Source organism: Achromobacter pestifer, from assembly GCF_013267355.1.
GTDB lineage: Bacteria > Pseudomonadota > Gammaproteobacteria > Burkholderiales > Burkholderiaceae_B > Achromobacter > Achromobacter pestifer_A.
Genome location: NZ_CP053985.1, coordinates 4562741 through 5460311, shown reverse-complemented (window position 1 = coordinate 5460311; position 897571 = coordinate 4562741). Strand labels below are relative to the sequence as shown.

The window sequence follows — 897571 nt, the reverse complement described above, 5'->3', positions numbered from 1 at the left end:
CCGAGTTGGTGCGGGTTTCGCGTGAATTCTGGCGCTTGCCGTCGATCAGGATCAGCGTGTACTTGGGGCCCATGCCGCGCAGGCTGATGTCCTGGCGGTCGCCGCCGCCGGTGACGATCACGCCCGGCACATCCACCAGTGCGTCGTTGATGTCGCGGTAGAACTTCTTGTCCAGGTCCTCGCGGGTGATCACGCTGATCGACGCCGGCGCATCCTGGATCTGCTGCTCATAGCCCGAGGCCGTCACCACCACGGTGTCCAGCGTCTTGGCGCTGTCCGCGCTTTGCGCCCAGGCGGGCTGCGCCACGCCAAAACCCGCGGCGCACAGGGCCGCCGCCAACTGCGTGCGCGAACCCGGACCGCGCCGGCCGGCGACCAATTCTTTGCTGCTCATGATTCCAGTTTCTCCCGTCCCAGGCCCGCCCCGCACCCTGCGTGCGGCGTCCGTCCTGCCCCGTATTTATTAATGAAAACCATTCTCATATTAGAATTGGACCTGCCGGGAGCCAGCAACACGCTTTCCGCAACTTTTATCTTCTTTGAACTTCTTGACACTCCGGCCCGCGGCCATAAGCCAAACTGCCGGATGCAGAACCGACGACACGCATGCCTTTTTCCCACGCCCCGGTGACTCGCCGCATCCTGCTGATCGACGACGATGTCGAGCTCGCGCAGATGCTGCGCGAATACCTGGAACCCGGTCACTGCCAGCTCGCCCTGGCGCATAGCGGCGCGCAGGGCCTCGCCCTGCTGGCGCAAGACGACTACGACCTGGTGCTGCTGGACCTGATGCTGCCCGACGGCAACGGGCTGGACCTGCTGAAGCAGTACCGCCAGCGCTCGCGCCGGCCCGTCATCATGTTCACCGCCCACGGCAGCGAGACGGACCGTGTGCTGGGCCTGGAGTTCGGCGCCGACGACTACCTCGCCAAACCCTTCAGTCCGCGCGAGCTCAAGGCCCGCATCACCGCGGTGCTGCGCCGCTTCGAAGAAGTGCCCGACACCGCCCGCCCCGCCCTGGCGCTGGGCGCGGTGTCGCTGGATCCCGCCACCGGCCTGCTGCGGGTGGGCGACAGCGAAATCGCGCTGACCGGCGCCGAACAGCGCATCCTGGAAATCCTCATGCGCACGCCCGGCCAGGTGGTCGCGCGCGACCAGATCGGCCTGTACGCGCTGGGCCGCAAGCCCGACCGTTACGACCGCAGCATCGATACCCACATCAGCTCGCTGCGCAAGAAGCTGCGCGGCGACAGCGGCCTCGAGACGCTGGCGATCCGCAACCTGCGCGGCCTGGGCTACGTGCTGGCGGGCGCGGACTGATGGCCTGGCTGCCCGCCCGCTCCCTGTTCTGGCGCGCTTTCCTGACCTTCTGGGGCGCGATGGCCGTCATCCTGGTCTGCGGCATGGTGCTGACGGCCGCGGTCGCCTGGTACCGCTTCAACTCGCTGGACGGCCTGAATCCCGGCAACCTCACGCGCGACGCCGCGCAAATCGCCCGCAGCGAGGGCGCGGACGGCCTCAAGCGCTGGGTCGAGGCCATGGACCAGCGCTACTCGGCCCTGAAGATCTACGTCATGGACACCCAGGACAAGGACATCCTGGGCCGGCGGCTGCCCGCCCGCATGGAAGACTGGCTGAGCGACTTCCGCGCCGGGCCGGACCGCTCGCCGAAAGCCGACTACCTGCCTGCCGACCCCACCGGCGAGCGCGTTTCCTGGTGGGAGCCGCAAAAGCTGGTTCTGCCCGATGGCTCGGTGCTGCTCTTGCTGTTCCTGCCGTTCGACTCTTCGCATTGGGAAGTGCTGGCCCTGTCGCCCGTCGCGCTGGCGCTGGTACTGTTCGCGCTGGCCGTGACCGCGCCGTTCTGCTGGGCCTTGAGCCGCCACGTGACCGCCCCCTTGGCGCAGTTGCGCCAGACCACGCATGCCTTGTCCGCCGGGCGCCTGGATGCGCACACGCCCGCCAAGCTGGCCCGCCGCAAGGATGAATTGGGCCTCTTGGCGCGAGACTTCGACGCCATGGCCGACCGCCTGAAGGCGCTGGTCGACACACGCGAGCAGCTGCTGCGCAACATTGCGCACGAGCTGCGCTCGCCGCTCGCGCGGCTGCGGCTGGCAGCCGAACTGGCGCGGCGCAAGGACGAGCGCCAGGACCTGCAGCTGGACCGTATCGAACTCGAGTGCGAACGCCTGGACGCGCTGGTGGGCAACACCTTGCGGCTGGCGCGCCTGGGCGCCCTGCCGGTGCCTACCGACAGCCTGGATCTGGCCGAAATCGTGTCCGATGTGGTCGAGGACGCGCGCTACGAAGCCGGCGGCCGGCGGATCCGCATAGAGTGGGACCAGCACGCTCCCGTGCCCCTGGTCGGCGACCGCTGCAGCCTGGCCAGCGCGATCGAAAACGTGTTGCGCAACGCCTTGCGTTTCGCCCCCGCGCACAGCGCGATCCGCGTGCGCCTGCTGTCGAACGCGCAGGAAGCCTGCCTGGAGATCGAAGACCGCGGGCCGGGCGTGGCCGCCGAAGAGCTGGAATCGCTGTTCGAACCTTTCTATCGCACCGCCTCGGGCGCGCGCAAGCCGGGCAGCGGCGCCGGCCTGGGCCTGTCCATTGCCCAGGCCGCCGTGGCCGCGCACAAGGGTAGGATGTCGGCCCGCAACATGTCGCCGCAAGGGCTGAGCGTGCGGCTGGAACTGCCGCGCCTGAGCGGCTGAGGCCCCGCCCGATCAGTCGGCGTCGGCCAGGATCGCGGCCGGCAGCCGCGGCAATACCCGCAAGGCGTTGGCCGTGGTGGCATGTGCCACCCGCGCCGGCGTGATGCCGCGCAGCTGCGCCAGCGTGGCGGCGATGCGGACCAGTTCAGCGGGCGCATTGCGCCGCTGCGGCGGATGCAGCCAGGCCGGAGGGATGTCCGGCGCATCGGTTTCCAGCACCAGATGCGCCAGATCCACGTCCACCGCATGGCGGCGGATCTGCAAGGCGCGTTCATAGGTCATGGCGCCGCCCAGGCCCAGCGCGAAACCCTGATCGATGAAGGCCTGCGCCTGCTGCGCGCTGCCGTTGAAGGCATGCGCAATGCCGCCGATGCGCGGATGGCGGCGCAGGTGTTTCAAGAGGATGTCCTGCGATTTGCGCACGTGCAGCAGCACCGGCAAGCCGAACTCGGCGGCCAGCGCCAGTTGCGCGGCATAGAAGCGCTCCTGGCGCTCGCGCGGTTCGCCGGAGGCAATTTCAGGAACGAAGAAATCCAGGCCGATCTCGCCGATGGCGACGAAGCGGGGGTCGCCCAGCGATTCCTTGACGGCGGCGCGTAGCGCCTCCAGGTCGCCGTCGCCGGCGCGCTGCACGTACAGCGGGTGTATGCCCAGCGCGTACGCGCCGCCGGCCGTCTTGCCGGCAAGTTCGCGCACCACGGAAAAATTGGCGCGCTCGACGGCCGGGATCACGATGGATTGGACGCCCGCCTCACAGGCTGCGTCGGCGACTTGCTCGCGGTCGGCGTCGAACTCGGCGGCATCCAGGTGGCAATGGGTATCGATCAGCATGGGCGCGACCTCCTTGCCCGGATTATCCCCCGGCGCGCCCTAACCCGAAACCAGGCGGCCGTTTTCCATGAGCAACTGGCGGTCGGCGCGGGCAGCCAATTCCGGGTCATGGGTGACGATGGCGAACGCCGTGCCGGACTCCTGGTTCACCCGCGTCAGCAGTTCAAACATGATGTGCGCGGTGTGGCGGTCCAGGTTGCCGGTGGGCTCGTCGGCCAGCACGCAGACAGGCCGCGTGACCAGCGCGCGCGCCAGCGCCACGCGCTGCCGCTCGCCGCCGGACAGCTGGCCCGGGAAATGTCCCTCGCGGGCGGACAGGCCCACCATGGCCAGAACCTCGTGCGCGGCTGCGCGCGCCTTGTCGCGGTTCTCGCGGCGCACGATCAGCGGCATCGCCACGTTGTCCAGCGCGGAGAACTCCGGCAGCAGGTGGTGGAACTGGTAGACGAAGCCCAGGCTGCGGTTGCGCACGGCGCTCTTGCGGCCCTCGGACAGTCCGATACCAAGTTGGCCGTCCACTGAAACCGAGCCGCTGGTAGGCACGTCCAGCAGGCCCAGGATGTGCAGCAGCGTGCTCTTGCCGGAACCGGAGGCGCCGACGATGGCGACCATTTCGCCGCGCGCCACGGACAGGCTGACGTTGCTCAGCACTTCGATGCGCGCGGGGCCTTCGTCATAGACCTTGACGATGTTGTCGGCCTGCAGCGCGGGAGTCAGCATGTCAGTCATGGCGCAGCACCTGTGCGGGTTGCAGGCGCGAGGCGCGCCAGCTGGGATACAGGGTCGCCAGCAGCGACAGCACCAGGGAGGTCACGCCGATGGTGACGATGTCGCCCATCTGCGGATCCGACGGCAAGGCGCTGATGAAATAGATTTCGCGCGGCAGGAAATGCACGCCCAGCAGGCCTTCGATGAACGGCACGATCACGTCCACGTTGTAGGCGATGAGGATGCCGCCCGCCACGCCCAGCAGCGTGCCGATCACGCCGATCAGCGCCCCCTGCACCAGGAAGATACGAGCGATCTCGCGCGGTCCCGCGCCCAGCGTGCGCAGGATGGCGATGTCGGACTGCTTGTCCTTCACGGCCATGACCAGGGACGACAGCAGGTTGAACGCGGCCACGGCCACGATCAGCGCCAGGATCAGGAACATCATGCGCTTTTCGGTCTTCACGGCCGCGAACCAGGTGCGGTTGTTGCGCGACCAGTCGCTTGCCATCATGTAGGGCGGCAGCACCTTCTGCAATTCGGCCGCCACTTCCGGCGCGCGCTGCATGTCGGCGATGCGCAGGCGCACGCCGGCGGTGCCGCTGTCGCGGAACACGCGGGCGGCGTCCTCGTCGTCGACGAAGGCCAGCGAGGAATCGTATTCGTAGTGGCCGGACGAGAACACGCCCACCACGGTGAACTGGCGCATGCGCGGCGTGAAGCCCGCCGGGCTGATCGAACCTTGCGGCGCCATCATCAACAGCGTGTCGCCGAGCTTGACGCCCATGCCGTCGGCCAGTTCATTGCCCAGCACCACGCCGAAGCTGCCGGGCTTCAGGTCGGTGAGCTTGCCCGACACCATCTGGCGCGGCAGGTCCGACACATTGCCTTCGGTCTGCGGGTCGATGCCGCGCACCTGCACGCCGCGCAAGGCCTGCCCGCGCACCAGCATGCCCTGCGCCGCCACGAACGGAGCACCGGCCTTGACGGCAGGATTCTTCTCGGCGGCGGAAGCGAACTCCTGCCATTTTTCCAGCACCCGCTCCGGCGCCGCGCCGGGGATGTAGAGTTCAATGTGCGGCAGCACCGACAGCATGCGGTCGCGCACTTCCTTCTGGAAGCCGTTCATCACGGACAGCACCACGATCAGGGCGGCGACGCCCAGCGCGATGCCCGCCATGGAACTGGCGGCGATGAAGGAGATGAAGCGATCGCGGCGGCCGCGTCGCTGGCGGATTCTGGCCAACCCGGCATAGCGGGCGCCTATCCATAGTTCGTAGGGTATTTTCAGCACGAGCGCATTATGGCATTAACCGCCTGGATTCCGCCCCGCGGATGTGCGGTTCCGAGACCAGGCGTTTCAAGCTATGGCAGTGGCGGACGCCGCTTAGTTCCCGCAGCCCGCGCGGACTACAATCGCGCCCATGCTGATCGTCATTCCGGGCGCCCTGCCCGCCCTTCCCGTCGCCGCCGAACTGGCCAAGCTCTTGCCCGAACGCGCGCCCACGCTGCACGGCTGGCTGCAGGCCGGCGCCGCCCGGCCCCAGGCCCACGACCTGCGCGCCCAGGGCTGCACGCCCTACGAATCCTGGCGGCTGGACCGGGCGGGCTACGTCCCCGAGCCCGGCCTGCCGCCCGGCGCAGGACTGGGTCCGCTGCTGGCCGGCGCGCAAGCCGAAGGCCCTGAACCCGTCTGGCTGGCCGAACTGGTCCATCTGGCGCTGGGCACGGACCAGGCGACCTTGCTGGACCCTGGCCTGATGGAGCTGCGCGCCGAGGAAACGGCTGCGCTGCTGGATACGGCCCGCCCCCTGTTCGAGGACACGGGCTTCGCGGTCGAGCCGCTCTCGCCAGAACGCTGGCGCCTGCGCTTGCCGGACGGCCTGCGTCCGCAGACCGCCAGCCCGTTGGCGGTGGCCGGACAGCGCCTGAACGACTGGTGGCGCCAGGACGCGGAAGCGCGGCCGTGGCGCCGGCTGCTCAATGAAATACAGATGGCCTGGCACGAACACCCGGTCAACGACGCCCGCGCGGCGCGGGGCTTGCCGCCGGTCAACGCGCTGTGGCTGTATGGCGGCGGCACGCCCTGGACGCAGACCCAGCCGGCCGCGGCGCAGGTCTACGACAACCTGGACGCCCCACAGCGAGCCGGCGACTGGGCTGCCTGGCTGGATGCCCTGGCTGCGCTGGACGCGCAGCATCTGCGGCCGCTGGCCGGCAAGAACGGCCTACCGGCCGCGCCCGCCGAACTGCTGCTGCTGGGCGACGACCGCAAGGTCGCCCTTACCCTGAAACCGCGCGGGGGCCTGCTAGGCTTGCTGCCCGCGCCCAAGAAAAACTGGAGCGCCTGGTGGTCTCACCCCGCTTAACCGTCCGTACGCCTGACCTGCAAGCCTGCCATATCCTGGAAGCCTCGGGTATCCATCCCCTGCTGGCCCGCTTGTGGGCCGCCCGCGGCGTCACCCATCCCGACCAGACCCGGCTCGCCTGGCCGTCCCTGCTGCCGCCCGCCGGCCTGACGCATTCGGCCCATGCCGCGGGCGTGCTGGCCGACGCCATCCAGGCGGGCAAGAAGCTGCTGATCGTGGCCGACTACGACTGCGACGGCGCCACCGCCTGCGCGGTCGGGCTGCGCGCCCTGTCCGCCATGGGCGCCGACGTGGACTTCCTGGTGCCCAATCGATTCGAAACCGGTTACGGCCTGTCGCCGGCCGTGGTCGACCTGGCGGTCCGGCACCGCGCGGGCAAGCCCGACATCATCATCACCGTGGACAACGGCATCGCCAGCGTGGACGGCGTGGACGCGGCCAATGACGCCGGCATCGGCGTGGTCATCACCGACCACCACCTGCCGGGCGACACGCTGCCGGCGGCCCTGTCCATCGTCAACCCCAACCAGCCGGGCTGTGGCTTTCCGTCCAAGAACCTGGCCGGCGTGGGCGTCATTTTCTACATGATGCTGGCGCTGCGCGCAGAACTGCGCCGCCGCGGCGTCTACGCGGCCGATGGCGGCCCGCGCCTGGACGCGCTGTCCGACCTGGTGGCCCTGGGCACCGTGGCCGACGTGGTCAAGCTGGACGCGAACAACCGCCTGCTGGTCACCCAAGGGCTGCAACGCATGCGCGCAGGCCGCCTGCAACCCGGGCTGCGCGCGCTGTTCGCCGTGGCCGGGCGCGAGCCGCGCGCGGCCAACGGCTTCGACCTGGGCTTTGCGCTCGGCCCGCGCATCAATGCCGCCGGCCGTCTGGCCGACATGAGCCTGGGCATCGCCTGCCTGACCACCGACGACGAGGCGCAAGCGCTGGAAATGGCGCGCGAGCTCGACAACATCAACCGCGAACGCCGCACCATCGAAGCCGAAATGCGCGAACAGGCGCTGGCCGCCATGGAAGAGCCGAACGCGGCCGCGGGCGCCACGGTCTGCGTGTTCGACCCGGGCTGGCACCAGGGCGTGGTGGGCCTGGTGGCCTCGCGCCTTAAGGAAAAGTTCTGGCGTCCCACGCTGGCCTTCGCGCCCGCCGGCGACGACGAAATCCGCGGCTCCGGCCGCTCGATCCCCGACGTGCATCTGCGCGATGCGCTGGACCTGGTGTCCAAGCGCCATCCCAACTTGATCCGCAAGTTCGGCGGCCACGCCATGGCGGCCGGCCTGACCCTGGGCCGCAACGACTTCGCCGCCTTCGCCCCGGCCTTCGACGCGGCGGTGCGCGAGCTGACGGGCCGCGACACCTTCGAACCGGTGATCGAGACCGACGGCTCGCTGGAAACCGGCTACGCCAACGCCGACGTGGCTGGCATGCTGCAACAGCAGGTGTGGGGCGCCGGCTTCGCCGCGCCGCTGTTCCTCGACGAGTTCGTGGTGCGCAACCAGCGCCTGGTCGGGGAAAAGCACCTCAAGCTGTCACTCGAACGCGGCCACCAGCGCTTTGACGCCATCTGGTTCGGCCACGACCAGTCGCTGCCCGAGCACATCCAGGCCGCTTACCGCCTGGAGCAGAACGTATGGAACGGAATGGTGTCGGTGCAACTGGTGATCGAACACGCGGGGTGAAAAACCCCTGATGGTTCAGCGCGGCGCGGACCTGGGATCGTGTCCAGGCCCGCCCGCGCTGCCTCCGCTCTACTTGTTCACCAACTTCGCTGGCTGCGCCAGCGCCACCAGCGCCCCCACTACCAGGCAGCCCGACAGCATGTAGAGGCCAGTGTTGGTGGTGCCGGTCATGTCCTTCAACCAGCCGACCAGATACGGGCTGACGAAGCCCGCCAGGTTGCCCACCGAATTGATGAGCGCGATGCCGGCCGCGGCCGCCGTGCCACCGAGCAAGGCGGTGGGCAGGCTCCAGAACAGCGGCAGCACCGTGCAGATGCCGATGTTCGCCACCGTCAGCGCCAGAATCGCCAGCACCGTGTTGCCGCTCCAGATCGCCGAGAACAGCAGGCCCACGGCGCCGAACAGCGCGGGCAGCGCCACGTGCCAGCGGCGCTCGCGATGGCGGTCCGAGTTGCGCGAGATCAGGATCATGCCGATCACGGCGAACAGGTTCGGAATCGCCGTCAGCAGGCCGATGGCCAGCGGGCTCTGCACGCCCGTGCTCTTGATCAGGGTCGGCATCCAGAAGCCCACGCCGTACAGCCCCATCACGAACGAAAAGTAGATCAACGCCATCGCCCACACGCGCGGCTTGGTCAGCGCGGCGCGGATCGGCGGGTCTTCCTTCTGCTGCTCCTCGGCCGCGATGTTGCGGATCAGCACCGCCTTTTCATTGGCGGTCAGCCATTTGGCCTTGTTGATGCGGTCGTCCAGATAGATCAGCACCAGCACGCCGATCAGCACCGATGGAATGCCTTCCAGCAGGAACAGCCACTGCCAGCCCGACAGCCCATGGTCGCCATGGAAGGTGCTCATGATCCAGCCAGAGATCGGGCCGCCGATCAGCCCGGACATGGGCACCGCGGTCATGAAGAAAGTCGTGATGCGGCCGCGCCGGGCCGCCGGATACCAATAGGTCAGGTACAGGATGATGCCCGGAAAGAATCCAGCCTCGGCCGCCCCCAGCAAGAAGCGCAAGGCGTAGAACATGTGCACGCTGGTCACGAACATCATGCAGGCGGAGATGATCCCCCAGGTGATCATGATGCGCGCGATCCAGACCCGCGCCCCCACCTTGTGCAGGATGATGTTGCTGGGAATCTCGAAAATAAAGTAACCGATGAAGAAAATACCCGCGCCCAGCCCGTAGACCGTTTCGCTGAACTGCAGCTCCTGCAACATCTGCAGCTTGGCGAAACCCACGTTCACGCGGTCCAGGTAGGCCACGACGTAACACACCACCAATAGCGGCACCAGCCGCCAGCCTACCTTGCGGTAGATCCGGTCTTCCTCGGTCGCCGGGATCGCCGGCGACACTCCGGGGGCCATCGCGTTTTCCATCTATGTCTCCATTCCTCTGTCGGGATAGGCCGGCTGCTCGCCGGCGCCGTTGCGGCCCGCCTCGTTCCGATCAGGAACGGCCAGACCGTCACCCCGCAGCCTAAAACCCAGCAGTTGACAAAAAACTGAACAACTTGGGTTTGGCAGCAACATCCGCCGCGATACGATCCGTCCCCCTTCGGACCAGGCACGGCCGCGCACTTGCTCCAAGCACGGTAAAATGTTTGGTTTCGCACAAAAGTCATCAGGACAGGATCATCATGGAAGCCGAACGTCAGAACCAGCTCGCAGCCCGCCTCGCCGATTACGCGGAGCGCGAACAGGCTCTACGGAGGTATCTTTGACTACGATGCCAAAGCTGAACGCCTGCAAGTCGTAAACGCCGAACTCGAAGATCCGGCGGTCTGGAACGATCCCAAGCACGCCCAGGACCTGGGCCGTGAAAAGAAAGCCCTCGAAGACGTGGTGGAAACGCTCACCGCCCTGGGCTCGGGCTTGGCCGACTCGAACGAATTGTTCGAACTGGCCGCTTCCGACGACGACGACGCCACCCTCGAATCCATCGAGCAGGACGCCGACGCCTTCCAGGAAAAACTGGAAGCGCTGGAATTCCGCCGCATGTTCTCCAATCCGGCCGATCCGCTGAACTGCTTCCTGGACATCCAGGCCGGCGCCGGCGGCACGGAAGCGCAGGACTGGGCCTCCATGCTGCTGCGCCAGTACCTGAAGTACGCCGAGCGCAAGGGCTTCAAGGCCGAAGTGCTGGAAGAATCCGACGGCGACGTCGCGGGCCTGAAGTCCGCCACCATCAAGATCGAGGGCGAATACGCGTTCGGCTACCTGCGCACCGAAACCGGCGTGCACCGCCTGGTGCGCAAGAGCCCGTTCGATTCCTCGGGCGGGCGCCACACCTCGTTCGCCAGCGTCTTCGTCTACCCCGAAGTCGACGAATCCTTCGAAGTCGAAGTGAACCCCGCCGACCTGCGCGTGGACACCTACCGCGCCTCCGGCGCGGGCGGCCAGCACATCAACAAGACCGACTCGGCCGTGCGCCTGACCCACATGCCCACCGGCATCGTGGTGCAGTGCCAGAACGACCGTTCGCAGCACCGCAACCGCGCCGAAGCCATGCAGATGCTGAAGTCCAAGCTCTACGAACTCGAAATGCGCAACCGCATGGCCGAGCAGCAGAAGCTGGAAGACTCCAAGACCGACGTGGGCTGGGGCCACCAGATCCGCTCCTACGTGCTGGACCAGAGCCGCATCAAGGATCTGCGCACCAACGTCGAAATTTCCAACACCCAGAAGGTGCTGGACGGCGACCTGGACCCCTTCATCCAGGCCAGCCTGAAGCAAGGCATCTGAGTTTCGCGATAGTCCCCTCAACGCATCCAGAGGTTCACGAATGTCCGACACCATTGCAATTCTCACCGGCGCTTCGCGCGGCATCGGCGCCGCCATGGCGCGCGGCCTGGCCAAACCGGGCACCCGCCTGATCACCCTGGCGCGCCGCGAAGACCCCGAGCTGGCCGCTTACGCGCGCTCGCAGGACGCGCAGCTGGAACAGCTGTCCGTGGACCTCTCGGACCTGAACGCCGTTGAGACGGTGGCGCAGCGCATCTGCGCATCGCTGCCGCGCGACGCCAGCCGCTATCTGCTGATCAACAACGCCGGCACGGTGCATCCCATCGCGGCCACCGACGCGCTGGCCGACGGCGCGGCCATCGCCGCCGCCTTCAACCTGAACGTCAGCGCCGTCATGCTGCTCACGGCGCGCTTCCTGGCCGCCGTCGAAGACCTCAAGGCCGACCGCCGCGTGCTCAACATCTCCTCCGGCGCGGGCCGCAACCCGAACGCCGGCTGGGGCGTCTACTGCGCCACCAAGGCCGCGCTCGACATGTATTCGCGCGTGGTCAAGGCCGAGCAAGGCGCCGACGGCGCGCGCATCGTCGCGCTGGCCCCCGGCATCGTCGACACCGACATGCAGGTCGCCATCCGTTCCAGCGATCCGGAAAGCTTCCCGGCGCTGGCCAAGTTCCAGGAGTTCCACGCGACCGGCAAGCTGTCCTCGCCCGCCAACGTGGCCTCCCGCATCCTCGCCTACCTGGATCGCGAAGATTTCGGCACGACCGAAATCGACGACATCCGCAATTACGACTGATCCCCCGACCATGACCGACCACACGACCGCTCCGGCTCCCGCCCAGGATGAAAACCGCTTGATCGCCGAACGGCGCGCCAAGCTGGCCAAACTGCGCGAAACCGGGGTCGCGTACCCCAACGACTTCGTTCCCGACGCCCGCGCCGCCGCCCTGCATGACAAGTACGACGGCCAGGAGCAGGAAGCCCTGGCCGCCAATCCGGTCACCGTCAAGGTCGCCGGCCGCATGATGCTCAAGCGCGTCATGGGCAAGGCCAGCTTCGCCACGCTGCAGGACAGCACCGGCCGCATCCAGATCTACCTGGACCGCGGCACGCTGGGCGAAGACAACTACGCCGCGTTCAAGCAATGGGACATCGGCGACATCATCGCCATCGAAGGGTCGGTCTTCAAGACCAACAAGGGCGAGCTGTCGGTGCACGCCGCCAGCGCGCGCCTGCTGTCCAAGTCGCTGCGCCCGCTGCCCGACAAGTTCCACGGCGTGGCCGACCAAGAACTGCGCTACCGCCAGCGCTACGTCGACCTCATCATGACGGACGCCACGCGCCGCACCTTCGAGGCGCGCAGCAAGGCCGTGGGCAGCATCCGCCAGTTCATGCTGAACGCGGGCTTTCTTGAAGTGGAAACCCCCATGCTGCACCCGATCCCGGGCGGCGCGGCGGCCAAGCCCTTCGTCACGCACCACAATGCGCTGGACATGGAAATGTACCTGCGCATCGCGCCCGAGCTCTACCTCAAGCGCCTGATCGTCGGCGGCTTCGAACGCGTTTTCGAAGTCAACCGCAACTTCCGCAACGAGGGCGTGAGCCCGCGCCACAATCCTGAATTCACCATGATGGAGTTCTATGCGGCCTTTGCGGAATACCGCTGGCTCATGGACTTCACGGAAGAATTGATCCGCCAGGCCGCCATCTCGGCCACCGGCAGCGCGGTGCTGACCTACGGCGAACGCGAACTGGACCTGTCCAAGCCGTTCGACCGCCTGACCATCTGCGAAGCCATCCTCAAGTACGCCGACGGCTACACCCAGGCGCAGCTGGACGACGCGGCCTTCGTGCGCGCGGAACTCAAGAAGCTGGGCGCCGACGCCGACGGCCCGGTGCTGTCGCGCGCCGGCCTGGGCGCGCTGCAATTGGCGCTGTTCGAAGAAACCGCCGAAGCCAAGCTCTGGAACCCCACCTACATCATCGACTACCCGGTGGAAGTCTCCCCGCTGGCGCGCGCCTCCGATACCCGCGAGGGCATCACCGAGCGCTTCGAGCTCTTCATGACCGGCCGCGAGATCGCCAACGGCTTCTCGGAACTGAACGATCCCGAAGACCAGGCCGAGCGCTTCCGCTCGCAGGTCGAGGCCAAGGACGCGGGCGACGAGGAAGCCATGTTCTACGACGCGGACTACATCCGCGCCCTGGAATACGGCATGCCTCCGACGGGCGGCTGCGGCATCGGCATCGACCGCCTGGTCATGCTGCTGACCGACAGCCCCAGCATCCGCGACGTCATCCTCTTCCCGCACCTGCGCCGTGAAGACTAAACGGCGGCTGGCATCATGATCTTCAAGATCCTGATGCTGCTGCTGGTCGTGGCGGGGCTGATCTACTGGATCAAACAGCCCCGCAGCGTCCAGCCCTCCTCCCCCTACCCGGCGGCGCGGCCGCGCCGGCCGGTGTTCATCGCCTTGTGCATCGCTGCGGCGATCTCGGTGGCCGCCTCGCTGATGACTTTCCTGCTGTGGGCGGGTGGTGTCGCGGGCGGCGTCACCGGCGGCGGCTATCACGGCCAGGTGGATTTCCTGCTGCCCGTGGCGGGCACGCTGCTGGCGCTGGCCGTCGCCTGCGCCGTAGGCGCGTTCCTCAAGCGCCGGGGCTGAGCGCCCGGCCTTGCGGCCTGCCTATTCGGGCCACTTGCCGGCCCCCGCCGGCAGCGACGGCAGCGAAGCCTGCAGCATCGCATCGATGAACTCGGCGGGCTGCAAGCGGCCGTCCGGCTTGTACCACTGCACCGTCAGGTTCATGGCGCCCAGCACGCAGCGCTTGATGACGCGCGCGTCGCCTTGCAACAGCCCCGCCGCCATGGCGGCCGCCACCGCGTCCTGCCACATTTCCTCGTAACGGTCGCTCAGCGATTTCACGGCCGCCCGGCTGGGCAAGGACAGGCTGCGCCATTCATACACCAGCGCATTCATGGCGTCTCCGCCTGCCCCATGCAGCATGCTCCACATATGCACGCGGAACAGCGCGGCCAGCCGGTCCGCCGGCGCCTGGTAGCGCGCCAGCGCCCGTTCGCCATGGTCTATCACTTCCTGGATGCCGTTATTCATCACCGCCACCAGGATCTCCTCCTTGCTGCGGAAATGATGGAACAAGCTGCCGGACTGCAAGCCCACCGCCCGCGCCAGCTCGCGCACGGTGGTGCGTTCATAGCCGTGCTTGCAGAACAGCTGCCCGGCCGTCAGGATCACCTCGCGCCGGCGCTCGGATTCCGATCCTTCGTCCCGGCCTTCCGTGGCCTCCCGCAGCTTCTCCATGTCCGGTCACAGCCTCTGGATGATGGTCGCCGTGGCCATGCCATGACCGATGCACATCAGCTGCATGCCCAGCTCGCCTTCGGTGGCTTCCAGGCCCGTCAGCATCTTGGCCATCAGGCCGGCTCCCGTCGCCCCCAAGGGATGCCCGTGCGCAATCGCGCCGCCCCAGGGATTGATGCGGGACAGGTTCGCACCCAGTTCGCGCTGCCAGGCCAGCACCACGCTGGCGAAGGCCTCGTTGATCTCGATCCAGTCGATGTCCTCCAGGCTCAGGCCGGCGCGCGCCAGCGCCTGCCGCGCGGCAGGGATCACTCCGGTCAATTGCAGCACCGGGTCCGATCCCACCGCCACCCGCGCCAGAAAGCGTGCACGCGGCCGCAGGCCGTCGGCCAGCGCCGCGTCACGGTCCGCCAGCAGCACCGCGGAAGCGCCATCCGCCAGCTGACTGGCGTTGGCGGCGGTGACACCTCCCTGGCCCGGCGGCCGCAAGGCGGGCGCCATGGCCGCCATCCGGGCAGCATCGGTCTGCTCGCGGATGCCTTCGTCGCGTTCGGCGCCTGCCCGCGGTCCCGGCAGCAGCTCGGCGTGGCGGCCGGCCTGCGCCGCGCTCCAGGCGCGCGCATGGCTTTCCCTGGCCCATTCGTCCATATCCGCCTGCGACAGTTGCCAACGCTCCGCAATCCGCTCCGCGCTCTCAATCTGGTGAATCAGCGGATAGCGCGCCAGCAGAGCGGGGTTCAGCGTCTCGAAACCGCGAAACTCGCCCTGCCCCAGCGTCACGTCCAGGAACATCGGCACCCGGCTCATGCTTTCGACACCGCCCGCCACCACGTAGCGCATGTCGCCCGCGGCGATGGCCTGCGCGCCGAAGTGCACCGCCTGCTGGCTGGATCCGCACATGCGGTTCAGGGCCACGCCTGGCACGCTCTCGGGCAGGTCCGCCAACATGGCGGCCAGCCTGCCGATGTTGGCGCCCTGCTCGCCCGCCTGGCTGACGCAGCCTGCGATCAGGTCCTCGACCTGGGCGCCTGGCAACCCGGCCCGCGCCAACAGGCCACGCACCGTCTCAGCCAACAGCGTGTCCGGCCGCGTGTCCGCCCACCATCCGCCGCGCCGCCCGAAAGGGGTGCGCACGGCCTCCACGATCACGGCTTCGTTCATGCCGTCGTCTCCTCAACGTAGAGCGCCTCGATCTCGTCCGCGTAGCTGCGGTAGATGCTGGCGCGCCTGACTTTCATGGTGGCGGTCACTTCGCCATCGTCGTGGTCCAGCTCCTTGGTCAGCAGATGGAAGCGTTTGATCTGCGCCACCGGCGCAAGGCCAGCATTGGCGCGCGCGACTTCCTGCTGCACCAGTTCGCGCACCTGCGCGCATTCGGCCAGCGACCGGAAATGCGTGAAGGCGATGCGACGCGATTCGGCCCACTTGCCCACCGTGTCGAATTCCAGCTGGATCAGCGCCGACACGTACTTCCTGCCGTCCGCGATCACGATGCATTCCTTCACGTAGGGACTGCCCTTTACCGCATTCTCGATCTCGGAAGGCGTCAGGTTCTTGCCGCCCGCCGTGATCATAATGTCCTTGAGCCGGTCCACGATGCGCACTCGCCCCGCCTCTTCCGCCACCACGTCGCCCGTGTACAACCAGCCGTCGCGCACGGTGCTGGCGGTGGCTTCCGGATTCTTGTAATAGCCCTGGAACACCATGTCGCCGCGCACCAGCAGCTCGCCGGCGTCACCCATGCGCCATTCCACGCCCAGGATGGGTTCGCCCACGGTGCCCACCTTCACGCGGTCCGGATGCTGGCCGAAGATCATGCCCGCGGACTCCGTCAGCCCGTAGACCTCGATCAGCGGCACGCCCAGCGTGCGGAAGTAGCGCACCACGTCCGGCGAGATCGGCGCCGCGCCCGTCATCGCCACGCGCACCCGCCGCAGGCCGATGAAGTTCTGCAAGGCGCGCAGCACCAGCCAGTACCACAGCCAACGCGTCCAGCGCTCGCGCAAGCTGTACTGGGCGGGCGACTTCTCCAGGAACGGCGTGCAGGCCGCCACGGCGCGCCCGTACAGCCATTGCTGCAGGCGCCCGGCCTCCTGCATCTTGATCGAAATCGCGGCGTGCAGTTTTTCCCAGATGCGCGGCACGCCCAGGAAGATCGTTGGCGCAACTTCGCGCAGGTCTTCCTGCACCGTGCGTATCGATTCGCCGAAATTCACCTGCGCGCCCAGGTAGATGGGCACGAAGGTGGACAGCATCTGTTCGGCCACGTGGCACAGCGGCAGGTAGGACAGGTGCACGCTATTGCCATCCATCGCCAGCCGCTCGGCGATGCCCGGCGCCACGCCGCGCATGTTGCCGTAGCTCAGCATCGCGCCCTTGGGCTTGCCAGTGGAGCCGGAGGTATAGATCATGAGGCCGGTGTCATCCAGCCGCTGGCCGTCCAGCGCCGTGTTCAACGCGGCGAGCTCGGCCGCCTCGCGCCGCGCACCCTCGGCCTCGATCTCGGCGTAGGTCACGATGCGCTCACGCTCGGCGGGCGCATAGGAACGCAGGCCCTTGGTCTCCATCATGACGATGCGGCGCAGAAGCGGCAGCCGGTCCGCCACCTGCAGCACCTTGTCGGTCTGTTCCTGGTCCTCGCACACTACCAGTTCCACGTCCGCGTGCTCCAGCACGTAGCCCATTTCCTCGGCCGGGCTGGTGGAATACACGCCCACCGCGACCGCGCCGACCGCGCCCGCCCCCATCTGGGTCAACAGCCATTCCACGCGGTTCTCGGAGACGATGGCGACCCGGCCGCCCACGCTCAGGCCCAGGGCGCGCAGACCCAGCCCCACGCGGCAGGCGCGGCTCCAGTACTCCGCCCAGGCCATGGGCTTCCAGATGCCGAAGTCCTTCTGCCGGATGGCGATGGCCGCGGGCTGGCGTCGCGCCTGCTCGCGCAGCATCTGCGGCAGCGTCAGGGCCGGCCATGCCTGCGCGGATGCGCCGGAGATATCCATGTGCTTGTCCGTCATGACAGCCAGCGCTTGCGGCGCTTGTAGTGCTTGATGTCGCGAAAGCCGCGGGCCTCGCCCGTGCCGCCCACGCCCAGGTAGAACTCGCGCACGTCGGGATCCGCCGCCAGTTTTTCGGCGCTGCCGTCGATCACCACCTTGCCGGTTTCCATGATGTAGCCGTAATGCGCCACCGCCAGCGCCACCGACGCGTTCTGCTCCACCAGCAGCATCGATACCCCCTGTTCGTGGTTAATGCGAGCGATGATGGAGAAGATGTTCTCCACCAGCATCGGCGACAGACCCAGCGAAGGCTCGTCCAGCAGCATCAGCCTGGGCTGCGCGATCAGCGCGCGGCCGATGGCCAGCATCTGCTGTTCGCCGCCCGACAGATAGCCCGCCAGGCCGCGACGGCGCTCGAACAGGCGCGGAAAATAGCCATAGACCAGATCGAAGTCGACCTTCGCCCCCGGCCTGCCCGTCAGGGCGTAGGTGGCGGCCACCAGGTTTTCCTCGACCGTCAGGTCCTCGAACACCCGGCGCCCCTCCATCACGTGCGCCAAGCCCGCGCGCACCAGGTTCTGAGGCCTGGCGCCCGCGGTGTCGCCGCCGTTGAAGACGATCTGTCCGCGCACCAGCGCGCCGTCCTCCAGGTCCAGCAGGCCGGACACGGCCTTCAAGGTGGTGGACTTGCCGGCGCCGTTGCTGCCCAAGAGCGCCACGATGCTGCCGGCCGGCACTGACAGGGACAAGCCGCGCAGCACCTGCACCGCCTTGTTGTAGACGACTTCGATATTGTTGATATCGAGCACCGCCGCTGCGGGCGGCGCGGCATGCGCGTCATGTCCGGAATTCACGGCCGCCTCACTTCAGCACGATCCAGTCGGATGCCGGCACCATCTGCTTCTGCTTCACGTCGGCGCGGTAGATCCGGCCCACCGGGATCGAATTGCCCTTGATGGAAATCGGCACGCCGATCAGGCCACCCGTGTCGAAATCCTTGATGCCGTCCAGCGCCGCCTTCATATTGGCGCTGGTCAGCTCCTTGCCGGCGTCCAGCGTGCGCTTGGCGACCTCGGTGAACAGCATGGCGGCCAGGAAGCCCTGCATGTAGCCCGTGCTCTGGTACTGCGGACGCATCTCGCGGATCTTCTTCAGCATCGGCGCATCGGCCGCCGTGTCGTAGTAGTAGCGGTACGGCATCACGCCCATGAAGCCTTCGGCGTCCTCGCCCATCTGCATCACGGTGGAGTTGTCCATGGTCCAGAACGTGCCCATGTAGCGCGTCTTCAGGCCCATGCGCTTGCCCTGCCCCACGAACTCGGGAATCGGCGCCAGCACGTAACCGTGGAAGATGGTGTAGTCCGGATCGGCGCGGCGCAGCTTGATCACTTCGGTCGACACGTCCACGCTGCCGGGCGGTGTCATGATCTCGGTCGCGACCTTCAGGCCCAGTTTTTCCGCCACCGCGCGCGAGCTGGCGATGGGATCGCGGCCGAACTCCGTGTCCGAATACACAAAAGCCACCTTGGCGCCGGGCTGTTCCTTGGCGATGTAGCGCAGCAGGATGCCGAACATTTCCGTGTAGTCGGGGCCCAGCATGAACTGGGCGGGATACTTGGCGGGATCGTTCAGCTCCGTGGCGAAGGACGCGCCGGTCATCAGGATGTCGCCCGTGCGATTCAGTTCGGCGTTGATGGTCTTGGAGAAGCCGGTGGAATCGCCGTAGTAGAAATTCACCTTGTTCTGGCTGGTGATCTTCTTGAAGGCCGCCACCGACGCGTCCACCTTGTAAGCGGTGTCTTCCGGCACGTAGCGCAGCTTGCGCCCCTTCACGCCGCCCTGGTCGTTGACGATTTTCACGTAGTCGGTGATCCCGGCATGGATGCCCTGCCCGGCAAAGGCGAACACCCCGCTCAGCGGGATGGAGCCGCCCAGCACCAGGTCCTCGGCCGCCTGCGCGGCGGGCGCCGCCGACAGGGCCGCCGCCAGGCCCAGGGGGGCCAACAACCTCGATAAACCGCTGCCGATCCGGATGCGCTTCATGGTTAGTCTCCTGAGGGTCTTATGGGTGGCCACCGCCGCCATGGCTAGGTGCGGAAAGGCCAGAGGTGGAAGTAGCGGCGCACGCGCCGCCAGATTTCCGCGAGCCCGTGCGGCTCGAAGATCAGAAAGCCCACGATCAGTAGGCCGAAAACAATGGTGCGCACCGGCGAAATCAGGCGCAGCGCGTCGCCGCCCACCGGCAGCCAGCCCACGATCAGCTTGAGCAGTTCCGGCACCATGGTCATGAAAATGGCGCCCAGGATGGAGCCCAGGATCGTGCCCATGCCGCCCACGATGATGGCGGCCAGGAAGAAGATCGACATGATCAAGGGAAAGCTCTCGGGCGTGACGACCCGGAAGAAGTAAGCCCACATGCCGCCCGCCACGCCGGCGTAGAACGAGGACAGGCCGAACGACAGCAGCTTGTAGCGCAGCAGGCGTATGCCCAGCACCTCGGCAGAAATGTCGCGGTCGCGTATGGCGATGAAGGCGCGCCCGATGCGCGTGCGGAACAGGTTGGCCGCGCCCAGCACCATCAGCGCCGTCACCGGCACGATCAGCCAGTAGATCTTGAACGAGGTGTCCAGGTCCACGCCCAGCACCCGCGCCGGCGGCACCTGCAAGCCCGTCGTGCCGCCGGTGAACTGCCAGTTGGCGAAGATGAAATGCGCGATGAACGACGCGGCAATGGTGGCGATGGCCAGGTACAGCCCCTTTACCCGCAAGGATGGAATGCCGACCAGCAGGCCGCCCAGCATCGCCACCAACCCGCCGGCCACCAGATTAAGCAGCACCGGCGTACCCAGCCGCTGCTCCAGCACCGCCACTGTGTACGCGCCCAATCCCATGAAGGCCGCCTGCCCCAGGCTCACCAGGCCGGTATAGCCCGTGAGGATGTTCAGCCCCGTGGCGCTGGCGACATTGATGGCCACCAGGCAGGCCAGGTAGAGCCAATAGGCGTCGGCCACGAAGGGAAACATGATCAGCGATGCGGCGAGCAAGGCCAGCCACGCCTTCTGCGTGCGGGTGTCGAACAGCGCTTCGTCCGCAAGATAAGTCTGCTTGGCAGTCGCGATGCGCATTGGTCAGAGCCTCTCGATTTCACGGGTGCCGAACAGGCCGTAGGGCCTGACCATCAACACCACCACCAGCACGATGAAGGTAGCCAGCAATTTGTATTCGCCACCCATGTAGGCGCCGGCCCAGGCCTCCAGCAGGCCGATGAATACGCCGCCCGCCAGGGCGCCGGCCACGCTGTCCAGGCCGCCCACGATGACCACCACCAGCACCGACAGGCCGAACACGCCCATCGACGAGGAAATACCGCCGATCGCGCCCACGATCACGCCCGACACCGCGGCCAGCGCGCCCGCCGCCACCCAGGCCAGCGAGAACACGCGCGGCACGTTGATGCCCATGGCGTACGCCGCGCCCTGATCCGAAGCCGTGGCGCGCAGCGCCACCCCGCCGCGCCAGTAGCGGAACACCACCAGCACCAGCAACGCCAGCACCACCGCCACCCAGAAGCCGTAGAACACCTTGGGCGCGACGAAGGCCTCGCCTATCATCACCGGCGAACGCGGCATGAACTCCGGCAGGCGGCGCTGGTCGGCCGTCCAGATCAGCTCCACCGCGCCGACCAGGATCGACGCCAGGCCCACGGTGATCATGAACACCGAGATCGGCGCCTCGCCCAGCATGGGGCGGATGGTCAGCCGCTCGACCACCGCGCCCAACGCGCCCGACACCACCACCGCGCCCACGATGGCCAGCCAGATCGGCCATTCCATGCCCGTGGCGAAGGCGTAGAACACGTAGGCGCCCAGCATCAGGAATTCGCCGATGGCGATGTTCACCACCCGGGTCGCCTTGTAGACGATGACGAAGGCCAGCGCCGCCAGCGCGTAGAGCCCGCCGCTGCCCAGTCCGGCCAGCGTGACTTCCAGGAAGAACAGCATGTCCATCAGGCCGCCTCCCGCAGGCGGCGGCGCAGGTCGCCGACGTCGCCCGCGCCCAGGTAGGCCTGGATGACCTGCGGATCCGCCTGCACCTGCGCCGGCGTGCCGTCGGCGATCACCTGGCCGAAATTCAGCACCACCACATGGTCCGACAGGTCCATGACCATGCCCATGTCGTGCTCCACCATCAGCACCGTCACGCCCCACTCGGAACGCGCATCCAGGATGAAGCGCGCCATGTCGTCGGTCTCTTCGCGGTTCATGCCCGCCACCGGCTCGTCCAGCATCAGCACCTTGGGGTTCATGGCCAGCGCCCGCGCCAGCTCCACGCGCTTCTGCAGGCCATAGGACAGCGCGGCCACCGGCGCGTGGCGGATGTGGTCGATTTCCAGGAAGTCGATGATGCGTTCTTCGATGTCGGCGCGCAGCGCCATTTCTTCGCGGCGCGCGCGCCCCAGATAGAACAAGGCGTCCAGCACATTGGTGCGCAGGTGCGCATGGCGGCCCAGCTTGATGTTGTCCAGCACGGTCATGCCGCGGAACAGCGCGATGTTCTGGAAGCTGCGCGCCAGGCCCATGCGGGCCCGCTCGGGCGCCGCCACGCGCGTGATGTCGCACCCCTGGAAGCGGATCTGCCCGGATGCCGGACGGTAGAAGCCGGAAATGGTGTTGAACAGCGAGGTCTTGCCCGCGCCGTTGGGGCCGATGACCGTGGTGATGGACCCGGGCGCCACGCGAAAGCCCACGCCCGTAAGCGCCTTGACCCCGCCGAACGCCAGCGTGACCCCATCCACCTCCAGCAAGGGAGTGCTGTCGGACTGATCCACCATTTGTCTCCTCGCCTTTATATGTGCGAAGTTTTTATCGACGTCGGTCTGGCGAACCCGCGAGGCAGGAGATGCAACGAACCTGTCTTTACCTACGCCAGTACAGCGCCGGAAAATCGTTCTATGCGTTACGCTAAGCGTGCTTAAAAGAAAACCAAGCAAGCGCTCGGTTCAGACCATAGCATCGCGGTTTTTGGATCGACAGCTGGTACTTACCCGATAACGGAGACTCGCCATGACCCAAGCACATCCCGCCTTCCACACGCTGTTTTTGGAAACCGACGGCGCGATCGCGACCGTGACGCTGAACCGCCCCGACGCCCTCAACGCCATCGACGTGGCGATGGCGCAAGACCTGCAACGGGCCGCGCAATGGCTGGAAACTCGCGACGAAATCCGCGCCGTGCTGCTGCGCGCCACGGGCAAGACCTTCTGCGCCGGCGGCGACATCAGTATGTTCACGGGCGAACCCGCCCAGGTACGCGCCACGCTGCTGGGGCTGTTCACGCCGCTGAACGACTTCATTGCGCGCATCGCCCGCATGGAAAAGATCTGGATTGCCCAAATCCACGGCATCGCCGCGGGCGCGGGCCTGTCGCTGGCGCTGGCCTGCGACCTGGCCATCGCCGACGCCGACGCGCGCTTCATGACGGCCTATCTCAAGCTTGGGGCGACTCCCGACGCCGGCATGACCCACGGCCTCACACGGGTGCTGGGCGCCCGCCGCGCGCTGGACCTGCTATTGCGGCACGACGCGTTCTCCGCCAGCGACGCGCTGGCCTGGGGCATCGTCACGCGCACCGCGGCGGCGGGAGAACTCGCGCAAGCCGCGCAAGCCTATGCCCAAGAGATTGCCCGCCACGCGCCGCACGGCATCGCGGGCGCCAAGGATCTGCTGCGTTCGGCCGAACATGCCACGCTGGAAACCCAACTGGCCGAGGAGACCGCGCGCTTTCTGGACAGCGCCTCACGCGCAGACTTCGCGGAAGGCGTGCGGGCGTTCCGCGAGAAGCGGACGCCGCAGTTCAAGGGCGAATAAGACCCGGAGATACTTCTGGCGGCGGCTCCAGCCGCCTCACCGCAGCCCGCTCCAGTCGGGCGCGCGCTTTTGCACGAAGGCGCTCAGGCCCTCGCGCGCCTCGGGCGTGGCGGCTGCGTTGCAAAACACCTCGACCGCCGTGGCTACCCTGCGCCGGTACTCGTTGTCATTGCTGTAGACGAAGGCGCGCCGCCCCATGGCCAGGACTTGCGGCGGCTTGCCCGCCAACGAGCGCGCCAACAGGCGGGCCTGCTCCAGCAATTCCGCCGCGGGCGCGACGCGCGCAACCAGCCCCAGTCCGTGCGCCTCTTGCGCATCGAAGATGCGCCCGGTGAACAGCAGGTCGAACGCCCGGTGCTTGCCCACGATGCCCGGCAGATGCACGTAGTGGATCGCCGGCAAGACGCCGACATCGATTTCCGGATAGCCGAAAGTGGCGGTGTCCGCGGCCACCACCAAGTCGCTGGAAATGGCCACCGTCATGCCACCGCCGCGCACCGCGCCCGACACCACCGATATCGAAGGCTTGGTCATGTTGAACTGCGTGTCGTAGAGCTTGATGTACAGCTTGGACAACAGCGCATGAATCCGCGCCGGCGTGCTTTCCAGCAGCTTTTTCATGTCCAGCCCGGCGCAGAAGCGCCCAGGCAAATCGCTGGCCAGCAGCACGGCACGCACGGCGGAGTCGGCATTGGCCCGTTCCAGCGCGGCGATCAGCGCGTCCAGCATGTCTTCGTCCAGCGCATTGACGGGCGCATGGCACATATGGATTTCCGCAATCTGATCGCGGACTTCGTAGCGCAGGAATGTCATCGGTATTCTCGCATTCAGGATTGGGCCTGCGCGCTGCCCGACGCCAGCAACGCTTCGATTTCGGCTTGCGCGTAACCCAGCTCTGCCAGGATCTCGCGAGTGTGCTCACCCAGAACGGGTGCGGGCAGCGCGGCCTGGCGAGGCTGGCGACCGAACCGTATCGGCAGGCCGACGTTGCGGACCTCGCCCAGCACCTTGTGCTGGCTCTTGACGATCAGTTCGCGCGCAGCGACCTGCGGATGCGCCAGCGCCTCGTCCAGCGTGTGGATGGCGGAACAAGCGATGCCCGCGGGCTTGAGCAGGTCCAGCCATTGCGCCACGCTGCGCGTCTCCATGCGCGCCTGGACCAGCGCGACCGTCTCGGCAAAATGGCGGACCCGGTCGGCGTTGGTTGCGAACTGGGGCGCATCGACATGGTCCTGCAGTCCCGCGACTGCGCAGAAGCGCTGCCATTGCGCATCGTTGCCCACGCCCAGCATGATGTCTCCATCGGCCGCGCGAAATGCCTGATATGGGCACATGGCCGGATGGCCCGTGCCCATGCGGCGCGGAATCTGGCCGGTGCGCCAGTAGTTCTGCGCCATGTACGACATCAGGCCGAGCGAGGTGTCCAACAGGGAAACGTCCAGATACTGCCCCTTGCCGGTCTGGCTGCGCTCCAGCAGCGCGGCCAGGATCCCGCTCAACGCGAACGATCCCGTGCCCAGGTCCACAGGCGAAAAACTGGCGCGCGCGAAGTTTCCATCAGGCTCGCCCATGGTGCTGATCATGCCGCTGAAAGCCTGCAGCATGACGTCATAGCCCGGTTCCTCGCCCATCGGGCCCTCGCGGCCATAGCCCGAGATTTCGCAGTACACCAACCGCGGATTGAGGCCGCTAAGCGTCTCGTAATCCACGCCCAGGCGCGCGGCGGTCTTGCCGCCGAAGCCTTGCAGCACCACATCCGACTGTTCCGCGAGACGGTGCACCACGGCGCGCCCTGCCGGCGTCTTGAGATCCACGGCCAGACTACGCTTGTTGTGGTTCACCGCCAGGAAGGTTGCGGATTGGCCGGCATCCTGCGGCAGCCAGGCGCGCGTGTCGTCACCCTTGTCCACGGGTTCGACCTTGATCACCTGGGCGCCAAGCTCGCCCAGATACTGGCCGCATAGCGGCCCGGCCAGTACCTTGCTCAGGTCCAGGACGGTGATGTTCTTCAACGGCGTCATGCGTGCTTCAGTCAACATGATTACTGCTCGCCCTTCAGGCCGATGGATTGCGCAGCTTGCGTCCATTGCGCGGTTTCACGCTTGAAGAACGCGTCCAGTTCGGCGGGAGCGACCTGGAAAGCCTCCGCGCCACGCTCCTGCATCCCCTTGCGGTAGGCATCGCTTGCGACCACGCGGGCCACGGCCTCACGCAGCTTCTGCACCACGTCCGGCGGGGTGCCCGCGGGAGCCTGCAGGGAGAACCAGAATTTGAGATCCAGGCTGGGATAGCCCGCTTCCTTCAGCGTGGGAACGTCCGGCAGCAAGGACGAGCGCTCGGCGGCGGTAATCGCCAGGGCCCTCAGCCTGCCTCCTTGCACCTGGCCCAGGCTGGTCGACATGCTGTCGAAGAGGAAATCGACCTGTCCGCCGATGACGTCGGTCACGGCATTCGCGCTGCCCTTGTAGGCCACGCCCACGGCCTGAAAGCCCGCAAGCTTCTGCAACGATGCGCCATAGACGTGTGGCGAACTGCCGGGGCCGAAGGTCGCGTAGCTGAGCCCGTTCTTCATTTCGCGGCCGCGCTGGACCAGCTCGGCCAACGTTTTGACCGGCGTGCGCTCGGGATTGACCATCAGCAGATTGGGCATGGCGCCCGTCGTGCCGACCGGCACATAGTCCTGTAGCGGAGACATCTTCGCGCTCGGGTACATCAGCGGATTGATGGCCTGCATGGCCACCGTGTTGTGCATCAGCGTGTAGCCATCGGCCGGGCCGTTCAGCACGCTCTGGTAGCCGACATTGCCGCTGGCGCCCGGCTTGTTCTGCACGATAACCTGCTGCCCCAGCTCGCGCGCCAGAGGCTCGGCCACCAGACGGGCGATGAAATCAGTCGGGCCGCCGGCCGAAAAAGGCACGACCAGCGTAATGGGTTTGGCAGGCCAGGTATCGGCCAACGCCGGGCCGGACAGCGCCGCCGCAGCCGCGCAAGCGGCAAGAATTCTTTGGAACGCCATGATGTCTCCGTTGTGTTCTTAGAGGGATGGCGTCCATTATGCGAAGCGTCTTGATATATTAGAAATACCGTTTAAATATGCAGGCCATAATAAATTTGTGATGACCTGCCGGCACGAGGTTTACGCATGTCGATGTCCATCCGCGCAATGCAGTGCTTTGTCGCCGTGGTTTCCACCGGATCGATCAGCCGCGCCGCCGCCGCGCTCCACGTCGCGCAACCCGCGTTAAGCCTGCTGATACGCAATCTGGAAGAGGATCTGGGCGTGGTGCTGTTGCATCGCAGCGCCCGCGGCGTCACGCCGACAGCCGCGGGAGCGCGCATGCTGGCGCACGCGCGCGAGATTCTCGGCCGCATCGACGCAGCGCGCGCCGACGTGCGCGAAGACCTCAGCGCACCGCGCGGAACCGTGTCGCTGGCCATGTCCATGTCCATGGCCAAGCTGCTCACCGTGCCGCTCCTGCGCTTTTCGTTGAAGCACTGGCCCGGCGTCTATCTGAAGATCATCGAATCCAGTACCGGATACATTCCGGGTTTCGTCAGTTCCGGACATGCCGACCTGGGACTGACTTTCAGCGACGACGCCTCGGTCGACCTGCGGTTCCAGCACCTGATAGACGAAGAACTGGTCGTGGTTTCGCCGCCATCGGCCAAGCCGCGAAAAAAGCCGGCCCTAGCCGCACTGCATGCGCTGCCGGTCATGGATCTGCACGCTCTCGCCGAATTGCCGCTTGTACTGCCCGGCAGCCAACACAGCCTGCGCCGCCTGCTGGACCAGTATCAGCAACAGGAGCGCGCCGAATTCCGCGTCATTGCCGAGGCCAACGCCATTCCGCAACTGATCGAACTGGCGCAGGCTGGCATCGCGCACACCATCCTGTCTTACGCGGCGGTGCACCAGGAAGCCGCGCGCGGCGACGTCATCCTGCACCGCATCGTCAAGCCGCGCCTGACGCGGCCGGTGTTCCTGTGCCGGTCCGATGTCCTGCCATTGTCCATGGCCGCGTCCGCCGTGGCCGACCGGGTCGGTCGCATCATCACGGACTCCCGCCCTGGCGACGCACCCACCCCGGCCAAAGTCAGATGACGCGCTTTTCCACCGCCTGCGCCCAGCGCCGCGCCACCACCGGCGAGGTGGCGCAGGTCGCGGACTCGGTCACCACGCGCACCGCGCGTTCCAGCAGCTGGATATCGGCCTCGTGCTGGCGGGCCACATGCGGATCTTCGAAGAAGATCACGCGCTGGCATTGGTGTTCCAGCACCAGCTCCGCGATCTGCGCGTCGCCGCCCAGCGGCCCGCTCAGGTAACGGTGCACCCAGGGCGTGTCCTTGGGCCAGCCGCGCGACCAGGCCAGGTCGTTCAGGCGGCCGCCGGTGGTGCCGGTAGCCACGCGCCGCGCGAACTTCGACAACACATCGAAGTGCTCGCTGGCGAACGCCACCATATCGTCCTTGAGCGCATCGTGGGCAATCAGCGCCACGGTCTGGCCGGTAAAGTTGAAATGGCGCGAAGCCGAGACATCCGGCGGCAGGCCGGCATGGACGCGCTCGACTTCCATCCATTCGATGGCGCCCGCGAGCGTCGAAATGAACGGACGGCCGTGCGTGATGCACTGGCGCTTGAGGGCCAACGCCTCCGGAAAGATCGACGATGGGTCGACGGGATCGATCAGGTAGATCGCGCCGTCGAACGGCGCCTGCCCGTCGCGCCCTTCCGTCACCCGGGCCACCAACTTCATCAAGCCGCCCTCGCGGCCGTAGGGATAGCGGATCAGCCCGCCGTAGCCCTGCAGCATGCCCTCGCGCACGATCGCGTCGTGGGTGCGGCCGACGGTGTGCAATTGCACGCCCAGCTCGCGTATCGTGCCCGAACACGCGCGCAACCAGGTAAACAGCGCGGCATCGGGAGTTTCGTGGTGCAGCCGGTTGGCGGCCAGGCCAAAGCGCAATTGGGCAGCGGGCATCGGTAGACTCAGGGAAATGGGAACGACAAGAAGATCCTTGATGATACCGTGGAGGCCATGGCGCGGCGCTAAAAAGAAAACGCTCCCCGCAGGGAGCGCTTTCGACTCAGCGATCAGTCCGCTTCATCGATCCAGGCCATCTGTATGGCCTCCAGGATCTTCTCGCCGCAATGCGCGGGGTCGTCGTTGAAGCCGGGCAAGGCCAGGACCCACTCGCGCAGCTGCACGAACCGCAGCGTCTTGGGATCCTCGTCAGGGTGCGCGTCGAGCAGCGCTTCGGCGATCTGGTAGGTGTCGGTCCACTTCATCAATGGCCCTCTTTGGCGTGGTTGATGGTGTACTTGGGAATCTCGACCGTCAGGTCGGCGTCCGTCACCAGCGCCTGGCAGGACAGGCGCGAGGTCGGGGTCAGGCCCCAAGCCTTGTCCAGCAGATCCTCCTCGTCGTCGGTGGCGTCTTCCAGCGAAGAATAGCCCTGCTTGACCACCACGTGACAGGTCGTGCACGCACACGACAGCTCGCAGGCGTGTTCGATATCGATGTGGTTGTCCAGCAGCACGCGGCAGATCGACACGCCCTTGGGCGCGTCTTCGATCACGGCGCCTTCCGGGCAGTAGTCGGGATGAGGCAATACAGTCAGTTTCGGCATAGCGTGTTATCAGGCAATCTCATCAAGTTTGCGGCCCGCCAGCGCAGCACGGATGCTGCGGTCCATCCGGCGCGCAGCGAAGTCATCGGTGGCGGCCGACAGGGCCTGGACCGCGTCCTTCACCGTGTCCACATCCTGGGCGTCCTGGGCAGCGATGGCGGCCTGCAGGCATTCGTCCACGCGCTTGCGTTCCTCGGCGTCCAGCAGGTCGCCGTCGACGGCCAGCGCGGCCTGCACCGACTCGACCAGTTGGCGTGCGTCCACCTGTTGCTCGCGCAGCATGCGGGCGCGGGCATCGGTGTCGGCTTGCGCCACGCTGTCGGCCAGCATCTGCGCGATCTCGTCGTCCGTCAGGCCATAGGACGGCTTGACGGACACCATGGCCTCGACGCCCTTGCTCTGTTCACGCGCGGTCACGCTCAACAGGCCATCGGCGTCCACCTGGAAGGTCACGCGGATGCGCGCGGCGCCCGCCACCATGGGCGGAATGCCACGCAGCTCGAAGCGGGCCAGCGAGCGCGAATCCGCGACCAAGTCGCGTTCACCCTGCACCACGTGGATGCTCATGGCCGTCTGGCCATCCTTGAAGGTCGTGAATTCCTGCGCGCGCGCCACGGGGATGGTGCTGTTGCGCGGGATGATGCGCTCCACCAGGCCGCCCATGGTTTCCAGGCCCAGCGACAACGGGATCACGTCCAGCAGCAGCCAGTCCTCGCCGGGAGCGCGGTTGCCCGCCAGCAGATTGGCCTGCAAGGCGGCGCCCAGCGCGACCACCTGGTCAGGGTCCAGGTCCGTCAGCGGTTGCGTGCCGAACAGCTTGCCCACGGCCGCGCGCACGACCGGCATGCGCGTGGCGCCGCCGACCATCACCACGCCGCGCACGTCGGCCGGCGCCAGCGAGGCGTCGCGCAAGGCGCGGCGCGCGCAGTCCAGCGTGCGGACGATCAGGGGCTGGGCCAGTTCTTCGAATGCCGCCCGCGTCAGGCTCGTGTCCACGGTCCTGCCGTCGGACAATGCCAGCTTCAGGCTGGCGGCATCCGCGTCCGACAAGGCTTCGCGCGCGGCGCGCGCCGCCATCAGCAGGCGGCGGCGATCCGCCGGCGCAAACTCGCCGGGGGCTAGCCCGGCCACCACATGATCGACGATCAAGGCATCGAAGTCGTCGCCGCCCAGAGCGGTATCGCCGCCCGTGGCAATGACTTCGAACACGCCCTGCGTCAGGCGCAGGATGGAAATATCGAACGTGCCGCCGCCCAGGTCGTACACGGCGTACACGCCTTCGGCGGCATTATCCAGGCCGTAGGCAATGGCCGCTGCCGTGGGTTCATTCAGCAGGCGCAGCACGTTCAGGCCAGCCAGACGGGCGGCGTCGCGCGTCGCCTGGCGCTGGGCGTCATCGAAATAAGCGGGCACCGTGATGACAGCGCCGACCAGGTCGTCGCCCAGCACGTCTTCGGCACGCTGGCGCAGGACCGCAAGGATCTGCGCCGACACCTCGACCGGGCTCAGGTCTCCCTGGACGGTGCGGATGCGCACCATGCCGGGCGCGTCCACGAATTCGTACGGTGCACGGCTGGCGCGCGCCTCTTCCAGCGAACGCCCCATGAAGCGCTTGACCGAAACGACGGTATTCAGCGGATCCTCGGCCTGCTGCGCGAGAGGCTCGCGGCCCGTGGTGACTTTGCCGCCGGGGAAATAGCGCACCGCTGAGGGCAACAAGGCATGGCCCTGCGCGTCAGGCAGCACTTCGGCGACGCTGCTGCGCACGGCCGCGACCAGCGAATTGGTGGTGCCCAGGTCGATCCCGACCGCCAGCTTGCGCTGGTGTGGCGCGGGCGATTCGCCAGGCTCTGATATCTGCAATAAGGCCATGATTCTGCTTTTATGGTCAGTAGGCGGCGCTGTGCCGGCGCCCGTCTGGCGGACGCCCCAGCGCGGCCTGGGCTATGCGGCGGGCTGGGCGTGCGCCAGTTCTTCCGCCAGCTTCTCCACGAACATCCATTCCCGCACCTTCAGCCCGGCCGCCGCGTAATCGCGGTCCTGGTCCAGCAAGCGGGTCAACGTGGCGCGCATGGTCGCGCGCGCCTGCTGCAATTCCGCTTGCAAGGCCGCCAGGGCGTCGGGGTCGTCGCGCGCATCGTCCAGCATCTCGCGCCAGGTCATCTGCTGCATCAGGAACTCGGGGTCCATGGCCGTATTGCTCTCGGTCTGCAGGTCCACGCCCGCCTGCTCGCACAGGTAACGCGCCCGCAGCATCGGATCCCGCAACAGGCGGTAGGCCTCGTTGGCGCGAGCCGCCCACTGCATGGCCACGCGGCGTTCCGCGGGACTGGCAGTAGCGTAGCGGTCGGGATGAACCTGCGCGGCGACGGCGCGCCACGCGGATTCAAGCGCCTGGGCGTCCAGATCGAAGCGCGCCGGCAAGCCAAACAGGCTGAAGTGATCGTCTCCAGCCAAGACTTACACCGTGAACGACTCGCCGCAGCCGCAGGTCGCCTTTTCGTTGGGGTTGCGGAACTTGAAGCCTTCGTTCAGGCCTTCGCGGGCGTAATCGAGTTCGGTGCCGTCCAGATAGGACAGGCTCTTGGGGTCGATGAAGACCTTCACGCCGAAGCTTTCGAACACCACGTCTTCTGGCGCCACGTCGTCCACGTACTCGAGCTTGTAGGCCATGCCGGAGCAGCCCGTCGTCCTAACGCCGAGCCGCAAGCCGATACCCTTTCCGCGCTTCTGCAAGTAGCGGCCGATATGGGTGGCAGCCTGTTGGGTCAGGGTAACGGACATGTTCAGCCCGCCACAGCAGCTTCAGCCGGGGCCGAGTGCTTTTCTTTGTAGTTCTGCACCGCGGCCTTGATAGCGTCTTCGGCCAGGATGGAACAGTGAACCTTCACGGGCGGCAGGGCCAGTTCTTCGGCGATCTGCGTGTTGCGGATGTTCATCGCTTCGTCCAGCGTCTTGCCCTTGACCCATTCGGTCACGAGCGAGCTGGAAGCGATGGCCGAACCGCAGCCGTAGGTCTTGAAGCGCGCGTCTTCGATCACGCCGGCTTCGTTCACCTTGATCTGCAGCTTCATCACGTCGCCACAGGCGGGCGCGCCGACCATGCCGGTACCCACCGATTCGTCCGACTTGTCGAACGAACCGACGTTGCGCGGGTTTTCGTAGTGATCCAGAACTTTAGTGCTGTAAGACATGTTAATTCTCCACGAATTTCTAGGCGCGGGCGCTTAGTGCGCAGCCCACTGCACGGTGTTCAAGTCGACGCCTTCCTTGGCCATTTCCCACAGCGGCGACATATCGCGCAGCTTGCCGACGCGGCTCTTGAGCAACTCGATGGCGTAGTCCACTTCCTTTTCGGTCGTGAAACGGCCCAGCGTGAAGCGGATCGAGCTGTGCGCCAGTTCGTCGTTGCGGCCCAGGGCGCGCAACACGTAGGACGGTTCCAGGCTGGCCGAGGTGCAGGCCGAGCCGCTGGAGACGGCAAGCTCCTTGATCGCCATGATCAGGGACTCGCCTTCGACATAGTTGAAGCTGACATTCAGGTTGTGCGGGACGCGCTGGTCCATGTCGCCGTTGAGGTAGACCTCTTCGATCTGCGACAGGCCAGCCCAAAGGCGGTCGCGCAACATGCGGATGCGCTCGTTCTCGGTGCCCATTTCTTCGCGGGCCAGGCGGAAAGCTTCGCCCATGCCGACGATCTGGTGCGTGGCCAGCGTGCCCGAGCGGAAACCGCGCTCATGGCCGCCGCCGTGCATCTGTGCTTCGATGCGGATGCGCGGCTTGCGACGCACGTACAGCGCGCCGATGCCCTTGGGGCCGTAGGTCTTGTGGGCAGAGAACGACATCAGGTCGACCTTGAGCTTTTGCAGGTCGATTTCCACCTTGCCGGTCGCCTGGGCGGCGTCCACGTGGAAGATGATGCCCTTCTCGCGGCAGATCTCGCCCAGCGTTGCGACGTCCTGGATCACGCCGATTTCGTTGTTCACCATCATCACCGATGCCAGCACGGTATCGGGGCGCAGCGCGGCCTTGAAGGTGTCCAGGTCGATCAGGCCGTTGTCCTTGACGTCCAGGTAGGTCACTTCGAAGCCCTGGCGCTCGAGTTCGCGACAGGTGTCCAGCACGGCCTTGTGCTCGGTCTTGACGGTGACGATGTGCTTGCCGCGTTCCGAGTAGAAGTTGGCGGCGCCCTTGATCGCCAGGTTGTTGGATTCGGTGGCGCCGGAGGTCCAGACGATTTCGCGGGGATCGGCGTTCACCAGCTTGGCAACTTCCTCGCGGGCGCGCTCGACGGCTTCTTCGGACTCCCAGCCAAACGCGTGGCTGCGGGAAGCCGGGTTGCCGAAGTTTTCATACAGCCAGGGCACCATCTTGTCCACGACGCGGGGGTCGACGGGCGTCGTGGCGGAATAATCCAGATAGATCGGACGGGTGGTCATTTCTACAACTCCTGATACTGCTTATACGGTGGCGTTGGCAGCGACGGTCGCGGCCGGGGCGTTGGCGGCGTTCGCAGTGCCCCCCACCCTGTCCACGCGTACCGCGCAAGCCTGCGCTTGATTGTTGGCTTCCTGCAATTGGCGCACGCGCTGCTGATCGACCAGATCTTGCAGGGACACCGAATCCAGGTAATCCACCATCTTGCGATTCAACGTAGCCCAGAGTTCGTGCGTCATGCACTTGCCCGGCTTGCCGTCGTTGCCGCTCGTACAGTCCCGCTTGCCGCCGCAGCTGGTGGCGTCCAGGGGTTCGTCGACGGCGAAGATGATATCGGCAACGGTAACGTTACGTGCCAGACGCGCGAGCGAATAGCCGCCGCCGGGACCGCGCACACTGTCCACGAGTTCGTGGCGACGCAATTTCCCGAACAGCTGTTCCAGGTAGGACAGCGAGATATTCTGACGCTGGCTGATGGCCGCAAGAGTGACCGGACCGCTATGCTGCCGCATAGCCAGATCGATCATGGCAGTCACGGCGAAACGCCCCTTGGTAGTTAGCCGCATGGTAGGTTCCCTGTGATTCGGCAATGGCCGCAGGCGAATCCAGCGGCCAATACCCGAGTAATTGGCTCAAGTATAGCCTATTCCCGACTAATTTGGTATGGCTCCCGGCTAGAAAAAACCGCGCATACGCGCGGTCTTTCACTGCCAGATACCTCCGAGAACCGCCCGGCGGGCAGCCCTGCGGAAAAAGCGGATCACGCCGCCTGGTACTGGGTCGCGCGCTTGCGCACCAGTTCAAGCACACCCTGACAGGCGTCTTCCAGGTAGTCCAGAACCTTGCCGAAACCGTCGGCGCCGCCATAGTACGGATCGGGCACGGTGGCCTCTTCGAACTCGTTGGCAAAGCGCATCAGCAGCATCAGCTTGTGCTGGTAGGCCTTGGGGCACTGCTGCTGCATGGCAGACAGATTGTCCCAGTCCATGGCGAGGATCAGGTCGAAATCGCGGAAATCTTCCGCGGTAACCTGACGCGCTTCGCAGTGCGTGATCTCGTAGCCGCGCTTGCGCGCTGCGGCCTGCGCCCGGGCATCAGGCGCCTCGCCGATGTGAAACGCGTGCGTGCCCGCGGAGTCGATGCGAACCACATCGCCCAAACCCGCGTCGTTCACCAAATGGCGAAACACGCCCTCTGCGCTCGGCGAGCGACAGATATTGCCCATGCAAACGAAAAGTACCTTGGTCATCATGGAAGTAAGTGTGCGGGAAAACCCGAGATAAGGCAAGCTTTTTTTGCGTCTGCGCGATTCAGACCCAGCGAATGAAATCCCATTATTTATTCATTTAAATCAATGAATTAGATAACTATCAAGACCTAACGCTTGAACACTTAATCCGGATATTCCGACGAATTGTGGAGACTTGATTGCAACGCAACAGATTTCCGATCAATTCAGCAAAATGTCAGCAAAAAGAAACGTTTAGATACACCGATGCGCGCTACACGGCCCCGTCCAGCAGCACCCGCTGCTTCAGCGCCGTCAAGGCGTCGCGGGCCGCGGCCGCCTGCTCGAACTCCAGGTTCCGGGCGTGGTCCATCATCAGTTTCTCCAGGCGCTTGATTTCGCGGGCCAAGGCCTTTTCGTCCTTCAGGAACTCGGCCGGAACCGCGGCCTCGAGCGCATCGTGCTGCGTGGGCGCAACGACGCCGTCGATCAGTTCGCGCACGGCCTTCTGCACGCCCCTGGCGGTGATGCCGTGGTCGGCGTTGAATTGCTGCTGCTTGGCGCGCCGGCGGCTGGTTTCTTCCATGGCGCGCTGCATCGAATCGGTGATGCGGTCCGCGTAAAGGATGGCGTGGCCGTTCAGGTTGCGCGCCGCGCGGCCGATGGTCTGGATCAGGCTGCGCTCCGAGCGCAGGAAGCCTTCCTTGTCGGCGTCCAGGATCGCGACCAGCGAGACTTCGGGAATATCCAGACCCTCGCGCAGCAGGTTGATCCCCACCAGCACATCGAACGTCCCCAGGCGCAGGTCGCGGATGATTTCCACGCGTTCCACGGTATCGATGTCGGAATGCAGGTAGCGCACGCGCACGCCGTGCTCGGCGAGGAAGTCCGTCAGGTCCTCTGCCATGCGCTTGGTCAGGGTGGTGACCAACACGCGCTCCGCTAGCGCCACGCGCGCCTTGATCTGCCCGAGCAGATCATCGACCTGGGTGCGGGCAGGCAGGACCTCGACCAGCGGATCCACCAGCCCGGTAGGCCGGACCACCTGCTCCACGACGTTGTCGGTGTGCTCTTTCTCGTAGGCGGCCGGTGTGGCGGACACGAACACGCACTGGCGCATCCGGGCCTCGAATTCCTCAAGCTTCAGCGGCCGGTTGTCGAGCGCCGACGGCAGGCGGAAGCCATATTGCACCAGCGTTTCCTTGCGCGCGCGGTCCCCGCGGTACATGCCGCCCAACTGACCGATGGTGACGTGGCTTTCGTCGATGAACATGAGTGCATCGGACGGCAGGTAATCGATAAGGGTGGGCGGCGGCTCGCCCGCCGCCGCGCCCGACAGGTGGCGGGAGTAGTTTTCAATGCCCTTGCAGAAGCCCAGCTCCTGCAGCATTTCCAGGTCGAAGCGGGTGCGCTGCTCCAGCCGCTGGGCTTCCACCAGATGGCCGTCGTCGACGAAGCGCTTGACGCGCTCGCGCAGCTCTTCCTTGATGGTCTCGATGGCGCGCAGCACGGTATCGCGCGGCGTCACGTAGTGGGAGCCGGGATAGACCGTGAAGCGTGGCAGCTTCTGACGGATGCGACCGGTCAGGGGATCGAACAGTTCCAGGCTCTCGATTTCATCATCGAACAGCGCCAGGCGCAGCGCCAGCTCCGGGCTTTCCGCCGGGAAGATGTCGATGGTCTCGCCGCGCACGCGGAACGTGCCGCGGGTGAACTCGGCATCGTTGCGGGTGTATTGCATGGCGACCAGGCGCGCCAGGATCTCGCGGCGCGAGATCTGGTCGCCGCTGCGCAGGATCAGCACCATCGCATGGTAGTCGCCCGGGTTGCCGATACCGTAGATGCACGACACCGTGCCCACGATGATGGTATCGCGACGCTCCAACAGGCTCTTGGTCGCCGACAGCCGCATCTGCTCGATGTGTTCATTGATGGACGAATCCTTCTCGATGAACAGGTCGCGCGTCGGCACGTAGGCCTCCGGCTGGTAGTAGTCGTAGTACGAAACGAAGTACTCGACGGCGTTCTTCGGGAAGAACTCCCGCATCTCGGCGTACAGCTGAGCGGCCAGCGTCTTGTTGGGGGCCAGCACCAGCGCCGGCCGCCCCATGCGGGCGATCACGTTGGCCATGGTGTAGGTCTTGCCGGAGCCCGTCACGCCCAGCAGCGTCTGGAACATCAGGCCGTCCTCGACGCCCTGCGTCAGCCCCTCGATGGCGGTGGGCTGATCGCCGGCCGGCGGATAGGGCTGGTACAGGTGAAACGGGCTGCCCGGGAAATCGATGAATCCAGGGCCTGGCGCGGACGGATCCGCCACGGCCGATGCAGCCGCGGGATCGGCCGCCGGGTTCGCTGCGGCCGCCGCCGTAATCGGGTCTATTGCGCTCTTAGGCATGCTAGACTCTTCCAGGGTAAACCCCCCATTATCCACAGCAGCCCGTACTGCGTCCACCCACCTCATCAGACTCCCATGAGCACCCTTTTCGATTCCGTCGAACTCGCCCCGCGCGACCCTATTCTTGGCCTGAACGAACAATACAACGCTGATACGCGTCCCGGTAAGGTGAATCTGGGCGTGGGCGTGTACTACGACGATCAGGGTCGCATTCCCCTGCTGGGCGCGGTTCGCAAGGCTGAAGCCGCCCGCATCGAGGCCGCCGCCGCCCGCGGCTACCTGCCGATCGAAGGCATCGCCGGTTACAACTCCGGCGCGCAAGCCCTGCTGCTGGGCAAGGATTCCGCGTTGGCCGCCGCCGGCCGCGTGCTGACCACCCAGGCCCTGGGCGGCACCGGCGCGCTGAAGATCGGCGCCGATTTCCTGCGCCAGCTGCTGCCGGCCTCCAAGATCCTGATCAGCGATCCCAGCTGGGAAAACCACCGCGCCCTATTCGAGCGCGCCGGTTTCGAAGTCGGCACCTATTCGTACTACGACGCCGCCACCCGCGGCCTGAACTTCGACGCCATGCTGGCCGACCTGAAGGCCGCGCCGGCCAAGACCGTCGTCGTGCTGCATGCCTGCTGCCACAACCCGACCGGCGTGGACCCCACCGTCGACCAGTGGAAGCAGATCGCCGCCGTCGTCAAGGAAAACAATCTGGTTCCGTTCCTGGACATCGCCTACCAGGGCTTCGGCGACGGCCTGACCGAAGACGCGTCGGTCGTGCGCATGTTCGCCGACCTGGACCTGACCATGTTCATCAGCTCCTCGTTCTCGAAGTCGTTCTCGCTGTACGGCGAACGCGTCGGCGCGCTGACGGTCGTGGCCGGCAGCAAGGACGAAGCCACCCGCGTGCTGAGCCAGCTCAAGCGCGTGATCCGCACCAACTACTCCAACCCGCCCACCCACGGCGGCACGGTGGTGTCGACGGTCCTGAACACGCCCGAACTCTTCGCCATGTGGGAAGAAGAACTGGCCGGCATGCGCGACCGCATCCGCCAGATGCGCAAGCAACTGGTCGACAAGATCAAGGAACACGGCGGCAAGCAGGACTTCAGCTTCGTGCTGCAGCAGCGCGGCATGTTCTCGTACTCGGGCCTGACCGCCGCGCAAGTGGATCGCCTGCGCGAAGAACATGGCGTCTACGCCGTGTCCAGCGGCCGCATCTGCGTCGCCGCACTGAACAGCGGCAACATCGACAAGGTCGCCAAGGGCATCGCGGCAGTGCTGTAAAACCACTTGCCGCGCACAGGCCCATCCGGGCCTGCCGCCAGCAACGGGACCTTCGGGTCCCGTTTTCTTTGGCGCTGCCCGCTGCGCGCGGCAACTTTACTTGTCCAGGAACCGGTTCATCTCTTCGCGGATCACCTGGGCAACCGCTTCCTGGCGCTTTTGCGTCATGCGATTGTCCAGCGCCGCGACACTGATGCCGCCCAGCACATCGCCTTCCTTATTCATCAGCGTGACGCCCACGCCGGTAACCTTGCTGACCGCGTGGCTACCTATCACGGCATAGCCGCGCTTACGTGCGCGGGCAATGCGCACGCGCAGTTGCTCGAGCGTGAGCGACTTGTACTTGAGAAAGCGAGCCCTGTTGACGTTGAGGTAATGCTCCGTGAGGTCTTCGTCGAAGCTCGCCAGCATGGCCAGCCCGCCCGCGCCCACACCGATGGGCTGACGGTTGCCGACCGGGATGGCCAAGGCCTGAATGGGATAGGTACCCACTTCCCGGCCGATGCACAGGGTATCCAGGTCTTGCAGGATCACCAGGAAGCTGGCGTCTTCGGTGCGGTCGGAGATACGCCGCAGCAAAGGTCCATAGCGCACGGACAGCGACGATTGCGTAGCCAGTGATTCCCCGAGTTTCCGGCAGTAGTCGCCAAGGTAGTACTTCTTGCTGCGCGCGTTGCGCGCCACCAGCCCTTGCGCCAGCAGTTCGCGCAACAGGCGCAGCGCCGTCGGTTTTTCCAACCCCTGCTCTCGACACACGTCCGTGAGCCGCAGACCTTCTTCGTGATGGCGCTGCACGGTTTTCAGCACTCGCAGCGCCTTCTGGATGCTGGAGGATTGCGTCATGTCATCCGGGTCCACATCAGGCAGAAAAGTTTCATATGCCGGAACTTTATCCTGTTTTCAACGGGTAAGCAGGGGTTAATACGGAACGGCCGGCCACGCAGAATAGAGCCACTCATCGACTAGCTGCCTACACCCATCATGAACGTCTACATCACCGGCATCGCCCATACTCCGCTTGGCCGCCACCCGGATCTCTCGGTCAAGCAATTGACCGAACAAGCCGTCAACAATGCCCTGACCGACAGCGGCCACGCCCTGGAAGACATGCAGGCGGCATGGTTCTCCAACGTGCGCCAGGGCCAAATGGAAAAGCAGAATTCGATCCGCGGCCAATGCGCGCTGAACGCGATGGGGGTGAGCGGCATCCCCGTCTTCAATATCGAAAATGCCTGCGCCAGCAGCAGTTCCGGCTTGTTCAACGCCTGCATGGCGATCGAATCGGGCATGTTCGACACGGTCTTGGTGGTCGGCGCGGAAAAGATGTTCTATCCGGACAAGAAGACCGAGATGATGAACGCGTTCTTCGGCGGCACCGACATACATCTGTTGCGCCAGACATGGGATTTCTTCTGCCAGCAGGAGACCGACCCTGACATCCGACAGCGGCTGAACTCTCCCGGCGCCTGGAATACGCAGAGCTTTTTCATGGACATCTATGCGGCCATGGCGCGCCAGCATATGCGCACGTATGGAACCACGCAGCGGCAGATCGCCAGCGCGGCCGCCAAGAACCACTCGCACTCGACCATGAACCCGCTGGCCCAGTACCAGAACGCTATGTCGCTCGACGAGGTGCTTGCGACCCCTGAGATCGCCTGGCCTCTGACGCGCGCCATGTGCGCACCCATTTCTGACGGCGCCGCGGCCATCGTGCTGTCCAGCAGCCGCACCCTGTCCGACGCGCGCAGGCAACGGGCCGTCAGGGTCGCAGGCATCGGCGCGGCCAGCACGGTGATCCGCGACATCACCGATATGGACAGGCACTGCGTGCACTTGGCTGCCAAGCGCGCGTATGCCATGGCCGGGATCACTCCGCAGGACATCGACCTGGCTGAAGTGCATGACGCATCCAGCTTCGCGGAACTGCTGCAGATCGAAAATCTGGGCCTTTGCGCCCGCGGCCAAGGCGGGCCATACACCGAAAGCGGAGCAACCAGCCTGGGCGGAACCACACCCGTCAACGTATCGGGCGGCCTGGTGTCCAAGGGACACCCGATCGCCGCGACGGGACTGGTGCAAATCCATGAGCTCGTTACGCAACTGCGCCATGAGGCTGGAGCGCGCCAGGTACAGGGCGCCCGTACCGCAGTGGCCGAAAACGGCGGCGGCTTCTTGCATTACGAAGATGCCGCGGCCGTGGTCACGGTGCTCAGCAACAGGCTCTAGCATGCAGCCTATCGATTTTTTCCTGCATGCGGCCATGCGGTACCCAGATCGCATCGCGGCGATCGATGCGGCTAGCGGCCGCGCCCACACCTACGAAGCGCTGCGCGGCCAGACGCTAGCGCTGGCCGCGGCGCTGCAACGCCTGTCGGGCAAACCGCGTCCGGTGATCGCGACGCTGGCTGGCAATTCGCACGCGATGCTGCTGGGCATATTGGCCACCTACGCCTGCGCCGGCGTGCTGGTGCCGCTGACGCCGACCGTAGTCGAACAGGACATCGCCCGCCAGTTGGCGACGGCCACACCCGACATCGTGTTGCACGACGCGGCATACGAGGCGCTGCTGGCTTCCTACCATGGCCTGCGCATCTGCAACGACGCGGGCCGTGAGCTCCATATCGACGCGCTGGTGCATGAACACGCAGGCCAGTCACCATTGCGCTTCAACCCGGATCTGGGCGATAGGGCCGCCATCAAGTTCACCGGCGGATCGTCGGGCGCGCCCAAAGCCGTATTGCAGTCGCTGCGCTGCATCAACACCATGGTGGCGTCGCTGGCCATGGCGTATGGCTTCGACAGCGAGGAACGCTTTCTGCTGGCTCCGCCGATGACGCATGGCGCAGGCACTTTCGTGCTGCCGGTACTGCATGCCGGTGGCTGCCTGGTGATCGCCAGCAAGGCCACGGCCGAGCAACTGCACGCCTTGATGGACACCCATGGGGTGACGTCCACCTGGCTGCCTCCCACGCTGCTCCAGCGGTTGGTGCAGGCACAGCGTGACGCTGCGCGCCATCTGCCAGCGCTGCGCAACCTGCTGTATGGCGGTGCGCCATGCCCTGCCCCGCTGCAGTCGCAGGCGATTGCGGCGTTTGGCCCCGTACTGGGCGTTACCTACGGCCTGACAGAAGCGCCAGTCATCATCGCAGGCATGGACGGCGCTACAGGCTCCCTAGCGGAAAACCGAGGCAGCGCAGGCCGCATCGGCCCCCTGACGCGCGTGGCAGTCGTCGGCGCCGATGGCCGCCCAAGCGCCAACCCAAACACATTGGGCGAAATTATCGCCAGCGGCGACTTGCTGATGTCGGGCTACCTGAACATGCCCGAACAGACCGCGGCCGTCCTGAAAGACGGCTGGTTCCACACTGGAGACATCGGCGTCATCGATGAGCGCGGGTTCCTGTTCATCAAGGGCCGCTCCAAGGACGTCATCATCAGCGGCGGCTTCAATGTGTATCCCTCCGACGTCGAGAACGCCTATGCGCAACACCCAGACATCGCCGAATGCGTGGTGTTCGGCAGCGCCGACGACGAATGGGGCGAACGCGTCGAAATGGCGGTCGTGCCGGTTCGGCCGGAAGCGATCAGCGCGCAGGCGCTGATCGACTACGGCAAGCAGCAATTGGGGTCCGTGCGGACACCCAAAATCATCCACATCGTGCAGTCTTTTCCCAAAAACACGCTGGGCAAGATCGACAAGCGGCGAATTATCGACGACTTGCGCGACGCGACCCGGCAGGAGGAACATCGATCATGACTTTCAAGACCTGGATTGCCGCCACAAGCTGCGTGTTGGCCGTCACGCTGGGCGGCTCCGCCGCCGCAGCCTTTCCGGACCAGCCTATCCGCTTCGTGGTCGGGTTTCCGCCGGGAGGCTCGACGGATATCGTCGCGCGGGTATTGGCCGAGGGCCTATCGCGCGAACTGGGACAGGCCGTGGTCGTCGAAAACAAGGCGGGCGCTGGCGGCACTATCGGCGCCTCGTCGGTCGCACACGCCAAGCCCGACGGCTACACCATCTTCCTGGGTACCGTAGCCACCAACGTGATCAACCCGCTGTTGCGCAAGGAGCTGAATTTCGACCCCATCAAGGATTTCACCATGATCGGCGAGGTTGGCTTCTACACCAATCTGGTGCTGGTCAATGCCGATTCGAAGTATCAGGACCTGCGCACCCTGGTCGCCGATGCAACGCTGCGGCAACTGTCCTACTCCAGCCCCGGGACCGGCACATCGCCGCACATGACCGGCGAATACTTCAAGATCCTGACGGACGCAAAAATGCAGCACATTCCCTTCTCAGGCAGCGGGCCGGCGTTGACCGCCCTGATGGGCGGTCACGTCGACCTCGGGTTCGACAATCTGCCCGCGGCCCTGAGCCTGGTGCAGTCGGGCAAAGTGCGGGCGCTGGCCATCACCAGCACCACGCGCATCAAGGAACTGCCCGACGTGCCCACCGCCGAGGAACTGGGCGTGAAGAACATGAGCGTAGACGCCTGGGTCAGCGTCATGGGCCCAGCCGGCATTCCGGCCGACCGACTGTCGGTGCTGAGTTCCGCCTTGCTGAAAGCGCTGGCCAAACCCGACATCATCCGCAAGCTCGAAGACAAAGCCATCACGATCAAAGCCACCCGTCCGGAGGAATTGCAGGGTTATATCGAATCCGAGACCCAAAAGTGGCGCGGCGTCATCGACGCGGCCGGAATCAAGCCGGAGTAGCAGACGCGGCATCGTCCAGGCCCGGCCGTGCCATGGAGCCGTAAGCACATGGCTTTCCAACGGCCGGCCGCGGCCGATTTCGCCGGGTGCGTCCGATCCGGGACATCCTGACCGGCCTGCCGTCACCTTGGCTTTGGCGCGGCGGCGGCCCCATAGCTTGCTTTTTTGCGCTGCGTCCCCCAGAATGGCGCTGTATATATGTACAGTCCGCTAGCACCGGATCATCGCCATGGCCAGCAAACTCACTGATCGCCAACAACAAATCCTGGACCTCATCAGGCAGACCGTCGCGCGCACCGGCTTTCCGCCAACCCGCGCCGAGATTGCCCTGGCCCTGGGTTTCCGTTCCCCCAATGCGGCGGAAGATCACCTCAAGGCGCTGGCGCGCAAGGGCGCCATCGAACTGACGGCCGGAGCCTCCCGTGGCATCCGCCTGAAGGACAACTCCCCTGCCCCCACGCAAAGCTCGCTGCCCATGCCGGGCCTGGCGCAATTGTTGCTGCCGCTGGTTGGCCGCGTGGCCGCTGGCAGCCCCATCCTGGCCGCCGAGCATGTCGAACGCGAGGTCGGCGTCGACCCCAATCTATTCGCGCAAACGCCCGACTACCTGCTCAAGGTGCGCGGCATGAGCATGCGCGACGCCGGCATCCTGGAAGGCGACCTGCTCGCCGTCAAGAAAGCCTCGGAAGCCCGCAACGGCCAGATCGTGGTGGCCCGTCTGGGCGACGATGTCACGGTCAAGCGCTTGCAGCGCCAGAACGGCCACATCGAACTCCTGCCCGAAAACCCCGACTTTGAACCCATCGTGGTCGAAGCAGGCCAGGATTTCGCGTTGGAAGGCATCGCGGTCGGCCTGATCCGCACGCACGCGTTGCACTAAAGGCCTGCGGCGCCGGCCCGCTGCCCGCAGCATAAAAAAACCCCGCCAATTTTCCTGGCGGGGTTTTTTGTTGGAAGCCCCATCCTGGAAAAACGCCCCGTACTGGCGGCGTCCTCCGGGCGTGCATCAGTGCTTGAGCACCGGATCGGTCGAACCGGGTTCGGTAGGCTTGGCCACCAGGGGCTCCTTGACCGCCTCTTCCTCGGCCAAGGGCTCCGGCAGACGCTCCAACGCCAGTTCCAGGACCTTGTCGATCCAGCGCACCGGCACGATCTCAAGATGGTTCTTGACGTTGTCCGGGATCTCCGCCAAATCCTTGACGTTTTCTTCCGGGATCAAGACCGTCTTGATGCCGCCACGGTGAGCCGCGAGCAGCTTTTCCTTCAGGCCGCCGATGGGCAGGACTTCGCCGCGCAGCGTGATCTCGCCGGTCATGGCGACATCGGCACGCACCGGGATGCGCGACAAGGCCGACACCATGGCCGTGGTGATCGCGATACCCGCGGACGGACCGTCCTTGGGCGTCGCGCCTTCCGGCACGTGCACGTGCATGTCGTGCTTCTCGAAGACGCTGTCGGCAAAGCCCAGGCGGCGGGCGCGGGAACGCACCACCGTGCGGGCCGCCTCGACCGATTCCTTCATCACGTCGCCCAGCGAACCCGTGCGTTGAATGACGCCCTTGCCAGGCATGTCCGCGACTTCGATCGTCAGCAGATCGCCGCCGACTTCCGTCCAGGCCAGACCCGTGACCTGACCGATCTGGTTTTCCTTTTCGGCCATGCCGAAGGTGTAGCGGCGCACGCCCAGGAAATCGCTCAGGTTGTCGCCCGTGACGTTCACCGGCTTGACCTCGGCAGCCTTGCCTTCGGCCTTGGCGCGGTCGCTCTGGGTCAGCAACTGCTTGATGACCTTGCGGCAGATCTTGCCCACTTCGCGTTCAAGCGCACGCACACCGGCTTCGCGGGTGTAGTAGCGCACGATGTCGCGCAGCGCGCTGTCGTCGACCGAGAGTTCACTATCCTTCACGCCGTTGTTCTTCAGCAGCTTGGGCAGCAGATGGTCGCGGGCGATGTGGATCTTCTCTTCCTCGGTGTAACCGGAAAGACGGATGACTTCCATGCGGTCCAGCAGGGCCGGCGGAATGTTCAGCGTGTTGCTGGTGGCCACGAACATGACGTCGGACAGGTCGAAGTCGACTTCGATGTAGTGGTCCTGGAACGTGTGGTTCTGTTCCGGATCCAGTACTTCCAGCAACGCCGACGAGGGATCGCCGCGGAAATCCATGCCCAGCTTGTCGATTTCATCGAGCAGGAACAAGGGATTGCGCACGCCGACCTTCGACATGTTCTGGACGATCTTGCCGGGCATGGAGCCGATGTAGGTGCGGCGATGGCCGCGGATCTCGGCTTCGTCGCGCACGCCGCCCAGCGCCATGCGGACGAACTTGCGGTTCGTCGCCTTGGCGATGGATTGGCCGAGCGAGGTCTTGCCCACGCCAGGAGGGCCGACCAGGCACAGGATGGGCGCCTTCACCTTGTCCACGCGCTGTTGCACGGCAAGATATTCCAGGATCCGTTCCTTGACCTTCTCCAGACCGTAGTGGTCGTTGTCCAGCACCGTTTCCGCGTTGCTGATGGAATTGTTGATCTTGCTCTTCTTCCTCCAGGGGAGGTTGATGAGCGTATCGATGTAGTTGCGCACCACGGTGGCTTCGGCCGACATGGGCGACATGAGCTTGAGCTTCTTGAGCTCGCCATCGGCCTTCTTGCGCGCCTCTTTGGGCATGTGGGCAGCGATGATCTTCTTTTCAAGCTCTTCGATGTCCGCGCCTTCCTCGCCCTCGCCCAACTCCTTCTGAATGGCCTTGACCTGCTCATTCAGGTAGTAGTCGCGCTGGCTCTTTTCCATCTGCTTCTTCACGCGGCCGCGAATCCGCTTCTCGACCTGGAGGATGTCGATTTCGGTTTCGAGTTGCGTGAGCAGGCCTTCGAGGCGCTCGGAGGTGCCGACGATCTCGAGCATCTTCTGCTTCTGCTCGAGCTTGAGGGGAAGATGCGCGGCGATCGTGTCGGCCAGGCGTCCGGCATCATCGATGCCAGCCAGCGAGGTCAGGATCTCCGGGGGGATCTTCTTGTTCAGTTTTACGTATTGCTCGAACTGCGCGACGATGGCGCGGCGCAGGGCTTCGGTCTCGGAGCCTTGCATGGCATCCGGTTCGATCGGCGTCACCTGGCAGGTGAAATGCGAATCGGCGTCCTCGATGCTGTTGATACGGGCGCGCTGGGTGCCTTCGACCAGCACCTTGACGGTGCCGTCGGGCAGCTTGAGCATCTGCAGGATGCCGGCCACGCAGCCGATCTCGTAGACGTCTTCAGGGGTGGGATCATCCTTGCCGGCGGATTTCTGGGCCACAAGCATGATGCTCTTGCCCGCTTCCATCGCAACCTCGAGCGCGCGGATAGAGCGCGGACGGCCGACGAACAGCGGGATGACCATGTGCGGAAACACCACGACGTCGCGCAGTGGGAGCAGGGGCAGGTCGATCGGGTCGGAAGGCAGGGTCTGGCTGGCAGACATAGGAGGTTCCTCGGTATGACTCGGCGTATCGGGGACGGGAGATCCGGGTATACCCGGGCGATCCACGTCGGTTACGTCTGTTATGGGAACAATAGCCGAAAATTCAAGATCTCGGCGCCTGGATCCCCCATAGGCTGAAAAAAACCGCGGGCGGCACCCTCAGTATGCAAGCGTCGCGCCTGCAGGAAAAGCGTGTTTGCACCCGGGAATCCGCCTTAGGCAAAAAAACCCGTTACAGGAACGGGCTCTTTTGAAATATCAGGCTGCGGCGTCGCGGACTTCCCCGCGCTCTGGCTTATCTGAAGCCGCGTCTTCGTCGGCGTAGATGAGCAATGGCTTGCCCTCGCCTTCGATCGCGCCCTCGTCCAGCACCACGCGCTTGACGTTGCCCTGGGAAGGCAGGTCATACATGGTGTCGAGCAGGGCCTGCTCGATGATGGAACGCAGACCGCGCGCGCCCGTCTTGCGGCGCAGCGCCTTGCGGGCGATGGCCTTCAGGGCGGCGGGACGCACGTCGAGCTCGGCGCCTTCCATGGCGAACAGCTTCTGGAACTGCTTGAGCAAGGCGTTCTTGGGCTCGGTGAGGATCTGCACCAGGGCCGCTTCGTCCAGCTCGTCCAGGGTGGCGACCACCGGCAAGCGGCCGACCAGTTCGGGAATAAGGCCGAACTTGATCAGGTCTTCGGGCTCGACCTCGGAGAACAGCTCGCCCACGCCGCGTTCCGATTTGGCGCGCACCGAGGCCGAAAAGCCGATGCCCGATTTCTCGGTACGGTCGCGGATGACCTTTTCCAGCCCATCGAAGGCGCCGCCCACGATGAACAGGATGTTGGTCGTGTCGACCTGGACGAAGTCCTGGTTCGGGTGCTTGCGGCCGCCCTGCGGGGGCACCGAAGCGACCGTGCCTTCGATCAGTTTCAGCAAGGCCTGCTGCACGCCCTCGCCCGACACGTCGCGGGTGATGGACGGGTTGTCGGACTTGCGGGAAATCTTGTCGATTTCATCGATGTAGATGATGGCGCGCTGCGCCTTTTCCACTTCGTAGTTGCAGTTCTGCAGCAACTTCTGAATGATGTTCTCGACGTCTTCGCCCACGTAACCGGCTTCGGTCAGCGTGGTGGCGTCGGCCATGACGAAGGGCACGTTCAGCATGCGCGCCAGGGTCTGGGCCAGGAGCGTCTTGCCCGACCCGGTGGGGCCGATCAGCATGATGTTGCTCTTGGAGAGCTCGACTTCGTCGCCCTTGATCTCGCCGTGGCGGATGCGCTTGTAATGGTTGTAGACGGCCACGGCCAGCATGCGCTTGGGCGAGTTCTGCCCAATGACGTACTGGTCGAGGAAAGTCTTGATTTCAGCCGGAGTGGGCAGTTCGGAACGAATCGCCGCGCGCGCGGTGGCTTGCGCCTCCTCGCGGATGATGTCGTTGCACAGATCTATGCATTCATCGCAGATGAATACCGACGGACCCGCGATCAGCTTGCGGACTTCATGCTGGCTTTTATTGCAAAACGAGCAATGCAGCACTTTTGCGTCTGCCGATCCCTTTTTTTCAGGCATATTTCTTTCGTATCTCAGGTAAAGATGCGCCAGGCTGGAACAAAGCCTAGCGCATGCGCTTACTCAAACATGATGGCAGCGGGTTCAGATCAACCTGGAAGTCAGCCTTCCGAGCGGGAGCTCATCACCTTGTCCACCAGTCCATACGATACCGCATCTTCGGCGGACATGAAGTTGTCACGTTCCGTGTCCAGTTCGATGCGTTCCATGGTCTGGCCGGTGTTGGCGGCCAGGATGCGGTTCAGGCGTTCACGCAGGTCCAGGATCTCGCGAGCCTGGATCTGGATGTCCGAGGCCTGCCCTTGGGCGCCGCCCGAGGGCTGGTGGATCATGATGCGCGAGTTGGGCAGCGTGAAGCGCTTGCCCTTCTTGCCTGCCGCCAGCAGGAACGCGCCCATGCTGGCCGCCAGGCCGGTGCACAGGGTGGACACGTCCGGCTTGACGAATTGCATGGTGTCAAAAATGGCCATTCCCGCATACACCGACCCGCCAGGCGAGTTGATGTACAGGGAAATGTCCTTGTCAGGATTCTCCGATTCCAGGAACAGCAACTGCGCCACGACCAGGTTGGCCGTTGCGTCATTGACTGGGCCCACCAGGAAAATGAGCCGCTCGCGGAGCAGACGCGAATAGATGTCGTAGGCGCGTTCGCCGCGCCCCGACTGCTCGATCACCATGGGAATGTAGCCCAGGCCGGTGGGGGTCACCGAGGACCCGCCATTCATTGCCGCATAGAAATCGGTGAATCTCTGCATAGTGTTACGCCATCCCCATCAACTGATCGAAAGCCACCTTTTCTTCGGTGACCTTGGCTTTTTCCAGCACGTGCGCGACGACGTTGTCTTCCAGCACGATAGCCTCGATTTCAGCACGACGCTGGCGGTCAGCCAGGTAATAGCTGACAACCTGTGCGGGTTGTTCGTAGTTCTCGGCGAACTCTTCGATACGCGCACGGACTTGCTCGGGCTTGGCTTGCAGCTGGGCTTGCTTGACCAGTTCCGACACCAGCAGGCCCAGGCGCACGCGGCGCTCGGACTCGGTGGCGAAGGCTTCGGCCGGGATCGGCACGGATTCAGCGTTGGGGATGCCGCGCTGCTTGAGCTCTTCGCGGGCAGCGGCGACACGGCCTTGCACGTCGTTGTCGACCAGGGCCTTCGGCACGTCGAACTTGCCGGCTTCGACCAGGGCGTCCATGACGCTGGACTTGGTGCGGCCAGCCGAGCGGACCTTGACTTCGCGCTCGATGTTGCTGCGGATGTCGGCCTTCAGCTTTTCGATGTCGCCTTCGGCCTGGCCGAGGGACTTGGCGAATTCGCCGTTCAGCTCGGGCAGCACGCCTTCAGCCACTTCCTTGACGGTGATGGTGAATTCGGCGGTCTTGCCGGCGACTTCCTTGCCTTGGTAGTCATCGGGGAACTTGAGCGGGAAGACCTTGCTTTCGCCAGCCTTCAGGCCGCGGGCGGCTTCTTCGAATTCCGGCAGCATGCGGCCTTGGCCGAGCACGAACGGGAAGTCTTCGGCCTTGCCGCCTTCGAACGGCACGCCGTCGATGGTGCCGGCGAAGTCCAGCGTGACGCGGTCGCCGTCTTGCGAGGCGCGGCCTTCACGGGCTTCGAACGTGGCGCGCTGCTTGCGCAGGACGTCCAGGGTTTGCTGCACTTCGGCGTCGGTGACGGCCGTGTCGTAGCGGGTAACCGCCAGGGCCGACAGGTCCGGCACGGCAACTTCGGGATAGACCTCGAACGTGGCGGTGAACGCCAGCGTGTCGTCGGCAACGCCGTCGGTCTTGGGCTCGAGGTTCGGGGCGCCGGCGACGCGCAGCTTGGCGCCGTCGACAGCTTGTTCGAAGGCACGGCCAACTTGGCTATTGATCACGTCGTAGCGGATGCTGGGACCATGGCTGCGCTCGAGCATGGCGAGCGGCGCCTTGCCCGGACGGAAGCCGGGGACCTTGGCGGTCCGGGCCACGCGCTTCAATTGCGCCTGGACTTCCTTTTCGACGTCGGCCACCGAGACGGCCAGATCAACACGGCGCTCCAGGCCGGAGAGGGTTTCAACCACAGGCTGCATTAAATGACCTATTTTCCGAGAGATAAAGAGATGACGGGCGGATAAACGGGGGATTTTACCGGAAACTTCCGGTCCCCTGACGCAAAGGGGCGCGAGCACCCGGATAAGCCCGGATACTCGCGCCCCGTTTTCCACCCGGAACGGGGGAATTTACGCCTGTATGGACGCCTTACTTGGCCTTGGCGATGCGCTCTTCGATGTGCTGCGCGCGCTTGGCCGAGGACGGATGCGAGCTCATCATATCGCTCTTGCCGCCGTCCAGTTCAGCCAGCTTCTGGAACGCGGTCACCAGGCCGCGGGTGTTCAGGCCCTTGGCCTGCAGTTGGTCGAACGAATAATCGTCGGCGGCGCTTTCCTGCGACTGCGAGAACTGCGCGTTGATGAACTTCTCGGTCAAGTCGCCCAATTGCGACGAGCTCAGCGCGGCCACGGTGGCGCCGCCTGCGGCATTGGCGGCATCGCGCGCGGCCGAAACCGTGTAGGCGGTCTGCATCGTCTTCTTGCTGTGGCCCAGCGCAACGTGGCCGATTTCGTGGCCCACCACGCCCAGCACTTCATCGTCGGTCATCATGTCCATCAGGCCGCTGTAGACGCGGATGCAGCCGTTGGCCATGGCCCAGGCGTTGACGTCCTTGGTGACATAGACCTTGTAGCTGGCCTTCTGGCCGTTGACCGTGCCGCCCAGCTGCTTGGCGATTTTCTGCAGGCGGACATCGTACTTGCTGCCGGGAGCGGCGATCTTTTCCTGCGAGTCGCTCTGCGCGCAAGCCTTGTCCGACAGTGTCTTGATTTCGGCGTCGCTCAACGTGGCAGCCTGAACCACCTTGCTGCCGGCGCCGACCAGGCCGCCGATATCCAAAGCCTGGGAGGCGGAAAAAGGGGCGAGCGCAACGCCCAGGGCAGCGACGGTGTAGCGGATCTTCATGGGAACAAACTCCTCTTTACTGGCTCTATGCGAACGAGGCCGCAATTCTATATACGACCAATGCCCACCAAGCGTTTCGCCACACAGTTTCGCAAATGCCAGTTTTCCTTACATAAAACCTCAACAAGACCCGCGCAATCATGCTACGGGCAGCCCCGCGGACGGGACTCTTCATAAAAACTGATACCTGCGGCAACGCGGCATTGATAGAATTGCGCCCGCCATTTTTCGCACACTCCACTCGGCTCGCACCCAAAAAATATGATCTCCACCCCCCCTCCCCGCCTGGGCCTGCTGCCCAGCCTGATCTTCAGCTCGCGCTGGCTGCAACTGCCCTTGTACCTGGGCCTGATCGTCGCGCAAGGCGTCTACGTCATGCTGTTCCTGAAGGAGCTATGGCATCTGCTGACGCACGCCAACAGCTTCGGCGAAATGGAGATCATGCTGCTGGTGCTGGGCTTGATCGACGTGGTCATGATCTCGAACCTGCTGTTGATGGTGATCGTGGGCGGCTACGAAACCTTCGTGTCTCGCCTGCGCCTGCACAATCACCCGGACCAGCCCGAATGGCTCAGCCACGTGAATGCCAGCGTGCTCAAGGTCAAGCTGGCGATGGCCATCATCGGCATCTCGTCGATCCACCTGCTGCGCACCTTCATTGAAGCCGGCACGCTGGGCACGCCCAACGCGCGCTTCTCCGAGGCGGGCGTGATGTGGCAGACCATCATCCACGCCCTGTTCATCCTGTCGGCGCTAGGGATCGCGCTGGTGGACAAGCTGGCCACGCCGCCGGCCAACCACGCGAAGCACTGACGCCTGGAAGCCTACCCAGGGCAGGCCCCCATACGGGCCGGCCGGCGCCGCGGCGAGAATAAAAAAAGCCCCCGCACATTGCGTGCGGGGGCTTTTTTTTCTGGGCGGAGCGCCGGGCCGGCCCGGGGCGCTGCCCTGCGAAGGTCAGGCCGCTACCTTGATGTTCTTTGCGCTGGGACCCTTGGGGCCGGTACCGACCTCGAAGGTGACGCGCTGGTTCTCCTGCAGCGACTTATAGCCTTCGCTGCGGATCTCCGAGTAGTGAGCGAAAAGATCCTTGCTGCCATCATCGGGCATGATGAAACCATAACCCTTTTCGGCGTTGAACCACTTAACGATGCCGGTTGCCATGGAATGTCCTTGAACCTAGAAAAAGCGATTGCTCGCGGGGCGCCAGATCATCAAGGATGGGAGAGGAAGCAACCGCAGCACCACTGACGGCGACAAGTGAAACGCAGACCGCGTCGCTTGAAAATCTCGCTAAACCCAGTGTATTGGCGAACCCCGAAAAACGTCAAACATCCGCAAATCCAACAGCATCCGGAAACCGCCGGAAAGCCAGGCCAGACAAGGCTTGAGGCCGTGCAAGGGGTCCAATATTTTCAACTTGGCACGCGTGGACACATGCGGATACGTGCAGCCGCGGCACCCCTGAACAGCGTGCCGCGCGAGCTCTATCCGGCGAAGCCGCCGGAATCGAGAAACGCCTGCTCGGCCTGCGTCGTCTGCCGGCCCAACGCGGCGTTGCGATGGGGAAAGCGCCCAAAGCGCTTGATGATGTCGCGATGCAGAACCGCCCAGCGCAGCGAATCGGCGTCCAGCGGCTCCATCAGGGCAACGGCGCGGTTCTGGGCCGCGAGGTTCTCCGCGTGTTCGAAAGGCAGGTAGAAGAACTGGCGCAGTTGCGGATCCACCGCCAGATCGTGGCCGGCCGCGATGGCGCGGTCGGCGAAGTACTGGGCCAGGGGGTCGGAGGCAAACATGTGCGCGGTGCCCCGATAGGCATTGCGCGGGAACTGGTCCAGCAGGACCATCAGCGCCAAGGCGCCCTTGGCGTCGTCCAGCCACGCATCCAGCTGGCGGGCCGCGGCGGCCATGTGGGCCGCCTCAAAACGGGCGCGGAAGGCCGCATCGAATTCGGCGCTCTTGCTGAACCATTGCTGGGGGCCGGCATCGAGCCAGAACGCGACCACCTCCTGGGGCTGCGGAACAATCTGCGTGGAGGAAGCAGTAGTCATGAGAGCGCGTATCCGGAAGTCTGGGGCAAGGCCGACAATAACAGAGACGCGCGTCTGGATCAGGGTCATACACCAGATGAATGAATCGGATGTGATTCCCGTACCAGGATTTATGTATTCTAGGGATTACCCTGACATTACTGGTGCAGCGATACTTTCCATGTTTAGGAATGGCCGCCGCAGAAAACAAAAAAGCCCCACGAGGGGGCTTCTATCGAAAACTCAGACCCTTACAGGACCTGGATCTTCGTGGCTTGCGGGCCCTTGGGGCCATTGGCCGTCACAAAGCTGACGCGCTGGTTCTCTTCCAGAGACTTGAAGCCCGAGCCCTGGATTTCGGAGAAGTGAGCGAACAGATCCTTACCACCCGCTTCCGGGGTGATGAAGCCATAGCCCTTTTCCGAGTTGAACCACTTAACGACGCCGGTTTCCATACTGTATTTCCTAGAGATAATGGGCAAATGCCCGGAGGTCACGAATCAATCAAGGAGGGGACAGTAGAACAATAACGCTGAGCCGGAAAAGGCACGGCACTGAACGAAAATCGCAACGCTTGTGATCGTGTGCCGACACTATCGTTAGGTTCCCCTCACAAGTCAACATAATCCTAAAAAATGCGTGCCAATAATGCAACAAAGAGAAACTGCAAGCGGATTCCACACATTTTCATAGGCAATAAGAAGTCCTGCATAGGTGTTTACACCCACGCATCATAAAAAAACAATCTAGGCTTATATAAATGCCGCCTGCCCGCGTACGAGAATTTCTTCATACGCCGTTCGGGCTAGCACTTTGGTTTGCCGCCAGGCTTACTCGTCGATAGGTAAACCCAGCAGATCGAGCGCCGCGCCGAAAGCATCGGGGCCCGAGCAAAGGAAAACCGCCACGTCACCGGGATTCATATTTTCCAGGACTTGGTCGATCTGTTCTTGCGCATTATCAACATTGTCGACACTAGAGGCGTGTATGTCAGCCCCTGCTTCGACTTTTTCACGCGGCACGATGTCTGCGATCGCATCGAGATCCGTCACGCCCTCCAGGACGTAGACGCTGATGCTCTCGCCATCCAGCGTGGTGTGCAGCTCGACGCCGCCCGCTACGTCGGCAATCTGCCGACTTACTATTTCCATGATCACTCTTCCTTGATTCGCGGGCTCTGCCCGCCTGGGCACGCACCTTGCAGGTGCACTCTCACGCCCAGGCGCGACTATAACAGCCTTCGGCTAATGCTTCTTGACTGTAGGACCAAGTGACCGGCGCGCGGCGCCGGAAGTGGCCGCGACGGAGCGGCTGCGCACCCCGGCATCGGCCAGCACGCGGGCCAGCGGCTTCTGGGCCGCCAGGAAGACGCCCTTCTCGTCGCCGGCGAGCTTGCAGAGGAACATCTGCGCCAGCAGCTGCGTGCGGCGGGCCTTGCGGTTGTCGGACTCCTGGGCAAGCCATTCGCCGACCCACGTCGCCGCTGCGTCGGCATCGCCCTGCAGCTTGATGTGGCCGAGCAGGTCGAACACGGTCACGCCTTCGATGCGGCCGTCTTCGCCGCGCGTGAGAAAGAGCTTGGCGGCCTGGCCGGTGTAGCCGGGGATCAGCGCGAGGCAATCGCGCTCTGCGGGTTTCTTCATGGGATATGCACGTATCGGTTGTCGAGAACCCTGGACTGTAACCCGGCTGTGGCGCCTGTCGCGTCGCCGCCATGGATCTCTGCTATTGTCGGCCTGTCTTTTACCCCCAATGAATGGTGGACATCATGCAACGCGATTTCGATCTGGTCGTCACTATCCTGGGCGCCCTGCGCGACGCGCCGGGCCCCAACCTGAGCACGCACGACATCAAGAACGTGGCCCTGGCGCCGCATCCCGAAGAGCAAGGCCTGCAGCTGATTGCGCATCACCTGGACCTGCTGGAAGACGCGGGCCTGGTCAAGCAGATCAGCGAAACCGCGGCGACCGCGGGCGCGACGCGCTGGCGCATCACCTGGAAGGGCTATGACGCCCTGGAACAGGATGAAGACGACGAAGACGACGAGGATTTCGACGCGGAAGAGTAAGGCGCAAGGCGCCTTGCGTTCAGCGGCGCAGCAGGATGCGCCGCGTCAGCAGCGATGCGGCGGCGCCGATCACCAGGCTGAACATAAAGGCGGCGATCGACAGCATCGCAGACAGCTCGCTGAAGCCGCCGTGGCGGGACAGCAGGAACACCGCCACGCCCACCGCCGCGGCCAGCGCGGCAACCCCCAGCAGCACATGCTTGATAGAGCCCAGGCGGCCGCATAGCGAGCCGCCAACCAGCGCCGCCGCCACCATTGCGGCCATGGACCAGAACAGGTATTCGTACTGCATGCGGACGGTCTCCCCCGTAGGTATTGAGGCGCACGCATTATAGGCGTCCGCCTGGATGCGTCCGCTCTCACGCACCGCCGCGCTAAGCAGCGGCAACCACGCTGATCTCGACCAGGGCTCCGTAGTGCAGCTCGCGGGTGGGCACGATGGCCCGCGCCGGCCGATGATCACCGAAGCACTGCTCGTAGACCTGGTTGACCTCGTCCCAGAGCGCCACGTCCGGGATGTACACCGTCACGCTGGCGACCGCGGCCAGCGAGGCGCCGGCCGCTTCGAGGATGGCGCGGACGCTGCGCAGCGCCTCCCGGGCCTGGGCCGCGGCGCCATCGGCCAGCGCCGGCCGCTGCCCCGGCGCCGCGGGCGGCAGGAACCCCAGCTGCCCAGAGACGAATATGAAACCGTTGGCGCGCACCGCCTGCGAATAGTGGCCGGCGGGCGGCGTGGCTTGATGCGTATGGATGAATTCCATGCATGCCTCCTTGTAGACGGCGGTTACCAGCCGCGAAAGCGTTCCCAATGCGCCAGCACTTCGGACGAGTCCGGACGCACGACCTCATAGGCATCGTGCTGGGCGCAAGTGGCGCAGGCGTGATTGGGCACGATGCGCAGCTTCGCGCCCAGGGGCAGCTCGGGCAGGGCCGCGCCGCTGCCGGGGCGCACCTTGATGATGCCCTGCTCCTGATTGGTCTCGGCCAGCAGCAGGTCGGGATAGACCGTGCCGCGGGCGTCGCACACCAGGCCATACAACTGGTCCACCCGCTGTTTGGCGGTACCCCGATCACGCGACATGGCCATCCATCCGGCGTCGACCAGGATCCAGCCCTTGTCGGGTTGATGGCCTATCACGGTCGTCAACACCGAGGCGGCGATATCGTCCACCGAGCACACGCCCAGCCCGGCCATCACCAGATCGAAGAATACGTACACCCCGGCGCGAACTTCGGTCACGCCGTCGAGCTTGCGGGCGAAATGCGCGGTGGGCGTGGAGCCCACGCTGACCACCGGACATGGCAGGCCTGCCTGGCGGATCGCCTCGGCGCAGGTGACGGCCGCCAGGCGCTCCTGCTCGGCCATGTCGGCAATGGCGTCGACGCTATCACAGCCGTAGGACTCGCCGGCATGCGTCATGACGCCGCGCAGGCACGCGCCGTCCTCGTGCAGGACCCGCGCGATCGCCAGCAGTTGCGCCGTGTTGCCCGGCTGCACCCCGGCGCGATGGCCGTCGCAGTCGATCTCGATCAGCGCCGGGATGGCGTCGCCCGCCTCCCTGGCCCGTTGGGCGACGGCGCGCGCCGCCTCCAGGCTGTCCACCACCACGGTGAGATCCACGCCGCGCTGGCGCAGCGCCAGCACGCGGTCCAGCTTTGCCGGCGACACGCCCACGGCATAAAGCAGGTCGGTGACGCCGGCGGCCGCGAACTGCTCGGCCTCCTGCAGCGTGGACACGGCGGCCGGCCCCTGCGGCGAGGACATGAGCCGGCGCGCGACGTCGATGGATTTGGGCGTCTTCAGATGCGGACGCAGCTGCACCCCATGCCCGGCCATCAGCGCGTTCAGGCGCCCGATGTTGCGCATCATGCGCGTCTCGTCCAGCAGCAGGCATGGCGTATCGAGGGTATCGAGAGAGGAAGGCGTGGCGTTCTGGTTCATGGCGTTCTCGGCATGGCGTATCGGAATGGCTGAAGTATGGCGCGGCGGCGGTTCCGCGTGTTTAATCTGGACTTAATCGTCCATTAATCCATACCTGCATGATTACGACCGAAGACCTGCGTTTTTTCCTTAGCCTGGCAGCCACCCGCTCATTGGCCGAAGCGGCGCGCGCGCTGGACGTGACCCCGCCGGCCGTCACCCAGAGGCTGAACACGCTGGAAAAGCGGTTGGGGGTCAGGCTGGTCAACCGTTCGGGGCGCGGCACCGCGCTGACCGACGAAGGCAGGCTGCTGGCGTTGCGCGCGGAACAGATCTGCGGCGAACTGGGCGAGCTGGCCGACGAACTGGCGGGACGCCGGGGCGTGGTGGCAGGCCATCTGCGCGTGGTCGCCCCGCTGGGATTCGGGCAGCGCTACATCGCGGGCCTGGTCGCGGAATTCCGCCGCCAGAGCGCGGACGTCACCGCCAGCCTGACGCTGTCCGACGGGCCGCCGCGGCTGGCGTCCGACGACTGGGATGTGATGGTGCATATCGGCGAGCTGCGCGATTCGACGCTGGTCGCCTACCCGCTGGCGCCGAACCGGCGGATCCTGTGCGCATCGCCCGCCTACCTGGCGCGCCGCGGCGCCCCCGCCAAGCCCGAGGACCTGCGGGCGCACGACTGCATCGCACTGCGCGAGAACGATGAAGACGTGACCTTATGGCGCTTCAAGCATGGGCGCGGCCCGGCCGTGGGGGTGCGCGTGGCGCCGCTGCTGTCAAGCAATGCGGGGGAAACCGCCGTGGAATGGGCGCTGGCCGGACACGGCATCATGGTGCGCTCGGAGTGGGACGTGGCCGCGCATCTGCAGGCGCGCGCGCTGGTGCCGCTGCTGCCCGGCTGGAGCCTGCCGTCGGCCGACGTGGTGGCCCTGGTCAAATCGCGCCAGGAACTGCCCGCGCGCACGGCGGGCTTCCTGGCCCATCTGCGCGCCGCCTTTGCCGCGACGCCCTGGCGCGGCTAGGTCCTGTTCACGCTAAATGGCGCCTTGCACAGGCCCTAGTCCAGCATGGCCTCCGCCTCGATCTCGATCAGCCATTCCGGCAGCGACAGGCCGCTGACGATGATCCAGGATGAGGGCGGAGGATCCTTCTTGAAACGGTCGCGCAGCGCCTGCGCGATCACTTCCTGGTCTTCCCTGGCCGTCTCGCAGATGTAGATGCGCAGCATGATGACCTGCGCCAAGGTGGCGCCGGCCGCGGCGAGCACGCGCTCGATATTGTCCAGCGTGGCCTCGGTCTGCTCCTGCAGGCCCGGCCCCACCGTGCGCTCGTTGGCGTCGACCCCGACCTGGCCTGACAGCAGCATGCGGCGCTGCCCGGTGACGATGACGGCCTGGCTGAATCCGTATTGCACGGTGTTGGGCACGCTATCGGGATTGACGACGGTTCTGGACATGCGCTTCTCCTGGCGGCGCGCCTGGGCGGGCGCCGAAGCCGCCATTCTATAGACCTGCCGCGTCAGGCCCCGGCTTGCCTGGCCGCGGGACTGCGTCCCACCGGCATGGCGGCCAGCAACACGATCGCGCCCGCGCCTACCGCCGTCCAGAATCCCGCGCCCACGCCGTAGTGGTCGACGACCCAGCCTGCCAGCGCCGCGCCCGCCGCCACGCCCGCGCCCAGGCCGGTCACCAGCCAGGTCAGGCCTTCCGTCAGGCGATGGCCAGGCACGCTGCTTTCCACCAGCGCCATCGCGATGATCATGGTCGGGGCGAACGACAGGCCGGCCAGCAGCACGCCCAGCGCCAGGGTGAGCAGATCGTTCACCAGCAGCAGCGGAACCGTCGTGAACGCCGTGACCGCCGCCGCAACCACCAGGAGGCGAGCCAACGGCATCTGGAACTTGAGCACGCCGAACACCAGGCCGGCCACGCAGGACCCCAGGGCATAGGCGGACAGCACCAGGCTGGCTCCGGCCGGCATGCCCTGCTGCCGGGCGAAGGCGACGCTCAGGACGTCGATGGTGCCGACGATGAGGCCCATGGCAGCCATCACCGCCAGCAGGGCGCGCATCGGCGGCATGCGCAGCACCGATGCCTGGCGCCCTTCCTGCTTGAACCGCACCGCGGGCGCCGTGGCCCGCTGCAGCACGAAGGCCGTCACGCCCGCCGCGAGCAGCAGCGCCGCGAACAAGGGGCCGGCCTGCGGAAAGAACAGCACGCTCAGCCCGACGGCCAGCGGGGGCCCGACAATGAAACTCAGCTCGTCGGCCACGGACTCCAGCGCGTAGGCGGTGCGCAACTGCGGCTGGTCCCTGAAGATCTCGGTCCAGCGCGCGCGTATCATCGCCGGCATGCTGGGCAAGGCCCCTGCCAGCGCTGCGAAGAGGAACAGAGTCCAATCGGGCGCGTTCCATTGCACGCACGCCGCCAGGCCGACCAGTCCCGCGACGCACAGGCCCGCGGCCACGGGCAGCACCCTGCCCTGGCCATGGCGGTCCACCAGGCGGGAAATCCGCGGCGCCAGCAAGGCCGTGGCCAGGGCGAAAGCGGCGGCGACGGCACCCGCCAGCGCATATGAGCCGCGCACCTCGGACAACATGGTGATGATGCCGATGCCGATCATGGGCAGAGGCAGGCGCGCGACGGCGCCGGCCAGGACAAAACCCAGGGCGCCGGGCGCCTGGAACAACTCGCGATACGGATTCGACACCGGAAGCCTTTGATTGCCATGGACAGCGGCATCGTATTCACATACGATGCGTATGTCAATTTACATACGTACCGTATGTCTTTGGAGAGGAGCATGACGCGTTCCCGCGCCGAGATGATAGAAGCCACCCGCGCGAAACTGCTGGCCACGGCCCGCCTGGCCTTCCGCGAGGCCGGCTACGCCGCCACGTCCATGGACGATTTCACGGCGGCGGCGGGGCTGACGCGCGGCGCCTTGTATCACCACTTCGGCGACAAGAAGGGCTTGCTCGCGGCGGTGGTCGAACAGATCGACGGCGAAATGGACCAGCGCCTGGCCGCCATCGCCGCGCAGGCGCCCGATGCCTGGGCCGCCTTGCGCGGGCGCTGCCGCGCCTATCTGGAGATGGCGGCCGAACCCGAGATCCGGCGCATCGTGCTGCAGGACGCGCCGGCCGTGCTCGGCGCGGCGGCGGACGGCTCGCAGCAACACTGCATTGCGTCGCTCGCGGCGCTGCTGCAGACGATGATGGAACAGAAGGTCATCGAACCTGCCGCGCCGCAGGCCTTGGCGCGGCTGATCAACGGCAGCCTGGTCGAAAGCGCCTTCTGGATCGCGCAGGATCCCGAGAGCGGACCGCGTCTGGCACAGGCATTGCAGGCGCTGGATCTGCTGCTGCGCGGATTGCGCAGGCGCTGACCACCCTACGGCGCGCGCACACTGCGTTTGCGGTTGCGCGGCGGCATGCGTATTATCCAATATAAATCTTGTTTAAATAATTTCTCTCAAAAGGCGGAAGACCGCGTGAGCACCGGCACCACCCATGTATCAAGCGCGTCCTGGGCAGATCTGCTGCACGGAACCAATGCCCTGCGCTCCATCGCGCTGGCGGGCGGGGTGGCGTTGCACGCCATCAACGTCTACATCGTCACCACCATCCTGCCCAGCGTCATCAAGGACATCGGCGGGCTGGAGTACTACGCCTGGAACACCACGCTGTTCGTTGTCACTTCCATCGTCGGGTCGGCGCTGTCCGCCAGGCTGATCGAAACGCTGGGGCCGCGCGCGGCCTACCTGCTTGCGGTCGCGGTGTTCACCGCGGGATCGGTGGTTTGCGCGCTGGCGCCGAGCATGCCGGCGCTGCTGACCGGACGCAGCATCCAGGGCCTGGGCGGCGGCATCCTGTTTGCGCTCAGCTATGCCCTGATCCGCCTGGTGTTCGAGGCGCCCCTCTGGTCGCGCGCGATGGCCCTGGTGTCGGGCATGTGGGGCGTCGCCACCCTGTGCGGCCCGGCCATCGGCGGCGTCTTCGCCCAGACCGGGCATTGGCGGCTGGCGTTCTGGGCCTTGCTGCCCGTGGCGGCCGGGCTGGCGGCGATCGTGGCTCTCAAGGTCGGCGGCAAGGAATCGGTCCCGCCCTCGCGGCCGAGCCCGCTGCCCGTGATCACGCTGGGCCTGCTGGTGGCCAGCGTGCTCGCCATCACGCTGGCCAGTCTGTCGACGGACCTGCGCTGGAATCTGGCGGGCATTGCCGCCGGGCTGGCCATCGCCGCGCTGATCGCGGCGGTGGACCAGCGCGCCGCGAAGCGGCTGCTGCCTACCGGCGCCTATTCGATCGCCAAGCCGCTGGGCGCGCTGTACGCGGTGATGTGCCTGGTGGTGGCCGCCATCACCACCGAAATCTTCGTGCCGTACTTCCTGCAAGTCATCCATGGCATGACGCCCTTGGCGGCCGGCTACATGACCGCCGCCATGGCGGCAGGCTGGACCCTGGCGGCCATGCCCAGCGCCACCCGCAGCGGCCTGGCCGCCAATGTCCTGGTGCGCCTGAGCCCCGTGGTGATCCTGGCCTCGCTGGCCGCCCTGGCCTATATGACGCCGCGCGCCACGCAGTTGCAGTCCTACCCCGGCCTGGCGGTTTATGTGCTGGCGCTGGCCGGCGTGGGCTTCGGCATCGGCCTGAGCTGGCCGCACCTGTTGACGCGCATCTTCACCGCGGCGCCTGCCGGCGAGGAAACCTTGACCTCCTCGTCCATCACCACCGTGCAACTGTACGCGACGGCGTTGACGGCGGCGCTGGCCGGCGTCATCACCAACAGCGCGGGCCTGGCGGATCCGGGCGGCGTCGCGGGCGCGCAGCATGCCGCGCAATGGTTGTTCGCGGCGTTCGCGCTGGCGCCAGCCGGCGCCCTGCTGTTGCTTGGCCGGATCACCCGCGGCCAGGCGCCGGGCGCCATCCAGAAATAGCACCCGGCCGGGCCCGCCAATTTCCGCCAAAGGCGGTATGGAAGGCCTGAACCGCTTTTGCTACGCTGGGATCTATCTGCAAGGGGTCCTGGCCATGATCAACAGAATCCGCGTGCTGACCGTCCAGCCTTCGTCGCTTTCGGCGCGGTTTGCGTTCCTGGGTATCGCCCTGCGCTGGACACTGGGGGCGACGCCCCGCCCCATCCGGCTCCTGATCGGACCGCACGACCTCGAACCCGTGGGCTCCGAGGCCGCCTTCTGGCAATTCGCCTTGCGCCACGCCGTCACCGGCCGTTCCTTCCTGGTGACGCGCGGCGACCGCTGGGACCTGGCGGCGTCCGTGGACGGCGATGAAGTCCGCGCTTTCGGCCGCAAGTTCGCTTTGCGACAATGCCTGTTCTGATTCGGCCGGCGCGGACGCCTGCGCGCCCGCCCGCACCGAAAGGAACAGCCATCTCAACGCCTGACACCACCGTCATCCATCTCAACGGCCCGATCAACAGCGGCAAGTCCACGGTCGGAGCCGCCTTGGCCGCCCTGCTGCCCGCTGCGCGCTTCATCGACGGCGATGACCACGACGCTCCCAGCCATCTGCCGCACACCGAGCAATGGGCGCTGGCGCTGGCGCGCCTCGCCAGGCTGATCGCCGAGGCGCAGGACCTCCATCTGGTCATCGCCTACCCCTTGGAGCAGGACAGCTACGGGCAGATCCTGGCTGCGTGTGAGCGGCGCGGCGCCCGCTTGCGCGTGGTGACCCTGGCTCCCACGCTCGCGGCCGCCCAATCGGACCGGGGCGGACGCGTCCTGACCGAATGGGAACGGCAGCGCATCGCGCAGATGTACCTCGAAGGCTATGCCGCGCGTCCGTTCAGCGACCTGGTGCTGGACACCTCGAGCACGGACGCGCAAACCAGCGCCCGCCAGATCGCGCAGTGGCTCGCATCCTAGCCTAGCGCGCCGGCTGGCGCTGGTACTGGGCATCCGGCGCGCGGCCCCGCAGCAGCGACTCCGGATGCGCCTGCAGATAGTCCGACAGCTCCCGCAGCGACCGGGCCGCCCGCGACAGTTCCTGCAAGACCGCATTGGCATTGACCGGCAGGCCAGCGTCGGGACTCAGCACCCCGCCCACGGCGGCCAGGGACTTGCTGGCCTGGCGCAGCATGGCTTGCGCCTCGGGCGCCAGGCGGGTATCCAGCCGCTTCATCAGGCTGGAGGTGGCGCGCAGCAACTGCCCCAGATCGGCGCCCAGCCCTTCGAACGGCACCCGATCCAGCTTGGTGAGGATGCTGTTGATCTGCTGCTGCAACTGATCCAGGTTGTTCGGCACGGTGGGAATGAACGGATCCTCTTCCATCTTGAACGTCACCGGCTTGGCGTCCGGGAACACCGCCATGGCGACGTACAACTGGCCGGTCAGCAAGTTGCCGATGCGCAACTGCGCGCGCAGGCCCTGCTGGATCAGGGCGGCCAGCAGCTTGCCATTGGGATGCTCCAGCGTCGAGCCCGAGTATTCCTTGATTTCCTCGACCGTCTGCGCGCCCAGGCGCTCGGGGTAGACGGTGGCTCCGACCAGCGCGTAGAACTGCTTGATCGCCGGATCGAATTCCAGGCGGATGGAGTCCACCTGGCCGATGGCCGCGCCATAGGCGTCGATGGGCGCGCCGACCACCAGCCCCCGGACCGACTGGTCAAAGCGCATGCGGATGTGCAGCGGCATGCCATCAGGTTGGGCGCGGGCGGCGCCTTCCGACGGGAAGATGGTGAACTCGGCATCGGCCTTGGCCGCCACGTGCGCGTGCTGCTCGATGGTGTCGAACGCGACGCCCCCCACGATCACGGACAGCAGGGACTGCGAGCGCACTTGCAGGCCGCGCGCATCGACGCTGAAATCCACGCCGCTGGCATTCCAGAAGCGCGTGGCGCTGTTGACGAAATCGTCATTGGGCGCATCGATGAATACCTGCACGTTGACGCCTTCGCCGCTGCTGTCCAGGTGGTAGGCCACCACCTCGCCCACCGCGATGCGTCGGAAGTAGACGGGTGAACCTATGTCCAGCGAGCCCAGGTCGTGGGCCTTGAGCGTGTAGCGTTTGCCGGCGCGGTCCTGCGCCACCTCTGGCGGGGTCTCCAGGCCGACGAAGCTGTGCTTGGAGGCGCGGCTCTCGCCTTCCTGGCGGAACCGGTCGGACGGGTCCACGCCGATATAGGCCCCGGAGAACAAGGTGCTCAGTCCCGACACGCCGCTGAGTGTCAGCCTGGGCCGGACCACCCAGAACACGGTCTCTTCCTGCAACAGGCTGGCGGCGTCCTTGTTGATGCGCACGGTCGCGACGATGCCCGAACGATCTGAATTCAAGGCCACGCGTTCGACCACGCCGACCACGACTTCCTTGTAGCGGACCTGGGTCTTGCCGGCCTCCAGCCCTTCGGCGGTTTGGAAGCTGATGGTAGCGGTGGGGCCCGCTTCCATCCAGACACGCACCACCAAAATCAGCCCGCCCAAGGCTGCAATGATGGGCACCAGCCAGATCCAGGACAGGCGACGCCTTTTACGGCTTGCGGCAGGCGTGCTGGCGGCGGAGCCAGGTTCAGGCATGGGAGATGTCCCCTGTTGTACGCATTGGACTCGAGGGCAGAACGCTTTCAAGAATCGCCCCCGGGCGCTCCGTGCGCAAGTAAGGGTATTCCCGAAATGGACTCGCCGGACGAAAATGCGCTCTGCCCGATTCGCGGGTAGGATAAGGCCCCCCAAAAGCAGTAGTAGGAAGTACCCGTGACTATCGAAATTCGTCCGGCCGTCGCTACGGATGCGGCCCAGATCCATGCGTTCATCACCGAGCTGGCCGTGTACGAGCGCGCCGCCCATGAAGTGATCGCCAGCCCCGAGGATGTCGAACGCACCCTGTTCGCCGAAAACGCGCCGGCCAAGGCCCTGATGTGCCTGCTGGACGGCAAGCCCATCGGCTACGCCGTCTACTTCTACAGCTATTCGACCTGGCTGGGCAAGAACGGCATCTACCTGGAAGACCTGTACATCACGCCGGAGCAACGCGGCATCGGCGCGGGCCGCGACCTGTTGCGCCACCTGGCGCAAGAAGCAGTGGCCAATGGCTGCGGCCGGCTGGAATGGAGCGTGCTGGACTGGAACACGCCCGCCATCGATTTCTACAAGTCGATCGGCGCGCTGCCGCAGGATGAATGGGTGCGCTACCGAATGGCCGGAGACGCCCTGCTCAATTTCGCGCAGGGCCGCCGCTAGGCGCCAGCCGGCCTGTCCGGATCAGAATTCGGGCAGGTCGAAGAGCGTGTGCAAGGTGGAGCTGGGAACGGGCGCGGAAGCGAGATGTTCGCGTCCGTCGTCATCGACCAGCACGCGCACCGGCCGCAGCGCCACGCTCATGCCGTCCTGGCTGATGGCGGTTTCCACTTCCGCTCCGTCCTTGATCGCTTCGATGACTTCGGATGCCGCCGCCGTCACCGGCTCGGTGACCCAGCCGGGGACGCCGCGTTCGGCCTGGCCCCAGCGCACATAGGCCACATGCCCGCTGACGGGCTCTTTTCGAACGGCGACGATCACATACAAAGACATCCAGGCCTCCCCAATGTTTGGCCCGGATCGTATAACAACTTTGCGCAGCCAATATGACCGCGGGATTCAGGGTTCGATGTCGATAGGGGCAAAGGACTTCACCAGGTCGTCCAGCATCTTCAGTTGGGTCAGGAAGGGCTCCAGCTTGTCCAGCGGCAAGGCGCTGGGGCCGTCGCACTTCGCGTTCTTGGGATCGGGGTGGGCTTCCAGGAACAGCCCGGCCAGTCCCACCGCCATGCCTGCGCGCGCCAGTTCGGCCACCTGCTCGCGGCGGCCGCCCGATGCGGCATCCAGCGCCGAGCGCTGCTGCAAGGCATGCGTGACGTCGAATATGAGCGGCCGGTTGCCGGACACTTTCTTCATCACGCCAAACCCTAGCATGTCTACAACCAGATTGTCATAGCCGAAGCTGGTGCCGCGGTCGCACAGGATGAGCTTTTCGTTGCCGGCCTCGGTGAACTTCTCGACGATGTTCAGCATCTGGGCCGGGCTGAGAAACTGCGGCTTCTTGATGTTGATGATGCGCTGAGTCTTGGCCAGCGCCACCACCAGGTCCGTCTGCCGGGCCAGGAAGGCCGGCAGCTGCAGGATGTCCACAACCTCGGCCGCGGTGGCGGCCTGCCACGGCTCGTGCACGTCGGTGATGACGGGCACGCCGAATTCCTTCTTGACCGCCTCGAAGATCTTCATGCCCTCTTCCAACCCCGGACCGCGATAGGAATGGATGGACGAACGGTTGGCCTTGTCGAAGGAGGCCTTGAATACGTACGGGATGCCCAGCTTGCGCGTGACGCGCTGGTACTCCTCGCAGGCGCGCAGCGCCAGTTCCTTGGATTCCAGCACGTTGATGCCGCCGAACAGCACGAAGGGGCGATCGTTCGCGCAGCTGATCGAGGAGGAGATAGACACTTCAAGGGCGGTCATGATGGGTACATCCTGTGGAAGTAAGGCAGTGATAGTGCGTAATGTACAACCTGCCCGGCCCGCCTTTCACCCCCCCTCTCGCCGCGCGCTCCTCAGCGGCTGGACAGCATGCGGCGCAGCACCCCGTCGCGCAGGACGTAGTGGTGGAAGAGCCCGGCCAGCGCATGCAGCAGCGCCAGGACGATGATGCACCACGCAACGGTGTCGTGCAGTCCGCCGATGAAGCGGCGCTGCTCGTGATCGATGGCGATCAGCGTGGGCACGTCGAACAGGCCGAAGAACGCGAACGGCTCGCCCTGCGCCCAGCGGAACAGGAAGCCCAGCACGATCTGCGCCGCCATCAGCAGGTACAGCAATCCATGTACGCCTGTACTAGCTGCGCGCAGCCAGCCCGCGGAGGCCGGCGGCAGACGACGGCCCGCGCTCAGGCGCCAGACGGCGCGCAGCACGAACACGGCGGCAAACAGCAGTCCGAACGAAATGTGCAGGTGCTGCAGCAAACGCCGCGTGGGCGTGCCGCGCGGCAGGAAGCTCCAGATTTCGGCCAGCGCGAACAAGCCCACCACCAGCGCCGCCGTCAGCCAATGAAAGGCGATGGTGGCCCGGTCATAGTGCGCAAGACCGACAGGCGCGGCGGGAGAAATCGGTGTCGTCACGGAATACGCTCGTCATCTGGAAGAAGGTGCGCAAGCGTATTGAAATCGGACTTACGGTGTCCTGATTCCGGCGCGCATCATGCATTGCCGGTGTCGGAAGTCCATCTGGCCGAGTAGGTCTGCGGCAGCAGGCTGAGGCTGCCCACCAGCTGTTCGACCCGCTCGTCCTCCTGGCGCATGGAATAGACCACCGCGGTCACCTCGGAACGGCCGCCGTCGCGCTGCTGGCTTTCCACGCCGCGCAGGCGCAGGCTGTGCTTGCCCAGGGCGTTCAGCAGTTCGGCCCGCACCAGGGCTTCGTCCGTGGACGCGCAGGTCAAGGCGATGTTGTAGTAACGCTCTTCGGTTTCCGCCTCGGGCACGTAGCGGTCCACCAGCCTGGCGCCGCGCCGCAACAGCACGTTGGTCACCAGGATCAGCGCCGTCACCGCGCTGGCTTCGGCAAGAAAGCCATAGCCCGCCAGCACGCCCACCGCACCGGTGGCCCAGATGGTGGCGGCCGCGCTCAGGCCGCGTATGGTCAGGCCGTCCCGCATGATCAGGCCCGCGCCCAGAAAGCCGATGCCCGTCACCACCTGGCTGCCCAGGCGCATGTCGTTGCCGGCATCCAGCAACGCGGGCAAGGCGGTATAGGCGGCCGCGCCCAGCGAGACCAGCGCATGCGTGACCACGCCCGCGTAGTTCTGCCGCCACTGCCGCTCGACGCCGACGGCGGCGCCCAGCAGCATGGCCAATACAAGGTTGATGACAATCGTAAATTCGTTCATGGGACCGGGATCAGAGACTCGGCCCCATTATCGCCCGGTGGAGCACCTGGCTTAGCTACGCTCCTGCGCGGGATCGCTGACCAGGCGGTAGGCGATGGCGCCGACGATCGCGCCGACGATGGGCGCGACCCAGAACAGCCACAACTGCTCCAGCGCCCAGCCGCCCACAAACAGCGCGGGGCCGGTGGAACGGGCGGGATTGACCGAGGTGTTCGTCACCGGAATGCTGATCAGGTGGATGAGCGTCAGCGCCAGTCCGATCGGGATCGCCGCGAAGCCGGCCGGCGCGCGCTTGCTGGTCGCCCCAAGGATCACGAAGATGAAGCCCGCGGTCAGCACGACTTCCGTCACCAGGGCGGACACCATCGAGTACTTGCCCGGCGAATAGGCGCCGTAGCCGTTCGCCGCGAAATGGCTGCCCTTCAGATCGAAACCCAGCTTGCCGCTCGCGATGCAGGCCAGTACCGCCGCCGCCACGATCGCGCCGAGGACCTGGGCAATGACGTAGGGCAGGATTTCCTTGGCGGGAAAACGGCCGCCCGCCACCAGGCCCACCGTGACGGCCGGGTTGAAATGCCCGCCGGAAATGTGGCCCACCGCGAACGCCATCGTCAGCACGGTCAGGCCGAAGGCCAGCGCCACGCCGGCGAAACCGATACCCAGTTCCGGGAAACCGGCGGCCAGCACCGCTGCGCCGCAGCCTCCCAATACCAGCCAGAACGTACCAAAGAACTCCGCGCCGCAACGCTTAGAAAGCGAATACATATCGACTCCCCGAAAAACGAAAATGCCACGGTATCGCGGGGCGGCAACGACGACTTCAAAGCAATGTAAATCTTGACAATTCTTGAGCGCAGCCGGACGCGGGCACCCCTGCCGCAACCACGGTAACGTCGCAGGACGGGCGCGGGGATCGTGCGGACTGGCTAGACGGAAAGGCGCAGGCGGCAAAAGCGCGGACGATGCCCGCACGAACCGGGCCGGAATGCTGTTTGTTTATCCAGAACGCCGTAATGCACCGGCCAGCGGCCGGTCCCCTAGGCCGCCACTTCCTGCAGGCCGCCGCTGGACCACCGATCCACGTCGCGGATCAAGTACAGCAGGAACTTGGTGTACGCCACGTCCAGCGCCCGCACCCAGGCGGAGTTGTCCTGGCGGGCGCAGGACGCACGGATGGCGCAATCCAGCGTCTCGGCCAGGTGGCTGACCGTGGCGCCCGACATCCGGAAGCAGATCGGCGCCTGGCAGGAATGCCGGTGGGCATGGCGCAGCGCGTTGTCGCGCGCCTGCGCCGTGGCGTGGGCCTTGGCCACGTCCCGCAGCAAGCGGTTAAGGATTTCGCACCAGTCGGCCAACAGCTCATGCACGGCTCACCTCTCAGGGAACACGTCTGCGTCAGAAAAATGGGGACTACGCGGGGGCGTGCAGCACTGTCACCAGCACGGTCGCATCGCTCACGGCCTGCAAGGCGTGCGGCTCATGCGCGGCTAGCGCGACGAGCTGGTTTTCGCGCAGCTGGCGCACGCCGTCGCGCAATGCCACGCTGACCTCGCCGGCCACGCAATGGATAGTGATTTCGCCCGCCACCGCGTGTTGCGGCAGGCCGTGGCCGGCGGGCAGCGCCAATTGCAGCAATTGCATGTGCGCCGTCTTCATCAAACTGACGCTGACGGCCTCCCCCTGTTCGCGATGCGGGGTGCGTATATCGATGACATCCATAAATGCAGCGTGCTTGAGCGCCATGAAAGGCCCTCCCCGAACTGTCGTGTACCGGCAAACTTCCACCGAAGAACGATACGCATATCAAAACCGCACATTCGCGCGGGGAAAAAACCGGGCGGAGGGCTAGCCGCTCGATAGCCGCCAGCGTCCGATGAGTCGCCACGAAACGAGTCCGTCATCAGACAGGCTACACTCGTCCCGCCCTAAAAATAACGAAACAAATATTACAAAATGAATCATGCCATGGCTTCGTCGCATCACGGCCGGCTGGAGTTCGCGAACACGCTTCGAGGCCTGGCCGCGCTCATCGTGCTATTCGGCCATTACGTCCTGGTTTTTCACAATATAAAGGGGAGCAGCACACCCTGGTTCGTTCCCAGGGAGGAACCGCTCTATTTCAACGCCTACGCGCCGTGGGCGATTGAAACAATGAGATATCTGAATCCGGGGCCTTTTGCTGTATCCCTGTTTTTTCTGATCAGCGGCCTCGTCATCCCGCAGTCGGTCGCAGCACTGGCCAGCAAGAGTAATGGCCGCACCGCTTTTGCCGTGGGCCGCTTGTTCCGCATCTGGCCTACCTACTGCATCTGTCTGACGGTTAGCCTCGTCGTCTTGTCGGTGATGCCCCACCTGAACGACTATCGCCTTCCGTTCACCCGATCAGATGTAGTCGCCAACATGTCCCTTTTTCGCGGATTGATCGGCGGTCCCCAATTTGACGGAATCGTTTGGACCCTCGAAATTGAAGTGTTGTTCTATTTGTACATCTTGCTTGTCTGGCGTTGGGTCGCCGCAGGGAGGCTGACTCCGCTTGCCTTGATCGCCATTGTTACGGTCGCGGCATCCAGCCATGGTGCAAATATTGAGATGTCGCTGGCCTGGAACGGCGCCGCGAACCTGCTGTACCCGCTGCCATACCTCACATTCATGAGTATTGGCATCGCGTTCAACTACCATGGCCGCGAAATGCTCAAATCGCGCTCATTGCTTGCAACCGCAGCGGCCATGTTCGCGGTTTTCGGTTGGGTGGCAATAGTGCATCAATGGGATAGTTCGACCGTGTGGTCCTATGGAATCGCGCTGCTGGTATTTACCCTGTTCTACTTTTTTGCCCGTGGATGGTCCGGTGGCCCCATCCTGGATTTTTTCGCGAAGATCAGTTTCCCCTTGTACGCCGTGCATCCGGTTCTTGGATATACAGGCATGGCTTTCCTGCTGTCGATCGGATTCTCGGATTGGAATGCCTTGTTCATCATGACGACGATCGCGATATTGGCCGCCTGGCTGATACACGTCGCAGTGGAAGCCCCCTCTCACAGGCTTGGAAGGAGCCTGGGCGTGAAGATCACTGCCGGACCGCCATTGATGCCATCGGTAGGTGACTTGGGCAACTACCCGAGCCCCCGAACCTCGTCATAGCCCGCAGGCAGGCCCCGCGATAGGATCCACCAATTTCGCAGGCCGTTCCCAGGCCTCCCCTGCCCCCAAGGCGTCAATCCTGGCGTGGATGGCGCAACGAGCGCGATTCAATGAAGGGCGTCAAAGCCGTAGATAAAAGAAAAGCCCCCCGGCACGGATGCCGGGGGGCTTGCAGGACATTGTTGGCATCAAGCCAAATCAGTGCCCAAATAGGGTTGGTGCGAAGGAGGGGACTCGAACCCCTACACCTGTTACGGCGTCAGGACCTAAACCTGGTGCGTCTACCAATTTCGCCACCTTCGCTTTAAGCCAAGCCCGCTATTGTAGCTTGCTTGTTAAAATCTTGCGTCATGAATCCGCGCCTCGATGCCCTACACCCCTATCCGTTCGAAAAACTGCGCGCTTTGCTGGCTTCGGCCAGCCAGCAGCCGGACGGTCTGACGCCCATCAATCTGTCGATCGGCGAGCCCAAACACGCCGCGCCCGAGCGCGTCGCACAGGCCATCCGCGACAGTCTTGCCGGCCTGTCCGTGTACCCGTCCACCAAGGGCGATCCTGCCCTGCGCCGGGCGATCTCGGAGTGGCTAGCGCGGCGCTACAGCATCCCGGCCCCCGACCCGGAAACGCAGGTGCTGCCGGCGCTGGGCTCGCGCGAAGCGCTGTTCGCGTTCACGCAGACCGTCATCGACCCGTCCGCCGGTTCGGTGGTGATCTGCCCCAACCCGTTCTACCAGATCTACGAAGGCGCGGCCCTGCTGGCCGGCGCCACGCCCTACTTCGTCAACGCCGACCCGGTGCGCAATTTCGCCAGCGACTGGAACCAGGTGCCGGACGACGTCTGGAAGAAGACGCGCATGGTGTTCGTCTGCTCGCCGGGCAACCCGGCCGGCAACGTCATGTCGCTGGACGAATGGAAAACGCTGTTCGAACTGTCCGACCGCCATGGCTTCGTGATCGTCTCGGACGAGTGCTATTCGGAAATCTACCTGGACGAAGGCAACCCGCCGCTGGGCGGCCTGCAGGCCGCGCGCCGCCTGGGCCGCGATACCTACCGCAACCTGGTGGCGTTCTCCAGCCTGTCCAAGCGTTCCAACGTGCCCGGCCTGCGTTCGGGCTTCGTGGCGGGCGACGCCGCGCTGATCGGCCGCTTTCTGCTGTATCGCACGTATCATGGCAGTGCCATGAGCCCCATCGTGTCCGCCGCCAGCATTGCGGCCTGGACGGACGAGGCGCACGTGAAGGACAACCGGCGCCTGTACCGCGAGAAATTCGACGCCGTCGTGCCTATCCTGCAGAAGGTGCTCGACGTGTCCCGTCCGCAAGCCTCCTTCTATCTGTGGGCGGCCACGCCCGGCTCGGATACGGCCTTCGTGCGCGACCTTTTTGGCCGTACTGGTGTTACCGTGCTGCCGGGCAGTTTCCTGGCGCGCGAGGCGCACGGCGTGAATCCCGGCCAGGGCCGCATCCGCATTGCTTTGGTGGCGCCTTTGGCTGACTGCGTGCAGGCAGCCGAGCGCATCGCCCATTTTGTGCATACTTCCGTTTGATCAACCTTTTAAAAGCTGAGCCGCTATGACTCTCGACCTGCAGACCACCATCGAACAAGCCTGGGACAACCGGGCCAGCCTGTCGCCCACCGACGCCAGCGCCGAAGTGCGCGAAGCGGTCGAACGCACCATCGACGGCCTGGATCTGGGCCGCTTGCGCGTGGCCGAGAAAATCAACGACGACTGGGTCGTGCACCAGTGGATCAAGAAGGCCGTGCTGCTGTCGTTCCGCCTGAACGACAACGCCATCATGGGCCAGGCTCCGCTGCAGTTCTACGATAAGGTGCCGCTCAAGTTCTCGGAGTACGGCGACAACGCCTTCAAGCAAGGCGGCTACCGCGTGGTGCCGCCGGCCGTGGCCCGCCGCGGCGCCTATCTGGCCCGCAACGTGGTGCTGATGCCCTCCTACGTGAACATCGGCGCCTACGTCGACGAAGGCACCATGGTCGACACCTGGGCCACCGTCGGCTCCTGCGCCCAGATCGGCAAGAACGTGCACCTGTCGGGCGGCGTGGGCATCGGCGGCGTGCTGGAACCGCTGCAAGCCAACCCGACCATCATCGAAGACAACTGCTTCATCGGCGCCCGCTCGGAAGTCGTGGAAGGCGTGATCGTCGAAGAAAACTCGGTGCTGGCCATGGGCGTGTTCCTGTCGCAAAGCACCAAGATCTATGACCGCGCCACCGGCAAGATCACCTATGGCCGCGTGCCTTCGGGTTCGGTCGTGGTCCCGGGCTCGCTGCCGTCGGCCGACGGTTCGCACAGCCTGGCTTGCGCGGTCATCGTCAAGCGCGTCGACGCGCAGACCCGCGCCAAGACCAGCATCAATGATCTGCTGAGGGCGTAATGAGCAGCACGTCCGCACGGCCGCCCGAAGGGCGTGCACCCTCCCTTGGGGAGGCAGCCGCGCAGCGGCAGGTGGGTCCATCGTCGGTCGTACTGGATCTGGTCAAGGACCTGATTGCCCGCCCGTCCGTCACGCCGGCCGATGAAGACTGCCAGGCGACGCTGGTCGCGCGCCTGGAACGCATCGGCTTCACCTGCGAGACCATCGCCCAGGGCGGTGTCACCAATCTGTGGGCGCGCCGCGGCAGCGCGGCGCCGCTGGCCGTGTTTGCCGGTCACACGGACGTGGTGCCTCCGGGTCCGCGCGAAAAGTGGGACAGCGATCCGTTCGTGCCCACCGAGCGCGATGGCTACCTGTACGGCCGCGGGGCGGCCGACATGAAGAGCTCGATCGCCGCCTTCGTGGTGGCGGCCGAGGAATTCGTGGCGGCCCACCCGCAGCATGGCGGCTCGATCGCCTTGCTGATCACCTCCGACGAGGAAGGTCCGTCCATCGACGGCACCGCCATCGTCTGCGACGCGCTGAAGGCGCGTGGCGAACAGATGGACTATTGCATCGTCGGCGAGCCCACCTCGGGCGACGTGCTGGGCGACACCTGCAAGAACGGCCGCCGCGGTTCGCTGTCGGGCAAGCTCACGGTCAAGGGCATCCAAGGCCACGTGGCCTACCCGCACCTGGCGCGCAACCCCGTGCACCAGTTGGCGCCGGCACTGGCCGACATCGTCAACATCGAATGGGACCAGGGCAACGAGTACTTCCCGCCCACCACGTTCCAGGTGTCCAACCTGAACTCGGGCACCGGCGCCACCAATGTGGTGCCGGGCGAAGCGGTGGCGCTGTTCAACTTCCGTTTCTCGACCGCCAGCACGCCGGAAAGCCTGCAGGCGCGGGTGCATGAAGTGCTGGACCGCCATGGCCTGGAGTACGCGCTGGACTGGGATCTGGGTGGCGAGCCCTTCCTGACGCCGCGCGGTTCGCTGACGGATGCGCTGGTCTCGGCCATCCGCGACGAAACCGGCGTGACGGCCGAGCTGTCCACCACGGGCGGCACGTCCGACGGCCGCTTCATTGCCAAGATCTGCCCTCAGGTCATCGAATTCGGTCCCTGCAACGCCACGATCCACAAGGTCAACGAACGCGTCGAAGTGGCCTCGCTGGATCCGTTGAAGAACATTTATCGGCGCACGCTGGAAAACCTCCTGCTCGTTTAATGAAATGCCCCCACGCTTCGCCCGCCATGCGGGCTCTCGGCCCCCCGAGGGGGCGCTTTTCCCCTTGGGGCGGCCCGGCGGGGAATACAAAGGTCTGACATGTACCAATCCGCCCGCCAAGAACTGCTGACCCTGCGCGACCTGATCCGCTACGGCGTATCACGCCTGAACGGCGCCCAGGTGGCGCTGGGGCACGGCAGCGACAACGCCTGGGACGAGGCGGTCTACCTGACGCTGCACGCCTTGCACCTGCCGCTGGACACGCTGGAGCCCTTTCTGGACGCCCGCGTGCTCAGCGAAGAGCGCAACCGCGTACTCGAACTGATAGACCGCCGCGTGACCGAACGCCTGCCCGCCGCCTACCTCACCAACGAGGCCTGGCTGCGCGGCCACCGCTTCTACGTGGACCAGCGCGTCATCGTGCCGCGCTCGCCCATCGCGGAATTGCTGGATTCGGGTCTTTCGCCCTGGGTGCAGGACGCGTTGGCCGTTGAGAACGTGCTGGACATGTGCACGGGTTCCGGCTGCCTGGCCATCCTGTCCGCGCTGGCCTTCCCCTACGCCCACGTGGACGCGGTCGACGTGTCGCCGGACGCGCTGGAAGTGGCGCGCCGCAACGTCGACGACTACGGCCTCGCGGACCGCCTGGACCTGCACGCCAGCAATCTGTTCGACAGCCTGCCGCCGCGCCTGTACGACGTGATCATCTGCAATCCGCCGTACGTGAACAGCGGCTCCATGGACGCCCTGCCCCAGGAATACCGCCACGAACCGCAGCTGGCCCTGGCCGGCGGCGACGACGGCATGGACCTGGTGCGCCGCATCCTGGAAGCGGCGCCGCGCTTTCTCACGCCGGAAGGCGTGCTGGTGCTGGAGATCGGCCACGAACGCGATTTCTTCGAAGCCGCGTTCCCGCAGCTGTCGCCCGTGTGGCTGGACACCGAAGAAGCCTCCGACCAGCTTCTGCTGCTTACCCGCGAGCAACTCAGCCTGTGATACGCGCTACTGGATTGACCCTGCGCCGCGGCACCAAGGTGCTGCTGGACGGCGCCGAATTCGTCGCGCATCCGGGCGAGCGCGTCGGCATCGTGGGCAAGAACGGCGCGGGCAAGTCCTCGCTGTTCGCGCTCTTGACCGGCACGCTGGACCTGGACGCGGGCAACCTGGCCATGCCCGCCGGCTGGCGCATCGCCAGCGTCAAGCAGGAACTCGAGGCGGACGAACGCCCCGCGCGCGAATTCGTCATCGACGGCGACACCCATCTGCGCGAATTGCAGGCGCGCCGTGCCGAACTGACGGACGAGCAAGGCACGCAGATCGCCGAAGTGGAAGCGGCGCTGGTGGAAGCCGGCGCCTGGAGCGCGGCCTCGCGCGCCGAGCAGCTGCTGGCCGGCCTGGGCTTCAAGCCCGCCGAATGGATGCAGCCGGTAGAGAGTTTTTCCGGCGGCTGGCGCATGCGCCTGGCCTTGGCCCGCGCGCTGATGGCGCCGTCCGAATTGCTGCTGCTGGACGAACCCACCAACCACCTGGATCTGGACGCCATGCTGTGGCTGGAGAAGTGGCTGGCTGCCTATCCCGGCACCGTCATGCTGATCTCCCACGATACCGAGTTCCTGGATGCGGTCGCCAAGTCCATCCTGCATTTCGACCACGCCAAGCTGGTGCGCTACCGCGGCGGCTATGGCGACTTCCTGACGCAACGCGCCGAGCGCCTGCGTCAGACCAATATCGCCTACGAACGCCAGACCCGCGAAACGGCCCGGCTGCAAGGCTTCATCGACCGCTTCAAGGCCAAGGCGTCCAAGGCCAAGCAAGCGCAAAGCCGCGTCAAGGCGCTGGCGCGCATGCAGGTGCTGGCGCCCTTGCATGCCGAAGCGGGCATCGACATCCGCATCCCCTCGCCTGACCAGGTGCCGGATCCGCTCCTGACCCTGGAGCACCTGTCGGCCGGCTACACGGATGCCGACGGCAACGCCGTGCCCATCCTGCGCGACGTGACGCTGATGGTGCGCGCCGGCAGCCGCGTCGGCGTGCTGGGCGCCAACGGCGCCGGAAAGAGCACGCTGATCAAGACCCTGGCCGAAGAGCTGCCGGTGCAGGCCGGCGAACGCCGCGCCTCGCGCGGGCTGGCCATCGGCTATTTCCACCAGCACCAGCTGGACATGCTGGACGTGGACAGCACGCCCATCGCCCATCTGGCGCGCCTGGCTCCCGAGACCCGCGAACAGGAGCTGCGCAACTACCTGGGCGGCTTCGGGTTTTCGGGCGACACGGTGACCAGCAAGGTCGGCCCCATGTCCGGCGGCGAAAAGGCGCGTTTGGCGCTGTCCCTGATCGTCTGGCAAAAGCCCAACCTGCTGCTGCTGGACGAACCCAGCAACCACCTGGACGTGGAAACGCGCGAGGCTCTGGCCGCCGCGCTGGCGGACTTCGGCGGCAGCATGCTGCTGGTGTCGCACGACCGCCATCTGCTGCGCACCACGGTGGACAGCTTCTGGATCGTGGCCGACGGCGCGGTACAGGAGTTCGATGGCGACCTGGAAGACTACCGGGACTGGCTTGCCACCCGCAACGCCGGCGAACGCGCCGAAGCGGCGCGCGAGAACGCCGAAGGCGGCGAACCGGTGGTGGACCGCAAGGCCCAGCGCCGCGCCGAAGCCGAACAGCGCCAACGCCTATCGGCCCTGCGCAAGCCGCTGGAATCCAGGCTTGCCAAGATCGAGGCCGAGATGGAGAAGCTGCGCGCCAAGCTGCATACGCTGGACGCCGTCATCGCCGACCCGGACCTGTACTCCGACGCGCGCCGCGCCGAACGCCAGAAGGTCATGGCCGAGCACGGCGAACACGGCAAGCGCATGGACGAGCTGGAAGAGCAATGGCTGGAAATCCAGGGTTCGCTGGAAGAGATCGAGCAATCCGAAGCTTGAAATCGGACGGCGGGCGCCCTGCCCGCCGTCACTTCCATCCGCCCCCGCCCATCTGGCAATAGAAATAGTTATCATTTATACTCTGCCGCGAATTTGACTCTATCTGGCGCCCGGCGCCGGCGACATGTCTACGCTCACGGATGTATTTCTCCGCCATTACCGAGAGGTGCTGGGTTTCCTCTCTTTGCGCACCGGCTCGCGCGACGTCGCGCAGGACTGCGCCCAGGACACCTGGATCAAGCTGGCGGAGTTCAAGGACAGGACGCGTCCCGACAACGACCGCGCCTACGTCTTTCGCGTGGCCGCCAATATCGCGACCGACTGGCACCGGCGGCGCAGCCGCGAACTGACGGCCACTGCCGACTACGCGGCCTCGCACCCTTCCCTGTATGAACCCGACACCCTGGATGTCGCCGCCGCGCGCCAGATGCTGTGCAGGCTGGAAACCGCCCTGCTGGCCCAGCCGCGCCGCAGCCTGGACGTGTTCGTCCTGCATCGGCACGAAGGCCTGAGCTACCGCGCCATCGCCGAACGTTTCGCGATTTCGATCAGCGCCGTGGAAAAGCACATGATGCGCATCCTGCTGGCCTGCGATCAGGCGCTGGCGTCCTGACCATGGCTGCTCCTGAATCCCACAGCACCCAGGAAGCAGCATCGCAATGGGTCGTGCGCCACAGCGGCCAGGGCATGGATGCACAGGCCCAGGCCGAATTCGAAGCCTGGTACCGGGCCGACGCCAGCCACGCCGCCGCGTACGAGCGGCTGGCGCGCCTGTGGCGGCGGATGGGCGAGATCGAGCAAGGCAAGCTGCTGGCGCCACGGCGCGCGCGCAAGCGCGGCGCGGCGGCTGCGCTGGCATTGCTGGCGGCCTGGCCGGCCTGGCTGCTGCTGCGGACGGTGCATCCCGGCGCCGACTATACGACCGGCGCCGAAGTGCGCCGCGTGGCCCTGCCCGACGGCTCCAGCGCCACGCTGGACGCGGACTCGGCCATCGCCATCGACTTCGCGCCGGGCAAGCGCGAAGTACGGCTGCTGGCTGGACGGGCGCTGTTCACGGCCGCGCCGCGCGCCCCCGGCGGTCCGGATTTCACGGTGATGACGCCTGACGCGTCCGCCGCGGCGCTTGGCACCCGGTATGTCGTGGCGCGCGAGGCCGACGGCACGCGCGTGACGGTGTATGAACATCGCGTCGCTGTCCATTGCCTGAGCTGCCAGGACGACGCGGCCTTGGTACTGGACGCGGGCCAGGGAGCTGCCGTGTCGGCAACGGGCATCGCCCGCCTCGCCCCCGCACAGGAACCGGCGCCGGACTGGAGCCAGGGCCTGCTGGCTTTCAACGATGTCGCCTTGCCCGAGGCCGCGGCGCGGCTCTCCCGCTACGGCGGCAAGCACATCCTGGTGCTGGGCGAAACCGCAAGACGTTTGCGCGTCTCGGGCACCGCCAGCATCGGCGACCCCAAGCGTGCGCTGGAATTGCTGCTGGCGCAGGCCAAGGTCGGCATTACCGAACTGCCAGGCCTGCTGATCTTGCGTTGAAGTCGATTGCTAATCGGTAAATGAGAATCGATATAAATTATTCATCGACAATCCGATGAGGTAAGCCCTGCTTGGACACGTCCTACGGCTGACATCAACACCCGCTTGGACGCATTCATGCTGTTTTCTCTCATCAACCGGCGCGCCCGCCGGTCTGGCGCTTCGGCGGCGCTCGTCATCGCCGCGTTGATCACGGCGGCTCCGGCCGCCGCCCAACCCGCCGCGCGCGCCACCTACGACCTGCCGGCGCAGCCCCTGGGCGAGGCCCTGCTCGCGCTGGGTCGGCAAGCCGGCCTGGAGATCTCGTTTCCGCCGGCGGCCGTGGCGGGCAAGACCTCGCCGCCGCTGCAAGGCGAGTACTCACCGTTGCTCGCGCTGAACCACCTGCTGGCGGGGTCCGGACTGGCGCTGCGCGCGGAGGGACCTGGCCGCTACATCGTCTACGTCGACAAGACCAACCAGTTTTCCGCCTTGCGCCTGGACGCCGTGCGGGTCTACGGCGAACAGGTGGGCGAGCGCATCTATACCCGCGAGGACATCGCCGAAACGCCCAGCTCCAACCGCGACCTCAGCACGCTGGTGGCGACGCATCCGGCGGTACGCACCAACCCGGGCGCCGCCGGCTCGCAGAACCGCGGCTCGCTCAATGTGGAGGACATTTCCTTCCACGGCTCCAGCCCCTACCAGAACCTGTTCCAGCTCGACGGCATGGACGCGACCAACCGCGTGGACCCGGCCAGCAAGAACCTGAACCTGCAGGTCGGCAACGTGCCCAGCAATCCGCAGTCGTACTTCGTCGACACGAGCTTGCTGGAGGAAGTGCGCGTGCACGACAGCTTCGTGCCGGTGGAGTACGGCCGATTCACGGGCGGCGTCGTCGACGCCAGGCTGCGCCGCTTTTCGGGCGAAAACCGCTTGAATCTGGACTACCGCTGGAACACTTCCAAAATGACGCGGCAGGAGGTGGCCGAGGGCGAACAAAACAGTTGGGCGCAGGGCAAGCCAGGCTATTCGCCGGAATGGAAAAAGCGCTTCTACTCCGCCGTGGGCGACCTCGCCTTCAATGAAAAATCGGGCGCCGTGCTGGCCATGTCGCGCCGCGAATCGGACATCACGCGCTGGAACATGGGCGTGGATGACAAGGGGCAGCCGGCCCCGGGCCAGGCTGCCTACAACGACCGCATCGACAACTTCCTGGGCAAGTTCAGCGTGCGCGCCAGCGCCGATACCACGGCCGACCTGACGCTGAAGTACAGCGACCGCAGCGAGACCCTGGCCAGCGACCTGTTCCGGCACACGCGCTGGGACAACAATCATGAGGCGCGCGGCATCGGCGCCAACCTGGACCACTACTTCCAGGGCGGCCGGCTTGCGCTGCAGGCGGGCTGGGACCGATCGCTGAGCAACCGCGAATCCGTCGGCGACGAGCTGGTGACATTCCGCCCCTACCGGCTGCCGCTGTACACGGCGGGCGGCTTCGGCAAGGAGCAGACGCGGCAGGACACCTGGACGCTGAAGGGCAGGATCGACCTGGATCCGGTGCGCACGGGCGTGTTCACGCACATCCCCTATGCGGGCGTGGAACTGAACCAGGTGCAGGCGAACTTCGAGCGTTTCCAGGAAAGCCACTCCTACCAGCGCGCCTACAACCGCGACGGCAGCTACCGGGACTACAGCAAGGTCCGCTACCTGCCCGGGACCGTGGACGTGAACTACAACATGGCCAGCCTGTACCTGTCGGACCGCATCGAATGGCAACGGCTGGCCCTGGACGCGGGCTTGCGCTACGACCGCGAGACCTTCCTCGGCAACAACAACGTGTCGCCGCGCACGCGGCTGGACTGGGACATGTTCGGTTCGGGCGATACCCTGCTCAGCGCCGGCTGGTCGCGCTACTACGGGGCCGGCGTGCTGGAGACGGCGCTCAAGGAAGAACGTAGCCGCCTGCGGCGCCAAGTGCTGGACAAGGACGGCCTCCCCGTGGCGGACGGCAGCAAGGAGTACTACGTCCAGTACAAGGGCCTGCGCATGCCCTATGACGACGAATGGGCGGTCTCGCTGCGCCAGCGCATGGCGGGCCTGGAAGGCGTGCTGAGTTATGTGCGCCGCAACGGCCGCGACCAGTGGACCACGACCGGCAACGACAAGGACGGCTACCGCTACACCAACGACGGCTTGTCCACCACCGACGGCGTCAACCTTTCCGTGCGCACGCTGGAGCCCTGGCGCCTGGGCGAAACGCGCTGGAACATGCAGGCTAGCTGGAGCTGGCAAAAGCGCAAGACCAATGCGGACCTGGTCGAAGGCTACAACGGCGACGCGCGCGACCCCGACGAATACGTGATCTACAACGGCTCGCGCCTGCGCGCCATCGATCTGCCTCCAAGCTCCTTCTACCAGCCGCAGATCGCCACGCTCAGCCTGACCGGCGCGTGGCCGCGCACGGGGCTGACCTGGAGCAACATGGTGAACTGGCGCAGCAAGCGCGACGCCACCGTCTACGTCGGGCTCGGTCCGCGGCCCGACTACCTGGATCGATTCGAATCCGGCGAAATCCCTTCCTACTGGACCTGGGACACGAAGCTCGCCTGGAACCCCACGTTCGCGCGCAGCCTGGAATTCACGGTCGAAGTCCTGAACGTGCTGGACCGCAGGCCCGCCGTGACGGCCAGCAATCCGAACCTCAAGACCAACCGCAGTACCTATCAGACGGGACGGGAGCTATGGCTGCAAGTCGGTTACCGCTTCTGATCCTGGGCGCCGTGCTGGCACTGGCGGCGCCCGCGTCCCGCGCGGATGCAGACGCCCAGGCCGATCAGGCCGGCTGCCGCACGCCCACGGGCTGGAACGCCGCTTGCCTGCGGCCACACTACGCTGGGCCACCGTCGACCTGGCCTGCGCCCACGATCGATCCTGGCGTGGCCTGGCGCGAATGGGGCCCGGTGCCGCCCGCTTCCAGTCCGCCCCTCGCCTGGACCGCCGCCAATGCCGGCCAAAAGGAACTGGCCGCGGACGTCGCGCGCCCCGCGGCCGTGACGCTGGGGCAGACGCTGTTCTTCGATACCCGGCTGTCGCGCAAGGGGCAGGTCTCCTGCGCCTCCTGTCATCTGCCGCAGCGCGCCTTCACCGACGGCCTCGCGCTGGCCGTGGGCGAGGACAAGCTGATGGGCAGGCGGCGCTCCACGCCGCTGTATGCGGCGCCGTTCGCGCCCCGGCTGTTCTGGGACGGACGCGCCGCCAGCCTCAAGGAGCAGGTGCTGGGGCCGATCCACGATCCCCGCGAAATGAACCATGACGCCGACGGCGCCGCGGCGCGCCTGCTGGCGGCCGATCCCTACCCTGCACAGTTCCTGTTGGCATTCGGCGCGGCCCCGGCAGCGCAGCCGCCGGTGGACGCCGACCGCCTGGCGCGCGCGCTGGCCGCCTATGTCGCCACGCTGCGGCCCGAGCCCACGCGCTTCGACAAATTCCTGGATGGACAGTCGGATGCGCTGGACGACAGCGAGCTGATCGGCATGCATCTGTTCCGCACCCAGGCGCGCTGCATGAACTGCCACAGCGGCGCGCTGCTGACGGACCACCAGTTCCACAACATCGGCCTGTCCTTCTATGGCCGCCGCAACCAGGACCTGGGCCGCTACGAAGCGACCCGCGAACTCGCCGACCTGGGCAAGTTCCGCACGCCCAGCCTGCGCAATGTGGCGCGGGCCGGCCCGTGGATGCACAACGGGCTGTTCGCGGACCTGAAGGGTTTGCTGCGGATGTACAACGCCGGCATGGGCCGCGACCCGGCGCCCGGCGATCCGCCCGACCCATACGCACCGCGCAAGTCCGAGCACATCCGGCCGCTGGAACTGGACGCGGATGAAATCGACGCCTTGCTGGCGTTCATGCGGGTGTTGTAGAGGAAGGGAATGGCGTCGCCCAGGTGCCTGCAGACGCAGGCACCTGGGCGACGCCGGCCTGCCATTACGAGTACGGACGCTCGCGCAGGCGGGTGTGGTGGTCGACCACGGTGTCGATCACTTCGCGCAGGATGGTTTCGGCAAGAGCGGGCGGCACGCCCGCCTCTTGCGCCAGGCGGCGGATGCGCTCGACCTGCTGTTCTTCGCGCCGGGGATCCACCAGGTCCATGCCCAGCTCGCGCTTGAGCTCGCCGATCATGTCGGTGCAACGGAAGCGCACGCCCAGCAACAGCATGATCTGCTGGTCGATTTCATCGACCTCGGCGCGCAGCGACGCCAACTCGGCTTTGGGAGAATCGTTGTCGGCCATGTGTGTCAACCCTGAACAATGTCGAGTTTGGCGATGCCCAGCGCCAAGGTCTTGGCGCCCACGTCGCGGAACTGGATTTCAGCCTGGGCGTCCTGTCCTGCTCCGCTCAGGCTTACGATCGTGCCATCGCCGAACCGCGCGTGATGCACGCCCTGACCCACACGATACTGCTTGTCGCCCACCGTGACACCGGTGGCGACGCCGCGCGGTTGACGCGGCGCAATGGTATTGGTTGCCTTGCGTCCGAAAGCGTCGCCGCGGTTGCCGCCGCCCCAACCCGCCCCGGTGCTGCCGACCGGCGCCAGGCCGGCCTTGGGCGACAGCCACTTCAGATGCTGCTCGGGGATCTCGTCCAGGAAGCGCGAACGCATCGCGTAGCGCGTCTGGCCATGCAGCATCCGGCTTTGCGCCAGGCTGATGTACAGGCGCTGCCGCGCGCGCGTGATGGCCACGTACATGAGGCGGCGTTCTTCTTCCAGCCCGGACGCTTCCAGGACGCTGTTCTCGTGCGGGAACAGCCCCTCTTCCAGGCCGGTGATGAACACGGCGTCGAACTCCAGGCCCTTGGCCGCATGCACGGTCATGAGCTGGACGGCGTCCTGGCCCTGCTGGGCCTGGTTGTCGCCGGCTTCCAGCGCCGCATGCGACAGGAACGCGGCCACCGGAGTCAGGCCGTCGGACGCCACCACGGGTGCGTCCACCACGCCCGCGTTGAGCGTGGAGGCCGTGTCCTGTTCGGGCACCACGCCGGCGGGCATGCCGTCGTAGTTTTCCTCGGACGCGAACACGGCCGCGGCCGTAACCAGTTCGCTCAAGTTTTCCAGGCGTTCCGCGCCCTCGCGTTCGGCCTTGTAGTGCGCGTTCAGGCCACTGGCCTCGAGCATGTGCTCGACCATTTCCGGCAGCGGCAGGTCGCGGGTCTCTTCGATCAGGCGATGAATCAACTGGGCGAACTGCGCCAGGTTGGAACCGCCCTTGCCGGGCACCAGCGCCACGGCCGCATACAGGCTGGTGTCGTGCGCGCGCGCGGCGTCGCCCAATTGCTCCAGCGTGCGTGCACCGATACCGCGCGTGGGGAAGTTGACCACCCGCATCCACGAGGTGTCGTCGTGCGGGTTGGCCATCAGGCGCAGGTAGGCCAGCGCATGCTTGATTTCCTGGCGCTCGAAAAAGCGCAGGCCGCCGTACACCTTGTAGGGAATGCCGGCGGAAAAGATGGCGTGTTCCAGCACGCGCGACTGCGCGTTGCTGCGGTAGAGCACGGCGATCTCGCGGCGCAGGCTGCCTTCGCGGATCAGGGAACGGATCTCGTCCACGATCCACTGCGCTTCCATGCCGTCGGACGGCTGCTCGATGACGCGCACCGGTTCGCCGTCGCCCTGCTCGGTCCAGAGGTTCTTGCCCAGGCGGCCCGTGTTGTGGCCGATCAGCGCGTTGGCCGAATCCAGGATGTGGCCAAAGGAACGGTAGTTCTGCTCCAGGCGGATCACCGTGCCGCGCGCGTAGTCGCGTTCGAAGTCGGCCATGTTGCCGACATTGGCGCCGCGGAACGCATAGATGGACTGGTCGTCGTCGCCCACCGCGAAGATGGCGGCGCCGCCGCCGGCCAAAAGGCGCAGCCACTTGTACTGCAGCGTGTTGGTGTCCTGGAACTCGTCGACCAGGATGTGGCGGAAACGGCGCTGATAGTGCTCGCGCACGGGCGCATTGCGCGACAGCAGTTCGTAGGCGCGCAGCAGCAGCTCGGCGAAGTCCACCACGCCCTCGCGCAGGCACTGGGCCTCGTAGAGCTGGTAGATCTCGATCAGGCGGCGGCGATGGGCGTCGTAGGCTTCCACGTCGGCAGGACGCAGGCCCTCTTCCTTGGCGCCGTTGATGAAGCGCTGCACATCGCGCGGCGGAAACTTTTCGTCGTCGACGCCATTGGCCTTCATCAGGCGCTTGATCGCCGCAAGCTGATCGGTGACGTCCAGGATCTGGAAGCTTTGCGGCAGGCCGGCATCGCGGTGATGCGCGCGCAGCATGCGGTTGCACAGGCCGTGGAAGGTGCCGATCCACAGGCCGCGCGTGTCGATCGGCAGGATGGCCGACATGCGCGCAAGCATTTCGCGCGCCGCCTTGTTGGTGAACGTGACCGCCAGCAGCCCAAAAGGCGAAGCCTGGCCGGTTTGAATCAGCCAGGCCATGCGGGTGGTGAGCACCCGGGTCTTGCCGCTGCCCGCCCCGGCCAGGACCAGGGCGTGCTGCGGTTCTAACGTTACTGCGGCGCGTTGTTCAGGATTGAGCTTCTCTAGCATCATGCCGCGTAGCGGCGCAGACGTCGAGCGAATTGCTCGAGCCCGGCGATGCCGCTTTGCTGGGCGCGCTGGCACCAGGCCTGCAGGTCATGAAGAAGCTGTTCGCTGCTGGCGCTGGAGCTTTCCCAGATGCGGCCGAGTTCGCGGCGCATCTGCACCAGCGTGGCCAGCGACTTGTTCTGGGCGATGGCCTGATCCACGGCGGCGAGCTGTTCCGGCTGGAGGATGTCCTCGTTGCGGTGGATCGCGCGGCGCACGCTGTGCAGCTTGGTCCAGTCGCATTCGGCGCTGCCCTTGTTGCGCGACTCCTTCAGCTTGGCCATTTCTTCGCGGGCAGCGCTCTTGATCACGTCCGCATAGCGGGCCATGACTTCGTAGCGGTGCGTGATCACGCCTTGCAGCGTGCGCAGGTCGATGCCGGTCTTGGAGTCGTCGAGCTTGAGCTTGGGCGCAACCTTCTTGATCTTGGCCAGGCCGAAGAACTTCAGGATGTTGATGTAGCACCAGCCGATGTCGAATTCGTACCACTTGGCCGAGAACTTGGCCGACGTGCCATGGGCGTGGTGGTTGTTGTGCAGCTCTTCGCCGCCAATCACGATGCCCCAGGGGAACACGTTGGTGCTGGTGTCCGGGCTGTTGTAGTTGCGATAGCCCCAGTAGTGGCCGATGCCGTTGACGACGCCGGCGGCCCAGAAGGGAATCCAGGCCATCTGCACCGCCCACACCGTGACGCCCATGGCGCCGAACAGGGCAACGTCGATGGCCAGCATGGTCAGCACGCCCCACAGGCTGTGCTTGCTGTAGACGTTGCGCTCGAGCCAGTCGTCAGGCGTGCCGTGGCCGAACTTGGCCATGGTTTCCTTGTTGTTCGATTCTTCGCGGTACAGTTCCGCGCCGCGGAACAGCACCTTCCAGATGCCGAACAGGATGGGCGAATGGGGATCGCCTTCCTTTTCGCACTTGGCGTGGTGCTTGCGGTGGATGGCCACCCATTCCTTGGTGACCATGCCGGTCGTCATCCAGAGCCAGAAACGGAAGAAGTGCATGACGGCCGGATGCAGATCCAGACCACGGTGCGCTTGGCTGCGATGGAGGAAGACCGTGACCGCCACAATCGTGATGTGCGTCACAACCAGGGTGAACACGACGACCTGCCACCAAGTGGCTTGGGTCAGACCGCCGGCAATGAAGGAAAGGATGTAATCCATAAAGCTGTTAGGAGCCTCGCTAGAGAAGTGCCTGGAGTTTAGCTTACCTTGGCTGACTTATGACAAGGTAGTTTCAAAATAGTTTTTGAGCGAAATCAAGGACTAAGCCCCGGTTTTTCAGGACAAAAACCCACTCTCGCCACCGAAAACGAAGGTTGCGAGGCCGAGCCTTGCGGCACGCGGCGCTAGGGCCGTCCTCCCCAGGGAAGGTGGGGGGCATACGCGAAGGCGCAAGGTTTGGGCCGGATTTCGCCGTTAAAGTTCCTGTCAGCTTGGCGTCCGGTCTTGAAGCGGACTTGCGGCTGGCGCACACTGCGGGTGCTTTACCGACCAAACTGTCTCTTTTGCCCCACTGATGTTGCTGAAAAAAATCCGTCCCCATTTATTTTACGCCCTGGCCGCGCTGGGAAGCGCCCTGCCCGCCGCCGTTTCCGCGCAGACGCTGAAATCGGGCGATGTCGCCGTGCTGGCCTCGTACTACGAGATCCGCGGAGCGGACTGCCTGGCGCTGCGCGCACCAAGGGTCTCGCTCACCCTGACGCCGCGCCTGGGCAAGGCCAACATCATGCAAACGCGGGGCCAATCCAGCGATTCCGGACGCTGCGCCTACCAGGCCGTGCCGGTGTCCCAGGTGGTCTACCAAGCCGACCAGCCAGGCAATGACAGCCTGGCCTGGGAAGTGAAATACCAGAACAAGACCCTGGGCACGCGGCGCTACAGCGCCACGGTGGTCGTGACGCCGGGTCCCTGACCCGGCGCCCACGTTCAGTCCGGCTGGTCCTGCGGGCCGGCCGCGGCGTCCTCGGCCGGCGCTTCGGCCGGCATTTCAGCCTCAGCCTCGCCAGCGTCCGCAGCCTCACCGGCCCCGGCTGCCGCGCCCTTCTTTTTGCGCTCGAACACCGCGGCAAAGAAGCCGTCGGTGCCGTGCACGTCGGGACGCAGCTGCACGTAAGGTCCGTCCAGCTTCAGGTTTTCGAGGCGCGCCGCCAGGATTTCAGCGGCGTCGAGGCGCTCGAAATCAGGATGGCTGGCCAGGAAGCGTTCGGCCTGCACCTCGTTTTCCTCGGCCAGCAGGCTGCACGTGGCGTAGACCAGGCGTCCGCCCGGGGCCACGCAGCGCGCCGCGCTGTTCAGGATGCGTTCCTGCAACTGGCCCAATTCGGCCAGCGCCTCGGGGTGCTGGCGCCATTTCAGGTCCGGATTGCGGCGCAGGGTGCCGATGCCGCTGCAAGGGGCGTCGACCAGCACGCGCTGGGCCTTGCCGGCCAGGCGCTTCACGCGGGCGTCGTTTTCGCTGTCGATGACCACGGGCACCACGTTGGACAGGCCGCTGCGCGCAAAGCGCGGCTTGGCGCGCGCCAGGCGGGCGGCGGACACGTCGAACGCGTACAGGCGGCCAGTGGAGCGCATCAGCGCGCCCAGCAGCAGCGTCTTGCCGCCGGCGCCAGCGCAGAAGTCGATGATCATTTCGCCGCGACGCGGCGCCACCAGCAGGGCCAGCAGCTGGCTGCCCTCGTCCTGCACTTCGATGCTGCCGTTCTCGAACTGCGGCCAGCGATTGATGGCCGGGCGGCCTTGCATGCGGATGCCCCAGGGCGAATACGGCATGGCGACGGGTTCATAGCGGCCGGCGCCCTGCTGCAACTCGGTCAGCATGGCGTCGCGCTCGACCTTGAGCGGGTTGACGCGCAGGTCCAGGCTGGCCTGGCGGTTCAGCGCCTCGATCAGGGTTTCGGGGCTGTCCATGGCGCCCAGGCGCTCGTCCAGCCAGTCCGGAATGCTGCCACGCACCGCGCGCGGCAAGGTCGCCAGGTCGATCTGCGACACGCGCTGCAGCCATTCGGCTTCGGCGGCGTCCATGCCATCGGTCAGCGCCTCGGCGCCCAGCGTCGCGGCCAGGCCCAGGATGGCCAGGCGGCGCGAGGCCGGGCCGACGCCGCTTTCGCCGAACTGGCGATAGCGACGCAGATGGCGCAGCACGTCGTAGACGGCTTCAGCGACTTCGGAACGGTCGCGCGCGCCTAGATTGGGGTGGTGGCGCAGCCAGTGCGACAGGGCCGCGTCGGCCGGATACGTCCACTGCAGGATTTCACCCAGGACGCGCTGCACCTGGTCGATGCGGATGGCTGCATGCGACTGACGCGGGCGGTTGAACTGGGGCTTCTGCGCCGCGCGGTCCTGGCTGCCGTGGCCATGGCCGCTGTCGCCGCCGCGCGGGCCTGCGTATTGGCCGCGCTCGCTGCCGCGATCCTCGCCTCGCGGGGAGCCGTAGGACGGCCGCGAGTCCGGACGGCCTTCACGGCGCTCCGAACCGTAGGAGGCGCGTTCGCCGCCGCGGCTTTCGCCGCGCGGGGCGTCATAGGACGGACGCGGGCCCGGACGGCCTTCGCCGCGCGGGGCATCGTAGGACGGGCGCGGGCCCGGACGGCCTTCGCGGCGTTCCGAACCGTAGGAGGCGCGTTCGCCGCCACGGCCTTCGCCGCGCGGGGCGTCGTAGGACGGACGCGGGCCAGGACGGCCTTCACGGCGTTCCGAACCGTAGGAGGCACGCTCGCCGCCACGGCCTTCGCCGCGCGGGGCGTCGTAGGACGGACGCGGGCCAGGACGGCCTTCACGGCGTTCCGAACCGTAGGAGGCGCGTTCGCCGCCACGGCCTTCGCCACGCGGGGCGTCGTAGGACGGACGCGGGCCAGGACGGCCTTCACGGCGTTCCGAACCGTAGGAGGCGCGCTCGCCGCCACGGCCTTCGCCGCGCGGGGCGTCGTAGGACGGACGCGGGCCAGGACGGCCTTCGCGGCGTTCCGAACCGTAGGAGGCGCGCTCGCCGCCACGACCTTCGCCGCGCGGGGCGTCATAGGACGGGCGCGGGCCAGGACGGCCTTCGCGGCGTTCTGAGCCCTGGGAGGCGCGTTCGGCTCCGCGGCCTTCGCCGCGCGAGGGGTCGAACGACGGCCGCGGGCTCGGGCGGCCTTCGCGGCGCTCCGAACCATGGGAGCCGCGTTCGCCGCCGCGGCCTTCGCCGCGCGGGGCATCATAGGACGGGCGCGGCGCCGGACGACCGCCGCCAGAGCGCTCGTCGCGGCTGCCGCCGGAACGGTCTTCACGGCCGCTGTCGCGCGCGGTCGGCGCGCGTGCGTCGCCCTTGGGGCGCGAGAAAAAAGACCGACCGTCGCGGCCGTCGGAAGCGGCCCTGGCAGCGCCGGCCGGGCGGGAACGCGGAGATTGGGGTTTAGTCATGGTGTGTTCCAGTGGGGCGGAGGGCTTCCGCCCGAAAAATTCGATTCGGGGCCGCTCAGGCGGCCGGCGACCAGGCGAAAAGGCGATCGGGATTGCCTTGCACGTTCACCCTGAGGTCGCTGGTCAGGGTAACTCGGCCTTCGGCGAGCCAACGCACCGCGGCCGGAAAAGCCTGATGCTCCACCGCCAGCACGCGTTCGGCCAGCGCTTCGGGCGTATCTTCCGCCAGAACCGGCACGCAGCCCTGGGCGATGATGGGACCGTGATCCAGCACCGGCGTGACGAAATGCACGGTGCAGCCGTGCACCCGCACTCCCGTGGCCAACGCCTGGGCATGCGTGTGCAGCCCCGGAAACGCCGGCAGCAGCGAGGGATGAATGTTGACCAGCCGGCCGGCATAGTGATTGACGAAGCCCGGCGTCAGCACGCGCATGAAACCCGCCAGGATGACGTAATCGGGTTCGTAGCGGTCGATTTCGGCGGCCAGCGCGGCATCGAAGGCTTCGCGGCTGGCGTAGTCCTTGTGATACAGCGCGCCAGTGGGGATGCCCTGCTGGGCCGCCCACTCCAGGCCCGCGGCGTCGGGCTTGCTGGCGATGACGGCGGCGACTTCGGCCGGCCAGCCCTCATTGCGGCAGGCCTCGGCCAATGCCTGCATATTGCTGCCGCGTCCCGAGATCAGGATGACGATGCGGCGCTTGGTGGTAGATATTTCCGGCAAGATAAGGAATTCCAAGGGAAATCGGGCCCATCCGTCCTCCGAAATCCTGCGCGCGGCGACAGCCTGGACGCACGGCAGGAAAGGACAGGAACAAACCCGGAATCCAAAATTGTAAACTCTCGCTCGTGAAACCATCGCTGCGCATCTATCGATCCCTGCCCCCGCCCGACCGGCGCGCCCCTTGCGCGCTGACGATCGGCAATTTCGACGGCGTCCACCGCGGACACCAGGCCATGCTGGCGCGCGTCTGCCAAGTCGCGCGCGACCGCAACCTGACGCCCGCCGTGATGACCTTCGAGCCGCATCCGCGGGAGTATTTCGCCACCCTCAACCAACGCCCGGAATTGGCGCCCACCCGCATTTCGGGGTTGCGCGACAAGCTGGCGGCGCTGGCTCGCTACGGCATCACCCAGGTCGTGGTGGAGCGCTTCAACGCCCGCCTGGCCGAAATGTCGGCCAACGCCTTCATCGAACAACTGCTGGTCCAGGGTCTGCACGCCAAATGGCTGCTGGTGGGCGAGGATTTCCGCTTCGGCCACAAGCGCAGCGGCGACATCGACCTGCTGCGCGAGGCCGGCCTGCGCCATGGCTTCGAGGTGCAGACGCTGGCTGACGTGACGGACCAGCAAGGCCACCGGATATCCAGTTCCGAGGTGCGCACCGCGCTGGCGGTGGGCGACCTGGAACGCGCCCGCCACCTGCTGGGCCACCCGTACCACATCAGCGGCCACGTGATCCACGGCCAGAAGCTGGGCCGCACGCTGGGCTTTCCCACCATGAACCTGCGGGTGGCGGAGCGCTGCGCCGCGCGCTCGGGCATTTACGTGGTGCAGGTCTACGGCCTGGCCGACCGGCCGCTGCCGGCGGTCGCCAGCCTGGGCGTGCGCCCCACCGTCGAAGACCGCGGCCGCGTGCTGTTGGAGTCGCACCTGCTCGACGAGACCGTCGACGCTTACGGTAAACTCGTACGCGTCGAATTCCTGCAAAAGCTGCGGGACGAAGAAAAATTTCCTGACCTCCCTTCCCTGACTGCCGCCATCGCCGAAGACGCGCGAAACGCGCGCGCCTATTTTGCCGTTCATGGACTATAAAAAGACCCTCAACCTGCCCGATACCTCCTTCCCCATGCGGGGCGACCTTGCCAAGCGCGAGCCCGCCTGGATTTCGCAGTGGGAGGAAAACCACGTCTACCAGGCGATCCGCGCCGCCAGCCGCGGCCGGCCGCGCTTCGTGCTGCACGACGGCCCGCCCTACGCCAACGGCGACATCCACATCGGCCACGCGGTCAACAAGATCCTGAAGGACATCATCGTCAAGAGCCGCAACATGGCCGGCTATGACGCGCATTACGTGCCGGGCTGGGACTGTCACGGCATGCCGATCGAAATCCAGATCGAAAAGAAATACGGCAAGCACCTGCCCGTGGCCGAAGTGCAGTCCAAGGCCCGCGCCTACGCGCTCGAGCAGATCGACCGCCAGCGCAAGGACTTCAAGCGCCTGGGCGTGCTGGGCGAGTGGGATCGTCCCTACATGACGATGAACTTCAGCAATGAAGCCGACGAAATCCGCGCGCTGGGCCGCATCCTGGACAAGGGCTACGTGTTCCGCGGCCTGAAGCCCGTGAACTGGTGTTTCGACTGCGGCTCGGCCCTGGCCGAAGCCGAGGTCGAGTACGCCGACCGCGTCGACCCGGCGGTGGACGTGGCCTTCCCGTTCGCCGAACACGCCAAGCTGGCCAGCGCCTTCGGCCTGGAATCGGTGGACGATGGCGCCATCGTCATCTGGACCACCACGCCCTGGACCATTCCGTCCAACCAGGCGCTGAACCTGCATCCCGAAATCGAATACGCGCTGGTGCGCGTGTCCCCGGTCCCCAAGTTCGGCCCCCTGCTGCTGATCGCCAAGGAGCGCGTCGAAGCCTGCCTGAAGGCCTGGAACCTGGAAGGCGAAATCATCGCCACCGCCCCGGGCGCGGCGCTGTCGGGCATCGAATTCCGCCATCCGCTGGCGCAGTTCAACGCCGCCTACGACCGCAAGTCGCCCGCCTACCTGGGCGACTACGTGACGGCCGATTCCGGCACCGGCGTGGTGCACTCGGCGCCGGCCTACGGCATCGAGGACTTCGTGTCGTGCAAGGAGCACGGCATGAAGGACACCGACTTCATCAGCCCGGTCATGGGCGACGGCAAGTACGCGGACAGCCTGGCGCTGTTCGGCGGCCTGTCCATCTGGGACGCCAACCCCAAGATCGTCGAGGCGCTGACCGAAGCCGGCGCCCTGATGCACGTGGAAAAGCACAAGCACAGCTACATGCACTGCTGGCGCCACAAGACCCCCATCATCTACCGCGCCACCAGCCAGTGGTTCGCCGGCATGGACGTGGCGCCCAAGGACGGCAGCCCGACCCTGCGCGAATCGGCGCTGGCCGGCATCGACGCCACGGCCTTCTACCCGGCCTGGGGCCGCGCCCGCCTGCATTCCATGATTGCCAACCGTCCGGACTGGACCCTGTCGCGCCAGCGCCAGTGGGGCACGCCGATGGCCTTCTTCGTGCACAAGGAAACCGGCGAGCTGCATCCGCGCACTTCCGAACTGCTGGAACAGGTGGCGCAGCGCGTCGAGCAAGGCGGCATCGAAGCCTGGCAGACGCTGGATCCGCGCGAGCTGCTGGGCGACGAAGCCGACCAGTACGAAAAGAACCGCGACACGCTGGACGTGTGGTTCGACTCGGGCAGCACCCATGCCACGGTGCTAGGCGGCAAGGACGGCGACTTCGCCGGCTCGCATGGCGCTGAACTCGCCTGGCCCGCCGATCTGTACCTGGAAGGCTCGGACCAGCACCGCGGCTGGTTCCATTCGTCGCTCCTGACCGGCTGCATGCTTTACGGCCAACCGCCCTACAAGGCCCTGCTCACGCACGGCTTCGTGGTGGACGGCCAGGGCCGCAAGATGAGCAAGTCGGTGGGCAACGTGATCGCCCCGCAAAAGGTGTCCGACTCCCTGGGCGCGGAAATCCTGCGCCTGTGGGTGGCCTCCACCGACTACTCGGGCGAACTGTCCATCTCGGACGAGATCTTGAAGCGCGTGGTCGAAGGCTACCGCCGCATCCGCAACACGCTGCGCTTCCTGCTGGCCAACCTGGCCGACTTCGACGCCGTGACGCAAGCCGTGCCCTACGGCGAACTCTTCGAGATCGACCGCTACGCGCTGGCCATGACGGCGCAGATGCAGGCGGAAGTCCAGGCCAATTACGAACGCTACGACTTCCACCCGGCCGTTTCGCGCCTGCAGAACTTCTGCTCGGAAGACCTGGGCGCGTTCTACCTGGACATCCTGAAGGACCGCCTGTACACCTCGGCCGTGGACAGCCGCGCGCGCCGCTCGGCCCAGACGGCCCTGCTGGACATCACGCAGACGCTGCTCAAGCTAATGGCGCCGATCCTGTCCTTCACGGCAGAGGAAGCCTGGAAGGAACTGGTCAACTCGGCCCTGAAGAACCAGGCCGACGCCGCCCGCACCACGATCTTCACCGAGGTCTACCACGCCCTGCCGCCGTTCGCGGACGCAGACGCCCTGTCGGCCAAGTGGGCCCGCCTGCGCGCCATCCGCGCCGAAGTCCAGCGCAAGCTGGAAGAAGTGCGCACGGCCGGCGACATCGGTTCCTCGCTGCAAGCCGAAGTGGACCTGTACGCCAATGGCGCCGACCAGGAACTCCTGGCCAGCCTGGGCGACGACCTGCGCTTCGTGCTGATCGTCTCGCGCGCCACCGTGCATGCCAGCGAAGGCGAGACCCGCATCGAGGTCACGCCGTCCACGCACAAGAAGTGCGAGCGCTGCTGGCACTGGCGCCTGGATGTGGGCCAGGACGCGGATCACCCCGAGATCTGCGGCCGCTGCGTGTCCAACCTGTTCGGCTCGGGCGAAGCCCGCGACAAGGCTTGAGCATGGCTCGCGCCTCCGAACCGGGAGCGACGGGCGCCACCGCCCCCGCCCGCGCCGCCCCGGCGCGCGTGGGCGGCTGGCTGGCCCTGGCCTTGCTCATCATCGTGCTGGACCAGCTGACCAAGATCTACTTCAACACCTCGTTCCAGTACGGCGAGCGTGTCAACGTGCTGCCGGTCTTCGACTTCACGCTGATGTACAACCGCGGCGCCGCGTTCAGCTTCCTGGCGTCCGAGGAAGGCTGGCAGCGCTGGCTGTTCACCGGCCTGGGCTGCGTGGCGGCGGTGGTCATCACCATCATCCTGCGCCGCACCCATGGCCAGCCGCGTTTCAGCCTGGCGCTGACCCTGATCCTGGGCGGCGCCATCGGCAACGTCATCGACCGCGTGGTCTATGGCCACGTGGTGGACTTCCTGCTGTTCTACTGGAATGACTCCTACTTTCCCGCCTTCAACCTGGCGGACGTGGGCATCAGCTGCGGCGCCGTGCTGCTGGTGCTGGACGAACTCCTGCGCGGCCGCAAGGCCAAGACCCAGGCCTGAAAACGGCCCGGCCGGGGCGCGATGCCCCGGTCTGCTCCCGCATTTCCCCCGGTTTTTGTCCTGCTTGATGCCCCCTGAACGCATCGCGAACGGCGCAATGCCGCAATGCAGAATAAAATCACTGTCCGTTCCTCGTTTACACGGCGCTGAACCCGCCGCCTCCCTCATGCTCGACCTCGCCCGCAAACGCATCGTCCTCGGCCTGACCGGCGGCATCGCCTGCTACAAAATCGCCGAACTGGTGCGGCGCATGACCGAACAAGGCGCCACCGTCGACGTGGTGATGACCGAGGCGGCCACGCACTTCATCACACCGGTCACCATGCAGGCCCTGTCGGGCCGGCCGGTGTTCGTGGATGCCTGGGATGCCCGCGTGCCCAACAACATGGCGCACATCGACCTGACGCGCGGCGCGGACGCGGTGCTGATCGCGCCCGCCAGCGCCGACTTCATGGCCAAGCTGGCGCACGGCATGGCCGACGACCTGCTGTCCACGCTGTGCCTGGCGCGTGCCTGTCCCCTGCTGGTCGCTCCCGCCATGAACCGCGAGATGTGGGCCAACCCGGCCACCCAACGCAACGTCGAACAGCTGCGCGCCGACGGCATCAGCGTGCTGGGCCCCGCCGCCGGCGAACAGGCCTGCGGCGAAACCGGCGACGGCCGCATGCTGGAAGCGCATGAACTGCTGACCGACCTGATCGCCTTCTTCCAGCCCAAGCTGCTGGCCGGCCGCCACGTGCTGCTGACCGCCGGCCCCACCTCGGAACCCGTGGATCCGGTGCGCGTGCTGAGCAACCGCTCATCGGGCAAGACGGGCTACGCGCTGGCGCGCGCCGCGCGCGAGGCCGGCGCCCGCGTCACGCTGATCACCGGCGCCACCTTCCTGCAGGTGCCCCGCGGCGTCACCGCGCTGTCGGTCACCACCGCGCGCCAGATGCACGACGCGGTCATGGCCAGCGCGGCCGATGCCGACATCTTCATCGCCGTGGCCGCGGTGGCGGACTGGCGCGTGAAGAACGTCAGCAACCAGAAGCTGAAGAAAACCAGCGAAGGCGGCGGCGCGCCCGTGATGGAATTCGAACCCAATCCGGACATCCTGGCCGAAGTGGCCAAGCTGCCCAATGGCCCCTGGTGCGTGGGCTTCGCCGCCGAAACCGAAAAGCTGGCCGAACATGCCGAGGCCAAGCGCACGCGCAAGGGCATTCCGCTGCTGGTCGGCAACCTGGCGCACAAGGTCATGGACGCGGACACCACCGAACTGGTGCTGTTTGACGAGCAAGGCACGCATCCCCTGCCCGCCGCCGACAAGCTGGACGCGGCGCGCCGACTGATCGCCGAAATCGCAGCCCGGCTACCCGAATAAAAAACCAGGCCCAAGGGCCTGGCCTGGCTGCGGACGAACCCCTGTTTCCGGACAGGGGTTTTTCTTTGCTGGTGAACTTGCCGCGCCCCCCCCGCTCAGTGGATGTGCTCCACCGCCGAGCGATCCTCGCGCTCCATCTGCAGCGTCGTATGGTGCAGGTCGAAATCCTCCTGCAAGCGGGCTTCGATGGCGCAGCGCACCTGTTCGCCGTCGGCCCCGGCCGCCAGCACCACGTGGCCCGTCAGCATCGGATTGCTCTGCGTCACCGCCCACAGATGGATGTCGTGGATGGAGGCTACCCCTGCCGTGCCGGCGATGGCGGCGCGCACCGCCTGCAGGCTCATGCCCGGCGGGACGCCTTCGAGCAGGATGTTCACGCATTCGCGCAGCAGCACCCACGTGCGCGGGAACACCATGAAGCCTATGCCCACCGCCAGCGCGGAATCCACCCAGCGCCAGCCCGTGAACCAGATGAGCGCGGCGCCGACGATCACGCCGATCGAGCCCAGCATGTCGGCCCATACTTCCAGATAAGCGCCCTTCACGTTCAGGCTTTCGTCCTTGGCGCCTGCCAAGAGACGCATGGAGATCAGGTTGACGACCAGCCCAACCACGGCGACCGCCAGCATCCCCAGCGACTGTATCTCCTGCGGCGCCGACAAGCGCTGGTAGGCCTCGTACAGGATGTAGAACGCGACGCCCAGCAGCACCAGCGCATTGACCGCCGCCGCCAGGATCTCGAAGCGGGCGTAGCCGTAGGTACGCATCAGGTCCGCCGCCTTGCGGCCGGCGCGTATCGCCACCAGCGCCAGCAGCAGGGCCATGGCGTCGGTCAGCATGTGCATGGCATCGGAGATCAACGCCAGGCTGCCTGTGATCATCCCGCCGGCCACCTCCACCAGCATGAACGTGCCGGTCAAGGCAAAGGCGATCCAGAGGCGGGATTCGGGCAAGGCGCGCACGTCGCCGTGCTGATGGCTATCGCTCATGGCTGTCCTGGTCGTGGAAGGGAATTAGGGCTGAACCGTGCGCGCGACTGCGGTGCCGCACTGTCCGCAGAAGCTCGCTCCTGGAGCAAGAGCGGTACGACACTGGGGACATGCGGCCGCCGCAAGCGAGGCACCGCATTGCGAACAATACCGGCTGCCCGCGGGCTGCGCCGCGCCGCAATTATTGCAGGCCACGCCCGCGGCATGCGAGGGAGCGCTTTGCGGCGGATTGCCGTGGGAGCCACCCCGATGGCCATCATAGCCATGACGGCCGCCGTAGCCATGGCGGCTGCCCTGTCCGCCCAACAGATGCTTCAGTATGCCCATTTCAGACTCCGAATCGCCGTTCCGGCGTATTGCCAGGCCTCATGAAAAAGCCTGAAGTAACTTCAGAGTCAAGCTCGGCAGCCTGGACCATAAAAAAAACCCTCCGTGTTACCGGAGGGTCTTTGGGGCAACCTGGCTTACTGCTCCAGGCTGATGTTGGCCGCCTTGACGATGTCGGCCCATTGCTGGCGGTCCTTCTCCAGGAACTGGCTGAACTGCTCAGGCGTCATGCCGGTGACCGGCTCGGAACCCAGGCCGGCCATTTTCTCGACCAGCGCCGGCTGCTTCAGCACGTCCTGCATGGCCGCGTAGTAGGCGGCCAGCACGTCGGCGGGCAGGCCGGCGGGTGCGAACACGCCTTGCCAGGTCGGCATGTCGAAACCCTTCAGGCCCTGCTCGTCCAGCGTCGGCACGTTGGGCAGCTGCGGCGAACGCTTGATCGAGGCCACGGCGATGGCCTTGACCTTGCCTTGCGAGGCCAGCGGCGCGGCGGTGGAGATGTTGTCCATCGTCATGGCGATGTGGCCGCCCAGCAGGTCGGTGATGACGGGCGCGGCGCCGCGGTAGGCGGCGTGCGGCACCTTCACGCCCAGCTTGTACAGCATGGTTTCGGCGATCAGGTGGTTGGAAATGCCCACGCCGGCGGTGCCGTAGGTGGCGGTCGGCGTCTTCTGGAAGTATTCCTTGAGTTCGGCCAGGTTGTTGGCCGGCACGTCCTTGTTGACGATGACCACGTTGGGCTGCACCGCGGCCAGCGTGATGGGCGTGAAATCCGCCGGCTTGTAGTTGGTGCCCTTGGGGTTCAGGACATGCGTGATGGCCATGGAACCGGCGGCGGCGATGCCGATGGTGTAGCCGTCGGCCGGCGACTGGGCCAGGCGGTAGGCCATGATGTTGCCGCCCGCGCCGGCCAGGTTTTCGACCACGACGGGTTGGCCCAGGCGCTGCGACAGCGGCTCGGCCAAGAGACGCGCCAGGGTGTCGGCGGAACCGCCGGGCGCGAAGCCCACCAGCAGGCGCACCGGCTTGGCGGGTTTCCAGGCGTCGGCGGCGAAGGCCGGCGCGGCCGTCAGGGTGGTGACGGCGAACAGTGCGCCAGCGGCGCGATGCAGATTACGGCTGAACATGAAAAACACTCCCAACGATTGATTGACGAAGCCCGCTTCGTCTCCTCTCGCCGCTCGCCTGTCCCCGCCGCGCCGCGCATCGGTGTGCGCGGCAAGGTTGCGGGACGGGTTCGGCGGCGTTATTCCAATACTTGCGCCAGCGTCTGCGCCACCATGCGGTTGGACAGCAGCACCGGCCGGCCCGAGGCCTGCGCCACTGCCTGGCGCATGCGCTCGGCGTAGCCCATGCAATGCATGACGATCAGGTCGCAGGACGCGAGTTCGCGGCCCGCCCGCTCGAAGTTGAGCGCGGCCTGCGCCGCGTCGGCTTCGTAGGGCGAGGCATGCACGACCACGGTCTCGCAGGACAGCGGCACGACCATGTGGAAGGCGTCGACCTGCGCTTCCAGCGGCACCACCAGCCCCACCTTGCGGCAATGCTCGGCCAGGCCGGCGACCAGGTGGTCCACCACCTGCTGCGGCTCCACCACCAGCGTGCGCATCGGCGCGATCGCGGTGCCGGTGCACAGCGGCACCAGCACGTCGTAGCCGGCGGCGTCGGCCTGGCGCATGACCTCGGCCAAGCGGGCCTCGGCGGCGGCCGCGTCCAGTTCGATCTGCGAGCCGTCGCGCATGCGCGTGGCAAAGCGGTATTCGCCCGGCTTGGGCGCCAGCGCGGCCAGGCCGGCGGCATCCAGGCCGTCGAGCGCGCCGAACTCGTCGATGCGCACCTGCGCGCCCAGCAGCGACGCCATCTCGGGCACCACGTCGCTGCGCGGCGACTGTCCGATGGTGAAGAACGCCACGCGGCGCGGCGGCGCGCTCATGCCGCGCTCCCGTCTTCGCGGCCCACGGTCTGCAGATGCGCCATCGAACCGTAGCGGCTTTGCAGGGCGGCCCATTCGGCATCGTCCACGAAGCGCATCGCGCCTTGCCCATAGAGCTTGGCGATCTCGATGCAGAAGCGCATGGCGACGTCGGCGTCCACGGCATTGGTCACGCCCGTGGCGCAGCCCGGCACGGTGGTCTGCGCGGTCAGCGCCACGCCCACCACCGGCGCGCCGGTGACGATCGTGGGCTGCATCAGCGAATTCACGTGCCACAGGCCGTTTTCATAGGGCGTGATGTCCTGCGTGGTCAGCGGCAGCGTCAACGGCAATTCGCCGCTGACCCAGCCCATGACGTCCAGCATGATTTCGGGGATGCGCAGCAGATAGCCCTGGCGTGCGACCGGCGTCAGCGCCACGCCGCGCTGGTTGACCAGGCGGTTGCCGCGCGTGGTGTCGACGGACAGGATCGCGTCCATGCGCGGGTCGACTTCATGCGACATCATCTCGCGCATGGGGAATGGCGAACGCATCATCGGCACCGGATGGTGCGGCCGCGTGCCGGCGCGCGGGCAGATGTGGGTGCGGATGCGCACCGTGCCCGGCATGACGTCGCCCTGGCGGGCCATGGCCATCAGCTTGAATGCCGCGGCGATGGCGACCACCGCGCCGTCGCTGTCGGACACCAGGCCAGTGACCGCGGGGCGCGCGCCGATGCCGCCCAGGCGGCCGACGATGCCGAGTTGCGGCGCGGTTTCATCAAGCCCGGGAATCACGATGGAGAGGAATTCGGTGGCGGCGCCGTCGCGTTCCAACCGGGTCACTTCGACTTCGCAGTTGCCGGCCGCGCGCAACTGCTCGGCCACGGCCTCGCCCGTGATGTGGGCGGAGGACAGCAGTTCGATGGTATCGATGACGTGCTTCATGCCGGGATCTCCACGGGGCCCGGACGGAACACGCGCGGCTCCTCGCTGCCGCGGAACAGCGGCGCGTCGTGCGCGCCGACCAGGTCGATCCGGTTGCCGCGCACGCGCAGCGCGGAGCCTTCCGGCAGGCCCAGCACGGGCATCCGCGGATTCAGCGTGCAGAATTCGGCCAGGCGCTGGGCGCGCGTTTCGCCGCGGTGTCCGGGCGGATGGGCGTTGGTGTAGTGCGGGTTGATCTGGAACGACAGCAGGCCCAGCGCGTCGAAGCCTTGCGGGTCGGTGATGGGCATGTCGTTGGTGGTGCAGATGCTGGGGCAGCTCAGGTTGGAGCCGGCGCTCCAGCCCAGGTAGGCCGCGCCCTCGCGCACGCGGCGCGCCACGACCTCGAGCAGGCCCAGGCGGCGCAGCTGGCCCAGCAGGTTGAACGTATTGCCGCCGCCCACGATGATGATGGCGGCGCCTTCCAGCGCGGCCGCGGGATCCTCGGCGCGGTGCAATCCCTGGATGTCCAGGCCGGTATCGGCCAGCGCCGACGCCACCAGCGCGGTGTAGTCGTCCCAATCGCGCGTGACGCCTGCGTAGGGCACGAAGACGGCCGGCGCGCCTTGCGGCAGCGACGCGATCAGTTCGCGGATGTCGGGCAGCGCGTGGACCAGATAGCCGGCGTCGCTGCTGGAGTTGCTGAGTAGCAGTAGGTTCATGGAGAGGATTTCCGTAAGGGGATTTTCTGGATGTCCGGTGACGCGGACGCATCTGTGGGCCTGAAAGCGTTCAGGCCAGCCAATAGGGATCGTTCAGTTCGCGGCCCAGCGCGCCGACCTGCTGCAACACCGACTCGCGCAAGCGCGCGACGCGGTCGGCATCGGCCTGGAAGGCAACGAAGGACAGGCACAGGCCGCGCAGTTCGCCAGTGGCGGGATCGCGCACGGCGGCGGCCACCGCGCCTATGCCTGGCATGGCCTGGTCGATGGCCACGCCGCAATGGTCGGCGCGGGTCTGCGCCACCAGGCGGGCCAGTTCGCCGACCGTGGCGGGACAGTCCCGGCCTTCGCGGGGCAGCGGCTGATCGGGGTCGGCGCCGTAGAGCGCCTGGAATTCGGCTTCGCCCAGGCGCGACAGCAGCGCCCGGCCCATGGCCGTGCCCGAGGCGGCGCGGCGCGAGCCGGGCGGCGACAGCACCTGCACCGGGTGCGAGCCGTTCAGGCGTTGCAGCACCACGGTTTCGCGCTGGTTAAGGGTGGAGAGATAGGCGGTCAGGCCGCTGTCGTCGGACAGCCGGGCCAGCACGGCGCGGCAGGCGTCGTCCAGCGGCGTGGCCGCCGTGCCAGCGCGCACCGCCTGGGCCAGCATGGTCCCAGCGCGATAGCGCCGCGTCACGATGTCCTGGTCGAGCAAGCCGTAGTGCTGCATCTGGTTGAGCAGGCGCGACGCGCTGCTCTTGGGCATGGACAGGCGCGCCGCCACTTCCGTGAAGCTCAGATCCGACGCGCCTTCCGCATATAGCCCCAGCACACGCTGGACACCATCGAGAATACTCATGCTTGTTCCATAAAACGGAACTCATGTTCCTATAAGTTGAACAAGAATAATGCAGAGGTTCAACGGCGGTCAATATGGAAACCCCATGAAAAAGCCCCCGGGAGCGCCGGGGGCCAGAGTCACGGGCTGGGCGCCCCTGCACCGCGCGGCGGCGTCCTCAGCCTGGCGGCGCTTCGCAGAACTGCAGGAATTGACGCAGCGGCGGCTGCCGTTCGGCGGCGCGCTGCCACGCGACGATGGTGGGCGGATTGTGTTGGTGCAGTTCGACCGGCAGGATGACCGCCTCGGCCGCGACGGTCAGCCGTTGCGCCGCCGCCAGCGGCAGCATGACCAGGTAATCCGTGGTGCGGACGAATTCATCGGTCAGCAGCAGATCGCTGACCTGGATGCCGCGCGGCGGCAGGCCCAGATCGCAACCCAGGAACAGCGCGGTCAGCTTGTCATGCATCATCGTGCCCGGGCGCGGTTTGCACCAGGGCTGCCCGTGCAACTCCTGCAGCGTGAGGCGGCGACGGGCCGCCAGCGGCGACAGCCGGGCGTTGGCGACGACCACCAGCGGCTGCGGTGGCGCCAGCCGCAAGCGCCCCAGGCCGGGCGCAATCAGCCCGGGCGCGTCATAGCACACCAGCGCATCCAGTCTGTCGTCCAGCAGTTGGTCCGCCATGGCGCGGTATCCGCCGGCCTGCACGTCGAGTGCGACCCCCGGCTGCGCCTGGTTGAAGGCATGGATCAGGGGCGCAAGCGTCAGCTTGCCCATGTCGGTCGCCACGCCGATACGCAGTTCGCCCAGGCGGCCGCTGCGCACATCCGTGACGGCCTGGGCCAGTCCGCGTGACTGCGCCACCACGGCTTCCATCATGGGCAGGATCTGGCGGCCCATCTCCGTCGGACGCTTGGCATTGCCGATGCGCTCGAACAGCTTGAAACCCAGCTGCGCTTCCAGCTCGGCCAAGGTCTTGGAGACCGCGGACTCGCTCACGTTCGCGGCGGCGGCCACCTCCTTGGCCGAAGGCGCGTCGCGCAGCGCGAGCGCAATCTGCATATGCCGCAGCTTCAGGCGCGAAGCCAGCGATTCGATGGGCTGCGACTTAACCATTTTCTCAACCCCATAGGCGAATAATTCACTATACGGTAAACCCAAGCGGAACGATGATACCGGCATAACGCGTGGCCATGAGCCGATCCGCGGACGTCAAGCCCGCAGGAGCCTATACAGCGCACACAGGAGACCGCCTTGCCAAACCGCAGCCGACTTATCGCCTTCATCCTTGCCGCCGCGACCGCGGCGTGCCTGCCACCCAGCACAATGGCCCAGGAAGCGGGCGGCGGCGACAAGCTCGTGCGCCTGGTGGTCGGCTACGCGGCGGGCGGGGCCGCCGACGCCGTGGCCCGCGCCTATGCCGAACAGCTGCAGGCAGCGGGCTACGCCAATGTCATCGTCGAAAACCGCCCCGGCGCGTCGGGCCGCCTGGGATTCGACGCGGTCAAACGCGCCAAGCCGGACGGGCTCACGTTGTACCTGGGCTCGTCGCCGATGTTCGTGATCTTTCCGCTGACCTACAAAAAGCTGGGATACGACCCGGACCATGACTTGCGCCCGGTCGCCCTGGTGGCGGACGTGCCCACCGGCGCCGTCACGGGCGCCGCCCAGCCCTACGGCAACATGGCCGAATACGTGCAATGGGCCAAACAGGCGCGCGCCAAGGCGACCCTGGGCCTGGCGACGCAAGGCAGCCCCGGCCAACTGGGCACGATAGAAATGGGCGGCCAGAACGGCCTGGAGGTCGTGCCCGTGCTCTACCGCGGCGCGGCGCCGATGCTGGTGGACGTGGCGGGCGGCGAGGTGTCGATGGGCTGGGACGCCGTCGCCAGCATGCTGCCCCTGTACAACGCCGGCAAGGTGAAATTCCTGGGCGTGGCCGGCAGCCGCCGCCTGCCCACCCTGCCCGATGTGCCGACGCTGCTGGAACAGGGCTATCCGCAGTACCAGCATGCCGCCAGCTGGTACGGCGTGTACGCGCCCGCGGCCACGCCGGACGCCACCGTCGCCCAGCTGGAACGGGCTTTCGTCGCGGCCGGCAAGCGGCCGGCGCTGGTGGAAAAACTGCAAACCGCGGGCTTCCTGGTCGAACCCCAGGACGCGCAGGCCGCCAAGCGCCGCATCGGCGTGGAGCGCGCGCACTGGGCCCCCATCGTCAAGGCCGCCGGCATTTCCTTCGACGAATAGGCGGAACGTACACGCGATGCGCGATTCCCTATGTGAGTTGAGCGCGGTCGAGGCCGCGCGCCTGGTCCGAACCAAGGCGGTGTCCCCGGTCGAACTGGTGCGCGCCTCGCTGGACCGGGCCGAGCGGCTGCAGCCCGTCCTGAACTGTTTCATCACGCTGTGCGCGGACGAGGCCATGACCGAGGCCCGGCTCGCCGAGGCCGCGCTGATGCGCGGCGATGCGCCGGGCCTCTTGCACGGCCTGCCCTACACAGTGAAGGACCTGGTCAATACCGCCGGCGTGCGGACCACCTTCGGCGCCGTGCCGTTCAGCGCGAACGTACCAACCGAAGACGCCGTGGCCGTGGCGCGGCTGCGCCAGCAAGGCGCCATCCTGATCGGCAAGACCACCACACCGGAGTTCGGCTCCAAGTCCATGACCGATTCCCCGCTGTTCGGCCACACCCGCAACGCCTGGAACCTGGACCGCACCTGCGGCGGTTCGAGCGGCGGCGCCGCGGCGGCAACGGCCGCCGGCATCACGGCGCTGGCGGTGGCCACCGATGGCGGCGGCTCCACCCGCATTCCCGCGGCGTGCAACGGCGTGGTGGGATTCAAGCAAAGCCTGGGCGCGATACCGCACAGCCAGGCGCAGGACGCCATCGGCAACCAGACCTATGTCACGCCGACCACGCGCACCGTGGCCGATACCCGCTTGATGATGGCGGCCATGGCCGGCCCGCATGACTGCGATCCGTGGTCCCTGGGCGTGCCCAGGGCCGACTACGCCGGCGCGGCCGCCGCCCCCGAGACGCTGCGCGGCAAACGCATACGCTATTGCGCCGCCCCGCCCGGCCGCCCCGTGGCTGCCGACGTGCGCCGCGCCTTCGAGGCGGCGCTGGCGCGCCTGGCCGATTTGGGTGCGGAAGTCGAACCCTTCGACGGCGCGGGCTTCGATGTCGAGCCGATCTGGCGCGTCATCAACCACACGGTCTGGCGCACCCGCTTCCTGCCCCTGATCGAGCGCGAACCCGACGCCTACAGCCCCACCTTCCGGCGGCAGATCGCCACGGCCGCGGCGTTCAGCGCCCAGCAATACCAGGAAGCCATGTTTGCCCGCACCGCCCTCTACCGCAAGGTGCAGGCGCTGTTCGGCCAGGCCGACCTGCTGGCCATGCCGACCATGTCGCGCACCGCCTTGCCGCTGGGTACGGACATATTCGACACCATGGACATCGACGGCCGCTCGTACGGCGACATCCGCGCCCATTGGTATCCATGGACCATGCTGTTCAACCTGACCGGCCACCCGGCCGTCAGCCTGCCTTGCGGCCTGGGCCAGGATGGCCTGCCGGTGGGTTTGCAGCTGGTTGCCCCTTGCCACGCCGACCTGCAGCTGCTGCAGGCGGCCGAAGCCTACGAGCAGGCCTGCTCGCCGCTGCCGCGGCCGCCGGCCGTGACGTAAATCACGTCCCTACCTGGTCGACAGCTCCGACCACTGCGCCAGCGGCAGGGGCGGCTGCGCATGCAGGATGCGGGCCAGCACCAGCTTCAGCTCAGCCCACCCGCCGCGCTCGGTGGGCCAGCTGGAGGGCGTCACCGCCTGCCAGCTGCCGTCCGCCGCGCGTTCGGCCATCTTGAAGCGGAAGGTGTAATGCCCCGCCATGCCCATGCGCAGGTCCGTGACCACCAGGGCGTTGCCGATGACGTCGTAGCGCAGCCAATCGTCCGTGAACCAGCGCAGGCGCTGATGCAGCGGCACATCCGCCAACGTTTGCGCCACGTCCAGGTTGAGCGGCTGGCGCAGCCATTCCGGCGGCTCCCGGTCGAACAGGCTGCTGACCGACTCGTAATAGTGGCCGTCGGGCGTCTTGGCGATGACGCGCCACACCAGCGTATTGAAAGGCATGGGCACGGCGCGCAGTTCGCTGAGCGCGATGCCCTGCGCCTGCATCGCCTCGCGCACGCGGTCCTCGGCGACAATGCGCGCGGCCAGCCCGAATCCCAGGTAGGCGGTGCTGAACACCAGCGCCGCGGCCAGCAGCCGGCGCGCCGTCAGCGTCATGCCGAAGCCGATGGCGAACAGCACCGCCAGCAGCAAAGGCACGGTATAGACCGGATCGATGATGAACACGGCGGCCCAGCTTTCGGGTATGCGCGCCAGCGGCCAGAACAGCTGCGTGCCGTAGACCGTGAAGGCGTCCAGCACCGGATGGGTCACCAGCACCAGCCATAAGGTCAGGAACAGCCGGCGCCCGCTGTATGGCGCCTGCGGCCAGTACTTGCGGATCAGCCAGGCCAGGAAAACCGCCAGGCCGGTCAGCACGAAGACCGAGTGCGAGAAGCCGCGGTGGTAGGTCATGAGCGACACCGGGTCCGGATAGCGCATCAGGACGTCCAGATCCGGCACCGTGGCCAGCGCCGCGCCGTAGATCAACGCCCGGCGCCCCTGCACCCGCCCCAGCAGGGCGCCCTGTATGCCCGCGCCCAGCACCGCCTGCGTAACCGAATCCATAACTCTCCAACAATTAGCTTCATCCAGACGGACTATACGGCGCACGGCCGTTTCCGCAGGCGTTAACATACCTGATTGCGTTCAGCTAATTTTCAACTTCATATATATGGACCAATACATCGACCAGATCGGGTTGTTCATCGAGGCCAACCAGGCTTGGGCGGGGCCGATCACTTTCCTGCTCACCCTGGGCGAATCGATGGTGTTGCTGGGCCTGTTCATCCCGGCCACGGCCCTGATGCTGCTGACCGGCGGCCTGATCGGCGCGGGCACCCTGAACCCCTGGGGCATCATCGCCTGGGGCATTGCCGGCGCCATCGTGGGCGATGCCCTGTCCTACTGGCTGGGCCGCTGGGCCGGCCCCGGCATCCTGCGCCGCTGGCCGCTGAAGCAACAGCGCAGCGGCGTGGCGCGCGCCCGCCTGTTCTTCTACCGCTACGGCTTCGCCTCGGTGCTGATCGGCCGCTTCCTGGGACCCATCCGCTCCACCATCCCCACCGTCGCCGGGGTGATGGGCATGGGGCACAGCCGCTTCCAGGTGGCCAACGTCGCCTCCGCCATTCTGTGGATGCCGCTGATGCTGGCGCCGGGCTACATCACGGCGCGCAGCCTGGGCACGGCCGACAATGCCCAACAGATTGCCATGATGGTCGGCGCGGGACTCTCGGTGCTGCTAGGATGCGGGCTGTTGATAGCCATGCTGCGCAAGCGCCGGGTCCCGGCGCGCCAACGCCGCGGCAACTGAACCGGAGAGAGGGGCAATGGCCATAGACGGGGAACCCAGGAATGGCGATTTCGCGCGCTACATCGAGAATCTGACGCGCGCAGGCGGCACGACGCCCGGCCAGGTTCCGAACAAGCGCGCCGGATCCCGGCAGTCGGCCACCCCCGTTCCTCCGCCGCCGCCCGCGCCTGCCCCCCGATCCGATACGCTATCCAGCGCTCCTTGGGGCAATCCTGCCCCGCCTCCGCTGCAATCCCGGCAGGCCCCCACGGCTCCTGGCCAGGAGGACGCCGCCACGGTATCCATGGCCCGCCACGCCACCCAGCGCAAGATCGGCGTCATCCTGACCGTGGGCGGCGTCCTGGCGGGCTGGGCCGCGGCGCGCATCATCTTCGAAGCCCTGCGCGGCCCCGGCTTCGACCTGGACGAGGCCATGCCGGCCGTCTTCCTGGCCTTCTTCGCCATCATGCTGTTCAAGGCGGCCCGCAACGCGCGCAACCCGCGCAACAAGACGCCGCTGCCTCCGCTCAAGCGCTCCTCGTACCGCAAGGATGGCGAGGCCTGATTGCGGCAACGGGCGGCGCGGCGCCCACGGGCAATGGTGCTAACATTTCCGCCGCTGTCGAAAGACCCATGAACCCCGGAGTGAAAGTGAATAACGTAGTCGGATTGAACCAGGCCCAGGCGGCCACGATGCTGAAGCTGCAGGGCCACTTGAACAGCATGATCAATCCGGATTGGGTCAACGGCGGAGCCCGCTTCCTGCGCGCCGCCTTCGTCGAATCCGCCGAAGCGCTGGAACACTACGGCTGGAAGTGGTGGAAGAAGCAGACCATCGACCTGCCGCAAGTGCAGATGGAGCTGGTGGACATCCTGCACTTCTATCTGTCGCACACCATCGTCCAGTCCCGCGGCGACATCGGCGCCGCGGCCGGCGCGCTGGTCGCCGACCTGTCCGGCCCGGCCTCGGTCGCGCTGGACGGCAAGACCCATGCGCTGGATCAGTTGAACGTGCCCGAGCTGCTGGAACTGATCGGCGGCCTGGCCGTGTGCGGACGCGCCAGCTTCAAGGTGCTGGAACAGACCATGACGTCCTGCGAGATGAGCTGGAACGACGCCTACACCCAATACGTGTCCAAGAACGTGCTGAACATCTTCCGCCAGCAGCATGGCTACAAGGAAGGCACCTACATCAAGATCTGGAACGGCGAGGAAGACAATGTCGTGTTGGCCCGCCTGCTGTCGCAGCTGGATCCCGCGCGCGAGGATTTCGCCGACCAGCTGCATCGCGAGCTGGAGCAGGCCTATTCGCGCCTCTGAGCCGCGACGGTTCCTGCCCGCCTGAAAACGCCGCTTCCGCGGCGTTTTTTGTTTTGGGGAATGCAAGCGCAACAAACGGAGTTTCAAAAAGGCGGTGGATTTCTACACTGGCCACGCCTGTAATCACAGGGAGGGCCGGGTATGCGCGCCGCGGCAAGCGGGGGACTAGGACATGAAGGAAGCTGCCGACTATGACTGGGAAAACGTGGAGCATGCGCTCGATGCCCGCGGCAACGCCGTTTTGCCCGGCATGTTGACGCCCGCGCAATGCCGCGCGCTCGCCGCCTTGTACCCGGATGACGCGCGCTTTCGCTCGCGCATCGTCATGGCGCGCCATGGCTTTGGACGCGGCGAGTACAAGTACTTCGCCTACCCCTTGCCGCCGCTGCTCGATCAGCTGCGCCACGCGCTCTATGCGCGGCTGGCGCCGATCGCCAACCGCTGGAACCAGCGGCTGCGCACGGCCGCGCATTACCCGGCCGGGCTGGACGACTACCTGCAACGCTGCCACCAGGCGGGCCAGACCCGCCCCACGCCGCTGATGCTGCAGTACGGCGAGGACGATTACAACTGCCTGCACCAGGATCTCTATGGCGAGCTTGTGTTTCCGCTGCAGGTCGCCATTCTGCTGTCCGAGCCGGCCAAGGATTTCACCGGCGGCGAGTTCGTCATGACCGAGCTTGCAGCCAGAAGCCAGCGCGCCGAGGTCGTGGCCCTGGGCCAGGGCGACGCGCTGGTGTTCACCGTCAATCAACGGCCCGCGGCGGGCGCGCGCGGGCCGCGCAAGGTCGCCATGCGGCACGGCGTGAGCCGCGTGCGCAGCGGGCGGCGCCACACCGTGGGCCTCATTTTCCATGACGCGGCATGATGCCGCGCCCGCATCCGAACATCGATGAGGACCCCATGCATGACAGCGGCATGACCGCCCTCGAAACCAGCCTGGACCGCCTGGACTGGACGGACATCGGATCGCAGCTCGATGCCGAAGGCTACGCCGTGCTGCCCGGACTGCTGGACGCGGAGCTGGCGCGCAGTCTGGCGCGGCAGGCCGACGCGCCGCATGCCCGGCGGGTGAGCCTGGCATCCGGCGGCCTGGGACGCGGCGACCTGTATTACTTCGACGCCGGATTGCCCCCGCTGCTGGAGCAATGGCGCACGGCGCTGTACCGTCGACTGGCCGTCCACGCCAATCGCTGGAACGAGCGTCTGGACGTTCGCGCGCGCTATCCCGACGAGCTGGAAGATTTTCTTCAGCGCAACCGCGACGCCGGCCAGACCCGGGCGCAATCGCACCTGAGCCGGCTCGGCGTCGAAGACTACATGGCGCTGCACCAGCGCAATGAAGGCTTGCTGGTCTTCCCCATGCAGGTGGTCGCGCTCCTGTCCGAACCGGGAGACGGCTTCCAAGGCGGCGAGTTCGTGATGACGGAGCAGCGCCCGCGCATGCAGTCGCGTCCGCTGGTGGCGCCGCTCGGTTTCGGCGACGTCGCCATCATCGCCACGGCCGAACGCCCCTTCCACGGTTCCAAGGGCTATTACCGCGTCAACCTCAAGCATGCCGTCAGCCGGGTGCGCAACGGTGTACGCGTCGGCCTGGAACTGTTCTTTTACAATGCCCCGTAATGCCAACCGCCGCCATGCCTACATCGACCATGCTGCACGGCCTGCCTGAAACCCGGATCGCGGCGGCGGACTGGCAGGCCGTCGAAGACGGTCTCGGCCGCGACGGCCATGCCGTGCTGCCTGCCCTGCTGACACAGGCCCAGTGCGAGGAACTTGCGGGCGGCTATGGCGACGAGGCGCGCTTTCGCAGCCGCATCGTGATGGAGCGCTACGCGTTCGGCCGGGGCGAGTACAAGTACTTCAGCTATCCGCTGCCCGGCATCGTCGAAGGCTTGCGGCAATCGCTCTACCCGCGCCTGGCGCCCATCGCCAACCGCTGGCATGCCGCCATGCGCATCGAAGCGCGCTTTCCCGCAACGCATGACGAATTCCAGGAGATCTGCCACGCCGCCGGACAGCGCCGGCCCACGCCGCTGCTGCTGCGCTACCAAGCCGACGACTATTGCTGCCTGCACCAGGACCTGTACGGCGACCATGTCTTTCCGTTCCAGGCCATCGTCCTGCTCAATCAGCCAGGACGCGATTTCGAGGGCGGCGAGCTGCTGCTGGCCGAGAGCAATCCCAGACAGCCCGGGCGGGCCGACGTGGTGCCCTTGCGGCAAGGCGATGCCGTGGTGCTTGCCGTCAACCACAGGCCAGTGCGGTCGGCGCGCGGCTACTACCGCGCCAATCTGCGGCACGGCGTCAGCCGGCTGCGCAAGGGAGAGCGGCACACGCTGGGCATCATCTTCCACGACGCCAGGTGAGATGCCCTCGGGACCGGACCGCGGCCACGCGGCCCGGCGGCCGGCAGCGTCAGGCCGCGCGCGCAGCCTCGATGGCCGCGTCCCACACGGAAGGCGAGCCGATCTGCCGCCGCAGTTGCTCGGTGAAGGCGCGGATGCGCGCGTTGGCGCGCGGCATGGCGCGCAGCAGGTAGATGCCGCTTTCCGGCGGCGGGCTGGCGTCCTGCAAGGTCAGCTGTACCAACCGGCCTGCGCCCAGGTCCGCGCCCGCGGACCAGTTGGGCATGAGCGCGATGCCCAACCCTTCCAGCGCCGCGAACCGCCGCGCGTCGCAGTCGTCGCATTCCAGAACGAATCGGGCGTCCTGCGCCCACTGGCCATCGCCCAGCTCGCGCCAGCCACGCACGCTGGTGCTGTGGCGCCGGTCGATGAGGCGATGGCGCGACAGGTCCGCCAGCGTGCGCGGCACGCCGTGGCGCTCCAGGTATGAGGGCGCGGCGCAGATCAGGTAGCGGTGGCTGCCGATGCGCTGCCCGATCAGGCTGCTGTCGGGCTGCTGCCCCACCCGCACCACCACGTCCATGCGTTCAACCACCGGATCCACCACGCGCTCGGTCAGTTCCAGCTCCACCTGCAATTGCGGATGGCGTTCGCCCAGCTGGTGCAGCATGGGCACCACGTAGCGCCGCGCGAACGCGGGCAGGCAGCTGACCCGCAGCAAGCCTTGCACGGTCTGCTCCAGCGAAATGACTTCGGAACGCGCCTCGGTCATGTCGTGCAGGATCTTGACGGCGCGCTCGTAGAGCACCTCGCCGGCCTCGGTGGGCATCAGGGCGCGGGTGGAACGCACGAACAGCGGCACCTTGAGCTCGGACTCCAGCGCGCCGATCTGCCGCGCCACGGACGACGCCACCATGCCGCGGCGGCGGGCTACTTCGGAAAAGCTCTGCGCGCGGGCGACGTCCACGAAGATCGACAGGCTCTCGGCGAATTTGACGGTTTTCATTTGTGCGTATGGCGCAAAAGGCTTTGGCGCGCGGCGCCTGCTTTCCTGGGAGGTTTGGCATTTACGATACCGTGTATGGCCGCATTTTGGCAATTTCGACAAAGATCGACGGCCAACTACAACGATTACAAGCCCAGGAGACCCGCATGCCCCCGATCACCGCATTCCGCCGTTCGCCCCGCGCCCTGCTGGCCAGTGCCGTCTTGGCCGCCAGCGCCTGGGCCACCGCCCTGCCCGCCGCAGCCGAGTCCTACCCCAGCAAGCCGGTGACGGTAGTGGTGCCCTTTGCCGCGGGCGGCACCGTGGACCGGGTCGCGCGCCAGGTGCAACAGGCGTTGCAGGACAAGCTGGGCCAGACCGTGGTCATCGACAACCGCGGCGGCGCCGGCGGCACCATAGGCACCGCGCTGGTGGCCAAGTCAGCCCCCGACGGCTACACCGTGGCAATGGTGTTCGATTCGTACGCCACCGAACAACACATCTACCCCAAGCTGCCCTATGACTCGACCCGCGACCTGACCGGCGTGTCGTACATGGTGCGTTCGCCCATGGTGCTGGCGGTCACGGCCAGCGGCCCCTACCAGACACTGGCGGACTACATCGCGGCCGGCAAGAAGGGCGGCGTGTCCTACGCCTCGGTCGGCGCGGGCAGCTCCAACCATCTGGCAGCCGAAATGTTCCACCAGGCCGCGGGCACCAGCGGCATCCATACACCCTACCGCGGCGGCGGCCCGGCCGTGTCGGACCTGATGGGCGGACACGTCGAATCCATCATCGCCAGCCTGCCGCTGGTGCTGCCCCACATCCAGAGCGGCAAACTGCGCGCGCTGGCGGTGACCGCGCCCAAGCGCGTCGCCGCCCTGCCGGACGTGCCCGCCATCGCCGAGAGCTATCCGGGCTTCGAGATCTATTCCTGGGTGGGCATGGTGGCGCCGGCGCAAACGCCGGCGGCAACGCTGGACAAGCTGGCCGAGGCCACCATCGCGGCGCTGCGCGATCCGGCCGTGGCCGGACGCATCACCGAATCCGGCTTCGAAGTGGTGGCCGGCGGCCGCGACGACATGAACCGGCTGGTGCAGGCCGAATCCCAGCGCTGGGGCCAGCTCATCAAGAGCCGCGGAATCGTTGCACAATGACCGACATGCAGACGGCGAACGCCATGCACTCCTTCATCTATGCCAGCCGCGCCCAACGCGTGGTCTTCGGGCCGGGCAGCCTGGGCGGCCTGGCGGCCGAACTCGATGCGCTGGGGCTGCGGCGCGCGCTGGTGCTCTGCACGCCGCCGCAGCGCGCGCAGGCCGAGCGGGTAGCGGCCCTGCTGGGCGCGCCGCGGGTGGCCGGAATCTTCGATCAGGCCGTGATGCACGTGCCCATCGAAATCGCGCGCCAGGCGCGCGAGGCGGCGCGCGAGCTGGGCGCCGATTGCGCGGTAGCCGTGGGCGGCGGCTCCACCATCGGCCTGGGCAAGGCGATCGCCCTGGACTCCGGGCTGCCGGTCATCGCCGTGCCCACCACGTATGCGGGCTCGGAGATGACGCCGATCTACGGTCTCACCGAGGCCGGCGTGAAAAAGACCGGCAAGGACGACCGGGTGCTGCCGCGCAGCGTGGTGTACGACCCCGAGCTCAGCCTGTCGCTGCCGGTATCGATGAGCGTGACCAGCGGCATCAACGCCATTGCCCATGCGGCCGAAGGCCTCTATTCGCCGGACGGCAATCCGATCATGGACCTGATGGCGCAGGAAGGCATACGCGCGCTGGCGCAGGCGCTGCCCGCCATCCACGCCGGCGCCAACGGCGCGGACCTGCTGCAGGCGCGCGGCGACGCGCTCTACGGCGCCTGGCTGTGCGGCACGGTGCTGGGCAGCGTGGGCATGGCGCTGCATCACAAGCTCTGCCATACGCTGGGCGGCAGCTTCAACCTGCCGCACGCCGAAGTCCACACCGTGGTGCTGCCGCAAGCCCTGGCCTACAACGCCGCGGCCGCGCCGCAGGCCATGGCGCGCATCGCGGCGGCGCTGGGCGCGCCGGCTGCCGCGACGGGCGTGTTCGACCTGGCCAGTTCGCTGGGCGCGCCCACCGCCTTGCGCGACATCGGCATGCGGCAGGAAGACCTGGACCGCGCCTGCGACATCGCCTTGCAGACGCCCTACCCCAATCCTCGCCCGCTGGAACGCGAGGCCTTGCGGGCGCTGCTGCAGAACGCCTACGACGGCAGGCGGCCGCAATAAACGGGGTCCGGCAGGCCGCCGGCCTGCCGGTTGCGCCTAGCGCTGGCCGAAGCGCGTCTCGCCAAACAACGCCTTCTGGTCCCGCGGCTGCGAGCGCCAGTACTGGCGCGGCGCGCTGACCTGGCCGCCCAGTTGCGCCGCGGCGTGCCACGGCCAGCGCGGGTCGTACAGCATGCCGCGCGCCAGCGCGACCATGTCGGCCTGGCCGTTCTGGAGGATGTCTTCCGCCTGCTGCGCCTCGGTGATCAGGCCCACCGTGATGGTGGGCATGCCCACCTTGCGCTTGATCTCCTCGGCGAACGGCACCTGGTAGTTCGGGCCCACGGGAATCTTCTGCTGGGACGAGACGCCGCCGCTGGAGACGTCGATGAATTCACAGCCCCGTTCCTTCAAGGCTTGCGCCAGGACCAGCGTCTGTTGCAGATCCCAGCCGCCTTCGACCCAGTCGGTGGCCGACACGCGCACACCCAGCGTCACCGACGGCGGAACAGCCTCGCGCAGCGCCTGGAAGACTTCGAGCGGAAAGCGCATGCGGTTCTCGAGCGAACCGCCGTAGGCATCGTCGCGCCGGTTGGACAGCGGCGACAGGAACTGATGCAGCAGATAGCCGTGCGCGGCGTGCAGCTCGATCGCGTCGAAGCCCAGCCGCAGGGCGCGCTTGGCGCTGGCCACGAAGGCGTCGCGCACACGCGCCAGGCCCACCGCGTCCAGCGCGTGGGGCGGCGGTTCGGACGCGTTGTGCGGCACGGCCGAAGGCGCCCAGCCTTGCCAGCCGCCGGCCTCGGACGGCACCAGCTGGCCGCCGTTCCAGGGCGCTTCGCTGGAAGCCTTGCGGCCCGCATGGCCTAGCTGTATGCCCAGCTTGATGGGCGCATAGCGGCGGATGGCGGCCACGACGCGGCCGATGGCCGCCTCGGTTTCGTCGGACCACAGGCCCAGGTCTCCCGGGGTGATGCGGCCGTCGGGCTCCACGGCGGTGGCTTCCACGAACAGCAGCGCGGCGCCGGATAAGGCCAGGTGCCCCAGATGGATCATGTGCCAGTCGGTCGCCAGGCCATTTTCAGCCGAATACTCGCACATGGGCGCGATGACGATGCGGTTGGCCAGCTCCAGCTGGCCAATGGACGTGGGACTGAAAAGCAGCGACATGCGGTAGCCTCCGGGGCGTTGGATGCGACAGCATAGCGCCCCGCCCCGGCTGGCGGCCTGAATACCGCAGCCCCGGGCGGGGTCAAACCGCGTCCGCAGGCGATGCGCTACTGCCCTTCGATCACCGAGTCCAGGAACTGGCGCGTACGCGCCTCTTTCGGCTGGCTGAACAGCACCGACGATTCGGCGTCCTCGACGATATTGCCTTCGTCGAAGAACAGGGTCCGGTCCGAGCTGCGTTCAGCGAACTTCATCTGGTGGGTCACGATGATCATCGTCATGCTGCGCCGGGCCGACAGGTCGCGCAGGATCTGCAGGATGCCTCCGACCAGCTCCGGATCCAGCGCCGAAGTCACCTCGTCGAACAACATGATGTGGGGGCACATGGCCAGCGCCCGCGCGATGCCCACGCGCTGCTTCTGTCCGCCCGACAACTGCGCCGGATAGACATCCAGCTTGTCGCCCAGGCCGACCATTTCCAGGTACTCCACGGCGTGTTCGCGGGCCTGGGCGCGGGGCATGCCCCGCACATGCAGCGGCGCCTCCATGGCGTTGCCCAGCGCGGTCATGTGCGGGAACAGGTTGAAGTGCTGGAACACCATGCCGATCTTGCCGCGGACCTTGCGCAGGTGCTCGGAGTTGGGGCCGGCCGGCCGGCCCTGCGCATCGGCCCACATGGGCACGCCGTCGATTTCGATGTCGCCGCTGGTGGGCGGGTCCAGCGTCATCAGCACGCGCAGCAGGGTCGACTTGCCTGAACCCGAGGGGCCGATCACGGCCACGGTCTGGCCCGACGGTATCTCCAGGTTGATGCCGCGCAGCACCTCCAGTTCGCCGTACTGCTTGCGCAGGTTCTTGATGCTCACGCTGGCGCTCATCGCTTTCCTCCATATCGTTGCAGGCGGGCCTCCAGCCCGCGCACGCCCCAGGCCGCCACCAGGCTCAGCGCCAGGAACAGCAGGCCCACCAGGGTCAGGGGCTCGGTGTAGCGGAACGTCGCCGAGCCGATGATCTTGCTCTGCTGCAGCAGTTCCACCACGGTGATCGCCGACAGGAGCGGGGTGTCCTTGAACATGGCCACCAGGTAATTGCCCAGCGCCGGCACCACCGGCGGGATCGCCTGCGGCAGCACCACGCCCACCGCCGTGCGCCAGCGCGACATGTTCAGCGCGGTGGCGGCCTCCCATTGGCCGCGCGGCACCGCTTCGATGCCGGCGCGGTAGACCTCGGCGCAATAGGTCGCGTAATGCAGGCCCAGCGCGGTAATGCCGGTGGCCAGCGGCGACAGGCGCACGCCCGTCAGCGGCAGCACATAGAACAGGAAGTACATCTGCACCAGCAAGGGCGTGCTGCGCACGAACTCGATCACGCAGGCCGTGGGCAGCGACACGATGCGCAAGCGCGAACGCCGCAGCAAGGCCAGCGCCAGGCCCAGCGTGACGGCCACCAGCATGCCCAGCACCGTGGCCTGGATCGTGATGATCAGCGCGGAACCCAGGGTGGGCAGGATCTCCAGGGCGAAGGACCAGTCGAACACCGGCTTCATCGCAGGCGCACCTTGCGTTCCAACAGGCGCACGCCGGCCGTGATCAGCAGGGCCGCGGCGAAGTACATCAGCAGCATCAGGGTGAAGATCTCGGTGGTGCGCAGGGTCTCGCTGCGCAGCAGCTGGCCGCGGAAGGTCAGGTCGGTGATGGTGACGAGGGACACCAGCGCGGTGTTCTTCAACAGCTCGATCAGCAGGTTGCCGGCCGGCGGCAGCATGGCCGGCACGGCTTGCGGCACCACGATGCGGCGCATGATCTGGCCGCGCGTCAGGTTCAGCGCGATGCCGGCTTCGCGCTGGCCCGGCGGCACCGCGCGGATCGCGCCGCGCACCACTTCCGCGCCGTAGGCCCCGGCATTCAGCGCCAGCACCACGATGCCCACCAGCATGGCCGGCAGTTGCACGCCGAACAGCGGCAGCACGAAGTAGAACCAGAAGAGCTGCACCAGGGCCGAGGTGCCGCGGAATACTTCGACGTAGACCGCCGAGATCCAGCGCAGCGGGCGCAAAGACGACAGGCGCCCGATGCCCGCGGCCAGCGCCAGCGGAACGGCCAGCACCACCGCGCCGGCCATGATCTCCAGGGTCACCGCCAACCCCTGCAAGAGCGGCGGCGCCAGTTCGGCGAAATGCTCGGATATCAACCGCATGCGCGCCCCCTTACTGGCCGGCGCACAGCTTGGCGGCCGTGACCCCCTTGGGCAGTTCCTGCGCGGTGAAGCCGAAAGGCGCCACGAGTTTCTGGTGCTCTTCCGTGCCGATGAACTTGGCCAGTTCGGCGTTGAAGGCATCGGCAAAGGCCTTGTCGTCGCTGCGGAAGGCGTAGGCGCCGTAGCCGCGCACGTCCTTGCCGTCGATGACGGGGTCCTTGAACGGATCGGCTTTCTCCAGGCCGCTGGCGGCGCTGGTCTTGCCCATCAGGTCGTTGACCGTGAGCGCCGTGGCGGCGTAGGCGTCGGCGCGCCCTGCCTGCACGCCGGACAGCGCGCTGACCGCGTCCGGGAACACCACCACCTGGGCGGGCGGCACCTTGATCTTGGAGGCGTATTCCGCTTCGATCGCGCCCACCACCACGCCCAGTTTGGCGTCGGGATTCTTCACCACGTCTTCGTAGCTGTGCAGGTTCTTGGGATTGCCCTGCCTGACCAGGAAGGACTGGCCCACGCCATAAGTGGGGTCCGAGAACGCCACCTGCTGGCAGCGTTCGGGCGTGACGTACATGCCCGCCGCGATGATGTCGAAACGCTTGGCCTGCAGGCCCGGAATGAGGGAGCCGAACTCGGTCAGGACGCCCTCCACGTCGTTGATGCCCATGCGCTTGAGCACCACCCGGGCGATCTCCACGGATTCGCCCGTGACCTTGGACTCCTTGCTGTCCATGTAGGCGAACGGCGCTTCGTTGGCGTAGCCGATGCGTATCTTGCCGGCGGCCTTGGCGGCTTCCAGGGTGGACGCCGCGGCGGGCGCGCTCGCGGCCGGCGCAGCCTGGTCCGATCCCGAGTCGGAACACGCCGCCAGCACCCCCAGGCTCAAGGCGGCCAGCAAACGTCTGGATCGGATCAGGCTCATGCAGTTTCTCCTGTATTTATTTCGAGGTATATGGATTCACTAAAAATGATACGCTATTAAATGATTTCTACACGAATGATATGCTCAAAAAAAAGCAGGCCGCAGCCTGCTTTTTGCTCCCTCGCCCTACGCGGCGTCAGGACAAGTTACGAATGGCAGAGATATATGTCCCCACTTATTCCGCATAGGAAAAACGGCCGTTCCTGACGATGCCCATGACGCGCGCGCGCTCGTCGAACCCCTGGTGGTTGTCCTTGGTGATGTTCAGCACGCCATTGGGCACGACCAGGTCGCGCGTGTTTTCCAGCGCGTCGCGCAGGGCCGCGCGGAATTCCGGGGTACCGGGTTTGGCACCGGTTTTCAGCGCCCGCGCCACCGCCGAGTCCAGCAGCATCCAGGCGCCATAGGCGTCGCCCGCGAACTGGGTCAGCGTGTTGGCGCCGTAGCGCGCTTCGTACTTGTCGGCGAAGGCCACCGCCACCTTCTTGACCGGGTTGTCGTCGGGCAGCTCGCGCGCCACCACGCCGGGGCCGGTGGGGAACAAGGTGCCTTCCACGTCCGCGCCGCCGACCTGCAGGAATTCCAGCGTGCCGATGCCGTGCGTCTGGTAGATGGCGCCGGTGTAACCGCGTTCCAGCAGCGTCTTCTGCGGCAGGGCGGAAGGCGTCCCAGCGCCGGCGATGAGCACGGCGTCCGGCTTGGCGGCGATGACCTTCAGCACCTGCCCGACCACCGAGGCGTCGGTGCGCTGGAAGCGTTCCTGCGCCACGATCTTCAGATCGGTCCCGGCAGCCGCCGTGAACTCCTTCCACCAGCTGTCGCCGTAGGAATCCGCGAAGCCGATGAAGGCCACGTTCTTCAGGCCCTTCTTCTTCATGTCCGCCACCAGGGCGGTGGCCATGAGTGAATCGTTCTGCGGCATCTTGAAGGCCCAGGCGCGCTTCGGATCCGACAGCGGCTCGACGATGACGCTGGAGGCGGCCAGCGCGATCATGGGCGTGCCGGTTTCGGCCAACACGTCCAGGCCGGCCAGCGCGGCGGCCGTGGTGTTGGGGCCGACGATGGCGTCGACCTTGTCTTCCGAGGTCAGCTTGCGCATATTCTTCACCGCGCGGCTGACGTCGGTGCCGTCGTCCAGCACCACGTAGCGCGCCGGCTCGCCGCCCAGCGTGGCCGGCCACAGGCGGATCGCGTTATTGGTCTGGATGCCGATGGCGGCGGCCGGACCGGTGGTGGACACATCCACGCCGATGACGATTTCAGCCTGGACGGACCAAGCGGGGACGGCCAGCGCGACGGCGCAGGCGTAGCGGACGAGTTTGAAAGACATGACAGCGGTTCTCGGCGAGATTTGAGCAGATACCGTATTTTGCCTGATGGGCGAGCGCGGCCTTACGACGCGCGTCAAGACAGCGGGCCTGCGGTTACATCGGCTTGCCGTTGCGCGCAGACGCTTTCCGCGCCTGGCGCATGCGCCGGCCGTATCATCGTCCATGCCATCTCAGGCAAAGCGCCCCGCCCCAGCCGGCGGCCCGCGCCCTCCCACACCGGCCGCGCGCGCGACGGGCGCGGCCCTTTTACAGGAGTCACGCATGAAGAAAACCGCAAGCGCCCACTGGTCGGGCGATCTGAAGACCGGCAAGGGCACGATCTCCACGCAGAGCGGCGCGCTCAAGGAACAGGCCTACGGCTTTAACACCCGTTTCGGCGATACCCCCGGCACCAATCCCGAGGAATTGCTGGGCGCGGCGCACGCCGGCTGCTTCACCATGGCCCTGTCCAACATCCTGGCCGAAGCGGGCATGGTCGCGCAAAGCCTGAACACCAAGGCCGAGGTCACGCTGGACAAGGTGGATGACGGCTTTTCCATCACCGCCGTCCACCTGACCGTGGAAGCCGTCATCCCCGGCGCCAGCGCCCAGGCCTTCGAAGATGCCGCCCGCAAGGCGGAAAAGGGATGCCCGGTGTCCAAGGTGCTGAACGCCAAGATCTCCATGGACGCCAAGCTCAAGTCCTGATCCTCCCACGGCCCATGGCCCGTCCGCCCCGGGGCGGCGCCATTGGGCTTCATTGGGCGGCCCTATCCCCCGCTTGCCCAAAATCAATTTGACGATCCGGCCCCCCAAGAGGATGATGAGAATCATTCTCAGGAGCGAGCATGGGCCAATTCATCTACGCGATATCCGGCGGCAGGACGGCGCTGGCGCAGGACGTCCAGGTATCGGCCGGCCTGCGCCGCATCGCCGGTCCCGGCATCCTGGTGGCCGTGGGCTACATCGATCCGGGCAACTGGGCCACCGACATCGCCGGCGGCAGCGGCTTCGGCTATGGGCTGCTGCTGGTCGTCTTCAGCTCGGCCCTGCTGGCGTTGGGCTTTCAGATCCTGGTGTCGCGCCTGGCGCTGGCCACCGGCCAGGACCTGGCCACGCTGACGGCCCGCCACCTGTCACCGCGCCTGGCCAAGACGGCCTGGCTGGCCGGCGAGGCGGCGATCCTGGCCACCGCCCTGGCCGAACTCATCGGCGGCGCAATCGCGCTGCGCCTGCTCTTCGGGCTGCCGCTGATCGCGGGCGTCGCGGTGACCGGCGTCGGCACCTTCGCCGTGCTGGCGCTCACGCGCGGCAACGCCGACAAGCACGAGCGCTTCATCGCCCTGCTGCTGTCGGTGGTCGCCATGTCCTTCGTGTTCCTGCTGTTCAAGTCCAATCCGGCGTGGACGGAAGTGGCGCACGGCGTCACCCAGACCGGGCGCGCGTTGCGCGACCCGCAGGGTTTCCTGATCGCGCTGGGAATACTCGGCGCCACCCTGATGCCGCACAACCTGTACCTGCATTCCGGCTCGCTGGCGCAGCGCGCGCAGCAATTGCCGCCGGCCGCCCGCGACCTGGCCATGCGCGTGGCGCGCAACGACACCATCGTGTCGCTGGGCCTGGCCATGCTGATCAACGCCGCCATCATGATCGTCGCCGCCGCTTCGCTGTCGGGCTCGGGCATCATCGTTTCCAGCCTGGACGACGCGCATGCCGTGATCGGCCAGACCCTGGGCGTCGGCGCGGCCATCGTGTTCGCGGTGGCGCTGTATGCCGCGGGGCAAAGCTCCACCATCACTGGCGTGCTGGCCGGACGCATCCTGTCCCATGGATTCCAGGTCGGCAGCGGCTGGTCCGACCGCCGCCGCGCGCTGGCGACGCGGCTGGTGGCGGGCGCGGCGGCCGCCGGCCTGCTGGCCTACACCGGCGGCCAGGATCCGGACGGACTGCTGGTGCTGAGCCAGGTCATCCTGAGCCTGGCCCTGCCCTTCGCGCTGGGACCGCTGGTGCTGCTGGCCTGCCGCAAGAGCTTGATGGGCAAGTACGTCCTGCGCGGCGCCTGGGCCTGGGCCGCGGTTGCGGCCACGGTCGGCATCCTGCTGCTGGACGGCTATCTGGTGGCGGACATGCTGGTCTGAGCCCGCGGCCGCGGCGCGGCGATCGGCAGGCATGAAAAAACGCCAGCGATGCTGGCGTTTTTCTCGTACCCGCTGTCGGGCTCAGTGGTAGGCGGAGACCACGGGGTGCTGGCGGCGGCCGGCGTCCATGTCGTGCAATACCTCGCCCACGGCGCCGCCGAAGGCGGCCAGGCGCACTTTCAGGCGCAGCCAGCGCGTGCCGGAAGTATGGCCGGACAGGCTTTCCGCGATGATCGCGTCATGAATCAGGGTACGTTCCAGCTCATCCGACATGCGGGCATTCTTCAGCGCGGTATCGCTCATGGTTCTCTCCTTGAGAAAGCGATGTGGAACAACACGAGTCCATCTTAGACCTGTGCTTGCTGCGTCGCAATAAATTTCTCAAGCATTTTTTTGTGCGTTGCGCAATGAGTACAAACACCAAAAATGGTGCACATGTGCACTGCTATCTGCACCTATCTTGTGCCGCCCGCTCCCCAGACCTGATGCAACGCGTCGTAGGGCGCCATGTCAGGACTGCGCGAGATGCGCCTGGATCAGCTTGTCGGCCATCTGCGCGACCCGGCCGGCGGGGCCGCCTGCGCCGAAAAGCTGGCTGGAGACGAAGGCGCCTTCGAACAGCAGCAACAGCCCGTCGCCCAGCGCCTCGGGGTCGGCCGCCCCCATTTCCGCGGCCATGGCGGCAAGACGCCGGCGCAGCTCCGCCTTGTGTTCCACCGCCACGGCGCGGGCGGGATGCCCGGCTTCGGGATACTCCACCGCCGCATTGGTCAGGCCGCAGCCCCGGTATCCGTTTTGCACCGCGCGTGCGCCCAGGCCGGACAGGTAGTCGAGGACTTGGGCGCGAGGGTCGCCGGGATGCGCCGCGCACGCGGCATCGAAACGCGCCCAGAATTCGGCGTCGTAGTCGCGCAGATAGGCCGCCGCCAGTTCGTCCTTGGACGAAAAGCTGCGGTACAGGCTGGGTTTGGTCACCCCCGCCCCGCTGACGATGGCGTCCACGCCCACCGCCCGGATGCCGTCCCGGTAGAACATTTCCCGCGCGGTCTTGCGGATGCGCTCGGCCGCCAGCGGCGGCTTGGATGCGGGCCGGTCGGCGCTAGAGGTCTTGCTGGCCATGGAGGGCTCCTTTCCGGATGACGGATCCGACTAAAAATCGCTTGACGATGTTACTGACCGGTACGTACTATTCGCAAACCTCAATACGTACCGGTCAGTAACATGAGTATAGCCCACCCTCCCGTCCCTTTCCGGCGCGCCGGCCAAAAGTACGCATTCGTCGTCGTCGCGGTGATTTTCCTGTCCCTGCTGGTATCCGCCGGCCTGCGCTCCTCGCCCAGCGTGCTGCTGGTGCCCCTGGAAGAAGCCTTTGGCTGGAGCCGCAGCACCATCTCGATGGCCGCGGCGGTCGGCATTTTCCTGTATGGCATGGTCGGACCATTCGCCGCCGCCGCGATGGAGCGCTTCGGCTTACGGCGGGTGCTGATCGGGGCGCTGATCCTGATGGCGGCGTCCAGCGCGGCCAGCGCCTTCATGACCCAGTCCTGGCACCTGCTGCTGACCTGGGGGGTGTTCTCGGGCCTGGGATCCGGCGCGGTCGCCGTGGTGCTGGGCGCCACCGTCGTCAACCGCTGGTTCACCCAGCACCGCGGCGTGATGATGGGCCTGTTGACCGCCAGTTCCGCCACCGGCACGCTGGTGTTCCTGCCGGTGCTGGCGGCGCTGGCCTCGTCGGGCGACTGGACCCGGGTGGTCTGGACTGTGGCGGCCGCGGCGGCGGCGCTGGTGCCGCTGGCCTGGTGGCTGGTGCCGGACCGCCCATCGAGCGTGGGCCTGGTTCCTTTCGGCAGCGATCCGCATGCGCCGCCCGCGCCCGCCGCGCCGCGCACCGGCATGCTGGCGGCCACCTTCGGCGCGCTGGCGCGGGCCTCGCGCACCCGCACCTTCTGGTTCCTGTTCGCCACCTTCTTCGTGTGCGGCTTCACCACCAACGGCCTGGTCGGCACGCACCTGATCGCGCTTTGCGGCGACCATGGCATGCCCGAGGTGCAGGCCGCGGGCCTCCTGGCGCTGATGGGCATCTTCGACCTGATCGGCACCACGGCGTCCGGCTGGCTCACCGACCGCTACGATCCCCGCAAGCTGCTGTTCGTCTACTACGGCCTGCGCGGGCTGTCGCTGATCTACCTGCCCTATTCCGACTTCTCGTTCTACAGCCTGTCGATCTTCGCCATCTTCTTCGGCCTGGACTGGATCGCCACGGTGCCGCCCACGCTGCGCCTGACGACCGAAGCCTTCGGCGAGCGCGACGCTCCCATCGTGTTCGGCTGGATCGTCGCCGGCCACCAGCTGGGCGCGGCCAGCGCCGCCTGGATGGCGGGCGCCGTGCGCGAAGCGCAGGGCAGCTACCTGATGGCTTTCGTTATCTCCGGCATGACGGGCCTCATCGCCGCCGTCATCGCGCTGATGATAGGCAGGAAGCGCGTGGTGGCGCAGCCGGCCTGAGCGCGCTTGCGCCGCGGACAGCCGAGGCCTGGCCCCGCGCTGTCCGCGCAAATCACCGGCCTGGTCAGGCCTTGGCCGCGCCGCCCGCGCGGCCGCGCAGGTTGTAGGTCTTCTTGCTGCCCACATGCTTGCGGATCAGCGACTCCGCAAGCTCGCCGTCGCGCCGCATCAGCGCCTGCACGAAGGCCTCGTGGTCGGCCACCGCCGCCGTCCATTCGTCGATATCGAAGTTCGACTTGTAGCGCAGCGCCTGCACCTGCAGGTTCAAGCGGTCATAGGAATGCGTCAGCGCCGGGTTGTGGGCCGCCCGGTTGATGGCGATATGCGTGCCCATGCTGGCCGCGAAATACGCGCGGATGTCGCGCTGCTCATACCCTTGCCGCATCTGCGCATGCAGTTGCGCGATCTGCGCCAGTTCCGCGTCCGTCGCGCGCTCGGCGGCGCTGCGCACCGCCAACCCCTCCAGCACCGACAGCAGGTCGAAGATGTTCTCGACGTCGTCGGCCGACAGCTCGATCACCATCGCGCCGCGCTTGGGCTGCAGGGTCACCAGGCCGTCGGAAGCCAGCATGCGGTAGGCCTCGCGCAACGGCGTGCGCGAAATCTTGAGCTGGTCGCACAGGTCCCGCTCGTTCAGCCAGGTGCCCGGCTTGAAGGTGCCGTCGATGATGAGCTGCCGCAGCTTTTCCGCCACCACGGCCGGCAGCGTCGGGTGATGGATGGCCAAATCGGGGACGGACGGGTCCATAACTTCAGGGTTAGCCATGAGTTGTTGCCACTCGCTAATTCGACTATTTTTGTATCTGGTATACCAAACACCAGCGGCATACCAACCTGACCCCATCATAGATCAAGCAACACGCGGGCAGGCTTACATCCACCAAGGAGACCCACATGCACAAGCACGCTCGCGCCTGGGCCGGCGCCCTGGCGTTGACCGCCGGCCTGGCCGCCGCCAGCCCCGCCCTGGCGCAAGACGCATCCAAATGGCCGGAACGGCCGGTACGCCTGATCGTCGGTTTCGTGCCCGGCGGCGGCACCGACGTGTCCGCCCGCATCCTGTCCGCGCGCCTGTCGGCGCTGCTGGGCCAGCAGGTCGTGGTCGAGAACAAGCCCGGCGCTTCCGGCCTGATCGCGGCCGACTTCGTGGCCAAGGCCGATGCGGACGGCTACACCCTCTTGCTCGCCAACATGCAGTCCACCGTCGCCGCGCCCTACGTGGTGCAGTCCAGCGTCGACCCGATCAAGGACTTCACGCCGGTGCGCTACATCGGCTCGGTGCCCAACGTGCTGGTGGTCAATCCAGCCAAGCACAGCTACGCCAGCGTGCAGAACCTGGTGGACGACGCCCGCGCCAAGCCCAAGCAGCTGACCTATGCGTCTTCCGGCATGGGCAGCCCGCAGCACCTGAGCGCCGCGCGCTTCTCGCAGATCGCGGGCGTCAGCATGGAACACGTGCCCTACAAGGGCAGCGGCCAGGCCATGACCGATCTGCTGGGCGGCAGCGTGGACATGAACTTCGATACCTTGCCCGGCGCCATCAACCAGATCCAGGCCGGCAAGCTGCGCCCGCTGGCAGTGACCAGCGCGGAACGCAGCAAACGCCTGCCCGACGTGCCCACCCTGGCCGAGTCCGGCATCAAGGGCGTGGACATCGTGCAGTGGTACGCGGTGCTGGCCCCGGCCAAGCTGCCCAAGCCGGTGCTGGACAAGCTCGACCAGGCCCTGAGCCAGACGCTGGCCGATCCCGAGATCAAGGCCAAGCTGGCCGACCAGGGCATGGAACTGGGTGGCGGCCCGGCCAACCCCGCGGCCTTCGCCCGCTACGTCCAGGACGAATGGAGCAAGTACGGCAAGCTCACCGCCAGCCTGGGCCTGACCAAGCAGTAAGCCCGCAGCAACCCGGCGGGGGTGCGCCCCCGCCCACGCAAAGGAACACCATGAGCGCTACCCCCACTTCCGACTCCTCCCCCATCCTGTGCCAGCGCGACGGCGACATCGTGACCGTGGTGCTGAACCGCCCGGAAAAGCTCAACGCCTTCACCATAGACAGCTGGCGGCTGCTGGGCGACACCTTCCTGGAGCTGGACGCCGACGACAGCGTGCGCTGCGTGCTGCTGCGCGGCGCGGGCGAGAAAGCCTTCTCGCCGGGCAACGACATCAGCGAATTCGAGACCGCCCGCAGCAACAAGCGTCAGGCCATCGAATACGGCGCCGTGATGCGCCGGACCATCGAGGCCATCGGCAATTGCCGCCATCCGGTGGTGGCGCAGATACACGGCATCTGCGTGGGCGGCGGGCTGGAGATCGCCAGCCTGGCCGACATCCGCATCTGCGGCGAGAGTTCGCGCTTCGGCGTGCCCATCAAGAACCTCGGGCTGGTGATGTCGTATTCGGAACTGGCGCCGCTGGTGCGCCTGGTCGGCCCGTCCACTGCCCTGCAGGTGCTGCTGGAAGGCACCATCTTCGATGCGCAGGAAGCGCTGCGCCTGGGCGTGGTCACGCGCGTCACGCCCGACGGCCAGGTCGCCTCCGAAGCCCAGGCCACCGCCCGCCGCATCGCCGACGGCGCGCCGCTGGTGGCGCGCTGGCACAAGAAGTTCATCCGCAACCTGGTGCATGGCAAGCCCCTGACCGATGCCGACCGCGACGAAGCCTTCGACTGCTTCGACAGCGAGGATTTCCGCACGGGCTACCAGGCCTTCCTAGCCAAGGCCAAACCGCAATTCAACGCCCGCTGAACCCCATGCAAGGAGGACTCATGCATAACGATACCCAGGGCGACACCCAGCGCCCCGCCGGCGCGCTTGCCGGCATGCGCGTGATCGAGCTGTCGCAGATCATGGCCGGCCCGACCTGCGGCATGATGCTGGCCGACATGGGCGCCGACGTCATCAAGGTCGAGAAGATCGACGGCGGCGACGACTCGCGCCAGTACCGCGACCCGCAGATCAACGGCATCTCGGCGCCCTACCTCATGCTCAACCGCAACAAGCGCGCCATCGCGCTGGACCTCAAGCACCCCGAGGGCAAGAAGGTCCTGCTGCGCATGATCCGCGACGCCGACGTGGTGACCGAGAACTTCCGCAAGGGCACGATGGAAAAGCTGGGCCTGGGCTACGAACGGCTGCGCCAGGAGAACCCGGGCCTGATCTATTGCGCGGTGTCGGGCTACGGCACCACCGGCCCCTATGCCGACAAGGGCGGCTTTGACCTGGTGGCGCAGGGCTTCTCCGGCCTGATGGCGATCACCGGCGAACCAGGCGGGCCACCGCTGCGCACCGGCAACTCGGTCGCGGACATCAACGCCGGCCTGCTGGCGGCCTTCGGCGTGCTGGCGGCCTACCAGCACAAGCAGCGCACCGGCGAAGGCCAGATCGTCGAAACGTCGTTGCTGGAAGCCAGCCTGCAGCAGTTGTACTGGCATGCCGCCATCTATTTCGGCAGTGGCGTGTCGCCCGGCCCCACCGGATCGGCGCACGTGCTCAGCGCGCCCTACCAGGCCTTCCCCACGGCCACCGACTGGATCATCATCGGCGGCGCCAACGAGAAGAACTGGCAACGCATCGCGCAGGCGCTGGAAAAGCCGGAGTGGGCGGAAGACCCGCGCTACGCCCGCAACCGCGACCGCATGAATAACCGCGAAGCACTGGTGGCGGAGATGTCGGCCATCCTGGAGACGCGCAGCGCGCAGGAATGGCTGGACGTTTTCGACGAGGCCGGCGTGCCCGCCGGCCCAGTGCATTCGATCGCGCAGGCGCTGTCGCATCCGCAGACGCTGGCGCGCGGCATGGTGGTGGAACAGGATCATCCGGTGGCCGGCAAGGTGCGCACCGTAGGGATGCCCGTGAAGTTGTCGGCCACGCCCGCGCAATACCACCGCGCGGCGCCCAGGCTGGGCGAAGACACCATCGCGATCCTGGGAGAGTTCGGCTATGGCCAGCGGGAAATCGACGCATTGATCGAGGCCGGCGTGGTCACGGCCGTGGACCGTGAACGCGCACCGGCTTAGAACATTTTTGGGTGAATTGCTGACGTTCGGTTTTGTGAGGCAGCGTTCTTGAGCCGCCGGCGTCCGGACTGCGGGATTCCGATGCTCGCCCCAATGGGGCTGCGCTTCGGATCCCTCCGTCCGGCCACCGGCTCACGGCATCTGCCCATGGACGGGGTCCAAAACCAACGCATTAGGCGACTGCCAGCCGAGGCGGCCCGGAGCCATCCGAAGCGCAGCCCCATTGGGGCGAGCATCGGAATGGCGCAGGGCAGCCTCGGCGGCTAAAGAACCCTGACATCCGCAAGCTCGAAGCCCTACCGCCCCGCACTTCGGTTTTGTGAGGCAGCGTTCTTGAGCCGCCGGCGTCCGGACTGCGAGATTCCGATGCTCGCCCCGGTGGGGCTGCGCTTCGGATCCCTCCGTCCGGCCACCGGCTCACGGCATCTGCCCATGAACGGCGTCCGAAACCACCCGCATTAGGCGACTGCCAGCCGAGGACCCCGGAGCCATCCGAAGCGCAGCCCCACCGGGGCGAGCATCGGAATGGCGCAGGGCAGCCTCGGCGGCTAAAGAACCCTGACATCCGCAAGCTCGACGCCCTGCCGCCCCGCCCCCAAGATCCTGCCCTACTCGGATTCACCCAGATAGGCCGCACGCACCTTGGGGTCGTGCAGCATGTCGCCGGCCGGACCGGACAGGATGATCTCGCCGGATTCCATCACGTAGCCGCGATGGCTGTTTTCCAGCGCCAGGCGCGCGTTCTGCTCGATCAGCAGAATGGTGACGCCTTCGCGGGCGATGGTGCGCACCACCTCGAAGACCTTCTCCACCATCAGCGGCGCCAGGCCCATCGAGGGCTCGTCCAGCAGCAGCAGCCTGGGGCGCGCGATCATCGCGCGGCCCATCGCCACCATCTGCTGCTCGCCGCCCGACAAGGTGCCGGCCGCCTGCTTGCGGCGCTCGGCCAGGCGCGGGAACAGCGTAAAGACGCGGTCGGTGTCCTGGCGGATCTGGGCCGCGTCGCGGCGGATGTAGGCCCCCATCGCCAGGTTTTCCTCGATGGTGAGCTGGCCGAAGATGCCCCGGCCTTCCGGCACCATGACCAGGCCGCGGCGCACCAGCTCATGCGATTTCTGGCCGCCGACGGACTGCCCGCCGTAAACCACTTCGCCGCCCGCCAGCGGCACCAGTCCGCAGATGGCGCGCAGCGTGGTGCTCTTGCCGGCGCCGTTGGCGCCGATCAGGCAGACCAGTTCGCCTTCGTCCACGCGCAGGTCGATGCCGCGCACGGCACGGATGCCGCCATAGGAGACCTGCAGGCCCCGCAATTCCAATAGGGGTTGGGATGCTGCCGTCATGCCGGGCGCTCCTGATGAATCTGCGGATCCTGCGCGGCGCCTGCGCCCAGATACGCTTCAATGACCTTGGGATCGCGCTGCACCTGGGCGGGTTTGCCCATGGCCAGCACCTTGCCGTATTCAAGCACCAGCACGCGGTCGCACAGGCCCATGACCAGCTTCATGTCGTGCTCGATCAGCAGCACGGTGACGCCATCGGCGCGGATCTTCTCGACCAGCTTGCGCAGCACCACCGTTTCCGACGCGTTCATGCCAGCCGCCGGCTCGTCCAGCGCCAGCAGCTTGGGATCGGTGGCCAGGGCGCGCGCGATCTCCAGGCGCCGCTGGTCGCCGTAGGGCAAGGAACGCGCGACGTCGTTGGCGCGGTGGCCGATGCCCACGTAGTCCAGCAACTCCTGCGCCCGCGCTTCGGTGGCGGCCTCTTCGGCCCGCGTGCCGCGCGTGCGCAGCACGGCGCCGAACACGCCCGACTTGGTGCGCATGTGGCGGCCGATCATCACGTTCTCGATCGCGCTCAGGTTGGCGAACAGCCGGATGTTCTGGAAGGTGCGCGCCAGGCCCGCGTAGGCAACTTCATGCGGCTTCTTGCCGGACATGGACTGACCATTGAAGGTGCAGCTGCCCTCTTCCGGGATGTACAGGCCGGTCAGCACGTTGAACAGCGTGGTCTTGCCCGCGCCGTTCGGGCCGATCAGGCCGTAGATCTCGCCTTGCTCGATGTCGAAGCTGACGTCCGACAAGGCCTGCAGGCCGCCGAAGCGCTTGCCCAGTCCCTGGGCTTGCAGCAGTTTGCTCATGCCGCGCCTCCCTGGGTCTTGGTCGCCAGTTCGCGCTTGCGCACCGCCGACGGCCACAGGCCGGCCGGACGGAACAGCATCACGCAGACCATGGCCAGGCCGAACAGCAACATGCGTATGCCTTCAGGATCAAGCACCACGGCGCCGAACAGCATGTGCTGCACGGGTTCCACCACCGCGCGCAGGAACTCGGGCAGCGCGGCCAGGATCAATGCGCCCAGGATCACGCCCGGGATGTGGCCCATGCCGCCCAGCACCACCATGCACAGGATGGAGATGGATTCCATCAGCGAAAAGCTCTCGGGGCTGACGAAGCCCTGCATCGAGGCGAACAAGGCGCCCGCCACGCCGCCGAAGGACGCGCCCATCGCGAACGCCAGCAGCTTGATGTTGCGGGTGTTGATGCCCATGGCCTTGGCGGCGATCTCGTCTTCGCGGATCGCTTCCCAGGCCCGACCGATGCGCGAATTCTGCAGGCGCACGCAGACCACCACGATGATCAGCGTCACCGCCAGCAGCAGGTAGTAGTACTTTTCGGGCCCCGTCACGCGGATGCCCAGCAGGCTTTCCGTGCGGCCGAAGGCAAACTCGCCGACCTTGAAGGTGTCGATGCGGTTGATGCCCTGCGGTCCGTTGGTGATGTTGATCGGCGCGTTCAGGTTGTTCAGGAAGATGCGGATGATCTCGCCGAAGCCCAGCGTCACGATGGCCAGATAGTCGCCTCGAAGCTTGAGCGTGGGCGCGCCCAGCAGCACGCCGAACAGGCAGGCCACCGCCAGCGCGATCGGCAGGATCGCCCAGAACGGCAGGTGCAGGCCGAAATGCGGCGACGCCAGCAGCGCCCAGGTGTAGGCGCCCACCGCGTAGAACGCGATGTAGCCCAGGTCCAGCAGACCGGCGAAGCCCACCACGATGTTCAGGCCCAGCGACAGCATCACGTACAGCAAGGCGAAGTTCAGGATGCGCACCCAGCTCTGGCCGGCCATGCCGATCACGAAGGGCAGCACCGCCAGCACCACGCCGATCAGCGCAATGCCGATCAGGTTGCGGGTCGAAAACCCGCTGTTTTTCAGGGTTGTGCTCATGCCCGGTCTCCCACGCGCTCGCCCAGCAAGCCGGACGGACGGAAGATCAGCACCAGCACCAGCACGAAGAACGCGAACACGTCCTGGTAATGGCTGCCGAGAAAGCCGCCGGTCAGGTCGCCGATGTAGCCGGCGCCCAGGGATTCGATGATGCCCAGCAACAGGCCGCCCGCCATGGCGCCGACCAGGTTGCCGATGCCGCCCAGCACCGCGGCCGTGAAGGCCTTCAGGCCCAGCATGAAGCCCATGGTGTATTGCGACACGCCGTAGTAGGTGGCGACCATCATGCCGGCCACGGCGGCCAGCGCCGAACCGATCAAGAACGCCGCGGAAATCACGGTGTTGATGTTCACGCCCATCAGCCCGGCCACTTCGCGGTTCTGCGCGGTGGCGCGCATCGCCGTGCCCAGGCGGGTCTTGTGCACCACGGCCAGCAGCCCGCCCATGATCAGCGCGGCGATCACCACGATGGCGATCTGCAGCGAACTGATGCGCGCGCCAGCGATCTCGAACACCTGCGGCGGCAGCACCTGCGGGAAGTTCAGATAGTTGCGGCCCCAGCTCATCATCGCCACGTTCTGCAGGATGATGGATACGCCGATGGCGGTGATCAGGGCGGCCAGGCGCGGCGCACGGCGCAGCGGCCGGTAGGCCACGCGCTCGGCGGTCCAGCCCACGGCCATGCACAGCGGCACGGACACCAGCAGGCCGACGCCCAGCACCACGAAGGCGGATGTGGAAGGATCGCCGCCCACCAGCGAAATGGCGATGGTAGTCGCCGCCATCGCACCTATCATGACGACGTCGCCATGGGCGAAGTTGATCAGCCCGATGATGCCGTACACCATGGTGTAGCCCAGGGCGACCAGGGCGTACACGCTGCCTAGCGTGACGCCGTTAATCAGTTGTTGAATGAAGATATCCATAGGGGCCGCTGAATAAGCCTGGAAAAATCGCGCGGTGGCGGCCCTCGGGCCTGCCACGGCGCCGCGCGTGGCGCGCGCCGGACGGCGCGCACGCTGCAATACGGACGGGACGCGGCTCGCAGCCGCCTTCCCGCCCCGGTCTAGCGGCCTTAGTTGGCCTGGCTGACCATCGTTTCAACCATCTCCCACTTGCCGTTCTTGACTTCGTAGATGGTGACCGAGATTTCCTTCAGGTCGCCCTTGGCGTCGTAGGAAATGTGCTCGCTGGTGGCGCCCTTGCGGTTCAGCTTGGCCAGCGCCGGCAGGTACTTCTCGGGCTTGGCCGAGCCGGCCTGCTCGATGGCGGCAATCATGTTCCACGCGCCGTCATAGGCGTAGGGCGCATACACGCCGGGGGCCTTCTTGAAGCGAGCCTGATAGCGCTGCTCGAAGTCCTTGCCCGCGGCCATCTTGTCCAGCGGCACGCCGGCCAGCGAGGCGTAGGTGCCGTCGGCGGCGTCGCCAGCCAGCTTGATGAAGGTGTCGCTGCGGGTCATTTCGCCCGAAACCAGCGGCGCCTTCAGGCCCAGGGTGGCCAATTGGCGCTTCATGGGACCGGATTGCGCGTCCAGGCCGCCGTAGAAGATGGCGTCGGGCGCGGCGCCCTTGATGTTGGTCAGGATGGCGGTGAAGTCGTTGGCCTTGTCGGTGGTGTACTCGCGGCGCACGACCTGGCCGCCGGCGGCCTTGACCGCCTTCTCGACCTCGTCGGCCAGGCCCTGGCCGTAGGCGGTGCGGTCATCGATGATCGCGACCTTCTTGGCCTTCAGGCTTTCCACCATGAACTTGCCGACCGCGGCGCCCTGCTGGGTGTCGCTGGTCATCATGCGGAAGGTGGTTTCGTAGCCCTGCTTGGTGTATTCGGGCGAGGTCGCCATGGCGATCTGGGGCAGACCGGCTTCATGGTAGACGCGCGAGGCGGGGATGGTCGTGCCCGAGTTGAAGTGGCCCAGGATGCCGACCACGTTCTGGTCGACCAGTTGCTGGGCGACCTGCACGCCGACGCGCGGATCGGCCTGGTCGTCGCGCGACACCAGCACGAACTTGGCGGTTTCGCCGTCGACCTTGATGCCCTTCTTGTTGGCTTCTTCCAGGGCCAGGTTCAGGCCGTTCTGCATGTCCTCGCCATAGTGCGATTGCGGACCGGTGAGCGGTGCGGCAAAACCGAACTTGACGTCGGCTGCCTGCGCGGAGGCGGCCATGCCGGCGGCGGCGATGCTGGCGGCGAGAAGCTTCAAAGTGGTGCGGAACTTCATGGGTATCCTCCGAATGTCGGACTTAAGACCTTGTTATACCTGAGCTTTTAACCAGGTTTTTGGTTTTTCACTACTAGCAAGTCCGATGTAGCGGGAGCTTGCGCATGCATGTTCTGCAAAATCCGGAAGCCGGGTTGCGACTTCCGAATTCGAGGTGCGACCGGATTTTGCTTCCAGTGCAACCTCGGCCGATATTGGAGATAACCCTTGGATGCCCAAGGGTTGCCCTACATCTGGCTCAACCTATGGTCATGAGGCTGGCGTTGCCGCCCGCCGCCGCTGTATTGACGCTGACGGAACGCTCCGCCAGCAGGCGCTCCGGCACGTAGCCGGCGCCCGCCGCAATCGCGTCGGGCGTCAGGCCATGGACCGACAGGATGGCGCCCGGACGCTGCGCGATGCGCTGGTTCAGCGCCTGCAGCGCGTCGCCATCGCCCTCGAACAGCACGGCCTGGTAATCCGCCTGGTCGACCTCGTCGTCGGCCAGGATGCCCGCCTGCTCCTGCTGGCCGGCGTCCAGCGAGGCCAGCAGCGCCTGCGCCGCCGGCGTGTCCGCGAACCAGGCATGGTTGCCCGTCAGCCTGGCGACCGACCACTGCGCCCGCGCGCCGGCCTCGGTGGCGGCCACGCAATACACCGCGCCGCGCGGCTCGACCACATAGGTGTTGGTCTCGCCGGTCGGCCCTGGCAGCGCAATGCGCTGCGGCAGCGCCGCCGCGGCGTCCAGCGCCGGCGGCAGGCCCGCCGGACGCGTGCCCAGCAGGCGGTACATATAGAGCGGACCGCCGGCCTTGGGACCGGTGCCGGACAAGCCTTCGCCGCCGAAGGGCTGCACGCCCACCACCGCGCCCACGATGTTGCGGTTGACGTAGACGTTGCCCGCATGGACCTGGCCGGTCACGTGCGCGATGGTTTCGTCGATGCGGGTGTGCACGCCGAAGGTCAGGCCGTAGCCGGTGCCGTTGATGGCGTCCAGCAAGGCGTCGAGCTCGTCGCGCTTGTAGCGCACCACGTGCAGCACGGGCCCGAACACTTCGCGCGTCAATTCGTTGACGCTGTCGATCTCGATGATGGTCGGCGGCACGAAGGTGCCATGGCGGCATTCGCCATTGAGTTCGACCTGGTCCACGCGATGGCCCGCGGTGCGCATCGTTTCAATGTGCCGCTGGATGCCATTGCGCGCTTCCGTGTCGATCACGGGACCCACGTCCACCGCCAGGCGGTCGGGGTTGCCCACGCTCAGTTCGCGCATGGCGCCGCGCAGCATCGTCAGCACGTGGTCGGCATTGTCTTCCTGCACGCACAGCACGCGCAGCGCCGAACAACGCTGGCCCGCCGAGTCGAAGGCGGAGGTCAGCACGTCGAACACGACCTGCTCGGACAGGGCCGAGGAATCCACCACCATGGCGTTCTGGCCGCCCGTCTCGGCGATCAGCGGAATGGTGTGGCCGGCGTCGTCCAGGCGGTCCGCCAGGGTGCGCGCGATGATGCGCGCCACGTCGGTGGAGCCGGTGAACATCACGCCGCGCACGCTGGGGCTTGCGACCAGCTGCGCGCCCACGGTTTCACCGCGGCCCGGCAGCAGTTGCACGGCACCGGCGGGCACGCCCGCGGCACGCAGGATGGCCACGGCTTGCGCGGCGATCAGCGGGGTCTGTTCGGCGGGCTTGGCCACCACCGTGTTGCCGGCGGCCAGTGCGGCCGCGACCTGGCCGGTGAAGATGGCCAGCGGAAAGTTCCAAGGGCTGATGCACAGCACGGTGCCCAGCGGGCGGTGCGTGTCGTTGCTGAATTCGGTTTCGGCCTGGTCCGCGTAGTAACGCAGGAAGTCCACGGCCTCGCGCACCTCGGCGATGGCGTTGGGCAGCGATTTGCCGGCTTCGCGCACGATCAGGCCCAGCAAGGTCTGCATCTGCTCTTCCAGCAACTGCGCGGCGCGGCGCAAGCACTGGGCGCGCTCCGCCACCGGCGTGGATTGCCAGATCGGAGCGGCATTGGCGGCGGCGCGCAGCGCGGCCTCGACCTCGTCCGTCTGCGCCTCGACGACGTGACCCACCACATCGCGCAGGTTGGCCGGATTACGGACTTCCATGGCCCGGGCGGCATCCCAGCCTTCGATGCCTTCGCCCAACATGGGCCCGGCGCGCCACGGCATGCCGGCGCTGGCCAGCAGGGCCGCGGACAGCGAACCCAGGCGATGCTCGTTGCTCAGGTCCAGGCCGGCCGAGTTGGCGCGGGCGCCCTCCTGCGGATCGCCATAGAGTTCGCGCGGCAGCGGGATCTTCTCGTGCGGCGCGCCCAGCGGGACGATGCGAGCGGCGGCTTCGACAGGGTCAGCCACCAGCTGTTCGACGGGAATGGTCTCATCGCCGATCAGGTTCACGAACGAGGTATTGGCGCCGTTTTCCAACAAGCGGCGCACCAGGTAGGCCAGCAGCGTTTCATGCGTGCCGACCGGCGCGTAGATGCGGCACGGACGGTTGAGCTTGCCCTGGGACAACGCGCCCACGACCTCGTCGTACAACGGTTCGCCCATGCCGTGCAGGCACTGGAATTCGTACTGGCCCGGGTAATAGTTCTGGCCCGCCAACTGGTAGATCGCGGACACGGTGTAGGCATTGTGCGTGGCGAACTGCGGGAACACCGCTTCCGGCGCGCCCAGCAGCTTGCGGGCGCAGGCCAGGTAGGCCACGTCCGTGTAGACCTTGCGGGTATAGACTGGATAGCCTTCCAGGCCGTCGACCTGGGCGCGCTTGATCTCACTGTCCCAGTACGCGCCCTTGACCAGGCGCACCATCACGCGATGCCGGCTGCGGCGGGCCAGGTCGATCACGTAATCGATCACGAAGGGAGCCCGCTTCTGGTAGGCCTGGATGACGAAACCGATGCCGTTCCAGCCGTCCAGCTCGGGCTCGAAACAGAGCGCCTCCAGCAGGTCCAGCGAGATTTCCAGGCGGTCGGCTTCCTCGGCGTCGATGTTCAGGCCAATGTCGTAGCTGCGCGCCAGCACCGTCAGTGCCTTCACGCGCGGCAGCAGTTCGGCCATGACGCGTTCGCGCTGGCCGCGCGAATAACGCGGATGCAACGCCGACAGCTTGATCGAGATGCCCGGACCTTCGTAGATGCCGCGGCCGGCCGCGGCCTTGCCGATGGCGTGGATGGCCTGCTCGTACGAGGCGTAATAACGGTCGGCGTCCTCGGCCGTGGTCGCGGCCTCGCCCAACATGTCGTACGAGTAGCGAAAGCCCCGGGCTTCCATCTTGCGGTTGTTGGCCAGGGCTTCGGAAATGGTCTGGCCCGACACGAACTGTTCGCCCATCATGCGCATGGCCATGTTCACGCCCTTGCGCACCAGCGGTTCGCCACCCTTGCCGATCAGGCGGGTCAGCGCCTTGGACAGCGACTGCTCGCTGCTCACGGCCACCAGCTTGCCCGTGATCATCAGCCCCCAGGTGGCGGCGTTGACGAACAGGGACTGCGAGCCGCCCATGTGCGACTTCCAGTCGCCGCGGGCGACCTTGTCGCGGATCAGCGCGTCGCGCGTGGCGCGGTCGGGGATACGCAGCAGCGCTTCGGCCAGGCACATCAGCGCCACGCCTTCCTGGCTGGACAGCGAAAACTCCTGGATCAGCCCTTCGACCCCGCCGCCGCTGCGCTTGCCGCGCAGCTTCCTGACCAGGTCGGCGGCCATGGCGTGGATCTTTTCCAGATTGGGCATGCGGGCCTGGCCCAGCAGCAGCGGCACGCACTCGGGCTCGGGACGGCGGTAGGCGGCGGTGATGGCCGCGCGCAGCACCGACTGCGGCTGCACGTCCTGGCCGAACTCGTAGAACGGCGGCGTGGGCGCCGAATGGCCCTCGCCCGCCTCGTCCTCGCCGCTCGCATCCATGCCCAGGTGGGACATCTCGGCGGGCAGGTGGCCGCGCTCGATCTTGTCCAGGTAGGAAAGGATCGCCTGCTTGTGCAGCCAGTGCGGCGTGCAGTTGAGCTTTTGCGCGGCGGCCTTCAGCCGGTCGCGGAGCGCGTCGTCGACTTTAACGCCTAGGGTCGTGCTGGCCATAAGAGATTGCTTCCTGTCGCATGGCAAAGGTAGTACCGGGTCCGGACGGGACCCAGCATCGGTAGGACCGTATGCTAGACAGGTTGCAACTTTGTTTGCACTATGGTTAACCCTAGGTTAACCATTTGAGATCAAGCGGATTTTCCACCGCGCATCCAGGGCCAGTGCCAGCCCCCCCCCTTCGCATGGACAGCCCTTAGTCCTTGAGCGCCGCGCAGCCCAGCATCTGGACCGAGGCCGATCCGGCCGGGGATTGCCCACGGATGGCCGAGGCCATGGCGCCGGCCAGGCTGACCACGGCGCGCTGCTGCGCGGCGATCATGGCAGGCACGCCCTCTTCCGTCACCGATTCCGTCACCACGCTGCGGCACAGCAGGCCGGAACCCTTCATGTTGACCGGCCGCACGCGCCAGGTCGCATCCAGTTGGGCCATGCGGCCCGGCTCCAGCTCAAACCGCTGCACATCGGTCTGCACGCGCCAGACCGCGGCGCCGGGACCCGGCTTGACCAGTTGCACGTCCAGCGCGCCCAGTTCGCGCTTCAGCGCATCCGACAGCGCGCCGCGCAGTTCGTCGCCTAGCGGCGAGCTCCAGCGCTCGGAATACAGCGCGGACAAGCTGCCCTCGCCGGTGCGCACCATCAGCTGGGGCTGATCCGCCTGCGTCGAAATATTGACCGGCTGCACCTCGATCAGGAAGCTGGCCGGCGCCACGGCGCCGCCCGGAGCCTGGACCGCCGGCGCCTGCAAGGTGTGATAGTGCACCGGCGAGGACGCTCCGCAGCCGGCCAGCGCGGCCGACAATGCCAGCAAGGACAGGACCGGGCGCAAGCGCGGCGTCAGCCGGCCCGTGGATCGCGACTGCTCGGAACTCGGGTTCGCCAGGCGGGCGCGGGGGGATGGGCGTCTATTCATGGGGTTCAGTTCCTGACAGGACCGGCGCCGGGGATCGGGTCTGGGCCGCGGCCGCGCAGCAAGGCCTCGGGATTGGCTTGCAGGAAGTCGGCCAGGGCGCGCAGCGACCGAGCCGCGCGGCCCAGTTCCTGCATCGCCTTCTCCGTATTCACCGGCAAGGAAGCATCGGATGCCAGCAGCGCGTTGACCTGCGCCATGGATTCCTTGGCCTGCTTGAGCATGTTCTGCGCTTCAGGCGCGACCTGCTTGTCCAGCCGGTTCATCAGCTTGGAGGTGCTGGCCAGCGTGGTGCGCAGGTCCTCGCCGATCTTGTCGAACGGAATCTTTTCGATCTTGGCGACGATGTTGCTGATCTGCTGCTGCAGCTGATCCAGGTTGCCCGGCACCGTCGGGATCATGGCGGGATCCGACATCTTGAAGTCGACCGGCTTGGCGTTGGGGAAGTCGTCCAACGCCACGTACAGCTGGCCGGTCAGCAGGTTGGCGGTGCGCAACTGCGCGCGCAGGCCGTGCTTGATCATCCCGCCCAGCAAGCGGTTGCCCGCAACATCGCCGTCCTTGGCGGCGCGATCGCGCACTTCGTCGAACACGCGGCCCAGGCGCTCCGGATACAGGGTGGCATCCACCAGCGAGTAGAAGCGCTTGGCGACCGGATCGAAGTCCATGTTGATCTGCGTGACGTTGCCCAGCGTGATGCCGCTGAAGTCGATCGGCGCGCCCACCGTCAGGCCGCGGATGGACTGGTCAAAGCGCATGCGGATCGGGAAGGCCTCGCCGTCCGGATTGGCCTTGGCGGCCGACTCGGTCGCGTACAGGTCGAACTGGGCGTCGGCTTGCGCCGGCTTGCCGGCGTCGCGCGCGCTGATGACCGGTTCGAAGGCGACTCCGCCCACCGCCATCGACACCAGCGACTGCGTGCGCACCTTGAGGCCGTCCGCATTGACGCTGAAGTCGACCCCGCTGGCGTTCCAGAAGCGCGTGCCCTGAGTCACGAACTTGTCGTTGGGCGCATCCACAAACACCTCGACATTGACGGCCTTGCCGGTTTCGTCGAGCGCGTAGCCAATCACGCGGCCCACGTTGATGCGCCGGAAATACACGGGCGAACCGATATCCAGGGAACCCAGGTCGGACGCCTTAAGCTTGAAGCGCTTGCCGGCGCGGTCATGCGTGACCGCGGGCGGCACTTCCATCCCTTCGAAATGCAGTTTGGTGGCTTTCTTGGAATTGTCCTTGCCTTCGGCCGCGTCCACGCCGATATAGGCGCCGGACAATAGCGTGCCCAGGCCGGATACGCCGCTCACGTCCAAACGCGGGCGCACCACCCAGAAGTTGGTGCCTTCGCGCGCCAGGTCGGAAACGTCCTTGGACAGCTCCGCCTGCACCACCACCTTGGTACGGTCTTCGTTGAAGCCGATGGACCTCACGGTGCCGATATTGACGTCCTTGTAGCGCAGCTGGGTCTTGCCGACTTCCAGGCCTTCGGCGGTGTTGAATGAAATGGAGATGTCGGGACCGGCCTGCATCCAGGTCCGCACGACCAGCGACAGGCCCATCAGGGCCGCCACGATGGGCACCAGCCAGATCCATGAAATCCGGCTCTTCTTCTTGCGCGAGATCGCGGGTGAGGCGAACTTCTCTTCACCGGATCCGGGTGCTTGCTCGGACATCTACTCTTCCTTGTTCGTGGACGGAAACCGCGACGCTTCCTAGCCCATTTCCTTGCCGGCAACAGGCGCCGGCTGGCGCCCGCCCGCCACCGGTGGCGATTCTATTTCACTTTGGCCTTCAAGGTCCCAACTGCGGCGCAGGTCGAAACTCATGGCGGACAGCATGGTCAGGATCACGGTCACCCCGAAGGCCGCCGCGCCCGCGCCGGCGCTGATCTCCATCAAGCCCTGGAAGTCCGCCAGCGCCGCCAGCAATATAACGACAAAAACGTCCAGCATCGACCATTGGCCGATGAACTCAACCATTTGATACAAGCGCGTGCGCGGGCGCAGGTTGGTGGTGCTGCGCCATTGCTCCGTCAAGAGCAGCAGGATGAGCGCCAACAGCTTGGTCAGCGGCACCGCCACGCTGGCGATGAAGACGATCAGGGCGATATCCCAGGAGCCCATTTCCCAAAGCTCGACCACGCCGCCCAGAATGGTATGGGCGCTGTCGCCCAACACGGAACGGACCTGCATCACCGGCAGCACGTTGGCGGGTATGTAGAACACCACGGCCGCCAGCAGCAGCGCCCAGGTGCGCGCCAGATGGTCGGGCTTGCGGTGGTGCACCACGGCCTCGCAACGCACACAGTGGTGCTCTTCTTCCGGGTCGGCGGCGTGCGGCACGGCCTGCACCTGGCCGCAAACATGGCATCCGGTCAGGACGCTGTCCGGCCCGGCTTGCGGCACATGCACCGGCACCACGCCCACCGTCTCGGCATAACGCCACAGCACGTGGGGCGACAGGCGCCCCAGCATGGTCAGCAGTATGGTGAGCAGGCCGAACGCGCCCAGCCCGATGCCGGGCGCCACCGCCGCCATGCCGGCCAGCTTCACCACCGCCACCAGCACGCCCAAGAGGAACACCGGAATCATGCACCAGGGCCGCAACACGCCCAACAGGCGCATCGCGGTACGAAAGCCCACGGGCTCGCGGCCGCGCGACAGCGGTCCCAGCACCCACAGCAGCACGGTGAGCTGCAGCATCGGCAGCGCGAAACCGGCCATGCCCGTCATGATGGCGACGACCCAGTGGTCCTGGCGCCAGGTGATGGCAATGGCGTCCAGCAGGGATGCCTGCTGCGTCATGCCCTGCACGGCCATGGAGGCCACGGGATAGGCGTTGGCCACCCCGAACACGATGAGGGCGGAAATGGCGAGCGCCAGCCAATTGGACAAAGTAAGCCCGCTGTAGCGCCACAAGGTGGCACCGCAGCGGGCGCAATTGGCGGTCTCTCCAGGTTCAAGCTGATGCCGGCGATAGATGCTCGCGCAGTGTTCGCACTCGATCAGCGGCTGGCGGTCCGCAGTCATTGAGAGCCTTAATCGACCAGTTCGACTTCCTGTTTGTCAGGCGCATCCGACGAGGGCGGCTTGCCGTTCTCGTCGAAGTCCAGTTTGACCTTGCCCTCCTCGTCCAGATCCACGGTCACCGTGCCGCCGTCGACCAGCTTGCCGAACAGCAGCTCGTCAGCCAGCGCGCGGCGGATGGTGTCCTGGATGAGGCGCTGCATGGGGCGCGCGCCCATGAGCGGATCGAACCCTTCCTTGGCGAGATGCTCCCGCAGACCCGTGGTGAAGATGGCTTCCACGCGACGCTCGTGCAGTTGGTCTTCCAGTTGCATGAGGAACTTGTCCACCACGCGCAGGATGATTTCGCGGTCCAGCGGCGCGAACGGGATGATCGCGTCCAGGCGGTTGCGGAACTCGGGCGTGAACATGCGGCGGATTTCCGCCATTTCGTCGCCCACCACGCGCGAATTCGCAAAGCCGATGGACGGACGGTTCAAGGTTTCGGCGCCCGCGTTGGTCGTCATGATGACGATGACATTGCGGAAGTCCGCCTTGCGGCCGTTGTTGTCGGTCAGCGTGCCGTGGTCCATGACCTGCAGCAGGATGTTGAACACATCCGGGTGCGCCTTTTCGATTTCATCGAGCAGCAGCACGCAGTGCGGCTGCTTGGTGATGGCCTCGGTCAGCAGGCCGCCCTGGTCGAAACCGACGTAGCCCGGAGGCGCGCCGATCAGGCGCGACACCGCGTGCCGCTCCATGTATTCCGACATGTCAAAGCGCAGCAGCTCCACGCCCAGCGTGAAAGCCAGCTGGCGGGCGACCTCGGTCTTGCCCACGCCGGTGGGTCCGGAGAACAGGAAGGCGCCTATCGGCTTTTCCGGCTTGCCCAGGCCCGAGCGCGCCATCTTGATGGCGGCGGACAGCGCTTCGATGGCGTTGTCCTGACCGAAGACCACGGTCTTCAGGTCGCGGTCCAGCGTCGCGAGCTTGCTGCGGTCGTCGTTGGAGACGGACTGCGGCGGGATGCGCGCGATCTTGGACACGATGTTTTCGATGTCCACCTTGCCGATTACCTTCTTCTGGCGCGAACGCGGCAACAGGCGCTGCGCGGCGCCAGCCTCGTCGATCACGTCGATGGCCTTGTCCGGCAGATGGCGGTCATTGATGAAGCGCGCCGACAGCTCGGCCGCGGCCGACAAGGCGGCGGCCGAGTAGCGCACGCTGTGGTGCTCTTCGAAGCGGCTCTTCAGGCCGCGCAGGATCTGCACGGTCTGTTCGACGCTGGGTTCGGGCACGTCGATCTTCTGGAAGCGGCGCGACAGCGCGTGGTCTTTTTCAAAGACGCCGCGGTATTCGTTGTAGGTGGTCGCGCCGATGCACTTGAGTTGCCCGGACGACAAGGCCGGCTTCAAGAGATTGGACGCGTCCAGCGTGCCGCCCGAGGCCGAACCGGCGCCGATCAGGGTATGGATTTCGTCGATGAACAGGATCGCGTCGGGGTTGCCGCGGATCTGCTTGAGCACGCCCTTCAGGCGCTGTTCAAAATCGCCACGGTACTTGGTGCCCGCCAGCAAGGCGCCCATGTCCAGCGAAAAGACCTGGGCGGCCTGCAGGATTTCAGGCACTTCGCCGCGCGTGATGCGCCAGGCCAGGCCTTCGGCGATGGCGGTCTTGCCCACGCCGGCCTCGCCGACCAGCAGCGGGTTGTTCTTGCGGCGGCGGCACAGCACCTGGATCACGCGTTCGACTTCGTGTTCGCGCCCGATGAGGGGATCGATACGGCCCGCCAGCGCGGCGGCGTTCAGGTCGGTGGCGTACTGGTCCAGCGGCGACTGACGCGATTCGCCCTGTTCTTCACCATTGGTCTGCTGCTCTTTCTGCACGGCGGCGGACTCCACCTGGGGCTGTTTGGTAATGCCATGCGACAGAAAATTGACGACGTCCAGCCGCGTCACGCCCTGCTGTTGCAGGTAGTACACAGCGTGCGAATCCTTTTCGCCGAAAATGGCCACGAGCACGTTGGCGCCGGTGACCGGTTTCTTGCCGGTGCCGCCCGCCGAGACATGCATGATGGCGCGCTGGATCACGCGCTGGAAACCCAGCGTGGGCTGCGTGTCGACCTCGGCGCCGCTCGGGATCACCGGGGTGTTCTCCGAAACGAACTGGCGCAGATTGCGGCGCAGGTCGTCCAGGTTCGCGGCGCAGGCGCGCAGCACTTCAACGGCCGAAGCGTTGTCGAGCAACGCCAGCAGCAGATGCTCGACGGTAATAAATTCATGCCGGGCCGAACGGGCCTCGACGAAAGCCATATGCAGGCTGACTTCAAGCTCTTGAGAAATCACGCTTCCTCCGTAACGCATCGAAGCGGGCAAATACACGATTCATATTCTATGCCGATCATGGCGTAACGCCAGAGATTTCAAAAACCACTCTGTCGTGGCGGCCTTGCGCATCCATGACGGTAAGCGTATATCGGCCGTCCATGGCCAGCACTAATTTAAACGGATGACCCGACGCGCCATGGCCAACCACGCGCCCGTCCAGCATCCACCATACTTCGCCTTCTGTTCCCTGCACATCCACATCCAGCGCCACTTCACGCCCACCCGGCACGGGCCGCAGCACCGAGCCGCTGGCCACGCCGCCCAGACGCAACGGTCCAAGCGAGGCGTCGGCGTAGCCGGCAAAAGACGGCGGCGCCGTTTCATTCAACACCCAGGCCGCGCGCTGCTCCGGACATTCGCCGGACGGCACGCTGCCGAGCTTGTAACCCAGTGGCCAGCATGTCACCGCGGCCTGCACCGTTTCGGGCCTGACGCGGACCTGCTGGGCGCCTTCGGGCAAAGCCGCCACGATATCCTGCAGCAGCGGCGCCGCCACGTTGGCGCCGAAAAATCCAGGGTTGGGCGTACCGTCCGGACGGCCGACCCAGACGCCCATCGTCCACCTGTCGGTCACTCCGACAGCCCAGGCATCCCGGAATCCGAAACTTGTCCCGGTTTTCCAGGCCAGTTGCCGCGCCGGACTGCCTGACTGATAGAACGGCCGGTCAGGATGGCCGCCGCTCTCCAGGATGTCACGGACGATCCAGGCCGCCCCAGGGCTCATCATACGGGACTCGACCCGCGCCTGCTCCGGCCGCAAACGGGGCCGCCCGGAGACGCCACCACGGGCCAAGGCCCGGTAAGCGCCCACCAGTTCTTCCAATGTGGTGCCGCCCCCGCCCAAAATCAAGCTCAAATTCGGTTCCGCGCCCGCGGGCAATCGTAACCGCACCCCGCCGGCCAGCATGACCGAGGCGAAACTGCTGGGCCCGACGCGGTCCAACAGGTCCACGGCCGGCACGTTGAGCGAGCGCTGCAAGGCCTGCGCCACGCTGATCGGGCCGGCGAATGCGGCCTGGAAATTGCCCGGCGCGTAGCCGCCGAACGACATCGGCGCGTCGATCAGCAGGCTTTCGGAGTGGATCAGGCCCTCGTCGAGCGCCTGCGCATACAGGAACGGCTTGAGCGTGGAGCCCGGCGAACGCACGCCACGCACCATGTCCACGTGAGCGGCCCGGCTTTCGTCGGAGAAATCGGCGGAGCCGGCGTAGGCCTTGACCTCCAGCGTATCGTTGTCCATTACCAACACGGCCATCGACACCTTGGGCGGCAGGCCGTCCACCCGGTCCTGCAACATGCGCTCCACCGCCGCCTGCATGTCCGCGTCCAGGGTGGACGTGACCACGGCGGGCCGCTCGCCAGGGCGCCGGCCCGCCGTGCGCTGGCTGCCCGCTTCCTGCAGCAGCCGCTGCGCGGCCAGGGGCGCCAGCCAGCGCGCCCGCAGCGGCGGCGCGACCACGTTCTCGATCTTGGCGTCGGCCACTTCGGCCGGGGTCCAGCGGCCCAGTTCGACCATGCGGTCCAGCACCTTGTCGCGGGCGGCCTGCGCGGCCCCGGGATGGCGGTCCGGACGCAGGCGCGACGGCGCTTGCGGCAAGGCCGTCAGCATCGCCGCTTCGGCCGGGCTCAGGTCGCGCGCCGGCTTGCCCAGCCACAGGCGCGAGCCCATTTCCACGCCTTCCACGATGCCGCCCATGGGCGCGTGGGTCAGGTACAGCGACAGGATCTCGTCCTTGCTGTAGTGCATTTCCAGCTGGATGGCGCGCCAGGCCTGCCGCAGCTTCGCCGACATCGAGCGTGAAGGCTTGCCGGCCAGATCCGGATCGATCAGCCGCGCGACCTGCATGGTCAGGGTGGAGCCGCCCGACACGATGCGGCGGTTGGTGGCCCACTGCCAGCCGGCGCGCGCCATCGCCACCGGATTGACGCCCGGATGCCAGTAAAACCAGCGGTCCTCGTAGGTCAGCAGCGTTTCCAGATAGCGCTCGGACACCTGGCCGGGCTTGACCGGATAGCGCCAGATGCCGTCGCGGCTGGGATAGTTGCGCAGCGGCGTGCCGTCGGCGGCCACGACGACGGCGGCGCCGCCCGAATCCACGGGCGGCAAGGGATAGAGGCGGTCCAGCGTGAATAACAACGCGGCCAGCGCAAACAAGGCGCTGGCCGCGAAGATTCCTCGCCGCCGCCAGCGGCGGGCGCGCGAGGCGCCCGCCACGGGGGTGGCGGCGGGGTTCAAGGACGCTTGGCGCCGCGGTCGCGGATCTCTACCGTGCTCCATTGCTCGCCTACGCCCCGGATTTCAGGCCGGTACATGTCTTCGGCCACCGTCGACGGCACCGCGTAGCGGCCCGGCGTCACGACGCGCACCAGATAGAACACGTCCACCTTGCCGCGTCCCAGCGACACCGCGGCCACATAGCGGTCGTCGCGGAACTCGCGGTGCTTGATGTTGGGATCGGACATGGCTTCGGCCACGCGGCGTCCGCCGATCGTCCATTCCTGCATCTCGGGGCTTTGCGACAGGTTCAGGTTTTCGACTTCAAAACCCGCCGGCACGCGGTCCACCAGCAAACCATCCGGAATGTTCTGGTTGGCGCTGGCCTGCACCCACACCACCAGCATGTCGCCGGTCTGCAGGCTGCCGCCATCCCACGGACGGCCGTCAGGACGGTACCAGCCGCGCTTGAGCTGGATGACGTCGCTGCGCGGCGCGGGCACGGTGGTCGGGCTGCCCTGGATGTCGTATTCGACGAACAGGGACTGGTTGCCGCTATTCAGCAGCTGCGCGCCGGCCAGATCGGCCGCCGACAACGACACGGTCTGGTCGCTGGTGCCGCCGGCGAGCGGCTTGCTGACGCCGTTGACGGTCAGCGTGGCGGACCAGGGCGTGGCCTTGTCGCCGCCCAGGGCGCGGGCGGCCAGCAACAGCGACATCTGCTCCTGCGTCGACAGGTACGAGCGGTTGCCCAGGCGGCCGGCCAACTGCGTCAGCAGGTTGTCCAGGCGCTCGTGGCGCAGCTCGTACTTGTCGGCGATCGCGAAGGCCAGCGCGTAGTCACGCACGCCGCTGCCGTAGTCGCCCAGCCATTCGTCGTAGTAGCTGGAATTGCGGCGGGTGTTGATGCCGTACTCGCGCACCACGGCCTGCTCGAGCGCGCTCTTCATGCGCCCTTCGTCGCCCATGAGCTTGAACGCGGCCGCCAGCTGGATCAGCGGCAGCGGCGAGCGGGCACGCTCCTGGTAGTTGTCGTACAGCTGGCGCACCGTGGACAGCGGCGCCTTCTTGTCGCGCGCCAGCGCCAACGCGGCAGTGGCCAGGCCGGCGAAGCGGCGATGGTCTTCGCGCAGGATGCTGAGGTCGCCGGAATCGTAGCGTCCGGATTCGACGCTGCGCTTCAGGTTGGGCGACCAGATGCCGAACGCGCCGGAACTCTGCTGCACCTGCTCCAGCAGCCACTGGCGCGAACGGTCCAGCGATGCCTCGGGCACTTCGAAACCATTGTCGCGGGCGTCCTGCATGAAGCCGACGGCATAGGCCGTCAGCCATACGTCGCGCGAGGACGAGCTGCTCCACAGGTTGTACGAACCGACGGCGTTGCGCATGCCCGCCAGGCGGCCGATCGCGCCGGCCACCTTGGCGTCGCGCTCCGCCTTGGTGCGCGGCTTGAGGCCGAACTGCTTGGCCGCGGCCTCATCCAGCATGACCCACGGCAGCGTCGCGCTGATGGTCTGCTCGGTGCAGCCGTAGGGGTAGTTGAGCAGCCCTTCGACCAGGCGGTTGACGTTGATCGGCGGACGGTTCGAGACCGTCATGCTGACCGTGGTCGAGTCCGGGTAATAGGAAGCCACCCACGACGCCTGCGGGGAATTGGATTCGCCCGGGTTCAGGCGCAGGCGGCGCACCTGGCGCTCGGCCGCGTAGGCCGGTTGCACCTGCAGCACGGATTCGCGCACGATGTGCACGGGCTTGCCGCCGCCCTGCCCGTCGACGGTCAGGCGCATCAGGCCCAGGCCGTAGGAACCGGTGGTGGTGGCGGTGAAGCGCAACGTGGTGCGCTGCTTGTCCTTCAAGGTCACGGTCTTGACGCCGTCGACGATGGCCAGCGGGTCCAGCGCTTCCAGCTTGACCGTCACCTTCTGCTCGGCGCCGCTCAGGTTGGTCACGTCCAGCGCAATCGCGGCCTGGTCGCCCGGGGTGATGAAGCGCGGCGTATTCAGCTCGGCGACGATGGGCGCGGCCACCACCATTTCGGTGTCGGTGCTGCCGTAGTTGTCGGGCGTGAAGGCCACGGCCATCAGGCGCAGCGTGCCGTTGAAATCGGGCAGGTCCAGCGGGATGTCCGCCTCGCCCTGCTCGTTCAGCGTCACCGCGCCGGAGAACAGGTCCACCAGCTTGACCTTCTTGGGCAGGCTCTTGCTGTCGCCGCGCATGGCGGCGTCGCCGCCCCACTTCAGCTTGCCCTTGGTGCCGTCCATCTTCTCGATCAGCTTGCCGTACATGTCCAGCAATTCGGGCGCGTAGCGGTGCTTGCCGAAGAAGTAGTCCAGCGGATCGGGGGTCTTGTACTGGTTGATGTTCAAGATGCCCACGTCCACCGCCGACAGGGTCACGGTGGCCTGCTTGCCCTGGGCGCCGTCGACCTTGACGCGCACGGTCGCCTTGGTCTCGGGCACCGCCTTGGGCGGCGCCGTCAGCGTCACGTCCAGCTTGCGGTCGGCGCTGGCGATCGGCAGGAAGGTCAGGCCCAGCGCGCGCGCCGGCGTCACGCGGTCGCCCTCGCTGCCGGGACGGAACACGGCGGCGGCGATGTACAGGTCGTGGCGCTTCCAGCTCTTGTCGACCGGAATCTCGACCTGCGTGCCGGTCGCTTTCACGGCCACCCAGGTGGACCACAGCATGCGATCGCCTTCCACGGTGATCAGCGCCTGGCCGTCATGCGGCGGCGTCAGGGTCAGCTTGACGGTGTCGCCGGGCTTGGCCGGCACGCCTTCGAGCTTCATCTGCACGCGGTCGGGACGATTGCCCATGGAATCGGCGTCCTGCGCGTTCCAGCCCGCATAGAAGCGGTAGCGCAGGGTCTGGCCCGTCTCAGGGTCGGCGATTTCGAGGCGGTAGCGGCCCCACTTCACGGGCACGGTCAGCTGGGCGCGGTCGTTCAGCGCGATCTCGCGCGAATCCAGCAATTCCTCGGTTTCGGTGTAGCCGCTGTTCCAGCCGCGCTGGTCGTCGAAACGCCAGTAGTACTGGCGATCTTCGCGGTACAGGCGCATCTGCGCCTGCGCCAGCGGCGCGATCTTGCCCTGCGCGTCCACGCGCAGCACTTCAAAGCCGGCGGGCGCGCCTTCGCGAGCCACGTCGCCGTCGAACTGCGGACGCACGGCGATCAGGCGGTCGGCGGGCCAGACGCTGCGCTCGATCGAGCGCACCACCGGGCGGCCGCCGGATTCCAGCAGGCTGGCCGACACCCGCACCTTCATCGGCGAACGCGTGCCGCCGGTGCGCGGATCGACCTCGAGCTGGCCGTGGCCCTTGTCGTCCAGGGCCGTTTCGGGCAATTCCTCGAAATGGCGGCGGGCGTCGTCGGCCACGTCGCCGAAGATGAAGCCGGGCCATTGCTGCGGTAGCGCAAAACGGTCGCGCTTGACCTGGAAGCTGGACAGCAGACGGTTGCCGGCCGCGGGCGCGCCGTAAAGATAGTCGCCCTGCACGTCCACGGTCAGCGTTTCCTCCGGCGACAGCACTTCTTGGTCGGAGGTCAGCGCCATCTTCATGCGTTCGGGCAGGAATTCCTCGACCTGGAACTTCCAGGACGCGTCCGGCGCACGCGATGCCGGGTCCACGCGCAATTCCAGCAGCCAGGTGCCGGTCTGCGCGTCCAGCGGCAGATCGATGCTGCGCTCGATGTAGCCAGGCAGATCCTTCTTGGGCTGCCACAGGGTGCTCAGCACCGTGCGGCCGTCGGGGCGCTTGATGGTGGCGGTCAGGGGCGACGGCGCCAGCATGCGGCCGTCCAGATCGCGCGGCAGGACCGACACGTTGAAGGTTTCGCCGGGGCGGTACAGATTGCGGCCGGCATAGACGAACAGGTTGTTGGGGCGCGAAACGTGGCCGCCGATGTCGAATTCGGACAGGTCCAGGGCGGGTTCGCCCAGGGCCAGCACCGTCATTTCCTTGTCGCGCGAGGCGCGGATGACGCGCGCATTGGCGAAGCTGCCGTCAAAGCGGACATGCCCCTGGCCATCGGCCGCGGCCTTGGCCAGCGACTTGCCGGCGCCGTCCACCAGTTCGAACACGGCGCCCGAGATGGCGGTGCCGCTCTTGAGGGACACGGAATAGGCCTCGATGCGGTCGCTGTAGCGGCGCGCGTGCAGGCCGATGTCGCTGACGTAGAAATACGTCACCTGGTACTCGTAGCGGAAACGGCCGGGCTGGCTCATCACCGCGATGTAGATGCCGGGCTCCTGCAATTCCTTGACGCCTTCGACCGGCAGGAACGTGACATGGCGGCGGTTGGGCTTGTCGTCGGTGACGAAGCGGCCTTGATAGACGCTGGTCGTCAGCGAATTCAGGCGGTCCAGGTCCCAATTGCTGACCGAGCCCTTCAAGCTGCGATTGTCGGAATAGCGCCAGTTGTCTTCTTCGTCGCCGCTGCTGTCTTCCTCTTCGCCCGAGCCCGTGCTGCGGCCGATGCCCAGCACGGTGTCGAACAGTTCGGGCACGCGCTCCGGCGATACGCGCAGGAACTGCACGTCCACTTCGGACACGTTCACCGTGGCCACGGGCAGGCCGCCATTCTGGCCGGCCGGCAGCACCACGCCGCGGCTGGCGAAATAGAACGATGGCGGCATGGCCTGCGTGTTCACCTCGCAATTCGACGCTTCCGCCAGCTTGACGCCGGCGCCCGCGCCAGGCAGCCCGGCGCGCACCGAGATCGCGTAGGAACGCTGCGGCTGCACGTAGGGGAAATAGACCATGCGGGGGTTGTCGCCCACCACCCAGTTGCCCTTGAGGATCTTGCCCTTGGGCGCCGAGTCGCCCGGCCGTACCGAGGCGGGCTGGTCACCGTTGGTGGCGGCCGATTCGCTGTCCTTGTCGGAAGCCGAGCCCGTGTCCGTCACCTGCAGATAACTGTCCAGATCGGCCTTGGCGTCCACCGGTTGCGTGAAAGTCACAGCCAGGGCCAGCGTGTCGTTGTATTGGCGCGGTTGGCAGGAAAGCGCGGCAAACGGATCGGCCGCGCCGACCACCGCGCTGGCGGGCAACGCCGGTTTGGCATCGCCGCCTCCCGCAGTCGCGGGCTGCGACACGACGGCTGGCGCCGGAGTGGCGGACTGGCGCTCCTTGCCCATCCACCAGCCCACGCCAATGGCGCCGGCCAATACCACGACCCCGGCTGTCGCCAGCCAGGCCTTGCTGATCTTTCCACTCACGGCAAATCTCCCGCTCACTCAAATTCAGACGTACTGCTCCTTTGCGGCGGAGCTGCCGACCTGATCATTCCGCGCGCTTCTCGGGTACGCGGATACTGCTTGTCAAAATAACCGGACAACACAACGCCGCCATGACAGGCGGCGCATTGATTCTGGGGTTCAGACGGGTTCCATCACGCATTGCAGGGGGTGCTGGCGCGCCCGCGCGTATTGGGCCACTTGCGCAATACGCGTGGCGGCGAGGTCCCGGGGATAAACCCCGCATACACCACGCCCTTCGTGATGCACCTGCAACATGATCCGCGTGGCCTCTTCGTGATTCTTATTGAAGAACTTCTGCAGCACTTTCACGACGAACTCCATTGGCGTGTAGTCGTCATTCAGCAGCAGGACCTGGTACATCGGAGGCGGCGCGGCGCGCGCCGGAGCCTTCTCGACGGCCAAATCATGCTGGGTATCCAAGGTAGAACTCATAGGGCCGCTATTCTATTTAAACGGGGGACGGCTAGCGTGTAACTTACGGAAAATTACACGTAGAAATGCGTAGTTTCCATACTTGACGCCGCAAAGAAAAGCGGCGCATTATCCACGCATTCTGGGGTTTTCAACGCACCGAAAATCTGCCAGGAAGCCGGAGGGGGGACAGGGGTCTAGGCCGCGATGCCCTTCGTCAACATACGATTCAATGAGGCAGTCCGCATGTCTGATACGACCGCAACCGCCGTCCAAGGGGACAATCCCAAATCGACGGGCACCGTCAAATGGTTCAACGATGCAAAGAGGTTCGGCTTCATTACGCCCGACGACGGCGGTGAAGATCTGTTCGCCCATTTTTCGTCCATCCAGATGAATGGTTTTAAAACCCTGAAAGAAGGCCAGAAAGTGGCCTTCGAGATTATTCAGGGGCCCAAAGGCAAACAGGCGCTTAATATCACGGCTGCCTGAGTTACCCTTTAAAGCGCAACGGTAAGGTTGCGCCATTATTCAGGCGGGGCTTTCGAGCCCCGCCTTGTTATTTTTCATTCATTACGCCAGGCCATGCTCAAGAACGCCGTTTTAATTCCTGTCAGCCTCACGTTGTTCAAGACAGCGTTCTTCAGAAACCTCCTGCCGAAAACCCTGGCCGCCATCGCGATGGTACTGCCCGCGGCGGCCGGCGCGCAGCTGACCGGCCCGCAAGCCCCCTTGCCCACCACCCAGCTCTCGGCCGGCATCCATATTATCCGCGCAGAAGTCGCGAACACGGAAGCGACCCGCCGCGACGGCCTGATGTTCCGCAAGGAGCTGCCCGGCAACGACGGCATGCTGTTCGTCTTCGAACAACCCGACGTGCAGTGCTTCTGGATGCGCAACACCCTGCTGCCGCTCTCGATTGCCTTTATCGCCGACGATGGCACGATCGTCAACATCGAGGACATGGCGCCACAGACCGAAGACCCGCACTGCGCCAAGAAGCCGGTGCGCTACGCGCTGGAAATGGCCCAAGGCTGGTTCGAGCAGCACGGCATCAAGGCTGGCAAGAAGCTGGACGGCCTGCCCTGAGGCAAGTCCGCCCGCAGACATGAAAAGGGAGCCCTTCAGGCTCCCTTTTCGTTCCTGCGCGCAGCCAGCCGTTGCGCGCCAGGCGATTACACGCGTTCGATGATCAGCGCGATGCCCTGGCCCACGCCGATGCACATGGTGCACAGCGCATAGCGGCCGCCGGTGCGGTGCAGTTGGTTGATCGCGGTGGTGGCCAGGCGCGCGCCGCTGGCGCCCAGCGGGTGGCCCAGGGCGATCGCGCCGCCGTTGGGGTTCACGCGCGGGTCGTTGTCGGCGATGCCCAGCTGGCGCATCACGGCCAAGCCCTGGGCGGCAAACGCCTCGTTCAGTTCGATGACGTCCATCTGCTCCAGCTTCAGGCCGGTCTGGGCCAGCACCTTCAGCGTGGCGGGCGCCGGGCCGATGCCCATGATGCGCGGCGCGACGCCGGCCGTGGCCATGCCGACCACGCGGGCGCGCGGGGTCAGGCCATGGCGGGCGGCGGCCTTTTCGTCGGCCAGCAGCAGCGCGGCGGCGCCGTCGTTGACGCCCGAGGCGTTGCCGGCGGTGACGGTGCCGCCTTCGCGGACCACGCCCTTCAGCTTGGCCAGCGACTCCAGCGTGGTTTCACGCGGGTGCTCGTCCTTGCCGACGACGATGGGATCGCCCTTCTTCTGGGCGATCGACACCGGCACGATCTCGGCGTCGAAGAAGCCTTCCTTCTGCGCGCGCGCGGTCTTCTGCTGGCTGGCCAGCGCAAACAGGTCCTGGTCTTCGCGGCTGATCTTGAAATCGTCGGCGACGTTTTCGGCCGTTTCGGGCATCGAGTCCACGCCGTACTGCGCCTTCATCAGCTTGTTGATGAAGCGCCAGCCGATGGTGGTGTCGTAAATCGCGGCGCTGCGCGAAAACGCGCTGTCGGCCTTGCCCATGACAAAAGGCGCGCGGCTCATGCTTTCCACGCCGCCGGCCAGCATCAGGCCGGCTTCGCCGGCGCGGATGGCGCGGGCAGCGCCGCCGATGGCGTCCAGGCCCGAACCGCACAGGCGGTTGACGGTGGCGCCGGGCACTTCGATCGGCAGGCCGGCCAGCAGCGTGGCCATGCGGGCCACGTTGCGGTTGTCTTCACCCGCCTGGTTGGCGCAGCCCATGATGGCGTCGTCCAGCTCTTCCCAGCGCACGCCGGGATTGCGCGCCACCAGCGCCTTGATGGCTACGGCAGCGAGATCGTCGGGGCGCACGGAAGCCAGCGCGCCGCCGTAGCGGCCGAAGGGGGTGCGGATCGCATCACAAATAAAAGCATGCACGGTCATGGGAAGCTCGAAGTAAGTGAGAAAAAATCCGGATCGGGAGATCTTAACGCAGGGCTTTAGCGCCAAGTTGGTGCGTCCGCAGGATGTCCGCTGTACGGACGGTGTCCAATGGATGTTCACCCTGTCGGTGCGCGCCGCGCGCACCATGGCAAGGCGCGGACCGAGGCTGCGGACTCAGGCCGCGGGCGGCTTGGCGGCGCGCCCCGCGTCGACGATGGCCTGCCTGCGGAAACGCCCCGCGGCCATGTGATAGAAGGGTTGCGGGCAGAACTGGCGCGACACGCCCGAGGCCAGCAGGGATCCGACCAACAGCCAGAACAGCATGGGCTGGCTGCCCGTCATTTCCATCACCACCACGCTGGCGGTCAGGGGCGCCTGGGTCGCGGCGGCCAGGAAAGCGGCCATCGAAATCAGCACCAGCACGCGGTGATCCACGCCCTCTCCCGCCAGTTGCCAGATGTGATGGCCGATGCCCGCTCCCGTGGTCAGGGCAGGCGTGAAGATGCCGCCCGGTATGCCCGCCCAATAGGAGGCAACGGTCGCGGCCAGCTTGGCCAGGCCGAAGCTGGCGGGCGCCGTGTCCTTGCCCGACAGCAGGTCGGCGGCCACGCCATAGCCCGTGCCATACACGCTGCCGGCCGTGGCCAGCCCGATCAGCGCCAGGATCAGGCCCATGATGAAGGCCGTCCAGATCGGATGCGCGCGGATCCAGGCGCGCCAGGACTGGGGCGCGCTGCCAGCCGCCCCCTTGCCGAGCAGCCGGGCGAATATGCCACCCAGCGCGCCATTGAGCGCCGCGCAGATAGCCACCCACATCACCATGCCATGCGTCAGCGGCGCACCGCCGAACACGCCGAAATAGGGGTTGTTGCCGACCACGGCCACGACCAGGAAGCCCGAGGCCAGCACGCCGATCAGCACCAGCCGCTGCCAGCGCAGCACGGTGCCGCGTCCGAGTTCCTCGATGGCGAAGATGACGCCGGCCAAGGGCGCGTTGAAGGCGGCAGCCAGGCCGCCCGCTGCCCCGGCGGCAATCAGTTCATTGGCATGGAAGCCGCGCAGCTGCACGCCGCGCCGCTTCCAGAAGTCGCCCCAGGCCAGCATCAGGGCGGCGCCCACCTGGACCGACGGCCCTTCGCGGCCGATCGAAGCGCCGGCCAGCATGCCGAAGAACGCGAGAGGAATCTTCCAGAGGGTCTGCCCCAGCGCCACCAGGCTGTTCTGGCTGGCGCCGGGCGGCAGCGACAAGGCGCCGATGACCTGGGGAATGCCGCTGCCGGACGCGTTGGGCGCGAAACGCAGGGTCAGCCAGCGCAAGGCCGCCAGGCTCAGCGGCAGGACCAGCAGCGCCAGCCAGCCGTTGTAGGCCACCCACTCGCGGTTCCATTCCAGCGCCTTGTCAGCCAGATACGCAAAGCCCAACGACATCAGCGCCACCAGGCCGGCGCCCCCCAGCAGCAGCCCCATCTGCACGCTCTTGCGCGACAGGCGGTTGACCTGGCGCACCTTGCGATGCGCCCACCGGCGCGGGCCGGCCAGCAGCCGGCGTAGGGGGTCGGGCAGGTTCATGGGCGAAAGCCGGCGCGGTTGAAAGTGGCTAACCTTACCACTCCCACCTGACCGGCAGCCCACAGCGCAGGATCAGAACGTCGACCAGTCGTCGTCCGAAGCCTGCGCCAGCGCGGGACGCGCCACGGCCGGCTTGCGCGGCGCCACGGGCACGGCCTGCACCAGACGGACCTGGGCTTCGCGGGCCGATCCGCCGCCCGCTTCCACCTTGAAGCGGCGCACTTCCTGGGCCAGGCGGGTGGCCTGTTCCTGCATGCTGCCGGCGGCGGCGGCCGCCTCCTCCACCAATGCCGCGTTCTGCTGGGTCACGGAGTCCATCTGCGCCACGGCCTGGTTGACCTGGCCGATGCCGGCGGACTGCTCTTCCGACGCGCTGGCGATTTCGCGCACCAGGGTGGCGACCTGGCGCACGCTGTCCACCACTTCGCGCATGGTGCGGCCGGCCTCGTCGACCTGGCGCGTGCCGCCCTCGACGCGCGTGACCGACTCGTCGATCAAGGCCTTGATCTCCTTCGCGGCCACCGCCGAGCGCTGCGCCAGCGTGCGCACCTCGCCCGCCACCACGGCGAAACCGCGGCCCTGCTCGCCCGCCCGCGCCGCTTCCACGGCGGCGTTCAGCGCCAGGATGTTGGTCTGGAAGGCGATGCCGTCGATCACGCCCGTGATGTCGGCGATGCGGCGCGAGCTGTCGGAAATCGCGCTCATGGTCTGGACCACGCCCTCCACCACTTCGCCGCCGCGCACGGCCACGCTGGAGGCCTGGTTGACCAGACGGTCCGCTTCGCTGGCGTTGTTGGCGTTCTGCTGCACGGTGCTGGTCAACTGCTCCATCGAGGCCGCGGTTTCCTCCAGCGAGGAGGCCTGTTCCTCGGTGCGCTGCGACAGATCGGCGTTGCCCTGGGCAATCTGCGAGGACGCCGAGGCGATGCTTTCGCAACCGTCGCGCACGTCCTTGACGATGCGCGCCAGGCTTTCGTTCATAGTCTTGAGCGCACCCATCAGGTCGCCGGTTTCGTCACGCGTGGTGACCTGGATATCGGTCGTGAGGTCGCCGGCCGCCACCTGGCGCGCGGCCGTCACCGCCTGTTCCAGCGGACGCACAATGCCGCGCGTCACCAGCCACCCCAGCAGCATGCCGATCGCCACGCCGATCACGGCGAGGATGATCATGACGGCACGCAGCGTTTCGTACAGCTCCGTACCCGCCTGCACGCTTTGGGCCGCGACGTTCTCCTTGGCCTTCGCCAAGGTCGTCATCAGATCATCCAGCTTCTGCGATGAGGCGATCACGCGCGCCTCGATCTCGGCCACTTGCGGATCGGCCTGGGTCAGCGGCCTGGCCTGGGCGGCGGCGAAGAAGGCGGCGGATTCGCGCTTCCAGACCTGCTCGGTCTCGGTGAACTGCGCCAGCAGGCGCTTGCCCTCTTCCGAATAGAAATTGGCGGCGGCCTTTTCGCGCAAGCCGTCCATGGTTGCAACGGCATCGTCGAACTGCTTGCGCAACGCCTGGCGGTCCTTGTCGGTGGACGCGGCCAGGTAGCCGCTGCGGGCACGGCCCGCGTAGATCAGATTGATATTGGCTTCCTTGATGTCCGAGATGCCGCGCAGCTCGGTGTCGTAAAGCCGGTCGTTCATTTCATTGATGCGCGCCAGGCCCCAAACCCCGAAGCCCCCGATCGCACCGCCTATTACCGCCACCAGCAAAAATGCGCCCGACAGGCGCGCGCCGATGCGCAAACCCGAAAATAACCGCAACATGCTTCCCTTCCCTGTAGTTACCACGGTTTATGGCGGGCATGCCGCGGCCGTGGACCCCGTGGTTCAGTCGTCGACCGGGGCCAACGATAGTGGCTCGCAAACCTAGGGATAACCCGGAAGAAAAGCCGGTTTCTTCTTCATTTCCCCGCAATGGAATCGACAATCGACAGGGATTTCACAAACTGAATTTTTGCTGAACAAAAAAGAAAACCCCAGGCTTGCGCGAGGGGTTTGTCAGCAGGAACCGCGGCGCGGACGCCGCGGCGAGCCTGGCTTTGCCTATCAGGCGAAGTTCTTGGCCGCGAATTCCCAGTTCACCAGCGCCCAGAAGTTTTCCAGGTACTTGGGACGGGCGTTGCGGTAGTCGATGTAATAGGCGTGTTCCCAGACATCACAGGTGAGCAGCGGCTTGTCGGCCGTGGTCAGCGGGGTAGCAGCGTTGCTGGTGTTGACGATGTCGACCGAGCCGTCGGCCTTCTTGACCAGCCAGGTCCAGCCCGAACCGAAGTTGCCGGCGGCCGACTTGTTGAAGGCTTCCTTGAAGGCGTCGAAGCTGCCCCACTTGGCGTTGATGGCGTCAGCCAGCTTGCCGGTCGGAGCGCCGCCGGCCTTGGGAGCCAGGCTGTTCCAGTAGAAAGTGTGGTTCCAGATCTGGGCGGCGTTGTTGAAAATGCCACCCGAGGACTTCTTCACGATGTCTTCCAGCGACAGCGTTTCGAATTCCGTGCCCGGGATCAGGTTGTTCAGGTTCGTGACGTAAGTCTGGTGATGCTTGCCGTAGTGGAACTCCAGCGTTTCCTTGGAGATGTGCGGAGCCAGCGCGTCCAGTTCGTAAGGCAGGGGGGGAAGAGTGTGTGCCATGTGAGGTTCCTTCTGTTGAGTGCACGATCAAGCCGGTCAATTGTATCGGCAACTACTGAGGATACCGCGTTAACCCCCCGCCCGCGCGGGGTTAAGGGACACATGTGCCTATGACGGAAAACTCGTGCCCATGCGACCGGGCGCATGGGCTCATGACCACCGCGCAAGCGCGGCGGCCGGCGCTCAGGACGCGTCGCGCGTGTCGCGGCTGCGCGTGACCGCGACTTCGGCGCCGCCTTGCGCGAAACTCAGGCCCAGCGTTTGTCCGGCCGTCAGCGCGGCCCCGTCCCGCACGATGCGGCCCTGATCGTCGCGCGCGATGGCGTAGCCGCGAGCCAGCGTGTTGCCCGGGTCCAGCGCGCGCAATTGCGCCGTGGCGGACGCCAGCCGGTTGCGCCGCTGCACCAGCAGCCGCGCATGCGCCTGGCCCAGTTGACGCGCCGCGCCCGCGAGGCGGTCGGCGGCGCGGCCGGTATCGGGCACGCGATGCGCCAGGCGCTGCGTCAGCAGATTGACGCGTGCGGCGCGGCGCTCCTGGGGGCCGGACCAGGCGGTCGCCAGACGGAAGCGCAGGCTGTTCAGGCGCTCGCGCTGATGCTCCAGGCGCTGGGCCGGGGACACCAATTGCGCGGCGGCGCGGTCCAGCCGCTGGGCAGCGCGCTCCAGCCGGCGCTGCTGTCCCCGCGTCATGGCCTCTGCCGCCTGCATGACCCGGCCGAGCAATTCGGAACGCGGCACGCAGGCCAGTTCGGCGGCCGCGGTCGGCGTCGGCGCGCGCACGTCGGCCACGAAATCGACGATGGTGAAATCCGTCTCGTGCCCCACCCCGCTGATGACGGGAATTGCGCTGCCCGCGACCTCGCGGGCCAGCGCCTCGTCGTTGAAGCTCCAGAGATCCTCGATACTGCCGCCGCCGCGCACCAGCAGCAGCGTGTCGACTTCGGCGCGCTGGTTGGCCATGCGCACCTGGGCCGCCAGCCGCCCGGCGGCATCCGCCCCCTGGACTGGCGCCGGATAGATGATCACGGGCACCTGGGGCGCGCGGCGCGCCAGCGCCGACAGCACGTCGCGCAGCGCCGCGGCGTGCAAGGACGTGATCACGCCGATGGCCCGCGGCAGGCCCACGGGTTCGCGCTTGACGGCCGGATCGAACAGGCCTTCGGCAGCCAGTTGCTCCTTCAGGCGCAGGAACGCCTCGTACAGATTGCCTAGTCCGGCCCGCCGCATGGCGTCAACCTGCAGCTGATAGTCGCCGCGCGGCTCGTACAGGGACACGCGGGCCCGGATTTCGACCTGATCGCCGGCGCGCGGCGTGAAACCCACCGCGCTGGCGCGGCTTCTGAACATGACGGCGCGCACGGAGGCCCGGCTGTCCTTGAGCGTGAAGTACCAATGCCCGGAAGCCGCCGCCGTGAAGTTGGAAATCTCTCCGCGCACCCACAGCGCCGGGATGCTGCGCTCCAACAACTGCCCCACGGCTTGATTCAGCTGGGCAACCGTCAGGATATCCCGCGCAAATACGTTGTTTGTGACTGTAGATTCAATTGTCATGGGGCTTTCCGATGCGTACCTGTCCACAGGAGCCGCGTAGCGGGCCGCAATCATACCGCGTCCCAGCAAATTTCCCCCAACCGCCCCGAAAGCCAGCAAATTCGAATTAACTTATTGATTTTTATATGATTTTAAGAAAAACGAAGCTGCTCTCAATTGAAGCAAACAAGTGCAAGCCCTGTGCCCACAAGCATTCCCGGGAAGTTTTGCACAGAATTATCCACAAGATCTGTGGATAGATTGGGGGTCGTACCGACTTGCCACACCCCTGCCGCACCGTTACAGTTTCGGCTTGATCAGATACCGGCTCGCGCCGCCTTGCGCGCCGGTCCCCCCAGGAGTTGAACGCTTTGCTTTCCATACTGCGCGAGGCCGGCTGGCCGATCTGGCCCCTGCTGGCGACATCCGTCCTGGGCTTGGCGCTGATCTTCGAGCGCTTCCTCTCCCTGCGCCGCGGGCTGGTCATGCCGCGCGGCCTGAGCGACCAAGTGGCTGAAATGCTGCGCAACCGCCAGGACACGCCCGAATCCATCAACCGCCTCGAGCGCAATTCGCCGCTGGGCCGGATCCTGGCCGAAGTGATGCGTCACCGCCATCTGCCGCGCGAGGAACTGCGCAACGTGGTCGAGGACGCCGGCCGCGCCGTGGCCCACGACCTCAGCCGCTACATTCCCGCCATCGGCACCATCGCCGTGGTCGCGCCCCTGATGGGCCTGTTCGGCACCGTGATCGGCATGATCGAGATCTTCGGCTCCTACACCCCGGGCGGCGGCGATCCCGCGCAACTGGCGCGCGGCATCTCGATGGCGCTGTACAACACCGGCTTCGGCATCCTCATCGCGATTCCCGCCATGATCGCGCACCGTTATCTGCGCGGCCGCGTGGACGGCTACCTCAGCGCCATGGAACAGACCGCGGCGCGCCTGGTCCGCGCCGTCTCCCCTGGCTCTGCCATGCGCGAGGGCCGTTCATGAATTTCCGCGGCCCCCGCGGCGACCGCGATGAGCTGGATATCAACCTGATTCCGCTCATCGACGTGCTGCTGGTCATCCTGATCTTCCTGGCGGCGACCACCTCCTTCGCGCGCTTCACCCAGCTGAAGGTGACGCTGCCCCAGGCCTCGATGGAACAGGACACGCCTCCGGCGCTGGAAGTCGCCGTCAGCCAGGATGGGCGCTATGCGCTCAACGGCACGCTCATCGACGTCTCCACGCCGCCGGAAATCGCCGATGCCCTGCGCCAGGCCGCGGCCGGCAAGACCGAGCCGCTGGTCGTCATCAACGCCGACGCCCAGGCCACCCACCAGTCCGTGATCAACGTCATGGAAGCCGCCCGCCTGGCTGGCATCGGCCGCGTCAACTTCGCCGCGCAGACCACCCGGTGACCGCCAAGCGTGCCTCGACGCTGCTGGCGCGCCAATGGCAGCACGGCGGCTGGCTCTCCGATCTGCTGCTGCCGCTGTCCCGGCTGACCGCCTGGGAAGTGGCGCGCAAGCGCCAGCGCTACCTGGACGGCGTCCGCCGCGCCTACCGCGCTCCCGTTCCCGTCGTGGTGATCGGCAATGTCTATGTCGGCGGCACGGGCAAGACCCCCATGGTCATCGCGACCGTTGAAGCGTTGCGGTCCCGCGGCTATACCCCGGGCGTCGTCAGCCGCGGCTATGGCGTCAAGGTCGGCCCGCACGCCCGCGTCGGGCTGGGCCAACTCGAAGCCGACCGTTTCGGCGACGAACCCGCCCTGATCGCCCGCGCCACGGGCGTCCCGGTCGCCGTCCACCCGAAGCGCGCCCTGGCCGCCCAGGCCCTGCTGCAGGCCCACCCCAAGGTGGATGTGATCATCTCGGACGATGGCTTGCAGCACCTGGCGCTCGCCCGGGACATCGAAATCGTGGTGCAGGACGAACGCGGCGTGGGCAATGGCCGCCTGCTGCCCGCCGGCCCCTTGCGCGAACCGGCCGAACGGCTGCGGGAGGTCGACGTGGTGGTGACGAACATCGGCACGCCCGACGGCCAGCCGCCAGCCGCCAGCACCGGCAACCGGCCGCGCCAGGTCCGCATGTGGCTGGAACCGGGCGACGCGCGCCAGGTTTCGGGCCGCGGCACGCGCCCCCTGGCGGCCTTCGCCGGCCAGCCGCGGATCGCGGCGGCCGCCGGCATCGGCAATCCGGAACGCTTCTTCACCACCCTGCGCGGCGCCGGCATCCGGCTGGAAACCGCGCTCGCCTTGCCCGATCATCACGGCTACGCCGAGTCGCCCTTCCAAACGCTCACGGCCGAGGCCATCCTGGTTACGTCCAAAGACGCCATCAAGTGCGCCGCCCTGGACGATGCGCGCCTCTGGGAAGTGCCGGTGCGCGCGGGCTTTTCCGACCCGCAACTGTTCGACTGGCTGGCACAGGCGCTGCGCCAGCCGGCGCGGGCCTAGCCAAGCCCGCGCCTGGCGGCGCCCGCGGCCCGGCCCCGGGCAAACTGCTTTAGAATTCCGGTCATGGAATCCCGCCTACTCGACATCCTCGTCTGCCCGCTGTGCAAGGGCCGCCTCGAACACGACCGGCAGCAAGCCGAACTGGTCTGCCGCGCCGACCGCCTGGCCTTCCCCGTGCGCGACGGCATCCCCGTCATGCTGGAATCGGAAGCCCGCGCGCTGGACGACGCCCCCGCCACGCACTGAAAGCGCCGCGCATGAGCTTCATCGCCCTGATCCCGGCGCGCACCGCCTCGACCCGGTTGCCCGACAAGCCGCTTGCCGACATCGCCGGCAAGCCCATGGTCGTGCGTACCGCCGAGCGCGCGGCGCTGTCCGGCGCTTCCCGCGTCTATGTGGCCACCGACGATGTCCGCGTCCAGCAGGCGGCGCAGGCGCACGGGCTGCAGGCGCTGATGACTCGCGCCGACCACCCGACCGGCACCGACCGCCTGGCCGAGGCCGTGGAACAGCTGGGCCTGCCTGACGACGCCATCGTGGTCAACGTGCAGGGCGACGAGCCGCTGATCGAACCCGAACTCATCGACGCGGTCGCGGCCAAGCTGCAGGCCAGCCCCGAGGCCGACATCGCCACCTGCGCCTGCCCCCTGGCCAACGCCGAAGCGCTGTTCAACCCCAACGTGGTGAAGCTGGTCTGCGCCGCGAACGATCGCGCCCTGTATTTCTCGCGCGCCCCGATCCCCTGGGCGCGCGACGCGCTGGCCTCGGGCGAGCGCGTGCTGGCCAAGGGACTGCCCGCCTGGCACCACATCGGCCTGTATGCGTACCGGGTGTCGTTCCTGCGCCGCTATCCGGACCTGCCGCAAGGCGCGCTGGAGCGTTTCGAATCACTGGAACAACTGCGGGCCATGGAACACGGCCACGTCATCGTCGTCCATCGGGCGTCCCACCCTCCTGCCGCGGGCGTAGATACCCCGGCGGATCTGGAGCGCGTCCGACAGGTCTACAGCAGGCAGATATAAGGGTTATTTCCTATGGCGCGGCTCCGCATCGGCTGCTGCATTGCGGCATAATTCCCCGGATCACAAAAAATACACCCCTTCAGGAGCACTCATGCGTCTCATCTTGCTCGGACCTCCCGGCGCCGGCAAAGGCACCCAGGCCGCGTTTCTCACCCAACACTTCGGCATTCCCCAGATCTCCACCGGCGACATGCTGCGCGCCGCGGTCAAAGCGGGCACGCCGTTGGGCATTGAAGCCAAGAAGGTCATGGATGCCGGCGGCCTGGTTTCCGACGAGATCATCATCGGCCTGGTGCAGGACCGTCTGAAGCAGTCCGACTGCGCCAACGGCTACCTGTTCGACGGCTTCCCCCGCACCATCCCGCAGGCCGACGCGCTCAAGAGCGCCGGCGTCAAGCTGGACTACGTGGTGGAAATCGAAGTCCCCGAAGAAGACATCATCGAACGCATGAGCGGCCGCCGCGTGCACCTGCCCAGCGGCCGCAGCTACCATGTGCGCTTCAACCCGCCCAAGGTCGAAGGCCGCGACGACGTCACCGGCGAAGAACTGACCCAGCGCGACGACGACCGCGAGGACACCGTGCGCAACCGCCTGTCCGTGTACCGCGAGCAGACCCGCCCCCTGGTGGACTACTACTCGTCGTGGGCACAACAGAATCCCGCCGACGCGCCGAAGTACCGCAAGATCTCCGGCGTCGGCGCGGTCGAAGAAATCAAGGCGCGCCTGTTCGAAGCCGTCCAAGGCTGACCGGCGCCTCAATGGTTCACAGGCCTTCGGCGCCGGCTGGACGCGATGCGTTCCGGTTCCGGCCCGAGGGCCTAGTCATATCCGGCGCCTGCCGCGCCGCTTTCATCCCTAGAACTCACCTGGTGGTAGAAACATGGAAATCGCGAACAAGGTATTCATCGTCACGGGCGGCGCGTCCGGACTGGGCGCCGGCACGGTGCGCATGCTGGTCGAAAACGGCGCCAAGGTCGTCATCGCCGACGTGCAGGACGAGCCGGGCTCGGCCCTGGCCAAGGAACTGGGCCAGCGCTACGTCCACTGCGACGTGACCCAGGAAGCCGATGGCAAGAACGCCGTGGCCGCCGCGCTCGAGCTGGGCTCGCTCTTTGGCCTGGTGAACTGCGCCGGCGTCGCGCCCGCCGCCAAGATCGTGGGCAAGAACGGCGCGCATCCGCTGGAACTGTTCCAGAAGGTCGTGTCGATCAACCTGATTGGCAGCTTCAACATGATGCGCCTGGCCGCCGAGGCCATGAGCGCCAACGCGCCCGAGCCCACCGGCGAACGCGGCGTGATGATCAACACCGCCTCCGTCGCCGCCTTCGACGGCCAGATCGGCCAGGCCGCCTACGCCGCCTCCAAGGCGGGCGTGGCCGGCATGACCCTGCCCATCGCGCGCGACCTGTCCAAGACCGGCATCCGCTGCATGACCATCGCTCCGGGCATCTTCGGCACGCCCATGATCTTCGGCATGCCACAGGAAGTGCAGGACTCGCTGGCCGCCAGCATTCCCTTCCCCGCCCGCCTGGGCCGCCCGGAAGACTACGCCAAGCTGGTCCACAGCATCGTCACGAACGATATGCTGAATGGCGAAACCATCCGCCTCGACGGCGCCATCCGCATGCCGCCGAAGTGATGTAGTACAAAGACAGGCCCACCTGGTGGGCCTGTTTTCATTGGGCGTCTCGCGCTTGCGCGCAGCCGCGCCGGGCCGGACCGGCCCGTTTTTTTTTCAGTAGTCCTATCCATGAGCCTGTTTCGTTCGGCGGCCACGGTCAGCAGCTTCACCCTGCTGTCCCGCATTTCCGGCCTGATCCGCGACATCCTGGTGGCCCGCGCTTTCGGCGCCGGCCCCATCACCGACGCCTTCTGGGTCGCCTTCCGCATTCCCAACCTGCTGCGCCGCCTGTTCGCCGAAGGGGCTTTCGCCCAGGCCTTCGTGCCCATCCTGGGGTCGGCGCGCAACAACCGTTCGGAAGAAGAAGTCCGCACCCTGCTGGACCGCGTGGCCCTGCTGCTGACGGCCGCGCTGATGCTGATCACGCTGATCGGTATCGTCGCCGCGCCCTGGGTGGTATCCGCCATGGCCAGCGGCCTGCGGGGCGCCGCGCGCGACACCGAATTCGGCGCGGCGGTCTGGATGACGCGGATGATGTTCCCCTACATCTTCTGCATGTCGCTGATCGCCTTCGCCTCGGGCGTGCTCAATACCTGGCGCCGCTTCGCCGTGCCGGCCTTCACGCCGGTCCTGCTCAACCTGGCCATGATCGGCGCCTGCATCTGGCTCGCGCCGCGCATGGACGTGCCGGTCTACGCGCTGGCCATCGGCGTCATGATCGGCGGCGTGGCGCAGCTTGCGGTGCAATGGATTGCCCTGGCGCGGCTCGGCCTGACGCCGCGCTTTTCGCTGCGGTTCCGCCAGGCCTGGGCCGACCCCACGGTGCAGCGCATCCTCAAGCAGATGGCCCCCGCCACTCTGGGCGTCTCGGTCGCGCAGATCTCGCTGTTGATCAACACCAACATCGCCACCTGGCTGACGCCGGGCAGCGTGACCTGGCTATCCTTCGCCGACCGCCTGATGGAATTTCCCACGGCGCTGCTGGGCGTGGCACTGGGCACGGTGCTGCTGCCCAGCCTGTCCGCGGCCCATGCCCGCGACGACCACGGCGGTTACAGCGGGCTGCTGGACTGGGGCCTGCGCCTGGTGCTGCTGCTGGGCCTGCCGGCGGCCGTGGGCATGGCGCTGCTGTCCGATGGACTGGTCGCCACGTTGTTCCACTACGGCGCCTTCGCTGCCCAGGATGTAAGCCAGACCCGCCTGGCCGTCATTTCCTATTCCGCCGGGCTGATCGGCCTCTTGGCGGTGAAGATCCTGGCGCCCGGCTTCTACGCCAAGCAGGACATCCGCACGCCGGTGAAGATCGCCATCGGTGTGCTGATCATGACGCAGCTGATGAACCTGGTGCTGGTGCCCGTGATGGCGCATGCCGGGCTGGCCCTGGCCATCGGCCTGGGCGCCTGCCTGAACGCCTTGGCGCTGCTGATCGGACTGCGCCGCCGCGGCGTCTACCAGCCCGGCCCCGGCTGGACCGCGTTCGCGCTGCGCCTCTTGCCCGCCCTGGCGGCGCTGGCGGCCCTGCTCTGGTATGCGGACGGGCGCATCGACTGGATCGCCCTGCAGGCCCATTCCGGACAAAGGGTGGCCTGGCTGGCCGGCGTGCTGGCAGCCAGTGGCGCGGTGTACTTCGGAATGTTGTTACTGTTTGGCTTCCGTCCTAGGGACTTCGGCCGACGCCCGGCGCGTTAAGTTCGGACAATCTGCCTATATACGCCCCCAAAGCCGGTCTAGTACCGGCTTTTTTGCATTAGATTCGTCAAGAATTGACAATCGGCCGGTAATCTTTGGTAAAAAACCTTTATTATTTACAAATTGCCATCGAAAGGATCCCCCTTGAAGCACTGCGGGGACATGAAGTGAAGTACGCCCAAGGACAACCCATGGCGGACCAGGTAATCAATTGGCTGCTGTTATTGCGTTCCGGCAAGGCGACCGCACGGGACTACAACAATTTCCTGGCGTGGCGCGCTGCCGACCCGGCCCATGAAAACGCCTGGCAGCAGCTGACCGGATCGCTGGAAGGATCGACGTTCGGCCGGCTTGGCGACGCCTACCCTGTTGGCTACGCCACGGCCAGCCAGCCTGCCCCGCCCCTCGCAGCCCCTCCCGGGCCCGCCATCGCGCCCCCGCGCCGCCGGTTTCTGACCGGCGCGCTGGCGCTCGCCGGTACCGGCGCCTGCGCGGCTTACGTGGGCAATGCCTTCTATCCCCTGGGCAACGTCGCGGCCGATGCCGCCACGGCCACAGGCGAACGCCGCCGCTACGTGCTGTCCGACGGCAGCCAACTGCTGCTGGACGCCCGTAGCCGCGTCAACCTGGATTTCACCCCCGCCTACCGCCAGGTCCGCCTGCTGGATGGCGCCGTGACGGTGTCGGTGGCCCCCGACGCGCGCCGCCCCTTCCTGGTCCAGACGGCCGAAGGCACGGTCCGCGCCCTGGGCACCCGCTACATGGTGCGCCAGCAGGCCCAGCGCACGCTGGTGGTGGTGCATGAACACGAGGTCGAGGTCGAGACCATGTCCGGCGCCCACGGCACCGTCCGCGCCGGCACCGGCGCCCGGTTCGACGCCGCCCGCATGGACACCCCGCGCGCCGAGCTCATGGCCGAGGCCGCCTGGGAAGCCGGCTGGGTCGAAGCCCGCGGCCGCCCGCTAGCCGAAGTGATCGCCGCCCTGCGCCCCTACCGCAGCGGCACGCTGCGCGTGTCCATGGCCGCCGGCGGCCTGCCGGTATCCGGCCATTTCCCGCTGGACGACACCGACGCCGCGCTCGATACGCTGCGCGACATGATGCCCATCCACGTCCGCCGCTTCACGCCCTGGTTTGTCTCCATCAACGTAGCCGCCTGACAACGCCGGTGTGCGCGCCGTGCCGCCAGAGGGGCTTCTCGTTGTATACTAAGCACGGTGTTTTTATCCAGTAGGCGCCACGGGTCTTCCTCAAGACTGTGCATGAGGACCATCCGCAAGGGCTCCCCAGCCCAGGGAATTCTTCCCGCAGCGCCCCCCGCCCGGTTGACGGGCGCTCCATCGGTTGATCAGACATTAAAAGCTTGCATTCCCGTAGGGACTTGCTACAATGTTCGACTTTGCCGAATTCAACTTATATAGCAACATGGCCAATACCGCCCAAGCCCGCAAGCGCGCTCGCCAATCCGTTGAGCGCAACAAGCACAATTCCAGCCTGCGCTCGATGCTGCGCACCGCCATCAAGCGCGTTCGCCAATCCATCGCCGCTGGCGACAAGGCTGCGGCTGGCGACGTGTTCCAGAAGGCCTCCAGCGTGATCGATCGCGTGGCTGACAAGAACATCATCCACAAGAACAAGGCCGCTCGCCACAAGAGCCGCCTGGCTGCCGCCATCAAGGCGCTGGCCTAAGCCATTCTGCCGCCCTGTTTTCGGGGCGTCACGAATACGGCAAATGAAAAAGGATGCCCCTGGGCATCCTTTTTTGCGTTCCTGGTCGCCCCGACGGGGCGACATCAGGCACGCCTACAACTGCGCCGCGATCCGCTCGGCAAAGAAATCGATGAATACGCGCACCCGCGCGACCTCCGCCGACCTGGGCGGCCATAGCAGCGACACGCTGCCGCGATTTTCCGTGTAGTCCTCCAGCACAGGCTGCAAACGCCCTGCCGCAATATCTTCCTTGACCAGGTAACTCGGCACCTGGACGATCCCCAGTCCGCCGATCGCAGCGGACGCCAGCGCTTCACCATCATTCAAGATGCCGGAAGGCTTGAGCGGCTTGTCTGCTTGCTCGCCCTTGAAAGCCCAGATCTCCGGCCGTCCCGTGGTCGGAAAGCGGTAGTGGATGCAGCGATGCTCGCTGAGGTCCGCGGGGGTCCGGGGCATGCCATGCTGCGCCAGGTAGGCGGGCGACGCACAGGTCGTGAACGCATGCAGTCCGATACTGCGGGCCTGCAGCCCTGAATCCTCCAGTTCGCCCAGCCGCAGCACTAGGTCGTATCCGTCCTCGATTACGTCGACGATCAGATCGTCGAGATTGATATCAACCAAGATCTCCGGGTAGCGCGCGTGGAAATCGTTGAGCGCCGGCACCACGACCCTGCGTCCCATCACGGTGGGAACGCTGATCTTGAGCCGGCCGCGGGGCGCGTTCTGAAGCAGGTGCAGTTCCCGCTCCGCATCCTGAAGATCCTTCAGGATTCTGGCGACGTATCGGTACAGGACCTCGCCTTCTCCAGTCGGGCCCAAGGAGCGGGTCGTGCGATGCAGCAGTCGCACGCCCAATCTGATTTCCAGCCTTTCGACCGCCTTGCCCGCCGCGGAAGCGGACAGCCCCAGCTTGCGCCCGGCTGCGGCAAAACTGCCGGACTCCACCGTGGCCGCGAAGGCCACCAGGCCGCTGAAAGATTCGATCGAAAAGATTCCAGACATATTTTCGCGATTCATGTGACCGGCAGGCACCTTCCGCCTGCGCCGGTACAAATTGATGATGGAGCCAATTGCACGCGACCGACCGCTCTGATTGGCTTGCACCAGACCGGAGTTGATTGCGTGTCCAGCATAAACAATGACACGAGAAATCTCCTTATGGTGAATACGACTATGCAAATAGGACTCCGCACCCCTGCGGGCGCCTTCGACGTCATCGTGGTCGGTGGCGGTTCGGCCGGAGCCGTGCTGGCCAGCCGCCTCAGCGAGGATGCATCCCGCCGCGTGCTGCTGATCGAGGCCGGCCGGGCCTATCCGCCCCATGCCTACCCGGACGCCGTGCGCGCCCAAAGCATCATCGGCGGCGATGCCGAGCATGACTGGGGCTACGCGTCCTTGCCCGGCTGGGGCGGAAAATCGTTTCCAGTCCCGCGGGGCAAGGTGCTGGGCGGCTCCTCCGCCGTGAATGCCGGCGTCTGGATGCGCGCGCCCGCCGCCGATTTCGAGCGCTGGACCGCGGCCGGACTTCCGCATTGGTCCGTCACCGACGTGCTGCCGTTCTTCCGGGGCAGCGAATGGACCGCCTCGGGCGCGGAACAATGCCACGGCCGTTCCGGCCCCGAGCCCGTGCACCAGCTGCAAGACGACGAAATCTCCGACATGCAGCGCGCATTCCTGGCTTCAGCCCAGATGGCGGGCCACCCCAGGGTCCAGGACTTCAACAGCGATGCGCCGTTCGGCGTCGGCCCCTACCCCATGAACAACCGCATGGGACAGCGGCTGAACACGGGCATGACCTATCTCTCGGACGCCGTAAGGGCGCGCCCCAACCTGACGATACGCAGCGAAACGCTGGCGGACCGCGTCGAGGTCGAGAACGGCCGGGCGCAAGCCGTGATCCTGGCCAACGGCGAACGGATCGCCGCAGGCGAGATCGTCCTGTCGGCCGGCGCATATGGATCCGCTGCCATGCTGCTACGCTCGGGCATCGGTCCCGCGGCCGACCTCCAGGCGCTGGATATTCCGGTCGCGGCCGATCTGCCGGTCGGCCAACGCCTGCAGGAACATCCCTTCTTCTTCACCGTCTGGGCCGCGCATCCCGAACGCCTGGGGCTGCCCATTCCGCCGGTCGGCGCCATTCTGTGGACACGGTCGTCGAAGGCAGGCCCCGGCGACGGCGACCTGCACGTCAGCGCCGTGCATTACGGCGATCCCGCCGACTCGCCCACCGGCGCCATCTTCATGCTGGCCCTGGCGCTGACCCGACCAAGATCCACCGGCACACTCAAGCTGCAGGATCGCGATCCCCATGCCGCGCCGCTCATCGACCTCAACATCCTCGGGGTGGCGGAGGACCGGGAACGGATGGTCGAGGGCATCCAGCTGATCCGCCGGATCGCAAGCCAGGGGCCGCTGTCCGAGATCATCGCGCGGGAACTCGTCCCCGGCCCGGCCGCGGCCGACCCCGCAGCGCTGGAAGCGACCCTGCCCTCGGCGCTGGACATCTATCATCACCCCACCTCGACCGCCCCCATGGGCGGCGATGGCGATCCCCACGCGGTGACGGACTATCAGGGGCGCGTGCGCGGCATCGCCAACTTGCGGGTGGCGGACGCGTCCAGCTTCCCGGACGTTCCGTCGGTCGCCACCAACCCCACGGTGGTCATGCTGGCGGAACGCGTCAGCCACTGGATCAGGAACACGGAGGCCAGATCATGAGCCAGGTCGCCAACACCGCCAGGATCCGCAAGGCATACAACTGGATCGATGGCACCCAACGCGCCGAGGGCGCCTTGAAAGAGTCGATCGACCCCGCCACCTACAACATCATCGGCCACTATCCCGACAATGGCCTGGTGGCCGCGAGATCGGCCGTCGCCGCAGCCGCGCAAGCCTTCCGCGCAACCCCCTGGGCGCACGACCACGAGCTGCGCGCCCGCGTGCTGGAACAACTGGCGCGCGCCTTCGAACGCAACCGCGACCGGCTGCTTGAGATCCTCTCGCTCGAGAACGGCAAGACCAAGGGCGAAGCCGCATTCGAACTCGACATGATTCCCAGCAAGCTGCGCTACGCGGCCGCCACAGCCTTGCTCGAAAGCGGCCGCGCGCTCACGCCCAAGCCCGGCAGCATCTCCATCGTCCTGCGCCAGCCCATGGGCGTGGCGGCCGTGATCGCGCCCTGGAATTCGCCGGCAGTGCTGACGATACGGTCCCTTGCGCCGGCGCTCGCGGCGGGGTGCACCGCGGTGATCAAGCTGCCCGGCCAGGTGGCGCAGACCGCCAGCATCATGGCCGAAATCATGGCCGAAGCCGAGGATCTCCCGGACGGCGTGATCAATCTGTTCTTCGAAAGCGGACCCGAGGGTTCCGCCTACCTCGTGGACGCGCCTGACGTTCCCGTCGTCAGCTTCACTGGCTCGACCCGGACGGGGCGCGCCATCAGCAGCGCCGGCGCCAAACACTTGAAGCGCTTCGGCATGGAGCTCGGCGGCAAGACACCGATGGTGCTCTTCGATGACGCGGACGTGGATGCCGCCTTGCCGGTGCTGGAAAAGGCGTTGACCGTCTTCAGCGGCCAGTTCTGCATGACGGGTTCCCGGTTACTGGTGCAGGATGGCATCTACGCAGCGGTCCGCGACGGGCTGGCCGGCCGGCTGCGCGAGGTCAAGGTCGGCCCCGCGGCCGATCCGGCCAGCGACATGGGGCCGCTGATCGACCGCGCCAACGTCGAACGCGTCGACCAGGCCGTCAAAGCAGCGATCGCCGCCGGCGCCAGCGTCGTCGAGCGCGGCGGCCCCGTGAACGCCGGGCCCTTGGCCAGCGGCGCCTTCTATCGCCCCACGCTGCTGGAGGTGTCCGACAACAGTCTGGCCATCATCCAGCAAGAGACCTTCGGCCCGGTCCTGACGATCCAGCGCTTTGCCGATGAAGCCGACGCGGTCCACCTGGCCAACGACAGCGAATATGGCCTGGCCGCCAGCGTCTGGACTCGCGACGTGGACCGGGCGCTGCGCGTCGCCCAAGCCATCGACGCCGGTTCCGTGTGGATCAACGACTGGGCCAAGGTCTACGACAACACCGAGGAAGGCGGCTTCAAGCAGTCCGGCCTCGGACGCCTGAACGGCATGGCGGCGCTGGAAGACTTCATCGAGTACAAGCACATCGCGCTCAAACCCGGCATCGGACAACGCTGATGGATGTGAATACTCACCGAAAAACAGGAGCCCCCCCATGCCGCAGCCAATAGCCGCGGGACTGATCGACGCGCTCCATGCGGGTGCCAACGTCCCGCCGGGCTGTCGCGTCAATCATGCGCGCGGCCTGCTTGTGGAAGGCAGGTTCCTCGGCGTGCCCCGGGCAGCGCAAATCTGCGCCGCGCCCTTGTTCGACGGCGCGGACCAGCCGCTCATCGTCCGCTTCTCGGACTCTGGCCCCGACCCGCGGATCGCCCAGGACAGTCCGGCAGCCGAACCGCGCGGCTTGGCGCTGCGGATCGGACAGGATTCCCAGTTGGTGCTCGTCGGCCACTCGCTCGAAGGTTTTCCCGCGCGCGACCCGGAGACCTTTCTCGCCTTCATACAGGCATTGAACGCGCAGCAGGCAGCCCCCGAGTCGCTGCAAGCCCACCTGGCGGCCAACCCGGAGGCCCAACGCTTCGGCCAACTGCGGCAAGACACCCAGCCCGCGGGCTACGCCTCCCGCACCTACCACATGCTCCATCCCTACCGCCTGGCCGCTGCGGACGGCCGGACGCGAACCGGAAGGCTGACGATCACGGGCAAGCACGCGGACGGCGCAGGCAAGGCCCTGGCCGGTCCGGACTGTATGGACGAGGCCTTGCGCCACGTAATCGCGGCGGGTCCGGTGGCGCTGGAACTGGCATTCACGCCGGCGCCGGAGCAAGGCGCGGCGGATGATCTGTCCACCGCCTGGCCCGGCCACGCCGGCTCGATGCTCCTGGGATACCTGATCCTGGAGCGCATCGCGCCAGATCAGGACGCGCAGCGCGCCCTGGTGTTCGACCCGTCCATCCTGCCGGCCGGCATCGAGTTCGCAGGCGACCCGCTGCTGACGGTGCGTTTGCAGGCCTATCGGCTGGCGGCGGAGCGGCGGCTGCGCGGCGTGCCTTGATCCAGGCTTGAGGCCAGGCGGCTCTCGGCCGCCCCCGCCGCCTCGCGCAGCGACGCCATCAGCCCGCCGACCAGGGGATTGCCGGGACGATGCTCTGGCAACACCACGCTGACCCGAAACGGAAACGAGCGCGCCAAGGGACGGATATGCAGGCCCCGGCCCACGAAATCCAGCGCGGTCAGCGGGTTCACGATGGCCAGGCCCAATCCTTGGCGCACGAACGTGCACACGGAAACGGCAGTCGGAGTTTCGACGATGGATCGCCGCAACACGCCGGCTTCGGCAAACGCTTCGTCGATCTGGATCCGGTAGGGGTCGCTGGAGGACAGGCTGACGAACGCCTGCCCTTCGAAATCCGGCAGTTCGATGCGCGACTTGGCCAGCAGCGCATGGCCGTCGGGCAGCACGCAAACCTCATCCACCTGCAGCAACGGCTCCACGCGCGTGCCGGCCGGCGCGGCGTCGTGCTCGGTCAGGCCCAGGTCGTAGCGCTGCGCGCTGAGCCACTCTTCCAGGAATGGCGATTCCTGCGTCTCGACGGCCAGGCTCACCCCGGGATGGCGGTCATGGAAGCGCCGGAACGCGTCCGGCAAGATCGAATGGGAAAAGGCCGGCAAGGCGATCACCGCCAACTGCCCGCCCTTGTAGGCCCGTAGGCGCGCAGCGGCCGAGGCGACCCGCTCCAGGCCGGCGTAGGACTGGCGGACCTCGTCGAACAGCGCCAGGCCCGGCATAGTGGGGCGCAGCCGCCCCGCCACCCGGTCGAACAGCGCAAAACCGACGCCCTGCTCCATGCGCGCCAGCTCGCGGCTCACGGTCGGCTGGGACGAGCCCAGCAGCTCGGCGGCCTTGGTCACGCTGCCGGCGATCATCACCGCGCGGAAGACTTCGATATGCCGATGCGTCAGCATCGCCTGCTCCATATCAAGAATGAATCGATGAGGGAACTTTAAGCATTTTACTGGATGACGGAAGCCGGGCATCATGCCGCCTTGTTTTCCATTCCCTAAGGTTTCGCCCGCCATGGCCTTCGATCCGCGCCAACTCACCCAACTCGCCGCCGAACACGGCACGCCGCTGTGGGTATACGACGCCGCCGTCATCCGCGAACGCATCGCGCAACTGCGCCGCTTCGACACCATCCGCTACGCGCAGAAGGCCTGCTCCAACCTGCACATCCTGCGCCTGATGCGCGCCGAGGGCGCCGTGGTGGACGCCGTCTCGCTGGGCGAGATCGAGCGCAGCCTGGCCGCCGGCTTCCAGCCCCAGGGCGAGCCGGAAGGCATCGTCTTCACCGCGGACCTGATCGACCACGCCACGCTGGCCACCGTGCTCAAGCACGGCATCACGGTGAACGCCGGCTCGCTGGACATGCTGGCCCGCGTCGGCCAGGCCTCGCCCGGCCATCGCGTCTGGCTGCGCATCAATCCGGGCTTCGGCCATGGCCATAGCAACAAGACCAATACCGGCGGCCCGCAAAGCAAGCACGGCATCTGGATCGGCGACGTGGCGCAAGCCATGGCCATCGTGCGCCGCCACGGCCTGAAGCTGGTCGGCATCCACATGCATATCGGCTCGGGCGTGGACTACGCCCACCTGTCCAGCGTGTGCGACGCCATGGTCGACGTGGTGGCCTCGCTGGACCACGACATCGAAGCCATTTCCGCCGGCGGCGGCCTGTCCATCCCCTACCGCGAAGGCGACGCCCGCATCGATTGCGACCACTACTTCGAACAATGGGACGCGGCGCGCAAGCGCATCGCCGAACGTTTGGGCCACGAGATCCGCCTGGAGATCGAGCCGGGCCGCTTCCTGGTCGCCGAAGCCGGCGCGCTGGTGTCGGAAGTGCATGCCATCAACCGCCGCCCGGAGCGCGACTTCGCGCTGGTCGACGCGGGCTTCAACGACCTGATGCGTCCGGCCATGTACGGCAGCTACCACCAGATCTCGGTGCACGCGCCCGACGGCAGCCGGCCGCAGGGCGTGGCCGAAACCCGCATCGCCGTGGCCGGCCCGCTATGCGAATCGGGCGACGTGTTCACCCAGGACGCCGGCGGCGTCGTGTCGGACCAGCTGTTGCCGCAGCCGCGCATCGGCGATTTCCTGGTGTTCCACGACGCGGGCGCCTATGGCTCGTCGATGTCCTCGAACTACAACAGCCGCCCGCTGGCGCCGGAAGTGCTGTTGGACAACGGTACGGCCCGCCTGATCCGCCGCCGCCAGACGGTCAGCGAACTGCTGGCGCTGGAAGACGCCTGAGCATCATCAGGTCGGAAAGGCCTCGCGCAAGGCAAACGTCGCCTGCTTGAACACGCCCAGATCGGTGCCCACCGCCACGAAGTGCATGCCCATGTCCAGGTAGCGCCGCGCATCCGCATGCACCGGCGCCAGGATGCCCACCGCCTTGCCCTGGGCCGACACCCGCTGGTACAGGTGGCGGATGGCCTCCTGGACTTCGGGATGGCCCGGGTTGCCGATATGGCCCAGCGCCGCTGCCAGATCGGACGGCCCGATGAACACGCCGTCCACGCCTTCCACGGAGGCGATCTCGTCCACCGCGTCTATGCCCGGACGGCTTTCTATCTGCAGCAGCACGCAGATGTTGTCGTTGATGGTGTGCAGATAATCCGGCACCGTGCCGTAGCGGTTGCTGCGCTGCGCGCCCGCCACGCCGCGCATGCCCTGCGGCGGATAGCGCGTGGCGGCCACGGCGCGGCGCGCGTCCTCTTCGGATTCGATGAACGGAATCAGCAGGTTGTAGAAGCCGATGTCCAACAGCCGCTTGATCTCCACCGGATCATTCCACGACGGCCGCCCCACGGCGGCGCTGGCGCTGCCCTGCAGGGCCTGCAGCTGCTGCAGGAACATCGGCACCTCGTTGGGCGAGTGCTCGCCGTCCAGCAGCAGCCAGTCAAAATTGGCCAGTCCCACGAGCTCGGCCGTGATGTGGCTGGACATGCACATCCAGAATCCGATGAGCCGTTCGCGCGCCAGGATGCGTTGCCGGAAACGGTTGGGTAAGGGTGAGTTCATTGCCGTCTTCACTTCATCAAGAAAAATAGGTCAGGCCGGGCCTGCAAGCCCGGCCGCGCATTCAGTCCATTTTTGCGCCCGAGGCCTTGGCCGCCTTGCCCCACTTCGCGATCTCGTTATCCACGAACGCCGAGAACGACTTCGGGTCGTCCGCCACCACCACGAAACCGACGCTCTCCAGCTTCTGCCGGATGTCGGGCGAGGACAGGGCCTTCACCGTCGCCTGGTTCAGCCGCTGGATCACGGCGGGCGGCGTCTTCGCCGGCGCCGACAAGCCGAACCAGGACTCGGCGGAAAAACCCGGGTAGCCCGATTCCGCCACCGTGGGCGTGTCGGGATACGCCGGGTTGCGCTTGGCGCTGGCCACGGCCAATGCACGCAGCTTGCCCGAGCTGACTTGCGGCAGCAGCGTGTCCTGGTTCAGGAACATCACCTGCACGCGCCCCCCGATCATGTCGGTGATGGCGGCCGCGCCGCCCTTGTAGGGCACGTGCACCAGGTCGATCTTGGCATCCTGCTCCAGCATTTCCATGGCCAAGTGGCCGGAGGAACCGCTACCCGAACTCGCGTGCGTGTACTTGCCCGGATTTTCGCGCACCAGCTTGATGAAGTCCGCGAAGGTCTTGCCCGGAAAATCGTTGTTGGCCACCAGCACATTGGGGCCGGTGGCTAGCAACGAGACATGCGCGAAGTCGCTATTGCGGTACGGCATGTTCTGGTAGACCGCATAGCTGATGGCGTTGGAGCCCACGCCCGACAGCAGCAGCGTGTAGCCGTCAGGCTCGGCCTTGGCCACCATGTCCGAGCCGATGTTGCCGTTGGCCCCGCCCTTGTTCTCGACCACCACGGTCTGGCCCAGTTCCTTGGACAGCTCGGCCGCCAACAAGCGGCCCACCGAGTCGGTGCTGCCGCCTGCCGGAAACGGCACCACCAGCTTGAGTTGCTTGGTGGGCCAGGCCGCGCCCTGCGCCATCAGCACGCCTGGCAGCATGGCCATCGCCCCCGCAGCCGCCAGGACGGCCAGGCGTACGCGCGCCGCCGGTTTTTTCTGTTGCATGGTTGTCTCCTCCGTGGATTTTTTAGTATGTGCGCCCGGTGTCCGGGTCAGTGGATTTCAGGCTCGCCCGCGGCCGGAGCGCGCGTTTCGGTCTGAAGAAAATCGAAATCGCAGCCCGTATCGGCCTGCCCGATGTGCTTGAGGTACAGCACGCCGTAGCCGCGCTCGAAACGCGGCGGCGGCGCCTGCCAGGCGGCGCGGCGCGCCGCCAGTTCCTCGTCGGACACCAGCAGTTCCAGGCGCCGCGCCGGCACATCCAGCGTGATGCGGTCGCCGTCCCGCACCAGCGCCAGCGGGCCGCCCACATAGGCCTCGGGCGCCACGTGCAGCACACAGGCGCCATAGCTGGTACCGCTCATGCGCGCGTCGGAGATGCGCACCATGTCGCGCACGCCCTGCTTCAAGAGCTTCTGCGGAATCGGCAGCTGGCCCCATTCGGGCATGCCGGGCGCACCCTGCGGCCCGGCGTTCTGCAGCACGATGACGCTGTCGGCATCCACGTCCAGGTCCGGATCGTCGATGCGCGCCGCCATGTCGTTGTAGTCCTTGAAGACCACGGCGCGGCCCGTATGCACCTGCAGCTGCGCCTCCATCGCGGGCGGCTTGATCACCGCGCCGTCGGGCGCCAGGTTGCCGCGTAGTACCGCCAGCCCGTCGCGCTCGATCAGCGCCTGCGCGCGCGGCCGGATCACGTCTTCGTTGAAGATGCGGGCCCCGGCGATGTTCTCGCCCAGCGTACGGCCGTCCACGGTACGCTGCGACGTGTCCAGCAGGTCGCCTAGTTGCACCAGCATGGCGCGCAGGCCGCCTGCGTAATAGAAGTCTTCCATCAGGTACTTGCCCGCCGGCCGCAGATTGGCCAGCACCGGCGTGGTGCGCGCCAGGTGGTCGAAGCGGTCCAGGTCCAGGCCGAAGCCGCTGCGGCGCGCCATGGCGATCAGATGCACCACCGAATTGGTCGAACCGGACAGCGCTAGCACCGTGCGCACCGCGTTGTCGTAGGACGCGGCGGTCAGCAGGTCGGACGGCTTCAGGTCTTCCCACACCATTTCCACGATGCGCTTGCCGGTCAGGCTGGCCATCTGCGCATGGCGCGAGTCCGGCGCGGGGATCGACGAGGCGCCCGACAGGCACAGGCCCAGCGCCTCGACCGCGCCCGTCATGGTGGACGCGGTGCCCATGGTCATGCAGTGGCCGGGCGAGCGGGCGATGCCATCCTCCACGCCCTGCCAGTCTTCCTCGGTGATATTGCCGGCGCGCAGCTCGGCCCAGTACTTCCAGGTGTCCGAGCCCGAACCCAGGGTGTTGCCGTTCCAGTTGCCGCGCAGCATGGGGCCGGCCGGCATGAAGATGGTCGGCAGGTCCATGGACACCGCGCCCATCAGAAGCGCGGGCGTGGTCTTGTCGCAGCCGCCCATCAGCACACAGCCATCCGCGGGATAGGAGCGCAGCAATTCTTCCGTCTCCATCGCCAGCAGGTTGCGGTAGAGCATGGTGGTGGGCTTCTGGAAGGGTTCGGACAGACTCATGGCGGGCATTTCCACCGGGAAGCCGCCCGCCTGCCAGATGCCGCGCTTGACCTCTTCCACGCGCTGCTTGAAATGGCTGTGGCAGGGATTGATGTCGCTCCAGGTGTTGATGATGGCGATGACCGGCTTGCCGGCGTAGTCCGAGCGGTGATAGCCCATCTGCGCGGTGCGCGAACGGTGGCCGAACGAGCGCAGGTCGCGCACGCCGTACCAGCGGTGGCTGCGCAGTTCTTCGGGTTTCTTGCGCTTGGTTGAATCGCTCATGTCTCTGTTCCTGTGCTCTTGGGCAAGGGTTTATCGGGAAAATGGAATCACGCTGCGTCCAGCAGATAAGGCGTGCGGGCGCGTTCGCAGATGGCGCGCAGGCGTTCGGCCAGCGCGGCCGGTATGGGGATGCCCTCGCGCAGCCGGCGCGCGCGCTCGGCGGCTTCGGGCTCGCCCGCCACCAGCACCGGTTCGTCCGGATGGGCGGGCGGCGTGTCGTGCATGGCGTCGATCATGTCGTCCATGTCGGACTCGAACGAGCCCGCCGCGCGGAAGGCGTCGGGGTTCAAGGCCAGGAAGAAATGGCCCACGTCGTCGGGCTCGCCCGGCCGGCGGGTCGGCGCGCGGCGCGCGGCGAAGGCGCTGCCGCTGAGCGTGCCGCCCAGGATCTGCGCCATCATCGCCAGGCCGTAGCCCTTGTGGCTGCTCATGGCGGCGGTGCCGCCCAAGGGCGTCAGGCCGCCCTCGGGATGCTTGAAGATGAACTGCATGGCGGCGGCCGCATCGGTGACCGCGCCGCCCTGCCCGTCCACCGCCCAGCCCGGCGGCAGCGGCTGGTCCAGGAAGTCGTAGACCTTGACCTTGTTGGCGGCGACGGTGGTGGTCGCCATGTCCAGCACAAAGGGCTCGTTATAGGCGGCCGGCGCGCCGAAGGCGATGGGGTTGGTGCCCAGCATGGGCATGGCGCCGCGCGTGGGCACCATGATGACGCCATTGGCGCTGCTGGTCACCAGCCCGACCACGCCACGCTCGACCGCGATGCGCGCATAGACGCCGGCCGCGCCGAAGTGATGCGAATTGCAGACCGACACGGCGCCCACGCCGTGCGCCAGCGCCTTGTCCACGGCCAGGTTCATGGCCTGCGCCGCCACCGGATAGCCCAGGCCGCCCATGCCGTCGATCAGCGCGCTGGCGCCGCCGTCGCGCAGGATACGCGCACGCGCATCCAGGCGCAGGGTGCCGGCGCGCAGCTTTTCCTCGTAGGCCGGCAGCATGGAAATGCCGTGCGAATCGATGCCCAGCAGGTCGGTGCGCGCCATCAGGCCCGCGGTGATATGCGCCAGGTCCTGCGCCATGCCCCATGCCGTCAGCACCTGCAAGATCTGTTCGCGGACCTGCTCCACCGGCACATCGATCGCTGTTGATCCGTTCCCTCGCACGCTGGTCTCCTATGGTGTTGGTTTGATCGCGATGGGCCGGCGCAAGAGATCAGTCGCGCTCGCGGTCCACCAGCCGGTGGCGGGCCTGCCCCAGGTGGAATTGCATGGCGACGCGGGCGCGCTCGCTGTCCTGTTCGCGGATCGCGTCCAGGATCGCGGCGTGCTCGTCCACCACGCGCTGCGCGCGCTGGCGCGAACCGGTGCGGGTCAAATTCAAGGTCAGCCGCATAAAGCCGCTGATGGATTCGTGGATGCTCTCCAGCACGCCCAGATAGAAGTCGTTGCCGCTGGCTTCGGCGATGCTGGCATGGAAGGCCAGGTCCGCCTCGGCCGATACCTGGCCGCGCGCCAGGCTGTCGGCAAAGGCCGCGTGCGCATCCGCGATCTTCTTGAGCTGTTCGTCGGTGCGGCGCAGCGCCGCCAGGCGCGCGGCGTCGCCCTCCAGCGCCACCCGGACCTCCTGGGCCCGCAGATAGGCGCTGACGTTCTGCACGTCGTTGAAGGTCTTCAGGCGCGGCGCGGGCGCATGGCTGACGAAGGTGCCCAACCCCTGGTGCGCGGTGATCAGGCCGTCGGCGCGCAGGCGCAGCAGCGCTTCGCGCACCACCGGGCGCGACACGCCGAAGCGTTCGGATATCTCGTTCTCGGAAGGCAGCTTGTCGCCCACGTTCAACCCGCCGGACACGATCTGCTCGAAGATCTGGCCGTAGAGCTGGTCCGCCAGCCGCACCCGATGCCCGCGTTCGAGCACCAGCGCGCCCGCGGCATCGTGTTCAGCGGGCGCCTGCGGTGCAGGCGCGGGTGTTGCTTTGGGTCGGGCCACGAAATCTCCTCGATGCTATGGCGCTGTCCGCGACGGCGGGACAGCGCTCATCGTACCGTCAATGCGCGGCGCCAGTGCGCTCACGCCGCGGCCGCCTCCCGGTCCCAGGCCGCCAGGGCGCGCGCCACCGGCGCCACGCGCTCGCGTTCGGCGGCGGAGATGCCGCTCAGCAAGGGCAGCATCGACCCCATGTCCGCCACGCCCGAGAGCGTCACCGCATCGTGCAGCACGCGGATGGGGCTGATGCTGTCGCGGCAATCTTCCAGGTCCAGATACTGCTGGCGCACGGCCTCGGCTTCCTCGTAGCGGCCGTCGCGCAGCAGATGCAACAGGCGCATCGAACCTCGCGGCGCCACGCAGACCGAGCCGGAGGTAAAGCTCTTCAGGCCGAAATCGCGGTAGTGCACGATGGCCGGACGCTCGCCGATGCCGCTGACGATCCAGCGCGGATCCACGGCCTGCAACAGCGACGACAGATAGGCGTCCTGCGACGGATCGTCGCGCACCACGGCGTACTTGAAGGCCACGATGCGGCCTTCTTCGATCAGGCGGGCGGCGCTTTCCGGCGCCAGATAACCGGACGACTTGATGTAGATCACCGCGGGCTTGCCCAGCGCATCCGTAAAGCGGCGCACGCCTTCGGCCAGGCCCGCGTCCGTGTAGGGAAAGGACATGGGCAGCAGCATGGCCGTGGGAAAGGCGCGCGTACGCAGGATCGCCGCCTGGTCCATCATCTTGCCGTAGTCGGGCCCCACCGAAGGCAGGATCCAGGTGTCCGCGCCCGCCAGCCCGGCCAGCATGTCGACGATGCGGGCGTATTCGCTTACGCCCACGTTATAGAAATTGGCATTGCCGCCATACATCACATTGCGCACGCCGCCCGCTTCCAGATGGCCGAGCAGGGCCTTGTTGGCCGCCTCGTTCAGGGAAAGATCGTCGTGGCGCGCCAGCGGCGGCACCGCGATGACCGAACGCTGCAAGTCCTGCGCGGTGACCGGGGAGGTTTTCATGGGCGGGGCTCCTGGCTGATCCAGCTATCGGGTGGGTAAGTTCGAAAAAGTATACTTGGTTGACAACCATAAGCTCAATACCTATATTTGTTTTACAAGTAGTCAGGCAGCAAAACGCAGGGCGCCGCGGGGCGCCATGCGGCTTCAAAGCCTCGGGCCATGCCAGGGGCGGAATACCCCCAGAAACGATGCGCGGCCACGCGCACACCGAGGAGACGAATTCCATGCATGCAGCCCCTGCGCGAGGCCGGTCCGCCTTGGCCGTCCTTTGCACCGCCACCCTGGCGGCGGCCGCCTTCCTGTTGCCGGCCGCGCCGGCGCTGGCCGACTACCCCGAGCGCGACGTCAAGATCATCGTGCCCTTCCCGGCCGGCGGCACCACCGACATCGCGGCGCGCATCGTCGCCGCCGAACTCGGCAAGACCTGGAACAAGGCCGTGGTGGTGGACAACAAGGCGGGCGCCGGCGGCAACGTCGGCACGGCCGAGGCCGCCCGCGCCGCGCCGGACGGCTACACCCTGCTGATGGGCACCGTCAGCACGCATGCGATCAACCAGTCCGTCTACGCCAAGCTGCCCTACGACCCGGTCAAGGACTTCGTGCCGGTGACGCTGGTGATTCCCGTGCCCAACATCCTGGAGCTCAACCCCGCTTTTGCCGACAAGCACGGCATCCGCACGGTGGCCGACCTGATCAAGTACCTGAAGGCCAATCCGGGCAGCGTCAACATGGCGTCCACCGGCAACGGCACCTCCACGCATCTGTCGGGCGAGCTGTTCCAGAACATGACGGGCACGCGCATGACCCACGTGCCCTACAAGGGCAGCAGCCCGGCGCTGACCGACGTAATGGCCGGTTCCGCCGATCTGATCTTCGACAACCTGCCGTCCTCCATGGGGTTCCTCAAGAGCGGCAAGCTGCGCCCGCTGGCCGTCACCAGCGCCCAGCGCTCGCCCGCCCTGCCCGACGTCCCCACCATGGCCGAGGCCGGCGTGCAGGGCTATGACGCGTCCAGCTGGTTCGGCCTGCTGGCGCCCGCCGGCACGCCGCAGACGGTCGTCGACAAGATCCAGCGCGACGTGGCCGCCGCCCTCAAGCTGGAATCCGTGCGCGCGCAGTTGCAGGCGCAGGGCGCCACGCCCTCCGGCAACACGCCGGCCCAGTTCAAACAGTTCATGGCGCAGGAATCCGCCAAATGGGCGGAAGTCGTGAAGAAATCCGGCGCCAAGGTCGACTGACCCCAAGCCGATCCGGGCCCGTCCGCAACGCGTGGGCGGCGGGCTCTTCATCAGCACGCGAACCAGGAGACACCATGAACAAACTGATGAGCGCCGCGGCCATCGCAGCCGCCACCGCGGCGGGCGCCGTTCTGCTCGGGACGCCCGCCGCGCACGCCGCCGGCTATCCCGACAAACCCGTCACGATGATCGTGCCCTTCGTGCCGGGCGGATCCTCCGACATCACCGCGCGCTCGGTCACGCCGGGGCTGACGAAAATCCTGGGGCAGACCTTCGTGGTCGAGAACAAACCGGGCGCCAACAGCGCCATCGGCGCGCAGGCGCTGGCCCGCTCCACGCCCGACGGCTACACCATGATGGTCGGCTCCATCGGCACCTTCGCCATCAACGAGGCGCTGTACAAGAACCTGTCGTACAACCCCAGCAAGGATTTCGAGTACCTGACGCAGGCGGTGCGCAATCCCAACGTGCTGGTGGCCGCGCCGGCGTTTCCGGCCAGCACCGTCGCCGAGCTGATCGAGTACGCGAAGAAGAATCCGGGCAAGGTGTCCTATGCCTCGTCGGGCACGGGTTCGTCGGACCACCTGTCCGCCGTGCTGTTCCGCCAGCGCACCCAGAGCACGGGCGTGGACGTGCCCTACCGCGGCGGCGGCGCGGCCATCGCCGACCTGATCGGCGGGCAGGTCAACGTGTCGTTCCAGAACCTGGGCGCGGTCCAGACCCACATCAAGGCCGGCAAGCTCAAGGCGCTGGCCATCACGGGCGACGCGCGCGCCACCGATCTGCCGGACGTGCCCACGCTGGCCGAAGCCGGCATCAAGGACATGGTGGTGTATTCCTGGCAAGGCTTTGCCGTGCCCAAGGGCACGCCCGCCGCCATCGTCCAGCAATTGTCCAAGGCCTTGCAGACCGCGCTGCGCGATCCCCAGACCGAGAAGACCCTGCAAGGCCTGGGCTTCGAGGTGGTGGCCAACACGCCGCAGCAGTTCACGGCGTTCCAGCAGGCCGAGGTCAAGCGCTGGAAGGACGTCATCCAGAAAGCCAATATCCAGCTCGAGTAGCGGCGTCATCAGGACGCGGGATGCCCCCCGGCGGGCATCCTGTCAGCCTGGTTCAAGGCCGGATCAAGTAGCATCAACGTTTTGCCACCCACCTGTACGACAACATGACCACCAAGCATCGCATCATCCAGGTCGGCTCGCTGGCCGGTTCCCCCTACGCCAACAAGACGCTCGCGGACCGCTACGACGTCGTCGAGCTGTGGAAGTACCCCGACCGCAAGGCCGCGCTGGCCGAGCACGGCAAGGGCGTGACCGCCGTCGTCACGTCCGCCACCTACGGCGCCAACGCCGAACTCATCAACGCCCTGCCCGACCTGAAGGCCATCTGCAGTTGGGGCGTGGGCTACGAGACCATCGACGTGCAAGCCGCCAAGCAGCGCGGCGTGCAGGTCAGCAACACGCCTGACGTGCTGACCGATTGCGTCGCGGACCTGGCCTGGGGCCTCTTGATCGCGGGCGCGCGCCACATGGGCCAGGGCGAACGCTTCGTGCGCGCGGGCCAGTGGGGCCAGGTGCATGGCGGCATCCCGCTGGGCCAGCGCGTCAGCGGCAAGAAGCTGGGCATCATCGGCCTGGGCCGCATCGGCGAAGCCATCGCCCGCCGCGGCATGGGTTTCGACATGGACGTGCGCTATCACAACCGCCGCAAGCGCGATGACGTGGAATACGGCTACGAGGCTTCGCTCACCGATCTGGCCAAGTGGGCCGATTTCCTCATCGTGGCCACCGTCGGCGGCCCCAGCACGCGCCATCTGGTCAACCGCGAAGTGCTGGAAGCGTTGGGCCCCACCGGCATCATCGTCAACATCGCGCGCGGCCCCGTCATCGACGAAACCGCGCTGGTCGCCGCGCTCGAAGCCGGCAAGCTGGGCTGCGCCGCGCTCGACGTGTTCGAGCACGAGCCCAAGGTGCCCGAGGCGCTGCTCAAGACCGACCGCGCCGTGCTGCTGCCACACATCGGCAGCGCCACGCTGGAAACCCGCTTGGCCATGGAGAACCTGATGCTGGAAAACCTGCAGGCGTTCTTCGAGACCGGCCGCGTGGTCACGCCGGCGGAGTAAGGCGGCGGCCGCGGCTGCGGCGCGCCAAAGAAAAAGCCTCTCGGCGCCCATACCGAGAGGCTTTCGACTTTCCGGCCCCCGCGGGAATCGGAAGTCGTTTGCGCAAAGGAACTACCAGGCCGCAAGGCCCTCAGTGCTTACTTCGCCGGCGCCGCGGGGCCGGAATGATCCGTCTTCGCGGCCCCGCCCGACTTGGCCGCCGCCGGCTTGGCGGAGGTCTTGTCGGACTTGTGATGCTTGTGCTGCGCCTGGGTCTTGGATTCCCCCGCCTTGGACGTGGCATCGGCGCCCGCCGCAAACGCCGAAGGCGCGGCGGCAAGACCGAGGCACAAGGCCGAGGTGGAGAGGAACGCAGCAATACGGGAGTGAGTCGTCATTTCATGAACTCCTGAATGTGAAAGGCCCGCAGGCCTTTCCGACACGGGGCGGCAACATCGCCTCTAGGGTCTCTACAACACCCTAACCCGTTCCCGTTTGAACCCGGCACATCCAGAAGGTTCAGCGCGGAACCAGAAAATTGCGGTCGCTAACGCTTCGAAATATTGTGCGCACGGCTCAGCTCTCGAACGCCAGCAGCGCCACGGTGGCGAACAGCATCAGCGCGAAGCAGGCTCTCAGCTTGCGTTCAGGCAAGCGGTACGCCAGCTTCACGCCTATCGGCACGAACAGCAGGCTGCCTATCGCCAGCGGCGCGCCAACCAGCCAATCGGCCTGCCCCGCCCAGGTGTAGGTGATCAAGGCAATGAAGGAACCCGGAATCACCATGCTCAGCGCCAGCGCCTGCGCAGTGGTCTGCGGCAGCCTGAACACGGAGGTGATGATAGGCACGGCCAGCACCGCGCCGCCCACGCCGAAGAAGCCGCCCAGCGTACCGCACAGGATGCCCAGCACGCTGGCGCGGCGCGGCGTGAAGACGGGGGCATCGCCCTTGGCCGCCGGCTTGCGTGCGGCAGCGGGCCGCGATGCGCGCCAGGTCTGCCACACGTAGAACAGCGCAATGAAGAACAGGAACACGGCGAAGCTGCGGCGCAGGATGCCGGAGTCTATGCCCAGCGCCAGTTGCGCGCCGACCCAGGTGAACACCACGGCGCCAGCGGCGCCCGCCAGCGCCACGCGCTTGTCGATGCGGGTCTGCTGGTTGTACTTGCGCACCGCCATCATGATGGTGGGCAGGACCATGATGAGCGCGGTGCCCTGCGCCAGCTGCTGCGACATGCCCATCAACAGCACCAGCGCGGGAATCGCGATCAGGCCGCCCCCAATGCCCAGCACGCCGCCCATGAAACCGATCAGGCCGCCCGCGGCCAGGCACGCGGCGATAACTAACAGACTCACTTCTTGCTCCAGCAGGCCCGTCCTGTGGCAGGCCGGGCAATCAGAATACGGATACGAAACCGCCGCGGGCCGCCGGCCCGAGCGTCAGCGCAACTTTTCCAGCGCGGCATCCAGCCGGTCCACCGCCCAGATCTCCAGTCCTTCGATGGGCTGGCGCGGCGCGTTGGCCTTGGGGATCAGGGCAATGGAAAAGCCCAGCTTGGCCGCTTCGCGCAGGCGCTCCTGGCCGCGCGGCGCGGGCCGGATCTCACCCGCGAGGCCGACTTCGCCGAAGGCGATCAGGCCGCGCGGCAGCGGCTTGTCGCGCAGCGAGGACATGATGGCCAGCAACACCGGCAGGTCGGCCGCGGGTTCGGTGATGCGCACGCCGCCCACCGCGTTGACGAACACGTCCTGGTCGAAGGTGGACACGCCGGCGTGCCGGTGCAGCACGGCCAGCAGCATCGCCAGGCGGTTGCCTTCCAGACCCACCGTCAGCCGGCGCGGGTTGGGCGCGTGCGAACTATCCACCAGCGCCTGGATCTCCACCAGCAACGGGCGAGTACCTTCCTGCGTGGCCATCACGCAGGATCCAGCGACCTGCTGTTCGTGCTGCGACAGGAACAGCGCGGACGGATTGGCCACGCCGCGCAGCCCGCGGTCCGTCATGGCGAAGACGCCCAGTTCGTTGACCGCGCCGAAGCGGTTCTTGAAAGCGCGCACCAGGCGGAACGAAGAATGCGTATCGCCCTCGAAATACAGCACGGTGTCCACGATGTGCTCCAGCACCCGCGGCCCGGCCAGCGCCCCGTCCTTGGTGACGTGGCCGATCATGACGATGGCGATGCCCGTCTGCTTGGCCAGGCGCGTAAGCTGCGCCGCGCATTCGCGCACCTGCGAGACCGAACCCGGCGCGGCGCTCAGCTCGCCGCTATACAGTGTCTGGATCGAGTCGATCACGGCAACGGTGGGCTGTTGCTCCGACACCGCCGCCTGGATCGACTCCAGCCGGATCTCGGCCAGCAGGTTGACGTTGCCCGTCTGCAGGCCCAGGCGGCGCGCGCGCAGGGCCACCTGCTCGGCGGATTCCTCGCCCGTGACGTACAGCACATTGGTGACTTCGGACAGCGACGCCAGCGCCTGCAACAGCAAGGTGGACTTGCCTATGCCCGGATCGCCGCCGATCAGCACCACGGCGCCGGCCACCAGGCCGCCGCCCAGCACGCGGTCGAACTCTTCCAGCCCGGTAGGCTGGCGCGGCGTTTCACGGGCTTCGATTTCAGACAGGCTGCGCACCGGGCTGGCGGCCGCCAGCGGCGCGTAACGGTGGGAGGCGGCGGCCGGCGCCGACGACTCCACGGTTTCTTCCAGCGTGTTCCAGGCGTTGCAATGCGGGCATTTGCCCTGCCACTTCGGGGTGGTGCCGCCGCAATCGGCGCACACGTATACGGTTCGGGATTTGGCCATGCGCGAAAGTGTACCGGCAAGCCCGGGCCGCGGCGCGCGGCATGCGGGCGCGAACGCGCGCATTCATCCTCGCGCGCCCCACGATGGTGCAGCCATCTGTCATTCTGCTTTCAAAAACAGGGACGGGCTGAAGTTACATGATGCAAACTCAAGAAATTCTCTGGCGGATTTCTCCAAATCGCGCATAATCATCAAGTGCAGCGCATTGACGAACCGCCCGGTCCAGGGCGGCATACCTGCGGCGACGCGCCCCCGGGCGCGGCAGCGGGAATCGCGGCGCAATCACCCGCGGCTTTCCAGGAAGCCGCCTAAACCGGAACAGGACCCGAGCCACGACGAGACCGCCGGACCACCGGCGCGGCGTGCGCAAAGGCCAGACGCGGATGCGCCTTGCCACCAGGCGCATGCGCGAGGAGTACGCGCATGAGCATTACCTACCGCCCCCCTTTCGACGAAGACGATGAACGGGATCTGCGCGCCTTGTATCGCAGGCACGGCTCCGGCGCCAGCCCCGAATTGGACGCGGCCGTGCGCCGCAGTTGGCACCCCGGCCATAGTTGGCACCCCGCCTGGGGCGCCGCCGCCTGCGCCGCGATGGTCTTCGGCCTGTTCGCCTGGACCGAAATGCGTGAAGCTCAGGACTTTACCGAGCAGAACACCCCGGTCATCGCCCCCCATGAAATAGGGACAAGTTCGGAACGCGCGCCCGCCCTGCTGTCCACGCCGGCGGAAGCGCCCGCCGAACAGACCGCGCCCGTCACCGAACGCGTGGCCGCGCCGCAGCAGGAAGCAGTGCCGCAAGCCGCCCCGGCCCAGGAAGCCGCCCCTGCGGAACAGCCGGCCGCCGAACCCGCCGCGCCGGAAACACCCGCCCTCAGCGACCAGGACATCGAAGCCCGCGTGACCCATATCCGGGCGCTGGTGCGCGAGGAACAACAGGCAGAGGCCGTGCAGGCGCTGCGCGAACTGCAACAGGCCGCGCCCGACCTGACCCTGCCCGACGACCTGCAGGAACTGGCTCAGCAGATCCCCTCCTGAACGCCGCCGCGCATCGGACCCGCGCCCGGCGCGGGCCGATGGGCGCGCGTCTCCGATTTCGCTGCGGCGCGGCCCGGCTTCTTGCTAACATAGCCGCCATGAGTCCGAGCTTCCACCACCGCAATCTTCCCCATCTGCTGCTCTACGCGCGCGAAACGCTGATGGCGCACTTCCGCCCCATCCTGCACGCCGCGGGCGTCACCGAACAACAATGGCGGGTGCTGCGCACGCTGAGCGAAGTGGGCTCCATGGAACCCAACCAGATCGCCCGCACCTGCCAGATCCTCAGCCCCAGCCTCACCCGCATGCTGGCGGGCATGCAGGAACAGGGCCTGATCAAGCGCACGCGCTCCAGCGCCGACCAGCGGCGCCAGGAAATTTCGCTGACCCCCAAGAGCAACAAGCTCATCGACCGCATGCGGCCGCAAGTGGATGCGAAGTACCAGGAAATCGAAGCCCGGATCGGCAAGGAACTGCTGGACCGCCTGTACCGCGACGTCGACACCATGGTCGAACTGATCAAGCGCGAGCCCGCCGACCCGCGCGCCTCCGAAGACGAATGATCAGGCCGGCACCGGGAAGATCGCGTTGATCTGTCCCGTGCCGGAACTGGCGAAGTAATCGGTGACGATCTCCACCGGCTGGTCGTAGCCGTCCCAGCCCAACAGGCCCAACAACATCGCGGTATCGTGCATGCCGCCCTCGCCCACGCACAGGTCGGCGTATTCGGGCAGCATGGCGCAGAAGGTCTTCCAGTCGCCCTGGCGCCACAGTTCCACCACGCGCAGATCCACCTGCCGGAAGAACTCGCGGCTGATCTGATGCATGGCGGCCTCGGGGCTGCCGTTGTCGTTGAAGCGGTGCGACAGCGAGCCGCTGGCCAGCACCGCCACGCGGCTGTCGCTGGCTTCGATGGCCTGGCGCAGCGCCGCGCCGAAGCGCCGGCTTTCGTCCAGCGAGTGCCAGGCGCACCATGCGGCCACCGACACCACGTTGAAACGCCCGTCGCCATTCATGTAGCGCATGGGCACCAGGGTGCCGTACTCCAGCTCCAGGCTGTCGATCTCGTGCGAGCGCGTACCCACGCCCGCCGCGTTGGCGAATTCGGCGATGCGGCGTCCCAGCTGCGGATTGCCGCGGTAGGCGTAATCCATGTCCTTGATGAAATGCGGCAGTTCGTTGCTGGTGTAGCGGCCCTTGAAGCCGCTGTTGCAGTTCACGTGATAGCCGCCGTTGACCAGCCAGTGCACGTCCAGCACCACGATGCTGTCCACGTCCAGGTCGCGGCAACGCTGGCCGATGAGGCGGTGTCCCTGGATCGCGGCCTCCCTGCAGCCCTGGTGCTTGCCAGGCAGTTCCGAAAGATACATGGACGGCACATGCGTTACCTTGGCCGCCAGCGCGAGCTTGCCCATGATGCTAGTCTCCTCGTTCTTATGGTCCGGGCCGGATTCAGACGCCCCACCTGGGGATGTGGTGGCTGCCCATGGACACGCACACGTTCTTGATCTCGGCAAAGACCTCGTAACTGTATTCGCCGCCCTCGCGTCCCGTGCCCGATTCCTTGGTGCCGCCAAAGGGCTGGCGCAGGTCGCGCACGTTCTGGCTGTTGATGAACACCATGCCGGCTTCGATGCCGCGGGCCAGGCGGTGCGCCCGGCCGATGTCGCGGGTCCAGATGTAGGAGGCCAGGCCATACTTCACGTCGTTGGCCAGCGCCAGGCCCTCGGCCTCGTCCTTGAACGGCAGCAGGCAGGCGACCGGTCCGAAGATCTCTTCCTGCGCGCAGCGCATGCGGTTGTCGACGTCGGCCAGCACCGTGGGGCTGACGAAATTGCCGCCCGCGAGATGGGCCGGCAGGCCGGCAGGCCGGTCCGCGCCGCCCGCGAGTATGCGCGCGCCTTCCTGCTCGGCCAGGCGGATGTAGCCCGTGACCTTTTCCCAATGCTGACGCGTGATCATCGCGCCCACATGGGTATTGTCGTCGGTGGGGTCGCCCACGGCCAGGCGCTGCGCGCGTTCGGCAAACCTGTGCACGAAATCGTCATAGATGGATTGCTGGATGAAGATGCGCGAGCCCGCGGTGCAACGCTCGCCGTTGAGCGAGAAGATGGTGAAGAGCGCCGCGTCCAGCGCCCGCTCCACGTCCGCGTCGTCGAAGATCAGCACGGGCGATTTGCCGCCCAGTTCCATCGAGTACTTCTTGACGCCGCCCGCGCTGGCCAGGATCTTCTTGCCCGTGACGGTGCCGCCCGTGAAGGAAATCGCGCGCACGCCGGGGTGGCGCACCAGCGCGTCGCCGGCGGTGGCGCCATAGCCCTGCACCACGTTCAGCACGCCGGCCGGAATGCCGGCTTCCAGCGCCAGCATGCCCAGCTGGTCGGCCGTCAGCGGCGAAAGCTCGGACATCTTCAACACGGCCGTATTGCCCAACGCCAGGCACGGCGCCGTCTTCCACGTGGCGGTCATGAACGGCACGTTCCAGGGCGACACCAGCGCGCACACGCCCACCGGCTGGTAGAGCGTGTAATTCAGCATCTGGTCGTCCACCGGATAGGTGTGGCCGTTCATGCGCGTGCAGACCTCGGCAAAGAAGTTGAAGTTCTCCGAGGCGCGCGGGATCAGCTGCTTGCGGGTCTGCGAGATGGGCAACCCGGTGTCGCGGGTTTCCAGCTCGGCCAACTGCGGCACGTTCTGGTCTATCAGTTCGCCCAGCCTGCGCATCAGGCGGGCGCGCTCCTTGGCGGGCGTGTTGGCCCACTTGGGGAAGGCTGCGGCCGCGGCCGCGACGGCGGCGTCAATCTCGGCCTGCCCGCCCGCGGCCACCTCGGCGATGGCCTCGCCCGTCGCCGGGTTGCTGGTGATGAAGCGGTCGCTGCTGTCGACCTGCTTGCCGTTGATCCAGTGCTTGATGCTCACGCTAGGCTCCTCGTCCCGTCTGTGCCGGATGGTGCGGCGCAAATTTAATTAACAAGTTAACGTTATGCTCGACCGACCGGGCTGTCAATGTCGGGAAACCCCCAGGCATGACCAGGCCCCATGGCCTGCTGGCGGATTGTCGCCATCCTGGATTTTCATTAATATAGTTAACATGATAATTACATTCGGTGGAGCAAGGCCATGCCCCATATCTGGATCGAATACTCGGGCAATCTGACCCTGGATACCCAGGCCCTGATGCGAACCGTGCAGGACGCCGCCGTGGGCGACGGCAGCCTGTTCCCGCTGGCCGGCGCGCGCACCCGCGCGCTGCGGGTGGACGACTGCCTGATCGTCGACGGCCATCCCGACAATGCCTTCGTCCACGTGGTGCTGCGCATCGGCCACGGCCGCAACGCCGAACAGAAGGCCGCGCTCGGCGAACGGGTATTCCAGGCGCTGAGCGCCGCGCTGGCGCCGCAGATGGCGGTGCGCCCGCTGGGTATCTCGATGCAGATCGAGGAGGCCGACCCGGTGCTGAACTACAAGCTCAACAACTACCGCGAACACCTGGCCGCGCGCGCCGCCGCGGCTGCGGCGCCCTGGCCGCGAACCGTGGTGGGCGCGGCGCTCAACACGCGCCAGGCGCTGGCCGCGCTGGGCGACGCCGTGGACGCGCCCCCCTACAAAGGCGCCCCCAAGGCGCCCGTGCTCTACATCAAGCCGGCCAACACCTATGCGCGCCATGGCGAGGTGATCACCCTGCCCACCGACGTGGGCGAGGTCGAAGTCGGCGCCTGTCTGGGCGTGGTGTTCGCCCGCCGCGCGACCCGCGTGAGCGAAGCCGAGGCGCTGGACTATGTCGCGGGCTACCGCGTGGTGGCCGACCTGTCCGTGCCGCATGCCAGTTACTTCCGCCCCGCGCTCAAGCAGAAATGCCGCGACGGCTTCTGCCCCATCGGCCAGGATCTCGCCCCCGTGGCCGCGGTCGGCGACCCGGACGCGCTGGACATCGAAGTGCGCATCGACGGCCAGTTGGCGCAGCGCGCCAACACCGCCGACCTGATCCGTCCCGTGGCGCGGCTGATCGCCGACGTCACCCAGTTCATGACGCTGGAAGCGGGCGACATCCTGCTGGCCGGCACGCCCCACGGCGCGCCGCGCGCACGCGCCGGACAGCGCTACGAGATCAGCATTGCTCGGGTCGGCACGCTGGGCAATCCGCTGGCCGCCGCCCGATAAGCACAGGAGCCCGCCATGAAACATGCCCGCATCTCCCTGGACGGCGTCATCCACGCCGTCACCGAAGCCGGCCCAGGCCAGGTCCGTCTGGCCGACGGACGCGTTTACGCCGAAGACGCGGTGGACTGGCTGCCGCCCTTCGAGCCGCGCACCACCTTCACGCTGGCCATCAACTACGCCGACCACGCCAAGGAACTGGCCTTCAAGGCGCCCGATGAACCGCTGGGTTTCCTCAAGGCCGCCAACACCTTTGTCGGCCACCGCGCCCGGACCTTGCGCCCCGCCGACGTCGCCTTCATGCACTACGAATGCGAACTGGCGGTGGTGATAGGCAAGACCGCCAGCAAGGTCAGCCGCGCCCAGGCCTATGACTGCGTGGCGGGCTACACCGTGGCCAACGACTACGCGCTGCGCGACTACCTGGAAAACTGGTACCGCCCCAACCTGCGCGTGAAAAGCCGCGACACCTGCACGCCGCTCGGCCCCTGGCTGGTGGACCGCGACGACGTGCCGGACCCCATGAACCTGAACCTGCGCACCACGGTCAACGGCGTCGAGACGCAGCGCGCCAATACCCGCGACATGGTGTTCGATGTGCCCGCGCTGATCGAGTACTTCAGCAGCTTCATGACGCTCTCGCCCGGCGACCTGATCCTGACGGGCACGCCCGACGGCATCGTCAACGTGCAGCCCGGCGACGAAGTCGTGACCGAAATCGAAAGCGTGGGGCGGCTGGTCAACACGCTGATCCCCTTCCCCAACTGATTCCACTCCAACTCCACCACACCTGGAACCCCGATGCTAGATAACGATACCGTGCGCGCCATTGCCGCGCGCCTGCACGAAGCCGAACGCACCCGCCAGCAGATCCGCCAGATTTCGCTCGAGTACCCCGACATCACGATCGCCGACGCCTACGCCATCCAGCGCGCCTGGATGGACATCAAGCTGGCCGAGGGCCGGGTCAAGCGCGGGCACAAGATCGGCTTGACCTCGCGCGCCATGCAGCAGGCCTCGCAGATCGATGAGCCGGACTTCGGCATGCTGCTGGACGACATGTTCTTCAACGACGGCGCGGACATACCCGCGGGCCGCTTCATCCTGCCGCGGCTGGAGGTTGAACTGGCCTTCGTGCTGGGCAAGCGCCTGCAAGGCCCCAACGTCACGCTGTTCCAGGTCTATGACGCGGTCGACTACGTGATCCCGGCGCTGGAGATCATCGACGCGCGCTCGCACAGCATCGACCCCGACAGCAAGCGCCCGCGCAAGGTGTTCGACACCATCGCCGACAACGCCGCCAACGCCGGCGTGGTGATGGGCGGACGGCCGGTGAAGATCGGCGAACTGGACCTGCGCTGGATCGGCGCCATCCTGTCGCGCAACGCCGTCATCGAGGAAACCGGCGTGGCCGCGGGCGTCTTGAACCATCCCGCCAATGGCGTAGTATGGCTGGCGAACAAGCTGGCCGCCCACGACGTGGCGCTGGAAGCGGGAGAGATCATCCTGTCGGGTTCCTTCACCCGGCCGGTGCTGGCCCGCCCTGGCGATACCTTCAACGTCGATTATGGCGTGCTGGGTTCCGTCAACTGCCACTTCATCTGACCGCGCCACCATCCATGGACATACTGACCAATACCTTCAAGCAGGCCTTGCGCAGCGGCAAGCCCCAGATCGGCCTGTGGGCCGGCCTGGCCAGCGCCTACTCCACCGAGATCATCGCCGGCGCCGGTTTCGACTGGCTGCTGATCGACGGCGAGCACGCCCCCAACACCTTGCAGACCACGCTGCAGCAGCTGCAGTCCATGGCTGCCTATCCGGTCGCGCCGGTGGTGCGGCCGGCCTGGAACGACGCGGTCCAGATCAAGCAGATCCTGGACACGGGTGCGCAGACGCTGCTGGTGCCCATGGTGCAGTCCGCGGAAGAAGCCGCCGCCGCCGTGGCCGCGGTACGCTATCCGCCCCAGGGCGTACGCGGCGTGGGCAGCGCGCTGGCCCGCTCGTCGCGCTGGAACCGCATTCCCGACTACCTGCGCCGCGCCAACGACGAGATGTGCGTGCTGGTGCAGATCGAAACGCCGCGCGGCGTCGAGGCGCTGGAAGAGATCCTGGCGGTGGATGGCGTCGATGGCGCCTTCATCGGCCCGGCAGACCTGTCGGCCAGCATGGGCTACCTGGGCCAGCCTGAGCATCCGGACGTGGTCAAGGCGATCGACGACGCCATCCTGCGCATCGTCCGCAGCGGCAAGGCGGCCGGCATCCTGCACAGCGGCGTGGACCGCGCCAAGCACTATCTGTCGCTGGGCGCCACCTTCGTGGCCGTGGGCGTGGACGCCACGCTGCTGGCGCGCGCGGCCGAGCAGTTGGCGGGCCAGTTCAAGAACGCCGCCGCACCCGCGGCGGCGGCCAAGGGTCCGTACTGACGCGGGCGCCGGGGCTCCCCGCCCCGGCCCGATTCACCGCCGTGCCAGGAATTCGCGCACGGCGGTATTGAACAATAGCGGGCGCTCCAGGTGCGCGGCATGCCCGCAATCCGGCAGCACGCACAGGCTGCCGTGGGTCAGCGCTGCGCGCAGGTCCAGCGCCGAAGCCAGCGGATGGCTGCGTTCATGTTCGCCCGATATGACTAGCACCGGCGCGCGCACCGCCGCCAGGGCCTGCGTGTAGTCCACGCCTTCGACCGCCGCGAGCATCGAGGCCGCGCCGGCGGCGCTCATGGACATGCCGTCTTCCAGGCAGGCCGCATAGGCAGGCGCCTGCTCCCCCGCCCGGAACCAGGTCTCCAGCACGCGCCGGGCGGTCGCTCGTGGACCATCCGCGCGCAGGCGCGCCAAGGTCTGGTCCATGGGTTCGAAGCGCGCGGCGCGATCAACCCGCAGGCCGGCGCCATACAGCACCGTCCGGCCCAGACGTGCGGGAGCCGCGCACAGCAGCTGCTGTGCAACGAAACCGCTGAACGAATGCCCCAGCACGTCGAACGTCCCGATGCCGAGTTCGTCCGCCAAGGCGACGATCGCGTCCGCGTACGCCGGTAGTCCCTGCAAGGGCGCCGCTTGCGCATCGCGTCCGAAGCCCGGCCAGTCGGGTGCGATCACGTCGCGCTCTTGCGCCAGCGCGCCCGCCAGCCCATCCCAGATCGCGGACGATGAACAAAAGCCATGCAACAGAAACAGCGGACGGCCCGAACCGCGGCGCGTGTATTCCATGACGCCCTCCTCAGTTGTCCAGCACCACGCCGGATTCGCGCACCACCGCCTGCCATTGCGGCGCTTCGCTGCGCCAGGCCGCGGCGAAGGAAGCGGGCGTGTCCTGCCCAGGCACAAAGCCGCCGGCCAGGAACGCCTGGCGCACCTCCGGCAAGGCCAGCACCTCATGCAGGACGTCCGCAAAGCGCGCCACGCGCTCGGGTGGCGTGCCCTTGGGCGCGGCGAAGCCCCACCAGTTGCCTTGCACCACGTCCGGCATGCCGGCCTGGGCCGCGGTGGGCACGTCGGGCAAGGCGGCGAAGCGCTCGGGCGCCGCCACCGCGAGGGCCCGCACCTTGCCCTGCGGCATGTAGGCCGCGGCAATGCTGTAGCCACCGATGTACATCTGGATCTCGTTGGCCAGCAAGGCCTGCACGCCCGGCGAGGACCCTCGGTAGGCGATGTGCGTCATACCCGCGCCCATGGCGTGCGACAGGCGGTAGCCGGAAAGATGCGGCGTGGTGCCCATGCCCGGGGAACCATAGTTCAGCTTGCCGGCCTGCGCGCGCGCATACTGCGCGAACTGCGCGTAGTCCTGCGCCGGCACTTGCGCGCTGACATAGACGAAAGCGGGCACATCCGCCAGCTTGCCCACCGGCTCCAGGTCGGCCAATGGATCAAAGCCCAACTTGCGGTACAGGAACTGATTGATGACGAAATTGTTGGTCGCGCCCAGCACCAGCGTGTAGCCGTCGGGCTTGGCGCGCGCCACTTCCAGCGCACCGATATTGCCGCCGGCGCCGGTCTTGTAATCGACAATCAGAGGCTGGCCCAGGCGCTTTTCCAGCAGGGGCTGGATCTGGCGCATGGCCACGTCGCCCGCCGCGCCCGGCGCGTACGGCAGGACGATGCGGATGGGGTGATCGGGATACTGCGCCCAGGCGGCCAGCGGCGACGCCGCCACGCCCAAGGCTAGCAAAACGGATACGGCGCAAGTCCGGTACGTCATGGTGTTCTCCCTGGCCGGCGGGCATCGCCCGCGCACGCGCCGGCCCGGTGGCCGGCATTTTTCCTCGCGGATGCTACAGGTCGATGCGCATCAGGTCGTGCGCCAGCCGCAGCGGACCCGAGTAGTTCTTGCGGATGTCGGCCACGATTTCGTCCATCAGGTGCGGCCCCATCAGTTCCACCGGCAGATGCTTGGCCGCGGCGCGCTTGATCACCGGGCTGGTCGAATCGAAATGGCCGAAGTGCGTCGCCACCAGGCTCTTGACGCCGGCGCGGCTGGCGATGATGCCCAGGTCCGTGGGGCTGGTGTGCGCATAAGTGCCCACGCCGGTCTTGGCGCGATGCGCGATGAACGATTCGGGGAAGGTGCATTCATGGATCAGCAGGTCGGCGTCCTGTGCCAGCCGCACCATGGCTTCACAGGGCGCGGTGTCGCCGCTGAACGCGATGACCTTGCCTTCGGCCTCCACCCGCACGCCGAAGCATTCGCACACGTCGCGCGGAATGTGCTCCACCCAGTCGACCGAAATGCGCACGCGGCCGTCGTCGAACACCGGCCCGGGGCTGACTTCCCGCACCTCGGGGCGCATGGCTTCCAGGTTGGCCTGGCGCACGGGATAGGCGCTGCGCGCCTGGTAGTCGGTATGGTAGGCGCCGTTCTCGAACAGATGATCGACGAAATGGCGCGTGCCCTTCGGCCCCAGCACCAGCGGCGCGCCGGTCTTGTTCAGCATCCAGCTGGAGATGACGAAGTAGGGATAGTCGCAGATGTGGTCGTGGTGCAGGTGCGTCAGGAACACAAAGCCGACCTTGGCGGGATCGACATTGGCGCGCACCATCTGGCGCGTGGCGCCCTCGCCGCAATCGAACAGATAGTGGGTATCGTCATCCAGGGTCAGCAGGATGGCGGACTGGCCCCGGTCCGGATCGGGCAGCGCCGCTCCGGTTCCCAGCATCGTGATCTTCATGGTTTCCCCTTTTGTACAGGTCAGTTGAACTGCGATCCAGTATAGGTATGGGGTGCATACAATCTAATCAATTATTAGAATGCTGTGATAACCAACAGGAATTACACAAAATGCCTGCCACGCCCCGGATTCCAGAGCTGCACCACATCGGCGGACGCCTGCGCATGCGTCACCTGGATCTGCTGCGCGCCCTATACGCGCTGGGCAGCGTGCACAAGGCCGCGGCCGAGCTCGGCATGACGCAGCCCGCGGCCAGCAAGCAACTGCTGGAACTGGAGGACATGTTCGGCGTGCCGCTGTTCCAGCGCACGCGCCGCGGCATCGTACCCACGGGCTTTGGCCACGCGCTGGCGCGCAAGGCCGATGTGCTCTGGTCCGACCTGTCCGGCGCCCGCAACGAGATCGCGGCGCTGGCCGCCGGCGCCAGCGGCCGCATCCGAGTCGGCGTGCAGCAGGTGGCCCTGCCCGTGCTGGTGCCGCGCGCCTTGCAGCGCCTGCGCGCCGACCATGCCGGCGTCACCGTCATGCTGCAGGAAGGCGCGCACGATGCGCTGCTGGCCGGCCTGGCGCGCGGCGAACTCGATTGCGTGCTGGGACGCCTGATGCTGGATGCCACGCAACCCGTGTTCCGCACCGAAGTCCTGTATGAAGAGCCGATCTGCGTGGTGGCGCGCGTCGGCCATCCGCTGGCCAAGTCCACCCGCATCACCGCCGCCGCGCTGGCGCGGCAGGACTGGATCCTGCCGCCGCCGCAGGCGCCGCTGCGCCAGCGCATCGACTCCTACTTCGCCGAACAGGGGCTGACGCTGCGCGCGCCCATGGCCGAATCGGTATCGCTGCTGGCCAACGAGGTGCTATTGCGCAGCAGCGACGTGCTCTCGGCCATGCCGCGCGCCGTGGCGCAGCACTACGCCGCGCTGGGCGTGCTCGCGATCCTGCGATTCCGGCCCGACTGGAACCTGCCACCGGTGGGCGTGGTGCAGCGGGCGCAGGTGGAAGCGGCGCCGGCGCTGCTGCGCTTTCTGGATGCGCTGCGAGTGGAAGCCGGCGCGCTGGGCGCGTAGCGCCGCAGCCGCCCCGCCGGTCTCAGGCGTATTGCGCGAGACCATATCCGAAAGACCAGTTCTCTTTCGCCACTTCCACCAGGTTCACGAACACGTCCTCGGGCCGCAGGCCGGGATCGTCGCCCAAGCGCTGCGCGATCCGCTGGAACAGTGCTTTCTTCTGCTCCAGGCTGCGCGTGTTGTTCGCGGTGATCTGGATGTACACGAGGTCATCGCTACGCGCCACATCCATGTAGGTCGGGCTATAGCGGAAGTTCGACGCATCATGCTCGGTCATGGTCATGAATTGGTCGTCTTCGGGAACATTGAACGTTTCGCGCATGGCCAGATAGATATTGTCGAAGATGGCCTGGCGATAGGCTTGCGGCTTTCCCGCGCGCAATGAGACATGGACTAGCGGCATAGTGGGTTCTCCCTGTTGAGCAGCCTCATGTTAGTCATTCTGATAAGCTATGGCTCTATATTTCAATAATAAGTATCTGAAATGACTGAGCGCTCGCTGGACATCGCTGCCGTCAGGGCCTTTGTCCGCATTGCCGAGTTGGGCAGTTTCACGCGCGCCGCCGAAGTCCTGCACACGACACAGGCGGCCATCAGCCTGAAACTCAAGCGGCTCGAGGACCGCCTGGGCTTTCGCCTGATCGAACGCACGCCGCGGTACGTGGAGCTTTCGGCACGGGGCGCCGCCTTTCTTGGGCAGGCGCGCGAACTCCTTGCGGCGCACGACCGCGCACTGTCCGTCGCGGCCGAGGGCAGGCAACGCCTTGCCATCGGCATCAGCGAACATGTGGCGGGCCCCGAACTGCCGGCGCTGATCGCACGCATGAACGCGGCGGATCCCCAGTTGCTGATCGAAATCCGGATTGCCTCGTCCGGCGACCTGCTCCAGAGCTTCGACCGGCGCGAACTCGATACGGTGATCGTGCGCCTGCATGCGGGACGCGACGACGGACAAGTCCTGACCAAGGAAAAATTCGGCTGGTTCGCGGCGCCCGGCTGGCAGCATCGGGCCGGAGAACCGTTGCCCCTGGCCACCATGGCGCAACCTTGCGGCGTGCGCGCCATCGCCGAACAATTGCTCGACGAATCGGGCATACCGTGGACGGAGGTCTTTGTGGGCGGCGGCGTGATGGCGGTCGCGGCCGCCGTAATGGCGGGACTCGGCGTTGCGGCGCTGTCTCCGCGCATGCTGCCCTTCGGCGCGGTCGACGCGGGTCCGAGATTAGGACTGCCTGCCCTGCCGCAATTGCCGGTCTTGCTGCACACCCGGGTCAGGGATGGCCGCAAGCGCGATGCGCTAACGGCCCTGGGCGCGGCGTTCCGCAGCGCAGTGAAAGGCTGAAAGCCTCAGGAACGGCCGCCCAGGCTGCCGCCGCCGTCCACGCCCAGCACCTGGCCGGTGATGAAGCCGGCGTCGTCCGACAGCAGGAAGGCGATCGCGGCCGCGACTTCGGCGGGCGTGCCCAGGCGCTTCATCGGCACGGAAGCCAGCGCGCGTTTTTCCGCGTCGCTGCCGGCCGGCCGCGTGGCTCGGAACATCTCGGTTTCGATCGGGCCGGGAGCCACCGCGTTGGCGGTGACGCCATATTCGGCCAGCTCCAGCGCCCAGGTGCGCGTGCAGCCCACCAGCGCGCTCTTGGCGGCCGAATAGGCGGTGCGTTCCAGGCCGCCGTGAATGGCGCGGCTGACCACGTTGACGATGCGCCCGGCGCGGCGCACCTTCATGGATTCGATGAACGCCTGGGTGACCTGCACGGCCACGCGCACGTTCAGGTCGAGCACGTTGTACAGCGTTGCCAGGTCGATCTCGCCCAGCGGCTGGGGCGAGACGATGCCCACATTGTTGACGACGGCGTCGACCGGGAATTTCTCGCGGATCTCGCGCAGCACTTCCTCGGTGCGGCCGGCATCCGCCAGGTCACAGGCGTAGAGGTAGCCCGGGAAATCCACGTCGGTGGTGTTGCGCGCGATGCCCACCACATGACAACCCATGTCGGACAGCCGCTGAGTAAGCGCCCAGCCTATGCCTTTGGTGGCGCCCGTGACGAGCACGCATTTGTCCTTCATGGGTTGAAACCTCGCTTCTGTTTTCTTGGTAAAAAACGGGCGCTTGGGCGCCCGGTCTTCCAAGTAGACACCATCCGGCGCTGCCTGTCTTGTAAATTGCGTAGCAATTCTTGCCAGCCGGACGGCCCGCCAGACAGCGCGGAACCGGGCCGCCTCAGACGTCCCGGGTGACCGGAACGCGCGGCGCCAGGGCGCACAGCAGCTCGTAGCCGATGGTCCCGGCGGCCTGGGCCACCTCGTCCACGGAGGGGCCTTCCTCGCCCCAGAGCGACACGGGCGAGCCGACGCCGGCGGCGGGGACGGGCCCCAGATCGACGATCAGCATATCCATGGAGACGCGGCCCACCAATTGGGTGCGGATGCCGGCCACCACCACCGGCGTGCCGGTGGTCGCGTGGCGCGGATAGCCGTCGGCATAGCCGCAGGCGACGATGCCGATGCGCATGGAGCGGTCGGCGCGGAAGATGGCGCCGTAGCCGACGGAATCGCCCGCCTTCAGATCCTGCACGGCAATGATTTCCGAGCGCAGCGACATGGCCGGTTTCAGACCGAAGGAAGCGGCTTCGGCGTCCGCGAACGGCGAGGCGCCGTACAGGCAGATGCCCGGGCGCACCCAGTGCGCCTGGGTTTCCGAGGCGACGGCGATCTCGGCGAAGCGCAGCGTGGCGGCCGAATTGCAGACGCTGATGGCGCCCGGCATCTTATGCGTCACCGAATTGAACACCGCCAGTTGCTCGTTCACGCCCTGGGGGCCGTCGGCGCAGGCGAAATGCGTCATCTTGCCCACCGAGCCCAGCACGCCCTGCTGTTGCAGCAGCATGGCGCGCTCATGCGCGGCGGCATAGGCGGCTGGGCTGAAGCCCAGGCGGTTCATGCCGCTGTTCAACTTGAGCATGATGTCGACGCGGCGCGAGAAGCGCGCGCGAGCCAGCATGTCCAGCTGCTCCCGGTTGTGCACGGTGGCGCTCAAGTGGTAGCGGTCGACGATGTCCAGGTCGGAGGGTTCGAAAAAGCCTTCCAGCAGCAGGATGGGCCCGCCCCAGCCCGCCTCGCGGCAGCGCACGGCCTCGTCCAGGTCCAGCATGGCCAGGCCTTGCGCCTTGGAGAAGCCGGCGACCGCCTGCTCGATGCCATGCCCATAGGCATTGGCCTTGATGACCGCCCAAATCGAGGGCGGCAGGCCCGATGCGGCCTCAGCGGTCTGATCCAGGTGGCGACGCACGGCCGCAAGGTTGTGCGCAAGAGCGGAAACGGAGACGGTGGCTGAGATTGGGCGCGGCATGGTGTGGGATCCTGTGGCGCTTAAGTCTAACTGATCCTCGCCTTGCGCGGCGTTGCGCCGTGTCACGGAAATGCGACTACTCTAAAATGGAGAGGTCCTGGCTCCAAGGCCAGATCCGCAAGCCCACATATGCCCATCGATCACTACGAGAATTTTCCCGTCGCCTCGCTGCTGCTGCCGCGCAGGCTGCGCGGCGCCGTGACCGATATCTACCGGTTCGCGCGCGCAGCGGACGACATCGCCGACGAAGGCAGCGCCACGGACGCAGAACGGCTGAACCAGCTGGCCGCCTTCCGGGCCGAGCTGCACCGCATCGGCGCCGAACCGGGCGCCACGCCCGAACCCGGCTCGCCCGAGCTGGCCGGCATCTTCGTGCCGCTGGCGGCCACCATCGCGCGCCACCAACTGCCCATCACGCCGTTCTACGACTTGCTGTCCGCCTTCGAGCAGGACATCAGCGTCAAGCGCTACGAAGACTACGCCACGCTGGCGGACTACTGCACCCGCTCCGCCAATCCGGTGGGCAGGCTGATGCTGCACCTGTTCGAGGCCACCAATCCGCAGAATGTCAGCGAGGCCGACGCCATCTGCACCGGCCTGCAGTTGGTGAACTTCTGGCAGGACGTGCGGGTGGACTGGCACAAGCAGCGCGTCTACCTGCCGCAGGAAGACCTGCGCCGCCACGGCGTGACGGACGAGGACCTGGCGGCCTGCCGCCTGACGCCCGCCTGGCGCGACCTGATGGCCTTTGAAGTCGAACGCGCCCGCGCACTGCTACACTTCGGCGCTCCGCTGGCACGCCGCCTGCCGGGCCGCATGGGCCTGGAGCTGCGCCTGGTGGTGCAAGGCGGGCTGCGCGTGCTGGAGCGTATCGAGGCGGGCGGCTACGACGTATTCATGAATCGCCCCGAATTGGGCGCCAAAGATTGGGCCATCATGTTGTGGCGCGCAATTACCTGATATGACCCCTGACGAATACTGCCAGGAGAAAGCCGCCAAGAGCGGTTCCAGCTTCTATTACTCGTTCCTGTTCCTGCCGCCTGAGCGGCGGCGCGCCATCACGGCCCTGTACGCGTTCTGCCGCGAAGTGGACGACGTGGTGGACGAATGCACCGACCCGTCGCTGGCCCGCGTCAAGCTGGCCTGGTGGCGCACGCAGGTCGACCAGATGTACAACGGCAATCCGGACCACCCGGTGACGCGCGCCCTGCAGCCGCACCTGCAAAGCTGTTCGATCACGCGCGAGCGCCTGCTGGCCGTGATCGACGGCATGGAAATGGACCTGGACCAGACCCGCTACCTGGACTGGCCGGGCCTGCGCAAATATTGCTGGCACGCCGCCGGCGTGGTGGGCGAACTGTCCGCCGGCGTCTTCGGCTATTCCGACCCCAAGACCCTGGTCTATGCGGAAAAGCTGGGGCTGGCGTTCCAGATGACCAACATCATCCGCGACGTGGGCGACGACGCCCGCCGCGGCCGCATCTACCTGCCCGTCAACGACATGCAGCAGTTCGAGGTCAAGGCCTCGGACATCCTGAACGGCGAATACTCCGACCGCTTCAGCGCGCTGATGAAGTTCCAGGCCGAGCGCGCCCGCGAACTGTACCGCGAGGCCATGAGCAACCTGCCCGAGGCCGACCGCCGCGCGCAGCGCCCAGGCCTGATGATGGCGGCCATCTACCACGCGCTGCTCGACGAGATCGAACGCGACAACTGGCAGGTGCTGCACCAACGCATCTCGCTCACCCCCTTGCGCAAGCTGTGGCTCGCCTGGAAGACCTGGGTAGGCGGCGGACGCGGACTGGTCCGCCGGTTGGGCCGGTGAAGGCGGCGGTCATCGGCGCCGGCTGGGCCGGCCTGGCAGCCAGCGTCGCGCTGCGCGAAGCCGGCGCCAAGGTCACGGTGTTCGAAGCCGGCCATACTCCAGGCGGACGCGCCCGGCGCGTCTTCCACACCGATTTCGACGCGCCGCTGGACAACGGCCAGCACCTGCTGTCGGGCGCCTACAAGCACACGCTGGCGCTCATGCGCCGCGTGGGCCGCAACCCGGACGCCTTGCTGATGCGCCGGCCCTTGCAGCTGGCCAGCCTGGACGGCCGTTTCCGCCTGGCCGCGCCACGGCTGCCGGCGCCGCTGCACATGGCTGCTGCGATCCTGCGCGCGCGCGGCCTGTCCTGGAAGGACCGCCTCGCGACCCTGCGCCTGATGCGCGGCCTGAAGGCCATGTCGTGGACGCCGCCGCGCGAATGGACCGTGCTGCACCTGCTGCACTACCACGCGCAATCGGACGCGCTGATCCGCCAGATCTGGGAGCCGCTGTGCCTGGCCGCGCTGAACACGCCCGCCGCCACGGCCAGCGCCGCGCTGTTCGCGCGCGTGCTGCGCGACAGCCTGACCGGCAGCCGCGAAAACAGCGACATGCTGCTGCCCTGCACCGACCTATCCGCGCTCTGGCCCGACGCCGCGGCGCGCCAGGTGACCATGCGCTACGGCAGCACCGTGCGCCAGCTCCGCCCGTCCGCCGAGGGCATCGACATCAACCAGGAACGGTTCGACGCGGCCGTGCTGGCGGTGCCGCCCTCGTTCGCCGCGCGGCTGCTCGACGCCCCGCTGCGGGAAGCCGGCGCCACCGGGCTGCTGGATGCGCTCAAGGCATTCGAATACATGCCCATCGCCACGCTGAACCTGCGGCTGCAGGATCCCTGGCGCCTGCCTGAACCCATGATGATGCTGCGCGAGGAATCCGCCCGCGACCACTACGGCCAATGGTTGTTCGACCGCGCGCAGCTGGCCGGCGACACCAAGGCCGGCGAACTGGCCGTGGTGACCAGCGCGGCCACCGGCATCGCGGAACGCAATCGCCGGCAGGTCATCGAAGCACTGATCGACCAGGTGGCCGAACAGGCGGCGCGCCATCCCGCGCGCCTGCCGGCCATGCCGGACGTGACGGCCGCGGAACTGTTCATCGAAAAGCGCGCCACCTTCGCGGCGGTGCCAGGCCTGACCCGCCCGCTGAACTCCACGCCCTGGCCCACGCTGGCGCTGGCCGGCGACTGGACCGACACGGGCTATCCGGGCGTGCTCGAAGGCGCGGTGCGCAGCGGTCTGCAGGCCGCCCGCGTGCTGAATCCGGCAGCTGCCTGAGCGCCGCCGCCGGCCTTAACGCAGCAGGTTGGCGGTGGCCAGGCCGGCCACCGTCAGCAAGAGCGACCCGACCAGGCTGAAACCCGCATAGCCCAGCGCGCTGGCGTAGGCGCCGCGCTCCAGCATCGCCACGGTCTCGGCCGAAAAGGTCGAGAACGTGGTCAAGCCCCCCATGAAACCCGTGATCGCACTCAGCCGCACCCAGGCCGGCCATTCGGGATGCCCGGCCACCAGCGCCAGCGCCAGGCCCACCAGATAGCCGCCGGCCAGGTTCACCGCGAAGGTTCCCCAGGGCCAGGACTCCACGTTCAGCCACAGGCTGACCAGCCAGCGGACCCAGGCGCCGAACATGGCGCCCACGCCCACGGCCAGGAAATTCAGGGGAATCAGGGTTTGGTATGCGGACATCGGACTTCAGGACGCCTTGTGCTGTTTGAGCCGGAAGGAAAAGACCAGCAGCAGTATGCCGAAAAACACGGCGTAGGCGCCGATGACCCAGACCAGCGCCAGCGCGCCCGCGCCGGGCTGCATGATCAGCATGCCGCCGAACAGGATGGAAACCAAGCCCGACAGGCCCAGCAGCCATTCATTGCGGATGTCCTTGCGGAAACGGATCGCGGCCACGACCTGGAACACGCCGGACACCAGCGCCCAGATCGCGATGATGTAGAGCAGGACCAGCGCGGTCAGGCCGGGATAGAGGAAAGTGACGATGCCGGCCGCGATACCCAGCAGGCCCACGATGATGAGCGCCCACAAGGGCTTGCCTTGGTCGCGGATGCGCACGCCGGCAACCAGGGCCAGCACGCCGTCCACCAGCGCGAACGCGCCCCACACCAGCACCAGGGCGGACAAGGTGATGGCGGGCATGAGCAAGGCCATGAGGCCGAACAGGATGGCGACGACGCCGCGCAAGGCCACCCAACCCCAATGACGACCGATCTGATCCACGACTTGCTGTTCAAGCATGACGACCTCCGGTGTTTGTAACGGGTGGCCTATCTTATCGCCGCTGGCCGGCTGGCGCCACGGCGCCCCCTCCCTGCCGCCGCGTGCCGCCCGAAACCGATTGAAATTTCCTTGGGCGGACCATCCCGGCATTTATAAGAGTCATTCTCATTAAATGTTAGAATCCGCGGGCTTTCACCCTATACCCCATGGACAGTCAACCCACCCCTCGCCGCCGGGCCTATTGGCTCAAGACGCTGCACCAATGGCATTGGATCAGCTCGGCGCTGTGCCTGTTGGGCATGCTGCTGTTCGCGGTGACGGGCCTGACCTTGAACAACGCCTCGCACATCGAGGCCCGGGCCGTGGTGACCAGCCGCGAAGCCCGCATGCCCGCTGCCGTGCTGCAGCGACTGTCGCCCCCGCCCGCACAAAAAAAAGCGCCGCTGCCCGCACCCGTCGCGCAGTGGTTGGACCAGACGCTGGACGCGTCCGCCGCCGGCAAGCCGGCCGAGTGGTCGGCCGACGAGGTCTATCTGTCGCTGCCGCGCGCCGGCGGCGACGCCTGGCTGTCCATCGACCTGGCCAGCGGCGACGTGGCATACGAACGCACCGACCGCGGCTGGATCTCGTACCTGAACGACCTGCACAAGGGCCGCAATACCGGCCTGGCCTGGAGCTGGTTCCTGGACATCTTCGCCGTCGCCTGTCTGGTCTTTTCGCTGACCGGACTGGTGCTGCTCAAGATGCATGCCGGCAACCGCAGCGCGACCTGGCCCATGGTCGGTCTGGGCGTGGTGATCCCGGTGGTGCTGGCCCTGCTTTTCATTCATTGATTCCAACGATCCGCCCCTGGAGATTTCCATGCGCAAGCTGTTGCTGTCGGCCCTGCTGGCCGGCCTGATCGCCCGAACGGCCCAAGCGGCCGACATCGGCCTGTCCATCGAGATCCCGCGCCTGGACGTGGCGGAGTACCACCGCCCCTACGTGGCGATCTGGATCGAGAACCCCGACCAGAGCGTGGCGACCGACCTGGCCGTCTGGTACGACGTGGCCAAGAAGAACAACGAGGGCACGGAATGGCTCAAGGACATGCGCCAATGGTGGCGCCGCAGCGGCCGCAACCAGCAATTTCCGGTGGACGGCGTCAGCGGCGCCACCAAGCCCGTGGGCAAGCACGCGCTGAGCTTTGATGCGGCCAGCAAGCCGCTGTCGGGCCTCAAGCCCGGCCAGTACGCCGTGGTGATCGAAGCCGCGCGCGAAGTCGGCGGCCGCGAGCTGCTGCGCATCCCCTTCCAATGGCCGCCGCAAAAGGCCGAGCAGTTGACGGCGCGCGGCGAACACGAACTGGGCGCCATCGCGCTCGACCTGAAACCCTGAGATCCCCAAGGAGCGCAACGATGAAATCCGCCGCCAAACTGGCCGCCGCCCTGGCGCTGTGCCTGCCCTTCGCCTCCCAGGCGCATGACGTCTGGATGGTGCCGTCCTCGACGGTGCTGTCGGGCACCGACAGCTGGGTCACCGTCGACGCCGCCGTCGGCAACGACAAGTTCTATTTCAACCACGCCCCGCTGCGCCTGGACGGCCTGGCCGTGACCGCGCCGGACGGCAGCGCCGCCGAAGCCGAAAACATCAATAAGGGCAAGCTGCGCAGCACCTTCGACCTGCAACTGAAACAGGCCGGCACCTACCGCGTGGCCGTGGTCAACGACGGCGTGTTCGCGCGCTGGAAGGAAGACGGCAAGAACAAGCGCTACTTCGGCAAGCCCGAAGGCCTGGCGCAGGCCGTGCCGGCCAAGGCCGATGAGCTGGAAGTCTCGCAAAGCCTGGGCCGCGTCGAAACCTTCGTGACCGCGGGCAAGCCTTCGGCTGTCAAGCCGGTCGGCCGCGGCCTGGAACTGGCCCCCGTGACCCACCCGAACGACCTGTTCACGGACGAGCCCGCCACCTTCCAGATGCTGCTGGACGGCAAGCCCGCCGCCGACCTGGAAGTCAACGTGGTGCCCGGCGGCAGCCGCTATCGCGACAAGGTCGGCGAAATCCAGCTGAAGACGGACAAGGACGGCAAGTTCTCCGTGAAGTGGCCGCAGCCCGGCCTGTACTGGATCGAAGCCGGCATGGAAGATGCCAAGGTCAGCGTGCCGCAAGCCAAGAAGCGCCGCCTGTCCTACGCGGGCACGGTCGAAGTGCTGCAACCCTAAGCCGTCGCGGGCGCATGGCCAGCTCTCCCTCCTACGCCCAGCGCGGCGCGCCGGCCGCGGCCGTGCGCGTCGCCTACGGCGCCATGCCGGCCATGCCGGCGGCGCCCGCGGCGCTGGCCGGCGCCACCATGGGCACCACCTGGTCGGCGCGCATGGCGCTGCCGGCTGGGCGCACGGAAGCCGCGGCGCGCCATGCCATCCAGACCGCGCTGGACGAGGTGGTCGCCCAGATGAGCACCTGGGAACCCGACTCCGACATCACGCGCTACAACCAGGCCGCATCCGGCTGGCAGAATCTACCGGCGGAGTTCTTCCACGTGCTGAGCCACGCGCTGGCGCTGGCCGAGGACAGCGGCGGCGCTTACGATCCCACGGTCGGGCCGCTGGTGAACGCCTGGGGGTTCGGACCGCATCAGCGCGCATTTGAACCGCCCTCTCCCGCCGCCATCGAGGCCGCGCGCGCCCGCTGCGGCTGGCGCCGCGTGCAGCTCGATGCCGAGCGCCGCGCCGCGCTGCAGCCGGGCGGCGCCTATCTGGATCTTTCCTCCATCGCCAAGGGCTACGGCGTGGACCGCGCCGCAATGGCGCTCGATGCCCTGGGCATCAGCCAATACCTGGTCGAAGTGGGCGGCGAGCTGTGCGCGCGCGGCAGGCGGCCCGACGGCCAGCCCTGGCGCGTGGCCATCGAAGTGCCGGACGCCAGCGACGACCATGCGCTGGCCCTGCCGCTGTGCGACCGCAGCATCGCCACCTCGGGCGATTACCGCCGCCACGCGGGCAGCGGCGACGAGCGCTACGCCCACACCATCGATCCGCGCACCGGCCTGCCGGTGCGCAACAGCCTGGCTTCGGTCACCGTGCTGCATCCGGGATGCATGCAGGCCGACGCGCTCGCCACCGCCCTGACCGTGCTGGGCGAAGACGAGGGCCTGGCCTACGCGCGCCGCCACGGCCTCGCGGCCTTGTTCATCCTGCGCGAGCGCGACGCCTGGCGCGTCGTCGCCACGCCCGAATTCCAGGCGCTGGCCGCCATAGCCTGACGACATGCCAGCAACCCGGTTGATCGCGGCAGCATGCGTGGTGGGAGCCTGGCTGCTGCTGTGCGCCTGGGCCCGGCGCCGCGCCAAACGCCATGAGGCGCAGCAGGCGCTGGCCCTGCAAGCCCTGCAAGCGCCTGTCCCCGAAGACACCTTGCTGGTCGCCTACGCCACGCAGACCGGCTATGCCGAATCGCTGGCGGCGCAGACCGCCGAATCCCTGCGCGCGGGCGGCCTCGCCGTGCGCGTGGCGGCGCTGGAACAGTTGGACGCCAAGCGTCTGACGGCGTATCGCCGCATGCTGTTCGTGGTCAGCACCTATGGCGAAGGCGATCCGCCCGATGCCGCCGCGGCCTTCGCCGAACAGATGCAGCAGGCAGTCCCGGCGCTGGCCGGCGCGCATTACGCAGTGCTGGCGCTGGGCGACAGCGAGTACGCCCAGTTCTGCGGCTTTGGCCATCGCCTGGACGACTGGCTGCATGCGCAGGGCGCGGCGCCACTGTTCGACCTGGTCGAGGTCGACAACGGCGACCCGGCAGCCTTGCGGCATTGGCAGCACCACCTCGGCCTTCTGGCCGGGCGCAGCGACCTGCCCGACTGGCAGACGCCGGCATACGAATCCTGGCGCCTGGCTGCGCGCGAGCAGCTCAACCCTCAAAGCCAGGGCGGCCCTTGCTATCTGCTGACGTTGACGCCGCCTGCCGATGGCGCGCGCGAATGGCAGGCCGGCGATATCGCCGAAATCGGCCCCCGGCGCGAAGCCGGCGGCCCCTTGCTGCCGCACCGCGAATACTCGATTGCATCGCTGCCCGAAGACGGCTCGATACAGTTGCTGGTGCGCCAGATGCGCGATGCCGATGGCGCGCTGGGCTTGGGCAGCGGTTGGCTGACCCACATCGCCCAGCCCGGCGCCGCGATAGACCTGCGTGTGCGAGTCAACCGCAATTTCCACGCGCCAGCCGACGACCGCCCGCTGCTGCTGGTGGGCAACGGCACCGGCCTGGCCGGCCTGCGCGCGCTGATCAAGGCGCGCCGCGCCGCTGGCCAGCGGCGCAACTGGCTGGTCTTCGGCGAACGCAACGCAGCACACGACTGGTTCTGCCGGGAAGATATCGACGCATGGCGCGATGACGGCACGCTGGAACGCGTGGATGCGGTGTTCTCGCGCGACCAGGCCGAGCGCCGCTATGTGCAGCACCATCTGCGCGACAAGGCCGACGCCGTGCGCGCCTGGGCCGACGCGGGCGCCGCCATCTACGTCTGCGGCAGCCTGCAAGGCATGGCCAGCGGCGTGGACGCCGCGCTGCAGGACATCCTGGGCGCCGCGCGCCTGCAGGCCCTGCAGCGCGACGGCCGCTACCGCCGCGACGTGTACTGAGCGCGCCCGCCGCGCTTACTGCAGCTTGATGTCGGCCTTGTCGATCACGGTCTTCCAGCGATCACGTTCGGCGCGGATCTGCTGGCCGAATTCGGCCGGCGTATTGCCCAGCGGAAACGCGCCCGTCTCTTCCATCTTGGCCGCGGTCGCGGGGTCGCGCACGGCGCGCGCGAAGGCATCGGCCAGCTTGTCGCGCACGTCGTCGGGCATGCCGGCGGGTCCCACCACGCCGTACCAGGCCGTCACGTCGTAATCCTTGTAGCCCTGCTCGGCGAACGTGGGCACGTCCGGCAGGTGCGCGTTGCGCTGGGCGCCGGTGATGGCGAGGGCGCGCAAATGATTGCTCTTGACGTAAGGCAACGACGACGGGAAGTTATCGAAGATCACCGGCACCACGCCGCCCACCGTATCGGTGAGCGCGGGCGCGGAACCGCGGTAGGAAATGCTGCTCATCTTGCCGCCGATGATCTGCAGGAACCAGATCATGCCCAGGTCGTTCACCCCGCCCGCGCCGGCGTTGGCATAGCCGTCCTTGTTGGGATTGGCGCGCACGTGCTCGACGAATTCGGCCAGCGTCTTGGCCGGAAACTGCGGATTGACGCTGAGGATGTTGGGGCTGGTGACCAGGTTGCTGACGGGCGTGAAATCCTTGACCGGATCGTAGGCCAGCTTGGGGAACAGGTGCGGCGCGGTGCCGTGCGTGCTGACGGTGGCCAGGCCCACGGTGTAGCCGTCCGGCTTGGCGCGCGCGGTGGCGGTCATGCCTATGGTGCCGGACGCGCCCGTGCGGTTCTCCACCACGATCTGCTGGCCCAGGATCTCGCCGGCCTTGGCCGCGGCCAGCCGGCCCACGATGTCGGTCGGGCCGCCCGCGGGGAACGGCACGATCAGGGTGATGGGATGGTCGGGAAAGGCCGCGTGGGCGGCGGGCAGCACGGCGGCCAGCGCCAGGGCCAGACAAGTCTTGCGCATCATGGGTATGTCTCCTGTGGGGATGGTTGGAATTCTTATGTGGCCGCGCTGGCGGCGGCCTGCGCCATGGCCTCGCGGCGCAGGATCTTGCCGGGGCGGGCCGTCCCGGGGCGGGCCATGCCGGCCTCGGCCGGGTAGACCTGCTGGCCGTTGACCAGCACGTGCTCCACGCCGGCGGAGGCCAGCGTCGGCGCTTCCCAGGTGGCGCGGTCCTCGACCGTGTCGGCGTCGAACACGACGATGTCGGCCCAGGCGCCCTCGCTCAACTGGCCGCGTCCGGCCAGTCCGAACACGCGGGCCGGCAGGGAGGTCATCTTGGCGACGGCGGCCTCCAGCGTCATCAGCTCGGCCTCGCGCACATAGCGGCCCAGCACGCGCGTGAAACTGCCCCACAGCCGCGGATGCGGATGCGCGTCGTTGGGCAGCCCGTCCGAGCCCACCATGCAGCACTCGTGCTGGAAGATGCGCTGGACCTCGGCTTCGTCCATGGCGAAGTAGATGGCGCCCGCCGGACACAGGCGCTGCGCCGCGGTGGTCTTGTCGCAGCCCCAGCGCGCCGCGATGTCGCTGAGGAACTGGCCGCTGCATTCGGGATGCGGCGTGGACCAGGTGATGCGTATGTCTTCGATGGTCTCGGCGCGCTCCGGAATCAGGATGGTGGAGCTGCCGGGGTATGGGTAGATGTCCAGCGCCACCTCGACGCCCTCGCCGCGCGCGCGGTCGATGTTCGCCAACGTGGCGCGGCTCTTGCCCCAGTTCTGCGGCATCATGCATTTGTGGTGCGACAGCACGGTGGCGCAGCCAGTGTTGCGGCCCACCGAGAGCACCTCGTCGACGGCCGCCTCGACCTCGTCGCCTTCATTGCGGATATGGCTGGTGTGCATGGCGCCGCGCGCCGCGGCCACCCGGGCCAGGCCTTCCAGTTCAGCGGGGCGGGCCGCCCCGCCCGGCTGGTAGGCCAGGCCGGTGCTGAAGCCCACCGCGCCCGCCGCCAGGGCCTGGTCCAGCATGCGCTGCATGCTTTCCTGTTCTTCGGCCGTGGGCTGGGCCGCCGGGTCGCGCATGGCGGCCAGGCGCAGGTTGGCATGTCCCACCAGCGCCGCCACGTTGATCATGGGCTGCTGCGCGCGCAGCTCGCCGAAATAGGCCTGCATGTCGGCGAACAGCGGCGTTTCCCCCAGCAGCGCCAGCGCCGCGGCGGTATTGCCGGGCAGAGGCGCGGGCGCGCCGCTGACGCCGCAATTGCCCACCACCACCGAAGTGATGCCTTGGGTGGTCTTCCATTCCAGACCCGGACGTTCCACGAACATCAGGTCGTCATGGCCATGCACGTCGATGAAGCCCGGGGCCACGATCTTGCCACGCGCGTCCACCCTGCGGGCGGCCGACGCGCCCGACAGGTCGCCGATGGCGGCGATGCGCTCGCCCGCCACGCCCACGTCGGCGCGCCGCCGGGCGCCGCCCAGGCCGTCGATGACCCAGCCGCCTTCAATGATCAGATCCAGAGGTTCCTGCCGCATGGTGCTCCCGCCTTGGTGGTCTTGCCGGCGGACGCGCTGGGCCAGCGGACGCCGAAAGGGGCTAGTATCGTTCGCCCGATCAATCTGGGAAAATTGTTTTTATTGATCCATCTATCATCATTTGAAATGAATCGTCTGCCCAAGCACGTCACACTGAAGCACCTGACCGCCTTTGTCGCGGTGGCGCAGGAATCCAGCTTCACGCATGCGGCCAAGCGCCTGTTCCAGACGCAGTCCTCGGTGACCAGCCTGGTGCGGCAGCTGGAAGACGCGCTCGCCACGCAGCTGTTCGCCCGCACCAGCCGGCGCGTGCTGCTGACGGCGGCGGGCGAGGAGTTCCTGCCGCGCGTGTTGCGGTTGCTGGCGGATTTCGATGGCGTGATCGACGACCTGCAGCGCTACGGCGCGCTGGAGCGTGGGCGCGTCGGGGTGGCGGCGGCGCCATCGGCCATCACGCAGATCATCGCGCCCTCTGCCGCGGCCTTTTCCGCGCGCTATCCGGCGGTGCGCCTGTATCTCAGCGACGACAACTCCGGCCGCATCCAGCGCAAGGTCGCCGCGCGCGAAGTGGACTTCGGCCTGACCAGCCGCTGGGCCGACGCGCCCGGCCTGCAGTTCGACGCCTTGCTGGAAGACCGTTTCGGCGTGCTGTACCGCGAGGACGACGCCAGCCTGCGCCCCGCGCGCGACGGCACGATGCGCTGGGCGGACCTGGCCGGCCGCAAGCTGGTGGGGGTGGTGGACGAAACCGGCATCATGGCGCTGCTGCGCTCCCGCGCCGACCTGCCGATAGAAGCCGGCGCGCCGTTCTATGAAGCGTCCAGCACCACCTCGCAGGCGGCGCTGGTCAAGGCGGGCCTGGGCGTGGCGCTACTGCCGGCGCTGGCCGCGCAGCGGGTGATGGAACCCGGCCTGGCCTACGCATTGCTGGCCCGGCCCACGGTCGTGCGCACGGTCTGCATCATCCGGCACAAGGAATACCCCTTGAGCCCCGCCGCGCAAGCCCTGATCCGCGCCATCCACGACTACCTGCGCACCGCGCGGCTGCCGGCCGGCTGCAAGCGCATGCCGGCCAAGGGCCTGAAGACCTGAAAATAGCCGGCGCGATCAGGCCTCGCGCAGCTTCTCGTCCAGCGCCGCCAGCCCCGCCGCGAACACGTTGCGGCCCACGGCGTCGGCCACGTCGCCCAACTCCGCGCCCTCGACGCGGAAATCCGCCCACCACTCGACCAGCGTCTGGCCGCCTTCGGTGACGGCGTGCAGCGACACGCCGGCGACGTAATCGCGCATGGGCAGGTCGGTCTCGATGATGGAGTAGCGCAGCGCCGTGCCCGGATCGTCCAGCATCAACAACTGCTCGCGGACGAAGCCCGAAGGCTTGAGCGACAGGTGCCGCACGCTGCCCACCGCGTCATGGCGGCCGCCCTCTTCCAGGCGGCTTTCGGCAATGCCGGGATGCCAGGCGGCCAGGCCGTTGAAATCGCGAAAGCTGGCCCAGACCTTCTGAAGCGGCGCGTGGATGATGGCGCTGACGTGTACGGTATGCGGCATGCGAACTCCTGCGGGCGCGCGGCCCAGGGATAGTGGAAACTGCGAAAACTACGGAATCAGAACGTCAGGCTCTTGAATTCGCGGGTCGCCGCGGTCAGCGCCTGTTCGGTGGGCAGCCGCTCCATGGAGCTTGCGCCGTAGAAGCCATGGCAATGCTTGCACGCGCGCAGCACGTGGGCCGCATCCTCGGGCGTGGCGATGGGGCCACCGTGGCACAACACGATGATATCCGGCCGCACCGCCATCGCGGCCGCGGCGATGCGGTCGATGGCCGCCACGCAGCCGTCCAGCGTCTGCGCGGTTTCGGCGCCGATCGAGCCGCCGGTCGTCAGGCCCATGTGGGCCACGATGATGTCGGCGCCGGCGCGCGTCATGGCCACGGCGTCGTCCTCGTTGAACACGTAGGGCGTGGTCAGCATGCCCTTCTTGTGCGCCAGGCGGATCATGTCCACTTCCAGCGCGTAGCCCATGCCAGTCTCTTCCAGGTTGGCGCGGAAGGTGCCGTCGATCAGGCCCACGGTGGGGAAATTCTGCACGCCGGCAAAGCCCTGGCGCTTGAGGTCGTCCAGGAACAGGTCGAAATCGCAGAACGGATCGGTGCCGTTGACGCCGGCCAGCACCGGGGTCTTCTTCACCACCGGCAGGACCTCGCGCCCCATGTCCACCACGATCTCGTTGGCGTTGCCATAGGCCAGCAGGCCGGCCAGCGAACCGCGGCCCGCCATGCGGTAGCGGCCCGAGTTGTAGATCACGATCAGGTCGATGCCGCCCGCTTCCTCGCACTTGGCCGACAGGCCCGTGCCCGCGCCGCCGCCGACGATGGGCGTGCGCGCGCGCACCATGGCGCGATACTTATCCAGGAGTTCGTTGCGGTCAAAGCGCGGCATGGCGGCGGTCCTCAGTGTGTGGCGATTTCAAGAAATTGGTCGACCGCGGTCTGGGCGAAGAGCGGGTCGTTGATGTGGCAAGGCACGCGCACCAGGCGGCGGTCGGCGGTCTGCACCAGGTTTTTCTCCAGCGCGGCGAACAGGGCCGCGTCGGCCGCCGGATCCCAGAACGCCTGGCCCGGCGCGTCCAGCGCGGACACGCCGCCTTCCGGGATCAGGAAGCGCACCGGCCCCTGGCATTGGTTCAGCCTGGCGGCGATCCACTCGCCCTGGCGGATGTTTTCTTCCACGGTGGTGCGCATCAGCGTCACCTGCGGATTGTGCGGATAGAACTTGCGGCCGCGGTAGCGTTCCGGGACGGTGTCCATGGCGCCGAAATTCACCATGTCCAGCGCGCCGCAGGAACCCACATAAGGCAAGCCGGTGCGGGCCACGGCGCCGAAGCGGTCCTCGGTGCAGGCCAGCACGCCGCCGAACAGGAAGTCGCAGACTTCGGTGGTGGTCAGGTCCAGCACGCCACCCAGCAAATGGCTGTCCAGCAGCTTTTCCATGGACTGCCCGCCCGTGCCCGTGGCATGGAACACCAGGCAGTCATAGCGCGACTCCAGCAGCGGCGTCACCTGCTGCACGCAGGCGGTGGTGACGCCGAACATGGTGATGCCCACGGCGGGCCGGCCGTCGTCGGCGGCCGCGCTGGCGGCCTGTTTGAAAGCGCCCCCGATCGCGCCGGCGGCGTTGGCCAGCACCCGGCGCGAAATGCGGTTCAGGCCCGCCACGTCGGTCACGGAATACATCATGGCGATGTCCGAGGGCCCGACATAGGGCGCGACATTGCCCGAGGCCATGGTCGACACCATCAGCTTGGGCGTGCCGATGGGCAGTGCGCGCATGGCGGGCGTGATCAGGGCGGTGCCGCCCGAGCCGCCCAGGCCCAGCAATGCGCCGATCCCGGCGTTGCCGGCCGCATAGCGTTCGAACGCCAGCGCCATGGCCGCGATGGCGGTGCCCCGGTCGCCGGTGAAAACGGCGCCAGCGCCCTCCGGATGGCTGGCGGCCACCTCGCTGGCCTGCACCTGCGCCGCGCTGGCGGCGCCCGAGGTGGACACGTCCACCGAGACCGGATCCAGTCCGTCCCGGCGCAACAGGTCCATCACGTATTCAGCCTCTTGGCCCTTGGTGTCGTAGGTGGCGGCCACGTAGACCCGCCGGTTCGCATGCGTCATGACTCCTCCGCGGGCGGCTACACTCGGTGCGCGCCTCGATATGTGAGGCCGCGAGGCCTGTAGAATCTAGAAATGAGACGAAAGAATCATACTGAGACACTAGTCTCACGTCAAACTCCCGCCCCTTCCACGGCCGGCACGGCGCGGCTGATCGCGCCCGCCAGTCCGCAAGCCGCCGCCAGCGGCGAACCGCCGCACGGGCCGCGCGCGCGCATGCGCAAGATCCTGCTGGATGCGGCGCAGCGGCTGATGGCCCAGGGCATCACGCCATCGGTGGCCGAACTGGCCGAACACGCGCAGGTATCGCGCGCCACCGCCTACCGCTACTTTCCCAGCCAGAGCGCGCTGATCGCCGCCGTGGTGGACGAAAGCCTCGGGCCCATCCTGGCCTGGGACTCGGCCGCGCCCGACGCCGCCGACCGTGTCGATCAACTGCTGCGCTTCGCCTACCCCCGGCTGGCAGAGCACGAAGCGCCGTTGCGCGCCGCCATCATGGTGTCACTGCAGCAACACGCCGAAGCCAGCGCCGGCCGCGCAGGCATGGAGCCCCGGCTGGTGCGCGGCCATCGCGTCGACATCCTCAGGCGCGCCATCGCGCCGCTGGCGCCCGAGCTGACGCCGGCCCAGCAGGACCGCGTGGCCCAGGCCCTGTCGCTGGTCTATGGCACCGAGGTGTTCCTGGTGTTGAAGGACATCTGGAAACTGGATCTGCCCGAACTCACCGACGTGGCGCGCTGGACCGCCCAGGCCATCATCGCCCAGGCGCTGGCCGAGGCCCGATCCGAGAAGAAACAACCAGGAAAGCGCGGTCGGGAGTAAGCCGTTGCTTACTGCCCCGACTTGCGGTGGCTGCGGAAAAGCAGATGCGTGGCAGCCAGGTGGAAGCGCATGGCGATCTGGGCGCATTCCGCGTCTCGCGCACGCAGCGCCGCGATGATCTGGCGATGATGCTCCACGCTGCGCAGCATGTCGTCCTTGGTGTAGAAGTAGAACGAGCCAATGATGATGGGCATGTCCAGCAGGCTTTCCACCATGGACCGCACCCGGGCGGATTGCGCCGCTTCGAGCAGCGCGTGGTGGAACTGGTTGTTGAAGTGCTGTACCTGCGCGACGCTGTCGGGAGCATCGGCGTTGATGGCATCGAGCATGCACTGATTGATGCGCTCGAGTTCCTGTATCTGCTCCGGGCTGGCCCGTTCGGCCGCCGCCTTGGCGGAATAGGGTTCAAGCAGCATGCGCAGTTCGAACGCCTCGTCGATGTCGCGGTCCTGCCAGCCCAGCACCACGGCTCCGCGCCGGCCTTCGTGCTTGACCAGGCCGTCCGTCACCAGGCGTTCGATCGCGCTGCGCACCGGCGTACGGCTGACGGAGAGTTCGGCCGCGATGTGTTCCTCGCGCAGCCGTTCGCCAGGCATGAAAGAGCCTGCCATCAAGCGGCGGCGCAACTCTGCATAAACGTAATCGCGGGCGCTCGACATGATGGCGCATGACTCCAATTCCGGGTTCTCGAACTATACCGGAAGCCTATCGCGGCAATCGCGCCTGGCCGCGTCAGCGCTGGCGTTGCCCGAGCCGCTCCAGGAACCTGGGCCAGACTTCCGGATTCAGCAGCCGGGACGGACGGCGTCCGGCCAACATTTCCATGATCTGGTGGGCCGACCCTTGCGCGACCTTGCGCCGGCCTTCGTGCGTGACGCCTGCGGTGTGATAGGTCGCCACGACATCCGAACGCAGCAGCAGGCCATGCCCGGGCGGGGGAGGCTCCTGGCTCCAGACATCCAGCCCCGCTCCCGCCAGCCGTCCGTCCTGCAAGGCCGAAAGCAGCGCCTGCTCATCATGGATTCCGCCGCGCGCGGTGGAAATGAACAGCGCGCCGGGACGCATCCTGGCGTACGCTTCAGTCCCGATCATGCCCCGCGTGTCCTCGTTCAGCGGACAGTGCAAGCTCACCACGTCAGCCTGTTCGAGCAATTGCGGGAGACTCACGGGCTCGGCGCCGCGGGTGCGGATTTCCTCGGGCGTAAGCAACGGGTCGCATGCCATCACCCGCATGCCGAAGCCGGCGGCAACGCGCGCCACTCGGCAGCCGATTTCACCAATGCCCACGATGCCCAGCACGCGCCCCTCGATCTCGCGCCCCATCAGGGCCTCGCGCGAGACGACGGATCCCCCCAGCAGCGCGGCCTGGGATTCACGCAGGCGCTTGACCAGCGACAGCAGCAAGGCGAACGTCATTTCCGCCACTGACGCGGCATTGGCGCCGGCCTGGTTCACCACCGCTACCCCGGCGCGCGTGCAGGCCGCCACATCGACAGTGTCGTAGCCCGCGCCGCCCGAGGAAACGCAAAGCAACTCCGGGCACTGCGCCAGCAGGCTTTCCGTAACCTGCCAGCGCGCGGGGACTTCGTCCTTGGCCGCGCTGACATGATAGGCATGCGCGCCGGCCAGTCCCGCCGCCGTGATCGCATCGCCGTGCGCAGGCAGCGCTTCGAGGCTCAGGGCCGGCTCGCGCCCGATGCCCGCGTCGAACGCGGGGTCGATCCAGAGATCCAGCCGGACGACCCTCATCTTGTCCGGCAGCCGCTGCGCCAGGCTCACGGCCGGGCCTCCGCGCAGCCCAGCTGCTTGAGCCGGGCATCGACCCAGGACGTATCCAGCGATCCCGCCGCGATGTCCGCCAGCATCTTCGTTTCCAGTTCGTGCTTGGACTGGGCAGCCAGGTAGACCGCTTCCGTCTGCTCGAACGGAATCGACAGCAAGCCGTCCTCGTCGCCCAGGATCAGGTCGCCCGGCGAAATGGTCATGCCGTTCAAGGCGATGACGCAGTTGATCTCGCCAGGCCCGTCCTTGTAGGGTCCCCGGTGGGTCACGCCGGCCGCATAGACGGGAAACGCGCCGCGGCGGATCGTGCCGCTATCGCGGATGGCGCCGTTGATCACAATGCCTGCGATGCCGCGCGTCTGCGCATAGCTGGTCATGATTTCGCCGATGATGGCGTTGGTCAGGTCGCCGCCCGCATCCACCACGATGACATCGCCAGGCTGCGCCAGTTCGAGCGCCTTGTGCACCAGCAGATTGTCGCCAGGACGAGTGCGCACGGTCAGGGCCGGACCCGCAAGCGGGCTGCCATCGTGCATGGGCTGCAAGGGCGCGCCGCCGGCCGTCATCCGCGACATGCAGTCGCTGATGTTGGCGACCGGCACGCCTTTGAACTTGTCCACGGTTTGCGGGCTCACCGCGCGCTTGCGGGCATGGATCTCAAAGCCGATCATTTTTGCTCCTGTCGGGAATTGCAATGCGTTGCCATTACTGCTTGGGAATGCCGGCGTCCTGCACGACCTTGCCAAAGGTCTCGTGGTCCGCCCGATGCTGGCGAGCCAGATCCTCGGGCGTGCCCTTGAGCACGCTATAGCCGGCGTCCTCCAGTTTTTTCACCAGTTCGGGCTGGGACTGGACCTGCTGCAACGCCTTGTTCAACGCGGCAACCACGTCGTCCGGCGTCTTGGCGGGAGCCATCAGGCCCCACCAGATCGATTGGTCTATCGTCTTGAACCCGCTTTCCGCGAAGGTGGGCACATCGGGCAAGGCCGGCGCGCGCGCCTTGGCGACCACGGCCAGCGCGCGGACCTTGCCGCCTCTGATCTGTGGCAGCAGCGAAGCCACCGAGCCCACATACATGTCGATGCGGCCGCTGGCCAGATCCGGGAACGCCTGGCCCCAGCCGCGGTACGGCACGTGCATCAACTCGATGTTCGCCGCCTTGCGCCAGAGATAGCCGGTCAGGTCGCCGGTGCCGCCGATGCCGGGAATGCCCAGCGACACCACGCCGGGGCGGGCCTGCGCCGCCTTGACCACATCGCCGACCGTCTTGAACGGGGATTCGGGCAGAACCACGAAAACGCTCGGTGAGGTGGCCACCGGGCCGACAGGCTTGAAATCCTTGAATGTGTCGTAGCTGAGCTTGTTGTAGAGCCAGGGATTCAGCACGATGTTGTCGGTCTGGGCCATCACCAGCGTATGTCCATCCGGACGCGCGCGGGCGGTGGCGTCCAGCGCCAGGTTGCCGCCGGCGCCCGGCTTGTTCTCCACCACCATGTTCCAACCCTGATCCTGGCCGATCGCGCTGCCGATCATGCGGGTCAGCGTATCAGTGCCGCCTCCGGGCGGGAACGGGGAAATAAGCGTGATGGGCGCCGTGCCCATATCCGCCGCGTTCGCGGCGGCGCAGCCCAGCACTAGCGTGGCGGCCAGGAGTTTCTTCAGGACCTTCATTGTCTTCCTCACACAGTTGGTTCTTGTTGGATATGCCGTCGCCGCGTCGCGATGCCGCGCGGCGCTCAGCGCTCGCGCGCCAAAACCGTCAGCCAGGCCAGGCGCGCCTCGACCGAATCCGGCAGATTGAAATCGCCGCCTGCCCGCGCATCCTGGATGCCTCGGCTGGTGCGGCTGAAAAGCCGTTCGACGCCGTCCAGAACCAGGGGCTCCAGTCCCGCCTCGATCAGTTGCTCGCGGGCCTCCCGGACTTCCGCCTGCCGGCGCTGCGCATGCAGCACGTGGGATCGGACAAACGAATCCATGAAGGCCGTAAGCGGCGTCTGGTCGATGTCCGCCAGCACCTCGTAAAGCGAGGCTCTCAAACCCATGGACTCGGCCGCCACCAGACATTCCACGGCCAGGCTTTCCATGCCCTTGGTCATGATGCTGCGCAGCAGCTTCAGGCGCACGGCATCGCCCGCCGCGCCTTGTATGGCGCGCGCCGGCGCCCCGCCGCTCTCGGCCAGCCGCAGCACCGCGTCCGTGCCGGTCCCGGCGCAGAGCAAGGGCGTGCGTTCCGCCAGCAGGGCAATGGCGCCCATGATCGCGACGTCGGTGAAGTCGATGTTCCGTTCGGCGGCGGCCGCCGAGGCGGCCTGCATGTCAGGCGCGCTGGCTGTCGTGAAGTCGGCGTAGACCGCGTCCTGGCGCATGTGCGGGAAGCTCTGCCGTGCCATCTCCAGCGCCGCGTGGCCATACACCGCCGACACAACGATGTCCGCCTCGCCCAACCATGCCCCGGGCTCGGCGTGCAATCCGGCGCCATGACGCCGGGCGCGTCCCGCCATTTCTTCGTCCTGCCGCAACTCGCAGATCCCGACCAGCGCATGCCCGGCGGCGCTCCATGCCTGCGCATAGCAGGAACCGACCTCGCCGCAGCCCATCAAAGCAATTTTCATCTCTATAAATACAATAAAAAAACAATGATTCTTTATATAATGAAATTTTTGCCGATATTATTCGTATAAACCCTATGTTTTTTATATTTTTAGTACATTAAAAAAACATTATTTGATCCAGAAGCTGTCGCCAGGAGCAAGGAAACCGGACGCGCGCAGGCACCGCGCCTAGCGGCACGCACGCGGGATTGGCGCGAGTGCGCGCGATGGCTGGCGGCGATTCAGAGATGGGGAATAGCGCGATGCGCGCGGCTGCGCTGCGGGCAGCCACGGCAATGCATTGCTGGATGCCTCAGGCGCGCCGGACCATGCCGGCGGAGATGGCCCGCGCCGTGCGGCACAGCGGCTCCAGGCACTGCTCCACCATCTGCTCGGTCGAGCGCACACCCTGGATCCATACGATGTTGACGCAGCCATAGAGCCGCCCCGGCGCGACCATGATGGGCAGGGCGATAGCCTCCAGCCTGTCGTTCTGGTCCTTGCGGGTCTTGTCGTAGTCGCCGCCGAAACGCTGTTCGCGCAGGCCGTAGCCCTGGCGGCGGGTCTGCTCCAGCATTTTTTCCACGGCGGCGCAATCGTGCGCCAGCGCGTCGCCCTCGCGGCGGCTGCGGCGCAGCGCGGCCAGGATCGAATCGCGCTCTTTCTCGTCGCAAAACGCCAGATAGGCGCGCCCCACCGCCGAACGCAGCATGTTGATCTGGAAGCCGATGTTGTCGCGGCGGATGGTGAAGTACGACTGGCTGCGGTTGGTTTCGCGCACGATCATGGCGTTGCCGTGGCGCACCGTCAGGTCCGACGGCCATAGCACCTCCGCCTGCAGGCGGTCCAGTTCCGGCGCCGCGCACTGGCCCAGCAGATCCAGCACGCGCGCGCGCCGGCTGGGCTGGTTGAGCGAGCTGGCGGGGCAGAAATAGTCGTCGGCGATCCGCCGCCAGATCAGCCCGCGCAATTGCAGCGTCGCCAGGATGCGCAGCAGCGTGGCCTTGGCATAGCCGGTGCGCACGTGCAGCTCCTGCAGGCTCGCGCCCTGCGTGGCGCGCACCTCGTCCAGCACGATCAGCCCGCGCTCCAGCGCGTCTATCGTCTTCACCTTCGGCGTCCAACGGCTCATTGCGCCCCCTCTTTCCGCACGGCTGGAAATTTCACTCAGTGAAACTCCAGCAAAACCTGCTTGAGCCGCCCAGCCCCTGCGAAATATCGTGGCGTCTAACGCAAGCCGTGGTGGCTGGCGGAACGGCAAGAGAGGCGGGAATGAGCGGACAGGCTGTACGCAATGTACTCTGGATCATGTGCGACCAACTGCGCTGGGACTACCTGTCCTGCTACGGACATCCGCGCCTGCGCACCCCCAACATCGACCGCCTGGCCGCCGAAGGCGTGCGCTTCGACAATGCCTTCGTGCAAGGGCCGGTCTGCGGCCCGTCGCGCATGTCCTATTACACGGGCCGCTATGTCACCAGCCACGGCGCGGTGTGGAACTTCGTGCCCATGCCCGTCAGCGAAATGACGCTGGGCGACTACCTGCGCCCGCTGGGCGTGCGCGTGGCGGTGGCGGGCAAGACCCACGTGGAAGCCGACAGGTCCGGCATGCAGCGCCTGGGGATGGACCCAGCGGGCGCCACCGGCATCCTGGCGGCGCAAGGCGGATTCGAGCCCTACGACCGCGACGACGGCATCTGGCCGCCGGGCTTCAGCGACGAATCGCACCGCTACACGCAATACCTGCGCCAGCAAGGCTACGACGGCGCCAACCCCTGGCACGACCACGCCAACTCGGCGCTAGGTGCCAACGGCGAGATCCTCTCCGGCTGGAACATGCGCTACGCGGGCCTGCCGGCGCGCGTCGCGGAGACGGACTCCGAAACGCCCTACATGACGCGGCGCGCGATCGAGTTCATGGAGCAAAGCGGCGATCGGCCCTGGGTGCTGCACCTGTCCTACATCAAACCGCACTGGCCCTATGTCGCGCCCGCGCCCTACCACGCCATGTACTCGCCCGACGACATGCAGCCCGCCAAGCGCGCGGCGCGCGAACTCGAAAATGCGCATCCCGTGCTGCAAGGCTTTCGCCAGGCGGAGGTCAGCAGGAACTTCTCCTGCGACCAGGTGCGCGAGACCGTGATTCCCACCTACATGGGCCTGATCAAGCAGGTGGACGACCAGTTGGGCGTGCTGTTCGACTATCTGCGGCGCAGCGGCCGCGACCAGGACACCATGGTCATCTTCTGCAGCGACCATGGCGACTACCTGGGCGATCACTACCTGGGCGAGAAGGAGCTGTTCCATGATTGCGTGGCCAAGGTGCCGCTGATCGTGCGCCTGCCCGGCGACGGCGCGCGCCGCGGCGCGGTGGAATCGCGGCTGGTGGAAGCCATAGACCTGGTGCCCACCATCCTGGACGCCATCGGCGCGGAGATTCCCGACCATATCCTCGAAGGACGCTCCCTGCTGCCGCTGCTGCGCGGCGAAGAGCCCGCCGACTGGCGCCGCGCCGTGTTCTCGGAAAACAACTACGCGTTCCGCGACTTCGTGCGCGAACCGCTGGGCCGTCCCGCCGACGGCTGCCACACCATCATGGTGCGCGACCACGAATGGAAATACGTTCATTTCGAAGGCCTGCGCCCGCAATTGTTCGATCTGCGCGCCGACCCCGACGAATACGACGACCTGGGCGCGGACCCCGCGCACGCGCCGGTCCGGGAACGCTACCAGGCCATGCTGTTCGACTGGCTGCGCAACCGCAAGATCCACCCCACCGTCAGCCACGCGACCATGACGGGATGGACACGCAAGGAGGATTCGGCCGGCATCCATATCGGCAGGTGGTAGCGCAGCGCGCCCGGATCAGGGCGCCTGAAAAATAAACGTCAGGAGACAGCATGAAACCGCAATTACTTGCGCTGGCAGCCTGTATCGCCGCCAGCACGGCGTCGCACGCCCAGCCGAAAGAGGACTGGCCCACGCGCGCCATCCGCATCGTGGTCGCCTTTCCCGCCGGATCACCCGGCGACACGGCGGCGCGCATCGTGGCCGACGCGGTGGGACAGTCGCTCAAGCAGCCGGTCATCATCGAGAACCGGCCCGGCGCGGGCGGCAACATCGGCGCCGAAGCGGTGGTCCGTTCACCCGCCGACGGCTACACCTTTCTTGAAGCGCCCGACACCGTCGTCACCATCAATCCCGCCATCTACCGCAAGCTGAATTTCAAGGCCGATGACTTGACGCCCGTGGTCGCGCTGGCGAACTTCAACCAGATGCTGGTGTGCTCGGCCGCCTCGGGCCTGCGCACGCTGGCGCAGCTGGACGCGCAGGCCAGGAAGACGCCCGGCGCCCTCAGCTACGCCTCCGGCGGCCAGGGCGTGCCCGGCCACCTGGCAATGGAGCTTTATCTGTCCGGCGCCGGCCTGGACATCCTGCACGTTCCCTACAAGGGGCCCTCGCCCGCCACGCAGGACGTGCTGGCCGGGCAGGTGCCTTGCGGCTATCTGGCCTCTCCGGTGGTCGCGCCTTACGTCGCGGCCGGCAAGCTCCACGGGCTGGCGGTGTCGGGCAGCGCGCGCTCGGTCCAGGCGCCGGACGTGCCGACCATGCAGCAGGCGGGCGTGGCCGGCTACGACGCCACCTTCCGCGAGATGCTGTTCGCGCCCAAGGGCACGCCGGCCGGCATCGTGCAGCGCATGAATGAGGAAGTGGCGCGCGCCCTGGCGCTGCCGGAAGTGAAGCAGAAGCTGCAGGGCAATGACCTGGATCCGCAGCCCGAATCGCCCGATGCCACCGCGCGCCGCCTGCGTGAAGACGCCGCCAAATGGACCGGCGTCATCCGCAAGATCAATCTCAAGGTGGACTGACACGCCCGCCCCGCTCCCCACGTCCGCGCCACTCCGCCGCGCGGGCGGCACTACCCGACACAGGAGGCTCCATGAACACCGCAACACCGACCACCGTTTTCGGCTCGCTTACGGATTACCGCAAGGGCTCGATCGAGATCACGCAGGGCTCGCCCCGGCACTACGTCTTTTCCAACATCTTCGAGGTGGCCGCGAACTCGGCGCCCTACGAAAAGGTCGTCGTCGGCAAGAACCTGGAATACGTCATCGAAACCCTGCGCGCCGAAGGCGTGTCGCCCTGGTACGCCTGCAGCCACGACGAGTTCGCCATCCTGATGGACGGCCAGGCCCAGGTCGAGTTCCTGGCGCTGGGCCAGCCCCCCGCAGCCGCGGACGGCACGGTGCTGGCGGGCGCAACCCCCGCCGGCAAGCCCATGGGCCGCGTGCTGCTGGGCCGCGGACACCAATGCCTGCTGCCCGCCGGCTGCGCCTACCGCTTTACGGCGCCGTATCCGGGCGTGCTGCTGGTCCAGACCCGCGCCGGCGAATTGTCCGTCGAGAAGTGGGCGGACATCTGCCTGCAGTAAGCCGCTACCCCCTTTTCCCTTTCTGGAGTACCGATATGGCCATGCTGGACACCCCCGCTCCCGCTACTTCCTTCGCCGCCGGCAAAGTCGTGGCTGGCGCCGCCGACGCCGCCACCGGCTACAAACGCTTCGACCTCGGCGCGTTCACCTTCACGCGCGACGAGTATTTCGTCAAGGTGCACTGGCCTTCCAAGGGCCAGACGCGCACCCACGCCATCGCGGCCGACGCCTTCCTGCGGGCCCTGATGCGCGACGTGGCCTGGGGCTTCTTCTATGGCTGGGTCAACTTCGACCACGTGTTCGGCACCCGCAACCACTATGGCAAGGTGGACGTCTACGCCGGTTCGTTCAACGGCGTCATGAAGGCCGCGGGCGTGGACTACACGGAGACTTTCGACACGCCGCTCATCATGGCCACCTTCAAGGCCATGCTGCACGACTGGACCAACGAAGGCTTCGATCCGTTCGCCGCGCCCGAGGAAACCGGCTCTGCCTTCGGCCGCAAGCATGGCGACAACATCGCCGCCATCGAGCGGTCGCGCATCGCCACGCGGCGCATGCCGGGCCTGCCAGAAGACTCGCCCCTGCGCGACGACCTGCCGGTCAACCGGGCCTTCGCCGACGTGACCCAGGAGGAGCCGCAGATCCAGGCCGAACCGGGCTACGAAGGCGCGCTGCATGCGTTCAGCCTGTTCAAGTACCTGTCGCGCTCCGACGTGACCTGGAATCCATCGGTCACCTCCGTCTGCGGCGCCAGCCTGTTCTGCCCCACCACCGAGGAATTCATCCTGCCGGTGTTCCATGGCAACGACCGCGTCGAATGGTTCCTGCAGCTGTCCGACGAGATCGTGTGGGACATCGGCGACAAGGACACCGGCGCCCCGCGCGCCCGCGTCACCATGCGCGCCGGCGACATCTGCGCCATGCCCGCCGACATCCGCCATCAGGGCTATTCGACCAAGCGTTCGATGCTGCTGGTCTGGGAGAACGCCACCCCCGACTTGCCCCTGCGCTACGAAAGCGGCGAACTCGCGCCCTACCCGGTCGAGTTCTGAATCCGCCCCCTCCCACTCATCACGTATCCAGAGCCATGCAGAACAAACTCTTTATCGACGGCCGCTTCGTGGCCGCGACCGCCGGCGGCACGATAGACGTGCTCAACCCGCACGACGGAACCCTCATCACCGCCATCGCCGCGGCCGAAGCCGAGGACGTGGACCGCGCCGTCGCGGCCGCGCAACGCGCCTTTCCCGCCTGGTCACGCATGCCGGCGGCCGAACGCGGACGCCTGCTGCTCAAGCTGGCCGACCTGATCGAAGCCAACACGGAAGAACTGGCGCAGCTGGAAACGCTGGACACCGGCCATCCGATACGCGACACGCGCGGCCTGGACGTGCCGCGCACCGCGGGCTGCTTCCGCTACTTCGGCGGCATGGCCGACAAGCTGCAAGGCAGCGTCATCCCGGTGGAAACGGGCTTCCTCAACTACGTGCAACGCGCGCCCATCGGCGTGGTCGGCCAGATCGTGCCGTGGAACTTTCCGCTGATGTTCACCAGCTGGAAGCTGGGCCCGGCGCTGGCGGCCGGCAATACCGTCGTGCTCAAGCCGTCCGAGCTCACACCGCTGTCGACCCTGCGGATTGCGGAGCTGATGGCCCAGGCGGGCTTTCCCGAAGGCGTGGTGAACATGGTCCCCGGCTACGGCCACACCGCGGGCCAACGGCTGGCGGAACATCCCGACGTGGGCAAGATCGCCTTTACGGGATCCACCGCGACCGGCCGCCGCATCGTGCAAGCGTCCCAGGGCAACCTCAAGCGCGTGCAGCTGGAACTGGGCGGCAAGGGCGCCAACATCGTGTTCGACGACGCCAACCTCGACGCCGCCATCAACGGCGCGGCCTGGGCCATCTTCCACAATCAGGGCCAGGCCTGCATCGCGGGCTCGCGGCTGATGCTGCATGAAAAAATTGCCGACGCGTTCCTGGAGCGTTTCACGGCGCTGGCGAACTCCATCCGCCTGGGCGACCCGCGTTCGCCCGACACCGAAATGGGTCCGCTGACCTCGGCCCAGCACCGCGACAAGGTCCTGTCCTATGTGGGCGTCGCCGCCGAACAGGGCGCGCGCCTGCTGGCCGGCGGCAAGGCGCCCGGCGGCGAGCTGGCCCGCGGCTACTACGTCGCGCCCACCATCGTCGAAGCCCGGCCCCAGGACCGCGTCGCGCAGGAAGAAGTCTTCGGCCCCTTCGTCACGGTGCTGCGCTTTGGCAGCGACGAGGAAGCGCTGGCCATCGCCAACGCCACCGACTACGGCCTGGGCAGCGGCCTGTGGACGCGCGACTTGGCGCGCGCCCACAAGCTGGCGGGCGCCATCCACGCCGGCATGTGCTGGATCAACTGCTACAAGCGGGTCAATCCCGGCAGTCCGTTCGGCGGCGTGGGCCAGTCGGGCTACGGACGCGAGATGGGCTTCGAGGCCATGCATGACTACACTGAGGCCAGGTCCGTGTGGGTCAACGTGGACGCCGCCGTGCCGCCGCATTTCAAGCGCTGAGGAGCCGCCATGAACCCTGCCATGCCGAATGCCGAAACCGCCTTGACCGACACGGTCGCCGCCAGCTTCTCCCAGACGCCGGATCCCAGGCTGCGCCAGCTGATGCAGTCCCTGGTGCGGCATCTGCACGCCTTCGTTGCCGACGTCGAGCCCACCGAGGCCGAATGGATGGCCGCGATCCGGTTCCTGACCGAGACCGGCCAGATCTGTGACGGCGCGGTGCGGCAGGAGTTCATCCTGCTGTCCGACACGCTGGGCGTGTCGATGCTGGTGGACGCCATCAACCACCGCAAGCCGGGCCAGGCCACCGAGAGCACGGTGTTCGGCCCCTTCTACATGGCCGGCATGCCCGACCGCGCGCCGGGCGAGGACATGGCGCAGACGCCGGGTGAGCCCGCGCTGGTGCACGGGACCGTGCGCGACACCGACGGCCAGCCGCTGGCCGGCGCCGTGCTCGACGTGTGGCAGACAGCCGCCAACGGCATGTACTCGGGCCAGGACCTGGACCAGCCGCAAGGCAATCTGCGCGGCCGCTACCGCAGCGGCGAGGACGGCAGTTTCGCCATCCGCACCATCCTGCCCGTGTCCTATCCGATCCCGGGCGACGGTCCCGTCGGCCGCATGATGGCGGCGACCGGCCGCCACATCTTCCGGCCCGCGCACCTGCATTTCATGATCGACGCGCCGGGACACCAGCGGCTGGTCACCCATCTGTTCAATGCCGGCGATCCGTATCTCGCGTCGGATGCGGTGTTCGGCGTGAAGCCGTCGCTGGTGCTGCAATACAGCCCGCAAGGCGCAGATTCAGTCCTGGGCAAGCGCTACGGATTCGAGTCGGACTTCCACGAGGGGCGCTATGACTTCGTGCTGCCCCGCGCTTGAACATGCGGCCGGGGCGGCGCTGTGCCGGATTGAGGACATTCCGGATGGCGGCTCCCTGTCGGTGCAGATCGACGCGCAGCCGGTGATTCTGCTGCGGCGGGGCATGACGGTCTGGGGCTACCTGAACCGTTGCCCGCACTTCTCCGTCACGCTGGACGCGGCCCACGGCGCCGTACTCACCTATGAGGCCCAGGTGCTGATGTGCGCGCATCATTCGGCCCTGTTCCGCTTCGAGGATGGGCTCTGCATCGAAGGCCCCTGCCAGGGCGCGGCGCTGGATCCGCAACCGCTCCGCGTGGCCGCCGGCCAGGTCTACGCGGCGGACTCGAAGCCGCGCAGCGCGCTGGCCAGGTTGGGCCCCAGGTCGTCCGACAGGTAGCCGCCTTCCTGCACCAGCACCGTGGGCAGGCCCAGCGAGGCCACCTGGGCGAGGATGGCCGCGAAACCGCCGGTGCTCACGGCCAGCCCCTTGTAGGGATCCTTCTCGTGCGCGTCCAGCCCCAGCGCGACCACCAGCGCACCCGGCGCAAATGCCTGGATTTCCAGGCAGACCCGCCGCAACGCGGCCAGATAGCCTGCGTCGCCCGTGCCGACGGCCAAGGGGCGGTTGATGTTGTAGCCCAGCCCGTCGCCTGCGCCGGTCTCGTGCGCATGGCCCACGAAGAACGGCGTGGTGTTGTAGGCATCCGCGTGCAGCGACACGGTCAGCACGTCGGCGCGGCGGTAGAAGATGCCCTGGGTGCCGTTGCCGTGGTGCACGTCCAGGTCCAGGATCGCGACGCGCTGATGCGTGCCTCGCAGGTACTGCGCCGCGATGGCCGTGTTGTTCAGGTAGCAGAAGCCGTTGGCGCGTTCGGTATAGGCGTGGTGGCCGGGCGGGCGGCACAAGGCGTAGGCCGCGCGCTCGCCGTCCAGCACCAGCCGGGCGGCATGGGTGGCGCAATGCGCGGACCAGACTGCCGCTTCCCAGGTGCCCGCGCCTATCGGGCAGGCCGTGTCGCCCATGTGATACCCCGCCAGGCCCACGATGTGCTCGGGATAGGCGCAAGGCTCGCCCGGAAAGGGATGCACGTTCGCGATCACCTCGTCCGAGGCGTCGGGCAGCTCGCGCCAGCGGGCGTGGGCCGTTTCCAGGAAGCGCAGGTACTGCGGCGTGTGCACGGCCGCGCGCGGGCCGGCGCCGTGGTCGTCCGGCGCGATGATCTGGTGTCCCGCCGCGCGCGCCGCGGCCAGCAGGCGGGCGCCGCGTTCGGGCTGCTCGTTGCTGCGCTTGACCTTGCCGCGCGCGATGAAGAACTGCGGATCGTGGAGCTGATGCTTATCGCTGTAGACGACCTTCATGGTTTTGCCGTGCCCCTGGGCTTATCGCCCGCCCCGCCGTGCTGCGAGACGAACAGATTGCGGACGTGCTGCCAGGCATCGTCCAGATGGACTTTCATGCAGGCCTGGGCGGCCTCGGCATCGCGCCGCGCCAGGGCGTCCAGGATGGGCTGGTGGGTGGCCGCCACCATCTCCGGATCCTGGTAGACGTCGTCGATCAGCGAAATGATCATGCGCATCTCGGTCTGGGTGCTGGAGAACAGGCGCAGCAGATAGGCGTTGCCCGAGAGTTCGCAGATCAGGGTATGGAAGCTCAGGTCCAGTTCGATGCGGCGGTGCTGCGGGGCGTCGGCGGCCTCGGCGATCATCAGCGCCAGCAACTCCTTCAGGCGCGCCAGGCCAGCGGCGTCCGCATGCTGGCAGGCCGCCGCCACCGCGGTCAGCTCCAGGCTCAGGCGGACCTGGAACAGGTCGTCGACCTCGCGCACCGACATATCGCGCACGAAAAAACCGCGGCGCGGCTTGGACACCAGGATGCCCTGGCGCTCCAGGCGTCGCGAGGCCTCGCGCACGGGCGCGCGGCTGATCGCCATCTGCCGCGCGATCTCCGCTTCGACCACGCGGCTGCCGGGCGGCAGGCGGCCCTGCACGATGGCCTGGGTGAGCCGGTCCTCGACCACGCCGACCAGGTCGGGAACATTGATGGATTCGAAGGGGCTGGCGGCGTCCGGAGTTTCGGGCATGGCGGGTTCTGTCTCGGTCTGGGGTAGGGAAATGCGGCAAGGCGTCAGCTATATAGCACCCCATTTTCGCCCAGCATATCAGTATTACTGCTAACTGTCGACAGTTGACTATCGACGCATAATCCTTCGCATCCGGCCCGCCACCGCGGCCGAACTCACCAAGGACGCATGTATGGTCACTTCCCTAGACACCGCGCCGCAGTCCATGAGTGCGGCGGAGTGGCAGACCCGCCAGGATCTCGCCGCGTGCTATCGCCTGACCGCCCACTTCGGCATGGACGACAGCATCTACACCCACATCTCGGCGCGCGTGCCGGGCGAGGAAGACGCGTTCCTGATCAATCCCTACGGCCACCTGTTCCGCGACATCAGCGCGGACTCCCTGGTCAAGGTCGGCATGGACGGCACCGCCGTCGCGCCCACCCCCCATGACGTGAACCCGGCCGGCTTCACCATCCACAGCGCCGTGCACATGGGACGCGCCGACGCGGGTTGCGTGCTGCACACCCACACCGTCGCGGGCGTGGCCGTGTCCTCGCTCGCCTGCGGCCTGCAGCCGGTGAACCAATGGGCGCTGCAGTTCTACAACCGGGTCGCCTACCACGAGTACGAGGGCATCGCGCTGGACCTGGAGGAACGCGAGCGCCTGGTCGCCGACCTGGGCCGGCACAAGGCCATGATCCTGCGCAACCACGGCCTGCTCACCCTCGGCGCCACGGTCGCCGAGGCCTTCATCCTCATGCTCAACCTGGACCGCGCCTGCCGCGTCCAGCTGGCGATCCAGGCGACCGGCCAGGCGACCTACCCGGTCAGTCCGCAGGTCAGCGAGAAGACCGCGCGGCAATACGCCAGCGGCGACACCAACCGCCTGCCCGGCTCCACCGATCCCAGCGAACGCGAATGGCGCGCGCTGCTCAAGCTGGTGACTCCCTCGTCCAGCGCCCCCGCCGCGCCGCGCGCCTGAACCGCGCGCGCCGCTCCATCTGCCGCTTCGTCCCCCGACTCCAGGAGAACCTCATGAATCGTCGCGACTTTCTGATCGCCAGCGCCGCAACCGCTGGATGGTGGAGCGGCAGCGCCGCCCTGCCCGCGTGGGCCGCAGCCGCCCGCAACGGCGTGCTGAACATCGCCGTGCAGCCGGAACCGTCCGGCCTCATGCTGGGCATCATCCAGAACGGCCCCACCCAGATGATCGGCGGCAACATCTACGAAGGCCTGCTGCGCTACGACGAAAAGCTGGAGCCCATGCCCGGCCTGGCGGCCTCCTGGACCGTGAACGACACGGCCACCGTGTACACCTTCAAGCTCAAGCAAGGCGTGCTGTGGCATGACGGCAAGCCCTTCAACGCGCACGACGTGGTGTTCAGCGTCGACCAGTTCCTACGCAAGACCCATGCGCGCCTGCGCGCCGGCCTGGCCTTCGTGGAGAGCATCAAGGCGCTGGACGAGCACACGGTGGAATTCCGCCTGCCGCGCCCTTTCGCCCCCTTCCTGGGACTGTTCGAGGTCGGCACCATGCCCATGGTGCCGCGCCACATCTACGAAGGCACGGACTTCCAGGCCAACCCGGCCAACAACACGCCCATCGGCACCGGCCCCTACAAGTTCAAGGAATGGCGCCGCGGCTCATACATCCAGCTGGTGCGCAACGAGCAGTACCACGAGCCCGCCGTGCCCAACGTGGAGACGCTGTACTTCCATGTGATTCCCGACGCGGCCTCGCGCTCGGCGGCATTCGAATCCGGCAAGCTGGACGTGCTGCCCGGCGGCACCGTCGAATACTTCGACATCGCGCGCCTGAAGGGCCTGCCCAATGTGGAGATCACCACCAAGGGCTGGGAGTTTTTCGGTCCCCACTCCTTCATGTGGCTGAACAACCGCAACCCGGTGCTGGCCGACGTGCGGGTGCGCCGCGCCATCATGTACGCGCTGGACCGCGAGGCCATGCGCAACGTGGCCTGGTACGGCTTCGGCAAGGTGGCCACCGGCCCGTTCAACAGCACCGTGCGTTACCACACCGACGAGGTGACCAAGTATCCGCGCGACCTGGCCCGCGCCAGACAACTGCTCAAGGAAGCCGGCTACAAGGGCCAGACCCTGCGCTTGCTGCCGCTGCCCTATGGCGAAACCTGGCAGCGTTTTGCCGAGATCGCGCGCCAGAACCTGGCCGAAGCCGGCATCAAGCTGGAAATGACCGCCACCGACGTGGCCGGCTGGAGCGAAAAGACCGCCAACTGGGATTACGACATCGCCTTCTGCTATCTCTACCAGTACGGCGATGCCGCGCTGGGCGTCGCGCGCAACTACCTCACCTCGACCATCGCCAAGGGTTCGCCCTGGAACAACGTCGAGGGCTACAGCAATCCCAAGGTGGACGAGCTGTTCGAACGCGGCTCGCGCGAAGCCGACCCGGAAGCCCGCCGCCGCCTGTACGAGGAGGTGCAGCGCGTGCTGGTGGACGAGGTGCCGGTGGCCTGGCTGCTGGAACTGCAGTTCCCCACCCTGTACCGCAACAACATCAAGAACCTGATCAATTCAGGCATAGGCTTGAACGACAGCCTGGCGCGCGCCACGCTGGCCTGAACGCGGCCATACGCACAGGGGGAACGCCATGAAGAAACTCGCCTACCTGATGCGCCGCGTGGTCCAGGGCCTGCTGGTGCTGGCCTTGATCGCGGTCATCAATTTCCTGCTCATCCGCGCCGCGCCCGGCGATCCCGCCACCGTCATGGCGGGCGAAGCCGGGGCGGCCGACGAGGTCTTCATGGCGCAACTGCGCGAGCGCTTCGGGCTCGACCAGCCCCTGCCCCAGCAGCTGGCGAACTACCTGGGCCACGCCGCGCGGCTGGATCTGGGCGACTCCTACCGTCAGCAGCGGCCGGTGATGAGCCTGATCGCCGAGCGCCTGCCAGCCACGCTGCTGCTGACCATGACGGCCTTCGTCATCTCGCTGACCGCGGGGGTGGCGCTGGGCGCGTGGACCAGCGCGCGCGCCGGGACCTGGCTGGACAGCCTGGTCAGCACGCTGTCCATGCTGTTCTACGCCACGCCGCTGTTCTGGCTGGCGCTGATGGCGGTACTGCTGTTTTCCGTGAAGCTGGAATGGCTGCCGGGCTTCGGCTTCGAGACCGTGGGCGCGGGCTACTCGGGCCTGGCGCGGGCGGTGGACATCGCGCGCCACCTGGCGCTGCCCGCCGCCACGCTGGCGCTCTTCTACATGGCGGTCTATGCGCGCATGACCCGCACGTCCATGCTGGAAGTGGCGCAGATGGACTTCATCAAGACCGCGCGCGCCAAGGGCCTGTCGCCGCGCCGCATCCAGCGCCACCACATCCTGCGCAACGCGCTGCTGCCCGTCATCACCCTGGCCGGCATCCAGGCCGGCTCCATGGTGGGCGGCACGGTGCTGATCGAAACCGTGTTCGCCTGGCCCGGCATCGGCCGCCTGATGTTCGATGCGCTGGTGCAGCGCGACTACAACCTGCTGCTGGGCACCTTCCTGATCACTGCCGCACTCGCCGTGGCGTTCAACATCGTCACCGACCTGCTCTACACGTTGGCCGACCCGAGGATAGAACTGCAATGAACAACGGATTCTGGCGGCGCTTTCGCCGCAACAAAGGCGCCCTGGCCGGCCTGGCCGTGATGGCCGCGGTGCTGCTGCTGGCGCTGGCCGCGCCGCTGATCGCGGCGCACGATCCCTGGGCCATGGTGCAGCGCCCCTTTCTGCCGCCGCTGGACATGGCCAGCCTGCCCTTCGGCACCGACACCATGGGCCGCGACATCGGCTCCGGTCTGGCTTACGGCGCGCGCGTGTCGTTGCTGATCGGCCTGATCTCCACGCTGGCCGGCCTGTTGATCGGCGTGTCGGTGGGCGCCCTGGCCGGCTACTACGGCGGCTGGATCGACAGCGGCCTGATGCGCTTTACCGAACTGTTCCAGGCCATCCCCAGCTTTGCGCTGGCCATCGTGCTGGTGGCGATCTTCCAGCCCTCGGTGGGTTCCATCGTCACCGCCATCGCGCTGGTCTCGTGGCCGCCGGTGGCGCGCCTGGTGCGCGGCGAATTCCTGACGCTGCGCCACCGCGACTTCGTGCACGCGGCGCATCTGGCGGGCGAATCCAATCTGCGCATCATCGTCACCCAGATCCTGCCCAACGCCGCCGCGCCCATCGTGGTCATGGGCTCGCTCATGGTGGCCACCGCCATTCTGCTGGAATCCAGCCTGAGCTTCATGGGCCTGGGCGATCCCAACGTCATGAGCTGGGGCTACATGATAGGCGCGGCCCGCACCGCCTTGCGCCAGGCCTGGTGGATCAGCCTGTTCCCTGGCGTGGCCATCCTGCTGACCGTGCTGGCCCTGAACCTGGTGGGCGAAGGCTTGAGCGACGGCCTGAACACCCGCCTGGACGCAAGGAGCCGCGCATGACGCCCACCCCCCCATTGCTGGACATCCGCGGCCTGAGCATCCGGCTGCCCGCCGGCGCCGACCGCGCCCTGGCCGTCAAGGAAGCCAGCCTGTCCGTCGCGGCCGGCGAAACGCTGTGCATCGTGGGCGAGAGCGGCTCGGGCAAATCCATGATCGCCAATGCGGTCATGGGCCTGCTGCCGCAGCCGCTGGTGGCGCCCGTGGCCGGCAGCATCGCCTTCCAGGGCCAGGACCTGCTGGCTCTGCAGGAACCGCAATGGCGCACGCTGCGCGGCAACCGCATCGGCATGATCTTCCAGGACCCGATGTCGGCGCTCAATCCGGTCATGCGCATCGGCGAGCAGCTGGAGGAAGCGCTGGACGCGCACCTGACGCTCGCGCCCGCCGAGAAACGCGCCCGCATCCTCGCGGCGCTGCGCGACGTGCGCCTGCCCGATCCCGCAGGCATCGCCGCCAGCTACCCCGGGCGGCTGTCGGGCGGACAGCGCCAGCGCGTCATGATCGCCTGCGCGCTGATGCTGGAGCCCGCCCTGCTGATCGCCGACGAGCCAACCACCGCGCTGGACGTCACCACCCAGGCGCAGATCCTGGAACTGATCCGCGACCTGCAGGCCAGGCAAGGCACGGCAGTGCTGTTCATCACCCACGACTTCGGCGTGGTGTCGCAGATCGCGGACCGGGTTGCCGTCATGCAGACGGGCGAGATCGTGGAGGCCGGCGACGCCGCCGACGTCCTGGGCAACCCGCAACACGGCTACACCCGCAAGCTGATCGCCGCCATTCCGCACGGCGTGCCGGCGACCGGCGCCGCAGCCGAGCCGCAGCCCGTGCTGCTGGACGTGCGCGACCTGCGCAAGACCTATGTATCCGGCGGCGGGTTGTTGCGGCGCGGCCGCGAAACCGCGGCCATGCGCGGTATCAGCTTCACCCTGCAGCGCGGCGAGGTGCTGGGCCTGGTGGGCGAATCCGGCTCCGGCAAATCCACCCTGGGCCGCTGCATCGCCGGCCTGCTGGCGCAGGACGGCGGGGAGATCCTCTTCAACGGCCAGACGCGCGGCGCACGGCCGGCGCCGGGCCGCGTGCAGATGGTCTTCCAGGACCCGCAGGCCTCGCTCAATCCGCGCCACACCGTGGGCCGCTCGATCATGGCCGGGCCGCTGGCGCAAGGCGTGGCACTGCCGCGCGCCCGCGAGCGCGCGGCCGAACTGCTGCAACTGGTCGGCCTGAATCCGGATGCCGCCCACCGCTATCCACATGAATTTTCCGGCGGCCAGCGCCAGCGCATCGGCATCGCGCGCGCGCTGGCTTCGGAACCCGAACTGATCGTGGCGGACGAACCCGTCTCCGCGCTGGACGTGTCGGTGCAGGCCCAGGTGCTGGAGCTGTTCGCCAGCGTGCGCCGGCAGTTCCAGCTGAGCATGCTGTTCGTGACCCACGACCTGCGCGTGGCGGCGCAGATGTGCGACCGCATCGCCGTCATGCAGCAGGGCCGCATCATCGAATGCGGCCCCGCAGCCGAGGTCATCCGCAGCCCCAGCCAGGCCTACACGCGCGAATTGGTGCAGGCCGTGCCGGACTTCGCCAGCATCGTGTCCGGGCGGGCGCGGTTGACCGGCATCACTCGATTGGAGGTCGCGGCATGAGCGCGCCATTCCCCCCCGCCATGGCCGCGGACCGGCCGCCCCGCATCGCGCTGCTGAGCCGGGTGCTGGACATGCGCTACCTGGCGCCCGCGTTCCAGGCCCTGCGGCCCGACATCGAATGGCGCACGGCGGACGACCTGGGCGACCCGGCGCGGATCGACGCGGCCGTCTGCTGGCTCCCCCCCGCCGGACTGCTGGGCACGCTGCCCAACCTGCGCCTGATCCAGTCGATAGGCGCGGGCGTGGACCATATCTATGCCGATCCCGCCGTGCCGCGCCAGGTGCCGGTATGCCGCGTGTCCGAGGCCGGCATGACCGCGGGCATGAGCACCTATGTCGCCTGGGCCGTGATCAACCATCACCGGCACTTTCCCGATTACGTGCGCAATTGCGCTGAAGGCATCTGGCGCGAAAGCCCCATCGTGCCGCCGTCGGAGCACCGCGTCGCCATCGCGGGACTGGGCCGGCTGGGCCTGGCCGCGGCCAGCGCGCTCTCGGCCCTGGGCTATCGCGTATCGGGCTGGAGCCGCACGCCCAAGCCCGGCCTGCCCGTCGGCATCACCGGCCATCACGGCGCGGACGGACTGCCGGCGCTGCTGGCAGAGGCCGACACCCTGGTCTGCCTGCTGCCCCTGACGGACGAGACCCGCGGCTTCCTGGGCGCGGCCACTTTCGCGCAATTGCCGCGCGGCGCCCACGTCGTCAACACGGGCCGCGGCGAACATCTGGATCCGGACGCGCTGCTGGCGGCGCTGGACAGCGGCCAGCTTGCCTACGCCACGCTGGACGCGACGCCGCAGGAGCCCTTGCCGCCCGAACATGCGCTCTGGCGTCACCGCAACGTGCTGGTCACGCCGCACATCGCCACCCGCACGCCGGCCGCGGCCATCGCCCGCCAGACTCTGGAGAATCTGCAGACGGTGTTGGAGGGCCGGCGGCCTGATACCTGCGCCGACGCCGACTTGGGATACTGAACGCCGGTTGACGCCGCCTGCAACTATTGCTAAACACACAGACGCACTGCACTTGCCCTCAAAATCTCTCCATAAGAGGTGGTTTATGAACAAGCGTATTGTTGTCGTAGGCGGCGGCGTAGGCGGCACCATGCTCGCCAATCAGCTGGCCGGAAAGCTCTACCCCGAGATCACGCGCGGCGAAGTCTCCATCACGCTGCTCTCGGACACGCCGGATCACTACTACAAGCCGGCGTTCATGTACGTGGCCTTCAATCTCTTCTTCCAGGAAGAACTGAAACGGCCGGAACGCTCCCTGCTGCGGCCCGAAATCGAGTTCCGCGTCGACAAGGTCACGCGCTTCCACTTCGACCGCCAGGAAGTCTCCACGCAGAGCGGCAAGCGCTACGGCTATGACTACCTGGTCATCGCCACGGGCTGCGTGCCCTCGCCCGAGCGCATCGAAGGGCTGAAGGAAGCCGGGGACCATTTCTACCAGTACGCACCGGCCAGGCAGCTGGCCGACCGCCTGTCGCGCATCGAGCGCGGACGCGTCTTCATCAGCGTCACCTTCCCCAAGACGCCCAACGTCCCGCACCAATGCGGCATTGCGCCCATCGAAACCACGCTGATGCTGGACGACTACCTGCGGCGGCGCGGGGTGCGCGACAAGATAGAAATCGTCTACACCTACCCGACCACCTCGCAACTGTTGCGCAACTGCCTGTTCCTGCAACGGCCAACCTGCGAAGTGCTGCCCGCGATCTTCGAGCAGAAGGGCATACAGTTCCAGCGCGGCTTCACGCTGTCGCGGGTGGATCCCGAGCGGCGCATCGCGTACTCGGAGGAAGGCGCCGAACAGCCCTTCGACATCCTCATGGCCACGCCGCCGATACGCGCGGTGGACGTGGTGCTGGAATCGGGCGTGTCGCAGGCCGAGAACGACGAAGGCTGGCTGCCAACCGACCACGAGACGCTGCAGGTCTACGGGCTGCCAAACGTCTACGTCATCGGCGACACCGTCGACCTGCCGGTCAGCAAGGCGGGCGGCTCCTGCCACAACCAGGCGCCGGTCATCGCCAACAACATCGCCGGCGAGATCCGGCTGGGCCGCCCTTGCAGCGCCTATGACGGCCGGGTGCAGGCGGTGGCCCAGATGGGGCTGAACGCCGGCATGCCGCTCTGGTACGACTACACCCACGACGTACTGCCCACGCCGCCCACCAAGCTCGGCGGCCTGCTGCGCCACGGGTTCAACCGCGGCCTGTACTGGGCCGTCGCAAGGGGAATGCTATGAACGCGCCGCATGAACAGAATGCCACGCAGGCAGTCGATGCGTCCGCTCCCTTCCTGGGCGGCGGGCCGGGCGCGCGCGCCCTGGCCGACAGGCTTAGCCTATTGGCCGAAGCCGGACGGCTGGACAACATCGCCGACCTGCTGTCGCTGGCCTCCGACCTGGTGGACCTGCTGGACCAGTCCATGGTGGAAAAGCTGGCGCTGCTGTCGGAGCAGGCCAGCAGCGCCGCCTGGACGGCGGCCAACACCCTGCGCGACGCGCATGCGCGCACGCTGCGGGAAGCCCGCCCTCCCAGCCTGACGGGCCTGATCGGCCTGCTGCGCGATGAAGACACGCGCCGCGGCATGGCCGTGGCGCTGCGGGCGCTGCAAACGTTGGGCCGGCAGATGGCGGCGCAGCGCAAGGACTACGCCGACGCGGCCTGAGCGCGCATGTAAAAACCCCCGGCAGCTGGATTTCAATCCGGCTGCCGGGGGTTGTTCTCATGCCCGGCTTGGCGCTTGCCGCGCCGGACCCGCTTACTGCAGGGTCCGCGTAAAGACGAACTGTCCGTCCTGCCAATCCACCGGCACCACGTCGCGCGGACCGAACCTGCCTTCCAGGATCAGCCGGGCCACCGGGTTCTCGATCTGCTGCTGGATCGCGCGCTTCAAGGGGCGCGCGCCGAACACCGGATCGAAGCCGGAGCGGGCCAGTTCCGCCATCGCGGGTTCGCTCACTTCGAGGCGCATTTCCTGCTTTTCCATGCGCTCGCCCAGGCGGCGCAGCTGGATGCGGGCGATCGACTCGATGTGCTGCGCTTCCAGGCCGTGGAACACCACGACTTCGTCGATGCGGTTCAGGAACTCGGGGCGCAAGGTCTGCTTGAGTTCGTCCCACACCACTTCCTTGACCACTTCGTACGGCTTGCCGGCCAGGCTCTGGATATGGTGCGAACCCAGGTTGGACGTCATCACGATCACCGTGTTGCGGAAGTCCACCGTGCGGCCCTGGCCGTCGGTCAGGCGGCCGTCGTCCAGCACCTGCAGCAGCACGTTGAAGACGTCCGGATGCGCCTTTTCGACTTCATCCAGCAGCACCACGCTGTACGGCTTGCGGCGCACGGCCTCGGTCAGGTAGCCGCCCTCTTCGTAGCCCACGTATCCCGGCGGCGCGCCGATCAGGCGGGCCACCGAATGCTTCTCCATGAATTCGCTCATGTCGATGCGGATCATGTGCTCTTCCGAGTCGAACAGGAACTCGGCCAGCGCGCGCGTCAGCTCGGTCTTGCCCACGCCGGTGGGGCCCAGGAACAGGAACGAGCCATAAGGGCGCGACGGATCCGCCAGGCCGGCGCGTGAACGCCGGATGGCGTCGGACACCAGACGCACGGCCTCGTCCTGGCCCACCACGCGCTTGTGCAGGTATTCCTCCATGTGCAGCAGCTTCTCGCGTTCGCCCTGCATCATCTTGGACACCGGAATGCCGGTGGCGCGCGACACGACCTCGGCGATTTCCTCGGCGCCGACGCGGGTGCGCAACAGGCGCGGACGCCCTTCGCCGCCCTCGGCTTCCTCGGCCGCTTCCGCGGCGCCCACTTCGGCCGCCTTCAGGCGCGCTTCCAGGTCAGGCAGCTTGCCGTACTGCAGCTCGGCCAGCTTGTCGAACTGGCCCTTGCGCTGCAGTTCCGCCATTTCGGCGCGCACGCTGTCGATTTCTTCCTTGATGGCCTGCGTGCCTTGCACGGCGGCCTTCTCGGCTTTCCAGATTTCCTCGTAGTCGTTGTACTCGCGTTGCAGCTTTTCGAGCTCGTCCTCGATCACGCCCAGGCGGCGCTTGGAGGCGTCGTCGGTCTCCTTCTTGACGGCCTCGCGCTCGATCTTGAGCTGGATGATGCGGCGGTCCAGCTTGTCCATCACTTCCGGCTTGGAATCGATTTCCATGCGGATGCGCGCGCCGGCTTCGTCAATCAGGTCGATGGCCTTGTCGGGCAGGAAGCGGTCGGTGATATAGCGGTGCGACAGTTCGGCCGCGGCCACAATGGCCGGGTCGGTGATCTCGACGCCGTGGTGGATTTCATAGCGCTCCTGCAAGCCGCGCAGGATGGCGATGGTGGATTCCACGTCGGGCTCGTCGACCAGCACCTTCTGGAAGCGCCGCTCCAGCGCCGCGTCCTTCTCGATGTACTTGCGGTATTCGTCCAGCGTGGTCGCGCCGATGCAATGCAGCTCGCCGCGCGCCAGCGCCGGCTTGAGCATGTTGCCGGCATCCATGGCGCCTTCGGCCTTGCCCGCGCCCACCATGGTGTGGAGTTCGTCGATGAAGACGATGTTGCTGCCGTCATCCAGCGACAGCTCCTTCAGCACGGCCTTCAGCCGCTCTTCGAATTCGCCGCGGAACTTGGCGCCGGCCAGCAGCGCGGCCAGGTCCAGCGACAGCACGCGCTTGCCGCGCAGGGTTTCCGGCACTTCGTCGTTGACGATGCGTTGCGCCAGGCCTTCGACGATGGCGGTCTTGCCCACGCCGGGTTCGCCGATCAGCACGGGGTTGTTCTTGGTGCGGCGCTGCAGGATCTGGATGGTGCGGCGGATTTCATCGTCGCGGCCGATCACCGGGTCGAGCTTGCCCTGGCGGGCGCGCTCGGTCAGGTCCATGGTGTACTTGGACAGGGCTTCGCGGTTGGATTCGCCTTCCGCGCCGGAAACGTTCTCGCCGCCGCGCACGGCGTCGATCGCGGCTTCCAGGGCCTTTTTCTGCAGGCCCGCATCGCGCAGGATGCGGCCGGCGTCGCCCTTGTCATCGGCCAACGCCAGCAGGAACAGTTCGCTGGCAATATAGGTGTCGCCACGGCGCGCGGCTTCCTTGTCGGTGCGCGTCAGCACGGCCTGCAGATCGCGGCCAACCTGGACGTTGTCGTCGCCCTGCACCTGCGGCAGGGACTTCAGGGCGCTGTCGATGGCCGACTGCACCCGGTTGACGGCCACGCCGGCGCGCGCCAGCAGGCTGCCCGCGCCGCTATCGGAATCCGACAGCAAGGCGGAGAGCACGTGGATGGGCTCGATATAGGGATGGTCGTTGCGGGCGGCCAGACTTTGGGCGTCGGCCAGGGCTTGCTGGAACTTGGTGGTCAGTTTGTCGAATCGCATAATGGTCGTTTGGCTTGTTGGGGAGCCTGACCGATACGTGCCGGCTGGCTCGATATCCTGAATATGCGGCCAGATGCGAGAATTTCAACACCTTGCCCGCGCCATGGTTTTTTCGACGTGCAGCAACAATCTGACTTATGAGCATATACGTTTTTGTCTACGGCACGCTACGCGCGGGCGAAATCAATGATCTGGCTCAAGCCGCCGCGCGGCGCGGGTTGCCGGCGGCCCGCTACGTCGGTCCGGCCAGCGTGCCGGGGCGGCTGGTGGACTTCGGCGACTGGCCCGGCCTGATCCCGGCGGATGACGGCCGGCGCGTGCGGGGCGACATTTTCCAGGTGGAGCCGGCCCTGCTGGCTCTGATGGACGAAATCGAGGAGTACGAGCCCGGCAAGCCCTGCTGCTTCGTGCGGCGCGAGGTCGTGGCGCGCCTGCAACCGCCCGCGGCGGCCGCGGAACTGCGCTGCCAGTACTACCCGATAGACCCGGCCCTGCGTGGCGCGGCGGTCGATATCGGCGCCGACGACTGGGTCACGTACCGCCTTGCCCGCCCCCTGCCGGACGGCCCGTAAGACGCCCGTAGTAACAACGGACTACAATACAGCTTGTCTTAAGCTTTATACCCATTCCGGCATACGTCCGCGCAATGGGCACTATAGAGGTCATCGTATGCAAAAACGGGTCCCCGTTGCCCCTGATGCCGCCCATTGCTCCACATGCATGCTGGGACATGTGTGCGTGCCCGTGGGCATGGCAGCCGCCGAAGTGGAAAAGCTGGACGAACTGGTCAAGGAACGCGTGCGCCTTGAAAAAGGCAAGCCGCTCTACTCGCTGAACCACCCGCTCGACGCTGTCTACAGCGTGCGCTTCGGCAGCCTCAAGACGCAGCTGGAAGACGCGACCGGCCAGATCCAGGTCACCGGCTTTCACCTGCCTGGCGAAATCGTCGGCATGGACGGCATGCTGGACGGCAAGCACGTCTCGACCGCCGTCGCGCTGGAAGATTCCGAGGTCTGTGTCATCCGCCTGGCCGATATCGACCGGGTCGCGACCCACCTGCCCTCGCTGCAGCAACAGTTCCGCCGCCTGATGAGCCGCGAGATCAACCGCTCGCACCAGATGCTGGCCTCGCTGGGCTCCATGCGCTCCGAGCAGCGCCTGGCCGCGTTCCTGCTGAACCTGTCGCAGCGCTACGCCTCGCTGGGCTATTCCTCCACCGAATTCGTGCTGCGCATGAGCCGCGAGGAAATCGGCAACTATCTCGGCCTGACCCTGGAAACGGTCAGCCGGCTGTTTTCGCGCTTTGCGCGCGACGGCCTCATCAAGATCAACCAGCGCGAGGTCCGTATCCTGGACCTGCTCGCGCTCAAGCAGCTGCTGGGCCAAGAGAGCTGCTGAGTTCCTGCCGCGCCATGCGCCGCGCGCCCATCTTCCCCTTGCTTCAAGCGCGGCCGGACCGCAAGCGCGGCCTGGCCGCGCTGTTCGTCCTGGCGGCGCTCGCGCCGCTGGCCGCGCGCGCCCAGACGCCCCTGCCCGACCCTTACGATTACAGCGAAACCGCGCCCACGCCCAAGCGTGCAGCGCCCTTGCGCTGGCAGTCCGTGGAATTGGGCAAGCCCGGCCACCGCTACAAGATGCCGGTCTATGCCAATCGCGACCTGGCAAAGGACGACCTGCGCAACATCAAGCAGGTCGTGGTCGTGATCCACGGCGTCAAGCGCGACGCCGACCGCTATTACGAATCCGTCGCCGCGCTGCTGGCGCACAACCCGGAGCGCGCGCGCGATACGCTGATCCTGGCGCCGCGCTTCTCGGGTTCGATCGATTCGGGCTTCGGCGGCATGGCGGCCTGGCGCAAGGCCAGTTGGGAAGACGGCGAAGACAGCGTGCAGGCCGCGGGACGCCCCGCGCCGGTCAGCTCGTTCCAGGTGCTCGACGACCTGCTGCGCAGCCTGGACGACCGCAAGCGTTTGGCTGCGCTGACCGGCATCGTGCTGGCCGGCCATTCGGCCGGCGGGCAGCTGGTGCAGCGCTACGCCGTGCTGAACAACATCGACGGCCCGCTGCGGCGCGACGGACTGGCGCTGCGCTACGTCATCGCCAATCCCTCGTCCTACCTGTACCTGAGCAACGAGCGCCCTCGCCCAGACGGCAAGGGCTATGCGCCCTACGAGCGCGGCATCTGCCCTACCTACAACCAGTACAAATACGGCCCGGACAAGCTGCCCGCCTACTCGCGCGAGACCGATGAGTCCAAGCTCTTCGTGCGCTACGCGGCACGCGATGTCACCTATCTGCTGGGCGGCGCCGACAACAATCCCGAAGACCGGCTGCTGGACAAGACCTGCGGCGCGGAAGCCCAGGGCGCGACCCGGCTGGCCCGCGGCACGGGCTACGCGCAATACGAACAGGTGCTGGCCGCCCGCGGCGCTCGGCCCGTGGCGCTACACCGGCGCGCCTTCGAAGTGGCCGGCATCGGCCACAACAGCCGGGGCATGTTCGGCTCGGTTTGCGGCACGCGGGCGCTGCTGGGCGACGAGGCCCAGGCGGCCGACGGCGCCGCGCCCTGCGAAGTCATCAAGCCGCGCGGCAAGTAAGCCCGCGCGGCCTGTCCTGACAAAAAGCTGAAGACGAAGCGGCGCTGATACGCGTGCATTTCCGCGCGCGCGGGCGCAACATAACGCAATGCATGTTCCATTCGCGGCCCGCCCGCGATCGCGTGTCCGGCGTCCCCCGACAAACGCACCCGAAGGACGGATATGACGCAAACATATCTCGACATGCCCGACGCGAAGCGCCGCATCAAGGCGATCTTCGTCGGCTCCATGGGCAATCTGGTGGAGTGGTATGACTTCTACGCCTATACCGCCTTCGCGCTGTACTTCGCCCCCGCCTTCTTCCCCTCGCACGACCCTGTCGTCCAGCAATTGAACGCGGCCACGCTGTTCGCGGCCGGCTTCATCGTGCGCCCGCTGGGCGGCTGGCTGTTCGGCCATCTGGCGGACCGCCACGGGCGGCGCCTGTCGCTGATGGTGTCGGTGGGGATGATGTGCGTGGGCTCGCTGATCATCGCGATCACGCCCACCTACGCCACCATCGGTCTGGCGGCGCCGGCCATTCTGGCCCTGGCGCGCGTGATCGAGGGCCTGAGCCTGGGCGGCGAGTACGGCGCCAGCGCCACCTATCTGACCGAAATCGCCGACCCCGACCATCGCGGCTTCTATTCCAGCTTCCAGTACGTGACCCTGATCGGCGGACAGCTTTGCGCCATCCTGGTGCTGCTGCTGTTGCAGAACGTATTCCTGACCCACGAGCAGTTGGTGGAATGGGGCTGGCGCATCCCGTTCGTCATCGGCGCCATGCTGGCCATCGTCACCGCGCTGATGCGGCGCGACATGCCCGAGACGGATTCCTACAAGGAAGCCCAGAAGGCGCCCAAACCGCAGACCAGTTCGCTGCGCGGCCTGCTGCAGTATCCGCGCGAAGTCGCGATCGTGGTGGGCCTGACCGCGGGCGGCACCGCGGCGTTCTATACCTTCACCACCTACATGCAGACCTTCGTGCGCCAGACCTCGGGCTTCTCCGACATCGTCACGACCTACATCATCGCGGGCTCGCTGATCTTCGCGCTGATCCTGCAACCGGTCTATGGCGCGCTATCCGACAGGATCGGGCGCAAGCCGCTGCTGATTTTCTTCGGCGTGGCGGGCGCGGCGCTCACCGTGCCCATCCTGATGACCCTGTCGCACACCCGTTCGCCCTTCGTCGCCTTCCTGCTGGTTTGCGGCGCCTGGGTGTTCACGGCCGGCTACACCTCCATCAATGCAGTGGTAAAGGCGGAACTCTTTCCCACCAATATCCGCGCCACGGGCGTGGCCGTGCCCTACGCCGTGACCGTATCGATCTTCGGCGGCACGGCGCCGGCCATCGCCCTGTTCTTCAAGCAGCAAGGGCATGAGGAGTGGTTCTACTACTACCTCGCGGGCATCATTTTCCTGTCACTGCTGGTGTACGCCACCATGCGCGACACCAAGCATCACTCGGCCATGCACCAGCACGCCTGATCGCGCCAACATTGTTGCTTGACAGCCGCGCGGCTTCGGCTTAATACTTAACCTTATGGTTAAGTTTAAAGACGACATGCTCGACGGCATCTTTGCGGCCCTGGCCGACGGCACGCGGCGCCGGGTGCTGGCCGACCTGGAACAAGGCGCGGCCTCGGTCAGCGAGCTGGCCCGGCCGCACGCCATGTCCCTGCCCGCTTTCATGAAGCATCTGCGCGTGCTGGAAGACGCCGGCCTGATCGCCCGCGCCAAGGACGGCCGGGTCGTGAACTGCACGCTATCGCCCGAACCCATGCGGGCGGCATCCGACTGGCTGGCCCGTTACGAGAAGTTCTGGAACGGGCAGCTGGATTCGCTGGCGCGGTACCTGTACCACGAGGAAGAGGTCCACCCATGGAAAACCGAAGCCCCCGACACCAAGCAGCCCCCATCGAACTCCGGCTCAAGCGGCGCTTCGACGCCCCCATCGAGCACGTCTGGCGCGCCTGGACGGACCCGCAAGCGCTGATGCGCTGGTTCGGCCCCGCCGAGACCCGGCAGGTGTTGCGGGCGGAAACCGACGTGCGCGTGGGCGGCGCCTACCAGGTGGGATTCTCCACCGAAGACGGGCTGGAGCATTACGCCAGCGGCCACTACCGCGAAGTCGAGCCGCAGCGCCGGCTGGTCTTCACCTGGGCCTGGCGCGACACGCCCGCGGAAGTCTCGCTGATCACGCTGGAATTCACCCCTGCGGACGGCGGCACCGAACTTGCCTTTCTGCAAACCCCGTTCGTCGACCAGGCCACCCGCGACAGCCACGACCATGGCTGGTCCGGCGCGCTGGACCGGCTGGCGTCCCATCTGGCGAATCCGGCCTGAATCCCTGCCGCTCGCCTTGTCCGGGCCTGCCGGCCCGTCCCGAGGAGACACACGATGCAAACCGATCACCCCGTCGTATCCCGAGCGCAATGGGACATCGCGCGCGAGGCGCTGCTGCGCCGCGAAAAGGAACTGACCCGGGCCCAGGACGCCCTGGCCCGCGAGCGCCTGGCCCTGCCCTGGGTCAAGGTGGACAAGCCGTACCGCTTCCACGGCGCGGCCGGCCCCGTGGACCTGGCCAGCCTGTTCCAGGGCAAGAGCCAGCTCATCGTCTACCACTTCATGTTCGATCCGGACTGGGAAGAAGGCTGCGTGGGCTGCTCTTTCCTGGCCGACCACATGGACAGCGCGATGATGCACCTGCGCCAGCATGACGTGGCGGTGGTCGCCGTGTCGCGGGCTTCGTTCACCAAGCTGGACGCCTTCAAGCAGCGCATGGGCTGGCGCTTTCCGTGGTACTCGTCCGAAGGCGGCGACTTCAACTTCGACCTGCAAGCCTCCGTGCCCAAGGCCGACGGCAGCATGGAGGAACGCCCTGGCGCCAGCGCCTTTTTCCGTGATCCGCACGGCGAGATCTTCCATACCTATTCCAGCTTCGAGCGTGGCGTGGAACGGCTGGCCGGCGCCTACAACTACCTGGATTTCGCGCCGCTGGGCCGCAACGAAAACGGTCCGCACTTCGATCTGGGCGACTGGGTGCGCCACCATGACCGCTACGACGACGCACAGGCCCGCGCCTGCCACGCCTGCGGCTAGGCCCAAGCCTGGTGGCCGCGCGCGGCGTAGGGCGGCCGACGCCGCGGTGCTGTGGCTGGCGTGCACCGCGGCCATGGCCGCGGGCCTGTGGGCCGACACGCTGCGCACGCCGGCGGCGCTGCTGGCCAGCCAATGCGCGGCGCCCGGCGGGCTGCTGGAGCTGGCATGGCGCCATGCGACCCTGATGCCCGCCAGCAGCGCAGCCATGCTGATCGCCGCGCTGTTGCCGCTGCCGGGCGCGCCCCGCGTGGCCGCGCGCCTGACCTGCGCGCTGGCGATGGGGCTGGGCATGCTGGCGGGGGCTCAATGGGGAATGGCAGCGGCACTGGCCGCGGGCGCCGCGCCGTTCGGCGGCATGGCCGCCGGCATGGCACTGGGCATGGTGGTGGCCATGGCCGCCACGGCGTTGATCGCCGCCGCTAGCGCCGCGCCCCGGTAAGCGGGCGCTGCGGCGCCGCGGGCGCGGCCTCGATGGGCGCGGCCAACGGCGCCTGGATTTCCAGGGCGGACTCGGCCCGCGCCACGCAGGGCAGGATCCAGCCTTCTTCCTTCTCGTCGCGCGACAGTCCGGGCCATTCGATACGGTACGAGATCTCGCCTTCCAGCAGCAGGCACATGCAGGCGCGGCAGGTGCCGTTGCGGCACGAGCTGGGCAGCTTGATGCCGGCCGCCTGTGCCGCCAGCAGCACGGAGGTATCGTCCTGCGCCTCGAAGCGCAGGCCGGCGGGTTGCACCAGAACGGGAAATGCGGGCATGGCGGCGCAAGCGCTGGCGGGCCTCAGCCCGCGTTGTCCTGCCAGTCCAGCTGCCAGGCGCCGGACAGCACGTTCTGCATCCACAGCACGCAGGTCAGCGTCTTGGCGTCGGTGACTTCGCCCTTGGCGCAGGCCGCGATCAGCTCGGCGGGATCGGCGCTGATCACGTCCAGGAATTCGTCCTGGTCCAGCTGGCGCGGCCCGGCGCGCAGGCCCCGCGCGAAAAAGATGTGGATGATCTCGGTGGAATAGGCGATGGCCAGGTGCAAGGCCCCCGCATGCGCCCATTGACCGGCGGTATAGCCGGTTTCCTCCAGCAGCTCGCGCTTGCCGCAGGCCAGCGGATCCTCGTCCGGATCCAGCTTGCCGGCCGGAAACTCGGTCATCACGCGTCCGATGGGATAGCGGAACTGCCGCTCCAGCAAGACCCGGCCGTCGTCCAGCAAGGGGATCACCACCACCGCGCCCGGATGCACCACGTACTCGCGCGTGGCCGTGTTGCCATTGGGCAGGCTGACCGTGTCGCGGCGTATCTTGAGGAAGGCGCCGTTGTACGGCGCCTCGCTGGCGACGAGTTTTTCTTCAAGATGGGAATCAGGCTTGCGGGTCATGGGGGGCGGTTACCTCAAGGGACGCGCAGGCGGCTGGCCTGCGCGGGCAGCACGAGCTTACCATCGCTGCCCGCCTTTCCCGATGACGCTTATTGCTCGACGCGGATGACGAGCTTGCCGAAGTGCCTGCCCGACGCCAGGTGCTCGAATGCCTCGCGCGCCTCGGCAAAGGAATAGACGCGGTCGATGACAGGCGCGATGCGCGCCACGTCGACGAAACGCGCCACATCCTCGAGCATCTTGCGGCTGCCGACGAAAATGCCTTCCAGCCGCTTGACGCCCGCGATCAGCGCCAAGGGCGCGACCGGCACTGCCGCGAAGCCGCTGACGCCGCCGATGACCGCGATCGCGCCGCCCATGCGCGCAGCCGCGACGGAACGCTCCAGCGTGCCCGCGCCGCCGACTTCCACCACCACGTGGGCGCCCTCGCCGCCGGTCAGGCGCAGCACTTCGTCCTGCCATTCCGGCGCTTCGCGGTAGTTGATCGTCAGGTCCGCCCCCAGCTCGCGCGCGCGGGCCAGCTTGTCCGCGCTGGACGAGGTGATGATGGCGCGCATGCCGGCCGCCTTGGCCAGTTGCAGGCCCCAGATGGAAACACCGCCCGTGCCCAGGAACAGAGCCGTCTGGCCCGCCTTGGCGCGTCCCGCGACGAACAGCGCGTTCCATGCGGTGACGGCCGCGCAAGGCAGGGTCGACGCCTGCTCGTCGCTCAGGGAGGCCGGGGTGGCGACCAGGGCGTGCTCGGCAAAAATGCTCTCGGTGGACAGCAGGCCGTCGGTGGCGGCGCCGGGCGCCAGCGCCACCGTGGCGGGCGTGGGTTCGCCATCGATCCAGTCCGGCATGAACGCGCCCATGACGCGGTCGCCGGCCTTGAAACGGGTCACGCCCGAACCCACTTCGATCACCTCGCCAGCGGCGTCGGAGGCGGGTATGACCGGATCGCCCGAACCCTTCAGATACTCGCCGCGCGCCACCATCAGGTCGCGATAGTTCAGCGACACTGCCTTGATGCGCACGCGCAGCTCCAACGGGCCCAGGCTGCGCGGCTGGCGCGTGACGCGCTCGAGCGAAGCGATGTCCCGGCCGCTGGTGATGGTGTATGCCTGCATATTGTTTCTCCTGTATCGGGTCAAGAAAACCGCCTTTCGGCGATGGCCGCGACACGTGGCGGCCAAGTACCGATAAGATATATGGGAACCAATTTCCCTAGTGGAGAATATTTTTCATTTCATTGAATCCCGCCAGGAATCAATAAATGCAAGGAGTCCATGATGGCTACGGCGATCACCTATGACCGGCTGAGCGGCATCGAAGTCTTTGTGCAGGCCGTGGAGGCCGGCAGCTTCGCGCTGGCCGCGGAACGCCTGAACCTGACCCGCTCCGCCGTGGGCAAGTCCATCGCGCGTCTGGAGGCGCGGCTGGGCGCCAGGCTGTTCCACCGCACCACCCGCCAGCAAAGCCTGACCGACGATGGCCAGGCCTATTACGACCGCTGCGTGCGTGCGCTGGCCGAGCTGCAGACCGCCGAGGCCGAGCTGGACAGCGGCCGCCGCGAGCCCCAGGGACGCTTGCGCGTCAGCGCGCCGCTGGTGTTCGGCCGCCATTGCGTCGCGCCCGTGCTGCGCGAACTGGCGCAGCAGCATCCGCAACTGCAGGTCGAGATTTCATTCAACGACCGGGTGGTTGATCTGATCGAGGAAGGCTACGACCTGGGCATCCGCGTGGGCGAGCTGCCCGACAGCGCCAGCCTGGCCGCGCGGCGGCTGGGCATGCAGACCATGGGCATAGGGGCCTCCCCCGCATACATCCAGGCGCATGGCCGTCCAGCCACCGTGGATGAGCTGCAGCAGCATGCCGCCATCGTCTACACGCGCAACGGCGTGGACAAGGCCTGGGCGCTGCATGGGCCGGACGGCCAGGTGCTGCAGCTGCGTCCGCGCGCGAGCCTGCGCGTGGACGACCTGCAAGCCATCGCGGATGCCGCCATCGCGGGCGCCGGGCTTGCGTGGCTGCCCTGCTGGATGCTGACGCACTATGTGCGCACCGGCGAGCTGGACGTGCTGATGCACGGTGACCGCCTGGCGGCGCAAGAGGTGCATGCGGTATGGCCGCAAGCGCGCTACCTGCCGTCCAAGACGCGCGCCGCCATCGACGCGCTGGCGGCGCGGGTGCCGGCCATGCTGGCCGCTTGAGCGGCTCAGCCGAACTTGCGGTGGGCGTCCAGCGCCAGGCCGGCGCCGATGCTGCCGAACAGATCGCCTTCGACGCTGCGCGCGTCCGGCACCAGGGCCGACACCGATTCGCGCAGGCGCGGCACGCGGCTGGAGCCACCGGTGAAGAACACCGTGTCCACGTCCGCGGTCGACACGCCGGCATCGCGCAGCAGCGCGCCGACCGTGGTCTCGACCTTCTCGATCAGGCGGCCCACGCAGGCGTCGAACGAGGGCCGCGTCACCTCCACGCCCAGTTCCGGCGCGATGCGCGACAGGTCGATGCGCGCGGCGGGCGTCTCCGACAGCGCGATCTTGGCCTCTTCGACCTGCACCGCCACCCAGTGGCCGGCGCGCTGCTTGACCAGGTTCAGCAACAGGTCGATCTTCTCGCGGTCGCCGGCCTCGGCGCGGATGTAGGCGAAATGCTCGGCGGCCTTGCGGGTGTAGGCTTGGTTGATGGTGTGCCAGCACGCCAGGTTGCCGTATTGCGTGGACGGCACATCCTTGCCGCTGCGCAGCTGGCTGCCCAACCCGAGCATGGGCATCACATGCGCCAGGCTGAGCTGCTTGTCGAAGTCCACCCCGCCGATGTGCACGCCGCCATAGGCCAGGATGTCCTCGCGGCGGTCGGCCTTGCCAGCGCGGCCGGGGCCCAGGCGAATCAATGAAAAGTCGGACGTGCCGCCGCCAATGTCGATGACCAGCACCAGCTCTTCGCGGTCGATCTGCGATTCGTAGTCGAATGCGGCGGCCAGCGGCTCGAACTGGAACTCGATATCGGTGAAGCCAACACTGCGCGCGATCTCGCCCAGCGTGTCCTGGGCGGTCTGGTCGGCGGCCGGATTGTCGTCCACGAAGAACACCGGCCGGCCCAGCACGGCGCGCGTGAAGCCACGCCCCGCCGCCGTTTCAGCGCGGCGCTTGAGTTCGGCGATGAAGCGCGTGAGCAGGACGCGGAAGGGAATCGAACGGCCCTGCACTTCCGTCGAACCATCGATCAGCGAACTGCCCAGCAGGCTCTTCATCGAACGCATCAGGCGCCCGTCGTAGCCCGCCAGGTAGTCGGAGATGGCGGCGCGGCCATAGCTGACCTCGGCGTCTTCGTCATGGAAGAAAATGGCCGAAGGCAAGGTGGTCTTGCCGTCTTCCAGGGTGAGGAGCGCGCGCTGATCGGGGCGGCTCCAGCCCACGGTGGAGTTGGACGTGCCGAAGTCGACGCCGCATGCGGTGGAGATCATGAGGAATTCTGGGGCTGAAAGCAAAACGGCGCACAAGTGTAGCCGCAACCGCCAGAATCGCCATATCAGCCCGTGCGCGCCAGCGCCCTGGCCGTGAACGCCAGCGTCGCGGCCGCCACCAGCAGGCCGCTGGCAAAGCCCCCCGCGTAGCCGACCTGGGCCGCCAGCCCAGTCATGAGGGACGAGGTCAGGATCTCGCCCAGGTCGCGCGCGCTCTGCACCGCGGTCATGTCAGTGCCGGCCTGCTCACCGCGGCTGGCAAAGCGCATGGCCAGCGTCATCAGGGCCACGGACGCGGCGCCCGCGCCGAACGCCCCCAGCGCCTGCGCGCCCAGGGCCGTGCCCGCCTGCGGCGGCATCCAGCCCTGGGCCTGCGCCATCCAGGCCAGCGCAGCCGCGCCCGAGGCGGCCAAGCCCAGCGCCAGCACCGCCCGCGCCCCCAGCCGACCAATCAGCCAAGCGCCGCCGCCGCAGCCCAGCAGCACCGTCACCACGCCGCCCGCCATGCCGACGCGTCCCACGGCCTCGACCGCCCAGCCCGCATCCACCAGGAACAGCTTGGACAGGCCGTAGCCCGCCACCGCCGTCATGGCCGACAGGAAGGCGGCCCCGGCCAACGCCCAGCCGCCGGGGCGGCGCACGAAGGCGCCCAGCGTGGCGCGCCGCCTGGCCACAGGCATGGCCAGCTCGGTTTCACGCCAGGCGGCCGCCAGCAGCAGGCTGACCGCCACCACGGCCGCCAGCGTCAGCAGCGCGCCGGTCTGGCCGACGTGGCCGGCCAGCATCAGGCAACCCGGCCCGCCGAAGAAGAAGCCCACCATGGTGCCGCCCACCTGCACGGCATTGGCGCGCGCCAGATCCTGCCCCTGGAAGCGCTCCGCCGTCAGGCCGTCGGTGGCGATGTCCTGCGTGGCGCTGGCCAATGACGCCAGCGCCATCAGGGCGACCACCCAGGCCGCCGCCGCGGCATCGATGCCCAGCAAGGACAGCGCCAGCAGGCAGGCCAGCACCACGGCCTGCATCGGCAGGATCCAGCTGCGCCGCCGGCCCATGGCGCGCGTCCAGCGGTTGTCGACCACGGGCGCCCAGAGGAACTTCAGCACCCACGGCAGGCCGACCAGCGGCAGCCAGGCCAACGCGTGCAGGTCGGCGCCGTCGCGGCGCAGCAGCGTGGGCAAAGCCTCCATGGCCACGCCCAGCGGTATGCCTTGGGAAAAATACAAGGCGCCTATCATCACGAACATGCGTGCGTCTGCAATACGGTTCACTTCAGATTTCCTTCAACGAGGGGCCGCGGGATTGCGGCGCATCCGCGCGGCGGTGTTCGCTGCCCTGCCCCGGCGTCACGAACAGGATCTTGCCGGGACAGGCGACGTGCAGCCGGTGCCACACGCCGCGCGGCACGATGGCGCTGCGCCGGGTATCCAGCAGCATGTCGGTCTGGCCGCCGTCCTCCGCCATCAGCGTGACCACCACGCGCCCTTCCAGCACGCAGAGCATTTCATCGCCGGCCGGGTGGCGCTCCCACACATCGCCATGCACGTCGGCGTCGCTGGCCACGGCCTTGATGCCGACCAGCCATTCGTCCTGCGGCGCGAGGCGGCGCAGACGGCCCACGTCGCGCATGGCGCCGTCGCGCCCCAGCGCCACGAAGTGGTCCAGCCAGTCGAACACCGGCCCGGTATCGGGTGCACTCATCGATCTCTCCTTCTGGTTGCCGGCGGACGCGCGCGGACGGCGTCCGCCGCGGGTCATCAGTATTCGGCGCGCAGGGTCAGCATGACGTTGCGGGGCTCGCCGTAGCGGTTGTTCCATGCCGTGCCCGACAGGCTCTGGTAATAGCCGCGGTCGAACAGGTTGTTGACGTTGAGCGCCGCGGTCACGTGCTTGTCCACGCGATAGGCCATGCGCAGGTCCACCAGCGCATAGCCGCCCTGGCGCAGCGTGACGGGACCGGACACCGTGGAGTAGCCCGACTGCACCTGCAGCCCGCCGCCCACGCTCAGCCGCCGCTCCAGGCCGGGCAAGGCATAGTGGGTCCACAGGCGGAAGATGTGCTTGGGCGTGAAGCGCGCGAACGGCTGTCCGCCGGATTCCGAATCCGTCAGGTACTTGCTGGTGTTGAAGGTGTAGCCCGCGGCCACCGTCCAGTAGGGCGTGATGCTGCCGGAGGCTTCGGCCTCGATGCCGCGGCTGCGCACTTCCCCGCCCGAGATGTAGTAGCAGTTGCGGCCCACGCATGGCCATGCCGGGTCCTCCTGCGCGCGGTTCTTCTGCTGGATCTGGAACACGGCCAGCGACACGTTCAAGGCGCCGTCCGCCAGTTCGCCTTTGACGCCGGCCTCGTAGTTGGTGCCGGTAATGGGATCCAACGGCTGGCCGTCGCGCGTCAGCTCGCCCTGCGGCTGGAACACCTGCGCATAGCTGCCATACAGCGACCACTGGCGGTCGAGGTCCACGATCAATCCACCGTAGGGCGTGAACTCCGGATCGATGCGCTGGCGCGCGCGGGGCGCGCTCTGGTTCCACCAGCTCATGCGTCCGCCCAGCACCAGCGTCACCGGATCGGCCAGTGAAAAGCGGCCCATGCCGTAGACGCCCTGCTGCTTGAGCCGGGTCTCGCCGGGCGAGGTGTACGGCCCCACGCCAGGCTCGGGCACGCTGTGCGGATCCCAGTCGAAGACGTTGACCGGCACGTTCGGATAGGGCGTCAGGTCGGCGCTATATTGCTCGGACGTGGTGCGTTGCGCATTGCCGCCCAGCAACAGTTCATGGCGCCGGCCGAACAGTTGCACCGGACCGCCGACATAGGCGTCCACGCTGGCCTGGGTGTTGTCGAACTTGTAGGCCGCGCCCATCAGGGATGAGCCCAGCCCGGTCTGGCGGTCTATCGCGCCATAGGCGCCGGCGTACTTCAGGTTGCTGTCCGCGGTCAGGTAATTGGCGCTGATCTTGGCGCTCCAGCCTTGGCCGAAGCGATGCTCCAGGTCCGCGAACACGCGCGTCGTATCCCAGTTGAATCGGTCCCAGGCCACGTCCAGGTAGGTCGAGCGCTTCAGGCCGATATCGCCGCCATCCTTGTAGCGCGGCACGCCGGCCATGTTGGTGGTGGAACGGATGCGCTGGGTTTGCAGGCCGGCGGACAGCACCGTGTCCGGCCCCAGGTCCACTTCGCCTATGGCGTAGAACAGCGCCGACTGCTGGTCCGCAACGTCATAGAAATAGCCGCGGTCCTCCAGCGCGCCGACGATGCGGCCGCGCACGCTGCCGCTATCGTTCAAGGGACCGCCCAGATCGGCCTCCGCGCGATAGCGGTCCCAGTTTCCGGCGCTGAGGGAGCCGTTGAACGAGAACTCGCGTTGCGGCCGCTTGCGCACCAGGTTCACCGTGGCGGCGGGATTGCCTGCGCCATGCATCAGACCGTTGGCGCCGCGCAGGATCTCCACGCGTTCGTACACCGCCATATCCTGCGGCGATGCCGCCATGTTGCCCATCAACACGGGCACGCCGTCCTGCTCGAACGAATCCACCTTGAAGCCGCGCGCGTAATACGCGGTGGTCAGCAGCTGATAGGGCTGCACCGTGATGCCGGTGGCGTGCTGCATCACCTCGTCCAGGCTTTGCAGGTTCTGCTCGCGCATCCGCTCCTGCCCGATCACCGTCACCGACTGCGGAATCTCGCGCAGCGTCAGCGGTAATTTGCCTAGGGTCGCCGTGTCCTGCGCCACGCCCTCGCCGCTGACCGTCACCGCCGGCAGCGACGCGGCTTCCTGCGCCAGCGCCGGCCCCGCCGCCACCGCCAGCCACAGCGGCCAATGCCGCGCACGCGCCGCGTTCCTGCGTGGCGCCCCCGCGCCTGTTTTCACCTGTTTTCGCACTGCCTGTCCTCTTAGAACTTTATTGAGAATAATTCTCAAGTAATTCTAGGAACGACGACGGCCGCGCGCTGGCGATTGCGGAAGTCTTGCTGGCGATTGCGGAAGTTTCGACGCTTCAGCGGCCCGGCGCGACGCTGCTGGGCAGCACGCCGTAGCGGCGCAGGAACGCCTTGGTGAAGTGCGAATCGGTATAGCCGCAGGCGTAGGCCGCCTCGGATACGGTATAGGCGCCTTCGGCCAGCAGGACCTGGGCCTGCTCCATGCGCCGTTCACGCACATAGGCATAGACGCTTTGGCCGAACAGCTTGCGAAAGCCGGTGGTGAGCTTGTTGACGTTCACGCCCGCGCGCCGCGCCAGTTCGGGCAGGGACGGCGGATCCTGCAGGTTCGCCGCAACCAGGTCGCGCGCGTGATGCAGGCGCTCCACGTCGGCGCGTGTCAGGCCGCGCAGGGGCGCGCCTTGCTCCGTCGGCTGCAGCGCACCCAGGGCAAGCGCGGCCAGTTCCAGCGCCTTGGCCGAGAGGTACATGCGCTTGAGGGCGCCCTGCACCGGGCAGGCCAGCATCTGGTGGCCCAGGGCCTCCAGCTTGCGGTCCGCCCGCATATTGGCCTCGGCGTAGGCGCCTACGGCCCGCGGCGCGCGCAGCAGGCCCGCCAACTGGGCCGGGTCCATGGAAAAGGCATCGCGCAGATGGTCCAGGCCCGTGCGCAAGGACACGAAGCGCAAGGACTGATGGGCGCCGAACTCGTGCTCCATGCCCATGGCGTCCTGGCACACGCTCAGGTGCAGCGCGGGCCCGCTCACGCGGGTGGGCGCCGCGCCGCGCACGCTGTAGCGCAGGTCCCCGTCCAGCACCAGCACCAGTTTCAGGCCCGGCTCCAAGCGCTCCTGCACACGCTCGTCGCGGCCAAAGCGCAGCGTGCCGCCCGCCAGCGACATGGCGGGCGTGGCGGCCGATACGGTCCAATCAGGTTCGGGATGGGCGGCGGTCAAGATGGCGGCTCCGTCGCGGCGGGCAGCGCTGTTGATGAGATTGAATATTATTACCGTTTGACCAGAACGGAAAGCCGCCCGTCAGGCGGGCGGCAAGCGCCTTACTGCTGGCGGCGCTGCTCCAGCTCTTTCAGGCACTGCGCCACGCCGGCCTGCATCTGCGCGTTCGACACGGCGGCGCGGTCCGATACCTCGCGGCAGCGCACGTACTGGGCCTGGCTTTCCGGCGTGTCGCGGATGACCGCCGGCGCGGAGCCGGCTTCGGGCGTGACCGTCATGCGCAGCGTGGAAGGCGGCGAGAGGCTGCCGTCCTTGGAGCGCACGCTGGGGTACTGGTATTCCTGCGTGGCGGGCGCCGCATTCTGCGCCTGCACGGCGCCGGCCGCACACAGGGCGGCAAGCAGGAAGGCGGAGATGTGGAGTTTCTTCATGACGACCTCTCTTCAATGAACTGACATCCAGGGCGCGAACCGCGGCCCTGGACACGCCGCACTATCGTATCCCCGGCCGCCCGCGCACGGCGTGCCAAGACGCTACACAATCCGCCACAGTTGTTTCCCGCGGTTTCTCCGCCCGGCCGCCCCACGCGGGCCGCCCTACGCGGGCCGCCTATTTCTTCGGCGCGGACTGGCGCAGCGGCGCCAGCAATGACGACAGCCCGTTGTGGTCCAGCTCGTGCATCAAGGCCAGCAGCCGCCCCAGTTCACCCGGCGGAAAGCCCTTGCGCGCGAACCAGGCCAGGTATGGGCCGGGCAGGTCGGCGATCAGGCGCCCCTGGTACTTGCCAAAGGGCATGGTGCGCGTGACCAGCAGCGATAGCAGTTCAGGATCCATGGAGGTCACCGCGGCGCCGTGGCGGCGAAGACAATGTCCGCCGCGGGCACGGCGGCGATCTTCACGCCGAAGCTGGAGATGGACGACAAGGTGGCGTTGTGATGCGCGCGGATCTGCGCGCCCGGCGCATGCGGCTTGTCCTGGGTGGTGTGGGCGTCGGCGGCCAGCGTGACGGGATAGCCCAGCGCGGCCGCGCGGCGCACGGTCGTGTCCACGCAGAACTCGCTGGCATAGCCGCACACGACCAGTTGCATGGCGCCGGCTTGCGCCAGCGCATCGGCCAAATCGGTACGCAGGAAGGAGTCGGGCGTGGTCTTGCGCACGCGGACGTCGCCATCCTCCGGCTCCAGCCGCAAGTCCAGCTGCCAGCCCGGCAGGCCGTGATCCATGACGCTGCCGGGACTTTCGTGCTGCACGTAGATGACGGGTACGCCAGCCTCGCGGGCGCGCACGGTCAATGCATTGATACGGGCCAGCACGGCCTCGGCATCGGCCGGCGCGGGAGTCGTCTCGAACAGCGCGCGCTGCACGTCTATCACGATCAAAGCGGACGTCATGGTTTCCTCAAAGTGGTTGGGCGTCAGTCCTGCGCGGCATTGACGCGCGCGTACATCCAGAAATCGCGGGGTACGCCGCGCACCAGCCGGTAGCGCCGCAGCAGCCCTTCGCGCTGAAAACCGCAGCGCTCCAGCACACCGGCCGACGCCGCGTTCGTATCCAGCACGGTAGCCTGGACACGTGCGAAACCAAGCTCGTGCAGGGCCCAGGCGGCAACGGCCCCGCAGGCTCGCGTGGCAATGCCGCGCCGCCAGTACAGCGGCGCGACGTCATAGGCGATCTCCGCGCGCCGCGCGGACACGGAAATCTCGTTCAAGCCTATGGTGCCCGCCAGGGCGCCGTCCACAGTGACGATGGCCAGGCGCAGGCTGTGCGACGCCGATGGCTGGCCATAGCCGCGGATCAGGCGCGCCAGCGTATCCGGTCCGTCCAACTGCCAGCTGGTATGGCGCGTGACCGCCTCGTCACGCAGATATTCGTGCCAACCGGCCGCGTCCGCTTCCCGCAATGGGCGCAGCCGCAAACCTTCCAGCCCCAGTTCAGGCAGGTCCTGCGGATAGTCAGTGAGGTGCGGAATCATCCTGGGACACGGTCGGCTGCGGCGGCAGCGCCGCGACATGGCGCAGCTTATCAGGGTTGCGCACGATGTAGATGGCGCTGATCCTGCCGTCGCGCACCTCCAGCGTGGTGGACCGGGGCAAACCGTCCAGTTCGGTCGCCAGCACGCCCGGCATGCCGTTCAATTGCGTCACCACCGCGTCCAGGAACTGGCCGCTGGGCTTCTTCGCCAGTCCAGCAAAAAAGCGCGCGATCTTGTCGCTGCCCAGGATCGGCCTGAACACGGCCAGCTTCTTGCCGCCGCCATCCGCATGCAGCACGGCGTCCTGCGCCAGCAGGCTGCGCAACGCGTCCACATCGCCTGCGCGTGACGCCTGCCAGAAGGCATCGGCAATGCGCGCCCCTTCCTGCTCGGTCACCGCGAACCGCGGACGCGACTCGCGCACGCGGTTGCGCGCCCGCGCGGCCAGCTGACGACAGGCGGCCTCGTTGCGGCCCAGCGTCGCCGCAATTTCCGCGAACGGCATGTCGAACACATCGTGCAGCAGGAAAGCGGCCCGCTCGAGCGCCGACAAACGCTCCAGCGCCAGCATCAGCGCCACCGACAGATCGTGCGCGATCTCCCCCGCCCCGGCCGCTCCATAGTTGCCGGCATCGGGCAAGGGTTCCGGCAGCCACGGGCCCACGTACTCCTCGCGCCGCGCGCGCGCCGACTTCAGCTGGTCCAGGCACAACCGCGTGACCGTGCGCGACAGAAAGGCGCGCGGCGTCTCGACCTGGCCGCGGTCCGCGTCGCGCCAGCGCAGCCAGGCATCCTGCACGATGTCCTCGGCCTCCGCCCATGAGCCCAGCATGCGGTAGGCCAGGCCCTGCAAATGCCTGCGATGGGGTTCGAAGTCGGCAACGGCATCGGGAATGGCGGACGCGCTCATAAAGCCTGGGCCTCAGTGCTTGGGATGCTGCGAGCGGAAGCCGACGGCGATGCGGTTCCAGCTGTTGATCATGTTGATGGCAACCGTCAGGTTAACCTGCTCTTCCTCGCTGAAATGTCTGGCCATTTCGGCATAGTCGGCGTCCGGCGCGCGGGTCTCGGCCAGCCGGGTCAGCGCCTCCGTCCACGCCAGCGCGGCGCGCTCGCGTTCGCTGTACAGCGAGGATTCGCGCCAGGCGTCCAGCAGGTACAAGCGCATTTCCGTTTCGCCCTGCTTGCGGGCGTCGGTGGAATGCATGTGCAGGCAGTAGGCGCAGCCATTGATCTGCGAAGCGCGCATCTTCACCAGTTCAAGCAGGCTGTGCTCCAGGCCGCAGCCCTCGACGAAGTCGTTCAGGGCGATCATCGCCTTCATGGCCTTGGGCGAGGCGGTGTAGGCGTTCAGGCGGGCGGTGCTCATGGATAGGTCTCCAGCAAGGTCGGCATGCGCCGCGGGATGCGGCGCCCATACTCCTATGACGAGACAGCCTGGCGCGATGTGACATCGCCCGCCGGAAAATTTGTAAATCCGGCCTAGAAGTCCAGCCGTCCGCGCAATTCCCCGAACGGCACCATCACGTGCTCGCGATAGGCCGGGCGGGCCTGCAGACGCTCGTACCAGGCATGCACATGCACCATGGGCGGATGCGGGATGTCCAGTTCGAAGTAGCGGTAGAGCGTGGTGCCGGCCGGAATGTCGGCCAAGCCCAGTATCTCGCCGCCCAGGTACGGGCGGTCCGCCAGCGCGCGGTCCAGCTGCCGCAAGCTGGCATGCGTGGCCGCGATGGCGCGCTCGATGGCCGCCGTGTCGCGCTGCGCCTCGGGCGTGCGGTAATGACCCCAGAATACGCCCGTCAGAAAGGCGGGCTGCAGGGCGGTCTGGGCCCAGTCCATCCAGCCGTCGGCGGCGGCCCGTTGCGCGGGGTCGTCCGCCCAGAACCGGCCTGCGCCATCGCGCGCGGCCAGATAGCGCAGGATGGCGTGGGACTCCCATACGACGGTGGCGCCGTCGCGCAGCAGCGGCACCTTGCCGTGAGGATTCATGACGCGGAATTCGGCCGTGTCCAGCAGCCCGAACTGGCCTCCAGCCAGCACGTGCTCGTATTCCAGGCCCAGCTCTCCCGCCAGCCACAGCACCTTCTGCACATTGAACGAACTGCGGCGCCCCCAGATGGTCAGCATGGCGGCGGCCCTCAGGCGGCGTGCACGATGCGCGGCTCGCAGCGCACCGGAAAATTGACCGAATTGGCGATGAAGCAGAATTGATGCGCGCGCTCGTGCAGCTCGGCCGCCAGCGCCGCGTCGTCGCCGGCGCGGATGGTCACTTCGGGGCGCAAGGTGACGGCGCTGAAAGCGCCGCCGCGCTCGCGGTCCTCGACCATGACGCCCTCGGCTTCGTCGCGGTAGGCCTCCACCCTCACCCCTTCGACCGCGCACAAATGCAGGTACCAGAGCTTGTGGCAGGCGGACAGCGACGCCACCAGCATGTCCTCGGGATTCCAGCGCGCGGGATCGCCGCGGAAAGCCGGATCCGACGAGCCCGGCACGTCGGGCTTGCCCGCCGCGCGGATCAGGTGGTCGCGGGAATAGGCGGCATAGCTGGACGTGCCCGTACCGGTATTGCCGGTCCAGTCCACGGTGACGTTGTAACGGTGTTCGCCTTGCATCGGAATCGTCCTATTCAAGAAAGAAGGCCCAAGCCGGCCCGCCGGGAAGCAGCTTAGCGTAGCGCATGCGCGGCCACGCCGGGCCCGCACGCTTTACATCCCGTTTCAGCACCGCCCCGTTACTATCCGTATCGTGACCGGTTTGCCAAACAGGAGCTCGCCATGATGAAAACCACCCTGACCTGCGCCCTGACGCTAGCCCTGCTCGCCGGCTGCGCACCCTCCCGACCCGGCTCCGGCGGTTCCGCGCCCGTCGACAGCCACACCTCGCGCGATTCGCTGGACTGGGCCGGCAGCTACGAAGGCACCCTGCCTTGCGCCGACTGCCCCGGCATCCGCACCCGCCTGACCCTGGACCAGAACGGCCGCTACGAACGCCAGACCCAGTACCTGGACCGCCAGCCGCAGCCCGAGATCGTAACCGGTTCATTCAGCTGGGAATCCGACGGCAGCACCATCCGCCTCGACGCATCCGGCGACAGCCAGCGTTACTTCGTCGGCGAAAACCAGGTGACCATGCTGTACCGCGACGGCACCCGCCCCACCGGCCCGCTGGCCCCGCACTACGTCCTGCGCCGCGCGCAATAAGGCATCGCGCAACGCGCGCGCTTGCGGCTATGCTTGTGCCGCAACATCCGCGCCAGCGCGCGCGGCCCCTCCGCCCAAGGAAACCATGAAGACCGATCACGAACTGCTTTCCGCCTTCGCCCCCACCGGCACGCTGCGCGCGTCCATCAACCTGGGCAATCCCATCCTGGCCCACGCCGACCCCGTCACCGGCCAGGCCGGCGGCGTATCGGTCGACCTGGCCACGGAACTGGCGCGGCGTCTGGGCGTCCAGCTGGAACTGGTGGTGTTCAAGTCGGCTGGCGAATCCGTCAACGCCGTGGCCGCCGAAGAGGCCGACGTGGGCTTCTTCGCCATCGACCCGCTGCGCGGCGCGCAGATCGCCTTCACCGCGCCCTACGTGGTCATCGAAGGCGCGTATCTGGTGCGGCAGGATTCGCCCATCGCCAGCATGGACGAAGTGGACAGCAAGGGCCTGCGCGTGGTGGTCGGCAAGGGCAGCGCCTACGACCTGTACCTCACGCGCGAACTCAAGCAGGCAGAGATCTTCCGCGCACCGACCTCGCCCGCCGTGGTCGACACCTTCATGCGGGAAAACATGGAAGTCGCCGCGGGCGTGAAGCAGCAGCTTGAAGCCGACGCGCAGCGCCTGGGCGGCCTGCGCCTGCTGGACGGCCACTTCATGCTGATCCGCCAGGCCATGGGCGTGCCCAAGAGCCGCGGCGACAAGGCCAGCGCCTACCTGGCCGCCTTCGTCGAGGCCATGAAGAAATCGGGCTTCGTCGCCGAAGCCCTGGCCCGCCACAAGATCCAGGGCGCCGCGGTGGCGCCGCTGGAGGCCTGAGCCCGCTGCTCTCGCCCCGCGAAAACAAGGCCCCGCGCAAGCGGGGCCTTTGCACGCCGGCGGCGCGTCCTCAGTGGCTGATCATCCAGGGCCTTGCGCCCGCGAACGATTTCGCCCCATCCGGCGAGGTACGCGTCTTGCCCGCCGCCTTTCCGCCCGAACAACAGCCGCAATTCATGCCGTGGCCAGAGCGCGAACTGCGCGGCTCGTGCGCGCTGCGCTCATTGACCGCGCGCGCCCGGTTCACTGCGGACGACAGCGCCGAGATCGCCGGCGCGCCGCCCACGATGCGGCCGCACATCGCGCCGCATTGCGGGCAGGCGGCCGGGTCGCGCCACCGGGCCAGGGGCACCAGCGCCGCGAACTCGCCGCAATCACCGCAGGCATAGTCATACATGGGCATGATGGCTCCTAGCGGTCGCGCGACAGCGGCATGTCCACGCCGCCCTGGATGTGCTTGACGGGTCCGGACGCCGACGGCTGGATGTCGAAGTCGAAGATCTCCGTCGGCAGCCACAGCGTGGCGCAGGAGTTGGGAATATCGACCACCCCGCTGATATGCCCCTGCACCGGCGCGCAGCCCAGCAGCGAATACGCCTGCGCGCCCGAGTAGCCAAACTTCTTCAGGTATTCGATGGCGTTCAGGCAAGCCTGCCGGTACGCGACGTTGACATCCAGATAGTGCTGCTTGCCGGATTCATCCACCGAAATGCCTTCGAAGATCAGGAAGTCCTTGTAGGCCGGCGTGATCGGGCTGGGCTTGAAGATCGGATTCTTGATCGCGTACTTCTCCATGCCGCCCTTGATCAGCGACACGCGCATGTGCACCCAGCCCGCCATTTCAATGGCGCCGCAGAACGTGATTTCGCCGTCACCCTGCGAGAAATGCAGGTCGCCCACCGACAGGCCGCCGCCCTTCACGTAGACCGGGAAGAACACCCGCGCGCCGCGCGACAGGTCCTTGATGTCGCAGTTGCCGCCGTGTTCGCGCGGCGGCACCGTGCGCGCGCCCTCGCCCGCCGCCTTGTCGCGCTCGGTGCCCTGCATGGCGCCCATGTGCGCCGTCTTCGGCGCGGGCGGATTGGCCAGCGGCGGCACGCGGTTGGGATTGGTGTCGATCAGCGCCTGCTCGCGCCGGTTCCAGGTGTCCAGCAGCTTCTTGTCGGGCAGGCAGCCGATCAGCCCGGGATGGATCAGCCCGGCGAAGTTCACGCCCGGGATATGGCGCGACGACGTGAACATGCCATGAAAATCCCAGATGGACTTCTGCGCATGCGGAAAATGCTCGGTCAGGAAGCCGCCGCCGTTGCTGCGGCTGAAGAAGCCGTTGAACCCCCACAGGCTGTCCGGCTTGGCGCCGATATCCAGCAGGTCCACCACCAGCAAGTCGCCGGGCTCGGCGCCTTCCACGCCCACCGGGCCGGAAAGAAAGTGCACCGTGGACAAGTCCACGTCGCGGACGTCGTCGGCGCTGTCATCGTTCTTGATCGCGCCGCCGGTCCAGTCGTAGGTTTCCAGCACGAAGTCATCCCCGGGCTTGACCCACACGGCCATCGGAATATCCGGATGCCAGCGATTGTGGATCTGCGCGTTCTCGTAGGGGGATTGGGCCAGGTCGACCTTGATGAGGGTGTCAGTCATTCTCTTTCATCTCCAACGTAACTTGTTGATAAAACAGAAATTTCTATCTCCGACTGTCCAACATGAGTGCGCCAGGCGGCGCTTATGAGTCGTTGATATGTAAAGCACAGTAGGCGAGTTTGGGACAGCCGTAAACTGGATTTCCGACCAGTAGCCATGGGCCATGGCTGGAGCTGAACGTCGGCGGCGTGGAACGCTTCCCACGCCCGCCGCAACCCCTGTACCATCCCGCACTCCAAGCCCTATCGCATACAAGCTTTTTCAATCATCCAAGACAAAACACTACAACACCAAAAAATACACATTCCCCAGACCAATAGATTCAAAATTCGAGATCTTTTTTGAATAGCAGTGAGCGTATTTTTTGGATGCCATGCCTACCGCCCCCTCCCTCAAGCGTAGTACTGCGCGAAACTGTGCGATTTACATGTCCGGCGGCATCGGCGACGGAGTGCTCGGCATGGTTTTTGCCCAAGCACTGGCCGAACAAACCGGGGGGACCGTTTCATTGCTGATGACTCAAAACGAGTCTTCGCAAGAACTGTTTCGTGCCCAGCCCTACGTAGCGGAAGTCATATCCCTGCGATCAGAGCACCGGTTGCGCGGTTGGGAACGAATCACACGGGTAAGACAGGTATTGACGGACGGGGGCTACGACAGTCTCTTTTTGTTTACCTTCCGCCCTCATATCGCCTTGGCGGCCCGCTTGGCGGGGATCCCGCAGCGCGCCGGTTTCTTGCGTATGCATCAACCGCATCTCGCGGCCCTGCTCACGCATCGCATCTGGGTGCGACGCAAGGGAACCCCGCACCCTGACATCTATACATGGCTGCCGTTGTTGTATGCCAAGGCTGGATATCAGTATGAGCCACGCTATCCCTCGTTGTTCTGTAAGGACTCGGCGCACGGCAAGGCCATCCAGTTTTGCCAGGCGCAATCACGAACGATTGGGTTCGGATTGAATGGCTCAATACCCTGTAAACGTTATAGCGGCAGAGCTTTTGCGGAGGTCGCGCGCATTTTGCATGCGCGGGATAGTGGGCTGCGTTTTGTGTTGGTGGGCGGCAGCGATGTCCAGGACATCGCACAAGAGATTCGCGCCCTGCTACCCGAGTCCATTGTTTTGCTGGACGCGACGCGACAGGCCACGGACATATGCGATAGCCAGGCGCTGATCGCGTGCTGTTCGGTATTTGTCTCCAACGACAGCATGGGTATGCACATTGCAGCAGCCCATGGAATACCGACGATTGGATTGTTCGGAGCCACTCCTGCATTGCGGTATGTGCCCTGGTTGCATGCACTTGAAGCCGCTGTACAAGGCGACATGGCCACCATAGCGCCGCAGACCGTGGCCGAGGCGGCCTGGAAGCATTTGGAGGCAGCGGGTTCGCCTGGATCTGCCGTTGCGGCGGGCTGATACTTCCGGCAGTTATGATGCTGCCCATTCAGCCGCATTCCCAAGGTATCCCCGCATGGCCGCTCTTGACCGCCGTACTCTCGCCATCCTGCTCCTCTGCGCCGCCGGCGCCAGCGCGCCTGCCGCAGCGGACGATTGCGTTGCGCAGATCCAGGCGGAGCAGGCGCGCATCGACCGCGCGCAGGACGTGCAGCGCACGCGCGAGGCGTCCAACGAGCTGCAATTGAATCGCGAACTGTGCCAGGGCCGCCTGGACCTGCTGGATGCCCGCTACGCCCTGGTCGACGACTTCGAGGCCTGTCGCCGCAAGGGGGTGGAGTTTCCAGCGAAGATGGCGCGCGCGCTGAGCGACGCGTCCGAAGCACTGGCCGACAAAAAGGCCGCGTGGATCAGAACCTGCGGCCTGCACATGAAGGATTGAGCGGCCCGCCTGACAGCGGGCGCGCGGCTCAGGCGGCCTGCTTCTCGGTGCTGTGCGGGAAGAAGATGGCCCGGCTCGGATCGAAGCCGTAGCGGTGCTCGAATTCGGTCGCGTCCGCGGCCAGCGCCAACACCGAATCCAGGATGAAATCGGCCTTATCGTCCGGCAGCAGCACGCTGAAGTTCAGGCGGATGAAGCCTGGCTTTTCCATCTCGCGGCCATCCAGGATGGCCTGGCGCATCTGCTGCGACGCATCCGCGCCGATATCCAGCAGGCGATGCACATAGGGTCCTGCGCAGGCGCAGCCGCCGCGCGCCTGGATGCCGAAGCGGTCGCTCAGCATGCGCGTGACCAACTGCTGGTGCACGAAGCCACCGCGGCCGTTGCGCACCCGGAACGAAAAGATCGGCAGGCGTGCCGCCGTCAGCGAACCCAGCAGCTCCAGCTGCGCGGCGCCCTGCCATCTGGCCAGCGCGCGCTGCACGAAGTGTTGATTGCGCTGGCGCATGAACTCGGCGCCCAGGGCTTCCTTCACCAGCAGCACCAGCGCGGCGCGGATATCGCCCACCACATTGGGCGTGCCCGCTTCCTCGCGCGCTTCCAGGCTGCCGCTGTAGTCGTGGCCCGCGGGCGAAACGAAGCGCACCGTGCCGCCGCCGGGCCAGGTGGGCTTGGTGTCCAACACCGCGTCGCGGCGCACGATCAGCACGCCAGACGCGCCCGGGCCGCCGATGAACTTGTGCGGCGAAAAAACAATCGCGTCGATCGCCGCATCGGCGGCGGGCGTCATCCGAATCGGCAGATAGGGCGCGCCGCCGGCATAGTCCCACAGCATCTTCGCGCCCGCAGCCTTGACGCGCCGGGTCACTTCCGCCACGTCCGCCACGATGCCCGTCACGTTCGAAGCCGCCGACAGCGCGCAGACGACCAGCGTGCCCTCCCCCGCTTGCAGCGCCGCATCCAGCTGCGCCAGGTCGGGGCCGCCTTCCGGGCTTTCCGCCAGTTCGACGATTTCGGCGCCGCATTCGCGCCACGGCAGGATGTTGGAATGGTGTTCGTAGGGGCCGATGATGACGCGCACCTTGCGGCCCGCGGCGATGGCCTCGCGCACGCCGAACAGATGCACCAGCCGGTTGATCCCCGCCGTCGCGCCCGACCCCGCAAAAATCACGGCGTGTTCGTCGCCCGCGCCGCAGCACCGCGCAATCGCCGCGCGCGCCTCGCGGCGCAGGCGGGTAATGAAGCCGCCGCAGTACGACGCCTCGGTATGCGAGTTGGCGTAGTACGGCAGCACCTGCTCAAGAATGAAACGCTCGACCTGCATCAACGCCCGGCCGGACGCCACGTAATCGGCGTACACCAGCGGCTTGATGCCGTAGGGACCTTCGACCTCCGCATCCTTGCCGATCAGCCCGTCGGCCAGCGCCGCGGCGACGTCTTCCGTCTTCAGGCTTTCTTGAAATTGCTGCAGCGGCGTGATCTTGGCGGGGGTCGTTTTGGTAGGCGTATTCATGTCGGGGATGCTCCTGGGCACACCGAAATATCATACGATGGAAAGAAATTTGAAACCTCACCTAAATTTTGCCTAAAACCTCATAAATTGGGTCATTTGATCTTTCAAATGGAAAAAATAGATAAATTTGATCTGAATATCATCTCCTGCCTGCAAAAGGACGGCGCGCTGTCGCAGCGCGAGCTGGCCGATCGCGTCGGCCTGTCGCAAAACGCCTGCTGGCGTAGGCTGCAGCGCCTGAACGCCTGCGGCATCATTCGCGGCACCCGGGCCGAGGTCAATCTGGTCGAACTGGGGCTGGACCTGACGGTATTCGTGATGATCCGCACCAGCCACCATGCCAAGGCCTGGGCCGACGGTTTTCGCCAACACGTGGGACGCCTGCCCGAAGTGACCGAGTTCTACCGCATCGGCGGCGACTGGGACTACCTCATCAAGGTGGTCTGCCGCGGCATGGCCGGGTACGACCGCTTCTACCAGAAGCTGATCACGGATTTCGAGCTGTCGACGGTGACGGGGTTCTTCAGCATGGAGGCCATCATCGAGAACCGGCCGCCGGATCTGGGGGGCTTGGAGGGGTGACGGCGGCTTGTTACTTGCAAGATGCAAGTGTATTATCACTTTCATATTGCAAGTAACTATCGAGAGCACAGCCATCCCATGAAGCGCATTGATCTGAGCAAGTGGGCTTGTCCCGTCGCCCGCAGCCTGGACCGTGTCGGCGAGTGGTGGAGCATCCTCATCCTGCGCGACGCCATGTATGGGCTGACCCGCTTCGACGAATTCCAGGGCAGCCTGGGCATCGCGTCGAACATGCTCACCCGGCGCCTGGCCGACCTGGTCGCCGCCGGACTGCTGGATCGCGTCCAGTACAGCAGCAAGCCCCCCCGCCACGAGTACATCCTGACTGAACTGGGCCGCTCATTCCGCCCTGTGATGCTGGCGCTTATCGAATGGGGCGGCGAGCGCTTCTCCCCGGAGGGACGCGCCGTCCAACTGGTCGACAAGACAACGGGACGGCCCGCGCGCATCGGCCTCGTGGACCTGAACACAGGACTGCCCATCACGCAGGACAGTCACGGCCTGGCGCCTGGCCCCGCTGCCGACGAAGTCATTAAGAACCGTTTTGCGCGCATGGCCGCAAAGCACGCAGTGCTTAACGATTGAGCCGGATGAACATGAAAAGAATCGTCGTAACGGGTATGGGCCTGGTCTCTCCCCTCGGGTGCGGAGTCGAGCACGTGTGGCGCAGCTTGCTGCACGGCGACTCCGGTATCGTCGCGCTGCCGCCCGATCTGGTTGAAGGCATTCCTTCGAAGGTTGGCGGCCTGGTTCCTGCCTATGCGGACGGCCATCCGGCCGGCTTCGATTCCAATCTGGCTGCCGACGCCCGGGACCAGAAGAAAATGGATCGCTTCATCCTCCTTGCCCTCACCGCGGCAAAGGAAGCGCTGGAGCAGGCCAAGTGGTCGCCCGCCACGGAAGACGAGCAGACCAGGACCGCCACCATCATTGCGTCCGGCATAGGCGGATTCGGAGCCATTGCCGACGCCGTGCGAATCACCGAGACCAAGGGCCCTCGCCGCCTTTCACCGTTCACGATTCCCAGCTTCCTGGCGAACATGGCTGCCGGCAGCGTAGCCATCCGGCATGGCTTCAGAGGCCCGCTCGGTGCGCCAGTCACCGCTTGCGCGGCGAGTGTCCAGGCCATAGGCGATGCCGCCCGCCTGATTCGCGCGGGTGAAGCGGACATTGCGCTATGCGGCGGCGCCGAAGCATGCATAGACCGGGTCAGCGTGGGAGCGTTTGCGGCCGCCAGGGCGCTTTCCACGAACTACGCCGAGCATCCGGCCCAGTCTTCGCGCCCCTTCGACCAAGCGCGCGATGGCTTCGTCATCGGCGAAGGAGCCGGGCTCCTCGTAATCGAAGAACTCCAGCACGCGCTGGATCGCGGAGCCACGCCCATCGTTGAGCTGGTCGGCTATGGCACCAGCTCGGACGCCTACCACATGACCTCGACGCCGGCCGACGGCAACGGCGCGCGCCGGGCGATGGAATTGGCGTTGCAGCAGGCCGGTATCGCCCCCAGCGCCGTTCAACACCTGAACGCCCACGCGACGTCCACGCAACTGGGCGACAGCAGTGAATTGAACGCCATCCGGGCGGTGTTCGGCGCGGCCGGACTCCCTGCCGTCTCAGCCACGAAATCCGCCACGGGACATTTGCTTGGCGCGGCGGGCGGCGTCGAGGCCATCTTCACGGCCTTGGCCATACGCGATCAAATCGCCCCGGCCACCCATAATCTGGAAACGCCGGATGACCTGGCCTCGGGGATCGACATCGTGCACGGCGCTCCCCGGCCGATGGAAATCGAATATGCCATTTCCAACGGCTTCGGCTTTGGCGGCGTGAACGCAAGCGTGTTGTTCCGCCGCTTTGCTTGAGCGCTGGCGAACCCCGGGTTCGGCCGTGAGCCGGAGCACGGCGTGCGGGGCCGCACCCACGCCTGCATGACATTCCCGTGACGCCAGGACGATCGGATTTGTAATTCCCATGACCGCGGATTGTCGGGCAACGGCCGGCACACTGGCCCTGCCAATCCGCCAGAAGACATGGTTTCCGTGGCTTCCGGTCGGTATGACGCATATCGATCTTCCCTGCTCACGGAGTCCCCCATGAAAAAACTATACGCCGCGGCGGCCGCCACGGCACTGTCCGGCGCCGCCTATGCGCAGTCCTCTTCCGTCACGCTCTACGGCCTTATCGACACCGGCATCGGCTACGCCAATGTCGACGGCACTTACACCGATCCCGCCACTGGCAGCCGCACCCGTGTCGACAGCAGCCGCATCGGATCCACCACCGGCACCACCGCGGGTTCGCGCTGGGGCCTGCGCGGCAAGGAAGACCTGGGCGACGGCCTGTATGCGCTCTTCCAGCTGGAGTCCGGCTACGACAGCCGCAACGGCAATTCGCTGCAAAGCGGCCGCCTGTTCGGCCGCGAAGCCACCGTGGGCCTGGGCAGCGCCGACTGGGGCGAAGTCCGCCTGGGCCGGCAATACAACGTCGCCGCGCGCTACTTCACAGGCATGTTCGGCTCGTCGTTCGGCGGCGGCTTCAATCAGTTGAACACCGGCGCGGGCCTGGGTTTCAGCTCGGCCTACTTCGTGCGCTACGACAACCTGGTCGTCTATGAAACCCCGTCGATGGGCGGCTTCAAGGGCGCCATCGGCTATGCCTTCAACGCCGACGACCGCCGCCTCGCCCAGACCGGTTTCGCCACCGCCGACAACACCCGCGCCATCACGGCCGGCCTGCGCTACGACAACGGCCCCGTCATGGGCTTTGCCACCTACGACCAGCTCAATGCCTCGAACAAGCTGAGCCCAAGCCAGACTGACGCCACGCCGCGCTCATACATCATCGGCGGCTCCTACGACTTCGAGGTCGTCAAGGTGGCCCTGGCCTACAACCGCATGAGCGACGGCTGGTTCGCCGGCAAAGGCTTCCCCAATGGCGGCAGCATCGGCGGCTTCACCGGCACGCCGTCCTACGCCTTCGTCAAGGGCTTCCGCTCGAACGCCTACATGCTGGCGCTGGCCGCCCCGGTCGGCAGATCCGGCGGCGCGTTCGCATCATGGCAGCGCGCCGATGCCAACAACAAGCAGCTCACGGGCGGCGACGCCACCAGCAACACCTACAGCCTGGGCTACAACTACAACCTGTCCAAGCGGACCGATCTGTATGCGGTGGCGTCCTACACCACCAACTGGGCGTTCCTGGACAACGTCAAGGCGACCGAAGTGAACATGGGCATCCGCCACCGGTTCTAGCGCAAGCTTTCATAAGACGCTGCACGCAGGGAATCCCTTGATTGCGCCCTCCTCCGCGAAGGGAAGGCCAGATGATCGCCGCGCGCCTTTCCGGCGCGCGTTTTTCTGACGCCGCGCGGCTGCCGGCCGCGCATGAAGGCTTGTGCCGATCACATCGGGCCCGCTGCCAGCATATAGCTGCCGCCCCGTATCGTATGCAGCAGCTTTGGCCCCGCACCCGCGTCGACCTTTTTGCGCAGCCTGCGCATCGCGACCGCAACCGCGTGCGACTTGAAATTGCGCTTGTCGTGGATATGCAGCTTCATTTTCCAGACCTGCTCGGCCAGCTCCCATCCCACGCACGCGACCCCGGGCCGCTGCATCAGAAAAGCCAGCAAACCGAATTCCTTCGGCGTGAGCGGCAGGAACTGCCGGTCGCGGTAGGCGCGGCAACGCAACAAGTCCAGCTCCAGATCGGCAAGCTGCAACCTGGGGCTGGACTCGGGGGGATTGATGACGGAGGATTCAGCCACGCCCGGCTCTCCTGCCGCGCCGGCGGCTATCGGCGCGACGCGTTCTGGCGTTGCACTTCGGCCTGGTACTCCGGCCCCGAACGCAAGCGGAAGTACTCCGTAAATGCCGCCTTGTACTCCGGACTGTAGATGTCCGGCGTCTCTTCACCACGCCAGAACCGGTCCACGCCCGCGCGCTTCCATAGCGCCAGGTCGGCCAGCACTTCGGCGCGCGTCAACGACGGGCCGTAGGGGTTGGCCAAACCAGCGGGCGGCGGCGCGGACTGCGCCAGCGCCGCACCGGTGGCGGCGGCCGACAGCGCCAGGATCAATGCGGCTTTGCGGATCATCTGCATGCTTGTTTCCTATGTATCGTGGTGGGGACTGCACGATCAAATTCTAGGAAGGCGATGCAGACAGAAAGCGGATAGCGGGATTACGTTTTTGAAATGGCGGACCGCACTGAACGTCAGGGCGCTGCCCCGTCCCACCGCCAGGGCCACGTTGTCGTCCTTGATCAGCGCCACCAGGTTGGTCAGGTCCTCGCGCGCGGCAAGGTCGACCAGCGGGCAAACAGGAGAAGTCTGAATACTGGCGGCAAGCTCCAGGACCGGCGGGTTGCACCCGGGTTATCCCCGATACGGTCATATCAACAAATCGTCAATAATTCGCCAACGTTTTATCGCCGATCCGTCCCCTTCCCCTTTGCCCATGCCTGTATCCGTCCGGGACGCCATTGTTTCCTCGTCCCACCTGGCCTCTTCAGCCCCCGAGCTTTCCGAAGTCGAATTCGGCCTGATCATCGCCTCGCACGCGTTCAACCGCTGGATGGTGCGCTGCATGGCCTGTGCGGGGCTGCCCGAGCTGACCTCGCTGGACATCCTGGTGCTGAACCACGTGTTTCACCGCGGCCGGGGCAAGAAACTGGCCGACATCTGCTTCACGCTCAACGTCGAAGACACCCATCTGGTGAACTACTCGTTGAAGAAGCTGGAGCGCCTGGGGGTGGTGCAAAGCGCCAAGACCGGCAAGGAAGTGATCTACACGGCCACCGACGCCGGCGCGGCGGCGATCCAGCGCTACGCCGAAGTGCGCGAGCAGTGCCTCGTCAAACCCTTCATCGACTCCCCCGCCGCGGACGACGCCAGCCATCAGCTGGCCAACACCCTGCGCGCCCTTTCGGGCCTGTACGACCAGGCTGCCCGCGCCGCCACCTCGCTGTGAGAATCCACGTTGTCTAGCATTACTGCATCCACTTCCGCCCCGCTGCTGTCCGTGCGCGGCCTGTCGGTCGACTTCAATACCGAAAACGGCGTGTTCCGCGCCGTCGACAACCTGGATTTCGAGGTGCGCCCCGGCAGGACGCTGGCCATCGTCGGCGAGTCGGGCTCGGGCAAGTCGGTCACGTCCATGGCCATCATGCGGCTCACCGACTACACCAGCGGCCGCATCGCCACGGGACAGATCCTGTTCCGCGACGACGCCGACCGCGAGGTCGACCTGACCGCGGCCTCCGATGAAGAGATGCGCGCCATCCGCGGCAACGACATCGCGATGATCTTCCAGGAGCCGATGACCTCGCTGAACCCGGTGTTCACCGTCGGCGACCAGATCGTCGAGGCCATCATGCTGCACCAGCAGCTGTCGCGCTCGGCCGCGCGCCAATCGGCGCGCAAGCTGCTGGAAAAAGTGCGCCTGCCCGATGCCGAGCAGATGCTGGAGCGCTATCCGCACCAGCTGTCCGGCGGCATGCGCCAGCGCGTGATGATCGCGATGGCGCTGTCGTGCCAACCGCGCCTGCTGATCGCCGACGAGCCGACCACGGCGCTGGACGTCACCATCCAGGCGCAGATCCTGAACACCATCCGGGAATTGCAGCGCGACCTGGGCACGGCCGTGATCTTCATCACGCACGACATGGGCGTGGTCGCGGAAATGGCCGACGACGTGGTGGTGATGCTGCGCGGCAAGAAAGTCGAACAAGGCACGGTGGACGAGATCTTCAACGCGCCCAAGCATCCCTACACCCGCGCGCTGCTGGCGGCGGTGCCGCGCCTGGGCAGCCTGACGGGCCGCGACCTGCCGCTGCGCACGCCGCAGACCGTGCTGGAAGGCGACACGCTGCGCGAAGTGGGCGAAACCCGCGAGCAGGATACGGCGCGCTACGACGAGCCCGTGCTGCGCGTGGAAAAGCTGACCACCCGTTTCGACGTGGGCCACAATTTCCTCGGCCGCGTCACGCACCGCGTGCACGCCGTCGAGGAAGTGAGCTTCGACGTCTACCCCGGCGAAACGCTGGCGCTGGTGGGCGAATCCGGCAGCGGCAAGTCCACCATCGGCAAGACCTTGCAGCAGTTGGTGGCGCCGACATCGGGCGCCGTGCGCTACAACGGCGAGGACATCTTCTCGATGGACAGCGCCGGCCGCCAGCGCCTGCGCCAGGAGATCCAGTACATCTTCCAGGATCCCTACGCCTCGCTGGACCCGCGCAAGACGGTGGCCTTCAGCATCGCCGAACCCATCCGCACGCACGGCCTCCTGACCAGCGAGGACGCCATCGCCCGCCGCATCGGCGAACTGCTGGAGCAGGTCGGCCTGAAGCCCGAGCACGCCAAGCGCTATCCGCATGAATTCTCGGGCGGCCAGCGCCAGCGCGTTTGCATCGCGCGCGCGCTGGCCAGCAATCCCAAACTGATCATCGCGGACGAATCGGTGTCCGCGCTGGATGTGTCGATCCAGGCGCAGATCCTGAACCTGCTGATGGACTTGCAGAAGGACCGCGGCCTGTCCTATCTGTTCATCACGCACGACATGGCGGTGGTGGAGAAAGTCAGCCACCGCGTCGCGGTCCTGTACCTGGGCCAGATCGTCGAACTCGGCACCCGCCGCCAGATTTTCGAATCGCCGCAGCACGCCTATACAAAGAAACTGCTGGCCGCCGTGCCCGTGGCCGAACCCGGCCGCCACATCGACACCTCGCTGATCGAAGGCGAGATCCCCAGCCCAGTGCGGCGCGTCGGCGACGAGCCCGCCATCATTCCCCTGGTTGAATTCGCGCCCGGCCACCAGGTGGCCCGCGCGGCTTGAGCCGCATCCCTTTTACTCGTCGGCCAACCCGACTACCCGTCCCTGGAGTTGAACATGCTCTCCCTACGCAAAACCTATACCGCCACCGCCCTGGCCCTGGCGCTGGGCGGCGCGCTGCCCGCAGTCTTCGCGACCGCTCACGCCGCCGGCACGCTCAATGTCGCCATCAACCAGGATCCGGGCAGCTGGGATCCGATCGATACCTTCGTGACCTTCTGGGGTTCGGTGGGCAGCAACCTGTATGACGGCCTGACCATGCGCGGCGCCGACCTGAAGCTGCAGCCGGGGCTGGCCACCAGCTGGGAATACCTGGACGACAACAAGCGCCTGCGCTTCAAGCTGCGCGAAGGCGTCAAGTTCCACAATGGCGAGCCCTTCAACGCCGAAGCCGTGAAGTTCACCTTCGAGCGCCTCTTGGGCGCGGAAGGCGCCAAGGGTCCGCAAAAGGCCAATTACGACTCGATCGGCGAGATCAAGGTGGTGGACGAGTACACCGTGGACTTCATCCTGAAGCAGCCCGATCCCGTCCTGCTGACCAAGCTGGCCGGCTACGGCGCCATGATCGTGCCGCCCAAGTACATCAAGGAAAAGGGCGAGGACAACTTCAACACCAACCCCGTCGGCACCGGCCCGTTCAAGTTTGAAAGCTACCAGCCCAAGGTCAACGTGACGCTGGCGCGCAACGACGACTACTGGGGCGGCAAGCCCAAGCTGGACAAGGTGGTCTACCGCTTCATCGGCGAACCCGGCACCCAGGTGGCCGAGCTGCAGGCCGGCCGCATCGACATCGCCACCCTGATCCCGCTGGGCCTGATCGAAACCGTGAAGAAATCCGGCAACGCCGACGTCATCTCCACCGGCGGCCCGGTGGCCTATGCGCTGCGCTACAACACCAAGAACGGCATCACGCAGAACCGCGACGTGCGCCGCGCGCTGATCATGGCCGTGGACCGCGACGCCATCGTCAAGCAGCTGTTGCTGGGCCAGGCCAAGACCATCGCCAGCTTCCAGGGTCCGCAATCCTTCGGCTACAACCCCGAGCAGAAGCCCCTGCCCTTCAACCCGGCCGAAGCCAAGAAGCTGCTGGCCGCCGCCGGCGTGAAGCCGGGCGCCACCGTGCAGATCGACGTGCGCGGCAGCGACTCGAACTTCCGCGAAGTGGCCCAGGCCGTGTCGGGCTACCTGCAAGGCGTGGGCGTGCGCGCCACGATCAAGCCGTATGAAACCGGCGTGCTGCTCAACGACATCATCCCCGGCGGCAAGACCGGCGAAATGTGGCAGAACCAGTGGGGCGGCTGGACCTACGACTACGACAACACGGCCTACCTGATGTACCACACGGGCCAGAAGTGGAACCCGTACGACAACGACGCCAAGCTCAACGGCATGCTGGAAGCGCAACGCACCGTCTACGACGTGAAGAAGCGTGAAACCATGCTGCAGGAGATCGCCGGCTACGTGGCCGACCAGGCGCTGGAACTGCCGCTGTACAGCCTGAACACCATCGTGGGCGTGAACAAGCGCGTGAAGGACCTGGAAGTGCCGGGCGATATCCGCTTCCGCTTCCTGAACGCCGCTGTGGAGTAAGCCCCCCCGAAGCGCTGCGCGCTTCCCCCCAGGGGCATGCCTGCGGACCGGCAAAGCCGGCTCCGCAAGGTGGGCTCCCCCCGAAGCGCTACGCGCTTCCCCCCAGGGGGCATGCCTGCGGACCGGCAAAGCCGGCTCCGCGGCATCCCGCTAGATTGATATACGTTGAAGCGTCGGCGATGTCCGTTGCCGCATTAACCCCACCGACCCGTCCCGGTGCAAGCCGGGGCGGCGATTTATGACCGGATTTCTCATCAAACGCGTGTTGCAGGCCGTCTTCGTGATCGTGGCCGTGACCCTGCTCGTCTCCTATGCCGTGCGCCTGACCGGCGACCCCGCGCTGATGCTCAGCCAGGGCTCGGGCAGCGTCACCGAACAGGACCTGGCCAATATCCGCCAGGCGCTGGGCCTGAACCGGCCGTTCCACGAGCAATACCTGTCCTACATGCAAGGGCTGCTGCACGGCGATTTCGGCCGCAGCTTCATGGGCGGCACCTCGGTCGCCAAGCTGATCGGCGACGCCCTGCCGGCCACGCTGATGCTGGCGTTCACCTCGCTACTCGCGTCCATCCTGATCTCGCTGCCGCTGGGCATCCAGGCGGCGATCAAGCGCGGCCGCGCCACGGACCAGGCCATCCGCATCCTGTCGCTGGTGGGGCTGTCCTTCCCCAACTTCTGGCTGGCGCTGATGCTGGTGCTGCTGCTGTCCATCACCTTCCCGCTGTTGCCGCCGTCCGGCTGGAGCGGGCCGGCCAGCCTGGTGCTGCCGTCGCTGACGATGGCCATCATCCTCAGCGCCACCAATATCCGCCTGGTGCGCACCACCATGCTGGAAACGCTGTCGGCGCAATACATCATGGTGGCGCGCAGCAAGGGCCTGAAGGAACGCGTGGTGCTGTACAAGCACGCGCTGCGCAATTGCGCGATTCCGCTCATCACCTACCTGGGCCTGCAATTCGGCGGCCTGATCGGCGGCATCGTCGTCATTGAAATGGTCTTCAACTGGCCCGGCCTGGGCACGCTGGCGTTCGACGCCATCTCCGGCCGCGACTACCCGGTGCTGCAGGGCACGGTCACCGTGCTGGCCTCCGTCATCGTCCTGGTCAACCTGATCGTCGACATCGCCTACGGCATCGTCGACCCCCGCATCCGCACGCGCTGAGCCTTATGCAGACTACTACCCCCACCGCCGCCGCCGCCAAGGCGGCCAAGCCCCGCAGCCGCTACCGCTCGCTGGAATTCGTGCTGGGCGCGCTGCTGACCGGCACCATGATCGTGCTGGTGCTGACGTCCGGCTGGCTGTTTCCCGACGGCGGCGAAGCCATGGACCTGGCCGCCCGCCTGACCGCGCCGTTCGCCAGCGCGGCCCATCCCTTCGGCACCGACCCGCTGGGCCGCGACGTGCTGGCCCGCGTCATCGTCGGCGGCAAGATCTCGCTGACCGTGGGCTTCGTCTCGGTCGTGGGCGGCGCGCTGCTGGGCATCGTCATGGGCCTGATCGCCGGCTACTACCGCGGCTTCTGGGACATGATCGTCATGCGCTTCGCCGACGTGCAACTGGCGCTGCCGTTCATCCTGGTGGCCATCACCTTCATCGCCATCCTGGGCGGCGGCCTGTTCAACGTGATCTTCTTCATGATCGTGTCGCAATGGGTGCAGTACGCGCGCCTGGTGCGCGCCCAGGTCCTGGCCCTGCGCGAGCGCGAATTCGTGCTGGCCGCCCGCGCCTTCGGCGTGCGCGACCTGGCCATGATCCGCCACCACATCGTGCCCAACCTGCTGGGCCCGCTGGTCATCCTGATGACCCTGAACGTCGCCAACAACATCCTGCTGGAAAGCAGCCTGACCTTCCTGGGCCTGGGCGTGGATCCCATGATCCCCAGCTGGGGGGGTATGCTTGCCGACGGCCGCACCTACATGCAGACGGCCTGGTGGGTCAGCGTCTTCCCGGGCCTGGCCATCATGCTGACGGTATTGGGCCTGAACCTGCTGGGCGACTGGCTGCGCGACCGCCTGGACCCGACCGGCAAGGTCTGAAGCCGCCCCGGTCCGCCTGAAAGGAATATCGAGTATGTCTTTGCTGGAAAAAACATTCGACCGCACGCTGGACGCCTGGACCCACGCCTACATGGCGCCGGCCTGGCGCGGCTCGGTCGTCGAAGGCTGGCTGTTCGAAGGCGTGGAGGCGCGCCGCGCGGCGCAGGAACGCCTGGCGCAGGCCGGCGTCACCGCGCGCTTTCGCAGCGCCTACAAGCCGTTGCTGCATTACTTCCTGGAAGAGGTCGAGCGCGAGGGACTGACGTCCGTCGTGGTGCGCTATCCGCTGCACGAACACGCCCAGGCCAAGCGCTTCACGCTGGAAGCCTATCCGCTGATTGCGCTGCTGCAAGGCGTGGAAGTCAGCATGCAGCCCGGCGCCCGCGACCTGCACTACGACGTCAGCCTGCGCTACGCCGACGGGCGCCAGATCGAAACCCGCGTCCATGCGCCCAACCAGATCGGCTACGCGCAAGACGGCACGCCCGAACTGTCGCCCACCGGCTGGCTGCGCGTGCGCGACGCCGAGGGCGCGCTGCAGACCGATGCCGCCCAGGCCACCGAATACCAGCAGGCCTTCCGCGCCATCGTGGACACGGTGCGCAACCATGCCTGGGGCTCGCATGAACCCTACTTCGAGCGCCTGGAAATCCGCGTGGACCTGCCGGGCATGGACTTCGCCCTGCCGGTGGACGAGGAAATCGTCAGCACCTTCGAGGCGCTGCACGAAGACATCTATTTCTCGCTGCTGGAACACTTCCAGAAGCACTCGGGCCGCCCGTCCGGCGACCGCGGCCTGCAACCCGGCCAGATCATTCCCGACATCCGCCGCCACGACGGCGCGGCGCGCGTGCAGATCTCGCTGGAGCACTTCGAAGCCTTGGCGCCCGTCGCCCCCGCGGCGCTCGATGCGCCGCTGGCCCAGGTCCGCGAACCGCTGTCGGCTGGCCAGGTCGCTGGCTGCATGGCGGCGTTCGGCGGCGACGCCTTCCAGGCCGTATCGCGCCAGGGCCGTCCGGTGCTGGGCACCTATCTGCGCGGCCCCGGCCCAGCCGTCTTCATCTCGGGCGCGCAGCACGCCAACGAAACCTCCGGCGTGGTCGGCGCCCTGCGCGCGGCGCAGGCGCTGGCCGCGCGCGGCGACGCCCATTTCGCCCTGATCGCCGCTGAGAATCCGGACGGTTACGCACTGTTCAACCGCCTGCGCGCGCACCATCCGCGCCACATGCTGCACGCCTCGCGCTACAGCGCGCTGGGCGACGATATCGCCTACCGCGAACGCGCCCCGTTCTTCGAGCGCGAAGGCCGCCACCAGGCGCACGCCATCAGCGGCGCGCAGCTGCACATCAACCTGCACGGCTATCCCGCGCACGAATGGACTCGGCCGCTGTCCGGCTACCTGCCGCGCCACTTCGAGCTGTGGACCATCCCCAAGGGCTTCTTCCTGGTGCTGCGCCATCACCCCGGCTGGGGCGATCGCGCCCGCCGCCTGATCGAAGGCGTGACCGCCAGGCTGGCCCGCAACGTTCCCGGCCTGGTCGAATTCAATGCCCGGCAGCTTGAACTATTCCAGGCGCACGCGCTCGAAACCGGATTCGACGTGCTGAACGGCATCCCGGTGCAGATCAGCGAAAGCGACCGCGAGGACTTGCCCATGGCGTTGATTTCCGAGTTTCCGGATGAAACCGTCTACGGCGAGCGCTTCGTTTTCGCGCATACTGTGCAGATGGAAACCGTCCTGGCGGCGACCGAGCTCTACCGCGCAGGGCTCTAGCGGCAAGAAAGCCCGGCGCTACCAAGGACCGCGCCGGCACCCGACCTGTAAAACCATTAGAAAAATGAATATCCGAGAACGCAACCACGGCGATGACCTGGCCCTGGTGGACATCTGGCTCCGTTCTGTACGCGCCACCCACACGTTCCTGACGGAAAAGGAAATCCAGGCCATGTACCCGCAGGTGCTCAACACCGACCTGCCTTCGGTACGGGTCTGGGTCTGTGAGGACGATGCCGGCGAGGTCGCCGGCTTCATGGGCCTGAACGGCAACAAGGTCCAAATGCTGTTCGTGGACGCCAACAAGCGCGGCAAGGGAGCGGGCCGGCGCCTGCTGAACTTTGCGCGTTCGCTGCACGGCACCCTGCTGGTGGACGTGAACGAACAGAACCCCCAGGCCCACGGCTTCTACAAGCACTACGGCTTCGAGGACATGGGCCGCTCTGAACAGGATGACGCGGGCCGTCCCCGTCCCATCATCCACATGAAACTGGCGGGCTGACGCCCCGCCGGCGCCCGTCCATCGTGGCAGGCGCCTAGCCCTTGGACTGCTCCGGATGCCTGGCCCGCCAGGCTTTCAGCGCTGCGCGGTAGTCATCCATGGCTTCGTTATAGGTGTCATAGACACAGGGTATGCAGCCGCTGTTGCAACACTCTTCGGGCTCGGGCGCGACGGGTGGAACGGGCTGCGGGTCGTCTTCGGGAATCTGCTTGGTGCTCATACCCGAATCTTAGCGCCTGCGCCCGCCGCCAGCCGCGGCGTCCGCCTGCGGCAGTGGCCATTCGGCGCGGTGGATTTCATAGCGGCGCTTCCCGGAACCGCCGGCGCCCGCGCCCCCGACCTGGCGCATGCCGCACTTCTCCAGCACCCGGCAGGACGCGGCATTCTCTTCCAGCGCCACGGCGGCCAGGGCCTCCACGGACAGCCGGTCGAATCCCAGCGCCAGGAGCGCCTGCGCGATTTCAGTGGCGTAGCCCTTACCCCAGCTCGCGGGCAGGAAGGCATAGGCCACCTCGACCTCGTCGTGGCCCCGCGACTGGGTACGCTTCAAGCCCGCCCGGCCCGCCAGCGCGCAGCTGGCGCGGTCGGCCAGCACATACATGCCATAGCCCTGCTCGGCCCAATGCTCGACGTTCTGCAGCAGATAGCGGCGGCTGGCCGCGTCCGTCCGGGTGCCGCCCATGGTGGCCATGAGGCGCTCGTCCGCATGCATGGCGGCGATGAAGGAAAAATGGGTTTCGTCCATGCGCCGGGCGTGCAGCCGGGCAGTCTGGAAAGTGTCGGGGAGTAGCGCGGCGGGCATGGCGGAAAAAAGAGAGGGCCGAGCCGCACATGATACCGGCGGACAGCCGGCCAGCCCATCGTCCAACGGACGAGTCCCCCGGGCCGGAACCGGCCCGGGATCCCGCTTCAGTCGCGGCGCAGGCCCAGGAAGCTCCAGCGCACGTCGGCGCGGTCCAGCATGTCTTCGCGCTCGCTGAGGTGATGCGAAGACAGGCCATGGCCGGCCGCCAGCGCTATCGTTTCCTGCGCCGACACATCGAACATGCGACGCCCTGGCGGCACCGGCCCGTGCCGCAGCGACATCAGGATCTGGCCTTGCGGCGCCAAGAGCGCGGCCAGCGCCTGCATGCTCAGGCGGCGCTCATCGGGGTCCAGGTGCATCCAGACAGCCGTCAGCATGATCACGTCGAACAGCCGGCCCTGCCCGCGCAGCACGGCCAGGTCCGGCAAAGCATCGTCGACCCACTCCAGGTTGGGCAGCGCGTGGCGGCGCTGGCCTTCCTGGCGCAACTCGGGCGTGGGTTCGGCCGCCACCACGGCATGGCCCATCCGCGCCAGCGCGGCGGCGTCGCGCCCCGACCCCGCGCCTATGTCGGCGATGCGCGACGGCGCTGCGGGGATCAGGTGCGCCACGTCGCGGTGCACGTCCGCAAACGCGATGCTCTCGTACTGGTCTGCCAGGGCCGCGGCGTTTTCGCCATAGCCCTGCGTGCCGGAAGCCACCGTCATTGCTGGGCTGCCGGCCGGGCCTGGATTGCGGCGGGCGGCCAGGTGGCCTTGATCGCATCATAGATGCGCTTGCCCACGCGGCCATCTTCCGGCAGCTTGCGCTTGACCTGCTCTTCGCGCACGGCGTCGCGGGTCTTGCTGCCCGGGATGCCGTCGGCCACGCCCACGTCATGGCCCAGGCCGTAAAGCATTTCCTGCAGCTCCTTGATCTGCGCGCGTGACAGGCCAGGGTCGTCCGTGGGCCAGGCCGCGACCAGGTCCGGGCCGCCCTGCAGGCGGTTGAGCAGCATCGACACCGCCAGGCCGTAGCGGCGCGACTGGTTGTAATGCAGGATGGCGTCGAAATTCACCGTCGCCAGGAACACCGGCCCCGCGGAGCCGGTGGGCGCGAACAGATAGGCTTGCTCCTCGTTGCCCGACGCCAGCTTCAGCGCCGAACCGTTGCCCTGCTTCACGCCGGCCTGGGCCCACTGGGCGATCGTGCGGCGGTCCTGCGAGCCCACGTATTCCGCGTCGGGCGAGGCCGGGATGGCGGCGGCCAGCTCGGCCGGCACGCGCACTTCGATCACGGCCGGCAGGCTGTGCGTCCACTTGGCGCGGCGCTTGCGCAGATGGTTGGCGGTGGAGGCCAGTGCGTCGGGCAGCGAGTTGTAGAGATCGATCTTGCCGTTGCCGTCGCCATCGGCGGCCAGTTCATAGAACGAGGTCGGGATGAACTGCGTCATGCCGAAGGCGCCGCTCCAGGAGCCGACGAAATTGTCCGCCGGCACCATGCCGTCGCGCAGCAGGCGCACCGAGGCGTAGGCATTCTTTTCCCACAGCGGCTTGTTCTCGGTGCAGGCGCGCGTCAGCCAGGCGTCCAGCACGTTGGTCTTGCCGACCTGGCGGCCGTAGTTGGTTTCGATGCCGAAGATGGCGACCAGCGTGGCCGGGTCGACCTGGTACTGCTGGCTGATGGCCGACAACTGCGGACCGTACTTGGCGAGCACGCCGAGGCCGTCGCGCACGCGCTCCTCGTCCACGGTCTTGGCGATGTAGTCCCACCAGGCTTCGCGTCCTTCCGGCTGGCCCTTGGCGGATGCGACCGTGGTGGGCAGCAGCTTGGCGTTGGCGGTGTACTGGTCCCAATCGGCCACGGTCAGGCCGTTGGCCGTGGCGCCCTTGCGCAGCTTGGCGATGCAGGCCTTGGTGTCGAGTTCGGTCGGGATGATGACCGTGGGCGCGGGGCTGGCGGTGGCGGCCGGCGCGGCGGGCGCGGCAGTGGCCGCCGGCGCAGCAGTTGCCGCAGGCGCAGCGGTCGGCGCCGGGGCCGCAGCGGGCGCGGGCAAGGCCGCGGGCGCTGGCAGGCTTGCCGGCGCGGGCGCAGCCGACCTGGGAGGCAACGCCTGGCCGGCCCGGTCATCGGCCGGAGCCGCCGGCGTGTTGGCGGCAGGCGCGGGAGTGTTGTCGAAGCTGCGCTTGGGCGTCAGGGCCGGCAGGGTCTGCACCGGCACCGCGGGCTGGGCGCTCGATCCCGTGGCGGAAGCGGGCCCCTGCGCCTGTGCGCCGCCGGCGGCCGCGGCAAAGGCCGCGGCCAGCAGCACGCGGGAGAAGGTGTCGATTCGAAGGCGTACGAAACGCTGACGCATGGCAATCCTGAAAAATCGAAGTCAGCCGGGATCGTACCGCGACCGGGCGTCAAAATCGAACGCCCCCCAGGGCAGGCCCGCCAGCATCGCCGCCCAAACGGCTTGCAGGCGTGTAGCGGCTTCGCAGCGCCCTAGGCAGCCTGCCGCGCTTGCACCGCCGCGCCCGCCGGCGGCGCCCGCATGACGCGCCGGCACAGCAGCATGGCAATCAGGCTGAACAGGGCGAAGCCCGCGGTCTGCCCCGCCAGCACGCCTTCCGGGCCGCCGTAATACGCGCCCAGCCAGACAAAGGGCAAGGTGCCCACGGTGGCGCGCAGCCAGCCGATGGCGGTGGAGTAGGTGGCATACCCCAGGTTGTTGAACACCGCGATGGCGACGAAGTACAGGCTGTTGAGCGCCCAGGCGAAACTGCCGTAGCGGCAGAAGAAAACGATCAAGTCGCGCCCAGGTCCGGTCACCTGGAACAGGTCGGGCACCCAGGGCGCCAGCAAGGCCAGCAGGACCGCCACGCCGAAGCCGTACATCAAGGACCAGCGCGTGGTCAGCTGCACCGTCTGCTGCACGCGGTCCCATTGCCCGGCGCCCAGGTTCTGCCCGAGGATGGGCCCGATGGCGCCCGGCAGCACGAAGAACAGCGCATAGGCCAGTTGCAGCACCCGGTCCACCACCGTGGCGCCCGCCATCACGCTGGAGCCGAAGCCGGCATAGGTAGACACGGTGAAGATGACCGCCGCGGGCGTGGCCAGCGTGGTCAGCGCGGCGGGCAAGGCGATCCGGCCGATGGCGGCCAGGTGCGCGCGCAGCGCCGCGCCGGCAGGCCAGGCCACCAGGCGATGCTTGCCGAACACCAGCCAGGCGCCCAGCGCCACCGTGACCAGTCGGCCCACGCCGCCGGCCCAGGCCACTCCCTCCATGCCGCCGTCCAGCACGAAGATGACCAGCGGGTCCAGCGCCGCGACCGCCGCCGTCCCCGCCAGCAACACCCACATGGACTGGCGGCCATGGCCCGCGGCGCGCAGCAGATTGGACAGCATCATGCCCACGCCCATCACGACCGCGAACGGGGTCGTGATGAGCACGTAGGACAGCAGATGCGCGCGCACGTCCTCCGCCAGGTTGATGGCCGCCGTGTAGGGACCGATCACGGCCAGGAACAACGCGCCGGACACCAGCGCGGCGGCGGCCATCAGGACCAGCGAGGCGCCGGCCAGCGCGCGGGCGCGCGGCGCCTCTCCCGCCCCCAGCGCGCGCGACACCAGGGCCGTGCCGCCCACGGTCACGCCGATGCAGACCGAGATGATGGTGAACTGCGTCATCGAGCCAAAGCCCACCGCGCCCAACACCGCCTCGTCCTTGAGCGTGCCCAGGTATAGCAGCGACAGGAACTCCACCGCGAATACGGCCAGCATGCTGGCCCAGCCGGTCAGGACCATTTCGAGCACATGCGGGCCCATGGGCCCGGAGACGAAGCGGGCGCGCGGGTCGGATGTGGCGGTGGACGGGTTTTCAGAGGTCATGAGGCTATTGGATGGAACGCGGCCAAGGCCGCGCGGAAAATTGTCGGGCCCGCGCTCAGCGGCCCGCGGGCGCGAACCAATACTGGTACACGCTGCCCTCATTCGAATACCAGGGCAACAGGCCGATGCTGTCGGATTCCCGCCGCACCGTCACCAGCAGGCCTCCTGCCTCGGGCCGCAGCAGCGCCACATGGCGCCGCACGCCCATGGACTCGTACTGGCGCCAGTCGTGCCGCACGCTGATCCACAGCCGGCCCTGCGTGCAACCGCCAAGGCGCCGGATGCCGTCCGGCCTGGAAGGCTGGGCCGCGCCAGGCAGGGCGGCAGGGTCCTGCGCGCCGTTCAACTGCGGCAGGCGGCCCGAAGCGCGCGCGCCCTGCCCGTCCAGCGCCAATATCTCCCATCCGTCCGCGGCGGCCGTGAAAGCCACGGTGGCCTCGGGTCCGGAACGCCATTCCGGCAACGGGTTGTCGCCCATGCCCGGAAGGTCCAAGGGATACTGCAGGAAACTGCGCAGGTCCATCGATGCGCCGGCCTCGCGGTCGCCAGACACGAACTCGCCTTGCGCCCGATAGACGCCGGCCAGATCCGGGCATTGGGCCGGATCCGCTGGCAGCGCCGCCAGCGTCCCGTCTCGAAAGGGAGGCCAGGCAACGGACACGCCGTCGACCCTGGAGGCGCCGCAGCCGCTCAAGGCCAGCGCAGCCAGCGCCGCTGCTGCTGCCAGCCTGCCCATCCTCCGCGCGCCGCATACCGCTGCCTTCATGGCTGCCCTCTTCTCTTGCCGGCCGCCGGGCCGGCCCGGGCCGCGCTCCGATTATCGGTCTGGCGCGAACTATATCCGAAACCCGGCCGGCCGAAACCCGGCCGGTCGAAACCCGCCCCGCGTTGCCAAGCGCGCGCCGGGGGAGAATAATCGGCTACTCCCTTCCGACCCGCGCCATGACACCGTTCCGAGGTAAGCTCCGCATCCGTCATCTGGAAATCGTGCTGACCGTCGCCGAATTGGGCAACTTGTCCAAGGCAGCCGCGCAATTGCACAGCACGCAGTCGGGGCTGTCGCGCGCCATCGCCGAAATCGAAGAACTGGTGGGCGCGCGGCTGTTCGAGCGCACCGCCCGCGGCACCACCTGCACGCCGCTGGGCGACACCATGTGCCGCCACGCCCGCCTGCTGCTCACGGACTTCCGCAAGGCCGAGGTCGATCTCGCCGCGGTTTCGCGCGGGGACGAAGGCAGCCTGACGGTGGGCTGTTTTTCGATGTTCGCGGGCTGGCCAGTGGCCGAGGCCGCGCGCGCCTACCGCCAGGCCTATCCGCGCATCACGCTCACCATCGAGATCGGCACGCATGAACGGCTGATCGAAGACCTGGACGCGGGCGCGCTGGACGTGCTGATCAGCCGCTTCTCGTCCACCGTCAATCCGCAGATCTACCGCTCCACCACGCTGCTGGAGGATCCCGTGGTGCTGGCCTGCGCCACGCACCATCCGCTGGCCCAGTTGCCCGGCGCCACGCTGGCCGATTACGTGGTCTACCCCTGGATCACCGCCCTGCCCGGCAGCCGCATCCGCGGCGAACTGGAAATGTCGCTGCGCCAGGCGGGCCTGGCGATTCCGGATATGATCGGCGCCCTGTCGCTGGAATTCGGCCGCGAGATGCTGCTGGACGGCCTGTACCTGTGGATGCTGCCCGGCAGCGTGGCCGCGATCCGGCAGGCGCGCGGCGAGCTGGTGGTCCTGGCCGACCGGCCGGTCCTGCGCAAGTCGCCGCTGGCGGCCATCTGGCGCCGCGACCGTCCCAGCACGCGGCAGGCGCGCGCCTTCGCCGTCCAGCTTGAACTCGCCATCCAGGTCGACGCCGCCGCATTGACGGCCTGAGCCGCGCGGCGCTTTGCGCGTTATCCTGGGCAGGCAACACTTTTTTGATCGGAGCACCCATGTACGACTGGCTCAACGCACTGCCCAAGGCGGAACTGCACCTACACCTGGAAGGTTCGCTCGAACCCGAGCTGCTGTTCCGGCTGGCGCAGCGCAACGGCGTGGCGCTGCCGTGGCCGGACATCGAGTCCCTGCGCGCCGCCTACGACTACGGCAATCTCCAGGAATTCCTGGACCTCTATTACCGCGGCGCGGACGTGCTGCGCACCGAGCAGGATTTCTACGACCTGACCTGGGCCTATCTGCTCAAGTGCCGCGAGCAGAACGTGGTGCATACCGAACCGTTCTTCGATCCGCAGACCCATACCGATCGCGGCGTGCCCTTCGATACGGTGCTGACCGGCATCAGCCAGGCCCTCGAAGACGGCCGCAAGCAGCTGGGCGTGAGCAGCGGACTGATCCTGAGCTTTCTGCGCCACCTGCCCGAAGAGCAGGCCATGCGCACGCTGGAATCCGCCCTGCCCCACCGCGACGCCTTCATCGCCGTCGGACTGGACAGCAGCGAAATGGGCTTTCCGCCGCGCCTGTTCCAGCGCGTATTCGACCGCGCCCGCGCCGAAGGATTGCCGGGCGTCGCGCACGCCGGCGAGGAAGGCCCGCCGGAATATATCTGGGAAGCGCTGGACCTGTTGAAGGTGCTGCGCATCGACCACGGCGTGCGCGCCGCCGAAGACCCGAAGCTGATTGCGCGCCTGATCGACGAGCAGATCCCGCTGACGGTCTGTCCGCTGTCCAATACCCGGCTGCGCGTGTTCCAGCACATGCGCGACCACAACATCCTGTCGCTGCTGGACGCGGGCGTGAAGGTCACCGTGAACTCCGACGACCCCGCGTATTTCGGCGGCTACGTCAACGAGAACTTCCACGCGCTGTACGAGCATCTGGGCATGTCGCGGGCGCAAGCCCAGGCCCTGGCTGACAACAGCCTGGACGCGCGCATCCTCAAGTAGCCGGCGCGCTCCGGCGCCAGCCATGCGGATTGCGCATGGCAATGTTCGAAACCTGCATGCCTGGCGCGACCGATTCCTCCCTACCATAGTCCGACCGCCGCGGCGCCTGCCGCGGCCGGGCTACAGACCAGAAACAAGGGGCAGGATATGAGTCAGTTCGCAGAGGCGTCGCTGCAGGCAGGCACGCTGACCGGCGTGCAGGAAGGCGGCGTTTGCCGCTACAGCGCCATTCCCTATGCGCAAGCGCCCGTCGGCCGGCTGCGCTTCGCGCCGCCGCAGCCGGCGGCATGGCGCGGCAAGCTCGACGCCACCCGGCCGGGACCGGTCGCGCCGCAATTGCCCTCGCGCCTGCGCGGCGCCATGGGCGACTTCAGCGCCGGACAATCCGAGGACTGCCTGCATCTGACCGTGTGGACGCCCGCTGCCGACGGCAAGCGGCGGCCGGTGGTCGTGTGGCTGCACGGCGGCGCCTGGCAAAGCGGCGGCGGCGCGCTGGACTGGTACGACGGCGCGAGCCTCGCGCAGCGCGGCGACGTGGTGGTGGTCGCGGTCAACTACCGGCTGGCCGCGCTGGGCTGGCTGTACGTGCCAGGCCAGACGGCCAACGCGGGCCTGCTGGACCAGGAGGCCGCCATCGATTGGGTGCTGGACAACATCCAGGACCTGGGCGGCGATCCCGAACAGCTTACGGTCATGGGCCAATCGGCGGGCGCGTCCTCGATCTGCGCCATGCTGGCGCGCCAGCCGCGCTTCTCCCGCGCCATCCTGCAAAGCGCCGCGCTGGGCCGGGGCTTTCGCAGCGCGCGGCAGGCCGATGCGCTGGGGCAGGCCTTTCTAGAAGCCGCGGGCGCCGACTCCTTGGAAGCCGCGCGCGAACTGCCCGTGGCGGCATTGCTGGCGGCACAACAGGCGCCCGCCGTCGCCGCAACGCTGCGCGCCGAAGGCAGCAGCCGCAGCCAGTTCGCGCCGGTGCTCGACGGCCAGATATTGCCGCTGGACATCGCGCCCGCGCTCAAGCAGGCCGCATCCCGCGCCGATGTGCTGGTCTGCTACACGCGCGACGAAATGGCGGCCTTTCCCGGCAACGGCCGGACCGCTGCCGACCAGGACCTGGGCGACGCGGTGTTCGGCACGCCATCGCGCCAGTGGGCCGCCGACGCCGTGGCCCAGGGCCGCCAGGCCTGGCTGGCGCGCTTCGACGTGGCGCCCACGGCGAATTTCGGCGCCTGCCATTGCATCGAGCTGCCCTTCGTCTTCGACACCTTGCCTGCGTACACCAGCGCGCCCATGCTTGCCGGCCTGCCGGCGGAACAGGCGCAACAGCTTGCACGCGCCACGCAGCAGGCATGGATCGCGTTCATCCGCGGCGAAGCGCCAGGCTGGCCGTCGGCCCCGCACATGCAGATCCTGGCCTGAGCCCGGGCGGCTTATGCGCTGCCGCGGGCGGACGCCGCCCGCGCATCAAACACACCAAAACAAGGGGAATTCCATGTTCAAGCAAACCGCGCTCGCGCTAGCGCTGCTGGCGCCGCTGGCGGCCAGCGCCGCCTATCCCGACAAACCCGTCAAGATCATCGTGTCCAATCCGCCCGGCGGGCCCGTGGATGTCATGCTGCGCGTACTGGCGAGCAAGCTGGGCGCCGCCTGGGGCCAGCCCGTGGTGGTGGAGAACAAGCCCGGCGCGTCCGGCATCATCAGCACCGGCGCGCTGGTCAAGTCCGCGCCCGACGGCTACACCTTGGGCATGGTGGTGGCCTCGTCCGTCACCATCGTGCCCTTCGCGGTGGACAGCCTGCCATTCGATACACAAAAGGACCTCAAGCCGATCTCGCTGGTGGCGCGCACGCCCTTCATCTTCATCGTACCCAAGGACAGCCCGCTCAAGACCTGGGAGGACTTCGTGCGCGAAAGCAAGGCGCGCAACCTGAGCGTGGGCTCGTTCTCCATCGGCACGGCGTTCCACCTGGTGTGGGAACAGACGGCGCGCCGCGCAGGCATCAAGGCCTTGTACGTGCCCTCTTCGTCATCGGGCAAGACGCAGAACGACCTGATCGGCGGCCAGCTCGACGTGGGACTGGATGCCCCTTCAAGTTCCAAGGGCCTGATCGACAGCGGCCGCCTGCGCGCGCTCGCGATCACCAGTCCGGAGCGCTTCGGCGGCCTGCCCGACACGCCCACGCTGAAGGAATCCGGCTTGAAGGACTACTCGCCCCAGCCATGGATCGGACTGATGGCGCCCGCCGGCATACCCGACGAACGCGTGGCGCTGATCCAGAAATCGGTGGCGGACATCCTGAAGGAACCTGCGATGCGCGCGCAGATGGAAACCCTGGGCATGATCCCCATCGGCAGCACGCCAGAGGAACTGGCCGCGACCATCGAGGCCGACCGCGCCGAAATGGGACCGCTGATCAAGGAGCTGGGCATCAAGCTGCAATAGCGGCGCTTGCAGCGGCGCGAGTTTCAGGCCACGCCCATCAAGCCACGCCCATCAGCCCGCACCCAGCGTGCGCAGGAACATCGCCGACAAAGGGCCGGACAACGCTTGCGCGTTGCGCCGGCCCTGCGCGATGGACGCGTCCACCGCGCCATGCATGCCGTGGTACAGGACGATGGCGGCCAACGCCGCGTCGTCCAGCTTCCAGCAGCCGGCGCGCGCGCCGGCCTCGAGTATCGCTTCCAGCTGTTCCAGCACGGCGCTCTTCTCGGCCACGCCGCGGTCGGGATGCTGGGCGTCGTGGAACACCACGTCATGCAGCTCGTAGCCGTCGAAGTAGGCTTCGACACCGGCGCGGGTCCAGGCGCGCAGCCGCGCCACGCCATCGTCCGGCGCACAGGCCTGCACTTCGCGGTCGATATGGTCCAGGAACCCTTGCGAGAACTTGGCGCGCAGCGCCGCCAGCATGTCGTTCTTGGACGCGAAGTAGTGATAGAAGGTGCCCTTGGCCACGCCGGCGCGTTCCACGATCTCGTTGATGGTGGTGGCCTCGACGCCGTTCTGGATGAAGAGCGCTTGCGCGGCCGCCATCAGCTCGTCCAGGCGCACGGCGGCCGGCTTGGTGCGGGGTTTGGGCGCGGCGTCCGGACCTGCGGGCGGGGCAAGCGGATCAGAAGCGGCAGGCATATCGGTCCAGGGTCGATTCAGAGCAAGGCGTCAGTGTAGATGAGGCGGCCGCCCGGTCTGCCGGCACTGGAGCGGACAGGCGGATTCAATCGGGCGATACGCCATTGCGGCGCAGATTGCCTTCGAGTTCGTCGAGCGCCGAGGCATGGGCCTGGGCCCAGTCGTACAGGGTCTTGAGCGGCTCGACAAAGGTTTCCCCCAGGCCGGTCAACGAGTACTCGACCTTGGGCGGAACGACATTGAATACCTTGCGCAGCACCAGGCCACTGTTTTCGACGTCCCGCAGTGTCTGGGTCAGCATCTTTTTCGAGATGCCCGGCAACGCCCGTTCCAGTTGCCCGGTGCGGATAGGGCCATGGCTGAGCGCGTACAAAACCATCGACGTCCACTTGCCGTTCAGGATGTAGTGAATGCGCCGTTGAGGGCAGTTTTCCCGCAGAACGAAGGTTTGCCCGCTTTCCGGGCTTTGCTGGCTCATTATGGTTACCAAATGGTATCTACATGACTAAAAAGTGCCTACTTTCTTTTTAGATTATATGAGATTTATGATCGTATCAACCATTTGGGAGCTAGGAAACGAAGCGATCCTCAGCGCAGCCACACCGGCAAGGCACGCCCTCCAGCCCCGGATTCCTCGACATTTGGAGATACCAACATGCAAGCAGCAGTCATCCGCGCCTTCGGCGGCCCCGAACAGATCCGGCTGGAAGAGATCCCCACCCCCAAGCCCGGCCCGGGAGAAGTCCTGGTCAAGGTCCTGGCTATCGGGACCAACCGGCTCGACCATTACGTGCGCCTGGGGCACATCGCTACCGAGCTGGCTTTCCCCCACATCCTCGGCTCGGACGCAGTAGGCGAGATCGTCGAATTGGGCGCGGGCGTCGTCGACTTCCGGGTCGGTGAACGCGTCATTGCCATGCCTGGCTATCCCACCAATCCGGCAGAGGCCGGGGTCCAGCCCGTGACGGCAGCGCCAAGCTACGCGATCCCCGGCATTCAGATTCCCGGGACCTACGCGCAGTACATCGTGGTGCCGCAACAATGGCTGCTGCGCGACACCACCGGCCTTCCCGCCGAGCAGATCGCCGCACTGCCGGTTCCGCTGTTGATTGCGATCCGTTCGGTGCAGATCGTGGGCGAGGTCAAGCAAGGCGACCGGGTCCTGGTGCATGCGGGCGCGTCCAGCACGGGCATGATGAGCATCCAGGTCGCGCGGGCGCTTGGTGCCCGGGTCGCGACCACGGTGCAGAGCGAAGCCTCCGCGAAACTCGCGGCAAGCCTGGGCGCCGAGTTGGTGATCAACGCCAGCGAGCAGGACTTCGTCGAAGCGCTCAATGATTGGACCGGCGGGCGCGGCGTCGACGTAGCGATCGACAACCTTGGCGGCGACATCCTCCAAAAGACCATCGCCGCCGTCCGGCCGCTAGGCATCATCGTGACCATGGGTTTCATGGCCGGCACGCAGGCGACGATCGACGTCCGGGACTTCTTCTTTTCCCAGAAACAGCTGCGCGGCACGCTTGTGGGCGACATAGAGGATTTCGCCGCATGGCTCGCCCCCATCAGGGAAGGCAAGATCAAGGCCGTCATCGACAGCGTCATGCCCCTGGCCCAGGCCGCGCAAGCCCATGAACGCATCGCCAGCAGCCAGACGCAGGGCGCCCTGGTTCTTGTGCCCTGAGACAAGCGCGCATCATGATCGATGTCGTCATGCAACGGCTGGCCGCAATGGGCGTGGACCTGCCTGTTCCACCGCAACCGATGGGCAGTTATGTTCCAGTCATCGAAGCTGGCTCGATGCTGTTCGTTTCCATGCAGGGGCCGCTGGTCAACGGCCGCCCTGCGCATATCGGCCTGCTCGGACACGCGCTCAGCGTCGAGCAAGGCCGCGACGCCGCGAAGTGCGCTGCCATCAATGCCTTGGCCCAGATACATCGCCACCTCGGCGGCTTCACCCGCATCAGGCAGATCATTCGCCTCGACGGCTATGTCGCGTGCACCGACGAATTCCTGAGCCATCCGCAGGTGATCGACGGCGCGTCCGACCTGCTGGCCGCGGCGTTCGAGGACCGGGCCGGGCATGTACGTTCCCTGTGCGGCGTGCGCAACCTGCCCGGCAACATCCCGGTCGGCGTGGCGATTTGCGCGGAGCTGCTGCCTGCCGCCAGCCAGCAACCACCCGCCGACACTTTTCCCGATTGAATAGAGGTACACGATGGTCAACGACTTGCCTGCGGGCGCAGACACGCAAGCCCGCGTTTTCAGCGACAAGAGGCTCTCGATCGGTCTGGCCTTGCCCATGCTGTCCCGCGATCGAACGGTCGCCGATTTCGGCGAACAGCTCCATCTTGCAAAGCTCGCGGACGTCCTGGGTTTCCGGGCGCTTTGGGTCCGCGATGTGCCTTTGAACAGCGCCGACTACCCGGACCCGGTCGGGCATCTCGATCCCTGGGTGTTTCTGGGGGCATTGGCATCCCAAACCGAACGGATCGCCTTGGTCAGCGGAGCCATCGTTCTCACGCTGCGGCATCCCCTGCACATTGCGAAAGGGGCGGTATCCACCAATCTTCTATCGCGCGGCCGGTTCATTCTCGGCCTGGGTTCCGGCGATCGACCTCCGGAATATGCGGCGTTCGGGCAGGATTCCGACATGCGGCGCGAGCTGTTTCGCGCCCACTGGGAAAAACTGGCGGCGGCTGTTCATCAGCCTTCGCGCGTGATTCCCGATCAGGCTGGGCCCGAGTCGCCGGACTTCATGCTGCTTCCGCAATCGCCCAACGCCATCCCGCTACTTGCGGTGGGCTCCGGCGGACAGAGCGTGGACTGGATCGCCCGAAACGCCATCGGCTGGATCACCTACCATCGGGAACCGGAAGATCAGTACCACCGTCACCGCCTGTGGCGCACGGCCGTCGAGCGCGCGGCCCCTGGCCAGTTCCGTGCCTTCGGCGTTTCCATGAAGCTCGACTTGAGCGCAGACCGGCACGAAAAGGCCACGCCCATTCCCCTTGGATACCGCATGGGAAGCCAGGCCTTGACCGATCTGCTTCGGGCCCTGCGCGATAACGGCACGCATCACGTGGCGCTGAACCTGGCCGCTTCGGATCGCACTGCCGACGACATCCTCCACGAGTTGGCGGCCGATGTCTTGCCGGACTTTCACGGCGCAGGCTGAGCAAGGGCGAACTCCCGAAACGGCTGGTCCAGCATCAAGCCAAGATGGGAACGATTCTCTTTCATTGACCGACGGTCGGTCGATGAATAGAATACCCCTTCCCCTACTCTGCGTCCCGCCATGCATCCCGCACGCCGCCGCGCCCTGGTCCTCGCCGTCAACCTGGGCAGCTTCATCACCATCCTGGACATCAGCATCGTCAACGTGGCGCTGCCCACCATGCAGGCGGCCCTGCGCATCGACATGGCGGGGCTGCAATGGGTGGTGGACGCCTACGCCCTGTTCCTATCGGCCTTCATGCTGTCCGCGGGCCCGCTGGGCGACCGCTACGGCCGCAAGCGCTCCTGGCTGGCGGGGGTATTGCTGTTCACCGCCGGATCCGCCCTGTGCGGCCTGGCGGACAACCTGACGGCGCTGCTGATCGGCCGCGCGGTGCAGGGCGTGGCCGGCGCCCTGCTGGTGCCGGGCGCGCTGTCGCTCTTGACCCAGGCCTTTCCCGATCCCAAGGAACGCGCCCAGGCCATCGGCATATGGGCCTCCTGCAATGCGATTTCACTCATCGTGGGCCCCATGCTGGGCGGCGTGCTGGTCGCCCACTTCAACTGGCAAAGCATCTTCCTCATCAACCTGCCGGTGGGCGCGCTGGCCATCGCGCTGGGCGCCTGGAGCATCACGGAAAGCGCCCATCCCGAGCACGCCGCCTTCGACCCCGCGGGCCAGGCGCTCAGCGTGCTGTGGCTGGGCGCGCTGACCTACGGCCTGATCGCCGCCGGCGAACATGGCTGGGCTGCGCCGCAAGCCACGGTCGCGCTCGCCATCGCCGCCGCCGGGCTGCTCGCCTTCCTGTGGGTCGAACACCGCGCCGCGCGGCCCATCCTGCCGCTGGGGCTGTTCCGCGAAGCCAGCTTCGCCATCACCAACTTCGCATCCTTCGTACTGGGCTTTTCCGCCTACAGCAGCCTGTTCTTCCTTTCGCTCTACCTGCAGCACGTGCAGGGACTGTCGCCGCTGGCCACCGGCTGGCAACTGGCGCCGCAATTCGCCGCGGCCGGGCTGGTGTCGCTGGTGTTCGGCCGGCTCAACCTGCGCTTCGGCCTGCCGCGCCTGATGATCGCGGGCTTCGCCTTCATCGGCATCGCCATGTTGGGCATGACCCGCTTCGAAGCGCACACGCCTTATCTCGTGTCCGGCTCCCTGCTGGTGCTGCTGGGCCTGGGCACCGGCCTGGCCGTGCCCTCGACCAGCATGGCCGTGATGGCCACGGTGCCGCGCGAGCGTTCCGGCATGGCCTCGGCCACCATGAACGCGCTGCGCCAGACCGGCATGACGATAGGCATCGCGCTGTTGGGCGCGTTGATGAGCGGACGCGCGATCGAGGCGCTGACGGCCTCACTGTCGCGGCTGGGCGCGTCCGATGCGCAAACCTTGGCGCGGGCCGCCATCACCTTGCATGAACTGCCGGCGCAACCCGCCAACGCGGCCGAGTTGGCCGCCGCCGCGCTGGCCGGCGGCTTCCATGCCGCCATGCTCTGCGCTGGCGCCGCATCGCTGCTGGCGGCCCTGTTGCTGCTGATTCTTGCGCGCGGCGCGAAGCGCGTCCTCCACACCGCCTGAATCCCTGATTCCGGCGCGCGGAATTCCATCGGCCGGAATCAAAATAGCCTGTTTTTAAGCGTTGGTAACAAACGCTCGCGCGGTCCGGCGCTTCGGTAAGATCCTCGTCCAATAACAGGTTAACAACCACGAGGAGAGCAAAACATGTCTTGCCGCAAACCCCTGTTCCGCCTGGCCCCGCTGGCCCTCGCCGCGCACCTGCTGCTGTCCGGTCCGGCCGCCGCGCAAAGCGCGCCGGGCACCCAAGGGCCGCTGGTCCCCGCGCCCAATCCCGCGCTCGCCGCGCAGATCGATCAACGCGCCAAGGCCATCGAGGACAAGCTCATCGCCTGGCGCCGCGACATCCATGAACATCCCGAACTGGGCAACCAGGAGAACCGCACCGCCAAGCTGGTCGCCGACCACTTGCGCGCGCTGGGCATGGAGGTGAAGACCGGCGTGGCCGGCACCGGCGTGGTCGCCGTGCTCAAGGGCGGCAAGCCCGGCCCGGTGGTGGCGCTGCGCGCCGACATGGACGCGCTGCCGGTCAAGGAGCAAGTGGACCTGCCCTTCGCGTCCAAGGCCCGCGGCACCTACCTGGGCAAGGAAGTGGACGTGATGCATGCCTGCGGCCACGACACCCACACCGCCATCCTGATGGCCACCGCCGAAGTCTTGGCCGGCATGAAGGACCAGCTCCCCGGCAGCGTGAAGTTCATCTTCCAGCCCGCCGAGGAAAGCCCCGCCGACTTCGAGCCCGACGGCAAGAAGATCTGGGGCGCCAAGATGATGGTGCAGGAAGGCGTGCTGGAGAATCCCAAGGTGGACGCCATCTTCGGCCTGCATGTGTCCAGCTCCTATCCGGCGGGCAAGCTCAGCTGGCGCAGCGGCCCCGCCATGGCCGCCGCCGACCAGTTCTGGATCGACGTCACCGGCAAGCAGACGCACGGCGCGCGGCCCTGGTCCGGCATCGACCCCATCGTGGTCAGTTCGCAGATCATCCTGGGATTGCAGACCATCCCGAGCCGCCAGATCAACAGCATGCTGGAGCCGGCCGTCATCACCGTCGGCGCGATCCACGGCGGCAACCGCATGAACATCGTACCGGACAACGTCGCCATGACCGGCACCATCCGCACCTACGACGAAGGCATGAAGAAGGACATCCACCAGCGCATCGCGCGCACCGCCGACATGATCGCGCAGAGCGCTGGCGCCAAGGCGGACGTGCGCGTGGTGGAGCTGTACAACGCCACCGTCAACAATCCCGCGCTGACCGAACAGATGGGCCCGACCCTGCGGCGCGTGGCGGGCGAAGGCAATTACGGCCTGCAGCCCAAGTCCACCGCGTCGGAGGACTTCTCTTTCTATCAGGAGAAGGTGCCGGGCATGTTCTTCTACCTGGGCGTGACGCCCAAGGGCACCGACGTCGAGAAGGCCGCGCCGAACCATTCGCCGCGCTTCTACGTCGATGAGTCCGGCCTCATCAACGGCGTGCGCGCGCTGTCGAACCTGACTGTTGACTACATGGCGCAGGCGCAGAAAGGCAGCTGATCCGCGCGCCGCGCGCGCTTGAAAAATGCCCGCCGCGCGATGCGGCGGGCATAAGCAAACGGCTACAAATTCTTTGTCAGGCCCGGCCCGGCTTTCTACAGTACGCCCCTTTGCCGCCCTCGCGGCAGTCACGTAGAAACCACGCCATGCCGATCTCCCGTCGAACCTTCATGCTTGCCGGCGCACTGGCGCTGCCGCTGGCGCGGCCGCGCATCGCGCGCGCATCCGCCTGGCCCGAGCGTCCGATCCGGCTCATCGTCACCTTCCCTCCAGGCGGCGCGAGCGATATCGCCGCGCGCCTCATCGCGCCTGCGCTGGCCGAAAGACTCGGCCAACCCGTCGTCATCGAAAACAGGCCCGGCGCGGGCTCGACCATAGGCGCGAGCCTGGTGGCGCAGGCGCCCAACGACGGCTATACCCTGCTGATGTCGAACTCGGCGCCGCTGTCCATCTCGCCCGCCCTGATGCCGCAAGGCGGCTACGACGCGCTCGCCAGCTTCGACCACATCGCGTACCTGGGTGCGGTGCCCACCGTGTTCGTCGTCCATCCTTCCGTGCCGGCGACCAGCTTCGCGGAGCTGACCGCCTGGATCCGCGCGCAGGACCAACCGGTGCAATATGGCAGCGGCGGACTGGCGTCGGTGGGCCAGATCGTGGGCGAGCTGTATGCCCGGCAAACGGGCGCGCGCCTGCAGCACATTCCCTACAAGGGTTCCGGCGCCATGCGCCGCGATCTGCTGGGCGGCCAGATCCGCTTCGCGGTGGACGCGCTGCCGCAGAACCTGCCGTTCCTGCGGTCCGGCCAACTGCGCCTGCTGGCGGTCACGACCGGCAAGCCGGTGCCGCAGGCGCCCGACATCCCCGCGGTGGGCGAGCTGGGCTATCCCGGCCTGATCGCCGAGAACTTCGTCGGCCTGTCAGGTCCCGCCGGCCTGCCCGGCGCGGTCTCGCAGCGCCTGAACGACGCCATCGCGCAGGTACTGGCCACCGCGGACATCCGCGCCAAACTGGAAGGACAGGGCTTTGTGCTGGCGCGGAAGTCCCCCGCCGAATTCACCGACTTCGTCCGCCGCCAGGCCGCCGCCTGGGGGCCGGTGGTGCGATCCACGGGAGCCAGCCTGTGAGCGCCCGCCGCATGCTTGTGCTGTTCGGCCATCCAGGCCGGGGCGGCTTCAACGAAGCGGCCGTGCGCGGCGCGGAGCGCGCCGCGCAAGCGGGCCAGCCCTTGCAGCTGGAATGGATCGCGGCCAACGACGCCGCCGAGCGCGCGCAACGCATCGCGCAGCTGTGCGCCGCCGGTCTTGATCTGCTGATCGTGCATGGCGGCCAGGGCGATGCGCCCGTGGCCGAGGTGGCGCCGCGCTACCCGCGCACGCAGTTCGCCATCACCCAGGGGCACCACACCGCCACCAACGTCGCGTCATACGAAATCCTGCAAGAGCACTCGGCCTTTCTTGCCGGCGTGCTGGCGGGCTTGCGCGCCGCCAACGGGCGGGCCGCCCATCTGTCCGGCGAAAGGGTGCGGCCCGGCCTGAAGGGCCGCGCCGCCTATGCCGACGGCGTGCGCCGGGTCACCGGCCAGGATCCGCTGACCGCCTTCTGCGGCAACCAGCACGATCCGGCCCTGGGCGCCGCTTGGACCCGGGCCTTGTCCGCCCGCGACGCGCGCGTGCTGTTCGCCATGATGGACGGCGGCCGCGACGGCGTGACGCGCGTGTGCCGCGAAACAGGCGTGTGGCAGATCGGCAATGTGCTGGACTGGGTGGCGCGCGATCCGCAGGTCTATCTGGCATCGGCCCTGGCGGATTCGGGACTGTGCGTGCAGCGCGCCGCCGCCGACCATGCCGCGGGCGCGCTGGCAGTGGGCCGCGTGACCCGCTACGGCCTGGAGGAACCCGCGTCGCTGCGGCTGGTGCTGGGCGCGAAGGTCGGCGCGCAAGAGCGCCGCGCGCTGGATGAATGGGCGGGACGGCTCGCATCGGGCGCCCTGGACATTGCCTCGGACTACGCCGGGCCGGAATTCACGCTGCCGGCGCCGCCCCCTGCCCGCGCCGGCTACGCCGTCGCTTCAAAGGCCTTGTGATACGCGACGTCGCCTTGCGCCGGCCGCGTGTAGACCTGCGCCATGAAGTACTCCGGCGGCACGCCGGGATATGTCAGCGCCGGCGTCTGCGCAAAGCCGAAGCGCGCGTAGTACGCCGGATCGCCCATGACCACGCAGCCCGCCGCGCCCAGCGCCTTCAGGCGCGCGAGGCCCTCCCGGATCAAGGCCGCGCCTATGCCCCGGCCTTGCAGTTCCGGCAGCACCGCCACCGGCCCCAGGCCGTACCAGTCCGCCGAGCCGTCGCTGATCGCCACCGGTGAAAACGCGACGTGGCCCGCGATGCGCCCATCCACCCGCGCCACCAGCGACAGCGTCAGCGCGCCGGCCTCGCGCAACGCGTTGGTGATGTAGCCCTCGGTCTGCTGGCTGTGGGGATGGTCTTTGAAGGCGGCCTGCGTCAGCGTGAAGATCGCCTCGCGGTCGTCTGGTGTTTCGGGAAGGATAAGCATGCCTGAACTCCTGTAGGCTCAAGCGCAAAGTGTAGCCGGGCATGGCCGCCATTCCGCATTGACGCCTGCCCGCACGGTGGCTACAGTGGCCGACGGCCCGGCGCTGCGTCATCGCGGTGGCGCCCTGCCTCTCCCGAACCGCCCGCGGCGCGCCGCGGCCCTACTCTGGACCCTTATGAACAGCTACCGTGTCGGCATCGCCGGCTTCGGCGCCATCGGCCAGGCCGTGGCGCAATCCCTGGACGCCGGCCTGCCCGGCCTGACGCTCGCCGCCGTGGCGGTGCGCGATCCCAAGGCCCCGCCGGCCTTTGCCTGGACCCAGGCCGCGCCCGCCTACACCACCATCGACGCACTGCACGAGCACTGCGACGTGGTCGTGGAATGCGCGCCCGCCGCGGTGTTCCGCGACATCGCCGAACCCGTGCTGCGCGCCGGCAAGAAGATGGTGGTGCTGAGTTCGGGCGCGCTGCTGCGCCATGACGACCTGATCGAGCTCGCCCGCCAGCACCACGGCCAGATTCTGGTGCCCTCGGGCGCCATCCTGGGCCTGGACGCCATCACGGCGGCCGCCGAAGGCGTGATCCATTCCGTCACCATGATCACCCGCAAGCCGGTGCGCGGCCTGCTGGGCGCGCCCTACCTCACCGACAACAACATCGACATCGCGGACATCACCGAACCGCGCCTGATCTTCCGCGGCTCGCCGCGGGAAGCGGCGGTGGGCTTTCCGGCCAACCTGAACGTGGCGGTCAGCGTGTCGCTGGCCGGCATCGGCCCGGACAAGACCACGCTGGAAATCTGGGCCGATCCCTCGCTGGAACGCAATCTGCACCGCGTCGAAGTCGTGTCCGACTCGGCCTCGTTCTCGATGGAAATCCAGAACATTCCCTCGGCCAATCCCAAGACCGGCCGCATCACCGCGCAAAGCGTGGTCGCCGCGCTGCGCAAGCTGACCGGTCCGCTGCGCGTGGGCACCTGAACCGCGGCAGGCGGCGGGCTAGGCCGCCGCCCGCCGCAGCCCACAGGCCCGCCCGTCCGCCGGGTGTAAACGCTCCATTTGGGCGCCCGCCCCGACCATCGGTCCCGCCCGCCAGTTCCCCGCGCCATCCAGATCCAGCCTGTCCGTGTGGAACGCGTCCAGCGTGCTGCGATGTCCCACGCTGACCAGCATGCATGAGGGCAGCGCCTCGCGCAGCAGGCTGTACAGCGCATGCTCCAATCCTTCGTCGGTGGCGGACGTGGCCTCGTCCAGGAAGACGATGGCGGGCCGGTTATAGAGCACGCGCGCGAACGCCACGCGCTGCTGTTCGCCGATGGAAAGCATGCGCGACCAGTCCGCCACCTCGTCCAGCCGGCCGGCCAGATGCCCCAGGTTGACCTGCCGCAACGCGTCGGCCAGGCGCGCATCGTCCTCGGGCTGCGCCAGCCCCGGATACGCGACCGCGCCGCGCAAATCGCCCAGGGGCAGATAGGGCCGCTGCGACAGGAACAAGGCCGACGCGCCCTGCGGCCGGCGCACCGAGCCCTGCGCATAGGGCCACAGGCCCGCCAGCGCGCGCAGCAAAGTCGTCTTGCCGCTGCCCGATGGTCCCTTGATCAGCAGGGCCTGGCCCGGGCGCAGGCTCAGGTTCAGGTCGCGCAGCAGCACCGTGCCGTCCGGCCGCGCCACCTGCACGGATTCGATATCCAGGCCGTCGGGCAGGCTCTCCGTCCGCACGGACGGCAGCGCACGCGCAGCCTCGTTGGCATCCAGAAAGCCGTTCAACCGGTCCAGCGTGGCGCGGTACTGCGCAAAAGTGTCGTAGGAGGTGCGGAAGAACGACAGGGAGTCCTGCACCTGCCCGAAAGCCTGCGAGGTCTGGATCACGTCGCCCAGCTTGATCGCGCCGCTGAAGAAACGCGGCGCCTGCAGGATGAACGGGAACACCACGGCCACCTGGCTCACCGACAGGTTGAAGCCGTCGAACTTCAACCCCCGGTACACGCGCGCCCACAGATTGGCGATATAGGCGGTGAAGCGGGTCCATAACGTCGCGCGCTCCACGTTCTCGCCCTGATAGAACGCCACGTTCTCGGCGTTCTCGCGCAGGCGGACCAGCGCGTAGCGGAAGTTCGCCGTCAAGCGCTCGGACAGGAAATTCAGCTTGATCAGCGGACGTCCGATCTTGAACGCGAACAGCGTCGCCACGATCACGTACAGGTACACCATGAACACCATGGCGCGCGGAATTTCCACGCCGGCCACCGTCAAGGCGCCGGACAGGCCCCACAAGATGGACGTGAACGCCACCAGCGAGACCACCGCGCTCAGCGCGCCGATCGCCAGCGTGCGCGAACCCGTCACGAACATGGCAATGTCCTGCTCGATGCGCTGGTCGGGATTGTCGACCGGCGCGTCGACGAAATGGCCGCGGTAGTAGGCGCCCGCACCCAGCCAGTCGCGGGTCAGGCGATCATTGAGCCACACGCGCCAGCGGATATCGAAGGCCTGCCCGACATAGCTGTCGGCCAGCGTGCGCACCACGTGCACACAGGCCAGCACCGAAAAGATGCCCAAGAAGCGCCAGAACGCGCTCTGGTCCAGCGCCTGCAAGGCGCTGTAGAAGCCGTTGTACCAGAACGAAAACAGCACCGTCATGCGCACGGCGAACATCGCCAGGAACAGCAGCAGCGCCAGCGTCAGCAAGGGCCGCCAGCTGCGCCGGGGATCCAGATACGGCCACGCCAGCCGCCAGAACTTGCGTCCCCAGTCCGTGTAGCGCGCAAGCAAGCCTGCCACCAGCGCCAGCGCGACGGCCGAAATGCCGAACGCGCGCGCCAGCCAGAGCCCGCTTTCCGCCAGTTGCTGCTGCCAGTTCAGGTCCATGAGCCGATTGCCCTCCGATACGCGTTTCTGGTTAGACGACGCGCGCGCATCGAGTTCCGGCGCGCAGGCCGTTTTAAGCCTGGCTTAAGCGTTCCGGCAGGGTGATCGAAAGCGATCTGACAGCCAGCTCGCGCCGCGCGCGGCGGCGAGGCGGCCTGCGGCGGCTATCATGGACGCCTGAGAGCAATACCGGTAAGTAAAGAATCATGGACAAGATCCGCCTAGACAAATGGCTATGGGCCGCGCGCTTCTACAAAACGCGCAGCCTGGCCGTGCAGGAAATCGGCAAGGGCCGGGTATTGGTGAACGACCAGCCCGCCAAGCCCGCGCGCGAGGTCGCGCCTGGCGACCTGGTCACGGTGCGCAAGGAAGACCCGGCGCTGCACGTGCGGGTGGTGGCGGTGAGCGGCGTGCGCGGCCCCGCCCCTGTCGCGCGCCAGCTCTACGAGGAAACGCCGGAAAGCGTGGCGGCGCGCGAGCGCGCCGCCGAAATGCGCCGCCTGGCGCCCGAGCCCGCACTGGGCATAGAGGCCGGACGCCCGACCAAGCGTGACCGGCGGCTGATAGACCAGATGCGCGGCAAGTAAGTCCGCCCGCCCCGACAACGACCAACCCTCTTTTCGCAAGCCCATCATGAAAAGCAGTTCTACAGGCGGCCTGGTCTATTCCACCGAAGGCGGGCGCATGTGCCCTGAATGCCGCAAGCCGCTGGCGCAGTGCCTGTGCCAGCAGGCCGCCCGGGCGGTTCCCGCCGGCGATGGCATGGCCCGCGTGTCGCGCGAAACCAAGGGCCGCGGCGGCAAGAGCGTCACCGTGGTCAAGGGCCTGGCGCTCGACGGCGCCGCGCTGAACACGCTGGGCAAGCAGTTGCGCAACGCCTGCGGCTCGGGCGGAACCGTGAAGGACGGCGTGATCGAGATCCAGGGCGACCACTGCGACCGCGTCATAGACGCCCTGCAAAAACAAGGCATCCGCGCCAAGCGCGCGGGCGGCTGACACCGACGGAGCAAGAACAATGACCGATCTGCAAATCAGCGATGTCGCCAGCTGGCACGCCCATGTGTATTTCGACGCTACCAGCCGCGACGCCGCGCACGCGCTGCGCGAACGGATCGCCGCGCGCTTTGCCGGCCAGATGGAATTGGGGCGCTTCCATGAGCGCCCCGTCGGCCCGCATCCGCAGTGGAGTTACCAGATTGCCTTCACGCCCGAACACTACGCGGAGATCGCCACCTGGCTGACGCTGCACCATGGGACGCTGGATGTCTTCATGCATCCCAACACCGGCGACTCGATGCGCGACCACCGCGATTGCGCCGTATGGATCGGACGCAGCTACACGCTGAACCTGCGGGCGCTGGGCGCCTGAGCGGCTACAGCGCGCGGCCCACGATCAGCGAATCCAGCGCCATCATCGGATCGCTGCTCTTGCCTTCGTACGGCAGGCGGCTGAGCACGTAGCGCATCGCATTGATCCGCGCGCGCTTCTTGCAGTCGGACTTGACCACCACCCAAGGCGCGTCGGCCGTGTCCGTGTGCGCGAACATCGCCTCCTTGGCGCGGGTGTAGTCGTCCCACTTGTCCAGCGAGGCCAGGTCCACCGGGCTGAGCTTCCACTGCTTGAGCGGATGCACCTTGCGCTGCAGGAAACGGCGGCGCTGTTCTTCCTGGCTGACCGAGAACCAGAACTTGACCAGGTGGATGCCGCTGCTGACCAGATGACGTTCGAAATCCGGCACCTGACGCAGGAAATCCAGGTATTCGTCCTGGGTGCAGAAGCCCATCACGCGCTCGACGCCGGCGCGGTTGTACCAGGAGCGGTCGAACATGACGATCTCGCCCGCGGTGGGCAGATGCTGCACATAGCGCTGGAAGTACCACTGGCCCTTTTCCGTATCCGACGGTTTCTCCAGCGCGACCACGCGCGCGCCGCGCGGGTTCAGGTGTTCCATCATGCGCTTGATGGTGCCGCCCTTGCCGGCGGCGTCGCGGCCCTCGAACAGGATAACGACGCGCTGGCCGGTGGCCTTGACCCAGGCCTGCAGCTTCAGCAATTCGACCTGCAGGCTGTACTTCTGCTTTTCGTAGTTCCGGCGCAGCATGCGGTGGCGATAGGGATAAACGCCTTCGCGCCAGTCAGCGGCCAGCTCGTCGTCAGGATTGCGGCGCGTGCCCGGCGCCGCCGAATTGGCTTCCAGCAATGCGCGATGGACGGCCTGGGCGTCGTCCGGCGACAGCTCCTCGATGACCGAACGCAGCGCCTCGCGCGCCTGGGCCGGCGCGCTGACGTTGTAGCGGCGTGCGATGTCGGCCAGCACGGCGACGGTCTCCTGGCGCGCGGCGTCCTGGCGGGCAACGACGCGCTTGCGCACATTCAGGGCCGGCTCGGCGGCGGCCGCGGCGGACACGGGATCGGTGGCGGCCGCCGCCGTCTTCGTGGCGCTGGCGGCACGCGGCTTGCGGCCGGTGGTCACCGCCGTGACTACCGTCTTGACCACCGTCTTGACGGCCGGCTTGGTGGACGCGCTGGCAGTGCGTTTGGCGGCGCGCTTGCGCGGCGCCTCGGCTACGGCTTGTTCGGTGGTTTGCGTTGTCTTGTCTGTCATCGATCCTGTCCTCGCTACGCTGATCGTCGGGTCCGCGCCGGCCGGCCCGCTCAGGGAAAAGCGCAAACGCTACCCCGAGCGTCGCGGCACGGATTTGACCTTGATCAAACGTTGTAACATTTTTGCATCGACGCGGGCCGCTACACTGGCCTCCCTTCATACGTCCATGCGCCATGTGGTCATTCATCAAACGGCTGCTCGCCGGCCCCACGCCGCCCGACGATCCCCTGCGTGAAACCGTCGGCTTCGATGACGCCGGATTCACCCGCCGCAGCGAACTGGCGCGCGCCCTCGGCCTGCAGGAATTCTGGCCCTGGAACGACATCCAGGAGTTCGGATTCCGCTACACGCAAGCCATCTATCCGGACCCCTGGTCCGGCGACTACATGGAAGGCCTGTGGTTCGTGCGCGTGCCCAGCGACGGCGGCGGGCTGATGGCCATGGATTTCGACGAGGCGATTCTGGACATCGAGCGCCTGCCCCCCGCCCTGCTGCGGAACATGCCCGGCCTGGACATGGCAGCGCTGCGCGCAGGGCTGGCCGCCGCTGCGCGCGGTCCGCGCAACTTCGAAAGCAAAGGGGAATGGGTCGCCTGGCGGCGAGCGGCCGCTACACCCGGTCCAGGCCCTGCCTGAGATCGCCCAGGATGTCCTCAGGCGTCTCCAACCCCACCGACAAGCGCAGCAGGCCCTCGGACAGGCCATAGCGCTCGCGGTCCTCGGCCGTGTAGCTGGCATGCGTCATGGACGCGGGATGCTGGATCAGGGTTTCGGGATCGCCCAGGCTGACCGCGATGCGCGCCAGCTTCAGGCTGTTGAGCAGGCCGCGCCCCGCCGCCAGTCCGCCCTTGAGTTCGAACGCGACCAGGCCGCCGCCGGCCGATTGCTGGCGGCGCGCGATCTCCGCGCCCGCCGTATCCGCCAGGCCCGGATAGAACACGTCGGCCACCGCGGGATGCTCGCGCAGCAGCTTGGCCACCTTCAAGGCGGATTCGCTGTGGCGCGCCACGCGCAGCTCCAGCGTCTTGATGCCGCGCAGCACCAGGAAGGCGGTGAACGGCGACAAGGTGGCGCCAGTGAAGTAGCGCAGCCCTTGCAGCCGGATCGCGTCGATGTGCTCCTTGCGTCCCAGCACCGCCCCGGCCAGCAGGTCGCCATGGCCGCCCAGGTACTTGGTGGCCGAATGCAGCACGATGTCGGCGCCATGTTCCAGCGGACGCTGCAGCACCGGCGTCGCGAACGTGTTGTCGACGATGGTCACCAACCCCTTGCCGCGGGCGATGGCTGACACCGCCGCAATGTCCACCAGTCGCAGGTTCGGATTGGCGGGCGTCTCGAAATAGACCGCGCGCGTCTTCGCGCCGATGGCCGCGGCCACGGTCTCGGGGCGGGTGAAGTCGGCGAATACCGCACGCACTCCAAAGCGCGCCAGGCCCTGCGTGAACAAGGTGAAGGCGGTGCCGTACACGATCTGGTCCACGACGATTTCGTCGCCGCTCTGCAATAGCGAGAACAGGGTGGCCGAAATCGCCGCCATGCCGGAGGCGGTCACCACCCCGGCCTCGGCGCCCTCCAGCGAGGCCAGGCGCTCTTCCAGCAGGGCTTGCGTCGGATTACGGGTGCGGCCGTAGACATAGCCCTGTTTTTCGCCCAGGCGGATCTGGTCGAAGGATTCGATGCTGTCCTGGGTGTAGGTGGAGGTGAGGTAGAGCGGCGGGGCCAGCGCGCCCTGCTCGTCCAGCGGGTCGTAGCCCAGGTGGATGGCGCGCGTGGCGAAACCGTGTTGCGAGGACTCGGACATTTCAGCGTTCCTGTGTTTTCGGGTAAGGCCGGGGCGCGTGGCCCCGGCGCGGAGTCAGCGTTTGTGGTCGGCGCGGCGCGACAGCCATTCGCCGGTGAACTGCACGATGGAGACCAGCGCGATCAGGATCACGATCACCTCGAACATCACGCGGGTCTCGTAGCGTTCGTAGCCATAGCGGATCGCCAGGTCGCCCAGGCCGCCGGCGCCCACCGCGCCCGCCATGGCCGACGCGTTGATCATGGCGATGACGCTGACGGTCATGCCGCCGATGATGCCCGGCAAGGCTTCCGGCAGCAGCACATGGCGCACGATGTGCCAGCGGCGGCAGCCCATGGCCCTGGCCGCTTCCACCAGGCCGTGGTCCACGTCGTTCAGGCTGACCTGGGCGATGCGCGCGAAAAACGGCACCAGGTTGGCCGACAGCGGCACGATGGCGGCCCAGGTACCCAGCGTGGTGCCCACCAGAAAGCGCGTGAACGGCAGCATCGCCACCAGCAGGATGATGAAGGGAATGGCGCGGAAGGTGTTTACCGTCACCGACAGGACCTTGTTGAAGCGCGGCCTGGGATACAGATTGCCTGGCGCGGTGACAGTCAGCACCACGGCCAGCGAGAGGCCGAGAACGATGGCGATGACGGCGGATACGCTCACCATCGCCAGGGTCTGCAGGAAAGCCTGCAGGTATTTATCAAGCATCGGCAGCGACATAACCCAGCACCTTGATCTGATCGGCCACCAGCGCGGCGCGCGCGGCCTCTTCCTGTAATGCGCCCGCCGGCACCGACACCAGCAGGCTGCCCTGGGCATGGCCGCGCAGGCGGTCCAGCCCGCCATGCAGCAGCGTCGCGCCGGGGCCGAGCGCGGCCAGCGCCTGCAAGGACACGCCATCCGGACGCCCTTGCCCCGTAAAGCGCAATCGCAGCACGGCCACGCCCTCGCGGCCCTGCAGGTCGGGCACGAGCCTCGCCGCCAAGTCCGCCGGCAGGTCGTGCTGCAAGGGCCGCAACAAAGCCCGCGTGGCATCGGCCTGGGGGTTGCCGAACACGCGCCAGACCTCGCCCTCCTCGACCTTGCGGCCGCCGTCCAGCACCAGCACCTTGTGGCAGACCTCGCGGATCACCGACATGTCGTGCGTGATCAGCACCACCGTCAGGCCCAGCTTGCGGTTGATGTCCAGCAGCAGGGCCAGGATGGACTGCGTGGTCTCGGGGTCCAGCGCCGAGGTGGCTTCGTCGCACAGCAGGATCTCCGGCTCGTGCACCAGCGCGCGGGCGATGCCCACGCGCTGCTTCTGGCCGCCGGACAGCTTGGCCGGGTAGACGTCGGCCTTGTCGCGCAGCCCCACCAGTTCCAGCAGTTCCTCCACCCGGGCACGCGCCGCGGCGGGCTTGACGCCGGCCACGCGCAAGGGCAAGGCCACATTCTCGGCCACCGTCTTGGCGGACAGCAGGTTGAAGTGCTGGAAGATCATCCCGATGCGGCGGCGCAGCCCCACCAGCGCGTTTTCGTCCAGCCCGCCCACGTCCACGCCGTCCACCCGCACCCGGCCGGCACTGGGCCGTTCCAGCATGTTGATGGAACGCAGCAAGGTGGACTTGCCCGCGCCGCTGCGTCCGATGATGCCGAACACCTCGCCGCGGGCAATGGAGAACGACACGTCGGACAGCGCGGCCACCTGCCCCTGCACGCCTTCGTAGCGTTTTTGCAGGCCCTCGAACACGATGTGCGCATCAAGGACCTGGGCCTGCAGCGTGGCGCTTGCCAGCCCGGCCGTGGAGAATTCGTGTTGCATCATTGCCCGATTCCCGCCTCAGAAAACCGGAATCACCGAACCTTCGTACTTGCTCAGGATGAACTGCCGCACTTCCTCGGAGTGGTAGGCCTTGACCAGCTCGGGCACCCAGGGCGCGTTCTTGTCCTGTTCACGCACCGCGATGATGTTCACGTAGGGGTTGTTTTCCTTCTTCTCCACCGCGATGCCGTCGCGCGTGGCGATCAACCCGGCCTGATAGGCGAAGCTGTTGACGATGGCCGCGGTATCCACGTCCGGCAGCGAGCGCGCCAGCACCACCGAGGCGCTCTCCACGAAATTGAGCTTCTTGGGGTTGGAGGTCACGTCCGCCAGCGTGGCCGTGCCTGTGGCCGGATCGAATCCATCCCTCAGCGTGATCAGGCCCTGGTCGCGCAGGATGACCAGCGCGCGCGTCTGGTTGCTGGGATCGTTGGGGATGCCGACACGGGCGCCGTCGGGCAGCTCTTTCAGCGACTTGTACTTCTTCGAGTAGAACGCGATGGGCGAGATCAGCGTGTTGGCCACGGACACGAGCTTGTAGCCGCGCTGCTTGATCTGGTCGTTCAGGAAAGGGATGTGCTGGAAGGCGTTGGCGTTGAGGTCGCCGTTGTTGAGCGCCTCGTTCGGGCTGGCGGTGCCGGTGATCACCACGGGCTCCACGGCCAGGCCGTTCTTCTTGGCGACCTGGGCCACCACCTCCCAGATCTGCTCGTCGACGCCGCCGCGCACGCCCACCTTCAAGGGCTTGGGATCGGCCGAGAAAGCCGGGCCATGGAACATTGCCGCCGAAGCGAGCACCGCGCCCAGCAGGCGCTTGAAGAAACGGGAAGTCATATTGGAATCGCCTCTCAGGCTATGCGGTTATGAGAGAAACGATTCTAGGGAGGGGGACGGACCGCGCGAACGAATAGTTCGTTGAGTCCTTATTACAGGGGCGTTTGGTTATGGCGGTTGGGCATATGGTCCCGGCACATGCCCAGCCGCGCGGATCAGAAGGGCTTGACGACCACCAGCGTCACGATGGCGGCGGAGGCGACGACGGTGAACGGCGCGTACAGATCCACCAGCGGCGGACGCCTGGCGCTGCCGTTGGCCATGCGGCGCAGCGCCGCGCTCTGGATGCCGAGCAGCGCCGACAGCGCCAACGCGAAGCCCACCTTGACCCAGATCCAAGTCATGGCGAACCAGCCGAAGGTCATGGCCAGATGCAGGCCGACCAGCCAGGTCAACACCATGGCCGGCGTGGTCACGTACAGCGTCCAGCGGCGCAGCGCGCCCAGCATCTTGCGTTCCTTGGGGGCTTCCTCACTGTCCTGCGGCTGCGAGGACAGCAGGAACAAGGACACGAACAGCGATCCGCCCAGCCAGGCGACCACGGCCGCCACGTGGAGCATTTTCAGGAGTTGATAGGTCATGGTGCCCGGGATTATCGCCGGATGCGGGCCGCGCCGCGAATCGGCGCGGCGCATCGGTTTGCGCCAGGGCAAACCGACGCGGCGTCGCTGCCCTACTTGGCAGCCTCGGAGCTGGCCGGCGCGGCGGGCGTGGGAGTCGATGCGGGTGCGCTGGATGCAGGGACAGCAGACGCAGGAGCAACAGACGCAGGCGCGGACGCCGCGGGCGTCGGAGCCGTCGGCGCAGGGGCCACGGCGGCGGGCGCGGCGGATGCAGGCGCGGCCGGTGAACTGGAACCTCCTGCCGACGGTGCTTTCGGCGATTCACTGGCATCATTGGCCGCCGCCGGATTCAGCGTATCGGCCGGCTTGTCCGGAGATTCCGCCGGCTCGGGCGGCGCGGCCTTGGGTTGCGGCTTGCCACGGCCGCCCGCGGGCGCTTGCGGCGCGGCGGCGGCCTGCGCATCCGGCAGGAAGCGCTGCAGCAGCTGGAAGAACCCTTCATAGAACTTGGGCCGCGCAACCGTCTGGCTGCCCGTCTTCACCAACGAATCGTCGCTGGAGCCGAATGGCATGGACACCTGGCCCAGCACGCTCACGCCCACGCTGGCCGAGCTGTTGGTGCGCTTGATCGAATAGCGGTCCTGCACCGCGTTGGCGAACACCGTGGCGCGTTCGTTCGCACTGCCGTCGGAGGCGCATTCGATGTTGAAGGCGATCTGCGTGTGCTGCCCGTTTTCGTCCTGGAAATTCTTGTGCCCGGTGACCCGCGAGCCCTCGAACTTGTCGATGTTGTAGCCCTGGCTCAGCAAGGCGCGACGGCCCGCGTCGCAGGCGGCGACGTTGCTCGCGGCGACGGTGCGCGAGTAGGTGTTGTTCTGGGTGAAGTCTTCTTTTTCGAACTCTGGCTTGGGGGATGAGCATCCCGCCAGGACGCCCACCAGGGCAACGGACAGGGCCAGCGACGAACTGCGGGGAAAACGGGGCATGAATTAGGGGAACAGTAATGCGTCAAGCGTCCGTTATAGCGCATCCCCGGCACCATTTCTTTTACGAGGAATGTGCAGTTCAACGAAGAGGTAACAGAGTTCAAAAAAGGGCCGCATCGCGGCCCCGGGCAGCCCTGGCAGCCGCTTTCAGGAAGACACGCGCGCGGGCGCAAGCGGTGGCGCCTCTTGCGCTTCCAGGTTCAGGCTGCGCCGATAGTGCTTGCAGCCCGCGGCCAGCAGGCCAATGCACAGCACCGTGGCCACGCCGACCAGGACCGACATGGACTGCCCGACCGCCGCCGGGTTCTTGAACAGCCGGTCCGTCAGCATGGCCACCGCGGTGGTGCCCAGACCCAGCCCGATCAGGTTCGAGATCAGCAGGAACAGCGCCGACACCTGGGCGCGCAGCTGATTGGGCGGAAGTATCTGCATCGCGGCCGTCGAGGTCGGCATGGGAAACGAGGCGAAGAACATGGCGGGCAGCAGCAAGCCCACCGACAGCCACAGGGAATCGACCTGGGTGAAGATCACCGCGGGCAAGGCCATGCCCGCCGCGCCGATCACGCCGGCGCGCAGCGGCGCATCGCTGTAGCCGCGCTTGGCCAGCCAGTCCATCAACCAGCCGCCGCAGAACACCCCGGCGGTGTTGGCGACCAGCACCACCACGCCCAGCATGTAGCCCGCTTCCACGGGCGACATGCCGAACTTGCGCATGTAGAACGCCGGCGTCCAGCCCAGCAGCGCGAACAGCACCATCGCATAGAACGAGAAGCCCAGATAGTGGCAGAAAAAAGTGCCGCGATGGCGGCCCAGGAAGCGGAAGGTGTCCTTCATGGCGGGCTTCTGCACCTGCCCCGCGGCATTGCGCCGCAAGCCCAGCCGCTGGGGATCGCGCACGGTCAGCAGGATCAGCAGCGCGATCAGCAGGCCGGGCAACCCCACGATGAAGAAGGTCACCTGCCACGGCCGTATTGCGCCTATCCAGGGCAAGGTAACGGTGTCCACGCTCTTGAGCAGGTCGATGACATAGCCGCCGATCAGAAAGGCCATGCCGCCGCCTATGAACGAGCCGATCGAATAGATCCCGACGGCGCGTCCCAATTTTTCGCGCGGAAACATGTCGCTGAGCATGGAGTATGTGGCGGGCGACAGCGCCGCCTCGCCCACGCCCACGCCGATGCGCGCGAGGAACATCTGCGCGAAATTGCGCGACAGGCCACAGGCCGCGGTCGCCAGGCTCCAGAAGGCCACGCCGATCGCGATGATCTTCGGCCGGGAATAGCGATCCGCCAGCAAGGCGATCGGAATGCCCATGAAGGCGTAGAACAAGGAAAACGCCAGCCCGTGCAACAAGCTGAATTGCGTGTCGGACAGCTGCAGATCGTGCTTGATGGGTTCGATCATCAGCGCCAGGATCTGCCTGTCGACGAAGGAAAATATGTACGCTAGCATGCATATCACCACGACGTACCACTCGTAGGCGTAGCTAGGTTTTGATCCGTGCCGCGGGCTGCCGTCAGTCATGGTTTGTTTCCCTTGTATGGTGGTGAGATCTGCCCATCGCCCAACGGGCCGGGTTGCGCCTCACTTGCTTGCAGGCCCATCTTTTGTAGGTCTTTGCGCGGCCAGCCTCTATACGCCTGACGCAATGACTGTTCCCGCTGCGCAGGAAAGCATGTTCAACGACACCAATCCGCTGGACCGCCATTGCTTGCTGGACTCGGGCAACATCGCCGAGATCAAGGATCAGGTCAGCCAACACCTATGGTCGCACCGCATGTGCGTCCCTCCGGGAAAATCCCTGCAATCCCGCCTGTACGGCGTCTTCTTCGGCAATGCGGCGCTGTTCGATCTGCATTACGGCGCCGAGGTCGAGATCGACGCCGGCGACATCGCCAGCTACTACCTGATCCGCATCACGCTGCAAGGCTCCGGGCTGATCACGCTGGGCAAGCGCAGCGCCTCCATGAACGCGGGCAGCCTGACGATCTCCTCGCCCTCCGAGCGCAGCGTGATCCGCATCGGCCGCGACTGCCGCAACCTGATCCTGCGCGTCGAGCGCGAGGCGCTGGAACGCCAGTTGCAGCGGCTGCTCGAGCGCCCCGTCAAACAGGCGCTGGTGTTCGACCTGCAAATGGATGCCGACGCTCCCGGACCGGTGGCGGTGCGCGAAACGCTGGACTATCTCTGCCGGCTGTACCGCCACCCCGCCATCGAAGGCGTCACGCAGACCCTGGCCGCCGGTTTTTCCGACTACCTGCTGACGCTGCTGCTGACCCAGCTGCCGCATAACTACTCCGAGGCCCTGCAGGCGGACCGCCGCCAGCCGCTGCCGCTGCACGTGCGGCGCGCGCGCGATTACATAGAAAGCCATCTGGACCAACCGCTCTCGCTGATGGACCTGGCGGCCCACTGCGGCGTCTCCGTGCGCACGCTGCAAAACGGCTTCTCGCAGTTCCTGAAGCAGAGTCCCAGCGACTACGTGCGCAACCAGCGGCTGGCGCAGGTGCACGCGGCGCTTGCGCAGGCCGGTGAAGGCGACAGCGTCACCGACATCCTGCTGCGGCACGGCATTTCCAGCTTCGGACATTTCGCCACCCACTACCGCAAGCGCTACGGCTGCCTGCCGTCGGACACCCTGCGCCAGGGCAGGCATTAGGCGCCGCCGGGCGGCGCGTGGATTCGCTTGCCGGATCGGAACGCCGCTTGCGCGTTCGGCGCAGCCTGGCCTGCGCGCCGCCGCTAGGATCAAGGCTCCAACAGACGGAGCTTGACCATGAGAATCAGCGTCATAGGCGGCGGCCACGGCTGCTACGCGGCGGCGGCCGACTTGTTTGAAAAAGGCCATGAGGTGCGCTGGTGGCGGCGGGACTGGGCAGCCTTCCAGGGATTGCGGGACGCGGGCGCGTTGACGGTCACCGATTATCGCGGCACGCGCCAGCTCCCGCTGGGCGACGGACCGCGGCAATTGCAGCTGGTGCGCGACCTGGCCGCGGCCGTCGCGGATGCCGAGCTGCTGGTCATACCCCTGCCGTCCACCACCCACGAAGCGCTGGCCCAGGCATTGGCGCCGCTGCTGCGCGACGGCCAGGTCGTGTTCCTGCCGCCTGGCACCTTCGGCTGCTACGTCTTCGCCCGCGCCATGAAAGACGCCGGCAATTCCGCCGATACGGCCTTCGCCGAGACCGGCACCCTGCCCTATCTGGCCCGCAAGCATGGCGAAAGAGTCGTCGTCAGCGGCTATGCCACCCGCCTGCCCACGGGCGTCTTCCCGCGCCGGCTGTCGGAGCATGCGCTGGCCGTGGTCCAGCGCGCCTACCCCAGCATCGAACCGGTAGAGGACGGGCTTTCCGGCGCGCTGATGAATGCCGGCCCCATCATCCACCCGCCGCTCATCATGATGAACGCGGGGCCGCTGGAACACTTCGACAATTGGGACATCCACAACGAAGGCACCCAGGCCTCCATCCGGCGCGTGACCGACGCGCTGGACGCGGAGCGCATCGCCATCCGCGCGGCCCTGGGCTATGCCGCGCCGCACTTCCCGCTGGCCGACCACTATGCCGCCGAAGGCGACGAATGGATGTACGGCCGCGGCGCCCACGGCCGGCTCACCGACAGCGGCGACTGGCGCGAGGACATAGACCTGCACACGCACCGCTACATGCTCGAGGACACGCGGCTCGGCCTGTCATTCCTGGTATCCGCCGGCCGCTGGGCGGGCGTGCCGACGCCTGTGGCGCAAGGCTTGCTGAGCCTGGCCAGCGCGGTGACCGGCCGCGATCTCTACGCCGAAGGACGCACGCTGGAGCGCCTGGGCCTGGACCGCCTGTCGCGCGACGGCATGCGCGAACTGCTGGCTGAAGGCTGCTGACACGAGGATGCATGCCATGAACGAAAAACTGTGCGTGATCGGCGCCGGCCGCATGGGCGTGGGCATCACGCTGTCATACATCCATGCCGGACTGGACGTCACGCTGATAGACATCAAGCCGCGCACGCCCGCTGAGCAGGCCGAGTACTTTGCACGCGTGCGGGACGATCTGCGCCGCGAACTCGGCATCCTGTCCAGGCTGGGCTTGCTCGATGCCTCGCAGGCGGAGATTGCGCTGGCGCGCGTGCGCTTGTGCGCGCGCGAGGATGCCGAAGCAGACCTGCGGCAGGCGCGCGTGGTGTTCGAAGCCGTGCCCGAACGCCTGGACGCCAAGCGCGACGCCTTTCTATGGCTGGGCGCGGCCTGCGCGCCGGACAGCATCATCGCGTCGACCACCTCCACCTTTCTCGTCACCGAACTGGCGGAATTGGTGCTGGGCCCGCAACGTTTCCTGAACGCGCATTGGCTCAATCCCGCTTACCTCATTCCGTTGGTGGAAGTGAGCCGCGGCCCCCAGACCAGCGAGGCCGCGACGCAGGGCCTGCTGGAAACGCTGCGCCTGGCGGGCAAGAAGCCGGTGCAATGCGCCCCCGCCGCCGGCTACATCGTGCCCCGCATCCAGGCCCTGGCCATGAACGAAGCGGCTCGCATGGTGGAGGAAGGCGTGGCCAGCGCCGAAGACATCGACACGGCCGTGCGCCTGGGCTTCGGCTTGCGCTTCTCGGTTCTAGGGCTGTTGGAATTCATAGACTGGGGCGGCGGCGACATCCTCTACTACGCCTCGCGCTATCTCGCCGACGCCATCGATCCGCGCTTCGCCTCGCCCGCCCTCATCGCCCGCAACATGGAACAAGGGCGCAACGGGCTGCGCGACGGCCAGGGCTTCTATGACTACGCCGGCGTGGACCTGAACGCCTACAAGATGGAGCGGTTGGCGCAGTTGTGCAAGCGGCTGGAAGTGATGGAGCTGCTGCCCCGCTACGACGCGGCGCGCCAGCCGCCTGCGCGCTAGCCCGGGCCTGCGCGCCTATTTATCCCATTCGTCCAGGATCCGGTACGCCAGCCGGACCCTGGCCTCGTTCGGATAGTTGCGGTTGGCCAGTATCACGATGCCCAACCGCTTCGACGGCACGAACGCCACGTAGCCGCCGAAGCCATTGGTCGAACCCGTCTTGTTGATCCACACGGCCTCCTGCGGCGGCAGCGGCGGGTTCAGCGCGGCCACCGGCTGGCTCTGGCTGTTGTAGTTGCCGGCGTTGGCCGTCAGCAACGCGTCCAGCGTCGCCGGATAGCGCAGTTGCTCCCAGGCCAGGTCCTGGGTCATATCGCCCAGCTGGTAATAGCCGACGTGCGTCTGCGCGATCGCATCGCGCAGTTCGGCATCGGCGAGGTTCAAACCCATGTTCGCGTCGACGAAGCGGATCAGGTCGCGCGCGCTGGTCTTCACGCCGTAGGCCTCGTCCGCCAGCACGCCCGGATTCACGCGCACGGGCGCGTCCTGCTTGTTGTAGCCCTGCGCGTAGTCCGCCATCCTGGCGGCGGGCACGTCGATGTAGGTGCTGGTCAGGCCCAGCTTGGGAAACAGGTCCCGCTCCATGGCCGCCTTGAACGGCCGGTTCAGGCTCTTGGCCGCGACCACGCCCAGCATGCCGATGCTGGGGTTGGCGTAGGTACGGTACGTGCCGGCGGCATGCTCGGGCTTCCAGGCCTTGAGGTAAGCCATCAGCTGCGCCTGGTTCTTGATCCCGTCGGGCACCTGCAGGGGAAAGCCGCCGGTCGTGTGCGTGCCCAGGTTGATCAGGCTCAGTTTGGCAAAGTCGCTGCCGGCGAGCTCCGGCAGGGTCTTGGCCGGGCTGTCGGCCAGGACCAGGCGGCCGCGCGCCTGCGCGTAGGCCGCCAGGGTCGCGGTGTAAGTCTTGCTGATGGATCCGATCTCGTAGAGCGTGTCGCTGCCGGCCGGCTTGCCCGTTTCCCTGGACGCCACGCCGTAGTTGTAGAAGCGCTGCGCGCCGTTGCGGGTGACGGCGATCGACAGGCCCGCGATGCCGTGTTCGCGCATGACGGCCTGCGCCGCTTCGTCGATCGCGCGGTCGGTCTCGGCCTGACCGGCTTGCGCCAGGGCGCAGCCCCCAGCCATCAGTGCAAACAACCCCGTGCGCAGCATTCTGCTCAGGCGCATACCCGTCATCCCTTTTCGTATTGAGTCCCGTGGCGCCGCGGCGAACGGCGCGCATGCATCGTAACGCGGCGCGGCGCTCCATTGGTACTAACCCTTAGCCTCATTTCCGAGAATTTTGGCTATTCTCGCCTCGTCGATCCAAAACCCCGCAGAAGAGACCTGTCCCAGCGGCAGGCGCCGACGGAGCAACCGCCCCGGAAACTCTCAGGCAAACAGGACTGCGCGGTCTAGACAATCTGGAGAGAGGCGCCAAGCGCGCCCACCGAAGGGGATCCCGCCGCCGCTTGCGCCGCGGGTGAAGCTCTCAGGTACAGAGACAGATGGGGTGCTGCGGCCGGGTGGCCGCGGCCACTCAATCTGGAGCCATCATGCCCCGCATCGCCATCATTGGCGCCGGTATCACCGGCGTCACGTCCGCCTATGCCCTGAGCAAACTGGGATACCAGGTCACCGTCTATGACCGCCAGCGCTATCCCGCCATGGAAACCTCCTACGCCAATGGCGGCCAACTGTCGGCCAGCAACGCCGAGGTCTGGAACAGCGCCGCCACCGTCATGAAAGGCCTGCGCTGGCTCGGCCGCCGCAACGCGCCGCTGCTGCTCAACCCCCGGTTCAGCTGGCACAAGTATTCATGGCTGGCGCAGTTCGTCGGGCAGATCCGCAACTATCGCCGCAACACCATCGAGACCACGCGGCTCGCCATCGCCGCGCGCCAGCATCTGTACGCCATGGCCGAGGAAGAAGGCATAGATTTCGATCTGGAACGCCGCGGCATCCTGCACATCTACCACGACGCCGCCAGCTTCGAGACCGCGCGACGCGCCAATGCCCTGCTGCAGGAAGGCGGGCTGGAACGCTACGCGGTATCGCCCGAGGAAGCGCGCGGCATCGAGCCCACGCTGCAAACCCCCTGCTACGGCGGCTTCTACACGCCCTCGGACGCCACCGGCGACATCCACAAATTCACCAGCGGCCTGGCCCGCGCCTGCGAGCGCCGCGGCGTGCGCTTCGCGCAGGACGCCGACATCCGCAACATCAGCGTGGACGGCGCGCCGTACGTGCTCGACGTCGCGCGCGAGGGCGGCACGCGCCACGAACAGCACGAGGCCGACGCCATCGTCGTCTGCGCCGGCGCGGTCAGCCGGCAGTTCGCCAGGCAGCTGGGCGACACGCTCAACATCTACCCGGTCAAGGGCTACTCCATCAGCGTGCACCTGGACGACGCCGCCAGCCAGGCCGCCGCGCCGCATGTCAGCCTGCTCGACGAAGCCGCCAAGATCGTCACCAGCCGCCTCGGCGACCGCTTCCGCGTGGCCGGCACGGCCGAATTCAACGGCTTCAACATGGACATCCGCGCCGAACGCGTGCAACCGCTGGTGGACTGGACCCGCAAGCACTTCCCCGGCATCCGCACCTCGCGCGTGGTGCCCTGGTGCGGATTGCGCCCCATGACCCCCAGCATGATGCCCCGCGTCGGCCCCGGCAGGCGGCCGGGCGTGTTCTACAACACGGGGCATGGGCATCTGGGCTGGACCTTGTCGGCGGCGACCGCGCAGATGCTGGCGGCGAGCGTGCGGGAGGGGGTGGGCGAGGTTTGAGAACGTAGAACAGCGCCACCGCGCGCTCACTCCACCTTGGCGATCATCCCCAGCATCGCCTCGGACTTTTCCTTGCCCAGCAAGCGCTCGACGATCCAGCCCGCGAGATCCTGGGTGGACAAGCAGCCGCCCGCCGATGCCACATTGCCGTGCACGACCAGCGCTTCGTGCACGGTGCTGATTCCCATCGACTCCAGTTCGGCGAACACGCCGGGATAGGTCGTGGCCGTCTTGCCTTCCAGCAAGCCCAGCTTGGCCAGGAACAGCACCCCCGAATCGATGGCGCCGATCACCTGGCGGTCCGGATCCAGTTGCAGGCGGGCCATGAAGTCCGCGTCCGCCAGCTTGGCGCGCGAACCCGGACCGCTGACGATGAACACGGCGTCGGCCTCGCGCAGCTCTTCCAGCTTGCCGTGCGGCCGGAAGCTGATGCCGGTGTTGGACCTGACCTCTTCGCCATCGGAACAGATGCGGACCGACCAGGGCCCTTGGTAGTTCACATAGTCCGGATCCTGCACGCGGTTGAACAGGTCCCAGGGCAGGAACAGGTCCACATCGGTAAACCCGTCGTAGGCAAGCATTGCGACTTTCATCAGTCTCTCCAGTCTAGACAAGACGTGATGCTAGTGTCGCCGCCAGCCTATCTGTATAGTCAGATATCCAACAAAACCACCTATACAGAATTCAATGGCCGCTTCCGCCACCACATATGGCCGCATTGCCTCGCGGTTGGGCGCCGTGATCGCACGCGGCCAGCTCGCGCCGGGAGACAAGCTGCCGTCAGTGCGGCAACTGGCGTTGGCCAACAAGGTCAGCGCGCCCACCGCCGAACGCGCCTTGCGTGAGCTGGAATCGCAGGGCCTGGTCGTCGCCCGCCCCCGCTCCGGCTACTACGTGGCGCCGCGCCACCAAGCGCCCGTTGCGCGTCCGGCGCCCCAGCGTCCGTCCGCGCTGCCGCGCCCCGTCACGCTGACCGGGCAGGTCCACGACCTGTTCGCCCAGGCCCGCTCGCCCGACCTGGTCATGCTGGGCGCGGCCACGCCTTGCCCCGACTGGCTGCCCAACCGCGAACTGGCCCGCAGCGTCGCTGCCGCGCATCGCCGCCTGGGCGCACAGGGCGTGCTGTACAGCGTGCCGCCCGGCCGCGCGGACCTGCGCCGCCAAATCGCCAAGCGGGCGCTGCGCTGGGATGGAAACCTGGATCCCGACAAGCTCATCATCACTGCTGGCGCCACGCAGGCCATGCAAATCGCCCTGGGCGTGGTGACGAAGCCCGGCGATACGGTCGCGGTGGAATCGCCCTGCTACTTCGGCACGCTGATGCTGCTGAAGGCGCACGGCCTGAAGGCGCTGGAGATCCCCGCGCACGCGGACTGGGGCATGGACCTGGAGGTGCTCGATGGCGCCTTGAAGCGCTACCGGATCGCGGCGGTGATCGTGTGTCCGACCGCGAACAATCCGTCCGGCTTCACCATGCCTGCGAAAGCGAAGCAGCGGCTGGTGAAGCTGATCGCGCGCGCGGGTGTGCCTCTGATCGAAGACGACCTGTATGGCGACATCACCATGCAGCCGCAACGCGAACCTTCGTGCAAGACCTTCGATACCGCAGGCATGGTGCTGTATTGCTCGTCGGTGTCGAAAACGCTGGCCCCAGGCTGGCGCACCGGCTGGCTGGAGGCCGGCCGCTACGTGCGCGAAGCCACGGAAAAGCGCGTCGAAGCCAGCCTGGCGGGATCGCCCGTCATGGAGGCGGCGCTGGCCGATCTGATGCTCAATGGCGACTACGACCGGCACCTGCGGCGCTTCACAGCCAGGACGCAGGCCTCGATGCGCGCCATCTCGGCGCGGATACGGTCTACCTGGCCCGCAAGCACCCGCTACACGCAACCGGATGCGGGGTTCCTGCTGTGGCTGGAATTGGCAGCAGGAACCGATACGCGGGAATTGATGCGACAGGGGCAGGCCGAAGGTTTCAGCGTCTGCCCTGGCGCGATGTTCTCGGCGGACGGCAAGCGGTTTGCAAATTGCCTGCGAATGAACACGGCATTGCCGGCAACGCCGCAGCTGCTGGCGGTGATAGACCGGATCGGAGAACTGATTGCGCAGCGCGCGGCTACAGCACACCCCGCCTGACGGAAGAAGACGCCCCCTTGCGGGCGCCCGAGGGTTCAATGCGCCACGGCCTCCCTGAGGTCCTCCGTGGTCTGCACCGCCGCGGCATCGCTGCGCCCGCCTGGACGAGTGTCCTTGCACACCTGCCCATCCTTCATCACCAGCACGATCCTGTCCGGATCGACCAGCAGCGACAGATCCTTGAGCGGATCGCCATCGACCATGACCAAGTCCGCCAGATAGCCGGCGCGCAGCATGCCCAGTTCATCCGGCCGCTGCATGATATGGCCGCCCAGGCCGGTGGCGGAAACCAGCGCCTCCGTGGGGGTCATACCGATGTAGTCGACGAAATACTGGAGATCATTGGCGTTGGTACCATGCGGCATCCAGGCAAAACCGTAGTCGCCTCCGGGCAGGATGCGGATGCCCCGCTTGTGCATCTTGCGCAGCGACTCCGAGGCGATTTCCAGTTCGCGCTTGTAGCCCATCTGTTCGGCGATGGCGGGCGTGATGCCGTATTCAGAGGCATTGAAGGCGGTACGGATCAACCAGCCTATGCCGGGCGCGACGAAATGGCGGTCCTTGTTGGCTTCCAGCATGTCGAGTGCCTCTTCGTCGGCGAAGCTGGCGTGGTAGATCATCTCGATGCCGTGACGCACGCATTGCTTGACCGACTCGCTGGAGCGCGCGTGGGCCGCGACGCGCTTGCCATAGCGCTTGGCCTCGCTGGCCAGCATGGCGATCTCGTCTTCCGCAAACGGCGACATCTCGGCCGGCAGCCCGGCGATGTACTCGCCGGACAGATTTATCTTCAGGTGATCGACACCGTATTTGATGAAGGTACGCGCCGAGCGCCGGATCTCTTCAGGGCCACAGCACACGCTGCCGAAGCTAAGCTCGTCGAACGGCATGTGCGGCAGCGAGTTGTCGCCCAGCGCGCCTATGGTGGTGATCTCCTGGCTGCCCGCCAGATACCGCGGCCCCGGGCATTCGCCGGCGTTGATGGCGTTGCGCAGCACCACGTCCAGCCGTGGCTTGGCGGCTGCCGCGCCGATGGCCGAGGTCCAGCCCATTTCCAGGTAGCGCTTGGCCACGCGCACGCACCAGAGGATGTGCTCTTCCGGCGGCATGAACTGGATCGCGGCTAGCGTAGGCTGGTCATTCCAGGAGAAATGCGTGTGCGCTTCCGTCATGCCGGGCATCAGAAAGCGGCCGCGCCCGTCGATGAGGCGCGCGCCCTCCCGGCTCACCTGCTCGGGCGTGCGCGCGACCTGCGCGATGCGCGCGCCGTCGATCAACACTTCGCCTTGAAAAGGTTCCATGCCGCTGCCATCGAAGATGGCGACATTGGTAATGGCAATTCTGGACATGACAGGTCTCCTCCGGCCCGCGTTGGGGGCCGATTTCTTATGTTGAAACGCCAGGAAAACGTGGCCTAGCGCAGCGCCGCGTGGAACTCCCGCAGGGCCTGCATGCAGGCTTGGGGCTTTTCGTAGGTGGTCCAGTGGCCGCATCCGTCCAGCACGATGCGGCGGCTCCCGGGCATGCGCGCGGCCAGGGTCTCGACATTGGCCGGCGGCGCAACGCCGTCCTGGTCGCCGGTGACCAGCAGGGCCGGCGCGCCTATCGTCTCGACAGTGGCCGGCTGCGCATCGGCCAGCGCCTCGCAGCTCTGCGCATAGCCTTCCGGCGGTTGGCGCATCACGCTCTCGCGCACCAGCGCCAGCACGGCGGGTTGATCCTGCTTGGTCTGAGCGCTGGTCGCGGCCTTGACGATGGCGTCTGCGATCTCCTGCATGGCCGCGTCGCCGCCGCGGGCCAGCTGCGCCCGCGCACGGATGCCGGGCCGCCCCGCGTCCGGCGGCGAGGCCAGCGGGCCGAACAAGGCCAGCGACTTGACCCTGCCCGGATGCGTCACGGCAAGATGCTGGGCCACGACGGTACCCAGCGAATGCGCGGCGATGTGCGCCGCATCTACGTCCAGTGCGTCCAGCAGTCCGGCCAAAGCGTCCACATAGGCGGCGATGGACAGGCGCTTTTCGCCCAGAGCGGAGCGTGCGCTGCCGGGCAGATCGGGACGGATTACGCGGAAACCGTCGAAGGCGCCCATGACCGGCGTCCAGGTGTTCGAGGAGCCGCCCAGGCCGTGTATGCACAGCAGTGCAGGCCCCCCGCCGTCGATTTCCACGGCCATGCCGTTGACGTGTTGCGTGCTCATGCTGCCGTCTCCTTTTATCTGAACAGTCGCTGCTTGCATCGGCATTGGCGCCGGCAATTTTCCATGACTGTATCGGCGCAGGCGGCGGCGCGCTTATCGTCGGGTACGCGGACTTATCGCAGAGTCAGATTTTGTGCCTAGTGAATACACCTAGCGCGGACAAACGCGCAAACCCCCATAAAATTCCCTGAGCGCCGCACCCGCCCGCACACACGCACGCCCAGGCTTGCGCGACGAGGCGATGAGAAAAACGGGAGACAAAGATGCAGGAGACCTACGCCTTGCACGAAGGCGCGTTCGGCCGCGCCGTCGTGCTGGAACTGCGCGACGACCTGATCGCGCACGCGCACGCGGAAGTGCAGTTGGCCCTGTGGCTGGGCGGCGCGCGCGTGCTGGGGCATGTCGGCCAGACCCCGGTCCCCTATAGCGAACACCTGGCGCTCGGCACCAACACCTACGAATCGCACGACGCGCGGCTGCTGGAGCGCTCGCGCCCAGCGATCTTCCTGGTGCTCTACATCGCCAAGCCCTGGCTGGACGAGCGGCGCGCCGCCACCGGCCGGCCGTTCCATTTCGCCGCTCCTGGCGTTCCGATTGACGCGGCAGTGCGCCAGGGCTGTTGGCGCCTGCTGGACAAGATTGTCGCGCCGCACGAACACCCGGGCGCCGACCTGGATGCCGAAGTGGAGGCCCTGCTGCAAGCGGCGATCGACTCGTCCACCGGACCCGAACGCCCGCGCAGTCTCATGCCCGCCGCTCCGGCGCTGGACCGCAGGCTACGCGCGGCGATCGCCTATATGCGCGAACATGCCCACGAACCGATCACGGCCGAGGAAGTTGCCAGCCGCGTGGGCCTGTCGCGCGGCCATTTCTTCGCGCTGTTCCGAGACCAGCTCAACACCACGCCGCAGGTATTCTGGAGCGCCGTGCGCGTGGAGGAAGCGGTGCGCCTGCTGGTGCAGCAGGAACAGCCGCTGACCTCGGTGGCGCTGGACCTGGGTTTCTCCACGCCCGGCAATTTCTCGCGCTTCTTCCGCGAGCACATGGGCGTATCGCCGTCGCGCTTCAGGCGCGCCGCAACAGGCGCCGCACAGCATCTGCTGACCGGTGTTTCCTGAGCCGCTGGCCGGCCGGAAACTGCCCCACCCGCGCCTACGCTGGCGCGGCAGGCGCGCGCAATCGCAAATCCACGGCGTCCGAGCCCGGACGATCCCGGTTGAAATGCGCCCCCCGGCTTTCACCACGCGCGCTTGCCGCCCGCACGATGAGATCTGCCACCACGGCCAAGTTGCGCAGTTCCAGCAGTTCCAGGCTAGGCCCCTCGCGCAACAGCCGCGCCTCAATCTGCGCGCGCAGCGGACCGATGAAGGCCGCTGCGCGCGCGAGCGATGTGTCGCTGCGCAGCACGCCCACGTCGCGGCTCATCAGCTGGCGCAGATCGCGCCGCAGCCAGGCCAGGTCGGGAGACGCCGGCAGCGCGATTTCATCGGCGGCCCGCCTCCGACCGGGGACATCTTCCGGCTTCTGCTCGAGTATGTCTTGCGCCGCAGCCCGCCCCGTCACCACGCACTCCAGCAGCGAATTGCTGGCCAGGCGATTCGCGCCGTGCAGTCCGGTGCAGGCGGCCTCGCCCACCGCATACAAGCCAGACAGATCGCTGCGGCCCGCCAGGTCGGCGACGATGCCGCCGCAGGTGTAATGCGCGGACGGCGAGACCGGGATGGAAGCCTTTGTGATGTCGATGCCCAACGCCAGGCAGCGCGCATGGATGGTGGGAAAGTGTTCCCGCAGAAATTCAGGCGGCTGGTGGCTGATGTCCAGCTGCACGCACGCCAGCCCATGGCGTTCCATCTCGCCCTGGATAGCGCGGGCAACGATGTCGCGCGGCGCCAGCTCGGCGCGCGCATCGTGCGCCGGCATGAAGCGCGCGCCGCCGGGCAGGCGCAGCACGCCGCCCTCGCCGCGCACGGCCTCGGAAATGAGGAAGCCGGCGGCCTGCGCATGATGCAGGCCGGTGGGATGGAACTGCGTGAACTCCATGTTGGCGATCCGGCAGCCCGCGCGCCACGCCATGGCAATGCCGTCGCCGGTCGCGGCCGGCGGCGCGGTAGTCGTCTGGTATGCCTGCCCCGCACCGCCCGTGGCGAGCACGACATGACCGGCCGCTGCGTCGAAAATCCGCCCGCGGCGCAGGTCCAGCAGGCGCACGCCGCGGCAGCGCGTCCCGGCCGTGCCTGCGGTCCCGTCCAGAATCAGGTCCACGGCGCAATGCGCTTCCAGCAAGGTGATGCCGGGTTGCCGCCGCACCCGATCCTCCAGCGCCGCGATGATGGCGCTGCCGGTCGCGTCCGCCGCGTGCGCAATGCGGCGCAGGCCGTGTCCGCCTTCGCGCGTCAGATGCAGTCCGTCCCGTTCCGGCGTGAACGCGACGCCCTGCTCCTGCAGCCAGGCGATCGCGCCGCAGGCCCGGGAGATGATGCCCCGCGTGGCCGGCAGGTCGCACAGGCCGGCGCCGGCGACCAGGGTGTCGTTGACGTGCGCCTCGACGCTGTCCTGCGCGCCCAGCGGCGCGGCGATGCCGCCTTGCGCGCGGTTGCTGGCGCTGTCGCGCAGCGCCCCCTTGGAGACGAGCGCGACGCGCCGCCGCGGAGCCAATTCCAGCGCCGCGGCCATGCCAGCCAGCCCGCTGCCGATGATGATGACGTCGAATTCCATGAGCCGACCTCCGGTAGTTCTCAGGCCGGCCCGACGCTGGCGTACAGGGCCGTGTCGCGCGCCAGATCGCCGCTGGCCTGCACGCGGCGCTTGCGCCGGTCGGCGAAGTCCAGCATGCGGTCGATCGGCGCCTTGGCGCGCAGGCCCAGCGCCGGATCCAGCCTGATCTCGTTGCGGCCGTGCTCCAGCGTCTCGGCCAGGTTGCTCAAGGCGTTCATGGCCATCCAGGGGCAATGCGCGCAGCTCTTGCAGCTGGCGCTGTTGCCCGCGGTGGGCGCGGCCAGGAAGGTCTTGCCGGGCGCTGCGGCGCGCATCTTGTGCAGGATGCCCTGGTCGGTCGCCACGATCAGCAGGCCGGCATCGAACTTGCGCGCGGCCTCGATCAGCTGGGTAGTCGAGCCCACCACGTCCGCCTGCGCCAGCACCGCCGCGGGCGATTCCGGGTGCGCCAGCACCTTGGCCTGCGGATGCTCGGCGCGCAGCAGTTCCAGCTCCGTGCCCTTGAATTCATCGTGCACCAGACACGATCCCTGCCACAGCAGCATGTCGGCGCCGGTCTGGCGCTGCACGTAGTCGCCCAGGTGGCGGTCCGGCGCCCACAGGATTTTCTCGCCGCGCGCATGCAGGTCGGCGATCACGTCCAGCGCGATGGACGAGGTCACGACCCAGTCCGCGCGCGCCTTCACCTCGGCGCTGGTGTTGGCATAGACGACTACCGTCCGGTCCGGATGGGCATCGCACCAGGCCGCGAAATCGGCGGCCGGACAGCCCAGGTCCAACGAGCAGGTGGCGTCCAGGTCCGGCATCAGGATGCGCTTGTCAGGGCTCAGTATCTTGGCCGTCTCGCCCATGAAGCGCACGCCGGCCACCACCAGCGTACGGGCTTCGTGGTCGCGCCCGAAGCGCGCCATCTCCAGCGAATCGCCGACGCAGCCGCCGGTTTCCTCGGCCAGTTCCTGCAATTCCGCATCCACGTAGTAGTGGGCGACCAGCACGGCGCGCTCCCGCGCCAGCAGTTCGCGTATGCGCGCCACGCAGGCGGCGCGCTCGCCGGCCGGCAAGGGTTCGGGCACGCGGGCCCAGGCCTGGCCGATGGCGCTGGTGCAGCTCGGCGTGGCAGGCAGATCGAATTCGACATACCGGCGGTTGGGGGTGTCCATGGACGCGTCTCCTCGCGGAATTTTTATACTCATAATGAGCATTTATTGGTCAAAAAAAGAGCACGGTTTATGCTAGTGTTGAGCATAAGCCGTGTCAATCTCTCTTTTGTTACGCCGCAGCGCGCGCGGGCGGCTGCCCGCCCGGCCTCAGATGTAGATCGCGCCGCGCATGTACAGCGCCGCCTGGCCGCTGATGATCACGCGGCCGTTGTCCAGCACCTCGCAATGCAGCTGGCCCTTGCGCGCCCCGCCCTGCTGCGCGCTCAGGCTGCGCTTGCCCAGGCGCTGAGCCCAGTACGGCGCCAGCGAGGTATGCGCCGATCCGGTCACCGGATCCTCGTTCACGCCCACGCGCGGCCCGAACCAGCGCGACACGAAATCGAATTGCGCCGACGGCGCCGTCACCGCCACGCCGCGCACGTCGAAGGCCGCCAGCGCGGCGAAGTCCGGCTTCAGGGCATCGATCAGCGCTTCGTCATCGATCACCACCAGATAGTCGTCCGTCTGGTAGAGCGCCTGCGCGCCCGGCAGGCCCAGCGCCTGCAGCAGACCCGGCGGGATCTCCTGGGCTGCGGGCTGCTTGGCCGGGAAATCCATGGCCAGCCGGTCGCCCGCGCGGCGCACCTGCAGTTCGCCGCTGCGCGTGGCGAACCGCAGCACGTCTTCCTTTGCGCCCAATTGCTCGAACAGCACCCAGGCCGAGGCCAACGTGGCATGGCCGCACAGGTCGACCTCGACCGCGGGCGTGAACCAGCGCAGTTCGTAAGCATCGCCCTTGCGCACGAAATAGGCGGTCTCCGACAGATTGTTCTCTTCGGCGATGCGCTGCAGCGTCGCGTCCGGCAGCCACGCCTGCAGCGGCACCACCGCGGCGGGATTGCCGCCGAAGGGCGCGGCGGTGAAAGCGTCTACCTGATAGATATCGAGTTGCTGCATGGCGGGTTCCTGGTGGGTGGCTGAGGTGGCGCGCGCAAAGCGCAAGCCGGCATTTTCCTATGAAAATGCCGGCTCGGATCGTGACGCCCTCCCCGCTATGCCGTGCGCACGAACAGCGCCCGCAGCTTGCTCCAGAAATCCCCGCCCAACACGAAGAAACTGGCGATCAGCATGATGTCCCCAGCCAGCTGCGCTTGCCACAGGTTGGGCCGCAGGCCCGGCCACATTTCGTCGATGTAGGGTTCCAGCACCGAGGTCAGGATGGGCAGGAAGAACATGACCAGGCCGATGGCATGGCGCACGGGGCCGACTTTCTGCACGGGAGCGAGTTTCTTGGCGTGGCCGAACACGATGGACTTGAGCCGCTGGAAGCCCTCCTTGCCCATGACGGCGATGCAGCTCAACAGCAAGACTTTGTTGGCGATGAAGATGGTGCCGGTCAGCGCGGCGATGCGCGGACCCGGCACATCCATGTAGCCCGCCACCGGGATGAGGAACCACAGGGCGAAGGCAATGATGAACAATCCGATTCCGCATTTGAAGCGCCACCCCGCCGAGGGCGAGGGTGGGGCCGGTTCGTCTGGCAATGACATGGTTGCCTCCTGATTCAAGCGTCTGAGGGGACTGCGGTTGAAGGATTCCGTCGGCGCTCCTGGCTGCCTGGCGCCCGCGATTCGAGCAGGCGCAGCATCAGGCAGGCATAGAGCGTGACGCCGATGAACAAGCCCATGCGCACCGCGAAGGCGGTGTAGACGTCCTTGCCCGCGGCGCTGTCCTGCACCGACTGGCCCAGCAGGATGACGAGCGTCACCAGCGTGTTCAGCCAGAAGCTGGGCGGGTGCCGGGTCGGGCTCAGCCGGTAGAGCTTGCGCGCGGCCACGAGGGCGAACAGCAGCGTCCAGAGAAAGAACATCCACAGGTTCACGAACAGGCTCAGGGCGCACCAGAAGACGACGGCCAAGGCGCCCCCCAGCAAGGTCGAGCCCAGCAATTCGCGCGCCGCGCCCTGGGCGGCGGTGACGCAGCTTTGCCGCCCCAGGCTGACCGACTTCAGGATGATGGGCATGTAGCCCAGCGGGTCGGTCAGCGCCAGCAGGAAGGCCGGCATCACCACGAGCGCGGCGCGCAAGGCCACGCGGCTGGCCTCGCCCGCCGGCAGGACCGGCGCCGCGGGCGGCGCGGGCGCGGCCGCTGGCTCGGGGAACAGCAGATGGCAGCCGCCCAGCGCCAGGACCGCGACCAGCAGCCCTTTGCCCAGCGCTTCGATCACCAGGGCGGCCAGCGCGAAGTCGACGGTGCCGGCCGCGGAAATCATGGTCAAGCCGATGATGAGGAAGGTCGACAGCAGGTTGTTGCCGCCGCGCAGCCCGTGGAGGAAGGCGTAGTAAAGGCACAGTGCGATGAGCAGCACGCCGCTCAAGGGGTAATAGCGCAGCCAGGGACTCAGCAGCAGGCCGATCGCGGTAGTGAGCAGCGCCATCAACATCAGGCCCAGCCCACTCTTGAACGACAGGGGCCGGTTCATCGATGCCAGCAGCATGACGCCCAGCACCGGCGCGACCATGGGGATGGGCAGGTCCAGGCCGTAGCTGATGGCCGTGCAGAGGGCGGTGCCCACGCCCACGCGCAGGGCGCGTTGTCCGCGGGGATCGGGGTCAGTACGCATAGGAGAGCCAGCTCATCAGCCGCATGTACGCCCGGCCCAGCAGGTTGAGCGGATTGCCGGAACTGGGAAACGCCATGACCTCGGCCTGCCCGCCCACGCGCACGCCGCTCAAGGCCGGCAGGTCACCGGGATCGAATTCCACGATGACGGGAAAGCGCTGCGCGGGCCGCAGCCAGTCGCGGCTGTTCTGCACCGTGGGCAGGCTGCCGGGCGGCGTGCCCGGCCCCACATTGACGCCGTAGCCAACGCTGCGCACGCGGCCCTTGAAGATCTGCCCGGGCAGCGCGTCCAGGATGATCGCCACCGGCGTACCGGGCTCCACGTGGCCCAGGTTGTTCTCGGTCATTTCCGCGCTGATCCAGACGTCATGGATGGCGATCAGCGTCATGACCGGGTTGCCAGCGGCGGCGAACTGCCCGGCATCGGTGCGCAGGTCCGTGATCAGTCCCGCCGAACGGGCCCGCACCTGGGTGTTGGCCAGGTCCAGTTCGGCCTTCTCCAGCGCGGCGGCGGCGCTGCGCAGCTTGGCGTTGTCTTCCTCGCTGCCGCCCTCCTGTTCGCGCGCGCGCTGCACCTCGGCGCGCGCGGCCGCGACCTGGCTGATGGCCTGCGTCAGATTCGCCCGCGCGATTTCCAGGCGGCGCAGCGAGACGGTGCCCTGGTCTTCGCGGTACAGCCGTTCGAGCCGGGTGCTGTCCTGGCGGGCTTTCAGCTCATTGGCCTGCGCGGCGCGCAACGACGCCTGCGCCGAATCGATGCCCGCGGTGCTGGCGCCGATCTGCCTGCGCGTGGACTCCAGGTCGGCGCGGGCGCGGTCGACGGCGATCCGGTACTGCTCGGGGTCGACGTCGAACAGCACCGCGCCGGCCTCTACGTCCTGGTTGTTGCGCACGTGCACCCGGGTCACGCGCCCCGAAACTTCGGAGGCCACCGGCACGACAAAGGCCTGCACCCGCGCCTGTTGCGTGTATGGCGTATAGCGGTCGGCCAGCAGATACCAGGCCAGGCTCAGCACGATGAACACAACGGTCCATCGGACACCCTTTTTCGCGGGATCCGGCGCGGGTGCGGCGGGCGGGGACGGCGTTTCACTCATCGGCTCGCACCTTTTGCGCGGACAAGGCGGCGGCCGAAGCAGGCGCCGGCTCGGACAGCAGATCGCCCCAGTCGGTGCGCTGCCGCATCTGCTCGCGGGTCGCCGGGTCGAGCACCGGCTCGGCGCTGTACCAGCCGCCGCCCAGGGCCTTGTACAAGGCGATGAGGTCGCCCACCGCGCCGCCCCGGTTCACGACGTAGGCGTCCTGCTGGACCGCCAGCGCCTGCTGCGCGTCCAGCACCCGCTGGAAATCGGTATAGCCTTCCCGGTAGAGCGCGTTGGCCAGCGTGAGCGAACGCCCCGCGGCCTGCGACGACTGCTGCAGGATGCCGTCACGCTCCAGCGCCTTGATCAGGCCGCTGGCCGCGTCGTCGGCCTCGCGCGCGGCCTGCCGGACGTCGTCCTGGTAGGCCACGATCAACTGCTGCAGCCGCGCGTCCTGCACCCGCACGTTGTTCTGCAGGCGGCCGTGGTCGAACACGTTCCAGCTGAGGGCGGGCCCCGCCAGCAACGCCGCGCCGCCCGCCGTGCCCGCCAGCGACGTGGCGGACCAGGCGATGCTGCCCAGCAGCGTCAGGGAGGGATAGAGGTCAGCCGCGGCCACGCCCACCTGCGCCGACTGCGCGGCGATGCGCAATTCAGCCGCACGGATGTCGGGACGGCGCAACAGCAGATTGGCCGGCACGTCCTGCAGCACAGCCCGGTCGATCAGCGGCACCACCGCCGTCTTGTCATCCAGCTCCGGCATGGGGCCGGGCGGACGTCCGACCAGGACCGCCAGGGCATTGCGGGTGCGCATGATCTGGCTTTCGAATTCGGGGATGGTGCCCAGGGTGCTCAGGTACTGCGTGCGGGCCTGCTGCAGGTCCAGCTCGTCGGTCTCGCCGCTGCGGAACAGCTTTTGCGTGATCTCGTAGCTGCGTTTCTGGATGGCGGCGTTGTCGCGGGCGATCCGCAGCCGCGCCTCGGTGGTGCGCAGGGAGTAATAGGTCTGCGCCACCTGCGCATGCAGCAGCACCAGCACATCGTCGCGATTGGCCTGGGCCTCGAAGTACAGGGCATCGGCCGACTCGATGGCGCGGCTGAACCGCCCCCAGAAGTCCAGCTCCCAGCCTATGTCGAAGCCGGCGCTGTATTGCCAGAAGCTGCTGGGACGCGGATTGCCTTCGGCCGAGCGCGAGGACCGGTGCTGATACAGCGCGTTCGCCCCGACCACCTGAGTTTGCGGATAGCGGCCGCTTTGAGCGATGCCAAGCTGCGCGCGGGCTTCCATGATGCGCAGGCCCGCGATGCGCAGGCCCGCGTTGTTCGCGTCGGCCTGCACGATCAGGGCTTCCAGGACGGGATCGCCGAAGATCCGCCACCACTGCCGGGCGTCCGGCTGCAGCAACTGGAGGCTGGCCTGTTGCAGCGCGGGAGTGCTCCAGTCCGCGGCCCAACCGGTGCGCTGGGGTTCGAAATCCGGCCCGACACGCATGCAGCCGCCCAGGCACAGAATGCCGACAAGCAACAGCCGATTCGAACAGGTCAGCCGCGACATCGGGTATCGGGTCCGTTTAGAGCCTAACCGCCATGGTCCACGACGCAACTCCGACCCTGTCGGAGCGCTGTGTGCCGGTTGATTCTATTGGTCTTTTCCGCTTCTCGCCAGAGGCTCGATGCGGAGCAAGCACTAGATAAAACGCACTGCTGCGGTCTGCTTGTGTACAAGCGCCGACGGTCGGCGCTACAGTAAAAAATTCGAACGTTCCGCCCGTTACCCCGCAGCATATTCTGGAGTGCCATCATGAACGCTCAGAAGAAGGCAGCAGCAGAGGACAAGCAGCCGGCGCAAGCCAAGCTTTCGGGGAAGCAATACGCCGAGGAACTGGCCCGGCTGCATGTAGAGCTGGTCAAGCTCCAGGAATGGGTCAGCCAGACGGGGGCCAAGGTCTGCATAATTTTCGAGGGACGCGACGGCGCCGGCAAGGGCGGAACGATCAAGGCCATCACCGAGCGCGTCAGCCCGCGCGTGTTCCGCGTGATCGCCCTGCCCGCCCCCTCGGACCGCGAAAAGACCCAGATGTACATGCAGCGCTACCTGCCCTACCTGCCGGCGGCAGGCGAGGTCGTGATCTTTGACCGCAGCTGGTACAACCGGGCCGGCGTCGAACGGGTCATGGGGTTCTGCACCAAGGACGACGTCAGGATCTTCCTGAAAGGCGTGCCGCTGGTCGAGCGGGCCATCGTGGGCTCGGGCATCATCCTGCTCAAGTACTGGCTGGAAGTCAGCGAAGAGGAACAGACCCGCCGGCTTCAGGCCCGCATCAACGACGAGCGCAAGATCTGGAAGCTGACCAAGATGGACCTGGATTCGTACAGCCGCTGGTACGACTACTCGCGCGCCCGCGACGACATGTTCGCCGCAACGGACACCAGCGTGTCGCCCTGGTTCGTCGCGCAGTCGGACGACAAGAAAAAGGTGCGCCTGAACATCATCAGCCACCTGCTCGCCCACATTCCGTACAAGCGCATGCCGCGGGCCAAGGTGAAGCTGCCCAAGCGGCAGAAAGCCGGCGGCTACCGCGATCCGGGACACCCCTTGCGCATGGTCCCAGCCAAATTCTGAGCGTCGCGCCTCTGACGCCCGCAGACTTCCAAGGAGAACGATCATGGCCGCCCTGCTGATGAACCACGTGGAAGAAAGCACCTCCGACGAGGACATCCGGAGTTTTCTCATGAAGTACGGCTTTCCGTCCTTCGACCGCATCCAACGCGTCCCGAGCGAGGGGGAGCGGCCGGCCGTCCTGGTGACGTTCGACGACACGGGCCCCGAGGAACTGCGTGTGCTGGCGCCCCGCATCCACCAGGTGTTCTGGAAAAACCACACGATCGCCGTGCTGGTGATGCGCGAGCCCATCGAATAAAGGGCCGCATCAGTCCGGACCAAATCGTGTCCAGAGGTGCTATTTAAGGGTTTCCCCCAGGATTCCGGCTGTCGATTTGCGGTCAACTCGTACGTCGTGTCAGTACGCACAACTTTCCTGAAAGGCGGACTCACCATGACTACCGGAACCGTAACCCTGCACCGCGTAATGCGCGCGCCGGCCGAACGCATCTATCGGGCTTTCCTGGAGCCCGACGCGATCGCGCGCTGGCTCCCTCCTTACGGCTACACCTGCCAGGTGCATCAACTGGACGCCAAGGTCGGCGGCATGCACAAGATGTCGTTCCGCAACTTCGGCACGGGCCACAGCCACAACTTCGGCGGCGAATACCTGGAACTGGCGCCGGGCCAGAAGATCCGCTACTCGGACCAGTTCGACGACCCGAACCTGCCCGGCCGCATGCAGACCACCGTTACGCTGCGGCAGGTCGCCTGCGGCACGGAGGTCAGCATCGTGCAGGAAGGCATACCGGCGGCGATACCCCCGGAGATGTGCTATCTGGGCTGGCAGGAGTCGCTGGCGCAACTGATGCGGCTGGTCGAACCGGAGATTCCCGATTGAGGGACGGGCCTGGCCGCCCGCCCTCACTTCTTTCTGGCGATGAACTGCACCACGCATGCCGGCCCCGTGTGGAATATTCCCTCGACCACGTCGCGTTCGATTTCCCGCGAAAGCAGCACCTGGCAATTCAGAAAGTCCTGCTCCAGGTCCGCGCGCGCCATGAGCATGTCCGGATCCGGAGGCCCGCCCGTGCCCCGGCCGAACTGCGCCTTCCGGTATGCCTCCAACAGGATGATGCCGCCTGGCTGGAGGGACAGTTCCGCCAGGCGGTGCAGCCTCCTGCGCACGTGGCTGGGCGTGTGGGCAAAGATCGACACCACCGCGCCGAAGGATTCCGGCGGCGGTTCGTACTCGGCGAAGTCCGCCGTTTCGGTGCGGATCGATACGCCCTTCGCGGCCGCCAGCCTGCGCGCCTTGGCCAGTCCGACAGCGGAGCCGTCCACGCCAAGCACATCCAGACCCAGCGAGGCCAGGAAGACGGCGTTGCGTCCCTCCCCTTCGGCCAGGCTGAGCACCGGCCCGGAAAGCAGGCCGGCGTTTTCCGCCAGGAAGGCGTTCGGCTCGGTTCCATACACGTACTCGTCAACGGCGTAACGTTCGTCCCACATAGGCTTGAACTCCCAGGTTGCTAGTCATGGCGCGCGGCGAGGGAATATTTCCTGTCCGCCTCGTGCCGGAATGCAGCTAGTCTTTCACTTGAAGTCGACTTGAGGTCAAGGGCCAGACGCGGCCGGACTTCGCCGAAGTCGCCGCCGCCCGGACAGGACGCTAGCGCCGGGACGGGCGCTTCTTCGCGCCCGCGGCCCCGGGCGCCGGCGCGCCCGACAGCAGGTCCTGCACCAGTTCGATGACCCGTTCGGCGGTCGGAGACAGCGTGCGGCGCGCGCGGTGGATGACGCTGTAGGTCAGCGGCCCGGCGGCGGGATAGGAGAGCGGCAGAGGCTGCAGCACTCCCTGCGCCAGTTCGGCCGCGATGGCCTCGCGCGTGCAGAACAGCACTACGTCGCTCCCCAGCGCCACCTCGCGCAGCGTGGCGACGCTATCGCATTCGAAGGCGATGGGCAGGTCTTCCGGCCGCGCCACCTGGTATAGCCGGGCCAGGTACTCGCGCGCCCGCAGCGGCAGATCGGTGGCTGCCAGCCGGTACTGCGCCAGCGCGGCGCGCAGGCGCGGCTTGCCCAGGCCTTGCAGCGGATGGCCGGCGCGCGTGAACAAGCCGCCATGCTGCGGCGGCAAGGGCCGCACCGAAAAATCGTCGGGCGGCGGCAGGCTGTGCGTCACGGCCACCGCGAAATCCAGCTTGTCCTGCTGCAGCTTGTCCAGCAGGCGCTGCCAGCTCTCGATCTCGACGTGCACGCTCAGGCCCGGATATTCGCGCGCGATGCGCACCAGCAGCGGCGACAGGAATCCGGCTGCCGGAAACGCCCCCACGCCCAGGTTCACGCGGCCCGTGTCATGGCCGCGGATCAATTCGGCCTCGCGCCGCAGATCGCGGGTTTCTCCCAGGATGCGCTGCGCGCGCTCCAGCACCATGCGCCCGGCCTGCGTGGGCGTGACGCCCGTGGACGCCCGGTCCACCAGCACCAGTCCCAGCGAGTCTTCCAGCGACTGGATGCTGCGCGTCAGCGCGGACTGCGTCAGATGCAGCCGCTGCGCCGCCCGGGAGTAGTGCTTTTCCTCAACCAGCACGGCGTAGTGCTGGAGCGACCGTATTGTGAGGCTCATGTATTTTTCTCATCAATATTGAGCCAAATATGCATTTGATTGAGCGCAAAGGCAAGACTACAAAAGACTTGCCGCGACGGAAAATTGCAGTGCCGGCGCCCTGTGGTGAACCTCATTCCAGAGCAATGCATGACATTGCCTACCCCCAGGAGGAGACAATATGAACCGCAAGTCGTTCTTGAAGCTGTTGGGGAGCGGCGGGGCTGCCGTGCTGGGCGCCCTGGCCTGTCTTTCGGCGGCGGCTGCCCCGGTGACCCAGGCGCCGCCCTGGCCGGGCGGTGGCAAGCCCATCCGCCTGGTGGTGCCGTTTCCAGCCGGGTCCGGCTCGGACGCGCTGGCGCGCATGCTGGCGATGAAGGTCACGCAACGCACCGGCGCGCCAGTCATCGTCGACAACAAGCCCGGCGCCGGCACCATGATAGGCGCGCAGGAAGTGGCTCGCGCCAGCCCCGACGGCTACACCCTGCTCTACACCATCGTCGTCACGCACACGCAGAATCCGCATCTCTACAAAAAGCTGCCTTACGACCCGGTGAAGGACTTCACTCCGGTCATCCAGGTGGTGCGCTCCGCCACCGTGCTGGTCGCCAACAAGGACGCGCCCTTTTCGACCACGGCGCAGATGATCGACTACGCCCGGGCCAATCCCGGCAAGCTGAACTTCGCTTCCTACAGCCCCGGATCCACCTCGCATCTGAACGGCGAAATCCTGAAGCAACAGACCGGCATCGACATCGTGCACGTGCCCTACAAAGGCACCGCCGACGCCAGCCGCGCGCTGCTGGCGGGCGACGTCCAGGTCTATTTCGACGGCACCGCCACCGCCGTGGAAAACGCGCGCGCCGGCAAGGTCAAGCTGCTGGGTCCGGCCACGGACCGCCGCCTGAGCGTGCTTCCGGACCTGCCGACCCTGAAGGAACAAGGCATACCCGGGCTGGACATCGTCGGCTGGCAAGGCATCTTCGGCCCGGGCGACATGCCGCCCGCGCTGGCCGAGCGCGTGGCCCAGGTGTTCCGCGAGGCGCTGGACACGCCCGAGGTGACCCAGAGCATCGTGTCGCAGGGCAATGAGGTCAGCGGCGCGGGGCCGAAGGAATTCTCGCAGATCGTCCAGCAGGACAGCGAACGCTGGGGCGCGGTGATCAAGCGCATCGGCCTGGTCCTCCAATAACCCGGCGCGTATCGAAAGGAGAGCGCAATGCATGATCTGGTCATACGCGGCGGCACGATCGTCGATGGATCGGGCCGGCCCCGCTACCAGGCGGACCTGGCCATCGAAGATGGACGCGTCGTTCAGGCCGAGGGACGGGCCGGCGCGGCGCGCCGCGAGATCCGCGCCGACGGCTGCCTGGTGGCGCCGGGCTGGGTCGACATCCACACCCACTACGACGGCCAGGCCACCTGGGACCCGTACCTCAGCCCGTCGACCTGGCACGGCGTCACCACGGCCATCATGGGCAATTGCGGCGTGGGCTTCGCCCCCGTCAAGCCCGAGCGGCGCGAATGGCTGATCAAGGTCATGGAGGGCGTCGAGGACATCCCCGGCTCGGTGCTGTCCGAAGGCATCCAGTGGGACTGGGAGACCTTTCCCGAATACCTGGACGCGCTGGACCGCCGCCCCAAGGCGCTGGACGTGGGCGCGCAGATCCCGCATAGCGCCGTGCGCGCCTACGTGATGGGCGAGCGCGCCATCCACCACGACGAGGCCTCGCCCGCCGATCTGATCGCCATGCGCGAAGTGGTGCGCGCAGCGCTGGCCGCCGGCGCGGTGGGGTTCTCCACCTCGCGCACCTTCCTGCACAAGTACGACGAGCGCAAGTATCCGCCCGGCACCTTCGCCACCGGCGAAGAGATCACCGCCCTGGGCTCGGTCATGGGCGAAGTCGGGCATGGCGTGTTCCAGATGACCGCCAACCATCCCGCCATGGAAGGCGAAATGCCGTGGCTGGAGCAGTTGGCGCGCCACAACCGCCTGCCCGTGCTGTTCAACCTGCAGCAGACCGACGCCGCGCCCGACGTCTGGAAGCAGATCGCGGCCAGCCTGGAGCGCGCGCACCGCGAAGGCGTGCCGCTGCTGGCCGGCATCAGCGGACGTCCGCTGGGCATCCTGTTTTCGTGGCAGAGCACGCTGCATCCGTTCATCGCTCATCCCAGCTACCAGGCGCTGCACGCCCTGCCGCTGGCGGAAAAGCTGGCCCGCCTGCGCGACCCGGCCATCCGCAGCCGCATCATGAACGAACAACGCGGCCTCTTGGACCGCCGAGCCGAAACGCTGTTCAGCAGCTTCCACAAGATCTACCGCCTGGGCAGCGATCCCGACTACGAGCCGCTGCCCGAGGAAAGCGTGGCCGCCATGGCGCAGCGCAATGGCCGCGCGCCGCTGGAGATCGTCTACGACCTGATGCTGGAGAACGAGGGCCAGGCCATCCTGTACTACCCGTCCTTCAACTATTCGTACGAGAACCTGGACCACCTGCACCAGCTGATGCAGCACCCCTACACGGTCAACAGCCTGTCCGACGGCGGCGCGCATTGTGGCTACATCTGCGACGTGAGCATGCCCACCTTCATGCTCAGCCATTGGACTCGCGACCGCCGCCGCGGCCCCCTGCTGGAACTGGAACACGTGGTCAAGCGCCAGACGCGCGACACCGCCCGCGTGTACGGGCTGCTGGACCGGGGCCTGCTGCAGCCAGGCTACAAGGCCGACGTCAACATCATCGATCCCGATGCCGTGCGCGTGCATTGCCCGGAGATGGTGTTCGACCTGCCGGGCGGCGGCCGCCGCCTGATCCAGCGCGCCGACGGCTATGTGGCCACGCTGGTCAACGGCCAGCCCATCTTCGAAGGCGGCGCGGCCACCGGCGCATTGCCGGGCAAGCTGCTGCGCGGTGCACGCAGCCAACAGGCTTGAAGAACGCGGAGCGGGCCCGCCGGCCCTGTCCCGCGCCGCGCGCCAGTCTCAGGCGCGCGGCGGTTCCGGCGTGTACTGTCCCAGCAGCCCGGCGACCCAATCGATGAACACGCGCAGCTTGGCGCTTACGTGCCGGTTGGGCGGAAATGCCACGTACATGGGCATGGAATCCAGGCGCCAATCCTCGAACAGCGGCACCAGCTCGCCGCTGTCGACGTGGGCGCGGGACATGTAGTCGGGCAGCCAGAGCACGCCCAGCCCGGCCAGGCCGGCAGCCAGATAGGCGTTGCCGTCGTCGACCGCCAGCACGTAACGCCCCTGCACCTTGAGGCTTTCGCCGCCGCGGCGCATGGCGTACGGCAGAGCCTTGCCGCTGCGCGCCCACAGGAAACCCACGATGCGGTGGTGCGTATCCTCGAGTTCGCGCGGGTGGACAGGCGCGCCAGCGCGCTTCAGGTACTCAGGCGCCGCATAGACGCCCAGCCGCAGGTCGCCCACGCGCCGCGCCATCAGCGACTGATCGGTAAGTTCGCCGCCGCGCACCACGCAATCGACGTTCTCGCCGATCAGATCGACGATCCGGTCGCTCACGCCCATGTCCAGCTGGATGTCCGGGTATTGCGCATGGAACGCCGGCAATGCCGGCACCAGGATCATGCGCGCCAGCGGGCTGGGCACGTCCACCCGCAAACGCCCCCGTGGCACCGCCGAGGCGCCGGACAGGCTGGTCTCGGCATCGTCCATATCCGCCAGCAGCCGCAGCACGCGCTCATAGTAGGCGGCGCCGTCGGCCGTCACGTTGACCTTGCGTGTGGTGCGGTTCAGCAGCTTGACGCGCAACCGCGCCTCGAGCTGCTGCACCAGTTGTGTCACGCTGGTCTTGCTCATGTGCAGGGTTTCGGCCGCCTTGGTGAAGCTGCCGGTTTCCACCACGCGGGCGAAAGCCTGCATCGCGTCGAAACGGTCCATCTCTGCTCCCGCTCTTCCAGATTATTTGGATTTTACAAACAGTGATGGACGGACTTGCCCGTTTATCGCGGCGGCCGGGCCGCCTACAGTCCCTGCATCGTTAACGCCGGGCCGCAAGCGGCCCAGAGATGGAGATAGCCATGACCCAACGCGACGTCGTTTTTCCGCCCGGGCGCCAAGCCCTGTATGAACGCAACCGCTATTCCCCCGCGATCCGCTCCAACGGCTTCCTGTTCGTCTCGGGACAGGTGGGCAGCCGCGAAGACGGCACGCCCGAACCGGACCTGCAGGCACAAGTCCGGCTTGCGTTCCGCAATCTGCAAGCCGTACTGGCGGCGGCCGGCTGCAGCTTCGACGACGTGGTCGACGTGACGGTGTTCATGGTCGATCCGGCGTCCAAGTTCCAGACCATCTGGCAGGTCGTGCCGGAGTACTGGGGCGAGGCGCCGCATCCGACGCTGACCGCGGTGGGCGTGACCTGGCTTTACGGCTTCGACTTCGAGATCAAGGTGATCGCGAAACTGCCGCAACCAGCCCAGGGCTGATCCGGGCCACCGCGCTCACACCACGCCGACCCGGATCACCCCGGCTATGGTCTGCGCCGCCTGCTGCAAGGCGGGCACCATGTCGGCCTCCAGCCGGTTCCCTTCCACTTCCGGGGTAGCCACCGATATCCCCACCGACAACAGGCGCGAACCGGCCTGCGGCACGGGCACGGCTACCGACACCTGGTTGCTGTCCGGATAGTCGAACCGGGTCCACTGCCCCGGCGCCAGGCGCAAGCCGCCGGCCAGCGCGCTGGCCGGCGGCAGCACGCTGCCCACCCGCAAGTTCATCACCACCAGGCGGCGGCGTTCGGCCGGCGCCATGGCGCGGCCGATGATGATCACGCCCTCGGGGTTGGCCTCGCCCAGGTTCGACGTGCCCGAATAGGCGTCGGCCAGGTTCTGCAGGATCTCCTGCACGGCATCCGTCACGCCCAGGCTTTCCATGGCGGCGAACCCCAGTTCGAAGACCTGCGGCGTGAGCCGCCAGCGGCTGTCTTCGCGCGCGGTGTAGCCCTCTTCTTCCAGCGTCTGCAAAAACCGCAGCACGGTCGCATGCGGCAGGTCGACCGCGCGCGCCAGCTCGGCCAGCGTCGGCCGGCCGTTGCCGCGGAAGGCCCGCATGATGGATAGACACCGCTGAATCGATCTATTATTCTTCAATCGTTCACCTGATAAACGTATTGATCACTAGGTGAACAATACACATAAACGACGCTCCCGGCAAGACCGGCGAGCCCGGGAAGGAGACATATCTATGAAACGCATCGCACTCGCCTTGGCGGCGGGTCTCGTGTTCTGTACGGGATCCGCCGCAGCGCAAGCAAGCTGGCCCTCTCAGCCGGTCAAATGGATCGTGCCGTACCCGCCGGGCGGATCGACCGACATGCTGGCCCGGTTGGTCAGCCACAAGCTCGGCGAGCGGCTGGGCCAGCCCGTCATCGTCGAAAACAAGGCTGGCGCCGGCGGCAACATAGGCACCGATTTCGCGGTCAAGCAGCCGGCCGACGGCTACACCATCGTAATGGGCAATATCGGCCCCATTTCGATCAACCCCGCCCTCTACCCGGACCTGCCCTACAAGCCGCAGCGGGACCTGGCGCCCGTCACGATGCTGATGAGCGTGCCCAACCTGCTGGTGGTCAATCCCTCGCTGCCGGTGCGCTCGGTGCAGGAGCTGATCGCCTACGCGAAAAAGTCGAAAGCGCCGCTGGACTACGCCACGCCCGGCGCGGGCACCTCGCTGCACCTGGCGGGCGAACTGTTCGCCGCGTCGGCGGGCGTGCGCCTGACCCACGTGCCCTACCGCGGCAGCGCGCCGGGCCTGAACGACACGGTGGCGGGCCACGTGCCCATGATGTTCGACAACATGCCCTCCGCGCTGCAACTGGTGAAGGCCGGCAAGCTGCGGGCGCTGGCGATCACCAGCACGGCGCGTTCGCCGCAGCTGCCCGACGTGCCGACGATGGCCGAGGCCGGCCTGCCGGGCTACGAGATCGCCGGATGGTTCGGCGTGCTGGCCCCCGCGGCCACGCCCAAACCCATCATCGAACGCCTGAACAAAGAGCTGCTGGCGGTGCTGGCCATGCCCGACGTGCGCGAGCAGATAGGCGCCATGGGCGGCATCATTTCAGCCGAAGGGCCGGCCGACTTCGGCCGCTACATAGCGGCGGAAACCGACAAATGGGGCGCGCTCGTCAGCAAGGCGCAGATCAAGCTTCAATAGGCAAGGAGACAAGCATGACCACGTATCGCCATCTGGAAACCCAGCCGATCGCCGGCGCGCTGGGCGCCGAAATCCGCGGCATCGACCTGTCGCGGCCGCTGTCGGACGATCAGTTCGACGACGTGCGCAACGCGTTGCACGAGCATCTGGTGGTTTTCTTCCGCGACCAGCAACTGACGCCGCAACAGCACATCGATTTCAGCTCGCGCTTCGGCGAACTGCTGGAAGTGCCGTTCGTGCGGGCGCTGGAAGGACACCCCACCATCCTGCCCGTGATGAAGGGCCGTGCGGAAACCACCCGGCGCCTGTTCGGCGGCCTGTGGCACACGGACATGAGCTACGCCGAGGAGCCGCCGCTGGGCTCGGCGCTGTACGGCCGCGTCATTCCGCCCTATGGCGGCGACACCATGTGGGCCAATATGTACCGGGCCTATGACGGGCTGTCGGACCGGCTCAAGCAGATCCTGGACGGACTGGGCGCGGTGCACAGCGCGGTGCGCTCCTATGGCGCGGGCGGCGCGGTGGTGAACAACGGCGATCCGGCGCACAAGATGGACGTGCGCACCGACGGCCGCGCCACGAGCGAGGTGATCCATCCCGTGGTGCGCGTGCACCCGGCGACCGGCAAGAAAGCGCTGTATGTGAACAGCACCTATACGCTGCGCTTTGACGGCATGACCCAGGAAGAAAGCGAGCCCCTGCTGCAGTTCCTGTACCGCCACGCGGCGCGGCCGGAGTTCACCTGCCGCTTCCGCTGGGAGCCGGGTTCGCTGGCGCTGTGGGACAACCGCTGCACCCAGCACCTGGCCATGAACGACTACGACGGCTTCGACCGCGAGATGCACCGCACCACGATCTCCGGCGACCGGCCGATCGCGGTCGCTCGCTGAGCGGCCGGGCTGGTCAGCCGGAATGGCTCAACGCGGCGGCTTCAGCGGCAAGAGCCGCCGATAGCCCGCCGGCAGCGGCTGGGCCGCGTGCTCCGCGACAGTGCGCGCCAGCCGCTGCGCCAACTCCGGCGGAAACGGCTTGGCGCGCCGCGTTTCCAGGTCCACGTGCAGCGACAGCTGCTCCATCGTGGCCGCGACATAGCCGTCGCGGGTCTGCATCAGCTCCATTAGGCACAGCAGGCGCTTGTCGTCCGCTTCCAGCAGGCGGATGCGCAGCGCCAGCGGATCGCCCGCCAGCACTTCGCGCAGATAGGCCACGTGCACATTCATCGTGTAGATGCCGCAGCGCGTGGCTTCGGTGTAATCCAGCCCCACCCCGACCTCGCGCAGCAGCTGGAAGCCGACGCGGTCGAATATGCCCACGTAATGGGCCGCATTCATGTGGCCGTACTCGTCGATCCAGGCGGGATCCACGCTCAGGGTCGTGGACGGAAGGGCTGATGTCATGGTTTCCTCGGCAGCGGGGTTGTAATCAGCCCATGACCTTAGCCGACGCCCGCAGGCGGATCAATGCCTGCGTCTTCGCGGCGGAAAACAAGCCGAAGGCCGTATATCCCACGCACCGCACGCCAACCATTGCACTAATCCCTCACGCCAGCCGGCGCCGGCCGGACGGACGAGGCTGCGGCTCGTCGCCAAGAATATGGTCCATACGCGCACCGCCACCTTGCCGATAGGCGAACGGCGCCATATCCCGCACCCTGGCGGACAGGCGTAAATAGACAAGATCGCGTCTTGATTCTCAAGGCGACGCTGACAACGCGCAGGGGCGCGCGCTCGAGGTCGGGGAACCAAGATGAATATCCTGCTGGCGTTCGCGCCGTTCATCGTGTTTGTCATCATTGAAAGGACCGTCGGCGTGCTGGAAGGACTTGCAGCCGGCACCTTTGTATCCGCCGGGCTGGTGCTGCGCGACTGGCTCAGCCCCGAGCGGCGCATCAAGATCCTGGAGACCGGCACGCTGCTGCTGTTCACGGGACTGACCCTGTATGCCCCGATGGCGGACGGGGATTCCTGGACGATCGCCCAGGCGCGCCTGCGGGTCGACGCCGGCATACTCGCCCTGGTGTTGCTGACCCTGGCACTGCGCCGGCCGTTCGCGCTGGAATATGCGCGGGAAAAGGAACCTGAATACGTCTGGAAGAACCGCCGCTACGCCCGCATGAACTATGCCGTCGCCGTGGCCTGGGCGCTGGCCTTCGCGACCATGGTGGCGGCGGACGCGCTACTGCTGTACAGGCCGCAGCTGCCGCAGGCCATCGCGATCGCCGTGACGGTGGCGGCGCTGGCCGGAGCGATGAAATTCACCGCTTGGTATCCAGACAGGGTGTCGGCTACAACACTCAGGTAAGCCACCCGGGAGACCATGATGCCCCCTCCAGGAAACGACGTGGAAGTCGCGCTGGCGACCCAGGCCAGCGACGCGCTGGTCGCGGCGTTCGCGCGCCTCTTGCCGCAACTGTCCAGGACCGCCCCGCCGCTGACGCGCGAGGCGCTGGATGAAATCATCCGCTCGCCCTGCAACCACCTGTTCATCGCCACCCTGGGCAGCGACAGGCGCATCGTCGGCACGCTGACGCTGGTGCACTTCCGCATCCCCACGGGCATGCGGGCGTGGATCGAGGACGTGGTGGTGGACGAACAGGCTCGCGGCCTGAAAGTGGGCATGGCGCTGACGCACGCGGCCATCGTCAAGAGCCGCGAACTCAAGGCCAAGACGCTGGACCTGACCTCCAACCCGAGCCGGCTGTCCGCGCACCACCTGTACGAATCCTCGGGCTTCGTGATGCGCGATACGCGGGTGTACCGGCACCAGGGCTGAAGCTGCTACTGGAAGTGGTAGCGTTCCCGATAGCCCACTGGCGACATGCCGCAATACTTGCTGAAGATGTCGCGGAAGGCCTTGGTGTCGTTGTAGCCGACTTCGTACATGACTTCGGCCACGCTCTTGCGCGAGGTTTCCAGGCGCTTCTTGGCGGCTTCCACGCGCACCCGCTGCACGTACTCGACGATGCTGTTGCCGGTGGCCTGGCGAAAGCGCCGCTCCAGCGTGCGGCGTCCCATGGCATGGCGGCCGGCCAGTTCCTCGACGGTGATTTTTTCCGTGTAGCGGCCTTCGATGTAGTTCTGCACCGCGCGCACGACCTCGTCGGCATGGGCTTTCTGTCCCACGAACACCGCGAACGGCAACTGGCTCTGGCGGCTCCAGTCGAGCTGGAAATACTTGGCGCACCAGATGGCAGTGTCGCGGTCGGTGTATTTTTCGATCAGGTGCAGCACCAGGTGCGCGGCGGAGAACGCGCCGCCGCTCGTGTAGATGCCGTTGTCCGCCATGACCACGCGGTCGCTGACCCATTGCACGTTGGGAAACAGGCTGGCGTAGAGGTTCTGCGCCACCCAATGGACCACCGCCTGCTGACCGTCCAGGACCCCGCCCGCCGCCAGCAACGCCGCGCCCATGCACAGGCTGGCGACTTCGCCGCCCTCGCGATGATGGCGCGACAGCCATTCGATCAGTTCGCGGTTGGACAGCACCGCGTCGGACACCGAACCCAACAGCGGCGGCGCGATGCAGATGTCGATGTCGTGGGCATCGGCCAGCACCATGTCGGCCTGCACCGTGATGCGGCCCTGGTCCAGGCGGACTTCGCGGGTCAGGGCCAGGGTGCGCACCGTGAACCTGGGTTCGCGCCCGTGCGCGGCCAGGTACTCGTTGGCGACCAGAAAGCCGTGCCTGGCGGTTTCCAGCGAGGCGATGTTCGCCCCCAGGGGCAGTAGGAAGGCGACGTTTTTCATCCTGCAAAGCATACCCCCGCAGGCTGTCGCAATCCACCCTCAAGATTGTCGCAATCGCCTATCTGAAATCGCCGCCGATCCCGATACAGTGATACTTACCGGAATACGATCCGGGCCGCGCCAGAGGCGGCTTGCGGGCGCCCTGGCGTGGAACAGAACAACATGGATCAAAGGAGTTACTGATGGAAAAGTATGTAGACGGATTCCTGCTGCCCGTGCCCAAGGCCAACCTCGAAACCTACCGGAAGATGGCGCAGCAGGCGCAGGCGGTGTGGCTGGAGCACGGCGCCCTCGACTACCGCGAATGCGTGGCCGAAGAGATCGACAAGGAAGGTTTCGCCGCGTTCAGCGCCGCGGCCGGCGCGCGCGAGGACGAAACGGTGGTTTTCGCCTGGATCACCTACGCCAACAAGGCGGACCGCGACCGGATCAACGCCAAGGTCATGTCGGACCCGCGCCTGGCCGAGAACTGCTGCGAAGGCGTGTTCGACTTCAAGCGCATGTGCTGGGGCGGCTTCACCACGCTGGTCGGCAACTGAAACAGCGACGCAACCTCCCCGCCCCTTATTGAACAATCTGGAGACACCTCATGGCTAACCCTGCAAGCAAACCCATACCCGAAGGCATGCACACGCTCACCCCGCACATCGTGTGCGAAGGCGCGGCGCAGGCCATCGACTTCTACAAGAAGGCCTTCAATGCCGAGGAACTGGCGCGCCTGCCTGGCCCCAACGGCAAGATCATGCATGCCGCCATACGCATCGGCGATTCGGTCATGATGCTGATGGACGACTTCCCAGAATGGGGCAGCCTGGGCCCGAAGGCGCTCAAGGGCACGCCCGTCACCCTGCACCTGTACGTGGCCGACGTGGACGCCGCCATGAAACAGGCGGTGGCGGCCGGGGCCCAGGTGACCATGCCCGTGGCGGACATGTTCTGGGGCGACCGCTACGGCCAGGTGGTGGACCCTTGCGGGCACCGCTGGTCCATCGCCACGCACAAGTTCGACCTGACGCCGCAGGAAGTTCAGGAGAACATGGCGAAGATGGGTCCGATGGAAGGCTGCGGCGACCCTTCAAAGAAACAGGGTTAAGCGGCCGGCTGCGGATACGGCCCCAGGAAATCCAGCTTGCCGATCTTCACGCCCGCGTGACGCAGGATGGCGTACGCCGTCGTGACATGGAAGTAGAAGTTCGGCAGCGCGAACGTCAGCAGATAGTCGTCGCCGCGGAATTCCTGCTTGAAGTCGCCGAACGCCAGCGACACCTTGCGGCCTTCGGCGCCGTCCAGCCGATCCGCCGCCACGCCCTGCAGATACGCGAGGGTGGCGGCGATGCGCTGCTGCAATTGCTCGAAGGTGGTTTCCTCGTCCGGAAATTTAGGCGCTTCCACCCGCGACAGGCGCTGCACCGCAAACTTGGAGGCGTCGCTGGCGCGCTGGATCTGGCCGCTCAGCGGATACATGTCCGGCGCCAGGCGGGCATTGATGAGTTCAGCCGGATCCATGCCGGCGGCGGCGGCGTGGTCGGCGGCCTTTTGCAGCAGCGCGGCCAGCACGTTCAGGCCGCGGACGAAGGCAGGCACGCTGGCCTGGTACATGGAAAGTGACATGGCGGGGACTCCGGACAGGGACGAGACGACTGGCGCGGAACGCGCCGGCGCGCCGGGAATACGTTGATCTTACTGCCGGGGCTGTTGCGCGCCGCGCGGGCGGACCCTGGCCTATTCCGCCTGCCCGCCGGCCGCGCGGCGCTGCGTCTGGAAGAAACGCCAGATCAGCGCCGAGGCGTCCGGCCCGCTACGCGCGTGATAGCGCACCGAGGCGTCGCCGCCGCTCCAGGCATGTTCCAGCAGCGTGATTTCGCATAGCCGCAGCACCGTGCGGCTGCCTCGCAGCATGTCGACGCGGCGGTAGGATTTATCCGTGCCCAAGCCCAGCACGCGCTCGACCGGCACGCTTTCGGGCGGCAGATCATTCACGGCGCGGAACTGTTCGAACAATTGTTTGGCATTGCGCGGCGCCACCGTCGGATCCAGCTGTCCCTGCAGAATCATGGCGGGCATGCCGAGCCGGAAGACCGCCGGATCCGCGACCTTTTCCAGCAAGGGCAGCAGCGGCTTGAGTGCGCCGCGCCGCATCGTGCCGATGCCGCCGGTGGCGCTGTGGGCGTCGCCCGCCACCGGCCCGGAATGCATGGCCACGGCGGCAATCAGGCGCGGATGGCGCAAGGCCACCAGCGCGGCCATGCCGGCCCCGGCCGACAGGCCCGCGATGTAGACGCGTTCGGGATCCAGCGCATGCCTGGCGCATTCCGCGCGGATCAGCGCGGCGATCAGGTCGGCTTCCGCCCCGCCGTGCGCGTCGTCCGGCTGGAACCAGCGCCAGCAGCGCTGCATCTGACGGGTCATGGACTGCTGCGGGTACAACACCATGAAGCCGCCCGCGTCGGCCCATTGGTTCATGCGCGAACCGCGGGCGAACGACAGCGCCGTCTGCCTGCAGCCATGCAGCATCACCACCAGCGGCATGCCGGCGCGCGGCGCGGCAGCGGGCGTGTAGCGCGCGTAGGTAAGGCGGCGGCCCTGGCCGTCGGAAAACTGGCGCGAGGCTTCCCAGCGGCCCGTCCCCAGCGAAGGCGCGGCGGCACTGCGGGACGCGGAGGCTGCGGCGGGCTTGGCCGTCCGGCGCTTGGGCGCGCCACGCTTCTTGGCAGCCTTGGGCGCGGCCATGCGCATTGCGGCGCGCTGCAGCTTGCCGATCTTCTTCGCGGCCTTGAAAAACAAATTGGTAAAACTGCGCGCCATTGCTAGGCCTCGGCCAGTAAACCTGCGTTTGCTTGCGCGCTGAATGTATCACAGAGTAACTTGCAGGCAGCGCTTTCGGGGCGCCGGCACGCCGGTCGATTTGCAGTAGATCAAACGGACATCGCGTCGGCCGCGGCCAGCCCGCTTGGCGCCTTGAGCCGCCGCGCCAAAGCGCCTAAGGTGTACACCTGAACCAACCAAGACGCATTCATGTTCCCCAACGACAGACCCCAGACCCTGGGCGAGGAAATCGCCAACTCCATCAGCCACGGCGTCGGCGCCGCGGCCGCCGTGGCGTCCGCCCCCATCCTGATCCTGGCCGCCGTGCGCCAGGGCGACGCCGCCTTCATTGCGGGGGCCGCCGTCTTCGCCGCGACGATGTGCCTGCTGTACCTGGCGTCCACCATCTATCACGCGCTGCCCAAGAGCCGCGCCAAGCAGCTCTTCAACGTGCTGGACCATTCCGCCATCTATCTGCTGATCGCGGGCACCTACACGCCCTTCGCCCTGGGCGCCCTGCGCGGGCCCTGGGGCTGGACCCTGTTCGGCCTGGTCTGGGGCATGGCCCTGCTGGGCGTGGGGCTGAAAGCCAGCAAGCGGCTGAACCGCCCGGCCATCTCCACGGGCCTGTACCTGGCGATGGGCTGGCTGGTGATCATCGCGGTCAATCCGCTGATCGAGCGCGTGCCTACCGGCGGCCTGTGGTGGCTGGTGGCCGGCGGGTTGGCCTACACCGGCGGCGTGGTGTTCTTCGTGCTGGACAACCGCTGGCGCTACAGCCACTTCATCTGGCATCTGTTCGTGCTCGCCGGCACGGTGTGCCACTTCTTCGCCGTGCTCTGGTACGCGGCCTGAAGGCCGCCCGCGCGGCGGATCAGCCGCGGCCCGGGCCCTTGGGCTGCGGCATGGCCAGCAGGCCGCGCTTCATCAGCGGTTTCACGCCGGGCACGAGCAGCCCGCCGCCGAACAGCAGATCGCGCCACAGCCCCGGCCCCGAGGCCTGAAAACAAGGCGTCAGCGCGCGGCTGAGCGTCTGGTACAGGCGCGAAGGCAGCAGCCGGCTGCGGGCATAGCGCGCCGGTCCCGCGGCGGCGCCGTGCTGCCCCAGGGCCTGCGCCAGCGCCAGCGCATCCAGCACCGCCAGCGTCGTTCCCAGGCCCAGCTGCGGGCTCATCGCGTGGCCCGCGTCGCCCACGGCGCAATACGGACCCGAAGCCAGTCCGCGCGGCCAGGTGTGGCGGTAAGTGGCCACAGCCAGGTCCTCATGCCGCGAGATCTGATCGACCACCGGCGCGGCCTCCGGCCACAAGGACAGCATGCGGTCCTTCCAAGCGCCGATGGGCGCGGCGCGCCAGGCCGGCAAGGCGTCGTGCCGGATGCTCCAGAACAGCGACAGGCGCACGCCCTGCGGGCCGATCTCGGTGGGCAGCAGGCCCATCATCTCGCGGGTGCCGCGAAACCGCTGCAGCAGTTGCGTCGCGCCGCTCCAGCCGGGCGTCCAGAACTGGCCCCACAACGCGCCCCAGGCATAGACGCGCGAACTGGCAGCCAGCCCGACCTGCTCGCGCAGCGCGGAGGCGGCGCCATCGGCCACCACGAACACGTCGAAACTGGACTCGGCCCGGGCCTCGCCCGCGCCATGCGTCACGTGCGCCCTGCCCTCGCGGGTCGCCAGCGTCGTGACCGGACAGCCGAACGAGAACTCGACGCCCGCGCGCCGCGCGGCCTCGAACAGCACGCCGCCCAGCGCTGCCCGCGTCACCGCCCGCGCGCCGTCGCCGACGTAGTCGATGTCCACGACCCGCCAGCCGCGATGCGACAGGCCCAGCAAGCGGTCGATCGGCGCGCCCACGTTCAGCGCCGCGACGTCCACGCCCAGCGCCGCCAGCGCGCGCACGCCGGGCGGCTGCAGCAGCAGTCCCGCGCCCAGCGTGGTGAAGCCCTGGTGCTTTTCGAAGACGCGCACCTGATGGCCGGCTTGCGCCAGCGCCAGCGCGGCGGCCAATCCGGCGCTGCCCGCGCCAGCGATGCCGATGGATAGCGGCGTATGCGTATTGGTCATGGAATGGCGTAGCCCGGCGGCCAGAAGTAGCCGCCACGAGAGCCGGCATAGTACCAACCGCCCTCAGCCTTCACGCAGATACCCCGTGGGCGGGCGGCCCAGCACCCGCCGGAACATCGTGGAAAACGCCGCGGGACTCTGGTAGCCAAAATCCAGCGCGATGGCGGTCACCGAGTCGCCCGAGGCCAGCCGCGACAAGGCCAGCACCACGCAGGCGCGCTGGCGCCATTCCGAAAACGCCATGCCCGTCTGCTGACGGAAATGGCGGCTGAACGTGCGCGGACTCATGTGCAGGCGCCCGGCCCAAGCCTGCGGCGCGGCGCGCGCATCCGGCGCGGCGATGAAGGCCTTGCACAAGGGCGCCAGGCGCCTGTCGCGCGGCAGCGGGATGTGCAGGGGCAGCACCGGCGCGCGCTCGACCTCGTGCAGCAGCAAGGACGCCAGCGCGCCGTCGCGTCCTGCTTCATCGTAGGCCGCCGGCATGTCCACCGCGTCCAGCAGCAGCTGGCGTAGCAGCGGCGACACCTCGATCACCTCGCAGGCCTCGCGGTCCGCGCGCGCCGCTCCGGGTTCGATATAGGCGCTGCGCGTGCTGACGCCCAGCATGCGGACCTGATGCGCCACGCCCGCCGGGATCCACACCGCGCGCTGCGGCGGTACCACCCAGTTGCCGTCGCGCGTGACCACGTGCATGACGCCAGTGGCGCCGTAAAGCAGTTGGGCGCGGCGGTGCGCGTGGGCGGGCAGCAGCCGTCCGGGCGGATAGTCGTTGCCGATGGCGACGACGGCGCGGTCCAGGCGGTCATAGCGGTCGATGTGGGTATTGCGCATCGCGTTGGGAGCCGCCGTCGCGGCGGCATGTCGATTGGCCGAAACTCGAACATTATTGTCTCATCCTCGAAAGCGGGCCATGGCCGGCTGCCGTATCGTGACGCTTTCCCTGGAAGGACGCAGCATGCTTTATCTGGTTCTGGCCCTGTTCGGCTGCTTGAGCGGCGTGACCACCGTGCTGTTCGGTTTTGGCGGCGGCTTTGTCGTGGTGCCTGTGCTGTACGCGGTGTTGACCGCCGCGCACGGCGCGCAAGACGCCATCGGCCTGGCGGCCATGCACATCGCGGTGGCCACGTCCACCTGCGTCATGATCGTGAATTCGTTGGCGGCGACGCGCAAGCATCAGCGCGCCGGCAATATCCTGCGCGCCTACGTCTGGCCCCTGGCCGGCTTCATCGCGGCGGGAGCGGCGCTGGGCGCGCTGGCGGCTACCCGTGCCAGCGGCGACTTCGTGCGCTACGCCTTCATCGCCTACCTGGGCGTAACCATCCTGGATTGCCTGCTGCGCCAGGGCTTCATGGCGCAGGGCGACGAGCGGCCCCGGCCGCTGGAACGTGGCGCCCTGATAGGCGGCGGGGTGATCATCGGCGCGGTCGCGGCCTTCCTGGGCGTAGGCGGCAGCGTCATGACCGTGCCACTGCTGCGCCGCCGCGGCCTGCCCATGGCCAAGGCGGCGGCGATGGCCAATCCGCTGACGCTGCCGGTGGCGGTGGTGGGAACACTCGCCTACATGGCGGCGGCCGGCGGCCTGGCGGCCCCCTTGGCGCCCTGGATCGTGGGCTACGTCGACCTGCTGGCCTTCGCCGCGCTGGCATTGGGCTCGCTGGTCGGCATCCGCCTGGCCGCGCCGCTGATCCCGCGCATCCCGGACCGCCTGCACGCACGAGTCTACGTGCTGCTGCTGGCGCTGGTGATGCTGAGCATGTTGCTGCTCTAGGACCCGTCCCGCTTAAACCTAAGGAAACATCGCGGCCAGCAGCGACTACGAAACCGCGCAAAACGTTTCCGGCGCGCCCCGGGGGGCTCCCTCCCGAAGCGCGCGCGCATCCCGTGTCCTGCCGACACAGGAAAACACATCGCGAAACTTGCCCGCGCACCGGCCGTGTCGTCATCATGGCCCGACATTCAACCGGAACAAGGAGGTTTCATGCAGCGTTCCACTTATGCATTCCTGTCCGCCGCCGTGCTGGCGACGGCGCTGTCCGGTGCTCCCGCCCTCGCGCAACAGGCCAGCCAGGCGCAAGGCCAGACCCAGGCCCAACCGCGCATGGCGCCCGCGCCCGCGATCCAGCCGACCGACCAGCAATTGCAGCGTTTCGCTTCGGCATCGCAGAAGATTTCCGGCGTCGTCGACGAGTACCGCCCCAAGGTCGACGCCGCCAAGACGGATGCCGCCAAGCAGAAGGTCGTCGAGGAAGCCGACGCCAAGATGGTCAAGCTGGTGCAGGCCGACGGCCTGAGCGTCGACGAATTCAACGGCATCGGCCAGGCCATACAGCAGGACCCCCAGCTCAAGCAACGTTTGATGAGCATGGGCAAGGGCGCCCCCGCCGCGAAGTAAGGCTCCCCGAGAGCTAGTTGGCGCCATCCTCCCGTTAAGGGCGGATGGCGTTTTTTTGCTTCGCGACGGCCGTCGCCGTTCTGCCTTGCTTCACCCTGCCCGCAGCCGCCTTCAGCAAGCGCTGGAAAGTCGGGCATTGCGCATGGTTGGCGGCGGGACATACCGCGGCATGGCGCAAGCCCTGGCTCATCGCCCGCAGGCGCTTGATGGTCGCGTCTATGCCGTCGGCCTTGTCCAGCAGCAACTGCCTGTCCACCCGCAGCGCCCCCTCGGGCGAGAGCATGGCCTGGATCTCGTCCAGCGACAGGCCGCCTGCCTGCCCCAGCGCGATCAGTGCCAGTTGATCCAGCACGCCGGGCGCAAACCTCCGGCGCTCGCCAGCGGCGCTGACTGCCGTGATCAAGCCCCTGTTTTCATAGAACCGCAGCGTGGAGGCCGGCAGGCCCGTGCGCCGGGCGACTTCCGAAATATCCATGGCGCCCTCCTTGACTTGAAGTTGACTTTAACTTCTATGATGCCTGCAAACGATGCGCTCATCAATGAAAGGACAGGACATGGGATCGATGGAAGTGGCGGCAAAAGTGGTCTTGGTCGGAATCGGCGCGACCGTCGTGATGGACCTGTGGGGCATGATCCAAAAAGCGTTGGGCATGCCCACGCTGGGCTACGCGCTGGTTGGCCGATGGGCCGGCCACCTGTGCCGGGGCAAAATCGCACACGCCAACATCGGCCGGGCCGAGCCCATAACGGGCGAGTCGCCGCTGGGCTGGACGATCCACTACGCCGTCGGCTTGGCGTTCGCCGCGCTGCTGGTCGGCATCCAGGGCGCGGCATGGCTGCGCGATCCCACATGGCTGCCCGCCCTGGCCGTGGGCGTGGTGACCGTCGCCATGCCTTTTTTCGTCATGCAGCCCGCCATGGGCGCGGGAATCGCCGCGTCGCGCACGCCCACACCCTGGAAGAACCGCCTGCGCAGCTTGGCGACGCATGCGGTGTTCGGCTGCGGTCTCTATTTGTCCGCCGTCCTACTCAGGCTGGTGTGGAACTGACCGCGGATCGCGCCCAGGCTCCAGGCGGCGCATCTATGATGAGGTCTGTTCGGAATACCCCGAGCCATAAAAACCTGGAGGAGTTGTGACCTTGACGGCAACAGAAGCAAGCCGGCTGACGATCCGCCGCGCATGCGTGGAAGATGCCCCCGCGGTATTGCGGATCTTCGACGACGTGATCGCCTGGTTCGTGAGCATGGGCAACGAGGGGCAATGGGGCAGCGAGCCCTGGTCCACCCTGCCCAAGCGCATCGCGGGCGTGACCGAAGCCTGCGCGCTGCCCGGCGCCTGGGTCGCCGAGGAACCGGGAGGCGCCATCCACGGCGCTCTGGTGTTGGGCTCATCCATGCCTTATGTGCCTGCGGCGACCGAGCCGGAAATCTACGTGAGACTGCTGGTCGCCTCGCGCGACGAGCGCGCGCGCGGCCTCGGCCGGCGCTTGCTGGCCTTTGCCGATGACCAGGCGCGCGCCGCGAGCGTGGAGCGCCTGCGCGTGGACTGCTATGGCGGCGGCAACGGCGCCCTGGCGCGCTTTTACGAATCCTGCGGCTACGAACGGATTTCGACCTTCGACGTAAATGGTTGGCCGGGCCAATTGCTGGGCCGCACGCTGATCCGGCCCGACGCCGACAGGTAGCGCGCCAGGGAAGCCTGGGCCGTGCGGCTTGCGCAACCGGTTATCCTGTTTCCGGTTTCCCTCACCGACACGCAGAAGGAGCGCAGTATCTTGACCCCGGATCTCACTCTCTATGACCTGGCGGGCGCCGACGCCTCGCTGCGCTTCAGCCCGCATTGCTGGAAGACCCACATGGCCCTGGCCCACAAGGGCCTGACCGCCACGACCGTGCCCTGGCGCTTCACCGAAAAGGAAGCCATAGACTTTTCCGGCCAGAAGCTGGTGCCGGTGCTGGTGCACGACGACCATGTCGTCAGTGATTCCTGGCAGATCGCCTGCTACCTGGAAGACACTTTTCCCGAGCGGCCCTCCTTGTTCGGCGGCGCCAGCGGCCGCGCGCTGAGCCTGTTCGTGAATTCATGGTCGGACACCACCCTGGTGCCCACGCTGGCGCGGCTGCTGCTGCCCAGCATCCACGGCCTGATCCACGAAAAAGACCGGGACTATTTCCGCGCCACGAGGGAAAAGCGCTTCGGCAGGCTGGAAGACCTGCCCTCGGGCTATGACGATCAGGTTGCCGCATTGCGTTCCGCGCTGCTGCCCTTGCGGCAGATGCTGGGCAAGCAGCCCTACCTGGCTGGCGAGCAGCCGGCCTATGCCGACTATGCGGTGTTCGGCATGTTCATGTGGGCGCGCTGCACCAGCACGCTGGAACTGCTGGCCGGGGACGATCCCATCCACGCCTGGCGCGAGCGGCTGCTCGACGCGCACGGCGGCATGGCCCGCCGCGCGCCGATGGCGCAATCCTGAGACGCCCTCGTCCACGGCCTGCCTGCGCTGGCTGGCGCTAGGTCTTCAGCCGGTAGCCGGTCTTGAAGATCCAGCGCACGCCCACCAGGCAGGCCAGCAGGAACACCAGCGTCATGCCCACGCTGACTTCGACGCTGACGTCGGCCACGCCGTAGAAGGCCCAGCGGAATCCGCTGACCAGGTAGACCACCGGGTTGAACAAGGTGGCGGTCTGCCAGAACGGCGGCAGCATCTTGATGGAATAGAAGGTGCCGCCCAGGAACGTCAGCGGCGTGATGATCATCAGCGGGATGATCTGCAACTTCTCGAAGCCGTCGGCCCAGATGCCGATGATGAAGCCGAACAGGCTGAAGGTCACGGCCGTCAGCACCAGGAAGCCCAGCATCCAGAACGGATGCGCGACCTCGAACGATACGAACAGGCGCGCCGTGGCCAGCATGATCAGCCCCAGGATGATGGACTTGCTGGCGGCGGCGCCCACATAACCCATGACGATCTCCACGTAGGAGATGGGCGCCGAGTGGATCTCGTAGATGGTGCCCGAGAACCTCGGCATGTAGATGCCGAAGGACGCGTTGGCGATGCTTTGCGTCAGCAACGACAGCATGATCATGCCGGGCACGATGAAGGCGCCGTAGCTCACGCCGTCGATCTCGACCATGTGCGAGCCGATGGCGGAACCGAACACCACGAAGTACAGCGAGGTGGAGATCACGGGCGACAGCACGCTTTGCATCAGCGTGCGCCACGCGCGGGCCATTTCAAACAGGTAGATAGCGCGGATGGCGTAGAAGTTCATGATTGACCGTGCACCAGGCTGACAAAGATATCCTCGAGCGAGCTTTCCGACGAATTCAGGTCGGTGAATTCAATCTCCAGCCGCGAGAGCTCATGCAGCAGCCGGGAGATTTCCCCGCCGCCCTGGTTGTCGTAGGTGTAGACCAGCTTGTGGCCGTTGTCGGAGAGTTCCAGCTGGAAGGCGTCCAGCGCCGTGGGGATGCCGGGCAGCGGCGCCTTCAGGGTCAGCGCCAGCTGGCGCTTGCCCAGCTTGGCCATCAGCGCGTGCTTCTCTTCGACCAGGATGATCTCGCCCTTGCGGATCACGCCGACGCGGTCGGCCATTTCCTGGGCTTCCTCGATGTAATGGGTGGTGAGGATGATGGTGACGCCGCTTTCGCGCAGCCGCCGCACCATTTCCCACATGCCGCGCCGCAATTCGACGTCCACGCCGGCGGTAGGCTCGTCCAGGAACAGGATGGCGGGTTCGTGCGACAGCGCCTTGGCGATCATGACGCGGCGCTTCATGCCGCCCGACAGCGCCATGATGCGGCTGTCCTTCTTGTCCCACAGGGACAGGTCGCGCAGCACTTTCTCGACGTAAGCGTGATCAGCCGGCTTGCCGAACAGGCCGCGGCTGAAGTTGACGGTATTCCAGACGCTCTCGAAGGCGTCGGTGGAGATTTCCTGCGGCACCAGGCCGATCTTGGCGCGGGCCGCGCGGAACTCCGTGAGTATGTCGTGGCCGTCGGCCAGCACGCGGCCGGCGGTGGGATTGACGATGCCGCAGATGATGCTGATCAGCGTCGTCTTGCCCGCGCCGTTGGGACCCAGCAGCGCGAAAATCTCACCGCGCTGGATGTCCAGGTTCACGCTCTTGAGCGCCTGGAACCCCGATGCGTACCGTTTGGATAGATCCTGAACTGAAATGACCGGCTGCACACGCGCCCCCGACTGGATGGATAGCCAGGGATTTTAACCGTCAAGCGTGACAGGCTTGTTCAGCGTGACGGAACAGTGTGTTTGGCGGGCTGATCAATCCCTGCTCAACGCCCCCAGCGCAGGACCAGCGGATCCAGGCGCCTTGCGGTCTCAAGCAAGCCCTGGCGGACCTCCTCTCGCATGGCTGGCAGCGGGTGGCGCGGCGCCTCGCAAGCGATCACGCCGCCGGCCTTCATCAAGGCCTTGGCGCTGAGGATGCCGCCCTGCCGGTTTTCGTAGTTGATCAGGGGCAGCCAGCGCTCGTACAAGCGGTAAGCCTCGTCCCGCCTGCCGGCGCGGTGGGCCTCGATGATGGGACGCAGGCCGTCGGCGAAGCCGCCGCCGGTCATGGAGCCGGTCGCGCCCGCATCCAGATCGGGCAGCAGGGTGATGGCTTCCTCGCCGTCCCAGGGGCCCTCGACCGCCTCGCCGCCCAGCGCGATCAGGTCGCGCAGCTTGCTGGCCGCGCCCGCCGTCTCGATCTTGAAGTAGGCCACGTGCTCGATCTCGCGCGCCATCCGCGCCAGCGCCGCGGCCGGCAGCGGCGTGCCGGCCACCGGCGCGTCCTGGATCATGATGGGGATGTCCACCGCGTCGGACACGCGCTGGAAGAATCCCGTCACCTGTTCCTCGGACACGCGGATGGTCGCGCCATGGTACGGCGGCATGATCATCAGCATGGCGGCGCCCTGCTCCTGCGCGCGCCGGCTGCGCGCGGCGCAGACCTGGGTGCTGAAGTGCGTGGTGGTCACGATCACCGGCACGCGGCCGGCGACGTGCTCCAGGATGGTCCGCGTCAGGATTTCGCGCTCGTCGTCAGACAGCACGAACTGCTCTGAAAAGTTGGCCAGGATGCAGAGGCCGTCGACGCCCGAGTCGATCATGAAATCCACCGCGCGCTTCTGGCTCGGCAGGTCCAGCTCGCCGGATTCAGTGAAGGTGGTGGGCACGACCGGGAATATGCCGCGATAGCGCGGGTTCTGATAGGTAGCCATGTTTATTCGATGATGTTGAAGTCTTTGAGGTATTCCGTCTTCAGCGTCAGGCCCAGGCCAGGCTTGTCGTCGTCCAGATCGATGAAACCTTCCTTGGCCACCGGCTCGCCGTCGAAGATGTAATAGAACAGCTCGTTGCCGACCTCCACGTCGAACATGGGGAAGTATTCGCTCATGGGCGAGGCCAGCGTGCTCATGGTCAGGTGGTAGTTGTGCATCTGGCCGGCATGCGGCACGACCGGCACGCTGTAGGCCTCGCACAGCGCGTTGATCTTGTGCGCCGCCGTGATGCCGCCCACGCGGTTGGTGTCGTACTGCACCACTGACACCGCTTTGCGGTCCAGCAGCTGCTTGAAGCCGTACAGCGAGAATTCATGCTCGCCGCCGGAGATTGGGATCGAGGTCAGCTGGTTCAGTTCCGCATAGCCGTCAATGTCGTCGGCGATGACGGGCTCTTCCAGCCAGCGCGGTTCGAACTTCTCCAGCTTGGGCAGGATGCGCTTGGCGTATTCCAGGTTCCAGCCCATGTAGCACTCCAGCATCAGGTCGGTGTCGTAGCCGATCACCTCGCGCACGGCCGCCACCGATTTCAGGTTTTCCGACACGCCCTTCTGCAGGTGCGCGGGGCCATGGCCGAAGCGCATCTTGAAGGCCGTGAAGCCCTGGTCCAGATAGGTCTGGGCCTCTTCCTGCATGGCCTTCAGGTCGGTGCGGTAGAGCTTGGAGTAGTAGACCGGGATCTTTTCCTTGGTGCGGCCGCCCAGCAGCTTGAAGACGGGCTTGTTCACCGACTTGCCCAGGATGTCCCAGATGGCCAGGTCGATGGCCGAAATCGCGGCCATGGTCACGCCCTTGCGGCCCCAGGCGTGGGTGGAGCGGTACATGCGCTGCCACAGGTATTCGTAGTCCCAGGGATCCTGCCCGATCACCAGCGGGGCCAGGTACTGGTCGATGATGGCCTTGGCCACGCGCGGCGCCAGCGCCACGTTGCCCAGGCCGACGATGCCGTCGTCCGTCTCCACCTCGACCACGGTCCAGCCGTGGAAGCGGAAGGTGCTCATGGTTTCCTGCTTGGAATACAGCAGGTCCATGGCGTTGGAGCAGAAGTTGCCCTGCGGCGGCACGGTCTTGCCGGTCCACTCGTAGACGCGGGCGCGGACGGATTTGATCTTCATGAGGATTTCCTGCTTGGAATAAGGGTATGGAATGAAAGCGGCGGATCAGCCCGCCTGCGTCCGCGCAGCGCGGTGCGACAAGCCCATGCGGCAGGCGATGAGGAAGGCCTGCCAGGTGGCGTCCAGATTGGCGCGGCCCTGGCCGGCGATGTCGTAGGCGGTGCCGTGGGCCGGCGTGGTGATGGGAATGGGCAGGCCGCCCTGCACCGTCACGCCGCGCGAGAAGCCCAGCAGCTTGATCGCGATCTGGCCCTGGTCGTGGTACATGGTGACGATGGCCTGGAACTCGCCGGCCTGCGCTTTCAGGAAGATGGTGTCGGCGGGGAACGGGCCCTGCACCGGCAGCCCCTCTTCGTTCAGCTGCCGCACGGCCGGCGCGATGATGTCCACCTCTTCGCGGCCGCAGGTGCCGCCGTCGCCGCCATGCGGATTGAAGGCCGCCACCGCCACGCGCGGCTCGGCAATGCCGTTGGCCTGCAACGAACGGTAGATCAGCCGCGTCGCGGCCTTGATGCCGTCGATGCTGAGCGCCGCCGCCGCGTCCTTCAACGGGATGTGCGAGGACACGCGCGAAGTCCACAGGTCGCCCAGCGTATTGAACTCGCAGAAGTAGCCGGTCACGCCCAGGTACTGCGCGAAGTGATGCAGCTCGTCGTCATGCCCCAGGCCGCCCAGCTTCATGGCGTACTTGTTCAGCGGCGCGAAACAGATGGCGTCGACGTGGCCATCGCGCGCCGCGTCCATGCAGGCATTGAGCACCCGCAGCACCGACGCGCCGCCCGCCGCCTCGGCCTGGCCGACATGCACCTGGCCGGGTTCGATGGTGTGCATCCCCAGCCAGGCGGGTGCGCCGCTGTCCGGCCGGCCGCGCACCGCCTCGATGCTGTCCACGGCTTGCGTGGCGACCTGCACGCCCGCGACCCGCTGGCCTTCGCGCCACAACCACTCGTCGCCCACCAGCACGATATTCGCCAGCTGTGTGGCTTCGGGCCTGGCCAGAAGGCGGGCGATCAGTTCGGCGCCGATGCCGGCGGGGTCGCCCAGGGTCAGGGCGATGACGGGTTTCTGCTGCGTGCTCATGTCAGGGTCATTCCACGGAAATGTTGTTCTTCTTGATGATGCCGGCGTAGCGCTGGTTCTCGGCCTTGTGGAACTGCGCGAACTGCTCCTGGCTCATCGGGTTGATGTCGGCGCCGATCGCCTGCAGGCGGGCCTGCGTGTCGGGCAGCGCCAGGATGCCGTTGACGGCGTCATGGATGCGTTTCTGGTTGGCGGCGGGCGTGGCGCTGGGCATGTAGATGCCGTACCAGGCGCTCATTTCCACGCCGGGCACGCCGGCCTCGGCCATGGTCGGCACGTCGGGCAATTGCGCGTTGCGCTTGGCGCTCAGCACGGCCAGCGCGCGCACCTTGCCGCTCTTGATGTGCGGAATCACGGAAGACGCGGTCTCGAACGCGATCTGCACCTGGCCGCCAATCAGGTCCACCAGCGCCGGGCCGCTGCCGCGGTACGGGATGTGGGTCATCTGCACGCCGGTGGCGTCCTTGAACAGTTCCGCGGCGATGTGCTGGGTGCTGCCCGAGCCGCTGCTGGCGAAGTTGTAGGTGCCCGGCTTGCTCTTGAGCAGCGCGACCAGTTCCTGCACCGACCTGGCCGGCACGTCGTTGTTGACCACCAGGATGTTGGGCACCGCGCCCACGAACACCACCGGCGTCAGGTCGCGGTCGTTGTCATAGCCCAGCTTCAGCAGGTGCGGCGCGATGGCATGGGCGGTCGACACGCCCATCACCATGGTGTGGCCGTCCGTGGACTTGGCCGCCAGGTCGGCCGCCAGCGTGTTGGACGCGCCCGGCTTGTTCTCGACCACCACGGTCTGCTTGAGCAAGGGCCCGAGCTTGTCGGCCACGGCCCGCGCCATGGCGTCGGTGCCGCCGCCCGGGGCGGAACCCACCAGCAGCCGCAGGGGCTTGTTGGGCCAGTCGGCGGTCTGCGCCTGGACGGGCGCCAGGGCCGACAGGCACAGGGCGCCGGCCGCCATCGCGGCCAATAGCCGAGTCTTCATGGTTGTCTCCTTGGTTGATGTTTTTTTGCCCTTCGGATGAGCAATCTTTTGTGGGTCCATCTTAGAAAGAAGCTCTGTTTCCGTAAAATGAAACTTTTGCACCAACCGTTCACCTGAGGCGATCAATCATGGAACGCGCCATCCACGTCCCTTCCCTGCTGGCCCGGCTGCGCATGCGGCAGATCGTCCTGCTGCTGGCGATCGAGGAACGCGGCACGCTGCGCGCCGCCGCCAGCCAGCTCAACATGACCCAGTCCGCGGCCAGCAAGATGCTGCACGAACTGGAACTGGCCATCGGCCAGCCGCTGTTCGGACGGATCGGGCGCGGCCTGACGTTGACCGCGGCCGGTGAATGCGTGATGGGATATTTCCGGGGCATGCGCGGGACGGTGTCGTCCCTGGCCCGCGAACTGGAGGAACTGCGCCTGGGCAGTGCGGGCAAGCTGTTCATCGGCAGCATCATGGCGGCCTCGCCCGGCCACCTGACCGACGCCTTGCTGCGCCTGAAGCAAACCTATCCGCTGCTGGCGGTGGAGATCTCCACCGGCACCAGCGACCTGCTGATCGGCCGCATGAACGAGGGCAAGCTGGACGTGGTGATCGGCCGCATGCTGACCCTGTCGGACAGCCAGTACGTCTTTCGCCCGATCGGCGACGAGGCGCTCTCGGTGATCGCGGCGGTGGACCATCCGCTGGCCAGCCGCAAGCGCGTGAGCTTCGACGCCATGCTGGCCTACCCCTGGGTGCTGCAACCCCACGGCAGCCCGATGCGCGACGTGATCGAGCAAGAGTTCCGCTCGCACAACGCCAGCACGCCCAAGGGCTTGATCGAATCGGCGTCCATCCTGACCACGACCAACCTGGCGATGAAGTCGACGATGCTGGGCGTGATTCCGGAATCGGTGGCCAGCCGCTACGCGGCGCATGGGCTGTTGGCGATCCTGCCCTACGAGATCCGGCAGAGCCTCACGGCCTTCGGCAGCATCGTGCCGAGGGACCGGCCGCTGAGCGCGGCGGCGCGGCATTTCGTGGGTTTGCTGCATGGCGACGCGGCGGGTTGAGACCGCGCAAAAGCAGGGGAAAACGGCGCGCAGTACAGCGGAAAGCGGCTTGTGGCGCAGTACAATCGCGTGTTGCGCATCGCGCGTTTTTTACACCGAGGTCCGCCAGTGAGCGCACTGCCCGCCTGTCCGAAATGCCAGTCCGAATACACCTATGAAGACGGCGCTCTCTACGTCTGTCCGGAATGCGCGCATGAATGGTCGTCGCAGGCGGCCGAATCTTCCGACGAGTCGGCCCGCGTCTACCGCGATTCGGCGGGCAACGTACTGCAGGACGGCGACACCGTCACCGTCATCAAGGACCTGAAGCTCAAGGGGTCGGGCGGCGTGGTCAAGATGGGCACCAAGGTCAAGGGCATCCGCCTGGTCGACAGCGACCACGACATCGATTGCAAGATCGACGGCTTCGGGGCGATGAGCTTGAAATCGGAATTCGTGAAGAAGGTCTAGGGCCTGTTCACACGGCCCCCCGGGGCGCTGCCGCGCCCCGGCTACAGATCCTCGTCTTCCTCCGGCTTGGGCATCAGATACGCCGTCAGCGTGCTGGACAGTCCCGCCATCACCCACAGCACAAAGAACGACACGGTATAGAACCCCGTCCGCCCCGTCGGGACGTGGCCGAAGATCGCCACGTCCAGGGGATCGATCAAGGCGAAGATCAGCGCGCTCCCCGCCGCGGCCGCCATGAAGGACGGCCACAGGATCCACATCAATGATCGCAAGCCCATCTGTTGTACTCCCCGGTTACGGATTGGCGCTGGGCGCAACCTGCTCGATGACCAGGCCGCGCTTGACCACGCCTTCCTGGATCGGCTGACTGCTGAAGTTGGTGAAAGCGAAGTAGATCGTGATGAAGCAGCCTATCATGGCCGCGAACGGGCCGGCCATCAGGATCCAGGGCCAGGGTTCGCGGTACCAGGGCTTGGCGGCTTTGGCGGATTGGGAGGGGTTCATGGGCGTGTCCTCTTCAGTGCTCAATCGGGTACGTAAAAACTGGCGGGCTCGTCGGTCTCGACCTGACGCTGCTCGCCGTCCTGGCCGCGCGCGCGCAGCGTGATGGCATGGGCGCCGGGCTCGGCGCCAGCCGGCGCGCGGATGACCATGGGCACCAGCTTGTTGGCCGCCGCTTCGACGTCGACCGTGTCGGAGCCCTGCTGCCCGGTCATTACCTGCAGGCCGGGCATGCCGTCCGCCGAGAGCTGCAGGCGCATCGGCTGGTCGGACGTGTTGATGATCTGCAGGCGGTACACGTTTTCGATCATGCCGCCCGCCACTTCGCGTCCCAGCGCGCCGCGGTCGCGGATCACGTCCACCCGCAAGGGGTTGCGGATGGCGAGCGAAACCACGAAGGCGATGGCCAGCGCCAGGATCAGCGTGCCGTAGACCAGCACGCGCGGGCGCAGCAGATGGGAGCGCGCGCTCTTGGTGGACAGCCCGTCCTGCATGGCGCGGTCCGAGGTATAGCGGATCAGGCCGGGCTCGTACTGCATCTTGTCCATGACCTGTTCGCAGGCGTCGATACAGGCGCCGCAGCCGATGCACATGTACTGCAGGCCGTCGCGGATGTCGATGCCGGTCGGACAGACCTGCACGCACAGGCTGCAATCGACGCAATCGCCCAGCCCGGCGGCCTTGTGGTCCACCTTGCGCGAGCGGCCGCCGCGCGGATCGCCGCGGCGCTTGTCGTAGGTGACCACGAAGGTGTCGGGGTCCACCATCACGCTCTGGAAGCGCGCATAAGGGCACATGTACTTGCACACCGATTCGCGCATGAAGCCGGCGTTGCCCCAGGTGGCGAAGCCGTAGAACAGCATCCAGAACCACTGCCAGGGGCCGAGTTGCAGCGCGAACAGCTCATGGCCCAGTTCGCGGATGGGCGCGAAATAGCCGATGAAGGTGGAACCCGTCCACCAGGCCAGCGCGATCCACAGGAAATGCTTGGTGAGCTTCAGGCGCGCCTTGCGCCAGGTCCAGGGCGATTCGTCCAGGCGGATGCGCGCGACGCGGTCGCCTTCAACCTTGCGCTCGATCCACATGAAGATTTCGGTGTAGACGGTCTGCGGACAGGCATAGCCGCAGAACAGCCGCCCCGCCACCGCGGTGAACAGGAACAGCGCCAGCGCCGAAATCACCAGCAGCACCGCCAGGTAGACCACGTCCTGCGGCCACAGCACCAGGCCGAAGAGATAGAACTTGCGCGCGCCCAGGTCGAACAGCACGGCCTGGCGGCCGTTCCATTGCAGCCACGGCAGGCCGTAGAAAACCAGCTGGGTCAGAAAGACGAACGCGATGCGCCAGCGGGCGAAGATGCCGCTGACGGACCGCGGGTAGATCTTGCTGCGCACGCCCGCCAGCGTCTGCTCCAGGGTTTCCGTCCCGGGGCGCGGAGGCCTCACGTGCGGCCGCCAGGGCGGCGGGTCACCGTCAGGCGAATTGCCGACCCTTGCGGCTGACCCATCTTCCATTTGCTGCTCCCTGCTGTATGTCCAGTGATATGGGGGCCACGCCAGGCGCGGCCCCCATCCAAGCTCTGCAATGCTTTACTTCGTCGCCGTTGCCGGCGCGGCGCTTGCCGGCGCGGTGCTCACCGGCGCGGCGCTCGCCGTCGTTTCCGGCTTGTTCGACAGGCCCCAGACCCATGCCGTCAGGATCTTGATCTGCTCGGGCGTCAGGATGTCGCCATGCGCCGGCATGCGGTTGTCGCGGCCGTCAAGAATGGTCTTGACGATGGTGGCCTCCGAGCTGCCGTAGAGCCAGACGTCGTCCGTCAGGTTGGGCGCGCCCAGCGCCTGGTTGCCCTTGCCGTCGACACCGTGACAGGCCACGCAGTAGTTGGCGAACTCGCGCTTGCCGCGGAACACGCGCACCGGATCGGCCGTCAGGCCCGACAGCGAACGCACGTATTGCGCGATGTCGCCCGCGGTCTTGGCGTCGATCGCGGCCTTCCAGGGCGGCATCACGCCAACGCGCCCTTGCGTGATGGTCTGGGTGATGGCTTCGGGCGAACCGCCGTGCAGCCAGTCGCCATCAGCCAGGTTGGGGAAGCTGGGGCCGCCCTTGGCGTCCGAGCCATGGCATTGCGCGCAGGTGTTCAGGAACAGGCGCTGGCCGATTTCGCGGGCGCCCGGATCCTGGGCGATCTGCGGAATGTCCATGGTTTCGAAGCGCGCGTAGATCGGCCGCACGGCCTCGGCCATCTTGGCCTGCTGCTTGGCGACTTCCTCGGTGCTGCTGTAGCCCAGCTGGCCCTTGAATTCGCCCAGGCCCGGCATGAAGAACAGGTAGCCCAGCGCGAAAGCGCAAGCCAGCAGGTACATCCAGGTCCACCAGCCCGGCACCGGGTTGTTCAGTTCGGTCAGGTCGCCGTCCCAGACGTGGCCCGTGTCCTCGACCTTGCCATTGGCCGGCTTGGTGCTGAGCCAGCGGCGCTGCGTGTACAGCAGCCACACGCACCAGACCACGCCGCCCACGGCGACGATAGAGATGAAATATCCCCAGAAGCCATTAACGAAATCGCTCATGACCGATTCGCTCCATCTTGTTGTCCCTGCCCGAACTCATCGGGCAGTGCGAACGGCAGCATGGCCGATTCGCGGTTGGCGCTCTGGCGGCCGCGCGAGCAGGCCCACCAGACAATGCCGAAAAAAGTTGCCATCGAGACGGCGGTGACGATCGCGCTCAGGTAGCCCAGCATGATCAGCCTCCCGCCGCCGCGGGCGCGGCGGATTGTGCGGCCGGTTGAGTGGCGGATTGGACGGCCTTCTTGGCCTCTTCCGCCTTTTTGGCCTGCTCGGCCTGCTTGGCCTTGCGCACACCCACGCCCAGCCCTTGCAGGTAGGCGACCAGCGCGTCTTCCTCGGTCTTGCCTTCGATGGCTTTGGGCGCCCCGGCGATTTCCTCGTCCGAGTAGGGCACGCCCAGCTTGCGCAGGGCGCGCATGCGGTCGCTCACGTTCTCGCCGGTGATGACCGTCTTTTCCAGCCAGGGATAGGCGGGCATGTTGGACTCCGGCACCACCTTGCGCGGGTCGCGCAGGTGGATGCGGTGCCAGTCGTCGGAGTAGCGCTCGCCCACGCGCGCCAGGTCGGGACCGGTGCGCTTGGAGCCCCACAGGAACGGATGGTCGAACACCGATTCCGCGGCGATCGAGTACGAGCCGTAGCGCTGCACTTCCGCGGCCAGCACCCGCACCTGCTGCGAGTGGCAGCCGACGCAGCCTTCGCGGATGTAGACGTCGCGGCCCATCAGGCGCAGCGCGCTGTAGGGTTCGACGCCTGCGACGGGCTGGGTCGTGCTGTGCTGGAAGAACAGCGGCACGATCTGGACCAGGCCCGCGAAGGACACCACCAGGATGCTGGCGATGATCATCCAGCCGATGTTCTTCTCGAGCGTCTGGTGGGAAAAGAAACCAGATTTCTTGTTGGCCATGATGTCCTCGTCAAACAGTGGCCGGCACGGCGGTCGCGGGGACCGGCTGGCGTGCGGCATGGGGATCGTCTTGCGGAATGGCGGGGTTGACCGGCTGCGCGCCGCGCACCGTCATCCACACGTTCCAGGCCATGACGAACACACCCGACAGGAACAAGGTGCCACCCAGCAAACGGATCAGGTAGTACGGCACGCGCGTCTTCAGTTCTTCCACGAAGCTGTAGACCAGGGTGCCGTCGCTGGCGGTGTCGCGCCACATCAGGCCCTGCTGCACGCCGGCGATCCACATGGCGGCGATGTACAGCACCACGCCGATGGTGGCGATCCAGAAGTGCAGTTCGATGGCCTTGACGCTGTACATCTTCTCGCGGCCGTACAGGCGCGGGATCAGGTAGTAGAGCGAGCCGAAGGAGATCATGGCGACCCAGCCCAACGCGCCCGAGTGCACGTGGCCGATGGTCCAGTCCGTGTAGTGCGACAGCGCGTTGACCGTGCGGATCGACATCATCGAACCTTCGAAGGTCGACATGCCGTAGAACGACAGCGCCGTCACCATGAATTTCAGGATCGGATCGGTGCGCAGCTTGTACCAGGCGCCCTGCAGGGTCATGATGCCGTTGATCATGCCGCCCCAGGACGGCGCCAGCAGGATCAGCGAGAACGTCATGCCCAGCGACTGGGTCCAGTCGGGCAGCGAGGTGTACAGCAGGTGGTGCGGGCCCGCCCACATGTACGTGAAGGCCAGCGCCCAGAAGTGGACGATGGACAGGCGGTAGGAATAGATGGGGCGGCCGGCCTGCTTGGGCACGAAGTAATACATCATGCCCAGGAAGCTGGTGGTCAGGAAAAAGCCCACGGCGTTATGGCCGTACCACCATTGCACCATGGCGTCCTGCACGCCGGAGTAGGCGGAATAGGACTTCCACATCGACACCGGCATTTCGATGTTGTTGAAGATGTGCAGGATGGCGATGGTCAGGATGTACGAGCCGAAGAACCAGTTGGCCACGTAGATGTGCTTGGACCGGCGCTTGATGATGGTGCCGAAGAACACGATGGCATAAGCCACCCAGACCAGGGTGATCAGGATGTCGATGGGCCATTCGAGTTCGGCGTATTCCTTGCTGCTGGTGAAGCCCATGGGCAAGGTGATGGCGGCGGCGACGATGACGATCTGCCAGCCCCAGAACGTGAACGCGGCCAGCGGGCCGCAGAACAGGCGCGCCTGACAGGTGCGCTGGACCACGTAGTACGACGTCGTGAACAACGCGCTGCCGCCGAAGGCGAAGATCACCGCGTTGGTGTGCAGCGGACGCAGGCGGCCGTAGCTCAGCCATGCGGTATCAAAGTTCAGCTGCGGCCAGATAAGCTGCGCAGCCAGAAAAACGCCCACAGCCATGCCGACGATGCCCCACACTACCGTCATGAGCGCAAATTGCCTCACGATCTTGTAGTTGAAGGTGTCGGCCTTGCTTGCGATTGCGGCGCAATCGTTCATCGCCCTTCCCCTAAAGTTACAGATAGCTCCAGGCTGCAATGATGGGACTAGTCACTCAAGGCAGCGTTGATCTGGATCAAGCATCTGGTTACACGCTGGGGAACGCAGCGCCGGCGCAACGGGTCCACGCGCGAAATCAAGCGCGCCGTTCAGCCGCGGCTGGCGGGTCCGCTGTCGTCGTCGAGCAGGATGGCGCGGCCGGCGTCGTCGGTGTCGTCGTACTGGCCGTTGAAGACGGCCCACCACAGCGACACGCCGATGACCAGCACGAACAGCAAGGACAGGGGCAGGAGCAGGTAGAGAATGGTCATTGCGCCGCTTCCAGCGCGGCGGCGGGAGCCAGGCCGCCGGACCAATCGCGGCGGCACAGGCGCCACGAGTTGTAGGCGACCGCCAGCGAGGACACCAGCATGGTGATCGCGGCCAGCCACGGCGTGACCCAGCCGACCAGCGCCAGGGGCGTCATCAGCAGATGCCAGATGAGCGAGCCGTACAGGTTCTGGCGCGCGCGACGCCGCGCCTCGCCCAGCAGCTCGTCCAAGGCCGCGTCTGGCATGTGGGGATGGGCCGCCAGCGCCGAATGGGCGGAGGCCATGGCGGTGGGCACCGCCATCGACATGGCACAGGGGCAGCTCATCACCAGCAGCGCCACCATCACCGGGATGCTGTGCGCCGGATCGATATAGGCCCAGGCGGCCGCGGCGGCCAGCGCCAGCGCGACTTGGGCCATGACGAAGCGCGAGGCCAGCCGGTCGGCGCGCGCGCCCAGCTCCAGGCGCTGCGCCTCCACGCGCTCATGGCGCAATCCGCCCGCCGCGCCGCCAAAGGACTGGCGGGCGCATAGCTCCAGATAGCGCGCGGTCAGCAGGAAGGCCACGAACATCGTGACCGAATCGAAATACACCTCGCCCCGCCCCGTGTAGGTGGCGTGGACGCTGGGGATGAAGGCGGCGACGATGCCCAGGGCCACCGGCACGTCCATGCCGGCGCGCCCGTGGCGCAGATTGTCGCCCGCGTGGCGCCAGATCGGCCAGGCCGAATACACCACCACCGGCACGGTCAGCGCAAAGCTGGCCCAATTCATCAATACGATGGCCCAGTCCAGCGTTTCCAACGCATCGGCGGGCATGCTTTCATGCCGCAGGTAGCCGGGCCAGGCGAACATCATCACCTGCATCATCGCCAGCCACGCCAGCGACAGGCGCACCAGCGCATGGCGGCGCTGCTGGCGGTCGGCGGCGGACAGGCCGGCCGGGACGGCGAAGATCGATTTTGCTCGCATGCGCCGATGTTACTCAGCGCGTTACAAAGCCGCCTTGATCTGGATCAAGGCGGCTCCGGCGGGTTTGCCCCGGCAACGTGGGCGGGCTCAGCCGCACCCGCTGAGGGGGCCGGCCCACGGACGCGAGACTCAGGGCCGCTGACGGCGCAGCACGTCCACCACCGCCCGCATCAGGCTGGCCAGTTCGTCCTCGGCGATGGTCAGCGCCGGGGTCAGGTAGACCACGTTGCCGAACGGCCGCACCCAGACGCCGGCCTCGACCAAGCGCCGCTTCAGTCCCTCGCGGTCGGCGATGCCATCCAGCTCAACCACGCCGATCGCGCCCAGCACGCGCACGTCGCGCACCCAGGGCAGCTCGCGGCACGGCTCCAGGCCCACGGCCAGGGCCGCGGAGATCGCTTGCGCCTGCGCCAGCCGCGGTTCGGTCTCGAAGAGATCCAGCGAGGCGTTGGCCGCGGCGCAGGCCAGCGCGTTGCCCATGAAGGTGGGGCCGTGCATCAGCGCGTGCGAGGGATCGTCGGACCAGAAGGCCTCGAACACCTTGCTGCTGGCCACCGTGGCGGCCAGCGGCAAGGTGCCGCCGGTCAGCGCCTTGGACAGGGTCACGATGTCGGGGCGGATGCCGGCCTGCTCGAACGCGAACATCGTGCCCGTGCGCCCGAAGCCGGTGAAGATCTCGTCGAATATCAGCAGCAGGCCGTGCCGGTCGGCCAGGCGGCGCAGGCGCCGCAGCACTTCCGGGTCGTGCAGCAGCATGCCTCCCGCGCCCTGCACCAGCGGCTCGACCAGGATGCCAGCCAGCCGCGAGCCATGGGCTTCCAGGTGCGCCTCCAGCGCGGCCAGCTCCGCCTCGCTGCGCGGCAGATCGACGATGTCGTGCTCGGCCAGCATGCCCCGGTACAGACTGTGCATGCCCTCGTCCGGATCGCAGACCGCCATGGTGCCAAAGGTGTCGCCGTGATAGCCGCCGCGGAACGCCAGGAAACGGCTGCGGCCCCGCTCGCCCTGGTTCAACCAGAACTGCAGCGCCATCTTCATGGCGACTTCCACCGCCACCGAGCCGGAATCCGTATAGAAGACGCGGTCCAGTCCCGGCCCCAGCATGGCGGCCAGGCGGCGCGCCAGGTTCAGCGCCGGCTCATGGGTCAGCCCGCCGAACATGACGTGCGGCATGGCGTCCAGCTGCGCGCGGACCGCCTGGGCGATGTGCGGATGGTTGTAACCGTGGCAGGCCGTCCACCAGGACGCCACCCCGTCGATCAGGCTGCGGCCGTCGGCCAGTTCGAGCCGACTGCCGTGGCTGCGCACCACGGGCAGCGGCGGCGTCGCCGTCTTCATTTGGGCATAGGGTAGCCAGATATGGGGCTGGCCCTGGGCCACCCAGTCGGGCGTGTGCATGATTCACCTCTCGATACGGGCGGCGCGCCCGGCCCCGCCCGGCGGACACGGCCGCGACAGGGGCGGCGTCCGCCTCCACTACAATGGCTCGCATTCTACGGCCTGGCGCGGGCTCGCCCCCTGCCCGGCCGCTGCCGGAAATATTGATGTCCAAGCTGGATCCGCTTTTCTCCTCCGAACTGGCGCGCGCCGAAACGCGCCGCGTGCGCCGCCGCCTGCGCACGGCCTCTGCCGCCGCCCCGGGACGCCTCGTCCTCGAGGGCGAGCCAGTCCTGAACTTCTCCAGCAACGATTACCTCGGGCTGTCGCGGCATCCGCTGCTGGTCGAGCGGTCGCGCGAATGGGCGGCCCGCCACGGCGCGGGCGCCCAGGCCTCGCGTCTGGTGACCGGCAACCTGGACCTGCACGAACAGGTGGAGGCCAAGCTGGCCCGGCTGAAAGGCACCGAGGCCGCGCTGCTGCTGGCCTCGGGCTGGCAGGCCAACGCCGCCGTGCTGCCCGCCCTGCTACGCGCCGCTGCCAGCCAAGGCGAGGTCGAGCTGTACGCCGACAAGCTCAACCATGCCAGCCTGCACCATGGCTGCCAGGCGGCCGGCGTCAGACAGATCCGCTTCCGGCACAACGACCTGGACCATCTGGAGAGCCTGCTGGCGGGCAAGGCGGAAACCGCGGCCGGAAAATCCGTGTCGCGATTCATCGTCACCGAGAGTGTGTTCAGCATGGACGGCGACCGGACCGACGTGGAGCGGCTGGCGGCCCTGGCCGACCGCCACCAGGCCTTCGTCTACCTGGACGAAGCGCACGCCACCGGCGTGCTGGGCCCGCGCGGCATGGGGCTGGCGGGGCTGGCGCCCGGCCGCATCGATCTGGCCATGGGCACGTTCAGCAAGGCGCTGGGCGGCTTCGGCGCCTATGTCGCCGGCTCGCGCGCGCTGTGCGACTACCTGATCAACGCCTGCTCGGGCTTCATCTACACGACGGCGCTGCCGCCCGCGGTGCTGGGCGCCATGGACGCGGCGCTGGACCTGGTGCCCACGCTGGACGCCGAACGCGCCCGGCTGGCGGCCGCGGGTGACAATCTGCGCGCCGCGTTGCGCGGCATGGGGCTGGACACGGGCGCATCCTCCACTCAGATCGTGCCGGCCATCGTGGGCGACGAAGCCCGCGCCCTGGCGCTGGCCTCGGGACTGGAGCAGCGCGGCCTGCTGGCGGTGGCGATCCGCCCGCCCACCGTCCCCGCCGGCACCAGCCGCCTGCGCGTCACCCTGAGCGCGGCGCACCGCGACGTGGATGTGGCGCGGCTGATCGACGGCTTCGCCGCCGTGCTGGCGTGATGGCCGCTGCCTCCATGCAAGCCGGCATGTCCCGCCCCACCCTGCTGTTCGTGCATGGCTGGGCCTTCGACGCCTCGGTCTGGGCGCCGCTGCGCGCCGAACTCCAGGATAGTCCGCAGGCCGTCTTCGATGCGGGCTACTTCGGGCCGGCGCGGGAGCCGGCCATAGCCGGCCCCGTGATCGCCATCGGCCATTCGCTGGGCGTGCTGCGCCTCTTGCGCGAACTGCCGCAAGACTGCCTGGGCCTGGTGTCCATCAACGGCTTCGCGCGTTTCGCCGCAGCCCCCGATTTCGAGGCCGGCGTGGCGCCGCGCGTGCTGGAACGCATGGCCCGGCGCCTGTCCTCGGACCCCGTGGCGGTGCTGAGCGACTTCCGCCAGCGTTGCGGCGACGGGTCCGATTTCGGCGAGCCGCAACTCGCGCCGCTGGCGCGCGACCTGCAGGCGCTGCGCGACGAAGACCGGCGCGAAGCCCTGGCGGCGCTGCCCGTGCCGCTGCTGGTCCTGGCCGGCGCGGACGATCCCATCGTGCCCGCGCCCATGACCCAGGCGGGCTTTGCCGGCAGCGCCGACGCAGCGATCCGCCAGTGCGAGGGCGGTGGCCATCTGCTGCCGCTGTCGCACGCGCCCTGGTGCGCGGCGCAGATCCGCGCCTTCATGGCGCGCCTGGCGCAGGCCCTATGACGCTGACCCCGCGCAACGCCGGCATCGGCGCGCGCTTTGGCGCCGCCGCCCCTGCCTACGAAGACCACGCGTCCATCCAGCGCCTGGCCGCCGAGCGGCTGGCCGGCGATATCGCGCTGCTGCCGCTGCCGCCCCGCCCGCGCATCCTGGAGATCGGCTGCGGCACCGGCCTGCTCACCCAGGCGCTGGCGCGCCGCATCGGTCCCGCCGACTGGACCGTCACCGACATTGCTTCCGGCATGCTCGCGGCCGCGCAACGCGGCCCGTCCCTGCCCGGCCAGGCCCGCTACCAGCTTCTGGACGGCGAGCATCCGGCCGGACTCGAGGGCGGCTACGACCTGATCTGCTCCAGCTTGGCCGTGCAGTGGTTTTCCGACCTGAACGCGGGGCTGGGCCGGCTGGCCGCGCTGTTGGCGCCGGGCGGCTGCCTGGCCGTGGCGACGCTGGCGGACGGCACGTTCCAGGAATGGCAGGCCGCCCATGCCGCCGCCGGCCTCAGCGCCGCCACGCCGCGCTATCCGTCCGCCGCCGCCATCCATCCGGACGGGGGCAATCTGGCGGGTGGCGTGCGCAGCGAACGGCTGATACATAATCATCCTGACGGGCTGCGTTTCCTGCGCGGCCTGAAAGGCATAGGCGCCACCACGCCCGCCCCCGGACGCGCGCCTCTGGGCGCGGCGCAACTGCGGCGGGTGTTGGCGGCGTTTGACGAACAAGGAGCCGGGGTGACCTATCACCTGGCCTACGGTATGTGGAAAAAATCGAACCAGCACCCCGCCGGCGTCTTCGTGACCGGCACGGATACCGGCATCGGCAAGACCCTGGTGTCCGCGATCCTGGCGCGCGCCTGGAACGCCGACTACTGGAAGCCGGTGCAGACCGGGGTGGCGGAAGAACCCGGCGACACCGACACCGTGGCGCAACTGGCCGGGCTGCCGCCCGAACGCCTGCACCTGCCCGCCTACGTGCTGCAGGCGCCGCTGTCGCCCTGGGCGGCCGCCACGCTGGAAGACGCCATCGTCGACGCCACCAGCATCGTGCCGCCGGCCACGCAGGCGCCGCTGATCGTGGAAGGCGCGGGCGGCCTCTACGTGCCGATCGACGACACCCACATGATGATCGACCTGATCGCGCGGCTGGACATGCCGGTGGTGCTGGCCGCCCGCAGCGGATTGGGCACCATCAACCACACTCTGCTCAGCCTGGAGGCGCTCAAGCGCCGCGGCATTCCGATACTGGGCGTGATCATGAGCGGGCCGCTTTCGGCGGGCAACAAGGAAGCCATCGAGCGCTTCGGCGACGTGCGCGTGCTGGCCGAGATCCCGCCGCTGGCGAAAGTCGACGCGCAAACCGTCCAAGCGCTGGCCAGCACCATTCCGTCGCTGGCTGAATGCCTGCAGGCGCTGGGCGACGCGCCTGCGGTAGCCAGCTAGGGCTCCGCACCGCCCCCCGGAACGCGCAATTTCCGGGGTCGGAGCCGTTACGCATTCGTACAAAATAAATTCCGCTGGCGGCCACCCGTCCCCCATGCGGATGGATGCCGCGACCTGCCCTTCCGTTCGTTCGGATGGCGCCCAAAGCCTCATGCAAAGCGTGAACTTCCCGAGTGAAGGCATGCGGCATCTACATCTATCAGCCACATCCGGATTCTCAAACCAGCGCTGCCGCGGCCGCCGCCGCCGCATGCCTGCGCGTTATTGACTACTAACGCAACACAACGATAATTTTCGCCACATTGGCAGTTCGATTCGCAGGTAGCTGGACGTGCAGGATTTCGTTCCTGGGTTTCCTTATTTGCAGGAGAACTGGCATGGTCACCAGAAGGCTGAACATTCCTGTCCTAGCCCCAAATCCCAACCGCAACTTCTTCGACGGCACCCGCCCCGGCCATGCCGTGCTGCGCCCGGCCGATCTGCTGGCCTTGCGGCTGGAGCTGCACAATCTGGCGGTGACGCCAGGACCGCCGCCCCGTCTGAAGAAAACTGGCGACGGGGCCGCCACGCTCATCGTCCACTTCCCGCCGCAGTCGATCACCGAAGAGACCTTCTTCGAAAGCCGGCCGCTCGGCACCGCCAATCAGCCGCCGCCCCGCCCCACGCCGGACAAGCCGGAACCCGCGGGCGGCATAGAGGAGGAGCCCACCGGCCCGCCAGTGCGCGCGCGCATCGCCGGCGAATCGCGGCTGGCCTTCGCCATTCCCGACGGCTTCGACGTGCCCTACACGCTGGAAGGCGTGCTGGCGGCAATGGAGTCCCTGCCCCAGGCCGTGGCCGCCAACGCGCGCCCGCCGGGCCCCAGCGCGCCGCGCCTCAAGCTGCGCGATCTGTTCGACACGCGCATCGACAAGCTCTCGCCGGTGCAACGCGCGGCGCTATCGAGCTTCGCGCTGCGCAGTGCGCGCATCGCCACGCAGCTGAATGCGCCCGGCGCGCTGCTGCTGCGCCAGTCCGGGGGCGCCCCCGGACTGCGCGCATTGCGCCTGGGCAGCGGCACGCCAATCCGTGAAGTGCAGCGCACCAGCGCGCTGATCGAAATCCTCAGGCGCGGCCCCAAGCCGGCGCTGCCCGCCGCGCAGCAGACGGCGATAGAACTGCCCTGGCGGCTGATCCTCAGCCCGCATGCGGACGAACGCTGGCGCCACGCCAAGGCGCCGGCGACGTCCGCCGCCACGCAGCACACCGAACTCTGGCATACCCAGCTGCTGGCCGCGCAGCCGGAGGACAGCGCCCGGGCGCCGCTCGCGGACGATCCCCAGCCCAGCGTGCGCGCGGTCTGGGCCCTGGGCGGCGAAGGCACGACCAAGCCCATGCAGGCGGCGTTCCCGGTGCCGACGGTCACCTATCTGCCGCAGCCGAACACCTCGCCCTTCCGCATGCCGATGGACGATTTCGACCGTTTCCAGATCGCGCATCTGTCGTCGAACTTTTCCGTGGCCAACTACACGCCGCAGCCCGTGGACGCCAAGCTGCTGATGCTGTCCGCGCTGGGCGCCTGGCTGGACTCGCGCGGCAACTGGGACGCGCCGGGGCTGTCGCTGGAAGAATGGACCCATCGCGGCGCCATGGGCCGCGACCATTACGTCCGCGTGGTCTACAAAGGCCTGCTGTTTCCCTTCGGCCACCGCGCCTCGCTGGTGAAGGTCAGCGAACGCAAATTCCATACGGGCACGCCCGGCAACACGGCCTACCTGCGCCAGCGCCTGTTCATCATCGTGCGCCAGCGCGAACGCATCTACGCCGACCCGCTGCTGCAGGCGCGGGACGACACGGGGAACATGATCTTCCTGCATCGCCAGATGCCGTTCTCCAGCGTGCGCATCCTGACCACGGTCACGCCCAGCTTGGATCTGCCCACCTCCCCGGCCAGCAAGATCGGCAACGAGGGGCAATTGCTGTTCTGGCCCTGCGTGGGCGCAAGCCCCTTCCGCTTCGCCTGTTCGGCCACCGACATCGACGGCCGCATCGTGCAGTTCGACCTGCCCATGATCTTCATGGACGGCGGCCGGGCCTGCCCGCGCAAGCTCAGCGGCCAATGGCTGACGCCGGACTATGCGAACGCGGAAATCTTTGCCAAGCAAACGCGGGAGGCCTGGCGCAATGCCGAATCCAGCCGCCGCACCGCGCCGTTCAAGCAGCAGCGCGTCACGTTCGCTTCCCCGCTCAAGCCCGGCGATACCGCGGCGCAAGCGGAGACAATCGAGTTCGACGGCCTGGTCGATCCGGGCAATACCCAGCTGCGCGCCTACAGCGATTCCTTGAACGGCCCCCTTTTCTATCCCGGCATCAAGCGCGCCGCGATCCGCATCGCCGCGCTGGCCGAACTGACGGGCAGCGACAGCAACAGCGTACTGAGCTGGAACGACCACTACCTGCGGTTCGGCTTCGATCCCGGCAATGTCGGCCAGGTCTTCGGCAACATAGACGCCGAGCCCGGCTACCGCGGCGACGCCGTGCTGAACTTCTCCGCGCAAGGCGACCGCGCGGGCGGCTTCGTCCAGCCGAATCTGCGTCCCACGGCGCTGTCGCGCATGGCCGGTCCGGTCAGCGGCAAGGTGGCGGACTTCGTCGCCGGCAAGATGAACGGCCCGGACATCTTCCCCAAAGTCATCGCGTCGGATCTGCCCTTTCCGCTGCTGTTCGGCTGCATCCCGCTAGGCGACGTGATCGAAGCGGTATCCAACGCCGCCGGCACGCCGGAACAGGTGCCGCGCTTCATATCGGAAGCCTGTTCCCAGCTTGAAAGCCTGGTCAACGAAATGGGCCGGCTCTACGGCCTGGTGGCGGACCTGGCGCAGCAGCCGGGCCGCATCGCCGAAGCCGCCTTGCAGGTGCTGAAAGACACGCTGCAGGATCTGCTTGGCCAGGCGCAGGCCTATGCGCAGAACCTGGTGCAGGACGCAAAGGCCCGCGTCAACGATCTGATCGCCGCGCTGGACGCGGTGCGCGCGCAGGTCGCGCTGCTGGCCGGACTATCCTTTGACGCCGCGCCCGCGCTGCCGGGCCTGCCCGCGGTGCTCACCGCCGCGCGCAATGCCGCGACGGCGCTACGCACGGCGGCGGACGCGCAGGTGAACGGCGCGCACTTGCCCGATGGTCTGCGGCAATCGCTGCGCCAGGCCGCCAACACCGCCCAGACGCTGCTGGACAGCGTGGCCGTCGTGCCGGCGCTGCTGCTGCAGGGCAAGGCGCTGTACGACGCGCTCGACGCCGTGGTGGGCCACCCCGACCAGCTGGACGAACTCTTCGCCGACGCCGCGACGCTCAAGCCGCGCCTGCAGGCCATCACGAACGCGGTCGACCCGCTGTCGGGCACCATAGGAGGCGCACGCCTGCTGGAAGGCGCGCCGCGCCAGATCGCGCAGACCGCGCTGCAAGCGGTCAAGCTGGCGGTCGATGCGGTGCTGGCCAGCGCCGAACTGCTGGAGCTGCTGACCGGCGATGAGCTCACCCTCCGCTTCGACTGGAATCCGGTGATCAAGAGCTGGTCGATCAAGCCCGGCGACCCGCCGCTGTTCCGCGTCAACGATGCGCGCGGCTTCCGGGTGGCGGTGGAGGCGCGCGTGCGCAAGAACGGGCAGAGCGCGCCCAAGATGTCGGTGGTCTGCTCGCTGAAGGACTTCGACCTGGTGCTGATTGCGCCCGCCAGCTTCATGGAGCTGAACTTCGAGAAGATCGAGTTCCGCATCGACACGGCCGCGAAGATGGATGTGGACGTGCTGCTGACCGACATCAAGTTCGTGGGCCCGCTGTCCTTCGTCGAAACGCTGCGAGACCTGATCCCGCTGGACGGATTCTCCGATCCGCCCTACCTGGATATTTCGGCCAAGGGCGTGGACGCTGGCTTCGACCTGGCGCTGCCGGCCGTCGCCATCGGCGTCTTCAACCTGTCCAACCTCAGCCTGGGCGCGGGCTTCACCGTGCCTTTCATCGGCCAGCCCCTGTCCGTGCGCTTCAATTTCTGCACGCGCGAGCAGCCCTTCAATCTGTCGGTGTGCATGTTCGGCGGCGGCGGATTTTTCGGCATCACGCTGGATCCCAGCGGCATCCAGCTCATGGAAGCCGCCTTCGAGTTCGGCGCCAGCGTGTCGGTGAACCTGGGCGTGGCCTCCGGCGGCGTGCACGTCATGGCGGGCATCTACTTCCGCATGGAAAAGAACGCCTGCTCGCTGGCGGGCTACTTCCGCATGGGCGGATGCGTCAGCGTGTTGGGCATCGTCAGCATTTCCATCGAGATCTACCTGGAACTGCGCTACGAGTTCGAAAGCGGCAAGTGCGCGGGGCGCGCGACCATCACCGTCGAGATCGAAGTCTTCATGTTCTCGATGAGCGTATCGCTGTCATGCGAGCGCAAGTTCGCCGGTTCCAATGGCGACCCGGGCTTCCGCGACCTGATGGGGCCTCGTCCCGACCTGCCGTTGGCGCAGGAGTTGGCGCTGATCGACGACAGCAGCGAGTACGCCTGGCGCGAATACGCCGAAGCCTTTGCCTGAGGAACGTCCATGGCCAAGCAAACGATAGTCTGGACCGCGATCCCCAACGGCCGCGTGCCCGCCGGCCCCGACGCCGGCCGGCTGCGCATCTCCATCGTGGCCTCGCCGCGCCTGACGCCGCAGGCCGTGAACGAGCAGCAGCTGCACGCGTTCACCGACTGGGTCAACTGGCCGCGCACCCTGGAACGGGTGCGCTTCGTGCTGAACACCGGCATGGCGGAGATCGAGCTTGCGCCGCAGGCGCAGGCCGACGCGGCGTTGTGGGAACGGCTGCTGCCCAAGACCACGCCGGTCGCCGGCTTCGTGTTCCGCGACATGAGCAGGGTCAACCTGTTCTCGTATTCGGTGGCGGGCGTGCTGGGCCTGACCCGCAAGCACTACGGCAGGCTGGCGGTGCAGGCCTCCGGCACGCCGCCCACGCTGCTGCCCTGGCGCGACGCGCATCCGGGCCTGAAGGACATGCTGGGCGACTGCGGCACGCGCACCACCTTCATCTCGCTGGGCGACCGGCGCGTCGAGATGCCGCTGCCCGGCTTCGACCGCTTCTTCGACGACGGCGGCGATGGCGCCGAGCGCGTGCTGCGCTCGCAGGTCTATGGTCCGCACAGCATCTATGAGGGCCGCGCCGCCGCGCCGGGCGTGAACGCCGAGGGCAATCCCCAGCCCGGCGTGAGCTTTCCGCTGCGCGCCCTGCCGACCCGCTGGAACGACGGCGGACTCGCCGGCCCCGACCAGAACCTGATGAAGCTGTGGAACTCACAGGCCGAGTACACCCTGTTCCAGGCCAACCGCTTCTATCGCCGCGATCCGCCCACGGCGCAACAGCGCAGCATCCGGCGGCCGGACGGCGCGAACGTGCCCGCGCCGCCCGCCCAGCCGGAAATGGATTTCCACGCCATCGTCGCGTCCTACGGCGACTACCCGGCGCTGCTGCGCCAGCTCGGCCTGGTCATCGACTGCCTGCTGCCGGCGGACTCGCCGATCGCGCGGCAACTGGCGGCCGCGCCCGCCGCGCAGGGCTATTTCTTCCTGACCGTGCGCTGGGAAGACGGCCACGACGCCGGCGACGACGCCTGCCCCGCCACCGCCTGGACGGGCGACGCGGAACGCTTCACCACGCGTCCCCGCAACCCCGCCGATCATGAGCGCGGCATGCTGAAGCTGCGCCGCGCCGACGACAGCTGGAACCTGTACGAACCGCGCAGCCCCTTCGACGTCTATCAGGTCGACGCCGACGGCGCGGCGCTCAAGACCGTGGACTTCGTGCTCAGCGCCCAGAACCTGATCGCCAGGAGCCTGGCGCTGGGCGCCGACGGCGCCGTGACCTACACCACCGGCGACAAACAGGGCGTGGCCGCGCTGCGCTCGGGCGGCCTGGGCGTGGCGCGGCGCGGCCGCGCCTGGGAGGTCGCGCAGAACGCGGCCGCCGCGGCCCTGAAGAACGCCGCCCTGTCGGGCGCGCCGGGCAGCATCGTGCTCTATGCCGAGGATCTGCTGCGCGGCTATCGCGTGGACGCGCAGCCGCAGGTGCCGGGCGATCCCCAGAAATGGCATTCACTGTGCCAGCGCGCCGGCGCCTACCGCTGTACGGACGGCGGCGCGCCGCTGCAATTGCCCGCTGACGAGGGCTATGTGAAAGGCGCCTCCACCAGCGGCGGCGAGAATCCGGACGACCAATACCTGCATGAGTCCCTGTTCCGCTGGACCGGCTGGAGCCTGGTGGCGCCGCGCCCGGGACGCACGCTGCGCGACCGCGTCGATCCGGACAGCGGCGTGCAGGGCGAAACGCCGGAAGACGTGCAGGACACGGCCACGGAAAAAGGCAACGGCCTGGCGGTCAGCTTCACGGCTGCCAAGGGCAGCCTGCCGCGCCTGCGCTTCGGCATGCCCTACCGTTTCCGCGCGCGGCTGGTGGATCTGGCCGGCAACAGCCTGGCCCATGACGATCCCTCGCTGGAGCGCGACGACAACGCCACCCAGCCGGTCGTCTACTGGCGCTTCGAACCGGTGGATCCGCCCGCGCTGGTACAGCGCGCCCGACTGAGCGAAGGCGAGTCGCTGGAACGCATGGTGATCCGCAGCAATACCGGCATGGACCCCGCGGCCTACCTCGAAAGTCCCGACTTCAAGCAGGCCCTCTTGCAAGACGCTGCCAAGGACTTCGCCTACGACGCGGTCAACCAGCGCCACGTGGTGCCGCCCAAGGCGTCCCAGCTGCAATGCGAAACGCACGGCCTGTTCGACGCCATGATGGGCAGCCCCGCCAGCATCAAGCAGGCCTATGAAATCGCAGCCCGCGACGCGGGCACGCTCTACGACAAGGGGCCAGGCACGGACATAGAACTGGTGACGCCGCGGGCGCTGCAGGAGGTGGCCACCACCGGGCAAGTGCCTCCGAAATTGCCCTCGGCCGAGCACCCTACCGGCGAACGCCTGGCCGCCGGGCAGTACGTCATCCACCGCGAAGCCCAGGTGCTTACGCCCTATCTGCCGGATCCGGCCGCGGGCGGCATCGCGCTGCGCGCCCAGCCCGGCCATGCCTTGCCCGGCGTCACGGGGCCCAAGGTGCTGGGACCCAGCGCGGTGATCGCCCTGACGCCCGCGCAAGAACTGGTGCTGCTGGTGGCGCACGCGTCCAAGTGGCCGGATACGCAGGGCTTGCGCATCGTGCTGGAAGAACGCCGCGCCACCCTGACCGATCCGCCCTGCTCGGAAGATTTTCTCGACGACGGATTGCCCAGCTGGGACGAAGCCCAGCGGGTCCTGACCTTCTACCTGCCCAAGGGCCGCATCGCCCGGCTGCGCTATTCCAGCTTTGTGAATCCGGGCCTGGCCAACACCTTCGGCATACCCGCTTGGGCGAACAACGAGGGCGAGCGCGCCACGCTGCGCCTGTCGTCCGTGCTGGGCGGCTGCTGGATGGTCACGCCCTACCGCCCGCTGGTGCTGGTGCACGCGACACAACAGCCGATATGCGAGCCCTTGCTGCTGATGGCCGAGGAACCGCAGCGCGGGCCCGGCGATGCTCACGCGGACCTGTATGCCCGCGTGCGGCTGCACGGCCCCACCACCGGCAAGGTCGAAATCGAGGCCGACTGGCACGAATGGGTGGACGACCTGCAGAAGCTGCGTCCGGAACGCCAGGCCGGCCATGGCGTGCTGGCCGAGGTTCCCTTGTCGGAAAACTACGCGAACCTCTTTACCCTGAGCAATGCGGTGAAGGAACAGTTGAACGTGGATGGCAAGCTGCGCGCGCGCGGCGACCGCCATGAATTCGGTGACACCCGCTTCCGGCTCATCCGCTACCGCCTGCGCGCCGCCACGCGATTCCGCGAATACCTGCCGCCCTCGCTTTACGCGCAGGCGGACAAGGTCACGCGGCTGGGGCCCGTGGCCGACGGGCCGTTGGTGGAGGTGGGCGCGGACGACGACCCGGGCGCTCCAGTGCTCAGGCGCGACGGCACTGCGCAGAACACGGTGGTGCGCGCCAGCGCGCCGCCGGACGCCCCCGTCCTCACATACGTCGTGCCGACTTTCCGCTGGCAGGAAACGGCAGGCGCCGGCAAGCTGGACGTGACGCGCCTGGGCAACGGCCTGCGGGTCTGGCTGGAGCGCCCCTGGTTCTCTTCCGGCGACGGCGAGTTGCTGGGCGTGGTGATCGCGGGCGACGGCCAGAACTTCACCGACATCGGCAATCCGCTGACGCCGCTGGTGACGCAATGGGGCATGGATCCGCTGTGGGAGACGCCCCCGCCCAAGCACAAGGCGCGCGTGTCGGACTTCTCCACGCGCGTCACCGACGAGCAGGTCTATCTGCAGGAAATCCCGGCTCAGCGGGTCCACGTGGTCGGACACCGCGTGCGCTGGAGCGAGGAACGCGCGCGCTGGTATTGCGACATCGAGCTCGATCCCGGCCGGACCTACATGCCCTTCGTGCGCCTGGCGCTGGCGCGCTATCAGCCCAACGCCATCAGTTCCGCCAAGCTCTCGCGGGTGGTGCAAGCCGAGTTCTCCCAGGTGCTGCCGCGCCGCCGCGCGGTGTTCGAGATCAAGCGCGGCCGGCTGGCGTTCAGCCTGCGCGGCGTGGTGCCCAAGCATGGACCCATGAAGTTCCCGCTGGACTCCGAGTACCTGAACATCTCCTTCATCCCCGGCATAGGCCAAACCGCCGAAAGCGGCCGCAACCGCGTGGAACTGGTGCTGCAGACGCGCGACCCGGCGCTGGACAGCGACCTGGCCTGGAGCGATGCCAAGGTGCTGGCATCGGGCCTGCTGGACCCGGCGGGACCGCCCCCCCAGCCGTCCGGCCCCGGCCCCGGCCCCATCCTCATAGACCGCATGCGCGAACTGCCCATCCTGGAAACCGCCACGCCCACGACACTCGCCGACCTTTCGCGCCTGGGCAACGTGGTGGTCGGCCCGGTGGTGCGTTTTCCGCCCGTGCTGGAAGGCCCCCTGTTGGGCGAACTGCTGGACCCCGTCATCTGGTCCGCCAGCGCCGCGCTCCCCGACAGCGGCGGCAAGCCCGCGCGCATCGCGGTGCGCGAGTACGAGCGCTACTACACCGACAGCTCCGTACCCGAACGGCGCGCCGGCGCCATACAGCAGCGCCGCGTGGTGGAGGAAAGGCTGGTGTACTCGGCGTTCTTCGGACTGTAAAAAAAAGGGTGCCCGAAGGCACCCGAATCCACCCTACAACAGCAACTACAACTGCATAACTCTCCTGCGATGCTTACGCGACCTTCTGTTCCTTGCCGTGTTCGAACTGGGCTTCTTCGGTCGAACCGGTCAGCGCGGTGGTCGAGGACTGGCCGCCTTCGATGGTCTGCGTCACGGCGTCGAAGTAGCCGGTGCCGACTTCGCGCTGGTGCTTCACGGCGGTGAAGCCGATTTCAGCGGCGGCGAACTCCTTCTGCTGCAGCTCGACGAAGGCGCTCATCTGGCGGCGGGCGTAGCCGTGGGCCAGCTCGAACATGCCGTAGTTCAGCGCGTGGAAGCCGGCCAGCGTGATGAACTGGAACTTGTAGCCCATGGCGCCCAGCTCGCGCTGGAACTTGGCGATGGTGCCGTCATCCAGGTTCTTCTTCCAGTTGAACGAGGGCGAGCAGTTGTAAGCCAGCAGCTTGCCCGGGAACTGGCGGTGGATGGCCTCGGCGAATTTGCGGGCGTATTCCAGGTTGGGCGTGGACGTTTCGCACCAGATCAGGTCGGCATAGGGCGCATAGGCCAGGCCGCGCGAGATGGCCTGGTCGATGCCGGCCTTGGTGCGGAAGAAGCCTTCGACGGTGCGCTCGCCGGTGATGAAGGGACGGTCGTTCTCGTCGACGTCGCTGGTCACCAGGTCGGCCGCGTCGGCATCGGTGCGGGCCAGCAGCACGGTGGGCGTGCCCATCGTGTCGGCGGCCAGGCGGGCCGACACCAGCTTGGCGACGGCTTCGCGGGTCGGGACCAGCACCTTGCCGCCCATGTGGCCGCACTTCTTCACCGAAGCCAGCTGGTCTTCAAAGTGCACGCCCGACGCGCCGGCGTCGATCATGGCCTTCATCAGTTCGAACGCATTCAGCACGCCGCCGAAGCCCGCCTCGGCGTCCGCCACGATGGGCGCGAAGAAGTCGATGTAGCCTTCGTCGCCCGGGTTCTTGCCTTCCATCCACTGGACCTGGTCGCAGCGGCTCAGCGAATTGTTGATGCGGCGAACCACCTGCGGCACCGAATTGGCGGGGTACAGCGACTGGTCGGGGTACATCTCGCCGGCCAGGTTGGCGTCGCCGGCGACCTGCCAGCCCGACAGGTAGATGGCCTTCAGGCCGGCCTTGACCTGCTGCATGGCCTGGTTGCCGGTCAGGGCGCCCAGCGAATTCACGAAAGGCTCGCTATGCAGCAGTTCCCACAGGCGGGTGGCGCCGCGGCGCGCCAGCGTGTGTTCCACGCCGATGGAGCCGCGCAGGCGGATGACGTCTTCGGCGCTGTAGTCGCGCTTGATGCCTTGCCAACGGGCGTTTTCGGCCCAGTCCTTCTGCAGATTGCGGATTTCGGTTTCGCGGTTGCTCATGTTGATGCTCCTGGTCAGTGATGGGGAAGACTGCAAAAGATTCGCGTCCTGCGTTGCGTGAATCGTTGGACAAAGTCTATGCCTCTGCTGCGGAGCAATGTGGGCTTGTGTCTTATACAAGACGAAAAATATTATTCTTGTAAATCAATTGGTTATAAATTCAATTTCGTATTGCGAAACGCAATTATCATCTGTGAAATGGGTTCCCGCTGCTACGCAGCAGCGGCTTTCACATGACGAAGGTTACATTTCACAATATGGAAAATCGGGGTTTTTTCCGACCGCCTACAATGCGTTCATTCTTCAAGTTTCCGATGATTCCGCTATGACGCTGTCCCACGGCCCGCTGGGCCAGAGCGTGGCCTACGCCTCGCAATACGACCCCTCGCTGCTCTTCCCCATCGCGCGTTCGCACAACCGCGCGGCGCTGAACCTGGAAGCCGGCAAGCTGCCCTTCACCGGCGTGGACCTGTGGAACGCCTATGAGCTGTCCTGGCTGGACGCCAAAGGCAAGCCGCGCGTGGCCATGGCAACCTTCTCGGTGCCGGCCGACAGCCCCAACATCATCGAGTCCAAGTCCTTCAAGCTTTACCTGAACTCGTTCAACCAGACCCGCCTGGTCAATTCGGCCGCCCTGCGCGGCCGCCTGGAGCGCGACCTGAGCGCCGCCGCCGGCGCGCCGGTGGGGCTGGATTTCTTCCTGCCGCAGCGCTTCTCCGAGTTGCAGATGGGAGAAATGGACGGCATCTATATAGACAAGCTGGACATCGAGATCGACACCTACGAACCCGCGCCCGAAGTGCTGCGCACCCGCGCGGGCGACGTGGTCGAGGAGACGCTGGCTTCGCGCCTGTTGAAATCGAACTGCCCCGTGACGGGCCAGCCCGACTGGGCCAGCGTGCAGATCCGTTACCGCGGCGCGCCCATAGACCGCGAATCGCTGCTGCGCTACGTGGTTTCGTTCCGCCAGCACGCCGAATTCCACGAGCATTGCGTTGAGCGCATCTTCAGCGACGTCATGCAGGCCTGCCGCCCCGAACAACTGACGGTCTACGCGCGCTATACGCGCCGCGGCGGGCTGGACATCAACCCCTGGCGCAGCAACTTCGAGGCGGGCCCGCCAGCGGACGTGCGCACCGTCCGCCAGTAGGCCCGCGCATACCGCCTTATTTCACGAAGGGCTCGGGCCGCGGCGTGTCGTCCGCCGACGGCGGCAGCACCGGGTACTGGATCGCCGGCTGATCGCCCGTCAGAGTCTGCAGGAACGCCACGATCTGCGCGTTCTCATCCGGCGTGAAGGTCCGGCCCAGCTGCAGCCGGCCCATCACATCCACCGCCTGCGTCAGCGTGGCCGCCTCCCCGTCGTGGAAGTACGGATAGGTCAGCGCCACGTTGCGCAGCGTCGGCACCTTGAAGTTGAAGCGGTCGGCGTCCTTGCCCGTCACCCCCGCGCGGCCCTCGGCCTTGTTCTCGGTGACGTAGGGCGTGACCAGGCCCATCTTCTGGAACGAATTGCCGCCCACCGCCACGCCGTTGTGGCAGGCCACGCAGCCGCTGTTCTTGAACAGCTCATAGCCCGCCAGCTCGCGCACGGTCAGCGCCTTCTGGTCGCCGCGCAGCCACTGGTCGAAGCGCGAATTGGGCGTCACCAGCGTTTCCTCGAACGCGGCCAGGGCGCCGGTGACCTCGTCGATGCCGATGTCTTCCTTGCCGAAGACCTGCTTGAATTCCGCCCGGTAGCCGGGAATCGAATTCAGCACCTGCACCGCCAGCTCATGGGTGGACGCCATCTCCATGGGATTGGCGATGGGGCCGCCCGCCTGCTCGCGCAGGTCCTTGGCGCGGCCATCCCAGAACTGGGCGATGTTCAGGCTGGAATTGAGCACCGTCGGCGAGTTGATCGAGCCCTGCTGCCACTTGTGGCCGATCGACGCCTTGAGATTGTCCGCGCCGCCCATGCCCAGGTTATGGCAGGAATTACAGGAAATCGCGCCTGAGCGGGACAAGCGCGGGTCGAAGAAGAGCTTCTTGCCCAGCTCGACCTTGGCCGGCTCCTTGATGACCGCCGGCTCCACCGGCTGTATCGGTTCCTGCGAGGCCGCATGGGCCAGACCGATCCAACCGCCCAAGGCGACTCCTGCCGCCAGCAACGCGCTTGCCCTTCTCATTGGCTTCTCCTGAGTAATGACCACTTCACTGACGAGGTCATTACATCAGAGAGACGCCGCATCAACCTTGCGTAGGGTCAAACCGCCGGGGCGCGGGCCCCGGCCGGTTCAGGAACGTGCGGCGGCCGATGCGGCCGCCGCGGGTTCCGCGCGCCGCGCCTGCACCGCGATCCACTGCGCCAGGAAAGCGGCGGCGGCGAACGCGACGCCCGCACCCACCCAGGGGCCCTGCCGCAGACCAGCGTCCAGCAGCAGGCCAAAGGCCAGCGGTCCCAGGGCCGAGCCCACATCCATGCCGGAGTACACCAGTCCGTAGACCGATCCGGTGGAGCCCTTGGGCGTGACGCGGCGGATCAGCATGTCGCGCGACGGCGCCGCGACGCCGGAGCAGAAGCCCGCCAGCGCCACCACCGGCGCGGCCAGCACGGCCGGCACCAGGCCCAGCGCCAGCACCACCAGCGTCAGGCCCGCCAGGATCAGCGCCACCATCACGGTGCGTTCGGTACGCGGATTGGCCGACACCAGGAAACCGCCCGCGGCCATGCCCACGGCCGAAGCCACCATGTAGCCGGACAGCGCCGAGCTGGCGGCGACCTTGGACAGGTCGTACAGTTGGCCCAGCAAGGGAATGGTGTAGTTCTGCACCGACGACAGCGCGATGGAGGTGCAGGCGAAGAACAGGAACGCGCCCCACAGCGCTGGCTTGGACAAGAGCGTGGACAGCGTGGTCAGCACGCTTTCCTGCGGCTTGGCCGCGGGCTTGGCGGCAAGCTTGCCGGCTTCCGCGTCCGCATGGCCCTCCAGCGGCGACGGACCGCCCAGCAGGTCGCGTCCCAACACCGTCAGCAGCAGGACCAGCGCCACCAACCCGGCCGCGCTATAGGCCGCCACGCGCCAGTCCGCCAGCAGCGTGATGCTGGTCATGAACACGGGCGTCAGCGCCCAGCCCAGGTTGCCCGTCAGTCCGTGCGTGGAAAAAGCATGCCCCAGGCGCAGCGCGGAAATGCGATGGTTGATGATGGAATAGTCGGCCGGGTGGAAAACGGAATTGCCGATGCCGCCCACCACCGCCGCCGCCACCAGCATGGCGTAGCCGTTGGCCGACCCGATCAGCACGCCGGACAGCACGAAGCACGTCAGCCCGAACCACAGCACCGGCCGCGCGCCGATCCGGTCCACCACGAAGCCCGAGGACGCCTGGCCGATGCCGGACACCACGTAGAACGTGGACACCAGCAGCCCCAGGCGGGCGAAGTCCAGGCCGAACTCGTTGCCCAGCGAGACGTAGAGCGAGGGCAGGACCAGTTGGAAGAAGTGGGAGGACGCGTGGGCCACCCCGATCAGCAGGATGATCTTCCAGTCGCGCCGGCGGGCGGCGGCGTCCAGGGCCAGGGTATTCGCAGCGGTGTTCATTGCAGGCGGCCGCGGTCAGCGGCAGGTAGCGTGGCGCCGGATGCGGCGGCGCGCGGGTTGTCTCCGGCAACGTCCGGGTGCTCCGGGCGTTGGACTTTGAGGCGCCGTACCGGACGCGCCGGCGGATCGCTCTTAGTATGTAACGGCGGCCGCCTTGCGCGAGCCGGGCCGCCGTTCTGTCAACCAATATATACGGACTGGTCTACAGGGCCTTTTCGCGGATGGCGGGCCAGGCGCGCTGCAGGTAATACAGCATCGACCACACCGTCAGCACCGCCGCCACGATGATCAGCACATCGCCCAGCAGCTTGGTGCTGACGCCGTAAACCGGCTGGTTGTACAGCAGGCACGGAATCGCCACCATCTGCGCGGCCGTCTTGAACTTGCCCAGCCGGTGCACCGCCACGCTGGCGCTGGCGCCGATCTTGGCCATCCATTCGCGCAGGGCGGAAATCGTGATTTCACGGCCGATAATGATCAGCGCGATGAAAGCGTCGACGCGGCTGAGGTCCAGCAGGACGATCAGTGCGGCGCAAACCATCAGCTTGTCGGCAACGGGATCCAGGAAGGCGCCGAACGCCGAGGTCTGATTCCAGCGACGCGCCAGCCAGCCGTCGAACCAGTCGGTCAGGGCCGCGATGATGAAGGCCCAGGCAGCAATGGTGTCGCGCACGGGAACGGACATCCAGCTTTCGGGCACATAGAACAGCCCGACCACCAGCGGAATCATGGCGATGCGCAGCCATGTCAGGATAATGGGTACATTAATTGGCATAGTGTTCGTATGCTAACAGTAAGATGCCCCCCCGAAGCGCCGGGGGCGCTTCCCCCCCAGGGGGGCGCCGCTGCGGACCGGCGGAGCCGGATCCGCGCGGCCCGGCTTTGCGCTACGCCCGTTGCAGCGTTTGCGGCCAGAGTCGTGAAGCATCTGCGCTGTAGGGGTGTGGAGTGCATTGGCAGCCGGCATTGACGCACAGTTGCATTACCGCAAGGCTTCATAGATGCGGATCGCCAGGTCCTGGGAAATGCCGTCGACCGAGGCCAGGTCTTCGATGCTGGCCGAGGCCACGCCGGAGAAGCCGCCGAAGCGGGCCAGCAGGCGCTGGCGGCGGCGGGCGCCGATGCCTTCGATCTCTTCCAGGCGCGACACGTTGCGGGCCTTGGCGCGGCGGGCGCGCATGCCGGTGATGGCGAAGCGGTGCGCCTCGTCGCGCACCTGGGCGATCAGCATCAGCGCGGCGGATTCGCCGCCGAGCGCGACCGGCGGCCGGGAGTCCGCGAACACCAGGGTCTCCAGGCCGACCTTGCGCCCTTCCCCCTTGGCCACGCCCACCAGCGTCTGCACATCCAGGCCCAGTTCCACGAACACCTGGCGGGCGACTTCCACCTGGCCCTTGCCGCCGTCGATCAACACCAGGCCGGGCATGGGCGCCTCGCCGTCGGCGACCTTGGCGAAGCGGCGGCTCAGCACCTGGCGCATCGCGGCGTAGTCGTCGCCCGGCGTGATGCCGCCGATGTTGTAGCGGCGGTACAGCGAAGGCTGCATATCGTGGTGCTCGAACACCACGCAGGACGCCTGGGTGGCTTCGCCTGCCGTGTGGCTGATGTCGAAACACTCGATGCGCAGCGCGTCCAGCGCGGCCTCGTCGGTATCCAGGTCCAGCGCTTCGGCCAGCGCCAGCGTACGCGCGGCGCGGGCGCCGGACTCGGTCAAGGCGCGGGCCAGGGCCATCTCGGCGTTCTTGCCCGCCTGTTCCAGCCAGGCGCGGCGCGCGCCTTGCGGGCGCGTCAGCACGCGCGACGGGCGTCCGCCCGCCTGCTCGACCAGCAGGCCGATCAGGTCGGGATCCGGCAAGGCGTGCGAACAGACCAGCACCGGCGGCATGGCATTGTCGGTGTAGTGCTGCGCCACGAAGGCTTCCAGCACCTGCGGCGCGGCCTCGCCTTCGGCATGCGAGGGAAAGAAAGGCTTGTCGCCCAGATGGCGGCCGCCTCGCACCATCGCCAGGTTGACGCAGACCTTGCCGCCCGCGATCGCCACCGCGATGATGTCGGTGTCCTCGCCGCTGACGTTCTCCATGGTCTGCTGGTGCAGCACGCGCGCCAGCGAGCCCATCTGGTCGCGCAGCGCCGCCGCTTCCTCGAAGCGCAGTTCGCTGGCGGCCTGCTGCATCCGGCTTTCGATCTCGCCCATCACGCCCTTGGCTTCCCCGTTCAGGAAGCGCACGGCGCGCTGCACATCGCGGTCGTAGTCGGCGGCTTCGATCGCGCCGACACAGGGCGCCGAACAGCGCCCGATCTGATGCAGCAGACAGGGCCGCGAACGGTTGGCAAAGACCGAGTCCTCACAGGTGCGCAGGCGGAATACCTTCTGCAGGATCTGGATGGTTTCGCGCACGGCCCAGGCGTTGGGAAACGGTCCGAAGTACTGGCCGCGCTTGTTGGTCGCGCCGCGGTAATAGGCGATGCGCGGCCAGTCATGGCCGGTGATCAGCAGGTAGGGATAAGACTTGTCGTCGCGGAACAGGATGTTGTAGCGCGGCTTCAGCGTCTTGATGAGGTTGTTTTCGAGGATCAGCGCTTCCGCTTCGGAGCGCGTCACCGTCACCTCCAGCCGCGCCACCTTCGCCACCATCTGGGCGATGCGGGGGCTGGCCAGGTTCTTCTGGAAATACGACGAGACGCGCTTCTTCAGGTCGCGCGCCTTGCCGACATACATGACCTCGCCGGCCGCATCCAGATGCCGGTACACGCCCGGCAGATGCGGCAGGTCAGCCAGGAACGATTTGAGATTGAAGTCGTCGGGCATTCTGGTAACGGCTTTCAGCCTGCAAGGTATCCCAGTCCGGCGCGTCAAAGCGCGGCATCAGGCGGCGGATGCGGGCCACGGACTCGGGCGCGTGTGCGAACTTCAGGCGTTCGAGCAAGTCGTCCGCCAGGTCCGGCCGGTTGCACACCAGCACCATGTCGCAGCCCGCGCCCAGCGCCGCGTTGGCGCGGTCCAGGATGTCGCCCGCCACCGAGGCGCCTTCCATGGTCAGGTCATCCGAGAACACCACCCCATCGTAGCCCAGGCGGGTGCGCAGGATGTCCTGCACCCAGCGCTTGGAAAAGCCGGCCGGGTGCTTGTCGACCTTGGGATAGATCACATGCGCGGGCATCACCGACGGCAGCACCGCGTCGCCCAGCCAGGCGTACGGGGCGGCATCGTCCTTCAGGATCTTGTCCAGCGGACGCGGGTCCACCGGGATCTCGTGGTGCGAATCCGCTTCCACGAAACCATGGCCGGGGAAGTGCTTGCCGCAAGCCGACATGCCCGCCAGCTGCAGGCCCTGGATCAGCGCGCGCGACAGCATCGTGACCACCCGCGGGTCCTGATGGAAGGCGCGGGTGCCGATCACCTTGCTGACGCCATAGTCCAGGTCCAGCACGGGGGTGAAGCTCATGTCCACGCCGCAGGCGCGCAGCTCGGCGGCCAGCACGTAGCCGGCTTCGGTCGCAAGGCGCATGGCTTGCAGGGGATCGCGGTCCCACAGCGCGCCCAGGTCGCGCATGGCGGGCAGCGGCGTGAAACCGTCTTCGCGGAAACGCTGCACGCGGCCGCCTTCATGGTCCACCAGGATCAGCAGGGGCTCCTTGCGGGCCTTGTGGATCTGGCGCGTCAGCTCGGTGAGCTGCTTGCGGTTTTCGAAATTGCGCGCAAACAGAATCACGCCGCCCACCAGCGGATGGCGCAGGCGCTTCTTTTCCGCCTTCGTCAGCGTGCATCCCGCCACGTCGACCATCACGGGGCCGGGCGGCAGGACCGCCCTGGATTTCTTCTTGGCCATGTCAGGCTGTCCTTCTGTCTAAGTCTGGCAAGCCGGCGGCGGACACGGGTCCGCGGATCAGGGCTTGCGTTCGACCACCACGTAAGCGGCGGCCATGTCGGATTCGTCGGTAATGGAAACATGCGCCGCGCCGAAACGCTGCTCATACCATTGCAGCAGTTCGGGCGCGATCACCAGCACGGGACGCCCGCCAGGCGCGTTCAAGGTCTGCACCCGGCGCCACGTCATGGGCATGCGCATGCCCAGGCCGATGGCCTTGGAAAACGCCTCCTTGGCCGCAAATCGGGTCGCCAGGAAACGCAGGCCGCGCACCGGGTCGCGGGCGCGGCGCGCATGGAACTTCTGCAGTTCCTCGACGCCCAGGATCTTTTCCGCGAAGCGGTCGCCGTGTCGCGCCAGCGCGCGCTCGATGCGGTCGATGCGCAGCAGGTCCATGCCGATCCCGGCAATGGCGCCTGCGGGCGCGGCGGGGCGGGAAGCGTCGGACATGGGAATCAGCGCGCAGCCAGAGGCAAGAACGGGACCGGGGCCGCGATCACAGCCCGCGCAGCGCTTGCAGGCGAGCCTGCACCATCAGCGCCTTCATGTCGCGCACCGCTTTTTCCCAGCCGTCGAACACCGCCTGCGCCACGATGGCGTGGCCGATGTTGAGTTCGGCAATGCCTTCCAGCGCGGCCACCGGCTTGACGTTGCCGTAATGCAGGCCGTGGCCGGCATTCACGCGCAAGCCATGGCGCAGCCCTTCGGTCACGGCCAGGCGCAGTCGCTTCAGTTCGGCCTCGGCGGCCTCTCCTTCAGCCTCGGCGTAGGCGCCGGTATGCAATTCGATCACTGGCGCGCCGGCCTTGGCCGCGGCCGCGATCTGCTCCGGATCCGGATCGATGAAAAGCGACACGCGGATGCCGGCCTCGGCCAGCAGGCCCACCGCATCCGACACGGGTCCCATGGCGCCCGCCACTTCCAGGCCGCCCTCGGTCGTGAGTTCGGTGCGCTTTTCCGGCACCAGGCAGACGTCGCTGGGCTTGACCGCGCAGGCGATCTCCAGCATTTCCGCCGTGACCGCGCATTCCAGATTCATGCGCGTGCGCAGTTGCGGACGCATGGCGTAGACGTCCTTGTCCTGGATGTGGCGCCGGTCTTCGCGCAGATGCAGCGTGATCAGGTCGGCGCCGGCGTCCTCCGCGCGCAGCGCGGCCAGGACCGGGTCCGGATAGGCCGTGTGGCGTTGTTGCCGCAGCGTGGCAACGTGATCGATGTTTACACCAAGTTCTATCATTGCACTTTCGTCGTTTCTTCCCAGCCGCCGCCCAGGGCCTTGTACAGTTCGACGCGGTTGATCAGCGCCGCCAGACCGGTCTGGACCAGGGAGAGCTGGGCATTGAAAAAGTCCACCTGCGCGGTCTGCACCTGCAAGTAGCTGTCGATACCATTGGTATAGCGCAAATTCGACAGTTCCAGCGTGCGCCCGGTCGCATCCTGCAAGGCGCGCTGAGCGTCCAGCTGCGCCCCGTAGGTGGCTTCGCCCGCCAGCGCGTCCGACACTTCGCGGAATGCCTGCTGGATGGACTGTTCGTACTGCGCCACGGCGATATTGTCGCGCGCCTTGGCCAGGTTCAGCCCTTCGCGGATGCTGCCGCCGGCAAACAGCGGCGTGGTGATCGAAGGCGAAAAGCTCCAATAGCCCTGGCCGCCCTTGAACAGGTCGCCCAACGAGGGGCTGGCCACGCCCAGCAGGCCGGTCAGCGAGATGGTCGGGAAGAACGCCGCGCGCGCCGCGCCGATATTGGCATTGGCGGACAGCAGCTGGTTTTCCGCGGCCATGATGTCCGGACGGCGCTCAAGCAGGTCGGATGGCAGGCCCGAGGGCACCGTGGCCAGCAACTGGTCGCGGCCGAACACGGCAGGCGCCGGCAGATCCGGCGGCAGCGACGTGCCGACCAGCAGCACCAGCGCATTCATGGCCTGGGCCTGGGCGCGGGCCAGTTGCGCCAGATCGGACGAGGCCGAGTCCAGCAGCGTCTTGGCTTGGTTCAGATCCAGTTCGGACGCCACGCCGCCGTCGAAACGGCGCTTGACCAGGTCGTAGGATTCCTGGCGCGCCGCCAGGGTGCGCTTGGTCAGGTCGAGCTGGACTTCGGCGGCGCGCAGGTTGAAATACGACTGCGCGACCGAACCCACCAGCGTGATCTGCACGCTCTTCTGCGCCTGCTCCGTCGCCAGGTACTGTTGATACGCCGCCTCGGAGAGGTTGCGCAGGCGGCCGAACAGGTCGATCTCGAAGGTGGTCAGGCCGATCCCGGCCTGGTACGAACTGCTGATGGAACCCGCGCCGGCAGCCCGCATGTTCTGCGGCAGATGCTGGCGCTGGCCCTGGATGCCGGCGCCGATGCTGGGCCATTGCGCGCCGCGCTGGATGCCGTACTGGGCGCGGGCCTCTTCCACCCTTTCCACCGCCACGCGCAAGTCGCGGTTGTTGGCCAGCGACAGCTCGATCAGGCCTTGCAGGCGCGGATCGCGGAAGAACTCGCGCCAGCCCAGATTGGCGGCGGGCGTGCCTTCCTGCGGCATGACCGCGGTGGACGGCTGGGTGCCCAGCGACGTGGGCTTGGCGTAGCCGCCGTACTGGACCTTGGGCTGATCGGGCCACGTGCCGGAGACCGGCGCGTCGGGACGCTTGTAATCAGGCGCCAGCGAGCAGCCGGCCAACGCCACCGCCACGAAAGCGGACAAGGCGGTCTGTTTGAACTTCAGGGCTTTCATTCCTTGCCCTCCTGGCCACCGTTGGGTTGTGCGGGGTGTTGCGCGGCGGCGTCCGGTGCAGCCTGTCCGGCTGCAGCCTTCTTGGCCGCCTGCTCTTCTTCGAAGGCGCGCAGTTCGGCGCCCAGCAGGCGCGGCCGGGTCTTGAACAGGCCCAGCACCACCACGAAGAAGGTCGGCACGAAAATCACCGCGAACGGCGTGGCGGCCAACATGCCGCCCAGCACGCCCAGACCCACGGCGCGCTGGCTGGCGGCGCCTGCGCCGGTCGCCATGGCCAGGGGCACCACGCCCAGGATGAAGGCCAGCGAGGTCATCAGGATGGGGCGGAAACGCAGTCTCGCGGCTTCCACCGCGGACTCGTACAGCCCCATGCCGCGGGCGTATTGGTCCTTGGCGAACTCCACGATAAGAATGGCGTTCTTGGCCGCCAAGCCGATCACGGTCACCATGCCCACCTGGAAGTACACGTCGTTGGACATGCCCAGCGCGCTGATCAGCGCCACCGCGCCCAACATGCCCAGCGGCACCACCAGCATCACCGAAATCGGGATGGCCCAGCTTTCATACAGGGCGGCCAGCACCAGGAACACCACCAGCAGCGACAAGCCCATCAGGATCGGAGCCTGGTTGCCGGCCTGGCGTTCCTGGTAGGAAAGGCCGTTCCATTCGTAGCCGAAGCCCTGCGGCAACTGGCCCACCAGGCGCTCCATCTCGGCCATCGCCTCGCCCGTGGTGTAGCCAGGCGCGGCGTCGCCGCCGATACGCATGGACTCGTAGCTGTTGTAGCGCACCACCTGCACCGGACCCTGCTTCCATTCGGCCTTGACGAAGGTGGACAGCGGCACCATGCCGCCCTGGCCGTTGCGCGCATTCAACTGCAGCACGTCATTGAGCTGCATGCGGTACGGCGCGTCGGCCTGCACCCAGATGTTCTGCATCCGGCCCAGGTTGGGGAACTTGCTGAGGTAGGCGGAACCGACCGCGGTGGAGATCAGCGAGGCGGCCTCGTTGAAGTCCACGCCCAGCGCGGCCGCCTTCTCGCGGTCGATCGTCAGGTTGAGCTGCGCGCCCGGCCCGAGGCCGGTAATACGCACCTGCGACAGCACCGGGCTCTTCATGACCAGGCCCATCAGTTCGCCCGTCGCCGCAGCCAGGGCGGCGGAACCCGCCGCGCCGCGGTCCTGCAGGCGGAAGTCGAAGCCGGTAGCGTTGCCCAGCGACGAAATGGCGGGCGGCACCAAGGTGAACACCTGCGCGTCATGGATGCCCATCAGCTGCTTTTCGAAGGCCCGGAAGGCGATCGCGCCCGCGGAATCCTTGCGTTCCTTGCGCTCGCTGAAGTCCTTCAGCGTAACGAAGGCGATAGCGGCGTTCAGGCCGTTGCCGTTGAAGCTGTAGCCCTGCACGGCAATGATGTTCTCGACCGCCGGCACGCCCGAGAAGTATTTCTCGACCTGCTCGATGACCTCGACCGTGCGGTTGGCGGTGGCGCCGGTGGGCAGCTCGATGTTGCTGACCACATAGCCCTGATCTTCCTCGGGCAGGAAGGACGAAGGCAGGCGCAGGTACAGCCAGCCCAGCAGCACGACCAGCACCAGGAACGCCAGCATCATGCGGCCGCCCTTGTGCAGCATGCGCGACACCCAGTTCTGGTAGTTATGGGTGGTGGCGTCGAACTTGCGGTTGAACCAGCCGAAGAAGCCCTTCTTGTCCTCGTGGTGACCCTTGGGCACCGGCTTGAGGATGGTGGCGCACAGCGCCGGGGTGAAGGTCAGGGCCAGCAGCGCCGAGAAGAAGATGGACACGGCCATCGCGATCGAGAACTGGCGATAGATCACGCCCACCGAACCGCTCATGAAGGCCAGGGGCAGGAACACCGTCACCAGCACCAGCGTGATGCCGATGATGGCGCCGCTGATCTGCGGCATGGCCTTCTTGGTGGCCTCCTTGGGTGGCAAGCCCTCTGTGGACATGATCCGCTCGACGTTCTCCACCACCACGATGGCGTCGTCCACCAGAATCCCGATGGCCAGCACCATGGCGAACATGGTCAGCACGTTGATGGAGAATCCAAGCGCCAGCATCACCGCGAACGCCCCCAGCATGGCCACCGGCACGACCAGGGCCGGGATCAGGGTATAGCGGACGTTCTGCAGGAACAGGTACATCACCAGGAACACCAGCACCATGGCTTCCGCCAGGGTGTGGACCACCTGCTCGATGGACACCTTCACGTAGGGCGCGGTGTCGTACGGAATGGAGTACTTGATGTTGCCCGGGAAGTACTTGGACAGTTCCTCCATCTGCTGGCGCACGCCCTGCGCGGTGGCCAGCGCGTTCGCGTTCGGCGACAGCACGATGGCGAAGGCCGCCGTGGGCACGCCGTTCAGGCGGGCGCCAAACTGGTAATTGTCCGCGCCGACTTCGATGCGGGCGACGTCGCGCAGCAGCACCTTGGAGCCGTCGGTATTGGCGCGCAGGACGATCTTGCCGAAGCCTTCCACCGTGCTCAGTTGGCCGTTGGCCGTGACCGTGGCGGTGATGCGCTGCGAATCCGGGTTGGGCGGCGCGCCGATGCTGCCGCCGGAAATCACCACGTTCTGCTGGGCGATGGCCTGGTTGACCTGCGACATGCTCAGGTTGAAACCGACCAGCTTGGCGGGATCGACCCACACGCGCATGGCGCGCGGCGCCGCGAACAACTGGAACTGGCCCACGCCGGGCACGCGCGACACCGGGTTCTTGATGTTGCGGGTGATGTAGTCGGCCAGCGCGGTCTGGTCCAGCGACCCGTCGGTGGACGACACCGCCGCCACCATCAGGAAGCCGGTACTGGTCTGCTCATACTGCAGGCCCTGCTGCTGCACGGCGGTGGGCAACTGCGCGACCACGTTGGACACGCGGTTCTGCACGTCCACCTGCGCCAAGTCCGGGTTGGTCCCCGGAGCGAAGGTCGCGGTGATGGTCGAGGTGCCGTAGGAATCGCTGACCGACTCGTAGTAGATCAGGCCCTTGGCGCCGTTGAGCTGGTCTTCGATGATACTGGTGACCTGCTCGGCCACTTCGTTGGCCGAAGCGCCGGGATAGGTCGCCGTGATCGTGATCGCTGGCGGCGCCACGTCCGGGTACTGCGAGATCGGCATGTTCGGAATCGCCAACACCCCGGCCAGCAGGATGAACAGGGCGACTACCCAGGCGAAAATCGGTCTATCAATAAAAAATTGCGGCATGTGGGCTGACTCTGAAAGCGATGCTCACCAAAGAGGAACGCGGCGCTTGCGCCGCGTGCCGCTTAAGATTTCTGGCCTGCGGCCTTGTCTTGCTGCGCAGGCTCGGCCGGCTTGGCGCCAGGCTGCGGGGCGGATTCCGCGGGCTTGGCGCCCGGTTGCGCGGGGGCCTGGCCGCCCGGCGCGGGCGTGCCGCTCTTCCATTCGCTGGCCTGCACCGGAGCGCCGGGCCGGACCTTCTGGAATCCTTCCACCACGACCACGTCGCCAGCCTTCAGGCCGCTGGTGACGATCCAGTTGCTCTTGAGCGCGCCGCCGGTGGTGACCGGAATCTGTTCGATCTTGTTGTCCTTGACCAGCATCAGGCTCTGCAGGCCGTCCGCGGTACGCTGCAGCGCCTGCTGCGGCACCATCAGGGCCTTGTCGTCCACGCCCTGCTCCAGACGCACGCGCACATACATGCCGGGCAGCAGGATGCCGTCGGGGTTGGGGACTTCGGCGCGCAGGTTCACCTGGCCCGTGGTCGGATCCACGGTGATGCCGGTGAACAGCAGCTTGCCCGGCTGGCCATATTCGGAGCCGTCTTCCAGCACGATGGTGGCGCGCGCCGTATCCTTGCCGACCTGCTGCAGCTGACCGCTGGCGAAGGCGCGGCGCAGGGACGCGAGTTCCGCGGTGGACTGGGTGAAGTCCACGTAGATCGGATCCAACTGCTGCACCGTGGCCATCTGCGTGGCCGAGGTGGCCTCGACCAGCGCGCCTTCGGTAACCAGCGGTTTGCCGATGCGGCCGGTGATGGGCGAGGTGACGTCGGTGTAGCCGAGGTTGATCGCGGCGTTGTCCTGCGCCGCGCGGGCGGCGGCGACAGCGGCGTCCGCCTGGCGGTACGAGGCCACGGCGTTGTCGTATTCCTGCTTGCTGACGGCGTTGGCCTTGACCAGCGGCGCATAGCGGTCGGCCAGCAGCTTGGCGCTGAACAGAGTGGCCTGGGCCTGCTTGAGCTGCGCCGTCGCCTGATCGTAGGTGGCCTTGTACTGGGCCGGATCGATCTTGAAGAGCAGCTGGTTTTCCTTGACGTCACCGCCTTGCTCGAAGGCGATCTTCTGGACGATACCGGTGACCCGCGCACGGATCTGTGCGTCCCGCACGGCATCGACACGGCCGGGCAGTTCGGACACGATGGGCGCGCGCTGCGGCTGAATCGTAATGACGCTGACCTGGGGCATGCCTGGATTCATGTGCGGCTTTTCACCGCAACCAGCCAATATCAGTGCGAGGACCCCGCCGGAAAAAGCCAGCCCTGAAACACGTTTAGGCGAAAACCGCATTGAAACCCCCGCGTAGCGTAATTAACCGTAATCGCGTCATGTAACCGCAGTATTTGAATGCGGCTCAGGCCACGATCAAATGAGAAGCATGCGTCCAAGGCACGTAATCAGCCCAGTAATGTAACTCAGTTATTGGGGAAATCACTGATTTTTAGTGCCTCAAATACCACTACCGGGGGGATTTCATACAACAGATCAGTTCTCGGAAAGCTCTCGCAACTTGCCCAGAAACACATAGCCCATGCCGTGCACCGTATGCAGCGGCAGCCGGGCGCCAGCCAGCAGGACCTTGCCGCGCAGGCGGCAAATCGCCACGTTCAGCGTGCGCATCGTGGTGCGCCTGCGCACGGCCATGAATTCATCGCGCCGCAATTCCCTGGCGGGATTGCCCGCCAGGCAAAGCAGGCAAGTGCGTTCCAGGGCGGTCAGGCCGATGCGGATGCCATGAGGCGTAAGCAGGGTCCAGCCCTGGTAGACCAGGGTCCACCAGCCGTCCATGGCATAGGGAATGTCGGCCGCGCGGGCGGGCGCGACCTGGGCAAGGCGAGCGGGGGCATTCACGACGGGTCTCCACCAGGACGGCCCGCGCCGCGCGGGATGGCGGCCGGCTCCCGGAACAAGGCTGCAATTTGCCCCGAAAGACTACCGCCGGAACCCACTGACATTGAAGTTGCAAGGCATCTATAAGACCAATCCGATCAGAAAGCTGTCCCGCCCCTATCCAAAAACGTAGCGCTCGCCACTGCCCCGCCAGTTCAGGTGCGCTTGCCGTTGCGATGGATATCGTGCGTGACGAAACAGCTGTTCTCGGTCGGCCGGGCCAGGATGCCGGGCTTGGCCAGCGTGGCGCGGATGTCGGCCAAGCCGGACTCCCAGTGCTCGCGCATGGCCTCGGTGCCGAACTCGTAGTCCTTGGAGTAACGCTCCCGATGCTTGGACTCGTAGATGAGGTTGATGATGTTGGTGGCCGGCGTATGGGACAGCCTGCGGATGTCGTCGAATTCAGCCGCGTTGCGCTCGGCTTGCGGCAGCTTCGCCAGCAAACGCTGCAAGCCGTGCCTCAGCTTGAGCACGCGCCGCAGCTGGTCCGTGACCAGGCGGGTCCGGCTGGAGTACTGGATGTCCTTCTGGCGCTCGGCCACTTCCTCCAGATTGGTCGGCAGACCGCCGCGCGCGGGCCACAGGTCGACCTGGAACGCCAGCGTATCCCGCATGTTGTCGGTGGTCAGCACCTGGGCCAGCGGCGTGTTGGACACGACGCCGCCGTCCCAGTAGTGCTCGCCGTCGATCTCGACGGAGGGAAAGCCTGGCGGCAAGGCGCCCGAGGCCATGATGTGTTCCGGGGCCAGGGTGTCCTTCAGGCTGTCGAAATAGGCGAAGTTGCCGGTCCGCACATTGACCACGCCGAAACTGGCGCGCACGGCGCCGCTGTTGAGCAGGTCGAAATCCACGAACTCCCGCAGGGTCGCGGCCAGCGGCGTGGTGTCGTAGAAGCTGGTGGACGCCGCCCCCCTGCCGTGCACCAGGTAGGGCGGCGGAAAACGCGGTTTGAAAAAGCCCGGCTGCCCCGAAAACAAGGCCTGGAATGCCGAGACATGCCCGTTCATGACGGGCGAGCCGAAGCCGAACGGCAAACCCTCGAACATGGGACCGAGCGTCTCGCCCCAGGGCACCGAAGCAAAGCCCGCCGGGCGGCAGATGCTCTCCCAGAAACCGCGCAGGCGCTCCACGCGCTCATCCTCGGGGGAACCCGCGATGATCGCCGCGTTGATCGACCCGATGGAGATGCCGGAAATCCAGTTGGGCCGGATACCCGCTTCGTGCAGCCCCTGATACACCCCGGCCTGGTAGGCCCCCAGCGCTCCGCCGCCCTGCAACACCAGGGCGACGACTTCATAGGGCGGCGTATCGCCGGTGTCTTGCTTGGGGGCCTTGCGGCGAGTACTCATACGGCTTCCTCTAGGCAGGGCTGGCGGACCGCCCTACTTGCTTTTTTCCGGCAGCTGCGGCGCGGCCACGCCCGCGCGGAACGGATACTTGGAGAAGATCTGCGCAACCACCTTGTCCGTGTTCTCGGACGTAGCGGCCGCATCGGGCTGGACCTCGCCCACCGCCACGCCTTCCCACACCAGTTGCCTGCGGCGCGCGTCGACGAGGTCGATGTTCAAGGTGCCCTCAGTATATTGGTAGACGTCGTCACCCCAGCCGTAGCCGGGCCAGCCGCCATAGAAGCCGCTGCGATAGCCGTAGTACGGGCCCATGGGCGGCGCAGCCGGCGTGACCTGCACCTTCTGCTGCAGCTTGGCGCTGAAGTTGACCAGCAGGTCGGGACTGGAGGCGCTGTAGGTATAGCCGCGCATTTCCATCTGGCCGCGCGTGGCATTTTTGAGGCGCTCGGTCAGCAAGGTGCTGTAGCCGGCCTTGTCGGTGCCCAGCGGCGTCATATACCCGAAGGTCCGGTACTGGGCGAAATTCGCCTGATGATCGTAGTCGCTCTTGACGTCAGGGCCGGTGGCGCAAGCCGCCAACAGCGCTGTCATGGATCCCGCAGCCAGCAATTTGAACGCTTTCATGTCGTTTTCTCCGTGAGCCCGATGCTTGAACATAGTGCCGCGAAGCCTGCAAAATTTCAACAGAATCTCATTCTCATCGCAGCCGCCACGAACCGCCAGGACAGCCCCGTCCATTACACTTTCGGTTGTCCCATACCCTGACCACGGCACAACACAGATGTTGGAACTCGACGGCTCGATTTGGTTTCGCTCCGGCGCCCAGACCTGGGGCGGAAAAAACCGCATAGACCTGTTGGCGCAGATCGACGCCACCGGCTCGATCACGGCCGCCGCGCGCGCCGTGGGCATGAGCTACAAGGGCGCCTGGGACGCCATCGACGCCATGAACAACCTGGCGGGCGAGCCTTTGGTGATCCGCGCCGCCGGCGGCAAGGGCGGCGGCGGCACGCGCCTGACCGACCGCGCGCGCGGCCTGATCGCTACCTTCCGCGCCCTGGAAGCCGAACACCGCAAGTTCATGGAAAACCTGACCCGCGCCGGCATGAACGCCAGCGGCGACATCGACCTCATGAGGCGTTTCATGCTCAAGACCAGCGCACGCAACAAACTGCTAGGCACCGTCATCCAGATCCGCGCCGGCGCCGTCAACGACGAGATCGTGCTGCGCATCGCGGGCGGCCAGACCATTACGGCCACCATCACCCGAGAAAGCACGCAGGAATTGGGCTTGGCGATGGGCAAGGAGGCGATCGCGCTGGTCAAGGCGTCGTCGGTCATCGTGGGCGCCCCCGGCCCCGGCCTGCGCCTGTCTGCGCGCAATCAGCTGCCGGGCAAGATCACCGCGCTGCGTCCGGGCGCCGTCAACAGCGAGATCCTGATCGGCCTGGACGGCGGCGTGACGCTGGCGGCCATCGTCACCAATGAGAGTGCGCAGGACCTGGCGCTGGACGTCGGCGCCGACGCGGTGGCAATCTTCAAAGCCTCCAGCGTGATCCTGGGCGTGCTGGACTAAGCCGTTCAGACGCCCACGTCCTCGTCATGGCGCCGCACCCTGCCCTCGCGCACTTCGAACACTTCGTCGGCCAGTGCGTCCACATCCGCTGGATCGTGCGTGATCAAGAGCATCGGCACGTCCAACTGGCGCTGCAAGGCGTTGAGTTCCAAGCGCATCTTGCCGCGCAGCTGCGAATCCAGCGCTGAAAAGGGTTCGTCCAGCAGCAGGATGTCCGGGCGCAGCATGAGGGCTCGCGCCAATGCCACCCGCTGCTTCTGGCCGCCCGATATCTCGCTGGGGTAACTGCCCACGATGGAGCCCAGCTCGAACGCTTCCACCCAACGCTGCGCCTCCGGCCCGACCTCGCGGCGGGGCGGATTGCGCCAGCCGCGGCGCAGCCCGAAAGCGATGTTCTGCGCCACGGTCAGATGGGGAAACAGGGCGTAGTCCTGGAACAGGTAGGCGACGCGGCGCGACTGCGCGGGCAGGTTGACGCCGCCATCCGCGTCGAACAGCACGCGGCCATTGATTTCGATGCGGCCCGAGTCCGGGCGCAGCAGGCCTGCCACCGCGCGCAGGGTCAGACTCTTGCCCGCGCCCGACGGGCCGAACAGCGCAATGCGTTTGGCCGAGGAATCGAAGGCGACGTCCAGCGCAAAGCGCCGGTCGCCGGACACCATCTGCTTGCGCACCTGGATGCTGACGCTCATGGCGCGCCCCCGTTGCGCCGGCCGCTGCTCACGGGCACCAGCTTGCCGGCCAGCAGCAGGACCACCACGCAGGTCACCGACGTGACCAGCACCAACATATTGGCCGTGGCGTCATCGCCCGCCTGCACCGCCTCGTAGATGGCGACCGACAAGGTCTGCGTGCGTCCCGGCAGGTTGCCGGCGATCATCAGCGTTGCGCCGAATTCGCCCAGCGCCCGCGCAAACGCCAGCAGCACGCCAGCGGCGATGCCGCGCGCGGCCAATGGCAAGGTGACCCGGAAGAACACTCCCGCTTCGCATACGCCCAGCACGCGCGCCGCGTTTTCCAGCTGGCTGTCGACGTTCTCGAAGGCGGCGCGGGCCGATTTGAAGACCAGCGGGAAGGCCACCACGGAAGCGGCGATCACCGCGCCCTGCCAGGTGAAGACCAGCTCGATGCCCCAGCCCGCCAGCGTCTCGCCGATGATGCCGCGGCGCCCCAGCAGCACCAGCAGGTAGTAGCCCAGCACCGTGGGCGGCAACACCAGCGGCAAGGTCAGCAGCGCGTCCAGCAGGTCGCGCCCCGGCCAGCGCCAGCGCGACAGGCCATAAGCCGCGGCCGTGCCGGCCACGGTCGCCAACAGCGTTGCCCAGCCTGCCACTTTCAGGGAAAGCAGCAGCGGCACCCAAACCGGATCACTCATCAATGCCTACGATTCAACAGGTATCAGGGCTTCTGGAAGCCGTAGCGCGACAGTATCGCCTGACCCGCGGGAGACAGCACATAGGCCACGAAACTTTCGGCTTCCTTGGCAGCGGCTTCACGGGTGGTCACGGCGATGGGATAAGTGACCGGCGTCTGCGAAGGCACGCGCACGGCCACCTTGACCTTGTCCGCCATGATGGCCGCGTCGGTTGCGAACACGAAGCCCGCGTCGACCTCGCCGCGCGCCACGTAATCCAGGCTTTGGCGCACGTTCTGGGCCAACACGCTCTTGGCCTGCACTTCCTTCCACAGCCCAGCCGCTTCCAGCGCGCCCTGCGTGTAACGGCCCACCGGCACCGATGCCGGGTTGCCGTAGGCGATGCGCTTGACATCGTCGCGGGTCAGGTCCTTGAGCGCGGTGATGTTGGCCTTGCTGTCCATCGGGACGATCAGCACCACCTGATTGGCGGCGAAGTCGACGCGGGAGGCCGGCTTGACGGCCTTTTCCTCGACCGCCTTGTCCATGGCCTTCTGATCCGCCGAGGCGAACACATCGGCCGGCGCGCCCTTGACGATCTGCTGCAGCAGCACATCGGACGCGCCGAAATTCAAGATGACCTTGGTGCCGGCATGCTCTTTTTCATAGCCCTGCGCGACTTCCTTGAAGGCGTTGGTCAGGCTGGCGGCGGCCGACACCACCAGGTCGCCGGCGCTGGCATTGGCGCTCCATGCGGCGGCCAGCGCCAAGGACAGCGCCGCGATCGGACGGTTACGTAACATGTTCTTCTCCCAGGGGAAATCGCTAAGTCGGTAACGAAATATATATAGGTATATAACGCTCGTCAATTTGGCTACCCGGGGGAGCTTTGAGCAAAATCAAGGAGTGGCGGCCGCGGGCTTCAGCCGCGCGCCACCGTGGTCGCGTGCACGGCCTCGGGCGCCAGCCGCGCCCGCAGGTGTTCCAGCGCCAGCTCGGGCCGGGCCGCGCCGCACATGAAGATGTCCAATGCCGCGAACGCATGTTCGGGCCAGGTATGGATGCTGATATGGGATTCACTCAGCAGGACCACGCCAGTCACGCCCGCGCCGTCGCCGAAATGATGAAAGTGCGCGCTCAGCACATGGGCGCCTGCGGCACGGGCTGCGGCGATCAGGTCACGTTCCAGCCCTTGCGCATCGGTCAGGCGATCCGCGAGCACGCCACGGAAATCCGCCAGCACATGGCGGCCGGGTGTGGCATGCGGGGTCACTTGTGGGATCCGCCCGAGGACCAGCCCGACCCGCCGGAGGAACTGCTGCCCCAGCTGCTGCTACTGGTGCTGCCGCCGCTGGACATGCGCGCGCCGGGCGAGCCGGCGCCGGTAGCGAATATCACCACCACGACGGCATAGACGGTATATAAGAGTTTGCCCATCCTGTTACTCGTCCTTGCCAGATAGTTTGTCCGCCACCGCCGCCGGGATCCAGAGGAACGCCAGGCCGATCAGGATCGGGACGAAGCCGCCACTGAAAATAGTGTCGATGTTCAGGAAGGCCAGCACGATCATGGCCGTCCAGGCGAACTTGCGATAGCCCCCAGGCTTGCCGCTGAGCGGCATGGCCTTCTGCTTGGCAAGTTCAGGATCGCCGAACCATTCAGCCAACTGCGCCGGCGCTACCGGCCCCGAGGCCGACCAGCCCAGTTCGGACTCGCTCAGTTCGCGGGTCAGCTTGAGGTTGCCGGCCTTGTAATCCGTGATCTTGGTGCTGTCGCCGACCTTGACGCGCCAGTTGAAGGCACCCAACGCCAACTCCACGCGCGAGGTGTAGTCATACAGCTTCTGGTAAAGATTGGAGCGCCAGCGCACGCTGCTGGCGTTGTTGTGGCTGGGCCAGGTGTCGCATACCTGCACCCGCTCCCAGCCCTCGTCGGTTTCCACCAGCCAGATGAAGCCCTTCGCGGGGTTGAACAGCAGGTACTCGATCCAGTCGGACGGCTCCTCGGGATCCGGATCGGCGCACTTCATCAGGCCGATGAGCGTATAGGACGCGCCGTCGATCTTGGCCACCGCGCCCAGCGACAGCGTGGTCTTGATGGCCTTGACCTTGCGCGCCTTCTCTATGACTTCAGCCGTGGGTCCCGAGCAATCAACGGTGGCCGCGCACGAAGGGCAGACCACTTGCGTGGCCATGGCGGCCACGAAACTTATCGGCCCGCCGCAGTTCGGGCAGTCCAGCGCCTTGATCTGGCCGCGGAAACGGCCGGCGGTCTCCTCGACCTGTTCGTTGGTCCGCAGCGACGCCGCCTGCATGGCGGACAGGTCGAACGCCTTGCCGATATACAGCTCGGGCTCGGGCCCGTCGGAAAAGTCCAGGGTCAGGAACGCGTCCAGGCTGCGGTAATCCGCCACCTTGGCCAGCCAGCCCTCGCCCGGCACGAAGGGCAGCTCGCCTTGCGTGCCGCCCGCCTGGCAGGCGCGCACGTCGGCGGCGGTAAAGCGCTGGCCGTCCAGCTTCAGTTCGTCGCCGGGCGCGATGTCGTCGAACGCGGGCATGCCCTGCGTGGACTTGACCTTGCGCCGCCGGGTCACGGCGTACTGGCCCGACGCATCCGACAGCCAGCCGTCGGAGCCGTCCTCGAACCACAGGTACCACTCGTTCCAGAAGCCTTCGCCGTAGCGCAGCTGGATGCGGCCGATCAAATCGAAGCGCTTGCCGTCATGAGTGCCGGCCGCGCCCAGGCACAAGGGCGAGTAGTCCTCCAGGACCTCGGCGGCCTCGCCGATGCGCTTGACCGACTCGGCGTCCTTCAGCAAGGTGCTGCGGCAGGCGCCGCAGACCGCCATGACCGATGCCGCGGACGTGAATTTGACTGGGGCGCCGCACTGCGGACACAGAACCTGCTGCATGGAGCCTTAGCTGGTGAGTTTCTTCAGCACTTCGGCCTTGGCCGAATCGTAGTCCGCGGCCGTGATCAGGCCCTTGTCCAGCAGATCCTTGAGCTGCTGCAGCCGCTGCGCCGGATCGCCGCCCGCGGCGGCAGGCGCCTGCGGAGCGGGTTGTTGCGCCGCCGGCTGCGGCGGCTGCCCCTGGGCGCCAGCCAAGCCCGCAGCCATGGTCTGGCCCAGCGCCGCCCCGGCCGCGAGACCCGCGCCGATGCCGGCGATGCCGCCCTCGTTCTGCGCCGCCATCGGAATGGCGGTGGCGGTCTGGTACTGGGTGAACTTGCCCAGATCGCCGGCCATGCCCATGGAGATCCGCGTATCCAGCGCCTTCTGCAGCTCTTCCGGCAGCGAAACGTTCTCGACCGTGAAGTTGTCCAGCTTGACGCCGTAGCGGTCGAACACCGGGGCCAGCTGCTCGGCGATGCTTTGCGACATCAGCCCCTGATTGCCGGCCATGTCCAGGAACGGCACCTTGGAGCCGCCCAGCGCCGTCGTCATCGCCGCGACCACCATGTTGCGCAGCTGCGTTTCCAGGTCGTCGACCGTGTACTCGTCGCGCGTGCCGCTGATCTCGCGGTAGAACTTGGCGGGATCCGAGATCTGGTAGGAATACACGCCGAAGGCGCGCAGCCGCACCATGCCGAATTCGCTGTCGCGCAGCGTCACCGGCTGGGCCGTGCCCCAGCGCCGACCCAGTTGCAGGCGCGTGCTGAAGAAGATCACGTCCGACTTGAAGGGAGACTCGAACAGCTTGTCCCAGTTCTTCAGATAGGTCAGGATCGGTAGCGTCTGCGTGGTCAGCTTGTACATGCCGGGGCCGAACACGTCGGCCACCTTGCCTTCGTTGACGAACACCGCCATCTGCGATTCGCGCACGGTCAGGCTGGCGCCGTACTGGATTTCGAAATCCTGCATGGGATGCCGCCAGGCGAGCACGCCGTCGCGGTCCTCGTTCCATTGCAGGATGTCGATGAACTGCTTGCGGATGAATGAACCGAGACTCATGAGTAGTCCTCCTGTCAGATCGGGTTCGGCGCCTGCCCGTGTCAGGTCAGGCTGGCGGCGTTGACGATGCCGGCGGCGACCGAAATCGACCCGATCAGTCCGCCCATGGCGATGTTGTTTTCTTCGATGGCTTCGTTCATGCCGCGCACGGCCTGGGACACGCCCACATAAACGACAATCTGCACCAGCATGGCCACAAGGCCCCAGAGCAGGAACATGGCATAGCTGGCGTGGATCGCGATGCTGGAGCACAAGGTGAAGCTGAAACCCACCAGCGCGCCGCCATACGACAGCACCGCGGCGATATTGCCTTCGCGGATCAGCTCGAATTCCTTGTAGCGCGTGACGGCCGTATAGACCAGGGTGAAGGCACCCAGCATGGCGAGCGCCGACGCCATATAGATCAGATAGGTCACCACCGGATGCATTGCTTCTCCCATTGCCACCCTCCTAATTGCGCGCAGTATATACGGCGCGTTCGATATACTGCGAACGCATTTTTCGTGTCGGACACCTCATGCGCGACCGCGTTCTCATCCTTTCAGTATTGATCGTCGCTTCCTGCGGTTTGGGCTATGAGCTCATCAGCAGCGCGCTGGCCAGCTATTTGCTGGGGGATTCGATACTGCAATTCTCCTCCGTCATCGGCTGCTATCTGTTCGCCATGGGCATAGGCTCGTGGTTGTCAAAATATGTAAGAGACGAAGACGTTTTGAATCGCTTCATCGACGTGGAGCTGCTGGTCGCCCTCTTGGGCGGGGTCTCCGCCGCGGTGCTGTTCCTGGTCTTCTCATGGATGCCCGCCCCCTTTCGCGCGGCCCTGTATGTGGGCGTGTTCCTGATCGGCCTGATGGTCGGCATGGAAATCCCGCTGGTGATGCGGGTGTTCAACCAGCGCAAGACCGAATTCCGCGAAATCGTCAGCCGCGTGCTGACCTTCGACTACCTGGGCGCGCTGGCCGTGTCGCTGGTCTTTCCCCTGCTGCTCGCCCCCAAGCTGGGCCTGCTGCGCACCAGCTTCCTGTTCGGCATCCTGAACGCCAGCGTGGCGCTGTGGACCACTTGGCTGTTCCGCGCCGAGATCCCCCGCCCCGGCGAAAAAGCCATCCGTGCCAGCGTGGTGATCGGGTTCCTGGGCCTGGGCTTCATCTATTCCGGCACCATGACGGCCTGGGCCGAAAAAGGCCTGTACGGGGACGACGTGGTGCACGCGGAGACCACCCAATACCAGCGTCTGGTGGTCACGCGCTGGCACGACGACCTGCGCCTGTACATCAACGGCAACCTGCAATTCTCCTCGCGCGATGAGCACCGCTATCACGAGGCCCTGGTGCACCCCGGCCTGCAAGCCCTGCCGTGGGCCCGCAACGTGCTGGTGCTGGGCGGCGGCGACGGCCTGGCCGTGCGCGAAATCCTCAAATACAAGCACATCGAACACGTCACGCTGGTGGACCTGGACCCCGCCATGACCGGACTGTTCTCGCGTTCCGAGCCGCTGGTCAAGCTGAACCAGGGGTCGCTGAAGGATCCGCGGGTCACGGTCATCAACGACGATGCCGGCCGCTGGCTGGAAACCCATGCCGAGGTCTATGACTACATCGTGGTGGATTTTCCAGACCCGTCCAACTTCGGCCTGGGCCGCCTGTACTCGGTGCCGGTCTATCACCTGATGGCGCGCCACCTGGCCGAGAACGGCTATATGGTGGTGCAGTCCACCTCGCCCTACTTCGCGCCGCGCTCGTTCTGGAGCGTCGATGCCACCCTGAAGGAAGCCGGACTGAACACCTGGCCGTACCACACCTATGTGCCGTCCTTCGGCGACTGGGGTTTCATCCTGGCCAGCAAGCGCCGCGACTACGAGCCGCCCGCCACGATCACCGTGCCCACGCGCTATCTGGACCCGGTCACGACGCGCGAACTGTTCCACTTCCCCGCCGACATGCCCGCGCTGGCAATGCCGCCGAACCGCCTGAATGAACAGTCGCTCGTGCGCTACTTCGACGAGGACTGGCGCAAGGTCATCCGCTGATGCGGCGGCGCAGCTTCCTGTTGGGCGCAGCCACGGCGGCGATAGCCGGCAGCGCCGGGTACTACCGTGCGCGCATCGTCGAGACCACGCCGGAGATCCATTACCCGGGCATGCAGGCGGGCCACGCCTTGCGCGACGGGGCGGCCTGGCCGCAGCCCTCGGCCAGCCACAAGCGCGACGTCGTGATACTGGGCTCGGGCGTGGCGGGCCTGTCCTGCGCCTGGAAGCTGGCGCGCGAAGGGCACACGGATTTCCTGGTGGTGCAGGGGCCGGAACCCGAAGGCAATGCCGCCGCCGGCCTGCGCGACGGCCTGGACTACCCCTTGGGCGCGCACTACCTGCCGCTGCCCTCGCTGGCGTCCACCCACGTGCGCGAGATGCTGGCCGATTTCGGCATCATCGAACGCGGCGCGAGCGACGCCCGCCCCTACTACGACGAGACCGCGCTGGTCCATTCGCCCCAGGAACGCCTGCTGCGCGGCGGCCATTGGGAAGAAAACCTGCTGCCCATGAGCGGGCTGCCGGAAGCGGACCTGGCGCAGCACCGCAAGTTTCTTGCGCTGATCGATCGCCTGCACACGCAGACGGGCAACGATGGCCGCAAGGTCTTCTGCATCCCTCTCGCCCATTCGTCCCAGGATCCGGCTTGGCGCGCGCTGGATGCGATCACGTTCAGGCAATGGCTGGAACGCGAGGGCTATACCTCGCCCGCGCTGCATTGGTACCTGAACTACTGCTGCCGCGACGACTACGGCGCGCGGTACGACGTGGTCTCGGCCTGGGCCGGCCTGCACTACTTCGCCAGCCGCGACGGCCACGCCGCCAATGCGGGCGAAGGCGCCGTGCTGACCTGGCCCGGCGGCCTGTCGACGTTGATGCAGCGCATGCGCGACGCCATCACCCAAAAACTCGGCCATGCCGGCTGGCTGGCCGCCGGCATGGCAGTCCGGGTGCAAGAGACGCCTGCCGGTCCACTAGTCACGTGCCTGAGTTCGGCTGCCGCCTACACGGTGCAGGCCCGCCGCGCCGTGTGCGCGATGCCGTTGTTCGTGGCCCAGCGCATCCTGCCCGACATCCGCGCCTATGGCTACGATCCGGCGGCGCATGCGCCGCCGCACGCGCCGTGGATGGTGTCGAACTTCGTCATGGAAGGCTACCCCGCCGAAGCCCCGGGCGAACCGCTATCCTGGGACAACGTGGTCTATCAGGGCAAGGCGCTGGGCTACGTCGTCTCCACGCACCAGCTGCTGCGCGTGGCCCGCACGCCGCGCTGCGTCTTCACCGCCTACCACGCGCTCAGCGAAATGAAGCCCGACACCGCGCGCGACTGGCTGACCCGCGCCAGTCCAGAGGAACTGCGGGCCGAGGCCGCGTCCGACCTGGTCGCGGCCTACGGCCAGGAATTCTGGCGCCATGCGCGCCAGCTGGAAATCACGGTGCGCGGCCATGCCATGGCCTCGCCGCTATGCGGCTACCTGTCCAATCCGGGATTGGCCGCGCTGCGCGACGTGGACGGTCCGGTGCTGTTCGCGCACGCAGACCTTTCGGGCTATTCCGTGTTCGAGGAAGCCTCGTGGTGGGGCGTGGCCGCGGCGGGGCGGATCATGGGCCGGAAGCTGTCTCAATCCTGAGATTTGCGCGCGACTTTTCCCTGGGCCTTGCAGCCGCCTGCAATACAATTCCGCGAGCCTGCCGGCATCACGGCACTTCCTGACCGGACTCGGATAAAAACACATGGGAAAGCAAGTCGTTGTCCTAGGCGCGGGTATCGTGGGCGTCTGCTGCGCCCTGGAACTGCAGCGCCGCGGCCTGTCCGTCACGCTGGTCGACCGGCAGGAGCCGGGTCTGGAAACCTCGCTGGGCAACGCGGGCGTGATCGCGCGCAGTTCGTTGATGCCGTTCAACCACCCTGGCTTGTGGGCGCAGTTGCCCCGCCTGCTGAAGAACGACACCGTGCAGTTCCGCTACAAGCTGAACTACCTGGCGCGGAACCTGGGCTGGGCCGCGCGCTTCCTGTTGAGCGCCCGGCCGGCGGTGTTCAGGCAGACCGTGGAGGCGCTGGACAGCCTGATCCGGCTCTCGGCGCCCGAGCATCTGCGGCTGCTGAACGAATCGGGCGCGGCGCACCGGCTGCGCGATACCGGCTGGATATTCCTGTACCGCTCGGAACAAGGCTGGAACAGCGGCGAACTGTCGCGCCGGACGTTTGCGCAATACCAGGTGCCGACCCAGGTTTTGCAGCCTGCGGAACTCGCGGAAATCGAACCCGCTCTCGCGCCGATCTTCCGCCGCGCCCTGTGGATCCAGGGTTCATATTCCGTCGATGACCCGCACGAAGTGGTCGCGGCCTACGCCGCCCTGTTCCGCCGCGCGGGCGGCGCTTTCCGGCGCCTGACCGCCAGCGCCATCCGCCGCGAGGGCCAGGGCTGGATCGTGCAAGGCGCGCAAGGATCCGAATCCGTGGCGGCGGATCGATTGGTGGTGGCGCTGGGTCCCTGGTCGAAGCGCCTGCTGAAGACGGCGGACATAGACCTGCCCATGGCGTTCGAGCGCGGCTACCACATGCATTACAACGGCGTGGACGGCGCCAGCCTGACGCGTCCGGTCTACGACACCGGCGGCGGCTATGTGCTGTCGCCCATGGCGCGCGGGCTGCGCCTGACCACGGGCGTGGAACTGGACGCCTGCGAGGCTCCCGCCCGGCCGCTGCAGCTGGACCTGGCGGAAGCGCGGGCCCGGGAAGCGTTTCCGCTGGACCGGCGGCTGGATCCCGCGGCTTGGCTGGGACGGCGTCCGACGCTGCCCGACAGCCGGCCGATGATAGGCGAAGCGCCGCGCCATCCTGGTCTGTGGCTGGCGCTGGGGCATCAGCACATCGGTTTCAGCACCGCGCCCGGCACCGCCAGGATACTGGGCGAACTGATGTGCGACGGCGGCGCGGCCTCGCGCCACGAGGCATTCCGGCCAGGCCGGTTCATCTAGGACCGGAGGCAGCGACCGCAGCCTCGCGAGCCGGTTGCGGTTCACGCAACCGGCGCCTGGCGCCTACCCCAGCAGCAGGGCGTCGTCCGAGATCTTCTCGCCGCGCACGCGCTCGAACATGGCCAGCAGGTCCGGCACGTCCATGCCGCGGCGCTCTTCGCCCGACACATCCAGCACTACCTGGCCCTGATGCAGCATGACCGTGCGGTCGCCCACGTCCAGCGCCTGGCGCATGCTATGCGTCACCATCATCGTGGTGAGCTGGCTTTCAGCGACGATGCGCGTGGTCAGTTGCAGCACGAAGTCCGCCGTGCGCGGATCCAGCGCCGCGGTGTGCTCATCCAGCAGCAGGATGCGCGAGGGCTGCAAGGCCGCCATCAACAGGCTGACCGCCTGGCGCTGGCCGCCCGACAACAGGCCGATGCGGTCGCTCAGGCGGTTTTCCAGCCCCAGGCCCAGCGTGGCCAGGCGCTCGCGGAAGCCTTCCTTCATGGAGGCCTTGACCGCGCGGCTGTAGCCGCGGCGCGCGCCGCGCATCTGCGCCAGCGCCATGTTTTCTTCGATGGTCAGGTCTTCGCAGGTGCCGGCCATGGGGTCCTGGAACACGCGGGCCACGCGGGCGGCGCGCGCCCAGACGGGCTGGCGGGTAACGTCGACGCCGTTGATGTCGATGCGGCCGGAATCGACCGGCAGGTCGCCGGAGACTGCATTCAGGAAGGTGGACTTGCCGGCGCCATTGGAGCCGATGACGGTCACGAACTGGCCCGAGGGTATCTCCAGCGACAGGCCGCGCAAGGCACGCGTCTCGATGGGCGTACCCGCGTTGAACGTGATCTTGAGGTCTTTTGCGGACAACATATCAGCTCCCCTTCTTGCCGAGGAGCCGGCGTTTGAGCATGGGAATGACCAGGGCGAACGTGACCAGCACCGCGGTGACGAGGTTCAGGTCTTGCGCCTTCAGGCCGATGAAATCGCTGTTCAGCGCCAAGGCGATGAAGAAGCGGTAGACGATGGCGCCGATGATGACGGCCAGCGTGGCCAGCACCAGCTTGCGCGACGGCAGGATGCTCTCGCCCACGATCACGGCAGCCAGGCCGATCACGATGGTGCCGATGCCCATGGAAATGTCCGAACCGCCCTGGGTCTGGGCGAACAGTGCGCCCGCCAGCGCGACCAGCGCGTTGGACAGCGCCATGCCGCCCAGGATCATGCGCCCGGTGTTGACGCCCTGTGCGCGGGCCATGCGGCCGTTGGAGCCGGTGGCGCGCACGGCCAGGCCGGTCTGCGTGGCGAAGAACCAGTCCAGCGCCAGCTTCGCCAGGATCACGATCACGATCAGGATCAGCGGACGGGCGACGTAGTCCGACAGCCATTGCGGCTGCAGGATGGTGAATACGGTGGATTCGGTGATCAGCGGGACATTGGGCTTGCCCATGATGCGCAAGTTGACCGAGTACAGCGCGATCATCATCAGGATGCTGGCCAGCAGGTCCATGATCTTGAGCTTGACGTTCAGCCAGCCGGTGACCAGTCCGGCCGCCGCGCCCGCGATCGTGGCGATGGCCGTGGCCAGGAACGGATCGGTGCCCGAGGCGATCAGCGTGGCACAGACCGCGCCGCCCAACGGGAAGCTGCCGTCAACGGTCAGGTCCGGGAAGCGCAGCAGGCGGAACGAGATATACACGCCCAGAGCCACCAGGCTGAAGATCAGGCCGATCTCCAACGCGCCCAACAACGAGAACAATGACATGGGTCAAATCCAATCAGTGAGAAACGAGCACATTAAGAGCTTGCACGAAGGCAAGAAACGAGCATATTAAAGAGTTGCAACGTCGGATATCTTGCGTTTCGGGGTCAGTTTTACCCCAGCTTTCGCAAGAAACGTTTCCCCGCGGGGGATTTTCTCTGGTTTCCTGCCAAAGGCATCCCGTGCCGGGCGGCAAAGCCGCCAGCAGGAGTCTGCAGGACCATTCAGGGAGCAAAAACGCCGGGCGGCTCGACGCCGCAAGGCGGGCCGCCGGCCATTCAAGACCAGCACATTGCGCCGGGCCGCGAGCATCTTGTGAATGCTGCCGCCCTGAGGACCATGGGGTAAGGCAAGACACCAAAAAATAAAACAAGCCCCGCTCACACCGGGTAGGCATGGCGGGGCGGGTACGGCTGATTATTACTTCACAACCACCGCGGCCGACTTGATGATCGCGTCGGACAGGGTCACGCCCTGCTTGGCGGCGGCGCCCGGATTCACGTAGAGCTCGAGCTTGGAAATCGTTTCCGAGGGAATGGCGCCGGGCTTCTCGCCCTTGAGGATGCGCACCACCACCTTGCCCGTCTGCACGCCCAGGTCGCGGTAGTTGATGCCCAGGGCGGCAATGCCGCCGCGCTTGACGCTGTCGGTGTCGGACGCGATCAGCGGGATCTTGGCGTCGTTGCCGACCTTGACCAGCGACTCGTAGGCCGACACGACGTTGTTGTCGGTGTTGGTATAGATGACGTCGACCTTGCCGATCAGGCTGCGGGCCGCGGACGCCACGTCCACCGAGCGCGGCGCGGCCGCTTCGACCAGGCTCATGCCCGACTTCGGCAGGATTTCCTGCAGCTTCTTCACGACCACGACCGAGTTGGCTTCGCCCGGGTTGTAGACAATGCCCACGCGCTTGGCGTTGGGGACGATTTTCTTGATCAGCTCGACCTGCTTGTCCAGGGCCAGCAGATCCGACACGCCGGTCACGTTGGTGCCCGAGGCGTCCATGCTGGCGACCAGCTGGGCGGCGACCGGATCGGTCACGGCGGAATACACCACCGGCACGTCCTTGGTGGCCGCGACGACGGCCTGGGCCGAAGGCGTGGCGATCGCGACGATGGCGTCGGGCTTGTCGCCGACGAACTTGCGCGCGATCTGGGCGGCGGTGCCGTTGTTGCCCTGGGCGCTCTGGTATTGCCACTTCAGGTTCTTGCCCGGCTCGTAGCCGGCTTGCTTGAGGGCGTCCTGCACCCCGTCACGCACGGCGTCCAGCGCCGGATGCTCGACGATGGCGGTCACCGCCACCGACTTCTGCTGCGCCGCCACCGGCGCGGCGATAGCCATCGCCAGCGCCATGGCGCCAACCGTCAGAAAATGTTTTTTTCCGATCAGCATAGTTAAGCTCCTTGAACCCTTGTATTTGCTCATTATTACGGCGCCGCTGGCGGCTCCCCGCCGGCCGGACTAGCCGTAAAGCCGTATAGTCTAACTTGCCGCCACCTCAAAGCGTTTCGGGGGAATCCCTGAAATGGTGCATGCCGCAACGGCATGCCCCGCGACGGGGCGCAGCGGCGTAAATATACTGAAAAAGCCCGGAATCGCATCGGCCGGATATGCAGAAACCGGACTTTTTTCTCGCCGCCAACCGCAGCATCCAGAGGCCTCATCATGATCAAACGCGCATTGGGCCGTTCCGGCCTGCAGATCCCCCCGCTCACCTTCGGCGGCAACGTCTTCGGCTGGACCGTGGACGAAGCCGGCACGTATTCGCTGCTGGACGCGCTGGTGGACGCCGGCCTGAACTTCATCGACACGGCGGACGTGTATTCCCGCTGGGTTCCGGGCAACCAGGGCGGCGAATCCGAAACCCTGATCGGCAAATGGCTCAAGCGTTCGGGCAAGCGCGACCACGTGCTGATCGCCACCAAGGTCGGCATGGAGATGGGGCCCGACGCCAAGGGCCTGGCGCCCGCCTACATCCGCCGTTCGCTGGAAGCCTCGCTGGCCCGGCTGCAAACGGACCACATCGACCTGTACCAGTCGCACCAGGACGATCCCGATACGCCGCTGACCGACACCCTGGCCGAATATGCCAAGCACATCGAGTCCGGCAAGGTGCGCGCCATCGGCGCATCCAACTACACCGCGGTGCGGCTGTCGGAAGCGCTGATCGCGAGCGAACGCCACAGCCTGCCGCGCTACGAGAGCATTCAGCCCGAGTACAACCTGTACCGCCGCGAACCCTTCGAGTCCGGGCTGCAAAGCCTGGTGAAGACGCAGCAGATGGGAACGATCAACTATTACGCGCTGGCCAGCGGCTTCCTCAGCGGCAAATACCGCAGCCCCGCGGATGCAGGCAAGAGCCCGCGCGGCCGCAAGATCGTCGATACCTATCTCAACGACCGCGGCTACCGCATCCTGAAGGCCCTGGACGAAGTGGCCGAGGACGCCGGCTGCACGCCGGCGCAGGCCGCCCTGGCCTGGCAGATCGCGCAGCCCGGCATCACCTCGCCCATCGTCAGCGCGACCTCGCTGGAGCAGCTGGAAGAACTGGTCAAGGCGGCCAGCCTGACGCTGACGCGCGATCAGTTGGCCAAGCTGAGCCAGGCGAGTGAATGGCGCTAGCGGTCGGGAACTAGAAGCGCTGCGTCAGCGTGAGCAGCGCGGTCCGGCCCTCGCCATAGAAAACCGAGTTGTAAAAGCCCATGGACCGGTAGTACTTCTTGTCGGCCAGGTTGCGCACGTTGAGCTGCAACTGTGTCTTGTCGGAGAAGTTGTACTGCGCCATCAGGTCGAACAAGGCATAGGGCTTCTGCACAATGGAGCCGGACTGCAAGCCGTAGTAGGTCTGTGCGCTCGTCTGGCTCTGCCAGCGCACGCCGCCGCCCACAGTCAGCTTGTTCAACTCGCCGGGCAACCGGTACGCCGTGCTCAGCTTGAGCAACTGTTCGGGCTGGGTCGTCTGCACCTTCTTGCCGTTGTTGTCCTTGGACTGCCGATACGTGTAACCCAGGAACACATTCCAGCCCGGCATCACTTCCCCGGCCAGTTCCATCTCGAAGCCGCGCGTGCGGGTGCCGTCCAGTATGTAGTACCAGCCGTCATCATGCGCGTAGTCGTAGCCGCCGTACTCGGCTACGTCCTTTTGGTCGGTCTGGAACACAGCGGCGGATGCATTCACCCGGCCGTCCAGGTAGGACGCCTTCAGGCCCATTTCATAGTTGTGGCCATAGGCCGGGCCCGCCATGTCCCAGGTCTGCGTCTTGACCATCTGCGGCTGGAAGATATTGGTGTAGCTGGCGTAGGCCGTGTACGTATCGTTCAAGTCATAGGTGACGCCCAGGTAGGGCGTGACCTCGGAATACGTGTGCGAATAGCCCGTCACGCCCCAACTGGTCTCGGTGGATTCCCAGCGCGTCCAGCGCGCGCCGGTCAGCAGATGCAGCCTCTCGGTCAACCCCAGGCGCAACGTGCCATAGATGCCTGTCTGCTTGTTGCGATTGGTCTGCGACAGCGCCAGGATGTCCCAGTCCGGCGCGGGCCAATCGCCAGTCCAGTTCTTGACGTCGGGAATGGGATATGTTGCCTGATCCGAGGTGTCCCAGCTCTGGTTCCATGCCTTGATGATGGAATGGGAGAAGCCCAGGTTGAACTGGTGACGGCGGCCGAAGGCGTCGAAATCGCCGTCCATGGAGCCGCCGACCACATCCTGGTCGCTGCCACCCACGAACTTGCGCAGCAATGGCGCCGTTGAGAACCCGTCGATCGTCACCGGCACGTCGGAGGTGAAGAGCAACGGCGCGTCGAACTTGTTCTCCAGGCGCGTGTACGACAGGCGGGCGTTCCAGCCGTTGGCAAAGCCATGTTCTATCTGCGCAAAGTACTCGTGGGAATCCGTGTCCCAGCGCGACCATTTGGCGCCCATGGCCTGTCCCTTGGGCCAGTCGATGGGCTTGCCGTTGGCGTCCAGGGCGGGCAAGCCGCCCCAGCTGATGCCGCTGGGCCGCGTGCGTTGCAAAGAGCCGCCGATGCTGACGGTGGTGCTCTGCGCCAAGTCCGCCTCGACGATGCCGTACAGCACGTCGCGCTTTTTCTTGTAGAGGTCCATGGTGTCGCCACGCCGTTCCTTGGCGCCGACGATACGCCCGCGCACCGAGCCGGACTCGTTGAACGGCGTGGACAGGTCCACTTCGCCTCGATAGGTGTCCTCGGTCCCGGCCGAGAGCTTGATATCGCCCTGAAACTCGCGGGTTGGACGCTTGCGGATGAAGTTGACGGAACCGCCCGGGTTGCCGGTGCCGCTCATCAGGCCGGTGGCGCCGCGGATGATTTCAACGTGATCGTAGATGACCGGGTCCAGGTTGCCGTCGCCAAACTGATAGAGGCCATTCAGCGGCTTGACCACGCCGTCGAACTGGAAAGTGTCCATGGAAAAACCGCGCGAGTAGTACGTCAAGCGCTCGGACTCCGCCTGCTGCACATTCATGCCGGTGGCGTTTTCCATCACGTCGCGCACCGACGTGATGGAGCGGTCGTCCATCTGCTGCCGCGTCAGCACGCTGGTCGATTGCGGCGTTTCGCGCTGCGACAACACCAGGCCGTTGGCCGAGCGCATCCAGTCTGCGGTGTACTCGCCGGTGCCTTCGGTCGTGGCGCCCGCCCCCAGGACCACCACCGGCGCAAGCTGAGTGGTTTGCTGACCGCCCGCGCGCTGCAACAGGTAGTCGCCATCCGCGCGGCGCACGACCTCCAGTCCAGTCTCCGCCAGCAACGCCGCAAAGCCCTGATCCACGGTATAGCCCCCTTGCAGGCCCGCAGTCTCCATGCCCGACGTCAGGGCAGGATCGAACGACAACAGCACCTGAGTCTGCCGGGCAAGGTCGGACAGCGCCGCGCCCAGCGAGCCGGCCGGCACATTGACGGCATGACGGACCGCCGCAGCGGCGCCTGGCTGCGCCTGAACCGGCAATGGCGCAAGCGCGGCGGCAGCGACTGCGGCCAGCACCAGCGCGGTGGAGTGAGTGGGGAAAAACGGCAGAGTCATATCGTTGGGTTCCAGGCGAAGGAAATCGAGGCTTCACCCGTATGCCAATCGAAAACTCAAAAGTGACAGCGCGGCGCCAGGAAATTTTCCCGGAGCCGTCAGCCGCGGGCGCGCAACACCACCCAATAGCGGGTGTAGCGATCCGCCCGCACTGGCAGCGCACGCTCGACCGCTGCCAGGATACGGTCGGTGTCGCCGAGCGGATATGAGCCTGAAATGCGCAGCCCCGCCACCGCCGGGTCGCACACCAAGCGGCCCTTGCGATGGCGGCTGAGTTCCGCCACAAACGCGTCCAGACGCATGTCGTCGGCAAACAGCGCGCCCTGCGCCCAATCGCCGGCATGCGGCGCGGGCCGTATGTTCTGCACAAGGCGCTCATTGAAACGGGTGCCGGCCCCGGCTTCCACGATCCGCGCCCCACCCGCGCCGCCCGCTTTGGGTTCGATCCTGACCGCGCCTTCGGTCACCGCCACCCAGGTCTCCCCATCCAGCAAACGGACGACGAAGCGCGTACCGAGCGCGGTGATCCGGCCCATGGGGGTCGCCACCACCAGCGGCCGGGCGGGGGCCTGCGGGTCGCGCCGTGACGCGATGTGCAATTCGCCCCTGCTCAGCACGACCAGGCGCTGCGTGGCGTCAAAGCGCACATCAGCCGCGCTGTCGGTGTTCAGGGTCAATACGCTGCCGTCGGCCAAGGTCTCAGCGCGCCGCTCGCCGACGGCCGTGCCAAAGTCCGAAGTCCATGCCGTCCAAGGCAGCGACGCTGCCGTCAATCCACCCGCGCCCATGACGAGCGACAGGACCTTGAGCGCCTGGCGCCGGCTGCGGGAGGACGGGCGATCCAAGGCCGCCAGACCGGCTTGCGGGTCGACCTGGCCGAACTGGCGTCCCAGCATTTCCACGCGTTCCCAGGCCAGCCGGTGCAAAGGGTCGGCCTCGATCCAGCGGCTACAGGCTACGCCATCCGTTGCGGTGGCGTCGTCAGCCCCCAAGCGGACAAACCAGGCGCTGGCCTCGCGGATGACGGAAGGCGGCAATTCGGCCCGGGCCGCGGCGCGCCGGCTCACCAGGCCGCCAGGCAATGCTGCATGGCCCGGGCCAGATACTGGCGCACCGAGCTGACCGAGACCTGCATGCGTTCGGCGATCTCGCCATGGCGCAGACCTTCCAGCTGCGACAGCAGAAACGCCTTGCGCACTTTGGCCGGCAAACCGTCCAGCAACCGGTCTATCTCCATCAGCGCTTCCAAGACCAGGGCGCGACGCTCCGGCGACGGCACGGACAGCTCCTCGACCAGCGGCAGGCTATCCAGATAGGCGCGCTCGATGTCGCGGCGGCGGAACAGATTCACCATCAAGCCGTGCGCTATCGTCGTCAGATAGGCGCGTGGTTCGCGCAGTGGGCGCGTGTCGTCCTCACGGACCAACACCTTCAGATAGGTGTCGTGAGTCAGGTCGGCCGCGTCGAACGGGCAGCCTGTCTTTCTGCGCAGCCAGTCACACAGCCAGGATTGATGCTGGACATAGAGCCCCTCGATGGACGCTGAGAAACCGCTTTGATTCATGACATTCGATGGACCGGAAGGCAAACTAAACAATGATAACGATTATCAATATTAATTGAAATCCGGTCCACCGATGCTTCAATCCAGCTTCACCCCCGAATCCTTCACTACCTTGGCCCAGCGCCCAACCTCGCTGTCGACGAACTTGCCGAACTCAGGCCCGGTCAGCGTGGGCACGGCCGAGCCGTTGCCGGCCCAGGTTTCCTTGATCTTCGGCGCATTCAGGGCCTTGGTGATCTCGGCGCTCATCCTGTCCACCGCTTCCTTGGGCGTGCCCGCGGGCGCCCAGATCGCGTACCAGGTCGACACCACGTAGTTCGGCACGCCGGCCTCGGCGGCGGTGGGCACGTCGGGCAGCGACTGCGAGCGCTCGGTGGCGGCCACGGCCAGCGGCTTGATCGTGCCGGAGCGGATATGCCCGGCGGACGAACCCAGGCCGTCGAACGCCAGGTCCACCTGTCCGCCGATCAGGGCCGACAGCATGGGCCCCGCGCCCTGGTAGGGCACGTCCACCAGCTTGATGCCGGTCTGCATGGCGAACAGTTCGCCGGCCAGGTGGTGCGTGCTGCCCTTGCCGGCGGTGCCGAAGTTGATTTCACCAGGACGTTTCTTGGCGTAGTCGATCAGCTCCTGGACCGTCTTCACCGGCAGCTTGGCCGGATTGATGACGATGACCTGCGGCGGCTGCGCGACCAGCGCGACCGGCACGAAGTCTTTCTGGATGTCGTAATTCAGGTTCTTGTACAGCGAGGGGGCCAGCGCATGATGCGCGCCGCCCATGAAGAAGGTGTAGCCGTCGGGCCTGGCCTTGGCCGCGACGCCCGCGCCCACGGTTCCGCCCGCCCCGCCCTTGTTGTCGATGACCACGGGCTGGCCCAGCTGCGTGGTCAATTGCTGGGCCAGCGGTCGGGCAAAAGTATCCGTGCCGCCACCGGCGGGGAACGGGACGATCAGCGTGATCGGGCGTTCGGGCCATTGCGCGGCGGCGATGCCGCCAAAACCCAGGGCGGCCACGGCGAAAACGGCCGCGGCGGTGGTGCGATATTTCATAGTGTCTCCTCTAGCTGCAGCATGGGGACGGCGCGGTTGTGGGCGTCTCGTCTCTTGAAGTTCTTGTATGGAATGGGCTGCTGGGACCTGCGGTGTTTTCTTGGGGCGGACTCCTGAAAGAGGGCCGGCGCAGCGCGCCTGGCCGGAAAATCCGCTCCCCGACGGGGAGCGGTCCTGGCGAACGTCAGAGCGCCTTGTAGGTTTCGCGCAGCACGTTCTTCTGCACCTTGCCCATGGTGTTGCGCGGCAGCTCGCCGATGATGTGCACGCGCTTGGGCACCTTGAAATTGGCGATGCGCGATTTCAGTTCGGCCTGCATGGCTTCCGCGTCCAGCGCCACGCCGTCCTTGGGCACCACCACCGCGACCACGGCCTCGCCGAAGTCTGCATGCGGCACGCCGATGACCGCCGATTCGGCCACGCCGGGCATGTCGTCGATCAGCGTTTCGATTTCCTTGGGATACACGTTGAACCCGCCGGAAATGATCAGGTCCTTGCTGCGGCCCACGATGGACAGATAGTCCGCGGGCACGTCGCGCCCGGCGGACTCGCCGCCCCAGCGGCCCACGTCGCCGGTCTTGAACCAGCCGTCCGTGGTGAACTCTTCGCGGGTCTTTTCCGGCATGCGCCAGTAGCCCGAGAACACGTTCGGTCCGCGCACCTGCACATTGCCGATCTCACCCGGCGCGAGCGCGATGCCGGCGTCGTCGACCACGCGCACCTGCACTTGCGGCAAGGCGCGGCCCACGGTGCCGGCCAGGCGCTCGCCCAGCTTGGGATCGTAGGGGTTTGAGGTGAGCATGACCGTCTCGCTCATGCCGTAGCGTTCCAGGATGGCATGGCCGCTGCGCGTCTGGAAGTCCGAGAAGGTCTCGGCCAGGAGCGGCGCCGAGCCCGAAATGAAGAGACGCATATTGGCGCAGGCGCGGCGGTCGAAACGCGGGTCGGCCAGCAGGCGCACGTAGTACGTCGGCACGCCCATCATCACGGTGCTCTGCGGCAGGTAGCGCAGGGCCTGGTCGAGGTCGAGCTTGGGCAGCCAGATCATCCTGGCGCCCGCCAGCAAGGCGCCATGCGAAGCCACGAACAGGCCGTGCACGTGGAAGATGGGCAGCATGTGCAACAGCACGTCGTCCGGGCGCCAGCCCCAGTAATCGTGCAGCACGCGGGCATTGGCGGCGAGGTTGCCATGCGACAGCATCGCGCCCTTGCTGCGGCCGGTGGTGCCGGAGGTGTACAGGATGGCGGCCAGGTCGTCGGGCTTGCGCGCCACGGTCTTGAAGGTCTGAGGCAAGCCGCCAGCGGCATCCAGCAGCGTGCCGCTGCGGTCCTCGTCCAGCGTGTACACATGCGCGGTGCCAGCCTTGTCTGCCGCGCGCTGCACCCAGTCCAGGTTCTTGCTGGCGCAGACCACCACGGCCGGTTCGGCATTGCCCAGGAAATACTCGATTTCCGATTCGCGGTAGGCGGTATTCAGCGGCAGATACACCAGGCCGGCGCGCAAGGTGGCCAGGTACAGCAACAACGCTTCGGGCGACTTCTCGACCTGCACCGCCACGCGCGAACCCGCCGGCAGGTCCAGCGAGGTCAGCAGGTTGGCCAGGCACGCGGTGGCGCGATCGATGTCGTCCCAGGTGTATTGCAGGTCGGGCGTTTCCAGCGCGACTTTGCTGCGGTCTTTGGGAAAGCCGCCTTGCAGGACAGCGTATAGATTGGCGTTGCTCACCTTGTCTAGTCTCCGGAAAAGGAAGGGTCCACGCCGGCCAGGAAAGCGCGCACGCCCTCCTGGTGGTCCCGGCTGTCGGCGTACGAGAAATAATCCTGGTATTCGTCTTCGGTCAAGGCACCGCCCGCAGCGAGCCTGCGCGACAGACGCTTGTTGATGCGGGCCGCCAAGGGCGCGCCCGCCGCGATGCGCTCGGCGCTGCGTCGGGCCGCGTCGGCCACCTGGTCGTCGGCGACGATGCGTGTCAGCAGGCCCAGCTCGCGGGCCTCGGCGGCGCCGAACACGCGGCCTTCGAGCAGGATGGCCAGGGTGGCGGCTCGCCCGACCAGGGCCAGCAGGCCGCTCATCTCGTCCGGCGCCATGGGGAATCCCAGGCGGTTGATCGGCACGCCGAAACGCGCGGATTCGCCTGCGATCCGCAGATCGCACTGGCTGGCGATCTCCAGGCCGCCGCCCACGCACACGCCTTCGATCTGCGCCACCACCGGATGCGGGCACAAGGCGACCGCCTGCAAGGCGGGCGCCAGCACCTCGCGGTGGTAGCGCTGCACGCCGGCCATGTCGCCGCGCTGCGCGGGAAATTCGCGGATGTCGGCGCCGGCGGCGAAATTGCCGCCCTCGCCGCGCACGATCACGCAACGCACGGTATCGTCCTGCGCGATGCGCGCAAACACGTCCCGCAGTTCATGCCACATGCCCACCGTGATCGCGTTCAGGCGCCCCGGGTGCGATAGCGTCACCCGGGCCAGATCGCCCTCGCGTTCCAGCAGCACGCGGCCGGCCATGTTGTCCGTCATGTCTCCTGCCCTCTTTCTTATGTTGTCGCGCCGCGCGCGGCGTTTATCCCACGCGCCCCACGCCGCGGCTGACCTGGGGCTTGCCCTCGCCCAGCAGGGCCAGGTTGTCGTCCAGTTCATCGAGGTCGTAAAGGTAGTTCACCATCATGCCGCAGGACTGCTTAAGGCCCTTGGGCGAGGTATCGGCGGCCCAATTGAGCCGCTCGATGCGCGCGCCGTTGCCCAGGTGAAACCGCGCCACCGCGTCCACCGGCAGGCCGTTCTTCATGGACTGCAGGTAATTGGCCGTCAGGCGCAAACCCGCGCGCTTGACCACATCCGCGGCCTTGCCTTGGGCCGCCTTGGCCAGCCGCGCGACCCAGCGCCGCCCATCGGGCACGCCCTCGCGCTTGCGCGACTTGGCGCGCACCTTGTCCTCGCGCACGATGGCCTCCACCGCCTCGGCGTCCAGCTTGCCCAGCCAATCGGCGAAGCCGGGGATGGGCGACAGCGTGGCGAAGGACTTCAGCTTGGGCAGTTCATGCAGCAGCTGCTCGACCACGCGCTTGAGCAGGAAGTTGCCGAAGCTGATGCCCTTCAGGCCGGGCTGCGTGTTGGAGATGGAATAGAAGATGGCCCAGCGCGCCTTGTCCAGGTCCTGCGGCGGCAAGGTGCTGTCCAGCAGCACCTGCACGTTGTCGGCCATCTGGCTGGCGAAGGCCACTTCCACGAAGATGAGCGGCACGCCAGGCATTTGCGGATGGAAGTAGGCGTAGCACCGGCGGTCCGGCGAAACGCGGCGGCGCAGGTCGTCCCAGGAGGTGATCTCGTGCACGGCCTCGTAGAGGATCAGTTTTTCCAGCAGCGACGCCGGCGAATCCCAGGTCAGCGGCCGCAGTTCCAGCAGGCCCACGTCGAACCAGGCGGACAGCAGGCCTTCGAGGTCCTTGTCCAAGGTCTGAATGCCTGCCACCTGCTTGCGCCAGCGCAGCATGTCCGCGCGCAGTTCGACCAGGAAACGCAGGCCCTGGGGCTGGGCGTTGAAGCGCTTGAACAAACGCGCGCCCTCGCCGCCTTCGCCCGCATAGCCGCCGCGCGCCTGCGCCAGCGCGGTCAACATCAGCCGGCGGTCCTTGCCGTCCGCGGCGCTGTACTGTTCGCACCAGCGGCGCGCCAGCTTGTTGGCCGCCACGTCGGTCAGGCGCGCTTCGAACAGGCGCCGGACTTCGGATTCGCTAGGCAGCCGGCCGCGCTCCCACAACTTGCCCAGGCGGGACATCAGGCCGGCGCTTTCGGCGGCGGCGGCCGCCGCATCGACGGCATCGGCCTCGGGCTCAGGCGTGCGTGCGCCGCGCGCGGGCGCGAGATTGGCGGGTGCGGACATGGGCGGGCTCCTCGATGACGATGGGGTCGGACGGCGCCGCGTCAACGGCGTCCGCAAGGCTCAATGCGCGCAGCGCTTCCAGCTGCCGCATCAGATGGTTGTGCGCGAGCGCCTGCGCGGCCTCGCTGTCGTGCGCCTTGAGCGCTTCGAATATGGCCAGGTGTTCGGCGCAAGACTGCTGGATGCGGCCGGGCTGCGACAGGCTGCGGTGGCGCGACAGACTCAGCACCTTGCGCAGATTGCCCACCATGTCCGACAGCCATTGGTTGCCGGCCAGGGCCTGCACCGCTTCGTGGATCAGGTAATTGGTCTTGTAGTAGGCGTCGATGCGGCCGGCCTGGGCGTGGCCGGCCAGCGCCGCGTGCAAGGGCTCAAGTTCGGCCAATTGCGCATCGCTGGCCTTACGCGCGGCCTCGAAGGCGCAGCGCCCTTCCAGCATGGCCATCAGCGGGAAGATGTCTTCCAGGTCTTGCGCCGAGAGTTCATTGACGAAGCAGCCGCGGCGCGGCTCCAGCCGCACCAGCCCTTCGGTGGCCAGCACCTTGAGCGCCTCGCGCAAGGGAGTGCGGGAGATGCCCAGTTCCCCCGCCAGGCGCAATTCGTCGATCCATTCGCCGTTGCGCAGGGAGCGTGCATGGATCATGCCGCGCAGGCGGTCCGCGACTTCCAGGTAGAGGGCTTGCCGGACGATGGGGAGGGTCATGGGTCAGCGGCCTGGACTGCACCGTAATTCATAATTATGAATAAGGCCATGATAGAGCCGGATGCGGGGAAAAGAAAACCCCTTGCGCCTCGGTAGCTACCCTAGGGATAAAAGCCCCCACGCTTCGCCCGCCTTGCGGGCTCTCTGCCCCCCCAAGGGGGCGCTTTTTTCTTGGGGCGGCCCGGCGAAAAAAAAGAGCCTCCGAAATCCAGAGGCCCCTTTAACCTATTCCGAAAAACGGGGACAGAAATTCAGAAGTGCAGCACCCCATCGACCGCGTGGCGGGTCAGCGAGCGGGCCCAGCGGCGCGCCGGCAGGCCGTATTTGGCCTCCACCACCTCGGCGCGGGCCAGCAATTCGGCGGGAGTGACTTCCAGGCGCGGGCCGGAGAAGGCCAGCACGATCTGGTTGCCCGCTTCGACCTCGGGCAGCAGCACGATGCGGTCGTCGAAGGCCTTGGACAGATTGTCGATGTTCTTGCCGAAGCTCTCGTGGCGGCCGAACAGGTTGACCGCCAGCACGCCGACCTCGCCCAGCACGCGGCGGCAGTCGCGGTAGAACTTCACGCTGTCGCGCACCGGCCCTTCGGCCGAAGCGTCGTACAGGTCGACCATCAGCACCGGGCAGCGCCCCGCGTTGAGCGGATCGGCGACCCATACGCCAGCGTCGGCGTGCTCGACTTCCAGCCGGTTCGCGCCGGGCAGGCGGAAGAACATATGGCAGGCCGCCGTCACGCGCGGATTCCACTCCACCGCCAGCAAGGGGCTGCGCGTGTGTTTCACGCAGTAGCGCGCCAGCGAGCCGGCGCCCAGGCCCAACATGCCGATGGCTTCCTCCTTGGGCGGTTCCAGGAACAGCAGCCAGGCCATCATCTGGGCGGTGTATTCGAGCACCAGCTCCGAAGGGTTCTTGATGCGCATGGCGCCCTGGACCCAGACGGTGTTGAAGTGCAGATAGCGGACGCCGTCCACCTCGGACAGGGTCGGCTGGTCCAGCTCGGAGGGAAAGTTCGATTTATGCATGGCGGCGATTGTAGGTCGGACGCCACGTCTGCGTCAGGCGGCCAGCCTGCCGTCCCCGCTCTCCCAGATGCGTTCCAGCAGTTCCGCGCGCGACATTTCCGCCTGCAGGCCGGCGGCCAGGCGCAGCACCCGCTTCAGGTAGAGGTGCGCATCGCACTCCCAGGTCACGCCCAAGGCCCCATGGACCTGGATGGCGTTTTGCGCGGCGCGCCTGCCGGCCTCGACCGCCAGCAAGGGCGCGTAAAGGCTGTCGCGTTGCGCCGTGGCGGCGCCCGCGTCATGCGCCGCGACCGCCGCCACGCCCGCCAGCCTGGCGTCGTCCAGGGCCATCCAGTCCTCCGCCAGGCGGTGCTTGATCGCCTGGTTGGCGCCGATGGCGCGGTCGAACTGGCGGCGTTCCCGCGCATGGGCCGCCGCCATTTCCAGCGCGGCCGATGCCGCGCCCAGCAGTTCGGCCGAACGCAGCAGGCGCAACCGCGTGCGCAGCCGTTCCCACGCACCCGGTTCGACCGCCAGCTCCACGCTGTCCAGCACCCGCGGACGGCCCACGCGCGCCACGGGCATGGTCGGATCGAGCCCGGTAGTACCGGGTGCGGGCGCCAGCAATGCCACGCTCAAGGCAGTAGCGCTCACGCACCGCACGGCCAAGGCGCGCACGCCCTCGCCCGCACCTTCGATGAAGGCCGATCCGTCGGGACGCAGGGTGGCGTCGGCAAAGTACGTGTCGCCCGCCATCACGGCGCCGGCCCACTGCGCGGCCGGTCCCCCCGCGCCCGCCGGGCAAAGCGTCGGCAGCACCACCATGTTGGCCGCCAGCGGCAGGCTCAGCAGATGCCGGCCGGCCGCTTCGGCCACGATCCAGGCTTCGCGCATGCCCAGCCCCAGTCCGTCCCGCCCGGCCGGCGCCAGCAAGGCGGGCCAGCCCTGGGCCGCGATCTCGCGCCACTGCGCCAGGCGCGCTTCGTAGGGTTTGCCGGCGGCGGCGCGGGCCACGGCTGGCGGATGACGGTCGGCCAGAAAACGCCGGGCCGCGTCGTCCAGCATGCGCTGGTCTTCGGTCGGATGCAGATCCATGAGGTTCAAGCCTTGGGCAGGCCGAGCATCTGCTCGGCGATGATATTGCGCTGGATTTCAGAGGTGCCGGCCAATATGGTCTCGGCGCGCGACCACAGGTAGGCGTGCGTCAGCTCGGCGGCATGGGCGTCGGGCGCGTCGTCCGCCAGGCAGGCATCCTCGCCCAGCAGTTGCAGCGACAGTTCCAGCAGCCGCTGGTGCGCTTCGCTCCAATGGATCTTGGTGGACGAGCCCTCGGGGCCCGGCGGATCGCCGCGCATCGCGCCGGCCAGCGCGCGCTGCGACTTCAGCGCCAGCACATGGCTGTCGGCCGCCAGCCGCGCCCACTGATGGCGCACCGCGGCCGAAGACGCCGGCACGTGGCCCTGGGCGTCGGCGCGCAGCGCCAGCTCGCGCACCTGGCTCAGTTCCTGCGCGAAGCGCACCAGGCGCGGGATGAAGTAGGTGCCGCGCTCGAAGCTGGCCGCGGCCATGGCGATCTTCCAGCCCTGGTTCGGCTCGCCCAGCAGGCAGTCTTCAGGCACGAACACGTCCTCGAAGAACACCTCGCAGAATTCGGCCTCGCCCGTGATCTGCCGGATCGGTTCGGCCCGCACGCCCGGGCTGCGCATGTCCACCAGCAGGAAGCTCAGGCCCTTGTGCTTGGGCGCCTGCGCATCGGTGCGCGCGAGCACGAAGCACCACTGCGCGCGGTCGGCGAACGAGGTCCAGATCTTGTGGCCGTTCAAGCGATAGCCGCCGGGCGCGGCCTCTGCCCGCGTGCGCACCGATGCCAGGTCAGAGCCGGCGCCCGGCTCCGAATAGCCCTGGCACCAGACGTCGCGGTTGGACAGGATGCCGGGCAGAAAGCGCCGCTTCTGCGCCCCGGTGCCGAAATGCAGCAGCGTCGGCGCCAGGATGCCGTGGCCGATCAGGTTCACGCCCAGCGGTGCGCCGCAGCGCGCGTGCTCTTCGTGGAACACCGCCTGCCGCGACAGCGGCAGGGCGCGCCCGCCGTGCTCCTTGGGCCAGCCCAGCCCGGACCAGCCGTTGGCGCACAGCGTGTCTTCCCAGGCGCGCCTGAAATCCAGGTTGCGCGGCTCGGCCCCGCCCGGCCAATCATTGACGAAACGGGCGTAGGCCGATGCCAGCCAGCCGCGCAGGTCCAGGCGGAATGCCTGCTCTTCCCGCGCGGCGCTTTCCAACTGCGTCATGCCATTACTCCAGGCGGATGTTCGAGTCGCGCGCGACCTTGGCCCAAGTGGTCACGTCCTGGCGGATGAAGGCGGCGAAGGTCTTGGGATCACTGCCGATGATGTCCAGCCCCAGGCCGGTGAACTGCGCCTTGACGTCGGGCTGTTGCAGGATCTGCGCCAGGTTGCTGTAGATCTTGTCCACCACCGGCTGCGGCGTGCGCGCCGGCGCCACCAGGCCCAGCCACGGCATGGCCGAATAACCCGGCAGGCCCGAGGCCGCCACGGTGGGCAGGTCCGGCACCGAGGCCGAGGGCTGGGCGGTGGTCACCGCCAGCACGCGCAGCTTGCCGTCCTTGACGAAGGGTCCGGACGAAGCCCAGGCGTCGAACATGACCTGCAGGCGGCCCGCCACCAGATCGTTGAGCGCCGGCGCGCTGCCCTTGTACGGAATGTGCGTCATCTGCACGCCCGCCATGCTGTTGAAGAGTTCAGCCTCCAGATGGGTCGAGCTGCCGGTGCCGACCGAGCCGTAGCTGACCTTGCCCGGATTCGCCTTCAGGTAGGCAATCAGCTCGCCCACGTTCTTGGCGGGCACCGAGGGATGCACCTCCAGCACGTGCACCACCGAGGCCACCTGGCTGATGGGCGCGAAGTCCTTGATCGGGTCGTAGTTCACCTTGGCGTAGATGCTGGGCGCGATGCCCAGCGACGAGGCCGCCATCAGCAAGGTGTAGCCGTCGGGCTCGGCGCGCGACACGTAGTCGGACGCGATCATGGTGCCACCGCCCGGCTTGTTCTCCACGATCACCGGCTGGCCCAGTTTGCCGCTGAGCTTTTCCGCCAGCAGGCGGCTCATGATGTCGGTCGCGCCGCCTGGCGAGAACGGCACCACGATGCGTATCGGGCGGTTGGGATAGCTGTCCTGGGCCATCGCCTGGCCCGTGACGCCGATACAAGCCAGCGTGACGCCGGCCAATAGTCTCTTCATCATGCTTGTCTCCTCCTGGGATGGATTGCGCGTTAGGCGCTACGGGTTGCGGGCAGGATCAGCGCGTCCAGTACCGCCACGCCCTGTCCCGCCTCTTTGATCAGCAATGGATTGACTTCGATTTCCGCCACATGGGCGGGCGCGGCGAGCAGGGCATTGCCCACCGCCACGATGCTGCGGCACGCGGCCGCCACGTCGGCTCGGGGCTTGCCGCGATAACCGTCCAGCAGCGCGTAGGCCTTGAGTTCCCGCAGCATTTGCAGCGCGATGTCCTCGTCCACCGGCAGCAGGCGGTGGCTGGTGTCCTGGTACAGCTCGGTCAGCACCCCGCCCAGGCCCACGGTCAGCACCGGACCGAACACAGGATCGCGCGTGGCGCCGACGATGATCTCGGCCACGCCGCGCTCCATCTTCTGCACCATCGCGCCGTCGATGCGCGCGTCCGGCTGCGCCGCGCCCGCGGCCCGCGTCACCTCGCCAAAGGCGCGGCGCAAGGCATCGTCGTCGGCCAGGCTCAGCGCCACGCCGCCCGCTTCGGTCTTGTGCGCGATGTCGGCGCTCAGGATCTTCAGCGCCACCGGATAACCCGCTGCACGCGCTTGCGCGACGGCTTCGTCCGCGTTGGCGGCCGCGCCCACCCGCGCTTGCGGCAGGCCAAAAGCGGCCACGTATTCGCGCGCGTCGGCTTCGTTGCAGGGCAAGGCCGGAACCCCGGCCGCGGCCAGGTCCGGCGCCGCCGCAATGCGCTTGGCGCCGCGCGCCTCGCACCACAGCAGGTAAGGCGCCAGGGCGGCGACTGCCAGACCCAGGTCTTCGAACACGGCCACCTCGGCGTCGCGCAAGGCGGCGCGGCTCTGCGCCAGGCCGGTATCAATGGCGACGAACAGCCGCTGATGGCGGCGCGACACGTCCGTCAGCGCGTCGGCCATGCGGTCCAGCATGTAGCCGGGCGCATACACGACAACCGCGTCGATCGCATCGGTCGTGGCCAGCGCTTCCAGCACGGTATGCACGAAGGCCGGATCGTTGACCACGTTGCCGGTCACGTCGACCGGATTGCCGACCATGCCGTAATCGGGAATGCCGCCGCGCAGCACCGCCTGCAGCTCGGGCGGCAGATCGGGCAGGTCCAGCCCCGCGCCGATGAACTTGTCCGCCAGGATCGCGCCCAGCGCGCCCGACATGGTCAGCACCGCGACACGCTTGCCCGCCGTGCGGTGGCGCAGCGTGGCCAGGCTGGCCAGGTGCGCCATCTGCGCGAAATCGGTGGCCTCGATCACGTTCAATTGGCGGAAGGCCGCGCCGTACACGCGCCGGTCGCCGGCCAGTGCCGAGGTATGCGACTGCACCGCCTGCGCACCCTTGTCAGTGGTGCCGGCCTTCAGCGCGATCAACAGCTTGCCCTGGCGTTCCAGTTCACGGCAGGCGCGTATGAAGCGTTCGCCGTCGCGCAGCTGCTCGATGTAGCCCAGCACGATTTCCGTCTGCGGATCCGCCGCCAGGTACTCCAGGTATTGCGAGAAATCCAGGCAGGCCTCGTTGCCGGTGTTGATGAAATGCGAGAACGGCAGGTCCAGCCTGCGCGCGATCGCATACACCGCCGCGCACACGTTGCCGCTCTGCGTCAACAGGCTGACCTTGCCAGGACCCGTCTGTGCCGGCGCGGTCTTGAAGACCGAGGCGAACGCCGTGTAGGCCTGCGTGTTCAGGTTGGCGAAGCCCATGCAGTTCGGACCCGCCACGGCCATGCCGCTTTCGGCCACGAAGGCCTCCAGCTCGTCCTGCAGGCGCGCACCCTCGCCACCCGCTTCGGCAAAGCCCGCGGCGTAGACGATGGCGGCGCGCACGCCCTTGGCGTGGCAACGGCGCAGCATGGGCGTAACGTCCGCGGCCGCGATGGCCAGCACTGCCAGGTCCACCGGTTCGGGCACCGATTCGATGTCGGGCCAGCAGCGGCGGCCGAACACTTCCTGGTACTTCGGATTCACCGGGTAAATGCCGCCGGCGTAGCCGAAGCGCGTCAGCAGGTCCAGCGGCATGCCGCCGATGCGCCCGGCGTCGGCGCTGGCGCCGATCATCGCGATGGAGCGCGGACTGAGCAAGGGGTCCAGAGTCATGCGGCCTCGCCCTTCTTGTTGCGCTGAATCGCTTGCGCCAGTCCGCGTTCACGAACAGCCTGGAATTCCTCGCTCAGATGCGACAGCTGGTGCGTATCGAAATGCGCCGACAAGGCGGTGCGGAAACCCTGCGCGTCGGCCGTGCGGTTCAGCGAACGCTTGATGAGACGCAGGCCGAAAGGCGGCGCCTGCGCGATGCGTTGCGCCAGCGCCAGGGTCGCGGCGTCCAGCTCGGCCTCGGGCACCACGCGGTTCACCATGCCGATGCGCAGCGCTTCCTGCGCGTCCACCTTTTCACCGGTGTAGAGCATTTCCTTGGCCTTGCGCAGCCCCATGACCCAGGGATGGATCAGCACCTCGGTGGCCGCCGCCGCCAGCGTATGGCCGACGGGATCCGAAAAATACGCGGTGTCGGAACACACCACCAGGTCACACATATTGGCGATCATGAAGCCGCCCGCCACGCAGGCGCCCTGCACCTGGGCCACCGTCGGCTTGGGGAAGTCCCAGATGCGCATGCAATAGCCGTAGTAGCGGCGCGACTCGTATTCCCAGCGCTCTTCCACCGTGAAATCGGCGCGTTTGGCCTGGGCTTCCTTCAGGTCGTGGCCGGCGGAAAAGTGTGCGCCGCGTCCGGCCAGCACCACGACCCGCACCGAGTCGTCCTGTTCGGCGCGCGTCAGCGCATCGTCCAGTTCGTCCAGCATCTGCTGGCTTTGGGCATTGCGCGCGGATTCGCGCGCCAGGCTGATGCGGCATACCGAGTCGTGCCGCTCGACGGCCAGGGTGGCGTATTCCATGGTCTCCTCATCCTTGTTCTGCCGCGCCTTGAGAGGCGGCGCGGTCGACTGGATTGAATTAACGCATCCGAAATCCTAAAATACAAAATATTCAATCAATATTTCCCACATTATGAACAACAGTGGTTCTACAGGCGGTACCCAGAGCATGCGGCGCGCCCTGGGCCTGCTGCGCGTGCTGGCGCAGCACCAGGAAGAAGGCATAGATCTGCAAGGCGTCATGGCCGAAGCCGGGCTGGAACGCTCCACCGCGCACCGGCTGCTCAGCTGCCTGCTGGAAGAGCAGTTCGCCGAGCGTGATGCCAAGACCCGGCGTTACCGCCTGGGCGTGGATTCCATGCAACTGGGATTCGCGGCGCTGCGGCGCACGCCGCTGCTGGACGCGCTGCGTCCGTTCGCGCAGAAACTCGCGCGCCTGTCGGGCGACACGGTGTTCCTGGTGATACGCCAGGGCGACTACGCCCTGTGCCTGCTGCGCGAGGCCGGCTCGTTTCCCGTCAAGGTGTTCACCATCGACCAGGGCGAGCGGCGCCTGCTGGGCGTGGGCGCGGGTGGACTGGCGCTGATGGCCGCCCTGCCCGACGAAGAAATCGCCGCGCTGTATGCGCGGCATTCCGCAAGCTATGCGCAGATCGGCGCATCCAGCGCCGCCCTGATGAAATCGGTCAGGCAGGCGCGCGCCTCGGGCTATTCAGAGATCGTGGACACCATCACGCCCGGCGTCTCGGGCGTGGGCGTAGCGTTCCGCGTGTCGGAACTGACCTGGGTGGCTTTCAGCTTCGGCGCGATCAGCAGCCGGCTGGACGCGCCGCGGCGGGCGCAGATGGGCGCGCTGCTGCGCGCCGAATGCCAGGCGTGGGCCGAGGCTTACCTGGAAAAATAAAGGGCCCGCACACTGCGCGCGCTTCGCTGCCCCTGAAGGGGCGGCCCAGCGGCGGGGCGGGCCCTGGTGCTTCAGATCCGTTCGAAGATGGCGGCAATACCCTGGCCGCCGCCGATGCACATGGTCACCAGCGCGTAGCGTCCGCCCACGCGCTGCAGTTCGTGCAACGCCTTGACGGTGATGATCGCGCCGGTGGCGCCGATGGGGTGGCCCAGGCCGATGCCGCTGCCGTTGGGGTTCACCTTGGCCGGATCCAGCTTCAGCTCGCGCGACACGGCGCAGGCCTGCGCGGCGAACGCTTCGTTGGCTTCGATCACGTCCATCTGGTCCACGGTCAGGCCGGCGCGCTTGAGCGCGGCCTGCGTGGCCGGCACCGGACCGATGCCCATGATGTTGGGGTCCACGCCCGCATGGGCATAGGCCACCAGACGCGCCAGCGGCTTGACGCCGCGCTTGGCCGCGACCGAGGCGTTCATCAGCACCACGGCGCCCGCGCCGTCGTTCAGGCCCGAGGCGTTGCCCGCCGTGACGGTGCCGTTTTCCTTCTGGAATACGGCCTTCAAGCCGGCAAGGTTTTCGGCCGTGACGTCGCGGCGCACGTGCTCATCGGTGTCGAACACCACTTCGCCCTTGCGCGACTTCATCACCACCGGCACGATCTGGTCGCGGAAGTAGCCGGCGTCGATGGCGGCCGCGGCGCGGCGATGCGATTCCGCCGCCAGGGCGTCCTGGTCCTGGCGGCTGATGCCGAACTTGGCCGCCACGTTCTCGGCGGTGACGCCCATGTGCATGCGGCCGAACGGATCCGACAGCGCGCCAGTCATCATGTCCAGCATCACGCTGTCGCCCATGCGCGCGCCCCAGCGCTGCGCCGGCGCGATGTACGGCGCGCGGCTCATGCTTTCGGCGCCCGCGCCGATGGCGATGTCAGCGTCGCCCAGCATGATGGTCTGCGCGGCCGACACGATGGCCTGCAGGCCCGAACCGCAAAGGCGGTTGACGTTGAAGGCGGGAGTTTCCTTGGCAATGCCGGCGTTCATCGCCGCCACGCGCGACAGGTACATGTCGCGGGGTTCGGTGTTGATGACGTGGCCCACGGCGACGTGGCCGACCTCATCGCCCTTGACGGCGGCGCGTTCCAGCGCGGCCTTGATGACGGTTGCGCCCAGGTCGCACGGCGGCACGTCTTTCAGCGCGCCCCCGAAATCGCCAATGGCGGTGCGGACGGCAGACGCGACGATGACTTCATTCATGGTGTTTCCTCCTTGTAATGCGTTCCATCATACCGCCGCCGTCTCATCCCCGGGACTTGCGCGGCGGGCGCAAGGCGCGGCCGCTCGATAGCGAAGGGATAGCACCAATACCTGAATCGATATCAAAGTCATATCATGCCCGCCTAACGCCACCCGGAGCGCCCTCATGGATTTCCGTCATCTGCAGCAGTTCCTGGTCCTGGCCGAAACGCTGAATTTCCACCGCGCGGCCGAAAAGCTGCACATGTCGCAACCGCCCCTGTCGGTATCGATACGCAAGCTCGAAGAGATGGTGGGCGTGCCGCTGTTCCTGCGCGGCCGCCAGGGCGTGAAGCTCACCGAGGCGGGCCTGGCCGCGCTGGACGAGGCCCGCCGCGCCCTGTTCCACGCCGAGCAGTTCCGGCAGGCGGCGCGCGCCGGCGCCGCGGGCGAAGGCGGCACCGTGCGCATCGGCTTCGTGGGCTCGGCCACGCACGGCGTGCTGCCGCGCATCCTGCCGCCGTTCCGGCAGCGCTATCCCGGCGTCACCGTGGTGCTGCGCGAAGCCACCTCGATACGCATCATGCAGGAGCTGGAAGAAGACACGCTGGAGATCGGCATCGTGCGCGTGCCGGTGGCGATGGGATCCAACGTGCGGCTGGCGCCGCTCACGACCGAGAACTTCGCGCTGGCCGTGCCCAAGACGCATCCGCTGGCGCGGCGCGGCCGCATCCGCCTGGCGGACCTGGCCGACGAGGCCTTCATCATGTACACCGCCACCGAGGCCGCGGGCCTGCGCATGGCCGCCATCAACGCCTGCCAGCTGCGCGGCTTCACGCCCCGCATCACGCAGGAAGCGGTGCAGGTGCAAACGTTGCTCAGCCTGGTGGAAAGCGGCCTGGGCGTGGCCCTGGTGCCGGCTGGCGGCCGGCGCCTTCCGGGCACCAATGTCGTCTACAAGACGCTGGCCGATTTTCCCGCCGATGCAACGATCGGCATTTCGCTGGCCTGGAATCCCGCCACCGAGCGCAGCGCCACGCGCAACCTGCGCGAAATGGCCAGCCAGGCGTTCCGGGACAAGGCAGCGAAGTAAGCGTCGCGCTTGCGGCAACACCGCCGCCAGGCTTAGGATGGAGCTTGGGTTTTATCCTCACCAGCGATACGGGAGCGCATCGTGAAGACAGTTGCTGAGATACTCAGGGAAAAAGCCAATCATTCCGTCGTGACGGTTTCGCCCGATGCCTCGGTGTTCGAAGCCGTCAGGATCATGGCGGAACGCAGCATCGGCGCCGTGGTGGTGGTCCAGGGCGAAGAAGTGCTGGGCATGCTGACCGAGCGCGATTACGCCCGCAAGATCGTGCTGCAGGACCGCTCCTCGCGCACCACGAAAGTACGGGACATCATGACCGATTCCGTCTACTACGTCGGCCGCACGGATACGCGCGAGCACTGCATGGCGATGATGACGGAACGCCACTTCCGTCATCTGCCTGTCATCGAAGACGGCAAACTGATCGGCCTGCTCTCCATCGGCGATCTGGTCAAGGACGTCATGAGCGAACAGAAGTTCATCATCCACGAACTCGAACGCTACATCACCGGCGAACGCGGCTGACGCCGCGCGGTCCACGCCACGGACTCGCGGCTAGCCGGCCGCGAGCGTCCTGAATGCCGGCACGATCAAGCCCATGCCGGCCGCCAGCAACAGCACGAACACCATGCGCTTGACGGTCTTCATCGAGCCCGCCGTGCTGTAGCGGCGCGCCACCCAGGTGACGCCGATCACAACCGGCAGCGCCAGCAAACTCAGCCAGAACGACGAAGCCATGAAGGCCCCCTGCCCGGTCACGAGCGCCAGGCGCACGACCGCATTGAGCGAGAACAGGATGAGCAGGCTGTTGCGGATGGCGGCCAGCGGCAGGGGCTGGCGGTACAGGTGATAGACCATGGGCGGCCCGGCGCTGGAAAACAATCCGCCCAGCACGCCCGAAATCGCCCCGAAGAACACGAACGAACCGCGCGAGGACACGCGCGCCAGCGGCTGCGCGCGGGCAATCAGCAACACGGCGCAGCCCAGGATGGTGCAGCCCAGAAGCAGCTGCAGCAGCACGCCCATGGCGCCGCTGATCCAGGCCAGCGCCGCCACGCCTGCCCCCACGCCGACCAGGCTGCTAGCCATGGCGGGCCGCATCAGCGACCAGTTCACCTGGGGCTTGGCGCGCGCCAGCGTCACGGCCGCGTTCACCAGCGACAGCACGCTGACCACGTTGGCCACTTCGGACACCGAAGCCAGCTGGAACACGCCCGACAAGCCCAGCAGCACCAGTCCGAAGGCGAAGCCCGTCATGGTCTGCGCATAGGTGGCGAGCGCCACGCAGGCGAGGAACAGCAAATATTGGGAAATGCTCATGCTAGTGGGTAGAGCCTGACCTGCCTCGGCTCTGCCCGGGGCGGCGCGTTGCGCGGCACGGGAGCGGATCGACGGGGAACAGCGTAAGGGATTTCGGATCTGATTTTTCCGCCGGCGATGATAGCACCGGCAGGCCAGAAAACACATTTAGTCACAAATGGATGCGCTCGTGCACCATGCCGTCCCCCCCCTGCCGCTATCCTTGCCGCCCTGTAAATCCCTTGCGCCTTGCTCCCGCCGCGCCATCCGCCGCGCCGTCTGGATCCGGCGTGCACGGCTGCGAGAATGACGCCCAAACAGACCACGATCAATACGGTAACGCTGACCTGCTCGACCTGCGGCAGCGCCCAATTCACCAAGCTGGACACCAACGAGTACCGCTGCAGCCATTGCCACGCGGTCACGCTGGTCGAAGACAACGTCGCGCAAAGGCTGGAGAAGATCCTGCGCGGGATGCAGCAGCCGGCGCCCAAGCCGCAGCTCGGTCCGCGCGCCATCGCGGCGGTGGCTGTCGCCGTCGCCGCCGTGATCGCGGTGCCGCTGGTCGCCTCCATGATCGGGTCCAAGCCGACCGTCACGCGGCAGCCGCCTGCGCCGCCGCCCATCGACGCCTCGCTGGTCAAGCTGACGGACGTGCAGGAAATCCGCGTCCGCGACCGCACGCAGCTGGTCATGATCATGCGCAACGAGACCGGCAAGAAGATCGACGTGCCACGCGTCACGGCTGCGTTCTTCCAGGGCGAACTGTCGTTGGCGTCCAATTCCGGATCGGCGCCAGCGCGCTCGCTGCAGCCGGGCGAGTACACGCCCGTCACGATCTCCACGCCCAGCCAAGCCTACAGCCGCTACACCTTGCAAGTGTCCCAGCCGACGCTGGCGCGGGGCAAGAACAACGACGTGGTCGCCAGCAAGGTGCAATTGGTGCGCAACGACGGCGCCTACCGCCTGGTCGGCCTGTTGAAGAACAATGGCGCCAACGAGGCCAACAGCAGCCAGATCACGGTGATGCTGTACGGCGAGGACGGCAAGCTGATCGGCACGGCCAATGGCTACGGCGCCGCCAGCCCGCTGGCGCCGAACGCGCTGACCTCATTCGATGCGCGCGGCGAGATGCTGGCCGAAGGCCGGGTCGCGTCCTACGACTACATGGTGCAAAGCGAAGACCATGCCGCCATGCCCGCCGCGTCCAAGGAAGAAGCGCCGCCCAGCCGCATCGTGCGCGTCAGCCCGGCCGATGTGCGAGTCATCGAACACGTGCGACTGACCACCGAGGAACTGCTGGATCCAGACTTCGCCCTGTTCGACGCCAGCGCGCTCAAGTTGTCCGCGCCGCGCCGCCTGCTCGACGAGATCGAGCGCCCGGTCCTGTACGCCGAGCTGGTCAACACCAGCGACCAGTACGTCGTCCTGTCGCCGAAGGCCAACATCGCGGTGTTCGACGGCTCCAACCGGCTGGACCTGCGCCAGACCTGGAGCCTGCCGGCGCGCCTGTACCCCGGTGAACGCGTGCCGGTGGCGCTGACCGGCCGCGTCGACCGCTATACCGAGGTCAAGACCGACTGGCTGCCCGCCAAGCGCGCCGCCCTGCCCGGCCCCCGCCCCCAGTTGGCGGTCACGGTCGAGAACACCGAGGCCCAGGTCGGCACCGGCACCCTGAACTTCAGCTACCGCTTCCGCTACAAGTACGTGACCGTGCACGGGCGCGTGCGCAACGACAGCCAGGCCGAAGTCGAGAACGTGAAGGTCTGGGTCAGCCTGTACGACGCCCAGGACAAGCTGACGGGCGCGGTCTACCAGGAACTGCGGCTGCCCAAGCTCAAGCCCGAGGAAAGCGCGCCCTTCCAGGTGGATGTGAAGCAGTACGGCGGCAATTTCGCGCGGGTGGGCGTGGTGTACGACGCCGGACCACGCTAAGCCGTCCCGCCGGGCGCGCCCCTCAGCGCACGCCCGGACTGCCCCGGCAGGCGCGCACCCGCAGCCCCCCCTCGGCCGGCTCCGCCGGCTGCGCGTCGCCCTTAAGCAACAGCTATGGCCGCAAGTCTTATATAAGATATAAGACATTTGCTTGCGTCCCCCTGTTCCCTCTACAATCCGGCGAACAACCCTTCTTCCAACCCGACTTTGAGCAGGCCTCACATGCTGGATAACTACCGCCAACACGTTGCCGAACGCGCGGCTCTGGGGATCCCCCCGCTGCCCCTTACGGCCAAACAAACCGCTGAACTGATCGAACTGCTCAAGAACCCGCCCGCTGGCGAAGAGCAGAACCTGGTCGAGCTGCTGACCCACCGTGTGCCGGCCGGCGTGGACGACGCCGCCAAGGTCAAGGCTTCGTACCTGGCCGCCGTGGCGCTGGGCAAGGAAGCTTGTGCGCTGATCAGCCGTGCCAAGGCGACTGAACTGCTCGGCACGATGCTGGGCGGCTACAACATTGGCCCGCTGGTCGACCTGCTGGACGACGCTGAAATCGGCACCATCGCCGCCGCTGCGCTGAAGAAGACCCTGTTGATGTTCGACGCCTTCCACGACGTGAAGGAAAAGGCGGACCGCGGCAACGCCAACGCCAAGTCCGTGATGCAAAGCTGGGCCGATGCCGAATGGTTCACCAGCCGTCCGGAACTGCCGCAAAGCCTGACCATCACCGTCTTCAAGGTGCCTGGCGAAACCAACACCGACGACCTGTCGCCGGCCCCCGACGCCACCACCCGCCCCGACATCCCGATGCACGCCCTGGCGATGCTGAAGAACAAGCGCGACGGCGCCGCGTTCGAACCGGAAGAAGACGGCAAGCGCGGTCCGGTCAAGTTCATCGAATCCCTGAAGGAAAAGGGCCACCTGGTCGCCTACGTCGGCGACGTGGTCGGCACGGGTTCGTCGCGCAAGTCGGCCACCAACTCGGTGCTGTGGTTCACCGGCGAAGACATCCCCTTCGTGCCGAACAAGCGCTTCGGCGGCGTGTGCCTGGGCAACAAGATCGCCCCGATCTTCTACAACACCATGGAAGACGCCGGCGCCCTGCCGATCGAACTCGACGTTTCCAAGATGGAAATGGGCGACGTGGTCGAACTGCGCCCCTATGACGGCAAGGCTTTGAAGAACGGCGAAGTCATCGCCGAATTCGAAGTGAAGTCCGACGTGCTGTTCGACGAAGTGCGCGCCGGCGGCCGCATTCCGCTGATCATCGGCCGCGGCCTGACCGCCAAGGCGCGCGAAGCGCTGGGCCTGCCGGCCTCGACGCTGTTCCGCCTGCCGAAGGACCCCGCGGACACCGGCAAGGGCTACTCCCTGGCCCAGAAGATGGTCGGCCGCGCCTGCGGCATGCCGGAAGGCACGGGCATCCGCCCGGGCACCTACTGCGAACCGAAGATGACCTCGGTCGGCAGCCAGGACACCACCGGCCCCATGACCCGCGACGAACTGAAGGACCTGGCCTGCCTGGGCTTCTCGGCCGATCTGGTGATGCAGTCGTTCTGCCACACCGCCGCCTACCCGAAGCCCGTGGACGTGAAAACGCACCACACCCTGCCGGAATTCATCAGCACCCGCGGCGGCGTCTCGCTGCGCCCCGGCGACGGCGTGATCCACTCCTGGCTGAACCGCATGCTGCTGCCCGACACCGTCGGCACCGGCGGCGACTCGCACACCCGCTTCCCCATCGGCATCTCGTTCCCGGCCGGCTCGGGCCTGGTCGCCTTTGCCGCCGCCACCGGCGTGATGCCGCTGGACATGCCGGAATCGGTACTGGTCCGCTTCAAGGGCAAGCTGCAGCCCGGCGTGACCCTGCGCGACCTGGTCAACGCGATCCCGTTGTACGCCATCAAGCAAGGCCTGCTGACGGTCGCCAAGCAAGGCAAGAAGAACATCTTCTCCGGCCGCATCCTGGAAATCGAAGGCCTGCCCGACCTGAAGGTCGAACAAGCCTTTGAACTGTCGGACGCCTCCGCCGAACGTTCGGCCGCCGGCTGCTCGGTGCGCCTGAACAAGGAACCGATCATCGAATACATCAACAGCAACATCGTGATGCTGAAGTGGATGATCGCCAACGGCTACGAAGACGAGCGCACGCTGGGCCGCCGCATCAAGGCCATGGAAGCCTGGCTGGCCGACCCCAAGCTGCTGGAGCCGGACGCCGACGCCGAATACGCCGCCGTGATCGAGATCGACCTGGCCGACGTGCACGAGCCCATCGTGGCCTGCCCGAACGACCCCGACGACGTGAAGACGCTGTCGGAAGTCGCCGGCGCCAAGATCGACGAAGTGTTCATCGGCAGCTGCATGACCAACATCGGCCACTTCCGCGCAGCCTCCAAGCTGCTGGAAGGCAAGCGCGACATCCCGGTCAAGCTGTGGATTGCCCCGCCGACCAAGATGGACGCCACGCAACTGACCGAGGAAGGCCACTACGGCGTGTTCGGCACGGCCGGCGCACGCACGGAAATGCCGGGCTGCTCGCTGTGCATGGGCAACCAGGCCCAGGTGCGCGAAGGCGCGACCGTGATGTCGACCAGCACCCGCAACTTCCCGAATCGCCTGGGCAAGAACACCAACGTCTACCTGGGTTCGGCCGAACTGGCCGCCATCTGCTCGAAGCTGGGCCGCATCCCGACCAAGGACGAGTACATGGCCGACATGGGCGTCATCAACAAGAGCGGCGACCAGATCTACCAGTACCTGAACTTCGACAAGATCCCGGACTACAAGGACGTCGCTGACGTCATCGAAGTCTAAGCATCAACGGGCAGCGCAGCCTGGCTGCGCCGCGCGCAAGACGGCCCCGGAGAAATCCCGGGGCCGTTTTTTTTGCCTGGCGCGTGCGGCATAGGTCGGAGAATTTCGGGGACGGAACTTTTTGGACGATACGTTTTCATACAATCGCGGTATCTTGTGACATCCGCCCCACCCCTGCCCCGATCTCCGGAGGAAGACCGCCAATGACCCGGCTCTTGCTGCCGCCGCTGCTACTGCTGGCGCTTGCCGGCTGCGCCACCGCGCCGCCCTCGAATCCCGAAAATATCTGCGCCATCTTTCGCGAAAAACCGGACTGGCACGATGCCGCCCTGAAGGTACAGAAAAAATGGGGCGCACCCGTGCCGGTGCCCATGGCCATGATGTACCAGGAGTCTTCCTTCAAGCATGACGCCGTGCCGCCGCGTTATTACTTCCTGGGCTTCATCCCCTGGGGCCGCGTCAGTTCCGCCTATGGCTACGCCCAGGTCAAGGACGAAACCTGGGACGACTACAAGAAAGATGCCGGTGGCTGGGGTTCCAGCCGCGACGACTTCGCCGACGCGCTGGATTTCATGGGCTGGTACATGAACAAGACCCAACGCATCAACGGCGTGTCCAAGTCGGATGCCTACGGCCAATACCTGAACTACCACGAAGGCTGGACCGGCTACCGCAACCGCAGCTATGACCGCAAGGCCTGGCTCAAGACCGTATCGCAGAAGGTGCAGGCGCGGGCCCAGAAGTTCGCCTCGCAGTACAAGGGCTGCGAGGCGGATCTGACGCGCGGCGGCTGGTTCTGGTGAACGCCGCCTGAAATCAGAAGTCCATGCTCGCGCTGAGCGAGAAGGTGCGCGGTCCGCCCAGCACCAGGTAGCCGTTGCCCGGATAGCCGCCCACCGAGGACCAGTAGTTGCGGTTGGCGATGTTGTCCACGCGGGCGCGCAGGGTCACGACGTGGCCGTCCACATCCATCATGTAGCGCAGGCCCGCATCGAAGCGGGTCCAGCCCGGGACCTTGAGCGTGTTGGCGTCGTCCGCGTAGGACGAGCCGGTATAGACCACGCGGCCGTCCACGGCCAGGCCCGGCACGCCGGGGATGTCCCACTCCACGCCCATGTTGGCCTGGAAGCGCGGCACGCCGATCACGCGGTTGCCGTCGATGGACGGGTTGCCGGTGGAGCGCTGCTTGGCGTCCAGCCAGGTCAGGCCACCCAGCAGGCGCACGCTCTTGATGGGTTCGCCGTACATCGTCAGTTCAACACCCTGATGGCGGTCCTTGCCCGAGGTCGTCAGCTCGTTGCTGGCGTTGTACATGGCGCGCGGCTTGTCGGTGGAGAACAAGGCCAGTCCTGCCCCCAGACCATCTGCCTCGTACTTCGCGCCGATTTCCTTCTGCTTGGAGACAAACGGCGGCAGACTCTGGCCGGCGTTGGGCACCGGCTTGCCGCCCGCATTGGCCGGGGCGGTCGGTCCCGCGACCAGCGCCTCGATGTAGTTCGCGTACAGCGAAACGCTGGGCGCGACCTTGACGACGAGGCCCGCGGCGGGCGAGTTGTGGCTGGCGTCGTAGGCGCCGTTTTCCTTGCCGGTGTTGTACGCGTAGTCACGTTGCGACAAGCGCTGATGGCGGATGCCGGCCGTGAGCAGCACCTTGTCGTCCAGGAACGACAGCGTATCGCCGATGGCGTAGCTGCTCAGGCGGGTACGGCCTTGCAGCGCCGGGTCGTCCAGGTCGTTGCCGCGCAGCGCGGTGGCGCTGAACGGCGGCTTGTCATACGAAATCGGGTTGTAGATGTTGGTGGGATACGTGTTCTGCCAGTCCATCACATAGGCGTTCTTCTTCTTCAGGTCGAAGAAGGATGCCGACACGACGAACTCGTGGCCCACCGGGCCGGTACGCACTTTGCCGCGCAGGCCCAGTTCGCCCGTGTTCACACTGTCCTCGCGGGTGTTGTCGAAGCGGTAGAAGGTGCCCGCGCCCGTGCTGCCATTGGTCAGCGTGACATTGCCCAGCGAGTTCGCCTCGTCGCTGCGGCGCATGCCAAAGGCCGCGTAGGCGGTCAGCTTGTCGCTGAAATCGTGTTCGGCGCGCACCGTGCCGAAGACGTCGCGCTCGTTCGAATAGGACCAGGGCTGCGCATAGTTGGAACTGGCGTCGGGCGCGTCGGGCACTTTGGTGACGCCGGCGCCCAGCGTCACGTTGGGACGCGCGCGCTTGAGCTTGTTTTCCTGCCAGCCTATGTCCGCGGACAGGCGGGTGTCGGCCGAGCGCCAGTCCAGGCCCAGCGATACCAGGCTGGTGCGCGAGTGTTCATCGTCGATGCCGGTGTCGCCGCTGCGCTGCGCGGCGTTGAGCCGGATGCCGGTGCTGTCGCCGGGACCGAAGCGGCGGGCGATGTCGGTGGACAGTTGGAACTGCCCGCCGCTGGACACGCCGGTGGTGACACGGGTCAGCGGTTCATTCGGCGCGCGCTTGGGCACCAGATTGATCACGCCGCCGATGCCGCCCCCGCCGGGCGAGGCGCCCGTCAGGAAGGTCGAGGCGCCGCGCAGGACTTCCACGCGCTCGAACAGCTCGGTGGCGATGTACTGGCGCGGCAACAGGCTGTAGAGGCCGTTGTAGGCCACGTCGTCCGAACTCAGGATGAAGCCGCGGATGAAGTACGACTCCTGGAAGTTGCCGAAGCCGCGCGCCACGCGCACGCCCGAATCGTTCTGCAATACGTCGCCCACGCTGCGGGCCTGCCGGTCCTGGATCAGTTCATTGGTATAGCTGGTGATGCTGAACGGCGTGTCCATGACGTCTTGGGTGCCAAACAGGCCGATGCGGCCGCCGCGCGCAACCTGCCCGCCGGCAAAGGGTTCGGCCAGGCCGCCGGCCGAGGCATCGGCGCTGGCCTCGACCTTGATGGCGTCCATGGAAACGACGGAGCCGGCCTGATCGGACGTGGATTGGGCTTGGGCAACGGGGAGATAGCACGGCAGCGCGGCGGCCATGCAGGCAAGAGTTCGGATTTTCATGTCGGGAAGTTCGCAGGCAGATATCAAAATCCCGATGGGGTCACGCGCGCACTGGAGAACTACGGATGCGTCTGGAATATGCCGGAAGGCCAGGGCCTTGCCGGGCCGGCTGCACCAAAGGGGGTTGGGATCACTGAGCGCCCCATTCTACGGCAAACGGAATCATTCTCATTTATGTTACTTTTTGTTTGAGAATGTCCGTTGCCCGGGCGCCACAGCTGCCGCGCGTGGCGGCGCCCTCTTCCCGCCGAATTTATCGACGCCCTTCGCGAGGGTCGTAGTCTGCCGCCGCCATGGGTTCCAGCGGGTATAGCGGCCTCGCGCGCCTGCGGAATTCGAACAGCGACCAGTCGGAGCTGGTCACGCCTGGGCTGTCGCATTCGACCAGCGCCTGGGAGATCGGCACGAACACCGGCCGGCAGTACATGCGCGACTTCACCAGCACGAAGCGGGCGCGGGACGGATCCAGGCCCAGGCTTTGGAACACGCCCAGGTCCCAGGGCTCGTGGGTCTGCTCGGTCAGCACCAGTTGCGCGGCGCCTATGTCCAGCACCGCGCTGCGGCCCATGCAGGCCAGTTGTCCGGTATAGGTCGGGCCGCTGATCACGTATTCGCCGTTGCTCAGCGCGCGCACGGTGCCGCGCAGCGTGACGGGCTGCGCCGCCCGGCCGATCTCATCGATGGCGCGCTTGTTGCCCACCGGCAGCTCGACCGTGGCGCCGACGCCGGCGCGGGTCAGCTCGGCGACGGCTTCGGGGTCGCAATACAGCCCGGCCTGAATCCCTTCCAATCCGGCATCCAGCGCGGCCATCAGCACGTCCAGGGTGTCACAGGTGCCGCCGCTCATGCAGTTGTCGCCGTGGTCCAGCAGCAGCACCGGCTTGCTTGCGCCCTCGGTCAGGGCCTTGGCGCGCGCCAGCGACTCAGCCAGCGGCTCGCTGTCGTAGAAAAAGCCGTCGCGCTGCTCCCAGATCAGGGCGGCGATCTCGCCCGCCACGCGCTCCGCCTCGGCGCGATCGCCGTCGGCGACCGCCACCACGCTGACGCAGGGATGCGGGATGTCGGCCAGGCCGAAGCCCGCCAGCACCGACACGCCCAGCGTCCCCGCGGCCTCCGCCTGGCGCGCCGCATCGACGGCGGCGCGCATGGCCCCTTCGGCGGTGTTGCTGCGCAGGGAATGCGACACCAGCGGCAGCCGGCGCCACGCCATGACCGGCTTGCACAGGCCGTCAATGCCCGCGAACAGCAGCCTGCCGGCGTGCTCGCCGGTTTCGTACATGTCGATATGGGGATAGGTCTTGAAGCTGACGATGACGTCGGCGTTGTCCATCATCTTCTGCGTGACGTTGCCGTGCAGGTCCAGCGCCACCGCGATCGGCGCGCCGGGCGCGGCGGCGCGCAAGCGTTCGAGCAGGTCGCCCTCGCCGTCGTCGGTGGTCTCCACCGCCATGGCGCCATGCAGATCCAGCAGGATGACGTCGCAACCCGGCGCGGCGGCCACGATGCGGTCGCAGAGTTCCGCATAGGCTTGGCCGTCGACCCGGCCGCTGGGATAGGCGGTGGCCGAGACCGGCGTGACCAGCTCGGCGCCGCGCGCTTCGGCCAGGTCTATGAAAGCCGACATCGCCGTGCGCTTGCCCTTGTTTTCTTCGTAGGCCGCCGCATCGTAGGCGGGACCGCCGTTGCCGAAGGCCGACAAGGGCGTGGGCACCGGCGAGAAGGTGTTGGTTTCATGGTTCAGCCTTGCGAGCAGCGCCTTCATTGCGCGCCTCCTTCCGCAAGCTGGATACGCCCGCAGCAGCGCAACATGGCGTGCAGCAGCACATTGCAGCCCGCCTCCAGATGCTCGGGCTGCGCGTCCTCGATCTCGTTGTGGCTGATGCCATCCTTGCACGGCACGAAGATCATGGCGGTGGGCGCCACCCGCGCCATGTAGACCGCGTCGTGGCCCGCGCCGCTGATCACATCCAGCGAATCCAGGCCCAGCGTGCGCGCGCCGTCGCGGATCGCCTGCACCAGCCGGGGCTCGAAGGGCTGCGGCGGGAAATACACCACCTCCTTGCTTTCGACCTGGAAGCGGCCCGGCTCGGCCAGTTCCTCGCAGACGCGGGCGAACGCCGCGGCCATGCTGTCCAGCGTGGCGTCATCGGCGGCGCGCAGGTCCACGGTGAGCGCCACCCGGCCCGGGATCACGTTGCGCGAGTTCGGGAAGCTGTCGATGCAGCCCACCGTGCCGCGGCCATGCGGCGCGTGCTCCAGCGCGATCCGGTTGACCTCCAGCACCAGCCTGGAAGCGGTCAGCAAGGCGTCGCGGCGCAGTTCCATGGGCGTGGGCCCGGCATGCGCTTCCTGGCCGGTGATGACCACGTCGTACCAGCGCTGGCCCAAGGCGCCCTGCACCGCGCCGATGGTGATGCCGCGGTCCTCCAGGATGGGGCCTTGCTCGATGTGCGCCTCGAAGTAGGCGCCGACGGCTCCCGGCCGGGCAGGCTCCGGACCCGCGTAGCCGATGGCGCGCAGCGCCTGGTCCACGCTGACGCCGTCGCGGTCCCGCGCCGCCAGCGCATGCTCCAGCGTAAAGGCGCCCGCGTACACGCCCGAGCCCATCATCACCGGCACGAAGCGCGAGCCCTCTTCGTTGGTCCACACCACCACTTCCAGCGGCGCTTCGGTGGCGATGCCGCGCTCATGCAGGGTGCGCAGAACCTCGATGCCGGCGAGCACGCCGTAGTTGCCGTCGAACTTGCCGCCGGTGGGCTGGGTGTCGATATGGCTGCCGGTCATCACGGCGGGCAGCTCATCGCGCAGGCCCGGGCGGCGCATGAAGATATTGCCGATGGCGTCCACGCGCACGCTGCAACCCAGCTCCCGGGCCCAGGCGCAGACCAGGTCGCGGCCCTGCCGGTCCAGGTCGCTCAGCGCCAGCCGGCACACTCCCCCCTTGTCGGTGGCGCCGATGCGGGCCAGCTCCATCAACGAGTTCCAAAGACGGCTGCCGTCGATGCGGATGCCGCTGACGGCCTCCAATGTGTTCATTTCCATGGTGTTCCCTTGCTTCACGTTGCGCGGCACAGGCCGTCCCTAGACACCCACGCCCAGGTATCGGTCCTTCACGTTTTCATCCGCCATGAATTCAGCGTTGCTGCCTTCGTAGACAATGGATCCCTGTTCGATGATGAAATGGCGGTCGGCCAGCTGGGTGCAGACTTCCAGGTTCTGCTCCACCAGCAGGATGGTGACGCCGGCTTGCTTGATGGACTTGATCTGCGCCACGATCTCCTCGACGATCACCGGCGCCAGGCCTTCGACCGGCTCGTCCAGCATCAGCACGCGCGGATGGTTCATGAGCGCGCGTCCGATGGCCAGCATCTGCTGTTCGCCGCCCGACAACTGGCCGCCGCCGTTCTTGCGGCGCTCCTTCAGGCGGGGAAAGATGCCGTAGATGTCGTCCAGCTGCCAAGGGGAGTCGCGGCTCAAGCCCAGCTTCAGGTTTTCCTCGACCGTCAGCAGCTTGAAGATGCCGCGGTGCTCGGGCACCAGGCAGATCCCCATGGACGCGATCTTGTGCGCCGGCAGTCCGGCGATGTCGCGTCCGCCGTAGCGCACCGCGCCGCCCTTGGGCGCGATCACGCCGGCGATGGTCTTGAGCGTGGTGGACTTGCCCGCGCCGTTGCGGCCGAGCAGCGTGACCACCTCGCCTTGCGGCAGCTCCAGCGACACGCCTTGCAGGATATGGCTCTTGCCGTAGTAGCTGTGTATGGCGTCGACATGCAGCATCATGCCCGGCCTCCCGTGATCATATTACCCAGGTACGCGGCGCGCACCCGCTCGTCGCTGCGGATCGCCTGGGGCGTGCCTTCGACCAGCACACGGCCCTGCTGCATCACCGTGATCGTGTCGGAGATGTCCATCACGATGTTCATGTTGTGCTCGATCAGCACCACCGTGTGGTCGTCGCGCAGGCTGCGGATCAGACGCTTCATTTCCTCCAGGTCGTCCACCCCCATGCCTGAGGTGGGCTCGTCCAGGAAGATGGCGCGCGGCCTGGCCGCCAGCGCCATGCCCACTTCCAGGCGCCGCTGCTGGCCGTGCGACAACGCGCCCGCCGCGACCTCGGAAAATCGTGCCAACCCCAGGCGTTCCAGCGCTGCGTCGACAACTTCGCGCTGAGATCGCTGACCTGTTGGAGGATGCCAGCAGTCGAACGCGCCGGCGCGATGCGCGCCCTGCGCCGCCAACCGCAGGTTTTCCCGCACCGACAGGTTGGCGAACAGGCTGGTGACCTGGAAGGAGCGCGCGATGCCGCGCTGCACGCGCTGGTAGTCGGCCTCCTGCGTCACGTCCTTGCCGTCGAACACGATGCTGCCCTCGCTGGTGCGCAGCGTGCCCGTCAGGATGTGGAACAGCGTGGTCTTGCCTGCGCCGTTGGGGCCGATCACGGAATGCACGGTGCGCGGCCGCACCTGCAGATCAACGCCATGCAGGGCCACGAACTTGCCAAAGCGCTTGACGATGCCGCTGGCTTTCAGCAGCGGCACGAGATTTTCCTGGCTCATGCGCGGCTCTCCTTGGCGGCCGATTCCGCGACGGCAGGCTTGCGCCGCAGCGCCAGCCAGATGCGTACTCCCAGCCCCCACAAGCCCTTCTGCATGAACAGGCTGACCGCGATCAGCAAGAATCCCAGCAGCATCAGCCAGCGCGGCCACAAGGTGGAAAGCCAGTCCGCGAACAGCACATAGAACGCAGCGCCCAGCACCGAGGCGAACAGATTGCCGGTGCCGCCTATGACCGTCATGACCAGAATCATTTCGCTGCTGTGGTATTCGATGCTGGACAGCGGCGCAATGCCGGTCATCATGGCGAGGAAGGCGCCGGCCAGCGCCGTCACGGCCCCGGAAATGGCGAAAGCCGACAACTTGAACAGGCGCACGTTGTAGCCCACCGCCATGGCGCGCGCCTCGTTGTCGCGGATCGCGAGCAAGGTGCGGCCGAACACCGAGTTGGTCACGCGCTGCAGCAGCCAGAATATCGCCAGGAAGCACACCGCCACGAACGTGTAGAACTGCCAGGGCGACGCCAGCGGCAAGAGCTCCACGCCCGCCACCGACAGCGGCGGACGCGGGACATCCAGCAGGCCGTTGTCGCCCCCGGTCAGGTCGGGCAGGCTGTACGCCAGGAAGTAGAACATCTGCGCGAAAGCCAGCGTCAGCATCACGAAGTAGGTGCCGCGCTGGCGGATCGCGAACCAGCCCACCAAGGTGGCCCCCAGCGCGCCCACCGCCATCGCGGCCAGCAGCGCCAGCGGCATGGGCAGGCCGGTGCGCGTCAGCAGGAGGCCGACGGCATAGCTGCCCAGGCCGAAGAAGATGCCCTGGCCGAACGACAGCAGGCCGGTGAATCCCAGCAGCAGGTTGCAGCCCAGCACCGCCAGCGCGTAGATCAACACTTCCGAGGCCAGCGACCCCGACTGCATGCACAGCGGCAGCAGCAACACCACGGCCAGCGCCAGCAGCAATTGGGCATGAGATTTCAAGCGCGTCATCATCCTCTCCCCATCAGGCCGTGCGGACGCAGCAGCAGCACCGCCGCCATCGCCACATAGATCATCAGCCGCGCGCCTTCCGGCCACAGCGTGCTCATCACGCTCTGCACCACGCCGATCAGCAGGCCGCCGACCAGCGCGCCGAAGAAGCTGCCCATGCCTCCCACCACCACGATGACGAAGGCGATGCCCAGGGCCTCGATGCCCATGAAGGGCTCGACACCGCGTATGGGCGCCGCCAGCACGCCCGCCAAGGCCGCGGTCGCCGCGCCCAGCGCGAACACCAGGCTGAACATGCGGAACACGTTGATGCCCAGCATGGACACCATCTCGGTGGATTCGCTGCCCGCGCGCACCGCGCTGCCCAGCCGCGTGCCTTCCAGCACGTACCAGAGCAGCAGCGAGAAGACCGCGGTGAAGCCGATCACGAACAGGCGGTACTTGGGATAGATAAAGCTGCCCCACATGACCACCCCCTGCAGGGCGGACGGCGCGGCGACGTTGTCGCCTATCGGCCCCCAGATCACGATGACCAGCTCCTGCAGCACCAGCGCCAGGCCTACCGTGATCAGGATGTGGAACTCGTGCGCCTGCGCGTAGACATGGCGCAGCAGGACCTTCTCGACGACCCAGGCGGCGGCTCCCACCAGCAGCGGCACGATGGCCAGCGCCAGCCAGAAATTAAGGCCCCACTGGATGGCCTGGAAACAGAAGTACGCGCCCAGCAGATAGAACGCCCCATGGGCGAAGTTCACGAAGCGCAACAGACCGAAGACGATGGACAGGCCGACTGCCAGAAGGAAGTACAGCATGCCTACCCCGATCCCATTGATGATCTGGAGGAGATAGACGTTCATTGGAATGCCCGGTGGAGGAAACGAAAGGCCGCGGGGCGCGCGGCCGCCGCGGACGTGGCGCCCGCGGCAGCCCGCCTCAGGATCGCGCTACAGCTTGCAGCCGGTTTCCCCGGGCGGCAGGAAGGAGCGGCCGCTATGCACGATCTCGGCATAGTCGTCCTTGTCCTTCATGTCCTTCTTGGCGCGGCCCTTGAGCAGGTAGTAGTTCTTCAGGACCTGGTGGTCTTCCTTGCGGATTTCCTCCTTGCCCGTCAGGCCTTCGTAGGCCATGCCCTCCATGACGGCGATCACCTTGGCCGGGTCGGCGCTGCCGGCCCGGGCGATGGCGTCCAGCATGATGCGGGTGCAGATGTAGGAGCCCGCCAGGCTGTAGTTCGGATTGGCGCGCGTCTTGTCGCGGGACAGCTGCACCAGTTCCTTGTTCAGCGGCGAGTCGATGCCGTGCCAGTACTGCGCGCCGAAATACACGCCTTCGCACAGATCCGCGCCCAGGCCCTCGAATTGCTCCAGGCCCGAGGCCCAGGCCACCAGGATGGTGCAGTTCTGCTTCATGCCGAAGCTGACGGCTTGGCGCAGCGTATCCGACGATTGCGAACCGAAGTTCAGGATCAGCAGCACGTCCGGCTTGGCGGCCATGGCGTTGGTGAGGTAGCCGCTGAACTCCTTCTCGGTCAGCGAGTGGTAGCTATTGCCCACATGCTCGATGCCCTTTTCCTTGAAGATCGCCTTGGCCGCGCTGAGCAGGCCGTCGCCGAACACGTATTGCGGCGTGATGGTGTACCAGCGCTTGGCGTTGGGCAGTTTTTCCAGCAAGGGGCGCACGGTCTGTTCGATGGCGCCGAAGGTGGGCACCGACCAGCGGAAGGTCGCCCGGTTGCAATCCTTGCCGGTGATTTCGTCCGCGCCCGCGGTGGTGATGAAGACGCCGCCGGCGCGTTCAACTTCCTTGCCCATGGCCAGCGCTTCAGACGACAGGATGCCGCCGGCGAAGAACTTGACGCCCTTCTGCTGCGAGATTTCCTGCACCTTGCGCACCGCCGTGGCCGGCTTGCCCTCGGTGTCCAGCACGGTATAGCCCAGCGGCCGGTCGAGCGCGCGGCCATACTGCTCCAGCGCCAGTTTCATGCCCAGGTCGGCGTATTTGCCGTTGGCGGCAAAGGCGCCCGACATGGGCACTGGACACCCGAACTGGATCGCATCGGCTTGCGCCAGCGCGGACCGGGCGGCCCATAGTGATCCGGGCACAGCGCCAAGCGCGGCCATTTTCAGCAGGTTGCGGCGATTCAAGATGGTTCTCCCTGGCTGCCGCTGGCGCTGCCGCGGCATATTGACGATGTCGAGCGCGCACCATGCGCGTCCCCATTCCGACTCTGTCTGCTCCAAGCTCCCGAGCCAGGGCTGCCGCCGCGCGTGGGCGTACTCGCAAGTCCTGGCCTCATGCCTATACTGCGACTACCATCCTATTTATCATGATAAATAGGATTATTATCATGATCAGTTTGGCGAGCCGGATCTGTCAATAGAAGGCGCATCAGGTATAACCCGGGGTCCGCGCAAAACAGCCCGGGCCCTGCCCCGCGCACACCATGCAGCAACGGAGGAACGCAATGGCGTTCAATAGTCACGACCTACTAGCCGCGGGCGCGTCGAGTCCGCCCAAGCGCAGCGACCTGGTCGCCGAGGAGATCAAGCGGCTGATCACGGCCAAGAACCTGTTGCCGGGCGACAAGCTGCCGCGCGAGAGCGAGCTGCAAAGCATGTTCTCGGTCAGCAAGAGCACCATGCGCGAAGCGCTCAAGTCGCTGGAGGTGCAGGGGCTGGTGAAGGTCAGCACCGGGCCGGGCGGCGGCGGCACCGTGGTCGAGGTGCCGCTGGACCGTACCTTCCAGCTGATGCAGAACTACCTGTTCTTCAAGGAAGTTCGGATCGAGGACATCTACCAGGTGCGCAAGCTGCTGGAGCCCGAGCTTGCGGCCAGCGCCGTGCCCTTCCTGACGGAGGCGCATTTCGCCGCGCTGGAGGAGAACATCGCCTGCTGCGATCCGTCGGCCGAGCATGTCGACGACCCGCTGGCCCAGCGCCAGGAAGAGATCAATTTCCACGACATCTTCGCGGCCGCCTGCCCCAATCCGTTCCTGCGGTTCAGCTGCGAGATGACCAACGAAATGATCCGGCAGCTGACCGTGTTCGACAACGAAATGCCCTTGTCCGAACAGCAGCGCTTCGGCAGCGCCAACACGGGTTTCCACCGCAATATCCTGGCGGCGGCGCGCGAGCGCGACGTCGAAAAGGTGCGCGACCTGATGAGCGAACACATGCAGGACGCGATGCGTTCGGTCAAGCGCATGCACGGCAAGCTCGAGGGCCGGCTGATCCTGGACTCCGAGATGTCGCGGCGCAACGTCACGCGCAAGGCGCGCCGCGGCGGCGGCAAGAAGGCCTGACGGCGCGGGCGGCCGGCGATGGCCGCGCCCCGCCTCGGGCAGGGCCGGACAGGCGTGTCCAGCCTCGCGTCAATCCATCTTGATCTTGTTGGCCTCGATCACCTCGCCCCAACGCTGGCGGTCTTCCTGCAGGTAGGCATCGACCTGTGCCTGGCTGCGCGGCGCCTGGATCACGAGGCCCAGCGGCTCGAAGCGGCCGCGCAAGGCCGGATCCCGCAACACCTTGTCGATGGCCGCCTGCAAGCGCTGCGCATCGGCCTGCGGCACGGCGCGAGGCACGGCCAGGCCAAACCAGGTGGCGGCGCGAAACCCCGGAAAGCCGCTTTCCGCGACGGTCGGCACGTCCGGCAGCACAGCGAGCCGCTCGCTGGTCGTGACGGCAAGCGCCTTGAGCTTGTGTTCCCGCACCAGCGGCAGCGAGGTGCTGACCACATCCGCCATCAACTGCGTATCGTTGCCCATCAGCGACGTGAGCGCCGGTGCGCTGCCGTTATAGGGAACGTGCGTCAGGTCCATGCCGGTGCGCGATTTCAGCAGTTCGATCGCCAGCTGCAGCGGGCTGCCGATGCCCACGGAAGCATAGTTGAGCTTACCCGGCCGCGCCTTGGCGTAGGCGACGAACTCGGCCAGATTGGTGGCGGGCACGGCGTTGCTTGCCACCAGCACCAGCGGCAGTTCGGCGACGATGGTCAGCGGCTGGAAGTCGCGCGCGGCGTCGTAGGCAATGCGCTGGTAAAGCATGGGATTGAGCACCATGCTGGCGTTGCTGGACAGAAAGACCGTGTAGCCGTCGGGCGCTGCGCGGGCCACATAGGTGGCGGCGACCATGGTGTTGGCGCCGGGCTTGTTCTCCACCAAGACGGGTTGCCCCAGGTCGCGCGCAAGGCCTTCGGCCAAGACCCGCGACAGTTGGTCGGCCGCGCCGCCCGGCGTGTAGGGCACGACTAGCTTGATGGGCTTTTCCGGGTATGCCGCCAACGCCGCTGACGGCCCCGCAAGCGCGAAGATCGCCGCGGCCGCGATGCGGCGCAGCCTGTGATTCAGTCTAGATGCCATGCTTGTCTCCCGAGCTGTGTTGTCAATCTTGTTATCGCGGCGATGCGCCGCCCTGCTATACCTGGCGCTGCCGGCCCGCCCAGAATTCGGCGCGCAGCCTGCGCTTGGCGATCTTGCCGTTGTCGTCGCGCGGCAGTTCCGCGCGCAGTTGCAGTTCGCGCGGCACCTTGTAGCGCGCAATCCGTTGCGCCAGCCATTGCGTCAGCGCCTCGGGTTCGGGCGAGGCGCCGGCCACGGGCTGCACCAGCGCCATCAGCCGCTCTCCGTATTCGTCGTCGGGCACGCCGAACACCGCGCAATCCGCCACGCCCGGATACTGCATCAGCTGGTGTTCGACCTCGGCGGGATAGATGTTCACGCCGCCCGAGATCACCAGGTCCGATTCGCGGTCGCACACGTAGAGATAGCCGTCGGCGTCCAGATAGCCCAGGTCGCCCAGGCCGATGAGTCCGTCCTTCTCCACGTCGGCGCGGGCCTGCGGGTTGTTGCGATAGGTGAAGTCCGCGTAGGCCGGCTGGCGCACGTGGATCCGCCCGACCTGGCCCGCCGCGCAGAGGGACCCGTCTTCGGCATGGATCCTGACCTGCGCGCCGCCGATGGGCCGGCCGGCGCTGCCGGGGCGGGCGAGCGCTTCGTGCGAATCGATGACCGTGACCATGCCCGCCTCGCTCGATGCATAGGTTTCGTGGATGACGGGGCCCAGCCAATCGATCATGGCGCGCTTGATTTCCGGCGCGCAGGGTGCGCCCGTCGAAGCCACGAAGCGCAGCGACGACAGGTCATGCGCGGCGCGCGTGGCGGCGTCCAGCTTCAAGAGGCGCACATACATGATGGGCACCAGATAGACCGTATCGATGCGGTGCGCCTCGATCAGGCGCAGGACCTCCACCGGGTCGAACCTGTCGGTCAGCACAAAGGTCTCGCAGACCCGCAGGGCCACCTGCGCGTATACGCTGGGCGCGCTGTGGTAGATCGGCGCAGGCAGCAAGGCGCGCGATCCCGGGCGCAGGCCGTAGGCCGCCTCCACCACCGCTTCGACCTGTTGCAGGTGGCGCGCCAGGTGTTCCAGCGGGAACGGCGCGCGCACCACGCCCTTGGGCTGGCCGGTGGTGCCGGAGGTATAGGCCATGTGGCCGCGCGGCGCCACGCGCGGACCGTCATAGGGCTGCTGGCGGTCGCGCCAGGCGTCGTAATCCGCCTGCCCGGACTGCGCCGCGCTGGCGCCGGCCAACAGCACGGGCAGGCCGGCCGGTAGCGCATCGCGCAGCGGCAGCCACAGGTCGGCATGGGCGATCAGCAGGCGAGCGCCGCTGTCTGCGACCAGGAACGCCACTTCGGCGCCAGTGAAGTGCCAATTGATCGGGCAGTAGTAGCAGCCCAACCGCTTGCAGGCCAGGATGAGCTCCAGATAAGGCAGGCCGTTGCGCAATAGCACGGCGATCACGTCGCCTTCCCGCACGCCCATCGCCGCCAGGCCGGCGGCGACCTGTTCGCCGCGCGCGGCCAGCGCCGCGCCCGGCAAGCGCTCGCCGCCCGCGTGGATCGTGCTGCCCGTCATGCCGCCCCCGTGCTGCGCTGCGCCTTGTCCTGCGCGGTGCGCGTTTCGATGGCCTGGCGCGCGGCGGCCCAGTCCGCGTCGCTCCATTCGGCGTACTGCTTGAAGTAGGCGCCGTTGGCCAGATAGTCGCCGCCGTCCAACGCGATGGTCTGGCCGTTGATCCAGTCGTAGCCCGGACTCAGCAGGAAGGCCGCCAGCTCGCCGATGTCGTGGCCGGTGCCCAACCGCCGCATCGGGTTCTGCTGCGTCTGGGCGTCGGCGCCCGTGTCCTTCGGCCGCAGCCGCGCGCTGGCCCCTTCGGTCGGGATCACGCCCGGCGCGATGGCGTTCAGGCGGATGCCATGGCGGCCCCATTCGATGGCCAGCGACTTGGTCATGGCGTCTATGCCGGCCTTGGACATGGCCGAAGGGACCACGAAGGGCGAACCGGTCCAGACCCAGGTCACCACGATGGACAGCACCGCCCCGCCCGTGCCCTGCGCGATCCAGCGCTTGCCGACGGCCTGGGTCGTATAGAAGGTGCCGCGGAACACCGTGTCGGCGATGGCGTTGAAGCCGCGCGGCGAGAGCTTTTCGGTAGGGCTGATGAAGTTGCCCGCGGCGTTGTTGATCAGGCCGGTCAGCGCGCCATGCCCGGTCCAGATGGCGTCGACCGCGGCGTCCACGGCCTCGGCATCGCGGATATCGACCGCCTGGACGTGGACCTCCGCGCCGTAGCGCTCGCGCAGGCTCGCGGCGGCTTCTTCGAGCACCCCGGCGCGGCGTCCCCACAAGTGCAGCGTAGCGCCCAGCGACGCCAGCCGCTCGGCCATGGCATAGCCCAGGCCGGTGCCGCCCCCGGTGACAAGGACGCGCTCGCCGCGGAACAGATCGGCGCGGAACATGGTTTGCGGGATCGTCCCGCCGGGCTGTTTTTGGGGCATGGCCTGGTCTCCTGTTTGGTGGAGTCCAGAATATCAATCCGCGCCACGCCGCGACAATCCCGCACTTTGCGTAAACTATGTTTCCTTACAGTCAACAATAAGACCGCGCATGCCCGCCCTGCCCGCGCTCGACCTCAATCTGATACAGCTGTTCGTCACCATCGTCGACGCCGGCACCTTGAGCGAAGCGGCGGTGCGCCACGGCGTGACCCGATCGCACGTCAGCCGCAACCTGCAGAAGCTGGAACGCGCCTTCGGCGCCCAGCTCATCCGCCGCAGCACCCGGCGGCTGGAGCTGACGCAGCAAGGCTCGGTGCTGTACGAGCACGGCGCGCGCATGGCGCGCGAGGTCGAATCCGCCCGCCACGCCTTGCAAAAGCTCGGCTCGGAGCCCGCCGGCCACGTCCGGCTGAGCATCCCCACCGGGCTGGGAGAACTGGACCAGTTGCGCCCGCTGCTGGTGAACTTCACCTTGCGGCATCCGGCGCTGACCCTGCGCGTGCTGTTTTCCAACCGGGTAAGCGACCTGATTTCGTCGGAAATCGACGTGGCGCTGCGGGTGATGACCACCCCGCCGCAGGATTACGTGGCACGCGCGCTGGGCGACGTGAAATGGGTGCTGTGCGCGGCGCCTTCCTATCTGGAGCTGTTCGGCCCGCCGGCCCATCCGCGCGACCTCGGCCGCCTGCACTTTCTTGGCCCGCCCGACCCCAGGCCCCAGGTCACGCTGCGGCTGCGCCGCAAGGACCAGCTGCATGAGGCCAAGCTCGCGCCGCGGCTGCAGTCGGAGTATTTCCCGTTCCTGGCGCAAGCTGCCCGCGCCGGCGCGGGCGTGGCGCTGCTGCCGGCCTATGTGGTGCATGGGGACCTCGCCGCGGGACGATTGACGCCGGTGCTGCCGGCCTACCAGGCCATGGGCCCGGGCGACAAGCTGTTCATCCTGACCACGTCCAACCCCTACCCCTCGACGGCACAGCGCGCGGTGGTCGATTTCCTGCGTACCGAACTGACCGTGCTGCTGCGCGAATTCCTTGCGTAGACCCGCGCTCCCTAGTAGCGCCGCAACATCCGCGTAGGACTTTCTTGATAAAAGAGGCTTGCGACCCGCGCACGCCTCGGCCAGAGTATCGGGTAAGGCCAAAGGCCGCCGCCCCTGATTGCAGTAGGGGAACTTTGACGGCCCAGCCAAGTCTTATATAAGATATAAGACATACGGCCGCGCAGGCGCCAGTCTCACATAGAATGACAAATGCGCAAAAACGCCAGAAAATGCCGGCTTCAACCGGGCAAAACCACGGAGTCCATCATGCCGCACAACACCCTAGACACCCTCAAGAATTTCAAGATCGGCAATAAATCCTGTCAGTACTATTCGCTGCCGGCGCTGGGCAAGTCCCTCGGCATCGACGTGCAGCGGCTCCCGGTTTCGATCCGCATCGTGCTGGAATCCGTGCTGCGCAACTGCGACGGCAAGAAGGTCACCGAAGAGCACGTCAGGCAACTGGCCAACTGGCAGGCCAATGCCCGCCGCGAAGACGAAATTCCCTTCGTCGTCGCCCGCGTGGTGCTGCAGGACTTCACCGGCGTGCCGCTGCTGGCCGACATCGCCGCCATGCGCTCGGTGGCCGACAAGATGGGCAAGAGCCCCAAGAGCATCGAGCCGCTGGTGCCAGTGGACCTGGTGGTGGACCACTCGGTCATGATCGACTACTTCGGCACCAAGAATGCGCTGGACCTGAACATGAAGCTGGAGTTCAAGCGCAACCAGGAACGCTACCAGTTCATGAAGTGGGGCATGCAGGCGTTCGACACCTTCGGCGTCGTGCCCCCGGGCTTCGGCATCGTCCACCAGGTCAACCTGGAGTATCTGGCGCGCGGCGTGCACCAGGACAAGAAGAACAACGTCTACTACCCGGACTCGCTGGTGGGCACCGACAGCCACACCACCATGATCAACGGCATCGGCGTGGTGGGCTGGGGCGTGGGCGGCATCGAAGCCGAGGCCGGCATGCTGGGCCAGCCCGTGTACTTCCTGACCCCCGACGTGGTGGGCGTGGAACTCAAGGGCAAGCTGCGCGGCGGCGTCACCGCCACCGACCTGGTGTTGACCATCACTGAAATGCTGCGCCGCGAGAAGGTGGTGGGCAAGTTCGTCGAATTCTGCGGCGCAGGCACCGCCAGCCTGTCCGTGGCCGAACGCGCCACCATCGGCAACATGGCGCCGGAATACGGCGCCACCATGGGCTTCTTCCCGGTCGACGAGCGCACCATCGACTACTTCCGCGGCACCGGCCGCACGGAAGACGAAATTGCCGCCTTCGAAGCCTATTTCAAGGCGCAGAAGATGTTTGGCGTGCCCAAGGCAAAGGACATCAATTTCACCAAGCTGCTGACGCTGGACCTGTCCACCGTCGCGCCGTCGCTGGCGGGCCCGAAGCGTCCGCAGGATCGCATCGAGATCGGCAACGTCAAGGACACCTTCATCGACCTGTACTCCAAGCCGGTGGCCGCCAACGGCTTCAACCAGCCGGCCGAAAAGCTGGACCAGACGTTCACCACCAGCGCCGGCACCAAGGTCAAGAACGGCGACATCCTGATCGCCGCCATCACGTCCTGCACCAACACGTCCAACCCCAGCGTGCTGCTGGCGGCCGGCCTGCTGGCCAAGAAGGCCGTGGAAGCGGGCATGACGGTGCCCAAGCACATCAAGACCTCGCTGGCCCCCGGATCGCGCGTGGTCACCGAGTACCTGACCAAGACGGGCCTGCTGCCCTACCTGGAAAAGCTGGGCTTCGACGTGGCCGCCTACGGCTGCACGACCTGCATCGGCAACGCCGGCGACCTGACCCCGGACCTGAACGACGCCATCACCGGCAACGACCTGATCTGCTCGGCCGTGCTCTCGGGCAACCGCAACTTCGAAGCCCGCATCCACCCGAACATCAAGGCCAACTTCCTGGCCTCGCCCCCGCTGGTCGTGGCCTATGCGCTGGCCGGCACGGTCACGCGCGACCTGATGACCGAGCCCGTGGGCCGCGGCAAGAACGGCGACGTGTGGCTGGGCGACATCTGGCCGACCACCGAGGAAGTCGAGTCGCTGCTGAAGTACGCCCTGGATCCCAAGGCTTTCGAGGCCAACTACGGCCAGGTCAAGAGCAACCCGGGCAAGCTCTGGGAGAACATCAAGGGCGTCACCGGCGACACCTACAACTGGCCTGACTCCACCTACATCGCCGAACCGCCCTTCTTCGAGGGCTTCGGCATGACGCCGGGCGCGATGCCGACCGTCAAGAACGCCCGCGCGCTGGGTGTGTTCGGCGACTCGGTCACCACCGACCACATCTCGCCGGCCGGCTCCATCAAGGAAACCTCGCCCGCGGGCAAGTGGCTGAAGGAAAACGGCGTCATGAAGGCCGACTTCAACAGCTACGGTTCGCGCCGCGGCAACCACGAGATCATGATGCGCGGCACCTTCGCCAACGTACGCATCAAGAACCTCATGATTCCGGCGCTGCCGGACGGCAGCCGCTTCGAAGGCGGCGACACCCTGTTCCAGCCCACCGGCGAACAGATGTCCATCTATGACGCGGCCATGAAGTACGTCGGCGCGGGCACCCCCACCGTGGTGTTCGGCGGCGAAGAGTACGGCACCGGCTCGTCGCGCGACTGGGCGGCCAAGGGTACCCAGCTGCTGGGCGTGAAGGCCGTGGTCACCCGCAGCTTCGAGCGCATCCACCGCAGCAACCTGGTCGGCATGGGCGTGCTGCCCCTGCAGTTCAAGGGCTCGGACAGCGTGCAGTCGCTGGGCATCACCGGCGAGGAAACCTACGACATCTCGGGCCTGGAAAATGGCATCAAGCCGATGCAGGACGTGACGCTGACGATCACCCGCAAGGACGGTTCCAAGCAGGACGTCACGGTGCTGCTGCGCATCGACACCCCGATCGAGGTGGACTACTACCAGCACGGCGGCATCCTGCCCTTCGTGCTGCGCCAGCTGCTGGCTGCCTGATCTCCTGATCAGACCAGACAATGGCCCGGGAACCTCACGGTTCCCGGGCCATTTTCATGGCGCCTGCGCGGACGCCGCGGCCGCGCGCTTCGGATCAGTCCGCGAACTCGTAGGCATCCATCGCCAGCGCGCCATACAAGACTTCATCATTCAGGCGCCGAAAGCCGGTTCCGCCCGCGCCCAGCGCCACGTACAGCGGCATCAGGTGGTCGTCGTGCGGATGGGCCTGCGATGCGCCCGGCGCCTGCGCCTGCCAGTCCAGCAGGGCCGGCAGGTCATGGCCGCCCAGCTTGTCCGCGTACCACTGCTGGAAAGCCGGCACGTAGGGCAGCGCGGGCGCGTCCTGCGGCATGCGCACGTGGCGCAGGTTGTGCGTCAGCGAACCCGAGCCGATGACCAGGATGTCCTCGTCCCGCAGCCGGGCCAGCGCGCGGCCCAGTTCCAGCTGCCCGGCCGCGTCGCGGCCCATGTCCAGCGACAGCTGCACCACCGGCACGTCCGCTTCCGGATAGAGGTAGCGCAGCGGCACCCAGGCGCCATGGTCCAGCGGGCGGCGGGGATCGAGGTCGGCGACGATGCCCGAGTCGGCCAGCAGCGCCTGCACCCGCGCCGCCAGCTCCGGCGAACCGGGAGCCGCGTACTGCAATTGATAGAGTTCCGGCGGAAAACCGCCGAAATCGTGCCAGGCGACCTGGCGGTCGCGGGTCGACAGCGCCAGGCCCTCGCCCATCCAGTGCGGCGACACGACCAGGATGCCCTTGGGCTTGCGGTCCTGCGCGGCGCTCCAGGCGGCGAGCGCCGGACCGGTCTGTCCGGGCTCGACGGCGAGCATGGGGGATCCATGGGATATGAAAAGCGTAGGCCAGCGCATGGCGGTGCCTCCAGATAGTGAGTTGATGACTGTATTTTCCGTCGTTTCTTATCAGCAATAAACCACCCTGATCGGCATTATCTGTTGCTGTTTTCGCATCAATCTACCTGTCCCGCAATGGCTGCGGCGCCTCGCAGGGGGCAGCGCGCCGCAGTACGCGCCGGGCGTTAAACTACGCAGTTGCACACTTACTGGACGCTCCCCGAAGTTATGGCCCGATCCCGCAGCCAATCCGCTCCCCGCCTCACCCGTGACGCCGCCAAACTGGTCGCGCTTGCCCAGGCGCTCAGCCGCTCGGGCAGCCGCCTCGAAGACGTGTTCTGGGAGAACCAGCTTGGCGAAGCGATTCCGAAGCTGCTGAAGGCGGGGCAGGACGCTCCCCTGGAAGCGGCCCTGGACCACCTCGCCCAGAGCGACGTGGGCGCATACGAGATCCTGATCGAACAGGCCGAAACCCTGTCCGAATCGATGAAGATCGAGAAAAATGGCGCCCGCTACGACATTTTGCTGGTCGTGGCGCCCATCGTCGCCTGGACCCGCTACGCCATCCCGACCGGCCCGATCGCCGCCGGCGCGCAGCAGGCGCTGATGGCCCAACTGCACGGACATGTCCTGTCCAGCAAGGCCCGCAGCGCGCTGATGCCGGTGCTGGTCAGCGTGGACCAGATGCCGCGCACTTTCTCCGAAACCTGGCAATGGCTGCAACGCCTGGGCACGCAGGCGCTGGGCGCCGAGACCGCCAAGCCCGCCCTGAACAGCGAGACCGAGACGGCCAACATGCTGGCCGACACGCGCTATATCGTGGCGGCCGTCGCGGTGCCCGAAGGCGAGCCGGTCTTCCGCTGGCAGGAACAGCTGGGCGAAGCCGAAGCCAGCCGCGACGCCTGCCAGGAGCAATGGGCCGCGCAGGCCCAGCCGACCCTGGCCAATCTGTTGCCGGGCTGCGGTTTCGAAGCCCTGTTGCCCGACGCCTATTACGTCAGCAACCGCGAAGCCGACCGGCGGGTGCGCCCGCTGTCGCTGCGCGCGGCGGTCAGTTGGCTCGAAGGCGCGGTCAGCCTCGAAGCCTCCCAGTTGCGGGCGGTGGTGGCCGGCTGCGGCGAAAGCCGCATCGACGAATACCGCATCGGCTTCACGGCGCGCAGCAGCAACGATGTCTACTACGGCTGCGTCTGGCCGCTGTACGGGCGCGAGGAAGACCAGCCGTCCGATGAAGGCCAGCCCGACGTGGTCGACGAGATCGCGGCCCTGCTCAAGGAGTACGGCGTCACCGAAGTGCGCCGCATCCCGGGCGTGCTGCCTCCCGAATACTGCGAAGACTGCGGCGCGCCCTACTTCCCGAATCCGCTGGGCGAACTGGTGCATGCCGAACTGCCCGAGGACGCGGAAGCCTCGCCGGCCAAGTTCCACTAAGCGGCAATGCAAGCGGACATCTTCTGCCGGGTTGTCGACAACTATGGCGACATCGGCGTCTGCTGGCGGCTGGCGCGCCGCTTGGCGCACGGCCGCGGCTGGGATGTGCGCCTGTGGGTCGACGACCTGGCCAGCTTTGCCCGCATCCAGCCCGGTGTCGCTCCCGGCCTGCCGCGCCAGCAACTGGCCGGCATCGACATCGTGCACTGGTCCGACTCGCCGGATCCGGCGCTCGCCGCCCGCGACGTGGTGATCGAAGCTTTCGCCTGCGATCCTCCCGAAGCGTTCCTGGACAGCATGCGGCAGGCACATCCGGCCTGGATCAACCTGGAATACCTGAGCGCCGAGTCCTGGGTGGAAAGCTGCCACGGCCTGCCCTCGCAGCGGCCGGACGGCCTGGTCAAGCACTTTTTCTTTCCCGGCTTCACCCGCGCCACCGGTGGGCTGCTGCGCGAACCGGGCCTGTCGGCCGAACGCGACGCCCTGCAGGCATCGGCGCAGGACCAGGAAGCCTTCCTGCGCTCGCTGGGCGTGCCGCAGGACCTGCTGTTGCGCCGCCGCGACGGTGCACGCGCCGTGTCCCTGTTTTGCTATCCGACGGCGCCGGTAAGCGCGCTGGCCGAGGCGCTGGCGGCCGATCCGCGCCCCAGCCTGCTGCTTGCCCCCGAAGGCGTGGCTCCCGGCCTGGAAGCCGCCTGCGCGGCGCCGGGCGCACCGTCGGTGGCCCGTCTGCCCTTCGTGGCGCAGCCGGACTTCGACCGCCTGCTGTGGTGCTGCGACCTGAATTTCGTGCGCGGCGAGGATTCCTTCGTCCGCGCCGCCTGGGCCGCGCGCCCGCTGGTCTGGCAGATCTATCCCCAGGACGAGAACGTGCACCTGGAAAAACTGGAAGCCTGGCTGGCGCGCTATCCGGCCCCGGAAACCGCCCAGACCCTGATCCGGGCCTGGAACCTGCCGGAAACGGGCGCAAGCGCCGCGGCGCTGTCGGCCGCCCTGACGCCGGCCGCATGGGGAGACTGGGCCGCCGCCGCGCGGGCCTGGGATGCGAGCCAGGCCGCGCTGCCGGATCTTGCCGAAAATCTGGCCGATTTTTGCGCAGACTTGGCGAAGAAACGTTAGAATAGAGAGTTTTCCGAGCGCCCTGTATTTGTCGGGCCTCAACTATGACGCCTCCCGGGGTGTGCACGAAGCCGCTGTCGGGGTCTTATGACCCGGATCTTCAAGCCCGATTTTTTTCGCAGCGGCGGCTTTTTGCAAGCACGGAGAGTGCACCCATCACCCCCGGAGTTTTATCGATGAAAACCGCTCAGGAATTGCGAGTCGGCAACGTGGTCATGGTCGGCAAGGATCCCCTCGTGGTCCAGAAGGCCGAATACAACAAGTCTGGCCGTAACGCCGCTGTTGTGAAGCTGAAGTTCAAGAACCTGTTGACCGCCTCGGCCAGCGAATCGGTCTACAAGGCCGACGAAAAGTTCGAAGTCGTCCAGCTCGACCGCAAGGAGTGCACCTACTCCTACTTCGGCGACCCGATGTACGTCTTCATGGACGAAGAGTACAACCAGTACGAAATCGAAGCCGAAAGCATGGGCGACGCCCTGAACTACCTGGAAGAAGCGATGCCCGTGGAAGTGGTCTTCTACGACGGCCGCGCCATTTCGGTTGAACTGCCCACGACGCTCGTGCGCGAAATCACCTACACCGAACCCGCCGTGCGTGGCGATACCTCGGGCAAGGTGACCAAGCCGGCCAAGATCAACACCGGCTACGAACTGAACGTGCCGCTGTTCTGCGCCATCGGCGACAAGATCGAAATCGACACCCGCACCAACGAATACCGCAGCCGCGTCAACAACTGATCCGGCAGCAGGCAAGAAAAAGCCAGACCTACGGGTCTGGCTTTTTTTATTGCCGCGGCCCGCTGGCGTTACTGCAGGCGCTCGTCGTCCAGAAAATCTGGCACTGCCATGACGTCGATGCCATCCTCGGCCAGCGATTCACGCTCTTCGGGCGTGGCCGTGCCGCGGATCGGGCGGTCGTCGGCATCGCCTTCGTGGATGCGGCGCGCCTCTTCGGCGAAACGCGGTCCGACGTTTTCGGTGTTGCGCAGCAAGGCGCGCACCTGGCGCATGACGGCCGCCTGCAACACCGCCATCTTGTCGGCGTCGGAGGCATTGGCGGGCAGCGTGGGCTGGACGGTCTGCGGCGCGTGCAGATGGGCGACGTTCAGGCGCGGCGCCGACAGCCGCTTGGTGATGCTGGCGGACCCGCAGACCGGGCACGTGACGAGGCCACGCGCCTGCTGCGCGTCATAGTCTTCGTGCGAACCGAACCAGCCCTCGAAAATGTGGCTGTGTTCGCACTGGAGGTCGAAAACTTTAAGTGCCATGGCATCAATATGGGGTGTAACTCCCAGAATACAAGAAACCGCCGGCGGCGGGCGCTTAGCCCCTGCGTGCGCAATGCCTTTTCCTGGCCAGCCAAGACAAAGCGGGCCCTCAGGCCCGCTTTTCCGCATGCCCAAGGGCTACTTGCCGCGGTTCTGGGCCGCCGGGTTCCCCACTTGCGTCTGCTGCGCCTGCAAGGCGTCGATCTGACGTTGCAGATCGCGCAACTGCTGACGCACGTCCTTCTGCTGGTCGGCCAGCGCCGTGGCTTCCTGGCGCGACTGCTCCTGGCGCGCAGCGACCTGCTCTTCCTGCTGCAGGCGCACCGTGCGGTCGGCCTGCAGGGTGCTCAGCTCGGCGCTGCGGCTGGCCAGCAGCTTCTCGGCATGCGCGTACTCGGCCTGCATCTTGATGCGCTTGATGTCCACTTCGGCCAATTCGGCGGATTGGGCGACGAAGGCGCGGTAGGTGGCTTCGGCCTGCTTGTCCGACTTGGTCTTCACCACGCGCCAGAAATCCTTCTGCTGGAACAGCGCGACGTAATAGGTCAGGTCGTCCGGCTTGAACAGCAGGCTGGCGCCGTAGGTGCCGTTGTAGGCGGTGCGCAGCTCCGATACCTGGCGGCTCTGGATCAGGCCTTGCAGCTCCGACAGCGTGGACGCCGGGCGCGCGGCGGGCGGCGGCGCGGGGGGAGTCACCGGCGCGGATGCCGCCTGCGTGTCCTCGACCTGTTTAACCGTGGGCCGGGGCGCTTCGGATTGCGCGCTGGCGCAAGCGGCCAGACCGGACAGGGCCGTGCCCAACAGCGCCATGCGGGCGGCGCCACGGATAAATTGGACGTTCATGCCTTCCCCAAAAAAATCGTTGCGGAACTATAGCAATTTATTTCACCCAGGACAGACGCGCTTACATGCGCCGAACCCGGAACTGTCGCCCCCTACGGGCCATTCCCTATTGCGTGTTCATATCGTCTCGGCAACGCCATCGGCGGGTTCGCCCTGTCCTGCCCCCAGTTGCAGCTTGCGCATTTTTTCCCACAACACCTTGCGGCTGATGCCCAGCGTGTGGGCGGTATCCTGGCGCCGCCAGTCATTGGCATCCAGCGCCGCCAGCACGCGCTCGCGTTCGGCGCGCTCCGCGTCGGTGAACACGGCGGGCTCGGCCCGCGCGGCGACGGCTCCAGCCATCCGCAGCGGCTCGCTCAACTGGTCGAAAATGCGTTCGATGCGCGGCGGGTCCCAAGCCTGGAACTGCCGCCGCACGATGGCGACGCGCTCGGCCACATTGGACAGCTCGCGCACATTGCCGGCGTAGCGCGTGCGCGAGACGCGCTCCAGCAGCCACCCCGGCGCTTCGTCCTCCACGCCCTGGCGCTTTAGCAAGGCGCGGAAGATCGCGGCCTTTTCCTGCGGGCCGCGCTGCTCCAGGTTGGGAATGCGCAGCTCGATGACCGCCAGCCGGTAGTACAGGTCCGCGCGGAACTCGTCCTGCCCCACCAGCACGCGCAAATCCTTGTTGGTGGCGGCAACCAGGCGGAAGTCCACCGGCACCTCCACGGTCGAACCCAGCCGGGTCACCGTGTTCTGTTCCAGGACGCGCAACAGCTTGACCTGCTGGTACAGCGGCAAGTCGCCGATCTCGTCCAGGAACAGCGTGCCGCCGCTAGCCTGCTCGAAATACCCTTTGTGCGCGCCGATCGCGCCGGTGAATGCGCCTTTGGCGTGGCCGAAGAAATGCGCCTCGAACAGGCCTTCGGGGATGGCGCCGCAGTTGACCGCCACGAAAGGTCCGTCGCGCCAGGCGGCGCGGTCATGCAGCAGGCGCGCGACGCGTTCCTTGCCCACGCCGGTTTCGCCGTGGATCAGCACGTTGCTGCGGCAGTCGGCGTACATTTCCGTCTCCGCCAGCAGGTCCTGCATGGTCGCGGACACGGCGATCAGCGGTTGCTCGCGCCGGGGAGCGGAACGGTTGAGCTGGTTCAGCGTACCCAGCAGCTCATACAGCAGCTTGCGCAGGTCCGCGGTGGTGAAGGTCAGCGGCAGCGTGTAGGAGTATTCCGGCGGGTAATAGCGCGGATCGCGTCCGCGCGCTTCCGCAGCCACCCAGATGACCGGCAGCCCCTGCGCCGCCAGCCAGTCGTAGCCGCTGAAGCGCTTGTCGCCCATCACGGATACCGACACCAGGGCGACCGCCGGCCGCGCCAGGTCGCGCGGCGGCGGAAACGCGGTGCCGGCGTCCGCCCGCAGCAGCGACACGTCCATGCCCGCCAGGCAGCGCTCGGCGCGGCCGGCAATGTCGGAAGTGCCCTCCCAGACGTACACGTCGAATTCTTCGCGCGCGAAATTCTGGCTCATGGCTTGGACCATGCGGGAAGGAAAGGGAGATGGGTCAGGGGCTTCATCATCAGTACACCAGGCGGGGCTTGCCGCAATCCACGGAAATCAGCGATACGTCGGTCTGGCCCACGCTTAGGCCCAGCGCGTTGAGCAGCTGTTGCAGCACCACGGACAGCGAACTGAGCAAGGGATCCAGCAACACCATGACGACCGACAGCACGCCGCCCACCTGCCCGCTGCCGTTCAAGGCCAGCGCGCCGACGGCGTTGACGCGGCACTGCCGGATCGCGTCCGGCACCAACGCCAGCGCGCAGGTCACATCGCTGAGCGGGGCCAGCAGGAGCGAGTTCAGGATGCCGCCAACCAATTGCAGCGTGCCGCCCAATACGCCCGTCAGGCCGCCCGTGGTCAGGCGCGTGCCAAGCTGATCCATCGCGGTTTTCGACCACTGCATGTCATTGACGACTTTGGAGATAGTCTTGCCGGCGTTGTTCTTGTCTCCGCCCACCAACCGGGTCGCCAGCTCGGTGCGCTGCGTTTCGGTCAGCGGCGTGCCAGTGTTGAACAGGTCCCCCAGAATGCCCCCGATCAGCGCGTCAGTCAGGTTGGACGCCAGCTTGGACAGGTCCACGTTGGTGGCATTGACGGTGGCGGTGGCGTTGGGCGATGGCGGCGCGGTAAGGGTCACCGACACGGGCGCCGAGGAACTGAACACCGGCAGCGTGACCCGGGCAGTCAGCGGCAATATGCCCAGTACATTCAAGACCTGATGCCGGCCCACGGATCCGAATGCGCTGGGTTCGCAGCGGTTCGTGAGCGACTGAAAATTCGCGGCGCTCGGGTCGGTGGCCGACGCCATGCCGGGGAAGCGTCCCAGGCAGACGCTGGCCGCGGCCGAGGTCACGTCGATCGTCGCCTGATTCTCGGCCAGCGGGGCCTCGCATAGCTTGCGCACCGTGCCCGTGGATTGCGCCACGTCGATGATGATGGGCAGGTCCACCGCGGTGTTCAAGGTGTTGGCCAGCAAGGGCCCGACCAGCGGAATGTTGCTGGTGTTGACGCGCAGATAGACGCGTATGCCGGCGCTGATGGCCTGCGCGCCCACGCCGCCCACGCCCACGGAAGGCGGCTCGACGATGCGCACTCGCGCATCCAGGCCCAGGAGCGGCACGCTCAGCCCCAGATTGATCAGGTTGCTGCCGTTGGCGATGGCCAGGCCGGTTTGCAGGATGTTGAGCGCGTTGACCTGGGCCTGCAAGGCGGCACTGGGATCACCGCCCAGCACATTCAGGTTCAGCACGCCGCCGTCGCCGAACAGTTTCACGGGCAGGTTCAACGGCATCACGGCCAGGACCGTGTTGATGGCGTTCTTCAACAGCCCCACGTCGGCGCCCGCGGTGCCTTGCTGGTTGATGACGGTCAACGTGGCGTTGAGCAACTGGCCGAGCGTCAGATTGTTGACCGCCGCCAGTTGCTGGGGCGTACCCACCCCGGCCGCCACCGACAGCGGCAGGCCCAGCGCCTCCAGCAGGCCGGCCGGCGTAATTCCGACATTGGCCAGCCCCGCGGCATCCAGCACGTCCAGTTGCGAGGGCGAGGCGCCCACCGTGGCCAGCAGCTGCGACAGCAGGCCGCCGCGTTCCAGCCGCAACAGCCGCGATCCCACCGTGAAGGTCGCCACGGGCTGCGTGTTGGTGGCCACCGCCGCGACCGAGGCCTTGAGGCCACCCACGCCGGGTATGAGATTGGCCAGTTGCTTGCTGACGGTGACCCGCACTGCGTTGTACGCCTGCCCGCCCACCGCGTCGAAGACGTGCATGCCGGTGGCGTCGGACCGCGTCGGGTCCCACACCTTGCATTCCACCGTGAAATCGGCCGCCGTGAAGGCGTCCAGGATGTTCGGCACATTGGCCAGGCCGGAGGCCCGGCCAGCGGCGGCGGCCCGGGTGCAATCGGCGCTTGCGCCCTGGCTCAGGACCTGCACCGCGGACAGCGCCGCCAGGTCCGCCGCCTTCTGCATTTCGCGCTTCATGTAGAAGCCGTAGCCGAGCTGCAGCACGCCCAGCAGCACCACCCCGACCAGCACCGCGAAGACGACGGCGACGGTCATGCTGCCGCGTTGCCGCGACGGCGAGGAAGGATGTGGACGACCGGCTGACATGCTCTCGCGACTCCGTATCCGCCTGCGGCGGGGAATACCCGTTCCCGGAACCTATTGGACGTTGGGAATTTCCACATTCCGGTCGAACCACACGGGGATGGGATGCTTGAAACTTTCCAGGTAGCGGTTCCAGGCCGCCGTGGAAACCGGTCCCAGCACGGGCAGGGCATTGCCGGCGCGACGGCCGTCAGCCTGCGCCGCCAGCAAGCCGCGCGTCACGTCGCCAAAGCTCTCTTGCGCCGCGGGCGCCGCGGCCGGCGTCTGCGGCAGCGGGGTCTGCATCTGCTGCACCACGGGCCGCTCCGGCATGGCGGCCGCGGGCGCCGATGCCGGGGCGGAAGCCGGCGCGGGCGCGGCGCCGGCGGCGCCCGACATGCTGCCGGTCAGCGGCGCGTTGGATTGCGCCTGGCCGGCGATGGGCGTCAGCGCGGCGCAGGCGCAGGCCAGGATGAACAAAGCGCGCGGGGTCGTACGGGACATGGCAGTGTTCCTCGATAGGGAGTTAGCGCACGATGGGGCCATTGCCCAGCCCTTCCATCAGGGGACTCATCATCGGCATGACGGCCTGCTCGCCGCTGGACACCCGGGTGGCCGGCGCAAGGGATGCGCCCGGCACCGGGGCCAGTTGGCCTCGGATCTCGGCGGCCAGTCGCAGCACCTGCCCGCGCGCTTCCTCGCTCAATTGCGCCCGCTCCATCAGGCGCTGCGCCTTGAGCGGATCGCCCTCGACCAGCAGCAGCACCGCCAGGTTCGCCACCACTTTGGCACTATCCGGCGTCAACTCGGCCGCCTGCCCCAGCGGCACGCGCGCGCCCGCTGGATCGCCCGCCCGCAGGCGCGCATAGCCCAGGTCGCCCAGGATCCGCGCGTCCATGGGCGCCAGCCTCGCCGCCCGCGAAAAGTAATCGGCCGCCTGGTCGAACTGCCCGCGCGATCCGGCGATAAGGCCCAGGCCATGCCAGCCCTCGGCCGCCTGGTCGGTGGTGGTCAGCGCGCGATAGGCCTGCTCGCTCAACGCCGCCTGGCCGGTCTGGCGCAGCGCCTCGGCGCGCAGCACGGCCACGCGCGCGTCGCTGCCGTATTTCTGCTGATAGCCGTCGATGTACGCGAGCGACGCAAAGTAGCGCTCCTGGCGCTGCGCCTCGACGATCATGGACAGCATCATCTCGGGTTCCTTGGGCCGGCTCTTGCTCTGGACCTCGTCTTCCTTCTGCCGCATCAGCGCCTGTTCCTGCTGCTGTTGCTGGATCAGCTGCCAGGCGGATTCCGCGTTGTTGGTCTTGCATCCGCTCAAGCCCGCGCCCACCACCAGCACCGTGGCCGCGAGCGCGCAGCGCCCTGCGCGCGACCTGCTTTCCGTTGCGCTATTCATTGCATCCCCCCCATGCGCGACAGGCCGCGCAACACCGCGATAAATCCCGCCCCGCCCGTCACGATCAACAGCGCGGGCAGCAGCGTCACGATCATGACCCCGGTCATCTTGACCGTGGTCTTGCCCACTTTTTCCTTCAGCTCCAGGCGCCGCTTGTCCCGCAGGCGTTCGCCGAAGCGGTTCAGGGGTTCCTGCACCGCGCCCCCGTGCTGGTCCACCTGTACGATCAGGCGGCAGATGGCGGACAGGTCGTCGTTGTTGAAGCCCGTGGCCATCCTGGCCAGCGACTGCTCGCGCGTGCGGCCGCGCACATAGAGTTCGGACGCCAGACGCAATTCGAATGACAGCACCGGCAGCACCTGGCCGAACTCCTTGACCAGCACCTGCAGGCTCTGGTCTATCGACAGGCCCACGCCCTGCAACAGCCGCAGCAGATCGATCAACAGGGGCAGCTCGTCGGCCGCCTGCCTGCGGCGGCGCGCCAGGCGCCGCTGCACGATCCATTTGGGCAGCATGTAGCCGATCGCGAAAGCCAGGAAGGCCGCGACGAAAGCACCCATCGGCATGTCCAGAAGATGCTTGCGCAGATCCAGCATAACCGCGGCCACGGGCAGCAGGATCGCCAAGCCGAACCGGATCAGGACGAAGCGCGAACGCGCGGTGCCGGGGTCGGCATAGCCCGCCATGTCCACCAGCTTGCGGTCCTCGGCGGCCAACAGCGCGTCGGCCAGCCGGCCCTCGCTCAAGCGCTTGCCGAACGTGTCGGCCGCCCGCGCAGCAGCCGCCAGCCGGCCCTGCCCGCTCTCGCCGCGCGGGGCCGCCAATGCCGTAGCGCCGCCCTCGCGCGCGGCCAGCGCCTGGTCCACCACCTGGCGGCTGCGGCCCTGGCTGCGCAGGCGCCGCGCCATGCCCAGGCCCAGCACCACCAGGCCGGCCGCCACCAGCATCAGCGCCATCGCCAGGACAGAAGACGCATTCCAGGATTGCAGGATGTTCATGCCACGCCCCCCTCAAATGGCCTTGGCCATGCGATACAGCCAATAGCAGCCGCCGATCTGGAGGCAGACCGCGGTCAGCAGCATCCTGAAGCCTTGCGGGTCCTGCCACAGGCCCATGAACAAATCGTTGTTGGCGACGATGATGAAACCCGCGATTCCCACCGGCAGCAAGGCCAGAATCCAGGCCGACAGCCGCACCTCGGCGGAGCTGGCGGTCAGTTCGTTGCGGGCCTGGGCGACGTCGCGCATGAAGGCCGCCATGCGTTCCAGCACCTGGTCGCTGCGGCCGCCGAAGCGCAAGGCCAGCGACACTACCGCCGCGACCATGTACAGCTCCTTCAGCCCATACAGGCGCGACACATGCGCCAGTGCCGCATCCAGCTCCTTGGAGCGGCTCAGGCTAGCCGCGGTCTCCACCACTTCGCGCAAGGGTTCGTCGGTAGCGGCCGCGGCGGTCTGGAACGCGGCGCCCATGCTGTTGCCGATGGTGAGCAGGCGTACGATGTTGTCCAGGAAAGCAGGCAGCTGCGAGATCATGCGCCGCTGGCGCTTGTCGGCCCGCAGCCACAACAGGAAGTATGCAAACACGGCCAGCAGCAGGAACGTCACCACGCCCGACAGCGCCCCCAGCAAGGTCCAGGCCAGCGCGGCACCGCCAACAACGGGCAGCGCGATGCGCAGATACAGGCCGGCGCTTTGCCGCAAGCCGGCCAGGCGCAGCAAGCGGTCCCAGCCGGCAAAGCCGCTGCGGAACTGGCGCGAGTTCTCGGCGAAAGGCGCATCGGCGGCGGGCGCGTCGCGGCCCCGCTGCAGCTGGCTTTCCAGAAAGGCGGAGCTGGCCGCCCGCCGCGCGCTGCGGTCGGCATGGCGCCATAGCAGCACGGCCCCGATGGCGAGCACCGCAGCCAGGCTTGCAAGCACCAGGGCTTCCTCCAGCATCAGCGCCTCCTGCTCCAGAAGCCGCCGCCCCCGCCATCGCGGTCGTCCGGCGGGTTGTCATTGGTGCGCGCCTCGTTGCGCAGCTTGGCCAGCTTGGGCGTGTGGGGGTGGATGCCCAGCCAGTTCCAGCGATCCTTCTCATCGCCGTCCGGCGTCGCATAGGATTCGTGGCGATAGAGTTCCTGCGTGGAGATCACGTTGTCGCCCATGCCGGTGATCTCGGTCACCGACAGCACACGGCGCTTGCCGTTGGACAGGCGGCCGATCTGCACGATGAAGTCCAGCGCGCTGGCGATCTGCCTGCGCAGGCTGTCCTCGCTGCCCTGGAATCCGGCGAATCCGGCCAGCATCTCGATCCGGTACAGGCATTCGCGCGGGGAATTGGCGTGGATGGTCGCCATCGAACCCTCATGCCCGGTGTTCATGGCCTGCAGCATGTCCATGACCTCGGCGCCGCGCACTTCGCCCACCACCACGCGGTCCGGCCGCATGCGCAGGCTGTTGCGGATCAGCTCGCGGATGGTGACCGCGCCGCTGCCGTCAAAGCCCCCCTGGCGCGATTCCAGCCGCACCACGTGCGGATGGTTGAGCGACAGCTCGGTGGTGTCCTCCACCGTCACCACGCGTTCCGTTTCGGGGATGAAGAACGCCAGGGCGTTCAGCAGCGAGGTCTTGCCCGAACTGGTGCCGCCAGAAACCAATATATTGCAGCGGTTCTTCACCGCCTCGTTCAGCAGCCGGTAGATCTCTTCGTCGAAGCTGCCCAGGGTCAGCAGGTCCGCCGGCTTGAGCGGGTCCTGGCGGAATTTGCGGATCGACACCATGGGGCCATCCACCGCCAGCGGCTCGATCACCACGTTCAGGCGGCCGCCATCGGGCAGGCGCGCGTCCACCATGGGGCTGGACTCGTCCAGCCGGCGGCCGATCGGCGCCAGGATGCGGCGCACGATGCGCAGCACGTGCTGGTTGTCGGTGAAGCGCAGCGTCTCGCGCGCCAGCACGCCGCGGCGCGAGACGAAAACATTGTCGTAGCCGTTGATCAGGATGTCTTCCACGGCCGGGTCCGCCAGCAGGTCCTCCAGCGGCCCCAGGCCGGCCAGCTCTTTGGTCAGCGCCTCGGCAATGGCGCGCATTTCGCCTTCATTGATGGGCACCCGACGCAAGCGCACAAAACTCGCGACCTCGATGTCCACGAACTCCTGGATCGCCGACCGAGCCCAACGGCCGAACTCCGCGCCCAGCTCCTCGATGCGCGACAGCAGGTGCTCGTAGGCCGCCGTCTTCACTTCCTGGTAGCGGTCCGAGGCCGAGAAGCCTTTGTCGCCATCGCCGCCAAACTCTATCGTTGCTGTCATGATCATGTCGGATCCCGTAACCGTCTGTCTGTCCGTCAACCGACCACCATGCGGCGGTGCACGCCGGGCAGCCAGGTGGCCAACCAGCCTGACCGCCCGCCGGCCCCGCTCTCTTCGGCGCACAGGCGTTCGGCCAGCGCCTGCACCGCGCGCACGTAGACGTCGCGCTCGGCTTCCTCGTGCAGCAGATGGCCCCGGTTCGTGCACACCATCAGGGGCAGCGTGCGGTCCGGCAGCGTGCCCACCAGTTCCAGTTGGAAGCGTTCGGCGATCTGCTGCGCGGTCATGCCGTAGCGCTCGTCATAGCGGTTGACGATCAGGCCCAGGCTGCGCCGTTCCACGTGCAGCTGCTCCAGTTCCTGCAACAGGCCGGCCAGCGACACCAGCGCGCCCACGCTCTGGTCGGTCACGATCCAGTTCAGTTGCGAGGCGCGCGCCAGGCTGGACACGAATTCAGGATTGGTGAAGCCGCCCGTATCGGCCACCACAACCGAGAAATGCTGGCGCATGCGCTCGAACACCAGCAACGAATCCGACTGCGACACGTCGCGCATCTGGCCCAGGTCGCGCGGCAGCGACAGCACGCTCAGACCATTGGCCGTATGCGCCATGGCCGACCCCAGCAGCGTGGAATCGAGGCGGCGCAAATTGCGCGCGGCCTCGGCGAAGTCGAAGTCGCCGCCGATATTCAGATAGAGCTGGCAGTCGCCCACGGGCCAGCCCAGGTCCATCAGCGCGACGCGGCTGGACAGGGGCAGCGGCTCGCCGGAGGGCTTGGCCGCCTTGGCTCCGGCAGCGGCGGCGCGTTGGACCTGAGCAAGCTTCAGGCGGTCCTGCGCCATGCCTGCCAGATGCACGGCCAAGGTGCTGGTACCCACGCCGGGACGCGCGCCCAGCAGCACGACGCTGCGGCGCGTACCGTCCATGCGGCCGCTGGACGGGCGGTCGAGCAGGCGCAGCACCACTTCCTTGATCTCCTGCGGCGCCACCGAAGGATCGACAAAATCGCTCACGCCCGCCCGCAAGGCGGCGATCGCGCCCTCCGGCTGGCTCAGGAAGCCCACCGCCACGCGCGGCACCGTCGGCGCGATGCGCGCCAGCAAGCGCGCCAGTTCGGCGGACTTGAACAGTTTTCCGGGCTCGTCGTCGCTCAAGGTGAAATCCAGGAACACCACCTGCGGCGCGATCTCCGTCAGGCGCCGCGCCAGTTCCTCTATGCGCGGCGATTCCTGGGTCAGCATCCCCAGGTCGCCCAAGGCCTGCCCCAGCTGCGCGGCAACCGTGTTGCCCTGGGAGCAGAACAGGAACCGCGTGCCGTTTTGCAGGCCCACCCATTCGCTGGCATGTGTCTTCATATCGCTCACCGTGAAAAGCCCGGCATTTGCTGGCCGCCCACCGGGCCGGTCAGGTAATAACCCCAAGCATTGAACGCCGTATCCGTCTGCTCCTGCTTGGCTCCCGGCAGCGGCAAGGCCACGCCGCGCGCGATGGGGCGCACCAGGCGCGGGGTCACGACGATGACCAGCTCGGTGTCCTCCTGGGAGTAGTCGACGCTGCGAAAGAAGGCCCCGATGATGGGCAGGTCGCCCAGCATGGGCACCTTGTTGACCATGGCCTTGGTCTGGCGCGACACCAAGCCGCTGATCACGAAGCTCTCGCCATCGCCCAGTTCGACGGTGGTGTCCGCGCGCCGGGTACGCAGGGCCGGAATGATGGTGCTGGTGTCCGCGCTGGTGTTGATGGCGATGCCGTTGGTGTAGTCGAGTTCGCTGGCCTCGGGCGCGACCTTCAGCGAAATGCGGTCGCGCGACAGCACGGTGGGCGTGACGGTCAGTCCGATGCCGAAGGGCTTGAAGGTCACGTTGACCGTCCCCAGGCCGCCGGCCTGCGGAATCGGCAGCTCGCCGCCGGCCAGGAAGCTGGCGCTCTGCCCCGTCAAGGCCACCAGGGTCGGCTCGGCCAGGACGCGCGCCATGCCATTGGTCTGCAGCAGGCGCAGCCGCGCCGAGAAATTGTTGGAGTCGTAGAACAGCGAGAACCCCGCCGCCAACGGACCGCCCAGGCTGGCGGGCATGGTGGAGCTGCCGCCGCTCCAGGGACCGTTGCTGGCCGTGAAGCTGATGCCGGCCGCCTTCATCACCGAACGCGACACTTCCACGACCTTCACCTCCACCTGCACCACGCCGCCCGCGCCGGCGGTGGACATGTCCACCACATTTTTTTCCCCGCCCACGGCGGACGCCGCCATGGCGGCCGACGCGATCTGCCCCAACTGCGATTCGGCGTGGCCCGACACGACGGCCTGTCCGCCCGCGATGTCGACGTTGGCGCCGCCGCCCAGGCCGCGGCTCGCCAGCGCGCCCTGCACGCTGCCGCCGACGCGGACGTTCCAGATCTGCGGCGCGGCGTTGTTGCCGGTCCAGACCTGCAATTGCGTGGTGCCGGGCTTCTTGCCATAGAGCAGCACGGAGCCCGCGCGCTTGCCGCTGGCGGGCAATACCTTCACGTCCGCCACGTCGGGATCGCCGATGGCGATGCGCGTGGGCGCGCCGCTCTCCAGCATGAGGGTCTGCTGCCCCTTCACCGCCATCGAGATGTCGCGAGCCGGCGCACTCGCGCCGGCCGCGGGCGCCGCGCTCTGTGCCAGGCCGAGGCCTGCGTGCGTCATCGCTGCCGCGGCCGACAGCAGGCAGATCATGGTGGTGCGCTGATGCTTCTTCATAGTGCTGGACCCGATGATGTAATAAGTCCGGCTGCGGCCAACGCCTGGTCCGCCCGCAGCCCCGTTCAATAGCGCACGCGCTCGGATTTTTCTCCTCGGATGATTTCCACTGTCCGGCCGCCGCCGGCGCCCTGCTGCCGGCTGGCGGCGCGGGCGGCAGGCGCCAGCGCCGCGGCCGTCGTGCCGTCCAGTTGCACCAGACTCTCGCCGGCATAGGCGCGGTTGGAGCCCGACAGCAGCGACTCGCGCTGCGCGGGCGTCAGATCGGCGCGGACCGGCAATACCGTGCCGCGCTGCGCGAACAGCTGCGCGTCCGGCATGCTGTCGTCGCCCACCGGGCGCAGCGCCAGCTGCAGGCGGCCTGCGCGGCTGGCCAGCATCAGTTCATTGACGCGATCGACCGGCACGGCCAGCACCGCGGTACGCGCTGGCTGGCCCGGGCCGCCCTGCTGCAAGGCCGACTTTTCATCCGGCCCTTCCACCGAGGCCCGGCCGTAAGCCAGCACGCGCACCTGGGACTGCAGCAGGCGGGCCTGGCCCACCGCCACTTCCGCGCTTTTTTCGATCATGAAGAACACGTCCACCATGTCGCCAGGAACGATGCGGTTGCCGCCGCCGATCACTTCGTCCACCGAAATGGCAACGGCGCGCTCGCCCGGCTTGAGCTGGCGCGCCAGCCCTTGCGTCAACAGGCTGGGCACGATCGGATCGCCCGCGGCGATGTCGACCTTCGCCACTGCGCCTTCCAGCGGCGCGATGTCGGCAAAGCCGCCGGACAGCGCCACCTGCCATTGCGCCACCGTCAGCATTCTTGCGCTGTCGATGCGCGAGCCCGCCGGTATCGGCTCGCGGGCCACCACCACCGGATGGAGCTTGACCGGCTCCGCGGGCGCCGCCTCGACAGGCGCGGGCGCCACGCTGGCCGGGGGGCTGGCGGGCGCCGAGGCCAACCGCCACGCCACGAAGGCCAACGCCAGGCCCGCCACCAGCAACATACCCGCAACGATCTTGCTCAGACTGCTCATGGTGTCCCCTGCGATATCTGCACGACGGCCTGCGAACGCAACCGGCTCGGCACCCAGTTCCGGTTCGTGCCCGGCAAGGCGGTGATCAGCCCGCGCACGGTCTCCAGCAGCGGCCAGGACTGGGTGTTGTAGGTCATGGCGACGGTGGCGCAATCCGCTTGCCTGCCGCCCGCCCCGGTCCAGGCGCAAGGCGCCCGCGTCGTGCTGCACAGCACCGCCGAACCGGCGGAAAAGCTACCCATCGCCGCCAGGCAGGCCGCCGCCGGCACGTCGGCCTGGCCGTTGAAGCGGGCATGGACCGCGGCGCGCGCGCCGTCGGCCGCGGCGGCGGCCAACTGTTGCTGCATCCAGAACAGCGCGCCGAACCCGACCACGCCGCAGATGAAAAGCAGCAGCAGGGTGAGCGTCAGCGAGAACTCCAGGGCCGCGATGCCGCGCTGACGCTGGCGTGGCGTCTTGCCCACAGGGCGTTGCGGATAGGCGCGCATCTCAGCCTCCCCCGCCCAGGGCATTGCCCAGATGCACCGTGGCGCGCGCGCTCAGTACGCTGGAGGCCGGCATCAGCGCCGCCTGCAAGAGCGGCACGGACGGGATGAGCGGATGGGCGCCATACGCATAGGACACGTAAACCTCAATCTGGTCCTGCGCCAGCGGCAAACCGCTGCAGGCGCCGCCGGCGGCGCTGCTCAACGCACCCGCGCTGCCGCAGACCGCCACCTGCACCGGCGCCGCGGACATGGCGCTGATCCATTCCGCCTGATACAGCGCCGAATCGCGTCCGGCCTCGGCCCTTGCGGTCAACGACGCGGCGCCGGCCTGCCACTGCAGGACCTTGCGCGCGCCGTCCTGCGCGGCCAGCGTCACGGAATGCTGGGCAGCGACCACCAGCGAGTACGTCAGGATCCCGTAAAACACCAGGAAGAACACCACGAATACCAGGGCGAACTCCACGGAATAAGAACCGCGCTGCAGGCGGCAAGGCCCAGATACGCGGCATAGGGAATCTGACGCGCCCGGTTGCTCAGCGCCCAGACCCGCGACACCGCCAGGTACAACAGGCCATGCAGGCCGGCCAGCACGCTGGCCAGCGCCAGCGTCACCAACAGCGGCGCGAAACCCAGCAGCAGCCCGAGCACGGCGATGGCCTTGATATCCCCTGCTCCCATGAGGCGTCTGCGCCACAGCGGCAGGAATGGCACTGCAACCAGAAAACCGGCCAGCGCCATCAACCATCCCGACCATCGCGGCGGATAGGCCCAGCCGGGCGCCAGCAAGGCCGCCAGCAGCCATAGCGATTGGCCCGCGAGTCCCGCGACGATCAGCCGGTTGGGGACGCGGCGATAGCGCAGATCGGCGTGGATCAGCGCCAGAATCCAGCATGCAAACAACAGCCACCACAGCACTACCCCTGGATACAAGGCTAGACCTTCTGAAAAAACGGATGCGACGACGGGCGCGCCGGACGGGCGCGGACTCCTTCAATCAAGTGATGCCATGTTGCGGGTACGCGCCGCGGCGGCCAGGCACACACCGCCGCCACGACGCGGACTGGCTTGCGGCTCAGGTCGGAGGCGGGGTGCTGGTGCCGGTCTTGGCGTTGTCCAGCTTGGTGCCTAGTTCCTCGAACATGCCTTTCAAGGACCCGGTAAAGGCCCCCACCGCGACAATGAGAGCTACCGCCACCATTCCCGCGATCAGCCCGTACTCCAGGGCGGTGATGCCATCTTCGTCATTCCAGAACTGCGCAAGTGTTGCTTTCATGTCGAGCTCCATGGGTCTCGATTGATGACCGGGGCCGTTCCTCGAAAGGCAGAGCCAGCCCCCTAAAGCCTGGAACCGCCCACACGCCGCCCTTGCTTGCGCGGCGCGCGTCCAGGGTCCAGCTAACCCGGCCCCGGCGTGGCGCCGGGAAATCTGTCCGTAACCACGCCAGGGGCCGATTCAATGATCGAGTCGATGCGCTGCGCCGTGCGCGCGCGAAAGCGTTTGGAGGCGCGCTGCAAATGCCAGCGCATGACCAGCAAGGTGACGATCGACAGCGCAAAAGCGATATACGGCAGCATGGCGCCGCCGACATGCAGTCCAATGGCGTCGTTAGGGGCCGCGCAGATGACCGCGCCCGCGGCCGCGCCGGTGTAGTGCATGCCGCAGACGGCGACGGCCATCAAAATGGCCGCGCCAATGCGCTGGCGTTCGTTCTGGGTATTGAAGGCAAGCCACAGCGCGGCGGTAGCCGCGACGACGGCGATCAGTACCGACAAAACCACCAGCGGCAGATTCCAGAGCAATACCGCCGGCATGCGCGCGGCGCTCATGCCCACATAATGCATGGAAGCCACGCCGAACCCCGCAGCGCAGCCGCCGACCAGGCAGCGAAGAAAAGTGAAACGGTCCCGCCCGACATACCAGAACGCCCAGCCGGAAAACCCTGCGGCAACCACGAAGCTGAGTATCGTCAGGCCAACCTGATAACCGACTTCAAAAGGCAGGTTCTGCGCCAGCATGCCGATGAAATGCATGCTCCAGATACCCACGCCGCCCATCGCCACGGCGCCGATGACGATATAGCCGATGCGGATTTCGCCGTCCTGGGTTTCCGCGCGGATACCTGCGGCGGCCAGCAGGGCCACGTATGAACCCAACGCCGCAATCAGGAACGACAGCGCCACCAGGCCGCCGTTGAAGGAGAGCGGAACGACGTCTCCCGGGCTCATGAACGCTCCCCGTGTGGCAAGCGGCAGCGCCAACGCGCGGCCGGCAGGCAGTTGCAGTGCTTCTTGCAGTAATCCCCAGCCATCTTTGCCTCCAGGCGGGTCCACACATTTTGCGTATTTTTGATACGTATCTTTAGTTTATATATTGCCAAATCATACACATCAGGGTTTTCACTGAATTTCGCGATATTGCGACATGAGATGTGTAACGAACACTGCTAAGTTTTCGAAAACATTAATAAAAACCTCTGAACCGCGCTTATCTTTGGCGGAGAACATTTTCCACAGTGGAAAAATATTCCGAAATAATGTAAATCCCCCGGCCTCATCCTGGCGGAATTTGAAATTAATTGTCATCCAGCAGGAAATAATGGCACCATACACGCACCCTTAAATGCAACTTTTTCTTAACACTGTTGCACCCCTTTTCCATCCGATACTCGATCGATGTCGGCCATCCGTACAGAAGCGCCAGCGGAAATGAGAGACGAAAAAGGCAAGAGATGGACGTTCCCGGCGGGTCCGCTTTACCTCGCCCTCTTGTGCCTGGCGGCAACCGGTCCTCAATCCCGGGCGGAAGGCCCATTGCGCGGCAACCCGGTGGATGCCATGCCGCGGCTGGAGCGCCCTCCGTCCGCGACGCAACCCCCGCCCTACGTCCAGACCGCCACGCCGGAGCAACTGGCCTTGCAGGCCAGGCTGGCGCAACGCATCGTGCCGCGCAACTTCGACGTCAGCGGCGTGCGCGCGATTCCGTTCGAGGAAGTATCGGGAATGCTGAGCCCGCTTGCGGGCAAGGAGATCAGCCTGGGCCAACTGGTCCAGGAGGTCGACAAGATCACGCAGCTTTACCGCGACAAGGGCTTTCCGCTTTCCTTCGCGCTGGTGCAGAACCAGACCTTCGCCAACGGCCTGGTAGTGGTGACGGTGGTCGAGGGCTACATCGCCCGCGTGCGGATCGAAGGCGATCTCGGCAATGCGCAAGGCAGGCTTGAGGCGCTGGCCGCGCCCATGCAGGAGGAAAGGCCGCTCAAGCAGGCCACACTGGAACGCCAGCTGAACCTGATGCGCACGGTGCCAGGCGTCAAGTTCACGCCCAGCCTGGACCTGCCCCGCCGCGCCGACGGCGCGACCGAACTGGTGCTGGCAGCCAGCCGCCAACCCGTCAGCCTGACGGGAGGCATCGCGGACCTGGGCACCGGCATGCAGCCCGTGGTGAACCTGGCGACCAACAGCCTGACGCCCTTGGGCGAGCAAGTGAAACTGACCGCCTCGGTGCCCTTCAATACCGATGACGTGAAGTATGTGTCGGGGGAAATCCGCGTGCCGCTTGGCGCCGATGGCTTGGCGCTGAAGATCGACGGCTATCACTACGATGCGCGGCCCCAGGACGACGCGATCGAAATGCTGGGCTTCGAGCGGCGCGTGAAGAACGACCGCATCGGCATCGGCGTGAGCTATCCGTTCCTGTTGAACAACACCCGCTCGCTGACCGGAACCCTGGGCGTCTACGCGGCCAATTCCAAGGACCGGTACGAGGCCCGCAACACCGACCGATGGCTGCAACAGGATGCGCAGGTGCGCGCGGCGACCGCCGAGATGCGCTACATCCAGGTGTCCGAGACCAAGGCCACGGACGTCACTCTGAGCGTGGCCAAGGGTTTTGACGCCGCGGGCGCGAAAAAAGACATCTCGACCAACTACGGCTATTCCGCCACCCCGCTGCTGGACCTGGATTTCACCCGCTACAACCTCAACGCCAGGCAGACCTTCGTGCTGCCCGCCCAGATCGGCCTGGTTTTCTCCGGCGCGGCGCAATACTCCAGCAATATCCTGCCTTCGTCCGAACAGATCTCGTACGGCAGCTGGCGCTACGCCATGGGCTATCCGCAGGGCGAGCAAAGCGGCGACAAGGGCGTGGGCGTGTCGGCGGAGATCAATCGCCGCTTCGGCGTGGGCTGGGAATACCTGTCCAGCGTGCAGCCCTACGCCCTGGTCGACTACGCACGCACTTGGTACAACAACAAGGATCTGCAGACCCTGAATCAGCGGCACCTGTCATCGGTTGCCCTGGGCCTGCGCTTTACCGACGACAAGTACTATCTGTTCGATTTCAACGTCGCCAAGCCGGTGGGATCGGCCACGGTCAACGATGACAGAAACGTGCGCTTCAACGCCAATTACTCCCTGTTCTACGACGCGTTCTAGCAGCCCTGGACGACGCGGCCGACAGCCAGATCAACGCCCGTTGCGACGGGCGTTTTCTATTGGGCGGCGCCGCCGGCGTTACGTAACGTCCGACGTAACGTTACGTCGGATGGCCGGCTTTCCGTAACATTCGCAGGCTCCGCGCGATCGCAAAAATGGGAATTTTCCAGATCTAAGGAAAACCCTTGTTTTTCTTAATATCCCATTGATAAAAAAGGAATTTAATTCCTCATAAATTACCGGAACTGCCGTTTTGTTCGGGGTATGAAAAATCTTGGCATGGTTTATGCATCAGGAAGCGTATCGGGTTGTTTCGACGCCTGACTCTTCCAACCAAAGGAGTTCGCCATGCATACCCATTCCGACACGCGCCGCCTGCAACGCGTCCTGACCGCTACCGTCATGGCCACTGCGCTGGTGAGCGCCCTGGCCGCCTGCGGCGGTGGCGGCGGCGGCAAGAAAACCGCGGGCCTGCCCGGAACGGACATTCCGACCAACCCTGGCGGTGGCGGCCTTGATCCCGGCGGCGGCCTCAACCCTGGCGGCGGCACCAATCCTGGCGGCGGCACCGATCCCGGCGGCGGCACCACCCCCGGTGGCGGCACCAACCCCGGCGGCGGCACCAACCCCGGTGGCGGCACCAACCCCGGCGGCGGCACCAACCCCGGCGGCGGCACCAACCCCGGCGGCGGCACCAACCCCGGCGGCGGCACCAACCCCGGCGGCGGCACCAACCCCGGCGGCGGCACCAACCCCGGAGGCGGCACCAACCCCGGAGGCGGCACCAACCCCGGCGGTGGCACCAACCCCGGTGGCGGCACCAACCCGCCGCGCGTGAGCGGCCTGCTGGAAACCACGCTCGGCAGTACCGGCGCGGCGCTCGACAGCACCCTGCCCCTCAATCTGGACTCGACGCTGGGCGGCGTGGGCAAGGCGCTGGATCCCACGATCAAGCCAGTGGCGGACACCATTGTCGGCCTGACTCAGCAGCTCGGCGCCACGACCGGCTTGGGTCAGCCCACCGACGGCGTCGTCAAGCAGGTGGGCGGCCTGGTCAGCGACCTGGGCACCAGCGTCAAGGGCACGGGGCTGCCCGGTGGCCTGGGCACCGGCGTGGGAGGCCTGGTGGACGGCCTGGGCAAGACCGTGGCCAGCACCGGCGGCCTGTTGAATGCGAACCCGAACAACCCGAACCCTCTGACCACAGTGCTGGGCAATGCCACAGGCGCTGTAGGCGCCCTGACTGGGGCGCTGTCGGGCCAGGGCGGCCTGCTGCAGCCCCTGACCCAGGTGGTCGGCGGCCTGACCGGCGAGGCCTTGAGCGGCCCCGCATTGGGACTGCTGGAACCCTCATTGGGCAATACCGGCCAGGCCGTCGATAACGTGTTGCCGCTGGGCCTGCAACCCGTACTGGGCGGCGTAGGCCACGCACTCGATTCAACCGCCAGTCCGCTGGTCGCCAAGGTTACCGGTCTGACGCAGCAAGTGGGCGATGGCGCCAAGTTGGGCGCGCCGGTGGCGGGGCTGCTGAGCAGCCTGGGCGGCACCGTCACCAATCTGGGCAGCGCCTTGCCGGGAAATGCGACCGGGCTTAACGATGTCGTGCGGAACCTGGGCGGCGCGCTCAACACTGCGGGCGGCGTGCTCCATGCCTCGCCGTCCAATCCCAACCCCTTGGGCTCGACACTGCACAACGCCACGGCCGCCGTGGCCTCGCTCACCGGCACCCTGGGCCTGGGCGGAGTAACCGGCGGCCTGACGGGCGGCGCGGGCGGTACGGGCGGACTGCTGGCGCCGGTGACGGGCCTGCTCGGCAACGTAACCGGAGCCGTAGGCGGCGCAACCGGTGGCGCCAATGGCGGACTGCTGGCGCCGGTGACGGGCCTGCTCGGCAACGTGACCGGAGCCGTGGGCGGCGCAACCGGCGGCGCCAATGGCGGAGTGTTGGCTCCGGTCACGGGCCTGCTCGGCGGAGTGGCCGGAGCCGTAGGCGGCGCAACCGGCGGCGCCAATGGCGGAGTGCTGGCGCCGGTCACGGGCCTGCTCGGCGGAGTGACCGGAGCCGTGGGCGGCGCAACCGGCGGCGCCAATGGCGGAGTGTTGGCGCCGGTCACGGGCCTGCTCGGCGGAGTGGCCGGAGCCGTAGGCGGCGCAACCGGCGGCGCCAATGGCGGAGTGCTGGCGCCGGTCACGGGCCTGCTCGGCGGAGTGACCGGAGCCGTGGGCGGCGCAACCGGCGGCGCAAATGGCGGAGTGCTGGCGCCGGTCACGGGCCTGCTCGGCGGAGTGACCGGAGCCGTGGCTGGCACTGCCGGCGGCGCTGCGGCGGGCGCAGGCGTCTCGGCCGGCACAAACGGCGGCGGCCTGCTGGGCGGGCTGGTGGGCGGTGTGAACGTCGCGGCCGGCGCCGGAGCGGGCGCGGGTGCCGGCGCTTCCGCTGGCGCACCCGCCAGTTCGGGAGGATCGGGCGGCACAGCCGGCGGCGCGCCCAACGGCGGATTGCTCGGCGGGCTGCTGGGCGGTGTGACGGGCAGTCTGACGGGCGGCACGGCGGCGGGTGGCTCTTCCGGAGGGACCGCCAACGGCGGCCTGCTGGGCGGAGTGCTTGGCGGCCTGGCCGGCAAGAAGTGATCCACCGCAACCGCCAGGAATCCACATCATGCTGCAACAACAAACCTACTTTCATCACGAGCATGTGACCGGCATGGCTGAATCAGCAGGAAGCAACCGGCGGTCCGGCATGCTGGACGAAGTTGTCCTGCTGCTGGGCCGGCAGTTCGCCGCTTACAACGCGGCATGCCAGTCGGCCCTGGCGGAAAAGCTGGGCCTGCCCCTGGCGGACCTGAAGGCGCTGGAGCTGGTCATGGAGTTCGATGCCCTGCCCACGGGGCATCTGGCCCAGTTGATGGGCGTCAGTTCCGGCGGCGCGACGGCCCTGATCAACCGGCTGGAAGCGGCCGGCTATGTCCAGCGCGGCCGCCACCCGCTGGACCGCCGGATGATCGTGATCCGGCCGGTCGAGGAGACGTGCCAGATGCTGGGGCAGGAACGGCAGTGGATCGCCGAGGCCATCGCCACGACGGCGCGCGGCTATGACACCGCGGAACTGGAAACGGTGCATGCCTTTCTGATGCGTTGCGGCCGCAGCCTGAAGCGCGACACCCTGGCCTGGCTGGAGACAGGCAGCGCGCATCAGGCCGGGTAGCAAGGCGGCGGGGGCCCGGCCCCCGCTGCTTCGACCGCCGGATCAAGCCGCCTCAGGCGGCCCGAAATGCAGGCGCGGCACCGCGGCCAGCAACCTGCGCGTCATGTCCTGGCGCGGTTCGTGCAGTACCGCATCCGCCTGTCCCAGCTCGATGATGCGGCCGCCGTCCATGACGGCGATGCGGTCCGCCAGGTACTCGACCACGCCGAAGTTATGCGTGATGAACAGATAGGCAATACCCAGTTCAAGCTGCAGTTCGCGCAGCAGGTCCAGGATCTGGGCCTGTACGGAAACATCCAGCGCCGATGTGGGTTCATCGCAGATCAGCACTTTCGGCTCAACCGCCAGCGCCCGCGCGATGGCGATCCGCTGGCGCTGGCCGCCAGAGAATTCGTGCGGATAGCGCGCCAGGGTATTGGACGGCAGGCCCACGCGTTCGATCAGCCTTGCGGCGTGCGCGCGGCGCGACTCCTTGTCCATGCCGGCGCGCAGGGACGCCAGTCCCTCGTCCAGGATGTCGCCCACCCGCATGCGCGGATCGAGCGAGGCATAGGGATCCTGGAACACGATCTGGATGTCCTGCCTCAGGCGCTGCAGCGTGCGCCGGTCCGCGGACAGCACGTCCTGCCCCAGCAGCGTCGCGCGGCCCGACACGCGCGCGCCGTCGATCAAGCGCAGCAGCGCCTTGCCGGTGGTGGTCTTGCCGCAGCCGGACTCGCCCAGCAAGGCCAGGGTCTCGCCGGCCTTCAGGGTGAAGGTCACGCCATCCACGGCCTTGACCCAGGACGCGATGCGCCGCAGCGGCCCCTTGCGCACGGGGTAATGGACCTTCAGGTCCTGCACGTCCAGCACCACTGCGGTCTCGCGCGCCTGGGCGCTGGCGGCCAGCCGGGCCTCGTCACGCGCCATGGCCTCGCGGCCGCTTGCCGTGAGCGGCGTGCCGCGCTTTTCAAACGTGGGGATCGCTTCGAACAGTTGCCGCGCATAGGGATGCTTGGGCGCGCGGAAGAATTCCTCGGCGTCGGCGCTCTCAACGATCTCGCCGCCGCGCATCAGCGCCACGTGGTGGGCGACGTTCTTCACCACCGCGAGGTCGTGGGTGATCAGCAGCACCGCCATGCCCATTTCCCGTTGGATGTCGGCCAGCAGGTCCAGCACCTGCGCCTGCACCGTGACGTCCAGCGCGGTGGTGGGCTCGTCCGCGATGAGCAGCAAGGGCTCGGCCGCGAGCGCGATGGCGATCATGACGCGCTGCTTCTGTCCGCCCGAGAACTGGAAGGGATAGTCGTCGATGCGCCGTTCAGGTTCCGGGATCCCCACCCGCCGCAGCCAGTCCATGGCGCGGGCGCGCGCAGCAGTGCCGCGCAGCGGCGTATGGGCGATCAGCGTTTCGATGATCTGGTCGCCCACCCGCATGACCGGATTCAGGCTGGTGGACGGCTCCTGGAAGATGATGCCGATGCGCCCCCCGCGCACGCCGCGCATGGCGCTTTCCGGCAGGCGGTTGAGGTCTTCTCCGTCCAGGTCGATCTGCCCGCCCACGATGCTTCCGGCATCGGGCAGCAGGCGCAGGAGCGCCAGCGCCGTCATGCTCTTGCCGCAACCCGATTCGCCGACCAGCGCAAAAGTCTGGCGTCTGGAGATCGCCAGCTGCAGGCGCTTGACCGCATGCGTCATGCCGCTTTCGCTGGCGATATCGACGTCCAGGCCGTGCACTTCGAGCAAGGGAGCCTGGCTCATGGCGCATCTCCCGGGCGGGACTGGCGCGTATCGGTCGCCAGGGCCGTGCGCGGCGCGCGGCCGAACAGGCCGAAGCGCGCCATGCGGCCGGGCTTGTAGCGGCGCGTGCGCGGATCGAAGGCGTCGCGCACCGCGTCGGCGAACAGGTTGGCAGCCAGCACCAGCGCCAGCATGAACAGGAATGCGGTCAAGAGGTTCCACCAGATCATGGGGTCGCGGGACATTTCCAGACGGGCGCCGTCGATCATGGATCCGAAGGAATTCATGCTCGGATCCACCCCTATGCCCAGGTAGGACAGCACGGCTTCGTACAGGACCAGGCCCGAGAACTCCAGCACCACGGTAATCAGGACCAGATGCGCCACATTGGGCAGCAGATGGCGGGTCATGATGCGCCAGTGCGACACGCCGAAGGCCCGCGCCGCCTGCACGTATTCCAGTTCGCGCAGCTTGAGGGTTTCGGCGCGCAGCAGGCGGCACAGCCCGGCCCAGCCCGTGAAACCCAGGATCATGCAGAGCAGGAACAGCCGCAGATCGGCGCGCGCGGCCGAGGTGTCGAACAGATCGGCGTGGTTGTCGATGTACACCTGCATCATCAGCGCGCAGGCGGCCACCAGCAGCACGCCCGGAATCGAGGTGATGGTGGTGTAGAGATACTGGATGCCGTCGTCGACCTTGCCCTTGAAGTAGCCGGCGGCGATGCCGAAGACGATGGCCGGCGGCAGCATGGCGATGGTGGTGAGGCTGCCGATGACTAGCGCGGTGCGAATGCTCTTGAGGGCCTGCCACAGCACGTCGTTGCCGATGCGGTCGGTGCCCAGCGCGTGATAGCCGCTGGACAGGCCGGCAAAGGCGCCTGCCGTCAGGCACAGCAGCGTGAAGGTGACGGCCATGGCGCGCCAGGGCACGTCCGAAGCAGCTTCCTCGGCGGCCCCCGCGGCGCGCCGCCTGGCCAGGCCTGCGTACATCAGCCCGATCACGGCGGCGGACACCGCCAGCCCTGCGGCCAAGCCCAGCCCAAGCCGCTTGGCGACATCGCCCAGGTGGTCGCGGTCGGCGTCTTCCAGATGGACGCCTGCCCCCCGCAGCCGGGGAAAGTCACGCACGGGCTTGTCGTTGACGAGCATGGTTTCCTTGGTGAACTGCCGTATCGCCAAGGGCTCGGAATAGGTCTTTTCCGGCGTGGTCAGCACGGAACCCGTGAGCAGCCCGTCCAGCGCCGAGCGCACCGCGGGCGCATAGGCCGGCGGCGCGTCCGCCGCGGCGCCGGGAGCCGGGGGCAGCAGCGGCCGGTAGTGCACCGAGTCCAGCAGGCCCACCACCACGAACGCGGCCAGAATCACCGCCGAACACATGGCGGGCGTGTCGCGCGCCACGCGCGCCCAGGTCGCGCGCAGATTCGGGCTGCGGCGCACATGCCAGACATAGGCCAGCGCGCCCAGCACCATCAGCCACAGCGCGATATCGGTCCAGAGGAAGACGAACTTGGGCATGGCGGCTACTCGAATCGGACGCGGGGGTCGGCCAGCGTGTAGGAAATGTCGGCCAGGATCAGCCCCACGATGTAGAGGGCGGCGCCCAGGAACACCATGGCTCGCACGATGGAGAAATCCTGCGCGTTGATGGCGTCGATGGTGTAGCTGCCCAGGCCGGGAATGCCGAAGAAGGACTCCGCGATCAGACTGCCCATGAACAGCAGCGGCAGAGCGGCCACTGTGCTGGTCAGGATGGGCAGCATGGCGTTGCGCAGCACGTGCCGGAACAGCACGATGCGTTCAGCCAGGCCCTTGGAGCGGGCGGTCCGCACATAGTCCTTGCCGATCTCCTCCAGGAACAGGGTGCGGTAGAAGCGCGCTTCCGGGCCCAGCCGCGACACGATCGCGACCAGCACCGGCAGCGCCAGGAACTTGACCACGTCCAGCCCGCCCGAAAAGCCCGAGAACGGCACCAGCCGCAGCAGCTTGGCGAAGACCCATTGGCCGGCAATGATGTAGAACAGGCTGGAGATGGACAGCAGCAGCACGCAGACCACCACGCCCCAGAAGTCGAGCCGCGTGGCGCGGAAATACACCAGCGTCAGGGAAAAGACGATGCTGACGAACAGCCCCAGGAAGAAGGTGGGCACGGCCAGGGCCAGGCTGGGCCCCATGCGCGTCTTGATCTCGCGGCCGATGTCGCGCCCGCCGTCGGACGCGCCGAAATCCATGACCAGCAAGGGCACCGAACGCTGGTAGAACACCGTGTCGGTCAGTTGCGCCGCGCCTTGCGCGCGGGCATTGAAGAACAGCGGCTTGTCGTAGCCGCGCTCGACCTTCCATTTCTCCACGGCTTCCTGGTTGGCGCGTTGCCCGCCGATGGCCAGCCGCGCCATGTCGTCGGGCGTGTTCACGGCGAAGAACAGGATGAAGGTGAAGAGGTTCACGCCGATCAGGATCAGCACGCCGTACAGCAACCGGCGGATTACATAGCCGATCATGATTGATGCTCCTTGCCCAGGGCCGGCGCGAATGCCGTCTGGCGCTCACGCCGCTTCAGCGCCACATACGACGGCCATACCGCCAGCGCCAGCAACAGCGCGAACAGGCCTATCGGCCACCACCTCGGATAATTCCACTCGTCGATCTTCTGCTGCCGCAGGGCGGCATCGATCTTCATGTACTGCAGCGTGTTGCGGACCATCTGGGTCGGTTTGGCGTTGCCGACCCATTGCTGGTACGCGCCGCCCGACATCGGGAAGTAGCCGAACATCCAGGGTGCGTCGCGCTGTACGATGGCGGTCATCCGGGCGATGAGCTGTTCCTTTTCAGGACCGTCGTCCAGGAACTTCATCTGCTCGAAAAGGCGGTCGTATTCGGGGCTGGCGTAGTTGGCCGCGTTTTCGCCGCCGCCCTTGGCCTTGGCGTTGGGGCCGTAGAGCAGGAACAGGAAATTCTCGGCATCGGGGTAGTCGGCGTTCCAGCCCCACAGGAAGATCTGTGCGGACCCGCGCATCATCTTGTCCTGGAAGCGGTTGTAGTCGGTGGCGCGCACGTCCAGCTGCACGCCGATCTTGGCCATCTGACGCCGCATCCAGTCGAACTGCGGATTGGAGCCGCCGCCCTGCATCGAGTCGTAATAGAGCACCAGCGGCGCGCCGGTCTTGGCGTTGCGGCCGTCGGGATAGCCGGCCTCGGCCAGCAGGCGGCGCGCCACGTCCACGGACTTGCGCACGGGCTTGCCGTCCACGAGGTTGTAGACCACCGGGTTCACGCCCTCCGGCGGTTCGCGGTAGCCGAGCACGCCCGGCGGCACCGGGCCGTAAGCCACCGAAGCCTGGCTGTTCTCGAACACCGCGACGTACTCTTCCCAGTCGAACGCGATGCTGATGGCCTGGCGCAGCTTGCGGTTGCTTTCTTCCTGTTCCGGCGTGTCGCCCTTGCCCACCACCGGGTCCAGCCAGTTGAAGCCCATATACCAGTTGGCGGTCTCGACCGTCGTCGGCAGTTTGATGCCATGTTCGTTGTACAGGCGTGCCTTGTCCTGGCTGTCGCCCGCCGCGACCAGCATGGCCACGCCGTACTCGCCGCGCTCGATCTGCGGCACGTCGTAGTAGCCCTGCAAGAACTTGCCGGTCAGCGGTATGGCTTCCTTTTCGACGCTGAATTCCGCGCGGTCGATGAAGGGCGTGGGCTTGCCGCAGTCCGCCAGCAGCCCCGCCGCCGCGTCGCCCGGCTCGCCTTGGCAGGGATAGGGCTCGCCATGGAAGTTGGGATTGCGGCCCAGCACGTGGCGGCGGTTCTGCAGCGACTCCACCAGCATGTAGGGACCGGTGCCGACTGGCCAGGTGTTGAACGACAGGTCGTGCGCCCCCATGCCCGGCTGGCTGTAGAAACGGTCGGCTTCCCAGGGGATGGGCGCGGTGAAGGTCATGGCCAGCCAGTACTTGAACTGCGGGTACTTGCCGTTGACGCGGATGCGCAGGGTATGCGGATCCAGCGCCTGCACCCCGGTGAAGCCGTCGGCCTCGCGCAGATCCAGCCAGGGCGGCGCTACAGCGCCCCCCGGCACGTCGCGTCGCAGCGCCTGGTCGCGCTGGCGCAGCCGGTCCGCGTACTCCTTCAGGCCGGTCACGTGCTCGGTCATGAGGCTGGAGATCGGCGACACCACGCGCGGGCTGACCAGGCGCCGGAAAGCGTAGACGTAGTCGTCGGCCGTCAGTTCGCGGGTGCCGGTGCGCGGGAAATCGGGAATGTAGAACTTGTCGTCCAGTTCGCCCGGCGCCAGCGGAAAGTAGTCGTAGCCGCCGTCGGTCTTGCGGGCGAATGCCGGATGCGGCGCATAGTGCGCGCCCGGCCGGATCTTGATGTCGTAGATGCTTTGCGCGATCTGTTCGCCGGGCGTATCGGCGGGCAGCGTGTTGCCCTGCGCGTCGAGGTAAACGGGCGGATCGATCGACGCCGCCGCGCGCGGCACCAGTTCGTAGGGCCGCTTCAGATAGTGGTAGCCGTACAGCGTCTCATAGATATTGTACGTATAAGGCGTCTCGTCGCCGGAATAAGAGCTGGCCGGGTCCAGGTACTTCGGAGAGCGCTTGACGAAGGCGGAAAACAGCGTGTTCTGGCTTTCGGCGCCGGACGGGTATGGGCTGTTGATGGGGCTTTCTTGCGAGCAGCCCGCCAACGCCAGCGACAGCAGCATGGCCGCCGCCCAGAGCCGCTTCAATGCACGCATGGAAACCTTCCCTTCGAATCGTTGCGACAGAGGATAGCAAACACGGGCCGGGGCCAATACCCTGGCATCCCCCAGGGCCGGTCGCCATCAGACGGGGCATCCCGGCCGGGTCCGCCGTGGTTCAGCCGCACTGGCGCTGCCGCCAGCAGTCGTAGCGCCACTTCCAGGGTTGCATGGCGCCGGGCTGCGCCCACAGGCCGCGGCCGGCCGACTTGGCCTGGCGCTGCAGGTCCGGCATGGCCTTGTCGCGCAGGTAGTCCCCCTGGCGCGCCGTGTAGGCCCAGGCGTAGCCGGCCTCCACCTGCAGGCGGTTGGCCGAGCGGCCGTCGTCCAGGATCAGGGCGCAGACTTCCCGGCCGTACTGGTCCTTCTCGTAGCATTGCGCGGTGAGCGTCTTGCCCGCGACCAGATCGGCCAGATTCTTGCGTGCGGCCTCGGCATAAGGCTGTCCGGGCTGGTCGGATCCGTGGCCCTCTTCGGGCGCGTCGATGCTGTCCATGCGGATGCGGTGCTGGCCGTCGGGCGCGCGCAAGGTCACGGTGTCGCCGTCGGCCACGTTCACGATCATGCCCGTGAGCGTATAGCTGCCCTGCGGAATACCGCCAGCCAGCGTCGCGCCGGACCGGCCCTGGGACGTGGGGGCCGGACGTTCGGCCCGGTCCTGGCCCGGCGTCCCTGAAGGCTGCAGCCAATTGACGATGGCGCCTGCCGCCGCAAGTATCAGGGCGACGATCAGGGCGGTCAGCTTGCTGCCGCCGCGAAAGTTAGGTTTGCCACGCACCGCCTGCGCTCCAGGTAGGAAAACGCAGGCAGTTTGCCATAAAGGCCCCGACTCCGGCGGCCTATCCGGGACGTCCGCGCTACAGCCAGCCCGACTTGCGGAACCGCCAGTACAGGAAGGAACAGACCGACGCGATGACGCCCAGCGTGATGGGATAGCCCAGGGGCGACTTCAGTTCGGGCATGAATTCGAAGTTCATGCCGTAGATGCCGGCGATGGCCGTGGGCACCGCCAGGATGGCAGCCCAGGAGGCCAACTTGCGAGTGGTGTCGTTCTGCGCGGCCTGGCCTATCATCAGGCTGGCTTCAAAGGCGAACGCCAGCGATTCGCGCAGCGAGTTGAACAGTTCGTCCACGCGCAGCACGCGGTCGGCCACCTCGCCGAAGTACGGACGGGCGTGTTCGTCCACCGCCGACATCTCGACCCGCGCCAGGCGGCGGCAGATCTCGGCCAGCGGCGACACCACCGTGTGGATGCGCAGCAGGTCGCGACGCTGGCGGTACAGCCTGCGGATGTCGGAGTCCTTGGCGCCGCGGATCAGCAGCTTCTGCTCGGCGCCTTCGACCACGGATTCGATCTTGCCGGCCGCGGCCACATAGCGGTCCACCAGCCAATCCAGCAACTCCGAGGCCACATAATCGCTGCCGCGCTTGAGCAGGTCGGGCGAGGCTTCCAGACGTTCGCGCAAGGGACTGTGGCCGGCGGTGGCGCCGCGCCGCACCGTGACCAGGAAACCGTCGCCGATAAGGAACTGGGTCTCGCCGAAGATGGGGCGCTCGGCCTCGACCTCCACCGTGATGGCGACGATCAGGATCATGTTGCCGTAGTCGATGATCTTCGGCCGCCGGTGGGACTCCAGCATTTCTTCCTGGTTCTTGTCGCAGGCGCCGAGTTCGCTGGCGACCTTGGCCAGCATTTCCGGGCGCGGATTGCGCAGGCCGATCCACAGCATGCCGTGGTCCTGGCTGACGTACTGGGCGACTTCGTCGATGGGAACCTCGCGGTCCCGCCGTCCGTTCACATAGGCGATCGATGCGACGACCTCTCTCTTCGAGTCGTCGGCGGCCTGTTCTTCAGTAGCCATAAACACCCTTTTGCAATGCGATCCCTGCTGGACAGCTTATATATCGGGCGATGATAGCCCAGCCTACGAGAACAGGTTGCGCACCCGCTTGGCCACGTCCACGCTGGGCGCCTGCGGCGCCTTGGGCATGCCGCGTCCCTCGGGCAGCTCCGGCGGCTTGGGCAGGTGGTCGAACAGCGGCAGCATCGCATTGGTGATGTAGCGCGTGCGCGATCCATAGACGTGCCGGTCGCCCATGCCGGTCTGCTGGTGTACATAGAACCGCTGCGGCACGATGAGCTGCAGGCGCTCCTTGGCACGCGTCATCGCCACGTACAGCAGGCGGCGCTCTTCCTCGATTTCCTCGGCCGTGCCGGTGCTCATGTCGGACGGGATGCAGCCGTCCACCACGTTCAGGACGTAGACCGCCTTCCATTCCTGGCCCTTGGCGGAATGGATGGTGGACAGGATCATGTAATCCTCGTCGCGATGCGGCGCGCCGGACTCGTCGCTGGTGGCGTCCGGCGGATCCAGCGTCAGCTCGGTCAGGAAGCGTTCGCGCGTGCCGTAGCCCGCGGCGATGCGCGCCAGCTGGTCCAGGTCCGCGCGGCGCACGCGCGCATCGTCGTACAGGCGTTCCAGCTGGGCGCCGTACCAGCGCAAGGCCAGGTCCACGTCGGCCGGCCATTTCAGCGCGGGATCGCACAAGGCCGCATAAGTATCGGCGAAGGCGCCCCACTCTTCCTGCGCCGCCGCGCCCGGCTTGAATTCACGCAGCGCGCGCAAGGGCTCGGCCGAGGCCGACATGGCGTCCATCAGTTTGCCGGCCGTGGCGGGCCCGATGCCCGGCAGCAGCTGCGCCACGCGAAAGCCCGCCATGCGGCCGCGCGGATTCTCCGCCCAGCGCAGCAGCGACAGCAGGTCCTTCACGTGCGCGGCCTCCAGGAAGCGCAGGCCGCCGAATTTGACGAAGGGAATGTTGCGCCGGGTCAGCTCCAGTTCCAGCGCGGCGCTGTGGCTGGCGGTGCGGAACAGCGCCGCCTGCGACTTGAGCGTGGCCCCGCCCTCGCGCTGCGCCAGCACCTGGTCGGCCACCCAGCGCGCCTGGCCGGCTTCGTCGCTGACCGTCACCAGCTCAGGCAGTTGGGAGGATTGGCGGTCGGTCCACAGGTCCTTGGCGTAGCGCTCCGTGGCCAGGCCGATCACGGCGTTGGACGCGTTAAGGATGGGCTGGGTGGAGCGGTAATTGCGGTCCAGCGTGATGACGCGCGCCGGCGTCGGGAACTGCCCCGGAAAGTCCAGGATATTGCGCACCGTGGCCGCGCGGAACGAATAGATGGACTGGGCATCGTCGCCCACCACCGTCAGGCCGCGGCCGTCGGGTTTCATTGCCATCAGGATGGCGGATTGCAGGCGGTTGGTGTCCTGGTATTCGTCGACCAGCACATGGTCGAAGCGCGCCCCCACGTCCGCGGCGATACCGGGATCGCCCATCATTTCGGCCCAATAGAGCAGCAGATCGTCATAGTCCAGCACCTGCTGGTCCTGCTTGGCCGCGACGTAGGCGCGGAACAGGTTCTTGAGTTCGTCTTCCCATTGGGCGCACCAGGGGAAGGAAGTCTTCAGCACGTCGGCCACCGGCGTCTGGCTGTTGACCACGCGCGAGTAAATGGCCAGGCAGGTGCCTTTGAGCGGAAAGCGCGACTTGGTGGACGACAGGCCCAGCTCGTGGCGCACCATGCCCATCAGGTCCTCGGCGTCGCCGCGATCATGGATGGTGAAGGCTTCGGACAGGCCGATGCGTTGCGCGCAATCGCGCAGCAGACGCGCGCCGATGGCATGGAAGGTGCCGGCCCAAGGCAGCGACGGCGCTTGCTGGGTGGCGCGCAGCCTCATCACCCGCTGCAGCACCGAGCCCACGCGCCGCTCCATTTCCAGCGCCGCGCGGCGCGAGAAGGTCAACAGCAGCATGCGCTGGGGATCGGCGCCGTTCAGGATCAGATGCGCGACCCGATGGGCCAGCGTATTGGTCTTGCCCGAGCCGGCCCCGGCGATCACCAGCAGGGGGCCGTCGTCGCCCGGCGCGCCGGCCACGCCGAACTCGGCGGCCTCGCGTTGGGCGGGATTGAGATCGGCCAGGGGATCGGGGCGCTCGGCGGACGGGGAGGACGTATCGGTTTGGTCGGACATGGGGCGGGGCCGCAGCATTGCAGCCGCTGAAAACGGCGAGCCCGGACATTGCCGGGCTTCGGATGAACACTGTATATTTATACAGAATTTTTTCAATAAAGTCTGATTTGCCCGTGGCCATGCGCCTCTTGACCGGCACCGCCTCCTGGACCGACCCCACCCTGCTGGCTTGCGGCCGCTTCTACCCGCTCGAGGTCCGCAGCGCCGAAGCGCGGCTGCGCTTCTATGCCTCGCGCTTCCCCATGGCCGAGGTCGATTCCAGCTACTACGCCATGCCCACGGCCGAAAACGCCTACTTGTGGGCGCAGCGCACGCCGGACGATTTCGTCTTCAATATCAAGGCCTTCCGGCTATTCACCGGCCACCAGACGCCGCTGTCCGCGCTGCCCGCGGACATCCGGCGCGAATTGCCCGACTGGCCCGAGCCCGTCATCTACCACGACCAGATGCCCGCGGACCTGCGCGACGAACTCTGGCGCCGCTACCCGCTTGCGCTGGAACCACTGCGCATGGCCGGCAAGCTGGGCGCGGTGCATTTCCAGTTTCCACCCTGGATCCGGCGCGATGCGCGCGGGCGGGCGCGGGTCGCCGACTGCGCGCGGCGCATGGAGGAACATCTGGTGTCCGTGGAGTTCCGCCACCGCAGCTGGTTCGAGTCGCCGGCCGCCACTGCCGACACCCTGGCCTTCGAACGTGATCTTGGCGTGGCGCATACGGTGGTCGACAGCCCCCAAGGCTTTGACAACACCGTACCCGCCGTCTGGGAATGCACCCACCCGGAGCTGACGCTGCTGCGCCTGCATGGGCGCAACACGGCCACCTGGAACGTGTCGGGCGCCGCGTCCTCGAGCCGCTTCCAGTACGAATACTCGGAACAGGAACTGGCCGAACTGGCCGAGCGCTTTGCGCGGCTGGCGGCGCAAAGCGCCCAGGCGCACGCAGTGTTCAATACCAACTTCGAAGACCAGGGCATGCGCAACGCCGCGGCTTTCGCGGCGGCGCTAGCGCCCGCCTGACGCCGCCAGCGCCGCGGGCGCGCGCGCCACTTCGTTCAGGCTTTCCAGCAGCACCTCGAACTTGCGCGCGATGTCGTGCTCGGGCACGCAGGCGTAGCCCAGCAACAGGCCGGGCCGGCGGCCCTCGTCGTTGACGTAGTAGCGCGACAGCGCGCGCGTCAACACGCCCTTGCCGCGCGCCACGTCCACCACGCGCAGGTCGTCCATGTCCTGCGGCAGCGTCAACACCAGATGCAGCCCCGCCATGCTGGCGTCGCGATGCAGCCAATCCGGCCCCAGCCGCCGCTCGATCAGGTTGACCAGCATGGCGCGGCGGCGTCCGTACAACATGCGCATGCGGCGGATGTGGGCAGCGTAGTGGCCTTCCGAGATGAACGTGGCCAGGGCCGCGTGCGTCATCAGGTGGCCTTCGCGGTAGAGCTCGGCGTGCGCCGCCTGGAACGCGGCGGTCAGGGTCTTGGGCAGCACCAGATAGCCTACCCGCAGGCCCGGGTACAAGGTCTTGCTGAAGGTGCCCATGTAGATCACCGGCGCGTCCGGCTCAAGCCCCAGCAGCGAGGCGATCGGCCGGCCGGAGAAGCGGAATTCGCTGTCGTAGTCGTCCTCGATGATCCAGCTGCCGCTTTGCCGCGCCACCGCCAGCAACTGGCGCCGGCGCGTCAGCGACATGACCGGCCCCAGCGGATACTGGTGCGACGGCGTGACGAAGATGAAGCGCGGCGGCGTGCCCACGGTCTCCGGCAGGCGCATGCCCTCCTCGTCCACCGGCAGGTGCACGGTGTGCAGGCCGTTGGCCTGCAGCACGGTACGCGCCCCCCAATAGCCCGGATCTTCGACCCAGGCGGTCTCGCCGGCCTCGCCCAGGATGCGGGTGGTCAGGTCGATGGCCTGATGCGAGCCCTCGGTGATGATGATCTGCTCGGGATCGCAATCGATCGAGCGGGTCAGCGCCAGATGCTGCGCCAGCGCCTCGCGCAGGGCCGGCAGCCCGCCGCCGTAGGCGTAGGTCAGCAGATCGGGCGAGGGATTGCGCCACAGCGCGCTGAAAATTCGGCCGAACTTCTTGTGCGGGAACTCGGTCAGGTCAGGCACGCCGGGCATGAAGGCGCCCCATTGGTAGGGCGACGCGGACACGCTGTCGACGATGGCGGCGCCGCGCGGCGACAGCGCCGGGCGCGGCTGCGCGGGCGGCGGCTGGCGCTTGCGCCGGCCGCTATCCAGGTAGGAATCGGGGACCGAGGCATTGACGAAGGTGCCGTTGCCCTGGCGGCTGCGGGTGTAGCCTTCGGCCAGCAGCTGGCTGTAGACGTGGACCACGGTGTTGCGGGCGATGCCGAGTTCGGCCGCCAGGTCGCGCGAGGCGGGCAGGCGCGAGTCCGCCGCAATGGCTCCGTCCAGGATGGCTTCCCGGATGCCGCGGTACAGCCGCTTGTTCATGGGCTCGCTGGAGCCGTCCGTCAGCCGCAGTTGCAGCAAGTCACCGACTATGGACCGCAATTGGTTCTACCTGATTTATAAAAGTGGTTCCCACAAATGGGGCCATCGTAGCATTAAATAAGGTTTTCCCGCCCATCATGCTCTTCGAGGCTGAGATGAAGAATCAGGACCTGAATACCCGCCGTTCCCTGGCCACGCCCCGCGGCGTCGGCGTCATGTGCGACTTCTACGCGGTGCGCGCCGAAAACGCCACCCTGTGGGACGCCAATGGCAAGGAATACATCGATTTCGCAGGCGGCATCGCCGTCCTGAACACGGGCCACCTGCACCCGAAGATCAAGGCCGCGGTCTCCGCGCAGCTGGACAACTTCACGCACACGGCCTACCAGATCGTGCCGTACGAAGGTTATGTCTCGCTGGCCGAGCGCATCAACCGCCTCGCCCCCATCGACGGCCTGAAGAAGAGCGCCTTCTTCACCACCGGCGTCGAAGCCGTCGAAAACGCCGTCAAGATCGCGCGTTCGGCCACCGGCCGCTCGGGCGTCATCGCCTTCTCGGGCTCGTTCCACGGCCGCACCATGCTGGGCATGGCGCTGACCGGCAAGGTCGCCCCGTACAAGCTGTCTTTCGGCCCGATGCCGGGCGACATCTATCACGTGCCCTTCCCCAACGCCACTCAGTCCATCAGCGTGGCGGACTCGCTCAAGGCGCTGGACCTGCTGTGCAAGTGCGACATCGATCCCAAGCGCGTCGCGGCCATCATCATCGAGCCGGTGCAGGGCGAAGGCGGCTTCAACATCACCCCGCCTGAGCTGATGACGGCGCTGCGCAAGGTCTGCGACGAACACGGCATCCTGCTGATCGCCGACGAAGTCCAGACCGGCTTCGGCCGCACCGGCAAGCTGTTCGCCATGGAACACCACTCGGTCCAGGCCGACCTGATCACCATGGCCAAGAGCCTGGGCGGCGGCTTCCCGATCTCGGGCGTGGTCGGCCGCGCCGACGTCATGGACGCGCCCGCCGCCGGCGGCCTGGGCGGTACCTACGCCGGCAACCCGCTGGCGGTCGCCGCGGCGCACGCCGTGCTGGACGTGATCGCCGAGGAAAAGCTGTGCGAACGCGCCGTCGCCCTGGGCGACAAGCTGCGCGCGCATCTGGAAGGCCTGCGCGCCAAGGTTCCGGGCATCGCCGACGTGCGCGGCCTGGGCTCCATGGTCGCCCTGGAACTGAACGATCCCGCCACCGGCAAGCCGGACGCGGAAGCGGTCAAGCGCGTGCAAGCCCGCGCCATCGAAAAGGGTCTGATTTTGCTAAGCTGCGGTGTGTACGGCAACGTCCTGCGCTTCCTGTACCCCTTGACCATCCCCGATGCGCAGTTCGATAGCGCGCTGGCCATCCTGTCCGAGGCGCTCGCCGCCTGACGCACAGGGCCTGAACAACCGGTATTTCGGCGGGCAGGCACAAGTTTTGCGGGCGTAGCGGGTTACCCGCCACGCCCGCAAGCGTTTCCTGGCCCACCGCATCCTCTCAAGGAGACTCCAACAATGACCGCACTGACCCATCCCCTGGCGCGCCCCGATCTGCTGCGCGACGCCTGCTACATCGACGGCAAGTGGGTAGCCGCCGGGAACGGCCCGTCCATCCCCGTGGACAATCCCTCCACCGGCAAGACCATCGTGTCCGTGCCCAAGCTGGGCCGCAAGGAAGCCGAACAGGCCATCGCCAGCGCCGAGGCCGCCCTGCCCGCCTGGAGCGCCAAGACCGGCAAGGAACGCGCCGCGATCCTGCTGAAGTGGGCCCAGCTCATGATGCAGAACCAGCAGGACCTGGCCGCCATCATGACGTCCGAACAGGGCAAGCCCGTGACCGAAGCCGCTGGCGAAATCGCCTACGCCGCCTCGTTCCTGGAGTGGTTCGGCGAAGAAGCCAAGCGCATCGATGGCGACATCCTGCAAAGCCCCAAGGCGGGCCAGCGCCTGATGGCGCTCAAGCAGCCCATCGGCGTCACCGCCGCCATCACGCCGTGGAACTTCCCGGCCGCGATGATCACGCGCAAGGTCGGCCCGGCCCTGGCAGCCGGCTGCACCATGGTGGTCAAGCCCGCCCAGCAGACCCCGCTGACCGCGCTGGCGCTGGCCGTGCTGGCCGAAGAGGCCGGCGTGCCCCCCGGCGTCTTCCACGTCATCACCGGCAGCTCGCGCGAAATCGGCGCGGCCCTGTGCGAAAGCGACGTGGTGCGCAAGCTGAGCTTCACCGGCTCCACCGAAGTCGGCCGCACGCTGATGGAGCAATGCGCCCCCACCATCAAGAAGCTGTCGCTGGAACTGGGCGGCAACGCGCCCTTCATCGTGTTCGACGACGCCGACCTGGATCGCGCCATCGACGGCATCCTGGCCTCGAAGTACCGCAATGCGGGCCAGACCTGCGTGTGCGCCAACCGCATCTACGTACAGTCCGGCGTCTACGAAGAGATCGCCAAGCGCCTGGTCGCCAAGGTCGAGGCCATGAAGGTCGGCGACGGCTTTGGCGACGGCGTGACCCAGGGCCCGCTGATCGACAGCAGCGCCGTGGAAAAGGTGCAGGAACACATCGCCGACGCCACCGCACACGGCGCCCGCGTCATCGCCGGCGGCAAGCCCCACGCGCTGGGCGGCACCTTCTTCGAACCGACCGTGGTGCGCGACGTGACCCAGTCCATGCGCTTCGCGACCGAGGAAACCTTCGGCCCGGTGGCCCCGCTGTTCCGCTTCGAAACGGAACAGGAAGTCATCGGCATGGCCAACGACACCATCTTCGGCCTGGCCGCCTACTTCTTCACCCGCGACTACGCCCGCATCTGGCGCGTGTCCGAGGCGCTGGAATACGGCATCGTCGGCATCAACACCGGCATCATCTCCAATGAAGTCGGCCCGTTCGGCGGCGTCAAGCAATCCGGCCTGGGCCGCGAAGGCTCCAAGTACGGCATCGAAGAGTACCTGGAGATCAAGTACCTCTGCGTGGACCTGGGCGCCTGACGGCCCCTTGCGCGCGGCCCCCGCCGGCACCTGCCGGCGGGGGCCGCGCGCTTTTCCCCGGCAGGATTCCGGCAGTCTGACAGGTTGCATCCCGGCCCGCGCCCGGCATGGTAGATTTGCGCGTTCCCTGAACGAACGAGTCCGTATGAGCAGAACCTTTACCCGCGAGGACACCCGCCGGCTTGCCGCCATCCTGGCCGAAACGGCGCAGGCGGAAGTCATGCCCCGCTTTCGCAATCTGCCGGAAGGGGCGGTGCGCGGCAAAAGCTCCGCCCGCGACCTCGTGACCGACGCGGACGAAGCCGCCGAGCGCCTGATCGGAGCGCGCCTGGCCAAGCTGCACCCGGGCGCCGTGCTGATCGGCGAGGAAGCCTCGGCGCGCAACCCCGCCCTGCTGAACATGCTGGTCGACGCCGACCTGGCGTTCCTGATCGACCCCATCGACGGCACCCGCAACTACGTGGCCGGCCTGCCGCTCTTCGGCATGATGATCGCCGCCTGCCATCGCGGCGACGTGATCGCGGGCGTCATCTACGACCCGGTCAGCCGCGACAGCGCGCTCGCCGTGCGCGGCGAAGGCGCCTGGATGGAATACGAAAACGGCAAGCAGGTCCAGCTCGCGGTGGCCAGCCCCGCGCCGCCCGAGGACATGGACGGCCTGATCTCGACCGGCGCCCTGCCCGAACCGCTGCGCACGACCGTCAACGGTAATCTGTCGCGCCTGGGCAGCACTGCCTCGCTGCGTTGCGCCGCGCACGAATACCGCATGTTGGCCGCCGGGCACTGCCACATCGCGCTCTACAACCAGCTGACCGCCTGGGACCACGCGGCCGGCTGGCTGCTGCACCGGGAAGCCGGCGGCTATGCGGCCCACTTCGACGGCTCTCCCTACAAGCCCACGCACCGCAGCGGCGGCCTGCTGTATGCGCCGGACGCCGGCAGCTGGCACGCGGCCCGCAAGGCGCTAATGGGGGACATGGCGGACGCCGCCGAGACTTGACAAACGCCCCCGGGAAAAGGTCAAAAACTCGGGGTTATCCCTAGGAGTTATCCCCAGTTCCTGTGGACAACCCTATGGAAAGGTCTGTAACAGCAGAAAAAAACCTTTGCAGGGCAAGCACTTGCTTAGACCGGTCAAAAACCGGCCGGCCTTCGGGCGTGTTACAGAGCGTCCAGCGCCTCGGCGCAAGGCAGTTCCACTTTCAGGGTCAGCATGCTGTCGGCGCGGGTGCGCCCCAGGTTGATGGCAGCTATCGGCATGCCGTTGCGCGAGGCCGCGGACACGAAGCGGTAGCCTGAATACACCATCAACGATGAGCCCACCACCAGTACCGCGTCGGCGTTCATGAGGCCGGCATTGGCGCGGTCCACCCGCTCGCGCGGCACGGTTTCGCCAAAGAAAACCACGTCCGGCTTGACGATGCCGCTGCAGCGCGGACAGGGCGGTACCTGAAAGCGCGCAAAGTCCTCGCCCTCCAGGTCGGCATCGCCGTCGGGCGCATCCGTGGCATCCAACTGCACCCAGTCCGGATTGCCGCCCTGCAGCGCCTCCTGCCAGGCCTGGCGGCCGCCGCGCCAATCGCAGGCCATGCAGCGCACCTCGTCCAGCCGGCCGTGCAGGTCGACGACGTCGCGGCTGCCGGCGGCCTCGTGCAGGCCATCGACGTTCTGCGTCACCAGCACCGAGACGCGGCCGCGCGACTCCAGCCGCGCCAGCGCCCGGTGCGAGGTATTGGGCTGCACGTGGCCGAAGCGGCGCCAGCCCACCATGCTGCGCGCCCAGTAACGCGCCCGCGCCAGCTCCCCGCCCATGAAGGTCTGCAGCGTCATGGGCGGCTTGCGCTTCCATTCGCCTTCGGTGTCGCGATAGTCGGGGATGCCGGAGTCGGTGCTGACGCCCGCCCCCGTCAGCACGAACAGCCGCGGGTGGCGGTCGACAAAGCCGCGCAGCGCGGCCAGATCAGAGACTCGTGTGTCCATCCAGGCTCCTCAGTGCCGGCCGCAGTACAGACCGCAAACGCCGCTCAGCCGCCCAGGCCGCAATCGGGCATGTCGCTGACCAGGCTGGCCTGGGTCACGTTGCTGCCCGGCGGCACGCTGCGGGTCAGCCAGACGTTGCCGCCGATGGTCGAACCCTTGCCGATGGTGACGCGGCCCAGAATCGTCGCGCCAGCGTAGATCACCACATCGTCCTCGATCAAGGGGTGACGCGCCAGGCCCTTCTTGAGTTCGCCGTTTTCACCCGGCGGGAAGCGCTTGGCGCCCAGCGTGACCATCTGGTAGAGGCGCACGCGGTCGCCGATGATGGCGGTCTCGCCGATCACGACGCCGGTGCCGTGGTCGATGAAGAAGCTGCGGCCGATGGTGGCGCCGGGGTGGATGTCGATGCCCGTGTCCGCATGCGCGATTTCCGCCACGATGCGCGCCAGCATCGGCGCGCCCAGGCGGTACAGCACATTGGCCAGGCGGTGATGGATCATCGCCGCCACGCCCGGATAGCACAGCAGGACCTCGTCCACGTTATGCGCGGCCGGGTCACCTTGATAGGCGGCGGTCACGTCCAGATCCAGCGCGGCGCGCACGCGCGGCAGTTCGGCGCCGAACTGGCGCACGATCTCGATGGCGCGCTGGCGCGTGTCCGCGGGCGGCGCCTGTTCGGGCCGGCCCACGTACTGCAGCTCGAGGCAGACCTGGTGCAGCAGCCCGTCCAGCGCCGCGCCGATGGTATGGCCGACGTAGAAGTCCTCGACCTCCTCGCGCAGGTCGATCGGTCCCAGGCGCATCGGGAACAAGGCGCCACAGAGATCCTTGACGATCTGGCGCAGGCTTTCCTGCGAGGGGAATTCGCGCAGGCCGGCGTCTTCGCGCAGGCGGCCGCGGGGACCGCGCCAGGCCACGCGCGCTTCGCGCAGGCCGGACACGATGCCGTCCAGGTTCCAATGGGCCGGCGCGCTGTAGGTCGGCCCGCTCATGGCTGCGGCTCCCGCTGGAAGCCGGTAGAGGGATTGAATTCAAACATGGGTGCGCCTCGTTGACGGTGCATGGCCGCGGCGGCCTGGCCGCCGGGCGATGCTGCTTCGCAATATTTCCGTCAACTGTAACCGCTCGCGCCGATTTCGCGGAACCCATCCGACACGGCGCAGGGGTTATGTCCCCGCGTCCTGCTCATAGCCCTGTGGATTGCCCTGCTGCCAGCGCCAGCCGTCCGCGCACATGGCGTCCACGCCATGCGTGCTGTGCCAGCCGAGCAAAGTGGCCGCCAGCGCGGGATCGGCCCACATCCGCTCGATGTCGCCGGGACGGCGGGCTTGCGTGCGCACCGGAATCCGGCAGTCATTGACCCTTTCAAACGCGTGCACCAGCTCCAGCACGCTGGTGCCCTGCCCCGTTCCCAGATTGACCGCCACAAACCCGGGATGGCCCTCCGAGTATGCCAGCGCCTGCACGTGCCCTTGCGCCAGGTCCATGACGTGCAGATAGTCGCGCACGCCGGTGCCGTCGGCCGTGTCATAGTCGTCGCCGAACACCCGCAGAAAGGGCTGGCGGCCCACCGCCACCTGGGTGATGAAGGGAAATAGATTGTTCGGGATGTCGCGCGGGCTTTCGCCGATCCGTCCGCTGTGGTGCGCGCCGATGGGATTGAAGTAGCGCAGCGTGACGGCGCTGAAGGCGGAGTCCGCCCGGCAGACGTCGCGCAACACCTCTTCCACCATCAGCTTGGTGCGGCCATAGGGATTGGTCGGCGCCAGCGGGTGTGCCTCGGTGAACGGCAGATACTGCGGCTCGCCATAGACGGTGGCCGACGAACTGAACACCATGCGCGCCACGCCCGCCTCGCGCATGGCGCGCAACAGCGCCACCGAACCGCCGACGTTGTTGTCGTAGTACTTGAGCGGATCGGCGACCGACTCTCCCACCGCCTTGCTGCCGGCCAGATGCAGCACCGCCTGCACCGGCGCGCCGCGCGCGGCCGACTCGGCCAGCACCGCCTCGACCAGGCCGGGGCTGCGGATATCCCCTTCCACCAGCGGAATCTCCACGCCGCACAGGCGCTCGACGCGGCGCACGGCCTCGCGGCTGCCGTTGCTGAAGTCGTCCAGCACCAGCGGCCGCTGGCCGGCCGCCAGCATCGCCACCAGCGTGTGCGTGCCGATGTACCCGGCGCCCCCGGTCACCAATACATGCAGGTCCGGCATGGTCAGGCCTCCTTCACAGATGCGCCGCCACGCCCGGCACCCAGGCATGGCGCGGCCGCGGCGCCTGCGCATGGCTGCGGTAGCGGTCGATCCAGTACGAGGTGGACGCGTCGTGGCCCCAGTCCACCACGCCGGCCGACACCGGCACCGCCAGCTCGCGCTCGATGCCGGTGGCCAGGCGCTTGCCCAGTTCCACGCCCCATTGGTCAAACGGGTTGATGCCCCAGACCACGCTCTGCACGAACACCTTGTGCTCGTACAGGGCCAGCAGCGCGCCCAGTCCGCGCGGATCCAGCTGGCGCAGCACGATCAGGGTGGACGGCCGCCCGCCCGGATGCACCATGTGCTGCGCCAGGCTCAGCGCGCGCTCCTGGTCATCGATGTGCGCCACGTCCATCAGGGCCTGCTCCAGACACTTGCCTCGCAGCAGCGCCTGGCGCTGCGCCAGGCAATTGGCCAGCAGCATGCGATGCGCGTCCGGGCTGTCCGCGTGGCCTTGCAGGCTGGCGATGAAGTCCACCGGCGCGCCGTCCTCGCTCTGGTGCAGCCACTGGAAAAAAGTGTGCTGACCGTCGGTGCCCGGCATGCCCCAGATGATGGGCGCGGTCGGCACCCCGACCGCCGCGCCGTCGCCCGCGACCCGCTTGCCCAGCGACTCCATCTCCAGCTGCTGCAGATAGGTGACCAGATGCAGCAGCCGCGCGCTGTAGGCCGCGATGTTCAGCGAGTTGTGGCCCAGCACGCTGCAGTTGACCAGGCCCGCCAGCGCCAGCTGGATGGGCGCATTCGAAGCGACTGGAGCCTGCTGGAAATGCTGGTCCATCGCCTCGGCGCCCGCGCGCATGCCGATCAGCACGTCCGCGCCCACCGTCAGCGCGATCGACAGGCCGGCCACCGACCACACGGAATAGCGCCCGCCCACCCAGTCGCACATCTTGAAGACCTGGCTCGACGGCACGCCCAGCGCGCGCGCCGCCGATACGTTGGCGGTGACCGCGGCCAGATGATCCGACACGTCGGCCACGCCGCCCTGCTTGAGCCAGGCGATGGCGGCGCGCGCGTTGTGCAGCGTCTCGGCGGTGGTGAAGGACTTGGACGACACCACCACCAGGCAGCGGCGCGGATCCAGCCCGGCGACCGCGTCATGGAACGCATGTCCGTCGATGTTGGACACGAAGCGGATCTGCCGGCGCTGCTGCGCGCCGCCGAATGCCTGGACCGCCAGGCGCGGCCCCCAGTCGCTGCCGCCGATGCCGATGTGCAGCACCGTGTTGAAATCCGCCGTCTGGTCCACGCGGCGCACGAAGTCCGTCATGCGCGAATGCTCGCAGACGGAGTCCGCGTCCTGGCCGTCGGGCTGCTCCCGCGTGCGTCCGGCGCGCAGCGCCGTATGCCATGCCGGCTTGCCTTCGGTCCAGTTGACCGGCTCGCCCGCGAACAATGCCTGACGTGCGTCCGCCACGCCACGCGCCTGCAACAGCGCCATGGCCGCCGCCTCCAGCGTCGGCGACTGCCGCTGCATGCTCAGGTCCACGCACAGACCCGCCGCCTCGATGACCTTCAGCGCAGCGCCGTCCAGTTCCGCGCCGCGCGCAGCCTGCGCGAACGCCTGCCACTCCGCGCTGTCCGCCAGACCCGAATTCGCCCTTAGCGCCTCAACCGCATACTTGGCCTTTCCCATCGCGTGATGCTCCTTAAAACGGTAAACGAACATGAGGGGCAATGCGCCGGAACGCGTTGCGGAAATCCTCCTCGATACGGGCCAGTGCGGCCACCGTGTCCCCTTCAAAACGCAATACCACCGTCGGCGTGGTGTTGGACGGACGCGCCAGGCCGAAGCCGTCGGCGTAATCCACCCGGATGCCGTCCAGATCGTTGATGGACTGCGCGCCGGGAAACTGCCCCTGCGCGCGCAGCGCCGCCACCAGATCGAACTGCTCGCCTTCGGCGGTTTCCAGCTTGATTTCGGGCGTGGCGCAGGACTGCGGCAGGCTTTCCAGCAGAGCCGACGGATCCGGCGCCCCGGACAGGATCTCCAGCAGCCGCGCGGCCGCGTAGATGCCGTCGTCAAAGCCGTACCAGCGCTCCTTGAAAAAGATGTGGCCGCTCATCTCGCCAGCCAGCAGCGCGCCGGTCTCGCGCATCTTGGCCTTGATCAGTGAATGCCCGGTCTTCCACATGGTGGCCTTGCCGCCCGCCTCGGTGATGGCGCGCGCCACGTGGCGGCTGCACTTGACGTCGTAGATGATCTCGGCGCCCGGGTTGCGCGAAAGCACGTCGCGCGCGAACAGGATCAGCTGGCGATCGGGCCAGATGATCTGCCCCGTCTTGGTCACCACGCCGAGCCGGTCGCCGTCGCCGTCGAACGCCAGGCCGACCTCGCAGTCGGAATAGCGCAGGCAATAGATCAAGTCCTGCAGGTTCTGCGGATCGGCGGGGTCCGGGTGATGGCCCGGGAACGAGCCGTCGACCTCGCAGAACAGCTCGACCACTTCGCAGCCCAGGGCGCGGAACAGCGCCGGCGCCGCGGCGCCGGCCACGCCGTTGCCGCAATCGATGGCGATCTTCATCGGACGCGACATGCGGATGTCGCCCATCAGGCGCGCCGTGTAGCACGGCATGATCTGCATCTGCGTGCGTCCGCCCGACGCGCTCGCCGATTCGATGGGCAGGCGCATCGCGTCGCGCAGCGCAGTGATGCCCTCGCCGTACAGCGAGGCGCCGTCCAGCACGATCTTGAAGCCGTTGTGCGCCGGCGGATTATGGCTGCCGGTGACCGCGATGCCCGCGCCCGTGTCCATCAGGCGGGTCGCGAAGTACACCATCGGCGTGGTCGCCATGCCGATGTCGATCACGTGCATGCCCGCCGAGCGCAGGCCCGCCTGCAAGGCGGCCGCCAACTCGACGCTGCTCAGCCTGCCATCCCTCCCCACCACAATGGACCGCGCTCCCAGTTCGCGGGCCTGGGTTCCCGCCGCCATCCCCAGGCTGTGCGCGAACCTCGCGTCGATCTCTTCCGGCACCGTGCCGCGTATGTCATAAGCCTTGAAAACCGCATCCAGAATTTGCGGGGTGTCCCAGCCAAAAGTTCCGTGCATGCCAGTTTCTCCGGGTGGCGTTATTTAGGGCCGTTCTGTTTGAAATCGCCGTAATACGCCGCACGGGAGTAGCGATAACTACCGTACTTGGACCGGAAGCCGAAGCGTTCCGGCAGGAGCTTGAGACCGTTGAAGAGCACGCCGTCCACCGGCGCGCCCGCCTGGATCAGGCGCTTGGCCGTCTCGCGGATTTCGCCCACGGTGTTCATGCCCGAGCGCACCACCACCATCACCGCGGCCGCATGCGTGCCGACCACGGCAGCGTCCGGAGACGACAGCACGGGCGCCGTGTCCAGGATCACCATGTCGTACTGCGATGCCAATTCGCGCAGGGTGGCGCCGAACACCGGCGAGGCCAGCAGCTCGGAGGGGTCGAAGGTGACCGCGCCGGTGGCGATGAAATCCACGCCCTCGGACACGCTGTGCTTGCGCACCTGGGTCAGCGGTATCGTGCCCGACAGGACCTCGAACAGGCCGTCTTCCTTGGGCACGCCGAAGTAGCGGTTGAGCTGACCCTTGCGGAAGTCGGCGTCGATCAGCAGCACGCGCTTGCCCACGCCGCCCTGGATGAAGGCGAAGTTGGCCGACAGGAAGGACTTTCCCACGCCCGCCACCGGCCCGGTGAACATGACCATGTTGTTGGCCGACTGGCGCAGCGACGCCTGCAGCACGTTGCGGAACGATCTCAGGCTTTCGATGGGCGGCGCATTGCCCTGGCTCTGGGCCAACAGTGCGGGCACGCTGGCGTTCTTGCGCCGGCTGCGCCGCCACAGCTTGTCCTGCATGTCGCTGTAGGGAATGGCGGCCAGCACCGGCAGGCCGGTATGGCGCTCCACGTCGTCGGGTTCGGACAGGCCGCCGAACAGCGCGTTGCGCACGAAGGCGCACAGCATGCCGAAGATCAGGCCGAAGGCGGTCGCCACGCCGATGATGATGGCGGCCTTGGGACGCACGGGTTTGTCGGGCTGCACCGCCGAGTCCAGGATGCGCACGTTGCCCACCTTGCCGGCGCGGATCAGGCGCAACTGCTGGGCGTTGTTGAGCAGCGCCGTGTAGAGCTCGGTGTTGACGCGCACGTCGCGCACCAGGCGCACCACGTCCTGCTCCAGGTCGGGCAGCTGGCGGATGTTGTTGCCGATGCGGTTCACGTCCCCGGTCAGGCCGGCGATCTGGCGGTCCAGCGCCACGATGCTCGGGTGGGTGGGCGCGAAGCGGGTGATCATTTCCTGGCGCTTGGAGCGCAGCTCCATCACCTTGGTCTGCGCGTCCACCGACTGCGCGAGGATGAGCTTGGCCTCTTCGCTCAGGTCGATGGTGCCGCGCTTGTTGCGCAGGGAGTTGTACTTGGTCTCGGCGGCGTCCAGCTCGCCCTTGAGCACCGGCAGCTGCTGTTCGAGGAACACCAGCGACTTCTCTGCCTGCGCCGACTTGCGGTTCACGTTCTGCTGCACGTACTCCTGGCCGATCTGGTTGAGCACGGCGGTGGTCAGCGCGGGATCATTGCCTTCCAGCGTCACGCCGATCACGCCCGAGGTGCGGCCGCGCTCGAAGATGCCCAGGCGCGCTTGCACGTCCTCGATGGCCGCCAGGCGCGAGCTGCGCGACACGGTGAACTCGGTGCCGGGGCGCCCCGTCAAGGCATCGATATGCACGTCCATGGCGCCCCCGCCGGGCAGCCTGAAGTGCTCGGGCTTGCCCACCGTGCCGTTGAACGTCGCGCCCGTGAACTTGTCGCTCAGCGTGTATCGTCCTTCGCCCAGCGTGGTCACGCGAAAGGGCTTGCCCAGCCATTCATTGGGCACGTCCAGCTGCGAAATCGCGATGGCTTCGCCGCCCCAGGCATAACCGCCGCGCGGAAAGCTCGACGGATACGGCAGGCTTTCGTAGCGCTGCGCCAGCCATTCGCCGACCACCGGGAAGTAGCGCGGCTTGGCCTGGATGTACAGCAGGAACTTGTCGACCGCGGGCCCGACCACCATGCGCGAACGCAGCACTTCCATTTCACCCGAGGTCTCCGCCTTGGTATCGAACATGGAAGACACATCCCCGAGCAGGCTGCGGCTCTGCCCCTGGGGCATCTCCTCCTCCACCTGCACGATGATGTCGGCCGAGTACACCTTGGGCGTGATCATCACATAGGTGAGCGCTCCCAGTAATGCAAGCAGAGTGATCGCGATGATCATCCACCGGTTGGAGAAGATGGCGTCCACATGGGACGACAACGGCGTTTCCTGCTGGCGAGCCGGCACAGACGGCTCGAACGATTCGATGGGCAACGACATGCAGCTCTCCAAGAGAAGACGCCGCCGCGGTCGCGGCGTCCCCAGGCGTGGTTTAAGGCGGACTAATCTATGGCTTTCACGGTCTGTACGGTCTGGGCGCTCGGGAACAGGTTGCTGATGAAGCGGTTCCACCGCACCAGGGCCGCCGTATCCACGAACACCACGTCTTTGGGTTGCAACTCGAACTTCTCCGCCACCGCAAGAGTCTGCGGCGAGCCAGCGTTCAGGTGAAACACCAGCGGCGTCGCTTGCTCCGTGCTGCGCACAACGAATATCTGCGACGGATTCGAAGTCAGCTGGTTCGGTCCTCCGGCCAAGCCCAACGCCTCGGTCAACGACATGCGTCCGTCACGCATCACTGCGGCAGTAGGCAAAGTCACCTCGCCCATCACGAACACCTTGCTGTCGTCGCGCGGCGTGACCCTGACGATGTCGCCCGACTTCAGCAACACCTGATTCAGGTCCTGGCCACGCTCGATCAGGGCCGGCACATTCACGCGAGTACGACGTCCGTCACGAATCACGTAGACCGCGCTGCGATCTCCCGTCGGCAGAATGCCTCCGGCCCTGTTGACGGCTTCCAACAGGGTCATCGGGATATCGTTGATCGCGATCGCGCCCGGCGTCCTGACCTCGCCATCCACGTAAACACGCTTGCTCCGATATCCCAGAACGCGTACGGTGATCTGCGGATCCTGGATGTACTTGCTTGAACTATTCACTATGAGATTGCGCGCCTGAAGTTCCGTCAACCCGGCCACTTTCAGCAATCCCGCATACGGAAATTGGATATGTCCAGTGGATGAAACCGTATAGCCCGGAATGCCCGAGGCGGTGTCTCCAATAGCTAGTTCGGTTACCCCAGTCCCGATGGCGTAGGTTTGCGTCGGAAGGACGAGTTCAGGGTGATCCCACACCACGACCGAGAGGATGTCTCCCGGCCCGATCAGGTACGGCCCGGACTTGCCGTAGAGCTTGTCGACACCTTCGTTGTCGAGCAATGCCTGACGCGCGCGCTGGTCTTCCAGGACCAGCGACGGCGTGATTTCCTTGATCACGGCCTTGGAGTTCGGATCCAGCGGATCCGCAAGTTGATTGGCGTCAAAGGTCATACCGGGGGACAAGGCGCAAGCGCCCAGCGAGGACACGAGCGCGATAGCTGCTATGCCTCGGCTCAACGTTCCGAAAAATGTCGTCATGGCAAATCCACTTGTGAATGACTTCGTTGCTTGGAGTGAGCCCGATGCGTAACGGGTTGCGACATTCCACTCTCTTTTCCTAGCCCCGCACATTCGACGGATGTCCTAAGCCTTCTCCTACATCGTTTGGAGGTTTCGGGTGCGTTGCGCACTCAATAAGATTTTGTCGGTAGCCACAAGCTTTGCGGCGGTGCACAGTCTTTGCCTTCCGCACGGCGGCTCCCCACGAACAGGAGTGCGCGATGGACCCGTCCCAAACGGACACGTCGTCTAGATTCAGCGGCGCAAGCTATCTCTACCGCTTGCTCGATGCCGCGATCGTCATCACCTGCGGCCTGACTGCCACCGGCTTGAAATTCTCGGACGATGCCTTGGCGGATCCTCCGCAAATCCATCTGTTCCTTGTGTATCTGTGCGGCCTGGGCGTCGTCGCCATCTTCCCGGCCTTCCGCCTGTATGTATCGTGGCGCGGCCGCCTGCTGACCGACCTGGTGGTGCGCAGCCTGGCGGCCTGGGCGCTGGTGTTCGCGCTGGGTATCTGCATCAGTTTTCTCATGCACCAGACCGCGGCGATATCGCGCATATGGGCGGCTACATGGTTCGGCATGTCGGCGCTGACGCTGGCCGGCTTACGCATTGCGGTCTACGCGGTGCTGGGCGCGGCGCGCGACCGCGGGCTGGACCGCAAGCGCGTGCTGCTGGTGGGCTTCGGCGCGCTGGGCCATGACCTGTGGCGCCGGGTCGAGCAATACCGCGGCGCGGGCTACGAAGTCTCGGGCATCTACGCCGAGCCCCACGAAAACCTGCCGCCGCAAGTCCGCCGCCTGCATGACCTGGACGAGCTGCATGGCTTCGTGCATGAGCACAACGTCCGCGAGATCTGGATCGTGCTGCCGATGGAAGCGGGCCAGGAACTGCGCGAAGTCCTCTATCACTTGCGCAACGACCTGGTGGATATCCGCTGGATTCCCGATGTCATGTCGATCCAGCTGCTGGGGCACCGCATCGGCGAATTCCTGGGCCTGCCCGCCATACAGCTCAACAGCCTGCCCGCCGCCGGCGTGCGTGGCTGGGCCAAGGAGATCTTCGACCGCGGCTTCGCCTTCTGCGCGCTGATCGGGCTGTCGCCTGTGATGCTGACGGTGGCGTTCCTGGTGAAGACGACCTCGCGCGGCCCGGTGTTCTTCACCCAGCCGCGGCTGGGCGTGGACGGCAAGGTATTCCACGTCTACAAGTTCCGCACCATGACCGTGCATCAGGAACAGGGCGTGGTCACCCAGGCCACCCGCAACGATGCCCGCATCACGCGCATCGGCGGCTTCCTGCGGCGCACCAGCCTGGACGAACTGCCCCAGTTCCTGAATGTGCTGATGGGCGACATGTCGGTGGTCGGGCCACGCCCCCACGCGCTGGAGCACAACGAAATGTACAAGGACCTGGTGCAGCGCTACATGATGCGCCACCGCGTCAAGCCCGGCATCACCGGCTGGGCCCAGGTCAACGGCCTGCGCGGGCAGACGGACACGCTGCGCAAGATGAGCGACCGGGTCGAGTACGACATCTATTACATCCAGCACTGGACGTTCAGGATGGACCTGCAGATCATCGCCCGCACGGCGGTGTCGGGATGGACGGGCCGCAATGTCTACTAGACCTTTGGGATGGCCCGAACAACGCAAAGCCACGGTCCGCGACGGCGTGCTGGCGCAGGCGGAATTCCGCCAGGCGGTCGAGATGTTGCCGCTGGTTTCCATCGACCTGCTGCTGCGCGACGCCGCAGGCCGCTACCTGACCGGCCTGCGGGCCAATCCCCCGGCCCAGGGCGCCTGGTTCGTGCCGGGCGGGCGCATCAGGAAGAACGAAACCCTGCGCGACGCGCTGCGCCGCATCGCCCGCGACGAATTGGGCATCCCGGTCAGCGAGCTGGCCTGGACCCCCCGCGGTGTGTACGAACACTTCTATGGCACCAATTTTGCGGGTGAAGCCGGACGCTCCACCCATTACGTCGTCCTCGCCTACGAGGCCGAGCTTTCTTTGGACGTTTCCAGCCTGCCCCAGGCCCAGCACCGCAGCTACCGCTGGCTGCCCGCCCGCGCCCTCGCCGCCGATCCCGGCGTGCACCCCTACACCCAGGCCTACTTCAAGGAGTGAGCGCCATGACCAATCCCCCTCCCCCGTACCGGGCAGTCATCCTTTGCGGCGGTTCAGGCTCGCGCCTGTGGCCGCTGTCGCGCGAGCTGCTGCCCAAGCAGTTCATCCGTTTGACCGATGACCGCAGCCTGCTGCAGAACACCCTACTGCGCCTGGGCTCGGCGGGCGCCGAGGCCAGGCCCACCCTGGTGTGCAACGACGCGCACCGTTATATCGCGGCCGAGCAGGCGCTGGAGATGGGCATCAAGGACGTGGAGGTCATCCTGGAGCCGTTCGCGCGCAATACGGCGCCGGCGATCGCCGCGGCCACCCTGCGCGCCATGCGCGACGGCGAGGACCCGGTCATGCTGATCATGCCGTCGGACCACGTGCTGGAAGACGGCGAGGTGCTGCAGGCCGCCTTCGCCGAGGCCTACCAGGCCGCCCTGCAGGGCGCGCTGGTGACCTTCGGCATCACGCCCACCGCGCCGCTCAGCGGCTACGGCTACATCCAGGCGGACGAGCCCGGCGTCATGGCGCCCGCGCGCCGGGTGCGCCGCTTCGTCGAAAAGCCCTCGCCCGAGGTCGCGCAGCGTTTCATCGATGATGGCGGCTATTACTGGAACAGCGGCATGTTCGCCTTCCAGGCCTCGGTGTTCCTGTCGGAAATGGCGCGCCTGGCGCCCAAGATGCTGGAACAGGTGCAGGCGGCGGTGGCCATCGGCCATGGCGAGAATTCGCTGTTCCACCTGGACGGCCCCTCTTTCGAAGCCTGCCCCAGCGACTCCATGGACTACGCCATCATGGAGCGCACCGACAGCGCCGTGGTCATCCCGCTGGCCGCTTCTTGGAGCGACGTCGGCGCCTGGGACGCGGTCTGGGGCATCGCCCAGAAGACGGTGGAAGGCAACTCCACCACCGGCGACGTCATGCTGGAGGATTCGCGCAACTGCCTGATCCACTCCACCAGCAGGCTGGTGGCCTCGGTGGGCCTGGACGACATCGTCGTGATCGAGACCGCCGACGCCGTTCTCGTGGCGCACAAATCGCGCTCGCAGGACGTCAAGCGGCTGGTCGAGATCTTCAAGACCCAGCACCGCTCGGAGCTGAACCACCACCGCGAGGTGCAACGGCCCTGGGGATCCTACGACTCGGTGGGCCAGGGGCCGCGCTACCAGGTCAAGCGCATCACGGTGAAGCCCGGGGCGCGCCTGTCCTCGCAGATGCATCATCACCGCGCGGAACACTGGATCGTGGTCTCCGGCACGGCGCGCATCTACAACGGCGACAAGCAGTACCTGCTGACCGAGAACCAGTCGACCTACATCCCCCTGGGCGAAATCCACAGCCTGGAGAACCCCGGAAAGATTCCGCTGGAGATCATCGAGGTGCAATCGGGGGCTTACCTGGGCGAAGACGACATCGTCAGATTCCAGGACATGTATGGCCGGGTCTGAAAGGAAGGAGCCCCCACGCCGCACGCGCTCCGCGCGCTTGCTGCCCCCCGAGGGGGCGCCCTTCGCCTTGGGGCGGCCCGGCGGCGAAGGGACCTTCTTCAGACCGGGCATGGCGCGGATCTGCCTGCCGGTGGCAGCGTTGTTCTTCGCCGTGCTGGTAACGATCGGCAACCTGCCAGGCCTGGCCGCCGAGATGTCGGACGCCTTTGGCGACAAGCGTCTGCATCTTGCGGCTTACGCCTTCCTGACTACGTTGATCTATTTCTCGGTCAACCGGCGCCCGGCGCTGACGGCCCTTGTGGCGGTTGCGTTGCTGGGTGCGCTGGATGAAGCAATCCAGTCCCTTTTTCCCTATCGACAGGCTGATTTATTAGACCTTTTGGCCGATATCTCCGCGGCTGGTGCAACAGTAATCTCATTGCACATTGGTACCGCAGCCTTCGGCTCCTTTCGTGCAGTTACTAAGTCTTAAGGATACAACCATGCCAAAACGGGCACTGATTACCGGCGTTACTGGCCAAGACGGGGCCTATCTGGCGGAGTTTCTGCTGGCCAAGGGCTACGAGGTCCACGGCATCAAGCGGCGCGCTTCGCTGTTCAATACCGCGCGGATCGACCATCTATACCAGGATCCGCATGACCAGCCCCGCAATTTCGTGCTGCATCACGGCGACATGACCGACTCTTGCAGCCTGATCCGTATCGTGCAGTCGGTGCAGCCCGACGAGATCTACAACCTGGCCGCCCAGAGCCATGTCGGCGTCTCGTTCGAGGAACCCGAGTACACGGCCAACGCCGACGGCCTGGGCACGCTGCGCCTGCTGGAAGCGATCCGCATCCTGAAGCTGGAGAACAAGGCCCGCTTCTATCAGGCCTCCACCTCCGAGCTGTATGGCCTGGTGCAGGAGACGCCGCAGAAGGAAACCACGCCGTTCTATCCGCGCAGCCCATATGCGGCAGCCAAACTGTACGCCTACTGGATCAGCGTCAACTACCGCGAAGCCTATGGCATGTATGCCTGCAACGGCATCCTGTTCAACCACGAATCGCCCAAGCGCGGCGAAACCTTCGTCACGCGCAAGATCACCCGCGGCCTGGCCCGCATCGTGCTCGGCCTGCAGGAATGCCTGTACCTGGGCAACCTGTCCGCCCTGCGCGACTGGGGCCATGCCCGCGACTACGTGGAAATGCAGTGGCTGATGCTGCAGCAGGACACGCCCGAGGACTACGTCATCGCCACCGGCATGCAATACAGCGTGCGCGAGTTCATCAATACCGCCGCGCGCGAGCTGGGCATCCTGCTGGCCTGGGAAGGCGAAGGCCTGGAGGAGACCGCCACCGTGCTGTTCTCGCCGGTCCACGACATCAAGCCGGGTCAGGTCATCGTCCGGGTGGATCCGCGCTACTTCCGCCCGACGGAGGTCGAAACCCTGCTGGGCGATCCGACCAAGGCGCGCGAAAAGCTGGGATGGTCGCCCCGTACCTCGTTTGCGCAGCTGGTCAAGGAAATGGTCGAGAGCGATCTGCGGGATGCCCGGCGCGATGCGCTGGTCGAGCAGAACGGCTACGAAATCTACGCCTACAAGGAGTAGCACGACATGACGAACCTGGAGCAACGCGCCTTCGTCGCCGGCCATCGCGGCATGGTGGGCGCCGCGATCACCCGCGAACTGCAACGCCGCGGCTACCGCAACGTGCTGACCCGCGGCCGAGACGAGCTGGACCTGGAAAACCAGAACCAGGTGAACCGCTTCTTCTCGACCACGCCGGTCGACGTGGTGTACCTGGCCGCGGCCAAGGTGGGCGGTATCCTGGCCAACCAGACGCATCCGGTGGAGTTCCTCTACAAGAACCTGATGATCCAGTGCAACGTGATCCGCGCCGCGTATGCGGCCGGGGTGCGCAAGCTGCTGTTTCTGGGTTCGTCATGCATCTATCCGCGCGAAGCTCCGCAGCCGATCCGCGAGGACGCCTTGCTGACAGGGCCCCTGGAAGCCACCAACGAGCCCTATGCCATCGCCAAGATCGCGGGCCTGAAGCTGTGCGAGGCCTATCAGCGCGAGTTCGGCGCGCGCTTCATCTGCGCCATGCCGACCAATCTCTATGGCCAGCACGACAACTACGACCTGCATAGCAGCCACGTGCTGCCCGCGCTGATCCGCAAATTCCACGAAGGCCGCGAAGCCAGCCAGGAAAGCGTGGAGATATGGGGCACCGGCACGCCGCTGCGGGAGTTCCTGTATGTGGACGACCTGGCGCAGGCCTGCGTCATGCTGATGGAACATCCGCAGGCGGAAGGCATGTACAACATCGGCGCCGGGCAGGATATCTCGATCGCCGACCTGGCCAGGCTGGTGGCCCGCGTCGTGGGCTACGAAGGCAACATCGTCTACGACAGCAGCAAGCCCGACGGCACGCCGCGCAAGCTGATGGACTCGGCCCGCGTGCAGGCGCTGGGCTGGAAACCGGAGATCTCGCTGACGCATGGCATCACGCTGGCCTACGGCCATTTCCTGCGTGAACGCACCCAGCATGCGCTGCCCGTGGCCTGACGGCCTCGCCAGAACCCATATGCCTACAGGCCCCAGCCATGCTCGGATTCCTCAGGAAAAAAATCGCCGGCAATGCCTCCTTCTGGGGGCTGGTGGAGTATGGCATCGGGCCCGTCGCGGCGCTGGTGTCCCTGCCCATCCTGTTCCGGCAGCTGGGGACCGTGGGCTTCGGCCAGTATTCGATGATCATCGCCCTGGCCGGCTTCGGCAATGCCGCCAACCTGGGCGCGGCGGTAACGGCGACCAAGCTGGTTTCCGAGCGCATGCACGAGCCGGGCGGCGCCTATCGCGCAGCCGGCGTGAGCATGTCGTTGATCGGCTGCGCGCTGGCGGTAGTGACCCTGGCCGCGGTGCTGCTGTGGGGCGTGGTGGGCCTGGGCTGGCCGGCGGCCACCTTCGGCGGGGTGGCGGTGACGATGCTGGCCATGCCCGCGCTGGCCATCTACCTGACGCAGCAGTATGACCAGCTGTTCTCCGGCTGCCTGAAGGGACGCGAGGACTTCCGCGCCACGGCGCTGTGCGAAGTCTTCAGCCGTACCGGCACGATGGCACTGGCCTGCGCCGCGGCCTGGCTGACGGCCTCGCCCACCTGGACCGGCCTGGCGCAGGCGCTGGGACTGCTGATAGCGGGCAGCGTGAAGATGCGCGTGTTCGCGCGCACCTATGGCCGCATCCTGGTGCGCCCGGTGCGCGACCGCGCCGCCATGATGGACGCCTTCAGGTTTTCGCGCTGGTCCTGGCTGAACAGCCTGAGCGCCCTGGCTTTCGGCTCGGTGGACCGCGTGCTGGTCGGCAGCCTCATGGGCCCGGCGGCGCTGGCCATCTACACGGTCGGCGTACAAGTCGGCCAGATCATCCACACCGCATCGGTCGCCATCTTCCAGAAGGCCATGCCGCGCGTCACCCGCCTGTCGGTTTCGCCGCCCTACGCCGGCGCCGTCGAACACGAGATCCGCCGCATGATGCTGTGGAATCTGGCGCTGTCGGCCGGCGCCACGCTGGCGGTGCTGGCGGTCAGCCATCCGCTCTTGAACCTGCTGCTGGGCGACAACGTCGCCAGCGGCCACCTGGGCACCTTCCAGTTGCTTATCGTGGCATCGGGGCTGCTGTCCCTGAACGCCGCGGCGCACTTCTCCCTGCTCGGCCTGGGCAATTCGCGCGCGGTCGCCATCCTGAACGGCCTGGGCGGCCTGGCGATGCTGTGCGTCATGGCGGGACTGGTACACGCGGCGGGCGAACACGCCGCGGCATGGGGCCGCATGGCCTACGCGGCGATCACGCTGGCCGGCGTGGCCCTCGCCATCCGTCAATCCCGCCCAGAATTTCCGGGCGCCTTGCCTGCGGCCACCCGTTAACTCATATGCTGAGGTCCTACATGCGCAAGCGTCATAACGAGTATTCACGTCAGCTCATCGACTTCGTCCGCGAGTTGCGGCCGCCGGCGCCGATCGCAGGCAGCCTGTTGCCGAAAGTGACCATCGTGACCCCCTCGTTCAACCAGGCCCGATTCCTGGAACGCACCATCCTGTCCGTGCTGAACCAGGGCTATCCGCGGCTGGAGTACATCATCATCGACGGCGGCTCCACCGATGGCAGCGTGGACATCATCCGCAAGTACGAGCGCTACCTGACGTACTGGGAAAGCACGCCGGACCGCGGCCAGTCGCATGCCATCAACAAGGGCTTCGAACGCGCCACGGGCGACTACGTGGGCTGGCAGAATTCCGACGACCTCTACTTCCCGGGCGCGTTGCGCAAGCTGGGCGCGGCCGCCTCCAAGGGACGCGCGCCCATCGTCAGCGGCAACCTGTTCGTGGCGGATGCCGACAACAAGATCTTCCGCAAGATCCATTACACGCCGGTCAACCGCGGCACGCTGACGGTGGTAAAGGCCTCCATCCCGAACCAGTCGGCGATCTTCCGCCGCGATCTGCTGCAGAAGTACGGACTGCTGCAGGAAAGCATGCGCTACTGCATGGACCTGGAGCTCTGGAGCCGGCTGCTGCGCGAGGGCAAGAACCTGATCGTGCCGGACGCCATGGGCGTGTACACCGCCCATGACGAAACCAAGACGGCGCTGATGCAGGACGTGCTGCTGGAGGAGCGCGAGCAGATCGTCACGCGCATCCGACGCACGGAACCGGGCCTGGGCAAGCTGTTCGAGCTTTCCTGCCGCGCCTCCAAGGTGGCCGCGCATGCGCGGCAAGGGGACCTGTCCTATCTGTTCGAAAAGCTGACCACCAAGATATTCGGACGCGACGACTGGGCTTCGCACTAGCGCCTGTCCATACCGAGAAAAGCCGCAATGACCACGCACCGCCGCCTTTCCACCCTGCATCTGCTCGGCATGTTCGCCTTCACGGCCCTGGCCTTGAACGACGATCATTTCGTCCTGGGCGTCGGCAGCTTCAAGCTGTCACCGTTCGATTTCCTGTTCGTCGCCATGCTGGTGGTCAAGATGCTGCGGCTCGCGGATCCCGCGGCCTATGCGCTGCCCCGCGGCATGCTGGGCATGCTGCTGGGCATCCAGACCGTGTCCGTGATCTACCTGCTCCTGGTGTCGCTGCACCATCCGGGCATCGAGACCGGCGACGTGGCGCGGGACCTGCGCATCGTGTTCTATTTTCTGTGCACGCCCTTTCTTTGCTACAAGGACATCGACAGTCCCGCCGCCTATGCGGTGCTGCAGAAGTACATCGTGGCGGCCTGCCTGGCCGTGGCCACGCTGATGCTGGCCGAGCAGCTGCAGGGCTTCAGCGTGGCGAATCCGCTGCGCAACGTGCGGCTGGGCGTGTGGGCCATTCCGTTCGGCGTGGTGTCGCTGCTGTACTTCCGGCGCACGCTCAACGTGTCCGGACCCAAGGCGTACGCGCTGACGGTCTACATGCTGATGGCCCTGGTGTTTTCGCTGAACCGCAGCCAGTACCTGCAATTGGCGATCTCGGTCTTCATTGCCGTGCTGCTGGGTGCGGGCCCCGAAATCCGGCGCCGCGCCGTCCTGGTCTTCGCGCCCGCCGCGGTTGCCGGCGTGCTGATCTTTGCCAGCATCGGCTACCTGGACGTGCTCGCCAACCGCATCTTCAGCGTCGAGCGCCTGGACGAAGACTCCAGCTATGGCGCGCGCGTCCAGGAAATGCAGGGGCAGATGGACTTCTTCGCGGAGAGTCCGGTGTTCGGCAAGGGCGCGGGCTTTCGCAGCTGGGTCATGGGCGAGAACGGCTTCGAACTCAGCACCTTCGCCCACAACTCCTGGGCCTTCTACCTGATGAAGTTCGGGGTGGTTGGCACCATCATGATCATGCTGCCGCCGGTGCTCATCCTGCTGCTCACCCTGCTGCGACGATATGCGCATCCAGGCCTGGAGCTGCACCGGCGCTACCTGCTGGCCACCGCGCCCATCTACATCTTCATCGACTCGCTTTCCGGCGGCCTGGCCTACGCGCCCAAGACCGCCTTCACCGGGTTCCTGCTGTGCTATTGCCTGTCGCTCATGCGCAATGCCCAGGTCATGCCCGTGCCAGAACAAAAAACGACATCCGCCCCCAGCCACCGCCCGGACGTTGCGCGCCGGACGCCAACTAGAGTGATCCCACATGCCTGATGTCTTGTTTGTCGCGCCGGACCTGCACGGTGGCGTAGGAAGATGTGTCGCCTTCATCGTGGATGCCTTGCCGGAGCAAGGGGTCGATTCCGCCTTGTTCCTGCTGCGCTCGCGCGTCCGCGAATATCCCGTATCCAACCCCAAGGTGATCCGAGCCCTCCCGGTCAACGAATCTCCCGCCGCGCTGCGGCTGATGCTGCCCCTGGCCTTTTTCAAGCTGCTCATGCAGATCCGGCGTGACAAGCCCGCCATCGTCTGCTCGCACGGCCTCTTGTGCAACATGCTGGTCATCGCAGCCAAGAAGCTGCTGCGCGGCAAGTTCAGCACGGTCGCCTTCGAACACAGCAGTCCCGCCATCCATTACGGCGCCTCGCGCATGCGGCGCCTGAAATGCTGGCTCGTCAGCCAGACCTACCGCCGCCACGATGCCGTGGTGGGCGTGTCGCGCGGCGTCAAGGAAGACCTGGTCAGCATGTTTCCGCCGTTGCGCGGCAAGGTCCACACCATCTACAACGGCGTGCCGCTGGACAATGTCCGCGCGCAGGGCGGCCGCGGCGGGGACGAGCCCGCGCAGCCCGCGCCCTACCATGTGGTGGCCGTGGGCCGGCTCGAGGCGGTAAAGGACTATGCGACCCTGATCGACGCCGCCGCGCTGCTCGACGACCCCGGCATCCGCTTCACCATCCTGGGAGAAGGATCCGAGCACGCCGCCCTGCAAAAGCGCATAGATGAGAGCGGCTCGCGCACCCCGGTCACCCTGGCCGGCCATATCGACAACCCGTTCCCGGTGATTGCGGGCGCCGGCGCCTTCGCCCTGACCTCCCTGCGCGAGAGTTTCGGCAATGTGCTGGTCGAGGCCCTGTGCCTGGGCGTGCCGGTGATATCCACCGACTGTCCGCATGGCCCGGCTGAAATCCTGGATTCCGGCCGTTACGGCCTGCTGGTTCCGGTAGGCGATGCCGCCGCCCTGGCCGAGGCGGTGCGCCGCCTGGCCTACGACGGGGAAATGCGTGAACGGTTTGCCGAACAAGGTCCCGAACGCGCCGACGCCTTCTCCCTGGAACGGCACTGCCGCAACGTCATCGCCCTCTTCCGCCCGCTGATGCAGCGCGGCACGCCCTGAAAAGGACAGCATCATGCAGAAGATACCGGTATCGGTCGTCGTTATGACCAAGAACGAGGAACGCAACATCAACAAGTGCCTGAAGGCGCTGGCCGAGTTCGACGAGGTGTTCGTGGTGGACTCCAACAGCACCGACCCGACCTGCGCGATGGCGACGGCGCTGGGCGCCAAGGTCTCCAACTTCCAGTGGAACGGCAAGTATCCCAAGAAGAAGCAGTGGTGCCTGGAACAGCTGCCGTTCTCGCACCCCGTGGTGCTGTACGTGGACGCGGACGAAGAGATGACGCCCGCGCTGGCCGCCGAGATCCGCGAAGTCCTGCCGCGCTTCGCGGCGGGCGCGGGCGGCGCCTTCGTGCCGTTCGATTACGTGTTCTGCGGCAAGAAGCTGGAACACGGGCACCGCGTCTACAAGCTGGCCCTGCTGGCGCGCGACCGCTCGCGCTTCCTGGACTACGACGACCTGGACGTGGCCCATATGTGGGAAGTGGAAGGCCACTACCAGCCGCAGGTGGAAGGCGAAACCTTCGCCCTGCGCCAGCGCATGGTGCACAACGACCATGATTCGCTGTTCCACTATTTCGACAAGCACAACCGCTATTCCGACTGGGAAGCGAACCTGCGCACCAAGGGCCTGATGAACGATCCGCGCGAGGCCAACGTGGGCGCACGCGCCCTGCTCAAGCGCATCTTCCAGGCCATGCCGTTCAAGGCGCCCGTCTCGTTCCTGCATTCCTATATCTTTCGCCTGGGTTTCCTGGACGGCAAGGCCGGCTACGACTATGCCGTGGCGCGCGCCATGTACTACTGGCAAATCGGGATCAAGACCGAGGAGCTGAAGAAGGCGCGGCAAGCCAGCGCTGCCGCCGCGCGCGACGACGCCGTGGCGGGAGCCGCCAAATGAGCGCCCTGCAACGCCTGGACCGCTTTGCGCTGGCGCCCGGCCAGCGCGGCCGCTCCGCCCTGACCGTGCAGCTGTGGTGGACGGTGCAGGCGACGCTGTTCCGTTGGTCGCCGCAGGTGGCCTACGGCTTTCGCCGCTGGCTGTTGCGCTGCTTTGGCGCGCAAGTCGGCCGCAAGGTGCTGATCCGGCCTACCGCCACCGTGACCTATCCGTGGAAAGTCGAGATCGGCGATTACGCCTGGATCGGCGACGACGCGGTCATCTACAGCCTGGGCCCCATTCACATTGGCGCCCACGCCGTGGTGTCGCAGCGCAGCTACCTGTGCGCCGCCGACCACGATGCGGGGCAGCCCGACTTCCCGTTGCGCGAACGCGCCGTGCGCATCGAGGACGGCGCCTGGGTGGCGACGGACGTGTTCATCGGCCCGGGCGTGACCGTGGGACGCGAAGCCGTGATCGGCGCGCGCAGCTCGGTGTTCCGCAACATGCCGCCCGCCATGGTATGCCACGGCAACCCGTGCCGCCCGATCCGCGCACGCCAGGCTGGCCCGGCATGAAGATCCTCATCTACGGCATCAACTACGCGCCCGAACTCACCGGCATCGGCAAGTACAGCGCCGAGCTGGCCGAGTGGCTGGCCGCGCGCGGGCATGAAGTCAGCGTGGTGACGGCCCCGCCCTACTATCCGCAATGGCAGGTGCACGAGGGCTATCGCGCTGGCCGCTACCGCAAGGAAGTCCTGCGCGGCGTCACCGTGCGCCGCGCGCCGCTCTGGGTTCCGGGACGGCCAGGCGGCCTCAAGCGCCTGATCCACCTGGCCAGCTTCGCCCTGTCCAGCCTGCCCTCGCTATTGCGCGCCGCCGCCGGGCGGCCGGACATCGTCCTGGTGGTGGAGCCCGCGCTCTTCTGTGCGCCGGCAGCCTGGCTGGCCGCGCGGCTTTGCGGCGCCCGCGCCTGGCTGCACATCCAGGACTACGAAGTGGACGCCGCGTTCGAACTCGGACTGCTGAAGGGCGCCGGCCTGCGCGCCATGGTGCTCAGGGCCGAACGCTGGCTGATGCGCCGTTTCGACCGCGTGTCGACCATCTCGAACCGCATGCTGGACCTGGCGCGGGCCAAGGGCGTGGACCCGGGCCGCGCCGTGCTGCTGCCGAACTGGATCGACGTGGATGCGATCGCGCCGCACGCCGGCGGACAGTATCGCGCCGAGCTGGGCATACCGGACGATGCCATCGTTGCACTGTATTCGGGCAATATGGGCGGCAAGCAGGGCTTGCAGACCCTGGCAGACGTGGCTCGCAGGCTCAGCCGCGAAACGCGCCTGTGGTTCGTGTTCTGCGGCCAGGGGCCCGAGCGCGCACCGCTGGAACAGCAATGCGCGGGCCTGGCCCGCGTCGTGTTCCTGGACCTGCAGCCCGCCGAGCGCCTGGGTGAATTGCTGAATACCGCCGACATCCATCTGCTGCCTCAACGCGCCGGCGCGGCCGACCTGGTCATGCCGTCCAAGCTGACCGGCATGCTGGCCAGTGGCCGGCCCGTGGTGTGCGGCGCCTCGCCCGGCACCGAGCTGGCCGGCGTGGTGGCGCGCTGCGGTCTCCTGACGCCGCCGGAAGACGGCGCCGCCATGGCCGAAGCCGTGCGCAAGCTCAGCTACAACGCGCAGATCCGCGAAACGCTGGGCGCCGCGGCGCGCCAGTATGCGCAGGCGCATTTGCACGTGGACAGCGTGTTGGCTGCGGCCGAACAGGAATTCAAGGCCCTCATCGGCGCCAAGGGCAAGCCCGCTGCCCGCCCGGCGCAATCCGACGCCAACACCGGCGCCTGATCGTACCCCTCAACAATCCGCCAGGTTCAATCGTCTTGCGGCGGTTGTTGATGGGTCGCGCGCGCTCGAGGACAGAGCTTTCGCACGGCGCCTCCCGCACGCGCCCCCCTCCTACGCGTCGGGATCGTGCTTGGCGGGCGTCACGCCGTTGCCGCTTCTGACCAACCCCATCTGCACGGCGATATAGGCCGCCTCGGCCTGGTTGCGCGCGTTCAGCTTCCAATACAGAGTGCGCGCGTGGCTCTTCACCGTGGCCACCGAGATGCCGACCTGCTGGCCGATCTCCCGCATGGTCTTGCCCTGCACCAGCAACTGCAGGATCTCTTCCTGCCGTTGGGTCAGTTCCCTCAACTCCTGGGTTGGCGGGTGCGACGCACCCTGAGGTCGGGCCGCCGGCTGGGGATAGCATTCGCCGCCCGCCATCACCAGGCTGACCGCGGCCGCCAGCGCATCGGGGCTGGATGCCTTGGGCATATAGCCCGCCACGCCCGCCCGCGCACACGCCGCCATGACGCCCGGGTCCAGCACCGAATAAAGCACCAGCACCAGCCGCGGCATGAAGAACGCCATCGACTGTGACAGGAGCCCGACGTCCTGCTCGGCCAGGCCGCTGCAACCCATCACCAGCAGCTCCACTGGGCGGTTGATCGAACTGGACATGGTGAGCAGTTGGGCTGGCGAGATGGCCAGAATGTCATCGGTGTTCCGCGCACGCTCCAGCACATGCTGGATCGCGACACGGAGCAGTGCGTAGTCTTCGATCAGTACGGTTGTCATCCCGGGGAGAACCTTGTGACGCATGGCCCATACACGGTTCCCATGACGCTGGCGCATCATTGCTGCAACGGCAGGCTGCTGGCGTCACCGACCTCACGGGAATCTCGTCCGCGGCACGGAATCGCGATGGCGAGGCGGAGTGGTTCGCCTTCTCGATCCAGTCTTGCGGACACAACCCATGCTATCAGCGGCTACGTTCGCTGAATCTCGTTCAGGTGGATGAATGGTGGAGGAATGCAGCAGCACTGCGACCGCGGATACTGCTGTGTATGAATTAGCCAGGATGGCTATGCGCATTCCCGGCAGCAACGGAACGCGTGCGTTCCAGGCTGCCGGGCAGGCAGCGCAACCAGCCTCGGTTACCCGAGCTTGCGCCCATAGAGCTGCCCGGCGTCCACATCCCTGCCATTGGGTTCATGCCATTCCAAGGTCGCGCCGCGCTGCAGCGCCGCGTATACGGCTTCGCCCTTGTTCTTGACATGCAAGCGCTGGTAGAGCGTGCACGCATGCGTCTTGGCCGTGGCCACCGAAATGTTCAGCATCCTGCTGACGGTCTTGATCGGATAGCCGCGCGCCAGCAGCACCAGCACTTCGTATTGGCGCGGCGTGATCTGCAGCAGCTGCGCGCCGGCGCTGACGGGCATGGAACCCTTGTTGGCGGCGACATCGTCGGCGTCCCTGGCCGGCAAGGCGCAGACCGCTTGCGCGGGAGCCTGCAATGCCTGCTCGCTGGGGAAGCACTGCCCGCCCGCCATGACCAGGCGGATGGCCGCTTCAAGAATCTCCACCGACGCTGTCTTCATCAGGCAGCCGTAGACGCTGGCCCCAGGCAGGCCCTGCACCGGCATGGGCAGAGGCATGACGTCCGTCAGCAGCAGGATCCGCTTGGGCGTGAGCACGCGCTGGATTTCATGCAGCGCGCTCCACGCTTCGTCGGTATCCACCGGCAACCCATAGATCAACAGATCGGCGCCCGCGTGCACGCCGTCCGCCTTGGAGATGTCAGCCAAACCCATCCCCTCGATTTCCCACACATCATCCAACTTGCTCAGAATCTGCCACAACCCCAACCGCAGGAGCGGATGGGCTTCAATCAGGACCATCTTGGCCATGGTGTCCTCCCGGTTTTTCGACGGGCCTAGAAGGGATCTTCGCTGTGCTGAAGACTATTTTTTATCCAGCCCCGCGACGCGAGTCCGCAATATCCCGGAATATCTAATGAAGCTGAACCGGGGCATTTGGGCTGGGAGACTTTGGTAGCCAACATAACGGATGGCATGAGGTCATCTTATGGTTCGAAATTGTCAAAATCAAGACGTTTCGGGTCGATATAATCCGACAAAAACAGAAATCATTCGTTAGCCTTAATCATCCTCGTAAATACGGACGAGACGCGCATCTCATCCGTTCCGGCGCTAGGGTTTTCACCAGGAATTCCCCATGAGCAGCTTGCGCTTTCTCTATGGAAGAGGCAGGAGCGATGCGGCTTCCAGACTAAGGCAGGCCAATGTTACAGCCGTAAAAAAGCCGCGCCGCGGCATCCGCCGGGCGCGGCCTGGGAGTTCCGGAACCTAGGCAATAACTGTCTATATGTTTCCGTGGACACATCAAGCCCGTGCGTCTTTCTCGTAATCGAAATATAGGTAACATTTTTATTTTTGCGTTTCCGGCACGATTTACTCCATATAGGCGAAGTCAAATACCGTATGCCCGCCCTGATGATGCCAATGGTGCATCGAAGCATGGCGTTTTCTCAGGAAGCTGGCGTAGTGGATTTCGCCGTCCGTTTCCACGTAGGTGGACGGCGTTAGTTCCTCGATCCGGTTCAGCGACACGCCCTTGCCGTAGTGGCAGAAGCCCTGATACTGGGCACAGCGGATCACCTCTCCGCCAGGCGACACAACGATTCCGGCGTTGCGGGCGCGCATCGGGTTGCGCACGATGGGGTTGCAGGCATGCGGCGTCCACTCGGTCGATCGCGGCGAATCCGAAAAGAACGCGAATAATTCGTCGCAGTGGCTTTGGCCGTCGGTCCGGTCGATATTTGTTAATAACCACCAGTATTCTCCATGCTTGAAAATAATGGTATCGACAGCGGATATATTCGTCATCAGATTTACATCGAGCTCCCACTTAAGTGGAAAATCGGTGCATTTCCAGAGTTCTATACTACGGTTTCCGCAGGTTTCCGGCACCATGTAGGTGACGCCTTCGTGCTCGAATATATAGGGAAACGACAGATGGTAGGGCAGGTTCAGGGCTGTGCCCAGCAGGCGGAAAGCCCCGTCCGAGTAGGTCGCGACCGAGATCGTGCCCTTGCGGGAGGTAAAATCGTAATCCTCAAAAAATATATACGGCTTTTTATCCTGGGTATATACAAACGGATCTGCGAAGAATCTACCCTTGGGTGGCTGCAATACCATGGCCTCGGACACCACCGCCTGCTGCCGGGCGGAAGGAAACATGCCTATCCGCCAACGCACATTGCGTTTCATGACGCGCCGCACAATCAGATCCGACATTAACCACGCCTGGCGCGCAATGTACGCGGCGCTATCCCATTCCACCGGATCCTCGCGCCGCATGCCGCTCATGATCTGCATGCCGGGCGGCGCAACCCCTTGCTTGACGCGGGCCAGCGCCTGCAGCGCGTCGTACACCATGAAATTTCCCAGGCTGAACGCGCGCGCCTGATTCTTCAACCAGAACAGTTCGGTGTTGAAACTGCGCTGGTCCAACAGTTCGTCCTGGTCCTCGCGCGGCCCGACGCGCCAGAGTTTCACCGTGGTGTGATCCTCACGCTGGTAGACCTCCCAGAAGCCGGCATAGCGGCTCGTGGCCACGGCAATATCGGAATAACTCAGTTGCCACACGCCCAGGCGCGCCCAGCCCGCCATTTGTTCGCGAGTGGCCGGTGATGCGCCCAGCGTGATGACCAGGTCCAGGCCCAGCGCCGCGACCTGGCTCTGCGCCTGGACCGCAGGCACGCCAGGCGCCAGCGACACGACGGCGGCCGTATCCGTCGGCACGCTTTCACGCATGTCGCGGCAGGCCAGCGCTTGCCGGTGCTTGGCCGGCAGCAGCCGCGCTTCCAGGCGCGACAAGGCGCCGAACAGGGCGCGCGCGCCCAGGCGCGGCGATTTCTCACCGCCCTCCGCACTCATCACCAGCAAAGCAGCGACTTCAAAATCCTGGCTATGCCTGAGCCAATCCACCATCTCATGCATCCAGCCGGGTTGCTCGTACCCGTCAACCAGCAGTCCCACTCTGTAGGTTTTCATTTCTCCTGCTCCTGTGCCAGGGCTTATCGGCCTTCCGTCCGGTACGGCGAACGGGCTAGCCATTGCGTATTCAGGGGCGCGACAGATTCAAGTCTTCGCGCTGATACTGCGGGGTTTTGCGCGTCCCTTCCAGACCACATACAACCTAGGTCGGCAGTCCGAGGACGAATGGCGCAGGATCATGCGCATACACTAGGAAATTGCTACTCCCTACGCATGAGATTTGTCATCCGCTTGGCGGAGGCAAAGGAGAATCCGGGCGGTCCCGAATGTGCGACGCGCGGGGCGCTAGTGGTAAACCCTATTGGGGATAGCCGAGGCTCGCGTCTCAGCCATCTCTCACGCATAATTGTTTTTAAACGAACGTTTGAATTCAACCTTATGCAAGAAATCAGACCATCCCCTACCCGTGAATCGATCCTGGACACCGCCGAGGCCTTGTTCGCCCAGCAGGGACACGATGGCACCTCGATGCGGCAGATCACCGCGGCCGCCGGCGTCAACCTGGCGTCGGTGAATTACCACTTCGGCTCCAAGGAGTCACTCGTGCAGGCGGTGCTCAAACGTCGCCTGGAAGTGCTGAACCGCGAGCGCTTGCGACTTTTGGATGAACTGGAGGCGCAAGCCGAAGGCAAGCCCTTGAAGCCGTCGCAGATCGTGGACGCCTTTTTCGGCACGCTGCTACGCCTGGCGGCAGATCCCGCGCAGGCTGGCAGCACCTTCCTGCCGCTGCTGGAACGCACCATGACCGACCCCTCGGATTTCATCCGCGCGCTGTTCGCCGAGGAGTACGCGGACGTGCTGGAGCGCTACCGCAACGCGCTGTTCGCGGCCCTGCCCGACGTGCCCCGCGCGGAAATCGTGTGGCGCTTCCAGTTCATGCTGGGTGCCACCTCTTACGCCATCATCGGCACGGACCTGCTGCGCTCGGTCACAGGCTGGACCATAGACGACGCCGAACAGCCCGATAACCCCGACCTGCTGCTGCCGCGACTGATGAGCTTTCTGCTCGGCGGCCTGCGCGCGCCCCTGCCGCACGTACCCTGAGCGCCCCGCGCCCGCAGACGGAACAGAACCTCCACGGAGACAAGAAAATGAACGCAGTCATCCTCGCTCTGGTCATCGTCGCGCTCCTGGCGGCGGTCGTGCTGGGCGTGCGTCCGATCCGCCGCGCCCTGCTGTCGGCGCCGATCTTCAATCTGTACCGCAAGGTGCTGCCGCAGATGTCGGACACCGAGCGCGATGCGCTGGAAGCGGGCACGGTGTGGTGGGAAGGCGAACTGTTCCGCGGCCGGCCCGACTGGAGCCGACTGCTGGCCTATCCTCGTCCGCGCCTGAACGATGAGGAACAGCGTTTCCTCGACGTCCAGGCCGAAGAGGCCTGCCGCATGGTCAACGACTGGCACGTCACGCAGGAAAGCCACGACCTGCCCGCCGAAGTCTGGAGCTACCTGAAGACCCAGGGCTTCCTGGGCATGATCATTCCCAAGGAATATGGCGGCCTGGGGTTCTCGGCCTATGCCCATTCCGAAATCGTGACCAAGCTGTCCACGCGCTCGTCCGCGCTGGCGGTGTCGGTCATGGTGCCCAATTCGCTCGGCCCCGCCGAACTGCTGCTGCACTACGGCACCGATGAACAGAAGAACCACTACCTGCCGCGCCTGGCGCGCGGCGAGGAAGTGCCCGCCTTCGCGCTGACCAGCCCCTGGGCCGGCTCCGACGCCGCCGCCATTCCCGACAGCGGCATCGTCTGCAAGGGCGAATGGCAAGGCCGCGAAGTGATAGGCATGAAGGTCACCTGGGACAAGCGCTACATCACGCTGGCGCCCGTGTGCACCCTGCTGGGCCTGGCGTTCCGCCTGTACGATCCGGACGGCCTTCTGGGCGGCAAGAAAGACCTGGGCATCACCTGCGCGCTGGTGCCGCACGACCATCCGGGCGTGGACACCGGCCGCCGCCATTTCCCGCTGAACGCCATGTTCATGAACGGCCCCACGCGCGGCGCGGAGGTGTTCATGCCGCTGGACTTCATCATCGGCGGCCCGGCCATGGCAGGCCAGGGCTGGCGCATGCTGATGGAATGCCTGGCGGCGGGACGCTCGATCTCGCTGCCGTCTTCCAACACCGGCATGTCCAAGCTGACGGCGCGGGCGGTGGGCGGCTATGCGCGCGTGCGCAGCCAGTTCCGCACGCCCGTCGGCAAGTTCGAGGGCGTGGAGGAAGCGCTGGCGCACATCGGCGGCAATACCTACATGATGGACGCCGCGCGCAGCATGACCGCGGGCGCGGTGGACCTGGGCGAAAAGCCTTCGGTCGTGTCCGCCATCGTCAAATATCACGTGACCGAGCGCGCGCGCCAGGTGGTCAACGACGGCATGGACGTCATCGGCGGCAAGGGCATCTGCCTGGGCCCGTCCAACTTCCTGGGCCGCGCCTATCAGCAGATTCCGATCGGCATCACCGTCGAAGGCGCCAACATCCTCACGCGCAGCCTGATCATCTTCGGCCAGGGCGCGATCCGCTGCCATCCCTATGTGCTGGCTGAAATGCAGGCCGCGCAGTCGCCCGACAGGAAGCAGGGCCTGGACGATTTCGACCGCGCCTTCTGGGGCCACGTGGGCTTCGTCGCGAAGAACAAGCTGCGCGCCTTGGGCACGGCGCTCAGCGGCGCGCGCTGGGTCGGCGTCAACGCCGATGTCGCACCCGAGATGAAGCGCTACTACCAACTGCTCAGCCGCTACAGCGCCGCTTTCGCGCTGCTGGCCGACACCTCGATGCTGGTGCTGGGCGGCAGCCTGAAGCGCCGCGAGCGCCTGTCGGCGCGCCTGGGCGACGTGCTGTCGCAGATGTACCTGATCAGCGCCACGCTCAAGCGCTTCGAGGACGAAGGCCGCCAGGCGGCCGATGCGCCGCTGGCGCACTGGTCCATCCAGGACGCGCTGTTCAAGCTGCAGGAAGCCATCGAAGGCGTGCTGGACAACTACCCCAACCGCTTTGTGGCCTGGAGCCTGCGCCGTCTGGTCTTCCCCTGGGGCCGCACGCAATCCCTGCCGTCGGATCAGCTGGGGCAGGATGTGGCGCGGCTCCTGATCAACCCGAGCGCGACGCGCGACCGCCTGACCGCGGGCTGCCATCTGCCCGCAACCGAAGCCGAACCCGTGGGCGCGATCGAACAGGCCCTGGCCGCCACGCTGGAAGCCGAACCCATCGAAGCCAAGATCCGCGAGCTTGAAAAGCGCGGCGCGCTCGACGGCAATCCGCAGGCCAATGTGCGCGACATCGCCGACGCCGCCTTCGCCATCGGCGGCATCACCGCCGAGGAATATGCCGTGGTGAAACGCCGCAACCGCTTGCGCGACACGGTAGTCAAAGTGGATGATTTCCCCTTTGACTTGCGCGCCGCGGACCAGGGCAGCCCCACGGCCGAACGCAGGGCCGCCTGAAGGAGGAATCGATGACATTCAAACCGGTTTACGTCGTCGACGGCGCGCGCACGCCCTTCCTGAAGGCGCGCACCGGCCCGGGCCCCTTCTCCGCCGGCGATCTCGCCGTGCAGGCGGGCCGCGCCCTGCTGCTGCGCCAGCCCTATGCGCCCACGGACCTGGACGAGGTCATCGTGGGCTGCGCCGCGCCTTCACCCGACGAAGTGAACATCGGCCGCGTGATCGCGCTGCGCCTGGGCTGCGGCAACAAGGTGCCAGGATGGACCGTCATGCGCAACTGCGCATCGGGCATGCAGGCATTGGACTCCGCGGTCGCCAACATCCAGTCCGGCCGCTCCGAACTGGTGCTGGCCGGCGGCACGGATGCGCTGTCGCGCGCGCCGGTGCTGTATTCGGACGAGATGGTGCGCTGGCTGGCAAGCTGGTACGCCGCCCGCGGCGCGGGCGCCAAGCTCGCGGCGCTAGGCCGCTTCCGGCTGCGCAATCTCGCGCCCGTCATCGGCCTGCTCAAAGGCCTGACGGACCCGGTGGTTGGCCTGTCCATGGGACAGACCGCCGAGAACGTCGCCACCCGCTTCGGCATCGACCGCGCCGCGATGGACGCCTATGCGGCGCAAAGCCATGCGCGCGCGCTGGCGGCCCGCGCGGCGGGCGCGCTGGGCGAGATCTCGCCGTTGATCGACACGCAGGGCAAGCTGTATCCCGACGACGACGGCGTGCGCGACGACTCCACGCCCGAGAAACTCGCCAAGCTCAAACCCGTCTTCGACAAGCCCTGGGGCAACATCACCGCGGGCAACAGCTCACAAGTGACCGACGGCGCCGCCATGCTGGTGCTGGCCTCCGAGGAAGCGGTCCGCAAATGGAACCTGCGGCCGCTGGGCCGCATCGTCGACAGCCAATGGGCCGGCCTCGATCCCGCTCAGATGGGCCTGGGCCCGGTGCACGCGGCCACGCCCATCATGCAGCGCCATGGCCTGGGCCTCAATGACCTGGACTTGTGGGAAATCAACGAGGCCTTCGCCGCCCAAGTGTTAGGCTGCCTCGCGGCCTGGCGTGACGATGCCTATTGCCAGGAGCACTTCGGCACGCCAGCCTGGGGCGACCTGGACCCGGCCCGGCTCAATGTCGATGGCGGCGCGATCGCCATCGGGCATCCCGTGGGCGCTTCCGGCGCCCGCATCGTGCTGCACCTGCTGGCGGCCCTGAAGCGCCGCGGCGCCAGGCGCGGCATGGCGGCCATCTGCATCGGCGGCGGCCAAGGCGGCGCGATGCTGGTCGAAACCCTGGACGAGGACCGCCCATGACCACACTGGACACGCTTGCGCACTGGCGCCTGGAGCGCGACGCCGACGGCCTGGCCTGGCTGACCTTCGACCGCGCCGGCAGCGCGGTCAACGCCCTGTCCGCCGACACCATGGGCGAGCTTGCCGTGGTGCTGGACGCGCTGGACGCGGCGCCGCCCGCGGGCCTGGTCATCCGCTCCGGCAAGACCAGCGGCTTCATCGTGGGCGCCGACGTCAATGAATTCGCCAGCCTGGACACGCCCGAACAGGCGCGCGCGCTGGTCGCGCGCGGTTGGAATCTCTTCAACCGCCTGGCCGCGGTGCGCTATCCCACGCTGGCCCTGATCCAGGGCCACTGCCTGGGCGGCGGCCTGGAGCTGGCGCTGGCCTGCCGCTACCGTCTGGTGGCCGACCAACCTGGCACCTCGCTCGCGCTGCCCGAAGTCATGCTCGGCATCTTCCCCGGCTGGGGCGGCATGCTGCGCCTGCCGCGTCTGATAGGCGCGCCTGCCGCGTTGGACATGATGCTGACCGGCCGCGGCGCCGACGCGCGCCGCGCCGCCGCGCTGGGCCTGGCGGACGCACGCGTGCCGCCCCGCCTGCTGCTGGCCGCCGCGCGCCAGACGGTGCTGTCGCGCAAGGCGCCGCGCCGTGCGCGCGGCGTCGGCGCCTGGGCCGACCGCTGGCCGCTCAAGGCCATCGTCGCCGGCCGCGCCCGCAAGCAGATCGCGGCCAAGGATCCCCTGGGCCACTATCCCGCCGCGCCCGCCATCGTCGAGATCTGGGAAAAGCACGGCGGCAACGCCTTGCAGGCGCCCGCGCTCATCGACCGCATCATTTCCTCCGATACCGCCCGCAACCTGCTGCGGGTATTCCGCCTGCAGGAACGGTTGAAGGCCAACGGCAAGCAGCCCGGCATCGCGCCCGCGCGCCACGTGCACGTGGTCGGCGCCGGCGTGATGGGCGGCGACATCGCGGCCTGGTGCGCGCTCAAGGGCATGACGGTCACCCTGCAGGACCAGGACATGGCGCGCATCGCGCCCGCCATCAAGCGCGCCGCCCAGCTATTCTCGCGCCGCCTGAAGGATCCACGGCTGGCGCGCGCGGCGTTCGACCGCCTGGTTCCGGATCCTGCGGGCGGCGGCGTGCCGCTGGCGGATATCGTCATCGAAGCCATCAGTGAACAGCCCGAGGCCAAGCGCGCGCTCTACCGCTCGCTGGAGCCGCGCATGAAGGCCGATGCGCTGCTCGCCACCAACACCTCCAGCCTGCCGCTGGAAACCTTGCGCGCGGACCTGGCGCGGCCGCAACGGCTGGTCGGCATCCACTTCTTCAATCCCGTGGCCAAGATGCCGCTGGTGGAGGTGGTGCACGCCGAAGGCGATGCAGGCGAGGCGCAAGCCCGCGCCTGCGCCTTCGTCGGCCAGATCGACAAGCTGGCGCTGCCGGTCAAGAGCGCGCCGGGCTTCCTGGTCAACGCCGTGCTGGCGCCCTATATGCTGCAAGCCATGCGCAGCGTGGACGAAGGGCTGGCGCCGGAGGCCGTGGACGCAGCCATGGTTGCATTCGGCATGCCGATGGGACCGCTGGAGCTGGCCGATACCGTGGGGTTGGACATCGCAAGCGCGGCAGGCGCGGAACTTGCTGCAGGCGCCGAGCCGCCGCGCTGCCTGGCCGAGCGCCTGGCGCGCGGCGACCTGGGCAAGAAGAGCGGCCGCGGCTTCTACACGTGGCGCGACGGCAAGCCGGTCAAGGGCGCCAGCCAGTCAGGCGCGCCCGCTGGGCTGGCGCAGCGCCTGATCCAACCGCTGATCGACGCCACGCGCCAGCGCGTGGATGCGGGCATCGTCGCCGACGCCGACCTGGCCGACGCGGGCGTGATTTTCGGAACGGGGTTCGCGCCATTCACGGGCGGCCCCTTGCATTACCAGAGCAGTAACGCGTTGCGAAGTATAAGACCGGCTGAGGCCGATTAGGACCTGTACACCCTAAACCGGAACGACAAGACCGGCAGTGCCATAGAGACATCTATCCATCACGAGGAGGCAGTACCATGAGCAGACGTTCATTGTCCCTGAGCACCTTGTCGGCCCTCGTGGTCGGCCTGGGCGCAACCACGGCAACGCACTCGGCCGGCTTTCAGCTCCTGGAGCAGAACGCCAGCGGCCTGGGCAACGCCTACGCGGGCTCTGCGGCGAATCCGGAGAACGCCAGCATCATCTATTACAACCCGGCCGGCATGACCTACCTGCCCGGCTTCAACGTGTCCGGCGGCGTCAACCTGATCAGGCCGTCGTTCAAGTTTTCCGACAACGGCGACAGCCGCAATCCCAGCATACCCGGGCTGCCGGGCACCGGCCTGGGCGGATCGCGTCCGACCGGCGGCAACGGCGGCGACGCCGGCAACCTGGGCGTGGTGCCCAATATGTACGCCTCCTGGCAATTGAACGAACAGTGGTACATCGGCCTGGGCGTCGGCGCGCCCTTCGGCCTGATGACCGAGTACGACGACGGCTGGGTGGGCCAGTACCACTCCAACAAATTCGAGATCAAGACGATCAACGTCAACCCGTCGATCGCCTACAAGGTCAACGAGAAATTCTCCATGGGCTTCGGCCTGAATTGGCAGCACATCGACGCCAATTACAAAAAGAAGGCCGTGCTTCCCGTTCCCGGCATGCCGCTGGGCACCACCGGCGACGCCGACCTGAATCTCAAGGGCGACGCCTGGGGCTGGAACGTGGGCTTCATGCTGCAACCGACGGAAGACACCCGCATCGGCCTGTCCTACCGCTCCAAGATCAAGCACACGGCCAAGGGCGACACTGACATCACCAGCATCTATCCGCGCGGCAACTCGGTGTCGTTCGACGCCAAGGCGACCGTATCACTGCCCGACACCCTGATCCTGAGCGCGGCGCACCAGTTGAACGAACGCTGGGAGCTGCTGGGCGACGTTTCCTGGACGGGTTGGAGCAGCATCCCAAATCTGCTGATCCGCAACTCGGGTCCCGGCGCGCGCGACGACAACCTGCCGCTGAATTTCCGCGACAGCTGGCGCGTCGCCCTGGGCGCCAACTACAAGTTCGCGCCCAACTGGAAGTGGAAGTTCGGCGTCGCCTTCGACCAGTCGCCCGTGTACAAGGAAGCCGACCGTCCGACCTCGCTGCCGGACAACGACCGCTACTGGCTCTCGACCGGCGTGCAGTGGCAAGCCACCAAGGACACCACGCTCGACGTGGGTTACACCTATCTCTACCTGCGCAAGACGGACATCGACACCACGTCCGGCAACCAGCTGACCAAGGGCCGCGTCGCGGGCACCTATGACAGCAATGCCCACATCCTGGGCATACAGCTGTCGTCCCGCTTCTAACCCGCCCCGGATGGCGGCCCAGTCCGGTTCGGACCGCCCCGCCATCCGCTTTTTTTCAGGAGACTGCCTTGAGCAAGTTCGTCGTCAAACACGTCGCCGTCCTGGGGGCCGGCGTCATGGGCGCGCAGATCGCCGCGCATCTGGCCAATGCCGGCGTGCCCGTCACGCTATTCGACCTGGCCGCCCCCGAAGGCGACCGCAACGGCACGGTCAAGAAGGCGATCGCCGGCTTGAAGAAGCTGGAACCCGCGCCCCTGGCCGGTTCAGCGCGCCTGGCGTACATCGCGCCCGCCAACTACGACGACGACCTGGAGCGCCTGCGCGGCTGCGACCTGATCATCGAGGCCATCGCCGAACGCATGGACTGGAAGACCGCGCTGTACGAGCGCATCGCGCCGCACGTGGCCCCTGGCGCCATCATCGCCTCCAATACCTCGGGCCTGTCGATCGACGCGCTGGCCAACGCCCTGCCCGCGGGCCTGCGCGACCGCTACTGCGGCATCCACTTTTTCAATCCGCCCCGCTACATGCGGCTGGTGGAGATCATCGCCACCTCGCACACCCAGCCCGCCGTGCTGGATCAGCTCGAAACCTGGCTGACCTCGACCCTGGGCAAGGGCGTCATCCGCGCGCTGGACACGCCCAACTTCGTGGCCAACCGCATCGGCGTGTTCTCGATCCTGGCGGCCATGCACCACACGGCCCGTCTCGGCCTGGCGTTCGATGAGGTCGACGCCCTGACCGGGCCGAAGATCGGCCGACCCAAGAGCGCCACCTACCGCACCGCAGACGTGGTCGGCCTGGACACGCTGGCCCATGTGGTCGGCACCATGGAAAAGAATCTGCCGGACGACCCCTGGCACCGCTACTTCAAGCTGCCCGAATGGCTCTCCGCCCTGATCGCCCGGGGCGCATTGGGGCAGAAGACCGGCGCCGGCGTCTACCGCAAGCAGGGCCGCGAAATCCAGGTGCTGGACCTGAAGGCGCAGGACTACGTGCCCAGCGCGGGCAAACTGGCCGACGACGTCGCCGCCCTGCTCAAGGAACGCGACCCGGGCAAGCGCTTCGCCGCGCTGCGCGCCAGCAGCCATCCTCAGGCCCAGTTCCTGTGGAGCCTGTTCCGCGACATCTTCCACTACAGCGCCGTGCAGCTCGAACACGTGGCGGACAACGCGCGCGACCTGGACCTGGCCATGCGCTGGGGCTTCGGCTGGGCCCAAGGTCCGTTTGAAACCTGGCAGGCCGCCGGCTGGCAGGCCATCGCCGCCGCGGTGGCCGAGGACATCGCCGCCGGCCAGGCCATGAGCGACGCGCCGCTGCCGGCGTGGGCGCTGGAACCCGGCCGCAACGGCGTGCATGCGCCCGAAGGCTCCTACTCCGCGCGTACCGGCCAGCTGCGCGCGCGCTCGACGCTGCCGGTGTACCGCCGCCAGCTGTTCCCCGAGCGCGTGGTCGGCGAAGGCGCCAGCGAGCGCGGCGTCACGATCTGGCAGAACGAAGGCGTGCGCCTGTGGAACCTGCCGCAGGTCGACGCCGGCGTAGCCATCCTTTCGGTCACCTCGAAGAACCATACCCTGGGCGCGGAAGTGCTCGAAGGCATCCTGCAGGCGGTAGCGCGCGCCGAGCGCGAGTACGACGGGCTGGTCATCTGGCATGACGCGCCCTTCGCCGTGGGCGCCAACCTGCAGCAGGTCGCCGAGGCCTGCGCCGCTGGACTATGGGACATGCTGGAAGCGACGGTCGAGAAATTCCAGCGCACCTCGCAGTCGTTCAAGTACGCGCAAATTCCCACCGTGGCGGCCGTGCAGGGCATGGCGCTGGGCGGCGGCTGCGAATTCCTGATGCACGCCTCGCACCGGGTGCTAGCGCTGGAAAGCTATGTCGGCCTGGTCGAGGCCGGCGTTGGGCTGATCCCGGCCGGCGGCGGCAGCAAGGAGTTCGCCGGCCGCGCCGCCGCGCTGGCCGCCAAGACCGCCACGCCGGGCGAGGTCTTCCCGTATCTGCAACCGGTGTTCCAGACCATCGCCACGGCGCAGGTCGCCAAGAGCGCGCTGGAAGCCATCGCCACGGGTTTCGCCCGCGAGCATGACATCGTCGTGTTCCACCCGGACGAGCTGCTGTACGTCGCCATCGGCCAGGCGCGTGCCGCGGCCGAGGCGGGCTACACGCCGCCGGCCCGCCTGCGCGACATTCCGGTCGCAGGCCGCAACGGCATCGCCAACTTCGAAATGGTGCTGGTCAACATGCGCGAAGGCGGCATGATCAGCGCGCACGACTACCGCGTGGCGCGCAGCGCCGCCGTCGCCCTGTGCGGCGGCGAGGTCGAAACCGGCGCCAAGGTGGACGAGGAATGGCTGCTGGCCGTGGAACGCAAGGAATTCGTGGCACTGCTGCGCACGCCCGAGACACAGGCCCGCATCCGCCACACCCTGGACACCGGCAAGCCCCTGAGGAACTGACATGAGCAAGCAGATTCAAGACGCCTACATCGTCGCCGCCACGCGCCTGCCGGTGGGCAAGCGCAACGGCGCCTACATCACCACCCGCCCCGACGACATGCTGGCCGCCGCGCTCAATGGCGCGCTGGCCCAGGTCCCCGGCCTGGACGCCGCGCGCATCGACGACGTCATCGCCGGCTGCGCCATGCCGGAAGCCGAACAAGGCATGAACGTGGCCCGCATCGGCCTGTTGCTCGCCGGCCTGCCGCAAAGCGTGGCCGGCGTCACCGTGAACCGCTTCTGCGCCTCGGGCCTGCAGGCGGTGGCCGACGCCGCGGCCCGCATCCGCACCGGCGAGGCCGACATCATGATCGGCGCCGGCACCGAGTCCATGAGCGCCATGCCGCAGATCATGGGCAACAAGGTGGCGATGAACCCGGCCATCTTCGAACACCAGGAAAACATCGGCATGGCCTTCGGCATGGGCCTGACCGGCGAGAAGGTCGCCGAACGCTGGAAGGTCTCGCGCGCAGACCAGGACGCCTTCGCCTTGGCCTCGCACCAGAAGGCCTGCGCAGCCATCGCCGCCGGCCACTTCCGCGCCGAGATCACGCCCTATGAAACGGTATCGCGCCAGCCCGGCGACGCCAGCGGCACGGTACGCGTCACGCGCCGCCTGGTCGAGGTGGACGAGGGTCCGCGCCCGGACAGCAGCGCAGAGGCGCTGGCGCGCTTGAAGCCCGTGTTCGCCGCGCGTGGCAGCGTCACCGCCGGCAACAGCTCGCAGATGTCCGACGGCGCCGCCGCCGTGATCCTGGTGTCCGACCGCATCCTGCGTGAACTCAATCTGAGCCCGCTGGCGCGCTTTGCCGGCTTCGCCGTGGCCGGCGTGCCGCCCGAAGTCATGGGCATCGGTCCGGTCGCGGCCATCCCCAAGGTGCTGCAACGCGCCGGCATCGGCCAGGACGCGCTGGACTGGATCGAACTGAACGAGGCCTTCGCCGCCCAATCGCTGGCCGTCATCCGCGAACTGAAGCTGGACCCGGCCAAGGTGAATCCGCTGGGCGGCGCGATCGCGCTGGGCCACCCGCTGGGCGCCACCGGCGCGATCCGCACGGCTACCCTGACCCACGGCCTGCGCCGCACCGGCGGCAAGTACGGGCTGGTGACCATGTGCATCGGCACCGGCATGGGCGCGGCGGGGCTGTTCGAGGCGATGTAGGCGGAGCGGCGCGGAACATGAAGCCCTATTGGTTCAAGAACCTGTCGCCGACATGGCGGGCGCGCCTGATGCGGGTGGGCTTCAACCTGCATCCGGCGTTCCGCGCCACCGGCGGCAAAGTGGTGCATGTGTCCGCGGACTTCCACCATATCCGCATCAAGCTGCCGCTGCTGCGGCGCACCCGCAACATCGTCGGCTCGATGTACGGCGGCTCGCTGTTCGCCGTGACCGACGGCGCCCACCCCACGATGCTGATGTCCGCGCTGGGCGCGGACCACATCGTGTGGGACAAGGCGGCCACCATCCGCTACCGCAAGCCGGCCTACGTCACGCTGTACGCCGACTTCCGGCTGGCGCCGGGCGAGATCGCGGAAATCCGCAAGCTCCTGGCGCGCGACCATGAAACCACCCGGACCTATACGGTGGAGCTCAAGGACCGCGACGGCGTCGTCTACGCCGTGGTGGAACGCACGATCTATATCGCAGACAAGAAGTTCTACAAGCAGAAGAACACTGGAGGAGAACCATGCGTCGCATCCCCGGAGGGCGAACCGCCGCCCTGAGCCTCATGCTTGCCGCCTGCCTGGCCGGCGCCCCCGCGCAGTCCGCCGACGTGGAAGTCGCCGGCGTGCGCGTGCCGGACAGCCTGTCGGAAGGCGGCCGCGCGTTGGTGCTGAACGGCGCCGGCGTGCGTACCAAGTTCGTCGTCAAGGTCTACGTGGCCGCACTGTACGCCACCGCGAAAAGCAGCGACGCGGCCGCGCTGGTCAACAGCGAGGAGCCGCGCCGCATGCGCCTCTTGCTGCTGCGCGACGTCGACAGCAAAAGCCTGGACGGCGCCCTGCAGGACGGACTGCGCGACAATACGTCGGCGCAGGAGCTGGCCGAGCTGAAGGCGCCGGCCGCCCGCCTGTCCGCCCTGATGGCGGAAATCGGCGCGGTGCGCGAAGGCGACGTGGTCGACCTGGATTTCGACGCCCGCGGCGTCGCGGTCACCGACAACGGCAAACTGCGCGGCCGCATCGACAGCCCCACGTTCGCGCGCGCCCTGCTGCGGGTCTGGCTAGGCGAAAAACCCGCGCAAGCCTCCCTGAAAAAAGCCCTGCTGGGCGGCTAGGCCCCCAGGCTCTTCTTGCTGTACAGGCCCCACACGGAAATCCGGCAAATGGAACGAATCTGGCAGAAAAGCTATCCCGCGGGCGTGCCCGCGGAGATCGAGATGGACGGCGTGACGACGCTGGTGTCGGTGGTGCGCGAGAGCTGCCGGCGCTACGCCGGCAAGACCTCGTACATCAGCATGGGCAAATCGCTCAGCTATGCCGAACTCGACCGGCTGACGCGCGAATTCGCGGCCTGGCTGCACGCCAACGGCCTGGGCCGCGGCGACCGCGTCGCGCTCATGATGCCCAACCTGCTGCAATACCCCGTGTGCCTGTTCGGCGCCTTGCGCGCCGGCTGCGTGGTGGTCAACTGCAACCCGCTCTATACCCCGCACGAACTCCAGCACCAGTTGGCCGACTCGGGCGCCCGCGTCATCGTGGTCGCGGACAACTTCGCCGCCACCGTGCAGAAGGCCCTGGACGGAACGGCGATAGAACGCGTGGTGGTGACGTCCATCGGCGAGCTGCTGGGGCCGCTCAAGGGCCGCCTGGTGGATTTCGTGGTCCGCCGCGTCAAGCGCATGGTGCCCGCGTGGTCCCTGCCCGGCGCCGTCCGGCTGGGCGATGCACTGCGCGCCGGGAGCAGCGCGCCCTTTGACGAAGTGCAGCTGGACCAGCGCGACCTGGCCTGCCTGCAATACACCGGCGGCACCACCGGCGTGGCCAAGGCGGCCATGCTCACCCACGGCAACCTGGTGGCCAACCTGAGCCAGGCTTACGCCTGGGTCCGGCCGCTGGTGACCGAAGGCGAAGAGTGCATCGTGACCGCCTTGCCGCTGTATCACATCTTCGCGCTGACGGCGAACTGCCTGACCTTCATGAAGATGGGCGCCAGCAACCTGCTCATCATCAACCCGCGCGACATCCCCGGGCTGGTCAAGGAAATGCGCAAGGTGCCGTTTTCGGCCTTCACGGGCGTGAACACGCTGTTCAACGCCCTGCTCAACAATCCGGATTTCGCGCGCCTGGATTTCTCGCGATTGCGCCTGACGATGGGCGGCGGCATGGCGGTGCAGCGCGCCGTGGCCGACCGCTGGCGCGCCGTCACCGGCCGTTCGTTGGCTCAGGCCTATGGCCTGACCGAAACCTCGCCCGCGGTCACGATCAATCCGCTGGACGTGAAGGAATTCACCGGCTCCATCGGCCTGCCCGTGCCATCCACCGAGATATCCATCCGCGATGACGCCGGCACGGAACTGGGCATAGGCGAAACCGGTGAAATCTGCGTGCGCGGTCCCCAGGTCACGCAGGGCTATTGGCAACGGCCCGACGAAACCGCGCTGGTCCTGTACGCGGACGGATTCCTGCGTACCGGCGACGTCGGCTATGTGGACGAGAAAGGCTACGTGTTCCTGGTGGACCGCAAGAAGGACATGATCCTGGTGTCCGGCTTCAACGTCTACCCGAACGAGGTCGAGGACGTGGCCGCCCTGCATCCCGGCGTGCGCGAGGTGGCGGCGGTGGGCGTGCCCGACGAGCGGTCGGGCGAGGCCGTCAAGCTATACGTGATCCGCAAGGACCCCACGCTGGACGCCGAGACGCTGATCGCGCACTGCCGCAAGCAGCTGACGGGCTACAAGGTGCCGCGCTACATCGAGTTCCGCGATGACCTGCCGCGCACCAACGTCGGCAAGATCCTGCGCCGCGAGTTGAAGCCCGCGGCGCAGGAAGCCGCGCAGTCGCAGAATCGGCAGCCGAGCCGGGCCTGAAGACCGCCGGCTCGCGGCCAACGCGGGCCGGCGCCTGCCGCTGGCCCGGACTACCACTGCCCGAAGTACACCCCTGCCCGCTTGTGGGCGTTGGTCCCCTTCTCCACGGCCTCGTCGCTGATGGTGGTGCGGCGCTTGCCGCGCAGCATCCATTCCAGCAGGCGCTCGCGCAGCGCGAGGCGCGTTTGCGCATGCGCGCTGCTCGCGCCCAAGTCCTGGAACTCGTCCGGATCGGCTTGCAGGTCGAAGAGCTGTTCGCGCTCGTCCAGCCAGTACACGTAACGCCAGCGGTCCGTGCGCACCGACCAGGCGCGGGCGTTCTGCGGCGTCTTGCCACACAACACGCGGGCCTGGCGGAAGCTGTAGTCCAGCTCCGAGTAGACGCAGTCGCGCCAGGGCGTGGCGGCATCGCGGCCGTGTAGCAAGGCCTGCAGTTCGCGGCCCTCCAACCGGTGCCCGGGGCCAGGTTTTCCCAGCGCGCGCAGCACCGTCGGCACCAGGTCCACGCTTTCCACCATGTCGTCCAAGGCGCGGCCGCGCGTGGCGTCAGCCGCGGCCGATGGATCCATGACGATGAAGGGCACGCGCTGCACGGTGTCGTAGAACAGCTCTTTTTCGCCCAGCCAGTGGTCACCGAGGAAATCGCCGTGGTCCGCGGTGAACACGATGAGCGTGTTCTTCATCAGGCCCGCGCCTTCCATGTAGTCGAACAGACGGCCCAGATGGTCGTCCAGCTGCCGGATCAGGCCCTGGTAGGCCGGACGCACCACGCGCACGCATTCGTCGGTGGCAAAGCTGACGCTCTCTTCCTGCTGCCGGTAGGCCGCCACCACCGGATGCGCGTTCTCCAGTTCTTCCCGGTTGCGCAGCACCGGCAGGCATTGGTCCGGCGTGTAGAGCTTGTGGTACGGATCCGGCGCCATGTAGGGCCAATGCGGCTTCACGTAGCTCAGGTGCAGCACCCAGGGCTGGCTGCCGCGCCGCTTCATGAAGTCCAGCGCCTGGTCCGTCATATAGGCGGTCTCGGAATGCGGCTCGGCCACGCGCGCGGGCAGATGCGCGTTGCGCATGTTCCAGCCGCTGACCACCTGGCCGCCCGCATCCACCGCGGCGATCACATAATCGGTCCACGGGTCCGCGCTGTCGTAGCCGTGGCGCCGCAGAAAGGCGGGATAGCCGCTTTCGTCGCCCGGCGCATGGTGGCCGTCGTAGCGGTCCAATTCGGTGAAGCCGCCACGGCCGAGCAGGATACCCAGTTCGGAGGCGCCATCGATCGCCAGCCGCTCCATGCCGGCCTTGTCGGGAATGATGTGGGTCTTGCCGGCCAGCGCCAGTTCGCGGCCCTGCCCCGCCAGGTATTCTCCCAACGTGATCTCATTGACCGATAGCGGCACGCGGTTCCAGGTGGCGCCGTGGCGCGAGGGATAACGGCCTGTGTAGTAACTCATGCGCGACGGACCGCACACCCCCGAATTCGCGAAGGCGCGGTCAAAGCGCGTGCCGCGCGCCGCCAACGCATCCAGGCTGGGCGTCTGCAAATAGGGATGGCCATAACAGCTCAGGTGATCGGCCCGCAGCTGGTCCGCCATGATGAACAACACATTCTGCACCTCGCTCATTGCCGCCCCTCCTATTGCTCGGCCTTGAAGCCGGAGTCCCGCACCACAGGCTCCCATTGCTTGCGGTAGGCCGCCAATGCGTCAGCCGTGCCGCTCGCGTCCAGCGACACCGGCTCAAGATAGGCGGCGTGCACGGCCTCCTGCATGGCGGGCTCGCGCAGCACCGCCGCGATGTCCGCACCCAGCCTGTCGGCCTTGGCCTGCGGCATGGCCGCCGGCGCAAAGAAGGCGTTCCAGCCGTCGGCCGCGAGGTTCACCCCGCCTTCCTTGAAAGTAGGCACGTCCTTGAGCTCGGCGTCGCGCGCATCGCCGGAGATGGCGAGGATGCGGATCTTGCCGGCGCGATGCTGCGGCAGCAAGGTGTCCAGCGTGTCTATGCCTTGTGGCAGGATGCCGCCTATCAGTTCGGAAATCAGCGGGCCCGATCCGCGGTAGCCGACCACTTCCGGCTCCTGGCCCAGTTCACGGCCCAGCATCAGGGCGAAGAAATGCGGCAAGCTGCCGGTGGCCGGCACGCCCACCGCGAACTGCTTGGGGTTCGCCTTCAGCCACTGCCGCAGGCCGGCCAGGTCCTGGATCGGCGAATTCGCCGCCACCGCCAGCGCGAACTTGTAGCGGCTGACCAGCGACACCGGCTTGAAGTCGCGTTGCGCATCGTAGCCGGGCTGGGAGTAGACCAGCGGCGCCACCACCATCACGGCCGGATTCGCCAGCATCAGCACGTTCTGGCTGGCTGGCGCCGCGTGCAGGCCTTGCGCCGCGATGCGGCCGCCCGCTCCCGTCTTGTTCTCGACCACCACGGCCACGCCGACCCGTTCCTTGAGCCGGTCCGCGACCAGCCGCGCGATGCGGTCCGAACTGCCGCCCGGCGGGTAGCCCACCACCACCGTCAGCGTCCCGTCCAGCGGGGCCTGCTGCGCGCACGCCAGCGGGGCCGCGCCCGCCAGTATCGTCGCCACCGCGGCGCCTGCAATCCAATTACGCATCGTCTTCTCCTGGAGACAGCGGCCCGCTGTCGATTATGGTTTTCACTGCCTGGCCGATACCCAAATAGGAAAATTGACTTTAGCAACGCGGGCATTTGTTGATCTAATCCAGGACTTCCAATAACGATATGCAGCGCGAACTGCAACGCCACCAGGAGGAAACGCCATGCCGACCGATCCCGCGTCCGGCCACCGCCAGCTTTCGGACATGCTGATGTATCGGCTGTACCAGGCGTGGTCGCAATCGAATCCGGTATTCCTGCGCCTGTGCGAAGGCCGCTTCGGCATCACGCGCCGCGAATGGCGTGTGCTGGCCAGCGCCGTCGAAGGCGGCATCATGAATTCGGCCGAACTGGCCGCCGCCGCCAAACTTGATCCTGTTCGCACTTCTCGTACCCTGGGTACGCTGTGCGAGAAAGGCTGGCTACGGCGTCTGCACGACGGCGCCGATCGGCGCATGGTGCGGGTGGAAGCCACGGATGAAGGCATCGCCCTCTACGACGCTTTGCTGCCCGAGGTCTCGCACCTGAACGACCTGCTGGTGCAGGACCTGAGCGACGACGAGGTCGCCTTGCTGCGCGACTTCCTGGGCCGCATCGAACAGCGCGGCCGCCGCATGGCCGAGGACAACATCGTCTCGGAGAAGGCCAGCCGGCGCGACGGCGGCACGCGCCGGCCGCGGTAGGCCTCACCCGATCTGTCGCTCCCAGCCAACAGGCGCGTTGATCAAGCCGCGCCGCCGGAATTTTCCGTAAGCCGCTGATAGCACGGCACTTTCCCCTCTCTTGCCACCTCCCCCCCTGGCAAATTTGGTAGGCCTTCATCACATTCACGGCCCGACCATTTCCCGATAGCCTTAACACGGTTGATCAGCATTATTGATCATTATCGTTCTCATTATCACTTTCATATTTATTGGTTTGTTTGCAAACCGCAGGGGAAATCCATTGAAACGCCATCTTCATCCGGCCGCCCGCCGTGCGCGGCCGCACACGTTGCTGCCCATCGCCGCCGCGCTGACCGCCTGCCTCGGCGCCGCGGCGCATGCCCAACCCGCGCAGTCGGGTGAGCCCGCCACCCTCCTGCCCGCTGTGCAGGTCACCGGCACCGGTGAAACCGCAACCAGCCCGGTCGACGGCTACGTCGCCACGCACAGCGCCACCGCCACCAAGACCGACACGCCCTTGTCGGAGACGCCGCAAGCCATCACCGTGATCCCGCGCGAGCAGATCGTGGACCAGGGCGCGCAGAACATCCAGGACACCATGAACTACGCGGCCGGCGTGCGCCCCAATGCGTACGGCGTGGAAAACAGCGGCGATTACGTGCGCATCCGTGGCGTGGAGCCGGTGCAGTACCTGGACGGGCTGCGCCAGTATTTCAGCCCCAACAATCCGCGCACCGAGGTCTATGCGATGGAGCGGGTCGAAGTGCTGCGCGGCCCCTCCTCCATGCTGTATGGACAGGGCAGCACCGGCGGCATCGTCAACCTGGTCAGCAAGCGGCCGCTGGCGGAAACGCAGCGCGAGATCGGCGTGGTGCTGGGCAACCACAACCGCCGCGAGATCCAGGCCGACCTCACGGGTCCGGCCAGCGAGGACGGCCAATGGCTGTACCGCGTCATCGCGGTCGGACTCGACAGCGACAGCCAGACGCAGTACGCGCCCGACGACCGCCTGATGCTGGCGCCGTCCCTCACCTGGCGCCCCAGCGCGGCCACCTCGCTGACGCTGCAGGCCACCTGGCAGAAGGAACGCTCGGGCACCACACAAGCCACCCTGCCGTGGAACGGTACGGTGCAGGAAAATCCCAACGGCCGCATCCCGACCCGGCGCTTCGGCAGCGAGCCCGGCTTCGACGCCTACGACACCGAGCTGTTCAGGGTGGGCTGGCTGTTCGAGCATCAGTTCAACGAGACCTGGAAAGTGCGGCAGAACTTCCGCAACACGGTCAGCAGTGTCGACTACAAGGCGGTCTACCCCAGCGTCTACGGCGCGCGCCGCGGCGATGCGTACATCGATCCGGAACAGACCACCGTCGGCCGCGGTTTCTATGTCGACAAGCCGCGCAAGCGCACCCTACAGCTCGACCAGAACCTGGAAGGCAAGCTGAACTGGGGCCGCACGGAACACACGGTGATCTTCGGCATGGACTATTCGCGCTACCGCGAGACCACCCAGACCGCCGGCGGCGCGGGCTCGCCGCTGAACCTGTACCACCCCGTGTACGGCAACGCGCCCGAGTACGAACTGTCGGACAGCCCCAAGATCAATCAGCAGCAGATCGGCTTCTATGCGCAGGACCAGATCAAATTCGACAAGAACTGGATCTTCCTGGCCGGCATCCGCCGTGACCGCGCCGACAGCACCACCCAAGGCCAGGACCGCGAAACCGACATGGCCACCACCAAGCGCTTCGGTCTGATGTACGCCGCGGACAACGGCTGGTCGCCCTACCTCAGCTACAGCGAATCGTTCACGCCCATCGCCGGCGCCGACTTCTACAACCAGCGCTGGAAGCCCATGCGCGGCAAGCAGGTGGAGGCCGGCATCAAATACATGCCGAAGGACGCCGACATCGAATTCACGGCCGCCGCCTACGACCTGCGCGAAAAGAACCGCCAGACCAACGATCCGAACAACCCCAACAACCAGATCCAGGCCGGCAAGACCCGCACGCGCGGGGTGGAGCTGGAGCTGCGCGGCCGCATCACCAGGGACGTGGACGTGATCGCCAATTACATCTACACCGACCTGGATCCGCAGCTCGACGCGCAGCCCAAGCACATGGCTTCCACGTGGGGCAAGTACCGCTTCGCGCTGGCCGGCCAGCCCGGCTTCGCGGTGGGCGCGGGCGTGCGCTATCTGTCGGCGTTCCGCGACGGCGGCGCCCCGGAAACGCCGGCGGTCACGCTGTTCGACGCCATGCTCAGCTACGACAACGGCCTCTGGCGCTATGCGCTGAACGTGAACAACATCGCGGACCGCACTTATGAAGCGATCTGCATGGACCGCGGCGACTGCTACTACGGCGCGCGCCGCACCGTCATGCTGAGCGGCGCCTATCGCTTCTAAAATCGGAACTGCCTCCGGGCCAGGGAACCTGTACCTGGCGCGGACCTCGCGCACCTTGGGTGCGCTGTGCGAAGAAGGCTGGCTGCGCCACTTGCACGACAGCGCCGACCGCGGCGTGGTGCGCGTGGAAGCCACGGCCGAAGGCATCGCCCTCTACGGCCGCGGTAGGCCTGAACCGCGATTTGTCGCGCCTCTCCAACAGCCTCGCGATTTGCGCGTCGCTGCCGAAAACCGCCGCAAGACGCTGATAGCACGACACTTTCCCAGTTTCCCTTAACCTGCAAACGAAAATTGCAGCGCTTTTTTACATCTGAGTCCCGCCGTTTCCTGGCCTCTCATTTGGCATGAATTGATAATAGTTATCGTTGTCATTTCTATAAGTAATAGGCCGCTCTTCGGCCGCTGGGGAAATCTCTTGATACGCCATCTTCATCCGGCCGCCCGCCGTGCGCGGCCGCAGGCCTTGCTGCCCATCGCCGCCGCGCTGACCGCCTGCCTCGGCGCCGCGGCGCATGCTCAACCCGCGCAGTCGGGTGAACCCGCCACCCTCCTGCCCGCCGTGCAGGTCACGGGAACCGGCGAGACAGCGACCAGCCCGGTCGACGGCTACGTCGCCACGCGCAGCGCCACCGCCACCAAGACCGACACGCCCTTGTCGGAAACGCCGCAAGCCATCACCGTGATCCCGCGCGAGCAGATCGTGGACCAGGGCGCGCAGAACATCCAGGACACCATGAACTACGCGGCCGGCGTGCGCCCCAACGCCTATGGCGTGGACAACCGCGCCGACTACGTGCGCATCCGCGGCGTGGAGCCGGTGCAGTACCTGGACGGCCTGCGCCAGTATTTCAGCTTCAACAACCCGCGCACCGAGGTCTATGCGATGGAGCGGGTCGAAGTGCTGCGCGGCCCCTCCTCCATGCTGTATGGACAGGGCAGCACCGGCGGCATCGTCAACCTGGTCAGCAAGCGGCCGCTGGCGGAAACGCAGCGCGAGATCGGCGTGGTGCTGGGCAACCACAACCGCCGCGAGATCCAGGCCGACCTCACGGGTCCGGCCAGCGAGGACGGCCAATGGTTGTACCGCGTGATCGCCGTGGGACGCGACAGCGATACCCAGGTCCAGTACGCGCCCGACGACCGTCTGATGCTGGCGCCGTCCCTCACCTGGCGCCCCAGCGCGGCCACCTCGCTGACGCTGCAGGCCACCTGGCAGAAGGATCGCGCGGGCACCACGCAGTCCTTCCTGCCGTGGAGCGGCTCGGTGCAGGAAAATCCCAACGGCCGCATCCCGACCCGGCGCTTCGCCAGCGAGCCCGGTTTCGACGCCTACGACACCGAGCAGTTCAGCGTGGGCTGGCTGTTCGAGCATCAGTTCAACGACACCTGGAAAGTGCGGCAGAACTTCCGCAACACGGTCAGCAGCGTCGACTACAAGACGCTCTATCCCAACGTCTACGGCGCGCGCCGCGGCGATTCGTACATCGATCCGGAACAGACCACCGTCGACCGCATTTTCTACGTCAACAAGCCGCGCATGCGCACGCTGCTGGCCGACCAGAACCTGGAAGGCAAGCTGAACTGGGGCCGCACGGAACACACGGTGCTCTTCGGCATGGATTATTCGCGCTACCGCGAGACCAGCCAGACGGCCAGCGGCGCGGGCTCGCCGTTGAACCTGTACCACCCGGTGTACGGCAACGCGCCCGAGTATGAACTGTCGGACACTCCCAAGATCAACCAACAGCAGATCGGCTTCTACGCCCAGGACCAGATCAAGTTCGACAAGAACTGGATCTTCCTGGCCGGCATCCGCCGCGACCGCGCCGACAGCACCACCCAAGGCCAGGACCGCGAAACCGACATGGCCACCACCAAGCGCTTCGGCCTGATGTACGCCGCGGACAACGGTTGGTCGCCGTATCTCAGCTACAGCGAGTCGTTCACGCCCATCGCCGGCGCCGACTTCTACAACCAGCGCTGGAAGCCCATGCGCGGCAAGCAGGTGGAGGCCGGTATCAAATACATGCCGAAGGACGCCGACATCGAATTCACGGCCGCCGCCTACGACCTGCGCGAAAAGAACCGCCAGACCAACGATCCGAACAACCCCAACAACCAGATCCAGGCCGGCAAGACCCGCACGCGCGGGGTGGAGCTGGAGCTGCGCGGCCGCGTCACCAAGGATGTGGACGTGATCGCCAACTACATCTACACCGACCTGGATCCGCAGCTGGAAGCGCAGCCCAAGCACATGGCTTCCATGTGGGGCAAGTACCGCTTCGCGCTGGCCGGCCAGCCTGGTTTCGCGGTGGGCGCGGGCGTGCGCTATCTGTCGGCATTCCGCGACGGCGGCGCCCCGGAAACGCCGGCGGTCACGCTGTTCGACGCCATGCTCAGCTACGACAACGGTCCTTGGCGCTATGCGCTGAACCTGAACAACATCGCGGACCGCACGTATGAAGTGGTCTGCCTGGACCGCGGCGACTGCTTCTACGGCGCGCGCCGCACCGTCATGCTGAGCGGCGCCTACCGCTTTTAAAATCGGAACTGCCTCCGGGTTGGTACACCTGTACGTACATGCTGTACGTACAGGTGTACACTACGGTTTTTCGTCCTTGATCAACCGTCTGACAGACGCGCGCTCGAACGTCTGCAACCTAGAAAAACCGTCCTGGAGACTCCGATAGTGTCGACCGAAACTTCCCGCTCGCCCTTTTTTGGCACGATGCAGAAAATCCCCGGTGGATTGATGCTGGTGCCGCTGATCCTGGGTTCACTGATCGGCACCTTCGCTCCCGACGCCCTGGCGATCGGCGGCTTCACCACCGCCCTGTTCAAGAACAGCGCCCTGCCCCTGATCGCGCTGCTGATCTTCGCGACCGGCACCCAGGTCAACACGCGCACCGGCGGCCCCATCCTGGCCACCGCCGGCACCATCCTGCTGATGAAGACCCTGGTGCCCGCCACCCTCATCATCATCCTGGGCAGCTACGTCGGCCTGGACGGCGTGCTGGGCGTCTCCATCCTGGCGATGCTGGCCGCCTTCGACAACAGCAACGGCGGCCTGTGGCTGGCCTATACCGGCCAATACGGCGACGCCCGCGACCGCGGCGCCTATGTCGCCAGCGCGGTCAACGACGGCCCCTTCTTCAGCCTGCTGTTCCTGGGCGCCTCGGGCCTGGCCGACATCCCCATGATCGCCCTGGTGGCGGCGCTGGTGCCGTTCCTGCTGGGCGTGGTGGTCGGCAACCTGGACCCCAAGTGGCGCGACGTGCTCAAGCCCGTGCCCAACATCGTCATCCCCTTCTTCGCCTTCGCGCTGGGCACCGGCATCAACCTGGGCGCCGTGGTTTCCGGCGGCATCAGCGGATTGATCCTGGGCCTGATCATCAGCCCCATCACCGGCGGCCTGGTCTACCTGGGCTATCGCCTGATCCTGAAGCGCGGCGGCAAGAGCGGCCTGGGCTTCGCGGCCGGCACCACCGCCGGCAACGCCATCGCCACCCCCGCGGTCGTGGCGGCAGCCGACCCCAACTTCCAGCAGTACGTGTCGACCGCCACCGCGCAGGTCGCCGCCTGCGTGCTGATCAGCTCGATCCTGGCGCCGATGCTGGCCTCGTACTTCCTCAAGCGCGCCGGCGAGCTCAAGTCCGAGGACGCCGATCCCACGGTCGCGCCCGCCCTGCGTGAAGCGCGCGGAGAAGCGCTTTGAATCCCGCCATCGCCATCGTCGCCGATGACCTGACCGGGTCGGGCGACACGGCGGTGCAGTTCGTGCGCGCCGGCTGGAGCACGCACCTGTCCATCGGCGGCGCCGACGAGGCGCTGTCGGGTCCGGGCGCCGCCGGCGTGGAAGTGCTGGCGGTCACGACCAACAGCCGCGCGCTGTCCGCCGCCGACGCGGCCGAGACCGTCTGGCAGAACGTGCGGCGCCTGCGCGCGGCCGGCGTCACGCGCCTGTACAAGAAGGTGGACTCCACCTTGCGCGGCGCCTTCAAGGCCGAGATCGACGCGGCGCGCGAGGCCTGGGGCCCGGACACCATCGCGGTGATCTGCCCGGCCTTCCCGGCCACCGGCCGCACCATCGAACAAGGCGTGCTCTACGTCAACGGCAAGCCGGTCACAGAGACATCGGCGGCCACCGATCCGGTCACGCCCGTGACCGAAAGCCATATCCCCACTCTGCTGGGTTGCGCCCATGTGGCGGCGCAGGAAGGCGAGACGCCGCAAGCGCTGGCGGCCCGCATCCGCCTGGCGGGCAACACCGTGGTGGTCGACGCCGCCACCGAGGCCGACCTGGAGCGCCTGGCGCGCGCCATCGGCCTGCTGGGCGTACATGCCCTGCCCGTGGGAGCGGGCGGCCTGGCCGTGCCGCTGGCCCGGGTCTGGGCCGGCGCCGACCAGACCGCGCCGGTCGTGGTGGTGGTGACCTCGCAGCACAGCGCGGCGCGCACGCAAGCCGCCGCCCTGCAAGCCTCGGGCGCCGACACCTGGACGCCCACGCTGGCCCAACTGGCCGACGATGCGGCATGGCAGGCCTGGAGCCAGCCGCTGCTGCAGGCGCACGCGCAGGCCCCGGCGCAGGCCGGCACGGTGCTGCTGCTGGCGCCCGAAGGCCAGCTGGACGGCCTGGATTCCGAGACCGTCGCCGAGCGCTTGGGCAGCCTGGCCGCGCAATTGATCGCCAGCGCGAACGCCGCCGGCGTGGTCGCCACCGGCGGCGACGGCGCGCGCAGCGTGCTGGTGGCGCTGGGCGCCCGCGGCATTGCGCTGGTGGATGAAGTGATGGGCGGCGTGCCCCTGGGCACGCTGACCGGAGGCACGGCCGCCGGCCTGCCCGTGGTGACCAAGGCCGGCGGCTTTGGCACCGAAGATGTACTGGTTCGCGCGGTGCGCGCGATCCGCGACAGGAGATTCAAGCGATGACACAATCCCAACCGGGCAAGCTGCCCCTGCTGGCCGTAACCCTGGGCGACGTGGCAGGTATCGGGCCGGAAATCACGGCCAAGATGCTGATGGGCCATGACGAACTGCGCCAGAAGGCCCGCCTGCTGGTGGTCGGCGACGTGGACGTGATGACCAACGCCGTGCGCAGCCTGGGCGGCGACCCCGCCATCGTGCGCAAGCTGGAGCGCGCGGCCGACTGCGCCAACACCCCCGGCACCATTGAAGTGCTGCAGGCCGGCCCGTCGCTGGCCCACGTCAAGCTGGGCGAGATCAGCGCGGATGCGGGCGACGGCTCGGTGCGCTTCGTCACCACGGCCTGCGCCCTGGCGCGCGCCGGCGAGGTCGACGGCATCGTCACCGCGCCGCTGAACAAGGCCGCCATGCACGCGGCTGGCCACAAGTGGCCCGGCCACACCGAACTGCTGGCGCACGAATTCGGCGTCAAGACCTTCTCGCTGGTGCTGTCGGCCGGCGACCTTTACATTTTCCACGCCACCACCCATGTATCGCTGCGCCAGGCCATCGAAGACCTGACCCCGGCGCGCATGCGCGCGGTGCTGCGCCTGGCCGGCTCGTTCGCCAAGGCGCTGGGCCGCGGCGACCAGCCGGTGGCGGTGTCGGGCCTGAATCCGCATGCCGGAGAAAACGGCATCTTCGGCACCGAAGACGCCGACATCCTGGCCCCCGCCGTGGCCGAAGCCAATGCCGCGGGCATCCTGGCCGCCGGCCCGATCCCGGCCGACGCGCTGTTCCCGCAAGCCGTGCGCGGCAAGTGGAAATTCGTGATCGCCTGTTACCACGACCAGGGCCACGCGCCCTTCAAGGCGGTCTACGGCGACGACGGCGTAAACATCACGGTAGGCCTGCCTGTCGTGCGCGTGTCGGTGGACCACGGCACCGCCTTCGACATCGCTGGAAAGGGCATCGCCCGCGAGGACAGCCTGATCCTGGCCGCCGAGCGCGCCGCGCATCTGGCGCCGGGCTGGACGCATGTGTGGGAAACTGCGCGGGCACAAACCGGAGGTTGATTCCCATGGCGCCCGCCACGCATGACGCATTGCCCGCACTTGACCGCTCCGGCGATATCCCGCTGCACGCCCAGGTGGCGACCCTGCTGCGCGGATACATCCGCACGAACAAGCTCGCGGCCGGCGCCGTGCTGCCCAGCGAGGCGGCGCTGTGCGAGCGCTTCGGCGTGGCGCGCAGCGTGGTGCGCCAGGCGCTGGCGGCCCTGGCCACCGAAGGCCTGATCCAGCGCGAAACCGGGCGTCCCGCCAGCGTGGCGGCGCCCCAGGAACACCGCCGGCTGGTGCAGCGCTCCACCGGCCTGTACGAGCAATTCGCGCAATCCGGCGTGGCCTTGCAAACCCGCGTGCTGGCTTTCGAGCGCGCCGAACCGCCCGCCGACGTCGCCGCCTTCTTCGGCACCACGCAGTTGCTCATGCTGGAGCGCCTGCGCCATGTGGCCGACGCGCCGCTCGCCTACGTGCGCACCTGGCTGCCCGCCGACGCGGTGCCCGGCCTGCGCGCCGAAGACCTCGCCGACGCCTCCCTGCACGGCGTGCTGACGCGGCGCTTTGGCCTGCGTCCCGGCGCCGGGCGCAACCAGATCCGCGCCGTGGCCGCCGACAAGCCGCTGGCGCAACTGCTGGGCACGCAAGCCGGCACGCCGCTGCTGATGCTGCAAGGCCAGGGCATGGACCAACATGGCCGCCCTCTGGAGTGGTTCACGACCTGGCACCGCGCGGAACAGCTGGTGTTCGACGTGGACGTCAGCATGGGCCATGAAAGCGTGCAGCCCCGGCTGCAGACGCCCGATGCGCCCGCCGAACCCTCGCCCGAGGGACACGACCCGCTGGCGCGCGCCCAGGCCCTGGTGGCCGAACTTTCCGCCGAACTGGCCCGGCTGCGCGGGCAGCCCTGAGGCGCTTGTTCCGCGGCGGCCGGCCTTGCCCCGGCCGCGCCGCGATCTCCGCACCCAGCCGGCGCGGCTAGCCCAACAAGTTGTCCCTGACGTGCAGCAGATGCCGCCGCACGGCCTCCATGGCCCGTTCGGCGTCGCGGTCATGCAGCGCGTCGACGATCTCGCGATGCTCCACCTGATAGGCCTGACGCCGCTCGGGCGTCAGGCTCTTGCGCTTCAATGCGCCCCAGGTCGCTTGCGAGCGCGCCGCCGTCATCAGCGCGAACACTTTTTCGATGAAGAGATTGTGCGTGGCCGTGGCCATCAATTCGTGCAATTTGGCGTCCCAGATCTCGAACGCTTCGAAGCTGTCGGCGGCCTCGGCCTTTGCGCAGGCATCCTGCATGGCGGCGAAATCGGCCGGGCTGCCATGCTGCACCACCAGCGCCGCGATGGCCGGTTCCAGCACCAGCCGCGCCGCCATCAGTTCTGCCGGGCTGGTGGACAGCACTTCGGCGCGCAGCAGCCCTTCGGCCTGCGCCAGCGGCATCTGCGGATTGGCGTAGGTGCCGCTGCCCACGCGTTGCAGGATCAGGCCTTCGTCCTTCAATTCGGCCAGGGTGCGGCGCACCGTCGAGCGGCTGATGCCGAACTGTACGCTCAAGGCACGTTCCGTGGGCAGGCGATGGCCGGCGGGCCAGGCGCCGGATTGCAGATTTTCGATGATGACCGCGCGCAAGGCGGAGGCTTTGTCCATGGACTGTCCCAGAATGTCTAGCGGACAGATGATACCAAAACAGACCAATAAGCCGCCAAAAACCTGGCAATTCTGTTAGGAAAGTTGGTTTATTTGGTATATCCTCTCCCGAAATTGGGCCGGAATATTCGCCCAATTGGTACTTTTTGGTATTAAACAAGGGCGGCCGGACCGCTCAGGGAGCAAGCATGAAGATTGCAGTATTCCGGATCCAGGGCGAGCGCCGCATCGGCGTGGTGTCCGACGACGGCGGCAGCGTGACCGCCCTGGACTTCCCGCGCGAACTCGCGGCCGCCGGCGCGCTGACCGCCGTGGAATGGCTGGCCGAGGGCCGTGCCTTGCCGGGCCAGACCGGCTCGTCCTACCGCTGGGACCAGGTGGAGCATGAAGCGCCCTTGCCGGCGCAGCGGCGCAACCTGTTCTGCGTCGGACGCAACTACCACGCCCACGCCAAGGAACTGCGTGACTCCGTCTTCAAGGACAACGACGCCAATCCCGAATCCTGGCCCATCGTGTTCACCAAGGTGCCGCAGACCGTGGTCGGCCCCTGGGCCGACGTGCAACTGCCCGTGGGCGTCTCGGACAAGATCGACTACGAAGCCGAGCTGGCGGTGGTGATCGGCAAGGGCGGCCGCAACATTTCCCGCGCCGAGGCCATGAGCCACGTGATCGGCTACACGGTGGTCAACGACGTCACCGCGCGCGACGTGCAGATGCGCCATCAGCAATGGGATCTGGGCAAGTCCTTCGACACCTTCTGCCCCATGGGCCCCTGGCTGGTGACGGCCGACGAACTGGACGGCCGGCAGACCCGCGTGCGCTGCTGGGTCAACGGCGAACTGCGCCAGGACGGCAACACCGAAGACCTGATCTTCGACATCCCCACACTGATCGAAACCTGCTCGCGCGGCATCACCCTGTATCCGGGCGACGTCATCGCCACGGGCACGCCGGCCGGCGTCGGCCAGGGCCTGAACCCGCCGCGGTTCCTCAAGCACGGCGACGTGGTGCGGGTGGAAATCGACGGCATCGGACATATCGAAAACCGCTTCGTCTGAGTACAAGCCCCGGAATGAACACGGGGCGGCTCGGCAGCAAGAAGCACAAGGAGTGAGACATGATTCTGCGTTGCACCCGGGCGGCAGCGGCCGCCTTGCTGTGGCTGGGAGCCGCGAACGCGCTGGCTGCCGGCTACCCTGAACGCCCCGTGACCATGGTGGTGCCCTTCCCGCCCGGTGGCGTCGCCGACACCATCGCGCGGCCGCTGGCCCAGGCCATGGGCGACAAGCTGGGCCAGACCGTGGTCATCGAGAACAAGGGCGGTGCGGGCGGCGCCATCGGCATCGGCCAGGCCGGCCGCGCCAAGCCCGACGGCTACACGCTGTTGATGAGCCTGTCGTCGATTTCCATACTGCCCGCGGCCGACCGCCTGCTGGAACGCAAGCCGGCCTATCAGCTGGACCAGTTCGTGCCCATCGCCCGCATCACCGCCGATCCCACGGTGCTGGTGGTGCGCGCGGACGCACCGTACAAGACGCTGCAGGAATTCGTCGACGCGGCGAAGAAGCAGTCGGGCAAGTTCAGCTATGGCTCTTCCGGCATCTACGGCACCATGCACGTGCCGATGGAAATGCTGCAGAACGCGGCCGGCATCAAGATGATGCACGTGCCCTTCACCGGCGCTGGCCCCGCGGTGCAGGCGCTGGTGGGCGGCCAGGTCGATGCCCTGGCCACCGGCCCGTCCAGCGTCATGCAGCTGATCCAGGCGGGGCGCGTCAAGGCGCTGGCGCATTGGGGCGACGGCAAGCTCGACAGCCTGCCGGACGTGCCGTCCTTCAGGTCGCAGGGCTATGACATCAGCTTCGTGCAATGGTCGGGCGTGTTCGCCCTGGCCGGCACGCCGCCGGCCGTCATCGAAAAGCTGCGCCAGACGGTCAAGGAGATCGCCAACAACCCCGAGGTCCAGGCCCGTATCGCTGGCACCGGCAGTCCCGTGCAATACCTGGACGCGCCGGCATTCGACGAGTACTGGAAGAAGGACTCGGCCTCGCTGGAGGTCGCGGTCAACCGGATCGGCAAGGTCGAATAGCGTAACGGGACGCCCTGGATCCCGGAGCGTCCCGCCGGTTCATGAACGCAGGCTGGCGGGCGCAAGCTGTCGCGCCAGCGCCTTGCGGTCGACCTTGCCCACCGCGTTCTCAGGCAGGCGCTCGATCCACAGCACTTCGCGCGGCACGTAGATGCGGCCCAGCCGCGCCAGCACCTCGGCCTGTATGCCCGGCGCATCGGGCGCGGCTTCGCCCGCGCGCTGCACGAAGATCACGGGCACTTCGCCCAGGTCCTCGTCGGGCGCGCCCACCACGCAGCAGGCGGCCACGCCCGGCAGGCCCGTCACCACGCCCTCGATCAGCGCCGGCGAGATGTTCTCGCCGCCGCGGATGATCACGTCCTTGATGCGGCCGGTGATGCTCAGATAGCCCTGCTCGTCGAAACGCCCCAGGTCGCCCGTGCGCAGCTGTTGCGGCGCGCCGGCGTCGGCGCTGTCCACGCCCACATAGCCCAGCATCAGGCTGTCGCCCGCGATGCAGATCTCGCCTTCGCCACCCGGCGCGGCCTCGCTGCCGTCCGGCAGGCGCAAGGTCACTCTCTGGCCGGCCAGCACCGTTCCCACCGACCCCACGCGGCGCGCGGCGGGCGGGTTCATGGTCGAGGTGCAGGTGGCTTCCGACAGGCCGTAGGAGACCACCAGCGGGCAACCCAGAAAGGCTTCAATGCGCCGGTGCAGCGCTTCGGTGATGGGCGCCGAACCGCAGCGCGCAAAGCGCAACGCGGCCAGGCTTGCGGGGTCGAACTCCAGTTCCAGCATGCGCGCGTACATGGTGGGCACGCCGGTGATGAGGGTGGGCCGGAACGCGCGCAGCAAGCCCGGCATGTCTTCGGCCCGGAAGCGCCCAGCCAGCGCCACGCAGGCGCCCGCCAGCAGCGGCGCGAAGATCTGGTTGTTGAGCGCGTTGGTGTGATGCAGCGGCATCACGTGCAAGAGCCGGTCTTCCGGCGTCAAGCCGGTGTGCGCCAGCACCCCGCGCGCATTGTTCGCCAGCCCGCGGTGGCTCAACAGCACGCCTTTGGGATTGCCGGTGCTACCGGATGTGAACAGCAACAGGCCCGCATCACCGGACGCGGCCTCGCCGCTGCCCGTCCAGTCCAGCGGGCCTTGCGCCACGGCGGCGGCGTCCAGCAGGCGTTGCGGCGCCAGGCCGCTGGCCCGGGCCGTGGCCGCGTTGGCCGCGTCGTGCAGCATCCAGCCCAGGCCCACCGCCGCCACGCGCCTGGCGGTCTCGGCCTCCGACAGGCGCGGCTCCAAGGGACACGGGCAGGCGCCCGCCGCCATCACGCCCAGGATCGCCAGCACCTGCGCCTGCGACCGCTCCATCGCGATCGCCACCAGGCTGCCGCGCGCCACGCCGGCGGCGCGCAATCCGCCCGCGATGCGCCCGACCTCGCGCTGCAGGCCGGCATAGGTCAAGGCGCCGTCCGCGGTCACGATGGCGGGCCGCCCGGCCCATTGCGGCTGGCTCCACAGGCGCGCGAACGCGGCCACCAGCGTGGCATCGGCGATCGTCATGGCGGCCTCCTAGCGCAGCGCGACGGCGGCGTCGCGTTCGAACTGGCCGTCGGAGTCCAGCTCGCGCAAGGCGCGCACCTCGGCCGCGGTAGGCAGCGCGGAGGGCTCGGCGCCCGTGGCGTCGAATTCGAAGCCGGTGCGCTCGCGCACCTCGGACAGGCTGGCTTCCGGATGCCAGGACTGCAAGGCCAGCCGGCCGTCGCGCTTGATGAACACGGCGATCGGCGTGACCACGCCGTGGAATCCGCCCCAGGAGGTCATGAAATCCAGCTTGGACACGAAGGTGCGCCGCGAGTGTTCGGTACGCCAGGTGCAAGCGCGCCGGGCCGTGGGCAGCATCACCGCGCCGCCCCCGCCGCCCGGCAGGCGCACCTTGGGTTCATGCCAGTCGCCGATGCAGGAGTTGTTGGCGCAGCCCGCGCCGTCGATCTGCGCCGCGCCCAGGAAGGTCAGGTCCATGCGGCCACGCGTGCACAGGTCGTAGAAGTCTTCGTTGGAGAAGATCGACGCGGTGTGCTCGGCCAGCACCGGATCGGAACTGGAGATCGGCACATGCGAGGGCCGCGGATTCACGCCGCCGGCCACGTTGATGTACACGAAGTCCCAATCGTAGGCGCGCTTGGCCAGCAGGCATGCCAGCATGGGCATGGTGGAATTCACGCCGCTGAAGGTGATCTCGTCCGGCCGGATGAAACGCGCCAGATTGGTGACGATGTAGGAAAAACCCGACCATTGCTCAGCCATGCTGCACCTCCCGCGCTTCGGGCGCCGCAGCCATGTGCGCCTGCAGATCGCTGTGTTTGTCCATGTATGCCTCCACCGCCGGATAGTCGATGGCGTAGTCCGGCCAGCAGGATCCCGGCCATGCGCCCTGCGGCGCCACGGCATAGGCCTGCACCATGAAGAACGGCACCAGCGTGGATTCCGGGCTGGCTTCGAACACCGCGCTGTCGACCACCTTCTCGGCCACCACCAGCACGCTGCCCGCGGCGCGCGACATGATGCGGTCCCAATGCGCGGTGCCATGCACTCGCACATTGCCCAGCGCGTCCACCTCCGAAGCATGGATCACGGCGAAGTCCGGCCGGATCGCCGGCACCACCCAGGTCTTCTGCCCGCTGCCGTAGGGATCGTCCAGGCACTTCCAGCCATTGAGTTCGGGCAGGCCGCTGCCGTGCAAGCCGCCGCAAGGCTGGAACGGCACGCCGAAGGCCGCCGCGCGCAGGCCGGCCGTAAGGCTGGCGCAGGCGTGTTCTTCCAGTTCGATCTCGCGCCGCTCCACCGCCTTGCGGTACCAGGGCGCCAGGCCGAAGTTCCCTTCCATGGCGACAATGCCCGCGCGCACGCGGCGCAGCGCGCCCGCGCGGCACAGGATGTCCACGTCGTAGCCCGGCGACTGCTTGACCAGTTCCAGGTCGCGCCGTCCCTGGCGGATCAGCTCGCGCACGAAGGCGAACGGCCCTCGGTGCAGGAAGCTGCCGCCCAATGCGATCGATGCGCCGTTGGGCACCAGCGCCGCCAGTTCGGCCAGCGTGCACTGCTTGTTCTTCTGATTGAAACCCGATGCCATGATGTCTCCTTCCCTGCCTGTTCTTGTTGCGGTCAGCGCGCCTGCAGATACGCGGCCACCCGATCCTTCAGGCCCGGCTCGGCGGCCGAGCGCACCAGGCGGGCAAGATCAATGTCTGGCGTTTCCGTCGACAGCGCCGCGTACAGCTGGACGCGGCTGGCGCCCGTCAGCGCGGACGCGGCGTTCTGCGCCTCGCGCTCGATGTCCGGCCAGTCCCCCGCGACAGCGAGGCGGCTGGCGAAGCCGTCGCGCAAGGCCTCTTCCGCATTGAACGTGGCCGCCTGCTCCAGCACCGCGCGCGCCCGCTCCGCGCCCACCAGCGCGGCGTAACGGCGCGTGCCCAGCACCAGGCCGAACTTCAACCCGGGCATGCGGAACGTGGCGTCCGGCGCGCTGATGCGCCACTTGCAGGCGCCGAACAGGTCCACGCCCGCGCCGAAGTTGCGGCCGTGCGCCAGCCCCAGCGTCAGGCACGGCGACGCCGCCAGCCGCTGCAGCAGCGTCTCGATACGCACGAAGCGCAGCAGCAGATCGCCTTCGCTCTGTTCTTGCCAATCGCCGAAGTCGAAGCCCGCGCTGAAGTTCTTGCCCTCGCCCTTCAGGACGATAAGCTTGGCGCCCCCGGTCTCGGCCTGGTCCAGCGCGGCGATCAGCGCTTCCACCAGTGCGGCCGACAGGGCATTCATCTTGTCGGGCCGCGCCAGCGTCAGCACGTGCGCCGCGCCTTGCTTGTCGATGCGCAGGACCTCGCTCATGCCGCCGTCTCCTGCTTGCCGGCGCGCAGCGCGCCCAGCACTTCATCGTTGTGTTCGCCCAGGGCCGGCGGGCGGCGGCGCAGGGCCGTGGTCTGGCCGTCGAAGCGCACCGGCAGGCCGAAGGTGCGCGTGCGCACGCCGTTGGGCAGATCCACGGGCTGCACCCAGCCCATGTGCTCCACCTGCGGGTCGGCCAGCACCTCGGAATAGGTGTTGATGGGCGCGCAAGGCACGCCCGCCGCGCGGAAGCGCGCCAGCCAGGTCGGCGCGTCCTCGGCCTCGAAGATCGCTTCCAGGATCTCGCGCAGCGCCGTCTGGTTGTGCGCGCGGGCGCTGGTGTCGGTAAAGCGCGGATCGGCCAGCAGGTCCTCGCGGCCTACCGTTGCGCAGACGCCCTTCCACAAGGCCTGATTGCCCGCCGCCATGCCGAAGTAGCCACCCTTGCAGCGGAAAGCCTGGTACGGCGCGTTGCGCGGATGGGCCGAGCCCAGCTTGACCGGATCGCGGCCGCTGCCGAAGAACTCCGAAGTCTGCAGGGCCGCGATGCCCAAGGTGGCGCCCAGCATGGGCACGTCGATATGCGTGCCCTGCCCGCTGGCCTGGGCCGCGCGCAAGGCCGACGCGATGGCGAAGGCGCCGTACAGGCCGGCCGAAAAGTCCGCCACGGGCACGCCGCACTTCACCGGTTCGCCGCCGGCTTCGCCGGTCACGCTCATGATGCCGCTCATGGCCTGGATGGTCAGATCGAAGCCGCCTTCCTGCGAACGGGGCCCCGACTGGCCGTAGGCCGAGATCGAGCAATAGACCAGTCTGGGATTGGCCTCGCGCAGCTGCGCATAGCCCAGGCCCAGGCGGTCCATCACGCCCGGCCGGTTGTTCTCGATCAACACGTCGGCGGACAGCGCCAACTCGCGCGCCAGGGCGAGATCGGCGGGGTCCTTCAGGTTCAGCGTCACCGAACGCTTGTTGCGGTTGAGCGATGCGAAGTTCTCGCTGTAGCCGTCGGAAATGGGCGGCCAGCTGCGCAGCGTGTCGCCGCCGTCGGGGTTCTCGATCTTGATCACGTCGGCGCCCATGTCCGCCAACAACATGCCGCAAAAAGGCCCCGCCGCGACATTGCAAATCTCCAGCACCGTGATGCCGGCCAGCGCCGAACTGGGTGTCATGTCTGACCTCTCGTTATGAAAATTCAATATTTGGGACAAATAAAACATTATAAGAGCAGGCCTTCAAGACTGGCATCATCCAGCGCATATCTGGCGAAGGACGGTGAATTTTGCCGTTAATCCTAGTGAATTCCCTAGGTGGCGTGCTTAATTGTTGACCAGCATAGCACCGTGTGGAATTCTAAGTAAACCATTTGTTGATACATGAGTCCTATATTTTAGGATTTAAATAAAGGGCCGCACGACATTGCATGTGACGGCCCGCACCGACACCAAGGAGACTTCCATGAAGAAAATGTGGCGCATCGCCCTGACAGGCATGGTGCTGGCTTTGGCAGGCGGCGCAGCCGCGGCCGACAACTGGCCGACGAAGCCCGTGCGCATGGTGGTCCCCTTCCCGCCCGGCGGCGCGACCGACGCCGCCGCGCGCATCTATGCGCAGCACCTGGGCGACTATCTGGGGCAGAGCGTGGTGGTGGAAAACAAGGCGGGCGCGGGCGGCGAGATCGGCGCGGAGTACGTGGCCAAGTCGGCCGCCGACGGCTACACCCTGCTGATGGGCGCCGTGGGCAGCCACTCCATCCACGCGGCCATGCCGGACAAGCCCGGTTATGACTTCGGCACCGCCTTCGTCGGCGTGTCGATGGCCACCAGCATGCCCATGGCCGTGGCGGTGAACAGCAGCAAGATCCCCGCGAAGAATGTGCAGGAGCTGATCGCCCTGGCCAAGAGCAAGCCCGGCACCATCACCTTCGGTTCGGCCGGCCCCGGCACGTCCCAGCACATGGCGGGCGAACTTTTCCAGGTCGTGACCGGCACCCGGCTCATGCACGTGCCGTACCGCGGCAGCGGCCCCGCCATCACCGACCTGCTGGGCGGGCAGATCGACATGGTGATCGAAACGCTGCCGGCGCTGCTGCCGCAGGTCGCGACCGGCAAGATCCGCCTGCTCGGCGTCACCACCGCCACGCGCGCCACCGCGCTACCGGACCTGCCCACGCTCACGGAGCAGGGCGTAAAGGACTACGCGGTCGCGACCACCTACGCGCTGCTGGCTCCCGCGGGCACGCCGCCAGCGGTGGTGGACAAGCTTTCGGCCGGCATGCAGAAGGCGGCGGCCATGGCTTCCGTGCAGCAGGCCGCGCAGAAGCTGGGCGCCGACGCCGTGGCCACCACGCCCGCCGACACCAGCCGCGTGCTCAAGCAGGAAGTCGCCCGCTGGGCCGATGTGGTGCGCTTGTCGGCGGCCAAATAATGACGCCCGGCATGACACCAACCCCGCCCGCGGCAGACCTGGCCATCATCGGCGGCGGCTCGGTGGCCGTCAGCTTCCTCTATCAATTCCTGCTCTCGCTGGAACCGGCCGTTGGGCGGGCGCCGACGATCGCGCTGTTCGAGCCGCAGGCCGAACCGGGCGCGGGCGAGGCCTACCAGGAAGATCTGCCCAGCAACCTGCTCAACATTCCCGCCGGAAACATGTCGGCGCGGGCCGACCACAGGATGGATTTCGTGGACTGGCTGCGCGCCCAGGATCCCACCTGGCTGCGCGCGCAGGGCGCGGACTCGATAGCGCCGGCGGACTTCCTGCCGCGTCCGCTGTTCGGCGCCTACATGCGCGCAGTCTATGGACGGGCTTGCGAGTTCGCCCGTGCGCGGGGCATCACGCTCACGCACGTGCGCAGCCGGGTCCGCCGCGTGGCGCCGCTGCCTGGCGGCGGCGTGCGGGTCGAAGCGGAACCGGGTTCGCCCTGCCTGGCGCGTTACGCCGTGCTGTGCAACGGCAATCTGCCCTCGCAGGCGTTTCCGGAATTGCGCGATGCGCCCGGCTACTTCAACAGTCCCTACCCGGTCCAGGCGCTGACCCGCGGCATCGCCGCCGATGCCCCGGTCTGCATCATCGGCACCAGCCTGAGCGCCGTGGACGCCATCGCTGCCTTGCGGCAAGCGGCCCATCGCGGCCCCATCCTGTGCGTATCGCGCAATGGCCGCCTGCCTTCCGTGCGCAGCCCCGACAACCGCGCGCCAGACACGCTGCGGCAGCTCAGCCCGGAGGGCGTACCGCGCCTTGCCGCCAGGCATGGCGGCGCACTGTCACTCGACATCATCGCCACGGCGCTGCGGGAAGAAGTGCTGGCGCTGGGTGGCAGCCTGGAAGCTGCGGACATATTCGGCATGGAGGGCGAGGCCCGCGCCGCGCTGGACGAAGAGATACGGCGGTCCGGGCAGGCCGCGCGCCCATGGCAGACGGTAGCGGCCGCGACCAATGCGGCCGTCGACCTCATCTGGCACCTCCTGCCGCAGGCCGAGCGGGGCCGCTTCCAGTCGCAATGGCGTTCGCTGTGGATGGCGCGGCGCGCCACCTTTCCGATGCGCAACGCGCTGAAGCTGCAAGCCTTGTTCCAGAACGGCCAGCTGCAGGTCGGCGGCGGTTATCTGGACAGCCGCCACGACAGCGCCAGCGGCCTGTTCCACACGCGCTTGCGCGACGCGGCGGGCGTCGTCTGCACGCACGCCAGCCGCTATCTGATCAATGCCACCAGCTTCTCGGTGGACACGCCGCGCACGCGGGATCCGCTGGTGTCCGCGCTATTGCGCGAGGGCCACGCGCAGCCCGATCCCCACGGCGGCCTGGCGCTGGACTATGCCACGGGATGCCTCAAGAACGCCGCAGGCGGGATCGAGCCGGATATCTCGGTGCTGGGCAGCCTGGCGGGGGGCACGTACTTCTGGACCACGTCCATGGACGTCAATGCGCGTCTGGCGCGTGCCCAAGCGCAGCGCCTCGGCGCGGCGCTGGCGCGGCCCGCTACTGGTCCAGATAGCCCCGGCGATAGCCCATCCCTTGCGAGATGGACTGGGCACAGGCAGCCACGTCCGGCGCCAGCTGCTTCATCCTAGCGGCGCTCAGGCGGTCCAGCGGACCGGAGATCCCTATCGCGGCCACGGGCTGGTCCAGGCTGTTGAACAAGGTCACGGCCAGCCCGCCCACGCCTTCGCGCCATTCGCCCCGGTTGACCGCGTAGCCGGTGCGGGCGATCTTGCGCAGTTCGTCCTTCAAGAGCGGCATCGACACGATGGTCGAGGGCGTGTGGCGCACGAGCTTGTCGGCATAGCGCTCGACGTAGCCTTCCGCCTGGTAGGCCAGCAGCGCCTTGCCGGTCGCGACGGCATAGGCCGGCGCGCGTCCGCCCACCATCGAGTAGGCGCGTATCGGCTGGGGGCTGTCGATCTTGTCCACATAGACCACGTCGAAACCGTCGAGCACGGACAGGTGCACGGTTTCGCCGGTCTGGTCGGCCAGCGTGCGCATGTGCGGCGCGGCCAGCTTGCGCACGTCGAGCTGGGCCAGCTGGCGCGCCGCCAGCTCGAACAGCCGCACCGCGCCGCGATAGCCGCCGCCGTCATCGTCCTTGATCACGTAGCCTGCATGTATCAGCGTCTGCAAGGTGCGGTGCGTATTGCTGCGGGTCAGCCCGACCCGAGCGGCCAGCGCATCGATGGTGCGCGGCGGATTGTCCACGTCGGTCACCGCCTCCAACACCATCAGACCTTTGAGCAGCGTCTTGTCCATTGTTTATTTTCCTAATATTTAGGACAAGAAAATAGCATGGGACGCCGCGCGCGAACAGGCCCTAGCGTGCGCCCCCGGCAATGGCGGCGCGCACGGCTTCCGAACGGTCCCACAGGTTCGGCAGGCTGGCCGATGAATACCCGGACACGAAAGGCTTGGCCTGCCCGGTCGCCGGATCGTACACATGGCGCGACACGGCGCCGATGTTGCCGCCGTAGAGATGCACGCTGATGGATACGCGATCCGCATGGGCGTTGGAGACGCGGTGGATATCGCCTTCGGCGGGCGACAGCCGCTCCACGTCGCCTGGCTGCAAAGTGGTCGCGGCGCCCGCGGGCGCGACGCGGCCGTCTTCGCCGCGGACATAACGCTGGTTGACTTCGGCCCCGCGCAGCATGCCGACGTAGCCCCAGACCTCGTGATCATGCACCGGCGTGAACTGGCCTGGCCCCCATACGAAACTCACCAGCGAAAACCGCTCCAGCGGATCGCAATGCAGCAGGTACTGCTGGTAGTACTGCGGATGGGGCGCGGTACAGGCCTCGGGCAGCCAGTCGTCATGGCGCACCAGATCGGCGAACGCGGCCTGCAGTTCCGGCGTCTGCGCCAGTCCGGACGGCGTGGCCATGCCGGTCGCGGTGGCGATGAAGCGGCGCAGCCTGTCCAGGCCGCCTTGGGATTCGGGCATTGCGTCTCTCCGTGAATTCTGGAAATCCCAGATTGAAAAACCAGTATCCACGATTCAGGAAATATCCGCAGCCTTGCCCCTGCCGCCGCCCAGGTAATCGCGTCAAACTTTTCTTGGCAGGCGCAGGCTGCCCGCCGGCGCAGGCTTCGGCCTCACCACTTGCAGCCCCGATCCGTAACGGTATCGGCCAGCAGAAACGGCAAGGCCAGCAAGCCCATGTCCGCATGGGCGTTCTTGCACGGCGGCCGCGCGCTCTTGGCGATGCCGCGCGCAATCTCCGATTGTTCGACCGGCGCCTTGGGGCCGAGCCGCACGACCGGCGTGCCTCGGGCTTGCCGCATGCCCGTCGCTTGCGCATCTTCGGGGCGCCAACCGAAATCGCGGGCGGGAGCCGGAACGCCCGACGATGGCGCGGGCGTCCTGTCCTGCGCAGTGGATGGCGCGGGCGCCCTGTGCGCGCCGGATCGTTGCCGCGGCGTCACGGCCGGCGCCGGCGGCGTGTCGGCGCGGCCGGGCTGAGCAGGCCCGGATCCGGACGCGGGCAGGTCCTCCAGCTTTTGTTCTGGCAGTGCGGGCGGCGCCTTGGCGGCCAACAGATCCACGAAGAACGGCGCTTCCGGCGCGTGCGCGGCGCGCATGCCCGCAGGCTCGATCCGTTCACGCCACCACAGTCCCGCCACCATCGCATGCAGCGCGCACGACGTCAGCACGGCCCACCAGGCCGCCCTCCTCGCGCGCGGCCGCGCATCCACGATTCCTGTCGCGACCAGAGACATCGGCAACACTCGGACAGTACGCCCCAGACACCGGGCAACGCGGCGATGATAGCCCTGGGCGCAGTGAAGATTTGTGAAGATGTTGAGGGCTGATGTAGCGCACAATCATCGACTCGAGCCTGGCGAGGGGAAACCCCAAATCCCGCCATCCGCCCCGCGGGATACAGTGGCGGCATAGGCTTGGCCGTGGAGATTATCATTCCGTTTTCCTGGAGACTTCCCGACGTGTTTGTGCGCTCGCCGGACGGTGTCTTGCACCGTGTGGTCCGCCACGCCACGACCGCGGAAACCATCGCCCAACTCGAGAGCATGCCCAGCAACTATCACCTGGACTGCGAATGCATGCTCGACAACGGCGAAACCCTGCACTGGATCGGCGACAACCAATATCGCCAATTGAACGGCGGCACCATTTTCACCGCCGAAACCGCCACCACCACCCCGCGCGGCGATTCCCGCAAAAGCCCTGCCGCCAAGAGCAGCCTGCGCGATCCCCGCAGAAAATCCGTCCCGCGCAAAACACCCGGGCAGGGGCAGAGTCATTTACCATTAGCTGTCGTCAATCTAAAAACCGGCAACGACTGGAGCCTGATACGCGCCTGGCGCGAGCACCTCAATATCAGCACCGCTGATATGGCTGCGCGCCTGGGCGTGGACCACTCCATCTATATCGAACTGGAAAGGCCGCGCCCGCGGCCCAGGCAGGTTATCCTGGACCGCGTATCCGAAGCCCTGGGCGTCACTCCCGACCAGCTCGACGATTCATTGTTTGGAGGGCACGTTCACTGACGCCTGCCACGGGAACATCAATCTTCCCGTCCTGGCGCACTGAAATGCCCGAACGACTTTGGCGCCGTATATCCAATGGCCCGCGCATGGAGGTATCGCATATGCTCGGCACCGCAAGACGATTGACCGACGTCCTCGCCACCGCGCCGGACGGCACGCTCTACCGCATTGAACGATTCGTCTCGGACCCTGACGCGTATTCCGCGCTGGGCACCTCGCGCTTCGATCCCAAGACGCATTGCATATGCCGCACCAGCACGGGCGAAAAAGTCTCGTGGCTGGGCGGACAGACCTACCGGCTGATAAAGAGCGGCACCTCCCTCACGGCGGTGGACCGACGACGCCACTAGGCGCATGGGGCCGCCGCCGCGCATGCGGTGAGCGCCCCTCCCCAATTCTCCAACGCCGCAGCCCCGCGCACCACCGCGCGGGGCGCTCGCGCTTGCGCCAGATCAAGGAATTCCTTGGGCTCCCGGCAGTACGCTGGATGCATACATCGATAGATCGGCGCCGCAGCCGCGGCGCCCTCAGTCAGCAGGCATCCGGCATGGCCAAGAAGTTTCCCTTGCACCCCAAGCACCCCGAACGCATCTGCTGGGGCTGCGACCGCTATTGCCCTACCGATTCGATGGCCTGCGGCAACGGCTCCGGCCGCACCATGCATCCCGCGGAGACGCTGGGAGACGATTGGTACACGGTCGGAGACTGGGGTTTCGACGAAGAGGATGACAAGGCCCGGGGCCAAACCCAAATCGCGCAGCCGCCCCCGACGCACTGACGCGCGGCTCGCTGGCGCAATCTGCGCACGCAAAACAAAAAGGCCTTCGATACAAGATCAAAGGCCTTTCCATTTTCTTTCCATGTAGTCCAAGCAAGAAGCTTGGTGCGCCCGGCAGGATTCGAACCTACGACCCCCTGGTTCGTAGCCAGGTACTCTATCCAGCTGAGCTACGGGCGCTCCGAAAGAGGCGTGTTTATACCATGAAAAATAAAGGGCGCGCAAATTGGGCGGACCCAAGCCCGCGTCCGAGCCGCTCCCAAACCGCGATCCCGCGACTCGGGGCCAGCCTCGTCGGCGCAATTCCTTCCACAAAACGCGCGCAAAGGAAATAGTTCAGAAAACCTGGTTCACCCGACTGCGTTGCGAAATTTCAAGCTTGGAAAAATAATTGGTTTCCTGTGCATATAGGTCAAAACATGCGCCCACGAGCGGAAAGCAGCTTTTGCACGGGACCTCTCGCCGACGCCTGCAGTCGGGGCTCTTCTGCCCCATATCTGTCAGAAGGAACTTGCATGAACATCAAGAATTCCTCGGGCGCGCTTGTTCTGGGCCTCGCCGCCGCCATCCTGGCTAGCGGCTGCTCCACCGCTCCGAAGACGACGGAATCGGGGTTCTTGCCGGATTACTCGCTACTGCACCAAGCCCCCGCGCCCGACGGCGGAACCCGCCTGGTTTACCTGAACCCCAACTTCAACGCCTCGCGCTACAGCGCGGTCTGGCTCGATCCCGTCGTGTATTACCCGGAACCCCAGCCTTCCGCCGACGTCTCCATGGAAACCCTCACGGAAATCCGCAATGCGGTCAACGAAACGCTGCGGCGCAAGATCGGCGATCAGGTGAGGCTGGTCGATCGCGCCGGACCTGGCGTCGCCCATATACGCATCGCCATCACCGCGGTGGGAACCTCGGAGCAGGCGCTGCGGGCCTACCAGTACATCCCTGTCGCTTTGGTCATGACCGAAGCCCGGGCCGCCATGGAAGGAGGCATGGCGCGCAACGCGAGCGTGGCCATCGAGTCGCGGGTCACGGACAGCATGTCGGACGAATTGCTGTATGCGTCGGTGCGGGGCGGCACGGGCGAGAAGGTCGCCAACGCCACCCAGGGCGCAGGCGGCGTCCGTCTGTCCAAGCTGCAACCGCTGATCGATGAATGGAGCACGGGCGCGGCCCGCGAAATCGGGAAGTACGTCCGGCAACGGTAGAGCAAGGCATCTCGCGGCACGGCCTGTTCCTGTGCCGCGGCACTTCGTGATTTTCAACCCATGATTCCGTTGGAGCGATTCTATGAAGCTAACACGCCGCACACTGAACGCAGGTGGTCTTGCTCTGCTCGCGACCAGCGCCCTGGGCGCGGCCGCCCGGGCCGCCGATGGCCTGATCGCAGATCTGCCCGAAGGCAATGAGCAATTCGGACTGGCCACCGATGCCTACATCTACGCCTATCCCCTGGTGACGATGGAAATGACCAGAAGAGTCATCACCAACGTCGCGGAACCCAAGGGCACGCGGGCGCCGATGGGGCAGCTCATCAAGCTGCGCCAATACCCGGATGCCAAGTTCCGGGACGTGACCGCGCCGAACGCCGATACCCTCTACACCACGTCCTTCTTCGACGTCGGCGACGAACCCTGGGTCGTCAGCCTGCCGGACATGAACGGGCGCTATGCGCTGTTTCCGATGCTGGATGGCTGGACCACGGTGTTCGACGTGCCCGGCAAGCGCACCACGGGCACGGGCGCGCAAACCTTCGTGGTCAGCGGCCCCGGATGGGAGGGCTCGATTCCGCAAGGCATGGCGCAGTACAAATCCCCCACCAGCATCGTCTGGCTGCTGGGCCGCATCTACTGCACCGGCACGCCGGAAGACTATGCGCAAGTCCACAAGCTGCAGGACGAAGTGAAACTCTGTCCCTTGAGCGCATGGGGCAAGGACTGGACTCCGCCCGCGGGCAAGGTCGACCCTGCAATAGACATGAAAACCTCGGTGCGCGAACAGGTCAACAGCATGGACGCGGTCGAGTACTTCACCTTGTTTTCCCAGTTGCTCAAACGCAACCCGCCCAGCGCCGCCGACGCGCCCATCGTCGCGAAGATGGCCACGATAGGCATCGTTCCCGGAAAGGACTTTGACAAGAGCCTGCTCGACCCGGCCATTGCCAAGCGCGTTCCGCAGGTGGGGTTCGGACGCATCATGACGCACTTCAAGTCCAGCGGCGGCGACATCCAGGACGTCGATGGCTGGGGCTTCACCACCAAGACGGGCATATACGGCACCAACTATGTTCAGCGCGCCTTGATCACCGCGATCGGCCTGGGCGCCAACCGCCCGCAAGACGCCATCTATCCCACTTCCCTGAAGTCAGATACCGGCGCCATCCGGCGCATCTACAACGGCTCGGAGAAGTACGTGCTGACCTTCAAGAAGGGGCTTACGCCGCCCGTCTCCGGCTTCTGGTCGCTGACGATGTACGACGCGAACTACTTCTTCGTCGACAACCCGCTGAACCGCTACTCGATCAGCGCGCGCCAGCCCCTGAAGACGAAGCCCGACGGCTCGATCGACCTGCTCATACAGCATGAATCGCCCGGGCCCGACATGGCGTCGAACTGGCTGCCGGCGCCCAAGGGCGCATTCATCCTGATGATGCGTCTTTACTGGCCCAACGAAAGCAACCCGTCGATCATCGACGGCTCCTGGACCATACCTCCCGTGCGGCGGGTCACCTGACGCCGCAACCACCTTGGACAGCTTTTGCGCTCACGGCAGGCGTGATGGACACGCGTCATCACGCCTGCCGTTTCGGGAGGATTTACGATGAAAAACAAAATCACGGCCTGCCTGGCTTGCGGGTTGCTGCAAGCCGGGGCCGCGCTGGGCGCCGAAGCGGACCCGGCGCCCAGCGCGGGTTCCCTGCCTGCGGACGAATGGCGGTTTGCAGTCACGCCCTATTTCTGGGCTGCCGGGCTGTCCGGCAAGATATCCCAATCGCGTTCGCCCGTCATCGATATCCACGCGGGCTTCGACAAACTGTTCGACAACCTCGAATTCGGCGCCATGCTGATAGGCGATGCGCGCAAAGGACGCTACAGCGTATTCGGCGACCTGATCTACACCAAGATCGGCACGCAGGGAGATACGCCGCGCGGCATCCTGGCCACCAGCGCGGATGTAAAGGCTTCGACCTTCGCGGGACTGCTTGGGGTCGGCTATTCCGTGCTGGAGAATTCGCCGCACCAGTTGGACGTCGTCGCAGGCCTGCGTGTCTGGTCGGTCGACACCGACATCACGCTCAAGGGTGCGCATCTCAACGGCGGAACGCGCAGCGACGGCGCCACCTGGGTCGACGGCCTGGTGGGCGTGCGCGGAAACTATGTACTGAGCTCGAAGTACTACATCACAGGCTGGGGCCTGATCGGCGCGGGCGGCGCGGAGGCGGATTGGGATGTGGGCCTGGGCATCGGCTACAACATCAGCAAGAACGTCTCGGCGGCGATAGGCTATCGTGCGGTGGGCGTGGACTACAGCAGCGGCGGCTTCAAGTTCGATGCCGTGCTGCAAGGGCCGATGGCCGGCTTGACGATCCGCTTCTAGAAGCGCGGCGCAAAACAAAAAGGCCTTCGATACTAGATCAAAGGCCTTTCCATTTTCTTTGCTGTATTGACCAAGTGAACTTGGTGCGCCCGGCAGGATTCGAACCTACGACCCCCTGGTTCGTAGCCAGGTACTCTATCCAGCTGAGCTACGGGCGCTCCGGCAAAGAGGCAAAATTATATCAGAAAAATCTTGCCGTTTTTTACTGCATCTTTCTTTACTGCGGGTTTACTTCAAATACTTCGGGTTTACTTCAAACTTGGTGCGCCCGGCAGGATTCGAACCTACGACCCCCTGGTTCGTAGCCAGGTACTCTATCCAGCTGAGCTACGGGCGCTTTGCGTTTGAAAGCAAGCCTTGAATAATAGCGTTATTTCGCGAAGCGCGCAAGTCAGGCGCCTACCCCAAGCACAAAGCTTCAGGCCAGGGCCTTGCTGATCTGATCCGCCGTGTCACGCAGTTTCTGCAGGAACTTGCCGACAATCTCATCACGCTCGTGCTTGGCCAGATTCAGACTGGTCGTCAACGCGGCCACCACCCGCCCCCTCTCGTCCTCGATCGGCACAGCCAGTCCGCAAATGCCCAATTCCAGATGCTCGCTGGCCAGCGCGTATCCCGTCCTTGCCGCGTCATCGACAGCCCTACGCAAAGACGCAGCCTCGATCAAGGTATGTTGCGTATGCCGCGCGAATGGGGCCTTGGCGATGAAGGCTTCGCGCTCCTCAACGCTTGCCCCCGCCAGCAGCACATGTCCGCTCGACGTGGCATGCGTGGGCAGACGTTCGCCCACGCCCAGGCGCCGTGAAAGCGGACTCGGCATTTCCGCGCGAGCCACGTAGACCACGTCTACGCCGTCCATCACCGACACCGTGCAGATTTCGCCAGTCTCGCGCATGAACTCCTCGACCGCATGGCGCGCGATATCGCGCCAGGACAGCGACGACAGGTAGGCGTAGCCCAGTTCGAGCACCGCCGGCGCCAGGCTGAATTTGCGCTCATCGTTGCGCGCATAGCCAAGCGTCACCAGCGTGTACAGCAGCCGCCTGGCCCCCGCCGGCGTCAGGTTCGCGCGTTCCGCCACTTCGCTCAACGTCAGCGCCTGATGGCCGGGTCCGAACGCTCTGATGACGGCCAGGCCGCGCGCGAAGGCCTCGACGAACTGATCGCTGCCCTTGGGTAAACCCCAGGTTCGTTCACTCGGATTATTGGGCATGATTATTTCGACATAAGAAATATTTTTCGATAGTCGAAAAATAATAGCACACCAGTCAGTGCATTTGCATCGCTGGCATGCCATCGGAGGAATCGAATGATAGAACTCACCCCCGTCCACGCGGGCTTTGTCGCCGAAGTGGCCAACATCGACTTGCGGGCGACGTTGCCGGCAGACGACGTCGAGGCCTTGCGCGACGCCCTGGATCGATTTGCAGTGCTCGTCGTGCCAGACCAGCAGCTCGACGAAGCCGGGCAGATGGCCATCGCGCGCCATTTCGGCCCCCTGGAAACCTCGGTAGGCGCATCGGTTTACAACGCCCATCGCCCCCGCAGACTGAACCATGCCGAACTCTCCGACATCTCCAACCTGGATGAACGCGGCGGCATTCTCGACCAGGGCGACATCCGCCGCCTGATCAACCTGAGCAACCAGCTCTGGCATACCGACAGCTCCTTCAAGCGCACACCCGCCAGCGTGTCGCTGCTGTCCGCCCAGGAAATTCCGCCCGTCGGCGGCGCCACCGAATTCGCCGACATGCGAGCGGCCTGGGATGCCCTGGACGAACCACGACAGCAACGCCTGGCCCCGCTGATTGCGGTGCACGACTACTTTCACTCTCGCGGCCTGACCGACTTCGACGTGGGATCCGTGCCGCCCGCCTGGCGCGAACTCCAGCCGCCGGTGCGGCAGGTATTGGTGCGCCAGCACGTCGCCACCGGTCGTCGCTCCCTGTACATCGCATCGCATATCAGCGGCATAGAAGGCATGGACGACGACGCCAGCCGCGAACTGGTCGACGAGCTCATGGCCTTCGCCACCCAGCCGCAGTTCGTCTACCGGCATCGCTGGCGCGCCAACGACCTGGTTCTTTGGGACAACCGCTGCACCATGCACCGCGGCGCCGGCTTCGATGAGAAATACCGCCGCTCGATGCGCCGCGCAACGGTGCAGGACATCGGCCCGACCGTCGCCTGAACTCACACCATCGAGATCCTCAAATGTCCAACACGATGAAGCAACTGGCCGCGGCGTTCGCCATGGCGGCCGCCTGTTTGAACGCCAGCGCCGCATTCCCCGACAAGCCGATAAATATGGTGGTTCCATTCGGCGCCGGATCGGCAACCGACACGCTGGCGCGCGGCGTCGCCAAAGGCCTGAGCGAAAGGCTGGGCCAACCCGTCACGGTGGAAAACAAGCCCGGCGCCGGCGGCGGCATAGGCGCCGCGTATGTGGCCCGCAGTGCGCCCGACGGCTATACGCTGCTGATGGGCACCAATGGTCCGATGGCGGCCAACGCCAGCCTCTACCAGCATTTGCCCTATGACCCCGTCAAGGATTTCGCGCCCGTCGCGTTGATGGGCCGCCTGCCCATGATCCTGATCGGCAACAACGGCGCACAGGCAAAGACGCTTCCGGAACTGGTCGCCGCAGCCAAGGCGCAGCCGGGCGCGATCAATTTCGGCGCCAGCAACACCACGGCGCGAGTCTGGGTGGAACTGCTCAAGCGCATGGCGGACATCGACGTGACGACCGTGCTTTACAGCAATGTCGGCGGCATGATGACCGACCTCATGAGCGGACGCATCTCCTATGCCTTCGAGAACGTCGGCCCCTCATTGCCGCAGGTCGCCGCAGGCAAAGTCCGCGCCCTGGCCGTCACCACGCCGCAACGCGCCCCCTTCGCCGCCGACATTCCGACGGTGGCCGAGAGCGGCCTGGACCGGCATGAGCTGGTGGTGTGGTTTGCGATGTTCGCACCGCAAGGCACGCCCGCTCCCGTCGTCGAGCGCATCAATGCCGAGGTCAATCAGGTGCTTGCCACCCCCGAACTGCGCCAGCTCTCCTCTCAGATCGGAATGACGCCAGCGGGAGGCAGCCCCGCGGATCTCAAGACCTACCAGGAAGACGAAGTGAAGAACTGGCGCAAGCTGGTCGACATGACCGGAGTCCGCATCGATTGAACGCGGCTCAGGCACCGCCCGCCCCATCCAGCCTTGCCAGCAGCGCCCGCGCCTGCTCCACCACGTCGCCATCATTGGGCCGGAACTCAAGCTGCAGCGCTTGCGGCAATAGCGTGAAGTGGGCATGACAGCTGCGCGCATAGGCCGGATCGTAGTGCCGGTCTATCAACTCCTGCGCCAGCTCGGCGCGCGCGCCGCTGTCGACCATGGCCAGCCAGCCGCTCACGCGCTCGCGGCTGTGCAGGCCGATCATGCGTTGAAGCTGCGCCTTGAGCGCCGCGGGATCGTCGAACAGATGGGCGTAGTCCTGCAGCAGAAAGGCCGCGCGGTCCTCGCGGCTGGAGCGGACCTCGATGCAGGGGCTCGCATGCACCGCCGCCAACAATGCGGCAGGCAAGGCAACCGCGCCGATCTTGCGGCTTTCCGCTTCGACGAATACCGGCCGCGAGGCATCGAACGCGCGCAGGCTCTGCGCAAGCCGCGTATCGAAGCCCTTTTGCGAGGGCTGCGCGACACCCGCCCAGGCGCCCAGCAATGACCCGCGGTGCGAGGCCAGGCGCTCCAGGTCCAGCGCCTGCGCGCCGGCCTGCTCCAATGCGTTCAGCAAGCGCGTCTTGCCACTGCCGGTGGGCCCGGCCAGCACGATGTAGCGCAAGCCCGCGGGCAAGCTATCCAGCGCGTCCAGCGTGGCCTGGCGATAAGTCTTGTAGCCACCGTCGAGCTGCCGCGCGCGCCACCCTATCATGTTGAACATCGTCGTCATGGAGCCGGAGCGCGTGCCGCCGCGCCAGCAATAGATCAACGGGCGCCAGCCCTGGCGCCGGTCGGCGAAGGTGGTGTCCAGATGCGCGGCGATATTGCGCGCCACCAGCGCCGCGCCGACGCGCGAGGCCTCGAAGGGCGAGACCTGCTTGTACAACGTGCCCACCACCACGCGCTCTTCATTGCTCAGCACGGGCGCATTGATCGCGCCGGGAATATGGTCATCGGCGAATTCGAGCGGCGTGCGCACATCGATGACTTCATCGAAGTCGTTCAGCCGGTCGAGCGTGGCGAGCAGGTGTTTCAAGGGATCCGCGCCTGGAAGGGAATCGGCGATTTTCTCATGCGGGGCAGGCTTGCCGCCGCGCCCATGAAAAAACCCGCAATCACTTGCGTGATTGCGGGTTTTTTATCTCCGGTGCTAGCAGAAGCCAGATCGGAGAGAATCTGGCGGAGATGGTGACACCAGCCGATCACCTTACAACCCGCATGAAATAACGATCTACAAAGTACGTAAAAAAATACCCGCAAAAATACCATCCAAAAAAGGGAGCAAGAGTCCTGCTCATGCACCCGTCCTTTCCCCCGTAAGGTAGTACTCAATGACTTGGCAGTACGCTAGAAACAGTAACAATGGCATCCCAACCGAGCTCCTGGCGTACCAGTACAGCGACATGGGCGCGGAGTCGTACTCGTAAACCGGAAGCCCAAGAGACGGGCATGCCTTTCCGTACATGAGAGCAATTATTGCCCAGGTGTCAGCTTGGTCATGACTTCATCCAAGTTGAAGCTAGCGGGCTTCTGTCGGATCGGAAATTCCTTGAAGCTTTGGAGCCATTGGGCAACCACTGCCTGCGAGGGGACGACTAGGAATGTGCGCGCTGTCTGCCAGCTCGCATAATTGATGGATTCGGGCCCTCTTTCGAACGGATCTGTGCGCAAGTTGTAGAGGTTGGGAACCCTTAGTTTGGTGAATTGCGACTGCCAGACCCCTAGTGGAGTGGTCGTGCTCACCTCTCCGTTCTGTTCATAAAAGGAAATTTTCCAGTCGCGAATTCGGATTGCCATTAGATCGCCGTCATCGCTCCAGTACAGAAATTCCTTGCGAGGCGCCTCCTTGACTTTGCCTTCGAAGAAAGGCAGCAGGTTGTAGCCATCGAGGTGAACCTTGAAGTTCTTTCCTGTCATTTGGCAGCCCTTCATGCAATTGGCCACCACATCCGGATCGCCGCCTGCTGCAGCGAAGGTGGGTAGGAAATCTTCGTGTGCAAAAATTTCGTTGTAAACCGTATTTGACTTGATGACACCTGGCCAGCGAATCAAGGTTGGCACGCGGAAGCCACCTTCCCAGTTGGTGGCTTTTTCCCCCCTGAATGGCGTGGCTCCGCCATCCGGCCAAGTAAAGACTTCCGCCCCGTTGTCGGTCGTATAAACCACGATCGTATTGTCTGCGATGCCAAGCTCATCCAGCTTTTTGAGCAGTTGACCGACATGCCCGTCATGTTCGACCATGCCGTCCGGGTATACACCTAACCCAGTTTTGCCTTCCGCCTCCTTGCTCAAATGCGTGTTGACGTGCATGCGTGTGCTGTTGAAGTAGGTGAACCAGGGCTTGCCGGCCTTGGCATTCTTTTCGATAAAGCCGAGAGCGGCAGTCAGGAACTCCTGGTCGACGGTCTCCATGCGCTTTTTAGTCAGAGCGCCGGTGTCCTCAATTTTTCCATCGGCATAGGCGCGGATGACTCCGCGCGGACCGAACCGCTTATGAAATGCAGGGTCTTTCGGATAGTCGACGTTTTCCGGTTCTTCCTCGGCATTCAGGTGATAAAGATTGCCGAAGAACGCATCGAAGCCATGATTGGTCGGCAGGAACTCGTCCTTGTCTCCAAGGTGGTTCTTGCCGAACTGGCCTGTGGCATAGCCGAGCGTTTTCATGACTTCGGCGATGCTGAGGTCGGCCGCCTGCAGGCCGATGTCTGCACCAGGCAGGCCAACCTTGGTTAGCCCGGTGCGGATGGGCGACTGGCCGGTGACGAAGGCTGCGCGACCCGCCGTGCAACTCTGCTGGCCGTACCAGGTCGTGAACATTGCGCCTTCCTGTCCGATCCGGTCGATATTGGGCGTCTGATAGCCCATCATGCCGCGGTTGTAGATGCTCGGATTGAACCAGCCGATGTCGTCGCCCATGATGACGAGGATGTTGGGCTTCTTTACCTGCACTGGCGTTGGTGCTTGCGCTTGTGCCGCAGCAGGCAGAATGATCGCTACCAACGCCGCAATCACTGTTGATGTGGAAATGAGAAAGCGGCACCGCACGTTTTGACTCGGCATTTATCTCCCCTTTCAGGACATGTTGCCTTACCACGTGGAATCAACGGAAAAGATTGTTGGTATTCAGTATGAAGCTGAAATCAATCTCGACGTTGCCCGAACCTCGTTCCAAATTCGGTCTCAGTTTATACGCGGGGGGGGGTGGCTTTTGCGATACCTGTATCGTTGCGCCTGCCCCCACCGCGACCGTGGTTGGACGGCAGGTCCTCCCCTTCAATCAGAGATTTCCCCCCAGCCGTCCAGGCGATGTCCTTGGGGCAATCGTTACATCGGCAAATTAGCCGCTGAGCAGTTCGAACAACGTACGAGGGTCGATCGGGCAGGCTTATGGTCGACAATATCTTATGAAGCTTTTCTAGCTTCGCTCGCTCACGAGCCGCTTAGAAGCGCGTCCCGTTGGCAGCGGGCGGAGAATGTTGAACGAAGAACTGCATCGACCATAGAGGCTACCCCTCCCGGAGGAGCCTAGCCGCATCTTCACTGAACCAAATCTCAAGTTGAATGAAATTCGACCTCAGTGACAGGGCGGTCCAAGGCATTCCACGAAAAGATGTAACGACGCCGTCAGTTCCACCTTGAGTGACACAAATTCCAAATTGAATGGCATTCGACAACTGACGCGCTCTTGCAGAAAGGACGTGCGGTTGTAGGCCCGGCCCAGCGCGTCCGCCACCTTGTGGGAAATCTGTAGCTCCAGCACTTCCGCGCGCGTGCCCAATCGCTCGGCCGCAAGAGTTCGCGCCGAAGCCCGGAAGCCATGGGCGGTCATTTCACCACCGAAGCCCAGGCGCAACAGCGCCGCGCGTACCGTGCTATTCGACAGGGACTGTCCAGGCTTGCGCTGCGAGGCGAACACCATCCCCATGTGGCCGGTCAGGGGATACAGCGCTTGCAGGATGGAGACGGCCTGGCGCGACAGCGGCACAAGATGCGACTCCCAGCCCGTGCGGGTGATCTTCGTATCGCCCTCAGCCTCTGCCCGCCCTGCCGGGATTTCCCACATCGGCGCGCCCCAGTTCTTGCCCGTCAGGTCGAACTCATCCCACAAAGCCAGTCGCAGCTCAGTGGGCCGCTGGAACACCAGAGGGGACAGCTGCAGGGGCATTGCGTCACCCTCTCTCCGCTGTAGCTGTGCAGGCCGCGCAGCAGGTCGCGAAAGCGGTCAGGCGAGGTGATCGCGGCGAAGTGGCCCGCCTTCGGGGTGATAACCGCGCCCTTCAATGTCTGCGTAGGATCGCGGCGTGCACGGCTCGTCACCATCGCGTAGCGGAACACGTCGCCCATAATGCCGCGCAGGCGCCGCGCAGTCTCTGGCGCGCGCCGCTCTACGCGGTTGAGGATCGCAAGCAGAGTAGGTTCTTCGTGCTCGAGGTCGCGCGGTGTGCGGCTTCCGACCCAAGGAAACACGTCTTTCTCCAACTTGGCCTGGATCGAATGAACGTAGGTAGGCGAGCGACCGGCCGCCAACTTCTTGGCCCACATTTCGCGGGCCACGGCCTCGAAGTCAAGATGTGCATCGGCGCGTGCGTCGAGCTTGTCGGCTTTCCGCTTCGCCATTGGATCCTCGCCGGCCGCCAGCAACTGGCGCGCGGCCTCGTGCTTATCGCGCGCGGCTTTCATCGGGACGTCCGGATAGACACCCTGCGCCATCGTGCGCGCGCGGTCGTGGAACCGGTAATCGAAGCGCCAATACTTGCCGCCGTCGGTCTTGACCAGCAGATAGAGGCCGCCACCATCGGCGAGCTTGTAGTTCTTTGGTCCGAGCTTGGCCGAACGCACCCTCATGTCTGAGAGTTTTTCCAGCGCCTTGAGAGTCATATGCGGGTACTTTTCTTGTTCTGGGGGCGATTCCCCTCATGTACCCGCAAAGGTACCTACGAATGCGCTGCGAAATCTAGATCCAACGTGATCCAACGTGGACAATAAAAAAACCCGCAGAGCGTTAGCTGCTGCGGGTTTTGAGACATCGCGATTCAACGCGGTATCGGTATTTGGCGGAGATGGTGGGATTCGAACCCACGATGCAGTTTTTAGCCACATACTCCCTTAGCAGGGGAGCCCCTTCAGCCTCTCGGGCACATCTCCGAAGAGAACGAGATTCTAGCACGACTTTTTTCACTCTTGCCCGCTATCGGGCATACATCGTAAAAAAAATCGTGCCGGAGTCTTATATCAGGCCTTTTCGCCGGGGGCCTGGTCCAGGCCGAAGGCCTTGTGCAGCGCGCGCACGCCCAGTTCCATGTACTTGTCGTCGATGATCACCGAGGTCTTGATCTCGCTGGTGCTGATCATCTGGATGTTGATGCCTTCTTGCGAAAGCGTCTGGAACATCAGGCTGGCCACGCCCACGTGCGAGCGCATGCCGATGCCGACGATGGAGACCTTGGCGACCTTCTCGTCGGTGGACAGTTCACGCGCGCCCACGGCGGGAATGACTTCGCGCTTGAGCAAATCGACGGCGCGGGCAAACTCGTTGCGGTTGACCGTGAACGAGAAGTCGGTCGTGCCAGCCACGGACTGGTTCTGCACGATCATGTCGACGTCAATATTGGCGGCGGCGACCGGGCCCAGGATGGAGAAGGCGATGCCGGGCTTGTCCGGAACGGCCAGCAAGGTGATTTTGGCTTCGTCGCGGCTGAAGGCGATGCCGGAGACAACGGCGGCTTCCATTTTTTCGTCTTCCTCAAAAGTAATCAGCGTGCCCGAGACCATTTCTTCTGCGAGCGGGATAAGCGGGTCGGTCAGCGAGGACAGGACCCGGACCGGCACACGGTATTTGCCGGCGAATTCAACCGAACGGATCTGCAGGACCTTGGAGCCCAGCGACGCCATTTCCAGCATTTCCTCGAAGGAAACGACGGCCATGCGGCGCGCTTCCGGCACCACCCGCGGATCGGTCGTGTAGACGCCGTCCACGTCGGTGTAGATCAGGCACTCGTCGGCCTTGATGGCGGCCGCCACGGCCACGGCCGAGGTGTCGGAGCCGCCGCGGCCCAGCGTGGTGATGTGGCCTTCCGGGTCGACACCCTGGAAGCCCGTGACGATGACCACGCGGCCGGCGTCCAGATCGGCGCGGATGCGCTCGTCGTCGATCGACGAGATGCGCGCCTTGGTGAAGGACGAATCGGTGCGCACGGGCACTTGCCAACCGGCATAGCTGCGCGCCGGCACGCCTTCGGCCTGCAGAGCGATGGCCAGCAGGCCGCTGCTGGCCTGTTCGCCGGTGGCGGCAATCATGTCGAGCTCGCGGCTGTCGGGCTGCGGCGTAATTTCGCGCGCCAGGCCGAGCAGGCGATTAGTCTCGCCTGCCATCGCCGACGGAACAACGACAACCTGGTGGCCGGCAGCGTGCCACTTCGCGACGCGACGCGCCACGTTCTTGATGCGCTCGACCGAGCCCATCGAAGTACCGCCATATTTGTGAACGATCAGGGACATCTCGTACTCTGGCTGGGAACCCGCCGCAAAAGGTTGACGGGCAAAGCCGTATATTCTAGCGCGGCGGTAAAAATTTGCGCAGCCCGTGCAAAATTCTGTCCACGCCGCGATTATTTGGGGACGCCGGGCGTGGCCGCGCCTGCTTATTCCCTGGGTTCGACCCAGACCCTGCCCCGGTGGCAACGGATGACATGGCCGGCCTGCTCCACCCGCAACTGGCGGTCATGGCCCAGGCTGTGCAGCCCGCGCAGCTGGCGCAGCAGGTCGCGCATCCTGGCGTCGGTCGGCATGCGGGCGCCGTTGCGTTCCAGCCAATGCCGCAGCACGTGCGCCTGCCGCGCCGAGGACAAGGTGCGCCACGCCTGCAGGGAAAAGCTGGCGCCGTCCGCGGAAGGATCGAGCGCGGCGAAGTCATCCCGCGCCACCTCGTCCAGGATCTCGGCCGCTTCGCCCATGTGCCGCGCATGGCGCGCGACGATGGCGCGCCACCCCGGCCAGCGGGCGTCCAGCACCGGGGCCAGCAACTCACGCAGGGCGGCGCGGGTGTAGTGAGGGTCGGTATTGGTGGGATCCTGCACCGGACTCCAGCCGCTGGCCGCCGCCACCGCGTCCGCCGCCTGCAGGATCGCCTCGCGGCCGATGTCCAGCCAGGGGCGCAGGTAAACCAGGCCATCGCGCCTGGAGAGCGGCGCCATCGCCGCCATGCCGGCAAGTCCGGTGCCGCGCAAGAGGCGCAGCAGAACGGTTTCCGCCTGGTCGTTGCGATGATGGGCCAACAGGATGTGCGTCACGCCCTGCTCGCGCGCCAGTTGCGCCAGCGCGGCGTAACGGGCGTCGCGCGCCGCCGCCTCGATGCCCTTGCCCGCGGCCTGCGCCACCTCCACGCGGGCCACGGACAGCGGCAACGCGAGCAGGTCCGCCAGCGCGCGCGCATGCTGCGTCCAGGCGTCGGCGGCGTCTTGCAAGCCGTGATGCACATGGAACAGCGCCAGGTCCATGCCCAGCTCGCGCGCCACGGCTGCCGCGTGCACGGCCAGCATGGCCGAATCAGCGCCGCCGCTGAGCGCCACGGCAATACGCGGCGGGCGCTCGGGCAAGGCTTGCAAGGCGCGGCGCAGCGCAGCGGCCAGATCGGCCGCCACGGGAAGCGGATGAGCAACGCCCGCCGCGGCCCGATGCGGAGTATCGGACGCTGGGCGGGCGTTCATGGCGGAATGGCGCGTGGCGCTGGGCCGCGGCGCCGGCAAGCACGCCGGCGCCCTGCCTGCTTCAGGCGCGCACTTCCTGGTAAGCGCCGTAGGACAGCAGGCGCTGGACGCGCTGCTCCACGAGCTGCTCGGGCGTCATGCCCTGGAGCTGGCGCAGGGCATCGCCCAGCGCGCGGCGCAGCAGACGGGCCATGACGCGGGGGTCGCGGTGGGCGCCGCCCACCGGTTCGTTGACCACGCGGTCGACCAGGCCCAGATCCTTCAGGCGCGGCGCGATGATGGCCAGCGCCTCGGCGGCGTCGGGCGCCTTCTCGGCGCTGCGCCACAGGATCGAGGCGCAGCCTTCCGGCGAAATCACGGCGTAGGTCGCGTACTGCAGCATCAGCACGGCGTTGCCCACGGCGATGGCCAGGGCGCCGCCCGAACCGCCTTCGCCGATGATGGTGCAGATCACGGGGACCTTCAGCTCGGCCATGGCATAGAGGTTGTGGCCGATGGCTTCGGACTGGCCGCGCTCTTCGGCGCCGATGCCGGGATAGGCGCCCGGGGTGTCCACGAACGTGAACACGGGAATGCCGAACTTTTCGGCCAGGCGCATCAGGCGCAAGGCCTTGCGATAGCCTTCCGGACGCGGCATGCCGAAATTGCGCGCGGCGCGCTCCTTGGTGTCGCGCCCCTTCTGGTGGCCGATGACCATGCAGGGCGTGCCGTTAAAGCGCGCCAGGCCGCCGATGATGGACTGGTCGTCGGCGTACATGCGGTCGCCGTGCAGCTCATGGAAGTCGGTGAACATTTCGCGCACGTAGTCCAGCGTGTAGGGGCGCTGGGGATGGCGGGCGACCAGGGCCGTCTGCCAGGGCGTGAGCTTGGCGTAGATTTCCTTGGCCAAGGTCTGGCTCTTCTGCTGCAGACGTCCGATCTCGTCGGAGATGTCTACGGCCGAATCGGCCTGCACGTAGCGCAGCTGCTCGATCTTGTTCTCAAGCTCGGCGAGCGGTTGTTCGAATTCCAGAAATGTATTGCGCATGTAGTGTGGTTCCGTAGATGGGCTGCCTGGCTTGCGTCAGTATTGGACCGGAGTCGGTTCCAGACTGCGCCACAGATACCAGGTCGCCACGGTACGCCAGGGTTGCCACGCCAACGAGACTTCGCGAGCCTCGAAGCGAGAAACAGGCTCGCCGCTGAAATAGTGTAGCGAGATTGCCTTGAGCAACCCAGGATCATCCAGCGGCAGAACATCAGGCCGCTGCAGATTGAAAATCAAAAACATCTCCGCCGTCCAGCGGCCAATGCCCCGGATGGCGGTCAGCTCGGAAATGACGGCTTCGTCGTCCATTGCCGCCCATTTCTCGGGATGAACACGGCGCTCACCGAAGTGCACGGCCAAGTCCAGCACATATTCGGCCTTGCGCTGCGACAAGCCTGCCGCGCGCAGGCCTTCCAGCCCGACGCGCAGCACCGCGACGGGCGTGGGGCGCTTGCCCACGGCCTCGATGAATTGGGTCCAGACGGTGTCGGCCGCCTTGCTGGACACCTGCTGCCCGATGATCGCCCGCGCCAGCGTCACGAAAGGCGTGCCGCGCGAAGTCAGCCAGACCTCGGGATGCTGGGGGATGATCTTTTTCAGGATGCGGTCGCGCCGCATCAGATGGGCAACGGCGGCTTCCCAATACTCGGGCTTGGGAATCTCGAGGTCGGCGGTGGACATGGCGGTCGGATCCTGCGGGCTCAAGCTCGACGCCATTGCGTCAGGCCGCCCGGCTTGTCGTCGAGTTCGATGCCGGCCTCGCGCAGCTCCACGCGGATGCGGTCGGCTTCGGCGAAGTTGCGCGCCGTCTTGGCGGCCGCGCGCGCGTCGATTAGGGACTGGATGGCCGCGGGGTCCAGCGCACGGCGCTCGCCCTGCTCCATGGCGGCCGCCGAATAACGAGTGGGCGACTGGAAATACGCCGCCGGATCCTGCTGCAGCAGGCCCAGCAGGCAAGCCAGCGCCTTCAGCTGGCCGGCGCTGCGCGCGCTCTTGCCGCGGTTGGCCTCGGAGGCCAGCTCGAACAAGGCCGCGATCGCGCCCGAGCTGTTGAAGTCGTCGTCCATGGCCGCCTTGAAGGCCTGGGCCTGCGGCTCGTTCCAGTCGATGCCCTGCGTGTCGGCCGGCACGTTCTGCAACGCCTGATACAAGCGGTCGAGCGCGTTCTGCGCGTCGATCAGGTTGTCCGGCGTGTAGTTCTGCGGGCTGCGGTAGTGGTTGCGCACGATGAAGAAACGCACCATTTCCGCTTCGCGCGGGTTGACGTCATAGACGGCCTGGTCGGCCGCCGGCTCTTGCCGGGCGATGGTCTGGCGGATGGTGCGGAAATTGCCCAGGGACTTGGACATCTTGTCCGAGTCGACCATGAGCGGGCCGCAGTGCATCCAGATGTTGGCCAGCGCGCCGCCGAAGGCGCCCTCGGTCTGGGCGATCTCGTTTTCATGGTGCGGAAATTTCAGGTCCGGACCGCCGCCGTGGATGTCCAGCGGCAGGCCCAGCAGCGATTTGCTCATGGCCGAGCACTCGATGTGCCAGCCCGGACGGCCCAGGCCATAGGGCGATTCCCACTTGGTCTCGGGCGGCTCGTCCGCCTTGGCGGACTTCCACAGCACGAAATCCAGCGGATCGCGCTTGGCCGAACCCACGGCCACGCGCTCGCCGGCGCGCAGGTCGTCCAGCGTCTTGCCGGACAGCTTGCCGTAGCCCGGAAAGCCGCGCACGGCGTAGTTCACGTCGCCGTCGTCGGCCTGGTAGGCCAGGCCGTTCTGCTCGAGCTTGCCGATGATGTCCAGCATCTCGCCGACATACTCGGTCGCGCGCGGTTCGCGGTCAGGCGTCTGGACGCCCAGCGCACGCTCGTCGGCGTGCATGGCGTCGATGTAGAACTCGGTGACTTCGCCGATGCGGCGGCCGGTCTCGACGGCGCGGCGGATGATCTTGTCGTCGATATCCGTGATGTTGCGCACATAGTCGACCGCCAGCCCGCTGGCGCGCAGCCAGCGCTGCACGACGTCGAACGACACCAGCATGCGGGCATGGCCCAGGTGGCAGAAGTCATACACGGTCATGCCACACACGTACATGCGCACCTGACCAGCCTGGGCCGGCTTGAACGGTTCTTTGGTACGCGACAACGTGTTGTAGATTTGCAGCATGGCGCTTATAGGCTTTATCTAAGTTTTCCGTGGCGGTTGCGGAAAGTTGCTGCCGAAGGAAAATACCTTCGGCGCGTGCCGCCGGGTCGGATTTCGATCCCGCCGATTTCGATCCAGATCTCGGCCCCAGGGCCATAATCCCACTGGCGCCGACCATTCCGAGCCCGCGTTCCATCAACGCGCATTCCATCAACGATATCCCGGGGCTTCGTCCCCGATGTCGAATCAAAACTCAACCGGGGCTAAAATGGCGGTCGTCAAGTATAGCAAGCGGCCCGGTCGCGCGCGTAAGCGTCGGCCTGCCAAGACTTTTAACGGATGCCCAAGTGACTATCAAGCCGCGCTTTCGCGTCGCCCTGCTCGCCCTGGCCCTTGCGGGCGCGCCGGTTGGAGCCTCTCTGGCCCAGTCGATGGCCGGCGGCGGGGGAAGCAACCCCAACGCCAGCCTCACCACCCTGGATCCCGTCCCGCCCGAGGGCGGCTGGGACAGCCTGGCCAAGCTGCTGGAAGCCGCCAAGCCAGGCGTCGACACGCGCCTGACGCCCTCGCCCTCGCAGATCACCACGTACATCGAGCGCCTGCTGAGCCACGGCGACAATGAAGAAGCGCTTGCCATGATCGAAAAGCGCCAGGAGCAGATCAAGGATCAGCGCGGCACCGATGTGCAGCTGATGTTCCAGCACGCCCGCGCGCTGGCGGCCCTGAACCGCACCGATGAGGCCATCGACATTTACACCGAGATGACCAACCGCTTTCCGGAACTCCCGGAACCTTGGAACAACCTGGCGGCTCTATATGCTGGACGCGGCGAACTCGACCGGGCGCAGGACGCCCTGTCGATGGCCCTGCGCGCCGACCCCAACTACGCCGCCGCCCGTGCCAATATGGGCGATCTGCAGCTTCTGCAGGCCTTGAGCACCTACAAGAAGGCCGCCAGCGACGGCGTGCCCGGCATGCAGGAAAAGGTCCGCGAAGTCGAAACCATGCTGAAGGATAAACACGGCAAATGATGTCCCGCTACTCCCCCCTACACCTGCTGCGCCTGACGGCGTGCTCGTTCGCGCTGGCCGCATTCGCCCCAGCGCTCGTCAGCGCCGCCCCCGCGGCCAATTCCTCCACCTCCTCCACTGAAGGCACAAAAGCCATGAGCACCAACCCCCGCGTCAAGCTCCAAACGAACCAAGGCGACATGGTCATCACCCTGGACGCCGCCAAGGCGCCCAAGACCGTCGAAAACTTCCTGACCTACGTCAAGGAAGGTTTCTACAACGGCACGGTGTTCCATCGCGTGATCGATGGCTTCATGGTTCAGGGCGGCGGCTTTGAGCCTGGCATGAAGCAGAAGCAGACCCATGCCCCCATCGAAAACGAGGCCAACAACGGCCTGAAGAACGACAAGTACACCCTGGCCATGGCGCGCACCAGCGATCCGCACTCGGCCACGGCGCAGTTCTTCATCAACGTGTCCAACAACGACTTCCTGAACTTCACCGCGCCCACGCCCAACGGCTGGGGCTATGCCGTGTTCGGCACCGTGACCGAAGGCACCGACGTGGTCGACAAGATCAAGGGCGTGAAGACCGGCAACAAAGGCTTCCACCAGAACGTGCCGAACGAAGACGTGATCATCGAGAAGGCCGAAGTTCTTGAATAAGATCGTGCTGTCCGGCCCCATCTGGCTGGCGTCCGACCTGCATCTGGGACCGGCCACGCCGGCCACCTCGGAGGCCTTCCTGGCCTTCCTGGAGGCCGCGCGGGAGGAAGCCGGCGCCCTGCTGCTGCCGGGCGACATCTTCGATGCGTGGATCGGCGACGACGTGATCCGCGCCGCGCCGCCGTGGCTGGCCACGGCGCTGACGGCGCTGCGCGACACCGCCGGCCGGATTCCGGTCTGGCTGGGCCGCGGCAACCGCGACTTCCTCATCGGCGAAGAACTGGCCCAGGCCCTGGGCGCCAAGCTGCTGCCCGAGCCGGCGCTGCTGGAAACGGATTACGGCCAGATCCTGCTGACCCATGGCGACGAGTTCTGTACGGACGATGCCGCCTACCAGCAGTTCCGCAAGATGGTCCGCGATCCGCGCTGGCAGGCCGAGTTCCTGGCCAAGACCATCCCCGAACGCCTGGCGATGGCGCAGCAGGCCCGCGGCGAAAGCCAGGCCGCCAACCAAATGAAGTCCATGGAGATCATGGACGTCAACGCGGCCGCCATTGAGGCAACCTTCCGCCAGACGGGGGTACGCGTGCTGGTGCATGGCCATACCCATCGCCCGGCCCGCCACGTGCTGGAAGTCGACGGCAAGAAGCGCGAGCGCTGGGTCCTGCCCGACTGGGACTGCGACCATGTGTCGCCCGCCCGCGGCGGCTGGCTGGTCATCGACCAGGACGGATTGCAGTTCTACGACCTGGAAACGGAAGCGTAGCCCGGCGGTGCACCGCGCCGTGACGGAAAACAGCAAGGGCCGCGCGAGCGGCCCTTGTCATTGATGCTGCCGGCGGCGCGCCGGCCGTGCCATCAGCGCGTGAAGATCCAGGCCGCGACGATGCCGCCAAAGATGATCCGGTACCACGCGAACACCCGGTAGGTGTGGTTGGCGACAAAGCGCAGCACGGCGCGCACCACCACCATCGCGCTCAGGAACGCGGCCACGAAGCCCACTGCGATGCCCGTCAGGTCATGCTGGGTGAGCAGTTCCATGTTCTTGTACAGGTCGTAGACCGCCGCGCCCAGCATCGTGGGCATGGCCAGGAAGAACGAAAACTCGGTGGCCGTCTTGCGCTGGATGCCGGCGATCATGCCGCCGATGATGGTGGCGCCCGAACGCGAGGTGCCCGGGATCATGGCCAGGCATTGCGCCACGCCCACGCCCAGGGCCTGCTTCCAGGAGATCTGCTCCAGCGTGCGGGCCGTGGCGCGCTCATCCGAAGCGGTATCGTCGGCCGCGCCCGGCATGTCGCCCGGCGTGTGGTGCGTCTTGCGCTCCACGTACAGCATGATCAGGCCGCCCAGCACCAGGGTCACGACCACCACGGCCGGGTGATAGAAGATGCTCTTGATGGACTTGATGAAGATCGCGCCGATGACGGCGGCCGGCAGGAAGGCGATGATCAGGTTGCGGGTGAAGGCCACCTCGGTGGGCACCCCGGTCAGCGTGCCGCGGATCAGCGTCAACAGGCGCGCGCGGAACACCCACATCACCGCCAGGATGGAGCCCAGCTGGATCACCACCTCGAACACCTTGCCCTGGCTGGATTCGAAATTGATCCAGTCGCCCACCAGGATGAGGTGGCCGGTACTGGACACGGGTATGAATTCCGTCAGGCCCTCGATGATGCCCAGGACGAAAGCTTTGATCAGGTATAGGGTGTTCTCGGTCACGGTGTGAGGTCGGTTTCAGTTAATCGTTGGCTAGGGATTCGTCGTCCGCAAGCATTTCCTGCGGTCGCTTCTCGACGCGCACCAGCGCAATGCGGCGTCCGTCCATTTCCAGGACTTCAAAGCGGAAATGCTCGTGGTGGATTTCGTATTCGCAGACGTCGCCCGGCTTGGGCAGGTGCCCGAAGCGCGACAGGAGGTACCCCGCCAGGGTTGAAAAATCCTGGGCATCATCGACCAGGCCTTCGGTTTCCAGCACTTGCTCGACATGGTGCAGGTCGGCTGCGCCGTCGATTTTCCAGGTGTTCTCGCCGTCGGCGACGATGTCGGGCAGTTCGTCCTCATCGGGGAATTCGCCGGCGATCGCCTCGAAGACGTCGATCGGCGTCACCAGGCCCTCGATGGCGCCGAACTCGTCGGCCACCAGCACCAGCTGGCCGCGCGAACGCTTGAGCGTGTCCATCAGGCGCAGGATGCCGATGGACTCGTGCACGATGATGGGGTCGCGCAGGCGGTTGCGGCGCACCCGGCCCTCGGTGATCAGGTCGGCCACCAGATCCTTGGCGCGCGCGATGCCCAGCACCTCGTCCAGCGAACCGCGGCAAACCGGGAAGAAACTGTGCGGCGCCTCGGTCAGCTGGCGGCGGATGGTTTCCGGATCGTCATCGATGTTGATCCAGGACACATCCGTGCGCGGCGTCATGATCGAGCGGATCGAGCGCTCGGCCAGCGTCAGCACGCCGCTGACCATGTTGCGTTCCTCGACCCCGAACGCGGGGATGGCGGGACCGTCCGCGCGGGGCAGATCAGGTTCGTCGGCGGGTGGCCGCTTGCCCAGCATGCGCAGCACGGCGGAAGCCGTGCGCTCGCGCATCGGGCGGCGCGCGTCCAGCTTGAGCAGGTTGCGGCGCGCCACCTGGTTCAAGGCCTCGATCGCGACCGAGAAGCCGATGGCGGCATACAGATAGCCCTTGGGCACCTTGAAGCCGAAGGCCTCGGCCAGCAGCGAGAAACCGATCATGAGCAGGAAGCCCAGGCACAGCACCACCACCGTGGGGTGGGCGTTGACGAAACGCGTCAACGGCTTGGACGCCAGCAGCATGATGCCGATGGCGATGATGACGGCGATCATCATGATGGCCAGATGGTCCACCATGCCGACCGCGGTGATGACCGAGTCCAGCGAGAACACCGCGTCCAGCACCACGATCTGCGTCACGATCACCCAGAAGCTGGCGTACACGCGCGGCCCGGACGAGCCGGCATGCTGAGAGCCCTCCAGGCGCTCGTGCAGTTCCATGGTGCCTTTGAACAGCAGGAACAGGCCGCCGATCATCAGGATCAGGTCGCGGCCCGAGAACGACAGCGGGCCGATGGAAAACAGGGGGGCGGTCAGCGTGACCAGCCATGACATGACCGACAAGAGGCCAAGACGCATGATGAGCGCCAGGCTCAGGCCCATGATGCGCGCGCGATCGCGTTGCGCCGGGGGCAGCTTGTCCGCCAGGATGGCGATGAAAATCAGGTTATCGATCCCCAGGACGATCTCAAGAACGACCAGGGTAAGCAAGCCGACCCACGCAGTGGGGTCCAGCAGCCACTCCATCAGGAGCTCCAAAAGTTACACGACCGGTAATCGTACATGGAAAATCCGTGACACGCCGGTGACGAGCCCCGTCCTTATGCCTGAGGCGCACGCGGTTTAGGCCTAGCGAACCAGGGCATTCGAGGCCTGGCCCCACTCCGGAAAGCCCCCAAAAAAAAACCGGCTTCAAGCCGGTTTACGCACCTTGGAGAGCCGATCAGCTGCCGAGCTTGAGCGTGCCCTTCATCATGGCCCAGTGGCCGGGGAAGGAGCAGAAGTAGGCATAGGCCTCGCCGGGGGTCAGCTTGGAGACGTCAAACGTAACTGAATCCGACTCGCCGCCGCCGATGACCTTGGTATGCGCGATGACGCGGGTGTCGCCCGCCTTGACGTACTCCTGCGGCAGGCCGGCGTTCATGCCGTCGGTGGCCACGGCGGTCTTGTCGGCCTCCTTGGTCAGCACCCAGTTGTGGCCCATGGCGACCTTGGGCATTTTGCCGACATGCTTGAGATGCACGGTGAATTGCTTGCAGCTTTTGTCGACGACCATTTCCTTCAGGTTGTACTGCATGGCGTCGTTGCTTTCTATGGTTGCTTCGCACTGAGCGGCCAACACCGGCAGGCTGACTGCGGACAGAACGAGGGCTAGGGTGGCTTTTGCCAGCATGGAGATTCTCCGTAAACGTTGGCGGCCTTTCCGACACGCGCGAGGCACATGCCTAGCGTCGCTGCCGCCACGCACAAGTCTAAGGTGGCCTCCAAAGCGCACCATTGACGGACATCAATAGCGCCTCGTTCAACCCCTCCAAAACGGGGATATCCCCTACGCCGCATGAGGGTATTGCCGCTGCGCGGGCTCCGCGCGCACGGCGATTGACAAACCGCAATGCGACGGATGCCGCGTGTTCTTAGGATGCCTGCAAACAAGCACAAACAGCAGAGTCCGAAGATGCAAGGCAGCACAGCGGCGGGGCGTGGGTTCAATCGGTACACCTGGTTCATACATGCGGTTGTTATTGCCTTGCTGCTGTTCTGTGCGCAGACGGCCAGCACCGCGCAGGCCCAGCGCTTGCCGGACTTCCTGGGCAGTGTCCCGATAGGACAGATCTTCCCTGGCGCGGACCGCGCCGACCCGCCCGCCGGCAAGCCCATGGTTGCCAAGGTCTATGCGGGCGCGCGCCAATTGGGCGTGGTCTATCTGACTTCCGACGTCGTCAACACCCGCGGCTACTCCAGCAAGCCCATCGACGTGCTGGTCGGCCTGGCGAACGATGGCCGCGTCGTCGGCGCGCGCCTCGTGGAGCACCACGAGCCCATCGTGCTCATCGGCATTCCGCAGTCCAAGGTCGACCACTTCATCAGCGGCTATGTCGGGCTGAACTTCGTGGACTCCCCTCCCCGCCATGGCGCCCCGCCGCCCGTGGACATCATCAGCGGCGCGACCGTCACGCTGATGGTGATCGGCGACAGCATCACGCGCTCGGCCATTGCCGTGGCCCGCGCCCATGGCATCGACAAGAGCGCCGGACAGGCCCGGCAGGCCGCGCCCGCCGCCGCCCGCGTCGTGGACGAAACGCGCGACGCCGTCCAGCCCTGGCAGGCCTTGCTGGATGCCGGCGCGGTGCGCAACTTGCGGCTGACGTCTGAAGACGTGAACCGGACGTTCCGCGAATCCGGCAGAAACGACGCGGCGGCCAGCGCGGAGGGCAGCTCGGACGCCGACGGCTTCATCGACCTGTACGCCGCGCTCGTCAGCGTGCCCGCGATCGGCCGCAGCCTGCTGGGCGACACGGAATGGCAGCGCCTGAAGGAAAGGCTCAAGCCCGGCCAGCAGGCCGTGCTGGTGGCCGGCAACGGCGCCTACTCGTTCAAGGGTTCGGGCTATGTGCGCGGCGGCATTTTCGACCGCATCGAGATCATCCAGGACGAAAGCAGCTTCCGCTTCCGCGACCGCAACCACCAGCGCCTGGCCGACGTGGCCGCGCAGGGCGCGCCGGCATTCCGCGAAGTGGCGCTGTTCGTCGTGCCCGAGGACGCCGCGCTGGATCCGGTCGCGCCCTGGCGCCTGCAGCTCATGGTGCAGCGCGTGCTCAGCGTCAGCGACAAGGCCTTCGTGACCTTTGACCTGAGCTATGAACTGCCGGCGGCCTACACCCGCCCGGTGGCTGGCGCGCAGACGCCCGCGGCAACGTCGCCCCCGTCCGCCGAAGCCGCCGCGGCGCAGGCCGCTCCGGCGGAAGAGCCCGCGCCGGCGCTCTGGAAACAGATATGGCGCGGCAAGGCCGGACAAGTCGCGGTCCTGACCGTGGCCCTGGTGGTGTTGGTGGGCATTTTCTTCTTCCAGGACCAGCTGACCAGCCGCCCCCTGCTGCACGACCGTCTGCGTCTGGCCTTCCTGGCGTTCGCGCTGTTCTGGATCGGCTGGTACGGCCAGGCCCAATTGTCCATCGTGAACGTGCTGACCTTCTTCTCGGCGATGCGCAGCGACTTCCGCTGGGAATACTTCCTGATGGACCCGCTGGTGTTCATCCTGTGGTGCGCCACGGCCATCTCCATGGTGTTCTGGAACCGCGGCGCCTTCTGCGGCTGGCTGTGTCCCTTCGGCGCCCTGCAGGAACTCAGCAACCGCGTCGCCCGCCGCCTGGGGGTGCGCCAGCTCAAGATCAGCCATGGCGTGAACCAGCGCCTGTCGACGCTGAAGTACGTGATCTTCCTGCTGCTGTTCGGCTTTTCCCTGTACGACCTGGCGCTGGCCGAGCAACTGTCCGAGGTCGAACCCTTCAAGACCGCGATCATCCTGCGCTTCATGCGCTACTGGCCCTTCGTCGCGTTCGCTGTGGCGCTGCTGGCCGCCGGCCTGTTCGTGGAGCGCTTCTTCTGCCGCTACCTCTGCCCGCTGGGAGCCGCACTGGCCATCCCCGCTCGCCTGCGCATCTTCAACTGGCTGCGCCGCTACCGCGACTGCGGCAACCCCTGTCAGCGCTGCAACCTCGAATGCCCGGTGCAGGCGATCGATCCCACCGGCGAGATCAATCCGAACGAGTGCATCCAGTGCCTGCACTGCCAGATGCTCTACCACCACGAGCAGAAATGTCCGCACCTGATCCAGAAGAAGGCCAAGCGGGAGCGCCGCCGCGCACCGGAGGCCGAACCCGCCGAGCAGGTCATCGTCATGCACCGCGCGCCGAATCCGAATAGCGAACCCGGCGCCTGATCCCACTTTCCGCACAGCGGCGCCCGGCGCCGACCCTACCAAGGAGTTATCCATGTCCGACAAGAATCCCGACAAGGCCGGCCTCACCCGCCGCAGCTTCCTCGGCACCGCAGCCATCACGGGCGCCGCAGGCCTGGTGGCAGGCGCGCAGATCTCCACCGCCCACGGCAAGGACGCCAAGGGCGGCGCCAACGGCGTGCTGGGCCACGTCGCGCCCGGCGAACTGGACGAATACTATGCCTTCAACTCCAGCGGCCAATCCGGCGAAGTGCGCGTGCTGGGGCTGCCCTCCATGCGCGAACTGGTGCGCATTCCCGTCTTCAACCATTGCAGCGCCACCGGCTGGGGCCGCACCAATGAAAGCCGCAAGATCCTGACCGAAGGCCTCACGCCCGAAACCCGCGAATACCTGAAGGACAAGGGCGGCGTCTTCATCAATGGCGACGCCCACCACCCGCACCTCTCGTTCACCGACCGCACCTACGACGGCCGCTACCTGTTCATCAACGACAAGGCCAACAACCGCGTCGCCCGCATCCGCCTGGATGTGATGAAGACAGACAAAATCACCGAACTGCCCAACGTCTCCGGCGTGCACGGCCTGCGGCCGCAGCGCTATCCGCGTACCGGCTATGTCTTCGCCAACGGCGAACACATCATCCCGCTGCCCAACGACGGCAAGGTGACGGATGATCCCAAGAAGAACTTCTTCGCCATCTACACCGCCCTGGACGGCGACACCATGAAGGTCGCCTGGCAGGTGCTGGTCGACGGCAACCTGGACAACGGCGACGCCGACTACCAGGGCAAGTACTCGTTCTCCACCTGCTACAACTCGGAGAAAGGCGTCACGGTGGAGGAAGCCTCGGCCAACGAGCAGGACTGGGTCGTGGTGTTCAACATCAAGCGCATCGAGGAAGCCGTCAAGAACGGCGACTTCAAGATGATGGGCGGCGTGCCGGTGATCGACGGGCGCCACGGGTCCAAGTACACCCGCTACATTCCGGTGCCGAACTCGCCGCACGGCTGCAATGCCGCGCCCGACGGCATCCACCTGGTGCTCAACGGCAAGCTGTCGCCCACCGTCACGGTGCTGGACGTGCGTACGCTGGACGATCTGTTCGACGACAAGATCAAGCCGCGCGACTGCGTGGTGGCCGAACCCCAGCTGGGCCTGGGACCGCTGCACACGGCCTTCGACGGCCGCGGCAATGCCTACACCACGCTGTTCATCGACAGCCAGATGGTCAAGTGGAACATCGATAAGGCCAAGCGCGCCTACAAGGGCGAGAAGGTCGACCCGATCATCCAGAAGCTGGACGTGCACTACCAGCCCGGCCACAACCATTCGACAATGGGCGAAACCCGCGAGGCCGACGGCAAATGGTTGGTGTCGCTGAACAAGTTCTCCAAGGACCGCTTCCTCAACGTCGGCCCGCTCAAGCCCGAGAACGACCAGTTGATCGACATCTCCGGCGACGAAATGAAGCTGGTGCATGACGGCCCCAGCTTCGCCGAGCCGCACGATATGTGCCTGGTGCACCGTTCCAAGATCCATCCCGTCAGCGTCTGGAAGCGCGACGACCCGATGTGGGAGGATGCCCGGCAGATGGCCAAGAAGGACGGCGTTTCGCTGGACGATGCGGCCAAGGTCGTGCGCGACGGCAACAAGGTGCGCGTTTATATGATGGCGGTCGCGCCCATGTTCAGCCTCAAGAAGTTCGAGGTCAACCAGGGCGACGAGGTCACCGTGGTGGTCACGAACATGGAGGTGATCGAGGACCTGACGCACGGCTTCACGCTGGAAGGCCACGGCATCGCCATGGAAGTCGGGCCTCAAGCCACGTCCTCGGTCACTTTCACGGCGGACCGGCCGGGCGTGTACTGGTACTACTGCCAGTGGTTCTGCCACGCGCTGCACATGGAGATGTCCGGCCAGATGGTCGTTCATCCCAAGAAGACCGCGTAGCGCTTATGAAGCTCGCCGCAATCCTGACGATGCGCGCAGGCAAAGCTGCCAGCGCCATGCTGCTGGCGGCTGCCGGGTTGGCGCTGCCGGGCGCGGCGGCCGCGGCGACCCTGGAGCTCGCTCCCGGCGCGGACCTGGCGGCGGCGATCGCCGCCGCCCAGGCTGGCGACGTCCTGAAGCTGGCGCCGGGCTCCTATGCCGGCGGCATCGTCATCGACAAACCGCTGACGCTGGAAGGCCCGCCGGACCGCTCCGCCGTCATCGCCGGCACGCGCCAGGGACGCACCCTCTGGATCCAGGCGGCCGACGTCTCCCTGCGCAATCTGACCGTCACGCGCTCCGGCTTGAGCCTGTCCGACATGGATGCAGGCATTTTCCTGGACCGCGAGGCGCACCGCGCGCTGGTGGAGCGCAACGACATTCTGGACAACCTTGTGGGCGTGCACGTCTGGGGGCCCGCGGACGCGACCGTCCGCGGCAACCGCATCGTGGGCAACAAGGAGCTGCGCGTCGCCGAAAGAGGCAACGGCGTGACGCTCTGGAACACCCCTGGCACGCGCGTGCTGGACAACGACATATCCGCCGGCCGCGACGGCATCTTCGTCAACACCAGCAAGCTCAACACGTTCAGCGGCAACCGCTTCCACGACCTGCGCTACGCGGTGCACTACATGTACACCAACGACAGCGAGATCAGCGGCAACGTTTCGACCGGCACCGACATCGCCTACGCCATCATGTATTCGCACCGGCTGGTGGTGCGCGACAACGTCGCGCTCGACAGCCATGAGCAGGGCCTGATGCTGAACTACGCCAACCATTCCACCATTGCCAACAACACGGTGGACCGCGCCGGGAAATGCGTGTTCATCTACAACGCCAACCGCAACACCTTCCTGGACAACCATTTTTCCAACTGCGACATCGGCGTGCATTTCACCGCCGGGTCGGAAGGCAACCAGATCTCCGGCAACGCCTTCGTCAACAACCGCAACCAGGTCAAGTACGTGGGCACCCGGACGCTGGACTGGTCGGTCGACGGCCGCGGCAACTACTGGAGCGACAACACCGCTTTCGACCTGGACGGCGACGGCATCGCCGACACCGCGTACCGGCCCAACGACGTGGTCGACCAGCTGCTGTGGCGCGCGCCGGCGGCCCGCATCCTGCTGAACAGTCCGTCGATTTCCATCGTGCGCTGGGCGCAGTCGCAGTTTCCCGCCATCCTGCCTGGCGGCGTGATCGACAGCGCCCCGCTCATGCAGCCTCCGCCCACCGCAAGCACCAAGGAATCACCATGAGCACCGACCTGGTGGCGCTGACCGGCGCCAGCAAGCACTATGGCGCGCACCAGGCCATCGACGGCCTGGACCTGCAACTGCGCGAGGGCGAATGCGTCGCGCTCGCCGGACACAACGGCGCCGGCAAGAGCACGATGATCAAGCTCATCCTCGGTCTGATACGCCCCACCCGCGGCCGCGTCACGATCTTCGGCCAGGATGCCCATAGCCCGGCCGCGGCACGCCTGCGCGGCCGGATCGGCTATCTGCCCGAAACCGTGGCGCTGCATCCGTCGATGACCGGCGAGGAAACCCTGGCGTTCTACGCCAGGCTCAAGCGCCAGCCGCTGTCGGGCAACGCCGCGCTGCTGGAGAAGGTCGGCATCGCCGGCGCCGCGCGCCGCCGCGTGGGCGGCTACTCCAAGGGCATGCGGCAGCGCCTGGCGCTGGCCCAGGCGCTGCTGGGCCAGCCCCGCGTGCTGCTGTTCGACGAACCCACCACCGGCCTGGACCCTGCCTCGCGCCTGATGTTCTACGACATCGTCCATGAACTGCGCGCGGCCGGCGCCACGATACTGCTGAGCACGCACGCCCTGTCCGAACTGGCTGGCCACGCGGACCGCATCGTCGTGATGAAGGCCGGGAAAAAGATCGCCGACGGCGCAATGTCGGCGCTGCGGCGCTCCACCGGCCTGCCCATCCGCATCCGCCTGACCTTGGCCGACGCCGGCGCGCCGCCCCCCGGCGGCGACTGGCGCCGCATCGACGCCGGACGCTTTGAACTGGCCTGCCCCGAGAGCGGCAAAGTCGAAGCGATCCGCAGCATCGGCACGCTGTCCTCGGCCATCGCCGACCTCGACATCCAGGTCCCGGGCCTGGACGACATCTACGCACATCTGCTTGAACGGGAAGACGTATGAACGCGGTATGCACCATCATCGGCAAGGAAATCCGCGACGGTCTGCGCAACCGCTGGGTGCTGGCGACCGCCCTGCTGCTGGCCGCGCTGGCGTTGGCGCTGGGCCTTTTGGGCAGCTCGCCCACGGGCACGGTCAAGGCCGAACCGCTGACCGTCACGGTGGTCAGCCTGTCCAGTCTGTCCATTTTCCTGGTGCCGCTCATCGCCATGCTGCTGGCCTATGACGCCGTGGTCGGCGAAGTCGACCGGGGCACCATGGCGCTGCTGCTCAGCTATCCGGTTTCGCGCGGGCAGGTGCTGATCGGCAAGTTCATCGGCCACCTGGCCATCCTGGCGCTGGCCACGGGCGCGGGCTATGGTTCCGCGGGGCTGGCGCTGCAATGGGCCTATGGCGGCCTGGACATCAGCGCCTGGCAGCCATTCGCCCTCTTGATCGGCGCCAGCGTGCTGCTGGGCGCCAGTTTTCTCGCCATGGGCTACCTGATCAGCTCGCTGGTGCGCGAGCGCGCCACCGCGGCCGGCATCGCCGTCGGCGTCTGGCTGTTCTTCGTGGTGATCTACGACATGGCGCTGCTGGGCGTGCTGGCGGCCGACCAGGGCCGCCACGTCAGCCCCGGCCTGCTCAATGCGTTGCTGCTGCTCAACCCGTCCGACGTCTATCGCCTGCTCAACCTGACGGGCTTCGAGAACATTTCGCTGTATGCAGGCATGGCGGGCGTGAGCGACCAGGCCAGCCTGCCCATCGCCGCGCTGATCGCGGCGCTGCTGCTGTGGATCGCCGTGCCGTTCCTGCTGGCGACCGCGGCTTTCAGGAACAAGCCACTATGAAACGCCTGCGACTCCTCCTGGCCGCCTCCACCTTGCTGCTGGCCGCGGGCTGCGGCAGCGGCGCCGCGCCCGAATCCGCGCCCCCGCCCCAGGCCGTGACGGCGGAGTCTGTCGGCCATTACTGCGGCATGGCGCTCAACGAGCACAACGGCCCCAAGGGACAGATATTCCTCAAGGGACAGGCGGCGCCGGTTTGGTTCTCCTCGATCAAGCAGGTCTTTGCCTACACCCTGCTGCCCGAAGAGCCCAAGGGCGTCAGCGCCATCTACGTCAACGACATATCTACCGCCATCGCCGGCGGCGCGCCGGACCCGTCCGCCTGGACCGACGCGCGGCAGGCGTACTACGTCATCGAAGGCCGCTACATCGGCGGCATGGGCGCCGAAGACGCGATCCCCTTCTCCCGCCGCGACCATGCGCAGGCTTTCGCCGACACCCACGGCGGCCGCGTCGTCACCTTCGCCGATGTGCCGGAAAGCTATGTCTTCGCCCAATAGTCCGCGCCTCTACAGGCCTATCGCCATGAACCCTACCCGCCGCCGTTTCATCGGCATCGCCGCCGCTGCCAGCGCGCTCGCGCTCGCTCCCGCCGCCGCGCGCCGCGCCGCCGCCTCGATCGCGCCCACCACCTGGCAAGGCACGGCGCTGGGGGCCGACGCCGAGCTGCGCATCTACCACCCCGACACCGGCGCGGCCCAGCGCCTGATCGCCCAGTCCTTGCAGGAACTGCGGCGGCTGGAAGCCATCTTCAGCCTGTATCGCGACGACAGCGCCCTCTCGATCTTGAATCGCCAGGGCTTCCTGGACCATCCGCCGGCCGACCTGCTGCGGCTCCTGAGCGAAAGCCGCCGCTACAGCGAGCTGACCTCGGGCATGTTCGATCCCACCGTGCAGCCCTTGTGGCAGCTGTATGCCGAGCACTTCTCGCAGGCCGGCGCTGCCGCTGACGGTCCGCCGCCGCAGGCCATCGCGCAAGCGCTGTCGCGCGTGTCCCATGTAGACGTGAAGCTGGACGGCAGCCGCATCGAACTGCTGCGCCCCGGCATGGGCATCACGCTCAACGGCATCGCCCAGGGCTACATCACCGACCGCATCACCGACCTGCTCAAGCGCGGCGGCCTGGAACGCGCACTGGTGGACATGGGTGAAATACAAGGGCTGGACAGCCGGAGCGCGCCCCAGCCCTGGAAGGTCGGCATCGCCGACCCGCAAGACCCGACGCGCCTGCTCGCCAGCGCCAGCATGACGAACCAGGCCCTGGCGACTTCCGGCGGCTATGGCACCGCCCTAGACCCCGCGGGCCGGTACACGCATCTGTTCGATCCGCGCACCGGGCTCGCACGGCCGCGGTACCTGAGCGTGTCCGTCATGGCGCCGTCCGCCACCATGGCCGACGCGCTGTCCACGGCTTTCTCGCACATGCCGCTGGAGGCGACCCAGGCGGTGGTGCGGGAACTGGGGCTGCGCGCGTGGTTTGTGCTGGCGGATGGGCGCTTGGTGTCGCAACAGGGTCAGGCCTGATCCATCGCGGACTGACGCGAACCACGTATTTGCCACGGCCGGTGCAGCACGAGGTACGAAACGCCGCCGATGACCAAGCCCCAGAATGCGGATCCCAGCCCGAGAAAGCTCATTCCGGATGCCGTCGCCAGGAAAGTGATCACGCTCGCGTCGCGGTGCTTTTCGTCCTGGGCCAGGCCTACCAGACCGGTAGCGATGGCGCCCAGCAACGCCAGGCCCGCCAGCGCCGCGATGAGTTCCGCGGGCAGAGCCTGGAACAGCAGCGCCAACGTTCCGCCAAAAATTCCAATGCCGATATAGAGCAGGCCGCATGCGATGCCGGCGATGTAGCGGCGCCCGGCATCCTCATGCGCTTCCTTGCCGGTGCAGATCGCCGCCGTAATCGCCGCCAGATTGACCCCGTGCGAACCGAAAGGCGCCAACAGCAGCGAAGTGAATCCTGTCACGCTGATGATCCCGCTCGCCGGCACTCGATAGCCAGAAGCGCGCAACACCGCCATGCCCGGAACATACTGCCCTGTGAGCGTGACCAGGGCCAGCGGCAGGCCCAGGCTCAACAACGCATGCCACGACCATGCGGGCGCCACGAACTCGGGCACTACGGGTGTGAACCGCAATTGCGACAAGTGTGTATTCCCTGACGCCATCGCAATCGCGATGCCCACTGCCATGACCGCCGCAATCGCGTAACGCGGCCAGATGCGCTTGACGATCAGAAAGGTCAGGATCATTGCCAGCACAAGCAGCGGATCGACCTTGATCGAAGCGAATACCTGCATGCCGAAATGCAGCAGGATGCCAGCCAGCATGGCTGCCGCAATACCCTTGGGAATTCGCTCGATGAATCGGTCGAAGACGCCTGACACGCCGATCAGCGTAACGAGCAATGCACTCAGCAGATATGCTCCGACCGCTTCGGACCAGGGAATCCCGGGCAACATGCCGACCAACAGGGCCGCGCCGGGTGTAGACCACGCGGTGATGATCGGCACACGCAGGCGCCAGCTCAAGATTAAGCCGGAGACGCCGCTGCCTATCGAAATCGCCCAGATCCAGGAGGATGTCTGCGCCGTCGAAAGATGTGCCTGGCTGGCTGCCTGAAACACCACCACCAGAGGCCCGGCATAGGAAATCAGTACTGCCAGGAAGCCCGCCACCAGTGCGGACAGCGATGCATCCTGGCGCCATTGACGGAGGGTTCGCATCATTGGATACCTCGGGGCAAGGTGTGATTTGCCGACGCTATCGGTTCGATGTGCTCTTCCTGGCGGCAGCACTCCCGCCTGATCACATCCCGCATCGCAGGATCCTCTTTCTCCAGCGCCCCCTGTCGAGCATCGAACATGGCATCTCCTTAGCTGCATTAGACATATTGAATCGATCAACTTCGCAATCAATCTAACTATTCAAATAAATTACGTCAATGTATTTTGACTTAAAATGAATCAATTACACCGATTCAATATGATAGGTATGGCATCGACCGAAGTCCAAGCCGATGGCCCCCGGAAGCGCTGGCCCGGAGCAATGCACGGAAGAAGATCAACTAAACTGGCCGTTAGCCAACATTGCATCGGTGCAAGGAGATACGCGCCCTATGTGGTCACCCGACCTTGATAAATATGAAGGCGCGATCTATGCACGGATCGCCGACGCGCTCGAAAGCGATATCCGCGCGGAACGCCTGTTGCCCGGGACGCGCTTGCCCACTTTGAAGGAGCTTGCCGCCACGGTCGGAGTGACTCCTGGCACGGTCAATCGCGCCTATGAGCTCGCGCAAAGGCGCGGCCTGGTCGAAGGTGAGGTCGGGCGGGGAACGTTCGTGCTGGGCGCGCCGGTTCCAGCCGAGCCGGCCGCGGCGGACGTCCCGGTTCCTGTCGCGACGAGCGACGTCATCGATCTGTCCATCGTCAAACCGAATCTGGAAATACAGGAACCCTATGTGCGCGCCACTCTGGGCGAACTGGCGCGTTCGCAAATCCTGACGGACATGCTGGACTACACGCCTGACGGCGGCCACCTGCTGCATCGCCAGGCGGGCGCAACCTGGATGGAGTTGGGAGGCGTCCCCGCCAACGCGGAGCAGGTCGTCCTCACCGCAGGCGCCCAGCACGGTTTGTGGGTCGCGGTGAATGCTCTCAGCAACCCCGGCGACCTGGTCCTATGCGAATCGCTTTGCTATCCCGGCGTGGCCTCGGTCATCCAGAGCCTGGGCAGGCGCATAGCCGGCGTGCACATGGATGCCGAAGGAATGCGCCCTGACCACTTGCGCGAGCTATGCCAGCGGGAACGTCCTGCCTTGGTGATCTGCATCGCCACCTGTCAGAACCCGACCACGGCGATCATGTCCGTCGGGCGGCGCAAGGAAATTGCGCAGATTGCCCGGGACTTCGACATCGCTTTGCTCGATGACGATCTGTATGGCTTCCTGGCCCCCTCCTCCGTTCCACCCTTGGCCACATTCGCGCCGGAACGCACGGTATATCTGACCAGCCTGTCGAAATCCGTCGCATCGACCATCCGGCTGGGCTACATGCACTGCCCGCCGGAATGGCTGCCGCGGATGACAAGCAATGTGCGGACCAGCATCTGGATGGTCTCGCCATTGGCCGCGCAGATTGCCACCACGCTCATTGGCAATGGCACTGCGGCAATCATGGCCGGCAAGCAAAAAGAGGAAGCACGCCACCGACAAGCCATGGCGCGCGAGATACTCGGCCAGCACGAGTTCTTGTCTCAGCCGACGGCGTTTCATATCTGGCTGAAACTGCCGCCGCGGTGGTCCAGCGGCGAACACTTTTCGGCCCTGGCGCGCAGTCACCGGCTGTTGATCGCTGGAGGAGATTCCTTCGCCGTCAATCGGGATGACGAAGGCCGGCAACATGTCCGCATCACGCTGATGGCGTCCACGCGCGAGCGCATGCGATTTGTCTTGACCAAATTGGCGGGACTGATCGACACGCCGGAGTCAGTCTGGCTGTAGCGCGGGCGGCAGCCTTGCCGCCCACGAAGCGGATGCTTGCCCCGGCCAACTGCCTCGAGTCACGGGCAGCGTAAAACGTTGCGGCGCTCCCGCGGCCTGGCTTGAATCCAGGCCTTGGGAGCCGCTATGGCAGGCCCTGCCTCAAGCCGCCGAAGGCGGATTCAGCGAAGAGAGCATCTGCGTGAAGATCTTGGGGCTGGCGGCCAGCACATTGCCGCTGTCCATCCAGCCTTGTTCGCCGTCGAAGTCGGCGACCAGGCCGCCGGCTTCCAGCACCATCAGGCTGCCCGCGGCCAGGTCCCAGGCCTTCAGGCCCACGCCGCAGAAGCCGTCCAGGCGGCCGCAGGCCACGTAGGCCAGGTCCAGCACGGTGGAGCCGAGGCGGCGCACGCCGGTGCTGCCTTCGGCCATCTGACGGAAGCGCGCGGAGCCTTGTTCCGGATCGCCCGAGTTGGGCCAGTGCGCGCCCAGCAGGGCCTCGTGGTAGCGGGTGCGGCCCGACACGCGCACGCGGCGGTCGTTCAGGAAGGTGCCGCTGCCACGGCTGGCCGTGAACAGTTCATTGCGGGTCGGGTCATAGATGACCGCCTGCGTGACCTGGCCGCGCTGCGTCAGCGCGATCGACACGGCGTAGTTGGGCAGGCCGTGGATGAAGTTGGTGGTACCGTCCAAGGGATCGATGATCCACTGGAATTCAGCCTGGTCGGGACCCTGCAGGCCGAATTCCTCGCCCAGGACGGCGTGGTCCGGGTAAGCCGCGCGCAGCGTCTCGACGATGGACTCCTCGGCGGCGCGATCGACTTCCGTGACATAATCCCGCGGCCCCTTGCGAGCCACGCTGAGTCGTTCCAAATCCATGCTGGCACGGTTGATAATGGTGCCGGCACGCCGGGCCGCCTTGATGGCGATGTTGAGCATCGGGTGCATAAAATTCCGTACGAATGCGATGAGTTGGCTTGATGATAGGCCGCTTGCCGCCCCCCGGTCCGCCGTTCCCCGACAGGGGGAAATCGACCCAAAAAACCAGGAAGGCACTAAGCCAAACGTGCCATTTTAAATGACTCAAGCATTTTCACGTGTTCGCTTCGTTATGGTGAACCCCAGCCACCCCGGAAACGTGGGTTCGGCGGCCCGCGCCATCAAGACGATGGGCTTCTCCGAACTGGTCCTGGTCGAGCCTAAATTTCCAGATGTAACAAGCCAGCCGGAGGCGGTGGCGCTCGCCAGCGGCGCGCTGGACGTGCTGGAAAATGCCCGCATCTACGGGTCCCTGGAAGAAGCGCTGGCCCCGGTCACCATGGCGTTCGCGCTGACCGCGCGGGTGCGCGACCTGGGCCCCCCGCCCTGCGACATCCGCCAGGCGGCCGAACTCGCCCGCGGCCATCTGGGCGAGACGGCCGAGGGCGTCGCGGCCGTGGTGCTGGGCACCGAACGCGCCGGGCTCACCAACGCCCAGATCGCGTTGTGCCAGCGCATCTGCCACATTCCGGCCAACCCCGAGTACAGCTCGCTGAACGTGGCCCAGGCCCTGCAATTGGCCGCCTGGGAGCTGCGCTACGCGCTGCTGGTGGACCAGGGCGCGGCGCTGTTGCCGGCCTCCACCGCGCAAGAGGCGCCGCGAGGCGCCGCGCCGGCTTCCAGCGAGGCGGTGCAGGCCTTCCTGGCGCACTGGGAAGAAGCGCTGGTCGGCGTGCAGTTCCTGGATCCGGCCCATCCCAAGAAGCTGATGCCGCGCATGCGGCACCTGTACTCCCGCCTCGCGCTGAGCCGCGACGAGGTGGACATGATGCGCGGGGTCTGCACCGCCATGCTGGCCACGGCGCGCCGCAACGGCGACGCAAAAAAATAGGGGCGCAGGCTTGCGCCTGTCCCCCAGCAAGGTTTGCCGGGCGGCTCGCCGCCCGGAAATCCAAAATCAGTCCACCTTGGCGCCCGAGGCCTTGACCACCGGGGCCCAGCCTTCCACTTCCGACTTGATGAACTGGCCGAATTCGGCCGGCGTCGTCTTCACGCCCACGGCGCCCAGCTTCTCGAAGCTGAGCTGCACTTCGGGCTTGTCCAGCGCCTTGACCATGGCCGCGTTGAGCTTGTTCACGACGTCCGGCGGCGTGCCGGCGGGCGCGATCAGGCCGAACCACGAGGACACGTCGAAGTTGGCGAAACCGGATTCCTTCATGGTCGGCACGTCAGGCGCGCTCTTGGAGCGTTCCGTGGTGGTCACAGCCAGGGCCCGCAGCTTGCCCGACTGCACATGCGGCCAAGCCGAAGGCATGTTGTCGAACATGAACTGCACCTGGCCGCCGATCAGGTCGGTCACGGCCGGGGCGCTGCCCTTGTAGGGCACGTGCAGCACGTCGATGCCGGTCTGCATCTTGAAGAGTTCGCCCGCCATGTGGATGGAGGTGCCGCTGCCGGACGAAGCGAACGCCAGCTTGCCGGGATTCTTCTTGGCGTACTCGACCAGTTCCTGCACCGTCTTCACGGGCACGGCCGGGTTCACGACCAGGATATTCGGCACCTTGGCGCCCAGCGCCACCGGCGTGAAATCCTTGGTCAGGTCGAAATTGACGTTCTTGTACAGCGTCTGGTTGATCGCGCTGGTCACGGCCACGAACAGCAGCGTGTAGCCGTCGGGTTCTGCGCGCTTTACCTGGTCGGTGGCGATGTTGCTGCCGGCGCCGGGCTTGTTCTCGACCACGAAGGACTGGCCGAGGCTTTCGGTCAGCTCCTTGGCCATGATGCGGGCGATCACGTCAGTGGTGCCGCCGGCGGAAAAACCGACCACGATACGGACGGGCTTGTCGGGATAGGCGGCATGGGCCGAACCCATTGCGAATGCGCTTGCGGCGGTAGCCAGAAGGGTGGCGGCGATGCGCCGCAGTCCAGGCTTTTGACCTGTAGTCATAGAGTCTCCGTGCAGGTACTGTCCATTGAATGGACGATTTGAATTGTTCGATGCAGCATTCTGAGCTATACACATGCACTGCATCAAGGTAGAGTCCACAGTACGGACAGTGGTTTTCCCTTGAATATTCCGTAATAACCCGAGTTTTCAGAGATTTTCATGCAAGATAGCGACGCCGCGGCCGCGGGTCCACGCACATTGCGGCGCGGATTGGCCGTCCTGGCCGCCCTGCGAGACCAGGGCCCCGATGGCCTGAGCGTGACCGATATCGCCCGCCTGACGGGCATACAGCGTCCCACCATCTATCGACTGCTGGCCGCCCTGCTCGACGCCGGGCTGGTGCTGGCCGTGACCGGCACCAAGAAGTACCGCGCCCAGCTGGCGGTGGACCCGGACACGCGCTCGCGCGATCCGCGCGTGCGCCAACTGCTGCCGGTACTGCGGCGCCTGGCCGACCGCACCGGCGACGCGGTATTCCTGGTAGTGCGCGAAGAAGACGACTCCATCAGCCTGCATCGCGAGATCGGCAGCTATCCGGTGCAGATTCTGGCCACCTACGCCGGCAAGCGCCAGCCTCTGGGCGTGGGATCGGGCGGCATGGCGTTGCTGGCCGCCCTGCCCGACGACGTTGCGCGCAGCATCGTCGAACGCAACTCGGGCCGGCTGGACGAGTACGGCGGCATGACGCCGCAGGAAATGTACCGCCTGATCGAAAACACCCGCGCCCGCGGCTATTCCGTGGTGGGCAACCACGCGGTGCGCGGCGCGCTCGGCGTGGGCTGCGCGCTGTTGGATGCACAGGGCGCGCCGATCCTGGCGGTCAGCGTCACGGCCATCATCGACCGCATGCCTGCGCAGCGCCAGCGTGAAATCGCCGGCTGGATCAAGAGCGAGCTGGCGCGCCTGTCGATGCAGGCCTGAGGTCTGCTGCCGCCAGCAGAAAAACGGGCGCCCAAAGGGCGCCCGTTGTCATTCCAGCGCAGGCTGGCCTGCTTCAGGCCGCCGCTCCCGGCTTGGCATTCTGGATCTCGCGCATGGGGATCGGCGGCTGGAAGCCCGCGTCTTCCAGCGACTTGCGGATGTCCTGGTACAGGCCCCAGCGCAGGTCCCAGTACTTGGCCGACTCGGTCCAAACCCGCACGTTCACGACCACGCCGTTCTCCTTGTAGTCGACCACTTTTACCAGCGGCTCGGGATCCCTCAGCGTTTCCGGGCGCGCATCGACGATGGCGCGCAGCTTGGCCACCACCACTTCCAGATCGTCGCCATAACGCACCGGCACCGGGATATCCAGGCGGCGCGTCTTGTTGCGGCTGTAGTTGGTGATGGTGGCGTTCCACACCGTGCTGTTGGGCAAGGTCAGATGGATGCCGTCGACCTGGACCAGGCGCGTCAGGAACAGGCCGACCTCTTCCACCGTGCCGTCCACGCCGGTGCTCAGCGCCACGTATTCGCCCGCGCGTATCGGGCGCAGGATCAGCAGCATGATGCCGGCGGCGATGTTCTGCAGCGTGCCTTGCAAGGCCAGGCCCACGGCCAGGCCGGCGGCGCCCAGCACTGCGATCAGGCTGGCCGTCTGCACCCCGAAGCGCGCCAGCACCGCAATCACGGTGAAGATGCGCACCGTCCAGACCACCGTGCTGTAGAACATGGGCACGATGGTGGGATCGATCTTCTTGGAGCGCGTCGCGGCGCGGCGGACCCAGCTGCCCAGCAGCGACGACACCCACCAGCCGATGATGAGGATCAGCAGCGCTACCGCCAGATTGAGGCCCAGGTCCACCAGCTTGGGAGCCCAGGCATTAAATTCTTTCAAGGCTTCTTCCATGGATACTCCTGCGGAAAAGTTGAGGCCGCGCGGCGGTCCGGCAACGGGCGCCTTGCGGCCTGAAAAAAGCAGCGGAAAACTTTATCAGATGGCGCTTGCGATAAGGGCCGCATCGCGGCCCCGTTGTGTCAAGCTTTGTAAGCAAACGGGATCAGGCCCGCGCCGGAACCTTGCGGAAATGATTGTCCCAGGACATCTCGCGCGACGGCGCGAGCACGGGCTGTTCCTTGCCCGCAGCGTCGGTGCGCAGCATCGCTCCCAGGCCACTGCTCAGCAAGAAGCCCTGGTCAGCCGCCGGCGCCACGCCGCAGCCGTCGGCCAGTTCGGTCGTGCCCAGGCAACGGCCGCTGGCCGCGTCCCAGTAGATCACCTGCCCGCCCACCGGACTGGACGTCGCGACCACGGCGCCGGCAGCATCCACCGCCACCGAGCCGACGTAGTTGCGCATCTGGCGCAGCGCCTGCGCCGGTCCTTCGAACAGCTCCAATGGCGCGCCGCGCCTGTGCCGCCCCACCAGCGCCGGCCGGTCGGCGGCCGGCCCCATGTACTGGCAACCGAACCAGACGCAGCCGTCGGCGGCCAGCGCCAGGTGGCGGATGGACAGGCGGTGCAAGGCGGGCTCCAGCTCCACGCTTTCCAGCAGCTCACCGCTGGCCGCGTCGATGTAGGCCAGCGAGGGCCGCATCGTGTCCAGGTTGAGTTCCAGCTTGCCGTAGTCGGGATGCGTCAGGATGCCGCCGTTGGCGACGCACAGCGTTTTGCCGTCGGGCATCAGCACGACCTCGTGCGGGCCGATGCCGCCGCTGTCGAATTCGCCGATGCGGCGGTACGCGCCACCGGGCGAGGCGTCGTACAGCCCGAGCACGCCCCGCCCCGCTTCGAAATCGTTCTCGGTGGCGGCCAGCAGCCGCCCGCCGTCCACATAGGCGCCATGGCCAAAGAAGTGCCGCTCTTCGTGCATGGGCAAGGCCTGGGGCTCGCCGCCGCGCAGCGAAAACGCGAGCGCGAAGAAGCCCGGCTGGCGGCCGAAGACGACCGCGCGTTCGCCCGCCGCATCGATGGCGAAGCTGTGTCCGCGCGCGGGCATGGGCACCACCAGCCGGTCGTGCCCGGCCGCGTCCAGCAGCGCGGTTTCGTCGCGCCCGCCGCGCTTGCGCGCGCTCAGGAACAGGACTTCGCCGTCCTTGGGAGCCGCCGCCAGCGCAGCCGCGGGCGCCAGGCCCATCGCGGCCGCAAGCGACAGGAAGCGGCGCCGGTCAATCTCCATCGAGCGCATTGAATCCGATCGTGACGCCCAAAGCCGGCGCCAGGTTCTCGTCGACGATGGCCTTGGCGTTCTTGAGGGTCAACGCCGCCAGGGTCAGCTGCCGGCGCCCGTCTTCCTGCGCCAGCGCCTGCTCCAGCGGCTGCGGCACGTCCAGCAGCGCGCGCGCCGCGCTCGCCAGTTCACCGCGCACGGACTCGGCCATCCAGGCGTCGCCCTTGGGCAGCGCATAGGCGCCCGCCTGGTAGAAGGCCTGCAGCCCGTCCAGATTGGCCGCCAGCAGGCGCGTGGACAGCTGGCTGCGCCAGAATGCGGCGCGTTTGGGCCGCGCCGCTTCGGGCGTATCGCCCAGCACGGGCAGGATCTTCACGTCGCGCGCGAACTGCAGCCCGGTGGAGAGGGACTTCATGGCCTCGGCCGCGACTTCCTGCTGATCGCGGTACAGGTCGTTGCCGGCCTTGGGCTGCGCAAACTGGCGGCCGAAATCGCCGTCGGCGCTCCACGCCTGGGCTACATCGCCCGTGATCTGCCTGACGTTGGCGGCCACCGCCCGGGCGTAATCGCAGGCGTAGGCGTCGACCTGCCCGCCATCCTGCCGCAGCAAGGCCGGCTCGCCGTACAGCACGTATTCCAACGCGGGCAGGCCCTGCACGGCCACGCTACGTCCCGCCAGGGCGCCGGGCACGAGCAAGGCGCCGTCCTGAGCGGCGATCAGCGTCTGCACCTGCTTGGGCATCACGCCGCGCGTATCGGGCCAGAAGGCCAGGCGCTCGTAGCGGTTGGCCTGCACCAGCGGACCGAAGCGCAGAAACTCGATGCCGGACCAGGCCAGGGCCAGGTTCTCGAAAGCCTCTTTGACGCGCGCCGCGTCCGCGGCGCGCGGCTGGGCGCACCAGTGGCCCAGCGCGCCGTCCAGCGCCGACGCCGCGTCCACCATCTTGGCCACGGCGGGACGGGCGTAATCGCGCGCCAGGCGCTCGCCCAGGTCGGCGGGCGGCGCCGCGAGCGCGGCCGAGGGCGCGGCCACGGCCAGCACTGCCGCCGCGGCGCGCTTAAACACTAGTCGGGCAAATCCGGCCATTACAGCGACTCCAGGAAACGGATGAGATCGGCGCGTTCTTCCGGCGTCATCGCCACCACGCGGTCGCGCGCGGGCTTGCCTTCGCCGCCATGCCACAGCACAGCCTCCAGCAAGGTGCGCGCACGCCCGTCATGCAGCCAGGTGGCGTTGGGGTTCACGGTCTTGGTCAGGCCTATGCCCCACAGCGGCGGCGTGCGCCATTCGCGGCCGTTGGCCTCGCCATCGGACACGCCATCGGCAAGATCGTCGCCCATGTCGTGCACCAGCATGTCGGTATACGGCCAGATCAACTGGAAGCGGTGCTCGGGCTGCTTGGCATTGCGGCTGGTGACGTACTTGGGCACGTGGCAGGCGACGCAATTGGCTTCGTAGAACAGCTTCTTGCCGGCCAGCACCCGCGCATCGTCGGCGTCGCGCCGCTGCGGCACGGCGAGGTTGGTGGAATAGATGGTGACGAAGTCCATCAGCTTGGCCGGAACTTCCTCGGGGCCGAAGCGCGGCTGCGCACCATGCGGCATGTCCAGGCACTGCTTCTGCGACGGCGTGCAGTCGCCGGAATGCTTGGGGAACAGGGGCGTGGAGAGCCCCATGTCGTTGGAGAACGCGGCGGCGCTCTGCTGCTCGACCGTGGGTTGCCCGGCCTTCAGGTTGAAGCGGCCCAGCACGCGCGCGCCGGTGCGCACGTCGGTGACCCAGTTGGCCTTGCCGACGATGCCGTCGCGCTTGTCCGCGCCCACGTTGGCCAGGATGTCGGCTTCGTGGATGGATTCCAGCAGCCCCAGGCCTATCATGGGCGGCGCCAGCCGCGGCGAGATCTGGGTGTCCGCGCGCATCGGGCCGTAGCCCAGGTTCTCGATGCGGTAGGCGGGCTTCATCAGCGTGACGGTTTCCCCGCCGTTGAGCGCGACCGCGACCGGCTGGTACTCGATCTCCATGCGGCCTTCGGCGGGCAGGCCCGCCACCGCGAAATTCTGCAGCTGCACACCATAGATGGGTTCGGGCAGGGCCGCGATCTCGCCCGCGGCCAGCCGGGGATGTCCGCGGTCCGGCCCTTGCGGGACGGCCAGGCGCAGCAGCAGCGCCACCGCGTCGGTGCGCTCCAGAGGATCGAAACCCGGCACCGTGCCGCGTCCGTCCTTGGTATGACAGGCCTGGCAGGAACGCGCATTGAACAGCGGTCCCAGGCCGTCCGAGGCCTGCGTGGAAGCCGGCGCCGAGACCCAGTCCTTGCGGAACAGGCCGTTGCCGACCTGGAATTCCTGGCGCCCCTCGAAGCTCATGTTGGCCGACGGCTGCGAAAAGATGTCGGCGTTGATGAGCTTGTTGGTGGTGGCGGCCCCAGCCTGCATGGTCTCGAAGGTCTCGACCTTCGAGAAGTCGCGCGTGGGCGCCGTGATGGCGGTCACGCGCTTCAGGTCTTCGGGCGTGAGGTCGTCACGCCCGGTTGGAGCGGCGGCGGCGCCGGCATGGGCCGACGCCGCCAGTACGGCGGCTAAAACGAGTTTCACTTGAACACGGCGTCAGGTTTGTCCAGGCTGTCGGAACCTTCGATGGCAACCTTGCCCAGGTCCAGCAGGGCGATCACGCGCTCCAGGCTGCGGGTCTGGTCGACCAGGCGGTCGATGGCGGCCTGCACCACGGCATTGCCTTCCTTGTTGCCGTCCGAAATCATCTGGTCGTAGGTTTCGATCGTTTCGGCGCGCGTCTTCATCGCCTGCATGGCGGCCACGGTGGCGTCCAGCTTGGCGCGCACTTCGGCGTCCAGCTTGGGATCGCGCGCCTTCACCAGTTCCGACAAGCTCGCGCCCTGGACGGTCTTGCCGTCGATGCGGGTGTAGCTGCCCAGGTAGACGTTGCGGATGCCGATCTGGTCGTAGTAGTGCGAGTTGTGCGTGTTGTCCGAGAAGCAATCGTGCTCTTCCTCGGGATCATGCAGCATCAGGCCCAGCTTCATGCGTTCGCCAGCCAGCTCGCCGTAGGACAGGCTGCCCAGCCCGGTCAGCATGGCGATCAGGCCAGCCTTCGGATCTTCCTCGACCGCCTTGCGCGCCGCGCCGTCCTTCTTCCAGTTGCCGACCATCTCTTCCAGGTCCGTCACCAGCAGATCGGTCACGGCCTTCAGGAACTGGATGCGGCGCTCGCAATGGCCGCCCGTGCACTGCTTGGGATCGAAGTCGGTGTGCGGACGGTCGCCCGCGTGGCGTTCCTGCGGCGTGCCCTTGCGGCCAGCCGGCGCGGGGCCGGTGCCGTTCAGGTCCTGGCCCCACAGCAGGAATTCGATGGCGTGGTAGCCCGTGGCCACGTTGGCCTCGTTGCCGTCGGCTTCGTGCAGCACTTCGGACAGCAGCTGGGGCGTGATCTTGCTGACGTCGACGGTCTTGCCGCCCACCGAGATCTTGGAATTGGCGATGACGTTGACTGCGTAGTAGGCGTTCTCGTCGTTCTCGGTGCCGTAGGAAGCGTCCACGTAGTCGATCAGGCCCTCATCCAGCGGCCAGGCGTTCACGCGGCCTTCCCAATCGTCGACGATGGGGTTGCCAAAGCGGTACGCCTCGGTCTGCTGATAAGGCACGCGGGCCGCCAGCCAGGCTTCGCGCGCGGCCTTCAGCGTTTCGGCGCTGGGCTTCGCGATCAGGGCGTCGATGGCGGTGCGCAGGGTCTTGGCGGAGGCGAGCGAGTCTTCGTAGCCGGCCAGCGCCAGATCCGAATACGTGGCGACCACGGCCTTGGGCTCAGCCGCGGCCTGGGCCGTCCCCCCGAACACCGCAGCGGCCAACACCGCTCCCAACAGCAACTTGCGCATCGATACTCTCCCGTAACAGGAACGGCACCCGCCCCCACGGCGGCCCGCTCATACTCGAATTTTGAGGATGAGAGTGTAAACAATTTTCGTTTGTCATTCAGAATAAAGTCAGATACCTGACATTTCTTTGAACCGCCAGCCCTGTTTTCCCGGAGGCGGCAAGGCCGCATGCGCGCGCCGCTGCGACTACTATCCCTTACCTCCCTCCCGTCATGCGCCATGGAACTCCGCCAACTCCGCTATTTCGTCCGCGTCGCCGAACTGGGAAGCATCGGCCGCGCCGCGCGCGAGCTGGAGGTGGTCGCTTCGGCGCTCAGCCAGCAGATCAGCCGCCTGGAAAGCGAACTGGCCACGCGGCTGCTGGTGCGCACGCCTACCGGCGTGGTGCCCACGCCGGCGGGCACGGCATTCCTGCGGCAGGCGCAGCTGACCTTGCGGCACGCGGAAAACGCGATGGCGGCGGCGCGCGAGGCGCGGCTCTCCGGCATGGTCAGCGTCGGCTTCGCGCCCACCACGGCATCCGTGCTGGCCAGGCCCTTCTACGCAGCCATGGCCGAGCGCTATCCGAACGTGCGCCTGCACCTCGTCGAGGGCCTGTCCGGCAACCTCGGTGAACTGCTCATGGGACGCCGGCTCGACCTGGCCGTGCTGTTCCAGAACGACAGCAGCCAGGGCCGCAGCGCCATCCCGGTGCTGGACGAGCGGCTGTTCCTGCTGGCGCGGCGCGGCATGGTCGCGCTGCCCGACGGCGAGCCCATCTCCGTGGCGCAGCTGGGCAGCCTGCCGCAGGCCGTGACCAGCAAGGCCCACGGCCTGCGCGCCTGGGTCGAGGCCGCCTTTGAACGGGCCGGCGTCGAACCTTGGATCGGCGTCGAGGTCGACGGGCTGACCACGCTGATGGATCTAGTGCAGGCCAATGCGCTGGCCACCATCCAGCCCGGCGCGGCCGTGGCCCGGGTGGAATCGGGGCTGCTGAGCATGCATCCGATCGACGACCCCTTCCTGTTCCGCCGCAACCTGGTCTATTGCATCAATGACGAGGAACTGTCGCCCGCGGCATTGGCCGCGCGGGTCGTGCTGCTGGACGTGATGCGCGCCCTGGTGCGCAATGGCGGCTGGCCTGGCGCAACCCTTCTCGATTCGTGATGCCCCCATGCCGGGGGCATGGCTAGGCCCTGCCCGGTCCCGCAGATAAATTGCCAGCCAGGATGCTGCGGCATGTTGCGGCGGCGATGGATCTGCACGAAATCCGATGACCACAGACACCCAAGGCCGGGGACGCCTGCGCATTGCCTCCATGCGCCCGCATTGCTCCGAGATGGAATGGAACGCCCGCGTCGACCTGGCAGCCTGCTACCGCCTGGTCGAGATCTACGGCATGGCCGACATGATGGCCAATCACATCTCGGCGCGCGTGCCGGGCGAAGACAATGCCTTCCTGATCAACCCCTACGGCATGATGTACGAGGAAATCACGGCGTCCAGCCTTATCAAGGTGGATCTGGATGGCACCATCCTGGCCCGCCCCGAGTTCGGCGAGCTGGACTACGGCATCAACAAGGCCGGCTATGTCATCCACAGCGCCGTGCACGCCCACCGCCATGAAGTGGACTGCGTGATCCATACCCACAGCTGGGCGTCGATGGCCGTGTCCACGCTGGAGTGTGGACTGCTGCCGCTGACCCAGACCGCCATGCGCTTCCTGAAGATCGGCTATCACGACTACCAGGGCGTGGTGCTCGGCCTCGAAGAACAGGCTTCGCTGCTGGCCGACCTGGGCCAGGGCGAAGCCCTCATCCTGCGCAACCACGGCGCCCTGACCGTGGGCCGCAGCGTGGGCGAAGCCTTCAACTGGATGCACCGCCTGGAACTGGCCTGCCGCTCGCAGCTTGCGGCCATGGCCACGGGTTCCCCGCTGCAGGCCGTGGCCGCGCCCGTGCTGCAGGAAACCTGGAACAACTACCAGCCCGGCACGCGCCGGCCTTATGGGGTGATGGAGTGGCCCGCCCTGCTGCGCAAGCTGGACCGGCAGGACCCGGGCTACCGCGACTGAGTTTTTCGCTTCAACAGGCGCCGGCCGGCGTGGCGGCACGGCGCCATCGAAAACACCACTACGCCCACGCGAGGAGACATCATGAACACAGCACGAGCCCTGCTCGCTTGCGCAGCGCTGACTGGCGCCTGTACGTCGGCGCCGTCCGCGGCGGCGGACTATCCCGACCGGCCGGTGAAGGTCATCGTGGCATTCTCCGCCGGCGGCACCACCGACACCCTGACCCGCAGCGTGACCAATACCCTGACGCAGAAGCTGGGCCAGCCCTTCGTGGTCGAGAACAAGCCGGGCGCGGGCGGCAACATCGGCACGGAATACGTCGTGCGCGCGGCAGCCGACGGCCATACGCTGATCGTCAATTCCGTGGGGCCCATCGCCGTCAACCCCTCGCTGAACAAGCTGTCCTACAGCCCGCTGACCGATCTGGTGCCCATGGTGCAGATCGCCACCGTGCCCAATGTGCTGGTGGTTCCGCCTTCTTCGCCCGCCAAGGACATCCAGGGCTTCCTGAAGTACGTCAAGACCGCGCGCCAGCTCAATTACAGTTCCACCGGCGTGGGCACGTCTTCGCACCTGTCGAGCTACATGCTGATGGACGAACTCGGCGTCAACGCCACGCATGTGCCCTACAAGGGCGCGGACGCGGTCAACGACCTGCTGGCCGGGCGCATCGACTTCATGTTCGCCACCATTCCTTCCGTGATCGGCCATATCCGCTCCGGCAAGCTGCGCGCGCTGGCGGTCAGCACCAAGCAGCGTTCCGCCACCCTGCCCGAACTGCCCACCATCGCGGAATCCGGCTACCCGGGCTTTGACGCCGGCTCCTGGTTCGGCTTCTTCGCGCCCAAGGGCACGCCGCAGCAGGTGGTGGACGTCGTCAACCGCGAGGTCAACGCCGCATTGCCGGGGCTCAATGAACAGATGCTGCGCGAAGGCGCCGAACCGGTAGGCGGCACGTCCGCCCAATTCGGCGACTTCATCAAGCGCGAACATGACAAGTGGGCGCTGCTGGTACGCAAGTTTGCCCCCGAAGCGCATTGAACCCGCCGCCATGACGCAAGGTTCCGGCATCCGCATCCTGTGCTCGCCCGCCGAAGCCGTGCCGCTGCGCCTGGCGCTGGACCGCAGCCCGGCCGCGGGACGCTATGCGCTGGTCCATCCCGTGGCGGGGCGGCCCATGATGGCCGAGGCCGCGTTCGTCTCGCGCGACATCACCGGCCATTCGACCAAGTTCGAGATCCAGCCGTCGACCGCGCTGTACTACGAGGCCATGCGGGACGCGCCGGCGCTGCGCTGGGTGCACGTGCACTCGGCCGGGGCCGACCGCGAGATCTACCAAAGCCTGCACGCGCGCGGCGTGGCGGTCACGACCTCGCAAGGCGCCAGCGACCCCGTGGTCGCGCAGAGCGCCATCGCCGGCGTGCTGGCGCTGGCGCGCCGCCTGCCGCTGCTGGCCGCCGACCAGCGCGACCGCGCCTGGCGTCCGCTGCTGGATGCGCGCACGCCCAGGGATCTGGCCGGCCAGCATGCCGTGGTGGTGGGATGGGGCGGCATCGGCCAGCGCATCGGCGCGCTGTTGGGCGCGCTCGGCCTGGAGGTATCGGTCGCGCGCCATAGTGGCGCGCCCGTGCCGCAGGCCCGCCACACCGTGGGTTACGGCGCGCTGCCGTCCCTGCTGCCCGCCGCCGATTGGCTGGTGCTGGCTTGCCCGCTCACGTCCGCCACGCGCAACCTGATCGGCCGCGACGCGCTCGCCGCGCTGCCCGCCCACGCGATGGTGGTCAACGTGGCCCGCGGCCACGTCATCGACGAACCCGAATTGATCGCGGCGCTGGGCGCCGGCCGTCTGGGCGGCGCCTTCCTGGACGTGTTCCAGCAGGAACCGCTGCCACCGGATTCCGCGCTCTGGGACCTGCCCAACGTCATCGTCACGCCTCATAGCGCAGGGTTCTCGGACGGCAACGCCGCGCGCGTGCGCGCCCTGTTCGCCGACAATCTCAAGCGCTGGCTGGCGGACGAGCCCCTGGCCAATCGCAGCATCGCCTGAAACGGCGCATCGCCGCCCGGCGCCAGGTCCGGGCGGCGATGAGCGGCCCCGCCGCGCCTCAGCGCTGCAACGGGGCCTTGGCCGTTTCCCTTGCGGCCAGCACGGCCACCGCCGTCACCACCAGCGCCGCCGCCACGTACAGCGAGATCGCGAAGGTCGAATTCCAGGACTTGAACAGGCTGGCGATGATCAGCGGCGCGAACCCGCCGCCGACGATGCCGGCCAGCGTGTAGGCCAGGGAAGAACCGGCATAGCGCACGCGGCCCGGGAACTGCTCGGTGACGAAGGCGGCCTGCGGGCCATACATCAGCGCGTGGATCAGCAGGCCCACCACGACCGCCGCGCAGATGGCGATGGGATGCGCGGTGTCCATCAGCACGAAGAAGACGAAGGCCCAGATCATGCCCAGCACCGCTCCCGCCAGGTACACCGGACGGCGGCCGATCTTGTCGGACAAATGCCCGCACAACGGCACCGCAATCGCGTTCAGGGCGGCGCCCAGCATGGTGGCGGTCAGGGCCATCGGCCGCGACAAGTGCAGCACCGTCGTCACGTAGGTCAGGGTGAACACGACCACCAGCGCATAGAGCACGTCGGAGCCGATGCGCGAGCCGCCCGCGATCAACAGCTGCCGCCAGTATTGGCTCAGCACGTCCTTGATGGGCGTGGCGGCGGTTTCGCGCTTCTGTTCCATTTCCAGGAACACGGGCGTTTCCTCCACGCCGCGGCGCAGCCACAGGCCGAACAGCACCAGCGCCACGCTGGAGACGAAGGGCACGCGCCAGCCCCAAGCCTGGAAGTCCTCGGGGCTCAGGAAGGCCGACACCACGGCGATGAAGCCCGTGCCTATCAGCGTGCCGCAGGACGGACCGATCTGCGTGAAGGAGGCGTTGCGCCCGCGCTGGTCGGGCTTGCCGTGTTCCATCGACAGCAGTACCGCGCCGGCCCATTCGCCGCCCAGGGCCACGCCCTGCACGAAGCGCAAGGCCACCAGCGCCGCCGGCGCCCACACGCCCCAGGACGCGTAGGTCGGCAACAGCCCCATCAGGCCGGTGGACACGCCCATGATGACGAGCGTGGCGACCAGGACGAACTTGCGCCCCAGCCGGTCGCCCAGATGGCCGAAGACGAAGCCGCCCAGCGGCCGCGACACATAGCCCACGGCATACGTGGAGAAGGCCAGGATAGTGCCCGTCAGCGGGTCGAAGGACGGAAAGAAGATGGAATTGAAGACCAGCGCCGCCATCAGGTTGTAGATGGTGAAGTCGTACCACTCCAGCGTGGTGCCGACCGAACTGGCCAGGGCCAGCCGGCGCATCTTGTTGGGCGCGGCCGCGGTCTTGACGGCCGCGGCGCCGTACAGCGTTTCTTCAGCCATGGAATTCCCCTTGAATTGGATGTGTAGTTACGAGCCGAGCTGGGCTCAGCGCAGGTCGGCAGCCGTCAGCTTCCAACCCAGTTGCAGCAACCAGGCGTTGGCCGGATCGGCATCGAAGGCACGGCAAGCCTGGTCGCGCAGCGCGCGCGCGGCAGCGGCGGAACTCGCCTCCGCCACGAACAACGGCGCCAGGACGCGGTTCTCGTTGGATTCGCGCGGCAGCGGCGTGCTGAGCGCCGCATCCGGCACCAGCAGATAGGACTGAACAAAGCCGTCCGCCTGCGCCAGTTCAGCGCCCAGCACTTGCGCCCGGGCCGCCACTGCTTCACTGTCATTCGTCGCCGCCAGCGGCAAGACCACGAGCTCGCTGCCGGAACCGAACCCGGTCACGGCGCGCACGGCGCAGACGCGGCGCATCGGATCTCGCATCCGGTCCAGATTGGTCACCGACCACGCGGTCTGGCGCTCGAACGCGGCCCGGTAGTCGGCCGTGGTGAAAGCCGCCAGCGATTCGGTGCGGTACAGGCCCAGATACTTGCGGCCGCCCTCCCGCGACAGATAGCGCGCCCCCGAGAGAAAGCCGGGGATGCGCACGCGCTCTTCCACATGTTCGCGGTCGTACCAGCGGTTGAAATCGGCCTCGTGGGCGGGGTCGGCGTCAGTGGCGACGAACAGCAGGCCGTGGGGCGGGGGGGAGGATTCGGTGTGCGTGCTCATGGGCGGAAGACAGGAAATTCCTTCGATTGCGGAAGGCTCCATCTTCAGCCGGCCGGCTGGCCGCGGACAAACGAGTAATTCTTCTGCGCGGCAATAAAATTACTGAAAGACGCCCTAGGGATAACACTATTGCGCCGAACCCAATCGCGGCGCAGCGACCGAGGACGTGAACTGGTCCGACGCGCGGCTGGCGAGTTCGGCCACCAGCCGGATCGCGTCCGACCCGGCGCTTTCCAGATAGCTCACCACCAGCAGCTGGGGCGGCACGGGGATGTCGCAGCGGATGATCTGCACCTCGCCGCGCGCCACGTACTCGTAGATGGGAGGCAACGGCACCAGCGCCCGGCCGAAGCCGCTGCGCACCAGCCGCGCCAGCGCGGAGATCGAGCTGACGCAGTGCACCTTGCCTTGCGGCATGCCGACTTCGCGGTACAGGGCCTTGAGCGCTTCGTGCGGCTGCGACCCCGGGCTCATGGTCAGCACCGGCTCGCTCAGCAGTTGCTGCGCGCTCAGCGCCTCCTCGTCGCCGGCCGGCCCGACCCAGCCCATCTCCATGGGCAGGCAGGCGGTGCTGATGATGCCGCTGTCGTTCAGCAGGTCCGTCTGCAGCGCGATGTCCAGCGTGCCTTCGCGCAAGCCCCGGTGCAGCGCGCGCGTGGTTTCGGACGTGAGCTGGACCTCGATGCCCGGATAGGTGGAGCGCAGATTGGTCAGGAAGCCGATCAGCCAGGTGTGCACCACGGTTTCGATGGCGCCGATGCGCACCAGGCCGAAGACCTCGTCGCCGCCCTTGCCCAGCGACAGGATCTGCTGGCGGATCTCCAGCAGCCGCTCGCCGTAGTCCAGCAGCCGGGTACCGGTGGCGGTCAGCCTGAGTTCCTTGGCGTCGCGCTCGAACAGGCGCGCGCCGATGTCCTCTTCCAGCGAGGCGATGCGGTTGGCCACGGCGGCCTGGGTGATGTGCAGGCGGTCGCTCGCCGCCCGGAAACTGCCCAGGCGCGCCGACCACAGAAAGGCTTCGACAAAACGCGTATTCATCTCGGTACGACGCGGCAAGGCGTGGCGCAAGGATCCAGAACCCCGGAGCGGCTAGCTCCGGTCCGCCCACATGCTACCGCCATAACGCCGGGCGCGGCGCGAGGCGGGTTGCGTCCCCTTCTATGGTGCGCCGTGCACCAAAGTGGTTCAGGAGCGGCACCAGCGCGAGGCCGGCCCGTCGTGCTCCCGGGGCGCGGGCCTCGCCGCCGAAAGTTGGCACGACTCTTGCTTGATGCCTGGTATGCCAGCTTGTCCACAAGCGCCACTTTCCTCGCACACCAGGAGTTCCCCATGATCTACCGCAACGCGCCCCACGCCTTCAACGCCACCCGCCGCCGCCTGATCCAGGGCGCCGCGCTGGGCGCCGCGACGCTGGCCGCGCCGGCGCTGGCGCGAGCGCAATCGGGACCGGTGATCCGCATCGGCTTCTGGCCCGTGGCGGCCGGCCTGCCGTTCTATGCGGCGCTGGAAAAAGGCTACTTCAAGGAGGCCGGCCTGAACGTCGAGCCGCTGAAATTCGCCGGCGCGCAGCAGGTCATGGAAGCCATGCTAGCCGGCCGTGCGGACGGCAGCGCCAATGGCACCGGCTCGGCCAATCTGGCCATCGGCGAGATCGCCTCGCCTGGCCTGTTCAAGATTTTTGCGTCCAACCCCAGCAACGCCAAGAACGTGCTGGACGAGTTCATCGTCGCGAAAGACAGTCCCATCAAATCCATCGCAGACCTCAAGGGGAAAAAGGTCGGATCTGGACCCGGCATCCAGAACGCCACGCTGGCCAAAGCAGTGCTGGAGCGCGCCGGCGCAACCGGGGCCACCGTGGTCGAGCTGGCGATCAGCCAGCACGTCGCCGCGGTGGCCGCCGGCCAGTTGGATGCCTGCTACACGCTGGAGCCCACCGGCACGGTGGGCAGGCTGAACGGCACGACCCGCGTGCTGGAAACGGGCGTCATCGCCAAATACGTGCTGGGCGATCCGATGGCGCCGTGGTTCGGCGGATCGGCGTCCCTGACCACCGCGTTCCTGAAGAAGCATCCCGAGGAAAGCAAGAAATTCATCGCCGCCTATGCTCGCGGCATCGAGCTGATCCGCAGCAAACCCGCAGAGGCGCGCCCCTACCTCAAGGGCTACACCGCCATCGAAGGGCCGATGACCGAGGAAGTGCCGCTGGCCGCCTACACACTCTACAACGAGTTCACGCCCGGCGACATCCAGTACTTCCAGAAGTTCTTCGACCTGTTCACCGACAAGGGCGTGTTCGCCCAGAAGGTCGACGTCTCGACCATGCTCTACAAGGGCTGATCCATGACCGCAACCACTGCAACGACCGCGGCCGGCGCCACCGGCTCGGCGCGCCCCGCGCGCAAATTCGACGCGACCCGCTTGCTGCCGCTGATCGGTCCGCTGGCCCTCTTCGTGGTGTGGGACCTGGTGGTGCGCCTGCAATTGGTCAGCCCCGTGCTGCTGCCCACGCCCAGCGCGGCGATCGCGGCGCTGGCCAAAGGCATGGCGGGCGGCCCGCTGCTGGCTGACTTCCTGGCGTCCCTGAACCGCACGCTGCAGGCCTTTGTCATCGCCGGCGTGATCGGCGTGCCGCTGGGCGTGCTGCTGGGCAGCAACGAGAAGGCCTACCGCAGCGTCGAATTCCTGGTGGACTTCTTCCGCTCCACGCCCTCTTCCGCGCTGATCCCGCTATTCCTGATGATCTTTGGCGTCACCGACATGAACAAGATCGCCATCGCCGCCTTCGCGGCGGTGCTGGTGATCCTGTTCAACAGCGCCTACGGCGTCATCAACGCCCGCAAGCAGCGCGTCATGGCGGCGCGCGTCATGGGCGCGTCGCGCTGGCGCATCTTCAAGGACGTGCTGATCTGGGAAAGCCTGCAATCCACCTTCGTGGGCCTGCGCAGTGGCGTGTCGATGGCGCTGGTCATCGTGATCGTGGCCGAAATGTTCATCGGCTCCGACAGCGGCCTGGGCAATCGCATCATCAACGCGCAGCAGGTGCTGAACGTGCGCGACATGTATGCGGCCATCCTCGCGGCCGGCGCGCTGGGCTATGTGCTGAACATTCTCTTTCTCGTGCTGGAAAAGCGCGTGGTCCACTGGAGCGGCCGCTGATGTCCATCGTCCTCAATCCCACCATCGCCCCCGGCCCCGCCGCCGCTCCGTTCGAGCCCGGTCCGCTGGGCACCCACATCACCATACGCGGGCTGACCAAGTACTTCGCCGGCTGGCCGTTGTACGAGGACTTCAACCTCGACATCCCCAAGGGCAAGATCGTGTCGGTGTTCGGCCCCAACGGCTGCGGCAAGTCCACGCTGATCAACATGATCGCCGGCCTGATTCCCATCGACTCGGGCGAGATCCTGTTCGACGGCAAGTCGCTGGCGCAGACCAAGATCGGCTACGTCTTCCAGAACTACCGCGAAGCCATGTTCCCGTGGCTGCGCACCATCGACAACATCGCCTATCCGCTGCGCCTGGAAGGTCGCGGCAAGGCCGAGGTGGACGCGCGGGTCGAAGAGCTGGTGGCCTCGTTCGACGTCAAGTTCGACCTGAACCGCTACCCCTACGAACTGTCCGGCGGACAGCAGCAGACCGCCTCGATCATGCGGGCGCTGGCGCCGGGACCGGAAGTGCTGTTCCTGGACGAGCCCTTCTCCGCGCTGGATTTCGAAATGACGCTGTTCATCCGCGAAAAGCTGCAGGAGGTCTTCATGCAGACCGGCACCACCATGCTGCTGGTGTCGCACGATCTGGAGGAAGCCGTGTACCTGGCCGACCAGGTGCTGCTGCTGACCAAGCGGCCGACCCGGGTCGCGGAGATCCTGGACTACCGCGACGCGCGTCCGCGCACCGTGGAAACGCTGTCCGAGCCCAGCTTCATCCAGATGAAGAAACTCAGCCTGGAAATCTTCCAGCGCGAAGTGCGCAAGTAACCCCCCCGTACCGGAGAGTCCGCCATGACCCAGGAAACCATCGACCAATACGTGCGCAGCGCCCTGGCGCTGGCTGGCTATGCCTTGCGCGAGCAGGCGGTGGCCGAAGTGACGCAGCAATTCGCGCGCATCCAGGACATCGCGGCCGGCTTCGTCGATGAGCCGCTGGCCGTGGAGCTGGAATCGGCCGCGGTGTTCCGTCCGTGAGCGGCCCCGCGCAGGATATCGCGCGCCAGGTCCGCGCCGGCGAACGCAGCGCCATGGCCGTACTGGACGCCACGCTGGCGCGCGTGCGCGAGCGCGACCCGGGCTACAACTGCTTCACGGCCATCACCGAAAGCCGGGCGCGGCAGGAAGCGGCGGCCATCGACGCGCGCCGCGCCCGCGGCGAGGCGCTGCCGCCGCTGGCGGGCGTGCCCTATGCGGTCAAGAACCTGTTCGACATCGCCGACCAAGTCACCCTGGCCGGGGCGCGGGTCAACGCCTCCAACCCGCCCGCGCGGCGCGACGCCAGGCTGGTCGAGCGCATGCGCGAGGCCGGCGCGGTGCTGATCGGCGCGCTGAACATGGACGAGCACGCTTATGGCTTCACCACGGAAAACAGCCACTACGGCGCCTGCCGCAACCCGCACGACACCACCCGCATCGCCGGCGGCTCGTCCGGCGGCAGTGCCGCCGCAGTCGCGGGCGGCCTGGTGCCGCTGACGCTGGGCTCGGACACCAACGGCTCGATCCGCGTGCCCGCCTCGCTGTGCGGCGTGTTCGGCCTGAAGCCCACCTTCGGCCGCTTGTCGCGCGCCGGCTCGTTTCCGTTCGTCGGCAGCCTCGACCACCTGGGGCCGTTCGCGGCCAGCGCCAGCGACCTTGCCGCCGCCTACGACGCGCTGCAAGGCACCGACGCCGACGACGTGGCCTGCGCCGAACGCCCGGCCGACCCCGCGCTGGCGGCGCTGGCCGGCGGCATGCGCGGACTACGGGTGGCGGTGCTGGGCGGCTACTTTTCCGAATGGGCCGGACCGCAGGCCCGCCGCGCCGTCGAGATCGCGGCGCGCGCGCTGGACGCCACGGCCGTGGTCGAACTGCAGGGCGCGGCCCAGGCGCGCGCCGCCGCCTTCGTCATCACCGCGGCGGAAGGCGGCGCCCTGCATCGCCGCAGGCTCGTCACACACTACGACTACTACGAACCGCTGTCGCGCGACCGGCTGGTCGCAGGCAGCCTCGTGCCCGCGGCCTGGGCGCAGCAGGCGCAGCGCATCCGCCATCGCGTCTATCGCGAAGCGCTGGCGCTGTTCGAGCACTACGACGTGCTGATCGCCCCCGCCACCCCGGTGCCGGCCACGCCCATCGGCTCGGACTGGCTGACGCTGGCCGGCCAGCGGCTGCCGGCCCGCGCCAGCATGGGCATCCTGACGCAGCCGCTGTCATGCATCGGCCTGCCGGTCTGCGCCGCGCCGGTCTGGCCCGAAGCCGGACAGGACGACCACCTGCCGCTGGGCGTGCAGCTGATCGGCGCGCCCTGGCGCGAAGCCGATTGCCTGCGCGCGGCGCAGGCGCTGCAACAGGCCGGCATTGCCCGCGCCCGCCCTCTTTGAACCACCGATCCGAGGCCACGACATGGGAACCGCCTTCGCCATCATCGACATACCGCGCACGCTGGCCGACACCGCCTACGGCACGCTGAAGCGGGACATCCTGGACTTCCGGCTGGCGCCGGGCGACCGCTTCACCGAAACCGAGATCGCCGACCGCCTGCAGGTCAGCCGCACGCCGGTGCGCGAGGCCCTGTTCCGCCTGGAGCGGGAAGGCTATCTGGAGGTGCGCCAGCGCAACGGCTGGCTGGTCAAGCCGCTGGACTTCAACACGCTGGACCATTTCTACGAGCTGCGCAGCGTGCTGGAAGCGGCCGCGGTGCAAGCGCTGTGCGCGTCGGCCAGCGCCGCCGAACGCCAGCGCGCGCTGCGCCCGCTGGCCGACGTCTGGCTGGTGGACCCAAGCGAACGCTCCAGCGACTGCGAGCGGCTGGCGGATCTGGACGAGCGCTTCCACATCGATCTGGTCGCCGCGGCCGGCAACCCCGAGATCGCGCGCGTGCATCGCGCCGCCACCGAACGCATCCGCATCGTGCGGCGGCTGGACTTCACCCTGCCCGAGCGCATCGGCAAGACCTATGAAGAGCACGCGGCCATCCTGGAAGCGGCGCTGGCCGGCGACGCGCCGCGCGCGGTTGCGCTACTGCACGCGCATATCCAGGGCAGCCAGGCCGCGGTGCGCAAGATCACGCTGCACCGGCTGTATTCCTCCCGTGGCGCGCGCGCGGCCTGAGAGGGCCGCGCATGCCCACGTCAGCCCGCGCGCAGCCAGCGATGCAGCATGCGCGCCACCAATGGCATGCAGATGAACACCATGACGGGCGTCAGCGCTACGCTGGTGATCAGCACGCGCCAGAATACCGGCAGCAGGCTCAGGGGTTCGCTGACCAGGACGGAGAACACAAGCAACACCGGGAAGTAGGCCAGCCAGATGCTGACGGCCTGCTTCCAGCGCGGCGGCGCGCTGGTCCTGGGCGCAAACCAGTCGTCCGTGCCGCTGACGCGCCGCTCGTGGCTGGCGCGCACCAGCGCCGCTCCGCGTTCCAGCCACATGCGGCGCGGCAGGGAATTTTCCCAACGGCCGAGGCTGGCCGCATCGGCAAAGCGCAGGACGATCTGGTACTGGTCGCCGCCTTCCGCGGGCTGCAGCACGCCAGATCCAAGAAAGCCCGGGAAACCTGCCGCGAGGATTTCGCCCTGGCGCATCCAGGACAGGAAATCGCCATAGCGCTCGGGCGCGATGTGCCGGGTGACCAGCATGGTGACCGGGGCGGAAACGGTAGAACGGGACATGGCGGAACTCCTGGAACGGCGCGCAGCTTGTTATGCAGTATTAACCCTAGCAAGCGGCATGCCAGGATTGCCGTGCCGCGCTCCCCCACGAGGCCGAAATACCGCGGCTCTCGGGATGGATGCGCCGCACCGCAGGACACACCACATTGGTGATTACCCCTACATTTCGCACCACAACGGTGCCAACTGGAGCAGCAAGCATGGATATCAATCTGCCCGACGTCGTGGCGGAAGTCACAGCCGCCCTGGACCGCTACGAAACCGCCCTGGTGAACAATCAGGTGGAGGTTCTGGATGTGCTCTTCTGGAACAGCCCTCACACGCTGCGCTACGGCGCAGGCGAAAATCTCTACGGCTACGATGCCATCCGCGCCTTCCGCGCGGCGCGTTCGCCGCAAGGCCTGGCCCGCCGCGTGTTGCTCACGGTCGTCACCACCTACGGCCAGGATTTCGCAACGGCCAATCTGGAATTCCAGCGCGACGGCAGCGACCGCATCGGCCGGCAAAGCCAGACCTGGATGCGCACGCCTGAAGGATGGCGCGTGGTCGCTGCCCATGTCAGCCTGATGAGCTGATGCACCGGCCCGCGCGCGGCCGACATCAGGGCGTCATGATCCTGAATAAACATATCCGCGATCGAGATTGAGCGGGCTTGCTTACAGGTCTACACTGACATTCCCGTCCACCCCTTGGAGCCTGCGCCCCATGAGCACCTACAAGATTGCCGTTTTCGTCGGAAGCCTGCGCGCTGCCTCGTTCAACCTGCGGCTGGCCCGCGCGCTGGAAAAGCTGGTGCCCGCGGACTTCAAGTTCGAATACGTGAGCCTGGGCGACGTGCCGCTCTACAACCAGGACAACGAGAACAACCTGCCGGCCCCCGCCGCCAAGCTCAAGCAGCAGATCGCCGACGCGCAAGGCATCCTGTTCGTTTCGCCCGAGCACAACCGCTCCGTGCCCGCCGCCATCAAGAACGCCATCGATTGGGGCTCGCGTCCCTGGGGCCAGAACTCCTGGACCGGCAAGGCCGTCGGCATCGTCGGCACCTCGCCCAGCGCCGCCGGCACCGCGCTGATGCAACAGCACCTGCGCAACATCATGGCCGCCGAAGGCGCCAACGCCCTGACCACGCCCGAGGTCTTCCTGCAGTTCACGGAAGGCCTGGTCGACGACCAGTACAACATCACCAACGAAGGCACCCGCAAGTTCCTGCAAGGCTGGGTGGACCGCTACGTGGACTGGATCAAGAAGTTCAACGCCTGATCGCCGCCGCTGCCGGCACGGGCTCCTCCCGGCCGGCAGAGATCGCCCGTCTACCTCCGGGCGATCCAGCCCCCCGATACGTCGGGGGGCTTTTTTTTTGCAGCGGCGACGGTCGCCGCTGGTGCATCCAATCCGCCAGAGCGCCGACCCGCCGCCGGGCCGCCCCAAGGCGGGCCAGCCCCCTCGGGGGGCAGCAAGCGAGCGCAGCGAGTGCGGCGTGGGGGCTCACACTACACCTCACACTTATCCCCGCCAACTGTGGAGAAGGTTGAGGACAGCCTTGGGGCATAGTGAAAATTCCCTGCCCTGCCAAGTACTTGCAAGGGGCGGTCAAAAAATGCGCAATCATCCTTTTGGATGATTTTTGACGCACTTATCCACCGAAATCAGAGTGAACCTGCGGACTGGCGCGGCAGTTGCGCCGAAATGTGGATTTGTCCCCGCGTTCTGTGGAAAAACATGAGGACAGTATGAGGGCAGGTCGGAAATTTCCTTGCATATCAACCGCCTGCAAGGGGTGGTCAAAAATGGCTCAAACGCCGTATCGAAGCGCCAAGGTTGTCCCCGCCAAATGTGGATAAGCCTGAGGACAGTATGAGGGCAGCATGCAAAAAGCCTTATGCGCCAAGCACTTGAAGGGGCCGCTCAAGAAACGCTCACTGCCGGCAGGTTCACGATGCCACGGCAGACCACGAGGACGGCAGGCGAAAGGGAAGCAGGCTTGTCCCCACCGAATGTGGACAAGCCTCTGAACAGTCGGATAACAAGCCGGAAAAGTCCTTATCCGACAATCACTTGGAAGGCGTGCTCAAGAAAGAAGCAGCAAGCGGACTCATTCGTTCCCTTCCAGCCGCATGCCTATCTTCATGCCGACCTGCCAGTACGCCACCTTGCCGTCCTTGATGTGGCCGCGCACTTCGGTGACTTCGAACCAGTCCAGGTTGCGCAGCGTCTCGGAAGCACGCGCGATGGCCTGGGAGATGGCGTCGTCGGTGGACTTGGTGGATGAACCCACCAGTTCGATTTGCTTGTAGACATGATTCGACATAGCTCGTCTCCGCTAAGGGGGGTGAGTCGTGAATCGGCGGCCTGGCGGCGGTGTTCCGGCGCGTGCGACCGGCAATCCATTCGAACACACAGCATACGCCCACGGCGCTGGAGTGGTGTTACGAGTTTCGTCGCAACCGCCCCGCCGCGGCTAGCCCGCCTCGAAAGCCTTGAAGCGCTCGTGCAGGAACTCGCGCAGGCGCTTGACCGCAGGCGACAGCAGCATGCGGTGCACGCACAGCAGATACAGCGGCGACGGCTCGCTGGTGTAGTCGGCCAGGACCTCGATGAGCCTGCCGGCCCGCAGGTCGGCCAGCACGTCAAAGCGCGACTTGTAGGCCAGGCCATGGCCGGCCAGCGCCCAGCGGCGCACCAGTTCACCATCATCGCCGACGCGGTCGCCCTTGACCGGAATGGTGAGGGCGGCGCCCTCGTGCCTGAAGACCCAGCGGTCGTGCAGGGTTTCGCCCAGAACGAAGGACAGGCAGTTGTGGCGGCGCAGGTCTTCGGGCGCCCGCGGCACGCCATGACGCGCAAGATAGGCGGGCGAGGCGCACACCACGCGGCGGTTGTGCTCGGACAGCGGCAGGGCCACCAGCCCCGAGTCGTTCGGCGTGCCATAACGCACCGCCAGATCCACCGGCTGGCGGTACAGGTCGGCCAGGCGATCGCTGATGCGCACCTGGAAGTTGACCCGTGGATGCCGTTCCTGGAATTCATCCAGCCACGGCAGCAGCACATGGCGGCCCAGATCGGACGGGATGGACAAGGACAACGTGCCGGAGATCTCTGTCTTGTTGCGCGCCACGGCGTTCTTGCCCGCTTCCAGCGCCGACAGCGCCGCACGGGCATGCTCCAGATAGCGTTCGCCGTCGCTGGTCAGCCGCAGGCTGCGCGTCGAGCGTACGAACAGGCGCGCTTCGAGCGCCTGCTCCAGCCGCTTGAGCGCGGCGCTTGCGACCGCGGGCGTCAGGTCCAGCTCACGTGCGGCGGCGGAAAAGCTGCCCTGGTCCGCCGCTGCCATGAATATCCTCAGATCCTCGAACCGCACCATGCCGGCCTCATTTTCAAAAAATTATTGAAACTGACTGCGATGCTAGCCGCTTTTTCTCTGGTTTGGACTGGGTAATCATGGCTCCATTCCCCGACACGCAAGGAGTCACCCCCATGAAAATCGAACTGAACGGCAAAAAGGCCCTGGTCACCGGATCGTCCGGCGGCATCGGCCTGGCCATCGCCGCAGGCCTGGCCGAAGCCGGCGCCGACGTCGTGCTCCACGGCCGCAACGCCGATAAGCTGGCGCAGGCCGCCGCCTCCCTCGTCAAGCAGTTTCCCGCCGCCCGCGTGAGCACGGTGCAGGCCGATCTCACCACCGCCGACGGCGCGGCCTCGATCTCGGCCGCCCACCCCGACGTCGACATTCTGATCAACAACGCCGGCTACTTCGCGCCCAAGTCCTTCACCGAAATCACGGACGACGACTGGCAGTACATGCTGGACACCAACGTCATGAGCGGCGTGCGCCTGTCGCGCTACTACCTGCCGCGCATGCTGGCCGCCGGCTGGGGCCGCATCGTGTTCATTTCCAGCGAATCCGCGGTGCAGATCCCCGCCGAGATGATCCACTACGGCGTCAGCAAGACCGCCTTGCTGGGCGTGTCGCGCGGGCTGGCCGAACTGACCGCCGGCACCGGCGTCACCGTCAACGCCGTGCTGCCCGGCCCCACGCGCTCGGAAGGCGTATCGGACTTCTTCGCCGAAATGGCCAAGGAGCAAGGCGTGACGCAGGACCAGATGGAACGCGACTTCATCGCCCAGCACCGGCCCACTTCGCTGCTGCGGCGCCTGGCGACCGTGGAAGAAGTGGCCAACATGGTCGTCTACACCTGCTCGACGCAAGCCTCGGCCACCAACGGCGCGGCGCTGCGCGTGGACGGCGGCGTGGTGCGTTCCATCATCTGAGCCCGGCACGCAACCATGAAAGCCATCGCCTTTTTCAAGAACCTGCCCGCCGACCACCCCGAGGCACTGCAGGACATCACCCTGGCCGACCCCGTCCCGGGCGGCCACGACCTGCTGGTCGAGGTCCGCGCCATCTCGGTGAATCCGGTGGACGTGAAGATCCGCGCCAACCGCAAGCCCAAGGACGGCCAGCCCGAGGTCATAGGCTGGGATGCCGCCGGCATCGTGCGGGCAGTGGGTGCAAAGACCAGCCTGTTCAAGCCCGGCGACCGCGTCTGGTATGCAGGCGCGCTGAACCGACCCGGCGCCAACAGCGAGCTACATGCGGTGGACGAGCGCATCGTTGGCCGCATGCCCGCAAGCCTGGACTACGCGCAGGCCGCGGCGCTGCCGCTGACCACCATCACCGCGTGGGAGCTGCTGTTCGACCGGCTGCGCGTGCTGGACAACGCCGCCCCCAGCCAGGGCAGCCTGCTGGTCATCGGCGCCGCGGGCGGCGTAGGTTCCATCCTGGTGCAGCTGGCGCGCCAACTGACCGGCCTGACGGTGATCGGCACCGCCTCGCGTCCGGAAACCCAGGCCTGGGTGCGCGATCTGGGCGCGCATCACGTCATCGACCACAGCCGGCCGCTGGCCGCCGAGCTCAAGCGCATCGGCTTCGAGCACGTCAGCCACATCGCCGGCCTGACCCAGACCGACCAGCATTTCGCGCAGATGGCCGAAGCGATTGCGCCGCAAGGCAAGATCGCCCTGATCGACGATCCCTCCGCCATCGACGTGCGCCTGCTCAAGTCCAAGTCGGCGTCGCTGCATTGGGAGTTCATGTTCGCGCGTCCGCTGCACGGCACGCCCGACATGATCGCGCAGCACGAGTTGCTGAACCAGGCCGCCCGCCTGATCGACGAAGGCACGCTGCGCACCACGCTGGGCGCGCACTACGGCAAGATCAATGCCGAAAACCTGCGTCGCGCGCACGCCTTCATCGAAAGCGGCAAGGCGCAGGGCAAGATCGTGCTGGAAGGGTTCTAGGGTCCAATCGCGATGCCTCGCCGCGCCCGGCGGCGAGGCATCTCGCAATTGCAAGCAGAAAGCAGTACAAACTCGACTGCGCGCAAACGCATGCGCAATGCCATCGGGAGTCTCTTCTGCTCGACCACATTCTCAATCAGGCGCTTGAACCCGTGCTCTGGGGGATGGTGGCCTTCACCCTGCTGATGCTGCGGCTGGCCCCTTTGCAAGGATGGAAGGCCGCCATCGTCGCCGGCATCACGGCCGGGCTGGTCTTCGACACCGTGCAGTTCCGCGTGGGGCCGCCACGCCTGTGGGACTCGCAAGTGCTGGGTTCGGTGTTGGCCGCCCTGCTGGCGGCCGCCGTGCTGGAACTGCTGTTCCTGCTGCTACGCCGTTCGCGCGCCGAGCGGGCCTGACATATCGAACCGGCATCCGGCCCCGGCCGGATGCGCGTCAGGCGCGTTCTTTCAAGCGCGCCCTTCCCGCTTGGCGCGGGCGTGGGGATCATTGATCTCGGCTTCCAGCTCGGCGATCAACCACTCCAGCCAGCCATTTTCACTGCGCGCGTAAACCACCGCGGCAGGCGTCTTGCCCGCGCGCCAGCCCGGCTGGTGCGCGTCCATCCACGCGCCCAGGCTCTTGTGCGGCGCAAGCAAGCCGGACAGCCACGACCACAGATAGTCGGGTACGTTGCGGCGGAATCCTTGCGCGCAGGCGTAGAGCGTGGGCTCAAGCGGCAGGTTGCCGGCGCGGGCCAGCCTCGCCTGCACGCGGCGCAGCGTCTCGGCCGCAGCCTGCAATTGTTCGGTGCTGAGCTTTTTCATTGGAGGACTCCTGAACTTGGTTTGCCCGGATTATCGCCGCAGGCAGGGGCGCTTTCAAAGCGCCGCTTGCAGGCATCAGGAACGCGCCGGTCGGGGCGGCTCCAAGCCGAACAATGCGGTCGCGGTAAAGCGCGCCCCGGGCTCAAGCACCCGCATGCCGCTGCGGGCTTCGCCGCCCGCCGCGAGGTTGAACGCGTCCGCCACATTGGTGACCGGCTCGACGCAAAGGAATTCCGATCCGCCCGCCGTGTAGACCACCAGGTGCGCAAACGCCGGATCGGCGTGCAGCGACAGCTGGTGCCCATCGGGCCAATGCAGAGTGGCCCGTCCTTCCCACTGCGACAGGTAGGTATCGCAGCCGCTGGCCGAGCGCCGCAGCTCGCGCACGTGGACGGTCTTGCTGCCGGCGGGCAATCCGTCGGCGTCCGCCGCCCACTCGCGGCGCGCATGCAGCGTGACGCGCTCGGCCGTGAAATAGGGATGCAGGCCCAGGCCGCAGGGCATGGGCGTATCGCCAAGATTGACGATGGCAAGCGCCACGCTCAGGCCGCGCGCATCCAGTTGGTAGCGCTGCACGCATTCGAACGGCCAGGGCCAGCCCAGCACGCCGGCGGGCTGCTCCAGCACCAGGTCGACGCTGTCCGCGCCCTGGCTGCGCACGCGCCACGGTTGATGCAAGCCCGCGCCGTGGATCGCATGGGGCCGGCCGGGCACGGACTGCAAGGCGTGCCTGGCGCCGTTGAAGGTGAACACGCCATCGCGAATGCGGTTGGAGTACGGCGCCAACGGATACGAGCCCGCCCGCGGCCAACGCCCGGCGGGCCACTGCGTGTCGGTCAGGGGCACGATCCATTCATGAGCGCCGGTGGACAGCCGGGTCAGGCGGCCGCCGCCGCCCGGCGCGAACTCGGCTTGGTGCTCGCCGCTGGTGATGGTGATGCGCTCGCTGGCGTCCAGCGTGGCCGGGACGGGAAGATGCTGCATGGACATAGGACTCCGGCGGTATGAACAGGGCCGCGCGTTGCGATTGTGCCGTCTGCGGATGGGCAGGGGCAAGCGCGCACCGTCTCCCTCACACCGTCTCCGCCCCGACGCCGCACAGCGCCAGCAGCCGCCCCAAGGCCGGATTCTGGTTGGTCTCCAGCCAGGCGATGCCGTGCTGCAGCTTGGGCGCGTCCGCAGGCAGCGGGCGAAACACCACGCCCTCCATGTTGAAGGATTCGATGTCGCGCGGAATGATGGCCACGCCGGTGCCGGCCGCAACCAGGCACAGCAGGGTCTGGGACGCTTCCGTTTCCCGCAGCACGCGCGGCAGGAAACCCGCCTCCAGGCAGATCGCATCCATGGCGCCGCGCAAGTGGAAGCCCTTGCCCGAGGGATAGGCGATGAACGGCTCTTGTGCCAGATCCGCGACGCGCAATTCGGCCTTGGCGGCCAGCGGATGCGCGTCGGCCAGCGCAATGGAAAACTCGCTGAGCATGAACTCGTGCGACACGATGTGCTTGCCTTCCAGCGGCAGAAAACACAAGGCTGCATCCAGCGTGCCGTCCAACAATTTCAGCCGCAATTCCCCGGTGGGCAGCGGACCCTGGATGTCCAACGCGATATCGCTGTAATGGCGCCGGCAATCGCGCACCAGCCCCGGCAGGCGCACATGGCTGGCGCGTCCGGTGTAGCCCAGCCGCAGGCTGCCGGTCTCGCCCCGGCCGGCCTTGCGGCAGGCCTCCACGGCGCCGTCGAGCTGCCGGAACATCGGCTGGATGCTGTCCAGGAACACGCGGCCCGCCACCGTCAGCGCCACCTTGCGCGTGCTGCGGTCGAACAGCTTCACGCCCAGTTCGTCTTCGAGTTCGCGGATGCGCTGACTCAAGGGCGGTTGGGCGATGTGCAGGCGCAAGGCGGCCCGCGTGAAGTTCAGTTCCGTGGCAAGGACCATGAAGCTTTGCAGGTGGCGCAATTCCATGAGCGGCTTTGGGAGTGTCGACTATTTATATTCCATGAATATAAATCATCCATCGATAATAAATTGGACGACTCAATCGCCACGCCCTAACCTGCCACGCATCCCATAACGACACAGCGTGGAGACAAGCATGGCTGATCTTTCGGGGCGGGTAGCCCTGGTAACCGGTTCGACCAGCGGCATCGGCCTGGCGGTGGCGCGGCGCCTGGCGCGCTCCGGCGCGACCCTGGTGCTCAACGGCCTGGCCGACGCCGCCGCGGCCGATGCGCTCTGCGCCGAATTCCGCGATACCTATGGCGTGCCGGCCCGTTTCCAGCCCTGCGACCTGCGCAAGCCAGCCCAGATCGAGGCCATGATGGCCGAGCTGAACCACGTTTACGGCGCACTGGACATCCTGGTCAACAATGCCGGCATCCAGCACGTCAGCCAGATCGAAGCCTTCCCGGTCGACAAGTGGGACGACATGATCGCGGTCAACCTGTCGGCCAGTTTCCACACCATACGCACCGCGCTGCCTGCCATGCGCGCCCGCAACTGGGGCCGCATCGTCAACATGGCGTCCATCAGCGGCTTGCGCGGCCGCGCTGGCAAGACCGGCTACAACGCCACCAAGCATGGCTTGATCGGCCTGACCAAATCCGTGGCGCTGGAAACCGCGCAGACTGCCATCACCTGCAATGCCATCTGCCCTGGCTGGGTGCACACGCCGCTGGTGCAGAAGCAGATCGACGCGCTGGCCGAGCGCGAAGGCCTGGACAATGCCGCGGCCACCAACCAGCTGCTGGGCCTGCGTCAGCCTTCGGGCAAGTTCGTCACACTGGAGCAGATTGCCGGCCTGTGCGAATTCTTCTGCTCAGCCGACGCCGACGAAGTCCGCGGCGTGGCCTGGGCCATGGACGGCGGCACGACTGCAGCCTGAAACCGCAACGACGGCCTCAATTGACTATGCGCGCCGGCCGGGCAGCGGCGCGCGGCAATACCGATAATGCCCGCGAGGAGTACAAGATGCTGGACCACACCCACGCGCCCACCGCCAAGAGCTGGGTCGACGGAGCCGACGGCCATCCGGATTTTCCGGTGCAGAACCTGCCGATGGGCGTGTTCCGCCGCGATGGCGGCGCGCCACGGGTCGGCGTCGCCATCGGCGAGCACGTGCTGGATGTCCGGGCCGCCCTGGAGCTGGGCCTGCTGGACGGGCTGGATCCTGCCTCGCGCCAGGCCCTGTCGGCGCGACGCCTCAACGATTGGATGGCCTTGCCCGCCGCGGCCCGCAAATCCGTGCGGCATGCCTTGTTCGCGCTGCTGGACGCCACGCACCCGGACAACGCGCGGCACGCGGCGCAGGCCGATCGCCTGCTGCATCCTCAGTCCCAATGCGAGCTGCTGCTGCCCGCGGACGTGGGCGACTACACCGATTTCTATGCCGGCATCCATCACGCGACCCACGTGGGCAAGCTGTTCCGGCCCAACAACCCGCTGATGCCGAACTACAGGCACGTACCCATCGCCTACCATGGCCGCGCCTCCTCCATCTGCGCGTCCGACACGCCCGTGCGGCGGCCGCGCGGCCAGGTCAGGACCGCGGCCGGCGTCGACACCCCAGCCTTCCGGCCCTCGGCGCAACTGGACTTCGAACTGGAACTGGCAATCTGGATCGGCCCCGGCAATGCGCTCGGGGAGCCGGTGCCACTGGAACTCGCGGCCGGCCACGTAGCCGGCTACGGCCTGCTGAACGACTGGTCCGCCCGCGACATCCAGGCCTGGGAATACCAGCCGCTGGGACCGTTCCAGGGCAAGAATTTCGCGTCCACGGTTTCGCCCTGGCTCGTGACCAGCGAGGCGCTGGCCCCGTTCCGCCGCGCCGCGATGCCGCGCGGCGACGCCGACCCCGAACTGCTGCCCTACCTGCGCAACGCGGAGGACGCGGCCACCGGCGGGCTGGCGATCGCGTTGCAAGCATGGCTGTCCACGCCGCTCATGCGCGAACGCGCGCAGGCGCCGCGGCAGTTGTCGGCATCCGACGCGCGCCACCTGTACTGGACGCCCGCGCAGATGGTTGCGCAGCACACGCTGGGCGGCTGCAACCTGCGTCCGGGCGACCTGCTGGGCTCGGGCACCATCTCCGCGCCCGACGACAGCGGCCACGGCAGCCTGCTCGAACTGACGCACGGCGGCACGCAGCCCATTACCCTGCCCTCGGGCGAAACCCGGCTGTTCCTGGAGGCCGGAGACGAAATCACCCTGACGGCCCATTGCAGCCGCGAGGGTTTCCAGCGCATCGGCTTCGGTTCCTGCCGCGCGCGCATCATCGATTGACGTTCAATACCAGGCATCCCGCTAGACCTGGAGCCGGCCGGCGAGCCGGCGGCACACAAAGGAGGAATGACATGAAGAAGATCTTGGCAGCAGGCATGATGGTCCTGGCCAGCGCAGGCAGCGCCCCGGCGCTGGCGCAGGACTTCCCCAACCACCCGATCCGCCTGATCATCCCCTACTCCGCCGGCGGGGTCACCGACGTGGTCGGCCGCGCCCTGGCCGAGCAGTCCGGCAAGCGCCTCGGCCAGACCGTGGTGGTCGAAAACAAGACCGGCGCCAACGGCACCCTGGGCGCCACCCAGATGCTCAACACCGCAGCCGACGGCTATACGGTCACCATGGTGCCCATCGGCATCTTCCGCATGCCGCACATCACCGGCACGCGCTACGACCCGGTCAAGGACTTGACCTACATCTCGATGATCGCCGGCTACAACTACTACGTCGCGGTCGCCGCGGACTCGCCCTGGAAGACGCTGGACGACCTGGTCGCCTATGCCAAGTCCAAGCCCGACGCGATTTCCTACGGCACGCCGGGCGCCTACAGCAGCCAGCACATCGCCATGGTGCAGCTGGGCGAAGCCGCCCAGGCCAAGTGGACCCATGTGCCTTACAAGGGCGACGCCGACGCGCTCACCGCCATGCTGGGCGGCCATATCCAGGTTCTGGTCGGCGCCAGCACCATCCTGCCCTACGTGGCCTCGGGCAAGGTCCGCATCCTTGCGTCGCTGGGCGACAAGCGCTCGCCCGACCTGCCGGACGTCCCCACCCTGAAGGAAGCCGGCTATCCCGTGGTCCACACCTCGCCGTTCGGCATCGCCGGCCCCAAGGGCATGGACCCGGCCGTCATCGCCAAACTCGACGGCGCCTTCCGCGACACGCTCAAGGACGACGCCTTCCTGGCCCTGCTGCGCCAGTCCGGCGTATCGCCGCAGTACATGGATACCGTGACCTACACCAAGGCCGCCCAGGCCAGCGCGGATACCGAGCGTGAGGTCATCAAGAAGTTGGGCAACATCATGAACAAGTGAGGTCCGGACCAGATCAGCGTCCGTCGGATCCAGCGCCCTCGCATGCGTGACAAGATGTAAAACATCAAGTACCCAAGAGACGCCCCAGCAATGGGGCGTTTTCCGTTGGGACGGATTCTGGCCCATGCGGGATGTGGAATACGCGCCACACCCCCCACTTTCCATGTCGGCGACCTGCTGGCATCATGCGGCGCGTAGGGCACCTGTCAAGCATCTGAACAAGGAAAAAAAAGTGCGATTCAGTTTTCTCAAGGCCCTGCTAGTCTGCCTGTGCGGCGCCATGCTGAGCGCCTGCACCACCTGGGACGTGGCGATGCTGCGCCACAAGGGCAAGCCGGTCAACGACATCGTGACCGAGTGGGGCGTCCCCGATCGCGTGTACGCCAGTGAAGACCTACCGATCGGGCAATTGGTCTACATGTGGCAGACCTCCGGCGAAGTCTCGTGGGACGAGGCCGTCGGCACCTTCTATGTCCCCCCGCCGGGCGGCGTCAGCTACGGCTTCGGCAACAACACGGGCACCCTCTACCAGCGCCGCACCGGCGTCGCCAGCTGCTACACCATGCTCCACGTCGACGAGAAAGGCATCGTCGTCGGCGGCGATCTCGTCAACAACGGCACGACCTGCAAAATGTGGTGATGGCGGCGCCAGGCGGATCGCCCATGCGCCTCGCCAGCCGGCCTCCCATCGGACAACCCGCAAGAGAATTCCTGATGATGAACATGAAAGCCACCCTCATCCCCTTGCTCGCCCTGGCTCTGCTGTCCGGCCCTGTCTTCGGCGCCGAGAAAAAGCCCACGGAGGGCGACATTTCCCGGGCCATCGCCTATACGGACGTGATGCGCGCCTACGCCTACAGCAAGCAGGCCGCTGAGTTCAAGGCACGCTTCGACAAGATCGGCCCGGGCGCCGACGGCCTGGAAGCCATGACCAACGCGACCAACCTCATGAGCCTGGCAAACCAGGCCATGCGCGCGGCCTGCGCGCGCGAACCGCACTATGTGGAAAAAGGCATCGAGGCCTTCCGCTGCAGCAAGATCAAATAGCCGGTCCTGAACAAGCCGTTTGAACCGCCGTTGCGGAACTGACGGCGATTGCAATCGCCCTCTTTCGCAGGAACCTGCGACCAGGCCGCCCTGCACGCGGCCTGCGGCTTTCGACGAGATCGCCGCCCGTTTTCTTCAATTCAGCGGGCGCCTGCCGGATGGCGGGTATCGGCTTTGCTGTTTCTCCCCTTGCTGCTCGTCGTGTCGTAGCCACCGCTCAGGTTGGAACTACTTCGGGAGGTGGCGCCATCGCTGTAGCTCGTGTCGTAGCCACCGCTCAAGTTGGACGTGCTGCGCGAGTTCCGCCCGTCGCTGTAAGCCGTGTCGTAGCCGCCACTCAGGTTGGACGAGCTCCGCGAGGTGGTGCCGTCGCTGTAGCTCGTGTCCAAGCCACCGCTCAAGTTGGATGAGCTGCGCGACGTCCGCCCGTCGCTGTAAGTCGTGTCGTAGCCGCCGCTCAGGTTGGACGAACTCCGCGAGGTGGTGCCGTCGTCATAGGTGCAATCTTGCCCACCCGACAGATTGGACGAGCATCTTTCCGCCTGGGCGGTCGCGGCTGCGAACACGGCAAGCACGACGAAAGACAACATGGGTGCGATTTTCATTTTTTTCCCTAGGGCGTGGAGGCTGATGCCGTCATCGCCGCGTTGTTGTGCGGCGTGGCGATCACCATAGCGACTATTCCCGCAGGCAGATGCGTGTGTCTTGCGCAAAGCGATTTCAGCCGGTTTCGGGCCGATTCAGCCTGTTTCCTGGCCGAATTATCCGTGCACCCGCCCTGCCTACCGGCGTAGAAATTCAATTGTTTTTGTTCTCGCCAAGCGCCGGCGACCGAGGAGTCGGCATGGCCATGTTGATGCGACTTGGGCAGCAGAGACCTGCGCCGACACAGGGTACGAGGTCATCGAAAAGTTGGGCAATATCATGAACAAGCGAGGTCCGGACAAAACCAGCATCCGTCCCTCCCCGCAGCGGTTCACGCGCCCGATACAATCACGGGCATGAATTCCGCAACGCAAATCACCGCCGCCGACGCCCACCCGGGCCACACCCCCATGATGCAGCAATACCTCCGCCTGAAAGCGGAGGCGGGTCCCTTGCTGCTTTTCTACCGCATGGGGGACTTCTATGAAATGTTCTACGAAGACGCGGAGCGCGGCGCGCGTCTGCTCAATCTGACGCTGACCAAGCGCGGTTCGTCCAACGGCACGCCGATCCCGATGGCCGGGCTGCCGGTGCATGCCATGGAGCAATATCTGGCGCGGCTGGTCGCAATGGGCGAGTCCATCGCCATCTGCGAGCAGATCGGCGATCCGGCTGCCTCCAAGGGGCCCGTCGAGCGCCGCATCGTGCGCATCGTCACGCCGGGCACGCTGACGGACGACGCGCTGCTGCCGGCCAAGGCTGACCGCGCGCTGTCCGCCGTGTTCGTCGGCGGCCCGGCGCGCGCGCCGCGCGCCGGGCTGGCCTGGCTGAACCTGGCCAGCGGCGAATTCCGCGTGACCGAATGCGCGCCCGCGCAGCTGGAATCCGAACTGCACCGCATCGCGCCGGCCGAGATCGTCTGCGCCGACAATGCCGAATTCGATTTCCCGTTCGAAGGCGCGCGGGCCCGCGTGCCCGACTGGCACTTCGAAGCCGACAGCGCCCGCGCCCACCTGCTGGCGCACTTCAAGACCGACACGCTGGCCGGCTTCGATATCGAGGACATGCCGGCCGGCATCTGCGCCGCGGGCGCCCTGCTGCGCTACGCGGCGCGCACCCAGTCGCAGGCCCTGGCCCATGTACAGAGCCTGGCGGCCGAACGCCCCGGCCAGTACGTGCTGCTGGACCCGGTCACGCGCCGCAACCTGGAGCTGACCCAGACCTTGTCCGGCGAGGACTCGCCGACGCTGTTCTCGCTGCTGGACGACTGCCGCACGCCCATGGGCAGCCGCCTGCTGCGCCGCTGGCTGCACCATCCGCTGCGCGAGAACGAGCAGGCGCTGGCACGCCAGCAAGCCATCTCGGCGCTGCTGGCGGGCCGCATGGACATGGAACAGACCTTTGGCGCGGCCGGCTTCGGCTCGGCCGGCCTGCTGGAGTCGCTGCGCGGCGCGTTGAACGCCTTCCCGGACATCGAGCGCATCGCCGCTCGCCTGGCGCTGCGCTCGGTGCGTCCGCGCGAGCTGGCCAGCCTGCGCGACGCGCTGCAGGCTTTGCCTGCGCTGCGCGACCAGGTGGAGCCGATGGCGGACTCGCCGCGGCTGGGCGAACTGGTCTCGCACCTGTCGGTGGATCCGGCGCTGGCCGCGCTGCTGGTGCGCGCCATCGCCGCCGAACCCGCTGTTGCCATCCGCGACGGCGGCGTGCTGGCGGCGGGCTTTGACGCCGAACTCGACGAGCTGCGCGGCCTGGCAGCCGACGGCGGCGATTTCCTGGTGCAGCTGGAAGCGCGCGAGCGCGAACGCACCGGTATCAGCAACCTGCGCGTGGAGTTCAACCGCGTGCATGGCTTCTACATCGAAGTCACCAAGGGCCAGACCGCCAAGGTGCCGGAGGACTACCGCCGCCGCCAGACGCTGAAGAACGCCGAACGCTACATCACGCCCGAACTCAAGACCTGGGAAGACAAGGTGCTGTCCGCCCAGGACCGCTCGCTGGCCCGCGAAAAATGGCTGTTCGAACAATTGCTGGACGTACTGGCCGAACACGTGCGCCCGCTGTCGGATTGCGCCGCCGCGCTGGCCGAGCTGGACGCGCTGGCCGCCCTGGCCGAACACGCGCGCCGCCACGACTGGATCGCGCCCGAACTGTCCGAACAGGCCGACATCGACATCGAGGCCGGCCGCCACCCGGTGGTGGAACACGCCATCGAGCGCTTCACGCCCAATGGCTGCCGGCTGGAGCCGGCGCGCCGCATGCTGCTGATCACCGGTCCGAACATGGGCGGTAAGTCGACCTACATGCGGCAGGTGGCGCTGATCGTGCTGCTGGCGCGCATCGGCAGCTTCGTGCCCGCGTCGCGCGCCCGCATCGGCAAGATCGACCGCATCTTCACCCGCATCGGCGCGGCCGACGATCTGGCGGGCGGCCGCTCGACCTTCATGATGGAAATGACCGAGGCGGCCGCCATCCTGTCGGCCAGCACGCCCAACAGCCTGGTGCTGATGGACGAGATCGGCCGCGGCACGTCCACCTACGACGGCCTGGCGCTGGCCTGGGCCATCGCCTGCCGCCTGCTGGCGCACAACCGCGCGCTGACGCTGTTCGCCACCCACTATTTCGAGCTGACCCGCCTGCCGGCGGAACAGCCGGCCTCGGCCAACGTGCACCTGGCCGCGGCGGAATCGGCCGGCGGCATCGTGTTCCTGCACGAAGTGCGCGAAGGCCCGGCCAGCCGCAGCTACGGGATCCAGGTGGCGCAGCGCGCGGGCGTGCCCGCCGCCGTGATCCGCCAGGCCTCGCGCGAACTGGAACGCCTGGAGGCGCAAGGCGCCCCCACGCCGCAGCTCGGCCTGTTCGCAGCCGCGGCTGATGCCGACGCCCTAGCCTATGCCGAAGCCGACCGCTCCGACGACCTCGAGGCCCTGGACACCCTGCGCGAGGAACTCGCCGCCATCGATCCCGACAGTCTGACGCCGCGCGAAGCGCTGGACGCCCTCTACCGCCTGAAGAAGCACCTGCAATGAACCTCGACCATCCCTTGTCCCTGCTGGGCAACCAGAGCCCGAACGACTTCATGCGCCGCTACTGGCAGCGCAAGCCCCTCTTGATCCGCCAGGCCATCCCCGGTTTCAAGCCCCCGGTCACGATCGCCGCCATCAAGAAGCTGGCGCGCCGCGATGACGTGGAATCGCGCCTGATCTGGCGCGAGAACGGCGAATGGCAGATGGAGAACGGCCCGTTCGCGCGCCTGCCCAAGGACAACGAAGGCGACTGGACCCTGCTGGTGCAAAGCGTGGACCTGCACAGCGACGCCGCGTCCGAACTGATGCAGCTGTTCCGCTTCATCCCCGACGCGCGGCTGGACGACGTGATGATCAGCATCGCCAGCCATGGCGGCGGCGTGGGTCCGCACTTCGACAGCTACGACGTGTTCCTGCTGCAAGCTGCGGGCGAGCGCGAATGGCGCTATGGGCGCCAGAAGGACTTGTCGCTGGAACCGGACCTGCCGCTGAAGATCCTGAGCCGCTTCGAACCCGAACAGACCGCCGTGCTGGCCCCCGGCGACATGCTCTACCTGCCGCCCCAGGCCGCGCACGACGGCGTCGCCGTGGGCGACGGCTGCATGACCATCTCCATCGGCTTTCGCGCGCCCACGCAGGCGACGCTGGCGCGCGGGCTGCTCGAAGCGGCCGCGGACCAGGTCATGGCGCGCGTCGGCCTCCTGGGCGGTCCTTATGGCGAACCCGCCCTGCCCGGTCCGAAGCTGTCGGCCGTCTATCGCGACCCCGGCCAGCCCGCGGTCGACACGCCCGCCGCCCTGCCCGACGCGCTGGTGGCCGCCACGCTGGACACCGTGGAAAAGCTGCGCTTCGACGATGCGCTGGCCTCGCGCTTCCTGGGCTGCTGGCTGACCGAGCCCAGCAATCTCAGCGTGTTCGACGCGCCCGAAGGCCTGGACGTGGACCTGGAAGAAGACTGGCCGGCCGCGGGCCGGCTGGTGCTGGACCGCCGCAGCCGCATGCTCTATCGCGACAAGCAGCTCTTCATCAACGGTGAAACGGCCATGGTGCCCGCGGATGCGGCCCTGCGTACGCTGGCGGATGGGCGCAGCCTGGATTGTTCAGATCCGTCCTGCGCCCGCCTGACCGACGACGCGCGCTCTTGCCTGGCGGACTGGCTCGATTCCGGCTGGATCCGCTACGTCGCGCCGTAGCATCCCGATACGCCCCCGTATCAGTCCTGTACAGAAGGAAATCAGGTCTGATACGCGGGACACATCAAGAAAGACATAACACGAAGCTGAAAGGTTTGTTGCCGTTAGGATGCGACCTTTTTAACTTTCATACGCGTTGCGTCCGCGGGTTCCTGTAGCCTGACTTCTGGTTTCCCCTAATGGGGTTTCAAGAGTCGTCATCTACAGGAGTCTAAAAATGATGAGCAAAACCTTGATTATTGCTTCGGTGCTGGCCGTCGCGCTGAGCGCCTGCAACAAGAAGGAAGATGCCCCGGCGCCCGCGACCACCCCCGCTCCGGGCGCAAGCACGCCCGCCCCTTCCACGACGCCCCCGGCCACCTCGCCGGCTCCGGCGCCCACGCCCAACACCACGCCTGGCGGCGGTTCGACCACCCCGGGCGGCTCGACCACGCCCGCGTCCTAATAAAGACTCAGCGACGAACCCCCGCTCTGAGGACGCAAGAAAAAGCCCCGGCTGTTGCAGCCGGGGCTTTTTTGCGTCCAGGAGCGGGGTGATGAGCAAGACATGAACCGCACAGCCTCGCGGCTCGCAAGGCCCCGCGAACCCCGCATCCATGCAAAAAAAGAGGCCCCATCCGGGGCCTCTTTTGCGCAGGCCTGCGCCTGAGCGCAGGACCGGCCGGTCTTACATCTTGTCCTTCAGCACACTCAGCAGACGCTGGGCGGTGGCGCTGTTGTCGCGCGCGCCATTGGCGTCCAGCACCGTCACCGTGGTCTGGTCGCCGGTGGCGGCCAGGTGGATGCGGTACTGCGGCGCCTCGGCCTTCTTGTCGCCCGAGAACATGCGGCTGAAGAAGCCCGGCTGTTCGATCTTCTCGCCCGTGTCGGTATCGACGTAGCGGACGAAGTAGTCGCCAGCGGAGCGGTCCCGGTCGTCCACGGCGAAGCCGCCGCCGTCCAACGCCACGCCGACACGGCGCCATGCGCGGTCGTACGATTCGCTGACGATGAGCGAAGCGCCCTGCGCGCGCACATCCTGCTGCACCGCGGGCTTCTGCGGCGCGGCCTCGGCCTGCTGCACCAGCTTGCGGGCGTTGTCGACGTCGGAACCCAGGTAGACCATCATGCGGGCCAGCATGGCGGCGTTCAGGCCCGGATCTTCCTTGCCGTTCTGCCATTGCACCTGCATGCCGTCGCCGCCCACGCGCTTTTCAAGCATCTGGCGGTGGCTGACGTAGATCTCGGTGTGGCCGTTGACGCGTTCGACGCGCGTGCGGAATTTCTCGCGCTCGCCGCTATCCCAGGCCGATTCCAGAACCATGCCGAGCGCCTGGCGCAGCCAGCTTTCCGGAATCTTGGCGCGGTTTTCCGCCCAATCGGTTTCGATCAAGCCGGCGCCAGGATTGTTGCTGGCCACGGTGAAGCCGTTTTCGGTCCAGAAGTCGACCAGCCGCGGGAAGATATCTTCCGGCGGGCGGTCCACCACCAACCAGCGCAGGTCGCCGTCGCGCTCGACGCGCATGTCCTGGCGGCCGGGCAGCACGTTGCTGGTCTTGGGCTGGGTGGCCTGGGCCTGGCCCTGCTGCTGGAACTGCGAATAGGTAGTCGAGCCCGAAGCCGGCGCGCGATAACGCGGGTCGCTATTGGCCTGGGTCAGGTCGGGCGGGATGCTGAGCGGCTCTCCGCGCTGGGTGACTGCGCTCTTGTAATTGACGGACTCTTCATTGCCCAGGAATTGATTGACCTCGCTGCAACCGGCCAACAACACCAGAGACATCAATGCCGACAAACCGGCATGACGCTTGTTCATACGTATCCTCACGATATTTAGAGCAGGCCCGTTTCCTGGAGCGCGGCACGCACGGTCGCGTGGTGCTGCGATCCCAGTTCAACCAGCGGCAGCCGGTAACCCAGTGCGCTGCGGCCCATTTCGGCCAACGCCCACTTGACAGGGATGGGGTTGGCTTCAACGAACAAAGCCTTGTTCAGACGCGCCAGGTACGCATTAAGTTCACGTACCTTGGGCACATTGCCAGCCAGGGCGGCGGCACAGAGCTCGCGCATGAGCTTGGGCGCCACGTTGGCGGTTACGGAAATATTGCCGCGCGCGCCCAGCAGGATCAGGGCGGCGGCGGTGGGGTCATCGCCGCTGAAGACCTGGAAACTGGCCGGCGCTTCGCGCAGCAACAGGCCGCCGCGGGCGATGTCGCCCGTGGCGTCCTTGATGCCGATGATGCCCGGCACCTGCGCCAGGCGCAGGACCGTTTCGTTGCTCATGTCGGCAACGGTACGGCCCGGCACGTTGTACAGGATGGTGGGCAGATCGACGGCTTCCGCGATGGTGCGGAAGTGACGGTACAAACCTTCTTGCGAGGGTTTGTTGTAATAAGGAACGACCGACAGGCCGGCCTGCGCGCCCACGGCCTTGGCGTGGCGCGTCAGGTGGATGGCTTCGTCGGTGGAATTGGCGCCGACGCCGGCGATGACCGGAATGCGGCCCGCAGCGTGTTCGACGGCAACGCGGATCAGCTCCGCATGTTCTTCCATGGAGACCGTGGGCGACTCCCCGGTGGTACCGACCACCACCAGCGCGTCGGTGCCTTCCTGGATATGCCAGTCGATCAGCGACCGGTAGGCAGCGTAATCCAGGCTGCCGTCGGGCTGCATCGGGGTGACCAGGGCCACCATGCTGCCTTGGAAATTAACGCCTGCGGCGATTGCAGGGGATGCCATAAATGTAGGGCTCCAAAACCCCGCGGCGGGATGCCCCAGGGCCAGAATCAAAGAAACCGTTAAGTTTAACGGATATTGGCTGAAATCCTACAGAAACCACTGGACGATGGTCGTCCCCAGGGAGAGTACCGGCCGCATCAAGAGCCAGAGCACATCCGTCACCAAGAGGATGACGACGATCACCAGGCCGTACGGCTCGATTTTCGAGTATTGCCAGGCCAGGCGGTTGGGCAGCAGGCTGAAGAGGATGCGTCCCCCGTCCAGCGGCAGGATGGGCAGCAGATTCAGGGCCATGAGCACCAGATTGACGTTCACGCCGGCCACGGCCATTTCGAACCAGAACGATTCCTGCAGGCCGGACTCCAGGAAGATGCGCAGCGAAAACGCCCACATGACCGCCATGAGCAGGTTGGCGGCGGGACCTGCCAGCGCCACCCACAGCATGTCCTGCTTGGGACGCCGCAAGCGGCTGAAATCCACTGGCACGGGCTTGGCCCAGCCGAACAGCATGCCCGGGCTGCCCAGCAGCTTGGAGGCCAGCAGGATCGCCACCGGCACCAGCAGCGTGCCGATCGGATCGATATGCCGCGCAGGATTCAGACTGATACGCCCGGCCTGATAGGCCGTGGGATCCCCGAACATGCGCGCGACAAAGCCGTGCGCGGCTTCGTGCAGGGTGATGGCGAAGATGACCGGTATCGCGTAGACCGCAATGGTTTGGATGATGTCATTCATGGCGAACCGGATTGTAGATGAGCCGCGCGCCGGCGCAGGCCGGCGAGCGGGTCGGCGCGGCGGGCGCGCTCAGGCAAGACCGAGGGTGGCAGGATCGCCGCGTCCGACACGCACCACCACCGGCTCTTCGCTGGTGAGGTCGATCACGGTGGTGGGCGATTGCGGGCAGGCGCCCGCATCGATGATCGCCGCCAAGTCGTGGTCGTAGCGTTCGCGGATTTCTTCCGCGTCGTTCAACGCGTCGGTCGCGTCCTTGGGGATGAGCGTGGTGGACAGCAGGGGCGCCCCCACCTGCTCCAGCAGGCCCAGCATGACCGGATGATCCGGCACGCGGATGCCTATGGTCTTGCGCGATGGATGTGACACGCGGCGCGGCACTTCCTTGGTGGCTTCGAGGATGAAGGTCCAGGGCCCCGGCGTCGCGGCCTTCAGCAGGCGGTACTGGCGGTTGTCGACGCGCGCGAAGTGGCCGATTTCGGCCAGGTCGCGGCACAGCAGCGTGAGATGATGGCGTTCGTCCAGGCCCCGCAGGCGGCGCAGCCCGTCGGCGGCGTTCTTGTCGTCCAGCCGCGCGACCACGGCATAGCTCGAATCGGTGGGTACCGCGACCAATCCCCCGTCGGCAAGCCATTGGGCCGCCTGCTTGAGCAGGCGCGGTTGCGGATTCGCGGGATGGATGGAGAAATACAGGGCCATGGGTTTATCCTAACACTCTTGAAGGCCGCTCAGTAAAGCGCGGCGATGCAAAATGGCGGGAACGCGGACCCGCCCGGAGAAACAGTATGCGCCTTGATGACTCGCGCGAAAGCGACAATGTGGAAGACCGCCGTTCCAGCGGTCCACGTATCGGCGGCCGCGGCACCATCGGCATAGGCACGATCGTGCTTGCCCTGGTCGCCATGTATTTCGGCGTGGACCCCAGCGTGGTCCTGCAGATGGCCGAAGGCCCGCCCGTGCAACAGCAAGAGGGACCGGCCACGCGTCCACCCGCCAACGATAAGCAGGCCATCTTCGTCTCGAAGGTGCTGGGCGAGACCGAAGACACCTGGAGCGCCATCTTCCAGAAGGACCTGAACCGCCAATATGTGGCGCCCAAGCTGGTGCTGTTCCGCGGCGCCACGCCGACGGCCTGCGGCACCGGGCAGTCGGCCATGGGCCCGTTCTACTGTCCGGGCGACAGCAAGGTGTACATCGACCTGGCCTTCTTCGACGAACTGCAGAACCGCTTCAAGGCGCCCGGCGATTTTGCCCAGGCCTATGTGATCGCCCATGAGGTCGGACATCATGTCCAGCACCTGCTCGGCATCTCGGACCAGGTCGACAATCTACGCCGCCGCAATCCGTCCCAGGCCAATGCCTTGTCGGTGCGCATGGAACTGCAGGCCGATTGTTTTGCGGGCTTGTGGGCGCAACGCGCCAACGCGGCGCGCAACATTCTCGAAAGCGGCGACGTGGAAGAGGCGCTGGGCGCCGCCACCGCGATCGGCGACGACCGCCTGCAAAAGCAAAGTCAGGGCTATGCGGTGCCCGATTCCTTCACCCACGGCTCGTCGGCCCAGCGCGTGCGCTGGTTCAAGCGCGGGCTGGAGAGCGGCAGCATCAAGCAATGCGACACATTCGGCGCCACTTCGCTGTAGGCGCGTGACCGCCCGACGCCGCGCCGCCCTTTTTGCTGTACATCCATACAGCAAAAAGGGCGGCACAGTCTTCATCTTGTAAGATGACGCCCCCTCGCAGTGTTGCGCGCGCGCCCGCCGCCACGCAGCGCATGCCAGGCGCGCTGTCCGGCACGCGCATTTCCAAGACCCTAGATCAGTTCCATGGCCAACAAGTTCGAACCGTTAATCACCGTTGATGAGGTGCAAGAGATCCTTGCCGAACCCAAGGAAACCGTAAAACCGATCGCCTGGGTACCGAAGCCCGCCGCCAGCAATCTCCAATGGCTGGAATTCGCCTGTGCCTGCCGGGTCAAGGGCGATGTGCGCGAAGACGTGATCTTTCGCGCGACCTATCGCGGCGCCCGCACCACCGTGCATGGCCAGGCCACCATATTCCTGGCCGAGGCGTTCTGCGCCAGCCTCTTCGTGGGCCCGCACCGCGTGTTCGGCGTGGACACCGACGACTCCTTCCATACCAGCCTGGTGGGCGAAGGCCGGCCGCAGTACCGCAAGCCGCTTGCGGACCGCAGCCATGAACACATCTGGGTGGACGACGGCGAAGGCTATGCCGAACCCATCGTGCCGGCCCTGCAGAATATCGGCGCGCTGATGCAGTACTTCCTGCCGCGGGCGAACCTGACGCTGGCCGGCGGTTTTGCGCATCCCCTCAAAGGCCGCCAAATCGAACTGATCCTATGAGCAATTTTCTGGAAGCCTCCGGCTGGACTGTCCTGCCGGCGGGCGAACACGCCATCCGCGCCGTATCGCCCATGACACTGGGCCTGGACGGACAGCACGCGGCATTCTTCATCGCGCATCCCGACGAATCCACGTTCTATCTGACCGACGCCTGTGAGACCGCGATGCACGCGTCCAGCTACGGCATCGACCTGGCGGCAAAGCGCATCGACATCCTGAACGAAACGCCGGGCGTCAGCCTGGCTCACTTTGACCGCGACGGCGCGATCGTCGCGTCCGGCCCCAACGAACAGTTGCAGGAAGCGCTGTGGGACGCGGTCAAGCTGGCGATGGCGCTGTCGTTCCAATGCGCCAAGTGGATGCCCAAGTTCAGCCAGCTGCGATTCCGCGCGCAGGTCGGACGGGCGCTGACGGCGGGAGTGGGTGTGAATCGCATGGTCAAGGGCGCGCGCGCCAAGGGCAGCAGCGGCCACATGGCGGACTTCGCGTTCGCGGTGCGCGCCGCCAGCAGCACCGCGCTGACCTACATCGAGCCGATCGCCCTGAAGGCCGGCAAGAAAATGGATTGGACGCAGGTCTACCAGACCCACGGCAAAATGTCGGACGTGAAAATGGCGGACGCGCGCAACTCGCGCATGGTCATCCTGGAGGACGGCGCCTCGGCCGAGGAGTTCAAGAAGGCCGTGACCATTCTGGAACAGTCGGCGACCGTGCAAACGCTCGCCAAAACGCGGGATTGGCGGGAAGTCTTCTCTGGCTAGGACGGCGTCAGGCTGGCAGGTTGGTCAGGCCGTCGACGATCTCGCGGCCGTGCAGGATGGCTGCATGCACCGCTTCGCGCGGACTGTAGACAAAACCGCCCTCGGCAAAGCGAGGAACCGGATATTCGTCGCCGCCTTCGAGCACGGCGCCTGCCTGGACCACCATCACCGACGCTATGAATACGGGGCCGCTGGATTGCGCCTGAACCTCGGCGTCTGCGCCCCGGGACACTTTGGCCGTCAGCCGGTATCCCTTGTAGATCAAGTTGTTCTGATGCACTTCGGATGCCCTCTTTCTGCGATCCAGCATACCCCGCCTGTCCATGACAGTTCGGATATGTTTTGTAACGAAGGCAGAAAATAGAAACACTGTTGCATCGCAAGAATTGTGTCCCCATTTTTTGGGGACACTGCGCGCGACACATGCGGGCGCCGCATGACCAGGGTTGACGCGGCTTGCGGCCCAATGCGGGGCGCCATCGCGACCCGTCCTTGCATTGCTTCACGGGGATTTCCCTAGATCTGTTGCATATGCACACCTTATTGCGGGTTCAAGCGGCGACATGCCGGTCTCGCTGCGCGCCCGCGGCGGGCTGGTCATCGGCCGGGCCGAAAAAAGCGGGAAACTGCTTTTGGCCCTTTTTCGTGACGCTCAGCGCGCGCGAATCCAGGTCCTTGCTGATCCAGCCGCGGCCCGTGAGCGCATCCAGCAAGGCCGCGCCCAAGGCGCCGCCCAAGTGCGAGCGGCGTTCGCTCCAGTCCAGGCAGGAGCATGCAAAGCGCCGCCGGCGCTGGCGCGCTTGGGCCACGTCCACGCCGATCTGCGCCAGGGCGGCCTCGCCCAAGGGCGTCAGCACATAGTCGCGTCCGTCCGCCGCCAGCCACTTGCGCGACAGCATGGCGTCATGGATGCGCACGGCCAGCGTGCCCGCCATGTGGTCGTAGCAGGTACGCGCTTCGCGCAGCGCCGACGGCGTGTTGGGCTTGAACGGCACGCGCTCCGCCCCGGCCACCACCAGCAAAGCTTCGAGCGCATGTGCGACCTCGGCATTGGCCAGGCGGTAGTAGCGGTGCTTGCCCTGCACGGCCATTTCCACCAGGCCCTGCTCCCGCAGGCGCTGGAAATGGCTGCTGGCCGTAGAAGCGCCGATATCGGCGGCGGCGGCCAGTTCGGTCGCCGTGCGGGCGCGGCCGTCCAGCAGCACGCACAGCATGCGCGCCCGCGCCGGATCGGCGATGGCGCCCGCCACGGCGGAGAGATTGATGTCGGCGAACTCGGATTCCATGATTCGGCCCCGATCAAAGTGTTGTGTGCGGACTCAAGCATACTGCGACTCAACACCACAAGACAGCCGGCTTGCCCGGACACCCATGCGCACACCCCGGAAATTCTTCGGCTGGACAGTCCTTTACGCCACCTTCGCGCTGGCGGTCTTCGGCTGGGGCGTCGGCTTCTACGGCCCGCCCGTGTTCCTGCACGCGGTGGCGCAGCGCACCGGCTGGGGCGTGGCGCTGGTATCCGGCGCCGTCACCCTGCACTTTCTTTGCGGCACCTTGGTGGTCGCCAACCTGCCGCGCCTGTACCGGCGCTGCGGCGTGCCCGCCGTCACCTTGGGCGGCGCCGTGCTGCTTGCGCTCGGCGTGGGCGGCTGGGCCACGGCCGCGCAGCCCTGGCAGTTGTACGCCGCCGCCCTGTTCTCGGGCATGGGCTGGGTGACGCTGGGAGCCGCCGCCGTCAACGCGCTGATCTCCCCCTGGTTCGTGCAGCGCCGGCCCGCCGCGCTGGGCATGGCCTACAACGGCGCCAGCGTCGGCGGCATCGTGTTTTCGCCCTTGTGGGTCTACCTGATCAGCCAGGCGGGATTTGCCCAGGCCGCCCTGTGGGTGGGCCTGGCGATGGTGGCGGCGATCGCCGTGCTGTCGCGCAAGGTGTTCGCCGTCACGCCGCAGCAGCTCGGCCAGGAGCCGGATGGCATATCCACGGCGGCTCAGGCGCCTGCCCCTGCAACACGCGTCGCGTCGCCAGCGCCGGTGGCTAACCTGTGGCGCGACCGGGCCTTCCTCACTTTGGCCGCGGGCATGGCGCTGGGCCTGTTCGCCCAGATCGGCCTGATCGCGCATCTGCTGTCGATGCTGGCGCCGTTGCTGGGCGCGCAGACCGCCGGCCTGGCCATGGGGCTGGCCACGGCCGCGGCCATCGGCGGACGCACGCTGGTCGGTTGGCTGATGCCTGCCAGCGTCGACCGGCGCAAAGTGGCCTGCCTGGCCTACGCCATCCAGATCGCCGGCTCGCTGGTGCTGATGCTGGCCGCCGAGCACGCCTGGGCCATCTGGCTGGGCGTACTGCTGTTCGGCTCGGGCATAGGGAACGCAACCTCGCTGCCGCCGCTGATCGCACAGACCGAGTTCGCCCGCGCAGACACGCAACGCGTGGTGCCGCTGATCGTCGCCATATCGCAAGGCGCCTATGCCTTCGCGCCCGCCTTGTTCGGCATGCTGCGGGCGTGGTCGGAACAGGCCGGGCAGCCGCTGCTCTGGTTCCTGGCCGCGGCGGCCAGCTTGCAGGCCGCCGCCATCGCCTGTTTTGCGCTGGGGCGGATTACTCGAGTCCGCCGCGGCGGGCAACCAGCCCGGCCATGACGGCATCGCCGTTTTCGGCCGCCAGGCCTTCGGCCACGCCGCGCCTGTCGGCTAGCGTGCGGTTCTGGCTGACTTTCCATTTGCCCTCGATGCGCGCAATGGGAATCTCCACGCCGACGATGGCGCGCATCTGGGCCGCGATGAAATCCGCCGGCGCGTCGGCCACGCGCCAGGGCCGCGCGCGCGCCCTTTCCTGGCTGTCGGTCAGCGCATCCAGCTGAGCCCGCAACCAGGCCGGATCGTCCTGGATCACCGGCGTGCCCCAGGCGTGCACGGCGACGAAGTTCCAGGTAGGCACGACCTTGTGCGTCTCGGCCTTGGTCGGGTACCACGACGGCGTGACGTAGGCCTGCGGTCCATGGAAAACGACCAGGCATTCGCGGCCCGCCGCCAGGTCGGCAAGCTGCGGATTGGCGCGGGCCACGTGCAGGCGCAATACGCCATGCGGCCCTTCGGGATACAGCAGACAGGGAATGTGGTTCGCCATCAGCCCGCCCTCCCCGCTGGTGGTGAGCACACCCAGGGGATGGGCGCGGATGAATTCGTGCTGGACTTCGAGCGAGTCTTCGCGAAAGGCGGACGGCAGGTACATGGCGGGTTCGGCGGTAGCGGCTGAAAGCCACAACATACTGCCTTCGTGGCTCCATTTCCAGGACCAGCTCAGGTTCTTTTCATGGAGCCAGACATGTCACGCTGGCAGCGGCTTTTCCAGCAGGATGGTGGTAAAGCCGCTATCCCATTCTTCGTCGGGATAGGTATCGGTCTCGGCGTAGCCGTGCTTGCCGTAGAACTGGCGGCTGCGCGTATTGAAGGAGTCCGTCTCCAGCCGCGCGCGTGCGAATCCCGCAGCGCGGATGGCCGCTTCCATCCAGGCCAGCAAGGCGCCGCCAACGCCCTGGCCTTGCCTTGCGGGATGCACGTGCAAAGCCCAGATAAAGTCGTTCTCCCAATCCGCCATGCCTGCCTGCACGCCGTCGATGTCGCAGACCATGAAGAGGTTCCCCCTGGTGCGCACGTACTGGCCAGTCTTGCCGCTGGCGCGGAACTGCCGGTCCCGTTGCGCCGTCATTTCCGGCATCCACGTGCTCTCGTAGGTGCGCATCAACAGGTCTTCCAGCAAGCCGGCATCCTCAGGCCCGGCCGGCCTGATCATGAATTTCTGTTGTTGGTCGGTCATGCGCGGCAGTGTAGCAATGCCCGCCAAGGTCACGGATGAGGATGCGCGCGGCTATCGTCGCACGCGCTCGTATGCCTGGTTCATGCGTTCCCGCGCCTCGGTTTCATTGGCGTAGGCGCGATCGTAGGTGTCCAGGCAACCCTGCGTGGGGTTCGGCCATTTGATCACGGCGATCGCGGCGGTGAGCTCGTCGCGGGCCCGCTGCCAATCCTTGACGGCGGCATACCATTGCTTGGCGGTGTCCATAGTCGTCTCCCTATGTTCACTCGTCCATCGTAGCTCCGCGTCGGCGTTGCGCGGCAGCTATTACGGCTTACTCGAGACGCAAATTCCCGCCGCCGCGGGATTTCATTCCAGTTTTCCCAAAATGGAATTCTGCTTTGCGGCGGAACCGTTTTTCCATCCCGCCCGCGGCGGGAAGAGCGGCGCGAAAAAGAGCAATAATTGGGCCGCCCCGGCGCGCTCGCGGCCTTTCCGTCCGCCGCGCCGAGCGCCATTTTCAGGAAGAGAAGAATATGAAGATCCGTCTCGCTCTGGCCGCCTGCTGTGCGGTGATCGGCCTTGCCGGCTGCACCAACCTGCCCAAGCCGCAGAACTACTCCACTTCCCTGGGCGAAAAACAAAGCCGGCTCAAGCAGGATCCCGACTGGAGCGCCGGCATGGTCTGGGTGCGCCCCGGTCCGCCCATCGCCAGCCAATACCAGAAGAAACTCATCCTGGAGCCGGTGCAATACATCCAGGGCGACCGGCCCGACGAGCTGGACATGAAGCAAGACAGCGCCATGCGCGAGCGCGTACTGGCCTACCTGAACGAAGCGATCCGGCGCGAGTTCGAACAAGCCGGTTATCAATTGTTGACCCAGCCCGCGCCGCATGCGCTGCGCCTGAGCGCCGCCATCACCGGCACCTTCCGCAACGATCGCGACCCCAGGATGATGGAGTACATCCCCATCGGCTTCGTCATCGGCCAGACCGTCAAGGCCGCGGGCTACCGCGACCAGTCCGCGCGCCTGCTGCTCGAAGCGGCCCTGCGCGACGCCAATACCAACGAACTGCTCATCACCTCGCTGGGCACCGTCACGGGCGGCAATCTGCCCGTGGACCGCAAACCCACCGCGGACGACGTGCGCAGCGCCATCGACGATTGGGCGCGCCACGCGCGCGAACAGTTCGACCGCATCTGGCTGGAAGACAGGCCGGAAGCCGGTTAGAACCGACGGCTGCCCTATCAGTGTTGACAGGCCCTGATCCATCAGGGCGGAACATAACTGGCCAGCAAGGGTCGAATCCATCGCGTTTTCACCTGAAAATCACGATGTGATGAATATTGACGTCAACCCTCACTTACCCAGCGCCACGGCTAATGCTACTGTTCCGCCTGTGCAAGGAGTACATGCAATGGATCAGAAAACCAAGCCCTGGGCTTTTCCCAAGCCGCATCCGGAAAATACCCCCCGGGGCGAACGCAACAAACAGGAGTTCGACGCTCCTGCCCAAGACCCGAAGTCCGCGCCCAAGCCGCGCGCAAAGAAGGAGACGCCGGCCACCAGCCGGGCTCGCACATGAGTCCGGCGGGGCGACCCGGGCCGCTCCTCGAATAAGCTCGTCCCACCTGCCCATGGCCCAGCGCCCGCATTCGTGACCGACGGCGCGCATCGCGGAAACCAGGATGGCCATGATCGCCGATCCGCCGCTGCGAGGCAGCGGCAAGATTACCGGAGTGTTCTTCGACCCAGCGGGGGAAATCGCGGCCGTGGCTTCCGAGTTTCCCCTGCTCGCGAACCCGCGCGCCCGCGCGGCGTATGGCGGCCAGACGCTGCGCTACCGCGTGGCCCTGTACCGCCGTGGCAGCCCCATCCCGTTCGCGGCTTGCGACGAGCTGCGCCATCCCATCAATGACGTCGCCTTCCATCCGGCCCAATCCGTGGTCGCGATCGGCGCCGGCAGCTATGACGGCGGCTACCTGTTCGAAGGCGACTTGCTGGTCTGGGACTGGCGCAGCGGGCTCTCCCGCCGGCTCTTCCACAACACTCCCGAAGTCGCGCGCTGCGCCTTCGACCCGGCGGGCGACGGGATCGAGGCCTGGGTGCGACCGTGGGATGAAGAATGGGCGGGCCTGCCCGACGAGCCGCCCGACGCCGCCTTCAGTACGCTGTTCGTCGTGTGCGCGCCCTACGGCGCGGCGACCTGGTCCGATGCCGGACCGCGCGAACTGGAACTGTCGAGCGACGCCATCGCGCCGGATGGAGATCGGCCCGCGCCGGCGCCTGAAGCCCGCCTCGCGCAATGGCTGGGACTGCCGCAACTGGCGAACCGCCCAGCCATCCACGATCTTGCGTGGCTGGACGCCAAGCGCATCGCGGTGGCGCACGGCGGCTGCCTGCTCGAAATCCATGACATCGAAGACGGCCTGGCCGCTACATACGCCGGCGCCGGCCATGGCGTCGAGATCATCCGGGCTGCAGGCATCCATGTACATGCCGTGGAACCCTCGAAGCGACCCGACGCGATGTGGCGCCAGGATGCCAGGCTGTATACGCTGACGGACGAAGGGCTGGACCTCGTTGGCGAGTACGACGGCGAATACACGTTCTCGGCCTCGTCGCCAGGCGTATTGCTGGGCCGCAGGAACCGCGTCCCAGCGGCCAAGAATGCGCGAGACCTGCTGCGCGACCTGAACTCGGGCGCCGAACAGCGCATCGACCTGGGCCACTACGACTGCTTCAATCACTACCTCCGCATCAGCGGCGCGCCGTCGCTGTTCTGCGTGCAGGGCACGCCTGCAAGCTCGCACGAAGCCAAGCGCCTATGCATCGTCATGCCCGACGGCCAGGCCAAATCGCTATGGCCGGTGCTCAAGGCCAACGACAAACCCGACAGCCACGCCATGGAGCTTGCCGGCTGCCACGTCGAAGACGCGCAAGGCGCGGGCCTGGTCATCAGCGGGCGGCACTACTCTCCCGCCGTCAACGTCGCCTGCGCCGGCTTCATCTACCGCAAGCCGCTGGACCGCGACCGCGAACTCTGGCGGCATTCCACCACCGCCTCGGCCAGCGCGGTCGTCTTCATGCCCGGCCCCGGGCTGATCGCCGCCGCGTTCCTGGACGGCGGCCTGCTGTTGCTGGATGCCGCCTCGGGCGAAGTCCGCTTGCGCGCCAGGATGCGGCTGGACGGTCTGCCGACGCTGGTCTTTGCCTTGGATGCGCATGAGGACAAACTGGCCTTGGGAACGGCCGACGGCAGGATAGCGGTGGCCACCGCAGGCGAGCTGCTGGCGCGCGGCGCGGCGCCCGGCTGGGTGGAAATCGGCTAAGCGTAATCCCCTAGGCCCGCCGCGCAAGACACCCGCTATCCTCGCGGACGTGTCTATGCGCGACTCCCCATGACCCCTCGTCTGGATCTGTATACCCTGCAGGTATTCCTGGCCGTGCTGGAAGAAGGCAGCATCGCCGCCGCGGCCGCGCGCGAACATATCGCGCCATCGGCGCTGTCGAAACGCCTGTCCGAACTCGAACGCGTTCTGGACGTGCCGCTGTTCCAGCGCCATGCGCGCGGCGTGGAGCCGACCAGCGCCGCGCGCGCACTGGCGCGGCGCGCGCGCACCTTGCTGCATCAGACCCAGGACCTGGCCGCCGAAATCCGCGACTACTCGACCGGCCTGCGCGGCCGCGTGCGCGTCGCCGCCAACCTGTCTTCGATTGCGCAATTCCTGCCGATGGAACTGCGCCGCTTCCTGACGCAGCACCCCAATGTGCAGATCGACCTGGAAGAATCCGTCAGTTCCGGCGTCACCCGCGCCGTGATCGACAACGCCGCCGACATCGGCGTCTATACACAGTCCGATGAAGAGAACGGGCTGGACATTTTCCCCTACCACCGCGATGTCATGGCGTTGGTGGCGCGCTCCGGACACCCTCTGTCGCGGCACCGGCAGGTCTCGTTCGCCGACACCCTGGACTACGACCATGTCGGCATGCACCGGGGCAGCGCCGCGAACTATCTGTTCACGCGCGAAGCCGCCTCCATGAGCCGCTCCCTGCGGCTGCGCTTCCAGGTCACCTCCTACGACGCGCTGGTATCCATGGTGCGCGCCGACCTGGGTATCGGCATCGTGCCCGCCAAAGCCCTGTCCGCTTACGTATGCGACGAGCTATGCATCATTCCGCTGACCGATGCCTGGGCCAGGCGCCAGCTGAAATTGTGCGTGCGCAGCAATGAATCGCTATCAGGCGCCGCCCGGCTGCTGCTGGATCACCTGATCGCCGAAGCCGCAACGCAGCAATAGAATGCGCCGGCCTGCCCATGCGCGACGCGTGGGCTCCGAGCCATCGCGTTTCGCGATACCCCGCCGAATATTCACGATTTGTCCTGCCTGGGTCCATCGCAGAAGATGATGCCGACCAACCATGTTCCGGACATCGCCGCGCGAGGCCCTTGCGGGCACAGGATCCGGGCACCAGGAGACGAAAGCCGTGAGCCTTCCAGACCGAGTCGAAATCGTGGAAGTCGGCATGCGCGACGGACTGCAGATCGAGTCCGAGTTCGTGCCCACCGACACCAAAATCCAGATCCTGAACGCGCTGATCGATGCCGGCGTACGGCACTTCGAAGCCACCTCCTTCGTCTCGCCGCGCGCCGTCCCGCAGATGCGCGACGCGCAGGAAGTCCTGCAAGGCGTGCGCAAGCGCCCAGGCGTCGTGCTGGGCGCGCTGGCGCCCAACCGCAAGGGGGTTGAACGCGCCCTGCAATCGCAGGCCGATGAGATCGTCGTGTTCCTGTCCGCCACCGAGAGCCACAACAGCAAGAACCTGAACCGTCCGGTCGAGCAGTCGCTGCGCGACATCGAGGACATCGCGCAGTTGCTCAAGGACCACCCCATCAAGCGCAAGGGCGCCATTGCCGTCGCCTTCGGCTGCCCCTTCGAAGGCGACGTGGACCTGGGCCGCATCCGGACCATCTTCGATCACTTCGCGCGCCAGGGCTTCGACGCGGTGACGCTGGGCGACACCACCGGCATGGCCACGCCCCGGCTGGTGCGCGACACGGTCGAGACGCTGCGGGCCGACCATCCCGGCATCAAGATCTCGCTGCACTTCCACAACACGCGCGGCATCGGCCTGGTGAACGTGGTGGAAGGCCTGCGCGCGGGCGTCACCTCGTACGAGTCCTCACTCGCGGGACTGGGCGGCTGCCCCTTCGCGCCGGGCGCCACCGGCAATATCTGCACCGAAGACCTGGTCTATCTGCTCGACGAGATGGGCGTGGACAGCGGCATCGACCTAGGTGCGCTGATCAAGGTGGCTCAGCGGCTGGAAGGCATCGTCGGCCGCGGCCTGCCCGGCCAGCTGATGAAGGCCGGGCCGCGCCTGCGCCTGCACGACTACAACGTGGCCGCCGGCGCGATCGGCTGAGGAGCCCGCATGGACAGCAAATCAAATGGCGGCGCGGTCCTGGACCTCTCGGCGGTGCGCGAGACCGGCGTCAACCTGAACCGCCCCGAATGCGTGCTGAGCACGGCCGCCGGCGATCTCTACGTGTCGGACAAGGCCGGCGGCATACGCCACATCCTGCCCAACGGCGACGCGCGCCTGATCGGCGCCCAGCCCGGCCTGATACCCAACGGCTTCGCCCTGCTGCGCGACGGCTCGTTTGCCGTCGCCAACCTGGCCGACGACGGCGGAGTCTGGCGCGTGCACCGCGACGGCACGGCCGAGCCCTACATCATGGAGATCGACGGCGTGGCCCTGCCCAGCGTCAACTTCGTCTGGCTGGACGAGCGCGAACGCCTGTGGATCTGCGTCAGCACCGTGCGCCATGGCGACCATCAGTTCCGCCGCGACATCGCCGACGGCTTCATCGCCGTGCACGACAAGCACGGCACTCGCGTCGTGGCCCAGGACGTGCATTGGACCAACGAATGCCGCACCGATCCGGACGGCACGCACCTGTACGTCAACGAGACCTTCGGCCGGCGCCTGCTGCGCTTTCGCATCGGCGCCAACGGCGACCTCGGCGAACGCGCGGTCATCACGGAATTCGGCAAGGGCACCTATCCCGACGGCATGGCGGTCGATGAAGAGGGCCACATCTGGGTGGTCAGCGTGGTCTCCAACCGCGTCATACGCGTCAGCGCGAAAGGGCAACAGCAACTCATGCTGGAGGACGGCGACGCCGCGCACATCGACAGGCTGGAAGCCGAATACCTGGCCAACCGCCTGAGCCGCCCCATGGTCTACGACAACCATAGCAAGCGGCTGCAGAACATCACCAGCCTCGCGTTCGGCGGCCGAGAACGCAAGACCGCCTACATGGGCTGCATCAATGGTTCCCGCCTGGCGGTGTTCGATTCGCCGGTCGCCGGGCTCAAGCCCGTGCACTGGAACTGGTAGGCCGGATCCGCATCCTGGAGGAGACATCATGTACAAGAAAATATCGCAGCATCTGGTCCGCGCCTCGGCAGCCCTGCTGGCGCTTTCGATCACCGCCGCCGGCACCTTCGCGCCTGCGGGCCAGGCGCAGGCGCGGGAAATGAAGATCGCGACCATCGCTGCCTCCAACAGTCCCTGGGACCACGCCATGCGCGCCTTTGCCGAAGAGGCCGCCAGGCAATCCCAGAACGATCTGCAGGTGCACGTCTACACGGACGGCCAATTGGGCGACATCAGCAAGATCCTCTCTTCCATGCAGCTGGGCACGCTGGACATGGGCTACTTCGGCCTCGGGTCCGTGGTGTTCCTGCGCGGCGCCCAACCGCTGAACATCCTGTACGCGCCCTATCTGTTCAAGAGCGGCGAGCAGGCCGAGCGCATCATCAACAGCGACGAATTCGCCCAGATCTTCGACGACGTGGCCAAGAAATCCGGCGTGCGGGTGTTTGCCGCCTTCGGCATACGCTCGCCGCGCGCGCTGCAAACCGTGTCGCGGCCGATCAACAAGCCCGAAGACGTCAAGGGCCTGAAGCTGCGCATTCCCGCCATTCCCATCCTGAAGTCCACCTTCGAGAAGCTGGGCGCGCAGGTCGTGCCGCTGGGCATGACCGAAATCTACACCGCGCTGGGCCGCGGCATGATAGACGGCCAGGACAACGGCTTTGACCTGTCGATCCCGCTGCGTTTCCACGAAGAAGCCAAGTACTGGGCGGCAACCGACCACGCCTATGAGCTGACCGGCTGGTTCATTTCCGAACGCGTCTGGCAAGGCCTGGACGCCCGGCAACGCCAGGCGCTGACCGAGGCGGCCAAGGCGGGCGGCAAGGTCGCCACCCGGCTGGACCAGGAGCTGGACGACAACGCGGTCAAGATCCTGAAGGAAGCCGACGTGACCTACACGCAGCCCGACAAAGCCGCGTTCAAGGCGACGCTGGCCACCGTCTACCAGCAGTATGAAGGCAAGGATTGGCCGGCCGGCATGGTCGAACGCATCCAGAAGATGCAGGAGTAAGCCATGGCCGCGCCCATGCCCGCGCCGACTGTGCACGCCTCGCCTCACGCGGCCTCCCGCTGGCGCAGCCTGGCGCTGCGCGCCGACCGCGCCGTGTGCTGGATCGGGCGGCTCGCGGTCGCCCTCACCCTGGCCATGGTGCTGGTGTTCTGCTTCGCCCAGGTCCTGGACCGCTATCTGCTGAAGACGCAGTTCGACGCCTGGGACCAGGTCGCGCGCATCGGCATGCTGTGGTGCGCGTTCGTCGGCGCGGCCATGGCGCTGCGCGAACGCCGCAACGTGGTCATAGACATCATCGACCGCCATTTGCCGGAACGCGTGCGGCGCGCGCGCGACCGCCTGTTCGACGCCTGCCTGCTGGTCCTGGCCGCGACCCTGTTCTACAAGGGCCTGGACGTGGTCGCCGTCGGCAACTTCCAGGACATCGTCGGAACGCCTTTCACCTACGCCGTCAGCTACGCCTCGCTGACCGTGGGCATGGTGTTCTTCATGCTGTTCCTGGCCCTGCGCCTGCTGATCCCCGACGCCCCCGCGCCGCAAGACGCCTTCGCGCGCGGCGAGCCCGATACCCAGGGAGCGCATCCATGATCCTCTTTTCCGTCGTGCTTTTCGTCGTGCTCATCCTGGTCGGGCTGGACATAGGCTTCGCGATGATCACCGCCGCCCTCATAGGCATGCTGTTCAAGGGCGGCGGCGGGGTCGATATCGCCCAGGCGCCGCTGTCGATGCTGGGCGGCATCGACGAGACCGCCCTGGTCGCGATCCCCCTCTTCATCCTGGCCGGCGAACTGATGAACCGCGGCGGCGTCACGCTGCGGCTCATCAACTGGTCCATGGCCATGGTCGGGCATATGCGCGGCAGCCTGTCGCAGGTCTCTCTGACCACCAACCTGGTCATGGCAGGCATCAGCGGCTCCGCCGTGGCCGATGCCAGCGCCATCGGCACCGCGATGATCCCCTCGATGAAGCGCGAGGGCTACCGGCGCGGCTATCCCGAAGCCGTCATCGCCTGCGGCGCGATGCTGGGGCCCATCCTGCCCCCGTCGATCCCGATGATCGTCTACGCGGTGCTGGCCAACCTGTCCATCATCCGCCTGTTCCTGGCCGGCATCATTCCCGGCTTCATGCTGCTGGCAGGCTACATGGCCATATGCGCCTGGCAGGCGCGGCGCCACGGCTACAAATCGCGTCCACGGGCCAGTTGGCCTGAGCGCGCCAGGGTGACGCGCGCATCCATCTGGGCCTTGATGATGCCCGTCCTGATCATCGCCGGCATACGCTTCGGCCTGCTGACGGATACGGAGGCTGCGGCGTTCGTGGCCGTGTACGCCCTGTTCGTGGGCCTGGCCGTGTACCGGGAACTGAAGCCGGGCGAGCTGGGATCGGCTTTCTACTCGGCCGGGCGCACCATGGCCGTGGTGCTGTTCCTGCTGGCCGCCGCCGGTCCCTTCAGCTGGCTGATCAGCGAATCGCGCGTCGCGGCCACCATCGCCAAGGGCATCTTGGGCATCTCCGACCAACCCTGGGTGGTGCTGCTGACGGTGAACGTGTTCCTGATCCTGGTGGGCAAGATCCTGGAGCCGCTGCCGGCCATGATCATCACGCTGCCGGCGCTGCTGCCCATCGGCGCCCAGCTCGGCATGGACCCCATCCAGTACGCCATGATCCTGATCCTGAACCTGATGACGGGCATGCTGACGCCGCCGGTCGGCATCCTGCTGTTCGTCACATCCGCCGTGGGCCGCACCCCGATAGGCCCCATCGTGCGCGAAATCGTGCCCTTCTTCATATGGTCGCTGATCGTGCTCGCGCTGATCTGCGCCTTTCCCCCCCTGACCTTGTGGCTGCCGCGACTGGGCGGCTGACCAAAAACCAAGCAGATGCAAACCATGCCACTTACCGGAATCCGCGTCCTGGACCTGACCCGCATCATCTCCGGGCCGTATTGCACATCCATCCTGGCCGACATGGGCGCCGAGGTAATCAAGATCGAAGCGCCCGGCGAAGGCGATCCGATCCGCCGCCAAGGCGTGATCAAGGACGGCCTGAGCTGGTACTTCGCCAACTACAACCGCAACAAGCGCTCGGTGACGCTGGACCTGTACAGCGCCGAAGGCAAGGACATCCTGCGCCAGTTGATACCGCGCTGCGACGTCGTGATCGAGAACTACCGGCCCGGCATCATGGACAAGATGGGCTTCGGCGACGCGGCCTTGAAAGCGCTGCGGCCGGACATCATCCACTGCAGCATCAACGGCTTCGGCACGTCCGGTCCCTATCGCGACCGGCCCGCCTTCGACTTCATCGCCCAGGCCATGAGCGGCTTCATGAGCCTGAACGGCGGCGAGGACGATCCGCCCATGCGCGCCGGCCCGCCCATCAGCGACCTGGCCGCCGGTCTGAACGGCGCGCTGGGCGTGGTGGCCGCGCTCTTGCGCCGCGAGCGCACCGGCCGCGGCGACTCCATCAGCGTCAGCCTGCTGTCCAGCATGATCGGGCTGCTCAGCTTCCAGGCCTCGAACTACTTCGCCAGCGGCGAGCTGCCTGCGCGCACCGGCAACGACCACGGCATCGTCGCGCCCTACGGGCTGTTCGAAACGGCCGACGGCCAGGTCGCGATCGCCCCGTCCAACGACGCCATGTACGAGAAGCTGCTGGACGCGCTGGAGCTGCCCGAACTGCGCGCGCATCCGGAGTTCCAGGGCAACGCCGACCGCATGCTGAACCGCGCATCCGTCAAGGTCGCGATCGAAGCCCGCACCCGCCAGCAAAGCAGCCACTACTGGATCGAACGCCTGAACCAGCATGGCGTGCCCTGCGGACAGGTGCTGAACCTGCAGGAAGTGTTCGACGACCCGCAGGTCACGGACCAGCGGATGGCCATGGACGTTCCCCACCCTGATGGCCAGCAGGTGCGCATGCTGGGCTTTCCGATCAAGTTCGCCGATGCGCCCTGCCAGGTCCGCAGCGCCGCCCCCGCGCTGGGCGCGGACACCGATGCGGTCCTGGAAGAACTGGGACTTTCCCGCGCCCGGATACGGGAACTGCACGAGAAAGGAACCGTCTAGCCTCTACAGCCCCGATTCAGCAGTACGCGTCAGCAGCATCCCCGCAGCAACCGACGTCTGGCGACCACGACCGGACGCGCCCACCAAGGAATGGAGACCACAACCATGCTACGTGCCCTAATGTTCTCGGCCTGCGCGCTTGCCGCCTGCGCCCCCGCCGCTGCACAGCAGTACCCGAACCAGCCCATACGCGTCATCGTGCCGTTCACGCCGGGCGGCGGCACCGACTTCCTGTCGCGCACCGTCGCCGCCAAGCTGTCCGACTCGGTCAAGTGGAACGTCGTCGCCGAGAACCGGCCCGGCGCCGGCGGCACCATAGGCATCACCACCGCCGCGCGCGCCAAGCCCGATGGCTATGAGATCGTCATGGGCCAGGTCGACAACCTGGCCGTGGCGCCCTCGCTCTACGCCAAGCTGGCCTATGACCCGGTCAAGGACTTCGAGCCCATAGGCATCGTCGGCGAGGCCCCGCTGGTGGTCGTGGCCAACAAGAACGGGCCGTACAAGTCCCTCCAGGACCTGATCGCCGCCGCCAAGAAGGCGCCCGGCACGATCAACTACGGCTCGCCGGGAGCCGGCACCATCACGCACCTGGCCGCCGAGCTGCTGCAGCTCCAGGCGGGCATCAAGCTCGTGCACGTGCCCTACAAGGGATCGGGCCCGGCCATGGCCGACCTGCTCGGCGGCCAGGTGCCCATCATCTTCACGTCCATCCCCTCGGCCGCGCCGCAGATCAAGGCCGGCAGCGCGGTCCCGCTCGCCGTCACCTCGGCCAAGCGCAGCCCGGCCATGCCGGATGTGCCCACCATCGCGGAATCCGGCTACCCCGACTTCGACGTGCGCGTCTGGTACGGACTGCTGGCCCCCGCAAAGACGCCCAAGCCCATCATCCAGACCTTGAACACGGAGCTCAACAAGATCCTGGCCTCGAAGGACGTGCAGGACGCGCTGGCGGCCCAAGGCGCCACCGCCATGCCCACCACGCCCGCACAGTTCTCGCAGACCATCGCCGCGGATTACAAGAAATGGCGCGCCGTCATCCAGTCCGCCAACGTGAAGCTTGAATAGCGTCTGACGCAGGCCTTGCGGCGGCCATCGATACCTCAAACCGCCACCGCATTTCAACACCCGCGCGGCCTTGAAAACAGCCTAGGCCAAACGCATGCACCGCCTCATGCGTATGCACGACGCTCCCCAGGGAAGCGCCGTGCATGCGCTTGGATGATGGACCGCAGCAGCATTGACAGGGATAGGGCCAGTCGAGACGATGAGCTCAGCACCACAGGTTTCAACGTGGCGCAAGAGAAGGAGGCTCATCATGTCAATCTCGTGCAGACGACTGGAGGATGTGATTGCGGTCTCGGCAGCAGGAGACCAATACCGGATCGAGCGACATATCATTCAGAAACCCGCTACGGACGAAAGTCCCGATCCATGCATAGTGTTGCAATGCCGCCTCTCCACCGGCGGCGCCGTGATCTGGGAGGGTAAAGACGTGTATCGGTTGAAGTCTGGTGAAATCCTCCGGCCGGTGAATCGGAGGAAGAAGAAGAGTCCTTTTGAAGGGTAGGAATGAAAAGCCCGCGGCTTGCGCTTGCGGGCTTTTGATTTTGCGGCGAGGCGCTGGCTCCGCTACCTCGTTGCACTCAGGTCATCAAAATGCGCGCTTGGCTGCGCTCAAGCGCGCGTGGTGATGACGAAAGTGTTTCCCGCGGAGGGCGTGCCGTAGTAAGTAGCTCGCCACTGCCCCGAGCCGGTGCTCTGTTCGCCCCACATCTGTCCGAGCACTCCGGTGGTGGTCGTGATGTCGGCCTTGACCATTGCAGGTTGCTCGGCGCTATCGCAGATCTTGTGGATCGTGAAGGACGGACCGCCAGTAAATCCGGCGCCCGCGCAATTGATCGTCATGCGGACGGAGTGGCCGTAGGAAACGATATTGGTAGCGCTTGCCGCGTCGCCCCAGCCGGACAGCGACACAGCCACCACGTCGTTGAAAATTCCGGGATTCAACATGCGAATCGAGTGATTTCGGCCGACCAGCACCGATCCGTACTCCAGCTTCAGGTCCGTGCCCATCCAGTATGGACAGCGGCTGTCGCCATCCGGGCCGACGATGTAATTACCCTCCACGAAGACGCCGCCCACCTTGCCGAGCGTCTGACCGGATAGAAAAACAGGGATGCGGTCGTATGTGCTGTTCCCACCGGCGTCGCCCGCGTTGTAGATCATGTTGCCGCGCAGGACGGTGTCGTAAACGCCCCCTGCCCCCGTGTCCCAACCCACGACCAGGGCGTGCTTTCCTTGCCCCCTCAGAGTGTTTCCCTCAATCTCGTTGCCAACGGTGCTCACGGCATTGCCCCCCACCGTGCATCCGATCCCGAACGTAGCGCCGCCGACCAGGACGTTGTCCGTAACCCTGCAGAATTGACTGATCACGCCTATCAGGTCGCCGCACCCGATGGCCGCCAGTTCGTTTGTCAACGCCAGGGCGCTACCTTCGGGGTTTATCGTCAATTGCGTGTCGCTGGTCTTCGCCATGATGCGGAACTCCTTGCCGCCGTCGATAACCAGCACTTCGCCCACCCGCACATTTTCGAACTTCGGGCCCGACACCCAGGACACGGTCGCGCCATTCAGGTTTACGCGCAACCGAGCATCGCGGCCGCCGATGATGGGAGAGTAGATCGAATTGTTTGCGATGATGCTGTAATCGGCCGTTCCGAGCAATATTGCCCCTGCGCCCGGGCGAACGATCCTGTTCTGAAGGATGAGGTGCCGGGACTCCTGGCCCACGGTTCCATACACACCGATGGCGTGCATGAACGTGTCTTCGATGTGGTTGCCGACGACACTCATGCGTGCGCCATTGCATGCGATGCCGTATCCGCAACTGCCAACGAGTACGTTGTCATGGACCTTCGCATCATTGGCCCCGCGCACATGAACAAGAACCGCGTTGTAGTCTGCCGCATTGTTGTTGCGGTTGCCGTTGACCGTGCATCCACGCAACCCTGCCCCATGTGCGTAGCCAAACTCGATCAGGGTCAGCAAGTTCAAGCCGTCGGGCTGCGTAACCACGGTCTTGCCGTCGCCAACCAACTCCACACCGGCGCGCATGTAGATAGACGAATTGATGACGTAGGTTCCCCCCGCGCACTGCGCCTGGCCGATCCCACTGCTGAAAGCCGCGTCAATCGCGGCCTGAATGGCCACGCCATCGATGGATTCGGCCAGCGAGGTGACGAAGGGATAATCGGACTGGGCCGCCGACAAGGTGGCGTAACGCTCCGCGAGCGTATGCAACGTGCCATCCGCGGTCGGACCATAGTCCTGGACTTGAACGGAACGCCCTGCCAGGCTTGCCAGCGCACCGGAAGTGCGTGGTTCTAGAGGAACAGGCGCGTCGTCATTGACACGATGCTGCATCGCTGCCGAATTCTCGGCCGAGCGCTTCAGTTGCTGTAGAGAAAGAGTTCTGATCGTCATGTGTTATCTCCGGGAGATTTTCCACCACTGGGTTAGGGATACTTCTCTGTTCGCGTGTCTGGGTCTGGTCTACATCGCTATCTCCTGCAATGGACAAAAAAAAGCCCGCGAGAAGCGGACTCTTCATTGCGGCAGGCCAGGCCGCATCGTGGTCTCATGGCTGACCGTCTCAGGATTCCTCCCAGGCCTTCGCCACAGCGCGCTGCCGTGCCGCGCATTCCCCATACAGAGCCGCCAACGCGATGTAGCTGCGCGCAAGATCGTCCCAGCTATCGCTCGTCACCTCGGGCACCTGCGGGCACGGCTGGGCCAGGTTGGCCGGCAGCATTGGCCAGGCGGCCGGCTTCGTTGATGTGCCGCAGCCGCTCAGCGTCAATGCGACAGCCAGCAGGCAGAGGGCTCTGGACTTCGACACGGGTGTACCTCTCGATGATCTTGGGGCTGGCGTCGCGCAGCGCGATGAGCGCCTCTTCCAGGGTTTCGGATATCCCGCCCAGGCGCACCGTCTGGCGCTTGAAATCGGCGAGTTCGGCCAATGCGTAGTCGGCGTTTGCCTGGTCGATGCCGGCGCGGTACTGGTTGGCGCCGTACCAGTAGACGCCCAGGCCAAGCGTAACGACACCAAGCGTGGCGGCGGTCATCCAATACCGGACAGACATAATTCGCGTTCCTCGATGCGCCGATCGCGCAAACCCCGGACAAACCGCTTTCGGCCCTTATCGTCGGTGACGAATGACCATACCGGCGATCCGTCCGGTGCATTGGCGATGGCATCGCAACCAGCGGCAAGACGCCCTTGGTTCATCAGCGCGACGGCTCGACTGGCACACGTCGACGGTGTGCCGAAGTTGTGAGCATGGCTGCTCAACGCGTCGAAGATCGGTTGGCTAATCTTCACCTGGATGCAGTCGGCAAGCTGCAGTTGCCCTTTGCGGACCACCATTCGCTCAACCTCCTCGCATCGTTCCGGCGACCAATAGTCCCCGACCACCACCGGATCGGGGCTAGTGTGCTTGGTGATGCCTTTGCAAACGGTCGGCAAGCCATGGGCCAGCTTGTCCGCGTAAACCACGTTTTGCGAGCCGCCTTCCCAGCGGGCCAGCAACTGCTGAAGAGTGGGTGAGAACACCGCCAGGGCTCCACTGGCAAGGAGCGTCGCCGCGCCACCCGCGATCTTCATTCCAAGCTTCATAGTCCACACCTTTCTCGCAAGGCGGCCATGCGGGCTTCGCTTTCCGCCTGTTCCCGACGGTCGCGGCGGCGCTGATAGTACAGATTCGCCAACAACCCGATAGCCGCTATCCCTACGACGCCGAATTTGGCGCAGCCATTGGGGGGTACCCGAAGGGCGCTCAACTGAGAAAGGCGGTCGGGAGCGGCTACTGGTTGAACCTGGTGGACAACAACAGTACCGATCCGGATGCGATGGGCGCCAATTGGGCCTCAATGCCGGCGGGCATTGCGAGTGCGGCACAAGCCCAGGCCCTGACCGACAACACGCTCGCGCTCACTGCGCTGCGGCTTGCAGATGCTTTCAAAGGCGGCAATCAGGCGTTGGCCTCGATTGGCAGACAAACGTTTCCTGGAGGTTTGAAGGTGCAATGGGGGTCGATATACATCACGTCGGTCAGCGGTGGCAGCTCGGTAGCTACGGTCGCATTCGATCAGGCGTTTAGCACCTGGCGCAGAGTGGTTCTCAGCGAGCGATCCAATGCCACAGCAATTCAATACAAGGCCTATGACAACGATGGCAGCATTTTGGGTGGAGTTCAGGTCAACCTCGTCGCGACAGCCGGCTACGGCGGAGTTCCTGTCCCTGTCGATTTCATCGCAGTAGGAGTTTGAAATGGCATTTGTTTGGAAGAACAGCGGTTGGTTTGAAAGCATTGAAGGGGGATATCGGGTAGATCCCGAGTACAAGGCCGAGCTGATGACGGGCCAGGTGATTGAGCACTACATAGCAACGGCGGAGGATGGACGACCCTACTTGGAGAAACGGCCCGACCCGACCGTCGAGAATCTGGCCCAAGCCGTAAGAGCGGACCGTGATGAGCTTCTGAGGCTATCAGACTGGTCGCAGATGCCCGATGTCAGCGAATCGATTCGCGCGGCATATGTACCGTATCGGCAAGCGCTGCGCGATATCACCTCGCAGGCCAGATTTCCTATGAATGTGGTGTTCCCGGAAAAGCCCAAGGCCAACTGAGATTGCCTGAGTGATACGCCAGGACGAATGCTCCGACGCGGTGGACGATGTTGGACGACGCCTGGCATCAGTCTGAACGTTGCTGCGAGTGAACTTGTCTGCAGAGCCGTTGAAGCGTGTATGTAAGCCGCATCTGCGGCTTTTTTTATGGGGATGCAGAATGCACGCCCAAAGGATCGTCAAAATGACATTGGACGACGCGGCAATTCTCACCGCCAATCGCACGACCGAAGCCGGCGCTGTGACCGGCGTTGTCGGGTGGGTCGCTCAAGCGAACTGGATAGGATGGGCGGGCGTATTGGTATGAGTTAAACAACATTTCGTTCTGGCCCAGGTAAATCAGTTCGCCTCCTGTCAAGAACTCAAACTTCTTTCCTGCAAACAGCTTTTCGGTCCTTGATTTCAGATCGAACTCCCAGATATTGAGATCCAAGAGCGCCAAGCCCTTTCCAGGCGGAAGAATGCGATCGCTACGCCAGAAAGCTATTCGCGATTCATCTGGCGACATGATCGGCGAGAGATTTGCGCCAGCCTCTGTGGGAACGATCTGAAGATCGGTGCCATCGCTTCGCATCATTACCAACTGAGACGCCTTGATCGCTCGTCGGACATCTTCGTCCGAAGTCCCATAAATGGGACTTCGACTCATCAGAATGTACGTCCCCATCGGCGAATAGTGAGCGTATGTATAGGAATGACCCGCAGGCAGAGTAAAGCGAAACAGCTTTCCCGACGTCAAATTGAAGCGCATGACTTGGCAGCCTTGGGTTTGCTGCAACACGCACTCCACGAACAACCAATCTTGACCGTTTGGATGCACGCTTAGCGACCTCAAATCTCGACCACCGTTCTGTGGCGAAAAGGTCACATCGTGTTCGTAGACAGGACGCGGGTCAGATGCTGCAGACGCGGAAGTGTTTCCTGTAGCGCAAACGAGCGATGTCGCCAGCGCAATACCACCGGCTACACGCAATACCGACCGGAAAGTTGTCCGTTCAGTGACAACCATCGACTCCTCCACTGGTAAGTTCAATTCATCTGCGGCGATCTACGCCCTAGGCAATCAGCCTGCACAGAGCATTAGCTCGACCACCTCAGCCCAAGAAAACGATAACGATTTTTAATTGTATTTAACACATTACGGCCAACCAGCACCTTTGCTATCACGCTCCTGCCCCTGTGGGCACAGGCCTCCTCTTTGTCGCTTCTGCCCACTCTTTCAACGCACGCTCTAGCGCGCCGGCTGCTGCTCGGACGAAGCCCACCCTCTTGAGTTCTCCACTTGGGTACAGGGCCACCAGTAAATTTCCTTGGAAAACTTTACGTTTCACCTTGGCCTTGCAGCGTCTCGGCCTCTCAGGCGACCACTGCCTTGAAGAACGTGACGAGGTCGTCGGCCTACCGGTTTTCAATAGTGTTTATCTGAACTCCAAAGGAGTTGAGTCTCTGCCAAAAAAGGCAGGCGCCGAAGCGACACGCCGAGAAACAAAAAGCCCCGGCACGTGGCCGGGGCTGCATTTGCTAGGGGCGCAATGCCCCGGACCCATTGTGACCGATTCCGTGACCTATCGGGCGCGGTCTTGTGACGGAACCGTCACACGCCATGCATAGGTGCGCCCATGCCCGCCGGTTTCGGGCTCTTGAATCAGCACGCTGCCGGTATCCTGCAGCGCGTCCATGGCCCGCTGGATGCCTCTTTGCAGGCGCGTCTTTTCAGGAACAGACAAAGACCGGCCGCGTGACACATGACGCACCAGCTCCATCAAACGGAATGAGCGGCCGGGATAGCAGGCCATCAGATCCATCACCTCGTGCGCGTACTTCACGCCAGCCTCCGTTCCACCAGGCTGCGAAAGAGGCCCAGGTACAGTTTGTATTCGGTTTCGCTCAGGGCCACGCCTGTCGTATCGGCGATCCAGTCCAGCGCCTGCGCGCGGCGCGCGCGGCCGTCCAGTTGGCCGAACATCACGTTCTTCTGCGGGTATTCGGCGATGATGATCATCCGCTCATGCCAGGGCAGCGCGGCATGCATCGCCTCGACCTCCAGGGCGTGCTGATGGTTGATGGGGCGGTAGTCCTCCTCTTCGGAGAGGTACGCCTCCATGTTTCCCACCGTAGCGCCGGACCAGGTCCACCGGACCCAGTTCCAGAGCAGATCATCGCCTGTCAATTTACTCATCAGCCACCTCACACTGTTTACCTGTCTTCCCGCAGGCGCCGCCCTGGCGACAGCCTTGCGCCTCGCCGCTGTCACCCTTGGCGCGCCTGAGCATGTCGGCGATCCCCTTGCTCGGGTGATCGCCATGCGCGATGCGCGCCTCCCACTTCTCAATCCAGCTCCGATGCGGACGCCCGCGGTCCCTCAACACCTTCTGCGCACCCATTTTTCTGAGCGCCGCCTCGGCCTCGGCCCGCGTCGCCAGCGTCTGGCCTGGCGCTGGCAACGCCGCACGAGGCAGCGGGATATCCGCCCACGCGCCCTTCGCCAGTTCCTCGTTCAGGGTCTTCTCCCAGCGCGCCTTGATCGCGCCATAAGTGCAGCCCAACAGATCCACCGTGCTGACGCCTACCGCGGCCCAGTACACCGCCGGATGCGACCAGATGCCGAGCTCTCCGCGCCTGCGGGCGGCCAAGCCCCGCACTGCCTCGTGATACGCCACTTCGGGAACCATCCACGGACAACACAGTTTGATGAACTGCGGCAACGTCGGGGGCCATTCCTGGGTGAGACAGGCGACCAGGCCGCGGCGCACCTGCACCTCGTCCAGGCCCGCCAGTTTCTGGTTCCATGAATCCTTCAGCTCGCGGGCGGTCAGGCCCTGCCATTGCTGCGCGAACTTGGCTCCGTACATCAACAGCATTTCATTCACCACCAGCGCCCCCAAGGTGGCGGGCGGGATGTCAGCGGGTTGCATCGATCGTCCCCATGAATCGTTCGCGCGGCCGGCCGTCTTCGGCAAGGACCTCTCGCAGCTCCTCGGTCCAGTCAGCCAGGCGTTGCGCCCTGCCTGTCGACGAGCTGCCTCGCGCCTGGGTTCGTGGCGGGAAGAGCCCTTGATAGGCGGCAATCTCGACGTCCGCGCGCTTGTTGTGCCAATGGCCGTCGCGCAGGACGAAGAACTCGGACAGCACCTGCGCGGCCGCCTCTCTTTCGTCCTCGGTACGGGCTCCGACCCACCGGAATACCTGCTGCAGGTTGTCCACGATGGGCTGCTCTTCGGCGTAATACCGGCGCAGCAGGCGGCTATAGATGGCATCCTCGACCAGGCTCAAATGCGCCGTGGCCTGGGCGTAGTCGCCGATGTTGTGGCTGTAGTAGTTCATGCGTGTTTTTGCATCCCCGCCAGTCTTACCTCGCTATCATGTTTAAATCTTAGAATGCTAAGATATTAAATGCAAGCCAACTAAGATTGTTTTTGTTTAGCATCCTAAGATGACCTTTCAGAAGCGAATCACACAGGCGTTCAACGAGGAGGCGGCCCGCCGGGCGGACGCGGCCGAGCCACGCCTTACCAAGACAGACCTATGGAAGGCAGCCGGCGCCTCTTCCGGCGCGGCGACGCATTGGTTCAATGGCTCCAACGGCATGGATATGGCGACCTGCATCAAGGTTGCCCCGCTGCTGCGCGTGAACGCGCAATGGCTGTATGACGGCACCGCCCCGAAACTGCCGGCACGCGGTGGCTCCCTTGCCGCCGCGGCGCTGGCGCCTCCGCCCGCGCCGTGGCCCTTCCCCGGCATCCCGGAAGAACAAGTGCGCGCATTGCCCCCGGATCAGCTGAACAAGCTGCAGGGCGCGCTCGCATTGGCGATCGCCCAGTTGAAGCTGGGGATAGACGTCTTCCCGGTTCCTGCCGCGCCGCAGATGCCGACGGTCCTGCGTAGCGACTCGCTGGTGGACGCCTATCTATCCCGCGACGAATTCCCCATGCGCATCGATGGCCTGCCCGCGGCACCCTGGGAGGGCGGCAAGACCACGCGCCAGACCGAGCGCGAAGGCCGGATCCGGATCAGCACCCAGACAGGCGTCGTCGCCAACGTAGGCGTGGGCGAACCGCCCGCCGCCAACGACCGATTCGAGAAGGTCCCCGAGCTGGCCGACGTGCGCCTGGCGGCGGGCGACCCCATCGAAAACCACGCCGAAGAGCAGACCGGCATGATCCAGTTCCGCAAGTCATTCCTGAGGTCGGTAGGCGCGGACAACGGCAAGGCCCGCGTGGTCTATGCCAAAGGCGACAGCATGGAACCCGTCATTCGTGACGGCGCCGCGCTGCTGGTGGTTCCCAACGAAAGCCTGACGCTGCAGGACATTGCCGCTGGCGGCGTCTATGCCATCAACTATGACGGCAAGATGATCGTTAAGACGGTGGCCAGGGAACGGCTCACCGGCCAATGGATGGCCCGGTCGTTCAATCCCTTGCACGATGACATCCCGCTGGAGAACGGGGCATCGGTGCGGGTGCTGGGGCGGGTCGTGTGGGCGGGCGCAAGGTTGCGGGATGATGAGGCGGGGCAGTGGCGGCCTGAGTGATCGGAGACCAGGGATCTCGCCTTGCGGGTAAGCGCAAAAGCCACCTCAGTTCACAGGGTGGCTTTTTCCTTGTCTGGCACCGCCCCGCAGTGCTCCGAATCGTGATCAGGTTGTCCGCCGTTCGCTCCTGCTTCGCTACAGCGATTCTCCCGCCAAAGCGGTCCTCCTGAGTCGCGCACGCTACGAAGGCCTCCGCTTCCTGGCGGCCCTCCGCCCCCCAAGTATTACCCTACAATTCATCGCCAGACGAGACTGACCAACAGCAATCATGAAAAATGAACAAGGGGAACATTCGGTGGCGGCGCAGCATCCTGGAAGGCTGGAATTCGCAAATGCGCTACGTGGCTTTGCAGCCTTAGCGGTGCTTCTTTCTCACTTCGCCGGCATTTTCTGGGTAATGAATCCCGTGATATGCGACCTGCTTGGGGTTCCAAAGCTGGCGAACCTCCCGGAGAGGTCCGATTTCCTGTCATTCGTCGGCGATTACTGCATCGTCCTGGGGCAGTTCGGAGTGAGCATCTTCTTTATCATCAGCGGCCTGGTGATCCCGTTTTCCATGCAAAACAGCAGCAGACTGAATTTTCTGTACAGACGGGCGCTCCGGATATATCCGGTTTACATAGCCGGCTTCTCGTTCGCCATGCTCACCCTGTACGCGCTCTCGAGGTACAAAGAGAACGGCTTTCACTTCTCATTGTTTGGCATATTCGCCCACTTCGGCATCATTACCCGCGCGCCAGCAGGCGTACCCCGAATCGACGGCATAAGTTGGACGCTGGAAGTCGAAATATATTTCTACCTAATTCTCTGCTTGTTGGGCGCCAGGGCCATGCGGTTTGGCTTCGCTCGACACATCATGGCGATGCTCGTGGTTGCAGCCGTAGCGGGATGGACATTCAAGTTTGACGGGTATCCGACCGGAGTACAGATCGCGTCCGGCCTGATGCTATTGCTTGGAATGGCCTACTACTCGCTGCTGAACAATAAGGTCACCACGGGCGAGTTCCGGATCGTGCAGATACTGGTGTGTATCCTGATTCCGATTCTATGGCTGGGAGTCGCGCAGCGGGCTGAGTACACCTATCAATGGATGTCCGGATACATGCTGGCCATCGTCGTCTTTCATATCTGCTATCGGCTGAGAGACAGCTTCACGAAGAACAGGCTCCTCGGCCATTTCGCCGACATCAGCTATCCGCTCTATGTAGTTCATGCCTTGTTTGGCTACGCCATCATGTATGTCCTAGTGGAGAAAGGGGCCGAACCTGCGGCAGCCATAGCAGGAGCATCGCTGGCCTCGTACCTTGCCGCACTCGGCATTCATCTGGCAATCGAGAGACCGTTCTTACGCTGGAGCAAAATGGCGCGCCAAGGCGCCACCTGCGCCCAGGCCGGGTTGGAATTCCCAGCTCCCGTCGGAACTTGAGGAAACGGCCGTTGAATTCTGCATGAGCTCGTCACGCCGCACGATCTCCGGCGGCGATGTACTGCGCCGCAACCGGAGCCATCAGCGGCATCCCCACAATACCCGCACCGCATAGCCATTTCCGCCTGGCCGTCCCCCCCCCCTGTTTTTTGAACAAACAGGGTATTCGCCATGGTGGTGCAAGCAACTCGTCCAGAAAAAGCAATCCAATCCTTCCGGGTGGCGGTGGCGTCCTCGGGACTTGAAATCCATCTATTTCGAGCCGTGTACCAGCCGCCATGGCCAGCGACGGCACCTAGCGTCCCTCAACAAGCCGCTGGACTTCAGCGAACACTTCGTCCGCGAGCGCCGTCGGCACGCCCCAGTAATCGAAGATCCCGCCATCCGACTGATTCTGGCCGCACGTGACAAATACGCCGGTGCCAAACCGATTCTTGAAATGCGTGGCCAGCCACCCGACAAAGCCGCTGTTGTCCGCCGCCGGCGGAAAGTGGAATCGAAATAATCCGAACTGTTCCTCGTGCGTCCCGTCACTGGGCACGAGCTGGCTCCACACCTGGTCGTCTCGTACCAGTGCGAGAGCATCTGCGCGGACGGCACTGGGGAATCTGTCCAACGGGAACTCAACGAACACGTAGGCGCCCGGGTATATGCGTAGCCGTGCCTGGGTGATTACCTGGCGCAGGCGTTGCTCGGTTTGCTCGGAGGTTTCACGGGAGATGTTGACCATGGCTGTCGTGGCTTGGGGTTGGCAACGGATCAAGACCAGGTGGGTATAGCACGAGCAGGACGCGGTTCTACTGGAATCCCCTACGGGCGTATCAGCGCGGAATTTTTCAATGCGCGGCATTCGCCAATGAAAAAAGGCACTCCGCTTTCGCGTAAGTGCCTTTGATCTTCATTGAATTCTTTGGGGTGGCTGATGGGGCTCGAACCCACGACAACTGGAATCACAATCCAGGACTCTACCAACTGAGCTACAGCCACCTCTGGTACTGCTTTCTTCCCTGCCGCGCCGCTTTCTAAAGCTGCTCAACAACGAAGAGGCCGAATTCTAGCATGTTTTTTTAAAGATGTGAAAACAGCCCCCAATCCCCCACTTGCCAGGGCGGACCACCTTGCTATCCTTCGCCATTGATCATCTACGGAGGCCGCGCTTACGCCATCGCCATGGACCGCATACACGCAATCTTGATCGACTACTGGCCCCATCTGGTATTTGCCATCAGCATCGTCGCCGGAACTGGCGCGGCGGTGCATGCCGCAATGACCAAACAGGACGTGCGGGCAGCCACAGGCTGGGTGGGGGTGGCGCTGTTTTCGCCCCTGTTCGGCGCGCTGGTCTATTTCGTGGCGGGCATTAACCGCATCCGCAAGACGCGGCTGTCGCAGCAACGCGACGAGGCGATGCTGGAGGATGCGGAGCAAGTCGAGACCGCGCCCGTGGACGTGGCGCCGATTTCCGGCCAGCAGTTCGCGTCGCTGAAGGTGCTGGGCGACCGCGTCAGCCGCTTTCGTTTGCTGGGCGGCAACGCGGTGCGGCCGCTGGCCGGCGGCGACGAGGCCTATCCGGCGATGATGCAGGCGATCCGCGAAGCGCGCCACGCGGTGGCGATGCAGAGCTATATTTTCGACAACGACGCGATCGGGCGGGAGATGGCGCAGGCGCTCATCGAGGCGCGCGAGCGCGGGGTCGAGGTGCGGGTGCTGATCGACGCCATCGGCTCCAAGTATTCGCGCCCGCCCATCGTGCGCCTGCTGTCGCGCGGCGGGGTGCCGGTGGCGCGCTTCATGACCAATCCGCTGGGCGTGCTGCGCATGCCCTATGCCAATCTGCGCAGCCACCGCAAGGTGCTGGTGGTGGACGGGCGGGTGGGCTTTACCGGCGGCATGAACGTGCGCGCCGCCTTTGTCAGCGCGCTGGCCGGCGACGGCACCAACCGCGACACGCACTTCCGCGTGGAGGGGCCTATCGTGACGCAGCTGATGTCAGTGTTTGCGCATGACTGGAACTTCACTACCCACGAATCGCTGCCGGCCAGGCCCTGGTTCGATCCCGAGGCCCTGCCGCCCACGGGCGACGTGCCGATGCGCTGTGTGCCGTCCGGTCCGGACCGCGCCCTGGGCAGTACACACAATATGCTATTGGGCGCGCTGGCGGTGGCGCAGCGCCATGTGCGCATCCAGTCGCCCTACTTCCTGCCCGACCAGACGTTGATCGGCGCGCTGGCCACGGCCGCGCGGCGCGGCGTGGTGGTGGACATCGTGATTCCTGGCAAGAACAATCTGCGGCTGGTGGACTACGCGATGACGGCCCAGCTGGACCAGGTGGTGCGCACGGGCTGCCGGGTCTGGCGCTCGCATGGCGCGTTCGACCACTCCAAGCTGATGACGGTGGACGACGCCTGGGCCTATGTGGGCTCGTCCAACCTGGACCCGCGCAGCCTGCGGTTGAACTTCGAGCTGGATACCGAAATCTATGATCCCAGCGTGGCGCGGTGGATCGGCGCGCGGGTCGACGGCCTGATCGCGCAGGGCCAGCGCGAAACGCTGGAGAACCTGCTGCGCGCGCCGTTCGCCAGGCGCCTGCGCAACAAGGTGATCTGGCTGGCCACGCCCTATTTGTAGCCGGCTCGCGGCTCAGCCGTCGGAGGCGGGCGCGGGCGCGGCGCGTACCGCGAAGACCGCGTTGGCCTTGAGCATGAGGCGGCCTTCGACTTGCAGCAGGCAGGTGGCGTAGATCAGCCGGCGGCCTTGCTTGTCGATCCGGACATGGGCTTCGAGCCAATCGCCGGGCTTGACCGGATTCAGGTATTCCACCGACATCTGCACCGTGACCACCGAGGCCTGGGCCTGCTCCGCAATGGTGTGGCCCAGCGCGCTGTCGGCCAACGTGGCGAGCAGGCCGCCGTGGGCGATGGCGTGCATATTGGTGTGCGCCATCCCCACGCGCAGGGCCAGGACGCAATCGGCATCGCGCTTGTAGAGCGCGCCGAGGTCGGCCAGATGTTCCATGAAGGGGCTGCTGGGGCGCCAGGGCGCGAAACCGGAAGGAATGGAGTCTGTCATGCTCAAGCCTGGTTTTTTCACGCGGAATACCTCGAGTATCGCAAAGAAGGCCGCGGCCGGCACGGCTTGTCGCGTACCTGTGATCGCGGCGCGGACGATCCGCAAGTCAGAGTAAGATTTACGCCATAACAAACCCCTATATGGCAGGAGCAGTGGAAGATGGCGAAAGTCGGCATGGTTGGTATCGGCCTCATGGGCCATGGCATTGCAAGCAATCTGGTCAAGCACGGGCACGCGCTGACCGTGCTGGAGCATCCGGGCAACCAGCCCCTGGACACGCTGAAGGCCGCGGGCGCGACCAGCGTCGCCGACGGCGCCACGCTGGCGGCCCAGTCTGACGTCATCATCCTCTGCGTCACCGGCAGCCCGCAGGTCGAGGCCGTGCTGTTGTCCGAAGGCGGCGTGCTGGCGGGCCTGCGCCCGGGCACGGTCATCATCGATTGCTCGACGGCGATTCCCTCGTCCACCGTGAAGGTGGCGCAGGCCGTGACGGAATCCGGCGGCCGCTTTCTGGATGCGCCGATGACGCGCACCCCCAAGGAAGCCGCCGAAGGCCGGCTCAACCTGCTGGTGGGCGGAGACGCGGCGCTGTTCGAGGAATGCAAGCCGCTGCTGGCCTGCTTCGCCGAAAACATCACGCACGCCGGCCCGATCGGCGCCGGCCACCGCATGAAGCTGCTGCACAACTACGTGTCGCTGGGCGTGGTCGCGCTGCTGTCGGAAGCCGCCGCCTGCGCGCTGCGCGCGGAGATCGATCCGGCGGTGTTCGCCGACGTGCTGGCCAAGGGCGGCGGCGGCGGCGTGGCGCTGGAGCGCATCAAGCCTTACCTGCTGGAACAGGATCCGTCCTCGCTGCGGTTCTTCATGTCGAACGCGCAAAAGGACCTGTCCTACTACAACACCATGGCCGCGGAAACGGGCGCGGTGCGCGAAATCGGCGCGGCCGTGCAGCACACCTTCGACCAGGCCGTCACGCAAGGCGGCGGCGACCGCTACGTGCCGGAACTGGTGTCGCTGCTGAAGGACCGCTAGGACGGGCTCGGAGGCCATCGCATCCGGCGTCACGGACGCGATGGCAAACGCTGCGGACGGCATCGGCCCGCAGTCCGCGGGCATCAACCGCCGGCCACCGCCACCGCGCGCGGCAAGCCCCGCGCCGGCAGGCGCAAGGAAATCAGGGCCGCCGCCAACAGCAGCGCGCCCGCCGCCCCGAAGGCCACCCAATGCGTGCCGAAGGTCTCGTAGGCCCAGCCGCCCAGCCATGAGCTGATCATGCCGCCCACCTGATGGCCCAGGTAGACCAGTCCGTAAAGCACGCCCACCAGCCGCACGCCGTAGACGTCCGCAAGAATGGCCGACGACAAGGCGATGCTGCCGGCCCACGCGATGCCGCCCAGGGTGGCCGCGGCGTACAGCTCCCAATGCGCGCCCACCATGACCAGCGCGAAGAAGCCCAACCCGCGGACGAGATAGATCGCAGCCAGGATGGCGCGCCGTTCGACCTGGTCGGACATGCGCCCCAGGACCAGGGTGCTGAAGATGGCGACCAGGCCGATCAGGCCTATGCCCAGCGAACTGGTGGTGGCGTCAAAGCCATGGTCCATCAGCATGGGCACGCCGTGCGTGCCCAGCAGGTTCATGCTGAAACCACAGGCGAACAGACCCAGCGCCACTTGCCAGAAAGGCAGCGAACTCAGCGCCGCGCGCACATTGGGCGCCGGCTGCTTCGCCGCGGCTTTGGCCGGTCCTGCTTTGTCGATGATCTGGTGCGGCAGCAGGTCAGTGTGCTCGGGCGCTTCATCGCGAATGACGAAGAGCGCCATCGGCACGGTCAGCAGCGCGAACAGCGCAGCGAAGGCCAGCAGGGTTTCCCGCCAGCCCACGGCCGAGATCGCGAAGGTCAGTGTCGGTGTCATCAGCGCGATGCCCGCCATGGATCCGGTGGACAGGAAGAACAGCGCCATGCCGCGCTGGCGCGTGAACCAGCGGCTGATCACCGGCGTCAACGCCACTGGGCTGGTGAAGCCCAGGCCGATGGACAGCGCCACGCCGAAAGACAGCAGGAATTCGATGGGCCCGCGCGCGTAGACCGTCCAGATGATCGACAACACAACGATGGCGGTGCCGGTCAGCAGCACGAAGCGGGTGCCGCGCGTGCCGACCAGATAACCCGCTACCGGCATGGCCAGCCCATAGCAGAGCATGCCGATCGCGACGATGCCGGACAGCGTGCTGCGCGTGAAGCCCAGGGCGTCCGCGATGGGCAGGAAGAACGGCCCGACCCCCATGCGCAGGCCGACCGTCAACAGGGTGAGTACCGTCGCGGCGCCTACGATATTCCAGCCAAAATACCAGCCGCCCGACTCTTGCTTCTCCACTTGCGCTTCTCCTCGATATCTTCTTGTGGCCGCTTTGCGCGCCCAGGTTCGCCAACGCCGCCAAAAAAGGCGCGGCGGGAGCGAGAAGAACGAGGCATGCACCGGCTTGTCGTCACCGGCGGTCTGACGACGCCGGACGCGTCATATTACTCCTGGCTATATGCCTGCTCCGCCCGGAATCCGGGAATCTGTTCGGTGAGCGGTCACCGAAGCGCTGTATATTGCTCGCCATTTCGTAGCGCCCGATGCAGACCATGAAGTCCAAGACCTCGATGTTCGCCCTGTCCCGCCAGGAAATCGCCCTGGTGCTGGTCACCATGCTGTGGGGCAGCACCTTCCTCATCATCCACATCGCCATGCAGCACAGCGGGCCGCTGTTCTTCGTGGGCGTGCGTTTCACCATCGCCGGCCTGATGGCGCTGCTGATGTTCCGCAAGCACATGGCCGCAATCACTCGCCAGGAGGTGGGCGCCGGCATCGCCATCGGCTGCGCCCTGTTCCTGGGCTACTTCCTGCAGACCTACGGCTTGCAGACCATCACCAGCAGCCAGTCCGCCTTCATCACGGCGATGTACGTGCCCATCGTGCCGCTGCTGCAATGGGCCGTGCTGAAGAAGCCGCCGGGCCTGATGAGCTGGGTGGGCGTGGCGCTGGCCTTCGCGGGCCTGATCCTGCTGGCCGGTCCGCAAGCGGGCTCGCTGAACTTCAGCGCGGGCGAAGCCGCGACGCTGGCCGGGGCCGCGGCGATTGCCGCCGAGATCATCCTGATCGGCCTGTATGCCAAGAGGGTCGACAGCCGCCGCGTCACCTTCGTGCAGCTGCTGACGGCCGGCCTGGTGTCGTTCGCGCTGATGCCCGTGATGGGCGAAGCGGTGCCCGAATTCTCATGGATGTGGGCGGGCGCCGCCATCGGCCTGGGGCTGGCCAGCGCCATCATCCAGCTGACCATGAACTGGGCGCAGAAGTCGGTGTCCCCCACCCGCGCCACCGTCATCTATGCAGGCGAGCCCGTGTGGGGCGGCATCGTGGGACGCCTGGCCGGCGACCGGCTGCCCGCGCTGGCGTTGGTGGGCGCCGGCCTTATCGTGGCGGGCGTGCTCGCCAGCGAAGCCAAGTTCGCGCGCAGGAAAAAGCCGCAAGCACAGGGCGCGCAAGGCGCCGACTAGCGGGCCAGGCGCGCGATCAGGCCGGCCTGCGCGGGGTACAGCCGTTGCAGTTCGACGGCGTCGGCCAACTCGAACTCGCTGAACTCGAAGCCCGGCGCCACCGTGCAGCCGGCCAGCGCGTAACCGGCCGGGTCGGCCAGCTCCGCCGCGAACCAGCTGCCGGCCGGCACCACCGCCTGGAACTCGGCACCGGCGTCCTTCAGCGCATCGCCCAGCCGCAAGCAGCGGTAAGCCCCATCCGGCGCCAGCACATGGACAAGCAGCGCATCGCCCGCATGGAAATGCCAGAGTTCGTCGGACCGGATACGATGCCAGGTGGACCAGGCGCCGTCGCATAACAGGTAGTAGATGGCGGTGCTGGCCGAACGGCGCGCGCCGTCGCCGCGCGTCACGGAATCGGCGGCGCGATAAGTTTCTCGGTAGTAGCCGCCCTCGGGGTGCGGCAACAGGTCCAGGCGGCGAATGAGGTCGGCGGATGCAGTCATGGCAGGACGGGCGCGTGGAGAATGGCGCCAGTCTAACCAAAGCCGCGCGCCCTAGGCCGTCTGTTCCAGAAACGCCTGCAAGGCGGGCACCGTATTCAACACGTGCTGGCGCATGGCCGCTTCGCAGCGCGCCGGGTCGCGCGTCTGCAGCGCGGCGATCAATTCCTGGTGCGATTCACGCACCCGCAGCACGCGGCCGGGCTGGGCCACCCACAGGCGCATGTACGGCTCGACGACGGAATGCAGCTCGGAAATCTGGCGCAGCAGGCGCGGCTGCTGGCAGAAGCTGCAGAGGTATTCGTGGAATTCGCGGTGCGCGGTGATCCAGTCCAGGTGCTCGCCCGGCCCCTGCTCCAGTTGTTCCAGCAGCAGCGACAGGCGGCGGATGTGCTCGGCGCCCATGTGCAGCACCGCGTTGCGCATGGCCAGGCCTTCCAGCACGGAGCGCATTTCGAACACTTCCAGCATTTCCTGCTGATTCAGGCCGCGCACCACCGCGCCGCGATTGGCGCGGATCTCGACCAGCCCTTCGGAAGCCAGCCGGCGCAGCGCGCCGCGTACCGGCATGCGGCTGGTGCCGATCTCGGCCGCGACCACCTCGGGCACCAGGCGCTGGCCAGGCGCGTAGCGGCCCAGGCGGATTTCGCGCTGCAGGTGCAGGTAGGCTTCGTCTTCGGCGCTGATCGCTGTCTTCTGGAATTGCAGCATTGGAGATCCAGGGCTGGGAAAGCCGCCATGATAGATAAACGCAAAAATAACACAAATTGGATCCAGTGATCCATGGATGCAAATCCTAATAGCCCTGCGATGCCCGCTTGCGTCTAATCCCTGCACGCACTCCATAACGCGATCAAGGGGAATTCATGAAGTTTCGTTTCATCCGGGCGCTGGCAGGCGCCGCCGCCATGGCCTGCGCCGCCCAGGCGGGCGCCCAGGCGACCGACTGGCCGCAGCATCCGGTGCGCATCGTCGTGCCCTTCCAGGCGGGCTCCGCCACCGACCTGATTTCGCGCCAGCTGGGCGCTGCGCTGTCGACGGAACTGGGCCAGCCCTTCGTCGTCGAGGCCCGTCCGGGCGCCGCGGCCGCCATCGGCAGCGCCTCGGTCGCGCGCGCAACGCCCGACGGCTATACGCTGTTGATGGGCGGTCCCGCCGCCATCGTCACCAACCGCTTTTTGCAGAAGCGCCTGTCCTACGACCCGGACGCCTTCGCGCTGGTGTCCCTGGTGGCCTACACGCCCAATATCCTGCTGGCCAACCCGTCGCAGCCGTTCAAGACCCTGCCGGAAATGGTGGCCTACGCCCGCGCCAACCCGGGCAAGCTGACCTACGCCTCGTTCGGCACCGGCACGACTTCCCACATGGCGGGCGAAATGCTCAAGTCGGTCGCCGGCATCGACATCCTGCACGTGCCGTACAAGGGCGCGGGCGAAGCCATCCCCGCGCTGCTCAGCGGCCAGGTCTCGATGTACTTCGACACCATCATGACCGGCCTGCCCCAGGCCAAGAGCGGCGCGCTGCTGGCGCTGGGCATGTCCAACGCCAAGCGCTCGGCGCTGGCGCCCGAGATCCCCACGATCGCGGAACAGGGCTACGCCGGCTACGACATCGCGCCGTGGTACGGTCTGGTCGCGCCCGAAGGCACGCCCGCTCCGGTGCTCGACAAGCTCAACCGAGCCGTCAACAAAGTGCTTGCCGATCCGGCGCTGCGCAGTAAGCTCGCGGAAGCCGGTGCGGAGCCCCGCGGCGGCAGCCGCGAAGAGTTCGCCGCTTTCATCAAGTCCGAAATCCCGCGCACCAAGCAGCTGATCGATCAGGCCGGCATCACGCCGCAGTAATTTTCTTCACGAGTTCCCGCATCCATGTCTTTACCCTTCGATTGGTCTTTCCCCTACGCCTCCCGGAAAATGCCGGTCCTGGCCTCCAACGCGGTCGCGACCAGCCAGCCGCTGGCGGCCCAAGCCGGGCTGCGCATGCTGCTGGCCGGCGGCAATGCCGTGGACAGCGCCATCGCCACCGCCATCGCGCTGACGGTGGTCGAACCCGTCATGAACGGCATCGGCGGCGACATGTTCGCGCTGGTCTGGCATGACGGCCAGCTGCACGGCCTGAATTCCAGCGGCTGCGCGCCCGCCGCGTGGACGCCGGAGTACTTCGCCGGCCGCGACGCCATGCCCGGCACCGGCTGGGGCACGGTGACCGTGCCGGGACAGGTCGCGGGCTGGAAGGCGCTGTCGGAACGCTTCGGCAAGCTGCCTTTCGCGCAGTTGTTCGAACCCGCCATCGCCTATGCCGAGGAAGGGTTCGCGGTCTCGCCCACCATCGCCCGCCAGTGGGCCACGCAGGCGCCCAAGCTGGCGCAGGAACCGGGCTTTGCCGCCGCCTTCCTGCCCGGGGGCCGCGCGCCGCAGGCCGGCGAATGGTGGCGCTTTCCCGCGCAAGGCAAGACGCTGCGCGCCATCGCCGAAAGCGGCGGCGAAAGCTTCTACCGCGGTGAACTCGCCCGCAAGATCGCCGACTTCGCCAGCCAGACCGGCGGCGCGCTCAGCGCCGACGACCTGGCCGAACACCGCCCCGAATGGGTCGCGCCGATCTCGCAATCGTTCCGCGGCTACGAGCTGCACGAGATCCCGCCCAGCGGCCAGGGCATCTCGGCGCTGATGGCGCTGGGCATGCTGGAACAGTTCGACCTGGAAAGCATGGGCCGCGACAGCGCGGACTACTACCACGTCAGCATCGAAGCGATGAAGCTGGCTTTCGCGGACCTGCATCACCACGTCGCCGATCCGCGCCACATGCGCACCAGCGCCGCGGCCCTGCTGGACCGCGCCTACCTGGCCGAGCGCGCGCGCCAGATCTCCATGGATCGCGCCAGCGTGCCGGTCGCGGGCACGCCCGCCACTGGCGGCACCGTATACCTGACGGCGGCCGATGCCAGCGGCACCATGGTGTCCTTCATCCAGTCCAACTACCACGGCTTCGGTTCCGGCGTGGTGGTGCCCGACACCGGCATCAGCCTGCACAACCGCGGCCTGAACTTCGTGCTCACGCCCGGCCATGCCAACCAGGTCGCGCCGCGCAAGAAGCCGATGCACACCATCATCCCGGCCTTCGTCACGCGCGGCGGCCAGCCGCTGATGTCGTTCGGCGTGATGGGCGGATCGATGCAGGCCCAGGGCCATCTGCAGATGGTCACGCGCCTGGCGGCGTTCGGCCAGAACCCGCAGGCCATGAGCGACGCGCCGCGCTTCCGCGTGGAAAAAGGCCCGGTGGTCAACGTGGAAGCGCACCTGCCGGCGGACGTGGTCGACGCGCTGCGCGCGCGCGGCCACAACGTCGCGGTGGCGCCCGCCGACAGCCTGGAATTCGGTTCGGCGCAGTTGATCTGCCGCCTGCCGCAAGGCGGTTACGTGGCCGCCTCGGACTCGCGCCGCGATGGCCAGGCCGTGGGCTTCTAAGCCCCGGACGGGCCAGGCGCCAAGCCCGGCCCGGTTGCCATGATTCAAGCATCGCCGCCGGCTTCCGGCGGCGATGCGCTTTTCAGACGATGGGATCGCGCGGCGCATACGGCCGCCTGCGCATCAGCTCGGCCAGCTTTGCCAGCGCCTGCGCCAGTTCCTCCCTGTCCTTCACGCCCCCCAGCGAAATGCGGATCGCATTGGGCGCGGCCGCGCCTGCCTGGAACACGTCGGACGACGCCACGCTCAAACCCTCTTCGCGCGCCGCGCGCGCCAGGTCCGCCGCCGTCCACGGATCCGGCAGCACTTGCCACAGATGGATGCCCGCGGCCTCGGAACCGAACGGTCCCGGCAACACCTGGCGGGCAATGCGCTGGCGCGCCTGCGCCTCGGCCCGCACGCCGTTCAGGACCGCCTGCGCGGACCCGCCAGTGATCCACTGCGTGGTCAAGGCGCCCATCAGCGGCGCGGCCATCAGGGCGAAGGAGCGCATGGCGGCCAGCACCCGCTCGCGGCTATCCTCGTCAGGGCACAGCACAAAGGCCGTGCGCAGGCCCGGCGTCAGGCACTTGGCCAGCGTCGCGAGGTGGAACACGGAAGCCGGCGCATGGCTTGCCAGCGTCGGCGGCGCGTCGTCCAGGAACAGGCGGTAAGGATCATCCTCGATGACCCTGGCGCCGCAGGCCACGGCCGAACGCAACAGGTCGCGCCGGCGCTGCGCGCTCATCGTGTGCGTGGTGGGATTCTGCAAGGTGGGGTTGAGGTAGACCAGGCGGCTGCCGCTTTCGCGGCACGCGCGCTCCAGGCCCGCGGGCGTCATGCCGTCGCCGTCGGCCTCGGCCGCCAGCACCTTGCGGCCCAGATGCCGGGCCGCGCTCAACAGGCCCGGATACACCATGGGTTCGGCCACGATGCTGTCGCCCGGTACGCTATAGGCCAGGATCAGCGCGGCCAGCGCCGCCTGCGCGCCTGGGCAGACCAGCACCAGGTCCGGATCCACCGACCCCATGGCCTGCGCCAGCCATTGCGCGCCGGCCTCGCGCGCGTCCGGGCCGCCGCCGGCCAGGTGGTAGGCCATCATCACGTTCATGTCGTGCCGGTCCATGACCTTGGCCAGCCCGCGCTGCACCAGTTCCTGCAGGTCGCAGCCCAGCGGCGCGGGCGGCATGTTCATGCCCAGGTCGATCAACTGCACGGACTGCTGGGCTGGCCGGGCGATGAAGGTGCCCAGCGCGCCGCGTGGATCGAGCAGGCCGCGCAGGCCGGCTTCGGCGTAGGCGCGGGTCACCGTGGTCAGGTCCACGCCCAACCGCTGCGCCAGGCCGCGCTGCGGCGGCAGCCGGTCACCGGCCTGCAGCCGCTTTTGCGCCACGGCCCGCTCGATGAAATCGGCGATCTGGCGGTAGCGGGGGCCCTCGCCAGGCACCAGCTTTTCGGGCCAATTCGCATACAAATCTTGGTCTTGCATGGGTTCAGGTGCGCCAGAATGTCGCAATGTATGGATGATATTTATCAATTAGTATGGCAACAAACTTGAATTAAGTCCATACATTAAAAATCTTGTACGGCTAAAAGACCGTACTGAAGGGGAAGCGATGTCTTCCCCCATCCTTGGCTGATGTATGGGCTTAGGTCCTTAACCAAGGGATATCACATGTCCAATTCTCGTACCTGGGCCAGCCATTCCGGCGCCCGGGAATCCCGCCTGCGCGCTCTGCCCAAGGCTGCCTGCGCCCTGCTGCTGCCATTCCTCCTGAGCGGCTGCGAAATGGCGCTGTTCTCGCCCAAGGGCGACATCGGCATCCAGGAAAAGAACCTGATCCTGATCGCCTCCGGCCTGATGCTGCTGGTGGTGATCCCCGTGATCCTGCTGACGCTGTATTTCGGCTGGCGCTACCGCGAGACCAATACCCGCGCGCGCTACGAACCCAAATGGTCGCACTCGAACGCCATCGAGGTGGTGGTCTGGACCATCCCTTGCGTCATCGTCGCCATCCTGGGCGTGCTGATCTGGAAGACCACGCATGAGCTGGATCCCTACAAGCCGCTGGAATCCGAAGTCGCGCCGCTGCGCATCGAAGTCGTGGCGCTGGACTGGAAGTGGCTGTTCATCTACCCGGATTACGGCATCGCCACCGTCAACCAGTTGCCGGTGCCGGTGAACACGCCGCTGGAATTCAAGCTGACGGCGCACGCCAACATGAATTCCTTCTTCATTCCGCAGCTGGGCAGCCAGATCTATGCGATGGCCGGCATGCAGACCCGCCTGCACCTGATCGCCAACACGCCTGGGGTCTATCCGGGCCTGTCCGCCGCCTATAGCGGCCCGGGCTTCTCCAGCATGCACTTCCTGACCCACGCCACCACGCGCGAAGAATTCGACGCCTGGGTCAAGCAGGCCCAAGCCGCGCCGCAAAAGCTGGACGCCGCCGCCTACGAGCGCCTGGCGCAGCCCAGCGGCCGCATGGAGCCGGCGGTCTACGCGCAGGTGCAGCCCGCGCTGTTCGACTCCATCGTCAACATGTACATGCACGGTCATGACAAACCGCGCGCAACCGCCAAGCAACTGGCGCTTACGCAATCCCTGGAACAAGCAATAGCGAGCGAACTATGTTCGGCAAACTGACCCTAGAGGCGGTCCCCTATCACGAACCCATCATCATGGGCGTGATGGTGGTCGTCACCCTACTCGGACTGGCCCTGGCGGGCGCCATGACGTACTACCGCAAGTGGGGGTACCTCTGGCGAGAATGGATCACCACCGTGGACCACAAGCGCATCGGCGCGATGTACATCATCCTGGCGCTGATCATGCTGCTGCGCGGCTTCGCCGACGCCATCATGATGCGCGCCCAGCAGGCCATGGCCGTGGGCGACGCCGCCGGCTACCTGCCGCCGCACCACTATGACCAGATCTTCACGGCGCACGGCGTCATCATGATCTTCTTCGTGGCCACGCCCCTGATCCTGGGACTGATGAACGTGGTGGTGCCGCTGCAGATCGGCGCGCGCGACGTGGCCTATCCGCTGGTCAACTCGCTGGGCTTCTGGCTGTCGGCCGCGGGCGCGGTCCTGGTCATGATCTCGATGTTCGTGGGCGACTTCGCCGCCACGGGCTGGGTCGCGTATCCACCACTATCAGGGCTGCAATACAGTCCAACCGTGGGGGTCGACTACTACATCTGGTCATTGCAGATATCGGGCCTGGGCACGACCCTGTCGGGCATCAACTTCGTCGTGACCATCCTGCGCATGCGTGCGCCGGGCATGAACCTGATGAAGATGCCGGTGTTCACGTGGACCGCGCTGATCACCAACATCCTGATCGTGGCGGTGTTCCCCGTGCTGACGGCGACCCTGGCGCTGCTGACGATGGACCGGTACTTCGACATGCATTTCTTCACCAACGAGCTTGGTGGAAACGCGATGATGTACATCAACCTGATCTGGATCTGGGGCCACCCGGAGGTCTACATCCTGATCCTGCCGGCCTTCGGCGCGTTCTCGGAGATCATCTCCACGTTCTCGCGCAAGCCGCTGTTCGGCTACAAGTCGATGGTGTACGCGACCTCGTCGATCGGCATCCTGTCCTTCTTCGTCTGGCTGCACCACTTCTTCACCATGGGCTCGGGCGCCAACGTGAACGCCTTCTTCGGCATCATGACCTCGATCATTTCGATTCCGACGGGCGTGAAGCTGTTCAACTGGCTGTTCACCATGTTCCGCGGCCGCATCCGCTACCACTCCGCCACGCTGTGGACGATAGGCTTCATGGTCACGTTCGCCATCGGTGGCATGACCGGCGTGCTGCTGGCCGTGCCGGGCGCGGACTTCGTGCTGCACAACAGCCTGTTCCTGGTGGCGCACTTCCATAACGTCATCATCGGCGGCGTGGTGTTCGGCTGCCTGGCGGGCCTGACCTTCTGGTTCCCCAAGGTCTACGGCTTCACGCTCAACGAATTCTGGGGCAAGACCTCGTTCTGGTGCTGGCTGGTGGGCTTTTTCCTGGCCTTCATGCCGCTGTACATCCTGGGCTTCAAGGGCATGACGCGCCGCATGAACAGCTACCCGCACGCGGACTGGCAGCCCTACCTGATCGTGGCGCTGATCGGCGCGATCATCATCGGCCTGGGCATCCTGGCGTTCTTCATCCAGCTTGTGGTCAGCATCAAGAACCGCCACCAGAACCGCGACCTGACCGGCGACCCCTGGGACGCGCGCAGCCTGGAATGGGCCACCGCTTCGCCGGTGCCGTCCTACAACTTCGCCGTGACGCCGCAGATCACCTCGCTGGAGCAGCACTGGGACAACAAGCAGGCCGGCCGCGCCTATGTGCGCCCCGCCAAGTACGAACCCATCCACATGCCGCGCAACACCTCCGCCGGTTTCATGATTTCCATGTGGGGCATGCTGCTGTGCTTCGCGCTCGTCTGGCACATGTGGGCGATCGCGGGCGGCAGCCTGGTCGCCATCATCATCACCTTCGTGGCGCGCAGCTATGACCGCGACGTGGACTTCTACATCCCCGTGGCCGAGGTGGAGCGCATCGAGAACGCCCATTACGCCAAACTGCAGGAGGCCGCGTAAGCCATGAGCCATCTGACCCTGAGCGGCGCCGCGGGCGCCGGCGATGTCCACGAGGAACATCACGACGACGGATCCAAGACCACCATGGGGTTCTGGATCTACCTGATGAGCGATTGCCTCATCTTCGCCGTGCTGTTCGCCACTTTCGCGGTGCTGGGCAACAGCACCGCGGGCGGCCCCAGCGGCGCCGACCTCTTCCACCTGCCCTTCGTGCTGGGCGAGACCATGCTGCTGCTGATCAGCAGCTTCACCTTCGGCGTGGCCATGCTGGGCATGCAGGCGGGGCGCAAGCAGCAGGTGATGACCTGGCTGGGCATCACCTTCCTGATCGGCGTGGGCTTCATCGTCATGGAACTCTACGAGTTCTCGCTGCTGTTGAACGAAGGCGCCGGCCCCAGCACCAGCGCCTATCTCTCGGCCTACTTCACCCTGGTGGGCACGCACGGCCTGCACGTGTCGTTCGGCCTGCTGTGGATCCTGGTCATGATGCACCAGGTGCACCGCTTCGGCCTGGACGGCATCGTCACCCGCCGCCTGTCCTGCCTGTCCATGTTCTGGCACTTCCTGGACCTGGTCTGGATCTGCGTCTTCACCTTTGTCTACCTGCGCGAGTTCGTATGAGCACGATCACCCATCCCCACTCCGGCGCGCACGGCCACGGCAACGCGCACGGCAGCCTGAAAAGCTACATCGTCGGCTTCCTGCTGTCCCTGGCGCTGACCCTGGCGTCCTTCGGCGCCGTCATGACCGACCTGGTGCCGCGCGAGGCGCGCATCGCCGCGCTGGTCGTGCTGTGCGTGGTGCAGCTGATGGTGCAGCTGATCTACTTCCTGCACCTGGGCGGCTCGAAGGAACAGCGCGAGAACTCCGGCGTCTTCATCTGCACGGTGCTGCTCATCGCCATCATCGTCGCGGGTTCGCTGTGGGTCATGCACAACGCCAACGAGAACATGATGCCGGGACACATGTCCGTGGATCAGGCCAAGCATCACCAGTAAGGACCCGGTAATGGAATCCATGCCCCTCGGCCCGCTGGCCGTCCCGGCCCGCTACCTGGATGCGCAAGGCCAGATCCCGCAGTTCGAAAGCGTGCGCCAGGCGCGCGAGGAAATGCGCGTGCCGGCGGCGGCGCAGGCCGCCGATGTCGGCGCCTTCGTCGACGCGGTGGGGGGCTTGGTATTCGGCGACAGCCGCGACGGCCAGGATACGCGGCGCTTCCTGACCTATCCGGCGGCCAGCGGCACCCACGCCCTGGAACTGGGCGCGCGCCTCCTGGCGCGGCTGGCGCCCGCGCGCCGCGTCTACCTGCCCACGCCCAGCTGGAGCAACCACCAGCGCATCTTCGAGCGGGCGGGGTTCGCAGTGGGCAGCTATCCCTACTTCGACGCCTACGCCCGGCAGCTGGACGTGGGCCGGCTGGTCGGTTTTCTGTGCCGGCTGCCCGAACCCGCCATCATCGTGCTGCAGGCCAGCTGCCACAATCCCACCGGCTGCGACCTGAGCCGCGAACAGTGGGACGTGGTCGCCGACGTCATCAAGGCGCTGGGCCACATCCCGCTTATCGACATGGCGTACCAGGGCCTGGGCGACGGCCTGGAGCAGGACAACTATGGCGTCGCCGCGATGGTCAGGCTGGGCGTCTTCACGCTGGTTGCGCAGTCGTGCTCCAAGATCTTCCAACTCTCGGACGCGCGTTGCGGCAGCCTCAACGCCTACTGCCCCACCGCGCAACAGGCATTGCCCTTGCTGCAGGCCTTCCAGGGCTGGAACGATCCGCAGACCACGATTCCCCCATCGTTGGGCATCGTCGCCCGCGTCCTGGGCCAGGCCAGCCTGCGCAAACTGTGGCAAGACGAGCTGGCCGGCATGCGCAACCGCGTCGCGGCGGTGCGCAGCGCCCTGCACAAGACGCTGTGCCGCATGTCCCCCGCCTGGGACTGGTCGTACCTGACGAGCCAGCGCGGCTTCTTCAGCTACGACCCGGCCCTGCATCCTTCCGAAACGCGGGGGTACGACGGGCGCGCCATCGTCTCGGCCTCCGGCCACTTGGGCATTTCGCTGATCACCGAGGGCAATCTGCCCGAAGTCGCCAGCGTGATCGCGCAGGCCTGCACGCCCTAGGGCTGTGCCGGCGTGCCGGCAATCACCAAGGTGTAGCGCCGGCTGGAATAGACCGGCGCAAGCGCCGCGCCCGTCTGCTCGCGCGCCCGCCGCAGATCCGCTTTTTCCACCGCCAGGAATACCCTGCCGTCCTTGGGCAGCACGGCCGCCAGGCCATCCAGCGGCACCCGCCCGGCCGCGCCCCGCGAGTAGTAGCGCGCCGAAAACGGCAGACTATCGACGAAATAGAGCTTTTCGCCCGGCGCCATCAGCGTATCGGCCCGGGCGAGCAGGTGCTTTTCCGTTTTGAGCCGTTCCGGGTCAGCCAGCAGCAATCCGCAGAAGACAATCACCGCAATCGGCCCCAACGCCATGCAGGCCGTCGCCACGCGCGCTGGCGCCGCAGCGCGGGCGCGGCTCAGGCACGCGCCTGTCGCCAAGGCCAGCGGCGGCAAGGCCGGCAGCGCGTAGGTCCACAGGATGTTGCCCGAGAAAGTGAAGAAGAGCGGCGTGGCCGCGCCCCAGGCCAGCAGATAGGTCCAACGCGGCCGGCGCAGCCATCTGCCGGCCCGCCGCGCCGGCCCGCGCCAGCGGCGCGCAAGCAGCCAGACGCCGAACACTCCCCAGGGCAACGACGCCACGATGCCGTCCAGCCAGATGGCGCCGTAGGGCCTGCTGTGCGCCGATCCGTAGAGATCCCCGGTCCAGCCCGGATCCACGAAGCGCAGGAAGTGCTCGCCAACGATGAAGTACTGGATGAAACCCGGCGTCTTGATCTCCGCCGCCACGTACCAGGGCAGCACCAAGACCGCCGTCATCACGCTTCCCGCCACCCACGGCAAGCGCCGCAGGCTGGCCCGGACGTTCCCATGCCAGAGCATCCAGGGCACGATGGCGCCCGCCACCAGCACTACGGCCAGCGGTCCCTTGGACAACAGGCCGATCGCCAGCCCCAGGAAAAATCCGTGGCGCCAGAACCCCGCCACCGGCCCGCGCGCCAGGATGAATGACGCCATGCTGAGCGTGACGCCCAGGGCCAGGAACGGATCGGTCAGCACCGCCCCGGCCGCGACCAGGGGCAGGAACATGGACGCATACGCCAGCACGGCCCATCGGGCCGCCTGCACCGAGTACAGGCGGCGGCCCAGCGCATGAAGAATGGCGAGCGTCGCCGCCGTGGCCAACAGGGACGGGAACCTGACGCTGAATTCGCTCAGTCCCAGCAGCCGGATCGACAACGCCTCGGCCCAGAACCCCAATGGGGGCTTGCCCCAGAACGGCACGCCCGGCGCGAACCAGGGCGTGATCCAGTCGCCCGTTTGCGCCATCAGCCTGGCGATCTCCGCGTAGCGCGGCTCGGACGTGTCGGCAAACGGCACCAGGGCCATCGCCAGCAGGCGCACGCCCAGTATTGCCGCCAGGCCGGCGGCCATGGTCCGGGCGCTCAGCTGCAAGCCGCATCCCTCCCCGAACCCGAAGGTGCCATGCCCGCGGATCCGCTGTGCTGGACATCTCGCACCAGATAGACCGGCCGCTGCTTGCTTTCCATATAGGTCTTGCCCACGTACTCGCCCAACAGGCCTATGGTGATGAGCTGCACGCCGCCCATGAAGGTCATCGTCGCCATCAGCGAGGGATAGCCCGCGACGTCGTCGCCGAACATCAGGGTCTTGAAGATGATGGCGGCGCCGAACACAGCCCCGCCCAAGGCCGCGGCCGCACCCAGCCCCGTCGCCCAGCGCAGGGGCGCGGTGGAAAACGAAGTAATGCCTTCCATGGCCAGGCGGAACAGCGCCAGGTAGCTCCATTTGGTGGTGCCGGCGGCGCGGGGCTCGCGGTCGTAATCGATGATCCGGGTCGGCATGCCCACCCAGGCGTACAGGCCCTTCATGTAGCGGCACCGTTCTGGCAGCTGCATCAGCGCCGTCACGGCGCGCCGGCTCATCAGCCGGAAATCGCCGGTGTCGGGCGGAATCGCGGCCTTGCTCAGCCGGCTCAGCAGGCGGTAGTAGGCATAGGCGGAAAACCGCTTCAGGACGCTTTCTCCCGCGCGGCTGCGCCGCCGCATGCTGACGACGTCGGCGCCCTCCTTCCAGGCGCGGACCATGGCGGGAATGGTCTCGGGCGGATCCTGCAGATCCGCGTCCAGCATGATGACCGCGGCCCCGGCCGCATGTTCTATCCCCGCCGTCATCGCGGCCTCCTTGCCGAAGTTCCGGCTCAGCCTGACCAGCTTGATGCCGCGTTCCTCACGCAGCAGCGTCTGCAGGTACTCGGCGCTACCGTCGCTGCTGCCATCGTCGACGAACACGATCTCGTAGGACAGCCCCAGCGTCTTCAAGACCCGCCGCAGGCGCTCGTGGCAGGCTGGCAGCACCTCCATCTCGTTGAGGAACGGAATGATGACGGACAGCTGTATCGGGCTGATTGCGCCCAGCACAGCGATATCGATATCGGGTCTGGCATTCATCGGATCGCCTCTCTATCGGGCCTAGTCCCGGGCAGGTGCCGGTTTCGACAGTTCAAGCTCGTCGGCGTCGTCATTCCTGTGCGCCAGGCGGTAAAGGGCTGGCAGCACCAGCAGCGTGAGGATGGTGGAAGAAATGATGCCGCCGATCACCACGGTGGCCAGCGGGCGCTGCACCTCGGCGCCCGTGCCGGTGGCGATCGCCATCGGCACGAAGCCCAGCGAGGCCACCAGCGCCGTCATCAGCACCGGACGCAGCCGCGTCAGCGCCCCTGTCCGCACGGCCTCGGCCACGGACTTGCCCTCTTCGCGCAGGCCGCTGATGAACGACAGCATGACCAGGCCATTCAATACCGCCACCCCGCACAGCGCGATGAAGCCCACCGCCGCGGTAATGGACAGGGGTATGCCGCGCATCCACAAGGCGATCACGCCGCCCGTGAGCGCAAAGGGAATGCCGGTGAACACCAGCAGTCCGTCCTTGACGTTGCCGAACATCGCGAACAGCAGCGCGAACACCAGCAGCAAGGCCGCCGGCACCACGATCTGCAAGCGCTTGGCGGCGGATTGCAACTGCTCGAAGGTGCCGCCCCAGGAGGTCCAGTAGCCTGCGGGAACCTGCACCTTTTCCCCGATGGCGGCGGTGGCCTCGGACACGAACGTGCCCAGGTCGCGGCCGCGCACGTTGGCGCTGACCACGATGCGGCGCTTGCCGTCCTCGCGCGAGATCTGGTTGGGCCCCGGCGCCAGATCGAAGGTGGCGACTTCGCTCAGCGGGATGTAGGCCGCCTGCGCCTGCCCTTCCTGTTTGGGCAGGGCGATGGGCAGCTTCTTCAGCGCGGACAAGTTCTCGCGCACGGCCTCGGGCAGACGCACCACAATGTCGAAGCGCCGGTCGCCCTGGAAGAAGGTCCCCGCTTCGCGGCCGCCCACGGCGATGGCCAGGGTGTCCTGCACGTCCGCCATGCTCAGCCCATAGCGCGCGGCGCGGGCGCGGTCGATGTTGACCGTGAGCATGGGCAGGCCGGTGGTCTGCTCGACCTTCACTTCCGAGGCGCCCGGTATCGTCTGCAAGACTTCGGCAATCTCGGCGGCCGTGCGGTTCAACACGTCGTTGTCGTCACCGAATACCTTCACCGCCACATCGCTGCGCACGCCCGAGATCAGCTCGTTGAAACGCAACTGGATGGGTTGGGAGAACTCATAGTTGTTGCCGGGAACCTGGTTGGCTTCCTCCTGGATCGCCGCCAGCAGCTCGGCGCGGGTCTTCTTGGGGCTGGGCCACTGGTCGATCGGCTTGAGCATGATGTAGCCGTCGGAGATGCTGGGCGGCATGGCGTCGGACGCGATTTCGGCCGTGCCGGTGCGGGCGAACACGCGCTCGATCTCCGGGAACTTCTGCTTCAACCGGGTTTCCAGCTGCTTCTGCATCTCGACCGATTGCGTCAGGCTGGTGCCCGGGATCCGCAATGCCTGGATCGCCATGTCGCCTTCGTTCAGGTTGGGAATGAACTCGCTGCCCATACGCGCCGCCAGCACCCCGCTCAACACCACGAAGACGGTGGCGCCAGCCAGGATCAGCGGCGTGCGGCGCAGCGCGACTTCGAGCAAGGGTTCGTAGCGGCGCTTGGCCCAGGCCATCAGGCGGTTCTCTTTCTCGGAGACATTGTTCCCCATGAACAGCGCCACGGCGGCGGGCACGAAGGTCACGGACAGGATCATCGCTCCCAGCAGCGCCAGCACCACGGTCAGCGCCATGGGATGGAACATGCGCCCTTCCACCCCGCTCAGGGCGAAGATCGGCAGGTACACGACCATGATGATCAGCTGGCCGAACAGCAGCGGTCTGCGGGCCTCGCGCGCGGCCGCGAACACCTCGTGGAAGCGTTCGCTGCGTGTGAGCGGCCTGCCATGGTGCGCCCGCGCGTGGCTCAGGCGCCGTACGCAGTTCTCCACGATGACCACCGCGCCGTCGACGATGATGCCGAAGTCCAGCGCGCCCAGGCTCATCAGGTTGGCGCTGACCTTGTAGCTCACCATGCCGGTGAAGGTGAACAGCATGGACAGCGGGATGATCATCGCCGTGATCAGCGCCGCGCGGATGTTCCCCAGGAACACGAACAGGATGACGATGACCAGCGCCGCGCCTTCCAGCAGGTTCTTCTTGACCGTGGCGATGGCCTTGTCGATCAGGTTGGTGCGGTCGTAGACCGTCACCGCCTGCACGCCCGCCGGCAGCGATTTGTTGATGGCCTCCAGCTTGACCGACACCGCCTGCGACACCGCGCGGCTGTTCTCGCCTATCAGCATGAACACCGTGCCCAGCACCACTTCCTCGCCGTTGCTGGTGGCAGCCCCCGTGCGCAGCTCACGCCCGATGGACACCTCGGCCACGTCGCGTATCCGGATCGCCTGGCCCTCCACGGTTGCCAGCACCACATCGCGGATGTCGTCCATGGACCTGACCTGCCCGGGCGCCCGGATCAGGTACTGCTCGCCCTTGCGTTCGATGTAGCCCGCGCCGATGTTGGCGTTGTTCCTGCCCAGCGCGGCCATGATGTCGGTCAGCGCCAATCCATAGGAGGCCAGCTTCTCGGTGCTGGGCGCCACCTGGTATTCCTTGGCATAGCCGCCGATGGCGTTGATCTCGGTGACGCCGGGAATGTTGCGCAGCTGCGGCTTGATGATCCAGTCCTGGATCTCGCGCAGGTCCATGGGGGTATAGGACGTGCCGTCCGGCTTCCTGGCGTCGTCCCGCGCCTCCACTGTCCATAGGTAGATTTCGCCCAGGCCCGAGGATATCGGCCCCATCATGGGCGTCACGCCCTCGGGCAGGTTTTCCTTCGCTTCCTGCAGGCGCTGGTTCACCAGCTGGCGGGCGAAATAGATGTCGGTGCCGTCCTTGAAGATGACCGTCACCTGCGACAGGCCATAGCGCGACACCGAACGCGTCTGCTGCAGTCCAGGCAGCCCGGCCATCACCGTCTCTATCGGGTACGTCACGCGCTGCTCGGTCTCCAGCGGCGAATAGCCCGGCGCGCCGGCGTTGATCTGGACCTGGACATTGGTGATGTCCGGCACCGCGTCGATGGCGAGCCGGGAGTAGTTGTAGACCCCGATGGCGGCCATGCCCAGGGTGACGAACAGCACCAGCCAGCGCTGTTCGATGGCGAAACGGATCAGGCGTTCAAACATGTTCCGCTCCGCCTTAGTGCGCGTGCTCGGCGCCGGCCTTGCCCAGCTCCGACTTGAGGACGAAGGTATTCTCGACCGCATAGCGCGTGCCGGGAGCGAGGCCCGACAGCACCTCGACCCGGTCGTCCGAAGCCCGGCCCAGCTTCACCGGCTGCACCAGGAAGCCCCCCGGCACCTCCACGAACACGGTGGGCTCGTTGTCGACGGTCTGGACCGCGTCGGCCGCCACCGTCACCGCGGCGTCCGACATCCGGGTCACCACGTCCACGGAAACGAAAAGCCCGGGGCGCCAGGCCATGTCCGGGTTCTCCAGCGTGACGCGCGCGGTGGCCGTGCGCGTCTGCTGCCCCAGCAGCGAGCCGATGTACGAGACCGTGCCTTCCGCCTTGCCGGCGAAGGCGGCCGAACTCACGCTGGCCGCTTCGCCCACGCGCACGTCCTGCAGGTCCTTGGGCGCGATCACGAATTCGGCCCAGACGGTGCGCAGATCCGACAAGGTAAAGATGCTGGCGTTGTCGGGCAAGGCTTCGCCCAGCGCGATATGCTTTTCCACCACCACGCCGTCGAAGGGCGCGCGGATCTCCAGGCTGCCCAGGTCCTTGGAGCGCGGCTCGGCGCCCACGGTGCGCAATTTCTGCTCCGCGTTCTGCACGGCGATATCGGCCTCCTGCAACGCGGTGCGGGCCGCCTGGTAGTCCTGTTCGGCGGATACCTTTTCCTGCCACAGGCGCAGTTCGCGCCTGTGGGTCTGGGCGGCCAGGTCGCGCCGCTTGGCCGCCGCCAGCCATTCGCTGCGCAGCTCGGACAGCGCGGAGCTGGACAAGACGGCCAGCAGCTCGCCCTTCTTGACCTGCTGGCCCAGGTCCGCCGACACGCTCTGCACCACGCCGGCCATGCGCGGCACCACGTGCGCGGTCCGGTCCGCATTGAACTTGATCTCGCCCGGGAACTGCGCCGAGGTCGCCAGCGCGGCAGGCGCGGCAACCTCGGACTTGATGCCGGCCACCGCGATCTGCTCGGGCGTCAGCGTGATTTTCTCCTGCTCCTTCGACGCCTCCGCGCCCTGTTCCGTCTCGGCATGCCCGTGCTCCGCCTCGCCCGCCGCCTGCGCCGGATACAGGGGCGCCAGCAGCAGCGCCGCGCACAGGCCAGCCGCGGTCCACATCATGGGGTGTTGCTTGTTTTTGTGTTTTGCCATTTCTTATGCTCGTTTCAACGTCCGAGAATGCGGTCGATATCCGCGGATGCCTGGTACACGGATGCCAGCACCGTCAGGTAGGCGATGTTTCCGTCGGATAGGGTGCGCTGCGCGTCCAGCACTTCCAGGAAGCCGAACTTCCCCGCTTCGAAGCCCTTGCGCGCGGCGTCATAGGCTTGGGTGGCGCCCGGCAGCACCGCGGTCCGGTACTCGCGCGCGGAGCCCACCGCCAGATCGAATCGGGTCACGGCCTGCAGCAGTTCCCCCATCAGGCCGGACTCCAGCGCGCGGTACTGGTCCTGCGCCTTGTAGGCCTGCATGGTGGCGGCGTAGACATTGCCCTGGTTGCGGTCGAAGACCGGCAAGGGGATGGACACGCCGAGCTGGGCCTTGTTGCGGCCCGCTTCGTTGTCGCGGGCCACGCCGGCACTCAGCGTGATGTCCGGATAGCGCTTGCTTTTCTCGACTTCCAGCTGCGCCTGCCCCAGGTCGACGGCAAGCTTGCCGCCCTGCATCCTGGGCGATGCGGCCAGGCCCGCGCGCAGTTCGTCTATCGATGCCCGGTCGGGCAGCGCGTTCAGGTCTGCGCCCACGCTGGCGAAGCCGGGCTCGGCCTCGCCCCAGAGCAGGCCGAGCTTGCGGCGCGCCCCCAGTAGCGCGGCCTCGGCCGCGCGCGCCTCGATGCGCGCGTTGGCCAGCGCGACCTGAGCCTTGCTGCCTTCCAGCGGCGGCGCCTTGCCGGCGGCCACTCGCCTCTCGGCCAGCCGCAAGGCGCCGCCAGCGATATCCACGGTGCCGCGCGCCACGCGCACGGATTCCTGCCCCACCGCCACATCGAAGTAGGCCGCGATGACCGCCGCCCGCAAGCCGGCCCGCGTGTCCGCCACGCCCTGGCGCGCCAGGTCCCTGGACAGCCCCGCCGCCTTGACCCGGGCGGAGCGCTTGCCGCCGGTCTCCAACGGCACGTTCAACATGGCGGTGGTGGTGCGCGTGGCCGATTTCGTATCGTCCACGCTCACGTCGATGGAGGGATTGGGCAGCACGCCCGCCTGCGTGAGCAAGCCCTCGCTCGCCGCTGCCTCGTTCTTCGCCGCGGCAAATCCGGGATTGCGTTCCAGCGCCGCGGCCAGGGCGCGCTCCAGCGTCAGCACAGCGCCGTTCTGGCTCTGCTCCATGGGTACGGGATTTCGGGCCGCGCCCGCGTCCTGGGCGGACGCAGGGGCAGACACGGCGATCATCAGGGCCGCCAGGATCAGCGGCATAGCGGGTACATGCATGGTTCAACCAGGAAAGGGGCGAGCCGGCAATGTATCCAGGCGGGCGCGTCAATCGACCGACAGAAAAATGACATTTCCGTAAGGTTCGCAGGCCTTACGAAAACGTAATCAGGGTGTCCGTGAATTGACGGACAGGGGTCCGTAGAGTGTCACCGTCACGACACAAACAGCGTGTATGCGCCGACGCAAGACCGCGACCGGCGCCGCGCTCAACCTGGGAGATATCCATGAAGATCCAAACCGTTGCCGCCACCCTTGCCCTGGGTTCCGCGCTGGCCTTTCCCTTCGCCGCCAGCGCATCGAGCACCTGGCATCAGACCAACACGGAGATCGGCTACGCCATCGCGCCGGACCATGCCGCCGGCGGCAAGACACGCGAAGAAGTGAAGACCGAATTGGCCGTGGCCAAGTCCGACCCGAAGCAGTGGTTCCTGACCAACCTGAACGCCGCCAAGCCGGGCTGGGTCAAGCAGGGCACCTCCCGCACCCGCGCCGACGCGATGGCGGAACTCGAGGCCATGACGCCGGCCGAACGCGCCCGGCTGGACGAGATCTACACCCCGGGCTGAGCGCCGGGCCCATGGCGCATGCGCTCCGCGTGCCTGCGGGCGCTGAACAGGGCGGCTGGGCCGCCCTGTTTGTATTTTTTCCCCGCAGCGATTCCGCCTAGAATAGATGCAGGATCCGAGGACTTCCGCGAACTCTTTTTATTTCCGCTGACATGAAAGTACTCGTAATCGAAGACGAAAAAAAACTCGCCGAGTACTTGCGGCGAGCCCTGACCGAACACAACTACGTGGTCGACGTGGCCCAGGACGGCATCACCGGACTGCATCTGGTCCGTGAAAGCCAGTACGACCTGGTCCTGCTGGATGTGATGCTGCCCGCCATGGACGGCTTCGCGGTGCTGGCCGAGATCCGCAAGACCAGCCGCGTCCCCGTCCTGATGCTGACGGCGCGCGACAAGCTCGAAGACCGCGTCAAGGGCCTGCGAGACGGCGCCGACGACTACCTGGCCAAGCCTTTCGCCTTGTCGGAACTGCTGGCCCGCGTGCTGGCGCTGGGCCGGCGCAGCGGCCACGGCCAGACCGAGACCGTGGCCCAGAACGTGCTGCGCATCGATGGCCTGGAACTGGACCTGCTGCGCCGGCGCGCCAGCCGCGACGGCGTGCGGCTGGACCTGACCGCCAAGGAGTTCACCCTGCTGGCGCTGCTGATGCGCAAGCAGGGCGAAGTCCTGTCGCGGCTGGAGCTGGCCGAACAGGTGTGGGACATCAACTTCAACAGCAACACGAACGTGGTCGAGGTGGCGATCCGCCGCCTGCGCGGCAAGGTCGACGAACCCTTCGACAAGAAGCTGCTGCATACCGTGCGCGGCATGGGCTACGTGCTGGAACCGCGGAGCGACTGATGCCCGGGCAGCGCCCCAAATCGCTGCACCGCTGGCTGTCGCGCTGGCTGGCGATCCAGACCTTCATCGCGCTCGGCCTGGTATGCGCGGCGGTCTATTACGCGACCAACCTGAACCTGGCCAGCCGCCAGGAAGCCCTGCTGCAGCAGAAGGTCGAGGTCGTGCGGCACCTGGTCGAGGAAAACGCCGCCAGCCAGGACTCCACCCGCCTGCGCCACAAACTCAGCGACTTCTTCTACGGCCGCCCCGACTTCTCGCTGGTGCTGGAGATCGACGGCGAAAAGGTCTACTACGGCAGTCCCATCGCCGGCGACAACGATTTCAACCATGAACGGCGCATCGCCTTCACGCTGCCCTTCCCCGGCGCGCCCGGCGACGCCATGAACGCCGAACTGGTGCTGGACATCTCCAGCGATATCCTCCTGCGCAAGGCGCTGGCCTGGACCCTGTTCGCCTGCGCCCTGGCCGGCGCCATCGTCGTGGCGGCGGTCGGAACCCTGCTGGTGCGCAGAGGACTGGCGCCGCTGGACGCGCTGGGCAAGCAGGCGGCGCAGCTATCCCCGGACCGCATCGGCGAACGGCTCGACGAAAGCGGCCAGCCCTGCGAGATCCGGCCCCTGGTGCGCCAGTTCAACGCGGTGCTGCAGCGGCTGGAGCGCGCCTACGTGCAGATGGAGGGTTTCAACGCCGACGTGGCCCATGAGATGCGCACGCCGCTGGCGACGCTGATCGGCGAAACCGAGCTGGCGCTGAGCACGCGCCCGTCGCCGCAGGCCCTGCGCGAAACGCTGGGCTCCAACCTGGAGGAGCTGCAACGCCTCTCCAGCATCGTCAACGACATGCTGTTCCTGTCGCAGGCCGACCGCGGCGCGCAGGCCAGAGGCAGCCGGCAGGCCAGCCTGGCCGCCATCGTCCAGGAGGTTACGCAATACCACGAGGCCGAGGCCCTGGACGCGGGGGTCGAGATCGCCGTGCTGGGCGATGCGTCGGCCCAGGTCGATCGCGCGCTGTTCCAGCGGGCCGTGTCGAACCTGGTCTCGAACGCGGTGCGCTATGCCGCCCCGGGCAGCGTGATCGAGGTCGATATCTCCCACGGCGACGCTGGCGAAATCCTGATCTCGGTGCGCAACGCCGGCGAGCCCATACCGCAAGAGCACCTGCCGCGGCTTTTCTACCGCTTCTACCGCAGCGACACCTCGCGCGAGTTCGATGCCAACCATCATGGACTGGGATTGGCCATCGTCGCCGCCATCGCCCGCATGCACGGCGGCCGCAGCTACGCCAGGTCGGCCAACCGGACCACCACCATAGGCTTCAGCATCGCGGCGGCCGACATTACAGAAAGCTAATCCGCCTGTACGGATTCTGTCCGCGCCCAGTCCCTAGAATTTCTCCATGCCCCTCGAAGAACGGCCGCTACCGCGGCTTTCGAGGGCTCCGGCCTCAGGGCGGCCATCTGCCTCCCCTAGATTGTTGAGATTGCCGGACTATGTTCCATGGAGAAATCATGAACCGTCTGACCCTGTTGATCCTCGCCGTTTCCGTTGCCGCCGCGGCCCCGGCCGTCCAGGCCGAGCCGAAGACCCGCGAACAGGTCAGGCTCGAGCTCGAGCAGGCAAAGAACGCCGGCCTGGTCACATACGGCGAGCAGGACTATCCGCCCGCCATCGCGCCCTCCCAAGCCGGCAAGACCAGCGCGCAGGTGGCCGACGAACTGCAACGCGCCCAGGCCGCCGGCCTGGTGACCTACGGCGAGCTGGACTACCCCCCGTCCCTGCCGGCCACCGCGTCCAAGACGCGCGCGGAAGTGCGCGCCGACCTGAAGCTGTGGCAGCGCTCGGGCATGGAGGATCTGTACCGCGGATCGCAGGAGCCCGACGTGTTCAGCCTCAAGTACCGCCAGCGCTACGCGGAGTACGTGCGGATGCGCACGGGCGCGGAGTACCGGCAGCAGCTGGAGATCGAGAACGGCAGGCAGTAAAGGAGACGAGCGCGCGGCCTGGCGCCGCGCGCATTGCCGTCACATCGGCTGCAGGTCGACCTCTTTGGCGATCTTGCCAAAGGTCTCCAGGTCGCTCTTCACGCGCGCCGTGGTTTCGGCCGGCGTGGACACGCGCGGAATCATCGCCAGGTCCAGCAGGCGCTGCTTCATTTCCGGCTTGGCGAACTCGCGCGCCAGGGCCTGCTGGATCTTGTCGACGATCTCGTCCGGCGTGCCCTTGGGCGCGGCCAGGCCGAACCAGGCGACCGCGGAGAACCCGGGGAGGCCGGCTTCGGGCGCGGTGGGCACGTCGGGCAAGGCCGCCACGCGTTCCGGGTTGGTGACGAACAAGGGCCGCACCTTGCCCGCCTTGATGAAGGGCGTCTGCACGCCGGTGTTGTCCAGCACGGCGTCGATGTGGCCGCCCAGCAGGTCGTTCATGGCCGGGCTGCTGCCCTTGTAGGGCACGATGTTGACCTGCATGCCGGCGGCGCGCGCGAACATGAGCTGGGTCAGGTGCTGCTGGGTGCCCAGGCCGGCATTGCCGAAGGTGATCTTGTTCGGGTTCTTGCGGCCGTAGTCGATGAATTCCTTGAGGTTCTTGGCCGGGAATTCATTGTTCGTGACCACCACGAAAGGCAGGTCGACCAGCACCGTGATCTGCTTGAAGTCTTCCAGCGGCTGGTAGCGCAGCTTGTAGACGTAGGGGTTGACGGCCATGGTGCCGCTGGCGGTCAGCGCCAGCGTGTAGCCGTCGGGCTCGGCGCGCGAGACGAACTCGGTGCCCAGCACGCCGCCCGCGCCCGGTTTGGCCTCGACGATGGCCGGCTTGCCCAGCTCGGTCTGCAGGGCCTGCGCCGCGAGGCGCGCCATCATGTCGGCGGATCCTCCCGTCGCGTAGGGCAGGACGATCGTGATCGGCTTGCTGGGATAGGTGTCCGCGGCCATCGCGGGCGCGGCGATCCCGGCCGCCAGACAGGCAGCGGCCAGAGTTTTCAGATGCTTGACCATCAATGACTTCCCCTTGTGGTGTATCGACTGCGCTTGCACCCGGGGAAGATTAAGCGCTCCCGTGTTATATGGCTAATCAACAATTAAAATAGATCTCTATCACCAACATTGATAATGATCTGAGACTGCGATGCTGACCTCGATGGACCTGAACCTGTTGCGCATCTTCGATGCGGTCATGACCGAACGCAACGTCACGCGCGCGGCCTCGGCGCTGCACATGACGCAGCCCGCGGTCAGCAATGCCATCAACCGGCTGCGCCTGACCCTGAAGGATCCGCTGTTCGTGAAGATCCAGGGCGGCGTGCTGCCCACGCAGCGCGCCGAACTCCTGTGGCCGCCGATCCGCGACGCGCTGGCCCGCATCGCGGACACGCTGGAACGCAACGATTTCGACCCGGCGCGCTCCGAGGCCGTGTTCCGCATGGCCATGTCCGACTACGTGGCGGACCAGGTCATCCGGCCGCTGTTCGTGGAGCAGCAGACGGTGGCGCCCAACGTCCGCATCCATCTGCATCCCTACTCGCTGGACAACGCCGGCGTGCTGTTGGAGAAAGGCGAAGTCGACATGGCGGCCGGCGTGTATTCGAACTTCGGCTCGTCCCTGCGCACCCTGCCCCTGGAAACGCTGACCTACGTCTGCGCCATGCGCAAGGGACACCCGCTGCTGGCGCAGCCGCGCTTCACGCTGGACAGTTTCCTGCGCGCGCGGCACCTGATGGTCAGCCTGCTGGGCACGCCCACCTTGATCGACCATGAACTCGCGCCCCACGGCTACAAGCGCAATGTCGTGCTCACCATCAACCAGTTCGCGCTGGCTCCGCGCCTGCTGGCCGAGACCGACCTGATCTGCGTGGTGCCCATGAACACCGTGCGCAACAGTCCCTACAGCCATCTGCTGGAAGCCGTCGAGGCGCCCTTTCCCTTCGCCCAGCGCACCGTCAACCTGATCTGGCACGAACGCTCGGACAACATCCCGGCGCATCGCTGGCTGCGCGAGGAGATCCTGAAGGTTTGCCAGGCCCAGGGCATGGTGTTCGACCAGGCTCCGCCGGCGGAGTCGCATTCGTACTAGCAAATCATTCACACCAGTGATAATCATTAATACCAATCTTTGATTGGACCGAATGATGGTGCATCAATAGCATTCTGGTCATCCCACTCCCGGCGCCTTGCGCGCCAGCATCCTGGAGACCAGCGTGACCCAGACCGCATCCGCCCCGGGCGCCCGCCGTTTTCGCGTCGGCTTCGACGTAGGCGGCACGTTCACCGATTTCACCCTGCTCGCCGAGCACACCGGTGAACTGCATTACTTCAAGGTGCCTTCGACACCGCACGATCCGTCCGAGGCCATCCAGACAGGCCTGGCCCACCTGATACGCGAACACGAGATCGGCGGCGCCGAACTGGCGCACGTGGGGCACGGCACCACCGTGGCCACCAACATGGTCATCGAGCGCAGGGGCTCGCGCTGTGCGCTGGTCACCACCCGCGGCTTTCGCGACGTGCTGGAAATCGGCCGGCAGACGCGCCCTCACCTGTATGACTACAACGTGACCAAGCCGCAGCCCCTAGCGCCGCGCGAGTGGCGTTTCGAAGTGACCGAGCGCATCGGCGCCGACGGTTCCGTGCTGCAGGCGCTGGACGAGGACGAGGTGGTGGCCGCGGCGTGCGAGCTGGCCGCGGCCCGCGTCGAATCCGTCGCCATCTGCTTCATGCACAGCTACCGCAACGATGCGCACGAACGCCGCACCCGCGACATCCTGGCCGAACACCTGCCGGGCGTGTACCTGAGCGTGTCCAGCGAGATCCTGCCGGAGTTCCGCGAATACGAACGCATGTCCACCACCGCGCTCAATGCCTATGTCGGCCCGCGCATGGCCGGCTACATGCGCAACTTGGTGAGTTCGGTGCGCGCCATGGGCGTCGCGGCCGAGCCGACCACGGTGCACTCCAACGGCGGCCTGATGTCGGTGGAGTCCGTGCTGACGGCGCCCGTGCGCACCTGCGTGTCGGGCCCGGCCGCCGGCGTGATCGGCGCAACCGAGCTGGGCCGCGTGGCCGGCCTGCCCAATCTGATCACCTTCGATGTGGGCGGCACCAGCACCGACGTGTCGCTGGTGGCCGAGCTGCGGCCGCTGTTCACCTCCAGCCGCCTGGTGGCCGACTATCCGGTCAAGACCCAGATGGTGGACGTGCACGTCATCGGCGCGGGCGGCGGCAGCATCGCGCGCATCGACGACGCGGGCGCGCTGAAGGTCGGCCCGCAGAGCGCGGGCGCGGTGCCCGGCCCCATCGCCTACAACCGCGGCGGCCAGGTCGTGACCATCACCGACGCCCACGTCGTGCTGGGCCGCCTGAACCCGGTCGCGCTGCTGGAAGGCCGCATGGCCGTGCATGCACGCCAGGCGCGCGAGGCGCTGGAAGCGCAGATCGCCCGCCCGCTGGGGTTGAGCATCGAGGAAGCCGCCTACGGCATCCTGCGCATCGCGAACTCCAACATGGCGCGCGCGGTGCGCGCGGTCTCCACCGAACGCGGACATGACATCCGCAAGTTCGCGCTGTGCGCCTTCGGCGGCGCCGGCGGTCTGCACGCCGCCGAACTGGCGCGGGACTGCGGCATCGGCACCCTGCTGATTCCGCAGGAGCCCGGCACCATGTGTGCGCGCGGCATCCTGCTGTCCGACATCTCCATGGACTTCGTGCAGACGCTGATGGCCCACGCCACGGCCGGCGGCTGGACCGCCGTGCAACAGGCGTTGGAGACCCTGGCCGGCAAGGCGCGGACCTGGCTATCCAGCGAAGGCGTTAACGACTCGGAACAACGTTTTTCCGCCGTGATCGACGCGCGCTATCAGGGCCAGAACTTCGAGATCGCCGTGCCGCTGGACGGCATGAAGCTGATGCCGCTGGACGAATTCGTCGCGGCCTTCAGCGCGGCCCATGTGCGCGAATACGGTTACGACGCCGCCGGCCGTCCGGTGGAGATCGTCAATTGCCGCGTGCGCGCCACCGGCCTGGTGCCGCGCGCGCCGCTGGCCCGGGTAGCGGGCGGCTCCAGCCTGGCCGGCGCCCTCAAGGAACGCCGCAATGTGTATTTCGAGGGAAACGGCTGGGTGGATACGCCCATCCTGCGCCGCGCCCTGCTGCCGGTGGGAACCCCCATCGAAGGGCCAGCCGTGATCGAGGAAATGAGTTCGACCACTGTCGTGCTGCCGGGCCAGCAGGCGTGTGCCGACGAATACGGCAACCTCGTCGTCAACCTCAACAGCTAAGGCGCACGCCATGACCAACCGATCGACTTCCGCTGCAGACACGGACACCTTCGACCCCATCGAAATGGAGGTCTTCAGCAACCGCCTGCTGTCCATCACCGAAGAAATGGGCAACACGCTGATCCGTTCGTCCTTTTCCACCAACATCAAGGAACGCAAGGATTGCTCCGTGGCGCTGTTCGACGCTGCCGGCCGCCTGGTGGCGCAGGCGGCCCACGTGCCGGTGCACCTGGGATCGCTGTCCGGCGGCATAGACGCCGTGCTGCGGCGCTATGGCGCGGCCGGCGTGCGCCCGGGCGACGCCTTCCTGTGCAACGACGCCTATCTGGCGGGCGGCACGCATGCGCCCGACATCACCGTCATCACCCCCATCTTCCACGAAGGCTTGCTGCGCTTCTTCGCGGCCAACATCGGCCACCATACCGACGTGGGCGGCGCCGTTCCCGGTTCGACCTCGCACCACCTGAAGACGGTGTGGGAGGAAGGCATCCGGCTGCCGGCCATGCGCATCGTGCGCGAGGGCGAGCTGGACATGGACCTGCTGGAGATGATCGCGCACAACACGCGCGAACCGGACAACCGGATGCACGACATCCGCGCCCAGATCGCCACCAACGACAAGGGCGCCAGGCTGATGCTGGAACTGGTGCAGCAGTCCGGCCTGGAGACCGTGCTGTCCGCCATCGACAGCATCATGCTGTACACCGAACGGCGCCTGCGCAACCGCATCGCGCAACTGCCCGCCGGCACCTATACCTTCACCGAGCGCATGGACGACGACGGCATGGGCGGCGACCCGGTCACCATCCAGGCCCACGTGCAGGCGCGCGACGGCCAGCTCCACGTGGATTTCACGGGCACCAGCAAGCAGGCGCGCGGCGCCTTCAACCTGCCCGCCAGCGCGCTTAACGCCAGCGTCTACTTCGCCGTGAAAGCCATGCTCGACCCGGAGCTCATGCCCAACAACGGCCTGTTCCAGCCCATCACCATCACCGCTCCCGCAGGCACGATCACCAACCCGCGCTTTCCGGCGGCGGTGGGCGCGCGCGTCACCACCGCGCAACGGGTAGCCGGCACCGTCATCGGCGCGCTGGGCCAGCTGCTGCCGCCCGACCGCGCCATGGCCTCGTGCAACGACGTCATGCCCTCCATGCTGTTCTCCGTGCCCATGCAGGACGGCAAGGGCACCTTCGTCTACCTGGAAACGCTGGGCGGCGGCGCGGGCGGACGCGCGCAAGGCGACGGCATGGACGGTATCCAGGTGCACGTGACCAATACCTCCAACCTGCCCGCGGAAGCGCTGGAGATCGAGTATCCGCTGCTGGTCGAGGAATACGCGCTGGTCAACGACAGCGGCGGCGCGGGCCGCCACCGCGGCGGCATGGGCATCGCGCGCCAGATCCGTTCGCTGCATGATCAATTGATCTGCACCATACGCTGCGACGCCGCGCTGTTCGGCGCCGCCGGCCTGAATGGCGGCCTGACGGGAGGCACCTCGCGCGTGGTGCAGAATCCCGGCCGCGCGGACGAGCAGCGCCTGCCCAACAAGATCGCCGGCCACCTCTTGGCCGGCGGCCAGTCCGTGCGCCTGGAAACGCCCGGAGGCGGTGGCTACGGCGCACCCGCGGACCGTAGCGCGGCCGCCATCCGCAACGACGTGCTGGGCGGCAAGGTCAGCCGGGCCGCGGCCGAACGCGATTACGGCGCGGAACGTGTCGCGCTTGCGCTGCAGGGAGACGCGGCATGAACGCGCCAGCCCCTGGCGCCCGCAGCGGCGGCGAACTGCTGATCGCGCAGTTGCAGGCCTATGGCGTGGAGCGCGTGTTCATGGTGCCGGGCGAGAGTTTCCTGCCCTGCATCGACGCGCTTTACGCCCGGCGCGACACCATCGAAGCGGTGGTCTGCCGCCAGGAAGGCGGCGCCGCCTACATGGCCGAGGCGCACGGCAAGCTGACCGGCCAGCCTGGCATCTGCTTCGTCTCCCGCGGTCCGGGCGCGACCAATGCGGCAATCGGCGTGCACACGGCAAAGGAAGACTCCACGCCCATGATCCTGTTCATCGGCCAGGTCGGCGGCGATACCGCCGACCGCCAGTGCTTCCAGGAAGTGGATTACCGCGCCATGTACGCGCCGCTGGCGAAATGGGTCGCGCAGATCGAGCGGGCCGACCGCATCCCCGAATACCTGGCGCGCGCCTGGGCGATCGCCACGGGCGGCCGACCAGGGCCCGTGGTCCTCTCCCTGCCCGAAGACATGCTGTCCAGCCTCGCCGACGCGGCGTTGGCGGCAGCGCCGCAGCCGCCCTGCGCCCGTCCGGCCGACGCCGACATGCTGCGCCTGCGCGAACTGCTGGAAGCGGCAGAGCGGCCCTTGCTGCTGCTGGGCGGGTCGCGCTGGTCAGCAGCCGCGCGCGAGGCCGTGCGCGACTTCGCGCTGCGCTTCGACCTGCCCGTGGCCACCGCCTGGCGCCGCCTGGAACTGTTCGACAACGGCCATCCCAACTTCGTGGGCCAGGTCAGCGCCAGCATGCCTGCCCACCAGAAGCGCGCCGTGATGGACAGCGACCTGGTGATCGCGCTGGGCACGCGCCTGTGCGAGCCGACGACCATCAACTACGAATGGCTGGCCTCGCCCACGCCGCGCCAGACCCTGGTCCACATCCATCCGGACGCCAACGAAATCGGGCGGTTGTGCACCCCGGCGCTGGGCATGATCGCAAGCGTGGACGGCTTCGCGCAGGCCGTTGCCGGCCTGGCGCCGACGCCGGGCTGGCAGCCTCGCCGCCGCGGCGCAGGCGCAGTGGCCGCGGCGCCTGCGCTGCCGCCCACGCCCGGCGCGCTGGACCTGAACGCGGCGGCGCGCCACGTCGCCGCCACCTTGCCCCGGCGCTCGTGCGTCACCGTCGGCGCGGGCAACTATGCGCTCTACGCTCACCGGCATATCGCCTTCAAGGGGCCGGGCAGCCAGCTCGCGCCCGCTGTCGGCGCCATGGGCTACGGCCTGCCCGCGGCCATCGCGGCCAAGCTGCGCGACCGCGAGGCGGCCGTGGTCTGCTTCGCGGGCGACGGCTGTTTCCAAATGACCATGCAGGAACTGGCCACCGCGGTCCAGTACCGGCTGGGCATCGTGGTGCTGGTCTTCAACAACGGCCTGTTCGGCACCATCCGCCTGCATCAGGAGCGCGCCTATCCTGGACGCGCCCTGGCGACGGATCTGGTCAACCCCGATTTCGCGCGGTTGGCGCAAAGCTACGGCGGCTACGGCGCCGCGGTCGAGTGCACGGAGGACTTCGCGCCGGCTTACGACGCCGCACTGGCATATGCGCGGGAGCATCGCTTGCCTGCCATCGTGGAGCTGCGCTACGACGCCGACATCATTCTGCCGGACCGCACCCTGTCGCAGCTGCGCCGCGCGGAGACCGCCGCATGAAGCCGCTGCTGCGCCGCGTGTCGGCGCCCACGTCGGCACCGCTGCGCCTGACCTGGAACGGCCTGCCGCTGCAGGCCCATGAAGGCGACACCGTGCTGACGGCGCTGCTGCTGGCCGCGCAGCAACTGCGCGTCACGCTGGGCGAAGGCGCGCCGCGCGCCGGCTTCTGCCTGATGGGCGCCTGCCAGGATTGCTGGGTGCAGACGGCGGACGGCGCGCGCCTGCGCGCCTGTTCCACCCAGGCCGAAGACGGCATGGAGCTGGTCAGCGCCCAGCCCGGAGAACTCTCATGCAGATGAATCCGCCCGGCGCCGAGAACGCGCCGCGCATGGTGGTGGTGGGCGCCGGCCCCGCGGGCGTGCGCGCCGCGCAGACGCTGCTGCGCCACGGCGTGCGTCCTGTGATCGTGGACGAAGCCGCCTTGCCCGGCGGCCAGATCTATCGCCAGGGCGCAACGCCGCGCGGCACCGCGCGGCAGCGCTATGGCTTCGAATGGAAGCGTGCGCAAGCCATCCACGCAGCGGGCGCGGACCTTGCCGCCCGCGCCGACTACCGTGCAGCAAGCGCGGTGTGGAACGCCGCGCCGGGCAGCCTGGACCTGATCCGCGACGGCGAGCTGGAAACCCTGCCTTACTCCCGCCTGCTGCTCGCCACCGGCGCCACCGACCGCGTGCTGCCCTTCCCGGGCTGGACCCTGCCCGGCGTCTACTCGCTGGGCGGCGCGCAGATCGCGCTGAAAAGCCAGGGTTGCACGTTCGGGCCGCGCATCGTGTTCGCCGGCACCGGTCCCCTGCTCTATCTGGTCGCCTACCAGTATGCGCGCGCCGGCGCCCAGGTACAGGCCGTGCTGGATTGCGCGCCCCTGGGCGGACAGGCCCGCGCCACGCCGGCCCTGCTGAGCCAACCAGGCATGCTGGCCAAGGGCCTGTACTACCTGGGGTGGCTGCGCGCCCACGGCGTGCCCGTGCATCATGACGCGCGGCTGGACGCAGCGCAGGGCGCAAGCCGCATCCAGAGCGTGCTCGCGGCCCTGGACGGAAAAAATCGCTCCATTGCCTGTGACGCGCTGGCGGTGGGCCATGGCCTGCGCGCGGAAACCCAGCTGGCCGACCTGCTGGACTGCGGCTTCGGCTTCGATGCGGCCCAGCGCGCCTGGCTGCCGCGCCGCGATCCCGACGGCCGCAGTTCAACGGCCGGCGTCTACCTGGCCGGCGACGGCGCGGGCATAGGCGGCGCCGTCCTGGCCGAGCTTGCGGGCGAACGCGCCGCGCTGGCCATGCTGGCCGACAGCGGCATCGCGGTCAGCCCCGCCAGGGTGCAGTGGCTGGCCCGCCGCCAAGCCCGATGGGGGCGGTTCCGGCGCGGCCTGGACCGGGCCTTTCCCCTGCCCGGCGCGGGCGCAGCCTGCGACGACTCGGTCATGGTCTGCCGCTGCGAGGAAGTGCGCGCCGGCACCTTGCGCGCCGCGGCCACGCAATACGCCATCGACGATCTCAACCGCTTGAAAGCGCTGACGCGCATCGGCATGGGACTGTGCCAGGGCCGCATGTGCCAGGCGGGTGCGGCCGAACTGCTGGCCGACTGCCGTGGACTGGCCTTGGCGGACATAGGCCGCCTGCGGGGCCAGGCGCCGGTCAAGCCCCTGAATCTGGCCATGCTGGGCAAGGTGGAACCATGAGCCTGCTGCACACGGAAGTCGCCATCATCGGCGCCGGCCTGGTGGGCGCCAGTGCCGCCCTGGCGCTGCGCCGCATGGGCGTCGCCACGGCGCTGATCGACGGCGGCGCAAGCGGCGCGCGCGCCAGCGGCGTCAACTTCGGCGGCGTGCGCCGGCAGGGCCGTTCGATCGAACAGCTTTATCTGGCGCAGCGTGCGCACGGCATCTGGTCGCGCCTGCCGGAACTCATCGGCACCGATGCCGAATACGTGCGCAGCGGCCACCTGAAACTGGCACGATCCGAGTCCGATCTGGAAAAGCTCCGCGCCTACCGCGACAAGGTCAGCGACTTCGACCTGGGCCTGGAGCTCATCGACGCAGCCGAGCTGCGCCGCCGTTTTCCCGCGCTGGATTCCGGCATTGCCGGCGGCTCGCTATGTCCGGAAGACGGCCAGGCCAATCCGCGCCTGGTCGCACCCGCATTCGCCCATGCCGCCACGCGCGCCGGCGCCAGTCTGCTCGAACACTGCGCCATCACGCAGGCCGACACCCTGGGCGGCGACTTCCTGCTGACCGCCGCCGACGGCCGGCGCATACGCGCCGCCACGGTCATCAATGCGGCGGGCGCCTGGGGCGCGGCGGTGGCCCGCTGGTTCGGCGACGACCTGCCCTTGCAGGTCAAGTATCCCACCATGCTGGTCACCGAGCCGCTCACGCCCCAGATCGGCGTGTCGCTGGGTATCGAAGGCGGCGGCTTCTATGCCCGCCAGGTCGCGCGCGGCAACATCGTCATGGGCGGCGGCTACGGCGCAGCCCTGCCCGGAGACCGCAGCCGCCCGGGGCGCGCAGCGCTCGCCGAACTCGGCCGCACCGCTCCGTCCGTTCTGCCCGCCCTGGCCTGCGCCAGCGTGATCCGCTGCTGGTCCGGCATCGAAGGCTACTTCGCCGACAAGAATCCCATCATCGGCTTCAGCCCGCGGACGCCGCACCTGTTGCATGCCTTCGGCTTCTCGGGCGGCGGCTTTCAGATCGCGCCGGCGGTGGGCGAAGTCGTCGCCGAAATGGCGACGGGACGCGGCGGCTTGATGCTGGCGGAAAAGTTCTCGGCCAGCCGCTGGGACGCCGCTTAGCCGCGCCGCGGTTGGCGCGGCCGATCTGCATCAACTGCGCTTGCTGATCGCTCGTGCCGCCCTGATCACCAGCGGCCCCAATTCCTGCCGCGCACGCTCCAGCGACCAGCGCGGTTTGGGCACGGAGATGTTGAGCGCGCCCAGGGGATTGCCATTGTCGTCATGAATGACCGCCGCCACATTCAAGTCCCCGGCGTAGAACTCTTCATCGGCGTAGGCGTACTGGTCGCGCCTGGCCTCTTCGATCAAGGCACGCAGCTCGCCGATATCGGTGGTGGTGCGCGGCGTGTGCTTGACGCAGGTGATGCTGCGCAACTTGAGTTCCAGTTCGTCGGGCGGCAGCAACGCCCATAGCGCGCGCCCCGACGCGGTCGCCACACACGGTATCTGCGTGCCTACCGGCAGGTATTCGGGAATATGCCTGGCCGGCGCGACACGCATGACGAACACCATGTTGTCGCCATCGGGCACGGCAAGGTTGACGATTTCCCCGCACTCCTGGTTGACCTGGTGCAGCACCGCATGCGCATGCTGGAACAGGGGCTGCCGGTAGAGATAGCTGTAGCCCAGCCCGACAGCCTTGACCGTCATGCTGTAGCGCTTGCTGCGCGGATCTTTGGACAAGTAGCCGGTTTTCTCCAGCGTGTAAGCCACGCGCTGCGCCGAGCCGATGGTGATGCCGTTCTCCCGGGCCATCTCCTGCAAGCTCAAGGAGACATGGCCGCGGAAGGACTCCAGCACGGCCAGCCCTTTTTCCAGCGACTGGATCATCAAGGCGGAGGGTTCAGACATACGGATTCCGTGTGTAGGGCGGGGAGGGAATTTTGTCCGCAAAAAGCCGGAAAGCAAGCCGGCCTAGGGAAACCCTTACGTTGTGGTCAGGCACGGCCAGCAGTATAAAAACAAACAATTTATCGGTATACGTATATTATTATCGAATAGCGATAATTAAACAAATCGGGCTGCCATGCAAGCATATCCACCCCATGACCCAGCACACGCCGCCGCCCCGCGCGCGGCAAGCGTTGCGGCAGGGACCGCCGCCTCGGACTCGGCGTTGCCGGCCGCCGTCGACGTCGCCATCGTTGGCGGCGGAATCATCGGCATCAGCACTGCCTATGCGCTCGCGCGCGCCGGGCTGCGGGTCGCCGTGTTCGAAAAAGGCGCGCTGGCCTGCGAGCAATCGTCGCGCAACTGGGGCTGGGTGCGCACGCTGGGGCGCGACCTGCCTGAAGTGCCCCTGGCCCAGCGCGCCAACCAGCTATGGGAAGAAATCCAGGACAGGGTGGACGTGGGTTTCCGCCGTAGCGGCATGTTCTACCTGCAGGAAAACGATGCGGACGCTGCGGGCCATCAGGCCTGGATCGACGGCGCGCGCGCCCATGGCGTGGATGCCCGCCTGCTGGATAACCGCCTGGTGCGCAAAATGCTGCCGCCGACCGGCCGCGCCTGGACCGGCGCTATGTACAGCCCCACGGACGGCGTCGCCGAACCGCAGCTGGCGACCCGAGGCATCGCTTCCCTGGCCCGCGCCGCGGGCGCGCAAGTCCTGGAAGGCTGCGCCGTGCGGGGCGTGGAACGCAGCGCGGGCCGCGTATCCGCCCTGCTCACCGAGCGCGGCCGCGTCGCCGCCCAGGCGGTACTGGTCGCGGCCGGCGCCTGGTCGCGGCTGTTCTGCGGCAACCTGGGCGCCAACTTCCCGCAATTGAAGGTGCGCGGATCGGTGCTGCGCACGACCCCGCTCGATACCGGCCCGCTGGCTGCCATCAATGGCAAGGACTTTACCTGCCGCAAGCGCGCCGACGGCGGCTACTCGGTATCGCAGTTCGGCGCATCGATGGCCGACATGGTGCCCGACACCTTCCGCCTCATGCCTCATTTCTTCAATGCATGGCGGGCCAACAGCAGCTTCGTGCGCCTGCGTTTCGGCAAGCGCTTCTTCGAAGAGCTGAAGATCCCGCGCCATTTTCCGGCCGACCGCGTATCGCCCTTCGAACGGCATCGCGTGCTGGATCCGTCGCCGTCCAGACGCGGCGTGGAGCAGGCCTGGCGCAGGCTGGTCCAGGCCTTTCCCGCTTTCCGCGAAGCGCGCATCGCGCAGTCCTGGGCGGGCTACATCGACGTCACGCCGGACGCGATGCCCGTGATGGACGCGGTCCCCGGCCTGCCCGGGCTCTTCCTTGCATCCGGCTTTTCGGGCCACGGTTTCGGCATCGGCCCGGCAGCGGGCGAGGCCATGGCGCAGTTGATCCAGGGCCAGACGCCGACCATCGATCTGCACCCGTTCCGCTATGGCCGCTACGGCACCTGACGGGCGCGCGTCTTCGATCACTCATACCAACACAGGGGAATTCTTTCATGGACAGCCACAGCGTCGATCTGCATCGCCGCGCCACCGTCGTCGACGGCCTGGTCTTCTTCAGCGACGGCAGCACCCGCGACATGCTGGCCGGCGGCGTCAGCGCCATCAACGTCACGATCAGTGACATGGGCGCGGACTTCGAGCAGGCGTTGCGCGACTGCATGGCCTGGCGCCAACGCTGCGCCGCGCCCGGCTCGCCCTGGCTGCTGGTGGAAAAGGCCGAGGACATCGCGCGCGCCAAGCAGACCGGCAAGCTGGGACTCATCATGGGTTGGCAGAACGGCAAGCCCTTGGGCGAGCAGATCGACCGCGTCGCCCTGTTCCATGAATTGGGCATGCGCGTCATCCAGCTGACCTATAACGAAGCCAATCTGCTCGGCGACGGCTGCCTGGAAAAACGCAACGCCGGCCTCAGCGAACTGGGCGTGAAGATGGTCGAGGAGATGAACCGCGTCGGCATCGCCATCGACCTCAGCCATTGCGCGCCGCAGACCTGCCTGGATGCCGCCCGTCACAGCAACAAGCCCGTGCTGTTGACGCATGCCAATGCCAACGCCGTGATCACGCGCCCTCGCAACAAGTCGGACGAGGTCATCAAGGCGGTCGCCGCAACCGGCGGCGTGGTGGGCTGCAGCATCCACGCCTATCTGAGCTGGCGCGGCGATCCACGCCAGCAGCCCCTGCTGTCGGACTTCGTCGCCAACGTGAAATACATAGGCGAGCTGGTCGGCTATGAGCACGTGGGGATCGGCACCGACTTCCCGTCGGTCGACACCTACGAGGCCGTGCGCCACGTGATGGTGATGTCGCGCACCAAGTACGCCAAATCGGGCGGCGACTTCTCGGATGCCTTTGGCGATGTGATGGAAGCGCGTTATCCCGTCGAAACGCCGACGCCCGCGCAATTCCCCGCCTTTACCCATGCGCTGCACCAAGCCGGGCTGACCGACAGCCAGATCCTGGGCGTGCTGGGCGGAAACTTCCAGCGCGCATTCGCGCAGGCATGGGCCGCCGCCTGAATCGAATGGAGACCACCTTGACCACACGCCTACCCCGCTATTTCGCCGCCGCGCTGGCTTGCGCGGCCCGCACGCCGCGCGCCCTCGCGCTTGCCAGCGCCGCCATCGCGGCGCCCGCAGCCGCTGCCGCCCCCTATCCCGCCCAGCCTGTCCACATCATCGTGCCCTATCAGGCGGGCGGCTCCACCGACATCGTGATCCGCAAGTTCGCCGAGCTCGCCGCGCCTGAACTGGGCCAGGCCATCGTCATCGAAAACCGGGGCGGCGCCGGCGCGACCATGGGCGCGCGCGCGATCAAGACTGCGCGTCCCGACGGCTACACCTTGGCCGTCCTGCCCAGCCCGGTCTATCGCATGCCCCACATCCAGGACATGGGCTACGACCCCACGCGCGACTTCACCTACGTCATGATGCTCAGCGGCTATACGCTGGGCGTGGCGGTGCCCGCCGCCTCCCCTTACAAGACCTGGGCCGATTTCATCAGCTATGCCAAACAGCATCCAAATGAAGTCACCTACGGCACGGCCAGCGTCGGCAGCGCCTCCAACGTGATGATGGAAGACATCGCCGGACGCAACGGCGTGACGTGGCGCCACATTCCCTACAAGGGCGAATCCGAAGTGCTGACCGCGGTGATGGGCGGACAGGTAACGGCGTACGCCGGTTCGACCACCGTGCAGCCGCTGGTGCAGTCGGGAAAGATGCGCATGCTGGTCACCTGGGGCGACCAGCGCAGCGCCCAATATCCTGACACGCCCACGCTGCACGAAGTGGACGGCACGCCGCCGGCCAACGCGCCCTTCGGCATCGCCGGCCCCCAGGGCATGCCCCCCGCCGTCGTCTACAGGTTGCATGCCGTCTTCAAGCAGGTGGCCGAATCAGATGCCTTCAAACAGATCCTGACGCAGTACGGCCAGGAACTGGTCTACATGGACGGCAAGGACTACGCCGCCTACGCCGCTCAGCAGTACACGCTGGAAGCGGAGATCGTCCGCAAGCTGGGGCTGGCCGCGAACAAGTAGTCGGGCACGGTCCGGCTGCGCCGCCGCGGCCGGACCGTTTCAGTTCGGGGCGGCGCATGATCCGATCACGGCCGAGGTCGGCTGGGGCATCGGCCAGCAAGAAGAATCCAGGAGGTATCCATGATTATTCGAGCACTCGCCACGCTTCGTTCGCGCCGCCGCGCCGTCGCCGCCTTGTGCGGCCTGGCCGGCCTGCTGGCCGCCGCAAACCCGGGCGCGGCGCTGGCCGAAGCATGGCCCGCCAAGCCGATACGCCTGATTGTCGGCTACCCGCCAGGCGGCGGCACGGATACGGTGGCGCGCATGCTGGCGCAGCAACTCGGCCAGGAACTCAAGCAACCCGTCGTGGTCGAGAACCGGGCCGGCGCCAGCGGCACCATCGCGACCCAGCAGGTCGTGCGGGCCGAGCCCGACGGCTACACCGTGCTGTTCGCCACGGCCTCGCCGCTGACCGGCGCACCGCTCACGGTCAAGGACCTGCCCTACGATCCCATGAACGACCTGATCCCGGTCACCCGCATCGGCGGCGGTCCCTTCATCCTGGTGGCGAATCCGGGGTTCCCGCCCAACACGCTGCCTGAACTCGTGGCGTACGCGCGCAGCCGCCCCGGAGAGGTCAACTATGCCTCGCCGGGAATCATGACCGCCAACTTCTTCTTCTCCGAGCAGCTCAACATGGATGCCGGGATCAAGACCACGAACGTGCCCTACCGAGGCAGCGCGGCGTTGCTCAACGACGTCATGGCCGGCCAGGTGCAGTACACGCTGGACACGCCGGGCACCACGCTACCCTTCATCCGGAACGGCAAACTGAAGGCGCTCGCGATCTTCAGCGACAAGCGCCTGGATCGGGCGCCCGAGATTCCCACCGCCAAGGAAGGCGGCTATCCGAACCTCGTCGGCGGCTCCTGGTACGGCCTGCTGTTGCCCAAGGGCACACCACCCGAAATCGTCGATGGCCTGTACCGGGCCACCAAGGCCGCCTTGTCCAGCGCGGAAGTGCGCACTGCCATGGAAGCGCGCGACGTGATGGTGGAAGGCAGTTCACCCGACGAATTCAGAAGCTACCTGCAAGCCGAGTTCAAACGCTGGCAGGACGTGACGCAGAAGCTGGGCATCAAGCCGCAATGACCTGTTGAGAGAATTCCATGTCCAATCCCACCCACGCCCCCGACCTGACCGCCGGCAGCGCCCCTTCCTCCATGCGTCCCGCGCTGGCGGGCCTGAACCATATGATCTCTGCCGGCCATTATCTGGCCGCGCAGGCCGGCATGGACATACTGCAGGCCGGCGGCAATGCCGTCGACGCCGGCGTTGCCGCCGGCATTGCGCTGGGCGTGGTTCAAAGCGACATCGTCAACTTCGGCGGCGTCGCGCCCATCCTGGTGTATCAGGCCCGCACTCGCACGGTGTTCAGCATTTCCGGGCTCGGTTACTGGCCCAAGGCCGCGCGCCTGGAAGCCTTCCTGGAAAAGCACGCCGGCACGATTCCGGCGGGCGTGCTGCGCACCGTCATCCCGGCCGCGCCCGACGCCTGGATCACGGCGCTGGAGCGCTTCGGCACCATGGGCTTCGGCGAGGTCGCGTCCGGCGCCATCCGCCTGGCACGCGAGGGTTTCGTCATGTACCCGCTGATGGCCGAGGTGCTGGCGGAGAACGAAAAGAACTACGCCCGCTGGGCTTCCAGCGCCGCCGTCTACCTGCCCGGCGGCAAGCCGCCCGCGGCCGGACAGATATTCCGCCAGGCTGACCTGGCACGCAGCATCCAGTACATGGCCGACGAAGAACGCGCGCATCGCGGCGGCGGCCGGCAGGCTGGCCTGGCCGCCGCTCGCCGCGCGTTCTACGAAGGCGATATCGCCGCGGCCATCGTCAAGTACCACCGGGAAGAAGGCGGGCTAGTCACCCACGAGGACCTGCGCGGCTTCTCCGTCGAGGTGGATACCGCGCTATCCACCGACTTTCACGGCACGCAGCTGCACAGCTGCGGCTTCTGGTGCCAGGGACCCTCGCTGCTGCAGATGCTGAACATCCTGGAGCCGCGCGACTTGCGCGCCCTGGGCCACAATTCCGCCGCCTACGTGCATCTGCTGACCGAAGCCATCAAACTGGCTTTCGCCGACCGCGAGGTGCATTACGCCGACCCGCGCCATGCCCAGGTGCCGCAAGCGGATTTGCTGTCCAAGGAATATGCGCGCGCGCGGCTGGCCATGATTGCCCAGGATCGCGCCGGTCCGGACATGCCGCGGGCGGGCCAGCTTCCCCAAGCACGCGATATCGACCTGCGCGCCGCCGGCCCCGATGACATGGCACGCACCGACCCGCGCCTGGACACCTCCTACGTGGCGGTGGTGGACCGGAAAGGCAACGCATTTTCGGCCACGCCCAGCGACGGCTCCTACAACGTCCCCGTCATCCCCGGAACCGGCATCTGCGCTTCTGGACGCGGCAGCCAGTCCTGGGCCGAGGCCGGCCATCCCTGCGCCATCGGGCCGGGCCGCCGCCCGCGGCTCACGCCCAATCCATCGATGGCAATCAGGCCGGGCCAGTACGTCATGCCTTTCGGCACGCCGGGCGGCGACGTGCAGTGCCAGGCCATGCTGCAGACCTTCCTGAACATGGAGGTGTTCGGCATGGACGTGCAGCAGGCGGTGGAAGCGCCACGCTTTGCAAGCTTCAGCTTCCCTTCCTCGTTCGAACCGCACAACGCCATGCCGGGCCGGCTGATGATCGAGGACCTGATCGACCGGACCACGGGCGACAGGCTTGCCGCCATGGGCCATACCGTCAAATGGTGGCAGGGGCATAGCTGGCGGGCCGGGGCCGTCTGCATGGTCAGGCATGACCTGGATAGCGGCGTGCGCTGGGGCGGCGCGGACCCGCGGCGGCCAGCTTACGCGGCAGGGTGGTAAGGAGTCTCGGCGCCAGGCATGCCGCTTGCTGCGCAGGCAAGAACCGGCACGCAAACCACGGACCTATCCACAACCCCAGGTTTGCTGCGAAACACGCACATGGATCGCCGCATATGGATCGCGAGGAACTATTGGCACAGATGATCGCCACGCCAGCGATCGACCGGGACTTCCACGACTGGCCAGAGGTACTGGCCAATTACGCCGAATGCCTGGCGGCGCTGCAGCCCAGGCTGCGACGCGAGGAAGTGGAAAGACTGATCCGGGTCGGCGCGGACTTCTACCGCACGCTGGCGCGCGCCGAGCAGTACCGGCACACGTCCGTGTGGGACGAGCGGCATCGGTAGCGTTCAACTGTATGAACGGCGGCGATACGCCTCCCTGACGTAGCGCTTGAGTTCCGCCTCGACCGTCGAGACCGGCGCGGCGGGTTCCGCCATGGGATCGAGCAGCCGCCGCGCCGCTTCCAGCGTGCGCCGCGCCCTGAGTTCAGCCTCGCTCAAAACCTCGGCGGCAGGCGCCGCCGTATCGCGCTCGGACTTTTCCATGACGCTACTCCTGAAGGTAAGGGGATGCAGCAGTGCGCTACATCAGCAAGCGGCGTGCCCATGGCCTCGACAATTCATGCACTGAAACCGGCCCGCCAAAAAAATTGGGCGGCTCACGGCCGCCCTCTTCATCCCTCCCGCCCTACCAGTAGGGATCCTGGTTGTAGTACTTGTGCACGCTCAGGGCCCAGCTTTCGTCCGCCATCCTCGGCCAGTCATCCTTGTCGAACCCCGGCGCGTTCTTCAGCACCTCCTTGTCCACGTTCAGGATGAAGCACTTGCGGTCCGTGTCCAGGGTCAGGGCCGCCCACGGAATGGCAAACAGCTTGTCCCCCATCCCCAGGATGCCGCCGCGCGCCAGCACCGCATACGCGACTCGTCCCCGCGGCACGTCGATCATGATGTCCTTGATGGATCCCAGCCCTTCTCCCGCGGTGTTGACCACGTCATTGCCCTCCAGGGTGTCCGCGGCCATCACTTCAGGGCCGGGCCCTGTCGCCGAACCCTTGGACCCGCCAACAATATTGGTTTGATGCTCCATGCGTTTCTCCTGTGCGGGGCCTATCCCCACGTTGAACTCCGGTTGCGGCGGCGCCCCGTGCGCCGATCCGGGATGACCCATCCAGCAAGCGTCGTGCCCATCCGGCACAGCGCCGCGCCGGGCATCGCCGGATCATCCTTTGCTGCGTGCGCCAGCGCCGCGGCTGCGCTGGCTTTGCTCCTGGCCCGAACCGATCTGGCTCACGTGGCCGTCCTTCTTGGTCCGATTCTGGCTGTCCCGATGGCTGGCCTGGGCTTCACGCGCCGAGCCGTCGCTGGCCGGGTTCGGCTTGCTGGTCGCACGCTGAACCGCGCACATATTCCACTGGCCGGCATATTTTTCCGACGCTTGCGACGCCATGTCCAGTGGCTAAGCCTGGGCATGGCGCTTGCGGGTCGTATCCCGCTATCCCACATAGGAGCGTACTTATGAAAATCCGAGCCCTCGCCTACGCGCTGGCCCTGTCCGCCGGACTGGCTTCGGCCGGTGCGCTGGCGCAGTCCGCCATGCCCACCTCGCCGTCCAACACGCCGAACGACGGCACCGCCGTCCCCCCCAACCAGCCCGTGCCGCCCGGACAGAAGCCGCCCGCGCCGAATGCGACGCCGAACACGCCGACCAACTCGCCCAATCTGAACAAGAACGGCCACACCCGGTCCGACAAGCACACGACCGACAAGCAGGGGAGTCACCGCGAGGCCAACGACAACGTGCCCAGCACCAAGGGCAGCGGCGCCACGCCGCCTCCGGGGTATCCAAACACGGGTGGCTCCAAGTAGCCGCGCCACGACGGCATGAGCAGAAACCGCCATAAGGCCCAATTGTTTAGTTGTGTGCACCAAGCCCAACCGGTTCTTCACACTCCTTAAAGGACCTCGGAAAGATTCCTCTCATCGGATCGATACATTGCGCGGCAGCGGTCCCCCGGGGCCCCAGAAAACTGCCGTGCAAACGAGGTTGCCCATGTCGGAAGTCGTCGTATATGTCAGAAGCCAGCCCAGGCTGGGCGACCAGATCGTCGCCCTGCCGGCGCTCTATCAACTGAAAACCTGGTGGGCATCCAGGCGAATCCGGGTGGTCGCCCGCGACGACCTGGCGGGCTTCTACCGCGGCGTGCCCTGGGTCGATGAGTTCGTGCGCGCCGCTACCTTTGGCGACTACCTGCGCACGCTGAAGAAGCACACCCCGGTCTGTGTCAGCCTGCATCACAGCAGCGAACGCTTCGGCGTGCTCAACCTGCTGCGGCGGCCGGCCTTGCGGTTCGGCTTTCGCAACGCGCGGATGAGCGATCTGGTCTGGACGCATTGCCACCGCAAGAACATCGCCGAGTACATAGGCCTGGCCAACCTGAGATTGCTGGCGTCGTACCGGCAGTTCGATGCCGAAGCGGCGGCGCGCCGTTGCTTCCAGATGCTGGCCCACCCGTATCGGGATACGGGACAGGCGGCCGACGTGGTCATGATCCCAGGCGGAGGCTCGGGAGCCTTCAAGCGCTGGAGCCTGCTGAACTATCTGCGCCTGGCCGAGAGGCTGAAACTGCTGCTGGGCCAGGACACCCGCTTCCTGTTCGTGCTGGGAGAACAAGAGGTGGCCGAACGCGACAGGCTCGAAGCCATGCGGCGCCCGGAGTTTTCCGTCGTCTACTGCCGCTCGGTGCCCGAGCTCAGCGCCATCATGCTGCGCGCGCGCCTGATCGTGGCCAACGACTGCGGCCCGTCGCATATCGCGCAAGGTGCCTGCGTGCCCTACGTGGGCGTCTTCAACGAGTCCAATCCGGAGTGGTTCTGGGACCGTCCCTACTCCGCCGCTGTCGTCCCCCGCCATCCCCGCGATGGCATCAATTCCATCACGCCCGACGAAGTGCTGGGCGCCTGCCGCAAAGTCTTGGAGCATCATGCGCATCCTGCATACGCTAGCTGAACGCAGCCTGGGCGGGCTGGAATTCCGCGTCCTCGAGCAATCGGCATGGCTGCAGCGCCATGGATACGAAGTGGCGATCGCCGCTCCCACCGACAGCGAAATCGGGCGCGAAGCGCGGCAGCGCGGCCTGCGCGCGGTGGACATAGGCTTCGACTCCGCCTACTCGCCGGCCACGGTCCTGAAGCTGCGGCGCGCCGTCAAGGCGTTGCGCATCGACATCATCGATAGCCATAGCCGCGCGGACGGCAAGACCGCCGCGTTGTGCCGCGATCTGTGCGCGGTCGTCAGGACGCGCCATTTCGCCAAGCCCATGCGCAGCTCGCCACGGCGCCGGCTGGAATGGAAGCTCGGCTGCGACCACGTTATCGCGACCAGCCTGCAGGGCAAGCAGGAAATCCTGGCCGCGCGCCTGGCCGCCCCCGAACAGGTCAGCGTGGTCGGAGAATGGGCCGCCGACGAGTTCTTCCAATCGGACGACGCCCCGCAAGCGCGCCTGCACACCCGGCAAGCCTTGGGCATACGCGCTCCCGACCGCGCCTGCGTCATCGCCACCATAGGCATGCTGCGTCCCGAGAAAGGCCAGGCCGACCTGCTGCGCGTGGTGCAGCGGCTGCGCGCCCAGGGCCTGCCCGCCACTGCGTTGGTGGTCGGCATGCCCACGGCCAGCACCAAGCCCTATGCCTATGCCCTGCACCAGCTGACCGTCGATCTGGGCCTATCCGGGCATGTGGTGTTTGCCGGCCATCGCAACAATGTTGCTGAGATGATTCGCGCCGCCGATGTGGTGCTGGTGCCTTCGGCCACCGAAGCCTGGTCCCGCGTCGTGCCCGAGTCGTTTGCCGCGCGCCGTCCGGTGGTCGCCAGCGATGTCGGCGGTCTGCCGGAAATCGTCACGCCGGGCCAGACCGGCTGGCTGGCGCCGCCGGGCAACATCGCCGGCTACGCGGAGCGCATCATGCGGATCCGCGGCAACCCCGCGCAAACCGGGGCCATGGTCGGCAACGCCCGCGCCTTTGCGGACGCGAACTTCCGGCTGGCGGGCAAGATGTTCAGCACCCTGGAAGCGTACAAGCGGGCGCTGCGTCCCAGCTGACGGGCGGCCGCCAAGGCGGAAGGGGTATCATGGTGCCCCCGATTTGTTTACCCGATTCAGTATCGTGACCAAGCCCGCCCTACTGCTCGTCCTGGCAATCGCCTTGACGGGTTGCTCCAAACAGGAAGAAACACCCTGGGAACGGCTTCAAGCCGCCGCGCCGCAAATGCAGCTGGCAGCCGACACCCCGGAAGCGGCGGTGAAATCCTGGTGGCAGGTCCGTGTAGCGCACGACCGCTACACCGCCACCGCCTGCAAGGAACTGGCCGAGCTATACCGTCCGTTCAGCTCCGCCGAGGACTCCTTAACCACGGCGCAGCTCCAGGCCCGGCAGAACGGCGACGAGAAATGCAGCGTTGAAACCTACGAGCGCAGCGTCGTCAGCGTCGACGTCCAATCCGACACACGCGCCTTCGTCGTTGCGCAGATCCGCAACACCACCCCGTCGACGCCTGGCTTCACCGTGGACAACGATGAGCGCGACCGCAAGGAACGCGGCGTGCGCATGCAGTATCTGCTGGAACGCGCCGACAAGACCCAGGGCTGGAAGATCGCCCAGGTGTATGGCCGCAACCGGTATTGCGAGGTTGCGCCGGTGAACGGCTGGTGCCCGCTGTACAACCGCGCGGCCGGGTCGGCGAATAGTTATGTGTTTGAGTTCAGCCAGTAGGCGAGGCAGCCGGGTAAACGCAGCCTCGCCCGCGCCTATCCGCACACCCTGCCGAATGCCAAACTCCACCCGTTGGACGGCGGCCGCCGGTTGCTGGCAACGCATCTGGATGAAGTGGTCGCGCTGATACGGGCATTCCAGCAACGGGTGAATTTTTCTGGAAACCTTAAGCGGAATTCCGATATAAAGGGGAGGTTCACCCACGCCTGATGCAAGGCGCCTCCTCGGATTCCACGATGACCCAACTTCAAATCAACGGCCAGGCGAAGGATGTCGACGTCCCGGGCGAAACGCCCTTGCTCTGGACCCTGCGGGACGAACTCGGCATGACCGGCACCAAGTTCGGATGTGGCATGGCCTTGTGCGGCGCCTGTACGGTGCACATGGACGGCGCGCCAATCCGCGCCTGTGTCACCCCGCTCTCGGCCGTGGCCGGCCACAGTATCACCACTATCGAAGGGATGGAGGCGGATACTGTCGGCCAGGCAGTGCAACAAGCCTGGATAGAGCAGAACGTCGCTCAGTGCGGCTACTGCCAGGCAGGCCAGATCATGACCGCGGTAAGCCTGCTCAAAGCCACCGCCCAGCCGACTGATCAAGACATCGAAGACGCCATGAGCGGCAATATCTGCCGCTGCGGCACCTACCCTCGCATCCGCGCCGCCATCCAGCAGGCTGCCAAGCGCCTGGCCCAGGGAGGCAAGCAATGACGCACACCGCTCAGCTTTCCAGGCGTGGCTTTCTGCAGGGCGGCCTGGGCGCGCTGACCCTGGCCGTCACATCCAAGGGATTGATCACGACAGCCTGGGCCGCAGAGGCCACCGTCCAGAAGTACGGCGCTGACAGCATGCCCGGCGGCACGGTGGACGACCCGCTGGTCTTCGTCAGCATAGGCGCGGACGGCACCGTTACCATCGTCGCGCACCGCGCTGAAATGGGCACGGGAGTACGCACCAGCCTGCCCATGGTGGTGGCCGACGAGATGGAAGCGCGCTGGGACCGCGTCAAGGTCATACAGGCGCAAGCCGATGAAGTGCGCTACGGCAACCAGAACGTGGATGGCTCGCGCAGCGTCCGCCACTTCTTGATGCCCATGCGGCGCGTCGGCGCGGCAGCCCGCCAGATGCTCGAAGCGGCGGCGGCGGCACGGTGGTCCGTTCCTCTCGCCGAGGTCAAGGCCGTGCAGCACGAGGTGCAGCATCAGCCTACCGGGCGCCGGTTGACTTATGGCGAGCTGGCGGCTGACGCTGCCAGGCAGCCTGTTCCCACTGGCGACGCGCTCAAACTCAAGGCCAGGAGCGAGTTCCGCTACATAGGCAAGGACCAGGTACGCCTCGTGGACCTGGAAGCCATCGGCAAAGGCCAGGCGACCTATGGCATGGATATGCACCTGCCCGGCATGGTCTATGCCGTGGTGGCGCGCCCGCCTGTCGTCGGCGGCAAACTGCGCCGCGTCGACGACGCCCGCGCGCTGGCCGTGCCCGGGGTGCTGAAAGTCGTGGAAATTCCCGCGATGAAAGGCGCGCCCGCGTTCCAGCCCCTGGGCGGCGTCGCGGTCGTCGCTCGCAACACCTGGGCTGCGCGCCAGGGCCGCGATGCGCTGGTCATCGAATGGGACGACGGTCCCAACGGCAGCTACGATTCAGCCACCTACCACCGGACGCTGGAATCCGCGGCGCGCAAACCGGGTAAGGCGATACGCAACCAAGGCGATGCCGGGCAAGCCTGGGCCAAAGCGCCCGAGGCCGAGCGCCTGGCCGCGGAGTACTACGTTCCCCACCTGGCCCACGCCTCGATGGAGCCGCCGGTGGCCACCGTTCAGATCAAGGGCAGCAGCGCCGAAGTCTGGACTTCCATTCAGAACCCCGTCGCGGCGCGCGATGCCGTCGCTGCCCGGCTGAAACTGGAACCCGCCAACGTCAAGGTCCATGTCTTGCTGCTGGGCGGGGGGTTCGGCCGCAAGTCCAAGCCCGACTTTGTGGACGAAGCCGCGATTGTGGCCCGCGCCATGCCCGAAGGCACGCCAGTCAAGCTGGTATGGACGCGCGAGGACGACATCCATCATGACTACTTGCATACCGTGTCGGTCGAGCGCCTGGAAGCCGTCCTGGACAAGAGCGGGCAGGTCCAATCCTGGCTGCACCGTAGCGCCGCCCCCACCATCGCCTCGCTCTTCTCCGAAGGGGCCAAAGGCCAGCAGATGTTCGAGTCGGCCATGTCGGCCATCAACATGCCGTATCGCATTCCGAACGTCCGAGTGGAAACAGCCGAAGTGGAGGCTCATGCCCGCATCGGATGGTTCCGCTCGGTCGCCAACATCCCGCATGCCTTTGCGGCGCAGTGCTTCATTGCCGAGTTGGCCCACCGCGCGGAAAAAGACCCGAGAGAGTTCGCGCTAGACCTTATCGGCCCGGCGCGCCGGATCGATCCGGGCGCACTGGCCGACACCTGGAATTACTCGGAATCCCCCGAGCGCTACCCTTACGACACGGGCCGCCTGCGTGGCGTAATCGAAGCGGCGTGCAAGGGTGCGGAATGGGGTAGAACGCTGCCCAAAGGGCATGGCCTGGGCCTGGCATTCTGCTACAGCTTCATGAGCTACACAGCCACGGTGGTAGAAGTGGCCGTGGACGAGAAAGGCGAGGTGCGCATCGTTGCCGTGGACATGGCGATGGACTGCGGCCCGCAGATCAACCCCGAACGCATCCGCGCGCAAATGGAGGGCGGCGCCATCATGGGCCTGAGCCTGGCGCTCACCAGCGAGATCACCTTCGAGAACGGCCGCGTAAAACAAAGCAACTTCCACGACTATGAAGTGCTGCGCCACAACGCGTCCCCCCGCGTGATCCGGACCCATCTGGTCAACGACGACCACGCCCTGCCGCCAGGCGGCGTCGGCGAGCCGCCGGTTCCACCGGTGGCGCCCGCGCTGTGCAATGCCATTTTCGCCGCGACCGGCAAGCGGATTCGTAGTCTGCCCGTGCGCAGGATCACTTGACGCGGTCCCATGAATGGAATCCGGCCAGCTCGTCCCGACGCCCATCGGAAAGGCTGGCCCGTCGGCCGTTCCGTCTAGCAAGCAGTTGAAATTGCGAGAGATTTTGGCGCGGCAGGAGGGGCTCGAACCCCCGACCCCGGGCTTAGAAGGCCCGTATGAAATTGCCATAAAGCATTGATATAAAGGGGTTCTTCTATTTTTGCGTTAGAACAATTGTGAAATTGACACTACGGCGTTATGCGGCTCTCAAGCCGTCTGTTCTAACGCAGAATGTCCTACTTCAAACGACGCCAGACCGAACACGGCGGATGCTGGACCTGTACCCACCGGCACGGAGAAACGACCAGCCATGGGCGCAGGCGATTCTGCCCCGGGGCTCATCGTTCACGATAGCCCCATTCTTCCCAGATGAAGGATGCGGATAGCCTAAGTTTTCGATGCCGCATCCGTTCATTGAACGTACCCCACCCTCCTAGCATCCGAATGAACGAGCAACCGTCGCGCCGGCCACGAGGGGGAAGCGATCCCGCTGCGTTTATTGTTGCCTCCGGCCGGCACATCCGAGGTCGCAAAGGCGAGTGACTCTATACTGGCCCTCCACCCTTCCAGCAGGAGGCGCGCATGTGTTGTGCCGCATTTCCCTGAATGCGAGCGATGGCGCCGAGCTCAATTTAACGAGCCTTGCCTCCCTCGCAAGAACATCGCGACCTTCCCCTTCAACAGCGCAGCATCATACGTAGCCGTGCTGAGCGCGCCCTGCAACACCATTCTTCGAATGTCGGTCGGCACTTCGTGCCAGATGCTCAAAATTGCTGCCCCAAGGCACGCGATGACTCGCCGCTCGCCTTCGTCAAGCACCCCTGGATCCAGCAACTCAACGAATGTGGGAAATTGCACCCCTCCTTCATTGAGCCAGCGCTCAATATCAGAGTCATCATGATCGTGGCTCATGTCTATCCCCTGAAAAAAAATCTCCCGCAGCAAGACGCGCAATCTTTACTTTTAGTACCGACTTGTCGAACGCTGCCTGAGCAATCTCACGATTTAGCATCCGCTGGCGCGCATCAACTGGAAGGTCGTCCCACAGGCTCAAAACGGACGCCCCCAGGAAGGCCAAAATCCGACACTCAGACGCCTCGAACTCCTCGATAGCAAACGAGTTGGCAAGAGAGGCAAGCTGCGATCCCCCCTCATCGTCCCACCGCTCCAGTGCTTTCACACCCATTGACTGTGACATGGCAGCCTCCAAGACGGTTGCATGAAGTCAGTGTAGAGCAGGTACCTCCACAGGTCTTACGCTTGTTTCAATTCAGTCGTAGGTCCTACGTGCCATTGAGCGTACTTTGAATACGTGGCACTCGCCACGACAACTAAAGAGGCACACATCATGACATTCCCCACTCGCTTCAGCGCAGCTGGCCCCCCCACTCAACCTGGTCAAGGCGACCAGCCCAACAAGCAGCAAGAGCAACAAAGTCAGGAGCAAAAAGAAGAAGCCGCGCGTAAACAAGCGCAAAATGATCCGCTAAAGCAGCGCCCCCCTCAGTAGGCGTATCGCACGCGTTCGGCCTAAATCCACGGAGTACGCAGCTGCCTAGCTGCGGATGGATGGCTGAAAGCTTGTGAGCAGGCGCTGACTCGTCGCACGATTGCGAGAGCCAGCGTTGTCGTGATTCGATCTCGACCCACGATAATTCTGCGCTATTCATAGGCCACGATACAGGCCGACCGGTCCCCAAATTAGAACTTCGATTTGATCGACTGCTTCGCCATATCGCGGCCGTATCGCGCTTCGATTCATTTAGGCCGATCCGATCATGAAGCTCTTCACTAAGTCATTTTTACGCGTCATTACTGCTTGCCGGAAATTCGTCTCACCCGGGACGTCGTTGAAGCATCTCGATCCCCCCCGCGCACAGCCCTCAACCCCGGACGCTGCAATTCTCTCGCCTTGGCGCGTATACAGGATCTACGCTCGCCCAGGACACCTGTTGCTTAGGAATGAGCAAGGCAGGATTTTTGACCTCGGCGTCATGAAAGGGGCCGAGCCCAATTTGGCCTACCGCCTGTTCGCACGAGGCCTCACGGGCCGAGGGTTCGCTTCGCGCACGCTCCTGCTCGATGACATCACTCGTCGAATTGAAGCTGGAGAGGTTGCGGGGGAACTGCTTGACCTACCCGAGTGTACGGCAGCGCCAGGAACCGACCTGGATCGCGGTACGCACGCCGACGTGTCGATGAAGTTGACGCGAGATAGGCTAGCACTTGATCCAATTCGCAGCTAATTGGTCTCGGGCTTCGGGGGGAATCCGAGACGTCAACCCTCATCACCGGTATCGGACGATACATTTAAGTTGCGAGCGACACGTAGCCCCCTGAGCCATCTACTGCGGGCGGCAAGGATAATTGTATCGCGACACGACATGTGATAAATAGATAGCCGTACGCACTGACGACACTTCTGATTCGCCCATCTACGTTGGCCGAATTGGCCTCACAGGATTGGCTTCTGGAGGAATGCATTATGGCGCCGGGACCCCGACTATCGGATGTCATTGTCAAAATGCCGGATCGTTCTACCTGCCGTGTTGAGCGAAGGCTCGTAAGCAACCGCAGCGCAGATGGCAAACCTGTTACACACTATGTCTGTACCTTGCCAACCGGAGACCTCGTTACGTGGCTATCCGGCGGCAAATACCGCATGCCCGATGGAACTGTAGGTATCGCCGTCGCACATAAGCGGCCTGAAAGTGAAAGTTAACGCCGTTTCCTACTTTGCGCCACACATTGTCTTGCTGCTGAAACGTGCTTTGGCGCAGCGTCCGCTGCCTTCCTCCTTGTGAAATCGTACTGCAGGATGAGTCGCGAATATGAAGGGCTCGCAAGGGCTTGAAATCGCTCTCGATAGCGCAGTAGGATTTTCTTTGCGGGACCTTTCTTGGCGTTCGCTTTCACCAATCACTTAGGAAATGACTATGGGTAAGTACGACCCGCACTCCCCCTTTCTGCGAGGTGAAGAATCGGCAGAATGGAAGGACAAACTGCAAGATCCACATGCCACGCTTCTTAGGCCGGCCGGAAGGGTGCAAGTCCAGTCGGCCGAAGCGGAGCTACATCAGCACATGAGACAGGTGAGCCGCCGTCCGGGCTATGGCCACCTAGCCAACCTGCTGCACCATACACACCGAAAACACTGATCTACATCTCTCGCCTCCCGCCATCGAGCTGCGAATCCTCATTTCGTCCGGCCTGATACCGTGGCGAGGCCACTCGATGACCCAGAAAAAAATGCCTACATCTCCATACGACTGCAGCATTGCGCATGGCGTAGGCTGAATTGCATACTGAAAGCTCACAACTTTTGGGGGGTACTACCATGCAAATGGACATCCAGAAGCTTGGGGCGCTTTCGGCGCGAGTTGGTCTGACGCTGCTCGATTGCCCCTTCCTCCGCGCGCGGGCCATGCCCGGCCATACAGGGGAACGCCCGAGAGAGTGGCGAGCCAAGGTGGACGCTTGGGAGGACGGATGGAAGTCGGAAGTTGAAAAGCGACGCATGATGGGCCTGCACCGACGCTCAACAGGCTCAAAGAGGGCATAACTCCCAGCAACCAAAAAAAGCGCCCCTCCTTAGGGGCGCCCTTCTTTCATCTGAGGGGAACTGCATTCCGCCTATAGTCTTCACACCGCGCCAGCGTGCGATAGAAGTCCGCCCCTATGCCCATCAATTCCGCAGTTTCATTGGCGCTTAGCCTACCTTCAATACGGACGAGAATCTCCGCATACGAGTCCAAGACATCTGCCCAATCACCAAATCCTAATTTTTCCAGGCGTGGCAACAGGATCATCATAGAAACAAATTCGTCGCGTGTCATGGCAGCCCCCAAGTAAAGTGTATTTTCTGCAGCAAGCGCCATGCCAAAACCTACGGATGACTTAACCTATCTTAAACGAATTTGACAAGCCTTCAGCTGTGCCGTCAGTCGCCGGATTCCTGCCCGTAGGGCGAAATAATCCGATCGAGCAGCTGGATCAAGTTCGGGGCGGGTTCCATTACCCATGCCGGCGCCGGCTCCGGTTTTGGGCACTCCACCGCTGGCGGCGGGGCAGGCAGCAGCGACGCGCAGCCGCTGGCGCCCAGCGTCAACATCAGCACGCAGACGGTCATCCTCAACTTGGGCATTTCGCATTCCTCCATACGCAGCCCACTCGGCCTTCGCGTTTCGTTCGTTGATTTCCCCCACGACGGCGTAGCGCCGCAGCAGGATCTCGCGCGCCTGACGCTGCGACTCGGCCACGCGGTCGGACTCGTCAGCACGCATCGAGGCGACCACCGCGCCATAGCGCCACCCTTGCGCGGTCCAGGCCGCACCGCCGACGATCAGCGCGCCGGCCAGCGCCGCCGCGGTGTAGCCTTTCCAGCCCATCAACGCGCCGACAACACGCGCTAGGCCGTTCACCGCGCCACCTCGGCGACTGCCTGCGCATAGTTGCGGCCCCACTTGGCGCGAAGCTCTGCGCGTTGGGCGGGCGTGCCCCGGTCGTAAGCACCGGGCCGCCAGGTGCGCAGGTACAACCGCCAGGCGCCCTCTTCGTCACCCACAAGCGGCAGCCGGCCCGGGTCGCTCCACAGCAGGAGACGGGCCAGGCCGGCCGCCAGCACGTCGTCATGCTCGATGGCGTCCCAGATCGCGGCATCGCGCGCGGGCACGCCCCGGGCCTGGTAGAGGTGGGCAGCCGCGGCGCTCGTTGCCGCGTGCAGCCGGACGCCGTGCACCATGCCGCCACCCTGCTCCGCTTGCCAGAAGCTCTTGGCGGGGCCAATCGGCCGCGGCGGGCGGCCGACCAGTTGACGGCGGTCCACAAAGCGACTTTCTTGCAGACCGGTAGCCAGCAACTGGACACGCGCCGCGGGCGTGTCCATATTGGCCGGCAGCAGCGCCAACGCCGGGTTGATCGCCCCAGCGACAATTTCTTTCAACGTCATGAATTGACCCTCACAATGCACGCCACATTCCCCTGGGCGCGATACACCAACACGGCGATCAGTACCGCCACCACCGCCTGCCATACCGTTACAGGCTCATGCCGCACAAGCACATCCAGGGCCTGGCCGCCAGTGCCCACGATGAGGAGGTAGGCCAGCCACGACATTCCGCGGCGGAACCGTGCGCCGTTGCGCCGGTACAACAGCAGCCGCACCGCCGAAGCGAAATTCGCCACCACAAACAAAAGGGCCACCAGATGCTGGTGGCCCATACTGATCATTTCGGCAGGTTGCATCTCAGCTCCCCTTCTTGAAGACCGTGGTGAAGTCGAACGTCTTGATGCGCTCGATTGCCGCCAGAGCGATAGTCACGATCAGCGCAGCAGCACCGAACGCCGCTATGGCTGTTTCCTTGACAGGCGTCAGCGCCACTACATCCGGTGCTGCCAGGTAGCCGATCACAAATGAAATCGCCCAGTAGATGCCGCGCGACAGCAATCCGCCTTCCTTGCGCGACACGACGAAGAGCGAAGCCCCGGCAAATGCTCCGATGAGAGCGTTGCCATCAATCCCCGGCAGCAGGCCCGCGAGCGTCACGCCCGCGGCGGCCACCGCCACAACACCTGTGCTTGCAGGTTCTGCCATCACTTCTCCCTTTTGAAATTTCCAGCAATAGAAATGGCCCGCCGAAACGGGCCCATGCAATAGCCAAAGGCTTAGCGAACGAACGAGAGCAGCGCCAGATTTCCCGAGACAGACACAGTGCCGGTGCCTGGTCGAGGGAATACCAAACTAATGGTGTGCAACCCAGCAGGGATGTTGGTCCGGATAGAACTCCCGGACTTCGTGTTTTCCTGCTCGCTTGAGGTGTAGTTCACTACAGGCACCCTGCTCACTTCGGCACCATCAAAATAGAGCCGCACGTATTCGGCCACGACGACCTGGGCCGAGCTCGATTTCGCCGCAAACTCATAGCTGATCAACGCGGAGCCCGCTGAAGGCAGATTGAACGTGATGGAAGCCGAATTAGCACCGCTGCCCGCCCCGAAATTCAGGTTCAAGGGGACGGCGTTCCCGGCCGACACCGCCCCATTTTGCAGCTGAAGAGTACCGACCTGGGCGAAGCCAATGTTCGCCGTCTTGACGTAGGCTGTCTCTATGTTCGCCACCTTCGCGGCGAACGAGTTGGCATCGATGCGGTCAGCGCTCATGACGCCTGTTGTCACCTTGGCAGCGTCCAGGCTTTCCACATTTGCACTCTTTATCCACGCAGTGCCAATCAGGGCCTGGCTCATGAAGACCTGCCCGCCCTGGATGACGAAAGGAGACGTGACGTTGCTCCCGTTCGGGTGCAGAACCGCGAATCGATCGGCCATCACCAGTACCTGGGGTTCGATGACGCCGCCCGTGTTTTCGACGCCGACGCCTATTCCAGCCATGTAGCTGCGACCGCCAACGGAGGTCTCAGCCTTGATGGTCCACATCGCCGCCAAGTCGCCGTTTGTCTTGGCTATTGCCTGACTCGTCTGCTGAACTCCCGCAAATGCCTGATCCGCCCTTCCGGAGGCTGCGTCTGCCTTACCTGAAGCAGTGTCGGCAGTCGCCTGCACACTGGTGACGCGCCGGCCCAGCGTCTCCGTCTCGTTCGCCCGCGTAGTCGATTCCTCCTGAATCAGCGAGGTGTTTTCGTCCACCTTGGAGCTCACGGTGCTGAGCGTCCTCGCCATCGCCTCATTCTGGGTTTGACGGATCTCCTCCTCATCGGCGATCCGCGTTTCCAGAACCGGGATTTTCTGAATCGGGGCGAGTAAATCCTGAGCCAGTTGCGTCTGGGTGATCTTGCCGGTGAGGTATTCGAGAATTTCCCCCGCGTCCGAGCTTGCCTGACCGAGCACACCGTTCCCCGCCGGATAGCGCGGACCTGGTACGCCATTCCGATCACGCAAGATGGCCCAAAAGTACAGTCGCGCGCCGGCAGACAAGCCCATGAGCGTCGTGCTGTCTTGTGGGAACGCATAGTCCCCCAACTTCTGCGCCGACTCGAACTCTGGCGAGGCGCTGTACCAGATCTCCGTTCGCTCAATGATTGACGGTCCAGCAGGGAAGCCCCAGCGCAGCCGAATAGCAAACACCAACGACGTCGGAATAAGGCTCGTTACCGCTGGCGGTGGGGCCAAGATCCCGTCCAGCTGCGTTAGCAATGACGTGGCCCAGATGGACGATATATCCATTGGATTGAACGCCCTCACTCGGCACATAAAGCCGCCAGCAAAGATGTTCTGAACCTCTATGCTGGTAGACCCAGTCGGCGGCAGGCTAATCCATTCGGAATTGTCCCGCCGCCACTGCACCTCGTACTTCACGGCGCCCTCGGCAGCAGCCCACGAAAAAACCGCCGTATGGCTTGCAATACCCTGACTGATCAACGGGTAGGAACTGATGGTGACGTTGGTCGGTGGCGGCTGAACACCGGGGGGAACTACTGTGATCGGTACGGGATCCAGGCGAGTGCCAAAGTCCACGTTGTCAAACTTTCCAGGCTCGTGTTGAATGGCCGCGATTTCCGCGATGAGCCCTTCCTTACGCTTCACACTGATGATGCGAAAGCGCTGCGCAGACAGCACCTCAGATTCTAGTGTCCACACGCATTCGGCTTCCGGCACCTCGGAGAATGGCGCTGTTACCGTGATGATGAGGACCATTCCCGGCACGCCGAGCATATCTGCGGTCAACTCCGTGGAGTCAACCGTGAAGGTCGTCAAATCTGCAGTCAGACCTTGCCCCACTGCTGCGCTGACAATCCGGGTTTCCGAAACTCCGCTGGGCAAATTGACGGCCAGGCGATCCCCCGGTCTAACCCCCAGCGCAGCATCGACTGTAATAACGGTAGAAGTCGCCGAGTGGATGCGCCCCCCCACTCGGCGCCCTGCCAGGTGTTGATCCGCGATCCGAACAATGCTGCCGGGACGTACACGACACGCATCAAGCCCGACGGAGAATGATACGGACCTGGTTTCCATCCGCGAGGTGAGCAGAAGCCACTTACCGACCCGGTTAGCTTGACCGCGAGAGGTGCAGCCAAACGCGCTTACCTCGATCTGCTTAAGCCCAAACCGCGCCAGGCCTTTACGATCTTCGACATACTCAACTTTCTGCCGCCCCATGTCTGAAAGATCATTCCAGGACACAAGGGCTGCGGTATAGCGAGCATTCAACGAAGAGCCGACGTAATTAAATCGGCCGTCGATCACGTTGGCCGACGTGAAGGTATAGACGGGATCGCCGGGCATATCTGCGACGGCAAAGACTGACGAATTCGCCCAGTACGTCATTCCCCGGAACACCGACGCCAGGTCCTGCAAAACCCGATACGCGTCCGCGGCTGTCTGCAAATAGCAGTTGCAGGTGAAGCGTGGCTCTTGCCCGCCAAATCCATCGGGCACCAGTTCATCGCAGTACCGGGCTATCTGATACAACCCCCACTTATCCAACCAGCCGGAGGGTATGCGCTCACCCAGGCCATACCGATCATTGGTCACGAGGTCATAGAAAATCCACGCAGGGTTGTCAGTCCACGCAAGCTTGAATGTTCCGTCCCAGGTGCCCGCGTATGCGCGCCGATCCTCGTCATAGTTCGACGGGACGCGGATGATTCGTCCCTTCCAGTCATAGGATCGCGCGGGTATTGATTGGAACTGGGAGGCATCAATCTTGATGCCGACCAGAGCAGACATCGGGTACCTAAGCTTCGCGTCTATTACCTCCGTAATCCCATCTACATAGGTTCGATCAGAAATGACACTGCTATTAGCGTTCGCCGTAATTCGCCGAACTCGCACCGACCAGCCAGATCGCGCGGCCGGGAGGTCAATTCGATGCGATCGCGAACACCGGTGGCGGCTTCCATCGAGAGTATCGAATCGAGGAGGCTGGCAATGCCTGACGACATAAAGTTGCCGGTACTGCCGCCCATCCACCACAAATGGGCGCCGCTAATTTCTGATCACCTAGCCGAGGCTTTGCAGGCTTGGTGCCGCACGTACGCCCGCGCCGCCATCCTGGCCGACCGTCAGCAGCGCGCCGCCAACGCCCACACCATGCAGCACAACGACGGAAGCTGGGTGTATGGCTGAAATGCATCATACACATAGCATTAATGAAAATAATGACTCATTAATAGAGCAAATATGACTCCGCTCTATACGCTCGCGGTCCCGCTCGGGATCGTCATCAGCGTCGTCGCCGGGCTGCTAATGCCGAGCCAGGCCAAGCGCCCCCGGTGCCGCTGATGCCAGCGACTGACCGGACAAGTCAAGTTCTCAGCAGGCCCACCTAGCGGGGGCTTCGTTTTGGAGGTTCTGATGAACGAATACCTCTCGGCCTCCGACCTGGCCGAACTGGTCGGGTGCAAGCCGAACCAGAGGGCAATGATGGCGCGCTGGCTCAACCGCCACGGCTGGCGTTACGTCGTTGATAAGAACGGCATCCCGCGCGTCCTGCGGGCATATCGAGATAAGAAACTGGGAGTAGTAGATGGCCAGCAAAAAGCCGGTCTCACGTCGGCCCCGAACCGCGACGCCTTCGCCCGCATGGGAGAAGACCGGGATCGCAAGGCTGTACAAGCGCGTCGGCAAGCGGCGCATTAGCTGGATATACAAGCACCTGGACGGACGTAGCCAAACGCTGGCCTCAGCCGTCCTCGGTGACCGCGCCGCACGCTACGACGCCGAGCGCCTTGCATCGAAGCTGGCAGTTGAGATACAGCAAGGCGTTGTGGTGGCAGGCGCCGTATCCGAAATGATCGAGCGTTTTGAGCTCAAGGAAGATCCGACCTATTACCAAGACCAGTCCAAGGACGGCAAGAAGATCAGGAAAGGGATGTACACGAACCTAACGAAGTTCTTCGGCCGAATGGTGCCGGCGGAGATGACCGCCCAACATGGCTATCAGTACCTAGAGGACCGCGCAGCCGCGGGCGCACCGATCAAGGCAAATAAGGAGTTGAGTCAATTTTCCGTAATCTGCCACTTCGGTGTGAAGTGGGGGCTGTTGGCAGCGAATCCATTCGTCAACATGATGAAAAACCGGTCGACCTCGGACACGAAGATCATCGACAGGCGCCAAGTCTTACGTTTCTACCTGTGGTCCATCAAGCAACGTGAGAACTACCGGACGATGGGATGCGCCGCGATGTTCACCTATCTCACTGGCTTTCGATCATCCGAGGCGCGCCCCTATCTGAAGGCCGGGCTGAAGGAGGAAGGGGTGACGGTCCTTTCCACCAAGCGTAAGAAAGGCCAGATTGAAGTGTTGAAGGTTCGGGAGTGGTCAAAGCGCCTGCGCGTGGTTGTGGCTCGCGCCCTCGACCGCAAGAACACCAGCAGTCCGTACCTGTTCGCCCCCAGCAAGAGATCCGAAGCCTATACCCGGCACGGCTGGGCTTCAAGTTGGAAGGATGCCCAATTAGCATGGATTCGGACGGTGGACAAAACGGTGAAAGAAAAGACTCTCACCGCCCACCCGCTGTACTTCAATTTGCAGCATATTCGACCCGCCGCGATCACTATGAAGATAGTGAACAGGGATGAGGACGCATACGATTTCGCGGCTCACGCCAACCCCGCCACAACCCATAAACACTATGACAGGCGAGTCGTAAAGCGGGCTACTGCGACCGAGTGAAGTTCTAATGCAGGCATTTTTATTCTAATGATTAGCCCGTTAGCGAATCCCCACCTGCCGTAAGCCGTTGTATTTGCTGGCGATTCTGGCGCGGCAGGAGGGGCTCGAACCCCCGACCTCAGGCTTAGAAGGCCCGTGCTCTATCCAGCTGAGCTACTGCCGCGCGGTGTGGTGATGGCCCGGAAAGGATCCGGGCGCCGCATTTTACCTTGTTGCGGGCGGCTTGGGCGGCGCGGCAGGAATCGCTGCCGCGCAAGCCCTATTCCTCGCCAATGTCCGCATGGGTCGACACCCACAGCACCAGCGCATCCTCCGGGCTCAGGCTGATCACCCGGTGGCCCATGCGGCTGTCTATATAGAAGCTCTCCCCGGCCTTCAGCCGGGCAGGTTCGTAGAACTCGGTGTAGAGCTCGACCTCGCCCTCCAGGACGTAGACAAATTCCTCGCCGCGGTGCCGGCTCCAGTCGTGGAATTCGTCGAAGGAACGGGCCTTGACGCGAGTGTGGAAGGGCATCATGCGCTTGTGCGACAGCGCGGTGCACAGCAGTCGGTGGTCGTAGTACGGGGTTTCGTACTGGCGCCCTTCCCCCTGGCGGCTCAGGCTGCGGCGGCCGGTGCCCATGTGGGCGTCGGACGCGGTGAAGAGTTCGGCCACGTCCAGTTCCAGGCCGGCCGCGATCTTGATCAGGTTGTCATAGGTGGGCGACAGCAGGCTGTTTTCGATCTTGGACAACGTGGACGCGGACACGCCGGTGGCCGCGGCCGCCTGCTTCAAAGTCCACGCCCGCGCCTGGCGCAAGGCTCGCAGCCGCTGTGCCAACACGCTCTGTTTGTTGCCTTCCATCTATGCACCCTGTCATGCCCGCGACCGCCGCTCCCGCCACCAGTCGCGCGCCTGGTAAGACCAATAAGTAAGTTGCACCGCCGCCGTGCCCAGGCTGCCGCCATTCCAGGCCAGCCCGAACGGGGCGAACAGCTTGTGGCGCTGGGTGTCCCCCGCGATCCCTTCGGCGACCACCCGGCCGCCGATCGACGCGGTGTTCATGCCGTGTCCGCCGAACGCCGTGCAGTACCAGACGTCCGGCGACAACTGCCCGATCTGCGGCATCAGATGCCGCGCGTAGGCCATGCGCCCCGACCACGCCGTTTCCACGCGCAGCCCCTGCAATTGGGGATAGACGGAGAGCAGTTCGCGGCGCAGCGACTCCGCCAGATCGGGCGGGTCGTAGACACGGGTGGTGATTCTACTGCCCCAGCCGATGCGGCCGCCGTCGAGCACCCGGTAATAGTTGCCGGCGCGCCGGTCGTCGCCGATGGCGGCGGTGGTGCGGATGGCTTCCTGCACCCGGTCGCCCAGCGGCTCGGTCAGCATGATATAGGTGGCGATGGGCAGCATCGCGCGGCGCAGCGCCGGGACCACGCCCTCGGTATAGCCGCCGGTGGCCAGCACCACGCTGCGGGCATCGACCTGGCCGTGCTCCGTCTGCAGGCGCTTGACCGCGCCATCCAGCGTCGCCTGCGTGACGGGCGAGTCCTCGTGGATGCGCACACCCAGGCGCGCGCACTCGCGGGCCAGCGCGCGGGCGTAGTTCAGGGGATGGAAGTGAAAGGACGTGGGGTCCTCCACGCCCTGGAAGTAGACGTCGGACAGCAGGCGTTCGCGGACCTGGCCGCGGCTCAGCAGGCGCACGTCGCGGCCGAAGTCGCGTTGCTGGCTGTCGCACCATTGCCGCAGGGCGTCGGTCGCCTCGTAGCGCACCACGCGCAGCCGGCCGTCGACCTTGCGGGCCTCGGCAATGTCCAGATCGCGGATGTTGTTGCGGATAATCTCCACGCCCTCCATCGACAGCCGATAGAGTTTGCGGTAGTGGTCTTCGTCGACGTGTTTCCGGATGGCGTCGGCCCCGGCGGAGAATGCCGGCGAGACGGAGCCGCCGTTGCGCCCCGAAGCGCCCCAGGCAATGCGCCGCCCTTCCAGCAAGGTCACGTCGCGGCCGCGGCGGGCCAGCTCCAGCGCGGCGGACAGGCCCGCCATTCCTGCCCCGACCACGCAGACATCGGTGCTGGACGCGCCGGACAGGGGCGCGTAGCGGGTCTCGCTGTCGGCCAGCGTGCGCTTGTAATAGGTGTCGATGTACTCGGAAGCCATGGCGGTCGGCATCAGTTCAGGCCCGCGCCCTGCAGGCCGCCCGTCAGGCGCTTTTCCAGCCAGTTGGCCAGGCGCAGCAGCGGGTAGCAGTAGATGAAGTAGATGGCGGCGATCATGCCGTAGATGAACAGCGACTTGGCCGGGAAGGTGATGATGAAGACCTCGCCTTGCCGCGTCAGCTCGGTAATGCCGACCACCGACAGGATGGCGGTGCTCTTGATCAGCATGACGTAGACACCGCTCATGGGCTGGACGATCAGGCGCATGGCCTGCGGCAGGATGACCAGCCGCAGGATCTGGAACGGCCTCAGGCCCAACGTCATCGCGCCTTCGGTCTGGCCGCGCGGCACGGCCTGGATCGCGCCCATGACGATCTCGGCGACATAGCAGGAGGTGTAGACCGACAGCGACACGAAGGCCGCCGTGCCAGAATCCCAGTGCAGCATTTCGATGCCGGTACTGGGCAGCACGAAATAGAAGATGTAGAGCTGCACCAGGAACGGCGTGCCGCGCAGGATGTGGATGTACAGACCCAGCAACTGGTGCACGCCGCGGATACGGTAGCTGCGGATCACGCCGATCACGAAACCCAGCAGGGACCCGGCGATGATGGCCACGAAGGAGATCTTCAAGGTCTCCCAGAAGCCCTTCAGCAGGAAAGGCAGCACGACGCCGGCGGTGGAAATATAGGAGTCGAACATGCTTACCTCGCGTTCCAGGCGGGACCCGCCAGCCAGGTGCTCACGCCCCGCGACAGCAGCAGCATGCAGGCATAGATCAGCAGATAGCCGGCCGCGATGGTCAGGAAACTTTCGTTGGGCACGATGCGGTCGCTGTTCATCTGCACGCCGGCCGCGACCAGTTCGAACACCGTGATCAGCGACAGCAGCGAGGTGTCCTTGATCAGCACGGCGGTCTGGCCCAAGAGTGGCGGCAGCGTATTGGCAAAGGCTTGCGGCAGCACCACGTAACGCAGGCGCTGACGGTAATTCATGCCACAGGCCTTGGCGCCTTCGATCTGGCCGCGCGGCACGGATTCGATGCCCACGCGGATGATTTCGCTCATGTAGGCGGCATGGTGCAGCGTCATGGCGAGGATGCCCAGCAGCATCTCGCTCCAGCCCTTGGCCCCCGGCACCAGCATGGGCACCGCGTAATAGACCAGGTAGATCTGCACCAGCAAGGGGGTGGAACGGATGAATTGCACATAGGCCGCCACCGGCCGCCAGACGGCGGCGCGGGGCGACATATGGGCAAGCGCCAGCGGAATCCCGGCCAGCACCGACAGCACCAGGCTTGCGCCCGCCGCGATCAGGGTATTGGCCAGGCCGGTGGCGAACTGGCCCGTGTACTGGCTGACGATGCGCCAGTTATAGAAATCGAGCAGCCAGTCCATGGGCTTAGTGGTCTTTCTTCCAGTCGGTCGAGTACCAGTACTTCACCTGTTCGGGCAGCGTGTTGTCGGCCGTTTTCAGCGTCTGCCAATTGTCCAGCCAGAACTTCAGGCGGAAGGCGTTGGGGCCGACGGCGAAGGCCAGGGGCTCGCGCACCATGATGCCGTCCAGCACGCGCAGGTTGCCGAAGTCGACCAGGAACTGGTTGGCGGTGGACAAGGACATGATGCCGGCGTCCAGGCGGCCGCTGGACAGGGCCTGCCCGACCGGCGCGCTGCCGCCCGAGAATTCCTTCATGGTGGCCTTGGGCAGCATCTTCTTGCCCACTTCCGCATAGGTGCTGGCGCCCAGCACGCCCACCGTCACGCCGTCCTTGTTGAGTTCCTCGTAGGACTTGTAGGGCGAATCCTTGGGCACCACGGCCACGGTGTCGGCGTAGAACATCGGCGTGGAAAACAGCACCTGCGCGGCGCGCTGCGGCGTGGGCGTCATGTCGGCGGCCACCATGTCGGCCTTGCCGGACAAGAGCGCCGGAATCAGGCCCTTCCACTCATAGTCCTGCAGCACCAGCTTCACGCCCAGGTCGTCGGCCATGCGCTTGGCCACTTCCACCGCCAGGCCGGTGCGCTTGCCGGTCTTGTCCATGAAGCTCATCAGCGGCCCGGAGGTCTGGACCGCGACGCGCAGCTCGCCGCGCTTGAGGATGTCGCCCAGCTCGTCGGCCTGCGCGGGCAAGGCGACGCTGGCGGCCGCCAGGGCGATGCCGGCCACGCCCAGCCATTGTTTGATTTTCAGCATTTCCTACCCCTTGTGGTGAATGGACTCACGTCGTTCCGGGCAAAGCACAGTGCGCCGGCAGCGCCCGGATCAGCCGGACCGGCCCTGGTTACCGCCGGGCGCCGCGCATGCGGACGACCCGTTGCTTCCTTGCTGCTAGGGACTACAGAATCTTCTCCAGGAAGGCGCGGGTGCGCGCTTCCCTGGGGTGGCCGAACACCTCGTCCGGCGTGCCCATTTCCACGATGCGGCCGGCGTCCATGAAGAGCGCGCGGTCGCCCACGTCGCGCGCGAAGCCCATTTCATGGGTCACCACGGCCATGGTCATGCCGTCGCGCGCCAGCGCGCGCATCAGTTCGAGAATGCCTCCCACGGTTTCGGGGTCGAGCGCCGAGGTGGCCTCGTCGAACAGCATCAATTTGGGGTCCATGGCCAGCGCGCGCGCGATCGCCACGCGCTGCTGCTGGCCGCCGGAGAGCTGGCTGGGATAGCGCGCGCCGTAGTCGCCCATGCCGACGCGGCCCAGCAGTTCGCGGGCGTAGCGTTCGGCGTCGGCGCGCGAACGCCCGCGCACCACCCGCTGGGGTAGCGCGACGTTGTCCAGCGCAGTACGGTGTTGGAACAGGTTGAAGTGCTGGAACACCATGCCGACTTCGGTGCGCCAGCGGTTGACGTCGGTGGCCGGGTCCGTGAGCGAGACGCCGTCCACGCGGATGGCGCCGCTGTCGATGCTCTCCAGGCCGTTGAGCGTGCGCAGCAAGGTGCTCTTGCCGGATCCAGAGGGGCCGACCACCACCATGACCTCGCCGCGGCCGAGCTGGCAGTCGATGCCGTCCAACGCCAGATGCGGGGCCTGCCCGTCGCGTTGATAGGTCTTGGTGACTGCCTGGACTACCAGCAGAGGTTCCGCCACGGATCCACCTTCGTATGAGTGCTGCCTTGGTTAAAAAGGTTTCGCAATTCACGCTGGAGTTTCGTATAGTAAATTTTTTTCCAGAATCGCCACTTAGGCATAACCCTTAAGCGAAGACAGGCTCTTCGCAGGCAACCCAAGGAACCGGCATGGACACTCCCCAAGACATCCTGCGCGCGCTCGGGCTGAACCCGGAATCGCTCGCGGGCGGCACGCTGCGCGCGCGCAGCCCGATAGACGGCGCCGAGCTGGCTCAGGTCCATGAGCACACGGTGGCCCAGGCCCATTCCGCCATCACCCGTGCGCGCCAGGCCAGTCTGGCGTGGCGCGACGTGCCCGCGCCGCGCCGCGGCGAGCTGCTGCGCCTGTTCGGCGAAACGCTGCGCCGGCACAAACGCGAGCTGGGCCGCCTGGTCAGCCTGGAAGCGGGCAAGATCGTGGCCGAGGGCGAAGGCGAAGTGCAGGAAATGATCGACATCTGCGACTTCGCCGTAGGCCTGTCGCGCCAGCTCTACGGTCTGACCATCGCTTCCGAGCGCCCCGGCCACCGCATGATGGAAACCTGGCATCCGCTGGGCGTGGTCGGCGTGATCAGCGCGTTCAACTTCCCGGTGGCCGTGTGGTCCTGGAACGCCGCGCTGGCGCTGGTCTGCGGCAACGCCGTGGTCTGGAAGCCGTCGGAGAAAACCCCGCTGACCGCGCTGGCCTGCCAGGCGCTCTTCGCCCAGGCCGCGCAGCGCTTCGGCGATGCGCCCGCCGGCCTGTCCGAAGTGCTGATTGGCGGCCGCGACCTCGGCGAGGCGCTGGTGGATTCGCACGCCGTGGCGCTGGTGTCGGCCACCGGCTCGACCCGCATGGGACGCCAGGTGGGCCCCCGCGTGGCGCAACGCTTCGGCCGCGTGCTGCTGGAGCTGGGCGGCAACAACGCCATCATCGTCGGTCCCACGGCCGATCTGGACATGGCCGCGCGCGGCATCGTGTTCGGCGCCATCGGCACGGCCGGCCAGCGCTGCACCACCACGCGCCGCCTGATCGTGCACGAAAGCGTGGCCGACGACCTGGTGCAACGCCTGCATAAGGCCTATGCCAGCGCCACCATCGGCAATCCGCTGGACAGCGCCACGCTGGTCGGCCCGCTGATCGACCGCGTGTCCTTCGACGCCATGCAGGCCGCGCTGACGGCCGCGCGCGAACAGGGCGGCAAGGTCACGGGCGGCGAGCGCGTGCTGGCCGAGCAGTATCCCGACGCCTGGTACGCGCGGCCCGCCATCGCCGAAATGCCGGGCCAGACCGACGTGGTCTGCCACGAGACCTTCGCGCCCATCCTGTATGTGATGCGCTACGCCGATTTCAGCCAGGCGCTGGCCTTGCAGAACGGCGTGCCGCAAGGCCTGTCGTCGGCCATCTTCACCAATGACCTGCGTGAAGCCGAGACCTTCCTGTCGGCGGCCGGTTCGGACTGCGGCATCGCCAACGTCAACATCGGCACCTCGGGCGCCGAGATCGGCGGCGCCTTCGGCGGAGAAAAGGAAACCGGCGGCGGCCGCGAATCGGGTTCGGACGCCTGGCGCAACTACATGCGCCGCGCGACCAATACGATCAACTATTCGCGCCATCTGCCCCTGGCCCAGGGCATCAAGTTCGGCGAATAAGCCCGCGCGCAACGCTGTCCACGCAAGCCCCCGCCATGCGCGGGGGCTTACGCTTTCTACATACGATTAGCCAGCCTTACAAACTGTAGCGGGGGTCGATGCTACATTTCCTGGTCACAAAACTACGTTATGACCCGATGACCATCAGCCGTCCAGCACGATCCGCCCTCCCCCTGCGCACCCTAGCCGCCGCCCTGGCCATGGGTCTGGCGGGCGCAGCCACCGCGGGCGTGTCGTACCGGCTGGATCGCCCCTCGGCCGCCCCGGGAGAAACCGTCACCATCGAGGCGGTGTACTTCAACGAAGGCACCTCCCGCTCCACCTGGGAAGCGCCGCCCGAACTGGTGCTGCAATGGCGCGGCCAGGACGGCCAGATCGTGCGCAGCCTGGCCAAGCTGCGCGGCGGCACGGCCAGCTTCAGCGTGCCCGTCAACAACTTCGCGCGCATGGCCTGGACCGCTGTCGTGCCTGCTACGGCCCAGGGCCTGCAGGCCGTGTCGATCGAGGGCCAGCCCGCGATGATGGCGCTGGACGCCACCGGCCGCGACAGCGGCACGCTGGCCAGCACGCCCGCGCGCGGCCCGGTCGTCGACGCCGTCAGCGGCGAGCCCGTGCCCGCTGCCGCCGTGGCTGCGGTCGGCGCGTCGCCCGAAGGCGGCCCCTCGCCCGATGCGTCCGTGGTGCCGACCGTGCAGCAGCAGACCGCGTTCGACCGCTTCCGCAGCTCGGTCTCCGAATACAAGCCGGTGTACTTCGACATCGGCACCCGCGGCCAGACCACCGCGCGCTTTCAGATCAGCGCCAAGTACCGTCTCTTCAACCCCGCGGGCGACCGCCCGGCGACCTGGGACGAGAACTTCTACCTGGCGTACACGCAGACCTCGCTGTGGGACCTGCAGGGCGATTCCATGCCCTTCATCGACACCACCTTCAACCCCAGCGGCTTCTGGCTGTCCGACAATATCTGGACGTCCGCCAACCAGAACTGGCGCTTCGGCATGAACACCGGCGTCGAGCACAATTCCAACGGCAAGGACGGCGCGGATTCGCGTTCGCTCAACGACGGCTACATCGAACCGCGCTTCCATTACCGCTTCGACGGCGGCAGCACGCTCACCTTCGCCCCCAGGGTCAAGGCCTACTTCGGCGTCGCCAGCGAAAACAGCGACTATGCCGACTACGCCGGCCATGTCGACTGGCAATTGCGTTGGGCCCAGGACAACGGCGCCGTCATTTCGGCCATGTATCGCCAGGGCGATCAGAAGCGCCGCACCACCCAGCTGGATTTCGCCTGGCCGCTGCAGCGCACCTGGCTCAACATGAACGGCTACCTGCATCTGCAGTACTTCAACGGCTACGGCGAAACGCTGCTGGGCTACAACCAGCGCAACGAATCGCAATTCCGCGTCGGCCTGTCGCTGGTGCCCTAGCCTTCCACCGCCAGTTCTTCCCAGCCCAGTTCGCGGGTGCGCTCCAGCGCCACCGTGACCTGGGCGGCGGCCTCCCGCACCGCCTCGACCAGCTCTTGCCCGTTCAGCAGCCGCGCCGTCACGCTGGCCATGAACACGTCGCCCGTGCCGTGCACCGAGGGCGGTATCGCGATCTCCGGGTGCGTCACGACGGTGGCCTGATCCCGCGTCACCACCGCCAGCTGCAAAGTGCCGGCCGCCGCGGCCATGGGCGCGGCGCTGGTCACCACGATCCAGTCCGGACCGCGCGCGATCAGTTCGCGCGCGGCGGCCACCACCTCGTCGATTGACGACAGGGCGCGCCCCGCCAGCAATTCCAGCTCGAAGTGGTTCGGCGTCATGCCGTCGGCCAGCGGCACCAACAGGTCCCGGTACTGCTCGACCAGTCCTTCGTTGACATACAGGCCGTCGTTGCGGTCGCCCATGACGGGATCGATATGCACCTTCAGGTCCGGCCGCGAGGCGCGCAGCGACGGCAGCCAGTTGGCCAGCAGCCCGGCCTGCCCCGGTTGGCCCAGGTATCCGCACACCACCGCGCGCGCGGTCCTGGTGACGCCGCGCTCGTCCAGGCCTTGCAACAGCCCTTCGAACCAGTCCAGCGGCACGGCGCCGCCGTGCAAGGTCGGATAGTGCGGCGTGTTGCTGAGGATCACGGTGGGCACCGCGATCGCGTGCAGGCCCGCCTTGCGGAAGACCGGCATGGCGGCGTTGTTGCCGACGCAGCCATACACGACCTGGGATTGGACGGAAACGATATCCACCTGCGCGGTAACGGCGGGGATTGCGCTCATGGGGCTGGCTCCTGGGCTGCCGCGGTTTACGCGGCGCTACATGCGGGTGATGAAATAGATTTTCTTGACGAACTGGTCCACTTCCCAGCGGCCGGCATAGCCTTCGGGCATGACGAAGGCTTCGCCCACGGTCAACTCGTGCACGGTGCCGTCCGGATCGACCAGGCGCGCCGAGCCCTCGACGATGTAGCCGAACTCGATATAGCCCGTGGTGTTGGACTGGAACACGCCGGCAGTGCTTTCCCAGACACCGGCCTCGGCCTTGCCGCCATTGCCTTCGAAGGCGGTCACGGTGCGGAACGCGGCATCGCCCGAGATCGGGCGGCGCGGCTTGCCGGGCACGGGATTCTTCATGGGGCCGGCGTCGATGCGGGCGAGCCGCGATTGGTCGTTCTTCATGGCAATTCCTGTATGCGGATGGATGATGAGTCCGACGGCTGGCTCAGTGCGCGGCCACCACCAGCACCTCGGCCATGGCCCGGCTGACGGTGCGCATGCGGTGCGGCAGTTCGGAATCGAAATAGACGGAATCCCCGGTCTCCAGGCGGAACTGGCGTTCGCCCACATGGACCTCGATGGCGCCCTTGAGCACCAGCAGGAATTCCTCGCCGGGGTGCGGAAACACCGCGGTCGCATCGGGAAAATCGCGGGGCGGATGCACCACGAAAGGCTCCATCGCCTTGACCTTGCGACGGCCGGCCAGCGACTCATAGTGATACTCGCTACCCAGCCCCCGGCGCTGCAAGGCCTCGCGATCCGCCACCCGCACCACGCTGACCACTTCTTCCTGCGCGGCATCGTCCGTGCCCACCAGCTCCGACACGCCCAGGCCATAGGCTTCCGCCAGCCGCAGCACGGTGGAAATGGAGGGCTCGCTCAGGCCCCGCTCCAGTTTGGAGAGGTAGCTCTTGGTCAATCCAGTGCGCTGCGCCAGCTGTTCCAGGGACAGGGTTTGCTGGCGGCGCAGGGCGCGCAGGCGGTGCGGCAGGTCTATCATGGGCAGGGTTGCGGAAATACGGTCGCGGAATACGACCGGTAAGCATGCCCTAATCCGGCCCTGCCGTCGAGCCGGCCCCGCCCGCAGCCGCCATCAGGCCAGCACGTCGGGATGCGCCCGCAGCGCGCGCCGCGCATAGTAAGAGAAGCCGACCTGCGAACGTTTGGGCGTGAGGATCCAGTCATGCGCCTCGCGGCCCAGCGCCGGCGGAATGGGCTGGATCTTGCCGGCGGCCATGGCCAGCAGCTGCATGCGGGCGGCGCGCTCGAACTGCAGGGCCAGCACGCAGGCCTCTTCCACCGAACCCGCCGCGATCAGCATGCCGTGGTGCGACAGCAGGATGGCGCGCTTGGAGCCCAGCGCGGCCGAGATGATCTCGCCTTCCTCGTTGCCCACCGGCACGCCGGGCCAATCCTTCAGGAAGGCCACGTCGTCGTACAGCGGGCAGTTGTCCATGTGCGAGATTTCCAGCGGCACTTCCAGCATCGACAGCGAGGCCGCGTGCAGCGGGTGCGTGTGGATGATGCAGTTCACGTCCGGACGCGCGCGGTAGACCCAGGAATGGAAGCGGTTGGCCGGATTCGGCATGCCGCCGCCTTCCTGCACGCGCAGGTCCTCGTCCACCAGCAGCAGGTTGCTGGCGCTGATCTCGTCAAAACCCAGTCCCAGGCGTTGCGTGTAGTACCGGTTCGGCTCCGGCGCGCGCGCCGTGATCTGCCCGGCCAGGCCGGAATCATGCCCACCGTCGAACAGGATGCGGCAGGTCAGCGCCAGGCGTTCGCGCAGGCTCCATTCGGGCGTCTCGAACTGGCGCTGCATTTCGGCTTTCGCCCGCGCGATCAATTCGTCCTTGCCCAGGTGCATCGTATCGGCCATCGTCGTCACTCCTAAGATTGTGTCTCTGTCATGCCGCTGCGATCAGCGGCGCAAAACCGGGCAAGGCGCGCATGCGCGCCAGCCAGGCGTCGATATGGGCGAAGCCGGACAGGTCGTAACCGCCCTCGGCCGCCATGCTCGTGTAGGGGAACAGCGCGATGTCGGCGATGGTCGGCGCGCTTCCCACCAGATAGTCGCGGTCCGCCAGATGCGCATCCATCAGCGCGGCCGCCTTCACGCCGATCTCGCGCCATGCGCGCATGGCCGGGTCATCAACCTGCGCCGTGTTGCGCAAATGGATCAGCAGGCGCGGCTGCGCAAAGGCGTGCATGTGCTGGGTCTGCTCGAAGCTGAGCCAGCTGCTGACCTGCGACTGTTCCAGACGGCCGGCGGGCAGCCAGGGCGTGCCCAACCCCAGATACCAGAGGATGGCCTGCGACTCGGCCAGCCACTCGCCCTCCGGCGTCAGCAGGGCCGGCACCTGGCGCCACGGGTTGATGCGCGCGAACGCCTCGGTTTCCAGGTCGCCCTGCACGATGTCGAAGGTGCGCCGCTTGATCGGCAGGCCCATGTAGCCGCAGGCCAGCCGGATCTTCCAGGCATTGCCCGAACGCAGCGTATCGGCCAGTTCCAGCGGCTTGCCCGCCAGCGGATGCGGTGTCTGGTTCATCGTCAGTCCATCTTGATGTTGGCGCGCTTCACGATCTCGGTCCACTTGGCCTTCTCGCCGGCGATGAAGCGCTGATACTCATCCGGCTTGCCCGTGTACAGCTGGGTTCCCTGGGATGCCAGCCGCTCCTTCAGTTCCGGCGACGCCAGGGTCTTCTGCAGCGCCGAGTTCAGCTTTTCCAGTACCTCGGGCGGCGTGCCCGCGGGCGCGAAGAACGCATTCCAGGAACTGATCTGCAGGGCCGCATCGCCGACTTCACTGCTGGCAGGCACGTCCGGCGCGGACGGCAGGCGCTTGTCGGCTGCCACCGCCAGCGCACGCAGCTTGCCCGATGCCGCATGCGGCATGATTACGGGGCTGGCGTCCATCACCACGTCGACCTGCTCGCCGATGGCGGCGTTGACGGCCTCGCTGCCGCTCTTGAACGGCACGTGCACGATATCCAGGCCAGCCGTCAGCTTCAACAGTTCCAGACCCAGATGCGGCGAACTCGCATTGCCCGCCGAGCCGAAGTTCAGCTTGGCCGGATTGGCCTTGGCATAGGCCACGAATTCGCTGAAGGTCTTGGCCGGCACGCCCGCCCGGACCGCCAGCAGGTACGGCGATCCTGACACCATGCCCACCGGTGCGAACTTGTCGGCGTCATAGCTGAGCTTGCTGTAGATCAGCGGATTGACCACCTGCGTGCCCACCGTGCCCATGAAGATCGTATAGCCGTCGGCCGGCGCGGTCGCCGCCACCTGCGCGGCGATCACGCCGCCTGCGCCCGGCCGGTTCTCGATCACGATACCCTGCCCCAGCACGTCGCCCATGCCCTTGCCGACCTGGCGCGCCACGATATCCGTGATCCCCCCCGCGCCGAACGGCACCACCAGCCGGATCGGCCGGTCCGGATAGGCCGCCTGGGCGCCATTGCCCGCCATGGCAGCAACCAACGCCAGCGCGCCGGCGATTCCCGAAATCTTCATGTCATTCCCCCTACGGGCGCCGCCTATCGGCACCATCATGACACGAAGTGTCCTATAGGAGATTGATTTTCCGCAAGGAAAACCAGTTTAGGGAAAACCCTTGGCAACGGAAATGGAATTCGCCTTTCGCGTTGAAGTCGCCTTTCGTCGTTGCGGGCAAGATTTCTACAGTCATCGCAGACAAAATGTATCTATAATTTGTAATTTTGTATCAAATGCATCGATGTGAGTCATCGAGCACAATTCGTCGCCGCGCGACCTTCCGCGTTGTCGTGACTGATGTGCCGGTCGACCCTGGATCCATTCGATAGGCATCCACCCGCTGCGGCACTTCCGCCCCAGCGTCAGCTAGCAACTTCGGGGAACAGAACGATGAACCGCATTTACCGCACGCTCTGGAATGCGAGCCTGGGCAGTTGGGTGGCCGTGCCGGAGATAGCCCGTGGCGGTGGCGGTTTGAGGACTGGCGTCGCGGGCACCCGTGCCGCAAAGGCGCCTGCGCTGCGCTGGCATGGCGTTGCAACGGCCATCGCACTGGCATGGGGTCTGGCGGGCGGGGCTCCGGTCGCCCTTGCGGCCTGCGTAACCATGATTCCGGGCGCGGGCGGAACGGTAGAGTGCACTGGTAACGTTCCTGCAACGTACAACTCGTCGCTGAACAACCTCACGGTCAACGTCGCCATTGGCGCCAACGTGTATTCGTCAACCGCCCCCGATCTCTATCTCAGCGGCAACAACGTCACGTTCACCAACTCCGGTACGATCGGCCCGACGCTGTTGGCGACGCTGGTCGACTTCTCCTCCGGGGTGGTCCTGGGCAACACCAACAACACCACGGCGACCATCACCAACAACGGTGTCGCCAGGGCGATCGGCGACATACAGTCAAGCAACCTGTTCGATCTGACCGGCATGGCCTACGAGGTCAGGAATGGCGCGGGCGGCGTGGTGAACTTCACCAACAACGGCACCGTCGATGCCGCGCCGCTGATCACCGCCGGCATGGTGCCCGCGGCGGACATCCCGGTGATCACCGTCGACAACCCGCTGAACGGGGGCGCGGGCGCGGGCGCGAAAGTCAACTTCACCAACAACCTTGGCGCCACCATCACCGGCCGGATCGCGTTCCAGGGCTCGGCGTTGGGGAACACCTTCATCAACGCCGGCACCCTCAACGGCAGCCTGTCCCTGGGAGCGGGCGGCGCCACCGGGAACACGTTCATCGCGGTGACCGGCTCGTCGGTCCAGAGTAACGGCAGGATGGCGAGCGCCACGGGCGTGGCAGGCCGGACAGGCCTCCAGTTCGCCGCCGCGGGCCTCGTCGATGGCGGCTTGAATGGCGCCAACACCCTTATCCTGCAAAACGTCGCCGCTGTCGGCAATCCCGGCATCGGCTCCCCGGGCACCGGCACCGTCTCCGCAACCACCTACAAGAATTTTCCCAACCTGAAGGTCAACAGCGGCACCTGGACCATTCAAGGTCCACTGCTCAGCGGTTTCGCCAGCCCCACGGTCGAGCTGAAGGACGGTGTCGCCAGCATCGACAATGCTTCTGTCTTCGGCACCGCCACCGTCGCCGCCAACGGCGGCACCCTGCGTACTATGGTTGCGCCGCTGAACCTGGCCAATGCATTTACCCTGGGTACTGGCGGCCTGACCATCGACGCTTTCAATCAACTGACCTTGAGCGGCCAACTGAGCGGTAGCGGCACGCTGACCAAGAACGGAACCGGGATTCTCGTGCTGGACAACGTTGCCAACGACTACAGCGGCGGCACCACCCTCAAAACTGGCACCCTGGTCCTGGGCAGCGCCGCGGCGCTAGGCCGCGGCGGTCTGTCGGTCACCGGCGCGTCGACCCTGCAAAACACCACGGCACAGACCCTCGGAACCGGTATCAACCTGGGAGCGGCATTGGGCGTGGGCAGCGCCGATAACCTGGCCCTGACCGGCAAGATCACCGGCAACGGCAGCCTCGCCAAGATCGGCACCGGCACCCTGACCCTCAGCGGCGCCAACGATTTCAGCGGCGGCGTCAGCCTCCACGCCGGCTCGCTCATCGTCGACAGCAACGACGCGCTGGGCACCGGCGTCCTGACCGTGGGCGTCACCGGGGTCATCCTCGACAACGCGAGGACAGCCAGCCTGGACAACAACATCGCTGCCGGCAGCAACCGGCGATTGATCCTGGCCGGCAGCAATGCACTGACCCTGAACGGCACTGTCAGCGGCACCGGCGGCCTGGACAAGAACGGCGCTGCGGACCTGACCCTGAACGGCGCCAACACCTACTCCGGCGGTGTGCAACTGAATGCCGGCAAGCTGATCATCGGCAACGACCGCGCCCTCGGCAGCGGCATATTCAATGCCGCGGCGGGCACGACGCTGGATACCGACGCGGCGCGCATCGTGACCAATGCCACGGTATTGGGCGGCAACGTCACCGTCGCAGGGTCCAACGACCTGACGCTCAGCGGCCGGATCTCCAGCACGGGCGGCCTGACCAAGAATGGCGCCGCCAGCCTGACCCTCGCGGGGATCAACGATTTCCTGGGCGGTGTCGCACTGAATGCCGGGACCCTGCTGCTCGACAACGGCTCAGCCCTGGGTACGGGCACCCTGACCACCGCTGCCGGCACCACCCTCGGCGCCAGCAGCAACCTGACCGCGACCAACCTGATCGGGCTCAACGGCGACCTGACCATCAACGGCGGGGGCAACCTCAGCCTGAATGGCGTGATCAGCGGCAGCGGCAACCTGACCAAGAATGGCAGCAGCATTCTCCAGCTGGCCGGCGCCAACACCTTCCAGGGCAACGTCCTGCTCAATGCCGGTACGCTGTACATCGGAAGCGCCGACGCGCTTGGGCAAGGCCGCCTGATCGCCTCGGGCGGCACCCTCGACGCCATGTCGACTCGGGCCGTGGCCAACGACATCACTCTAAATGGCGCAATGGCCGTCGGTGGCCTCAGCAACCTCACCCTGCAAGGCGTCATCGATGGCAACGGCAGCCTGACCAAGGGCGGCGCCGCCAATCTCAACCTGACCGGCGTGAACACCTACAGCGGCGGCACCTTCCTCAACGGCGGCAGCATCACGATCGACAACGCCGGCGCGCTCGGTTCCGGCGACCTGACCATCGGCGGAGGCGCCAGCCTGATCGGCTCCGCGCCATTGTCCCTGGGCCAGGCCGTACACCTGAACGCCGGTCTGACCCTGCCTGGCAGCGACGCGCTGACGCTCGGCGGCATGATCGACGGCTCGGCCGGTCTGACCAAGACCGGTACGGGCGCCCTGACCCTGAGCGGCTCGAACACCTATGGCGGCGGGACCACCCTCAGCAACGGTACGCTGATCGTCGCCTCCAACACCGCCTTGGGCAGCGGCGCTTTGACCGCCGCCGGCGGCACCTCGCTTGACAGCAGCGCTGCCGTAACGCTGATCAACCGCATGGACACCAGCATCGGCGGCCTGAACGTGCTGGGCAGCCACGACCTGACACTCCAAGGAAAGATTGCCGGCGCCGGCGGACTGACCAAGAACGGATCAGCCACGCTGACTTTGGCGGGCGCCAACACCTATGCCGGCAACACCCAGGTCAATGCAGGCGCCTTGCTGGTTGACGGCTCGGTGAGCGGTGCCGTCACTGCCAACAGCGGCGGCACGCTGGGCGGCATCGGCCGCATTGCCGGCGATGCCGAAATCGCTTCGGGCGCGACCCTATCTCCCGGCCACAGCGTTCCCGGCACCTTGACCGTGGATGGCAATCTCACGCTGCACGCCAACTCGGCCACCCGCTTCGAGCTGGGCCAGGCCGGTGTCGTGGGAGGCGCGAGCAATGACCTGGTGTCCGTAGGAGGCAACCTCACCTTGGGCGGAGCGCTGACCGCGAATGCGGCCTCGGCCGGCTGGTACCGCCTGTTCAACTATGACGGAAGCTTGTCGGGCAGTTTTTCCTCCACCCAGGTCAACAGCACGCAATCGGGCTTCACGCCCGGCAACCACAGCGTGGATATGGGCACGACTGGCCAAATCACTCTGTCGGTTATGGGCGCGGGGCAAAGCCTGCAGTTCTGGAACGGCGGACAGACCAGCGGCAACGGCAGCATCGCCGGCGGGGCTGGCACCTGGAGTGCGTCGGGCACCAACTGGACCGACAGCACGGGCACCGCGACCCAAGGGTGGAACGGATCGGTCGCCGTCTTCGGAGGCAGCTCCGGCGGCAACGTGTCCGTGGTCGGCGCCCAGTCCTTCGATACGCTGCAGTTCAGCACCAATGGCTACAACCTGACGGGCGGCAACCTGGCGTTCTCGCCAGCCTCGGGCACGCAGGGCACCCTCAACACCGACGCAGGCATCAGCGCCGCCATCGCGACGACCATCGTCGATGGATCGGGCACGAGCCTGCTGAAGGTCGGCGGCGGCACGCTCACGCTCTCGGGTTCGAATACCTACAGCGGCGGCACGACGGTGGCCGAGGGCACCCTGGTGGCCGCCAACAACAACGCGCTGGGCATCGGCGCTGTGACGGTGGACAACACGGCAGGCCGGAATGCGACCTTGCGGATCGACAGCGGCGTGACGCTGGCCAATACGGTCACGCTGACTCATGGTGGCGGACTGAACAATGCCGGTACGCTCGCAGGCAATCTGCTGTTGGACCCATCCAGCGCCAACCATGTGAGATTGCAGGCCGGCAGCCAGATCCTGGGCAATCTGGACCTGGGAAGCAACCTCGGCTCCACGCTGACGCTGGAGTCCGCCGGCAACGCGGTGCAGCTGCATTCGCAGGCCGTGCGCGGCAGCACCACCACGGCAGGGGGATTGGTCAAGAGCGGCGCCGGCACCTGGGTGCTGGACCGTAACCTGACTCCTGGGGCCACCAACATCGTCGCCGGTACGCTGCAGCTGGGCAATGGCGGCACGGTGGGGAGCTTGGGCGCGGGAAGCCTGAGCAACAATGGCACGCTGGCGATCGATCGCAGCGACGCAATCATGCTGGCAAACCAGATCACCGGCAGTGGCAATCTGGTGCAAAACGGCGCAGGCACGACCACCCTGACGGGAGTCAACCAATATACGGGCGGCACCAGCATCAACAACGGCCGTCTGGTAGCCTCGGCCGCCGGCCTGGGCAGCGGCGCCATTGTCAACAATGCTGCGCTGGAGCTGAACCAGGTGACCGATGCCACGCTGGCCCAGGCCATCGGCGGCACCGGCAGCCTGACCAAGACGGGAGCCGGCAGCCTGACACTGGCCGGCGCCAACACCTCCACCGGCAGCACTACCATCAACGCAGGCAAGCTGATCGCCTCGGTGGCCAACCTGGGCAGCGGCGCCATCGCCAACAACGCCGCGCTGGAGTTGAACCAGGCAAGCGATGCCACGCTGGCCCAGGCCATCGGCGGCTCTGGCAGCCTGACCAAGACGGGGGCAGGCAGTTTGACGCTGGCTGGCGCCAGCACCTCCACCGGCGGCACTACCATCAACGCAGGCAAGCTGATCGCCTCGGTGGCCAACCTGGGCAGCGGCGCCATCACCAACAACGCCGCGCTGGAGTTGAACCAGGCAAGCGATGCCACGCTGGCCCAGGCCATCAGCGGCACCGGCAGCCTGACCAAGACGGGAGCCGGCAGTCTGACACTGGCCGGCGCCAACACCTCCACCGGCAGCACCACCATCAACGCAGGCAAGCTGGTCGCCTCGGTGGCCAACCTGGGCAGCGGCGCCATCACCAACAACGCCGTGCTGGAGTTGAACCAGACAAGCGATACCACGCTGGCCCAGGCCATCGGCGGCTCTGGCAGCCTGACCAAGACGGGGGCGGGCAGTTTGACGCTGGCTGGCGCCAGCACCTCCACCGGCGGCACCACCATCAACGCAGGCAAGCTGATCGCCTCGGTGGCCAACCTGGGCAGCGGCGCCATCACCAACAACGCCGCGCTGGAGTTGAACCAGGCAAGCGATGCCACGCTGGCCCAGGCCATCAGCGGCACCGGCAGCCTGACCAAGACAGGATCCGGCCGCTTGACGTTGACCGGCGACAGCAGCGCTTTCGCCGGCAACACGCTGCTCAATGCCGGAGCGCTTGCATTGCACGCGGGGGCCGCGCTTGGAGGCAACCTGACGGTTGCCAGCGGCGCAAGCCTGAGTGGCAGCGGTGCCATAGGCTCGACCACACTGGCCAGCGGCAGCGTCATCGCTCCGGGCAGCACCGGCCCATCGGGCCATGCCTATGGCACCCTGACCATCAATGGCGACCTGACCTTCCTGGCGGGCTCGTCGTACCAGGTCCACGCCGATCCCGCATCGAACGCCAGCGACCGCATCGCGGTGAGCGGTACGGCCTCCCTGGCTGGCGGGGTGCTGCACGTGGGGCCCGAAGCCGGCTTTGACGCGGCCAAGACCTACACCATCCTGATGGCCAACGCGGTCAATGGCACGTTCAATACCGTGTCGTCGAACTACGCGTACCTCAACCCCTCGCTGAGCTACGGAGCTCAACAGGTCAAGCTGCAGCTGGAGCGCAAACAGACTGCGCCCAGTACGCCGATTGCCTTTGCCGATGCCGCGATCACGTCGAACCAGCGCTCGGTGGCCAATGCCTTGGATAGCCTGCCGTCGGGTAGTGCCTTGCATAAGTACATCCTGACGCTACCCGAGGGCGCGCCACCGGAGGTCTTCAACAGCCTGAGCGGAGAAGCCCACGCCAGCGTGGTGTCCAGTCTGCTCGGCAGCACATCGTCGCCGCGCACCTTGCCGCTGCAGCGCCTGCGCACGAATCTGAACGCCGGCATGAGCCCAGGCGCGCCGACGGCACAAGCGGGCGGCCCGCTGCCAGCCTCGGCTTTGCCATCGTCCAATGCACAACCTGCCTGGGCCGAGCTGCTGGGCAATTGGCAAACGCTGAAGGAAAACGGCAACGCCGCGCAAGTGCGCCAACACACGGGCGGCCTGTTCATCGGCGCCGATCATGAGGTGGGCCACAGCGGCTGGCGCCTGGGCGCCGCTGTCGGCTACACCGACAGCAAGATCAACGTCGACGACCGATCCTCGCAGGCCGATGTGTCGGGCTATAGCGCCACGCTGTATGGCGGCAAGTCGTTTGCCGTGGGCGCGGGCAAGTTGAATTTCCTGGCCGGCGCAGCCTACACCTGGCATGACGTGAACACCAAACGCTATGCCACCGTGGCGGGCACGCAGGAGAAGTTGACAGCCGACTACGGCGCGAACACGACTCAGCTCTTTACGGAACTGGGTTACTCGATGCTGTTGACCGATAGCACCCGCATCGAACCCTTCGTGGGCTTCGCATGGAGCGATCTGCGCACGCGCGGCTTCTCGGAGTCAGGCGGGTCGGCGGCCTTGAACGGCCAAAGCAGCAGCGAAAAGCAGACCAGCAGCACGCTGGGTTTGCGCACACAGACCGACTTCGACATCGGCCGTGCCGAAGCGCGCCTGCATGCCATGGCGGGCTGGCGCCACGCCTTTGGAGGCCTGGCTGCGCAGACGACGCTGGCCTTCGAGGGTAGTCAGGCTTTCACGGTGGCCGGAACGCCGATTGCGCGCAATGCCGCTCTGGCTGAACTGGGCGCGGAAGTCGCCGTGTCGCGCGACACCACGATGGCATTGACCTATAACGGCCAATACGGCGGCGGCAACCGCGAGCATGCCGGCTCGCTCAACGTGCGTTGGCGGTATTGATCGGCGCATGCAACAGGGGGGGGGCGCCCTCCCCTGCGCAACCCGGCCGTTTTCGCTACGCTCACTGGGACGATGGAATGATCTTGCGCTCCATCAGCACCCCCAGCCAGTGCTTCACGCATGCCTCGGTGTCATAGGTCTGCGTGAAGCCCGCCTGCTTGATTTTGACCGTGCTGACGAATGCGGGCGCGGGCGGGGTCTTCAGGCCATAGCCGAAACGGGCGTCGGCGGAGTAATGGGATTCTCCAAGGATCTGGGCCAGGGTCAGGGGCCGCAAGCCATGCTGCTTGACGATCTCGTCCCACAGGGCTGCTCGGCTGGGCAGGTATTCGGCCAGACGGACGGGCTGGTCCGGGCCGGCTTCAACGCCCAGGAACTCCGCCAGGGACGGCCACAGATCGTGCCAGCTGAACACTTCGCCGTTGGTAAGGTTGTAGTGTTCGTTCCAGGACTGCGGATGCTCCGCCGCCCAGACCCCGGCATCGCCGATGAGCCGCGCATCCACGGCTTCACGCGGATAGGAAATGTGGCCGGGATAGCAGAACGGCTTTCCTTCGGCGCGGCACACTGCCGCGTAGACGCCGATGACCGGCACGGTATTCATGGCTACACCCACATTGGGGCCCAGCACGATGGTGGGACGGAAAATCGTCCAGCCAAAGCCGCTCTGTACGGCCTTTTCCCGGATGTAGTCTTCCTGGAACCAGTATGAGTTCGGATGATCGTCGCGGGGCTGACGTTCACGCGCTGGCGTGCGGATGGGATGCAGGTGCACGCCATAGGCCTTGGTGCCCTGCAGCACGCTGACATGCCGCAGCGTGCCGCTGGCGGCCAGCGGCTCGATGACGTTCCTGATCATGCTCAGGTTGGTGGCCATCTGCTCCGGGTCCCGCCAGCCGGCAATGAGACCAGGCTTCTCGTAGACGGCCGCATAGAACACGTGCGTGGCTTGAGGCATGTCCCCGAAGGCGCGGCGGCACGCCTCCGCGTCCTGCAGATCGACCGGCAGATGGGTGTACGGCCGTTGGCTGATGATCTCCGGACGCCGGCGGGAAACCGCGATGACTTCCCAGCCCGCGTTCAGGAATGAATCGACGGCAGCGGAGCCGACCAGCCCGCTGGCGCCAGTAACGATAACGGTGCGCGACATGATTCCGTCAATCCATAACCAGGTTGATCTGCTTGAACAATTCCTTGAAACGGACGTACTCGTCCGCCATGCGCTTGCCGAAGTCCACCCGGCTGTCTGCTGAAGGAACGATACCCAGGCCGGCGAATTTCTCCTGCGTTTCCGGGTTGTTCACGGCTTTGACGATCTCGTCGTGGAGACGGTCCAGGATCGCCTGCGGCGTGCCGGCAGGCGCGACAATGCCGTACCAGGCGACGCTTTCCGCGCCAGGCAGCCCGGCTTCGGCGACAGTGGGGACGTCAGGCAGCAAGGGCGAACGCTTGGCATCGGCCACGGCCAGGGCGCGCAGCTGGCCGGACTTCACGAACGACAGGATGGGCGGCACGCCGCTGATGACCATCTGGGTACGCCCGCCCAGAGTGTCGGTGATCGCATCGCTGTTGCCCTTGTAAGGCACGTGCAGGATTTCGGTCTTGGACAGGTGCTGGAACAGTTCACCGGCGATGTGGCCGCTGGTGCCCACGCCAGCCGAGGCGTAGTTGACCTTGTTCGGATTGGCCTTGATGTAGGCAATCAGCTCCTTCAGGTTCGTGACCGGAATCGACGGGTTGACCAGGATGACGTTCGGTCCCGTCGCCACCAGGGCGACCGGCGCCAGATCCTTGAGCGGGTCATAGGGCATCTTGCTGCGGGCATTGGGATTGACCGTGATCGGCCCAGCGGAGGCGAAGCCGATGGTGTAGCCATCCTTGCCGGACTTGGCGACGATGTCGGTGGCGAGGTCACCGCCTGCGCCCGGCTTGTTCTCGACGATTACCGGCTGGCCCAGTTGCTCGGCCAGGGGTTTGGCCACCAGCCGCGCAATGATGTCGATGGAACTGCCGGGGCCGAAGGTGGCGATCAGGCGTATGGGGCGCGCGGGGTAGGCATCGGCGGCCTGCGCACCTGTGACGGCGGCCAGGCTCAGGGCCAGGCCGGCGATCAATCGGAAAGGAATCATGATGTTGTCTCCCATGGATTGTGGTGTTTTATGCGGATCGTGTTCGTGGCGCGCGGCTCAGTCTCTGTGCGAGTACATCCGCTTGCCGGGATGCGGCAGCCGGGCGCGCAGAATGACGCCCTGCTCCGCTTCGGTGATGAACAAGGAACGCCCATCCTCGCCACCGAAAGCAACGTTGGTGGTGCGCATGCCCGCGCAGGAACGGATACGGTAGAGGGGTTCACCCAGCGGGCTGAACAGCCATACGGTGCCCGCCTGCGCATGGACGAGGGCCAGGTTGCCGGCCTCATCCAGGGCCATGCCGTCCGGCCCGGCGGTGCTGCCGGATAGCTGAATGAAACGGCTGGCCTTCTTCATCTGGCCATCCGGCTCCAGCCGCAGCGCGTAGATGGCGTTGTCGTGCGTGATGGCCACGTAAAGCACGTTCTCGGCCTTGTTCATGACCAGACCGTTGGGGCCGGCCAGGCCGTCCATGATGAGGTCCACCGTCTTGCCGTCGGCGCGCAGGCGGAAGACGCGGCCGGTGGGGTTCTCCAAGGCGCTTTCACCCTGGTCGGTGAAGTAGAGGTCGCCGTTGGATGCGAAGAACAGATCGTTCAGGCCCTTCAAGCCTTCCCGCCGCACATGCTGCAGGTAGGGCCGGATGCTGCGGGTCTCGGGATCAAGAAGCATCAGGCCATGCAGATGGTCGGCGACGAAGATGCGGCCGTCGCGATGGATCTTCAGACCATTGGGTTCGCCTTCGTAACTGACGACGACCTCGAAATTGCCTGCCGGATCCACGCGCAGGATGCGCCCATGCGCCAGATCGACGCACCAGAGATTGCCCGAGCGGTCGAAGGAAGGTCCCTCCAGGAAGGAGTGCATCGTCACATGGCGCGCGGCTAGCCAGGTCGAGGCCTGCTCGGTCAGGTGCAGGGATTCGGGCAGCCGGGCGTAGACCTCGGTGCCCATGGGCTCAGCGGGAGGATACATTGCGGCTCCTTTCAGGATTGCGGTTGGCTGGCGGGCAGTTCGATTCCCAGCATCAGCGAGCTGAGCGACTTGCCATGTGGATCCAAACGGAGCGAGCGCGTGACCCCGCCTGACAGCACGTTTGGAATGACGAAGTTCAGCGCCCTCAAGCTTTCGATCTCGTAGCGCCTCACCTTCCCAGCGCCCAAATGCGCGAACGCCTGTTCGACAAGCTCGGCGGTGAGCGCCTGGCGCAACAATCGCCAGCTGTCCTCCTCGTAGGCAATGACGGCAATGCTCGAGGTATTGCCCTTGTCGCCTGCGCGCGCATGCGCCAGGTCGTAAACCAGAATGCCCATGGTCAGGCTCCCAACGTAATGACTTCGGGCTTGACCCAGTCGCGCGGAATCAAAACGGCATCCACCGCGATAACCTCCTTGGCGCCCAGATTGACGGGACCGCCTGCGCCATACGGCCCTTGCATGTTCAGCTGCCGCACGTGGTCGCCCAGCAAGTGGGCGCTCTTTCTGTCGGGGCAGCGGGCGGCCACGCGCAACCGGACTTCGTAGGGATGGCCGGCGATGGCCTGCGGCTGATCGCCATGCAGGCTGCTGACGCCGATCAGATCGACCTGGAACTCGCTGGCCACGCCCCCGTCGAGACGGAACCGCTCTTTCACCGTGTCGGCCGCCAGACGTGCCCGCGCGATCGCGTTCACGCCCGCATAGGCGACCTCGCCGGAGCCTATCCACCCATCGAAGTAGCCGACCACGACCTTGTAGCTATCGGTGCGCGGCGCGGCGCGTATGCCGCGCACAGCCACCCGGTCTGCGTGCTGCTCTTCAAAATGCAGGCCTTCCAGGCTCAGCACGCAATCTGGCGTCACGTAGGCCGCGGGATCATGGATTTCGTACAGCGCCTGCTCGGTGCAGGTCATGCGGTCGAGGCGGCCGCCCGAGCCAGCCGGCTTGCCTATGTACAGTTCGCCGTCGCTGTAAAGATCGGCGTAGGGATAGGCCAGTTCGGCCAAGCGGGGAACGTCTTTCTTGCCCGGGTCGGCGAAGTAGCCGCCGGTGATCTGGGCGGAGCACTCCAGCAGGTGGCCCATGATGGTACCCGCCGCCAACTTGGGCAGGTCCTCATAGCTCCAGCCGTGATGATGCAGGGCCACTCCCAGAAACAGCGAGGGATCGGCGACCCGGCCCGTCAGCACCACGTGCGCGCCGGTGGCCAACGCATCGCGGACGACATCGGCGCCCAGGTAGGCGTTTGCCGATGCCAGCTGCGGCAGAATCGCTTCCAGCGGCAGTTCGCGATCCAGGAGGCGCAGTTCGGGATGCAAGCGCACGCGGTCGGCCACATCGTCGCCGACTACGGCGGCGCACTTGAGCTCCCGCCATCCCAAGTCGCGGCCGACGTCCAGCGCGGCCTGCGCGGCGCCGGCCGGGTTGGCCGCGCCCATATTGGACACCAGCCTTACGCCTTTTTCCCGGCACGCCGGCAGGAAGGCGCGCATGCGCGCCTCCAGCATCGGGTTGTAGCCGTGAGCGCCGTCATGCTTGCGCGACAGCGTTTCGCGCGCGATAGTCCTTTCGGCCAGGCATTCGCACACCAGATAGTCGATATCGCAGCCTTCCAGCAGCGGCATGGCCGGACCGATGCGGTCGTCCGCCATGCCGGCGCCTACGCCGATGCGCAGCCGCTTGCGCGCTTCCTTCATGTCTGTCTCCATCCATATTGCTACCGTGCGGCCTAGTATGGTGCTGCTTTCTTGATCTGAAAATTGATATATTTACATCGTCGTAATAACAAATACGCATCACGATCGCGATGACCCTGACCATTTCCGAACTGGAGGCCGTGCTGTTGGTGGCGGAAACGCTCAACTTCCGCATGGCCGCCGAACGTGTGCCTATCTCGCAGCCGGCACTCAGCCGGCGGGTGCAGGCGGCGGAACAGAAGCTCGGCGCCAGACTGTTCGACCGCGACAAGCATGGCGTGGCGCTTACCTCCGCCGGCGCGGAACTGGTGCCGATTGCGATGCGGATGCTGTCGGAATTCCGTGACTCGCTTAGCGATCTGTCCGAGTTCATCGCGGGCCGCCGTGGCAGCATCAACATCTGGGCGCTTCCCTCCGTCGCCTCCGCCTTGCTGCCCGCGGCGACGCGCGCCTTCCAGAAGTCGCACCCGCAGGTGCGCCTGAACATCCATGCGGTCTCCGCGCGCCAGATCACGCAGGCTGTTTCGGAAGGCAATGCCGACATCGGCATATCCATCGAGGTTCCCGACCAGCCCGCAAGCGTGCAATTCACGCCCCTGCTGAAGGAGAACTTCGTGCTGATCTGTCCGATCGGCGATCCCCTGGCGCAACGCAAGCGCGTGGATTGGCGCGTTTTCGCCGACCGGCCTTACGTTGCGAGCGGCCCCGCCAGCAGCATCCGCCAGGTCACCGACCAGATCCTGGCCGCCTCGGGACGGCTGCCGGAGATGAATTACGTGTCCGACAATATTTCGGTCGTGGGCGCGATGGTGGCTGCCGGCGTGGGCATAGCGGCGGTGCCGCAACTGGCCCTGCGCCTGATGGATACCACGCGTCTGTGCAGCGTGGCGCTGCACTCGCCGACCGCGTCACGGAACATCGGCATATTGCTCAAGAACCAACGGTCCCTGTCCGCGGCGGCACTGCGCTTCCTGGACACCTTGCGGCAGACGGATCCGGGCTAGGAGTGCGGCGATCCGGTCTGCCGCCATGGTCCAGCTTAGAAAAACATCCTGAAACCCGCGGTCGCGGTGACGATATGACTGCCGGAAAAATCCGTGTCGGCGTCAACCTGGCCGTAGATCGCATAGCGCCCTCCCCAACCGTAGTTCACGCCAGCCCCCACGCTGCCCCAGGTTCGAGCCATGCGACTGGCGACCTGCGTGTCGGCCACGCGCACACGCGTTCCGTCCAGGAATTCGTGTTTCACGTTGACGACGCCATAGACGTTCGATTCCCGGTTCACGCCAGCCGTTTGCCAATTGCTTTTGTAGTCCAGCGCGATACCGAGACGGCCCAGCAGGCTATCGCCCTTGTCGCTTGCGATGCGCGCGTCGAATTTGTCGTTGAAGCTGTCGAAGCGGGCTGATACGTATGTCAGCTGCGCCTGCGGGATCAGGGCGAACCCCTCCGTCAATCCGACAGCCTTACCCGCTTCGATACCCAGCCCATAGCTCTGGGCCTTCTGGCCGCCCTTCAATTTGCCAGCCAGACGCGAGTTCAGGTCGCTGTCGAACCAGGTCGCCTGAGCCTGGGCATCGATATAGACGCCATTCTTGCCGTACCAGGTCAAGGTCGGCGTCAGGCCATAGGCAGTGGTGTCGATGGTGCCGCTACCGTACGCCGACGAAACGCGCGTGTCGGCCTTGCCGTAGTGAAAGGCCAGGCCGCCCACCAGACGGGAACCCTCTTCCTGGCCCGCCAGGATGCGGTCAACGCCAAATTGCGCCTTCCAACTATCGACGTTCTGACGCACGCCCGTGGTGGACGACCCAGGGTCGAGCCGGGCCGTTGCGCCCTCTACACGGCTCCATGCGCCGTTGCGGCCGGCATCCGCCGGGTCATAGAGGCGATTGCCGACTCGCTGGCGCAGGGTAGGCAGCTGGCTCAGGTGCAGCAGCGTATTGGCATAGGCTTCGTAGACCGGCACGCCGGGCTGATAGAGCAATGGCGGTTCGGCGCCCGGCGAACCGCCGCCGGGCGAGGGAGTGCCGGGATCGGTCGGAGTGGTGCCTGGATTCGTCGGAGTGGTGCCTGGATCAGTTGGAGTGGTGCCTGGATCAGTTGGAGTCGTGCCTGGATCAGTTGGAGTCGTGCCTGGATCAGTTGGAGTGGTGCCTGGATCAGTTGGAGTCGTGCCTGGATCAGTTGGAGTCGTGCCTGGATCCGTCGGAGTGGTGCCAGGATCGGTCGGCGTAGTACCTGGATTGGTCAGGGACGATCGCAAGTACCAGCCGCCATCAACCGAGTCCTGTTGCAGCACATAGCCATAGGCGCCAGCCACCAAGGCCGGACGCCCCCCGATGACGTAGTCGCCGTTAGCCAGATCGAATCTTCCCGCCGACAGGCCATGGACCTGCACGACCTGTATGCCCCGTTGGGTCTGCGCGCCAGCGCCTCCCATGTTCTTCACCGTGACCGGAGTCGTGCCTGCGCTGTCGCCCGTGATCACCAGCTTGTCCGTCGGCGAGTCATCGGCGCCAAGCTGCGTGCGGATCTCCAGGCTGCCGCCCTGTGCCGCATAGTTGCCGGCGATCGTGAGGGCGCCGAAGCCGCCGCGCGGCCCCGGAGCGATGGCGCCCTGGTTGAGCGTCGCGCCAACGCGTCCCGTGCCGGTCAGCCGTGCCGCCGCCAGCACATTCACCGGGCCGCCGAGAACGCCATCCGCCTGCAGCGTTCCTGCCTGAATATCGGTGGTTCCCGTGAACGCCGCGCTATTGCCTGACAAGGTCAGCGTGCCGGCGCCCTGCTTGTTCAAGCGCGACGTCCCCGAGAACGCGGTAGACACGCCCACGTCGTGACCGTTCGTATCGAACCAGGCGCCGCCGCTGCCCACGGCCTGCGTGGCGAAGCCGTTCAGGAAATTGCCCTCGTCACGATTGGCCCGCAGGATGCCGCCGTCCAGGTTGAAGGTGGCATTGCCCGCGCCCTTGATGACCGAGCCGGTCTCCAACACCCCCCGGCCGCTGGCATCGCCGGTCAGGTTCAGTGTGCCGGTGGACGTACCCGCAGAGGCAAGCCACGTGTTGCGGGCGGCGACCGCCACCCCGCCCTTGGCTATGGTCAGCGTTCCCGTGCCCTCCGAAGCGATTTCGATGCGGTCGCTGGCCGCAAGCGTCGAGATATCGACCGTCGCGCTCGATACGGTCACCGTGCCGACGCTGCCCACGCTCTTCCCGATGTAAACCGCGGCCGCGGCGCCAGGTCCGGTCGATGCGACGGTGCTGACGCTGGCGCCATCCAGGACGCGCAAGTCGCCAGTGCCTTCGAAACCCACGTATATATTGTTCAGCGGGTCCCAGACCGCCTTCGGGCCAGATACCGTAACGCTCCCCTCGCCGCCGGCATTCCAGCCGATGATCGCCTGGCCGCTGTGCACGACGCCGTTGTCGATCCGCAGCGTGCCTTTGCCGCCCGTGCCGATCTCAAACGCGCCGACCGTGTTGATGTTCCAGATTGACCCCACTCCGGAAACGAAGACTTCCCCGACGCTGCCATGGTCAACCCCTATTCTGGCCGAGTCGCTATGCGCCACGCCGCCGTCCAGGATGCTCAGCATGCCGCTGCTGCCGGACTCGCCGCCGATCAGCACCGGGCCGGAGCTGGTCCAGGTGGACGCTGTGCCATTGCCGTCACGGCCCGACACCGTCACGGCGCCTGGCGCGCCATTGAGACTTCCAACGTAGGCCCAGTCGTTGTCTACGGAACCGCCCGCATTGATGACCAACTCCCCGGCGAGGGTATCTCCGACCGTCAGATCGCCCACCACCGTCCAATGCGGCGTCTGGACGGGCCCGGGCAGAACCTGGCCTGTGCCGGAAACCGATTGGGCATTTGCGGGACTGGCGAAGTTCGCCGCGTAGAAAACGAGGGCAGCCGACTTTAGCCATCCCGTGCGTAGGCAACTGCTGGCGACCATGAAGAATCCTTTTTGAGTAGATGCGACCTCCTGTCGGTACGGCATGCAACCCTGTTTTCTTAATAGGTTCTTTCCCCTATTCGGGGCGTTCCGGCGGTAGGTCGCGAACGTCCATATTCAGTCGATCCGCAAAGTGATGGCTCTCAGCCTGCCCGTCGCGGTGCGGACTTGCTCCGGCATCGGCGCTTGAGTCAGTCCGGCATTGCGGACACACACGGGGCAAAACCCGTAGCTTCGCGACTCGGAGCGATGGAAATAGTTGCTGTAGGACGCTTCCATCGGTGCATGGCCGGGTACGCCGCAAGTAAAACGAATGCGCGCTTTCGTGGTCGAGAATTCGCCACGCCCCCCAAAGCCTTCGGTGACGAGTGTTGCTGTTGGCGGTTTCACGGCGGCCGGTTTCAGGTGTGGCGGAGTGATCGCCAACACCGTCGCGCGCAGGATTTCCATCCGCGAGACCGTATCTGCCAAGGTCTTCCCGCGATGGTTGGTTGTGCCAGCCTCCAGTTTGCAAGACAGACAGAGGTGCTGATCGCCCTGGCGTTTCGCATACCTGAGAAGATTACGAAAAGAGACGGAGAAGGGCGAGTGAGGCGTTCCATCAGGACCGTTTCGTCCGCAGGAGAATGTTTCCCTGTTCCAGCCCGTTGCGTCGAAGCCCGCGAGGTACGTGATCTCCGGGTACATGTCCTCCAGTACGTGCAGACGATGGTGCAGCGTTCCCATGAGCTTGAGCGCTTCGGTGACATCGACGCCGGGATAGGCGCAGTCCGTGCAAGCCGAGGGCACTACGCTCATATCCGTCAAGCTCGTGTTCTTGCGAATCCGGTGCAACAAGGAACGGTCAATCAATCGCTCGTGGCCAGCGGGACAGCGCACTCGAGCGGTGAGCTGGCCTGTTTCGTACCAGGGTGAACCGAGCACAGCGAACTTGAACTCTGCGAGCGCGTCGGAGAAATCCTTGACATATTCAGGAAACAACGTCGCGTGGTTGACTGCGACGCCAGAACGGGCACTGATGCATGCCGGGCAATTGAAGACGCCGGCACTGACATGTCGCAGGGCGGACGTGCAGCTATGCAGGATGGTCAAGTGATCCGCCTCGCAGCGATACAGGTAGCGGTTTGAATCGTCGAACTCCATCCGGTCAATCACGGAACGGGGCAGGCCTTGAGCAACCCAGGCGCTGAGCGCCTCAGCTCGGCGTTGTTGGGACTTGACTGCGTCCTTGCACAGGGGGCAGTACTTGCGGACCCTTCCCGCGACCAGGCCTTTAGCCTGAGCGGTATTCCGTTCGTGGCAATGACCGCATCGATATACGACCATGCAGTCCTTGTTCACCATTGCGATTTCGTGCGAAATCAGCTTGTGATCGCCAAGATTTCTTAGCAACGCTTGCTGAAATTCTTCGAGAGGATTCGCGCAAATCTCATTCCAACGGCTAGTGATCAGCTCCAGGCTTGGATTGGGAGCCGTGGGCACGAGTCCTGCTTGACCGACGAGCTCCTGGATGCAGGAAAGGAAGGCTGCGGGAGCCAGCGGTCTATCTTTCATCTCGATCAGCGTTACGCTTGCCTCTGCGCACCGCGTCCGCTTCTCGGCGTCCCGCTGAACCTGCGCGACGTGGGCTGCCAGGTCCTCGGCGCTCTGAGAGCGCGGCTTGTAGTGGTGCGTGCCATGATATTCGAGAGCCAGCTGCTGACTAGGGCTATAGGCGTCAAGTTCGAGTCGATACCCGTTGTCCCTCAGGAGGAACGCCGGGCGAGAGGTGCGTAGCCAGTCCTGGGCGGGGAACAGGTGGGAAATGACGATGAGGGCGAGTGATTCGCCGCGCCGAAACCCAGATTGCCCCCATGTCTTCTCCTCGGCACGCCATCGCGTGTCGAGATGATAGAAACCCGTGCGGCTACGGTAGAAGATCAGAAAGCCGCCGCCCTTTCCTGGACTCCATTCGAACGAGACCTCTGTTGCCATGTGCTGCTTTGCTCGTTCGAGGAGGTGAGCCCGGAGTATCGAATCTTTATCTTCTTGAAGCATGGCCTTGCGTACAGCTGCACGCGACATGCAGGTATCTTCAAGAGGTGCGCGCAGTAGCCGTAGGCCCGTCTTCATGCTGAAGAAAGGGCCTGGCGATGTGGTCTCGGGATGGTGGCGATGGGCGAACCGAAGTGTTCCCAAAGGGAAGGCGCGCTTGAACTCTGACTGCAGTTCCACGAAATCCTGATAGCGCCCCTGCACCGCCTCATTCGGCAAGCGATGCCGCCTCAGCGCGCTCCTGACGGCCGCGATACCGATCGAGGGCATGGTCCACGCGAAATCTTCAGACAAGGCCCATGTCGCGGGCCGCACGGTGAACCTCAATCCAGCGGGGTTGGGAGGACCGCTTTCAGGCGTGCACAACGTTAGTGTATGGTCGGAAAACGCCGATTTGAATTGGTCGACCAGAGGGCCGACGCTTTTGCACACTGGGCAGCCTTGCGGCGACAGGCGCACGTTGTCGTAATAAGTAATCCAGCTACCGTCCTGGCCCGCTCCGCAGTCCAGGCATTCCACCGACAACCTGCGTTTCGATTGTCGTTCCGCAGGTTCTCGGTCATGCAAGCGAAGTCGCCCGGACCTGCCTGACTTGCCATCGAGTGCGGCGAGGACTTGGTTTCTAGCGTCTCGCCAAGCATCCCAGTTGGTAGGGTTTGAACGCAGCATGCGCGGCTTTTTTGTTGTGCGTCTCGTGCGCTCGGTGCTTTCCGGCATTTTTGGAATTCTCGGCAAAGAGAGGGCTGTAGAAAGTGCTGTCGGTGCTGAACGAATGCATGACTGTTGGAGCTTCTTATACACCGTCAGGCGGCGCGGTTGCCTGCGGGAAACCATAGGGATACGGGAAACCACGCCAGCCTTGCAGCTGCAATCATCGCTAGTCGCGCGCAGGCACCGTGGATCGCGGCGTAGCAGCTACGAAAGACCTTAGGCAACAGGACTGTCAGCTGGCCTCGAGGCTTTCTGCACATGCCCGGTCAGCGAGACCGGTTCAAAGAGCAGACCCAGTTGAACCGGCTCTATTCGGGTCGTGCGTGCCGCTTACGGCAGCATCAAGGGTCCAGTTGTGCGAGAGTTTCAGGAGTAATCTCGCCACTCCCCGACGAGCCGGGCCTTTCTCGGAAAAGACGCCTGCTAGAACAACACGCCGTCCTCAGGCGCCACCGGCGGCGGCAGGTCCGTGTCGCCCAGCAGCTCTCCCACGTTGATCTCGATACTGCGCCACAGGGCATCCCGGGGCAGGTTGTTGGGCAGGCGGTCGAAGGGCTCCTCGATCTGTTCGCCCAGGGAGTCCAGCCCGAAAAAGGTATAGAACAGCATGCCCACCATGAACGGCGTCACCCAGCCTATGCTGCCGACCAGACAGAACGGCAGTAGCCAAGGAGCGCGGGAGGCGGGGCGGACGAACATGACGGCTTACGCATGGGCGTCTGCCTGCCTGGCCTTGCGGATGCGCACCGGTATCGACTTGTAGGAAGGCGTGCCGCTTTCCTTGTCGATGTAGTCCAGTGGAACCAGGACATTGGCCTCGGGATAGTAGGCGGCGACCGAGCCCCGCGCGATGCTGTATTCAATCGCCGTGATGCCTGCCAGCCGCAGCGTCCGATTCGGCAACACGGTTTCTATGTCCACCAGATCGCCATGCTCCAAGCCCTGCGCGGCCAGGTCTTCCGGATTCATGAAGAGCACGTCGCGGCGGCCGAAGACGCCCCGATAGCGGTCGTCCAATCCATAGATGGTCGTGTTGTACTGGTCGTGGCTGCGTATGGTCACCAGCCGCAACACCTCGTCCGGCCAGGGCTCATAGCGCTCGCGCACGCCGGGGAACACCGAGAACATGGCCTTGCCCGTGGGCGTGTTCCATTTGCGCTCGGTCGGCGGCAAGGGCATACGAAAGCCGCCAGGCACGCGAATGCGCGCGTTGTAGCCTTCGAAGCCAGGGACGGTGCGTTCGATCAGGTCCCGGACGCGATCGTAGTTTTGCACCAGCCCCAGCCAATCCACCTTGCTATGGGGCAAGGTCGCCCGGGCCATGGCGGCGACGATGGCCGGCTCGGAGCGCAGCTCCGCGGATGCCGGCTTGAGCTTGCCGGCCGAGGCATGGACCATGGACATCGAGTCTTCCACGGTCACCGATTGCGGGCCGTCGGCCTGGACGTCGAGTTCAGTGCGTCCCAGCACCGGCAACAGGAAGGTTTCCCGGCTCACCAGCAGATGCGAGCGGTTGAGCTTGGTGCCCAGGTGCACGCTCAGCGTCAGCTCCTTCATCGCCGCAAAGCAGAGTTCGGGGTCGGGCAAGGCCACGGCGAAGTTGCCGCCCAGGCAGATGAGCGCCCGGGCCTTGCCGTCGACCATCGCTTCCATGGCTTGCACCGCGTCATGGCCATGTCCCTGGGGCGGCGTGAAGCCGAACACCGCTTGCAGCTTGTCCAGGAACTCCGGGCTGGGCTTTTCCGTGATGCCGACCGTGCGGTTGCCCTGCACGTTGGAATGGCCGCGCAGCGGGCAGATGCCGGCGCCGGGCTTGCCGAAGTTGCCGCGCATGAGCAGCAGGTCGGCGATCAGCTTGACGTTGGCCGTGCCCGTATTGTGCTGAGTGATCCCCATGCCGTAGGTGACGATCGTGGCATTGGACTTGGCGTAGGCCTCGGCTACGTGCTCAAGATCCGCGCGCTGCAGGCCGCTTTCGGTTTCGATGTCGGTCCAGGAGGTCGCCTCCAGATCCGCGGCCAGCGCGTCAAAGCCCAGCGTGTGTTCCGCGATGAATTCGCGATCCAGGACCTGGCCGCGCAGGACTTCGAGCGCCAGCAGCGCCTTCATGATGCCTTTGAGCGCGGCTGCGTCGCCGCCGGCCCGGACCTGGTAGTAGGTGGAGGCGATGTTGGTCGAGCTGAATGTCGCCATTTCCACGATGCTCTGCGGATCGGCGAAGCGCTCCAGGGCGCGTTCGCGCAAGGGGTTGAAGACGATGATGGGAACCTTGCGGCGCGCCAGCTCGTGCAGCGTGCCCATCATGCGCGGGTGGTTGGTGCCGGGATTGTGGCCAATGGATAGGATCAGTTCGGCATGGTCGAAATCTTCCAGCGATACGGTGCCTTTGCCTATGCCTATGGATTGCGGCAGGCCCACGCTGGTTGCCTCGTGGCACATGTTCGAGCAATCCGGGAAGTTGTTGGTGCCAAACTCGCGTGCAAACAGCTGGAAGAGATAGGCCGCCTCGTTGGAGGCCCGCCCCGAGGTATAGAACTCGGCCTGGTCAGGCGTATCCAGGCTGCGCAGCACCTCGCCGATGCGTTCGAACGCGGCGTCCCATGACACGAGAACGAACTTATCGGTGGCCGCGTCGTAGGCCATCGGATGCGTCAGGCGGCCGAAGTCCTCCAGTTCGTAGTCCGACAGTTCCAGCAATGAAGACACGGTGCGCTGGGCGAAAAACTCCGGCCTCACACGCTTGCTGGTCGCCTCCCAGGTCACAGCCTTGGCGCCGTTCTCACAGAACTGGAACGTGGAGCGGTGTTCCTTGTCCGGCCATGCACAGCCGGGGCAATCGAAGCCCGTAGGCTGGTTGGTGCGCAGCAGGACCACGGGAGCCTCCACCACCTCCATCTGTCGCCGTACGGCCTGGGCCGTGGCCTTCAACGCGCCCCAGCCGCCCGCCGGGCCATCGTAGGGCCGGATGCCGGGCACTTCGCGTCGTTTTCTCATGGTGTCACCTCTTTACTCGAGCACTGCTTCCGCTTCGATCAGGATCAGCCATTCCGGCATCGCCAGGCTGCTGACGACGATCCACGACGACGGCGGCGGATTGGCCGGAAAGCGCCGGCGTAATTCCTCGGAGACCTGTCCGAGGTCTTCCCTGACGGTTTCGCAGGCGTATATCCGCAGCATGACGAGCTGCTCCATCCTGCCGCCGGCGGCGACCAGCACGCGCTCCACGTTGGCAAGCGCCGCCGCGGTCTGGCCTTGCAGGCCGATGTCGACCACGCGGCCGTGCACGTCCGTGGCGGCTTGGCCGGAGACCACCACGCGGCGGCTTCCGGCGGCGATGCACGCCTGGCTGTAGCCGTATTGCGCGGTGTCGAGCACGCTGTCGGGGTTCACGAGTGTCCTGGTCATGGCGGTGGCTCCTTCAAGCGCCCAATTCCTGGAAGGCATGTCCATTGGCCGTCAGCGCCTGGAAGATCCCAGGAGGCAGCTCGCTCTGCCATACCTGGCCGGAGAGTTGCCATTGCCGCGGATGCGCCAGATCGGGCAAGCCCGCTCCTTTACGGACATACAGCCCGAGGGTGGGCTTGCTGAGATTGATGTAGAAGTCGAACTCCTGCTGTTCCGGGGTCTGCTGCATGATGCGTCTCCTGGCGGCATGCTTGCCGCGGTGCCATTCATACGCCAGAGCTGTCCAAAGGGCTCTCACCCTTGGAATGCCCCGACGCCAGAATGCTGCAACCGGAAGGAATGATCTAGTTTTTCCTGTGAACCTTTTGATAAGCAGTAGTTATCAAGGCTTGGCAGGCAGGGAATGATTGAGGACCCCTTCCAGGTCCATCTGGCCGGCGATCTGCCAGGCCGCGTTCGACAGCGCAGGTTGGTTGTCGCGCCGCAACCTGACCAGGCAGATATCCTCGGCGTGTTCCGGGGTGATGGGATGCGCCAACAGCCCAGCCCCTTCATATAGGGCGGGCAAGGCGCTCAGGGGCAGGATGGAGAATGCCCGCCCGCTCTGGCATTCGGCCAACAGCACGCGGATATCGTTGCTTTGCAGCACGACGCGCGGCTTCGCTTCCACCGCCTCGAAGCATTTGTTCAAGGTTTGGCGGTTCTGCATGTCCGGGCTGAGCAGGCAGAGCGGAAGCTCGCCCACTTCTGACCAATCCAGCTGGCGCGGCAGGGACGCCTGCTCGTTCGCCACCAGCACATAGCGCTCGGAATACAGCGGCATCGCGTCATAGTCTGCGCTATTGAGCACGGACCGTTCATAGAGTATTCCCAACTGAATTTCCTGAGCCTTCAGCCGGCGCAGGATTTCCGGGGTACTGAGGGACGTGACTTCCAAGGTCAGCTGGGGAAGTATCTCGCGGTACTCCGCGCTGAGCAGCGTCGCGGCGTGATTGGCGGTGGGAATCGCGCCTATCGCGAGGTGGCCTTGCGGCACGCCGCGCACGAGGTCGGCCTCCTGCCGCAATCCCTCCAGTGAGGCCATGACCTGTCGCACCCACTGGATCACGCGCTCGCCTTCAGGCGTGATGCCTTCGAAGGTCCGGTTGCGCTTGACGATGGTGATCCCGAGTTCGCGCTCCAGTTCGCGTATGCCATTGGACAAGGCCGGTTGCGAGACATGGCAGCTTTCCGCCGCGCGTCCGAAATGGCGGTGTTTGTCCAGGGCCAGAAGATAGGAGAGCTGACGGATAAACATGGACGTCCCCGGATTGCATCGTCGACTTCACGCCATATCGTGCAAAAGATTCAAGTCCGCTTGCAACGCATGCGGCCGATCTTACTCCCGACGCTTCCTGGAGCGATGCGCCATGTAGCCGAAGACGCAGGCGGCCGCGACGCTTGCCGCCCAGACTGCAAGATGCAGCGGCCTCGCCCAGGCCGGCCGCAGGCTCGCGTCGAACGCCATTGCCAGCAGATCCACGGGCGCCACGGCCAACCATAGCAGCGCCGCCATCCGCCATTGCTCCGTCCATAACCGGCGTTCGCCGCGCACCAAGGCGTGCACGCCGCAAACCATCCACGCCAGAAAGAAAACCGTCACCTCGCGGTCATGCAACCCCGCCGCATGGGGCCAGGCCAGGCGGTTGGCCAGCAGGTACGCGGCGCAGGCGCATATCGGGCCGCATACCATCGCCACATTCAGCCGGTGCGCCGCGCGGCCGAAACGGGAGCTGGCCGCCGCCGGCCGCGCCGTGTACAGAACCAGTCCCGTCGCAATCATGGCGGCGCCTGACAGGGCCAGCAGGAAGTACAGCGCGCGCAACAGCGGCGCAGCATAGTAGCCATAGTGCAGCCCACCCAGCGTCCGTATCAGTTGCAACGATCCGGGATAGACAGTTTGCACATCCACGATCCGGCCCGTCGCCGCATCCAGGCTGACGCGGTCGGGAAAGGCCAGCAGGCGGTCGTCGTACCGGCGCCAGACATCCGCAAGCGCGCCTTGCGTGCCTGGCTGCCTGACCGTGATCGCTGCGATCTTGCCCGCGCCCAATTCCGCCTCGGCGCGCTGCGCCAGGCCGGCCAACGGCGGCATTACGGCCGCACCGCCTCGCTGCGAGGAAACGGGAGGCTGCGGAAACACGTCCGCCACCATCGCGGCCACGTCGCCGCCGTAACGGCTTTGCACGCCCGCGGGCAGATAACCCAGCAGCAGCGTGCTCAGGGCGGTGAGCAGGATCATGCAATGGAACGGCAGCGGCAACACCGACAGGACGTCGTGCGCGTCGAGCCACGCGCGGCCGGACGAGGCGCGCGGCCTGAAGAGGAAGAAATCCGCGAAGAAGCGCCGGTGCACGATGACGCCGGAAACCAGCGCCGCCAGCAGCGCCAGGGTACAGGCGCCGACCACCCAGATGCCGGCCTGGCCCGCATGCAGGCTGTAGTGGAACTCGACCAGGAAGTCGCCGCCCTCGGTGTCACGCGGCACGATCTCGCGCCCGCTGGCCGGATCAAGCAGCACCGCGCCGCCACCCTGGTCATCCTCCCATGACAGCGTCAGCAGGGGACGGCGCGCGTCCGGCAGCTCGATGCGCCAGGAAGCCGCCGCCGCGGCATTGCGCGCCAGCCAGTCTTGCGCGCGGTCCAGGGTCGAGGACTGGTCCGCCCGGCCGGCCGCGGAATTCTCCGGCTTCATCCAGAGGCTGATTTCAGGCGCATAGACACTGAGCGCGCCAGTCAGGAACACCGAGAACGCCAGCCAGCCGAACAGCAGGCCGACCCAGGTATGCAGCCAGGCCATGCGCTGGCGCAGGCTTCCTTCCGGATATGCGTTCATGCCGCCGCTGCCCACGTCATGGCCCAGCAGCCCATGCAGCCTGCGGCGATGGCCAGCCACACCCGGCCCGCGCTGCGCGCCGCGAAGGCCCATATCGCGAGGCCCACATGCGCGGGGATGGCCGCCAGGGCCGGATAGAGGATCGCGTCGGCCGGCGCCAGCGGCAGGCGCGCCGCCGCCGCCACCGCGGCCCACGCCAGCGCATAGGCGCCCAGCGTGGCGGCGCCCGCCCGCGCCGCCACGCCGCGCCAGTTGCTGCGGGGCCTCACCATGCGTACCGCAGCGTGGCCAGCACCAGCCGCCCGGCGCCGTACGTGCACGACGTGGTGGTCACGCAAGTGCCCACATACGTGCGGTCGAACAGGTTGCTGGCATTCAGCGATAGCGTCATGCCTCGCATCGCGGGCTGCATCTGGCCCAGGTCGTAGGACAGGGCGGCATCGACCAGCGTCACCGCCGGAATGCGCAAGGTGTTGGCCGCGTCGCCCCAGTCCGCGCCGATGTAGCGCACCCCTGCCCCCAGGCCCAGGCCCTGCAGCGGCCCCTCCTGCACTTTGTAGGCCAGCCATGCCGCGGCCTGGTGCGCCGGCGCGTAGTACTGTTTCTTGCCCTGCCTCGACTGCGGCGCGCCATCGACGATGTCGACGTTGGAACTCTTGGTCACGACGGCATCGACATAGGAGTACGAAGCGATCACGTCCCAGCCGCGCGCGAGGCTGGCCTTGCCCTCCAGTTCGATCCCGCGCGAGCGGACCTCGCCCGCCTGGACCTGGAAGCCCGGCGGACGGCCCGGCGTGGTATCGCTGGTCAGCACGTTGGTTTGCGTCAATTGATAAGCAGACAGCGTCACCATGCTGTCGCTGCCCGGCGGCTGGTACTTCAATCCCGCCTCGATCTGCCGGCCCTTGGCCGGTTGGAACGGATTGCTCTCGTAGTCGGTGCCGCCGGTGGGCGCGAAAGACGTCGAGTACGCCACGTAAGGCGCCAGGCCGCTATCCAGCATGTAGGTCAGGCCCGCCCTCCCGGTGAAGGCCGAGTCGTCCTGCGAGACCTTGCCGGACGTCAACTGATTACGGGTCGTGCTGCGCGCCATGTCGTAGCGGCCGCCCAGCGTCAGCAGCCAATTGCCGTACGAGATCTGATCCTGCGCATAAACGCCGGACTGTTCGGTGCGCTGGCGGGAATCGATGCGGGGGATCAGGTCCGAGATGCCCGGCCTGGGCCGCCCGTAGACCGGATCGTAAAGATCCAGCGGCGGCACGCCGGCGATGACGTTGGCGAACTGGTAGGTATCGCGCATGTCCAGATAGTCGAAGCCCGCCAGGAACTCGTGGCCGACCTGGCCGGTACTGAAACGCGCGACCGCCTGAGTATCCACGTTCAACGTCGCCCCCGTGCCCTTGCCACGCGACATCGTGCGTGACCAGGTGCGCATATCCACCGGATTGAGCATGTATCCCACGGTGGTGCGCGCCTCGCCCCGCATGTGGCTGTAGCGCAATTGCTGCCTCACGGTCCAGGTGTCGTTGAACTGGTGCGAGAACAGATAGCCCGCCGAGTACTGTTCCCGGTCATAGGTATCCCAGCCGGGTTCGCCGGTGTAGCGGTCGCGGGGGATGCGGCCATTGGGATTGGAGTAAAGCGTGCCCGCGGCCGGCAGGTTGCCGTACATGGGTACCTGGTGGTCCTTCTGATAGAACCCCAGCAAGGTCAACGAGGTGGCCGCCGACGGCCGCCACATCAATGCCGGAGCGACAAAGGTCCTGTCTTCTTCCGAGTAGTGGGCGGACTGGGCCGCATCGCGCTGCAATGCGACCAGGCGGTAGCTCCACTGCCCGTCCTGGTCTATCGGACCGCTCAGATCGGCGGCAGCCTGAGCCCGGCCGTAGCTGCCGGTCTGCAGCTCGATCTCGCGCTGGGGCGTCAGCGTGGGCAGCTTGCTCACCATATTGATGAGCCCGCCGGGTGTGTTCTGGCCGTACAACACCGAGGACGGCCCCTTGAGCACCTCTACCCGCTCCAGTCCGTAGGGTTCGATCTGCAGCATGCCGAAGCTGTAGGCGCCAAAAGGCAGCCTGGCGCCGTCAAGGTTGTTGCGGGCGGCGTGGCCGCCGCGCAGATAGATGTTGTCGTAGCGCAGATCGGCGCTGCCGCCCGGTGAATAGGCGCCCGGCGTGTAGGCCAGCGCCTCTACGATGCTGCGCGCGCCTCGCATCGTTATCTCGTCGCGCGTGACCACGTTCACCGTCTGCGGGATCTCCAGGATGGGCGTGTCGGTCTTGGTGCCGCTGGCGCTGCGTTGCGCCACGATGCCGGCTACCGGCCCGTAGGCCGACTCAATTGTCCCCTCCACCCGCACCGCCGGCAGCACCGCCGCCGGCTCGTTGGGAATCCGCCTCAGCGTGTAGACATTGGCGCCATCACGCCGCGCCGCCAACGGTGTGCCCGCCAGCAATTTAGTCAGCCCCGCCTCGACCGTCCAGGCGCCTTGCAGCCCGGCCGTGCGCCAACCTTCCGCCAGCGCCGGATCGAACGAAAGATTGATGCGAGCCATCCCGGCGAATACCGACAGCGCCGGTCCCAGCGGACCCGGCGGAATGTCGAACCGCGCCTGGACGGCCGCGCCAGACGCATTCGCGGCCGGCTGCGCATGAATGGCCGGCGCCACTGCCCCCAATACCGCGCAAAGCGCGCCTGCGACGGCGCGGCGGCTCGTGCGGCAAGCTGGCCTGGCCGCGTTGTTCTTGCTTGAAAACATGCTGATCCCGACGAAGTGCTAGCGAAGGTGCTATATGGACTTGTCGGACGAAGCGGAAAAAGGGGCCAAGAATCCGCGCGGCCCGGTCAGGCCGGCACTACGCTGACCCAGTAGCGGCTGCGCGAAACCACCCGCACCGGCAGGCTGCGCGACACCGCCAGCAGCACCGCATCGGTGTCATCCACCTGAAAGCCGCCCGAGATGCGCAGATCGGCCACCGCCGGATCGCAGCGCAAGAGGCCGGGACGGTAGCGCGCAAGCTCCTGCAGGAAGTCGGCCAGCCTCATATCGTCCGCGTAAAGCACCCCATCGAGCCAGGCTTGGGGCGGATGGACATAGGCGCGAGGCGCCGGGACCTCATGGTCCGAAAACTCGGCGCATTGTCCCGCCGTCAGGACGGTGCCTGCCGCTGCCGCTCTCGGCTGCAGCCGCACCTGCCCTTCGATCACCGCGACCCGGCTGCGCGCATCCAGCTGCCGGACGCCGAAGTACGTGCCCAGGGCCTGCACACTGCCTTCGGCGGTGCGCACCCGCAGCGGCCGGAGGTCCGCCGGCGCCGCATGGGCTGAACGCAGCAGGATTTCGCCCTCGCGCAACAGTATCAGGCGCTGTTCAGCCGAATAGTCCAGATCCACCGCCGAGGCTGTGTTGAGCGCCAGCACGCTGCCGTCCGGCAGCTGGAACTGCCGGCGCTCGCCACTGCTCGTGACGTAGTCCGCCGTCCAGCTCTGCCAGGGCGCCGTGCGCCATGCCAGCCAGCCCGCCGGCAACGCCACGATCAAGCCCGTCAGCGCCCGCAGGCCCGCGCGCCGCGTAGCGTCCACGTTCATGGCGGCCCGCCCCAGCCCCGGCGGCAAGCCGCCGAACTTGGCCAGAATCGTCTGGGCGCGGGTCCAGGCGCGGTCGTGCTCCGGGCTGCTCTGCCGCCAGCGCTCGCAGGCCAGCTTGTCCGCTTCGGAGCAGCGCCCCGAATGCAGCCGCACCAACCAATCCGCGGCTTCGCCCGCGATCTTCGGGTCGATGGAATCCGTCGCTGCCGTCATGGCGCCGCCAGGATGCAATGCTTGAAGGCCTCGGCCATGTAGCGCTTGACCGTGCGCACGCTCACCCCCATCTCGGCCCCGATCTGCTCATACGTCAGTCCGTCGAGCTGCGACAGCAGAAACGCGATCCGGGCCTTTTCCGGCAGAGCTGCCAGCAAGGCGTCCACCTCGCGCAGCGTCTGCAGCACCACCAGGCGCTGCTCTTCCGAGGGCGCATGCCGCGCCGGCATGGCGGCCAGGGCGTCGAGATAGGCCTGCTCCAGCGCATGGCGCCGGTACAGGTCCACCATCAAGCGCTTGGCGATGGTGGTCAGGTAGGCGCGCGGCTCCTGCAACTCCGGCATGGCGCGCCGCCGGTAGCTGCTCAGCAGCCCGACGAACGTGTCCTGGGCCAGGTCGGCAGCGTCGGCGCTATTGCCCAGCCGCCGGCGTAGCCAGCCGAACAGCCAGCCGTGATGCGCGTCGTAGATGCGCTGCACGGCGACGGCGGTAGTCGGTTCGGGGGAAGACATGGCGAGGACGTGGTTCGAGTATTTCGATAATGGGAATTAATCGCAATTATCGCCACAAACCGACTTGAGCGGCAATGCACTCGCTCAGACAGCGACCAGCATCTTCTCATTCCAATAAAATGAAACGTTATAAATTTTTCCTATAGGCGAGAGAAAAGCCACCGTTCATCGGACTACACAGCAAGCTCCTTTCCTAGGCTAATGCATGGCTCCCTTTCGAAATTTACCAATGAAAATTGCAAACCTGCATTTCGACTTCTTGCAAGACATTCAATTGACATCGAAAAAACGCCTTGCTAGGATTCTAAAAAAACGTTTCATCAAAGCGATGAAACATGCAAGTTTCACCGGCGGAAAACCAACCGACCGGAAACACCTGGGACACCCACGGAGACAAAAATGCTGTTAAGGGACAAAGCAATCATCGTTACAGGGGCCGGCCGGGGCATCGGCCGCGACATCGCGATCCAGGCAGCGTTGGCCGGCGCAGCGGTGGTGGTGAATGATTACGATGCCAAGGGCGCGGACGACGCTCCCGCCCGCGAAGTCGTAGCGCGAATCAAGGAAGCCGGAGGACGGGCGATAGCAAACTTCGGCGACGTGTCGCGCAGCGAAGACGCACAAGGCATGGTGGCCGAAGCGATCGACGTTTTCGGGCGGCTGGATGGCGTGGTCAACAACGCCGGAATCGTTCGCGACCGCATCTTTCACCGGATGTCCTACGACGAGTGGCGGCAAGTCATCGACGTCAACCTGACCGGCCCGTTCAACGTTTCCCGCGCGGCGGCGGAAGTGTTCAAGAAGCAGCAGTCCGGCGCCTATGTGCATCTGACCTCTACCTCGGGCCTGATCGGCAATTTCGGGCAAGCGAACTACTCCGCGTCCAAACTAGGCCTGGTTGCGCTATCCAAGTCCATTGCGCTCGACATGAAGGCCTTCGGCGTACGTTCGAACTGCATCGCGCCGTTCGCGTGGACCCGCATGACCGATACCATTCCCGCCGACACGCCCGAACAGGCCGTGCGCCTTGAACGCGCCAGGAAGATGACGCCCGAGCAAATCGCGCCCCTGGCGCTGTTCCTGTTGTCCGACATGGCCTCCGACGTCAGCGGACAGGTACTCGCATCGCGCATGAACGAAATCATGCTGTTCAACAACATGCGTCCCGTCCGCTCCATTCACCGATCGGAAGGCTGGACCGCGACCACCATCGCCGACACCGTCCTGCCCGCAATGCGACCGCACTTTTCCCCCCTGGACCGCTCGCCCGAGTACTTCAGCTGGGACCCTATCTGAGCGCCTTCTTTCGCTGCGCCACCCCGCAGCATCGAAACCGACAACTTCCGGGGAAAACGTGTTGGAAAACCAACTGAATGCGCCGCCACTGCATGGCGTGCGCGTAATCGATATCAGCCGCGTCCTGGCGGGACCGTACTGTGGCCAGCTGCTGGCGGACATGGGAGCGGACGTCATCAAGGTCGAATCGCCGCAGGGCGATGAGAACCGCCGCTGGTCACCTCTGCTCCCGAACGGAGAAAGCTGCAACTTCGCCAGCGTCAATCGTGGCAAGCGAGGCCTGACCCTGAACCTGACGCATCCCCGCGGCCGGGAGATCTTCCACGAGCTGCTGGCGTCCGCGGACGTCTTGCTGCACAACTTCCTGCCCTCGACCGCGGCGAAGCTGGGCGTGGACATTGCGCAGCTCGAAGCCGACTATCCCGACCTCATCATCTGTTCCCTGACCGCGTTCGGCGCGAAGGGACCGTTGCGCGACAGGCCGGGCTACGACTCGGTGCTGCAGGCGTTCGCCGGCCTGATGGCCATCACGGGCGAGCCGGACGGCCAGCCGGTGCGCGCAGGCTCGTCGATCATCGACATGGCAACCGGCCTGGTCGCCTTCGGCGGCATCGTCACCGCACTCTACAGCCGCCTGGCAGGCGGAGCCCGCCGGGGAGTTTCCGTATCCCTGTTCGAAACGGCTGTCGCCATGCTCGGCTATCACGGCACGGCATGGCTGGAGGCAGGCGTACTGCCCCACCGGGAAGGATCCGGAATCTGGCACCTGGTTCCCTACCAGGCCTTCATGTGTTCCGACCAATACCTGTTCGTCGCCGCCTTGAACGACGCCACCTGGCGCCGGCTTTGCAGCGCCCTGGACCTTGCCGATCTACGCGACGACCCGGAGCTCGCCACCAACGAGCAGCGCGTGCAGCGCCGCGATCACGTAGTCGGGCGGATAGGCCAGCTTCTGAGCACGCGTCCTGCGCGCCACTGGCAACCAATCCTGGAAGACGCGCATGTGCCGACGTCTCCCCTACATACCTTGGACCAGGTTTTCGAACACGAACAGACACTGGCAAACGACATGCTGGTCTCCGTCTCCCGTCGCGACGGCACGACCATGCGCCAGATCGGACTGCCCTTCAAGGTGGGCAGTTTGACGGGAGCGTCCGAAGCTCCGCCCTCGCTGGGCGAACACACCGACCAGATTCTGGCGGAACTTCGTCACGACACGAATTCGATCGCAGCATTGAAGAAGGACGGAGCAGTCTGATTCGACTGCCCGCACATTCCATCGCAACGAGATAGAGAGCAAACATGAGCACGCATGAAGTTCGTTCGGAAATTGCAGGGTCCGTCTGGAAAATCGCGGTCGCCGCGGGCGCCAGAGTGGCTGAAGGAGACGTGCTGGTGATTCTCGAGTCCATGAAAATGGAGATACCGGTAACGGCGCCGCGTAGCGGCGTCGTGGCAGACATCCGCGTCGCCGAAGGCCAATCAGTAGAGGAAGACCAGGTCGTCGTCATGCTGGGCGAATCGGCATGATTGCGAAAGTGCTGGTAGCCAATCGCGGCGAGATCGCCTGCCGCATCATCCGGACCTGTCGAAGAATGGGCATCCAGACAGTCGCCGTGTACTCGGACGCGGACCGGGATGCCGCGCATGTGGCGATGGCCGATGCCGCCTGCCACGCGGGCGGATCGGCGGCGCGCGAAAGCTATCTGAATATCGGGAAAATCGTCGGCATCGCACGGGAAGCGAACTGCGACGCCATTCACCCTGGGTACGGGTTGTTGTCCGAGAACGCCGAGTTCGCGTCCGCCTGTATCGCCGCAGGCTTGATCTTCATCGGTCCCGCCCCAGACGCAATCGCGGCGATGGGCCAGAAGGACGCCGCCAAGCGACTGGCCAGCCGCGCGGATGTTCCGGTGCTTCCCACCATCGAATGCCGGGGCCGCACCAGCGAGGAAATCGCCCGGCATGCCTTGGCATTGGGCTTCCCCTTGCTGATCAAGGCGGTCGCCGGAGGCGGCGGCCGCGGCATGCGCCGGGTCGACGCCGCATCGCAGCTTGATGCGGCCATCGACGCCGCGCGCCGCGAGGCGCTGGCCAGCTTCGGCAATGAGGACCTGCTCATCGAGCCCTACCTGGAGCAGTCGCGCCATATCGAAGTTCAGGTCTTCGCTGATGGGTCTGGCACCGCCACGGCGCTGGGTGAACGCGATTGCTCGGTGCAGCGGCGCCATCAGAAAGTCATCGAGGAAGCCCCTGCGCCTGACATCAGCGAAGCACTGCGGACGGCGCTGTTCGACGCGGCCCTGAAACTGGTTCGGGCCATTCGGTACCAGGGCGCGGGCACGGTGGAATTCATCGTCGACACCTCGCGGGGCCGCGGCGCCGAACGCTTCTATTTCATGGAAATGAATACGCGGCTGCAGGTCGAGCATACCGTCACGGAGATGACGACGGGGCTGGATCTGGTCGAATGGCAGATCCGCGTCGCCCGTGGTGAAACGCTGCCTGACGCCGCCTCTGCGCCCGCGGCAAGCGGCCACGCCATCGAGGTCAGAATCTGCGCGGAGAATCCCGCAAAAAACTATCTGCCCTCGCCCGGTGCCATATCCCTGCTGCAGTTTCCTGCGCCCGCTCCCGGCATCCGGGTGGATGCCGGAGTCCGTCAGGGGGACAAGATCACGCCCTGGTACGACTCGCTGATTGCCAAGTTGATCGTGCATGCGCAGGACCGTTCCAGCTGCTGCGACCGCCTGGTCCAGGCCCTGGACGAGTGCCGCGTCGAAGGCGTCCATACCAACCTCCCGCTCCTGCGGGCAATTGCCCGCAGCGCGGAATTCCGTCTCGGCGCAGTGACCACCAATTTCCTGAGCGAGCGCCAGTCCGCACTGCTTGCGCCCGCCATGACCGAAACCCGTAACCGCGAGGATTTGCAATGAGTTGGGAGCCAGAACTTCAGGAACTGCGCAGACGGCAGGCGTATGCGCGCGAAATGGGCGGCACGGAACGGGTCCAGCGGCAACACGACCGCGGATTGCTGACGGTAAGGGAACGCATCGATCGTCTATTGGATCGAGGTTCGTTCCTGGAGCTGGGCAGCGTCTCCGGACAGGCGTCGTATGACGCCGACGGCGACCTGGAGAATCTCACCGCCGCGAACTGCGTATTTGGCCGTGGAAAGATACACGGGCGCGCGGTAACCGTCACCGGGGACGACTTCACCATCCGTGGAGGCTCCGCCGACGCCGCCATCTGGGCCAAGTTCAAGATGGCCGAAAACATGGCCTACGAATATCGCCTGCCGCTGATCCGGCTGGTCGAAGGTTCCGGCGGGGGCGGATCGGTCCGGACGCTCGAGACCAGCGGACGCGCCAACCTTCCCGGCGGCGTCGGCACGACCTCCGGCATGGACCTGTGCGTACGCAATCTTGCACAGGTCCCGGTCGTGGCCATCGGCCAGGGATCGGTTGCCGGCCTTGGCGCCGCCCGGCTGGTGGCCAGTCATTTGAGCATCATGGTCAAGGAGACCGCGGCCGTCTTCGTCGCCGGGCCGCCCGTGGTCGAGCGGCTTGGAGAGAGGCGCACCAAACAGGAGTTGGGAGGCCATGCCGTCCAGACCAAGGCGGGAACGATAGACCTGGCGGTGGACAGCGAGGATGCGGCTTTCGAGGCCGCCAGGCGATTCCTTTCCTATCTGCCCAGCTCGGTCTGGGAGCTTCCCCCGCGGGGAGCCATTCCGGACGACACGGACCGGCGCGACGAATTCCTGTTGTCCGTGGTGCCGCGCAACACGCGCCAGCCCTACCGCATGCGCCCGATCATCGAGGCCGTCACCGATAGGGACACGTTCTTCGAACTAGGCCAGAACTTCGGCAGCTCGCTGATCACGGGCCTGGCCAGGATGAATGGCTGGCCGGTGGCGGTAATGGCTGGCGATCCCTTCAGGTACGGAGGGGCATGGACTGCCACGTCGAGCCAGAAGCTCGCCAGGTTCATCGACCTGGCGGAAACATTCCACCTGCCCGTCATCCATCTGGCGGACTGCCCAGGGTTTCAGGTGGGACTGGAGGCTGAGGCCAGCGGCGTGATGCGCCACGCCGTGCGCGCCATTTCCGCCATCAACCAATGCACGGTCCCGTGGTGCTCGATCCTGGTCCGCAATGTCTTCGGCGTGGGCGGCGGCGCGCATCAGCCGGCAGGCCGGCTGTCGCTGCGCTACGCCTGGCCTTCCGGCCGCTGGGGATCGCTGCCGCTGGAAGGCGGAGTCGCCGCGGCCTACAGCCGCGAGATATCCGCCGCCGCCGATCCCGAAGCGGAAACGAAAAAAATCGAGGAGCGGCTGGCTCGCTTGCGGTCGCCCTTCCGTACCGCGGAAGCATTCCTGGTCGAAGAGATCATCGATCCGCGCGATACGCGGCGGCTGCTCTGCGATTTCGCCGACCTCGCGGCGCCTCTGCGCACTCCTGGGCGCGTCAGTTACTCCGCACGCTTCTGACTCTGGGAAACACAGCCATGACCATCAATGGACGCGCCTACATCGTAGGCGCCTATGAACACCCGCTACGCAAGGCGCCTGACAAGCCGACAGCCCTGCTGCACGCCGAATGCGCCCTGGGCGCCCTGCGCGACGCGGGCCTCGGCGTGCAGGACGTGGACGGATACTTCTGTGCCGGGGACGCCCCCGGCATGGGGCCGCTTTCAATGGTCGACTACATGGGGCTGAAGCTGCGGCATTTCGATTCGACCGACGTGGGCGGATCCTCTTACCTGGCCCACGTCAGCCATGCCGCTCAGGCTATCGCCGCCGGCAAGTGCAATGTCGCCCTCATCACCCTGGCCGGCCGCCCCAGAAGCGAAGGCATGGCAACCGGCACGGCGCCGCGCGCCGGCGTCCCCGCCTTGCCGGACATCCATTGGGAATTCCCTTATGGTCCGTCCACCGTCAACATGTACGCCATGTGCGCCATGCGGCACATGCACGAGTACGGAACGACCTCGGAACAATTGGCCTGGATCAAGGTCGCCGCATCGCACCACGCCAGCCACAACCCCAATGCCATGCTACGCGACGTGGTCACGGTGGAGGACGTGCTGAACTCCCCCATGGTCGCCGACCCGCTGCACCGCATGGATTGTTGCGTCATCAGCGATGGCGGCGGCGCACTGATCGTCGCCCGACCGGAGATCGCCATCCAGCTCAGGCGCCCAAGGATCCGCATCCTGGGCGCTGGCGAAGCGATCAAGGGGCAAGGCGGCGGCCTGGTGGACCTGACGTTCAGCGGCGCCAGGTGGTCTGGCGCGCAAGCTTTCGAAGAAGCAGGCGTAACCCCGCGAGACATCAAGTACGCCTCGATCTACGACAGCTTCACCATCACCGTGCTGATGCAGCTGGAGGACCTCGGCTTCTGCGAAAAAGGACAAGGCGGCCGTTTCGTGGCTGACGGGAAACTGATCGCAGGTGTCGGAAGGCTACCCGTCAACACGGACGGAGGCGGCTTGTGCAACAACCATCCCGCCAATCGTGGCGGCATAACCAAGGTGATCGAAGCCGTCCGGCAATTGCGCGGGGAGGCGCATCCGGCGGTTCAGGTTCCCGACTGCAATCTCGCGCTGGCCCACGGCACGGGCGGCTCCTTGGGCTCCCGCCACGGCAGCGCAACGCTGATCATGGAGCGCGTATGACGACGACCACCGACAGCTTGGCCAGCCATGGCAATCCACTGTTGCCGGAATTCCTGGCGGCCGGATCCGAAGGACGCCTGTTGCTCAGATGGTGCAACGCATGCGAGCGGTCTCATTGGTATCCGCGCCATATTTGCCCGCATTGCTTCAACCCCGCTACGGCGTGGCGCGAGTCGCCGGGGCTGGGGGAAATCTACGCCTTCAGCATCATGCGCCGCGCGGCCACGCCCTACGTAATCGCGTATGTGCAGCTGGACGAAGGAGTCACGATGATGACGAACATCCAGACCCATGACCTTGATGGCGTCCGCATCGGCCAGAGAGTACGCGCCACGTTCGGAGGTCCAGCTCTGGCCGACGGCCTGCCGGTATTCCGCCGCGTCGAGTGAGGTGATCATGGCCATTGTCTATTCAACGCTGAAGGGCTGGAAGTTCGAAGACTCCCGGCATGAGTACACCGAGAAGGATGCCATGCTTTACGCCTTGAGCCTCGGCCTTGGCGAGGAGCCGACGGATCCGGCGCAGCTCCGGTATGTATATGAGAAGGACCTGCGCTCGTTTCCGACTCTCGCCGTGATCATCGGATATCCGGGTTTCTGGCTGCGCGACGAGCGCACAGGAGTGGATTGGGTAAAGACAGTGCACGGGGAGCAGCGGCTGAGCATCCTCAAGGACCTTCCCGCGGCGGGAGCCGTGCATGCGCGCCACCGGGTCACGCACGTCGTGGACAAGGGTCCCGGGCGCGGCGTCTTGGTCATTACGGAACGACGCCTCCACGACGCCGGGACGGACGAGTTGCTGGCCGTGGCGAGCCAAACCAGCTTCTGCCGCGCCGATGGCGGATTCGGAACCGGAGACGCCAGCCCGCCCGCGCTTGCCCCCCTCCCGGAACGCCCCGCCGAACGGACTTGCCAGTTGACTGTCTCGGCACGATCGGCCCTGCTCTACAGACTGAACGGCGACATCAATCCCTTGCACGCCGATCCCGAAGTCGCCCGGCTGGCGGGTTATCCCCGCCCGATACTGCACGGCCTGTGCACCTACGGCATGGCTGCCAGGGGCCTGCTGCGGATCTACGGACATGACCGGCGGTTGAGCGAATTCAACGCGCGCTTCTCGGCGCCCGTCTATCCCGGAGAGACGCTGCAGGTGGATTGCTGGGACGAGCCCGACGGGTCGACACGCTTTCGCGCGACCGTGCCCGAACGCGGGCAGATGGTGCTCAGCCACGGCTATGCCGCCTGGGCGCGCCGCCACACCTAGCCAGAACAACACACCACCAACAGGAGACAAACAATGAAGAGAAGAACCGTAGTTCTCGGGATCCGCGGTATTGGCGCCCTGGCCGCGGGCGCGGCCTTGCTCGCGGCGCCCGGCGTCCGCGCGCAATCGCCCTACCCCGACCACCCGATCCGGCTGATCGTCCCCTATGGCCCAGGCGCTTCAGCGGACCAGATAGCCAGGAAGTTCGCCGAAAAGTTCGGCCGGGCGATAGGCCAGCCCGTGGTGGTCGAGAACAAGCCCGGCGGCTCCACGGCCATCGGCTTCAATGCCGTCGCCTCCGCACCCGCCGACGGCTACACGATGCTGTTCAGCAGCGCCTCCGTTGCGGTGTACAACCCAGTGCTCCAAAAGAACCTGCCGTACAAAGTGGATGATCTGACGACCATTGCGCTGCTGGTCGATGTTCCGCTCAACCTGCTGACGAACACGCAGACGCCCATCAACTCGATCAGCGAGCTGGCGGCGTATGGCAAGTCGCATCCGGGCGAACTGCGCTACAGCTCGGCGGGGATCGGAACCTCGACCCACCTGGCCGGTGAGTTTCTCAAGCAGACCCTGGGCATCGATCTGGTGCATGTGCCCTACACCGGCAACGCCGCGGCGATGGTCGGCGTGCTGCGCAATGACGTGCAGCTGATCTTCGACGCCCCGGCCCCTCCTCTGCCGCAGATCAAGGCAGGCAAGATCAAGGCTCTGGGCCTGGGATCGGCGCAGCGCCAGCCGCTGTACGCCGGAGTGCCGCCGATTCGGGATGCGGGCTATCCCGATTTCGAAGCTGGCCTTTGGTACGGCGTGGCGATAAACAGGAACACCCCCGCGCCGGTCCTGCAAACAATCCACGGCGCCATAGACACCGTGCTGGCGGATCCCGATTTCTTGCGCGAGGCGACCGATACCTGGGGCGCGGTCCCGTTCAAATCCATGAGCCAGCAACAGATCGACACGCACATCCAGGAACAGAAGCGGCTCTGGCGAAGCATCGTCGACAAAGCCGGCATCTCGCTGGACTGACGCGCGCACCCACTACTTGCAGCGTCTTCTTGCAGACGCGAAACGGATCGGATGATGGAAGAACCATTGATTTCTAGTCATGACATGCCTGCCACCGGCTCCCTGATCGGCGGAAAATGGCGCAATAGCGAGCGGACATTCGAAGTCCGCGACAAATTCACGGGGCGCAAGATCGCCGACGTCGCCGAGGCGAGCCGCGAGCACGTGGCATTGGCCGTGGCCACGGCAAGGAAAGCCATGGAATCCGCGGCCCAATCCCCCCATGAGCGCGCAAGCGTGCTCCGCGGCGCGGCGGACCTGCTGCAGAAGCATCGGCGCCGATTCGAGGAACTGGTGCTGGCCGACACGGGATTTACCATCGCCGATGCCGCCATGGAGGTGGACCGCGCCATCATCACGCTGAACCTATCTGCCGAGGAAGCCGTGCGCATCGTCGGCGAAATGGTGCCTTTCGCGGCCAGCCCCGGTGCACACCGGCGCCTCGGCTGGACGCAGAGATTTCCGGTGGGCGTGGTCTGCGCCATCACGCCGTTCAACTCTCCGTTGAACACCGTCCTGCATAAAGTCGCGCCCGCCTATGCCGCCGGGAACGCCGTGGTGCTGAAGCCGTCCGCCTACACACCGCTGACGGCGGCTTTATTGGGCGAGATCCTGCTCGAAGCCGGGATGCCCGCGGGGTTCCTCGGCATCGTCCATGGCGATGGCGACTCGGTCGGCTCATGGCTGCTGGAGGAGCAAGACATTGCGTTCTACACCTTTACCGGCAGCACCCGGGTCGGACGCATCATCCAGCAGGCCGCCGGCCTGCGGCGCACGCAAATGGAACTCGGCAGCATCGCCAGCACGATAGTGTGCGCGGACGCCGATCTCGACCGGGCAATACCCAAGATCGCCAACGCCGGATTCCGCAAGGCAGGCCAGGTATGCACTTCAGTGCAGCGGCTCTATGCGCATCGATCCAATTTCGACGAGGTGGTCGAACGGCTGGCGGCTTTCGCCGCCACCTTGCCCGCCGGGGATCCCCGTCTGCCCGACACCCGGATCGGTCCGCTGATATCCGAGGCGGCCGCCAAACGCGCTCAAACCTGGATCGAAGAAGCCGCTGCTTGCGGCGCGCGCATACGCCACGGCGGACGGCGGGAGCGCTCCGTGCTGGAGCCCACGGTCCTGACCGAAGCCTCCGCGGACCAGAAGATCTGGTGCGCGGAGGCTTTTGCCCCGGTGATCGCGGTCCATCCGTTCGATTCCATGGAGCAGGCATACGCCGGAGCCAATGACACGCCATATGGGCTTGCCGCAGGCGTATTTACCCAGGATGTCGACACCGCCTTGCGCGCTGCCAGCAGATTGCGATTCGGGACCGTGCAGATAAACGAAGCGTCCAGCGCGCGATCCGATGTCATGCCTTTTGGGGGTGTCAAGGACAGCGGCTTCGGCAAGGAAGGGCCCGCGTATGCAATCAGGGAGATGACCGAAGAGCGCCTGGTCGTATTCAACCCTTGATGGCTATCACTCTCGCGGCAAGTCTACCGGACTGCCACAAAGGAATCTCATGACGCTCCAATCATCCACTTTTTATTGTCCCACGCGGCTCTTCATGGGCGCGGGATCCATACGCAAGATCGGCGAGCTGATAGCCAGGCACGACTGCCGCCGGCTGTTCATCGCGGTAGACGGCGCCGTGCTGCAAACTCCCTTCTACACCGACGTGCGCCAGCTGCTGGACGGCGCCGGGGTGCAGTATGAGGCCTACTCCGACATCGAACCCGACCCCAGCGCCCATACGGTCGAACGCGCGCACGCCCTATGCCAGAAACTCGATGCCAACATGCTTCTGGCGCTGGGAGGGGGAAGCACCATCGACGTAGCCAAGGCGGTCGGCATTCTCTCGACCAACGGCGGCCGCATCCATGATTACGAGGGCATCGAACGATTCAGCATTCCGCCCTTGCCGCTGATCGCCGTTCCCACCACGGCCGGAACCGGTTCTGAAGTATCGGGATCGTGCGTGATCACGGATACGGAGAAGAACTTGAAGATGTCGATCCGGCATGCCGCGCTGAATCCCGCCATGTACGCCATCCTGGATCCGCATGCCTTGACGACGCTGCCGGCGAGCGTCGCGGCCCACTCCGGCCTGGATGCGTTCGTGCATGCTTTCGAATCGTACATCTCCGTCCAATCCAACCTGGTCACGGACGCGATCAACATCCAGGCCCTCGAACTGATCTCCGCGAACATCCGCCCTTTCGTCGCCAACAGGAACAATACGCTGGCCGCGCAGAACATGCTGTGCGGATCGGCCATGGCCGGCATCACCTTCGGACAGACCGGATTGGGCAACGTGCATTGCATGGCCCGCTTCGTGGGCGCCTTCTTCCATCTTTCGCACGGACTCTCCAACGCGCTCTGCCTGCCGGCGGTGGCGCAGTTCAATCTGCTGGCGTGCCCGGAGAAATTCGCGCGCGTCGCGCAGGCAATGGGCCGACCGGTCCAGGCGATGAACACGATCGACGCCGCGCAGGCCGCCGTGGCAGCCATCAAGAACCTGTGCGCAGATCTGGGCATCCCGTCCCGCCTGCGGGACGCGGGCGTCACCGACGACCGCTTCGACGAAATGGCTGAACTCTGCGCCACCGCCAACTACAACCGCTGGAACCCCAGGGCCACGACGGCGGCGGACTTCCGCGCGCTGTTCTCGCAGGCCTATTGAATGCTCTCCTGCGGCCAGTTCCGGGGAGAGGAATTTGTATAATGGCCGGGCTTGCCGGTCTCGGCACGACCATTCCTCCCGAGCCCCGGCGCATCCCTCTTCCTGTTGCGTTTCAGCCGTAATGCCCAGCAAACCCATTTCGACCGAACGCGATCCCACCAGTTCCCACGTCACCGTACATGATGTCGCGCGAGCCGCGGGCGTCGCCATAGGCACGGTTTCTCGTGTCGTGAATGGCGCGCCCACTGTTTCCAAGGCCATCCGGGCGCGGGTCGAGAGCGCCATCGCCGAACTGGGGTGGACCCCCAGCGTGGCGGCGCAGGCCATGCGCGGCGTCTCCTCGCACGTGGTGGGATTCATCTTTTCCGACATCCGCAATCCTTTGTATGCCGCCATGGTGAAGGGCGCTGAAGACGTCTTGAGCGAGCATGGCTACATGCTGATGATCGCAAGCAGCGATGGACGTTCGGATAGGGAAGTCGCCTTGATCAATCTGTTCAAGCGGCGCCGGGCTGATGGACTGCTCTTTACCGTCGAGGAAGAAGGCAATGCCGAGGTGCGCCGATGCATCGAAGCCAGCCCCTATCCGGTCATCATGCTGGAGCGCGAAATGGATGCGGCCATGGGCAGTGTTGGCGCCGCCCACAAAGAAGGAACCCACCATGCCACCCGGTATCTGCTCAGCCTGGGCCACCGCCGCATCGCCTTGATCAGCGGCGGCCGTACCAACAAGGTGGGGCGAGACCGCCTGGCAGGCTTTGTCCAGGCGCATGAACAGGCTGGCACGCCACTGGACCCATCGCTGTTGCGGCTCGATAGCTTTGCATCCGAATATGGGTTCCGGGAAACCCAATTGCTCCTGGACATGAAGAACCGGCCGACGGCTATCGTCGCGGCCGGCATGCACCTGTTGGATGGCGTGCTGCGCGCGATCCGCATCAAGGGCCTGCAGATTCCTCGCGATCTTTCCTTGATCGCCTCGAATGACAGTTCGCTGGCCGAGCTGGCGACCCCGCCCATCGACGTCATCCGCTACGACGCCTACGATCTGGGCCAGAAGGCGGCGCAATTGCTGCTGCATCGCATGAAGAAGCAGAGCCCTGACGTCTCGCCCCGCATAGAGATCCCGACCGAGTTCATTTTGCGCGAGTCCTGCGCACCGCCACCGAAATCCATCTGATCCGGCAACGGCTCAAGAATCGTCAAAGCGCTTTACCGTATGCCTCGAAGTCCTGCGGATCCAGCCAATCCCTCAAGGCCTCGGCATCCGGCGGCGTTGGCGCCGTCGGCCTGGCGTTGGGCGTCCTGCTGAAACGCGGCGCCGGCGCGGGCTGCGTGATGCCGTCCACGTCCAGCAGCGTGCCGCGCGCCTGGACCTGCGGATGCGTGGCGGCGTCCCTCAGCGTCTGCACGGGCGCCACGCATACGTCCAGGTGCGCCAACCTTTCGCACCATTCATCCCGGCGGCGCTGGGCGAAAACCCCGGCCAGCAGCGTCCGCAGGCGGGGCCAGGTGGTCCTGTCCTGGTGGTCCCCCAGTTCGCGGATGGCATTGTCGTCCAGGCCCAGCTGCCGCAGCAGCAGCTCGTGGAAGCGGCGTTCTATCGGACCGACCGAAAGCCATAGGCCGTCCGCGCATGCGTACACGTCGTAGAACGGCGCGCCCGAATCGAGGATGTTGCTGCCCCGCTGGGGCTGCCATGCACCCGACGCGGCCAGCCCGAAAAACGCCGTTGCCATCGAGGCCACGCCGTCCATCACGGCGGCATCCACCACCTGGCCCAGCCCGGACTGGCGCGCTTCGATGATGGCGGCCAGCATGCCCAGAGCGAGATAGGGGCCGCCGCCGCCGAAATCGCCCACCAGCGCGAGCGGCGGCGTGGGCGGCTGGCCTGCGCGGCCGATGGCGTCCAGCACGCCGGTGACGGCGATGTAGTTGATGTCATGTCCGGCCACCTGCGCCAGCGGGCCGTCCTGGCCCCAGCCGGTGATGCGGCCATAGACTAGCCTGGGGTTCTCCGCCAGGCAGGCTTGCGGTCCCAGGCCCAGCCGCTCGGTCACGCCGGGACGGAATCCTTCGATCAGCCCGTCGGCCTTGCGCAGCAGCCGCAGCACCAGAGCCACGGCGCGCGGATCCTTCAGATCCAGCGCGATGGAGCGCCGGCTGCGCAGCAGCAGGTTGTACTTAAGCTCGCGCTTGACCCCCAGGTCGGCGGGCTCCTTGCGTTCGATCCGCAGGACGGTCGCGCCCATGTCGGCCAGCAGCATGGCCGCCATCGGTCCCGGGCCGATGCCGGCCAGTTCGATGATCCTGATTCCAGCCAGAGGTCCCATGTGTTCGTCTCCCCATGTCATGGCGGCGCATGCGCCGCCGGATCAAAGCAATTCGATGGCGATGGCCGTGGCTTCGCCTCCGCCCAGGCACAGGCTGGCCACCCCACGGCGCAGGCCGCGCCGCTCGAGCGAATGCAGCAGCGTAACGATGATGCGCGCGCCGGTGGCGCCCACCGGATGCCCCAGCGCGCAGGCGCCCCCTTCGACGTTGACCCGCTCGGCGGGCAGGCCCAGGTCGCGCAGCGCGATGAGGGCGACCACTGCGAAGGCTTCGTTGATTTCGTACAGGTCCACCGAGTCGCGGCTCCAGCCCACCCGGTCGAGCAGGCGCGCGATGGCGTGCACTGGCGCGACCGGGAACTGCCCCGGCGCCAGGGCCGCGGCGGCATGCCCGACGATGCGTGCGCGCGGCTTAAGTCCCAGCGCCGCCGCCTGGCCATGCCGCGTCAGCGCCAGCGCGGCCGCGCCATCCGAGATCGAGGATGCGTTGCCGGCCGTGACCGTGCCGTCCGTGGAGAACACCGGTTTCAGACTGGCCAGCCGCGTGGCATCGCACAGGCCTGGCGTCTCGTCGTCGGCAACGAGCGCGCCTGGCGCTACGCCGCGACGGACCCGCGCCGCGATGGGTGCAATCTCGGCCGCGAATGCCCCCGAGGCGATGTTGCCCTGAGCCCGCAATACGCTCTGCTCCGCATAGACGTCCTGTTGGGCGCGGCTGAAACCATGCTCGCGCGCGGCCAGATCGGCGTAGTGTCCCATCAGATGGCCTTCGTAGGCGTCCTGCAGGCCATCGCGGTACATATGGTCCAGCAACTGCCCGTCGCCCAGCCGATATCCCTGGCGCGCCCGGGGTATCAGATGCGGCGCGTTGCTCATCGATTCCATCCCGCCGGCCAGCACCAGGTCCGCCGATCCGGCGCACAGGATGTCATGCGCCAAAGTCACGGCTTTCATGCCCGAGCCGCACATCTTGCTGAGCGTGGTCGCCTGCACCGTGGTTGACAGCCCCGCGCCCAGCACGGCCTGGCGCGCGGGCGCCTGCCCCAGGCCGGCGAACAGGCAGCAGCCCATCAATGCCTCCTGGGCTGCATCGGACGACAAGCCCGCCTGACGCATTGCGGCAGCCAGCGCATGAGCGCCAAGCTGAGGCGCGGTGTAGTGGGACAAGGCCCCCTGGAAAGCGCCTATGGGCGTGCGCTGCGCGCCGACGATGACGACGGGATCTGAACGCGTGGACATGAGTGAATACCTCGATTGCATAGGGGTTCGAAGAATGCGCAGCCGTGGGTCCGCCGTGCGCTACGCGGCAACGCACGCCGAGCCGGCAACGCTGTCCGACGGCACGACCGCCATGACACCGCGCACGAAGTCCAGCAAGGTCGCGCTGTCGCCGGCCAGCAGTTGCCTGCCGATCAGGCTGGCGCATTCGTCTTCGCTCGTGCCGGTGGCGCGCCATTCATGCAGCCGCGTGGTGTAGATGCCCAGGGCCAGCTCTTCGGTGATCCCGATCGCCCCGTGTATCGCGTGCGCCAGGGCGCACACCATGGGGATGGCTTCGCATGCCCGCAGCCGCGCGCAGGCCGCAAGCGTGGCGTCGGGAAACATGGAGCCGCTGGCGCAAGCCAGCCGCGCCGCCATGGCGGTGGATGCCACCTGCTCCGCAAGCATGCTGATCTCCTGCTGGATCGCCTGGAACCGCCCCAGCGCCTTGCCGAATTGCTGACGCTCGCCAACAAAAGTGATGCAGCGGTCGAGCACCGCCTGCATTGCGCCGGCGATTCCTGCGGCGTCGGCGGCGTTGCGCCAGGCCTGCACGGCCGCGTCCGGCAAGGCGATGCGGCCAAGGACCGCCGGTGAGTCCGTCCATGCGGGCGCGGCGCTGGCGCGCGGCCGGAACAAGCCGGGGTCCGATGCGGCGGGCGCCGTCACCAGCAACAGGCAGCCGTCGCGCTGCACCAGCAGGGTGCGCGCCAGTCCGGCTCCAGGCGTCTGGACGCAGCGCAGGCCGCGCGGCCCCGGCAACGCCCGGGCCAGAGCGATCGGCCCCTCGGGCACGGTCTGGCCGCTGGTGCGCAACAAGGCGCGCGCGAGCATGGTGTCGGCCAGCGGGTACGGCAGCGCCAGGGCGCCGGCCGCCCGCAGCAAACCCTCGGCGTCCTCCAGCGACAACCCGGCGCCGCCCAGTTCCGCGGGCGTCAACGCGTCCACATAGCCGAGCGCATCGATGTCCTGCCATGTGCGCGCGGCAAGACCGCTTGCCTGGGCGCCGTCGCCGGCCGCCTCGATCTCGCGGACCCGCTCCAGCGCGCACAAGCCCGCCAAGGCGCGCGCAAATTCTTCGTACAGGTCTTGCTGCATGGATGCCGGCATGGGCCCTCCTTCAGGGTTCGATGGGCCTTAGCGCAGGCCGAGCTCGCGCGCGATGATGCCGCGCAGGATATGGCGGGTGCCGCCGCGCAGCGAAAAGGTCGGATTGATGAGCGTCAGGTAAGCCAGTGTGCGGGCAAGCGTCTCGTCAGGCGCCGGGCCGGCGTCCGCGCGCAAGGCCTGGCCTATCCATTCGGGCACGGCCTGTTCGAACTCCGTGCCCAGGTCCTTCACCAGCACGGCTGCAAGACTGGCGTCTGCCCCTTCGTTCAGGCGCTGCGTCACCGCCAGCGACATGGCCCGCAGTACCGCCAGCCGTCCGGCCAGGCGCCCCGCCAAGCGGATCTGCGCCTCATCCGGCGGGGACGCCCGGCGCAGATGCGCGAGCCAGCCGTCCATCAGCACCATGCTGGAATAGATCCGCTCCGGTCCGCTGCGTTCCAGCGCCAGCTCGGCCGTGACCTGCCGCCAGCCGCTGCCCTCTTCGCCCACCAGCGCGTCGCGCGGCAGGCGGACGTTGTCGAACAGGACTTCACAGAAATGCGCGTCTCCGGCGATGTCTCGGATCGGACGGATTTCGATGCCGGGCAAGGACAGGTCGAAGATCATCTGCGACAACCCTTTATGCCGGTCTTCCGGCACGCCCGAAGTGCGTACCAGTGCGCACATGTAATGCGAGCGATGGGCGTTGGTGGTCCAGATCTTGCGGCCGTTGAGTAGCCAGCCTTCGGCGTCGGGCGTGGCGCGCGTGCGCACGCTGGCGAGATCGGAGCCGGTGTCGGGCTCGCTCATGCCGATGGCGAAGAAGGCTTCGCCGCGGATGATGCGCGGCAGGTAGAAATCGCGCTGCGCTTGCGAGCCGTAACGCAGGATCAGCGGCGCGGTCTGGCGATCGGCGATCCAATGCGCCGACACCGGCGCACCCGCCGCGAGCAGTTCCTCGCTCAACACGAAGCGGGCGAAATTGCTGCGTCCCGCGCCGCCATAGGCGGCGGGCAAGGTCAGACCCAGCCATCCCTGCCGCGCCAGCGCGCGGCTGAACTCCGCGTCATAGCCCATCCAGGACCGCGCGCGAAGGTCCGCCGGCATGTCCTTCAGCGCCTCGCGCAGAAAGGCGCGCACGGATGGACGCAATGCCTCATCCTGCGCAGGAATCGCGGCAAGCCGCAGTGCCTCGTTGATAGCGCCCAATGTGATCCCCGGAACGCGCGGCGCCACGGCGCCGCCGCGCGCATTCCAATTTGCGAAAGTGCCGTGCAAACCCAGCCCGTAATGGTGCGCGCGGGCTTCATGGCAATCTACACGGGGGTCACATCACGGTCTAATATTAGATGTGGACCGGGTAATACATCACAAATATCGCGAGCCCGGCGCATCAAGGGAGACACCCGTGGAGCTACGCCAGCTCAAGCAGCTGTTGGTCCTGTCCGAGACGCTCAACTTTCATCGCGCCGCCGAGCGGCTGCACATGGCTCAGCCGCCCTTGTCGACCGCGATCAAGAAGCTGGAACAAGAGCTCGGAGTGCAGCTTTTCGATAGGTTGCCGGCCGGCCTGCAGCCCACGCCCGCCGGCCAGGTCGTGCTGCGGTATGCGCGCACCACCCTGTTCTATGCCGAAGAGATCCGCCGTGCGGCGAGGGAAGGCGCCAGCGGCGAACAAGGCGTCCTGAAGGTGGGCTTTGTCGGCTCGTCCACCTACTCGCTGATGCCACGGCTGCTGTCGGAGTTCCGCAAGGATTACCCGCGCGTCGACCTGATCATCGAAGAATCCACCACCGTCGATCTGCTGCGCCGCCTGGACGCGCACACGCTGGACGTGGCGCTGGTGCGGTTCCCGGTGCTCGAACCCACGGCCGCTCGCATCACCTTGCTGCAACCGGATCATCTGATGCTGGCAGTGCCAGCCGGCAGCCGCCATGCGCAGAGCGAGGATGTCGCGTTGAGCGATCTCGCGGAAGAACCGTTCATCGGCTATTCGCGCACGCATGTTCCAGGCATGCACGCGCTGGTCATGTATGCCTTCCAGCAGGCGGGCGTGGTGCCGCGCATTGCGCAGGAAGCGATCCAGGTGCAGACCATACTGAGCCTGGTCGAAAGCGGGCTAGGCGTGGCCATCGTGCCGGCGGTGGCCCGGCGGCAGGCGGGCAGCAATGTGCGCCTGGTGAATGTTTCGCAGCTGGCCGAAACCATCAAGGTAGGCATCGCCCTGGCGGTGCACCCGGACAACGCCACCCCGACCACCGCCAATTTCGTCGAGATGGCCTGCCGCCTGATGCGGCCGGAACCTGCGCCAGCCGCCTCCGCATGACAGGGCCTGTACGCGCCTACTCCTGCTGGATGTTGGCCAGCTTGGCGATGCGCCGCATGGACTCGAGTTCGTCCTTCTGAAACGCCGCCAGCGTCTCGGGACCGCCGACAAACGACTCGCCGCCAAGATTCGCCATGAACGCCCGGCCCTCCTCGCTGCGCACCAATGCCTGCACCGCATCCGACACCCGCGCCACAATGGCGGGATCGACCTTCGCGGGAAAAAATGCGGCCGTCCAGGCATAGGCTTCGTAGCCCTTGTTGCCGCTCTCCTGCATCGTCGGCACGTCCGGCAGATCCTTGATGCGCTTCGCGCTGGTCACGGCCAGCGGCCTCAGCTTGCCGCCGCGGATCAGCGGCAGCGCCGCGCTGACGTCAGCCAGGCTGTACTGCACCACGCCGCCCGCCAGATCCGCCAGGGCGGCCGACGTGCCCTTGTACGGCACATGCGTGGCCTTGATCCCGTTCTGCTCGTGGAACAGCTCCAACACCACCTGATAGGTCGCGGTTCCGCTCGCGAAGTTCAGCTTGCCAGGCGCTTCCCTGGCAGCCGCCACCAGCTCCGCCACGTTGCGGTAGGGTGAGTTGGCCGGCACCACCAGCACCATGGGAAAGCGCGCGATGGGCGCGACCGGGGAGAAATCCTTGATCGCGTCATACGGCAGATGCTTGAAGACGGCGGCGTTGGTCGTCATGGGCGAGTTGCTGGCCACGAACAGGGTGTAGCCGTCCGGTGCGGCGGTCGCCACGGCCTGGGCGGCGATGAAGCTGTTGGCGCCCGGCCGGTTCTCGACGATGAAAGGCTGCCCGAACTGCTCGGCCAGATGCTTGGACAGAAATCGCGCCGTCGTGTCGGCGCCGCTGCCGGGCGGCAACGATACGATGATCTTCACCGGATGCGAGGGATATTTTTCCGCGGCGCGGACGTTGCCGCCCAACGCCAGCGCCGCGCCCAGCATCGCCGTCATGGCCAGGATCCTGATATTCATGCTTGTCTCCGCAAGGCAGTTCCATTCATGGCCATGGCCAGGCGGCCATGGCGTTTGCCGTATTCACTCAGGCTGTATGCCCGCCATTCTTACCGCATCGCCCCAACGCCGGACCTCCTGTCCGAGGTATGCCTCGAACTCGGCCGGCGAGGAGCTGCGCAGGTCTACCCCCTGCGCCGTAAACGGTCCGGCGATGGCCGGATCACGCACCGCCGCAGCCACCGCCTGGTTCAGACGCTGGATCACCGGCTGCGGTGTGGCCGCAGGCGCCAGCACACCCTGCCAGGTGCTCATCGTAAGGTCTTGCAAACCGGCTTCGCGCAGCGTCGGCACCTGCGGCAACGCGGGCGACCGCTCGGCGCCGGTCACGGCCAGCGCCCTGACCCTGCCGTCGCGGATGTAGGGCAGCGCCGAGCTTATCGCGTCCACCATGAACTGCACCTGGCCGCCCAGCATCGCCACCATGGCCGGATTGGTGCCCTTGTACGGAATGCCCACGGCGCGCGTGCCGGTGGCATGCAGGAACAGCGCCACACTCAAATGCGTGATGTTACCGACGCCGCCGGTCCCGTAGCTGAGCGCATCGGGACGCGCCTTGAGGTAGGCGATGAATTCCTTGGTGTCCCTGGGCGGCAAGGCATTGGTCGTCATGAGCACCAGCGGGATCGAGGCCGTCAGCCCCACCGGCGCGAAATCGCGCAACGGGTCATAGGGCAGCTGCCGGTAAAGCGCGGGGCTGATCGCCAGGCCCGACGAGTGGTACAGCAGGGTGTATCCGTCGGGCCGCGCGCGCGCCACGGTTTCACCGGCGATGTTGCCGCTGGCTCCGGTCTTGTTCTCGACGATCACGGGCTGGCCCAGCTGGCGTGCCACGTGCTGCGCCACGGCCCGGGCCAGCACATCGGTCGGGCCGCCTGCCGCGTAGGGCAGGATCAGCCGCAAGGGCTGCGCCGGCCACGCCGCCGGACTCGCGCTGGCGCGCGCCAGCGACAAGCCGGCCAGCGCGCCCAAAGCGGCCACCAGCGTTCTTCTCCTTGTCTGCATGGATCTCCTCCTTATGTCGCCTCGTTGTCGGTTGCGCGTCGGCGAGGCTGCCGTGGTCAAGGCCGAAACGCCTCAGCCGCGCGTCTTGTCCAGATATGCGTCCAGGGCACTGGCGTGCTCCTGCGTGTGATGCGCCAACGCCTGGAAGCCGGCCGATAATTCCAGCAGGGTATCCAGCCGGGTGTGCTGGCCTTCACGCAACAAGCGCTTGGTCAGGCGCAGCGCATGGCCGGAATGCTGGGCGATCTCCCGTGCCAAGGCCATCGCGGCCGGCAGCAGCGCCTCCTGGCTGAGCACCTGCGAGACCAGCCCCATGTCGAGCGCCTGCGCGGCATCCACGCTGCGGCCGGTGAACGCCAGCTCGCAGGCGCGCGACATGCCGACCACCCGCGGCAGCAGCCAGGCGCCGCCGTCTCCCGGCGTCAGGCCCAGCTTGATGAAGCTCTCGGCGAAGCGCGCCTCCTCGGCGGCCAGACGCATGTCGCACATGCACGCCAGGTCGCAGCCCGCGCCGATCGCCGGCCCATTGACCGCGGCGATCGTCGGCACTTCCAGATTGCATAGGGCCAGCGGCACGCGCTGGATGCCGTCGCGGTAGGCCTGCCGGCTGCGCACCGGCTCGCCCAGGCCGGCGCCAACCGCCGCGGACAAGGTCTTGAGATTGCCCCCGGAAGAGAACACGCCATGCGCGCCGGTAAGCACCACGGCGCGCACCGACATGTCCGCGTTGATCTCGGCGCAGGCATCGACCAGCGCGTTGATCGCATCGGGATCGGACAGCGCATTGCGCGTTGCCGCGCGGTTCATGGTCAGGACCAGCACGGCGCCGTGGCGCTCGCGTTTCAGGAAATCAGTCATGGCCGGCTCCGGTCGCGGCGGCAAGCTCGGCCGCCATCAAAGTCACGCCATCCCGCAGCAGCGCGACAATGGCTTCATCCTGGTAGCCGGCCTCTTTCAGCACTTCGACGCTGTGCTCGCCCAGCCGCGGCGCCGGGCGCGACGGGTCGGGCGGCGTGCCGGACCAGCGCGACGGCACCGCCATGGTGCGCAGCTTGCCCTCGCTGGGATGCTCGACCGTGTTGAAGAATCCGACAGCCTCCAGTTGCGGATCGCGCAGCAGCGACTCCACGGTGTGCATGGGCATGGCCGGAATATCGGCCTGCTCGAACGCCGCCAGCCAGTCCTCGGTCGTGCGCTTGGCGATCTCGTCCGACACCAGGCGATAGATCGCATGGATATGCTGGGTGCGGGTGCCTATGTCCCGGAATCTGGGGTCGGCGGACTCGCGGCCAGGCTGGCCGATCAGTTCAAAGAATGCCGCCCATTGCTTGTCCGCGTAGATCAGCACGCAGATGTACCCGTTCAGCGTGGCATAGGGGCGCCGGTCCGCGTTCAGGATGCGCGGATATCCGGGAGGCCCCAGGGGCGGCTCGAAGGACTGGCCCGCCATGTGGTCGCCCAGAATCAGCTGCGCCATGGTCTCGAACATGGGCACGTCGATGGCCTGGCCCTGCCCTGTCCGGGCCCGGTGGTACAGGCCGGCGCTGACCGCGTTGGCCGCGCTGATGCCCACGATGCGGTCGGCGATGGCGCTGGGCGCGTACCGCGGCGTGTCGCCGCCAGCCTGGACCGACAGCGCCGGGATACCCACCGCGCCCTGGATCAGGTCGTCGTAGGCGGCGCGCGCCGCATAGGGACCGCGCTGGTCGTAGCCGTAGACGCCCACGTACAGGATCGCCGGATTGGCCTGCGCCAGCTCCTGGTAAGACAACCCCAGCCGCGCCATGGCCTGCGGCCGCACGTTGTAGATCAGGACGTCGCAGGTCGCCGCCAGCTTCAGCAGCGCTTCGCGGCCCGCGGGCCGCTTCAAGTCCAGCACGACGCTGCGCTTGCTGCGGTTGGCGTGCAGAAAGATTCCGCCCATGCCCGGGTGGCGCGCCGGCCCGATGCCACGCACGTTGTCGCCGGCCGGAGGTTCGACCTTGATCACGTCGGCGCCCAGGTCTCCCAGTATCTGCGTGGCGTAGGGGCCCATCAGCACCGTGGTGACATCGAGGATGCGCACGCCTTCCAACGGGCCGCTCATGCCCAGCTCCCCGAACGCCCTGCCCGCACGCGCATCCCGCGCGGCCCGGATACCCTGCAAGTACCACCTTCGAACATGACAGCTCCCATTCCAGAATGCCTTGCTGGACATCCTAGGTAAGAACTGCAAGCGTCGGAAATACTATATTTGGGTCAGCCGATACATCCAGAATATTGGCAGGGGATCACGGCCAAGCCGGCCCAGACTCACGGCAACGCGCCGCCGACCATGCGCGCCAGTTCTCCGTACCGTACCTTCTCGGCCTGTATTTCCCGGGAGAATTCCTTGCTCCCTATCCCCACCACCTCGCCGCCGCTCTGCTGGGCCAGTTGCGCCCGCAGCGCCGGATCATCCATGACCTGCCGCATCATGTCTTCAAGCTTGCCGGCTACCGCGGGGGGCGTCTTGGCGTGAATGGCGAAACCTATAAAAATGTATAGGGAGTAGCCGGGATAGCCGGATTCCTGCACCGTCGCCACGTCGGGCAGCAGCGGATGACGCCGGTCTCCCGCCACGGCCAGCGCCCGGATTTTCCCCGAGGCGACCAGGGGCGCGGCGCCGGCGATGTCTATCAACGCCAGGTCCACCGATCCCCCCACCACGTCCGCCACCGCTTGCGCGGCGCCCTTGTACGGGACATGGTTGAAATCCACGCCCGCGCGCTTGGCCAGGTCGAGCGCGCCCAGACGATAGCTGTTGCCGTAGGTGGCCAGGCTGACGCCGCCCTTGTCGCGGCGGGCTGCCGCGACGACATCGCCCAGGTTCTTGTAGGGCGAACTCACGGAGGCGACCAGCACGGCCACGTGGCGGGTCACGTTGAGCATCGGCAGCAGATCCTCGGGGCGGTAAGGCAAGTCCTTTACCAACAAGGGGTTGATCACCGTCGCGCTGGGGCTGATCAACACCACGGTGTAGCCGTCGGCGGGCGCGCTCAGCGCCACCTGCGTGCCTAGCGAAAGTTCGGCGCCGGGCCGGTTCTCGACCAGCGTGGACTGGCCTGCCACTTTGCGCAGGTGCTCGGCGAAGGTGCGCGTCATCGTATCGCCGCTGCTGCCGGGTCCGATGGGCACGATGAAACGTATGGGACGTGAAGGATAGGTATCGGCTTCGGCTCCTGCGGCCGGCATCGAAGCAAGCAGTGCGATGCAGGCGAGCACGGCAGCGCGCCACGCGGTTCTGGCAACGTACATGGTTTCGTCTCCTCGGGTTCTTGTGGCCTGTCACGATAGCGACAAGAACTCCGGCGTGCCATGCGGGAACCGACGATCAGCTATGCACGGTCTGAACAGCTGTCTGCCAGGCCTTGGCCCAGCGCGCCTCGCGCATCTGCGCGGCCTGCTGCAATCGGACGAAGTGCTCTCCCAGCACGGCGACCAGGCAACGCTCGACCGCAAGACTGGCCCGGTTGATGCGGTGCTTGGCGCCGGTCGCGCAGAAGGTATGCAGCGTAAGCGCCGGTTCGACGATGCGGGAAATCGCCAGATCGCCCTCGTCCAGGTAGTCCTCGATGCGATGCACCTGGGTGATGGCATGGCGGCCGCAGCGGCGCACGACTTCGCGGATCATGGCGCCGGAGTTGATCTCCAGTTCCGCGCGCAGCTCCAGCTGCATGTCGCGGGTGCGTTCACGCACCACGGCCTCCACGGGATTGGGCGAAGGCGGCATCACGATGGACAGGCCGTTCAACGCGGCCAGCGGCACGGTGGGGTCGCGCAACAGCGGCGAATCGCGCCGGCCCAGCAGCACCAGGTCGGATGAGAACAGGCGCTGCGCCTGGGCGGGCGGCTCGGCCTGGCAGCTGTTGAAAACGCCGATATCGAGTTTGCCGGCCGCCAGCCTGTCCATCACGTCGCGGCTGTAGCTTTCGTGTATGACCAGATGGATCCTGGGAAACTGGGACGTTATGCGGTTCACCAGCATCGACACCGGGCCTTCGGCGGCCCAGCGCGGCAAGGCAATCTCCACCGTGCCGGACGGCTGCTCATTGGTGGAGGACGCCAGCTCCAGGAAGCCGGTGGCGCCATCCAGCAAGCCCTGCGCCACGGGCAGCAGCGCCACGCCCAACTCGGTCAGCAGCACGCCGCGGCCAGTGCGGTTGAACAGGCGCCCGCCCAGCTGTTCCTCCAGTTCCAATACCCGCCGGCTCAGCATGGACTGCGAGCATCCCCGCAGCACCGCCGCCTGCGAAAAACTGCCTGACTCCGCCGTCGCGACGAAAGCGGACACGTTCTCGATCTTCAGCTCATCGGCTGCGCGGGCCACCAGTTTCACTTTCTGTCTCCTGCCAGGACGGGACAGCCTGCATTGAATTTTTTTTGATCATATCAGGGCGGATCGCGCCCGCGCGGCCTGGCGCGGCGCCTTGTCATGGCTGCTGCGTTGCGGCAAGCGCGCGCCGCCGGGCTTGTTCATCCATGTCGGATCGGGATCAACCCGAAGCCGGTCCGGGAGCATTCTTGCTGCCGCGCAGCACGGACCGGATCACGACGAATCGGCCTGAGCGTTGCCGATCCTGCATACCTGCCATCCGCTGCGCGTGCTTACCTCGCCCGCCCGCCATGCCTACAGTTGGCCCATCCCGATTCCGGGGTGTACGGATCAACCTGCCAAGGAGACGAAATGGCTGGAGTTCTTGAAGGGAAAGTCGTGCTGGTCACCGGCGCCGGCCGCGGCGTCGGCCGCGAAATCGCCCTGCTGGCGGCGCGCGAGGGCGCGGCCGTGGTGGTCAACGATCTGGGCGGCAGTCCGAACGGCGAAGGCCTGGGCACGCTGGATCCGGCGTCCGAGGTGGTCGCGGAAATCCGCCAGGCGGGCGGGCGCGCCGTCGCCAATGGCGACAGCGTATCCGACCCGGACGCGGCGGCGCGCATGGTGCAGGCCGCCGTCGACAGCTTCGGACGGCTGGACGGCGTGGTCAACAACGCCGGCATCCTGCGCGACCGGATGTTCCACAAGATGAGCAGCGTGGACTGGCAGCAGGTCATCGACGTGCATCTGCAAGGCGCCTACAACGTCAGCCGCGCCGCCGCCGCGATGTTCCGCGAGCAGCAGTCCGGCGCCTACGTGCACATGACCTCGGCCGCCGGCCTGGTGGGCAACATCGGCCAGGCCAACTACTCGGCGGCGAAGCTGGGCATTGTCGGGATCTCGCGCTCCATCGCGCTGGAAATGGAGCGCTGCAACGTGCGCTCGAACTGCGTGTCGCCTTGGGCCTGGAGCCGCCTCATCGGCACCCTGCCCGACGAAACCGAAGAGCAGAAGCGCCGGCTGGAACGCTTCAAGCAGATGACCGCCGACAAGATCGCCCCCATGGTGGTGTACCTGCTGTCGGATCTGGCCGCCGGCGTGAGCGGGCAGATCTTCGGCGTGCGCAAGAACGAAATCATGCTGTTCAGCCAGCCGCGGCCCGTGCGCAGCGTGCATCGCTCGGAAGGCTGGACCGTCGAGGCCATCGCCGAGCATGCGATGCCTGCGATGCAGCCCAGCCTGGTGCCGCTGGAAAGCGCGCGCGAGGCTTTCGCCTGGACTCCGGTATGAGGCCCGCCATGAGACTCGACCCCGACAAACTGATGCGGCGCCACTTCGAACCGGTGGAGCAGACCTACACCGCCAAGGACTCCATCCTGTACGCGCTGGGATTGGGCTTGGGCCGCGACCCGCTGGATGCGCGCGAACTGCCTTTCGTCTACGAGGAGCGGCAATTGGCGGTGCCGACCCAGGCCGCGGTGCTGGGCTACCCCGGCTTCTGGATGAAGGAACCGGACACCGGCATAGACTGGCGCCGCGTGCTGCACGCCAGCCAGTCGGTGCAGCTGCATCGTCCGCTGGAGCCTGCCGGCACCGTCATCGGCCGCACGCGGATCAAGGACATCCTTGACAAGGGACCGGACGTGGGCGCGCTTTTCTTCGTGGAGCGCACGCTGGAAGCGCGCGACGGCGCCCTGCTTGCCACCGTGGAACAGGCGGTGATGGCGCGCGGCAACGGCGGCTTCGGCGGCGCCAGCGGCCCATCACCAGCGCCGGCCAAGCTGCCGGAAAGCACGCCCGAACACGTCTGCGACCTGCCCACGCTGACATCCCAGGCCCTGCTCTACCGCCTGTCGGGCGACCTGAATCCGCTACATGCGGACCCCGAAGTCGCGCGCGCGGGCGGTTTCGAGCGGCCCATCCTGCATGGCCTTTGCTCCTATGGCATCGCCTGCCACGGGCTGCTGCGCATGCTGTGCGACTACGAGCCGGCCAGGCTCAAGCGCATCGACGTGCGCTTCAGCGCGCCGGTCTATCCCGGCGAGACCATCCGCGTCGAGGCCTGGGGCGCCAGCGGCGAGGTGCGTTTCCGCGCCACGGCGCTGGAGCGCCAGAAAGTGGTGCTGAACAATGGACTGGCCATCATCGACGCGGCGCAAGGAGCAGGCGCATGAGGGGCATACTTTCCTTCGGCGCCTACATTCCGCGCCTGCGCCTGCAGCGCGAGGCGATCGTGCGCAGCCATTCCTGGTACGACGCCTCGTTGACGGCGCATCGCTCTGGACAGCGCTCCATGTGCGGTTTCGACGAGGACGCCGTCACCATGGCGGTCGAAGCGGCGCGCGACTGCCTGCATGGACTCGATACCCCCGCCGTGAACGACCTGCTGCTGGCCTCGACCTCGTTGCCCTACGCCAGTCGGCTGAACGCCAGCATCGTGGCGCAGGCCTTGAACCTGGCCGAGGACATCGGCGCCATCGACGTCACGTCCTCGCAGCGCGGCGCCACCTCCGCCTTGATGCAGGCGCTGCGCGGAGGCGCTGGACGCAGCGCGCTGGTCGTGGCGAGCGACCGCCGCAAGGCCAAGGTGGCCAGCGTGCAGGAGCTGCTGTACGGCGATGCCGCGGGCGCGGTGCTGGTGGGCGACGGCGAGGCCATCGCCCAGCCCTTGGCGCTGGAGAGCCGCAGCATCGACATGGCCGACCACTATCGCGGTGCGGGGGCGGCCACCGACACCTATTGGGAAGAGCGCTGGATACGCGAGGAAGGACACAGCGCGCAGATTCCGCAGGCCATCTCGGCGGCGCTGCGCCAGGCCCGACTGGAACCTGGCCAAGTGGACACACTGTGCGTGGCGCTACCGCAAAAGGGCGCGGCGCAGCGGATCGCCAAGCTCGCCGGCATCGCCCCCGACCGCGTGCACGACACGCTGGCGGCCACGGTAGGCAACGCTGGCTGCGCCCATCCGCTGCTGATGCTGGCGCATGCGCTGGGCACGGCCGCCCCTGGGCAAGTGCTGGTGTTGGTCGCATTCGGCCAGGGGGTGGACGTGCTGGTCCTGCGCACCACCCCGGCCCTGGCCGCCCTGCCCGGCCGGCGGGGCGCGCAAGGCTGGTTGGCGCGCGGCAAGGCCGAGGACAACTACATGAAGTTCCTGGTGTTCAACGACCAGCTTCCGCTGGAACGCGGCATGCGCGCGGACAACGACAAACTCACGCCGCTCTCCGTCGAATACCGCAACCGCAAGGCGGTGCACGGTTTCGTCGGCGGACGTTGTGGCGCTTGCGGCACAGCCCAGTGGCCGCGCACCGACATCTGCGTCAATCCCGCCTGCGGCGCCAGCGGCAGGCAAGAGGACCTGCCGTTCGCCGAAACGCCGGCCAGGATCATGAGCTACACGGCGGACCGCCTGGCTTATTCCCCCGATCCGCCGGCCTGCTACGGCATGGTGCAGTTCGAAGGCGGAGGCCGCCTGATGATGGACTACACCGACATGGACGAAGGCGAGCTGGCGGTCGGCCTTGCGCTGCGCATGAGCTTTCGGATCAAGGCGCATGACGCCGCGCGCGGCTACACCCGATATTTCTGGAAGGCAACGGTCGCCGACCCCAAGGAGCACAGGCATGGCAACAGGAATTCGTGACAAGGTGGTGATCCTGGGGATGGGCTGCTCGCACTTTGGCGAGCGCTGGGATCGCAGCGCCGAGAATCTGGCGGTGGAGGCCTTCAGCGAATGCCTGCTGGACGCCGGGATAAGCAAGGACCAGATCCAGGCGGCATGGCTGGGCACCGGCATCGAAACGCAGCACCTGGGCAGCGGCGGCGTGCCGCTGGGCATCGCCCTGAGACTGCCCAACATCCCCGTCTCGCGGGTCGAGAACTTCTGCGCATCCGGCTCGGAAGCGCTGCGCGGCGCCGCCTACGCGGTGGCGTCCGGGGCCTGCGACTTCGCGCTGGCCTTCGGCGTGGAGAAGCTCAAGGACACCGGCTACGGTGGTCTGCCCCAACGTCCGCGCGGTCCGCTCAACGACATCGTGTGGCCAAACATCAGCGCGCCCGGCTCGTTCGCGCAGCTAGCCAGCGCCTACCGCGCCAAGCACGGCGTCGATGCCCGCGACCTGAAGCGCGCCATCGCCCATATCTCCGTGAAAAGCCACGCCAACGCCGGCCGCAATCCCAAGGCCCATCTACGCAATCCGATCAGCATGGACGACGCGATCAACGCGCCGATGATCGCCGAGCCGCTGGGCCTGTACGACTGCTGCGGCGTTTCGGACGGCGCCGCTTGCGCGATATTGACCACGCCAGACATCGCGCGGGGCCTGGGCAAGCGCGACCTGGTGGCCATCAAGGCGCTCCAGCTGGCGGTATCCAGCGGCAGCGAAGCCGGCCACGACAGCTGGGACGGCAGCTATTTCCAGACCACGCGGGTGGCGTCGGCCCGCGCCTACGAAGAGGCCGGCATAGAACGGCCGCGCCAGCAGATCGACCTGCTGGAAGTGCATGACTGCTTTTCCATCACCGAACTGGTGACGATGGAGGACATGCACATCTCGGCCGAAGGCCGTGGCGCCCATGACGTGCTGGACGGATTCTATGACGCGGACGGCACGATCCCCTGCCAGATCGACGGCGGTCTCAAGTGCTTTGGCCATCCCATCGGCGCGACCGGACTGCGCATGGCCTATGAGATGTACCTGCAGATGCTGGGGCGCGCCGGCGCCCGTCAGCGCGCCGACAACCCTGCCCTGGGCGTAATCCACAACCTGGGCGGCTTTCCCTGGCAGAACGTGTGCAGCGTCTCGGTGCTGGGCAAGTACGGCGCCTGAACGGCGCCGCATCTGAAAAATAAGGAGAAACAACGTGTTGATGGACGAATACCAATCCCCCTGGCACACGCCAGAGATCGAACAGTTCCAGCACACCGCCCGCCGCTACTGGACCGCCGAACTGCTGCCGCGCCTGCCGGCCTGGGAGGCGCAGGGCCACATCGACCGCGAGGTCTGGAACCAGCTCGGCGCGATGGGCTTCCTGTTGGCGGATCTGCCGTCGGAGCACGGCGGCGGCGACGGCGACTACGCCCATTTGGCGGCGCTGGTGGAAGTCAGCGCGGAGTGCGGCTTCGGCCCCGGTTTCGGCCCGCACTATATCGTCGGCCACTACCTGCACCACTACGGCAGCGAGGAGCAGAAGCGGCGCTGGCTGCCGGGCATGGCCAGCGGCGACATCGTCGCATCCATCGGCATGACCGAGCCCGGCGCCGGCTCCGACCTGCAAGGCATCAGGACCCGCGCGCGGCGCGACGGCGACAGCTATGTAATCAGCGGTTCCAAGACCTTCAACACCAACGGCCTCCACGCCGATCTGGTGATGCTGGCGGTGAAGACCGACGCCAGCCTGGGCGCCAAGGGCGTGTCGCTGCTGATGGTCGAAACCGGCGGGTTGGCGGGCTTTCGCCGCGGCGAGCCGCTGGACAAGATCGGGCTCAAGGCGCAGGACACCGTGGAGCTCTTCTTCGATGAGGCCCGAGTGCCCGCCGCCAACCTGCTGGGCGTCGGGGAAGGCCGGGGATTCGCCCAGATGATGGCACAGCTGCCTTATGAGCGCCTGCTGATCGGCATACGCGCCGTCGGCAGCATCGAGCGGGCCTTGCGCCTGACGCTGGAGCACGTGCATCAGCGCCAGGCCTTCGGCCAGCCGCTGTTCAAGCTGCAGAACACCCGCTTCGAGTTCGCCGAGATGAAGACGGAAGCCACGCTGGCGCGGGTATTCATCGATCAGTGCATCGCCTGGCAGCAACAAGGGAAACTGGACGCCGCTACCGCCGCCATGGCGAAATGGTGGGGCACACAGAAGGAGTGCGAGACGGTCGACCGCTGCCTGCAGCTGTTCGGCGGCTATGGATTCATGCGCGAGTACCCCATCGCGCGCATGTACATGGATTCGCGCGGCCAGAAAATCTATGGCGGGGCCAACGAGGTGATGAAGGAGATCATCGCCCGCCAACTGGCGCCGCGATGATGACAGGACGCGACGCCACGACAGGCCCCCTGGCCGGGCTGAAGGTACTGGACATCGCCACCGTCCTCGCCGGCCCCTTCGCAGCCACGCTGCTCGCCGACTACGGCGCCGACGTGCTCAAGCTGGAGCTGCCGCGCAAGGGCGACGGCATGCGCGCATTTCCGCCGTTCAAGGATGGCAGAAGCATATGGTGGAAGACCGCCCAGCGCGGCAAGCGCTTCGCCACGCTGGATTTGCGCACACCGGAAGGCGCCGACATCTTCAAGCAGCTTCTGCCGCAGTTCGACGTGCTGATCGAGAACTTCCGGCCCGGCACGCTCGACCGCTGGGGCCTGACCAAGGAAGTGCTGTGGTCGCTGAAGCCGAACCTGGTGATTCTGCGCGTTACGGGTTTCGGCCAGTCCGGCCCATACTCTGAGCGGCCCGGCTTCGCGCGGATCTTCGAGGCCATGGGCGGGCTGACCACCGTCACCGGGCATGCCGAGGACGAACCCATGCACGCGGGCGTGCCGCTGGGCGACTCCATAGGCGGACTGTTCGGCGCCATCGGCATCCTCACGGCGCTATGGCCCCGCGCCCGCGACCCTGCCCGGCCCGGCGAAGAGATAGACCTTGCGTTGACGGAGTGCATCACCCGGCTGCTGGACTTCATGCCCGGGGTCTACCAGCAGCTTGGCACCGTGCCCGCCCGCAATGGCAACCGCAGCCCCTACTCCGCGCCTTCCGCGGTTTACCGGACGCGCGACAACCACTGGGTATCGATGGCGGGCTCGATCGACTCCATGTTCGCCAACAACTGCCGGGCCATCGGCCGGCCGGACCTGGCGCAAGACCCGCGCTACGCCAACAACGCCAGCCGGGTCCTGCATGAACAGGAATTGAACCGCGTCTTCATCGAGTGGTGTGCCGGACACGATCTGGACCAGGTCCTCGCCGCCTTCGAACAGGCCAACGGCACGCTGGCGCCGATCTACACCATCGAACAGGTGATCAAGGATCCCCACGTGGTGGCGCGCCGTTCCATCGTCGACGTCCCGGACCGCGATTTCGGCATGCTGCAGATGCCCAACGTCGTGCCCCGCTTCACCCGCGATCCCACGGAACCCAGGCATGCCGGCGCCGAACTGGGGCAGGACAACGTAGCTGTCTATGGCGAGCTGCTGGGACTGCCGCCAGACAGCATCGCCAAGCTGCGCGCGGCCGGCGTGATCTGAGTACTCGATATGCACAAGGGAGACAAGGAATGCAGAATGCCATCCGCCTGATCGCGTTCACGGCCGCCGCGCTGGCGGCGCTCGGCCCCGAGCCCGCCTTCGCGGCCGGCCCCTACCCCGACCAGCCGGTACGGCTGATCGTGCCCTACCCGGCGGGGGGAGCGGTCGACGGTGCCGCCCGCATCCTGGCCGAGCGCTTGAGCGCTATATGGAGCCAGGCCGTGATCGTCGAAAACCGCCCTGGCGCCTCCGGCCGCATCGGCCTGGCCTTGGCGGCCAAGAGCCCGCCCAGCCATACCCTGGTCGCCGCCACCAATTCCACCCTCAACGAACAGCTGACCCGCGGCCAGGACGGCGCTGCGCCGGCGGCAGCGGACCTGGTGCCCGTCTCCACCCTTTTCACCACGCCGGTCGCGCTGCTGGTCAACCGGCAGGCGGTTCCGGCAGAAAGCCTGGCGCAGTATGTCGAATTGGCGCGCGCCAAGCCCGGCGCCGTGAGCTTCGGCTCCAGCGGCGAGGGCACGAGCACTCATTTCTTCGGGGAGCTGCTCAAGCGCGAAAAGGACATCGACATCACCCATATACCCTTTGCGGGAGAAGGCCCCAATCTGAGCGGCCTGATAGGGGGACACGTAGGCAGCGCCTTCCTGAGCGCATCCGGCGCCACCAAGGCGGCCCAGACGGGCAAGACCCGTGTGCTGGCCGTCACCACGCCCAGAGGCTCCGCGCTGCTGCCCGGCGTACCCAGCTTCGACCAGCTGGGCATCGCCGGCCTGGACCGGGATACCTGGGTCGGTCTCTATGCGCCGCGCGGCACCCCTCAGCCCGTGGTCGACCGCATCACTACGGATGTCGCAACCGTGCTTGCAACGAGCGACGTGCGCGAGCGCTATGCGCAACTAGGCTTGGTCGCTGAAGGCGGCACGTCACGGGATCTCGCCGCAAGGATGGAGGACGACCGCCAGTACTGGGCCCGGGTTGTGCAACAGACGGGGATCACCCTGAGGTAGGCTTGCCAGCCGCGCTCTTCTTGCACAAGCCTCTGAATAAGCGGGCAAAAGTAGTACTCTGAACCTAGCAGCGCCGGCGCCCCGCCGCCCGGCGCCGCGCGTCGGAGGAAAGCAGCTCATGACCGCCCCGATCCTGAGCCTGATGTCCGGAATCTGTTCAATGCTGCGCAAGCTGCGCCGCGTGGCGGTGCTGTTGGCGGCAGCGGCGCTCAGCGCGGGCGGCGCAAGCGCGCAGCCGGCCGTTGGCCAGCCAACCGCCATCGTGCTATCCCTGGACGGCATCGTCGGCCCCGCCACGGCGGACTACCTGATCCGCGGCCTGGCGGCGGCGCATGAACAGGGCGCGGCGGCGGTCGTGCTGCGCATCGACACGCCCGGCGGCCTCGACGCGTCCATGCGCGACATCATCCGCGCCATTCTTGCGTCGCCGGTGCCGGTGCTTTCCTATGTGGCGCCCAATGGCGCGCGCGCCGCCAGCGCCGGCACCTACATCCTCTACGCCAGCCATGTCGCGGCCATGGCGCCGGCCACCAATCTAGGCGCCGCCACGCCCATTGCCCTGGGCGGCGGCCCTCCCCGGCCGGCCGACAGTCCCTCCGGGCCGGCCGACCCGCCAGGCAAGAAGCCCGGTGCGGATCCGGCGGACAAGCCCGCGCCGGCCGCCCCCAAGGACGCGGGCGAGGCCAAGGCCGTCAACGACGCCGTGGCCTACATCCGGTCGCTCGCCGCGCTGCGCGGCCGCAACGCCGACTGGGCGGAACAGGCCGTGCGCGCCGCCGCCAGCCTCACGGCCGGCGAAGCGCGCGCACAGAACGTGATCGACCTGATCGCCGACGACGTACCCGACTTGCTGGCCAAGGCGGACGGGCGCCGCGTCCGGGTCGGCAACGCCGAAACCGTCCTGCACACCAAGGACTTGCGCCTGCTGGCGCGCGAGCCGGACTGGCGCACCCAGATGCTCAGCGTGATTACCAATCCCAATCTGGCGCTGCTGCTGTTGATGGCGGGCGTGTATGGATTGATCTTCGAATTCATGAGTCCTGGCGCCCTGTTTCCAGGCATCTTTGGCGCCATCTGCCTGCTGATCGGCCTGTACGCCCTGGCGGCGTTGCCGCTGACCTATGCCGGGATCGCGCTGGTCCTGCTGGGAACCTCGCTCATGGTCGCGGAGATATTCGCGCCGACGCTGGGCGTTCTGGGCGTGGGCGGCGCGGTTTCGTTCGTGCTTGGCGCCGTGCTGCTGATCGACACGGAGTCAGCGGCGTTTGGCGTATCCGTGCCGATGGTGGCGGGGATCGCCGCAGCCAGCCTGGGAATGACCTTCCTGATCGGCCGCCTGGCCTTGCGCTCGCGCCGGGCCCCCATCGTCAGCGGGGCCGAGGCGCTGATCGGCCTGCGCATCAAGGTGTTGAGCTGGACGGGCGAGCAAGGCTATGTGGCGGCGGCGGGAGAACGCTGGCGGGCGGTGGGCCCGCCGGGCCTCGCGGCCGGCGACACCGTGGTCATCACCGCCGTCCGGGGCGTGACCTTGCAGGTTCAGGCGCCCCCCAGCCTGCCGCCGTCCGGACCATGACGCCCGCCCTGTCCACGGCGTAACCCTACCCAAGCGGAGTCTGCCATGTTGATGAACCTCGCCTTCTACGCCCCCATCCTGGTGCTGGCCGTCGCGCTGTTCGCCCTGTCGGTCCGCATCCTGCGCGAGTACGAGCGCGGCGTGATCTTCACGCTGGGCCGCTTTACCGGGGTCAAGGGTCCGGGGCTGATCCTGCTGATACCCGTGGTGCAGCAGATGGTGCGCGTGGACCAGCGCATGACCGTGTTCGACGTACCCAGCCAGGACGCGATCTCGCGCGACAACGTATCGGTCAAGGTGAATGCCGTCATCTACTTCCGCGTGATCGATCCGGAGCGTTCCGTGATCCAGGTGGAAAACTTCCGGCAGGCAACCAGCGAACTGGCGCAGACCACGCTGCGCTCGGTGCTGGGCAAGCATGATCTGGACGAATTGCTCTCGGAGCGCGACAAGGTGAACAATGCCGTACAGAGCATTCTTGACGCGCAGACCGACGCCTGGGGCATCAAGGTGGCGAACGTGGAAATCAAGCATATCGACCTGAACGAAGGCATGGTCCGCGTCATCGCCCGGCAGGCCGAGGCGGAGCGCGAGCGGCGCGCCAAGATCATCCATGCCGAAGGCGAAGAGCAGGCCGCGCAGATGCTGCTGAACGCGGCGCGCACGCTCTCGCAGCAGCCGGAAGCGATGCAGCTGCGCTATCTGAGCACGCTGGCCATGATCGGGGCGCAAAACAGCTCGACCATCGTCTTCCCCTTCCCCGTGGAGATCGGCCGCTTGCTCAAAGGGCTGGCGGAGAAAGGCCAGGAGCCGCCTGCCGGCCCCTGATCTTGCGGACACGCCCGCGCTAGGCCGCTGCCTTGCCGGCATCCTGCAGCTGCCGCCACAGGATCTTGCCAGTGCTGGACTTGGGCAGGACATCCACGAACTCCACGAGGCGCGGCGCCTTGTAGGCGGCCATGCGGGTCCGGGCCCAGGCGATCACCTCTTCCTCGCGCACGCTGCCGCGCGCCTCGTCACGCAATACCAGCAGGGCCTTCACCGTTTCGCCGCGGCAGGCGTCCGGCACGCCGATCACGCAGGCCTCGTGCACCGCCGGATGCTCGTACAGCGCGTTCTCCACTTCCGCCGGCCAAACCTTGTAGCCGGACGCATTGATCATGCGCTTCAAGCGGTCGGTCACGTAGAAATAGCCTTCTTCGTCCACGCGACCCAGGTCGCCGGTACGGAAGTAGCGCTGCCCGTCCAGCATGAAGAAGGCTTCGGCGTCGGCCTGCGGGTTGTTCCAGTACCCCAGCATGACCTGCGCGCCGCGCGTCACGAGTTCGCCGGTTTCGCCTTGCGGCAGCTCGGCCAGCGTGGCCGGGTCCACGATCCGCGTGTCCACGCCGAAGGTGGGCACGCCTACGCATCGGCGCTTGTTGCGGTCCAGCGGATTGCAGTGCAGGAACGAGGCTGTCTCGGTCAGGCCGTAGGCCTCGTTGTAGGTGATGCCGTAGCGCTTGGCCAGCATCGCCGCCACGGCCTCGGGCATGGGCGCTCCGCCGCCGCATAGCTGCGCCAGGCTGGACAGGTCCAGCGCTTCGATGCCCGGCTGCGCAAAGAAATCCACGATCATCGCGGGCGGCGCGGCCCAGACGCTGACGCGATGGCGCGCCATCAGCCGGCCGGCCACCTGGCGGTCCCAGCGCGGCAGCACCACCACGGTGGCGCCCAGCAGGATGGGCGTGTTCATGCAGCTCTGCATGCCCAGCAGGTGGAACATCGGCGCCACGCCCATGATCACGGCCTCGGAGGTCAGGCCGCGCCATAGCTGCGAACCGGCCAGCGACGCGCCCATCGTGCCGTGGGTATGGCGGCATCCCTTGGGCCGGCCGGTGGTGCCCGAGGTATAGGGCAACAGGCAGGGATCCTTCGCGCCGGCCCGGTGCGGCAGCGGCTGCGCATTGACCGCCAGCGCCCCGTACCAGGGCACGCCGCCGCGCACATCGGGCGCGCGCCTGGGCGCGACGACCCAATCTGGGGCATCAGGGGCCGCACCGTCCAGATAGTCGGAGTAGGTGTGGACGATGACACGCTCCAGGCGACCGTCCTGAGTGAAACCATCCAGTCGCGCGCACAGCTCCTGGGCGGCGAACGCCACGCGAGCGCCGCTGTCCTCCAGGTAGTGCGCCAATTCCTCCGCGGTGCTCATGACGTTCACCGGCACCACCACGGCATCGGCACGAAGGATCGCGTAATACGCAATCACGAATTGCGGACAGTTCTGGCTCAGCAGCAAGACGCGGTCGCCTGCCTGGACGCCCGCGCTGTGCTGCAGGTAACCGGCCATGGCGTCGACCTCGCGCTTCAAGCGCGCGTAGTCGAGCACGGCCTCGTAGAACACAATGGCGGGCTTGCCGGGATAGCGCGTGGCCGACGCCTCCAGGTTGAAGTACAGGCTGGACTGTGGCGGGCTGATTTCCTTCGGCAGCCCCTTGGGCCAGTACCGGTAGTGCGCTTGCTGCATCTTGTCTCCTCGAGCCTGTTCTGATTCTTTCCATGCGCCTCAGGCGGTCATGGCGCGCGCGATGATTTCCTTCATGATCTCGTTGGAGCCGCCGTAGATCTTGCCCACGCGCGCATCCGCGTACATCCTGGCTATCGGATACTCCAGCATATAACCGTAGCCGCCGTGCAATTGCAGGCATTCGTCGATTACCTGGCAATTCATCTGCGTGGTCCACCACTTGGCCATGGCCGAAGTGGACAGGTCCAGCGTGCCCGCCAGCTGGCGCTCGATGCAATCGTCGACAAAGCGCGCCGCAATGGTGGCGACCGTCTCGCACTCGGCCAGCTTGAAGCGCGTGTTCTGGAGTTCGATGAGCGCCTGGCCGAAGACCTGGCGCGTGCCGACGTAGGCCATGGTTTCCTCGATGGCGCGCCGCATCGTGGCCACCGCGCCCACCGCGATCAGCAAGCGTTCGCGCGGCAGCTGTTGCATCAGCTGGGCGAAGCCGCGGCCTTCGACACCGCCCAGGAGGCAGTCCTGGCCCACGCGCGCGCCGTCGAAGAACAGTTCCGCCGTGTCCAGGCTCTTCTGGCCCAGCTTCTCCAGCAGCCGCCCGCGCCTGAAACCCGCGAGGCCCTGCGTTTCCACCATGATCAGCGACACTCCCCTTGCCCCGGCCTGCGCGTCGGTCTTGGCCACCACGCAGACCAGGTCCGCATGCAGGCCGTTGGTGATGAAGGTCTTGGACCCATTGAGCACGTACTCGCCGCCTTCCTTGGCGGCGGTGGTGCGCACGCTCTTCAGGTCGGATCCGGCCCCGGGTTCGCTCATGGCGATCGCGCCGACCAGCTCGCCCGTGGCCATGCGCGGCAGCCAGCGCCGCTTCTGTTCCTCGGTGCCGTAGTTCAGGATGTAGTGCGCCAGGATGGCGCTGTGCACGTTGTTGCTGAAGCCGTGGACCATGGCGCGCGCCTGTTCCGCCGCCACGATGGCCTCGTGCGCGAAGCTGCCGCCGCCACCGCCATAGGCTTCGGGCATGCTCACGCACAACAGGCCCAGGCGGCCCGCCTTGTCCCAGACCTCGCGGTCCGCGTGCTGCTGCTTGCGCCAGCGTTCTTCATCCGGCACGAACTCTTTCTCGAAGAGGCGCCGTGTCGAATCCTGAAACAGCGTCAGGTCCGCGTCCATCCAGCCTTGGCGTGGCGTATCCATTGGATTCCCCCTGCGCTCAAGGACGGCCGCCGCCCACGACCAGGACCTGGCCGCTGACGTAGTTGGATTCGGGCAGGCAGAACAGGTACACCGCGCCCGCGGCTTCCGCCGGCGTGCCGGCGCGGCCTATGGGGATCAGGCTTTCGGCGTTCTTCAGGACCTGCGGATTGACCCCCACCTTGATCTGCCGGCCTTCGATGTCCAGCGTGGCATCGCCGTCGGCGGACGCTTCGGTCAGGCGCGTCTTGATCAGCCCGAAGGCCACGCTGTTGACGTTGACCTTGTAGCGGCCCCATTCCTTGGCCAAGGCGCGCGTCAGGCCATTGATGCCAGCCTTGGCGGCGGAGTAGTTCGCCTGGCCCGCATTGCCCATGACGCCGGAAGTGGAGGAGATATTCACGACCTTGCGGAACACTTCCTTGCCCTGCTCCGCTTCGGCCTTGGCCGCCACGCGGATGAAGCCGGACGCGGCGCGCAGGATGCGGAACGGCGCGGACAGGTGCACCGCCAGGATCGCGTCCCATTGTTCGTCCGTCATCTTCTGGATCACGTTGTCCCAGGTGTAGCCGGCGTTGTTGACGATGATGTCCAGGCCGCCGTAGGTGTTCACGGCCATGCCGACGAAACGTTCGGCGAAGCCCGCTTCGATCACGCTGCCGGCGCAAGCCTGGGCCTGGCCGCCGGCCTTGCGGATCAGCGCGACAGTTTCTTCCGCCGGCCCCGCGTCCAGGTCGTTCACCACCACGCTGGCGCCTTCACGCGCCAGCTTCAGCGCGATCTCCTGCCCGATGCCGCGTCCCGCGCCCGAGACCAGCGCCACCTTGCCTTCCAATGTGCCCATCGCTCTCTCCTGTTTCTGGTTTACTGAACCGCCAGCACCGCCACGCCGCTCAGGCGCAGTTCTCCGGTCTGGCTGCGTGCATGCAGTTCCACCCGCACCCGGGTTTCTCCGTTTGCGTGAAAGCGTTCCACTACGCTGCCGGAACAACGAACCTCGTCGCCCACGTGCGTGATCGCCACGAAGCGCAGGGCGTACTCGCGCAGCGCCGATTGCGGCGCCCAGTTCGTCAGCAGGCGGGCCAGATAGGCACCCGACAGCATGCCGTGGGCGAATACGTCGTCCATGCCCGCGGCGCGGGCGAAATCCAGGTCCACGTGTATCGGGTTGTGGTCGCCCGAGGCACCGCAGTACAGCGCCAACCCCAGCCGGCTGACCGGCCCGGCGGTAAAGCCGGGCAGCTCGTCGCCGGCCTTGGCGTCGCGATTCATTGCCGTAGTCATCCCGGTCTCCTCAGGCATTGCGCACGACGGTGGTCGCGCGCAGTTCGGCGACCAGGCGCCCGGCGGCGTCGGTCACCCGGGTTTCGCGCACCACGAACTCCAAGGCGCCGCCCTTCTTGGCGTAGATGTCGGCGATGCGCGGTTCGAAACGCAATTCGTCGCCTGCATGCGCCATGGCGTGATAGACGAAGCCCTGTTCGCCGTGCAGCACCCGCGCAATGTCGATGCCCAGCAGTTCACGCATGGCAGCGGGCCGCGGGCTGTCCATCTCCAGGCAGAAGAAGAAGGTCGGCGGCACCGGCAGTCCAGGGTGTCCGGCTGCGCGCGCGGCGGCCTCGTCGGTGTAGACCGGGTCGTCCTGGCCGGTGGCCTTGGCGAAGAAGCGCAGGCGGCCTGCCTCCACGGTCGCGTTGAACGCCGGCAAGGCGGCGCCGATATGGCTGGTGTCCAGCATGGCGTTCTCCTCAGGCGGCCTGGTACAGCGTCACCACGCAGGCGCCGCCCAGTCCCAGGTTGTGCTGCAGCGCCAGCCTGGCGCCCTCGACCTGGCGCAGATCCGCCTGGCCGCGCAACTGCCACACCAGTTCGGCGCACTGCGCCAGGCCTGTCGCGCCCAGAGGGTGGCCCTTGGACAGCAGCCCGCCAGACGGATTGGTAACGACCTTGCCGCCGTAGGTGTTGTCGCCCTCCAGGATGAACTTCTCTGCGCCGCCCTCTGGCGTCAGCCGCAAGCCCTCGTAGGTGATCAGCTCGTTGGCGGTGAAGCAGTCGTGCAGCTCCACCACGTCCACATCGTCGGGGCCGATGCCGGCCGCTTCATAGACCTGGTCGGCGGCGGCCCGCGTCATATCAAAACCCACCACCCTGCGCATGTCGCCCGCGCCGAAGGTGGATGGCATGTCCGTCGTCATGGCCTGCGCGGCGATGCTGACGGCGGGCGCCAGGCCATGGCGGCGCGCAAATTCGTCCGAGCACAGGATGGCCGCCGCCGCGCCGCAGGTGGGCGGGCAACATTGCAGGCGCGTCAGCGGATCGAAGATCATGGGCGCGGCCAGCACCTCGTCCAGCGTGACTGGCTGGCGGAACACCGCGTAGGGATTGCGCGCGGCATGCTGGCGCGCCTTGACCGCGATGCGGGCGAAGAGGTCGGCGCCGATGCCGTGCTCCTTCATGTAGTCGCGGCCCGCGCCGCCGAAGAACTGGGCGGCGCGCGGCTTGGCCGTGTCATAGCCCTGCATTTCGCTCATCGCCGAGACAAAATCCTGCAAGGGCGATGGACGGTCCTCGTACACGCCTTTCAGCGCTCCAGGCACCATCTGTTCGAAGCCTACCGCCAGCGCGCACTCCACCGCGCCGCTTTCCACCGCCTGGCGCGCCAGGAACAAGGCTGACGAACCGCTGGCGCAATTGTTGTTGACGTTGAACACCGGGATGCCGCTCAAGCCCACGCCGTAGACCACGGCCTGGCCGGCGGTCGAATCGCCGTAGACGTAGCCCGCGTAGGCTTGCTGGACCGCTTCGTACTGCAGTCCCGCGTCACGCAAGGCTTGGCGCACGGCGTTCGCGCCCATCACGGTGTATGCCTCGCTGGCGCCGGGCTTGCTGAAAGGAATCATGCCGACCCCTGCCACCCATACTTTCCGATTCATGCCTGATTCTCCTGATGAGCGGGCGCGGCGATAGCCGCGCGCCTGGATTCGTGGTCTTGCCTCAGCACGGACTTCAGCACCTTGCCCGCGGCCGACAGGGGCAGTTCGCCAAGGAATTCGTAGGTCTTGGGACACTTGTAGGCGGCGAGCCACTGGCGGCAGTGCCTGTCCAGGGCGTGCGCGTCCGCTTCCATGCCGGGACGCGGCACGATCACCGCATGCACCGCCTCGCCCCAGCGCGCATGCGCCACGCCGATGACCGCGCAGCGCGCGACCAGCGCATGGCGGGCCAGCACGCCCTCCACTTCGGCGCCGTAGACGTTTTCGCCGCCGCTGACGATCATGTCCTTGAGCCGGTCGACGATGTATAGATACCCGTCCTCGTCCTGGCGGGCCGCGTCGCCTGTCAACAGCCAGCCCCGGTCGAATGCGCGGCGCGTTTCTTCGGGCCGGTTCCAGTAACCCCGCATCACCATGGGTCCGCGCACCGCCAATTCGCCGACCACGCCCGGCGCCGCCTCGCTGCCATCGGGCGCGAGTATGCAGGTTTCGACGCCCACCGCGGGCCTTCCCGCCGATTCGGCGCGCACACCGCCTTGGCGCACCTCTGCATTGATGGCGACGGTGGCGGCGGTTTCGGTCATGCCGTAGGCATGCACGAATTCCGCTTGGGGAAAGGCCGCCAGCGCGCGGTCGAGCAAAGCCCGGGAAATGGGCGATGCACCCCAGATCACGCGCCGCACGCCGTCCAGCCGATACTGCGCGAACCCGGGCTCGTCCAGCAGCATCTGAATCATGCTGGGCACCAGCAGCACCTCGCTTATGCCGTCGTCCTGCAGGGCCTGCAGCACCGCACGGGGCTGGAAGCCGCGTTGCGACACCACCGAGGCGCCCGCGACAAACTGTCCGATCAATCGTCCCAATCCGGCGACATGGAATAGCGGCGCGACCAGCAGGGTGCGGCTCTCGGGCGGAGTAGAAACGCTGGCCATCCTGGCCACCGCGGCGCTCCAGAGATTCGCGTGCGTCAGCATGGCGCCCTTGGGCGCGCCGGTCGTGCCACCGGTAAAGAGGACCGCGGCCAGCGCGTCGCCGCCCGCGCGGACATCCTCCAACGGCGCAGCCACGGCGGCGTGCGCTTCCAACACTTCAGCGGACAGCGGCGCCGTGCCGGCAGGAATGTCCACATCGGCCATGCGCGGCGCCATGGTCTCGTCCACCAGCAGCAGGCGCGGGCTGCAGTCAGCCAGCGCCCGCGCAAGCTCCCCGCCACTCCAGCGCGTGTTCAGCGGCAGCACCGCCGCCCCCAGCCACCAGCACGCCAGGATCCACGACACATGGTCCGCCCCGTTGGCGCCCCATAACGCCACGCGATCGCCCGGCAGCACGCCATGGCCGCGCAATACCGCGGCCTTGCGGGCGGTCCAATCGATCAGCGCGGCATAGGTCCAGCGCCTCGCGCCTTCGTGCAGCGCAATCTTGCCGGGGTGCAGCCGGCATGCGCGATGCAGGCCTTGTGTCAGGTACATGGTGCTCGTCTCCTGCGGCGCCGTGCTCCTTGCGCGGAACAGCGGGCGTTCGTCGCCGAGCCCCTAGCTTCTCCCTGGGGGCCGGATCGCGGCAATGGCCGCAGGCGTCAAACCGATAGGCGAAAAGTGTCAGCGGCTTGCCGGCCCGCCGGGCCGCAGACCAGGCGGTTGCGGCGGTACTCGCCCGGCGACACACCGGTCCATTTCTTGAAAGCGCGGTGGAAGGTGCTGGGTTCGGAAAAACCCAGGCGCTCGGCGATGTCCATCAAGGACAGATCCTGCCGACCCAGGTATTCGACGGCGGCGTCGCGCCGCAGGTCGTCCTTCAGGGCCTGGAAGCCCTGCCCCTCTTCGCGCAGATGCCGCCGCAGCGTCTGCGGCGTCATCGCCAGCTGCGCGCTGACCTGGACCAGCGACGGCAACTCCTTGGATAGATCGTTGCGCAACAGGCGGCGGATGCGGTCGGTCAGGGTGGTTCGGTCCTGGTATTTCACCAGCAGGTCGAACGGCGCGTTGGCCAAGAACGGCTCGAGTGTCTGTTCGTTCTGCACCACGGGCAAGGCCAGCCAGCGCGACTCCAGCCACAGGCCCGTCACGGGCTGGCCATAGCGCACCGGCGCGTAGAACAGCCTGTGCGCATCGGCGCTGCGGGCGCCGCTGCTGTAGTCCACGCCCAGGATGGGAATGCGCCGCGCCGCCAGCCAGTTGGCCACACCCAGCGTGAAGAGCAGGAAGGTGCGTTCGCCATACCAGCGCGCGCAGCTGCTGGGACCGCGCGAATCGAGCACGACGTGGGCGCGCTCGCCGCTCACGCAGAGGCGAGCGGTGAAATCCCGCAGCACGCCGTGGTAGTGGCGGAACGCCACGCGCAGCGCCTGCCCCACCGTGCCTTCCCGCAGCGCAAGCCGGCAGGCCTGGTCGAACGCCCCCATGGGAACGGCATGCTGGCCCATGCCCAGGAAGTCGTCCCGGGTGGCGCGGCGCAACGTCCGCATGATCTGCGCGAGCTGCGCCTGCGATACCCGAGCCATCGGCGCCTGCAGCAGGGACGGCGGCACGCCGGCGCGCATCAGGACACGGTCCACGTCCACGCCCCGGCTGCGCGCGCCTTGCAGGATCTGGGCGATATGCCCCACGGCGATGGTGTGATGGGTCATGAGGAAATCCAGCGGCTGGCGTACGCCGATGCATCGATGGTAGCCAAAGCCTGCGCTCGCAGGAATGGCCGGCGTGAGCATTCTCGCCAAGCGCAATCAGCGAATCCGCCATTGGTCGGCCGGAAAGCCGCGCCTAGACTGGCGCGAGCCTCAGGTAGGCATGCCACTTCGTATTTACGGGAGTCCCTCTTTGGATACACCGAACACCGCCCCGCTCGCAGGCGTCAGAATCCTGGACCTGTCGCGGCTGCTGCCCGGCGATCACACTGATCAGATCCTGCGCGAGGCCGGCTACAGCGAGCCGGACGTCGCCAGCCTGATCGGGCGCGGCATCGCGCTGTAGGCACATACGGCCAGCCCGCCCGACCTTCCCAGCGACCATAACCAGGACGGAGACAATCATGATCGATCCTCATCGCAGCCTTTCGCCCCGACGCCGCAGCCTGCTCAAGCTGGGCGCGGCCCTGCCCGCCGCGCTGGCCTTGCCGCGCATAGCCGGCGCTGCCGGCTTTCCAACCCGCCCCGTCACGCTCATCGTGCCGTTTCCGGCAGGCGGCGCGACGGACACCCAGATGCGCGCGCTGGCGGTCGCGGCCTCGCGCGAGCTGGGGCAGGCGGTCGTCATCGCCAACCGGCCAGGCGCGGGCGGCACGCTGGGTCCCGCGGCCATGGCGCATTCCGCCGCGCCGGACGGGTACACGGTGTCGGTGGTGGTGGGCACGCTGTTCCGCTACCCCTTCCTGCAGCAGGTCAACTACGACCCGCTCAAGGACTTCACCTACGTCGCGTGCATGACGGCTTACTCCTACGCCATCGTGGTGCGCGAGGACGCGCCCTGGCGCACGCTGGACGAGCTGCTGGCAGACGCTCGCGCCCATCCCGACAAGATCAGCTACGGCGGCACCGGCACCGGCGGCTCGGGACGCATCGCGATCGAACGCCTGTCGCGCCTGACGAACACCCGCTTCAACTTCATCCCCTACAAGGGCGCGGCCGAAGAGACCACCGCGCTCCTGGGCGGCCACATCCAGATGATCTCGGACGCGGGCTGGGGACCGATGATAGACACCGGCAAGGCCCGCCTGCTGGCGGTACTGGGAGAAACCCGCGCCAAGCGCGTGCCCGACGTGCCCACGCTGACGGAACTGGGCTATCCCATCGTCACCGCCAACCCGGTCGGCATCGCCGGACCTAAGGGCATGGATCCCGACATCACACGCGCCTTGCAGCAGGCCTTCCACCGCGCGTCCCGCGACCCGGAATACAACCGTGCGCTGGAAACCGCCGACCAGCCGCACATGCTGATGGACAGCGCCGCCTATACCGACTTCGCGATCCGGCAGGTGGCGGAAGAAAAGAAATTCGTGGCCGAGCTGGGCCTGAAGCCCTAGCCGCGCCTTCAGCTGGCGGGACGCAGCATGCAGTCGCGCAGGCGCAGCACCGATGCGCAGGAGGTGTCGCGATGCGTCACCAGCGACAGCGACAGCGCATCATGCGCATCGGGGTCGGTCAGCGGCACGAAGGCCACGTGCGGGGTGGAGTAGGCGCGCGTCACGCCCGGCACCAGCGCCAGCCCCATGCCGCTGGCCACCAGGCTGATCAGCGTCTGCACCTGTATCGCCTCCTGGCTGATGCGCGGCGAAAATCCCGCCTTGAGGCATAACGCCTGCGCCACGCCGTGCAGGCCCGGCACCTTCAACGGCGAATACAGCACGAAGTTCTCGGCGCGGGCCCGCTCCAGGCCCACCGGCCCGCCCGCGGCCAGCGCATGCCCCGCGGGCACCGCCAGGATCAGGTCGTCGCGCTCCACCACCCAGGAATCCAGCGCCGCGTCTTCCGCCAGGGGACCGCGCACCAGTCCGGCGTCGATGTCGTTGGCGCGCAGCATCGCGACCAGGCCTACCGTACTGTCCTCGCGCAGGTCCAGCTGCACGTCCGGATACTGCGCGCGGAACACCGGCAGGCAGCGCGGCAGCAACATGTAGGTCGCCGAGCCGACAAAGCCCAGCCGCAGCGTGCCCCACTCGCCCAGCGCCACGCGGCGAGCGGCCTGGCGCGCCTGGTCGGCGTGGAACAGCGCGCGCCGGGCATCCGCCATCAGCGCCAGGCCCGCGGGAGTCGGCGTCACGCCCTTGGCGCCGCGCACCAGCAGCGGCACGCCCACCGCATGCTCCAGCTTCTGGATCGAGACCGACAGTGCCGGTTGCGCAATGTGCAGGGTGTCGGCGGCCCGCCGATAGCTGCCCAGCTCCGCAATGGTGACGAACTGCCGGAGCTGCCGCAAATCGATAGCCATAACAAATTCCATATCGCCCAATACCCAAGCCATATTAGACGTGTATGCGGCTGGCCGATAGGATTCCCGCCATGACAGCTTCTCCCCCATCCCAAGCCAGCGCCTTGGGCGGCGTGCGCATCCTGGACCTGACGTCCGTGGTGTTCGGCCCCTACGCGTCACAGATACTCGCCGACTATGGCGCCGACGTGATCAAGGTGGAAGCGCCTGCGGGCGACTCCACGCGGCATACCGGCCCGGCCCAGGAACCCGGGCTGGCCGCCATCTTCCTGGGCCTGAACCGCAACAAGCGCAGCATCGTCCTGGATCTGAAGCAGGCCGCGGCGCGGCAGGCGCTATTGACGATGGCGGACCAGGCCGACGTGCTGATGCACAGCATGCGCCCGGCCAAGATGGCCGCGTTGGGGCTCGGCCCGGACACGCTGTGCGCGCGCAATCCGCGGCTGGTCTACGCCGGCTTGTATGGCTTCGGCGCGGGCGGCGCCTACGACGGCCGGCCCGCGTATGACGACATCATCCAGGGCCTGTCGGGCCTGGCCGACCTGGTGGACCGCCAGACGGGCGCGCCGCGCTACCTGCCCACCGTGGCCGCCGACAAGACCTGCGGCCTGATCGCGGCGCACGCCATCCTGGCCGCCCTGTTCCAGCGCGAGCGCACCGGCGCGGGCCAGCAGCTGGAAGTGCCCATGTTCGAGAGCATGGCGTCCTACGCGCTGGTCGAGCATTACTACGGCAGGCACCTGGCCGACGAGCCCGGCGAGGCCGGCTATCCGCGCGTGCTGACGCCCTGGCGCAAGCCCTGCAAGACCGCCGATGGCCATGTCTGCCTGATGCCCTACACCGATGCCCATTGGCGCGACTTCTTCATCGCCGCGGAGCGCCGCGATCTGGCGCAGGATGCGCGCTTTGCCGACATCGCGTCGCGCACGCGGCACATCGAAACGCTGTACGAACTGCAGGCCGGCATCGTGGCGGGGCGCGATACCGCCTACTGGCTGGCGCTGTGCGCACGCCTGGAAATCCCCGCCGCGCCGGTCAACCGCCTGCAGGACCTGGAAGCCGACCCGCATCTGCAAAGCGTGGACTTCTTCACGCCGCTGCAAAGCGCCTCGGGCAGCCGCTACCGCTTTCCCCGCAACCCCGTGCGCCTGCAGCATTCCCAGGTGCCGGCCGAGATGCCGCCGCGCCTGGGCGAGCACACGCTGGACGTGCTGCGCCAGGCCGGCCTGGACGAGGCCCTGATCTCAGCGCTTCTGGAATCGGGCGCCGCCCGCGACGCGCATTCCCCAACCCTAGTCAATCGCAAGGACTCCGCATGACCGCAGACCGCAACGCCGCCGACATCACGCAGCTTGGCCAGGGCTACTACTGGCAGGACCTGGCCGTGGGCCAGCGCTTTCAGACGTTCCGCCGCACGGTGACCGAGACCGACATCGTCAACTTCATCAGCGTGACCGGCATGCTGGAGACGATCTTCATCGACGCCACCTATGGCCACGGCGCGATCCAGGGCCGCCCCGCCCCCGGCGCACTGACCTACGGCCTGATCGAGGGACTGATCATGCAGGGCATGGTGCAAGGCACCGGCCTGGCGCTGCTGGAAGTCCACAAGAAAATGCTGGCGCCCGTGGTCGCGGGCGACACCATCTGGGCCGAAATCGAAGTCACAGGCGTACGCCCCACCTCGCAGCACAACCGGGCGGTGGTCACGTCCGCCATCGAAGTACGCAACCAGCACGGCAAGCCGGTGATGGCCTACACGGCCACGCGCATGCTGGCCGGCAGGCCCTGAGGTTTCATCGGACGGCCAAGCTCTCCGCGCAGAGGGAGCTGCCGCCTGGACGCGGTTCGCGTCACTAAAACAGCACAAGGAGACTGACAATGAAGAAAGCACTGCTGGCGGGCTGCCTCGCCATCCTGGCGCTGGGAGGCGCCGCAAGCGCCCATGCCGCCTGGCCCGAGCGCCCCATCACCATGGTGGTGCCCTTCCCGCCCGGCGGGCCGACCGACCTGGTCGCCCGGGTGCTGGCCAAACAGCTGACGGAGCAGCTGGGCCAGACCGTCCTGGTCGAGAACAAGGGCGGCGCCAACGGCAACATCGGCATGCAGTACGCGGCTGCCGCCAAGCCCGATGGCTATACCGTGCTGTACAACACGTCCTCCATCGCGCTCAGTCCCAACCTCTACCGGTCGCTGGCCTTCGACCCGGTCAAGGACTTCGCGCCGGTGTCGTCCACGGCGGTGATCCCGCTGGTGCTGCTGGTGCATCCGTCCGTGCCGGCGCAGGACACCAAGACCTTCGTCCAGTACGCGCGCCAACATCCCGGCAAGTTGTCCTATGGTTCGGCCGGCGCCGGCAACGTCACGCACCTGGGCGCCCTGTTGCTGTTACGTTCGCTCGAGATCGACGCGGTGCATGTCCCGTACCGCGGCAGCGCCCCGGCCATGACGGACCTGGTCGGCGGGCAGGTGCAGCTCATGACCAATACGCTGAACGATTCGCTGGGCTTCATCCGCGAAGGCAAGCTGCGCGCGCTGGCGGTGACGAGCGGCGCGCGCAGCGAGCAGCTGCCCGATGTGCCGACGGTGGCGGAAACCGTGGCGCCCGGATTCGAGATGGGCGCCTGGCAAGGCGTGGTGGTGCCGGCTGGCACGCCGGCGCCGGTCATAGACAAGCTGAACGCCGAAATCCGCCGCGCGCTGCAATCGCCCGAGATGAGCAAACAGCTCAAGGCGCAAGGCGCGCAGGCGCTGGGCTCCACGCCGCAGGAATATGCCGCCTACATCAAGAGCGAAATCGGGCGGTGGGGAGAAGTGGTGAAGGCCGCCAACGTGAAGCTCGATTGAAGGCTGCTGAAGACGTATGCAAAAACGCCCGCGAATCGCGGGCGTTTTGCTGGGGCTGCGGAGCCGGCAAGTAAGCTCAGCGGCCGTTGGCCTTGGCCGTGATGCCGTTGGCCGCGCCCATGTCGGTATTGGGCACGTCGCGCAGCAGCACGCGCACGTCCTGGCCCGAGATGCCGATGCTGGCGCACACCGCCTGGTTCAACGCCGCAATCAGCGCGGCCTTCTTGGCCTCGTCGCGGCCCGAGATCAGCGCCACATCGACGCGCGCCATGGCACGGCCGATTTCACCGCCCACGATCACGTGTTCCGCCGCCACTTCCTGCAGCACGATGCGCACGCTGGGTAGCGGCGCCGCGATGCTCTCGACGACGGCGTTGGACGCGGCCTGCAACAGCGCGGCCTTCTGGGCGGCCGAGTGGCCTTCCATGATCTGGACATTCAAAATAGGCATGACGGATTCCGATGTTCCGAAAAAGGAGAAACCGGCCCAGGCGGCCGGCAGACCATCATATCCGGATCGGGGCCGCGCAGACGGCCGCGCGGCGCCGATCCGGATTAGGGTTTCTCCCTGTCAGGCCGCCTGGTCGCGGCGCTCGGGCTCGGACTGCTCCCGCGCGTCGGTGGCAGCGGCGGCTTCCGCCGGCGCCGCGGTTTCGGCCAGGGCCGGCGTCACCAGTTCCACTACCTTCTTGCGCGACAGCATGCCGATGAACTCGTCGTCCTCGCCGGTCACCGCGACTGGCTGGTCGCTGTGCACCAGCTGGGCCAGCACCTCGCCCAGGCCAGCCGTGGCCGGCACGGAGGCCAGGTCCTCGACATAACGGGAAATGTCGCGCGCGCCTTCCTCGATGGCGCGCGTGGCGGCCTCGGCGGTCAGCACGCCGGCCAGCCGCTTGCCGTCCAGCACCGGTGCGTACTCGTAGCTCAGGGCGCGCATGCGGTCCATGGCATGGGCGGGACGCGAACGCATGGTCAATGTCAGGCGCGCCGGATTCACGGCGTGCGTGGCGTTGAGCACCTTGGTGCGGTTCACGTCCTGCAGGAACGACTGCACATAGTCGTTGGCCGGATTCAGCAGGATGTCTTCCGGCGTGCCTTCCTGCACCAGTTCGCCGTCCTTGAGGATGGCGATGCGGTTGCCCAGGCGCAGGGCCTCGTCCAGGTCATGCGTGATGAAGACGATGGTCTTGTTGAGCTTGGCCTGCAATTGCAGCAGTTGGTCCTGCATTTCGCGGCGGATCAGCGGATCCAGCGCGGAGAAGGCTTCGTCCATCAGCAGGATTTCGGCATCGGTGGCCAGCGCCCGGGCCAGGCCTACACGCTGCTGCATGCCGCCCGACAATTGGTGCGGATACTGGTTCTCGAAGCCCGACAGGCCCACCTGGTCCAGCCATTCGCGGGCGCGCTTTTCACGTTCGGCGCGGCCCACGCCCTGCACGGTCAGGCCGTAGGCGGCGTTGTCCAGCACGGTGCGGTGCGGGAACAGGCCAAAGCGCTGGAACACCATGCTCATCTTCTTCTGGCGGAAGATCTCCAGATCACGCTTGTTCAGGCTGACCACGTCCACGCCATCGACCAGGATATGGCCGGCGCTGGGCTCGATCAGGCGGTTGAAGTGGCGGATCAGGGTGGACTTGCCGGAACCCGACAGGCCCATGATGACGTAGATGCTGCCTTCTTCGATCGACAGGCTGATGTCGCGCAGGCCCAGCGTGTGGCCGCTCTCGGCCAGCAGTTGTTCCTTGCTCATGCCGCCCTGGGCGGCTTCCAGCCATTTCTTCGGATGCGGCCCGAAGACCTTGTAGATGTTCTTGACCTCGATCTTGCTCATCGCTGGCCTCCCATGCGCATGCGCTGTCCATACGATTGCGTGATCCGGTCGAACAGCACGGCCAGCACCACGATACCCAAGCCCGCCAGCAGGCCGCGGCCCACTTCCAGGCGGTTGATCCCGAGCAGCACTTCATAGCCCAGGCCGCGCGCGCCGATCATCGAGGCGATCACCACCATCGACAGCGCCATCATCGTGGTCTGGTTGATGCCGGCCATGATGTTGGGCAGCGCCAGCGGCAACTGCACGCCGAAAAGCTGCTGGCGCGGATTGGCGCCGAAGGCGCGCGAGGCTTCCAGCACTTCGCGGTCCACCAGGCGGATGCCCAGGTCGGTCAGGCGGATCAGCGGCGGCACGGCGTAGATCACGGTGGCGATGATGGCGGGGATCTTGCCCAGGCCGAACAGCATGACCACGGGAATCAGGTAAACGAAGCTGGGCATGGTCTGCATCACGTCCAGCACGGGCAGCATGATGGAGCGCAGCCAGTTGATCCGCGCCATCAGCACGCCCAGCGGGATGCCGATCACCACCGACAGGCCGGCCGCCATGATCATGAGCGCCAGCGTCTGCATGCCGGCGTCCCACAGGCCCAGCACGCCGATCACGCACAGCAGCGCGCCCATCGCCAGGCTCAGGCCGATGCGGCGGCTGACGCCCCAGGCGATCGCGATCGTGACCGCGACCACCGCCCACCAGGGCGAATTGCGCAGCAGTTGCTCCAGCCACACCAGGGCATGCAGCACGGGCTGGGACAGGGTCTCCAGCGTGTCGGCATAGTTGGTGACCAGATGATCGACAAAGCCGTCGATCGCCCCCCGGACCTGCCGGGCGGGAATAATTTCAGGAAACATTGCTTCTACTCCATTCTGGCGCACTCACCACCCGGGGCGCCCCCGTCTGCCGCGGAATTGGGCAAGGCGATGGGACCTGGGGGCTATCTGCTTGGAAACAACCGGCCGGGCCGGCGGCGCCAGCGTGTCTCGGACCGGGCGCATGCGCCCGGCCGACAGCCATCCCGGCAAGGAAATCCGGCCCCATGAAGGGCCGGCGCGCGCCACGGGGGCGCGCAGCCAGGCACACGGCGGGTTACAGCGCGCTTTGGACGCGCCCGGCGACGTCGGCGGGGACCCACTTGGTCCAGACGTCGGGCTTGTTCTTCAGGAACCACTTGGCCACGGCGCTGGCTTCGTCGCCGGACTCTTCCATGTGGGCCAGGGTTTCGTTGATCACCGGCAGCGGCACCGAGACCTTGGATAGGAATTCGGTGAGCTTGGGGGCTTCCTCGGAGAACTTGGTGTTCACCGCCGTGAAGACGGGATTGTCGGGATAGGCGCTGGGCTCGGGATTGGCGCACTTGGACGACGTCAGGCACTTGTGCTTTTCGGCGTCGTAGGGCGGCATATCGAGTTTGACCAGGTCCATCGCGCCGACCAGCGGCGTGGGCGACCAGTAGTAGAAAACGACGTTCTGCTTGCGTTTGTAGGCCGACATCAGGGCCGCCTTCTGCGCCGCGCCCGTGCCGGGCGAGTACAGCGTGTAGGAGTCGTCCAGCTTCAGGGCGTGGAACAGGTTGTTGCTGGTGATTTCGCAGCCCCAGCCTGCCGGGCAACCGTAGAAGCGGCCCTTGCCGGGCTCTTCCGGATCCTTGAACTTGTCCTTGAACTTCGGCAGGTCGGCCGCGGACTTCAGTTCGGGCAGGCGTTCGGCCGTGTAGCGCGGGATGTACCAGCCCTCGGCGCCCATGTAGAGATCGCCGATGCGCTTGACCTTGCCGGTCTTCTCGGCGCGGTCCCAGGGATCGGCAACGCTGTTCAGCCAGATCTCGGTATTGATGTCCAGATCGCCACGCTCCAGCGCGGCCAGGGCGGGCAGGGTTTCGGTCGGCAGGGTCTCGGTCTTGCAACCGTAGCCCTTTTCCATGATGAAACGTTCGACGTCAACGAGGACCAGGTTGGATTCCCAGTTCATCGCGCCGAAATTGACCGGGCGCTTGATTTCGCACTGGACGGCATCGGCGGCTTGGGCCACACCGGCAAAGGCGAAGAACACAGCCGCGGCGGCCAGGGTCTTGACAGGGGTAAAACGCATTGGCTTTTGCCTCCATAGGTTCAGGGACACACGCCAGGCTTGGGCCCGGAGGTGCCATGGAGCTAAGGGGGTTGTGCGGAAGACGGGCAGAACCGCCAATACAAACCGACACTAGCAACAAGACGGTCCGCGAGGGTGCGTCGTCTTGCAAGACAGGAGCTTCAAAAACGCAGTTTTTGAAAACCCACAGAAATGGAACAAACTGAACGAAGAAGCCAGCATCTTAAACGAAATTGACACTCAACCCAACCCCACTCCGGAATGAATCAGATACATTTGTGGGGAAAACGATCCGGGATTACCCGCAATCGCAAGGGCTGGAACGGCGATTTTTCCTAGGAGATTTTGATTCAGAAGCGTAGATACATTCAGTAAAAAATAAATTCATATCCATACGCTTTAACGACCTCAAAACAACCGGAAACCGCGCTGCCGGCCAGTGCGCGGACACGTTCCGGGAGGATTTCCGCCGCCATTTCGTTGGGCGTCGGCCATCCTGTGGACAGCAGCTGGCCGCTACTCGTTCTTGCCGTACATGTAATCGCGGCGCCAGGGGTAGGCGAGGTCCGGCGGATTATCCAGTTCGTCGCCACGGCCTGTCGCCGGGTGCTGGCCCAGGATCTGATGCAGCGCAATCCAGCCGTGCTCGAAGCCCATGGCGCAGCCGGCCAGGTACAGCCGGTAGGCGCGCAGCGAACGCTCGCCCTGTTCGCCGTTCAAGATGCGCGCTGCTTCAGGCAGGCGCGCCTCCAGCGCATCGCTCCAGGCCCACAGGGTGCGCGCGTAATGCGGCCGCAGGTTTTCCACGTCCACTTCTTCCAGGCCGCCGTTGGTCAGGGTTTCCATCACCACGCTGACATGGGTCAGCTCGCCGCCCGGGAAGATGTATTTCTCGATGAATTCGCCCATGCCGTTGCCCAGCTCGGCGTTGTAGACGCCGGCGGCGGTGATGCCATGGTTCATGATCAGTCCGCCGGGCTTGAGCAGGCGGCGCAGCTTGGCGAAATAGCCTTCGAGCTGAGCGCGGCCCACGTGCTCGAACATGCCGACCGACGCGATCTTGTCGTAGGGCGCGGATTCGTCCAAGTTGCGGTAGTCCAGCAGTTCCATGCGGACCCGGCCCGCCAAGCCCTTCTCCTGGATCAGCTTGCTGACATAGGCATGCTGGTTGCGCGACAGCGTGATGCCGGTGGCGTCCACCCCGTAGTTCTCGGCGGCCCACAGCAGCAGCCCGCCCCAGCCCGCGCCCACGTCCAGGAACCGCTCGCCCGCCCGCAGGCGCAGCTTGCGGCAGATGTGGTCCAGCTTGGCTTCCTGGGCCTGGGCCAGCGTCATGCCCGGCTCGCGGTAATAGGCGCAGGAATAGACCCGGCGCGGATCCAGCCAGAGCGCGTAGAAATCGTCCGACAGGTCGTAGTGGAACTCGATCTGCTTGGCATCGCGCTCGACCGAATGGCGCCAGACGGACACCACCTTGCGCACCAACTCGGTCAGCCAGCCGCCACGGGCCGCATCCACCGGCGAACCCGGCAACAGCGCCGAGGCAGCGGCCATCACATCACGCATATTGCCTTCGATGTCGATGCGGCCTTCCACGTAATCCTGTCCCAACACGCCCACCGCGCCTTCGGCCAGGTGCGCCAGGGCGGTTTTGTCGTGCGTGACGAAACGGACGCGGGGCTCGGGCGGTCCCAGCACGGCGCCGTCGGGCAGAACCAGTTGGACCGGGACCGGCAGGGCCTGAAGCTTGCGTTCCACAACAGACAACAAAGGATTCACGGCTTCTCCTCTGGAATACGTACGGACCTCGCCGACTTTATCGGAAAAAACTTGCAATCTGCTTGTAAGGTGGCTCGTGATACAGTCGTTTACTTGGCCCAAACCATGCAACAAACCGCATCCGGGCCCTGCCACTGCGCTACACCGCAATCGACATGCCCCCTTCACAGTCTTTCCGCAGCAGCCTGCCCGGCTGGCTGATACTCATGGGCGCGCTGACCGCGATCGGTCCGTTCGCCATCGACATGTACCTGCCCGCGTTCCCCACGATCGCGGCAAACCTGGGCGTATCCCGCGGCGACGTCGAACGCACGCTGGCCGCCTACTTGATCGGCCTGGCGATGGTGCAAGTGTTCTATGGCCCGATGGCCGACCGCTACGGCCGCAAGCCGCCTCTGCTGGCGGGCCTGACGCTGTTCATGATCGGTTCCCTGGGGTGCGCGCTGTCCGGATCGGTGGAAGCGCTGACCGGCTGGCGCGTGGTGCAGGCCATGGGCGGCGCCGCCGGCATCGTGATCCCGCGCGCGGTCATCCGCGACCATTACGAAACCCATGAAGCGGCCCGCGCCATGTCGCTGCTGATGCTCATCATGGGCCTCGCCCCCATCCTCGCGCCGCTGGCCGGCGGCCAGTTGCTGGCCATCACCTCCTGGCGCAGCCTGTTCTGGGTCATGCTGGCGGGCGGCGCAATGCTGATGGCCGCGGTCATCCTGATCATGAAGGAATCGCTGGCGCCCGAGCGCGCGGTGCCGCTGCGCTGGCAGACCATATTGCGCAACTACCGCGATTTGTTCGCCCATCGCGGCTTCATGGCGCACAGCCTGGCCGGCGGCTTCGGCCAGGCTGGCATGTTCGCCTACATCATCGGCTCGCCGCGCGTCTTCATCGAACTCTACGGCGTGGCCCCTCAGTACTACGGCCTGCTGTTCGGCACCAACGCGCTGTCGCTCATCGTCTGCTCGCAGATCAGCGCCCGCCTGCTGCGCACCTACACGCCGCGCCAGCTACAGCGCCGCGCCCTGACCTCGCTGGCCTGCGCCAGCCTGGCCGCGGTCGCGCTGACGCTGGCCGGCTGGATGACCCTGCCCCTGCTGATGCTGTGTCTGATCTGCTACATGGGCAGCCAGGGCTTCGTGAACCCCAATTCGGCGGCGCTGGCGCTGGCGGACCAGGGCAAACGGTTGGGCGCGGCTTCCGCGCTGTTGGGAACGCTGCAATTGTCCTGCGGCGCGCTGGCCGGTTTCGCCGTCAGCGCCTGGCAGACCGACAGCGCCCTGCCCCTGACGACCACGCTGGCGGCCTGCGCCTGCCTGTCCTGGATCTCGGGCCGCGTGGCGCAATCGCACACTAGCTAGCCTGCCTGCTTGATTTAATTAGGCTTTTCGTATTAGAATTTAAGTCTTCACATGAAGTTTCCCGTGCCGGACTACTATGCTTTGTAGTTCAGCACTCTGACCCCAACCGCGCAATGTCTGGCGATTTCCTCCGGGATTCCCAGAGATTCTTCCAAGAATTCAGCGGGTGGCAGGCAGCGGGTATAAGCACTGGGGCGGACCAGACTGGGCTTTGAAGGCCATTCCGATCCCCCCTCATCCACTAAGACTGGGTGGCCGGCAAAGGCAGCGCAAGCGCCTGTACAGCCCGGCGGCTGAAACCCTGTCTACCCCCCAAGCGATGCGCGACAAAAGAACGACCTAAAGAGGTGCATCCATGGCACGCGTATGCCAAGTGACCGGCAAAGGCCCGATGGTGGGCAACAATGTTTCGCACGCGAACAACAAGACCAAGCGTCGCTTCCTGCCCAACCTGCAATCGCGCCGGTTCTGGGTTGAAAGCGAAAACCGCTGGGTCCGCCTGCGTGTTTCGGCCAAGGCCATCCGCACGATCGACAAGAACGGCATCGACGCCGTGCTGGCCGACATGCGTGCCCGCGGCGAACTGGCTTAATCGGCCTCCCCGCCAATCTACATACTAGGAGCACGACATGGCCAAAGGTATCCGCGAAAAGATCAAGCTCGAGTCGACTGCCGGCACGGGTCATTTCTACACGACCACCAAGAACAAGCGCAACATGCCCGAGAAGATGCTGATCAAGAAATTTGATCCGGTCGCTCGCAAGCACGTTGACTACAAGGAAACCAAGCTGAAGTAATTCAGCCGGTTTTCCCGCAAGACGAAAAGGCCCTGCATCGCAGGGCTTTTTTTCGTTTCCGGGCGGGCGCGGCGTCAGGCGCGTGTCTATTGCCCCGGGGCGAAGGCCCATGTTCCAATTGGGCCGCTGTAATCCGCCGCGCCTGCTGGCGCCAGATTCCCTCTCCACGCGATACCTGCCATGTTCCGTCCCTGCCTTACTCTGTTGCGCCGCGCCGTGGCGCCGGCACTCCTGGCCCTGGCGCTGACTCCCGCCGCATCGGCCAAGGACAAGGAGCCGCCCATCCGCATCGGCGAGATCAACAGCTACAAAGCGATTCCCGCCTTCCTTGGCCCCTATAAAAAGGGCTGGCAGCTGGCGCTGGAAGAGGTCAACGCCGGCGGCGGCGTGCTGGGCAGGAAACTGGAAGTGATCTCGCGCGACGACAACGGCAACCCCGGCGATTCGGTGCGCGCGGCCCAGGAGTTGCTGGCACGCGAAAAGGTCGAGCTGCTGTTCGGCGGCTTCCTGTCCAACACCGGCCTGGCGCTGACGGATTTCGCCAAGCAGCAACAAGTGTTCTTCCTGGCCGCCGAACCTCTCACCGACAAGATCACCTGGCAGGACGGCAACCGCTATACCTACCGCCTGCGCCCGTCCACCTGGATGCACGTGGCGGCGCTGGCCCCCAAGGCGCTGGCCTTGCGCAAGAAGCGCTGGGCCATTGTCTACCCCAACTACGAATACGGGCAGTCCGCCGTGGCCACCTTCAAGGCCATGATGACCTCGTTCCAGTCCGACGTGGAATTCGTCGCCGAGCAGGCCGTGCCGCTGGGCAAGGTGGACGCCGGCGCCGTGGTGCAGGCCCTGGCGGACGCCAAGCCGGACGCGATCTTCAACGTGCTGTTCGCCGCCGACCTGACGCGCTTCGTGCGCGAAGGCAATACCCGCGGCCTGTTCGAAAACCGCGCCGTGGTGTCGGTGCTGTCCGGCGAACCCGAGTACCTGGAGCCGCTGGGCGCCGACACGCCCACGGGCTGGATCGTCACCGGCTACCCCTGGTACGCCATCGACACCCCGGCCAATACCGCCTTCGTCGAAGCCTACAAGAAGCGCTACAACGAAACGCCCAAGGTCGGCTCGGTCGTGGGCTACGCGTCCCTCATGTCGATCGCCCAGGGCCTGAAGGCGGCGGGCGAGGTGGACACCGAAAAGCTGGTCGACGCGTTTGCCGGCCTGAAGGTGGACACGCCATACGGCCCCATCCAGTACCGCAAGATCGACCACCAGTCGACCATGGGCGTGTACGTGGGCGTGACCGCGGTGGAAGACGGCAAGGGCATCATGAAGGACTTCGCCTACATCGACGGCGCCCGCCTGCAGCCGCCTGACGAGCAAGTGCGCAAGATGCGTCCGGCGCACTGATGAGCCTGTCCGGGCTGCTGCTGCAGCTGCTCAACGGGCTGGCCGATGCCAGCGCGCTGTTCCTGGTCGCCGCCGGCCTGTCGCTGATCTTCGGCGTCACCCGCGTGGTGAACTTCGCGCACGGCTCGTTCTACATGCTGGGCATCTACCTGGCCTGGACCTTCACCGGCTACTTCGGCGACGGCGCGGGCTATTGGGCCGGACTGCTGCTGGCGGCGCTGGCCACGGGCCTCATCGGCGCGGCCGCCGAATGGCTGGTGCTCAGGCGCCTGTACCAGGCGCCCGAACTGTTCCAGCTGCTGGCCACCTTTGCGCTGGTACTCATCATCGGCGACGCCGCGCTGGCCATCTGGGGGCCGGAAGACCTGTTCGCGGCGCGTGCGCCCGGCCTGTCCGGCGCCGTGCTGATCCTGGAGCGCCGCTACCCCGAATACGACCTGCTGCTGATCGCCGCCGGCCCCGTGGTGCTAGGCCTGCTGTGGCTGCTGCTGATGCGCACCCGCTGGGGCCGGCTGCTGCGGGCCGCGGCCGAAAATCGCAAGATGCTGGCCGCGCTGGGCGTGAACCAGGCCTGGCTGTTCACCTCGGCATTCACCTTGGGCGCGTTCCTGGCCGGCCTGGGTGGCGCGCTGGCGGCGCCGCGCGTGCCCGCCACGCTCGGCCTGGACCTGGAAATCATCGCCAGCGCCTTCGTGGTGGTGGTGGTGGGCGGCCTGGGCTCGATTCCCGGCGCCTTCCTTGCCGCCTTGCTGATCTGCTCCGTCAAGGCGCTGTTCGTGTTCCTGGGGCAGGTGCAGATCGGTCCCTGGCTCTTCAACCTGTCCAAGCTCACCCTGCTGGCCGAATTCGCCGTGATGGCCGTGGTGCTGGTCGTGCGGCCCTGGGGCCTGCTGGGCAAGCCGCCCGAGCCGGCATCCCACGCCGCCGCGCCGGAACGCCCCATCGCCCCCGCCGGCCGCGGCCTGCGGCTGGCCTATGGCGCGCTGCTGGCGCTCTTGGTACTGGCGCCCGTGGCGGCCGCGCACAGCCCCTATCTGGGCATCCTGCTGACCGAAATCCTCATCGCCGCGCTGTTTGCCGCCAGCCTGCATTTCCTCACCGGGCTGGCCGGCATGACCTCGTTCGGCCACGCCGCCTGGTTCGGCCTGGGCGCCTACGGCGCCGCGCTGCTCCTGAAACTGGCCGCCGTGCCGATGGAAGCGGCGCTATTGCTGGGCCCCTTCGCCGCGGCGCTCGGCGCCCTGCTGTTCGGCTGGTTCTGCGTGCGGCTGTCCGGCGTGTACCTGGCCATGCTGACCCTGGCGGTGGCGCAGATTCTCTGGGCGCTGGCCTACCAGTGGGACGACGTTACCGGTGGCAGCAACGGCCTGATCGGGCTATGGCCGTCGGCCTGGCTCACCCAGGGCCCCTGGTTCTATTACCTGACGCTGGCGCTTTGCGTGGCCGGCATCGCCTGGCTGCGCCGCCTGGCGTTCTCGCCGCTGGGCTATGCGCTGCGCGGCGTGCGCGACTCGTCCTTGCGGGCCGAGGCGCTAGGCATGGACTCCCGGCGCGTGCAATGGGCCGGCTTCGTGGCGGCGTCTTTCGCCGCAGGACTTGCGGGCTCGCTCTATGCGTTCTCCAAGGGCAGCATCGCACCCGACACGCTGGCGGTAAGCCGGTCCGTGGACGGGCTGGTCATGGTACTGCTGGGCGGCCTGCAGACGTTGGCCGGCCCGCTGGTGGGCGCGGCGTCCTACACCTGGCTGCAGGACACCGCCGCGCGCAGCACCGAATACTGGCATGCGGTGCTGGGGCTGGCCATCCTGGCCCTGGTCATGGCCTTTCCCGAGGGCCTGGCCGGCGCCGCCGCGCGCCTTGCCGCGCGCTGGAACAGGAGCCGCGCATGAGCATGCATCCCCTGCTGCAAGTCCGCGAGCTGCGCAAATCGTTCGGCGGCATCGACGCGCTGGCCGGCGTGTCCTTCACACTGGAAGCGGGCCGGATGCTGGCGCTGATCGGCCCCAACGGCGCGGGCAAGTCCACCTGCTTCAACGCTTTGGGCGGCCAATTGCGCCCCGACTCGGGCTCCGTCCTGCTGGACGGCCGCGAACTGGTGGGCCTGTCGGCCGGCAAGATCTGCCGCCTGGGCGTGGGACGCACCTTCCAGACCGCGGCCACCTTCCGCTCCATGACGGTGCGCGAGAACGTGCAGACGGCGCTGCTGTCGCGCGACCGGCTGCTGCTGAACCCGTGGCGCCGGGCCAGCCGGCACGCGGCCGAGGAAGCCATGTCGCTGTTGTCGCAGGTGCAGATGGCGGACAAGGCGCAGGAGCATTGCGGCACCCTGGCCTATGGCGACGTCAAGCGGGTCGAGCTGGCCATGGCGCTGGCGCACCAGCCGCGCCTGCTGCTGATGGACGAGCCCACGGCGGGCATGGCCACCAACGAACGCCACGCGCTGATGCGCCTGACGCGCACGCTGGCGGACACCCAGCGCATCGCGGTCCTGTTCACCGAGCACAGCCTGGATGTGGTGTTCAAGCACGCCGACCGCATCGCGGTGCTGGTGCGCGGCAGCCTGCTGGCCGAGGGCGTACCCGCAACGATCGCGGCCGACGAGCGGGTCCGCGCGGCCTATCTGGGCACGGAAGCGCCGCAGCCGGCCTGAGCCCGCCGCGCACAGGGCCTCAGTCGTCCCTCAGCCCGTTGGGCCGGCATTCCCAGAAGATCTTGGCCTGGCATCCCTCGCAGATGCCACGGTCCAGCTTGGCGTAGATCGTATGCAGCGCGGTGGCCTTGTCGGGAAAGACATGGTCTTCGCCCAGGCGCTGCAGGAAGCCCGTACGGCGCCACATGTCCAGCACTTCCGGCCGTGGGCGGTGGAAGTACAGATCGCCGCCCATGGCCCGCCTGGCGGCAAGCTCGTCTTCCCAGACCTGCGCGCCCGCCATGTCGATGAAGTTCATGCTCTTGGCCATGACCAGCAGATGGCGCGGCGCGCCGGGCGCCGCGCGCAATTCGTGCAAGCGCTGCGCCACGTGCGTGGCAGCGCCGAAATAGACCGAGCCTTCCATGCGCAGCAGCTTCAACTGCGGGCACTCAGGCAAGGCGTCCCGCGCGTGCTCCAGCACCACGAAGCGCCGCTCCAAGCCGCGTGAATCGAAGCCCATGGCGCGCATCGCGGGCCGCGAAGTGCGGTGCAGATAGACCATCAGCGACAACACCGTGCCCAGCAGGATCGCCACTTCCATGCGTATGGTGATGGTAGCGGCCAGGGTCGCGGCGGCGATGACGGCTTCGCCGCGCTGGGTGCGGACAAGCAGCCGCCAGCGCGGAATGTCGAACAGGTTCCAGGCCACCAGCAACAGCAGCCCGGAAATCGCGGCGTGCGGAATCATGGCCAAAAGAGGCGCCGACAAAGCTACCAACGCCACCAGCAGCAGGGCCGAGAACACGGAAGCCAGCGGCGTCTTGGCGCCGGCCTCGTAGTTGGGAATCGAACGGTTGAGCGACCCGCAGGACAGGTAGCAGGAGAAAAAACCGCCCACGATGTTGGACAGCCCCTGCCCCACGAACTCGCGGTTGGCGTCGATGCGTTGGCCCGAACGCGTGGCCACGGCCTTGGCGATGGAAATGGACTGCGCCAGCGCCACAATGGTCAACGCAAAAGCCACGCTCAGCAGCTCGGGCAAGGCACGCCAGTCGACGCTGGGGATATGGAATGGCGGCCAGGGCTGGGCCAGCGAACCCAGCACGGACACCGGCGCGCCGTCGGTCAGCGCGTTGAAGGCCGCGGCCGCCAGCGCCCCCGCCGCCAATCCTGCCAGCATGTAGGGCTTGCGCTTGTCGAGCCGCCGAACCAGCAAGGCCACGGCCAGGGTCGTCAGCGTCACCAACAATGCGCCCCAATGCACCTGCCCGATATTCGTGACCAGGCTTGCCAGCAAGGCGCCCGCGCCGTGCACGTCCGGCGCCGGCATGCCCAGGGCATCCTTCAGCGCATGCACGGCGATCAGCAGGGCCGCGCCGCTGGTGAAGCCGAACAGCGCCGAAGGCGAAATGAAATGCGCCAGCGAGCCCAGCTTCAGCGTGCCCACCAGCCATTGCATCAGCCCGACCAGCACGGTCACGGCCAGCGCCAACTGGATGTAGCCCTGGCTGCCGGCCACCGCCAGCGGCGTCAACACCGCATACAGCGCCAGCGAGTTGGCGTTGGTCGGGCCGGACATGACGTGGCGGCTGGATCCGAAGAGCGCCGCGACGATACAGGGCACGATGGCCGAATACAGGCCGTACTCGGGCGGCAGGCCCGCCAGCATGGCGAACGCCACGCCCTGCGGCAGCACCAGCAGCGCGCCCAGCAGGCCCGCCGTCGCATCCGCGCGCAAAGTCCGCGCATTGACCTCGTCCACCCACGAGCCGAACAACCGGCGCGCGACGCTCATCCCCCCCTGCATCATTCTTTCCTGTCCCTCGGCATCTGCTTTCTGATTTAGCCCGCCTGCGGTGCATGAAGTTCGCGGCGGGTCGTCTAGCGTAAACGCTAGCGCCCCCCGCGCGCAACGCATCCCGCTTACTTCAGGTAGCGGCGCTCCAGCTCGCGCATGTGGGCGTCGCCCTGCAGCGCAATGATCTCCTTGACCGTCGGCAGGCCAGCGTCCACCTGGTGGATGCCGCCATCGCGGCGGATGCGGGCGAACACGTCCCGCATCGCCCCCACCGCGGCGCGGATGGCGTGGTTGCCATAGATGACCAGGCCCACCTTGGCCAGCGCCTGGATGTCGGATTCGCGCAATTGGGGATAGGCGGTGGGTACCAGCACCAGCGGCGCGCGGCCTTGCCATGCGGCCACGAACGACAGGATCTCGTCGGGCGTACTCTGTTTGGAATGGATCAGGATGGCGTCCGCGCCCGCGGCTTCATAGGCGCGGGCGCGGGCCAGCGCCTCCTGCTCGCCGGCGCCCGCGATCAGGGCCTCGGTCCGGGCGATCACGCAGAAATCCGCATCGCGGCGCGCGCCGCAGGCCGCCTCGATCTTGCCCTGGAACTCCTCGACCCGCACCAGCTCCTGCCTGCCGGACGCGCGCAGGCTGGTGTCCTTGGGAAAGGTCTTGTCCTCCATCACCACCGCCGACACGCCCGCGGCTTCGTACTGCGGCACCATGTACGAGACATTGATCGCGTTGCCGAATCCGGTGTCGATATCGGCGATGACGGGCACGTCCACCGCGGCGGCGATCGCCCGCATCATGTCCAGGTGCTGCGAGGGCGAGAGTATGTTGGCGTCAGGCACCGCGTAGCTGGCCGACAACTCGAAGCCGCTGCCCCAGACTGCGTCGAAACCGGCGTCGGCCGCCAGTCTGGCGGATAACGGGTTGTGCGCCGACATGGCGTGCATCAAGGCGGAATCCTGCAATTTCTGGCGGAAACGGGCGTTTCTGTTCATGGCGGGAACGTGGGTGACAGACCCGGCGCGCCGCGCGCCGGCTGTGGCCATCGTAGCGCCAATCCCGGCCTTGCCCGAAACCTCAGCCAGCCTCGCCGCCGCGCCGCGCCTTCATGGCCTGCCCGATCGCGGCCAGCGCATCGTCCGAAATCAGCCGCGCCGCCATCGGCAGCAGCTCGCTCTCTTCGCGCTGGATATGCGCGGCGTAGGCCTCGGTGAATTCCTGGATCTGACCCGCGGGCAGTTCGGCCTGCCGGCCCGCCGCGATCTCGGCAAGCGTCTGGCGCAAGGGCTCCCAACGCAGCGCCAGTTGCCGGTGCTCGGCCACCAGGCCGTCCACCAGCGCATGCAGACAGACGGCGTCGGATCCGGCCATGGACTCGATCAGGGCGGGAAAGAGGTCCTCTTCCTCGTCCTCGTGGTGATGCGCGGCCGCGGTATCGAAATAACGCAGGACGCTGGCCGCAGCGGTCTGGGCCGCCGCATCGCTGCCGTGCACCGGCAAGTGCCCGGCCAGGCGTCCCAGCGTGGCGCACTGGCGGGAAATGCGGCCGTGGCAGGCCGACAGCAGGGCCAGGGGATCATCGGCTCCCGGCGCGGGGGCCGGACCTCCAGGAAAGCTCACCGCCATTGCACACCTCCGTTATCCGGCGTGGCCGCGCCACCACAAGCGGATGGAATCCCACGCACGCCCCGCGAATCCCGCCTCGGCCACCGGCTCCAGCGCCACCACGGGAAACTGCAAGGCGGGCTTGCCGTCCACCAGCACGCGCACGGCGCCCACCGGGGACTGGGCCGCGATCGGCGCGATCAGCGGATCCTGCGGCGTCCAGACCGGCTCGACCTTGGCGCCCGCGGGCACCGTCACGTACGCGTCGCGCGTGAATCCTGCCTTCAGGCTGTCGTGCTCGCCCTTCCAGACCTCGGGCGTGGCGACGGCCTGGCCGCGCGCGTACAACTTGATGGTATTGAACCCCTGAAAGCCCCACTCCAGCAACTCGCGGCTTTCCTGCGTGCGCAGCTTGTCCGACGCCGTGCCCACCACCACCGTGATCAGGCGGCGCGGGTCAGCGCCATTGGGGCGCTGCGCGGTGGCGACGATGCAGTAGCCGGCCGATTCGGTGTGCCCGGTTTTCAGGCCGTCCACGGTGGGATCCAGCCAGAGCAGGCGGTTGCGGTTCGGCTGCGTGATCTTGTTGTAGGTGAACTGCTTGGCCGAATCGTAGGTCTTGTAGAGCTGGGGATAGTCGCGGATGTAGCGCGTGGCCAGCACCGACAGGTCGCTGGCGGTGGAGTAAGTCCCCGGATCCGGCAGGCCGTGCGGGCTGGCGAAATGCGTGGCATGCAGGCCGAGCCTGGCGGCGGTGTCGTTCATCCGCGCCACGAAGGCCTCGACGCTGCCCGATACCGCCTCGGCCAGCGCAATGGCCGCGTCGTTACCCGACTGGATCATCAAGCCGCGCAACAGATCGTCCACCGACACCTTGGAGCCCGGCTCCAGGAACATCTTCGAGCTGCCCGCCGGCACCTTCCAGGCGCGGGTCGACACCGTGACCAGCTGCGTCGCCGACAGCTCTTTCTTGCTGAGCGCCTCGAACACCACGTAGGCCGTCATGATCTTGGTCAAGGACGCCGGCTCGATCCGGGCCGTCGCCGCGTGCGACGCGATCACCTGTCCGCTGGTCTCGTCCAGCAAGAGCCAGGCCTTGGCCGACAAGGCCGGCGCCGGCACCGTCTGCGCCATGGCGCCCGACACGCACGCGGCCGCGACGATCAGGCTCGCCGCCAACTTCTTCATCAACATAGGGCTTGCTTCACTTCCATGCTTGGTTTTTCCCGCGCGGATCTCGCGCAGGGCACGCAATTGGAACACGCGCGGCGCAGTTGGTTCAGTGCCGGCGAGATCTGAAAAATTGCGCGATGGATGTCACTACATCTTGCTGGAGCCCTTCTACAAAGCACTTTCTGTGTCGAAAACAACAAACAAGGGCCAAAAACCCGCTAGAAAACCGCATTAAACGTCACTCTTCCGCTATCATCGGCCGCGTAGCGTTAAACGCCGATATCCGGCGCGCGCGCTGCTCCATGACCTCAACATACGGATTTTGACCATGGCCACGAAAGCAAAAGCTCCTGCCAAGAAAGTCACCAAGCCCGCCGCCAAGGCGCCCGCAAAGAAGGCAACTGCTGCCAAACCCGCTGTGAAGCCCGCTGCCAAGCCGGCTGTCAAGAAGGTCGTCGCCGCCAAGAAGGTCGCTGCTGCCCCCAAGGCCATCAAGGCTGCTCTGAACAAGACCCAGCTCATCGCCTACATCGTTGAGCAATCCGGCGTTGAAGCCAAGTCGGTCAAGGCCGTCCTGACCAGCCTGGAAACCTCGGTGCTGAGCTCCGTGGACAAGAAGGGCGTCGGCGAATTCACGCTGCCCGGCCTGTTCAAGGTTGCCGTGCAGAAGGTTCCCGCCAAGGCCAAGCGCTTCGGCAAGGATCCGTTCACCGGTGAAGAGCGCTGGTTCCCCGCCAAGCCGGCTTCGGTCAAGGTGAAGGTTCGCCCGCTCAAGAAGCTGAAGGACGCCGCGCAGTAATTCGCGCGTAGTTCCGGTCAAGCCGGAAGGGCCCGCCTCGCAAGAGGCGGGCCCTTCTTTTTTTGCGGCGGCCGGCGCGTGCGGCGCATGGGCCGGCCTTCTCAATTTATCTTCATGTTAAGATACTTCACGTAAAAATAAATACCGTATAGCCATGAATGACCTCGTCGATCTGGTGATCTCGCAATGGACCCGCGAATGTCCCGCCCAGGACTTCGCCGCCATGTCCGTCGTCACCCGCGTGTTCCGCCTGAACGCGCTGGCCGCCCGCAATGTGAACCGCAGCTTTCGCCGCTACGACCTGCACCAGGGCGAATTCGACGTGCTGGCCACGCTGTACCGCAGCGGCGCGCCTTACGCGCTGAATCCGCAGAAACTGGTGGAGGCCCTGCTGCTGACCTCCGGCGCGATGACCAACCGGCTCGATCGCCTGGAGCAGGCCGGCTTGCTCACGCGCAGCCCCAATCCGGAAGACCGGCGCGGCGTCATCGTTTCTCTCACCAGCGAAGGCCTGCGCGTCATCAAGCTGGTGCTGAAGGACTACCTCAAAGACCTCAACGAGTTGCTGGAGCCGCTGTCCGCCAGCGAACGCAAGCAATTGGCCGGTCTCCTCAAGAGGCTGCTGATCAAACAGGACCAGGAAACCCCTGGCGGCATCGGCACCTGAGCCCGCCACCCAGAGCCTTACCCGCAGCCGCCCTTCCCCGATCCAGATCCATGACTTCCGCTACCCAGTCCTCCCAGACGCCCGCGCTGACCGCGCCCATCATCCTGCTGATGTCGGTGGCCACCGGCCTCGCGGTCGCCAGCAACTACTATGCGCAACCGCTGCTGCACACGATCAGCGAGCAATTCTCGCTGTCCACCGCCACGGCGGGCAGCATCGTCACCACCGCGCAACTGAGCTACGCGTTGGGCTTGATGCTGCTGGTGCCGCTGGGCGACATGTTCGAGCGCCGCGGCCTGATCGTGCTGATGAGCCTGCTGTCCTCGGGCGGTCTGCTGATTTCCGCCTTCGCCCCCAACATCACCGTGCTGATCCTGGGCACCGCGCTGACCGGCATGCTGTCCGTGGTGGCGCAGATCCTGGTGCCCTACGCCGCGACGCTGGCCGCGCCCCACGAACGGGGCAAGGCGGTAGGCACGGTCATGAGCGGGCTGCTGCTGGGCATCCTGCTGGCCCGCACCGTCGCGGGCGCGCTGGCCGACGTGGGCAGCTGGCGCACGGTGTACTGGGTGGCGGCCATCCTGATGCTGATCATGTCCGCCGCCCTGTGGCGCCTGCTGCCGCGCCACCAGAGCCCCGCCGGGCTGAGCTATCCGCGCCTCCTGGGCTCGATCCTGCGCATGTTCGTCGAGGAACCGCTGTTCCGCGCCCGTTCGCTGCTGGGCGGGCTGCTGTTCGCGGCCTTCAGCATGCTGTGGACGCCCCTGACCTTCCTGCTGTCCAGCCCGCCCTATCAATACAGCAACACCGCCATCGGCCTGTTCGGCCTGGCTGGCGCTGCCGGCGCCTACGCCGCCAACCGTTTCGGCCGCATGGCCGACCGGGGCTTGGGCAACCTGGCCACCCGCGTCGGGCTGTTGTTGCTGCTGGGTTCCTGGGGGCTGATGGCGTTCGGCCAGGCGTCGGTGCTGGCCCTGCTGGCCGGCATCCTGGTGCAGGACCTGGCGATCCAGGGCGTACATGTCACCAATACCAGCTCCCTCTACCGCCTGCGCCCCGAGGCGCGCAGCCGGCTGACGGCGGGCTACATGACCAGCTACTTCATCGGCGGAGCATCCGGTTCACTGGTATCGTCCTGGCTGTACGCCCATTTTGGCTGGCCCGGCGTGGTCACGGCGGGCGCCGTCCTCGGGGTGATTACGCTGATTTATGGCACCCTCGCGCCTAGCGCGCGCATCCCGGAAACGGCTCCGACCCCTGCCCGCGCCTAGCACCTCCTATAATCAGGGGTTTTGACCGCCTCCGCGCCCGCGCGGCGAGGCGGCTCACCCTTTTTTTGCCACCGTGCACGAGCCCATGCAGGAACGTTACCTCCCCACTACCGTCGAAGCAGCCGCCCACCAAGACTGGCAGGCCCGCGACGTCTACCTGGTCCACGAACACGCCAAGAACGCCGACGGCTCCGAAAAGCCGAAGTTCTACGCCTGCTCCATGCTGCCCTACCCCAGCGGCAAGCTGCACATGGGTCACGTGCGCAACTACACCATCAACGACATGATGGCGCGCCAGCTGCGCATGCGTGGCTACAACGTCCTGATGCCCATGGGCTGGGACGCCTTCGGCATGCCGGCGGAAAACGCCGCCATCAAGTCCAAGGTGCCGCCGGCGAAGTGGACGTACGACAACATCGCCTACATGAAGAAGCAGATGAAGGCGATGGGGCTGGCAATCGACTGGTCGCGCGAAATGTGCGCCTGCGATCCCCAGTACTACAAGTGGAACCAGTGGCTGTTCCTCAAGATGCTGGAAAAGGGCGTCGCCTACCGCAAGACCCAGGTCGTCAACTGGGATCCGGTGGACCAGACCGTGCTGGCCAATGAGCAGGTCATCGACGGCCGCGGCTGGCGCTCGGGCGCGCTGGTCGAAAAGCGCGAGATCCCCGGCTACTACCTGCGCATCACCGATTACGCCGACGAGCTGCTGGGCGCCGTCCAGAACGACCTGCCCGGCTGGCCCGAGCGCGTGCGCCTGATGCAGGAAAACTGGATCGGCAAGTCCGAGGGCCTGCGCTTCGCCTTCCCGCACCAGATCGCCGGCCAGAATGGCCAGCTGATCCAGGACGGCAAGCTGTACGTCTTCACCACCCGCGCCGATACCATCATGGGCGTGACCTTCTGCGCCGTGGCGCCGGAACACCCCGTGGCCACGCAGGCCGCCTTGTCCAATCCGCAGCTGGCCGCGTTCATCGAGCAATGCAAGCTGGGCGGCACGACCGAGGCCGAAATGGCCACGCGCGAAAAGGAAGGCATGCCCACGGGCCTCTACGTCACGCACCCGGTCACGGGCGCCGAAGTCGAGGTCTGGGTCGGCAACTACGTGCTCATGACCTACGGCGACGGCGCCGTCATGGGCGTGCCGGCGCATGACGAACGCGATTTCGCCTTCGCCAAGAAATACGACCTGCCCATCGTCCAGGTCGTGGACGTGGCCGGCAAGGAATACTCCACCAACGCCTGGCAGGAGTGGTACGGCGACAAGCAGGCCGGCCGCACCATCAATTCAGGCAAGTACGACGGCCTCTCGCACAAGGAAGCGGTCGACGCCATCGCCGTCGACCTGGGCGCGCAAGGCCTGGGCGAAAAGCAGACCACCTGGCGCCTGCGCGACTGGGGCATCTCGCGCCAGCGCTATTGGGGCACCCCCATCCCCATCATCCACTGCGCGGATTGCGGCCCGGTCCCGGTTCCGGAAAAAGACCTGCCGGTGGTCCTGCCCGACGACCTCATCCCGGACGGCAGCGGCAACCCCCTGGCCAAGAACGAGGCCTTCCTGTCCTGCGCCTGCCCCAACTGCGGCAAGCCGGCGCGCCGTGAAACGGACACGATGGACACCTTCGTGGACTCGTCCTGGTATTTCATGCGCTACACCTCGCCGGGCAACGACCAGGCCATGGTCGACCCGCGCAATGACTACTGGATGCCGATGGACCAGTACATCGGCGGCATCGAACACGCGGTGCTCCACCTGCTGTACGCCCGCTTCTGGACCAAGGTCATGCGCGACATGGGCTTGCTCAACTTCGACGAGCCCTTCACCAAGCTGCTGTGCCAGGGCATGGTGCTGAATCATATCTACTCGCGCAAGACGCCTCAGGGCGGCATCGAGTACTTCTGGCCGGAAGACGTCGAAAACGTCTACGACGACCGCGGCGCCATCGTCGGCGCCAAGCTGAAGTCGGACGGCTCGGCCATCACCTACGGCGGCGTGGGCACGATGTCCAAGTCCAAGAACAACGGCGTCGACCCGCAATCGCTGATCGACACGCTGGGCGCCGACACGGCCCGCCTGTTCGTCATGTTCGCCAGCCCGCCGGAACAGACCCTCGAATGGTCCGACTCCGGCGTCGAGGGCTCCAACCGCTTCCTGCGCCGCCTCTGGTCCATCAGCTACGGCCAGCGCGAAGCCATCGCGCGCGGCCTGGCCAACGGCGCCGACTGGGCCCAGGCGCCGGCCCCGGTCAAGGACCTGCGCCGCGAAGTCTACGGCCTGCTCAAGCAAGCCGACTACGACTACCAGCGCATCCAGTACAACACTGTCGTGTCCGCGTGCATGAAGATGCTCAACGCCATCGACGACGCCAAGCTGCCCGAAGGCGCGGCCGCGGACGCCGCCTACGCCGAAACGCTGGGCGTGCTGCTGCGCGTGCTGTACCCCGTGGTGCCGCACATCACCTGGCACTTGTGGCGCGACCTGGGCTACGCCCACGAGCTGGGCGACCTGCTCGACGCGCCCTGGCCGCACGTGGACGAAGCGGCGCTGGTCGCCGACGAGATCGAGCTGATGCTCCAGGTCAACGGCAAGCTGCGCGGCTCGATCCGCGTGGCCGCCAAGGCCGCCAAGGAAGACATCGAAAAGCTCGCGGCATCCCAGGAAGAAGTCGCCCGCTTCCTGGAAGGCCGTCCGCCCAAGCGCGTCATCGTGGTTCCGGGCAAACTGGTCAACGTCGTAGGCTGATGAGGTCAAGCATGCACTTCGCCGGGCAACAAACGCATTCCCCCCGCCAGTCCTGGCTGCTGCGCAGCGCCTGCCTGGCACTGTTCATGCTGCTCTCCGCCTGCGGCTTCGCCTTGCGGGGCGTCACTCCGATGCCGTTCGACACGCTGTATCTCGGCATACCCGACACCACCCAGTTCGGCGCCGACGTGCGCCGCGCGCTACGCGCGGCCTCGCCTAACACCAAGCTCGTGTCCACGCCCAAGGAGGCGCAGGCCATCTTGCAGCAGGTCGGCGACACCCGCACCCTGCGCGAAGTCTCGCTGAACGCCCAGGGCCGCGTCGAGGAATACGAACTCGGCATCAACTACACGTTCCGCCTGGTCGACGCCAAGGGCCGCGCGCTGATCCCGGACACGACGCTGTCGATCTACCGCGAAATGCCTTATGACGACCAGGTCGTACAGGCTAAGCAGGGCCAGATCGAAACGCTGTACAAGGCCATGCAGCGCGACCTCGTCTCCCGGCTGCTGCGCCGCATGACCGCACCGGAAGTACGCCACGCGTTCGAAAATGCCGAACAGCGCGCCGAAGACGGCGAAACCCCGCTGTACGACCCGACCCTACCGGATCAGAAGCGCATGCCCGCGCCGTGGCAGACGCCGTCCACCACAGATCCGGCCATCCTGCGCTAAATGGCACAGCCCCTGGACGCGGATCGCCTGGCCGAGCACCTGCAGCGGCCAGGCAACCGCCTGGCGCCGCTCTACACGGTGTCCGGCGACGAACCCCTGCTCGTGACCGAAGCCGTGGACGCCCTGCGCGCCGCGGCCCGCAACGCGGGCTACACCGACCGCCTGTCCATGGTGATGGATGCACGCAGCGACTGGAGCTCGGTCACCGCCGCCACCCAGAGCGTATCGCTGTTCGGCGACCGCCGCATACTTGAAATCAAGATCCCGACTGGCAAGCCCGGCAAGGCAGGCGCCGACACCCTGGCCAAGCTGGCCGAACAGGCCGAAAAGCAGGCGGATCCGGACACCCTTGTCCTGATCGCCCTGCCCCGCCTGGACAAGGCCACCCGCGAGAGCCGCTGGGTGCAGGCCTTGAGCCGCGGCGGCATGATGGTCGATATCGCCAACATCGAACGCGGCCGCCTGCCCGCCTGGGTCGGCATGCGCCTGGCGCGCCAGAACCAGCGCGCCGACGGCACCACGCTGCAATGGATGGCCGACAAAGTGGAAGGCAATCTGCTGGCGGCCCACCAGGAAATCCAGAAGCTGGGCTTGCTCTACCCCGAAGGCCAACTGGCCGCGGAGGACGTGGAACGCGCGGTGCTGAACGTGGCGCGCTACGACGTCTTCGGCCTGCGCGACGCCATGCTCGCCGGCGACACCGGCCGCACCATCCGCATGATCGACGGCCTGCGCGCCGAGGGCGAAGCCCTGCCGCTGGTGCTGTGGGCGGTCGGCGAGGAAATCCGCCTGCTGGCCCGCGTCGCCGAAGCCCGCGCCCTGCGCCAGGACGTCAACGGCCTGATGCGCCGCCTGCGCATCTTCGGCGCGCACGAGCGTCTGGCGCTGCAAGCGCTCGGCCGGGTGCAGCCGAACGTGTGGCCCGCCGCCGTGCAGCACGCCCACGAGGTGGACCGCCTGATCAAGGGCCTGTCGGTGCCCGGACGCTTGTCCGATCCCTGGGAAGAAATGACGCGGCTCGCGCTGCGCGTCGCCGCCGCCGGCGGACGACCGTGAAGGCGGCATAGCCGCCGCCTTCGCCTCCCCTCCAGCCATCCGGCTGGAATTCGCCCGGTCTAGCGACCGGATATACACTGAATCTCCAGGCGGCGCCCGCGCCGCCCCACTTTCATGATCGACGCTGCCATGTCCACGTCCTCCATCGAACAAGCCATGCTTGCCCTGGGCGAAAACGCCCGCCGCGCCTCGCGCGCCATGATGCGCGCCAATGGCGCCGCCAAGAACCAGGCGCTGCTGGCCATGGCCGACGCCCTGGCCGCCAGCCACGACGAACTCAAGGCCGCCAACGAGAAAGACTTGGCGGCGGCGCGCAGCAACGGCCTGGACCCGGCCCTGCTGGACCGCCTGACCCTGTCGGACAAGACGCTGACGCACATGGCGGAAGGCCTGCGCCAGATCGCCGCGCTGCCGGATCCCATCGGCAGCATCACCGCCACCAGCGTGCGCCCCAACGGCATGCGCGTCGCGCAGATGCGCGTGCCGCTGGGCGTGATCGGCATCATCTACGAATCGCGTCCCAACGTGACCATAGACGCGGCCGCGCTGTGCCTGAAGTCGGGCAACGCAGCCATCCTGCGCGGCGGCAGCGAAGCCCTGCATTCCAATATCGCGCTGGGCCGCATCGTGCAGACCGGCCTGGCCGCCGCCGGCCTGCCGCAGGACGCGGTGCAGGTCGTCGCCACGGCCGACCGGGCCGCGGTCGGCAAGCTCATCACCATGACCGAGCACATCGACGTCATCGTGCCGCGCGGCGGCAAGGGCCTGATCGCCCGTCTGGCGCAAGAAGCGCGCGTGCCGCTCATCAAGCACCTGGACGGCAACTGCCACGTCTATATCGACGCGGCGGCGGATCCGGACAAGGCGCACGCCGTCGCCTTCAACGCCAAGACCTATCGCTACGGCATTTGCGGCGCCATGGAAACCCTGCTGGTCGACGCAGTGGCCGCCGTTTCCATCCTGCCCAGCCTGGCCGCGGCGCTCACCGAGCACGGCGTCGAGTTGCGCGGCTGCCCGCGCACGCTGGCCCTGCTGCCGCATGCCAAGCCGGCCACGGAAGAAGACTGGGCCACGGAGTACCTGGGGCCCATCCTGGCCGTGCGCATCGTCGACACGCTGGACGACGCCATCGAGCACATCGCGCGCTGGGGCTCCGGCCATACCGATGCCATCGTCACCGAGGACCTGTCCGCCGCGCAGCGCTTCCAGCGCGAGGTCGATTCCAGCTCGGTGTATGTCAACCTGCCGACCTGCTTTGCCGACGGCTTCGAGTACGGTTTGGGTGCCGAGATCGGCATTTCCACGAACCGCCTGCACGCGCGCGGCCCGGTCGGCCTGGAAGGCCTGACCACGTTGAAGTGGGTACTGAGCGGCGAAGGCCAGGTCCGCGGCTGACCCAGCCCACTGCGCGGCGCGCTGGCTGACGCAGCCCTGAACACGGGGCTGCGGCTAGCCATCTACAATACAGCCAGCAATTTCCTGCAGGCTTTCTTATCATCCGAACGCGGCACACCGCGCACTCTTGAGATCCCCCATGCATACCCCCGCCATGGCCATGGCCTTCAGCCTCTTCCTGCTGTGCTTCATCACCTGCACGCTTTGCGGCATCGTGCTGTTCTTCAAGAAAAAGCAGATCAACGCCTCGCTGAAGCACCCCTTCCTGCAGCACCGCCCGTTCGATCAGTATCCGCTTGCGATCCAGGCGTCCATCATGCTGGATTATTTCTTCCGCCTGATGTTTCCCGGCACGCGCTTCTGGCTGATCGGCAACGCCAATGACCTGCTGGACCACGTCGATCCGAAGAAAACGCCGCTGTCGCTGAAATGGCCGATCGTCGGCTTCTGGGGTTCGTGCTGGCTCGGCCTGATCGCCATGATCGTGCTCTGGATCTTGCTGTTCGTGGGAGCTTGAGCGCATGCAGATCAAAATCGAAGACTACCCCGGCAGCCTCGACGCGGCCCGCTACCTGATCGCCGCGCGCGAATCCGGCATCGCCGGCCCGCGCCTGCCCGCCGACTGCCGCCCGCAGTCGCTGAACCAGGCCTTCGCCGTGCAGCAACGCACCGCGCAGCTACTGCTTGAGAACCACCAGGACGATATCGGCGCCTGGAAGAGCGCGCTGCCCACGCCCGAGAAAAGCGTGGTCGCGCCGATCTACGCCTCGACCGTCGCCCACGCCGAAGCCGGCCCCATCGCGACCCGCACGCAGACCGTGCGCATCGAACCCGAGATCGCGTTCGAAATCGCCCGGGATCTGCCCGCCCGCCCGCAGCCCTACACCGAAGCCGACATAGACGCCGCCATCGGCGGCGCGCGCCTGGCCCTGGAAGTGCTGGGATGCCGCTATGCCGCGCCGGAGCACGCCAGCCTGCCGGAACTGCTTGCCGACCACATGTTCAACCAGGGCCTGGTGCTGGGTCCGCGCATCGCCTCACCGCACGAGGCCCCGGGCAGCATGAGCATCACGCTGTCGGTGGACGGCGTCGAAACCGAGCAGCATGCGGGCATCCATCCGAATGACCGTCCCAAGGCGGGGCTTTACTGGCTGGCCAACTTCCTGCGCGAACAGGGCCTCGGACTGCGCGCCGGCCAGCACGTCATTACCGGCTCCTACGCCGGCTTCCTGGACGTGCCGGCCAATCACGACCTGGCACTCGCCTACGGCGACCTCGGCGTCCTGCGCCTGCGCTTCAGCAAGCCCTAGCCGGGGCAATACCCGGCCGCCTCGCTCCCAAGCCCGCTTTGCCCGCTCTGGCGGATAAGCGGGACGCTAGCGGGCCGCGGGCTCCGCGATCTCGATGGGCGCTGCGCCCGCCTCGATGATTTCGCCCACCTCCAGGCACAGGTCCTCGCGGTAGCGCCCCGCCAGCACCTGCACGCCGACCGGACTCGCTCCCGCCTCGCTCATGGCGCTGCCCATCGCCACCGACAGGCCCGGCAAGCCCATGAAGGGCACGCCTATCTGCGTCATCTGCGCGCGCCAGACACGGGCGTAAGCGGCATCGCCTTGCAGGTCCAGCTTATCCGGGAACGGCAGCTCGGCCGACACGGGCAGCAGCAGCACGGGGTACTCGACGAAGAACAGCTCCCACAGGCGCGTCAGCGTGGCGCGCCGCGTCAGGGTCGCCGAAAAACTGGCGAGGTCGGCGCCGGCAGCCTTGTCGCGCTGGCCGGCCAGCGCCACCAGGGCGCCGCGATCCCCCTCTTTCTCCGCTGCCGCGACCATGGCTTCATAGCCGTCGGCCAGCCACATGCGGATCTGCAGGTCCGCCGCCTCCTGCATCGGGGGCACCGCATCCAACGTGTCGACCGTCCAGCCAGCCTCGCTGAGCCGGCGCGCGGCTTCCTGCAAGGCCTTGACCACCGCGGGCTGAGTATCCATGCCGTCCGGATTCAGGCACAGCGCCGCGCGGCGCGGCGCCTCGGGTCCCACCAAGGGCGCCGGCACCCACCAGGGATCGCGCGCATCCCGCGCCGCCAGCGCGGCCAGGCCCAGCCTCAGGTCGGCGATACTGCGTCCCAACGGGCCGGACACCGCGGTCAGTTGGCCGCCGATGGAGCGTTCCGGCAGCGCCGCGTTGTAGGCCGCCACGCGCCCCAGCGACGGACGCAGGCCGTGCACGCCGCAGGCATAGGCCGGATAGCGGATGGAGCCCGCGATATCCGTGCCATGCGCCAGATGCCCGATGCCGGCGGCCACCGCGGCGGCCGCCCCGCCCGATGAGCCGCCGGGCGTGAGCGCCCGATTGCGCGGATTCAGCGTGTCGCCGTGGAGCGCGTTGCCGGTGAACCAGCGCAGGGAAAATGCAGGCGTGTTGGTGCGTCCGAGGATCACGGCGCCCGCGCGCCGCAAATTGTCGACGACCGGGCTGTTCCCGGCCGCGATCAGATCCTTCTGTAGATTCACGCCGTTGGTTGTGGCAAAGCCAGCCTGATCCACGTTGACCTTCACGGTGACGGGCACCCCGGCCAACAGTCCCGCGTCTTCGCCGCGCGCAAGCATCGCATCCACCTCGGCCGCTTGCGCCAGCACCTCTTCAGGACGATGGTCCACCACCGCGTTGATCGCGGGATTGACGGCATCCAGCCGGCCCAGCGCGCTTTGTGCGGCCTCGCGGGCGGACACTTCACGCTTGCGGATGCGGGCGGCAAGCTCAACTGCGGACAAACGCCAAAGATCGGACACGCGCGACTCCTGAGTCATGGTTGTGTTGATGGTCAGGCAAACCTTAGCGCCTGCCGCGCCCGCCCACAAGCCGCCCCGTCCGGGCCCGCGCCTACTGGTCCTCTTCGAACACCTCGACGATCGCGTCGGCCACGGCGCGCACGCGGGCCGTGCGGTTCAGGTCGCCGTGCATCACCAGCCAAAGGTCATACGGTTCGCTGCGCGCGGGCCAGATGCGCACCAGGTCCGGGTACAGCGGCGCCATATGTGTCGGTACCTGACCTATGCCCAAGCCGGCCGCGACCGCCTCGACTATCATCAGGCCGGAGTTCAGCTCCACGCCTATGCGCCCGTTGCCCGTGGGCTCGCCGCAGAACGTATCGGACCAGCCCGGCAGCACCGTCTGCTGGTACGTCACCAGCGTGTGCCCCGCGAATGCCGTGCCCAGCCGTGGTTCGCCATGCGCCTCCAGATAGGCCCGCGAGGCGTACAGTCCGACCTCCTTGCGCGCCAGATGGCGGTGGATCAGGTCGGGATTGTCCGGCCGGATATTGCGGATCGCCAGGTCCGCTTCGCGGCGCGTAAGGTTGCTGAGCTGGATCGCCGTGGACAGCACGACGCGAATGTCCGGGTGGTGGGCATGCACGCGCCGCACGGCCTCCATGATGTAGTAGCTGGCGACGGTTTCGGACGTCGCCACGCGGACCACGCCCGACAGCCGGTGGTCCAACCCCTGCATCTGCCGCTGCAACTGGTCCGCCGCCTGCTCCATGCGCTCCGCCGCAGCGAAGGCCAGCTCGCCCGCCGCCGTGGGCACGTATCCGCCCGGCGTGCGCAGGAACAGCCGCGCGTCCAGCGAAGACTCCAACGCCGCCAGCCTGCGTCCGGCCGTGGCCTGGTCGACCTGCAGCAACGCCGCCGCGCCGCGCAGCGTGCCCACCCGATAGATGGCCAGAAAGATCCTGGCGTTGTCCCAGTCCATGGCTGCCTTCTTTAAATGCATTTTTGCATCACTATAAAGCAATTATTCTGCTTTTTTGCATCACCCTAAGCGCCTAAGCTTCAGTCCTCGAAAGCCGCCGCAAGTCTCAATCATGAACTCCGCCTGTCCCAATATCCCGGCCGCGTCGCTGGACGCCAAGCCCGCCGCCGCCGGCCTGCTCCCCCTTGTCACGCTGGCCATCGGCTTTGTCATGGCCATGCTGGACGTCACCGTCGTCAACGTCGCCCTGCCCAGCATCGCGCTCCAGTTCACCGTTCCGCTGACCGACCTGGTCTGGATCGTGGACGGCTACACCCTCACCTTCGCGGCCCTGCTGCTGGTGGCCGGCGCGCTGGCCGACCGCTACGGCGCCAAGACCATCTACCTCGCAGGCCTGGCCGTCTTCACCGTGGCGTCCCTGCTCTGCGGGCTTGCGCCCAACGCCGACATGCTGATCCTGGCCCGCATGCTGCAAGGCCTGGGCGCGGCCCTGTTCATGCCCAGCTCCCTCAGCCTGCTGACCCACGCCTACGACGACGAGCAGGTGCGCAACCGCATGCTGGCGGCTTGGTCCGCCATCGTGGCCGTCGCGGGCGCCTCCGGTCCCCTGCTGGGCGGCGTGCTGATCCACCAGTTCGGCTGGCGCGGGATCTTTCTCATCAACATCCCGCTGGGCCTGGCCGGACTGTGGCTGGCCCGCAGCCGGATCCTGGCGGCCCCGCGCCGGCCGCGCGCGCTCAATCCGCTGAGCCACCTGCTGGGCGTGATCGCGTTGTCCTCGCTGTGCTTCGTGCTGATCCAGGGCAATGCCTATGGCTGGACTTCCAGCCGCATCCTGGGCATGGCTGCCCTCTGCGCGGCTGCCGCCCTGCTGCTGGTGCGCCGGGAACGCCGCCATGCCGAACCCATTATCCCGCGCGCCCTGTTCGCGACCACGCAATTCGCGGCCGCCAACGGCGTGGGCTTTCTGATCAATCTTGGGTCCTACGGCCAGCTCTTCTTGCTCAGCCTGTTCCTGCAACAAGCGCGCGGCGCGGATCCCCTGCAGACGGGGCTGCAACTGGTGCCGATGCTGGCCGTGTTTTCCATCGGCAACCTGATATCGAGCCGGATCTCGGCGCGCTGGAACGTCTCGACTGCGCTGCTGGGCGGCATGTCGCTGGCCGCCCTCATGAGCGGCGCGGGCATCTTCGTCTTTTCGCCGGACATGGCCTACTGGCCGTTTGCCGTCGCCGTCGCGCTGTCCAACCTGGGCGTGGGCATCGCCGTGCCTGCCATGACCAGCGTGGTCATGCAGGTCTCGGGGAAAGGCCACGCGAACAGCGCCGCCGCGGCGCTGAACGCCAACCGCCAATCAGGCGCGCTGGTCGGTGTCGCGCTGATGGGCACCATCCTCCATCTGCTGCCAGACTGGCGCGCCAGCCTGCCCGCGGCCTACGCCATCATCGCCGCAAGCTACCTAATCGCGGCCGCGTTGGTGTGGCGGCATCTGCGCCGCACCCGCAACGCCTGATCGCTGGCAGCCGCCGGGTCCAGGCCACGCAGCCGCCGCCGCGCTCAGGCGGGCGCGGCCGCCAATATGGCCACGCCTCGTCCCGCGAAGAATTCGTCGAACACCGTCAGCGGCAGTTCAACATCGGCCTGCGCGCCGGGCTCGCCCGAAGGGTTGTGGAAGGTCACCGAGTCCGGCGTGACGCGGGTCAGCAGCACCAAATGCCCGCCTTTCCTGGGCGGTTGCCGGTCGGGCCAGCGTATCCAGGGATGCACGGACGCCATGAAATAGGCTGCCTGCGACATCAAGCCAGGCAGTTCGTCCGTGCGCAGATCGACATGCACCCGCGCTTCCAGGCCGAACGCCTCTCCCACGTAGCGCACGAACGGCGCGTAGATCATTCCCTTGATCTGCTCGCCCTCTACCGTGTAAGCGCCATAAGGCAGGCTGCCGCGCGCCAGCTCCAGCGTGGGGTAATGCCGCCCGTCGCGCGCCGCCAGCACCATCTTCAGGCAAGCCATGCCGCAGACGTGGCTGGCCCAGCGCGCATACTCGTCCACGTCGCGCGCGCCTGAGCCGCGCCAGGCCGGATCATCGGCCAGCGCGAGCTTGCCCTCGATGATCTCGCCTGCCAGATGCGCCGACTCCCATTGGCAAAAATACGGCACGGCGGATCGCAGGGCTGACGTCGCATTCATGCAGGACTCCGGGATTCAGAATTCAAAAGAGAGCCCTTATCTTGCCCGCGCCGCACCCGCGTGGCAACGGGCCGGTGTTTGCTTCACAATGCTCCTATCCGCGCTTATAGGAGACCCGCATGTCCAGCTCTGCCACGTCGTCCAATCCGTCCGCCATCCGCCGCGTCGCCATCGTCGGCGCCGGCACCATAGGCGCCAGTTGGGCGGCGCTGTTCCTCGCCCGTGGCCTGGAGGTCGTCGTCAGCGATCCCGCCGCCGACGCCGAGCCGCTGACGCGCGCCCGCGTGCAGGCCGCGTGGCCTGTGCTCGCCGAACTCGGGCAGGTGCTGCCCGGGACCTCGGCCGACGCCTTGCGCTTCGAACCCGACCTGGAAGCGGCGCTGGCCGGCGTCGATTTCGTCCAGGAAAACGCGCCCGAGCGCGAAGACTTCAAGACCGCGTTGTTCGCGCGCATGGACGCGCTGCTGCCGCCGCATGTCATCGTTGCGTCCAGCTCGTCGGGCCTCATCATGAGCCGCCTGCAATCGCAATGCGCCCATGCTTCTCGCTTCGTCATCGGGCATCCGTTCAACCCGCCGCACCTGATCCCGCTGGTCGAGGTGGTGGGCGGCGAAAAAACCTCGGCCGAGACCATCGACCGCTGCATCGATTTCTACCGCAGCCTGGGCAAATACCCCATCCGCTTGAACAAAGAAGTGCCGGGCCACATCGCCAACCGCCTGCAGGCGGCCCTTTGGCGCGAAGCGATCCACCTGGCCGCCGAGAATGTGGCCAGCGTGGCCGACATCGATGCCGCCGTATCGCAAGGCCCGGGGTTGCGCTGGGCTCTGTTTGGTCCGCACATGACGTTCAACCTGGGTGGCGGGGCTGGCGGCCTGGCCCACTTCATGGACCATCTGCTGGGTCCCGTGCAAACCTGGTGGGACGATCTGGGTACGCCGGACGTCACCCCGGAACTGCAGCGGCGCCTGATCGAAGGCGTCAACGCCGAAGCAGGCCAACGCAGCATTGCCGACCTGGTGCAGCGGCGCGATGCGCAGCTCACCGCGCTGCTGAAAGTACTGCAACGCTGAACCGGCTGCCGCCGGTGATCGCAAACGCGTGCCGGCAGCCCACGTAATCCTCGAACCGGCAGGCAGCGCCGCCGGTAGCCCTAGAAGCGGCGTCCCTGGACGCCGCAGCCATTCCACCGCAGGATTCCTACGAATGATCTCCGTAACGCAAGACACAAGCCGTTCCCGCTACACCGCCACCGTCGATGGCGTCTTGTGCGTGCTGGACTACCAACTACAAGGCAACATCATGGCCATCACCCACACTGGCGTGCCCAGCCAGGTGGGCGGCCGCGGCATCGCAGCCGAACTGACTCGCCATGCGCTGGACGACGCCCGCGCCAAGGGCTGGAAGGTGCAGCCCTTGTGTTCGTATGCCGAAGCCTATATCCGCCGGCACCCCGAATACCGCGACCTGCTGGCCTGAGCGCCCTCGGCGTTTCCCATCGTGACCAAACCCTCCAAACTCCCGGCAACGGCCTGTCCCTGCGGTAATCCCAAGTCTTATCCCGAATGCTGCGGCCGCTGGCATGAAGGCCCGCAGGCCATGCAGGCGCCCACCGCTGAAGCGTTGATGCGTTCCCGCTACAGCGCCTTCGTGCTGGACAAGCTGCCTTATCTGCTGGCCACCTGGCACCTCAGCACCCGTCCAGCCGCTTTGGATCCCAATCCGCCCGATCTGAAATGGCTGGGTTTGGCAATCAAGAACACTGCCGATCAGGATCCTGCGCACGCGACCGTCGAGTTCGTTGCCCGCAGCCGCCAGGCCGGCCGCGCCCATCGTCTGCACGAACTCAGCCGCTTCGTGCGCGAAGGCGGCCAGTGGTTCTACGTGGACGGTGACCTGTACTGACCCTTGCGCGGACTTTCCCGACAAGGCCCTCTTCAACCCAGACCTCAATAGGCAGAAATGAACCACGACCCTCGCCTCGCCGAAGCGCTCTTTCACTCTGAACCTGTCACCGCGTTGCGCGCCGACCTTGCCCTGGCGCTGCGGGCCGCCGCGGCGCACGGCTTGGGGGAAGGCGTCTGCAATCATTTCAGCGTGGCCCTGCCCGGCGACTCCGAGCATTTCCTGCTTAATCCCCGTGGGCTGATGTGGCATGAAGTGCAAGCGGAAGACATCGTGCTGATCGATGCCCAAGGCAACAAGCTCGCGGGCCGCCATGCGGTCGAACCCACGGCCATGTTCATCCATGCCGCCATCCACCGCATCGCCGGCAAGGCCTGTGTGCTGCACACGCATATGCCCTACGCCACGGCCTTGACCCTCACATCCGATCGCGCGCTCGACACCACGCTGTCGCAGAACGCCATGCGCTTTCACGGCCGCCTGGCGATAGACGAACACTACAACGGCCTGGCGCTGGACGTCAGCGAAGGGGAACGCATCGCCCATGCCATGCAGGGCGCGGACGTGGTATTCCTCGGCAACCATGGCGTCGTCGTCTGCGGCGAGCGGCTGGATTATGCCTACGACGATCTGTTCTTTCTGGAACGAGCCTGTACGGCCCAGGTGCTCGCGCAGTCCACCGGACGTCCGCTTGTGCCGGTCAATGCAGAGCTGGCGGCAAAGGTCGCCACGCAGGTCCAAAGCGAACGCCTGCAATCCGAACTATTCTTCGCCGCCTTGCGGCGCCAATTGCCTTAGCCGCTCTTTAACGCCAAAAGCAAAAACCCCTCGCGGGGTCTACCTGCGAGGGGTTTTTCATTGGGGTATGCGGACCGCGTGAATACCATTATCGGCGCGGCGCCACAAAGACAAAACCCCACAGCGGTTAGCTGTGGGGTTCTGCGGAATAAAAGCTTGACGATGACCTACTTTCACAGACGTCCGTCCACTATCATCGGCGCAAAGTCGTTTCACTGTCCTGTTCGGGATGGGAAGGAGTGGGACCAACTCGCTATGGTCGTCAAGCGTAACTGGTTGAGCGGCTGCGGTTAGGCAACAGCTCCAATCTTGGAAGAAACACAACGCGTGGCGATCAGAGTCAGACTCGATGATCACGCACGGGGGGGGTGTAATTGGTGTTGGCTGGCTGCCGACGGTGCAGCCAGATTTTGTATTGAACGACACTTGGAACGCTACATCACCAGGTCATAACCATCAGTGTTATAGGATCAAGCCTCACGAGCAATTAGTATCGGTTAGCTTAACGCATTACTGCGCTTCCACACCCGACCTATCAACGTCCTGGTCTTGAACGACTCTTTAGGGGGATCAAGTCCCCGGGATACCTAATCTTCAGACGAGTTTCCCGCTTAGATGCCTTCAGCGGTTATCTCTTCCGTACTTAGCTACCCGGCAATGCCATTGGCATGACAACCGGTACACCAGAGGTACGTCCACTCCGGTCCTCTCGTACTAGGAGCAGGCTCCGTCAAGTATCCAACGCCCACGGCAGATAGGGACCAAACTGTCTCACGACGTTTTAAACCCAGCTCACGTACCTCTTTAAATGGCGAACAGCCATACCCTTGGGACCGGCTACAGCCCCAGGATGAGATGAGCCGACATCGAGGTGCCAAACACCGCCGTCGATATGAACTCTTGGGCGGTATCAGCCTGTTATCCCCAGAGTACCTTTTATCCGTTGAGCGATGGCCCTTCCATTCAGAACCACCGGATCACTATGTCCTGCTTTCGCACCTGTTCGACTTGTCAGTCTCACAGTCAAGCACGCTTATGCCATTGCACTATCAGCACGATTTCCGACCGTACCTAGCGTACCTTCGAACTCCTCCGTTACACTTTGGGAGGAGACCGCCCCAGTCAAACTGCCCACCATGCACTGTCCCCGATCCGGATAACGGACCAAGGTTAGAACCGCAAACAAACCAGGGTGGTATTTCAAGGATGGCTCCACGTGATCTAGCGACCACGCTTCAAAGCCTCCCACCTATCCTACACAGGCCGGTTCACAGATCAATGCAAAGCTACAGTAAAGGTTCATGGGGTCTTTCCGTCTAGCCGCGGGTAGATTGCATCATCACAAACACTTCAACTTCGCTGAGTCTCAGGAGGAGACAGTGTGGCCATCGTTACGCCATTCGTGCAGGTCGGAACTTACCCGACAAGGAATTTCGCTACCTTAGGACCGTTATAGTTACGGCCGCCGTTTACCGGGGCTTCGATCAAGAGCTTGCACCCCATCACTTAACCTTCCGGCACCGGGCAGGCGTCACACCCTATACGTCGACTTTCGTCTTTGCAGAGTGCTGTGTTTTTAATAAACAGTCGCAGCCACCGATTCTCTGCGACCCCATCATGCTAAGCGCGCAGGCGCTTCACACTACCGGGGTATACCTTCTCCCGAAGTTACGGTATCAATTTGCCGAGTTCCTTCTCCTGAGTTCTCTCAAGCGCCTTGGAATATTCATCCCGTCCACCTGTGTCGGTTTGCGGTACGGTCTCGTACAGCTGAAGCTTAGAGGCTTTTCTTGGAACCACTTCCAATCACTTCGCGAGCAATGCTCACTCGTGCCACACCCTTGATTTACGCGCCCGGATTTGCCTAAGCGCCATCTTCGATGCAGCAACAGGGACATCCAACACCCTGATGATCTTCCGCGATCCGTCCCCCCATCGCACTGTACGACGGTACTGGAATATTAACCAGTTTCCCATCAGCTACGCATCTCTGCCTCGCCTTAGGGGCCGACTCACCCTGCGCCGATGAACGTTGCGCAGGAAACCTTGGACTTACGGCGAGGGGGCTTTTCACCCCCTTTATCGCTACTCATGTCAGCATTCGCACTTCTGATACCTCCAGCAGCCTTTACAAGCCACCTTCGCAGGCTTACAGAACGCTCTCCTACCGCGTGCACTAAAAGTGCACACCCGCAGCTTCGGTTTATCGCTTAGCCCCGTTACATCTTCCGCGCAGGACGACTCGATCAGTGAGCTATTACGCTTTCTTTAAAGGATGGCTGCTTCTAAGCCAACCTCCTGACTGTCTATGCCTTCCCACTTCGTTTCCCACTTAGCGATAATTCGGGACCTTAGCTGGCGGTCTGGGTTGTTTCCCTCTTGAGTCCGGACGTTAGCACCCGGTGCTCTGTCTCCCAAGCTGTACTTGCGGGTATTCGGAGTTTGCCATAGTTTGGTAAGTCGCCATGACCCCCTAGCTATAACAGTGCTCTACCCCCCGCAGTAATACTTGAGGCACTACCTAAATAGTTTTCGGAGAGAACCAGCTATTTCCAGATTTGTTTAGCCTTTCACCCCTATCCACAGCTCATCCCCTAATTTTTCAACATTAGTGGGTTCGGTCCTCCAGCACGTGTTACCGTGCCTTCAACCTGGCCATGGATAGATCATCTGGTTTCGGGTCTACACCCAGCGACTGAATCGCCCTATTCGGACTCGCTTTCGCTACGGCTTCCCTATTCGGTTAACCTTGCCACTGAATGTAAGTCGCTGACCCATTATACAAAAGGTACGCAGTCACCCCACAAGGAGGCTCCTACTGTTTGTATGCATACGGTTTCAGGATCTATTTCACTCCCCTTCCGGGGTTCTTTTCGCCTTTCCCTCACGGTACTGGTTCACTATCGGTCGATCACGAGTATTTAGCCTTGGAGGATGGTCCCCCCATCTTCAAACAGGATTTCACGTGTCCCGCCCTACTTGTCTTACGCTTAGTTCCACACACAAGATTTCGCCTACAGGGCTATCACCTGCTACGGCCGGACTTTCCATTCCGTTCGACTATCTTGCGTGCTAAAACGTAAAGGCTCTTCCGATTTCGCTCGCCACTACTTTCGGAATCTCGGTTGATTTCTTTTCCTCGAGCTACTGAGATGTTTCAGTTCACCCGGTTCGCTTCCACTGGCCTATGTATTCAGCCAGGGATACTGCATTGCTGCAGTGGGTTTCCCCATTCGGACATCTACGGATCAAAGCTTGTTTGCCAGCTCCCCGTAGCTTTTCGCAGGCTACTACGTCCTTCATCGCCTGTGATCGCCAAGGCATCCACCATATGCACTTAGTCGCTTGATCCTATAACGCTGTAGGCTATAGGACCTGAGTATTAGCGTTTGTGCCGTTCATAAGTTTCAAAGCAGTCTGAGGTTATTCACCCCAGTCTTGAGAACTTGGAACAAAATTAATGCAATCACAACCCGTACTTATCTTCATCGGCTTGCGCCGAGTACTTGATAAGTACATTTCGTTGTGCTTCTTCCAGATTGTTAAAGAACGAATATAGCTGTCAGGTAAAACCTAACTCATAGCATCGTTTGCACGACACTATGAGTTAGCCTCTACATCACCACCAGGTGAGTTTTGAGAATCAATGGTGGAGGTGAACGGGATCGAACCGATGACATCCTGCTTGCAAAGCAGGCGCTCTCCCAGCTGAGCTACACCCCCATATCCCGCATGCGCAGAATACTTGGTGGGTCTGGTTGGATTCGAACCAACGACCCCCGCCTTATCAAGACGGTGCTCTAACCGACTGAGCTACAGACCCAAAACCTTCTCGGATCAGTAGTCAGGTAGTTGGAGACCCAGGGAAGATTCCCTCGACCCAAGCCTACAACTGATCCCAGCTATATCAAACAACCGATAAGAGTGGACGCTTAACACGAGCACTTAAGCTCTGAAAGGAGGTGATCCAGCCGCACCTTCCGATACGGCTACCTTGTTACGACTTCACCCCAGTCATGAATCCTACCGTGGTAATCGCCCCCCTTACGGTTAGGCTAACTACTTCTGGTAAAACCCACTCCCATGGTGTGACGGGCGGTGTGTACAAGACCCGGGAACGTATTCACCGCGACATGCTGATCCGCGATTACTAGCGATTCCGACTTCACGCAGTCGAGTTGCAGACTGCGATCCGGACTACGATCGGGTTTCTGGGATTGGCTCCCCCTCGCGGGTTGGCGACCCTCTGTCCCGACCATTGTATGACGTGTGAAGCCCTACCCATAAGGGCCATGAGGACTTGACGTCATCCCCACCTTCCTCCGGTTTGTCACCGGCAGTCTCATTAGAGTGCCCTTTCGTAGCAACTAATGACAAGGGTTGCGCTCGTTGCGGGACTTAACCCAACATCTCACGACACGAGCTGACGACAGCCATGCAGCACCTGTGTTCCGGTTCTCTTGCGAGCACTTCCAAATCTCTTCGGAATTCCAGACATGTCAAGGGTAGGTAAGGTTTTTCGCGTTGCATCGAATTAATCCACATCATCCACCGCTTGTGCGGGTCCCCGTCAATTCCTTTGAGTTTTAATCTTGCGACCGTACTCCCCAGGCGGTCAACTTCACGCGTTAGCTGCGCTACTAAGGCCCGAAGGCCCCAACAGCTAGTTGACATCGTTTAGGGCGTGGACTACCAGGGTATCTAATCCTGTTTGCTCCCCACGCTTTCGTGCATGAGCGTCAGTGTTATCCCAGGAGGCTGCCTTCGCCATCGGTGTTCCTCCGCATATCTACGCATTTCACTGCTACACGCGGAATTCCACCTCCCTCTGACACACTCTAGCCCGGTAGTTAAAAATGCAGTTCCAAAGTTGAGCTCTGGGATTTCACATCTTTCTTTCCGAACCGCCTGCGCACGCTTTACGCCCAGTAATTCCGATTAACGCTTGCACCCTACGTATTACCGCGGCTGCTGGCACGTAGTTAGCCGGTGCTTATTCTGCAGGTACCGTCAGTTTCACAGGGTATTAACCCATGACGTTTCTTTCCTGCCAAAAGTGCTTTACAACCCGAAGGCCTTCATCGCACACGCGGGATGGCTGGATCAGGGTTTCCCCCATTGTCCAAAATTCCCCACTGCTGCCTCCCGTAGGAGTCTGGGCCGTGTCTCAGTCCCAGTGTGGCTGGTCGTCCTCTCAAACCAGCTACGGATCGTCGCCTTGGTGAGCCGTTACCCCACCAACTAGCTAATCCGATATCGGCCGCTCTAATAGTGCAAGGTCTTGCGATCCCCTGCTTTCCCCCGTAGGGCGTATGCGGTATTAGCTACGCTTTCGCGTAGTTATCCCCCGCTACTAGGCACGTTCCGATACATTACTCACCCGTTCGCCACTCGCCACCAGACCGAAGTCCGTGCTGCCGTTCGACTTGCATGTGTAAGGCATCCCGCTAGCGTTCAATCTGAGCCAGGATCAAACTCTTCAGTTTAATCTCTGTATTTGTTTCGTATTCTTGGTCCAGGTTGATTTACACCAATCCAAACCAGGTCATACGTCGCTACTCAAAGGAAGTGAGGTATGTTCTTAAACTTGACGTCTAAGGTACTTCACTTCTAGTGAGCACTTGATTTCATTGTGCTTGTGACCGAAGTCACTATGCACTCGCATCAAGCGCCCACACTTATCGGTTGTTTAATTGTTAAAGAGCGGTACTGCTAAATTCTGTACTACTTACTGCCTGCTCGCTTCGCTACGCCGCTTTCGCTGGCGCCGCGTTGTTTGCAGCAGAGAAACGAGATTATGAAGAAGTTTTTATCGCTTGTCAAGTCGGCGTCACAATCTTCGTTTCGCTTTCTTGCCTGCGACCTCTTCAGGTCCGCCCTCTTTAGCAGCTATCGAAATATCAGGGTTAACCCTAAGCTTTCGGCAACTGCCAAGTCCAAGACTATAACACGATTTTTGCAGATTGTGCAATTGGCTTTTGCCTAACTTGCTGCAATCCTTGCAATAACCACGCGGCGTTCATTTCTGAAGCTTTGCGGCAGACCGGGCGCGAATGCTCTTGCCTGACCTGTTGTGCTTGCTTGGCTTCGCGGTTCAAAACTGGCTGAACTGCGAAGGAGCGAGACTATAGCACAAGTTTTCCGCCTGTCTTGGGGGCAGCCAACTATTTATTCGTACCTCGCGTCGAATCTTCCGGCTCTCCGCCGCCCGCGCGCTTCTTCCATGCGATGCAACACTATATATAGGCAGCGGGCCGAGCAGCGCGACGGTGACCGCGCGGCCCCGCCCCCTATATAGGTAGAGGACGAGGCCGCAAGGAAGAGACGGAATGCCAGGCCGCCAGTCAGGCGGCGGGGGATCCACCTACCAGCGCAGGTAGTCCACATCGCGAAGCCGGGCCAGGTCGCGCTTGACCGCGGCTTCGTTCATCAGCCATCTGGGTGCGCCCAGATCCTGCAGCATGTGCTCGTCCAGGTCAGCGGCCAGATGGCGCAGCCGCGCTTCATTGCGGCGCTTGCGATAGGCTGCCGCAAGCATGGCGAAGAATCCAGGCTGCGGCGCAGCCTGCTCGGCGCGAGGCGGGGCGCCGAGCACGGCCGCAGGTTGCTGACGATCCCTGGACGTGGCGGCCAGGGCCGGGGAAGGCGGGGTGCAAAGCTGTGCAGACATGATGGGCTCCAGGTATTGATGCACTTTGGTAAGCGTAGTCGCCCAATAGCCGGCTGAAAATCGAATTGTTTTGGGGTTATCGGTAAGCTATGATGACCAATCTTCCCCCCAGGTCCGAGCCATGCGCCTGCCACTCAGTACCCTCCCCGCCTTCCGAGCCGTGGCCGAGCTGCAGAATCTGCGCGCGGCGGCCGAACGGCTGCACCTGACCCACAGCGCCGTCAGCCAACAGATCAAGGTGTTGGAAACCCAATTGGGCTTTCCCCTGTTCGAGCGCAGCGGCCGGGGCATCGTCCTGAATTCGGCCGGCGCGGCGCTCCTGTGCAGCGTGCAAGGCGCCATGGCGCTACTGGATGAAGGCACGATGGCGGCATCCGCCGCGGCCTCGGGCAGCGAACAGCGCTTGCGCGTGTCGGTACTCCCCTCTTTCGCGCAACGTTGGCTGTTGCCGCGCATGGCGCGGTGGCGCGAGCGCAATCCGGGCCTGACGCTGGAAATCGAAACCTCGCAGCAAGTGGTGGATCTGTTGCGCGACGGCTTTCACGCCGCGCTGCGTTTTGGGCGCGGCCCCTGGGCGGGCGTGGAGTCGGAGACCTTGTTCAATACGCCTCTGCCCCTGATCGTCCTGGCGTCGCCGCAGACCGCGGCAGCGCTCCCCGACCATTCGCCGCAGACGCTGGCGCGCCAACCTTTGCTGGGCGAGCGCGATCTCTGGCAAACCTGGTTCAACGCCGCCGGGCTGAACACGCCCATCACGCCAGTGGCTTCCTTCAACGATGCCGGCATGATGATGCAAGCCGCCGAGCAGGGGCTGGGCATCACTCTGGGCCGCCAACTGCTGGCCGCCGACGCGCTGTGCTCGGGCCGGCTGGTGCAGATATCCCCCATCAGCATCGAGTACGAACAGGCGCAGACCTATCACCTGGTGTACCCACCCAGCCTGCGCGACTGGGCGCCGCTGGTGGAACTGAAGCAGTGGTTGCGAGACGAGCTGGAGATGTCGCGCGAAAACCTGACCGCCCCCAAGTCCGGCCCCGGGAAGAAAGGCCAGGCAAAAAAAAGGTAAAGCAGCGTCTGCTGCTTTACCTCTACCAAATCACGGCGCCAGCGGAAACCACGATCCGCAAGCCGGAATGCGCTACGCGCGCAAGAGCCGGCCGGCGCCGCGGCGGCGGCAGTCACACGTTACGGCGAACCTCAAGCTACCTTGCGCGCAGCCGGGCTGGCCGGCCGCATCGTATCGGTTTCATTGAAACGCTGGTGCCAGGAGAATGCTTCTTCGAGCAGATGCGGCGTCTGGCCGCCGCGCTCGCAGGCGCGGTCGAAATAGTCCTGCAGGACGTCGCGGTAGGACGGGTGCACGCAATTCTGGATGACCGCGCGCGCGCGCTCGCGAGGCGCCAGGCCGCGCAGGTCCGCGAGGCCGCATTCCGTGACCAGCACGTCCACATCGTGCTCGGTATGGTCCACATGGGAAACCATGGGCACCACGCTGGAGATGTCGCCGTTCTTGGCCATGGACTTCGACACGAAGATCGCCAGGTGCGCGTTGCGCGCGAAATCGCCCGAGCCACCGATGCCGTTCATCATGTGCGTACCGCCCACGTGCGTGGAATTGACGTTGCCGTAGATGTCGAACTCCAGCGCCGTGTTGATGGCGATTAGCCCCAAGCGGCGCACGATCTCGGGCGCATTGCTGATCTCTTGCGGGCGCAGCACGATGCGCTCGCGGTAGTGCTCCATGTTGGCCAGGATCTTTTCGTACACCGGCTTGGACACCGTGATCGAAGAGGCCGACGCGAACGCGAGCTTGCCCTGGTCCAGCAGTTCGATGGCGCTGTCCTGCAGCACTTCGGAGTACATCGTCAGGTTTTCGAAGCTGGACGACTCGAAGCCGTGCAGCACCGCATTGGCGATGGTGCCGATGCCGGCCTGCAAGGGCAGCAGCTCATTGGTCAGGCGGCCGGCGTCGACCTCGCGGCGCAGGAAGGCATTGATGTGGCCGGCGATGGCATTGGTTTCCTCGTCGGGCGGCAAGGCGTTGGACGGGCTGTCCGGCTCCTGCGTGATGACGATGGCGGCGATCTTGGCCGGATCCACGTCTATGCAGGTCTGGCCGATGCGCTGCGCCGGGGAAACCAGGCCGATGGGCTGGCGCGCCGGACGGGCTTCGGGCACGTAGATATCGTGCAGGCCCTCGATGGCGGCGGGTACGCCCATGTTCAGTTCGATGATGATGATGTCCGCCTGCTGCGCAAAGGAGGCGGAGTTGCCCACCGACATGGTCGGCACGATGGCGCCGGTCTCGGTGATGGCGGCGGCCTCGATGATGGCCACGTTGATGGGGCCGATATGGCCCGCGCGCAGTTGCTCGACGGTTTCGGACAGGTGCTGGTCGATGAAGGCGATCTCGCCCAGGTTGATCTTGCGGCGCAGGGTGGTGTCGACCTGGAACGGCATGCGGCGCGCAAGCGCGTTGGCCTGCGCCAGCATCTTGTCCGTGTCATGGCCCAACGACGCGCCGGTGATCAAGGTAATGGAGAGCGGTTCGCGCTCGGCGCGGGCCGCCAACGCCGCCGGCACCGACTTACAGTCGCCCGCGCGGGTGAAGCCGCTCATTCCGACGGTCATGCCGTCCTGTACCAGCGAAGCCGCCTGATCGGCGGAAGTGATCTTGGCGCGCAGCCCAGGGTGGCGGATACGGTCGAGATGCATGGTGTCTCCAGATTCAAGGGCCTACGTGCGGCGGGGCGCGGCGTTGCCGCCATGCGCCCAGGCGCCGTCTGACGCGGCGTTTCCCAAGGCTCCGGGGCCGACTCGAGGCGGCCCGGGAACGAATTTTCGGCAGTATAGGAAGGCCGGCTCAAATCTCGTAATGACTTAAAATCATCCAAACAAGTCGCTTTTTTCATCATTTGAGAGTTTTGCGCGCAATGCGCGAGGGAATCCCGGTCCATGGACGTGCGCGCATTGCGGTACTTCGTCGAAACCGTCAGGCATGCCAGCTTCACGCAGGCGGCCAAGGTGTTGTTCGTGACGCAGTCGACCGTGAGCAAAATGATCCGCCAGCTGGAAGACGAGGCCGGCACGCCGCTGCTGATCCGCGACGGCCACACGGCCCGCCCCACGGATACCGGCCGGATCATGTACCAGCGCGGCCTGCAGGTGCTGGAAACGATGCGCCAGCTGTCGGAAGAACTGCGCCAGACCGCGGACCTGCGCCGCGGCGCGCTCGAGGTCGGCATCCCGCCCATGATCAATCTGCTGTTCACGCCGGTGGTCAAGCGCTTCCGTGAATTGCATCCCGGCATCCACCTGACCCTGCGCGAAGGCACCGGCCAGGCCGTGGAAGGACTGGTCGCGAGCGGCGAGCTGGAAGTGGGCGCGACCATCCTGCCGATCGCGCCGGACGGCGGCCTGGCGGCCCAGCGCTTCGGCAGCTACCCGATCTGGGTGATAGGCCCGCCCGACGCGCCCTGGGCCGGCAAGACCTCGCTGCCGCTCGCCGCCCTGCGCGATGCGCGCCTGCTGATCCCAACCGACGACTTCGCCATCACCCGCCGCCTGCGGCAGGCTTTTGCCGAAGCCGGCTTGCAGCCCGGCATCGCCGCCCAAAGCGCGCATTGGGATTTCCTGGTGGCGATGGCCTCGGCGGGCTTGGGCGTGGCCTTGCTGCCCGAACCGCTGATGCTGCGCATGAAGACGCGCGGCCTGAGCACCGCGAAGCTGGCCAAGTCCGGCATGCAATGGGAAGTCGGCCATATCTGGCAGCAGTCCGGCTATCTGTCCTTTGCCGCCCGCGCCTGGCTGGAGGTGTGCGACGCGGTGCTTGGCAAGCCGAAGCAGGGCGCCGCACGCAGCGCCCACCCCGTCTGAGTTGAATCCAAACGTTGACCACGTAAACAGGGTTTGCGGGAACCTGCCGCGCATCGACCCGCCAGAGGCGTCTTATCGTCTATCTGTCCCTATTTCTATCCCTGATCCACACTACCGCTCCATCGGGTAGGCACATCAAAAAAAATAGGGCCGCAGCACTCGTTTTTGTTGCAACGGTCAGGCCGCCGGCGCGCTATGCTCCCGCCTCGAATGCGAGCGACTCGCCCCAGAATATGACACAGACTTCCATTGCCCTGCCCGCGCGGCCCCGGCGCACGCGCCCGCCCGTTTTCGTGGCGCTGATCGCAGCGCTGCTGCTAGTACTTTTCCTGCTGCCGGCCCACGCGGCGGCGCCGCCCACGCCCGTCGATACCGAAGTGGCGCTGGCGACCGCGCGCAAGCAGATCGACGACATCCGCAAGCGGGTCGCCGACGAGACCGATGACGCCACCTTGGTGAAACAGCGCGGCGATGCGCTGGACATCCAGTCCAAGGCCGATGCCGCCGCCGAGGCCCTGACGCCTCAGCTGGCCAGCGTGACGGCCCGGTTGAGCGAACTGGGCACGCCGCCCGAAGGCGTCAAGGAAGCGTCCGACGTCGCGGCTCAACGCATGCAGCTCGACAAAACCAGCCGGGCGCTGGATGCGCAGATCAAGCTGGCCAGGCTGCTGTCCGTGGATGCAGGGCAGACGGCCGAGCAGATATCGGCGCAGCGGCGCAAGCAATTCCAGGCGCGCCTGGGCGAGCGGCGCGATTCCTTCCTGTCCGACCAGTTCTGGACCGAGTTCCGCGAGGAGTTCCCGCGCGACCTGGAGCGCCTGGAGGCGCTGCGCGACGACCTCGCGACCGCGGTCGGACAGACGCCGAAATGGGGCTGGCTGCTATTGGGCGCGGCGATCGCGCTGACGATCGCCTTGCGCGTCGCCATCGGCCGGATGCTGCTGCGGATAACCGCCACGCGCGTGCCGCCGGGGCGCCTGCGCCGCTCCTTTCTGGCGGTCACGCATGTGGTCCTGGCCGTCGCCACGCCGGGCGTCGTCGCTCTGTTGATCCACATGGGGCTGGATTGGAATTCGCAGCTGAGCGACAGCACCTCGTCGCTGCTCGCGAACCTGGTGGGGACGGTCTGCTTCGGCGGCTACGTGTCCGGCCTGGGCTATGCGCTCCTGTCCGCGAACCGGCCGTCGTGGCGCCTGCCGCCCATCAGCGACATTGTGGCGACGCGGCTGCGCTGGCTGCCCGGCGTGCTGGGCGTGCTGGTGGTGATGATCTGGCTGGCCGAGCGCCTGCCGGTGCTGTTGAACGCCAGCCTGACCACCACCATCACGCTGACGGGCATCGTCGCGGTCCTGACCATGGCGACGCTGGGCGCGGTGCTGGCCATCAGCCGCCGGCTGCGGCGCCAGGCCATGCAGGAAAGCGAAACGCCGATCCCGTTCTGGGTGTCGCTGCTGCTGGGCGCGGTGTGGACCGTGCTGATCCTGAGCCTGGCGAGCCTGCTGGCGGGCTATGTGGCATTCGGCAGCTTCATGGTCAAGCAGGTGCTGTGGGTGCTGATCGTGCTGGCCTCGGCATACCTGTTGTCGACGCTGATCGAGGATGGCTTCAGTACGCTGCTGGGCACCTCGCACCGCGACGGCGGCGAGCACGAAGCGCCCAGCATGCGCGACCAGGCGGCCGTGCTGCTGTCGGGCGTCGGCCGGGTGGCCGTCGGCCTGCTGGCCGTGATCCTGCTGCTGGCGCCCTTCGGCGAAGCGCCAATGGACCTGCTGCAGCGCTTCGACCAACTGCGCAAGGGACTCGCCATCGGCGAAGCCCAGATCCGTCCGGGCGCCGTGCTGCAGGCGCTGATGGTGCTGGCGCTGTCGCTGCTGGCCGTGAAGATGCTCAAGCGTTGGCTGTCCAACCGCTACCTGCCCACGACCGAGCTGGATCCGGGCATGCAGCTGTCGGCCGCCACGCTGTTCGGCTATGCCGGCTTCGTGATCGCCGTGGCGCTGTCGCTGTCGGCCGCGGGCATAGGCCTGGAACGCGTGGCGTGGATCGCGAGCGCGCTGTCGGTGGGTATCGGTTTTGGCTTGCAGGCGGTGGTGCAGAACTTCGTGTCCGGCCTGATCCTGCTGGCCGAGCGCCCGGTCAAGGTGGGCGACTGGGTGTCGCTGGGCGGCGTCGAGGGCGACATTCTGCGCATCAACGTGCGCGCCACGGAAATCCAGATGGGCGACCGCTCCACGGTGATCGTGCCTAACTCGGAGTTCGTCACCAAGACCGTGCGCAACGTGACCCGCTCGAACCCGCTAGGGCTGGTGCAGATCAAGCTGCCCTTGCCGCTGTCCACCGACGCCGAGCAAGTGCGCGAATTGATCCTGCAAGCCTTCTCGGACCACGAGGACGTGCTGGACACGCCCGCGCCCAACGTCTTCCTGGACGGCATCGAAGGCGGCAACCTGGTCTTCAATGCCAAGGGCTACGTATCCTCGCCCCGGGCGGCCTATGGCGTGCGCAGCGCCCTGCTGTTCACCCTGCTCAAGCGCCTGCACGAGGCCGGCCTGGAGGTGTCGTCGCCGCCCACCATGCTGCTGGCTTCGGCGCCGCAGCCGAGCGCGGCGCCGCTCGCCGTCGCACCGCCGGCCCAGTCCTAGCATCCTGCCGCTGTCCCGCCCCGCGCGGGACCGGCGGGCCGCCTGCCTCAGCCCGGCGTATACAGGTCGGTATAGGTCCGATTGCGCAGCGGCGGCGACGCCAGTGCGGCGCTCTGGACGCTGCGCACCGGATAGGCCTGCGCCTCGGGCGCGGGAGGCGCAGGCGGCACGGGCCGGTCGGCCAGGACCGGGCCGCCGGCAGGCGGCGCCACCTGCGCCACCGCATTGCCGTCGAAGCGGTGATCCGCCGTCGTCAGCGCAGGATTGGTGCACAGCCCCTGCGCCACCAGCGCCGCCTTGGTGCGGTCGTCGGTCTGGCACAGGATATCGATGGCCGCGGTTTCCAGGCGGCGCGAGCGGTCCGCGTCCCTGGTCGAGGCGGCCGCCTGCATGGTGCGTTCGAAGTTGCGCCGCAGACTGCACTTCTGGTCCTCGATCGGGATCGCGATGTTCATACCGAAGCCGACCACGGCGCCGCCCCCGCCCGCCGAAACCATGCAGCTGTCGGACGAGAAAGAACCGTAGAAACTCTGTCCGCCCAGCGGCGGCACGCTGCGCAATGTGCTGGACCCGCTGTTGTTGGAGTTGAGCGTAATGCCCTGATTATTGCCGGCGTTGGTCGATCCCGAGGACGCCGATGTCGTCGCGCTGGAACTGCTGGTCTGGGCGCTGGCGGACACCGCCGCCAGCGACAGGGAAATGGCAAGCACTATGGTCTTCATGATGTCCCCTCGCCCGGACGGCCGAAGCCGTCCGGATAACTGGGTCAGTGATTGAAACCGCCGACATGGCCCACCGGGCCGATGCCGTGTATCGACCCGAACGCCCCCACATTCACCGCATGGAACGAGCCCGTCGCCGAAGCGCTGGTATCCGTCTTGGCGAACGTGGCGCCGCCATTGGCGATGCTGTCGCCCACCATGATGGGCGCGTTGCCCGACACATGGCCGTACGAATCGCTGTTGGCGTACTGGCGCGTGCTGGTGACCACCTGCGTGCCATCGCGGCTGAAGCTGCCGCCCACTTCCGCAACGCCGCCCGTCATGCCGAACGACACCTGGGTGGAAGAGCCGTAGCCGTTGATCTGGGTAGCGGCCACGGAACTGCCTGTGGAGATGGAAGATGCAGTGCCATTGATTGCGCCGGCGTGGCCCGTAATTGATCCGCCAGGGTCCGCATAGGCCGAGACAGCGAACAAGGACAACGCAGCGACTGTTATGAGCTTTTTCATTTCAGCTCCTCCTGCTCCGTGCATGCACGGATTCACGATTACCGGCGACCGACCGGCGCGGACCGTTACCGCTCAGCGCCACGCCTGGACAATGACGAAAGGCGTGGGACTTTCGTATTGGTACGGAATGATTGCGCCGTCCTAGGCAAGTCGATATCGGCTAAACGGGCGACCGAGTTCCGATGGACGACGCCAAGCTGTAAAACAATTGGCCAGATTTGCGGCAATCTTGCGCAGCGCCCGTGCGTATGGACGAGGAGAAACGCGCTGGATCCGCGCCGCGCGCGTCCGGATTCAACTTTTTGGATGGGGCGGCGGGCGGTCGGCTCGGGCAAGTTCCCTAGCGCGCACAACCGAAGCGGCGGCGGCCGGTGTACGCCAGGTCCGGCGTTTTCAGCGATACTACGGCGGCCGGCCGGGCGCTACCCGGCCTCATCTGTTTGGAGACCTGACCATGATCCAGGAGATTGCCAGCATCCATGTCCGCGAAGGACAGGAAGCGCTGTTCGAGGCGGGCGTCGCGCAAGCGAAACCGCTGTTCTTGCGGGCCCGCGGCTGCCACGGCATGGAGCTGTACCGCAGCATCGAACAGCCGCAGCGCTATACGCTGGTGGTGGACTGGGAAACCGTCGAGAACCACATGGTCGATTTCCGCGAATCCAGCGATTTCCAGGAATGGCGCAAGCTGGTGGCGGGCTTTTTCGTCGAACCGCCCCAGGTGCATCACGAACAGAAAGTGATCTGACGCGGCCGGCCTGACCGCGCCGCGCGCGAGTCAGGACTGTTCGGGCGGATCGTCATACTTGCGCGCGCTGCCGCGAAAACGGTCCGCCGGATACTTCCGCGCATTCTTGATCATCTTGCCCGCGACCGCGTCGGCGATATCGATGCCGAGCTGGTCGGCCAGGGCCACCAGGTACATCTGCACATCGGCGATTTCGTCTGCCGCATCCGCCAGCTTCTCGGGCGGCATCCTGCGCGACTCGGCCTCGCTCAGCCATTGGAACAGGGACACGAGTTCGCCCGCCTCGCCGGCCAGCGCCATCGCCAGGTTCTTGGGCGTATGAAACGGCTGCCACTCCCGCTCTTCGGTAAACCGGCGCACGGCCAGCCGGATCTGTTCCAGGTCGGACATCGAAACTCCTAGGCCGCGGCCAGGCGGGAACTCGCCGCCAGCGCCACGGCCACGGTCGTGCGCACGTCGGCCAGCGCGCGGTGAGTGGGATCGGAAGCGCCCACATGGCGCGCCAGGATGTCCAGCTTGTGCGAAGGCAGCTCCGGCCATGCGCGCCGCGCCAGGGCCAGCGTGCAATGGGTGGAGTTGGCGAAAGGCAGGCCGGTCTGGTCCGCCGCCGCGCCCAGGAAGCGCCGGTCGAACGAAGCATTGTGGAAAAACACCGGCAGATCTTCCACGAATTCCAGGAAGGAGGAAAACGCCTGCGCCACCGGCACGCCGTCGCGCTCGACTTCGGCCTGCGTGATGCCGGTCAGGCGGCTGATGAAAGGCGGCACCGGCCCGCGCGTGCGCACGACTTGCGTGTACTCGCGCTCAAGCGCTCCTGCCGCGCCCACGCGCACCGCCGCGAACTCCAGGATCTCGCAGGTAGCGGTGGACAGTCCGGTGGTTTCCAGGTCGGCCACGATGAACGGACCGCGCAATGCCTGCAGCGCCGCGGCCAGCGCCTCGCCGCCCGCCTTGCCGCCCGCGGATCGGGCAGGCGCAGCGCCGCTTGCGCGCGGCCGCCGATAGTAGAACGCCACGGCCTTACTCCGCCGGCCGCAAGGGCGCGAAACGCGGCGTGCCGTCGGGCAACTGGCCGAAGAACATGTCGGCCGGACGCACCCACAAGCCGCGCTCGTGCGGCCACAGGTGTTCGTAGACGACCAGCGACTCTTCGGTTTCAGAGTGGCGGGCGGTGCCCACGTAGAGGTAGAGGCCGCCCTTGTAATGGCGGTGCGAGGCGAGAGCCAGTGCTTCGGATTCGGTCATGGACGGTGGCTGCAAATGGCGCGGCCCGGGCAGATGGTTCCTGCCCGGGCCTGCGGGTTCAGATCAATACCGTCTTTATAGCGCATCGGGCCGGCGGCGCCGGCTCAGTAGCGCACGTACTGCCTTTCGGCCTGCGGCTGCAACGGTCCATTGGCGGCCGGCCTGGCCCGCAAGGCTGGCGCCATGGGCCTGACCGGGGCGGTGGGCGGCGCAGCGCGCGCAGGCTCGCCGGCCCGCTGCGTGATGTCCTCGGTGACCTCGCCGAGCCTGGCGGACTGGGCCAGCGACACCTCCACCACCTCTGCCATGATTTCAGTCACGCGGCGCGACGATGCCACGATGTCGTCCATGGTCGTGCCGGCCGACTGCACCTGGCGCGCGCCGCTCTCGACCTGCTGCACCGAAGAGGTGATCAGGCCCTTGATCTCCTTGGCCGCCGCGGCGCTGTTCTGCGCCAGGCTGCGCACCTCGGCCGCGACCACGGCGAAACCCTTGCCGTGGGAACCTGCGCGCGCGGCCTCGACCGCGGCGTTCAGCGCCAGGATATTGGTCTGGAAGGCGATGCCGTCCATGACTCCGATGATTTCGGAGATGCGGCGCGAACTCTGGGTGATGCCGCCCATGGTCTGCACCACTTCCTGCACCGTGTGGCCACCCTGCTCGGCGACGCGACAGGCGTCCAACGCCAGCGTATTGGCCTGGCCCGCGCGCTCGGCGTTTTCGGTCAGGCCCTGGACCGCGACGCGCAGGGTCTGGGCGGCGGTAAAGCGCCGCGTGATGTCGGTGGCGTACTTGACGACCTTGACCGGCCGGCCCTCGGCGTCGAAGATCGGGTTGTAGCTGGCTTCGATCCAGACTTGGCGGCCGCCCTTGCCGAGGCGCAGGTACTGCCCGGTGTCGTGCTCGCCATTGCGCAGCCTGCGCCAGAACTCCTGGTACGCCGCGCCGCGCGCCTCTTCCGGCGGGACGAACATGCTGTGGTGCCGCCCCTGGATCTCGTCCGCGCGATAACCCACCGCGCCCAGGAACAGGTCGTTGGCGCGGATGATGGTGCCGTCGAGTTCGAACTCGATGATGGCCTGCACCTTGGAGATCGCCGCCAACTGGCCTTCCACGTCCGCCTGCCGCTGCTGCTGCGCGGTGATGTCCACGGCGTACTTGACCACTTTTATCAGACGATCGTGGCGGTCGAAGATCGGGTTGTAGGAAGCTTGCAGCCAGACGTCGCTGCCGTCCTTGCGGACCCGCCGATAGCGTCCCGCGTCGCGGCCGCCCTGCCGCAGGCGATTCCAGAATTCCGCATAGGCGGCCGATGCGCGCTCCGCGGGGTCGACGAACATGCGGTGGTGCTGCCCCGCGATCTCGTCCAGTGCGTAGCCCATGGTGCCAAGGAAGTTCGGGTTCGCCGCCAGGACGTGGCCGTCCAGGTCGAACTCGATGACGGCCTGGGCGTTGTGGATCGCTGCGATCTGCCCAAGCATGTCGGCCTTCTGCATGCCGCGGTCCATGCGCAGCAACTGGCTGAGGGGAATCCATTTCATCGTGACGTCTCCTACCCGGGAATGGGTGGCCTGATGCCGTTCGACCTATCTGCCGCGAGACAAATGGAAATATTTATTTAACAATTTGCAAATATTTAATCTTAAAAATGAGTAGGTCTCAAGATTTTCAAGAGACCCATCAAAAAAATCGGCATTCAGCAACACCAGGGTTTATCCGGACTCAA

Annotated in this window: 838 protein-coding genes, 9 tRNA genes, 3 rRNA genes and 2 riboswitches (2 of these 852 cut by a window edge); of the genes, 393 read left to right on the top strand and 457 right to left on the bottom strand. The window is 66.5% G+C overall.

Annotated features, from left to right (window positions below):
- Nucleotides 1-394 carry the 5' end (the start) of a ligand-gated channel protein gene (locus tag FOC84_RS25935; RefSeq protein WP_173147279.1) on the bottom strand. It extends 1625 nt beyond the left edge of the window, so 394 of the gene's 2019 nt are visible here — the first part of the coding sequence; the start codon lies at nt 392-394; the stop codon falls past the left edge of the window.
- A 212-nt stretch (nt 395-606) separates the two neighbouring features.
- Here FOC84_RS25935 and FOC84_RS25930 point away from each other — a divergent pair, with 212 nt between their 5' ends.
- Both FOC84_RS25930 and FOC84_RS25925 read left to right on the top strand, forming a co-directional pair.
- Nucleotides 607-1320, top strand: coding sequence for a response regulator transcription factor (locus FOC84_RS25930; protein WP_173147277.1), 714 nt, complete (start codon nt 607-609; stop codon nt 1318-1320).
- Nucleotides 1320-2711 carry a sensor histidine kinase gene (locus FOC84_RS25925; RefSeq protein WP_173147275.1) on the top strand — a complete coding sequence of 464 codons (1392 nt, stop codon included), beginning with the start codon at nt 1320-1322 and terminating at the stop codon, nt 2709-2711. The genes FOC84_RS25930 and FOC84_RS25925 overlap by 1 nt, the downstream gene beginning before the upstream one ends.
- Before the next feature lie 12 nt (nt 2712-2723).
- Here the strand turns inward: FOC84_RS25925 and FOC84_RS25920 are convergent, their stop codons facing one another.
- The 3 genes from FOC84_RS25920 to FOC84_RS25910 are packed head-to-tail and all read right to left on the bottom strand — an operon-like array spanning nt 2724 to nt 5496.
- Complete coding sequence (locus FOC84_RS25920; RefSeq protein WP_173147273.1) at nt 2724-3542, bottom strand: TatD family hydrolase; 819 nt, start codon at nt 3540-3542, stop codon at nt 2724-2726.
- A 39-nt stretch (nt 3543-3581) separates the two neighbouring features.
- Nucleotides 3582-4271, bottom strand: coding sequence for an ABC transporter ATP-binding protein (locus FOC84_RS25915; RefSeq protein ID WP_173147270.1), 690 nt, complete (start codon nt 4269-4271; stop codon nt 3582-3584).
- Entirely contained in the window at nt 4264-5496 is a 1233-nt protein-coding gene (locus FOC84_RS25910; protein ID WP_254242043.1) for a lipoprotein-releasing ABC transporter permease subunit, read from the bottom strand. The genes FOC84_RS25915 and FOC84_RS25910 overlap by 8 nt, the downstream gene beginning before the upstream one ends.
- A 178-nt stretch (nt 5497-5674) precedes the next feature.
- Here FOC84_RS25910 and FOC84_RS25905 point away from each other — a divergent pair, with 178 nt between their 5' ends.
- Both FOC84_RS25905 and recJ read left to right on the top strand, forming a co-directional pair.
- The gene (locus FOC84_RS25905) at nt 5675-6619 is read left to right on the top strand and encodes a hypothetical protein (RefSeq protein ID WP_173147266.1); all 945 of its coding nucleotides are present in this window, start codon (nt 5675-5677) and stop codon (nt 6617-6619) included.
- Complete coding sequence (gene recJ, locus FOC84_RS25900) at nt 6601-8301, top strand: single-stranded-DNA-specific exonuclease RecJ (RefSeq protein WP_173147264.1); 1701 nt, start codon at nt 6601-6603, stop codon at nt 8299-8301. Before FOC84_RS25905 ends, recJ begins: the two co-directional genes overlap by 19 nt.
- Before the next feature lie 69 nt (nt 8302-8370).
- On the opposite strand, the gene FOC84_RS25895 is transcribed toward recJ, so the two are convergent.
- Nucleotides 8371-9681 (bottom strand): MFS transporter, encoded by a 1311-nt coding sequence (locus FOC84_RS25895; RefSeq protein WP_173147262.1) that lies wholly within the window; start codon nt 9679-9681, stop codon nt 8371-8373.
- A 260-nt stretch (nt 9682-9941) separates the two neighbouring features.
- On the opposite strand from FOC84_RS25895, the gene prfB reads away from it, so the two are divergent.
- From prfB to FOC84_RS25875, 4 genes are all read left to right on the top strand, one after another.
- Nucleotides 9942-11046, top strand: a protein-coding gene (prfB, locus tag FOC84_RS25890) for a peptide chain release factor 2 (protein ID WP_143219486.1) whose coding sequence is annotated in 2 segments (ribosomal slippage) — nt 9942-10022 and nt 10024-11046 — 1104 coding nt in all. Because the reading frame shifts where the segments join, the coding sequence is not laid out codon by codon here.
- Nucleotides 11047-11086: 40 nt separating this feature from the next.
- Complete coding sequence (locus tag FOC84_RS25885; RefSeq protein ID WP_173147260.1) at nt 11087-11842, top strand: SDR family oxidoreductase; 756 nt, start codon at nt 11087-11089, stop codon at nt 11840-11842.
- A 10-nt stretch (nt 11843-11852) separates the two neighbouring features.
- Nucleotides 11853-13376 (top strand): lysine--tRNA ligase, encoded by a 1524-nt coding sequence (gene lysS / locus FOC84_RS25880; RefSeq protein WP_173147258.1) that lies wholly within the window; start codon nt 11853-11855, stop codon nt 13374-13376.
- A 15-nt stretch (nt 13377-13391) separates the two neighbouring features.
- A complete protein-coding gene (locus tag FOC84_RS25875) occupies nt 13392-13712 on the top strand; it encodes a preprotein translocase subunit TatB (protein WP_173147256.1) in 321 nt (106 codons plus the stop codon).
- Between the two features lie 21 nt (nt 13713-13733).
- Here FOC84_RS25875 and FOC84_RS25870 read toward each other — a convergent pair whose 3' ends face one another.
- The 8 genes from FOC84_RS25870 to FOC84_RS25835 are packed head-to-tail and all read right to left on the bottom strand — an operon-like array spanning nt 13734 to nt 22199.
- Nucleotides 13734-14369, bottom strand: a complete 636-nt coding sequence (locus tag FOC84_RS25870; protein WP_438800847.1) for a TetR/AcrR family transcriptional regulator — start codon at nt 14367-14369, stop codon at nt 13734-13736.
- 6 nt (nt 14370-14375) lie between these two features.
- Entirely contained in the window at nt 14376-15530 is a 1155-nt protein-coding gene (locus FOC84_RS25865) for a thiolase family protein (RefSeq protein WP_173147254.1), read from the bottom strand.
- A complete protein-coding gene (locus tag FOC84_RS25860; RefSeq protein WP_173147252.1) occupies nt 15527-17386 on the bottom strand; it encodes an AMP-dependent synthetase/ligase in 1860 nt (619 codons plus the stop codon). Before FOC84_RS25860 ends, FOC84_RS25865 begins: the two co-directional genes overlap by 4 nt.
- A complete protein-coding gene (locus FOC84_RS25855) occupies nt 17383-18177 on the bottom strand; it encodes an ABC transporter ATP-binding protein (protein WP_054456135.1) in 795 nt (264 codons plus the stop codon). The genes FOC84_RS25860 and FOC84_RS25855 overlap by 4 nt, the downstream gene beginning before the upstream one ends.
- A gap of 52 nt (nt 18178-18229) precedes the next feature.
- Nucleotides 18230-19411: an ABC transporter substrate-binding protein gene (locus tag FOC84_RS25850; RefSeq protein ID WP_054456133.1), complete on the bottom strand. Its 1182-nt coding sequence runs from the start codon at nt 19409-19411 to the stop codon at nt 18230-18232.
- 44 nt (nt 19412-19455) lie between these two features.
- A complete protein-coding gene (locus tag FOC84_RS25845; protein WP_173147250.1) occupies nt 19456-20493 on the bottom strand; it encodes a branched-chain amino acid ABC transporter permease in 1038 nt (345 codons plus the stop codon).
- Between the two features lie 3 nt (nt 20494-20496).
- A complete protein-coding gene (locus FOC84_RS25840) occupies nt 20497-21375 on the bottom strand; it encodes a branched-chain amino acid ABC transporter permease (RefSeq protein ID WP_173147248.1) in 879 nt (292 codons plus the stop codon).
- A complete protein-coding gene (locus FOC84_RS25835; RefSeq protein WP_173147246.1) occupies nt 21375-22199 on the bottom strand; it encodes an ABC transporter ATP-binding protein in 825 nt (274 codons plus the stop codon). Before FOC84_RS25835 ends, FOC84_RS25840 begins: the two co-directional genes overlap by 1 nt.
- 232 nt (nt 22200-22431) lie before the next feature.
- Here FOC84_RS25835 and FOC84_RS25830 point away from each other — a divergent pair, with 232 nt between their 5' ends.
- A complete protein-coding gene (locus FOC84_RS25830; protein WP_173147244.1) occupies nt 22432-23235 on the top strand; it encodes an enoyl-CoA hydratase/isomerase family protein in 804 nt (267 codons plus the stop codon).
- Nucleotides 23236-23271: 36 nt separating this feature from the next.
- On the opposite strand, the gene FOC84_RS25825 is transcribed toward FOC84_RS25830, so the two are convergent.
- The 3 genes from FOC84_RS25825 to FOC84_RS25815 are packed head-to-tail and all read right to left on the bottom strand — an operon-like array spanning nt 23272 to nt 26251.
- Nucleotides 23272-24048: an enoyl-CoA hydratase/isomerase family protein gene (locus tag FOC84_RS25825; RefSeq protein ID WP_173147242.1), complete on the bottom strand. Its 777-nt coding sequence runs from the start codon at nt 24046-24048 to the stop codon at nt 23272-23274.
- Nucleotides 24049-24062: 14 nt separating this feature from the next.
- Nucleotides 24063-25274 (bottom strand): CaiB/BaiF CoA transferase family protein, encoded by a 1212-nt coding sequence (locus FOC84_RS25820; protein ID WP_173147240.1) that lies wholly within the window; start codon nt 25272-25274, stop codon nt 24063-24065.
- A gap of 2 nt (nt 25275-25276) precedes the next feature.
- The gene (locus FOC84_RS25815) at nt 25277-26251 is read right to left on the bottom strand and encodes a Bug family tripartite tricarboxylate transporter substrate binding protein (protein WP_173147238.1); all 975 of its coding nucleotides are present in this window, start codon (nt 26249-26251) and stop codon (nt 25277-25279) included.
- A gap of 126 nt (nt 26252-26377) precedes the next feature.
- On the opposite strand from FOC84_RS25815, the gene FOC84_RS25810 reads away from it, so the two are divergent.
- Nucleotides 26378-27337, top strand: coding sequence for a LysR family transcriptional regulator (locus FOC84_RS25810; RefSeq protein WP_173147236.1), 960 nt, complete (start codon nt 26378-26380; stop codon nt 27335-27337).
- Here FOC84_RS25810 and FOC84_RS25805 read toward each other — a convergent pair.
- From FOC84_RS25805 to uvrB, 11 genes are all read right to left on the bottom strand, one after another.
- Entirely contained in the window at nt 27330-28214 is an 885-nt protein-coding gene (locus tag FOC84_RS25805; protein WP_173147234.1) for a methylglyoxal synthase, read from the bottom strand. The genes FOC84_RS25810 and FOC84_RS25805 overlap by 8 nt on opposite strands.
- A 113-nt stretch (nt 28215-28327) precedes the next feature.
- Nucleotides 28328-28522, bottom strand: a complete 195-nt coding sequence (gene iscX / locus FOC84_RS25800) for a Fe-S cluster assembly protein IscX (protein WP_013394591.1) — start codon at nt 28520-28522, stop codon at nt 28328-28330.
- Nucleotides 28522-28863 (bottom strand): ISC system 2Fe-2S type ferredoxin, encoded by a 342-nt coding sequence (gene fdx / locus FOC84_RS25795; RefSeq protein WP_013394592.1) that lies wholly within the window; start codon nt 28861-28863, stop codon nt 28522-28524. Before fdx ends, iscX begins: the two co-directional genes overlap by 1 nt.
- A gap of 9 nt (nt 28864-28872) precedes the next feature.
- Nucleotides 28873-30735, bottom strand: a complete 1863-nt coding sequence (hscA, locus tag FOC84_RS25790) for a Fe-S protein assembly chaperone HscA (protein ID WP_173147232.1) — start codon at nt 30733-30735, stop codon at nt 28873-28875.
- A gap of 72 nt (nt 30736-30807) precedes the next feature.
- Nucleotides 30808-31320, bottom strand: a complete 513-nt coding sequence (gene hscB / locus FOC84_RS25785) for a Fe-S protein assembly co-chaperone HscB (RefSeq protein WP_173147230.1) — start codon at nt 31318-31320, stop codon at nt 30808-30810.
- A 3-nt stretch (nt 31321-31323) separates the two neighbouring features.
- Nucleotides 31324-31647 carry an iron-sulfur cluster assembly protein IscA gene (iscA, locus tag FOC84_RS25780; protein ID WP_013394595.1) on the bottom strand — a complete coding sequence of 108 codons (324 nt, stop codon included), beginning with the start codon at nt 31645-31647 and terminating at the stop codon, nt 31324-31326.
- Nucleotides 31648-31649: 2 nt separating this feature from the next.
- Nucleotides 31650-32057 carry a Fe-S cluster assembly scaffold IscU gene (gene iscU / locus FOC84_RS25775; protein WP_054456111.1) on the bottom strand — a complete coding sequence of 136 codons (408 nt, stop codon included), beginning with the start codon at nt 32055-32057 and terminating at the stop codon, nt 31650-31652.
- A 33-nt stretch (nt 32058-32090) separates the two neighbouring features.
- Nucleotides 32091-33302 (bottom strand): IscS subfamily cysteine desulfurase, encoded by a 1212-nt coding sequence (locus tag FOC84_RS25770; RefSeq protein WP_173147228.1) that lies wholly within the window; start codon nt 33300-33302, stop codon nt 32091-32093.
- A gap of 21 nt (nt 33303-33323) precedes the next feature.
- Nucleotides 33324-33866 (bottom strand): Fe-S cluster assembly transcriptional regulator IscR, encoded by a 543-nt coding sequence (gene iscR / locus FOC84_RS25765; RefSeq protein WP_173147226.1) that lies wholly within the window; start codon nt 33864-33866, stop codon nt 33324-33326.
- Between the two features lie 194 nt (nt 33867-34060).
- The gene (locus tag FOC84_RS25760; RefSeq protein ID WP_006386176.1) at nt 34061-34552 is read right to left on the bottom strand and encodes a low molecular weight protein-tyrosine-phosphatase; all 492 of its coding nucleotides are present in this window, start codon (nt 34550-34552) and stop codon (nt 34061-34063) included.
- A gap of 250 nt (nt 34553-34802) precedes the next feature.
- On the bottom strand, nt 34803-36923 hold the full coding sequence (gene uvrB / locus FOC84_RS25755; protein WP_254241781.1) for an excinuclease ABC subunit UvrB: 2121 nt from the start codon (nt 36921-36923) through the stop codon (nt 34803-34805).
- Between the two features lie 75 nt (nt 36924-36998).
- Between uvrB and FOC84_RS25750 the strand changes: the two genes are divergently transcribed.
- Complete coding sequence (locus FOC84_RS25750; protein ID WP_173147224.1) at nt 36999-38198, top strand: amino acid aminotransferase; 1200 nt, start codon at nt 36999-37001, stop codon at nt 38196-38198.
- Between the two features lie 96 nt (nt 38199-38294).
- On the opposite strand, the gene FOC84_RS25745 is transcribed toward FOC84_RS25750, so the two are convergent.
- A complete protein-coding gene (locus tag FOC84_RS25745) occupies nt 38295-39041 on the bottom strand; it encodes an IclR family transcriptional regulator (protein ID WP_173147222.1) in 747 nt (248 codons plus the stop codon).
- Nucleotides 39042-39179: 138 nt separating this feature from the next.
- Here FOC84_RS25745 and FOC84_RS25740 point away from each other — a divergent pair, with 138 nt between their 5' ends.
- From FOC84_RS25740 to lexA, 4 genes are all read left to right on the top strand, one after another.
- On the top strand, nt 39180-40427 hold the full coding sequence (locus FOC84_RS25740) for a thiolase family protein (protein WP_367949478.1): 1248 nt from the start codon (nt 39180-39182) through the stop codon (nt 40425-40427).
- Nucleotides 40428-40461: 34 nt separating this feature from the next.
- Nucleotides 40462-41958, top strand: a complete 1497-nt coding sequence (locus FOC84_RS25735; protein ID WP_173147220.1) for a class I adenylate-forming enzyme family protein — start codon at nt 40462-40464, stop codon at nt 41956-41958.
- Nucleotides 41955-42920 (top strand): Bug family tripartite tricarboxylate transporter substrate binding protein, encoded by a 966-nt coding sequence (locus FOC84_RS25730; protein WP_173147219.1) that lies wholly within the window; start codon nt 41955-41957, stop codon nt 42918-42920. Before FOC84_RS25735 ends, FOC84_RS25730 begins: the two co-directional genes overlap by 4 nt.
- Before the next feature lie 229 nt (nt 42921-43149).
- Nucleotides 43150-43800, top strand: a complete 651-nt coding sequence (gene lexA, locus FOC84_RS25725) for a transcriptional repressor LexA (protein WP_088141188.1) — start codon at nt 43150-43152, stop codon at nt 43798-43800.
- 126 nt (nt 43801-43926) lie between these two features.
- Here lexA and lon read toward each other — a convergent pair whose 3' ends face one another.
- The 5 genes from lon to FOC84_RS25700 form a co-directional block, all read right to left on the bottom strand.
- Nucleotides 43927-46377, bottom strand: a complete 2451-nt coding sequence (gene lon / locus FOC84_RS25720) for an endopeptidase La (RefSeq protein WP_173147218.1) — start codon at nt 46375-46377, stop codon at nt 43927-43929.
- A 258-nt stretch (nt 46378-46635) separates the two neighbouring features.
- Entirely contained in the window at nt 46636-47934 is a 1299-nt protein-coding gene (clpX, locus tag FOC84_RS25715) for an ATP-dependent Clp protease ATP-binding subunit ClpX (RefSeq protein ID WP_088141185.1), read from the bottom strand.
- A gap of 101 nt (nt 47935-48035) precedes the next feature.
- Nucleotides 48036-48689: an ATP-dependent Clp endopeptidase proteolytic subunit ClpP gene (gene clpP / locus FOC84_RS25710; protein ID WP_173147217.1), complete on the bottom strand. Its 654-nt coding sequence runs from the start codon at nt 48687-48689 to the stop codon at nt 48036-48038.
- 4 nt (nt 48690-48693) lie between these two features.
- On the bottom strand, nt 48694-50004 hold the full coding sequence (gene tig / locus FOC84_RS25705) for a trigger factor (RefSeq protein ID WP_173147216.1): 1311 nt from the start codon (nt 50002-50004) through the stop codon (nt 48694-48696).
- Nucleotides 50005-50173: 169 nt separating this feature from the next.
- Complete coding sequence (locus FOC84_RS25700) at nt 50174-50929, bottom strand: M48 family metalloprotease (protein WP_173147215.1); 756 nt, start codon at nt 50927-50929, stop codon at nt 50174-50176.
- Nucleotides 50930-51190: 261 nt separating this feature from the next.
- Here FOC84_RS25700 and FOC84_RS25695 point away from each other — a divergent pair, with 261 nt between their 5' ends.
- Entirely contained in the window at nt 51191-51742 is a 552-nt protein-coding gene (locus FOC84_RS25695) for a TIGR00645 family protein (protein WP_173147214.1), read from the top strand.
- A 144-nt stretch (nt 51743-51886) separates the two neighbouring features.
- On the opposite strand, the gene FOC84_RS25690 is transcribed toward FOC84_RS25695, so the two are convergent.
- From FOC84_RS25690 to FOC84_RS25670, 5 genes are all read right to left on the bottom strand, one after another.
- Nucleotides 51887-52093: a cold-shock protein gene (locus tag FOC84_RS25690; protein WP_006225311.1), complete on the bottom strand. Its 207-nt coding sequence runs from the start codon at nt 52091-52093 to the stop codon at nt 51887-51889.
- Nucleotides 52094-52416: 323 nt separating this feature from the next.
- Nucleotides 52417-52980 (bottom strand): DUF924 family protein, encoded by a 564-nt coding sequence (locus tag FOC84_RS25685; protein ID WP_173147212.1) that lies wholly within the window; start codon nt 52978-52980, stop codon nt 52417-52419.
- A gap of 230 nt (nt 52981-53210) precedes the next feature.
- Entirely contained in the window at nt 53211-53414 is a 204-nt protein-coding gene (locus FOC84_RS25680) for a cold-shock protein (protein ID WP_006220190.1), read from the bottom strand.
- A 375-nt stretch (nt 53415-53789) separates the two neighbouring features.
- Nucleotides 53790-54110, bottom strand: coding sequence for a hypothetical protein (locus tag FOC84_RS25675; protein ID WP_173147210.1), 321 nt, complete (start codon nt 54108-54110; stop codon nt 53790-53792).
- Between the two features lie 93 nt (nt 54111-54203).
- A complete protein-coding gene (locus FOC84_RS25670; protein WP_173147208.1) occupies nt 54204-54602 on the bottom strand; it encodes a hypothetical protein in 399 nt (132 codons plus the stop codon).
- 125 nt (nt 54603-54727) lie between these two features.
- On the opposite strand from FOC84_RS25670, the gene FOC84_RS25665 reads away from it, so the two are divergent.
- Nucleotides 54728-55027: a DUF2513 domain-containing protein gene (locus tag FOC84_RS25665; protein ID WP_088141337.1), complete on the top strand. Its 300-nt coding sequence runs from the start codon at nt 54728-54730 to the stop codon at nt 55025-55027.
- Between the two features lie 19 nt (nt 55028-55046).
- On the opposite strand, the gene FOC84_RS25660 is transcribed toward FOC84_RS25665, so the two are convergent.
- The 3 genes from FOC84_RS25660 to FOC84_RS25650 all read right to left on the bottom strand — a co-directional run bounded on the left by FOC84_RS25660 (nt 55047) and on the right by FOC84_RS25650 (nt 56969).
- Complete coding sequence (locus tag FOC84_RS25660) at nt 55047-55319, bottom strand: hypothetical protein (RefSeq protein ID WP_173147206.1); 273 nt, start codon at nt 55317-55319, stop codon at nt 55047-55049.
- Nucleotides 55320-55401: 82 nt separating this feature from the next.
- Entirely contained in the window at nt 55402-55788 is a 387-nt protein-coding gene (locus tag FOC84_RS25655; protein ID WP_173147204.1) for a RidA family protein, read from the bottom strand.
- A gap of 23 nt (nt 55789-55811) precedes the next feature.
- A complete protein-coding gene (locus tag FOC84_RS25650; protein WP_173147202.1) occupies nt 55812-56969 on the bottom strand; it encodes a DSD1 family PLP-dependent enzyme in 1158 nt (385 codons plus the stop codon).
- Between the two features lie 98 nt (nt 56970-57067).
- Here FOC84_RS25650 and FOC84_RS25645 point away from each other — a divergent pair, with 98 nt between their 5' ends.
- Entirely contained in the window at nt 57068-57973 is a 906-nt protein-coding gene (locus FOC84_RS25645) for a LysR family transcriptional regulator (protein ID WP_173147201.1), read from the top strand.
- A 35-nt stretch (nt 57974-58008) separates the two neighbouring features.
- On the opposite strand, the gene FOC84_RS25640 is transcribed toward FOC84_RS25645, so the two are convergent.
- Nucleotides 58009-58407 (bottom strand): RidA family protein, encoded by a 399-nt coding sequence (locus FOC84_RS25640; RefSeq protein ID WP_088141176.1) that lies wholly within the window; start codon nt 58405-58407, stop codon nt 58009-58011.
- A 62-nt stretch (nt 58408-58469) separates the two neighbouring features.
- Nucleotides 58470-59660, bottom strand: coding sequence for an MFS transporter (locus FOC84_RS25635; RefSeq protein ID WP_173147199.1), 1191 nt, complete (start codon nt 59658-59660; stop codon nt 58470-58472).
- Nucleotides 59661-59753: 93 nt separating this feature from the next.
- Between FOC84_RS25635 and FOC84_RS25630 the strand changes: the two genes are divergently transcribed.
- The 4 genes from FOC84_RS25630 to FOC84_RS25615 all read left to right on the top strand — a co-directional run bounded on the left by FOC84_RS25630 (nt 59754) and on the right by FOC84_RS25615 (nt 62834).
- Complete coding sequence (locus FOC84_RS25630) at nt 59754-60338, top strand: TetR/AcrR family transcriptional regulator (protein ID WP_173147197.1); 585 nt, start codon at nt 59754-59756, stop codon at nt 60336-60338.
- 105 nt (nt 60339-60443) lie between these two features.
- Complete coding sequence (locus tag FOC84_RS25625; protein WP_173147195.1) at nt 60444-61886, top strand: MFS transporter; 1443 nt, start codon at nt 60444-60446, stop codon at nt 61884-61886.
- A gap of 94 nt (nt 61887-61980) precedes the next feature.
- Nucleotides 61981-62289, top strand: a complete 309-nt coding sequence (locus FOC84_RS25620) for a hypothetical protein (protein WP_173147193.1) — start codon at nt 61981-61983, stop codon at nt 62287-62289.
- A gap of 125 nt (nt 62290-62414) precedes the next feature.
- Nucleotides 62415-62834, top strand: a complete 420-nt coding sequence (locus FOC84_RS25615; protein WP_254241780.1) for a shikimate kinase — start codon at nt 62415-62417, stop codon at nt 62832-62834.
- A 1-nt stretch (nt 62835) separates the two neighbouring features.
- On the opposite strand, the gene FOC84_RS25610 is transcribed toward FOC84_RS25615, so the two are convergent.
- Entirely contained in the window at nt 62836-64482 is a 1647-nt protein-coding gene (locus FOC84_RS25610; protein ID WP_173147191.1) for an intermembrane transport protein PqiB, read from the bottom strand.
- A 177-nt stretch (nt 64483-64659) separates the two neighbouring features.
- Between FOC84_RS25610 and FOC84_RS25605 the strand changes: the two genes are divergently transcribed.
- Nucleotides 64660-65145, top strand: coding sequence for a GNAT family N-acetyltransferase (locus tag FOC84_RS25605; protein WP_173147189.1), 486 nt, complete (start codon nt 64660-64662; stop codon nt 65143-65145).
- 21 nt (nt 65146-65166) lie between these two features.
- Here the strand turns inward: FOC84_RS25605 and FOC84_RS25600 are convergent, their stop codons facing one another.
- The 7 genes from FOC84_RS25600 to FOC84_RS25570 form a co-directional block, all read right to left on the bottom strand.
- Nucleotides 65167-65475, bottom strand: a complete 309-nt coding sequence (locus tag FOC84_RS25600) for a carbohydrate isomerase (protein ID WP_173147186.1) — start codon at nt 65473-65475, stop codon at nt 65167-65169.
- A gap of 66 nt (nt 65476-65541) precedes the next feature.
- On the bottom strand, nt 65542-66399 hold the full coding sequence (gene kdsA / locus FOC84_RS25595) for a 3-deoxy-8-phosphooctulonate synthase (RefSeq protein WP_173147185.1): 858 nt from the start codon (nt 66397-66399) through the stop codon (nt 65542-65544).
- A gap of 92 nt (nt 66400-66491) precedes the next feature.
- The gene (locus tag FOC84_RS25590) at nt 66492-67055 is read right to left on the bottom strand and encodes a cytochrome b (protein ID WP_173147183.1); all 564 of its coding nucleotides are present in this window, start codon (nt 67053-67055) and stop codon (nt 66492-66494) included.
- 77 nt (nt 67056-67132) lie between these two features.
- Complete coding sequence (locus tag FOC84_RS25585) at nt 67133-67822, bottom strand: MgtC/SapB family protein (RefSeq protein WP_173147180.1); 690 nt, start codon at nt 67820-67822, stop codon at nt 67133-67135.
- 51 nt (nt 67823-67873) lie between these two features.
- Complete coding sequence (aqpZ, locus tag FOC84_RS25580) at nt 67874-68587, bottom strand: aquaporin Z (RefSeq protein ID WP_173147179.1); 714 nt, start codon at nt 68585-68587, stop codon at nt 67874-67876.
- 272 nt (nt 68588-68859) lie between these two features.
- The gene (locus FOC84_RS25575) at nt 68860-69189 is read right to left on the bottom strand and encodes a hypothetical protein (RefSeq protein WP_173147178.1); all 330 of its coding nucleotides are present in this window, start codon (nt 69187-69189) and stop codon (nt 68860-68862) included.
- A gap of 43 nt (nt 69190-69232) precedes the next feature.
- Nucleotides 69233-69541: an AraC family ligand binding domain-containing protein gene (locus tag FOC84_RS25570; protein WP_173147177.1), complete on the bottom strand. Its 309-nt coding sequence runs from the start codon at nt 69539-69541 to the stop codon at nt 69233-69235.
- 246 nt (nt 69542-69787) lie between these two features.
- On the opposite strand from FOC84_RS25570, the gene FOC84_RS25565 reads away from it, so the two are divergent.
- A complete protein-coding gene (locus FOC84_RS25565; protein WP_173147176.1) occupies nt 69788-70963 on the top strand; it encodes an acyltransferase family protein in 1176 nt (391 codons plus the stop codon).
- A gap of 216 nt (nt 70964-71179) precedes the next feature.
- Here FOC84_RS25565 and FOC84_RS25560 read toward each other — a convergent pair.
- A tRNA-Leu gene (locus tag FOC84_RS25560) sits at nt 71180-71266 on the bottom strand.
- Between the two features lie 47 nt (nt 71267-71313).
- Here FOC84_RS25560 and dapC point away from each other — a divergent pair.
- From dapC to FOC84_RS25515, 9 genes are all read left to right on the top strand, one after another.
- Nucleotides 71314-72510: a succinyldiaminopimelate transaminase gene (dapC, locus tag FOC84_RS25555; RefSeq protein WP_173147175.1), complete on the top strand. Its 1197-nt coding sequence runs from the start codon at nt 71314-71316 to the stop codon at nt 72508-72510.
- 25 nt (nt 72511-72535) lie between these two features.
- Nucleotides 72536-73357: a 2,3,4,5-tetrahydropyridine-2,6-dicarboxylate N-succinyltransferase gene (gene dapD, locus FOC84_RS25550; RefSeq protein ID WP_173147174.1), complete on the top strand. Its 822-nt coding sequence runs from the start codon at nt 72536-72538 to the stop codon at nt 73355-73357.
- Nucleotides 73357-74568 (top strand): succinyl-diaminopimelate desuccinylase, encoded by a 1212-nt coding sequence (gene dapE / locus FOC84_RS25545; protein WP_438800846.1) that lies wholly within the window; start codon nt 73357-73359, stop codon nt 74566-74568. The genes dapD and dapE overlap by 1 nt, the downstream gene beginning before the upstream one ends.
- A 99-nt stretch (nt 74569-74667) precedes the next feature.
- Entirely contained in the window at nt 74668-75564 is an 897-nt protein-coding gene (gene prmB / locus FOC84_RS25540; RefSeq protein WP_173147173.1) for a 50S ribosomal protein L3 N(5)-glutamine methyltransferase, read from the top strand.
- The gene (locus FOC84_RS25535) at nt 75561-77495 is read left to right on the top strand and encodes an ABC-F family ATP-binding cassette domain-containing protein (protein WP_173147172.1); all 1935 of its coding nucleotides are present in this window, start codon (nt 75561-75563) and stop codon (nt 77493-77495) included. The genes prmB and FOC84_RS25535 overlap by 4 nt, the downstream gene beginning before the upstream one ends.
- A gap of 124 nt (nt 77496-77619) precedes the next feature.
- Nucleotides 77620-78108, top strand: a complete 489-nt coding sequence (locus FOC84_RS25530; protein WP_173147171.1) for an RNA polymerase sigma factor — start codon at nt 77620-77622, stop codon at nt 78106-78108.
- Nucleotides 78109-78110: 2 nt separating this feature from the next.
- The gene (locus tag FOC84_RS25525) at nt 78111-79031 is read left to right on the top strand and encodes a FecR family protein (protein ID WP_173147170.1); all 921 of its coding nucleotides are present in this window, start codon (nt 78111-78113) and stop codon (nt 79029-79031) included.
- 117 nt (nt 79032-79148) lie between these two features.
- Nucleotides 79149-81782 carry a TonB-dependent receptor gene (locus FOC84_RS25520; RefSeq protein WP_173147169.1) on the top strand — a complete coding sequence of 878 codons (2634 nt, stop codon included), beginning with the start codon at nt 79149-79151 and terminating at the stop codon, nt 81780-81782.
- The gene (locus tag FOC84_RS25515; RefSeq protein ID WP_173147167.1) at nt 81755-82936 is read left to right on the top strand and encodes a cytochrome-c peroxidase; all 1182 of its coding nucleotides are present in this window, start codon (nt 81755-81757) and stop codon (nt 82934-82936) included. The genes FOC84_RS25520 and FOC84_RS25515 overlap by 28 nt, the downstream gene beginning before the upstream one ends.
- 64 nt (nt 82937-83000) lie before the next feature.
- Here the strand turns inward: FOC84_RS25515 and FOC84_RS25510 are convergent, their stop codons facing one another.
- Genes FOC84_RS25510 through FOC84_RS25500 form a run of 3 tightly spaced genes read right to left on the bottom strand, consistent with a single transcriptional unit; the run spans nt 83001 to nt 86811 of the window.
- On the bottom strand, nt 83001-83306 hold the full coding sequence (locus tag FOC84_RS25510) for a chorismate mutase (RefSeq protein ID WP_173147166.1): 306 nt from the start codon (nt 83304-83306) through the stop codon (nt 83001-83003).
- Nucleotides 83307-83311: 5 nt separating this feature from the next.
- Nucleotides 83312-85606 (bottom strand): UvrD-helicase domain-containing protein, encoded by a 2295-nt coding sequence (locus FOC84_RS25505; protein ID WP_173147165.1) that lies wholly within the window; start codon nt 85604-85606, stop codon nt 83312-83314.
- Nucleotides 85603-86811 carry a DesA family fatty acid desaturase gene (locus tag FOC84_RS25500; RefSeq protein WP_173147164.1) on the bottom strand — a complete coding sequence of 403 codons (1209 nt, stop codon included), beginning with the start codon at nt 86809-86811 and terminating at the stop codon, nt 85603-85605. Before FOC84_RS25500 ends, FOC84_RS25505 begins: the two co-directional genes overlap by 4 nt.
- A gap of 355 nt (nt 86812-87166) precedes the next feature.
- Here FOC84_RS25500 and FOC84_RS25495 point away from each other — a divergent pair, with 355 nt between their 5' ends.
- Nucleotides 87167-87562 (top strand): hypothetical protein, encoded by a 396-nt coding sequence (locus tag FOC84_RS25495; RefSeq protein ID WP_173147163.1) that lies wholly within the window; start codon nt 87167-87169, stop codon nt 87560-87562.
- Nucleotides 87563-87576: 14 nt separating this feature from the next.
- Here FOC84_RS25495 and FOC84_RS33595 read toward each other — a convergent pair whose 3' ends face one another.
- Both FOC84_RS33595 and purN read right to left on the bottom strand, forming a co-directional pair.
- Nucleotides 87577-88920, bottom strand: coding sequence for an RsmB/NOP family class I SAM-dependent RNA methyltransferase (locus FOC84_RS33595; RefSeq protein ID WP_173150397.1), 1344 nt, complete (start codon nt 88918-88920; stop codon nt 87577-87579).
- A 1183-nt stretch (nt 88921-90103) separates the two neighbouring features.
- Entirely contained in the window at nt 90104-90760 is a 657-nt protein-coding gene (purN, locus tag FOC84_RS25485) for a phosphoribosylglycinamide formyltransferase (RefSeq protein ID WP_173150396.1), read from the bottom strand.
- 134 nt (nt 90761-90894) lie between these two features.
- Here purN and FOC84_RS25480 point away from each other — a divergent pair, with 134 nt between their 5' ends.
- The 4 genes from FOC84_RS25480 to coaBC all read left to right on the top strand — a co-directional run bounded on the left by FOC84_RS25480 (nt 90895) and on the right by coaBC (nt 96616).
- Nucleotides 90895-91860, top strand: a complete 966-nt coding sequence (locus FOC84_RS25480; RefSeq protein ID WP_173147162.1) for a bifunctional riboflavin kinase/FAD synthetase — start codon at nt 90895-90897, stop codon at nt 91858-91860.
- Nucleotides 91850-94711 (top strand): isoleucine--tRNA ligase, encoded by a 2862-nt coding sequence (gene ileS / locus FOC84_RS25475; RefSeq protein WP_173147161.1) that lies wholly within the window; start codon nt 91850-91852, stop codon nt 94709-94711. Before FOC84_RS25480 ends, ileS begins: the two co-directional genes overlap by 11 nt.
- Nucleotides 94712-94713: 2 nt before the next feature.
- Nucleotides 94714-95253 (top strand): signal peptidase II, encoded by a 540-nt coding sequence (lspA, locus tag FOC84_RS25470; protein ID WP_173147160.1) that lies wholly within the window; start codon nt 94714-94716, stop codon nt 95251-95253.
- Nucleotides 95254-95419: 166 nt separating this feature from the next.
- Nucleotides 95420-96616, top strand: a complete 1197-nt coding sequence (coaBC, locus tag FOC84_RS25465; RefSeq protein ID WP_173147158.1) for a bifunctional phosphopantothenoylcysteine decarboxylase/phosphopantothenate--cysteine ligase CoaBC — start codon at nt 95420-95422, stop codon at nt 96614-96616.
- A gap of 95 nt (nt 96617-96711) precedes the next feature.
- On the opposite strand, the gene FOC84_RS25460 is transcribed toward coaBC, so the two are convergent.
- From FOC84_RS25460 to FOC84_RS25425, 8 genes are all read right to left on the bottom strand, one after another.
- Complete coding sequence (locus tag FOC84_RS25460; protein ID WP_173147156.1) at nt 96712-97605, bottom strand: cation diffusion facilitator family transporter; 894 nt, start codon at nt 97603-97605, stop codon at nt 96712-96714.
- Between the two features lie 24 nt (nt 97606-97629).
- Nucleotides 97630-97932, bottom strand: a complete 303-nt coding sequence (locus FOC84_RS25455) for a zinc-ribbon domain-containing protein (protein WP_173147154.1) — start codon at nt 97930-97932, stop codon at nt 97630-97632.
- 137 nt (nt 97933-98069) lie between these two features.
- Entirely contained in the window at nt 98070-99059 is a 990-nt protein-coding gene (locus FOC84_RS25450; RefSeq protein WP_173147152.1) for a Bug family tripartite tricarboxylate transporter substrate binding protein, read from the bottom strand.
- Between the two features lie 119 nt (nt 99060-99178).
- A complete protein-coding gene (locus FOC84_RS25445; RefSeq protein WP_173147150.1) occupies nt 99179-99865 on the bottom strand; it encodes an AroM family protein in 687 nt (228 codons plus the stop codon).
- Nucleotides 99862-100791 (bottom strand): DUF1177 domain-containing protein, encoded by a 930-nt coding sequence (locus FOC84_RS25440; RefSeq protein ID WP_173147148.1) that lies wholly within the window; start codon nt 100789-100791, stop codon nt 99862-99864. The genes FOC84_RS25445 and FOC84_RS25440 overlap by 4 nt, the downstream gene beginning before the upstream one ends.
- Nucleotides 100788-101492: a dipeptidase PepE gene (gene pepE, locus FOC84_RS25435; RefSeq protein WP_173147146.1), complete on the bottom strand. Its 705-nt coding sequence runs from the start codon at nt 101490-101492 to the stop codon at nt 100788-100790. Before pepE ends, FOC84_RS25440 begins: the two co-directional genes overlap by 4 nt.
- Nucleotides 101493-101562: 70 nt before the next feature.
- Nucleotides 101563-102330 (bottom strand): IclR family transcriptional regulator, encoded by a 768-nt coding sequence (locus FOC84_RS25430; RefSeq protein WP_173147144.1) that lies wholly within the window; start codon nt 102328-102330, stop codon nt 101563-101565.
- A 157-nt stretch (nt 102331-102487) separates the two neighbouring features.
- Complete coding sequence (locus FOC84_RS25425; protein ID WP_173147142.1) at nt 102488-103426, bottom strand: LysR family transcriptional regulator; 939 nt, start codon at nt 103424-103426, stop codon at nt 102488-102490.
- A gap of 138 nt (nt 103427-103564) precedes the next feature.
- Between FOC84_RS25425 and FOC84_RS25420 the strand changes: the two genes are divergently transcribed.
- Nucleotides 103565-104557, top strand: coding sequence for a Bug family tripartite tricarboxylate transporter substrate binding protein (locus tag FOC84_RS25420; protein WP_173147140.1), 993 nt, complete (start codon nt 103565-103567; stop codon nt 104555-104557).
- Between the two features lie 16 nt (nt 104558-104573).
- On the top strand, nt 104574-106001 hold the full coding sequence (locus FOC84_RS25415; protein ID WP_173147138.1) for an amidase: 1428 nt from the start codon (nt 104574-104576) through the stop codon (nt 105999-106001).
- A gap of 9 nt (nt 106002-106010) precedes the next feature.
- Here FOC84_RS25415 and FOC84_RS25410 read toward each other — a convergent pair whose 3' ends face one another.
- The gene (locus FOC84_RS25410; protein WP_173147136.1) at nt 106011-107051 is read right to left on the bottom strand and encodes a metal-dependent hydrolase; all 1041 of its coding nucleotides are present in this window, start codon (nt 107049-107051) and stop codon (nt 106011-106013) included.
- A 106-nt stretch (nt 107052-107157) separates the two neighbouring features.
- Between FOC84_RS25410 and FOC84_RS25405 the strand changes: the two genes are divergently transcribed.
- From FOC84_RS25405 to FOC84_RS25380, 6 genes are all read left to right on the top strand, one after another.
- Nucleotides 107158-107796 carry a DedA family protein gene (locus FOC84_RS25405; protein WP_173147134.1) on the top strand — a complete coding sequence of 213 codons (639 nt, stop codon included), beginning with the start codon at nt 107158-107160 and terminating at the stop codon, nt 107794-107796.
- 16 nt (nt 107797-107812) lie between these two features.
- A complete protein-coding gene (locus FOC84_RS25400) occupies nt 107813-108340 on the top strand; it encodes a hypothetical protein (protein WP_173147132.1) in 528 nt (175 codons plus the stop codon).
- A gap of 68 nt (nt 108341-108408) precedes the next feature.
- Nucleotides 108409-109095, top strand: a complete 687-nt coding sequence (locus FOC84_RS25395) for a dUTPase (RefSeq protein WP_173147130.1) — start codon at nt 108409-108411, stop codon at nt 109093-109095.
- A 172-nt stretch (nt 109096-109267) separates the two neighbouring features.
- Nucleotides 109268-109963 (top strand): 2OG-Fe(II) oxygenase, encoded by a 696-nt coding sequence (locus tag FOC84_RS25390; protein WP_173147128.1) that lies wholly within the window; start codon nt 109268-109270, stop codon nt 109961-109963.
- Between the two features lie 50 nt (nt 109964-110013).
- Nucleotides 110014-110718, top strand: coding sequence for a 2OG-Fe(II) oxygenase (locus FOC84_RS25385; RefSeq protein WP_173147126.1), 705 nt, complete (start codon nt 110014-110016; stop codon nt 110716-110718).
- Between the two features lie 14 nt (nt 110719-110732).
- Entirely contained in the window at nt 110733-111464 is a 732-nt protein-coding gene (locus FOC84_RS25380; protein ID WP_254241778.1) for a 2OG-Fe(II) oxygenase, read from the top strand.
- Nucleotides 111465-111513: 49 nt separating this feature from the next.
- Here the strand turns inward: FOC84_RS25380 and FOC84_RS25375 are convergent, their stop codons facing one another.
- Nucleotides 111514-112449, bottom strand: a complete 936-nt coding sequence (locus tag FOC84_RS25375; protein ID WP_173147122.1) for a LysR family transcriptional regulator — start codon at nt 112447-112449, stop codon at nt 111514-111516.
- Between the two features lie 146 nt (nt 112450-112595).
- Between FOC84_RS25375 and FOC84_RS25370 the strand changes: the two genes are divergently transcribed.
- Nucleotides 112596-113585: a tripartite tricarboxylate transporter substrate binding protein gene (locus tag FOC84_RS25370; RefSeq protein WP_173147120.1), complete on the top strand. Its 990-nt coding sequence runs from the start codon at nt 112596-112598 to the stop codon at nt 113583-113585.
- Nucleotides 113582-114679, top strand: a complete 1098-nt coding sequence (locus tag FOC84_RS25365) for a maleylacetate reductase (RefSeq protein WP_254241777.1) — start codon at nt 113582-113584, stop codon at nt 114677-114679. Before FOC84_RS25370 ends, FOC84_RS25365 begins: the two co-directional genes overlap by 4 nt.
- A 36-nt stretch (nt 114680-114715) precedes the next feature.
- Here FOC84_RS25365 and FOC84_RS25360 read toward each other — a convergent pair whose 3' ends face one another.
- From FOC84_RS25360 to FOC84_RS25335, 6 genes are all read right to left on the bottom strand, one after another.
- A complete protein-coding gene (locus FOC84_RS25360; RefSeq protein ID WP_173147118.1) occupies nt 114716-115828 on the bottom strand; it encodes an NADH:flavin oxidoreductase/NADH oxidase in 1113 nt (370 codons plus the stop codon).
- Between the two features lie 107 nt (nt 115829-115935).
- The gene (locus FOC84_RS25355; protein ID WP_173147116.1) at nt 115936-116706 is read right to left on the bottom strand and encodes an amino acid ABC transporter ATP-binding protein; all 771 of its coding nucleotides are present in this window, start codon (nt 116704-116706) and stop codon (nt 115936-115938) included.
- Complete coding sequence (ehuD, locus tag FOC84_RS25350; RefSeq protein ID WP_173147114.1) at nt 116703-117374, bottom strand: ectoine/hydroxyectoine ABC transporter permease subunit EhuD; 672 nt, start codon at nt 117372-117374, stop codon at nt 116703-116705. Before ehuD ends, FOC84_RS25355 begins: the two co-directional genes overlap by 4 nt.
- Nucleotides 117371-118024 (bottom strand): ectoine/hydroxyectoine ABC transporter permease subunit EhuC, encoded by a 654-nt coding sequence (gene ehuC, locus FOC84_RS25345; RefSeq protein ID WP_173147112.1) that lies wholly within the window; start codon nt 118022-118024, stop codon nt 117371-117373. Before ehuC ends, ehuD begins: the two co-directional genes overlap by 4 nt.
- A gap of 10 nt (nt 118025-118034) precedes the next feature.
- Nucleotides 118035-118943 carry an ectoine/hydroxyectoine ABC transporter substrate-binding protein EhuB gene (gene ehuB / locus FOC84_RS25340; RefSeq protein ID WP_173147111.1) on the bottom strand — a complete coding sequence of 303 codons (909 nt, stop codon included), beginning with the start codon at nt 118941-118943 and terminating at the stop codon, nt 118035-118037.
- A gap of 175 nt (nt 118944-119118) precedes the next feature.
- The gene (locus tag FOC84_RS25335) at nt 119119-120273 is read right to left on the bottom strand and encodes an ABC transporter substrate-binding protein (RefSeq protein WP_173147110.1); all 1155 of its coding nucleotides are present in this window, start codon (nt 120271-120273) and stop codon (nt 119119-119121) included.
- A 262-nt stretch (nt 120274-120535) separates the two neighbouring features.
- Between FOC84_RS25335 and FOC84_RS25330 the strand changes: the two genes are divergently transcribed.
- Both FOC84_RS25330 and FOC84_RS25325 read left to right on the top strand, forming a co-directional pair.
- Entirely contained in the window at nt 120536-120961 is a 426-nt protein-coding gene (locus FOC84_RS25330; RefSeq protein ID WP_173147109.1) for an OsmC family protein, read from the top strand.
- A 140-nt stretch (nt 120962-121101) separates the two neighbouring features.
- Nucleotides 121102-122391 carry an Nramp family divalent metal transporter gene (locus FOC84_RS25325; protein WP_173147108.1) on the top strand — a complete coding sequence of 430 codons (1290 nt, stop codon included), beginning with the start codon at nt 121102-121104 and terminating at the stop codon, nt 122389-122391.
- Between the two features lie 81 nt (nt 122392-122472).
- Here the strand turns inward: FOC84_RS25325 and FOC84_RS25320 are convergent, their stop codons facing one another.
- A complete protein-coding gene (locus FOC84_RS25320; protein WP_173147107.1) occupies nt 122473-122694 on the bottom strand; it encodes an XRE family transcriptional regulator in 222 nt (73 codons plus the stop codon).
- Between the two features lie 207 nt (nt 122695-122901).
- On the bottom strand, nt 122902-123510 hold the full coding sequence (locus FOC84_RS25315) for a TetR/AcrR family transcriptional regulator (protein ID WP_173147106.1): 609 nt from the start codon (nt 123508-123510) through the stop codon (nt 122902-122904).
- A 102-nt stretch (nt 123511-123612) separates the two neighbouring features.
- Here FOC84_RS25315 and FOC84_RS25310 point away from each other — a divergent pair, with 102 nt between their 5' ends.
- Nucleotides 123613-124896, top strand: a complete 1284-nt coding sequence (locus FOC84_RS25310) for an MFS transporter (RefSeq protein ID WP_173147105.1) — start codon at nt 123613-123615, stop codon at nt 124894-124896.
- A 64-nt stretch (nt 124897-124960) separates the two neighbouring features.
- On the opposite strand, the gene FOC84_RS25305 is transcribed toward FOC84_RS25310, so the two are convergent.
- A complete protein-coding gene (locus FOC84_RS25305; RefSeq protein ID WP_254241776.1) occupies nt 124961-125662 on the bottom strand; it encodes a GntR family transcriptional regulator in 702 nt (233 codons plus the stop codon).
- Nucleotides 125663-125790: 128 nt separating this feature from the next.
- Between FOC84_RS25305 and FOC84_RS25300 the strand changes: the two genes are divergently transcribed.
- The 3 genes from FOC84_RS25300 to FOC84_RS25290 are packed head-to-tail and all read left to right on the top strand — an operon-like array spanning nt 125791 to nt 128908.
- Nucleotides 125791-126786 (top strand): Bug family tripartite tricarboxylate transporter substrate binding protein, encoded by a 996-nt coding sequence (locus FOC84_RS25300; RefSeq protein WP_173147103.1) that lies wholly within the window; start codon nt 125791-125793, stop codon nt 126784-126786.
- A 50-nt stretch (nt 126787-126836) separates the two neighbouring features.
- Nucleotides 126837-127637: an enoyl-CoA hydratase/isomerase family protein gene (locus FOC84_RS25295; RefSeq protein WP_173147101.1), complete on the top strand. Its 801-nt coding sequence runs from the start codon at nt 126837-126839 to the stop codon at nt 127635-127637.
- A 20-nt stretch (nt 127638-127657) separates the two neighbouring features.
- Nucleotides 127658-128908, top strand: coding sequence for a CaiB/BaiF CoA transferase family protein (locus tag FOC84_RS25290; protein WP_173147099.1), 1251 nt, complete (start codon nt 127658-127660; stop codon nt 128906-128908).
- A gap of 608 nt (nt 128909-129516) precedes the next feature.
- On the opposite strand, the gene FOC84_RS25285 is transcribed toward FOC84_RS25290, so the two are convergent.
- The 13 genes from FOC84_RS25285 to clpS form a co-directional block, all read right to left on the bottom strand.
- Nucleotides 129517-130248 carry an ABC transporter ATP-binding protein gene (locus FOC84_RS25285; protein ID WP_173147097.1) on the bottom strand — a complete coding sequence of 244 codons (732 nt, stop codon included), beginning with the start codon at nt 130246-130248 and terminating at the stop codon, nt 129517-129519.
- Entirely contained in the window at nt 130245-131045 is an 801-nt protein-coding gene (locus tag FOC84_RS25280) for an ABC transporter ATP-binding protein (protein WP_173147096.1), read from the bottom strand. The genes FOC84_RS25285 and FOC84_RS25280 overlap by 4 nt, the downstream gene beginning before the upstream one ends.
- A complete protein-coding gene (locus FOC84_RS25275; protein WP_173147094.1) occupies nt 131042-132130 on the bottom strand; it encodes an ABC transporter permease subunit in 1089 nt (362 codons plus the stop codon). The genes FOC84_RS25280 and FOC84_RS25275 overlap by 4 nt, the downstream gene beginning before the upstream one ends.
- Nucleotides 132127-132978, bottom strand: a complete 852-nt coding sequence (locus FOC84_RS25270) for a branched-chain amino acid ABC transporter permease (RefSeq protein ID WP_438800897.1) — start codon at nt 132976-132978, stop codon at nt 132127-132129. The genes FOC84_RS25275 and FOC84_RS25270 overlap by 4 nt, the downstream gene beginning before the upstream one ends.
- Before the next feature lie 227 nt (nt 132979-133205).
- The gene (locus tag FOC84_RS25265; RefSeq protein WP_173147090.1) at nt 133206-134351 is read right to left on the bottom strand and encodes a branched-chain amino acid ABC transporter substrate-binding protein; all 1146 of its coding nucleotides are present in this window, start codon (nt 134349-134351) and stop codon (nt 133206-133208) included.
- A 238-nt stretch (nt 134352-134589) separates the two neighbouring features.
- Nucleotides 134590-138411 carry a trifunctional transcriptional regulator/proline dehydrogenase/L-glutamate gamma-semialdehyde dehydrogenase gene (gene putA / locus FOC84_RS25260; protein ID WP_173147088.1) on the bottom strand — a complete coding sequence of 1274 codons (3822 nt, stop codon included), beginning with the start codon at nt 138409-138411 and terminating at the stop codon, nt 134590-134592.
- A gap of 196 nt (nt 138412-138607) precedes the next feature.
- Complete coding sequence (locus FOC84_RS25255; protein WP_254241775.1) at nt 138608-139324, bottom strand: PqiC family protein; 717 nt, start codon at nt 139322-139324, stop codon at nt 138608-138610.
- 5 nt (nt 139325-139329) lie between these two features.
- Entirely contained in the window at nt 139330-140994 is a 1665-nt protein-coding gene (locus FOC84_RS25250; protein WP_173147086.1) for an intermembrane transport protein PqiB, read from the bottom strand.
- Between the two features lie 39 nt (nt 140995-141033).
- Nucleotides 141034-142350, bottom strand: a complete 1317-nt coding sequence (locus tag FOC84_RS25245; protein WP_173147084.1) for a paraquat-inducible protein A — start codon at nt 142348-142350, stop codon at nt 141034-141036.
- Nucleotides 142351-142358: 8 nt separating this feature from the next.
- Complete coding sequence (gene clpA / locus FOC84_RS25240; RefSeq protein ID WP_173147082.1) at nt 142359-144671, bottom strand: ATP-dependent Clp protease ATP-binding subunit ClpA; 2313 nt, start codon at nt 144669-144671, stop codon at nt 142359-142361.
- Between the two features lie 55 nt (nt 144672-144726).
- Nucleotides 144727-146949 (bottom strand): penicillin-binding protein 1C, encoded by a 2223-nt coding sequence (gene pbpC / locus FOC84_RS25235; RefSeq protein ID WP_173147080.1) that lies wholly within the window; start codon nt 146947-146949, stop codon nt 144727-144729.
- Entirely contained in the window at nt 146946-152144 is a 5199-nt protein-coding gene (locus FOC84_RS25230) for an alpha-2-macroglobulin family protein (RefSeq protein ID WP_438800845.1), read from the bottom strand. Before FOC84_RS25230 ends, pbpC begins: the two co-directional genes overlap by 4 nt.
- Before the next feature lie 159 nt (nt 152145-152303).
- Nucleotides 152304-152618, bottom strand: a complete 315-nt coding sequence (gene clpS / locus FOC84_RS25225; protein ID WP_006383989.1) for an ATP-dependent Clp protease adapter ClpS — start codon at nt 152616-152618, stop codon at nt 152304-152306.
- A 225-nt stretch (nt 152619-152843) separates the two neighbouring features.
- On the opposite strand from clpS, the gene FOC84_RS25220 reads away from it, so the two are divergent.
- Nucleotides 152844-153089 carry a cold-shock protein gene (locus tag FOC84_RS25220; protein WP_173147077.1) on the top strand — a complete coding sequence of 82 codons (246 nt, stop codon included), beginning with the start codon at nt 152844-152846 and terminating at the stop codon, nt 153087-153089.
- 189 nt (nt 153090-153278) lie between these two features.
- Nucleotides 153279-153686 carry a DUF192 domain-containing protein gene (locus FOC84_RS25215; protein ID WP_254242040.1) on the top strand — a complete coding sequence of 136 codons (408 nt, stop codon included), beginning with the start codon at nt 153279-153281 and terminating at the stop codon, nt 153684-153686.
- Between the two features lie 86 nt (nt 153687-153772).
- Here FOC84_RS25215 and pcaF read toward each other — a convergent pair whose 3' ends face one another.
- From pcaF to xseA, 5 genes are all read right to left on the bottom strand, one after another.
- Nucleotides 153773-154978, bottom strand: coding sequence for a 3-oxoadipyl-CoA thiolase (gene pcaF / locus FOC84_RS25210; protein ID WP_173147073.1), 1206 nt, complete (start codon nt 154976-154978; stop codon nt 153773-153775).
- 174 nt (nt 154979-155152) lie between these two features.
- Entirely contained in the window at nt 155153-156547 is a 1395-nt protein-coding gene (locus FOC84_RS25205) for a chloride channel protein (protein WP_173147071.1), read from the bottom strand.
- Nucleotides 156548-156619: 72 nt separating this feature from the next.
- A complete protein-coding gene (locus FOC84_RS25200) occupies nt 156620-158305 on the bottom strand; it encodes a methyl-accepting chemotaxis protein (RefSeq protein ID WP_173147069.1) in 1686 nt (561 codons plus the stop codon).
- Nucleotides 158306-158587: 282 nt separating this feature from the next.
- A complete protein-coding gene (sodB, locus tag FOC84_RS25195; protein WP_013394768.1) occupies nt 158588-159166 on the bottom strand; it encodes a superoxide dismutase [Fe] in 579 nt (192 codons plus the stop codon).
- Nucleotides 159167-159349: 183 nt separating this feature from the next.
- A complete protein-coding gene (xseA, locus tag FOC84_RS25190; protein ID WP_173147067.1) occupies nt 159350-160717 on the bottom strand; it encodes an exodeoxyribonuclease VII large subunit in 1368 nt (455 codons plus the stop codon).
- Nucleotides 160718-161067: 350 nt separating this feature from the next.
- On the opposite strand from xseA, the gene FOC84_RS25185 reads away from it, so the two are divergent.
- The 10 genes from FOC84_RS25185 (at nt 161068) to rpsT (ending at nt 169163) form a co-directional block, all read left to right on the top strand.
- The gene (locus FOC84_RS25185) at nt 161068-161691 is read left to right on the top strand and encodes a MotA/TolQ/ExbB proton channel family protein (RefSeq protein WP_173147066.1); all 624 of its coding nucleotides are present in this window, start codon (nt 161068-161070) and stop codon (nt 161689-161691) included.
- Complete coding sequence (locus tag FOC84_RS25180; protein WP_013394771.1) at nt 161688-162101, top strand: ExbD/TolR family protein; 414 nt, start codon at nt 161688-161690, stop codon at nt 162099-162101. The genes FOC84_RS25185 and FOC84_RS25180 overlap by 4 nt, the downstream gene beginning before the upstream one ends.
- Nucleotides 162098-163141 carry a tetraacyldisaccharide 4'-kinase gene (gene lpxK, locus FOC84_RS25175; RefSeq protein WP_173147064.1) on the top strand — a complete coding sequence of 348 codons (1044 nt, stop codon included), beginning with the start codon at nt 162098-162100 and terminating at the stop codon, nt 163139-163141. Before FOC84_RS25180 ends, lpxK begins: the two co-directional genes overlap by 4 nt.
- 63 nt (nt 163142-163204) lie before the next feature.
- A complete protein-coding gene (locus FOC84_RS25170; protein ID WP_088141367.1) occupies nt 163205-163387 on the top strand; it encodes a Trm112 family protein in 183 nt (60 codons plus the stop codon).
- Nucleotides 163388-163398: 11 nt separating this feature from the next.
- Complete coding sequence (kdsB, locus tag FOC84_RS25165) at nt 163399-164163, top strand: 3-deoxy-manno-octulosonate cytidylyltransferase (RefSeq protein ID WP_173147062.1); 765 nt, start codon at nt 163399-163401, stop codon at nt 164161-164163.
- 91 nt (nt 164164-164254) lie between these two features.
- The gene (gene adk, locus FOC84_RS25160; RefSeq protein WP_173147060.1) at nt 164255-164911 is read left to right on the top strand and encodes an adenylate kinase; all 657 of its coding nucleotides are present in this window, start codon (nt 164255-164257) and stop codon (nt 164909-164911) included.
- Between the two features lie 133 nt (nt 164912-165044).
- Nucleotides 165045-165803 (top strand): 3-hydroxyacyl-CoA dehydrogenase, encoded by a 759-nt coding sequence (locus FOC84_RS25155; RefSeq protein WP_173147058.1) that lies wholly within the window; start codon nt 165045-165047, stop codon nt 165801-165803.
- A 111-nt stretch (nt 165804-165914) separates the two neighbouring features.
- The gene (gene murJ, locus FOC84_RS25150) at nt 165915-167474 is read left to right on the top strand and encodes a murein biosynthesis integral membrane protein MurJ (RefSeq protein ID WP_173147055.1); all 1560 of its coding nucleotides are present in this window, start codon (nt 165915-165917) and stop codon (nt 167472-167474) included.
- Between the two features lie 191 nt (nt 167475-167665).
- On the top strand, nt 167666-168634 hold the full coding sequence (locus FOC84_RS25145; protein ID WP_173147053.1) for a FecR domain-containing protein: 969 nt from the start codon (nt 167666-167668) through the stop codon (nt 168632-168634).
- A 265-nt stretch (nt 168635-168899) separates the two neighbouring features.
- A complete protein-coding gene (gene rpsT / locus FOC84_RS25140; protein WP_025135824.1) occupies nt 168900-169163 on the top strand; it encodes a 30S ribosomal protein S20 in 264 nt (87 codons plus the stop codon).
- Between the two features lie 114 nt (nt 169164-169277).
- On the opposite strand, the gene FOC84_RS25135 is transcribed toward rpsT, so the two are convergent.
- Nucleotides 169278-170201 (bottom strand): LysR family transcriptional regulator, encoded by a 924-nt coding sequence (locus tag FOC84_RS25135; RefSeq protein ID WP_254241774.1) that lies wholly within the window; start codon nt 170199-170201, stop codon nt 169278-169280.
- A gap of 156 nt (nt 170202-170357) precedes the next feature.
- On the opposite strand from FOC84_RS25135, the gene FOC84_RS25130 reads away from it, so the two are divergent.
- The 3 genes from FOC84_RS25130 to FOC84_RS25120 are packed head-to-tail and all read left to right on the top strand — an operon-like array spanning nt 170358 to nt 174314.
- Nucleotides 170358-171902, top strand: coding sequence for a GMC family oxidoreductase (locus FOC84_RS25130; protein ID WP_173147051.1), 1545 nt, complete (start codon nt 170358-170360; stop codon nt 171900-171902).
- Nucleotides 171899-173377: an aldehyde dehydrogenase family protein gene (locus tag FOC84_RS25125; RefSeq protein ID WP_173147049.1), complete on the top strand. Its 1479-nt coding sequence runs from the start codon at nt 171899-171901 to the stop codon at nt 173375-173377. The genes FOC84_RS25130 and FOC84_RS25125 overlap by 4 nt, the downstream gene beginning before the upstream one ends.
- Before the next feature lie 37 nt (nt 173378-173414).
- On the top strand, nt 173415-174314 hold the full coding sequence (locus FOC84_RS25120) for a catalase (protein WP_173147047.1): 900 nt from the start codon (nt 173415-173417) through the stop codon (nt 174312-174314).
- Here the strand turns inward: FOC84_RS25120 and FOC84_RS25115 are convergent.
- Entirely contained in the window at nt 174272-175225 is a 954-nt protein-coding gene (locus tag FOC84_RS25115) for a LysR family transcriptional regulator (RefSeq protein WP_173147046.1), read from the bottom strand. The two genes, FOC84_RS25120 and FOC84_RS25115, sit on opposite strands and share 43 nt — an antisense overlap.
- A 112-nt stretch (nt 175226-175337) precedes the next feature.
- Between FOC84_RS25115 and lysA the strand changes: the two genes are divergently transcribed.
- A complete protein-coding gene (gene lysA, locus FOC84_RS25110) occupies nt 175338-176573 on the top strand; it encodes a diaminopimelate decarboxylase (RefSeq protein WP_173147044.1) in 1236 nt (411 codons plus the stop codon).
- Nucleotides 176574-176579: 6 nt separating this feature from the next.
- Here the strand turns inward: lysA and garL are convergent, their stop codons facing one another.
- From garL to FOC84_RS25080, 6 genes are all read right to left on the bottom strand, one after another.
- On the bottom strand, nt 176580-177347 hold the full coding sequence (garL, locus tag FOC84_RS25105; RefSeq protein WP_041655817.1) for a 2-dehydro-3-deoxyglucarate aldolase: 768 nt from the start codon (nt 177345-177347) through the stop codon (nt 176580-176582).
- Nucleotides 177348-177408: 61 nt separating this feature from the next.
- Nucleotides 177409-178404, bottom strand: coding sequence for a Bug family tripartite tricarboxylate transporter substrate binding protein (locus FOC84_RS25100; protein WP_173147042.1), 996 nt, complete (start codon nt 178402-178404; stop codon nt 177409-177411).
- A gap of 47 nt (nt 178405-178451) precedes the next feature.
- A complete protein-coding gene (gene araD / locus FOC84_RS25095) occupies nt 178452-180197 on the bottom strand; it encodes an L-arabinonate dehydratase (RefSeq protein WP_173147040.1) in 1746 nt (581 codons plus the stop codon).
- Between the two features lie 47 nt (nt 180198-180244).
- The gene (locus FOC84_RS25090) at nt 180245-181357 is read right to left on the bottom strand and encodes an Ldh family oxidoreductase (RefSeq protein ID WP_173147038.1); all 1113 of its coding nucleotides are present in this window, start codon (nt 181355-181357) and stop codon (nt 180245-180247) included.
- Between the two features lie 49 nt (nt 181358-181406).
- Entirely contained in the window at nt 181407-182180 is a 774-nt protein-coding gene (locus FOC84_RS25085; RefSeq protein WP_173147036.1) for a FadR/GntR family transcriptional regulator, read from the bottom strand.
- Between the two features lie 80 nt (nt 182181-182260).
- Nucleotides 182261-183190, bottom strand: a complete 930-nt coding sequence (locus FOC84_RS25080; RefSeq protein WP_173147034.1) for a dihydrodipicolinate synthase family protein — start codon at nt 183188-183190, stop codon at nt 182261-182263.
- 224 nt (nt 183191-183414) lie between these two features.
- On the opposite strand from FOC84_RS25080, the gene FOC84_RS25075 reads away from it, so the two are divergent.
- The 3 genes from FOC84_RS25075 to FOC84_RS25065 all read left to right on the top strand — a co-directional run bounded on the left by FOC84_RS25075 (nt 183415) and on the right by FOC84_RS25065 (nt 186550).
- Nucleotides 183415-184428: a tripartite tricarboxylate transporter substrate binding protein gene (locus FOC84_RS25075; protein ID WP_173147031.1), complete on the top strand. Its 1014-nt coding sequence runs from the start codon at nt 183415-183417 to the stop codon at nt 184426-184428.
- A 74-nt stretch (nt 184429-184502) separates the two neighbouring features.
- Nucleotides 184503-185489 (top strand): Bug family tripartite tricarboxylate transporter substrate binding protein, encoded by a 987-nt coding sequence (locus FOC84_RS25070; protein WP_173147028.1) that lies wholly within the window; start codon nt 184503-184505, stop codon nt 185487-185489.
- Nucleotides 185490-185593: 104 nt separating this feature from the next.
- On the top strand, nt 185594-186550 hold the full coding sequence (locus FOC84_RS25065) for a 2-hydroxyacid dehydrogenase (RefSeq protein WP_173147025.1): 957 nt from the start codon (nt 185594-185596) through the stop codon (nt 186548-186550).
- Between the two features lie 137 nt (nt 186551-186687).
- Here FOC84_RS25065 and FOC84_RS25060 read toward each other — a convergent pair whose 3' ends face one another.
- The 3 genes from FOC84_RS25060 to radA form a co-directional block, all read right to left on the bottom strand.
- Nucleotides 186688-186927 (bottom strand): hypothetical protein, encoded by a 240-nt coding sequence (locus FOC84_RS25060; RefSeq protein WP_173147023.1) that lies wholly within the window; start codon nt 186925-186927, stop codon nt 186688-186690.
- Nucleotides 186928-187105: 178 nt separating this feature from the next.
- Entirely contained in the window at nt 187106-187885 is a 780-nt protein-coding gene (locus FOC84_RS25055; RefSeq protein ID WP_173147020.1) for a sulfite exporter TauE/SafE family protein, read from the bottom strand.
- 84 nt (nt 187886-187969) lie between these two features.
- A complete protein-coding gene (radA, locus tag FOC84_RS25050) occupies nt 187970-189331 on the bottom strand; it encodes a DNA repair protein RadA (RefSeq protein ID WP_173147017.1) in 1362 nt (453 codons plus the stop codon).
- A gap of 423 nt (nt 189332-189754) precedes the next feature.
- On the opposite strand from radA, the gene FOC84_RS25045 reads away from it, so the two are divergent.
- Together FOC84_RS25045 and hpaR are read left to right on the top strand one after the other, a co-directional pair.
- Nucleotides 189755-190369: a hypothetical protein gene (locus tag FOC84_RS25045; RefSeq protein WP_173147014.1), complete on the top strand. Its 615-nt coding sequence runs from the start codon at nt 189755-189757 to the stop codon at nt 190367-190369.
- 98 nt (nt 190370-190467) lie between these two features.
- Nucleotides 190468-190932 (top strand): homoprotocatechuate degradation operon regulator HpaR, encoded by a 465-nt coding sequence (hpaR, locus tag FOC84_RS25040; RefSeq protein ID WP_088141388.1) that lies wholly within the window; start codon nt 190468-190470, stop codon nt 190930-190932.
- Here the strand turns inward: hpaR and hpaD are convergent, their stop codons facing one another.
- Complete coding sequence (gene hpaD / locus FOC84_RS25035) at nt 190933-191784, bottom strand: 3,4-dihydroxyphenylacetate 2,3-dioxygenase (protein WP_173147013.1); 852 nt, start codon at nt 191782-191784, stop codon at nt 190933-190935.
- Between the two features lie 37 nt (nt 191785-191821).
- The gene (gene hpaE / locus FOC84_RS25030; protein ID WP_173147011.1) at nt 191822-193288 is read right to left on the bottom strand and encodes a 5-carboxymethyl-2-hydroxymuconate semialdehyde dehydrogenase; all 1467 of its coding nucleotides are present in this window, start codon (nt 193286-193288) and stop codon (nt 191822-191824) included.
- Between the two features lie 201 nt (nt 193289-193489).
- Here hpaE and FOC84_RS25025 point away from each other — a divergent pair, with 201 nt between their 5' ends.
- Genes FOC84_RS25025 through hpaI form a run of 4 tightly spaced genes read left to right on the top strand, consistent with a single transcriptional unit; the run spans nt 193490 to nt 196950 of the window.
- Complete coding sequence (locus FOC84_RS25025) at nt 193490-194530, top strand: fumarylacetoacetate hydrolase family protein (RefSeq protein WP_173147009.1); 1041 nt, start codon at nt 193490-193492, stop codon at nt 194528-194530.
- 15 nt (nt 194531-194545) lie between these two features.
- Entirely contained in the window at nt 194546-195295 is a 750-nt protein-coding gene (locus FOC84_RS25020; protein WP_173147007.1) for a fumarylacetoacetate hydrolase family protein, read from the top strand.
- Between the two features lie 33 nt (nt 195296-195328).
- Nucleotides 195329-196132: a 2-oxo-hept-4-ene-1,7-dioate hydratase gene (gene hpaH, locus FOC84_RS25015; RefSeq protein ID WP_088141393.1), complete on the top strand. Its 804-nt coding sequence runs from the start codon at nt 195329-195331 to the stop codon at nt 196130-196132.
- A 14-nt stretch (nt 196133-196146) separates the two neighbouring features.
- Nucleotides 196147-196950 carry a 4-hydroxy-2-oxoheptanedioate aldolase gene (gene hpaI / locus FOC84_RS25010; RefSeq protein ID WP_173147004.1) on the top strand — a complete coding sequence of 268 codons (804 nt, stop codon included), beginning with the start codon at nt 196147-196149 and terminating at the stop codon, nt 196948-196950.
- 33 nt (nt 196951-196983) lie between these two features.
- Here the strand turns inward: hpaI and FOC84_RS25005 are convergent, their stop codons facing one another.
- From FOC84_RS25005 to FOC84_RS24995, 3 genes are all read right to left on the bottom strand, one after another.
- On the bottom strand, nt 196984-197733 hold the full coding sequence (locus FOC84_RS25005) for an alpha/beta fold hydrolase (RefSeq protein ID WP_173147003.1): 750 nt from the start codon (nt 197731-197733) through the stop codon (nt 196984-196986).
- A 10-nt stretch (nt 197734-197743) separates the two neighbouring features.
- Nucleotides 197744-198721 carry a Bug family tripartite tricarboxylate transporter substrate binding protein gene (locus FOC84_RS25000; RefSeq protein WP_173147000.1) on the bottom strand — a complete coding sequence of 326 codons (978 nt, stop codon included), beginning with the start codon at nt 198719-198721 and terminating at the stop codon, nt 197744-197746.
- 73 nt (nt 198722-198794) lie between these two features.
- Nucleotides 198795-199688: an MBL fold metallo-hydrolase gene (locus FOC84_RS24995; protein WP_013394808.1), complete on the bottom strand. Its 894-nt coding sequence runs from the start codon at nt 199686-199688 to the stop codon at nt 198795-198797.
- A 110-nt stretch (nt 199689-199798) separates the two neighbouring features.
- On the opposite strand from FOC84_RS24995, the gene FOC84_RS24990 reads away from it, so the two are divergent.
- Complete coding sequence (locus FOC84_RS24990) at nt 199799-200752, top strand: LysR substrate-binding domain-containing protein (protein WP_173146998.1); 954 nt, start codon at nt 199799-199801, stop codon at nt 200750-200752.
- Nucleotides 200753-200774: 22 nt separating this feature from the next.
- On the opposite strand, the gene FOC84_RS24985 is transcribed toward FOC84_RS24990, so the two are convergent.
- Nucleotides 200775-201155, bottom strand: coding sequence for a tautomerase family protein (locus tag FOC84_RS24985; RefSeq protein WP_173146996.1), 381 nt, complete (start codon nt 201153-201155; stop codon nt 200775-200777).
- Between the two features lie 81 nt (nt 201156-201236).
- On the opposite strand from FOC84_RS24985, the gene FOC84_RS24980 reads away from it, so the two are divergent.
- Complete coding sequence (locus FOC84_RS24980) at nt 201237-202094, top strand: LysR family transcriptional regulator (RefSeq protein WP_173146994.1); 858 nt, start codon at nt 201237-201239, stop codon at nt 202092-202094.
- 5 nt (nt 202095-202099) lie between these two features.
- Here FOC84_RS24980 and FOC84_RS24975 read toward each other — a convergent pair whose 3' ends face one another.
- Together FOC84_RS24975 and alr are read right to left on the bottom strand one after the other, a co-directional pair.
- A complete protein-coding gene (locus tag FOC84_RS24975) occupies nt 202100-202819 on the bottom strand; it encodes an SDR family oxidoreductase (RefSeq protein WP_042794220.1) in 720 nt (239 codons plus the stop codon).
- A gap of 154 nt (nt 202820-202973) precedes the next feature.
- Nucleotides 202974-204101 (bottom strand): alanine racemase, encoded by a 1128-nt coding sequence (gene alr / locus FOC84_RS24970; protein ID WP_173146992.1) that lies wholly within the window; start codon nt 204099-204101, stop codon nt 202974-202976.
- A 129-nt stretch (nt 204102-204230) separates the two neighbouring features.
- Between alr and hpnC the strand changes: the two genes are divergently transcribed.
- Genes hpnC through hpnE form a run of 3 tightly spaced genes read left to right on the top strand, consistent with a single transcriptional unit; the run spans nt 204231 to nt 207245 of the window.
- The gene (hpnC, locus tag FOC84_RS24965) at nt 204231-205061 is read left to right on the top strand and encodes a squalene synthase HpnC (RefSeq protein WP_173146990.1); all 831 of its coding nucleotides are present in this window, start codon (nt 204231-204233) and stop codon (nt 205059-205061) included.
- Nucleotide 205062: 1 nt separating this feature from the next.
- Nucleotides 205063-205926 (top strand): presqualene diphosphate synthase HpnD, encoded by an 864-nt coding sequence (gene hpnD, locus FOC84_RS24960; protein ID WP_173146988.1) that lies wholly within the window; start codon nt 205063-205065, stop codon nt 205924-205926.
- Entirely contained in the window at nt 205923-207245 is a 1323-nt protein-coding gene (gene hpnE / locus FOC84_RS24955) for a hydroxysqualene dehydroxylase HpnE (protein ID WP_173146986.1), read from the top strand. Before hpnD ends, hpnE begins: the two co-directional genes overlap by 4 nt.
- Before the next feature lie 15 nt (nt 207246-207260).
- Here the strand turns inward: hpnE and crcB are convergent, their stop codons facing one another.
- Together crcB and FOC84_RS24945 are read right to left on the bottom strand one after the other, a co-directional pair.
- Nucleotides 207261-207653 carry a fluoride efflux transporter CrcB gene (gene crcB, locus FOC84_RS24950; RefSeq protein WP_173146984.1) on the bottom strand — a complete coding sequence of 131 codons (393 nt, stop codon included), beginning with the start codon at nt 207651-207653 and terminating at the stop codon, nt 207261-207263.
- A gap of 6 nt (nt 207654-207659) precedes the next feature.
- Nucleotides 207660-208214: an HdeD family acid-resistance protein gene (locus FOC84_RS24945; protein WP_088141406.1), complete on the bottom strand. Its 555-nt coding sequence runs from the start codon at nt 208212-208214 to the stop codon at nt 207660-207662.
- A 188-nt stretch (nt 208215-208402) separates the two neighbouring features.
- Here FOC84_RS24945 and FOC84_RS24940 point away from each other — a divergent pair, with 188 nt between their 5' ends.
- Genes FOC84_RS24940 through FOC84_RS24920 form a run of 5 tightly spaced genes read left to right on the top strand, consistent with a single transcriptional unit; the run spans nt 208403 to nt 212809 of the window.
- Nucleotides 208403-209029 (top strand): PepSY-associated TM helix domain-containing protein, encoded by a 627-nt coding sequence (locus FOC84_RS24940; protein ID WP_173146982.1) that lies wholly within the window; start codon nt 208403-208405, stop codon nt 209027-209029.
- Between the two features lie 28 nt (nt 209030-209057).
- A complete protein-coding gene (locus tag FOC84_RS24935) occupies nt 209058-209573 on the top strand; it encodes a DUF2271 domain-containing protein (protein ID WP_173146980.1) in 516 nt (171 codons plus the stop codon).
- Between the two features lie 20 nt (nt 209574-209593).
- Nucleotides 209594-210394, top strand: a complete 801-nt coding sequence (locus FOC84_RS24930; RefSeq protein ID WP_173146978.1) for a DUF4198 domain-containing protein — start codon at nt 209594-209596, stop codon at nt 210392-210394.
- A gap of 14 nt (nt 210395-210408) precedes the next feature.
- Nucleotides 210409-211434, top strand: coding sequence for an FAD:protein FMN transferase (locus FOC84_RS24925; RefSeq protein ID WP_173146976.1), 1026 nt, complete (start codon nt 210409-210411; stop codon nt 211432-211434).
- A 4-nt stretch (nt 211435-211438) separates the two neighbouring features.
- Nucleotides 211439-212809, top strand: coding sequence for a sulfite reductase subunit alpha (locus FOC84_RS24920; protein ID WP_173146974.1), 1371 nt, complete (start codon nt 211439-211441; stop codon nt 212807-212809).
- 15 nt (nt 212810-212824) lie between these two features.
- Here FOC84_RS24920 and FOC84_RS24915 read toward each other — a convergent pair whose 3' ends face one another.
- Together FOC84_RS24915 and FOC84_RS24910 are read right to left on the bottom strand one after the other, a co-directional pair.
- Nucleotides 212825-213784 (bottom strand): tripartite tricarboxylate transporter substrate binding protein BugE, encoded by a 960-nt coding sequence (locus tag FOC84_RS24915; protein WP_173146972.1) that lies wholly within the window; start codon nt 213782-213784, stop codon nt 212825-212827.
- Nucleotides 213785-213816: 32 nt separating this feature from the next.
- Nucleotides 213817-215301 (bottom strand): N-acyl-D-amino-acid deacylase family protein, encoded by a 1485-nt coding sequence (locus tag FOC84_RS24910; protein WP_173146970.1) that lies wholly within the window; start codon nt 215299-215301, stop codon nt 213817-213819.
- Between the two features lie 126 nt (nt 215302-215427).
- Between FOC84_RS24910 and FOC84_RS24905 the strand changes: the two genes are divergently transcribed.
- On the top strand, nt 215428-216393 hold the full coding sequence (locus FOC84_RS24905) for a LysR family transcriptional regulator (protein ID WP_173146968.1): 966 nt from the start codon (nt 215428-215430) through the stop codon (nt 216391-216393).
- Between the two features lie 15 nt (nt 216394-216408).
- On the opposite strand, the gene FOC84_RS24900 is transcribed toward FOC84_RS24905, so the two are convergent.
- The 3 genes from FOC84_RS24900 to FOC84_RS24890 are packed head-to-tail and all read right to left on the bottom strand — an operon-like array spanning nt 216409 to nt 218962.
- Entirely contained in the window at nt 216409-216852 is a 444-nt protein-coding gene (locus FOC84_RS24900; RefSeq protein ID WP_173146966.1) for an SRPBCC family protein, read from the bottom strand.
- Nucleotides 216853-216908: 56 nt separating this feature from the next.
- Nucleotides 216909-217739 (bottom strand): phosphoenolpyruvate hydrolase family protein, encoded by an 831-nt coding sequence (locus FOC84_RS24895; RefSeq protein WP_173146964.1) that lies wholly within the window; start codon nt 217737-217739, stop codon nt 216909-216911.
- Between the two features lie 11 nt (nt 217740-217750).
- Nucleotides 217751-218962: a Tm-1-like ATP-binding domain-containing protein gene (locus FOC84_RS24890; protein ID WP_173146962.1), complete on the bottom strand. Its 1212-nt coding sequence runs from the start codon at nt 218960-218962 to the stop codon at nt 217751-217753.
- Between the two features lie 147 nt (nt 218963-219109).
- Between FOC84_RS24890 and FOC84_RS24885 the strand changes: the two genes are divergently transcribed.
- A complete protein-coding gene (locus FOC84_RS24885; RefSeq protein WP_173150390.1) occupies nt 219110-219781 on the top strand; it encodes a TetR/AcrR family transcriptional regulator in 672 nt (223 codons plus the stop codon).
- An 8-nt stretch (nt 219782-219789) separates the two neighbouring features.
- On the opposite strand, the gene FOC84_RS24880 is transcribed toward FOC84_RS24885, so the two are convergent.
- The 6 genes from FOC84_RS24880 to FOC84_RS24855 form a co-directional block, all read right to left on the bottom strand.
- Nucleotides 219790-220440, bottom strand: a complete 651-nt coding sequence (locus FOC84_RS24880; protein ID WP_173146960.1) for a GntR family transcriptional regulator — start codon at nt 220438-220440, stop codon at nt 219790-219792.
- A 73-nt stretch (nt 220441-220513) separates the two neighbouring features.
- On the bottom strand, nt 220514-221560 hold the full coding sequence (locus tag FOC84_RS24875) for a hydroxyacid dehydrogenase (RefSeq protein ID WP_254241773.1): 1047 nt from the start codon (nt 221558-221560) through the stop codon (nt 220514-220516).
- Complete coding sequence (locus tag FOC84_RS24870) at nt 221557-222234, bottom strand: RraA family protein (RefSeq protein ID WP_173146958.1); 678 nt, start codon at nt 222232-222234, stop codon at nt 221557-221559. The genes FOC84_RS24875 and FOC84_RS24870 overlap by 4 nt, the downstream gene beginning before the upstream one ends.
- Before the next feature lie 34 nt (nt 222235-222268).
- Nucleotides 222269-223234, bottom strand: a complete 966-nt coding sequence (locus FOC84_RS24865; protein ID WP_173146956.1) for a Bug family tripartite tricarboxylate transporter substrate binding protein — start codon at nt 223232-223234, stop codon at nt 222269-222271.
- Between the two features lie 65 nt (nt 223235-223299).
- Nucleotides 223300-224175, bottom strand: a complete 876-nt coding sequence (locus tag FOC84_RS24860) for an NAD(P)-dependent oxidoreductase (protein ID WP_173146954.1) — start codon at nt 224173-224175, stop codon at nt 223300-223302.
- Nucleotides 224176-224467: 292 nt separating this feature from the next.
- Nucleotides 224468-225286 (bottom strand): IclR family transcriptional regulator domain-containing protein, encoded by an 819-nt coding sequence (locus tag FOC84_RS24855; RefSeq protein WP_173146952.1) that lies wholly within the window; start codon nt 225284-225286, stop codon nt 224468-224470.
- Nucleotides 225287-225426: 140 nt separating this feature from the next.
- Between FOC84_RS24855 and FOC84_RS24850 the strand changes: the two genes are divergently transcribed.
- From FOC84_RS24850 to FOC84_RS24820, 7 genes are all read left to right on the top strand, one after another.
- Nucleotides 225427-227004 carry an alkaline phosphatase family protein gene (locus tag FOC84_RS24850; RefSeq protein WP_173146950.1) on the top strand — a complete coding sequence of 526 codons (1578 nt, stop codon included), beginning with the start codon at nt 225427-225429 and terminating at the stop codon, nt 227002-227004.
- Between the two features lie 50 nt (nt 227005-227054).
- Entirely contained in the window at nt 227055-228023 is a 969-nt protein-coding gene (locus tag FOC84_RS24845) for a Bug family tripartite tricarboxylate transporter substrate binding protein (protein WP_173146948.1), read from the top strand.
- 71 nt (nt 228024-228094) lie between these two features.
- The gene (locus FOC84_RS24840) at nt 228095-228589 is read left to right on the top strand and encodes a hydroxyquinol 1,2-dioxygenase (RefSeq protein WP_173146946.1); all 495 of its coding nucleotides are present in this window, start codon (nt 228095-228097) and stop codon (nt 228587-228589) included.
- 35 nt (nt 228590-228624) lie between these two features.
- Nucleotides 228625-229644 (top strand): hydroxyquinol 1,2-dioxygenase, encoded by a 1020-nt coding sequence (locus FOC84_RS24835; protein WP_173146944.1) that lies wholly within the window; start codon nt 228625-228627, stop codon nt 229642-229644.
- 35 nt (nt 229645-229679) lie between these two features.
- Complete coding sequence (locus FOC84_RS24830) at nt 229680-231140, top strand: aldehyde dehydrogenase family protein (protein WP_173146942.1); 1461 nt, start codon at nt 229680-229682, stop codon at nt 231138-231140.
- Nucleotides 231141-231149: 9 nt separating this feature from the next.
- Nucleotides 231150-232022 carry an intradiol ring-cleavage dioxygenase gene (locus FOC84_RS24825; protein WP_173146940.1) on the top strand — a complete coding sequence of 291 codons (873 nt, stop codon included), beginning with the start codon at nt 231150-231152 and terminating at the stop codon, nt 232020-232022.
- A complete protein-coding gene (locus FOC84_RS24820; protein ID WP_173146938.1) occupies nt 231997-232401 on the top strand; it encodes a Rieske (2Fe-2S) protein in 405 nt (134 codons plus the stop codon). Before FOC84_RS24825 ends, FOC84_RS24820 begins: the two co-directional genes overlap by 26 nt.
- Here FOC84_RS24820 and FOC84_RS24815 read toward each other — a convergent pair.
- A complete protein-coding gene (locus tag FOC84_RS24815) occupies nt 232335-233363 on the bottom strand; it encodes a histone deacetylase family protein (protein WP_173146936.1) in 1029 nt (342 codons plus the stop codon). The two genes, FOC84_RS24820 and FOC84_RS24815, sit on opposite strands and share 67 nt — an antisense overlap.
- The gene (locus FOC84_RS24810; protein WP_173146934.1) at nt 233360-234085 is read right to left on the bottom strand and encodes a GntR family transcriptional regulator; all 726 of its coding nucleotides are present in this window, start codon (nt 234083-234085) and stop codon (nt 233360-233362) included. The genes FOC84_RS24815 and FOC84_RS24810 overlap by 4 nt, the downstream gene beginning before the upstream one ends.
- Nucleotides 234086-234257: 172 nt before the next feature.
- On the opposite strand from FOC84_RS24810, the gene FOC84_RS24805 reads away from it, so the two are divergent.
- The 8 genes from FOC84_RS24805 to FOC84_RS24770 all read left to right on the top strand — a co-directional run bounded on the left by FOC84_RS24805 (nt 234258) and on the right by FOC84_RS24770 (nt 242831).
- Nucleotides 234258-235049, top strand: a complete 792-nt coding sequence (locus tag FOC84_RS24805; RefSeq protein ID WP_254241772.1) for a class II aldolase/adducin family protein — start codon at nt 234258-234260, stop codon at nt 235047-235049.
- 53 nt (nt 235050-235102) lie between these two features.
- The gene (locus FOC84_RS24800) at nt 235103-236668 is read left to right on the top strand and encodes an ABC transporter substrate-binding protein (RefSeq protein WP_173146932.1); all 1566 of its coding nucleotides are present in this window, start codon (nt 235103-235105) and stop codon (nt 236666-236668) included.
- Nucleotides 236669-236696: 28 nt separating this feature from the next.
- The gene (locus FOC84_RS24795; protein ID WP_173146930.1) at nt 236697-237671 is read left to right on the top strand and encodes an ABC transporter permease; all 975 of its coding nucleotides are present in this window, start codon (nt 236697-236699) and stop codon (nt 237669-237671) included.
- The gene (locus tag FOC84_RS24790; protein WP_173146928.1) at nt 237668-238513 is read left to right on the top strand and encodes an ABC transporter permease; all 846 of its coding nucleotides are present in this window, start codon (nt 237668-237670) and stop codon (nt 238511-238513) included. The genes FOC84_RS24795 and FOC84_RS24790 overlap by 4 nt, the downstream gene beginning before the upstream one ends.
- Nucleotides 238510-240156: an ABC transporter ATP-binding protein gene (locus FOC84_RS24785; RefSeq protein WP_173146926.1), complete on the top strand. Its 1647-nt coding sequence runs from the start codon at nt 238510-238512 to the stop codon at nt 240154-240156. The genes FOC84_RS24790 and FOC84_RS24785 overlap by 4 nt, the downstream gene beginning before the upstream one ends.
- On the top strand, nt 240153-241130 hold the full coding sequence (locus FOC84_RS24780; protein WP_254241771.1) for a 2-hydroxyacid dehydrogenase: 978 nt from the start codon (nt 240153-240155) through the stop codon (nt 241128-241130). Before FOC84_RS24785 ends, FOC84_RS24780 begins: the two co-directional genes overlap by 4 nt.
- Before the next feature lie 85 nt (nt 241131-241215).
- The gene (locus tag FOC84_RS24775) at nt 241216-242406 is read left to right on the top strand and encodes an NAD(P)/FAD-dependent oxidoreductase (protein WP_173146924.1); all 1191 of its coding nucleotides are present in this window, start codon (nt 241216-241218) and stop codon (nt 242404-242406) included.
- A complete protein-coding gene (locus FOC84_RS24770) occupies nt 242403-242831 on the top strand; it encodes a DUF1641 domain-containing protein (protein WP_173146922.1) in 429 nt (142 codons plus the stop codon). Before FOC84_RS24775 ends, FOC84_RS24770 begins: the two co-directional genes overlap by 4 nt.
- A 93-nt stretch (nt 242832-242924) precedes the next feature.
- Here the strand turns inward: FOC84_RS24770 and clpB are convergent, their stop codons facing one another.
- Nucleotides 242925-245531: an ATP-dependent chaperone ClpB gene (gene clpB, locus FOC84_RS24765; RefSeq protein WP_173146920.1), complete on the bottom strand. Its 2607-nt coding sequence runs from the start codon at nt 245529-245531 to the stop codon at nt 242925-242927.
- A 137-nt stretch (nt 245532-245668) separates the two neighbouring features.
- Here clpB and FOC84_RS24760 point away from each other — a divergent pair, with 137 nt between their 5' ends.
- The 8 genes from FOC84_RS24760 to FOC84_RS24725 all read left to right on the top strand — a co-directional run bounded on the left by FOC84_RS24760 (nt 245669) and on the right by FOC84_RS24725 (nt 251648).
- Entirely contained in the window at nt 245669-246103 is a 435-nt protein-coding gene (locus FOC84_RS24760) for a gamma-glutamylcyclotransferase family protein (protein ID WP_173146917.1), read from the top strand.
- Nucleotides 246104-246200: 97 nt separating this feature from the next.
- Complete coding sequence (locus FOC84_RS24755; RefSeq protein ID WP_173146915.1) at nt 246201-246929, top strand: helix-turn-helix domain-containing protein; 729 nt, start codon at nt 246201-246203, stop codon at nt 246927-246929.
- A gap of 14 nt (nt 246930-246943) precedes the next feature.
- On the top strand, nt 246944-248128 hold the full coding sequence (locus FOC84_RS24750; RefSeq protein ID WP_173146913.1) for a hypothetical protein: 1185 nt from the start codon (nt 246944-246946) through the stop codon (nt 248126-248128).
- A gap of 162 nt (nt 248129-248290) precedes the next feature.
- Nucleotides 248291-249595 (top strand): MFS transporter, encoded by a 1305-nt coding sequence (locus FOC84_RS24745; RefSeq protein ID WP_173146911.1) that lies wholly within the window; start codon nt 248291-248293, stop codon nt 249593-249595.
- Nucleotides 249596-249650: 55 nt separating this feature from the next.
- Nucleotides 249651-250103, top strand: a complete 453-nt coding sequence (locus FOC84_RS24740) for an ArsR/SmtB family transcription factor (protein ID WP_173146909.1) — start codon at nt 249651-249653, stop codon at nt 250101-250103.
- On the top strand, nt 249989-250453 hold the full coding sequence (locus FOC84_RS24735; RefSeq protein ID WP_173146907.1) for an SRPBCC family protein: 465 nt from the start codon (nt 249989-249991) through the stop codon (nt 250451-250453). The genes FOC84_RS24740 and FOC84_RS24735 overlap by 115 nt, the downstream gene beginning before the upstream one ends.
- Before the next feature lie 54 nt (nt 250454-250507).
- On the top strand, nt 250508-251209 hold the full coding sequence (locus FOC84_RS24730; protein WP_173146905.1) for a DUF899 domain-containing protein: 702 nt from the start codon (nt 250508-250510) through the stop codon (nt 251207-251209).
- Nucleotides 251160-251648: a hypothetical protein gene (locus FOC84_RS24725; RefSeq protein ID WP_254241770.1), complete on the top strand. Its 489-nt coding sequence runs from the start codon at nt 251160-251162 to the stop codon at nt 251646-251648. The genes FOC84_RS24730 and FOC84_RS24725 overlap by 50 nt, the downstream gene beginning before the upstream one ends.
- Here FOC84_RS24725 and FOC84_RS24720 read toward each other — a convergent pair.
- From FOC84_RS24720 to FOC84_RS24710, 3 genes are all read right to left on the bottom strand, one after another.
- Nucleotides 251629-251964 carry a 2Fe-2S iron-sulfur cluster-binding protein gene (locus tag FOC84_RS24720; RefSeq protein WP_173146903.1) on the bottom strand — a complete coding sequence of 112 codons (336 nt, stop codon included), beginning with the start codon at nt 251962-251964 and terminating at the stop codon, nt 251629-251631. The two genes, FOC84_RS24725 and FOC84_RS24720, sit on opposite strands and share 20 nt — an antisense overlap.
- Before the next feature lie 23 nt (nt 251965-251987).
- Nucleotides 251988-252575 (bottom strand): NUDIX domain-containing protein, encoded by a 588-nt coding sequence (locus FOC84_RS24715; protein WP_173146901.1) that lies wholly within the window; start codon nt 252573-252575, stop codon nt 251988-251990.
- A gap of 89 nt (nt 252576-252664) precedes the next feature.
- Nucleotides 252665-253684, bottom strand: coding sequence for a zinc-dependent alcohol dehydrogenase family protein (locus FOC84_RS24710; RefSeq protein WP_173146899.1), 1020 nt, complete (start codon nt 253682-253684; stop codon nt 252665-252667).
- Nucleotides 253685-253846: 162 nt separating this feature from the next.
- Here FOC84_RS24710 and FOC84_RS24705 point away from each other — a divergent pair, with 162 nt between their 5' ends.
- Entirely contained in the window at nt 253847-254767 is a 921-nt protein-coding gene (locus FOC84_RS24705; protein WP_173150381.1) for a LysR family transcriptional regulator, read from the top strand.
- A 5-nt stretch (nt 254768-254772) separates the two neighbouring features.
- On the opposite strand, the gene FOC84_RS24700 is transcribed toward FOC84_RS24705, so the two are convergent.
- The 13 genes from FOC84_RS24700 to FOC84_RS24640 form a co-directional block, all read right to left on the bottom strand.
- Nucleotides 254773-256026, bottom strand: a complete 1254-nt coding sequence (locus FOC84_RS24700) for an Hsp70 family protein (protein WP_173146897.1) — start codon at nt 256024-256026, stop codon at nt 254773-254775.
- 65 nt (nt 256027-256091) lie between these two features.
- Nucleotides 256092-257270 (bottom strand): RhtX/FptX family siderophore transporter, encoded by a 1179-nt coding sequence (locus FOC84_RS24695; protein WP_438800896.1) that lies wholly within the window; start codon nt 257268-257270, stop codon nt 256092-256094.
- A 25-nt stretch (nt 257271-257295) separates the two neighbouring features.
- Nucleotides 257296-257724, bottom strand: a complete 429-nt coding sequence (locus tag FOC84_RS24690; RefSeq protein WP_173146892.1) for a cupin domain-containing protein — start codon at nt 257722-257724, stop codon at nt 257296-257298.
- A gap of 56 nt (nt 257725-257780) precedes the next feature.
- Nucleotides 257781-259823, bottom strand: a complete 2043-nt coding sequence (locus FOC84_RS24685; protein ID WP_438800895.1) for a TonB-dependent siderophore receptor — start codon at nt 259821-259823, stop codon at nt 257781-257783.
- A 196-nt stretch (nt 259824-260019) separates the two neighbouring features.
- Nucleotides 260020-260898: a helix-turn-helix transcriptional regulator gene (locus FOC84_RS24680; RefSeq protein WP_254241769.1), complete on the bottom strand. Its 879-nt coding sequence runs from the start codon at nt 260896-260898 to the stop codon at nt 260020-260022.
- Nucleotides 260899-260999: 101 nt separating this feature from the next.
- Nucleotides 261000-261329, bottom strand: coding sequence for a hypothetical protein (locus tag FOC84_RS24675; RefSeq protein ID WP_173146890.1), 330 nt, complete (start codon nt 261327-261329; stop codon nt 261000-261002).
- Between the two features lie 178 nt (nt 261330-261507).
- Nucleotides 261508-261732: a DUF3820 family protein gene (locus tag FOC84_RS24670; protein WP_041655832.1), complete on the bottom strand. Its 225-nt coding sequence runs from the start codon at nt 261730-261732 to the stop codon at nt 261508-261510.
- Nucleotides 261733-261737: 5 nt separating this feature from the next.
- Nucleotides 261738-262289 (bottom strand): cysteine hydrolase family protein, encoded by a 552-nt coding sequence (locus tag FOC84_RS24665; RefSeq protein ID WP_173146888.1) that lies wholly within the window; start codon nt 262287-262289, stop codon nt 261738-261740.
- Nucleotides 262290-262312: 23 nt separating this feature from the next.
- On the bottom strand, nt 262313-262870 hold the full coding sequence (locus FOC84_RS24660) for a GNAT family N-acetyltransferase (RefSeq protein ID WP_173146886.1): 558 nt from the start codon (nt 262868-262870) through the stop codon (nt 262313-262315).
- Nucleotides 262851-263780: a sigma-70 family RNA polymerase sigma factor gene (locus FOC84_RS24655; protein ID WP_173146884.1), complete on the bottom strand. Its 930-nt coding sequence runs from the start codon at nt 263778-263780 to the stop codon at nt 262851-262853. Before FOC84_RS24655 ends, FOC84_RS24660 begins: the two co-directional genes overlap by 20 nt.
- 12 nt (nt 263781-263792) lie before the next feature.
- The gene (locus FOC84_RS24650; RefSeq protein ID WP_173146882.1) at nt 263793-264239 is read right to left on the bottom strand and encodes a carboxymuconolactone decarboxylase family protein; all 447 of its coding nucleotides are present in this window, start codon (nt 264237-264239) and stop codon (nt 263793-263795) included.
- 113 nt (nt 264240-264352) lie between these two features.
- Nucleotides 264353-265000, bottom strand: a complete 648-nt coding sequence (locus FOC84_RS24645; RefSeq protein ID WP_173146880.1) for a glutathione S-transferase family protein — start codon at nt 264998-265000, stop codon at nt 264353-264355.
- Between the two features lie 11 nt (nt 265001-265011).
- Complete coding sequence (locus FOC84_RS24640; protein WP_173146878.1) at nt 265012-265485, bottom strand: OsmC family protein; 474 nt, start codon at nt 265483-265485, stop codon at nt 265012-265014.
- Between the two features lie 162 nt (nt 265486-265647).
- Here FOC84_RS24640 and FOC84_RS24635 point away from each other — a divergent pair, with 162 nt between their 5' ends.
- Both FOC84_RS24635 and FOC84_RS24630 read left to right on the top strand, forming a co-directional pair.
- Nucleotides 265648-266073, top strand: a complete 426-nt coding sequence (locus FOC84_RS24635) for a copper resistance protein NlpE (protein ID WP_173146876.1) — start codon at nt 265648-265650, stop codon at nt 266071-266073.
- A gap of 85 nt (nt 266074-266158) precedes the next feature.
- Nucleotides 266159-266896 (top strand): ABC transporter substrate-binding protein, encoded by a 738-nt coding sequence (locus FOC84_RS24630; protein ID WP_173146873.1) that lies wholly within the window; start codon nt 266159-266161, stop codon nt 266894-266896.
- Nucleotides 266897-266966: 70 nt separating this feature from the next.
- On the opposite strand, the gene FOC84_RS24625 is transcribed toward FOC84_RS24630, so the two are convergent.
- Entirely contained in the window at nt 266967-267299 is a 333-nt protein-coding gene (locus FOC84_RS24625) for a zinc ribbon domain-containing protein (protein WP_173146871.1), read from the bottom strand.
- Nucleotides 267300-267307: 8 nt separating this feature from the next.
- Entirely contained in the window at nt 267308-268537 is a 1230-nt protein-coding gene (gene fmdA / locus FOC84_RS24620) for a formamidase (RefSeq protein WP_173146869.1), read from the bottom strand.
- Between the two features lie 427 nt (nt 268538-268964).
- Here fmdA and FOC84_RS24615 point away from each other — a divergent pair, with 427 nt between their 5' ends.
- Together FOC84_RS24615 and FOC84_RS24610 are read left to right on the top strand one after the other, a co-directional pair.
- Complete coding sequence (locus FOC84_RS24615; RefSeq protein ID WP_254241768.1) at nt 268965-269957, top strand: glycosyltransferase family 9 protein; 993 nt, start codon at nt 268965-268967, stop codon at nt 269955-269957.
- Nucleotides 269958-270012: 55 nt separating this feature from the next.
- Nucleotides 270013-270378, top strand: coding sequence for a hypothetical protein (locus FOC84_RS24610; RefSeq protein ID WP_173146865.1), 366 nt, complete (start codon nt 270013-270015; stop codon nt 270376-270378).
- A 28-nt stretch (nt 270379-270406) separates the two neighbouring features.
- Here FOC84_RS24610 and FOC84_RS24605 read toward each other — a convergent pair whose 3' ends face one another.
- Nucleotides 270407-271891 (bottom strand): aminotransferase class V-fold PLP-dependent enzyme, encoded by a 1485-nt coding sequence (locus FOC84_RS24605; RefSeq protein WP_173146863.1) that lies wholly within the window; start codon nt 271889-271891, stop codon nt 270407-270409.
- A gap of 108 nt (nt 271892-271999) precedes the next feature.
- Between FOC84_RS24605 and FOC84_RS24600 the strand changes: the two genes are divergently transcribed.
- The 4 genes from FOC84_RS24600 to FOC84_RS24585 all read left to right on the top strand — a co-directional run bounded on the left by FOC84_RS24600 (nt 272000) and on the right by FOC84_RS24585 (nt 275724).
- Nucleotides 272000-272473, top strand: coding sequence for an Lrp/AsnC family transcriptional regulator (locus FOC84_RS24600; RefSeq protein WP_013394879.1), 474 nt, complete (start codon nt 272000-272002; stop codon nt 272471-272473).
- 78 nt (nt 272474-272551) lie between these two features.
- Complete coding sequence (locus FOC84_RS24595; RefSeq protein ID WP_173146861.1) at nt 272552-273058, top strand: winged helix-turn-helix transcriptional regulator; 507 nt, start codon at nt 272552-272554, stop codon at nt 273056-273058.
- Between the two features lie 5 nt (nt 273059-273063).
- Nucleotides 273064-274335: a beta-ketoacyl-ACP synthase II gene (gene fabF / locus FOC84_RS24590; RefSeq protein ID WP_173146859.1), complete on the top strand. Its 1272-nt coding sequence runs from the start codon at nt 273064-273066 to the stop codon at nt 274333-274335.
- Between the two features lie 231 nt (nt 274336-274566).
- Nucleotides 274567-275724: a porin gene (locus tag FOC84_RS24585; protein ID WP_173146857.1), complete on the top strand. Its 1158-nt coding sequence runs from the start codon at nt 274567-274569 to the stop codon at nt 275722-275724.
- A 149-nt stretch (nt 275725-275873) separates the two neighbouring features.
- Here FOC84_RS24585 and FOC84_RS24580 read toward each other — a convergent pair whose 3' ends face one another.
- Together FOC84_RS24580 and FOC84_RS24575 are read right to left on the bottom strand one after the other, a co-directional pair.
- Nucleotides 275874-276236, bottom strand: coding sequence for a winged helix-turn-helix domain-containing protein (locus FOC84_RS24580; RefSeq protein WP_173146855.1), 363 nt, complete (start codon nt 276234-276236; stop codon nt 275874-275876).
- A 26-nt stretch (nt 276237-276262) separates the two neighbouring features.
- Entirely contained in the window at nt 276263-276571 is a 309-nt protein-coding gene (locus tag FOC84_RS24575) for a DUF4148 domain-containing protein (protein ID WP_088158209.1), read from the bottom strand.
- Between the two features lie 355 nt (nt 276572-276926).
- On the opposite strand from FOC84_RS24575, the gene FOC84_RS24570 reads away from it, so the two are divergent.
- From FOC84_RS24570 to FOC84_RS24540, 7 genes are all read left to right on the top strand, one after another.
- A complete protein-coding gene (locus FOC84_RS24570) occupies nt 276927-277439 on the top strand; it encodes a winged helix DNA-binding protein (protein ID WP_035360603.1) in 513 nt (170 codons plus the stop codon).
- Nucleotides 277440-277448: 9 nt separating this feature from the next.
- Nucleotides 277449-279302 (top strand): ABC transporter ATP-binding protein, encoded by a 1854-nt coding sequence (locus FOC84_RS24565; RefSeq protein WP_367949477.1) that lies wholly within the window; start codon nt 277449-277451, stop codon nt 279300-279302.
- A 54-nt stretch (nt 279303-279356) separates the two neighbouring features.
- Nucleotides 279357-280889, top strand: a complete 1533-nt coding sequence (locus FOC84_RS24560; RefSeq protein ID WP_173146853.1) for an ABC transporter substrate-binding protein — start codon at nt 279357-279359, stop codon at nt 280887-280889.
- A 238-nt stretch (nt 280890-281127) separates the two neighbouring features.
- Nucleotides 281128-282051, top strand: coding sequence for an ABC transporter permease (locus FOC84_RS24555; RefSeq protein ID WP_173146851.1), 924 nt, complete (start codon nt 281128-281130; stop codon nt 282049-282051).
- A 5-nt stretch (nt 282052-282056) separates the two neighbouring features.
- The gene (locus FOC84_RS24550) at nt 282057-282926 is read left to right on the top strand and encodes an ABC transporter permease (protein WP_173146849.1); all 870 of its coding nucleotides are present in this window, start codon (nt 282057-282059) and stop codon (nt 282924-282926) included.
- A gap of 34 nt (nt 282927-282960) precedes the next feature.
- Nucleotides 282961-284700, top strand: coding sequence for a peptidase M14 (locus FOC84_RS24545; protein WP_173146847.1), 1740 nt, complete (start codon nt 282961-282963; stop codon nt 284698-284700).
- Between the two features lie 64 nt (nt 284701-284764).
- The gene (locus tag FOC84_RS24540) at nt 284765-285202 is read left to right on the top strand and encodes an acetyltransferase (protein ID WP_173146845.1); all 438 of its coding nucleotides are present in this window, start codon (nt 284765-284767) and stop codon (nt 285200-285202) included.
- A gap of 34 nt (nt 285203-285236) precedes the next feature.
- Here the strand turns inward: FOC84_RS24540 and FOC84_RS24535 are convergent, their stop codons facing one another.
- The 6 genes from FOC84_RS24535 to FOC84_RS24510 all read right to left on the bottom strand — a co-directional run bounded on the left by FOC84_RS24535 (nt 285237) and on the right by FOC84_RS24510 (nt 290625).
- The gene (locus tag FOC84_RS24535) at nt 285237-285422 is read right to left on the bottom strand and encodes an oxidoreductase-like domain-containing protein (protein ID WP_088141481.1); all 186 of its coding nucleotides are present in this window, start codon (nt 285420-285422) and stop codon (nt 285237-285239) included.
- 9 nt (nt 285423-285431) lie between these two features.
- A complete protein-coding gene (locus FOC84_RS24530; RefSeq protein WP_254241767.1) occupies nt 285432-285947 on the bottom strand; it encodes a GNAT family N-acetyltransferase in 516 nt (171 codons plus the stop codon).
- A 164-nt stretch (nt 285948-286111) separates the two neighbouring features.
- On the bottom strand, nt 286112-286714 hold the full coding sequence (locus FOC84_RS24525) for a class I SAM-dependent methyltransferase (protein WP_173146841.1): 603 nt from the start codon (nt 286712-286714) through the stop codon (nt 286112-286114).
- On the bottom strand, nt 286711-288342 hold the full coding sequence (locus FOC84_RS24520) for a lytic murein transglycosylase (RefSeq protein WP_173146839.1): 1632 nt from the start codon (nt 288340-288342) through the stop codon (nt 286711-286713). Before FOC84_RS24520 ends, FOC84_RS24525 begins: the two co-directional genes overlap by 4 nt.
- 131 nt (nt 288343-288473) lie before the next feature.
- A complete protein-coding gene (locus FOC84_RS24515) occupies nt 288474-289859 on the bottom strand; it encodes an MATE family efflux transporter (RefSeq protein ID WP_173146837.1) in 1386 nt (461 codons plus the stop codon).
- 55 nt (nt 289860-289914) lie between these two features.
- On the bottom strand, nt 289915-290625 hold the full coding sequence (locus FOC84_RS24510; RefSeq protein WP_254241766.1) for a hypothetical protein: 711 nt from the start codon (nt 290623-290625) through the stop codon (nt 289915-289917).
- 176 nt (nt 290626-290801) lie between these two features.
- On the opposite strand from FOC84_RS24510, the gene FOC84_RS24505 reads away from it, so the two are divergent.
- From FOC84_RS24505 to FOC84_RS24490, 4 genes are all read left to right on the top strand, one after another.
- Nucleotides 290802-291737 (top strand): LysR family transcriptional regulator, encoded by a 936-nt coding sequence (locus FOC84_RS24505; protein WP_173146835.1) that lies wholly within the window; start codon nt 290802-290804, stop codon nt 291735-291737.
- A 59-nt stretch (nt 291738-291796) separates the two neighbouring features.
- Complete coding sequence (locus FOC84_RS24500; protein WP_173146833.1) at nt 291797-292747, top strand: adenosine deaminase; 951 nt, start codon at nt 291797-291799, stop codon at nt 292745-292747.
- A 147-nt stretch (nt 292748-292894) separates the two neighbouring features.
- The gene (locus tag FOC84_RS24495) at nt 292895-294163 is read left to right on the top strand and encodes a carboxylesterase family protein (RefSeq protein ID WP_173146831.1); all 1269 of its coding nucleotides are present in this window, start codon (nt 292895-292897) and stop codon (nt 294161-294163) included.
- Nucleotides 294164-294236: 73 nt separating this feature from the next.
- Nucleotides 294237-295187, top strand: a complete 951-nt coding sequence (locus tag FOC84_RS24490) for a Bug family tripartite tricarboxylate transporter substrate binding protein (protein WP_173146829.1) — start codon at nt 294237-294239, stop codon at nt 295185-295187.
- Nucleotides 295188-295238: 51 nt separating this feature from the next.
- Here the strand turns inward: FOC84_RS24490 and FOC84_RS24485 are convergent, their stop codons facing one another.
- Nucleotides 295239-295871 carry a TetR/AcrR family transcriptional regulator gene (locus FOC84_RS24485; protein WP_173146827.1) on the bottom strand — a complete coding sequence of 211 codons (633 nt, stop codon included), beginning with the start codon at nt 295869-295871 and terminating at the stop codon, nt 295239-295241.
- A gap of 85 nt (nt 295872-295956) precedes the next feature.
- Complete coding sequence (locus FOC84_RS24480; protein ID WP_173146825.1) at nt 295957-296349, bottom strand: winged helix-turn-helix transcriptional regulator; 393 nt, start codon at nt 296347-296349, stop codon at nt 295957-295959.
- Nucleotides 296350-296526: 177 nt separating this feature from the next.
- Between FOC84_RS24480 and FOC84_RS24475 the strand changes: the two genes are divergently transcribed.
- The 7 genes from FOC84_RS24475 to FOC84_RS24445 all read left to right on the top strand — a co-directional run bounded on the left by FOC84_RS24475 (nt 296527) and on the right by FOC84_RS24445 (nt 304276).
- Nucleotides 296527-297552 carry a quinone oxidoreductase family protein gene (locus FOC84_RS24475; RefSeq protein WP_173146823.1) on the top strand — a complete coding sequence of 342 codons (1026 nt, stop codon included), beginning with the start codon at nt 296527-296529 and terminating at the stop codon, nt 297550-297552.
- 14 nt (nt 297553-297566) lie between these two features.
- Nucleotides 297567-298073 (top strand): RidA family protein, encoded by a 507-nt coding sequence (locus FOC84_RS24470; RefSeq protein ID WP_173146821.1) that lies wholly within the window; start codon nt 297567-297569, stop codon nt 298071-298073.
- 13 nt (nt 298074-298086) lie between these two features.
- Nucleotides 298087-299046, top strand: a complete 960-nt coding sequence (locus tag FOC84_RS24465) for a TIGR03571 family LLM class oxidoreductase (RefSeq protein WP_173146820.1) — start codon at nt 298087-298089, stop codon at nt 299044-299046.
- A 120-nt stretch (nt 299047-299166) separates the two neighbouring features.
- Nucleotides 299167-300660 carry an MFS transporter gene (locus FOC84_RS24460; RefSeq protein ID WP_173146818.1) on the top strand — a complete coding sequence of 498 codons (1494 nt, stop codon included), beginning with the start codon at nt 299167-299169 and terminating at the stop codon, nt 300658-300660.
- Nucleotides 300661-300804: 144 nt separating this feature from the next.
- Nucleotides 300805-302193, top strand: a complete 1389-nt coding sequence (locus FOC84_RS24455) for an amidohydrolase (RefSeq protein WP_173146816.1) — start codon at nt 300805-300807, stop codon at nt 302191-302193.
- A 146-nt stretch (nt 302194-302339) separates the two neighbouring features.
- Nucleotides 302340-303317 carry a Bug family tripartite tricarboxylate transporter substrate binding protein gene (locus FOC84_RS24450; RefSeq protein ID WP_173146814.1) on the top strand — a complete coding sequence of 326 codons (978 nt, stop codon included), beginning with the start codon at nt 302340-302342 and terminating at the stop codon, nt 303315-303317.
- A complete protein-coding gene (locus FOC84_RS24445; RefSeq protein ID WP_173146812.1) occupies nt 303314-304276 on the top strand; it encodes a BMP family ABC transporter substrate-binding protein in 963 nt (320 codons plus the stop codon). Before FOC84_RS24450 ends, FOC84_RS24445 begins: the two co-directional genes overlap by 4 nt.
- Here the strand turns inward: FOC84_RS24445 and FOC84_RS24440 are convergent.
- Nucleotides 304249-304746, bottom strand: coding sequence for a GNAT family N-acetyltransferase (locus FOC84_RS24440; protein ID WP_173146810.1), 498 nt, complete (start codon nt 304744-304746; stop codon nt 304249-304251). The genes FOC84_RS24445 and FOC84_RS24440 overlap by 28 nt on opposite strands.
- Before the next feature lie 175 nt (nt 304747-304921).
- Between FOC84_RS24440 and FOC84_RS24435 the strand changes: the two genes are divergently transcribed.
- Nucleotides 304922-305725, top strand: a complete 804-nt coding sequence (locus FOC84_RS24435) for an aspartate dehydrogenase (protein ID WP_173146808.1) — start codon at nt 304922-304924, stop codon at nt 305723-305725.
- A gap of 18 nt (nt 305726-305743) precedes the next feature.
- Here the strand turns inward: FOC84_RS24435 and FOC84_RS24430 are convergent, their stop codons facing one another.
- Nucleotides 305744-307612, bottom strand: coding sequence for an ABC transporter ATP-binding protein/permease (locus tag FOC84_RS24430; protein ID WP_173146806.1), 1869 nt, complete (start codon nt 307610-307612; stop codon nt 305744-305746).
- A gap of 206 nt (nt 307613-307818) precedes the next feature.
- Here FOC84_RS24430 and FOC84_RS24425 point away from each other — a divergent pair, with 206 nt between their 5' ends.
- Genes FOC84_RS24425 through FOC84_RS24415 form a run of 3 tightly spaced genes read left to right on the top strand, consistent with a single transcriptional unit; the run spans nt 307819 to nt 308981 of the window.
- Entirely contained in the window at nt 307819-308199 is a 381-nt protein-coding gene (locus FOC84_RS24425; protein WP_088156944.1) for an RNA-binding S4 domain-containing protein, read from the top strand.
- Nucleotides 308200-308245: 46 nt separating this feature from the next.
- Complete coding sequence (locus tag FOC84_RS24420; RefSeq protein ID WP_173146804.1) at nt 308246-308608, top strand: translation initiation factor Sui1; 363 nt, start codon at nt 308246-308248, stop codon at nt 308606-308608.
- A 19-nt stretch (nt 308609-308627) separates the two neighbouring features.
- Nucleotides 308628-308981: a DOPA 4,5-dioxygenase family protein gene (locus FOC84_RS24415; RefSeq protein WP_173146802.1), complete on the top strand. Its 354-nt coding sequence runs from the start codon at nt 308628-308630 to the stop codon at nt 308979-308981.
- A 4-nt stretch (nt 308982-308985) separates the two neighbouring features.
- On the opposite strand, the gene ppk2 (FOC84_RS24410) is transcribed toward FOC84_RS24415, so the two are convergent.
- The gene (ppk2, locus tag FOC84_RS24410; protein WP_173146800.1) at nt 308986-310218 is read right to left on the bottom strand and encodes a polyphosphate kinase 2; all 1233 of its coding nucleotides are present in this window, start codon (nt 310216-310218) and stop codon (nt 308986-308988) included.
- Between the two features lie 173 nt (nt 310219-310391).
- Here ppk2 (FOC84_RS24410) and FOC84_RS24405 point away from each other — a divergent pair, with 173 nt between their 5' ends.
- Complete coding sequence (locus FOC84_RS24405; RefSeq protein ID WP_173146797.1) at nt 310392-310853, top strand: hypothetical protein; 462 nt, start codon at nt 310392-310394, stop codon at nt 310851-310853.
- On the opposite strand, the gene FOC84_RS24400 is transcribed toward FOC84_RS24405, so the two are convergent.
- The 7 genes from FOC84_RS24400 to FOC84_RS24370 form a co-directional block, all read right to left on the bottom strand.
- A complete protein-coding gene (locus tag FOC84_RS24400) occupies nt 310828-312018 on the bottom strand; it encodes a trans-sulfuration enzyme family protein (RefSeq protein ID WP_173146795.1) in 1191 nt (396 codons plus the stop codon). The genes FOC84_RS24405 and FOC84_RS24400 overlap by 26 nt on opposite strands.
- A 54-nt stretch (nt 312019-312072) precedes the next feature.
- Nucleotides 312073-312729, bottom strand: a complete 657-nt coding sequence (locus FOC84_RS24395) for a methionine ABC transporter permease (RefSeq protein WP_173146793.1) — start codon at nt 312727-312729, stop codon at nt 312073-312075.
- The gene (locus tag FOC84_RS24390; protein ID WP_438800894.1) at nt 312710-313813 is read right to left on the bottom strand and encodes a methionine ABC transporter ATP-binding protein; all 1104 of its coding nucleotides are present in this window, start codon (nt 313811-313813) and stop codon (nt 312710-312712) included. The genes FOC84_RS24395 and FOC84_RS24390 overlap by 20 nt, the downstream gene beginning before the upstream one ends.
- Before the next feature lie 18 nt (nt 313814-313831).
- Nucleotides 313832-314647, bottom strand: coding sequence for a MetQ/NlpA family ABC transporter substrate-binding protein (locus FOC84_RS24385; RefSeq protein ID WP_173146789.1), 816 nt, complete (start codon nt 314645-314647; stop codon nt 313832-313834).
- A gap of 155 nt (nt 314648-314802) precedes the next feature.
- Entirely contained in the window at nt 314803-315228 is a 426-nt protein-coding gene (locus FOC84_RS24380) for a CopD family protein (protein ID WP_254241765.1), read from the bottom strand.
- A 92-nt stretch (nt 315229-315320) separates the two neighbouring features.
- A complete protein-coding gene (locus tag FOC84_RS33500) occupies nt 315321-316196 on the bottom strand; it encodes a DUF2242 domain-containing protein (protein ID WP_173146787.1) in 876 nt (291 codons plus the stop codon).
- Between the two features lie 147 nt (nt 316197-316343).
- Complete coding sequence (locus FOC84_RS24370; RefSeq protein WP_173146785.1) at nt 316344-317720, bottom strand: spinster family MFS transporter; 1377 nt, start codon at nt 317718-317720, stop codon at nt 316344-316346.
- A 124-nt stretch (nt 317721-317844) separates the two neighbouring features.
- Here FOC84_RS24370 and FOC84_RS24365 point away from each other — a divergent pair, with 124 nt between their 5' ends.
- From FOC84_RS24365 to FOC84_RS24355, 3 genes are all read left to right on the top strand, one after another.
- A complete protein-coding gene (locus tag FOC84_RS24365; RefSeq protein ID WP_254241764.1) occupies nt 317845-318855 on the top strand; it encodes an AraC family transcriptional regulator in 1011 nt (336 codons plus the stop codon).
- A 117-nt stretch (nt 318856-318972) separates the two neighbouring features.
- Nucleotides 318973-320070 (top strand): NAD/NADP-dependent octopine/nopaline dehydrogenase family protein, encoded by a 1098-nt coding sequence (locus FOC84_RS24360; RefSeq protein WP_173146783.1) that lies wholly within the window; start codon nt 318973-318975, stop codon nt 320068-320070.
- A 16-nt stretch (nt 320071-320086) separates the two neighbouring features.
- Nucleotides 320087-321082, top strand: a complete 996-nt coding sequence (locus FOC84_RS24355; RefSeq protein ID WP_254241763.1) for a 3-hydroxybutyryl-CoA dehydrogenase — start codon at nt 320087-320089, stop codon at nt 321080-321082.
- Nucleotides 321083-321097: 15 nt separating this feature from the next.
- On the opposite strand, the gene ampC is transcribed toward FOC84_RS24355, so the two are convergent.
- Entirely contained in the window at nt 321098-322234 is a 1137-nt protein-coding gene (gene ampC, locus FOC84_RS24350; RefSeq protein ID WP_438800893.1) for a class C beta-lactamase, read from the bottom strand.
- Between the two features lie 154 nt (nt 322235-322388).
- Nucleotides 322389-322480: riboswitch (glycine riboswitch) on the top strand.
- Nucleotide 322481: 1 nt separating this feature from the next.
- Nucleotides 322482-322573: riboswitch (glycine riboswitch) on the top strand.
- Between the two features lie 44 nt (nt 322574-322617).
- Here ampC and FOC84_RS24345 point away from each other — a divergent pair.
- Nucleotides 322618-323847 (top strand): D-amino acid dehydrogenase, encoded by a 1230-nt coding sequence (locus tag FOC84_RS24345; RefSeq protein WP_173146777.1) that lies wholly within the window; start codon nt 322618-322620, stop codon nt 323845-323847.
- A gap of 26 nt (nt 323848-323873) precedes the next feature.
- Here the strand turns inward: FOC84_RS24345 and FOC84_RS24340 are convergent, their stop codons facing one another.
- Complete coding sequence (locus FOC84_RS24340) at nt 323874-324440, bottom strand: DJ-1/PfpI family protein (protein ID WP_173146775.1); 567 nt, start codon at nt 324438-324440, stop codon at nt 323874-323876.
- A gap of 94 nt (nt 324441-324534) precedes the next feature.
- Here FOC84_RS24340 and FOC84_RS24335 point away from each other — a divergent pair, with 94 nt between their 5' ends.
- A complete protein-coding gene (locus FOC84_RS24335; protein ID WP_173146773.1) occupies nt 324535-325980 on the top strand; it encodes a PLP-dependent aminotransferase family protein in 1446 nt (481 codons plus the stop codon).
- Between the two features lie 35 nt (nt 325981-326015).
- Here the strand turns inward: FOC84_RS24335 and FOC84_RS24330 are convergent, their stop codons facing one another.
- The gene (locus tag FOC84_RS24330) at nt 326016-327329 is read right to left on the bottom strand and encodes a metal-dependent hydrolase family protein (protein WP_173146771.1); all 1314 of its coding nucleotides are present in this window, start codon (nt 327327-327329) and stop codon (nt 326016-326018) included.
- Between the two features lie 65 nt (nt 327330-327394).
- The gene (locus FOC84_RS24325; RefSeq protein WP_173146769.1) at nt 327395-328177 is read right to left on the bottom strand and encodes an alpha/beta fold hydrolase; all 783 of its coding nucleotides are present in this window, start codon (nt 328175-328177) and stop codon (nt 327395-327397) included.
- Between the two features lie 263 nt (nt 328178-328440).
- Between FOC84_RS24325 and FOC84_RS24320 the strand changes: the two genes are divergently transcribed.
- Nucleotides 328441-329295, top strand: coding sequence for a helix-turn-helix domain-containing protein (locus FOC84_RS24320; protein ID WP_173146766.1), 855 nt, complete (start codon nt 328441-328443; stop codon nt 329293-329295).
- 34 nt (nt 329296-329329) lie between these two features.
- On the opposite strand, the gene nadB is transcribed toward FOC84_RS24320, so the two are convergent.
- From nadB to FOC84_RS24285, 7 genes are all read right to left on the bottom strand, one after another.
- Nucleotides 329330-330892 (bottom strand): L-aspartate oxidase, encoded by a 1563-nt coding sequence (gene nadB, locus FOC84_RS24315; RefSeq protein WP_173146764.1) that lies wholly within the window; start codon nt 330890-330892, stop codon nt 329330-329332.
- 20 nt (nt 330893-330912) lie between these two features.
- Nucleotides 330913-332052, bottom strand: coding sequence for a quinolinate synthase NadA (nadA, locus tag FOC84_RS24310; protein WP_173146762.1), 1140 nt, complete (start codon nt 332050-332052; stop codon nt 330913-330915).
- 147 nt (nt 332053-332199) lie between these two features.
- Entirely contained in the window at nt 332200-332988 is a 789-nt protein-coding gene (locus tag FOC84_RS24305) for a PhzF family phenazine biosynthesis protein (RefSeq protein ID WP_173146760.1), read from the bottom strand.
- A 95-nt stretch (nt 332989-333083) separates the two neighbouring features.
- Entirely contained in the window at nt 333084-333581 is a 498-nt protein-coding gene (locus FOC84_RS24300; protein ID WP_173146758.1) for a transporter suffix domain-containing protein, read from the bottom strand.
- Between the two features lie 14 nt (nt 333582-333595).
- Nucleotides 333596-334654 carry a DUF2955 domain-containing protein gene (locus tag FOC84_RS24295; RefSeq protein WP_173146756.1) on the bottom strand — a complete coding sequence of 353 codons (1059 nt, stop codon included), beginning with the start codon at nt 334652-334654 and terminating at the stop codon, nt 333596-333598.
- Nucleotides 334644-335750, bottom strand: coding sequence for an HlyD family secretion protein (locus FOC84_RS24290; protein WP_173146754.1), 1107 nt, complete (start codon nt 335748-335750; stop codon nt 334644-334646). Before FOC84_RS24290 ends, FOC84_RS24295 begins: the two co-directional genes overlap by 11 nt.
- Nucleotides 335743-337290, bottom strand: coding sequence for an efflux transporter outer membrane subunit (locus tag FOC84_RS24285; RefSeq protein WP_173146752.1), 1548 nt, complete (start codon nt 337288-337290; stop codon nt 335743-335745). Before FOC84_RS24285 ends, FOC84_RS24290 begins: the two co-directional genes overlap by 8 nt.
- A gap of 246 nt (nt 337291-337536) precedes the next feature.
- Between FOC84_RS24285 and ppk2 (FOC84_RS24280) the strand changes: the two genes are divergently transcribed.
- The 3 genes from ppk2 (FOC84_RS24280) to FOC84_RS24270 all read left to right on the top strand — a co-directional run bounded on the left by ppk2 (FOC84_RS24280) (nt 337537) and on the right by FOC84_RS24270 (nt 339238).
- A complete protein-coding gene (gene ppk2 / locus FOC84_RS24280) occupies nt 337537-338358 on the top strand; it encodes a polyphosphate kinase 2 (RefSeq protein ID WP_173146750.1) in 822 nt (273 codons plus the stop codon).
- Nucleotides 338359-338401: 43 nt separating this feature from the next.
- Nucleotides 338402-338656: an RNA-binding protein gene (locus FOC84_RS24275; protein ID WP_173146748.1), complete on the top strand. Its 255-nt coding sequence runs from the start codon at nt 338402-338404 to the stop codon at nt 338654-338656.
- Between the two features lie 135 nt (nt 338657-338791).
- Nucleotides 338792-339238 carry an SRPBCC family protein gene (locus FOC84_RS24270; RefSeq protein WP_173146745.1) on the top strand — a complete coding sequence of 149 codons (447 nt, stop codon included), beginning with the start codon at nt 338792-338794 and terminating at the stop codon, nt 339236-339238.
- Between the two features lie 23 nt (nt 339239-339261).
- Here the strand turns inward: FOC84_RS24270 and FOC84_RS24265 are convergent, their stop codons facing one another.
- Entirely contained in the window at nt 339262-339846 is a 585-nt protein-coding gene (locus tag FOC84_RS24265; RefSeq protein ID WP_173146743.1) for a class I SAM-dependent methyltransferase, read from the bottom strand.
- 160 nt (nt 339847-340006) lie between these two features.
- A complete protein-coding gene (locus FOC84_RS24260) occupies nt 340007-340963 on the bottom strand; it encodes a LysR family transcriptional regulator (RefSeq protein WP_173146741.1) in 957 nt (318 codons plus the stop codon).
- Nucleotides 340964-341123: 160 nt separating this feature from the next.
- Here FOC84_RS24260 and FOC84_RS24255 point away from each other — a divergent pair, with 160 nt between their 5' ends.
- Together FOC84_RS24255 and FOC84_RS24250 are read left to right on the top strand one after the other, a co-directional pair.
- Nucleotides 341124-342134: a Bug family tripartite tricarboxylate transporter substrate binding protein gene (locus tag FOC84_RS24255; protein WP_173146739.1), complete on the top strand. Its 1011-nt coding sequence runs from the start codon at nt 341124-341126 to the stop codon at nt 342132-342134.
- Nucleotides 342135-342161: 27 nt separating this feature from the next.
- On the top strand, nt 342162-343877 hold the full coding sequence (locus FOC84_RS24250) for an N-acyl-D-amino-acid deacylase family protein (protein WP_173146737.1): 1716 nt from the start codon (nt 342162-342164) through the stop codon (nt 343875-343877).
- Between the two features lie 48 nt (nt 343878-343925).
- On the opposite strand, the gene FOC84_RS24245 is transcribed toward FOC84_RS24250, so the two are convergent.
- A complete protein-coding gene (locus tag FOC84_RS24245; protein WP_173146735.1) occupies nt 343926-344846 on the bottom strand; it encodes a LysR family transcriptional regulator in 921 nt (306 codons plus the stop codon).
- A 140-nt stretch (nt 344847-344986) separates the two neighbouring features.
- Here FOC84_RS24245 and FOC84_RS24240 point away from each other — a divergent pair, with 140 nt between their 5' ends.
- On the top strand, nt 344987-345391 hold the full coding sequence (locus FOC84_RS24240; RefSeq protein WP_173146733.1) for a RidA family protein: 405 nt from the start codon (nt 344987-344989) through the stop codon (nt 345389-345391).
- A gap of 15 nt (nt 345392-345406) precedes the next feature.
- Here FOC84_RS24240 and FOC84_RS24235 read toward each other — a convergent pair whose 3' ends face one another.
- On the bottom strand, nt 345407-346015 hold the full coding sequence (locus FOC84_RS24235) for a helix-turn-helix domain-containing protein (protein WP_173146731.1): 609 nt from the start codon (nt 346013-346015) through the stop codon (nt 345407-345409).
- Between the two features lie 133 nt (nt 346016-346148).
- Here FOC84_RS24235 and FOC84_RS24230 point away from each other — a divergent pair, with 133 nt between their 5' ends.
- Nucleotides 346149-347117 carry a Bug family tripartite tricarboxylate transporter substrate binding protein gene (locus FOC84_RS24230; protein WP_173146729.1) on the top strand — a complete coding sequence of 323 codons (969 nt, stop codon included), beginning with the start codon at nt 346149-346151 and terminating at the stop codon, nt 347115-347117.
- A gap of 14 nt (nt 347118-347131) precedes the next feature.
- Nucleotides 347132-348007 (top strand): TauD/TfdA dioxygenase family protein, encoded by an 876-nt coding sequence (locus FOC84_RS24225; RefSeq protein WP_173146727.1) that lies wholly within the window; start codon nt 347132-347134, stop codon nt 348005-348007.
- Nucleotides 348008-348034: 27 nt separating this feature from the next.
- On the opposite strand, the gene FOC84_RS24220 is transcribed toward FOC84_RS24225, so the two are convergent.
- Nucleotides 348035-348514: a thioesterase family protein gene (locus tag FOC84_RS24220; RefSeq protein WP_041654058.1), complete on the bottom strand. Its 480-nt coding sequence runs from the start codon at nt 348512-348514 to the stop codon at nt 348035-348037.
- A gap of 349 nt (nt 348515-348863) precedes the next feature.
- Between FOC84_RS24220 and FOC84_RS24215 the strand changes: the two genes are divergently transcribed.
- Both FOC84_RS24215 and FOC84_RS24210 read left to right on the top strand, forming a co-directional pair.
- Nucleotides 348864-349418, top strand: coding sequence for a hypothetical protein (locus FOC84_RS24215; protein WP_173146725.1), 555 nt, complete (start codon nt 348864-348866; stop codon nt 349416-349418).
- Nucleotides 349419-349433: 15 nt separating this feature from the next.
- A complete protein-coding gene (locus FOC84_RS24210) occupies nt 349434-349889 on the top strand; it encodes a GNAT family N-acetyltransferase (protein ID WP_254241762.1) in 456 nt (151 codons plus the stop codon).
- A gap of 5 nt (nt 349890-349894) precedes the next feature.
- Here the strand turns inward: FOC84_RS24210 and FOC84_RS24205 are convergent, their stop codons facing one another.
- Nucleotides 349895-350875: a GlxA family transcriptional regulator gene (locus tag FOC84_RS24205; protein ID WP_173146723.1), complete on the bottom strand. Its 981-nt coding sequence runs from the start codon at nt 350873-350875 to the stop codon at nt 349895-349897.
- Nucleotides 350876-351045: 170 nt separating this feature from the next.
- Here FOC84_RS24205 and FOC84_RS24200 point away from each other — a divergent pair, with 170 nt between their 5' ends.
- Both FOC84_RS24200 and FOC84_RS24195 read left to right on the top strand, forming a co-directional pair.
- Nucleotides 351046-351402 carry a DUF1428 domain-containing protein gene (locus FOC84_RS24200; RefSeq protein ID WP_173146721.1) on the top strand — a complete coding sequence of 119 codons (357 nt, stop codon included), beginning with the start codon at nt 351046-351048 and terminating at the stop codon, nt 351400-351402.
- Between the two features lie 50 nt (nt 351403-351452).
- Nucleotides 351453-351956 carry a VOC family protein gene (locus FOC84_RS24195; RefSeq protein ID WP_088141552.1) on the top strand — a complete coding sequence of 168 codons (504 nt, stop codon included), beginning with the start codon at nt 351453-351455 and terminating at the stop codon, nt 351954-351956.
- Here FOC84_RS24195 and FOC84_RS24190 read toward each other — a convergent pair.
- Both FOC84_RS24190 and FOC84_RS24185 read right to left on the bottom strand, forming a co-directional pair.
- Nucleotides 351953-352474, bottom strand: a complete 522-nt coding sequence (locus FOC84_RS24190; protein ID WP_173146719.1) for a DUF1993 domain-containing protein — start codon at nt 352472-352474, stop codon at nt 351953-351955. The two genes, FOC84_RS24195 and FOC84_RS24190, sit on opposite strands and share 4 nt — an antisense overlap.
- A gap of 111 nt (nt 352475-352585) precedes the next feature.
- A complete protein-coding gene (locus FOC84_RS24185; protein WP_173146717.1) occupies nt 352586-353668 on the bottom strand; it encodes an extracellular catalytic domain type 1 short-chain-length polyhydroxyalkanoate depolymerase in 1083 nt (360 codons plus the stop codon).
- 210 nt (nt 353669-353878) lie between these two features.
- On the opposite strand from FOC84_RS24185, the gene trhA reads away from it, so the two are divergent.
- On the top strand, nt 353879-354523 hold the full coding sequence (gene trhA / locus FOC84_RS24180; RefSeq protein ID WP_173146715.1) for a PAQR family membrane homeostasis protein TrhA: 645 nt from the start codon (nt 353879-353881) through the stop codon (nt 354521-354523).
- A gap of 19 nt (nt 354524-354542) precedes the next feature.
- Here trhA and FOC84_RS24175 read toward each other — a convergent pair whose 3' ends face one another.
- Nucleotides 354543-355730, bottom strand: a complete 1188-nt coding sequence (locus FOC84_RS24175) for an FAD-dependent oxidoreductase (protein ID WP_173146713.1) — start codon at nt 355728-355730, stop codon at nt 354543-354545.
- Between the two features lie 63 nt (nt 355731-355793).
- Nucleotides 355794-356561, bottom strand: a complete 768-nt coding sequence (locus FOC84_RS24170; protein ID WP_173146711.1) for an AraC family transcriptional regulator — start codon at nt 356559-356561, stop codon at nt 355794-355796.
- Between the two features lie 124 nt (nt 356562-356685).
- Between FOC84_RS24170 and FOC84_RS24165 the strand changes: the two genes are divergently transcribed.
- Both FOC84_RS24165 and FOC84_RS24160 read left to right on the top strand, forming a co-directional pair.
- Nucleotides 356686-357498, top strand: a complete 813-nt coding sequence (locus tag FOC84_RS24165; RefSeq protein ID WP_173146709.1) for a sulfite exporter TauE/SafE family protein — start codon at nt 356686-356688, stop codon at nt 357496-357498.
- A gap of 210 nt (nt 357499-357708) precedes the next feature.
- Complete coding sequence (locus tag FOC84_RS24160; RefSeq protein WP_173146707.1) at nt 357709-358122, top strand: DUF4168 domain-containing protein; 414 nt, start codon at nt 357709-357711, stop codon at nt 358120-358122.
- Between the two features lie 34 nt (nt 358123-358156).
- Here the strand turns inward: FOC84_RS24160 and FOC84_RS24155 are convergent, their stop codons facing one another.
- Nucleotides 358157-358597 carry a helix-turn-helix domain-containing protein gene (locus FOC84_RS24155; RefSeq protein ID WP_173146705.1) on the bottom strand — a complete coding sequence of 147 codons (441 nt, stop codon included), beginning with the start codon at nt 358595-358597 and terminating at the stop codon, nt 358157-358159.
- A gap of 79 nt (nt 358598-358676) precedes the next feature.
- On the opposite strand from FOC84_RS24155, the gene FOC84_RS24150 reads away from it, so the two are divergent.
- The 3 genes from FOC84_RS24150 to FOC84_RS24140 all read left to right on the top strand — a co-directional run bounded on the left by FOC84_RS24150 (nt 358677) and on the right by FOC84_RS24140 (nt 360597).
- Nucleotides 358677-359171, top strand: coding sequence for a DUF2938 domain-containing protein (locus tag FOC84_RS24150; protein ID WP_173146703.1), 495 nt, complete (start codon nt 358677-358679; stop codon nt 359169-359171).
- A 91-nt stretch (nt 359172-359262) separates the two neighbouring features.
- Entirely contained in the window at nt 359263-359808 is a 546-nt protein-coding gene (locus FOC84_RS24145; protein WP_173146701.1) for a GNAT family N-acetyltransferase, read from the top strand.
- A 90-nt stretch (nt 359809-359898) separates the two neighbouring features.
- Nucleotides 359899-360597 (top strand): glutathione S-transferase family protein, encoded by a 699-nt coding sequence (locus tag FOC84_RS24140; RefSeq protein WP_173146699.1) that lies wholly within the window; start codon nt 359899-359901, stop codon nt 360595-360597.
- Nucleotides 360598-360634: 37 nt separating this feature from the next.
- On the opposite strand, the gene FOC84_RS24135 is transcribed toward FOC84_RS24140, so the two are convergent.
- The 6 genes from FOC84_RS24135 to FOC84_RS24110 all read right to left on the bottom strand — a co-directional run bounded on the left by FOC84_RS24135 (nt 360635) and on the right by FOC84_RS24110 (nt 366587).
- Nucleotides 360635-361396 carry an ABC transporter permease gene (locus tag FOC84_RS24135; RefSeq protein ID WP_173146697.1) on the bottom strand — a complete coding sequence of 254 codons (762 nt, stop codon included), beginning with the start codon at nt 361394-361396 and terminating at the stop codon, nt 360635-360637.
- Nucleotides 361393-362316 carry an ABC transporter ATP-binding protein gene (locus FOC84_RS24130; protein ID WP_173146695.1) on the bottom strand — a complete coding sequence of 308 codons (924 nt, stop codon included), beginning with the start codon at nt 362314-362316 and terminating at the stop codon, nt 361393-361395. The genes FOC84_RS24135 and FOC84_RS24130 overlap by 4 nt, the downstream gene beginning before the upstream one ends.
- Before the next feature lie 104 nt (nt 362317-362420).
- Nucleotides 362421-363350: a dihydrodipicolinate synthase family protein gene (locus tag FOC84_RS24125; protein WP_173146693.1), complete on the bottom strand. Its 930-nt coding sequence runs from the start codon at nt 363348-363350 to the stop codon at nt 362421-362423.
- 2 nt (nt 363351-363352) lie between these two features.
- The gene (locus FOC84_RS24120) at nt 363353-364525 is read right to left on the bottom strand and encodes an L-rhamnonate dehydratase (RefSeq protein WP_173146691.1); all 1173 of its coding nucleotides are present in this window, start codon (nt 364523-364525) and stop codon (nt 363353-363355) included.
- Nucleotides 364526-364570: 45 nt separating this feature from the next.
- Complete coding sequence (locus FOC84_RS24115) at nt 364571-365605, bottom strand: 4-hydroxythreonine-4-phosphate dehydrogenase PdxA (protein WP_173146689.1); 1035 nt, start codon at nt 365603-365605, stop codon at nt 364571-364573.
- Between the two features lie 7 nt (nt 365606-365612).
- Nucleotides 365613-366587: a Bug family tripartite tricarboxylate transporter substrate binding protein gene (locus FOC84_RS24110; protein ID WP_173146687.1), complete on the bottom strand. Its 975-nt coding sequence runs from the start codon at nt 366585-366587 to the stop codon at nt 365613-365615.
- 128 nt (nt 366588-366715) lie between these two features.
- On the opposite strand from FOC84_RS24110, the gene FOC84_RS24105 reads away from it, so the two are divergent.
- Together FOC84_RS24105 and FOC84_RS24100 are read left to right on the top strand one after the other, a co-directional pair.
- Nucleotides 366716-367648 (top strand): LysR family transcriptional regulator, encoded by a 933-nt coding sequence (locus tag FOC84_RS24105; protein WP_173146685.1) that lies wholly within the window; start codon nt 366716-366718, stop codon nt 367646-367648.
- A gap of 108 nt (nt 367649-367756) precedes the next feature.
- A complete protein-coding gene (locus tag FOC84_RS24100) occupies nt 367757-368098 on the top strand; it encodes a zinc ribbon domain-containing protein YjdM (protein WP_173146683.1) in 342 nt (113 codons plus the stop codon).
- A gap of 41 nt (nt 368099-368139) precedes the next feature.
- Here the strand turns inward: FOC84_RS24100 and FOC84_RS24095 are convergent, their stop codons facing one another.
- The 10 genes from FOC84_RS24095 to FOC84_RS24050 all read right to left on the bottom strand — a co-directional run bounded on the left by FOC84_RS24095 (nt 368140) and on the right by FOC84_RS24050 (nt 376254).
- Complete coding sequence (locus FOC84_RS24095) at nt 368140-368376, bottom strand: hypothetical protein (protein ID WP_173146681.1); 237 nt, start codon at nt 368374-368376, stop codon at nt 368140-368142.
- Nucleotides 368377-368392: 16 nt separating this feature from the next.
- Nucleotides 368393-368602: a FixH family protein gene (locus tag FOC84_RS24090; RefSeq protein ID WP_173146679.1), complete on the bottom strand. Its 210-nt coding sequence runs from the start codon at nt 368600-368602 to the stop codon at nt 368393-368395.
- Between the two features lie 20 nt (nt 368603-368622).
- The gene (ccoG, locus tag FOC84_RS24085) at nt 368623-370113 is read right to left on the bottom strand and encodes a cytochrome c oxidase accessory protein CcoG (RefSeq protein ID WP_173146677.1); all 1491 of its coding nucleotides are present in this window, start codon (nt 370111-370113) and stop codon (nt 368623-368625) included.
- Between the two features lie 75 nt (nt 370114-370188).
- A complete protein-coding gene (ccoP, locus tag FOC84_RS24080; protein WP_173146675.1) occupies nt 370189-371169 on the bottom strand; it encodes a cytochrome-c oxidase, cbb3-type subunit III in 981 nt (326 codons plus the stop codon).
- Nucleotides 371166-371342 (bottom strand): cbb3-type cytochrome oxidase subunit 3, encoded by a 177-nt coding sequence (locus tag FOC84_RS24075; protein ID WP_173146673.1) that lies wholly within the window; start codon nt 371340-371342, stop codon nt 371166-371168. The genes ccoP and FOC84_RS24075 overlap by 4 nt, the downstream gene beginning before the upstream one ends.
- A gap of 2 nt (nt 371343-371344) precedes the next feature.
- Nucleotides 371345-372076 carry a cytochrome-c oxidase, cbb3-type subunit II gene (gene ccoO / locus FOC84_RS24070; RefSeq protein WP_173146671.1) on the bottom strand — a complete coding sequence of 244 codons (732 nt, stop codon included), beginning with the start codon at nt 372074-372076 and terminating at the stop codon, nt 371345-371347.
- A 10-nt stretch (nt 372077-372086) separates the two neighbouring features.
- The gene (ccoN, locus tag FOC84_RS24065) at nt 372087-373574 is read right to left on the bottom strand and encodes a cytochrome-c oxidase, cbb3-type subunit I (protein WP_054452861.1); all 1488 of its coding nucleotides are present in this window, start codon (nt 373572-373574) and stop codon (nt 372087-372089) included.
- A 149-nt stretch (nt 373575-373723) separates the two neighbouring features.
- Entirely contained in the window at nt 373724-373885 is a 162-nt protein-coding gene (gene ccoS, locus FOC84_RS24060; protein WP_173146669.1) for a cbb3-type cytochrome oxidase assembly protein CcoS, read from the bottom strand.
- Complete coding sequence (locus FOC84_RS24055) at nt 373882-374856, bottom strand: hypothetical protein (protein WP_173146667.1); 975 nt, start codon at nt 374854-374856, stop codon at nt 373882-373884. The genes ccoS and FOC84_RS24055 overlap by 4 nt, the downstream gene beginning before the upstream one ends.
- Before the next feature lie 129 nt (nt 374857-374985).
- Nucleotides 374986-376254, bottom strand: coding sequence for an adenosylmethionine--8-amino-7-oxononanoate transaminase (locus FOC84_RS24050; protein ID WP_173146665.1), 1269 nt, complete (start codon nt 376252-376254; stop codon nt 374986-374988).
- Between the two features lie 146 nt (nt 376255-376400).
- On the opposite strand from FOC84_RS24050, the gene FOC84_RS24045 reads away from it, so the two are divergent.
- From FOC84_RS24045 to FOC84_RS24025, 5 genes are all read left to right on the top strand, one after another.
- Complete coding sequence (locus FOC84_RS24045) at nt 376401-377588, top strand: aminotransferase class I/II-fold pyridoxal phosphate-dependent enzyme (RefSeq protein WP_173146663.1); 1188 nt, start codon at nt 376401-376403, stop codon at nt 377586-377588.
- A gap of 26 nt (nt 377589-377614) precedes the next feature.
- On the top strand, nt 377615-378271 hold the full coding sequence (locus tag FOC84_RS24040; RefSeq protein WP_254241761.1) for an alpha/beta fold hydrolase: 657 nt from the start codon (nt 377615-377617) through the stop codon (nt 378269-378271).
- Nucleotides 378268-379704: a dethiobiotin synthase gene (bioD, locus tag FOC84_RS24035; protein ID WP_173146659.1), complete on the top strand. Its 1437-nt coding sequence runs from the start codon at nt 378268-378270 to the stop codon at nt 379702-379704. The genes FOC84_RS24040 and bioD overlap by 4 nt, the downstream gene beginning before the upstream one ends.
- A gap of 377 nt (nt 379705-380081) precedes the next feature.
- Nucleotides 380082-384260: a hypothetical protein gene (locus tag FOC84_RS24030; RefSeq protein ID WP_173146658.1), complete on the top strand. Its 4179-nt coding sequence runs from the start codon at nt 380082-380084 to the stop codon at nt 384258-384260.
- A 9-nt stretch (nt 384261-384269) separates the two neighbouring features.
- A complete protein-coding gene (locus tag FOC84_RS24025) occupies nt 384270-388919 on the top strand; it encodes a hypothetical protein (protein WP_173146657.1) in 4650 nt (1549 codons plus the stop codon).
- Between the two features lie 73 nt (nt 388920-388992).
- Here FOC84_RS24025 and aceA read toward each other — a convergent pair whose 3' ends face one another.
- Nucleotides 388993-390312 (bottom strand): isocitrate lyase, encoded by a 1320-nt coding sequence (aceA, locus tag FOC84_RS24020; protein ID WP_173146656.1) that lies wholly within the window; start codon nt 390310-390312, stop codon nt 388993-388995.
- A 325-nt stretch (nt 390313-390637) separates the two neighbouring features.
- On the opposite strand from aceA, the gene queF reads away from it, so the two are divergent.
- Nucleotides 390638-391462 (top strand): NADPH-dependent 7-cyano-7-deazaguanine reductase QueF, encoded by an 825-nt coding sequence (queF, locus tag FOC84_RS24015; protein WP_173146655.1) that lies wholly within the window; start codon nt 390638-390640, stop codon nt 391460-391462.
- A gap of 16 nt (nt 391463-391478) precedes the next feature.
- Here queF and FOC84_RS24010 read toward each other — a convergent pair whose 3' ends face one another.
- The 13 genes from FOC84_RS24010 to FOC84_RS23950 form a co-directional block, all read right to left on the bottom strand.
- On the bottom strand, nt 391479-392480 hold the full coding sequence (locus tag FOC84_RS24010) for a cytochrome-c peroxidase (RefSeq protein ID WP_173146654.1): 1002 nt from the start codon (nt 392478-392480) through the stop codon (nt 391479-391481).
- A gap of 108 nt (nt 392481-392588) precedes the next feature.
- Nucleotides 392589-393893, bottom strand: coding sequence for an MFS transporter (locus tag FOC84_RS24005; protein WP_173146653.1), 1305 nt, complete (start codon nt 393891-393893; stop codon nt 392589-392591).
- A 202-nt stretch (nt 393894-394095) separates the two neighbouring features.
- Nucleotides 394096-394668: a CDP-diacylglycerol--glycerol-3-phosphate 3-phosphatidyltransferase gene (gene pgsA, locus FOC84_RS24000; protein WP_173146652.1), complete on the bottom strand. Its 573-nt coding sequence runs from the start codon at nt 394666-394668 to the stop codon at nt 394096-394098.
- 207 nt (nt 394669-394875) lie between these two features.
- On the bottom strand, nt 394876-396702 hold the full coding sequence (uvrC, locus tag FOC84_RS23995; RefSeq protein WP_173146651.1) for an excinuclease ABC subunit UvrC: 1827 nt from the start codon (nt 396700-396702) through the stop codon (nt 394876-394878).
- Nucleotides 396665-397723: a beta-N-acetylhexosaminidase gene (gene nagZ / locus FOC84_RS23990; protein WP_173146650.1), complete on the bottom strand. Its 1059-nt coding sequence runs from the start codon at nt 397721-397723 to the stop codon at nt 396665-396667. The genes uvrC and nagZ overlap by 38 nt, the downstream gene beginning before the upstream one ends.
- Before the next feature lie 57 nt (nt 397724-397780).
- Complete coding sequence (acpS, locus tag FOC84_RS23985; RefSeq protein WP_054452884.1) at nt 397781-398212, bottom strand: holo-ACP synthase; 432 nt, start codon at nt 398210-398212, stop codon at nt 397781-397783.
- Between the two features lie 46 nt (nt 398213-398258).
- Nucleotides 398259-398999, bottom strand: coding sequence for a pyridoxine 5'-phosphate synthase (pdxJ, locus tag FOC84_RS23980; protein ID WP_173146649.1), 741 nt, complete (start codon nt 398997-398999; stop codon nt 398259-398261).
- Nucleotides 398996-400483 carry an efflux transporter outer membrane subunit gene (locus FOC84_RS23975; RefSeq protein WP_173146648.1) on the bottom strand — a complete coding sequence of 496 codons (1488 nt, stop codon included), beginning with the start codon at nt 400481-400483 and terminating at the stop codon, nt 398996-398998. The genes pdxJ and FOC84_RS23975 overlap by 4 nt, the downstream gene beginning before the upstream one ends.
- Nucleotides 400480-403713 carry an efflux RND transporter permease subunit gene (locus FOC84_RS23970; RefSeq protein WP_173146647.1) on the bottom strand — a complete coding sequence of 1078 codons (3234 nt, stop codon included), beginning with the start codon at nt 403711-403713 and terminating at the stop codon, nt 400480-400482. Before FOC84_RS23970 ends, FOC84_RS23975 begins: the two co-directional genes overlap by 4 nt.
- A gap of 62 nt (nt 403714-403775) precedes the next feature.
- Nucleotides 403776-405038, bottom strand: a complete 1263-nt coding sequence (locus tag FOC84_RS23965) for an efflux RND transporter periplasmic adaptor subunit (protein WP_173146646.1) — start codon at nt 405036-405038, stop codon at nt 403776-403778.
- Between the two features lie 195 nt (nt 405039-405233).
- Nucleotides 405234-405599, bottom strand: coding sequence for a helix-turn-helix domain-containing protein (locus FOC84_RS23960; RefSeq protein ID WP_173146645.1), 366 nt, complete (start codon nt 405597-405599; stop codon nt 405234-405236).
- A gap of 194 nt (nt 405600-405793) precedes the next feature.
- Nucleotides 405794-406987, bottom strand: coding sequence for a DUF3734 domain-containing protein (locus FOC84_RS23955; RefSeq protein ID WP_173146644.1), 1194 nt, complete (start codon nt 406985-406987; stop codon nt 405794-405796).
- A 33-nt stretch (nt 406988-407020) separates the two neighbouring features.
- Nucleotides 407021-407611, bottom strand: a complete 591-nt coding sequence (locus FOC84_RS23950) for a DUF4136 domain-containing protein (RefSeq protein ID WP_173146643.1) — start codon at nt 407609-407611, stop codon at nt 407021-407023.
- Nucleotides 407612-407768: 157 nt separating this feature from the next.
- Between FOC84_RS23950 and FOC84_RS23945 the strand changes: the two genes are divergently transcribed.
- Entirely contained in the window at nt 407769-408563 is a 795-nt protein-coding gene (locus FOC84_RS23945; protein ID WP_173146642.1) for a TOBE domain-containing protein, read from the top strand.
- A gap of 5 nt (nt 408564-408568) precedes the next feature.
- Here FOC84_RS23945 and FOC84_RS23940 read toward each other — a convergent pair whose 3' ends face one another.
- The 4 genes from FOC84_RS23940 to speD form a co-directional block, all read right to left on the bottom strand.
- Nucleotides 408569-409255 (bottom strand): sulfate/molybdate ABC transporter ATP-binding protein, encoded by a 687-nt coding sequence (locus FOC84_RS23940; RefSeq protein ID WP_173146641.1) that lies wholly within the window; start codon nt 409253-409255, stop codon nt 408569-408571.
- Nucleotides 409252-409938, bottom strand: a complete 687-nt coding sequence (gene modB, locus FOC84_RS23935; protein ID WP_173146640.1) for a molybdate ABC transporter permease subunit — start codon at nt 409936-409938, stop codon at nt 409252-409254. Before modB ends, FOC84_RS23940 begins: the two co-directional genes overlap by 4 nt.
- Before the next feature lie 23 nt (nt 409939-409961).
- The gene (gene modA / locus FOC84_RS23930; protein WP_173146639.1) at nt 409962-410720 is read right to left on the bottom strand and encodes a molybdate ABC transporter substrate-binding protein; all 759 of its coding nucleotides are present in this window, start codon (nt 410718-410720) and stop codon (nt 409962-409964) included.
- A gap of 119 nt (nt 410721-410839) precedes the next feature.
- On the bottom strand, nt 410840-411190 hold the full coding sequence (gene speD, locus FOC84_RS23925) for an adenosylmethionine decarboxylase (protein ID WP_173146638.1): 351 nt from the start codon (nt 411188-411190) through the stop codon (nt 410840-410842).
- Here speD and FOC84_RS23920 point away from each other — a divergent pair.
- On the top strand, nt 411179-411331 hold the full coding sequence (locus FOC84_RS23920; protein WP_173146637.1) for a hypothetical protein: 153 nt from the start codon (nt 411179-411181) through the stop codon (nt 411329-411331). The two genes, speD and FOC84_RS23920, sit on opposite strands and share 12 nt — an antisense overlap.
- Nucleotides 411332-411358: 27 nt before the next feature.
- Here the strand turns inward: FOC84_RS23920 and FOC84_RS23915 are convergent, their stop codons facing one another.
- Genes FOC84_RS23915 through FOC84_RS23905 form a run of 3 tightly spaced genes read right to left on the bottom strand, consistent with a single transcriptional unit; the run spans nt 411359 to nt 414297 of the window.
- Nucleotides 411359-412828, bottom strand: coding sequence for a DUF4178 domain-containing protein (locus FOC84_RS23915; RefSeq protein ID WP_173146636.1), 1470 nt, complete (start codon nt 412826-412828; stop codon nt 411359-411361).
- A 6-nt stretch (nt 412829-412834) separates the two neighbouring features.
- Nucleotides 412835-413869, bottom strand: a complete 1035-nt coding sequence (locus FOC84_RS23910) for an SPFH domain-containing protein (protein WP_173146635.1) — start codon at nt 413867-413869, stop codon at nt 412835-412837.
- A gap of 41 nt (nt 413870-413910) precedes the next feature.
- Entirely contained in the window at nt 413911-414297 is a 387-nt protein-coding gene (locus FOC84_RS23905) for a DUF350 domain-containing protein (protein WP_173150368.1), read from the bottom strand.
- Between the two features lie 89 nt (nt 414298-414386).
- Between FOC84_RS23905 and FOC84_RS23900 the strand changes: the two genes are divergently transcribed.
- The 3 genes from FOC84_RS23900 (at nt 414387) to FOC84_RS23890 (ending at nt 418880) form a co-directional block, all read left to right on the top strand.
- Complete coding sequence (locus FOC84_RS23900; RefSeq protein WP_173146634.1) at nt 414387-415898, top strand: polyamine aminopropyltransferase; 1512 nt, start codon at nt 414387-414389, stop codon at nt 415896-415898.
- Nucleotides 415898-417529 carry an FAD-dependent oxidoreductase gene (locus tag FOC84_RS23895; protein WP_173146633.1) on the top strand — a complete coding sequence of 544 codons (1632 nt, stop codon included), beginning with the start codon at nt 415898-415900 and terminating at the stop codon, nt 417527-417529. Before FOC84_RS23900 ends, FOC84_RS23895 begins: the two co-directional genes overlap by 1 nt.
- 103 nt (nt 417530-417632) lie before the next feature.
- Nucleotides 417633-418880, top strand: coding sequence for an NAD(P)/FAD-dependent oxidoreductase (locus FOC84_RS23890; RefSeq protein ID WP_173146632.1), 1248 nt, complete (start codon nt 417633-417635; stop codon nt 418878-418880).
- A 63-nt stretch (nt 418881-418943) separates the two neighbouring features.
- On the opposite strand, the gene FOC84_RS23885 is transcribed toward FOC84_RS23890, so the two are convergent.
- From FOC84_RS23885 to FOC84_RS23875, 3 genes are all read right to left on the bottom strand, one after another.
- Entirely contained in the window at nt 418944-419738 is a 795-nt protein-coding gene (locus FOC84_RS23885; protein ID WP_173146631.1) for an ABC transporter ATP-binding protein, read from the bottom strand.
- 1 nt (nt 419739) lies between these two features.
- Nucleotides 419740-420630 (bottom strand): ABC transporter permease, encoded by an 891-nt coding sequence (locus FOC84_RS23880; protein ID WP_173146630.1) that lies wholly within the window; start codon nt 420628-420630, stop codon nt 419740-419742.
- Nucleotides 420631-421047: 417 nt separating this feature from the next.
- Entirely contained in the window at nt 421048-422019 is a 972-nt protein-coding gene (locus FOC84_RS23875; protein ID WP_013395028.1) for an ABC transporter substrate-binding protein, read from the bottom strand.
- Nucleotides 422020-422292: 273 nt separating this feature from the next.
- Between FOC84_RS23875 and FOC84_RS23870 the strand changes: the two genes are divergently transcribed.
- Nucleotides 422293-423249: an aldo/keto reductase gene (locus FOC84_RS23870; protein ID WP_173146629.1), complete on the top strand. Its 957-nt coding sequence runs from the start codon at nt 422293-422295 to the stop codon at nt 423247-423249.
- A 10-nt stretch (nt 423250-423259) separates the two neighbouring features.
- Here the strand turns inward: FOC84_RS23870 and FOC84_RS23865 are convergent, their stop codons facing one another.
- The 14 genes from FOC84_RS23865 to FOC84_RS23800 form a co-directional block, all read right to left on the bottom strand.
- On the bottom strand, nt 423260-425668 hold the full coding sequence (locus FOC84_RS23865) for a TonB-dependent siderophore receptor (protein ID WP_173146628.1): 2409 nt from the start codon (nt 425666-425668) through the stop codon (nt 423260-423262).
- 98 nt (nt 425669-425766) lie between these two features.
- A complete protein-coding gene (locus FOC84_RS23860; RefSeq protein WP_173146627.1) occupies nt 425767-426735 on the bottom strand; it encodes a FecR domain-containing protein in 969 nt (322 codons plus the stop codon).
- On the bottom strand, nt 426732-427232 hold the full coding sequence (locus FOC84_RS23855) for a sigma-70 family RNA polymerase sigma factor (RefSeq protein WP_173146626.1): 501 nt from the start codon (nt 427230-427232) through the stop codon (nt 426732-426734). Before FOC84_RS23855 ends, FOC84_RS23860 begins: the two co-directional genes overlap by 4 nt.
- Nucleotides 427233-427310: 78 nt before the next feature.
- Nucleotides 427311-428282 (bottom strand): Bug family tripartite tricarboxylate transporter substrate binding protein, encoded by a 972-nt coding sequence (locus tag FOC84_RS23850; protein WP_173146625.1) that lies wholly within the window; start codon nt 428280-428282, stop codon nt 427311-427313.
- A gap of 184 nt (nt 428283-428466) precedes the next feature.
- Nucleotides 428467-430008: a malonate--CoA ligase gene (locus tag FOC84_RS23845; RefSeq protein ID WP_173146624.1), complete on the bottom strand. Its 1542-nt coding sequence runs from the start codon at nt 430006-430008 to the stop codon at nt 428467-428469.
- Nucleotides 430009-430013: 5 nt separating this feature from the next.
- Complete coding sequence (locus FOC84_RS23840; RefSeq protein ID WP_173146623.1) at nt 430014-430805, bottom strand: enoyl-CoA hydratase/isomerase family protein; 792 nt, start codon at nt 430803-430805, stop codon at nt 430014-430016.
- 43 nt (nt 430806-430848) lie between these two features.
- Nucleotides 430849-432168: a malonyl-CoA decarboxylase domain-containing protein gene (locus tag FOC84_RS23835; RefSeq protein ID WP_173146622.1), complete on the bottom strand. Its 1320-nt coding sequence runs from the start codon at nt 432166-432168 to the stop codon at nt 430849-430851.
- Entirely contained in the window at nt 432119-432871 is a 753-nt protein-coding gene (locus tag FOC84_RS23830) for a GntR family transcriptional regulator (RefSeq protein WP_173146621.1), read from the bottom strand. Before FOC84_RS23830 ends, FOC84_RS23835 begins: the two co-directional genes overlap by 50 nt.
- Before the next feature lie 251 nt (nt 432872-433122).
- On the bottom strand, nt 433123-433893 hold the full coding sequence (locus tag FOC84_RS23825) for a spermidine synthase (RefSeq protein ID WP_173146620.1): 771 nt from the start codon (nt 433891-433893) through the stop codon (nt 433123-433125).
- Between the two features lie 33 nt (nt 433894-433926).
- Nucleotides 433927-434967 (bottom strand): acyl-CoA dehydrogenase family protein, encoded by a 1041-nt coding sequence (locus tag FOC84_RS23820; protein ID WP_173146619.1) that lies wholly within the window; start codon nt 434965-434967, stop codon nt 433927-433929.
- A gap of 5 nt (nt 434968-434972) precedes the next feature.
- Complete coding sequence (locus FOC84_RS23815; protein ID WP_173146618.1) at nt 434973-436160, bottom strand: acyl-CoA dehydrogenase family protein; 1188 nt, start codon at nt 436158-436160, stop codon at nt 434973-434975.
- Between the two features lie 4 nt (nt 436161-436164).
- On the bottom strand, nt 436165-437133 hold the full coding sequence (locus FOC84_RS23810) for a Bug family tripartite tricarboxylate transporter substrate binding protein (RefSeq protein WP_173146617.1): 969 nt from the start codon (nt 437131-437133) through the stop codon (nt 436165-436167).
- 29 nt (nt 437134-437162) lie between these two features.
- The gene (locus FOC84_RS23805; protein ID WP_173146616.1) at nt 437163-439247 is read right to left on the bottom strand and encodes an acetate--CoA ligase family protein; all 2085 of its coding nucleotides are present in this window, start codon (nt 439245-439247) and stop codon (nt 437163-437165) included.
- Complete coding sequence (locus FOC84_RS23800) at nt 439244-440047, bottom strand: enoyl-CoA hydratase (RefSeq protein WP_013395040.1); 804 nt, start codon at nt 440045-440047, stop codon at nt 439244-439246. The genes FOC84_RS23805 and FOC84_RS23800 overlap by 4 nt, the downstream gene beginning before the upstream one ends.
- Nucleotides 440048-440159: 112 nt before the next feature.
- Between FOC84_RS23800 and FOC84_RS23795 the strand changes: the two genes are divergently transcribed.
- The gene (locus FOC84_RS23795; protein WP_173146615.1) at nt 440160-440930 is read left to right on the top strand and encodes an IclR family transcriptional regulator; all 771 of its coding nucleotides are present in this window, start codon (nt 440160-440162) and stop codon (nt 440928-440930) included.
- Between the two features lie 71 nt (nt 440931-441001).
- Here the strand turns inward: FOC84_RS23795 and bktB are convergent, their stop codons facing one another.
- Nucleotides 441002-442183, bottom strand: a complete 1182-nt coding sequence (bktB, locus tag FOC84_RS23790) for a beta-ketothiolase BktB (protein ID WP_173146614.1) — start codon at nt 442181-442183, stop codon at nt 441002-441004.
- 166 nt (nt 442184-442349) lie between these two features.
- On the opposite strand from bktB, the gene FOC84_RS23785 reads away from it, so the two are divergent.
- Together FOC84_RS23785 and FOC84_RS23780 are read left to right on the top strand one after the other, a co-directional pair.
- On the top strand, nt 442350-443255 hold the full coding sequence (locus tag FOC84_RS23785; RefSeq protein ID WP_173146613.1) for a LysR family transcriptional regulator: 906 nt from the start codon (nt 442350-442352) through the stop codon (nt 443253-443255).
- Nucleotides 443256-443336: 81 nt separating this feature from the next.
- Nucleotides 443337-443777 (top strand): CBS domain-containing protein, encoded by a 441-nt coding sequence (locus FOC84_RS23780; protein WP_173146612.1) that lies wholly within the window; start codon nt 443337-443339, stop codon nt 443775-443777.
- A 30-nt stretch (nt 443778-443807) separates the two neighbouring features.
- On the opposite strand, the gene FOC84_RS23775 is transcribed toward FOC84_RS23780, so the two are convergent.
- Nucleotides 443808-444572 (bottom strand): sulfite exporter TauE/SafE family protein, encoded by a 765-nt coding sequence (locus FOC84_RS23775; RefSeq protein ID WP_173146611.1) that lies wholly within the window; start codon nt 444570-444572, stop codon nt 443808-443810.
- A gap of 285 nt (nt 444573-444857) precedes the next feature.
- Here FOC84_RS23775 and FOC84_RS33425 point away from each other — a divergent pair, with 285 nt between their 5' ends.
- The 3 genes from FOC84_RS33425 to FOC84_RS23755 all read left to right on the top strand — a co-directional run bounded on the left by FOC84_RS33425 (nt 444858) and on the right by FOC84_RS23755 (nt 450103).
- The gene (locus FOC84_RS33425) at nt 444858-446486 is read left to right on the top strand and encodes an FxLYD domain-containing protein (protein ID WP_254241759.1); all 1629 of its coding nucleotides are present in this window, start codon (nt 444858-444860) and stop codon (nt 446484-446486) included.
- Between the two features lie 222 nt (nt 446487-446708).
- Nucleotides 446709-449300, top strand: a complete 2592-nt coding sequence (gene acnB / locus FOC84_RS23760) for a bifunctional aconitate hydratase 2/2-methylisocitrate dehydratase (protein WP_173146610.1) — start codon at nt 446709-446711, stop codon at nt 449298-449300.
- A gap of 203 nt (nt 449301-449503) precedes the next feature.
- On the top strand, nt 449504-450103 hold the full coding sequence (locus tag FOC84_RS23755) for a hypothetical protein (protein WP_088141625.1): 600 nt from the start codon (nt 449504-449506) through the stop codon (nt 450101-450103).
- A gap of 13 nt (nt 450104-450116) precedes the next feature.
- Here the strand turns inward: FOC84_RS23755 and FOC84_RS23750 are convergent, their stop codons facing one another.
- The 8 genes from FOC84_RS23750 to FOC84_RS23715 form a co-directional block, all read right to left on the bottom strand.
- Nucleotides 450117-452321 carry a TonB-dependent receptor gene (locus FOC84_RS23750; protein WP_173146609.1) on the bottom strand — a complete coding sequence of 735 codons (2205 nt, stop codon included), beginning with the start codon at nt 452319-452321 and terminating at the stop codon, nt 450117-450119.
- Between the two features lie 253 nt (nt 452322-452574).
- On the bottom strand, nt 452575-454083 hold the full coding sequence (locus tag FOC84_RS23745; protein WP_173146608.1) for a M81 family metallopeptidase: 1509 nt from the start codon (nt 454081-454083) through the stop codon (nt 452575-452577).
- A complete protein-coding gene (locus FOC84_RS23740) occupies nt 454080-455363 on the bottom strand; it encodes a Zn-dependent hydrolase (RefSeq protein WP_173146607.1) in 1284 nt (427 codons plus the stop codon). The genes FOC84_RS23745 and FOC84_RS23740 overlap by 4 nt, the downstream gene beginning before the upstream one ends.
- A 39-nt stretch (nt 455364-455402) precedes the next feature.
- A complete protein-coding gene (locus tag FOC84_RS23735; RefSeq protein ID WP_173146606.1) occupies nt 455403-456101 on the bottom strand; it encodes an ABC transporter ATP-binding protein in 699 nt (232 codons plus the stop codon).
- The gene (locus FOC84_RS23730; protein WP_173146605.1) at nt 456098-456877 is read right to left on the bottom strand and encodes an ABC transporter ATP-binding protein; all 780 of its coding nucleotides are present in this window, start codon (nt 456875-456877) and stop codon (nt 456098-456100) included. Before FOC84_RS23730 ends, FOC84_RS23735 begins: the two co-directional genes overlap by 4 nt.
- A complete protein-coding gene (locus FOC84_RS23725) occupies nt 456874-457863 on the bottom strand; it encodes a branched-chain amino acid ABC transporter permease (RefSeq protein ID WP_173146604.1) in 990 nt (329 codons plus the stop codon). Before FOC84_RS23725 ends, FOC84_RS23730 begins: the two co-directional genes overlap by 4 nt.
- Nucleotides 457863-458720: a branched-chain amino acid ABC transporter permease gene (locus FOC84_RS23720; RefSeq protein ID WP_173146603.1), complete on the bottom strand. Its 858-nt coding sequence runs from the start codon at nt 458718-458720 to the stop codon at nt 457863-457865. The genes FOC84_RS23725 and FOC84_RS23720 overlap by 1 nt, the downstream gene beginning before the upstream one ends.
- Nucleotides 458721-458807: 87 nt before the next feature.
- Nucleotides 458808-460007: an ABC transporter substrate-binding protein gene (locus FOC84_RS23715; protein ID WP_173146602.1), complete on the bottom strand. Its 1200-nt coding sequence runs from the start codon at nt 460005-460007 to the stop codon at nt 458808-458810.
- Nucleotides 460008-460327: 320 nt separating this feature from the next.
- Here FOC84_RS23715 and FOC84_RS23710 point away from each other — a divergent pair, with 320 nt between their 5' ends.
- Nucleotides 460328-461164, top strand: coding sequence for a FadR/GntR family transcriptional regulator (locus FOC84_RS23710; protein ID WP_173146601.1), 837 nt, complete (start codon nt 460328-460330; stop codon nt 461162-461164).
- A gap of 69 nt (nt 461165-461233) precedes the next feature.
- On the opposite strand, the gene FOC84_RS23705 is transcribed toward FOC84_RS23710, so the two are convergent.
- From FOC84_RS23705 to FOC84_RS23695, 3 genes are read right to left on the bottom strand one after another with little or no spacing between them, the layout of a single operon-like run.
- On the bottom strand, nt 461234-462220 hold the full coding sequence (locus FOC84_RS23705) for a Bug family tripartite tricarboxylate transporter substrate binding protein (RefSeq protein WP_173146600.1): 987 nt from the start codon (nt 462218-462220) through the stop codon (nt 461234-461236).
- Between the two features lie 55 nt (nt 462221-462275).
- Nucleotides 462276-463778: an AMP-binding protein gene (locus tag FOC84_RS23700; protein WP_173146599.1), complete on the bottom strand. Its 1503-nt coding sequence runs from the start codon at nt 463776-463778 to the stop codon at nt 462276-462278.
- Nucleotides 463775-464662 carry an SDR family oxidoreductase gene (locus FOC84_RS23695; protein ID WP_173150367.1) on the bottom strand — a complete coding sequence of 296 codons (888 nt, stop codon included), beginning with the start codon at nt 464660-464662 and terminating at the stop codon, nt 463775-463777. Before FOC84_RS23695 ends, FOC84_RS23700 begins: the two co-directional genes overlap by 4 nt.
- A gap of 148 nt (nt 464663-464810) precedes the next feature.
- On the opposite strand from FOC84_RS23695, the gene FOC84_RS23690 reads away from it, so the two are divergent.
- Together FOC84_RS23690 and acnA are read left to right on the top strand one after the other, a co-directional pair.
- On the top strand, nt 464811-465740 hold the full coding sequence (locus FOC84_RS23690; RefSeq protein ID WP_173146598.1) for a LysR family transcriptional regulator: 930 nt from the start codon (nt 464811-464813) through the stop codon (nt 465738-465740).
- Between the two features lie 267 nt (nt 465741-466007).
- A complete protein-coding gene (gene acnA / locus FOC84_RS23685) occupies nt 466008-468713 on the top strand; it encodes an aconitate hydratase AcnA (protein ID WP_173146597.1) in 2706 nt (901 codons plus the stop codon).
- Nucleotides 468714-468807: 94 nt separating this feature from the next.
- On the opposite strand, the gene FOC84_RS23680 is transcribed toward acnA, so the two are convergent.
- Nucleotides 468808-469584: a DODA-type extradiol aromatic ring-opening family dioxygenase gene (locus FOC84_RS23680; RefSeq protein ID WP_173146596.1), complete on the bottom strand. Its 777-nt coding sequence runs from the start codon at nt 469582-469584 to the stop codon at nt 468808-468810.
- Nucleotides 469585-469794: 210 nt separating this feature from the next.
- Here FOC84_RS23680 and FOC84_RS23675 point away from each other — a divergent pair, with 210 nt between their 5' ends.
- The 3 genes from FOC84_RS23675 (at nt 469795) to efp (ending at nt 472853) form a co-directional block, all read left to right on the top strand.
- The gene (locus FOC84_RS23675) at nt 469795-470997 is read left to right on the top strand and encodes a DUF2863 family protein (protein ID WP_173146595.1); all 1203 of its coding nucleotides are present in this window, start codon (nt 469795-469797) and stop codon (nt 470995-470997) included.
- 6 nt (nt 470998-471003) lie between these two features.
- Complete coding sequence (gene earP / locus FOC84_RS23670; protein WP_173146594.1) at nt 471004-472116, top strand: elongation factor P maturation arginine rhamnosyltransferase EarP; 1113 nt, start codon at nt 471004-471006, stop codon at nt 472114-472116.
- A gap of 176 nt (nt 472117-472292) precedes the next feature.
- A complete protein-coding gene (gene efp, locus FOC84_RS23665) occupies nt 472293-472853 on the top strand; it encodes an elongation factor P (RefSeq protein ID WP_006225610.1) in 561 nt (186 codons plus the stop codon).
- Nucleotides 472854-472921: 68 nt separating this feature from the next.
- Here the strand turns inward: efp and FOC84_RS23660 are convergent, their stop codons facing one another.
- From FOC84_RS23660 to FOC84_RS23580, 17 genes are all read right to left on the bottom strand, one after another.
- Nucleotides 472922-473383, bottom strand: coding sequence for a DUF1178 family protein (locus FOC84_RS23660; protein WP_173146593.1), 462 nt, complete (start codon nt 473381-473383; stop codon nt 472922-472924).
- Between the two features lie 138 nt (nt 473384-473521).
- The gene (locus FOC84_RS23655; RefSeq protein ID WP_173146592.1) at nt 473522-474226 is read right to left on the bottom strand and encodes a DUF2968 domain-containing protein; all 705 of its coding nucleotides are present in this window, start codon (nt 474224-474226) and stop codon (nt 473522-473524) included.
- 117 nt (nt 474227-474343) lie between these two features.
- A complete protein-coding gene (locus FOC84_RS23650; RefSeq protein ID WP_173146591.1) occupies nt 474344-475735 on the bottom strand; it encodes a sigma 54-interacting transcriptional regulator in 1392 nt (463 codons plus the stop codon).
- Nucleotides 475736-475784: 49 nt separating this feature from the next.
- Nucleotides 475785-477827: a pilus assembly protein TadG-related protein gene (locus FOC84_RS23645; RefSeq protein ID WP_173146590.1), complete on the bottom strand. Its 2043-nt coding sequence runs from the start codon at nt 477825-477827 to the stop codon at nt 475785-475787.
- A gap of 102 nt (nt 477828-477929) precedes the next feature.
- Nucleotides 477930-478358, bottom strand: coding sequence for a DUF3613 domain-containing protein (locus tag FOC84_RS23640; protein WP_173146589.1), 429 nt, complete (start codon nt 478356-478358; stop codon nt 477930-477932).
- Nucleotides 478359-478380: 22 nt separating this feature from the next.
- A complete protein-coding gene (locus FOC84_RS23635; protein WP_173146588.1) occupies nt 478381-479250 on the bottom strand; it encodes a tetratricopeptide repeat protein in 870 nt (289 codons plus the stop codon).
- The gene (locus FOC84_RS23630; RefSeq protein WP_173146587.1) at nt 479247-480248 is read right to left on the bottom strand and encodes a type II secretion system F family protein; all 1002 of its coding nucleotides are present in this window, start codon (nt 480246-480248) and stop codon (nt 479247-479249) included. The genes FOC84_RS23635 and FOC84_RS23630 overlap by 4 nt, the downstream gene beginning before the upstream one ends.
- Nucleotides 480249-480260: 12 nt before the next feature.
- Nucleotides 480261-481187: a type II secretion system F family protein gene (locus tag FOC84_RS23625; protein WP_173146586.1), complete on the bottom strand. Its 927-nt coding sequence runs from the start codon at nt 481185-481187 to the stop codon at nt 480261-480263.
- Complete coding sequence (locus FOC84_RS23620) at nt 481187-482548, bottom strand: CpaF family protein (RefSeq protein WP_173146585.1); 1362 nt, start codon at nt 482546-482548, stop codon at nt 481187-481189. Before FOC84_RS23620 ends, FOC84_RS23625 begins: the two co-directional genes overlap by 1 nt.
- A gap of 29 nt (nt 482549-482577) precedes the next feature.
- Nucleotides 482578-483906, bottom strand: coding sequence for a pilus assembly protein CpaE (locus FOC84_RS23615; protein WP_173146584.1), 1329 nt, complete (start codon nt 483904-483906; stop codon nt 482578-482580).
- Nucleotides 483903-485264, bottom strand: a complete 1362-nt coding sequence (locus FOC84_RS23610) for a type II and III secretion system protein family protein (RefSeq protein ID WP_173146583.1) — start codon at nt 485262-485264, stop codon at nt 483903-483905. The genes FOC84_RS23615 and FOC84_RS23610 overlap by 4 nt, the downstream gene beginning before the upstream one ends.
- Nucleotides 485265-485329: 65 nt before the next feature.
- The gene (gene cpaB / locus FOC84_RS23605; protein WP_173146582.1) at nt 485330-486289 is read right to left on the bottom strand and encodes a Flp pilus assembly protein CpaB; all 960 of its coding nucleotides are present in this window, start codon (nt 486287-486289) and stop codon (nt 485330-485332) included.
- Nucleotides 486286-486777 carry a TadE/TadG family type IV pilus assembly protein gene (locus FOC84_RS23600; protein WP_173146581.1) on the bottom strand — a complete coding sequence of 164 codons (492 nt, stop codon included), beginning with the start codon at nt 486775-486777 and terminating at the stop codon, nt 486286-486288. The genes cpaB and FOC84_RS23600 overlap by 4 nt, the downstream gene beginning before the upstream one ends.
- Before the next feature lies 1 nt (nt 486778).
- Nucleotides 486779-487240 (bottom strand): TadE/TadG family type IV pilus assembly protein, encoded by a 462-nt coding sequence (locus tag FOC84_RS23595; RefSeq protein ID WP_173146580.1) that lies wholly within the window; start codon nt 487238-487240, stop codon nt 486779-486781.
- A complete protein-coding gene (locus tag FOC84_RS23590) occupies nt 487186-487707 on the bottom strand; it encodes an A24 family peptidase (RefSeq protein ID WP_173146579.1) in 522 nt (173 codons plus the stop codon). Before FOC84_RS23590 ends, FOC84_RS23595 begins: the two co-directional genes overlap by 55 nt.
- 142 nt (nt 487708-487849) lie before the next feature.
- Nucleotides 487850-488050, bottom strand: a complete 201-nt coding sequence (locus FOC84_RS23585; protein WP_173146578.1) for a Flp family type IVb pilin — start codon at nt 488048-488050, stop codon at nt 487850-487852.
- Nucleotides 488051-488172: 122 nt separating this feature from the next.
- On the bottom strand, nt 488173-489003 hold the full coding sequence (locus tag FOC84_RS23580) for an MHYT domain-containing protein (RefSeq protein ID WP_173146577.1): 831 nt from the start codon (nt 489001-489003) through the stop codon (nt 488173-488175).
- A gap of 609 nt (nt 489004-489612) precedes the next feature.
- Here FOC84_RS23580 and FOC84_RS23575 point away from each other — a divergent pair.
- From FOC84_RS23575 to FOC84_RS23565, 3 genes are all read left to right on the top strand, one after another.
- Entirely contained in the window at nt 489613-491211 is a 1599-nt protein-coding gene (locus FOC84_RS23575) for a ShlB/FhaC/HecB family hemolysin secretion/activation protein (RefSeq protein WP_254242032.1), read from the top strand.
- Between the two features lie 834 nt (nt 491212-492045).
- The gene (locus FOC84_RS23570; RefSeq protein WP_438800892.1) at nt 492046-493842 is read left to right on the top strand and encodes a collagen-like triple helix repeat-containing protein; all 1797 of its coding nucleotides are present in this window, start codon (nt 492046-492048) and stop codon (nt 493840-493842) included.
- Between the two features lie 28 nt (nt 493843-493870).
- On the top strand, nt 493871-494416 hold the full coding sequence (locus FOC84_RS23565) for a MarR family winged helix-turn-helix transcriptional regulator (protein WP_173146574.1): 546 nt from the start codon (nt 493871-493873) through the stop codon (nt 494414-494416).
- A gap of 42 nt (nt 494417-494458) precedes the next feature.
- On the opposite strand, the gene FOC84_RS23560 is transcribed toward FOC84_RS23565, so the two are convergent.
- The 7 genes from FOC84_RS23560 to FOC84_RS23530 form a co-directional block, all read right to left on the bottom strand.
- A complete protein-coding gene (locus tag FOC84_RS23560) occupies nt 494459-496156 on the bottom strand; it encodes an ABC transporter ATP-binding protein (RefSeq protein WP_173146573.1) in 1698 nt (565 codons plus the stop codon).
- On the bottom strand, nt 496153-497649 hold the full coding sequence (locus tag FOC84_RS23555; RefSeq protein WP_173146572.1) for an ABC transporter permease: 1497 nt from the start codon (nt 497647-497649) through the stop codon (nt 496153-496155). The genes FOC84_RS23560 and FOC84_RS23555 overlap by 4 nt, the downstream gene beginning before the upstream one ends.
- A gap of 5 nt (nt 497650-497654) precedes the next feature.
- Nucleotides 497655-498632 (bottom strand): ABC transporter permease, encoded by a 978-nt coding sequence (locus tag FOC84_RS23550; protein ID WP_173146571.1) that lies wholly within the window; start codon nt 498630-498632, stop codon nt 497655-497657.
- The gene (locus FOC84_RS23545) at nt 498629-500866 is read right to left on the bottom strand and encodes an ABC transporter substrate-binding protein (RefSeq protein ID WP_173146570.1); all 2238 of its coding nucleotides are present in this window, start codon (nt 500864-500866) and stop codon (nt 498629-498631) included. Before FOC84_RS23545 ends, FOC84_RS23550 begins: the two co-directional genes overlap by 4 nt.
- Before the next feature lie 121 nt (nt 500867-500987).
- Nucleotides 500988-501647 (bottom strand): thermonuclease family protein, encoded by a 660-nt coding sequence (locus FOC84_RS23540; RefSeq protein WP_173146569.1) that lies wholly within the window; start codon nt 501645-501647, stop codon nt 500988-500990.
- A 79-nt stretch (nt 501648-501726) separates the two neighbouring features.
- On the bottom strand, nt 501727-502731 hold the full coding sequence (locus FOC84_RS23535) for a magnesium and cobalt transport protein CorA (RefSeq protein WP_173146568.1): 1005 nt from the start codon (nt 502729-502731) through the stop codon (nt 501727-501729).
- 63 nt (nt 502732-502794) lie between these two features.
- Nucleotides 502795-504900 (bottom strand): ATP-dependent helicase, encoded by a 2106-nt coding sequence (locus tag FOC84_RS23530; protein WP_173146567.1) that lies wholly within the window; start codon nt 504898-504900, stop codon nt 502795-502797.
- Nucleotides 504901-505019: 119 nt separating this feature from the next.
- Here FOC84_RS23530 and FOC84_RS23525 point away from each other — a divergent pair, with 119 nt between their 5' ends.
- Nucleotides 505020-505916 carry a DUF72 domain-containing protein gene (locus tag FOC84_RS23525; protein WP_173150365.1) on the top strand — a complete coding sequence of 299 codons (897 nt, stop codon included), beginning with the start codon at nt 505020-505022 and terminating at the stop codon, nt 505914-505916.
- Here FOC84_RS23525 and FOC84_RS23520 read toward each other — a convergent pair.
- On the bottom strand, nt 505902-507413 hold the full coding sequence (locus tag FOC84_RS23520; RefSeq protein WP_367949475.1) for a PLP-dependent aminotransferase family protein: 1512 nt from the start codon (nt 507411-507413) through the stop codon (nt 505902-505904). The genes FOC84_RS23525 and FOC84_RS23520 overlap by 15 nt on opposite strands.
- 95 nt (nt 507414-507508) lie before the next feature.
- On the opposite strand from FOC84_RS23520, the gene FOC84_RS23515 reads away from it, so the two are divergent.
- The 3 genes from FOC84_RS23515 (at nt 507509) to FOC84_RS23505 (ending at nt 511367) form a co-directional block, all read left to right on the top strand.
- Nucleotides 507509-508774: a 4-aminobutyrate--2-oxoglutarate transaminase gene (locus FOC84_RS23515; RefSeq protein WP_173146566.1), complete on the top strand. Its 1266-nt coding sequence runs from the start codon at nt 507509-507511 to the stop codon at nt 508772-508774.
- 123 nt (nt 508775-508897) lie between these two features.
- A complete protein-coding gene (locus FOC84_RS23510; RefSeq protein ID WP_173146565.1) occupies nt 508898-510367 on the top strand; it encodes an NAD-dependent succinate-semialdehyde dehydrogenase in 1470 nt (489 codons plus the stop codon).
- A gap of 145 nt (nt 510368-510512) precedes the next feature.
- Nucleotides 510513-511367 carry an inositol monophosphatase family protein gene (locus FOC84_RS23505; RefSeq protein ID WP_173146564.1) on the top strand — a complete coding sequence of 285 codons (855 nt, stop codon included), beginning with the start codon at nt 510513-510515 and terminating at the stop codon, nt 511365-511367.
- A 161-nt stretch (nt 511368-511528) separates the two neighbouring features.
- Here FOC84_RS23505 and FOC84_RS23500 read toward each other — a convergent pair whose 3' ends face one another.
- The 7 genes from FOC84_RS23500 to FOC84_RS23470 form a co-directional block, all read right to left on the bottom strand.
- A complete protein-coding gene (locus FOC84_RS23500) occupies nt 511529-512347 on the bottom strand; it encodes an NAD-dependent protein deacetylase (protein ID WP_173146563.1) in 819 nt (272 codons plus the stop codon).
- Between the two features lie 44 nt (nt 512348-512391).
- Nucleotides 512392-513339: a serine O-acetyltransferase EpsC gene (gene epsC, locus FOC84_RS23495; protein ID WP_173146562.1), complete on the bottom strand. Its 948-nt coding sequence runs from the start codon at nt 513337-513339 to the stop codon at nt 512392-512394.
- Between the two features lie 174 nt (nt 513340-513513).
- A complete protein-coding gene (gene galE / locus FOC84_RS23490; RefSeq protein WP_173146561.1) occupies nt 513514-514563 on the bottom strand; it encodes a UDP-glucose 4-epimerase GalE in 1050 nt (349 codons plus the stop codon).
- A 13-nt stretch (nt 514564-514576) separates the two neighbouring features.
- The gene (gene pgi / locus FOC84_RS23485; protein ID WP_173146560.1) at nt 514577-516244 is read right to left on the bottom strand and encodes a glucose-6-phosphate isomerase; all 1668 of its coding nucleotides are present in this window, start codon (nt 516242-516244) and stop codon (nt 514577-514579) included.
- Between the two features lie 13 nt (nt 516245-516257).
- The gene (locus FOC84_RS23480; protein WP_173146559.1) at nt 516258-517661 is read right to left on the bottom strand and encodes a phosphomannomutase/phosphoglucomutase; all 1404 of its coding nucleotides are present in this window, start codon (nt 517659-517661) and stop codon (nt 516258-516260) included.
- 20 nt (nt 517662-517681) lie between these two features.
- Complete coding sequence (locus FOC84_RS23475) at nt 517682-519943, bottom strand: GNVR domain-containing protein (protein ID WP_173146558.1); 2262 nt, start codon at nt 519941-519943, stop codon at nt 517682-517684.
- A 62-nt stretch (nt 519944-520005) separates the two neighbouring features.
- Complete coding sequence (locus FOC84_RS23470; protein ID WP_173146557.1) at nt 520006-521142, bottom strand: polysaccharide biosynthesis/export family protein; 1137 nt, start codon at nt 521140-521142, stop codon at nt 520006-520008.
- Between the two features lie 242 nt (nt 521143-521384).
- On the opposite strand from FOC84_RS23470, the gene FOC84_RS23465 reads away from it, so the two are divergent.
- From FOC84_RS23465 to FOC84_RS23405, 13 genes are all read left to right on the top strand, one after another.
- On the top strand, nt 521385-522794 hold the full coding sequence (locus tag FOC84_RS23465) for an undecaprenyl-phosphate glucose phosphotransferase (protein WP_173146556.1): 1410 nt from the start codon (nt 521385-521387) through the stop codon (nt 522792-522794).
- A complete protein-coding gene (locus FOC84_RS23460) occupies nt 522784-523293 on the top strand; it encodes a GDP-mannose mannosyl hydrolase (RefSeq protein ID WP_438800844.1) in 510 nt (169 codons plus the stop codon). The genes FOC84_RS23465 and FOC84_RS23460 overlap by 11 nt, the downstream gene beginning before the upstream one ends.
- A gap of 5 nt (nt 523294-523298) precedes the next feature.
- The gene (locus tag FOC84_RS23455; protein WP_173146555.1) at nt 523299-524729 is read left to right on the top strand and encodes a mannose-1-phosphate guanylyltransferase/mannose-6-phosphate isomerase; all 1431 of its coding nucleotides are present in this window, start codon (nt 523299-523301) and stop codon (nt 524727-524729) included.
- 109 nt (nt 524730-524838) lie between these two features.
- A complete protein-coding gene (locus FOC84_RS23450; RefSeq protein ID WP_173146554.1) occupies nt 524839-525201 on the top strand; it encodes a VanZ family protein in 363 nt (120 codons plus the stop codon).
- 10 nt (nt 525202-525211) lie between these two features.
- Nucleotides 525212-526321: a GDP-mannose 4,6-dehydratase gene (gene gmd / locus FOC84_RS23445; RefSeq protein WP_013395110.1), complete on the top strand. Its 1110-nt coding sequence runs from the start codon at nt 525212-525214 to the stop codon at nt 526319-526321.
- Between the two features lie 6 nt (nt 526322-526327).
- The gene (locus FOC84_RS23440) at nt 526328-527281 is read left to right on the top strand and encodes a GDP-L-fucose synthase family protein (protein WP_173146553.1); all 954 of its coding nucleotides are present in this window, start codon (nt 526328-526330) and stop codon (nt 527279-527281) included.
- Nucleotides 527282-527319: 38 nt separating this feature from the next.
- On the top strand, nt 527320-528636 hold the full coding sequence (locus FOC84_RS23435) for an oligosaccharide flippase family protein (RefSeq protein WP_173146552.1): 1317 nt from the start codon (nt 527320-527322) through the stop codon (nt 528634-528636).
- A gap of 20 nt (nt 528637-528656) precedes the next feature.
- The gene (locus FOC84_RS23430) at nt 528657-529559 is read left to right on the top strand and encodes a glycosyltransferase family 2 protein (RefSeq protein ID WP_013395113.1); all 903 of its coding nucleotides are present in this window, start codon (nt 528657-528659) and stop codon (nt 529557-529559) included.
- A gap of 27 nt (nt 529560-529586) precedes the next feature.
- Complete coding sequence (locus tag FOC84_RS23425) at nt 529587-530882, top strand: O-antigen ligase family protein (protein WP_173146551.1); 1296 nt, start codon at nt 529587-529589, stop codon at nt 530880-530882.
- The gene (locus tag FOC84_RS23420; RefSeq protein ID WP_173146550.1) at nt 530875-532005 is read left to right on the top strand and encodes a glycosyltransferase; all 1131 of its coding nucleotides are present in this window, start codon (nt 530875-530877) and stop codon (nt 532003-532005) included. Before FOC84_RS23425 ends, FOC84_RS23420 begins: the two co-directional genes overlap by 8 nt.
- 13 nt (nt 532006-532018) lie before the next feature.
- The gene (locus FOC84_RS23415; protein WP_173146549.1) at nt 532019-532906 is read left to right on the top strand and encodes a glycosyltransferase family 2 protein; all 888 of its coding nucleotides are present in this window, start codon (nt 532019-532021) and stop codon (nt 532904-532906) included.
- The gene (locus FOC84_RS23410) at nt 532903-533463 is read left to right on the top strand and encodes a putative colanic acid biosynthesis acetyltransferase (RefSeq protein WP_173146548.1); all 561 of its coding nucleotides are present in this window, start codon (nt 532903-532905) and stop codon (nt 533461-533463) included. The genes FOC84_RS23415 and FOC84_RS23410 overlap by 4 nt, the downstream gene beginning before the upstream one ends.
- The gene (locus FOC84_RS23405; protein WP_173146547.1) at nt 533460-534731 is read left to right on the top strand and encodes a glycosyltransferase WbuB; all 1272 of its coding nucleotides are present in this window, start codon (nt 533460-533462) and stop codon (nt 534729-534731) included. The genes FOC84_RS23410 and FOC84_RS23405 overlap by 4 nt, the downstream gene beginning before the upstream one ends.
- A 111-nt stretch (nt 534732-534842) precedes the next feature.
- Here the strand turns inward: FOC84_RS23405 and FOC84_RS23400 are convergent, their stop codons facing one another.
- The 3 genes from FOC84_RS23400 to FOC84_RS23390 all read right to left on the bottom strand — a co-directional run bounded on the left by FOC84_RS23400 (nt 534843) and on the right by FOC84_RS23390 (nt 538789).
- Nucleotides 534843-535508, bottom strand: a complete 666-nt coding sequence (locus FOC84_RS23400; RefSeq protein WP_173146546.1) for a response regulator transcription factor — start codon at nt 535506-535508, stop codon at nt 534843-534845.
- A 359-nt stretch (nt 535509-535867) separates the two neighbouring features.
- Nucleotides 535868-536620, bottom strand: a complete 753-nt coding sequence (locus FOC84_RS23395) for a response regulator transcription factor (RefSeq protein WP_088141727.1) — start codon at nt 536618-536620, stop codon at nt 535868-535870.
- A gap of 564 nt (nt 536621-537184) precedes the next feature.
- Nucleotides 537185-538789, bottom strand: coding sequence for a glucosamine inositolphosphorylceramide transferase family protein (locus FOC84_RS23390; RefSeq protein WP_173146545.1), 1605 nt, complete (start codon nt 538787-538789; stop codon nt 537185-537187).
- Nucleotides 538790-539170: 381 nt separating this feature from the next.
- On the opposite strand from FOC84_RS23390, the gene FOC84_RS23385 reads away from it, so the two are divergent.
- From FOC84_RS23385 to FOC84_RS23340, 10 genes are all read left to right on the top strand, one after another.
- Entirely contained in the window at nt 539171-539836 is a 666-nt protein-coding gene (locus tag FOC84_RS23385) for a TetR/AcrR family transcriptional regulator (RefSeq protein WP_173146544.1), read from the top strand.
- Nucleotides 539837-539883: 47 nt separating this feature from the next.
- A complete protein-coding gene (locus FOC84_RS23380; RefSeq protein WP_173146543.1) occupies nt 539884-542232 on the top strand; it encodes an acyl-CoA dehydrogenase in 2349 nt (782 codons plus the stop codon).
- 11 nt (nt 542233-542243) lie between these two features.
- The gene (locus FOC84_RS23375) at nt 542244-543539 is read left to right on the top strand and encodes an acetyl-CoA C-acetyltransferase (protein WP_173146542.1); all 1296 of its coding nucleotides are present in this window, start codon (nt 542244-542246) and stop codon (nt 543537-543539) included.
- Nucleotides 543536-545494: a 3-hydroxyacyl-CoA dehydrogenase NAD-binding domain-containing protein gene (locus FOC84_RS23370; RefSeq protein ID WP_173146541.1), complete on the top strand. Its 1959-nt coding sequence runs from the start codon at nt 543536-543538 to the stop codon at nt 545492-545494. The genes FOC84_RS23375 and FOC84_RS23370 overlap by 4 nt, the downstream gene beginning before the upstream one ends.
- A gap of 77 nt (nt 545495-545571) precedes the next feature.
- Nucleotides 545572-546894 carry an OmpP1/FadL family transporter gene (locus FOC84_RS23365; protein ID WP_173146540.1) on the top strand — a complete coding sequence of 441 codons (1323 nt, stop codon included), beginning with the start codon at nt 545572-545574 and terminating at the stop codon, nt 546892-546894.
- 68 nt (nt 546895-546962) lie between these two features.
- On the top strand, nt 546963-549353 hold the full coding sequence (locus FOC84_RS23360) for a 3-hydroxyacyl-CoA dehydrogenase/enoyl-CoA hydratase family protein (RefSeq protein WP_173146539.1): 2391 nt from the start codon (nt 546963-546965) through the stop codon (nt 549351-549353).
- Nucleotide 549354: 1 nt separating this feature from the next.
- Nucleotides 549355-550554: an acetyl-CoA C-acyltransferase gene (locus FOC84_RS23355; RefSeq protein ID WP_173146538.1), complete on the top strand. Its 1200-nt coding sequence runs from the start codon at nt 549355-549357 to the stop codon at nt 550552-550554.
- A 17-nt stretch (nt 550555-550571) separates the two neighbouring features.
- Nucleotides 550572-551117, top strand: a complete 546-nt coding sequence (locus FOC84_RS23350) for a DUF4442 domain-containing protein (RefSeq protein WP_173146537.1) — start codon at nt 550572-550574, stop codon at nt 551115-551117.
- A complete protein-coding gene (locus FOC84_RS23345; RefSeq protein WP_173146536.1) occupies nt 551081-551671 on the top strand; it encodes a chalcone isomerase family protein in 591 nt (196 codons plus the stop codon). Before FOC84_RS23350 ends, FOC84_RS23345 begins: the two co-directional genes overlap by 37 nt.
- A gap of 48 nt (nt 551672-551719) precedes the next feature.
- A complete protein-coding gene (locus FOC84_RS23340; protein WP_173146535.1) occupies nt 551720-553423 on the top strand; it encodes an AMP-binding protein in 1704 nt (567 codons plus the stop codon).
- A gap of 50 nt (nt 553424-553473) precedes the next feature.
- On the opposite strand, the gene FOC84_RS23335 is transcribed toward FOC84_RS23340, so the two are convergent.
- Both FOC84_RS23335 and FOC84_RS23330 read right to left on the bottom strand, forming a co-directional pair.
- Nucleotides 553474-555042: a sulfatase-like hydrolase/transferase gene (locus tag FOC84_RS23335; RefSeq protein WP_173146534.1), complete on the bottom strand. Its 1569-nt coding sequence runs from the start codon at nt 555040-555042 to the stop codon at nt 553474-553476.
- Nucleotides 555043-555053: 11 nt separating this feature from the next.
- Nucleotides 555054-556028, bottom strand: coding sequence for a Bug family tripartite tricarboxylate transporter substrate binding protein (locus tag FOC84_RS23330; protein WP_173146533.1), 975 nt, complete (start codon nt 556026-556028; stop codon nt 555054-555056).
- Nucleotides 556029-556194: 166 nt separating this feature from the next.
- Here FOC84_RS23330 and FOC84_RS23325 point away from each other — a divergent pair, with 166 nt between their 5' ends.
- The 7 genes from FOC84_RS23325 to FOC84_RS23295 all read left to right on the top strand — a co-directional run bounded on the left by FOC84_RS23325 (nt 556195) and on the right by FOC84_RS23295 (nt 565976).
- Nucleotides 556195-556713: a MarR family winged helix-turn-helix transcriptional regulator gene (locus FOC84_RS23325; protein WP_173146532.1), complete on the top strand. Its 519-nt coding sequence runs from the start codon at nt 556195-556197 to the stop codon at nt 556711-556713.
- A gap of 262 nt (nt 556714-556975) precedes the next feature.
- Nucleotides 556976-559102, top strand: a complete 2127-nt coding sequence (locus FOC84_RS23320) for a TonB-dependent siderophore receptor (RefSeq protein WP_173146531.1) — start codon at nt 556976-556978, stop codon at nt 559100-559102.
- Between the two features lie 415 nt (nt 559103-559517).
- The gene (locus tag FOC84_RS23315) at nt 559518-561644 is read left to right on the top strand and encodes a TonB-dependent siderophore receptor (RefSeq protein ID WP_438800843.1); all 2127 of its coding nucleotides are present in this window, start codon (nt 559518-559520) and stop codon (nt 561642-561644) included.
- A 147-nt stretch (nt 561645-561791) separates the two neighbouring features.
- On the top strand, nt 561792-562817 hold the full coding sequence (locus FOC84_RS23310) for a 2-keto-3-deoxygluconate permease (RefSeq protein ID WP_173146530.1): 1026 nt from the start codon (nt 561792-561794) through the stop codon (nt 562815-562817).
- Nucleotides 562814-564031 carry a D-threonate kinase gene (gene dtnK, locus FOC84_RS23305; protein ID WP_173146529.1) on the top strand — a complete coding sequence of 406 codons (1218 nt, stop codon included), beginning with the start codon at nt 562814-562816 and terminating at the stop codon, nt 564029-564031. The genes FOC84_RS23310 and dtnK overlap by 4 nt, the downstream gene beginning before the upstream one ends.
- The gene (pdxA, locus tag FOC84_RS23300; RefSeq protein ID WP_173146528.1) at nt 564028-565080 is read left to right on the top strand and encodes a 4-hydroxythreonine-4-phosphate dehydrogenase PdxA; all 1053 of its coding nucleotides are present in this window, start codon (nt 564028-564030) and stop codon (nt 565078-565080) included. Before dtnK ends, pdxA begins: the two co-directional genes overlap by 4 nt.
- A gap of 5 nt (nt 565081-565085) precedes the next feature.
- On the top strand, nt 565086-565976 hold the full coding sequence (locus tag FOC84_RS23295; RefSeq protein ID WP_173146527.1) for a GntR family transcriptional regulator: 891 nt from the start codon (nt 565086-565088) through the stop codon (nt 565974-565976).
- Nucleotides 565977-566043: 67 nt separating this feature from the next.
- On the opposite strand, the gene FOC84_RS23290 is transcribed toward FOC84_RS23295, so the two are convergent.
- The gene (locus tag FOC84_RS23290) at nt 566044-566712 is read right to left on the bottom strand and encodes a FadR/GntR family transcriptional regulator (protein ID WP_173146526.1); all 669 of its coding nucleotides are present in this window, start codon (nt 566710-566712) and stop codon (nt 566044-566046) included.
- A gap of 188 nt (nt 566713-566900) precedes the next feature.
- Here FOC84_RS23290 and FOC84_RS23285 point away from each other — a divergent pair, with 188 nt between their 5' ends.
- Together FOC84_RS23285 and FOC84_RS23280 are read left to right on the top strand one after the other, a co-directional pair.
- The gene (locus FOC84_RS23285; RefSeq protein ID WP_173146525.1) at nt 566901-567770 is read left to right on the top strand and encodes a fumarylacetoacetate hydrolase family protein; all 870 of its coding nucleotides are present in this window, start codon (nt 566901-566903) and stop codon (nt 567768-567770) included.
- A 59-nt stretch (nt 567771-567829) separates the two neighbouring features.
- Nucleotides 567830-568801 (top strand): tripartite tricarboxylate transporter substrate binding protein, encoded by a 972-nt coding sequence (locus tag FOC84_RS23280; protein WP_173146524.1) that lies wholly within the window; start codon nt 567830-567832, stop codon nt 568799-568801.
- A 39-nt stretch (nt 568802-568840) separates the two neighbouring features.
- Here the strand turns inward: FOC84_RS23280 and FOC84_RS23275 are convergent, their stop codons facing one another.
- Genes FOC84_RS23275 through FOC84_RS23255 form a run of 5 tightly spaced genes read right to left on the bottom strand, consistent with a single transcriptional unit; the run spans nt 568841 to nt 573828 of the window.
- On the bottom strand, nt 568841-570337 hold the full coding sequence (locus FOC84_RS23275) for a class I adenylate-forming enzyme family protein (RefSeq protein ID WP_173146523.1): 1497 nt from the start codon (nt 570335-570337) through the stop codon (nt 568841-568843).
- Between the two features lie 9 nt (nt 570338-570346).
- Entirely contained in the window at nt 570347-571081 is a 735-nt protein-coding gene (locus tag FOC84_RS23270; protein ID WP_173146522.1) for a CoA-transferase subunit beta, read from the bottom strand.
- The gene (locus FOC84_RS23265; RefSeq protein ID WP_173146521.1) at nt 571074-571907 is read right to left on the bottom strand and encodes a CoA transferase subunit A; all 834 of its coding nucleotides are present in this window, start codon (nt 571905-571907) and stop codon (nt 571074-571076) included. The genes FOC84_RS23270 and FOC84_RS23265 overlap by 8 nt, the downstream gene beginning before the upstream one ends.
- A gap of 32 nt (nt 571908-571939) precedes the next feature.
- Entirely contained in the window at nt 571940-572662 is a 723-nt protein-coding gene (locus tag FOC84_RS23260) for an enoyl-CoA hydratase/isomerase family protein (protein WP_173146520.1), read from the bottom strand.
- Entirely contained in the window at nt 572659-573828 is a 1170-nt protein-coding gene (locus FOC84_RS23255) for a CaiB/BaiF CoA transferase family protein (protein ID WP_173146519.1), read from the bottom strand. The genes FOC84_RS23260 and FOC84_RS23255 overlap by 4 nt, the downstream gene beginning before the upstream one ends.
- Before the next feature lie 286 nt (nt 573829-574114).
- On the opposite strand from FOC84_RS23255, the gene FOC84_RS23250 reads away from it, so the two are divergent.
- On the top strand, nt 574115-575083 hold the full coding sequence (locus tag FOC84_RS23250) for a Bug family tripartite tricarboxylate transporter substrate binding protein (RefSeq protein WP_173146518.1): 969 nt from the start codon (nt 574115-574117) through the stop codon (nt 575081-575083).
- Nucleotides 575084-575094: 11 nt separating this feature from the next.
- The gene (locus FOC84_RS23245; RefSeq protein ID WP_173146517.1) at nt 575095-576726 is read left to right on the top strand and encodes an FAD/NAD(P)-binding protein; all 1632 of its coding nucleotides are present in this window, start codon (nt 575095-575097) and stop codon (nt 576724-576726) included.
- Here FOC84_RS23245 and FOC84_RS23240 read toward each other — a convergent pair.
- The 3 genes from FOC84_RS23240 to FOC84_RS23230 all read right to left on the bottom strand — a co-directional run bounded on the left by FOC84_RS23240 (nt 576635) and on the right by FOC84_RS23230 (nt 578863).
- Nucleotides 576635-577399: an IclR family transcriptional regulator gene (locus tag FOC84_RS23240; protein WP_173146516.1), complete on the bottom strand. Its 765-nt coding sequence runs from the start codon at nt 577397-577399 to the stop codon at nt 576635-576637. The two genes, FOC84_RS23245 and FOC84_RS23240, sit on opposite strands and share 92 nt — an antisense overlap.
- A gap of 61 nt (nt 577400-577460) precedes the next feature.
- Nucleotides 577461-578087, bottom strand: a complete 627-nt coding sequence (locus FOC84_RS23235; protein WP_173146515.1) for a cysteine dioxygenase — start codon at nt 578085-578087, stop codon at nt 577461-577463.
- Nucleotides 578088-578239: 152 nt separating this feature from the next.
- Nucleotides 578240-578863, bottom strand: a complete 624-nt coding sequence (locus tag FOC84_RS23230; protein ID WP_173146514.1) for a hypothetical protein — start codon at nt 578861-578863, stop codon at nt 578240-578242.
- Nucleotides 578864-579049: 186 nt separating this feature from the next.
- Here FOC84_RS23230 and FOC84_RS23225 point away from each other — a divergent pair, with 186 nt between their 5' ends.
- From FOC84_RS23225 to FOC84_RS23215, 3 genes are all read left to right on the top strand, one after another.
- The gene (locus FOC84_RS23225) at nt 579050-579652 is read left to right on the top strand and encodes a helix-turn-helix domain-containing protein (RefSeq protein ID WP_173146513.1); all 603 of its coding nucleotides are present in this window, start codon (nt 579050-579052) and stop codon (nt 579650-579652) included.
- Nucleotides 579653-579753: 101 nt separating this feature from the next.
- Nucleotides 579754-580002: a hypothetical protein gene (locus FOC84_RS23220; RefSeq protein WP_173150359.1), complete on the top strand. Its 249-nt coding sequence runs from the start codon at nt 579754-579756 to the stop codon at nt 580000-580002.
- 197 nt (nt 580003-580199) lie between these two features.
- Nucleotides 580200-580430 carry a DUF3079 domain-containing protein gene (locus FOC84_RS23215; RefSeq protein WP_173146512.1) on the top strand — a complete coding sequence of 77 codons (231 nt, stop codon included), beginning with the start codon at nt 580200-580202 and terminating at the stop codon, nt 580428-580430.
- A 103-nt stretch (nt 580431-580533) separates the two neighbouring features.
- Here the strand turns inward: FOC84_RS23215 and FOC84_RS23210 are convergent.
- Nucleotides 580534-580610, bottom strand: a tRNA-Arg gene (locus FOC84_RS23210).
- Nucleotides 580611-580945: 335 nt separating this feature from the next.
- Here FOC84_RS23210 and FOC84_RS23205 point away from each other — a divergent pair.
- The 3 genes from FOC84_RS23205 (at nt 580946) to FOC84_RS23195 (ending at nt 584024) form a co-directional block, all read left to right on the top strand.
- Nucleotides 580946-581635 (top strand): DUF3313 domain-containing protein, encoded by a 690-nt coding sequence (locus FOC84_RS23205; RefSeq protein WP_173146511.1) that lies wholly within the window; start codon nt 580946-580948, stop codon nt 581633-581635.
- An 82-nt stretch (nt 581636-581717) separates the two neighbouring features.
- Nucleotides 581718-583160, top strand: coding sequence for a DUF1254 domain-containing protein (locus FOC84_RS23200; protein WP_173146510.1), 1443 nt, complete (start codon nt 581718-581720; stop codon nt 583158-583160).
- An 87-nt stretch (nt 583161-583247) separates the two neighbouring features.
- Nucleotides 583248-584024 carry a hypothetical protein gene (locus tag FOC84_RS23195; protein WP_173146509.1) on the top strand — a complete coding sequence of 259 codons (777 nt, stop codon included), beginning with the start codon at nt 583248-583250 and terminating at the stop codon, nt 584022-584024.
- A gap of 81 nt (nt 584025-584105) precedes the next feature.
- On the opposite strand, the gene FOC84_RS23190 is transcribed toward FOC84_RS23195, so the two are convergent.
- The 3 genes from FOC84_RS23190 to FOC84_RS23180 all read right to left on the bottom strand — a co-directional run bounded on the left by FOC84_RS23190 (nt 584106) and on the right by FOC84_RS23180 (nt 585237).
- Nucleotides 584106-584182 (bottom strand) — tRNA-Arg (locus FOC84_RS23190).
- A gap of 102 nt (nt 584183-584284) precedes the next feature.
- Nucleotides 584285-584361 (bottom strand) — tRNA-Arg (locus FOC84_RS23185).
- An 81-nt stretch (nt 584362-584442) separates the two neighbouring features.
- A complete protein-coding gene (locus FOC84_RS23180) occupies nt 584443-585237 on the bottom strand; it encodes an IclR family transcriptional regulator domain-containing protein (RefSeq protein ID WP_173146508.1) in 795 nt (264 codons plus the stop codon).
- Nucleotides 585238-585333: 96 nt separating this feature from the next.
- Between FOC84_RS23180 and FOC84_RS23175 the strand changes: the two genes are divergently transcribed.
- Entirely contained in the window at nt 585334-586215 is an 882-nt protein-coding gene (locus tag FOC84_RS23175; RefSeq protein ID WP_173146507.1) for a TauD/TfdA dioxygenase family protein, read from the top strand.
- 23 nt (nt 586216-586238) lie between these two features.
- Nucleotides 586239-587201: a Bug family tripartite tricarboxylate transporter substrate binding protein gene (locus FOC84_RS23170; RefSeq protein WP_173146506.1), complete on the top strand. Its 963-nt coding sequence runs from the start codon at nt 586239-586241 to the stop codon at nt 587199-587201.
- A 7-nt stretch (nt 587202-587208) separates the two neighbouring features.
- On the opposite strand, the gene mnmH is transcribed toward FOC84_RS23170, so the two are convergent.
- From mnmH to cysS, 10 genes are all read right to left on the bottom strand, one after another.
- Nucleotides 587209-588270 carry a tRNA 2-selenouridine(34) synthase MnmH gene (mnmH, locus tag FOC84_RS23165; RefSeq protein ID WP_173146505.1) on the bottom strand — a complete coding sequence of 354 codons (1062 nt, stop codon included), beginning with the start codon at nt 588268-588270 and terminating at the stop codon, nt 587209-587211.
- Between the two features lie 437 nt (nt 588271-588707).
- Nucleotides 588708-590294 carry an arylsulfatase gene (locus FOC84_RS23160; protein WP_173146504.1) on the bottom strand — a complete coding sequence of 529 codons (1587 nt, stop codon included), beginning with the start codon at nt 590292-590294 and terminating at the stop codon, nt 588708-588710.
- Between the two features lie 514 nt (nt 590295-590808).
- Nucleotides 590809-591399, bottom strand: a complete 591-nt coding sequence (locus FOC84_RS23155; protein WP_173146503.1) for a tyrosine-type recombinase/integrase — start codon at nt 591397-591399, stop codon at nt 590809-590811.
- The gene (locus FOC84_RS23150) at nt 591321-592112 is read right to left on the bottom strand and encodes a tyrosine-type recombinase/integrase (RefSeq protein ID WP_173146502.1); all 792 of its coding nucleotides are present in this window, start codon (nt 592110-592112) and stop codon (nt 591321-591323) included. Before FOC84_RS23150 ends, FOC84_RS23155 begins: the two co-directional genes overlap by 79 nt.
- 174 nt (nt 592113-592286) lie before the next feature.
- Nucleotides 592287-592379: transfer RNA gene (locus FOC84_RS23145), tRNA-Ser, on the bottom strand.
- Nucleotides 592380-592466: 87 nt separating this feature from the next.
- Entirely contained in the window at nt 592467-593732 is a 1266-nt protein-coding gene (locus FOC84_RS23140) for an aspartate kinase (protein ID WP_173146501.1), read from the bottom strand.
- 143 nt (nt 593733-593875) lie between these two features.
- Nucleotides 593876-594850, bottom strand: coding sequence for a tRNA lysidine(34) synthetase TilS (gene tilS / locus FOC84_RS23135; RefSeq protein WP_173150357.1), 975 nt, complete (start codon nt 594848-594850; stop codon nt 593876-593878).
- Between the two features lie 151 nt (nt 594851-595001).
- Entirely contained in the window at nt 595002-595967 is a 966-nt protein-coding gene (locus tag FOC84_RS23130; RefSeq protein WP_173146500.1) for an acetyl-CoA carboxylase carboxyltransferase subunit alpha, read from the bottom strand.
- Nucleotides 595968-596003: 36 nt separating this feature from the next.
- On the bottom strand, nt 596004-596648 hold the full coding sequence (locus FOC84_RS23125) for a DNA-3-methyladenine glycosylase family protein (RefSeq protein ID WP_013395162.1): 645 nt from the start codon (nt 596646-596648) through the stop codon (nt 596004-596006).
- Nucleotides 596649-596668: 20 nt separating this feature from the next.
- Nucleotides 596669-598123 carry a cysteine--tRNA ligase gene (gene cysS, locus FOC84_RS23120; protein ID WP_173146499.1) on the bottom strand — a complete coding sequence of 485 codons (1455 nt, stop codon included), beginning with the start codon at nt 598121-598123 and terminating at the stop codon, nt 596669-596671.
- Nucleotides 598124-598449: 326 nt separating this feature from the next.
- On the opposite strand from cysS, the gene FOC84_RS23115 reads away from it, so the two are divergent.
- The 3 genes from FOC84_RS23115 (at nt 598450) to FOC84_RS23105 (ending at nt 600543) form a co-directional block, all read left to right on the top strand.
- Nucleotides 598450-599133, top strand: coding sequence for a tetratricopeptide repeat protein (locus FOC84_RS23115; RefSeq protein WP_173146498.1), 684 nt, complete (start codon nt 598450-598452; stop codon nt 599131-599133).
- A 134-nt stretch (nt 599134-599267) separates the two neighbouring features.
- Nucleotides 599268-599777, top strand: a complete 510-nt coding sequence (locus tag FOC84_RS23110) for a peptidylprolyl isomerase (protein ID WP_088141682.1) — start codon at nt 599268-599270, stop codon at nt 599775-599777.
- Nucleotides 599770-600543, top strand: coding sequence for a UDP-2,3-diacylglucosamine diphosphatase (locus FOC84_RS23105; RefSeq protein WP_173146497.1), 774 nt, complete (start codon nt 599770-599772; stop codon nt 600541-600543). The genes FOC84_RS23110 and FOC84_RS23105 overlap by 8 nt, the downstream gene beginning before the upstream one ends.
- A 92-nt stretch (nt 600544-600635) precedes the next feature.
- On the opposite strand, the gene FOC84_RS23100 is transcribed toward FOC84_RS23105, so the two are convergent.
- The 3 genes from FOC84_RS23100 to azu form a co-directional block, all read right to left on the bottom strand.
- A complete protein-coding gene (locus FOC84_RS23100) occupies nt 600636-601499 on the bottom strand; it encodes an undecaprenyl-diphosphate phosphatase (protein WP_173146496.1) in 864 nt (287 codons plus the stop codon).
- A gap of 19 nt (nt 601500-601518) precedes the next feature.
- Nucleotides 601519-603102 carry a TerC family protein gene (locus tag FOC84_RS23095; RefSeq protein ID WP_173146495.1) on the bottom strand — a complete coding sequence of 528 codons (1584 nt, stop codon included), beginning with the start codon at nt 603100-603102 and terminating at the stop codon, nt 601519-601521.
- A gap of 196 nt (nt 603103-603298) precedes the next feature.
- Nucleotides 603299-603748, bottom strand: a complete 450-nt coding sequence (azu, locus tag FOC84_RS23090; protein WP_173146494.1) for an azurin — start codon at nt 603746-603748, stop codon at nt 603299-603301.
- Nucleotides 603749-604030: 282 nt separating this feature from the next.
- On the opposite strand from azu, the gene FOC84_RS23085 reads away from it, so the two are divergent.
- From FOC84_RS23085 to FOC84_RS23055, 7 genes are read left to right on the top strand one after another with little or no spacing between them, the layout of a single operon-like run.
- On the top strand, nt 604031-606295 hold the full coding sequence (locus tag FOC84_RS23085; RefSeq protein ID WP_254241755.1) for a NosR/NirI family protein: 2265 nt from the start codon (nt 604031-604033) through the stop codon (nt 606293-606295).
- Nucleotides 606296-606347: 52 nt separating this feature from the next.
- The gene (nosZ, locus tag FOC84_RS23080) at nt 606348-608264 is read left to right on the top strand and encodes a TAT-dependent nitrous-oxide reductase (RefSeq protein ID WP_173146493.1); all 1917 of its coding nucleotides are present in this window, start codon (nt 606348-606350) and stop codon (nt 608262-608264) included.
- Nucleotides 608265-608269: 5 nt separating this feature from the next.
- Nucleotides 608270-609565, top strand: a complete 1296-nt coding sequence (locus FOC84_RS23075) for a nitrous oxide reductase family maturation protein NosD (RefSeq protein ID WP_173146492.1) — start codon at nt 608270-608272, stop codon at nt 609563-609565.
- Nucleotides 609562-610464: an ABC transporter ATP-binding protein gene (locus FOC84_RS23070; RefSeq protein ID WP_173146491.1), complete on the top strand. Its 903-nt coding sequence runs from the start codon at nt 609562-609564 to the stop codon at nt 610462-610464. Before FOC84_RS23075 ends, FOC84_RS23070 begins: the two co-directional genes overlap by 4 nt.
- Nucleotides 610461-611291 carry an ABC transporter permease gene (locus FOC84_RS23065; RefSeq protein ID WP_173146490.1) on the top strand — a complete coding sequence of 277 codons (831 nt, stop codon included), beginning with the start codon at nt 610461-610463 and terminating at the stop codon, nt 611289-611291. The genes FOC84_RS23070 and FOC84_RS23065 overlap by 4 nt, the downstream gene beginning before the upstream one ends.
- Nucleotides 611288-611788 (top strand): nitrous oxide reductase accessory protein NosL, encoded by a 501-nt coding sequence (locus FOC84_RS23060; RefSeq protein WP_173146489.1) that lies wholly within the window; start codon nt 611288-611290, stop codon nt 611786-611788. Before FOC84_RS23065 ends, FOC84_RS23060 begins: the two co-directional genes overlap by 4 nt.
- Before the next feature lie 25 nt (nt 611789-611813).
- Nucleotides 611814-612812, top strand: a complete 999-nt coding sequence (locus tag FOC84_RS23055) for an FAD:protein FMN transferase (RefSeq protein ID WP_173146488.1) — start codon at nt 611814-611816, stop codon at nt 612810-612812.
- Here the strand turns inward: FOC84_RS23055 and FOC84_RS23050 are convergent.
- Nucleotides 612803-614020, bottom strand: a complete 1218-nt coding sequence (locus tag FOC84_RS23050) for a benzoate/H(+) symporter BenE family transporter (protein ID WP_173146487.1) — start codon at nt 614018-614020, stop codon at nt 612803-612805. The genes FOC84_RS23055 and FOC84_RS23050 overlap by 10 nt on opposite strands.
- Nucleotides 614021-614409: 389 nt before the next feature.
- On the opposite strand from FOC84_RS23050, the gene FOC84_RS23045 reads away from it, so the two are divergent.
- A complete protein-coding gene (locus tag FOC84_RS23045; RefSeq protein WP_173146486.1) occupies nt 614410-615795 on the top strand; it encodes a PLP-dependent aminotransferase family protein in 1386 nt (461 codons plus the stop codon).
- 141 nt (nt 615796-615936) lie between these two features.
- Here the strand turns inward: FOC84_RS23045 and FOC84_RS23040 are convergent, their stop codons facing one another.
- A complete protein-coding gene (locus FOC84_RS23040; protein ID WP_054453195.1) occupies nt 615937-616722 on the bottom strand; it encodes an inositol monophosphatase family protein in 786 nt (261 codons plus the stop codon).
- Nucleotides 616723-616852: 130 nt separating this feature from the next.
- On the opposite strand from FOC84_RS23040, the gene FOC84_RS23035 reads away from it, so the two are divergent.
- Nucleotides 616853-617644, top strand: coding sequence for an RNA methyltransferase (locus tag FOC84_RS23035; protein WP_173146485.1), 792 nt, complete (start codon nt 616853-616855; stop codon nt 617642-617644).
- 66 nt (nt 617645-617710) lie between these two features.
- Here the strand turns inward: FOC84_RS23035 and FOC84_RS23030 are convergent, their stop codons facing one another.
- Nucleotides 617711-618700, bottom strand: a complete 990-nt coding sequence (locus tag FOC84_RS23030) for a Bug family tripartite tricarboxylate transporter substrate binding protein (RefSeq protein ID WP_173146484.1) — start codon at nt 618698-618700, stop codon at nt 617711-617713.
- Nucleotides 618701-618859: 159 nt separating this feature from the next.
- Between FOC84_RS23030 and FOC84_RS23025 the strand changes: the two genes are divergently transcribed.
- Nucleotides 618860-619621, top strand: coding sequence for an IclR family transcriptional regulator (locus FOC84_RS23025; protein WP_173146483.1), 762 nt, complete (start codon nt 618860-618862; stop codon nt 619619-619621).
- Between the two features lie 73 nt (nt 619622-619694).
- On the opposite strand, the gene FOC84_RS23020 is transcribed toward FOC84_RS23025, so the two are convergent.
- The 5 genes from FOC84_RS23020 to FOC84_RS23000 all read right to left on the bottom strand — a co-directional run bounded on the left by FOC84_RS23020 (nt 619695) and on the right by FOC84_RS23000 (nt 625676).
- Complete coding sequence (locus FOC84_RS23020) at nt 619695-620528, bottom strand: mechanosensitive ion channel family protein (RefSeq protein WP_173146482.1); 834 nt, start codon at nt 620526-620528, stop codon at nt 619695-619697.
- 151 nt (nt 620529-620679) lie between these two features.
- Nucleotides 620680-621795, bottom strand: coding sequence for a DUF1513 domain-containing protein (locus tag FOC84_RS23015; RefSeq protein ID WP_173146481.1), 1116 nt, complete (start codon nt 621793-621795; stop codon nt 620680-620682).
- Nucleotides 621785-622873: an imelysin family protein gene (locus FOC84_RS23010; protein WP_173146480.1), complete on the bottom strand. Its 1089-nt coding sequence runs from the start codon at nt 622871-622873 to the stop codon at nt 621785-621787. The genes FOC84_RS23015 and FOC84_RS23010 overlap by 11 nt, the downstream gene beginning before the upstream one ends.
- A complete protein-coding gene (locus tag FOC84_RS23005) occupies nt 622873-624381 on the bottom strand; it encodes a di-heme oxidoreductase family protein (protein ID WP_173146479.1) in 1509 nt (502 codons plus the stop codon). The genes FOC84_RS23010 and FOC84_RS23005 overlap by 1 nt, the downstream gene beginning before the upstream one ends.
- Nucleotides 624378-625676: an imelysin family protein gene (locus FOC84_RS23000; RefSeq protein WP_173146478.1), complete on the bottom strand. Its 1299-nt coding sequence runs from the start codon at nt 625674-625676 to the stop codon at nt 624378-624380. Before FOC84_RS23000 ends, FOC84_RS23005 begins: the two co-directional genes overlap by 4 nt.
- 219 nt (nt 625677-625895) lie before the next feature.
- On the opposite strand from FOC84_RS23000, the gene FOC84_RS22995 reads away from it, so the two are divergent.
- The 4 genes from FOC84_RS22995 (at nt 625896) to FOC84_RS22980 (ending at nt 629776) form a co-directional block, all read left to right on the top strand.
- Nucleotides 625896-626822, top strand: coding sequence for a LysR family transcriptional regulator (locus tag FOC84_RS22995; RefSeq protein ID WP_173146477.1), 927 nt, complete (start codon nt 625896-625898; stop codon nt 626820-626822).
- A gap of 106 nt (nt 626823-626928) precedes the next feature.
- Entirely contained in the window at nt 626929-627729 is an 801-nt protein-coding gene (locus tag FOC84_RS22990) for a class II aldolase/adducin family protein (protein ID WP_173146476.1), read from the top strand.
- An 81-nt stretch (nt 627730-627810) separates the two neighbouring features.
- The gene (locus tag FOC84_RS22985; protein ID WP_173146475.1) at nt 627811-628770 is read left to right on the top strand and encodes a Bug family tripartite tricarboxylate transporter substrate binding protein; all 960 of its coding nucleotides are present in this window, start codon (nt 627811-627813) and stop codon (nt 628768-628770) included.
- Between the two features lie 10 nt (nt 628771-628780).
- Nucleotides 628781-629776, top strand: a complete 996-nt coding sequence (locus FOC84_RS22980) for a D-2-hydroxyacid dehydrogenase (protein ID WP_173146474.1) — start codon at nt 628781-628783, stop codon at nt 629774-629776.
- A gap of 58 nt (nt 629777-629834) precedes the next feature.
- Here FOC84_RS22980 and FOC84_RS22975 read toward each other — a convergent pair whose 3' ends face one another.
- The 3 genes from FOC84_RS22975 to FOC84_RS22965 form a co-directional block, all read right to left on the bottom strand.
- Nucleotides 629835-631154 (bottom strand): MFS transporter, encoded by a 1320-nt coding sequence (locus FOC84_RS22975; protein ID WP_173146473.1) that lies wholly within the window; start codon nt 631152-631154, stop codon nt 629835-629837.
- 45 nt (nt 631155-631199) lie between these two features.
- Nucleotides 631200-631871 (bottom strand): DUF4286 family protein, encoded by a 672-nt coding sequence (locus FOC84_RS22970; RefSeq protein ID WP_173146472.1) that lies wholly within the window; start codon nt 631869-631871, stop codon nt 631200-631202.
- A gap of 126 nt (nt 631872-631997) precedes the next feature.
- Nucleotides 631998-632909, bottom strand: a complete 912-nt coding sequence (locus FOC84_RS22965) for a LysR family transcriptional regulator (RefSeq protein ID WP_173146471.1) — start codon at nt 632907-632909, stop codon at nt 631998-632000.
- A 291-nt stretch (nt 632910-633200) separates the two neighbouring features.
- On the opposite strand from FOC84_RS22965, the gene FOC84_RS22960 reads away from it, so the two are divergent.
- From FOC84_RS22960 to FOC84_RS22935, 6 genes are read left to right on the top strand one after another with little or no spacing between them, the layout of a single operon-like run.
- Nucleotides 633201-634208 carry an ABC transporter substrate-binding protein gene (locus FOC84_RS22960; RefSeq protein ID WP_173146470.1) on the top strand — a complete coding sequence of 336 codons (1008 nt, stop codon included), beginning with the start codon at nt 633201-633203 and terminating at the stop codon, nt 634206-634208.
- Between the two features lie 3 nt (nt 634209-634211).
- Nucleotides 634212-635027, top strand: coding sequence for an ABC transporter permease (locus FOC84_RS22955; RefSeq protein ID WP_173146469.1), 816 nt, complete (start codon nt 634212-634214; stop codon nt 635025-635027).
- Complete coding sequence (locus tag FOC84_RS22950; protein ID WP_173146468.1) at nt 635027-635848, top strand: ABC transporter ATP-binding protein; 822 nt, start codon at nt 635027-635029, stop codon at nt 635846-635848. Before FOC84_RS22955 ends, FOC84_RS22950 begins: the two co-directional genes overlap by 1 nt.
- A gap of 24 nt (nt 635849-635872) precedes the next feature.
- The gene (locus FOC84_RS22945; RefSeq protein WP_173146467.1) at nt 635873-636055 is read left to right on the top strand and encodes a DUF4089 domain-containing protein; all 183 of its coding nucleotides are present in this window, start codon (nt 635873-635875) and stop codon (nt 636053-636055) included.
- Complete coding sequence (locus tag FOC84_RS22940; RefSeq protein ID WP_173146466.1) at nt 636052-637440, top strand: AtzE family amidohydrolase; 1389 nt, start codon at nt 636052-636054, stop codon at nt 637438-637440. The genes FOC84_RS22945 and FOC84_RS22940 overlap by 4 nt, the downstream gene beginning before the upstream one ends.
- A gap of 22 nt (nt 637441-637462) precedes the next feature.
- Nucleotides 637463-638170 carry a GntR family transcriptional regulator gene (locus tag FOC84_RS22935; protein WP_173146465.1) on the top strand — a complete coding sequence of 236 codons (708 nt, stop codon included), beginning with the start codon at nt 637463-637465 and terminating at the stop codon, nt 638168-638170.
- Nucleotides 638171-638190: 20 nt separating this feature from the next.
- On the opposite strand, the gene FOC84_RS22930 is transcribed toward FOC84_RS22935, so the two are convergent.
- Nucleotides 638191-638730 (bottom strand): antibiotic biosynthesis monooxygenase, encoded by a 540-nt coding sequence (locus FOC84_RS22930; RefSeq protein WP_173146464.1) that lies wholly within the window; start codon nt 638728-638730, stop codon nt 638191-638193.
- A 200-nt stretch (nt 638731-638930) separates the two neighbouring features.
- On the opposite strand from FOC84_RS22930, the gene hpxZ reads away from it, so the two are divergent.
- Complete coding sequence (gene hpxZ / locus FOC84_RS22925; protein WP_173146463.1) at nt 638931-639305, top strand: oxalurate catabolism protein HpxZ; 375 nt, start codon at nt 638931-638933, stop codon at nt 639303-639305.
- A 130-nt stretch (nt 639306-639435) separates the two neighbouring features.
- Nucleotides 639436-639990, top strand: coding sequence for an NADPH-dependent FMN reductase (locus tag FOC84_RS22920; RefSeq protein WP_173146462.1), 555 nt, complete (start codon nt 639436-639438; stop codon nt 639988-639990).
- Between the two features lie 832 nt (nt 639991-640822).
- Here FOC84_RS22920 and FOC84_RS22915 read toward each other — a convergent pair.
- Together FOC84_RS22915 and FOC84_RS22910 are read right to left on the bottom strand one after the other, a co-directional pair.
- Entirely contained in the window at nt 640823-641038 is a 216-nt protein-coding gene (locus FOC84_RS22915; RefSeq protein ID WP_088141994.1) for a dodecin, read from the bottom strand.
- Nucleotides 641039-641188: 150 nt separating this feature from the next.
- Nucleotides 641189-642091 carry a LysR family transcriptional regulator gene (locus tag FOC84_RS22910; protein ID WP_173146461.1) on the bottom strand — a complete coding sequence of 301 codons (903 nt, stop codon included), beginning with the start codon at nt 642089-642091 and terminating at the stop codon, nt 641189-641191.
- A gap of 113 nt (nt 642092-642204) precedes the next feature.
- Between FOC84_RS22910 and FOC84_RS22905 the strand changes: the two genes are divergently transcribed.
- From FOC84_RS22905 to FOC84_RS22895, 3 genes are all read left to right on the top strand, one after another.
- Nucleotides 642205-642999 (top strand): SDR family NAD(P)-dependent oxidoreductase, encoded by a 795-nt coding sequence (locus tag FOC84_RS22905; protein WP_173146460.1) that lies wholly within the window; start codon nt 642205-642207, stop codon nt 642997-642999.
- A 15-nt stretch (nt 643000-643014) separates the two neighbouring features.
- Complete coding sequence (locus FOC84_RS22900; protein WP_173146459.1) at nt 643015-644028, top strand: zinc-binding alcohol dehydrogenase family protein; 1014 nt, start codon at nt 643015-643017, stop codon at nt 644026-644028.
- Nucleotides 644029-644192: 164 nt separating this feature from the next.
- Nucleotides 644193-644426, top strand: coding sequence for a hypothetical protein (locus FOC84_RS22895; protein ID WP_173150353.1), 234 nt, complete (start codon nt 644193-644195; stop codon nt 644424-644426).
- 51 nt (nt 644427-644477) lie between these two features.
- Here the strand turns inward: FOC84_RS22895 and FOC84_RS22890 are convergent, their stop codons facing one another.
- The 3 genes from FOC84_RS22890 to FOC84_RS22880 form a co-directional block, all read right to left on the bottom strand.
- The gene (locus tag FOC84_RS22890; RefSeq protein ID WP_173146458.1) at nt 644478-644834 is read right to left on the bottom strand and encodes a hypothetical protein; all 357 of its coding nucleotides are present in this window, start codon (nt 644832-644834) and stop codon (nt 644478-644480) included.
- 75 nt (nt 644835-644909) lie between these two features.
- Nucleotides 644910-645818 carry an aldose 1-epimerase gene (locus FOC84_RS22885; RefSeq protein ID WP_173146457.1) on the bottom strand — a complete coding sequence of 303 codons (909 nt, stop codon included), beginning with the start codon at nt 645816-645818 and terminating at the stop codon, nt 644910-644912.
- 88 nt (nt 645819-645906) lie between these two features.
- The gene (locus FOC84_RS22880) at nt 645907-646797 is read right to left on the bottom strand and encodes a LysR substrate-binding domain-containing protein (protein WP_173146456.1); all 891 of its coding nucleotides are present in this window, start codon (nt 646795-646797) and stop codon (nt 645907-645909) included.
- A 130-nt stretch (nt 646798-646927) separates the two neighbouring features.
- Here FOC84_RS22880 and FOC84_RS22875 point away from each other — a divergent pair, with 130 nt between their 5' ends.
- The 5 genes from FOC84_RS22875 to FOC84_RS22855 all read left to right on the top strand — a co-directional run bounded on the left by FOC84_RS22875 (nt 646928) and on the right by FOC84_RS22855 (nt 651191).
- Nucleotides 646928-647716, top strand: coding sequence for a 3-hydroxybutyrate dehydrogenase (locus tag FOC84_RS22875; RefSeq protein WP_173146455.1), 789 nt, complete (start codon nt 646928-646930; stop codon nt 647714-647716).
- 86 nt (nt 647717-647802) lie between these two features.
- Nucleotides 647803-649113 carry a fumarylacetoacetase gene (fahA, locus tag FOC84_RS22870; RefSeq protein WP_173146454.1) on the top strand — a complete coding sequence of 437 codons (1311 nt, stop codon included), beginning with the start codon at nt 647803-647805 and terminating at the stop codon, nt 649111-649113.
- Nucleotides 649114-649184: 71 nt separating this feature from the next.
- On the top strand, nt 649185-650144 hold the full coding sequence (locus FOC84_RS22865) for a Bug family tripartite tricarboxylate transporter substrate binding protein (protein WP_173146453.1): 960 nt from the start codon (nt 649185-649187) through the stop codon (nt 650142-650144).
- Nucleotides 650145-650376: 232 nt separating this feature from the next.
- Entirely contained in the window at nt 650377-650784 is a 408-nt protein-coding gene (locus FOC84_RS22860) for a hypothetical protein (RefSeq protein ID WP_173146452.1), read from the top strand.
- A 74-nt stretch (nt 650785-650858) separates the two neighbouring features.
- The gene (locus FOC84_RS22855; RefSeq protein WP_173146451.1) at nt 650859-651191 is read left to right on the top strand and encodes a hypothetical protein; all 333 of its coding nucleotides are present in this window, start codon (nt 650859-650861) and stop codon (nt 651189-651191) included.
- Between the two features lie 140 nt (nt 651192-651331).
- Here FOC84_RS22855 and FOC84_RS22850 read toward each other — a convergent pair whose 3' ends face one another.
- On the bottom strand, nt 651332-651796 hold the full coding sequence (locus FOC84_RS22850) for a hypothetical protein (RefSeq protein WP_254241753.1): 465 nt from the start codon (nt 651794-651796) through the stop codon (nt 651332-651334).
- A gap of 396 nt (nt 651797-652192) precedes the next feature.
- Between FOC84_RS22850 and mutS the strand changes: the two genes are divergently transcribed.
- The 3 genes from mutS to FOC84_RS22835 all read left to right on the top strand — a co-directional run bounded on the left by mutS (nt 652193) and on the right by FOC84_RS22835 (nt 656497).
- Nucleotides 652193-654862: a DNA mismatch repair protein MutS gene (gene mutS, locus FOC84_RS22845; RefSeq protein WP_254241751.1), complete on the top strand. Its 2670-nt coding sequence runs from the start codon at nt 652193-652195 to the stop codon at nt 654860-654862.
- Nucleotides 654859-656052, top strand: a complete 1194-nt coding sequence (locus tag FOC84_RS22840) for a cupin domain-containing protein (RefSeq protein ID WP_173146450.1) — start codon at nt 654859-654861, stop codon at nt 656050-656052. Before mutS ends, FOC84_RS22840 begins: the two co-directional genes overlap by 4 nt.
- 217 nt (nt 656053-656269) lie before the next feature.
- Nucleotides 656270-656497, top strand: a complete 228-nt coding sequence (locus FOC84_RS22835; RefSeq protein ID WP_173146449.1) for an endopeptidase — start codon at nt 656270-656272, stop codon at nt 656495-656497.
- 222 nt (nt 656498-656719) lie between these two features.
- On the opposite strand, the gene bamC is transcribed toward FOC84_RS22835, so the two are convergent.
- From bamC to FOC84_RS22815, 4 genes are all read right to left on the bottom strand, one after another.
- The gene (gene bamC / locus FOC84_RS22830; RefSeq protein ID WP_173146448.1) at nt 656720-657844 is read right to left on the bottom strand and encodes an outer membrane protein assembly factor BamC; all 1125 of its coding nucleotides are present in this window, start codon (nt 657842-657844) and stop codon (nt 656720-656722) included.
- A gap of 17 nt (nt 657845-657861) precedes the next feature.
- Nucleotides 657862-658767, bottom strand: coding sequence for a 4-hydroxy-tetrahydrodipicolinate synthase (gene dapA / locus FOC84_RS22825; RefSeq protein WP_173146447.1), 906 nt, complete (start codon nt 658765-658767; stop codon nt 657862-657864).
- A gap of 87 nt (nt 658768-658854) precedes the next feature.
- Nucleotides 658855-659502, bottom strand: coding sequence for a site-2 protease family protein (locus tag FOC84_RS22820; RefSeq protein ID WP_173146446.1), 648 nt, complete (start codon nt 659500-659502; stop codon nt 658855-658857).
- Nucleotides 659503-659571: 69 nt separating this feature from the next.
- Nucleotides 659572-660198, bottom strand: a complete 627-nt coding sequence (locus tag FOC84_RS22815; protein WP_173146445.1) for an L-threonylcarbamoyladenylate synthase — start codon at nt 660196-660198, stop codon at nt 659572-659574.
- A gap of 86 nt (nt 660199-660284) precedes the next feature.
- Between FOC84_RS22815 and ypfJ the strand changes: the two genes are divergently transcribed.
- The 3 genes from ypfJ (at nt 660285) to FOC84_RS22800 (ending at nt 662620) form a co-directional block, all read left to right on the top strand.
- Entirely contained in the window at nt 660285-661139 is an 855-nt protein-coding gene (gene ypfJ / locus FOC84_RS22810; RefSeq protein ID WP_173146444.1) for a KPN_02809 family neutral zinc metallopeptidase, read from the top strand.
- A 183-nt stretch (nt 661140-661322) separates the two neighbouring features.
- The gene (locus FOC84_RS22805; RefSeq protein WP_173146443.1) at nt 661323-661859 is read left to right on the top strand and encodes a hypothetical protein; all 537 of its coding nucleotides are present in this window, start codon (nt 661323-661325) and stop codon (nt 661857-661859) included.
- Nucleotides 661856-662620 carry a DUF1828 domain-containing protein gene (locus tag FOC84_RS22800; RefSeq protein WP_173146442.1) on the top strand — a complete coding sequence of 255 codons (765 nt, stop codon included), beginning with the start codon at nt 661856-661858 and terminating at the stop codon, nt 662618-662620. Before FOC84_RS22805 ends, FOC84_RS22800 begins: the two co-directional genes overlap by 4 nt.
- A gap of 7 nt (nt 662621-662627) precedes the next feature.
- Here the strand turns inward: FOC84_RS22800 and FOC84_RS22795 are convergent, their stop codons facing one another.
- Together FOC84_RS22795 and FOC84_RS22790 are read right to left on the bottom strand one after the other, a co-directional pair.
- Nucleotides 662628-662900, bottom strand: coding sequence for a hypothetical protein (locus tag FOC84_RS22795; RefSeq protein WP_054453716.1), 273 nt, complete (start codon nt 662898-662900; stop codon nt 662628-662630).
- A 271-nt stretch (nt 662901-663171) separates the two neighbouring features.
- Nucleotides 663172-663906, bottom strand: coding sequence for an ArsR/SmtB family transcription factor (locus FOC84_RS22790; RefSeq protein WP_173146441.1), 735 nt, complete (start codon nt 663904-663906; stop codon nt 663172-663174).
- A gap of 85 nt (nt 663907-663991) precedes the next feature.
- Between FOC84_RS22790 and FOC84_RS22785 the strand changes: the two genes are divergently transcribed.
- Complete coding sequence (locus tag FOC84_RS22785; RefSeq protein WP_173146440.1) at nt 663992-665260, top strand: MFS transporter; 1269 nt, start codon at nt 663992-663994, stop codon at nt 665258-665260.
- On the opposite strand, the gene FOC84_RS22780 is transcribed toward FOC84_RS22785, so the two are convergent.
- The 3 genes from FOC84_RS22780 to FOC84_RS22770 form a co-directional block, all read right to left on the bottom strand.
- On the bottom strand, nt 665220-665852 hold the full coding sequence (locus FOC84_RS22780; RefSeq protein ID WP_173150347.1) for an FMN-binding negative transcriptional regulator: 633 nt from the start codon (nt 665850-665852) through the stop codon (nt 665220-665222). The two genes, FOC84_RS22785 and FOC84_RS22780, sit on opposite strands and share 41 nt — an antisense overlap.
- 96 nt (nt 665853-665948) lie before the next feature.
- On the bottom strand, nt 665949-666437 hold the full coding sequence (locus tag FOC84_RS22775; protein WP_173146439.1) for a GNAT family N-acetyltransferase: 489 nt from the start codon (nt 666435-666437) through the stop codon (nt 665949-665951).
- A 51-nt stretch (nt 666438-666488) separates the two neighbouring features.
- Entirely contained in the window at nt 666489-666683 is a 195-nt protein-coding gene (locus FOC84_RS22770) for a hypothetical protein (RefSeq protein ID WP_173146438.1), read from the bottom strand.
- 269 nt (nt 666684-666952) lie between these two features.
- Here FOC84_RS22770 and FOC84_RS22765 point away from each other — a divergent pair, with 269 nt between their 5' ends.
- The 11 genes from FOC84_RS22765 (at nt 666953) to FOC84_RS22715 (ending at nt 678013) form a co-directional block, all read left to right on the top strand.
- Nucleotides 666953-667648: a DUF3313 domain-containing protein gene (locus FOC84_RS22765; RefSeq protein ID WP_173146437.1), complete on the top strand. Its 696-nt coding sequence runs from the start codon at nt 666953-666955 to the stop codon at nt 667646-667648.
- 187 nt (nt 667649-667835) lie between these two features.
- A complete protein-coding gene (locus FOC84_RS22760) occupies nt 667836-668003 on the top strand; it encodes a hypothetical protein (protein WP_173146436.1) in 168 nt (55 codons plus the stop codon).
- 103 nt (nt 668004-668106) lie between these two features.
- On the top strand, nt 668107-669750 hold the full coding sequence (locus tag FOC84_RS22755) for a hypothetical protein (RefSeq protein ID WP_173146435.1): 1644 nt from the start codon (nt 668107-668109) through the stop codon (nt 669748-669750).
- A gap of 69 nt (nt 669751-669819) precedes the next feature.
- Nucleotides 669820-670722 carry a LysR family transcriptional regulator gene (locus tag FOC84_RS22750; RefSeq protein WP_173146434.1) on the top strand — a complete coding sequence of 301 codons (903 nt, stop codon included), beginning with the start codon at nt 669820-669822 and terminating at the stop codon, nt 670720-670722.
- 187 nt (nt 670723-670909) lie between these two features.
- The gene (locus tag FOC84_RS22745; protein ID WP_173146433.1) at nt 670910-671848 is read left to right on the top strand and encodes a hydroxymethylglutaryl-CoA lyase; all 939 of its coding nucleotides are present in this window, start codon (nt 670910-670912) and stop codon (nt 671846-671848) included.
- A 9-nt stretch (nt 671849-671857) separates the two neighbouring features.
- Nucleotides 671858-672826, top strand: a complete 969-nt coding sequence (locus FOC84_RS22740; protein WP_173146432.1) for an SMP-30/gluconolactonase/LRE family protein — start codon at nt 671858-671860, stop codon at nt 672824-672826.
- A gap of 28 nt (nt 672827-672854) precedes the next feature.
- Nucleotides 672855-673877: a TRAP transporter substrate-binding protein gene (locus tag FOC84_RS22735; protein ID WP_173146431.1), complete on the top strand. Its 1023-nt coding sequence runs from the start codon at nt 672855-672857 to the stop codon at nt 673875-673877.
- A gap of 3 nt (nt 673878-673880) precedes the next feature.
- Nucleotides 673881-674465: a TRAP transporter small permease gene (locus FOC84_RS22730; protein ID WP_173146430.1), complete on the top strand. Its 585-nt coding sequence runs from the start codon at nt 673881-673883 to the stop codon at nt 674463-674465.
- On the top strand, nt 674462-675742 hold the full coding sequence (locus FOC84_RS22725) for a TRAP transporter large permease (protein WP_173146429.1): 1281 nt from the start codon (nt 674462-674464) through the stop codon (nt 675740-675742). The genes FOC84_RS22730 and FOC84_RS22725 overlap by 4 nt, the downstream gene beginning before the upstream one ends.
- Nucleotides 675743-675766: 24 nt before the next feature.
- Nucleotides 675767-676945, top strand: coding sequence for a CaiB/BaiF CoA transferase family protein (locus FOC84_RS22720; protein ID WP_254241747.1), 1179 nt, complete (start codon nt 675767-675769; stop codon nt 676943-676945).
- 105 nt (nt 676946-677050) lie between these two features.
- A complete protein-coding gene (locus FOC84_RS22715; protein WP_173146427.1) occupies nt 677051-678013 on the top strand; it encodes a Bug family tripartite tricarboxylate transporter substrate binding protein in 963 nt (320 codons plus the stop codon).
- A gap of 609 nt (nt 678014-678622) precedes the next feature.
- Here the strand turns inward: FOC84_RS22715 and FOC84_RS22710 are convergent.
- The 4 genes from FOC84_RS22710 to FOC84_RS22700 form a co-directional block, all read right to left on the bottom strand.
- Nucleotides 678623-680431 carry a right-handed parallel beta-helix repeat-containing protein gene (locus FOC84_RS22710; RefSeq protein ID WP_173146426.1) on the bottom strand — a complete coding sequence of 603 codons (1809 nt, stop codon included), beginning with the start codon at nt 680429-680431 and terminating at the stop codon, nt 678623-678625.
- A gap of 169 nt (nt 680432-680600) precedes the next feature.
- Entirely contained in the window at nt 680601-680759 is a 159-nt protein-coding gene (gene lysC, locus FOC84_RS33590) for an Rz1-like lysis system protein LysC (RefSeq protein ID WP_438800842.1), read from the bottom strand.
- Nucleotides 680701-681090 (bottom strand): hypothetical protein, encoded by a 390-nt coding sequence (locus FOC84_RS22705; protein WP_173146425.1) that lies wholly within the window; start codon nt 681088-681090, stop codon nt 680701-680703. The genes lysC and FOC84_RS22705 overlap by 59 nt, the downstream gene beginning before the upstream one ends.
- Nucleotides 681069-681623: a lysozyme gene (locus FOC84_RS22700; protein ID WP_173146424.1), complete on the bottom strand. Its 555-nt coding sequence runs from the start codon at nt 681621-681623 to the stop codon at nt 681069-681071. The genes FOC84_RS22705 and FOC84_RS22700 overlap by 22 nt, the downstream gene beginning before the upstream one ends.
- Nucleotides 681624-681817: 194 nt before the next feature.
- Here FOC84_RS22700 and FOC84_RS22695 point away from each other — a divergent pair, with 194 nt between their 5' ends.
- Nucleotides 681818-682276, top strand: a complete 459-nt coding sequence (locus FOC84_RS22695) for a hypothetical protein (RefSeq protein ID WP_173146423.1) — start codon at nt 681818-681820, stop codon at nt 682274-682276.
- A 1-nt stretch (nt 682277) separates the two neighbouring features.
- The gene (locus tag FOC84_RS22690; protein ID WP_173146422.1) at nt 682278-682637 is read left to right on the top strand and encodes a tail fiber assembly protein; all 360 of its coding nucleotides are present in this window, start codon (nt 682278-682280) and stop codon (nt 682635-682637) included.
- Nucleotides 682638-682782: 145 nt separating this feature from the next.
- Here the strand turns inward: FOC84_RS22690 and FOC84_RS22685 are convergent, their stop codons facing one another.
- The 5 genes from FOC84_RS22685 to FOC84_RS22665 form a co-directional block, all read right to left on the bottom strand.
- A complete protein-coding gene (locus FOC84_RS22685; protein WP_173146421.1) occupies nt 682783-683646 on the bottom strand; it encodes a hypothetical protein in 864 nt (287 codons plus the stop codon).
- A gap of 556 nt (nt 683647-684202) precedes the next feature.
- Complete coding sequence (locus FOC84_RS22680; RefSeq protein WP_173146420.1) at nt 684203-684463, bottom strand: hypothetical protein; 261 nt, start codon at nt 684461-684463, stop codon at nt 684203-684205.
- A complete protein-coding gene (locus FOC84_RS22675; protein ID WP_173146419.1) occupies nt 684460-684816 on the bottom strand; it encodes a hypothetical protein in 357 nt (118 codons plus the stop codon). The genes FOC84_RS22680 and FOC84_RS22675 overlap by 4 nt, the downstream gene beginning before the upstream one ends.
- Nucleotides 684809-685552 carry a hypothetical protein gene (locus FOC84_RS22670; protein ID WP_173146418.1) on the bottom strand — a complete coding sequence of 248 codons (744 nt, stop codon included), beginning with the start codon at nt 685550-685552 and terminating at the stop codon, nt 684809-684811. The genes FOC84_RS22675 and FOC84_RS22670 overlap by 8 nt, the downstream gene beginning before the upstream one ends.
- Nucleotides 685539-685961 (bottom strand): YdaU family protein, encoded by a 423-nt coding sequence (locus tag FOC84_RS22665; RefSeq protein ID WP_173146417.1) that lies wholly within the window; start codon nt 685959-685961, stop codon nt 685539-685541. Before FOC84_RS22665 ends, FOC84_RS22670 begins: the two co-directional genes overlap by 14 nt.
- A 109-nt stretch (nt 685962-686070) precedes the next feature.
- Here FOC84_RS22665 and FOC84_RS22660 point away from each other — a divergent pair, with 109 nt between their 5' ends.
- Nucleotides 686071-687168 (top strand): S24 family peptidase, encoded by a 1098-nt coding sequence (locus tag FOC84_RS22660; protein ID WP_173146416.1) that lies wholly within the window; start codon nt 686071-686073, stop codon nt 687166-687168.
- Nucleotides 687169-687436: 268 nt separating this feature from the next.
- Nucleotides 687437-688594: an acyltransferase family protein gene (locus FOC84_RS22655; RefSeq protein ID WP_173146415.1), complete on the top strand. Its 1158-nt coding sequence runs from the start codon at nt 687437-687439 to the stop codon at nt 688592-688594.
- 295 nt (nt 688595-688889) lie between these two features.
- On the opposite strand, the gene FOC84_RS22650 is transcribed toward FOC84_RS22655, so the two are convergent.
- Both FOC84_RS22650 and FOC84_RS22645 read right to left on the bottom strand, forming a co-directional pair.
- The gene (locus tag FOC84_RS22650; protein WP_173146414.1) at nt 688890-689324 is read right to left on the bottom strand and encodes a DUF6196 family protein; all 435 of its coding nucleotides are present in this window, start codon (nt 689322-689324) and stop codon (nt 688890-688892) included.
- A gap of 181 nt (nt 689325-689505) precedes the next feature.
- Nucleotides 689506-689581: transfer RNA gene (locus FOC84_RS22645), tRNA-His, on the bottom strand.
- Between the two features lie 183 nt (nt 689582-689764).
- Here FOC84_RS22645 and cls point away from each other — a divergent pair.
- Nucleotides 689765-691222, top strand: coding sequence for a cardiolipin synthase (gene cls / locus FOC84_RS22640; protein WP_173146413.1), 1458 nt, complete (start codon nt 689765-689767; stop codon nt 691220-691222).
- 12 nt (nt 691223-691234) lie between these two features.
- Here the strand turns inward: cls and FOC84_RS22635 are convergent, their stop codons facing one another.
- Nucleotides 691235-691663 (bottom strand): PaaI family thioesterase, encoded by a 429-nt coding sequence (locus tag FOC84_RS22635; RefSeq protein ID WP_173146412.1) that lies wholly within the window; start codon nt 691661-691663, stop codon nt 691235-691237.
- A 159-nt stretch (nt 691664-691822) separates the two neighbouring features.
- Here FOC84_RS22635 and FOC84_RS22630 point away from each other — a divergent pair, with 159 nt between their 5' ends.
- Nucleotides 691823-692695, top strand: a complete 873-nt coding sequence (locus tag FOC84_RS22630) for an NAD(P)-dependent oxidoreductase (RefSeq protein WP_173146411.1) — start codon at nt 691823-691825, stop codon at nt 692693-692695.
- A gap of 83 nt (nt 692696-692778) precedes the next feature.
- Here FOC84_RS22630 and FOC84_RS22625 read toward each other — a convergent pair whose 3' ends face one another.
- Nucleotides 692779-694041, bottom strand: a complete 1263-nt coding sequence (locus tag FOC84_RS22625; RefSeq protein WP_173146410.1) for an MFS transporter — start codon at nt 694039-694041, stop codon at nt 692779-692781.
- 254 nt (nt 694042-694295) lie between these two features.
- On the opposite strand from FOC84_RS22625, the gene FOC84_RS22620 reads away from it, so the two are divergent.
- Nucleotides 694296-695207, top strand: a complete 912-nt coding sequence (locus FOC84_RS22620; RefSeq protein ID WP_173146409.1) for a DMT family transporter — start codon at nt 694296-694298, stop codon at nt 695205-695207.
- Here the strand turns inward: FOC84_RS22620 and FOC84_RS22615 are convergent.
- Nucleotides 695204-695692: a cupin domain-containing protein gene (locus tag FOC84_RS22615; RefSeq protein WP_173146408.1), complete on the bottom strand. Its 489-nt coding sequence runs from the start codon at nt 695690-695692 to the stop codon at nt 695204-695206. The genes FOC84_RS22620 and FOC84_RS22615 overlap by 4 nt on opposite strands.
- 51 nt (nt 695693-695743) lie before the next feature.
- Complete coding sequence (locus FOC84_RS22610; protein ID WP_173146407.1) at nt 695744-696400, bottom strand: GntR family transcriptional regulator; 657 nt, start codon at nt 696398-696400, stop codon at nt 695744-695746.
- 155 nt (nt 696401-696555) lie between these two features.
- Here FOC84_RS22610 and FOC84_RS22605 point away from each other — a divergent pair, with 155 nt between their 5' ends.
- Both FOC84_RS22605 and ggt read left to right on the top strand, forming a co-directional pair.
- Nucleotides 696556-697530, top strand: a complete 975-nt coding sequence (locus FOC84_RS22605) for a Bug family tripartite tricarboxylate transporter substrate binding protein (RefSeq protein WP_173146406.1) — start codon at nt 696556-696558, stop codon at nt 697528-697530.
- Between the two features lie 24 nt (nt 697531-697554).
- Nucleotides 697555-699150: a gamma-glutamyltransferase gene (gene ggt / locus FOC84_RS22600; protein WP_217278778.1), complete on the top strand. Its 1596-nt coding sequence runs from the start codon at nt 697555-697557 to the stop codon at nt 699148-699150.
- Nucleotides 699151-699232: 82 nt separating this feature from the next.
- Here the strand turns inward: ggt and FOC84_RS22595 are convergent, their stop codons facing one another.
- On the bottom strand, nt 699233-700618 hold the full coding sequence (locus tag FOC84_RS22595; protein WP_173146405.1) for a PLP-dependent aminotransferase family protein: 1386 nt from the start codon (nt 700616-700618) through the stop codon (nt 699233-699235).
- Between the two features lie 186 nt (nt 700619-700804).
- Here FOC84_RS22595 and cyoA point away from each other — a divergent pair, with 186 nt between their 5' ends.
- From cyoA to FOC84_RS22570, 5 genes are read left to right on the top strand one after another with little or no spacing between them, the layout of a single operon-like run.
- Nucleotides 700805-701776 (top strand): ubiquinol oxidase subunit II, encoded by a 972-nt coding sequence (gene cyoA / locus FOC84_RS22590; RefSeq protein WP_173146404.1) that lies wholly within the window; start codon nt 700805-700807, stop codon nt 701774-701776.
- Complete coding sequence (gene cyoB / locus FOC84_RS22585; protein ID WP_173146403.1) at nt 701761-703737, top strand: cytochrome o ubiquinol oxidase subunit I; 1977 nt, start codon at nt 701761-701763, stop codon at nt 703735-703737. Before cyoA ends, cyoB begins: the two co-directional genes overlap by 16 nt.
- A gap of 3 nt (nt 703738-703740) precedes the next feature.
- Complete coding sequence (gene cyoC, locus FOC84_RS22580; protein ID WP_173146402.1) at nt 703741-704358, top strand: cytochrome o ubiquinol oxidase subunit III; 618 nt, start codon at nt 703741-703743, stop codon at nt 704356-704358.
- Nucleotides 704355-704735, top strand: coding sequence for a cytochrome o ubiquinol oxidase subunit IV (gene cyoD / locus FOC84_RS22575; RefSeq protein ID WP_173146401.1), 381 nt, complete (start codon nt 704355-704357; stop codon nt 704733-704735). Before cyoC ends, cyoD begins: the two co-directional genes overlap by 4 nt.
- Before the next feature lie 10 nt (nt 704736-704745).
- The gene (locus FOC84_RS22570; RefSeq protein ID WP_173146400.1) at nt 704746-705858 is read left to right on the top strand and encodes an aminotransferase class I/II-fold pyridoxal phosphate-dependent enzyme; all 1113 of its coding nucleotides are present in this window, start codon (nt 704746-704748) and stop codon (nt 705856-705858) included.
- On the opposite strand, the gene FOC84_RS22565 is transcribed toward FOC84_RS22570, so the two are convergent.
- From FOC84_RS22565 to FOC84_RS22545, 5 genes are read right to left on the bottom strand one after another with little or no spacing between them, the layout of a single operon-like run.
- Nucleotides 705855-707291, bottom strand: coding sequence for an ArnT family glycosyltransferase (locus tag FOC84_RS22565; protein WP_173146399.1), 1437 nt, complete (start codon nt 707289-707291; stop codon nt 705855-705857). The genes FOC84_RS22570 and FOC84_RS22565 overlap by 4 nt on opposite strands.
- Nucleotides 707282-708307, bottom strand: coding sequence for a glycosyltransferase family 2 protein (locus FOC84_RS22560; protein WP_173146398.1), 1026 nt, complete (start codon nt 708305-708307; stop codon nt 707282-707284). The genes FOC84_RS22565 and FOC84_RS22560 overlap by 10 nt, the downstream gene beginning before the upstream one ends.
- A 21-nt stretch (nt 708308-708328) precedes the next feature.
- On the bottom strand, nt 708329-711499 hold the full coding sequence (locus tag FOC84_RS22555) for a CusA/CzcA family heavy metal efflux RND transporter (RefSeq protein ID WP_173146397.1): 3171 nt from the start codon (nt 711497-711499) through the stop codon (nt 708329-708331).
- Between the two features lie 13 nt (nt 711500-711512).
- The gene (locus tag FOC84_RS22550) at nt 711513-712697 is read right to left on the bottom strand and encodes an efflux RND transporter periplasmic adaptor subunit (RefSeq protein ID WP_173146396.1); all 1185 of its coding nucleotides are present in this window, start codon (nt 712695-712697) and stop codon (nt 711513-711515) included.
- A gap of 14 nt (nt 712698-712711) precedes the next feature.
- The gene (locus FOC84_RS22545) at nt 712712-713974 is read right to left on the bottom strand and encodes a TolC family protein (protein WP_173146395.1); all 1263 of its coding nucleotides are present in this window, start codon (nt 713972-713974) and stop codon (nt 712712-712714) included.
- Nucleotides 713975-714201: 227 nt separating this feature from the next.
- On the opposite strand from FOC84_RS22545, the gene FOC84_RS22540 reads away from it, so the two are divergent.
- The 4 genes from FOC84_RS22540 (at nt 714202) to FOC84_RS22525 (ending at nt 717366) form a co-directional block, all read left to right on the top strand.
- Entirely contained in the window at nt 714202-714543 is a 342-nt protein-coding gene (locus tag FOC84_RS22540) for a DUF4148 domain-containing protein (RefSeq protein WP_173146394.1), read from the top strand.
- 152 nt (nt 714544-714695) lie between these two features.
- Nucleotides 714696-715385, top strand: a complete 690-nt coding sequence (locus FOC84_RS22535) for a heavy metal response regulator transcription factor (RefSeq protein WP_173146393.1) — start codon at nt 714696-714698, stop codon at nt 715383-715385.
- A complete protein-coding gene (locus tag FOC84_RS22530) occupies nt 715385-716734 on the top strand; it encodes a heavy metal sensor histidine kinase (RefSeq protein WP_173146392.1) in 1350 nt (449 codons plus the stop codon). Before FOC84_RS22535 ends, FOC84_RS22530 begins: the two co-directional genes overlap by 1 nt.
- Before the next feature lie 158 nt (nt 716735-716892).
- Nucleotides 716893-717366, top strand: a complete 474-nt coding sequence (locus FOC84_RS22525; RefSeq protein ID WP_173146391.1) for a DUF4148 domain-containing protein — start codon at nt 716893-716895, stop codon at nt 717364-717366.
- Nucleotides 717367-717405: 39 nt separating this feature from the next.
- On the opposite strand, the gene FOC84_RS22520 is transcribed toward FOC84_RS22525, so the two are convergent.
- Nucleotides 717406-718377 (bottom strand): Bug family tripartite tricarboxylate transporter substrate binding protein, encoded by a 972-nt coding sequence (locus tag FOC84_RS22520; RefSeq protein WP_173146390.1) that lies wholly within the window; start codon nt 718375-718377, stop codon nt 717406-717408.
- 130 nt (nt 718378-718507) lie between these two features.
- Between FOC84_RS22520 and FOC84_RS22515 the strand changes: the two genes are divergently transcribed.
- The 7 genes from FOC84_RS22515 to FOC84_RS22485 all read left to right on the top strand — a co-directional run bounded on the left by FOC84_RS22515 (nt 718508) and on the right by FOC84_RS22485 (nt 727868).
- The gene (locus tag FOC84_RS22515; RefSeq protein WP_173146389.1) at nt 718508-719452 is read left to right on the top strand and encodes a LysR family transcriptional regulator; all 945 of its coding nucleotides are present in this window, start codon (nt 718508-718510) and stop codon (nt 719450-719452) included.
- 124 nt (nt 719453-719576) lie between these two features.
- Complete coding sequence (locus FOC84_RS22510; RefSeq protein WP_173146388.1) at nt 719577-721652, top strand: hydantoinase/oxoprolinase family protein; 2076 nt, start codon at nt 719577-719579, stop codon at nt 721650-721652.
- Nucleotides 721653-721662: 10 nt separating this feature from the next.
- Nucleotides 721663-723399: a hydantoinase B/oxoprolinase family protein gene (locus tag FOC84_RS22505; protein ID WP_173146387.1), complete on the top strand. Its 1737-nt coding sequence runs from the start codon at nt 721663-721665 to the stop codon at nt 723397-723399.
- Nucleotides 723396-725081, top strand: coding sequence for a thiamine pyrophosphate-dependent enzyme (locus FOC84_RS22500; protein WP_173146386.1), 1686 nt, complete (start codon nt 723396-723398; stop codon nt 725079-725081). The genes FOC84_RS22505 and FOC84_RS22500 overlap by 4 nt, the downstream gene beginning before the upstream one ends.
- Complete coding sequence (locus tag FOC84_RS22495; RefSeq protein WP_173146385.1) at nt 725078-725380, top strand: (2Fe-2S)-binding protein; 303 nt, start codon at nt 725078-725080, stop codon at nt 725378-725380. Before FOC84_RS22500 ends, FOC84_RS22495 begins: the two co-directional genes overlap by 4 nt.
- A complete protein-coding gene (locus tag FOC84_RS22490; protein WP_173146384.1) occupies nt 725371-726759 on the top strand; it encodes an NAD(P)/FAD-dependent oxidoreductase in 1389 nt (462 codons plus the stop codon). Before FOC84_RS22495 ends, FOC84_RS22490 begins: the two co-directional genes overlap by 10 nt.
- A complete protein-coding gene (locus FOC84_RS22485; RefSeq protein ID WP_173146383.1) occupies nt 726756-727868 on the top strand; it encodes an NAD(P)/FAD-dependent oxidoreductase in 1113 nt (370 codons plus the stop codon). The genes FOC84_RS22490 and FOC84_RS22485 overlap by 4 nt, the downstream gene beginning before the upstream one ends.
- Nucleotides 727869-727898: 30 nt before the next feature.
- On the opposite strand, the gene FOC84_RS22480 is transcribed toward FOC84_RS22485, so the two are convergent.
- Nucleotides 727899-728660, bottom strand: a complete 762-nt coding sequence (locus tag FOC84_RS22480) for an IclR family transcriptional regulator (RefSeq protein ID WP_254241746.1) — start codon at nt 728658-728660, stop codon at nt 727899-727901.
- A 175-nt stretch (nt 728661-728835) separates the two neighbouring features.
- Between FOC84_RS22480 and FOC84_RS22475 the strand changes: the two genes are divergently transcribed.
- The 6 genes from FOC84_RS22475 (at nt 728836) to FOC84_RS22450 (ending at nt 735530) form a co-directional block, all read left to right on the top strand.
- Entirely contained in the window at nt 728836-730179 is a 1344-nt protein-coding gene (locus FOC84_RS22475; RefSeq protein ID WP_254241745.1) for an NAD(P)/FAD-dependent oxidoreductase, read from the top strand.
- Nucleotides 730180-730226: 47 nt separating this feature from the next.
- Nucleotides 730227-731249 (top strand): dipeptidase, encoded by a 1023-nt coding sequence (locus tag FOC84_RS22470; RefSeq protein ID WP_173146382.1) that lies wholly within the window; start codon nt 730227-730229, stop codon nt 731247-731249.
- Between the two features lie 17 nt (nt 731250-731266).
- Nucleotides 731267-732271: a tripartite tricarboxylate transporter substrate binding protein gene (locus tag FOC84_RS22465; RefSeq protein ID WP_254241744.1), complete on the top strand. Its 1005-nt coding sequence runs from the start codon at nt 731267-731269 to the stop codon at nt 732269-732271.
- Between the two features lie 120 nt (nt 732272-732391).
- On the top strand, nt 732392-733402 hold the full coding sequence (locus FOC84_RS22460; protein WP_173146380.1) for a Bug family tripartite tricarboxylate transporter substrate binding protein: 1011 nt from the start codon (nt 732392-732394) through the stop codon (nt 733400-733402).
- A 17-nt stretch (nt 733403-733419) separates the two neighbouring features.
- Nucleotides 733420-735183 (top strand): gamma-glutamyltransferase family protein, encoded by a 1764-nt coding sequence (locus FOC84_RS22455; protein ID WP_173146379.1) that lies wholly within the window; start codon nt 733420-733422, stop codon nt 735181-735183.
- A 113-nt stretch (nt 735184-735296) separates the two neighbouring features.
- Nucleotides 735297-735530, top strand: coding sequence for a DNA-3-methyladenine glycosylase (locus FOC84_RS22450; RefSeq protein ID WP_173146378.1), 234 nt, complete (start codon nt 735297-735299; stop codon nt 735528-735530).
- A 3-nt stretch (nt 735531-735533) separates the two neighbouring features.
- Here the strand turns inward: FOC84_RS22450 and FOC84_RS22445 are convergent, their stop codons facing one another.
- From FOC84_RS22445 to FOC84_RS22435, 3 genes are all read right to left on the bottom strand, one after another.
- The gene (locus tag FOC84_RS22445) at nt 735534-735731 is read right to left on the bottom strand and encodes a hypothetical protein (RefSeq protein WP_173146377.1); all 198 of its coding nucleotides are present in this window, start codon (nt 735729-735731) and stop codon (nt 735534-735536) included.
- 142 nt (nt 735732-735873) lie between these two features.
- Nucleotides 735874-736272, bottom strand: coding sequence for a PRC-barrel domain-containing protein (locus FOC84_RS22440; RefSeq protein ID WP_173146376.1), 399 nt, complete (start codon nt 736270-736272; stop codon nt 735874-735876).
- 132 nt (nt 736273-736404) lie between these two features.
- Entirely contained in the window at nt 736405-736632 is a 228-nt protein-coding gene (locus tag FOC84_RS22435; RefSeq protein ID WP_254241743.1) for a hypothetical protein, read from the bottom strand.
- A 68-nt stretch (nt 736633-736700) separates the two neighbouring features.
- Here FOC84_RS22435 and FOC84_RS22430 point away from each other — a divergent pair, with 68 nt between their 5' ends.
- The 6 genes from FOC84_RS22430 to FOC84_RS22405 all read left to right on the top strand — a co-directional run bounded on the left by FOC84_RS22430 (nt 736701) and on the right by FOC84_RS22405 (nt 742953).
- Nucleotides 736701-737051: a hypothetical protein gene (locus FOC84_RS22430; RefSeq protein WP_173146375.1), complete on the top strand. Its 351-nt coding sequence runs from the start codon at nt 736701-736703 to the stop codon at nt 737049-737051.
- A 184-nt stretch (nt 737052-737235) separates the two neighbouring features.
- The gene (locus FOC84_RS22425) at nt 737236-738192 is read left to right on the top strand and encodes a glycosyltransferase family 9 protein (RefSeq protein WP_173146374.1); all 957 of its coding nucleotides are present in this window, start codon (nt 737236-737238) and stop codon (nt 738190-738192) included.
- Nucleotides 738167-739285 (top strand): glycosyltransferase family 4 protein, encoded by a 1119-nt coding sequence (locus tag FOC84_RS22420; protein WP_173146373.1) that lies wholly within the window; start codon nt 738167-738169, stop codon nt 739283-739285. The genes FOC84_RS22425 and FOC84_RS22420 overlap by 26 nt, the downstream gene beginning before the upstream one ends.
- Before the next feature lie 64 nt (nt 739286-739349).
- A complete protein-coding gene (locus FOC84_RS22415) occupies nt 739350-739955 on the top strand; it encodes a hypothetical protein (protein WP_173146372.1) in 606 nt (201 codons plus the stop codon).
- Nucleotides 739956-740191: 236 nt separating this feature from the next.
- Nucleotides 740192-740665 carry a (2Fe-2S)-binding protein gene (locus tag FOC84_RS22410; RefSeq protein WP_173146371.1) on the top strand — a complete coding sequence of 158 codons (474 nt, stop codon included), beginning with the start codon at nt 740192-740194 and terminating at the stop codon, nt 740663-740665.
- A complete protein-coding gene (locus FOC84_RS22405; protein WP_173146370.1) occupies nt 740662-742953 on the top strand; it encodes a xanthine dehydrogenase family protein molybdopterin-binding subunit in 2292 nt (763 codons plus the stop codon). The genes FOC84_RS22410 and FOC84_RS22405 overlap by 4 nt, the downstream gene beginning before the upstream one ends.
- A 666-nt stretch (nt 742954-743619) precedes the next feature.
- On the opposite strand, the gene FOC84_RS22400 is transcribed toward FOC84_RS22405, so the two are convergent.
- Nucleotides 743620-743904, bottom strand: coding sequence for a hypothetical protein (locus FOC84_RS22400; RefSeq protein WP_173146369.1), 285 nt, complete (start codon nt 743902-743904; stop codon nt 743620-743622).
- On the bottom strand, nt 743888-744190 hold the full coding sequence (locus tag FOC84_RS22395; protein ID WP_080551133.1) for a hypothetical protein: 303 nt from the start codon (nt 744188-744190) through the stop codon (nt 743888-743890). The genes FOC84_RS22400 and FOC84_RS22395 overlap by 17 nt, the downstream gene beginning before the upstream one ends.
- Nucleotides 744191-744770: 580 nt before the next feature.
- Here FOC84_RS22395 and FOC84_RS33420 point away from each other — a divergent pair.
- Entirely contained in the window at nt 744771-745238 is a 468-nt protein-coding gene (locus tag FOC84_RS33420; RefSeq protein WP_254241742.1) for a hypothetical protein, read from the top strand.
- A 1091-nt stretch (nt 745239-746329) separates the two neighbouring features.
- The gene (locus tag FOC84_RS33495) at nt 746330-746554 is read left to right on the top strand and encodes a CrpP-related protein (RefSeq protein WP_310531412.1); all 225 of its coding nucleotides are present in this window, start codon (nt 746330-746332) and stop codon (nt 746552-746554) included.
- Between the two features lie 46 nt (nt 746555-746600).
- Here FOC84_RS33495 and FOC84_RS22390 read toward each other — a convergent pair whose 3' ends face one another.
- From FOC84_RS22390 to FOC84_RS22365, 6 genes are all read right to left on the bottom strand, one after another.
- Entirely contained in the window at nt 746601-746828 is a 228-nt protein-coding gene (locus tag FOC84_RS22390) for a DNA-3-methyladenine glycosylase (RefSeq protein ID WP_173146368.1), read from the bottom strand.
- A 66-nt stretch (nt 746829-746894) separates the two neighbouring features.
- On the bottom strand, nt 746895-747413 hold the full coding sequence (locus FOC84_RS33310) for a lysis system i-spanin subunit Rz (protein WP_217278777.1): 519 nt from the start codon (nt 747411-747413) through the stop codon (nt 746895-746897).
- Nucleotides 747410-747940, bottom strand: coding sequence for a hypothetical protein (locus FOC84_RS22380; protein ID WP_173146366.1), 531 nt, complete (start codon nt 747938-747940; stop codon nt 747410-747412). The genes FOC84_RS33310 and FOC84_RS22380 overlap by 4 nt, the downstream gene beginning before the upstream one ends.
- A complete protein-coding gene (locus FOC84_RS22375; RefSeq protein WP_217278776.1) occupies nt 747937-748236 on the bottom strand; it encodes a phage holin family protein in 300 nt (99 codons plus the stop codon). Before FOC84_RS22375 ends, FOC84_RS22380 begins: the two co-directional genes overlap by 4 nt.
- 1 nt (nt 748237) lies before the next feature.
- Nucleotides 748238-748585: a putative holin gene (locus FOC84_RS22370; protein ID WP_173146365.1), complete on the bottom strand. Its 348-nt coding sequence runs from the start codon at nt 748583-748585 to the stop codon at nt 748238-748240.
- Between the two features lie 71 nt (nt 748586-748656).
- A complete protein-coding gene (locus tag FOC84_RS22365; RefSeq protein ID WP_254241741.1) occupies nt 748657-751674 on the bottom strand; it encodes a phage tail tip fiber protein in 3018 nt (1005 codons plus the stop codon).
- 201 nt (nt 751675-751875) lie between these two features.
- Here FOC84_RS22365 and FOC84_RS22360 point away from each other — a divergent pair, with 201 nt between their 5' ends.
- From FOC84_RS22360 to FOC84_RS22350, 3 genes are all read left to right on the top strand, one after another.
- Nucleotides 751876-752073, top strand: a complete 198-nt coding sequence (locus FOC84_RS22360; RefSeq protein WP_173146363.1) for a hypothetical protein — start codon at nt 751876-751878, stop codon at nt 752071-752073.
- Nucleotides 752074-752301: 228 nt separating this feature from the next.
- The gene (locus FOC84_RS22355) at nt 752302-752586 is read left to right on the top strand and encodes a DUF4224 domain-containing protein (protein ID WP_173146362.1); all 285 of its coding nucleotides are present in this window, start codon (nt 752302-752304) and stop codon (nt 752584-752586) included.
- Entirely contained in the window at nt 752474-753622 is a 1149-nt protein-coding gene (locus FOC84_RS22350) for a hypothetical protein (RefSeq protein ID WP_173146361.1), read from the top strand. Before FOC84_RS22355 ends, FOC84_RS22350 begins: the two co-directional genes overlap by 113 nt.
- 86 nt (nt 753623-753708) lie before the next feature.
- Here FOC84_RS22350 and FOC84_RS22345 read toward each other — a convergent pair.
- From FOC84_RS22345 to FOC84_RS22315, 7 genes are all read right to left on the bottom strand, one after another.
- Nucleotides 753709-753785: transfer RNA gene (locus tag FOC84_RS22345), tRNA-Arg, on the bottom strand.
- 96 nt (nt 753786-753881) lie between these two features.
- Nucleotides 753882-754466: a helix-turn-helix domain-containing protein gene (locus tag FOC84_RS22340; protein ID WP_173146360.1), complete on the bottom strand. Its 585-nt coding sequence runs from the start codon at nt 754464-754466 to the stop codon at nt 753882-753884.
- A 12-nt stretch (nt 754467-754478) separates the two neighbouring features.
- Nucleotides 754479-755771: an NAD(P)/FAD-dependent oxidoreductase gene (locus FOC84_RS22335; RefSeq protein ID WP_173146359.1), complete on the bottom strand. Its 1293-nt coding sequence runs from the start codon at nt 755769-755771 to the stop codon at nt 754479-754481.
- An 11-nt stretch (nt 755772-755782) separates the two neighbouring features.
- A complete protein-coding gene (locus tag FOC84_RS22330; RefSeq protein ID WP_173146358.1) occupies nt 755783-756472 on the bottom strand; it encodes an amino acid ABC transporter permease in 690 nt (229 codons plus the stop codon).
- A gap of 2 nt (nt 756473-756474) precedes the next feature.
- Complete coding sequence (locus FOC84_RS22325; protein ID WP_088141862.1) at nt 756475-757167, bottom strand: amino acid ABC transporter permease; 693 nt, start codon at nt 757165-757167, stop codon at nt 756475-756477.
- Between the two features lie 4 nt (nt 757168-757171).
- Nucleotides 757172-757963, bottom strand: coding sequence for an ABC transporter substrate-binding protein (locus FOC84_RS22320; protein ID WP_173146357.1), 792 nt, complete (start codon nt 757961-757963; stop codon nt 757172-757174).
- A 142-nt stretch (nt 757964-758105) separates the two neighbouring features.
- Entirely contained in the window at nt 758106-758855 is a 750-nt protein-coding gene (locus FOC84_RS22315; protein WP_173146356.1) for an amino acid ABC transporter ATP-binding protein, read from the bottom strand.
- 149 nt (nt 758856-759004) lie between these two features.
- On the opposite strand from FOC84_RS22315, the gene amaB reads away from it, so the two are divergent.
- Together amaB and FOC84_RS22305 are read left to right on the top strand one after the other, a co-directional pair.
- Entirely contained in the window at nt 759005-760507 is a 1503-nt protein-coding gene (gene amaB, locus FOC84_RS22310; protein WP_173146355.1) for an L-piperidine-6-carboxylate dehydrogenase, read from the top strand.
- Between the two features lie 137 nt (nt 760508-760644).
- On the top strand, nt 760645-761937 hold the full coding sequence (locus FOC84_RS22305) for a phospholipase A (protein ID WP_173146354.1): 1293 nt from the start codon (nt 760645-760647) through the stop codon (nt 761935-761937).
- On the opposite strand, the gene pdxK is transcribed toward FOC84_RS22305, so the two are convergent.
- The 6 genes from pdxK to FOC84_RS22275 form a co-directional block, all read right to left on the bottom strand.
- The gene (pdxK, locus tag FOC84_RS22300) at nt 761934-762767 is read right to left on the bottom strand and encodes a pyridoxine/pyridoxal/pyridoxamine kinase (RefSeq protein WP_173146353.1); all 834 of its coding nucleotides are present in this window, start codon (nt 762765-762767) and stop codon (nt 761934-761936) included. The genes FOC84_RS22305 and pdxK overlap by 4 nt on opposite strands.
- 36 nt (nt 762768-762803) lie before the next feature.
- A complete protein-coding gene (locus FOC84_RS22295; protein WP_173146352.1) occupies nt 762804-763166 on the bottom strand; it encodes a cupin domain-containing protein in 363 nt (120 codons plus the stop codon).
- A gap of 43 nt (nt 763167-763209) precedes the next feature.
- Entirely contained in the window at nt 763210-763764 is a 555-nt protein-coding gene (locus FOC84_RS22290; protein ID WP_059371824.1) for a helix-turn-helix domain-containing protein, read from the bottom strand.
- 93 nt (nt 763765-763857) lie between these two features.
- Nucleotides 763858-764640 (bottom strand): aldolase, encoded by a 783-nt coding sequence (locus FOC84_RS22285; protein ID WP_059371823.1) that lies wholly within the window; start codon nt 764638-764640, stop codon nt 763858-763860.
- A 28-nt stretch (nt 764641-764668) separates the two neighbouring features.
- On the bottom strand, nt 764669-765310 hold the full coding sequence (locus FOC84_RS22280; protein WP_173146351.1) for a glutathione S-transferase family protein: 642 nt from the start codon (nt 765308-765310) through the stop codon (nt 764669-764671).
- Between the two features lie 2 nt (nt 765311-765312).
- Entirely contained in the window at nt 765313-766278 is a 966-nt protein-coding gene (locus FOC84_RS22275; RefSeq protein ID WP_173146350.1) for a Bug family tripartite tricarboxylate transporter substrate binding protein, read from the bottom strand.
- A 372-nt stretch (nt 766279-766650) separates the two neighbouring features.
- On the opposite strand from FOC84_RS22275, the gene FOC84_RS22265 reads away from it, so the two are divergent.
- Nucleotides 766651-773982, top strand: coding sequence for an autotransporter-associated beta strand repeat-containing protein (locus FOC84_RS22265; protein ID WP_173146349.1), 7332 nt, complete (start codon nt 766651-766653; stop codon nt 773980-773982).
- Between the two features lie 61 nt (nt 773983-774043).
- Here the strand turns inward: FOC84_RS22265 and FOC84_RS22260 are convergent, their stop codons facing one another.
- From FOC84_RS22260 to FOC84_RS22240, 5 genes are read right to left on the bottom strand one after another with little or no spacing between them, the layout of a single operon-like run.
- Nucleotides 774044-775132: an SDR family oxidoreductase gene (locus FOC84_RS22260; protein WP_173146348.1), complete on the bottom strand. Its 1089-nt coding sequence runs from the start codon at nt 775130-775132 to the stop codon at nt 774044-774046.
- Nucleotides 775133-775139: 7 nt separating this feature from the next.
- Complete coding sequence (locus tag FOC84_RS22255) at nt 775140-776111, bottom strand: Bug family tripartite tricarboxylate transporter substrate binding protein (RefSeq protein ID WP_173146347.1); 972 nt, start codon at nt 776109-776111, stop codon at nt 775140-775142.
- Nucleotides 776112-776168: 57 nt separating this feature from the next.
- The gene (locus FOC84_RS22250; protein WP_173146346.1) at nt 776169-777086 is read right to left on the bottom strand and encodes an SMP-30/gluconolactonase/LRE family protein; all 918 of its coding nucleotides are present in this window, start codon (nt 777084-777086) and stop codon (nt 776169-776171) included.
- 11 nt (nt 777087-777097) lie between these two features.
- Nucleotides 777098-777424, bottom strand: coding sequence for an AtuA-related protein (locus tag FOC84_RS22245; RefSeq protein ID WP_173146345.1), 327 nt, complete (start codon nt 777422-777424; stop codon nt 777098-777100).
- Nucleotides 777425-777426: 2 nt separating this feature from the next.
- Nucleotides 777427-778785 carry an acyclic terpene utilization AtuA family protein gene (locus FOC84_RS22240; RefSeq protein ID WP_173146344.1) on the bottom strand — a complete coding sequence of 453 codons (1359 nt, stop codon included), beginning with the start codon at nt 778783-778785 and terminating at the stop codon, nt 777427-777429.
- A gap of 110 nt (nt 778786-778895) precedes the next feature.
- On the opposite strand from FOC84_RS22240, the gene FOC84_RS22235 reads away from it, so the two are divergent.
- Nucleotides 778896-779789 (top strand): LysR family transcriptional regulator, encoded by an 894-nt coding sequence (locus FOC84_RS22235; protein WP_173146343.1) that lies wholly within the window; start codon nt 778896-778898, stop codon nt 779787-779789.
- Nucleotides 779790-779824: 35 nt separating this feature from the next.
- On the opposite strand, the gene FOC84_RS22230 is transcribed toward FOC84_RS22235, so the two are convergent.
- The 12 genes from FOC84_RS22230 to FOC84_RS22175 form a co-directional block, all read right to left on the bottom strand.
- Nucleotides 779825-782743: an autotransporter family protein gene (locus tag FOC84_RS22230; protein WP_173146342.1), complete on the bottom strand. Its 2919-nt coding sequence runs from the start codon at nt 782741-782743 to the stop codon at nt 779825-779827.
- A gap of 117 nt (nt 782744-782860) precedes the next feature.
- Nucleotides 782861-785296, bottom strand: a complete 2436-nt coding sequence (locus FOC84_RS22225; protein WP_173146341.1) for a hypothetical protein — start codon at nt 785294-785296, stop codon at nt 782861-782863.
- Nucleotides 785297-785911: 615 nt separating this feature from the next.
- On the bottom strand, nt 785912-786187 hold the full coding sequence (locus FOC84_RS22220; RefSeq protein ID WP_173146340.1) for a bestrophin family ion channel: 276 nt from the start codon (nt 786185-786187) through the stop codon (nt 785912-785914).
- Between the two features lie 6 nt (nt 786188-786193).
- Nucleotides 786194-788482: an FdhF/YdeP family oxidoreductase gene (locus FOC84_RS22215; protein WP_173146339.1), complete on the bottom strand. Its 2289-nt coding sequence runs from the start codon at nt 788480-788482 to the stop codon at nt 786194-786196.
- 12 nt (nt 788483-788494) lie between these two features.
- Nucleotides 788495-788893, bottom strand: coding sequence for a RidA family protein (locus FOC84_RS22210; protein ID WP_173146338.1), 399 nt, complete (start codon nt 788891-788893; stop codon nt 788495-788497).
- A 13-nt stretch (nt 788894-788906) separates the two neighbouring features.
- Nucleotides 788907-789122 (bottom strand): hypothetical protein, encoded by a 216-nt coding sequence (locus FOC84_RS22205; protein ID WP_173146337.1) that lies wholly within the window; start codon nt 789120-789122, stop codon nt 788907-788909.
- A gap of 153 nt (nt 789123-789275) precedes the next feature.
- On the bottom strand, nt 789276-790190 hold the full coding sequence (locus FOC84_RS22200) for a LysR family transcriptional regulator (protein WP_173146336.1): 915 nt from the start codon (nt 790188-790190) through the stop codon (nt 789276-789278).
- A gap of 81 nt (nt 790191-790271) precedes the next feature.
- Entirely contained in the window at nt 790272-791768 is a 1497-nt protein-coding gene (locus FOC84_RS22195; protein WP_173146335.1) for a PepSY-associated TM helix domain-containing protein, read from the bottom strand.
- Nucleotides 791765-792040, bottom strand: coding sequence for an iron transporter (locus FOC84_RS22190; protein ID WP_173146334.1), 276 nt, complete (start codon nt 792038-792040; stop codon nt 791765-791767). Before FOC84_RS22190 ends, FOC84_RS22195 begins: the two co-directional genes overlap by 4 nt.
- Complete coding sequence (locus FOC84_RS22185) at nt 792034-794526, bottom strand: TonB-dependent siderophore receptor (protein WP_173146333.1); 2493 nt, start codon at nt 794524-794526, stop codon at nt 792034-792036. Before FOC84_RS22185 ends, FOC84_RS22190 begins: the two co-directional genes overlap by 7 nt.
- A gap of 86 nt (nt 794527-794612) precedes the next feature.
- Nucleotides 794613-795569: a FecR domain-containing protein gene (locus FOC84_RS22180; protein WP_173146332.1), complete on the bottom strand. Its 957-nt coding sequence runs from the start codon at nt 795567-795569 to the stop codon at nt 794613-794615.
- On the bottom strand, nt 795566-796081 hold the full coding sequence (locus FOC84_RS22175) for a sigma-70 family RNA polymerase sigma factor (RefSeq protein WP_173146331.1): 516 nt from the start codon (nt 796079-796081) through the stop codon (nt 795566-795568). Before FOC84_RS22175 ends, FOC84_RS22180 begins: the two co-directional genes overlap by 4 nt.
- A gap of 399 nt (nt 796082-796480) precedes the next feature.
- Between FOC84_RS22175 and FOC84_RS22170 the strand changes: the two genes are divergently transcribed.
- From FOC84_RS22170 to FOC84_RS22115, 12 genes are all read left to right on the top strand, one after another.
- A complete protein-coding gene (locus tag FOC84_RS22170; RefSeq protein ID WP_173146330.1) occupies nt 796481-797377 on the top strand; it encodes an SDR family oxidoreductase in 897 nt (298 codons plus the stop codon).
- 58 nt (nt 797378-797435) lie between these two features.
- On the top strand, nt 797436-798635 hold the full coding sequence (locus FOC84_RS22165) for a CaiB/BaiF CoA transferase family protein (RefSeq protein WP_173146329.1): 1200 nt from the start codon (nt 797436-797438) through the stop codon (nt 798633-798635).
- A gap of 44 nt (nt 798636-798679) precedes the next feature.
- Entirely contained in the window at nt 798680-798907 is a 228-nt protein-coding gene (locus FOC84_RS22160; protein ID WP_173146328.1) for a biotin/lipoyl-binding carrier protein, read from the top strand.
- Nucleotides 798904-800313, top strand: a complete 1410-nt coding sequence (locus tag FOC84_RS22155; RefSeq protein WP_217278775.1) for an acetyl-CoA carboxylase biotin carboxylase subunit — start codon at nt 798904-798906, stop codon at nt 800311-800313. The genes FOC84_RS22160 and FOC84_RS22155 overlap by 4 nt, the downstream gene beginning before the upstream one ends.
- A complete protein-coding gene (locus FOC84_RS22150; RefSeq protein ID WP_173146326.1) occupies nt 800310-801869 on the top strand; it encodes an acyl-CoA carboxylase subunit beta in 1560 nt (519 codons plus the stop codon). The genes FOC84_RS22155 and FOC84_RS22150 overlap by 4 nt, the downstream gene beginning before the upstream one ends.
- A 17-nt stretch (nt 801870-801886) precedes the next feature.
- Complete coding sequence (locus FOC84_RS22145) at nt 801887-803056, top strand: thiolase domain-containing protein (protein ID WP_173146325.1); 1170 nt, start codon at nt 801887-801889, stop codon at nt 803054-803056.
- On the top strand, nt 803053-803445 hold the full coding sequence (locus FOC84_RS22140) for a Zn-ribbon domain-containing OB-fold protein (RefSeq protein ID WP_173146324.1): 393 nt from the start codon (nt 803053-803055) through the stop codon (nt 803443-803445). The genes FOC84_RS22145 and FOC84_RS22140 overlap by 4 nt, the downstream gene beginning before the upstream one ends.
- Nucleotides 803446-803452: 7 nt before the next feature.
- Nucleotides 803453-804319: a MaoC/PaaZ C-terminal domain-containing protein gene (locus FOC84_RS22135; protein WP_173146323.1), complete on the top strand. Its 867-nt coding sequence runs from the start codon at nt 803453-803455 to the stop codon at nt 804317-804319.
- A gap of 33 nt (nt 804320-804352) precedes the next feature.
- The gene (locus tag FOC84_RS22130) at nt 804353-805351 is read left to right on the top strand and encodes a Bug family tripartite tricarboxylate transporter substrate binding protein (protein WP_173146322.1); all 999 of its coding nucleotides are present in this window, start codon (nt 804353-804355) and stop codon (nt 805349-805351) included.
- Between the two features lie 51 nt (nt 805352-805402).
- Nucleotides 805403-806854 (top strand): aldehyde dehydrogenase family protein, encoded by a 1452-nt coding sequence (locus FOC84_RS22125; RefSeq protein ID WP_254241739.1) that lies wholly within the window; start codon nt 805403-805405, stop codon nt 806852-806854.
- Between the two features lie 49 nt (nt 806855-806903).
- Entirely contained in the window at nt 806904-808064 is a 1161-nt protein-coding gene (locus FOC84_RS22120; protein ID WP_254241738.1) for an iron-containing alcohol dehydrogenase, read from the top strand.
- Nucleotides 808065-808185: 121 nt separating this feature from the next.
- Nucleotides 808186-809244, top strand: coding sequence for a LacI family DNA-binding transcriptional regulator (locus FOC84_RS22115; RefSeq protein ID WP_173146321.1), 1059 nt, complete (start codon nt 808186-808188; stop codon nt 809242-809244).
- A gap of 22 nt (nt 809245-809266) precedes the next feature.
- Here FOC84_RS22115 and FOC84_RS22110 read toward each other — a convergent pair whose 3' ends face one another.
- From FOC84_RS22110 to FOC84_RS22095, 4 genes are read right to left on the bottom strand one after another with little or no spacing between them, the layout of a single operon-like run.
- The gene (locus FOC84_RS22110) at nt 809267-810397 is read right to left on the bottom strand and encodes a CaiB/BaiF CoA transferase family protein (RefSeq protein WP_302053164.1); all 1131 of its coding nucleotides are present in this window, start codon (nt 810395-810397) and stop codon (nt 809267-809269) included.
- A gap of 42 nt (nt 810398-810439) precedes the next feature.
- On the bottom strand, nt 810440-811636 hold the full coding sequence (locus FOC84_RS22105) for a thiolase family protein (protein ID WP_173146319.1): 1197 nt from the start codon (nt 811634-811636) through the stop codon (nt 810440-810442).
- A gap of 60 nt (nt 811637-811696) precedes the next feature.
- Nucleotides 811697-812767, bottom strand: coding sequence for an acyl-CoA dehydrogenase family protein (locus tag FOC84_RS22100; protein WP_173146318.1), 1071 nt, complete (start codon nt 812765-812767; stop codon nt 811697-811699).
- Between the two features lie 27 nt (nt 812768-812794).
- Nucleotides 812795-813955, bottom strand: a complete 1161-nt coding sequence (locus tag FOC84_RS22095) for an acyl-CoA dehydrogenase family protein (RefSeq protein ID WP_173146317.1) — start codon at nt 813953-813955, stop codon at nt 812795-812797.
- 199 nt (nt 813956-814154) lie between these two features.
- Between FOC84_RS22095 and FOC84_RS22090 the strand changes: the two genes are divergently transcribed.
- On the top strand, nt 814155-815072 hold the full coding sequence (locus FOC84_RS22090; RefSeq protein ID WP_173146316.1) for a LysR family transcriptional regulator: 918 nt from the start codon (nt 814155-814157) through the stop codon (nt 815070-815072).
- 16 nt (nt 815073-815088) lie between these two features.
- On the opposite strand, the gene FOC84_RS22085 is transcribed toward FOC84_RS22090, so the two are convergent.
- The 6 genes from FOC84_RS22085 to FOC84_RS22060 all read right to left on the bottom strand — a co-directional run bounded on the left by FOC84_RS22085 (nt 815089) and on the right by FOC84_RS22060 (nt 821461).
- Nucleotides 815089-816060 (bottom strand): Bug family tripartite tricarboxylate transporter substrate binding protein, encoded by a 972-nt coding sequence (locus tag FOC84_RS22085; RefSeq protein WP_173146315.1) that lies wholly within the window; start codon nt 816058-816060, stop codon nt 815089-815091.
- Nucleotides 816061-816123: 63 nt separating this feature from the next.
- On the bottom strand, nt 816124-817104 hold the full coding sequence (locus FOC84_RS22080; protein WP_173146314.1) for a Bug family tripartite tricarboxylate transporter substrate binding protein: 981 nt from the start codon (nt 817102-817104) through the stop codon (nt 816124-816126).
- A 72-nt stretch (nt 817105-817176) separates the two neighbouring features.
- Nucleotides 817177-817962, bottom strand: a complete 786-nt coding sequence (locus FOC84_RS22075; protein WP_173146313.1) for a crotonase/enoyl-CoA hydratase family protein — start codon at nt 817960-817962, stop codon at nt 817177-817179.
- Nucleotides 817955-819190, bottom strand: a complete 1236-nt coding sequence (locus FOC84_RS22070; protein ID WP_173146312.1) for a CaiB/BaiF CoA transferase family protein — start codon at nt 819188-819190, stop codon at nt 817955-817957. The genes FOC84_RS22075 and FOC84_RS22070 overlap by 8 nt, the downstream gene beginning before the upstream one ends.
- 206 nt (nt 819191-819396) lie before the next feature.
- The gene (locus FOC84_RS22065; protein WP_173146311.1) at nt 819397-820380 is read right to left on the bottom strand and encodes a Bug family tripartite tricarboxylate transporter substrate binding protein; all 984 of its coding nucleotides are present in this window, start codon (nt 820378-820380) and stop codon (nt 819397-819399) included.
- A gap of 76 nt (nt 820381-820456) precedes the next feature.
- Nucleotides 820457-821461, bottom strand: coding sequence for a LysR family transcriptional regulator (locus FOC84_RS22060; protein ID WP_173146310.1), 1005 nt, complete (start codon nt 821459-821461; stop codon nt 820457-820459).
- Between the two features lie 348 nt (nt 821462-821809).
- Here FOC84_RS22060 and FOC84_RS22055 point away from each other — a divergent pair, with 348 nt between their 5' ends.
- The 9 genes from FOC84_RS22055 to FOC84_RS22015 all read left to right on the top strand — a co-directional run bounded on the left by FOC84_RS22055 (nt 821810) and on the right by FOC84_RS22015 (nt 832083).
- Nucleotides 821810-822727 carry an SDR family NAD(P)-dependent oxidoreductase gene (locus FOC84_RS22055; protein ID WP_173146309.1) on the top strand — a complete coding sequence of 306 codons (918 nt, stop codon included), beginning with the start codon at nt 821810-821812 and terminating at the stop codon, nt 822725-822727.
- A gap of 8 nt (nt 822728-822735) precedes the next feature.
- Nucleotides 822736-823611, top strand: a complete 876-nt coding sequence (locus FOC84_RS22050; RefSeq protein WP_173146308.1) for a MaoC family dehydratase — start codon at nt 822736-822738, stop codon at nt 823609-823611.
- Nucleotides 823608-825080, top strand: coding sequence for a 3-oxoacyl-[acyl-carrier-protein] synthase III C-terminal domain-containing protein (locus FOC84_RS22045; protein ID WP_173146307.1), 1473 nt, complete (start codon nt 823608-823610; stop codon nt 825078-825080). The genes FOC84_RS22050 and FOC84_RS22045 overlap by 4 nt, the downstream gene beginning before the upstream one ends.
- Nucleotides 825061-826266: an acetyl-CoA acetyltransferase gene (locus FOC84_RS22040; protein WP_173146306.1), complete on the top strand. Its 1206-nt coding sequence runs from the start codon at nt 825061-825063 to the stop codon at nt 826264-826266. The genes FOC84_RS22045 and FOC84_RS22040 overlap by 20 nt, the downstream gene beginning before the upstream one ends.
- 40 nt (nt 826267-826306) lie before the next feature.
- Nucleotides 826307-827458, top strand: coding sequence for an acyl-CoA dehydrogenase family protein (locus FOC84_RS22035; RefSeq protein ID WP_173150331.1), 1152 nt, complete (start codon nt 826307-826309; stop codon nt 827456-827458).
- Nucleotides 827455-828672, top strand: coding sequence for a CaiB/BaiF CoA transferase family protein (locus FOC84_RS22030; RefSeq protein ID WP_254241737.1), 1218 nt, complete (start codon nt 827455-827457; stop codon nt 828670-828672). Before FOC84_RS22035 ends, FOC84_RS22030 begins: the two co-directional genes overlap by 4 nt.
- A gap of 29 nt (nt 828673-828701) precedes the next feature.
- Nucleotides 828702-829682, top strand: coding sequence for a Bug family tripartite tricarboxylate transporter substrate binding protein (locus tag FOC84_RS22025; RefSeq protein WP_173146305.1), 981 nt, complete (start codon nt 828702-828704; stop codon nt 829680-829682).
- Nucleotides 829683-829800: 118 nt separating this feature from the next.
- On the top strand, nt 829801-831255 hold the full coding sequence (locus FOC84_RS22020) for an NfeD family protein (RefSeq protein WP_217278774.1): 1455 nt from the start codon (nt 829801-829803) through the stop codon (nt 831253-831255).
- A gap of 45 nt (nt 831256-831300) precedes the next feature.
- Nucleotides 831301-832083, top strand: a complete 783-nt coding sequence (locus FOC84_RS22015; RefSeq protein WP_173146304.1) for a slipin family protein — start codon at nt 831301-831303, stop codon at nt 832081-832083.
- 19 nt (nt 832084-832102) lie between these two features.
- Here FOC84_RS22015 and FOC84_RS22010 read toward each other — a convergent pair whose 3' ends face one another.
- The 8 genes from FOC84_RS22010 to FOC84_RS21975 form a co-directional block, all read right to left on the bottom strand.
- Nucleotides 832103-833764 carry a long-chain-fatty-acid--CoA ligase gene (locus FOC84_RS22010; RefSeq protein ID WP_173146303.1) on the bottom strand — a complete coding sequence of 554 codons (1662 nt, stop codon included), beginning with the start codon at nt 833762-833764 and terminating at the stop codon, nt 832103-832105.
- Nucleotides 833765-833803: 39 nt separating this feature from the next.
- Nucleotides 833804-834958: an acyl-CoA dehydrogenase family protein gene (locus FOC84_RS22005; RefSeq protein WP_173146302.1), complete on the bottom strand. Its 1155-nt coding sequence runs from the start codon at nt 834956-834958 to the stop codon at nt 833804-833806.
- 16 nt (nt 834959-834974) lie between these two features.
- Nucleotides 834975-835799: an SDR family NAD(P)-dependent oxidoreductase gene (locus FOC84_RS22000; protein WP_173146301.1), complete on the bottom strand. Its 825-nt coding sequence runs from the start codon at nt 835797-835799 to the stop codon at nt 834975-834977.
- Nucleotides 835800-835819: 20 nt separating this feature from the next.
- On the bottom strand, nt 835820-836239 hold the full coding sequence (locus FOC84_RS21995; RefSeq protein ID WP_173146300.1) for a MaoC family dehydratase: 420 nt from the start codon (nt 836237-836239) through the stop codon (nt 835820-835822).
- Nucleotides 836240-836249: 10 nt separating this feature from the next.
- Entirely contained in the window at nt 836250-836693 is a 444-nt protein-coding gene (locus tag FOC84_RS21990; RefSeq protein WP_088159518.1) for a MaoC family dehydratase N-terminal domain-containing protein, read from the bottom strand.
- Nucleotides 836694-836703: 10 nt separating this feature from the next.
- Nucleotides 836704-837888, bottom strand: coding sequence for a lipid-transfer protein (locus FOC84_RS21985; RefSeq protein ID WP_173146299.1), 1185 nt, complete (start codon nt 837886-837888; stop codon nt 836704-836706).
- On the bottom strand, nt 837885-839417 hold the full coding sequence (locus tag FOC84_RS21980; RefSeq protein ID WP_173146298.1) for a class I adenylate-forming enzyme family protein: 1533 nt from the start codon (nt 839415-839417) through the stop codon (nt 837885-837887). The genes FOC84_RS21985 and FOC84_RS21980 overlap by 4 nt, the downstream gene beginning before the upstream one ends.
- Nucleotides 839418-839524: 107 nt before the next feature.
- Nucleotides 839525-840574, bottom strand: coding sequence for an AraC family transcriptional regulator (locus tag FOC84_RS21975; RefSeq protein WP_173146297.1), 1050 nt, complete (start codon nt 840572-840574; stop codon nt 839525-839527).
- A 190-nt stretch (nt 840575-840764) separates the two neighbouring features.
- On the opposite strand from FOC84_RS21975, the gene FOC84_RS21970 reads away from it, so the two are divergent.
- Both FOC84_RS21970 and FOC84_RS21965 read left to right on the top strand, forming a co-directional pair.
- Entirely contained in the window at nt 840765-840917 is a 153-nt protein-coding gene (locus FOC84_RS21970; protein ID WP_173146296.1) for a hypothetical protein, read from the top strand.
- A gap of 58 nt (nt 840918-840975) precedes the next feature.
- Nucleotides 840976-841965, top strand: a complete 990-nt coding sequence (locus FOC84_RS21965; RefSeq protein ID WP_173146295.1) for a tripartite tricarboxylate transporter substrate binding protein — start codon at nt 840976-840978, stop codon at nt 841963-841965.
- Nucleotides 841966-841973: 8 nt separating this feature from the next.
- Here FOC84_RS21965 and FOC84_RS21960 read toward each other — a convergent pair whose 3' ends face one another.
- Nucleotides 841974-842870, bottom strand: coding sequence for a LysR family transcriptional regulator (locus tag FOC84_RS21960; RefSeq protein ID WP_254241736.1), 897 nt, complete (start codon nt 842868-842870; stop codon nt 841974-841976).
- Nucleotides 842871-842941: 71 nt separating this feature from the next.
- Between FOC84_RS21960 and FOC84_RS21955 the strand changes: the two genes are divergently transcribed.
- The 3 genes from FOC84_RS21955 (at nt 842942) to FOC84_RS21945 (ending at nt 845717) form a co-directional block, all read left to right on the top strand.
- Nucleotides 842942-844189 carry a CaiB/BaiF CoA transferase family protein gene (locus tag FOC84_RS21955; protein ID WP_173146293.1) on the top strand — a complete coding sequence of 416 codons (1248 nt, stop codon included), beginning with the start codon at nt 842942-842944 and terminating at the stop codon, nt 844187-844189.
- Nucleotides 844186-844662, top strand: a complete 477-nt coding sequence (locus FOC84_RS21950) for a MaoC family dehydratase (RefSeq protein WP_173146292.1) — start codon at nt 844186-844188, stop codon at nt 844660-844662. The genes FOC84_RS21955 and FOC84_RS21950 overlap by 4 nt, the downstream gene beginning before the upstream one ends.
- Before the next feature lie 89 nt (nt 844663-844751).
- Complete coding sequence (locus tag FOC84_RS21945) at nt 844752-845717, top strand: Bug family tripartite tricarboxylate transporter substrate binding protein (RefSeq protein ID WP_173146291.1); 966 nt, start codon at nt 844752-844754, stop codon at nt 845715-845717.
- 76 nt (nt 845718-845793) lie between these two features.
- Here the strand turns inward: FOC84_RS21945 and FOC84_RS21940 are convergent, their stop codons facing one another.
- The 5 genes from FOC84_RS21940 to FOC84_RS21920 form a co-directional block, all read right to left on the bottom strand.
- Nucleotides 845794-846168, bottom strand: a complete 375-nt coding sequence (locus FOC84_RS21940; RefSeq protein WP_173146290.1) for a tautomerase family protein — start codon at nt 846166-846168, stop codon at nt 845794-845796.
- Between the two features lie 120 nt (nt 846169-846288).
- Complete coding sequence (locus FOC84_RS21935) at nt 846289-847548, bottom strand: quaternary amine ABC transporter ATP-binding protein (protein WP_173146289.1); 1260 nt, start codon at nt 847546-847548, stop codon at nt 846289-846291.
- Entirely contained in the window at nt 847545-848402 is an 858-nt protein-coding gene (locus FOC84_RS21930) for an ABC transporter permease (RefSeq protein WP_173146288.1), read from the bottom strand. The genes FOC84_RS21935 and FOC84_RS21930 overlap by 4 nt, the downstream gene beginning before the upstream one ends.
- 235 nt (nt 848403-848637) lie before the next feature.
- Nucleotides 848638-849639, bottom strand: a complete 1002-nt coding sequence (locus FOC84_RS21925) for an ABC transporter substrate-binding protein (RefSeq protein WP_173146287.1) — start codon at nt 849637-849639, stop codon at nt 848638-848640.
- A 516-nt stretch (nt 849640-850155) separates the two neighbouring features.
- Nucleotides 850156-851418, bottom strand: coding sequence for a class I SAM-dependent methyltransferase (locus tag FOC84_RS21920; RefSeq protein WP_173146286.1), 1263 nt, complete (start codon nt 851416-851418; stop codon nt 850156-850158).
- 206 nt (nt 851419-851624) lie between these two features.
- On the opposite strand from FOC84_RS21920, the gene FOC84_RS21915 reads away from it, so the two are divergent.
- From FOC84_RS21915 to FOC84_RS21890, 6 genes are all read left to right on the top strand, one after another.
- Entirely contained in the window at nt 851625-852773 is a 1149-nt protein-coding gene (locus FOC84_RS21915) for a Bcr/CflA family multidrug efflux MFS transporter (RefSeq protein ID WP_173150325.1), read from the top strand.
- A 355-nt stretch (nt 852774-853128) separates the two neighbouring features.
- Entirely contained in the window at nt 853129-853365 is a 237-nt protein-coding gene (rpmB, locus tag FOC84_RS21910; RefSeq protein ID WP_006390601.1) for a 50S ribosomal protein L28, read from the top strand.
- A gap of 37 nt (nt 853366-853402) precedes the next feature.
- Nucleotides 853403-853570 carry a 50S ribosomal protein L33 gene (gene rpmG, locus FOC84_RS21905; protein ID WP_003810296.1) on the top strand — a complete coding sequence of 56 codons (168 nt, stop codon included), beginning with the start codon at nt 853403-853405 and terminating at the stop codon, nt 853568-853570.
- A gap of 180 nt (nt 853571-853750) precedes the next feature.
- A complete protein-coding gene (locus tag FOC84_RS21900) occupies nt 853751-854974 on the top strand; it encodes an ABC transporter substrate-binding protein (RefSeq protein WP_173146285.1) in 1224 nt (407 codons plus the stop codon).
- Nucleotides 854974-856863 (top strand): ABC transporter permease, encoded by a 1890-nt coding sequence (locus FOC84_RS21895; RefSeq protein WP_173146284.1) that lies wholly within the window; start codon nt 854974-854976, stop codon nt 856861-856863. The genes FOC84_RS21900 and FOC84_RS21895 overlap by 1 nt, the downstream gene beginning before the upstream one ends.
- On the top strand, nt 856860-857624 hold the full coding sequence (locus FOC84_RS21890) for an ABC transporter ATP-binding protein (RefSeq protein ID WP_173146283.1): 765 nt from the start codon (nt 856860-856862) through the stop codon (nt 857622-857624). The genes FOC84_RS21895 and FOC84_RS21890 overlap by 4 nt, the downstream gene beginning before the upstream one ends.
- Before the next feature lie 19 nt (nt 857625-857643).
- On the opposite strand, the gene FOC84_RS21885 is transcribed toward FOC84_RS21890, so the two are convergent.
- From FOC84_RS21885 to FOC84_RS21870, 4 genes are all read right to left on the bottom strand, one after another.
- Complete coding sequence (locus FOC84_RS21885; protein WP_173146282.1) at nt 857644-859401, bottom strand: SulP family inorganic anion transporter; 1758 nt, start codon at nt 859399-859401, stop codon at nt 857644-857646.
- A 128-nt stretch (nt 859402-859529) separates the two neighbouring features.
- Nucleotides 859530-860402, bottom strand: a complete 873-nt coding sequence (locus FOC84_RS21880; protein ID WP_173146281.1) for a phosphonopyruvate hydrolase — start codon at nt 860400-860402, stop codon at nt 859530-859532.
- Between the two features lie 82 nt (nt 860403-860484).
- Entirely contained in the window at nt 860485-861033 is a 549-nt protein-coding gene (locus FOC84_RS21875; RefSeq protein ID WP_173146280.1) for a hemerythrin domain-containing protein, read from the bottom strand.
- 12 nt (nt 861034-861045) lie between these two features.
- Nucleotides 861046-862206 carry a D-alanyl-D-alanine carboxypeptidase family protein gene (locus FOC84_RS21870; RefSeq protein WP_173146279.1) on the bottom strand — a complete coding sequence of 387 codons (1161 nt, stop codon included), beginning with the start codon at nt 862204-862206 and terminating at the stop codon, nt 861046-861048.
- A gap of 307 nt (nt 862207-862513) precedes the next feature.
- Between FOC84_RS21870 and FOC84_RS21865 the strand changes: the two genes are divergently transcribed.
- From FOC84_RS21865 to FOC84_RS21825, 9 genes are all read left to right on the top strand, one after another.
- Nucleotides 862514-862984 (top strand): HU family DNA-binding protein, encoded by a 471-nt coding sequence (locus FOC84_RS21865; RefSeq protein WP_173146278.1) that lies wholly within the window; start codon nt 862514-862516, stop codon nt 862982-862984.
- A 154-nt stretch (nt 862985-863138) separates the two neighbouring features.
- Nucleotides 863139-863651 carry a MarR family winged helix-turn-helix transcriptional regulator gene (locus tag FOC84_RS21860; RefSeq protein WP_173146277.1) on the top strand — a complete coding sequence of 171 codons (513 nt, stop codon included), beginning with the start codon at nt 863139-863141 and terminating at the stop codon, nt 863649-863651.
- Nucleotides 863652-863701: 50 nt separating this feature from the next.
- Entirely contained in the window at nt 863702-864922 is a 1221-nt protein-coding gene (locus tag FOC84_RS21855) for an MFS transporter (protein ID WP_173146276.1), read from the top strand.
- Between the two features lie 85 nt (nt 864923-865007).
- Nucleotides 865008-867665, top strand: coding sequence for a leucine--tRNA ligase (gene leuS / locus FOC84_RS21850; RefSeq protein WP_173146275.1), 2658 nt, complete (start codon nt 865008-865010; stop codon nt 867663-867665).
- 11 nt (nt 867666-867676) lie between these two features.
- Entirely contained in the window at nt 867677-868339 is a 663-nt protein-coding gene (locus FOC84_RS21845; protein WP_173146274.1) for an LPS-assembly lipoprotein LptE, read from the top strand.
- Nucleotides 868340-869395: a DNA polymerase III subunit delta gene (gene holA / locus FOC84_RS21840; RefSeq protein WP_173146273.1), complete on the top strand. Its 1056-nt coding sequence runs from the start codon at nt 868340-868342 to the stop codon at nt 869393-869395.
- Nucleotides 869396-869509: 114 nt separating this feature from the next.
- Nucleotides 869510-870790 (top strand): glutamate-5-semialdehyde dehydrogenase, encoded by a 1281-nt coding sequence (locus tag FOC84_RS21835; protein ID WP_173146272.1) that lies wholly within the window; start codon nt 869510-869512, stop codon nt 870788-870790.
- A gap of 139 nt (nt 870791-870929) precedes the next feature.
- A complete protein-coding gene (locus tag FOC84_RS21830) occupies nt 870930-871307 on the top strand; it encodes a hypothetical protein (protein ID WP_173146271.1) in 378 nt (125 codons plus the stop codon).
- A gap of 4 nt (nt 871308-871311) precedes the next feature.
- The gene (locus FOC84_RS21825; protein ID WP_173146270.1) at nt 871312-872100 is read left to right on the top strand and encodes a 2-keto-4-pentenoate hydratase; all 789 of its coding nucleotides are present in this window, start codon (nt 871312-871314) and stop codon (nt 872098-872100) included.
- A gap of 66 nt (nt 872101-872166) precedes the next feature.
- On the opposite strand, the gene FOC84_RS21820 is transcribed toward FOC84_RS21825, so the two are convergent.
- A complete protein-coding gene (locus tag FOC84_RS21820; RefSeq protein WP_173146269.1) occupies nt 872167-873582 on the bottom strand; it encodes an amidase family protein in 1416 nt (471 codons plus the stop codon).
- Between the two features lie 91 nt (nt 873583-873673).
- Entirely contained in the window at nt 873674-874543 is an 870-nt protein-coding gene (locus tag FOC84_RS21815) for a LysR family transcriptional regulator (protein WP_173146268.1), read from the bottom strand.
- A 112-nt stretch (nt 874544-874655) separates the two neighbouring features.
- On the opposite strand from FOC84_RS21815, the gene FOC84_RS21810 reads away from it, so the two are divergent.
- Entirely contained in the window at nt 874656-876056 is a 1401-nt protein-coding gene (locus tag FOC84_RS21810; RefSeq protein ID WP_173146267.1) for an MFS transporter, read from the top strand.
- 44 nt (nt 876057-876100) lie between these two features.
- On the opposite strand, the gene FOC84_RS21805 is transcribed toward FOC84_RS21810, so the two are convergent.
- Nucleotides 876101-876733 (bottom strand): hypothetical protein, encoded by a 633-nt coding sequence (locus tag FOC84_RS21805; RefSeq protein ID WP_173146266.1) that lies wholly within the window; start codon nt 876731-876733, stop codon nt 876101-876103.
- Between the two features lie 119 nt (nt 876734-876852).
- Here FOC84_RS21805 and FOC84_RS21800 point away from each other — a divergent pair, with 119 nt between their 5' ends.
- The 4 genes from FOC84_RS21800 (at nt 876853) to FOC84_RS21785 (ending at nt 879436) form a co-directional block, all read left to right on the top strand.
- Entirely contained in the window at nt 876853-877806 is a 954-nt protein-coding gene (locus tag FOC84_RS21800; protein WP_173146265.1) for a 3-hydroxyacyl-CoA dehydrogenase NAD-binding domain-containing protein, read from the top strand.
- Between the two features lie 133 nt (nt 877807-877939).
- Nucleotides 877940-878212 (top strand): GNAT family N-acetyltransferase, encoded by a 273-nt coding sequence (locus tag FOC84_RS21795; protein ID WP_173146264.1) that lies wholly within the window; start codon nt 877940-877942, stop codon nt 878210-878212.
- A 21-nt stretch (nt 878213-878233) separates the two neighbouring features.
- Complete coding sequence (locus tag FOC84_RS21790) at nt 878234-878638, top strand: YchJ family protein (protein ID WP_173146263.1); 405 nt, start codon at nt 878234-878236, stop codon at nt 878636-878638.
- Between the two features lie 57 nt (nt 878639-878695).
- Nucleotides 878696-879436: an aldolase gene (locus FOC84_RS21785; protein ID WP_173146262.1), complete on the top strand. Its 741-nt coding sequence runs from the start codon at nt 878696-878698 to the stop codon at nt 879434-879436.
- A gap of 154 nt (nt 879437-879590) precedes the next feature.
- Here FOC84_RS21785 and rrf read toward each other — a convergent pair.
- The 6 genes from rrf to FOC84_RS33415 all read right to left on the bottom strand — a co-directional run bounded on the left by rrf (nt 879591) and on the right by FOC84_RS33415 (nt 886106).
- A 5S ribosomal RNA gene (gene rrf / locus FOC84_RS21780) occupies nt 879591-879703 on the bottom strand.
- Between the two features lie 199 nt (nt 879704-879902).
- Nucleotides 879903-882787, bottom strand: a 23S ribosomal RNA gene (locus tag FOC84_RS21775).
- 296 nt (nt 882788-883083) lie between these two features.
- Nucleotides 883084-883159: transfer RNA gene (locus tag FOC84_RS21770), tRNA-Ala, on the bottom strand.
- Between the two features lie 23 nt (nt 883160-883182).
- Nucleotides 883183-883259, bottom strand: a tRNA-Ile gene (locus FOC84_RS21765).
- Between the two features lie 132 nt (nt 883260-883391).
- Nucleotides 883392-884922, bottom strand: a 16S ribosomal RNA gene (locus tag FOC84_RS21760).
- Together the 16S, 23S and 5S rRNA genes with 2 tRNA genes alongside form the textbook arrangement of a ribosomal RNA operon.
- 878 nt (nt 884923-885800) lie before the next feature.
- A complete protein-coding gene (locus FOC84_RS33415; protein WP_254241734.1) occupies nt 885801-886106 on the bottom strand; it encodes a hypothetical protein in 306 nt (101 codons plus the stop codon).
- Between the two features lie 121 nt (nt 886107-886227).
- Here FOC84_RS33415 and FOC84_RS21750 point away from each other — a divergent pair, with 121 nt between their 5' ends.
- The gene (locus tag FOC84_RS21750; protein WP_173146261.1) at nt 886228-887172 is read left to right on the top strand and encodes a LysR substrate-binding domain-containing protein; all 945 of its coding nucleotides are present in this window, start codon (nt 886228-886230) and stop codon (nt 887170-887172) included.
- 131 nt (nt 887173-887303) lie between these two features.
- Here the strand turns inward: FOC84_RS21750 and FOC84_RS21745 are convergent, their stop codons facing one another.
- The gene (locus FOC84_RS21745) at nt 887304-888821 is read right to left on the bottom strand and encodes an acetyl-CoA hydrolase/transferase family protein (RefSeq protein WP_173146260.1); all 1518 of its coding nucleotides are present in this window, start codon (nt 888819-888821) and stop codon (nt 887304-887306) included.
- Nucleotides 888822-889061: 240 nt separating this feature from the next.
- Here FOC84_RS21745 and FOC84_RS21740 point away from each other — a divergent pair, with 240 nt between their 5' ends.
- Both FOC84_RS21740 and FOC84_RS21735 read left to right on the top strand, forming a co-directional pair.
- The gene (locus FOC84_RS21740; RefSeq protein WP_173146259.1) at nt 889062-889982 is read left to right on the top strand and encodes a LysR family transcriptional regulator; all 921 of its coding nucleotides are present in this window, start codon (nt 889062-889064) and stop codon (nt 889980-889982) included.
- Nucleotides 889983-890215: 233 nt separating this feature from the next.
- On the top strand, nt 890216-892624 hold the full coding sequence (locus FOC84_RS21735; RefSeq protein WP_173146258.1) for a DUF3772 domain-containing protein: 2409 nt from the start codon (nt 890216-890218) through the stop codon (nt 892622-892624).
- A gap of 47 nt (nt 892625-892671) precedes the next feature.
- On the opposite strand, the gene FOC84_RS21730 is transcribed toward FOC84_RS21735, so the two are convergent.
- Both FOC84_RS21730 and FOC84_RS21725 read right to left on the bottom strand, forming a co-directional pair.
- Complete coding sequence (locus FOC84_RS21730; protein WP_173146257.1) at nt 892672-893346, bottom strand: hypothetical protein; 675 nt, start codon at nt 893344-893346, stop codon at nt 892672-892674.
- Between the two features lie 44 nt (nt 893347-893390).
- Nucleotides 893391-893723: a hypothetical protein gene (locus FOC84_RS21725; protein WP_254241733.1), complete on the bottom strand. Its 333-nt coding sequence runs from the start codon at nt 893721-893723 to the stop codon at nt 893391-893393.
- 586 nt (nt 893724-894309) lie between these two features.
- On the opposite strand from FOC84_RS21725, the gene FOC84_RS21720 reads away from it, so the two are divergent.
- Entirely contained in the window at nt 894310-894600 is a 291-nt protein-coding gene (locus FOC84_RS21720; protein WP_042794630.1) for an antibiotic biosynthesis monooxygenase family protein, read from the top strand.
- Between the two features lie 30 nt (nt 894601-894630).
- Here FOC84_RS21720 and FOC84_RS21715 read toward each other — a convergent pair whose 3' ends face one another.
- The 5 genes from FOC84_RS21715 to FOC84_RS21695 form a co-directional block, all read right to left on the bottom strand.
- A complete protein-coding gene (locus tag FOC84_RS21715; RefSeq protein ID WP_173146255.1) occupies nt 894631-894990 on the bottom strand; it encodes a nucleotide pyrophosphohydrolase in 360 nt (119 codons plus the stop codon).
- A gap of 8 nt (nt 894991-894998) precedes the next feature.
- Nucleotides 894999-895616 carry a 3'-5' exonuclease gene (locus FOC84_RS21710; protein WP_173146254.1) on the bottom strand — a complete coding sequence of 206 codons (618 nt, stop codon included), beginning with the start codon at nt 895614-895616 and terminating at the stop codon, nt 894999-895001.
- Nucleotides 895617-895620: 4 nt separating this feature from the next.
- Nucleotides 895621-895845 carry a DUF1653 domain-containing protein gene (locus FOC84_RS21705; RefSeq protein ID WP_059379521.1) on the bottom strand — a complete coding sequence of 75 codons (225 nt, stop codon included), beginning with the start codon at nt 895843-895845 and terminating at the stop codon, nt 895621-895623.
- A gap of 104 nt (nt 895846-895949) precedes the next feature.
- Nucleotides 895950-897386, bottom strand: coding sequence for a methyl-accepting chemotaxis protein (locus FOC84_RS21700; protein ID WP_173146253.1), 1437 nt, complete (start codon nt 897384-897386; stop codon nt 895950-895952).
- A gap of 181 nt (nt 897387-897567) precedes the next feature.
- Nucleotides 897568-897571 carry the 3' end of a glutathione S-transferase gene (locus FOC84_RS21695; protein WP_173146252.1) on the bottom strand. 707 nt of this gene lie beyond the right edge of the window, so the window shows 4 of its 711 coding nt (coding positions 708-711); its start codon lies beyond the right edge, outside the window; the stop codon is at nt 897568-897570.

Excerpts from the sequence above, each read along its gene's own strand:
- FOC84_RS25930 (WP_173147277.1), top strand. The coding sequence starts at position 607 with ATGCCTTTTTCCCACGCCCCGGTGACTCGCCGCATCCTGCTGATCGAC.
- FOC84_RS25925 (WP_173147275.1), top strand. The coding sequence starts at position 1,320 with ATGGCCTGGCTGCCCGCCCGCTCCCTGTTCTGGCGCGCTTTCCTGACC.
- FOC84_RS25920 (WP_173147273.1), bottom strand. The coding sequence starts at position 3,542 with ATGCTGATCGATACCCATTGCCACCTGGATGCCGCCGAGTTCGACGCC.
- FOC84_RS25915 (WP_173147270.1), bottom strand. The coding sequence starts at position 4,271 with ATGACTGACATGCTGACTCCCGCGCTGCAGGCCGACAACATCGTCAAG.
- FOC84_RS25905 (WP_173147266.1), top strand. The coding sequence starts at position 5,675 with ATGCTGATCGTCATTCCGGGCGCCCTGCCCGCCCTTCCCGTCGCCGCC.
- FOC84_RS25895 (WP_173147262.1), bottom strand. The coding sequence starts at position 9,681 with ATGGAAAACGCGATGGCCCCCGGAGTGTCGCCGGCGATCCCGGCGACC.
- FOC84_RS25885 (WP_173147260.1), top strand. The coding sequence starts at position 11,087 with ATGTCCGACACCATTGCAATTCTCACCGGCGCTTCGCGCGGCATCGGC.
- lysS (WP_173147258.1), top strand. The coding sequence starts at position 11,853 with ATGACCGACCACACGACCGCTCCGGCTCCCGCCCAGGATGAAAACCGC.
- FOC84_RS25875 (WP_173147256.1), top strand. The coding sequence starts at position 13,392 with ATGATCTTCAAGATCCTGATGCTGCTGCTGGTCGTGGCGGGGCTGATC.
- FOC84_RS25870 (WP_438800847.1), bottom strand. The coding sequence starts at position 14,369 with ATGGAGAAGCTGCGGGAGGCCACGGAAGGCCGGGACGAAGGATCGGAA.
- FOC84_RS25865 (WP_173147254.1), bottom strand. The coding sequence starts at position 15,530 with ATGAACGAAGCCGTGATCGTGGAGGCCGTGCGCACCCCTTTCGGGCGG.
- FOC84_RS25860 (WP_173147252.1), bottom strand. The coding sequence starts at position 17,386 with ATGACGGACAAGCACATGGATATCTCCGGCGCATCCGCGCAGGCATGG.
- FOC84_RS25850 (WP_054456133.1), bottom strand. The coding sequence starts at position 19,411 with ATGAAGCGCATCCGGATCGGCAGCGGTTTATCGAGGTTGTTGGCCCCC.
- FOC84_RS25845 (WP_173147250.1), bottom strand. The coding sequence starts at position 20,493 with ATGCGCATCGCGACTGCCAAGCAGACTTATCTTGCGGACGAAGCGCTG.
- FOC84_RS25840 (WP_173147248.1), bottom strand. The coding sequence starts at position 21,375 with ATGGACATGCTGTTCTTCCTGGAAGTCACGCTGGCCGGACTGGGCAGC.
- FOC84_RS25835 (WP_173147246.1), bottom strand. The coding sequence starts at position 22,199 with ATGGTGGATCAGTCCGACAGCACTCCCTTGCTGGAGGTGGATGGGGTC.
- FOC84_RS25830 (WP_173147244.1), top strand. The coding sequence starts at position 22,432 with ATGACCCAAGCACATCCCGCCTTCCACACGCTGTTTTTGGAAACCGAC.
- FOC84_RS25825 (WP_173147242.1), bottom strand. The coding sequence starts at position 24,048 with ATGACATTCCTGCGCTACGAAGTCCGCGATCAGATTGCGGAAATCCAT.
- FOC84_RS25820 (WP_173147240.1), bottom strand. The coding sequence starts at position 25,274 with ATGTTGACTGAAGCACGCATGACGCCGTTGAAGAACATCACCGTCCTG.
- FOC84_RS25815 (WP_173147238.1), bottom strand. The coding sequence starts at position 26,251 with ATGGCGTTCCAAAGAATTCTTGCCGCTTGCGCGGCTGCGGCGGCGCTG.
- FOC84_RS25810 (WP_173147236.1), top strand. The coding sequence starts at position 26,378 with ATGTCGATGTCCATCCGCGCAATGCAGTGCTTTGTCGCCGTGGTTTCC.
- FOC84_RS25805 (WP_173147234.1), bottom strand. The coding sequence starts at position 28,214 with ATGCCCGCTGCCCAATTGCGCTTTGGCCTGGCCGCCAACCGGCTGCAC.
- iscX (WP_013394591.1), bottom strand. The coding sequence starts at position 28,522 with ATGAAGTGGACCGACACCTACCAGATCGCCGAAGCGCTGCTCGACGCG.
- fdx (WP_013394592.1), bottom strand. The coding sequence starts at position 28,863 with ATGCCGAAACTGACTGTATTGCCTCATCCCGACTACTGCCCGGAAGGC.
- hscA (WP_173147232.1), bottom strand. The coding sequence starts at position 30,735 with ATGGCCTTATTGCAGATATCAGAGCCTGGCGAATCGCCCGCGCCACAC.
- iscA (WP_013394595.1), bottom strand. The coding sequence starts at position 31,647 with ATGTCCGTTACCCTGACCCAACAGGCTGCCACCCATATCGGCCGCTAC.
- iscU (WP_054456111.1), bottom strand. The coding sequence starts at position 32,057 with ATGTCTTACAGCACTAAAGTTCTGGATCACTACGAAAACCCGCGCAAC.
- FOC84_RS25770 (WP_173147228.1), bottom strand. The coding sequence starts at position 33,302 with ATGACCACCCGTCCGATCTATCTGGATTATTCCGCCACGACGCCCGTC.
- iscR (WP_173147226.1), bottom strand. The coding sequence starts at position 33,866 with ATGCGGCTAACTACCAAGGGGCGTTTCGCCGTGACTGCCATGATCGAT.
- FOC84_RS25760 (WP_006386176.1), bottom strand. The coding sequence starts at position 34,552 with ATGATGACCAAGGTACTTTTCGTTTGCATGGGCAATATCTGTCGCTCG.
- uvrB (WP_254241781.1), bottom strand. The coding sequence starts at position 36,923 with ATGCCTAAGAGCGCAATAGACCCGATTACGGCGGCGGCCGCAGCGAAC.
- FOC84_RS25750 (WP_173147224.1), top strand. The coding sequence starts at position 36,999 with ATGAGCACCCTTTTCGATTCCGTCGAACTCGCCCCGCGCGACCCTATT.
- FOC84_RS25745 (WP_173147222.1), bottom strand. The coding sequence starts at position 39,041 with ATGACGCAATCCTCCAGCATCCAGAAGGCGCTGCGAGTGCTGAAAACC.
- FOC84_RS25740 (WP_367949478.1), top strand. The coding sequence starts at position 39,180 with ATGAACGTCTACATCACCGGCATCGCCCATACTCCGCTTGGCCGCCAC.
- FOC84_RS25735 (WP_173147220.1), top strand. The coding sequence starts at position 40,462 with ATGCGGTACCCAGATCGCATCGCGGCGATCGATGCGGCTAGCGGCCGC.
- FOC84_RS25730 (WP_173147219.1), top strand. The coding sequence starts at position 41,955 with ATGACTTTCAAGACCTGGATTGCCGCCACAAGCTGCGTGTTGGCCGTC.
- lexA (WP_088141188.1), top strand. The coding sequence starts at position 43,150 with ATGGCCAGCAAACTCACTGATCGCCAACAACAAATCCTGGACCTCATC.
- lon (WP_173147218.1), bottom strand. The coding sequence starts at position 46,377 with ATGTCTGCCAGCCAGACCCTGCCTTCCGACCCGATCGACCTGCCCCTG.
- clpX (WP_088141185.1), bottom strand. The coding sequence starts at position 47,934 with ATGCCTGAAAAAAAGGGATCGGCAGACGCAAAAGTGCTGCATTGCTCG.
- clpP (WP_173147217.1), bottom strand. The coding sequence starts at position 48,689 with ATGCAGAGATTCACCGATTTCTATGCGGCAATGAATGGCGGGTCCTCG.
- tig (WP_173147216.1), bottom strand. The coding sequence starts at position 50,004 with ATGCAGCCTGTGGTTGAAACCCTCTCCGGCCTGGAGCGCCGTGTTGAT.
- FOC84_RS25700 (WP_173147215.1), bottom strand. The coding sequence starts at position 50,929 with ATGAAGATCCGCTACACCGTCGCTGCCCTGGGCGTTGCGCTCGCCCCT.
- FOC84_RS25695 (WP_173147214.1), top strand. The coding sequence starts at position 51,191 with ATGATCTCCACCCCCCCTCCCCGCCTGGGCCTGCTGCCCAGCCTGATC.
- FOC84_RS25690 (WP_006225311.1), bottom strand. The coding sequence starts at position 52,093 with ATGGCAACCGGCATCGTTAAGTGGTTCAACGCCGAAAAGGGTTATGGT.
- FOC84_RS25685 (WP_173147212.1), bottom strand. The coding sequence starts at position 52,980 with ATGACTACTGCTTCCTCCACGCAGATTGTTCCGCAGCCCCAGGAGGTG.
- FOC84_RS25680 (WP_006220190.1), bottom strand. The coding sequence starts at position 53,414 with ATGGAAACCGGCGTCGTTAAGTGGTTCAACTCGGAAAAGGGCTATGGC.
- FOC84_RS25675 (WP_173147210.1), bottom strand. The coding sequence starts at position 54,110 with ATGGAAATAGTAAGTCGGCAGATTGCCGACGTAGCGGGCGGCGTCGAG.
- FOC84_RS25670 (WP_173147208.1), bottom strand. The coding sequence starts at position 54,602 with ATGAAGAAACCCGCAGAGCGCGATTGCCTCGCGCTGATCCCCGGCTAC.
- FOC84_RS25665 (WP_088141337.1), top strand. The coding sequence starts at position 54,728 with ATGCAACGCGATTTCGATCTGGTCGTCACTATCCTGGGCGCCCTGCGC.
- FOC84_RS25660 (WP_173147206.1), bottom strand. The coding sequence starts at position 55,319 with ATGCAGTACGAATACCTGTTCTGGTCCATGGCCGCAATGGTGGCGGCG.
- FOC84_RS25655 (WP_173147204.1), bottom strand. The coding sequence starts at position 55,788 with ATGGAATTCATCCATACGCATCAAGCCACGCCGCCCGCCGGCCACTAT.
- FOC84_RS25650 (WP_173147202.1), bottom strand. The coding sequence starts at position 56,969 with ATGAACCAGAACGCCACGCCTTCCTCTCTCGATACCCTCGATACGCCA.
- FOC84_RS25645 (WP_173147201.1), top strand. The coding sequence starts at position 57,068 with ATGATTACGACCGAAGACCTGCGTTTTTTCCTTAGCCTGGCAGCCACC.
- FOC84_RS25640 (WP_088141176.1), bottom strand. The coding sequence starts at position 58,407 with ATGTCCAGAACCGTCGTCAATCCCGATAGCGTGCCCAACACCGTGCAA.
- FOC84_RS25630 (WP_173147197.1), top strand. The coding sequence starts at position 59,754 with ATGACGCGTTCCCGCGCCGAGATGATAGAAGCCACCCGCGCGAAACTG.
- FOC84_RS25620 (WP_173147193.1), top strand. The coding sequence starts at position 61,981 with ATGATCAACAGAATCCGCGTGCTGACCGTCCAGCCTTCGTCGCTTTCG.
- FOC84_RS25610 (WP_173147191.1), bottom strand. The coding sequence starts at position 64,482 with ATGCCTGAACCTGGCTCCGCCGCCAGCACGCCTGCCGCAAGCCGTAAA.
- FOC84_RS25600 (WP_173147186.1), bottom strand. The coding sequence starts at position 65,475 with ATGTCTTTGTATGTGATCGTCGCCGTTCGAAAAGAGCCCGTCAGCGGG.
- kdsA (WP_173147185.1), bottom strand. The coding sequence starts at position 66,399 with ATGACCGCCCTTGAAGTGTCTATCTCCTCCTCGATCAGCTGCGCGAAC.
- FOC84_RS25585 (WP_173147180.1), bottom strand. The coding sequence starts at position 67,822 with ATGAACGAATTTACGATTGTCATCAACCTTGTATTGGCCATGCTGCTG.
- aqpZ (WP_173147179.1), bottom strand. The coding sequence starts at position 68,587 with ATGTATTCGCTTTCTAAGCGTTGCGGCGCGGAGTTCTTTGGTACGTTC.
- FOC84_RS25570 (WP_173147177.1), bottom strand. The coding sequence starts at position 69,541 with ATGGATGTCATCGATATACGCACCCCGCATCGCGAACAGGGGGAGGCC.
- FOC84_RS25565 (WP_173147176.1), top strand. The coding sequence starts at position 69,788 with ATGGCTTCGTCGCATCACGGCCGGCTGGAGTTCGCGAACACGCTTCGA.
- dapC (WP_173147175.1), top strand. The coding sequence starts at position 71,314 with ATGAATCCGCGCCTCGATGCCCTACACCCCTATCCGTTCGAAAAACTG.
- dapD (WP_173147174.1), top strand. The coding sequence starts at position 72,536 with ATGACTCTCGACCTGCAGACCACCATCGAACAAGCCTGGGACAACCGG.
- dapE (WP_438800846.1), top strand. The coding sequence starts at position 73,357 with ATGAGCAGCACGTCCGCACGGCCGCCCGAAGGGCGTGCACCCTCCCTT.
- prmB (WP_173147173.1), top strand. The coding sequence starts at position 74,668 with ATGTACCAATCCGCCCGCCAAGAACTGCTGACCCTGCGCGACCTGATC.
- FOC84_RS25530 (WP_173147171.1), top strand. The coding sequence starts at position 77,620 with ATGTCTACGCTCACGGATGTATTTCTCCGCCATTACCGAGAGGTGCTG.
- FOC84_RS25525 (WP_173147170.1), top strand. The coding sequence starts at position 78,111 with ATGGCTGCTCCTGAATCCCACAGCACCCAGGAAGCAGCATCGCAATGG.
- FOC84_RS25520 (WP_173147169.1), top strand. The coding sequence starts at position 79,149 with ATGCTGTTTTCTCTCATCAACCGGCGCGCCCGCCGGTCTGGCGCTTCG.
- FOC84_RS25515 (WP_173147167.1), top strand. The coding sequence starts at position 81,755 with ATGGCTGCAAGTCGGTTACCGCTTCTGATCCTGGGCGCCGTGCTGGCA.
- FOC84_RS25510 (WP_173147166.1), bottom strand. The coding sequence starts at position 83,306 with ATGGCCGACAACGATTCTCCCAAAGCCGAGTTGGCGTCGCTGCGCGCC.
- FOC84_RS25505 (WP_173147165.1), bottom strand. The coding sequence starts at position 85,606 with ATGATGCTAGAGAAGCTCAATCCTGAACAACGCGCCGCAGTAACGTTA.
- FOC84_RS25500 (WP_173147164.1), bottom strand. The coding sequence starts at position 86,811 with ATGGATTACATCCTTTCCTTCATTGCCGGCGGTCTGACCCAAGCCACT.
- FOC84_RS25495 (WP_173147163.1), top strand. The coding sequence starts at position 87,167 with ATGTTGCTGAAAAAAATCCGTCCCCATTTATTTTACGCCCTGGCCGCG.
- ileS (WP_173147161.1), top strand. The coding sequence starts at position 91,850 with ATGGACTATAAAAAGACCCTCAACCTGCCCGATACCTCCTTCCCCATG.
- lspA (WP_173147160.1), top strand. The coding sequence starts at position 94,714 with ATGGCTCGCGCCTCCGAACCGGGAGCGACGGGCGCCACCGCCCCCGCC.
- coaBC (WP_173147158.1), top strand. The coding sequence starts at position 95,420 with ATGCTCGACCTCGCCCGCAAACGCATCGTCCTCGGCCTGACCGGCGGC.
- FOC84_RS25460 (WP_173147156.1), bottom strand. The coding sequence starts at position 97,605 with ATGAGCGATAGCCATCAGCACGGCGACGTGCGCGCCTTGCCCGAATCC.
- FOC84_RS25455 (WP_173147154.1), bottom strand. The coding sequence starts at position 97,932 with ATGGGCATACTGAAGCATCTGTTGGGCGGACAGGGCAGCCGCCATGGC.
- FOC84_RS25450 (WP_173147152.1), bottom strand. The coding sequence starts at position 99,059 with ATGTTCAGCCGTAATCTGCATCGCGCCGCTGGCGCACTGTTCGCCGTC.
- FOC84_RS25445 (WP_173147150.1), bottom strand. The coding sequence starts at position 99,865 with ATGAGCGCGCCGCCGCGCCGCGTGGCGTTCTTCACCATCGGACAGTCG.
- FOC84_RS25440 (WP_173147148.1), bottom strand. The coding sequence starts at position 100,791 with ATGAAGCACGTCATCGATACCATCGAACTGCTGTCCTCCGCCCACATC.
- pepE (WP_173147146.1), bottom strand. The coding sequence starts at position 101,492 with ATGAACCTACTGCTACTCAGCAACTCCAGCAGCGACGCCGGCTATCTG.
- FOC84_RS25430 (WP_173147144.1), bottom strand. The coding sequence starts at position 102,330 with ATGAGTATTCTCGATGGTGTCCAGCGTGTGCTGGGGCTATATGCGGAA.
- FOC84_RS25425 (WP_173147142.1), bottom strand. The coding sequence starts at position 103,426 with ATGGTTAAGTCGCAGCCCATCGAATCGCTGGCTTCGCGCCTGAAGCTG.
- FOC84_RS25415 (WP_173147138.1), top strand. The coding sequence starts at position 104,574 with ATGCGCGATTCCCTATGTGAGTTGAGCGCGGTCGAGGCCGCGCGCCTG.
- FOC84_RS25410 (WP_173147136.1), bottom strand. The coding sequence starts at position 107,051 with ATGGATTCGGTTACGCAGGCGGTGCTGGGCGCGGGCATACAGGGCGCC.
- FOC84_RS25405 (WP_173147134.1), top strand. The coding sequence starts at position 107,158 with ATGGACCAATACATCGACCAGATCGGGTTGTTCATCGAGGCCAACCAG.
- FOC84_RS25400 (WP_173147132.1), top strand. The coding sequence starts at position 107,813 with ATGGCCATAGACGGGGAACCCAGGAATGGCGATTTCGCGCGCTACATC.
- FOC84_RS25395 (WP_173147130.1), top strand. The coding sequence starts at position 108,409 with ATGAACCCCGGAGTGAAAGTGAATAACGTAGTCGGATTGAACCAGGCC.
- FOC84_RS25390 (WP_173147128.1), top strand. The coding sequence starts at position 109,268 with ATGAAGGAAGCTGCCGACTATGACTGGGAAAACGTGGAGCATGCGCTC.
- FOC84_RS25385 (WP_173147126.1), top strand. The coding sequence starts at position 110,014 with ATGACCGCCCTCGAAACCAGCCTGGACCGCCTGGACTGGACGGACATC.
- FOC84_RS25380 (WP_254241778.1), top strand. The coding sequence starts at position 110,733 with ATGCCTACATCGACCATGCTGCACGGCCTGCCTGAAACCCGGATCGCG.
- FOC84_RS25375 (WP_173147122.1), bottom strand. The coding sequence starts at position 112,449 with ATGAAAACCGTCAAATTCGCCGAGAGCCTGTCGATCTTCGTGGACGTC.
- FOC84_RS25370 (WP_173147120.1), top strand. The coding sequence starts at position 112,596 with ATGCCCCCGATCACCGCATTCCGCCGTTCGCCCCGCGCCCTGCTGGCC.
- FOC84_RS25365 (WP_254241777.1), top strand. The coding sequence starts at position 113,582 with ATGACCGACATGCAGACGGCGAACGCCATGCACTCCTTCATCTATGCC.
- FOC84_RS25360 (WP_173147118.1), bottom strand. The coding sequence starts at position 115,828 with ATGTCGCTGCTTTTCAGTCCCACGTCCATTGGCCAGCTGGAGCTGGCC.
- FOC84_RS25355 (WP_173147116.1), bottom strand. The coding sequence starts at position 116,706 with ATGAGCGCCAGCGTGAGCATCAAGAACCTGCGCAAGCAGTACGGCGAA.
- ehuD (WP_173147114.1), bottom strand. The coding sequence starts at position 117,374 with ATGAAGCCGGTGTTCGACTGGTCCTTCGCCCTGGAGATCCTGCCCACC.
- ehuC (WP_173147112.1), bottom strand. The coding sequence starts at position 118,024 with ATGCGGTTGATATCCGAGCATTTCGCCGAACTGGCGCCGCCGCTCTTG.
- ehuB (WP_173147111.1), bottom strand. The coding sequence starts at position 118,943 with ATGAGCCTGATCCGATCCAGACGTTTGCTGGCCGCCTTGAGCCTGGGG.
- FOC84_RS25335 (WP_173147110.1), bottom strand. The coding sequence starts at position 120,273 with ATGTCTTTCAAACTCGTCCGCTACGCCTGCGCCGTCGCGCTGGCCGTC.
- FOC84_RS25330 (WP_173147109.1), top strand. The coding sequence starts at position 120,536 with ATGAAGAAAACCGCAAGCGCCCACTGGTCGGGCGATCTGAAGACCGGC.
- FOC84_RS25325 (WP_173147108.1), top strand. The coding sequence starts at position 121,102 with ATGGGCCAATTCATCTACGCGATATCCGGCGGCAGGACGGCGCTGGCG.
- FOC84_RS25320 (WP_173147107.1), bottom strand. The coding sequence starts at position 122,694 with ATGAGCGATACCGCGCTGAAGAATGCCCGCATGTCGGATGAGCTGGAA.
- FOC84_RS25315 (WP_173147106.1), bottom strand. The coding sequence starts at position 123,510 with ATGGCCAGCAAGACCTCTAGCGCCGACCGGCCCGCATCCAAGCCGCCG.
- FOC84_RS25310 (WP_173147105.1), top strand. The coding sequence starts at position 123,613 with ATGAGTATAGCCCACCCTCCCGTCCCTTTCCGGCGCGCCGGCCAAAAG.
- FOC84_RS25305 (WP_254241776.1), bottom strand. The coding sequence starts at position 125,662 with ATGGCTAACCCTGAAGTTATGGACCCGTCCGTCCCCGATTTGGCCATC.
- FOC84_RS25300 (WP_173147103.1), top strand. The coding sequence starts at position 125,791 with ATGCACAAGCACGCTCGCGCCTGGGCCGGCGCCCTGGCGTTGACCGCC.
- FOC84_RS25295 (WP_173147101.1), top strand. The coding sequence starts at position 126,837 with ATGAGCGCTACCCCCACTTCCGACTCCTCCCCCATCCTGTGCCAGCGC.
- FOC84_RS25290 (WP_173147099.1), top strand. The coding sequence starts at position 127,658 with ATGCATAACGATACCCAGGGCGACACCCAGCGCCCCGCCGGCGCGCTT.
- FOC84_RS25285 (WP_173147097.1), bottom strand. The coding sequence starts at position 130,248 with ATGACGGCAGCATCCCAACCCCTATTGGAATTGCGGGGCCTGCAGGTC.
- FOC84_RS25280 (WP_173147096.1), bottom strand. The coding sequence starts at position 131,045 with ATGAGCAAACTGCTGCAAGCCCAGGGACTGGGCAAGCGCTTCGGCGGC.
- FOC84_RS25275 (WP_173147094.1), bottom strand. The coding sequence starts at position 132,130 with ATGAGCACAACCCTGAAAAACAGCGGGTTTTCGACCCGCAACCTGATC.
- FOC84_RS25270 (WP_438800897.1), bottom strand. The coding sequence starts at position 132,978 with ATGGTGTACGGCATCATCGGGCTGATCAACTTCGCCCATGGCGACGTC.
- FOC84_RS25265 (WP_173147090.1), bottom strand. The coding sequence starts at position 134,351 with ATGAAGTTCCGCACCACTTTGAAGCTTCTCGCCGCCAGCATCGCCGCC.
- putA (WP_173147088.1), bottom strand. The coding sequence starts at position 138,411 with ATGGCCAGCACGACCCTAGGCGTTAAAGTCGACGACGCGCTCCGCGAC.
- FOC84_RS25255 (WP_254241775.1), bottom strand. The coding sequence starts at position 139,324 with ATGAATAGACGCCCATCCCCCCGCGCCCGCCTGGCGAACCCGAGTTCC.
- FOC84_RS25250 (WP_173147086.1), bottom strand. The coding sequence starts at position 140,994 with ATGTCCGAGCAAGCACCCGGATCCGGTGAAGAGAAGTTCGCCTCACCC.
- FOC84_RS25245 (WP_173147084.1), bottom strand. The coding sequence starts at position 142,350 with ATGACTGCGGACCGCCAGCCGCTGATCGAGTGCGAACACTGCGCGAGC.
- clpS (WP_006383989.1), bottom strand. The coding sequence starts at position 152,618 with ATGAGTTCTACCTTGGATACCCAGCATGATTTGGCCGTCGAGAAGGCT.
- FOC84_RS25220 (WP_173147077.1), top strand. The coding sequence starts at position 152,844 with ATGTCTGATACGACCGCAACCGCCGTCCAAGGGGACAATCCCAAATCG.
- FOC84_RS25215 (WP_254242040.1), top strand. The coding sequence starts at position 153,279 with ATGGTACTGCCCGCGGCGGCCGGCGCGCAGCTGACCGGCCCGCAAGCC.
- pcaF (WP_173147073.1), bottom strand. The coding sequence starts at position 154,978 with ATGACCGTGCATGCTTTTATTTGTGATGCGATCCGCACCCCCTTCGGC.
- FOC84_RS25205 (WP_173147071.1), bottom strand. The coding sequence starts at position 156,547 with ATGAACCTGCCCGACCCCCTACGCCGGCTGCTGGCCGGCCCGCGCCGG.
- FOC84_RS25200 (WP_173147069.1), bottom strand. The coding sequence starts at position 158,305 with ATGTTGCGGTTATTTTCGGGTTTGCGCATCGGCGCGCGCCTGTCGGGC.
- sodB (WP_013394768.1), bottom strand. The coding sequence starts at position 159,166 with ATGGCACACACTCTTCCCCCCCTGCCTTACGAACTGGACGCGCTGGCT.
- xseA (WP_173147067.1), bottom strand. The coding sequence starts at position 160,717 with ATGACAATTGAATCTACAGTCACAAACAACGTATTTGCGCGGGATATC.
- FOC84_RS25180 (WP_013394771.1), top strand. The coding sequence starts at position 161,688 with ATGAATTTCCGCGGCCCCCGCGGCGACCGCGATGAGCTGGATATCAAC.
- FOC84_RS25170 (WP_088141367.1), top strand. The coding sequence starts at position 163,205 with ATGGAATCCCGCCTACTCGACATCCTCGTCTGCCCGCTGTGCAAGGGC.
- kdsB (WP_173147062.1), top strand. The coding sequence starts at position 163,399 with ATGAGCTTCATCGCCCTGATCCCGGCGCGCACCGCCTCGACCCGGTTG.
- adk (WP_173147060.1), top strand. The coding sequence starts at position 164,255 with ATGCGTCTCATCTTGCTCGGACCTCCCGGCGCCGGCAAAGGCACCCAG.
- FOC84_RS25155 (WP_173147058.1), top strand. The coding sequence starts at position 165,045 with ATGGAAATCGCGAACAAGGTATTCATCGTCACGGGCGGCGCGTCCGGA.
- murJ (WP_173147055.1), top strand. The coding sequence starts at position 165,915 with ATGAGCCTGTTTCGTTCGGCGGCCACGGTCAGCAGCTTCACCCTGCTG.
- FOC84_RS25145 (WP_173147053.1), top strand. The coding sequence starts at position 167,666 with ATGGCGGACCAGGTAATCAATTGGCTGCTGTTATTGCGTTCCGGCAAG.
- rpsT (WP_025135824.1), top strand. The coding sequence starts at position 168,900 with ATGGCCAATACCGCCCAAGCCCGCAAGCGCGCTCGCCAATCCGTTGAG.
- FOC84_RS25135 (WP_254241774.1), bottom strand. The coding sequence starts at position 170,201 with ATGAATCGCGAAAATATGTCTGGAATCTTTTCGATCGAATCTTTCAGC.
- FOC84_RS25130 (WP_173147051.1), top strand. The coding sequence starts at position 170,358 with ATGCAAATAGGACTCCGCACCCCTGCGGGCGCCTTCGACGTCATCGTG.
- FOC84_RS25125 (WP_173147049.1), top strand. The coding sequence starts at position 171,899 with ATGAGCCAGGTCGCCAACACCGCCAGGATCCGCAAGGCATACAACTGG.
- FOC84_RS25120 (WP_173147047.1), top strand. The coding sequence starts at position 173,415 with ATGCCGCAGCCAATAGCCGCGGGACTGATCGACGCGCTCCATGCGGGT.
- FOC84_RS25115 (WP_173147046.1), bottom strand. The coding sequence starts at position 175,225 with ATGCTGACGCATCGGCATATCGAAGTCTTCCGCGCGGTGATGATCGCC.
- lysA (WP_173147044.1), top strand. The coding sequence starts at position 175,338 with ATGGCCTTCGATCCGCGCCAACTCACCCAACTCGCCGCCGAACACGGC.
- garL (WP_041655817.1), bottom strand. The coding sequence starts at position 177,347 with ATGAACTCACCCTTACCCAACCGTTTCCGGCAACGCATCCTGGCGCGC.
- FOC84_RS25100 (WP_173147042.1), bottom strand. The coding sequence starts at position 178,404 with ATGCAACAGAAAAAACCGGCGGCGCGCGTACGCCTGGCCGTCCTGGCG.
- araD (WP_173147040.1), bottom strand. The coding sequence starts at position 180,197 with ATGAGCGATTCAACCAAGCGCAAGAAACCCGAAGAACTGCGCAGCCAC.
- FOC84_RS25080 (WP_173147034.1), bottom strand. The coding sequence starts at position 183,190 with ATGAAAACCTCCCCGGTCACCGCGCAGGACTTGCAGCGTTCGGTCATC.
- FOC84_RS25075 (WP_173147031.1), top strand. The coding sequence starts at position 183,415 with ATGCATGCAGCCCCTGCGCGAGGCCGGTCCGCCTTGGCCGTCCTTTGC.
- FOC84_RS25070 (WP_173147028.1), top strand. The coding sequence starts at position 184,503 with ATGAACAAACTGATGAGCGCCGCGGCCATCGCAGCCGCCACCGCGGCG.
- FOC84_RS25065 (WP_173147025.1), top strand. The coding sequence starts at position 185,594 with ATGACCACCAAGCATCGCATCATCCAGGTCGGCTCGCTGGCCGGTTCC.
- FOC84_RS25060 (WP_173147023.1), bottom strand. The coding sequence starts at position 186,927 with ATGACGACTCACTCCCGTATTGCTGCGTTCCTCTCCACCTCGGCCTTG.
- radA (WP_173147017.1), bottom strand. The coding sequence starts at position 189,331 with ATGGCCAAATCCCGAACCGTATACGTGTGCGCCGATTGCGGCGGCACC.
- FOC84_RS25045 (WP_173147014.1), top strand. The coding sequence starts at position 189,755 with ATGAGCATTACCTACCGCCCCCCTTTCGACGAAGACGATGAACGGGAT.
- hpaR (WP_088141388.1), top strand. The coding sequence starts at position 190,468 with ATGAGTCCGAGCTTCCACCACCGCAATCTTCCCCATCTGCTGCTCTAC.
- hpaD (WP_173147013.1), bottom strand. The coding sequence starts at position 191,784 with ATGGGCAAGCTCGCGCTGGCGGCCAAGGTAACGCATGTGCCGTCCATG.
- FOC84_RS25025 (WP_173147009.1), top strand. The coding sequence starts at position 193,490 with ATGCCCCATATCTGGATCGAATACTCGGGCAATCTGACCCTGGATACC.
- FOC84_RS25020 (WP_173147007.1), top strand. The coding sequence starts at position 194,546 with ATGAAACATGCCCGCATCTCCCTGGACGGCGTCATCCACGCCGTCACC.
- hpaH (WP_088141393.1), top strand. The coding sequence starts at position 195,329 with ATGCTAGATAACGATACCGTGCGCGCCATTGCCGCGCGCCTGCACGAA.
- hpaI (WP_173147004.1), top strand. The coding sequence starts at position 196,147 with ATGGACATACTGACCAATACCTTCAAGCAGGCCTTGCGCAGCGGCAAG.
- FOC84_RS25005 (WP_173147003.1), bottom strand. The coding sequence starts at position 197,733 with ATGGAATACACGCGCCGCGGTTCGGGCCGTCCGCTGTTTCTGTTGCAT.
- FOC84_RS25000 (WP_173147000.1), bottom strand. The coding sequence starts at position 198,721 with ATGACGTACCGGACTTGCGCCGTATCCGTTTTGCTAGCCTTGGGCGTG.
- FOC84_RS24995 (WP_013394808.1), bottom strand. The coding sequence starts at position 199,688 with ATGAAGATCACGATGCTGGGAACCGGAGCGGCGCTGCCCGATCCGGAC.
- FOC84_RS24990 (WP_173146998.1), top strand. The coding sequence starts at position 199,799 with ATGCCTGCCACGCCCCGGATTCCAGAGCTGCACCACATCGGCGGACGC.
- FOC84_RS24985 (WP_173146996.1), bottom strand. The coding sequence starts at position 201,155 with ATGCCGCTAGTCCATGTCTCATTGCGCGCGGGAAAGCCGCAAGCCTAT.
- FOC84_RS24980 (WP_173146994.1), top strand. The coding sequence starts at position 201,237 with ATGACTGAGCGCTCGCTGGACATCGCTGCCGTCAGGGCCTTTGTCCGC.
- FOC84_RS24975 (WP_042794220.1), bottom strand. The coding sequence starts at position 202,819 with ATGAAGGACAAATGCGTGCTCGTCACGGGCGCCACCAAAGGCATAGGC.
- alr (WP_173146992.1), bottom strand. The coding sequence starts at position 204,101 with ATGCCGCGCCCAATCTCAGCCACCGTCTCCGTTTCCGCTCTTGCGCAC.
- hpnC (WP_173146990.1), top strand. The coding sequence starts at position 204,231 with ATGCCCATCGATCACTACGAGAATTTTCCCGTCGCCTCGCTGCTGCTG.
- hpnD (WP_173146988.1), top strand. The coding sequence starts at position 205,063 with ATGACCCCTGACGAATACTGCCAGGAGAAAGCCGCCAAGAGCGGTTCC.
- crcB (WP_173146984.1), bottom strand. The coding sequence starts at position 207,653 with ATGTCCGCATACCAAACCCTGATTCCCCTGAATTTCCTGGCCGTGGGC.
- FOC84_RS24945 (WP_088141406.1), bottom strand. The coding sequence starts at position 208,214 with ATGCTTGAACAGCAAGTCGTGGATCAGATCGGTCGTCATTGGGGTTGG.
- FOC84_RS24940 (WP_173146982.1), top strand. The coding sequence starts at position 208,403 with ATGGACAGTCAACCCACCCCTCGCCGCCGGGCCTATTGGCTCAAGACG.
- FOC84_RS24935 (WP_173146980.1), top strand. The coding sequence starts at position 209,058 with ATGCGCAAGCTGTTGCTGTCGGCCCTGCTGGCCGGCCTGATCGCCCGA.
- FOC84_RS24930 (WP_173146978.1), top strand. The coding sequence starts at position 209,594 with ATGAAATCCGCCGCCAAACTGGCCGCCGCCCTGGCGCTGTGCCTGCCC.
- FOC84_RS24925 (WP_173146976.1), top strand. The coding sequence starts at position 210,409 with ATGGCCAGCTCTCCCTCCTACGCCCAGCGCGGCGCGCCGGCCGCGGCC.
- FOC84_RS24920 (WP_173146974.1), top strand. The coding sequence starts at position 211,439 with ATGCCAGCAACCCGGTTGATCGCGGCAGCATGCGTGGTGGGAGCCTGG.
- FOC84_RS24915 (WP_173146972.1), bottom strand. The coding sequence starts at position 213,784 with ATGATGCGCAAGACTTGTCTGGCCCTGGCGCTGGCCGCCGTGCTGCCC.
- FOC84_RS24910 (WP_173146970.1), bottom strand. The coding sequence starts at position 215,301 with ATGCGGCAGGAACCTCTGGATCTGATCATTGAAGGCGGCTGGGTCATC.
- FOC84_RS24905 (WP_173146968.1), top strand. The coding sequence starts at position 215,428 with ATGAATCGTCTGCCCAAGCACGTCACACTGAAGCACCTGACCGCCTTT.
- FOC84_RS24900 (WP_173146966.1), bottom strand. The coding sequence starts at position 216,852 with ATGCCGCATACCGTACACGTCAGCGCCATCATCCACGCGCCGCTTCAG.
- FOC84_RS24895 (WP_173146964.1), bottom strand. The coding sequence starts at position 217,739 with ATGCCGCGCTTTGACCGCAACGAACTCCTGGATAAGTATCGCGCCATG.
- FOC84_RS24890 (WP_173146962.1), bottom strand. The coding sequence starts at position 218,962 with ATGACGCATGCGAACCGGCGGGTCTACGTGGCCGCCACCTACGACACC.
- FOC84_RS24880 (WP_173146960.1), bottom strand. The coding sequence starts at position 220,440 with ATGTCGAGCGCCCGCGATTACGTTTATGCAGAGTTGCGCCGCCGCTTG.
- FOC84_RS24870 (WP_173146958.1), bottom strand. The coding sequence starts at position 222,234 with ATGATCGGCTTTGAGATCCATGCCCGCAAGCGCGCGGTGAGCCCGCAA.
- FOC84_RS24865 (WP_173146956.1), bottom strand. The coding sequence starts at position 223,234 with ATGAAGGTCCTGAAGAAACTCCTGGCCGCCACGCTAGTGCTGGGCTGC.
- FOC84_RS24860 (WP_173146954.1), bottom strand. The coding sequence starts at position 224,175 with ATGAAAATTGCTTTGATGGGCTGCGGCGAGGTCGGTTCCTGCTATGCG.
- FOC84_RS24855 (WP_173146952.1), bottom strand. The coding sequence starts at position 225,286 with ATGAGCCGTTGGACGCCGAAGGTGAAGACGATAGACGCGCTGGAGCGC.
- FOC84_RS24850 (WP_173146950.1), top strand. The coding sequence starts at position 225,427 with ATGAGCGGACAGGCTGTACGCAATGTACTCTGGATCATGTGCGACCAA.
- FOC84_RS24845 (WP_173146948.1), top strand. The coding sequence starts at position 227,055 with ATGAAACCGCAATTACTTGCGCTGGCAGCCTGTATCGCCGCCAGCACG.
- FOC84_RS24840 (WP_173146946.1), top strand. The coding sequence starts at position 228,095 with ATGAACACCGCAACACCGACCACCGTTTTCGGCTCGCTTACGGATTAC.
- FOC84_RS24835 (WP_173146944.1), top strand. The coding sequence starts at position 228,625 with ATGGCCATGCTGGACACCCCCGCTCCCGCTACTTCCTTCGCCGCCGGC.
- FOC84_RS24830 (WP_173146942.1), top strand. The coding sequence starts at position 229,680 with ATGCAGAACAAACTCTTTATCGACGGCCGCTTCGTGGCCGCGACCGCC.
- FOC84_RS24825 (WP_173146940.1), top strand. The coding sequence starts at position 231,150 with ATGAACCCTGCCATGCCGAATGCCGAAACCGCCTTGACCGACACGGTC.
- FOC84_RS24820 (WP_173146938.1), top strand. The coding sequence starts at position 231,997 with ATGACTTCGTGCTGCCCCGCGCTTGAACATGCGGCCGGGGCGGCGCTG.
- FOC84_RS24815 (WP_173146936.1), bottom strand. The coding sequence starts at position 233,363 with ATGAAGGTCGTCTACAGCGATAAGCATCAGCTCCACGATCCGCAGTTC.
- FOC84_RS24810 (WP_173146934.1), bottom strand. The coding sequence starts at position 234,085 with ATGCCCGAAACTCCGGACGCCGCCAGCCCCTTCGAATCCATCAATGTT.
- FOC84_RS24805 (WP_254241772.1), top strand. The coding sequence starts at position 234,258 with ATGGTCACTTCCCTAGACACCGCGCCGCAGTCCATGAGTGCGGCGGAG.
- FOC84_RS24800 (WP_173146932.1), top strand. The coding sequence starts at position 235,103 with ATGAATCGTCGCGACTTTCTGATCGCCAGCGCCGCAACCGCTGGATGG.
- FOC84_RS24795 (WP_173146930.1), top strand. The coding sequence starts at position 236,697 with ATGAAGAAACTCGCCTACCTGATGCGCCGCGTGGTCCAGGGCCTGCTG.
- FOC84_RS24790 (WP_173146928.1), top strand. The coding sequence starts at position 237,668 with ATGAACAACGGATTCTGGCGGCGCTTTCGCCGCAACAAAGGCGCCCTG.
- FOC84_RS24785 (WP_173146926.1), top strand. The coding sequence starts at position 238,510 with ATGACGCCCACCCCCCCATTGCTGGACATCCGCGGCCTGAGCATCCGG.
- FOC84_RS24780 (WP_254241771.1), top strand. The coding sequence starts at position 240,153 with ATGAGCGCGCCATTCCCCCCCGCCATGGCCGCGGACCGGCCGCCCCGC.
- FOC84_RS24775 (WP_173146924.1), top strand. The coding sequence starts at position 241,216 with ATGAACAAGCGTATTGTTGTCGTAGGCGGCGGCGTAGGCGGCACCATG.
- FOC84_RS24770 (WP_173146922.1), top strand. The coding sequence starts at position 242,403 with ATGAACGCGCCGCATGAACAGAATGCCACGCAGGCAGTCGATGCGTCC.
- clpB (WP_173146920.1), bottom strand. The coding sequence starts at position 245,531 with ATGCGATTCGACAAACTGACCACCAAGTTCCAGCAAGCCCTGGCCGAC.
- FOC84_RS24760 (WP_173146917.1), top strand. The coding sequence starts at position 245,669 with ATGAGCATATACGTTTTTGTCTACGGCACGCTACGCGCGGGCGAAATC.
- FOC84_RS24755 (WP_173146915.1), top strand. The coding sequence starts at position 246,201 with ATGCAAAAACGGGTCCCCGTTGCCCCTGATGCCGCCCATTGCTCCACA.
- FOC84_RS24750 (WP_173146913.1), top strand. The coding sequence starts at position 246,944 with ATGCGCCGCGCGCCCATCTTCCCCTTGCTTCAAGCGCGGCCGGACCGC.
- FOC84_RS24745 (WP_173146911.1), top strand. The coding sequence starts at position 248,291 with ATGACGCAAACATATCTCGACATGCCCGACGCGAAGCGCCGCATCAAG.
- FOC84_RS24740 (WP_173146909.1), top strand. The coding sequence starts at position 249,651 with ATGGTTAAGTTTAAAGACGACATGCTCGACGGCATCTTTGCGGCCCTG.
- FOC84_RS24735 (WP_173146907.1), top strand. The coding sequence starts at position 249,989 with ATGGAAAACCGAAGCCCCCGACACCAAGCAGCCCCCATCGAACTCCGG.
- FOC84_RS24730 (WP_173146905.1), top strand. The coding sequence starts at position 250,508 with ATGCAAACCGATCACCCCGTCGTATCCCGAGCGCAATGGGACATCGCG.
- FOC84_RS24725 (WP_254241770.1), top strand. The coding sequence starts at position 251,160 with ATGACCGCTACGACGACGCACAGGCCCGCGCCTGCCACGCCTGCGGCT.
- FOC84_RS24720 (WP_173146903.1), bottom strand. The coding sequence starts at position 251,964 with ATGCCCGCATTTCCCGTTCTGGTGCAACCCGCCGGCCTGCGCTTCGAG.
- FOC84_RS24715 (WP_173146901.1), bottom strand. The coding sequence starts at position 252,575 with ATGACCCGCAAGCCTGATTCCCATCTTGAAGAAAAACTCGTCGCCAGC.
- FOC84_RS24710 (WP_173146899.1), bottom strand. The coding sequence starts at position 253,684 with ATGCAGGCATACACCATCACCAGCGGCCGGGACATCGCTTCGCTCGAG.
- FOC84_RS24705 (WP_173150381.1), top strand. The coding sequence starts at position 253,847 with ATGGCTACGGCGATCACCTATGACCGGCTGAGCGGCATCGAAGTCTTT.
- FOC84_RS24700 (WP_173146897.1), bottom strand. The coding sequence starts at position 256,026 with ATGATCTCCACCGCATGCGGCGTCGACTTCGGCACGTCCAACTCCACC.
- FOC84_RS24695 (WP_438800896.1), bottom strand. The coding sequence starts at position 257,270 with ATGTTCGTGATGATAGGCGCCTTGTATTTTTCCCAAGGCATACCGCTG.
- FOC84_RS24690 (WP_173146892.1), bottom strand. The coding sequence starts at position 257,724 with ATGAGTGCACCCGATACCGGGCCGGTGTTCGACTGGCTGGACCACTTC.
- FOC84_RS24675 (WP_173146890.1), bottom strand. The coding sequence starts at position 261,329 with ATGAAGAAACTCCACATCTCCGCCTTCCTGCTTGCCGCCCTGTGTGCG.
- FOC84_RS24670 (WP_041655832.1), bottom strand. The coding sequence starts at position 261,732 with ATGGATCCTGAACTGCTATCGCTGCTGGTCACGCGCACCATGCCCTTT.
- FOC84_RS24665 (WP_173146888.1), bottom strand. The coding sequence starts at position 262,289 with ATGACGTCCGCTTTGATCGTGATAGACGTGCAGCGCGCGCTGTTCGAG.
- FOC84_RS24660 (WP_173146886.1), bottom strand. The coding sequence starts at position 262,870 with ATGATTCCGCACCTCACTGACTATCCGCAGGACCTGCCTGAACTGGGG.
- FOC84_RS24655 (WP_173146884.1), bottom strand. The coding sequence starts at position 263,780 with ATGAGCGCGTCCGCCATTCCCGATGCCGTTGCCGACTTCGAACCCCAT.
- FOC84_RS24650 (WP_173146882.1), bottom strand. The coding sequence starts at position 264,239 with ATGAGCACCGCCCGCCTGAACGCCTACACCGCCTCGCCCAAGGCCATG.
- FOC84_RS24645 (WP_173146880.1), bottom strand. The coding sequence starts at position 265,000 with ATGCTGACCATCTGGGGGCGCCGCAGTTCGTTCAATGTGCAGAAGGTG.
- FOC84_RS24640 (WP_173146878.1), bottom strand. The coding sequence starts at position 265,485 with ATGCAAGGCGAACACCGTTACAACGTCACCGTGGACTGGACCGGCAAT.
- FOC84_RS24635 (WP_173146876.1), top strand. The coding sequence starts at position 265,648 with ATGATGAAAACCACCCTGACCTGCGCCCTGACGCTAGCCCTGCTCGCC.
- FOC84_RS24630 (WP_173146873.1), top strand. The coding sequence starts at position 266,159 with ATGAAGACCGATCACGAACTGCTTTCCGCCTTCGCCCCCACCGGCACG.
- FOC84_RS24625 (WP_173146871.1), bottom strand. The coding sequence starts at position 267,299 with ATGCCCATGTATGACTATGCCTGCGGTGATTGCGGCGAGTTCGCGGCG.
- fmdA (WP_173146869.1), bottom strand. The coding sequence starts at position 268,537 with ATGACTGACACCCTCATCAAGGTCGACCTGGCCCAATCCCCCTACGAG.
- FOC84_RS24615 (WP_254241768.1), top strand. The coding sequence starts at position 268,965 with ATGTCCGGCGGCATCGGCGACGGAGTGCTCGGCATGGTTTTTGCCCAA.
- FOC84_RS24610 (WP_173146865.1), top strand. The coding sequence starts at position 270,013 with ATGGCCGCTCTTGACCGCCGTACTCTCGCCATCCTGCTCCTCTGCGCC.
- FOC84_RS24605 (WP_173146863.1), bottom strand. The coding sequence starts at position 271,891 with ATGAATACGCCTACCAAAACGACCCCCGCCAAGATCACGCCGCTGCAG.
- FOC84_RS24600 (WP_013394879.1), top strand. The coding sequence starts at position 272,000 with ATGGAAAAAATAGATAAATTTGATCTGAATATCATCTCCTGCCTGCAA.
- FOC84_RS24595 (WP_173146861.1), top strand. The coding sequence starts at position 272,552 with ATGAAGCGCATTGATCTGAGCAAGTGGGCTTGTCCCGTCGCCCGCAGC.
- fabF (WP_173146859.1), top strand. The coding sequence starts at position 273,064 with ATGAACATGAAAAGAATCGTCGTAACGGGTATGGGCCTGGTCTCTCCC.
- FOC84_RS24585 (WP_173146857.1), top strand. The coding sequence starts at position 274,567 with ATGAAAAAACTATACGCCGCGGCGGCCGCCACGGCACTGTCCGGCGCC.
- FOC84_RS24575 (WP_088158209.1), bottom strand. The coding sequence starts at position 276,571 with ATGCAGATGATCCGCAAAGCCGCATTGATCCTGGCGCTGTCGGCCGCC.
- FOC84_RS24570 (WP_035360603.1), top strand. The coding sequence starts at position 276,927 with ATGCCTGTATCCGTCCGGGACGCCATTGTTTCCTCGTCCCACCTGGCC.
- FOC84_RS24560 (WP_173146853.1), top strand. The coding sequence starts at position 279,357 with ATGCTCTCCCTACGCAAAACCTATACCGCCACCGCCCTGGCCCTGGCG.
- FOC84_RS24555 (WP_173146851.1), top strand. The coding sequence starts at position 281,128 with ATGACCGGATTTCTCATCAAACGCGTGTTGCAGGCCGTCTTCGTGATC.
- FOC84_RS24550 (WP_173146849.1), top strand. The coding sequence starts at position 282,057 with ATGCAGACTACTACCCCCACCGCCGCCGCCGCCAAGGCGGCCAAGCCC.
- FOC84_RS24545 (WP_173146847.1), top strand. The coding sequence starts at position 282,961 with ATGTCTTTGCTGGAAAAAACATTCGACCGCACGCTGGACGCCTGGACC.
- FOC84_RS24540 (WP_173146845.1), top strand. The coding sequence starts at position 284,765 with ATGAATATCCGAGAACGCAACCACGGCGATGACCTGGCCCTGGTGGAC.
- FOC84_RS24535 (WP_088141481.1), bottom strand. The coding sequence starts at position 285,422 with ATGAGCACCAAGCAGATTCCCGAAGACGACCCGCAGCCCGTTCCACCC.
- FOC84_RS24530 (WP_254241767.1), bottom strand. The coding sequence starts at position 285,947 with ATGGACGAAACCCATTTTTCCTTCATCGCCGCCATGCATGCGGACGAG.
- FOC84_RS24525 (WP_173146841.1), bottom strand. The coding sequence starts at position 286,714 with ATGACGGTGGCTTCCGGCACGCAGGGCTATGGCGAAAACGCCGCGGCC.
- FOC84_RS24520 (WP_173146839.1), bottom strand. The coding sequence starts at position 288,342 with ATGCGTCAGCGTTTCGTACGCCTTCGAATCGACACCTTCTCCCGCGTG.
- FOC84_RS24515 (WP_173146837.1), bottom strand. The coding sequence starts at position 289,859 with ATGACCTCTGAAAACCCGTCCACCGCCACATCCGACCCGCGCGCCCGC.
- FOC84_RS24510 (WP_254241766.1), bottom strand. The coding sequence starts at position 290,625 with ATGAAGGCAGCGGTATGCGGCGCGCGGAGGATGGGCAGGCTGGCAGCA.
- FOC84_RS24505 (WP_173146835.1), top strand. The coding sequence starts at position 290,802 with ATGACACCGTTCCGAGGTAAGCTCCGCATCCGTCATCTGGAAATCGTG.
- FOC84_RS24500 (WP_173146833.1), top strand. The coding sequence starts at position 291,797 with ATGTACGACTGGCTCAACGCACTGCCCAAGGCGGAACTGCACCTACAC.
- FOC84_RS24495 (WP_173146831.1), top strand. The coding sequence starts at position 292,895 with ATGAGTCAGTTCGCAGAGGCGTCGCTGCAGGCAGGCACGCTGACCGGC.
- FOC84_RS24490 (WP_173146829.1), top strand. The coding sequence starts at position 294,237 with ATGTTCAAGCAAACCGCGCTCGCGCTAGCGCTGCTGGCGCCGCTGGCG.
- FOC84_RS24485 (WP_173146827.1), bottom strand. The coding sequence starts at position 295,871 with ATGCCTGCCGCTTCTGATCCGCTTGCCCCGCCCGCAGGTCCGGACGCC.
- FOC84_RS24480 (WP_173146825.1), bottom strand. The coding sequence starts at position 296,349 with ATGAGCCAGCAAAGCCCGGAAAGCGGGCAAACCTTCGTTCTGCGGGAA.
- FOC84_RS24475 (WP_173146823.1), top strand. The coding sequence starts at position 296,527 with ATGCAAGCAGCAGTCATCCGCGCCTTCGGCGGCCCCGAACAGATCCGG.
- FOC84_RS24470 (WP_173146821.1), top strand. The coding sequence starts at position 297,567 with ATGATCGATGTCGTCATGCAACGGCTGGCCGCAATGGGCGTGGACCTG.
- FOC84_RS24465 (WP_173146820.1), top strand. The coding sequence starts at position 298,087 with ATGGTCAACGACTTGCCTGCGGGCGCAGACACGCAAGCCCGCGTTTTC.
- FOC84_RS24460 (WP_173146818.1), top strand. The coding sequence starts at position 299,167 with ATGCATCCCGCACGCCGCCGCGCCCTGGTCCTCGCCGTCAACCTGGGC.
- FOC84_RS24455 (WP_173146816.1), top strand. The coding sequence starts at position 300,805 with ATGTCTTGCCGCAAACCCCTGTTCCGCCTGGCCCCGCTGGCCCTCGCC.
- FOC84_RS24450 (WP_173146814.1), top strand. The coding sequence starts at position 302,340 with ATGCCGATCTCCCGTCGAACCTTCATGCTTGCCGGCGCACTGGCGCTG.
- FOC84_RS24440 (WP_173146810.1), bottom strand. The coding sequence starts at position 304,746 with ATGCTTATCCTTCCCGAAACACCAGACGACCGCGAGGCGATCTTCACG.
- FOC84_RS24435 (WP_173146808.1), top strand. The coding sequence starts at position 304,922 with ATGAACAGCTACCGTGTCGGCATCGCCGGCTTCGGCGCCATCGGCCAG.
- FOC84_RS24430 (WP_173146806.1), bottom strand. The coding sequence starts at position 307,612 with ATGGACCTGAACTGGCAGCAGCAACTGGCGGAAAGCGGGCTCTGGCTG.
- FOC84_RS24425 (WP_088156944.1), top strand. The coding sequence starts at position 307,819 with ATGGACAAGATCCGCCTAGACAAATGGCTATGGGCCGCGCGCTTCTAC.
- FOC84_RS24420 (WP_173146804.1), top strand. The coding sequence starts at position 308,246 with ATGAAAAGCAGTTCTACAGGCGGCCTGGTCTATTCCACCGAAGGCGGG.
- FOC84_RS24415 (WP_173146802.1), top strand. The coding sequence starts at position 308,628 with ATGACCGATCTGCAAATCAGCGATGTCGCCAGCTGGCACGCCCATGTG.
- ppk2 (WP_173146800.1), bottom strand. The coding sequence starts at position 310,218 with ATGACAGACAAGACAACGCAAACCACCGAACAAGCCGTAGCCGAGGCG.
- FOC84_RS24405 (WP_173146797.1), top strand. The coding sequence starts at position 310,392 with ATGTGGTCATTCATCAAACGGCTGCTCGCCGGCCCCACGCCGCCCGAC.
- FOC84_RS24400 (WP_173146795.1), bottom strand. The coding sequence starts at position 312,018 with ATGTCCGAGTCCTCGCAACACGGTTTCGCCACGCGCGCCATCCACCTG.
- FOC84_RS24395 (WP_173146793.1), bottom strand. The coding sequence starts at position 312,729 with ATGTCGCTGCCGATGCTTGATAAATACCTGCAGGCTTTCCTGCAGACC.
- FOC84_RS24390 (WP_438800894.1), bottom strand. The coding sequence starts at position 313,813 with ATGCAACACGAATTCTCCACGGCCGGGCTGGCAAGCGCCACGCTGCAG.
- FOC84_RS24385 (WP_173146789.1), bottom strand. The coding sequence starts at position 314,647 with ATGACTTCCCGTTTCTTCAAGCGCCTGCTGGGCGCGGTGCTCGCTTCG.
- FOC84_RS24380 (WP_254241765.1), bottom strand. The coding sequence starts at position 315,228 with ATGACCTATCAACTCCTGAAAATGCTCCACGTGGCGGCCGTGGTCGCC.
- FOC84_RS33500 (WP_173146787.1), bottom strand. The coding sequence starts at position 316,196 with ATGCCCCGTTTTCCCCGCAGTTCGTCGCTGGCCCTGTCCGTTGCCCTG.
- FOC84_RS24370 (WP_173146785.1), bottom strand. The coding sequence starts at position 317,720 with ATGACTGACGGCAGCCCGCGGCACGGATCAAAACCTAGCTACGCCTAC.
- FOC84_RS24365 (WP_254241764.1), top strand. The coding sequence starts at position 317,845 with ATGACTGTTCCCGCTGCGCAGGAAAGCATGTTCAACGACACCAATCCG.
- FOC84_RS24360 (WP_173146783.1), top strand. The coding sequence starts at position 318,973 with ATGAGAATCAGCGTCATAGGCGGCGGCCACGGCTGCTACGCGGCGGCG.
- FOC84_RS24355 (WP_254241763.1), top strand. The coding sequence starts at position 320,087 with ATGAACGAAAAACTGTGCGTGATCGGCGCCGGCCGCATGGGCGTGGGC.
- ampC (WP_438800893.1), bottom strand. The coding sequence starts at position 322,234 with ATGCTGCGCACGGGGTTGTTTGCACTGATGGCTGGGGGCTGCGCCCTG.
- FOC84_RS24345 (WP_173146777.1), top strand. The coding sequence starts at position 322,618 with ATGCCCCGCATCGCCATCATTGGCGCCGGTATCACCGGCGTCACGTCC.
- FOC84_RS24340 (WP_173146775.1), bottom strand. The coding sequence starts at position 324,440 with ATGAAAGTCGCAATGCTTGCCTACGACGGGTTTACCGATGTGGACCTG.
- FOC84_RS24335 (WP_173146773.1), top strand. The coding sequence starts at position 324,535 with ATGGCCGCTTCCGCCACCACATATGGCCGCATTGCCTCGCGGTTGGGC.
- FOC84_RS24330 (WP_173146771.1), bottom strand. The coding sequence starts at position 327,329 with ATGTCCAGAATTGCCATTACCAATGTCGCCATCTTCGATGGCAGCGGC.
- FOC84_RS24325 (WP_173146769.1), bottom strand. The coding sequence starts at position 328,177 with ATGAGCACGCAACACGTCAACGGCATGGCCGTGGAAATCGACGGCGGG.
- FOC84_RS24320 (WP_173146766.1), top strand. The coding sequence starts at position 328,441 with ATGCAGGAGACCTACGCCTTGCACGAAGGCGCGTTCGGCCGCGCCGTC.
- nadB (WP_173146764.1), bottom strand. The coding sequence starts at position 330,892 with ATGGAATTCGACGTCATCATCATCGGCAGCGGGCTGGCTGGCATGGCC.
- nadA (WP_173146762.1), bottom strand. The coding sequence starts at position 332,052 with ATGGACACCCCCAACCGCCGGTATGTCGAATTCGATCTGCCTGCCACG.
- FOC84_RS24305 (WP_173146760.1), bottom strand. The coding sequence starts at position 332,988 with ATGCAGCAACTCGATATCTATCAGGTAGACGCTTTCACCGCCGCGCCC.
- FOC84_RS24300 (WP_173146758.1), bottom strand. The coding sequence starts at position 333,581 with ATGTCATTGCCAGACGAACCGGCCCCACCCTCGCCCTCGGCGGGGTGG.
- FOC84_RS24295 (WP_173146756.1), bottom strand. The coding sequence starts at position 334,654 with ATGCGTACTGACCCCGATCCCCGCGGACAACGCGCCCTGCGCGTGGGC.
- FOC84_RS24290 (WP_173146754.1), bottom strand. The coding sequence starts at position 335,750 with ATGAGTGAAACGCCGTCCCCGCCCGCCGCACCCGCGCCGGATCCCGCG.
- FOC84_RS24285 (WP_173146752.1), bottom strand. The coding sequence starts at position 337,290 with ATGTCGCGGCTGACCTGTTCGAATCGGCTGTTGCTTGTCGGCATTCTG.
- ppk2 (WP_173146750.1), top strand. The coding sequence starts at position 337,537 with ATGAACGCTCAGAAGAAGGCAGCAGCAGAGGACAAGCAGCCGGCGCAA.
- FOC84_RS24275 (WP_173146748.1), top strand. The coding sequence starts at position 338,402 with ATGGCCGCCCTGCTGATGAACCACGTGGAAGAAAGCACCTCCGACGAG.
- FOC84_RS24270 (WP_173146745.1), top strand. The coding sequence starts at position 338,792 with ATGACTACCGGAACCGTAACCCTGCACCGCGTAATGCGCGCGCCGGCC.
- FOC84_RS24265 (WP_173146743.1), bottom strand. The coding sequence starts at position 339,846 with ATGTGGGACGAACGTTACGCCGTTGACGAGTACGTGTATGGAACCGAG.
- FOC84_RS24260 (WP_173146741.1), bottom strand. The coding sequence starts at position 340,963 with ATGAGCCTCACAATACGGTCGCTCCAGCACTACGCCGTGCTGGTTGAG.
- FOC84_RS24255 (WP_173146739.1), top strand. The coding sequence starts at position 341,124 with ATGAACCGCAAGTCGTTCTTGAAGCTGTTGGGGAGCGGCGGGGCTGCC.
- FOC84_RS24250 (WP_173146737.1), top strand. The coding sequence starts at position 342,162 with ATGCATGATCTGGTCATACGCGGCGGCACGATCGTCGATGGATCGGGC.
- FOC84_RS24245 (WP_173146735.1), bottom strand. The coding sequence starts at position 344,846 with ATGGACCGTTTCGACGCGATGCAGGCTTTCGCCCGCGTGGTGGAAACC.
- FOC84_RS24240 (WP_173146733.1), top strand. The coding sequence starts at position 344,987 with ATGACCCAACGCGACGTCGTTTTTCCGCCCGGGCGCCAAGCCCTGTAT.
- FOC84_RS24235 (WP_173146731.1), bottom strand. The coding sequence starts at position 346,015 with ATGCGGGCCTTCCGCGGCAACGGCCGGCCGACGCTGGCCGAGCTGGCG.
- FOC84_RS24230 (WP_173146729.1), top strand. The coding sequence starts at position 346,149 with ATGAAACGCATCGCACTCGCCTTGGCGGCGGGTCTCGTGTTCTGTACG.
- FOC84_RS24225 (WP_173146727.1), top strand. The coding sequence starts at position 347,132 with ATGACCACGTATCGCCATCTGGAAACCCAGCCGATCGCCGGCGCGCTG.
- FOC84_RS24220 (WP_041654058.1), bottom strand. The coding sequence starts at position 348,514 with ATGACATCAGCCCTTCCGTCCACGACCCTGAGCGTGGATCCCGCCTGG.
- FOC84_RS24215 (WP_173146725.1), top strand. The coding sequence starts at position 348,864 with ATGAATATCCTGCTGGCGTTCGCGCCGTTCATCGTGTTTGTCATCATT.
- FOC84_RS24210 (WP_254241762.1), top strand. The coding sequence starts at position 349,434 with ATGATGCCCCCTCCAGGAAACGACGTGGAAGTCGCGCTGGCGACCCAG.
- FOC84_RS24205 (WP_173146723.1), bottom strand. The coding sequence starts at position 350,875 with ATGCTTTGCAGGATGAAAAACGTCGCCTTCCTACTGCCCCTGGGGGCG.
- FOC84_RS24200 (WP_173146721.1), top strand. The coding sequence starts at position 351,046 with ATGGAAAAGTATGTAGACGGATTCCTGCTGCCCGTGCCCAAGGCCAAC.
- FOC84_RS24195 (WP_088141552.1), top strand. The coding sequence starts at position 351,453 with ATGGCTAACCCTGCAAGCAAACCCATACCCGAAGGCATGCACACGCTC.
- FOC84_RS24190 (WP_173146719.1), bottom strand. The coding sequence starts at position 352,474 with ATGTCACTTTCCATGTACCAGGCCAGCGTGCCTGCCTTCGTCCGCGGC.
- FOC84_RS24185 (WP_173146717.1), bottom strand. The coding sequence starts at position 353,668 with ATGGCGCGCAGTTTTACCAATTTGTTTTTCAAGGCCGCGAAGAAGATC.
- trhA (WP_173146715.1), top strand. The coding sequence starts at position 353,879 with ATGTTCCCCAACGACAGACCCCAGACCCTGGGCGAGGAAATCGCCAAC.
- FOC84_RS24175 (WP_173146713.1), bottom strand. The coding sequence starts at position 355,730 with ATGACCAATACGCATACGCCGCTATCCATCGGCATCGCTGGCGCGGGC.
- FOC84_RS24170 (WP_173146711.1), bottom strand. The coding sequence starts at position 356,561 with ATGCGCAATACCCACATCGACCGCTATGACCGCCTGGACCGCGCCGTC.
- FOC84_RS24165 (WP_173146709.1), top strand. The coding sequence starts at position 356,686 with ATGCTTTATCTGGTTCTGGCCCTGTTCGGCTGCTTGAGCGGCGTGACC.
- FOC84_RS24160 (WP_173146707.1), top strand. The coding sequence starts at position 357,709 with ATGCAGCGTTCCACTTATGCATTCCTGTCCGCCGCCGTGCTGGCGACG.
- FOC84_RS24155 (WP_173146705.1), bottom strand. The coding sequence starts at position 358,597 with ATGGATATTTCGGAAGTCGCCCGGCGCACGGGCCTGCCGGCCTCCACG.
- FOC84_RS24150 (WP_173146703.1), top strand. The coding sequence starts at position 358,677 with ATGGGATCGATGGAAGTGGCGGCAAAAGTGGTCTTGGTCGGAATCGGC.
- FOC84_RS24135 (WP_173146697.1), bottom strand. The coding sequence starts at position 361,396 with ATGAACTTCTACGCCATCCGCGCTATCTACCTGTTTGAAATGGCCCGC.
- FOC84_RS24125 (WP_173146693.1), bottom strand. The coding sequence starts at position 363,350 with ATGGCTACCTATCAGAACCCGCGCTATCGCGGCATATTCCCGGTCGTG.
- FOC84_RS24120 (WP_173146691.1), bottom strand. The coding sequence starts at position 364,525 with ATGAAGATCAAATCCGTCCGCGCCCGCGTCTACGAGTGGACCGGCAAG.
- FOC84_RS24115 (WP_173146689.1), bottom strand. The coding sequence starts at position 365,605 with ATGAGCACGCAGCAGAAACCCGTCATCGCCCTGACCCTGGGCGACCCC.
- FOC84_RS24110 (WP_173146687.1), bottom strand. The coding sequence starts at position 366,587 with ATGAAGACTCGGCTATTGGCCGCGATGGCGGCCGGCGCCCTGTGCCTG.
- FOC84_RS24105 (WP_173146685.1), top strand. The coding sequence starts at position 366,716 with ATGGAACGCGCCATCCACGTCCCTTCCCTGCTGGCCCGGCTGCGCATG.
- FOC84_RS24095 (WP_173146681.1), bottom strand. The coding sequence starts at position 368,376 with ATGGGCTTGCGATCATTGATGTGGATCCTGTGGCCGTCCTTCATGGCG.
- FOC84_RS24090 (WP_173146679.1), bottom strand. The coding sequence starts at position 368,602 with ATGAACCCCTCCCAATCCGCCAAAGCCGCCAAGCCCTGGTACCGCGAA.
- ccoG (WP_173146677.1), bottom strand. The coding sequence starts at position 370,113 with ATGGAAGATGGGTCAGCCGCAAGGGTCGGCAATTCGCCTGACGGTGAC.
- ccoP (WP_173146675.1), bottom strand. The coding sequence starts at position 371,169 with ATGAGCGATTTCGTTAATGGCTTCTGGGGATATTTCATCTCTATCGTC.
- FOC84_RS24075 (WP_173146673.1), bottom strand. The coding sequence starts at position 371,342 with ATGCTGGGCTACCTGAGCGCGATCGTCACCGCCGTCTCGATGGCAACT.
- ccoO (WP_173146671.1), bottom strand. The coding sequence starts at position 372,076 with ATGGCCAACAAGAAATCTGGTTTCTTTTCCCACCAGACGCTCGAGAAG.
- ccoN (WP_054452861.1), bottom strand. The coding sequence starts at position 373,574 with ATGAACGATTGCGCCGCAATCGCAAGCAAGGCCGACACCTTCAACTAC.
- ccoS (WP_173146669.1), bottom strand. The coding sequence starts at position 373,885 with ATGACCATTCTCTACCTGCTCCTGCCCCTGTCCTTGCTGTTCGTGCTG.
- FOC84_RS24055 (WP_173146667.1), bottom strand. The coding sequence starts at position 374,856 with ATGCGAGCAAAATCGATCTTCGCCGTCCCGGCCGGCCTGTCCGCCGCC.
- FOC84_RS24050 (WP_173146665.1), bottom strand. The coding sequence starts at position 376,254 with ATGCACACGCCCGACTGGGTGGCCCAGGGCCAGCCCCATATCTGGCTA.
- FOC84_RS24045 (WP_173146663.1), top strand. The coding sequence starts at position 376,401 with ATGTCCAAGCTGGATCCGCTTTTCTCCTCCGAACTGGCGCGCGCCGAA.
- FOC84_RS24040 (WP_254241761.1), top strand. The coding sequence starts at position 377,615 with ATGTCCCGCCCCACCCTGCTGTTCGTGCATGGCTGGGCCTTCGACGCC.
- bioD (WP_173146659.1), top strand. The coding sequence starts at position 378,268 with ATGACGCTGACCCCGCGCAACGCCGGCATCGGCGCGCGCTTTGGCGCC.
- FOC84_RS24030 (WP_173146658.1), top strand. The coding sequence starts at position 380,082 with ATGGTCACCAGAAGGCTGAACATTCCTGTCCTAGCCCCAAATCCCAAC.
- FOC84_RS24025 (WP_173146657.1), top strand. The coding sequence starts at position 384,270 with ATGGCCAAGCAAACGATAGTCTGGACCGCGATCCCCAACGGCCGCGTG.
- aceA (WP_173146656.1), bottom strand. The coding sequence starts at position 390,312 with ATGAGCAACCGCGAAACCGAAATCCGCAATCTGCAGAAGGACTGGGCC.
- queF (WP_173146655.1), top strand. The coding sequence starts at position 390,638 with ATGACGCTGTCCCACGGCCCGCTGGGCCAGAGCGTGGCCTACGCCTCG.
- FOC84_RS24010 (WP_173146654.1), bottom strand. The coding sequence starts at position 392,480 with ATGAGAAGGGCAAGCGCGTTGCTGGCGGCAGGAGTCGCCTTGGGCGGT.
- FOC84_RS24005 (WP_173146653.1), bottom strand. The coding sequence starts at position 393,893 with ATGAACACCGCTGCGAATACCCTGGCCCTGGACGCCGCCGCCCGCCGG.
- pgsA (WP_173146652.1), bottom strand. The coding sequence starts at position 394,668 with ATGCCAATTAATGTACCCATTATCCTGACATGGCTGCGCATCGCCATG.
- uvrC (WP_173146651.1), bottom strand. The coding sequence starts at position 396,702 with ATGCCCGACGACTTCAATCTCAAATCGTTCCTGGCTGACCTGCCGCAT.
- nagZ (WP_173146650.1), bottom strand. The coding sequence starts at position 397,723 with ATGGCCAAGAAGAAATCCAGGGCGGTCCTGCCGCCCGGCCCCGTGATG.
- acpS (WP_054452884.1), bottom strand. The coding sequence starts at position 398,212 with ATGTCCGACGCTTCCCGCCCCGCCGCGCCCGCAGGCGCCATTGCCGGG.
- pdxJ (WP_173146649.1), bottom strand. The coding sequence starts at position 398,999 with ATGATAGAACTTGGTGTAAACATCGATCACGTTGCCACGCTGCGGCAA.
- FOC84_RS23975 (WP_173146648.1), bottom strand. The coding sequence starts at position 400,483 with ATGAAAGCCCTGAAGTTCAAACAGACCGCCTTGTCCGCTTTCGTGGCG.
- FOC84_RS23970 (WP_173146647.1), bottom strand. The coding sequence starts at position 403,713 with ATGCCGCAATTTTTTATTGATAGACCGATTTTCGCCTGGGTAGTCGCC.
- FOC84_RS23965 (WP_173146646.1), bottom strand. The coding sequence starts at position 405,038 with ATGCGGTTTTCGCCTAAACGTGTTTCAGGGCTGGCTTTTTCCGGCGGG.
- FOC84_RS23955 (WP_173146644.1), bottom strand. The coding sequence starts at position 406,987 with ATGAGTACTCGCCGCAAGGCCCCCAAGCAAGACACCGGCGATACGCCG.
- FOC84_RS23950 (WP_173146643.1), bottom strand. The coding sequence starts at position 407,611 with ATGAAAGCGTTCAAATTGCTGGCTGCGGGATCCATGACAGCGCTGTTG.
- FOC84_RS23945 (WP_173146642.1), top strand. The coding sequence starts at position 407,769 with ATGTTGGAACTCGACGGCTCGATTTGGTTTCGCTCCGGCGCCCAGACC.
- FOC84_RS23940 (WP_173146641.1), bottom strand. The coding sequence starts at position 409,255 with ATGAGCGTCAGCATCCAGGTGCGCAAGCAGATGGTGTCCGGCGACCGG.
- modB (WP_173146640.1), bottom strand. The coding sequence starts at position 409,938 with ATGAGTGATCCGGTTTGGGTGCCGCTGCTGCTTTCCCTGAAAGTGGCA.
- modA (WP_173146639.1), bottom strand. The coding sequence starts at position 410,720 with ATGTTACGTAACCGTCCGATCGCGGCGCTGTCCTTGGCGCTGGCCGCC.
- FOC84_RS23920 (WP_173146637.1), top strand. The coding sequence starts at position 411,179 with ATGCGGGGTCACTTGTGGGATCCGCCCGAGGACCAGCCCGACCCGCCG.
- FOC84_RS23915 (WP_173146636.1), bottom strand. The coding sequence starts at position 412,828 with ATGCAGCAGGTTCTGTGTCCGCAGTGCGGCGCCCCAGTCAAATTCACG.
- FOC84_RS23910 (WP_173146635.1), bottom strand. The coding sequence starts at position 413,869 with ATGAGTCTCGGTTCATTCATCCGCAAGCAGTTCATCGACATCCTGCAA.
- FOC84_RS23905 (WP_173150368.1), bottom strand. The coding sequence starts at position 414,297 with ATGCATCCGGTGGTGACCTATCTGATCTATATGGCGTCGGCGCTCGCC.
- FOC84_RS23900 (WP_173146634.1), top strand. The coding sequence starts at position 414,387 with ATGCGCGACCGCGTTCTCATCCTTTCAGTATTGATCGTCGCTTCCTGC.
- FOC84_RS23895 (WP_173146633.1), top strand. The coding sequence starts at position 415,898 with ATGCGGCGGCGCAGCTTCCTGTTGGGCGCAGCCACGGCGGCGATAGCC.
- FOC84_RS23890 (WP_173146632.1), top strand. The coding sequence starts at position 417,633 with ATGGGAAAGCAAGTCGTTGTCCTAGGCGCGGGTATCGTGGGCGTCTGC.
- FOC84_RS23885 (WP_173146631.1), bottom strand. The coding sequence starts at position 419,738 with ATGTTGTCCGCAAAAGACCTCAAGATCACGTTCAACGCGGGTACGCCC.
- FOC84_RS23880 (WP_173146630.1), bottom strand. The coding sequence starts at position 420,630 with ATGTCATTGTTCTCGTTGTTGGGCGCGTTGGAGATCGGCCTGATCTTC.
- FOC84_RS23875 (WP_013395028.1), bottom strand. The coding sequence starts at position 422,019 with ATGCTGATCGGAAAAAAACATTTTCTGACGGTTGGCGCCATGGCGCTG.
- FOC84_RS23870 (WP_173146629.1), top strand. The coding sequence starts at position 422,293 with ATGATCAAACGCGCATTGGGCCGTTCCGGCCTGCAGATCCCCCCGCTC.
- FOC84_RS23865 (WP_173146628.1), bottom strand. The coding sequence starts at position 425,668 with ATGACTCTGCCGTTTTTCCCCACTCACTCCACCGCGCTGGTGCTGGCC.
- FOC84_RS23855 (WP_173146626.1), bottom strand. The coding sequence starts at position 427,232 with ATGAATCAAAGCGGTTTCTCAGCGTCCATCGAGGGGCTCTATGTCCAG.
- FOC84_RS23850 (WP_173146625.1), bottom strand. The coding sequence starts at position 428,282 with ATGAAATATCGCACCACCGCCGCGGCCGTTTTCGCCGTGGCCGCCCTG.
- FOC84_RS23840 (WP_173146623.1), bottom strand. The coding sequence starts at position 430,805 with ATGACGGACAACATGGCCGGCCGCGTGCTGCTGGAACGCGAGGGCGAT.
- FOC84_RS23835 (WP_173146622.1), bottom strand. The coding sequence starts at position 432,168 with ATGTCCGCACCCGCCAATCTCGCGCCCGCGCGCGGCGCACGCACGCCT.
- FOC84_RS23830 (WP_173146621.1), bottom strand. The coding sequence starts at position 432,871 with ATGACCCTCCCCATCGTCCGGCAAGCCCTCTACCTGGAAGTCGCGGAC.
- FOC84_RS23825 (WP_173146620.1), bottom strand. The coding sequence starts at position 433,893 with ATGCATAAATCGAACTTTCCCTCCGAGCTGGACCAGCCGACCCTGTCC.
- FOC84_RS23820 (WP_173146619.1), bottom strand. The coding sequence starts at position 434,967 with ATGGATCTGCATCCGACCGAAGACCAGCGCATGCTGGACGACGCGGCC.
- FOC84_RS23815 (WP_173146618.1), bottom strand. The coding sequence starts at position 436,160 with ATGACGCAGTTGGAAAGCGCCGCGCGGGAAGAGCAGGCATTCCGCCTG.
- FOC84_RS23810 (WP_173146617.1), bottom strand. The coding sequence starts at position 437,133 with ATGATGAAGAGACTATTGGCCGGCGTCACGCTGGCTTGTATCGGCGTC.
- FOC84_RS23805 (WP_173146616.1), bottom strand. The coding sequence starts at position 439,247 with ATGACTCTGGACCCCTTGCTCAGTCCGCGCTCCATCGCGATGATCGGC.
- FOC84_RS23800 (WP_013395040.1), bottom strand. The coding sequence starts at position 440,047 with ATGGAATACGCCACCCTGGCCGTCGAGCGGCACGACTCGGTATGCCGC.
- FOC84_RS23795 (WP_173146615.1), top strand. The coding sequence starts at position 440,160 with ATGAACAACAGTGGTTCTACAGGCGGTACCCAGAGCATGCGGCGCGCC.
- bktB (WP_173146614.1), bottom strand. The coding sequence starts at position 442,183 with ATGAATGAAGTCATCGTCGCGTCTGCCGTCCGCACCGCCATTGGCGAT.
- FOC84_RS23785 (WP_173146613.1), top strand. The coding sequence starts at position 442,350 with ATGGATTTCCGTCATCTGCAGCAGTTCCTGGTCCTGGCCGAAACGCTG.
- FOC84_RS23775 (WP_173146611.1), bottom strand. The coding sequence starts at position 444,572 with ATGAGCATTTCCCAATATTTGCTGTTCCTCGCCTGCGTGGCGCTCGCC.
- FOC84_RS33425 (WP_254241759.1), top strand. The coding sequence starts at position 444,858 with ATGACGCCCAAACAGACCACGATCAATACGGTAACGCTGACCTGCTCG.
- acnB (WP_173146610.1), top strand. The coding sequence starts at position 446,709 with ATGCTGGATAACTACCGCCAACACGTTGCCGAACGCGCGGCTCTGGGG.
- FOC84_RS23755 (WP_088141625.1), top strand. The coding sequence starts at position 449,504 with ATGACCCGGCTCTTGCTGCCGCCGCTGCTACTGCTGGCGCTTGCCGGC.
- FOC84_RS23750 (WP_173146609.1), bottom strand. The coding sequence starts at position 452,321 with ATGAAAATCCGAACTCTTGCCTGCATGGCCGCCGCGCTGCCGTGCTAT.
- FOC84_RS23745 (WP_173146608.1), bottom strand. The coding sequence starts at position 454,083 with ATGAAGGCGCTGCTCGCAAGGCTGAACCATGAAACCAACACCTTCTCG.
- FOC84_RS23740 (WP_173146607.1), bottom strand. The coding sequence starts at position 455,363 with ATGGAAATGAACACATTGGAGGCCGTCAGCGGCATCCGCATCGACGGC.
- FOC84_RS23735 (WP_173146606.1), bottom strand. The coding sequence starts at position 456,101 with ATGATGCTGCATGTCGACGCCATACACAGCTACTACGGCAAGAGCCAT.
- FOC84_RS23730 (WP_173146605.1), bottom strand. The coding sequence starts at position 456,877 with ATGAGCCAGGAAAATCTCGTGCCGCTGCTGAAAGCCAGCGGCATCGTC.
- FOC84_RS23725 (WP_173146604.1), bottom strand. The coding sequence starts at position 457,863 with ATGACGCGCTTGAAATCTCATGCCCAATTGCTGCTGGCGCTGGCCGTG.
- FOC84_RS23720 (WP_173146603.1), bottom strand. The coding sequence starts at position 458,720 with ATGAACGTCTATCTCCTCCAGATCATCAATGGGATCGGGGTAGGCATG.
- FOC84_RS23710 (WP_173146601.1), top strand. The coding sequence starts at position 460,328 with ATGGCGTTCAATAGTCACGACCTACTAGCCGCGGGCGCGTCGAGTCCG.
- FOC84_RS23705 (WP_173146600.1), bottom strand. The coding sequence starts at position 462,220 with ATGGCATCTAGACTGAATCACAGGCTGCGCCGCATCGCGGCCGCGGCG.
- FOC84_RS23700 (WP_173146599.1), bottom strand. The coding sequence starts at position 463,778 with ATGACGGGCAGCACGATCCACGCGGGCGGCGAGCGCTTGCCGGGCGCG.
- FOC84_RS23695 (WP_173150367.1), bottom strand. The coding sequence starts at position 464,662 with ATGTTCCGCGCCGATCTGTTCCGCGGCGAGCGCGTCCTTGTCACCGGG.
- FOC84_RS23690 (WP_173146598.1), top strand. The coding sequence starts at position 464,811 with ATGCCCGCCCTGCCCGCGCTCGACCTCAATCTGATACAGCTGTTCGTC.
- acnA (WP_173146597.1), top strand. The coding sequence starts at position 466,008 with ATGCCGCACAACACCCTAGACACCCTCAAGAATTTCAAGATCGGCAAT.
- FOC84_RS23680 (WP_173146596.1), bottom strand. The coding sequence starts at position 469,584 with ATGCGCTGGCCTACGCTTTTCATATCCCATGGATCCCCCATGCTCGCC.
- FOC84_RS23675 (WP_173146595.1), top strand. The coding sequence starts at position 469,795 with ATGGCCCGATCCCGCAGCCAATCCGCTCCCCGCCTCACCCGTGACGCC.
- earP (WP_173146594.1), top strand. The coding sequence starts at position 471,004 with ATGCAAGCGGACATCTTCTGCCGGGTTGTCGACAACTATGGCGACATC.
- efp (WP_006225610.1), top strand. The coding sequence starts at position 472,293 with ATGAAAACCGCTCAGGAATTGCGAGTCGGCAACGTGGTCATGGTCGGC.
- FOC84_RS23660 (WP_173146593.1), bottom strand. The coding sequence starts at position 473,383 with ATGGCACTTAAAGTTTTCGACCTCCAGTGCGAACACAGCCACATTTTC.
- FOC84_RS23655 (WP_173146592.1), bottom strand. The coding sequence starts at position 474,226 with ATGAACGTCCAATTTATCCGTGGCGCCGCCCGCATGGCGCTGTTGGGC.
- FOC84_RS23650 (WP_173146591.1), bottom strand. The coding sequence starts at position 475,735 with ATGAGCCAGAATTTCGCGCGCGAAGAATTCGACGTGTACGTCTGGGAG.
- FOC84_RS23645 (WP_173146590.1), bottom strand. The coding sequence starts at position 477,827 with ATGACCGTCGCCGTCGTCTTCGCGGTGCTGGTCGGGGTGGTGCTGCTG.
- FOC84_RS23640 (WP_173146589.1), bottom strand. The coding sequence starts at position 478,358 with ATGTCCCGTACGACCCCGCGCGCTTTGTTCATCCTGGCCTGCGCCTGC.
- FOC84_RS23635 (WP_173146588.1), bottom strand. The coding sequence starts at position 479,250 with ATGAATAGCGCAACGGAAAGCAGGTCGCGCGCAGGGCGCTGCGCGCTC.
- FOC84_RS23630 (WP_173146587.1), bottom strand. The coding sequence starts at position 480,248 with ATGAACATCCTGCAATCCTGGAATGCGTCTTCTGTCCTGGCGATGGCG.
- FOC84_RS23625 (WP_173146586.1), bottom strand. The coding sequence starts at position 481,187 with ATGCTGGAGGAAGCCCTGGTGCTTGCAAGCCTGGCTGCGGTGCTCGCC.
- FOC84_RS23620 (WP_173146585.1), bottom strand. The coding sequence starts at position 482,548 with ATGATCATGACAGCAACGATAGAGTTTGGCGGCGATGGCGACAAAGGC.
- FOC84_RS23610 (WP_173146583.1), bottom strand. The coding sequence starts at position 485,264 with ATGAAGAAGCATCAGCGCACCACCATGATCTGCCTGCTGTCGGCCGCG.
- cpaB (WP_173146582.1), bottom strand. The coding sequence starts at position 486,289 with ATGAGCAGTCTGAGCAAGATCGTTGCGGGTATGTTGCTGGTGGCGGGC.
- FOC84_RS23600 (WP_173146581.1), bottom strand. The coding sequence starts at position 486,777 with ATGCGCGCCTATCCGCAACGCCCTGTGGGCAAGACGCCACGCCAGCGT.
- FOC84_RS23585 (WP_173146578.1), bottom strand. The coding sequence starts at position 488,050 with ATGAAAGCAACACTTGCGCAGTTCTGGAATGACGAAGATGGCATCACC.
- FOC84_RS23580 (WP_173146577.1), bottom strand. The coding sequence starts at position 489,003 with ATGAGCCCGGGAGACGTCGTTCCGCTCTCCTTCAACGGCGGCCTGGTG.
- FOC84_RS23575 (WP_254242032.1), top strand. The coding sequence starts at position 489,613 with ATGCCGCGGCTGGAGCGCCCTCCGTCCGCGACGCAACCCCCGCCCTAC.
- FOC84_RS23565 (WP_173146574.1), top strand. The coding sequence starts at position 493,871 with ATGCTGCAACAACAAACCTACTTTCATCACGAGCATGTGACCGGCATG.
- FOC84_RS23560 (WP_173146573.1), bottom strand. The coding sequence starts at position 496,156 with ATGAGCCAGGCTCCCTTGCTCGAAGTGCACGGCCTGGACGTCGATATC.
- FOC84_RS23555 (WP_173146572.1), bottom strand. The coding sequence starts at position 497,649 with ATGCCCAAGTTCGTCTTCCTCTGGACCGATATCGCGCTGTGGCTGATG.
- FOC84_RS23550 (WP_173146571.1), bottom strand. The coding sequence starts at position 498,632 with ATGATCGGCTATGTAATCCGCCGGTTGCTGTACGGCGTGCTGATCCTG.
- FOC84_RS23545 (WP_173146570.1), bottom strand. The coding sequence starts at position 500,866 with ATGCGTGCATTGAAGCGGCTCTGGGCGGCGGCCATGCTGCTGTCGCTG.
- FOC84_RS23535 (WP_173146568.1), bottom strand. The coding sequence starts at position 502,731 with ATGGCTACTGAAGAACAGGCCGCCGACGACTCGAAGAGAGAGGTCGTC.
- FOC84_RS23530 (WP_173146567.1), bottom strand. The coding sequence starts at position 504,900 with ATGTCCGACCAAACCGATACGTCCTCCCCGTCCGCCGAGCGCCCCGAT.
- FOC84_RS23525 (WP_173150365.1), top strand. The coding sequence starts at position 505,020 with ATGCGCCTCTTGACCGGCACCGCCTCCTGGACCGACCCCACCCTGCTG.
- FOC84_RS23515 (WP_173146566.1), top strand. The coding sequence starts at position 507,509 with ATGAAGAATCAGGACCTGAATACCCGCCGTTCCCTGGCCACGCCCCGC.
- FOC84_RS23510 (WP_173146565.1), top strand. The coding sequence starts at position 508,898 with ATGACCGCACTGACCCATCCCCTGGCGCGCCCCGATCTGCTGCGCGAC.
- FOC84_RS23505 (WP_173146564.1), top strand. The coding sequence starts at position 510,513 with ATGAGCAGAACCTTTACCCGCGAGGACACCCGCCGGCTTGCCGCCATC.
- FOC84_RS23500 (WP_173146563.1), bottom strand. The coding sequence starts at position 512,347 with ATGGACACACGAGTCTCTGATCTGGCCGCGCTGCGCGGCTTTGTCGAC.
- epsC (WP_173146562.1), bottom strand. The coding sequence starts at position 513,339 with ATGAGCGGGCCGACCTACAGCGCGCCGGCCCATTGGAACCTGGACGGC.
- galE (WP_173146561.1), bottom strand. The coding sequence starts at position 514,563 with ATGCCGGACCTGCATGTATTGGTGACCGGGGGCGCCGGGTACATCGGC.
- pgi (WP_173146560.1), bottom strand. The coding sequence starts at position 516,244 with ATGGGAAAGGCCAAGTATGCGGTTGAGGCGCTAAGGGCGAATTCGGGT.
- FOC84_RS23480 (WP_173146559.1), bottom strand. The coding sequence starts at position 517,661 with ATGCACGGAACTTTTGGCTGGGACACCCCGCAAATTCTGGATGCGGTT.
- FOC84_RS23475 (WP_173146558.1), bottom strand. The coding sequence starts at position 519,943 with ATGTCGTTGCCCATCGAATCGTTCGAGCCGTCTGTGCCGGCTCGCCAG.
- FOC84_RS23470 (WP_173146557.1), bottom strand. The coding sequence starts at position 521,142 with ATGACGACATTTTTCGGAACGTTGAGCCGAGGCATAGCAGCTATCGCG.
- FOC84_RS23465 (WP_173146556.1), top strand. The coding sequence starts at position 521,385 with ATGGACCCGTCCCAAACGGACACGTCGTCTAGATTCAGCGGCGCAAGC.
- FOC84_RS23460 (WP_438800844.1), top strand. The coding sequence starts at position 522,784 with ATGTCTACTAGACCTTTGGGATGGCCCGAACAACGCAAAGCCACGGTC.
- FOC84_RS23455 (WP_173146555.1), top strand. The coding sequence starts at position 523,299 with ATGACCAATCCCCCTCCCCCGTACCGGGCAGTCATCCTTTGCGGCGGT.
- FOC84_RS23450 (WP_173146554.1), top strand. The coding sequence starts at position 524,839 with ATGGCGCGGATCTGCCTGCCGGTGGCAGCGTTGTTCTTCGCCGTGCTG.
- gmd (WP_013395110.1), top strand. The coding sequence starts at position 525,212 with ATGCCAAAACGGGCACTGATTACCGGCGTTACTGGCCAAGACGGGGCC.
- FOC84_RS23440 (WP_173146553.1), top strand. The coding sequence starts at position 526,328 with ATGACGAACCTGGAGCAACGCGCCTTCGTCGCCGGCCATCGCGGCATG.
- FOC84_RS23435 (WP_173146552.1), top strand. The coding sequence starts at position 527,320 with ATGCTCGGATTCCTCAGGAAAAAAATCGCCGGCAATGCCTCCTTCTGG.
- FOC84_RS23430 (WP_013395113.1), top strand. The coding sequence starts at position 528,657 with ATGCGCAAGCGTCATAACGAGTATTCACGTCAGCTCATCGACTTCGTC.
- FOC84_RS23425 (WP_173146551.1), top strand. The coding sequence starts at position 529,587 with ATGACCACGCACCGCCGCCTTTCCACCCTGCATCTGCTCGGCATGTTC.
- FOC84_RS23420 (WP_173146550.1), top strand. The coding sequence starts at position 530,875 with ATGCCTGATGTCTTGTTTGTCGCGCCGGACCTGCACGGTGGCGTAGGA.
- FOC84_RS23415 (WP_173146549.1), top strand. The coding sequence starts at position 532,019 with ATGCAGAAGATACCGGTATCGGTCGTCGTTATGACCAAGAACGAGGAA.
- FOC84_RS23410 (WP_173146548.1), top strand. The coding sequence starts at position 532,903 with ATGAGCGCCCTGCAACGCCTGGACCGCTTTGCGCTGGCGCCCGGCCAG.
- FOC84_RS23405 (WP_173146547.1), top strand. The coding sequence starts at position 533,460 with ATGAAGATCCTCATCTACGGCATCAACTACGCGCCCGAACTCACCGGC.
- FOC84_RS23400 (WP_173146546.1), bottom strand. The coding sequence starts at position 535,508 with ATGACAACCGTACTGATCGAAGACTACGCACTGCTCCGTGTCGCGATC.
- FOC84_RS23395 (WP_088141727.1), bottom strand. The coding sequence starts at position 536,620 with ATGGCCAAGATGGTCCTGATTGAAGCCCATCCGCTCCTGCGGTTGGGG.
- FOC84_RS23390 (WP_173146545.1), bottom strand. The coding sequence starts at position 538,789 with ATGAAAACCTACAGAGTGGGACTGCTGGTTGACGGGTACGAGCAACCC.
- FOC84_RS23385 (WP_173146544.1), top strand. The coding sequence starts at position 539,171 with ATGCAAGAAATCAGACCATCCCCTACCCGTGAATCGATCCTGGACACC.
- FOC84_RS23380 (WP_173146543.1), top strand. The coding sequence starts at position 539,884 with ATGAACGCAGTCATCCTCGCTCTGGTCATCGTCGCGCTCCTGGCGGCG.
- FOC84_RS23375 (WP_173146542.1), top strand. The coding sequence starts at position 542,244 with ATGACATTCAAACCGGTTTACGTCGTCGACGGCGCGCGCACGCCCTTC.
- FOC84_RS23370 (WP_173146541.1), top strand. The coding sequence starts at position 543,536 with ATGACCACACTGGACACGCTTGCGCACTGGCGCCTGGAGCGCGACGCC.
- FOC84_RS23365 (WP_173146540.1), top strand. The coding sequence starts at position 545,572 with ATGAGCAGACGTTCATTGTCCCTGAGCACCTTGTCGGCCCTCGTGGTC.
- FOC84_RS23355 (WP_173146538.1), top strand. The coding sequence starts at position 549,355 with ATGAGCAAGCAGATTCAAGACGCCTACATCGTCGCCGCCACGCGCCTG.
- FOC84_RS23350 (WP_173146537.1), top strand. The coding sequence starts at position 550,572 with ATGAAGCCCTATTGGTTCAAGAACCTGTCGCCGACATGGCGGGCGCGC.
- FOC84_RS23345 (WP_173146536.1), top strand. The coding sequence starts at position 551,081 with ATGCGTCGCATCCCCGGAGGGCGAACCGCCGCCCTGAGCCTCATGCTT.
- FOC84_RS23340 (WP_173146535.1), top strand. The coding sequence starts at position 551,720 with ATGGAACGAATCTGGCAGAAAAGCTATCCCGCGGGCGTGCCCGCGGAG.
- FOC84_RS23335 (WP_173146534.1), bottom strand. The coding sequence starts at position 555,042 with ATGAGCGAGGTGCAGAATGTGTTGTTCATCATGGCGGACCAGCTGCGG.
- FOC84_RS23330 (WP_173146533.1), bottom strand. The coding sequence starts at position 556,028 with ATGCGTAATTGGATTGCAGGCGCCGCGGTGGCGACGATACTGGCGGGC.
- FOC84_RS23325 (WP_173146532.1), top strand. The coding sequence starts at position 556,195 with ATGCCGACCGATCCCGCGTCCGGCCACCGCCAGCTTTCGGACATGCTG.
- pdxA (WP_173146528.1), top strand. The coding sequence starts at position 564,028 with ATGACACAATCCCAACCGGGCAAGCTGCCCCTGCTGGCCGTAACCCTG.
- FOC84_RS23295 (WP_173146527.1), top strand. The coding sequence starts at position 565,086 with ATGGCGCCCGCCACGCATGACGCATTGCCCGCACTTGACCGCTCCGGC.
- FOC84_RS23290 (WP_173146526.1), bottom strand. The coding sequence starts at position 566,712 with ATGGACAAAGCCTCCGCCTTGCGCGCGGTCATCATCGAAAATCTGCAA.
- FOC84_RS23285 (WP_173146525.1), top strand. The coding sequence starts at position 566,901 with ATGAAGATTGCAGTATTCCGGATCCAGGGCGAGCGCCGCATCGGCGTG.
- FOC84_RS23280 (WP_173146524.1), top strand. The coding sequence starts at position 567,830 with ATGATTCTGCGTTGCACCCGGGCGGCAGCGGCCGCCTTGCTGTGGCTG.
- FOC84_RS23275 (WP_173146523.1), bottom strand. The coding sequence starts at position 570,337 with ATGACGATCGCCGATGCCACGCTGGTGGCCGCGTTCGCGCGCCTGTGG.
- FOC84_RS23270 (WP_173146522.1), bottom strand. The coding sequence starts at position 571,081 with ATGGCTGAGCAATGGTCGGGTTTTTCCTACATCGTCACCAATCTGGCG.
- FOC84_RS23265 (WP_173146521.1), bottom strand. The coding sequence starts at position 571,907 with ATGGCATCGGGTTTCAATCAGAAGAACAAGCAGTGCACGCTGGCCGAA.
- FOC84_RS23260 (WP_173146520.1), bottom strand. The coding sequence starts at position 572,662 with ATGAGCGAGGTCCTGCGCATCGACAAGCAAGGCGCGGCGCACGTGCTG.
- FOC84_RS23255 (WP_173146519.1), bottom strand. The coding sequence starts at position 573,828 with ATGACACCCAGTTCGGCGCTGGCCGGCATCACGGTGCTGGAGATTTGC.
- FOC84_RS23250 (WP_173146518.1), top strand. The coding sequence starts at position 574,115 with ATGAAGAAAATGTGGCGCATCGCCCTGACAGGCATGGTGCTGGCTTTG.
- FOC84_RS23245 (WP_173146517.1), top strand. The coding sequence starts at position 575,095 with ATGACACCAACCCCGCCCGCGGCAGACCTGGCCATCATCGGCGGCGGC.
- FOC84_RS23240 (WP_173146516.1), bottom strand. The coding sequence starts at position 577,399 with ATGGACAAGACGCTGCTCAAAGGTCTGATGGTGTTGGAGGCGGTGACC.
- FOC84_RS23235 (WP_173146515.1), bottom strand. The coding sequence starts at position 578,087 with ATGCCCGAATCCCAAGGCGGCCTGGACAGGCTGCGCCGCTTCATCGCC.
- FOC84_RS23230 (WP_173146514.1), bottom strand. The coding sequence starts at position 578,863 with ATGTCTCTGGTCGCGACAGGAATCGTGGATGCGCGGCCGCGCGCGAGG.
- FOC84_RS23220 (WP_173150359.1), top strand. The coding sequence starts at position 579,754 with ATGCTCGGCACCGCAAGACGATTGACCGACGTCCTCGCCACCGCGCCG.
- FOC84_RS23215 (WP_173146512.1), top strand. The coding sequence starts at position 580,200 with ATGGCCAAGAAGTTTCCCTTGCACCCCAAGCACCCCGAACGCATCTGC.
- FOC84_RS23205 (WP_173146511.1), top strand. The coding sequence starts at position 580,946 with ATGAACATCAAGAATTCCTCGGGCGCGCTTGTTCTGGGCCTCGCCGCC.
- FOC84_RS23200 (WP_173146510.1), top strand. The coding sequence starts at position 581,718 with ATGAAGCTAACACGCCGCACACTGAACGCAGGTGGTCTTGCTCTGCTC.
- FOC84_RS23195 (WP_173146509.1), top strand. The coding sequence starts at position 583,248 with ATGAAAAACAAAATCACGGCCTGCCTGGCTTGCGGGTTGCTGCAAGCC.
- FOC84_RS23180 (WP_173146508.1), bottom strand. The coding sequence starts at position 585,237 with ATGCCCAATAATCCGAGTGAACGAACCTGGGGTTTACCCAAGGGCAGC.
- FOC84_RS23175 (WP_173146507.1), top strand. The coding sequence starts at position 585,334 with ATGATAGAACTCACCCCCGTCCACGCGGGCTTTGTCGCCGAAGTGGCC.
- FOC84_RS23170 (WP_173146506.1), top strand. The coding sequence starts at position 586,239 with ATGTCCAACACGATGAAGCAACTGGCCGCGGCGTTCGCCATGGCGGCC.
- FOC84_RS23160 (WP_173146504.1), bottom strand. The coding sequence starts at position 590,294 with ATGCCGAGTCAAAACGTGCGGTGCCGCTTTCTCATTTCCACATCAACA.
- FOC84_RS23155 (WP_173146503.1), bottom strand. The coding sequence starts at position 591,399 with ATGCCCCTGCAGCTGTCCCCTCTGGTGTTCCAGCGGCCCACTGAGCTG.
- FOC84_RS23150 (WP_173146502.1), bottom strand. The coding sequence starts at position 592,112 with ATGACTCTCAAGGCGCTGGAAAAACTCTCAGACATGAGGGTGCGTTCG.
- FOC84_RS23140 (WP_173146501.1), bottom strand. The coding sequence starts at position 593,732 with ATGTCCCTGATCGTTCACAAATATGGCGGTACTTCGATGGGCTCGGTC.
- FOC84_RS23130 (WP_173146500.1), bottom strand. The coding sequence starts at position 595,967 with ATGCGCAATACATTTCTGGAATTCGAACAACCGCTCGCCGAGCTTGAG.
- FOC84_RS23125 (WP_013395162.1), bottom strand. The coding sequence starts at position 596,648 with ATGTCCACCGCCGACCTCGAGATTCCCAAGCCCGAGTATTGGGAAGCC.
- cysS (WP_173146499.1), bottom strand. The coding sequence starts at position 598,123 with ATGCTGCAAATCTACAACACGTTGTCGCGTACCAAAGAACCGTTCAAG.
- FOC84_RS23110 (WP_088141682.1), top strand. The coding sequence starts at position 599,268 with ATGAGCACCAACCCCCGCGTCAAGCTCCAAACGAACCAAGGCGACATG.
- FOC84_RS23095 (WP_173146495.1), bottom strand. The coding sequence starts at position 603,102 with ATGGAGTGGCTGCTGGACCCCACTGCGTGGGTCGGCTTGCTTACCCTG.
- azu (WP_173146494.1), bottom strand. The coding sequence starts at position 603,748 with ATGCTGGCAAAAGCCACCCTAGCCCTCGTTCTGTCCGCAGTCAGCCTG.
- FOC84_RS23085 (WP_254241755.1), top strand. The coding sequence starts at position 604,031 with ATGCAAGGCAGCACAGCGGCGGGGCGTGGGTTCAATCGGTACACCTGG.
- nosZ (WP_173146493.1), top strand. The coding sequence starts at position 606,348 with ATGTCCGACAAGAATCCCGACAAGGCCGGCCTCACCCGCCGCAGCTTC.
- FOC84_RS23075 (WP_173146492.1), top strand. The coding sequence starts at position 608,270 with ATGAAGCTCGCCGCAATCCTGACGATGCGCGCAGGCAAAGCTGCCAGC.
- FOC84_RS23070 (WP_173146491.1), top strand. The coding sequence starts at position 609,562 with ATGAGCACCGACCTGGTGGCGCTGACCGGCGCCAGCAAGCACTATGGC.
- FOC84_RS23065 (WP_173146490.1), top strand. The coding sequence starts at position 610,461 with ATGAACGCGGTATGCACCATCATCGGCAAGGAAATCCGCGACGGTCTG.
- FOC84_RS23060 (WP_173146489.1), top strand. The coding sequence starts at position 611,288 with ATGAAACGCCTGCGACTCCTCCTGGCCGCCTCCACCTTGCTGCTGGCC.
- FOC84_RS23055 (WP_173146488.1), top strand. The coding sequence starts at position 611,814 with ATGAACCCTACCCGCCGCCGTTTCATCGGCATCGCCGCCGCTGCCAGC.
- FOC84_RS23050 (WP_173146487.1), bottom strand. The coding sequence starts at position 614,020 with ATGATGCGAACCCTCCGTCAATGGCGCCAGGATGCATCGCTGTCCGCA.
- FOC84_RS23045 (WP_173146486.1), top strand. The coding sequence starts at position 614,410 with ATGTGGTCACCCGACCTTGATAAATATGAAGGCGCGATCTATGCACGG.
- FOC84_RS23040 (WP_054453195.1), bottom strand. The coding sequence starts at position 616,722 with ATGCACCCGATGCTCAACATCGCCATCAAGGCGGCCCGGCGTGCCGGC.
- FOC84_RS23035 (WP_173146485.1), top strand. The coding sequence starts at position 616,853 with ATGACTCAAGCATTTTCACGTGTTCGCTTCGTTATGGTGAACCCCAGC.
- FOC84_RS23030 (WP_173146484.1), bottom strand. The coding sequence starts at position 618,700 with ATGACTACAGGTCAAAAGCCTGGACTGCGGCGCATCGCCGCCACCCTT.
- FOC84_RS23025 (WP_173146483.1), top strand. The coding sequence starts at position 618,860 with ATGCAAGATAGCGACGCCGCGGCCGCGGGTCCACGCACATTGCGGCGC.
- FOC84_RS23020 (WP_173146482.1), bottom strand. The coding sequence starts at position 620,528 with ATGGAAGAAGCCTTGAAAGAATTTAATGCCTGGGCTCCCAAGCTGGTG.
- FOC84_RS23015 (WP_173146481.1), bottom strand. The coding sequence starts at position 621,795 with ATGGAGATTGACCGGCGCCGCTTCCTGTCGCTTGCGGCCGCGATGGGC.
- FOC84_RS23010 (WP_173146480.1), bottom strand. The coding sequence starts at position 622,873 with ATGGCCGGATTTGCCCGACTAGTGTTTAAGCGCGCCGCGGCGGCAGTG.
- FOC84_RS23000 (WP_173146478.1), bottom strand. The coding sequence starts at position 625,676 with ATGCGCAAGTTGCTGTTGGGAGCGGTGTTGGCCGCTGCGGTGTTCGGG.
- FOC84_RS22995 (WP_173146477.1), top strand. The coding sequence starts at position 625,896 with ATGGAACTCCGCCAACTCCGCTATTTCGTCCGCGTCGCCGAACTGGGA.
- FOC84_RS22990 (WP_173146476.1), top strand. The coding sequence starts at position 626,929 with ATGACCACAGACACCCAAGGCCGGGGACGCCTGCGCATTGCCTCCATG.
- FOC84_RS22985 (WP_173146475.1), top strand. The coding sequence starts at position 627,811 with ATGAACACAGCACGAGCCCTGCTCGCTTGCGCAGCGCTGACTGGCGCC.
- FOC84_RS22980 (WP_173146474.1), top strand. The coding sequence starts at position 628,781 with ATGACGCAAGGTTCCGGCATCCGCATCCTGTGCTCGCCCGCCGAAGCC.
- FOC84_RS22975 (WP_173146473.1), bottom strand. The coding sequence starts at position 631,154 with ATGGCTGAAGAAACGCTGTACGGCGCCGCGGCCGTCAAGACCGCGGCC.
- FOC84_RS22970 (WP_173146472.1), bottom strand. The coding sequence starts at position 631,871 with ATGAGCACGCACACCGAATCCTCCCCCCCGCCCCACGGCCTGCTGTTC.
- FOC84_RS22965 (WP_173146471.1), bottom strand. The coding sequence starts at position 632,909 with ATGAATACGCGTTTTGTCGAAGCCTTTCTGTGGTCGGCGCGCCTGGGC.
- FOC84_RS22960 (WP_173146470.1), top strand. The coding sequence starts at position 633,201 with ATGATCTACCGCAACGCGCCCCACGCCTTCAACGCCACCCGCCGCCGC.
- FOC84_RS22955 (WP_173146469.1), top strand. The coding sequence starts at position 634,212 with ATGACCGCAACCACTGCAACGACCGCGGCCGGCGCCACCGGCTCGGCG.
- FOC84_RS22950 (WP_173146468.1), top strand. The coding sequence starts at position 635,027 with ATGTCCATCGTCCTCAATCCCACCATCGCCCCCGGCCCCGCCGCCGCT.
- FOC84_RS22945 (WP_173146467.1), top strand. The coding sequence starts at position 635,873 with ATGACCCAGGAAACCATCGACCAATACGTGCGCAGCGCCCTGGCGCTG.
- FOC84_RS22935 (WP_173146465.1), top strand. The coding sequence starts at position 637,463 with ATGGGAACCGCCTTCGCCATCATCGACATACCGCGCACGCTGGCCGAC.
- FOC84_RS22930 (WP_173146464.1), bottom strand. The coding sequence starts at position 638,730 with ATGTCCCGTTCTACCGTTTCCGCCCCGGTCACCATGCTGGTCACCCGG.
- hpxZ (WP_173146463.1), top strand. The coding sequence starts at position 638,931 with ATGGATATCAATCTGCCCGACGTCGTGGCGGAAGTCACAGCCGCCCTG.
- FOC84_RS22920 (WP_173146462.1), top strand. The coding sequence starts at position 639,436 with ATGAGCACCTACAAGATTGCCGTTTTCGTCGGAAGCCTGCGCGCTGCC.
- FOC84_RS22915 (WP_088141994.1), bottom strand. The coding sequence starts at position 641,038 with ATGTCGAATCATGTCTACAAGCAAATCGAACTGGTGGGTTCATCCACC.
- FOC84_RS22910 (WP_173146461.1), bottom strand. The coding sequence starts at position 642,091 with ATGGTGCGGTTCGAGGATCTGAGGATATTCATGGCAGCGGCGGACCAG.
- FOC84_RS22905 (WP_173146460.1), top strand. The coding sequence starts at position 642,205 with ATGAAAATCGAACTGAACGGCAAAAAGGCCCTGGTCACCGGATCGTCC.
- FOC84_RS22900 (WP_173146459.1), top strand. The coding sequence starts at position 643,015 with ATGAAAGCCATCGCCTTTTTCAAGAACCTGCCCGCCGACCACCCCGAG.
- FOC84_RS22895 (WP_173150353.1), top strand. The coding sequence starts at position 644,193 with ATGGTGGCCTTCACCCTGCTGATGCTGCGGCTGGCCCCTTTGCAAGGA.
- FOC84_RS22890 (WP_173146458.1), bottom strand. The coding sequence starts at position 644,834 with ATGAAAAAGCTCAGCACCGAACAATTGCAGGCTGCGGCCGAGACGCTG.
- FOC84_RS22885 (WP_173146457.1), bottom strand. The coding sequence starts at position 645,818 with ATGCAGCATCTTCCCGTCCCGGCCACGCTGGACGCCAGCGAGCGCATC.
- FOC84_RS22880 (WP_173146456.1), bottom strand. The coding sequence starts at position 646,797 with ATGGAATTGCGCCACCTGCAAAGCTTCATGGTCCTTGCCACGGAACTG.
- FOC84_RS22875 (WP_173146455.1), top strand. The coding sequence starts at position 646,928 with ATGGCTGATCTTTCGGGGCGGGTAGCCCTGGTAACCGGTTCGACCAGC.
- fahA (WP_173146454.1), top strand. The coding sequence starts at position 647,803 with ATGCTGGACCACACCCACGCGCCCACCGCCAAGAGCTGGGTCGACGGA.
- FOC84_RS22865 (WP_173146453.1), top strand. The coding sequence starts at position 649,185 with ATGAAGAAGATCTTGGCAGCAGGCATGATGGTCCTGGCCAGCGCAGGC.
- FOC84_RS22855 (WP_173146451.1), top strand. The coding sequence starts at position 650,859 with ATGATGAACATGAAAGCCACCCTCATCCCCTTGCTCGCCCTGGCTCTG.
- FOC84_RS22850 (WP_254241753.1), bottom strand. The coding sequence starts at position 651,796 with ATGAAAATCGCACCCATGTTGTCTTTCGTCGTGCTTGCCGTGTTCGCA.
- mutS (WP_254241751.1), top strand. The coding sequence starts at position 652,193 with ATGAATTCCGCAACGCAAATCACCGCCGCCGACGCCCACCCGGGCCAC.
- FOC84_RS22840 (WP_173146450.1), top strand. The coding sequence starts at position 654,859 with ATGAACCTCGACCATCCCTTGTCCCTGCTGGGCAACCAGAGCCCGAAC.
- FOC84_RS22835 (WP_173146449.1), top strand. The coding sequence starts at position 656,270 with ATGATGAGCAAAACCTTGATTATTGCTTCGGTGCTGGCCGTCGCGCTG.
- bamC (WP_173146448.1), bottom strand. The coding sequence starts at position 657,844 with ATGAACAAGCGTCATGCCGGTTTGTCGGCATTGATGTCTCTGGTGTTG.
- dapA (WP_173146447.1), bottom strand. The coding sequence starts at position 658,767 with ATGGCATCCCCTGCAATCGCCGCAGGCGTTAATTTCCAAGGCAGCATG.
- FOC84_RS22820 (WP_173146446.1), bottom strand. The coding sequence starts at position 659,502 with ATGAATGACATCATCCAAACCATTGCGGTCTACGCGATACCGGTCATC.
- FOC84_RS22815 (WP_173146445.1), bottom strand. The coding sequence starts at position 660,198 with ATGGCCCTGTATTTCTCCATCCATCCCGCGAATCCGCAACCGCGCCTG.
- ypfJ (WP_173146444.1), top strand. The coding sequence starts at position 660,285 with ATGCGCCTTGATGACTCGCGCGAAAGCGACAATGTGGAAGACCGCCGT.
- FOC84_RS22805 (WP_173146443.1), top strand. The coding sequence starts at position 661,323 with ATGGCCAACAAGTTCGAACCGTTAATCACCGTTGATGAGGTGCAAGAG.
- FOC84_RS22800 (WP_173146442.1), top strand. The coding sequence starts at position 661,856 with ATGAGCAATTTTCTGGAAGCCTCCGGCTGGACTGTCCTGCCGGCGGGC.
- FOC84_RS22790 (WP_173146441.1), bottom strand. The coding sequence starts at position 663,906 with ATGGAATCCGAGTTCGCCGACATCAATCTCTCCGCCGTGGCGGGCGCC.
- FOC84_RS22785 (WP_173146440.1), top strand. The coding sequence starts at position 663,992 with ATGCGCACACCCCGGAAATTCTTCGGCTGGACAGTCCTTTACGCCACC.
- FOC84_RS22780 (WP_173150347.1), bottom strand. The coding sequence starts at position 665,852 with ATGTACCTGCCGTCCGCCTTTCGCGAAGACTCGCTCGAAGTCCAGCAC.
- FOC84_RS22775 (WP_173146439.1), bottom strand. The coding sequence starts at position 666,437 with ATGACCGACCAACAACAGAAATTCATGATCAGGCCGGCCGGGCCTGAG.
- FOC84_RS22770 (WP_173146438.1), bottom strand. The coding sequence starts at position 666,683 with ATGGACACCGCCAAGCAATGGTATGCCGCCGTCAAGGATTGGCAGCGG.
- FOC84_RS22765 (WP_173146437.1), top strand. The coding sequence starts at position 666,953 with ATGAAGATCCGTCTCGCTCTGGCCGCCTGCTGTGCGGTGATCGGCCTT.
- FOC84_RS22760 (WP_173146436.1), top strand. The coding sequence starts at position 667,836 with ATGGATCAGAAAACCAAGCCCTGGGCTTTTCCCAAGCCGCATCCGGAA.
- FOC84_RS22755 (WP_173146435.1), top strand. The coding sequence starts at position 668,107 with ATGGCCATGATCGCCGATCCGCCGCTGCGAGGCAGCGGCAAGATTACC.
- FOC84_RS22750 (WP_173146434.1), top strand. The coding sequence starts at position 669,820 with ATGACCCCTCGTCTGGATCTGTATACCCTGCAGGTATTCCTGGCCGTG.
- FOC84_RS22740 (WP_173146432.1), top strand. The coding sequence starts at position 671,858 with ATGGACAGCAAATCAAATGGCGGCGCGGTCCTGGACCTCTCGGCGGTG.
- FOC84_RS22735 (WP_173146431.1), top strand. The coding sequence starts at position 672,855 with ATGTACAAGAAAATATCGCAGCATCTGGTCCGCGCCTCGGCAGCCCTG.
- FOC84_RS22730 (WP_173146430.1), top strand. The coding sequence starts at position 673,881 with ATGGCCGCGCCCATGCCCGCGCCGACTGTGCACGCCTCGCCTCACGCG.
- FOC84_RS22725 (WP_173146429.1), top strand. The coding sequence starts at position 674,462 with ATGATCCTCTTTTCCGTCGTGCTTTTCGTCGTGCTCATCCTGGTCGGG.
- FOC84_RS22720 (WP_254241747.1), top strand. The coding sequence starts at position 675,767 with ATGCCACTTACCGGAATCCGCGTCCTGGACCTGACCCGCATCATCTCC.
- FOC84_RS22715 (WP_173146427.1), top strand. The coding sequence starts at position 677,051 with ATGCTACGTGCCCTAATGTTCTCGGCCTGCGCGCTTGCCGCCTGCGCC.
- FOC84_RS22710 (WP_173146426.1), bottom strand. The coding sequence starts at position 680,431 with ATGACGATCAGAACTCTTTCTCTACAGCAACTGAAGCGCTCGGCCGAG.
- lysC (WP_438800842.1), bottom strand. The coding sequence starts at position 680,759 with ATGCTGCCGGCCAACCTGGCCCAGCCGTGCCCGCAGGTGCCCGAGGTG.
- FOC84_RS22705 (WP_173146425.1), bottom strand. The coding sequence starts at position 681,090 with ATGTCTGTCCGGTATTGGATGACCGCCGCCACGCTTGGTGTCGTTACG.
- FOC84_RS22700 (WP_173146424.1), bottom strand. The coding sequence starts at position 681,623 with ATGAAGCTTGGAATGAAGATCGCGGGTGGCGCGGCGACGCTCCTTGCC.
- FOC84_RS22690 (WP_173146422.1), top strand. The coding sequence starts at position 682,278 with ATGGCATTTGTTTGGAAGAACAGCGGTTGGTTTGAAAGCATTGAAGGG.
- FOC84_RS22685 (WP_173146421.1), bottom strand. The coding sequence starts at position 683,646 with ATGGTTGTCACTGAACGGACAACTTTCCGGTCGGTATTGCGTGTAGCC.
- FOC84_RS22675 (WP_173146419.1), bottom strand. The coding sequence starts at position 684,816 with ATGAGTAAATTGACAGGCGATGATCTGCTCTGGAACTGGGTCCGGTGG.
- FOC84_RS22670 (WP_173146418.1), bottom strand. The coding sequence starts at position 685,552 with ATGCAACCCGCTGACATCCCGCCCGCCACCTTGGGGGCGCTGGTGGTG.
- FOC84_RS22665 (WP_173146417.1), bottom strand. The coding sequence starts at position 685,961 with ATGAACTACTACAGCCACAACATCGGCGACTACGCCCAGGCCACGGCG.
- FOC84_RS22660 (WP_173146416.1), top strand. The coding sequence starts at position 686,071 with ATGACCTTTCAGAAGCGAATCACACAGGCGTTCAACGAGGAGGCGGCC.
- FOC84_RS22655 (WP_173146415.1), top strand. The coding sequence starts at position 687,437 with ATGAAAAATGAACAAGGGGAACATTCGGTGGCGGCGCAGCATCCTGGA.
- FOC84_RS22650 (WP_173146414.1), bottom strand. The coding sequence starts at position 689,324 with ATGGTCAACATCTCCCGTGAAACCTCCGAGCAAACCGAGCAACGCCTG.
- cls (WP_173146413.1), top strand. The coding sequence starts at position 689,765 with ATGGACCGCATACACGCAATCTTGATCGACTACTGGCCCCATCTGGTA.
- FOC84_RS22635 (WP_173146412.1), bottom strand. The coding sequence starts at position 691,663 with ATGACAGACTCCATTCCTTCCGGTTTCGCGCCCTGGCGCCCCAGCAGC.
- FOC84_RS22630 (WP_173146411.1), top strand. The coding sequence starts at position 691,823 with ATGGCGAAAGTCGGCATGGTTGGTATCGGCCTCATGGGCCATGGCATT.
- FOC84_RS22620 (WP_173146409.1), top strand. The coding sequence starts at position 694,296 with ATGAAGTCCAAGACCTCGATGTTCGCCCTGTCCCGCCAGGAAATCGCC.
- FOC84_RS22615 (WP_173146408.1), bottom strand. The coding sequence starts at position 695,692 with ATGACTGCATCCGCCGACCTCATTCGCCGCCTGGACCTGTTGCCGCAC.
- FOC84_RS22610 (WP_173146407.1), bottom strand. The coding sequence starts at position 696,400 with ATGCTGCAATTCCAGAAGACAGCGATCAGCGCCGAAGACGAAGCCTAC.
- FOC84_RS22605 (WP_173146406.1), top strand. The coding sequence starts at position 696,556 with ATGAAGTTTCGTTTCATCCGGGCGCTGGCAGGCGCCGCCGCCATGGCC.
- ggt (WP_217278778.1), top strand. The coding sequence starts at position 697,555 with ATGTCTTTACCCTTCGATTGGTCTTTCCCCTACGCCTCCCGGAAAATG.
- FOC84_RS22595 (WP_173146405.1), bottom strand. The coding sequence starts at position 700,618 with ATGCAAGACCAAGATTTGTATGCGAATTGGCCCGAAAAGCTGGTGCCT.
- cyoA (WP_173146404.1), top strand. The coding sequence starts at position 700,805 with ATGTCCAATTCTCGTACCTGGGCCAGCCATTCCGGCGCCCGGGAATCC.
- cyoB (WP_173146403.1), top strand. The coding sequence starts at position 701,761 with ATGTTCGGCAAACTGACCCTAGAGGCGGTCCCCTATCACGAACCCATC.
- cyoC (WP_173146402.1), top strand. The coding sequence starts at position 703,741 with ATGAGCCATCTGACCCTGAGCGGCGCCGCGGGCGCCGGCGATGTCCAC.
- cyoD (WP_173146401.1), top strand. The coding sequence starts at position 704,355 with ATGAGCACGATCACCCATCCCCACTCCGGCGCGCACGGCCACGGCAAC.
- FOC84_RS22570 (WP_173146400.1), top strand. The coding sequence starts at position 704,746 with ATGGAATCCATGCCCCTCGGCCCGCTGGCCGTCCCGGCCCGCTACCTG.
- FOC84_RS22560 (WP_173146398.1), bottom strand. The coding sequence starts at position 708,307 with ATGAATGCCAGACCCGATATCGATATCGCTGTGCTGGGCGCAATCAGC.
- FOC84_RS22555 (WP_173146397.1), bottom strand. The coding sequence starts at position 711,499 with ATGTTTGAACGCCTGATCCGTTTCGCCATCGAACAGCGCTGGCTGGTG.
- FOC84_RS22550 (WP_173146396.1), bottom strand. The coding sequence starts at position 712,697 with ATGGCAAAACACAAAAACAAGCAACACCCCATGATGTGGACCGCGGCT.
- FOC84_RS22545 (WP_173146395.1), bottom strand. The coding sequence starts at position 713,974 with ATGCATGTACCCGCTATGCCGCTGATCCTGGCGGCCCTGATGATCGCC.
- FOC84_RS22540 (WP_173146394.1), top strand. The coding sequence starts at position 714,202 with ATGAAGATCCAAACCGTTGCCGCCACCCTTGCCCTGGGTTCCGCGCTG.
- FOC84_RS22535 (WP_173146393.1), top strand. The coding sequence starts at position 714,696 with ATGAAAGTACTCGTAATCGAAGACGAAAAAAAACTCGCCGAGTACTTG.
- FOC84_RS22530 (WP_173146392.1), top strand. The coding sequence starts at position 715,385 with ATGCCCGGGCAGCGCCCCAAATCGCTGCACCGCTGGCTGTCGCGCTGG.
- FOC84_RS22525 (WP_173146391.1), top strand. The coding sequence starts at position 716,893 with ATGAACCGTCTGACCCTGTTGATCCTCGCCGTTTCCGTTGCCGCCGCG.
- FOC84_RS22520 (WP_173146390.1), bottom strand. The coding sequence starts at position 718,377 with ATGGTCAAGCATCTGAAAACTCTGGCCGCTGCCTGTCTGGCGGCCGGG.
- FOC84_RS22515 (WP_173146389.1), top strand. The coding sequence starts at position 718,508 with ATGCTGACCTCGATGGACCTGAACCTGTTGCGCATCTTCGATGCGGTC.
- FOC84_RS22505 (WP_173146387.1), top strand. The coding sequence starts at position 721,663 with ATGACCAACCGATCGACTTCCGCTGCAGACACGGACACCTTCGACCCC.
- FOC84_RS22500 (WP_173146386.1), top strand. The coding sequence starts at position 723,396 with ATGAACGCGCCAGCCCCTGGCGCCCGCAGCGGCGGCGAACTGCTGATC.
- FOC84_RS22495 (WP_173146385.1), top strand. The coding sequence starts at position 725,078 with ATGAAGCCGCTGCTGCGCCGCGTGTCGGCGCCCACGTCGGCACCGCTG.
- FOC84_RS22490 (WP_173146384.1), top strand. The coding sequence starts at position 725,371 with ATGCAGATGAATCCGCCCGGCGCCGAGAACGCGCCGCGCATGGTGGTG.
- FOC84_RS22485 (WP_173146383.1), top strand. The coding sequence starts at position 726,756 with ATGAGCCTGCTGCACACGGAAGTCGCCATCATCGGCGCCGGCCTGGTG.
- FOC84_RS22480 (WP_254241746.1), bottom strand. The coding sequence starts at position 728,660 with ATGTCTGAACCCTCCGCCTTGATGATCCAGTCGCTGGAAAAAGGGCTG.
- FOC84_RS22475 (WP_254241745.1), top strand. The coding sequence starts at position 728,836 with ATGCAAGCATATCCACCCCATGACCCAGCACACGCCGCCGCCCCGCGC.
- FOC84_RS22470 (WP_173146382.1), top strand. The coding sequence starts at position 730,227 with ATGGACAGCCACAGCGTCGATCTGCATCGCCGCGCCACCGTCGTCGAC.
- FOC84_RS22460 (WP_173146380.1), top strand. The coding sequence starts at position 732,392 with ATGATTATTCGAGCACTCGCCACGCTTCGTTCGCGCCGCCGCGCCGTC.
- FOC84_RS22455 (WP_173146379.1), top strand. The coding sequence starts at position 733,420 with ATGTCCAATCCCACCCACGCCCCCGACCTGACCGCCGGCAGCGCCCCT.
- FOC84_RS22450 (WP_173146378.1), top strand. The coding sequence starts at position 735,297 with ATGGATCGCGAGGAACTATTGGCACAGATGATCGCCACGCCAGCGATC.
- FOC84_RS22445 (WP_173146377.1), bottom strand. The coding sequence starts at position 735,731 with ATGGAAAAGTCCGAGCGCGATACGGCGGCGCCTGCCGCCGAGGTTTTG.
- FOC84_RS22440 (WP_173146376.1), bottom strand. The coding sequence starts at position 736,272 with ATGGAGCATCAAACCAATATTGTTGGCGGGTCCAAGGGTTCGGCGACA.
- FOC84_RS22435 (WP_254241743.1), bottom strand. The coding sequence starts at position 736,632 with ATGGCGTCGCAAGCGTCGGAAAAATATGCCGGCCAGTGGAATATGTGC.
- FOC84_RS22430 (WP_173146375.1), top strand. The coding sequence starts at position 736,701 with ATGAAAATCCGAGCCCTCGCCTACGCGCTGGCCCTGTCCGCCGGACTG.
- FOC84_RS22425 (WP_173146374.1), top strand. The coding sequence starts at position 737,236 with ATGTCGGAAGTCGTCGTATATGTCAGAAGCCAGCCCAGGCTGGGCGAC.
- FOC84_RS22420 (WP_173146373.1), top strand. The coding sequence starts at position 738,167 with ATGCGCATCCTGCATACGCTAGCTGAACGCAGCCTGGGCGGGCTGGAA.
- FOC84_RS22410 (WP_173146371.1), top strand. The coding sequence starts at position 740,192 with ATGACCCAACTTCAAATCAACGGCCAGGCGAAGGATGTCGACGTCCCG.
- FOC84_RS22405 (WP_173146370.1), top strand. The coding sequence starts at position 740,662 with ATGACGCACACCGCTCAGCTTTCCAGGCGTGGCTTTCTGCAGGGCGGC.
- FOC84_RS22400 (WP_173146369.1), bottom strand. The coding sequence starts at position 743,904 with ATGAGCCACGATCATGATGACTCTGATATTGAGCGCTGGCTCAATGAA.
- FOC84_RS22395 (WP_080551133.1), bottom strand. The coding sequence starts at position 744,190 with ATGTCACAGTCAATGGGTGTGAAAGCACTGGAGCGGTGGGACGATGAG.
- FOC84_RS33420 (WP_254241742.1), top strand. The coding sequence starts at position 744,771 with ATGAAGCTCTTCACTAAGTCATTTTTACGCGTCATTACTGCTTGCCGG.
- FOC84_RS33495 (WP_310531412.1), top strand. The coding sequence starts at position 746,330 with ATGCAAATGGACATCCAGAAGCTTGGGGCGCTTTCGGCGCGAGTTGGT.
- FOC84_RS22390 (WP_173146368.1), bottom strand. The coding sequence starts at position 746,828 with ATGACACGCGACGAATTTGTTTCTATGATGATCCTGTTGCCACGCCTG.
- FOC84_RS22380 (WP_173146366.1), bottom strand. The coding sequence starts at position 747,940 with ATGACGTTGAAAGAAATTGTCGCTGGGGCGATCAACCCGGCGTTGGCG.
- FOC84_RS22375 (WP_217278776.1), bottom strand. The coding sequence starts at position 748,236 with ATGCAACCTGCCGAAATGATCAGTATGGGCCACCAGCATCTGGTGGCC.
- FOC84_RS22370 (WP_173146365.1), bottom strand. The coding sequence starts at position 748,585 with ATGGCAGAACCTGCAAGCACAGGTGTTGTGGCGGTGGCCGCCGCGGGC.
- FOC84_RS22365 (WP_254241741.1), bottom strand. The coding sequence starts at position 751,674 with ATGTCTGCTCTGGTCGGCATCAAGATTGATGCCTCCCAGTTCCAATCA.
- FOC84_RS22360 (WP_173146363.1), top strand. The coding sequence starts at position 751,876 with ATGCCTGACGACATAAAGTTGCCGGTACTGCCGCCCATCCACCACAAA.
- FOC84_RS22355 (WP_173146362.1), top strand. The coding sequence starts at position 752,302 with ATGAACGAATACCTCTCGGCCTCCGACCTGGCCGAACTGGTCGGGTGC.
- FOC84_RS22350 (WP_173146361.1), top strand. The coding sequence starts at position 752,474 with ATGGCCAGCAAAAAGCCGGTCTCACGTCGGCCCCGAACCGCGACGCCT.
- FOC84_RS22340 (WP_173146360.1), bottom strand. The coding sequence starts at position 754,466 with ATGGAAGGCAACAAACAGAGCGTGTTGGCACAGCGGCTGCGAGCCTTG.
- FOC84_RS22335 (WP_173146359.1), bottom strand. The coding sequence starts at position 755,771 with ATGGCTTCCGAGTACATCGACACCTATTACAAGCGCACGCTGGCCGAC.
- FOC84_RS22330 (WP_173146358.1), bottom strand. The coding sequence starts at position 756,472 with ATGTTCGACTCCTATATTTCCACCGCCGGCGTCGTGCTGCCTTTCCTG.
- FOC84_RS22325 (WP_088141862.1), bottom strand. The coding sequence starts at position 757,167 with ATGGACTGGCTGCTCGATTTCTATAACTGGCGCATCGTCAGCCAGTAC.
- FOC84_RS22320 (WP_173146357.1), bottom strand. The coding sequence starts at position 757,963 with ATGCTGAAAATCAAACAATGGCTGGGCGTGGCCGGCATCGCCCTGGCG.
- amaB (WP_173146355.1), top strand. The coding sequence starts at position 759,005 with ATGGACACTCCCCAAGACATCCTGCGCGCGCTCGGGCTGAACCCGGAA.
- FOC84_RS22305 (WP_173146354.1), top strand. The coding sequence starts at position 760,645 with ATGACCATCAGCCGTCCAGCACGATCCGCCCTCCCCCTGCGCACCCTA.
- pdxK (WP_173146353.1), bottom strand. The coding sequence starts at position 762,767 with ATGAGCGCAATCCCCGCCGTTACCGCGCAGGTGGATATCGTTTCCGTC.
- FOC84_RS22295 (WP_173146352.1), bottom strand. The coding sequence starts at position 763,166 with ATGAAGAACGACCAATCGCGGCTCGCCCGCATCGACGCCGGCCCCATG.
- FOC84_RS22290 (WP_059371824.1), bottom strand. The coding sequence starts at position 763,764 with ATGATAGACCTGCCGCACCGCCTGCGCGCCCTGCGCCGCCAGCAAACC.
- FOC84_RS22285 (WP_059371823.1), bottom strand. The coding sequence starts at position 764,640 with ATGGCCGATACGATGCACCTGGGCAAGGACGAATTGATCGCGCGGGCG.
- FOC84_RS22280 (WP_173146351.1), bottom strand. The coding sequence starts at position 765,310 with ATGAACCAGACACCGCATCCGCTGGCGGGCAAGCCGCTGGAACTGGCC.
- FOC84_RS22275 (WP_173146350.1), bottom strand. The coding sequence starts at position 766,278 with ATGAAGATTTCGGGAATCGCCGGCGCGCTGGCGTTGGTTGCTGCCATG.
- FOC84_RS22265 (WP_173146349.1), top strand. The coding sequence starts at position 766,651 with ATGAACCGCATTTACCGCACGCTCTGGAATGCGAGCCTGGGCAGTTGG.
- FOC84_RS22260 (WP_173146348.1), bottom strand. The coding sequence starts at position 775,132 with ATGTCGCGCACCGTTATCGTTACTGGCGCCAGCGGGCTGGTCGGCTCC.
- FOC84_RS22255 (WP_173146347.1), bottom strand. The coding sequence starts at position 776,111 with ATGATTCCTTTCCGATTGATCGCCGGCCTGGCCCTGAGCCTGGCCGCC.
- FOC84_RS22250 (WP_173146346.1), bottom strand. The coding sequence starts at position 777,086 with ATGTATCCTCCCGCTGAGCCCATGGGCACCGAGGTCTACGCCCGGCTG.
- FOC84_RS22245 (WP_173146345.1), bottom strand. The coding sequence starts at position 777,424 with ATGGGCATTCTGGTTTACGACCTGGCGCATGCGCGCGCAGGCGACAAG.
- FOC84_RS22240 (WP_173146344.1), bottom strand. The coding sequence starts at position 778,785 with ATGAAGGAAGCGCGCAAGCGGCTGCGCATCGGCGTAGGCGCCGGCATG.
- FOC84_RS22235 (WP_173146343.1), top strand. The coding sequence starts at position 778,896 with ATGACCCTGACCATTTCCGAACTGGAGGCCGTGCTGTTGGTGGCGGAA.
- FOC84_RS22230 (WP_173146342.1), bottom strand. The coding sequence starts at position 782,743 with ATGGTCGCCAGCAGTTGCCTACGCACGGGATGGCTAAAGTCGGCTGCC.
- FOC84_RS22220 (WP_173146340.1), bottom strand. The coding sequence starts at position 786,187 with ATGTTCGTCCGCCCCGCCTCCCGCGCTCCTTGGCTACTGCCGTTCTGT.
- FOC84_RS22215 (WP_173146339.1), bottom strand. The coding sequence starts at position 788,482 with ATGAGAAAACGACGCGAAGTGCCCGGCATCCGGCCCTACGATGGCCCG.
- FOC84_RS22210 (WP_173146338.1), bottom strand. The coding sequence starts at position 788,893 with ATGACCAGGACACTCGTGAACCCCGACAGCGTGCTCGACACCGCGCAA.
- FOC84_RS22205 (WP_173146337.1), bottom strand. The coding sequence starts at position 789,122 with ATGCAGCAGACCCCGGAACAGCAGGAGTTCGACTTCTACATCAATCTC.
- FOC84_RS22200 (WP_173146336.1), bottom strand. The coding sequence starts at position 790,190 with ATGTTTATCCGTCAGCTCTCCTATCTTCTGGCCCTGGACAAACACCGC.
- FOC84_RS22195 (WP_173146335.1), bottom strand. The coding sequence starts at position 791,768 with ATGAACGCATATCCGGAAGGAAGCCTGCGCCAGCGCATGGCCTGGCTG.
- FOC84_RS22190 (WP_173146334.1), bottom strand. The coding sequence starts at position 792,040 with ATGGTGAGGCCCCGCAGCAACTGGCGCGGCGTGGCGGCGCGGGCGGGC.
- FOC84_RS22185 (WP_173146333.1), bottom strand. The coding sequence starts at position 794,526 with ATGTTTTCAAGCAAGAACAACGCGGCCAGGCCAGCTTGCCGCACGAGC.
- FOC84_RS22180 (WP_173146332.1), bottom strand. The coding sequence starts at position 795,569 with ATGACGGCAGCGACGGATTCCATCGACCCGAAGATCGCGGGCGAAGCC.
- FOC84_RS22175 (WP_173146331.1), bottom strand. The coding sequence starts at position 796,081 with ATGTCTTCCCCCGAACCGACTACCGCCGTCGCCGTGCAGCGCATCTAC.
- FOC84_RS22170 (WP_173146330.1), top strand. The coding sequence starts at position 796,481 with ATGCTGTTAAGGGACAAAGCAATCATCGTTACAGGGGCCGGCCGGGGC.
- FOC84_RS22160 (WP_173146328.1), top strand. The coding sequence starts at position 798,680 with ATGAGCACGCATGAAGTTCGTTCGGAAATTGCAGGGTCCGTCTGGAAA.
- FOC84_RS22155 (WP_217278775.1), top strand. The coding sequence starts at position 798,904 with ATGATTGCGAAAGTGCTGGTAGCCAATCGCGGCGAGATCGCCTGCCGC.
- FOC84_RS22150 (WP_173146326.1), top strand. The coding sequence starts at position 800,310 with ATGAGTTGGGAGCCAGAACTTCAGGAACTGCGCAGACGGCAGGCGTAT.
- FOC84_RS22145 (WP_173146325.1), top strand. The coding sequence starts at position 801,887 with ATGACCATCAATGGACGCGCCTACATCGTAGGCGCCTATGAACACCCG.
- FOC84_RS22140 (WP_173146324.1), top strand. The coding sequence starts at position 803,053 with ATGACGACGACCACCGACAGCTTGGCCAGCCATGGCAATCCACTGTTG.
- FOC84_RS22135 (WP_173146323.1), top strand. The coding sequence starts at position 803,453 with ATGGCCATTGTCTATTCAACGCTGAAGGGCTGGAAGTTCGAAGACTCC.
- FOC84_RS22130 (WP_173146322.1), top strand. The coding sequence starts at position 804,353 with ATGAAGAGAAGAACCGTAGTTCTCGGGATCCGCGGTATTGGCGCCCTG.
- FOC84_RS22125 (WP_254241739.1), top strand. The coding sequence starts at position 805,403 with ATGATGGAAGAACCATTGATTTCTAGTCATGACATGCCTGCCACCGGC.
- FOC84_RS22120 (WP_254241738.1), top strand. The coding sequence starts at position 806,904 with ATGACGCTCCAATCATCCACTTTTTATTGTCCCACGCGGCTCTTCATG.
- FOC84_RS22115 (WP_173146321.1), top strand. The coding sequence starts at position 808,186 with ATGCCCAGCAAACCCATTTCGACCGAACGCGATCCCACCAGTTCCCAC.
- FOC84_RS22110 (WP_302053164.1), bottom strand. The coding sequence starts at position 810,397 with ATGGGACCTCTGGCTGGAATCAGGATCATCGAACTGGCCGGCATCGGC.
- FOC84_RS22105 (WP_173146319.1), bottom strand. The coding sequence starts at position 811,636 with ATGTCCACGCGTTCAGATCCCGTCGTCATCGTCGGCGCGCAGCGCACG.
- FOC84_RS22100 (WP_173146318.1), bottom strand. The coding sequence starts at position 812,767 with ATGCCGGCATCCATGCAGCAAGACCTGTACGAAGAATTTGCGCGCGCC.
- FOC84_RS22085 (WP_173146315.1), bottom strand. The coding sequence starts at position 816,060 with ATGAATATCAGGATCCTGGCCATGACGGCGATGCTGGGCGCGGCGCTG.
- FOC84_RS22080 (WP_173146314.1), bottom strand. The coding sequence starts at position 817,104 with ATGCAGACAAGGAGAAGAACGCTGGTGGCCGCTTTGGGCGCGCTGGCC.
- FOC84_RS22075 (WP_173146313.1), bottom strand. The coding sequence starts at position 817,962 with ATGACTGATTTCCTGAAACGCGAGCGCCACGGCGCCGTGCTGGTCCTG.
- FOC84_RS22070 (WP_173146312.1), bottom strand. The coding sequence starts at position 819,190 with ATGAGCGGCCCGTTGGAAGGCGTGCGCATCCTCGATGTCACCACGGTG.
- FOC84_RS22065 (WP_173146311.1), bottom strand. The coding sequence starts at position 820,380 with ATGTACGTTGCCAGAACCGCGTGGCGCGCTGCCGTGCTCGCCTGCATC.
- FOC84_RS22055 (WP_173146309.1), top strand. The coding sequence starts at position 821,810 with ATGGCTGGAGTTCTTGAAGGGAAAGTCGTGCTGGTCACCGGCGCCGGC.
- FOC84_RS22050 (WP_173146308.1), top strand. The coding sequence starts at position 822,736 with ATGAGACTCGACCCCGACAAACTGATGCGGCGCCACTTCGAACCGGTG.
- FOC84_RS22045 (WP_173146307.1), top strand. The coding sequence starts at position 823,608 with ATGAGGGGCATACTTTCCTTCGGCGCCTACATTCCGCGCCTGCGCCTG.
- FOC84_RS22040 (WP_173146306.1), top strand. The coding sequence starts at position 825,061 with ATGGCAACAGGAATTCGTGACAAGGTGGTGATCCTGGGGATGGGCTGC.
- FOC84_RS22035 (WP_173150331.1), top strand. The coding sequence starts at position 826,307 with ATGGACGAATACCAATCCCCCTGGCACACGCCAGAGATCGAACAGTTC.
- FOC84_RS22030 (WP_254241737.1), top strand. The coding sequence starts at position 827,455 with ATGATGACAGGACGCGACGCCACGACAGGCCCCCTGGCCGGGCTGAAG.
- FOC84_RS22025 (WP_173146305.1), top strand. The coding sequence starts at position 828,702 with ATGCAGAATGCCATCCGCCTGATCGCGTTCACGGCCGCCGCGCTGGCG.
- FOC84_RS22020 (WP_217278774.1), top strand. The coding sequence starts at position 829,801 with ATGACCGCCCCGATCCTGAGCCTGATGTCCGGAATCTGTTCAATGCTG.
- FOC84_RS22015 (WP_173146304.1), top strand. The coding sequence starts at position 831,301 with ATGTTGATGAACCTCGCCTTCTACGCCCCCATCCTGGTGCTGGCCGTC.
- FOC84_RS22010 (WP_173146303.1), bottom strand. The coding sequence starts at position 833,764 with ATGCAGCAAGCGCACTACCGGTACTGGCCCAAGGGGCTGCCGAAGGAA.
- FOC84_RS22005 (WP_173146302.1), bottom strand. The coding sequence starts at position 834,958 with ATGGATACGCCACGCCAAGGCTGGATGGACGCGGACCTGACGCTGTTT.
- FOC84_RS22000 (WP_173146301.1), bottom strand. The coding sequence starts at position 835,799 with ATGGGCACATTGGAAGGCAAGGTGGCGCTGGTCTCGGGCGCGGGACGC.
- FOC84_RS21995 (WP_173146300.1), bottom strand. The coding sequence starts at position 836,239 with ATGACTACGGCAATGAATCGCGACGCCAAGGCCGGCGACGAGCTGCCC.
- FOC84_RS21990 (WP_088159518.1), bottom strand. The coding sequence starts at position 836,693 with ATGCTGGACACCAGCCATATCGGCGCCGCCTTGCCGGCGTTCAACGCG.
- FOC84_RS21985 (WP_173146299.1), bottom strand. The coding sequence starts at position 837,888 with ATGAATCGGAAAGTATGGGTGGCAGGGGTCGGCATGATTCCTTTCAGC.
- FOC84_RS21980 (WP_173146298.1), bottom strand. The coding sequence starts at position 839,417 with ATGTACCTGACACAAGGCCTGCATCGCGCATGCCGGCTGCACCCCGGC.
- FOC84_RS21975 (WP_173146297.1), bottom strand. The coding sequence starts at position 840,574 with ATGACCCATCACACCATCGCCGTGGGGCATATCGCCCAGATCCTGCAA.
- FOC84_RS21965 (WP_173146295.1), top strand. The coding sequence starts at position 840,976 with ATGATCGATCCTCATCGCAGCCTTTCGCCCCGACGCCGCAGCCTGCTC.
- FOC84_RS21960 (WP_254241736.1), bottom strand. The coding sequence starts at position 842,870 with ATGGCTATCGATTTGCGGCAGCTCCGGCAGTTCGTCACCATTGCGGAG.
- FOC84_RS21955 (WP_173146293.1), top strand. The coding sequence starts at position 842,942 with ATGACAGCTTCTCCCCCATCCCAAGCCAGCGCCTTGGGCGGCGTGCGC.
- FOC84_RS21950 (WP_173146292.1), top strand. The coding sequence starts at position 844,186 with ATGACCGCAGACCGCAACGCCGCCGACATCACGCAGCTTGGCCAGGGC.
- FOC84_RS21945 (WP_173146291.1), top strand. The coding sequence starts at position 844,752 with ATGAAGAAAGCACTGCTGGCGGGCTGCCTCGCCATCCTGGCGCTGGGA.
- FOC84_RS21940 (WP_173146290.1), bottom strand. The coding sequence starts at position 846,168 with ATGCCTATTTTGAATGTCCAGATCATGGAAGGCCACTCGGCCGCCCAG.
- FOC84_RS21935 (WP_173146289.1), bottom strand. The coding sequence starts at position 847,548 with ATGAGCAAGATCGAGGTCAAGAACATCTACAAGGTCTTCGGGCCGCAT.
- FOC84_RS21930 (WP_173146288.1), bottom strand. The coding sequence starts at position 848,402 with ATGTTTCCTGAAATTATTCCCGCCCGGCAGGTCCGGGGGGCGATCGAC.
- FOC84_RS21925 (WP_173146287.1), bottom strand. The coding sequence starts at position 849,639 with ATGCGTTTTACCCCTGTCAAGACCCTGGCCGCCGCGGCTGTGTTCTTC.
- FOC84_RS21915 (WP_173150325.1), top strand. The coding sequence starts at position 851,625 with ATGGGCGCGCTGACCGCGATCGGTCCGTTCGCCATCGACATGTACCTG.
- rpmB (WP_006390601.1), top strand. The coding sequence starts at position 853,129 with ATGGCACGCGTATGCCAAGTGACCGGCAAAGGCCCGATGGTGGGCAAC.
- rpmG (WP_003810296.1), top strand. The coding sequence starts at position 853,403 with ATGGCCAAAGGTATCCGCGAAAAGATCAAGCTCGAGTCGACTGCCGGC.
- FOC84_RS21900 (WP_173146285.1), top strand. The coding sequence starts at position 853,751 with ATGTTCCGTCCCTGCCTTACTCTGTTGCGCCGCGCCGTGGCGCCGGCA.
- FOC84_RS21895 (WP_173146284.1), top strand. The coding sequence starts at position 854,974 with ATGAGCCTGTCCGGGCTGCTGCTGCAGCTGCTCAACGGGCTGGCCGAT.
- FOC84_RS21890 (WP_173146283.1), top strand. The coding sequence starts at position 856,860 with ATGAGCATGCATCCCCTGCTGCAAGTCCGCGAGCTGCGCAAATCGTTC.
- FOC84_RS21885 (WP_173146282.1), bottom strand. The coding sequence starts at position 859,401 with ATGAGCGTCGCGCGCCGGTTGTTCGGCTCGTGGGTGGACGAGGTCAAT.
- FOC84_RS21880 (WP_173146281.1), bottom strand. The coding sequence starts at position 860,402 with ATGAACAGAAACGCCCGTTTCCGCCAGAAATTGCAGGATTCCGCCTTG.
- FOC84_RS21875 (WP_173146280.1), bottom strand. The coding sequence starts at position 861,033 with ATGGCGGTGAGCTTTCCTGGAGGTCCGGCCCCCGCGCCGGGAGCCGAT.
- FOC84_RS21870 (WP_173146279.1), bottom strand. The coding sequence starts at position 862,206 with ATGTTGATGAAGAAGTTGGCGGCGAGCCTGATCGTCGCGGCCGCGTGC.
- FOC84_RS21865 (WP_173146278.1), top strand. The coding sequence starts at position 862,514 with ATGGCCACGAAAGCAAAAGCTCCTGCCAAGAAAGTCACCAAGCCCGCC.
- FOC84_RS21860 (WP_173146277.1), top strand. The coding sequence starts at position 863,139 with ATGAATGACCTCGTCGATCTGGTGATCTCGCAATGGACCCGCGAATGT.
- FOC84_RS21855 (WP_173146276.1), top strand. The coding sequence starts at position 863,702 with ATGACTTCCGCTACCCAGTCCTCCCAGACGCCCGCGCTGACCGCGCCC.
- leuS (WP_173146275.1), top strand. The coding sequence starts at position 865,008 with ATGCAGGAACGTTACCTCCCCACTACCGTCGAAGCAGCCGCCCACCAA.
- FOC84_RS21845 (WP_173146274.1), top strand. The coding sequence starts at position 867,677 with ATGCACTTCGCCGGGCAACAAACGCATTCCCCCCGCCAGTCCTGGCTG.
- holA (WP_173146273.1), top strand. The coding sequence starts at position 868,340 with ATGGCACAGCCCCTGGACGCGGATCGCCTGGCCGAGCACCTGCAGCGG.
- FOC84_RS21835 (WP_173146272.1), top strand. The coding sequence starts at position 869,510 with ATGATCGACGCTGCCATGTCCACGTCCTCCATCGAACAAGCCATGCTT.
- FOC84_RS21830 (WP_173146271.1), top strand. The coding sequence starts at position 870,930 with ATGCATACCCCCGCCATGGCCATGGCCTTCAGCCTCTTCCTGCTGTGC.
- FOC84_RS21825 (WP_173146270.1), top strand. The coding sequence starts at position 871,312 with ATGCAGATCAAAATCGAAGACTACCCCGGCAGCCTCGACGCGGCCCGC.
- FOC84_RS21815 (WP_173146268.1), bottom strand. The coding sequence starts at position 874,543 with ATGGACTGGGACAACGCCAGGATCTTTCTGGCCATCTATCGGGTGGGC.
- FOC84_RS21810 (WP_173146267.1), top strand. The coding sequence starts at position 874,656 with ATGAACTCCGCCTGTCCCAATATCCCGGCCGCGTCGCTGGACGCCAAG.
- FOC84_RS21805 (WP_173146266.1), bottom strand. The coding sequence starts at position 876,733 with ATGAATGCGACGTCAGCCCTGCGATCCGCCGTGCCGTATTTTTGCCAA.
- FOC84_RS21800 (WP_173146265.1), top strand. The coding sequence starts at position 876,853 with ATGTCCAGCTCTGCCACGTCGTCCAATCCGTCCGCCATCCGCCGCGTC.
- FOC84_RS21795 (WP_173146264.1), top strand. The coding sequence starts at position 877,940 with ATGATCTCCGTAACGCAAGACACAAGCCGTTCCCGCTACACCGCCACC.
- FOC84_RS21785 (WP_173146262.1), top strand. The coding sequence starts at position 878,696 with ATGAACCACGACCCTCGCCTCGCCGAAGCGCTCTTTCACTCTGAACCT.
- FOC84_RS33415 (WP_254241734.1), bottom strand. The coding sequence starts at position 886,106 with ATGTCTGCACAGCTTTGCACCCCGCCTTCCCCGGCCCTGGCCGCCACG.
- FOC84_RS21750 (WP_173146261.1), top strand. The coding sequence starts at position 886,228 with ATGCGCCTGCCACTCAGTACCCTCCCCGCCTTCCGAGCCGTGGCCGAG.
- FOC84_RS21745 (WP_173146260.1), bottom strand. The coding sequence starts at position 888,821 with ATGCATCTCGACCGTATCCGCCACCCTGGGCTGCGCGCCAAGATCACT.
- FOC84_RS21740 (WP_173146259.1), top strand. The coding sequence starts at position 889,062 with ATGGACGTGCGCGCATTGCGGTACTTCGTCGAAACCGTCAGGCATGCC.
- FOC84_RS21735 (WP_173146258.1), top strand. The coding sequence starts at position 890,216 with ATGACACAGACTTCCATTGCCCTGCCCGCGCGGCCCCGGCGCACGCGC.
- FOC84_RS21730 (WP_173146257.1), bottom strand. The coding sequence starts at position 893,346 with ATGAAGACCATAGTGCTTGCCATTTCCCTGTCGCTGGCGGCGGTGTCC.
- FOC84_RS21720 (WP_042794630.1), top strand. The coding sequence starts at position 894,310 with ATGATCCAGGAGATTGCCAGCATCCATGTCCGCGAAGGACAGGAAGCG.
- FOC84_RS21715 (WP_173146255.1), bottom strand. The coding sequence starts at position 894,990 with ATGTCCGACCTGGAACAGATCCGGCTGGCCGTGCGCCGGTTTACCGAA.
- FOC84_RS21705 (WP_059379521.1), bottom strand. The coding sequence starts at position 895,845 with ATGACCGAATCCGAAGCACTGGCTCTCGCCTCGCACCGCCATTACAAG.
- FOC84_RS21700 (WP_173146253.1), bottom strand. The coding sequence starts at position 897,386 with ATGAAATGGATTCCCCTCAGCCAGTTGCTGCGCATGGACCGCGGCATG.